This window comes from Dyadobacter sp. CECT 9275, assembly GCF_907164905.1.
Classification (GTDB): domain Bacteria; phylum Bacteroidota; class Bacteroidia; order Cytophagales; family Spirosomataceae; genus Dyadobacter; species Dyadobacter helix.
Genome location: NZ_CAJRAF010000002.1, coordinates 2,191,517 through 3,114,262 on the forward strand (window position 1 = coordinate 2,191,517; position 922,746 = coordinate 3,114,262).

Annotated in this window: 719 protein-coding genes, 7 tRNA genes and 4 pseudogenes (2 of these 730 only partly in view); 343 read left to right on the top strand and 387 right to left on the bottom strand. The window is 45.2% G+C overall.

The genetic code is table 11. The annotated features are described in order from the left end of the window. From KOE27_RS16940 to KOE27_RS16950, 3 genes are all read right to left on the bottom strand, one after another. Positions 1 to 796: the start of an efflux RND transporter permease subunit gene (locus KOE27_RS16940; protein WP_215240025.1), read on the bottom strand. Its footprint begins 2,363 nt before the window's first position; only the first 796 of its 3,159 coding nucleotides appear in the window; it begins with the start codon at positions 794 to 796; its stop codon lies off the left edge, out of view. A gap of 36 nt (positions 797 to 832) precedes the next feature. Beyond that, entirely contained in the window at positions 833 to 1,987 is a 1,155-nt protein-coding gene (locus KOE27_RS16945; protein WP_215240026.1) for an efflux RND transporter periplasmic adaptor subunit, read from the bottom strand. A 155-nt stretch (positions 1,988 to 2,142) separates the two neighbouring features. Then, a complete protein-coding gene (locus KOE27_RS16950) occupies positions 2,143 to 2,556 on the bottom strand; it encodes a hypothetical protein (protein ID WP_215240027.1) in 414 nt (137 codons plus the stop codon). A gap of 428 nt (positions 2,557 to 2,984) precedes the next feature. On the opposite strand from KOE27_RS16950, the gene KOE27_RS16955 reads away from it, so the two are divergent. After that, a complete protein-coding gene (locus tag KOE27_RS16955) occupies positions 2,985 to 4,028 on the top strand; it encodes a GNAT family N-acetyltransferase (RefSeq protein WP_215240028.1) in 1,044 nt (347 codons plus the stop codon). Between the two features lie 71 nt (positions 4,029 to 4,099). On the opposite strand, the gene KOE27_RS16960 is transcribed toward KOE27_RS16955, so the two are convergent. The 5 genes from KOE27_RS16960 to KOE27_RS16980 form a co-directional block, all read right to left on the bottom strand. Beyond that, positions 4,100 to 4,696 (bottom strand): HmuY family protein, encoded by a 597-nt coding sequence (locus KOE27_RS16960; protein ID WP_229252805.1) that lies wholly within the window; start codon positions 4,694 to 4,696, stop codon positions 4,100 to 4,102. An 80-nt stretch (positions 4,697 to 4,776) separates the two neighbouring features. Further along, entirely contained in the window at positions 4,777 to 6,174 is a 1,398-nt protein-coding gene (locus tag KOE27_RS16965; RefSeq protein ID WP_215240029.1) for an HmuY family protein, read from the bottom strand. 33 nt (positions 6,175 to 6,207) lie between these two features. Then, a complete protein-coding gene (locus KOE27_RS16970; RefSeq protein WP_215240030.1) occupies positions 6,208 to 8,475 on the bottom strand; it encodes a TonB-dependent receptor in 2,268 nt (755 codons plus the stop codon). Between the two features lie 206 nt (positions 8,476 to 8,681). After that, positions 8,682 to 9,020: a n-acetylglutamate synthase gene (locus tag KOE27_RS16975; protein ID WP_215241652.1), complete on the bottom strand. Its 339-nt coding sequence runs from the start codon at positions 9,018 to 9,020 to the stop codon at positions 8,682 to 8,684. 12 nt (positions 9,021 to 9,032) lie between these two features. After that, entirely contained in the window at positions 9,033 to 9,602 is a 570-nt protein-coding gene (locus KOE27_RS16980) for a DUF1003 domain-containing protein (protein ID WP_215240031.1), read from the bottom strand. A gap of 439 nt (positions 9,603 to 10,041) precedes the next feature. Between KOE27_RS16980 and KOE27_RS16985 the strand changes: the two genes are divergently transcribed. Both KOE27_RS16985 and uvrB read left to right on the top strand, forming a co-directional pair. Then, positions 10,042 to 10,896 (top strand): cupin-like domain-containing protein, encoded by an 855-nt coding sequence (locus KOE27_RS16985; protein WP_215240032.1) that lies wholly within the window; start codon positions 10,042 to 10,044, stop codon positions 10,894 to 10,896. Between the two features lie 164 nt (positions 10,897 to 11,060). Further along, positions 11,061 to 13,079: an excinuclease ABC subunit UvrB gene (uvrB, locus tag KOE27_RS16990; RefSeq protein ID WP_215240033.1), complete on the top strand. Its 2,019-nt coding sequence runs from the start codon at positions 11,061 to 11,063 to the stop codon at positions 13,077 to 13,079. A 24-nt stretch (positions 13,080 to 13,103) separates the two neighbouring features. Here uvrB and KOE27_RS16995 read toward each other — a convergent pair whose 3' ends face one another. Further along, positions 13,104 to 13,646 carry a 5' nucleotidase, NT5C type gene (locus tag KOE27_RS16995; RefSeq protein WP_215240034.1) on the bottom strand — a complete coding sequence of 181 codons (543 nt, stop codon included), beginning with the start codon at positions 13,644 to 13,646 and terminating at the stop codon, positions 13,104 to 13,106. A gap of 131 nt (positions 13,647 to 13,777) precedes the next feature. Here KOE27_RS16995 and KOE27_RS17000 point away from each other — a divergent pair, with 131 nt between their 5' ends. Then, complete coding sequence (locus KOE27_RS17000) at positions 13,778 to 14,527, top strand: DeoR/GlpR family DNA-binding transcription regulator (protein ID WP_215240035.1); 750 nt, start codon at positions 13,778 to 13,780, stop codon at positions 14,525 to 14,527. Between the two features lie 32 nt (positions 14,528 to 14,559). Here KOE27_RS17000 and KOE27_RS17005 read toward each other — a convergent pair whose 3' ends face one another. The 4 genes from KOE27_RS17005 to ileS all read right to left on the bottom strand — a co-directional run bounded on the left by KOE27_RS17005 (position 14,560) and on the right by ileS (position 19,560). Then, positions 14,560 to 14,712: a hypothetical protein gene (locus KOE27_RS17005; RefSeq protein WP_215240036.1), complete on the bottom strand. Its 153-nt coding sequence runs from the start codon at positions 14,710 to 14,712 to the stop codon at positions 14,560 to 14,562. Positions 14,713 to 14,812: 100 nt separating this feature from the next. After that, on the bottom strand, positions 14,813 to 15,217 hold the full coding sequence (locus KOE27_RS17010; protein WP_215240037.1) for a hypothetical protein: 405 nt from the start codon (positions 15,215 to 15,217) through the stop codon (positions 14,813 to 14,815). 7 nt (positions 15,218 to 15,224) lie between these two features. Beyond that, the gene (locus KOE27_RS17015) at positions 15,225 to 16,004 is read right to left on the bottom strand and encodes a 3-hydroxyacyl-CoA dehydrogenase (RefSeq protein WP_215240038.1); all 780 of its coding nucleotides are present in this window, start codon (positions 16,002 to 16,004) and stop codon (positions 15,225 to 15,227) included. Between the two features lie 130 nt (positions 16,005 to 16,134). After that, complete coding sequence (gene ileS / locus KOE27_RS17020) at positions 16,135 to 19,560, bottom strand: isoleucine--tRNA ligase (RefSeq protein ID WP_215240039.1); 3,426 nt, start codon at positions 19,558 to 19,560, stop codon at positions 16,135 to 16,137. Positions 19,561 to 19,741: 181 nt separating this feature from the next. Here ileS and KOE27_RS17025 point away from each other — a divergent pair, with 181 nt between their 5' ends. From KOE27_RS17025 to KOE27_RS17040, 4 genes are all read left to right on the top strand, one after another. Then, positions 19,742 to 20,773, top strand: a complete 1,032-nt coding sequence (locus KOE27_RS17025) for an AAA family ATPase (RefSeq protein WP_215240040.1) — start codon at positions 19,742 to 19,744, stop codon at positions 20,771 to 20,773. Then, positions 20,757 to 21,275 (top strand): hypothetical protein, encoded by a 519-nt coding sequence (locus tag KOE27_RS17030; RefSeq protein ID WP_215240041.1) that lies wholly within the window; start codon positions 20,757 to 20,759, stop codon positions 21,273 to 21,275. The genes KOE27_RS17025 and KOE27_RS17030 overlap by 17 nt, the downstream gene beginning before the upstream one ends. A 214-nt stretch (positions 21,276 to 21,489) precedes the next feature. Next, positions 21,490 to 22,689: a PepSY-associated TM helix domain-containing protein gene (locus KOE27_RS17035; protein ID WP_215240042.1), complete on the top strand. Its 1,200-nt coding sequence runs from the start codon at positions 21,490 to 21,492 to the stop codon at positions 22,687 to 22,689. Between the two features lie 265 nt (positions 22,690 to 22,954). After that, positions 22,955 to 24,151 (top strand): L,D-transpeptidase family protein, encoded by a 1,197-nt coding sequence (locus KOE27_RS17040; protein ID WP_215240043.1) that lies wholly within the window; start codon positions 22,955 to 22,957, stop codon positions 24,149 to 24,151. On the opposite strand, the gene KOE27_RS17045 is transcribed toward KOE27_RS17040, so the two are convergent. Continuing rightward, positions 24,109 to 24,888 carry a murein L,D-transpeptidase catalytic domain family protein gene (locus tag KOE27_RS17045; RefSeq protein ID WP_215240044.1) on the bottom strand — a complete coding sequence of 260 codons (780 nt, stop codon included), beginning with the start codon at positions 24,886 to 24,888 and terminating at the stop codon, positions 24,109 to 24,111. The two genes, KOE27_RS17040 and KOE27_RS17045, sit on opposite strands and share 43 nt — an antisense overlap. Before the next feature lie 243 nt (positions 24,889 to 25,131). On the opposite strand from KOE27_RS17045, the gene KOE27_RS17050 reads away from it, so the two are divergent. Beyond that, complete coding sequence (locus KOE27_RS17050; protein ID WP_215240045.1) at positions 25,132 to 25,653, top strand: YfiT family bacillithiol transferase; 522 nt, start codon at positions 25,132 to 25,134, stop codon at positions 25,651 to 25,653. Positions 25,654 to 25,706: 53 nt separating this feature from the next. On the opposite strand, the gene KOE27_RS17055 is transcribed toward KOE27_RS17050, so the two are convergent. Beyond that, entirely contained in the window at positions 25,707 to 25,928 is a 222-nt protein-coding gene (locus tag KOE27_RS17055; RefSeq protein ID WP_215240046.1) for a hypothetical protein, read from the bottom strand. Positions 25,929 to 26,237: 309 nt separating this feature from the next. Here KOE27_RS17055 and KOE27_RS17060 point away from each other — a divergent pair, with 309 nt between their 5' ends. From KOE27_RS17060 to KOE27_RS17090, 7 genes are all read left to right on the top strand, one after another. Next, positions 26,238 to 26,816, top strand: a complete 579-nt coding sequence (locus KOE27_RS17060; protein WP_215240047.1) for a helix-turn-helix domain-containing protein — start codon at positions 26,238 to 26,240, stop codon at positions 26,814 to 26,816. Between the two features lie 272 nt (positions 26,817 to 27,088). Then, the gene (locus KOE27_RS17065) at positions 27,089 to 27,790 is read left to right on the top strand and encodes an HAD-IA family hydrolase (RefSeq protein WP_215240048.1); all 702 of its coding nucleotides are present in this window, start codon (positions 27,089 to 27,091) and stop codon (positions 27,788 to 27,790) included. After that, entirely contained in the window at positions 27,787 to 28,917 is a 1,131-nt protein-coding gene (locus KOE27_RS17070) for a TIGR03364 family FAD-dependent oxidoreductase (RefSeq protein ID WP_215240049.1), read from the top strand. The genes KOE27_RS17065 and KOE27_RS17070 overlap by 4 nt, the downstream gene beginning before the upstream one ends. Before the next feature lie 169 nt (positions 28,918 to 29,086). Then, the gene (gene pbfA / locus KOE27_RS17075) at positions 29,087 to 30,439 is read left to right on the top strand and encodes a (R)-1-hydroxy-2-aminoethylphosphonate ammonia-lyase (RefSeq protein ID WP_215240050.1); all 1,353 of its coding nucleotides are present in this window, start codon (positions 29,087 to 29,089) and stop codon (positions 30,437 to 30,439) included. An 18-nt stretch (positions 30,440 to 30,457) separates the two neighbouring features. Further along, positions 30,458 to 32,131, top strand: coding sequence for an alkaline phosphatase family protein (locus tag KOE27_RS17080; RefSeq protein WP_215240051.1), 1,674 nt, complete (start codon positions 30,458 to 30,460; stop codon positions 32,129 to 32,131). A gap of 116 nt (positions 32,132 to 32,247) precedes the next feature. After that, entirely contained in the window at positions 32,248 to 33,606 is a 1,359-nt protein-coding gene (locus KOE27_RS17085) for an aspartate aminotransferase family protein (protein ID WP_215240052.1), read from the top strand. Positions 33,607 to 33,684: 78 nt separating this feature from the next. Further along, complete coding sequence (locus tag KOE27_RS17090) at positions 33,685 to 34,992, top strand: DUF5690 family protein (protein ID WP_229252806.1); 1,308 nt, start codon at positions 33,685 to 33,687, stop codon at positions 34,990 to 34,992. Between the two features lie 57 nt (positions 34,993 to 35,049). Here the strand turns inward: KOE27_RS17090 and KOE27_RS17095 are convergent, their stop codons facing one another. The 3 genes from KOE27_RS17095 to KOE27_RS17105 all read right to left on the bottom strand — a co-directional run bounded on the left by KOE27_RS17095 (position 35,050) and on the right by KOE27_RS17105 (position 37,310). After that, the gene (locus KOE27_RS17095; RefSeq protein ID WP_215240053.1) at positions 35,050 to 35,286 is read right to left on the bottom strand and encodes a hypothetical protein; all 237 of its coding nucleotides are present in this window, start codon (positions 35,284 to 35,286) and stop codon (positions 35,050 to 35,052) included. A 396-nt stretch (positions 35,287 to 35,682) separates the two neighbouring features. Further along, positions 35,683 to 36,309, bottom strand: coding sequence for an alpha/beta hydrolase (locus tag KOE27_RS17100; RefSeq protein WP_215240054.1), 627 nt, complete (start codon positions 36,307 to 36,309; stop codon positions 35,683 to 35,685). Between the two features lie 56 nt (positions 36,310 to 36,365). After that, entirely contained in the window at positions 36,366 to 37,310 is a 945-nt protein-coding gene (locus KOE27_RS17105; protein ID WP_215240055.1) for a ring-cleaving dioxygenase, read from the bottom strand. Positions 37,311 to 37,560: 250 nt separating this feature from the next. Here KOE27_RS17105 and KOE27_RS17110 point away from each other — a divergent pair, with 250 nt between their 5' ends. The 8 genes from KOE27_RS17110 to KOE27_RS17145 all read left to right on the top strand — a co-directional run bounded on the left by KOE27_RS17110 (position 37,561) and on the right by KOE27_RS17145 (position 47,974). Next, a complete protein-coding gene (locus tag KOE27_RS17110) occupies positions 37,561 to 38,670 on the top strand; it encodes a Gfo/Idh/MocA family protein (RefSeq protein WP_215240056.1) in 1,110 nt (369 codons plus the stop codon). Between the two features lie 92 nt (positions 38,671 to 38,762). Continuing rightward, complete coding sequence (locus KOE27_RS17115; RefSeq protein WP_215240057.1) at positions 38,763 to 39,740, top strand: glycosyl hydrolase family 18 protein; 978 nt, start codon at positions 38,763 to 38,765, stop codon at positions 39,738 to 39,740. Positions 39,741 to 39,958: 218 nt separating this feature from the next. Then, a complete protein-coding gene (locus KOE27_RS17120; protein WP_229252807.1) occupies positions 39,959 to 40,852 on the top strand; it encodes an SMP-30/gluconolactonase/LRE family protein in 894 nt (297 codons plus the stop codon). Positions 40,853 to 41,332: 480 nt separating this feature from the next. After that, positions 41,333 to 43,093, top strand: a complete 1,761-nt coding sequence (locus tag KOE27_RS17125) for a hypothetical protein (RefSeq protein ID WP_215240059.1) — start codon at positions 41,333 to 41,335, stop codon at positions 43,091 to 43,093. A 174-nt stretch (positions 43,094 to 43,267) separates the two neighbouring features. Next, a complete protein-coding gene (locus KOE27_RS17130) occupies positions 43,268 to 45,661 on the top strand; it encodes a TonB-dependent receptor (RefSeq protein WP_215240060.1) in 2,394 nt (797 codons plus the stop codon). Positions 45,662 to 45,671: 10 nt separating this feature from the next. Continuing rightward, complete coding sequence (locus KOE27_RS17135; RefSeq protein WP_215240061.1) at positions 45,672 to 46,616, top strand: DUF4249 domain-containing protein; 945 nt, start codon at positions 45,672 to 45,674, stop codon at positions 46,614 to 46,616. Positions 46,617 to 46,937: 321 nt separating this feature from the next. After that, positions 46,938 to 47,369, top strand: a complete 432-nt coding sequence (locus KOE27_RS17140; RefSeq protein WP_229252808.1) for a hypothetical protein — start codon at positions 46,938 to 46,940, stop codon at positions 47,367 to 47,369. Between the two features lie 203 nt (positions 47,370 to 47,572). Next, entirely contained in the window at positions 47,573 to 47,974 is a 402-nt protein-coding gene (locus KOE27_RS17145) for a DUF1398 domain-containing protein (protein ID WP_215240062.1), read from the top strand. Between the two features lie 10 nt (positions 47,975 to 47,984). On the opposite strand, the gene KOE27_RS17150 is transcribed toward KOE27_RS17145, so the two are convergent. Beyond that, positions 47,985 to 49,001: a threonine aldolase family protein gene (locus KOE27_RS17150; protein WP_215240063.1), complete on the bottom strand. Its 1,017-nt coding sequence runs from the start codon at positions 48,999 to 49,001 to the stop codon at positions 47,985 to 47,987. 73 nt (positions 49,002 to 49,074) lie between these two features. On the opposite strand from KOE27_RS17150, the gene KOE27_RS17155 reads away from it, so the two are divergent. After that, positions 49,075 to 49,947 (top strand): alpha/beta hydrolase, encoded by an 873-nt coding sequence (locus tag KOE27_RS17155; RefSeq protein WP_215240064.1) that lies wholly within the window; start codon positions 49,075 to 49,077, stop codon positions 49,945 to 49,947. A gap of 87 nt (positions 49,948 to 50,034) precedes the next feature. Here the strand turns inward: KOE27_RS17155 and KOE27_RS17160 are convergent, their stop codons facing one another. Next, a complete protein-coding gene (locus KOE27_RS17160; RefSeq protein ID WP_215240065.1) occupies positions 50,035 to 51,945 on the bottom strand; it encodes a S9 family peptidase in 1,911 nt (636 codons plus the stop codon). A 388-nt stretch (positions 51,946 to 52,333) separates the two neighbouring features. Here KOE27_RS17160 and KOE27_RS17165 point away from each other — a divergent pair, with 388 nt between their 5' ends. The 7 genes from KOE27_RS17165 (at position 52,334) to KOE27_RS17195 (ending at position 66,688) form a co-directional block, all read left to right on the top strand. Next, positions 52,334 to 54,763 carry an ABC transporter permease gene (locus tag KOE27_RS17165; protein WP_215240066.1) on the top strand — a complete coding sequence of 810 codons (2,430 nt, stop codon included), beginning with the start codon at positions 52,334 to 52,336 and terminating at the stop codon, positions 54,761 to 54,763. A gap of 96 nt (positions 54,764 to 54,859) precedes the next feature. Next, a complete protein-coding gene (locus KOE27_RS17170) occupies positions 54,860 to 57,277 on the top strand; it encodes an ABC transporter permease (protein WP_215240067.1) in 2,418 nt (805 codons plus the stop codon). A gap of 75 nt (positions 57,278 to 57,352) precedes the next feature. Beyond that, entirely contained in the window at positions 57,353 to 59,734 is a 2,382-nt protein-coding gene (locus KOE27_RS17175; RefSeq protein ID WP_215240068.1) for an ABC transporter permease, read from the top strand. A 255-nt stretch (positions 59,735 to 59,989) separates the two neighbouring features. Beyond that, positions 59,990 to 62,362 carry an ABC transporter permease gene (locus KOE27_RS17180; protein ID WP_215240069.1) on the top strand — a complete coding sequence of 791 codons (2,373 nt, stop codon included), beginning with the start codon at positions 59,990 to 59,992 and terminating at the stop codon, positions 62,360 to 62,362. Between the two features lie 94 nt (positions 62,363 to 62,456). After that, positions 62,457 to 64,835 (top strand): ABC transporter permease, encoded by a 2,379-nt coding sequence (locus tag KOE27_RS17185; RefSeq protein ID WP_215240070.1) that lies wholly within the window; start codon positions 62,457 to 62,459, stop codon positions 64,833 to 64,835. Between the two features lie 182 nt (positions 64,836 to 65,017). Further along, the gene (locus tag KOE27_RS17190; RefSeq protein WP_215240071.1) at positions 65,018 to 65,854 is read left to right on the top strand and encodes an MBL fold metallo-hydrolase; all 837 of its coding nucleotides are present in this window, start codon (positions 65,018 to 65,020) and stop codon (positions 65,852 to 65,854) included. 48 nt (positions 65,855 to 65,902) lie between these two features. Beyond that, the gene (locus tag KOE27_RS17195) at positions 65,903 to 66,688 is read left to right on the top strand and encodes a patatin-like phospholipase family protein (RefSeq protein WP_215240072.1); all 786 of its coding nucleotides are present in this window, start codon (positions 65,903 to 65,905) and stop codon (positions 66,686 to 66,688) included. Positions 66,689 to 66,774: 86 nt separating this feature from the next. Here the strand turns inward: KOE27_RS17195 and xylA are convergent, their stop codons facing one another. The 3 genes from xylA to KOE27_RS17210 form a co-directional block, all read right to left on the bottom strand. Then, on the bottom strand, positions 66,775 to 68,103 hold the full coding sequence (gene xylA, locus KOE27_RS17200) for a xylose isomerase (RefSeq protein ID WP_215240073.1): 1,329 nt from the start codon (positions 68,101 to 68,103) through the stop codon (positions 66,775 to 66,777). Positions 68,104 to 68,312: 209 nt separating this feature from the next. Continuing rightward, positions 68,313 to 70,430 (bottom strand): peptidylprolyl isomerase, encoded by a 2,118-nt coding sequence (locus KOE27_RS17205; RefSeq protein ID WP_215240074.1) that lies wholly within the window; start codon positions 70,428 to 70,430, stop codon positions 68,313 to 68,315. 143 nt (positions 70,431 to 70,573) lie between these two features. Next, the gene (locus KOE27_RS17210) at positions 70,574 to 71,056 is read right to left on the bottom strand and encodes a hypothetical protein (RefSeq protein WP_229252809.1); all 483 of its coding nucleotides are present in this window, start codon (positions 71,054 to 71,056) and stop codon (positions 70,574 to 70,576) included. A 164-nt stretch (positions 71,057 to 71,220) separates the two neighbouring features. On the opposite strand from KOE27_RS17210, the gene KOE27_RS17215 reads away from it, so the two are divergent. Then, positions 71,221 to 71,523: an SCP2 sterol-binding domain-containing protein gene (locus KOE27_RS17215; protein ID WP_215240075.1), complete on the top strand. Its 303-nt coding sequence runs from the start codon at positions 71,221 to 71,223 to the stop codon at positions 71,521 to 71,523. Positions 71,524 to 71,616: 93 nt separating this feature from the next. After that, positions 71,617 to 73,038 (top strand): annotated as a pseudogene (locus KOE27_RS17220) (Gfo/Idh/MocA family protein). 74 nt (positions 73,039 to 73,112) lie between these two features. Here the strand turns inward: KOE27_RS17220 and KOE27_RS17225 are convergent. Beyond that, positions 73,113 to 73,832: a pyridoxine 5'-phosphate synthase gene (locus KOE27_RS17225; protein ID WP_215240076.1), complete on the bottom strand. Its 720-nt coding sequence runs from the start codon at positions 73,830 to 73,832 to the stop codon at positions 73,113 to 73,115. A gap of 149 nt (positions 73,833 to 73,981) precedes the next feature. On the opposite strand from KOE27_RS17225, the gene KOE27_RS17230 reads away from it, so the two are divergent. The 7 genes from KOE27_RS17230 to nadB all read left to right on the top strand — a co-directional run bounded on the left by KOE27_RS17230 (position 73,982) and on the right by nadB (position 81,991). Then, entirely contained in the window at positions 73,982 to 74,431 is a 450-nt protein-coding gene (locus KOE27_RS17230) for a GatB/YqeY domain-containing protein (protein WP_215240077.1), read from the top strand. Next, positions 74,428 to 74,994, top strand: coding sequence for a CvpA family protein (locus KOE27_RS17235; protein ID WP_215240078.1), 567 nt, complete (start codon positions 74,428 to 74,430; stop codon positions 74,992 to 74,994). The genes KOE27_RS17230 and KOE27_RS17235 overlap by 4 nt, the downstream gene beginning before the upstream one ends. Positions 74,995 to 75,063: 69 nt before the next feature. Continuing rightward, entirely contained in the window at positions 75,064 to 76,332 is a 1,269-nt protein-coding gene (locus KOE27_RS17240) for an acyltransferase family protein (protein WP_215240079.1), read from the top strand. Positions 76,333 to 76,429: 97 nt separating this feature from the next. Next, positions 76,430 to 77,485: a 23S rRNA (adenine(2503)-C(2))-methyltransferase RlmN gene (rlmN, locus tag KOE27_RS17245; protein ID WP_215240080.1), complete on the top strand. Its 1,056-nt coding sequence runs from the start codon at positions 76,430 to 76,432 to the stop codon at positions 77,483 to 77,485. 232 nt (positions 77,486 to 77,717) lie between these two features. Beyond that, the gene (locus KOE27_RS17250) at positions 77,718 to 79,139 is read left to right on the top strand and encodes an inorganic phosphate transporter (protein WP_215240081.1); all 1,422 of its coding nucleotides are present in this window, start codon (positions 77,718 to 77,720) and stop codon (positions 79,137 to 79,139) included. A 250-nt stretch (positions 79,140 to 79,389) separates the two neighbouring features. After that, on the top strand, positions 79,390 to 80,385 hold the full coding sequence (nadA, locus tag KOE27_RS17255; RefSeq protein WP_215240082.1) for a quinolinate synthase NadA: 996 nt from the start codon (positions 79,390 to 79,392) through the stop codon (positions 80,383 to 80,385). A gap of 28 nt (positions 80,386 to 80,413) precedes the next feature. Continuing rightward, on the top strand, positions 80,414 to 81,991 hold the full coding sequence (gene nadB, locus KOE27_RS17260) for an L-aspartate oxidase (protein WP_215241656.1): 1,578 nt from the start codon (positions 80,414 to 80,416) through the stop codon (positions 81,989 to 81,991). Positions 81,992 to 82,154: 163 nt separating this feature from the next. On the opposite strand, the gene KOE27_RS17265 is transcribed toward nadB, so the two are convergent. From KOE27_RS17265 to clpB, 21 genes are all read right to left on the bottom strand, one after another. Further along, a complete protein-coding gene (locus KOE27_RS17265) occupies positions 82,155 to 83,657 on the bottom strand; it encodes a RagB/SusD family nutrient uptake outer membrane protein (protein ID WP_215240083.1) in 1,503 nt (500 codons plus the stop codon). A gap of 29 nt (positions 83,658 to 83,686) precedes the next feature. Beyond that, positions 83,687 to 87,160, bottom strand: coding sequence for a SusC/RagA family TonB-linked outer membrane protein (locus KOE27_RS17270; RefSeq protein WP_215240084.1), 3,474 nt, complete (start codon positions 87,158 to 87,160; stop codon positions 83,687 to 83,689). A gap of 20 nt (positions 87,161 to 87,180) precedes the next feature. After that, complete coding sequence (locus tag KOE27_RS17275; protein ID WP_215240085.1) at positions 87,181 to 88,191, bottom strand: FecR family protein; 1,011 nt, start codon at positions 88,189 to 88,191, stop codon at positions 87,181 to 87,183. A 34-nt stretch (positions 88,192 to 88,225) separates the two neighbouring features. Further along, positions 88,226 to 88,903: an RNA polymerase sigma-70 factor gene (locus KOE27_RS17280; RefSeq protein ID WP_215240086.1), complete on the bottom strand. Its 678-nt coding sequence runs from the start codon at positions 88,901 to 88,903 to the stop codon at positions 88,226 to 88,228. Between the two features lie 320 nt (positions 88,904 to 89,223). Next, positions 89,224 to 89,820: a class I SAM-dependent methyltransferase gene (locus KOE27_RS17285; RefSeq protein WP_215240087.1), complete on the bottom strand. Its 597-nt coding sequence runs from the start codon at positions 89,818 to 89,820 to the stop codon at positions 89,224 to 89,226. A gap of 157 nt (positions 89,821 to 89,977) precedes the next feature. Beyond that, the gene (locus KOE27_RS17290) at positions 89,978 to 91,690 is read right to left on the bottom strand and encodes a GMC oxidoreductase (RefSeq protein WP_215240088.1); all 1,713 of its coding nucleotides are present in this window, start codon (positions 91,688 to 91,690) and stop codon (positions 89,978 to 89,980) included. Between the two features lie 49 nt (positions 91,691 to 91,739). Next, entirely contained in the window at positions 91,740 to 92,258 is a 519-nt protein-coding gene (locus KOE27_RS17295) for a gluconate 2-dehydrogenase subunit 3 family protein (RefSeq protein WP_229252810.1), read from the bottom strand. A gap of 160 nt (positions 92,259 to 92,418) precedes the next feature. Further along, positions 92,419 to 93,660: an MFS transporter gene (locus tag KOE27_RS17300; RefSeq protein WP_215240089.1), complete on the bottom strand. Its 1,242-nt coding sequence runs from the start codon at positions 93,658 to 93,660 to the stop codon at positions 92,419 to 92,421. A 134-nt stretch (positions 93,661 to 93,794) separates the two neighbouring features. After that, positions 93,795 to 94,268: a lipocalin-like domain-containing protein gene (locus tag KOE27_RS17305; protein WP_215240090.1), complete on the bottom strand. Its 474-nt coding sequence runs from the start codon at positions 94,266 to 94,268 to the stop codon at positions 93,795 to 93,797. Between the two features lie 115 nt (positions 94,269 to 94,383). Beyond that, on the bottom strand, positions 94,384 to 96,036 hold the full coding sequence (locus KOE27_RS17310; RefSeq protein ID WP_215240091.1) for an FAD-dependent oxidoreductase: 1,653 nt from the start codon (positions 96,034 to 96,036) through the stop codon (positions 94,384 to 94,386). Between the two features lie 22 nt (positions 96,037 to 96,058). Continuing rightward, positions 96,059 to 98,089 (bottom strand): FAD-dependent oxidoreductase, encoded by a 2,031-nt coding sequence (locus KOE27_RS17315; RefSeq protein ID WP_406566858.1) that lies wholly within the window; start codon positions 98,087 to 98,089, stop codon positions 96,059 to 96,061. 45 nt (positions 98,090 to 98,134) lie between these two features. Next, the gene (locus tag KOE27_RS17320) at positions 98,135 to 99,772 is read right to left on the bottom strand and encodes an FAD-dependent oxidoreductase (protein WP_215240092.1); all 1,638 of its coding nucleotides are present in this window, start codon (positions 99,770 to 99,772) and stop codon (positions 98,135 to 98,137) included. Between the two features lie 13 nt (positions 99,773 to 99,785). Then, positions 99,786 to 101,834, bottom strand: coding sequence for an FAD-dependent oxidoreductase (locus tag KOE27_RS17325; protein WP_215240093.1), 2,049 nt, complete (start codon positions 101,832 to 101,834; stop codon positions 99,786 to 99,788). Positions 101,835 to 101,900: 66 nt separating this feature from the next. Continuing rightward, a complete protein-coding gene (locus tag KOE27_RS17330) occupies positions 101,901 to 103,574 on the bottom strand; it encodes a RagB/SusD family nutrient uptake outer membrane protein (RefSeq protein ID WP_215240094.1) in 1,674 nt (557 codons plus the stop codon). 21 nt (positions 103,575 to 103,595) lie between these two features. Continuing rightward, a complete protein-coding gene (locus tag KOE27_RS17335) occupies positions 103,596 to 106,934 on the bottom strand; it encodes a TonB-dependent receptor (RefSeq protein ID WP_215240095.1) in 3,339 nt (1,112 codons plus the stop codon). A 195-nt stretch (positions 106,935 to 107,129) separates the two neighbouring features. Next, on the bottom strand, positions 107,130 to 108,245 hold the full coding sequence (locus tag KOE27_RS17340) for a FecR family protein (RefSeq protein WP_215240096.1): 1,116 nt from the start codon (positions 108,243 to 108,245) through the stop codon (positions 107,130 to 107,132). A gap of 105 nt (positions 108,246 to 108,350) precedes the next feature. After that, a complete protein-coding gene (locus KOE27_RS17345) occupies positions 108,351 to 108,959 on the bottom strand; it encodes an RNA polymerase sigma factor (RefSeq protein ID WP_215240097.1) in 609 nt (202 codons plus the stop codon). Between the two features lie 189 nt (positions 108,960 to 109,148). Then, on the bottom strand, positions 109,149 to 110,447 hold the full coding sequence (locus KOE27_RS17350) for a T9SS type A sorting domain-containing protein (RefSeq protein WP_215240098.1): 1,299 nt from the start codon (positions 110,445 to 110,447) through the stop codon (positions 109,149 to 109,151). A gap of 87 nt (positions 110,448 to 110,534) precedes the next feature. Beyond that, positions 110,535 to 112,031, bottom strand: coding sequence for an ATP-binding cassette domain-containing protein (locus tag KOE27_RS17355; protein ID WP_215240099.1), 1,497 nt, complete (start codon positions 112,029 to 112,031; stop codon positions 110,535 to 110,537). A 168-nt stretch (positions 112,032 to 112,199) separates the two neighbouring features. Beyond that, positions 112,200 to 112,757: a type 1 glutamine amidotransferase domain-containing protein gene (locus tag KOE27_RS17360; protein ID WP_215240100.1), complete on the bottom strand. Its 558-nt coding sequence runs from the start codon at positions 112,755 to 112,757 to the stop codon at positions 112,200 to 112,202. Positions 112,758 to 112,949: 192 nt separating this feature from the next. Then, a complete protein-coding gene (clpB, locus tag KOE27_RS17365) occupies positions 112,950 to 115,553 on the bottom strand; it encodes an ATP-dependent chaperone ClpB (protein WP_215240101.1) in 2,604 nt (867 codons plus the stop codon). A 295-nt stretch (positions 115,554 to 115,848) separates the two neighbouring features. Here clpB and KOE27_RS17370 point away from each other — a divergent pair, with 295 nt between their 5' ends. Together KOE27_RS17370 and KOE27_RS17375 are read left to right on the top strand one after the other, a co-directional pair. Beyond that, the gene (locus tag KOE27_RS17370) at positions 115,849 to 116,241 is read left to right on the top strand and encodes an MmcQ/YjbR family DNA-binding protein (protein ID WP_229252811.1); all 393 of its coding nucleotides are present in this window, start codon (positions 115,849 to 115,851) and stop codon (positions 116,239 to 116,241) included. Positions 116,242 to 116,269: 28 nt separating this feature from the next. Continuing rightward, entirely contained in the window at positions 116,270 to 116,887 is a 618-nt protein-coding gene (locus KOE27_RS17375) for a HEAT repeat domain-containing protein (RefSeq protein WP_229252812.1), read from the top strand. A gap of 118 nt (positions 116,888 to 117,005) precedes the next feature. Here KOE27_RS17375 and porQ read toward each other — a convergent pair whose 3' ends face one another. Next, positions 117,006 to 118,052: a type IX secretion system protein PorQ gene (gene porQ / locus KOE27_RS17380; protein WP_215240102.1), complete on the bottom strand. Its 1,047-nt coding sequence runs from the start codon at positions 118,050 to 118,052 to the stop codon at positions 117,006 to 117,008. An 88-nt stretch (positions 118,053 to 118,140) separates the two neighbouring features. Here porQ and KOE27_RS17385 point away from each other — a divergent pair, with 88 nt between their 5' ends. The 7 genes from KOE27_RS17385 (at position 118,141) to KOE27_RS17415 (ending at position 127,383) form a co-directional block, all read left to right on the top strand. Then, positions 118,141 to 119,700 carry an acyl-CoA carboxylase subunit beta gene (locus KOE27_RS17385; protein ID WP_215240103.1) on the top strand — a complete coding sequence of 520 codons (1,560 nt, stop codon included), beginning with the start codon at positions 118,141 to 118,143 and terminating at the stop codon, positions 119,698 to 119,700. Between the two features lie 160 nt (positions 119,701 to 119,860). Then, positions 119,861 to 121,135 carry a Gfo/Idh/MocA family oxidoreductase gene (locus tag KOE27_RS17390; RefSeq protein WP_215240104.1) on the top strand — a complete coding sequence of 425 codons (1,275 nt, stop codon included), beginning with the start codon at positions 119,861 to 119,863 and terminating at the stop codon, positions 121,133 to 121,135. 116 nt (positions 121,136 to 121,251) lie between these two features. Continuing rightward, complete coding sequence (locus tag KOE27_RS17395) at positions 121,252 to 124,686, top strand: DUF1080 domain-containing protein (protein ID WP_215240105.1); 3,435 nt, start codon at positions 121,252 to 121,254, stop codon at positions 124,684 to 124,686. 103 nt (positions 124,687 to 124,789) lie between these two features. Next, a complete protein-coding gene (parS, locus tag KOE27_RS17400; protein WP_229252813.1) occupies positions 124,790 to 125,308 on the top strand; it encodes a type II RES/Xre toxin-antitoxin system antitoxin in 519 nt (172 codons plus the stop codon). Positions 125,309 to 125,361: 53 nt separating this feature from the next. Continuing rightward, a complete protein-coding gene (locus KOE27_RS17405) occupies positions 125,362 to 125,820 on the top strand; it encodes an RES family NAD+ phosphorylase (protein WP_215240106.1) in 459 nt (152 codons plus the stop codon). Positions 125,821 to 125,922: 102 nt separating this feature from the next. Then, a complete protein-coding gene (locus KOE27_RS17410) occupies positions 125,923 to 126,756 on the top strand; it encodes an SMP-30/gluconolactonase/LRE family protein (protein ID WP_215240107.1) in 834 nt (277 codons plus the stop codon). A 45-nt stretch (positions 126,757 to 126,801) separates the two neighbouring features. After that, the gene (locus KOE27_RS17415) at positions 126,802 to 127,383 is read left to right on the top strand and encodes an RNA recognition motif domain-containing protein (RefSeq protein WP_215240108.1); all 582 of its coding nucleotides are present in this window, start codon (positions 126,802 to 126,804) and stop codon (positions 127,381 to 127,383) included. Between the two features lie 64 nt (positions 127,384 to 127,447). On the opposite strand, the gene KOE27_RS17420 is transcribed toward KOE27_RS17415, so the two are convergent. The 8 genes from KOE27_RS17420 to KOE27_RS17455 all read right to left on the bottom strand — a co-directional run bounded on the left by KOE27_RS17420 (position 127,448) and on the right by KOE27_RS17455 (position 135,902). Further along, entirely contained in the window at positions 127,448 to 127,816 is a 369-nt protein-coding gene (locus KOE27_RS17420) for a DMT family protein (protein ID WP_215240109.1), read from the bottom strand. Then, positions 127,813 to 129,003: a nucleoside permease gene (locus KOE27_RS17425; protein ID WP_215240110.1), complete on the bottom strand. Its 1,191-nt coding sequence runs from the start codon at positions 129,001 to 129,003 to the stop codon at positions 127,813 to 127,815. The genes KOE27_RS17420 and KOE27_RS17425 overlap by 4 nt, the downstream gene beginning before the upstream one ends. Positions 129,004 to 129,080: 77 nt before the next feature. After that, positions 129,081 to 131,720, bottom strand: coding sequence for a DNA mismatch repair protein MutS (mutS, locus tag KOE27_RS17430; protein WP_215240111.1), 2,640 nt, complete (start codon positions 131,718 to 131,720; stop codon positions 129,081 to 129,083). Between the two features lie 95 nt (positions 131,721 to 131,815). Further along, positions 131,816 to 132,403: a pseudouridine synthase gene (locus KOE27_RS17435; protein WP_215240112.1), complete on the bottom strand. Its 588-nt coding sequence runs from the start codon at positions 132,401 to 132,403 to the stop codon at positions 131,816 to 131,818. A 156-nt stretch (positions 132,404 to 132,559) separates the two neighbouring features. Beyond that, entirely contained in the window at positions 132,560 to 133,324 is a 765-nt protein-coding gene (locus tag KOE27_RS17440) for an exodeoxyribonuclease III (protein WP_215240113.1), read from the bottom strand. Between the two features lie 25 nt (positions 133,325 to 133,349). Then, positions 133,350 to 134,855: a hypothetical protein gene (locus tag KOE27_RS17445; RefSeq protein WP_215240114.1), complete on the bottom strand. Its 1,506-nt coding sequence runs from the start codon at positions 134,853 to 134,855 to the stop codon at positions 133,350 to 133,352. A 111-nt stretch (positions 134,856 to 134,966) separates the two neighbouring features. Beyond that, positions 134,967 to 135,176, bottom strand: a complete 210-nt coding sequence (locus KOE27_RS17450; RefSeq protein ID WP_215240115.1) for a hypothetical protein — start codon at positions 135,174 to 135,176, stop codon at positions 134,967 to 134,969. A 93-nt stretch (positions 135,177 to 135,269) separates the two neighbouring features. Next, the gene (locus KOE27_RS17455) at positions 135,270 to 135,902 is read right to left on the bottom strand and encodes a hypothetical protein (protein ID WP_215240116.1); all 633 of its coding nucleotides are present in this window, start codon (positions 135,900 to 135,902) and stop codon (positions 135,270 to 135,272) included. 407 nt (positions 135,903 to 136,309) lie between these two features. On the opposite strand from KOE27_RS17455, the gene KOE27_RS17460 reads away from it, so the two are divergent. Then, positions 136,310 to 136,819, top strand: a complete 510-nt coding sequence (locus KOE27_RS17460) for a DUF4494 domain-containing protein (RefSeq protein WP_215240117.1) — start codon at positions 136,310 to 136,312, stop codon at positions 136,817 to 136,819. Between the two features lie 52 nt (positions 136,820 to 136,871). Here the strand turns inward: KOE27_RS17460 and KOE27_RS17465 are convergent, their stop codons facing one another. Beyond that, the gene (locus KOE27_RS17465; protein WP_229252814.1) at positions 136,872 to 137,609 is read right to left on the bottom strand and encodes a hypothetical protein; all 738 of its coding nucleotides are present in this window, start codon (positions 137,607 to 137,609) and stop codon (positions 136,872 to 136,874) included. Positions 137,610 to 137,860: 251 nt separating this feature from the next. Here KOE27_RS17465 and KOE27_RS17470 point away from each other — a divergent pair, with 251 nt between their 5' ends. Beyond that, the gene (locus tag KOE27_RS17470) at positions 137,861 to 138,700 is read left to right on the top strand and encodes a UDP-2,3-diacylglucosamine diphosphatase (protein ID WP_215240118.1); all 840 of its coding nucleotides are present in this window, start codon (positions 137,861 to 137,863) and stop codon (positions 138,698 to 138,700) included. Positions 138,701 to 138,703: 3 nt separating this feature from the next. Here the strand turns inward: KOE27_RS17470 and KOE27_RS17475 are convergent, their stop codons facing one another. The 4 genes from KOE27_RS17475 to KOE27_RS17490 all read right to left on the bottom strand — a co-directional run bounded on the left by KOE27_RS17475 (position 138,704) and on the right by KOE27_RS17490 (position 141,664). Beyond that, positions 138,704 to 139,453, bottom strand: coding sequence for a carboxypeptidase-like regulatory domain-containing protein (locus KOE27_RS17475; protein WP_215240119.1), 750 nt, complete (start codon positions 139,451 to 139,453; stop codon positions 138,704 to 138,706). 198 nt (positions 139,454 to 139,651) lie between these two features. Next, positions 139,652 to 140,485 (bottom strand): phosphatidate cytidylyltransferase, encoded by an 834-nt coding sequence (locus KOE27_RS17480; RefSeq protein ID WP_215240120.1) that lies wholly within the window; start codon positions 140,483 to 140,485, stop codon positions 139,652 to 139,654. Further along, complete coding sequence (locus KOE27_RS17485) at positions 140,457 to 140,696, bottom strand: putative signal transducing protein (protein WP_229252815.1); 240 nt, start codon at positions 140,694 to 140,696, stop codon at positions 140,457 to 140,459. Before KOE27_RS17485 ends, KOE27_RS17480 begins: the two co-directional genes overlap by 29 nt. 17 nt (positions 140,697 to 140,713) lie before the next feature. Beyond that, positions 140,714 to 141,664 (bottom strand): CPBP family intramembrane glutamic endopeptidase, encoded by a 951-nt coding sequence (locus KOE27_RS17490; protein ID WP_215240121.1) that lies wholly within the window; start codon positions 141,662 to 141,664, stop codon positions 140,714 to 140,716. A gap of 118 nt (positions 141,665 to 141,782) precedes the next feature. Here KOE27_RS17490 and dusB point away from each other — a divergent pair, with 118 nt between their 5' ends. The 4 genes from dusB (at position 141,783) to frr (ending at position 144,650) form a co-directional block, all read left to right on the top strand. Next, a complete protein-coding gene (gene dusB, locus KOE27_RS17495; RefSeq protein WP_215240122.1) occupies positions 141,783 to 142,772 on the top strand; it encodes a tRNA dihydrouridine synthase DusB in 990 nt (329 codons plus the stop codon). Beyond that, entirely contained in the window at positions 142,766 to 143,281 is a 516-nt protein-coding gene (locus KOE27_RS17500; RefSeq protein ID WP_215240123.1) for a biotin/lipoyl-containing protein, read from the top strand. The genes dusB and KOE27_RS17500 overlap by 7 nt, the downstream gene beginning before the upstream one ends. 64 nt (positions 143,282 to 143,345) lie before the next feature. Further along, positions 143,346 to 144,065 (top strand): UMP kinase, encoded by a 720-nt coding sequence (gene pyrH / locus KOE27_RS17505; RefSeq protein WP_215240124.1) that lies wholly within the window; start codon positions 143,346 to 143,348, stop codon positions 144,063 to 144,065. A gap of 24 nt (positions 144,066 to 144,089) precedes the next feature. Continuing rightward, the gene (gene frr, locus KOE27_RS17510) at positions 144,090 to 144,650 is read left to right on the top strand and encodes a ribosome recycling factor (RefSeq protein WP_215240125.1); all 561 of its coding nucleotides are present in this window, start codon (positions 144,090 to 144,092) and stop codon (positions 144,648 to 144,650) included. Between the two features lie 105 nt (positions 144,651 to 144,755). Here frr and KOE27_RS17515 read toward each other — a convergent pair whose 3' ends face one another. Together KOE27_RS17515 and KOE27_RS17520 are read right to left on the bottom strand one after the other, a co-directional pair. Then, on the bottom strand, positions 144,756 to 145,748 hold the full coding sequence (locus tag KOE27_RS17515; protein ID WP_215240126.1) for a UDP-glucuronic acid decarboxylase family protein: 993 nt from the start codon (positions 145,746 to 145,748) through the stop codon (positions 144,756 to 144,758). Positions 145,749 to 145,870: 122 nt separating this feature from the next. Further along, positions 145,871 to 147,187, bottom strand: a complete 1,317-nt coding sequence (locus KOE27_RS17520) for a UDP-glucose dehydrogenase family protein (protein WP_215240127.1) — start codon at positions 147,185 to 147,187, stop codon at positions 145,871 to 145,873. A gap of 220 nt (positions 147,188 to 147,407) precedes the next feature. Here KOE27_RS17520 and KOE27_RS17525 point away from each other — a divergent pair, with 220 nt between their 5' ends. The 4 genes from KOE27_RS17525 (at position 147,408) to KOE27_RS17540 (ending at position 150,601) form a co-directional block, all read left to right on the top strand. Next, the gene (locus tag KOE27_RS17525) at positions 147,408 to 148,562 is read left to right on the top strand and encodes an acyl-CoA dehydrogenase family protein (RefSeq protein ID WP_215240128.1); all 1,155 of its coding nucleotides are present in this window, start codon (positions 147,408 to 147,410) and stop codon (positions 148,560 to 148,562) included. A gap of 123 nt (positions 148,563 to 148,685) precedes the next feature. Continuing rightward, entirely contained in the window at positions 148,686 to 149,597 is a 912-nt protein-coding gene (locus KOE27_RS17530) for an SPFH domain-containing protein (RefSeq protein WP_215240129.1), read from the top strand. Positions 149,598 to 149,599: 2 nt separating this feature from the next. After that, positions 149,600 to 150,037, top strand: a complete 438-nt coding sequence (locus tag KOE27_RS17535; protein WP_215240130.1) for an NfeD family protein — start codon at positions 149,600 to 149,602, stop codon at positions 150,035 to 150,037. 60 nt (positions 150,038 to 150,097) lie between these two features. Beyond that, positions 150,098 to 150,601 carry an RDD family protein gene (locus tag KOE27_RS17540; protein WP_215240131.1) on the top strand — a complete coding sequence of 168 codons (504 nt, stop codon included), beginning with the start codon at positions 150,098 to 150,100 and terminating at the stop codon, positions 150,599 to 150,601. 126 nt (positions 150,602 to 150,727) lie between these two features. Here KOE27_RS17540 and pafA (KOE27_RS17545) read toward each other — a convergent pair whose 3' ends face one another. The 3 genes from pafA (KOE27_RS17545) to KOE27_RS17555 all read right to left on the bottom strand — a co-directional run bounded on the left by pafA (KOE27_RS17545) (position 150,728) and on the right by KOE27_RS17555 (position 157,132). Beyond that, complete coding sequence (gene pafA / locus KOE27_RS17545; RefSeq protein WP_215241664.1) at positions 150,728 to 152,350, bottom strand: alkaline phosphatase PafA; 1,623 nt, start codon at positions 152,348 to 152,350, stop codon at positions 150,728 to 150,730. A gap of 106 nt (positions 152,351 to 152,456) precedes the next feature. Beyond that, positions 152,457 to 154,136 (bottom strand): alkaline phosphatase PafA, encoded by a 1,680-nt coding sequence (gene pafA, locus KOE27_RS17550; protein ID WP_215240132.1) that lies wholly within the window; start codon positions 154,134 to 154,136, stop codon positions 152,457 to 152,459. A 200-nt stretch (positions 154,137 to 154,336) separates the two neighbouring features. Beyond that, positions 154,337 to 157,132 carry a M16 family metallopeptidase gene (locus tag KOE27_RS17555; RefSeq protein WP_229252816.1) on the bottom strand — a complete coding sequence of 932 codons (2,796 nt, stop codon included), beginning with the start codon at positions 157,130 to 157,132 and terminating at the stop codon, positions 154,337 to 154,339. Positions 157,133 to 157,356: 224 nt separating this feature from the next. On the opposite strand from KOE27_RS17555, the gene KOE27_RS17560 reads away from it, so the two are divergent. Both KOE27_RS17560 and KOE27_RS17565 read left to right on the top strand, forming a co-directional pair. Continuing rightward, the gene (locus KOE27_RS17560; RefSeq protein ID WP_215240134.1) at positions 157,357 to 157,749 is read left to right on the top strand and encodes a hypothetical protein; all 393 of its coding nucleotides are present in this window, start codon (positions 157,357 to 157,359) and stop codon (positions 157,747 to 157,749) included. A 58-nt stretch (positions 157,750 to 157,807) separates the two neighbouring features. Beyond that, on the top strand, positions 157,808 to 158,329 hold the full coding sequence (locus tag KOE27_RS17565; protein ID WP_215240135.1) for an acyl-CoA thioesterase: 522 nt from the start codon (positions 157,808 to 157,810) through the stop codon (positions 158,327 to 158,329). Here the strand turns inward: KOE27_RS17565 and KOE27_RS17570 are convergent. Beyond that, positions 158,326 to 162,918, bottom strand: a complete 4,593-nt coding sequence (locus KOE27_RS17570; protein ID WP_215240136.1) for a translocation/assembly module TamB domain-containing protein — start codon at positions 162,916 to 162,918, stop codon at positions 158,326 to 158,328. The two genes, KOE27_RS17565 and KOE27_RS17570, sit on opposite strands and share 4 nt — an antisense overlap. A 106-nt stretch (positions 162,919 to 163,024) precedes the next feature. Here KOE27_RS17570 and tsaD point away from each other — a divergent pair, with 106 nt between their 5' ends. The 6 genes from tsaD to KOE27_RS17600 all read left to right on the top strand — a co-directional run bounded on the left by tsaD (position 163,025) and on the right by KOE27_RS17600 (position 170,097). Next, positions 163,025 to 164,023, top strand: a complete 999-nt coding sequence (gene tsaD / locus KOE27_RS17575; protein ID WP_215240137.1) for a tRNA (adenosine(37)-N6)-threonylcarbamoyltransferase complex transferase subunit TsaD — start codon at positions 163,025 to 163,027, stop codon at positions 164,021 to 164,023. A gap of 23 nt (positions 164,024 to 164,046) precedes the next feature. Then, positions 164,047 to 165,678: a T9SS type A sorting domain-containing protein gene (locus KOE27_RS17580; protein WP_215240138.1), complete on the top strand. Its 1,632-nt coding sequence runs from the start codon at positions 164,047 to 164,049 to the stop codon at positions 165,676 to 165,678. Then, positions 165,675 to 166,976 carry an IPT/TIG domain-containing protein gene (locus tag KOE27_RS17585; RefSeq protein WP_215240139.1) on the top strand — a complete coding sequence of 434 codons (1,302 nt, stop codon included), beginning with the start codon at positions 165,675 to 165,677 and terminating at the stop codon, positions 166,974 to 166,976. Before KOE27_RS17580 ends, KOE27_RS17585 begins: the two co-directional genes overlap by 4 nt. A gap of 52 nt (positions 166,977 to 167,028) precedes the next feature. Next, the gene (locus KOE27_RS17590) at positions 167,029 to 168,345 is read left to right on the top strand and encodes an APC family permease (protein ID WP_215240140.1); all 1,317 of its coding nucleotides are present in this window, start codon (positions 167,029 to 167,031) and stop codon (positions 168,343 to 168,345) included. A 96-nt stretch (positions 168,346 to 168,441) separates the two neighbouring features. Then, entirely contained in the window at positions 168,442 to 169,239 is a 798-nt protein-coding gene (locus tag KOE27_RS17595) for an MOSC domain-containing protein (protein ID WP_215240141.1), read from the top strand. Between the two features lie 3 nt (positions 169,240 to 169,242). Next, positions 169,243 to 170,097 (top strand): hypothetical protein, encoded by an 855-nt coding sequence (locus KOE27_RS17600; RefSeq protein WP_215240142.1) that lies wholly within the window; start codon positions 169,243 to 169,245, stop codon positions 170,095 to 170,097. Positions 170,098 to 170,167: 70 nt separating this feature from the next. On the opposite strand, the gene lpxA is transcribed toward KOE27_RS17600, so the two are convergent. The 4 genes from lpxA to KOE27_RS17620 form a co-directional block, all read right to left on the bottom strand. After that, positions 170,168 to 170,980, bottom strand: coding sequence for an acyl-ACP--UDP-N-acetylglucosamine O-acyltransferase (gene lpxA / locus KOE27_RS17605; protein ID WP_215240143.1), 813 nt, complete (start codon positions 170,978 to 170,980; stop codon positions 170,168 to 170,170). After that, the gene (locus tag KOE27_RS17610) at positions 170,977 to 172,368 is read right to left on the bottom strand and encodes a bifunctional UDP-3-O-[3-hydroxymyristoyl] N-acetylglucosamine deacetylase/3-hydroxyacyl-ACP dehydratase (RefSeq protein WP_215240144.1); all 1,392 of its coding nucleotides are present in this window, start codon (positions 172,366 to 172,368) and stop codon (positions 170,977 to 170,979) included. The genes lpxA and KOE27_RS17610 overlap by 4 nt, the downstream gene beginning before the upstream one ends. 83 nt (positions 172,369 to 172,451) lie before the next feature. Next, positions 172,452 to 173,501 (bottom strand): UDP-3-O-(3-hydroxymyristoyl)glucosamine N-acyltransferase, encoded by a 1,050-nt coding sequence (gene lpxD / locus KOE27_RS17615; RefSeq protein WP_215240145.1) that lies wholly within the window; start codon positions 173,499 to 173,501, stop codon positions 172,452 to 172,454. A 94-nt stretch (positions 173,502 to 173,595) separates the two neighbouring features. Then, the gene (locus KOE27_RS17620) at positions 173,596 to 174,831 is read right to left on the bottom strand and encodes an HD domain-containing protein (protein WP_229252817.1); all 1,236 of its coding nucleotides are present in this window, start codon (positions 174,829 to 174,831) and stop codon (positions 173,596 to 173,598) included. Positions 174,832 to 174,996: 165 nt separating this feature from the next. On the opposite strand from KOE27_RS17620, the gene KOE27_RS17625 reads away from it, so the two are divergent. The 3 genes from KOE27_RS17625 (at position 174,997) to KOE27_RS17635 (ending at position 177,288) form a co-directional block, all read left to right on the top strand. Next, positions 174,997 to 175,070, top strand: a tRNA-Ile gene (locus KOE27_RS17625). A 371-nt stretch (positions 175,071 to 175,441) separates the two neighbouring features. Then, complete coding sequence (locus KOE27_RS17630) at positions 175,442 to 176,461, top strand: type IV toxin-antitoxin system AbiEi family antitoxin (protein WP_215240146.1); 1,020 nt, start codon at positions 175,442 to 175,444, stop codon at positions 176,459 to 176,461. Continuing rightward, a complete protein-coding gene (locus KOE27_RS17635) occupies positions 176,458 to 177,288 on the top strand; it encodes a hypothetical protein (protein WP_215240147.1) in 831 nt (276 codons plus the stop codon). Before KOE27_RS17630 ends, KOE27_RS17635 begins: the two co-directional genes overlap by 4 nt. A 791-nt stretch (positions 177,289 to 178,079) precedes the next feature. Here the strand turns inward: KOE27_RS17635 and KOE27_RS17640 are convergent. The 22 genes from KOE27_RS17640 to KOE27_RS17745 all read right to left on the bottom strand — a co-directional run bounded on the left by KOE27_RS17640 (position 178,080) and on the right by KOE27_RS17745 (position 200,538). Then, positions 178,080 to 178,598 carry a TlpA family protein disulfide reductase gene (locus KOE27_RS17640; protein ID WP_215240148.1) on the bottom strand — a complete coding sequence of 173 codons (519 nt, stop codon included), beginning with the start codon at positions 178,596 to 178,598 and terminating at the stop codon, positions 178,080 to 178,082. A 12-nt stretch (positions 178,599 to 178,610) separates the two neighbouring features. Next, positions 178,611 to 179,057 carry a rhodanese-like domain-containing protein gene (locus KOE27_RS17645; protein WP_215240149.1) on the bottom strand — a complete coding sequence of 149 codons (447 nt, stop codon included), beginning with the start codon at positions 179,055 to 179,057 and terminating at the stop codon, positions 178,611 to 178,613. Between the two features lie 62 nt (positions 179,058 to 179,119). Continuing rightward, on the bottom strand, positions 179,120 to 180,160 hold the full coding sequence (gene selD / locus KOE27_RS17650; protein WP_215240150.1) for a selenide, water dikinase SelD: 1,041 nt from the start codon (positions 180,158 to 180,160) through the stop codon (positions 179,120 to 179,122). A gap of 3 nt (positions 180,161 to 180,163) precedes the next feature. Then, complete coding sequence (gene mnmH, locus KOE27_RS17655) at positions 180,164 to 181,210, bottom strand: tRNA 2-selenouridine(34) synthase MnmH (protein ID WP_215240151.1); 1,047 nt, start codon at positions 181,208 to 181,210, stop codon at positions 180,164 to 180,166. A gap of 337 nt (positions 181,211 to 181,547) precedes the next feature. After that, the gene (locus KOE27_RS17660; protein ID WP_215240152.1) at positions 181,548 to 182,168 is read right to left on the bottom strand and encodes a class I SAM-dependent methyltransferase; all 621 of its coding nucleotides are present in this window, start codon (positions 182,166 to 182,168) and stop codon (positions 181,548 to 181,550) included. A 31-nt stretch (positions 182,169 to 182,199) separates the two neighbouring features. Further along, on the bottom strand, positions 182,200 to 182,700 hold the full coding sequence (locus KOE27_RS17665; RefSeq protein ID WP_229252818.1) for a class I SAM-dependent methyltransferase: 501 nt from the start codon (positions 182,698 to 182,700) through the stop codon (positions 182,200 to 182,202). A gap of 258 nt (positions 182,701 to 182,958) precedes the next feature. Beyond that, positions 182,959 to 183,609 (bottom strand): peroxiredoxin, encoded by a 651-nt coding sequence (locus KOE27_RS17670; RefSeq protein WP_165940115.1) that lies wholly within the window; start codon positions 183,607 to 183,609, stop codon positions 182,959 to 182,961. A gap of 202 nt (positions 183,610 to 183,811) precedes the next feature. Continuing rightward, complete coding sequence (locus KOE27_RS17675) at positions 183,812 to 184,273, bottom strand: DsrE family protein (protein WP_215240154.1); 462 nt, start codon at positions 184,271 to 184,273, stop codon at positions 183,812 to 183,814. A gap of 29 nt (positions 184,274 to 184,302) precedes the next feature. Further along, a complete protein-coding gene (locus KOE27_RS17680; protein WP_229252819.1) occupies positions 184,303 to 185,310 on the bottom strand; it encodes a c-type cytochrome in 1,008 nt (335 codons plus the stop codon). Between the two features lie 105 nt (positions 185,311 to 185,415). Then, entirely contained in the window at positions 185,416 to 185,997 is a 582-nt protein-coding gene (locus tag KOE27_RS17685; protein WP_215240155.1) for a TlpA family protein disulfide reductase, read from the bottom strand. Between the two features lie 25 nt (positions 185,998 to 186,022). Next, the gene (locus tag KOE27_RS17690) at positions 186,023 to 187,126 is read right to left on the bottom strand and encodes an efflux RND transporter periplasmic adaptor subunit (RefSeq protein ID WP_215240156.1); all 1,104 of its coding nucleotides are present in this window, start codon (positions 187,124 to 187,126) and stop codon (positions 186,023 to 186,025) included. Between the two features lie 11 nt (positions 187,127 to 187,137). After that, positions 187,138 to 190,266: an efflux RND transporter permease subunit gene (locus KOE27_RS17695; RefSeq protein WP_229252820.1), complete on the bottom strand. Its 3,129-nt coding sequence runs from the start codon at positions 190,264 to 190,266 to the stop codon at positions 187,138 to 187,140. 47 nt (positions 190,267 to 190,313) lie between these two features. Next, the gene (locus KOE27_RS17700) at positions 190,314 to 191,696 is read right to left on the bottom strand and encodes a TolC family protein (protein WP_215240158.1); all 1,383 of its coding nucleotides are present in this window, start codon (positions 191,694 to 191,696) and stop codon (positions 190,314 to 190,316) included. Between the two features lie 661 nt (positions 191,697 to 192,357). Beyond that, on the bottom strand, positions 192,358 to 193,716 hold the full coding sequence (locus KOE27_RS17705; protein ID WP_215240159.1) for an MBL fold metallo-hydrolase: 1,359 nt from the start codon (positions 193,714 to 193,716) through the stop codon (positions 192,358 to 192,360). A gap of 19 nt (positions 193,717 to 193,735) precedes the next feature. Next, entirely contained in the window at positions 193,736 to 194,947 is a 1,212-nt protein-coding gene (locus tag KOE27_RS17710; RefSeq protein ID WP_310590070.1) for an NAD(P)/FAD-dependent oxidoreductase, read from the bottom strand. A gap of 1 nt (position 194,948) precedes the next feature. Beyond that, entirely contained in the window at positions 194,949 to 195,155 is a 207-nt protein-coding gene (locus KOE27_RS17715; protein WP_131960015.1) for a YgaP family membrane protein, read from the bottom strand. Between the two features lie 129 nt (positions 195,156 to 195,284). Then, positions 195,285 to 195,698, bottom strand: a complete 414-nt coding sequence (locus KOE27_RS17720; protein ID WP_215240160.1) for a DUF6691 family protein — start codon at positions 195,696 to 195,698, stop codon at positions 195,285 to 195,287. A gap of 4 nt (positions 195,699 to 195,702) precedes the next feature. Next, complete coding sequence (locus tag KOE27_RS17725) at positions 195,703 to 196,260, bottom strand: YeeE/YedE family protein (protein ID WP_215240161.1); 558 nt, start codon at positions 196,258 to 196,260, stop codon at positions 195,703 to 195,705. Between the two features lie 25 nt (positions 196,261 to 196,285). Then, positions 196,286 to 196,735: a methyltransferase family protein gene (locus tag KOE27_RS17730; RefSeq protein WP_215240162.1), complete on the bottom strand. Its 450-nt coding sequence runs from the start codon at positions 196,733 to 196,735 to the stop codon at positions 196,286 to 196,288. Positions 196,736 to 196,740: 5 nt separating this feature from the next. After that, on the bottom strand, positions 196,741 to 197,535 hold the full coding sequence (locus KOE27_RS17735) for a sulfite exporter TauE/SafE family protein (RefSeq protein WP_215240163.1): 795 nt from the start codon (positions 197,533 to 197,535) through the stop codon (positions 196,741 to 196,743). A gap of 168 nt (positions 197,536 to 197,703) precedes the next feature. After that, positions 197,704 to 199,572: a cytochrome c oxidase subunit I gene (locus tag KOE27_RS17740; protein ID WP_215240164.1), complete on the bottom strand. Its 1,869-nt coding sequence runs from the start codon at positions 199,570 to 199,572 to the stop codon at positions 197,704 to 197,706. A 96-nt stretch (positions 199,573 to 199,668) separates the two neighbouring features. Beyond that, a complete protein-coding gene (locus tag KOE27_RS17745) occupies positions 199,669 to 200,538 on the bottom strand; it encodes an AraC family transcriptional regulator (RefSeq protein ID WP_215240165.1) in 870 nt (289 codons plus the stop codon). A 302-nt stretch (positions 200,539 to 200,840) separates the two neighbouring features. Between KOE27_RS17745 and KOE27_RS17750 the strand changes: the two genes are divergently transcribed. Next, a complete protein-coding gene (locus KOE27_RS17750; RefSeq protein ID WP_215240166.1) occupies positions 200,841 to 202,262 on the top strand; it encodes an MBL fold metallo-hydrolase in 1,422 nt (473 codons plus the stop codon). Between the two features lie 227 nt (positions 202,263 to 202,489). Then, entirely contained in the window at positions 202,490 to 202,795 is a 306-nt protein-coding gene (locus KOE27_RS17755) for a rhodanese-like domain-containing protein (protein WP_215240167.1), read from the top strand. A 766-nt stretch (positions 202,796 to 203,561) separates the two neighbouring features. Here the strand turns inward: KOE27_RS17755 and KOE27_RS29865 are convergent. The 4 genes from KOE27_RS29865 to KOE27_RS17775 form a co-directional block, all read right to left on the bottom strand. Beyond that, positions 203,562 to 205,004 carry an ArsA-related P-loop ATPase gene (locus tag KOE27_RS29865; RefSeq protein ID WP_310590079.1) on the bottom strand — a complete coding sequence of 481 codons (1,443 nt, stop codon included), beginning with the start codon at positions 205,002 to 205,004 and terminating at the stop codon, positions 203,562 to 203,564. Then, positions 205,001 to 205,369, bottom strand: a complete 369-nt coding sequence (locus tag KOE27_RS29870) for an ArsA-related P-loop ATPase (protein WP_255573829.1) — start codon at positions 205,367 to 205,369, stop codon at positions 205,001 to 205,003. Before KOE27_RS29870 ends, KOE27_RS29865 begins: the two co-directional genes overlap by 4 nt. A gap of 360 nt (positions 205,370 to 205,729) precedes the next feature. After that, entirely contained in the window at positions 205,730 to 205,984 is a 255-nt protein-coding gene (locus KOE27_RS17770; protein ID WP_215240169.1) for a hypothetical protein, read from the bottom strand. 295 nt (positions 205,985 to 206,279) lie between these two features. After that, a complete protein-coding gene (locus KOE27_RS17775) occupies positions 206,280 to 207,410 on the bottom strand; it encodes a PepSY-associated TM helix domain-containing protein (protein WP_215240170.1) in 1,131 nt (376 codons plus the stop codon). A gap of 108 nt (positions 207,411 to 207,518) precedes the next feature. Here KOE27_RS17775 and istA (KOE27_RS17780) point away from each other — a divergent pair, with 108 nt between their 5' ends. Both istA (KOE27_RS17780) and istB (KOE27_RS17785) read left to right on the top strand, forming a co-directional pair. Continuing rightward, a complete protein-coding gene (istA, locus tag KOE27_RS17780) occupies positions 207,519 to 209,069 on the top strand; it encodes an IS21 family transposase (RefSeq protein WP_215236846.1) in 1,551 nt (516 codons plus the stop codon). Positions 209,070 to 209,090: 21 nt separating this feature from the next. Further along, positions 209,091 to 209,840: an IS21-like element helper ATPase IstB gene (gene istB / locus KOE27_RS17785; protein ID WP_215236847.1), complete on the top strand. Its 750-nt coding sequence runs from the start codon at positions 209,091 to 209,093 to the stop codon at positions 209,838 to 209,840. 1,109 nt (positions 209,841 to 210,949) lie between these two features. Here istB (KOE27_RS17785) and KOE27_RS17790 read toward each other — a convergent pair. The 11 genes from KOE27_RS17790 to KOE27_RS17835 all read right to left on the bottom strand — a co-directional run bounded on the left by KOE27_RS17790 (position 210,950) and on the right by KOE27_RS17835 (position 225,759). After that, positions 210,950 to 212,362, bottom strand: a complete 1,413-nt coding sequence (locus KOE27_RS17790; RefSeq protein ID WP_215240171.1) for a tyrosine-type recombinase/integrase — start codon at positions 212,360 to 212,362, stop codon at positions 210,950 to 210,952. A 340-nt stretch (positions 212,363 to 212,702) separates the two neighbouring features. Beyond that, positions 212,703 to 213,050 carry a transposase gene (locus KOE27_RS29970; RefSeq protein WP_215241669.1) on the bottom strand — a complete coding sequence of 116 codons (348 nt, stop codon included), beginning with the start codon at positions 213,048 to 213,050 and terminating at the stop codon, positions 212,703 to 212,705. Between the two features lie 396 nt (positions 213,051 to 213,446). Then, positions 213,447 to 214,673, bottom strand: coding sequence for a transposase (locus KOE27_RS17800; protein WP_215240172.1), 1,227 nt, complete (start codon positions 214,671 to 214,673; stop codon positions 213,447 to 213,449). A 245-nt stretch (positions 214,674 to 214,918) separates the two neighbouring features. After that, positions 214,919 to 215,647 carry a M48 family metallopeptidase gene (locus tag KOE27_RS17805; RefSeq protein WP_229252822.1) on the bottom strand — a complete coding sequence of 243 codons (729 nt, stop codon included), beginning with the start codon at positions 215,645 to 215,647 and terminating at the stop codon, positions 214,919 to 214,921. A 2-nt stretch (positions 215,648 to 215,649) separates the two neighbouring features. Next, positions 215,650 to 218,742, bottom strand: coding sequence for a type I restriction endonuclease subunit R (locus tag KOE27_RS17810; protein WP_215240173.1), 3,093 nt, complete (start codon positions 218,740 to 218,742; stop codon positions 215,650 to 215,652). Further along, complete coding sequence (locus KOE27_RS17815) at positions 218,735 to 219,775, bottom strand: PDDEXK nuclease domain-containing protein (protein ID WP_215240174.1); 1,041 nt, start codon at positions 219,773 to 219,775, stop codon at positions 218,735 to 218,737. The genes KOE27_RS17810 and KOE27_RS17815 overlap by 8 nt, the downstream gene beginning before the upstream one ends. A 64-nt stretch (positions 219,776 to 219,839) precedes the next feature. Beyond that, the gene (locus KOE27_RS17820) at positions 219,840 to 222,110 is read right to left on the bottom strand and encodes a nucleotidyl transferase AbiEii/AbiGii toxin family protein (protein ID WP_215240175.1); all 2,271 of its coding nucleotides are present in this window, start codon (positions 222,108 to 222,110) and stop codon (positions 219,840 to 219,842) included. Continuing rightward, positions 222,107 to 222,718, bottom strand: coding sequence for a DUF6088 family protein (locus KOE27_RS17825; protein ID WP_215240176.1), 612 nt, complete (start codon positions 222,716 to 222,718; stop codon positions 222,107 to 222,109). The genes KOE27_RS17820 and KOE27_RS17825 overlap by 4 nt, the downstream gene beginning before the upstream one ends. Before the next feature lie 49 nt (positions 222,719 to 222,767). Next, a complete protein-coding gene (locus KOE27_RS29655; RefSeq protein ID WP_229252823.1) occupies positions 222,768 to 223,955 on the bottom strand; it encodes a hypothetical protein in 1,188 nt (395 codons plus the stop codon). Next, positions 223,949 to 224,968 carry a type I restriction-modification system subunit M gene (locus KOE27_RS29660; RefSeq protein ID WP_229252824.1) on the bottom strand — a complete coding sequence of 340 codons (1,020 nt, stop codon included), beginning with the start codon at positions 224,966 to 224,968 and terminating at the stop codon, positions 223,949 to 223,951. Before KOE27_RS29660 ends, KOE27_RS29655 begins: the two co-directional genes overlap by 7 nt. A 59-nt stretch (positions 224,969 to 225,027) precedes the next feature. Continuing rightward, the gene (locus tag KOE27_RS17835) at positions 225,028 to 225,759 is read right to left on the bottom strand and encodes a hypothetical protein (RefSeq protein WP_215240177.1); all 732 of its coding nucleotides are present in this window, start codon (positions 225,757 to 225,759) and stop codon (positions 225,028 to 225,030) included. 213 nt (positions 225,760 to 225,972) lie between these two features. Here KOE27_RS17835 and KOE27_RS17840 point away from each other — a divergent pair, with 213 nt between their 5' ends. Further along, positions 225,973 to 227,514, top strand: a complete 1,542-nt coding sequence (locus KOE27_RS17840) for a DUF6119 family protein (protein WP_215240178.1) — start codon at positions 225,973 to 225,975, stop codon at positions 227,512 to 227,514. Between the two features lie 643 nt (positions 227,515 to 228,157). Here KOE27_RS17840 and KOE27_RS17845 read toward each other — a convergent pair. Continuing rightward, the gene (locus KOE27_RS17845; protein ID WP_215240179.1) at positions 228,158 to 230,404 is read right to left on the bottom strand and encodes a GH92 family glycosyl hydrolase; all 2,247 of its coding nucleotides are present in this window, start codon (positions 230,402 to 230,404) and stop codon (positions 228,158 to 228,160) included. Between the two features lie 249 nt (positions 230,405 to 230,653). On the opposite strand from KOE27_RS17845, the gene KOE27_RS17850 reads away from it, so the two are divergent. Then, positions 230,654 to 233,209: a Kelch repeat-containing protein gene (locus KOE27_RS17850; RefSeq protein ID WP_229252825.1), complete on the top strand. Its 2,556-nt coding sequence runs from the start codon at positions 230,654 to 230,656 to the stop codon at positions 233,207 to 233,209. A gap of 54 nt (positions 233,210 to 233,263) precedes the next feature. Here KOE27_RS17850 and KOE27_RS17855 read toward each other — a convergent pair whose 3' ends face one another. From KOE27_RS17855 to KOE27_RS17900, 10 genes are all read right to left on the bottom strand, one after another. Continuing rightward, the gene (locus KOE27_RS17855) at positions 233,264 to 234,571 is read right to left on the bottom strand and encodes a glycoside hydrolase family 71/99-like protein (protein WP_215240180.1); all 1,308 of its coding nucleotides are present in this window, start codon (positions 234,569 to 234,571) and stop codon (positions 233,264 to 233,266) included. 80 nt (positions 234,572 to 234,651) lie between these two features. After that, positions 234,652 to 235,341, bottom strand: coding sequence for a DUF3823 domain-containing protein (locus tag KOE27_RS17860; RefSeq protein WP_215240181.1), 690 nt, complete (start codon positions 235,339 to 235,341; stop codon positions 234,652 to 234,654). A gap of 26 nt (positions 235,342 to 235,367) precedes the next feature. Continuing rightward, positions 235,368 to 237,260 (bottom strand): RagB/SusD family nutrient uptake outer membrane protein, encoded by a 1,893-nt coding sequence (locus tag KOE27_RS17865; RefSeq protein WP_215240182.1) that lies wholly within the window; start codon positions 237,258 to 237,260, stop codon positions 235,368 to 235,370. Positions 237,261 to 237,271: 11 nt separating this feature from the next. Next, on the bottom strand, positions 237,272 to 240,409 hold the full coding sequence (locus KOE27_RS17870; RefSeq protein WP_229252826.1) for a SusC/RagA family TonB-linked outer membrane protein: 3,138 nt from the start codon (positions 240,407 to 240,409) through the stop codon (positions 237,272 to 237,274). Positions 240,410 to 241,238: 829 nt separating this feature from the next. Continuing rightward, a complete protein-coding gene (locus KOE27_RS17875; protein WP_215241673.1) occupies positions 241,239 to 241,694 on the bottom strand; it encodes a DUF6691 family protein in 456 nt (151 codons plus the stop codon). A 55-nt stretch (positions 241,695 to 241,749) separates the two neighbouring features. After that, the gene (locus tag KOE27_RS17880; RefSeq protein WP_215240183.1) at positions 241,750 to 242,373 is read right to left on the bottom strand and encodes a class I SAM-dependent methyltransferase; all 624 of its coding nucleotides are present in this window, start codon (positions 242,371 to 242,373) and stop codon (positions 241,750 to 241,752) included. Between the two features lie 4 nt (positions 242,374 to 242,377). Beyond that, entirely contained in the window at positions 242,378 to 242,941 is a 564-nt protein-coding gene (locus tag KOE27_RS17885) for a YeeE/YedE family protein (RefSeq protein WP_215240184.1), read from the bottom strand. A 15-nt stretch (positions 242,942 to 242,956) separates the two neighbouring features. Further along, complete coding sequence (locus tag KOE27_RS17890) at positions 242,957 to 243,265, bottom strand: rhodanese-like domain-containing protein (RefSeq protein WP_215240185.1); 309 nt, start codon at positions 243,263 to 243,265, stop codon at positions 242,957 to 242,959. 9 nt (positions 243,266 to 243,274) lie between these two features. Beyond that, positions 243,275 to 244,696 (bottom strand): MBL fold metallo-hydrolase, encoded by a 1,422-nt coding sequence (locus tag KOE27_RS17895; protein ID WP_215240186.1) that lies wholly within the window; start codon positions 244,694 to 244,696, stop codon positions 243,275 to 243,277. A 161-nt stretch (positions 244,697 to 244,857) separates the two neighbouring features. After that, positions 244,858 to 245,661, bottom strand: coding sequence for a sulfite exporter TauE/SafE family protein (locus tag KOE27_RS17900; RefSeq protein WP_215240187.1), 804 nt, complete (start codon positions 245,659 to 245,661; stop codon positions 244,858 to 244,860). A gap of 196 nt (positions 245,662 to 245,857) precedes the next feature. On the opposite strand from KOE27_RS17900, the gene KOE27_RS17905 reads away from it, so the two are divergent. Then, positions 245,858 to 246,511, top strand: a complete 654-nt coding sequence (locus KOE27_RS17905) for a Crp/Fnr family transcriptional regulator (protein ID WP_215240188.1) — start codon at positions 245,858 to 245,860, stop codon at positions 246,509 to 246,511. Positions 246,512 to 246,586: 75 nt separating this feature from the next. Here KOE27_RS17905 and KOE27_RS17910 read toward each other — a convergent pair whose 3' ends face one another. Genes KOE27_RS17910 through KOE27_RS17920 form a run of 3 tightly spaced genes read right to left on the bottom strand, consistent with a single transcriptional unit; the run spans position 246,587 to position 249,048 of the window. Beyond that, entirely contained in the window at positions 246,587 to 246,970 is a 384-nt protein-coding gene (locus KOE27_RS17910) for a YidH family protein (RefSeq protein WP_215240189.1), read from the bottom strand. Between the two features lie 27 nt (positions 246,971 to 246,997). Then, positions 246,998 to 248,374 (bottom strand): sensor histidine kinase, encoded by a 1,377-nt coding sequence (locus KOE27_RS17915; RefSeq protein ID WP_215240190.1) that lies wholly within the window; start codon positions 248,372 to 248,374, stop codon positions 246,998 to 247,000. Then, positions 248,371 to 249,048 carry a response regulator transcription factor gene (locus tag KOE27_RS17920; RefSeq protein WP_215240191.1) on the bottom strand — a complete coding sequence of 226 codons (678 nt, stop codon included), beginning with the start codon at positions 249,046 to 249,048 and terminating at the stop codon, positions 248,371 to 248,373. Before KOE27_RS17920 ends, KOE27_RS17915 begins: the two co-directional genes overlap by 4 nt. A 206-nt stretch (positions 249,049 to 249,254) precedes the next feature. On the opposite strand from KOE27_RS17920, the gene KOE27_RS17925 reads away from it, so the two are divergent. From KOE27_RS17925 to KOE27_RS17960, 8 genes are all read left to right on the top strand, one after another. Next, positions 249,255 to 250,634: a TolC family protein gene (locus tag KOE27_RS17925; RefSeq protein WP_215240192.1), complete on the top strand. Its 1,380-nt coding sequence runs from the start codon at positions 249,255 to 249,257 to the stop codon at positions 250,632 to 250,634. 20 nt (positions 250,635 to 250,654) lie between these two features. Beyond that, positions 250,655 to 253,861, top strand: coding sequence for an efflux RND transporter permease subunit (locus KOE27_RS17930; protein WP_215240193.1), 3,207 nt, complete (start codon positions 250,655 to 250,657; stop codon positions 253,859 to 253,861). Beyond that, the gene (locus KOE27_RS17935) at positions 253,842 to 254,945 is read left to right on the top strand and encodes an efflux RND transporter periplasmic adaptor subunit (RefSeq protein ID WP_215240194.1); all 1,104 of its coding nucleotides are present in this window, start codon (positions 253,842 to 253,844) and stop codon (positions 254,943 to 254,945) included. Before KOE27_RS17930 ends, KOE27_RS17935 begins: the two co-directional genes overlap by 20 nt. 319 nt (positions 254,946 to 255,264) lie before the next feature. Then, on the top strand, positions 255,265 to 255,843 hold the full coding sequence (locus tag KOE27_RS17940) for an RNA polymerase sigma factor (RefSeq protein WP_215240195.1): 579 nt from the start codon (positions 255,265 to 255,267) through the stop codon (positions 255,841 to 255,843). A 74-nt stretch (positions 255,844 to 255,917) separates the two neighbouring features. Beyond that, positions 255,918 to 257,108, top strand: a complete 1,191-nt coding sequence (locus tag KOE27_RS17945) for a FecR family protein (RefSeq protein WP_215240196.1) — start codon at positions 255,918 to 255,920, stop codon at positions 257,106 to 257,108. 39 nt (positions 257,109 to 257,147) lie between these two features. Further along, the gene (locus KOE27_RS17950; RefSeq protein ID WP_215240197.1) at positions 257,148 to 260,621 is read left to right on the top strand and encodes a TonB-dependent receptor; all 3,474 of its coding nucleotides are present in this window, start codon (positions 257,148 to 257,150) and stop codon (positions 260,619 to 260,621) included. Between the two features lie 12 nt (positions 260,622 to 260,633). Continuing rightward, entirely contained in the window at positions 260,634 to 262,091 is a 1,458-nt protein-coding gene (locus tag KOE27_RS17955; protein ID WP_215240198.1) for a RagB/SusD family nutrient uptake outer membrane protein, read from the top strand. Between the two features lie 114 nt (positions 262,092 to 262,205). Next, positions 262,206 to 263,690 (top strand): BNR-4 repeat-containing protein, encoded by a 1,485-nt coding sequence (locus KOE27_RS17960; protein ID WP_215240199.1) that lies wholly within the window; start codon positions 262,206 to 262,208, stop codon positions 263,688 to 263,690. 2 nt (positions 263,691 to 263,692) lie between these two features. Here KOE27_RS17960 and KOE27_RS17965 read toward each other — a convergent pair whose 3' ends face one another. Together KOE27_RS17965 and KOE27_RS17970 are read right to left on the bottom strand one after the other, a co-directional pair. Next, positions 263,693 to 264,454 carry a LytR/AlgR family response regulator transcription factor gene (locus KOE27_RS17965; protein WP_215240200.1) on the bottom strand — a complete coding sequence of 254 codons (762 nt, stop codon included), beginning with the start codon at positions 264,452 to 264,454 and terminating at the stop codon, positions 263,693 to 263,695. Beyond that, the gene (locus KOE27_RS17970; RefSeq protein WP_215240201.1) at positions 264,451 to 266,496 is read right to left on the bottom strand and encodes a histidine kinase; all 2,046 of its coding nucleotides are present in this window, start codon (positions 266,494 to 266,496) and stop codon (positions 264,451 to 264,453) included. Before KOE27_RS17970 ends, KOE27_RS17965 begins: the two co-directional genes overlap by 4 nt. 233 nt (positions 266,497 to 266,729) lie before the next feature. Here KOE27_RS17970 and KOE27_RS17975 point away from each other — a divergent pair, with 233 nt between their 5' ends. Both KOE27_RS17975 and KOE27_RS17980 read left to right on the top strand, forming a co-directional pair. After that, a complete protein-coding gene (locus KOE27_RS17975) occupies positions 266,730 to 268,034 on the top strand; it encodes an OmpA family protein (protein ID WP_215240202.1) in 1,305 nt (434 codons plus the stop codon). 31 nt (positions 268,035 to 268,065) lie between these two features. Further along, positions 268,066 to 268,830 (top strand): hypothetical protein, encoded by a 765-nt coding sequence (locus KOE27_RS17980; protein WP_215240203.1) that lies wholly within the window; start codon positions 268,066 to 268,068, stop codon positions 268,828 to 268,830. 20 nt (positions 268,831 to 268,850) lie between these two features. Here KOE27_RS17980 and KOE27_RS17985 read toward each other — a convergent pair whose 3' ends face one another. Both KOE27_RS17985 and KOE27_RS17990 read right to left on the bottom strand, forming a co-directional pair. Then, positions 268,851 to 270,122, bottom strand: a complete 1,272-nt coding sequence (locus KOE27_RS17985; protein ID WP_215240204.1) for a PepSY-associated TM helix domain-containing protein — start codon at positions 270,120 to 270,122, stop codon at positions 268,851 to 268,853. Between the two features lies 1 nt (position 270,123). Further along, on the bottom strand, positions 270,124 to 272,511 hold the full coding sequence (locus KOE27_RS17990; protein WP_215240205.1) for a TonB-dependent receptor domain-containing protein: 2,388 nt from the start codon (positions 272,509 to 272,511) through the stop codon (positions 270,124 to 270,126). 327 nt (positions 272,512 to 272,838) lie between these two features. On the opposite strand from KOE27_RS17990, the gene KOE27_RS17995 reads away from it, so the two are divergent. Continuing rightward, positions 272,839 to 273,654 (top strand): AraC family transcriptional regulator, encoded by an 816-nt coding sequence (locus KOE27_RS17995; RefSeq protein WP_215240206.1) that lies wholly within the window; start codon positions 272,839 to 272,841, stop codon positions 273,652 to 273,654. A 98-nt stretch (positions 273,655 to 273,752) separates the two neighbouring features. Next, positions 273,753 to 276,212, top strand: coding sequence for a TonB-dependent receptor domain-containing protein (locus tag KOE27_RS18000; protein ID WP_215240207.1), 2,460 nt, complete (start codon positions 273,753 to 273,755; stop codon positions 276,210 to 276,212). Between the two features lie 122 nt (positions 276,213 to 276,334). Here the strand turns inward: KOE27_RS18000 and KOE27_RS18005 are convergent, their stop codons facing one another. The 5 genes from KOE27_RS18005 to KOE27_RS18025 form a co-directional block, all read right to left on the bottom strand. Further along, positions 276,335 to 277,807, bottom strand: a complete 1,473-nt coding sequence (locus tag KOE27_RS18005) for a sulfatase-like hydrolase/transferase (protein ID WP_215240208.1) — start codon at positions 277,805 to 277,807, stop codon at positions 276,335 to 276,337. 35 nt (positions 277,808 to 277,842) lie between these two features. Then, positions 277,843 to 279,540 carry a RagB/SusD family nutrient uptake outer membrane protein gene (locus KOE27_RS18010; protein ID WP_215240209.1) on the bottom strand — a complete coding sequence of 566 codons (1,698 nt, stop codon included), beginning with the start codon at positions 279,538 to 279,540 and terminating at the stop codon, positions 277,843 to 277,845. Between the two features lie 12 nt (positions 279,541 to 279,552). Next, entirely contained in the window at positions 279,553 to 283,050 is a 3,498-nt protein-coding gene (locus KOE27_RS18015) for a TonB-dependent receptor (protein ID WP_215240210.1), read from the bottom strand. A 207-nt stretch (positions 283,051 to 283,257) separates the two neighbouring features. Further along, positions 283,258 to 284,370: a FecR family protein gene (locus KOE27_RS18020; protein WP_215240211.1), complete on the bottom strand. Its 1,113-nt coding sequence runs from the start codon at positions 284,368 to 284,370 to the stop codon at positions 283,258 to 283,260. A 110-nt stretch (positions 284,371 to 284,480) separates the two neighbouring features. Next, positions 284,481 to 285,038: an RNA polymerase sigma factor gene (locus KOE27_RS18025; protein WP_215240212.1), complete on the bottom strand. Its 558-nt coding sequence runs from the start codon at positions 285,036 to 285,038 to the stop codon at positions 284,481 to 284,483. 367 nt (positions 285,039 to 285,405) lie between these two features. Between KOE27_RS18025 and KOE27_RS18030 the strand changes: the two genes are divergently transcribed. The 7 genes from KOE27_RS18030 (at position 285,406) to KOE27_RS18055 (ending at position 293,997) form a co-directional block, all read left to right on the top strand. Next, the gene (locus KOE27_RS18030; RefSeq protein ID WP_215240213.1) at positions 285,406 to 286,227 is read left to right on the top strand and encodes a helix-turn-helix domain-containing protein; all 822 of its coding nucleotides are present in this window, start codon (positions 285,406 to 285,408) and stop codon (positions 286,225 to 286,227) included. Positions 286,228 to 286,295: 68 nt separating this feature from the next. Further along, positions 286,296 to 286,850 carry a DUF5655 domain-containing protein gene (locus KOE27_RS18035; RefSeq protein ID WP_215240214.1) on the top strand — a complete coding sequence of 185 codons (555 nt, stop codon included), beginning with the start codon at positions 286,296 to 286,298 and terminating at the stop codon, positions 286,848 to 286,850. Then, positions 286,851 to 287,285 carry an LIC_13387 family protein gene (locus KOE27_RS30055; protein WP_406566859.1) on the top strand — a complete coding sequence of 145 codons (435 nt, stop codon included), beginning with the start codon at positions 286,851 to 286,853 and terminating at the stop codon, positions 287,283 to 287,285. It begins immediately after the preceding gene. 132 nt (positions 287,286 to 287,417) lie between these two features. After that, positions 287,418 to 287,840, top strand: coding sequence for a VOC family protein (locus KOE27_RS18040; protein WP_215240215.1), 423 nt, complete (start codon positions 287,418 to 287,420; stop codon positions 287,838 to 287,840). A gap of 444 nt (positions 287,841 to 288,284) precedes the next feature. After that, positions 288,285 to 291,338 carry a SusC/RagA family TonB-linked outer membrane protein gene (locus KOE27_RS18045; RefSeq protein ID WP_215240216.1) on the top strand — a complete coding sequence of 1,018 codons (3,054 nt, stop codon included), beginning with the start codon at positions 288,285 to 288,287 and terminating at the stop codon, positions 291,336 to 291,338. 29 nt (positions 291,339 to 291,367) lie between these two features. Further along, positions 291,368 to 292,921 carry a RagB/SusD family nutrient uptake outer membrane protein gene (locus tag KOE27_RS18050; RefSeq protein WP_215240217.1) on the top strand — a complete coding sequence of 518 codons (1,554 nt, stop codon included), beginning with the start codon at positions 291,368 to 291,370 and terminating at the stop codon, positions 292,919 to 292,921. A gap of 164 nt (positions 292,922 to 293,085) precedes the next feature. Next, positions 293,086 to 293,997 (top strand): AraC family transcriptional regulator, encoded by a 912-nt coding sequence (locus KOE27_RS18055; protein ID WP_215240218.1) that lies wholly within the window; start codon positions 293,086 to 293,088, stop codon positions 293,995 to 293,997. Between the two features lie 162 nt (positions 293,998 to 294,159). On the opposite strand, the gene KOE27_RS18060 is transcribed toward KOE27_RS18055, so the two are convergent. The 4 genes from KOE27_RS18060 to KOE27_RS18075 form a co-directional block, all read right to left on the bottom strand. Continuing rightward, the gene (locus KOE27_RS18060) at positions 294,160 to 296,511 is read right to left on the bottom strand and encodes an ABC transporter permease (protein ID WP_215240219.1); all 2,352 of its coding nucleotides are present in this window, start codon (positions 296,509 to 296,511) and stop codon (positions 294,160 to 294,162) included. 334 nt (positions 296,512 to 296,845) lie between these two features. After that, positions 296,846 to 297,388, bottom strand: coding sequence for a DUF4276 family protein (locus tag KOE27_RS18065; protein WP_215240220.1), 543 nt, complete (start codon positions 297,386 to 297,388; stop codon positions 296,846 to 296,848). A gap of 6 nt (positions 297,389 to 297,394) precedes the next feature. Then, positions 297,395 to 298,606 (bottom strand): AAA family ATPase, encoded by a 1,212-nt coding sequence (locus KOE27_RS18070; RefSeq protein WP_215240221.1) that lies wholly within the window; start codon positions 298,604 to 298,606, stop codon positions 297,395 to 297,397. 215 nt (positions 298,607 to 298,821) lie between these two features. Continuing rightward, positions 298,822 to 301,041, bottom strand: a complete 2,220-nt coding sequence (locus KOE27_RS18075) for a phosphocholine-specific phospholipase C (RefSeq protein ID WP_215240222.1) — start codon at positions 301,039 to 301,041, stop codon at positions 298,822 to 298,824. 416 nt (positions 301,042 to 301,457) lie between these two features. On the opposite strand from KOE27_RS18075, the gene KOE27_RS18080 reads away from it, so the two are divergent. The 9 genes from KOE27_RS18080 to KOE27_RS18120 all read left to right on the top strand — a co-directional run bounded on the left by KOE27_RS18080 (position 301,458) and on the right by KOE27_RS18120 (position 316,855). Continuing rightward, positions 301,458 to 304,736 carry a family 78 glycoside hydrolase catalytic domain gene (locus KOE27_RS18080; RefSeq protein ID WP_215240223.1) on the top strand — a complete coding sequence of 1,093 codons (3,279 nt, stop codon included), beginning with the start codon at positions 301,458 to 301,460 and terminating at the stop codon, positions 304,734 to 304,736. Between the two features lie 112 nt (positions 304,737 to 304,848). After that, the gene (locus tag KOE27_RS18085; protein ID WP_215240224.1) at positions 304,849 to 307,992 is read left to right on the top strand and encodes a SusC/RagA family TonB-linked outer membrane protein; all 3,144 of its coding nucleotides are present in this window, start codon (positions 304,849 to 304,851) and stop codon (positions 307,990 to 307,992) included. 16 nt (positions 307,993 to 308,008) lie between these two features. Further along, on the top strand, positions 308,009 to 309,535 hold the full coding sequence (locus KOE27_RS18090) for a RagB/SusD family nutrient uptake outer membrane protein (RefSeq protein ID WP_215240225.1): 1,527 nt from the start codon (positions 308,009 to 308,011) through the stop codon (positions 309,533 to 309,535). Positions 309,536 to 309,631: 96 nt separating this feature from the next. Then, positions 309,632 to 312,361, top strand: coding sequence for a family 78 glycoside hydrolase catalytic domain (locus KOE27_RS18095; protein WP_215240226.1), 2,730 nt, complete (start codon positions 309,632 to 309,634; stop codon positions 312,359 to 312,361). Positions 312,362 to 312,395: 34 nt separating this feature from the next. Further along, positions 312,396 to 313,142, top strand: coding sequence for an SDR family NAD(P)-dependent oxidoreductase (locus KOE27_RS18100; RefSeq protein WP_215240227.1), 747 nt, complete (start codon positions 312,396 to 312,398; stop codon positions 313,140 to 313,142). Positions 313,143 to 313,147: 5 nt separating this feature from the next. Beyond that, the gene (locus tag KOE27_RS18105; protein ID WP_215240228.1) at positions 313,148 to 313,771 is read left to right on the top strand and encodes a cyclase family protein; all 624 of its coding nucleotides are present in this window, start codon (positions 313,148 to 313,150) and stop codon (positions 313,769 to 313,771) included. Positions 313,772 to 313,783: 12 nt separating this feature from the next. Then, the gene (locus tag KOE27_RS18110) at positions 313,784 to 314,800 is read left to right on the top strand and encodes a zinc-dependent alcohol dehydrogenase (protein ID WP_215240229.1); all 1,017 of its coding nucleotides are present in this window, start codon (positions 313,784 to 313,786) and stop codon (positions 314,798 to 314,800) included. A gap of 42 nt (positions 314,801 to 314,842) precedes the next feature. Then, positions 314,843 to 315,805: a C-terminal binding protein gene (locus KOE27_RS18115; RefSeq protein ID WP_215240230.1), complete on the top strand. Its 963-nt coding sequence runs from the start codon at positions 314,843 to 314,845 to the stop codon at positions 315,803 to 315,805. Positions 315,806 to 315,859: 54 nt separating this feature from the next. Further along, positions 315,860 to 316,855, top strand: coding sequence for a GRP family sugar transporter (locus tag KOE27_RS18120; protein WP_215240231.1), 996 nt, complete (start codon positions 315,860 to 315,862; stop codon positions 316,853 to 316,855). Positions 316,856 to 317,005: 150 nt separating this feature from the next. On the opposite strand, the gene msrA is transcribed toward KOE27_RS18120, so the two are convergent. Beyond that, positions 317,006 to 317,497, bottom strand: a complete 492-nt coding sequence (gene msrA / locus KOE27_RS18125) for a peptide-methionine (S)-S-oxide reductase MsrA (RefSeq protein ID WP_215240232.1) — start codon at positions 317,495 to 317,497, stop codon at positions 317,006 to 317,008. Positions 317,498 to 317,693: 196 nt separating this feature from the next. Between msrA and KOE27_RS18130 the strand changes: the two genes are divergently transcribed. Continuing rightward, positions 317,694 to 318,446 (top strand): GDSL-type esterase/lipase family protein, encoded by a 753-nt coding sequence (locus KOE27_RS18130; protein WP_215240233.1) that lies wholly within the window; start codon positions 317,694 to 317,696, stop codon positions 318,444 to 318,446. A 35-nt stretch (positions 318,447 to 318,481) separates the two neighbouring features. Here the strand turns inward: KOE27_RS18130 and KOE27_RS18135 are convergent, their stop codons facing one another. The 4 genes from KOE27_RS18135 to KOE27_RS18150 all read right to left on the bottom strand — a co-directional run bounded on the left by KOE27_RS18135 (position 318,482) and on the right by KOE27_RS18150 (position 322,743). After that, positions 318,482 to 319,657: a glutathionylspermidine synthase family protein gene (locus tag KOE27_RS18135; RefSeq protein ID WP_215240234.1), complete on the bottom strand. Its 1,176-nt coding sequence runs from the start codon at positions 319,655 to 319,657 to the stop codon at positions 318,482 to 318,484. Between the two features lie 78 nt (positions 319,658 to 319,735). Beyond that, positions 319,736 to 320,356, bottom strand: a complete 621-nt coding sequence (locus tag KOE27_RS18140) for a hypothetical protein (protein ID WP_215240235.1) — start codon at positions 320,354 to 320,356, stop codon at positions 319,736 to 319,738. A 284-nt stretch (positions 320,357 to 320,640) separates the two neighbouring features. Next, positions 320,641 to 321,924 carry an aminotransferase class V-fold PLP-dependent enzyme gene (locus KOE27_RS18145; RefSeq protein WP_215240236.1) on the bottom strand — a complete coding sequence of 428 codons (1,284 nt, stop codon included), beginning with the start codon at positions 321,922 to 321,924 and terminating at the stop codon, positions 320,641 to 320,643. Positions 321,925 to 321,993: 69 nt separating this feature from the next. Beyond that, a complete protein-coding gene (locus KOE27_RS18150; protein WP_215240237.1) occupies positions 321,994 to 322,743 on the bottom strand; it encodes a M23 family metallopeptidase in 750 nt (249 codons plus the stop codon). Positions 322,744 to 322,906: 163 nt separating this feature from the next. Between KOE27_RS18150 and KOE27_RS18155 the strand changes: the two genes are divergently transcribed. From KOE27_RS18155 to KOE27_RS18165, 3 genes are all read left to right on the top strand, one after another. Next, on the top strand, positions 322,907 to 323,878 hold the full coding sequence (locus KOE27_RS18155; protein WP_215240238.1) for an aldo/keto reductase: 972 nt from the start codon (positions 322,907 to 322,909) through the stop codon (positions 323,876 to 323,878). A 268-nt stretch (positions 323,879 to 324,146) separates the two neighbouring features. Next, positions 324,147 to 326,408 (top strand): TonB-dependent receptor, encoded by a 2,262-nt coding sequence (locus KOE27_RS18160; protein WP_215240239.1) that lies wholly within the window; start codon positions 324,147 to 324,149, stop codon positions 326,406 to 326,408. A gap of 150 nt (positions 326,409 to 326,558) precedes the next feature. Beyond that, positions 326,559 to 326,867 carry an isoamylase early set domain-containing protein gene (locus KOE27_RS18165; protein WP_215240240.1) on the top strand — a complete coding sequence of 103 codons (309 nt, stop codon included), beginning with the start codon at positions 326,559 to 326,561 and terminating at the stop codon, positions 326,865 to 326,867. Positions 326,868 to 327,068: 201 nt separating this feature from the next. Here the strand turns inward: KOE27_RS18165 and KOE27_RS18170 are convergent, their stop codons facing one another. The 3 genes from KOE27_RS18170 to KOE27_RS18180 form a co-directional block, all read right to left on the bottom strand. Next, on the bottom strand, positions 327,069 to 327,995 hold the full coding sequence (locus KOE27_RS18170; protein ID WP_215240241.1) for a hydroxypyruvate isomerase family protein: 927 nt from the start codon (positions 327,993 to 327,995) through the stop codon (positions 327,069 to 327,071). Positions 327,996 to 328,072: 77 nt separating this feature from the next. Continuing rightward, entirely contained in the window at positions 328,073 to 330,769 is a 2,697-nt protein-coding gene (locus KOE27_RS18175; protein WP_229252827.1) for a PVC-type heme-binding CxxCH protein, read from the bottom strand. A gap of 183 nt (positions 330,770 to 330,952) precedes the next feature. Next, the gene (locus KOE27_RS18180; RefSeq protein ID WP_215240242.1) at positions 330,953 to 334,036 is read right to left on the bottom strand and encodes a PVC-type heme-binding CxxCH protein; all 3,084 of its coding nucleotides are present in this window, start codon (positions 334,034 to 334,036) and stop codon (positions 330,953 to 330,955) included. 95 nt (positions 334,037 to 334,131) lie between these two features. Between KOE27_RS18180 and KOE27_RS18185 the strand changes: the two genes are divergently transcribed. The 3 genes from KOE27_RS18185 (at position 334,132) to KOE27_RS18195 (ending at position 337,081) form a co-directional block, all read left to right on the top strand. Further along, the gene (locus KOE27_RS18185) at positions 334,132 to 334,722 is read left to right on the top strand and encodes a hypothetical protein (protein ID WP_215240243.1); all 591 of its coding nucleotides are present in this window, start codon (positions 334,132 to 334,134) and stop codon (positions 334,720 to 334,722) included. A gap of 166 nt (positions 334,723 to 334,888) precedes the next feature. Continuing rightward, on the top strand, positions 334,889 to 335,812 hold the full coding sequence (locus KOE27_RS18190) for an alpha/beta hydrolase (RefSeq protein WP_215240244.1): 924 nt from the start codon (positions 334,889 to 334,891) through the stop codon (positions 335,810 to 335,812). Between the two features lie 84 nt (positions 335,813 to 335,896). Then, positions 335,897 to 337,081 (top strand): glycosyltransferase family 87 protein, encoded by a 1,185-nt coding sequence (locus KOE27_RS18195; protein ID WP_215240245.1) that lies wholly within the window; start codon positions 335,897 to 335,899, stop codon positions 337,079 to 337,081. Positions 337,082 to 337,166: 85 nt separating this feature from the next. Here the strand turns inward: KOE27_RS18195 and KOE27_RS18200 are convergent, their stop codons facing one another. From KOE27_RS18200 to KOE27_RS18225, 6 genes are all read right to left on the bottom strand, one after another. Beyond that, positions 337,167 to 337,598, bottom strand: coding sequence for a hypothetical protein (locus KOE27_RS18200; RefSeq protein WP_215240246.1), 432 nt, complete (start codon positions 337,596 to 337,598; stop codon positions 337,167 to 337,169). 105 nt (positions 337,599 to 337,703) lie between these two features. Then, on the bottom strand, positions 337,704 to 338,696 hold the full coding sequence (moaA, locus tag KOE27_RS18205; protein ID WP_215240247.1) for a GTP 3',8-cyclase MoaA: 993 nt from the start codon (positions 338,694 to 338,696) through the stop codon (positions 337,704 to 337,706). Between the two features lie 28 nt (positions 338,697 to 338,724). Then, entirely contained in the window at positions 338,725 to 339,651 is a 927-nt protein-coding gene (moaCB, locus tag KOE27_RS18210; RefSeq protein ID WP_215240248.1) for a bifunctional molybdenum cofactor biosynthesis protein MoaC/MoaB, read from the bottom strand. Positions 339,652 to 339,718: 67 nt separating this feature from the next. Beyond that, positions 339,719 to 340,162, bottom strand: a complete 444-nt coding sequence (locus KOE27_RS18215) for a molybdenum cofactor biosynthesis protein MoaE (protein ID WP_215240249.1) — start codon at positions 340,160 to 340,162, stop codon at positions 339,719 to 339,721. Between the two features lie 31 nt (positions 340,163 to 340,193). Next, entirely contained in the window at positions 340,194 to 340,433 is a 240-nt protein-coding gene (locus KOE27_RS18220) for a MoaD/ThiS family protein (RefSeq protein ID WP_215240250.1), read from the bottom strand. 32 nt (positions 340,434 to 340,465) lie between these two features. Beyond that, positions 340,466 to 341,653, bottom strand: a complete 1,188-nt coding sequence (locus KOE27_RS18225; RefSeq protein ID WP_215240251.1) for a molybdopterin molybdotransferase MoeA — start codon at positions 341,651 to 341,653, stop codon at positions 340,466 to 340,468. Between the two features lie 466 nt (positions 341,654 to 342,119). Here KOE27_RS18225 and KOE27_RS18230 point away from each other — a divergent pair, with 466 nt between their 5' ends. Together KOE27_RS18230 and KOE27_RS18235 are read left to right on the top strand one after the other, a co-directional pair. Then, the gene (locus KOE27_RS18230; RefSeq protein WP_215240252.1) at positions 342,120 to 342,902 is read left to right on the top strand and encodes a lytic transglycosylase domain-containing protein; all 783 of its coding nucleotides are present in this window, start codon (positions 342,120 to 342,122) and stop codon (positions 342,900 to 342,902) included. Positions 342,903 to 343,030: 128 nt separating this feature from the next. Next, positions 343,031 to 343,477: a peptidylprolyl isomerase gene (locus KOE27_RS18235; protein ID WP_215240253.1), complete on the top strand. Its 447-nt coding sequence runs from the start codon at positions 343,031 to 343,033 to the stop codon at positions 343,475 to 343,477. A gap of 65 nt (positions 343,478 to 343,542) precedes the next feature. Here KOE27_RS18235 and KOE27_RS18240 read toward each other — a convergent pair whose 3' ends face one another. The 3 genes from KOE27_RS18240 to purH all read right to left on the bottom strand — a co-directional run bounded on the left by KOE27_RS18240 (position 343,543) and on the right by purH (position 347,820). Continuing rightward, a complete protein-coding gene (locus KOE27_RS18240; protein ID WP_215240254.1) occupies positions 343,543 to 345,162 on the bottom strand; it encodes a sodium:solute symporter family transporter in 1,620 nt (539 codons plus the stop codon). A gap of 166 nt (positions 345,163 to 345,328) precedes the next feature. Then, positions 345,329 to 346,186 (bottom strand): hypothetical protein, encoded by an 858-nt coding sequence (locus KOE27_RS18245; RefSeq protein ID WP_215240255.1) that lies wholly within the window; start codon positions 346,184 to 346,186, stop codon positions 345,329 to 345,331. Between the two features lie 107 nt (positions 346,187 to 346,293). Next, a complete protein-coding gene (gene purH / locus KOE27_RS18250; protein ID WP_215240256.1) occupies positions 346,294 to 347,820 on the bottom strand; it encodes a bifunctional phosphoribosylaminoimidazolecarboxamide formyltransferase/IMP cyclohydrolase in 1,527 nt (508 codons plus the stop codon). 217 nt (positions 347,821 to 348,037) lie between these two features. Between purH and KOE27_RS18255 the strand changes: the two genes are divergently transcribed. From KOE27_RS18255 to KOE27_RS18265, 3 genes are all read left to right on the top strand, one after another. Then, positions 348,038 to 348,826, top strand: a complete 789-nt coding sequence (locus tag KOE27_RS18255) for an SDR family oxidoreductase (RefSeq protein ID WP_215240257.1) — start codon at positions 348,038 to 348,040, stop codon at positions 348,824 to 348,826. Positions 348,827 to 348,996: 170 nt separating this feature from the next. Beyond that, on the top strand, positions 348,997 to 351,996 hold the full coding sequence (locus KOE27_RS18260) for an FAD-binding and (Fe-S)-binding domain-containing protein (RefSeq protein ID WP_215240258.1): 3,000 nt from the start codon (positions 348,997 to 348,999) through the stop codon (positions 351,994 to 351,996). Positions 351,997 to 352,121: 125 nt separating this feature from the next. Then, positions 352,122 to 352,730, top strand: coding sequence for a Uma2 family endonuclease (locus KOE27_RS18265; protein WP_215240259.1), 609 nt, complete (start codon positions 352,122 to 352,124; stop codon positions 352,728 to 352,730). Positions 352,731 to 352,737: 7 nt separating this feature from the next. Here the strand turns inward: KOE27_RS18265 and KOE27_RS18270 are convergent, their stop codons facing one another. Both KOE27_RS18270 and arfB read right to left on the bottom strand, forming a co-directional pair. Beyond that, entirely contained in the window at positions 352,738 to 353,985 is a 1,248-nt protein-coding gene (locus KOE27_RS18270; RefSeq protein ID WP_215240260.1) for an MFS transporter, read from the bottom strand. Between the two features lie 40 nt (positions 353,986 to 354,025). Then, a complete protein-coding gene (arfB, locus tag KOE27_RS18275; protein ID WP_215240261.1) occupies positions 354,026 to 354,433 on the bottom strand; it encodes an alternative ribosome rescue aminoacyl-tRNA hydrolase ArfB in 408 nt (135 codons plus the stop codon). Positions 354,434 to 354,725: 292 nt separating this feature from the next. Here arfB and KOE27_RS18280 point away from each other — a divergent pair, with 292 nt between their 5' ends. Both KOE27_RS18280 and KOE27_RS18285 read left to right on the top strand, forming a co-directional pair. Continuing rightward, complete coding sequence (locus KOE27_RS18280; protein WP_215240262.1) at positions 354,726 to 355,991, top strand: DUF6600 domain-containing protein; 1,266 nt, start codon at positions 354,726 to 354,728, stop codon at positions 355,989 to 355,991. 140 nt (positions 355,992 to 356,131) lie between these two features. Then, the gene (locus KOE27_RS18285) at positions 356,132 to 357,151 is read left to right on the top strand and encodes a GntR family transcriptional regulator (RefSeq protein ID WP_215240263.1); all 1,020 of its coding nucleotides are present in this window, start codon (positions 356,132 to 356,134) and stop codon (positions 357,149 to 357,151) included. 140 nt (positions 357,152 to 357,291) lie between these two features. Here KOE27_RS18285 and KOE27_RS18290 read toward each other — a convergent pair whose 3' ends face one another. The 3 genes from KOE27_RS18290 to KOE27_RS18300 form a co-directional block, all read right to left on the bottom strand. Next, a complete protein-coding gene (locus KOE27_RS18290; RefSeq protein ID WP_215240264.1) occupies positions 357,292 to 358,575 on the bottom strand; it encodes a TIM barrel protein in 1,284 nt (427 codons plus the stop codon). A gap of 139 nt (positions 358,576 to 358,714) precedes the next feature. Beyond that, positions 358,715 to 360,838: a bifunctional aldolase/short-chain dehydrogenase gene (locus KOE27_RS18295; RefSeq protein ID WP_215240265.1), complete on the bottom strand. Its 2,124-nt coding sequence runs from the start codon at positions 360,836 to 360,838 to the stop codon at positions 358,715 to 358,717. 233 nt (positions 360,839 to 361,071) lie between these two features. Continuing rightward, positions 361,072 to 363,183 carry a prolyl oligopeptidase family serine peptidase gene (locus KOE27_RS18300; RefSeq protein WP_215240266.1) on the bottom strand — a complete coding sequence of 704 codons (2,112 nt, stop codon included), beginning with the start codon at positions 363,181 to 363,183 and terminating at the stop codon, positions 361,072 to 361,074. Positions 363,184 to 363,420: 237 nt separating this feature from the next. Here KOE27_RS18300 and KOE27_RS18305 point away from each other — a divergent pair, with 237 nt between their 5' ends. After that, entirely contained in the window at positions 363,421 to 365,787 is a 2,367-nt protein-coding gene (locus KOE27_RS18305; RefSeq protein ID WP_215240267.1) for an ATP-binding protein, read from the top strand. Positions 365,788 to 365,836: 49 nt separating this feature from the next. Here KOE27_RS18305 and KOE27_RS18310 read toward each other — a convergent pair whose 3' ends face one another. Then, positions 365,837 to 366,754: a PE-PGRS family protein gene (locus KOE27_RS18310; protein WP_215240268.1), complete on the bottom strand. Its 918-nt coding sequence runs from the start codon at positions 366,752 to 366,754 to the stop codon at positions 365,837 to 365,839. A 92-nt stretch (positions 366,755 to 366,846) separates the two neighbouring features. Here KOE27_RS18310 and aspS point away from each other — a divergent pair, with 92 nt between their 5' ends. From aspS to KOE27_RS18395, 17 genes and pseudogenes are all read left to right on the top strand, one after another. Continuing rightward, positions 366,847 to 368,619 carry an aspartate--tRNA ligase gene (gene aspS / locus KOE27_RS18315; protein WP_215240269.1) on the top strand — a complete coding sequence of 591 codons (1,773 nt, stop codon included), beginning with the start codon at positions 366,847 to 366,849 and terminating at the stop codon, positions 368,617 to 368,619. A gap of 121 nt (positions 368,620 to 368,740) precedes the next feature. Beyond that, on the top strand, positions 368,741 to 371,077 hold the full coding sequence (locus tag KOE27_RS18320) for an SLBB domain-containing protein (RefSeq protein WP_215240270.1): 2,337 nt from the start codon (positions 368,741 to 368,743) through the stop codon (positions 371,075 to 371,077). A gap of 6 nt (positions 371,078 to 371,083) precedes the next feature. Continuing rightward, positions 371,084 to 372,139, top strand: a complete 1,056-nt coding sequence (locus KOE27_RS18325; RefSeq protein WP_215240271.1) for a Wzz/FepE/Etk N-terminal domain-containing protein — start codon at positions 371,084 to 371,086, stop codon at positions 372,137 to 372,139. Between the two features lie 195 nt (positions 372,140 to 372,334). After that, positions 372,335 to 373,585, top strand: coding sequence for an O-antigen translocase (locus KOE27_RS18330; protein WP_215240272.1), 1,251 nt, complete (start codon positions 372,335 to 372,337; stop codon positions 373,583 to 373,585). A 1,264-nt stretch (positions 373,586 to 374,849) separates the two neighbouring features. Then, positions 374,850 to 375,953 carry a glycosyltransferase gene (locus KOE27_RS18335; protein WP_215240273.1) on the top strand — a complete coding sequence of 368 codons (1,104 nt, stop codon included), beginning with the start codon at positions 374,850 to 374,852 and terminating at the stop codon, positions 375,951 to 375,953. Between the two features lie 96 nt (positions 375,954 to 376,049). After that, a complete protein-coding gene (locus tag KOE27_RS18340) occupies positions 376,050 to 377,393 on the top strand; it encodes a glycosyl hydrolase family 28-related protein (protein WP_215240274.1) in 1,344 nt (447 codons plus the stop codon). A 69-nt stretch (positions 377,394 to 377,462) separates the two neighbouring features. Beyond that, entirely contained in the window at positions 377,463 to 378,572 is a 1,110-nt protein-coding gene (locus tag KOE27_RS18345; protein ID WP_215240275.1) for a glycosyltransferase, read from the top strand. A 91-nt stretch (positions 378,573 to 378,663) separates the two neighbouring features. Further along, positions 378,664 to 379,744: pseudogene (locus KOE27_RS18350) on the top strand (helix-turn-helix domain-containing protein); the annotation flags it as partial. Positions 379,745 to 380,374: 630 nt separating this feature from the next. Next, complete coding sequence (locus tag KOE27_RS18355) at positions 380,375 to 382,558, top strand: glycoside hydrolase family protein (protein ID WP_215240276.1); 2,184 nt, start codon at positions 380,375 to 380,377, stop codon at positions 382,556 to 382,558. 294 nt (positions 382,559 to 382,852) lie between these two features. Further along, entirely contained in the window at positions 382,853 to 384,121 is a 1,269-nt protein-coding gene (locus KOE27_RS18360) for a nucleotide sugar dehydrogenase (RefSeq protein ID WP_215241675.1), read from the top strand. Positions 384,122 to 384,135: 14 nt separating this feature from the next. After that, on the top strand, positions 384,136 to 385,125 hold the full coding sequence (locus KOE27_RS18365; protein ID WP_215240277.1) for an SDR family oxidoreductase: 990 nt from the start codon (positions 384,136 to 384,138) through the stop codon (positions 385,123 to 385,125). A 25-nt stretch (positions 385,126 to 385,150) separates the two neighbouring features. Then, positions 385,151 to 386,311 (top strand): glycosyltransferase family 4 protein, encoded by a 1,161-nt coding sequence (locus KOE27_RS18370; RefSeq protein WP_215240278.1) that lies wholly within the window; start codon positions 385,151 to 385,153, stop codon positions 386,309 to 386,311. Between the two features lie 37 nt (positions 386,312 to 386,348). Beyond that, positions 386,349 to 387,434 carry a glycosyltransferase gene (locus KOE27_RS18375; RefSeq protein WP_215240279.1) on the top strand — a complete coding sequence of 362 codons (1,086 nt, stop codon included), beginning with the start codon at positions 386,349 to 386,351 and terminating at the stop codon, positions 387,432 to 387,434. A 149-nt stretch (positions 387,435 to 387,583) separates the two neighbouring features. Further along, complete coding sequence (locus KOE27_RS18380) at positions 387,584 to 388,585, top strand: sugar transferase (protein ID WP_215240280.1); 1,002 nt, start codon at positions 387,584 to 387,586, stop codon at positions 388,583 to 388,585. A gap of 153 nt (positions 388,586 to 388,738) precedes the next feature. Further along, entirely contained in the window at positions 388,739 to 390,031 is a 1,293-nt protein-coding gene (locus KOE27_RS18385; RefSeq protein ID WP_229252828.1) for a capsule assembly Wzi family protein, read from the top strand. 91 nt (positions 390,032 to 390,122) lie between these two features. Continuing rightward, positions 390,123 to 391,544 carry a capsule assembly Wzi family protein gene (locus KOE27_RS18390; RefSeq protein WP_215240282.1) on the top strand — a complete coding sequence of 474 codons (1,422 nt, stop codon included), beginning with the start codon at positions 390,123 to 390,125 and terminating at the stop codon, positions 391,542 to 391,544. 103 nt (positions 391,545 to 391,647) lie between these two features. After that, positions 391,648 to 393,132, top strand: coding sequence for a capsule assembly Wzi family protein (locus tag KOE27_RS18395; protein WP_215240283.1), 1,485 nt, complete (start codon positions 391,648 to 391,650; stop codon positions 393,130 to 393,132). On the opposite strand, the gene KOE27_RS18400 is transcribed toward KOE27_RS18395, so the two are convergent. Beyond that, the gene (locus tag KOE27_RS18400; protein WP_215240284.1) at positions 393,124 to 393,516 is read right to left on the bottom strand and encodes an HIT family protein; all 393 of its coding nucleotides are present in this window, start codon (positions 393,514 to 393,516) and stop codon (positions 393,124 to 393,126) included. The two genes, KOE27_RS18395 and KOE27_RS18400, sit on opposite strands and share 9 nt — an antisense overlap. Before the next feature lie 111 nt (positions 393,517 to 393,627). On the opposite strand from KOE27_RS18400, the gene KOE27_RS18405 reads away from it, so the two are divergent. After that, on the top strand, positions 393,628 to 394,335 hold the full coding sequence (locus KOE27_RS18405) for a 3-keto-disaccharide hydrolase (RefSeq protein WP_215240285.1): 708 nt from the start codon (positions 393,628 to 393,630) through the stop codon (positions 394,333 to 394,335). 6 nt (positions 394,336 to 394,341) lie between these two features. Here the strand turns inward: KOE27_RS18405 and KOE27_RS18410 are convergent, their stop codons facing one another. Beyond that, a complete protein-coding gene (locus KOE27_RS18410) occupies positions 394,342 to 398,196 on the bottom strand; it encodes an AAA domain-containing protein (protein WP_229252829.1) in 3,855 nt (1,284 codons plus the stop codon). Between the two features lie 129 nt (positions 398,197 to 398,325). Further along, complete coding sequence (locus KOE27_RS18415) at positions 398,326 to 399,399, bottom strand: TerC/Alx family metal homeostasis membrane protein (protein ID WP_215240287.1); 1,074 nt, start codon at positions 399,397 to 399,399, stop codon at positions 398,326 to 398,328. Between the two features lie 454 nt (positions 399,400 to 399,853). On the opposite strand from KOE27_RS18415, the gene KOE27_RS18420 reads away from it, so the two are divergent. The 3 genes from KOE27_RS18420 to KOE27_RS18430 all read left to right on the top strand — a co-directional run bounded on the left by KOE27_RS18420 (position 399,854) and on the right by KOE27_RS18430 (position 402,689). Beyond that, positions 399,854 to 399,926: transfer RNA gene (locus tag KOE27_RS18420), tRNA-Gly, on the top strand. Positions 399,927 to 399,993: 67 nt separating this feature from the next. Beyond that, positions 399,994 to 400,079: transfer RNA gene (locus tag KOE27_RS18425), tRNA-Leu, on the top strand. A gap of 348 nt (positions 400,080 to 400,427) precedes the next feature. Further along, positions 400,428 to 402,689, top strand: a complete 2,262-nt coding sequence (locus tag KOE27_RS18430) for an nSTAND3 domain-containing NTPase (protein ID WP_215240288.1) — start codon at positions 400,428 to 400,430, stop codon at positions 402,687 to 402,689. 22 nt (positions 402,690 to 402,711) lie between these two features. Here the strand turns inward: KOE27_RS18430 and KOE27_RS18435 are convergent, their stop codons facing one another. Both KOE27_RS18435 and KOE27_RS18440 read right to left on the bottom strand, forming a co-directional pair. Beyond that, a complete protein-coding gene (locus tag KOE27_RS18435; protein WP_215240289.1) occupies positions 402,712 to 403,560 on the bottom strand; it encodes a hypothetical protein in 849 nt (282 codons plus the stop codon). A gap of 12 nt (positions 403,561 to 403,572) precedes the next feature. Then, complete coding sequence (locus KOE27_RS18440) at positions 403,573 to 404,601, bottom strand: ATP-dependent nuclease (RefSeq protein ID WP_215240290.1); 1,029 nt, start codon at positions 404,599 to 404,601, stop codon at positions 403,573 to 403,575. A gap of 262 nt (positions 404,602 to 404,863) precedes the next feature. Here KOE27_RS18440 and istA (KOE27_RS18445) point away from each other — a divergent pair, with 262 nt between their 5' ends. Both istA (KOE27_RS18445) and istB (KOE27_RS18450) read left to right on the top strand, forming a co-directional pair. Further along, complete coding sequence (gene istA, locus KOE27_RS18445; RefSeq protein WP_215238297.1) at positions 404,864 to 406,420, top strand: IS21 family transposase; 1,557 nt, start codon at positions 404,864 to 404,866, stop codon at positions 406,418 to 406,420. Between the two features lie 21 nt (positions 406,421 to 406,441). Beyond that, complete coding sequence (gene istB, locus KOE27_RS18450) at positions 406,442 to 407,167, top strand: IS21-like element helper ATPase IstB (RefSeq protein ID WP_215238296.1); 726 nt, start codon at positions 406,442 to 406,444, stop codon at positions 407,165 to 407,167. A 32-nt stretch (positions 407,168 to 407,199) separates the two neighbouring features. Here istB (KOE27_RS18450) and KOE27_RS18455 read toward each other — a convergent pair whose 3' ends face one another. The 3 genes from KOE27_RS18455 to KOE27_RS18465 all read right to left on the bottom strand — a co-directional run bounded on the left by KOE27_RS18455 (position 407,200) and on the right by KOE27_RS18465 (position 409,797). Beyond that, positions 407,200 to 407,964 carry an AAA family ATPase gene (locus KOE27_RS18455; RefSeq protein ID WP_215240291.1) on the bottom strand — a complete coding sequence of 255 codons (765 nt, stop codon included), beginning with the start codon at positions 407,962 to 407,964 and terminating at the stop codon, positions 407,200 to 407,202. A gap of 410 nt (positions 407,965 to 408,374) precedes the next feature. After that, the gene (locus KOE27_RS18460; protein WP_215240292.1) at positions 408,375 to 409,235 is read right to left on the bottom strand and encodes a hypothetical protein; all 861 of its coding nucleotides are present in this window, start codon (positions 409,233 to 409,235) and stop codon (positions 408,375 to 408,377) included. 160 nt (positions 409,236 to 409,395) lie between these two features. Next, entirely contained in the window at positions 409,396 to 409,797 is a 402-nt protein-coding gene (locus KOE27_RS18465; protein ID WP_215240293.1) for a type I secretion C-terminal target domain-containing protein, read from the bottom strand. A gap of 1,201 nt (positions 409,798 to 410,998) precedes the next feature. Between KOE27_RS18465 and KOE27_RS18470 the strand changes: the two genes are divergently transcribed. From KOE27_RS18470 to KOE27_RS29880, 7 genes are all read left to right on the top strand, one after another. Next, on the top strand, positions 410,999 to 412,402 hold the full coding sequence (locus tag KOE27_RS18470; protein WP_215240294.1) for an aminopeptidase: 1,404 nt from the start codon (positions 410,999 to 411,001) through the stop codon (positions 412,400 to 412,402). Beyond that, on the top strand, positions 412,392 to 414,020 hold the full coding sequence (locus KOE27_RS18475; RefSeq protein WP_215240295.1) for an ATP-binding protein: 1,629 nt from the start codon (positions 412,392 to 412,394) through the stop codon (positions 414,018 to 414,020). Before KOE27_RS18470 ends, KOE27_RS18475 begins: the two co-directional genes overlap by 11 nt. Next, positions 413,998 to 415,653, top strand: coding sequence for an esterase/lipase family protein (locus tag KOE27_RS18480; RefSeq protein WP_215240296.1), 1,656 nt, complete (start codon positions 413,998 to 414,000; stop codon positions 415,651 to 415,653). Before KOE27_RS18475 ends, KOE27_RS18480 begins: the two co-directional genes overlap by 23 nt. Before the next feature lie 768 nt (positions 415,654 to 416,421). Beyond that, on the top strand, positions 416,422 to 417,264 hold the full coding sequence (gene istA, locus KOE27_RS18485; RefSeq protein WP_215240297.1) for an IS21 family transposase: 843 nt from the start codon (positions 416,422 to 416,424) through the stop codon (positions 417,262 to 417,264). Further along, positions 417,248 to 418,042, top strand: coding sequence for a Mu transposase domain-containing protein (locus tag KOE27_RS18490; protein WP_215240298.1), 795 nt, complete (start codon positions 417,248 to 417,250; stop codon positions 418,040 to 418,042). Before istA (KOE27_RS18485) ends, KOE27_RS18490 begins: the two co-directional genes overlap by 17 nt. A gap of 84 nt (positions 418,043 to 418,126) precedes the next feature. Beyond that, on the top strand, positions 418,127 to 418,387 hold the full coding sequence (locus tag KOE27_RS29875; protein WP_215240299.1) for an ATP-binding protein: 261 nt from the start codon (positions 418,127 to 418,129) through the stop codon (positions 418,385 to 418,387). A 10-nt stretch (positions 418,388 to 418,397) separates the two neighbouring features. Continuing rightward, a complete protein-coding gene (locus tag KOE27_RS29880; protein WP_255573838.1) occupies positions 418,398 to 418,844 on the top strand; it encodes an ATP-binding protein in 447 nt (148 codons plus the stop codon). Between the two features lie 264 nt (positions 418,845 to 419,108). Here KOE27_RS29880 and KOE27_RS18505 read toward each other — a convergent pair whose 3' ends face one another. The 9 genes from KOE27_RS18505 to KOE27_RS18545 form a co-directional block, all read right to left on the bottom strand. Beyond that, positions 419,109 to 420,227 carry a serine hydrolase domain-containing protein gene (locus KOE27_RS18505; RefSeq protein WP_215240301.1) on the bottom strand — a complete coding sequence of 373 codons (1,119 nt, stop codon included), beginning with the start codon at positions 420,225 to 420,227 and terminating at the stop codon, positions 419,109 to 419,111. 2 nt (positions 420,228 to 420,229) lie between these two features. Further along, positions 420,230 to 420,874 carry an outer membrane beta-barrel protein gene (locus tag KOE27_RS18510; protein WP_215240302.1) on the bottom strand — a complete coding sequence of 215 codons (645 nt, stop codon included), beginning with the start codon at positions 420,872 to 420,874 and terminating at the stop codon, positions 420,230 to 420,232. A 128-nt stretch (positions 420,875 to 421,002) separates the two neighbouring features. Continuing rightward, positions 421,003 to 422,268 (bottom strand): helix-turn-helix domain-containing protein, encoded by a 1,266-nt coding sequence (locus KOE27_RS18515; protein WP_215240303.1) that lies wholly within the window; start codon positions 422,266 to 422,268, stop codon positions 421,003 to 421,005. 365 nt (positions 422,269 to 422,633) lie between these two features. Further along, positions 422,634 to 424,142 carry a serine hydrolase domain-containing protein gene (locus KOE27_RS18520; protein WP_215240304.1) on the bottom strand — a complete coding sequence of 503 codons (1,509 nt, stop codon included), beginning with the start codon at positions 424,140 to 424,142 and terminating at the stop codon, positions 422,634 to 422,636. A gap of 162 nt (positions 424,143 to 424,304) precedes the next feature. Next, positions 424,305 to 424,589 carry a hypothetical protein gene (locus KOE27_RS18525; RefSeq protein ID WP_215240305.1) on the bottom strand — a complete coding sequence of 95 codons (285 nt, stop codon included), beginning with the start codon at positions 424,587 to 424,589 and terminating at the stop codon, positions 424,305 to 424,307. Positions 424,590 to 424,601: 12 nt separating this feature from the next. Continuing rightward, complete coding sequence (locus KOE27_RS18530; protein ID WP_215240306.1) at positions 424,602 to 424,904, bottom strand: hypothetical protein; 303 nt, start codon at positions 424,902 to 424,904, stop codon at positions 424,602 to 424,604. 114 nt (positions 424,905 to 425,018) lie between these two features. Further along, positions 425,019 to 425,429: a serine hydrolase gene (locus KOE27_RS29885; RefSeq protein WP_215241676.1), complete on the bottom strand. Its 411-nt coding sequence runs from the start codon at positions 425,427 to 425,429 to the stop codon at positions 425,019 to 425,021. Beyond that, complete coding sequence (locus KOE27_RS29890) at positions 425,383 to 426,186, bottom strand: serine hydrolase domain-containing protein (RefSeq protein ID WP_215240307.1); 804 nt, start codon at positions 426,184 to 426,186, stop codon at positions 425,383 to 425,385. The genes KOE27_RS29885 and KOE27_RS29890 overlap by 47 nt, the downstream gene beginning before the upstream one ends. A 57-nt stretch (positions 426,187 to 426,243) precedes the next feature. Next, a complete protein-coding gene (locus KOE27_RS18545) occupies positions 426,244 to 427,029 on the bottom strand; it encodes a helix-turn-helix transcriptional regulator (RefSeq protein WP_215240308.1) in 786 nt (261 codons plus the stop codon). A 205-nt stretch (positions 427,030 to 427,234) separates the two neighbouring features. Between KOE27_RS18545 and KOE27_RS18550 the strand changes: the two genes are divergently transcribed. Further along, a complete protein-coding gene (locus tag KOE27_RS18550) occupies positions 427,235 to 427,465 on the top strand; it encodes a hypothetical protein (protein WP_215240309.1) in 231 nt (76 codons plus the stop codon). Further along, positions 427,444 to 428,001 (top strand): annotated as a pseudogene (locus KOE27_RS29670) (S41 family peptidase). The gene KOE27_RS18550 and the pseudogene KOE27_RS29670 overlap by 22 nt, the downstream one beginning before the upstream one ends. 225 nt (positions 428,002 to 428,226) lie before the next feature. Here the strand turns inward: KOE27_RS29670 and KOE27_RS18565 are convergent. The 3 genes from KOE27_RS18565 to KOE27_RS18575 all read right to left on the bottom strand — a co-directional run bounded on the left by KOE27_RS18565 (position 428,227) and on the right by KOE27_RS18575 (position 430,656). Then, positions 428,227 to 428,649: a DoxX family protein gene (locus tag KOE27_RS18565; RefSeq protein ID WP_215240312.1), complete on the bottom strand. Its 423-nt coding sequence runs from the start codon at positions 428,647 to 428,649 to the stop codon at positions 428,227 to 428,229. A gap of 261 nt (positions 428,650 to 428,910) precedes the next feature. Continuing rightward, a complete protein-coding gene (locus tag KOE27_RS18570) occupies positions 428,911 to 429,624 on the bottom strand; it encodes a LytR/AlgR family response regulator transcription factor (RefSeq protein WP_215240313.1) in 714 nt (237 codons plus the stop codon). 3 nt (positions 429,625 to 429,627) lie between these two features. Beyond that, complete coding sequence (locus tag KOE27_RS18575) at positions 429,628 to 430,656, bottom strand: sensor histidine kinase (RefSeq protein WP_215240314.1); 1,029 nt, start codon at positions 430,654 to 430,656, stop codon at positions 429,628 to 429,630. Positions 430,657 to 430,822: 166 nt separating this feature from the next. Here KOE27_RS18575 and KOE27_RS18580 point away from each other — a divergent pair, with 166 nt between their 5' ends. From KOE27_RS18580 to KOE27_RS18595, 4 genes are read left to right on the top strand one after another with little or no spacing between them, the layout of a single operon-like run. Then, positions 430,823 to 433,294 carry an outer membrane beta-barrel family protein gene (locus KOE27_RS18580; RefSeq protein ID WP_215240315.1) on the top strand — a complete coding sequence of 824 codons (2,472 nt, stop codon included), beginning with the start codon at positions 430,823 to 430,825 and terminating at the stop codon, positions 433,292 to 433,294. Between the two features lie 22 nt (positions 433,295 to 433,316). Then, the gene (locus KOE27_RS18585; protein ID WP_215240316.1) at positions 433,317 to 434,477 is read left to right on the top strand and encodes a glycosyltransferase family 87 protein; all 1,161 of its coding nucleotides are present in this window, start codon (positions 433,317 to 433,319) and stop codon (positions 434,475 to 434,477) included. After that, positions 434,461 to 435,198: a glycosyltransferase family 2 protein gene (locus tag KOE27_RS18590; protein ID WP_215240317.1), complete on the top strand. Its 738-nt coding sequence runs from the start codon at positions 434,461 to 434,463 to the stop codon at positions 435,196 to 435,198. Before KOE27_RS18585 ends, KOE27_RS18590 begins: the two co-directional genes overlap by 17 nt. Then, on the top strand, positions 435,180 to 435,986 hold the full coding sequence (locus tag KOE27_RS18595) for a polysaccharide deacetylase family protein (RefSeq protein ID WP_215240318.1): 807 nt from the start codon (positions 435,180 to 435,182) through the stop codon (positions 435,984 to 435,986). The genes KOE27_RS18590 and KOE27_RS18595 overlap by 19 nt, the downstream gene beginning before the upstream one ends. 108 nt (positions 435,987 to 436,094) lie before the next feature. On the opposite strand, the gene KOE27_RS18600 is transcribed toward KOE27_RS18595, so the two are convergent. Both KOE27_RS18600 and KOE27_RS18605 read right to left on the bottom strand, forming a co-directional pair. Further along, positions 436,095 to 436,334, bottom strand: coding sequence for a hypothetical protein (locus KOE27_RS18600; RefSeq protein ID WP_215240319.1), 240 nt, complete (start codon positions 436,332 to 436,334; stop codon positions 436,095 to 436,097). Between the two features lie 84 nt (positions 436,335 to 436,418). Further along, a complete protein-coding gene (locus KOE27_RS18605; RefSeq protein WP_215240320.1) occupies positions 436,419 to 436,970 on the bottom strand; it encodes a DUF6134 family protein in 552 nt (183 codons plus the stop codon). Between the two features lie 504 nt (positions 436,971 to 437,474). Between KOE27_RS18605 and KOE27_RS18610 the strand changes: the two genes are divergently transcribed. The 4 genes from KOE27_RS18610 to KOE27_RS18625 all read left to right on the top strand — a co-directional run bounded on the left by KOE27_RS18610 (position 437,475) and on the right by KOE27_RS18625 (position 441,312). Beyond that, positions 437,475 to 439,931, top strand: coding sequence for a DUF5686 family protein (locus tag KOE27_RS18610; protein WP_215240321.1), 2,457 nt, complete (start codon positions 437,475 to 437,477; stop codon positions 439,929 to 439,931). Positions 439,932 to 440,137: 206 nt separating this feature from the next. Next, positions 440,138 to 440,464 (top strand): transposase, encoded by a 327-nt coding sequence (locus tag KOE27_RS18615; RefSeq protein ID WP_229252830.1) that lies wholly within the window; start codon positions 440,138 to 440,140, stop codon positions 440,462 to 440,464. A 78-nt stretch (positions 440,465 to 440,542) separates the two neighbouring features. Continuing rightward, positions 440,543 to 440,953: an integrase core domain-containing protein gene (locus tag KOE27_RS18620; RefSeq protein ID WP_229252831.1), complete on the top strand. Its 411-nt coding sequence runs from the start codon at positions 440,543 to 440,545 to the stop codon at positions 440,951 to 440,953. A gap of 74 nt (positions 440,954 to 441,027) precedes the next feature. Continuing rightward, entirely contained in the window at positions 441,028 to 441,312 is a 285-nt protein-coding gene (locus KOE27_RS18625; protein ID WP_215240322.1) for a PqqD family protein, read from the top strand. Between the two features lie 938 nt (positions 441,313 to 442,250). Here KOE27_RS18625 and KOE27_RS18630 read toward each other — a convergent pair. The 9 genes from KOE27_RS18630 to KOE27_RS18670 form a co-directional block, all read right to left on the bottom strand. Beyond that, positions 442,251 to 442,394: a hypothetical protein gene (locus tag KOE27_RS18630; RefSeq protein WP_215240323.1), complete on the bottom strand. Its 144-nt coding sequence runs from the start codon at positions 442,392 to 442,394 to the stop codon at positions 442,251 to 442,253. A gap of 306 nt (positions 442,395 to 442,700) precedes the next feature. Then, positions 442,701 to 442,904: a hypothetical protein gene (locus KOE27_RS18635; RefSeq protein WP_215240324.1), complete on the bottom strand. Its 204-nt coding sequence runs from the start codon at positions 442,902 to 442,904 to the stop codon at positions 442,701 to 442,703. A gap of 434 nt (positions 442,905 to 443,338) precedes the next feature. Next, positions 443,339 to 445,228, bottom strand: coding sequence for an asparagine synthase-related protein (locus tag KOE27_RS18640; protein WP_215240325.1), 1,890 nt, complete (start codon positions 445,226 to 445,228; stop codon positions 443,339 to 443,341). A gap of 204 nt (positions 445,229 to 445,432) precedes the next feature. Beyond that, positions 445,433 to 446,728, bottom strand: a complete 1,296-nt coding sequence (locus tag KOE27_RS18645) for an IS4 family transposase (RefSeq protein ID WP_215241677.1) — start codon at positions 446,726 to 446,728, stop codon at positions 445,433 to 445,435. A 248-nt stretch (positions 446,729 to 446,976) separates the two neighbouring features. Then, entirely contained in the window at positions 446,977 to 447,927 is a 951-nt protein-coding gene (locus tag KOE27_RS18650; RefSeq protein ID WP_215240326.1) for a phosphoenolpyruvate carboxykinase (ATP), read from the bottom strand. 841 nt (positions 447,928 to 448,768) lie between these two features. Continuing rightward, positions 448,769 to 449,203, bottom strand: coding sequence for a hypothetical protein (locus KOE27_RS18655; protein WP_215240327.1), 435 nt, complete (start codon positions 449,201 to 449,203; stop codon positions 448,769 to 448,771). A gap of 14 nt (positions 449,204 to 449,217) precedes the next feature. Further along, entirely contained in the window at positions 449,218 to 452,451 is a 3,234-nt protein-coding gene (locus tag KOE27_RS18660; RefSeq protein ID WP_215240328.1) for an error-prone DNA polymerase, read from the bottom strand. A 12-nt stretch (positions 452,452 to 452,463) separates the two neighbouring features. Continuing rightward, positions 452,464 to 453,963: a Y-family DNA polymerase gene (locus KOE27_RS18665; protein WP_215240329.1), complete on the bottom strand. Its 1,500-nt coding sequence runs from the start codon at positions 453,961 to 453,963 to the stop codon at positions 452,464 to 452,466. Between the two features lie 17 nt (positions 453,964 to 453,980). Continuing rightward, entirely contained in the window at positions 453,981 to 454,721 is a 741-nt protein-coding gene (locus KOE27_RS18670) for an ImuA family protein (protein ID WP_215240330.1), read from the bottom strand. A gap of 69 nt (positions 454,722 to 454,790) precedes the next feature. On the opposite strand from KOE27_RS18670, the gene KOE27_RS18675 reads away from it, so the two are divergent. Together KOE27_RS18675 and KOE27_RS18680 are read left to right on the top strand one after the other, a co-directional pair. Further along, positions 454,791 to 455,609, top strand: coding sequence for an XRE family transcriptional regulator (locus KOE27_RS18675; RefSeq protein WP_215240331.1), 819 nt, complete (start codon positions 454,791 to 454,793; stop codon positions 455,607 to 455,609). A 158-nt stretch (positions 455,610 to 455,767) separates the two neighbouring features. Then, positions 455,768 to 456,151 (top strand): hypothetical protein, encoded by a 384-nt coding sequence (locus tag KOE27_RS18680; RefSeq protein ID WP_215240332.1) that lies wholly within the window; start codon positions 455,768 to 455,770, stop codon positions 456,149 to 456,151. 589 nt (positions 456,152 to 456,740) lie between these two features. On the opposite strand, the gene KOE27_RS18685 is transcribed toward KOE27_RS18680, so the two are convergent. After that, positions 456,741 to 458,177: a serine hydrolase domain-containing protein gene (locus tag KOE27_RS18685; RefSeq protein WP_215240333.1), complete on the bottom strand. Its 1,437-nt coding sequence runs from the start codon at positions 458,175 to 458,177 to the stop codon at positions 456,741 to 456,743. Positions 458,178 to 458,346: 169 nt separating this feature from the next. On the opposite strand from KOE27_RS18685, the gene KOE27_RS18690 reads away from it, so the two are divergent. Then, positions 458,347 to 459,576: a hypothetical protein gene (locus KOE27_RS18690; protein ID WP_215240334.1), complete on the top strand. Its 1,230-nt coding sequence runs from the start codon at positions 458,347 to 458,349 to the stop codon at positions 459,574 to 459,576. A gap of 500 nt (positions 459,577 to 460,076) precedes the next feature. Here the strand turns inward: KOE27_RS18690 and KOE27_RS18695 are convergent, their stop codons facing one another. The 4 genes from KOE27_RS18695 to KOE27_RS18710 form a co-directional block, all read right to left on the bottom strand. Continuing rightward, entirely contained in the window at positions 460,077 to 460,625 is a 549-nt protein-coding gene (locus KOE27_RS18695; RefSeq protein ID WP_215240335.1) for a tyrosine-type recombinase/integrase, read from the bottom strand. A gap of 179 nt (positions 460,626 to 460,804) precedes the next feature. After that, a complete protein-coding gene (gene istB / locus KOE27_RS18700; RefSeq protein ID WP_215236847.1) occupies positions 460,805 to 461,554 on the bottom strand; it encodes an IS21-like element helper ATPase IstB in 750 nt (249 codons plus the stop codon). 21 nt (positions 461,555 to 461,575) lie between these two features. Further along, positions 461,576 to 463,126 (bottom strand): IS21 family transposase, encoded by a 1,551-nt coding sequence (gene istA / locus KOE27_RS18705; protein WP_215236846.1) that lies wholly within the window; start codon positions 463,124 to 463,126, stop codon positions 461,576 to 461,578. 117 nt (positions 463,127 to 463,243) lie between these two features. After that, positions 463,244 to 463,912: a phage integrase SAM-like domain and Arm DNA-binding domain-containing protein gene (locus KOE27_RS18710; RefSeq protein WP_215240336.1), complete on the bottom strand. Its 669-nt coding sequence runs from the start codon at positions 463,910 to 463,912 to the stop codon at positions 463,244 to 463,246. 135 nt (positions 463,913 to 464,047) lie between these two features. Here KOE27_RS18710 and KOE27_RS18715 point away from each other — a divergent pair. Further along, a tRNA-Leu gene (locus tag KOE27_RS18715) sits at positions 464,048 to 464,127 on the top strand. A gap of 320 nt (positions 464,128 to 464,447) precedes the next feature. Here the strand turns inward: KOE27_RS18715 and KOE27_RS18720 are convergent. After that, the gene (locus tag KOE27_RS18720; RefSeq protein WP_215240337.1) at positions 464,448 to 466,970 is read right to left on the bottom strand and encodes an MG2 domain-containing protein; all 2,523 of its coding nucleotides are present in this window, start codon (positions 466,968 to 466,970) and stop codon (positions 464,448 to 464,450) included. A gap of 738 nt (positions 466,971 to 467,708) precedes the next feature. Here KOE27_RS18720 and KOE27_RS18725 point away from each other — a divergent pair. The 3 genes from KOE27_RS18725 (at position 467,709) to KOE27_RS18730 (ending at position 470,778) form a co-directional block, all read left to right on the top strand. After that, entirely contained in the window at positions 467,709 to 470,039 is a 2,331-nt protein-coding gene (locus KOE27_RS18725) for an ABC transporter permease (RefSeq protein ID WP_215240338.1), read from the top strand. Beyond that, entirely contained in the window at positions 470,036 to 470,188 is a 153-nt protein-coding gene (locus tag KOE27_RS30100) for a hypothetical protein (protein WP_456305214.1), read from the top strand. Before KOE27_RS18725 ends, KOE27_RS30100 begins: the two co-directional genes overlap by 4 nt. A 116-nt stretch (positions 470,189 to 470,304) precedes the next feature. After that, complete coding sequence (locus KOE27_RS18730) at positions 470,305 to 470,778, top strand: ankyrin repeat domain-containing protein (RefSeq protein WP_215240339.1); 474 nt, start codon at positions 470,305 to 470,307, stop codon at positions 470,776 to 470,778. A gap of 52 nt (positions 470,779 to 470,830) precedes the next feature. Here KOE27_RS18730 and KOE27_RS18735 read toward each other — a convergent pair whose 3' ends face one another. Beyond that, on the bottom strand, positions 470,831 to 473,017 hold the full coding sequence (locus KOE27_RS18735) for a catalase (RefSeq protein WP_215240340.1): 2,187 nt from the start codon (positions 473,015 to 473,017) through the stop codon (positions 470,831 to 470,833). A gap of 11 nt (positions 473,018 to 473,028) precedes the next feature. Further along, a complete protein-coding gene (locus KOE27_RS18740) occupies positions 473,029 to 473,580 on the bottom strand; it encodes a YciE/YciF ferroxidase family protein (protein WP_215240341.1) in 552 nt (183 codons plus the stop codon). Positions 473,581 to 474,078: 498 nt separating this feature from the next. On the opposite strand from KOE27_RS18740, the gene KOE27_RS18745 reads away from it, so the two are divergent. Continuing rightward, complete coding sequence (locus KOE27_RS18745; protein ID WP_215240342.1) at positions 474,079 to 476,022, top strand: YcaO-like family protein; 1,944 nt, start codon at positions 474,079 to 474,081, stop codon at positions 476,020 to 476,022. After that, positions 476,023 to 477,894, top strand: a complete 1,872-nt coding sequence (locus KOE27_RS18750) for an asparagine synthase-related protein (RefSeq protein ID WP_215240343.1) — start codon at positions 476,023 to 476,025, stop codon at positions 477,892 to 477,894. A gap of 128 nt (positions 477,895 to 478,022) precedes the next feature. On the opposite strand, the gene KOE27_RS18755 is transcribed toward KOE27_RS18750, so the two are convergent. From KOE27_RS18755 to KOE27_RS18765, 3 genes are all read right to left on the bottom strand, one after another. Continuing rightward, positions 478,023 to 478,775 (bottom strand): YoaK family protein, encoded by a 753-nt coding sequence (locus KOE27_RS18755; RefSeq protein ID WP_215240344.1) that lies wholly within the window; start codon positions 478,773 to 478,775, stop codon positions 478,023 to 478,025. Positions 478,776 to 479,206: 431 nt separating this feature from the next. Further along, positions 479,207 to 480,790 (bottom strand): SusD/RagB family nutrient-binding outer membrane lipoprotein, encoded by a 1,584-nt coding sequence (locus tag KOE27_RS18760; RefSeq protein WP_215240345.1) that lies wholly within the window; start codon positions 480,788 to 480,790, stop codon positions 479,207 to 479,209. Between the two features lie 18 nt (positions 480,791 to 480,808). After that, on the bottom strand, positions 480,809 to 483,943 hold the full coding sequence (locus KOE27_RS18765) for a SusC/RagA family TonB-linked outer membrane protein (protein ID WP_215240346.1): 3,135 nt from the start codon (positions 483,941 to 483,943) through the stop codon (positions 480,809 to 480,811). 645 nt (positions 483,944 to 484,588) lie between these two features. Between KOE27_RS18765 and KOE27_RS18770 the strand changes: the two genes are divergently transcribed. Next, positions 484,589 to 485,914, top strand: coding sequence for a sensor histidine kinase (locus tag KOE27_RS18770; RefSeq protein WP_215240347.1), 1,326 nt, complete (start codon positions 484,589 to 484,591; stop codon positions 485,912 to 485,914). A 168-nt stretch (positions 485,915 to 486,082) separates the two neighbouring features. Further along, positions 486,083 to 489,016 (top strand): DEAD/DEAH box helicase, encoded by a 2,934-nt coding sequence (locus KOE27_RS18775; protein WP_215240348.1) that lies wholly within the window; start codon positions 486,083 to 486,085, stop codon positions 489,014 to 489,016. Between the two features lie 74 nt (positions 489,017 to 489,090). Here the strand turns inward: KOE27_RS18775 and KOE27_RS18780 are convergent, their stop codons facing one another. The 3 genes from KOE27_RS18780 to KOE27_RS18790 form a co-directional block, all read right to left on the bottom strand. Then, the gene (locus KOE27_RS18780; RefSeq protein WP_215240349.1) at positions 489,091 to 490,386 is read right to left on the bottom strand and encodes an adenylosuccinate synthase; all 1,296 of its coding nucleotides are present in this window, start codon (positions 490,384 to 490,386) and stop codon (positions 489,091 to 489,093) included. A gap of 58 nt (positions 490,387 to 490,444) precedes the next feature. After that, positions 490,445 to 490,951 carry a Fur family transcriptional regulator gene (locus KOE27_RS18785; RefSeq protein ID WP_215240350.1) on the bottom strand — a complete coding sequence of 169 codons (507 nt, stop codon included), beginning with the start codon at positions 490,949 to 490,951 and terminating at the stop codon, positions 490,445 to 490,447. A gap of 108 nt (positions 490,952 to 491,059) precedes the next feature. Next, on the bottom strand, positions 491,060 to 493,348 hold the full coding sequence (locus KOE27_RS18790; protein ID WP_215240351.1) for a RelA/SpoT family protein: 2,289 nt from the start codon (positions 493,346 to 493,348) through the stop codon (positions 491,060 to 491,062). Positions 493,349 to 493,514: 166 nt separating this feature from the next. Here KOE27_RS18790 and KOE27_RS18795 point away from each other — a divergent pair. Together KOE27_RS18795 and tig are read left to right on the top strand one after the other, a co-directional pair. Then, a tRNA-Leu gene (locus tag KOE27_RS18795) sits at positions 493,515 to 493,596 on the top strand. 162 nt (positions 493,597 to 493,758) lie between these two features. After that, positions 493,759 to 495,096: a trigger factor gene (tig, locus tag KOE27_RS18800; RefSeq protein ID WP_215240352.1), complete on the top strand. Its 1,338-nt coding sequence runs from the start codon at positions 493,759 to 493,761 to the stop codon at positions 495,094 to 495,096. 59 nt (positions 495,097 to 495,155) lie between these two features. On the opposite strand, the gene KOE27_RS18805 is transcribed toward tig, so the two are convergent. Further along, positions 495,156 to 495,533, bottom strand: coding sequence for a helix-turn-helix transcriptional regulator (locus KOE27_RS18805; RefSeq protein ID WP_215240353.1), 378 nt, complete (start codon positions 495,531 to 495,533; stop codon positions 495,156 to 495,158). A 249-nt stretch (positions 495,534 to 495,782) separates the two neighbouring features. On the opposite strand from KOE27_RS18805, the gene KOE27_RS18810 reads away from it, so the two are divergent. The 5 genes from KOE27_RS18810 to KOE27_RS18830 all read left to right on the top strand — a co-directional run bounded on the left by KOE27_RS18810 (position 495,783) and on the right by KOE27_RS18830 (position 501,088). Next, positions 495,783 to 496,457: a ClpP family protease gene (locus tag KOE27_RS18810; protein ID WP_215240354.1), complete on the top strand. Its 675-nt coding sequence runs from the start codon at positions 495,783 to 495,785 to the stop codon at positions 496,455 to 496,457. 283 nt (positions 496,458 to 496,740) lie between these two features. Beyond that, a complete protein-coding gene (clpX, locus tag KOE27_RS18815; RefSeq protein WP_215240355.1) occupies positions 496,741 to 497,985 on the top strand; it encodes an ATP-dependent Clp protease ATP-binding subunit ClpX in 1,245 nt (414 codons plus the stop codon). Between the two features lie 112 nt (positions 497,986 to 498,097). Beyond that, positions 498,098 to 498,856: an SDR family NAD(P)-dependent oxidoreductase gene (locus KOE27_RS18820; RefSeq protein WP_215240356.1), complete on the top strand. Its 759-nt coding sequence runs from the start codon at positions 498,098 to 498,100 to the stop codon at positions 498,854 to 498,856. A gap of 143 nt (positions 498,857 to 498,999) precedes the next feature. Continuing rightward, positions 499,000 to 499,962 (top strand): 1-phosphofructokinase family hexose kinase, encoded by a 963-nt coding sequence (locus tag KOE27_RS18825; protein WP_215241678.1) that lies wholly within the window; start codon positions 499,000 to 499,002, stop codon positions 499,960 to 499,962. A gap of 64 nt (positions 499,963 to 500,026) precedes the next feature. Beyond that, the gene (locus KOE27_RS18830) at positions 500,027 to 501,088 is read left to right on the top strand and encodes a 6-bladed beta-propeller (protein WP_215240357.1); all 1,062 of its coding nucleotides are present in this window, start codon (positions 500,027 to 500,029) and stop codon (positions 501,086 to 501,088) included. A gap of 28 nt (positions 501,089 to 501,116) precedes the next feature. Here the strand turns inward: KOE27_RS18830 and KOE27_RS18835 are convergent, their stop codons facing one another. After that, the gene (locus tag KOE27_RS18835) at positions 501,117 to 501,845 is read right to left on the bottom strand and encodes a hypothetical protein (protein ID WP_215240358.1); all 729 of its coding nucleotides are present in this window, start codon (positions 501,843 to 501,845) and stop codon (positions 501,117 to 501,119) included. 211 nt (positions 501,846 to 502,056) lie between these two features. Here KOE27_RS18835 and KOE27_RS18840 point away from each other — a divergent pair, with 211 nt between their 5' ends. Both KOE27_RS18840 and KOE27_RS18845 read left to right on the top strand, forming a co-directional pair. Beyond that, positions 502,057 to 504,441: a TonB-dependent receptor gene (locus KOE27_RS18840; RefSeq protein WP_215240359.1), complete on the top strand. Its 2,385-nt coding sequence runs from the start codon at positions 502,057 to 502,059 to the stop codon at positions 504,439 to 504,441. A gap of 39 nt (positions 504,442 to 504,480) precedes the next feature. After that, positions 504,481 to 505,035, top strand: a complete 555-nt coding sequence (locus KOE27_RS18845; RefSeq protein WP_215240360.1) for a hypothetical protein — start codon at positions 504,481 to 504,483, stop codon at positions 505,033 to 505,035. Positions 505,036 to 505,081: 46 nt separating this feature from the next. Here the strand turns inward: KOE27_RS18845 and KOE27_RS18850 are convergent, their stop codons facing one another. Next, a complete protein-coding gene (locus tag KOE27_RS18850) occupies positions 505,082 to 505,492 on the bottom strand; it encodes a Fur family transcriptional regulator (RefSeq protein WP_215240361.1) in 411 nt (136 codons plus the stop codon). A 198-nt stretch (positions 505,493 to 505,690) separates the two neighbouring features. Here KOE27_RS18850 and KOE27_RS18855 point away from each other — a divergent pair, with 198 nt between their 5' ends. After that, positions 505,691 to 506,083: a MerC domain-containing protein gene (locus KOE27_RS18855; protein WP_215240362.1), complete on the top strand. Its 393-nt coding sequence runs from the start codon at positions 505,691 to 505,693 to the stop codon at positions 506,081 to 506,083. 11 nt (positions 506,084 to 506,094) lie between these two features. On the opposite strand, the gene KOE27_RS18860 is transcribed toward KOE27_RS18855, so the two are convergent. Beyond that, entirely contained in the window at positions 506,095 to 507,240 is a 1,146-nt protein-coding gene (locus KOE27_RS18860) for a serine hydrolase (protein WP_229252833.1), read from the bottom strand. 219 nt (positions 507,241 to 507,459) lie between these two features. Here KOE27_RS18860 and KOE27_RS18865 point away from each other — a divergent pair, with 219 nt between their 5' ends. Both KOE27_RS18865 and KOE27_RS18870 read left to right on the top strand, forming a co-directional pair. Beyond that, the gene (locus KOE27_RS18865) at positions 507,460 to 509,178 is read left to right on the top strand and encodes an IlvD/Edd family dehydratase (protein WP_215240364.1); all 1,719 of its coding nucleotides are present in this window, start codon (positions 507,460 to 507,462) and stop codon (positions 509,176 to 509,178) included. A gap of 84 nt (positions 509,179 to 509,262) precedes the next feature. Continuing rightward, positions 509,263 to 510,057 (top strand): SDR family NAD(P)-dependent oxidoreductase, encoded by a 795-nt coding sequence (locus KOE27_RS18870; protein ID WP_215240365.1) that lies wholly within the window; start codon positions 509,263 to 509,265, stop codon positions 510,055 to 510,057. A 15-nt stretch (positions 510,058 to 510,072) separates the two neighbouring features. Here the strand turns inward: KOE27_RS18870 and KOE27_RS18875 are convergent, their stop codons facing one another. From KOE27_RS18875 to KOE27_RS18890, 4 genes are all read right to left on the bottom strand, one after another. Then, positions 510,073 to 510,780: a hypothetical protein gene (locus KOE27_RS18875; protein WP_215240366.1), complete on the bottom strand. Its 708-nt coding sequence runs from the start codon at positions 510,778 to 510,780 to the stop codon at positions 510,073 to 510,075. Positions 510,781 to 510,853: 73 nt separating this feature from the next. Continuing rightward, on the bottom strand, positions 510,854 to 511,447 hold the full coding sequence (gldD, locus tag KOE27_RS18880) for a gliding motility lipoprotein GldD (RefSeq protein WP_215240367.1): 594 nt from the start codon (positions 511,445 to 511,447) through the stop codon (positions 510,854 to 510,856). A 99-nt stretch (positions 511,448 to 511,546) separates the two neighbouring features. Next, positions 511,547 to 513,385 carry a glutamine--fructose-6-phosphate transaminase (isomerizing) gene (gene glmS / locus KOE27_RS18885; protein WP_215240368.1) on the bottom strand — a complete coding sequence of 613 codons (1,839 nt, stop codon included), beginning with the start codon at positions 513,383 to 513,385 and terminating at the stop codon, positions 511,547 to 511,549. 256 nt (positions 513,386 to 513,641) lie between these two features. Then, positions 513,642 to 514,448 carry a glycogen/starch synthase gene (locus KOE27_RS18890; protein ID WP_215240369.1) on the bottom strand — a complete coding sequence of 269 codons (807 nt, stop codon included), beginning with the start codon at positions 514,446 to 514,448 and terminating at the stop codon, positions 513,642 to 513,644. Positions 514,449 to 514,663: 215 nt separating this feature from the next. Here KOE27_RS18890 and panC point away from each other — a divergent pair, with 215 nt between their 5' ends. Further along, positions 514,664 to 515,506, top strand: coding sequence for a pantoate--beta-alanine ligase (panC, locus tag KOE27_RS18895; protein WP_215240370.1), 843 nt, complete (start codon positions 514,664 to 514,666; stop codon positions 515,504 to 515,506). 43 nt (positions 515,507 to 515,549) lie between these two features. On the opposite strand, the gene KOE27_RS18900 is transcribed toward panC, so the two are convergent. Next, on the bottom strand, positions 515,550 to 517,019 hold the full coding sequence (locus KOE27_RS18900) for a Gfo/Idh/MocA family protein (protein ID WP_215240371.1): 1,470 nt from the start codon (positions 517,017 to 517,019) through the stop codon (positions 515,550 to 515,552). Positions 517,020 to 517,244: 225 nt separating this feature from the next. Between KOE27_RS18900 and panD the strand changes: the two genes are divergently transcribed. From panD to KOE27_RS18920, 4 genes are all read left to right on the top strand, one after another. After that, entirely contained in the window at positions 517,245 to 517,592 is a 348-nt protein-coding gene (gene panD, locus KOE27_RS18905) for an aspartate 1-decarboxylase (protein ID WP_215240372.1), read from the top strand. A 39-nt stretch (positions 517,593 to 517,631) separates the two neighbouring features. Next, positions 517,632 to 518,648, top strand: a complete 1,017-nt coding sequence (locus KOE27_RS18910; protein WP_215240373.1) for a lysylphosphatidylglycerol synthase transmembrane domain-containing protein — start codon at positions 517,632 to 517,634, stop codon at positions 518,646 to 518,648. A 109-nt stretch (positions 518,649 to 518,757) separates the two neighbouring features. After that, positions 518,758 to 519,246: a D-glycero-beta-D-manno-heptose 1-phosphate adenylyltransferase gene (rfaE2, locus tag KOE27_RS18915; protein ID WP_215240374.1), complete on the top strand. Its 489-nt coding sequence runs from the start codon at positions 518,758 to 518,760 to the stop codon at positions 519,244 to 519,246. A gap of 109 nt (positions 519,247 to 519,355) precedes the next feature. Then, the gene (locus tag KOE27_RS18920) at positions 519,356 to 520,015 is read left to right on the top strand and encodes a zinc metallopeptidase (RefSeq protein ID WP_229252834.1); all 660 of its coding nucleotides are present in this window, start codon (positions 519,356 to 519,358) and stop codon (positions 520,013 to 520,015) included. 50 nt (positions 520,016 to 520,065) lie between these two features. Here KOE27_RS18920 and KOE27_RS18925 read toward each other — a convergent pair whose 3' ends face one another. Continuing rightward, a complete protein-coding gene (locus KOE27_RS18925; RefSeq protein WP_215240376.1) occupies positions 520,066 to 521,238 on the bottom strand; it encodes an FG-GAP repeat domain-containing protein in 1,173 nt (390 codons plus the stop codon). Between the two features lie 187 nt (positions 521,239 to 521,425). Here KOE27_RS18925 and gcvT point away from each other — a divergent pair, with 187 nt between their 5' ends. From gcvT to KOE27_RS18970, 9 genes are all read left to right on the top strand, one after another. Beyond that, entirely contained in the window at positions 521,426 to 522,505 is a 1,080-nt protein-coding gene (gcvT, locus tag KOE27_RS18930) for a glycine cleavage system aminomethyltransferase GcvT (RefSeq protein ID WP_215240377.1), read from the top strand. Positions 522,506 to 522,546: 41 nt separating this feature from the next. After that, positions 522,547 to 523,257 carry a 2-phosphosulfolactate phosphatase gene (locus KOE27_RS18935; RefSeq protein WP_215240378.1) on the top strand — a complete coding sequence of 237 codons (711 nt, stop codon included), beginning with the start codon at positions 522,547 to 522,549 and terminating at the stop codon, positions 523,255 to 523,257. Between the two features lie 39 nt (positions 523,258 to 523,296). After that, entirely contained in the window at positions 523,297 to 525,186 is a 1,890-nt protein-coding gene (locus tag KOE27_RS18940) for a hypothetical protein (protein ID WP_215240379.1), read from the top strand. Between the two features lie 58 nt (positions 525,187 to 525,244). Continuing rightward, positions 525,245 to 527,053, top strand: coding sequence for a PorZ beta-propeller-like domain-containing protein (locus tag KOE27_RS18945; RefSeq protein WP_215240380.1), 1,809 nt, complete (start codon positions 525,245 to 525,247; stop codon positions 527,051 to 527,053). Between the two features lie 44 nt (positions 527,054 to 527,097). Further along, positions 527,098 to 527,733, top strand: coding sequence for a uridine kinase (udk, locus tag KOE27_RS18950; RefSeq protein ID WP_215240381.1), 636 nt, complete (start codon positions 527,098 to 527,100; stop codon positions 527,731 to 527,733). Positions 527,734 to 527,877: 144 nt separating this feature from the next. After that, positions 527,878 to 528,600 (top strand): hypothetical protein, encoded by a 723-nt coding sequence (locus KOE27_RS18955; RefSeq protein WP_215240382.1) that lies wholly within the window; start codon positions 527,878 to 527,880, stop codon positions 528,598 to 528,600. 153 nt (positions 528,601 to 528,753) lie between these two features. Further along, positions 528,754 to 528,918: a lasso RiPP family leader peptide-containing protein gene (locus KOE27_RS18960; protein ID WP_215240383.1), complete on the top strand. Its 165-nt coding sequence runs from the start codon at positions 528,754 to 528,756 to the stop codon at positions 528,916 to 528,918. Positions 528,919 to 528,933: 15 nt separating this feature from the next. Continuing rightward, on the top strand, positions 528,934 to 530,904 hold the full coding sequence (locus KOE27_RS18965) for an asparagine synthase-related protein (RefSeq protein WP_215240384.1): 1,971 nt from the start codon (positions 528,934 to 528,936) through the stop codon (positions 530,902 to 530,904). Positions 530,905 to 530,919: 15 nt separating this feature from the next. Further along, positions 530,920 to 532,455 carry a hypothetical protein gene (locus tag KOE27_RS18970; RefSeq protein WP_215240385.1) on the top strand — a complete coding sequence of 512 codons (1,536 nt, stop codon included), beginning with the start codon at positions 530,920 to 530,922 and terminating at the stop codon, positions 532,453 to 532,455. A gap of 45 nt (positions 532,456 to 532,500) precedes the next feature. On the opposite strand, the gene porU2 (KOE27_RS18975) is transcribed toward KOE27_RS18970, so the two are convergent. After that, entirely contained in the window at positions 532,501 to 535,884 is a 3,384-nt protein-coding gene (gene porU2, locus KOE27_RS18975; protein WP_215240386.1) for a putative type IX secretion system sortase PorU2, read from the bottom strand. A gap of 67 nt (positions 535,885 to 535,951) precedes the next feature. Next, positions 535,952 to 538,990: a putative type IX secretion system sortase PorU2 gene (porU2, locus tag KOE27_RS18980; RefSeq protein WP_215240387.1), complete on the bottom strand. Its 3,039-nt coding sequence runs from the start codon at positions 538,988 to 538,990 to the stop codon at positions 535,952 to 535,954. A 417-nt stretch (positions 538,991 to 539,407) separates the two neighbouring features. On the opposite strand from porU2 (KOE27_RS18980), the gene acpP reads away from it, so the two are divergent. Further along, positions 539,408 to 539,641: an acyl carrier protein gene (gene acpP, locus KOE27_RS18985; RefSeq protein WP_215240388.1), complete on the top strand. Its 234-nt coding sequence runs from the start codon at positions 539,408 to 539,410 to the stop codon at positions 539,639 to 539,641. A gap of 297 nt (positions 539,642 to 539,938) precedes the next feature. Continuing rightward, on the top strand, positions 539,939 to 541,465 hold the full coding sequence (locus KOE27_RS18990) for a malate:quinone oxidoreductase (protein ID WP_215240389.1): 1,527 nt from the start codon (positions 539,939 to 539,941) through the stop codon (positions 541,463 to 541,465). A 75-nt stretch (positions 541,466 to 541,540) separates the two neighbouring features. Here the strand turns inward: KOE27_RS18990 and KOE27_RS18995 are convergent, their stop codons facing one another. The 10 genes from KOE27_RS18995 to KOE27_RS19040 form a co-directional block, all read right to left on the bottom strand. Further along, a complete protein-coding gene (locus KOE27_RS18995; RefSeq protein WP_215240390.1) occupies positions 541,541 to 543,496 on the bottom strand; it encodes a tetratricopeptide repeat-containing sensor histidine kinase in 1,956 nt (651 codons plus the stop codon). A 414-nt stretch (positions 543,497 to 543,910) separates the two neighbouring features. After that, a complete protein-coding gene (locus tag KOE27_RS19000) occupies positions 543,911 to 544,753 on the bottom strand; it encodes a sugar phosphate isomerase/epimerase family protein (protein WP_215240391.1) in 843 nt (280 codons plus the stop codon). 37 nt (positions 544,754 to 544,790) lie between these two features. Further along, positions 544,791 to 545,984, bottom strand: coding sequence for an FG-GAP repeat domain-containing protein (locus tag KOE27_RS19005; RefSeq protein ID WP_215240392.1), 1,194 nt, complete (start codon positions 545,982 to 545,984; stop codon positions 544,791 to 544,793). A gap of 74 nt (positions 545,985 to 546,058) precedes the next feature. After that, positions 546,059 to 549,613 (bottom strand): PVC-type heme-binding CxxCH protein, encoded by a 3,555-nt coding sequence (locus KOE27_RS19010; protein ID WP_215240393.1) that lies wholly within the window; start codon positions 549,611 to 549,613, stop codon positions 546,059 to 546,061. An 82-nt stretch (positions 549,614 to 549,695) separates the two neighbouring features. Further along, complete coding sequence (locus KOE27_RS19015) at positions 549,696 to 550,802, bottom strand: glycoside hydrolase family protein (protein WP_215240394.1); 1,107 nt, start codon at positions 550,800 to 550,802, stop codon at positions 549,696 to 549,698. Then, a complete protein-coding gene (locus KOE27_RS19020; protein WP_215240395.1) occupies positions 550,789 to 551,943 on the bottom strand; it encodes a DUF6786 family protein in 1,155 nt (384 codons plus the stop codon). The genes KOE27_RS19015 and KOE27_RS19020 overlap by 14 nt, the downstream gene beginning before the upstream one ends. 107 nt (positions 551,944 to 552,050) lie before the next feature. Beyond that, positions 552,051 to 553,133, bottom strand: coding sequence for an L-rhamnose/proton symporter RhaT (gene rhaT, locus KOE27_RS19025; protein ID WP_215240396.1), 1,083 nt, complete (start codon positions 553,131 to 553,133; stop codon positions 552,051 to 552,053). A 162-nt stretch (positions 553,134 to 553,295) separates the two neighbouring features. Next, positions 553,296 to 554,240: a sugar ABC transporter substrate-binding protein gene (locus tag KOE27_RS19030; RefSeq protein ID WP_215240397.1), complete on the bottom strand. Its 945-nt coding sequence runs from the start codon at positions 554,238 to 554,240 to the stop codon at positions 553,296 to 553,298. A 161-nt stretch (positions 554,241 to 554,401) separates the two neighbouring features. After that, positions 554,402 to 555,235: a nucleoside triphosphate pyrophosphohydrolase gene (gene mazG / locus KOE27_RS19035; protein WP_215240398.1), complete on the bottom strand. Its 834-nt coding sequence runs from the start codon at positions 555,233 to 555,235 to the stop codon at positions 554,402 to 554,404. Between the two features lie 38 nt (positions 555,236 to 555,273). Then, positions 555,274 to 555,744, bottom strand: a complete 471-nt coding sequence (locus KOE27_RS19040) for a PaaI family thioesterase (protein ID WP_215240399.1) — start codon at positions 555,742 to 555,744, stop codon at positions 555,274 to 555,276. Positions 555,745 to 555,916: 172 nt separating this feature from the next. On the opposite strand from KOE27_RS19040, the gene KOE27_RS19045 reads away from it, so the two are divergent. Next, the gene (locus KOE27_RS19045) at positions 555,917 to 556,708 is read left to right on the top strand and encodes a phosphosulfolactate synthase (protein ID WP_215240400.1); all 792 of its coding nucleotides are present in this window, start codon (positions 555,917 to 555,919) and stop codon (positions 556,706 to 556,708) included. 64 nt (positions 556,709 to 556,772) lie between these two features. Further along, a complete protein-coding gene (locus tag KOE27_RS19050) occupies positions 556,773 to 557,429 on the top strand; it encodes a DedA family protein (protein WP_215241679.1) in 657 nt (218 codons plus the stop codon). 152 nt (positions 557,430 to 557,581) lie between these two features. Here the strand turns inward: KOE27_RS19050 and guaB are convergent, their stop codons facing one another. The 6 genes from guaB to mutY form a co-directional block, all read right to left on the bottom strand. Further along, positions 557,582 to 559,060 carry an IMP dehydrogenase gene (guaB, locus tag KOE27_RS19055; RefSeq protein WP_215240401.1) on the bottom strand — a complete coding sequence of 493 codons (1,479 nt, stop codon included), beginning with the start codon at positions 559,058 to 559,060 and terminating at the stop codon, positions 557,582 to 557,584. Between the two features lie 110 nt (positions 559,061 to 559,170). Then, a complete protein-coding gene (locus tag KOE27_RS19060) occupies positions 559,171 to 560,487 on the bottom strand; it encodes a transporter associated domain-containing protein (RefSeq protein WP_215240402.1) in 1,317 nt (438 codons plus the stop codon). Between the two features lie 198 nt (positions 560,488 to 560,685). Continuing rightward, positions 560,686 to 561,150, bottom strand: a complete 465-nt coding sequence (locus KOE27_RS19065) for a single-stranded DNA-binding protein (RefSeq protein ID WP_215240403.1) — start codon at positions 561,148 to 561,150, stop codon at positions 560,686 to 560,688. 119 nt (positions 561,151 to 561,269) lie between these two features. Continuing rightward, entirely contained in the window at positions 561,270 to 562,475 is a 1,206-nt protein-coding gene (locus KOE27_RS19070; RefSeq protein ID WP_215240404.1) for a Gfo/Idh/MocA family protein, read from the bottom strand. Between the two features lie 114 nt (positions 562,476 to 562,589). Next, positions 562,590 to 563,438, bottom strand: a complete 849-nt coding sequence (locus tag KOE27_RS19075; protein ID WP_215240405.1) for a phytanoyl-CoA dioxygenase family protein — start codon at positions 563,436 to 563,438, stop codon at positions 562,590 to 562,592. A gap of 114 nt (positions 563,439 to 563,552) precedes the next feature. Continuing rightward, positions 563,553 to 564,665, bottom strand: coding sequence for an A/G-specific adenine glycosylase (mutY, locus tag KOE27_RS19080; protein ID WP_229252835.1), 1,113 nt, complete (start codon positions 564,663 to 564,665; stop codon positions 563,553 to 563,555). Positions 564,666 to 564,803: 138 nt separating this feature from the next. On the opposite strand from mutY, the gene KOE27_RS19085 reads away from it, so the two are divergent. The 3 genes from KOE27_RS19085 (at position 564,804) to KOE27_RS19095 (ending at position 567,815) form a co-directional block, all read left to right on the top strand. Next, positions 564,804 to 565,109: an HU family DNA-binding protein gene (locus KOE27_RS19085; RefSeq protein WP_215240406.1), complete on the top strand. Its 306-nt coding sequence runs from the start codon at positions 564,804 to 564,806 to the stop codon at positions 565,107 to 565,109. 29 nt (positions 565,110 to 565,138) lie between these two features. Further along, a complete protein-coding gene (locus KOE27_RS19090) occupies positions 565,139 to 565,978 on the top strand; it encodes a tetratricopeptide repeat protein (protein WP_215240407.1) in 840 nt (279 codons plus the stop codon). A gap of 274 nt (positions 565,979 to 566,252) precedes the next feature. Beyond that, positions 566,253 to 567,815, top strand: coding sequence for an Rne/Rng family ribonuclease (locus KOE27_RS19095; protein WP_215240408.1), 1,563 nt, complete (start codon positions 566,253 to 566,255; stop codon positions 567,813 to 567,815). A gap of 35 nt (positions 567,816 to 567,850) precedes the next feature. On the opposite strand, the gene KOE27_RS19100 is transcribed toward KOE27_RS19095, so the two are convergent. The 5 genes from KOE27_RS19100 to aat all read right to left on the bottom strand — a co-directional run bounded on the left by KOE27_RS19100 (position 567,851) and on the right by aat (position 573,000). Continuing rightward, positions 567,851 to 568,678, bottom strand: coding sequence for an enoyl-CoA hydratase/isomerase family protein (locus KOE27_RS19100; RefSeq protein ID WP_215240409.1), 828 nt, complete (start codon positions 568,676 to 568,678; stop codon positions 567,851 to 567,853). A 61-nt stretch (positions 568,679 to 568,739) separates the two neighbouring features. Beyond that, complete coding sequence (locus tag KOE27_RS19105; RefSeq protein ID WP_215240410.1) at positions 568,740 to 569,828, bottom strand: M20 family metallo-hydrolase; 1,089 nt, start codon at positions 569,826 to 569,828, stop codon at positions 568,740 to 568,742. Positions 569,829 to 569,958: 130 nt separating this feature from the next. Then, positions 569,959 to 571,209 carry a glutamate-5-semialdehyde dehydrogenase gene (locus KOE27_RS19110; RefSeq protein ID WP_215240411.1) on the bottom strand — a complete coding sequence of 417 codons (1,251 nt, stop codon included), beginning with the start codon at positions 571,207 to 571,209 and terminating at the stop codon, positions 569,959 to 569,961. Beyond that, the gene (proB, locus tag KOE27_RS19115) at positions 571,209 to 572,240 is read right to left on the bottom strand and encodes a glutamate 5-kinase (protein WP_215240412.1); all 1,032 of its coding nucleotides are present in this window, start codon (positions 572,238 to 572,240) and stop codon (positions 571,209 to 571,211) included. Before proB ends, KOE27_RS19110 begins: the two co-directional genes overlap by 1 nt. A gap of 109 nt (positions 572,241 to 572,349) precedes the next feature. Then, a complete protein-coding gene (gene aat, locus KOE27_RS19120; protein WP_215240413.1) occupies positions 572,350 to 573,000 on the bottom strand; it encodes a leucyl/phenylalanyl-tRNA--protein transferase in 651 nt (216 codons plus the stop codon). 379 nt (positions 573,001 to 573,379) lie between these two features. Here aat and KOE27_RS19125 point away from each other — a divergent pair, with 379 nt between their 5' ends. The 10 genes and pseudogenes from KOE27_RS19125 to KOE27_RS19170 all read left to right on the top strand — a co-directional run bounded on the left by KOE27_RS19125 (position 573,380) and on the right by KOE27_RS19170 (position 581,582). Further along, positions 573,380 to 574,090: a GNAT family N-acetyltransferase gene (locus KOE27_RS19125; protein ID WP_215240414.1), complete on the top strand. Its 711-nt coding sequence runs from the start codon at positions 573,380 to 573,382 to the stop codon at positions 574,088 to 574,090. Between the two features lie 137 nt (positions 574,091 to 574,227). Continuing rightward, on the top strand, positions 574,228 to 575,427 hold the full coding sequence (locus KOE27_RS19130; RefSeq protein ID WP_215240415.1) for an argininosuccinate synthase: 1,200 nt from the start codon (positions 574,228 to 574,230) through the stop codon (positions 575,425 to 575,427). Positions 575,428 to 575,455: 28 nt separating this feature from the next. Beyond that, on the top strand, positions 575,456 to 575,692 hold the full coding sequence (locus KOE27_RS19135; protein WP_215240416.1) for a DUF2281 domain-containing protein: 237 nt from the start codon (positions 575,456 to 575,458) through the stop codon (positions 575,690 to 575,692). Continuing rightward, a complete protein-coding gene (gene vapC, locus KOE27_RS19140) occupies positions 575,689 to 576,093 on the top strand; it encodes a type II toxin-antitoxin system tRNA(fMet)-specific endonuclease VapC (protein ID WP_215240417.1) in 405 nt (134 codons plus the stop codon). The genes KOE27_RS19135 and vapC overlap by 4 nt, the downstream gene beginning before the upstream one ends. After that, positions 576,090 to 577,073 (top strand): N-acetyl-gamma-glutamyl-phosphate reductase, encoded by a 984-nt coding sequence (argC, locus tag KOE27_RS19145; RefSeq protein WP_215240418.1) that lies wholly within the window; start codon positions 576,090 to 576,092, stop codon positions 577,071 to 577,073. Before vapC ends, argC begins: the two co-directional genes overlap by 4 nt. A 125-nt stretch (positions 577,074 to 577,198) precedes the next feature. Continuing rightward, positions 577,199 to 578,344: an aspartate aminotransferase family protein gene (locus KOE27_RS19150; RefSeq protein WP_215240419.1), complete on the top strand. Its 1,146-nt coding sequence runs from the start codon at positions 577,199 to 577,201 to the stop codon at positions 578,342 to 578,344. Between the two features lie 215 nt (positions 578,345 to 578,559). After that, positions 578,560 to 578,804 (top strand): annotated as a pseudogene (locus tag KOE27_RS19155) (GxxExxY protein). Between the two features lie 58 nt (positions 578,805 to 578,862). After that, positions 578,863 to 579,810, top strand: a complete 948-nt coding sequence (locus KOE27_RS19160; RefSeq protein ID WP_215240420.1) for an N-acetylornithine carbamoyltransferase — start codon at positions 578,863 to 578,865, stop codon at positions 579,808 to 579,810. Between the two features lie 80 nt (positions 579,811 to 579,890). Continuing rightward, complete coding sequence (gene hemH, locus KOE27_RS19165) at positions 579,891 to 580,955, top strand: ferrochelatase (protein WP_215241681.1); 1,065 nt, start codon at positions 579,891 to 579,893, stop codon at positions 580,953 to 580,955. Positions 580,956 to 581,006: 51 nt separating this feature from the next. After that, positions 581,007 to 581,582: an NADPH-dependent FMN reductase gene (locus KOE27_RS19170; RefSeq protein WP_215240421.1), complete on the top strand. Its 576-nt coding sequence runs from the start codon at positions 581,007 to 581,009 to the stop codon at positions 581,580 to 581,582. Between the two features lie 40 nt (positions 581,583 to 581,622). Here the strand turns inward: KOE27_RS19170 and KOE27_RS19175 are convergent, their stop codons facing one another. The 5 genes from KOE27_RS19175 to KOE27_RS19195 form a co-directional block, all read right to left on the bottom strand. Further along, positions 581,623 to 582,768: a cysteine desulfurase family protein gene (locus tag KOE27_RS19175; RefSeq protein ID WP_215240422.1), complete on the bottom strand. Its 1,146-nt coding sequence runs from the start codon at positions 582,766 to 582,768 to the stop codon at positions 581,623 to 581,625. Between the two features lie 107 nt (positions 582,769 to 582,875). Then, positions 582,876 to 584,279: a phosphoglucosamine mutase gene (gene glmM, locus KOE27_RS19180; RefSeq protein WP_215240423.1), complete on the bottom strand. Its 1,404-nt coding sequence runs from the start codon at positions 584,277 to 584,279 to the stop codon at positions 582,876 to 582,878. 109 nt (positions 584,280 to 584,388) lie between these two features. Next, positions 584,389 to 585,234: a transglutaminase family protein gene (locus KOE27_RS19185; RefSeq protein ID WP_215240424.1), complete on the bottom strand. Its 846-nt coding sequence runs from the start codon at positions 585,232 to 585,234 to the stop codon at positions 584,389 to 584,391. After that, on the bottom strand, positions 585,231 to 585,968 hold the full coding sequence (locus KOE27_RS19190; RefSeq protein WP_215240425.1) for a peptidase: 738 nt from the start codon (positions 585,966 to 585,968) through the stop codon (positions 585,231 to 585,233). Before KOE27_RS19190 ends, KOE27_RS19185 begins: the two co-directional genes overlap by 4 nt. 51 nt (positions 585,969 to 586,019) lie before the next feature. After that, positions 586,020 to 587,036, bottom strand: a complete 1,017-nt coding sequence (locus tag KOE27_RS19195; RefSeq protein ID WP_215240426.1) for an alpha-E domain-containing protein — start codon at positions 587,034 to 587,036, stop codon at positions 586,020 to 586,022. Between the two features lie 312 nt (positions 587,037 to 587,348). Between KOE27_RS19195 and KOE27_RS19200 the strand changes: the two genes are divergently transcribed. Then, positions 587,349 to 588,905, top strand: a complete 1,557-nt coding sequence (locus tag KOE27_RS19200; protein WP_215240427.1) for a helicase HerA-like domain-containing protein — start codon at positions 587,349 to 587,351, stop codon at positions 588,903 to 588,905. 121 nt (positions 588,906 to 589,026) lie between these two features. On the opposite strand, the gene KOE27_RS19205 is transcribed toward KOE27_RS19200, so the two are convergent. The 11 genes from KOE27_RS19205 to KOE27_RS19255 all read right to left on the bottom strand — a co-directional run bounded on the left by KOE27_RS19205 (position 589,027) and on the right by KOE27_RS19255 (position 600,730). Continuing rightward, positions 589,027 to 590,859 (bottom strand): ABC transporter ATP-binding protein, encoded by a 1,833-nt coding sequence (locus KOE27_RS19205; protein ID WP_215240428.1) that lies wholly within the window; start codon positions 590,857 to 590,859, stop codon positions 589,027 to 589,029. Positions 590,860 to 590,941: 82 nt separating this feature from the next. After that, the gene (locus tag KOE27_RS19210) at positions 590,942 to 591,367 is read right to left on the bottom strand and encodes a DUF2141 domain-containing protein (protein WP_215240429.1); all 426 of its coding nucleotides are present in this window, start codon (positions 591,365 to 591,367) and stop codon (positions 590,942 to 590,944) included. Between the two features lie 7 nt (positions 591,368 to 591,374). Continuing rightward, complete coding sequence (locus tag KOE27_RS19215; RefSeq protein ID WP_215240430.1) at positions 591,375 to 591,932, bottom strand: acyl-CoA thioesterase; 558 nt, start codon at positions 591,930 to 591,932, stop codon at positions 591,375 to 591,377. Positions 591,933 to 591,976: 44 nt separating this feature from the next. Then, entirely contained in the window at positions 591,977 to 593,059 is a 1,083-nt protein-coding gene (locus KOE27_RS19220) for a Gfo/Idh/MocA family protein (protein ID WP_215240431.1), read from the bottom strand. Positions 593,060 to 593,061: 2 nt separating this feature from the next. Beyond that, on the bottom strand, positions 593,062 to 594,414 hold the full coding sequence (locus KOE27_RS19225) for a neutral/alkaline non-lysosomal ceramidase N-terminal domain-containing protein (protein ID WP_215240432.1): 1,353 nt from the start codon (positions 594,412 to 594,414) through the stop codon (positions 593,062 to 593,064). A 137-nt stretch (positions 594,415 to 594,551) separates the two neighbouring features. Further along, on the bottom strand, positions 594,552 to 595,886 hold the full coding sequence (locus tag KOE27_RS19230; RefSeq protein ID WP_229252836.1) for a DUF58 domain-containing protein: 1,335 nt from the start codon (positions 595,884 to 595,886) through the stop codon (positions 594,552 to 594,554). Between the two features lie 53 nt (positions 595,887 to 595,939). After that, positions 595,940 to 596,911, bottom strand: coding sequence for an AAA family ATPase (locus tag KOE27_RS19235; RefSeq protein WP_215240433.1), 972 nt, complete (start codon positions 596,909 to 596,911; stop codon positions 595,940 to 595,942). 33 nt (positions 596,912 to 596,944) lie between these two features. Next, positions 596,945 to 598,144, bottom strand: a complete 1,200-nt coding sequence (locus tag KOE27_RS19240; protein ID WP_215240434.1) for a DUF4350 domain-containing protein — start codon at positions 598,142 to 598,144, stop codon at positions 596,945 to 596,947. Beyond that, positions 598,141 to 598,902 carry a DUF4129 domain-containing protein gene (locus KOE27_RS19245; RefSeq protein ID WP_215240435.1) on the bottom strand — a complete coding sequence of 254 codons (762 nt, stop codon included), beginning with the start codon at positions 598,900 to 598,902 and terminating at the stop codon, positions 598,141 to 598,143. Before KOE27_RS19245 ends, KOE27_RS19240 begins: the two co-directional genes overlap by 4 nt. A gap of 20 nt (positions 598,903 to 598,922) precedes the next feature. Beyond that, positions 598,923 to 599,774 carry a hypothetical protein gene (locus tag KOE27_RS19250; protein WP_215240436.1) on the bottom strand — a complete coding sequence of 284 codons (852 nt, stop codon included), beginning with the start codon at positions 599,772 to 599,774 and terminating at the stop codon, positions 598,923 to 598,925. A 5-nt stretch (positions 599,775 to 599,779) separates the two neighbouring features. Further along, complete coding sequence (locus KOE27_RS19255; protein ID WP_215240437.1) at positions 599,780 to 600,730, bottom strand: stage II sporulation protein M; 951 nt, start codon at positions 600,728 to 600,730, stop codon at positions 599,780 to 599,782. Between the two features lie 93 nt (positions 600,731 to 600,823). Between KOE27_RS19255 and KOE27_RS19260 the strand changes: the two genes are divergently transcribed. Further along, on the top strand, positions 600,824 to 601,540 hold the full coding sequence (locus KOE27_RS19260; protein WP_215240438.1) for an RDD family protein: 717 nt from the start codon (positions 600,824 to 600,826) through the stop codon (positions 601,538 to 601,540). Between the two features lie 99 nt (positions 601,541 to 601,639). Here KOE27_RS19260 and KOE27_RS19265 read toward each other — a convergent pair whose 3' ends face one another. Further along, the gene (locus KOE27_RS19265; RefSeq protein ID WP_215240439.1) at positions 601,640 to 604,711 is read right to left on the bottom strand and encodes an efflux RND transporter permease subunit; all 3,072 of its coding nucleotides are present in this window, start codon (positions 604,709 to 604,711) and stop codon (positions 601,640 to 601,642) included. Positions 604,712 to 604,748: 37 nt separating this feature from the next. Between KOE27_RS19265 and KOE27_RS19270 the strand changes: the two genes are divergently transcribed. Together KOE27_RS19270 and KOE27_RS19275 are read left to right on the top strand one after the other, a co-directional pair. Continuing rightward, positions 604,749 to 604,940: a hypothetical protein gene (locus KOE27_RS19270; protein WP_215240440.1), complete on the top strand. Its 192-nt coding sequence runs from the start codon at positions 604,749 to 604,751 to the stop codon at positions 604,938 to 604,940. A 4-nt stretch (positions 604,941 to 604,944) separates the two neighbouring features. Then, positions 604,945 to 605,283, top strand: coding sequence for a type II toxin-antitoxin system PemK/MazF family toxin (locus KOE27_RS19275; protein ID WP_215240441.1), 339 nt, complete (start codon positions 604,945 to 604,947; stop codon positions 605,281 to 605,283). Between the two features lie 20 nt (positions 605,284 to 605,303). Here KOE27_RS19275 and KOE27_RS19280 read toward each other — a convergent pair whose 3' ends face one another. From KOE27_RS19280 to KOE27_RS19305, 6 genes are all read right to left on the bottom strand, one after another. Next, positions 605,304 to 606,344, bottom strand: coding sequence for an efflux RND transporter periplasmic adaptor subunit (locus KOE27_RS19280; RefSeq protein ID WP_215240442.1), 1,041 nt, complete (start codon positions 606,342 to 606,344; stop codon positions 605,304 to 605,306). An 80-nt stretch (positions 606,345 to 606,424) separates the two neighbouring features. After that, positions 606,425 to 607,003: an NAD(P)H-dependent oxidoreductase gene (locus tag KOE27_RS19285; protein ID WP_215240443.1), complete on the bottom strand. Its 579-nt coding sequence runs from the start codon at positions 607,001 to 607,003 to the stop codon at positions 606,425 to 606,427. After that, positions 607,000 to 608,373 (bottom strand): TolC family protein, encoded by a 1,374-nt coding sequence (locus KOE27_RS19290; RefSeq protein WP_215240444.1) that lies wholly within the window; start codon positions 608,371 to 608,373, stop codon positions 607,000 to 607,002. The genes KOE27_RS19285 and KOE27_RS19290 overlap by 4 nt, the downstream gene beginning before the upstream one ends. A gap of 36 nt (positions 608,374 to 608,409) precedes the next feature. Further along, on the bottom strand, positions 608,410 to 608,760 hold the full coding sequence (locus KOE27_RS19295) for a DUF4260 domain-containing protein (RefSeq protein ID WP_215240445.1): 351 nt from the start codon (positions 608,758 to 608,760) through the stop codon (positions 608,410 to 608,412). A gap of 11 nt (positions 608,761 to 608,771) precedes the next feature. Next, the gene (locus tag KOE27_RS19300) at positions 608,772 to 609,392 is read right to left on the bottom strand and encodes a TetR/AcrR family transcriptional regulator (protein WP_215240446.1); all 621 of its coding nucleotides are present in this window, start codon (positions 609,390 to 609,392) and stop codon (positions 608,772 to 608,774) included. Between the two features lie 142 nt (positions 609,393 to 609,534). Then, the gene (locus KOE27_RS19305) at positions 609,535 to 610,068 is read right to left on the bottom strand and encodes a YceI family protein (RefSeq protein WP_215240447.1); all 534 of its coding nucleotides are present in this window, start codon (positions 610,066 to 610,068) and stop codon (positions 609,535 to 609,537) included. A 237-nt stretch (positions 610,069 to 610,305) separates the two neighbouring features. Here KOE27_RS19305 and KOE27_RS19310 point away from each other — a divergent pair, with 237 nt between their 5' ends. Beyond that, positions 610,306 to 611,121 carry a transglutaminase domain-containing protein gene (locus KOE27_RS19310; RefSeq protein WP_215240448.1) on the top strand — a complete coding sequence of 272 codons (816 nt, stop codon included), beginning with the start codon at positions 610,306 to 610,308 and terminating at the stop codon, positions 611,119 to 611,121. 96 nt (positions 611,122 to 611,217) lie between these two features. On the opposite strand, the gene kbl is transcribed toward KOE27_RS19310, so the two are convergent. Next, the gene (gene kbl, locus KOE27_RS19315) at positions 611,218 to 612,408 is read right to left on the bottom strand and encodes a glycine C-acetyltransferase (RefSeq protein WP_215240449.1); all 1,191 of its coding nucleotides are present in this window, start codon (positions 612,406 to 612,408) and stop codon (positions 611,218 to 611,220) included. Between the two features lie 36 nt (positions 612,409 to 612,444). Next, positions 612,445 to 613,398 (bottom strand): NAD-dependent epimerase/dehydratase family protein, encoded by a 954-nt coding sequence (locus tag KOE27_RS19320; RefSeq protein WP_215240450.1) that lies wholly within the window; start codon positions 613,396 to 613,398, stop codon positions 612,445 to 612,447. Between the two features lie 183 nt (positions 613,399 to 613,581). Here KOE27_RS19320 and KOE27_RS19325 point away from each other — a divergent pair, with 183 nt between their 5' ends. Beyond that, positions 613,582 to 614,043 (top strand): Lrp/AsnC family transcriptional regulator, encoded by a 462-nt coding sequence (locus KOE27_RS19325; protein ID WP_215240451.1) that lies wholly within the window; start codon positions 613,582 to 613,584, stop codon positions 614,041 to 614,043. Positions 614,044 to 614,046: 3 nt separating this feature from the next. Here KOE27_RS19325 and KOE27_RS19330 read toward each other — a convergent pair whose 3' ends face one another. The 4 genes from KOE27_RS19330 to KOE27_RS19345 form a co-directional block, all read right to left on the bottom strand. Beyond that, a complete protein-coding gene (locus KOE27_RS19330) occupies positions 614,047 to 616,479 on the bottom strand; it encodes a hypothetical protein (RefSeq protein WP_215240452.1) in 2,433 nt (810 codons plus the stop codon). 148 nt (positions 616,480 to 616,627) lie between these two features. Then, on the bottom strand, positions 616,628 to 617,761 hold the full coding sequence (locus KOE27_RS19335) for a DUF4249 domain-containing protein (RefSeq protein ID WP_215240453.1): 1,134 nt from the start codon (positions 617,759 to 617,761) through the stop codon (positions 616,628 to 616,630). Positions 617,762 to 617,772: 11 nt separating this feature from the next. Then, positions 617,773 to 620,544 (bottom strand): TonB-dependent receptor, encoded by a 2,772-nt coding sequence (locus KOE27_RS19340; RefSeq protein WP_215241683.1) that lies wholly within the window; start codon positions 620,542 to 620,544, stop codon positions 617,773 to 617,775. Next, positions 620,544 to 621,266, bottom strand: coding sequence for a hypothetical protein (locus KOE27_RS19345; protein WP_229252838.1), 723 nt, complete (start codon positions 621,264 to 621,266; stop codon positions 620,544 to 620,546). Before KOE27_RS19345 ends, KOE27_RS19340 begins: the two co-directional genes overlap by 1 nt. Positions 621,267 to 621,499: 233 nt before the next feature. On the opposite strand from KOE27_RS19345, the gene KOE27_RS19350 reads away from it, so the two are divergent. Both KOE27_RS19350 and KOE27_RS19355 read left to right on the top strand, forming a co-directional pair. Continuing rightward, positions 621,500 to 622,561 (top strand): NAD-dependent epimerase/dehydratase family protein, encoded by a 1,062-nt coding sequence (locus KOE27_RS19350; protein ID WP_215240454.1) that lies wholly within the window; start codon positions 621,500 to 621,502, stop codon positions 622,559 to 622,561. Positions 622,562 to 622,640: 79 nt separating this feature from the next. Continuing rightward, complete coding sequence (locus KOE27_RS19355) at positions 622,641 to 623,489, top strand: beta/alpha barrel domain-containing protein (protein ID WP_215240455.1); 849 nt, start codon at positions 622,641 to 622,643, stop codon at positions 623,487 to 623,489. On the opposite strand, the gene KOE27_RS19360 is transcribed toward KOE27_RS19355, so the two are convergent. Both KOE27_RS19360 and KOE27_RS19365 read right to left on the bottom strand, forming a co-directional pair. Continuing rightward, positions 623,490 to 624,383 (bottom strand): PorV/PorQ family protein, encoded by an 894-nt coding sequence (locus KOE27_RS19360; protein WP_215240456.1) that lies wholly within the window; start codon positions 624,381 to 624,383, stop codon positions 623,490 to 623,492. Positions 624,384 to 624,494: 111 nt separating this feature from the next. Then, positions 624,495 to 625,610, bottom strand: coding sequence for a hypothetical protein (locus KOE27_RS19365; protein ID WP_215240457.1), 1,116 nt, complete (start codon positions 625,608 to 625,610; stop codon positions 624,495 to 624,497). Positions 625,611 to 625,710: 100 nt separating this feature from the next. Between KOE27_RS19365 and KOE27_RS19370 the strand changes: the two genes are divergently transcribed. Continuing rightward, a complete protein-coding gene (locus KOE27_RS19370) occupies positions 625,711 to 626,301 on the top strand; it encodes a thymidine kinase (protein WP_215240458.1) in 591 nt (196 codons plus the stop codon). Positions 626,302 to 626,418: 117 nt separating this feature from the next. On the opposite strand, the gene uvrA is transcribed toward KOE27_RS19370, so the two are convergent. Then, positions 626,419 to 629,256 carry an excinuclease ABC subunit UvrA gene (gene uvrA, locus KOE27_RS19375; RefSeq protein ID WP_229252976.1) on the bottom strand — a complete coding sequence of 946 codons (2,838 nt, stop codon included), beginning with the start codon at positions 629,254 to 629,256 and terminating at the stop codon, positions 626,419 to 626,421. A 349-nt stretch (positions 629,257 to 629,605) separates the two neighbouring features. On the opposite strand from uvrA, the gene KOE27_RS19380 reads away from it, so the two are divergent. The 7 genes from KOE27_RS19380 to KOE27_RS19410 all read left to right on the top strand — a co-directional run bounded on the left by KOE27_RS19380 (position 629,606) and on the right by KOE27_RS19410 (position 641,335). Continuing rightward, positions 629,606 to 632,923 (top strand): SusC/RagA family TonB-linked outer membrane protein, encoded by a 3,318-nt coding sequence (locus KOE27_RS19380; protein WP_215240460.1) that lies wholly within the window; start codon positions 629,606 to 629,608, stop codon positions 632,921 to 632,923. Between the two features lie 44 nt (positions 632,924 to 632,967). Then, the gene (locus KOE27_RS19385; protein ID WP_215240461.1) at positions 632,968 to 634,686 is read left to right on the top strand and encodes a RagB/SusD family nutrient uptake outer membrane protein; all 1,719 of its coding nucleotides are present in this window, start codon (positions 632,968 to 632,970) and stop codon (positions 634,684 to 634,686) included. Positions 634,687 to 634,778: 92 nt separating this feature from the next. Then, entirely contained in the window at positions 634,779 to 634,943 is a 165-nt protein-coding gene (locus KOE27_RS19390) for a hypothetical protein (protein ID WP_215240462.1), read from the top strand. Between the two features lie 234 nt (positions 634,944 to 635,177). Then, positions 635,178 to 635,453 (top strand): ArsR/SmtB family transcription factor, encoded by a 276-nt coding sequence (locus KOE27_RS19395; RefSeq protein WP_215240463.1) that lies wholly within the window; start codon positions 635,178 to 635,180, stop codon positions 635,451 to 635,453. Between the two features lie 176 nt (positions 635,454 to 635,629). Next, positions 635,630 to 636,706 (top strand): efflux RND transporter periplasmic adaptor subunit, encoded by a 1,077-nt coding sequence (locus KOE27_RS19400; RefSeq protein ID WP_215240464.1) that lies wholly within the window; start codon positions 635,630 to 635,632, stop codon positions 636,704 to 636,706. 88 nt (positions 636,707 to 636,794) lie between these two features. Further along, the gene (locus KOE27_RS19405; protein ID WP_215240465.1) at positions 636,795 to 639,911 is read left to right on the top strand and encodes an efflux RND transporter permease subunit; all 3,117 of its coding nucleotides are present in this window, start codon (positions 636,795 to 636,797) and stop codon (positions 639,909 to 639,911) included. 74 nt (positions 639,912 to 639,985) lie between these two features. Next, on the top strand, positions 639,986 to 641,335 hold the full coding sequence (locus KOE27_RS19410) for a TolC family protein (protein WP_215240466.1): 1,350 nt from the start codon (positions 639,986 to 639,988) through the stop codon (positions 641,333 to 641,335). 45 nt (positions 641,336 to 641,380) lie between these two features. Here KOE27_RS19410 and KOE27_RS19415 read toward each other — a convergent pair whose 3' ends face one another. Together KOE27_RS19415 and KOE27_RS19420 are read right to left on the bottom strand one after the other, a co-directional pair. After that, positions 641,381 to 641,986 carry an IMPACT family protein gene (locus KOE27_RS19415; protein WP_215240467.1) on the bottom strand — a complete coding sequence of 202 codons (606 nt, stop codon included), beginning with the start codon at positions 641,984 to 641,986 and terminating at the stop codon, positions 641,381 to 641,383. Further along, positions 641,976 to 643,163, bottom strand: a complete 1,188-nt coding sequence (locus KOE27_RS19420; protein ID WP_215240468.1) for an MFS transporter — start codon at positions 643,161 to 643,163, stop codon at positions 641,976 to 641,978. The genes KOE27_RS19415 and KOE27_RS19420 overlap by 11 nt, the downstream gene beginning before the upstream one ends. Positions 643,164 to 643,311: 148 nt before the next feature. Between KOE27_RS19420 and corA the strand changes: the two genes are divergently transcribed. Beyond that, positions 643,312 to 644,256, top strand: a complete 945-nt coding sequence (gene corA / locus KOE27_RS19425) for a magnesium/cobalt transporter CorA (RefSeq protein WP_215240469.1) — start codon at positions 643,312 to 643,314, stop codon at positions 644,254 to 644,256. 57 nt (positions 644,257 to 644,313) lie between these two features. Here corA and KOE27_RS19430 read toward each other — a convergent pair whose 3' ends face one another. Both KOE27_RS19430 and KOE27_RS19435 read right to left on the bottom strand, forming a co-directional pair. Continuing rightward, on the bottom strand, positions 644,314 to 645,144 hold the full coding sequence (locus KOE27_RS19430) for an FkbM family methyltransferase (protein ID WP_215240470.1): 831 nt from the start codon (positions 645,142 to 645,144) through the stop codon (positions 644,314 to 644,316). Between the two features lie 51 nt (positions 645,145 to 645,195). Beyond that, entirely contained in the window at positions 645,196 to 646,080 is an 885-nt protein-coding gene (locus KOE27_RS19435; RefSeq protein ID WP_215240471.1) for a glycosyltransferase family protein, read from the bottom strand. 209 nt (positions 646,081 to 646,289) lie between these two features. Between KOE27_RS19435 and KOE27_RS19440 the strand changes: the two genes are divergently transcribed. After that, the gene (locus KOE27_RS19440; protein ID WP_215240472.1) at positions 646,290 to 647,300 is read left to right on the top strand and encodes a ribonucleoside-diphosphate reductase small subunit; all 1,011 of its coding nucleotides are present in this window, start codon (positions 646,290 to 646,292) and stop codon (positions 647,298 to 647,300) included. 57 nt (positions 647,301 to 647,357) lie between these two features. On the opposite strand, the gene KOE27_RS19445 is transcribed toward KOE27_RS19440, so the two are convergent. Beyond that, complete coding sequence (locus KOE27_RS19445) at positions 647,358 to 647,825, bottom strand: regulatory protein RecX (RefSeq protein WP_215240473.1); 468 nt, start codon at positions 647,823 to 647,825, stop codon at positions 647,358 to 647,360. Between the two features lie 121 nt (positions 647,826 to 647,946). On the opposite strand from KOE27_RS19445, the gene KOE27_RS19450 reads away from it, so the two are divergent. The 4 genes from KOE27_RS19450 to KOE27_RS19465 all read left to right on the top strand — a co-directional run bounded on the left by KOE27_RS19450 (position 647,947) and on the right by KOE27_RS19465 (position 654,766). Next, a complete protein-coding gene (locus tag KOE27_RS19450; protein ID WP_215240474.1) occupies positions 647,947 to 648,762 on the top strand; it encodes a metallophosphoesterase family protein in 816 nt (271 codons plus the stop codon). A gap of 340 nt (positions 648,763 to 649,102) precedes the next feature. Beyond that, positions 649,103 to 650,314 carry an NAD(P)/FAD-dependent oxidoreductase gene (locus KOE27_RS19455; RefSeq protein ID WP_215240475.1) on the top strand — a complete coding sequence of 404 codons (1,212 nt, stop codon included), beginning with the start codon at positions 649,103 to 649,105 and terminating at the stop codon, positions 650,312 to 650,314. A gap of 63 nt (positions 650,315 to 650,377) precedes the next feature. Then, positions 650,378 to 653,752: a PKD domain-containing protein gene (locus KOE27_RS19460; RefSeq protein WP_215240476.1), complete on the top strand. Its 3,375-nt coding sequence runs from the start codon at positions 650,378 to 650,380 to the stop codon at positions 653,750 to 653,752. A gap of 3 nt (positions 653,753 to 653,755) precedes the next feature. Beyond that, on the top strand, positions 653,756 to 654,766 hold the full coding sequence (locus tag KOE27_RS19465) for a PorP/SprF family type IX secretion system membrane protein (protein ID WP_215240477.1): 1,011 nt from the start codon (positions 653,756 to 653,758) through the stop codon (positions 654,764 to 654,766). A 25-nt stretch (positions 654,767 to 654,791) separates the two neighbouring features. Here KOE27_RS19465 and KOE27_RS19470 read toward each other — a convergent pair whose 3' ends face one another. The 5 genes from KOE27_RS19470 to KOE27_RS19490 all read right to left on the bottom strand — a co-directional run bounded on the left by KOE27_RS19470 (position 654,792) and on the right by KOE27_RS19490 (position 659,513). After that, on the bottom strand, positions 654,792 to 655,367 hold the full coding sequence (locus tag KOE27_RS19470; RefSeq protein WP_215240478.1) for a Uma2 family endonuclease: 576 nt from the start codon (positions 655,365 to 655,367) through the stop codon (positions 654,792 to 654,794). Positions 655,368 to 655,524: 157 nt separating this feature from the next. Beyond that, complete coding sequence (tyrS, locus tag KOE27_RS19475) at positions 655,525 to 656,820, bottom strand: tyrosine--tRNA ligase (RefSeq protein ID WP_215241685.1); 1,296 nt, start codon at positions 656,818 to 656,820, stop codon at positions 655,525 to 655,527. 219 nt (positions 656,821 to 657,039) lie between these two features. Next, entirely contained in the window at positions 657,040 to 657,633 is a 594-nt protein-coding gene (locus tag KOE27_RS19480; protein WP_215240479.1) for a Uma2 family endonuclease, read from the bottom strand. A gap of 73 nt (positions 657,634 to 657,706) precedes the next feature. Next, a complete protein-coding gene (locus KOE27_RS19485) occupies positions 657,707 to 658,942 on the bottom strand; it encodes an S-adenosylmethionine:tRNA ribosyltransferase-isomerase (RefSeq protein WP_215240480.1) in 1,236 nt (411 codons plus the stop codon). 58 nt (positions 658,943 to 659,000) lie between these two features. Further along, the gene (locus KOE27_RS19490; protein ID WP_215240481.1) at positions 659,001 to 659,513 is read right to left on the bottom strand and encodes a hypothetical protein; all 513 of its coding nucleotides are present in this window, start codon (positions 659,511 to 659,513) and stop codon (positions 659,001 to 659,003) included. A 217-nt stretch (positions 659,514 to 659,730) separates the two neighbouring features. Here KOE27_RS19490 and KOE27_RS19495 point away from each other — a divergent pair, with 217 nt between their 5' ends. The 7 genes from KOE27_RS19495 (at position 659,731) to KOE27_RS19525 (ending at position 667,078) form a co-directional block, all read left to right on the top strand. Continuing rightward, positions 659,731 to 660,291: a cob(I)yrinic acid a,c-diamide adenosyltransferase gene (locus KOE27_RS19495; RefSeq protein WP_215240482.1), complete on the top strand. Its 561-nt coding sequence runs from the start codon at positions 659,731 to 659,733 to the stop codon at positions 660,289 to 660,291. Between the two features lie 201 nt (positions 660,292 to 660,492). Beyond that, the gene (locus KOE27_RS19500; RefSeq protein ID WP_215240483.1) at positions 660,493 to 661,560 is read left to right on the top strand and encodes a branched-chain amino acid aminotransferase; all 1,068 of its coding nucleotides are present in this window, start codon (positions 660,493 to 660,495) and stop codon (positions 661,558 to 661,560) included. Between the two features lie 145 nt (positions 661,561 to 661,705). Then, the gene (locus tag KOE27_RS19505; RefSeq protein WP_215240484.1) at positions 661,706 to 662,221 is read left to right on the top strand and encodes a cupin domain-containing protein; all 516 of its coding nucleotides are present in this window, start codon (positions 661,706 to 661,708) and stop codon (positions 662,219 to 662,221) included. A 51-nt stretch (positions 662,222 to 662,272) separates the two neighbouring features. Next, complete coding sequence (locus KOE27_RS19510) at positions 662,273 to 663,145, top strand: DUF72 domain-containing protein (RefSeq protein WP_215240485.1); 873 nt, start codon at positions 662,273 to 662,275, stop codon at positions 663,143 to 663,145. Positions 663,146 to 663,197: 52 nt separating this feature from the next. Further along, positions 663,198 to 664,100 (top strand): DUF72 domain-containing protein, encoded by a 903-nt coding sequence (locus KOE27_RS19515; RefSeq protein WP_215240486.1) that lies wholly within the window; start codon positions 663,198 to 663,200, stop codon positions 664,098 to 664,100. 85 nt (positions 664,101 to 664,185) lie between these two features. Beyond that, positions 664,186 to 665,835 (top strand): PQQ-dependent sugar dehydrogenase, encoded by a 1,650-nt coding sequence (locus KOE27_RS19520; RefSeq protein ID WP_215240487.1) that lies wholly within the window; start codon positions 664,186 to 664,188, stop codon positions 665,833 to 665,835. 133 nt (positions 665,836 to 665,968) lie between these two features. After that, positions 665,969 to 667,078 carry an AI-2E family transporter gene (locus KOE27_RS19525; protein WP_215240488.1) on the top strand — a complete coding sequence of 370 codons (1,110 nt, stop codon included), beginning with the start codon at positions 665,969 to 665,971 and terminating at the stop codon, positions 667,076 to 667,078. On the opposite strand, the gene KOE27_RS19530 is transcribed toward KOE27_RS19525, so the two are convergent. After that, positions 667,075 to 667,377 carry a hypothetical protein gene (locus tag KOE27_RS19530; RefSeq protein ID WP_215240489.1) on the bottom strand — a complete coding sequence of 101 codons (303 nt, stop codon included), beginning with the start codon at positions 667,375 to 667,377 and terminating at the stop codon, positions 667,075 to 667,077. The two genes, KOE27_RS19525 and KOE27_RS19530, sit on opposite strands and share 4 nt — an antisense overlap. A 169-nt stretch (positions 667,378 to 667,546) precedes the next feature. On the opposite strand from KOE27_RS19530, the gene KOE27_RS19535 reads away from it, so the two are divergent. After that, on the top strand, positions 667,547 to 668,299 hold the full coding sequence (locus KOE27_RS19535) for a GNAT family N-acetyltransferase (RefSeq protein ID WP_215240490.1): 753 nt from the start codon (positions 667,547 to 667,549) through the stop codon (positions 668,297 to 668,299). A 60-nt stretch (positions 668,300 to 668,359) separates the two neighbouring features. On the opposite strand, the gene KOE27_RS19540 is transcribed toward KOE27_RS19535, so the two are convergent. Beyond that, positions 668,360 to 669,661, bottom strand: a complete 1,302-nt coding sequence (locus KOE27_RS19540; RefSeq protein ID WP_215240491.1) for an ABC1 kinase family protein — start codon at positions 669,659 to 669,661, stop codon at positions 668,360 to 668,362. A gap of 1 nt (position 669,662) precedes the next feature. Further along, positions 669,663 to 670,337 carry a TetR family transcriptional regulator C-terminal domain-containing protein gene (locus KOE27_RS19545; protein ID WP_215240492.1) on the bottom strand — a complete coding sequence of 225 codons (675 nt, stop codon included), beginning with the start codon at positions 670,335 to 670,337 and terminating at the stop codon, positions 669,663 to 669,665. A 279-nt stretch (positions 670,338 to 670,616) separates the two neighbouring features. Here KOE27_RS19545 and KOE27_RS19550 point away from each other — a divergent pair, with 279 nt between their 5' ends. Next, entirely contained in the window at positions 670,617 to 671,804 is a 1,188-nt protein-coding gene (locus tag KOE27_RS19550; RefSeq protein ID WP_215240493.1) for a DUF1624 domain-containing protein, read from the top strand. Between the two features lie 513 nt (positions 671,805 to 672,317). Here KOE27_RS19550 and KOE27_RS19555 read toward each other — a convergent pair. Then, positions 672,318 to 673,100, bottom strand: a complete 783-nt coding sequence (locus tag KOE27_RS19555) for an alpha/beta fold hydrolase (protein WP_229252839.1) — start codon at positions 673,098 to 673,100, stop codon at positions 672,318 to 672,320. A 132-nt stretch (positions 673,101 to 673,232) separates the two neighbouring features. Beyond that, entirely contained in the window at positions 673,233 to 675,179 is a 1,947-nt protein-coding gene (locus KOE27_RS19560; RefSeq protein ID WP_229252840.1) for a TonB-dependent receptor plug domain-containing protein, read from the bottom strand. A gap of 122 nt (positions 675,180 to 675,301) precedes the next feature. Here KOE27_RS19560 and pdxR point away from each other — a divergent pair, with 122 nt between their 5' ends. Further along, positions 675,302 to 676,795, top strand: a complete 1,494-nt coding sequence (gene pdxR, locus KOE27_RS19565) for a MocR-like pyridoxine biosynthesis transcription factor PdxR (protein ID WP_215240494.1) — start codon at positions 675,302 to 675,304, stop codon at positions 676,793 to 676,795. 101 nt (positions 676,796 to 676,896) lie between these two features. On the opposite strand, the gene KOE27_RS19570 is transcribed toward pdxR, so the two are convergent. The 5 genes from KOE27_RS19570 to KOE27_RS19590 form a co-directional block, all read right to left on the bottom strand. After that, positions 676,897 to 679,038 (bottom strand): ligand-binding sensor domain-containing protein, encoded by a 2,142-nt coding sequence (locus KOE27_RS19570; protein WP_215240495.1) that lies wholly within the window; start codon positions 679,036 to 679,038, stop codon positions 676,897 to 676,899. 257 nt (positions 679,039 to 679,295) lie between these two features. Beyond that, complete coding sequence (locus KOE27_RS19575) at positions 679,296 to 680,273, bottom strand: NAD(P)H-quinone oxidoreductase (protein ID WP_310590071.1); 978 nt, start codon at positions 680,271 to 680,273, stop codon at positions 679,296 to 679,298. A gap of 17 nt (positions 680,274 to 680,290) precedes the next feature. Then, positions 680,291 to 680,659 (bottom strand): YccF domain-containing protein, encoded by a 369-nt coding sequence (locus KOE27_RS19580; RefSeq protein WP_215240496.1) that lies wholly within the window; start codon positions 680,657 to 680,659, stop codon positions 680,291 to 680,293. Positions 680,660 to 680,780: 121 nt separating this feature from the next. After that, the gene (locus tag KOE27_RS19585) at positions 680,781 to 681,386 is read right to left on the bottom strand and encodes a pseudouridine synthase (RefSeq protein WP_215240497.1); all 606 of its coding nucleotides are present in this window, start codon (positions 681,384 to 681,386) and stop codon (positions 680,781 to 680,783) included. A gap of 58 nt (positions 681,387 to 681,444) precedes the next feature. Beyond that, the gene (locus tag KOE27_RS19590; protein ID WP_229252841.1) at positions 681,445 to 682,497 is read right to left on the bottom strand and encodes a DUF3500 domain-containing protein; all 1,053 of its coding nucleotides are present in this window, start codon (positions 682,495 to 682,497) and stop codon (positions 681,445 to 681,447) included. Between the two features lie 165 nt (positions 682,498 to 682,662). Between KOE27_RS19590 and KOE27_RS19595 the strand changes: the two genes are divergently transcribed. The 7 genes from KOE27_RS19595 (at position 682,663) to KOE27_RS19625 (ending at position 691,754) form a co-directional block, all read left to right on the top strand. Continuing rightward, positions 682,663 to 684,006 (top strand): deoxyguanosinetriphosphate triphosphohydrolase, encoded by a 1,344-nt coding sequence (locus KOE27_RS19595; RefSeq protein WP_215240498.1) that lies wholly within the window; start codon positions 682,663 to 682,665, stop codon positions 684,004 to 684,006. A gap of 173 nt (positions 684,007 to 684,179) precedes the next feature. Continuing rightward, entirely contained in the window at positions 684,180 to 685,298 is a 1,119-nt protein-coding gene (locus tag KOE27_RS19600) for an FIST signal transduction protein (protein WP_215240499.1), read from the top strand. Between the two features lie 5 nt (positions 685,299 to 685,303). Beyond that, positions 685,304 to 687,007 (top strand): sensor histidine kinase, encoded by a 1,704-nt coding sequence (locus KOE27_RS19605; RefSeq protein WP_215240500.1) that lies wholly within the window; start codon positions 685,304 to 685,306, stop codon positions 687,005 to 687,007. A 39-nt stretch (positions 687,008 to 687,046) separates the two neighbouring features. Further along, entirely contained in the window at positions 687,047 to 687,478 is a 432-nt protein-coding gene (locus KOE27_RS19610) for a response regulator (RefSeq protein WP_215240501.1), read from the top strand. A 31-nt stretch (positions 687,479 to 687,509) separates the two neighbouring features. Beyond that, positions 687,510 to 689,480 (top strand): response regulator, encoded by a 1,971-nt coding sequence (locus KOE27_RS19615; RefSeq protein WP_215240502.1) that lies wholly within the window; start codon positions 687,510 to 687,512, stop codon positions 689,478 to 689,480. A gap of 248 nt (positions 689,481 to 689,728) precedes the next feature. Further along, positions 689,729 to 690,988: a putative DNA modification/repair radical SAM protein gene (locus KOE27_RS19620; protein ID WP_215240503.1), complete on the top strand. Its 1,260-nt coding sequence runs from the start codon at positions 689,729 to 689,731 to the stop codon at positions 690,986 to 690,988. Then, complete coding sequence (locus KOE27_RS19625) at positions 690,957 to 691,754, top strand: TIGR03915 family putative DNA repair protein (protein WP_215240504.1); 798 nt, start codon at positions 690,957 to 690,959, stop codon at positions 691,752 to 691,754. The genes KOE27_RS19620 and KOE27_RS19625 overlap by 32 nt, the downstream gene beginning before the upstream one ends. Before the next feature lie 27 nt (positions 691,755 to 691,781). Here KOE27_RS19625 and pdeM read toward each other — a convergent pair whose 3' ends face one another. The 4 genes from pdeM to KOE27_RS19645 form a co-directional block, all read right to left on the bottom strand. After that, positions 691,782 to 692,426, bottom strand: a complete 645-nt coding sequence (pdeM, locus tag KOE27_RS19630) for a ligase-associated DNA damage response endonuclease PdeM (RefSeq protein WP_215240505.1) — start codon at positions 692,424 to 692,426, stop codon at positions 691,782 to 691,784. Continuing rightward, a complete protein-coding gene (locus tag KOE27_RS19635; RefSeq protein WP_215240506.1) occupies positions 692,416 to 694,878 on the bottom strand; it encodes a ligase-associated DNA damage response DEXH box helicase in 2,463 nt (820 codons plus the stop codon). The genes pdeM and KOE27_RS19635 overlap by 11 nt, the downstream gene beginning before the upstream one ends. A gap of 108 nt (positions 694,879 to 694,986) precedes the next feature. Then, positions 694,987 to 696,585 (bottom strand): ATP-dependent DNA ligase, encoded by a 1,599-nt coding sequence (locus KOE27_RS19640; RefSeq protein WP_215240507.1) that lies wholly within the window; start codon positions 696,583 to 696,585, stop codon positions 694,987 to 694,989. A gap of 58 nt (positions 696,586 to 696,643) precedes the next feature. Next, positions 696,644 to 697,696, bottom strand: a complete 1,053-nt coding sequence (locus tag KOE27_RS19645) for a ligase-associated DNA damage response exonuclease (RefSeq protein ID WP_215240508.1) — start codon at positions 697,694 to 697,696, stop codon at positions 696,644 to 696,646. Positions 697,697 to 697,834: 138 nt separating this feature from the next. On the opposite strand from KOE27_RS19645, the gene KOE27_RS19650 reads away from it, so the two are divergent. Continuing rightward, the gene (locus tag KOE27_RS19650; RefSeq protein ID WP_215240509.1) at positions 697,835 to 698,233 is read left to right on the top strand and encodes a DUF5618 family protein; all 399 of its coding nucleotides are present in this window, start codon (positions 697,835 to 697,837) and stop codon (positions 698,231 to 698,233) included. Positions 698,234 to 698,239: 6 nt separating this feature from the next. Here the strand turns inward: KOE27_RS19650 and KOE27_RS19655 are convergent, their stop codons facing one another. Then, on the bottom strand, positions 698,240 to 698,605 hold the full coding sequence (locus KOE27_RS19655) for a VOC family protein (RefSeq protein WP_215240510.1): 366 nt from the start codon (positions 698,603 to 698,605) through the stop codon (positions 698,240 to 698,242). A 177-nt stretch (positions 698,606 to 698,782) separates the two neighbouring features. On the opposite strand from KOE27_RS19655, the gene KOE27_RS19660 reads away from it, so the two are divergent. From KOE27_RS19660 to KOE27_RS19705, 10 genes are all read left to right on the top strand, one after another. Further along, on the top strand, positions 698,783 to 699,958 hold the full coding sequence (locus KOE27_RS19660) for an ABC transporter substrate-binding protein (RefSeq protein WP_215240511.1): 1,176 nt from the start codon (positions 698,783 to 698,785) through the stop codon (positions 699,956 to 699,958). 9 nt (positions 699,959 to 699,967) lie between these two features. Beyond that, positions 699,968 to 701,026 carry an iron ABC transporter permease gene (locus KOE27_RS19665; protein WP_215240512.1) on the top strand — a complete coding sequence of 353 codons (1,059 nt, stop codon included), beginning with the start codon at positions 699,968 to 699,970 and terminating at the stop codon, positions 701,024 to 701,026. Between the two features lie 71 nt (positions 701,027 to 701,097). Beyond that, complete coding sequence (locus KOE27_RS19670; protein WP_229252842.1) at positions 701,098 to 702,054, top strand: ABC transporter ATP-binding protein; 957 nt, start codon at positions 701,098 to 701,100, stop codon at positions 702,052 to 702,054. A gap of 93 nt (positions 702,055 to 702,147) precedes the next feature. Beyond that, the gene (locus KOE27_RS19675) at positions 702,148 to 704,115 is read left to right on the top strand and encodes an ArnT family glycosyltransferase (protein ID WP_215240513.1); all 1,968 of its coding nucleotides are present in this window, start codon (positions 702,148 to 702,150) and stop codon (positions 704,113 to 704,115) included. 164 nt (positions 704,116 to 704,279) lie between these two features. After that, on the top strand, positions 704,280 to 706,328 hold the full coding sequence (locus KOE27_RS19680; RefSeq protein ID WP_215240514.1) for a DUF5723 family protein: 2,049 nt from the start codon (positions 704,280 to 704,282) through the stop codon (positions 706,326 to 706,328). 13 nt (positions 706,329 to 706,341) lie between these two features. Beyond that, positions 706,342 to 709,503, top strand: coding sequence for an OmpA family protein (locus tag KOE27_RS29675; RefSeq protein WP_229252843.1), 3,162 nt, complete (start codon positions 706,342 to 706,344; stop codon positions 709,501 to 709,503). A 56-nt stretch (positions 709,504 to 709,559) separates the two neighbouring features. Next, the gene (locus KOE27_RS19690; protein ID WP_215240515.1) at positions 709,560 to 709,973 is read left to right on the top strand and encodes a hypothetical protein; all 414 of its coding nucleotides are present in this window, start codon (positions 709,560 to 709,562) and stop codon (positions 709,971 to 709,973) included. A gap of 41 nt (positions 709,974 to 710,014) precedes the next feature. Continuing rightward, positions 710,015 to 710,413, top strand: coding sequence for a nuclear transport factor 2 family protein (locus KOE27_RS19695; protein WP_215240516.1), 399 nt, complete (start codon positions 710,015 to 710,017; stop codon positions 710,411 to 710,413). Then, positions 710,413 to 711,015, top strand: coding sequence for a GNAT family N-acetyltransferase (locus KOE27_RS19700; protein WP_215240517.1), 603 nt, complete (start codon positions 710,413 to 710,415; stop codon positions 711,013 to 711,015). The genes KOE27_RS19695 and KOE27_RS19700 overlap by 1 nt, the downstream gene beginning before the upstream one ends. Positions 711,016 to 711,024: 9 nt before the next feature. Further along, positions 711,025 to 711,930, top strand: a complete 906-nt coding sequence (locus KOE27_RS19705; RefSeq protein WP_215240518.1) for a carbon-nitrogen hydrolase family protein — start codon at positions 711,025 to 711,027, stop codon at positions 711,928 to 711,930. A 36-nt stretch (positions 711,931 to 711,966) separates the two neighbouring features. Here the strand turns inward: KOE27_RS19705 and KOE27_RS19710 are convergent, their stop codons facing one another. The 12 genes from KOE27_RS19710 to KOE27_RS19765 form a co-directional block, all read right to left on the bottom strand. Next, complete coding sequence (locus KOE27_RS19710) at positions 711,967 to 712,614, bottom strand: response regulator transcription factor (protein ID WP_215240519.1); 648 nt, start codon at positions 712,612 to 712,614, stop codon at positions 711,967 to 711,969. A gap of 422 nt (positions 712,615 to 713,036) precedes the next feature. Further along, positions 713,037 to 714,518 (bottom strand): T9SS type A sorting domain-containing protein, encoded by a 1,482-nt coding sequence (locus KOE27_RS19715; RefSeq protein WP_215240520.1) that lies wholly within the window; start codon positions 714,516 to 714,518, stop codon positions 713,037 to 713,039. Between the two features lie 359 nt (positions 714,519 to 714,877). Further along, complete coding sequence (locus tag KOE27_RS19720) at positions 714,878 to 715,645, bottom strand: LytR/AlgR family response regulator transcription factor (RefSeq protein ID WP_215240521.1); 768 nt, start codon at positions 715,643 to 715,645, stop codon at positions 714,878 to 714,880. Between the two features lie 2 nt (positions 715,646 to 715,647). Continuing rightward, positions 715,648 to 716,454, bottom strand: coding sequence for a sensor histidine kinase (locus KOE27_RS19725; RefSeq protein ID WP_215240522.1), 807 nt, complete (start codon positions 716,452 to 716,454; stop codon positions 715,648 to 715,650). Between the two features lie 598 nt (positions 716,455 to 717,052). Beyond that, a complete protein-coding gene (locus KOE27_RS19730; protein ID WP_215240523.1) occupies positions 717,053 to 718,789 on the bottom strand; it encodes a hypothetical protein in 1,737 nt (578 codons plus the stop codon). 157 nt (positions 718,790 to 718,946) lie between these two features. Further along, positions 718,947 to 720,230, bottom strand: coding sequence for a hypothetical protein (locus KOE27_RS19735; protein WP_215240524.1), 1,284 nt, complete (start codon positions 720,228 to 720,230; stop codon positions 718,947 to 718,949). Between the two features lie 20 nt (positions 720,231 to 720,250). Continuing rightward, positions 720,251 to 721,408, bottom strand: coding sequence for a glycan-binding surface protein (locus tag KOE27_RS19740; RefSeq protein ID WP_215240525.1), 1,158 nt, complete (start codon positions 721,406 to 721,408; stop codon positions 720,251 to 720,253). A gap of 33 nt (positions 721,409 to 721,441) precedes the next feature. Then, positions 721,442 to 723,121, bottom strand: coding sequence for a RagB/SusD family nutrient uptake outer membrane protein (locus KOE27_RS19745; RefSeq protein ID WP_215240526.1), 1,680 nt, complete (start codon positions 723,119 to 723,121; stop codon positions 721,442 to 721,444). 14 nt (positions 723,122 to 723,135) lie between these two features. Continuing rightward, positions 723,136 to 725,790: a SusC/RagA family TonB-linked outer membrane protein gene (locus KOE27_RS19750; protein WP_229252844.1), complete on the bottom strand. Its 2,655-nt coding sequence runs from the start codon at positions 725,788 to 725,790 to the stop codon at positions 723,136 to 723,138. Further along, positions 725,750 to 726,520: an STN domain-containing protein gene (locus KOE27_RS29680; RefSeq protein ID WP_229252845.1), complete on the bottom strand. Its 771-nt coding sequence runs from the start codon at positions 726,518 to 726,520 to the stop codon at positions 725,750 to 725,752. Before KOE27_RS29680 ends, KOE27_RS19750 begins: the two co-directional genes overlap by 41 nt. A gap of 246 nt (positions 726,521 to 726,766) precedes the next feature. Continuing rightward, positions 726,767 to 728,014 (bottom strand): FecR family protein, encoded by a 1,248-nt coding sequence (locus KOE27_RS19760; RefSeq protein WP_215240527.1) that lies wholly within the window; start codon positions 728,012 to 728,014, stop codon positions 726,767 to 726,769. Between the two features lie 70 nt (positions 728,015 to 728,084). Next, complete coding sequence (locus KOE27_RS19765; RefSeq protein WP_215240528.1) at positions 728,085 to 728,684, bottom strand: RNA polymerase sigma factor; 600 nt, start codon at positions 728,682 to 728,684, stop codon at positions 728,085 to 728,087. Positions 728,685 to 728,952: 268 nt separating this feature from the next. Here KOE27_RS19765 and KOE27_RS19770 point away from each other — a divergent pair, with 268 nt between their 5' ends. Next, positions 728,953 to 729,324, top strand: coding sequence for a DoxX family protein (locus KOE27_RS19770; protein WP_215240529.1), 372 nt, complete (start codon positions 728,953 to 728,955; stop codon positions 729,322 to 729,324). A gap of 32 nt (positions 729,325 to 729,356) precedes the next feature. Here KOE27_RS19770 and KOE27_RS19775 read toward each other — a convergent pair whose 3' ends face one another. From KOE27_RS19775 to KOE27_RS19785, 3 genes are all read right to left on the bottom strand, one after another. Continuing rightward, a complete protein-coding gene (locus KOE27_RS19775) occupies positions 729,357 to 729,821 on the bottom strand; it encodes a RidA family protein (protein ID WP_215240530.1) in 465 nt (154 codons plus the stop codon). A 204-nt stretch (positions 729,822 to 730,025) separates the two neighbouring features. Further along, positions 730,026 to 731,873, bottom strand: a complete 1,848-nt coding sequence (locus tag KOE27_RS19780) for a chloride channel protein (protein ID WP_215240531.1) — start codon at positions 731,871 to 731,873, stop codon at positions 730,026 to 730,028. A gap of 267 nt (positions 731,874 to 732,140) precedes the next feature. Continuing rightward, positions 732,141 to 732,335 (bottom strand): hypothetical protein, encoded by a 195-nt coding sequence (locus KOE27_RS19785; RefSeq protein ID WP_215240532.1) that lies wholly within the window; start codon positions 732,333 to 732,335, stop codon positions 732,141 to 732,143. A gap of 25 nt (positions 732,336 to 732,360) precedes the next feature. Here KOE27_RS19785 and KOE27_RS19790 point away from each other — a divergent pair, with 25 nt between their 5' ends. Continuing rightward, positions 732,361 to 733,098 carry a response regulator gene (locus KOE27_RS19790; protein WP_215240533.1) on the top strand — a complete coding sequence of 246 codons (738 nt, stop codon included), beginning with the start codon at positions 732,361 to 732,363 and terminating at the stop codon, positions 733,096 to 733,098. 314 nt (positions 733,099 to 733,412) lie between these two features. On the opposite strand, the gene KOE27_RS19795 is transcribed toward KOE27_RS19790, so the two are convergent. The 23 genes from KOE27_RS19795 to KOE27_RS19905 form a co-directional block, all read right to left on the bottom strand. Next, positions 733,413 to 734,093, bottom strand: a complete 681-nt coding sequence (locus KOE27_RS19795; protein ID WP_215240534.1) for an RNA polymerase sigma-70 factor — start codon at positions 734,091 to 734,093, stop codon at positions 733,413 to 733,415. Positions 734,094 to 734,228: 135 nt separating this feature from the next. After that, positions 734,229 to 734,921, bottom strand: coding sequence for a DUF4998 domain-containing protein (locus tag KOE27_RS19800; RefSeq protein ID WP_215240535.1), 693 nt, complete (start codon positions 734,919 to 734,921; stop codon positions 734,229 to 734,231). Between the two features lie 17 nt (positions 734,922 to 734,938). Continuing rightward, positions 734,939 to 736,135 carry a DUF5000 domain-containing lipoprotein gene (locus tag KOE27_RS19805; protein ID WP_215240536.1) on the bottom strand — a complete coding sequence of 399 codons (1,197 nt, stop codon included), beginning with the start codon at positions 736,133 to 736,135 and terminating at the stop codon, positions 734,939 to 734,941. Between the two features lie 13 nt (positions 736,136 to 736,148). Further along, positions 736,149 to 738,065, bottom strand: coding sequence for a RagB/SusD family nutrient uptake outer membrane protein (locus KOE27_RS19810; RefSeq protein WP_215240537.1), 1,917 nt, complete (start codon positions 738,063 to 738,065; stop codon positions 736,149 to 736,151). Between the two features lie 9 nt (positions 738,066 to 738,074). After that, positions 738,075 to 741,566, bottom strand: coding sequence for a TonB-dependent receptor (locus KOE27_RS19815; RefSeq protein WP_215240538.1), 3,492 nt, complete (start codon positions 741,564 to 741,566; stop codon positions 738,075 to 738,077). A gap of 279 nt (positions 741,567 to 741,845) precedes the next feature. Then, positions 741,846 to 742,937: a FecR family protein gene (locus tag KOE27_RS19820; RefSeq protein ID WP_215240539.1), complete on the bottom strand. Its 1,092-nt coding sequence runs from the start codon at positions 742,935 to 742,937 to the stop codon at positions 741,846 to 741,848. A 104-nt stretch (positions 742,938 to 743,041) separates the two neighbouring features. Beyond that, the gene (locus KOE27_RS19825; protein WP_215240540.1) at positions 743,042 to 743,656 is read right to left on the bottom strand and encodes an RNA polymerase sigma factor; all 615 of its coding nucleotides are present in this window, start codon (positions 743,654 to 743,656) and stop codon (positions 743,042 to 743,044) included. A gap of 329 nt (positions 743,657 to 743,985) precedes the next feature. Next, complete coding sequence (locus KOE27_RS19830) at positions 743,986 to 744,735, bottom strand: metallophosphoesterase family protein (protein ID WP_215240541.1); 750 nt, start codon at positions 744,733 to 744,735, stop codon at positions 743,986 to 743,988. Then, a complete protein-coding gene (locus KOE27_RS19835) occupies positions 744,732 to 745,790 on the bottom strand; it encodes an ArsO family NAD(P)H-dependent flavin-containing monooxygenase (RefSeq protein ID WP_215240542.1) in 1,059 nt (352 codons plus the stop codon). Before KOE27_RS19835 ends, KOE27_RS19830 begins: the two co-directional genes overlap by 4 nt. Further along, the gene (gene arsB / locus KOE27_RS19840) at positions 745,777 to 746,883 is read right to left on the bottom strand and encodes an ACR3 family arsenite efflux transporter (protein ID WP_215240543.1); all 1,107 of its coding nucleotides are present in this window, start codon (positions 746,881 to 746,883) and stop codon (positions 745,777 to 745,779) included. The genes KOE27_RS19835 and arsB overlap by 14 nt, the downstream gene beginning before the upstream one ends. Positions 746,884 to 746,885: 2 nt before the next feature. Further along, entirely contained in the window at positions 746,886 to 747,299 is a 414-nt protein-coding gene (locus KOE27_RS19845) for an arsenate reductase ArsC (protein WP_215240544.1), read from the bottom strand. Between the two features lie 117 nt (positions 747,300 to 747,416). Further along, a complete protein-coding gene (locus tag KOE27_RS19850) occupies positions 747,417 to 748,007 on the bottom strand; it encodes a DUF6428 family protein (protein ID WP_229252846.1) in 591 nt (196 codons plus the stop codon). Positions 748,008 to 748,055: 48 nt separating this feature from the next. Then, entirely contained in the window at positions 748,056 to 748,388 is a 333-nt protein-coding gene (locus tag KOE27_RS19855) for an ArsR/SmtB family transcription factor (RefSeq protein ID WP_215240545.1), read from the bottom strand. Positions 748,389 to 749,250: 862 nt separating this feature from the next. Further along, positions 749,251 to 749,958: a nucleotidyl transferase AbiEii/AbiGii toxin family protein gene (locus tag KOE27_RS19860; RefSeq protein WP_215240546.1), complete on the bottom strand. Its 708-nt coding sequence runs from the start codon at positions 749,956 to 749,958 to the stop codon at positions 749,251 to 749,253. Continuing rightward, positions 749,955 to 750,272: a hypothetical protein gene (locus KOE27_RS29685; RefSeq protein WP_229252847.1), complete on the bottom strand. Its 318-nt coding sequence runs from the start codon at positions 750,270 to 750,272 to the stop codon at positions 749,955 to 749,957. The genes KOE27_RS19860 and KOE27_RS29685 overlap by 4 nt, the downstream gene beginning before the upstream one ends. Positions 750,273 to 750,551: 279 nt before the next feature. Continuing rightward, positions 750,552 to 751,208, bottom strand: coding sequence for a hypothetical protein (locus KOE27_RS19870; RefSeq protein ID WP_215240547.1), 657 nt, complete (start codon positions 751,206 to 751,208; stop codon positions 750,552 to 750,554). A gap of 57 nt (positions 751,209 to 751,265) precedes the next feature. Then, positions 751,266 to 751,559 carry a transposase gene (locus tag KOE27_RS19875; protein ID WP_215240548.1) on the bottom strand — a complete coding sequence of 98 codons (294 nt, stop codon included), beginning with the start codon at positions 751,557 to 751,559 and terminating at the stop codon, positions 751,266 to 751,268. Positions 751,560 to 751,692: 133 nt separating this feature from the next. Continuing rightward, the gene (locus KOE27_RS19880) at positions 751,693 to 752,628 is read right to left on the bottom strand and encodes an ISAon1 family transposase (protein WP_215240549.1); all 936 of its coding nucleotides are present in this window, start codon (positions 752,626 to 752,628) and stop codon (positions 751,693 to 751,695) included. A 43-nt stretch (positions 752,629 to 752,671) separates the two neighbouring features. Then, a complete protein-coding gene (locus tag KOE27_RS19885) occupies positions 752,672 to 753,022 on the bottom strand; it encodes an ISAon1 family transposase N-terminal region protein (protein ID WP_215240550.1) in 351 nt (116 codons plus the stop codon). A gap of 165 nt (positions 753,023 to 753,187) precedes the next feature. Further along, positions 753,188 to 753,261 (bottom strand) — tRNA-Asn (locus KOE27_RS19890). A gap of 161 nt (positions 753,262 to 753,422) precedes the next feature. Next, the gene (locus KOE27_RS19895) at positions 753,423 to 753,704 is read right to left on the bottom strand and encodes a hypothetical protein (RefSeq protein WP_215240551.1); all 282 of its coding nucleotides are present in this window, start codon (positions 753,702 to 753,704) and stop codon (positions 753,423 to 753,425) included. 38 nt (positions 753,705 to 753,742) lie between these two features. After that, positions 753,743 to 754,363: a 16S rRNA (guanine(527)-N(7))-methyltransferase RsmG gene (rsmG, locus tag KOE27_RS19900; RefSeq protein ID WP_215240552.1), complete on the bottom strand. Its 621-nt coding sequence runs from the start codon at positions 754,361 to 754,363 to the stop codon at positions 753,743 to 753,745. Next, a complete protein-coding gene (locus tag KOE27_RS19905) occupies positions 754,354 to 755,484 on the bottom strand; it encodes a glycosyltransferase (RefSeq protein ID WP_215240553.1) in 1,131 nt (376 codons plus the stop codon). Before KOE27_RS19905 ends, rsmG begins: the two co-directional genes overlap by 10 nt. 110 nt (positions 755,485 to 755,594) lie before the next feature. On the opposite strand from KOE27_RS19905, the gene tgt reads away from it, so the two are divergent. The 32 genes from tgt to KOE27_RS20065 all read left to right on the top strand — a co-directional run bounded on the left by tgt (position 755,595) and on the right by KOE27_RS20065 (position 791,156). Then, complete coding sequence (gene tgt / locus KOE27_RS19910) at positions 755,595 to 756,728, top strand: tRNA guanosine(34) transglycosylase Tgt (protein WP_215240554.1); 1,134 nt, start codon at positions 755,595 to 755,597, stop codon at positions 756,726 to 756,728. A gap of 219 nt (positions 756,729 to 756,947) precedes the next feature. After that, positions 756,948 to 758,408 carry an OmpA family protein gene (locus KOE27_RS19915; RefSeq protein WP_215240555.1) on the top strand — a complete coding sequence of 487 codons (1,461 nt, stop codon included), beginning with the start codon at positions 756,948 to 756,950 and terminating at the stop codon, positions 758,406 to 758,408. A gap of 181 nt (positions 758,409 to 758,589) precedes the next feature. After that, complete coding sequence (gene glf, locus KOE27_RS19920; protein ID WP_215240556.1) at positions 758,590 to 759,696, top strand: UDP-galactopyranose mutase; 1,107 nt, start codon at positions 758,590 to 758,592, stop codon at positions 759,694 to 759,696. A 30-nt stretch (positions 759,697 to 759,726) separates the two neighbouring features. Then, positions 759,727 to 760,479, top strand: a complete 753-nt coding sequence (locus tag KOE27_RS19925) for a polysaccharide biosynthesis/export family protein (protein WP_215240557.1) — start codon at positions 759,727 to 759,729, stop codon at positions 760,477 to 760,479. 23 nt (positions 760,480 to 760,502) lie between these two features. Next, positions 760,503 to 761,198, top strand: a complete 696-nt coding sequence (locus KOE27_RS19930) for a tyrosine-protein phosphatase (protein ID WP_215240558.1) — start codon at positions 760,503 to 760,505, stop codon at positions 761,196 to 761,198. Positions 761,199 to 761,206: 8 nt separating this feature from the next. After that, the gene (locus KOE27_RS19935) at positions 761,207 to 763,636 is read left to right on the top strand and encodes a GumC family protein (protein WP_215240559.1); all 2,430 of its coding nucleotides are present in this window, start codon (positions 761,207 to 761,209) and stop codon (positions 763,634 to 763,636) included. A gap of 52 nt (positions 763,637 to 763,688) precedes the next feature. Further along, positions 763,689 to 764,570 (top strand): N-acetylneuraminate synthase family protein, encoded by an 882-nt coding sequence (locus KOE27_RS19940; RefSeq protein ID WP_215240560.1) that lies wholly within the window; start codon positions 763,689 to 763,691, stop codon positions 764,568 to 764,570. Further along, positions 764,567 to 765,295, top strand: a complete 729-nt coding sequence (locus KOE27_RS19945; protein WP_215240561.1) for an acylneuraminate cytidylyltransferase family protein — start codon at positions 764,567 to 764,569, stop codon at positions 765,293 to 765,295. Before KOE27_RS19940 ends, KOE27_RS19945 begins: the two co-directional genes overlap by 4 nt. After that, positions 765,292 to 766,254: a Gfo/Idh/MocA family protein gene (locus KOE27_RS19950; protein ID WP_215240562.1), complete on the top strand. Its 963-nt coding sequence runs from the start codon at positions 765,292 to 765,294 to the stop codon at positions 766,252 to 766,254. The genes KOE27_RS19945 and KOE27_RS19950 overlap by 4 nt, the downstream gene beginning before the upstream one ends. 86 nt (positions 766,255 to 766,340) lie before the next feature. Beyond that, positions 766,341 to 767,177, top strand: coding sequence for an SDR family oxidoreductase (locus tag KOE27_RS19955; RefSeq protein ID WP_215240563.1), 837 nt, complete (start codon positions 766,341 to 766,343; stop codon positions 767,175 to 767,177). Then, on the top strand, positions 767,171 to 767,647 hold the full coding sequence (locus KOE27_RS19960) for a KdsC family phosphatase (protein WP_215240564.1): 477 nt from the start codon (positions 767,171 to 767,173) through the stop codon (positions 767,645 to 767,647). Before KOE27_RS19955 ends, KOE27_RS19960 begins: the two co-directional genes overlap by 7 nt. Next, entirely contained in the window at positions 767,644 to 768,501 is an 858-nt protein-coding gene (locus KOE27_RS19965) for an ABC transporter permease (protein WP_215240565.1), read from the top strand. Before KOE27_RS19960 ends, KOE27_RS19965 begins: the two co-directional genes overlap by 4 nt. An 11-nt stretch (positions 768,502 to 768,512) precedes the next feature. After that, positions 768,513 to 769,778, top strand: a complete 1,266-nt coding sequence (locus tag KOE27_RS19970; RefSeq protein WP_215240566.1) for an ABC transporter ATP-binding protein — start codon at positions 768,513 to 768,515, stop codon at positions 769,776 to 769,778. 1 nt (position 769,779) lies between these two features. After that, complete coding sequence (locus KOE27_RS19975) at positions 769,780 to 770,562, top strand: FkbM family methyltransferase (protein WP_215240567.1); 783 nt, start codon at positions 769,780 to 769,782, stop codon at positions 770,560 to 770,562. 97 nt (positions 770,563 to 770,659) lie between these two features. Further along, complete coding sequence (locus tag KOE27_RS19980; RefSeq protein WP_215240568.1) at positions 770,660 to 771,493, top strand: glycosyltransferase family 2 protein; 834 nt, start codon at positions 770,660 to 770,662, stop codon at positions 771,491 to 771,493. Beyond that, on the top strand, positions 771,490 to 772,659 hold the full coding sequence (locus KOE27_RS19985) for a glycosyltransferase family 4 protein (RefSeq protein ID WP_215240569.1): 1,170 nt from the start codon (positions 771,490 to 771,492) through the stop codon (positions 772,657 to 772,659). Before KOE27_RS19980 ends, KOE27_RS19985 begins: the two co-directional genes overlap by 4 nt. Next, the gene (locus KOE27_RS19990) at positions 772,656 to 773,531 is read left to right on the top strand and encodes an alpha-1,2-fucosyltransferase (protein WP_215240570.1); all 876 of its coding nucleotides are present in this window, start codon (positions 772,656 to 772,658) and stop codon (positions 773,529 to 773,531) included. Before KOE27_RS19985 ends, KOE27_RS19990 begins: the two co-directional genes overlap by 4 nt. Then, positions 773,516 to 775,492 (top strand): glycosyltransferase, encoded by a 1,977-nt coding sequence (locus KOE27_RS19995; RefSeq protein ID WP_215240571.1) that lies wholly within the window; start codon positions 773,516 to 773,518, stop codon positions 775,490 to 775,492. Before KOE27_RS19990 ends, KOE27_RS19995 begins: the two co-directional genes overlap by 16 nt. 67 nt (positions 775,493 to 775,559) lie before the next feature. Next, the gene (locus tag KOE27_RS20000) at positions 775,560 to 776,399 is read left to right on the top strand and encodes a glycosyltransferase family 2 protein (protein ID WP_215240572.1); all 840 of its coding nucleotides are present in this window, start codon (positions 775,560 to 775,562) and stop codon (positions 776,397 to 776,399) included. A 253-nt stretch (positions 776,400 to 776,652) separates the two neighbouring features. Then, positions 776,653 to 777,828: a glycosyltransferase family 4 protein gene (locus KOE27_RS20005; protein ID WP_215240573.1), complete on the top strand. Its 1,176-nt coding sequence runs from the start codon at positions 776,653 to 776,655 to the stop codon at positions 777,826 to 777,828. A 12-nt stretch (positions 777,829 to 777,840) separates the two neighbouring features. Next, positions 777,841 to 779,115, top strand: a complete 1,275-nt coding sequence (locus KOE27_RS20010) for a hypothetical protein (RefSeq protein ID WP_215240574.1) — start codon at positions 777,841 to 777,843, stop codon at positions 779,113 to 779,115. Beyond that, positions 779,112 to 779,666 (top strand): acyltransferase, encoded by a 555-nt coding sequence (locus tag KOE27_RS20015; protein ID WP_215240575.1) that lies wholly within the window; start codon positions 779,112 to 779,114, stop codon positions 779,664 to 779,666. The genes KOE27_RS20010 and KOE27_RS20015 overlap by 4 nt, the downstream gene beginning before the upstream one ends. Beyond that, positions 779,654 to 780,700, top strand: a complete 1,047-nt coding sequence (locus tag KOE27_RS20020) for a glycosyltransferase (RefSeq protein ID WP_215240576.1) — start codon at positions 779,654 to 779,656, stop codon at positions 780,698 to 780,700. The genes KOE27_RS20015 and KOE27_RS20020 overlap by 13 nt, the downstream gene beginning before the upstream one ends. A 22-nt stretch (positions 780,701 to 780,722) precedes the next feature. Next, positions 780,723 to 781,862 (top strand): non-hydrolyzing UDP-N-acetylglucosamine 2-epimerase, encoded by a 1,140-nt coding sequence (gene wecB / locus KOE27_RS20025; protein WP_215240577.1) that lies wholly within the window; start codon positions 780,723 to 780,725, stop codon positions 781,860 to 781,862. 87 nt (positions 781,863 to 781,949) lie between these two features. Next, positions 781,950 to 783,185, top strand: coding sequence for a hypothetical protein (locus tag KOE27_RS20030; RefSeq protein WP_215240578.1), 1,236 nt, complete (start codon positions 781,950 to 781,952; stop codon positions 783,183 to 783,185). Further along, positions 783,182 to 784,228, top strand: a complete 1,047-nt coding sequence (locus KOE27_RS20035) for a glycosyltransferase family protein (RefSeq protein WP_215240579.1) — start codon at positions 783,182 to 783,184, stop codon at positions 784,226 to 784,228. The genes KOE27_RS20030 and KOE27_RS20035 overlap by 4 nt, the downstream gene beginning before the upstream one ends. Next, positions 784,225 to 785,334: a glycosyltransferase family 4 protein gene (locus tag KOE27_RS20040; RefSeq protein WP_215240580.1), complete on the top strand. Its 1,110-nt coding sequence runs from the start codon at positions 784,225 to 784,227 to the stop codon at positions 785,332 to 785,334. Before KOE27_RS20035 ends, KOE27_RS20040 begins: the two co-directional genes overlap by 4 nt. Next, positions 785,331 to 786,575: an O-antigen ligase family protein gene (locus KOE27_RS20045; protein ID WP_215240581.1), complete on the top strand. Its 1,245-nt coding sequence runs from the start codon at positions 785,331 to 785,333 to the stop codon at positions 786,573 to 786,575. The genes KOE27_RS20040 and KOE27_RS20045 overlap by 4 nt, the downstream gene beginning before the upstream one ends. A 302-nt stretch (positions 786,576 to 786,877) precedes the next feature. After that, positions 786,878 to 787,633: a TerC family protein gene (locus KOE27_RS20050; protein ID WP_215240582.1), complete on the top strand. Its 756-nt coding sequence runs from the start codon at positions 786,878 to 786,880 to the stop codon at positions 787,631 to 787,633. A 29-nt stretch (positions 787,634 to 787,662) separates the two neighbouring features. Next, entirely contained in the window at positions 787,663 to 789,648 is a 1,986-nt protein-coding gene (gene dnaG / locus KOE27_RS20055) for a DNA primase (protein WP_215240583.1), read from the top strand. Between the two features lie 43 nt (positions 789,649 to 789,691). Continuing rightward, complete coding sequence (locus KOE27_RS20060) at positions 789,692 to 790,588, top strand: LysR substrate-binding domain-containing protein (RefSeq protein WP_215240584.1); 897 nt, start codon at positions 789,692 to 789,694, stop codon at positions 790,586 to 790,588. Between the two features lie 28 nt (positions 790,589 to 790,616). Further along, positions 790,617 to 791,156 carry a DUF4136 domain-containing protein gene (locus KOE27_RS20065; RefSeq protein ID WP_215240585.1) on the top strand — a complete coding sequence of 180 codons (540 nt, stop codon included), beginning with the start codon at positions 790,617 to 790,619 and terminating at the stop codon, positions 791,154 to 791,156. Positions 791,157 to 791,235: 79 nt separating this feature from the next. Here KOE27_RS20065 and KOE27_RS20070 read toward each other — a convergent pair whose 3' ends face one another. After that, positions 791,236 to 791,538, bottom strand: a complete 303-nt coding sequence (locus KOE27_RS20070) for a YtxH domain-containing protein (protein ID WP_215240586.1) — start codon at positions 791,536 to 791,538, stop codon at positions 791,236 to 791,238. A gap of 56 nt (positions 791,539 to 791,594) precedes the next feature. Between KOE27_RS20070 and KOE27_RS20075 the strand changes: the two genes are divergently transcribed. After that, complete coding sequence (locus KOE27_RS20075; RefSeq protein WP_229252848.1) at positions 791,595 to 792,746, top strand: WD40/YVTN/BNR-like repeat-containing protein; 1,152 nt, start codon at positions 791,595 to 791,597, stop codon at positions 792,744 to 792,746. 83 nt (positions 792,747 to 792,829) lie between these two features. On the opposite strand, the gene KOE27_RS20080 is transcribed toward KOE27_RS20075, so the two are convergent. Beyond that, a complete protein-coding gene (locus tag KOE27_RS20080) occupies positions 792,830 to 793,837 on the bottom strand; it encodes a YpdA family putative bacillithiol disulfide reductase (protein ID WP_215240587.1) in 1,008 nt (335 codons plus the stop codon). A gap of 217 nt (positions 793,838 to 794,054) precedes the next feature. On the opposite strand from KOE27_RS20080, the gene KOE27_RS20085 reads away from it, so the two are divergent. From KOE27_RS20085 to KOE27_RS20130, 11 genes are all read left to right on the top strand, one after another. Then, entirely contained in the window at positions 794,055 to 795,059 is a 1,005-nt protein-coding gene (locus KOE27_RS20085) for an aminodeoxychorismate synthase component I (protein ID WP_215240588.1), read from the top strand. Then, the gene (locus tag KOE27_RS20090) at positions 795,037 to 795,642 is read left to right on the top strand and encodes an aminotransferase class IV (protein ID WP_215240589.1); all 606 of its coding nucleotides are present in this window, start codon (positions 795,037 to 795,039) and stop codon (positions 795,640 to 795,642) included. Before KOE27_RS20085 ends, KOE27_RS20090 begins: the two co-directional genes overlap by 23 nt. A gap of 51 nt (positions 795,643 to 795,693) precedes the next feature. Then, on the top strand, positions 795,694 to 795,924 hold the full coding sequence (locus KOE27_RS20095; protein WP_215240590.1) for a hypothetical protein: 231 nt from the start codon (positions 795,694 to 795,696) through the stop codon (positions 795,922 to 795,924). Positions 795,925 to 795,947: 23 nt separating this feature from the next. Further along, entirely contained in the window at positions 795,948 to 796,211 is a 264-nt protein-coding gene (locus tag KOE27_RS30060) for a type II toxin-antitoxin system RelE/ParE family toxin (RefSeq protein ID WP_406566862.1), read from the top strand. Between the two features lie 87 nt (positions 796,212 to 796,298). Next, the gene (gene priA, locus KOE27_RS20100; RefSeq protein WP_215240591.1) at positions 796,299 to 798,794 is read left to right on the top strand and encodes a replication restart helicase PriA; all 2,496 of its coding nucleotides are present in this window, start codon (positions 796,299 to 796,301) and stop codon (positions 798,792 to 798,794) included. Positions 798,795 to 798,819: 25 nt separating this feature from the next. Next, positions 798,820 to 800,259 carry a pyruvate kinase gene (gene pyk / locus KOE27_RS20105; RefSeq protein ID WP_215240592.1) on the top strand — a complete coding sequence of 480 codons (1,440 nt, stop codon included), beginning with the start codon at positions 798,820 to 798,822 and terminating at the stop codon, positions 800,257 to 800,259. A 161-nt stretch (positions 800,260 to 800,420) separates the two neighbouring features. Further along, positions 800,421 to 801,035 (top strand): Uma2 family endonuclease, encoded by a 615-nt coding sequence (locus KOE27_RS20110; protein ID WP_215240593.1) that lies wholly within the window; start codon positions 800,421 to 800,423, stop codon positions 801,033 to 801,035. A gap of 150 nt (positions 801,036 to 801,185) precedes the next feature. Then, positions 801,186 to 801,557 (top strand): BlaI/MecI/CopY family transcriptional regulator, encoded by a 372-nt coding sequence (locus KOE27_RS20115; RefSeq protein WP_215240594.1) that lies wholly within the window; start codon positions 801,186 to 801,188, stop codon positions 801,555 to 801,557. A 15-nt stretch (positions 801,558 to 801,572) separates the two neighbouring features. Continuing rightward, positions 801,573 to 803,051, top strand: coding sequence for a M56 family metallopeptidase (locus tag KOE27_RS20120; RefSeq protein ID WP_215240595.1), 1,479 nt, complete (start codon positions 801,573 to 801,575; stop codon positions 803,049 to 803,051). A 4-nt stretch (positions 803,052 to 803,055) separates the two neighbouring features. After that, positions 803,056 to 805,104: a M56 family metallopeptidase gene (locus KOE27_RS20125; protein ID WP_215240596.1), complete on the top strand. Its 2,049-nt coding sequence runs from the start codon at positions 803,056 to 803,058 to the stop codon at positions 805,102 to 805,104. Next, complete coding sequence (locus KOE27_RS20130) at positions 805,101 to 806,156, top strand: Gfo/Idh/MocA family protein (protein WP_229252849.1); 1,056 nt, start codon at positions 805,101 to 805,103, stop codon at positions 806,154 to 806,156. Before KOE27_RS20125 ends, KOE27_RS20130 begins: the two co-directional genes overlap by 4 nt. A 99-nt stretch (positions 806,157 to 806,255) precedes the next feature. Here KOE27_RS20130 and KOE27_RS20135 read toward each other — a convergent pair whose 3' ends face one another. Both KOE27_RS20135 and KOE27_RS20140 read right to left on the bottom strand, forming a co-directional pair. After that, positions 806,256 to 806,648: an ExbD/TolR family protein gene (locus KOE27_RS20135; RefSeq protein ID WP_215240597.1), complete on the bottom strand. Its 393-nt coding sequence runs from the start codon at positions 806,646 to 806,648 to the stop codon at positions 806,256 to 806,258. A gap of 63 nt (positions 806,649 to 806,711) precedes the next feature. Beyond that, positions 806,712 to 807,392 (bottom strand): MotA/TolQ/ExbB proton channel family protein, encoded by a 681-nt coding sequence (locus KOE27_RS20140; RefSeq protein ID WP_215240598.1) that lies wholly within the window; start codon positions 807,390 to 807,392, stop codon positions 806,712 to 806,714. A gap of 350 nt (positions 807,393 to 807,742) precedes the next feature. On the opposite strand from KOE27_RS20140, the gene KOE27_RS20145 reads away from it, so the two are divergent. The 4 genes from KOE27_RS20145 (at position 807,743) to KOE27_RS20160 (ending at position 811,028) form a co-directional block, all read left to right on the top strand. Continuing rightward, positions 807,743 to 808,063 (top strand): DUF6787 family protein, encoded by a 321-nt coding sequence (locus KOE27_RS20145; RefSeq protein WP_215240599.1) that lies wholly within the window; start codon positions 807,743 to 807,745, stop codon positions 808,061 to 808,063. A 156-nt stretch (positions 808,064 to 808,219) separates the two neighbouring features. Continuing rightward, the gene (locus tag KOE27_RS20150) at positions 808,220 to 809,047 is read left to right on the top strand and encodes a mechanosensitive ion channel family protein (protein ID WP_215240600.1); all 828 of its coding nucleotides are present in this window, start codon (positions 808,220 to 808,222) and stop codon (positions 809,045 to 809,047) included. Between the two features lie 123 nt (positions 809,048 to 809,170). Beyond that, a complete protein-coding gene (ffh, locus tag KOE27_RS20155) occupies positions 809,171 to 810,493 on the top strand; it encodes a signal recognition particle protein (protein ID WP_215240601.1) in 1,323 nt (440 codons plus the stop codon). 49 nt (positions 810,494 to 810,542) lie between these two features. Further along, positions 810,543 to 811,028, top strand: a complete 486-nt coding sequence (locus KOE27_RS20160; protein ID WP_215240602.1) for a hypothetical protein — start codon at positions 810,543 to 810,545, stop codon at positions 811,026 to 811,028. 64 nt (positions 811,029 to 811,092) lie between these two features. On the opposite strand, the gene KOE27_RS20165 is transcribed toward KOE27_RS20160, so the two are convergent. Continuing rightward, positions 811,093 to 811,740, bottom strand: a complete 648-nt coding sequence (locus KOE27_RS20165; protein ID WP_215240603.1) for a hypothetical protein — start codon at positions 811,738 to 811,740, stop codon at positions 811,093 to 811,095. A gap of 80 nt (positions 811,741 to 811,820) precedes the next feature. Here KOE27_RS20165 and KOE27_RS20170 point away from each other — a divergent pair, with 80 nt between their 5' ends. After that, the gene (locus KOE27_RS20170; protein WP_215240604.1) at positions 811,821 to 813,284 is read left to right on the top strand and encodes an NADH-quinone oxidoreductase subunit N; all 1,464 of its coding nucleotides are present in this window, start codon (positions 811,821 to 811,823) and stop codon (positions 813,282 to 813,284) included. 12 nt (positions 813,285 to 813,296) lie between these two features. On the opposite strand, the gene KOE27_RS20175 is transcribed toward KOE27_RS20170, so the two are convergent. After that, positions 813,297 to 814,157 carry a TraB/GumN family protein gene (locus KOE27_RS20175; protein ID WP_215240605.1) on the bottom strand — a complete coding sequence of 287 codons (861 nt, stop codon included), beginning with the start codon at positions 814,155 to 814,157 and terminating at the stop codon, positions 813,297 to 813,299. A 183-nt stretch (positions 814,158 to 814,340) separates the two neighbouring features. Continuing rightward, positions 814,341 to 815,933, bottom strand: a complete 1,593-nt coding sequence (locus KOE27_RS20180; protein ID WP_215240606.1) for a M28 family peptidase — start codon at positions 815,931 to 815,933, stop codon at positions 814,341 to 814,343. Between the two features lie 414 nt (positions 815,934 to 816,347). On the opposite strand from KOE27_RS20180, the gene typA reads away from it, so the two are divergent. Beyond that, entirely contained in the window at positions 816,348 to 818,162 is a 1,815-nt protein-coding gene (gene typA / locus KOE27_RS20185; RefSeq protein WP_215240607.1) for a translational GTPase TypA, read from the top strand. Between the two features lie 85 nt (positions 818,163 to 818,247). Here typA and KOE27_RS20190 read toward each other — a convergent pair whose 3' ends face one another. The 6 genes from KOE27_RS20190 to KOE27_RS20215 form a co-directional block, all read right to left on the bottom strand. Continuing rightward, complete coding sequence (locus tag KOE27_RS20190; RefSeq protein ID WP_215240608.1) at positions 818,248 to 819,162, bottom strand: hydroxypyruvate isomerase family protein; 915 nt, start codon at positions 819,160 to 819,162, stop codon at positions 818,248 to 818,250. A gap of 54 nt (positions 819,163 to 819,216) precedes the next feature. Next, a complete protein-coding gene (locus tag KOE27_RS20195) occupies positions 819,217 to 822,387 on the bottom strand; it encodes a PVC-type heme-binding CxxCH protein (protein WP_215240609.1) in 3,171 nt (1,056 codons plus the stop codon). A gap of 37 nt (positions 822,388 to 822,424) precedes the next feature. Continuing rightward, complete coding sequence (locus KOE27_RS20200) at positions 822,425 to 824,215, bottom strand: RagB/SusD family nutrient uptake outer membrane protein (RefSeq protein WP_215240610.1); 1,791 nt, start codon at positions 824,213 to 824,215, stop codon at positions 822,425 to 822,427. Positions 824,216 to 824,219: 4 nt separating this feature from the next. Continuing rightward, positions 824,220 to 827,615 carry a SusC/RagA family TonB-linked outer membrane protein gene (locus KOE27_RS20205; protein WP_229252850.1) on the bottom strand — a complete coding sequence of 1,132 codons (3,396 nt, stop codon included), beginning with the start codon at positions 827,613 to 827,615 and terminating at the stop codon, positions 824,220 to 824,222. A gap of 151 nt (positions 827,616 to 827,766) precedes the next feature. Further along, positions 827,767 to 828,759, bottom strand: a complete 993-nt coding sequence (locus KOE27_RS20210) for a FecR family protein (RefSeq protein ID WP_215240611.1) — start codon at positions 828,757 to 828,759, stop codon at positions 827,767 to 827,769. A 200-nt stretch (positions 828,760 to 828,959) separates the two neighbouring features. Further along, entirely contained in the window at positions 828,960 to 829,532 is a 573-nt protein-coding gene (locus KOE27_RS20215; RefSeq protein WP_215240612.1) for an RNA polymerase sigma factor, read from the bottom strand. A gap of 527 nt (positions 829,533 to 830,059) precedes the next feature. Between KOE27_RS20215 and KOE27_RS20220 the strand changes: the two genes are divergently transcribed. The 4 genes from KOE27_RS20220 (at position 830,060) to KOE27_RS20235 (ending at position 833,470) form a co-directional block, all read left to right on the top strand. Then, positions 830,060 to 831,334 (top strand): Glu/Leu/Phe/Val family dehydrogenase, encoded by a 1,275-nt coding sequence (locus KOE27_RS20220; protein ID WP_215240613.1) that lies wholly within the window; start codon positions 830,060 to 830,062, stop codon positions 831,332 to 831,334. A 199-nt stretch (positions 831,335 to 831,533) separates the two neighbouring features. Continuing rightward, a complete protein-coding gene (locus KOE27_RS20225) occupies positions 831,534 to 832,619 on the top strand; it encodes a sensor histidine kinase (protein WP_215240614.1) in 1,086 nt (361 codons plus the stop codon). 26 nt (positions 832,620 to 832,645) lie between these two features. After that, positions 832,646 to 832,945 (top strand): Dabb family protein, encoded by a 300-nt coding sequence (locus KOE27_RS20230; RefSeq protein ID WP_215240615.1) that lies wholly within the window; start codon positions 832,646 to 832,648, stop codon positions 832,943 to 832,945. A 225-nt stretch (positions 832,946 to 833,170) separates the two neighbouring features. Continuing rightward, a complete protein-coding gene (locus KOE27_RS20235) occupies positions 833,171 to 833,470 on the top strand; it encodes a hypothetical protein (protein WP_215240616.1) in 300 nt (99 codons plus the stop codon). Positions 833,471 to 833,540: 70 nt separating this feature from the next. On the opposite strand, the gene KOE27_RS20240 is transcribed toward KOE27_RS20235, so the two are convergent. After that, complete coding sequence (locus tag KOE27_RS20240) at positions 833,541 to 834,896, bottom strand: alpha-L-fucosidase (RefSeq protein WP_215240617.1); 1,356 nt, start codon at positions 834,894 to 834,896, stop codon at positions 833,541 to 833,543. An 85-nt stretch (positions 834,897 to 834,981) separates the two neighbouring features. Between KOE27_RS20240 and KOE27_RS20245 the strand changes: the two genes are divergently transcribed. From KOE27_RS20245 to KOE27_RS20255, 3 genes are all read left to right on the top strand, one after another. Continuing rightward, the gene (locus KOE27_RS20245) at positions 834,982 to 836,622 is read left to right on the top strand and encodes a fatty acyl-AMP ligase (RefSeq protein WP_215240618.1); all 1,641 of its coding nucleotides are present in this window, start codon (positions 834,982 to 834,984) and stop codon (positions 836,620 to 836,622) included. A 105-nt stretch (positions 836,623 to 836,727) separates the two neighbouring features. Continuing rightward, a complete protein-coding gene (locus KOE27_RS20250) occupies positions 836,728 to 836,976 on the top strand; it encodes an acyl carrier protein (protein WP_215240619.1) in 249 nt (82 codons plus the stop codon). A gap of 221 nt (positions 836,977 to 837,197) precedes the next feature. Then, on the top strand, positions 837,198 to 838,586 hold the full coding sequence (locus KOE27_RS20255; RefSeq protein ID WP_215240620.1) for a sodium:solute symporter family protein: 1,389 nt from the start codon (positions 837,198 to 837,200) through the stop codon (positions 838,584 to 838,586). Between the two features lie 86 nt (positions 838,587 to 838,672). On the opposite strand, the gene KOE27_RS20260 is transcribed toward KOE27_RS20255, so the two are convergent. From KOE27_RS20260 to asnS, 12 genes are all read right to left on the bottom strand, one after another. After that, positions 838,673 to 840,289 (bottom strand): aminopeptidase P family protein, encoded by a 1,617-nt coding sequence (locus KOE27_RS20260; protein ID WP_215240621.1) that lies wholly within the window; start codon positions 840,287 to 840,289, stop codon positions 838,673 to 838,675. Positions 840,290 to 840,779: 490 nt separating this feature from the next. Then, positions 840,780 to 841,793 carry a ScyD/ScyE family protein gene (locus KOE27_RS20265; RefSeq protein ID WP_215240622.1) on the bottom strand — a complete coding sequence of 338 codons (1,014 nt, stop codon included), beginning with the start codon at positions 841,791 to 841,793 and terminating at the stop codon, positions 840,780 to 840,782. Positions 841,794 to 841,994: 201 nt separating this feature from the next. Then, positions 841,995 to 842,759 (bottom strand): class I SAM-dependent methyltransferase, encoded by a 765-nt coding sequence (locus tag KOE27_RS20270; protein WP_215240623.1) that lies wholly within the window; start codon positions 842,757 to 842,759, stop codon positions 841,995 to 841,997. Continuing rightward, positions 842,752 to 843,675 (bottom strand): glycosyltransferase family 2 protein, encoded by a 924-nt coding sequence (locus KOE27_RS20275; RefSeq protein WP_215240624.1) that lies wholly within the window; start codon positions 843,673 to 843,675, stop codon positions 842,752 to 842,754. Before KOE27_RS20275 ends, KOE27_RS20270 begins: the two co-directional genes overlap by 8 nt. Then, positions 843,672 to 844,769: a DegT/DnrJ/EryC1/StrS family aminotransferase gene (locus tag KOE27_RS20280; protein ID WP_215240625.1), complete on the bottom strand. Its 1,098-nt coding sequence runs from the start codon at positions 844,767 to 844,769 to the stop codon at positions 843,672 to 843,674. The genes KOE27_RS20275 and KOE27_RS20280 overlap by 4 nt, the downstream gene beginning before the upstream one ends. Beyond that, on the bottom strand, positions 844,769 to 845,152 hold the full coding sequence (locus KOE27_RS20285; RefSeq protein ID WP_215240626.1) for a sugar 3,4-ketoisomerase: 384 nt from the start codon (positions 845,150 to 845,152) through the stop codon (positions 844,769 to 844,771). The genes KOE27_RS20280 and KOE27_RS20285 overlap by 1 nt, the downstream gene beginning before the upstream one ends. 100 nt (positions 845,153 to 845,252) lie before the next feature. Next, positions 845,253 to 846,452: a hypothetical protein gene (locus KOE27_RS20290; RefSeq protein WP_215240627.1), complete on the bottom strand. Its 1,200-nt coding sequence runs from the start codon at positions 846,450 to 846,452 to the stop codon at positions 845,253 to 845,255. 233 nt (positions 846,453 to 846,685) lie between these two features. Further along, on the bottom strand, positions 846,686 to 848,347 hold the full coding sequence (locus KOE27_RS20295) for a complex I subunit 4 family protein (protein ID WP_215240628.1): 1,662 nt from the start codon (positions 848,345 to 848,347) through the stop codon (positions 846,686 to 846,688). A gap of 30 nt (positions 848,348 to 848,377) precedes the next feature. Further along, positions 848,378 to 850,330 (bottom strand): NADH-quinone oxidoreductase subunit L, encoded by a 1,953-nt coding sequence (gene nuoL, locus KOE27_RS20300; RefSeq protein WP_215240629.1) that lies wholly within the window; start codon positions 850,328 to 850,330, stop codon positions 848,378 to 848,380. A 62-nt stretch (positions 850,331 to 850,392) separates the two neighbouring features. Beyond that, on the bottom strand, positions 850,393 to 851,604 hold the full coding sequence (locus tag KOE27_RS20305; protein ID WP_215240630.1) for a serine hydrolase domain-containing protein: 1,212 nt from the start codon (positions 851,602 to 851,604) through the stop codon (positions 850,393 to 850,395). Between the two features lie 81 nt (positions 851,605 to 851,685). Then, entirely contained in the window at positions 851,686 to 852,852 is a 1,167-nt protein-coding gene (locus KOE27_RS20310; RefSeq protein WP_215240631.1) for a T9SS type A sorting domain-containing protein, read from the bottom strand. A gap of 280 nt (positions 852,853 to 853,132) precedes the next feature. After that, positions 853,133 to 854,569: an asparagine--tRNA ligase gene (gene asnS, locus KOE27_RS20315; protein ID WP_215240632.1), complete on the bottom strand. Its 1,437-nt coding sequence runs from the start codon at positions 854,567 to 854,569 to the stop codon at positions 853,133 to 853,135. A gap of 206 nt (positions 854,570 to 854,775) precedes the next feature. Between asnS and KOE27_RS20320 the strand changes: the two genes are divergently transcribed. The 5 genes from KOE27_RS20320 (at position 854,776) to KOE27_RS20340 (ending at position 857,890) form a co-directional block, all read left to right on the top strand. Further along, positions 854,776 to 855,414 (top strand): hypothetical protein, encoded by a 639-nt coding sequence (locus KOE27_RS20320; protein WP_215240633.1) that lies wholly within the window; start codon positions 854,776 to 854,778, stop codon positions 855,412 to 855,414. Between the two features lie 51 nt (positions 855,415 to 855,465). Beyond that, complete coding sequence (locus KOE27_RS20325; RefSeq protein WP_215240634.1) at positions 855,466 to 856,245, top strand: enoyl-CoA hydratase/isomerase family protein; 780 nt, start codon at positions 855,466 to 855,468, stop codon at positions 856,243 to 856,245. Between the two features lie 89 nt (positions 856,246 to 856,334). Continuing rightward, a tRNA-Arg gene (locus KOE27_RS20330) sits at positions 856,335 to 856,411 on the top strand. Between the two features lie 152 nt (positions 856,412 to 856,563). After that, the gene (locus tag KOE27_RS20335; protein ID WP_215237885.1) at positions 856,564 to 856,926 is read left to right on the top strand and encodes an ISAon1 family transposase N-terminal region protein; all 363 of its coding nucleotides are present in this window, start codon (positions 856,564 to 856,566) and stop codon (positions 856,924 to 856,926) included. A 10-nt stretch (positions 856,927 to 856,936) separates the two neighbouring features. Beyond that, a complete protein-coding gene (locus tag KOE27_RS20340; protein ID WP_215241697.1) occupies positions 856,937 to 857,890 on the top strand; it encodes an ISAon1 family transposase in 954 nt (317 codons plus the stop codon). A 392-nt stretch (positions 857,891 to 858,282) separates the two neighbouring features. Here KOE27_RS20340 and KOE27_RS20345 read toward each other — a convergent pair whose 3' ends face one another. From KOE27_RS20345 to KOE27_RS20355, 3 genes are read right to left on the bottom strand one after another with little or no spacing between them, the layout of a single operon-like run. Next, positions 858,283 to 859,449: a hypothetical protein gene (locus KOE27_RS20345; RefSeq protein ID WP_215240635.1), complete on the bottom strand. Its 1,167-nt coding sequence runs from the start codon at positions 859,447 to 859,449 to the stop codon at positions 858,283 to 858,285. After that, positions 859,403 to 859,999: an RNA polymerase sigma factor gene (locus tag KOE27_RS20350; protein WP_215240636.1), complete on the bottom strand. Its 597-nt coding sequence runs from the start codon at positions 859,997 to 859,999 to the stop codon at positions 859,403 to 859,405. Before KOE27_RS20350 ends, KOE27_RS20345 begins: the two co-directional genes overlap by 47 nt. 60 nt (positions 860,000 to 860,059) lie before the next feature. After that, positions 860,060 to 861,001 (bottom strand): PepSY-like domain-containing protein, encoded by a 942-nt coding sequence (locus tag KOE27_RS20355; RefSeq protein ID WP_215240637.1) that lies wholly within the window; start codon positions 860,999 to 861,001, stop codon positions 860,060 to 860,062. A 128-nt stretch (positions 861,002 to 861,129) separates the two neighbouring features. Here KOE27_RS20355 and KOE27_RS20360 point away from each other — a divergent pair, with 128 nt between their 5' ends. Beyond that, the gene (locus KOE27_RS20360; RefSeq protein WP_310590080.1) at positions 861,130 to 861,231 is read left to right on the top strand and encodes an alcohol dehydrogenase catalytic domain-containing protein; all 102 of its coding nucleotides are present in this window, start codon (positions 861,130 to 861,132) and stop codon (positions 861,229 to 861,231) included. Further along, a complete protein-coding gene (locus KOE27_RS29975; protein ID WP_215240638.1) occupies positions 861,197 to 861,346 on the top strand; it encodes a hypothetical protein in 150 nt (49 codons plus the stop codon). Before KOE27_RS20360 ends, KOE27_RS29975 begins: the two co-directional genes overlap by 35 nt. 49 nt (positions 861,347 to 861,395) lie before the next feature. On the opposite strand, the gene KOE27_RS20370 is transcribed toward KOE27_RS29975, so the two are convergent. Next, positions 861,396 to 862,070: a hypothetical protein gene (locus KOE27_RS20370; RefSeq protein WP_215240639.1), complete on the bottom strand. Its 675-nt coding sequence runs from the start codon at positions 862,068 to 862,070 to the stop codon at positions 861,396 to 861,398. A gap of 83 nt (positions 862,071 to 862,153) precedes the next feature. Here KOE27_RS20370 and KOE27_RS20375 point away from each other — a divergent pair, with 83 nt between their 5' ends. The 6 genes from KOE27_RS20375 to KOE27_RS20400 all read left to right on the top strand — a co-directional run bounded on the left by KOE27_RS20375 (position 862,154) and on the right by KOE27_RS20400 (position 867,404). Next, a complete protein-coding gene (locus KOE27_RS20375; RefSeq protein ID WP_215240640.1) occupies positions 862,154 to 862,384 on the top strand; it encodes a hypothetical protein in 231 nt (76 codons plus the stop codon). A gap of 572 nt (positions 862,385 to 862,956) precedes the next feature. Further along, a complete protein-coding gene (locus tag KOE27_RS20380) occupies positions 862,957 to 863,790 on the top strand; it encodes an alkaline phosphatase (protein WP_215240641.1) in 834 nt (277 codons plus the stop codon). A 24-nt stretch (positions 863,791 to 863,814) separates the two neighbouring features. Further along, positions 863,815 to 864,510 (top strand): HAD-IA family hydrolase, encoded by a 696-nt coding sequence (locus KOE27_RS20385; protein WP_229252851.1) that lies wholly within the window; start codon positions 863,815 to 863,817, stop codon positions 864,508 to 864,510. Positions 864,511 to 864,541: 31 nt separating this feature from the next. Further along, entirely contained in the window at positions 864,542 to 865,405 is an 864-nt protein-coding gene (locus KOE27_RS20390; protein WP_215240642.1) for an EamA family transporter, read from the top strand. A gap of 174 nt (positions 865,406 to 865,579) precedes the next feature. Then, the gene (locus KOE27_RS20395; protein ID WP_215240643.1) at positions 865,580 to 866,551 is read left to right on the top strand and encodes an aldo/keto reductase; all 972 of its coding nucleotides are present in this window, start codon (positions 865,580 to 865,582) and stop codon (positions 866,549 to 866,551) included. Positions 866,552 to 866,591: 40 nt separating this feature from the next. Then, positions 866,592 to 867,404: a helix-turn-helix domain-containing protein gene (locus KOE27_RS20400; protein WP_215240644.1), complete on the top strand. Its 813-nt coding sequence runs from the start codon at positions 866,592 to 866,594 to the stop codon at positions 867,402 to 867,404. Between the two features lie 126 nt (positions 867,405 to 867,530). Here KOE27_RS20400 and KOE27_RS20405 read toward each other — a convergent pair whose 3' ends face one another. The 10 genes from KOE27_RS20405 to KOE27_RS20450 form a co-directional block, all read right to left on the bottom strand. Next, entirely contained in the window at positions 867,531 to 869,699 is a 2,169-nt protein-coding gene (locus tag KOE27_RS20405; protein WP_215240645.1) for a response regulator, read from the bottom strand. A 93-nt stretch (positions 869,700 to 869,792) separates the two neighbouring features. Next, positions 869,793 to 870,395 carry a TlpA family protein disulfide reductase gene (locus tag KOE27_RS20410; RefSeq protein WP_215240646.1) on the bottom strand — a complete coding sequence of 201 codons (603 nt, stop codon included), beginning with the start codon at positions 870,393 to 870,395 and terminating at the stop codon, positions 869,793 to 869,795. A gap of 626 nt (positions 870,396 to 871,021) precedes the next feature. Further along, positions 871,022 to 871,984 carry a phytanoyl-CoA dioxygenase family protein gene (locus KOE27_RS20415; protein WP_215240647.1) on the bottom strand — a complete coding sequence of 321 codons (963 nt, stop codon included), beginning with the start codon at positions 871,982 to 871,984 and terminating at the stop codon, positions 871,022 to 871,024. Positions 871,985 to 872,222: 238 nt separating this feature from the next. Beyond that, entirely contained in the window at positions 872,223 to 873,689 is a 1,467-nt protein-coding gene (locus KOE27_RS20420; RefSeq protein WP_215240648.1) for a Gfo/Idh/MocA family protein, read from the bottom strand. 608 nt (positions 873,690 to 874,297) lie between these two features. Then, positions 874,298 to 874,990: a LytR/AlgR family response regulator transcription factor gene (locus KOE27_RS20425; protein WP_215240649.1), complete on the bottom strand. Its 693-nt coding sequence runs from the start codon at positions 874,988 to 874,990 to the stop codon at positions 874,298 to 874,300. A 7-nt stretch (positions 874,991 to 874,997) separates the two neighbouring features. Then, on the bottom strand, positions 874,998 to 876,614 hold the full coding sequence (locus KOE27_RS20430) for a sensor histidine kinase (protein ID WP_215240650.1): 1,617 nt from the start codon (positions 876,612 to 876,614) through the stop codon (positions 874,998 to 875,000). Positions 876,615 to 877,326: 712 nt separating this feature from the next. Then, positions 877,327 to 877,920, bottom strand: a complete 594-nt coding sequence (locus KOE27_RS20435) for a collagen-like triple helix repeat-containing protein (protein WP_215240651.1) — start codon at positions 877,918 to 877,920, stop codon at positions 877,327 to 877,329. A gap of 409 nt (positions 877,921 to 878,329) precedes the next feature. Further along, positions 878,330 to 882,481, bottom strand: coding sequence for a T9SS type A sorting domain-containing protein (locus tag KOE27_RS20440; protein ID WP_215240652.1), 4,152 nt, complete (start codon positions 882,479 to 882,481; stop codon positions 878,330 to 878,332). Between the two features lie 353 nt (positions 882,482 to 882,834). Beyond that, a complete protein-coding gene (locus tag KOE27_RS20445) occupies positions 882,835 to 885,228 on the bottom strand; it encodes an ABC transporter permease (protein ID WP_215240653.1) in 2,394 nt (797 codons plus the stop codon). A gap of 174 nt (positions 885,229 to 885,402) precedes the next feature. Continuing rightward, the gene (locus tag KOE27_RS20450; protein WP_215240654.1) at positions 885,403 to 886,626 is read right to left on the bottom strand and encodes a hypothetical protein; all 1,224 of its coding nucleotides are present in this window, start codon (positions 886,624 to 886,626) and stop codon (positions 885,403 to 885,405) included. Positions 886,627 to 886,875: 249 nt separating this feature from the next. Here KOE27_RS20450 and KOE27_RS20455 point away from each other — a divergent pair, with 249 nt between their 5' ends. After that, on the top strand, positions 886,876 to 887,685 hold the full coding sequence (locus KOE27_RS20455; protein ID WP_215240655.1) for a ThuA domain-containing protein: 810 nt from the start codon (positions 886,876 to 886,878) through the stop codon (positions 887,683 to 887,685). 171 nt (positions 887,686 to 887,856) lie between these two features. Then, positions 887,857 to 888,282 (top strand): SRPBCC family protein, encoded by a 426-nt coding sequence (locus KOE27_RS20460; protein WP_215240656.1) that lies wholly within the window; start codon positions 887,857 to 887,859, stop codon positions 888,280 to 888,282. A gap of 159 nt (positions 888,283 to 888,441) precedes the next feature. On the opposite strand, the gene KOE27_RS20465 is transcribed toward KOE27_RS20460, so the two are convergent. The 6 genes from KOE27_RS20465 to KOE27_RS20490 all read right to left on the bottom strand — a co-directional run bounded on the left by KOE27_RS20465 (position 888,442) and on the right by KOE27_RS20490 (position 899,437). Beyond that, positions 888,442 to 889,425, bottom strand: coding sequence for a Gfo/Idh/MocA family protein (locus tag KOE27_RS20465; RefSeq protein ID WP_215240657.1), 984 nt, complete (start codon positions 889,423 to 889,425; stop codon positions 888,442 to 888,444). A 27-nt stretch (positions 889,426 to 889,452) separates the two neighbouring features. Then, positions 889,453 to 892,167 carry a PQQ-dependent sugar dehydrogenase gene (locus KOE27_RS20470; protein ID WP_229252852.1) on the bottom strand — a complete coding sequence of 905 codons (2,715 nt, stop codon included), beginning with the start codon at positions 892,165 to 892,167 and terminating at the stop codon, positions 889,453 to 889,455. 131 nt (positions 892,168 to 892,298) lie between these two features. Beyond that, a complete protein-coding gene (locus tag KOE27_RS20475; protein WP_215240659.1) occupies positions 892,299 to 893,900 on the bottom strand; it encodes a RagB/SusD family nutrient uptake outer membrane protein in 1,602 nt (533 codons plus the stop codon). Between the two features lie 43 nt (positions 893,901 to 893,943). Next, complete coding sequence (locus tag KOE27_RS20480) at positions 893,944 to 897,480, bottom strand: SusC/RagA family TonB-linked outer membrane protein (protein WP_215240660.1); 3,537 nt, start codon at positions 897,478 to 897,480, stop codon at positions 893,944 to 893,946. Positions 897,481 to 897,786: 306 nt separating this feature from the next. Beyond that, a complete protein-coding gene (locus tag KOE27_RS20485; protein ID WP_215240661.1) occupies positions 897,787 to 898,758 on the bottom strand; it encodes a FecR family protein in 972 nt (323 codons plus the stop codon). Between the two features lie 82 nt (positions 898,759 to 898,840). Next, positions 898,841 to 899,437: an RNA polymerase sigma-70 factor gene (locus KOE27_RS20490; RefSeq protein WP_215240662.1), complete on the bottom strand. Its 597-nt coding sequence runs from the start codon at positions 899,435 to 899,437 to the stop codon at positions 898,841 to 898,843. Positions 899,438 to 899,729: 292 nt separating this feature from the next. Between KOE27_RS20490 and KOE27_RS20495 the strand changes: the two genes are divergently transcribed. The 4 genes from KOE27_RS20495 to KOE27_RS20510 all read left to right on the top strand — a co-directional run bounded on the left by KOE27_RS20495 (position 899,730) and on the right by KOE27_RS20510 (position 903,754). Continuing rightward, complete coding sequence (locus KOE27_RS20495; RefSeq protein ID WP_215240663.1) at positions 899,730 to 900,944, top strand: aminotransferase class V-fold PLP-dependent enzyme; 1,215 nt, start codon at positions 899,730 to 899,732, stop codon at positions 900,942 to 900,944. 43 nt (positions 900,945 to 900,987) lie between these two features. Then, positions 900,988 to 902,754, top strand: a complete 1,767-nt coding sequence (locus tag KOE27_RS20500) for a c-type cytochrome (RefSeq protein WP_215240664.1) — start codon at positions 900,988 to 900,990, stop codon at positions 902,752 to 902,754. A 217-nt stretch (positions 902,755 to 902,971) separates the two neighbouring features. Then, a complete protein-coding gene (locus KOE27_RS20505; RefSeq protein WP_215240665.1) occupies positions 902,972 to 903,178 on the top strand; it encodes a hypothetical protein in 207 nt (68 codons plus the stop codon). 54 nt (positions 903,179 to 903,232) lie between these two features. Beyond that, positions 903,233 to 903,754 (top strand): hypothetical protein, encoded by a 522-nt coding sequence (locus tag KOE27_RS20510; protein WP_215240666.1) that lies wholly within the window; start codon positions 903,233 to 903,235, stop codon positions 903,752 to 903,754. 75 nt (positions 903,755 to 903,829) lie between these two features. Here the strand turns inward: KOE27_RS20510 and KOE27_RS20515 are convergent, their stop codons facing one another. The 12 genes from KOE27_RS20515 to dgoD form a co-directional block, all read right to left on the bottom strand. Next, positions 903,830 to 904,201, bottom strand: a complete 372-nt coding sequence (locus KOE27_RS20515; RefSeq protein WP_215240667.1) for a hypothetical protein — start codon at positions 904,199 to 904,201, stop codon at positions 903,830 to 903,832. 94 nt (positions 904,202 to 904,295) lie between these two features. Then, positions 904,296 to 905,045 (bottom strand): LytR/AlgR family response regulator transcription factor, encoded by a 750-nt coding sequence (locus KOE27_RS20520; protein ID WP_215240668.1) that lies wholly within the window; start codon positions 905,043 to 905,045, stop codon positions 904,296 to 904,298. 9 nt (positions 905,046 to 905,054) lie between these two features. Next, on the bottom strand, positions 905,055 to 908,594 hold the full coding sequence (locus tag KOE27_RS20525; RefSeq protein WP_229252853.1) for a histidine kinase: 3,540 nt from the start codon (positions 908,592 to 908,594) through the stop codon (positions 905,055 to 905,057). Between the two features lie 655 nt (positions 908,595 to 909,249). After that, positions 909,250 to 911,169, bottom strand: a complete 1,920-nt coding sequence (locus KOE27_RS20530; protein ID WP_215240670.1) for an AAA domain-containing protein — start codon at positions 911,167 to 911,169, stop codon at positions 909,250 to 909,252. A 128-nt stretch (positions 911,170 to 911,297) separates the two neighbouring features. Beyond that, positions 911,298 to 912,593 (bottom strand): MFS transporter, encoded by a 1,296-nt coding sequence (locus KOE27_RS20535; protein ID WP_215240671.1) that lies wholly within the window; start codon positions 912,591 to 912,593, stop codon positions 911,298 to 911,300. Further along, on the bottom strand, positions 912,580 to 913,230 hold the full coding sequence (locus tag KOE27_RS20540; protein WP_215240672.1) for a bifunctional 4-hydroxy-2-oxoglutarate aldolase/2-dehydro-3-deoxy-phosphogluconate aldolase: 651 nt from the start codon (positions 913,228 to 913,230) through the stop codon (positions 912,580 to 912,582). The genes KOE27_RS20535 and KOE27_RS20540 overlap by 14 nt, the downstream gene beginning before the upstream one ends. Beyond that, positions 913,230 to 914,234 carry a 2-dehydro-3-deoxygalactonokinase gene (locus KOE27_RS20545; RefSeq protein ID WP_215240673.1) on the bottom strand — a complete coding sequence of 335 codons (1,005 nt, stop codon included), beginning with the start codon at positions 914,232 to 914,234 and terminating at the stop codon, positions 913,230 to 913,232. The genes KOE27_RS20540 and KOE27_RS20545 overlap by 1 nt, the downstream gene beginning before the upstream one ends. 39 nt (positions 914,235 to 914,273) lie before the next feature. After that, positions 914,274 to 916,493 (bottom strand): outer membrane protein assembly factor BamB family protein, encoded by a 2,220-nt coding sequence (locus KOE27_RS20550; RefSeq protein WP_229252854.1) that lies wholly within the window; start codon positions 916,491 to 916,493, stop codon positions 914,274 to 914,276. Between the two features lie 27 nt (positions 916,494 to 916,520). Continuing rightward, positions 916,521 to 917,495, bottom strand: coding sequence for a hypothetical protein (locus KOE27_RS20555; RefSeq protein ID WP_229252855.1), 975 nt, complete (start codon positions 917,493 to 917,495; stop codon positions 916,521 to 916,523). Positions 917,496 to 917,638: 143 nt separating this feature from the next. Further along, entirely contained in the window at positions 917,639 to 919,120 is a 1,482-nt protein-coding gene (locus KOE27_RS20560; RefSeq protein WP_215240674.1) for a RagB/SusD family nutrient uptake outer membrane protein, read from the bottom strand. Positions 919,121 to 919,166: 46 nt separating this feature from the next. After that, positions 919,167 to 922,157 (bottom strand): SusC/RagA family TonB-linked outer membrane protein, encoded by a 2,991-nt coding sequence (locus KOE27_RS20565; RefSeq protein ID WP_215240675.1) that lies wholly within the window; start codon positions 922,155 to 922,157, stop codon positions 919,167 to 919,169. Between the two features lie 145 nt (positions 922,158 to 922,302). Continuing rightward, a protein-coding gene (gene dgoD / locus KOE27_RS20570) for a galactonate dehydratase (protein ID WP_215240676.1) crosses the window boundary here: on the bottom strand, positions 922,303 to 922,746 show its end. Its footprint extends 804 nt past the window's final position; the window shows 444 of its 1,248 coding nt (coding positions 805–1,248); its start codon lies off the right edge, out of view; its stop codon occupies positions 922,303 to 922,305.

Below are 922,746 nucleotides of genomic sequence, written 5' to 3' on the forward strand. Positions count from 1 at the left end.
CATCTTTTAATTTCAACATCGAACCATCCGGATTGGCTCTCAACACGATATTTTCATATTGTGCCGGTTCAAACAATTTCCCGGTGTATTTCAATACATATTGTAATACCTGTGTTTCCCTTCCTGAACTGATACCTGTTTTTCCGGGAGCAGCCACCACGTTCTGGTCACGGATGGCTTTAATCACTTCATCGGCAGACACACTGTAGCTGTTCATCCGGTCGGGTTTAAGCCAGACCCGCATCGAATAATCCCGGCTGCCCATGATCACAGCCCTACCCACACCGTCAATTCTCTTCAATTCCTTCAGGATATTGATATCGGCAAAGTTGTAGACAAAATCTTCCGCAACAGATGTATCCGAACTCATGATGTCGAGGTACATCAACATACTGTTCACCTCCTTTTCTGTCGTCACCCCCGCCTTGATTACCTCCTCGGGGAGTTCGTCTATCACCGTTTGTACACGGTTCTGTACGTTAACGGCGGCCAGGTCGGGGTCTACCCCCACATTAAATGAAATGGTAATGGAAGTTACGCCATCATTACCCGACACGCTTGACATGTAGGTCATTCCGGGTACACCGTTAATGGCTTTTTCCAGCGGAACGGCTACCGCATCCACACAAACCTCGGCATTGGCACCGGTATAGGTAGCCGTAACCACCACCGACGGCGGAACAATATCCGGAAATTGGGAAACTGGCAATCCTACAAAAGCAAGAATACCAAGCAACGTTATAAATAGTGATATAACCAGTGACAGCACCGGCCTCTCAATGAAAGTCTGAAACATAAAATGGGGTTAAAATTGAAAAGCTAGATACAAAACCTACCGGGCCGTTAGTGCCATGTCGCCAGGTATCAGCTTGGTACCATCCAACGCAATAGGTTTAGGTATAATGGACGCACCATCCTTTAACCCCTGAATACCTTCACAGGCAATTGTTTCCCCAGCCTCTAATCCCGAGCGTACAATGTAGTAATTCGCGATGCGGGAATGCGGGACAAAACTTCTGGTTTTAACCTGATTGTTTGCACCAACTACATATACAAAGCTCTTGTCCTGAATCTCAAAGGTGGCTTTCTGAGGAATCAGAATAGCATTTTCAACTGTATTGGTTAAGCGAATGGTACCCGTAGAACCATGTTTCAGCAGCTTCTGCGGATTAACGAACCTGGCCCTGAAAGCAATTGACCCGGTACTCTCATCGAATTCGCCTTCCATGGTTTCTATTTTCCCCTTTTGTGGAAAAAAGGTACCGTCGGCCAGCTCCAGCTCTACTACGTCTTCACTCTGCTTGGATTGTTTCCTTGACTTTACAAATTCCAGATATTCATTCTCAGATACGTTAAAATACACGAATACATTACTGTTGTCGGAGATAGCGGTCAGCAGGGTACCTTCGTTGATAAGGCTACCGATTTTGTAAGGAATCCGGTTGATAACCCCATTAAACGGCGCTTTGATTTGTGTATGTGCAAGCTGTATGGAGGCGTTGGAAACAGCCGAACTGGCTTCTTCAATCTTTGCTTTCACAGCCGCGTAATTGGCCTTGGCTACTTCCAGTTCAGTTTTGGAAATAATGTTCTTTTCTACCAGAATTTTCACCCTGTTCACTTCCAGTTCTGCTGCCTTGGCCTGCGCAATAGCACTTTGCAGGTTGGCCTTTTCTTTTGCCAGTGCGGCTGAGTATTCCTCGTTATTGATCCTGAAAAGTACCTGCCCTTTTTTCACTTCCTTTCCTTCGTCCACATAAACTTCTTCCAGATATCCCTTTACACGGGCATAAATTTCCACATTACGCATGGCGTGTATATCACCCACATACTCACGGTGTAATTCGGTTTTCTGCGGTTTCAATTCGGTTACCGGGATGGTCAGCAGCGAATCTCTCTGATCCGAAACTGTTTCACTTTTCGTGGCACAGGCTGAAACAAATACAGTGAGGGCCATTACGAAAACGGGCCCGAGATAATTTTTCATGATGAGTTATATTTAAAAAATGACCATCATGTGCAGGCTGAGAACGTTTCCCACCCGACACACTAAGTATATATTGAGTTACAATCGTAAAAAAGAAAGGCCATGGAAGATTACAAAACCTTCCCCGACACGGTATTATTGATCAGAACGGGCAATCAGAATGGGCAAAGCCTGTGAAGGAAACAGTAGTAATCGGGCAGGGTCAGTACTTGTTTACTGATCCTGTTAAGATTTTTGGTAAGCTGTACACTGACGAATTTGAGGGGAAAATGAAAATAACTAGATACACCGCATTCCAGAAAGAGAAAGCGGTAGGAGGAATGGCGCAGCCTGAGCAGGTCCGAAAGGTTTTCCTCCCATTCCGTTTCATGCGCCTGAATAGTGGGGCCGCTGGATTCATAAACATCTGTACACAAACCGGAACTTTGCTGCAACTCTCCCACCTCCCAGGCAGATGCCTGGCCTGCTGAACTCCCTCCATACAACATCTCCCCTCCTCCGCGCGGAAGCAGGGAAAATACCGTGGTGAAGGCCAGGCAGAAAAACAATACAAAAGTTCTTTTTATCATAATGCTGATTTGATCAATGCATTAAAAAACTCCTACTTTTATAATGAATTCAAGAATGATTTGAAATTATAGCAACGGAATAAGTACAATCCATGGCAATACTTCAAATATAATAATTCATATCCTGAAACCAAATTTTATTGAGTATTAACGATTATTAACAAAATAATTCAACTGTTATTTCTGTTAATGTCAGCCAGGAACTGAACTACCGGTTGATCCAGAATTCCATCGCCAGGTTTTGCAACAAACCATAAAAAAGGGGCTGATTACAATGGCATACGTAACCCTTGATTAAATACCTCACAAGTTACATAATAGACTATCAGACAACACCTTAATACTCATTTCTGTAATCAAGTGAGGTAGTAAAATAAATGTGCCTAAGCCTGAACAGTTTTTCTTAAAGAGCATGTATCTTTCGAAAGATGACAGCATATAAAATTTATACCCGGCACTATGTGCTCACCAAAATGAAGGCTGAGGACGGTGAGAAATATTTCCGGCTATGTGGCAATGAAAATGTAATGAAGTTTGTAACCGGCCATGCTTTGACACGTACCGAATCGGACAAAATGCTGGCGGAATTCGTCAAGGATGATGACGGAAAATCCTATTTCGGCAGGTATTTCATTGAAGACAGGGGGAACGGGGATTTAATCGGAGCGGCCAAGCTGGACAAGGAAGGCCGTGCTGCCGAAATCGGATATCGCATTCAGGAAGAGTACTGGGGAAAAGGAGTTGCCACCGAAATTGCAAAAGAGCTGATACAGTTTTCCCTGGAAAAGCTGAAAATGGCTCAGGTAACGGCCTTTGTAAATGTGGAGAATTATTCCTCCATCAGAGTACTTGAAAAGGCCGGAATGAAGCGGATTGAAACCATTGAAGATATCGACGAGATCAAACACAAATTTATCTATTCAACTCAAAATCAATATCCTATGAAGAAAGTGTTTTACGCTATTTTTGCCTTAATTGCTATCATCCTGATCGCGGCGTTTCTGATGCCCAAGGAGTATGGAGTAGAAAAGGAAATTGTAATTAACAAAGCCAGGCCGGAGGTTTTTAATTTTTTAAAATCGCTGGAGAATCAGGAAAAATGGAGCGTTTGGGCAAAGCTGGACCCGGCAATGAAAAAGGAATACAAAGGAAATCCAGGCACTGTCGGCTCCGTTTACCGATGGGAAGGGAATGACCAGGTCGGAGTTGGGGAACAAGAAATTAAAAAGATCATTGAGGGAGAAAGAATTGATACAGAACTTCGGTTTATCAAACCCATTGAATCGACTTCGGATGCTTACCTGATTACCGAAAGCCGGGATTCTACCCAAACATTGGTGAAGTGGGGTTTCAAAGGAAGTATGCCCATTCCGATGAACATTATGATTCCGTTTCTGGGGATAGAGAAGTCGGTAGGCGAAGATTTTGAAAACGGGCTCAAGAATCTCAAAACACTGCTGGAATCAAATTAAGGATACGGACCGGCTTATAAAGTAAAAACCACTTCGGAAGAGTGGTTTTTACTTTATAAAAGATACCGTGATCAGAATTTCCCGTTTGCATCGGCGATGGAGTATCTGAAGGTAAAATAGCTGGACTCCTCCGTGGGGACTTCGTCCGGCGCTCCCTTGTAATAACTGATGATTTCCAGTTTGGCAAACTTACCGTCGGCCATTTTAATCAAAAGGGTCCGGCCGGGAATGGGCAGGATAGCATGTACCTTCATGTCATAATTATACCACGAATTACCACTTCCGCCCGGAATAGCATAACCAGCAGCACCGTCCGCCATGTACCCTGCTGCTGGTGCTTCGCTTACCTTGTCAAAAGGCTGCTCAAGTACCTGCGCACCGCCTTGCCCGGGCCCGCTTGTTCCGCCATTTACGGCAATGGTAGTCCTGCTGAAAGCTATGTCCCAATTTACAGTTTTGGCTTCCCCGGCACCCACTTCTTTGCCCGACTGAAGACTGAAATAAGCGAAAGGCTTGGCATTGCCATTCAAATCTTTAAAAACTTTAATGTCCGATACCACAGACCGCTGCTGAAATTGATCCCCATCCTTAAATGTTTCCTTCATAACAGAAAAGCCGGTTTCACACAGCGAAGCAAGGGATAGCGCTAGGGCGATTGTTTTAATCATTATTAGATCTGATAAAATAAATGAGTCGGAGAGATACGCACCATATCTCTCCGGCATGTCACACAGTTTTCAAATTACCTTTAAGCCGCTTTTTTAACCAGAGCGTATTCCAGTTTTGGCTTACCGCGCTCACCACCATCGTTGGGAAGGAAGCTAATAAATCTGAGTTTATAAATATTCCCCGCGGAATCTTTCACCAGATAAAAACGATCTGTTTTAACACCAGCACTTGCCGGAGGTGTTGTAAGCCTCCATTTTGAACCAATGGCGTCTCTGTCCTTACTGAAAGTGATACCCGTAAGATTTGCTTCTTTGAACGCCTCATAGGTAACCGTGCTGGTAAGTACTTCTGCGGCTTCTACTTTATTAAAGGAATTGATTACTACCAAATCAGAGAAGGTGTACGGAACCAACCCTGTTCCGAAGCTGGTAAAGTAGGTGTTATACCCCCACTGGATATCCCAGCGGTCTTTCAAAGGCTCAGCATCAACCGTAGCGCCTTTTTCTAGTGACAGGTATTTAAAGTTATAAGTCTCGTCTTTTGCAACATCCACTGTTTTAAAAGTAGTTTCATTCAACTTGGCATATTGAACGGTATAACCCGTTCCTTTACGGAGTACACGCAGTTTATAGAGCTGGTCAACCGGCAGCACCGAAGCTGTACCGCCCTTACGATTAAACACATAAACCTTATTGTCTGCATCTGTAGCCGATATTTCCTTAATAACCGTTTTGGTAAGATCGCCCTTGTAGTCGTCAATCAAAGCCAATGTTCCCAGGCCCTGTCCAAACGCCAGCGTATCAATATCCAGATCTTTGTCCGACACCGCGTTAATGTCCGACTGATTGATCATAAAAGCAGTGGCTCCGTTGGTACCATTGAGTATCACCCGAAAATCCGTACCGCCATTAAAACCCAGGTCCCAGCTGTCGCGCAGAACAGGCGTAGCGATGTTGGTACTAAAATCCACAAATACTGAATTGGCCGCACTCGTACCTGGCTCATTGGCCGCAATACCATTGAGCTGCATGGTGGTACCTTCCGAAACGATCGCCTTGAAACTCAGCTTCAGCTCAGTGGCAGCTCCCATCAGTACGGGGGTACCCACGGAAGAAATCTTGAACTGAATACTTTCGTCACCATCCAACAAAACACCCGCTTTTTTGGTTACTTTAAAAGAAACTGAGGAGGCACCTGCCGGAACCGACAATGTGATTACATTATTGGCCGCTGCCGGGGTGGTCGTGAATTCGGTACCGTAGGTCAGCATGGCTGGCGTTAATGTAACCGAGACAGGCACAGCAGCAGAAACTGCTCTTGAAAGCGTAATTTTTAATTCCACTTCTTCCCCGTCAAATCCCTGCGCATTGCTTTCAAAAGCGGCGAGGTTATCCGGCAGTGGTGGTTCATCGTCCTTACAGGCATTGAAACTTCCCAAAAATGCAATGACAAGTAGAGATGTGATTATTTTCTTCATAATTATTAATTGATTGATTTAAACTGGTAATGATTATCTTTTTGACCATTTTACATGGAGCCCCAGGAAATAGGAACGGCCGTACGACATAGGCACGGCACCTCCGGAACCATGCGCCCCTGTGTCGGTGGAGGAATTGGCCAGCGTTGTTACATCGAAAAGATTTTTGATACCGCCTATCACATTGACATACCTGCTGATGGTTTTGCTAAGCGTCAGATCAGCCATGTGAAAACCCGCAGTTTCGGCAAGATGGACCGTCACAAGGTCCGCAGACTCGTATACCGGGCGCTTGCCGGAGAATTTATAGAACAGGTTGGCCGTTGCCCCTATCTTCTTAAAAGTGTAAAGAATATTGGTATTGATCTCGGCAGACCAGACAAACTGCGGGAACTGTCCTGATTCCTTGGGCAATTCGGAATACTGGTTATACCGACCGATATAGGACCCGCCAACGTTGGCCTGCATATTTTTCCAGAATAGCTTGTTATCCAGCGTAAAACCCATCGTTTTGAAAAGACTCACATTCAGATACGTAGTCTGGGTCTTATCATTCGGGTCAATTGCAGTATCAATCAGGTCGTGAAAAACATTGTAAAAGCCTCCTAGTGTCGAGTTCACCCGGATATCCTTTTTTCTGACAGACTGCCAGGTCAGGAAGGAATTGAAGCTATTGGAATATTCGGCTTTCAGGTTGGTGTTTCCGTTTATAGAATGGGACGCGTCATGAAAATCGAAGTACAGTTCACGGAGCGCGGGCGACCGGAAACCTCTTGCATACCCAAACCTGAAATCCAGCGTTTTGCCCAGCGCAATTTTCCCATTGATGGAAGGAATCACCGGCGGTGCATCATAAACGGAGTTTTTCAGGAAACGTAAACCTGGGCTTAACTTGATACCAGGTACCAGGGTAATTTCAGGTGCCAGAAAAAGTGCGTATTCATTGATGGTTGGCGAACCAAGGATACGCGCACCGGAGCTGTTGTTATTGGAAATATCTACACCCGCAAGCAGTGAAAACGCGGAGGAGAATTTGTAAAAAGCCGTTCCTCTGAAGAAAGTAGCTGTGAATATCGACTGATCCTGAGCCCCCGCATCCAGTGACAATGTTCGCCGCCCCAGAGAGTCCAAATTAGTACTTAAAGTTTTACGTGAATAATCTGTATAGGATAAAACACCGGTAAAATTCAGCTTTTCGCTTGCCCGGTATTCCGACTGCACCTGATGAAACCAGCGGTAGGTAGTGTAATCTTTATCTGCAGCTATTTTCGTGATAAGGTTTCTGTTCCCCAGATACTGTATGGTTTCATCCGTCCCGTTGAAACCATACCCTATATGCCACTTATTTGCCTGGTATCGTACAGATACGGTATATAACATCTGGTCTTTCGGCATCCAGTCCTTTGCACGCCCGGTTGATGCTCCCTGCCAGCCTCCAAAATGATTACGGGTAATATTGCCACCCAGCTGAAGGCGCTTGCGTTGCCAGTTGATTCCCAGGTTCTGGTTATGTGTACCATTTTTGGTAAAGGCATTGTACTCCTTCCCCGCTGTCTCCTCCTGTAGCCTGGCCGAAAGCGTCAGATGACTGCCCCCCTGCCCTTTTTTTGTAATCACGTTGATCACTCCCGCAAGTGCATCTGTACCATATATGACGGACATAGGCCCTTCGACGATCTCTATACGCTCAATGGTGTTGATGTCAATCTGTCCCAGACTTTCACGGGTACTGCCCCGGTCAACCATCGGAATGCCATCCAGCAAAATCTTTACATTTTGCCCGGACATCCCCATCAGCTGTATATCGCTGGTACCCAGGGTGAGGTCATTGGAAAACCGAATGCCTAACTCGGTATTCAGTACATTCTGAAGGCTGGTAGCGCCCCGTAACCTGATACGTTCACTATCAATGGTCCGTACCTGATACACAGATTTCTTTAAGGATTGTGCTTCGGATTGCCCGGTAATCACCACATCGCTGAGGTCAATCGTCTGATGATCCATTTTAATATCTTCCAGAGAAAGCGTATCACCTCCAACAAGTTTCACCTTTATTTCCTTTGAAGCATTCAGTATACTGATCCTCAGCGTCTGATCACCATCAGTACCTTTCAACAAAAAGTAACCATCCTGATCGGTAATTGCAGCATAATTGGTATGGGGAATAAGAATATGTGCTCCTGAAGCAGCAACGGACTGACTGTCTGTAATACGCCCTTTAACCCACCCCGATTTTTCCTGTCCGTAAACCATACAAACGGGTACCCAGAGACAAAACAACAAGATTGAAAGGAATTGCATAAATTCTTATTTAGACTAATTTCACACAAATAAATAGCTTATTTAGACTAAATACAAATCAATGATTAGTTTTTTCTCTCAGCAAATGAGATCATAATACTAAAAATGGATGGATGGCTTTTTTAATGAAGTTGCGTTTTATGCCAGGAAGTTTTCTTTATCCTGCCCGGGGACCTCATTTTGCAAAAACCTGCTAATTAGTACCGTCATACTTCCTCCAGTACCGACTCCCCTGCTGACAGATCACCACTGGTCCATTGCCATTTTTCATGAAGGCGAATTTTCCCGCTCACAAGGATTTCGGGTTTTGACCGGCAGATACCTGTTGTAATTTCACCGGCATTGTTCACTTGGTGATAGCGCATATCTAACTCGCCGTGGGGGCTTACGGTGGCAATCAGATGTCCGTAAAGGATGCGGTTACCAGCGTAGGTACAAGTAAGTATATTACCCTCCTGCTGGTAATGAAACAAGGTTTCAGAATCTACCTCTCCGTTGTCCGAATTGGAAATGGCCCTGAAAACTTTATTGTTATAACTGATCATCATCCAGATAAATTATTGACCACAGATCTGCGACTCAATCCGTTCCATTTTATGGTTCAGATTTTTCAGTATTTCCATTTGTTTTGCCTGAATTTCGAACAGGGTTTTGATTTGCTCTTCCAGCAAAAGGTCCACTTTCTGATGCAGACTGCGTACCTCCATCTCCGCCTTAAGGTTCACCATGTAATCGTTTTCCGCTCTTTCACGGTCCTTCTCTTCCTGGCGGTTCTGACTCATCATGATCACCGGCGCCTGCAGGGCTGCCACGCAGGAAAGTACCAGGTTCATCAAAATAAAGGGATAGGGATCAAATTGCTGCGATTTTGATATCAAAGAATTGTAAGCAATCCAGACGATAAGTACCGCCATAAAAGTGATAATAAACGTCCAGCTCCCGCCGAAACGAGCCACTTTATCAGATATCCTCTGCCCTGGCGATAAGGTTTCCATCACCGGATTTGTGCGATTCTTCACAAGTGAATCCTGCTCCTTGATCGACTGCATAACAATATCGTGCAGCTTCTGAATCTGGGCGTTCTGTTCGCTGAGTATCTCATCAACGTCATTGTAGTTGGTAGCCATTTTTGCTTAATGTTTTCATAAAATTAGGAATAAAGATCACTTAAGAGCTATGAAACAAAAGTCAACTCTAATTTGATAACACCATCTTCCGCACGTCCTAAATCGCAGAACCATGACTCCCATCATTTTTTTCCAGTTATCCCGTTTGTAATTATGTATAATTATTTTTAGAATATTAAGTCTATATATATACAAGAGAAAAAGATACAATATCAGAAAAAGTTATATAATTTTACAATTCTCTTTAATACATTTACTGCCCGAACGGCACTTGAAACATTGAGGGAGAACTATTTTCAGTTATAATTGCGTTACTGATGGCAGGGTGAAAAGTAGCTATGGTGTTAGGAACTGCATATTTTTTAATTGAAAAACCCAGGAATCTAAGACGTTACAAAGGTCTTATTCAGCTAATTACAAATTTTTTATTGTTTCTATCATGGAATTGATACCCATAGAAAAGCGTACAGGCCTTACCCGTGAAGAATTCATTGAAAACTATTTAAAACCAAGTCGCCCGGTTGTATTTACGGATTTAATGAAGGATTGGCCGGCCATTAACAAATGGACTTTTGACTGGCTTAGGGAAAATCATGGACAGATCGATGTGCCCCTGGTGGACAATCATGTTCACGATGCCGATAAATATTTTCAGACTGCCAAAACAATGAAATTCGGGGATTATCTTTCCCTCATAGAAGCAGGCCCTACTGATCTCAGGTTGTTCCTGTTTGATATTTTCAAGAAGGCCCCTTCCCTTGCGGACGATATTATTTTCCCTAATATCATGGACGGTTTTCTGAAACACTACAAGTTTGTGTTTTTTGGAGGCCAGGGAGCCATCACCAATCTACATTACGACATGGATTGTTCCAATGTGTTCCTGACCCAGTTTCATACCCGCAAGCAGGTGATCCTTTTCTCTCCCGAGGAAAGCGCACGATTATATCATCACCCTTTTACGGTAATGAGCAAGGTGGATCCACTAAATCCTGACTATGAGCGTTTCCCGGCCATGAAAGGTGCTGTCGGATACGAAACCACATTGCTGCACGGCGAAACCATTTTCATTCCTTCCCTCTGGTGGCATTATATCAGATACGTGGATGGAGGTTTCAGCCTGGCTCTTAGGGCCAATAATTCTATTTTCACTGCAGTGCGGGGAGGTATGAACCTGGTGAGGCATACCTTTGTGGACAAAAGCCTGACCAAACTCCTGGGTGTGGACTGGCAGCACTGGAAAGAACAAAAGGCAGTGGAGAACGCGCAGCATTACATGAAAGAACAAGCCTGAAAGCTTATAACATAGATTACGGAAATAGCAGAAAGCTACTTTGACACGAAAGTTCAGGGTAGCTTTTTTAGTGATAACACTTACCCAAAAGTTGTGATCAAGTAAGAGGAAACCTTTCTATATTTGAAAAGCGTTGTGCTGAGTACGGTCCTTTTTAATTTGTTATGAATTTCGAACTAACTTCTGAATACAAGCCCACTGGTGATCAGCCTCAGGCTATTAAACAACTTTTAGAAGGAATTGCGGCAGGCGAGCGTGCACAAACTTTACTGGGTGTGACCGGTTCGGGAAAAACCTTTACGGTGGCAAATGTAGTTGCGGAAATTAACCGGCCCACTTTGGTACTCAGCCATAACAAGACACTTGCTGCACAGCTTTATGGGGAATTTAAACAATTTTTCCCTCACAATGCTATTGAATATTTTATCAGCTACTACGACTACTACCAGCCGGAGGCATTTATCTCAAGTACCAATACCTATATAGAAAAGGACCTGATGATCAATCAGGAAATTGATAAGCTTCGTTTGCATACGGTATCCTCACTGATGAGCGGCAGGCGGGACGTGCTTGTCGTGGCTTCTGTTTCCTGTATTTATGGCGCAGGCAATCCCAACGAATACAAAAAGAGTATTGTGAGTGTAAAATTGGGAGATATTGTAAGCCGTAATCAATTCCTTTTCAGGCTGGTAGAAATATTATACAGCCGTACAGAGCTGGAATTTTCCCGTGGTACCTTCCGGGTAAAAGGAGATACGGTTGATATCTTTCCTGGCTATGCGGATTTTGCTTACCGTATTATCTTTTTTGGAGATGAGATTGAGGAAATCCAGCGGATTGAGCCGGAATCTGGAAAGAAAATATCATCGGACAAGGCCATTGCTATTTTTCCGGCAAACCTTTTCGTTACGGGGCGCGATGTGCTGATGCAGTCTATCAGAGAAATTCAGGATGACCTTGTACAGCAAATAAAGTACTTTACTGCCGAAGGAAGGCTGGCAGAGGCAGAGCGTGTGAAGGAACGTACCGAATTCGATATTGAAATGATGCGCGAACTGGGATATTGTTCCGGAATTGAAAATTATTCGAGGTATTTTGACCGGCGTTATCCGGGACAGCGCCCGTTTTGTCTGCTCGATTATTTTCCTGAAGATTTCCTGATGGTAGTAGATGAAAGCCACGTGACCATGCCGCAGATCCGTGCGATGTGGGGTGGCGACCGCTCCCGAAAGGAAGCACTGGTGGAATATGGTTTCAGACTACCCTCTGCGATGGATAACCGTCCGCTGACTTTTCAGGAATTTGAAGACCTTACATATCAGACCATCTTCGTAAGCGCCACGCCGGCCGATTACGAATTAAGAAAATCCGACGGCGTGGTAGTGGAGCAGATTATCCGACCAACCGGATTGCTGGATCCAGAAATTGAGGTACGCCCGAGCCTGAACCAGATCGACGATTTACTGGAAGAAATTCAGGAAAGGATCAAACAGGAAGACCGGGTTCTGATTACGACCCTCACCAAACGGATGGCCGAAGAGCTTAGTAAGTATCTGGACAGAGTGGGTATCAAATGCCGTTACATACATTCGGAGGTGAAAGCACTGGACCGGGTTGAAATTCTCCGGGAGTTACGCCTCGGTATCTTTGATGTGCTGGTTGGTGTTAACCTGTTGCGGGAAGGGCTGGATTTGCCCGAAGTTTCACTGGTGGCCATTATGGACGCAGATAAGGAGGGGTTTCTGCGGGATGTACGTTCGATGATACAGACCATTGGCCGGGCCGCCCGGAATGACAGAGGCAAGGTACTTATGTACGCCGACGTCATGACAGGCTCCATGCGCCAGGCCATAGACGAAACAAACCGCCGCAGAAGTATCCAGATGCAATACAATCTTGAAAACGGAATTACCCCGCGGACTATCCTGAAATCCAAGGAAGCTATTATGGAGCAAACTTCTGTGGCTGATTCCAAAGTCCGCAAAATATATGTGGAGCCACAGGAAGTACGTATTGCTGCCGATCCGGTGGTCCAGTATATGGGTAAAACTGAACTTCAGAAACTTATTGCAGAAACACAGCGGAAGATGGAATCAGCTGCAAAAGACCTTGATTTTCTCGAAGCCGCACGTCTCCGCGACGAGCTGCTGCAACTCAAAGAGCGCTTGAAAGAAAAGGCTTAAAACTCAGTTTACGAGCATGGATTACTAGGCTACCAGATAGCGTTTAAAAAGGGCCGTTGCCTCTTTCCAGTTATTCACCCGGGTATATTTGGTGACATGAATATTGTGCCCTGCTGTAAACAGGACAGGTATTCCTTTGCAAAAATCCAGGTTTTTCAGGTGGTCGTCAATCATATAATCCGTTGCGATCACACTTTTATCTCCACATAACACGATATTCCTCCAGCTGATAAAAGGAAAATGCTCTGCAATCCAGTCGTGCTTTTCCAACAACGAGTTGGGAAACTCCATGGCTGCCGAAACGATATAAATCTCATATTCACGGTTGAGTTCTTCCAGCGCTTCCAAAGCACCCTCCATAAGCGGGGCACCCCGGAAGAAACCCGGTTGATATAATAACTTTCTGGCCGCTTCGGGATCCGGAAAAGCCTGATCCTCCGGAATACCTCTCATAGCCTCTCTTGTAACCCGCACTCCAAGTTCCCTTTCATACCAATTGATCCAGTTGGTTTCGATATCCACCAGAACATTGTCCATGTCAATCGCTATTGTTTTCTTACGGCTCATATTTAAACGCTTAGGCAAGCTTATATTTATTTTATTTTGCAATATTTTGCTACAAAAATAGATATAAAAGGCAATTTTTTGCAATTTTAGTGTTTAAATAAACATTAAAATTGCAAAAAATTAAATGATTAATGTTAAAACAGGAGCGTTTTCAGATCATACTGGGTCAGTTGGCGCAGGAGCAAAAGGTACTCCTGTCTCAACTGAGCAACATTTTAAATGTTTCGGAGGATACCGTCCGTCGCGACATCCGCGAACTCTCTGAACAAGGTTTGCTAAAGGCGGTAAGAGGCGGAGCCGTACCCCATTCCCCAAGTCCCCATCATTTTCGCGACCGCGTGCAATACGGCAACGAAAAAAAGCAAATTATCGCAAAGAAGGCACTTGACTTCTTAAAGGATGGACAGGTCGTGATTTTTGATGGCGGAACCTCTGCCTTGCTGATAGCCCAGTCTTTACCAAAAGATATCAGATTAACAGTCGTCACGAACAGTTTCCCGATTGTTTCCATTCTGGAAGAGCATGAGCATATCGAAGTACTGTTTGGAGGAGGCCGCCTCTTGAAAACATCTTTTGTAACAATTGGAAATGAGACCATCGGGTTTTTCAGGAAATTCCGCGCCGATATCTGCCTCCTGGGTATCTGCAGCATTCATTCCGAGTGGGGTGTAACCGGGCCGCATTATGAGGAAAGTGAAGTAAAAAAAGCCATGATAGAGTCATCCAGTGAAGTTATAGCGCTTTCTACGGTTGAAAAGCTGGGTACTGCAGAAGCTTATTATATTTGCCCGGCCGACCATCTGACAGCCATTGTCACCGATCAGCCGGACGATTTACCTGAATTCAACGTCTACAGAAATGCCGGGATAAGAATGATCTGAGCTGTTGTTTAGACTTGGAAAGTCTGTGGCTCTCAGTTTTCGTTATTGTCGGTGGTTTGTTCAACTTTGACGAAAGTATCATCTATCATTTTTGTTTCCTGATTCAGTACGTTTGAGAACCCGAGCATGAATGCCATCACAAATCTCCGCAGCCACTTCCACAGATGTAAGTGTATATTTTTCATTGATCCGAATTTATATGGAATAGAACATGAGGGCCTTTACCAATCCGGAGGTTTGGTAAAATGCCCATTTTAAGGAAGACCCATTACGGTCTGCCGGAATTTAGCAGTGTTCTGATCGGTAAATGAAAGCAGGAGTATGCTGCGGAAGAACGAAACTCAGATAGCAGTTGCGGAAATGCAACAACGTATGATGTGCCAGCCTGCTGATGATCAATAACTGAGCTTTAAGAATGATTTTTACACAGATGCTTAGGACAGCCGCTAACTGCCTGAGGATTTGCGCAAGTGTAAATTTGTTGCGGGAATGGAAATGAAAATTGTAAAAACCGGTGTACCGAACCGGTTGGGTTGGCTGTTCAAGTCCCCGGGCACCCTGGCTGACCGATTCGATCCGGAAAACCTGTTTTGCAGTTTTCTGAAAATCAGAAATACCCGATGCCAGAAATAGCAGGAACAACCAATGAAATATTGGCAACTGAAATCTGACGGGCGGGCTGCTTTTCATGATACTGTTATTTAGGACCCATTCGGATAGCACCATCCAGACGAATGACCTCGCCATTCAGCATCGGGTTTTCGACGATCGACTTTGCAAGTAAGGCATATTCATCCGGACGTCCTAATCGCGAGGGAAAAGGTACCTGCTGTCCCAGAGATAGCCTGGCTTCTTCAGGCAAACCGAGCATCAGCGGCGTTTCAAACAACCCGGGGGCTATAGCCATCACCCGTATGCCGTTGCGGGCAAGATCACGCGCAATGGGCAGGGTCATCGCCACGATCCCCCCTTTGCTTGCAGCATAAGCCACCTGGCCTATCTGCCCATCATAAGCGGCAACCGAAGCAGTATTGATAATAACACCACGCTCTCCTTCCTCGTTGGGAGTATTTTTCTCCATGGCAAAAGCCGCCAGTCGAATTACATTAAAAGTACCGATCAGATTTACCTGAATTGTTTTGGAGAACATCTCCAAAGAATGCGGCCCATAAACTCCAGCCGTTTTGCCCACCGTCTTCCCGACAGGGGCAATTCCGGCACAATTAACTACAATCTGCAACGAACCATACATTTCCAGAGCATGGGTAATGGCATACTGTACATCAGCTTCATTGGAAACGTCGGTTTTGATGAATCTGACTTTCGCAGAAAATTCCTTCCCCAGCATTTCACCTGCTGAATCGTTCAGATCCAGGATTACCACGTTTGCACCTGAAGCAGCAAACAACCGGGCGGTGGCAGCACCCAATCCCGAAGCTCCTCCCGTAATAAGCGCGGTGGCGTTTTGTAGTTGCATGAGTTATCTCACCAAAATTGACTTAACAAAGCACTTAAAGACTTGTCAACACCAACGTCTCCCGATACTTTAAACAGGAAGCGTTGGTGTTTTTGTATTCCGAAAATTCATTTACCGGCTTATATCTCATTCACGAAACTACCTCTATACTCACCTTTAATAAAAATTCATCCATTTCAATCTCGCTGGCAGAGCCATTTAAATCACTGACCAGGGTAAGGTCGAACGCCTGTACCTCCTGGCAGATATACTCTTTGTTGGCTAAAACAGCGCTGGCCAGCAACTCATTGTTATTTTCAAGCGTTATCGAAATTTTATCCGTCACATCAAAACCGCTGTCCTTACGCAGGTTCTGAACACGATTGACGAAATCCCGGGCTATTCCTTCCAGCCTGAGCTCCTCGGTCACAGTAATATCGAGGGCCACGGTTAAGCCTCCTTCACTGGCCACCAGCCAACCAGGTACGTCCTCAGTGTATATCTCCACTTCTTCGGGAAGTATCTCCGCACGCAATGACTCTATTAAAAATAGGCCATCTCTTTCAAGTTGCTCAATTTCATTATTAGCCCACCCTTTTATGTTTTCGGCCACAGCCTGCATATCCCTTCCGAACTTCTTGCCCAATAATTTAAAGTTGGGTTTCGCGCGTTTGTGAAATACCCCGCTGTCATCCGTTTCGGCCTCCGCATGTTTAACATTCACTTCCGACTTGATGATAAACTCTACCTGCTGAATCTGACGTTTCGTTTTATCATTCAGCGCAGGAATCAACAATCTGTTTAAGGGCTGGCGTACCTTAATTTTATGTTTCTTTCTGATACTATGCACCAGCGAACTGACAGACTGAGCTAGCTGCATGGCTTCCTCAAGATCGGTATCAATGAAATCGTTTTCAATCTCGTCCAAAAGTGTCAGGTGCACAGAATCAAAACGGAACAGCGTACCGTTTTTCTTTGCATCCTCCCGCAGGCCATCGGTCAGATTCTTGTATAACCATTCCCCAAAGAAAGGCGCAATGGGTGACATCAGCTGAGATACCGTAACCAGACAGTGCTGTAAAGTTTCATAAGCAGCCTGTTTATCCTCTGTCAATCCGGCATCCGTTCCTTGCGACGGATTCCAGAAACGGCGACGGTTCAGGCGGATATACCAGTTGGAAAGCTGATCGGTCACAAAATCCTGAACCAGACGCCCGGCCTTGGTAGGGTTATAGTCATCGAGCTGCTCTTTCACTTCCCTGATCAGCGTGTTCAGCTTGGACAATATCCAGCGATCCAGTTCAGTACGTTTTTCAATCGCTACCGATTTGGACTCATCAAAAGTGTATCCATCCAGATTGGCATACAATGCAAAGAAATTATAAGTATTCACCAGCGTTCCGAAAAATTTACGCTGCACTTCAATAATTCCATCAACATTAAATTTCAGGTTGTCCCAGGGCTCGGCGTTGGTGATCATATACCAGCGGGTGGCGTCAGGACCATATTTCCCCAAAGTTTCAAAAGGGTCTACAGCGTTACCCAATCGCTTGGACATCTTGTTGCCGTTTTTATCCAGTACCAAACCCGTTGATACTACATTTTTAAACGCTACGGAATCAAAAAGCATCGCAGCAATGGCGTGCAATGTAAAAAACCAGCCACGCGTCTGATCCACCCCTTCAGAAATGAAATCTGCGGGATAACTTTCATGATAGATATCCTCGTTTTCAAACGGGTAATGCCATTGTGCATAGGGCATGGCGCCGGAGTCAAACCATACGTCTACCAGATCCGGCTCACGGTGCATCACATGTCCCGACTTGGAAATGAGTACGATGGTATCCACATAGGGCCGGTGCAGATCGAAATCACCATGCTGAAGTTTCAGCAGATATTCGGAGTTATGTGCAGACTGCTCTCTTGTCAGGTGACCGGAAATGATGGCCTCCTCCAGCAAGTCTTTCAGTTGCTCAATAGAACCTATGCAAACTTCCTCGCCGTATTCACTCCTCCAGATGGGCAACGGCGTACCCCAGTACCTGGAGCGCGACAAATTCCAGTCCACCAGATTTTCAAGCCAGTTCCCGAACCGGCCGGTACCGGTACTTTCCGGTTTCCAGTTGATGGTTTTGTTCAGTTCCACCATCCTTTCTTTCAGCGCAGTGGTTTTAATGAACCAGCTATCCAGCGGATAGTACAACACAGGTTTGTCCGTGCGCCAGCAATGAGGGTAAGGGTGTTCGTATTTTTCAACCTTAAAGGCCTTACCTTCTTCTTTCAGCCTGATCGCAATCAGCACATCCGTTGCACGAAATTCCGGATCGTTCTGCTCAGCCTCGGTATAGTATTCCGGTTTTACATAACGACCGGCATAATCCGTTATTTCTTTCACAAAACGGCCCTGACGATCCACGATGGGGACTTCCTTACCTGTTTCATCTTTCACCATAATGGACGGGATACCATTGGCCTGAGCCACCCGGAAGTCGTCCGCCCCAAACGTAGGCGAGGTGTGTACCACTCCTGTACCATCCTCAGTGGTTACAAAATCGCCCAGGATCACCCTGAAGGCAGGTTTGTCCGGCTGAATGTAAGGTAATAACTGTTCGTACTCCACGCCCTCAATATCTCTGCCCTTAAATTCGGAAACAATACTCCATGGCAACAGTTTCTTATCGCTTGCCGCATAGGCCTCAAAATCCGCATCCTTTCCCTTTTCCGAAAAATATTTACCGATCAGATCCTTCGCCAGCACAACGGAAACCGGCTCATGGGTATACGGATTAAAAGTTTTCACCAGCACATAACTGATGCTGGCACCCACCGTCAGCGCGGAGTTAGCAGGTAGCGTCCAGGGAGTAGTTGTCCAGGCAAGTATCCGGATATCCTGGTCAGCTGCTTCTTTAAAAACCTCACTGTTTTCTGAAGCCTTCACCTTAAACATCGCCACGATGGTGGTATCCTTCACATCCTTGTAGGTGCCGGGCATGTTCAGCTCGTGAGAGGAAAGCCCCGTACCCGCCGCCGGCGAATAAGGCTGGATTGTATATCCTTTATAAAGTAATCCTTTGTCATACAGCTTCTTGAGCAAGTACCAAAGGCTCTCAATGTATTCATTTTTATAGGTAATATACGGATCGTCCAGATCTACCCAATATCCCATTTTCTCGGTAAGGTCGTTCCACTGGTCCGTAAATTTCATGACCGTCTCCCGGCACTTCAGGTTATACTCCGCAACCGAAATAGTTTTGCCTATATCCTCCTTTGTAATGCCCAGTTCCTTTTCAACCTGTAATTCCACCGGCAGACCGTGGGTATCCCACCCCCCCTTTCGTTTTACCTGAAACCCCTTAAGTGTTTTATAACGGCAGAAAATATCTTTGATCGTCCGCGCCATAACGTGGTGAATACCAGGCGTTCCATTCGCAGAAGGAGGACCTTCAAAAAACGTAAAACCAGGTGCGCCCTCCCGAACATCCACGGACGCCTCGAAAATCTTATTGTCTTTCCAGAATTTCAGTACCTCATCTCCGATCTGCGGATAACTTAGGTTTTTATACTCGTTGTATTTCATTTTTAACTGTTAGCCCAAAGCTGGCTCCGGCATCGGGTCAGCTTTTAGTTTCTTTTATGTAACAAAGATTTAGCACTTGGCGTTTCGGAGTGCAAAATTACAGATTTTTCGGTGAAAGGGAGACCGCGCGGGTATCGTTTCCGTGCCGGATTTTGTAATATTGTGAAAATAGAAAATAAAAATGGCAGATAAACTGATCGTGAGGGACTTCGGTCCAATCAAAAATGCGGAACTGGATATCAGGAAAACAACCTTGCTGATCGGGCCGCAAGGGAGCGGGAAGAGTACGCTGGCGAAGTTGGTGGCCATGATTTATAATAAACCATTTCACAGTACAGAGCCACCTACTTATAATACTGATTTTTATTTGGAGGATTATGACATTCAAGATTATAAGAAGGAAAGTACATTCCTAACGTATAATGCCGGCTCCCTTAATGTAAAAATAGATAAGAACGAGTTCAGTTACACGGGTAGCTCATCGCTGATAAAGCCGGTATTGATCCCTACCGAGCGGAATTTAATATCTATAATTTCTAGCGCAATTTTTGGACTTACAGCAGGAAATATTGCTTTACCTAAGCATATTCTGACATTTGGAGCAGAATACGAATTGTTCAGGAGAAACACTAAGGATGTAATGATACCCCATCTTGGAATTACCTATAGAAATATCAGAGGCCTGGATTTTGTATTTCATGATGAAAATAACTATTTGCCGTTATCGTCGTCTGCCTCGGGTTACCAATCCATTATACCCATTCAACTTGTTTTGGAAAATGCTCCCTTATACTACGATGACATTTGTTATATTATCGAAGAGCCAGAATTAAATTTATACCCAATAACACAAAAGCGCTTGGTTAATTATATTATTTCAAAAAGTAATAATCTTAAAAAGCAGGCACTCCTTACTACCCACAGTCCCTACGTGCTGTCTTCCCTGAACAACCTTCTTTTTGCCTATAAAGTAGCCCAAAGACATCCGGAACAAACAGCAGAGATTTCCAGGATCATACCCCGAGAGTCGTGGTTAAACCCTGACGAGTTTGCGGCTTACTTTGTGGCAGACGGAACGGTTCGCTCGATCGTAAATCCTAAAACTGGCCTGATTTCTGAAAATGAACTGGATGGTGTTTCAGAAGATATCGGTGATGAATTTGATACTCTGATGGAAATTTACTCGGAAAAGGCGAATGAAGGAAGCTATTGAAACTGCCTTTCCGCAAGTAATCACCGGGAGTTGTCTTGAAACAGAAAAGGCATCCTCGTTTAATATTTTCGACAGTGAAACCGAGCCTAAACGTTGCTTTATCAGGAAAAGTGAGGAGGAACCACGACATTTCGAAGTTGTTAATCCGTCTCTGAAAGAAATTCATTTTCTGGCGATTGATAAGTGTATTCTAACAGATTCCGATTCAGCCCACTGTGATTGTGCCATTTTTGATGATAAGCAATTTTCTTTTCTGGAAATAAGTGAATCAAAAAAGCTCCAAAGAAATGAAAAGAGGAAACGAGCCAGAATTCAGCTCGGCCAAACAATTCAACATTTCCGTTCGAAAGGGATATCCTTCATGGAGAGTCCGAATGCCATCATCTGCTTTGTAGGTAAAAATGTGTATCCGGCAAGAACTTCGTCCAATAATGAGGCTCGACTCGATTTTTTTGAGGACTGGACCGCCATTTTAATGGAAGGCAACCAGATTGAATTTTAGCACAATTCAGGAACTGCCGCATTAAACAAGATTAAAATCACCTTCACTTTAATACATTTAAGTTCCGAACCAGCATTAATCATTCCAGTTTTACCGATATAATTGATTACAAGGCGCTGCTATAGCAGCATTTGGCAAATTGCTGTCTTTGTTATTTAGAACTGGTATAGTTACATTTGCCCTCCTGCGTTGTGACACTTGTAATGCTGCTTTAATGACGTTTAAAAAACTAGTCGGACCGCTTCATCTTTATCTCGGACTTATCTCCGGAATCATCGTCTTTGTTATCTCTGTGACGGGATGTATCCTGGCTTTCGAACAGGAAATAAAAAGCATCGTCCAAACATATCGATACAACACCCCGCCCGAAGCGCTGGCAGGCAAGATTTTGCCGCCTTCCATACTTGCGGCCAAAGCGCAGGAAGTACTACCGGGCAAAAAAGCCAATGGCGTGTTATATCCTGGTAGAGGAAGGAATGCCGAAGTGGGCTTTTACAATTTAAATCCTGAGTATTATTACGTTGTTTATATTAATCCATACAGCGGTGAAATAGCCAAAATATGGAACGAAGACGAGGACTTTTTCCATTTTATCTTACACGGGCATTATTACCTGTGGCTGCCCGAGAAGATTGGGCAGGCCGTTGTAGCCTCTGCCACGCTTATATTCCTGGTGATGGTCGTGAGCGGGCTGATATTATGGTGGCCCAAAAACAAAGCCGCTTCCCGGCAACGTTTTTCTATCAAATGGAAGGCCTCGTGGCGCCGAAAAAACTATGACCTTCATAACGTAATGGGTTTTTATGTACTTTCCGTTGGCCTGGTATTTGCGGTTACCGGCCTTGTGTGGGGTTTTGAATGGTTCGGGCAGTCGTTCTACACGGTCACCGGCGGAAAAGGATCGGATGATTACTACAATCCAGCCTCGGATACCACCGCGGTTTCGCTGGTGAATTCCCCCGCCACGGCCGCCGACAAAGCCTGGTTTCAGTTAAGACAGGAATATCCTGCGGCCGAGGAGATCAATATTTCAATTCCTACGTTACCCGGAGAATCTATATTTTCATACGTCAATTTCAGAGCAGGTACTTATTACAAAGTTGATTACAATTACTTCGATCAGTATACTTTGAAAAGGATAAAAGCAGAAGGCCCCTATACGGGCAAGTATTCCGAGGCGAATGTTGCCCAAACCCTGCGACGGATGAACTACGATATCCATACGGGTGCCATACTGGGTTTGCCAGGTAAAATCCTGGCATTTTTTGCCAGCCTAATCTGCGCAAGCCTGCCCGTGACAGGATTTTTGATCTGGTGGGGAAGAAGAAAAAAAGAGAGCCGAAACAAAAGGAAATCTGCCAGGAATATGAAGCCAAAACATACTGCACCCAAGGTAGCCTTACAAGCTAAATGAATCGTGCGTTATTGCGTCAGTTGCGTGCTTTTCAAAAAACCTCGCATTAAACCAACCCGTCAGAGACTGGAAGCCTGATAATTTCTCAATCAGGTTAGGGATACTTTATTGGAGGCATTTTATGGCTTTTGCCCACTATTTTCCCCACTCTCGGTCAACAGACCGCAGGAAACTTTAATACAATCCATTATTTATCAGACGATTGGGTATTTACTTTCCCTTAGCACCATAATTGCATTGCCGTTGAAAAGTAATTCTGGTCGGCATGAAATATTTAAAAAAAAGAAGGGAACTGAGGTATATACCACTGTTGATACTGTTTTCATTGGCAATTGTTCAGTCCTGTAAAAAAGATCCCAAAACCATGACCAATGAGCAAATTGCTCAAGAATTGGGTTCTGAAAGCAAATACAAACATTTGCTTGATTATGTGAAAAGTATCGGAATAAATGAAGCGCGGTTTGAGAAAAAAGAAGGCAGCGCACCCGTTTTTGAATTACTTCAGGAAGTAGCCTACGGCCGCAAGTCCAACATACGCTTCGTTGAAAAAACACTGAATCCCGATTCCATCCGGATACGGGAAGCAGCAGAAGAATTGATAAAAGGCCAGAATGTCCCCAAGGTAATGGAAAAACTGGAACCTTCGTACCCTGCCTACATCACGCTAAAAGCGCATTATGCCCGCTTGATAAGAGAAAGCAAGAAAGACAGTGCCCGGTACGTTGCGAATGCTTTAAATGCTTACCGCTGGATGCAAAGACAGGTACAAGGAGCTCCACGATTTGTGATGGTCAATATTCAGGGAGCTTACTTAAGAGGTATGGATTCTCTTGGAAACGTTGCCATCAGCATGCGCACCGTGGTGGGAAAAAGAGATACCCCCACGCCCACAATGGATACCTACGCCACGAGTATCGTGACACATCCCTATTGGAACGTTCCCAAAAGCATAGCGATGAGGGAAATTCTGCCCAAAGCAAAAAGCAATCCTGATTATTTGACAAATAATAAAATAGAGGTAATTGATAAAAAGGGGCAGGCCGTTGACCCTTCGGAAATAGACTGGGAGGCAGCCGCACCCGAGAATTTTCCCTACCGGTTCAGACAGGAAACGGGGGAAGACAACTCTCTGGGGTTGCTGAAAGTGGAAATCAAAAATCCGCTTGCCATTTACCTGCATGACACCAACGCTCGATATCTCTTCGGCAAAGACCAACGATGGAGAAGCCATGGCTGCGTACGCGTGCAGCATCCCACCGAACTGGCTAATTTCATGGCAGGGGACCAGTTACTTGAAAATGATTTTCTGACAGAACAGGATACCACCGCAACACCTCCCAAATGGCATAAACTGCAAAGGCGTATCCCCGTGTTTTTGTTTTACCTGGGTGCCGATTGTAACGAAAAAGGCCAGCTTCTTTATTTCGAAGATGTATACAAACGCGGCGCTCCCAAGGTATGATCTTCCGTCAGCCCGGAAAGGAGGGTCGAAGACTTTACGTAATTTTTATCGAGCGAATAAATAAACAATCCAGCTCCGTTGTACAACATCTCGATCAGCTTTTTGCTATCAGGAACAGATACAGCCGGACAACCCAGGCTCCGCCCCAGCCTGCCAGTAGCTCTAATAAAAGCTTCGCTGACATAGTCGGCACCATGCATGACAATAGCCCGTTCAAAGGCGTTATCGTTGATCCCCTTTTCCAGGCCTTCCAGCCTTAACGACAGGCCATGCTTTCCCTGGTAAGTACCCAGGGTTCTGTAAAAGCCAAGGCTGGACTGGTAAGAGGCGTTGTTATTGGAAAATTTTTCAGCAAACTCATTCCCTGAATTCCGGCCATGGGCCACGTAGGTATGGTAAAGCAGCTTTTTACGCATCAGGTCAATGACATACAATCTCTTTTTGCAGGACGACTGGCTGAAATCCGCAATGGCCAGTACCGGATTACCCAATTTCATTTTCTGAAACCCAAACCAGGCATACTGGAATGCTTTCTGTGACAACCCTTGTTTTTCAAGATGTAAGGAATCGTATAATATTTCCCAATCCTGCTTTCCAGGAACCGAATCAGCGGGAGTAGATTTTGCTGAAAAATTTTGAGGAGCCGAAAACCCTGAAAAGGAATGAACTGTTTTGAAACCGAATGAAACACTGAGGGCAAGAAACACCGCCGCATACACCACCTGAGCCTTTGTCATTTCGAATAGCTTATTTTCAACAATACTTTAAGCAACGCGCCTCCTTTGCCAAAAGTTGTACTGACACAGAAGAAATTACACGTTATAAGGTGCAAGGCTAACAGCAACTTTTTGCAAAATGGTTCCGGCGCAGATTTTGCTCTCCTATTAAAACGAGGGTATAACCAGCTGGAAGCCCGTTTTTAGTGATAAATTTAACACTATCATTTATTTTTGCAGTCAACCTCATTGACCATCTCCAGCATGACAGATCTTAAATTTCCCATCGGCCCATTTACGTTTCAGGACTCGTATACTGACGAGGATATTGAAAATATGATTACTTCCATTACAGCCATTCCGGCAATGTACCGCGAACTGACGGAAAATCTTTCTGATGAAACACTTCAGAAGACCTACCGGGAAGGCAGCTGGAACATCCGTCAGTTGGTTCACCATGTGGCAGATACGCATATACTTCATTACATGAGACTCAAAAAAGCAGTCACCGAACCTTCTTACGACGAGGCAACGCTCATTGATATAAATAGCTGGGCTGTACTACCAGATGCTATGGTATCATCCGTTGAGGATTCGTTAGTAATACTGGAAGGGGTCCATAAACGATACACGACTTTAGCCCGCACCCTATCCGACGATCAGCTCCTGATCAGTTACCTACATCCTGTCCGAAAGCTCCGGTTCAATCAGAAGCAGGCAATTGCAATATTGGAATGGCATGGCAGGCATCATCTGGCGCACATCGCCTTAGCGTTAAAAAATTGAGGAATTTAGGAAAGCGAAAATCTACCCCCCTGCCATTTACCGCAACGTGTCGGTCAGGCCTGGTTCATCAGCTTAACCTCGGACTCAAAGGCGATCCACATCTGCCTGACAAACCATAAGAGCAACACGGTAACCACCAGGAAAATAAGCCAAAGCGGGATTAATACGTCCCCAAACCCATTTTCGGACAGGGTTTGCCGCACAGGTGTGTACTGTGCTGTGGATGAAAAATTCACCAGTAAAAGCAACAAAGAACAAATAACAGACTTAATCATCAGAGGAGTGTAAGTGCTAGTTTACCACTAATTACGCACAAACAAAGATTGCTGCCGCAGTGGTCCAGACTTTTTTGGGGATATACTTATTTATCGGCAAGTACCTTTTAGCTGGCGGAAACAAAGAGTCATGGCTATTTTCAAATACCGTCCAGGAATAAACCGAATAACAGCAGGAACAAATCATTATATTATTTTTACATAAAGTAAATCCTGACCATGGCCGGGATGACAAGTAATTTACATAAATTGACCTCGGTCTTACGATTTTATATTTACCATCGCCTTTCAGGCCATACGAATTCGATTATGCAGGACGACATTCTTTTCCAGATCAGCAATAAGCTTAAGGAGGTCAGAAAAAACAAGGGGGTAACTCTCCAGGAGATAGCCGATGAGGCAGGAGTAACCAAAAGCCTGGTTTCTCAGATCGAAAACAGCCGAACCATACCCTCGCTGCCCGTCATGCTCGGCCTGATTCAGGCCCTGGATATTGACCTGAACTTCTTTTTCAAAGATATCATTTCCGGCACCTCACGTGAGAATGTTCTGATCCGCAAAAAGGAAAGTTACCAGCCTTTTACCAAAGAAAATGCCAAAGGATTCTTCTATCAACGGATATTCAGCAAGCAGTTTAAAGATAACCATATTGATGTGGTACTTCTCCGTCTCGAAAAGGGTGCGCGCAGGCCAATGGTTCGCACAAATGCCTATGAGTTCAAATACGTACTTCAGGGTTCAGTTGAATACACCGTTGGAAAAAACAAGTATGTGCTCAATCAGGGCGACTCCATGTTTTTTGACGCCAACGAGCTGCATAACCCAAAATGTATCGACGGAGACGAAGCCCTGCTGCTGGTCATTTATTTTTTTAATGAAACGGCCTGACCGAGAATTTCCAGCACTCCGGGCATGAATGACCGGCAGGTTAATTTTTCATTAAAAGTTAAATATTAATTAACATTAGCTTCATCTCTTTATAGCCAACAATCTGTTAATTTGACATTAGAAAATATAATAAACTTGATTTTTTTAAGTATTACTAAACTATTTCTTGATTTTTAAGTCTCTTTCACCTAATTTTAAGATGCTCTTCGGGAGATTTCGACAAGGGACAGAATATAAAAGTGTAGTAATACTAAATATTAAGGTTAACAGGAATGGCAATAGAACTAGTAGTATTCGATATGGCCGGCACAACGGTCAGAGACAAAAATTATGTCGGCATTGCTTTTCAGCAAGCCATGGAGTCGTTTGGATACTCCATCGGAATTGAGCAGATAAATCCGATCATGGGTTATGAAAAACCTCTCGCAATAAAAATGATGCTGGAAGAGCGGGAACCAGACAGGGACAAAATCACCGACAGCCTTGTTGGAGACATCCACGCAGAATTTGTGAGCAGTATGATCCGCTTTTATGAAACTACAGCAGAAATTGGTCCTTTGCCCCACGTGGAGGAAACTTTTGAAACGCTGAAACAAGAAGGCATCAAAATTGCCCTGAATACTGGTTTTTCAAGAGACATAGCAGATGTAATTGTGAAACGGCTTGCCTGGAAGGACAAAATTGACCTGCTGGTGGCCAGTGATGAAGTACCAAAGGGCCGCCCATACCCCTTCATGATAGAGAAGATCATGAAGGAACTAAGCATAACAACTGCCGACAAAGTTGCCAAAGTAGGAGATACCGAAGTGGATATCAATGAAGGCATTAACGCAGGATGCGCCTATGTCATAGGCGTAACTACGGGAGCTTTTACCAGAGCTGAATTACTCCCCTACAAACCAACCCACGTGGTGGATGACATTTCGGAAATACTGGATATCATTAAAGTTAAATCTCATAAAGCGATTATATGAGCAAGTCGGCGATAGTAATCGGGGCTGGTATAGTGGGGCTTGCTACCGCAAGAGCTTTATCTGTAAGAGGATATCAGGTTACCGTAATAGAACGTTCCTCTCAGGCGGTAGGAGCATCCATCCGGAATTTCGGGATGCAATGGCCCATCGGCCAGCCCGAAGGCAAACTGTACCAGCGTGCGCTCAATGCACAGAGAATATGGAAAGAAGTACTGACAGGTGCCAATTGCTGGTTTCACAAGGCGGGAAGTTTACACATGGCCTACCAGCAGGACGAGCTTGAAGTCATGGAACAGTTTGTAGCCGGCAGCAGCAGCGAGCGACCGGTGAGAATTTTATCACCCCAGGAAACACTTACCAAGTCGCCTGCAGTGAATCCGAAGGGCTTGCTAGGCTCGCTGTTTTCGGAGGATGAGATGATTGTGGACCCCCGTGAAGCGATCGCCGGGATACCTGGATACCTCGCGGAGGTATTCGGCGTCAACTTTATCTGGGATACTGCAGCAACGGAGATAACCTACCCGCAGGTTCTGGCGGGAAACAAAAGCTGGACAGCAGACGAAATATATGTCTGCAGCGGTGCGGATTTTGAAACCCTTTACCCCGAACAGTTCAGAAATGCGCCCTTAGTCAAATGTAAATTGCAAATGCTGCGCCTGGAAGCTCAGCCAGACAACTGGAAAATAGGGCCGTCCTTGTGTGGTGGCCTCTCCCTGATCCATTACGAGGGATTTAAGGTGGCAGCATCACTTCCGGCCCTTAAAGAGCGCTATAAAACGGAATATCCAGAATACCTCAAATGGGGCATTCATGTGATGGCTTCGCAAAATGGCCTGGGAGAAATTACCGTCGGCGATTCGCATGAATACGCGCTGACGTTCGATCCTTTCGACAGGGAGTTTATCAACACGCTGATACTGAACTACCTGGGGACATTTGCACAATTCAAATCGCCCAAAGTATTTCAAACCTGGCATGGTATCTATGCTAAAATGACAAATGGCGCAACCGAAATTGTACTAAAACCGGAAGACGGCGTGACCATCATTAACGGGCTGGGAGGTGCAGGTATGACGTTGTCATTCGGATTATGCGAAGAAGTTGTGGCAGGCACCTATGCACCATAGCCGAAAAATGGCGCAGACTGGTAAATACATTTCATGAACGTATATTAACTACCGGCAAACCAGGCTCGGTCTGTGCTCGCCGGCATGAATAAAACAAGGAATTCCAATGGACGGAAAGTGAAAGACTGGATCCGATAATTATTTTGATGTTTAACAAAAAACGCAGATAATGGAAGTTTCTAAAGAACAAGGAGACAACAATGCGGGAGAACTCCGGGCGGCTTACATTGATGGGCTGGACGAGCAGACCCGCAACTGGATCAACGAAGATGCCAGGTATTTCTTTCACCAGGCGCTGTCTACACCCGTAATGAACGTACTCTCCCGTACCGAAGGCGCCTATATTGTGGACCTGCACGGGAATCGCTATCTTGATTTGCACGGCAATGGAGTACATAACGCAGGATTTTCTAACCCGGAGATCATCGCGGCGGTGATAAGCCAGTTACAGGACAACCTTGCCTTTACGCCCAGACGGTATACCAACATTCCTGCAATTAAACTCGCTAAAAAGCTGACGGAAATTACGCCGGAAGGTTTGAACCGTGTGCTGTTTTGCCCGGGAGGTTCCGAAGCTATTGAAATGGCGGTATCGCTGGCCAAACAAATAACCGGGCGCTGGAAAACCATATCTTACTGGGATTCTTACCATGGCAACGGCTTTCAGTCGTCGACCCTGGGTGGAGAAGAGCATTTCACAACCGGACAAGGACCCATGGTACCAGGCGGCTTCCATATTGAATTTCCAAATTATTACAGGAACCCCTGGGGCTGGACCGACCGTGATGCCATTGATGCTGAGTACCTCCGGCAGTTAAGGCTGATCATCAAGCGAAATCCGGATATAGCTGCATTGGTAGCCGAGCCGATATCCGCCACGCCGGTGGTACCTTCCACCACATACTGGCAACAGGTCAGAGAAATATGCGACGCGAACGGAATCTTCCTGATTTTTGACGAAATCATTGAGGGCTTCGGAAGGACAGGTAAGTGGTTTGCCTCCGAGCATTATGTCACGCCCGATGTACTGGTCCTTGGCAAAACGCTGGGTGGCGGCCTGATGCCCTTCGCAGGAATTGTAACCAAAGAGGAATACAACGTTCTCCAGCACAGATCTATCGGGCACTTTACGCATGAAAAAAATCCGCTGTGCTCCGCAGCCGGGCTTGCAACTATATCCTACATAGAGAAACACAACCTGGTGGAAAATTCAGCCACGCTGGGTGACTACCTGATCAGCCAGCTCAATGAATTAAAACAACAGTTCCCCGTTATCGGCAATGTTGCAGGTAAGGGGTTGCACATCGGAGTTGACCTGGTGACCGACCCGGCCACCAAAGAACCGGCGGTTCAGTATGCCGAAACCATTATGTATGATTGCTTCAAACAAGGCATAGCATTTAAGGTAATTGAAGGCAATATCCTGACCATGAGGCCATCTCTGATCATTGGCAAAGACCAGTGCGACCAGATAGTGGATGCGCTGAAAGTTGCATTCATAAGAAATAAGCTGCATTCATAAAAAAATCCTTAACCCAATATGAAACCAATAAAATTAAGACCTTTTGCAGTGCTTGCTCTGGCGGGTATCTCCATTTTTGCATGTAAAAAAAGTGATCAGAGATTTCCCGAAGGAATTGAACATGTGGTTGTAATCGGCGTAGACGGGCTGAGCCCGGACGGTATAAAAAAAGCCAGCACTCCGGTACTTGACAGTATGGTGGCCAACGGGGTTGTAAAATGGAATGTGCGCACGGTTCTTACTTCCTCCAGCAGCCAGAACTGGGCTTCCATGATCATGGGAGCGGGTCCTGAGCAACACGGCATTATCAACAACGACTGGGAAATGGATGACCACACCTTACCGCCAGTAGTGCAGGAGCCCGACGGTAGATTTCCAACGATTTTCAGCCTGATACGAAAAAACAAACCTGATGCGGAAATTGGAACTTCCTACCATTGGGGTGGATTCGGTAGGTTATTTCAGAAAAATGCGGTTAATCATGATAAGCATTTTTCAACCGAAGATTCAACGGCCAGTGATTTTATCTCCTACATCAAAACAAAAAAACCAACCTTTGCTTTTATGCACCTGGACCATGTGGACCATGCAGGACATCACGACGGCCACGGAACCCCGGCATATTACAAATCGGTTTCCAAGGCCGACTCACTGATCGGGAAGGTACTGGAAGGAATAAAAGAAGCCGGAATAGAAGAGAGTACACTGGTGATTATTACGGCAGATCATGGCGGGATCGGCTACGGTCACGGTGGAGCTACTCCTCAGGAGGCCGAAATAGCAATGATACTTTATGGAAAAGATGTAAAAAAGGGATATGAACTGAAACAACAGGTATATACCTATGACCTGGCAGCCACCATTGCCTTTGCATTTAACCTCACCCCTCCGTATGCCTGGATTGGAAGGGCCATCAAACCTGCTTTTGAAGGATTTGATGAACCCGAAAATCTTTACCTTGGCCAGGAAACCATTGCACAGCCTGTTATCTATCCCGACAAAAAATTATATGCGCAGGCCGGGGGCCTATATATCAACGAAAAACCTTCCGTAAAAATGTCGACACCTGTCTCGGGAGGACAGATCCGTTATACCACCGATGGCTCCGAACCCGACAGTTCCTCAGCTATTTACAGCAATCCTTTCTCGCTTGACCGGACAACGGTTATCAAGGCCAGGAGTTTTGATGGTTCAGGAAATGAGAGCCTGGTAACTACGGCCTATTTCAGGGTTTTAAAAGAAACCAATGGCCACGGACTTACTACTACCTTTTACGAAGGAAATGAATTAAAAGAGATTCCCGATTATGGCAAGCTAAAAAAAGGGCAGTCGTGGGTAAGTCAGGAGGTGGGTACCAATACGGAACAGATCAGCAGCCTTTTTAAAAACGGAAATTCCAGTTTTGCGTTAAAATTTGAAGGTTTTATTCAGATCGACAAGGAAGGAGAGTACCTGTTTTCCACCAGTTCGGATGACGGCAGCATGCTTTATATAGACGGGCAGAAAGTTGTGGACAACAACGGAAATCACGGCGTGATGGAAGAAACCGGAACGATAAAACTGACTGCTGGGAAACATGCGATCAGGGTTGAGTTTTACAACAACGGCGGCGGTTTCTGGCTGGACGCGTTTTACAAAGGCCCCGGTATTGCGAAGCAGCTGATCCCGGCCGACAAACTCTTTCTAAAATAAAAGCACGGTACCTTCTTGTATTTTCAGTAACCGACGACAATTTAAGGTGGATTGAAATTGGCGTTACACCACCGATTAGCTATTTTACAGTACAACAATTCTTTCAAGAAAAAACAATGAGTGAGACACACAACCGGACAGAGGGAGATATTAATTTATCGTCGGCCAGGAACCAGTGGTATGCTGTGATGAACGACCCTGAAACGCTTGCCTATCTGGAGGAAGACGCCGAATATTTTTTACACCAATCCCTTTCCACACCCTGCCTCGATGTGCTCGCCTCCTGCGAAGGCATTTATCTGACTGATGTCCAAGGGAAAAGATACATGGATTTCCATGGCAACAATGTCCATCAATTGGGCTATGGACATCCTTATATCATCGAAAAAGTGAAGGAGCAAATGGATATCCTTCCTTTTTCACCGAGAAGATATACCAACTTACCGGCTATCAAACTGGCAAAAAAATTATCAGATTTGCTCCCTGGCGACCTTAAAAGAGTACTTTTCGCTCCGGGAGGTACCTCCTCTATCAGTATGGCCCTTAAGCTGGCCAGGATCGTGACCGGAAAACATAAAATCGTTTCCTTATGGGATTCATTTCACGGCGCTTCCCTGGATGCCATTTCTGCCGGAGGTGAGCTGGACTTCCGAAAAGATATAGGACCCTTAATGCCGGGAGTAGAGCGTATACCACCGCCTATGACCTACCGCGGTCCTTTTACAGCCTCAGGAAACGGAGATCTGGCCTATGCGGATTACCTTGAATATGTGATTGAAAAAGAAGGTGATATAGGCGCGTTTGTGATCGAAACCATTCGGAACACCGACGTGCAGATACCTTCACAAGCCTATTGGACGCGTGTCAGAGAGATCTGTAACCAACATAAAGTGCTGCTGATACTGGATGAAATCCCGATAGCCTTTGGCAGAACAGGAAAGATGTTCGCATTTGAGCATTATGGTATTGAACCGGATATTATTTGTCTGGGCAAAGGACTGGGCGGAGGTGTCATGCCCATGGCGGCAATAGTGGCCCGCGAAAGTTATAATGTGACAGGGAGTGTATCGCTGGGGCATTTCACACACGAAAAAAGTCCGCTGGGCAGTGTAGCCGCGCTGGCTATGCTGGAATATATTGAAGAGCAGGATATTCTTGCCAAAGTGGTTGACGACGGAAAATTCATGCAGCAGGAACTTGAGGGTTTAAAGGCAAGATTTCCGATCATCGGAGACATCCGGGGCCTTGGGTTACTCTGGGGAATTGAGCTGGTGAAGGATCCTTTTACCAAGGAAAAGGCCATCAGGGAAGCGGAAATTGTGATGTATGAATGCCTGAAAAACGGCATGAGTTTTAAAGTATCGCAGGGAAATGTGCTGCAGCTTTCTCCCCCATTGATCATCACGAGGGAAGAATTAAAACAGGCTCTTCAAATTGTTGAGCAAGCACTGACAGTCGCCATTGCGGCCCATTAATTTGTTATCAGGAAGAAGTTTCTGAATGCTCAGCCCATAAGCAGCCCTTCCATTCAACTGCGAAAACAGACTTAAAATATGATACTGCGTATCCGAGAAGCATTGTCCCGCTCCAATTCACTATTCATTCTATGGGCTGTTGTGGCATCTTTTGGTTCCTATTTTTGTATGTATGCATTTCGGAAGCCATTTAGTGCGGGGCTGTATCAGGGCTTGGAAATATGGGGTGTAAGCTACAAGGCCGTTCTGATCATTTCCCAGGTTGCCGGTTACACCATTTCCAAATTCACCGGCATAAAGGTTATTTCGGAGCTTAATCCGAAGGACAGGATCAAACTGATCATCGGCCTCATACTGATTGCCGAGGCTGCCCTTTTCCTTTTTGGTATCGTACCGCATCCTTACAACTTCGTTTTCTTATTTGTGAATGGCCTGCCTTTGGGAATGGTGTACGGCGTGGTGTTCAGCTTTCTTGAGGGAAGGCGGCTCACCGAGATGATCGCCATGGGACTGAGCATAAGTGTAGTAGTTGCCTCCGGCATTTTAAAAACAACTTATATCGAGCTTCATCTTTTGCTGCCAGGCATTTCGGAATTCTGGATGCCCTTTTTTATGGGCGCTTTGTTCCTGCCGCTTTTCCTGTTTTTTGTATGGATGCTCGCGCTCATTCCTGCGCCGAGCCAGGACGATATAGCGCATCGTACCGAACGCCTGCCCATGACCGCACAAGACAAAAGAAATGTAATGTTTCAGTTTGGCTTCCCCATCCTTTGCTTAGTAGTATGCTATGCGATCCTGGTGGTGATCCGGGATTTCAGGGATAATTTTATGATTGAGATTTGGAATGAGATTGATGCCAACTGGTCGAGCAGCGTGTTGTCACAGACAGAGATGATATCCGGAATTGTTGTTTTGGTAGTAATCGGGAGTATTGCTTTTGTCAAAAGCAATCTCATCGGATTCAGGCTCACCAACCTGATCCTGCTGGGCGGGATGCTACTAAGCGGACTGGCGACCTACTTATTTCAGCAGGAAATCATTACCGGATTTTACTGGATGCTGCTCATCGGCGTGGGCTTTTTCCTTTCCTACACGGCCATCCAAACAGTGATATTTGAACGGATGATCGCACTTTTCCGCATGAAAGCTAACGCAGGCTTTTTTGTTTATATCTGCGAGAGTATAGGGTACATGGGAAGTGCAGGCCTTTTACTTTACAAGGAATTTTTCATGAAAGATCTGAGCTGGTCTAACGTGCTGATGCAGTTCTCATATCTTCAGGCCATAACAGGCCTTGTACTGCTGGTTCTTGCCAATTTATACCTGGAGTTCTATCACAATTCCGCTGCCCGGCAGAAAAAGAAATGGCCGCTCCCCAGTTTATAAAAAGAGGAGAAGCAAGCCGCCTCTCCTCTTTATCCCTAACTTAACCTTCCTAATTCATTATTTTGAGTTTTTCTCAAACTTCAATTCTACAATCGCAGCTTTCTGAGCGGGTGAATAAGTTTTAAGTTCTGTAGCCTGTTTCGTTTTTTCAGGAGCAGGGCTCTCTACAACGGGTATCGAAACCGGAAGCAGATTTTTTGCATCAGTCACTTTATTTCCCTCTGCAAATGATGTAAAGACGATAGTTGTACTTAGTGCAGCTACTGCTATAATGGATTTAATTGAATTTTTCATAGTCATTTCATTTTTTGTGTCTTGTCTTTGTCTTAATGACAATACAAAAGTAACCTCCATTCTCGCTTTATTTATAGAATATGTTTCAAACGGATTCTAAATATGTCGAATGGCAAATAGAGTTGATGAATTTATTTGATCTCATTTTCAACCACTTAATCAAAACTAATACTCCAAAACGCCCTTAAATAGTCCAAATTTCAAGTATTTTAAAAGTACAATAAACATGTTTTGTCAAACCCCATTTTCACCTAATATCAGCAATGAAAAACCAAGAAAAACGAATTTTTCCAATCCGAGACCAAATGACTGATTCCATGTGTGTTATATATAAATTTAACAACTTTTTATTGTAGCTTTTAATAAAAGGGCAACACAGAATGTTCTTGACTAAAATTACCCGTCTGACAGAATTTTATTCACAAAATCAATCTCATCTTCATTCACCTGATGACCGAAATTCGGATACAGCCGCACCTTCACATCGGCTCCCATCTTCCTGAACACCTCTCCGCTTTCAACTACCCTTTCCTTGGGAATATGAAAATCGGTATCACTGCAACCCAGGAAAACCGGAGTCTCGCCGAAAGAGCCCTGATAATCCCTGGCGGTTCCATCCGGACCGATCAGCCCGCCGCTCAATCCAAAAATACCCCCGAAAACATCAGCATTCCGCGCTGCGAATTCCAATGACAAACAAGCTCCCTGCGAAAAGCCCAGCAGGTATATATCCTTTTTATTAAACCCGTATTCGGTTTGCAGCTGAGCAACCAGCTCTCCAATTACGCCAAGTGCCGATGAAAGTCCGGGCTCATTCTGCTCCATCGGCGCAAGGAAGGAATAGGGATACCACGACCCTCCCGTTGCCTGTGGAGCAACATAAGCCATTTTCTCCGCTTTGAAATGATCCGAAAGAGACAAAATGCTCTGCGCACTCGCTCCTCTTCCGTGGATCATGATCATCACTTTATCCGCTTCATCCAGCGGAAACCCTTTGGTTACAACATTATTTGCGTTATGCATATCATCCTGATCTAAGATTAAACCGGGGAGTGAACCACTGCCACTCCCCACTTCCATTATTTTGCTATTGCGACAATCGGTGGCAGGCCTGCTTCAATTTTTTCTCTTCTTGGCTCGTACCATTCAGGCAATTTCAGGGCACTTCCCAGTTCCGTCACTTTTTCATCCACTGCAAAGCCAGGAGGATTCGTCGCGATCTCAAATAATATTCCGCCTGGTTCGCGGTAATAAATACTGTGAAAATAATTCCGGTCCAAAACTTCCGTCGGATTAAACCCTGCACCGAAGAGATTCTCCCTTATTTCAAGTTGTGTTTCATCCGTTTCAGTGGCAAATGCTATATGGTGTACCGAACCCGCTCCCTGCAAAGCCCTGACATCTTTGGGAGATCTTAAAACATCTACATACGAACCGGGTCCGCCATTGGGTGCTTCAAATCTGAACAGATCAGTCTCCTCCGCGATCAGTTTATGCTGCATGACGTCTGTAAGCAGAGAAACAGTCCTGTCTACATTAAATTCATTCAGGGTTGCTGTGTAAAAGCCACGAACGGAATACTCTGCCGGAATTTTTCCGTTATCCCAGCCCGGCCTTTTATCAATACCGTTAGCAACGAGCTCTACACCCATACCGTCAAAATCCTCAAACCGCAGATAACTTTCATTAAATCGCTGATAAGGACCTGCAAAGGGTACTCCAAAGTGAGTCAGCCTGTCCATCCAGTAACTCAAAGAAGCAGTAGGGATAGAAAACGCGGTATAGGTTAGCTGCCCGCCACCCTTACGTCCACGCTGAAGACCTGCATAAGGAAAAAAGGTAAGGATAGAACCAGGAGAACCTGTTTCATCGCCATAATATAAATGGTATACATCAGGAGCATCAAAATTGATCGTCTTTTTAACCATCCTCAGCCCTAAAACTCCTACGTAAAAATCTACATTGCGCTGTGCGTCACTTGCCAGTGCGGTGATATGGTGCAAGCCATTTATGAGCGTTTTCATGTTATTTGAATTTATATGTTGTTACATTTAATGTATATACATGTATTTATTACAATAAGTTCACAGAACGGAATTTTATTTAAAAATTTTGACCGAACCGGAAAATCGGGTAACTGCGAATCAGAATAAATGTAGCCGATCCCGTTTAATTAACCGACTTACAGGAAATGAATATCAAGGTAATAAGGAGAATTGGCCGCCGTGTACCTTTAGCCATCAAATCATGTACACTACATCAAAATCGTATCCTATGAGCTCCCGTCGCGATTTTATTCAAAAATTATCATTTGGTTTTGGACTGACAGCAATTTCTGATCTGACGTTCCGCCCGGACAATCCACCTGCCTTCCGTCCGGCAGACAAGCAGCTACGCGTCGCCCTGATGGGCCTGGGAGGGTACGCCAACATTGTAGCCAAGGCTATGCAGGATTGTAAAATGGCAACCATTGCCGGCATCGTATCGGGAACGCCCTCGAAAATAGAAACCTGGAAGCAGAAATATAATATTCCGGATAAGAATATCTACAATTATGAAACGGTAGGTGAACTCAAGAACAATCCCGACATTGACCTCGTTTATATTACCACACCCAATTCGTTGCATCACAAGCACGTGCTACAGATTGCAGCAGCGGGCAAAAATGTGCTATGTGAAAAACCCGTGGCCGACAACGCCAAACAGGCAAGAGAAATGATTGCCGCCTGCAAAAAAGCGAATGTCAGGTTTTACATTGGCTACCGTTTACATTTTGAACCCCATACCAAAGAAGTGATCCGGATGCGGGAGGCCGGGGAATTCGGTAAAATTATGCACGTCAACAATTATATGGGCTTCAAAATTGGCGACCCTACACAATGGCGGTTAAAAAAAGCGCTTGCCGGAGGTGGTGCGCTTATGGACGTTGGCGTTTATTCTCTTAACGGTGCGCGCTACGCTACCGGCGAAGAGCCTGTTTGGGTAACCGCTCAGGAAACAAAAACAGATCCTGTGAAATTTGCTGAAGTAGACGAAACCATTCTTTTTCAGCTTGGCTTTCCAAGCGGCGCCATTGCCAACTGCGGATGTACCTATAATTTCAACAATACGGAGCGCCTTTATATCAATGGCGACAAGGGTTTTGCCGAGCTGAGCCCTGCGTTTGGTTATGGCCCCATTAAAGGGCGCACACATCTTGGACCGCTGAACCAGCCTGTTGTTATGCATCAGACACTTCAGATGGACGGCATTGCTGATATTATCCTCAACAACAAGCCCGATCCACACGTCACAGGCGAAGAAGGATTAAAGGATATGATTGTAATTGATGCGATTTATGAGTCGATCAGGAAGGGAGGAGCAAAAATATTTATCAATAAATAACTAATGTTTTTGACGCCATTGTAGTACTTCTTTGATATTTATTTTTTTTATCCGAACTTAACAGCTACTTTTCATCAAACTTCAAACAGGACATGAAAAAGCTTTTATCCGCTATCATAGTAGTACTTATTTTTGGTACCGGGTGTACTCAAAAAGAAACAGAACCCGAAAAAACATCGCCGGTGGATAATACCTTCCGTGTAATCGGCTATATTCACACCACCGACAATGTTGCAACCGCCCTGAATGCTATTGATCTCTCCAAACTTACCCACATTAACATTGCCTTCATTAACCCCGACGCACAGGGTACCCTCACGGGGACGGCAAATCTGAAAGCAGCTGCTGACCTGCTGCACAGCAAGGGCATAAAGGTAATGGCATCCATAGGCGGAGGAAACGCTCCTTCTTACTATTCCTCCTTTCTGACGGGGGAAAAACAACAAAAATTCATTGATGAACTGGTCAAGCTGGCCGTAGACAATAACCTGGATGGTATTGATGTTGACCTGGAGGGAAATCTTATCGATGCCAACTACGAAAGCTTTGTTACCGCTCTGGCAACTGCACTCAGAGCACAAAACAAACTTGTTACAGCCGCCATTGCTACGGTTTATGCGCAAAACCTGACGGATAAAGCACTTTCCCAGTTTGACTTTGTAAATTTAATGTCCTACGACAAAACCGGCCCCTGGAAACCCTCTGAGCCAGGACAGCATGCGCCATTTGAAATGGCACAAACAGATCTGGAATACTGGACCGGTACACGCGGCCTGGCAAAGGAAAAAATTACCCTGGGTGTACCATTTTATGGATACGGCTTTGGAGCAGGCGCACCTGAAAGTATGAGTTTTAAGGATCTTGTTGCGTTTTACCCAGGAGCGGCCAATATAGATATGGTCAATATTGCTGGCGGAAGCTTTTATTACAACGGTATCCCAACCATTAAAAAGAAAACGGCATTGGCAGTGGAGAAAGCGGGCGGGATTATGATCTGGCAGATCCTTCAGGATGCCCCTGTACCCTATTCTCTTTTGAATACCATTGATGCTGAGATCAAAGCGCAGTGAAATAAGCTGTAGTTACACCTGAATTCGCTTCTGATAATCCCGAAATTTAACTGGGGAATCCCTCATTATGCAACATGGCAACCGGAGAGATCAATCCGGTTGCCGTTTTTAATTTTTAAGTATGTTTTTCACAATCGCCACTTTGTACTGAAAACCGGAATAACTATCCGCCCTGCTTATCAATGACATTCATGCATTTCAAAACCCGGATTATGAAAATGATTGCGCTACCGGCGCTGTCTCTTCTGCCCACCTTAGCTTTATCTCAGATAATGGATACCCGATCAATTGTTGCCCCAGGTGCCCAGGTTGAAAAACTTGGGGATGGTTTTAGCTTTACCGAAGGCCCCGTCGCTGATCAGACAGGCAATGTATTTTTTACAGATCAACCCAATAACAAAATCATTCGATGGGATGCCGTTACGGGGAAATTCTCTGTTTTCTCTGATGCCGCCGGACGGTCTAACGGCATGTATTTTGACAAAAAAGGGAACCTGATAACCTGTGCTGACGAAAATAACCAGATATGGTCCTTTGATAAAAACGGAAAAGCGACGGTACTTGTGAAAGATTATGACGGGAAACTTCTCAACGGTCCTAACGACCTCTGGATTGCACCCAATGGTGGCATGTACCTGACCGACCCACTCTACAAAAGAGATTACTGGAAGCGAGATCCGGCTATGCAACAGGATGGTGAACATGTTTATTACCTGAGCCCCGACCATCAAAAACTTACCCGGGTGGATGACCAGCTGAAAAAACCCAATGGCATTATTGGTACTGCTGACGGCAAAAAGTTGTTCGTAGCAGACATTGGCGCTGGCAAAACCTATGTTTACGATATTAACAAAGACGGCACGCTGGCCAATAAAAAACTCTTTGTTGAAAAAGGCTCAGACGGAATGACGCTAGACGCGCAGGGGAACCTCTACATCACCGGAGACGGCGTTACGGTTTTTGACAAAACTGGTGAAAAAATCGCTCATTTTCCTGTACACAAGGGCTGGACAGCCAATCTCTGTTTTGCAGGTAAAAACCGGGATATACTTTTCATCACTGCCGAAAAAGCGGTATATGGTCTCAAAATGAAAGTAAAGGGTTTAAAATAATCCGGTGCAGATGGATTTAACAAAACGATCTGTCCTTAACCATATCAGACAATACACCTTCTGGTTCCGTTCTGTTCCTCAAACGAATAGGATGGAGATAGCTGCTTTATAATCTTATCATACCGCTTAAGGCAGATTGGACGAATTCCCGGTCTTATCCTGTTTATGAAGCAGGATAAGGCTTTTTATGACTTCATAAATTATTTACCGGCCTTGTTTACTATTGCTGCTGTATGTATGTTTACCATCATACTATTATAACCGTTTCCGGGAAACGCCGTTTCAGGTTTTCTTTGGAATATTTGACCCTCGTTACCATATTTTAAGCCTTTCATGAAATCTGTCAGCCTAATCAGTAAAATCCGCTCAACTTCGTTTTACCTATTTCTCAAGCAGCGGCTTACCTTTGATCGATTAGTTCTGATAGGATGCGTACTTCTGTTTTTACCCAAAATTTTTAGTGAACCTACAGGAGCGGGAATGGATGGTTCCTGGACCATGAGCATCAATATGGCGCTGCATAAAGGCCTTACTTTTGGGCGGGAGTGGGTTTTCACTTTTGGGCCATTGGGTTTTCTGAGTACCCGACAGGACCTGTATGTTGGCCGGTTACCCTTCCTGATATTCGATATCTTCTGTGTCTGTATCCTGATCTATGTACTGAGTTATGCTTTAAAGAAAATCAAAGATCCCGTCAAGTGCCTGGTCATACCCTATCTGCTGGTTATGACTGCCCATAATTCCGAAATCAACTTTTCTTTATTCACGCTTCTGATTTTCCTCATATTCCATTCCCATACCGAAAAAAGCAACGTATCTCTGCTACTTGCCACTTTCATGTCAGTTTTATCCTTTTTTGTCAAGTTCAATCTGGGACTGATTTCCAGTATTGTTTTGTATGGCTATATGTTATACGAGACGGTTTTGGACCGGGGCAAAGCTAAAAAAAACCTGCTCTTCTTTACGGTACACGTCGTACTTATAGCCATACTTTGCCGGTTTTTGCATGTTGATTTAATCGGCTATATCAAGGGCGGCCTTCATGTCATCAACAACTACAATGATGCCATGTTTACCTCTCCCTACGATTTCCGACGGTATTTTTATTTCAATGCGGGGCTTGCCATCGTGATTATCTTGGCAACGGCGGTGACGGTTATCGGAAGCCTTCCGCTGCTATGGAAAACACGTTTCGACCGATTCATTATTCTTGTTACAATGCTGGCTCTGTACCTTGGCTTCAAACAGGGTTTTACACGTTACTCCTCCTCAGGGATGCCTTACTTCTTTTTTTACGGCGCTTTTTTCGTTGGTATTGCCTATCTCTTCATCGGCCACCAACAATTAAAAAACCGCTTTGGGACCTTGTTCGGCGTTTTCATTTTCATCTCTCCTTTTGTGAGTACCGGACTGGGACTGTCGTTTAATAAAATTACATTTCCTTACCAGAATCTCATTTTTCAGAATCCTTCTCAACGCATTACTTCTGAAATAAAAATAAAGGCCCAATACCAAATCGATCCTGCTATAACAAACAGAATGAAGGGCAAAACGGTGGATGCATTCCCTTTTGAAATTGCCTATGTACTTTACAACGGACTGGACTATAATCCCAGACCGGCGATACAGTCGTACCAGGCCTACAATGATTACCTGACCACGCTTAACTACAACAAGTATATCTCTGCTTCGGCCCCGGATTATATCATTTATGAAGTGGGGCCTTCTACGGATCGGTTCAGGTATGCCTTCTGGTCTGATGCCAAAAGTACAATGGCCATTCTTAGGAATTACGATTATGACACTACAACAATATCCAACGACACGCTTCAGATATTAAAAAAACGGGAATTGATCAAACCGCTGAAAATATCAGATCGCCGAAATATTACGGCTTCACTCGGGAAGGAAATCCAGGTATCTGATAAAGGCAAACTTACCTGGATGAAAGCAGAAGTCAACTATTCTGTTTGGGGTAAACTCAGAAGGATACTGGCTCAACCTCCCATTCTGTTGGTAGAAGCCACTTATGAAGATGGACATAAGGAGATCATCAAAGGAATTGTGTCGGAACTTAAAGCAGGGGTGTTTTTAAAAGATGTACATACCGAGGCGCAGGGAGCACATTTTGTAAAAACCCGCGGCGATGCCCCATCCATTACCAAGCTTCGTTTTACGGGTTCCACCCTCGACTTCGCTCAAGATATTAACATTTCCCTGGAAGATGTTTCCTTTGAATAGATCCTGCCGATCATTGGATTTTGTGGTCTGATGCTTACATCCGAACGAAAATTCCCTTCTGGCTTGCTGCCCGCTGTCCTGACACAGCATGCAATAAGCCTTTATGAACCCATCTCTGCCCGTTATACTATTTAAGTCTTCAGATCGTTAAAATGGTTCAGCATCTATCGGTACATGCGTCTATTCTCTACACTGATCATTTTTCTGGTTTCGTTATCGGCTTTTGCTCAGGATCGCATTACACTCAGCGGGTTTGTAAAAGAACAAGGCAGCCGTGAGTTATTGCCTGGTGTAAATGTTTTTATACAGAATACACCACATGGCACCGTCACCAATACCTATGGTTTTTATTCACTCACAGTACCTGCCGCCGATTCTGCCACCATTTCCTTTTCTTTTGTAGGTTATGAACGTAAGGATTACAGGATCCTGCTGAACAGGGATACTCAGATCGATGTTTTTTTAACAACGATTAACCAGCTGGAAGAAGTGGTTGTTTCAGCCAGACGGCAGGAAGATTATGTCAGTCGCTCAGCGCAGATGAGCCAGGTGGAAATCCCCATTCAGCAGATCAAAAAAATACCTGCCTTCCTGGGAGAAAAAGATGTGCTGAAGGTATTACAGCTGATGCCGGGAGTGCAAAAAGGTACTGAAGGGCAAACCGGTCTGTATGTACGCGGCGGCGGCCCCGACCAGAACCTGATCATACTGGATGACGCCGTAGTCTACAACGCCAGCCATTTATTCGGTTTTTTTTCCATTTTTAACAGTGACGCACTTAAGAGTGTGGAACTCACCAAAGGTGGTTTTCCGGCCCGTTACGGAGGCAGACTTTCTTCGGTACTCGAAATGAACCTGAAGGAAGGAAGTAAAGAAAAATTACACGCCGAAGGGGGGATCGGCCTGATTTCCTCCCGCCTGACATTGGAAGGACCGCTCGCTCATAAAAAAGCCTCTTTTCTGATATCCGGAAGAAGAACGTATATTGATTTCCTGGCAAAACCTCTTATCGCCAGCCAGCAGCGGGGTGATGACAGCCAGGTGAAACCGGGCTATTATTTTTATGATCTCAATGCCAAGCTCAATTATGATTTGGGTACCAAGGACAAACTTTATCTGAGCGGATATTTCGGTAGGGATAATTTTTATGCCAACGAAAAAAGCTCAACCTCCACCAACCGTGCCGGGCTTGACTGGGGAAATGCAACAGCTACGCTACGCTGGAACCATCTTTTGAACCAAAAACTCTTTGTCAATACCTCCTTTATCTTTAGCAATTTCAGGTTTGGGGTGGATAGTTACTCCAATGATTCCGACGCCTCCTCCACCGACGAGTTCAGCCTCCGGTACGACAGCCGTATCCGTGACCTGGGGGTAAAAGCAGATTTTGACTTCTACCCTTCCACCAAACATGCAGTCAAATTTGGAGGACAGGCTACTTTTCATCGCTTTGTTCCCTCAGCTCTGGCCATTTCGGGATCCTTTATTGATGATCCGATCAAACGATCCGTTAAACCTGTCAGTACGGTCGAAACAGGCTTGTATATTGAAGATACCTGGCAGCCACTGGACATTCTGAAAATCAACGCAGGTTTCAGGGTAAGTTCGTTTGAAACCGAAACCAAAACTTATGTCCGTCCCGAACCTCGCTTTTCCGCTGCACTCCGGCTTGCCCGAGATTTTTCCTTCAAGGCCTCCTATGCTCAGATGAACCAATACGTCCACCTCTTATCCAATACAGGGCTGGGCCTGCCGACCGATTTGTGGGTACCTACCACGGACAAAGTAAAACCCCAGCAATCCCAGCAGGTAGCGGTTGGTTTTGCGAAAGACTTGGACCGCCCCGCGCTCACACTCACGCTGGAAGGATATTACAAGGATATGACCCATATCCTCAATTACAAGGAAGGCTCGTCCTTTCTGAGTGTCAGCGGGGAAAATGCAAACGAATTAAGCTGGGAGAACAATGTAACCGCCGGGCGAGGCTGGTCCTACGGCACAGAGTTTCTTATCCAGAAAAAGGCAGGCCGCTTGTCTGGCTGGATCGGTTATACCTTGTCCTGGACATTATGGAAATTCCCCGAACTTAATTTCGGCAAAACCTTCTACCCCCGTTACGACCGGCGACACGATTTGTCCATTGTGGGGATATATGAGATCAACAAAAGAATTACGCTTTCTGCAACCTGGGTTTACGGAACGGGCAACGCACTTACACTGCCGGTATCCCGATACTCGGGTATAAGTGACAGCTTTACAACCATTACCAATGCCGAAGGCAAAACGGTCATAAACTGGAACGGCCCCAAAGTGACCGAATATGGAGAAAAGAACAGTTACCGTGCCGAACCGTATCACCGGATGGACGTTGCCATCCAGTTTCATAAGAAAAAAAAGCGACACGAAAGAACCTGGGAGTTTGGTCTCTATAACGCATATAACCGGCGCAATCCTTTTTTCTATGATATTGAAGAGAAAAAAAAGGAGAATGGTGCGTCCCAAAACGTTTTAAAGAGATACTCCCTTTTCCCGGTACTGCCCTCTTTCAGTTATAACTTTAAATTTTAGATCTGTTATCATGAAACTGGCTCCCTACCTGCTGTTATTTCTGGTGATACTTTCCGGTTGCGAATCACTGGTTACCGAGGTACCCAATGCTGAACTGCCCAGTACCGAATCCAAGCTGGTTGTTCAATGTTTTATTTCCCCACAGACCACCAGGATCAATGTTACCGTCAGCGAATCGGTCCCACTGTTTGGGGAATCGGATGCGCAGGGAAACGTAATTGACAATGCCACGGTTAAAATTTCGGACGGCACCAGGGAAATCATCATTCCGTACGATCCGGCAAGCCTGCTTTATACCATTGACAAACCACCGTTTCAGATCGTGCCTAACGGGCGCTATACACTGACGGTAACGGACGGTAAACGCACCGCAACAGGCACTTGTACGGTGCCTCAGAATCAGGCGCTTATTAAAAGTTATGAAATAGATACTGTATACAATCACGACTATCCGGGCGATACTGCGGTTAAAGTAAAAATGACCTGGGGAGATATCCCCGGACAGGCCAATTACTACAGAGTAAGGGCATCCATGTATGTGGAATATACCATTGCCAGAGGTACCACCCTCGAAAATTTAACAAGACAAAGAGTGAGAAACCGGTTTTCCTTTGACTGGGATGATACCATTGGCCGAAACAATTTCCAGAGTGACGTCAACCTGGACGGAGAGACTTTTGATTCGCCATCGGGCTATGTTTCCATGCCAACTACCGCTGTTTACGATTTCGGAAACGGGAACAAGTTTGTAGTGAGGCCCAATTGGAAAATACTCTCGATCAGCTTTTTCGTGCTCAATACTGACGAAGCCTATTACAAATATCATCGTTCGCTCGAACTCAGGGGAAATGGTGAAAATCCTTTTGCCGAACCAACCATCATCTATAACAACATTGCCGGCGGACTGGGATGTTTTGCCGCTTACAATAGCTCGGTACTGGTATATCAACCCTGACCATTTCCGATTCCTTAATTCCACAATCTGAGTGATTCTGAGTTAAAATATGGTCAGATAGAACCGTATTCCTAAGGATAACTACAGTCCGCAATTCCCTTCATTTTCATTTACAAACCACTGATTTTCAGCAAAATAAATACTTTCTATTTGTACTGTATGGGTATACCCTACCTGTCGCCCGCTTCACGGCAAATTCTTATTTTATACAGCTGCATCATCCGCGGGCAGGGCATAATTTTTGAGTATATCACATTCAAAAAGGCTTCTCTCACTGAAATACAGGAAAAGCCATGTTAAAACGCTTAAACTGATATCGTCATGAATTTATCTGAAAATAGAACGGAACAAGAGCCAAATATGAATCCCGAACATCAGAATATCAACGAACCGGATACGCTGATTGAAAGACTGGAAGAGCTCAAAGAAAGAGGTTTCACCTACGACTTTAATCTGACCGCGCACGCCCTCGAAGTACACAAAGGCGACGGCATCAGCCTTACCTTGTCGCCTGATGATTTCAACATCGTTGAAGTTTATCGTTTCGAAGGCATGAGTAACCCCTCAGATACTTCAATCCTTTATGCCATTGAGTCCTGCGACGGGTTGAAAGGTACACTGGTGAGCAGTTATGGCGTTTATGCTGATGCCATGTCCAACGAAATGATCCGGAAACTGGATACCAGAAGCACGCTTATCATTCACCACGACGATGAAAGTACGGGTAATTCGCAGACGTCCGATACCCCTTAGCCCGATTCTGAAACACAGGGTATCCTGGCGCTATTCGTCTTTCGTGGCCCGTACTGGCGCCAGGATTTACTGGTATACGCAAATTTTGCAAGAATATAAATTGCCGCCATTGACTGGTATGCCCATAAACCATATCTTACGGATACGAAACAGAATTACTGCTGATGTTATCTATTAGCTAACTTTAGGCCAAAATTACACTTATGGAATTTATCGAATTAACGGAAGACCTGATCAAATCTGTGGAACAGAAATCTGCTGGTCAACCCTATCCTTATCTGGTCAAAAACCTAAAAGAGGCAGGTGTTGACAATTATGTAGTGAAAGTTGGCAACCACAAAACCACTTATACATCCATAAATAGTGAGAAACTTATTATTCCGGGAGATATTCCGGAAATCGAATGTGCCGAAACATTTGAACTTGAGAATGTAAAAGCAGCCGTTAAGCGCACACAGGATGGTATTACCGACTACGTTACCTTTCTGAGGGAACTGGGAGCAGCGGGTATACATAGCTATGTGGCAGACCTGTCGGGGATGAAAGTAATCTACCAGGGCCCTAATTCGGAGTACGAATATGAGGAGGTTATTCCCGAAGTATAAAAAAGGCTTCTCAGAAAAGGAGCCTTTTTCGCATTTCCTGGAGGTGATTGTCCGTAAAATCAAGATGGCTCACAAAACGGATCAGGCCTTTCCCAAAAGTGACAGCCAGGATCCCTTTTGCCGCAAGCTGATTGATGAAATCCACTGCTGGCATTTCAGGAACAAGCCGCACAATGACGATATTAGTATCTATAGGGAAAATCTCCTGCACTTCGGGTTTAGACTTTAAAATATTCCCGATTTCCCTGGCTCTGATGTGATCTTCCTTTAATCTGTCTACGTGATGATCCAGGGCGTATATACCGGCGGCAGCCAGAAAACCAGCCTGCCGCCAGCCGCCGCCCATTACTTTCCTGAAACGCCTGGCTTTTGCAATCATCTGACGGGTACCTAAAAGCAAAGATCCTACCGGACATCCCAATCCCTTTGACAGACAGATACTGATACTCTCAAATACTGCACCGTACTGCTGCGGTGTTTCTCCGGTTTCCACAAGCGCATTAAAAAGGCGGGCGCCGTCTAAGTGTAAAGGTATTCCATGATCTAAACAAACTTTACGGATCTCTTTCACTTCCTGAAAGTCATAATAACAACCACCCCCCTTGTTCATGGTATTCTCCAGAGATACCAACCGGGTAACCGTCGCGTGGATATCATCTGCGGGGCTGATCGCCTCTTTCACCTGAGCTGCGCTGATCCTGCCCTTATCTCCGCTCAGAAGTTTGACAGATGAAAAAGCGTTCAGCATAATCCCTCCACCTTCATAGAGGTAGATATGTGAATTTTGGTCACAGATCACATCACTTCCCGGCTGCGTATGCACCCTGATCGCCAATTGGTTGGTCATGGTTCCCGACGAACAAAAAAGAGCCTCTTCCATACCAAACATTGCCGCTGCCTTTTCCTGCAGAGCTTTTACAGTGGGGTCATCGCCGAATACATCATCCCCTACCTCTGCCTCCCACATAGCCTGTTTCATTTCAAGGGTGGGTTTTGTGACCGTGTCGCTGCGTAAGTCTATGATCATTTTACTTAAAGGTATAGGATGACATATCGCATCCTGCTATTTTTAACTTTTGAATATAATCTATTTCAAGCGTATGAAAAAAATCTCTCTGCTGCTGCTAACCCTTATATCCCTTCCTGTTCTTGCACAAAACGGGGTGGTAAAGGAAAGCGTTAAGATCAAAAGTGAAATACTGGGTAAGGAAATGAAATATAACATATACCTCCCCGCTGATTATGAGAAAACCAACCGGAGTTATCCAGTTTTATATCTCCTGCATGGATATTCCGATGACGAAACGGGCTGGACACAGTTTGGAGCCGTAGAACATATTGCCGACAAAGCCATTGCCGGCGGAGATGCTCCGCCGATGATCATTGTGATGCCCGATGCCGGTGTCACTTTTTACATGAACAGCTACGATGGCAAAGCTAAATTTGAAGATTATTTCATCCAGGAATTTATGCCGCATATTGAAAGCACGTACCGAATCAGGCAGAAAAAAGAATTCAGGGCCGTAGCAGGCTTGTCTATGGGCGGATTCGGAACCATGCTTCTTGCCACCAAACATACCGATCTGTTTGCCGCTGCTGCACCTTTGAGCGGCGCTTTCTGGACAGATGATGAAATTGCTAATATGCCTGCAGAACGCTGGAGCAGCGTCTTTTTACCACTGTTTGGTCCGCTTGCGCAAGGCAAATCCAGACTTTCGCCGCATTGGTATGCCAATTCCATCTTCAAAATCATAGAAACTGCTCCGCTAGACAAACTGAAATCCGTAAAATATTACATTGACTGCGGTGACGATGATTTTCTGGTGAAAGGAAATATGGCGCTCCATTCGGCTCTTCTGGATAAAGCGGTTCCCCATGAGTTCAGGATACGCGACGGAGCCCATACCTGGCAATACTGGCGTACCTCCCTGCCCGAGGTTTTAAAGTTTGTGGGCCAAAGCTTTCACAGATAAACCGAATAAATTACCGAGGCCACGGATGTACCTACATTACGTACATCCGTGGCCTCCACCATTTCCCGAAGCCGGGAACCTGTTTTACTAAAGTGTTTCTTTGAGCCATCCAAAAAACTCTCTCTGCCAAACCATCGCATTTTGCGCACTCAAAACCCAGTGGTTTTCTTCCGGCAGATATAACAATTTGCTCTTAATCCCTTTTAACTGTACTGCCTGGAACGCCTGCAGGCCCTGCTCAATGGGGACGCGGTAGTCTTTTCCTCCCTGAATGATGAAAATAGGAGTTTTCCATTTGTCTACAAAATTACTGGGCGACTGGCTGAATGAACGCTGCGCAACTGCATTACCCTTTTCCCAATAGCTTCCTCCTTTTTCCCAGTTCTCAAAAAACATTTCGTCGGTGGTGCCATACATACTTCTGAAATCAAAAACACCATCATGAGAAATAAACGTTTTGAAACGGCCGTTGTGAACGCCCTCCAGGGCAAAAACCGAATATCCTCCAAAACTTGCTCCAACGCATCCGAGCCTGCTCTTATCAACATAGGGCTGCTTTGCTTCGGCATCTATCGCACTCAGATAATCCCTGATCACCTGCCCGCCCCAGTCTTTGCTTACCTGCTCATTCCACTTGGTACCGTGTCCCGGCATACCACGGCGGTTAGGCGCTACAATGATGTAACCCTGTGAAGCCATTAACTGAAAATTCCACCGAAACGAATAAAACTGGGTGAGCGGAGCCTGTGGACCACCCTGGCAGTAAAGCAAGGTGGGATACTTTTTAGAAGGATCGAAGCCCGGTGGGAAGATCACCCACACAAGCATTTTTTTCCCGTCAGTAGTCGGGACCCACCTGCGTTCAGTCCTGCACATGGCAAGCCCGCTGTAAAACTGATCATTCACGTGCGTCAGCTGTTTTATATCCCCGAACGCTATGTCAATGGTATACAATTCTATGGCATGGTTCATATCACTTCTGGCAACTACAAGCTTTCCGCCAGCCTGCCCTAAGATACCGTTTATATCAAAATCTCCCTTCGTGAGTTGAGTGATGCTAACCGCTGCCGTGGTGGAGCCCGGATAGTTAACCTTAAAAAGCTGGATGGTTCCGTTAATAGGTGCGGTAAAGAAAATCTCCCGCCCGTCCTCACTCCACTTAAAACTTTCCACATGGATATCATCCCGCTGGCCAGTCAGATTGATTTCCGCAGCACCGTTACTGACAATAATATCTTGCTTGTCCGACTCGTACCCGTCCTGTTTCATGCGCAGCCACGCCAACGTGCCCTGAGTGCTAAATGCTGGAGATACATCATATCCCTTATTGGCTTCGGTAAGATTCCGCGTAGTACCTTTTTCTATGTCATATTCATACAGATCGGTATTGGTACTGACGGTATAATCCGTGCCAAATTTTTTCTTGGTTACGTAAATCACCTTTTTGGAATCGGGGCTCCAGATAAAATCCTCGTCACCTCCGAAAGGTTTTTGCGGACAATCATACTTTTCACCGGCCATGATATCCCTGCCTTCTCCCGCTTTTCCTTTTGCATAGGGGGCTACAAAAATATGGTCAAATTTGCCGTCTTCCCAGGTATCCCAGTGGCGGTAGTTTAAGGAAGTAAATACATAAGCATTTGATTTCGGAAGATCCTTGTACTTGTCGGCCCCTGTGATATCCAGCTCTTTAACTTGCTTGCTACTGATTATATATTTGCCGTCGGCCGATATCCTGTCGTTCATCAGCAGATCTTCGGTATCCTTCATTTCTACCGCATCGCCACCACCAATCGGAATGCGATAGGTTTTGCGGTTGCTTTTATTTTCGTCAATGTCCGGAGTACTCACTGCGTATAAGACAAATTTTTTGTCCTTTGATATGCCCAGTCCCGATACACGCCCCAATTTCCAGAGGGCTTCCGGTGTCAGCAGATTTTGGGCAAAACTTCCGTTGGAAAGTATTAAAAATCCAATAGCGGCTATATATTTTTTCATGCTGATGTAGAATTGTTGATATGGATTTATAAATAAGTCTCAATTTCGGAGTTTTTCAGGACTCTGGATAATTATTGAAAATTTATTCCATTCCTCCATCCTTCCCTCTCCGGCACCTGCTTTTATAATACTTGCACCCATTCTGGAGCTTTTTGCCAAGGGTATTCCTTTTTTCTATTTTGTAAAATGAATATATTGACAAATAGCAGATCTTTTGTCCCTTACTGAACGAAAGGTGTCCAATATCGGACAACTTCGCAATGAATTATCAATACAATACATTAACTACCAGCAACTTACAAGCTATTACTTTTCTGGCAAGCTATTTGAACTATGAGGCGTAGTCAGTCATCATCACCACTCCTTATTTCCCGGAAGCCGCCACACCATGATACGAAACTATATCAAAATTGCACTCAGAAATCTTTTAAAAAACAAGGTATATACGGGCATCAACATCTTCGGCCTGGCATTGGGGCTAACGGCGTGCCTGCTTATCATCCTCTATATTTCCGAGGAGCTCAGTTTTGACAAACATCATAAAGACGCCGACAGAATTTTCAGAATTGCGACATTGGCAAAAACAAATACTTCGGTCGAATCGGAAAAATGGGTAGCCGTTGCAGGCCCTGTAGCCGGCGGACTGATCAGTGATTTTCCTGAAATTGAACAAATCACCCGAATAATGAGATTTCCAGGTTTCGACAGGATGCTTCTGAAATACGAACCGGGGGAAAAACAGTTTTATGAAACCAATGGCTATTATGCCGACTCGTCCATTTTCCAGGTTTTAACTTACGACTTCAAATATGGTGATCCTCTGAAATCTCTGCATGAGCCCAACACCCTGGTACTTTCCGAAACGTTGTCTGCCAAGTTGTTTGGCAAACAGAATCCGCTTGGCAAAGTCATCAGTATCGGGCTTCCTTTCGGTAACTTTAACTACACAGTTTCCGGCGTTTTCCGGGACAATCAGAAGTCTCACATCAATGCCCATTTTTTTCTTTCCATGCGCAACGGAGATTTAGGTGGCTGGGTAGACAGCCAAGGGAATTGGGCCACCAATAACCTGTTTCATACCTACATAAAGCTTCGGGCAGGTTCGGATGCTCACGCCTTTGAGGCAAAACTCCCCGCCTTTATGGCCCGTCATGCGGCAGCCGACCTGAAAGCGCTGGGTATTTCAAAAAGTTTCTTTCTCCAGCCCCTTCGGGATATTTATCTCAGATCCAATTTTGACAACGAGCTTTCCCCCAACGGAAGCATGACATATCTCTACATATTTGGTTCAATAGCCGCATTTCTGCTGCTGATCGCCTGCATTAATTTCATGAACCTCAGCACTGCCCAATCCGAAAAACGTGCCAGAGAAGTCGGCATCCGCAAAGTAATGGGAGCAGTTAAGACATCGCTGATTTATCAGTTTTTGGGAGAGTCGCTTGCGATGGCCCTTTTCGCCCTGGTACTTGCTGTAGTTTTCATCCGGTTGTTTCTCCCTGTCTTCAATAATCTTACCAATAAGAGTTTATCCCTCTCTCAAAACACTGGTTTTATTGGCTGGATAGCCGCAGTAACATTACTGACGGGCTTATTGGCCGGGCTGTACCCGGCATTTTACTTATCCTCCTTCAAACCGGCAAGTGTACTCAAAGGAAAATTAAGGAACAGCTTTTCTGCCGTCATGTTACGCAAGGGGCTGGTCGTTTTTCAGTTTACCATCTCCATCATACTCATTTTGGGTGCAATGGTCATAGGACGGCAACTGTCGTTCATCCAGCATCAGAACCTGGGATTTGACAAAGATCAGCAGATTATTATTCCGCTTAAAAGCGCCCAGTCTGCCCATAATTTCGGGGTACTCAAAGACGAAATTTCCAGCTTGCCAGACGTCGTTTCCGCCTCGAGTGGCTCCATTTATCCGGGTATTGAAACTGTTGAAGATTTGCTTTTTTATCCCGAACATAAAAGTATTCACCAAGCAACCGATATTCATTTTGCAGCTGTTGAGAATGACTATATCGAGACACTAGGTCTGAAAATTATTTCAGGGCGAGGTTTTTCCAAACAATTTACTGCCGATTCCAACAGTATCATCCTCAATGAAACAGCCGCGAAGGAGCTGGGGTTTAATGTAAAAACGGCAGTTGGAAAAACAATCTATTGCGAGTTAATGAACAAACGTTTAGGGATGCAGATCGTTGGCGTTGTGCAAAACTATAATTATGAGAGTTTGCATAAGGAAATCAAACCCTTCGGTCTGACCACTACCATCGGAGATAAACACCAGTATTTCATCACTCGCGTCAAGACCCAGGAATACAGCAAGTTAATTACAGATTTTGAACAGATATGGAAAAAACTCAATCCTGACACGCCATTTACCTACTCATTTCTTGATCAGGATTTTGGTAATAACTACGAAAAAGAACATAGGACGGGGCGTATCGTCATTTATTTTACGCTGATCGCCATCGTCATTGCCTGTCTGGGATTATTCGGACTGGCCACATTTTCGGCTGAACAACGTACCAAGGAAATTGGTGTGCGCAAAGTACTGGGTGCTTCTGTTTTGAATGTGGTGGGCTTGTTATCCAAAGATTTCATTGTACTGATATTCATAGCGATGGGGATTGCCGCACCCGTTGGTTGGTATACCATGAACCGGTGGCTGGAAGGCTTTGCTTACAAAATCGGTATCGAATGGTGGATGTTTGTAACGGTGGGTATGCTGGCTGTCGGTATCGGATTGCTGACGATCAGTTTCCAAAGCATTAAAGCCGCGCTGATGAACCCTGTAAAAAGTTTAAAAATGGAATAAAGGGAAAGAGGAGGAAGGAAGAAAGGGACAAAACCTTCTCCACTTTCCCTTTATTCCCTCCCCCCTTTCCTCCATCCTCCATCAAACCAACAGGCTATGTTAAAAAACTATTTCAAAATTGCGTTTCGTAACCTCCTGAAAAACAAAGGTTATTCTGCCATTAACATTGGTGGCCTTGCTGTGGGAATGGCGGTTGCCATGTTGGTTGGGCTGTGGGTATATGATGAATTATCATTTAATAAATACCACAAAAACTATGATCGCATTGCTTTGGTAAATCAGAACCAGGTTTTGGAAAATGAAATCCACAGTACTGCCTCAGTTCCTTTTCCATATGTTCACGAACTCAAAACCAATTACGCTGAGTATTTCAAACATATTGTTCCGTCTACATTCAGAACAGAGGCGATCCTGAGAGCCGGAGACATTATGTTAGCGAAGAATGGTCTGTTTGTGGGGGCGGAAGCTCCTGAAATGTTTTCACTGAACATGGTAAAAGGCTCGCGGGATGCATTACAGGATCAGCAGTCGATTTTACTGTCGGAATCTGCTGCCAGGGCTTTGTTTGGAAAAACAGATCCCATGGATAAGCTGATCAAGCTGGACACCGACAATGACTTGAAAGTTGCCGGTATTTATGAAGATATTCCGCAAAATTCACAACTTCAGGATCTTCATTTCCTTGCTTCCTGGGACTACTTTGTAGCTAAGAATCCATATATGTCCAAAAAGCAATGGGATAACCATACCCTGCTGATGTATGTTGAAATAAAACCTGAAACCAGCTTTGCCAAAGTTTCTGCTGCGATCAGGGATTCGGAAATTAAAGTGATCAGAAACATGGATAATATGAAGCATGAAGCTGCAACCAAGCCGCAGATGTGGCTTCATCCTATGAAAAACTGGCATTTATATTCAGAATTCAAGAACGGGATTGCTGCAAGCGGGCCAGTTCAATACGTATGGCTGGTTAGCCTGATTGGCTTTTTCGTGCTGCTCCTCGCCTGTATCAATTTCATGAATCTGAGTACGGCCCGATCCGAAAAACGAGCCAAAGAAGTGGGTATTCGTAAAGCCATTGGTTCCTTTCGCGTACAATTGATAGGACAGTTTTTTACGGAATCGTACCTGGTTGTTTTTATATCCTTCGGCATCGCACTGGGGCTGGTTCAGGTATCTCTAACATGGTTTAATGAGTTGTCGGCCAAACAAATGACCGTGCCCTGGAACAATACATACTTTTGGCTTTTTAACCTGAGTTTTATACTAATCACCGGATTACTGGCTGGCAGTTATCCAGCTCTTTATTTAACTTCCTTTAAACCGGTTAAAATACTGAAAGGCACTGCGGTACAATTGGGCCGTTATGCATCTTTACCAAGACAGGTGCTGGTTGCCATTCAGTTTACGGTTTCGATTACCCTTGTGATTTGCACAATTATCATTTACAGCCAGGTACAGTTCGCCAAAAACCGGCCGATTGGCTATTCCCGGAATGGTTTGATGATGATCACGATGAAATCGGATGATTTTTACAAAAAGTCTGATTTAATAACAAATGAGCTGAAAAACACTGGTGTAGTCGAGGAAGTAGCATTATCTCAAAGTCCAGTAACGGATGTTTGGTCTTCTAATGACGGTTTTACCTGGAAAGGAATGACAAACGCAAATTCTCCTAATTTCAGTACTTTGACGGTCTCGACTGAATATGCTAAAACAGTAGGCTGGCAGTTCGTTGCCGGGCGAAATTTTTCAAAAGAGCTCGCTTCCGATTCTTCAGGTTTTGTGATCAATGAAACCGCAGCAAAGTTGTTTGGATTCAAACAAGCTGTCGGAGAGCAGGTATCCTGGAAAAGTCAATGGATGACCAACAATATTCAAAAACAATTTACCATTTTGGGTGTTGTAAAAGATATGGTCATGGAGTCACCTTTCGAACCAATTGCTCCCACGGTTTTCTTTTTGTCCGGCGGTGCCAACTGGATTAATATCAAAATCAATCCGGCCGTAAGTAGCAATGCGGCCCTTCCGAAAATAGAAGCGGTTTTCCGGACCTTAACACCAACAGTACCCTTTGAATACAAATTCGCTGATCAGGAATACGATGCCAAGTTCCGTGCAGAAGAAAGGACAGGAAAGCTGGTCAGCTTTTTTTCCATTCTTGCTATATTCATTTCCTGTCTGGGCCTTTTTGGTTTAGCATCTTTCGTTGCTCAACAGCGTACCAAGGAAATAGGTATCCGTAAAGTGCTGGGCGCATCTGTTGCCAGTCTGTGGCAAATGTTATCCAGAGATTTCATTCTTCTGGTTATTATATCCTGTTTAATATCTGCTCCTATAGCCTGGTATGCCATGAACTTGTGGTTATCGAAATATAATTACCGCACAGAAATTTCCTGGTGGATTTTTGCCGTAACGTCAATAGGAACATTGTGTATCACCTTAATGACAGTAAGTTACCAGGCTATCCGGGCGGCATCACTGGACCCCGTCAAAACTTTGAAAATGGAATAAAGGGAAAAGAGGAGGAAGGACAAAAGGGACAATACCTTCTCCCCTCCTCCCTTTCCTCCATCAAACCAACAGGCTATGTTAAAAAACTATTTCAAAATCACTGTTCGTAATCTTGTAAAGCATAGGTTATATGCTGGTATTAACATGGCCGGTTTGGCGATTGGCATGGCTGGTGCGATCATTATTTTCCAGTTGGTAAGGTATCACCTGGGTACCGACCGGTACCACAAAAATGCTGACAGGACTTACCGTGTAGTGGTTGATCTGCACCTGGAAGATGGGTCAGTAGAAAAAGAAAAGGGATCGGCTTATGTCTTACATGAAACCCTAAAAAAAGAGTTTAGCTATGTAGAAAATTCAGCCTATCTGGCCCATAAAGAATTAACCTTCAGCCTCGGCCAAAACGGAGAAGCAAAGAAGTTTCTGGAAAAGGAAAACGCTGCCTTCACAAATTCCGACTTTTTCAAAATATTCGACTTCAAATGGGTTACAGGAAATCCCTCTGTCTTAAATGCTCCGAACCAGGTCGTACTAACGGAAAGGTACGTTCGGAAATATTTTGGAAACAGTAACCCCATTGGCAAATACGTCAAGGTCAACAATCAGGCAAATTTAATGGTGGCCGGGATCCTCAAAGACTATCCCGAACAGACGGATTTCAAAAAAGATATCTTCATTTCAATTCCCACTCTTAAAACAGTAATTCCCGAGTATGGCTATGACGACTGGGGCTGGATCGACAGTAACCGGGAAACTTATGTCACCCTTCGTTCAGCAAGCGACAGATCGGCTTTTGAAAAACAGATGCCGGCTTTTGCCAAAAAATATTATGGTGAAAATGGAGCTGTTTTCCATTACCACCTGCAGGAGCTTTCCGATGTCCACTTTAATGTCAATTACGGCGGAAAAATCAAATACTCCACCATCGCAATGCTGGCGTCGGTGGGTTTGCTGCTGATCCTGATTGCCTGCTTTAATTTCATCAATCTTTCCACCGCTCAAGGTTTTAAAAGAAGTAAGGAAGTAGGCATACGCAAAGTACTCGGAATCTCCAAAATGCAGGTATTCTGGCTTTTCATTCAGGAAACCGCCGTTATGACCATCCTCTCATTCCTGATATCACTGATACTTTCATGGATTGCCATCCCGCTCATGAACGAGTGGCTGGGAACAGCTATCCCCGTGAACATACCTTCGGATTACAAATCCCCGGTTTTTATGGCTGTTCTGCTGGCTTTCGTGATCGCCCTGGCCGGTGTTTATCCTGCTCTTTTTGTTTCCGGTTTCAGTCCGCTTCGTGCCATTAAAGGCCTGGGACAGCAAAGGAACAGAAGCTTTTTCACAATACGGAAAAGCCTTGTGGTGGTTCAGTTCTGCATTTCCTTTGTGCTGATCGCCCTGTCTGTGGTAATCATTCTGCAATCCGGATATCTTAAAAACAAGGACCTGGGTATTGACAAGGAACTGGTGCTGCATGTTAACCTTCCAGTAAATGAACAAAGCAGAATGACTACCTTAAAGAATGAAATATCGAGACTGAAAGAGGTAGAAAATGTATCGTTTTTCAGGACTCCTCCTTCCTCGCAAAGCGGCTACGGTGGCAGCATTAAATTTGAAAACAGGGAATGGGAAAAATTCCCCACCAGATCCCGGATTGCCGATCATAATTATGTTAAAACATATGGACTAAAACTCATTGCAGGCAGGAATCCCGTAGCGTCGGATACGGTGCGTGAGGTACTAGTGAACCGGAAACTTGTTAAGGACCTCGGTCTGAAATCCCCGCAGGACGCCCTCAACAGGAGGCTGCTTATAGGCGATATTGGCAAAACCGGGATCATTTCGGGTGTTTTGTCTGATTTTAACAATACTGATCTTTACTCAGACATTGAACCTACGGTGGTGTATTCATTTCAAAAACACTACCGCACGGCAGGAATCAAGCTGCAGTATTTGGATCGGTCCACCATACAAAACATAAATACCATCTGGCAGAAACAATTTCCCGATCATGTATTTGAATATGGTTTTTATGATGAAGAAATAGCCCGGTTTTATAAACGGGAGGAACTGGCATCAAGCTTAACTTCCCTGTTTGCATTTTTATCGGTATTCCTGTCCTGCCTGGGCTTGTTTGGCCTTGCCGTTTTCTCCATTGAACAGCGGACCAGGGAAATCGGTATACGCAAAGTCCTGGGAGCATCTGTGCTTGGTATTACTACCTTGTTATCCCGGGATTTTCTGGTGCTGGTCCTGATAGCCATCATCCTCGCCAGCCCGGTAGCCTACTATTTCATGAACCGGTGGCTGGCAGATTTTGCATACCGTATCCATATACATTGGTGGATATTTGGACTCGCTGGTTTTATATCCGTAGCCATCGCTGCAGTAACCGTTAGTTTTCATAGCATCAAAGCCGCATTGATGAATCCGGTTAAAAGTTTAAAAATGGAATAAAGGAAAAAGAAGGAGGAAGGAGGAAGGAGAAAAGGGACAATGCCTTTTCCCCCCTCCCTTTCTTCCCTCCTCCATTTCCTCCCTCCATACAAAGTGTATCAAATCGGACAATTACTGTCCATTTCTGAACATACCACCTCTTCAATTCTACAATAAACATTTCATTATCAGTAATTTAATCCAGTCAAGTGATGTGGCAAGCTATTTGAAAGATGCAAAGAGCTTCCCTTAACCTCTCAACACTTTCGCGCTCGTATGATTCGTAACTACTTCAAAATCGCTTTCAGAAACCTTTTAAGAAATAAAGGTTATTCAGCCATTAATATTGGCGGTTTGTCCGTCGGTATAGCGGTAGCCATGCTCATCGGCCTGTGGATTTATGACGAATTGTCTTTTGACAGATATCATAAAAATCATAGCCGAATCGCTCAGGTTTGGCAGTTTGTTACATTTGATGTCGAAAAAGCGACCTACGCGGTGACACCTATACCGCTCGCAGAGGAGCTTCGGACCAAGTACCCGGATTTTAAGGCCGTAAGCTTGTCCAAAAGCGAATCATTCATACTGGCTTCGGGTGATAAAAAATTCGCAAAAACGGGTAATTCTGTAGAGCCGGATTTTATAGAAATGATGACCTTAAAAATGCTTTCAGGCAACCGGGACGGCCTGAAAGATGTCCATTCCATTCTGCTTTCCAAATCCCTGGCCAAAGCATTTTTCGGTGCAGATAATCCTTTAAATCAGGTTATCAAAGTCGACAACAAATTCATGGTTAAGGTAACAGGTGTTTATGAGGATTTTCCTCATAACAGTTCTTTTAAAGAAGTACAATTCCTCACACCCTGGAATTTTGCCGTCGCCAAAGAAGACTGGATAAGGAACGCCCTTCAGGAATGGGATAACAACTCCTTTCAGATTTACGCACAGTTGAAAGACGGAGCAGATTTTGACCAGGTTTCGGCAAAAATCAAAGATATCAGGGTGAAAAGAGATAATCCTCCGGGTTACAAGCCGGAGTTTTTCCTGCATCCTATGGATAAATGGCACCTGTACTCCGATTTCAAAAATGGTGTGAATACGGGCGGATATATCCAGTTTGTATGGCTTTTTGGGATCATCGGTACTTTTGTACTGCTTTTGGCATGTATCAATTTTATGAATCTGAGTACTGCCAGGTCAGAAAAACGTGCCAAAGAAGTAGGTATCAGGAAAGCAATCGGTTCCATGAGGACGCAGCTGATCGCTCAGTTTTTCGGCGAGTCTCTGCTGGTTGTGATAATCGCATTCATTATAGCCCTACTGCTGGCCGCGCTTTGCATGCCACTTTTTAATGAAGTTGCTGAAAAGAAAATGAACATTCTGTGGTCCAATCCCTGGTTCTGGCTCGCCGGCATCTCGTTCAGCCTCATCACCGGATTAATTGCCGGGAGTTATCCATCACTTTATCTTTCATCCTTTCAACCCTTAAAAGTGTTAAAAGGAACCTTCTCGGCTGGTCGCTTTGCTGCCATTCCGCGCAAAGTTCTGGTGGTGATCCAATTCACCGTTTCTGTAACACTAATGATAGGAACCATCATGGTATTTCGTCAGATCCAGCATGCGAAAAACAGGCCAATCGGATATACCCGAAATGGTTTAATTGAGATACGGATGAATACCCCCGAACTCTACGGACATTATGAAGCCTTACGTAACGACCTCATCAATACAGGAGCGGTGGAAGATATGTCGGAATCGTCCGGTGCAATTACCACTCAGGATGGTGGTACCACTGATATCTCCTGGCAGGGAAAAAGTCCCAACACACAGCCGCTGGTGATGTCTAACAGCGTAACACACGATTACGGCCATACAATCGGCTGGGAAATTGTGCAAGGCCGTGATTTTTCAAGAAACTTTTCTACTGATTATTCCTCTATGATCCTGAATGAGTCAGCCGTTAAACTGATGGGTCTCAAAAAACCGCTCGAATCGATTGTCAGAGCCAGTGGCAAGCCATACCGGGTGGTAGGAGTGATAAAGGACATAATAAAAGAAAATCCTTTTTCTCCGGTTAGCCCTTCGTTTTTTATACTTAGCTATAGAAATGTAAGTATGATCAACATCAGGCTTGCCCCAAATCTCACCGTGGGTGAGGCCCTCGGCAAGGTTGGGACTGTATTTACAAAATGCAATCCCGGCAGCCCGTTTACCTACAGTTTTGTGAACGACGAATATTCCAAGAAGTTCGGAGCGGAAGAGCGTATCGGTAAGCTTTCGACTTTTTTTTCCATCCTGGCCATTTTCATTTCCTGTCTAGGCCTGTTCGGCCTGGCCTCGTTTGTGTCAGAACAGCGGACCAAAGAAATCGGTATCCGGAAGGTACTCGGAGCTTCTGTTGCCCATTTATGGCAGATGTTATCTACAGATTTTGTGTTACTGGTGGTCGTTTCATTTGTTATATCAATTCCCATCGCCTGGTATGTTATGAGCGAGTGGTTAAAAGACTATCAGTACCGTGTTGATATGTCCTGGTGGATTTTTGCGGTTGTCGGCGCCGGGGCTTTGATCATCACCCTGCTTACGGTAAGTTACCAGGCTATACGCGCTGCCCTGCTTGACCCTGTCAAAAGTTTAAAAATGGAATAAAGGGAGGAAGGAGGAAAGGTTCTTCATTTCTTTTTCGCATTGAATGCATGCAAAGGAAACTTACTGTTCAAAAAACGATAGCTGGTGTTTCATTATGATCAAGAACTATTTCAAAATCGCCTGGCGCAATCTCTTAAAGGAACGTCAATTCACTTTACTGAACCTGATTGGCCTTTCTACCGGCCTGGCCTGTACATTGCTGATCTATCTATGGGTGATGGACGAGCTGCACGTTGATAAATACAACGAAAAGGACATGCAGCTATATCAGATCATGGCAAATCATAAAAGTGAGGATGGAATCAAAACCATTAACCACACCGCCGGACTTCTGGCCAATGCCCTTAGGGCCGAAATGCCCGAGGTTGAACAGGCTGTGACAGTCGTGCCGGCATCGTGGTTTGGCAACAAAGGAGTAGTTTCCGTTGGAGATACGCGTATCAAAGCAGGCGGACAATTTATCAGTAAGGATTATTTCAACGTTTTCACCTGTCCTGTTGTGGCTGGGGACAAGCAAACTTTATTTCGCGATAATCGGTCCATTGCTATCTCAAACGAACTGGCTTTTAAGCTTTTTCATACAGCTGACAACGTCATCGGGAAAACAATTGCATGGGACCATGGCGCGTTTAGTGGTGCTTATAATATTGGGGCTGTTTTTGAAAAGAACCCGGCCAATGCGGTCGAGCAATTTGACCTCCTGTTCAACTTTGACCTTTTTGTGGAAAAGCGGCCAGGAATGAAGGAATGGGGTAATAGTGATCCCAGTACCTTTGTAATTTTGAAAAAGGAGACCTCGGTGGAGCGTTTCAATGATAAAATCAAAAATTACCTCCGGTCAAAAAACAAAGAGTCGGATGTTGAGCTGTTAGCTATCAAATATTCGGATAAATATCTTCATGGCCAGTTCGAAAACGGTGTACAAGCCGGTTGCAGAATTACTTATGTAAGATTGTTTTCCATTATGGCCCTATTTATCCTGACCATTGCCTGTATCAATTTCATGAACTTGTCGACGGCCAAAGCGTCAGGCAGGATGAAAGAAGTAGGGATCAAAAAAGCAATCGGAGCATTCAGGAGATCACTCGTCATTCAGTACCTGGGAGAGTCGGTGATGATGGCATTTTTGTCACTGATCGTCGCCATTGCGCTGTTAGCCCTCTTTCTCCCGCAGTTCAATAACCTGACAGGGAAACAGATCAGTATGAATTTTGATGGTCAGATCATCCTGTCCATTTTGGGAATTACCTTGTTCACCGGGCTCATCGCCGGTAGCTATCCCGCATTTTATCTTTCCGGGTTTAATACCATTGCAGTGCTGAAGGGTTCGCTCAAAACCTCCACTGGTGAGCTTTTGTTCCGGAAAGGGTTAGTGGTATTTCAATTTGCAGTTTCTGTTATTTTTATTGTTTCGGTGTTGGTGGTTTACAGGCAAATTGAATTTATACAAACGAAAAACCTGGGTTACAGCCGCGACAATATCATTCACTTCGAGATTCCCATGACGGAAGACCCTGCAAGTCTGAAGTCGTCGGAGGCTTTTCTTAGCGAGGTGAAAAATCTGCCGGGGGTTACAGACGCGTCCAGCTATTACCATACCCTCACCGGAGAGCACGGTTCCATTTCGGGAGTTGAATGGCCCGGAAAGCCCCCAGGCAAGGACATTGACTTTGCCAACCTGGAAGTTGGCTATAATTTTATTGAAACCGTGGGGATACAGTTCAAAGAAGGTCGTGGATTTTCACAAAATGATCAATCCCATCACGAAATCATCTTCAACGAATCGGCCATTAAAAGCATGGGGCTGAAAGATCCAATTGGGAAAATGATCAAATTCTGGGGTATGGAAAGGCAGATCATCGGCGTGGTAAAGGATTTCAATTTTGAATCATTGTACGAAAATGTAAAACCCTGTTTTTTTCAGGTGGAGCCTGTCATGCCCAATATCATGGTCAAAATTCAGAAGGGAGCTGAGCCGCAAACCATCGCCCAAATAGAAAAAACTTTCCATACTTACCACAAAGGCAGTTTTTTTGAATATCAATTTCTGGACGAAAATTATAATGCCTTATATGCATCCGAACGTCGCATCAGTGTACTGTCCCGGTATTTTGCCGGGCTCACAATCCTGATCTCTTGCCTGGGACTCTTTGGCCTTGCCGCCTTTACAGCACAAAGAAGAAAAAAGGAAATTGGTATCAGAAAGGTAGTGGGGGCCACCGTAGGCAATGTTGCGTTGTTATTATCCATGGATTTCATGAAACTGGTTTTCATGGCCATGCTTCCTGCCTTTCCTTTGATTGGCTGGGCCATGGATCAATGGCTCCACGAATTTGCCTATCGAATTGATTTGGGTATTAATATATTCATCGTTTCAGGTATGATCATCACACTGCTGGCCCTTGCAACGGTAGGTTACCAGGCGATCAAAGCTGCCTTGCTGGATCCGGTAAAAACGCTCAAATCGGAATAAATGTAAAATGCCGGTAGGACACAAGGTTAGCTATAAAAGCCAGGCCTTGTGTCCGGCACTGCTCTCAGGTCATGAGAACCACATAAAAACCCCGTGTATCAAAGGAAAAGTAATGATAAGTTAGTACCTTTTCCGGCAGCTGAGTCAGTGAGAGGAAAAGCCGCTAACTGCATTACTACTTTATGAAGATAAACATAATTGATACCGGCTTTTTTAAGCTGGACGGGGGAGCCATGTTTGGGGTGGTACCGAAAACGCTCTGGAGTAAACATAATCCCGCCGACGAAAAAAATTTGTGCAGCTGGGCCATGCGCTGTTTGCTGATAGAAGATGAGGGCAAACTCATACTTGTGGATACCGGGCTAGGCAATAAACAGGATGAAAAGTTCTTTGGGTTCTACGACCTGCATGGTGATGCGACATTACTCGGCTCCATCGAAAAAGCAGGTTACCGCCCAGAAGAAATTACGGATGTAGTCCTCACCCATTTACATTTTGACCACGTTGGCGGGGCTATAAAAAGAGAGAACGGACAGCTGGTGCCTACTTTTAAAAATGCGCTCTATTGGTCCAACGAAGCACACTGGCAATGGGCAACCCATCCTAATCCACGAGAAAAGGCATCCTTTTTAAAGGAGAATATCCAGCCGATAGTGGAATCCGGTCAGTTACGTTTTATAGACAAGGGCATTTCTCCATTTCATTCAATTGATTTTTTACATGTTGACGGACACACGGAGCAAATGATGCTTCCGGTAATAAGTTTCCAGGGCAGGAAAATCATTTATGCGGCTGACCTTATTCCGTCTTCCTATCATATTCCCCTGCCCTGGGTCATGAGTTACGACGTGAGGCCGCTGCTGACCATGACCGAAAAAGAAGCGGTTCTCAGAATGGCACTGGAAGAAAATTGTATCCTGCTGTTTGAACACGACCCTATTTTTGAAGCTGCCGTGCTGGAAGAAACTGAAAAGGGTATCCGGATCCGCGAACGGGGGGCACTGGATATTTTCATCTGATACCGATGACAAACCATTTCTTTCGCACATACTATACTTGTTCATAAAATGAAAACAGCTTTTGTTTTATCCGGCGGCGGAGCCAGAGGGATATCACACATCGGGGCCATCAAGGCATTACAGGAACAGGGCATACAGCCAGATGTCATCAGCGGAACCAGCGCCGGAGCGTTTGTAGGTGCATTGCTGGCATACGGATATACCCCTGATGAAATCCTTGAAATGATTCTAAAAACCAGGCTGAGCGGTTATCTTAAATTTACGTTCGGGTTCAGCGGGCTGCTGAAGCTGGATGCCGCAGAGGTGTTTCTCAAAAAATACATCCCCGAAAACTCATTCGAATCTTTAAAAATACCGCTTGCCGTTACCGCCACGGATATTCACGCAGGAGAGGAAATCTGCTTCCGTACGGGCGAGTTGGCAAAGCCTGTTCTTGCGTCTTGCTGCCTGCCGGGTATCTTCAGACCTATTCTTTTTGAGGGTCGTGAACTGGTGGACGGGGCCATTTTCAATAACCTCCCTGTGGCTCCCATTGAGCAGCAAGCGGATTACATCATCGGTATTCATTGTAATCCAATTGCCACGGCCAAAACCGCACAAAATGCTCATAACATTGTATACCGTAGCTTCCGGCTGGCCATGCGAGGAAAAGCCAAAGCCAGTCTTGACAAATGTAACCTTTTGATTGAAGCTCCTGAGCTGAGCCGGTTCAATCCCTTTGATTTCCGAAAAGCACAGCAGATTTTTGATATTGGATATAATTACACCAAAAATCTTCTAACGGCTCATCGCGAAAATCTGAATAGCACGGGGCTGAGTACTACTCCTTTATAAAGTCCTGATTGAGTATTTCATAAGGAGGCACAAAACAAAAGAGGCCGAAGCCTCTTTTGTTTTGCAGGTAATAGCACAATTCCGGATCAGATAAAACGGTTGATAAGCGTTTCAAGATATTCCTGTCTGCCTGAAATCGAGGCGGGTTCTCCATTGGCAGCCGCCAGAGCGAACAAGTCTTCAAGGCTCAGTTTGCCGCCTTCAAAATCTGCTCCTTTACCCGAGTCAAAACTAGCATAACGGTCCTTACGAATTTTGGTATACTCTCCGTTCTGGATAATCTTATCTGCAACCACAAGCGCCCTGGCTACCGTATCAATACCACCAATATGCGCATGGAAAACATCCTCTACATCGGTTGAATTTCTTCTTCTTTTGGCATCAAAATTGATACCACCACCTTTCAAACCTCCTGCTTCCAGAATCACCAACAATGCTTTGGTCCACTCGGCTATGTCATTCGGGAACTGATCGGTATCCCAGCCATTCTGATAATCGCCTCTGTTGGCATCAATAGATCCCAGAATTCCCGCATCAGCCGCTACCTGTAACTCATGCTCGAACGTGTGACCGGCCAAGGTAGCGTGGTTTACTTCCAGGTTCAGGGAGAAATCTCCGAGCAGATCATGCTGGCGAAGGAAACCTATCACCGTAGCTGCATCGTAATCATACTGATGCTTGGTTGGTTCGCAAGGTTTCGGCTCAATAAAGAACTTCCCTGTAAAACCATTTGCGCGGGCATAGGCAACAGATATTTTCAGCATCTGTGCAAAGTGCTCCTGCTCGCGTTTCATATCGGTATTCAGGAGTGTCATATATCCTTCCCGTCCTCCCCAGAAAACATAATTTTCTCCTCCCAGCGCAATGGTAGCATCCAGCGCCATTTTTACCTGAGCGCCTGCATGTGCTACTACATTAAAATCGGGATTGGTTGAAGCCCCATTCATATACCGGTGATGTCCAAAAAGATTAGCCGTTCCCCAAAGAAGCTTCACCCCGGATTCTTTTTGTTTCTGACCCAAATAAGCAGTTAAAGCCTGAAGGCGGCCTTCGTTTGTTTTAACGTCATCGGTGTAATCAACAACGTCCACATCATGAAAACAGTAATACGGAAGGCCCAGTTTGGTAATGAGCTCAAAGGCGGCATCCGCCTTATCCTTTGCCCGCTCAACCGCATCAGCCTTTTTGTCCCATGGATAAAAAAGTGTAGGTCCTCCGAAAGGATCCAGTCCCGACCCACAGAATGTGTGCCAGTAAGCAACCGCGAAACGCAAATGGTCTTTCATGGTTTTGCCCCCCACAACACGGTTCTCGTCATACCAGCGGTATGCAAGCGGATTGTCTGTTTCCGGGCCTTCATAGGCTATTTTACCTATGCCTTTAAAATACTCCTGTTCTCCGAGTAATATGCTCATTGTAGTTGTTTGTTAATCGTTTTTTTAAACCAGGAACTGTGTACCTATGTCTCCACAAATACGCTCAATTTCTGTTAAACTTATTAAGTGTACTATTGACATTTTTTACTGCAATACTATTACTTTTTTTTGAAAAATTTATGTAGACATAAAAAAAGAGGGATGAAAAAATTCATCCCTCCCAAAAGCATGCTTATCAGATGTTATAATCAGAAGAACTTCGCTCTTTTATCTTTAATTTTTGCATTCTCCCTGATCGCCTCATTTACCAGATACGACGACCTGCTTTCAAGCGACTGTGTCAGTTGTGTCTTGTACTGGGTAAAGTCTGCAATTTTCGGAGCATCTGTTTTATTGATCAGCTCCATTATAAATACGCCGTTTTCGCCTGTGAAAACATCTGTTTTCTGGCCAGGTTTCAAACCAAAAGCTTTACCCAGAGCAATAGGATCAAATCCTGCACTGGTGAGAAAGCCCGTTGCCAGAGAGATATCCGTAGCGGACTCAACCAAAGCGCCGGCGCCATATTTTTTAGCAATCGTTTCCAGGTCGCCTGTGGCACCTTTCAGTTTTGCCGTAATCTGTTCCGATTTAATCTGATTGCGCACCTTCGTCGTAAGCTCGTCCCGGAAGTCGTCAATGGTAACTTTATCGGCCTCGGATTTGCCTGTCAGAACCGCTACCACATACTGATCTTCGGTCTCAAATACCGGAGATACTGAGTTTATTTTAGAATCATCCTTAAAGGCCCAGCGTACAATTTCACGGCCATTCTGAATCGCATTTACATTAGTTGCCGTCTCCGGAATCCGGTTAGCAGTAGCAAGTACCAGCGCCTTGTTTTTCTTCACGGCTTCATCAAACTCCTCTTTATTTTTTACAGAATTCACAAATTCATCTGCCTTCCGGTAAGCTTCATCGCGGGTTGCCTGGCTTGCTTCAATGGTTTTCCCGATGGCCGCAATGTGATAAAGCGTATTGGATTTGGTGGCTGTCACCTTAATAATATGATACCCAAACTGGCTTTCAATAAGCCGGTTAATCAGCCCAGGAGCCGTTGCAGAAAATACCGCTTCTTCAAAAGGCTTCACCATTGCGCCGTTATTCTGGAAATAACCCAGGTCACCCCCTCTTTGCGCCGACCCTGGATCAGCACTTGAAGTGGCAGCAAGCGCTTCAAAATTGGCACCTGCGCGGATCTGCGCCAGTATCCCTTCCGCTTTTACCTTCGCAGCCGCCTTGGCTGAATCCGATTGGTTTTCGGCACGGATCAGAATGTGGCTTGCTCTTGCAGAAGATACCGTGTCAGTTCTTGTACCCCCATATTTGTAAATGTAATAGGTATTTCCTTCCCGGTAAGGGCCATATACTCCGCCTGGAACGAATGTTTTCACTGCTTCCTTCAGCTGATCAGACATATTAGCCAGCGACATATTGATAGGAAGAGGAATGTCTGTATTCATACTTGCAAAAGACGAGTCGTTTTTGGCTGTGGCCAAACCACGTGCAAGCTCCTTGATTTCAGTGTACAAGGCCGAGCTATCGTCTTTCGCTGGCTGAACCGGGAAAGTCACATACTCAATAGAGCGCGTGTCGGTTCCTTTATATTCCTCACGATGCTCGCTCAGATATGTTTCAAGCTGAGAATCGGTTACCTTAATCGTTGTATCTACAATAGAAAAATAAGGAACGTACAGATATTTTACATTGGCTTTTGTATTCTGAGCCATATATTCCTTTTCGGATTGCGCCTTAGGGATATATGTGGAAAGGCGCAGCATATTTTCATACTTGGCACGGGTACGTTCTTCTCTCAGGCTTTTCTCAAAATTTGCCCACGATTTCATTTGCTCCGCAGGCAGCGTCTTAAGATTTTTAAGATAGTTGATAACCGCGTTTTTATCAAAACGGCCTGTGGTAGGATCGGAAAATGCCTGTTGAATAGACGGGCTGATATGGTTTCCCTGAACCATGTCAAACAGTTCCTGATCGGTTACACTAAGTCCTAGCTTATCAAATTGTTTTTTATAGGCAATATCAACAATGAACTGATTCCAGGCCTGGTCGCGCAGGGAGGCTAATTCATTTTCACTGAGACTACGTCCCGACTGTGCTTCATAATTCTGACGGAAAGCATCCACCCGACTTTGAAAGTCCTTGATGTCAATGTCTTTGCCGGCAATCTCCCCCACTACCTGATTATTGCTGCCGCCCAGCAAAGAATTGGGACCCAAAAGGTCACCGCCAACCATGAATAGGATTAAACTAATCGCGATTACTGTTACTGCAATTCCGGACTTCTCTCTGATTTTGTTAATTAAAGCCATTTCTCATTTTCAAATTTGACCCGCAAAATAAAATCTTTTCTCCGTGGAATGCAAGGAGAGTTTAGATTTTAGGGCAGTGATTTTTGTTTTAGGGTTACGTATGCTCAATTTACTGATAATCAATATCCGACAAATCCTCCCATTTAATACATGTGCTTGAGGTTCACTGCAAACAGGATGGCAAGCAAAACACTGAAGAAAACGCCAGCCATAGCGGTTATAAAACCCAGCCAGCCACCAATAAAAATTAACGGCGCCAGAAAGGTAAAGGCGATACCTGCCAGAAAAAGATAGAATCCTTTCTTTTGCAGATTCCAGATCAGATAAGCCGCATATAAGGATAGGGATTCAAAAATGATCAGAATGATAGCTCCGGTACGGATATTGGAAGCCGTGGTTTGGGAGATCACAGCATCAAACATATTGTTTACGGTTTCCATTTCTGCCTCAGACGCCTGCCCTTCCAGCTTTTCCTGAACAACCTGGAAAGTTTCCCTGGTCTGGTCGGCTATAATGCCAGGATTCCATAATCTTTCTGATTGAGTCCACAACCCGGAAACGGCACTCATAAAGGTCAAAAAACAAAGAATTGTCAGGAACGTGGGGCGCACTACTGGTTCAGCCATTTTTATTTCAGATAAGAATAAGGTTGTGCTTTAAAAAAGCGGGTAAAATTTGTGCATTTAGTCGAAAACACCAAAGGTGTTTGAATATTCTTCCGTCCCATCCTACATTTGTATAGTTCAATACAAAGAAAATTACAATTTTTACATTCTAAAAAACAATTACAATGAGCCTGCAGATTCTTACAGACCGTATTACCAGTATTTTAGGAACAGACAGCGGCCTGGATGCAACGATTAAATTTAAAACCGATGAAGGCTATGTGTTTATAGATAGCAAAGTTGTGCCCCATACCATTTCGAACCTTGATGAGGACGCGGAATGTACCTTTGACGTGTCAGTCAAAAATGCTTTGAAGCTTCTGGAGGGCGATTTGAACCCCATGATGGCACTTATGACCGGAAAATTAAAAATTGAGGGGGATATGGGTGTAGCCATGACGATTGCCAAAAGATTTGGAGGAAAATAACAGAACAGGGGTAAAATCGGTCAGGTTGGGTGAATGTTTGAACATCTAACAATTAGTCTTATGTCACATCAGCAAGTAGAATCCCCAGACAAAATGAAACGCCGCGACTTCCTGAGAGCGGGTACCTCAGCCGCCGCAGGCTTTATGATCGTACCGCGGCATGTCCTTGGAAAGGGGTACATTGCCCCGAGTGACAAGCTGAATATTGCAGCAGTTGGCTGCGGTGGCAAGGCCGATTTTAACATCAGACAGGCGTATAATAACGGAGCCGAAAACTTTGTGGCTTTATGCGATGTGGACGACCGCCAGTCGGAGAAGTACAGGAAGTTATTCCCAAAAGCACCCTATTACAAAGATTTCCGGAAAATGCTGGACAAAGAGGCTGCCCACATTGACGCCGTTTTTGTGACCACGCCAGACCATATGCATTTTCCCATTGCCATGGCCAGCATCCAACTGGGCAAACATGTTTACGTAGAGAAGCCGCTCACAAAAGATATCTGGGAAGCCCGGAAACTAACCGAAGCTGCAAAAAAATACAAGGTAGTGACCCAAATGGGTAATCAGGGAAGCAGTACCGACGGTACCCGGCAAACGGAAGCTATAGTGCAGTCGGGCATATTGGGGGATATCCACACGATCGAGGTATGGACGGACAGGCCCGTATGGCCTCAAGGTGTTAAATCACCAAAAGACAAAGGCGAATCATAGCCCGTCCCCGCCGGTGTTGACTGGGACCTGTGGCTGGGCACAGCACCCAAACGCGACTACCATGAAGCCTATATGCCATTCCGCTGGCGGGGGTACTGGGACTTCGGAACAGGAGCACTGGGAGATATGGGCTGTCATTTTATGGATGTTCCGTTCCGGGCTCTGAAACTTGGGTATCCCACCTCGGTAGAATGCAGCGTCGGCTCTGTTTATGCTGATTTTTTCAAGGAAGCATTTTTTGACGACGTCTGCCCGCCTTCCACTTCCATTCACCTGAAATTTCCTTCCAAAACTGGCCAGGGAAAAGAAATCAGTTTTTCGTGGTATGATGGCGGCATTCGCCCGCAGTTGCCCGAAGGCTGTGATTATCAAAGAGTTTTTGGCAGCAAAGACGGCGGAATGCTTTTTATTGGAACCAAAGGCATCCTGAGCGCCGAAATGTTTGGTGAAAATCCTGTTCTATGGCCGGAGGCAAAGTTTCAGCATGTAAGAGTTCCGGGTGCAAAGAGGGCCCTGGTCCCCGGCAACCATCAAGGGCACCAGCAGCAGTTTATCCAGGCTTGTAAAAAAGGGTACGGTAGCTATACCAGCTCCGCTTTTGACGAAGCCGGTCCGCTTACGGAAATTGTATTAATGGGTAACCTTGCAGTGCGTTCATTCCTTTACCGGGAAAGCAAAGCAGATGGCAAAGGGTTTAACTTTCCTGGCAGGCAAAAACTGCTTTGGGATGGTGCCAATATGAAGATTACAAATTTTGATACCTCAAACCAGTTTGTCAAACGAGATTACCGGACAGGTTGGTAACAGAAAACGGTGAAGTGGGAATTTATCAGCTTCACCGTTTTCCTGTATGCAGTAGCTTAAAAGATTCCCAAAACCTACAATTCCAGTTCTCTCAGGTACATCTGAATGGTATTTTCAAGACCCAGATACAGCGCATCAGAAATGAGGGCATGCCCGATTGAGACTTCATCAAGCCAAGGTATGCGTTGCTTCATAAAATGCAGGTTGTCCAGGCTCAGGTCATGTCCGGCATTTAAACCCAATCCAACTTCCCGTGCTTTCTCAGCCGCTTTCACAAACGGCAGAATTGCTTTTTGCCTGTTCTCAAAGTAATAGGCCGCATAAGGCTCGGTGTAAAGTTCCACCCGGTCCGCTCCGCAGATTTTTGCTCCTTCTACCATATTTTCGTCCGCATCTACAAACACGGAAACACGGATACCGGCATTTTTAAATTCTCTGATGAGCCCGGTGAGTTCGTCTCTGTTTGTAATGGTATCCCACCCTGCATTGGAAGTAATGGCATTCAATGCGTCGGGTACAAGTGTGACCTGATCGGGCTTTGTTGCCAGCACGAGGTCAATAAATTTTCTTTCAGAAGGGTTTCCTTCGATGTTGAATTCGGTAGTTACTACCTCCTTGAGGTCGTATACATCCTGGTATCGGATATGTCGTTCGTCGGGCCGGGGATGTACCGTGATCCCCTGCGCGCCAAACCGTTCACAGTCCAGCGCAACTTTAAGTACATTAGGATTGTCGCCTCCGCGCGAATTGCGGAGCGTGGCAATTTTGTTAATGTTTACGCTGAGACGGGTCATAGAGAATTCGTGCTGGTGAAATAATGTATGGAGCTTAAATCCTAAGTTACGCTTCTATTTATTACGATTGGTGTAACTTTGCTCTTTCAGACACAAATTTAGCATTTACACAATCTAAATTCACTTTTTCATTTATTAATCGTTAACATATGTCACTAAAAAGCCAGGTAGAAGCAGGTATCAAAGATGCCATGCGTGCAAAAGATCAGGATACACTCAGAGCCCTGCGCGCCATTAAATCTTTAATATTACTGGAAGAAACAAAAGGTGGTACTACAGGGGAATTATCGGCTGACGACGAACTCAAATTACTTACCAAAGCCGCGAAACAAAGAAGAGAATCAGCAGATATATACAAGACTCAAAACCGCCCCGACCTGCTTGAAAAGGAGGAGGCTGAGCTTGCGGTAATAGAGCAATTCCTGCCTAAACAGCTAACCGAAGAAGAGGTAAAAACCAAATTACAGGAAATCATAACCCGCTTAGGCGCATCGGGTCCATCGGACATGGGCAAAGTAATGGGTGTTGCTACCAAAGAGCTGGCCGGAAAAACAGAAGGAAAACTGATTTCAACTTTGGTTAAGAGCTTGCTGGCATGAAGTTACTGGATGTCATCATCCTTCTTCCCCTGCTCTGGGGCGCATTACATGGCTACCGCAAAGGACTTCTGATCGAGATTATCGGCATTGCGGGAATGCTGGTAGCCATGGTACTGGGGTTTAAATTTCTGGGGCTGGGGATGGATATTCTTACCCCATATTTCAGTGACAGCATGGCTAAGCGAATACTGCCCTATATCGGATTTTCAGTCATTTTCTTTCCAACGATATTTCTTTTGAACCAGTTTGGTTATGCCATCAGGCGGTCGCTCAGGTTTTCAATACTGGGTACTTTTGACCGCTTTGCCGGGGCCATGGTAGGTATACTCACCTGGGTTTTCGGGATCAGTGTTTTTTTCTGGTTAGTGGATCTCATCGGTGTGAAAATCCCGGAGCACCGCACCAGTGATACCTGGCTGTATCCGATCGTGGTGCCCGTGGCTCCAAATATTATTACCAAAGGATTACAACTCATGCCCAAAGGAACTGAACTGATCAGGGAATGGAAAAAGGAATATCTTGACAAGGAAGAAACACCAGGAACCGAGAAGCAAGAGGACTGATTCCTTCAACGGATTACGATTTTTGTCTCCTGTACCGCGAATATAACCTCATTTCAAAATCACTCCTCTATGAAAAACAGACTTCTTTCACTTGATGTGCTCCGGGGGCTTACCATGATACTGATGACCGTCGTTAACAACCCCGGCGACTGGGGCCATGTTTATGCTCCGCTGCTTCATGCAGAGTGGCACGGCTGTACACCTACCGACCTTGTTTTTCCAACCTTCCTTTTCATAGTTGGAATCACCACGGTGCTGGCTACCCCGGTAAAAACTTTAAATAAAGTAGCCTTACAAAAGTTGATAACCAGAGGACTGCGTATTTTCTGTCTGGGTTTGTTTCTGAGTTTCTTTTCCAAAATTCACTTTTTGGATTGGGAGGGTATTCCTTTGTTAAGTTTTCGTTTGGTAATAACCCTGGTGGTTGCCTATGCGCTTTTTGGCAATTACAATAAAACCACGCAGTTATATGTAGCAGTTGCCGTGTTCCTCATCATGATGGTACTGGCATTTGGTGGATTCAAAGATTTTGAAACGGTACGCATTCCGGGTGTTCTTCAGCGGATAGCCATTGTATATCTTATCATCACTCTCATATACCTATCAACCGGCTTAACCGTACAATTAGGGATAGCGACTGTGCTGCTCATAGTCTATTGGCTGCTGATGACCTACATTCCGGTTCCGGGTTTTGGAGAAGCCAATCTGGAAAAGGGTACCAACCTGGCTGCATGGCTGGACAACCGGCTTTTGGGTGGCCATCTTTGGGTGACCTCCAAAACCTGGGACCCGGAAGGAATTCTGAGTACGCTTCCCGCTATTGCTACGGGCATACTCGGGTTATGGACAGGATCCATACTGGTATCCAACAGAACGATCGGACAAAAATTCACTTTCCTTTTTGTAATGGCTGTTTCGGGAATTGCTGCCGGATGGCTTTGGGGACTTTCCTTTCCGGTTAACAAAGCGCTCTGGACAAGTTCTTATGTTCTCTACGCGGCAGGATGGGCATTGTTGTGCTTTACCTTGTTTTACTATATCATCGACATCAGAGGCTGGAAGCGGTTCACCCAGCCCTTCGTCGCTTTTGGTGTAAACCCGATGATCGTTTTTTTCCTGTCTGGAATCATTCCCCGGGTTTGGAACGTTATCAAAATCCAGGTAACGGGTACGGCGGGAGAAATGGTAGGCATGAAGGAATATTGGTACAAGTACATCCTGTCTCCCCGGTTCAGCAATCCTATGAATGCCTCTCTTGCAGACGCGCTCATTTACCTGCTTTTCTGGTATGTAATCGTAAGTATATTATACCGGAACAGGATCATCATAAAAGTTTAAATAGTTAAATTAGTTGCACCTGCATAACAGACCTCCACGTTTATTGTGTGATTTTCAGTAACTTTGCGGGCGATAAGAATAAATATTGGATCATCGGATGATCGGGACACAGGATAAGGCAGATATCAGGAAACTGAATCTGGACCAGCTGAAGAGCTGGATGACAGAGCATGGCGAAAAAGGCTTCCGCGCAAAACAGATACACGAATGGCTGTGGAAAAAGTCAGCGCAGTCTTTTGCTGAAATGACCAACCTCTCATTGGCAACCAGAAAATTAATTGACGACAATTTTGTTATCAACGGCCTTGACGTGGCCAAATCGCAGCAAAGTAACGACGGTACGATCAAATCTGCCTTCCGGCTGTTTGACGGAAACCTTGTGGAAGGCGTTCTGATACCTGCCACCGACCGGATGACGGCCTGCGTCAGCAGCCAGGTGGGCTGCTCACTTACCTGCAAGTTCTGCGCCACCGGATACATGGATCGCAAAAGAAATCTGGACGCGGCTGAAATATACGACCAGGTGGTGGCCATCGCACGCCAGGCGGAAGGTAGCTTCGGCAGCCCGCTTAGCAACATTGTATATATGGGCATGGGCGAACCTTTGCTGAACTACGTTAACGTTCTGAAATCCATTGAACATATTACCTCTCCGGAAGGGCTTAACATGTCGCCCAGGCGAATCACCGTTTCTACGGCGGGTATTGCCAAAATGATAAAAAAACTGGGAGATGACGAAGTGCGGTTCCGCCTGGCTCTCTCACTGCATGCAGCCAACGATGAGAAAAGGAATCAGATCATGCCGATCAATGAATCCAATTCCCTGGAAAACCTGGCGGAGGCACTTAATTATTTTTACAAAAAGACAGGAAACCGTATTACTTTCGAGTATATTGTTTTCAACAACTTCAATGATACCCTGCAGGATGCTAAAGAGCTCTGGGAATTCACCAAAAAGGTACCAGCCCGGGTTAATATTATTGAATATAACCCGATAGCGGAAGCTGATTTTAAAAATACCGAAGCCGACAGATTGGACCGTTTTGCCGCTTTTCTGGAAGACAGAGGCGTTTCCGTACATGTGAGAAGAAGCCGTGGAAAGGACATTGACGCCGCTTGCGGGCAGCTGGCAAACAAAGAGGCCGCGGTTTAAGTTAAAAAACAGGATCCTTGAATTAACAATTTCTTAACATTGCAACAGTAAAGTATCAGTAGTTTTGCGACAAATCTGTTTGTTTTGCAGCCTGACCTGATCTGCATCATTTCTTAAACCGACAAAGTGCTGGTTATTAAACAGTTGCAACACCAAACGATTTACAATTCCGGATGGCCCCTTACCCATCCCTTTTTGATTGAGCTCTTTGTAACACTTATTCTTTCATTATATGTTTGGTCTTGAAACCGACATTTTTCTTCTCCTCGCTTTCAGTATTTTAGCGGCCTGTGCTTTCGAGTTTGTCAATGGTTTTCACGACACAGCCAATGCCGTTGCCACAGTCATTTATACCAACTCCCTGAAACCCAATGTTGCCGTGATATGGTCAGGCTTTATGAACTTCCTGGGCGTATTTTTTGGAGGTATTGCGGTTGCCATGGGTATTGTAAATCTGCTTCCTGTAGAAATCCTGATTGATCAGAATGTGTACCATAGTGTTGCGATGATCTTCTCGCTGCTTTTTAGTGCCATCATCTGGAACCTGGGAACCTGGTATTTTGGCTTACCCAGCTCCAGCTCACATACCCTCATCGGATCCATTCTGGGTGTAGGGCTGGCGTTCACGTTCATGCCCGAAAACACGCACGGCGTAGGTGTAAACTGGTCCAAAGCAAAGGAGCTTTTCACTTCACTTTTAACCTCTCCCATTTTTGGTTTTGCACTGGCTATTATCCTGATGTTCATGCTGCGCAGGATGTTGTCCAAGCCTCTGCGTGAAATTGTGTTCAGTGAGCCTAAGAAAAACACACCGCCACCCATCTGGATACGTGCCATATTGGTCATGACGTGTACACTGGTAAGCTTTTTCCATGGTTCCAACGACGGACAGAAAGGAGTAGGCCTGGTGATGCTGATTCTGATCAGTGTAGTACCTGCTCATTTTGCGATTGACACTTCCATTGACCCGGTGGGCATGAAAAATGAGATCGTCAGAATTGAACAGATCATTTCGGGCATTGACACAACAAAATTATCGGCCAGTGACCGGGAAAATATAGCGCTGATCAAAGGCGAATTTGTTTCGTTGAACAAAATAATTAACACTCCGCATGCGGACCATAAGGTACCGCAAGATGAAAGAATGAGTGCACGCCGTTCGCTGATCCTGATCAGCCGGGGCGCCAAATCATTGATGGAAAATCCGGATGTTACGCTGAGCGCCACGGATAAAAAATATTTAAAAGAGCAGTCTGGCGGAGAAAAGGGTGTACGCCGTTACACGGATTATGCCCCCACCTGGGTCATACTGATGATATCGCTTTCGCTTGGCTTGGGAACCATGGTAGGCTGGAAAAGGATTGTGGTGACGATTGGCGAAAAAATCGGAAAACAACACCTTACTTATGCCCAGGGCGCTTCTGCCGAATTAGTTGCAGCAAGTACCATAGGCGTTTCTTCTTATCTGGGACTGCCGGTAAGTACCACCCACGTGTTATCATCGGGTATTGCGGGGTCTATGGTGGCCAGCAAAGGGGTCAAGAATCTTCAGGCCGGAACCATCCGGAATATTGTGATTGCCTGGGTTCTTACCTTACCTGTCACCATGCTTCTTTCGGGGACTCTATATGCATTTTTTCGCTGGATATTCTAGTGCGGTACAGGAGCCAGTAAAGAATCGGAAAGGCAGGGAATTTAGACATAATTGCGTTTGTTCATAAAGGAGTTAAGTAATGCCGATGTAACGGTATGACTTAACTCCTTTTGATTTCAGGATGGTATGGTAATGAAAAGATTGCCCCGGTCCGGGCGGTTTGGAACCCGGCCTTTGTTTTTCAAAGCGATATTATCGTAATTCGGCATGGATTTTTTTATTTCAAATGAAAGCCCCTTATTCACCATAAATGACAACCATAGAAGAACAAGTAAACCGCTACGGATATGTGACCGAAGCGATTGCAGACAATATCGATCTCGTTGCTGAAATAAATCGCCTGAAAAAAGAAAAAAATGCCGTAATTCTGGCCCATTATTATGTGGACGCCTCCATTCAGGACCTGGCAGATTATATTGGCGACAGCCTTGGGCTCTCCCAGCAGGCCGCTGCAACGGAAGCCGATATGATTGTGTTCTGCGGCGTACATTTTATGGGCGAAACAGCTAAAATATTAAGCCCGGGCAAAAAAGTAGTGATCCCGGATCTTAACGCCGGCTGCTCCCTGGCCGATTCGGCCCCGGCTGACAAGTTTGCAGCCTTTAAAGCCAGGTACCCGGATCATCTGGTGATCAGCTATATCAACTGCTCTGCTGAAATAAAAGCATTAACTGATATCGTCTGTACCTCCTCCAATGCTTTGCAGATTGTAGAAAGCCTGCCCAAGGACCAGAAAATCATATTTGCACCGGATGCCAACCTGGGCCGGTATGTGGCGCACAAAACCGGCCGTGAAATGGTTTTGTGGGATGGCGCCTGTATTGTGCATATTGATATATCAAGAGAAAAACTGGCCCAGCTACGTGCTGAAAATCCCGATGCCCTGCTGATTGCCCATCCCGAATGCAAAGAGGATATTCTTTTGCAGGCCGATTTCGTAAGTTCCACCACCGGCTTACTGAAATTTGTTAAGGAATCCACTCATGATAAATTCATTGTAGCAACAGAGGCTGGCATACTTCACAAAATGAAGCAGTCGGTTCCGGATAAGAAACTGATCCCTGCGCCCGGCTCCGACAACAATACCTGCGCCTGCTCCGAATGCCCTTACATGAAAATGAATACCGTAGAAAAATTGTATAATGCGCTTTACTATGAGCAGCCAGAAATTTTTGTTCCCGAAGATATCCGCTTAAAGGCATACGAGTCGGTGAACCGGATGCTCGAGTTAAGCAAAGGTATTTAGTTTTAGTTAAAAGTGATGAGTGAAGAATATGCCCCAGTTTGATTTCCTTGTAATCGGTTCCGGAATTGCCGGGCTGAGTTATGCGGCAAAACTTGCCAGACATTTTGAAAGTATCCGGCAAACAGTTTCCATTGCCGTCATTACAAAAGTCCAGGCCGACGAAACCAATACCAAATATGCCCAGGGTGGTATTGCAGTGGTGTGGGGAGAGTCTGATACTTTCGAAAAACATATTAATGATACCATGGATGCCGGTGACGGTATCAACAAAAAAAGTATTGTTGAAATTGTTGTCAAAGAAGCACCGGAACGCATACAGGAACTGATTGATTATGGCACCCGGTTTGACAGAGAGTCGGGCGGGGAATATGACCTGGCCAAGGAAGGCGGGCATTCTGACCACAGGATCTTGCATTTCAAGGATGTCACGGGAGCCGAGATTGAAAGAGCACTTTTAGAAGAAGTACTCAGGCATCAGAACATCGAAGTATTTACACATTACTATGCCGTAGAGCTCATCACCCAGCATCATCTGGGAGAAACCGTTTACAGGTACCGGGACGATATCAAATGTTTCGGGGCCTACGTACTAAACCGGAGAACCGGCGAAGTGGAGAAGTTCCTGGCCAAAACCACACTGCTCGCGACGGGCGGAATTGGCAACATATACCAGAGTACTACCAACCCGACCATCGCAACAGGAGACGGAATTGCGATGGCCTACCGGGCCAAAGGTGTTTGTGATAATATGGAATTTATCCAGTTCCACCCCACCAGCTTGTACCAGCCAGGACAAAAACCTTCGTTTCTGATCTCCGAGGCTGTACGCGGATTTGGCGGAATATTAAAACATGCGGACGGGAGTACCTTCATGGAGAACTATGATACCCGCCTGTCGCTGGCGCCGAGGGATATTGTAGCCCGCGCTATTGACTCTGAAATGAAAAAAAATGGCGTCAACCATGTATTCCTGGATGTGCGCCATCTTGACTATGATAAATTCCTGGAACACTTCCCTAACATCACCCAGTACTGTCTGGAACTTGGCATTGATGTTCGCAAGGATATGATTCCCGTAGTACCAGCCCAGCATTACATGTGCGGGGGAATCAGGGTGGATGAATGGGGGAAAACCAACATTAATTTCCTGTATGCTGTGGGAGAATGTGCCTGCACAGGACTTCACGGAGCGAATCGACTGGCCTCCAACTCCCTGCTGGAAGCTGTTGTATTTGGTCACCGGGCCTATGAAAGTGCTGTCGCTGGTTTCGATAAAGCAGTTCTGCCCGACAACCTTCCTGAGTGGGATGACTCCGGTACCACTCACCCGGAAGAAAACGTTCTGGTAACGGAAATGACCCGGGAGCTCAATAGTATCATGTCCAATTATGTTGGCATTGTACGTACCGACCGGCGGATGAAACGTGCCTACGACCGTCTGGAATTATTGCACAAAGAACATGAGGAACTTTACAAAGAATCAAAAATTTCGGTGGCGATATGTGAGCTCAGGAATATGATCAACGTTTCCTATCTGGTCATAAGAATGGCCATGGCAAGGCGGGAAAACATCGGGTTGCATTATAACGCAGATCATGTGAAGTAAAGAGGAGCTCTTTCAATATCGGGTTGGGTTGGAAGACAGGGATTAATCCCTCACTTGGTACTGCACATCCAAACCTATACCTCCGCGTACCCATTGCACGGCACACAATGAAAAGGCCAGCCACCGTAGACACGGTAACTGGCCTTTTCTGCAAACAACGGTATCAGTAACCTTTGGCCTGCACCAGATTGGTATTATTTCTGATTTCAGAAGTCGGGATCGGGAACAAGAGCTCGCGTTCCGTCAGTGTGGGACCGTATGAGAATTTGTGGCCGACGTAGTTATCAAATTGCTTGGTGGTTACATTAAACGCTTTGCGCAAACGAACCATATCAAACCAAGTGATATTTTCAAAACACAGCTCATACCATCTCTCCTTCCAGACTGCCTCTCTCAACTGATCTTTAGTCAGTCCTGCAAGACTGGGCAGTTGCGCCCGTGTTCTGATCGCATTTACGGCGTCGTAAGCTTTGGTTGCCGGGCCGTTTACTTCATTCGCAGCCTCTGCATAAACCAGCAAAACATCGGCATAACGGATCACCGGCCAGTTCAGGTCGCTGTTAGCAGTACTGGTCTGCGCGGTTACGTCAAAGTGCTTCCATATAAAATACCCTCCCAGGTCCACTTCCAGGTTACGGTTGGTCTCGTTTGTGAATTTTGTGTAGAAAAATTGCTTTTCCTTCGCACGTAAATCACCGGCTTCGTAAGATTTGACAAAGTCCCCCGTGGAATAAATGCCACCCGTCTCATCGGAATAAGCGGAGATATTTTTGTTGTAAGGAATAATAGAAACCTGCCAGTTGGAAGGCAGTATCTGCGTACGGAACTGTACCATGAAAATATTCTCTTCCACGTTTTTCTTGGCAGGATTGTGCAGGTCGTCGTACGTTGTAAACAGCTTGTACTGTTTGGAATCGATCACCTCTTCCGCTTTTTTCGCTGCCAGATCATAATAGGTGGCACCTTTTTGCAACGGATAACCCGCCATGGTAAGATACACTTTCGCAAGCAACGATTTGACGGCCCCCAGGCTCACCTTTCCAGTGGCATCCACCCAGGGCAAACCAGCCTCCTCGGCTACTTTAAGATCTGCCACGATCAGACTATAGACCTCCTCGGGTGTAGCCTGTTTCGGACGCAGCTGCTCCGATTGCAGGGACATGGGCTCTGTTACAAGCGGGATGTTGCCGAACATTTGCACGAGGTTGAAATAGTACCAGGCTCTCAGAAAATATGCTTCCCCCAACAGCTTTTTCATCTCTGCCGCATCCATTTGAATCGACGGAACTTTGGCAATAGACAGATTGGCGTTGGCAATTCCCTTGTAATAGGCAGTCCAGTACCCCTGTCCGTAACCATTATCCGAAGTATTCTTCAGATCCTTGATGAAGTAGCTGTTGACTGCCTGCCCGAGATCGGTAGCGGCAAGTCCGGTAGCAAATTCTGTCATCATCCAGTTGCCGCCCCCGAAGCCGCTGCCAAGCGGATCGCGCATCGTTGCGTAAATGGAGTTCACCGAACTTCTTGCGTGCTCAGGTTTCGTAAAATAATTTTCAACAGTAAAGTTACTGGGATCCGATTCATCCAAAAAATCGGAGCATCCGGTCAGCCATAAAGTACCCGTCAGCAACGCGAGCAAACCATATTTTTTTGTAATTCCGTTCATCTTTTTCTCTTTAAAAGGTTTAGATCCAGTTATAGTCCGATGTTGAGTCCGAGCATGAATATCCTTGGTTTTGGATAGTCGTACAAGCCGAAGCCCTGATCAAAAGGAGATCCTGAGTTAGAGACTTCCGGGTCATAACCTTTGTATTTGGTTGCCACAAAGAAGTTCTGCACAGAGCCGTAGACACGCAAACGTTCAAGTTTCATCCTCGACACCACGGAAGTAGGAAATGTATAGGCAAGCAGCAGGTTACGTCCTCTGATAAAAGATGCATCGGTAACCTTGTGGCTGTCGTTGTTGGTTGTATAATAAGCATTGATGGGACGTATCTGAGCAATCGGGGTATTCTGGTTAGTTTCCGTCCAGGCATTGAGCACAGTTTTGTAACTGTTGGCGATACCCTGCCTGTCCTCAGCAGAGTGGATACTGCGGTCGAGCACGTCGTTTCCATACATAAATTGCAGATCGACGGTCAGCGAAAGGCCTTTGAACTGGAATGTGTTCAGCAGTGTACCAAAACCTTTCGGGATCCCATTACCTATGACCGTTCTGTCATTATCGTTGATGGTACCATCATTGTTAAGGTCTTTGTATTTCACGTCGCCGGGGAGCATATTGTATTTCTTCGCCATTTCCGCCTCTGCGGTTGACCACGTTCCCTCATGCACACGGCCAAAGAATGATCCTACCGGCTCACCCACCCTGATGACCGTCGCACCAGAGAACAGGTCGCTTCCACCCGAAAGTGCAAGCACCTTATTTTTGTTTACAGAGATATTGAATGTCGTGCTCCAGGAGAAGTCATCCAGTTTCAGGTTGGTGGAGTTCACCGCGAATTCTACACCTTTGTTTTCCATACTTCCCACGTTACTGAAAATGCTCGTATATCCGCTGCTTAAAGGCAAGGGTGCATCCAGAAGCATCTCGTTCACTTTCCGTCGATACAGATCGAGCTCAAAGCTCAGCCTGTTGGACAGTACGCCCAGTTCGACTCCAAAATCCACCTGGTGTGTTTTCTCCCACTGAAGGTTTGAGTTGGACATACGCCCTACCCCGATACCGATGTTCCTCGTTCCGCCAAAAATGACGTCGTAGTTAGACATACCCGCAAGTGCCCGGTAAGCGGGAATTTCGGAGTTACCCGTGGCACCGTAGCTCGCACGTATTTTCAGGTTCGAAACGGCAGGAATATTTTTCATAAATTCTTCCTCCGTTACGCGCCAGGCAACTGCCGCAGATGGGAAGAATGCGTACTGGTTGGCAGTACCAAATTTGGAAGAACCATCAATACGGCCCGTGAAGGTGACCAGATACTTATTAAGCAGGCCATAATTTACGCGGGCAAAGTACGAATTAAGTCCATAAGCGGAAGCGCTGGATGACGGAGCAAGTGCGGTAGCACCGGCACCCAGGTTGTTGAACTGAAAATAGGTATCTGTAAAATTCTGGCTTCTGGCAGTATTGTCAAAACGATCCACGTGCTGCCACGACAAACCCAGCATCGCATTCACAGAATGTATTTTGCCAAATTCCTTGTTGTAAGTCAGGTAATTTTCAAATTGCCAGGAGTTGAATCGACTGCTCGCTACGGATGCATCTCCGTTATTGGAAATGTATTGCAAGCCTGCCGCAGCGAAATAATCGTTGCGCTGATTGATAACGTTCGTTCCGATGGTCGATCTGAATTCAAGGTCTTTGTTCAGTTTGATGGAAGCATACATATTGCCGAGCATGGTCTGGGTTCTCAGAAAAGAGAGGCGTTCGGCACTTACACGGAGCGGACTGTCCCCACCTTCCATACCGGGATAATCCCGGTTACTCGCCCATTTCCCGTCGGGATATTTAACTGGTATGATCGGAAGTGCTTCCAGCACCTGGCGCATTGCAGTGATACCACCGCCACCAAGCTGATCGATCTGCTTCTCGTTCTGATCCGTATAACCAAGGGTACCACCTACTTTCAACCAGCTCTTGATCTGGCTGTCAAAGACAAAACGCCCGGAAAACCTCTTCTGCCATGACTCTACAACGATACCGTTTTCGTTGCGGTAATTCAGAAACGCTCCATAACTTCCTTTTTCACTGCCTCCCGTGAGGCCCAGCTGGTGGTTTTGCGTGAAGGCCTTCTGAAATGCTTGGTCCTGCCAGTCGGTATCATAAAGCGGATTGCCGGCCGAGTCAAACAACAATGGGTTAGTCCGTTTCAGCTTGGGATCGGTATACTTCGTTCCGGTTGCCCAGCCAACAGGGTCATACTTGGCCGCATTTGCATAAATGAGATCTTCTACAGCCAGGAACTCTTTTGAATTCAGCACGGCTAATTTTCTGGGTGCTACACCGATGCTGAAATCCGAATCGTAAGTTACCCTGCCACCCCCGGAACTTCCGCGTTTGGTCGAAACCAGGATCACACCATTGGCGCCCCGCGCCCCATAAATGGCTGTGGACGACGCGTCTTTAAGTACCTCGATCGACGCAATGTCATTCGGATTGAGGTAGTCGATCGGCGTACTTCCGTTGGCAAGATCAACTGCATTCAGAATCACTCCGTCAATCACATACAGTGGGTTGTTGGAAACGCTGATGGAGCTGGCTCCGCGAATCCGGATGTTGGCCCGACCGCCCGGCCGACCAGAATTGGAAGATACGTTCACACCAGCAATACGGCCCGAAAGACCCTGGTTCAGTGACGATGCCGGACGTTCCTGTAAAACTTCACCCTTTACGGTACCTACAGCACCGGTCAGATCCGACTTTCTTACCGTTCCATACCCTACTACTACAATTTCCTCCAAAGCGTTTTCATCCGGGGCAAGGATAACATTAAGAGACGTCTGATTCCCAATTGCGATTTCCTTTGATTTGTACCCTACAAAACTGAACACTAAAGTGGCCTGAGTACCGGTGGTTTCCGGAATCTCCAGCGAAAAATCACCATCTGCTCCTGTGGATGTACCTCTCTGAGTACCCTTTAAAACAACACTGACTCCGGGCAAACCAACACCAGCCTCGTCGGATACTTTCCCTCTGACCGTTTTATCCGCTGCAAGCGTAGTAACAGTAACAGGCGGCTGATTGTTTTCTGTAAAAACATTTTCCGCCGGCGGCACGGTTGGCTCAACAGTGCTTTCTTCAATTACGGACGATGCCTTTACTTTGTTTTCAGTAATTACAAAGGTGTTTCTGCGTGTTTTTTTATACTTAAGTCCACTCTGTTTAAGTAATATATCCAGGTTCTTTTCAAGCGGCATATTCAGATTCAGTATGCCTGAGGCCACATTGATGGACCCGACAAGCCTATCCTCAAAAACGATCTCCACGCCATAATGACGCTGTAAATCAAGCAGGACATTCTTAAGTTTCATTTCCTGAATCCGTGGCGTGGATTGCCGGACCGTCATGGCGGCATATGCAACGGTCTGTGAATAAACGGCTTCTGACGATTGTATCATCAATACGAGGCCTATCCCCACCCATTGCCTGGCAGATAGTTTTATTTGCATGTTCAGATGTATTAGGTAAGTTAGTAATTAGATATATAAATTGAATCCTCCGTAAGGTGGTGTACCTTCAGGTCAAGCACTTCCGAAATGGTTTTCAGGAGATCTTCCGCATTTTCGGTTTTAAAATTACCGGTTATTTTCCTACCGTAAACGTCAGGGTCCGCCCGCACTTTCATACCAAAGTTTTCCTCCACCATAGCAGAAATTTCACTGATGGGCGTTCCGTTAAATACATATCGTTGTTCTTTCCAGGCAGCAAAAGTTTTGGGGTCGGGTTGTTTTTCCAATTGCACCCCTCCGGAATGGTCCAGAATGGCCAGATCACCGGGTTTCATCATCAGATTTTTCCGCAGCGCATTTTGCTCATAATCAATCCTGACACTGCCCGTTTTTAAAGCCACCTGCGTACCTCGTGGCCTGGCAAAAACAGAAAACTGCGTACCGAGCACTTCAACCTGAAACTTATCCGACGTTTTCACAATAAAGTGCTGGTCATCTACCGTATGGCTTACTGTAAATTCAGCCTCTCCTGCCAAAAAAACCTTTCTCACAGCTCCATAAAAGCCCAACCGTGGCACTTTCAGGCTGGAATTGGAATTGAGTACTACCCTGCTGCCATCTTCCAGATAAATATTGGTTGTTTTGCCAAAAGCTGTTGTATAGGTGCGGTACATCAGCGTATCCTGGTACCACCAGCCACTTCCAGCCATTAAAAGAACAACGGCCGCGGCCCAAAAGAATCTCCTGAACAGTTTCCCCCGTTTTTTTTCCTCAGCATCCTGTACCGGCGGCAAGATCTCTGGATATATAAATGGCCCTTCGTCCCTTATGCGTTCCAAAAGATTTTTGACGGCCACTTCCTGATCCGGGACAAACTGAGGAGCCATGGTCTCCCATTCCATCAGCCATTGATAAAATAGCTCTTTGTTTTCAGGATCTCTGAGCCAATCTTCGGTCATTCTTTTTTCCAGAGGATTTGCTCGTCCCGACAAATACTCAAACAGCGTATGTTTCGATAGTGGAGTTCTCATAATTTACTGGTTCCGGCCTGGCTGTTTGAAAGGATTATGATATAAACCTGAGCGTACCCAACAGCGTCAGCAGACAGGATAACAGCCACTCTCCGCTCAGCACTATACGCAAATGTTTCAGTGCTTTGGAAACGTGCACTTCCACCGTTTTGGGAGATATCCTAAGCTCGTCAGCAATCTCATGGTACTTTTTATTCTCGAAGCGGCTCATCAGGAACACCCGCTGGCACTGTGCCGGAAGCTGACCAATCGCTTCGTTCACCCTGATAAACAGATTATTGTAATGTATCTCCGCATCCGGCTGCTGGCCGGAACTGGACAGATTGCTTTCTTCAGACGGTTCGAGCGTGTCCGTCCGATTGAACTCTCTCCTCATATACGTATAACATTCGTTCCGGACCGCTCTGAATAAATAACTGGTGTAGGAACTGGTTATATTTTCATAGGCTTTGGTCCTGTAAAACTGAAAGAATACTTCACTTACCAAATCCTCCGCAATCTGCCTTGAATAGACAAACCTTACCGCATGACTACATAACGGATTATAAAACCTGCGGAAGAGGAGTTCCAGCCCTTTGCCCGGATCCTGCTCAAAGGTTGCCCTTATAAAAAAAGCAGAATCTCCTTCCTGTGAAGGCAGATGCTGCGCTTCGGTGGATAACAAAAACGGACTTGTCGTTTGGTTTTCTCCGGTGAGCAAAGGATCAATCATAAAGTCTTTTTGTTATGTAATAATTAGAAGACTTTTTTGGACTTAGTTTCCCTTATCCTGGTTGATAAAAATTAAAACTTTTTTTTGTTATATTAATGTGAGAAGTACATGTGTAACCGAATAAATACTACAACTAGTCCTATTTAACTCAGTATATGGATGGTCCATACTGCCAATAACAGGAATAACGGACCAGAGAATCCATACGAGATAAGTACAAATACACGGGATAAGGCCAGCGCTGATGGCACCCTCGCGGGAAAAATAAGTAATGAAATGTATATGCAAAAAATTAATCGTTTGAGGAAATGGAATAAAGGCTATGCTTGGGCTAATGCAGGCCTAACCGAATGATAATAATGATTCCCCCCCTCATCCTCAAATTCCCCTATGAGTAAAAGTCCTGACGCTTCCAGCAACTCTTTATATCTTTGTGCTCCAAGCGATATCGATTCCAGCGCTGTGATCGCATCTTCCCATTTCATTTTTTGAGACGGAGCTGTGAACAGCAGTTTTCCCTCGGTGTAAAGGGCGTTTGCCATTTTTCGGATCACAATTTCCTGCTTCTTTTCAGGTAAAAGGAATAACAGCCCCCAGGCGATGATGGCATCGAACTGCCGATTGAAAAATGAGGAATCTTCTGCGGCTTCACAGGCGGCAGGAGCATTTGGAAAGTTCTGCCTGAAAAGCTGAATCATCGAAGGCGACGCATCAATCCCATACAGAGCCAAACCTTCATCTTGTAATGCCCTTGAAACAGGGTCGCCCGTACCGCAACCTAAATCCAGGACGGTTGCTTTTGGAGGCAACACCTTTCCCCAGCGCCGGACGGATGCTGCGCCGACTCCATTGGTTCCCTTAGAGCGGCAGCGAATAAATGTTTCTGCGTGGTACTCGTATCCGTTGGATTGATCCATTTTCATTCAGGCGTTAGATCACAATATGCTGTACTTCCATTAAATATACTGAGCCGCCTCAATGACACCTCTCTATTCAAGGAAAAATTTGAAGGGGCTTTCAAAAAAAAACGTCACGGCCCGGAGCCGTGACGTACAGATTACATACATTGGATATTTATAAATTCTTCGCTTTCAATTCTTTCACGGCATGATTGGCCGCTCTGGCCGAAAACGCCATATAGGTAAGTGATGGATTTTGAGTAGAGGTCGAGGTCATACCGGCACCATCCGTAACAAATACATTTTTTGCAGCATGCAGCTGGCTCCATTTATTAAGCATGGAGGTTTTAGGATCTTTCCCCATTCTTACCCCTCCCATCTCATGAATGTCGTTGCCCGGGTTACGGTGTCCGTCATGCGTCCGCACATTTTTAAAACCAGCATTGGTAAACATTTCTGAAACCTGATCCATATAATCTTTGATCATTTTTTCGTCGTTGTCGTCATAGTCTACCGAGATTCTGAGCATAGGCATACCAAAAGGATCTTTGGCAGTTTTGTCCAAAGCCACGTAGTTACTCTCCTTGGGTATGGTTTCTCCCATCATGTGCGAGCCCACACTCCAGTTGCCATAATTGGTTTTTAACAGCCCTGCCTTGAGCGATTCTCCCAAACCATTCCTATCGTTATAAGTCATACGGTTAGCAGCAAAACCCGCCGCATATCCCCTCAGAAAGTCCGTTTCCTGCTTGTAAACATTCCTGAAACGCGGTATATACCCACTGTTAGGCCTGCGGCCGTCGGTAGTAGAGTCCAGAAACCCTTCATATTCACCGGAAACACTGGCCCGGTAGTTATGAAAAGCGATATATTTACCTAAAACACCACTGTCATTTCCCAGACCATCGGGAAAGCGTGAAGATATGGAATTTAACAAAATCAGGTTTGTATTAAGCGCAGAGGCATTTACAAAAATAACTCTTGCATAAAATTCCATCATCTGTTTCGTGTTTGCATCTATTACCCGCACACCAGTAACTTTTTGTTGCTTATCATCATAGATCACCGAATGCACCACGGAATGAGGCCGGAGTGTGAGGTTACCTGTTTTCAGAGCCCAGGGTATGGTTGATGCGTTGCTGCTAAAGTACCCTCCAAAAGGGCACCCCCTTTCACACATTGTACGATGCTGGCATTGAGCCCTGCCCTGGTCCAGGTGTATCTGCTGCGGATCGGTAATATGGGCTGCCCGTCCAATGATGATATGCCTGTCTTTATATTGTTTAGATACCTGTTCCTTAAAATACTTCTCAACGCAGTTCAGGTCGTGGGGTTTCAGGAACTCTCCATCCGGCAGTGTATCCAGCCCATCTTTATTGCCGGTAATACCCGCAAATTTTTCCACATGACTATACCAGGGCGCTATGTCGTCATAACCAATCGGCCATTCCACTGCAAACTTATCACGGGCAGGGCCCTCGAAATCATACTTGCTCCAGCGCTGAGTCTGACGTGCCCAAAGTAACGATTTGCCCCCTACCTGATATCCCCGGAGCCAGTCGAACGGCTTTTCCTGAATATAGGGATGTTCGTTATCCTTCGCAAAAAAATGTGCCGACGACTCTTTGAAATTATAACACCGGCTGGCAATGGGATTGGCATCGGTGATTTCCTTGGGCAGACGCTCCCGGTGTTCAAATTCCCAGGGCATCATGTTGGTGGTAGGATAATCCTTTATATGCTGTACATCACGGCCCCTTTCAAGGAGTAATGTTTTCATTCCTTTTTCGGTCAGCTCCTTCGCCGACCAGCCACCGCTAATCCCTGACCCAATCACAATGGCGTCATAGGTGCGGGCTTTTTTACTGTCAATATTAAAGTTCGCCATAAAATCGGGAAGAAGGAGGAAGAAGGCCGCCAGGCCATTTTCCTCTATTTTATTTTTTCACTGGCACACAGCCATGGTAACGTGCAGGAACCATTTCATAATGGGTGATATTGGTCATCACATATTCCGAATTCATATACCCCTGGATGGTCAGATTTTTGACCAAACCAAAAAAGGCCTTTTCGTCGGCATCATTGCTTTTTTGCAAGTTGCCCAGCAACTCCAGTTTCTGGCTTTGAGTTATGCCCGCAAAAGGCTTTCCGTAAGCCTTGGTACTGGCAGTGTCTATTTTACTGATCCCGCTGACAAAATTATCCTGCACATTTTTGTCGTAGCAATCTTTTACCATTTTCTCCACAAACTTATGTACCCCCAGCTCACCAGCTCCCGGGGTATCCGTTTTAGGTATAATCCCTTCAACAACCGCCATCAATACCTCCGACTGGTCTGCTGCCAGTAACACACCACCTCTGATACCCGATTTATTCCACCCCGACGCCCAGGATGACAAACTGGCCAAGGCTCCCATCGTGAGGGCCATATTTTTCAGCGCTACCCGTCTCTGCATTTCTTATCTTAAAAAAGTGAATAATTGTTTATACTAATGTACCAACTCTTAAGCAAACAATCCTAATCGTCATTGCTTTGTTAAAGAGAAACCGGTGCGTTTCTCCGCAAAGATTCTGGAAAAACCAGGACACATCGATACCGAAATAAATACCTTACAACTATTCTTCCAGAAAATCCAGATCCCTCCCATGCGTTTCGGGGACAGTGAGGATACAAAAAATACCAATAAAAAAACACAGTACTCCAACCATCGCTCCCGAATTGATGACCGAAAACGATTCCTTAAAGGATGCAAATAATGTTGTCATCAATACCACAGTACCTCTCACCATATTGGGAATGGTGGTGGCCGCCGTTGCTCTCAGATTGGTACCAAACTGTTCGGCGCCGATGGTCACAAACATAGCCCAGTAGCCGATCCCAAATCCTAAAAAGCCTGCAATGGTATACAAATGGGATGCTTTGCCAATACCTCCGTATAAATAAATGACGCTGAATATCAACGTAAATACCATCAGGTAAAATACCGCCCGCTTCCGGGATTCAAGCCAGTGGCTCAAAAACCCACTGCACAAATCTCCCATGGACAATCCTACATAACACCACATGATGGATAACCCGGGTTTGATCGGCTCCGCAATGCCCAGCGCCTTTCCGAATTCGTTACTGAAAGTCGCCAGAATCCCGATTACAAACCAGGTGGGCAGGCCTATCCCAATACACTTCAGATAACGTGCCAGCCTGTCTTTGTTATTAAAAAGCGCGAAAAAATTTCCCTTTTCAATATGCTTTTGATTCTTGACATCTTTAAAAATGCCCGATTCAAATACCCCTATCCTTAACAGCAGCAGGGAAATACCCAGCCCTCCGCCAATGAAATAGGCATACCGCCAGTCGAAAAACTCAACGGTAAAATAGGCCACCACTGCGCCCAGGAGACCGATACCCGCCACCAGGGAAGTACCAATGGCACGAAGATGCTTGGGGAGTATTTCGGATACCAGCGTGATACCCGCGCCTAACTCACCCGCAAGACCTATCCCTGCAACAAAACGCAGGATTTTATAAGTAAACGGGTCCTGGACAAATCCGCAGGCAATGTTTGCCAGGGAATAGGTAATAATGGAGCCGAATAGTACAGACAATCGTCCTTTTTTGTCTCCTAAAACACCCCACAAAATTCCCCCGAGCAACAGCCCGGTCATTTGCCAATTGAGAATACTGGCGCCTACAAGTGAAATGTCGGCTTCTGAAAGGCCTAGGGAAACAAGACTGGGTATCCGGACGATGCCAAAAAGCAGCAGATCGTAAATGTCAACAAAGTAACCGAGGGCTGCAACAATAACAGGGGCACTAAATAAATGAGATGAATTTGAACGTGTTAAGGTTTGGGTTTTCATTTAATATCAATGGGTTTTCAGGAATGAGTACAATATTATGCAAATAGCCGGACATATGTCCGGCTATTGTACAGTTAATTCAAAAAAATGTTACTATCGAAACCAGGACAATTACCTCCAGATTCCGTTTTAAATCAGACTTTCTTAAGAACAATCGTTGTCTTGTAGGTTTTCCCATCTGTAATTTCTTCGTAAGACCATTTCATCTCGCTGCCGTTCACCTCAAGATCATATTCGTCAACGGTACTGCCGTCTATCAGTTGAATTTTATTTCCAACCACTTTCCATTTCGACGGCTCTCCAAAAATATCGGTGCCTTCATCGCTGCAATCGGACGGCACAGTTCCGCCCACAGTACCATCCGGTTTCATGATGATCGTGACCCGGTACAGACAATCGTTTCCGAAGAATTCAGAATAAAACTTGAGCATATCCGTTATCCCTTCATACGCAGGAGTTATGTTCATGGCTGTCATTTTCCAGCTACCTTCAACTCCTTTTGACGTCGGTACGGGATCTTTGTCTGAATCCTTTTTGCAGGAAAAAACAGCAGCGGCGATCAGGATAAACAATACCGGAACTCTTGTAAAACTTCTTACTTTTTTCATGGCTTAATTTTTACGGTGTTAAAAAATTTATTTCGCCACGAAATTAGATCCGGTATCTTTTAAAAAAAATCACATCCTATTGAACGGTATCACAACCGATTTAACGGTTACAAAATTATTCAAATACCAGTTTCTGCTTATCCTTGAGCAACTGAGTTTTCAGCTTTTCATAATCAATATCCTGCACGGCGGTTTTGGCATCAATAGCCTGCACGGCAGCGGAAGCGGCGCTTTGCCCCAGTATCATAAATACAGGCTCCATCCTGATGGAACCATAAGCGATATGTGAACTGGACAAACAAACCGGTACCAGCAAGTTCTGACATTCGGCTTTTTTAGGCGTCAGCGACTCGTACGAAATGCTGTAAGGCGTTTTGGGATGCACCCCTATATCTCCCTCATTCTGTACATATCCGTCGGCTTTAACGTAACGCTGGGCATTGTGAGCGTCCAGCGAATAAGACCCCATTCCGACCGACTTGGTTATCGCCTGTTTTCCAAGTGTTTCACCTTCTGTCATCACATGCTGGCCAATCATCCGCCTGGCTTCTCTCACATAAATCTGATGAGGCCAGCCTCCGTTATCCTTAAATTCGTCCTTGGGCAATCCCCATTTTCTCATCTCCGTCTGCACATCTGCTGGCACAGCAGGATCATTGGAAAGAAAGTACATCAACCCTTTCTGATATAACTCATGCTCTTTGATGATTTGCTTCCGCCGTTCATAAGTTGCGTCGGGGTAGTCATAATTCTGTCCAATGAAGTCGGTGCTGAAAGGGCCATGGTTGTTGGTATCCGTTTTTTTGTTTGGTATCGGATCGTACTTGTCAAAAGTTTCAGTCCAGCCCGCTTTGTAAACTCTGGCGAGGAGCTCGTACTTGGCCGCATCGTACCCTTCCGGTTTTGGAAATGGAATGCGGTTGTCAGGATTCGCCGACAGACACATCCGGAAACAGTAGGCCTGAATTTTATTATCCCCTTCTCCTTTTTTACCAATTTTTTCGGCAGAAACATAAGGAAGCAAACCACTTTTCGGATCGCCTTCTTTTTTATAAGGACTGATATTCTTTTTAAAATGATGTCCATGCTGAAAAACCTCAGGCTGAATCCCGTTCCATAGCTCCCCGTAAACACTGTTTGCTTCACGTCCTACGTGGTATTTCACTCCTGCGGCAGCCATCAGGTCGCCCTCATAGGTTGCATCAATGAACATTTTCCCGCTGAATACCTTCCCCGAAAGTGTTTTGATCGAAACAATTCTGCCATTTTTTTTCACCACTCCTTTGGCCCGGTTAAGCCATTCGTTCCGGTATACTTTTATGTTATTTTCCTTCACGAAATCTTCAAAAACCTTTTCTGCTACATGAGGCTCAAAAATCCACATGGTGCGCTCCTTACCGTCCATGGCCGGGGTGCCCTGCCCCTTGTTGCCATACTCTTCCTTTTTCTGCCACTTCCATGCTTCCGGCTTGTCATACTCCATGTAAACCCGGTGATAGAAATCACGTGCCAGACCTCCGATCACCGATTTATTGCCGGTATCGGTGAACCCAAGGCCGCCGGAAGAAAGTCCGCCAAGATGTTTGTCCGGTGAAACAACCAGTACCGTTTTACCTTGCCTGGCCACCTGTACCGCCGCTGTAACCGCAGCGCTGGTTCCTCCGTAAATTATTACATCAGCGTCATAACTGTCTTTAATGGCCGCCGTACCGGGTATCTGCCAACAAACTGCAAAGGCCAGCAATAAACATGAAAAAATTTGTTTCATTTGATTTTAAGATTTGGATAAATTAATTGGATGCCGGAACCAACATGACGGCATCAGCAAATACAAGGCCGTTGGCACCTTTATTTGACAGTTCTACATAAGCTTTTTGTCCTTTTGGAATATCATAAGTACCAATAAAAACCCATTCACCGGAGGTCTGACCCACCACCTCAACATCGGAGGTTTTAATGGTGACAGGTTTTTCCTTACCACCATCGGAAACCACAAGCGGGATTTGCGCCGATAGTCCGGGTAGTTTTGAAAAATAAATATAGGCCGAATACTTCCCGGCTTTGTCAACAACCGGCGAAAACCGTACTGTTTGTAATGCACTTTTCGTAGTATCGGAAGCCAGCATGGAAGGCCCGTAACCGCCACGTCTTTTGGTCCAGTTACCGGTAACCATTACATTTTGAGAGTCCTCGTTGTCTACCAGAATCTGCTGTACCGATCCGTCGGCAAGCGGATTTGTTTTTAACTTCTCCTTCAGTTTGAGCACATCCACCTGCTGTACTTTCACTCTGGCGTCAATTGCTATCGCGGCTGCTGTGGCGGCAGACTGGGCCAGTACCATAAAAACCGGTTCCATGCGGATGGATCCATAGGCAATATGCGTAGCTGAAAGACAAACCGGCACGAGCAGATTGCCACATTCTTTTCCCTGAGGTATGATGGACCGGTAAGAAATCGGATAAGGACTGAAACCGCCTACCTCCACATTGCCTTCATTTTTAACCATACCGTTGACAACAAGCCTTTGCACATTGTGCGAATCCATGGTATAAGCAGCCATCCCTACCCCATCGTTGACCGGCTCCTTTCCAACACAGTTTGCCTGGGTCATGACGTAGCTGCCGATCATCCTCCTGGCTTCACGAATGTATAATTGCGGAGACCAGTTGCCGGTATCGGTATATTCATCTTTGGGATATCCCCACTTTAACATTTCGTTTCGCAACTCCTCGGGTACCCGGGGGTCGTGGCCTACAAAATATAAAAGTCCTTTGGTATATACTTCATGGTCCTTAATGATGCGGGCGCGGGTGGCATAATCTCCATCGGGATATTCGTAATTCATCCCGATCATATCGGTAGAAAATCCGTTCCGGTTGTTGATATCCGTTTTATTGTTGGGCATTCGGCTCCATATAAAATAGTCGGACAGCGTTTTTCTTTCGGGCTGCTTGTTCATCAGCCTCACCAGCAGTTCATACCTGGCAGGGTCATAGCCTTCCGGACGGGAAATGGGTATCTGGTTTCTTGGGTCCGAAGTCAGGCAAATCCTGTAATTGTAGGCCTGCGCCTTTCCGTCGCCGGTACCGTTCGGCAATAGTTTTTCAGCGGAAATTCCCCACAAAAGTCCGCTTTCGGGCTTGCCGGGAATTTTATAAGGGTCGATACCATCCGGAAACTGATGCCCTTTCATCAGTTGAACGCCATTGATGGTTTCGTTATAATCAGCATTGGCTTCCCTCCCTACGGCGTAGGATACCTTGGCGCGGGCCATAAGATCACCCTCGTAGGTACAGTCAATAAACATGGCCGCTTCCACCGTCAAATTGGTAGCAGCGTCGGGCGACTGGCTGTTTTCAAGGACGATCGATTTAATATCCGTACCGTTTTTGACTGCCGACACAATTCTGCGGTTGTAAGTTACCTTGATCCCCGCCTCATCCAGATATTGCTGAAGATACTTTTTTGCGACATGCGGTTCGAAAATCCACTGCTCAAATTTGCCGTAATGTTTTCCGATACGTCGATAAAAGTCCAGTGCCACTCCTGAAATAGCATATTTGTTCCCAATATCGGTTTGTCCCAATCCTCCCGACGTCATTCCCCCCAGGTGTATCCCGGGTTCGATGAGCATGACGGTTTTGCCCATTTTTTTGGCTGTATATGCCGCAATTACACCGGCTGCTGTTCCTCCGTAAACACAGATATCCACCTTGCTTTTTTGGTCTGCTTTAACAGACGGCCTGTTTGCAGGAAGCACACAAAGCATTACCAATGCCAACGGGTAGATCCATATTTTTCCAATCCTATTTCCTGTCATGTTGTCCTGTTTTAAATAATAAAAGATTTTAACTGCCGGAAGTACTCATTTTACCAATGACAGAATTTGTTTCTGCGCCTTAAGTTTTTCCTGTAGCTTATTGACGTCAACGTCCTGAACAGCGGCCTTTTCCTGATTGGCATGTACAGCAGCCAGTCCCGCCGCCTGTCCCATCATCATGTAGACGGGTTCCATCCGGATCGACCCGTAAGCTACATGTGAAGCCGACATGCATACAGGAACCAATAGATTGAGACAATCCTGCCTTTTAGGTATAATACTGCGGTAAGGAATTTTATACGCCCTGGCCAGGACGTCCCACGCCCCTTCTACCAGAGCGGAACCATCCGGCTGGATAATCCGCTGAACAATGTGTGAATCCATAATGAAGGAACCCATCGCGATCACATCCTTTTTCAGGATATTTTCCTGGCAATCCATCTGGTTCATCACATATTCTCCTACCATGCGCCGTGCTTCCCGCACATAGAGCTGATAGGGCCAGTTATGGTTATCCACGAATTCATCCTTGCACAGGCCCCATGCCCGGGTTTCTGCACCGAGCTTTGCGGGAATCCTTTCATCATGTGCCAGAAACCAGAAAAATCCTTTCACATAATCCTCGTGGTCCTGCCAGATCCTGTCTCTGGTGTCATAATCCCCGTCGGGATAATCCGTATTTCCGCCGACATAATCAGTGGAAAAAAAACCTTGCGCGTTGAGATCATATTTATCATTGGCGATCTGGCTGAGGTTCACCAGCCTCACGAACGGAATACCCGGATAAGCCTGTACCAGACGGAGTAGTAATTCGTACTTCCGGGGGTCATATTGCGCAGGCTTCGGCCACGGCAGCAGATTGTCCTTGTTGTTCGTTACCGCCAGGCGGAATGTATACGACTGGGTAAGGTTGTCGCCCGAACCGGGGATGGCGGCGGACCTGGTAACACCGTCCACCAGCGTACCGTCCTTATGCAAACCCGAAATTTTTGTCGGGGTACCATGGACAAACCCCGGCCCTTCTCCTCCCACTCCGGGATACCCTTCCAGCATTACATCGTTGGTAAGATTCCTGATCACATCCGGATAAAACCCGGCATACTCTTCCTGATAGGTACCCTTACTTTCCCTCCCGACGACATACGAAACTTTGGCAGCAGCCATCAAGTCTCCTTCATAAGTTGCATCAATAAACATTTTGCCCTGATAACGCTTACCTGAAAGGGTGGTGAAGCCCGTTATCCGGCCATCCTTTTTGTTTACTGATCTGATTTTTTCCTGTCGGATCACGTCAATCTTCACTTCTGCCAGCATTTCTTCAAAAATCTTTGAATTGATATGGGGTTCGGCTATCCACATATATTTCCCATTATAATGCTGGCTGGCCCTTGTGAAAAATTCCCGGGTAATACCGCCTATGGTCGCCTGATTCCCGATGTCTGTTTTTGACAACCCACCGGTTACCACCCCGCCGATAAACTTCCCGGGTTCAATGATGATCACTTTTGCACCTTCCCGCGCAGCCGTAATACCTGCAATAATCCCTGAGGCGGTGGCTCCATATACCACCAGGTCATACTCCGGCTGATTAACATTCCCCTGGATATTCCGATGATCAGCCTGCAGGCTTGAGACTTGCAGGAGCAAAATGAATACCAGATATAAAAATCGGCTACATTTCATGATTGAGACGTATTTAGTTCACCGGTTTCCAAATGATCGCATCGGCTGAAATAGAACCGTCTGCACCCTTACCGGATATCTCCACAAAAGATGTTTTACCGGATTCCAGGCGGTATCTGCCCAATGAAGCCCATTCTCCTGAGGGCAGGCCAATTTTCTTAATATCCGCGGCAGACATAGTCTTTTCAATTTTTTCCGTACCCGTATGAATCAGAAAGGATGTTTTTGTTGAGCCTTTTTCCGAATGGGGGAAATAGACATAAAGTTCATACTGCCCGGCCTGTGGCAGGTCCGGCGTATAGCGAACCTTTTCTTTTTCTGTCGGAAGGGATGATACCAGTACGTTGCGCCCATAACCTCCGCCGTTTTTATTCCACGAGCCGCTGACGCTCACCCTGTTTGCATCATCATTATCTACCAGAATCTCGGGCGCCTTGCCGTTGACCAGAGGATCACTGCGTAATATTTTCTGCAGTTTGCTCACATCCACCTGCTGCACATCCTTCCCTGAATTGATCGCTTCGGAGGCCGCCGTGGCGGCAGACTGCCCGAGTACCATAAACACGGGCTCCATCCTGATAGAACCAAAGGCAATATGTGAGGCGGACAAACAGACCGGTACGAGCAGATTTTTACATTCCTGTGACCGGGGAACAATGGAACGGTAAGAAATCGGAAACGGATGTTTCACTCCCTTCTCAACATCACCCTCATTTTTAACCATGCCGTTGACCACCAGCCGCTGGCAGTTGTGCGAATCCATCTGATAAGCAGCCATCCCGATTTCGTCGTTGACAACTTCTACCCCATCACAATGCTTTTGGGTCATCACTACTTCACTTACCATACGCCTCGCTTCACGGACATACAGCTGATTGGAGAATCCGCCCAGATCTTTGAATTCGTCTTTGGGGAAACCCCATGTTTTCATTTCGGCACGGATGTGTGCCGGTACTGCCTCGTCGTGGCTCAGAAAATATAAAAGTCCTTTTGTGTAATTTTCATGTTCCTTCCATATCCTTTTCCTAGTTTCATAATTCCCTTCAGGATAATCATAGTTAGCGCCGATCATATCTGTAGAAAAGCCCCCGAAATTATTAAAGTCAGTTTTACCGTTGGGCATATTTTTGATCAGGAACCCTCCTTTATGGTCAACCGATTTTGTGCCGTCCGGCAGAGTATTCACTTTGGCACTGCTGTGAATGGTGGTCCAGTTTTCCTTTTTCAGAATCCGGCTCAGCAGTTCGTAACGTTCGCGGTCATAGTTGGCCGGTTTTGCAAATGGAATCAGGTTTTGCTTGTCCTGCGTGAGGCACAATCTGAAATTATAAGCCTGGATTTTCCGATCACCACTTCCAGTAGCCTGCATCTGGCCAGGAGCAACACCCCAAACCAGGCCGCTTTTGGCATTCCCCTCTATTTTGTAAGGGTCAATTCCGTCGGGTAACTGATGGAAATCCGAGAGCTGCACCCCGTTATAGGTTTCTCCATACTGGCTGTTACTTTCCCGGCCAATGGTATAGGAAACCCCTGCAAGGGCCATAAGGTCCCCTTCATAGGTACAGTCAATAAACATTTTAGCCCGAATGGCACGATTACTCGATTTGGAAGGTTTATCAGCATTTTCAACAATGATCTCCTTTATTCGGCCCTCATCCTTTTTTAAGCTGTTCAGCCTGTAATTTTTTACAATTGTCAGACCGGCTTCTTTAATCAGGTCGGCGTATACCTGGTCAGCCACATGCGGTTCAAACGTCCATTGCTCAAACTTGCCATAATAGGCTCCGATCCGCCGGTAGAAGTCGTTTGCCAGCCCCGTCACGGCATATTTATTACCGATATCCGTTGCCCCGAGCCCACCGGTTGTAAGTCCGCCCAGGTAATTGCCGGGCTCAATAACAATAACAGACTTCCCCAATTTTTTGGCCGTATAGGCCGCAATAATACCCGACGAAGTTCCGCCGTAAATGCAAATATCTACTTCTGTATCTTTTTCTGCGAAAACAGACGGGCATGAAAAAGATAAAAAGATAAGGGTCAGGAATATTAATTTATGTTTCATTTTGGCCAAAGGGATGCAAGTACTGCACAGGCAGAATCATTCTGAATTTTACCTGTGCAGTGTATTTTAATAATTAGGATTTTGGGTCAAGGTAGGATTTACCTCTCTTTCAAGGCGCGGGATTGGCCAGAAATTATCGCGGTCCTTATTATAGGTACGAATTTCAATTACTCTCATCTGTGCTGCATTCGTCACATTTTCGTAGTGAGGGGTACCGTTCTCGTCTATTCTTGGCGCGTTTGACAAAAAGGCATTACGGATTCTCCCTCTCAGCGGACCTTTCATGGCATCTTCCCCAATGTTCCACCGGTGAACATCGAACAACCGCAGACCTTCTCCTGCAAATTCATATTTTCTTTCCTTTCTGATGATCGACCGCAGTTCAGCCTGGGTTTTTCCGGCTGTAATAGGAGGCATTTTAACAGTGGCCCTTCCCCTCACCGCATTAATGGCCTCGTATACGGAAGCATCCAGTTGGTTAAGTTCTATTTTTGCCTCAGCATAATTGAGCAGTACTTCGGCATACCTGAACAGGATCACGTCCAGGTCGCTGTTGTTGATATCTGGAAAATCAGCAACATCGGCATACTTACGCCACAGGTAACCCGAGAAGGTAGCATAAGCATGTGTGGCCTCCACATTCTGCACCCTGCGGGCAGGTGTTGTGGTGTAATCCCATGTCATCAGACTGTCCGGATGGGTTTCGAACATGTAGTTTATGAAACGGGTCTGGGGCAACACCACCGTGTGCGACAGACGGGGGTCACGGTTGGCAAACGGCTTTTTCGGATCAAACAAAGGTGATTTATCAATAGAGAGCCCATCAGTACATTCGTAAGAATCGACCAATGCCTGAACCGGTATTTTGTTGGAATGCCCCAATGCGATACGCGAATAAAAGAAACGGGGCAGCGAATGTACCGTGGTACCTTTTAAGTACTGGACGGTAAAAATAATCTCCTTTGAGTTCTGCCCGGCATACTGAAACAATTCCGGAAAGCTGGGATGCAGAGAATAGGTTCCCAGCTTCATCAGATCTTCCGCTGCTTTGGCAGCTATTTCCCACTTACCATTGTAAAGGGCCGTTCGAGATTTAAGTGCCAGCGCAGCGCCCTTGTTTACGCGTCCTTTGTTGGTAGTGTTGGTTTCTGCCAGCAAAGAGGGTACCACGGCATCCAGCTCGGCCAGGATGAAATCGGAAACCTCGGCCTTGGTATTCCGCGGAAGCTGTGCTTCGGCCAGGGTGAGAGGTTTTGTCAGCAAAGGAACACCGCCGTACATTTCGTTCAGAAAGAAATAATAGTAGGCTCTTAAAAACCTTACTTCCCCCATCAGCCGGTTATACTTGGCTTCCTGCATTTTTGCCGCCAGCGGTTCCGACTTGGAAAGGATATAATTGCATCGTCCAATCCCACGGTAAAACGCAGCCCAGTAACTGGATACCCAGGCATTGTCTGCATTGGCAATGCCCAATCCCAGGTTCTGCAATGCACTGGTATTCCGGTCCCAGCCTATGTCCGAAGCCGCTTCAAGCATTGGAAAAAACGGCCCGGCTACATCTCCGCTGCCGCCATACCAGAGCGTATTGTAAGCGCCCGTTACGGCTAGTTCAAGTTCGGCCTCTGTTCTGAGAAAGGTTTCGTCAGAAGGATTGTCCAGGGGAAATCTTTCCAGATAATCCTGACAGGAAAAGCCCGCCAGGCAGCAGGTTACAATAAGTATATGTTTTATGAATTTCATCTTACTAATGGTTTAGTCAATTTAAAATCTTACGTCCAGTCCAACGGTATACACCTTCATCTGCGGGTACCAGCCTACATTTCCAACGGGTGCTTCCACGTCAAAACCCGGCCAGAATTTATCAAATGTGAAAAGGTTCTGCCCTCCGGCGTAAATCCGCAGACGCTGAATTTTGTTTTTCAGCAGAGACTGGGGAAAATTGTAACCCAGCTGAATATTCTTGACCCGTAAATAGGATCCGTTTTTAAGCCAGAAGGATGAATTCTGAATATTGTTACTTTCATTAAAGGCCAGTCTGGGAAAAGCGGCGTCGGTATTGTCCGGCCTCCAGCTATCCTTTTGGCTCTCCTGCATGGTACTTCCTTCAAAGAAAGGCATGATACCGTGCCCCGTCAGGTAGTTATCCACTTTCCCCACCCCCTGAAGGAATATGGAAAGGTCAATCCCTTTGTAGCTCAGGTCAACATTGGTACTGTAGGTATACCGTGGAATAGGGCTGCCGATCACCTGCTGGTCCAGGTTGTTGATGATACCGTCTTCGTTCAGGTCTTTGTATTTGATATCTCCGGGAGCCACGTTACCAAACTGCTTGGCGTGGTTCTTCACTTCTTCGGCTGTCTGGAAAAAACCTTCTGCGACGTACCCGTAAAAAGAGCTTACAGCATACCCTTCATTATTAACCTGCCTGTCGGTCCTTAATACTCCGCGCATATCAATTACCTTGTTTTTTACATCTGAGACATTCACGGTTACATTGTAGTTAAAAGCACCTACACGGTCGCGATAGCCCATCGACAAATCCCAGCCTTTGTTATCCACCACTCCGGCATTTTGGTAAGGAGCCGTAAGGCCGATCATCGTTGGGATGTCCAGCCGCAGCAGGATATCATTTGTCCTGCGCTGGTAATATTCTGCCGTTAAATTGAATTTGGACCAAAGGGTAAGATCAACTCCAATATTGGAAACCGTGGTGGACTCCCACCGGATATTTGAGTTAGCCATCTCGTTCAGGGAAGCTCCGGTAACATTCTTGTTATCAAACACATAGTTACTATTACCAATACCCACAAAAGCCGCAAAAGGATAGAGCCCAATATTCTGATTACCCAGCTTACCCCATGAAGCCCTCAGTTTAAGGTCCGTTACGACATCAGACAGGCTGGTCATGAAAGGCTCCTGAATAATTCTCCACCCCGCCGAAAAAGAAGGAAATATGGCATATTTATTCCCTGCCGCGAACCGAGACGAACCGTCGTAACGCGCATTAGCTTCAAAAAGGTATTTTTCTTTATAGTTATAATTCACGCGGCCAAAAAACGACTGCAGCGCCCAGTGTTCCGCCGACCCGCCTGTTCTTTCATTTTCCCGGTTCCCCGAATTGATTTGTTGATAATCCGGCAGAATAAAGACTTCTCTATATGCTGATATCCAATTGTTTCTCTGATTTTCCTGCTGGAAACCCGCCAATACATTCAGCTGATGGTCCCCCGCAATCTTTTTATCAATGGCCACTGTTGCCCTGATGTTATTATACCATTCTCTCGAGAAACTTTCGGTGAGTGAATTACGTGCAGGTACTGCATAACTTGGAGAGCCGTCCCAACGGTAGGTCTGTACAATATTCGAAAACGATTTGTTGTTGGGCAGATTGAATTTTGGCGCGTAAATCAAATTAGCCGTCAGCCATTTGGTTGGCGTATATTTAAGGTTGAGGTTAATGATTGAGCTCAGCGAAGATTCCTGATTGATCCCGCCGTCTTTTGCCCTTGCCAGCGGATGGTCTCCGTTCCATCCTTCTCCATATTGCCCTGTTGACAAAACCCCGGCCTGGTTGGCAGGGATACGCCTCATCCAGTGAAAAATATATCCTGTTCCTGAAGAAGGTTCCGTTAAATCGGTCCGGCGCAGGAAGATATCCATAGAGGTACTGAATTTATCACTCAGTTTAGCATCCGTATTGATCCGGAGATTGTAACGTTTAAATCCGGTATTGGGAATAATACCATCCTGATTCAGGTAACTGAACGATCCCAAAACCCTTACCTTGTCATTCCCTCCGTTCATTCCGATATAGTGGCTCTGCATGAAACCGCTGTTTTTCATAGTCAGTTTCTGCCAGTCCGTATCCGGGTACTGATCCCTGTCGGAAGGCCCCTTTGTAATATAATCCTGAATGAGCTGTTGCGAATACAGCGGGCTACGGCCTGTATTGGTATAGGCTTCGTTGATCAGGTTCATGTGATCCAGCCCGTTCACATTGTCAGGAGAATCGGTCGGCGTTTGCCAGCCTGCATACATATTGTAATTGACACTGAGCCCTTTTTCATTTCCCCCGCGTTTGGTCGTAATCAAGATTACGCCATTGGCCGCCCTGGATCCGTAGATAGCTGCTGAAGAGGCGTCCTTAAGTACCGAGATACTTTCAATTTCATTGGGATCGATGTTATTGATATTGGATTCCACCCCATCCACAATCACCAGTGGGTTGGAATCGCCGGTGGTGCCTACGCCACGTATACGAAGATTACCGCCATCCCGCCCGGGCTGCCCCGACCGCTGCGTTACGGTAAGTCCAGGCACCATCCCCTGAAGCGCTGATGAGGTTTGTCCCACCGGGCGTTTCGCCAGTTCATCCGCTGTCACTACCGAAACAGAACCTGTAAGATTTACCTTTTTCTGAACACCATACCCTACTACCACTACCTCCGAAAGCATTTTATTTTCCGGTGCAAGATTAACCGTAAATACGGTCTGCCCGCCAATAGCCATCTCCTGGGTTTTGTAACCTACAAAACTGAATACCAGTACTGCTTCACTGCCTGCCTCTGTAGGAAGCTGCAATTGAAAGAAGCCTTCATTGTCGGTTGTGGTACCGGTTTGGGTGCCTTTTAAAACAACACTTACACCCGGTATCCCTGAATTGGTCTCATCCAGCACTTTTCCGGAGACACTCTTTTTGGGGGCTTGACCAGAAGGGAGAGGTATGTCCGGCAAAATGTCCGACCGTTTCAATATGATGATCTTCCCCGACACTTCATACTGCAGCCCGAGTGGCGTGAGTATTTGGTCCAATACCTCATACAACGGCTTTTCCTCAGCTAATATCGTAACTTTCCGGGTTGATTTAATTAATTTGGAGCTAAAAACGAAACGCACCTCCACCTGCTTTTCTAGCTGAGAGAGTACTTTCTTTACTTCGCTTCCATTGGCAACAATGGAGATTTTTTTACCAAGCAGCGACTGCGCACTGCCTTCACGCGCATAACCTGTCCCTATAAAAAGAAGGGCAAACATAAGTTGAGTTGCTGTTATTCGCATCGTCCACTGTAATACCTCTCGGTATTTTAAAGGTTTTTTCATAGATTTGATTGTTTTGTTTAAGGTCAAAAATTGGCAAAACGATCCCTGTCTCCTGAGGAGATAATGGCGACAACCAATTGGGATAAATTCTCGGAGTCGGTAATGCGGGAACATTACCGGCTCTTTTTTGTATGTATTGTTTTTTCCTGGATCAGTTTATATGAGTTTAAGGTTTATATTTATTGAATAACATGATTAATTCCGGCAGCCCTTGCTGTAGATCACGATCTGCCCATCCAGAATCTCGTATCGTGATTCCACCGCTTTGCATATAATGGTAAGCTTTTCGTGGAGCGTCTGCGTATCAAGAGTGGCGTTCAACGGACAGTCTTTCAGCAACTCTTCGTCGTAAAGAATATCGATACCATAAGCCTTACCGATCGCAGCAAATACCTCACTGGCGGGTGTTTCCTCAAATTCAAATTGAGTAGATTTGCTTTTGGGAAGAATAACTTCCGGGTTTTCGACAAGAGATTTCACCAGCCTCACCTCGCCGCGGTTGTAGGTAATTTTCTGGTTGGGTGTGAGTACCACCCCGCTTAGCTCCCGGTTGGTGGCCTTTTGCTTCACCTCAGGGTCAGACTTGGCAAAAACAGATACCCGCCCTGTTTTCACCTCCACAGTAATATTATCAGAACCCTCGTTTGCCTCAATGGAAAAACTGGTGCCCAAAACCTTTGTTACCAGCTCACTGGCATAGACCAGAAAAGGACGGTCAGGATCTTTGGCTACTTCAAAAAAAGCCCCGCCTGTGAGATATACCTCCCGTCTGTCCTTCGCAAAATGTTTTTCATATCTCAGTTTTCCTCCTTTTTTCAGTGTTACCACACTGCCGTCTTCCAGATTAATCCTGATCGTCGATTTCCTTTCATTCACTTTTTCAACAAAAGCCGGGGCAGGTAGAGGATCTTTTTTAACTACAGCAGCAACTTCAGTTTTTGGTTTCTTCCCGTAAAACCGGTTACCAAACCATACCAGCGAGCAAATCAGCGTGACGGAAGCCGCTACCCGAAGCCAGAAATGGAGCTGTGAGAACCGGGGTTCGAAAGCAATTTCTTTTGTTTCCGCATTGACCTGACCCACAACCGCCTGAACAGATTGCCTGATGGCTTCATCCGATATCTCTGGCTCTGATACCTTCAGGGAAAGGATAATATCTTTCGCTGCCAGGAGCGTTTCGGACATGCCCGGGTTCTCTTCTATCCACCTTTCCCAAACGAGGTTACTCTCTCTGGTGGGAGATAATATCCAGAGCCGGTAACTGGTATCCCAAACGAAATCCTCTATCCTGTAATTTTTATATTTATTCATAAATTATGAAAGCATTCAACTAACGATAGACATTTTGCTGAACGGGATACCAATAATTTTTGAATTATTTTTTCAAATAATATAAAAATGCGAACGAATGACTCGTCAGATAAAAAAGTAGGGAAGAAAAAGTGTTAACAACTCGACTTTAAAATGCTTTTTGAGCTGGCCGAGTGCTATCTGCAGTAAATTGGAAACGGTTTGCGGCGAAACCCCCATGATCTCGGAGATCTGGGTGCGGTCCATTTCCTGGAAATATTTGAGATATATGACTTCCTTTTGTCTTTTAGGAAGTTCTTCCAGTGACTGCCTGATGCGGAGCGATCGCAGATGAGTCGACTCGGATTCAATATATTTTTGTTCTACCGAAAATTCAACATCAAATATCTCATCCGTGGCGTCAGCAGATTCTCCGTGCAGACGGTTCTGTACCAGGGTACTGCGGTGCATCATCCGCCTGAGGGAAGCCATAAGGTAGGCTTTGACGGCAATATTAGTACTGAGATTGGATCGCCTTTCCCATAAAGTCAGAAACAGGTCCTGAATAGAATCCTTTACAAACTCCTGATTTTTGGAAAATTTGCTTCCGTAATGAAAGAGATCCCGGAAGTAGGAATTCATCAGGAGCTCGAACGCTTCTACATCACTATTCAGAAAGCGTTGCCAGAGGAGTTCGGTGTCCGGAGTTTCTGATGAGTGAGTTGACTGGTTCATAATCAATAAAACAAACCGTCAAATAACATAAAATCTTCAGGAATCACAAGACAATATACCAAATAAATTTAAATTATATCTTGTCAAAATCACAATTAAACTAATTCTAAACGACTGACAACTAATTATTTATCTGAAATAAATAAAGCTCCCCCAGCTTTTCAGCGCAGTCCGGCTTTACCGGCCGATTCATTCGGACACTACTATTTTAATGGTTTCGGTCTCTATTCCTTTGTGATAACTGATAAAGTAAAGGCCTGACCGGAGCGGCACAACCGGATATATATCCATTTCATAATCAGACAGTTTTCTGCCTTGATGCGGTATCTCCTGCCCCAACAGGTTGGAGAACCTGTAATCCTTAAAATTCTTATGCAGCCCTTTCAGGTGAACCACCCCGTCCCGGCTTGGGTTGGGATAAACAAATGCTTTATGCCCCGCATCATAATAAATAATATCCTTGCTGTTACTTGTGATACCTGCTTTACCTAAGCGGTCCCTCTCACTGATGCGATAGTAAGAATTACCCTGGTAGGGATACTCATCCCGGTATGCGTAAGTATAACCGGACAGGTTTCCGGCGGCGGGCAACTCCCCAATCTTTGTAAAATTGATGTTGTCTGTACTGCGCTCTACCATGTAATGACTCACCTCCTGCTCCAGCTCCGTTTCCCAGAAAAGATCTACCTGATCATTTACCAGTTTAGCCTCAAAAGACTTAAAATGAACCGGGAGCACGCCATCAATATCACGGATCAGGATTTTATCAATCGAAATCGTACCGACACCCTGGTAAAAACGGATTTCAAAGTTTGATAGCTTATTGGGAGAATAACTGTCGTAGGAGTCTCCTCCGGAAACAACTTTTTCATCGTTCATCCATAAATCATACTTTCGGGAGCCGATCGAATGATTGGCTACCGCAGCTGATTCGGGCATTTTATATACTGTGGAAGAATTCGAGTTATTTAATACCCAGGTAATCAGTACAGGCGTATTGAGTGCAATATTGCTGCTGTTGCTATTGGTTTTGATGTCACGAACAATAAATGACGATTCATTAAGTGTGATGGATGGCCGGGAAAATAAAGAGTTATTACTCGGGAAAGTTGACCTGCTGAAGTTTTCTCCTATATAAAAATACATGGCAGGGTTACCGGATACTAAGATGTCCTTTACCGTCATGTAAATCTGAATATATAAGGTTTCAGGATTGGGCGAAAATGGCACGGTTCGCAATACCCTTACTGAACCGCCGCCACTGGAAAGCGTTCGGATCATATCCATACTTCCATTTTCAAACTTCGCAAAGGAAGCACTGGGTACCGTCTCTATTAAATCTGTAAACTGCCCAACATCCGGACTGGGATTGGTGTAAGGGCCGCCACCATTAAAATCCTGATCAAAATAGGTGATCTGAGCGGAAGAGTCATGCAGGACCACAGTAGAAAACAGGAGCCAAAGCACCTGCATTTTATAAATAGCCATGATTTTATTTGTCTGTTGTGAAGTGTCATCGTTAGACGAATCCAAGACAAAAAGTAACAAAACAAATGAAACAGGCTATAAGCGGGATTACACCACTGCTTTTCCCTTTTCCAGTCTAAAAAAATGGGTTACGCAATCGGGGATTTCATGAGGATAATGAGAAACATAAATCAGCGTGCGCTGATCGGAGGCACAAATGGTATCTACCACAGATTTGAAATATTCGATGGACGGCGTATCCAGTCCCTGGCAGGGTTCATCCAGCAACAGCAATGGGGGATTTTTGACCAACGCCCTTGCCAGAAGTACCATTCTCTGCTGCCCCTTTGACAACTGTGAAAAGTCCTTTCCGATCAGCTCCTGAACGTGGAGAAGCTCAGCCACTTCATGTACCCTGGTGATCTGATCATCATTCAGCTTTTTAAAAAAAACACCGGTAGCATCGAAAAAGCCAGAAGCGATGGTTTTGAAAACAGCGGTATTCCTCGGAAAGTATAGGTGTAACTCAGGCGAAACATGGCCGATTTTTTGCTTGATATCCCAGATGGAAGCACCTGCACCGCCCCGTTTTTTGTCAAACAGATCAAAATCATTTGCAAAACGCTGGGGATTATCCGCAGTAATAATGCTCAATAAGGTAGATTTTCCTGAGCCATTGGCCCCTGCAAGCGCCCACTTTTCTCCTTTACTGATTTTCCAGCTTACATCATGGAGCACAACATCCTCCCCGTATTTAACCGTGATATTCCGCAGGTCGACCGCGTATTCAAAATCGGAATGAGCAGGGGCTCCAAAATCCTTCAGTTTTACCAAATCCGGCTGAGGCAGGTGTTCTGTCCCTTGGGCAATTGCTTTATATTTTTCCGCCGTATAAACATGACTGACGGTCCCCTTCGTGATTTCCAGCACATTTGTGATACAATCCGGTATTTCCGTAGCGGTGGTGGCCATTACCACACGAACGCCTTCCTTTGTAAGTTTTTGCAAAGCCTCGCGCAACACCTCCCGGCTATGGACATCCAGACCTGCAAAGGCATTATCCAGTAAAAGCAGTTTTGGTCTTTTCAAGAGCGATTTGGCCAACAACATCCTGCGGGTTTCCCCATTGGAGAGGGTAACAAACGGATGATCCAGCAGATGGGTAATCGAAAGTAATTCACTTACCCGTTCAAGCGAGGCTGGGTCTACTTTGGATGGAGCCAGTGTCACGGAATTTTCATCAATAGTACCAACGGGTTTCAGCTGGTCTGTCAGGATTGCACGCACGCTGGGGGCACGCTCGGCCTCATAGGCATGAAAACGTTGCTGATAATACTCCGCACCTGCGCTCACGATCCGGTTGAAGGAATAGTCATTGGCAACCAGTTCAACAGTTTCCCTTAAAGCCGTTCCCCAACCATACGCAATTTTACCTTTCCAAACCGGCCATTTTCCCACCAATGTTTCCAGTAAAGTGGTTTTACCTGAGCCTGTCGGGCCTACAATTGCCCAGTTTTCACCATCCTCTATATTCCAGGTTAGATCAGACAAGACAATCGAATCATACTTACGGACAAATACGTTTTGAAAAGATACAAAGGACATAAGCGCTGAACTGTTGAGCAGGCAAAGATTGGAAGTTTATGCAGAAGTCAAAAGAAAAAGCACCCGTTTAAAGGCGCCTTTTTACCCAGTCATGGCTACTTTGGAATAATTACACGATTGTGAATGCTTTCGTTTAACTTTTAAAGAATAGCTAAAAAATCCCAACTGTCATGCGGATGGAAGCACCTCCAGATTAAATTCTTTCATGATCTGCCTGGTGAACGCGGGCAGATCGTCGGTTGTTCTGCTGGTAATTAAGCCGTTGTTCACAACCACTTCGCCATCCAGCCATATAGCCCCGGCGTTTTCCAGATCGAGCCTGATAGAGGCATTGGAAGTAAGCATCCGGCCAATAACCACGTCAGCATCAATGAGTATTTGCGGTCCGTGGCAAATAGCTGCTACCGGCTTCCCGGCTTCAAAAAAATGCCTGACAAAGTCCACAGCGATTCTATTCGTTCTCAAAGCATCAGTACTCATCATACCTCCTGGCAGTAACAGCGCGTCGTAATAGTCCGGGCGGGCCATTGCTAGCGGCACATCTACACGATGTGTTTCACCCCAGTCAACCTTATTCCAGCTTTTAACAGCATCTTTATGAGGGGAGATTACATGAATAGTTGCCCCCGTCTGGCTTAAAACCTTTACCGGGCAAGTGAGTTCAACCTGTTCGAAACCATCTGCGACCAGGATTGCAATTTTGAAGATACCAGACGACTGTTCCATATCAATAATATCAAGCGTTGAGAGTAAAGATTATTTATAATTTTTCATACAAAAATCATACTAGCCTTATTAAAGGCTGTCACAATGCATCCATACTGACCGATCTGGAATTCCTTAAAAATCCGGGAATGAAAATGATAAAAAAAGAGCTGGTCGTTCCTGACCAGCTCTCCTACTGAACCTCATTGCCTGTTATATCTCTACATTTCCTACGTTCTCAAAAATGAGGTCACCGTTGCTGTTGATCTCCATCATGATAACAGAATCCTTCGCCACGTGTCCGCTGAGTATACCTTTCGATAACTCATTGAGTATCTTACGCTGCAAAACCCTTTTCAGTGGCCGCGCTCCAAACGCGGGATCAAATCCGTCTTCGCCCAGCTTGGTGAGTGCTTCATCCGTTGCGTCCAATGTAATTCCTTGCTCCTGCAAAAGTTTCTGAATCCCTTTGAACTGGATATCCACAATTTTACGGATGTTTCTCAAGGTGAGCGGTTCAAACAGAACGATCTCATCGATCCTGTTAAGGAACTCGGGCCTCACCGAAGCTTTCAGCAAATCCAGGACGGCCTGCTTGGTTTCCTCCACAACCAAAGTATGATTCCAGCCTTCATCCTCCGCAAATTTCTCCTGAATGATGTGGCTTCCAATGTTAGACGTCATGATGATAATCGTGTTTTTGAAATTTGCCACACGTCCTTTATTATCCGTCAGCCGTCCTTCATCCAGTACCTGCAGTAATATATTCCAAACATCGGGATGCGCTTTTTCAATTTCATCCAGCAGAATGACGCTGTACGGTTTTCTGCGCACGGCTTCGGTAAGCTGCCCGCCTTCATCATAACCCACATATCCCGGAGGTGCTCCCACCAGACGGCTTACTGCATGACGCTCCTGGTATTCGCTCATATCAATACGCACCATTGAGTTTTCATCGTTGAACAGATACTCTGCAAGTGTTTTGGCCAGTTCGGTTTTACCAACACCTGTAGGTCCCAGGAACAGAAAACTTCCGATCGGTTTTTTTGCATCCTGCAACCCGGCCCGGCTTCTGCGCACCGCATCGGATACCACCTCAATCGCTTCATTCTGCCCAGCTACACGCTGATGCAGATGCCCTTCCAGCTGTAAGAGTTTCTCCCTGTCGCTCTGAAGCATTTTGCTCACCGGGATACCCGTCCATTTGGCTACCACCTCCGCAATATCCTCCGGCGTGATTTCTTCCTGCATCAGGCTCGCTTCTCCTTCTGCCTTTTGCAGTTCCTGAAGTTTTGCCTGCACTTCCGGTATACGTCCGTAGCGTATTTCGGCAACTTTTCCGAAATCACCGGCACGCTCCGCCTGTTCGGCCTCGAGCCTTAGCTGTTCCGTCTGCTCTTTAAGGGTACGCACTTCATTTACCTTCCCTTTTTCATTTTCCCATTGTGCTTTTAAAGTGTTCCGGCTTTCGCTGAGATCTGCAATCTCCTTGTTCAGAACCGTTTCCTTGTCTTTATTATTTTCCCGGCGAATAGCCTCTCTCTCAATTTCCAGCTGCATGATACGCCGGTTCAGTTCATCCAGTTCTTCGGGGACACTGTCCATTTCCAAACGAAGCTTTGAAGCCGCTTCATCCATGAGGTCAATTGCCTTGTCGGGCAGGAAACGATCACTGATATAACGGTTGGAAAGTTCTACGGCCGCAATGACGGCATCGTCCTGGATACGCACGCCATGGTGGAGCTCGTATTTTTCCTTGATACCCCGCAGGATACTGATCGCGTCGGGTACAGTAGGCTCGTCTACCATCACCGCCTGAAAACGACGCTCCAGCGCTTTATCCTTTTCCATGTATTTCTGATACTCCTTCAGCGTGGTTGCACCAATGGCGTGTAACTCTCCGCGGGCCAGTGCCGGTTTGAGTAAATTGGCAGCGTCCATAGCACTTTCACCACCGCCACCGGCGCCGATCAGGGTATGGATTTCATCAATGAACAGGATCAGTTCCCCATCGGAATCGGTCACTTCCTTGATAACCGCTTTCAATCTTTCCTCAAACTCTCCTTTGTATTTAGCTCCCGCAATGAGCAGCCCCATATCCAGGGAGACAATAATTTTGGTTTTGAGGTTTTCGGGTACATCTCCCTGTACAATCCGCTGCGCAAGGCCTTCCACAATGGCCGTTTTACCGACACCAGGTTCTCCCAAAAGAATCGGATTGTTTTTAGTCCTCCGGCTGAGGATCTGTAGTACACGCCTGATTTCCTCGTCCCTTCCGATCACCGGGTCAATCTTGCCGGCCTTTGCCAGCTCATTCAAATTTTTGCTATAGCGCTCTAGTGAGCGGTATTTAGCCTCTGCATTTTGATCTTTCACAGGGTTGTTTTTTCCTCTAAGTTCTTTAATGGCACTAATCAATGCCTTTTCGTTAAATCCCACTTCCTTCATGAGCGAAGCCGCGGCATCCTTTCCGCTCAATATACCCAGGAGTATAAGTTCTATACTTACAAACTCATCACCAAATTCTTTAAGAAACGATTGTGCTTTACCCGTGGCTGCTGCGAGGTCATTCCCCAAATAAGGCTGCCCTCCACTTACCCTTGGATAAGCGTCTATCACTTTTTCAAGTCGGCTCGTCAAAACGTCAGCACTGATGTTCAGCTTATTCAATAAAAACTGCGCAGTATTAGGGTCCTCTTCCAGTATGGATTTCAGCACATGGCCCGTTTCAATGGCCTGCTGCTGATTGCCCTGTGCCATTTGCGCAGCATGCTGGATCACCTCCTGCGCCTTGATGGTATATTGGTTAAAATTCATATCGTTTATGTGGTTCGTTGACAGTATCAGGATGTTCAAAAATCATGTACCCGGCCTAAAAACCGGAAATTATGACTGATCCGGTTTGAATTTAATAAAATTTAATGCCAAAAAGTCCTGATCAGCAGCCAAAACTTCAGGCAGTTTTTCCAAAAATTATACTGCTATCCGAAAACGTTTCTGTCTCCATTGTCCACAACGAGATTGTCGCCCAGACACGTTGAAAGAATATCCGTCGTTTCGTTCTTCATTTGCAGAAATATTGTATCATTGCCTTCAAACCTTTTCCAGAAACATGTTACGGGCAGTTGGTCGGCCGAAAATAATTTCCTTTGTAAATATGGTGGATATAAGCATTTTCAGGCAGATTGCGCTCAGCTTCCCGGAAGCAACGGAAGAGCCTCATTTTGAAAAAACTTCTTTCAGGATAAAGAAGAAAATATTTGCTACCTACAACGACAAAGAAAACCAGGCCTGTGTGAAACTATCGGAACGGGACCAAGACTTATTTTGCCTTTCGGACAAACTGATTATCTTTCCGGTACCCAACAAATGGGGGAAACAAGGCTGGACACTCGTTTCTCTTGATAAAGTTCAGGAAAATGTCTTTTTGGAACTACTCACTTGTGCCTATTGTGCAGTGGCGCCCGAAAAGTTGGCGTTGCTGGTAAGGCCAGACGCCGAATAAATGAGTTCACCCATAACCTAATTTATAAATGCCTGGAAACCTGAAAGATATATCAGATATTCTGGTTCAGCTGAAATCCATTGAACACGGCTTCAAACACATTAATGACGCCGGAAGCCTGCTTCTGAAAGAACCCGGGACGCATCATTTTGACCTTGCCCGGCAGCTTATTGAAGATGAAAGTTATCAGGGCCGGATGCTGGGCACCTATATGCTGGGGGTATTATCTCCAGAAAACCCGGCAGCACTGAGCATCTTAAAAGACACTGTCTCAAAAGACCCGAACTGGCGGGTACAGGAAATGCTTGCCAAGGCTATCGATGAATACGCCAGGATAACCGGATACGAAGAAGCTCTTCCGACGTTACAAAGCTGGCTTGAAAGTGACAATCCAAATGTGGTACGTGCTGTCATTGAAGGATTGAGAATCTGGACCAGCCGGCCATTTTTCAAACAGCATCCTGAGGTTGCCGTATATTTGATTAGCCAACACAAAGCAGATGCCAGTGAGTATGTACGGAAATCCGTAGGGAATTCACTCAGAGATATCAGCAAAAAATTCCCTGATTTAATCAATCAGGAAACATCTGGCTGGGATCTTTCCGATAGGCGTATCTCTTTTACACATAAGTTGGTCATCATATAATCGAGCGTCTGGATTAATCCTCCTGAAAGACCGCATCGCCATGTACTCAGAGCCAGCTTAACCGAACCATACAAGTAATTCTCTCTCCTGACTTTAAGAAAAGTCAGACGGTGCGAGATTACCTCCGTTTCCTTAAATCCATTACCAGAGACAAGGAGCTGCTTCCAAAGCCGGGGGTATACTGAGCCCGGCCGTACCCGACCTCGAACCGCTTGATCCGTAACCAGGCCCCGAAAGAAAAACCGGCCAGGGCACCTTTGTTTACAAGCCTCAGCTCCTGCCTTCTGAGATGATCGTATCCTAGCAGCAACCTGAACTGTGGATGGATCAATACCTCTGCACCCAGTGAAAGATGCCTCCCTGCTTTCTCGGCCCAACCAACCTTTCTGGATATTTTATTGCCATCGGCATCGTAAGTATAAAAAAGTGCCGGATCATTGTACACCATATCGAATTTATTGAGATGATGTACCGAAAAAGAAAACCTTAAAGGCATATACTTAGGTTTGAAAGTAACACCGGCGCGGACATCAAGTGGCAAAACCGGCTCCTCTCCACCTGAATAATTCCGCCGCAGAAAACCTATATTCTTCACCACAAAACCGGCTGTAAAATCCTCTTCGGGATGTTTAAAACTCGCTCCCCAGTCTGTTGCCAGCCCCCAAACCTGGTATGCTTCAACAGCAGCACCTACAAATTTGACCGCCCCGCCTATCGTAAATGCGCCAAGCTGGTGCCCGTACCCTGCCGAAATACTGTAATCCGCAGCCCGAAACTCCCCAATCACATTCCCGATATCGTCCGTTTCAGCCATCGTACCGTAGTTCAGATACTGAAGCCCAGCCGACCATATTCCTCCCGTCCTTTTTAACTGGCGGGCATAAGCCAGATTAACAAATTTAGTATCCGCCAGATAAGGCATCAGGTTGAGCGAAACCCGGTCTGTTTGGACGGTATCCAGCAGCGCAGGATTCTGAATATACAGGGCTGGATCACTCCCATTGGATGTTACCTGATTAGCGCCTAAAGCGGTGTTGAAGGATTGCGAGGGAAGCTGCAGGAAGTTAAGGGTACTTCTCCCACCGGCGATCTGCCCCATGGACAGAAACGGAAAAAGGCCCACAAACCCCGTTAATACAAAAAGACTCCGCCTGATCTGCCGCATACCTCTCCTAAAAAGAATATTTTATCCTGAAAATGACACTATATTTATAACCCGATCGGAAGCAAAAGTAACCATATAGTCTTAATTCATGGAATCGAAATCTGCCGCAAGCTCAAAAAAAGAATTACTGGATAGAAAAAATGCCGAAGCCGATCTTGGCGGTGGAGAAAAACGCATTAAAGCACAGCATCAAAAGGGAAAACTGACGGCCAGAGAAAGGATATCGATTTTGCTGGACCAGGGATCCTTTCACGAAATTGGCCGGTTTGTGTTACACCGCAGCAAAGATTTCGGGCTGGATAAGGAACATTACCTGGGTGATGGTGTCGTAACGGGGTATGGAAAGATCAACGGAAGATTAACCTATATTTTTGCTCAGGATTTCACGGTTTTCGGCGGGTCTCTGTCGGAAACCCATGCCGAAAAAATTTGCAAAATCATGGATCTTGCCATGAAAAACGGAGCGCCGGTCATAGGCCTGAATGACTCGGGTGGTGCGCGCATTCAGGAAGGCGTTTTATCTCTGGCCGGTTATGCCGATATATTCTATAAAAACACACTCGCCTCAGGGGTTATCCCTCAAATCTCTGCGGTACTCGGGCCCTGCGCCGGCGGAGCTGTTTATTCCCCGGCCATCACCGATTTTATCCTGATGGTTGAAAATACCAGTTACATGTTTGTAACCGGGCCCAATGTCGTGAAAACCGTTACCCATGAGGAAGTAACTTCGGAAGGACTCGGTGGTGCCATGACGCACGCCACAAAGTCGGGTGTGACCCACTTTGTTTCACCCAACGAAGTGGAGTGCCTACTGGCTATTAAAAAGCTACTGAGTTATATCCCCCAGAATTGTGAGGACGATGCGCCCAGGCTCTCGTACCAGCCCGGCAGGGAATTACGGCCAAAGCTGGAGGTACTTATACCCGACAATCCAAATCAACCGTACGACATGCGGGATATCATCACCGAAATTACTGACACCGATACGTTTTTTGAGGTACATCAGAATTTTGCAGAAAACATCGTGGTAGGTTTTGCCCGAATCGCAGGGCGAAGCATTGGTATTGTAGCAAACCAGCCTGCCGTGCTGGCGGGGGTTCTTGACATTCATGCAAGCCAGAAAGCTGCACGTTTTGTCCGTTTCTGCGACTGTTTTAATGTTCCGCTGCTGGTACTGGAAGATGTTCCGGGATTTCTGCCCGGGACCGATCAGGAATGGAACGGGATCATCACCAACGGAGCCAAGCTGTTATACGCTTTTTGTGAAGCCACAGTTCCCCGTGTGACGGTCATCACCCGGAAGGCGTATGGCGGCGCCTATGATGTCATGAACTCCAAGCATATTGGGGCAGACCTGAATTACGCCTGGCCAACGGCAGAAATTGCAGTCATGGGCGCAAGCGGTGCAGCCGAAATAATATTCAAACGGGAAATTGCAGAAGCCGAAAACCCCGGGGAGAAACTGAAAGAGAAGATAGAAGAGTACACCCATAAATTTGCCAATCCTTTCAAAGCTGCACACCGCGGGTATATCGACGAGGTGATCTATCCGGAACAGACCAGGGAGAAGCTCATCAGCGCTTTTGAAATGCTGGAAAATAAGGTGGCACAGCTTCCCAGAAAAAAACATGGTAATATTCCGCTTTAATTGTCAGATAGCAATGTGGCGGGATTTCATAGATCAAATTCAAGGAATATCATAATTATCAATAAGCCAAAACGCCAGACGTTGGTACATTCTAAATATTGTGATAATTTCAGGGATATTTTATTAAAATTTTTACTATCCTAAACCAATATATTTTCCAATGACAGAAAAGATAGACACCTCGGCGTCCAGGAGGAAATTTATCAAAGGCTCTCTTGCCACGCTGGCCACATTTTCAATTGTTCCACGCCACGTTTTAGGCAAAGGCTTCCTTGCACCGAGTGATACCCTTACAAAAGGAATCGTAGGATTAGGCAGCATGGGGAGAGGGCATATTCCGTTGGCAGGTACCAAGGTGGTGGCACTTTGCGATGTAGACAGATCTCACCTAAAAAGAGCTGCCGACATGGTTGGTACGGGCGCTAAAACGTTTGGAGACTACCGCGAACTGATACAGCTTCCCGAGGTGGACATTGTGCACGTTGCTACGCCTCCGCACTGGCACGGGATCATAGCAGCAGATGCTGCCCGCGCGGGCAAGGACGTTTGGTGTGAAAAACCGATGACCCGTACCATCGGCGAAGGCAAAAGATTACTCGAAGCAGTACAGCAGCACGGCAGGATTTTCCGTCTCAATACCTGGTTCCGTTTTCAGGACAATTTCTATGGAATGAAAACAACTGTAAAACCCATCAAAAAACTCGTTCAAAGTGGCTTGCTGGGATGGCCACTGAAAGTCACGGTAAGCCGTCACACAGGTTTCGACTGGAAGTTCTACTGGGTTGGAAAAACCAATAATGCGCCGGAAACCGTCCCCCCGGAACTGGACTATGACATGTGGCTCGGACCGGCACCGTATAAGCCCTATAGCGCCCATCGCGTCCATGAGACGTTCCGTGGATACTGGGATTATGATGGCGGCGGACTTGGAGATATGGGACAGCACTATATTGACCCTATTCAATATTTCCTTGGAAAGGACGACACCAGCCCCGTTAGTGTTGAAATAGATGCTCCGCAGCAACATACGGAAGCAGTAGGCACCTGGAGACGAATTACTTATACTTATGCGGATGGCTGCCAGATCGTACTGGATGGTGAAGCAAAAGACGAGAACGTTGCCTACATAGAAGGCCCGAAAGGCAAGCTTTACCCGGGCTTCCGTTCGGATATTCCAAACCTTGAAAAGAAACTTGCTGCTTTCCCCGATCCCGAACCACAGGTAACAGATTTCGTGGATGCTGTTAAAAATCGTAAGAAATTTGCGCTTAATGAAGAAAACGGACACCGCTCCTGTACCATCGTTAACATGGGGCTCGCCGCACTCCGCCTGGGTCGCTCGTTAAAATTTGACCCTGAAAAGCAAGAATTTATTGATGACGAAGGTGCCAACAGGCTTATCAATCAGCCGATGCGCGGCCCCTGGACCATATAAGTTCAGGAGCGTATGCAGCAGGCGGGGAATAAACCGGCTTGCCCGTATGACGTTTGTTTTACTTTTTAATTATCTGAGTTAATCGTAAAGAGCTTATGGCTCTCAGCAATATAAACATGAGAAAACATATTTATTCTTTTCTGGTCCTGTGCCTGCTGGCTTCCTCTGCCTGGGCACAAACGGATCAAAGTAAAATCAAGGATTTACTATCCCGCCTTCCCGCAGATAATTCTGCCAAGCTGAACAAAAGCATGGAAGACCTGGCTGCACTTGGCAAATCAGGAATTGTACAGATCGCCGCCATGTTAACGCCTCCTGGCAAAGGTGATAATTCAAAAATCCAGTATGCCTTGGGCGGATTTAGTTTCGCTTCTATGCAGTCAGGCAGGGAAGCGTGGCGCCAACTGGCCGCCGAAGCCTATGGTGAAGCGCTTTCCAAAGTAACCGACCCCGACAGCAAGGTATTTCTGATCTATCAGCTTCAGACAGTAGGCAAAGACGAATCCGTTAATGTACTGAAATCTTATCTCGGAGACGAGAAGTTATCCGGCCCCGCGTCACGTGCGCTGGCAAGGATTGGAACTGCTTCTGCCGGAGCTGCATTGGCTCAGGCGTTGGGCGGCGCCAGCGGCAGTACTCAGATCGCTATCATCGAAGCGCTCGGAGACGCAAAGTATAAGGATTCTGCCTCCTTCATTGAAAAAACGGCGACCAGCGATAATGTAAACCTTCGCAAAGTTAGCCTGTACGCGCTTTCGGAAATTGGCGCGCCATCCTCAGAAAGCATTCTGGCGCTGGCCGCTCAAAAAGCCTTTTACGGTTATGATGAGGCCGACGCCACCGCTGTTTATATTAAGTACCTGGTGCGTCTGGCGCAAAATGGCTCAACAGCGGCCGCCGAAAAAGCGGCTATGGAGCTCATTAAAAATACGCCTGACCCAAAGCAATCTGCTACCCGTTCCTCTGCACTGAAGGTTTACTCGGATATCAAAAAACGTGAAAGCGTCCCTGTTCTGGTAAAGGCTATGGCAAGTACGGATCCACAATATCGTGCGGCCGCGCTGAAACTGGGACAGAAATACACCATGGCCAACGGTACCGCACCCTGGCTTGCGGCCCTGAAAACGGCGAAGCCAGAAGTACAGGCAGAAATGATTACTATGTTCGGACGAGCTGAATCAAAAGATGCATTACCTGCCGTATTGAAAGCTTTGAATTCAAAAGAGAACAGTGTAAAGCTGGCGGCAATCTGGGCGGCGGGAAAAATTGGTGGAGAGAGCAGTGTTAAAAGTCTGATCCCTGTTTTAAAAACCGGAAACGCGCCAGAAATCCAGGCAGTAAAAAACAGTTTGCTGACTATTAAAGGAAATGGTGTGACAGACCAGCTGGCCGCAGCACTGCCCGCTTTGCCGGCAGCCGCCAAGCCTGCTGCTATCGAGGTACTCGCAGCACGAGCAGCAAGTGCCAAACTTCCGGTGGTTACTCCGCTGTTGAAAAGTACAAATACTGAGGTTAAAAAAGCTGCTTTCGTATCTCTGCAGTCATTGGCAACCGAAAATGATTTACCTCAGCTTTATAAATTGCTTAACAACGTGACCAGTGCAGATGAAATTGCCGATGTGCAGAAGGCGGTTAGCGCCGTAATCACCAGTTCGGGTGATGTTTCTTCTCAGACGGATATCATCCTGAAGCAAATGCCGAATGCTCCTGCCGACAAGCAGTCGAGATATCTGGGTGTGCTGTCATCCATTGGAGGAAAAAAGGCGCTGAATACCATCGTTTCTTCCTATTCATCGGGTGATGCCGTTACCAAAAGGGCAGCTATATCCGCACTCGCTGCCTGGTCTGATGCAAGTGCTTCCAGAGAATTGCTTTCTATTGCTGGGAAAACGACTGATGCAGAAGAATTTAATCTGGCATTAACCGGCTATGTAGCCTCCGTAAGCAAGTCGGGTAAAACTCCCGTGAATAATGTGATCATGCTCCGCAATGCCATGGACCTGGCTAAAACAGATGCTCAGAAAGAACAGATATTAAAAGAACTCGTTAAATATAAAACCTTTAATGCGCTCTTTTTCGCAGGAAAATACCTCGACGAAGCTCCTTTACAGCAAGCTGCGGCGCAGGCAGTAATGAGTATAGCTCTTGCCAACAAAAACTTTTTTGGTAAGGAAATCCATGATTTGCTTACCAAAACGGAATCAGTACTGAAAGGCCCGGAAAGTGAAAATCAAAGGGCGTCTATCCGCAAACGTTTATCCGAAATGCCTGCTGGTGAAGGGTTTGTTTCTCTTTTTAACGGAAAGGACCTTACCGGCTGGAAAGGGCTTGTAGAAGACCCTATCAAACGCAGCAAAATGAGCGCGGATACCCTTGCCGCCAAACAGAAAAAAGCGAACGAGAAAGCCAGAGCCGGATGGTACGCAAAAGATGGCAACCTGATTTTCAGCGGACATGGCGACAACCTTTGTACGGTAAAACAATATGCTGATTTTGAAATGTATGTTGACTGGAAAATCGAAAAAAATGGGGATGCGGGTATCTATCTGAGAGGTACGCCGCAGGTGCAGATCTGGGATACTTCCCGTGTGGATGTGGGAGCGCAGGTGGGTTCCGGCGGGCTTTACAATAATCAGAAAAACCCGAGCAAACCTACCAAGCTGGCTGATAATGCCATTGGCGACTGGAATACTTTCCACATCACGATGGTGGGCGACCGGGTTTCGGTAGACCTGAACGGTGAAAACGTAGTAAATAATGTAACGCTCGAAAACTTCTGGGACCGTAAACTCCCCATTTTCGCCAAGGAACAGATCGAACTTCAGGCACATGGGAACATTATCTATTACAGAGACATTTATGTAAGGGAAATACCAAGCCAGACTTTTGAGCTATCTGCCGAAGAGAAAAAAGAAGGATATAAGGTACTCTTCGACGGGACCAATACCTTTGAGTGGGTTGGAAACAAAACCGACTATTTCATAGAAAACGGAGAACTCGTCATTGACCCCAGCCGAGGTGGAAAAGGTAACTTATACACCAAAGACGAATACAGCGATTTTGTATATCGTTTTGATTTTAAACTGACTCCCGGCGCTAATAATGGACTGGGCATTCGTGCTCCGCTGGAAGGAGATGGCGCATACGCAGGCACGGAAATCCAGATCCTTGATAACGACGCCGACAAATATAAAGACCTGAAAGAATACCAGTACCACGGTTCGGCCTATGGCATTATTCCTGCTAAACGCGGTTATCTGAAACCAGTTGGGGAGTGGAACACTGAGGAAGTATATCTTAAAGGTTCCAAACTCCGTGTTACCTTAAACGGAACGGTAATCCTGGATGGAGACCTTGCCGAAGCCAGTAAAAACGGTACTGCGGATCATCAGCAGCACCCTGGCCTTAGCCGTACTTCAGGCCATATCGGATACCTTGGGCATGGGGATTCGCTCCGGTTCAGAAACATACGCGTTCTGGATCTTACCAAGGTACCTGAGGCCCCGGCAGTAGTGGATACACCGAAGAAAAAATCGAAAAAGAAAAAATAAGTTTGGGAGTACCTGTAAAAGAGCCTGCGCGACACATTGCGCAGGCTCTTTTTTTATTTCATAAAAGTATAAATTTATATTAGATATAGTATATATTTGTTCTATGAAAAAGATTCAGGAAAAATCCGCTGCCAAATCAAAACAATACACTGACACAGAGGACAGAGCGGCTCTCACACTCAAAGAACCTGCATTGTCTTATGGAACCGGCTTGATTTTCCCTATGCACACATCAAAACCCCAAAGAAAGATGACAACCTTTGAAAAAATAGGCCTCATACGCGAGGGAATAAGTAAAAGGGATTTTGAAGATTTCAAACAAAAAGCGGGCCTGGATTATGACCAGCTTGCGGCAACGCTGTCTGTTGCCAGGGCTACCCTCATCAATAAAAAAGGTGCAGAAAAGTTTAACCAGACACTCAGTGAAAAAATCATGAGCCTGGCTGACATCTACTCCTATGGCTACGAAGTATTTGAAGATAACAAACGCTTTAATGAATGGATATTTCGCCCCAATCAGGCGCTGGGGGGGATTCCTCCTTATGATCTTCTTGATAATCAATATGGCCGTGAAGAAATTAAGGATCTTATAGGCCGCATTGATTACGGCGTTTATTCCTGATAAGGATCCTTTTCCTGAATTTCAATACGAGCTGCCACACACTTACACACCAGATGATAGTTCACAGAATCGGACGCACCAAATTTGCTCATGATGTCTCTGGCGAGGGGGCAAGGCTGCACGGCGGACGCTGGAATCATAAGCTGGTCCCTTGTATCTATACCTCGGACAGCAGAGCGTTGGCGCTGCTTGAGTACACCGCGAATGTTAACATTGAAGATATCCCAAGAGCATTAAGTATCACTACTTTTGATATACCCGATGAACATATTCTAAAAATCCCACACGCCAAACTTCCGGGCGACTGGGCCCTCTCTCCGGTCCCCGTATCCACAAAGGACTTCATTTCCCGTTTGTTTCAAAAGCCAGGCCATCTGGTTATCAGGGTTCCTTCTGCCATTGTTCCCGAAGAATTTAATTATTTGCTGAATCCTCTTCATCCGCATAGTTCCGATTTCCAGATTGTAGAAGTGAAGGATTTTGTATACGACGTAAGGCTGAAACTGAAATAAAACACCTCAGGCATTCAGATTGGGGCTTTTTTTATTTAGTTTTGATAGTATAAACAGTGTGTCTCTAAGCTTTACAGTTATTTACGGCAAAATCACATCAAAATGAAAGGCAAACACTTAATCCTGACTGCTGCGCTGACTACATTCTCCGTGATGTACTCACAGGCACAGCATTCATTGCAACGTATCTGGGAAACGGAAGCCTCACTTCCCATCCCGGAATCTGTCCTTTATAATGCAGCTGGCAAGTTCTTATACGTGGCTCAGATCGATGGAAAACCAGGTGAAAAAGACGGAAAGGGTGGTATTGCAAAGGTTGGACTGGATGGAAAAATCATGACCAACGACTGGGTTACTGGCCTGAATGCTCCAAAAGGAATGGGGAAAATCGGTAATAAATTCTATGTAGCCGATGTGACAGAGGTTGTTGAGATTGATACCAAAACAGGCAAAATTCTAAAAAAGTATGAAGTACCGGGAGCAAAATTCCTAAATGACGTAACCGTTGACTCCAAAGGGAATGTATACGTTTCTGATTCTGACACCAAGAAAGTCCACCTTATTAAAAACGGTTTGGTATCCACCTACTACGAAGACTTTAACCGTCCGAATGGTTTATTAGCCGTTGGCTCCGACCTGCTTGTTGCCGATGCAGGAACTTTGAAAAAACTGAGCAGTGACAAGAAAATCACTGTAATTGCGGAAGGAATGGATAAAAGTACGGATGGTATTGAACAGGTGAGGCCGGGAGAATACCTTGTTTCCTGCTGGGCCGGGGTTGTTTATTATGTCAAATCGGATGGTACAACCCAACAGCTGATTGATACAAGGGGAGATAAAGTCAATTCTGCCGATATAGGATATGACAGTATCAAGAAAATTGTTTATGTTCCTACATTTATGAAAAACAGTGTTGTGGCTTACCAGCTTAAATAAATATCTTTACAACTAAAATCTAAATCAATAAAACAGGCGTTTTCTATGGACATTTTTGTAGGGAGTCTTTCTTTCAAACTGAAGGAAAGTGAGCTGCGGGAAGCTTTTGAAAAATTCGGAGAAGTTGCATCCGCTAAGATTATCATTGACAAAATTACACGTCAGAGCAAAGGTTTTGGGTTCGTAGAAATGCCGGATGAAGAACAGGCCAGACTGGCAATAAGCCAGCTTAACGGGGCAGAAATGTATGGTCGCCCGTTGGTTGTAAATGAATCTCAGAAGAAAGAAAGCCGTCCTCCACGAACCGAAGGTGGATTTGCACCCCGGCCTAATACATTTTCCGGCGACAGGTACGTAAAAAAACCGGAAAACACGAATACGGGAGGTGGAGATATATACAAAGATACAAGAAGTTTTGAAAAGCCGTCCAATGACCTTCCATCCAAAAGTTCAGGAGGTTTTAATAAAGGGGGCGGATATGGGGATAGCTTCGGTGGTGGAAAGTCAAGGGATTTTGGACGCGACAAAGGCCCACACCGAGGAGGCGATTTTAAGAAGGGCGGCGGAGGCTCCAAGAAAACCGACTTCCGCAAAAACAGAGACGATGATGATGACGATTGGTATTGAGCATTAATACCCTCTCCAAACAGATATGTATAATAAAATTGGCCGGACGAAAATCCGGCCAATTTTATTTTTTAAATATAAAATAAACCGCAAGTACCAGAAACAGAAAACCGATCAGGTGATTCCAGCGGAACGTCTCGGTCTTAAAAAACAATAGGGTGAATACCGTAAAAATCACCAGTGTGATCACCTCCTGAATAACCTTCAGTTCTACCAGCGAAAAGGGCCCTCCATTCTCTTTAAAGCCAATACGATTGGCCGGAACCTGGAAACAATATTCGAAGAGAGCTATCCCCCAGCTAATCAGGATAACGGAAACCAAGCCCAGCTTACTGAACCAGCCCAATTCCTTAAATTTGAGATGACCATACCAGGCCATGGTCATAAAGGCATTGGACAAAATAAGTAATCCGATGGTAAGGATCGATTTCATGAGGCGGCCTTCACCTTATTATCGTTAAAGAAAAGCACAAATAAGATCAGTACCACAGCTGCGATACCCGCCGGAACCATCCAGATGCTGGTCCAGTTTTTAACACCGTCAACTGTATAAATATCGGCCACTTTACCCGCAAGCCAGGATCCGATACCCATTCCGATACCGTAGGTGGCTATTGCGATCAAACCCTGGGCAGAGGACCTGTACTTCTCTCCCGCCTTGCTGTCCGTATAGATCTGCCCGGTAACAAAGAAAAAGTCATAACAAACACCGTGTAGTATGATGGCAAGGAATAACAGCCATTCGCTGGACGCATCACCATAGCCGAAACCGATGAAACGAACGATCCAGGCAATCAGACCAACGATCAGCATCCATTTTACCCCCAAACGACTGAAAGCCAAGGGAATCAGCAGCATGAACACCACTTCGGATATCTGCCCCAACGACATTTTGTTTTCTACGTTAGTCATACCGGAGTCCGTTAGCGATGGGTTGGCCATAGCGTAATAAAATGACAGGGGAATACAGATCAGTAACGACGAAACGAAGAAGATAGCAAAAGAGCGGTCCTTAAACAGCTTAAACGCGTCCAGACCCAGGATGTCGGAAAAGGATGTAGTAAGACTGGGCTTGGGAGGCGTATTGGGCAGAAAGAAAGAGAAGACACCCAGAAAGGCCGCTGAGTACATTGAAAATTTGAAGATCATCACGCTGTCGCCGAAGTTGTAATATCCTATGATATTAGATACTACAATCCAGGACAATGTACCCATCACCCTGATCGTTGGATAATCCTTCTCCGAATCCTTCACCTGCTGCATCGCAATAGAGGTTGTGAGGGAAATGGTCGGAGCGAAAGTGATGCAATAAAGCAATATCACCCAAAAGAAGGTATCAGCATCTTTAACCCCCGTCAGAAAATAGAGTATGGCCGCACCCGCGAGGTTCAACACACCCAAGACTTTCTGTGCCGCAAAATACCTGTCAGCAATCATTCCGACAAAAAAAGGAGCAATGATCATCGCAATTGAGAAAGCTGCATAGGCATTCCCGACCTGTGCACCAGTGGCTCCAAGCTGCGTAAACATGTACTTGCTCATTTGGCCATACCACGACCCCCACACAAAGTAAAGCAGGAACATCATGGCCATGAGCTGGAAACGTGTTGAATTTTTCATTTCAAGAATTGGTATAATTAAAATTAAGGTTATTCAGGTTTAGCATTGAAGCGATTAAATCGGACTCAAACAGTGTCCTATTTTCTAACCAGCTTTTGAAATTCATTCAGCTTCAACAAGGCCTCAATCGGTGAAAGTGTGTTAACATCCAGCAGAGATAACTTTTCTTTCAGCTCCTCCAATCTGGGATCGGCCGGTTCAAAAATGCTGAGCTGATAATTATTTTTAGGAATTTCCTTCACTTTCGTTTTATGAGCTTCGGTTACGTGATCCTTTTCCAGATGCTGCATAATTTCACTCGCCCTGAGTACTATGGGCTGGGGCATCCCGGCAATCTGCGCTACATGAATACCAAAACTGTGAGCACTTCCGCCTGGCTTAAGCTTGCGAAGGAATATCACCTTATTATCCACCTCTTTAACGGCAACATTAAAATTTTTGATTCTTGGAAAATCGTCAGCAAGCTGATTCAATTCGTGATAGTGCGTTGCAAAAAGGGTTTTAGGTCTGCATTCAAGCTGGTTATGTAAATATTCTGTAATGGCCCAGGCGATGGAAACGCCGTCATAAGTACTGGTTCCTCTTCCAATTTCGTCCATCAGCACCAAGCTCCGGTCACTGAGGTTGTTGAGGATACTTGCGGTTTCCGTCATTTCTACCATAAAAGTACTTTCCCCACGGCTAAGATTATCACTGGCTCCAACCCTGGTAAAAACCTTATCCACAATACCCACTGTTGCTGATTTGGCAGGCACATAACAACCCATTTGTGCCATCAATACAATGAGGGCCGTCTGGCGAAGCAGCGCCGATTTACCCGCCATATTGGGCCCGGTAATGATAATGATCTGCTGGCTGGCATCGTCCAGGAAAAGATCGTTCGGGACATAGGCTTCTCCTACGGCCAGTTGCTGCTCAATTACCGGGTGTCTCCCATCCCTGATGTCCAGCTCCTTTCCGTCACTGATGGCTGGCTTCACATATTTGTTTTTCCGTGCAACAATGGCAAAGGAACTCAGGGTATCCAAAGTGGAAATTACCGTGGCATTTTGCTGTATCGTACCCACATATTCGGAGGCCGTCTGTACCAGTTCACTGAATATCCTGAACTCAATGGCAGATATCCGGTCTTCCGCATTTAAAATTTTCTCCTCGTATTCTTTCAGTTCGGGCGTGATGTACCGTTCTGCATTTACAAGGGTCTGCTTGCGTATCCAGTCAGCCGGCACTTTGTCACGATGTGAATGGGTAACTTCGAGATAGTAACCAAACACTCGGTTGTAAGCTATTTTCAAAGAACCGATACCTGTTCTTTCAATCTCACGGTTCTGGAGTTTGAGCAGGTAATCTTTCCCTTCATACGATATGGCATGCAGCTCATCCAGTTCAGGATCCACCCCACTATTAATCATCCTCCCCTGATTGGACAGCACCGGTGCGTCTTCCCTGATTTCGAGTTCTATCTTGTCGGCAAGGAGACTGCATGGATTCAGTTGGTCGATGTATTTATTTAAGATGGACCGGGCAAAAACGGAAGTCTTTTTCCCCAACTCCATTTCTCCCAGTTTGATTAGCAATTCCTTGATGGGCCCTATCTGTTTCAGCGACTTTTTCAACTGCACCAATTCCCTCGGATTAATCCGGCGCACCGCCACTTTGGAAATAAGCCTTTCCAGGTCACCTATGTGTTTCAGGCATTGCATCATGGCTTCGTGAAGCTCCGGGTTGCCCAAAAAATGCTCCACGGTATTGAGCCTTTCTTCGATCGGGATCTTTTCCTTCAGCGGAAGCACCATCCATTTCCGCAGCAACCTTGCGCCCATGGGTGTAACGGTCTGGTCAAGAATCTGGATCAGCGGTACTCCTCCCTCCTGCTGTGGGTATACCAGTTCCAGGTTTCTGATCGTAAACCGGTCGAGCCACACATATTTTTCTTCTTCAAGCCGCGTTACTCTTCCTATGTGACTTACCTCTTTATGCTCTGTTTCACGCAGATAATGAAGAATCACGCCCGCAGCAATGATCCCCAACGGCAGGTTTTCAATTCCGAATCCTTTCAGAGTCGTAGTTTGAAAATGGCTGGTAAGCTGTTCATACCCATAGTCGTATCCGAAACACCAGTCTTCCAGCTGAAAGGTATGGTACTTGCCCCCAAAAAGCTGATTGAATTCCTGTTTGCTCCTTTTACAGAAAAGAACTTCCGCCGGCGTAAACCCCTGGAGCATTTTATCAACGTAGGCTGCATTGCCCTGGGCCGTCATAAACTCTCCTGTGGAGATATCCAAAAATGCCACTCCAAACAGGTTATCCCCACCGATGTGAACAGCGGCCAGGTAATTATTTTTCCTTACATCCAGTACATTATCGTTGAGTGAAACGCCAGGTGTAACAAGCTCCGTAACACCGCGTTTCACAATACCCTTTGCGGCGGCCGGGTCTTCCAGCTGATCACAGATAGCCACACGCTCGCCTGCCCTTACCAGCTTGGGAAGGTAGTTGTCCAGTGAATGATGGGGGAAACCTGCCAGCTCTTCATGCGCTCCGCCGTTGTTACGTCGTGTGAGTACAATACCCAGTATTTTGGATGCCCTGATTGCGTCTTCACCAAAGGTTTCATAAAAATCACCAACCCTGAAAAGCAATAATGCTCCGGGATATTTTGCTTTGATCTGATTGTATTGTTTGCTAAGCGGTGTTTCCTTTTGTGCCTTTGCCAAGTAATCGCGGATTTGATAATGGATAACTACAAAATTAACCCTTCTATCCGGTTTGGCAAGAACAGAATGTGTTTATAATGGGTTTGAAATTGCCTTTAATAAAGCAAGGGGAGGTCCTTGTGATCAAACTCCACCACTCCCCCGGGCTCAATGGCTTCAAAATCAGCCAGACTCACTTTCCCGATCGCGTACCTGACCAGGCGAAGGGTTGGAAAACCCACGGCAGCGGTCATGCGGCGTACCTGTCGGTTCTTCCCTTCGTACAGAGACAGTGCCAGCCAGGACGTAGGGATACTCTTCCTGAACCGAACGGGCGGGTTTCTTTCAGGCAGTTCAGGTACCTCAATCGTATTCGTTACTGCCGGCAGTGTTTTGTATTTTTTACCATCCACCGAAATTTCAACACCCGCTCTTAATTTTTCGCAAGCTTCATTATTAACATTCCCTTCCACCTGTACGTAATAAGTACGGGGATGTTTATTTTTCGGGTCGAGCAGCCGTGTTTTTAACCGGTTGTCATTGGTAAGCAACAAAAGCCCCTCGCTGTCGGCATCAAGCCTTCCTACCGGGTATACATCTTTTGGGAATGTAAAGTTGAGATCCGCCAGCGTAGCGTGTTCCCCTTCACGGCTGAACTGGGATAACATACCAAACGGCTTATATATCAGAAAATAACGGAACAAATCGGTATAGTTTACGGGTGTCAGCTATTGACGACCCATTGCTTATTTGAGAATGACGGCTAAATCAAGTTCATAGCCAGGGAAGTATCTCCCCGCGAGACAATTTCACGCCAAAGGTGTGCTCTGTATCAAAAATACTAAAACAATCTGAGTAACTCATGCTATCTCCAGCCATACAGGACAATGGTCGGAATGAACAGCGTCATTATATTGTCTGCTGGCAACAATACGTTCTTTCAGGGATTCCGTAACAGAAATGTAGTCAATACGCCAGCCTTTGTTATTTGCCCGTGCACCGGAGCGGTAGGTCCACCAGCTGTATTCGATCAGGTCAGGATTCTTAAATCTGAATGAATCCGTATATCCGCTGCCAAACCATTTGGTCATCCAGGCCCGCTCTTCGGGAAGAAAACCGGAAGAGTTTTTATTTCTGACCGGGTCATGAATATCTCTTTCGGTATGCGCAATGTTGTAATCCCCGCAGATAATAAGATTGGGCCTTTCCGTCCGCAAAATAGCAATCCAGGCATAGAAATCATCCAGAAAGCGCATTTTCACATCCTGCCTGACTTCTCCGCTGGTTCCTGAAGGGAAATAGCAGTTCAGTACTGTAATATCTCCAAAATCTGCTCTGAGGACTCGCCCTTCCGAATCGTAAACAGGCATCCCAACTCCCGCCGAAACAAGATCAGGCCTTGTTCTCGAGAAAATAGCTACGCCACTATAGCCCTTTTTCTCAGCCGCGTGCCAGCCAACCAGTTCATAGCCCAGCGCTTTAAAAACGGCAAGATCTACCTGGTCAGGGGTTGCCTTCACTTCCTGAAAGCATAAAATATCAAAAGATTTGTCACTCAGCCAATCGATCAGGCCATTTTTGATGGCCGCTCTGATTCCGTTTACATTATAGGTTAGTATTTCCATACTGCAATAATCGGAAATACAGCCACTATTTCAAACTGAGAACCTTTCCGGTAAACAGGGTTGTCGAAGAAATTCCGGAAACGGGTTTGCTCATTACCCAAATTTCGTAATCGTCAACAGGCAATTTCCGTCTGAATATTTCTGACTGATATTCCCCGCTGTAATAGGTGTTTTTCGCAAACGTTTCCTGCCAGTCATAAGGAACAGGTACCAGCGGCAGAACGATAATCCTTTCCTTGCCTTTTAAAATCACATATTTTAAATCCGCAGAACTGGTCGGGATAATTTTAAAAGTTAAAAATTTAAATTTCTGATTGTAACCGCCCACACGATAACTGATACCTATATCCAGCTTGCCTTTAAAAAGATTACCTTTTTTTGACGCAGGAATGATCAGATTCCTGCTCGCCAGTTCTTCCGGGACAAATGGTTTACTGATACCGGTGTTTTCAATATTGCTCATCAGATTTTTCATCCTGGTAGGATGATTCCAGAATGGCACGTCATAAAACTCATTTCCCTGGGTAAGGAACGCGTGATAGTTTGTCCAGAAGTACCCATCCAGCTCCAGTGCAGCATGAAGTTTGCGCAATGTGGCCGTTGAGTTATAATAGCTCAAAAAGTTCAGACAGAGGAATACTGCAAAAAAAGTTCCTGCAATAATCCTGGAAATCATGAGGCTTCTTTTGATCAGAATCAAAGCACAGACATAGGTAGCAGCCAGAAGGACAACGCCGAAAATCAGGTAGCGCCGTGAAAAAATATCACCGCCGTACATAAAATAACTAAAAACCGGCCTGCTGAGGACAAACATGGCACCAGTTCCCATCAGAAACATTATTGCCCCCAACAGAAACCAATAAGACCATTTAGGATTACGGGAGAAGATAAACCTCACCAGCCATAACAAGGCGACCATACCTATGAACATGCCCATCAAAGCACACGCCAGCATATCCTTGTAAAATCCTGGGACTAGCGGATGAGGGATATCCAGGTACAGTGCATTTCCTAAAAAACCGAAAAAAAGCAGCGCATTATACAAAGGACTGCTCAGGGCACTCTCAGGGGGGGGCGGTACGAGCTGGTATTCAAACAGAAAATAGAAGGATAAAACTGCAGCAGCAGCAAGTATCCAAATCACCAAAAACCGGAAATTTTTCTGGTATAGCAGGAAAACAACACCTACGATCCAGGTTAACATTCCATTTCCACTGGTAAAGGTCGCAATTATGGCGCTAAAAAATCCGATGTACCACCCAGCCCGATTATCCCGGCCCAGACCATAAACCGCTAACAATGCCCAGAAAATGACCGGCGTATTTTGAATAGCGGCTATTCCCCAAAACGCGTTCTCGCTGTAAACCAGATTGAACAAAATATAAGGAACCGGAATGAAATAATACCAGGATAACTGTTCAGCCTTTAAAGTTTTATAAAACAGATAAGCCGTTCCGAACATAAAAAGGTTTCCGGTTACAATCAGCCATTTGATATCAATTGTTCCGGTTATCCATAGCTGCAGAAGCATAACGATCCTTTCAAAACCAAACCGGTGCTGATTAACCTGTTCAAAGAGAATCTTAAGGGTTTCATACCATCCCGACGCCTTTTGCAGGTTATAAATCGTCTCCAGTAAGTTCTAGTCGTCGGTAAAAGGTACGTTAATCGCGTGGGTCAGCAGAAGCAGATAGAAATAACGGATCGGAAGAAAAATCAAAATGGCTCCCGATACCTTTGTCACCCAGCTCCCCTTTTTCAAAAAAAAGGAAACCGCGAACAGGCATACAAATAGCAAAACTAGTTCCACATATTGCGGGAACAACGGATTTTCAACAAAAGTACTGTTCAAATTCAGAGGGTTAAAAGTTCTTACAATCGTTATGAGTGAAGTGGCGCCGCAAAGAAGACAAACATCACCCTCACGGTGACAGATGTCCCAGCTCTATTTAATTCCTGTGACCATCTCCGCGGTTATCTCTTTTTCAAAAGTGATATAACCCGGGTAGTTAACCTGCTTTCCTGCTATGTCCAGTGTCGGTTTTACTTTCACGATCAATTTGGACGGCTTTGAACCCGCCTTACCAGTTAACGACATCACCATGTTGATGAATTCATCGCGCGTCTGGTCATTGTTAATCAATTGATAAACATTGGCATTGAGCCTCACAGGCACCCTGGTACTTCCTGTGCCAGGCATTACTTCAATCAACTGGCTCAAAAAACCACTGAAGATTTCATTTTGAGTGAGTAAAACCTTGTATTCCAATTGATTGATAGCCGCACGTTTTTTGGTCGGATTCGTAATATCCAGGTTCACGCGGAGATTCAGCGGAATATCCTTCCGAAGCATAGCTAGTCCCAGGCGAGGGTACCTGGCCAAATCCAGGTCACTGAAACTTTTTATATTGCGGAATTCACGGATATCCATTCCAGCCAAATAGACACTGTCCACAGATGCAATATCGTATTTACAGTCTCCAAAGGTTTTGGCATCCGAAACCTGTTTGCTAACGCCACACCCTGTCATGAAACCCGTGCATGCAAATATCACAAATATCCAAATGTTTTTTTTCATTGTCTTTATCAATTTTAATGCAATATATAGAGTATCTATCACAACGTCCATACCGATGATACATTATAAACATCAGAAAAAATATACTGGTTAGAAAAATTCAGGTTTAAAAATCTATTAATCAGACAGATACAAAACAATACTCTCTACCCTTTTGATAATTCATCCCCCCGAAGCTATTGTTCCCTCCGTCAGCCGACCAGATATGAGCCTATAAAACACCACCCGTTCATCCATAAAACTTCGAATTCAAAATCTTAAAAAAATAAAATTTTGTAGAAAACTTTGTTCGGAATTATTCAAGAAAAATCCTATACCGAAAAGTAGGTTTTTGCCTGACCTGCGTTTGGTTGCATTCCTTGAAGCGTATACCTTTGCGGCTTCACATTTATTAAAGCATATATCGAATGGCAAGCTGGTATTTAGGAAAAATCCGTTATCAAAAAGAAGACGACGCCGGTAGTTTGAAAACAATTAATGAAGCTTATCTGGTTGACGCAGTTTCTTATACAGAGTCGGAAGCAAGGCTTTATAAGCAGATTGTGACCGGAGCAAGTGATTTTAGTGTAACCAGCATAACGCGAATGAGGCTAGCCGATTTGTTCGCCTACGAAGAGGGTGAAAAGTGGTTTAAAGCCAAGGTGATATACTTTTCCGTTGATGAAAAAAGCGGCAAGGAGAAAAAAGTAGTCAATTATATGCTGGTTAATGCGGACGGGATCGAACAGGCGCTTGAAAGGATTACCGAAAGCCTTCGGACGATGCTGATACCTTATGAAACGACGGACATTAACCTGACGCCTATTCTGGATGTATTCCCATATACGGCCGAAGAAGATCAGGAGGTGGAAATACCTGCGAATTTCAGACCACTTTCAGAGGTAAGGGCCGAGCAGCATATTACCGAAGATATTTAGAAAGATCAATAGTAAGAAGAACAGCTTCCCGAAATAGCTGTTCTTCTGCTCCTCAATCGGCTATCTTTACTTCCTTGTAATCCCTTGTGAGGGCCAGGAACGGATCCGCATCTATTCGTATCAATTTCAGTTTCAGATCTTCCGAGTCAAGCTCGGTGATCAGCTGGTTTGGGCCAAACAAATGCATGTAATCAAATGATACAGGCAGACTAACCGCTCCTTCAATCAATTCAAAACCATACAGCGGATATACAGCAAATGGTGTTTGGGTCAGCCATACCTTGTCCTTAGCCTCGGACGATGCATAGGACAGCTGATATTCAACACTAGGCCAGCCGAAGTCCTCGCGGCTATTTCCAGTTGGCAAGCAATAAGTAGCAAAATCCTCCTGGCGCTGACTCTGGGTTTCCTTATCCGGTCTGAGCCTGCTGACGAGCTCCGTAATCCTGATCTTCTTACCATCCTCGGTGCCACAATAAATGTATTTCCCATCCGGGAAGGCCAAAATAAACTCATACGATCCGGCTTTGCCAAAGCTGCTTTCCTTCCTGAAACACATGGCACCCGTTACCGGATCCAGCCCAATCTCCAGCGTACCGTTAGTTTTATCTGCCTTATTCCGGTAGTCGTAAACAAGCTTGTGGCTAAAATAATACTGCCCCTTATCCGGTTTCCACTGTAGCGCTCTCTTCTTGTCAGGCACCAGTTTCTTACTCACTTGTGCGGCCGCTATTTGAGACCAAAACAGGATTCCCAAAAACACAGTTAGTCCCATTCCGTTTCTGTTCATTCGGCAAATACAAGCTTTCAATTGCTCAGTCATATCTTATTATCAGGATTTAATACATTTCGATTTCAGCCAGCGAATTTGCTTCAAAAAACACTTTATCCTGTCAAAACGGATCACGGCGCTGGCATAATGATGTAATAAACTTAAAAGGAAATTCCTGCAGGTCCAAAGGTGTCCGCCATATTATCACCCGGTATCTCTGAGGCATTTGTCAGGAACATCGTAACTTGCACCGGATTAGGACAAATAGCATGAATTTCAACTTCGAAAAAAAATCAGTTGTATTGGGTGAGGGCCGTCGCGCCTACTTTTCTTCCGATTACCATTTGGGTGTCCCCTCCAGCGATGCGAGCCGGTTGAGGGAACAGAAAATTGTCCGCTGGCTGGAAGATATTAGACATGATGCGCAGGTTATTTTCCTGGTAGGCGACATTTTTGATTTTTGGTTCGAATACCGTCATGCCGTGCCAAAGGGGTCCATCAGGCTGCTGGGGAAACTTGCTGAACTTGCCGACAGCGGCATTGAGATCGTCATTTTCACAGGCAACCACGATATGTGGATGTCGGGTTACCTCACCGAGGAACTTGGTGCACCCATTTTCAGAAACCCCGTAGAATTTGAAATTAAAAACAGCGTGGGCAACACTACCCGCCTGCTGGTTGGCCATGGCGACGGGCTTGGGCCAGGCGACAAGGTTTACAAAGTACTCAAACGTATTTTTGAAAACTCATTTTTTCAAGCAATTTTTCATCTTGTACACCCCGATGTGGGTATCTGGATCGCTAAGGAATGGTCCCGGAGAAGCCGGATTGCCAATGTAAATAAAGGTGAAGAAAAATTTATGGGCGAAGACCGCGAATGGCTCTTCACTTTTTGCAAAGAGGTGGAAAGCCACCGGCATTATGACTATTATATTTTCGGCCACAGGCATCTTGTACTGGACCTTGCGGTGTCAGAAAACAGCAGGTACATCAACCTGGGTGAATGGGTAAGCCAGCAACATTATGCCAGTTTTGACGGGAGCCAACTAGAGTTGATCCAATTTCGCTGCACCCCAGAAACATCGCATCCGCCAACTGTGAACTCTTAACTGTCAATTCCCCTTCTTCCGGCTGTTTTTCTCATCATCCTGCACAGGCAAAAAATCCTGTCGGGTAATGTTCTCACGAGGCGTATTACCTAGATCTTTACGATAGTCTTTCTGCTTCAGGTCTCCGTTTTTCACCGACTTTATGAAATTGGCCCAGGCAAACGGATTAAGGAACGGAAAGGTAGTAGCAAAACTTTTGTTTGCAGCAGATTCCCTCCCAAACATCTGCTGATCCATGGTATAGCGGTAATTAGTTTGGGCGTTATTGGGCACCTGCGCGGCCATCCTGTTAATGTAATCAATATCCGTACTTTTAGCCAGGGCATCCCTATCAGCCTGGTCGGGCAGTTTCAGCGCCAAAAAAGCCTTTTTAAATTCTTCCTCAGTAGCATACGGATAAATTTTTACTTCCGCCAACATCTTCACATCCTCCTGCATCGCCACAATGGCTGAGTAAGAATCGGAATTATAGTTACGGGGAATTTTATGGTACTGGTTTTTAAAACCTACATAACTGTAAACAATACTGTCACCAGGGAAAACAGGTATGGTAAAGGCTCCACCCCCATCGGCTAAGGTTCCTTTTCCTGCCCTGGGTATGAATATATAAGCACCCGGCAAGCGTTCACTGGATTTACCGGCAACAACAATACCGCTAAAAATAATAGCCTTCTGTTCGCCCTGTGCATACAGGTTACCGGCCCCTGAAATTCCGGCTATCATTAATAATAGTACGAATACGCTCCTTTTCATTCTTTTCTTTTTTAGCTCCTGTCCAATCCGGAACACCGGAACTGAATAAGGGATTAGAAATAAATATTATAATATTCTAAAGACCAATCCTAACAAATATTGTTAAAAGTCAGGTTTTAAATTTTCTAAAAAACTGTTCCCCGCCCTGAAAAGCACAGCCACATCAAAACCCTGCTCGTTCCAGACTATTTCCCGTTTTTATGAAAACAATTTAATAAAGGTAACAATAAACGGAGCTGAAAGCAGCAATCCGTCAAAGCGATCCAGGAAACCTCCATGCCCCGGAATACTGGATCCTGAGTCCTTAATGGCAATACTTCTCTTAAATAATGATTCCACCAAATCCCCGTAAGTTCCCACCACTACAATTATTGCACCGATGCAGTACCACTTCCAGGGTTCGAAGGTACGGAAATAAAATCCCAGAGCAAAAGCAATAACCGCCGCAAAACCAGCACTTCCCATAGCACCTTCCCAGGATTTTTTGGGCGATATCCGCTCGAACAATTTACGTCTGCCAAATTTTGTACCGGCAAAATACCCTCCTATATCCGAAGCCCAAAGCAGCAATAAACTACCCAGGACAATCTCATAATTGTAGGTACCTCCGCGCATCGCCATCACGATGATCAGCGAGAACGGCAGGGCTACGTAAATAATCCCCAGAAATGTAAATCCGATGTTTGTAAAAGGTTTCAGATCATTCTTTTTATAAAGCTTGATAAAAAATATCATGGACAGCAGCGGGCTGATCAGGAAGTAGTTCTCGAAAGAAACAATATCCTGTTCTATCAGATACGCAAGTAACATCATAACTGTGCCACAGAAGGTACCATAATAAGTAAGCGGCTGATTTCCATCAAGCCCCAGGAGTTTGTAAAACTCAAGCTGGGTAAGGGAGCTGATCGCACAGAACAGCAAAAGACAACTCCAGTCACTATAAACAATGCACCCTATAATTACAAATACACCCGCAAGCCCTGTAATAGTCCTCTGCTGAAGGTTATTCAGGTTGTTCAAACGTTGCTTCATCAGATATTATAGTTTGTGCCTTCAACAAGTCATGAGCTGGAACCCGTACTTCATATTTTCCAGAAAAGGGATAAAGGATACTGTCCTTTATATTTAGAATAACAGCCGGAATGCCGTGCTCCTCAAGTTTCTCTCTTGCAATTTCAGCCCGGATCATCTCCGTACTTTGGAACGCCTTAATCCAGTTATCTCCCATAGAATCGTTATTCATTTAATTTTATAATTGTGTCAGTTCAGAATTTGTTCTTTTTCCGAAGCCCGTTTGATTTTCAGCAAAATAAGCCCGGTAAAAAACAGAGAAAGCAAAACGCTCAGGAGCGGCATGGTTTTAGTCTCTTCAATATTGATATCCAGCACCTTCATATTGTACAGGTACATCATGATAAGCACAAAGCCGTTGTTCACAAAATGAGCCAGAACTGCTATCCAAAAATTACCTGTCCAATAATAGAGATACCCAAAAAGTGCGCCAAGCATCATTCTGGGGAAAAATCCGTAAAACTGAAAATGAATGGTACTGAAAATCGCAGCCGATATCCAGATCGCCGCATGGATATTCATCTGCGCCGATAGTTTGCGCTGAATAACCCCTCTGAACAGCGCCTCTTCGCCCAGGGAGGGAAGCAAAACTACCACAACAAGAGCGATGAGCAACTGACCTATGCTCTGATAGGAAGTTAAAAATTTCGTCATAACGGCCAGTTGGTCTTCCTTTGCGCGCATCCAGTTTTCCACCTCAGACAAAAAACCGGGTAATTTCATAGCCGAATTCCATTCAATGATCTGACCGTTGAGGGGAATAAATAATAAAACCACCGCGAAGGTCATGAACCATACGTAAGGTTTCGGGAAAGGCCGGAAGTTAAAAGCTGCCAAAGGGCGCCGTTCGATCAGATACCAAAACAGCAGGGAAGGGAGCAGATAGGAGAAAAGATGGACAACTCCCTGAAAAATCATCATCACATACCAGCCGTCGGGTATGCTTCCGGGGTCGTTCATCAGCTGATTAATGATATTTGCCGTACCTCCTACCCCTGACGAAGTAAGGCTGGTGAGCGCAAATACTGCCAGCAGATTTCCTACTGCCATACCAATCAACGTAAAACCAACGAGAATTAACAAGCTTCCCCCAGTTCCTGCTACGCGGGGCTCCACCAAATTCGGATTATTTTTTAGCATAATTGGTGTAAATTTACAGCTTATTCTTAATTGTAACAACAAAGATGCCAGGACAACCATGGAGGATTGAGCCGGAAATACTTTATCCGGAAACTTCCAGGGTACAACAATACAGAAAATGGTCAGAATCGGAAATATAGATTTGGGTGCATTCCCGTTGCTTCTTGCTCCCATGGAAGACGTAAGCGACCCACCCTTTCGCGCGGTATGCAAGGAGAATGGTGCCGACCTGATGTATACGGAGTTCATTTCTTCGGAGGGGCTCATCAGGGATGCAGCTAAAAGCAGGCAGAAACTGGATATTTTTGAATATGAGCGACCTATCGGCATTCAGTTATTCGGTAGTGATGTACAGACCATGGGTGCCTGCTCTGCCATAGCCACGCAGGCAAATCCCGACCTGATCGACATCAACTATGGCTGCCCGGTTAAAAACGTGGCCTGCAAGGGAGCCGGAGCAGCATTGCTTCAGGATATTCCCAAAATGGTAAAAATGACAGAGGCCGTAGTGAAATCAACGCATCTGCCGGTAACAGTAAAAACCCGACTGGGATGGGATGATACCACCAAAAATATTCTGGAGGTGGCAGAGCAGCTTCAGGATATTGGTATCCAGGCGCTGACAGTACACGGACGAACAAGGGTACAAATGTACAAAGGTGCGGCAGACTGGACGCTCATAGCCCGCTTAAAGGAAAATCCACGTCTGCACATCCCCATTTTTGGCAACGGTGATATTGATTCTCCGGAAAAGGCATTGGAATACAAAAACAGGTATGGCGTGGATGGCATTATGATCGGGCGTGCAACCATTGGTAATCCATGGATCTTTAATGACATTAAACACTATTTCAGGACGGGTGAAAGAATGGCTCCGCCCACAATATCCGAGCGTGTTGATACCTGCCGCCGCCACCTTGAGTTTTCGATTAAATGGAAAGGACCGGTGCTGGGTATTTTTGAAATGAGAAGGCATTATACCAATTATTTCAGGGGGCTCGAACATTTTAAACCCTACCGCATGCGGCTGGTAGAAGCCATGCGCTTTGAAGAACTGAACGAAATTCTGGAAGAAATCACCCATCATTTCAGTGAAGCGGTATGTTAAAAGTGCAGGTTACAGGTCCCGGCTCCGAACAAAGTACTGTCTTCGAAATAACGAGCGACAATGGTTTATCCAAAATAGATAACCTTTTGTTCACGGGTGATATCGTTTCCGTTTCTGATAACCATTTTCATGTGATCTGGAACCATCAGTCCTATAATGTGGAAATTACGGAAAGAGATGAAAAGACAAAAACATGCAGGCTCATAATCAACGGCAAGGAGGTTTTGGCAACTGCAAAAGACCAGTTCGACCTGTTGCTGGAAGGAATGGGTATCCAGGCCAATGACGGGCAGAAAATCAATAACATTAAAGCGCCCATGCCCGGACTGATCCAGTCGGTTATGGTGCGTGAAGGGGATGAAGTACAAAAAGGCGACACGCTGCTGGTACTGGTGGCTATGAAAATGGAGAATGTTATCAAATCGTCCGGGAGCGGACAGGTAAAAAACATCAGGGTTGCGGCGGGAGAAATTGTTGAAAAAAACCAGGTATTGCTGGAGTTTCTTTAAATAACTTGTTAATCTGGCAATCCACCCCTTATTTTTACGGATCAAATCACCTACATCACAAATCATGCCCCAACCAAGGTATAAACGTATACTTCTCAAACTCAGCGGAGAAGCGCTCAATGGCGGAGATAAAACACAGGTTATCGATTTTAATATCCTGGATAAGTATTCCGTCGAAATTAAAAAAGTAGTGGAAGAAGGTGTACAGGTAGCCATTGTGATCGGCGGTGGCAATATCTTCCGTGGAGCTTCAGTGGAAAAATCGGGAATCGACCGCGTCCAGGGCGACCACATGGGGATGCTGGCTACTGTTATCAACGGAATGGCTATACAGAGCTCCCTGGAAAAGCATGGCCTTAGAACCAGGCTGATGTCCGCCATTAAAATGGAGCAGGTATGTGAGCCGCTGATTCGCCGACGCGCCGTACGCCATCTGGAAAAAGGTCGTGTGGTAATCTTTGGTGCAGGTACGGGGAATCCGTATTTCACAACCGACACCACGGCCGGCCTCAGGGCTATCGAATCCGAATCAGATGTGGTACTGAAAGGTACCCGTGTAGACGGCGTTTACACAGCAGATCCGGAAAAAGATCCTACCGCCACCAAATATACCCAACTTACTTTTGACGAGGCTTTATCCAGGAACCTTAAAATCATGGATCTTACGGCTTTCACACTTTGTAAGGAAAACAATTTACCCATCATCGTTTTTGACATGAACAAAACCGGCAACCTGCATGACCTTGTCATGGGTGGTGAAGTAGGAACGCTGATATCGAACTAACAGAAATATAATATTACAAAACCAATGGAAGAAATAGAATTATATCTGGAAGATGCCCGGGATACCATGGAGGGCGCGATCAAACACCTTATTATTGAATTGGGGAAAATACGTGCTGGTAAGGCAACACCCCAAATGCTTGAAGGTCTCCAGATTGAATATTACGGCTCTATGACCCCCATTCAAAATGTGGCAACCATTAATACGCCGGATGCCCGTACGATTGCGATCAGGCCGTTTGAAAAGAAAATCATCAATGATATTGAAAAGGCGATCCGTAACGGGAACCTTGGTTTTGCTCCTTCCAATGACGGGGAAATGATCAGGATATCAGTTCCGCCGCTTAACGAAGAACGCCGCAAGGAACTTGCCAAGCGCGCAAAAAATGAGATCGAAACGGCCAAAATAAATGTCCGCAACATCCGTCAGGATGCCAACAATTCACTGCGTAAATTAACGAAAGAAGGTGTGGCGGAGGATCTGGTTAAAATCAGTGAAGATCGGGTTCAGAAACTGACCGACAGCTTTGTTGCAAAAATTGAACAGATATACTCTGCCAAAGAGAAGGAGATTATGGAGGTGTAGTACCAGACTGCGGTCTTAGAGTCTAAAGTATGCAGTTAACAGTACAAAACATAAAAACCCGTCTCAATAGACGGGTTTTTATGTTTTAATGCCATTCCAAAATATTTATTTCCCCTGGCTGAACCCTTCGAAACCTCTGTGATTGGATTCTTCATAAAGTCTCTCTTGAGGCAGACTACGGAAATAATCATAAGTAATACGCAAGCCTTCTTCCCGTTTCACTTTGGGTTCCCAGCCTAATATTTCCTTGGCTTTTGTAATGTCTGGCTGGCGCTGTTTTGGATCGTCCTGCGGAAGAGGTTTGTAAACCACCTTCTGGTCTGTCCCCGTCAGGCTGATAATTTCTTCGGCAAACTCCTTAATGGTAATTTCAGCTGGGTTTCCAATGTTTACCGGCAGCGAATAATCACTCATCAGCAAACGGTAAATACCTTCCACCAGATCATCCACATAACAGAATGCCCGCGTCTGCGAGCCGTCGCCAAATATCGTAATATCCTCCCCACGTAATGCCTGGCCAATAAAAGCCGGCAACACACGTCCATCGTTCAGGCGCATTCTGGGGCCATAGGTATTGAAAATACGAACAATACGGGTTTCCAGATTATGATAACGGTGATAGGCCATCGTGATCGCTTCCTGGTAACGTTTTGCTTCGTCGTAACACCCTCTGGGGCCAATCGGATTAACATGCCCCCAGTAATCCTCCGTTTGCGGATGCACGAGCGGATCTCCATAAACCTCTGAGGTAGAAGCAATAATGAAACGAGCCTTTTTCACACGGGCAAGTCCCAAAAGATTATGGGTTCCCATAGCGCCCACTTTCAACGTCTGGATTGGAATTTTAAGGTAATCTATCGGGCTTGCAGGTGATGCAAAATGCATGATATAGTCAAGCTCACCTGGAACGTGCACAAATTTGGTAACATCATGGTGATAAAATTCAAAATTAGGATTGGGCATTAAATGCTCAATGTTCCGCATGTCCCCCGTAATCAGGTTATCCATACCGATCACATACATACCTTCCCTCAGAAAGCGCTCGCAAAGGTGCGAACCAAGGAAACCTGCCGCTCCTGTAATTAGTACACGTTTCATGTAGTTATGATATTGTTAGAGTTTTATTATTTACTGGTTGAGTACTGCAATATATTCAATCAACTCTTATTTATGCTTTAAACACAGCGTATTTTAATACCCTGTGCAAAATAGAGCCTGCCTTAACCTTCCTTCACAATATCACGCCCGATGCTGAAATAGGTATAGCCGAGTTCCTTCATCTGGTCGAGTTCGTACAGATTTCTTCCGTCAAAAATCACTTTGTTCTTTAAGAGCTTTGCCATTTTCTCAAATTCAGGGGTACGGAACTGCGGCCATTCTGTAAAAATCATCAGGGCGTCGGCATCATCCAGCGCTGCATAGGGGGTATGGCAAAACGTAACTTTATCTCCCAGTATCTTCTTCACATTATCCATGGCCTCCGGATCGTAAACTGTAATTTTCACACCTGCATCCAGGAGTACCTGAATATTTTCCAAAGCAGGTGCCTCACGGATGTCGTCCGTATAGGGTTTAAATGCCAGCCCCCAAACTGCTATGGTCTTTCCTTTTAAATCACCATTAAAAAAGTTGTTCACCATAGGTAAAAGCTTTTTCTTCTGATCGTCGTTTACCGCCATAACCGACTTCAGTATTCTGAAATCATAGTCATAATCAGCCGATGTTTTTGCAAGAGCCTGCACGTCCTTGGGAAAACAACTTCCGCCATAACCGATACCCGCAAAAAGAAAACGTTTGCCGATACGGCTGTCTGTTCCGATACCCCTGCGGATATCATCCACATTTGCACCTACTTTCTCACAAAGGTTAGCAATTTCATTCATGAAGGTTATCTTCATGGCCAAAAACGAGTTAGCCGCATATTTGGTCATTTCTGCGGAACGCTCATCCATAAAAATAACGGGGTTGCCCTGACGTACCAACGGAGCGTATAACTTCTCCATTACTTTCCTGGCACTTTCAGAAGAAGTACCCACCACGACACGGTCGGGCTTCATAAAGTCCTCAACAGCCACTCCTTCCCTCAAAAACTCAGGGTTAGAAACCACATCAAACTCTACCTTTGCATTTTTGGCAATAGCGGCCGTCACTTTTTCCGCAGTCCCCACCGGAACGGTACTTTTATCAATAATTACTGCATAATGATCCAGGATATGCCCCAGGTCATCGGCCACCTTTAATATATATTTAAGGTCGGCGGAACCATCCTCCCCTGGAGGGGTAGGAAGAGCCAGGAAAATCACCTGTGCTTCTTTAATTCCTTCGGCCAGATCTGTCGTAAACTGTAACCTTCCTTCGGCAACATTCCTGTCAAACAGGACGTCCAGCCCCGGCTCGTAAATTGGAATATCCCCATTTTGAAGGCGTTCTACTTTCTTAACGTCAATATCGACGCAAACGACCTGATTACCGGTTTCAGCGAAACATGTACCCGTCACTAAACCAACATATCCGGTCCCTACAACTGCAATTTTCATAATAGTGTAAAATAATTAATAGCTACGTTGATAAAAGGCTTGAAGAAGCACGGATTTTGCACTATTGGAATATCCGCAAAACAACACTTTCGCAAAAGTAATTTTTTTCACCGAATCAGTCTTGGTCTATTTCAATTTTGTTCGTCAACGGCTCTGGAAATATGTCTTTTTCTTTTTATTATTGAATAAAACAACTGATTTACAGAAACTAAAACCAGCTATGACACACGCAACGAAGGATGAACGTGACGAAATCTGCCTGCTTATCAAAGCATCCATCCATGATTTTACAGCAAAAAAAATAACCCCGAATGTAAGGGAATGGGATGAAAAACAGATTTTCCCGGTAGAGATATTCCATGAGCTTGGAGAACTGGGATTAATGGGTATGCTTGTACCTGAATCGTATGGTGGTGCAGGACTGGGTTATCAGGAGTACGTAACCGCCATCATTGAACTTTCAAAATCCGATCCCTCCATCGGCCTCTCCATGGCAGCCCATAATTCGCTATGCACCAACCATATATGCCTGTTCGGTAGCGATGAACAAAAAAAAAGGTATCTGCCAAGGCTTGCCAGTGGTCAGTGGATCGGTGCATGGGGATTAACAGAACCCAACACAGGTTCGGATGCAGGGAATATGCGAACCACAGCCCGAAAAGAGGGAGAAAACTGGGTGATCAACGGTTCTAAAAACTTTATTACCAACGGCAAAAGCGGTAACGTAACGGTCGTAATTGCACGAACAGGAGAGCCGGGTAACAAACACGGCGCTACCGCGTTTATTGTCGAAATGGGAACCAGGGGATTTTCCGCAGGCCGAAAGGAAGACAAACTGGGAATGAGGGCCTCCGAGACCGTTGAACTGATCTTTGAGGAATGTACCATTCCTGATGCTCAACGCCTTGGGGAAATAGGCGACGGCTTTATACAGGCCCTGAAAGTACTGGACGGCGGCAGGATATCCATTGCCGCTCTGAGCCTGGGTACCGCTATAGGTGCATACGAAGCTGCGCTGGCATATGCCAGGCAGCGCGAGCAATTTGGGAAGGCGATCTCCAGTTTTCAGGCAATCGCTTTCAAACTGGCAGATATGTATACCGATATCCAGGCTTCTACCTTGCTTACTTTCCATGCTGCCGAACGTAAAGACCGGGGTGAAAAGGTTACGCTCGCCAGTTCGGTTGCCAAATACCATGCATCCGAAACGGCCGTCCGGGTGGCAGGCGAAGCGGTTCAGATTTTCGGAGGATATGGTTTCACCAAAGATTATCCGGTGGAAAAATTTTATCGCGACAGTAAGCTTTGCACCATTGGCGAAGGAACCAGTGAGATTCAGAAACTGGTGATTTCCAAAGAAATTCTTCGCTGCTGACGCTATCCTGCCATCCATACCCTGCAACTACCGGTGAGCAACCGTCTGGTACGTTAGTCAAAGAAGAGTAGGAACCTTTCCAAGATATCAGTATTTTCGTAATCAACCATTTCCTGACTAACCATGACCCCTCTTTTAGTACTTCTCGTTCTGGTGATACTAACCATCCTGATGACTGTTAAAGTCGTTCCGCAGCAACGTGCCTATGTAATGGAACGGCTAGGGAAGTTTTATGCTGTCCTTCAGCCAGGGATTAATTTCATCATTCCCTTTTTTGATCGTGTGGCATATAAGTACAATCTCAAAGAAGCTGCCATTGACATACCCGAACAAATTTGTATCACAAGAGATAATGTGCAGGTCCGCATGGACGGCGTCATTTTCATTCAGGTGATTGATCCAAAAAAAGCTGCGTATGGCATATCCGACTATACTTTTGCGGTGATACAGCTGGCGCAGACCACAATGCGGAGCGAAATAGGGAAACTGGATCTCGACAAGACTTTTGAAGAGCGGATGACCATCAACCGTGCGGTGGTGGAAAGTATTGATGAAGCTGCTATAGGCTGGGGGGTTAAAGTTCTACGTTACGAGATCAAAAATATTACGCCGCCACAAAGCGTGCTGATTGCAATGGAAAAGCAGATGCAGGCAGAACGGGAAAGGCGTGCCGTGATTTTGCAGTCGGATGGTGAAAAACAAGCTGCCATTAATGTAGCAGAAGGTCAAAAGCAAAAAGTAGTACTGGAGTCGGAAGGTCTACGCCTCCGGCAGATCAATGAAGCAGAAGGCGAAGCCGCAGCACTTCGTTCAGTGGCGGAGGCTACGGCCGAAAGCATCAGGTTGGTGGCAGCGGCTATACAGCAGGACGGCGGTTCCGAAGCGGTGCAGCTGAAAGTGGCTGAAAATTATGTTGAACAGTTTGGCAAACTGGCAAAAGCGGGTAATACACTCATCCTGCCGGCAAATCTGGCGGATATGGGTTCATTAATCGCCACTGCCCTGACTGTTGTAAAATCAGAACAAAAGAAATAAAAATGGACTTATCCCTGCCGCAGATCTGGCTCATCATTGGGCTGATCATGCTCGTTATAGAATTAGTAAGCGTACTATTGGTTTTTGTATTTTTCTCGGTGGGTGCACTGGCCACAGCGTTGCTGGCGAGCTTGGGTATTCTTCAGGGAATTGAAATGCAGATATTGTCATTTTCCGCCATCTCGCTTATTTCCATGATCGCACTGCGCAAACATGCCCGCAGGCTTCTGGGAAATCGAGGCAAACATCATGAGTATAATGAATTTGTGGGTGAAACCGCCATGGTGGTTAAGGACATTCCGGCATCCCATGAAGGAAAGATCTATTACCGCGGAGCGGAGTGGAAAGCCACTTCTTCTGACCAAACGCCGATCAGTGCCGGAAGTAAGGTTGTCATTGTCAAAACCGAAGGCATTGTACTGGTTGTGGAGGAATCCTGAAATAATTTCAGTAGGTTCTAGTGGTTACATCTTTTCCTGTAATAACCAACCTCTAAATGTATGCAGCAGGAAAACCTTCTGGATGAAGCGGATCTGTATCGGTTCAACCTTTCTCCCACAACCATTGGCAAAAGAATTATTAATTGTATTGTTGATTACATCCTTTTCCTGATTCTGCTGGTAATGACAATGTCAGTAGTCTCTGCCATTACCTATTCCATTGATCCGGAACTCGCGGAAAATATTTTAAACTTATTTGAGTCCGAAAACTCCTTCCTGGACAGGATCATTTCAAGTATACTGCTCATGCTATATTTTTTCGCATTTGAGTATATCACTTCGGGTAAAACGCTGGGTAAAATGCTGACAAAAACCAGGGTGATCGGGACCGATGGCAGAAAGCCAACTGCCAAACAATTTTTGATCCGAAGTTTTTCACGGATTGTCCCTCTTGATATATTCAGTTTTTTCAGGGAAAATCCTCAGGGATGGCACGACAAATGGGCCGACACGATGGTGGTGGATGACAAATCATTGCCTGAAAGCATATTCCTCCCCGAATAAAACACACCAGAACGGTTATCCCGTATTGAATACCTTGAGTTCAGGCCAGTATCTTCCAAAACAAAAACAGGTGAACGGCAGCGTTTTAAGCCGCCATTCACCTGTTACTGAAAGATCAGAAGGCTATTATTTCTTCAATGCTTCTATCACCGGTGTTCCGATGTTCCCGCTTGGAGGAAGAATGTGCAGCAAGGCAGAAATGGTGGGAGCAATATCCGAAACGGAAGTTCTCTTCAATGTTTCTCCTTTGTTAACCCCCCATCCGAAAAGAACAAAAGGTACCTGGGTATCGTAGTTATAGGGCGTACCATGCGAAGTACCCGTACTGCCACCATAAAGCCAGCCGGGCTGTGTAAGTATCTGTATATCTCCACTCCGCTTCGCATTCACATTGTTTTTGATCAGCTCAAGCTGGTAAGTGTTCAAAGGCGAAGTACCCATATTCGATAGGTCCACAACGTCTGCAATGCCGGGCTCCCGCAGCAGTGCTTCCCTGATTACTTCCGTAACCTGAGCGATGGTTATCTTTTTGCTTCTCAGCAATTTGTGATCCAGATACAACTGATTATTTTCATAGGCAATCACAAACTTTTCCTTCCCGAAAGACTCTTCCAGGCTCTTGTTCAGGATTTTGGTAAAATTACCTCTGTTAGCCAGACCAGCCGCCAGCTTATGTTCCATGGCAAAACCAGGTACGTCTACCACGCCATGATCAGCCGTTAGAAAAACAGTGTATTCACCTTTGCCAACCCATCCGTCCAGAAAGCTAAACAATTCTGAAAACTCACGATCCAGGCGAAGGAAATCATCCTGCTGTTCTACAGAATTGGGGCCGGCACTGTGTCCGATTTTATCGGGTGTAGAAAAACTGATGGCCAGAAAATCTGTCTCTCCGTTTCTGCCCAGATTTTCCCCTTTAACGGCTTCTATTGCAAGTTCTTTTGTAATGGTATTACCCCACGGAGTATTGGTTACTACTCCAAAAGCATCTCCGGCCAGGCCCGCCAGTTCGTAAGGAAAAACGGGTTTCTTCGCTCCCGGCAATTTCCCCTCCCAAGGCACGTCGTCGGGTGAGCTTTGCTTGTATTCACTGGCCGGAAGAAGCAATTGCCATCCTTTTCTCAGATAGGCAGAGGGCATTTTTTTTGCATTATAATCTTTCACCCATTGCGGCAGTTCCTCCATGTAATAGGTACTGGTAACCCAGTTTCCCGTATTGGAATCAAACCAGTACGATCCGTTTGCGGTGTGTCCCGCAGGAAGGATTGATCCTCTGTCTTTAATCGAAATTCCGATCGTTTTAGACCGGAAATTGGTTGCAATCCTGAGCTGATCTGTAACGGTACTCGTCAGAAGATTCCGAGGAGAGGCTTTTCCTGCACTGACGTTACTGCTACCCACCGTTTTAACCGTGGTATCCTCCACGCAATAGACACCCTGACCCTTGGCCACATCATACCATTCATTCCCCACAATCCCGTTAATCGCCGGAATGGAGCCCGTATAAGCAGAGGCATGCCCCGCCGCGGTGACGGTAATGGCATAACTGTAATGATTGTTCCGGCAGTTAAAGCCCTCGTTCATCATTCTCTTAAAACCACCTTCGGTATACTGATCGTAATATCTGTAGAGATAATCGAAGCGCATCTGGTCTACCACAATACCAACCACCAGTTTCGGACGGGCAAGTGCCGTTGACTTGGAAACAACTTTTTTGGGCGCCTGTGCGGCAACTGCCCCCGCGGCCATCACACCCAAAATCCATAATGAAATTTTTCTCACTGTTCAGGAATTTGATTTACAATTTATTTTAACTCTTTCTTTTCGTTACCTATGGCTGCCTGCTTTTGACTGCTTACTTCTTCAATGCTTCCGGCACAGGATTACCAACATTTCCGCTGGGCGGCAGAATGTGCAGCAGGGCCGAGATAGTCGGAGCAATATCGGCAATGGTTGTTCTCCTCAGGGTTTCGCCTTTGTTTACACCCCATCCATATAGTATGAAAGGTACGTGGGTATCATAATTATAAGGCGTACCATGGTCGGTACCTGTGTCATAACTAGAAGCAAACCAGCCCGGCTGCACGATGATCTGGATATCTCCGCTCCTTTTGGCATTGATATTATTCTTAAACATTTCGAGCTGATAGGTATTCAAAGGAGCGCGTCCCATATCCTTCAGATTAATCACATCTGCTACGCCCTGAACCGGCACAAGCGCTTCTTTCACGACGTTATAAACATCCTCAACCTTTATTTTCTTCTCTGCCAGCAACTTATTATTAAGATACAACTGGTAGTTTTCAAACGAGAGTACATATTCCCCTTCTCCATATGCATCGTTTATGGCCTTCACAATGGTTCTGGTCAATGTGGTAGGGTGCATCAGACCTGCCGGAAGATGGTGCTCCTGCCAGAACGCCGGTACGTCCATTGCGCCATGGTCGGCAGTGAGGAATACCGTATAATTTCCGTTGCCGGCCCAGGTATCCAGGAAACTAAAAAAATCAGCGAATTCCATATCCAGTTTCAGATAGTTATCCTCCTGCTCCACAGAGTTAGGGCCAAAAGCGTGGCCGATACGGTCAGGGGTAGAGAAACTTACAGCCAGAAAATCAGTGTCCCCACCTTTTCCCAGATTTTCCCCTTTGATAGCCGCAATGGCCATATCCTTCGTCATGGTATTTCCCCAGGGTGTTGATGTCACCACGCCATAAGCGTCACCGGACGTCCCAGCCAGTTCGTATGGAAAAACAGGCTTTTGTACACCCGGCAGCTTAGCCTCCCAGGGTTCATCGTCCTTAGTACTTTGGGTATATTTGTCAAGAGGCAGCAGCAGGTTCCAGCCTTTGGTCAAATAGGCGGCGGGCATTTTTTTGGCGTTATAATCCTTCACCCATTGCGGAAGATCCTGCATATAGTAGGTACTGGTCACGAAGTTTCCGGTTTTGGAATCAAACCAGTAAGCCCCGCTGGCAGCATGACCCGCCGGAAGGATTGACGCACGATCCTTAATGGCTACCCCGATGGTTTTGGATCGAAAATTGGTGGCGATACGCAACTGGTCGGTTACGGTAGTGACCAGGAGATTCCTGGGTGACATTTTACCGACCGACACATTGGAGCTGCCCACCGTAGCCACCGAATGATCATCGGTACAATAAACGTTCTGGCCTTTTGCCTTATCATACCAGTCATTCCCAACAATACCATTGATTGCCGGCAACGACCCCGTATAAACTGCGGAATGACCGGCAGCCGTAACGGTCAGGGCGTAGTGATAGTGATTGTTCCGGCAATTGAACCCCTCATTCATAAGCCGTTTTAAGCCTCCTTCTTTGTACTTATCGTAATATCGGTACAGATAATCATAACGCATCTGATCCACCACAATACCTACAACAAGTTTGGGACGAGCCAAGGCTGAAGATTGCGGAACAGTTTTTTTTGCGGCCTGGCTAAAAGCCTCCTGCCCAGCCTCCAATAAGAAAAAGGCCAGTGCAAAGTGCCAGAATAATGAGCGTGGTGCTTTCATTTTTTTATTGACATGAGATAATAAAAATCAATATAGGAAGTAATAGCCCCCCGACGGGTATTTGCGGAATGATTATAACGAAAAATTAATCATCGCCTCCCTACAATACGCTACAAATGTAAAGATGTACCATGGTTTAAAATGCAAAAAGCCGGACTTATTAAGTTCCGGCCTCCTGTTTAATATCCTGACGGCTTTATTTACTTTTTACCGCTGCCCCCCACCGCCGCCGGTGGTGTTGCTTCTGCTGCACCTTTTTTAGCCTTGGCAAAGTCTCCTGCCTTAACGATCACCAGCTTGTTATAGTCGATGTATTTATTAAAAGCGGCCTTAATTTGTTCAGGTGTGAGAGATTCGATTTTCTTCTCAAAATCCGCGTCCCAGTTCATGGTACGGTCCAGGTAAAGATTGTTGTTCAACGTGGCCGAAAGAGACGCATCCTGCGCTCTGCCTACCGGACGCGACTGGAGATAGCCGGACTTGGCAGCTTTGATTTCTTCCGCTGTAAATCCATCTTTAACCGCTCTTTCCACTTCCTCTTTAAACGCCTGTTCCAGCTTTTCTACATTCTGCGGTGCGTAGATGGCGTATGCCATAAAAGACCCATTTTTATCCAGCGGGCTGGCGGATAATTGTGAATATACACCATAACTCAGACCATCCTTCTGACGTATCCTGGTGGATAAGCGGGAATTGAGTACCCCTTGGCCAAGCATATAATTACCCAGTATCAAAGCCGGATAGTCCGGATCGGTATCCTGCAACGGCATAGGAAAACCGGCTACAAAAAAGGCATTGGCCTTGTCCGGCGCTTCAATGGATGTGTTCTCGGGCTTTGCAGCAACGAAAGGCGACACCAGTCTTTTAAAAGGTTTAGCACTTTTCCAGCTTCCCAATCCGCTCGTTAAAAGTTTCTGAATTTCATCTTTGTCAAAATCTCCCACGATTGACGCAGTTGCATTACTGGCCCCGTAAAAATCTTTATAAAACTGTTTCACCTGGTCAATGGTGGCTGCTTTTATCTCCGCAATGTCTTCGTCAAAAGTACCTACGTACCTGGGATCACCCTTTGGAAACGGTGTAACCGCCCGCTGGTATTGCGTAAAAGCAATAGCCTGGGGATCACTCCTCTGCGACTCTATACCGGCGATTTCTTCTTCCTTAATTTTCTCAAACTCTCCGGCATCCAGGCGTGGCTCTTTTAATATTTCGGTAACCAGTTTGATAACAGCGGGCAGGTTAGCTTTGGTTGTTTCTATGGTTACGATCACCTGGTTTGGGCCACCGCTGAAACCCACACGGGCATTCAGTTTGTCGAATTCATCCTTCACCTGCTGGTTAGTTTTGGTTTTGGTACCCTTGTTCAGCAGCGATACAGTCAGTGCCGGAACTGCTCCTTTGTTCATCAGACTTTTCTCATCGCCATAACGCAGGGTAATCCGGCCTACCACCACATTACCACGTGTTTTCTTTGGTAACAGGGCCAGTTCAATGGTGTTCGGTTTCTCTACACGCACCGTACGGGTATCAATATTAGCCGGCGACGGATCAAAGGCTTCGCCCTGGTCTACCTGAGCCTCTCCTTTATAGTCTTTTACCAGAGCGGCAACATCCGGCGCTTCGGGCACTTCGGTTCGGGACGAGTTGGCCTCGGGAATAAATACCCCAACGGTTCGGTTGGAGGGTTTTAGATACAACTGTGCAATCCTGAAAACGTCATCCGCCGTAACTTTCCTGATCTGATCCCTAAATAAATAAGCCAGCCGCCAGTCACCCACAGCAATAAACTCACTGATGCCCAGCCCTACCCTTTCAGAATTACGGAAAGTCAGGTCCCAGTTTTTCAGGAGAGCGGTTTTAGCTCTTTCCACATCCTCGGCAGAAGGTTTCACTTTGGCTGCCGAATCGAGGGTAGCCAGAAAATCCGCTTTTGCCTCCTCCACCGACTTCTCCTTCAATACTTCCATACCCAAAATGGCATATCCCGGGTCATGAAGCTGAAAGGTAAGGTTAAAAACAGAGGTGGCTTTTTTCTTCTCGACCAAATTTTTGTATAGCTTACCGTAAGGCTCTGCTGTCAGATATTCATTTAGTACTTCCGTCGGCGGATAGTCTGCATGGGAACCTGGTGCAATATGATAGGCAGCCATCACCATCTGTACATCTCCTGTGCGCCTTACAGTCACTGTTCTTTCTCCATCCTGAACCGGCTCCTGGGTATAAGTAGCAGGTAATATCCTTGTCGGTTTTGGAATTTTACCAAAGTATTCGCTGATCATGCCTAGCGTTTTACTTTCATCGAATTTACCTGCCACCATCAGCACGGCATTGTCTGGCTGGTAATATTTTTTGTAAAAAGCCTGGATGTTTTCAATCGGATACTTCTCAATATCTGATCGGTTGCCGATCGTCGATTTTCCGTAATTGTGCCATGAGTATGCCGCATCCGCAACCCGCTGCATCAGTACTCTGAATGGGTTGTTCTCGCCGGATTCAAATTCATTACGCACCACACTGAACTCCGTATCCAGGTCCTTCTTGGCGATGAAGGAATTTACCATCCTGTCCGCTTCCAGGTCCAGCGCCCATTTCAGATTCTCCTCCGAGGACGAAAATGTTTCGTAATAGTTGGTGCGGTCATACCAGGTGGTACCGTTGGGCCTGGCACCATGTTCTGTCAGTTCCTGTGGTACATTCGGATGCTTGGGCGTTCCCTTAAAAACAAGATGCTCCAGTAAATGCGCCATACCAGCTTCACCGTAACCCTCATGCCGGGACCCTACGTTGTAAGTGATGTTAACAGTGACAGTGGGTTTGGAGGGATCCGGAAACAGCAATACTTTTAACCCGTTTTCAAGATTGTATTCTGTAATTCCTTCCACGGAGGTAATCTTCTTCACTCCCCTGGGCAAATCCTGGGCGGTAAGAGAATTGGACAGCATTGCAGAAATAAGCACTATACCCAGTGCCTTTGAGCCAATTTTTTTGCTGATCATGCCTGATTGCATTAGTTGATAAAATATAATTTATGAAAATAACGTAAGGATAGGCATAAGTCAATCATTTTCGTGATAAACGGCAAATGAATCGCAAGATTTCGGGTATATCTACCACTTTCAACATTTTCTTGCAACATTTACGTCCTGTATCATGGTATTGTCTGCGTACGGCTACCGTTTCGTATCTTGAAAAGTTATCATATTTAGGAATTCTTACAACAATGTCTGCAAACACAAAACTTATCCAAGTGGCTATCGGGCTTTCACTTCTGTTACTTGCAGGGTGTTCCAGCGGGATTCCCATTTCTACGAACACCAAGTATCCCATCGACATCATGTATGAAGGCCAGCCGGTTGAACGTCCCTACTCTGAGATAGGTATGGTGGAAATCGGCAGTGAAGACACCCTTACAAGCGATCAGACCCGCGATAACCGGATGATGATGCGCGGAAATGATGCCAAAACCAAAGAGCTGCTGATGGCCAAACTGGTGCTAAAAGCACAAAAAATAGGAGCTGATGCGCTGGTAAATGTAAAATATAAGTACTATACGTCGGTCAGCAAGGAAGGATATATGCTGTCGGGCCTTGCGGTGCGGTATCGCGGAGAATAACAAACAAATCCGGCCGGAAGGTTTAACTTTGTCATTCCAAATCAATTACCAACCTAAAATGTTATTTACAGCTGACCTGGCAAATATGCCGATAGAGGCGGAGTCCAGAGTGATTATACGCTTTCAGGATTGTGACCCGCTCATGCACCTGAACAACTCCAAATACTTTGAATACTTTTTTAACGCCCGCGAAGACCAGGTTTCCAAATTATACGGTTTCAGCTACGAAGCCATGTTCCGGGAATTGCGTACCAGCTGGGTGGTGTATCAGCATCAGATCGCCTACGTGCGTCCGGCCCTGATCAGTGAATGGGTCAGGATCACCTCTCGGGTGATCTATTTCAATGAGGATACCATGGTGACTGAATATTTCATGACGAACGACCATCGTACCCAATTGAAAACAGTGCTCTGGACCACATCCAAGCACATCAGCATTACGGATGGCAAACGTACGCCTCACCCGAAGGAAGTGATGGATTACCTGGAAGCCACCTGTGTACCCGGACTGGATTTTCCTTCGCTTGAGTTCAACAGCCGTATTCATGCCATTAAACAATCTCTTGCTACGGAAGTTTAATCGGGTATTATTTTAGTGGAAATCAGCTTTCCCGCTGCGGTATCCTGGCGGGTAGTATCCACCGGAACAAACGGTATTCTTACACCCGGTTTCGTCATGGGTACAAACCTGTTGAAGCTGTGTGTGAACTGCATGCTCACCCCGCCCGTGGTGAAGGAGCCGTTGAGGAGAAAGTTATTCTGGATGTTCCGGTTGTATGCCTTCACCCTGACGGAGCCAGTCCTGTTAAGCCAGTATTCCAGGGTCCACTCACCCAGTATGCTGGCCGCATCATACTGCGTGGCTCCGCCGACGGTACCATTGCTGATCCTGCCGTCGCGTGTTACCCGGAAACGGTCATTCAAAAACCGGTAAGAAAAGCGCAGCTGAAGATTGTTAAGAGCATTCTGGTCCAGCGACAATCCTGAAACCCCTACCTCCAGATTTTCATTGATCTCGGAAGCCCAGCGACTGATCTGGTTGGATACCAGTTCGCTTATACTGTTCCCCAGAAAGCTTTGCCCGGTGGCCTGGCTGGCCAGACTGCTTTCCGGCAAGAGCTGGTTCATAACCAGCAGGCTTGTTACCTGGCGGCTTAGTTCCTGCTCATCCGTTTTCAGCTTATTCTGAAATGCCTCAAGGTATCCCTGATAATTGTTGGAGCTCAGCGTAGGGTTGTCGAGTATCTTTAGATCATACTTGATCTGGGGAGACATAAGTTTGTCTGAAAGACCAATGGTGACTTCTACGGGATATCTGCGGGACAGTACATCATTGGTTGTGGTACCTGTACCCTGATTATTCAATACTCCCAGCAGGGAAACAGACTGAGTATAACCGGCCTTCACATCCAGCTGGGCACCATAAGGATCACCCGACCATACGATCCTGCTTCCACGCTTAATGGTGAATTTTTTGTTAATGACATTCTGAAGTGTAAAATTATAATCCCCCTTTTCAATCTCATAGGTACCGGCCATGGTGAAATCTCCCTGGGTATCGATGTTCATGTTGATCCTCCCGCTTCCTACCCCTCTGATAATATCTCCCGTCTGCCTGTCAAAAATAATTTCGCAGGTTGCATCAGGGGTAAGGTTAAAATTAAAATCCATTTTTATCCCTCCTGCCAACGTTTCCTGACGTCTCTTTTCCCCTGTTTTGGAAGTATCCTCTTTGGGTAGCTGGCTCACAAACTGGATATAGTCCTGGGTTGCTACCTCCGTTGCGCCATCCAGCGGAATGAATATTTTAGTTCCCTTATTGCTGGTTGCATTGGCTTCAATATTGAGGTTGTCGATAGGGCCATACACACTCACCGGGCCTGTAACGAAGGCCGTTCCATAAAACATGTCATTATCCTGTGCGGTGGTATTGAGAATTTTGAAACTCCGCAGATCTGCATTAAAACCCAAAGAGAATAACTTGAAGCCATCGTGAAAAACCCCGCCACGTACGGTGGCCGTATTGCCATCTGTATCCGTCAAAAGGATATTATTCACCGAAATTTCACTCTCGCTAAAGTTAATTTTATCACTGAAAGTAAATACCGATTGCAGATAATCAAATTTCATCCGCCCTTTTTCCACCATCAGGGAACCTTCCAGTACCGGAGCATTGACTACCCCTTTGATGGTCACAGTTCCCTGGGCACGGCCGGAGATGTCCGATACCAATCCCTGCGTAAAAGGTTCAAGTGACTTGAAATCGATCTGATTAAAGACCGCTTTCATATTGAGGGTATTGGTCGGCAACGTGGGCCTGTAAGATCCTGTAAGGTTGAAAACACGGCTCAGATTTTTATCCAGATGCGCATCCACTTCCAGGGCTCCAGTCACCTGGTCCCAATCCCCCGAACCCGAAAAGTTACCGAACTCGTACTTATCGTACCCCAGGCTTTCGACATTAAAACTGACATCCAGCCCGGTACTTTTATAAATATCACGGATTTTGGCCGAGCCGTCCATGATCCCTGCCAGTTTGATGTTAAAAACAGGATTAATGGAGTTAAGTCTGAAATTTCTGATCTCAAGGTTCAGGCTTTTATCGGGGTCGCTCGAAATCAATCCATTGAGCGCAATCCGTTGCTTCCCGCTGACAAGCCCCAGGTTCCTTAGGGTTACTTCGGTTCCGGCAATGGATATGAGGCTGTTATCCGGTACATTCCATTCTTCTTCCAGCAGGTTCAATTTTGAATCTTTAAAACTGATGTCAAGGCCCTCCTGCTGAAATCTTATTTCTCCTTTCAAATTCGCCTTATTGGTACTGCTCACCTGCCTGATCCCTCCGTTAAAATCAATATGATCCTCATCCCAGGTACCCTCAAGTTCTAGTTTTTCGGTCGGGACCAATACGCTGATCTGCTGTTTTTCCGAAGTTACAAGAGCAGAAGCCAGTACCTCTGCATTGTTTACAAACTTTGAAGTAGTAATATCCACCTCCGAATGCTGGAATTCATTTTTGCCGTACCGGGCGGTATCCGCCGTCATGTTTAAGGTAAGAAAGGCGGTATTATCTATCTTGAATGTACCCTCCACTCTTGCTCCTCTGGACAAGTATAAGTCGGGGCTCAAAAAAGCAAAGAACCTTGGCAGGTTCCGTCCTTCTACTTCATAATCAATCTGATACCGGCTGGTCAGTTGCTCCAACGGTTTTTTGGCATAATAGGCAGCACGGCTGTTTTCATTTTCAAAGAAATAGAGCTTGTATTCCTGCATCACCCGGCTGATATCTTTCCAGGCCTGAGTGGGCAAAAAATCTCCTTCCAGTTTCGCGGTTAAGAATTCACTCGCCAGAAGAACGGACCTTCGGTCTTCCCTAATCACCGAGGAAAGGATCAGCGTATCCACGACCAGATTACGGTCTTTGCGGGAATGCAGCAAAAAAGTATTCAACAGCTTCGCATTTCCCGTAAGATCATCCACGCTATTTCCGGAAAGCTTGATATCCAGATCCGTTTTCAGTGTAATACTGTCTTTCACCAGTCCCAGTTCCCGGAGGTTCGCCCTTTGAATTACACCGTTCACATCAAAGGAATTTCTTGCTTTCGAAAGATCAAATTCCCCGTCCAGGCTCAGAACCAGATTGCTGTCCCTCGCACTGACCTCCCCATTAAAATACTGGTTCTGAAGATTCCCTTTCAGTTTGATATTCCTGTAATTGTAATCCTTAAAGCCTATCCTGCTTACCACTGCGTCCAGATTGGTGGAGGCATATTTAACTTCCAGACCTTTTCCGCTGATCGTCCCGTCCATATCAATCCTCTGATAGGTTTCCTCATCGTCCAGCAATTTTCCCAGTTCAAAGTCAGCAGAACTTATCTTACCCGCGTATGTAGTAAACTCATTGCCCGAAACATGGAACATCAGATCACAGGCAAGCTGGCCCAGGGCCGAGGAAACGTCTGCCTTAACCGCAAAATCCTCCAGGGTACCTTTGAAAGATCCATCCAGAAGCGTTACTCCAAATTTATCCAGCGTCGGATGCATGTCCCATTCGGGATAATACTGAACAATATCTTCAGGCTGGATTTTGGATAATGAAAGCTGCAGGTCCATCCACACCCCTTCCAGCTTGGGAAGGCCTTTAAAACCCAGACTTCCGATGATCCTGCTCCCCTTTCCAAAGTGCAGGTCCGTATTGGAAAGTACAAAATCATCTACTTTCCCGTTAAAATCACCCGATACTTTCCAGTTTTCATGCAGGGCATCCACGTAGGTAGAGAAAAGCCCCAGGTCGGTGGAACTGATCTGGCTATCTTTCAAATGCCCTTTTATAAATACTTTATGGTTGAAATCACCCAGCTCACCCGACCGCTGATACAGGAAAACGATTTGGTCTTTCAGATGCGACTTGCCTATGTGGGCGTCCAGTTCTTTAAGCTCCATCTTTTTCTGACTGAACAGGAATCGGGTGCTGAGCTCGTGCATCTGCAGGCCCGTCTGGTGATCCACCGTGCGCAGGTTTCTGGCGACAAAAGAAATAGTATCCCCCTGTACAAGAAAGTCTTTCAGATCACCATGGATGTGGTTCAGCCTGAAATGATAGTAATCAAACGTCCGGCTGCCTGTTCTTTTTCCCTCCCGCGGATCGTCATAAGTAAAAGTACCGTCAATTACTTTTGACCGGCCAATGGTAAAAGGAGTGTTATTTTCAGGGACATTTGGCGGCCTGGGCACAGCAGGAGCTGTAAGTTCACCAATTCGTTCTATAAAGCCATCCATATTGAGCATCCCTGCCTCAGGAACAACAACCAGATGCACGGTTGGCTGGTATATATTCACTTCATCCAGATGGATCTCTTTGGCGGCGTTTTCTATGATGTTATTCAGATTGAGGTTTACATCAATCCGTCCCACATCAATCATATTCTTCTGGTTGGTATCTTTCACCGCCACGCCCTCAAGAGATACCACATCAAACCATTTGATGTTGACGCGCTCTATACTTACCGGGTATTTTAACTTTTCGGAGATGCTTGTGGTAACCATTTGTACCACACTGGTTTGTACGGACGGAAACTGAAGTGCTATGGTACAAATCCCCAGCGCAAGCAGCGCAAAGATTAATACCACTACAAGACCGTTGATGATCGCCTTCAGTACTCCTATCATATCCCTTCTCTGGGTAAGGCTTGGTAAATAACACTCCGTGCCTGCGTTATGGGAACAGACACCAAGTATTAAATGCTTACTTTTGCAAAATAATTCTCAAAACCTTATGAATATTCTAGCTATTGAATCGTCCTGTGACGAAACTTCGGCTGCCATTTTTACTAACGGAAAGATTGCTTCCAATGTTATAGCCACGCAACTCATTCATTCACAATATGGCGGCGTGGTACCCGAACTAGCTTCCCGGGCACACCAGCAACATATTCTCCCGGTGGTGGACAAGGCTTTGAAAGATGCAAAAGTAACAAAAAATGACCTGGATGCTATCGCTTTTACCAAAGGACCGGGATTATTAGGGGCATTGTTGGTCGGAACTTCTTTTGCCAAAGCCATGGCGTTGGCTTTGAATATCCCGCTGATCGAGGTAAATCATATGCAGGCCCATGTTCTGGCACATTTTATCGATGACCCCAAACCCTCGTTTCCGTTTTTGTGCCTTACCGTAAGCGGAGGGCATACGCAGATCGTAAAGGTAACAGGCCCTCTGGAAATGGAGATCATCGGAGAAACAAAGGATGATGCCGTAGGAGAAGCTTTTGACAAAACAGCCAAATTATTAGACCTGCCCTACCCTGGCGGGCCTTTGATTGACAAATATGCCAAACTGGGAAATTCTGCTGCCTTCCTTTTTCCGCTGCCGGAAATGCCCGGCCTCGATTTTTCATTCAGTGGTATTAAAACCTCTATTTTATATTTTCTGCAAAAACAAGTTCGTGAAAACCCGGATTTTATTCGCGACAACCTGCACGATATCTGTGCCAGTGTTCAATACACCCTCATTGATATATTGCTCAAAAAACTAAAAAAAGCGGCCAGGGAAACCGGTATCACAGAAATTGCCATAGCAGGCGGTGTTTCTGCGAATTCAGGGCTTCGCCAGGCATTGTCCGGGCTAGGGGAAAAGTTGAATTGGAACATATATATACCTCATTTTGAATACTGTACCGACAATGCGGCCATGATTGCGATAGCCGGATATTATAAATACGTTAACAATGATTTTTGTGATCAGACGGTCAGTCCGATGGCGAGAATGGCATTTTGAAATAATTCTTTCTTAAAGATTTTGTGAAACATTTATATCCTTTTTTTCTGGTAACAGGGTTGCTTATCTGCCCGGATCTTAAAGCACAGTCCGCCCATGTGCTGAAAAGTGACCTGAAAATCCGTGCCGTACACAAGATAGAAAATACCGACCTGCAAGTGAGGCTAAGATACAGCCCGACAAACGATTCCTTTTACACCATTGATTTAAGCGGAGGCTTACATCACCTCGTTAAAAATGCGGACGGGACGTTTCAGAACAGCAGAGTCTCGGGGGTTGAGGATCATGGTATCAATTATCTGCAGGGGCTGGCCATCCGGGATGGCTGGATTTACCTGGCTGGTAATGTGGTCATCCAACAGGGGGTTTCCGGATATGGAAAGGCAGTAAAAGCTCAGATCCGACCCGGCCTTCCGTTTTTATGGGTTGAAATATTCCGTACCGAGGCACACGCATCATCTAAAACACTGTTCGACCATTCGTTCAGTGCCATTTGTTTCTCCGCCGACGGAAAAGATATTTACATCTCAAGCGGTTCACGAACCGATCATGGAGAGGTCAAGAATAACGAAGGCCTGTACCCCAATCTCCGGGAAGTGGCGTTAACCAGTGCCATTTATAAATTACCCGCCGGTACCGAAAAATTGTTCCTTCCCAACGACTCCGCTTCACTGGCTCCCTACATTTTTGTCAGAGGCGTCCGGAATGCATTTGGCCTTGCGGTTGCCGCCAATGGTGATCTTTTCAGTGTGGAAAATTCCGGTGAACGGGATGACCCTGAGGAAATGAACTGGATCAGGCCGGGAGCACACTATGGTTTCCCATGGGAAATAGGCGGGAACGATAATCCGATGCAGTTTGCGGGATACGACCCCGAAGCCGACAAATTGCTCAATCACCAGTATACCGGTTACAAAACCAAAGCATTTTATGACGACCCGGCGTATCCAAAAAAACCGGCCGGCCTTGTTTACCGGACGCCAGTGGTGAACCTGGGGCCGGACGCAGATAAATTTCGCGACCCTGTCACGGGCATCGTAAAAGACGCCAGTGATACAGGTACCGGCATCACGACGTTTTCCGGACATCGATCGCCCGTTGGATTATCATTTGATACAAAAAACGCTCTTAAAGGCATGTACACCGGCAAAGGGTTTATGCTGAGTTACCAGAAAGGCTACGACGGATACGGGCCGTTGGAAGAGACCGGGCAAGATCTGCTGATGCTCGATTTAAAAAAGAACCTTGCCGGTGATAACTATGAACTTCATGCCTTTCAGATCGCCGAGGGTTTCCAGGAACCTACTGACTCGGAAATTAACGGCAATAAAATCTATATACTGGAAGAACGTGGCCAGATATGGGAAATAACGTTTCCTCAGGAAATCATCACGGGAACAGATCCTGAGTCTCGGGCCTTCAAAGTGTATCCCAATCTGGCATCGGACAAACTCTTCCTCGAAGGACCGGGCCTGAACGAAATATCTGCCATATACATCCATGATATCACCGGAAGACAGGTTTTGTCATACCTGCCGCAGCAGGTGACCGGTTATGCAGAAATGGATGTATCCGGTCTACAAGCCGGTATTTATATTATCCAGACCATTACCGCCCGTCATCATTTCACAAAAAAGATTCTGATCAGCAGATGAAATTCCGATTGATACTCCTCCTGGTTATTCTGGTTGCATGCTCCGAAAAAGGGACGGAAGAAATTATTTCCAAGCCGAGTTTAGCTTCCTTCAGCCCGGCAAGCGGCGGAAAAGGGACCGTAGTTACCTTCTCAGGTGAAAACTTCGGCTCCGATGTATCCAAAGTTTCCGTAAAACTGAACAGCATGGATGCCAGGATTATTTCCGTCTCCGACAAGGCCATTACTGCAGAAGTACCGGGGAAGTCGGGATACGGAAATTTCGAGCTTAAAATAAACGGTGAAACTTTTACCACGACTGAAAAATTCAGATACCTGTATTCCGGGACGGTCAGCTATTTTTCCGGAGGTGAAAGCGGATATGCCGATGGACCAGCGCAGGCCGTGAAGTTTAGCGGTATTTATAACATTCTTTATGACAAGGGAAACATTTATACTGTTGATCTGGGCAACTGTATGATCCGGAAAACCATTCTGGATGGCTCCACTTCAACCATCGTGGGTACGCCTCATTCAGGATTTCAAGATGGCAAGGGGGATGAGGCGCTCATGAAATTTCCGATTGGTATGGACATCACACCCGATGGAGTTATTTATGTGGCAGATGCCTACAACAGTGCGATCAGGAAAGTGACTACCGATGGTACACTGACCACCTACACGGGCAACCCGCAGCGTTCGGGTTATGAGGATGGGTCGCTGCAGCATGCAAAGTTTAAAACGCCATACGGCGTCAAACTTGATCAATCAGGAAACCTGTGGGTGTGTGATACGGAGAATGCCCGGATCAGGAAAATCACTCCGGATGGAAATGTCAGTACCTATGCCGGCAGTACGGAGGGATATGCCGACGGTACATTAAAAGAGGCCAAATTCAAAATGCCTGCTTATCTTACCTTTGACGAAGCCGGAAACATGTACATTGCCGACAAACATAATCACTGCATCCGGCTGATCACCCCTGCGGGCCAGGTTTCTACAATTGCGGGACAACCTACCCAAAACGGGTACGCCGATGGGAAAGGCAATGCCGCTAAGTTTGACCAGCCCAGTAATATCCAGGTAGATAAGCTAGGTATGATGTATGTCACAGACTTGTACAATCACTGCGTCAGGCTTATTTACCCTGACGGGACAGTAACCACCCTGGCAGGTAAGCCGGGCAAATCGGGGTATGCAGAAGGAAAAGGACAGGATGCTTTATTTTATCACCCACAGGGCAGCACACTTGACCCTGCCGGAAACCTCTATATCAGTGATTCTTACAATAATCGTATCCGGAAAATCACAATAGAATAAAACATTACTGCCTGGCTTCGGAGACGGACCAGCGTAAAAAACTTCGTTCATCATGCAGAATTCACAACACAAAATCGGCTGGCTTACTGCCTGCGCATTGGTTGTTTCCAATATGGTTGGAACGGGAGTTTTCACAAGCCTCGGTTTTCAGCTGGATAGCATTCAAAATACGTGGTCCATCATTTTGCTCTGGACGCTTGGAGGTATCCTGGCGCTCATCGGTGCCTTTACTTTTGCTGAACTGGGGACACACTATGCCAATGAAAACGGTGGCGACTATGTTTTCATTTCAAAAGGTATTCACCCGTTTTTCGGTTACCTGTCGGCCCTGGTATCTATGGTTGCGGGGTTTTCTGCGCCAGTTGCCATTGCGGGAATTGCCATGGAAGCCTATCTGGCCCCGTTTCACATTTCACATCCCCGTATCCTCACCGTTTCCATCATCCTGGTGATCGGATTCATCCATTCCTTTAGCCTTAAACACAGCGGCATTTTTCAGAATTTTTCGACGACCATTAAAGTACTCTTTATTGTTATGATCCTGGCTTGCGGCGTTTACTTTTCCTCTCTGCCGGGAAACGCCATACGGCTGGACAATAGCTACAGGTCCGAAATCCTGACCTCCGGTTTTGCCGTTTCGCTGCTTTATGTTACTTATGCCTACACGGGGTGGAACGCTGCCGCTTACATTGTTTCAGAAATCAAAGATCCCAGAAAAAATTTACCCAAAGCTTTACTGACGGCTACCCTGGCAGTCACCGTGACGTACATATTACTGCAACTGGTATTCTTAAAATTTGCCTCCGCCGAACAACTGAAAGGCAAGGCCGATGTAGCCGTTATTTCCTTTTCCAATCTCTTCGGAAGCAATGGAATAAAATGGATCAGTGTCGGGATCTCTGTACAGCTAATTGCCACCATGAGCTCTTATGTGTGGATTGGCTCCCGTATCACGCGGCGCATGGCTCGGGATTATCCTCTCTGGAAATATTTTGACCATATGAATCGCCGGGACATTCCGGTCCGGGCGATATGGTTACAGATCGGTATTACCTGTCTGCTTTTATTTTCCGGGACATTGGAACAGGTACTGCTTTATACTTCCTTCGTACTCCAGCTGATGGGCACGCTGGCTGTTGCAAGCTTGCTGGGCTCCCAAAGAAAACCCGGTGATTATCCCAGCCCGTTTCGCCCCTGGCTTCAATGGACCTACATTATTTTTAGTATTTGTGTACTGGGATTTATAGCAATTGACAAACCTCTGGAAAGTTTTGCCGGCCTTGCGGTTGTTTTACTGGCAGGTATCTCCTATTTTCTGAAACCTCCGCAGGCAAAAACGGATGATGCTCCTAACAGCGAAAAATTTTAGAATTTCAGAAACGGTAACTGAATAAATTCTTCGTTTGGATTTCATAAAACTGGGCCTTATGATTTTCTTTACAGCCTATTACATCAGCATACAGCAATGGTACTCTCAGAAATATGGATATATCCGGTAAAATCACTCGGCGGAATCCGGCTGAAAGAAGCAAAAGTGGAAGAAAGAGGGCTGCAATTTGACCGCCGGTGGATGATTGTAGATGAAAACGGAATGTTCCTTACGCAAAGGGCCCAGCCCAGAATGGCCTTACTGGATGTATCTCTTGAACAGCACGGATTAAAAATTACAGACCGCCTTTACGAATCAGGATTTGTGACAATACCGTATGAAACGGTATCCGGACCAGAAATAAAAGTTACCGTGTGGGACGATGAAGTATCCGCGGAGGTCGTAAGCGAAGAAGCCAGCAACTGGCTGAGCCGGTACCTGCAGCTGCCTGTAAAGCTTGTAAAAATGCCGGAAGCTTGTGATCGAAAAGCTGATCCGAAATATGCCCCGAACAATGAGCATGTGAGCTTTGCAGACGGCTTCCCATTTCTGCTGATATCTCAGGAGTCTCTGGACGATTTAAATACCAGGCTTCAGGTACCCGTTACCATGCTCCGCTTCCGTCCCAACTTTGTTGTGGCCGGTGCTACCGCTTACCTGGAAGACGAGCTTAATAAGATAAGCATTTCAGGTATTGAATTTTCATTGGTTAAACCCTGCTCGCGCTGTGTCCTTACCACCATTGACCCCGTAACGGCCGATAAAGGCTCCGAACCTTTAAAAACACTTGCGTCTTACCGGCGCCTAAATAACAAGGTACTTTTTGGACAAAATCTTGTCGCCAGCAAGGAAGGAGTTGTGCAGGAAGGGGATTCTGTTTTAGTTTTGCACTGAAATATGCGTGCAGTAAAAACCAAGTCCGTCAAACACCTGCTTTCTTCCGGGAGCCGGGAAGATGTATCTTTCCTTCAATATCTTAATTTAGAACGGGTTGCCTGTTCGCTTGTATTTTTCATTATAGCCAGTCGTCTTCCCGAAGGAAAATCGGAACCGGATTATAAGCTTGCACTGATTTTAGGTCTTGCAGTATACGCTGCCGGAATCGTAAGCGAGTTTGTTTTACCTAAAACAAACGCCCTTTTTGCCAGGAGAAAGGCATTCTTTAAATCTAATCAGATTGTGCTGGTACGATCCGCGGCTGTGGCCGTTCTGATAGCCCTTCTTTTTTGCTTCTTCCAAAATCGTCAGATCTGGATTTTCGGGATTGCACTCACTGGCGTGAGTGGACTTTATTTTTATTTATTTTCAAAAATCCTGACGGGTTCTGAGGCAGGTACAATCGGAAAGCTGGCCCGCTCGCTCATTTTTTGCGCCGGCAGCTGGTGTATCACCTGGCTAGGAACCGATGTCCCGTCCGAAAGTATACTGGCAGGCTCCATATTATTGCTTATTTTCTTCCAGAATACCTTATTACGAGCGCTTTATGTTCAGTATGCCGGTGCAGGAAAAGGGCTGACCAAAGGGGATAGCTCCGGGAACCTGATCAGGATCATTACTGTAATCATACTCATGCTGGGGGCTGCCGGATGTTATTTTACAACTTTCCGTTTCGCTCAGCGGCTATTCGGGATACTGATGCTCACCTCGGCTTTTCAGTATATGCTTACATTAGGGAAACATTCGCTTTACCGTAAAGGCTACGCGCGGGCACTGATCGAATGGGTAATGATTTTACCTTTTACCATTTTGTGAAAGTGATGGTCTCAAAACGAAAAAACCTGCCATGCAAGACAGGTTTTTTCGTTTCATTAATTTCTTCTGATCAGGACTGCGCCTCGCCCTCGGCAGAACCGCTTGCCTGAAAGGGACTTTTCATAATTCCCCTTTCCGAATTCCTTATGAAATTTATAATGATATCTCTCTCGTCAGACGGAGGAAGTTCCAGCTCAATTTTCTGCATGGCCTCAGCATTGTTGAGTCCCTTCATATAAACGTAGCGATAGATATTCTGTATCTCAATGATCTTTTCATTGCTGAAACCACGGCGTCTTAATCCTACCGAATTAATACCTGCATAAGAAATAGGCTCCCTTGCGGCCTTGGTAAAGGGTGGTACGTCCTTACGTACCAGTGAAGCTCCCGAAACAAAAGCATGCGGACCTATCTTAACAAACTGGTGAACAGCGCTTAATGCACTGATAATGGCCCAGTCTCCCACGTGGACATGCCCGGCCATCTGCACGTTATTACCTATGATACAACTGCTTCCGACCCGACAGTCGTGTGCTACGTGCGCATAGGCCATAATGAGACAGTCGGCACCTACTACCGTTTTCCAGTGCTCTTCGGTACCGCGGCTGATGGTTGCATATTCACGGATCGTGGTATTGTCACCGATGATCGTGAGGGTGTACTCATTGTTGTATTTCAGATCCTGAGGCGTGGCCGAAATTACCGCTCCCGGGTAAATTTTGCAGTTTTTACCAATCCTTGCACCGGAATTAATTACGGCATGAGAGCCTATCCATGATCCCTCTCCAATCTCAACGTCTTGGTGAATCATAGCAAAAGGCTCTACCTCTACATTCTGAGCGATCCGAGCGTCAGGATGGATATATGATAACGATTGTGTCATTTTTTCTTTACCAGGCTTGCAATCATATCCGCTTCACATACCAGCTGACCGGAAACATATCCGCGGCCACTCATTTTTACGATCCCTCTTTTCATAGGGGAAGTAAATTCACATTTAAAAATTACGGTATCACCCGGAAAAACATTTCTTCTGAAACGACAAGCATCAATGCCAATCAGATAGGGCCAGTAATTATCAGGATCAGGGACACTTGTCAGTACAAGTATGCCTCCCGTTTGTGCCATGGCTTCCAGCTGGAGTACACCTGGCATCACAGGATTGCCCGGGAAATGACCCAGAAAATACTGTTCGTTGATGGTAACATTTTTGACCCCCACCACACTATTTTCATCCAGTGCAATGATCTTGTCGATCATCTGAAATGGATAACGATGTGCCAGCAGCTGGCCTATCTGGTTAATATCAAAGATAGGTGCCTTTTTGGGGTCATACTGAGGGATATCACCCTTTCCTGACTTAATCAGTTTCTTGATTTTTTTGGCAAGCCCTACATTGGCCGCATGTCCCGGACGGGCGGCAAGTATCTGTGCTTTGATAGGCCGGCCTATCAGTGCCAGGTCACCAATCAAATCTAGCAGCTTGTGCCGCGCCATTTCATTTGAATAGTGGAGATCCACATTATTCAAAATGCCTTTGGACTTGTCAACACTTACCTTGGGCTTGTTCAGCAGTTGCGACAGATGGTCCAGTTCACCATCTTCCACTTCCCGGTCAACAATTACGATGGCATTGGTAAGATCTCCGCCTTTGATAAGATTTTGCTTGTAAAGCGCTTCCAGTTCGTGCAGAAAAACGAAGGTACGGCAGGCCGCGATATCGTCTTTGAACAAAGTAATATCGTTCAAAGAGGCATGCTGGCTACTGATGACCTTCGAATTATAGTCCACCATCACCGTGAGGCGATAGTCCGATAACGGCAGGGCTACCAGTTCGGTATCTTTTTCTTTATTTTTATAATGAACGTATTCCGGTACTTCGAAATAGTTACGGTAGGCATTCTGCTCTTCTATTCCCGCGTCGATCAGTGCATCCACAAACCGGATGGAACTGCCGTCCATGATCGGCGGCTCAGGGCCATCCAGCTGGATCAGTACGTTGTCAATCTGTAGGCCCACCAGTGCTGCCAGTGTATGCTCAACAGTATGAATACGGGCTCCGTTCTGTTCTATGGTAGTTCCCCGCGACAAGTCGACAACGTTATCAACATCGGCATCGACGATCGGCTGATCCGGTAAATCAACCCGCTGAAATTTGTATCCATGGTTGGCTGGCGCTGGCACAAAGGTCATTGTTGCTACCACACCGGTGTGTAAACCTACTCCCGTTACTGATACGGACTTGGAAATGGTTTGTTGTTTTTCGTTCATTATATTCTCCTTATCTACTTTAAGGCGCCGGGGTCTTACTCATCAAACTGAGTGGCTTACTTGAGTATTTTTAAATTAAATAATTAATCTCTTTCCTGAACTTCCGAGTGTTCCCGTTTCCGTTCCAGATCTTTCAATCTTTCTTCCATTTCCGGTAATCTTCTTGTAAGCGCCATAGATCTCAGATGTTCTGTAAGATCCCTGGCAGGTGACCCCGAAAGCGACAACCCCTCTTTTTTGATAGACTTGCCCAACCCGCTTTGCGCGCCTATTTTCGTATTATTTGCAATAAATATGTGCCCGGTAATTCCTACTTGCCCCGCAATCACACACTGTTCCCCTATCTGCGACGATCCGGAAACTCCTGATTGCGCAGCAATTACGGTATTTTTCCCGATCTCTACATTATGAGCTATCTGAATAAGATTATCCAGCTTCACTCCTTTCCTGATAATGGTCGAACCCATTGTTGCACAGTCAATGGTTGTGTTGGAACCTATGCTCACGTCATCTTCGATCACCACATTGCCCAGCTGAGGAATGGTTTTATAGGATCCGTCGGCCAGGGGAGCAAATCCGAAACCATCACCACCAATTACTGTATTGGCAAAAATAGTACAGTTTTTCCCAATAATTGTATTATCATAAATTCTTACACCTGGATGAATGGTTGTATTGTCCCCAATCTCCACCTTGTCGCCGATGTAGGTACTAGGGTAAATTTTCACATTGTTGCCAATTATGCAGTTTTTACCTACATAAGAAAAAGCACCACGGTATCCGCCCTGCCCCATGGAACTGTTATCTCCAAAGAAACTGGGCTGCTCCACGCCAAACTTTCCACCGGCCATCAGTTTCTGATACTCTTCAAGCAGGATTGTAAAAGCGGTATATGCATTCTCAACGTAGATCAGCGTTGCCTGGATCTCCCTTTTCGGACTAAAATCTTTGTTGACAATTACAGCCGAAGATCCGGTACTATATATATACGGTTCATATTTGGTATTAGCCAAAAAAGAAATACATCCCGGCTGTCCTTCCTCGATTTTCGCAGCCGAATTAATTATAATTGTTTCATCCCCAACAATTGTTCCATCAAGCATTTTAGCAATCTCGCTGACAGTAAATTTCATATTTCTTAGGCTAAATTCAGATAACGTACCAACAGGTGTTTACAGCGATTATTAATGTGGCGCCCATGCTTTGGCCCCTGAAAGAATGCCCACATTATGAACCACGCAAAGATACATTTTTACCCCAACATACATAATACTTGCGCACAATCTTAGTGAGTGCTTCTATGGTAGGAATGTCCGATGCATCGGCTATATCAAGCAATTCTCCGGTTTTCATTTTAACGCGGATGGGGTCCTGTTCCTTTTCATAGGCCCAGTTGGTGGTTTCACCCGTCAGAAGAAAATACGACAGATCTTCCTCTCTGATCCCTGACTCCAGCAGTTCCCGGCTTTTTGCTTCCAGAATCTCCGGAGCCGGAAACGCATCAAAGAAGCTTATTTTGAACAGCTTACGATCCAGCAATCCTTTACAAAGTGCTGACAGAACCGGATCCTCGTGACTGGCCCACCCCTTCACAGAGGCCCATACGTCGTTATCATCCAAAGCGTTGAAAGATTGTAATAAATCAGGATTATTTTCGAAATCTGCAAGACTGTAAGTATTTACAATAAACCTGGAAAAATCGGGCGTCGCAAACAAAACCCTCCCGTCATTCGACAATTCCCGGGCCCGGCGCAGGATTTGTGTGAGCATGGCCTGGGCACTGAGCAACGTTTTGTGCAGGTAAACCTGCCAGTACATGAGCCGCCGGGCATGCAGGAAATTCTCTATACTGAGCAACCCCTTCTCCTCCACCACAAGCTGGTCGTGGCTGATATCAAACATTTTGATCAGCCTGTCGGCACCGATTGAGCCTTCGATAACACCCGTATAAAAACTGTCCCTGTTGAGATAATCCATCCGGTCCATATCCAGCTGGCTGGAAACCATCTGGTGAAAAAATTTCCTGGGATAAGTCCCTTCAAACATCTGAATGGCCATATCCAGCCTGCCGTTCATTTGCCGGTTCAGGTCTTTCATCAGGGCAAGGGTGATGGCTTCATGTTTCACACCCGGCATTAACACACTCTCCAGTACATGCGAAAAAGGCCCATGTCCCAGATCATGTAAAAGAATGGCAATCTGTGCCGCTTCAATTTCAGGTCCCCATATCAAATGCCCCTTTTCCTGAAGTGCCCGGAGCGTCTGGCTCATCAAATGCATGGCACCCAGGGCATGGTGAAAGCGTGTATGCAGCGCACCAGGATAAACCACATCCGCCAACCCCAATTGCTTAATTCGCCTTAGCCGCTGAAAATAAGGATGTTCTACCAGATCGAACAATAAATCCGAGGAAATGGAAATGAAACCGTAAACGGGATCGTTGATGATTTTTCTTTTGTTCAAAACTATTTTTTCTGTAAAAATAGTAAACAGACCCGGTATGAAGGAATATAATCTCGCCAATATCTCTTGCAAAATCAATTCGTTTGATTAATTTTGCACTCCGAACAGGCCAAGAGCCCGCAATGCAGTGGCATTTGGATGATGGTTGGTTATAATAATTAAATAGGGCCTATAGCTCATTCGGTTAGAGCAACTGACTCATAATCAGTAGGTGCCTGGTTCGATTCCAGGTGGGCCCACTTGAAAATCAAGGACTTAGCGAATTTCGCTAAGTCCTTTTTCATTTATGTGCAATACAATGTGCAATACAAATTTGGTTATTTGCATAGGATAAATTGAGTGCACTGATATATTTTTATTCCACGAGTTTTTTTGATTCGATAATAAACTTCACTTTAATAGTTTACTGGTAGACTTATTTAGGGTCCTTTTGCCAATCTTTTTTGAATGCCTTATTGATATTTTTGTCCTCGGCACGACACACAGAGCCTGTGGTTAATCGATACTGAGATTTTTAGCTAAAATTCTCAGCGTACAAATTTTTAATTGATCTTTTTGTTCGCTATTTTTGATTGTTCACTGAACACGAACACCTAAATAAAACGAACAAATGATTCTTGCAGAAAATGAGATTGTCGGAAGGGCACTGAGAAACCTAGAAGAAAATACCGGTATTACTGGTCATTGGACTTCTGTGCAAAACCCACATATATCCGAGACCGATGGTGAAACAAGAATAACTATGAAAGAAACCACGGTTACTTTTAATACCGAGGTAAAACGCGAATTTCGCGACTACCAGCTAGACAAGCTAATTCGTCAAGCTGAACTGAATAGACCGTTTATGCTTATTGCAGATAAGATTTATCCGGCGCAGAAGCAGCGTTTGCGCGAAAACGGAATTGCCTATCTGGATACTGCAGGGAATATTTACATCTCCAACGGCAATTTACTGTTATGGCTGGATGGTCAAAAACCAGTGCATATCGGCGCCGATACAAAAACAAATCGGGCCTTCACCAAAGCCGGCCTTAAAGTAGTTTATGCTTTCTTACAAAATCCAGAGGCTGTAAATTTCACGTACCGTGAGATTGCTAGTTTTGCCAAGGTGGCACTGGCAACAATAAACGAAGCCATATTGTCTTTGAAAGAAACCGGGCATATTGTGCAGGTTAATAAAAACCGCATGGTACTCAGTAACAAAAGAGAGTTGCTCGATAATTGGATAATAGGATATCAAAATATATTAAAACCTTCCTTATTATTAGGAACTTACCATTTCGCAGCAAGCGACCAATGGAAGCAACTGGAGTTGCCTGCAACAGCTGTTTGGGGTGGTGAACCAGCAGGCGATCTTGAAACCGCCCACCTGAATCCCCAACAATGGACTATTTATACTGCCCAAGCCAAGCTCGAGTTAGTAAAAATCCTAAGGCTTGCCCCCAAGCCTGATGGTAACTTAAATGTCTACAACAAGTTTTGGATGGACATCGCCGTGTATCCAGACAACCTTGTGACTCCCGAACTGATAACTTACGCTGACTTGGTGATCACCGGAGATGCAAGATGCATTGAAACAGCAAATATTATTTACGAAACAAAGCTCAGTAGGATATTTGATCAGCCATGAAACACACAGAATTAAAGAATGTCTTTGACACATTAGAGAAAGCTTTTACTGAACTTTCCATTGACTATTACCTGATTGGAGCCTTAGCAAGACAGATATGGTACGAAAGAGCTCAAATAAAATTCAGAACAACCAGAGATGTAGATTACGCCATTCTGGTAGGCAGTCATCAAGAATATGAAACTGTTAAGCAATACCTAATCAAAAATGAAAATTACTTACCAATCAGGGAAAATGCATTTGTACTGATATCGCCAGACGGATTTCAGGTTGACCTACTTCCATTCGGGGAAATTGAATCCCAGGGAAGTGTAAAGATTGAAGGGATAGGTATGACCACAATCCAGATAAGCGGGATGAAAGAAGTTTATGAAAACGGGACAGAGATTGTTAACCTTGAAACAGGAAACACCTTCAAGGCCGCTACATTAATTGGAATTGTTCTTCTGAAACTTGTCGCATATGATGACAGACCTGAACGAAGACAGAAGGACGCCACGGATATTGGCAACATCTTAGTAAATTTTTTCGATATGCATCAAGATTTAATATACTCCAATCATCTTGACATGTTTGATGAACAAGAACGTACACTAGAAAATATATCAGGAATCGTGCTAGGTAGGGAAATAAAAAAGATTGTCTTATCCAATGCAAACCTGATAGATCGATCGAAAAGAATTTTAATTGATCATATCAATTTTGGAGAAGAGAGTATTTTTACTCAGTTGATTGCCAAAGAAACCGGAAAAGAAATTGATTTGATAATCGGATACCTTCGAGATATTCTCTGGGGATTTGAAAATCCATCAAAACCTGTTGACTAGCATCATGGGAGAAGTTAATTCTCCAAAATACTAAGCTCATATCAGGATGCTATTGAAGATAATGCGCTTTCGGATTGAAATCTATGATCTGGAAAATCAGTTAACGGATTGCTATCTTTTCTGCTGCCAAGCCTTCCAAAAACCGGAGCCAATACCTGGTCATATTTACCAGGCGGGTTATTACGTTAATAGAAATTATTCCGGCTAATATGAAAATTAACAGAAAATTTTCCAGAGAACGGCGCACAGGACCGTATTAATCGAAAAAATTTCAGGTATACATTCCCTTTATCAACCGAGAATTATCTTAAGCAAGCCAATTTCAATATCTAATGGATCACCGTCAGTCAGAAAACATACAGATGTGTAGATTCGGTAAAATTGACCAGGTGAATACGTTCCGGGCTGAACAAATCATTTTGGTTCAGATTGAACACCATAGTCTTTCTTTTCGCCAACGAATTATCTCGGTAACCTCACACTATGACTTCTGGTTGACCATCTACACGGAATCAGGTCGTCCAAAACAATGAATTTTCCACTGAAAGAAAACGGAAGCCAGAAAGGAAACTGTTGCAAAACAACCCCTCAGGAATCGGTTACGTTGCATATTGGAGAATTCGAACGCGTCGACCATATGATTCCGTAGCAGACCATCACCTGACGATTACTAGCCATGTGCTAAATAATTATCACTTGCTTAAACTTGTCAACTCCGACCGAAACTACCTGTTATCAATTTCCGAACTGGGGTGATCAATGGCTCCGAATTCCCCAGTATGATAGCCGAATTACTTACCAACCCTTTTGCTTAAAAACTGGTCCAGCTGTTCTCCGTGAAGGTTCAGGGCAATAATATATCCTTTTTGATCCACTAACACGTTGAAAGGTATCCCTTCAAGCTGATAGGTTTTGGCGACCGGGGATGTCCAGAATTTCAGATCGCTTACCTGTGTCCATGGCAAGTCCAGTTTTTTAATAGCCCTCTCCCAGGCATCTTTTTTACTATCCAGAGAAACTGCATAAATATCCAGATTAGTACCCGTTTGAGATGGGTAATGGTATTTTGCATATAACTTTTTGAGCTCAGGTTGCTCCTGAACACACGGGGCACACCACGATGCCCAAAAATCGATCAATACCAAATTACCCTTCAGGGACGAAAGAGATACCATTTTACCACCGGGGGTGGGCAGCACGATTTCGGGTGCCAGATCCCCTACTTCTATTGGTTTTTGAGCCAATGATCTTTCCTGATTCAGTAAAAAAAGCAAGCTTGCAAAACCAATAAATAATTTAATATTACGCATTTCAAAATCCTTTTATTGTACCGGATAATTCTTATCGATCCAGTCCGTTTTTATATTTTTCGGGATATTCAACAATCTGGCCTGCGTGAAGCCCTGTTCTTTAACAACTTTAAATGCAGGTCTGACATTGGGACATTTAGCAAACGGGCAGCAACCACAGTAAATAACAACCTCGCGGTTTTTATCCTGGGTCGAAAGAATCTTTTCCAGTTTTTTGATATTGTCCTTTTCACTTCCGGGGCCTGCATCCAATGAGCCAGGAATAACAGCCTGCGGCCCAACATTAATGATCAGCGGTTTCTTTTTTCCACTGTCGTTAATCTGGTCAGCAAGTTCCTGGGTAGGTTTCAGCTCTGAATCTGTCCAAGGCTCGGCAGTGGTTTGCGCCAGCGTTGTCAACCATGACAATGCCATGAAAAGAAATCCCAAAATGATCGATAATGTTTTTCTACGTATCATTGTTTTGTTTGTTAATTGTTAAATCAAAAAAGTCGTCGAGGACAACTATGATAATATGATGGCTAAACTATTGTAATAATGGATCCACTATCTGGCGATTTTAAATAGCCGAAGCAAGTCAGCTCTTGACCCAACAAGGCGAGTTCCTTCTCAAAATATCCTGCTTTTTCATTACAAACAGCGACTAACAAACCGCCACTGGTCTGTGGATCAGCGAGGATGTATTTTTGATAATCCGTTAAGTCTCCAACTTTATGACCATAACTCTCCCAGTTCCTTTGAGTACCGCCAGGAAAACAACCTTGTTCAATATAGTATGATAAAGATTTAATAACCGGCACTTTGTTAAATTCAATTACTGCTGATAATCCGCTACCTTCACACATCTCTGACAAATGTCCCAGCAAGCCAAACCCGGTCACATCAGTCATCGCCTTTACCGCCTCCATCCGGCCAAATTCCTCACCAAGTTTATTGAGCGTTACCATGCTTTTTAACGCAATTGCCGCATCCTCTTCAAGCAGAATCCCTCGTTTCTGTGCTGTCGATAAAATCCCTACGCCCAATGGTTTGGTCAGGTACAAACGGCAACCTGCTGTTGCTGTGGAATTTTGTTTGAGCGATGTTATATCCACCATGCCGCTTACGGCCAGTCCAAAAACTGGCTCAGGACAATCGATGCTGTGGCCTCCTGCCAGCGTAATACCCGCTTCTGCGCACACCGCCCGGGAACCTTCAAGCACTTTTTGGGCTACTTCAGCAGGAAGTTTGTTAATAGGCCATCCCAGGATCGCTATAGCCAATACCGGCTTGCCACCCATTGCATAAACATCGCTGATCGCATTCGCTGATGCGATGCGACCAAAGTCATAGGCATCATCCACGATGGGCATAAAAAAATCCGTTGTCGAAATGAGTGCCGTGCCGTTACCAAGATCCAGTACGGCGGCGTCATCCCGCTTGTCATTCCCCACCAAAAGCCGCGGATCTGCCTGATGTAAGATCGGGCTATGCAAAATTTTATCTAAAATGGCCGGGCTTATTTTACATCCGCATCCTGCACCGTGGGAATACTGCGTCAACTGTATGTCTATCGTCTCCATAAATTATAATTCCTGCTGCGTTTCAGCAATCGAACTGGCGAAATTAAGAATCCTTTTTGCATTTTCTGATTTGTCCTCACCAGCCAGCTCCAGGGTAAAAAGCCGGTTTACATCTCTTTTCTGCAAACTGCTCCGGTAGGTTTTATCATAATAAACCAATACCAGCCGGATAAAATCAGCCATCCGGTTTTCTCTGATCGCGGCTACTGCCTGTGTCGTCTGTAACGGCCCCAGCCGTTTGCGGATCCGTTCGGTGCAGGCTACCAGAAAATCCTTGTCCAACTCTCCATAATCGACCACCAACTCACGGACACGCTGATCCAGCGCAATCTCCAGATTAATCAGGGCGGCATTTTTCATCTGCTCCCAAAATGTTCTTGGAATTGATAATCTACCAATATTGAGATTTTCATCTTCAATCCACGTCGGGCGGGAAAAATTCAGGTCTTTTAATTGTTCTGCCAGATTATTTTCAAATTGTTCCTGGGACGGCTGGATCATGCTATTCATCGTTCCATAGGAAGAACCCTGATGCCGGGCAAGATCTTCAAGGTCTATTACCTGTTCTCCCATTTTTCGGAGCTCATGCAGTAATTTCGTTTTTCCTGATCCTGTCATGCCACCGAGTATCCGGACCGACCGACGCTGTGCAAACAAACGGTGGGTCCATCTACGGTAACTTTTATAACCTCCTTCAATTAAATATACCTTGAAACCGTAGAGATTCAGTGCCCAGGCCATGGCCCCGCTGCGCATGCCTCCCCGCCAGCAATGAACCGCAATTTTTTTATCAGGTGCTATCACCAATGCCTGCCTGATAAAATCCGACCATTTCGGCCCTGTCAGGTCGAAACCCAGCAAAATGGCCTGCTCCCGCCCGATCTGCTTATAAGTTGTGCCTACCAAAACCCTTTCTTCATTACTGAACAAAGGTATATTGAAGGCTCCCGGAATATGGCCATGGGCAAATTCAGCGGGTGTCCGGACATCAACCAGGGCTATAACGCCGGTTAACAGCAGAAATTCATCAATGGTTATATTTTCTATCATTGGTTCCGGCATAGAAACTGATGCCCCTGGCAATAAAACAACTTCTTATCCTTATGCATAGTTGCGCCTTTGATCAGTATCATGACAATGTAAAACATTACCGACCGGTCCGTATAAGGACTACAATAATCATGCTAAAATTATAGATTTATAAATGAAGCTTATCACTTCGGCTGTCTTACCTTTGCATTATTTCAAAATACGGAACAACAACCCCATCGCGGCCAGACTTTCACTATTGCAACTGACTTGCTTAAAATTTTGCTCCGAGCTTTGCACTTAATTCAATTTATCAGCACACGGCTCTTACCCAATTTGCTCCTGTCCACTTAACATTCTAATTTACCTGTCTTTTAAAACTACAAAACAGAAAATTTTGTGTCGTGTTGAATGGCGTGGTATGATCTTCCTTTACGCAACGAATTTTGTCAAAACCATTTTTAAGTTCGTTTGTCAAAGTTTGTTCAGTGTATTGCTTAATGTCAAGTCCACTACACTTTGCGGGTCCATTTTCAGAAAAAGTGCCGATTGTCATAAATCCATTTACAGATTTCCTGGCTGTTTCCATATATCTTGAAACTTGTTCAGCTGTGGTCAAAAAATGAAATGTTGCTCTGTCGTGCCAAATGTCAAACGTGGTGTCTGGTTCAAATTCTGTTATATCACTAACCACCCAATTAACTTTTTCGGCCTTATCGCCCAGACGGAATCTGGACTTTTCAAGTGCTTTTTCGGAAATATCCAAAACGGTTACGTGTTCAAAACCTTCGTCAAGCAAGTAGTCCACCAGTTTGCTGTCGCCACCACCAACGTCAATGATTTTAACATCTTTTTTCAGACCAAAAGAAGAAATGAAGTCTAGCGAAGTTCTGGGAATTTGCTGCGTCCAACTTACCTGATCTGGGTTTTTAGTTTCATAAACTTTTTCCCAGTGATTTTTTGTGTTCGGATTTTTCATTTTTTTTCTAACAGTTTACAAGATCGTCTGGTTAGATTGCTGCCAACATCCTGATCACAGACGCTTTACCTTGGTGATAATTACCTTCCTTCAGAACGATCTCTTCTTGCCGTAGGTAGGTAATGGTCAGTTCTTTAAAACCGGACTCAATCTCTTCCTTTGAAAAAAGAAAATCAATATCCTTCGGACCGCCGGACTGATAGCGCTCCTGATATTCGAGCTGTTGTCTGGAGAATCCTTCAAAGATAATTTTACCCCCGGGATTCAGCAGGGTGATCAAATATTCTGCAAACAAAGACCATTCCCGCGAGGGTAAATGGGCATAGATCAAAGCAATACAATCGTATCTTTCATTCCTGGGGACAACATCTTCGAGAACCCCTACTCTATAATCTATTGATACTTTTTTATTGCCAGCCAACAGCAGTGCTTTCTTTTTGGCAACCTCACTGGTATCAAACGCGGTGACATTCCAACCTTGCGTCGCTGCAAATACAGCATTTCTACCCTCACCTTCGGCAGGCAAAAGCAAACTTCCGGGCCTCAATATGCCCAAATTCAGCTTAAACCATAAATTCGGCATTGTTCCGTAGATATATTCATTACTACCGTACCGTTCATCCCAAAACTGATTCATACTTTTCTATTACAGATAATAACCTATGGACAGAAATTTCAATTGCTTTCAAAATATCTGTAAAATATTCAAGGCTGCGATCAATGCTTTTTGCTGCATTTCATCATTAGAATTAACCACAGCCTTGGATTATCAATTAATCTACCTCTCCGGTTAAATGGATTTGACCGCCAAATACCAGTCTACCATCTCTAAATCAGATGACTTTCTTTCCAAAAGTGACTCAACCGTTTTTGGCGCGCCGATAATTACCTTTTCACCAGGTTTCCAGTCGAGCGGCATTGCGACCTTGTATTCATCAGAAGTCTGAAGAGCAAGCAGCGATCGTTTGATTTCTTCCATATTTCTGCCTACGTTCAAAGGGTAATACATGATCAGTCTTACTTTCCCCAATGGATCAATAATAAAGACCGCGCGCACAGCTGCCGTTTCGCTTTCACCAGGCTGCAGCATCCCATACAGCTTTGCAACTTTCATATCCAGATCAGCGATGATAGGAAATTCAAATAAAACTCCGGTTTTATCGTAAACTGCATTTACCCACGCAATGTGGGAATGAATGCTATCAATACTCAACCCCATCAATTTGGTATTGTGCTCCGCAAAAAAATCCTTCTCTTTGGCAAACCCTGTCATCTCTGTGGTACAAACCGGAGTGAAGTCTGCCGGATGCGAGAACAAGATCACCCAGCTACCTTTGTTGTAGTCAGAAAATGTTAATTTACCAGTGGTGGTAATGGATTCAAAATCTGGTGCCTGATCGCCAATACGAGGCATACGTGATTCCTTTTCGAGATTTTCCATTTGATCTAATGTTATAAAATGTCAACCGTGCCAGGCAATGATTACTGCCAGCATCAGCATGTACAAATCTCGGATATTCAAAGGGCTTGATTGGTGACAAATGTCACCGACCTTAAAACAATTCGTTATTGCATCCCTCAGACTCGAAAGTTGCGAGAATCTGAGAATGTACTGCCATTTATTTTACAAAACATGGTGGGTTCTAAGGATGCACCATTGCCCATCCCTGCTGCTGACGGATGATAAGCTCGCCATTGCCGCTGGGAACAAAGGATATGAAATCAAAGAGCTCATCTTTGCTGATTCTGCGCTCTCTAAGCGTGTTTTCGCATTCTGCCAGAATAACCCCTTTCGCCTGCAATGCCTTTAACTGCGCTTCATAAGGACCATCTTTTTTGAAGACAGCCACGCCGCCTCCATGGACAACGAGCTCTGCTTCCAGTTTCCCTTTCAGACGTGGATCCTCCAGTGCGTTCATCATGTTTTTCATCGTGGCTTTAATAACTTTGTCATCGTCACTATTGAGCTGGTAAACGACTTTGTACAACTTTTTATCAGCGACAGCCCCATGAAATTCTGCTGGGTTTACGGCCTTAATCTGAGCATGGACGCAAACTGAAAGTAGTAATGAGACGGCAAATAGAATGGATGCGATCTTTTTCATTTTTGGATTATTTTAGATTGAAATATTAGTTATTTAACTGTTCTGACTGCTGCAATGGGCTTGAATGGACCATATTTATGCTGATTTTCTGAGAATCCATCCGAGTAGGGCCCAAACGGAAAATCTATTGGTTTCTCAGAAATATTCTTCCAGTCCAGTCTCTGATCTTTGTGAGGACGCGGCTGCGCGTTTACAAATGCGGCCAGATCCCAGGCCTGCTCATCAGTCAGAATAGGGTTGTCATGACTGGCACCGAACGGCATATTGTCTTTCACAAAACCAGCAAAGGTCGAAATTCTATATAGCCCTGCCCCATCGTTGTAACTTCTGGCGCCCCAAAGAGGCGGATAGATAAAAGACTTTCCATCCGGATTGATGATGCCTTGCCCTTTTACCCCATGGCAAACCGCACACTTTTCCTGATAAAGCATGCTACCCGTATTCGGGTTGGCCGCCCGGTCAAGATAAGCAAGTTTAGTCATTCCGGCACCTTTGGGAGCACGCCCTTTCGGTACGCCCCTCCCTACCCATTTCATATAAGCCACCATGGCCTTCATTTCTCTACTGGAGCTATCAGGCTTTCTGCCGTTCAGACTTCTTTCAAAGCAATCCGAAATCCGCTTCACGATTGTCTCTGTGCCTGCTGATCTGGCACGGTACCTAGGATAGGTTGAGTAAACGGCCGAATAGTTATTGCCCATTGGCCTTGTCCCTGCATCCAGATGACAATTCTGGCAGTTCATCCCATTCGAAATGTGCATGACGCTGCCCTTCGGGCCCAAATACTTGGATGTGTTGGCGATCAGATCTTTACCATATAGGATCAATTTCATATCATCGGTATCGGATGTCTGCTGAATAGCAGGCGTTTGCTGCCTTGTCAGCGTGTGCGCTTTCAGCTGATTGCCCCCAAACTTACCTGAACTAAACACGGCCGGAAACATCAGAATGAAAACGGAAATACCTAAAAAAGAGATGATCAGTGTGCGGTTTATCCATTTGGCGGTGGGCGATTTACTTTTTCGTAAATTATTCATAATCTACATTTTAATCTAAGATGTTATAGGAATCAATCGAGCCGAACTGGCTTTTTAAATTTCACCCAATCAGCTAAGAAAATTGGTGACATCTGTCACAGAACACTAAAAAGCCAACTTACTGATCATATCCACCAGCTCCGGACTGTTATAATCCGCTGCCCCTTCCTGACGGTAAACCATTTTTCCTTCCTTATCCAGGATCACCGTGGTAGGAACAGCCCCCTGCATAAACACCGGCGGTATCTCCCCAGCCGGACTTACGACCTGCAAATCGTAATGGTGCTTTTTCATAAAGCTGTCCGAATTCTGATAATTCCCATCCACATCAACCATTAAAAAGACGACATTTTCGTTATCCTTGAATTTGCCATACAAAGCATTGATCGAGGGCATTTCGGCAATACAGGGCGGGCACCAGGTTGCCCAGAAATTCATAAAAACGACTTTTCCTTTCAGCGAGGCCAGATCAACCGTTTTTCCATCGCCCTTCCGGAAGTAAACATTCGGCAAAGCCTCAGCCGAAGCTTCACCTGGCTGTTTATCGATTTTGGGCTGGAACAGGCCTACCTTCATCAGCGCCTGGATTGTCCATGCTTTTACTTCAGGGCTTATGACCATGGCAGCTAAAAATACAACCATCACTGCCGTAATGATATTGGATACTGAAAACCATTTCTTTTTCATATTTTATCTTATTTGAATAGGTACATTAATTGACTTTAACTTTCCCGCTATTCAGCAGCTCTTCATTCCCACTTCTGACAACCTTATCTGTTTTAGTCAGGGAACCAAAAACTTCCTGAAGTGAATCTTTTCGGGTCCCTTCTGAAACATCTACTTTTTTTACGCTGTCGTTTTCAACGACAAGCACAAAGGTACCTGACTGCGCATGTACCACGCTACTGGCAGGAACCCATAAGGTTGAATCGGGCCGCCGCAGGGTCATGGTCACCTGAGCATATTCTCCACCGTCGAGCGATCCATCTTGATTCTCAACATCAAACTCTGCTGTCACCGAGCGGTTCTGCTGCTCGAGAACCTGGCTTTTTCTGGACAAAACCGAATGAAATATTTTTCCCGGGCGATTGGAAACAGTAAAATCGATTCTGGTATTTTTCCCGAGCGACTGTGCATGTTTTTCCGGGATTGCCACGGTTAATCTCAGCTTTTTGTTCTGGGCAACTACCAGCAGCGGCATGGTATTATTTTCACCTACCAGCGCTCCAACGGACACATTCCTTTCCACAACAACCCCGTCGAAGGGCGCGATAATCTTTAAGTATTGCTCTTGCTGTCCCAATGATTGCGCATTGGATATAGCTGACTGGTAAGCAGCACTGTCGCTTCTTAATTTGCTTTTAGCCCTGTCGAGCTCAATGGCTGCAACCGACCCATCCTTACGGGTAGCTTTTAAGATCCTTTCATACATTTGACGGCTTAGCATATAATCTTCGTAAAACTTCTGCTGATCCGATCTGGCAGACTGAAAGCGTTGTGAAACTTCGGGTGCTTCCAAAACAGCCAGTACCTGTCCCTTTCTGACAAGACTTCCGCGATCCACCGAAATAGTTTTAACAAACCCTTTTATTTTTGCAAATAAGCTGACCTGTTCATATGGTTTGAGCTCGCCGGGCAGCGTCAGCTTGTAGTCGGGCTGGTCTTCTAGGGGCATGACCACCTGTACTGCCGCAGGCCCTTTCACTTCTGATTTAGCCTGATTTTCGGTTTCTGGTTTACTGCCACAGCCATTTATACCCATGCTGAGCAGCGCGCCCAGAAAAAGAACCAGTGAATTTTTATTTATACGCATCATTTTTGATTGATTCATTTAGTAAGTTCAATTAATTGGGCATCCACATCATCCGGGTCCAGCGATGGACTATCCCTGCTTGCTTTGCGCATCACGCTTGTAAACAGGTGCGGCATCACCAGAAGAACAGTCAGTGTGGATAAAAGCAGACCTCCTATAACAGCCTGTCCTAACGGGGCTACCTGCTCGCCGCCTTCTCCCATTCCGGAAGCCATCGGTACCATACCAGCAATCATGGCAAGGGTTGTCATCACGATTGGCCGCAGGCGCGAAGAAGCTGCGGCAAGTCCCGCCTGCCGGGCCTGCATACCCAGGGTCAGTCTATTGTATTCGGCCTGGTTGATCAAAAGCACCGCATTGGAAACCGACACACCCACCGACATAATTATGCCCATGTAAGATTGCAGATTGAGCGTGCTGCCAAATAAAAGAAGCATCAGGATACTTCCTCCAATCACAGCCGGCACCACCGCAAGTATCAGCGCAGAGATTTTAAAGGACTGATAATACGCCGTAAGCATCAGGAAAATAACAACGACCGCAACCACCAGACCCGTCTGAAGTCCTGACATGGTCTCATCCAGCAGCTGCATAAGACCTTCGGTCGAAATGATCACGCCACGGGGCGCATCACCAGCATCCACCAAAACTTTTCTGACCGTTGCCGACGCACTGCCCAGATCTTTGTGATCTGTATTGGCCAGGATCGTCACATACCGGTTCGCTCCCTGACGATTCACCTGTCCTGCCTGCTTGACCATTTCCAGCGTGGCAACATCTTCCAGTACCGGACGCGGCTCTCCTGCTTTAAGAGGTAATGACCGAAGTTTGTCCAGCGATCCCATATCCGATTCGGGAATCTGTACCTGCACCTGGAAAACCAGACCCGATTTGGGATCGACCCAAAGGTTTTTATTTGTAAAACGGGTGGATGAAGTTGCGATCGCCAGCGCCCGTGAAACATCGTCCATGGTAAGCCCGAACTGGGCTGCAAGTTGTCTGTTCACGTTGATTTTTACGCTCGGATAATTGACTGGCTCAGCAATGCGTATATCCCGCAGAAAAGGTATTTTGCCCATCTCACTTTTCAGTTTCATCGCATACTGATTCGCCGCTTTCAACTGCCCCGCCGCTACTTTGATCTGTATCGGTGTCATAGCTCCCTGGCTCATGATCTTCTCGACCAGTTCCATGGGTTCAAAATTGATTTTCAGCTCAGGAAACTGCTTTTTTACCTGATTTCTGATTTTCTCCTTCAGACCGGCAATGGGCTCTTTGAAAATACTTTGGTCGATCGATACCTGTAAAACAGCCTCGTGCGATCCGCTTGTAAAAAGGAAAATTGGATTAATGGCCGTAGCGGACGGTTGAAGCCCTACGAAAGCGGAGCTTATTTTAATGGCTTTTTCCGGAAGCTCATTCTTAATGATGCTGGTCACTTTTTTGAGATACGCCTCAGTCATTTCAAGTCTGCTTCCCTCGGGGGCTACAATCCTGAGCTGGATATCACCGCTGTTACTAGCTGGCAGAATATCAGTACCGACCGTCAAAAACGATCCCGTTACCATAACGCCAACCAGAATCACATAAACCATAATAACCGCTGTTGGTCTCGCCTGCAAGCGCCGGGTCAGCGATAAATAACGGGTCTTAAAAGAGTCAAACCGTGCCCGCTTTGCTCCTCTTACCTTTTTATGGCTTTTTAAATTTTCCGGTTTCATTAGCCAGTTGGCCATGATCGGCACAAAGGTTTGAGAAGCCACAAAGGATGCAATCATTGCAAAAGCCACTGCAAGCGACAGCGGCATGAACATATCCTTTGGAATGCCGCTCATCATAAAAGAAGGGATCAGAACCGCCAGGATACATAACAGGATCAGAAGCTTTGGAACCGATATTTCCAGCAGCGCATCCAGAATAGCCCTTTTCTTGGGTTTATCCATTTCAAAATGCTGGTGAATATTTTCAATGGTTACCGTAGCTTCATCTACCAGTATTCCGATAGCCAGCGCAAGTCCGCTCAAAGTCATCACATTGATCGTCTGCCCGAGCATATATAGCATGATCACCGCGGAGAGAATCGCGATCGGGATGGTCATCACCACGATCAGCGAACCGCGGGAATCACCCAGAAAAAGAAACACCATCAGTCCGGTCAGAAGGGCACCCAATATGCCTTCATGGATCAGATTTTCCAGCGAACGCGCGATATAACCCGACTGGTCAAAAACGTAACGTATTTCTACATCTTCCGGCAATGCCGCTTTGAGCATGGGTACGGCCGCTTTCAGGTTTTCCACCACTTTCAGCGTAGACGCATCTGCTTTTTTGATCACAGGCAAATACACAGAACGCTTTCCATTGATAATGGCATAACCCGTCGTGATGTCGGCCGCGTCTTCCACGCTGGCAATATCTTTGACATACACGTTAGTGCCTGAGCCTTTTCGCACGGGTATATCCAGAAATTCCTGCGGATCGTTGGCAATCGAGTTGAGCGGGCTCATCAGATTCTGTTTGCCGATCCGGATATTTCCTGCCGGCGCCGGAAAATTATTCTTTGCAATAGCTGTTGTCACCTCTTCCGCTGAAAGCCCATAGGACTGCATCAGATCCGCATTGACCTTGACGACCATCGTTCTGATATTTCCTCCGAATGGCGCGGGGGCAGTTACGCCCGGAATGGAAACAAACATAGGCCTGATCTTGGTCAGAGCCATCGTTTGAAGTTCCGTGATCGATCTTTGCGGACTTTCAAAAACCAGCTGTCCGATCGGGATTGAGCTGCCATCAAAACGCACCACCTGGGGAGGGACCGCGCCCGGTGGCAGAAACCCCATCGCCCTGGATACCTGCGTGGAAACCTCACCCGAGGCCTGCGCCATATCTGTACCTGGGTAAAAAGTAAGCTTCATAAGCGTAAATCCCTGAATACTTTTAAAATCTATATCCTTTACCCCGCTGACAAAAATCAGGACTTTCTGAAACTCGTTGGCCATAAACCCATCCATATAGGCTGGCGACAGCCCTCCATAGGGCATAGCAATGTATATCACCGGAAGTTCGACGCTCGGGAAAATATCCACGTTGATCTTTCTGATCGCTGTGAAGGAAAAATAGGCAATACCAATAACAGCTACCATTATTGATAAAGGTCTTCGCAAAGCAAGCCTTATAAGGTTCATAGTATCTAATTAAATTGGTTTTGCAGATAGGAAAAATCGCCGGTCGCTTCTGATTCCACCAGGATCTGTTCCCACAACTGCTGATGGGCATCAATATTGTTTTTTTCGGCCAGCTGTAAAATGGACTGTATCTGTAATAATTCGGTCAGGCTGATCAGTCCGCTTTCGTATCTTGACATATACAGATCGTAAGCAAGCCTGGCATTTTTAACCGCTGCCGTAACGTTGACAATCTGCTTCTTTTGCCCCGCGATACGCTTGGTTACCGAGCTCAAATTTGTTTCCAGATCCAGTTTCTGGATGGTGTAACTTGCCTGATCAGCCCTGACTTTCTGCGCTATACGTTTACTTTCAAGACTGCTGTTAAATGCATCTGTAATATTAAAAGTTACGGCAAGACCCACCAGATAATTCGCAGCCCCATTGTTATAGCCTGCCGCCAGGCGGTTGTCGACGAGCCCATCTGGCCCAATGCCACTGCCTCTAAGGGCAAGTCCTCCGATTGCTGAAACCGTCGGAAGTCCCCGGCGACCCGCCAGTGCTGCCTGGGTCCGGCCATATTCGACAGTACTTTCCAGCACCTGCAAATACGGGTGATTCGCGCTAATCTGAATCTGGTCATCTCTGAAAGTCGCAGCATTTAAGTAGGGTCCATAAGCCAGCCCCTGCGCAGTATCGGCTTTCTGCGCAAGCGCTGTCAGCTCCGTCAGATCCGATCCAAGCTTTGCCGTCCACTGCTCCTGAGCAGAAAGTGTCTGCTGATACGATGAAAGCGCCAGAGAACTATCCGCCCCCGGTTTTAAGCCGGCTGCTGATAAACTTGCTGACAATTCAAAAATCTGCTTTGTCCGCGCTGCGTTTTCCAAGGCCCAGATCAAATTAACTTTACTGTTTAGTATATTCAGATACAGCTGTGTAGACCGGGCTCTGAGTTTCAGCTGCTGCGCATTCAGATCACTTGTTGCACGCTCAATCCCCTGATCAGCGGCCTTCATGGCCAAAGTTTTTCTGCCGAATTCAAAAAATTTCCAGTCTGCCACTACCGAACCGAAGGTATTGAAAGCTGCCACAGGTTGTCCGGGCAGCGTGGAAGCCCTGCCATTGGTGTTGATCACGCCCGGCAATGGAAAAAAGGAGCCGCTGCTGCTCTGGTAGCTTCCCATAGAATTCTGGAGCTGCAATTGCACGGAGGGCAAAAAGTTATTATTTCTGGTAAGCTGCTTTACAACCCGGGACTCTTCCAATTGCGCCTCTTTCAAATCGATAACAGGGTAGTCCGAAAGAGTCATGTCCCAGATTTCGGAGAGTCTCAGACCGGTTTGTGCATGCAAAGAAGAACTGACAAGCACCAGTAAAAGGCCTGACAGACAAAGCTTATGCCTTATCATATTTAATCTGTTTAAAATGTAACGACAACAGGCACGGGCTTAGACAACCCGGACATGCGTATTAAATCAGAAAAACAAGAAGGCTCAAATCAGAAGATATCTGTTTTTGATGTAGATAGGACTGCCGCTTGCGGCAGGTAAAACTTTAAACAGATTTGTCAAAGGGACATGGTTGTCACCTGAAAATCCGTCAAAAATCAGCAGAAATGGTAAATAGGAAAGTAAAAAAAGTGAAGCGGATGGCAGCGTGACAGTCGCTGATACCATATGTAGATCCGGATCGGAATACGCTGAGCCTTTTTGATAAGCACACGGCTCGTTTTCTAAAAGTTTTACTGAAACCGGTAATCCCTTATCAATTCTTTCCGATGTGTGCCCTGCGCCCGAATGATTTAAAAGCGCAGTACTCAGCGTTTTCTTGACCTGACAGTTAGACAACAAAAACAAAGCAAAAAACAGAAAGATAACCGCCCTGACAGGCTTGCATCCCTTTATCTCATGTTTTTTGTCGTATTGTTTCACTGAAAAGATTAATAATGCAAGACGAAAAAGTATCTGATTACACCGCCCGACCGTTTGCTTTAATCTTATTAACGCAAACGATCGGGTTTTAGTGAATCAAAATAGTTTTTTCAGAAAAAATTCCTGAAAAATATTACCGTTAATGAGCTGCCGGCTGCTGATCAAATTCTTTAATGTGCTCACCGATGTCAAATACGGGGATATGCGCTCCGACCAAAGAAGCGATCAACGAACTGCCGATCGCACTTCGGTATCCGCCCGCACAGTGCACAGCGATGGGTTTATCAAGAGGTATTTCGTCAATCCTGCTTCTTAAATCAGCCAGTGGGATCGCGAGACTACTGCTGAAAATTTTATTCGCCGATACTTCCGAGGCGTTCCGTATATCAACAATCGTATACTGTTCCTGGTTTTCTTTAAAATTTTCCAGATCCAAGGGCTGCATGATTTGCTCTCCACTTGTTAACACAAAAGCTTCCCGGATTTTGGTTTCGTACCCGATGGATGCCGTGCGCCCTATAAGCCTCTCCAAGGTTTCTCTATCCTGGGCAGCCAGATAAAACTCCTCCGAAGGATCTATCATGCTTCCCAGCCAGGTCTCAAACTTGGCTGCATCCATGATATTGATCGATCCGGACAGATGACCCTTTTTAAAATCCTGCTGGCTGCGGCTGTCTACAATCCATATACCAGTTTCCAGCTGATCAGTTTTTGAATCCGAAACCTTTACCTGAGCGGTACTATCAACAAATCCGGACGCCCCTTTTTTATTCAATTCAACATCAAAAGGAAAATAGGCTGGGATAAAAGGCTGGTCAGATGTCAGCTCCTTTACAAAAGCCTCTTCGCTCATGGGTTGAAGTGACCAGTTTCCTGCCTTTTGCTCCCCCATCGTGCTGGTGGCGGCATCACTTAAAGCCTTTCCGCATAAAGTGCCCGCTCCATGCGCCGGATACAGGATCACATCGTCAGGCAAAAGCATCAGTTTGTCTCGAAGTGAATAATACATTTTGGCCGCCAGCTTTTCTCTTTGCGCGTCCATGTTTCCCCCAGACTCTCTCAGATCCGGTCGGCCACAATCTCCAATGAACAGGGTGTCCCCGCTGAACAAATATTTGGGTTTACCATCATGCTCTAAAAGAACCGATATACTATCATCCGAATGGCCGGGCGTGTTGATGGCCTTCAAAACAATCTTTCCAAAGGCCAGCACATCTCCCTCGTCAAAAGGTGTTAGTTCATATTTAGCCTCGATTTTTTTACTCGCATAAATGGCAGCACAGGTCGTCTGAGCAATCTCCAGATGACTACTCACAAAATCAGCATGGGAATGCGTTTCTATAACGGCAATAATCTCAGCATAATGCTGCTTTGCAAAATCATAATACGGCTCCGGGTTACGCCCCGGATCGATCAATACCACTTTTGATTCACACTCGCTCAGAATGGCATAACTGTAATGCGCCAGAAATTTATCTTCAAACTGTTGGATCTTCATAAAATACTCTTTTTTGCAATTAAGCTGTTCCTTTTAAAATTTTATTCCAGTAAAGCCATGGAAGTACTTTGGTCTTCAGAAGCCACATACTATATCTTTCCTTAGCCTGATTAAATGGAAAGGTTTCCATGGGATTGTTATTATAGTCGAATTCGGCCAGAACCAGCTTTCCGTAACCGGTAACAAGCGGACAAGAACCATACCCAGTATAAACCTGCCCCAATGCCTGTCCCTGCATCAGCGCAAGCAGGTTTTTGACCAGAACGGGTGCCTGCTTACGAATGGCTGCGCCGGTTTTGGAATTAGGTGTACTGCCTGCATCCCCCAGACCAAAAACGTTCCTGAAACGATTGTGCTGCAAAGTATCCTTATCCAGGTCAACCCAGCCAAGAGGGTTACCAATAACTGCCAAAGGACTGTTTTTTATGAAATCAGGTGCTGATTGCGGCGGCGTTACATGGAGCATATCAAATTTCTGGACCACCTGCCGGATTTCTCCGTCCTGATCCCTGGTTTCAAAAAAAGCCATCTGGTTGCGGCCGTCTATTTCAGTCAGGTTGTGATTAAAATGCGTATGTATTCCGTAATTTGCCACCACCTGATTTAGCACATCAGCGTATTTTTTCACCCCGAATATTACGCCACCGCCACTATAAAAGTGCACCTCAGACTTTGATAGAAGACCCTGTTTTTTAAGGTAATCCGCAGCCAGGTACATAATTTTTTGCGGAGCTCCGCCGCATTTTATCGGTGTATTGGGTGCCGTAAATATGGCCTTAACCGGGCGCTTGATACTGCGTAATGTCTGCCAGGTATAGGGCGCAGACGCAAAAGTATAATTGCTGCATACACCAAACTGACCCAGATTCTCCTGGAGCCCCTTGATTTTGCCCCAGTCCAGCTGAATACCAGGTGCTACCACCAGATAATCATAGGTAATTCTACCACTATCCGCACAGGTAAGTGCATTTTGGTCCGGCTCAAAAGTCACAACCCGGTCTTTGATCCAATGCGCCTTTTCGGGAATGCAGTCTGCCTGATCCCTGACCGTTTTTTTTATATCATAAGCCCCTCCACCTACAAGCGTCCACGCAGGCTGGTAATAATGTTTATCGGACGGTTCAATGATACCGATATCGAGCTTACTGTCATGGTTCAATAACCGGGCTGCAACTGAAATTCCCCCGTTGCCACCACCGACAACCAAAATCTGAAAGTGATTTTTCATCATATTAATCGTTTGATTTGTTGGTGTGAAGACCGAATGTTCTATATAACGGGCAAAAACCAATAAAGCTCGTGAGGATAAAAATGCCGGTCACAACCAGCAGAACCACCGCTACGGTACCAGAAATGATATGGGTGAAATAAAGAATCAAAATAGCGACTGCAATCAGTATGCGGAAAACCCGGTCAAATACTCCCATGTTCGTTTTCATTGTCGTTGGATTAGTTTATACTCCAAATCTACCAACGGTCTGATCGCTCAACAGTGACTTATGTCACATAAGCCAATATAAATTTTTTAAAGTATAATACGATAAAAACCAGATCTCACTATGCTATTTTTAGTGTGGAAGCCATGTTTTAACAATTCCATAGGCATAAGTTCCGCCAAGGGCTCCTGCAATAACAATGAGCATCGGCCAGTAACCGTAACCCAGATTGACAAACATCGGTCCCGGGCATGCCCCTGTCAATGCCCAGCCCAATCCGAATATCGATCCGCCAATCAAATAACGCGACCAGTTTTTGTCTTTATCCTTAAATTCTATCGGTTCCCCACTGAAATCTTTGATGTTGAATTTTTTGATCAGAAATACAAAAATGGTTCCTAATACGACTGCCGTTCCAATGATCCCATACATCTGAAAGGATTGGAACCTGAACATTTCCTGAATACGGTACCAGGAAACAGCCTCAGATTTGGCCATGATCACCCCGAATAGAATACCAGTCAAAATAAATTTTAAACCTTTCATAATCTTAGAAAATTAATGGGAACAGAAAATACGTCATCACGAGGCCTCCGATGAAAAAACCAATCACAGCAACAAGGGAAGGAACCTGTAAATTAGAAAGCCCGCTGATGGCGTGTCCGGATGTACAGCCCCCGGCATACCGTGAGCCGAAACCTACGAGCGCGCCTCCGGTCAGCAGGATGAAAAATCCTTTTGGAGATGTGGCGAAATCCTTGCCAAAGAGCTGGGAGGGATTAAGTCCGCCATCAAAGTGAATCCCCAGCCCTTTCAGGTCATTAATCGTAGAGGCCGACAATTGCATCGGATCGGGGGTGCTTAACCATTGGGAAACAATGTAGCCCCCGATAACCGACCCCACTAAAAATAACAGGTTCCATATTTCCTTGCGCCAGTTAAAATCAAAAAATTTGACTTTCTGCCCCGCTCCGGAAATGGAACAGATCGTTCTCAGATTAGAAGAAAACCCAAAGGATTTTCCAAAGTATAAAAGCATGGCCATGATCAGACTGATGGCAAAGCCAGAGATATACCACGGCCAGGGTTGTCTTATCAATTCTAACATATTGTTTTTGTTTTTTGAAAATTGGTTATAAAAATGGAAAAAAGCGGTAGGTGCCGCTGCTGTACCGGCTGTAATCATCATAAAAAGCCATCAGCATTCTCTCTTCATATTTTGATTTAAAGTAAAAAAGCAGCCAAAGAAACAGGGCAATGATTACTTTAATTGTATCAGCGGTATGAAGTCCATACCCGGCGGCGGCCATAATGATCCCTGAATAAATCGGGTGGCGTATGTACCGGTATAATCCGGAGGTGATAAGTTGCCCGTTTTTTACAGGAGACGGAAAAGGGGTCAGGCTCCTTCTGATCTGATATACCGATATGAGTATTACAATCAGACCTGCCAGTGCCAGTAGTCCTCCTGCAATTTCGCCAACCCTGTTCACTGAAAATGTCAGCAGAGAAGGCATAAAAGTGTACAACCCAAACAAAACAAGTTGAACGCTGACAAAGACCATATCTTTGAGTTTTCTCATCCAGATTACAGCGCTATGATCTCATGTGTAATAATATAGATTCCCATCACCAGTATGAACCATCCGAACCCTTTTTTCAGCTGATCTGAATTGATATACTTACTTATCATGCCACCAAACAGGATGCCAGCGATGGCAATTCCAGTGATTCTCAGAAGAAACGGCCAGTCAATTTCAAAATGCCCGATATCTCCTGCAAAGCCGATTAAGGAATTTAACGCAATGATCAAAAGTGAGGTACCCACTGCCTTTTTCATGGGCATCCCCAAAAGCAGGACAAGTGTGGGGATCAATAAAAAACCGCCACCCGCACCAAGAAGACCTGTCGTCAACCCGATTCCGACACCAAATACAAAAAGTCTGATATAGTTATCGCCTGCTTTATCCGGGTGCTGTGTTTTCTGTACCTCCCTGCTGATCATGCCAAAAGAGGCTCCCATCATCAATAATGCAAACAGGATCATCGTTAAGATCGGCTCAGTTACCTGAAAATCGCCAATTTTAAACAGCTGTTTTGGAATCAACGGGATCAGAAACTTTCTTGTCACAAACACAGTCGTTATGGAGGATACGCCAAATAAAAGTGCGGTCCGCACACTTACAGCCCCCTTTTTATAACTATTGAATGCACCTATCAGACTCGTTGAACCTACGATAAATAACGAATAAGACGTCGACAAAAGTGGCGAGATCCCAAATAAGTACACCAGTACCGGTACAGTCAAAATTGACCCTCCCCCGCCGATCAGGCCCAGTGAAATTCCAATAAGTACCGACGCTACGTAAGCTAAAATTTCCATATTAATATTTTAATCATGCAAAGCAAGGACTTTCACTGCTTCGATAAGGTGACTTTTGTCACATAGGCCATTTATTATAGCCGGCGCGCCAGAACATGGATAAAACAAAATATCCGAAGGCGACAAAAGTGCTCTCCGGATATCTCGAATAAAATATAAAACCAACCTCTAATGTTTTTCTTTGGTCACAAAATTAGTAATCAACGGCTCCTGTGTGCTGATCAACTCGTTTTCATGAGGAAAGTTTGAACCTGGCGTCTGAGAGTAAGGGATGTTTTGCGGGATAAAATCCTGCTCGGCGCCAGGCTTACTATAATCGTACGGCCAACGGTAAACAAAGGGAATTTTTCCAGGCCAGTTTCCATGACCTGGCAACAATGGCGTAGTCCACTCCAATGTATTCGAGTTCCATGGGTTTAGCGATGCCTTCTTTCCCAGGAAGATGCTTTTGATAAAATTGAACAGAAAAATAAACTGTGCTATAAAAGTCAGAATGGCGGCCGCACTGATAAAGGCATTCATATCAACAAATTTGGTCGTGAAATCATAGCTGGTAAATGCATAATAACGGCGCGGAAATCCGGCTATGCCCAAATAATGCATCGGAATAAAAGTCATGTAGACACCAACAAAAGTAATCCAGAAATGAATCTGGCCCAGTGTTCTGTTCATCATCCGGCCAAACATCTTTGGGAACCAGTGATAGATACCTGCCATCATGCCAAAGAAAGACGCAGACCCCATGATCAGGTGAAAATGAGCTACAACAAAATAAGTATCGTGCAGCTGTATGTCCAGTGCCGAGTTTCCAAGTATTGCACCTGTGACACCTCCCGAAAACAGGAATGATACCATGCCTATGGAAAATAACATCGCTGGCGTAAAAATAATATTCCCACGCCACAGCGTCGTAATGTAATTGAATCCCTTAACTGCGGACGGGACCGCGATGATAAGTGTCAGAAACATGAATACGGATCCAAGAAATGGGTTCATCCCGGTTACAAACATATGGTGAGCCCAGACAATAAACGATAAAAACATGATGGCCATCATCGAGGCGATCATCGCCCTGTACCCAAAAATCGGCTTTCGCGAATTGGTCGCAATGATATCAGACGTAAGCCCAAGTGCAGGCAGAAAAATAATATAAACCTCGGGATGACCAAGAAACCAGAACAAATGCTGATACAATATCGGAGATCCTCCCACATTAGGTAATGCTTGTCCATTGATATATATGTCCGAAAGAAAAAAACTTGTCCCAAAACTTCGGTCCATGAAAAGAAGTAAAAACGCAGATAACAAAACAGGAAAGGACATCAATCCTATAACAGCCGTAATTAAAAAAGACCATATTGTCAGCGGTAACCGATTAAAAGACATTCCCCTTGTTCTCAGATTTATGACGGTCGTAATATAATTTATGGATCCCAACAGTGTTGAAATCACAAAGAGAGCGAACGATAGAAGATAAAGAGACATCCCCATGCCTGAGCCTGAAATGGCCTGCGGCATCGCGCTTAAAGGTGGGTAAACCGTCCACCCTCCCATAGCGGGACCTGTCTGAAGAAAAAAAGAAGAAAATAAGACAACGCTGGCCGCAAAGAAAAACCAGTAGGAAAGCATGTTCATAAACCCGGAAGCCATGTCGCGTGCTCCGATTTGAAGCGGGATAAGAAGATTACTGAATGTCCCGCTCAACCCTGCCGTCAGAACGAAAAACATCATAATAGCTCCATGCATTGTTACCAGTCCCAAATACATAGAGGGATCAAGTTTCCCGCCGTCGCTAATCCATTTCCCTAAAACTGGTCTTAGCCACCCCAGATTCATTGTAGGAAAACCTAACTGGAGTCTGATGACCATAGAAGCAGCGCCTCCAATCAGTGCCCAGAAAATTCCGGAAAAAAGGAACTGCTTGGCAATGACCTTATGGTCTGTGCTGAAAATATATTTCGTCCAAAAGCTCTGGCTATGTTCGATTTGGTGATCTGTTATCTGAGCACTTACGGGAATGTTGTCTGGATTCTCCATTTTTTGACTTATCGGTTAAAGAGAGGTCAAAATTACCTGGCAGAGTACCGTGATCATATAGTAAAATCAGGGCATCATCGGGACAGATCAACGATATCATGAAATTTGTTTGAACTCAGAAGGAGACATACCAAACTGCTTTTTGAAAAAACGGTTAAAATAAGACGGGTCTTCAAAATTAAGCGCTGTGGCAACTTCTTTAATTGCTACTCCGGTATGAACCAGTAAGCGCTGCGCTTCCATTCCTATTCTTTCATAAATCAGCTGGCTTGCGGTTTTACCCAGGACGCTCTTGCAAAGGAAATTAAGATGGTTTGGCGAAACACTCAAAAGTCCGGCATAGTACATTACCTCTTTATGACTTCGATAATGCCGATCAATTTCCTGTTCGTAACGCTGCACAAGCGCATGCCCCGGGAGGTATGTATGATCCGAAAATTGTCTAAGATAGATACGGTCTGCCTTTTCCAACAGTATGTTAAGGAAAGATAAAATAACCTGATTTCTACGCGCCTGATGGTTTTCAAATTCACTGTAAGCCTGGTGAAACAATAGTGAAATTAATTCCGCCTCATCTTCCAGCTCTATAAGCGGAGACCAGCCCTTTGAATTAAAAAAAGAATAGGTATAAAGGCGCTCAGGATACTGATTGGTAAGAAAATTACTTTCAAAAAAGAGGCTGTATCCTGCAATGTCATCACTCAGTTCCCAGCTATGGACCTGGCCCGGACTCAGAAAATATACCTGACCTTTTTCAATATCATAGCTATGAAGATCGATATGGTGCTTACCAGAACCATTCAGGACAATCATCAGCATATAAAAAGAATGGGAATGTGGCCGATCAACACCTTTTACGCTTTTTGACAATTCTTCAAGCTTAATCATATAAAATAGCTCGTTCTCCCGGCAGGCAGGATACATGCCAAGACAAAATACCGGTAACTTATTTTTTGATTTTTCCATATCCTAACATAAGATGTAGCTTGTGGCCCGTATCTGTGAGATTGCAAATTATAGTATCCGGGATGTAATTGTTCGTGACTTTTGTCACATTGAATGCTAGTTACAAGGCTCATTATCCATAAATACATCCTCCTTAAAATGATGAATGTGCACATAGCGCTATTTGAGCATCACCTGCCGATAAACGGCAAGGTTCGTTTGGGGTAAAGAATTTCTTCCCTACGTGACAATTATCACTGACGGAGCTCTGACTTCTTGCGAAATTTGTATTGTTCATTTAGAAAATCAAAATCAAAAAGGCTATGCGAATCGAACAAATTTATACAGGCTGCCTTGCACAAGGCGCATATTATATTGAAAGCAATGGAGAGGCAGTCGTGATTGACCCGCTTCGCGAAGTAGAACCTTATATTACCCGTGCCGAAAAAGATGGGGCCCGGATCAAGTATGTGCTTGAAACGCACTTCCATGCTGATTTTGTTTCTGGTCACATTGATCTGGCAGAGAAAACCGGTGCAGAGATTGTATTTGGACCAACTGCTAAACCAGCTTTTGCAGCCCATGTGGCTCAGGATGGCGAAATATTGAAAGTTGGTAATATTACGCTAAAAGTTCTGCATACTCCCGGTCACACGATGGAAAGCACCTGTTTTTTGCTCACTGATGAAAACGGAAAAGATACAGCCATTTTCACAGGTGATACTTTATTTATAGGAGATGTAGGACGCCCAGATCTGGCACAAAAAGTAGTGGCAGAGCTAACCCAGGACAAACTGGCCAGGCATTTATTTACTTCCCTGCGGACCAAAATCATGCCTCTTCACGACGATATCATTGTATATCCTGCGCATGGCGCCGGTAGTGCATGTGGTAAAAATATGAGCAAAGAAACAACCGATACGCTGGGCAACCAAAAGTTGTTTAATTATGCTTTACGTGCTGATATGACTGAACAGGAGTTTGTAAAAGAAATAACTGATGGGCTGATGCCGCCGCCTGCGTATTTCCCGGAAAACGTAATGATGAACATCCGGGGATATGACAGTATTGACACAGTACTCGAACGCGGAAACCATGCGCTTAATCCTGATGCCTTTGAGGTTGCCGCCAACGAAACTGATGCAGTTATGCTTGATACCCGCGAAGCGCGGATGTTCGCCCAGGGTTTTATCCCAAATTCAATTAATATCGGCATTGACGGAAATTTTGCTCCCTGGGTTGGTGCGATGATTCCTGATATCAAACAGAAAATACTGGTAATCACCGACGAAGGCCGGGAAGAAGAGGTGGTCACCAGATTGGCTCGCGTTGGGTATGATTACACGATCGGGCATCTGAAAGGTGGTTTTGAAGCCTGGAAAAATGCGGGGAAGGAAATCGATCAGATCGAGTCCGTCACTGCCACTGAAATGGCGGAGCGGATAAAAAATAACCCTTCCCTGACTGTGCTTGATGTACGTAAGGCAAGTGAGCATTTTTCTGAGCATGTAGTCGGCTCGGAAAATATACCATTGGATTATCTGAATGATCACTTCACGGAGATCAGCAAGGATAAAACCTATCTGGTCCACTGTGCAGGAGGCTACCGCTCAATGATTTTCAATTCCATTCTCAAATCCAGAGGATACGACCATCTGATTGATGTACAGGGCGGTTTTAAGGCCATCAAGGAGGCCGGTCTTGTGAAGATAAGCGAGTACGTATGTGCAAGTACAATGTTGTAATGATTAATTAAAAAAGTTAAATACAGGTGTAACAAAGTTAAATTTTGGAAATACGGATAAAACATCCATTGGCTATTCACGATGCTGCTGCGGTGTTACATTTTACAGGTGTAACATCAGCCATAACGGGAATCCCTTGGATTGAGCCCCTGGCCGTTTCACTTTTGACTTGATTGATAAATTATTGCCCGCTTTACCTGATTCAGCGGATAACTACTAAAAAAAATATGGGAATCCTATCATCATTATTCGGATTAAAAAATACAGACTACAAGACACTGATACAGCAAGGTGCTCTCCTAGTTGACGTTCGCTCCCCGCAGGAGTTTGCCAGCGGTCATATCCCGGGAAGTACCAATATTCCACTGGATCAGATCGGAGCAAAAGCAGATATGCTGCTAAAAAAAGCAAAGCCGGTGATCACCTGTTGTCGTAGTGGAACAAGAAGTGGCATGGCAGCGGACATACTTAAATCAGCTGGTGTTGATGCACACAATGGCGGCGCTTGGGACAGTCTCAAACAAAAAATCTAAACAGCAAAGTATGTGATAACGAAATAATCCCCCGTGGCCCGTCTGTCTCCGGGCCACCCAACGGCTTTACTGTACCATGAAGCCAGTCATATCACATAATTTATATTACAACATTGGAGCCAACGAGGATAATTTCAGAGAGGGATTCCAACCTAATTACTAACTCAAAATCAATAAATTAACCCTCCCATTATTTCCCTACCCCCAAAACGACGTAATCCAATAATATGCTCGTCTTTAACTAAAAACGCTACTAATCTGGTTGATACAAGACTCAGCAGGGATTCTCACCCTCGGTTGTTTCCTTTTATCCGACCCTGCTCTTCAACCTATTTTAAATCACTGGAATGAAGACTTTAGTTACAATTTCTAAACTACCTGCTTTACAATTTATATTGTCCTCAAAAACAGTTTGATTATCGTCATCGAGTTACTAAAATACTTGATCAGGTAAAAACAAAACGAGCACCATTTTTTTGTAAGCTTTGTGTACGATATGGTGCATTAGTGATCCATAGTGGAGGATTCGGATAGCTTGACTACTGGATTCCGTAGCAGATTGACCACAACCTGTTTTATTCTTTTCGGAGTTACTATGCAACTAATCAATCATTTAGCCTTATCAATTCCGCCCGAAATTATATGATCTTAATTTCCAAATTGACGTGATCAATGGCTCCGAATTCTCCAATCCGAACGGCACAACAGGACAGCCGCTCGCAGAAGTTGTTGATAAAAAGTAGATTAACTGATGCCGGAACCTTATTCAGGTTTGATTTAAAACCGTGGTATGCATATCATGTAATGCCGGGAGCAGGTTTTTCTCAGGTATAAAAGGTATCCCGAAGGTGTTTTCAGCCAGGGTGTTTTCTATCTTTTGAATTATTTCTACTTCGGCAGCGGCGCGGCTTCTGAGCAATGGGTCGGTTATAGCTGGCAGCATTGAAAGGCTTTGATTGATTATCCATGCATAGGGGACGATACCGGCCCTTTTGAGGTCCTCCTGCAAGGAAGCCGCTTCCCGCATGGGCGTGGTCTCCGGTAACGAAATCAATAATACCTTCGATAGTTCATGGTCCTGCAAAGCCATATAAGGGGTTTTGATTCGGCTTGCATTCAGAGTCGTGTTCCGCAAAACTTCCCTGTGGTAACTTCCGGCAGTGTCCAGTAAGAGCAGCGTATGTCCGGTCGGGGCAGTATCCATGACCACAAATTTTCGTTTTGCATCATTAATGACTTTTGAAAAAGCATGGAAAACCGCAACTTCTTCGGTATAGGCAGATTTGAGATCCTCAAGCAAAAGTTTTTTGCCTTCATCATCCATTTTTTCGTCTTTTTGAGAAAGAACCTTATCAATATACCGCTGCGTTTCCACTTTTGGATCAATACGGTCTATCGTTAAATGATCAGGTAAATCACTAAGTTGATTGATGAAATCCTGAACATGTGCCGCAGGATCTGTGGTTGTCAGATGAACCTCAAATCCTTTTCTGGCCAGTAAAACAGCGATTGCAGATGCAGCGATCGTTTTTCCTACACCGCCTTTCCCCATGGTCATGATCAGCCCATGGTTTTGATGATCGGTAATTTGTTTTACTAAATCATCCAGGCCAGCCAGACCCGGATCAAATTTTGCTTCCTTGTTTATCAATGCACCTAAAATCTGTTTTTGGAGCTCGGGATGCAGCAGTGACCTGAGTTTTTCAATACCCAATACGTTATAAGGCAGTAACGGAAATGTTTCCAGTGGCAGCTTCCGAAGATACGCAGGAATGGCGCTAAGCTGCTCGTCTGCCAGGGCCTGAACTTTCAGCGAAAACAGGTCACCTTTATCCAAAGCTTTAAAAAGCCCGTTTATATACAGCCTTTGATTTTTCATCCCCAGCTCGTTTAATTCCTCGCTCGAGCGGGCGGCTTCTTTAAGCGACGACCCTTCTGCCCGGGATACCAGGTAAAAAGTCGTTTGGGCCGAATCCCGAAGGCGGCTTACTACTTTGTTATATCGCTGCTGATTGCTTTTGAGGGCGAAAGAAGGACCCAGACAAGAAGCACCGTCCGGATTTTCCGAAGTAAAATCTGCCCAGGCGCCCGGTAGTTCGAGTAATATCAATGTATGCCCTGTTGGCGCGGTATCAAAGATGATCACATCAAAGTTACCGCCTTCGGATTCTCCGGATATAAATCTGGAAAACTCGGCAAATGAAGCTATTTCTGTTGTGCAGGCACCGAGAGTCCTTCGTTGATCTTTTTGATCTCGGTTTCAGACAGAATCTCTTTTAATGGCCCGGTAACCCTGCCCCTATACTCTTCCGCCGAAACCTGCGGATAGATATTGATGGCAAAAAGATTTTCTATTCCATTCACCGGACTGATTTTGTCATAGACCTTGCTTTCCAGGACGTCTTCGAGATTGGATGCGGGATCCGTGCTTACCAAAAGCACTTTTCTGCCTTCGTCGGCTAGCTTAACTGCTGTGGCACAAGAAAGAGAGGTCTTACCTACTCCGCCTTTACCCGTAAAAACCTGGTATGGTGTGATCTTGTCTGTCATTTTTGGCATTGAACTTTGTGTCATAATCTGGCGGGGCGGCTTATCAGTTGCTGCTTTGGCGAATCTCCAACTGATAAGTTTCAACCGGGCACCATAAATATACCAGGCATTAACCGAAGAATATGTGCTGATTATCAATTCTATCGATGACAATAATCATCTAGAACTCACTAAAACAAGCCAAAGGCTTCAAAGTATGCGGATCAAATCCAGATCCACCTTTGGGCAGCATCAGACGAAAGCTGGAAAATGAGGTTGAATCCCATCACCAGAACTTACTGACGTTCTATGAATAAATTTGACCGGAGGCAAATTGAAGCTTCAACCCAGGCAAAATTTTAGACAATCCTATACGAGCGATGTTTTCGCCTGCCTGTGATAAATCTAGGTAAGTAATATAAGGATGGAACTGAGCAAGGTAAATATCAGATCGAGGTGATCATAAGCTAGCAGAAACCCACCAGCCAACGCTCCGAAAGCAGAACCCGCATCCCTGAAAGTTGCATTATTTGAAACTGCGCGCGTTACGTCGGCTTTCCCAACGGATGCCGCGCCAGCGGCCAGGGACGAATTAACATTATAAAACGTAAATACTAAGATCAATCCACTCAGCACCCAGCCGTTTGTCGCAAGCAGCAAACCCAGGCAAATTAGTAGAATAGAGCCTGAGTAGATGTTAGGAAGTCCGTAACGATCTGCTGACCAACCTGCAAAAGGCGAAATCAAAAGTGAGCAAATCCGCCTGAAGCTAAGAAAACCGTCAGCTGCGGCAGTAATTTCAACCAGTGACCAATCAGGTCAGGCATCCATCAGTAAGGACCCGATCAAAACCACAAGCATACCTTCCACTGTAAAGGCGTTTGATGAAGCAGCTGGAAAATTGTATGTTTGGTTAGATATCCCAAAGTATTGTCTCAATGAAAACTAAATATTTTTACGTGATATTACGTTGTTTCTTGACGAGTTTATTCCACCAGATTACAAATCCGGTATAATAAAGCACGCCTGGCAATAGCCCTAAAATGACCCATAATATCCTGGTGAAATGTCCTCCAAATGTCCCAAAATGTAGGGGGAACATACTTTCAATCAACTTCACCCCTGCTGGCAGTTTATCCCATAGCCTTACACTGATTACCTGACCAGAATTGTGATGCAGATAAACAAAAGTATCCCCGATCCTTCCCCAGTCGCCCTTTCTGAGCTTTCGCATTGAAAAGTTTTCTTCGGGTTTCTGCGGAAAACGAAGCAGGCTATTTTCAGCGTCAGCAGCTGCCCTGGTTGCATTCCGGTACACAGTTTCAAAAGATGCTATGCTGGCAAGCGTGTCGGGCCTGGCAATTTTTGGGCTTGGGATTGTGTGGGCTGTACCAGTTATTGCTGCGGCAATGTTATTATACTGCTGCTTAAAGGGAAAATAGGCACCTGTAACTGTGACCAGGATCAGCAACAGGCTACCGTAAAAACCTGCCAGTTTGTGAACATCATAATTTTTTGACTTCCACGAACCCGCTTTGTGATAAGTAAAACCATGCTTGACCCTTGGTGCTCCTGGCCACCAGATCACAAGGCCTGTCAGGCAGATCATCCCGAAGAGCAGCCCGATGATACCATTGACAACCCTTCCATTTTTCCCACCCAACAAATCTGCATGCAAGTCATAGATCCACTGGTACCAGGAATCTGAAAAGTCAACTTCCCCCAGGATTTTTCCGCGGTACTGATCTACGTAAACCTGCATCCTGCCGCCATCTTTTGGTACGCACCGGAAGTTCCATGCAGCTGTTGGTCCACCGTACATGGCCACACTTTGTATTTTATCCTTTGGCCTGCTGCGCTGCACCATCTGGTATAGTGTATCAAGTGACACTGTATTGGCAAGCGGGCTAACGAGGGAAATTTCCGAGATCATCGCTTTTTCAATTTCAGGCTTGTAGACGATAATGCTCCCTGTAATACTCACCACCGCAATCACCAGGCCTAATATGTGGAAAATTCGGTGAAACTGACCACCCCAATTCGGTTTAAACTGACCACCTGTTCCGGGCGAAATTGACCACCCCATTTCGGATCAAACTGACCACCTGATTCCGGAGTAAACTGACCACCTGAGAGATTAGAAAATGCTGTAGAATCAACCATATTTTTGGCACGAACCAATCGTGTAAAAGGTATGGCCAATTCGACAATCAGCATGAGCAAAATAAGACAGATTTTACGGATGTACAGCCAGGGCCGCAGCAAGCTCTGGATAGCGGAACAGACAGGTGTTTCCCGCAATACCGCTAAGAAGTACATGACCACTTTTGATGCGAGCGGACTTACCTTTGAACAGATCAACAGCCTGAATGATAAAGAGCTGGATGACTTTTTCGGAACGGTTAAACAGCAGCCACCGCAAGACAGATTGTTGAATCTGCAACGTTGTTTTCCGCAAATAGACAAAGAATTAAAACGGACAGGTGTTACCCGTCATATGCTTTGGGAAGCCTATAAAAAGGAATTTCCGGAAGGATTTGCTTATACCCAGTTTTGCTTTCATCTGACCAAATGGAAGGCCCGCGTTAACCCTGTGATGCATCAGGACCATAAGGCCGGCGATAAGCTGTACATCGATTTTGCAGGTGTTAAATTAAGTATTGTAGATAAAGAGACTGGTGAATTAACTGAGGTTGAAGTGTTTGTGGCTATCCTGGGAGCGAGTCAACTCACTTACGTGGAAGCAGTCAGTAGCCAGCAAAAAGAAGATCTGATCGCAGCTTGCGAGAATGCACTTCATTATATCGGTGGTGTGCCGGCAGCAATTGTTCCGGATAACCTTAAAGCTGCTGTTATAAAAAGCAATAAATACGAACCTACGCTGAACGAGGCCTTTGCCGATTTTGCTGATCATTATGGGACTACGATATTACCTGCACGCGCTTACCGGCCAAGAGATAAGGCGTTGGTGGAAGGTGCTGTCAAAATCGTTTACAGCCGTATTTATGCGCCTTTAAGAAAGCAGGTTTACAACTCACTGACAGAGTTAAACGCAGCTATATTGATTGCTCTCGAGGCTCATAATAACCAACTGCTTCGGGGCCGTAATTACAGTCGCAGACTCCAGTTTGAAGAAATTGAGCGCAGTGCTCTGGCCCCGCTTCCGATCCTGCATTATGAGTTCAAAAAACAGCTACATGCCACTGTAATGAAGAACGGACATGTCTGCCTGAGCGTTGACAAGCACTATTATAGTGTCCCATACCGGTTTATCGGCAAGAAAGTCAAGTTGTTGTATTCCAATTCTGTGGTTGAAGCATATTATCATTACGAACGTATCGCCCTTCATAAAAGGCTTAAAAGTCCCTATAATTATTCTACCGATAAAGAACATCTGGCCAGTACACACCGCTTCGTAACAGACTGGACACCAGATCGATTCTTGGAGTGGGCTTCCTCGATCCATGAAGATGTCAGGTTGTATATTCTTAAAATCCTGGATCGCAAACAGCATCCCGAACAGGCCTACCGCTCCTGTATTGGTATCCTCTCTTTTGCGAAGAAAGCTGGTGAACAACGCCTGATCAGCGCGTGCCAAAGGGCTTTAAGCTATGGTATCTACAACTATAAAACAATCCAGACTATACTGGAAAAAAATATGGATCAATATGAAGACAGCCTGTTTGCAGACGAATTACCCATGCCCAAACACGATAATATCAGAGGCGAAGACTATTATCAATAATCCTTTAAACAATTAATAAAAATGAACACAAACACTTTGGAAAAGTTACGCAAGCTAAAATTTTACGGCATGTTCCATGCCTTTAAAAGTAGCCTGGAAAGTGGAAAGACTAATGATTACACGGCGGATGAGCTTTTAGCTCATCTAGTTGACGCTGAATGGGATGACAGAAATAACCGTCGGGTCGAACGCCAGATCTTGTACGCACGGTTCCGCTATAAGGCCATGGTCGAAAATATCCACTATCATGCTGATAGAAGTATTGACCGTAATCAGATCATGCGCCTAGCAGAATGCTCCTTTATTGGCCGAAATGAAAACCTACTGATCACAGGCAGTACCGGAATCGGTAAAAGCTATGTAGCATCTGCGATTGGTCATCAGGCATGTATACTTGGCTACCGCGTAATGTATGCCAGTACTCCCAAATTGTTTGCCAAACTCAAAATGGCCAAGGCGGATGGATCCTATATCAAAGAAATTACAAAAATAGAACGGCAACAACTTCTTATCCTGGACGACTTTGGTATCCAGCCGTTCGATGCCCAGAGCCGGGCAGCACTGATGGAAATCATAGAAGACAGGCACGGAAAAACATCCCTGATAATTACTTCTCAGTTGCCTGTTAGCAAATGGCATGAAGTAATAGGAGAAAAAACCATTGCTGATGCCATTTTAGATCGTATAGTACATGATGCACACCGGGTTGAATTAAAGGGGGAATCAATGAGAAGAAAACGAAAAACGGAGCTCGAAACCAGCTACGAATAATTATAACTTTTATTTACTAATTTTGAATCGCTTCTACTAGCATTTTCTACTACCGGCCGCCAGTTAATTAGGTGGTCAATTTGCCACGGAATCAGGTGGTCAACTTCTCCGAAATACCCACCCAATCTAATAAATGAATTTATATCAGTTACTCAGGGTATTGGAGATTTATCCGTACCTGGCAACCTTGAATTTAAGGAACTTAATATCTGGGATTTAGATTCGACACCGTGGGATAAATATGAGAACAGGAAAATTTTGAACTTGGATATTGACTACTTTTTCATGCGAGATTACCGCTCAACCATTGAATTATTTAGCGTAGAATTGATTGATTATTTTTCGGGATGGCTTTTGAAAAACAAAGATAAATTTGACATAATAACTATTGCACTAAGTCCCGAATGTTGCGGCTCATGGGATAATTCAGTAAACATGGCAAATAGAATATTAAAACCATTAAATCTTAAAATTGATATTTGAGAATATCGATTAGGTTGGTTGAAATGAAAATATCAATTCATTGAAATTATAGTCAAAAGTAGGTTTCACAGAAATTACTGATTAATGGGTTAAATTAAAAGTATAGTGGATCAAGTTTAAGAATATCATTATTCATAATTGTTGAACCATTTTACAGTCAGATTTTCGAAATAGCAGAGCGGCCTATGCGGTGGGCTGTTAGCCGTGGCTGATTGCTCGAATGCCTTCTACTCCTCTTGGTAGCAATTTCATTCGCTGATTAAGATTACCTTTGGTTGCGTAACACCAAGGTAATTTTATGAATCCGAAAAATATAGATCTTATGCTAACATAAGCTCATTTAGAAGCCATGAGGGATTTTTCATATATTTAATTAAGGTAAGTAACAGAAAGAATTAGATATCAACAAAAAAACTATGTCAACTTGCTGATTATTAACAATTCTTATTTCTAGCTCCAAAAGTTAAACTCAAACAAACGCACCTCTGACTACCAGTATAGGCAATTCAAATTATCCAGAGTTAGTAAATAAAGTTCATTAATTCCCGGATTCTACATCACTCAAATTCAAATCAATTGATATCATAAACATCATATTTCAATCTAATTCTCCATTTTAATCTAGCTCAAATCAAGGCTTCAAGATATTTCCTCATTTTCTCATCATCAAACGATCCTAAATAGGCTTGTGTCGTCGAAATATTCTGATGGCCTAACGACTGGGATATAAACGCAATTGGGGCCTCAGAATGCAAGAGTATAGTAGCGAATGAGTGTCGGGCGGCATAAGTTGTGATATCCATCGCTATGTCTAATTTCTTAGCGATACTCCGGATATGCAGGTTGGTCATCGTCACTATCTGAGAGACCGTACTCTTCTTCTGCTTTGCGGTCATGCCGGAATCCAAAAATGGAAATACGTATGATTCTGGCGCGGTACTGTTGGTATACCTGTTTATGATATTCCAGCTCTCAGCAAACAGGTTTATTTTTATCCGGACTTGATTGCCCTTTCTCGTTCTTGCTGTTTTCTGCCGAACGAAGGATAAGCTATTGCCTGCCCTATCAATATCCTTCCACTTGATATTGCAGATATCTGTAATATTCATCCCATTACTCAGATATGAAAATACCCAAAGATCACGGCCTCGCTCTTCATAGGAACCAGGCTCGCTCTGGTAGCTGATGATCTTCATCACGTCAACTTTGGACAGTGCTTTTTTAATATTTGCACCAGCCGGAATAATATATCCACCCTTTCCAAAAGGATATAGATCTGAGCTTACAACCTTGTCTCTGATCGCATCATTAAAAACACTACGTAATTGCCGGCAATATATTCCCACCGTTGTAAGCGTTGCCGGTGTATCAATGGCAACAGCTTCCCCCTTTTTTAATTTCTTCTTTTTTGCAGCACGACCATACAGAAGCATCCATTGTTCATACGCTTTTAAAAAATCGGGAGTGACATGCTCAAATCTTAAAATTGTAGCAGGTTTCTGTGTATTCCGTTTAGGAGGCTTTGGAGTGTTCAGAAATCTGCTCATATCAGCATCATTGAACGACGAAATAAATCGGCGCAAGGAAATACCCGTATCTCTGTAACTCGCAGCTGAACCAAGACGTTCTTCACTCTCCATCGCCTTTGCTTTTAAATCAAGCATGCTTATCACGTCGTCTGATTCAATCCGTTCGGGCGGAGCTTCTACCTTCCCGTAATTTTCAAATGATTCACGAAACAGATCAAATGTAAAATTCGGACCTAGCTGTTTGGTGATGTTACGTGCAAATGGAACAATTCCTAATGGGGCAGTCTCCCGGCTCCACAACTTGTGCCAAACATCAAGAAAATTGTCATCCTTGATTTTACCATCCGGAGATTCTTTCTCAGCGTTTTTCTTTAACCGCTCCCACTCAGCCTTGCTAACTTTGATGCCTGTTGAAAACAGTTTCTGCTTTCTTTCAAAAATGACGTTAAGCTTAATCTTATTATCGTCTCTTCTGGTATCGAAGAACAAATTGACCGTGGCCTGTTTCATGATACTACAATTTTGATTGAACATTCATTCAATTTCTTGTGCAATACAATGTGCAATACAAATTTACGGATTAGACGATAAACAGACAACAATCAAAAACAAAAATATTTTACAAATATCTAATTATCAGTACATTAAACAATAATAGACAAATAGACGATAAGAAGAAAAACCACATTTTTACTGACTCATAATCAGTAGGTGCCTGGTTCGATCCCAGGTGGGCCCACTTGAAAATCAAGGACTTAGAGAAATTCGATAAGTCCTTTTTCATTTATGAGCAATACAAATTTGTTGGGATCAAGCCGAATTCTTGGGGAGAGTTAAGCATAAAGTTTAGTTAACCGAAATAAGAAAAAAGGAATGTCCCGAACACCTCTGAAGATGATCTAAAAGCCTCAATTTTGGCATTAAATAACTCCGCAGAGGCATTAATGCTTCTGTTTTTGAAGAAATTTAAGATTTCCGGATAATAATGTGTTTGAATGGATCTGGCAACGCTTTTGAATGAGTTTAAACCGCAATTTTCAATTGCATTGTACCAAAGGGCGGGCTTTTTGAAGGCTTGTTCTTTCAATTTACAAGTCCGGAAGATCGCTCCTAATTCTGTTGTCAAGCGGTACGCCTGGTAGACAACCGGATAGCGCTCAAAAGTAGTCTGGACCGTAAAACTTGCGAAGCCGACTATTTATCAGGATGTTTAAACAACAAATATCTACTTCTGACAAGTACTTTTTTTAGGGCGACCTTGGAAATTCGATTAGGAACGACATTTTAGCAGGGATATTTGCTGAGCTAAATTTCTATTTTTTGTCAGTAGTCGGCGTAAGCTTGGAATAGTCCAAATTATATGCCGGCTATTTTTGTATTTATTGAAAATGGGTGCTGACTGAGCATAGATTGCCGGGCTCTTACAATTTGAAGAGTGTCAAGTTTAGATTTGATATGATTGGGTCAGGCTGCGCTTCTGAGCTCTTGTTGCTGTTGCTTTCGTCGGCGTTTTGCTATCAATACGCAATTGGCCGTTAGTACCCCAAAAAAGAGCCAAACCTGTTCTGTCTCAGGATTTCGGGCTTTTATTTTTCTAAGTAGATATTGCTCCTTTTCGTTGCCGAAGCTGCCGGCACCGGCCGCCCGGCTCCAGGCGAGTTGACCTCTCCTTGTTTAACAGGGCTTTGATACTCTTGGAGGGCTTGTCGTCTTTTCCTCTCCCTTTTCTTATAAAATTGGTAACGATCCCCTCCCTGGTGGCAAATTTCCGATTTTCATTCGTAGCATAGATGGCATCTCCTGCTAAATGAGAGCATTCTCCAAACAGATTTCTATGCTTTAATGTACTTATTTTAAGTCTCTTACATTCGTTAAAAGCTTTATAGCTAACATGTTCGAGGATGCTTATGCCGCCTACTTGCATTTTATGAACTTTAATCCCGAATTCAACGGGCTTATTCTCCTTACCGCGAACAATCGGTCTGATGTAAGGCTTGTAGATACTGACAATTCTTTCTTTTATTTTAACTTTTGGATAATGGAAATGGTGAGACTGCTGTTGATAAACCATTTTAATGGTCTTAAAAGTGGCAGCATCCTTATCAGTAAGCCCACATGCCTTCACCTGATTGAGAAGCTGTTGATATGAGTTAATACCTTTCAGCAGTAATTTCAGCAAAGCGCTTCTTCTGGTTCTTGTTTTTCGATAAGTTTTTTTTCTTTGTTTGCTATACACATTTGTTTTCTGCTTTTGCTGCTTGTACTTGGAACGTGGTTGGGCAATGTAGTGAAGGTCGCAAAGTGCAGGAATTTGCTTTTCCCATATCCATTGACAGCTCTCCCACAAGATCTTGACATCAGTAGGGAAACGCATATGGACTTCGTAGCAGGTGGCATCCATCAGAAGCACATTTTTGTCCGGGATTTCTTCCTTCCAATTAGATATCAACACTTTCTGTACTGCCTGCATATCGACATGACGTCCCAGGTAGCTCCTTACCTTTGAGACAAAGGAGTTGTCTTTAATCGACTCATTATCAGGTAAAAGAATACCACAAAATAGCTGCATGCCCCAATCGGTATTAAACCGATCCAGAAGCTTTTGGTCGCTTAACCCCGTATAATGCTTTAAAAACATCATTCCGAAAAGACCTTTCGGAGGTAACCATGATGGAGAACCTCGTAACGTTTTCTTTTCAGGAAGTAGATCGGTCAAACCATTCCAATCGATACAGTCATGGATGCGACCAAGTTCCGTATTCTTGAAAATGTGCAATTTTGGCGAATTGTACGAATCTGGAGAAAATAGAGTAATTTGCATCTGCTTATGTTAACGTGTGGTAACCTTAAGGTAAGCAAAAACCCCGAATTATGCCAGTTTTTGACATATTCGGGGTTAATTATTTCTATAAAAACCTTTTAATCAATTACTTATTGTTATAAAGGGCGCCCTTTTTAAAGTATCACCGTTGGGAAGAATTTCCTGATGCTTACGATTTATCAGAGGTTCTCTATGGTAAGACATATATGAGTTTAGTCTGCAAAGCTTTAATCACCTTCATTCCCCTAGTAACTCCACTCACCATGACTGACAGGCAGCCTGTTAAGCTCTTCCCGATAAAATCTCCATTGCGGTAAAAACTTGTCCATTAATCCAACAAACCGGTCTCCATGGTTTCTTTCAAGTAAGTGAACCATCTCGTGCACAATGATATATTCCAGGCAGATCAAAGGCTTCTTGGCTAATTCCAGATTAATCCAGATTCGTTTTTTTTCAATATTACAGGTTCCCCACTTGGTTTTCATTTGTTTAATCTGCCAGTCATCCACTGATACTCCTATCACTTTTTCCCATTTATTGATCAGAGGTTCGACATCTTTTTTTAACTCAGTTCGGTACCATTCGGTAAGAGCCAGGTGTTTTTGTTCGACCGACGCTTCTGGTTTTACAAATAAGTCCAGATACCTTTTTGTTTTCAATATCACTTTCGGCGGAGCGTTGTGCTCATTTATCCTCAACAAATATCTTTTCCCCTGAAAATAATGGCTTTCACGATTCTTATATAACCGTGGAGATTGTCGGTCCTGCGCTTCGAAATTACGCTGATGACGCCGGATCCAGCCAAGTTTGGAAATAGCAAAAAGACGCAACGTTTCGTCTTCAACCTGTAATGGCGCGGCAATACGTACCCGGCCTGTTGGTGGATAAACCGACAAGTGAATATTCTCAATGTCTTTTCTGACAATATCAATCGTCAGTTTTGAGCCTATTTGCATCACAGATACTTTCTCCACGGTTATTTATATTCTGTCTGCTGTTTGATGATTTTGATAATCGGATCCAATTTTTCGGTTTTGTGATATTGCTCTAATAACGGTTTCACAACCTGATTTTTGAGGTGCTTTTCCTTTTGAGAATGACCTATCCAATTGTCGTGTTTACCATAAATGACTGCTTCATCCATCAATAGGGCGAGCTTTTCTTCCTTGTCCAGATTGTCGTAAAGTGCTCGCTTCCCCTGCGTGTCTATGCCCGTCGGGTAATTGTCCTTTTTAGCTTCAGGCTGGATTTCTTTTGCCAGATCTTCATACCTTTTCAAAGACTCTTCATAATCAATCGCCCCTTCTTTTCGCAAACGGATCAGCTCTAAAAGTAGCACACTCATTTTTTCATAATAGGCCGGATTGATTGGCATTTCCTGAATAATGGTTCTGCGCATGTTATTCTCAATCGTTTCGGCCACCGCCTGCTTATCATGTTTAATTCCGTCAGAGAGCCGACCCGTTGCATATTCGATTCCATTCTCAACAATCAATTGGAGTAAAGAAGCATCTCCCAATTTCGATAAGACCCTGCTTGGATCGGCGGTCAGATACATGTCCAGCATTTGGCGCATATCAGGTTCGTATCTTTTCAGATCAATGTAGTCGCCACTATATTCCTTGATGCTATTTCGTAGCTGCGTGTATTCGTAAACCTGTTGTTTAATTGTGGCCGCTTGTTTTGGTGTAAATCCTGCCTCTGCCATTTCACCCGCAATATTATTGTAAGCCCTGATGAGCGCAACGACCAGTTTATAGAAAGTAAGGCGTTTTTCCTCTCGCTCTTTCAGCTCTTCTTTGTTAGAAGGGTTCCCGCAGAAATAATGAAAGTATTGCGGATTGTGCTTTGGCATAGCCACAGGTTCGCAAAGCTGATGTAATGCTTCCAGCGCATCGTCCAGCCTCTCTTTATTTTTTTGATGCCGATCGGTCAACAGGCCTTTAATATCCTCTTCTTCAAAAGCGTCGAATGCGTCCGAAGTATAATCTGATATGGATTTTTCAAGCTTGCCAAACAGATTTTTATAATCGACAATGTAGCCAAACTCCTTAAAATGTGGATCTCCTTCTTCTTCAGCACCAAGCCGGTTTGTTCTGCAAATTGCCTGGAAAAGCCCGTGATCCTGCATTTGTTTGTCTATATACAGGTACGTACAGTGAATGGCATCGAATCCGGTCAGCAGTTTATCCACCACAATGAGCAGCTGCATTTGTGCCGGGTGATCCTTGAATTCCTTTTTGGCAAACTTTTCAAAGTCTTCGGCATTGGTGTAGCCATAGTCCCGGAGCATTTTTTGATAGGTTTCATATTGCTCCTTTTTCTCCGTTTCTCCTTCTCCCGTTTCTTCCAGTTTGATGGAGCTTATCGTAGGAACATAACTCGTTATAATGGCGCACTTTTTCAAACCCGTACTCTGGAAGATCTCGTAATACCGGCACGCTTCATAAATACTTCTGGCTACCAGCATGGCGTTACCCTTGCCATCTTTTAACCGCGACTGGAATAAGAAGTCTTTTCTGATATCAAAAACAATTTTTTCCAGACGGCTTTTTGTGCTCAGTACTTTTTGCATGGTTCCCCATTTCTGTTTAAGCTCAGCCTTGGGCAGATCATTCATTCCCTTCGTTACGGTTTCAAACCACTGATCTACACCTTTTTGATCCAGTACATGCTGGTCAACATCCCGTGCTTCGTATAACAAATCCAAAACGACGCCATCCTTCACCGCTTCGTCAAATTTGTAGGTATGGATGTATTTCCCGAAGATCTCAATACTTTTCTTTTTGTCAGCTTTGAGTAACGGCGTGCCTGTGAACCCGATAAAAACGGCATTTTCCGGCAGTAGCTCTTTCATCGCCTTGTGCAGATCTCCGCTGTTGGTACGATGACATTCATCTATAAAGACAACGAACTGGCCTTTGGCACTGAAATCCTTTGGAATCTTGAGTTCAGCAATGTAGCTGGCTGTTTCGCTGTCTTCTCTCCCGCTGAACTTATGTATCAGGCTGCATAACAGACGCTCTTCATTCACGTTCAGTTTTTGAATCAGATCGGCACCACTTTTGGTACGGACAATGGTTTCACCCACGCCGTTGAACACACCTTCTATCTGTTCGTCCAGTTCGGTCCGGTCCGTGATCACCAGCACCCGCTGTTCTACGCCAAGTGGTTTGTTTTCGAGTATCCATTTCGCCAGCCACACCATCGTCAGGCTTTTCCCACTGCCTTGTGTGTGCCAGATAATTCCGCCTTCCCGTCGCAACAGGCTTCTCTGCGCCTCTTTTACACCAAAGTATTGGTTAGGACGGCAAAGCTTTTTGGTGCCTTTGTCAAAAATCACAAAGTGATTGATGATGTCCAGCACGCGTTCTTTACTACAAAACTGTATCAGGTGTTTGTCCAGCACATTTTCGTCCGGATTGTAAACGTCATTGTCCTCTTTCCATTTTAAAAAGTACTTTTCTTTCGTAAGCGTAGTGCCGTAGTACAAACCTGCGCTATCATTACCAGCCAGCACAAGCTGGACCGTTGTAAAGAAAGGCTTGATAAACAAATGCGCCTGGTTGTCCAGATTCTGGCGAATGGCTTGAGTCACGGAAGTACCCGCTTTTTTCAATTCCAAAACGCCAATGGCAATACCATTCAGATACAACACGATGTCAGGACGTTTGTTGTTTGCTCCTTTCACAGATACCTCTTCGGCAATGGCAAAGTCGTTTTCTGAGGCGTTTTCCCAATCTATCAGATGCACGGTCTCCTTGTTTTTACCCGCTTCCTCTTTTACAGGAATTCCATAACGAAGCAAAGAGTACACCGCCCTATTCGCCGGGTAGAGATTATCACCGGCATTGATGGTCGCTGCTTTTTTAAGTTCGAAAAGTGCTTTGGAGATAAGCGTTGCATTGTACCCTTTTCTGGTAAGATATGCGGTGAGCAAAGCAACATTTACGTTACTATTCTCTTCCGTATCTTTCAGGTTTCCCAAATATCGATAGCCCAATTGCTGCTGAAACAATTTGACAATACGATCCTGGGCAATGCGCTCTTCTTCTCCGGGTTTACTCATGGTCTCTCTGACTTAGTCTTTGTTGAGCAATTTCTACTGCTTTATGTAATTTTTCGCGAAGTAATTTCTCTGGTGGCAGTGCGGTCAGATAGTCCGCTACCCGGATATTGCTTCTATCCAGTTGCAGCAGCTCTACGTGTTCTTCGTTTTTGCCGGTGCAGAGTATCAAGCCGATGGGTGTATGTTCACCTTCCACCTGTTCGTGCTTTTCCAGATACCGCAGATACAGTTCCATTTGTCCTTTAAATCCGGCTTCAAATTCCCCGATTTTCAGGTCAATGGCTACAAGGCATTTTAATCTTCTGTGGTAAAAGAGCAGATCGATGTAGTAATCCCGGTTGTCGATGGTGATTCTTTTTTGTCTGGCCAGAAAAGCAAAATCACTTCCCATTTCCGTGATGAAACGTTGCAGCTCCACAATGATGCTCGTTTCCAGATCCTTTTCAGAATAGGTATCTGCCAAACCTAAAAAATCCAGAAAATAAGGATCCCGGAAAACCAGATCCGGACTTACTTTTTGTTCTGTTTTTAGCTGTTCAAGGTCATTGATTATCGTTTGTTCCGGCTTCTTGCTGATGGCGGTGCGTTCGTAGAGCATGGGGTTTATTCTTTCCTGCAATTGCCGGGACGACCACCTTTCCAGTTTACAGATTTCGATGTAAAAGTTTCTTTTTACAGCATCTTCAATAGAAATAAGCTGTCGAAGGTGCGTCCATGTCAATTGTGTACGCAGTGCGTGCACAATTTCAATTTCAGGAAAAACCTCTGCCATACGCATGCAATGATGCAACTGCCGTTTGCTCCATCCATTGCCATAAGTGGTAGTAAGTTGCATAGACAGCGTAGCGACAATTTGCTTACCGTACTCCGCCCTGTTGAAATTCAGAACCTCTTGATTGATGCGTTTGCCAATATTCCAGTACAACAGCGTGATCTCCGCATTAACCGCCACAGCCACATTCTGCCTGCTTTGCTCAATGAGCCGCTTTACCCCGACGGTAACAAGTTGTATGTTAGCAATTTCCGAACCCATATCTACAAAAACCAAGTTACATCAACCGGACAGCCATTTTCAATTCTCGATTGTCAATTTTCAATTAAACGAGCCTGATGTTCCCCGTCAGCAAATTCTGCATCATCCCCAATTTTACATCCCTGTATTTTGCCAGTTTGGTTTCTAATGCGTTGATTTCGGCGTCCATACTGAAAAGTATCGAAGTAATTTCCGTTTGAATTTTTTTGGGAGGAATTGGAATTTTGACCGTTTTTAAATTTGCTTTTGACACTCCGTAAACTTTAAGCCCGGTCGCTAGCCTATCAAGCTGAGATTTGACTACTTTACTATTGTGAATGTAGGCTCTAAACCCATTTACAAATTCTTCATTTCTATCTCTAAGTAAAAAGGTATGAAGACCAGAAATTATCTTTCTTGAACCCAAATTGAGAACTTCCACACTTTTACCAATTCCTTCGTAATCTTCCGAAGCGTCAGCCATAATGAGATCACCCTCTTGCAAATAATGATAACCTTTGAGCTGATTATGAGGGATTGTAGGTAAATTACTTTTATCTAAATTCAAAAAGGAATTCCATTTGGTATGAATATCACCATAATGCACATATCCAATGCTATCAATCTCAGTTAATTCTGCTCTTGAATAAGATGCGGTAGATAGAAAATCAAAAATATCGCCATAAGTTTTCACCTCCCAACCCTCCTTCGGTTCCAGCAATTTTTGCATGGCTCCTTGTTTGATATTGCGTTTTTTGGCAATGAGTTTTTCTAAACTGCTTATCAAGGCATCCGCATCGGAAAGAGCCGTGGCAATGGCGGTTTGCTCGGCGATTGTGGGAGGAAGAGAGATTGGGAATTTCTTGACATCCTTACTTGTGATATTGGGATCTTTACGACTACTTGTAGCTATATCCTTCCAATAATCAATTCGATAATTAAGAAAATTTATTAAAAATAGCGGACTATGATATTTTTGATCAAGTTTGATTGCCGTCAGCGCCTGATTTACACACGCGCTTATTGCTAACAACCCTGTTCTACCTATTTGATTAAAACCACCATACATTGCAACAAGTACAGTATCAATAGGTAAAATTTTCAGACTGCTCGTTTCTTTAAGAGCAGTACTCGTAACTTTTTCCTGGGTATCTACTATTTCTCCATTATTCAAATCCAAAGTTTTAACCCAAAAGATATTTCCATTCAAAAAATATCTATCATGCATTTCTCTTCTTGGCGTGGTTCCGGACGAAAAAGTCGCAATTTCCTCTAACCTTTTTACCTCCCAATCCACCGGAATCAGCCCAACCTCCGTCTGTTTATAACTCTGAGCCGAATCCCACTTCGTGGAATTTATTAGATTTTGTAATTCTGAAAGCTTTTCAATGAGAGCAACAAAAGGCAATGATTCTCTGTAAATCATGTTTTCCTGCATTTCCTTGTAATCAGCTTCCCATAATGGCAAAAGATCATCCGGAGGAATGAAATTAATATGTTCAGGGGCATGCTTATCATAGTCTACCCCTGAGATGTGTGCAAACTTTTTACGATGCGCTATAATAGTCGTGTATAGATTTGCATTGGCCAGAGCGGTTTTGGCAAATTCCGTTTTGCTCAGTTTTTCTATATCATACAGATGCCGGCTAAGCCGCTCTACCCGTATCTTCTCCTTAGGACGCTGAAACTCCTCATGCAATAAAAAGACTTTTTCCAAAAATGTTCGCTCAGGGTTTACAACCGGGATGGTGATGGCCTTGTCGGCAAATGGGCGGTCTGCATAGTTTTGACCTGCCAGCGTGTTAAAAGTTTTTTGCGTAAAGGGCTCTTTCAAGGAACGGCTACCCACTTCTACCAGCAGCCCTGGCTTTAAATAGGTTTCCGTTTCGGTAAGTTTCTTGTAATATATTTCTATGATAATCGGATCCTGATCGTGATTTACAACTTCACGGTATTTTATTTCCACTTCTGAAAATCCTGCCTCTGAAAATTTAGCTTTAAGCTCCTCGGTGAAAGTAGTAGTGAGGTATGCATAGGATGTCCGTCTCAATCTTTTGATATCACCACTGGTTAACTCCCCCTTAAATCCGAGAAACTCCCGGTCCAGCACAAGATCAATATCCTCTGAAAAGCGATCTATCAGGTTCCAGGCCTTACTCAATGAGGTTCCTCCTTTGAAAATAAGTGACGGAGCACATTCCATAGAAAAAATGAGAGCCAGTGTGTGTACCACCCACCAATCCTTTTCAACAGCAACGGCAGGTAACGGAATCTGTCTGCCTGTTTCAGTATATATATTTAACTTGGTGCTATCTGGCAACCGTAACCACTCTTTCAAGTGTAAAAACTCACTCATTTATTTAAATCTGTTTTGACTGGTTCAATTAGCTTTCTTATCCATACCGGCGCTAATTTTAAATCGTGCTGCAAATGATAGGGTTTTTCTTGTTTTAGTAATTCTTTAATTTTATTAAGCTCGTCTGCTTTAACATTATCTTTTCCAATGGTCCGCAAAGCCTGTATGGCTAGCTTGCTAATGTCGCCAATGCCCGATACATTTCTGGAACTTGCTTTTTTAAAGGTGATCACCTGTTTCCCAATCCTGATTTTTCGCGCAGATGCATCCGTATAATAAACAATGTTCATAGGAACTTGTGTTGTCAACCCTAACTTATACATCGCATAACTGCCGGTTGGGAGAATCCGTGCCTTATCCCTTTTTGCAATCGCACTGGCAATCTCTTCAATTCCTGGTAAGATCGGACCCAGTATCTTGTCATTTACCGGACGTACATATATTCCGGCAGCAACTCTGGTTAGATCTCCGGATATTACCAGCCTTTCCAATGCTTTGTTTACCGCCTTTGGGTTGGCAATAGAAGCAAAACTATCCACAAAAAAAAGCGAGCCATGTCTTGCTTTTTTTATTTTGTTAAATACCTGTATTTCAATGTTTTCTGTCATAAAATTAGATCTTCCTTGTCGCAAATTTAGTAAATATTTGCGACAAGATTCAAAATCCCATTTTTTGCAGGTGACTCATCACCTTTACCTCCCATTTTTCCGCATCCTTCGCCAAAAAACCAAGCGTATATTCATAACGTTCCGTCAGTTCCTTAATCCGTTGGGTAAGCCGCTGGCTGATACGTTCCATTTCTGTTTTCACGCTTCGTTCAATGCTGCTCATCCATTTGTCATCCACCACCAGCTGTTTGATATCCGCTTCGGTGAGGGTTTTGTAATGGTTTAATGCCTTTTTATCCAGGTCGGTGATGGCGTCTTTTATTTTTTTATTCAAATCGGCCTGGTCTTCCACCAGTTTTAAATATTTTTCCAAAACCGCAGCTTCGCCCTGAGAAACTTCCTGTTCAGCTTCTTCAAGGAAAATCCCTTTTGCTACTTTATCTTTCGTTTTAATTTCTTTCAGTCTCTTTTGTACAGAAACTTTGTTCACCTTTTCCATATCTGCAAAGTAGCCATCTTCACCACCATGCTCTTCTTCCAGTTCGGTGAGTTGAGAAATAATATCTTCCCGGCGCGCTTCCAGTTTTTCAATGGTTGTTTTTTCTTTCTCAAAATAACGGTCTATGACGAGCGTCTTAGGTACCAGGTCGCAGTCCCATCCTTTATCCACATCCGCTCCGGCTTTGTTTTTAACCAAAATCCGGTAGGGTTCGGCTTTCCAGCCATCTGCCGCGATCAGGTAACAGTCATCCTGCATTGTCTCATTCCAGTAGTTCATCAAATGCTGGTATACATCATATTTGTCCATCAACGCTTTGCCCGTATAGGTTTTCAACGCGTCTTCGGAAACCTGGAAAATGGTTTCCTTGGGTTTGATGCCAACGGTCAGGTTTTTCAGCAATTCCGTGTTCCGCGTTTTCCAGTCACCAAACAGGCTGTCCATTTCCAGGCTGAAACTTACAAATTCAGGATGCTGGAAAATGGTCTGTTTAATGGCGTCCTTACCAATTTTCAGTTCACTGTATCCTTGTCTTTTTCCCGGCGCAAACAATTCGGCTTTCAGTGTTTCGTAAACCGTCCAGTATTCATTCAACGCTTCAATATCTGCGTTGGGGATTCCACCCATCAAATGCGCGGCAATGTCCTGGATATCTTCCGTTTCCTGACTGTCGATATAGCGGGGAATGTTCAGGTTAAAGTCATTTTTCGGATCGCTGATTTCATCAATACTTACCAAACGGCTGAACTTTTCAACTTTAATCTGCTTGTTAACACGCCGTGTGGCAAAATACAAGCACCTTTTCCGGTACTTTTCAGTGATTTAATGATATGCAGCAAAAAGGCGTAATCACCATTTTTGTCAGGAGGAATCGTTCCTGCTTCAAAGCGTGCATAAATATCATCGGCCGGATTAAAACCGGTCGACCAGTTTTTAAGCGAAAACGGCGGATTGGCTACAACGAAGTCGAACGCTTTGAGATCGCCGGTTTTGTCATCTTTGAAAAACGGATCGGAAAGGGTACTTTGTCCCCGGTGAATTTCGGAGAAGGTTTGCCCGTGCAAAATCATGTTCATGCGCGCCAGGGCCGCCGTAGCCACATCTTTTTCCTGACCATAAATGGTACCTTTTCCGTCCGCTTCGTCTACGGTTTTTAAAAGCAGCGATCCGGAACCGCACGTCGGGTCGTAGAACGTCGTATTATTGGTGGCATGTTTGATATTCAAAACCTGCGCCATCACCCGGCTTACTTCGCTGGGTGTGTAAAACTGACCCTTGCTTTTCCCGCTTTCCGTTGCAAAGTGGCGCATCAGGAATTCAAATGCATCACCGAGTATGTCATCACCGGCGGCTCTGTTTTTACTAAAATCAAGGGCCGGGTTTTCAAAAATGGCGATCAGCTTGGTAAGCCGGTCAACCATTTCCTTGCCCTTACCCAGTTTATCGTCATCATCGAAGTCAGCCGCGTCAAATACCCCAGCAAGGTTGTTTGCATCCGCAAGTACCCCAATGATCGTATTCATTTTCTCGCCAATCTCTCTGGTCCCCTTTAAAGCGACCATGTCCTGGAAACTTCCACCTTCCGGAATTTCGATCAGTGCATCAGGATCATTACCATACTTATCAGAAACATACTTGACAAACAACAACGCCAGAACGTAGTCTTTGTACTGGCTTGCATCCATTCCGCCACGCAATTCATCACAACTTGCCCATAATGAGCTATATAGTTCAGATTTTTTGATTGCCATTGTTTATTAACAGGTACTAATATTCGTGTAAAGGTAAAAAAGAGGTACAATTATAACAGTTAAAGCGTGTGTTCGCTTATGTTCCGGATAATAGTCTCGGCATTTTGCTTAAAGCCGCCTTTGCGAAAACGAAGACTATTGGGATGACAGATTTGGAAAGTATTCTCCGGCAATTTTTGGGAAGTCCATTTGTATAATAACTTCGGAATAAGTTCTTCCCGCAAAGCTTCTCCCGAAGTCAGCCCAAGGTTTTGGTTAAGATGCCATTGATAATTGGGACTTGAAGTCATGATAACAACAATTTCGGGTTTCAGGATATCGACTTCTGCCAATAACAAATCAATAAAACCAGCCATTGTGTTATCGTACAAGTCACCAACTGGTCTGTTTTTACCGACATCAATTTTCGACAGATTTGTCCAAAGCACCGTTTTCCGTAAATCCGATTCCTGGTAAACCGCGTTCAGATCACGCATAAACCACCAGAAAGGAGAGTTGATAGGCTTTTCCTGAGCCATGAATTCCTGATGGCACTGTATCAATTTCTCATAAAAAACTGGTAAGTCTTCATTCAGATCGCATTTTCTCCACCCATGTGTTTCCATCCCCACAAACATGATCTTTTTTCGAGCATTAAGATACTCCGGCTGCACATCCATCAGGAAGGGACCGTGCATATCGCCTAATTGTTCATCCGAAGCATACGTTCTGATGGTTTTATACAAATCTGGTAGTCTATCAAAATACAGATTTCGGAGCTGGATATTTAAATCATTAGCAGAGAATGACATACATTATTCAGGATTGAGGGTTTGGTCAATATAGCTATTTAAAGCCAATTTGTGAATCTAACAACAATACTTTTAGCGAAAAACTGCCATTTGATCAAAGCCAGATTTTGAAACCCGCTATAAGCTAAACTAAGCTTGATTTGGAAAACATATTGATTTTACAATAAATATTTATACTTTTCAATAAAACCTCAACTATTAGATGTAAATAAAATGTCCACGACCAGAATTGCGATCTGTCTGTTTGATGAGAGTATTAAGGAATTCAATAAATCAGAATTAATTGTTGGGAGTAAATTACAATCAGTTCCGACCATAAATCCCGATGGTTATGCTATCGAACTTTTCATACGAGAAGCTGAACCTTCACTACCTGAATGGGTAAGCAACGTTTCTAATTTTGGAGCATTGGGGCCATTTAACTTGAAAACTTCTTCATCAGGGGCTATTTTGTTTTTAAAAACAGGGAAACGAATCCTTGGTTGTTGCTTCGGCTCTTCAGTGGCAAACATAAATAAAAACAATATTGAAACAGATTTTGGGCTAGGTGTAGCTTTTGACAAGATGAGGCCGGATCAGACGAAATCAATCCAAGCCTGGACCTTAGCAGACAACCCTCAGACCAATACAAGAAGCACGACCTTGCCAACAAACAGACTTAATTTCAATGTAGATCGATTCCTTGAAAACATTACGGAACTAGCAGGATTCTATTCACAAGATAAACGAAGGACACTCATAAAGGGAAAAGAGTTTTTCTCAACGCTTGCTCCTGATTCGTTGAAGGAAATTATTGAACTATGTGAATCCAGTCTGGATTCATACTTACGCGCCATCAAAAACGAAAGTTTCAAGGCTCTTACATCCGTGCGTAGAATAAAGGATAATAAAACGATCAAATCATTAGATGAAAATCTTTGTAAAGCCATAAGGATAAAATCATCAATCTTGTACGTTGTCGATTTCGAACCTGTCGAAAACGTAGAGAGTTATAAACTTTCCGAAAAAGGTGAGCAGCTATCTGAAATCAATACTGCTAACGTGTTGGAAAAATTTGGTACTTACACAGAGATCAAAGTCGAATACTTGAAATCCAGGCACATATACGCATTAGATACTAATGGACAAGTTTTAAAAACCTGGCTGCTCTATAAATGTATCTTCTACACAGATTCTCTAACTAAAAGTATTCTTTACAAAGGCAAGTGGTACGATATTGACGATGCGTATTTACAAACTTTGAAAAGTTTTATTGATGAATTTGAGTCGACAGATAGTTTATTACCTGCCTGGAATGGCAAGGACGACGAAGAAGTGTATAACAAGAAGGCTGCAAAGAAAATACGGGGACAATGTTGGGATGGATTATTCTATTCTTCTGATCAATTTCGATATCAGATAGAATTTTGCGACCTGCTATATCAAAAAAACATCATTCATGTCAAAAAATATTCGCGGTCCTCACTAAGTAGTCACTTGTTAATGCAGACAACAGTATCTGCTCAACTTCTGGCTACCGATCCTAAGATTAAACCCTGGATTTTGAAAACGATGAAGGACCACTTCTCCGACCAACATCTATTAAAGCCCGACTTATCATTTACCAGTGAGGAGACGATTTACTATATTGTGTTGCTATGCAATCGCAAGGGACCGCTTTCAAAAATTCTTCCGTTTTTCAGCTTGATAAGTTTCAATGTCGCTATCAAGAATATCTTACAACTAGGCTATACTGTAAAAATTGCAAAAGTCTAGCATAGGAAGATTGTGGAAGCAGCCTGCAATCTGGTTCAAAGATCGCTTGACAGATTATATCCGCTTGATCCAAATGTTGCAACCAAAGAAAAAAGCACCTAGCAAATTAATTCTAAGTACTCTATTTTCAAGCTTCCGAAGTTGGACTCGAACCTACGACCCTCTAATTGACAGTTGCAGGCTTATTAAAAAATAGCCAAAAATAGAGCGGTCAAAAAAGGAAATACTACTAAATCAATGCCTCAAGATACTGCTTCATCTTTTCATCATCAAACGACACAAGATAAGCCGGTGTAGTCGAAATGTTCTGATGCCATATCGACTGTGATATGAACGCAATTGGAGCCTCTGACTATAGAAGTATAATTGCAAATGAGTGACTCAATTTTGTCTGCCGCCTACCTCAGTACTCGGCATCATAAAGGACTGTCGCTGACAGATTTTATTCCCCATTCGCTCTGCCGCTGCATTCCCGCAGAAGAAAATTCTGTCGGTTTGTTTAGGTACGAAGAATTGAAATACACCCGTTATAATTTTAAGAACTTCGGCTTTTGTCAAAGCCTTTTTCCTGCAGGTCCCCGCAGGAATGGTATAGCAGTTTTTGAGAGAAGGAAGTTATACGCCCTACATGGAAACCTACAACCTATTTACCGAGTCCCCAGTTTTTATTTGGCTTTGGCCCCATTTCAAGCTCTAATGTTCCACCATCTACCAGCTGCTCATGTGTAAATGAAGGTACGTTTAGTGGTATTCCATCAAACGTTGCGCGCTGGATGTACTTGTTCTCAACTGAGCATTTTTTCGCGATCATGGTAAATTTCTTCCCATTCTGAAGATCAATGGTTACCTTTTCAAATACGGGACTACCAATGGTGTACTCTGGTTTGCCGGGTGTGACCGGATAAAAACCCATGGAGGAGAAGACAACAAATGCCGTCATACCTCCGCCATCCTCATCTCCGGGAATCCCGAAAATATTGTCTTTGAACCATACGTCCAGCAAAAAACGAATGCGTTTTTGCGTTTTCCAGGGAGCGTTAGTATAGTTATAAAGGTATGGAATATGAAAACTTGGCTCATTGCCCATCGAATACTGCCCAACCAGGCCAGTTGCATCCGGAAATTTCCCCCAGAATTCATATTTACTGCGTCCCAGGTCTTCTCTGTACAACTGATCAAGGTTTTTCTCAAAACTTTCCTTTCCGCCCATTAAATCAATCAGGCCGCCGATATCATGCTGAACCTGCCATTTGTAGGTAAAGCCGTTGTTTTCGTCATAGAAATCCCGCCCCCCCATGCCGCCGTCAAATTTTGGATCAATGGCAATCCACTGGCCTTTTTTGTCTTTTGGCAAGAACATATTTTTATCTTTATTCCAGAGATTTTTGTAGTTCAAGGCACGGCGCCTGAAGATTTCATGGTCACTATTTTTACCAAGATCTTTTGCCAATTCCCCTACGGCCCAGTCGTCATAACTACCACCGAGTGTCACCGCAACAGCCTGGCGTTTCTCAAACGGATCCACAAGGGATACCTTTTCTTTCTCTTTCATGCGCCGTGCAGGAAAATACCCATTTCGATGATAAAAATCGTCCAGTTCACATTTGGGTCCATTTCTCCAGGGCAGCATAGTTGCTTCTGTGGCATTTTTATACATCCCGGAATAAGCTTTGGAGATATCGAAATTCCTCAGCCCTTTTCTGTATCCATCCAAAAAGGTCACCGACGAATGAAATCCGTTCATACATGCATGATCGCCAAAAAGTACGGGAAAAGTAGGCATCCAGCCACTTTGTTCATACATGCTCACAAATGAATTGAGCATATCTTCCTCTTGTGCGGGATTCAGAATGATACGTAACGGGTGATGTGCCAGATAGGTATCCCAGGTCCAGTCGTCGGTATAAAAAGGACGGTTGCTGGTATGTATCTTTTTGTCAAAGCCGCTGTAATACCGGCTGTCTTCCGTAATGTCGGTCATGCGCTCGTAGGTACGGTACAGCGAAGAATAAAAGCTTCGTTTTTGCGCTTCCGTACCACCTTCCACCCGAATCTGGTTCATCACTCCTGACCATGTTTTTTCACCGCTACGTTTTAAATCTTCAAAACCTGCCGACTCCAACTCACTTTCAAAGTTCTTTTTTGCCTGTTCGGCACTGATGTACGAAATGGCATATTTGAATTCGATTGTTTCTGCCTTGCTATCATCGAAATTGATCCAGGCCTTTACTTTTTCCCCCTTAGCCGATTGCCCGGTCAGAGCCTTTGAGCCGTCTGAAATCCCGGTTTTACCCCCTTCGCTAAAAAAACCGTACATGTAAACCAAGACATCATCGTGATATGTTTCAGTAGCCACGATCTCCCTGTCAGAAATAAATTCCCACGATCCTTCGCCCCGGTTATAAAAATTGAACAAAAGGGTTTTCGAGGCCTTTTCAGGAAAGCGGAACCGGTATATCCCTGTTTTTTTGCCGGGTGTAAATTCAACCTGCACGTCACAGTCAATCAGATAGGTGGAGTAATACCATGGGCGGGCAACTTCCAGGTCATGATCGTAAGCAAGCTTTTCGTTATAATCCACAGACGCCATCGGCTTGCTAAAAGGCTTAACCGAAAATGCCTGGCCAAGACGGTGCGAAACCACAATAAGCGGAAAGCTGCTGATCTGATCATCCAGATAATCTTTACGTTCGGGAAACATTCTGATCATCTGGTTCGGCAACTGAATTGTTGGGCGCGTAGGTTCTAACAACTGGCCCACACTTCCAATTCTCAAATCAACATATTGGAGGTTTCCGGATGGATTTTCCTGGGCCTTCGCCACAAAAGCAACGCAGCAATAAAAAAACAGGAGGCGGAATTTTATAAAGATTTTAAAGGATGAAATCATTCTCTGATAAATTTCTGGTTACTATGTCGCTTATAATTAGATATCTATGATTTTGAAAAGAAACACCACGTTATTCGCATGAGCAAAAACACTAACTATTGTTTAACTTTAAATTCATAATGTTATATTCGGTATTGGAAATAAACCGGTGAAGTAATCATCGTCCGATTAAGAAACGATTAATAATAGATTAACAAAAGCTGAGATGATTCCCGTTGGGCAATTTATTTATTCCTCTCAACAGCCACTATGAAATTGAAATTCCTGCTTGTTTTTTTGGCCTTCGTCATTCTTGTTTGCTCCGGAATTCGCTGCTATGCACAGTCGTATGGGCTTGGTTTTGATAGCTACGAAATGGTACAGGATAAAAGAACCGGCTTGGACCTGAGCCCCGATCATACTTTCTATTTCGGCAAAAATTTTGAACTTTCCTTCGAGGTTTCCTTTCTGGCAAGCAAAAAAATATATTTCGGATATATCGTCAGGCTTATTGAAAACGACAAACAGAACGTAGATCTGGTTTGTGACAACAGCACCGACAAACCGCATTTCAAACTGGTCATCGGAGATCAGTTTTCGTCCTTTTCTTTCGACTTCCCCAACGACGACCTTTATAAAAAGTGGAATAAAATCACACTGAAATTCAATAAGGAAAAGAAAAATATCCTTGTCGTTTATGGTAACAGGAAATTCTCCCAACCCTATACGCTATCAGATAAGGGGCGTTTCAAAATTCTCTTCGGAGCAAACAGGTACAAAGATTTTAAATCCACAGACGTCCCGCCAATGAAAATCAGGAACATTGTCATTTCTGAGGATGATGAACCCCAGTTCAGCTGGCCGCTCAATGAAACGGATGGCGTAACGGCAACAGAAGAGATTCAAAAGAAAAGTGCGCTGGCTTCTAATGCGGTATGGATCAAAAAACTGCACTACGAATGGCAACTAGCAAGAACACAAACGCTGAGGGGTTACGTTCGGCTAGGTTTCGACGATAAGAAAGGAATGCTGTACATAGTATGTAGAGATTCCACAATTATTTACAACGTTGGAGCAAACAAGTCTGTTTCGTTCAGACACGAAGAAGGTACACAGCCGGTATACGTTGACGATCAGGTACTTTTTGACAATGTAAATCATAAGCTTTACCATATTTACATCAATGAACAACAAGTTTCGACTTTCGATCTTAGAACAAACAGCTGGGATAAAAACGGGCCAAAACCAGTATTAAAAACGCAATTTTTACACGCAAACAAGTTTTATTCTGAATCCGATTCTTCCATTTATCTGCTGGGCGGATACGGGCATCTGAAGTACAAAAACAACGTTCAGCGTTATCATCTGCCCTCCAAAACATGGTGTGATAGTTATTTCCAGGATTCGGCATTCACGCCGAGATACCTGGCCGCACTGGGTACTGTCAAAGAGGGAGCGTATGTTCTTGGGGGGTACGGGAGTGTAACCGGCCAGCAAATTTTGAATCCCAGAAACTGGTATGACCTGTTGTTTTTTAATACCAAAACACGAACTTTCACAAAGCGATACGAACTCAACCTGCCAAAGGAGGACTTTGTTTTTGGCAATTCGATGATCGTCAGCGAAGAGGACAATTCTTTTTATACCCTTATTTTCCCGAAGGATAAATTCAATTCGGATTTACAGCTTATAAAAGGATCGCTGACCAAGCCCGACTTCAAAATAGTCGGATCCAAAATCCCCTACCAATTTACAGATATACATTCTTTCGCAGATCTTTTCTTTGATTACGCCAGCAACAGGTTCGTAGCTGTTGCGCTTAATCGTGGAGAAAATGACCAAACCAAAGTTTCGGTTTATTCCCTGAATGCTCCTCCGTTGGAATCTGTTCCGTCGGTTGTGTCGGCCGAAGCGGGTATAGGTACCGTTTTCTGGCTGATAGCGGGTTTGCTTTTTACCGGAGCGGCTGGGTATACCTATTTCAGATATGTTCAGAAGAAAAAAACGGCATCACCCGTTTCTGCGGACGCCGACTCAACAAATTTGCAGGAAATAACTTTGGTTTTACCTCCTCAGCAAGTTGATGAAACACCCATGCAGCCGCTTCATAGCAGTATATTTTTGTTTGGCAACCTGCAATTATTTGATGAAGGAGGGCATGAGATTACAAAGCAGTTCAGCCCGCTGGTGAAGGAGCTGTTCCTGGTAATCCTCCTTTATTCTATCCGATGGGAAGGTATCAGTTCCGAAAAACTAAAAGAATTGCTCTGGTCTGACAAATCTTCCGAAAGTGCCCGTAATAACCGGTCTGTAAATATTGCCAAACTGAAAGGAATATTGGAAAAGATGAAATACTGCCAGGTTTCAAAAGAAACAGGATACTGGAAGATCAAGATCGACTATGAGAAAATCCATGTAGATTATACGCATTACCTGGCATTGATCAGCAATAAAAAGGCGCTGAACAAGGAGCGTATTCTGGAGCTGGCCAATATTACCAAACGCGGGAATTTCCTTTCTAACACAGAATATGAATGGCTGGATTCTTTCAAATCCGAAATCTCCAATGAGATTGTAGATAGCTATCTGGGTTTTGCCGCCACCATAAAAATCTCAGCAGATCCTGAGTTCCTGGTCCAGCTTGCAAACTATGTATTCTACTTTGATCCGGTGAATGAGGAGGCCATGATCATCAAGTGCAAAGCACTGGCTCATCTGGGTAAACATTCTCTGGCAAAAGCTACTTATGAAAATTTTGCCAGAGAATACAGCCGGATATACGGCGAGGATTTCCAAATGGATATGCCGGAAGTCTTACATTCCTGAAAAACTTCCGGCAGGTATAACGGAACAGTATCTTCTCAGCATTACGCCAGGCTGTTACTTCACACGGCTAGGTTTTTGAAAACCCAATTCTTTTGTTCCGTGAAACCATTTGGCCCCTTCGCCTGTAAGCCATAAATAGTAGTCGGAGTCCAGATCCGGCTCAATCCCAACAAACTTACCATCGGCGTTGAGGGGAGTAGCTCCTTCTTTTTTTGTTTTAAAAATGGCCGTTCCTTCATCCACTTCGTCGAACATGGCTACATACAACGCTTCGGCTCCGGACATTTTCGCCCCGGCAATTTGCTGCCAGAGAAAATCGCCTTTGCCTCTTGGAATTTGATTGTAAAGCGTTTTGTCGTTTTTCAGATTACCCCAGCTGAAACCCGGAAACACCAAGGGGGCGTAATCGATTTTATTGGCTTTGCACCATGTTATATCGCCCGGCAGGGTAATACCGGCAACCGACGTGTAGTTGGAAGCATTGTACCTGCCAACAGCCCAGGGCATAATGACGTCAGCTGTCCTGATAAGAGTATGCAGAGCCGGAGAATTTTCGGTGTCATTGGTAAGCGTCCGCCAATAGTACGGAACACCTAATAAAATGGAGGCTTTTTTGGTAGGACCTTTTATATTGTCAACCAGCTTCTGAATGTCGGCAATGGTATATTTCCTGCCATCATTAAAACCCACCCCCCAGATTGCAAGCAGCGGGCGCCCATTATGCCGCAGATAAGTTGGATTTTCCTTATTGTCATAAAGGCTGAAAGTACGTTGCAGTTCTTCCCAGTCTTTGATGATAAAATCCATATCCGAAGAAGCAGAGCCACTCAGATCATACATGACGCTGATTGCCCTATTGTACTTTTTAGAGGCTTTCAAGGCATTGGCCAGTACTTTGTTAAAATGTCTTTTGCCACTTTCTCCTTTTACCTCACTCACGAAGCGCTGCATATAAACACCGTCTATGTCGTGTTCCTGCATCCATTTGAAATGCAGGTCCACACTTTCTTCGTCGTACGGACTGTAGACTTTGGCGGTTTCTCCGTTTGCATATTTGAATGCGGTTGGGTACGTCTTGGAATAATCAGAAACATCGGGCCAGAAATCTATGGATGCAAAGCCTGGCTCAAATTTGCCATCCTTCTGATAATGATGCCACCCCCGGCCGGCACCGTCACCTTCCGCAGTGAACCAGCCCTGGTAGCCCGCCATCACCAGCCCTTTGTAGCTTGGAAAAAGAATGCCCGTCTGATCATAAGCAACTTCCTTAACAGGTTTGGGAATTTCTGTTTTTTTATCTTCATCAACTGCACAACTTATATAAAGAAAAGAGAAGAGGCACAGGAATTTGAGCATTTTCATCCACAGAAAATTTAGTAAGTTAGGATTGAGAGAAGTACAGATCTTCCGCGATGGCATTCATCGTGGAAGATCCGATGATATTAGAGCATAAGTCTGACTGCTTTGGCGTAGTTGTACTTTGATTCCGGGGCGTCGATAATCGCTCCGACACGGAAAAAATACTGACTACCGATTTTTAAATTACTGCTGTTTGACGGAATGTCGATTTCGAGCATGTACACCTTATTGGGGTCGACAACCGCATTAATTTCCTGATCTGCCAGGACTGTACGCATGGGTTCACCCACTGATGGCTCGGGGTGGGCATACAAGCCGATCTTTTTCACGTTATTGATGACCGTTTGCTGCAATTTGAAAGTTGCAACCACTTTGTTACCCACTTTTTCGATTTTTGCTTCCTTCACCCTGATGTAAGGCTGTATTTTAAAATCAAGCTTTGTTTCCCCTTTCACCGCTACTTCCTGAGGTTCCGCAGGTACAAAATTACCTCTGACCGGCGTAATCGTATAGGTATTAGAGAAGATGAGGTTGTTGCGGTAAGTACCGTCGTTTTTGACGATCATCGTCTGTTTGGTCTGGGAGGCATATCCATGTTCAATGAATTCGATTGTACTCCCGCGAATGATATCCTGCTCAACCGGCTCGTTTGTTTCAACGTCCAGAAACGTTCCGTACAGCTGAGAATCCGGAGAGGGGTAATTATCTATTGAACAGGCTGTTGCCGCAAAAATTAACAGCACGGCTGATATATATGATTTAATATTCTTCATAATCAAAAATTTATCTTTGTATTACATTAATACTGAGGATTTTGAACCAGGCCGTTTGCTCCTATTCCGGGCACGTACCGATAATATTGCCGGTAATCAAAAGTTGCCGGGTTCATACGCTGAATGGCCTGGCGGATGAAAATGTATTTAGCCGGCGAAACCCTCAGATCCAAAACCGGTACCAGTGCATGGCGGACGGTGTTATTGAACAGGGTATGGTATTCGCGTCTTCTGATCAGATCCCAGAACCGCTTGTTCTCGAAAGCAAGCTCTACCCTTCTTTCACGTATCACGTTATCAATGGTGAGCGGAATATCCTTGGTATGTCCTGCACGGCGACGAACGTCATTCAAAGCTTTCGCCCCATTTTGTGATGATCCCGTTCCGCTTTCTACAATCGCTTCTGCATAAATCAGGAGGATTTCGGCATAACGAAAATCTGCCCAATCCGAAACAGTCTGATTCCAGCCCGGAGCCACATTAACACCTTCATTCAGGAATTTCTTGAAACTCACACCAGTACGGGTATTATTGCCGCCCCAGGTATCAAATCCGGAATACTGGGTACGGTCAGCCGCTCCGTAAGGATAGTAAGTTTTCCCATTTGCATTGATCGGCTCGCCTCCGTAAAGCTGCGGATTTCCGTCCGGTTTGATGAATCCGGCCTGAATAATGATTTTCTGTCCTTTCCAGGCTGTTCCCGGCAATATGGCGGTAGCCCAAAGCCTCGCATCTTTATCTTTGTAAATTCCCGCGGGGTCGTCGTAGCGCTTGTAATTTTTTGAAGCACTAAAACCGTTGTAGTCATTGATATCATTGCCCGCCTCTGTTGTTACAACCGGGGCACTTTTACCAGGATCCGTATAACTTTCATAGGCATCGATCAAATCAAGCGTAGGGTTCATACGCCCCGGATGCGGCCAGCCGTTTGCAGTTTGGTTTGGCTGATACCAGATACCATAATTATGCCCTGTACCCGAGCCCGGTCTTGCAAAACCCTTAATAAAAATCACCTCATTAGGCGCAATGTTCGGGTCTTCGAATAACTTTCTATAATTCTCCGCAGCCTCTTCGGGAGATGCTGGCGTTGGCTTGTACAATGAGAATTTACCTGAATTAATCAGCGCTTCCGAAGCTTCAATGGCGGCTTTATAATATTCAGCAGCAGCTGATTTGTCTAGCCCTACCAGCTTTTGGTCCACCGCTGTTCCGGAAATCGGTGCTCTGTCTCCGTATTTTGCCAAGGAAGCGGCGTGTAATGCTGCTCTGGCTTTTAGTGCATAGGCGACCCATTTTGTGGCGCGTCTTTCTCCACCTGGCCACGACTCGGCCAGATTCTGGATCGCTAAATCACATTCTTTCAATACGAAGTCCCAGGTCTCCTTTTCAGTACTTCTCGGTACTTTAAGTGCCTCAACATTCCCTTCATACATTTGAACAGACGTGATCAAGGGAACACCACCGTAGCGTTTTGCCAAAGCAAAGTAGGCGTATGCACGGATAAATGCGCTTTCGCCAATCAAAGCTTTCGTCTCATCTTCCGAAACAGTAAGTGTTGGTATAATATCAATAAGAATGTTGGTATCACGGATCAGCTTATAGCCCTGGTCCCACCACTGGAAATCATCGTTACCGATAAAATCACCAAACTCGGTATGAACGGCCTCGTCCGTTACCATTGCAGGAGCAAAACCACCATTGTTAGGATCGCCTGTGTTCCAGTTAAAGCCCTGTCTGAAAAATGTAAAATCTTCTATGGGTAGCTGATAATAAAGATTTGCCATGTAAAGCTTTACGCCTTCCGGATTTGAGAACAGGTTTTCGCCCTGCAATTTGTCCAGCGGCTGCTTGTCCAGCACATCTGCACAGCTCAGAGAAAACAAAAGGGGCAGCAGTAATATATATCTGAATAGTTTCATTTTTTCTACGCTTAGAATGTGACGTTAATACCAAAGTTGTAACTTCTTGTTACCGGATAAGTGAGCCCGGCACCAAACAAACCTTCTATTTTCTCGGGATCGAACGGTTTTACGAAAGGATCTGCCCAGGTGAAAATGTTATGTGCATTTCCATAAATCCGTACATTTTCAATACCTATCTTCGACAGCCAGCCCAGTTTGACAGTATAGCCCAATTGCGCACTTTTAAATCGTAGGTACGAGGCATCCTTACGCCAGGCGGAGCTTTCGGCATACATCGCCCCAACATTATAGTTGAAACGTGAAGCAGGCCAGGCTCCCGGTATCCATTGATTATCTTCCGATAAATGCCATCTGTCGTAGAAATATTCAGGCGTGTTTCCTCTGAATGCAAATACTTCCGCGTAAACTTCACGGAAACGGACACTATATTTCCCGGATCCCTGGAACAGGGCTGTAAAATCGAAGCCTTTGTAAGAAGCATTCAGGGTTACGCCGTAATACATTTTCGGATCCCCGCCAAAGAATAGTGGCATAGCATCGTTGCCGTCAATCACGCCGTTGCCGTCAACATCTTTGTATTTGAAATCACCGGGAAGCTCTCTCGTATTGCCCAGATCTCCATTCTGGATTGGTGCATAAATCACTTCATCTTTGTTTTGGAACTGTCCCTCCAGCTGGTATGCCCATACCACGTCGTTCCAGCGGTTTGCCGCTCCGCCTCTCCAGCGATCCATACTGCTCAGGAAATCTCCTCTTTCTACATAACGGTTCATGGTACGGGCAAAATTGAAGTTACCGGAAATTCCATATTTGAAATCGCGGATCTGTCCGTTGTAACCGGCAGAAAATTCTATCCCCCGTACCCGGTCACTGTTCAGGTTTTCATCAGGAAGCGTGCCGCCAAAAGTATTGGGAAGTGATACATTTCTCCTGGCTAATAACCCTTTGCGATCTCTCTGATAGATATCAAAAGTCAGGTCGATCTTGTTATCCCAAAGCCCGACATCAATTCCAACGTCCTGAATAACGGATTTAAACCAAGTGAGTTTTTCATTTACAATTGCCGGAGAGGCTGCACCGGTCGTGTAATTGCCGTTGGTGAATTCATAACCACCACCGCCTACCAGTGAAAATCCGGGAACATACTGGAAAGGAGCACCTGCATCGGCCCCCACCAGACCATACGAGCCTCTCAATTTAAGGGTTGAGATAAAGGGAATACTTTTCATAAAATCCTCCTCTGTGACGCGCCACCCGGCGGATACAACCGGAAATAAACCCCATCTGCGATCTGGGTGATAGCGGTACGATCCGTCGTAGCGGGCAGCAACTTCAAGCAGATACTTTTCTTTAAAGTCGTAATTCAAACGGCCAACGTAAGATTGGCTCGCATACTCACTTTCCGAACCATTTGTAGTCTGATTGTTCAGCCCTGCCTGATCAATTTGATCGTTGGTAAAAAATGCATACTCTCTGCCCAGGCCTGCCCAGCGGTTTTTAGATTCCTGCTGTTCATATACCAGGGTTGCTCCCAGGTTATGATTTTTTGCAATAACGGTATTGTATAACAACTGCCCCTGGAAAGTAACCCGGTTATTATCCGAAAAATTATTCCCGATCCGTGATGGGTTTCGTTGCTGATGGGCTGTATATTTATCCGTCGCGGCGTCATAGGTATACAAATTATAACTTTTGGAAACTGACTTCCCCCGGTAATTATTGCTGTCATAAGCGACTAACCCTTTTACTTTAAGCCCGGGAACGAAAGGCACCGAATACATCAGCGCAAAAGTTGACTGAAAGAATTTGTTCACTTCTTCATTATAACCTGTCAGATTCCCATCCGCCAATGCAACCGGGTTATAACCTCCGCTTAGTAATGACGGATATTTAGGATTATTATTTGCAAAAGGTCTCTCGGTTGGCAAGGCAATGCGGGTACCTTTGTAAATATTAAAAAAGTTGTCTCCCGGCTGCAGTCTCTTGTCAAAGAGGCCTGACAAAATCAGATCAGCCTTCAGATTTTTGGTAAGATCGATACCCACGTTGGCGCGGAAAGTATATTTCTTGTAACCCATGTCGTTACTTTTCAAAAGTCCGTTTTCATTCTGATAGCCGAAACTTGTAAAATAGGTTACGGCACCTTCTCCCCCTGATGCCGACAAAAAATGCTGGGTCTGTGAAGCCGATTTGTTCAGGACCTGCTTATACCAGTCGGTACTTTCATACCCTGGCGCTCCCGTTCTGAACTTTTCTATCTCCTCGCTGGTGTAAACCGGATTTTCACCCAGGTTTCTGGCTGCATCGTTCCGCATTTCCGCCCATTGCAAAGCATTGGTCATACGGGGGACATCGGTTGGGCTTTGGCGGCCATAAACGGCGTTGTAACTGAATTTCGGCTTTCCCTTTTTCCCCTTTTTGGTAGTCACGATCACAACACCGTTTCCTGCCCTGATACCAAAAATGGCCGCGGAAGCATCTTTCAATACTGAAATACTTTCGATATCATCAGGGTTTATTTTCTGGAATTCATAACCGCCATCACGCGCAACACCGTCAACTACATACAAGGGTTCTCCAAATCCGCGAATGTTAATACTTGTGCTGAACGAGCCCGGTTCGCCGGAGTTCTGGCGAATCTGCACCCCTGGTACTTTCCCCTGTAGACTTTGGGCCAGACTGGTGTGCGTGGTAGTTTTAATTGCCTCAGAAACGATGTTTGAAATCGCCCCAGTCAACGTTTGTTTCCGTTGCGTGCCATATCCTACCACAACAACTTCCTGGAGCTCATCAGTACTCTGTTCCAGTCTGATCTGAAAAGAGGTCTTGTTTCCAACTTCAATTTCCTGTCTTTTGTAACCAAGGAAACTGACGACCAGCACGGAACCTGATTTGGGAATGCTAAACGAAAACTTGCCCTCCGAATCGGTGGCAGTTCCCCTCACTGATCCTTTCAGTACCACACTTGCACCAGGTACAGGCTGGTCTTTTTCGTCATTTACTGTACCGGAAACTATTATTTCTTCGGAGCCGGTCGGTTGATTTTGTGCCAAAGCCTGAGAGAAAAATGTTGCGGCCAGAATCATTTGCAGCAAGATTTTCACAAAAGGCTTGACACTGTTTGTCTGTAAAATTTGATTTTCCATATTAAGTATTGGGTGAGAGTAATTCGATTGAACGAACGATACTATTGTCTTAAGAGAATGATTTAGGCGGTCATGTTCGGGTCATAGGCTTTGGGATTTAGGTTAATTGAGATAAAAATAACAAGGCTGTCAGAGTGGCTCAGCAAGCGGTAGCCCCTCATAACTATGGGCCTAAGTGCTGGGCAGACTACGTAAACAAAGGAAAGCAGAGGCAATTAAGAAATAGTTAACAAACCATTAATAACAGAACTTAATCAATATATTTTTTAATTATATACACAAATTGAGCTCCTTGGAGCGGATAGCCGACGATGTGGAAGATTAATGAGAAGGAGCAAAACCTAACAATTATGAGAATTTTTACTGCCTGCAAAAGATTCTTGAATTAAGGGAAATTATAATTCAAAGTATCTGGAACCGAATGGTCCGGAATCTGGGGCAACCACCAGGGCTGACGAAGCAGGCGGTTCGAAGGGAGTTCAATTTACAGTCTCTTTTAGCCCGATCTGTTTTAATATGGTGATTAAAACAGATCGTTCACCTAGGGTATGTTGTTAAAGTTGCGAAAACAGGCGAGGCTGTAAAATGAGCTCAGCCTAAAAGTTAAAACTTTTAGGCTGAGCAGGAAAAGCAGAATTTGAACAGATGCGCCGCAAAGTGCTCGAACTGTTGATAAAAGACAGTCATGAACTGGTAAAGACGAGTTCGGCTTCGTTACTGCGACAATTTTTGGAAAGTGATCCTGAGTCAGAGATGAATCCCCACCATAGTGTGCAAGAGTGATAGGAAAGACGTGCCGTACCTCTGCATGAACCTCCCGATAACCTCCCTAATGTGGCAACTGATCCCTGTACCTACCATAAACCCACGTCCCGGCAACGGCACTTGCCAAGGTGATGATCACCACTGTGGCTCCTATGCCAATCTGTGCAAACAAAGGACCGGGACATGCGCCGGTAAGTGCCCAACCCAGCCCAAAAAGCAGCCCCCCGTAGATCTGCCCTTTATTAAATTTTTTATCCGTAAAAGTAATTTTCTCACCCGAAATGGTCCTGATATCAAACTGCTTGATTAGCCATACCGATACCATCCCCACTAACACTGCACTACCTATGATGCCATACATGTGAAATGACTGAAGCCGGAACATTTCCTGTATTCGAAACCAGCTGATCACCTCGGCCTTTACAAACAGCACCCCGAAAAGCAGCCCTACGACAAGGTACTTGAGATTGTAATACCACCTGTGCTGTATCCTGCTTTCGTTGATGCAAATTGAGTCCATCACCCGGATATCGTGCTCTCTCCGGGTTGCCTCATCGGTCGGTAAATCTGTCATATTATGATTTGTTTATTCTGATAAAATTCGAAAAAAGGAAATTTTGAATGGTTTGAAAAGGGGTGATATGATCGGCGTAAAAATGCGCCTTCATCTGAAACGATCCTTTGAAAACTTTCGCAAGTGCCTCTGCATCATATCGGCACACGGGCAATCCGCTGCACTTCTCGGGGCCAGTCAGCGAAAACGTTCCCAGAATCAGGTGGCCGTTTACCATTGCATTTTCAACAATGGTCCGATATTTCTCCTTTTGCTCCGATGTCGTCAAAAAATGAAAAGCAGCCCGATCATGCCAGATGGAATAGTCCCTTTCGGGCTTGAAATCAAGCATATCGGTCACCAGCCAGCTAATTTTTTCAGATTTCCGCCCCAGCCTCTTTTTAGCTCTTCCGATTGCTTTTGCTGAAATATCCAAAACCGTAATATCCGAATACCCTTCTTCAAGTAAGTAAGCTGCCAGCAGGCTGTCCCCTCCCCCGATATCTATAATCGGGCTATTTTTGGGAATCTGCGTGTTCCGGATCAGCGCCAGTGAATGCGCTGGCTTCGGTTCCGTCCAGCTTACCTGATCCGCCGTCCTGGCTGCGTACACCTCTTGCCAGTGTGTTTTAAAATCATCATTCATTTGCCTAAAGCATGAGTATCAAAGGTAAAATCCAGTTTGCCATGACAAATCCGCCGATCATAAAACAGATTGTCGCCACCAACGAAGGCCATTGTAAGGTAGAAAGCCCCATGATGGCATGCCCGCTGGTGCATCCGCCTGCATAACGCGCGCCAAAACCTACCAGAAATCCGCCTCCCACCATCATGATAAATCCCGGAACGGTCAGAAGCTTGTCCCAACTAACCAGTTCAACCGGCACCAGCGATGAAAAATCCGAAATACCATATACGCTGAGCTCTTTCACCAGGTACGGATTCAGCTGCATGGGCGCCGGATTGGACAGGAAGATCACGGCCATCACACCTCCGAAAAAGATACCTGATACAAAAAACAGGTTCCACAATTCTTTTTTCCAGTTGTATTTAAAAAACGGAATTTCCCCAGGGAGGCACATCGCACAGACGTGCCTGAGCGATGATGAAATCCCAAATGATTTGTTGCCCAATATCAACAGGGCAGGCACTGTAAGCCCAATCAGCGGCCCGGCCACGTACCATGGCCAGGGCTGTTTTATTACTTCCATCATACTTTCAGAATATCCTTATTGAATTTTTCTCCTGAGATTTTCCCAGGCCCCGCCGTTATACACCGTAACTCCGGCATTTCTTAAGATACCTGCCGCCATGGCGCTGCGTGTGCCGCTCCGGCAACAGGTTATCACTGGTTTCCCATCTTTTTGGAGCGATGCCACTTTGGCATTGATTGCATCCAGCGGAATATTGATACTGCCTTCGACATGCCCGGATGCGAATTCCTGTGGGCTTCGCACATCCACAATGCGCGCTCCCTGGTCCACCAGGCTTTTAAAATCGGTTTTATCACTTCCAAATAATGCTGATATAATTCCCATGATCTTGTGTTACAAAAGTGTACTTGGACATACGTAATTACTCACTTCAAACTTTCCTGACGCTTTAATCGACTTAAAACCGCCCTGCACATCAATCAGGTTATCGTAGCCCCTTGCTTTCAGGATGGAGTTGAAAATCATGGACCGGTATCCGCCCGCACAATGCACCAGGTAGGTTTTGTTTTTATCAATTTTTGCCAGATTATCATTGAGGTAGTCGAGCGGTACGTTTTCTGCACCGATCACATGCTCGGAAGCAAACTCACTGGCTTTGCGTACATCCAGTACCACCATGCCCGGGTTCTCCTCCAATAACCCGCTCATTTGATCCACGCTCACCGATTCGATCCGATCAATCTCTTTTCCGGCTTTCAGCCAGGTTTCCATTCCACCCTTCAAAAACCCAATCGTATGGTCATAGCCCACACGGGCCAGTCGGGTCACCACTTCCTCTTCCCTTCCCGCGTCGGTGATCAGCAGAATCTTCTGTTTGATGTCCGGGATAAGTGTTCCCACCCAGGGCGCAAAACTTCCGTCGATTCCGATGTTAATAGAATTGGGAATAAATCCTTTTGCAAAAACAGCCGCATCCCGGGTGTCCAGCATCACCGCGTCAGTTTCATTGGCCGCGGCTTCGAAAGCCGCTGCGCCCAATGCGTGCGTACCCCGTTCCACTACCGTGTCAATACTTTCGTATCCCCTGATATTCATCATCACATTTTCCGGAAAATAAGCCGGTGGCGGCATCAGGCCATCGGTTACCTCCTTTACAAATTCCTCCTTGGTCATGTCGGCCCGCAGTGCATAGTTGAACATCTTCTGGTTTCCCAAAGTATCAGTCGTTTCCTTACTCATATTTTTGCCGCAGGCACTTCCGGCACCATGAGCAGGATATACAATAATGTCATTCGCCAGCGGCATAATTTTGTCACGCAAGGAGTCAAAAAGATGTTCGGCCAGTTTTTGTTGTGTCAGCTCGGCTGACACCTTCTGGGCAAGGTCAGGACGGCCGACATCCCCTATGAACAATGTGTCTCCGGTAAAAATGGCTACCTCCTTTCCGTTCTCATCCGTTAACAGATAACAACTGCTTTCCATGGTATGTCCTGGTGTATGCAGTACCTTAATGGTTACCCCACCCACCTGAAGCACCTGACCATCTTCGGCTACAAGCGCATCGAAACCAGGTTTGGCGGTCGGTCCGAATACGATCTGAGCTCCGGTTTTTTCAGCAAGGTCAATATGCCCTGACACAAAATCAGCGTGAAAGTGCGTTTCGAGCACATACTTGATGGTAGCGCCGTCTTTTGCAGCGCGATTGATGTAAGGTTCAACTTCACGAAGCGGGTCAATGACAACCGCCTCTCCGTTACTCTCGATATAATACGCGCCCTGGGCAAGGCAGCCGGTATAGATTTGTTCTAGTTTCATGTTTGTTTTATAGCTAAATGTTCTTGGTTAAACTGATGATACAAAATTCAGGATGTTTAACTGGTTGGTCAGTGATATTTGTCACTCAGAAAAAAGAAATACAAAAAAATGAGAGGTACTCAAAGAAATAAAAATAAAACCCGTTGTCACTCCGTCCGGACTTAACCTACTGCCACCATCAGTTCCTTTGCAATGATAAAAGCGCCCATAACCAGCACAAACCAGCCAAATGCTTTTTTCAATGCTGCAGCATCCACCTTCCTGGCCATCATACCTCCTATCAGGATGCCTGTCATGGCAATCGCTGTAATTTTCAGCAGAAAAACCCAGTCGATCACGAAATGCCCCAAATCGCCCGCGAAACCGATCAGGGAGTTCAGTGCGATAATCAGCAGGGAAGTTCCTACTGCTTCTTTCATGGGCATGCCCAGAACAAGAACCAGGGTGGGAATCAAAAGAAAACCTCCGCCGGCTCCGAGGATGCCCGTCGTCAGACCGATGCCGACTCCGCTCAGTAACATTCTGATCATGTTTCCCTTCAGATCACATTCAAGGCAACCTGGCTTTCTTTCCTTGCTTCTGATCATGCCCACAGATGCCGCCACCATTAACACTGCGAAAAGGAACATCGTCAGAACAGGCTCGGTGATATGGAAACCTCCGATTTTGAAAAGATCCTTAGGTATCAACGGAATCAGAAATTTGCGGGTCAGGAAAACGGTTGTAATGGATGTACTCCCAAACAGAAGTGCTGTCTTGATATTCACCGTACCTTTCCGGTAATTACCATAGGCCCCCACCAGACTGGTTGAACCCACGATGAAAAGAGAATAAGATGTTGATACTATTGGGCTGATCCCGAACATATAGACCAGCACAGGAACGGTGAGTATGGACCCGCCGCCACCAATCAGGCCGAGCGAGATACCGATAAAAACCGAGGCTATGTATGCTATGATTTCCATTTTTTATCAATTAATACACAAAAATCGGAAGCGTCCAGCGCCCGGAAAGTGATAAAAGTCACACAACGTCAACAAAAACATTTTGATTTTCGCACCAATATCCACCCACTCGCCGACCAATAAAAAACATAACCGGAACCTTTTTGAAAAGGGTTTGATTGAAGTCAATGCGGCCAGCAAGTAATCAGTTTATCTTATGATGGAAAGTATTTCGTATTACCTGGACAGGGTCTTCCCCGATTTTGAACCCGAACTGAAACAACGTTTGACAAAGGATTGTATTCTGAAAACCATACCGGCCGACGAAGTCATCATGCGTACCGGACAGTATATCAAGCATACCTTGCTCATCGGAAGTGGCAGGGTAAAACTTTACCGGCAAGGTGATGACGGTGAAGAGGCGTTCATTTATTACCTGGAACCGGGCAATGCCTGTGCGCTTTCCATGATCTGCAATACAAAACAGGAAGCCAGCGAAATTATGGCCAAAACGGTGGAAGATACGGTAGCGATCATGATACCTATCCAGATGATGGACGAACTGATGCAGCAATATAAAACCTGGTATTATTTTGTGATCGCCAACTACCGCGCCCGCTTCGAGGAACTGCTGGTCGTTTTTGACAACGTGGTTTTCAGAGGTATGGACGAAAGACTCGAATTTTACCTGAAAAAACAGTTTGAAAATAGCAGGAATCAGATTCTGTCCATCACCCATCAGGAAATTGCCAATGACCTGAACACATCACGCGAAGTGATATCCAGATTGTTGAAAAAAATGGAACAGGATAAAAAAATCAGACTGCTGAGGAACAATATTGAATGGCTTTCATCAGGAAAACCGGGATAACCACGTCGTGAGGCAGACTTGCCAGGTCTTCCTGACTTGGCAAGTCTCTTGGTAAAACTGCCCGGTTTGCCTGTTTCAAATGCTCCGCAGCAGATACGCAATGAGTAACATACCGATCAGCAAAATCACACCTGTTAAAAGACTGGTGAGCAGGGTCGACGGACGGTAATTACCGCTTCTGAGCAACTGGTCGGTTTTTCGGTACTGCCAGAAAGCTAATGAAATGGCAAGCACCCCGAATGCGACCAGTAAAATCCCTATGATGGCTGAATAGCCATGTGAAGGCATATTGACCTTGGTCCCAAGCACAAAACCGACCTGCTTCACGAAAAGGGAGAACTTCACTACAACAAATCCAAATGCCATAATCCCGATGCCAGTCCTGACCCAGGCCAGATACGTCCTTTCATTGGCAAGGTGGTCATTCGCCTTAAAATCGACTTTGTCGTTTTGATCCATATAGCAAGAATTAAAGGGTTGATCCGGTTAAATAACGGAAACAGATAATGTGGGCAAAAGTATGCCAACGGTAGTACCCTGCCCGGTTACAGAATGTATCGTAAGCTGCCCCTGATGCATATCTATGATCTTTCGGGCAATGGTAAGCCCCAATCCAAAACCGGGCAGATTACCCACATTGGCGGCTCGCATCATCGGCAGAAAAACATCGTTTAGCTGACCAGCCGGAATGCCAATACCCTGATCGATCACTTTGATCATCACCAGGTTGAGATCAAAGTCAACAATGAGCACAACCGGCTTATTTGCCGAATACTTACTTGCGTTTTCGAGAATGTTATTCAGGACGGTGCGAAGCAATGTTGCATTTCCCATGATCCTGATCGCCGGCGAATTTTCAGTAAAACTGTCGGTAAGTTGCAGTTCAATATGCTGTCCTGGATGTTTTTCACCAAAATACGTCATTGTATCCAGCACGGTGTCCACAATATTAATGTCCTCCCGGAGCTGCCCCGCCTGCAGGCCCTCCACTTCGGCCAGGTGCAAAAGCGAATTGGCCAGATCAATGGCTCCCTCCAGACGCACTAGTGCCTTTTCCATACTCTGTCTGGTATCAGCCAGGTTTTGATCATAAGCCAGAGAAGTTTCCAAAACTCCCTTTACAACGGTCAGTGGTGTGCGGATTTCGTGGGAAGCGTATGAGACAAAATGTTCCTGACTCATCGCCAAAGCTTGCAGCCGCGCCAGCAGCTCATTGAACGAGCTGGCCAGATAAGCCGCTTCGTCCCCCTTGGCCTCGGTGGAGAGGCGAAAAGAGAAGTCGTTCGCAGCCGTCGGGTTCATTTGTCCGATCAGTTCATCGAATGGCCGCAACGCTCGTTGCGCAAACCAGAATCCTGCGAAAGCGACAACGACCAGCAGGATGACATTACCGGAAATGAGTATAAAAAGCAGGCTTTCACTGGCTTGCCGGCCAGTAAGATCATACGCGGTTACTACCGAAACATAATGTCGCCCGTTTATTTTGAAGGATAACGCAACGCCTTCTTTGGGAGCATTCCAGGGCTTTGCGTAATACTGAAAATAAACCTCCTTCTTCCGCGCCTCTACCAGCAGCTTGGGGGTCAGTTTGAAATGATCCTTCCATGACGAACTGTACAGAAGTTTATCCTGGTCGTCATACAGGGACTGGTGTTGCTCAGGAAGGGTAAGATAACTTGAGCGGTGAAATTCCTGCCGGTTCTGAAAAAAAAGCTGCCCCGCCAGCGCACGTCTTTGCAGCCGGTTCCGCATGAGAGATTTCCTGTAGGATTCGTAATTGTGGTATATAAAAACAGAAAACAAAAGAAGTAACGCGGCCACCAGAATGCCGAAACCAAAGGTTATTTTCCGTTTGATGCTCATGGCTCAGCCCCGATCATGTAGCCGACACCAAAAACTGTGTGAAGCAGCCGTGGTTCAAACCGGTCGATTTTTCTGCGTAAATAGTTGACATACACATCGACCACATTCGTATTAGTGTTAAAATGCACATCCCAGACATTTTCAAGTAAGTCTACCCTGTTGATTACCTTCCCCTGATTAAGCATCAGATATTCCAGCAATGCATACTCACGTGCAGTGAGTTCAATCCGCTGCCCGGCCCGCCATACTTTATGAGAATCAGTTTCTATGGCGAGGTCCAGCAGCTCCAGGCGTTTGGGTCTTGGGGCCCGCGAGGGATGCCTTCTGGCCAGTGCTTTCAGCCTGAACAGCAACTCTTTAAATGCAAAAGGTTTGGACAGATAATCGTCGGCACCGGCCTCAAATCCCAGTACCTTGTTCTCAAGACTTCCCAGGGCGGTCAGCATGATGACAGGTATAGCGGGCCAGTTTTGTTTGATAAAACGACAGAGATCAAACCCATTCATCCCGGGAAGGTTCACGTCCAGAATCACTACATCAAAGCGGTGTTCGTTCACCATGCTCCTTCCGATCACGCCATCGAAAGCCAGGGAGACTCCGATCCCTTCCGACAGCAGCCCCTTTTGAATGAACTGGGTTAATTCAACGTCATCTTCAACGACTAAAACATTCATAGATTTTGCTGATCATGTTGGCTTCACGGTTGTAAAATTAAGCAACCGGGCGCGAACACCTGCCTCAACCCCCTCTTCTAATCACATTTTAATAACCCTCTAACCACCCTCTAACCGGATGCCTGTTTACTTTGAGCTTTGGGGCAGGCGACTGACCAGAATACCTGCCACGCAATGAATGTCCGAGAGAAACCAGTAACGAGATCATGATCAGATTATCACGCCTTTTGATAGGTATTTTTGTTATTTTAACACAACCTAATGCCCTTTTTGCTCAGACAATTAGCATGGAAGAGGCAATTCACTCGACCCTGGCCAATCACCCGTCAATGGCAGTGGTACAGGCCGCGCTGGAAGCCGTCCGTACGAATGCTCAGGTCATCAAAGACAACCGGCAACCCAACCTTCGCCTCCACGATCAGATTAATATCGGCACCGCAAATGGTCTTTCGGGATCTTATTTTTCAATGGGTCTCATTGTTCCTACTTCCGGAGGCCGGCGCCCGGAGAACAGCATGGAACTGGCCTCAGGCAATATTGCTCTGGCAACCGCAGACTGGGAGGTATTCAATTTCGGAAGATTTCAGGCAGAAGACCGTTTGGCACGGACAGATATTATGGTAAGTGAGGCAGCCGTAGAAAATGAAACCTATAACATCCGGCTGGCCGTTATCAATACCTACCTGGATGCCTTATGGCTCAAACAAACCCTGAAAATCGAAGAGCGCAACCTGGCCCGTGTGGATACGGTTCGTCGCATCATCACCAATCTCGTGCATAATGGAATACGTCCTGGTCTTGATTCCTCACTGGCTTCGGTGGAATTCTCCCGTGCCAAACTCAATTATTTCCAAATGCAGGAAGAGCTTCAGCGCGCCATAATCAAACTGGCGACGCTTACCGGCCGCCCAGTGAATCTTGCGGCTATTGACACTACTTTTCATCAGCAAGTACTTCTGATGCAGCCGGTTGACACCAAACTTAAAGCAGATCACCCGTTACTTCGGTATCGGACCAATCTGATCAACCGGCAGACAACTGAAATTGATCTGATCAGAAAATCCGCATTACCGAGGGTATCACTGCTTACCTCAGCCTGGGCACGTGGCACAAGCCTGGACATCGACAACAATTTTGGTCCGCTTGGATCGGGGTTTGGATACAGCCGGACGAATTTTCTGGTCGGTGTTGCTGCAACGGTTAACCTCACCGACTTTCACCGGATAAAAAGCCGCTCGCAACTGCAACAGTGGCGTATCAAACAAGCCCAAAGCCAATTGGCAGTAGAGCAATTCCAGTTACAAAATACGCTTACAACCTCAGATTCAGTGATGGCAACGGTCAGGATGGCGCTCCTGGAATTGCCTACCGCCCTCAATTCTGCAGACCGGGCTTTTCAGCAGCGGCTCTCACTTTACAATAACGGGATAGAAAACATTCTTGGCCTGACGGACGCCTTACAACTTCTTACCACAGTGGAAAAACAGGTGGTGAATGTCCAGCGAAGAGCTGTCAACGTCAGGCTGCAAAGAGCTTACGCAACCGGCGATTTTGAAGACTTTTTCTCTCTGTTCCGACGCCAATAATTCCTTTACCCAACAGACCTATGTTATCAATCTCATTAAAACGGCCGATTTCAATCCTGGTACTGGTTGCCGGGCTGATCGTTTTCTCGGTCATGTCCGCAACACGGATACCCATCGACATTTTCCCGCGACTTAATTCGCCCGTGATTTACGTGATCGAGCCCTATGGGGGTATGTCGCCCGCGCAGATGGAAGGTTTTTTTGCCACCCGTATGCAGGATCAGTTCCTGTACATTGGCGGAATCAAAGAAATTTCCAGCCGGAGCGTGCAAGGGCTGACGGTGGTAAAGCTGGCTTTCTACGAAGGCAGCGACATGGCACAGGCTGCGGCCGAAGTGGCCATTCAGGTGAACAGGGCCATGAAATTTTTCCCACCCGGCGCCTTACCTCCGCAGGTGGTCCGGTACGATGCCTCTTCTGTACCGATCGGGGATTTGGTGTTCAGCAGCAAAACGCGCTCGCTGAAAGAAATCCACGAACTGGCCGTAACCAGGATCAGGCCTTTGTTTTCAACCGTACCAGGCCTCACCGCGCCGCCGCCCATTGGTACCAATTCCAGAACGGTGGTGATCAACCTGGACCCTCAAAAAGCGCGCAGCCTGAACATATCTCCCGATGAAGTAGTGGAAGCCCTTGCGGCCAACAATGCCATGACCCCATCGGGAAATATCCGCATCGGCGATAAATCCTTTATCACAACGCTCAATTCCCTTGAGGAGCAGGTAGCTGACTTCAATCAGATCCCTGTAACGACCTCGGGGCACCGGACGGTATTTTTAAAAGATCTTGCCAATATACAGGATGGCTCGGACGTCACCGCCGGTTATGCAATAGTCAATGGCAGCCGCTCTTCCTATATACCGGTCGTAAAAACGGCAGACGCCTCCACCTGGGACGTTGTCACCGCTCTAAAAGCCAAACTGCCCGAAATGAAGAGTTTATTACCGGACGACATCGAAGTTAACTACGAGTTCGACCAGTCTGTTTTTGTGATCAATGCCGTTAAAAGTCTGCTTTTCGAAGGAGGTCTCGGGGCCATCCTGACGGGGCTGATGGTACTGTTGTTTCTGGGCGACTGGCGGTCATCCGTAATTGTGATCATCACCATTCCCGTTTCGATTATTGCTGCTGTATTATTTCTAAGCCTGGCCGGGCAGACGATCAACATCATGACCCTGTCGGGATTGGCACTGGCCATTGGTGTACTGGTGGATCAGGCAACGGTGACAATCGAAAATATTCACCAGCACCTGGAAATGGGCAAGCCCAAAAAACAGGCGATCTATGATGCCTGCCAGGAAGTTGCTTTGCCTTTGCTGCTGATCCTGCTTTGTATCATCGCCGTATTTGCCCCCTCTTTTATCATGAGTGGCGTGCCGAGGGCTATGTTTCTCCCGCTATCCCTGTCGATTGGCTTTGCTATGACGGTGTCCTATTTTCTTGCGCAGAGCCTTGTGCCTATACTGGCCAACTGGATGCTCAAAGAGCATCAGGAAACAATCCATACCAGCGAGGCACCCAAATCTCCAACACGCTTCGACCGTGTCCGCGAAGGCTTCATGAGACAGAACCGTAGATTATTGCGGAGTAACCGTTTGATCGTTGTGGTGTATCTGATCCTAATCTTCGCACTGGCAGGAGCTGGTTTTATGCTGATAGGGAAAGACATGCTCCCGCAACTGAATTCCGGACAAATGGTAATCCGTCTCAAAACGCCCGACGGAACCCGCCTGGAAAGAACGGAAGAAAAAGTCAACGAACTGATTACACTCGTGGACGAGGTTGCGGAGGGTCATCTGGCGGTTTCGTCGGCCTATGTGGGCGTTGTCCCTACCAACTATGCCACCACCAACCTGTATGTGAGTACGAGCGGATCGAATGACGCGGTCATTAAAGTGGGGCTGGACCGTGATTACCATACCAATATGCAAGATCTTAAAGAAAGAATCCGCGACGCGGTCAAAGAGCAAATGCCGGAAGCCACTTTGTCCTTCGAACCAGCCGACCTGACGGAGAAATTAATGAGCGGAGGTGCATTTACACCGATCGAAGTGCAGGTGGCAGGCCGGGATATGAAACAGATCGAAACCTATGCCAACAAATTGGTAAATGGTTTGTCCGCCATAGATCACCTCCGCGATGTACGCATTGTTCAGCCGCTGAAATTTCCGGTGATCAACATCAAACTGGATCGTCAGAAACTTGCCGTCATGGGACTCAATTTACAGCAGGCCGCACGTTCGATCACCGCATCGACTTCTTCCAGCCGCTTTACGGAGAAAAATCAGTGGCTTGATCAGAAGGCTGCCTACACCTATCAGGTACAGGTGCAGATACCTGAGTTTGCTATGCGGAATCTTTCGCAGTTACAGGAAATCCCCCTGGTAGCAGGGCAGGTCAGACCGGTGTTGGCCGACGTAGCAACTTTTTCAATTGACACGCTTCCCGGGGAATATGCCCGTCTCGGCCCTCGGCGTTTTGTAACGGTTTCGGCCAATCTTCATCATACGGACTTGGGTACGGCAACAAGTGCTGTGGAAAAGGTGATCGCCGGGCTTGGTGAAACCCCCAAGGGACTGATCACCCAGGTGAAAGGAATGTCTTCGTTACTTACTGAAACCCTGGATAGCCTGCAGCTCGGGCTTGGCATTGCGATCATCGTCATTTTTCTTTTGCTCGCCGCCAATTACCAGTCCATGAAATTGTCGCTGGTCATTCTTTCGACCGTGCCCGCGGTGATCGTAGGTTCGATCACTCTTTTGCTTTTGACGGGAAGTACCCTCAACCTGCAATCTTACATGGGCATCATCATGTCCACCGGAATCTCGGTTGCCAATGCGATCCTGATCGTCACCAATGCCGAACGGCTCCGCTGGGAATACCGTGACGTTGGCCGCGCCGCCTTGGATAGCGCCGGGCTTCGCCTGCGCCCCGTACTGATGACCAGCTTTGCCATGATTGCCGGTATGGTCCCAATGGCCTTGGGGACCGGAGAAGCCGGTGAGCAGGTGGCCCCTCTGGGCCGTGCTGTCATCGGTGGATTAATTGCGTCCACACTGGCTGCACTTTACATCGTCCCTCAGGTTTACGTATGGCTGCAAGGCAAAACTGCTTTTGAAGACCCTTCACTTTTACCTGATCCGGCTCAAGTACCTCACATCAGCGTTCATTCCAATGGAACCTCTTATCCCGATCAATCGTCAAACTATGAAAAACATACTATTTAGTGGCTTGTCAGTGGCTCTAAGTTTAGCCTTTTTTTCCTCCTGTTCCTCATCGGAATCGGCTGAAAACGCTTCAAAAAATAAGAAAAAGAAATTTACACCCACCTATCAGTTTGGCACGGTTTCAAGCCAGAAGGTAGGGCAGGAAATCCAGTTACCAGGGGAATTCCAGCCGTTTCAGGAAGTGAGTATCTACCCGAAAGCGGATGGTTTTGTTGAGAAAGTACTGGTAGACCGGGGATCCAACGTTCGGAAAGGCCAGGTGCTGATGGTACTGGAGGCCCCCGAAACAGAAGAGCAACTCGTTGCCGCAAGGTCCAATTACCTCAAAGCACAGGCTATGCTGGTGGGGAGTAAGGAACATTACCGTAGGCTGGTATCCGGCAGCAAAATTTCCGGGTCAGTATCGGCACTAGATCTGGAAAGTGCAAAAGCACGTATGATGGCCGACAGCGCCGCTGCCATGGGCGAACAGGCGAATTTTGGCGCCCTGACCAAAATTAAGTCCTATCTCGTGGTTCGTGCACCATTCGACGGCGTAATCACAGAACGGAACGTGCATCCCGGTGCACTGGTAGGGTCGGGTGTGAGACTGTCGGGCCCCATGCTCATGCTTCAGCAGCAAAACCGCCTCAGACTCGTCGTTGACATTCCGGAAACGTACAGCCTGGGTGTTAAAAATGGCAAAGAGGTGACGTTTGAAGTCAATGCCATGCCAGGCAAAAAATTCCATGGAAAAATCAGCCGCCGTTCAGGCAATATGAGCGAAAAATTCCGTTCCGAAACGGTTGAAATTGACGTGGACAACGCCGGAAAAATACTTAAACCTGGCATGTTCGCTGAAATAAGCATGGCTTCCGATGGTACGGCAGGTGCTTTGGCAGTTCCAGGTTCGGCCATTCTCACATCAACAGAAAGACAATATGTGGTACGGGTACAAAATGGTGTTGCGGAATACGTAGAAGTTAAAACAGGGCAGCAGTCCGATACGCTGACGGAGGTTTTTGGTAATCTGCATGTGGGTGACAAGATCGTTACCAACCCAAGAAATGACCTTAAAAACGGGGCTAAACTTGCGGTAAAATAACATAATTCAAGTATTTTGTTAAGCCAAAGGGCAATCTATTCTCCGATTTGGGAAGTAATAGTTTGCCCTTTTTGCTATTCTGCGAATGATACCCCTTGCTTGAAAAACGCCAGCATACCTATTCACTTTCTCAATTATTATATTCATAATCAGCACAATAGAATAACTCTCTGCGTTATTTTATAAATATATCAAAAAAATAACGCAGTTTGCTGGGACTTTTTCCGGCTTAGCGGTCTTTCTATTAAATCCCGGTAGATTGAGTAACCAAATCGTACATTTATAGTATAACCAGTACCGTTAGAAGATATCGCCCCCGATGATCAGGATAGAAGGTAGTCAAAAGGCTGAAGACCATCTGCTTCTTCAAAGCATGAAGAATGGTAGCAGTATTGCCTTTGACGCTATCTATGAAAAATACTGGGAGAAGCTGTACAACGCTGCCTATAAACGACTGAATGACGAAGATTACGCGAAGGACATTACGCAGGATATATTTTTACAGCTATGGCAGCGCAGGGAGGAGCTTCAGATTGAGCATTTGCAGACATACCTGTATACGGCGGTAAGGAATAATGTATTCAAGTATCTTGAAAAGGAACAGCGGTATACGCCCGTAACTACCTTGCTCGAACAGCTTAGTGCCGCATCGGACAAGACGGATGCCTCGCTGCTTGGAAAGGAATTTATGGCCAGTTTCGAAGCCCTGATCAGGACGCTCACGCCTTCACAGCAGGAAATTTTCAGGATGAGATATCATGAGGATTTGGGTACATTCGAAATCGCTAAAAAACTGAATATAACACGCAAAACGGTTCAGAATCAGCTCCATAGAAGTATTGCGCAGCTCAGGCATTCCTTTGGGTTATTTGTGTATCTGATAACAAGTATTTTTTAAAAGTTCTTGTGGGATTTTTTAGTCTTTACCGGTCTTATCATATATAAGACAAAAAACGCCTTGTGCTTAATCCGATGAACAAAGAAGATTTTTTTATCATCCTGAACAAATACAATCAGGGAACAGCGTCCAAAGAGGAAGAAAGTTTTCTTTTCGCGTATTACAAGCTTTTTGACCTGAACGAGGATATACTGGATAAGCTTGACAAGGATTCAAAACAGTATCTCAAAGAAAGTATCAAGCAGGAAATTGACAGGAAGGTGCAGTTTTCTGCCCATACCCGCTCCTTGGAAACGGAGCCCGGCTCCGGGAATTATTATCTAAAATGGCTTACCGCCGCCATGCTGATCATGGTCAGTTCGCTTGGGTATTTCTTTTACAACCGTTCTGCTGACAAACAGATGGCCACCCCGCCGGTTGTTCAAAAAAAGCAGGAGAAAATCGTGCCCGGTACAAACCAGGCATTACTTACCCTGGCGGATGGTAAGGTGATTGTGCTTGGCAGCCAGGCCAACGGGGTGCTGAGCGAGCAGTCGGGGGTTTCGGTTCGGAAATTAAAGGACGGGCAGCTGGTTTATGAAATGAAGGAAACTTTGATTGAGAATCCGGTTCTGAACACGGTCAGTACGCCCAAAGGTGGCCAGTATCAGCTGCTGCTGGCCGACGGATCAAAAGTCTGGCTCAATGCGGCCTCGTCTATCCGGTTTCCTTCCGCGTTCGGATCAGCTGAACGCCTGGTGGAAATAACCGGGGAAGTCTATTTTGAAGTTGCACCCGACAAATCGAAACCTTTTAAGGTTAAGTCTGAAAATCAACTGATTGAGGTACTTGGCACTCGGTTTAATGTAAACACCTATCCGGATGAAACGTCCTCGAAAACCACGTTAATTGAAGGAAAGGTAAGTATTTCAAAACTGACCGCGCAGGGCCAGGCAGATGTGCGCGGTAGCCGGATCATGCAACCGGGGCAGCAGGCAAGCGTCCATAAAAGCAAGCCTGATATTCACCTGGAATCTGTTGATACAGAGCAAGCCATCGCCTGGAAAAACGGGTACTTCAAATTTGACAAAGCTGACATACAGACCGTTATGCGCCAGATATGCCGGTGGTACGACGTAGAGGCCGAGTATCGGGGAAAATTGAGTACAGATCTGTTTGCAGGGGAAATTAACCGGGATGAGGACGTCAACAAGGTGCTCAGGATACTCCAGCTGAGCAATGTAGATGTACAGATCAAAGGACGGAAAATTATTATATCCAATTAACTATCGCATTGAATAACCTTACACCAATACATTCTGAATATGTGGCCAAACATCTATCGACGCGTTCGTAATTCAAAAAGACCTGCACCTCCGGGTCATTTAAAGGCAGTAAAACTGACATTTATTTTTTGTCTTGCCTGTTTCTTCAATCTGAGTGCAAAAGGGTTTTCGCAGAGTATTACGCTGAAAGCCGAAAATATGCCGCTGGAAAAAGTACTTATTTCCATTGGCAAGCAAAGCGGGCATTTTTTCTTTTACAAATACAATGAAATAAAAGACGCGCATCCGGTGACGCTCCAGCTTAAAAAGGCCACTCTGCAGGATGCTTTAAAAGAAAGTTTCCGCGGCCAGCCGTTTGGGTTTACGATTGACAATAAAACCATCATTGTCAACAAAATACAACCGGTGCAGGCACCCGCACCCAAACCTGTGCGCAAGGAAACAACCGGAAGTGTGGTCGACCAGAACGGAAACCCACTGCCTGGCGCTGCCATCCGGGTGAAAGGTTCGGATCAGGCGATGATATCCGATGATGCAGGGATGTTTTCATTTGCAGATCTCAATGAAGGCGCCGTGCTGATGATCAGTTACACGGGATTTGTAGCGCAGGAAGTCCGCGTGTCGTCGGGTGCACCCCTTCGCATCGTGATGGCTGAAGATAGCCAGAGCCTGAATGCCGTGGTGGTGATCGGGTACGGCACGCAGGAAAGGAAAGACGTTACGGGGGCCATCAGTTCCATGAATGCCGAAAAAATAAAGGACCAGGCGGTATTCACCGTGGACAATGCCATGGCGGGCCAGATGGCGGGCGTTCAGGTGAGCCAGGCAACAGGTGCGCCAGGCGGAGGTTCTTCGGTTCGTATCCGTGGAGCGGGCTCACTGAGCGCGGGCAACGATCCCCTGTATGTGGTCGACGGGTTTCCGGTAACCAACGATTTCAACCAAACCAATAATCCACTCAATACGATTAACCCGGCCGATATTGCTGATATACAGGTATTAAAGGACGCTTCAGCAACGGCCATTTATGGTTCTAGGGGATCCAACGGTGTGGTGATCATTACCACTAAATCCGGGAAAAGCGGGACCTCCAAAATTGACCTGACGATAAACACCGGGATCCAGAAAGTGGAGCGGTACCTGGATGTGCTCAATGCGGCAGAATATGCCAGCTATCTCAACGAAGCCCGCAACAACGCGTGGGTCAACTCCGGGCCAGGCAGGAGTGCATCGGATCCTAACTCGGCGAGAACGAATAATGTGATGTACCTGCTGCCAGACATGATCAAAGATCCGGCCTCGCTGGGTAAGGGAACGGACTGGCAAAAGGAAATCTACCGGTCGGCTTCCATGCGGAATTACCAACTGAATTTTTCGGGTGGCAACGATAAAACAAAATATTTCCTGTCGGGGGGGTATCTTAGCCAGGAGGGTGTCATCATCAACTCGGATCTCAAAAGGTATTCTTTTCGTATCAATGTGGAGTCGGACGTGCATAAAAGGGTGAAAGTGGGCGCAAACCTGACTCCGTCCTATACCTTCAATAACCTGGTCAATGCCGAGGGCAACTGGCAGGCGGGAGGTATCGTGCAGTCGGCCATTACAGCAGCCCCTTTCCTCACACCTTACGACAGTGAAGGTAATTATACCAAAATCACCGGACTGGGAATAGGCACGAGCGAAGTAGACAATCCGGTGAAGCTGGCAAAAGAGTCGTACTACAAACAGGGTACCTTGCGCCTGCTCGGAACGGCCTTCGCCGAAATCAGTATTCTGGACGGCCTGACTTTCAAAACGCTGGTAGGTACCGATTTCAGAAACTTCCGTGAGAATATTTTCAGCCCTTCTATTGTGAACCCGAACAGCGTCAATGCTACGAAGGTCCCAACCGCAACAGCCGTTACTTCTGAAACCAAAAACTGGCTGGCGGAGTACACGCTGAGTTACCAGAAGAAATTCCAGAAACACGCTATCAACGCGCTGGTGGGTTATACGGCGCAAAAAGAGTACATCGATTACAGCAGCACCGCCGGTACCAATTTTGCCAATGACCAGATCAAAACCATGAATGCCGCCGGGCTGATCACCAGCGCCATCACAACCCAGGAAGAATGGGCACTGATATCTTACCTTGCCAGGCTTAACTATTCTTATGCCGACAAATATCTTTTCACAGCCACTTTCAGGAGAGATGGTTCCTCCCGTTTCGGTGCAGACAACAAATGGGGCTTTTTTCCGTCTGTCTCTTTGGGATGGAGGTTATCGGAAGAGAATTTCCTTAAAAACGTCAGCTGGCTGAGCGAACTGCGCCTGCGCACAAGCTATGGTCTGACGGGAAATAATTTCATCAGCAACTACGGGCATATCGGCCTTACTGGTATTGAGAATTACATTTTTGGCGGTAGTGGCGGCTCAATCATCAACGGGACCAGGCTGACAAACATTCCCAACAGCATGCTCGGGTGGGAGAAGAACAACCAGCTGGATGTCGGCTTGGAAGTAGGTTTGCTTAAAAACCGTATCTCCATGTCTTTGGATTACTATATCAAAAATACCTCGGACCTGCTGCTCAACGTACCTGTCCCAACTTTGACAGGCTATGCCACAGCGCTTCAGAATATTGGTAAGATTCGTAACAAAGGGCTCGAATTTACTTTTCTGAGCCGCAACCTGGTGAACCAGCTCAAATGGACGACGGATTTTAACATTTCCACCAATAAAGTTAAGGTATTGGCTTTGGGACCTGACGGTTCGCCGATTATTTCCCGGCAGGCCACTTCGGCCAATGCTCCCACGCACATCACCGAGGTAGGTTCAGAGCCGGGTAGTTTTTATGGCTATAAGGTTGTTGGGGTGTACCAAAATGCTGATGAGGTAGCCAATTCGCCGAGTATTGCCGGAGAGTCCAAACCGGGCCATCTGAAATTTGCGGATGTTGACGGCGATGGAAAAATTACCAGCACCGACCGTACCAAACTGGGTAGCCCGTTCCCTGATTTTACATACGGGATGACCAATACCTTTGCATACAAAAGCCTCGATTTTTCTTTTTCATTGCAGGGTGTGCAGGGATTTGAGGTACTGAACATGGCCAGAAGATATTATGGCAACTATGCAGGCTCTTACAATGTACTCAGAAGTGCATCGCAGGGATGGCGTTCGGAACAGGAACCAGGCAACGGCACCTCTCCCATGGTGGACAGAAACTTCGGTGCACTGCCAGGTAGCAACCTGGTCAACAACGTTACGTCTGCATTCATAGAAGACGGCTCCTACCTGCGCGTCCGTAACATTACCCTGGGGTATAAAATTCCGGTTGCACGGATCACGAAATCGAAAATCACCAACGCGCGGATCAGTTTCAGCGTGCAGAATGCATTTACCTTCACCAAATACGAGGGTTATAACCCCGAGGTGAGCGTACAGGGTGGCAGTACGCTGGTTCCTGGTGTGGACGCGGGAGGTTATCCGCTCGCACGCACATTTATGCTTGGATTAAACTTGGGCCTCTAATCAAAAGTGATCATGAAAAATTTTAAAAAGATATGGATTTCAGGGGCCTTTCTACTGGCTTCCCTCACCGGTTGTGACCAGGGCTTTCTGGATCTGGCTCCCATTTCCCAGCTGAACGGCAACAATTTTTACAAGTCAGGGGAAGATATGAAAAATGCCCTTACTGCCACTTACGGCGCATTGCAGTATGGCGGGCTATACTATTCGTCCATGCACATCATCGGCGACCTCCGCTCCGATGATACCTGGATACCCAATCCGAATGCCGGTGCCAACCTGCAGGAAGTAGACGAGTTTAAAAACAACGCGTTCAATACCATCAGCAGCAACACCTGGAGTGCACATTACCAGGGCATACAGTCGGCCAACATCGTCATTGAAAAAATCGCCGCCGTCAGCATGGACGAAACCCTGAAGGCAAGATATACCGCAGAAGCCAAGTTTCTCAGGGCACTGATGTACTTCAATCTGGTACGGATATTCGGGGATGTACCGCTGGTTTTACAGATCATCAACAACCCGTCTGAAGGTTACGCTTACAAGCGCGAAGCTACCGAACTGGTATACCAGACGATTATTCAGGACCTCAAAGATGCTGAACAATCGTTACCGAATAAATACACAGGAACGGACATCGGAAGGGCTACCAAAGGAGCTGCCATGGCCCTGCTGGGGAAAGTGTACCTGACACAAAAGGACTGGCAGGCGGCATCGGCAAAGTTGAAGGAGGTAATCGATATGAATGAATACCAGCTTCTGCCAACCTATGCGGGCGTGTTTGGTATTGCCAATGAGAACAACGCGGAGTCGATTTTTGAAGTGCAGTTCAAGAAGGGCTCGTCAGGCGAGGGCAGCCCATATACCAACCAGTTCGCACCCATCGGATCCGGTACGGTGGTGTCTGGCCTCGGCAATCCGCTGGGACAGAATATCCCCACAGATGCAATCAGCAAGGCTTATGAGGCGGCTGATGTCCGCAAAGCCGTTTCGATGCGGACGAGTTATGTACTCAATGGTACCACGGTTGCTCATAACTATGTTGCCAAATATCTGGGCACCCCCGCCGCCAACCTCGACAGCGACAACAACTGGATTGTGCTCAGGTATGCCGATGTACTCCTTATGTATGCCGAGGCGCTCAACGAAATTGGTTATGCTGCCGATGGGCCCGCATTTACTTACCTGAACCGGATCAGAAACAGGGCGGGGCTGGTCAGTTTGACAAGTAATGATACCAACCCGTTGCTGGCAGTCCCAACACAGGCCGCATTCAGGCTCGCCGTGGAGCAGGAAAGACGGGTGGAGCTGGCCTTTGAAGGGCACCGCTGGTTCGACCTCGTACGTACAGGTAGGGCAGTTACTGTTTTGTCCGCACAGGGCATGCAGGCGCATCATGTGCTGTTTCCGATACCAGATAGCCAGATCGAGATCAACCCGTCGGTAATGACCCAGAACCCTGGTTATAACTAATGCCACACAGGTGTTTGTTTAGAAAAAATCAGACAAACACAAACGTTAACAAATATACCGGATGGTTGGATGGCTAGGCGCTGGAAAACCATCCGGTATTTTTCCCTGATTGAAATGAGAAAGTTAAGTATCTGCATTTTTGTCGTCGTGCTTTTCACAGCAGGCGGGGCGAACGCCCAGCATCCTCTCACACTGAACAAGCCCGATCATGGTTACAGGGGAATCTGGTACAGTAATCAGCCATCCAACGATGAGTATGTATACAAATACAGCGGGGGTTTGGGAACATATCCTGCCAACCATTACCCGTTTTCCGTTTATGTCAAAAAGGTGAACAAAACTTTTTTCTGTTACGGGGGTTCCGACGAGGCTGGAAAAACGCTCCTGCACATGGCATCCTATTTCGATCATAAAACCGGGAAAGTACCCCGGCCAACCATCGTACTGGACAAGAAGACAGATAATGCCCACGACAACCCGGTGATGAATGTCGACGCGGAAGGGTACATCTGGATTTTCTCTACCGCACACGGTACAAATACCCCCTCATACATACACAAAAGTCTGAAACCTTATGATGTCAGCGCATTTGAACAGATCATGGCGACGCGTAAGACGGGAGACAAAACCATACCGCTTGATAACTTTTCGTATCTCCAAAGCTGGTATCAGCCCGGAAAAGGTTTCCTGAACCTCTTTACCCATTACGATAGGAATGTGATCCCCGGTCAGCCTAAAAAGCCGAGAAGAACCATCAGTTTTTTTACGAGTAAAGACGGCGCCAGTTATTCCGAATGGCAGGATCTGGCACTAATAGAAGAAGGGCACTATCAGACCAGTGGCAGTTATCGGGACGAAAAGATCGGCAGCGCATTTAATTTCCACCCCATCAAACAGGGAGAAAACGGGCTGAACTACCGTACCAATTTGTATTACCTGGAAACCGCGGATTTCGGAAAAACCTGGCAGTCGGTGAAAGGTGATACCATCCGGATACCACTGGCTCAGGTAACCAACAACGCCCTGGTTCAGGAGTATCAGTCGCAGGGATTGAATGTCTATATCAATGACCTCGCTTATGATGATGCCGGTCGGCCGGTGATACTTTTTGTTACCAGCAAAGGATACCAGGCCGGGCCAGGAGAAGGTCCCCGGCAATGGCTTACTGCCCGATTCGACGGAAAAACGTGGGTGATCCGGCCGGTAACCACATCGGACAACAACTATGATATGGGCTCACTTTATATCGACAGCCGGGGGGTATGGCGAATTGTGTGCCCGACCTTACCAGGACCTCAACAGTTCAATACGGGAGGTGAAATGGCACTGCTGACAAGCAAGGACCAGGGTAAAACGTGGCGGCTGGAACAGCTGACCTTTCAGAGTGTTTACAACCACTCCTATGCCCGCAAGCCGGTTCATGTACACGATGACTTTTTCGCATTCTGGGCGGACGGACACGGAAGAGAAAAGTCGGCATCGCGGCTTTATTTTTGCGACAAGAAGGGCCATGTGTTCATGCTTCCGCCGGTGATGAAAGCTGATTTTGAAAGGCCCTTGCCAGTAAAGAAACAACCCGCCGGTAACAAGGGACGCTAAGCTCAGAGCCGCTCCACATCATTCAGTAACTCAAACAGTCGGCTCTTTTTCGTCTTGGATATCGAAATCTGTTCGCCATCTTCCATGACGATAAAGCCGCCGTCGTGCCGCACGAATTTGCGGATAAACTGCGGATTGATCAGATGAGAATGGTGTATCCTGATAAAGCCATTCTCCTGGAGTACCTTTTCTACGTCCTTCAAAGTGCGACAGATCAGATACCTGCTTTTGTCGCTGCAATACAATCTGGTGTAGTTGCTTTCACTCTCGCAACGGATGATGGTACTGATTTCAAGGAACTCCAGACCGTCATTGGTAGGAAGCGCAATTTTGGATTTTGGCTTTTCCTTATTCGCCATGAGCTCCCACATCATACTGAGCTGGTTTTGCCCCATGACCTTATATTTTTTTTCTTGCCAACGTGTGAGGGTATCCTTCAGATCATCTTCGTCCACCGGTTTGAGCAAATAACTGATTGCACTGAAATTGAAAGCCTTTATGGCGTACTGATCGTAGGCAGTGACAAAAACAACATCAAAACGCAGCTGGTCCAGCGCACCCAGTAATTGAAATCCGTTCATTTCAGGCATTTCAATATCGAGGAAAACAAGATCCACAGGGTGCGTTTTCAGATACTCCAGTGCCGCGCCAGACTCATTGAATATCGCGGCAACTTTCACATCTGGCGTTGCTATCTCCAAAAGAAGTCTCAGACTTTCGGTGCAATGCACTTCGTCATCGATCAATACGGCTGAATAAGTCATGATTTGGTTTTATAAGTGAACGTTACCAGCGTACCCCGCGGTCCTGTCGATTCATAAAGATCCTCAATATTTACATCAATAAAAGGGTGAAAATTGAGATTAAAAAGCGCGATCCTCTCGCTGGCTATTTTCATCCCGAGGCTCTGTTTATCATCCACCATGGTCCGCTGCGCCGATGCCTTCCTGCCAATTCCGTTATCCTCAATAATAAATGTATAACCATCCTCATCAGCGGATATACTGATCATCAGTTTTTTCAAGGGTTTTTTGCTGGGTATCAGGCCATGTTTTACAGCATTTTCGACATACGGCTGGAGCAACATCGGCGGAATCAGGATGTCTGTGGTATCAATTTCATCAGGAATATTAAGGACAAAATCAAGTCCCTGGTCAAAGCGCAGGCTTTCCAGCTGAACATACAGCCTGTTGACCTCTATTTCTTCCGCAAGGCTCACCACGTGCTCGCGGGAATTCTGAAGGATGTAACGGAGTAATTTTGAAAAGCGGGTCAGATAGGTAGCCGCGGTATCATAGTCTTTCCTGAGTATCTGATAACGGATAGAATTGAGGCTGTTAAATATAAAGTGCGGGTTCATCTGGCTTCTCAGGGCACTCATTTCCATTTCGGAGAGCTGCCTTTCAAATGAAGTCTGAAGTTGTACCTGTTTCTGCTCCTCGATCAGCCTGGTTTGTTCAATCAGTGTCTGCGTCCTTTCGGCTACCATCCTTTCAAGCCTTTCTGTTTCTGAGGCAGCCATTTTTTTATTCAGTTCCAGCTGCTCAATGTAGGCCTGAGCCGTCTTCTCTTTGTCTATTTGTGCTACGCGCATTTTGTACCCCAAAGCAAGGGCAAAACAAAGGCTCTCCAGTAAAATGCCGGTTTTAAAGACCATCACCGAACTAATATCCAACTGACCAAAAAAAAGGTGTCTGCTTTTGGGGTCTACGATCACGGCGAGCATACCGCCAATAAAAAACAATGAACTACCGGTAACAAAAAACCATTTGATACGATTCCGGACCGACACCGCGATCCATACCAGCAGTATAAGGCCAATGGGTAAAATGGCGATTCTCGATAAAACGAAAGCATATCGCTGCAGCTGATATTCGAAATGGTAAAAGTTGTAGATCAGAAGGCCTGTGCCGGCAATGAGCAACAGCCTGATAAAAATTTTGATCAAGCGGTGCAAAAGGCCATAACGCTGGTCAATATCAAGAAGGGATTTTCCAAAGGCGATGTATGCTGCAAAGAAAAGGTACTGCACCGGTTCTCCCAGCTTGTAGGTCAAGGGGAAATCCAGGTAAGCAATTCTCGCCAGAAACGAGTAAGGAAGGGTTTTGACGACGATGGAGTATACTCCCGCACCCAGCAGATAAAGCCCGTACAGAAGAAAAGCGGGTTCACGTAACCGAATAAAGATCAAAAGAAAGAATATCATGGCGAAGGTTACCGCCCCCAGAAAAAACCCATTGAATTCGATTCGCCCGATAAAACTCCGGTAGGCTTCAACCGAAGTTTTGAGGCTTACCAGCCGGTTTTGAAGGTATACTCCCGAAAGCGAAAACGGTCTGCCCTTGTAACTCCACAGGCGAACGTATAGGTCTACGGTTTCACCCGGCTGGCAGAAAATGGGTACCAGGCCGGGCTGCTCCTGGAATAACCATCTGCGTACATCGGTATAGGGACCGGTGACGTAGCTGACGGTGGTGTCTTTCTTCCGGGCAAAGACAATGATACTGTCCGCAGCCCGAAAGTCGAGATCAAAAAACTCATCTGTTTTCAGATCATTGTGAACCGTCATTTTCAGCCAGCCCTGACTTTGCCCCTGCTCGTTCATCTGGCTGTCCAGACCTCGCCATTCATTCTTTTTCTCAATTTCGCCAAAGTGCCTGACAGCACTGTTCGCTATCACAGCCAGCTGCGTATCCGACAGCAGGACCCGATCATTCAAACGGCTGAGAAAGATCGTGTCCTGTGCCAGAAGTAAGGAATGTCCGACGCACAGAAAAATAAGGAGTATCAGTCGAAGTGCTGTCATTTTGTTTACACGGATTCCTTGCGAAGTTAACACCTTATCCCATTCCGCCACAGTCATAGTTAGCGGTTTACGCCTTCGGGTTAGCCATTTGTCCAGAATGGCATTAAAGGCGATCACCCCAAGCCAATACCTGCCTACTGCTGGTTACTCAGCCAGATGGTACACCTGCTCAGTATGCATTTCAATTCAGAACAAATGGAAGAATATTTGGCATCCATTCAATTACTTACGTTATGAAAAGAGTTCATATTCTGCTTGCGTTATGTTTAACCGGTAGCTCCGTGGCCGCGCAGATCATTGATCCCAAGAAAACGGCTGAACGGAAAGCTACCGACCGGGCCAACAGCCGTGTTGACCAAACCATAGACAAAGGTTTTGATAAAGTTGAAGAGGGAATTGGCAGTCTGTTTAAAAAGAAACCAAAAAAAGAAGAAAAGACAGAAAGGGCAGCTGATCAAACCAGCGGAAAGGCAGAACCCAGCGAAGGATTGGACAGCGAAAAGAAACCTTCCAAGGATACTGGTACTACGTCTGCTTCTTTCACCTCCTATTCCAAATTTGACTTCGTGCCGGGAGAAAAGGTTATCGCATTGGAGGATTTTGGTCAGGATGCCATTGGGGATTTTCCCGCCAAATGGAACACCGACGGCGCCGGAGAAGTGGTCAAGATAAGTGGCAAAGAAGGTCAATGGTTGAAAATTACCGGAGAAGGCTCTTTTTATCCAGAGTTCTTAGGAGTTATGGACGAAAATTGTACCGTTGAGTTTGAGATGGGAACCAGTGAAGCTCATCAGGTTTTGGCCCGCATGTTTTTTGTGGACAGCAAAACCTACCCTAATATTCTCCGCTATGGCTCATCTAATTTGGTAGAGCTTTATTTTGATCCGGCAGGGGCAACCGAGGTGGTTTGTCGTGATCAGGCTTGGGAAACAAAAGTGGCGAATAAGAAAGAAAACTCGGCTTGGATAACCCCTGAAAACCCTTTTGTGAAAATTTCAGTCTGGAGGCAAAAAACCAGGCTAAGGGTCTATATGAACGAGACCAAAGTCTGGGATGTGCCGCGTGCATTTGAACCTAATATACCTTACCGGGTTCTGTTTTCAACCGATACCAGGTTTTTAGATGATCGAGAACTCTTCATTACCAATATGCGCGTAGCCAAGGGCCTGCCTGATACCCGAAGCAAACTACTCACCGAAGGAAAATTCGTCACCAACGGAATTTTGTTTGATGTCAACTCGGATCGGATCAAAGCCGAATCTTACGGTGTCCTGAAGGAAATGGCCCAGGTCCTGAAAGAAAACCCCGCAGTAAGAGTGCGTATATCAGGCCATACCGATAGCGATGGTGACCCAAAAGCAAACCTGGTACTCTCCCAGCAAAGAGCCCTGGCTGTGAAAGAAACGCTGTCAAAAGATTTTGGCATCGATGCAGCCCGCATGGAAACCAATGGCTTTGGTGAAGAGAAGCCCCTTGATAACAATGCCACAGCGGCCGGAAAAGCAAACAACAGACGGGTAGAATTTACCAAACTATAACAGTACCTACAAACCCCTAAACTTTACAACAATGAGACGATTCATAGTCGTACTGGCCTTCGCTTCCTTTTGCCAGTTTTCGTGCGGAGGCAGTACTTCCGATAACGCCCAGAAAACTTCACTGACAGAGTTGCCTGCTGACCCCAAAGCCAAAGGAGGCAATACCTGCCTGCTGGGCTATGCCAATAAGCTCGACCAGCTCCTAACCTTGCAAATGGCTGCGGATTTTGCCGGGTTACCCGCCGGTTCGGCAGAAATAAAATATTTTAACTCCATGAAGAACACGGATAATCATGATGTGAAGTACTCGTGGAAAAGTGACCGGAAAAGGAATATGAAGGATGTGGGAGTAGATATGGTCGTACCGGTCGACAACATGGTCCAGCTCAATGGGATCAAGGAGAGGTCTTTTGAGTCATTCAAAATGACGCATCGTGCGCCAACGGACAACGAGCTGAAACAGGCAGATCAGGCAATGGACGAGGCTCTGGATAAAAAATCGGGCAACAAAAAAGTGAATGAGCAAGTAGAAAAACTGGACGAAATGAAAGTGGATAAAAACACCCAGAAGTCGGTGGTAAAAGGTATGGGCGGGGTGTTCGCAAAAGTTGCCCGGGCTTACCGGGAGGTTCAGGGGATTGGTGACGCAGCCAGCTGGAATGCCGTTGAAAGGAGGCTGTACGTAGTTGACAACGGCGTGGAAATATCAGTATCAGTTGACCTGAGCGACGATGACGCTGTAAACGAGCAGAAAGCGGTGGTGCTGATGAAACAATTGCTTGCGAAATGTAAGTAACAGGCAAACAGCTCCGTGTGCTACACCTGTTGTACCACACGGGGCTGCATAACCGGTGTTCGCCTGGGCGTACTTTTAACCGTTGCGGGATTTTTTGCGGGCCGTACCGGCTGCTTTTTGATATTCTTTTTATTTTTCCTCTGATACCAGATCAGAAAACCACTTACGGGAAGCGTGGCTGAAAACAAGCTTGCCAGGAACATGATTATTTTACCTGTCAGTCCAAATGCCTGTCCGGTATGCAAGGCCCGGTTGGCATGTTTCACCTTGTCCGCAGCAGTGTAATCCCTGAAGTACTCCGCGTTCAGAAGTTTGCCGGAAAACTGGTCGAATTCAAAAACATTCTGATTTCTTACAATCTGGTAAGGATACCGGAGATTGACCCTGATGGGATCTTTCAGATTTTTGGGAAAATTGATATGCGCCTCATTCCAGCCTTTATGAAGAGAGGCAACAGATGCAAAAGCTTCGGCTGGACTGTAATTTGAAACTATCGTACTGGTCGGTATCGTGGAAATCCCCTTTTTTGGCTCCGCCCTTTTCCCTTCCCCCAGTACCGCATAAACCAGTTTCTGTGATGGCTTTACAGCCCACCAGATACCGGTAAGCGTAACCAGGAAAAGCGGTATCAGGAAGTAGAAACCCAGAACATTGTGAAAATCATAGTTTATCCGTTGCCATTTGGCATCAAATTTTATCTTAAATGCGTTTTTGACCTGATTTTTTTTAAGCGGAAACCAGAGCACCAAGCCTGATAAAAGCATCGTCAGAAAAATAACGATGTTGAATTTGATGAGCCATTTACCTGCTTCTCCCAAGAGAAGCGTTTTGTGTATTTTCTCAACGGTATGCAGAAAATCACTTTCCATGTTCCAGGGGCCCAGTATTTGGCCGGTATAGGGGTTGAGGGACACGACGGTCTTTGCATACTCTTTTTCCTCGTCATGCTCTTCTCCCTCCTTTTTTTTCTTACCTGATTTTTTTGGGGAAATCTTATCGTGATCAACAAGCTTGGCGATCATGGCCCTGTCCGGCTGGGAGAAAAGTCTCAGCTGGTCAACCTGTTTTCCGGGAAATTGGGTGTGCAGGATCGAAACTGCCTCGGCAGCTGATATTGCCGGACCTGATTGCGGCTCTACGAAACGATATTCCTTCTGGGTAATATTTCTGATTTCTTCTTCAAAAACAAAAATGCAGCCGGTAAGACTAACAATGATGACGACAATGCCGGAAGCAAGCCCGAGCCAGAGATGAAGTACACCTGTTACACGTTTGAACGAAGATTGCGCCATTTCAGAAACTATAAGAAAGGTTGATGTAAACTTGTCGGCCCGGGATATCCTGTACTTTTTCGCTCGTCTGGGCCGAGGTATATTCTGTTGTTTTTTTATTGTTGGTATTGAAAATATCCATCATACGGACGCTCAGTACCATTTTTTTCTTTGCAAAATACTGAGAAATACTGGCATCCCAGTAAGCTAGGGTTTGTTCTTTTTTCTGGCTGGAAACTTTCGGACCGATACCGTTCCAGGCCACCTGAAAAAAGGTATTTTTTCCAATCGTAATATCCGAGATCATTTTGGCACACCAGTTAAACTGATCTTTGATCGCGTCACCGCCACCTTCACTTTCATTTTTCAACTTCGAACCAAAACGGGAATAGCTCCCATTGATATTCCAGAAAGGCAAAGGCTGTACCGCCCCGATCAGCTCAACACCCTGTATATAAGCGGAATTGAAGTTATCTGGCTTTTCAAGTACCACTCCCTCCGATACATCGTACAGAACCTTTTGGATGAGCCCGTTGATCTGGCGGCGGAAAAGATTTACTCCCAGGTTCCATTTTGAGGCTGTTTTCATATAACCCAGCTCAAAACCCCAAGCTTTTTCCGGCCGCAGCAACGGGTTTCCGGTTTTGATTTTGGCCACGTCGGAGCTGTCAACAAATGGACTCAGGTCTTTAAAACTAGCCCGTCTTATTTTTCTGTCGAATGCAAATTTCAGGAACTGGGTGGTATCAATCGTATAAATGAATGATGCGCTGGGCAAAGGAATAAAGTAACTGCCTTTTGTGGTATAACCTGCTTCAATCGTTTCGTTGTAAAAATGGGTATACTCGGCCCGTATCCCTATTTCGCTACGCACCCTGCCTTTTGTCATGACCGACTGCGCATATCCTGCCAGGATTTTTTCCGAACTCGTAAAGTTGTTGGCGGGGCTTTGGCTTGTCACAAACAGGTTTTTATTGTAATCGAATTTATCCACGATCTGCTCATTTTCACGGTTCCGGCCGCTGTATTTCAGCCCGGTATTCCAGGTAAAAATATGGTTGCTTCTGAGCGAATAATCCGCCTGGATAAAGTCATTCCGGTCATAATTATTCTCAAAAGTATTGGTCCGTGCCGGTTTGGTATCCGAAGGCTGCCCGGCTGCATTCAGCTTCTGGTCAGTCTGGTATTTGGGTTTGGGATAGTTGCCATCTACATGATTGTAGGATAAATTCAGCTTGCCGTTGGCAGATATTTTTTGCGAAAACTGAACGATATATTCGTTAAAACTCCAGTCCTCTGTCTGGTCCTCTGTACGAAGCGTACGGCTACCGAACGAGCCGTCTGCCTTCAGAACTTTGGTATCCTGCGTTTTTATTTTTGCCTCTTTCTGCCAACCTCTCAGGTATTCCGCCCTCAGGTCTGCACCTCTCCAAAGGTTCCACCGGGTACCCAGCTTGATGTTGCCACTGGTAATTTTGCGGCTTTCTTTTGAGAAAATATCCTGATACCCCGACGTTTCACCATTTTTCAGCAGTGTCACCCTATTGGTTTCCGTCATGGAATTCCCACCCGTCAATGCCACCAGGTTACGGTCATACGCCCCATAAAACTCTGCCGCTTTGATTTTATGAGAAGCCTGCAAAGACGCATTGTAACCGCCCAGGCTGTTGATACCCATCATCATTTGTCCGTGCGTACCGTAGCGTGCATTTTTCTTGAGAATGATATTGACAACGCCGTTCATACCATCTCCGTCGTACTGTGCGCCCGGGCTGGCGATAATTTCAATTCGCTCAATGGCAGAAACCGGTATCTGGTTCAGAACAACTTCCCGGTTGTTTCCGGTGATACCCGCATTTTTGCCGTCAATCAACACCAGCGTATATGATTTTTCCAGACCACGGTAGCGGATATCGCGGGGTACCCCGGGAGGGCCGCCCATGGCTACCGAAGGCATTAATCGTAGCATATCACCCACGGACGAACCTTTTGCAATCGGCAGATCCGACGCTTTATAAACAATTTTTCCGGGTTCTATTTTCGTAACACCTATATCTCCCTTCACAACTACCTCGGACAACTGAGATACCATCGGCTGAATGATCATGTTCAGTTCGTGATGCTGATGTTTGGAGGTTATTTTTATGCCGTCAACCACTTTGATCTCATAACCGATGCCGCTCACCTTCACGCTATACGTGCCGGGCGAAACCTTCGCAAAATTGTATTCACCGTTTTGGCCAGAAATGACACCCTGGATAAATTGATCCTTTTCAAATAGCTGAACGGTGATGTAACCCACCATTCCATTATTCTCTTTATCGCTGATGAAACCACGAATCTGTGCCTCCTGCGCATAGGAAATGCTACAGATGACGCTCAGCAACAAAACCTTGTAAAATTTTAACATATTGAGGAATAATATAACCTTAGTTATTTAGACTAATTCATAATAGCAAAGATAGAAAAAAGCATTATTTGGAGGTGCTTTATTTATAACTAATTTAAATAAAAATGACTGACCAGGGAGCCAATGACATGGAGTGCCAGGTAACCGCTGTCTGCGAAGTAGCTGCGAAAATGTTATCTGAAAGCAAAAGGTGAGAATTTCTAAAGATGAGAATTTCTTCTGCATCGAGCCCGGATGATGAGAACGATATATGACTATTTTTGTGCCTCTTTCAGCAATAAGAAAGTATTTTAATTCATTTACCAGCGGCAGTCGAATCAATCACTCATGGAGATCCCGATCAAAAACAAGCTTAACGACAAGGAGCTGTTCAGAATTAAAAGAATGAAGGAGGAAATCAAGACCACCAACCCCCACGGGCATAAGGACTATCTGGAAATAATTTTCCTGGAAAAGGGAGCAGGAATTCATCAGATTGATTTTAACCGTTTTACGGTAGTACCCAACAGTCTTTATCTGGTGATGCCGGGCCAACTTCACAGCTGGGAGCTGACCGAAATACCCAAGGGTTTTGTGATGATGATTCAAAAGGATTTTTTGCTGAATCATCCGCTTCACGATGTCCTTTTTCAGGCATTCCCCCAACCCTTCCCCAGCGGGTTTGATCTGGGAAAGTCAAACGAAACCTTCCTGGGCATATTGAATAACATTGAACAGGAGTATTTGAGGCGCGAGACGAACCACGAGGCTGTGATCCGGACCTACCTGCAACTGGTTTTTGATTTACTGGCAAGGGAAATGAAAACCCAGCAGGCGATACCCTTCCCTGAAATGTTAAAAGGTTTTTTTGCCGCCTTGGATATCGCTTTCAGGACAAACCACGAAACCAGCTTTTATGCCGAGGCACTTCATACGACTTCCAAAACGCTCAATACCTCTTGCAAAAAATTTCTGGGAAAAACGGCCGGGGCGGTCATCAACGAAAAACTGACGTCCGAGTCCAAGAAACGTCTTTTGTATTCTACCAAAAACCTTACTGAACTTGCCTACGAGCTGGGCTTTGCAGACGCGTCACACTTCAATAAGTTTTTTAAGCGACAAACAGGCGTGCTGCCAGGCGTCTACCGAAGGGGAATTTCCTGAATATACCAGAAATGGGCATGAATGTACATACCACGGGACCCTGACCACGTTTAAATTTGCCGGGTAGTTCAAAAATAAATTTTCCCAATTCAAACAAAATGAAAGGACCGTTACTGGCACTGATCATTCTGATCGTATCCCTTGACTCTTTAAAGGCGCAAAGCTGCTTAACCATTTCAGGCAGTGTAAAAGACAAACAGACCGGAGAGGCCCTCCCCTATTGCTCGGTTGCCTTGTACCGAAGCCAGGATTCTACATTGGCAGGGGGTGTTCTGACGAGTGACCGTGGTGGCTACCAGTTTGACAATGTCGGCTCGGGTCGCTATTACATCCAGGCCCAGTATATAGGTTACAGTAAAACGATTTACAGTTTACCAGCGTTTACCTCAGGACAAACACAGCTCAGCGTACCTTCCATTCTGATGGACCCCGATCCCCGCACGCTCCGTGAAGTGAATGTGACGGCTGACCGCCAGAATGTTGAAAACAAGATAGACCGGCAGGTTTACCGTGCTGATAAATTTATGAACAGCCAGGGTGGTACCGCCATAGATGTGCTCAAAAACACTCCTTCGGTAACCGTAAATAGCGAGGGGGATATCACACTCCGGGGATCCTCCGGATTTCTGGTGCTGATCAACGGAAAGCCGGTTCAGGCAGATCCCACCACCGTACTGAATCAATTGCCAGCCAATACCATAGAAAATATCGAAGTCATTACCTCCCCATCCGCACGTTTTGATCCGGACGGTAAAGCGGGGATTATCAATATCACTACCCGGAGTGCGGTTCCTGGCAGCAGGAGCTTCTCTGCTAATGTACAGGGCGGATTACCCGCGGTTTATAACTACGACAACCTTCAGAATCCCCGGCGCTTCGGGGCGGATGCAACATTTAATGTTCGTTCCGATAAATGGGATTTTAACCTGAGCGGAAATTATCTGCGCAATGACATCGCCGGCCAGAGGACAGGCGATGTAAACACCACCATCAACAATGTATTTACGTCGTTTCCGTCTGACGGGGAACGAAGTTTTGTACGGTACAATTACACGGTAAGAAGTTCAGTATCGTTTACGCCCAACGTCAGGAATACCTTCTCTGCGGGGATTTACCGGGGTTACCGGTCGCAGTCGCGCCGTGCAGACATTTTGTATAACAATACAAAAACCGATCTGTCCACGGGAGAAGTCATCGGGCGTATCCGGTATTTTAATTCCAATGTTGCGCGCAAATCCGGCGGCATTACGTTGGGAAACCTGGACTACACGCATACATTTATAAATAAGTCATTCATCACCGTTTCCGGACTTTTTGAAAAAGCGAGCCTGGAAGGGCTGACAACCAACCGGAACCTTGCCGAACCAGACCGGGAAACGGTACTGCAGAGCAGCCGGAACCCCAGTGAAAATCCGCTTTCGGCATTCCGTATCAGGGCAGATTACACCGTCACAATCGGCAAAGGAAAGCTGGAAACGGGTTATCAGTACCGGAATCAGGCTCAAAAAGGAAATTTTCAGTACCTGGACCTCGATCTGGAGACTGGATCTTTTAATATTATCCCGGAATTTAGCAGCCGCACGGAAGTTACCAACCACATCCATTCCGTATACGGGCAGTATTCTGCAAAGGCTGGAAAACTGGATTACATGGGCGGTCTGCGCTATGAGTACGCCAGCCGCGCTTTCACGGCCGGTAGCCAGAGTACCCGCAACCTGAATTTATCCAATCTTTTCCCTTCGGTAAATCTGCAGTATCAGGCAACAAAATCATTACGCGTTAAAGCTGGATACAGCAAGCGGGTACAGCGGTCTACCAATAACGAACTCAATCCTTTCCCAGAGCGGGAGCATTCTGAGACGCTGGAATCCGGAGACCCAGATATTTTGCCCGAATTTATTGACCTGACTGAAGCAGGTGTTGTCAAAGATTTTGACAAAGGGAGTGTTTTTGCCACACTCTACAACCAACGCGTCAAAAACGTAGTGAACAGGGTCAACAGTGTTTACAACGATACCATTTTGAACAGGGTATATACCAACGCAGGAATTGCAACTTCCTGGGGGCTTGAAGCAGGCAGCAGCCTGAACCTGAAAAAATGGTGGCAGTTCTATGCCGGGGGAAATGTATATCACTATAAAATCAAAGGTTCGGTTTTTGACAATGTGAAGGTGAATACTTCCAGCCTGGTATACTCGATCAATGCCAATACCACGTTCCGGTTTTCACCGACCCTGCAGCTCCAGCTGGCCATGAACTACCTTTCAAAAAGAGTCACGGCGCAAGGAGAAGACTCCCGCTTTATGAATCCGGGCGCCTCCGTCAAAAAAACTTTTATGAAAGGAAAATTGGCCGCTACATTGCAATGGCAGAATATGGACCTGGGACTGCTGGGCTCCAACCGGCAAAGAATTACGACCTTTGGCAAGGACTTTTTCACGACTACTAATTACATTCAGGAAACCGATATCTTTCTCTTAAACCTGAGTTACAACCTGAACCAGACCTCAAAGAAACCCAAGCTCCCGGCCAGTGAATTTGGTGAAAAGGAGTTTTGATGGTCTTCCTGCTTCACCGGGCCACTGCAGCCGGTCTGGTAGCGTTAGCAGGGTAAAAAAACTAAAAGAGGCCATCTCCATTTCTTTGGGACGGCCTCTTTTCAAGGATATTGCTGCTTACGCTAAATCTTGTTCAAAAATGCGGAAAGGTCGAGCGGGTCGTTCATCATTTTTTGCTGTTCGAGCATCCTCATTTTAAGCTCTTTCAGTATTTTTTTGCTCGACGTATTTGCAAAAATATCATGCATTTCCTGCGGGTCTTTGAGCATATCAAACAGCAGTATCTTACTGGCCGCCGGGTATATGATCATCTTATATCTCTCAGTCCGTACCATTCGCTGAAGATTCATATAACAGCCGTAAATCTCTGTGTAGGGCCCCGGCTTTTTGGCATCCTTTACAAGCGGCAGCAGGCTGTTGAAAAAAACGTGCTCCGGTTTTCTGACTCCGGCCAGTTCGTACGACGTTGCCATAATATCCTGCAGGTATACCTGCTGATTCCTTTTTTCACCCTTTGGAATTGCCGGTCCTTTGATTACCAGCGGCGGACGCATACTGTGGTCAAACATGCTTTGCTTGCCCATCAACCCGTGATGCCCTACTGACAGGCCGTGATCTGCCGTAAAAAGAATGTAGGTATTATCCATTTTCCCACTTTTCTTAAGAGCATCCAGAATCCTTCCCACCTGTTCATCCATATACGAGATACTGGCGTAATATTCCTGGATATTTTTTTTGACAGCATAAGGCGTCCTTGGAAATGGTGCGAGTTGCTCGTCGCGTAGGTCGGTGCCGCAGCCCATCTCGGTTTTGTATGGATAATCGTCGAGGTAGCTGGCAGGCAGCTTTATCTGATCGACAGGATATTTGTCCAGCCATCTTTTGGGTGCCTGCCTGGGGTCATGTGGTGCATTGAAAGCCAGGTACATAAAGAAGGGGCTCTCCTTTTTGGAAGCGTCCCGAATGTACCCCACGGCATCATCTGCCAGTACCTCACTCCAGTGCTTGCCTCCCTTCCAGAATCCTCCGAACTCCTCTTTCCATGGTTGCCAAACAGTATCCTGCCGTGAAAGCGGGCGGTTGTACCCCTGTGGTGTCTGGTTAGGCATTCCCGGCCTGATGTTGCTCACATGGTCAAAAAGTTTCCCGGCATCTGTATCCACATGCCATTTTCCGCTCATGTAGGTTTCATACCCCGCACGCTTCATTTGCTGGGGCCAAAAACCATCAGCAGCTGCGAGTGAGGCATAATCTGCTTCCTGTTTTTTCACATTCCATACGGACATCCCTGTAAGCAACATGGCCCTGCTTGCCACGCAGACTGCTCCGTGCCAAGCCCCCATATTGAACGCATGGGTAAAAGTGGTACCTCCTTTTACGAGACCATCCAGGTTGGGCGTAATGACCTGATCGCCTCCCAGTGCATGCAGCGTGTTATATCGCTGATCATCCGTAAAGATTACTATGATATTAGGTTTGACGGCTGCGACCGGCCTAACCTCCGTAACCTCTTTCCTGGGAATATTACTGCTGATTACCACCACCAGCAGAACAGCACTCAGCAAAGTAAAAATTGAGATTGCCTTTTTAATCATGAGGAATCATTTTTTAACCAGGAATTTTAATATTTCTATTTCCAGCCCGGATTTTGGGTCAGATTGGTATTCAGCCCAAGCTCGTCGAGGGGAAGTGGGAGCAAGTAATTTTTGGCTTCATCAAAAGTACGTCCGCCCGGTAAGGATTTTCCATAGGGCAGAATAAATCCTTTATCGTTCACGAAGATACTGCTGCCAATGACTGCCTTTGGAAATTGTTTCTGGACAAACTTCATACCCAGAACTGGCTTGTTCAGTAACCTTCCGGCCTTCCATCGCCGTAAATCATCGAACCTGAGCCCCTCTATCGCCAGTTCCACTCTTCTTTCACGCCTGATTTCATCCAGTAGAACCGGTATTTCAGGAAACTCCGAACCCGTGTCCTTCACCAGGCTGGCAATCACCATATCCGGCATGCCGGCTCTTTTACGTAAAAGATTGATCGTTTTATCGATCACCGCCTGTGTTGCCAGGCCCAGTTCGGCTTTGGCTTCGGCATTAATGAGCAATACTTCGGCATACCGATAGATGGGAGCATCCATGATGCCATTCTGGATCCGAACGTATTCGGTCTGATCGGGCGACCAGAACTTCTGGATCTGGTAACCACTGGGGACTACGCCCACACCGCTAAAATCAGACCCTGGAATAGCCGGGGCACCAAAACCCGCCTGAATACCTGTACCAGGTGAAACTATTGTCTGGGTAAGACGGGGGTCTCTGTTTTTCATTTCCACCTGAATACTGTCGTCTCCCAGGTACAGAGGGCTTTGGGAAATGGGTTTACCATCTTTACACAAATAGGATTCTACGAGCGTCTTTGACGCACTGGTATTGAAATTATTCAACTGGATATTCCAAACCGTGGCGTTTCCTAATAACCCGGTTGCGTAGGCTTTGTAAAGTAACATCTCCTTATTGGAGGCCAGATCCATCGCATTGAACAACGAAGCATAGTCGGCCGAAGCGTTGCCGGTTGAATGAAGCTGATAATGGCCCTCGTTAATCAACTGGTCGGTGGCTGCAGCGGCTTCCTGCAAAAATTTGTCTCCCCCGGCCATGTTGTAGTATTTGCGGTAAGTTCCTTCAAACAGGCATATTCTTCCTTTTAGAAGCAAAGCAACATCCTTGTTGATACGACCTGCCTCCGCAGCGCTCTTTACCGGAAGATTAACAATTGCAGTATTAATGGTAGCCAACAGAGAATCCATTACCAGTACCCTGGTGTCACGCGGGGCGAATAATTCGGGCGAATTTGTGGTAAGATCTTTTGAAAGCCAGGGAACGTCTCCGAAATCTTTGACCTTATTAAAATAATCCCATGCTTTAAAAAAACGTATTTCCCCTGCATAGCGGTCTTTCAGTTCCTGGCTGATGGGGGTCTGATTGTACCTGGCCAGAAAATAATTACAGGATCTGATCAAAGTCCAGGTCCAGCCTCCCCCGGTGGCAGGTACAATGTTTTTTCCTGCCGCAACCAGGTCAAAATTCAACGGCACCATATTGTCGCTCTGCTGGTCGCCAAGTACGATCGGGCTTAGATTGGTTCCTGTTGAATGCCCTGCAAAATTGGCATACAAGGTATTAGCGTATTGCTTAAGCTCGTTTTCGTTATGCCAGAAATTATTTTCGTTCAGAGAATCGGTAGGATATCTGTCCAGAAGATCCTCTGTGCAGGATACTGCTAAAATGGCAATGAATGCGATCGTTATCCTTATATATTTATTAAACATGGATGTGCCGGTTTATAAAGAAAGTTGAACACCAAAAGAAAGAACTCTTTGAAGCGGATAGAATACCCCTACGTCGCCTGAGCCTGTAACCTCGGGATCAAAATTGCCCTTGAGTTTGGTATATTCCCACAGGTTCTGTCCGGTAACGTATAGCCTGGCATTGGAAAGTCTGATCTTCTTTATTGCTTTTAAAGGGACCGTGTAGCCAAGTGATATGTTTTTCAACCGCATATAAGCCGCACTTTGCAGGTAACGCGTTTGAGGCAGAATGTTAAAGGTTGAGCCCGCTTTATAAATCGGATAATATCCGCCCGGGTTCGCTGCCGACCAGGAATCCTGATATACCTCTCTTGTTCCCACTGCAGCGGGGTTGTTGATAGCTCCCCAGAAATAACTTCCTGACGGTACAAAATCCCGCTTGCCAACACCCTGAATCAGTAGACTGAAGTCGAAGTTGAACCACGCCAGATTAGCCGTAATTCCGTACTGATACTTGGGAGTAAGGTTTCCTATGATCTTCTGATCTCCGGGATTGGCAACCGTATTGGCCCCTCTGGTAATTACCCTGTCGCTGTTTAAATCGCGGTACTGCACGTCACCAGCACCCCATTTTCCGGAGTTCCCCAACTGGTCCTGGTTAGCAGCGCTGGTTACGTCACCGCTGCTGGTAAATATACCAGCGGATTCAAATCCCCAGATTTCTCCGATTTTTTGGCCAACATAGTTGTCTGTGATCAGCTTGTTGGGGTTGTTGTCAATCTTGGTAATGACTGCCTGGTAGTTGGACAGCACCACGCCCACATCATACCTTAGTTTATTAGGTAACTGGTCCGTCCATTTGGCACTGAATTCAAAGCCGGTGGTCTGTAGGTCGGCTGCGTTGCGCTGGGGTACCGCGGTTCCCAGTACGGCGGGAAGCCGTCCCCCGGCTACCAGCATGCCAGCAGTAGTGCGCCTGTACCAGTCAAATCCAATATTGAGTTTCCCCCACAGATTCGCATCCGCCCCGAAATCCAGGGTGGATACTTTCTCCCAGGTCAGGTCCGGACTTACCAGCCCTGGCGCGGAAATACCCAGCGGAAGCGTACCGCCCAGTATATGAGAAACCTGCGGTGTAATACCAAACAGTGAAATGTAAGGAAAGTTACCATCCACCAGCTGATTACCGAGGCTGCCATAGGAGGCTCTCAGCTTCAGATCATGCAGTACGGGCGAAAGTGGCTTCATGAACTTCTCCTTTGAGATGCGCCAGCCCGCAGATACCGAAGGGAAAAAGCCAAAGCGCCGCCCTGCGGGGAATCGTGAGGTTCCGTCGTACCGGCTGTTAAATTCCACCAGGTATTTCCCCATGTAGTCGTAATTCAGACGGGCAAAAACGCCCCGGATCGCCCAGGAAGTCTCTACATCGGTGGTAGTGGTGGTTCCTGTGGCCAGATTGAAAACCGGGACACCTCCACTGACGAGGTCCTGCTTCCTGACAATTGAGCCGGTAAGATTATACCACTCCTGGTTGTAACCCACCAGTGCCGACAGCGAATGTTTCCCTGCCAATACGGTATTGTAATCTGCATAGAGGTTCCCGGCGAAATAATCCGATGAATTGAAATCTCTCTGAATAAAAGATGGAGAGGTTCCGGATATCTGAGTGATCCAGGTATCCCTGATATAAGGGAACGCCACCTGATTTTCCTTGAGCGTCTGACGAAGCGCAGTGTATGAGAAATTTCCGCTGACCTTAAGGCCGTCTATCACTTCCGCCTCCGCGTTGACAGCATATACGCCCGTGGACGACTTATTGATCTTCCTGGACCCGCTTTCTAAAAAATTCACGAAACTCTCCGTTGCAATGCCCTCTCCCACCGGTGAACCTGCCGGGGTTTTGGCCGGAAATAGTACCTGAGGCTCACCGCGGGTCATCTGTTCCCACCAGTCCGACCCCTTGTTCGGATATTTGTGGGGTTCATCGTAACTGGTGTTAACGTAATTGACCTTTGCCCCTACCTTAAACCATTCGGTGAGGTCAGTGGTAACATTGGTTGTGAAATTATATCTTTTGAACACATCCGTGGATGTTTTAAATAACCCGTTCTGGTTCAGGAAACCACCCGAAACATAGTATGAGGTTTTGTCGTTTCCGCCGTTCAGATTAAGGGTATGACTTTGCCCCGGCGCCCACATTTGCACCATATCCTTAATTACGTTGGGTGATGCGTTCCAGAAGATCTTTCCGTTGGGCAGCATGTGGTAACTGGGATTGTTGACGGGATCGCGCTGGTAATCTTTCACCCAACCGATCTGTTCGTCGGCGTATTTTTGGGTACCATTTAAGTTTTTTTGTGCTACATTCTGTGATTCCAGGTATTCGCTGGTGCTCAGCAGATCGGGCAGGTACGTAGGCTTGTTAAATTGCATGCTTCCGGAATAGCTGATCTGCGGCTTACGATCCTTTCTGCCCTTTTTAGTGGTAACCAGGATCACCCCAAATGCTCCCCGGGCGCCATAAATTGCTGCAGAGGCCGCGTCTTTCAGCACCGTGATGCTCTCTACATCCGCGGGATTCAGCAGGTTGATGTCCATCTGAATGCCATCGACCAGAATTAGTGCCCCTCCGCCACTCAGTGAGGTAGTACCCCGAATATTGAAAGTTGGATTGGCGTTGGGATTTCCATCGGGATTGGTGACATTCAAATTGGGAATTAATCCCTGCAAAGCCTGTCCAAGTTTAACAACAGGCCTGCTGACCAATGCCTCGCCGCTTACCTGGGCAATTGCGCCCGTAACGTTCTCTCTTTTTTTGGTACCGTACCCTACAACAATGACCTCGTTCAACAGGCTCTGGTCTGCAGGGAGGTCGATATTTATTTCAGAAAACAGTCCCACAGCCTTTTCTGTTGTTTTGTAACCTACAAAGGAAAAAATCAGTACCGACTCCGGGCCGTCAACACTGATCTGATACTTGCCCTCGGCGTCCGTCGTAGTACCCTTTGCAGTACCTTTGATCACGATACTTACACCAGGCAAACCTTCTCCCTTTTCATCTCTTACCCGACCTTTTACCACGACATCAACAAATGGTTTCCCATTCTCTGATGCCTGGTCCTGCGCTTTGTCAGAAGGGAGAGGCTCGCTACGGGCATCGGCTGCTGGTCGCTCGCTCCTGCTGATGATGATCAGATCCTCAGAAAGGCGGTACTTCAGAGCAAGAGGAATGAGTATTTCATCCAGCACTTTATTAAGAGGTTCATTTTTTACCTTCAGCGTCACCTTCCTGTGAGAGCGGATCAGCCGTGCACTATAGACAAACCGAGCCTTGACCTGCTGTTCTATCTGCCCCAGCACGTTGTCTACGTTCTGGTTCTGGACATGCAGCGTTACCTTTTGACTTAACAGTGCCTGGGCATTGCCTTCTGTTGCATACGCGTTCCCCAGCAAACAGATAAGCAGAAGAAACTGGGTAACTGACAGGCGCATAAGGTGAATAAATAATTGAACCCGATAAAATTTTTGCATAGATTTACTTCGTTTTATGAATGAGAAATTGGTAAAACAATCCCACCATCCTTTTTTGTAAGGATGTTTTGATTTGAGCAATCTCGATGGGATGAAATCAGGGCCGGTATGTTCGTAGCATACCGGCTCCTTTTTTAAGCGATTAAAAGGTAAGCTGGGAGTCGGTCATATAAGGGTAGTAAAGGTTTAGGATTTGTCAGTATCTTTTTAATTTAAGCAGCTATTACCATAAATGATGATTTTGCCGTCCAGTACCTCGTACTTGGCTTCAATGGCTTCACAAATCACGTTAAGCTTTTCAAGCAATGGTTGGTTGGACAAAGTGGCCGTGATAGGACAGTCGGAAATCAGATCAGCATCGAAAATGATATCCACCTGATATGCATTTTTCAGATCATTAAGCACATCCTTGACCGGCGTGTTATTGTAATCGAATCGGGAAACCTTAACACCGCCAGGTACAACGGCCGGAGCATCACTGAGCGTTTTGACCATCCGGTCCCCATCAGCATTCAGAACGATCTTCTGATTGGGTGTTACCACAATGCCGTTTGATTCATTTTGGGTACCAGATGCCGACTTTTCGAAGTCATCCTTCCTGAAAACCGATACCTTTCCTTCCCTTACCTCTACCGAAATCTCCTGATCGCCCTTTAATGCCCTGACAATGAAACTGGTACCTAACACCCGTGTTACCAGCTTGTGCGTATAAACCAGAAATGGGCGGTCAATATCTTTTGTAATTTTGAAATAAGCCTCCCCTGAAAGGTACACTTCGCGCTTTTCCTCCGAAAAGGCAGGAGGAATACTCAGGCTTGCATTGGGCTCAAGAACAGCTACACTCCCGTCGTAAAGATGTATGGTTTGCTTGGAGGAAGTACGATTAACCTTTTCTACTAACGACTTCCCTTTTGTCAGTCCGGTATACTGTGTCCCCGGCGTAGCCTGCAGCACATACCAAACCGCAAGGCCGCAAGCCGCTACCAGCACAGACGCAGCCGCTGCCCAGATCCATGATTTTTTGCTCTTGAAAGAATCTTCACCGGCAGAGGCACTCCTTTGTTTTTTATCCTCCAGTATCCGCGTAATCAAACCGGTAATCTCTGACGCAATTTCATCATCGCTGATGTGGGTACCGTAGCGTACGTATATTCCTTGCAGCAATATACGAGCCTCGCTGATTTCAGAAGCCTGCTGGGGAAATTCCGCGATGTAGCTGTTCCAGAAGGCCACCTGGGAAGCCGTTCCGTACCGGACCCATCCCTGGAAGTCTGCATCCAAAACGAAATCCTCTACACAGTAATCTTGGTACCTGTTCATGATTGATATGCTTGCTACCTATACATAGGCAGCCCTGCGGGGATCATAATCAAAAAAATATTATTTTTTTAAAATAGAGATTCCGACCCCTCATCCGGGAGACTGTTTGTCTAAATCCGATCTTTCAATTCTTTGATCGAACGGTATAACAGATTGGCAGCGGCCTGCCTTGAAATGGACATCACCTGCGCAATAGACTCATTGTCCAGGTTTTCATAAAACTTAAGGTAGATAATTTCCTGTTGCCGTTTGGGTAAAAGCGGAAGATGATGATTGATCAGCCGGACCTTTTCGGCGTTAGATTCAAACTCTATGATTTTTTGCTCAATGGACAGGTCTCCGTCATCGGTTTCGAAGTCGAGTTCTCCTTCGTCCGAAATCCAGTTCCGCCTGCTGCTCTCACGGTGTATTTTTCTGCGAAGGGATTTGAGCAGGTAAAATTTAACGAAATCGGTTTCGCCAATCGTTTCCCTTTTACTCCACAGTTCAAAATAAAGGTCCTGAATACAATCTTTCACAAACTCCCGGTCGCGGGAAAATTTCGTCCCATAAGTAAACAGGCTTCGATAGTACTTCCGGGCAATTTCGCCAAAAGCATTTTCATCACCACTCCTGAAGTAGTTCCACAATACGTTGTCGTCAGAAGCAGACTCATCGAATTTTGCCATTTATAATGACTGGCTGTTAAAATACAGGGTACAATTTTACCTTTATTTTTTTCATTTTGTAAATTAATCCTGGATTGTACCACTCTTCCCCGTCAAGCCCAGCATGTTTCAGTTCAGAAGCTTTACAAACCCAAGGTTCTGAATACGGCCCATGAACGAAGGGATTACCCTGGTACAGGAGCAGGAAAATATGCCCTTTGGACCTGCTCATTTAATTTTAAGGTTCGGTCAATTTTTATCAAAACCAATTATTAAATTTGGATACAGGTAACTCCCGACTGCCATACTGTTTCATGCTCAAAAGGCAACAGAGCCAAATGGAACAGAACATCCTGAGAACGAACACCTCTGAAAACAACGTGTTGCAATGATACTAAAGCGCATCCTGCCAAGACCAGAACTGGTTCATCTCATTGACACTTTCTGGGTTTTTGAAAACGATTTTGGAGTACCTACGGACGACAGCCGAGTAATTGCTCCGAATGGCAAGGCTAAGTTTATTTATTCCTACCGCAATGGCCTGTCCACGGTAGAAAACGGTATCCAGACAGACTACAAAGAACAGGATATTTTCTTCATCGGCATCTGGGACAGACCTGTCACGCTGGTTTCAAAATCCCGGGCCACCGGAACAATTGGCATAGAACTTACTCCAAACGGACTGCACCGCTTTACAAGATTATCAGCTTCCGAAGTTTCCAACAGAATACACAGCTTTTCTGACATATATGGCGCGGCAGGCCAAAACCTTTTGGAACGACTTTCAAATACGCAGAATCTGGAGGAAAAAATTACAGAGTTGCAAAACTTTCTAGTTGCTATTATCCAGTCGACTAATAGAAACAATGCGTTGATTGACGATTCGGTACGCCTGATCCAAAACGCCTCGGGCCTGTATACAATCAAAGACCTCGTAGATAAATCAGGGTACTCCAAACGCTACCTGGATATGCTTTTCAAGGATCACCTGGGCATTTCTCCCAAAACCTATGCAGGTATAGTCAGGTTTCAGTCCTTCTATGATTTGTGGGCCAATACGGAACAGACAGACTTCTACAAGGACAGTTTATACGAATTGTATTATGATCAGGCCCACTTCATCAAAGAGTTCAAAAGATTTACCGGGCACACGCCATGGCGTTATGCCAATTTGAAGAATGACTTCGGGAAAATATTTTACCGAAGGTGATTATTTCCCTTTTTTACAATTTAATGCTTTCAGCCGCTGCTACTTTTGTTTTAAACAAATCAAAACGCATGGACAAAGTAACAGCTGAAACAATGGCGGCCAATCTGTTAACAAACACAGGTAAAAGCCTGGCGGAATGGGCAGATTTCGCGAAGAAAAACAACAAAGGCAAGCACGGCGAAAGTGTAAAATGGCTGAAAGAAAATTTCGGTTTGGGTCTGTTTTTTGCGGATCTGATCGTGCACAGAGCCAATGGGACCGATGCGGGTTCTTTTACAGATGACCAACTGATAACAAAGCAGTACCAGGGCAAGGAGCACCTGAGAGCCATATATGACACCCTCATTTCGCAGATTACATCTTTCGGTTCCGACATTGAAATAGCCCCGAAAAAAGGGTACGTCAGTCTGAGGCGGAAAAAGCAGTTTGCCTGTCTGAAACCGGCTACAAAAACGCGATTTGAGATTGAGCTGATCCTCAAAGGCCAGCCCGCTACTCCATTACTTGAAGCCATTACAGGGGCTGGGGTCATGTGCACACATAAGATAAAAATTGAGAAAGCAAGTGAAATAAACATTGAGATGATTAACTGGATTAAACTCGCCTATAGCAAAGCAAATTAAATGATCAAGCCAGCAACATTACTAAGGATAGCGGCAGGGTGTCTCCTGTTCTTTGCAGTCGGACATAGTGCCGGACATTTGGCCAGGCATCGGGTGACGGACCCGAAAGCTAAAGAGGTAATCCGCTATATGACAGAAAACAAATTTGACATGTTTGGTCAAATGCGCAGCTATGACGAGAACTACACCGGAATGAGTTTCAATCTCATTCTTACACTACTATGCCTTGCCTGCATACTCTGGATATTATCTTTCCAGGCTGAGAAACAACCAGTTCTAACTCGAAATATTCTGATACCGGTTACCATCTGTATCCTAGGTTTTGGTGTGACAAGTTTTCTGTATTTTTTTATGCTGCCTGCCCTGACCTGTCTAGCGGCATCAGTTTCCATGTTGTTGTGCATTGTGTACCTTTCAAGAATCCGCAGCATGTGAAACGAAGGGTATAGATTGTCAGCATAGGACAGGCTTTACATCATAAAATTTTCTAAAAAAAGGGCTCTGCTCCTGACATACTGTTGTCAGGAGCAGGATTTATTTTTGGTCCTCATTTAAAAGACCGATAAAATGAATCTAGTATCCATTCGCATCATTACAGCGCAGATTGATCGCTTAATACCGTTTTATGCAGAAATCACGCAGGCTTCTATTAAACAGTATACCCCTGACTTTGCGGAACTAAAGACGAAAACCGCCACGCTGGCTATAGGCAGTACCAGAACATTACAGTTTTTCGGTGGTGAAAGTGTCGCCCAGGCGGGTGAAAACCATAGCGCCATCATCGAATTTATGGTAGACGATGTTGAGAAGGAATATGAGAGGCTGAGCGATTTTCTTCAGCCCTATATCGTTCAAAAACCAACCATGATGCCCTGGGGGAATAAATCTCTTTTGTTCCGTGACCCCGATGGCAATCTGGTAAACCTGTTTACACCAGCGACCTCGGAAGCGATCCAAAAATTCGCGACAGATCCCCACGCAGCGTCCTGATATCCCATACTCTCGCGTCCTCTGAAAAGATGTTTTTTTACTATACTAAATATAGTAACTATTGGGATTTCTTCCTTAATCACCGGACTTTTGCGCCAAAGATTAATTATCCGGTTAATAAATTTTCAATTTACCTCCAGACACCACTTCAACGCCCCGGCCAGCCTGGGGCGTTTGTGATCTCCCACCAGGCCATATTTTTAATCTTTGCTGCTTTGGGCTGGTTGCCAATAGTATAGATCCGTGCATTTTTCCCGCAGCAACCTAAAGGGCAAACTGCCTTCTTTGGTCTCCTCAACCTCTGGTATCAGTTATAAACAGGCGGTTTCATATTAAGTCTTCGGCCAACCAGTATCTCTTGCAAGGTATGTTTAAAATTTAGTATTAAATTGCGAATGGTACTTTATCAACCAATAATATGATTTATTTTAAACCATTACACGTATGAAAGAAAATCGTCTAAAAACCTTTACTCTTTTGATCCTGTTGCTGCTAACATTTGGGTCCATTTCACTCGCTCAGAGCCTTGATGTCACAGGAACTGTGAAGGACGAAACCGGAGCCGTAATTCCCGGCGCAACCATTCTTGTAAAGAGTACAACGGTCGGAACCGCTACCGACGAAAATGGGGCTTTCAGTATCAAAGTGCCCGACCAGGCATCGGTCCTGGTGGTTTCCTCGGTAAGTTATGTAACCCAGGAAATAATTGTGGGTCAGAAATCAGTGATTGACGTCGTCCTCGCTGCCGATGTCACGCAGCTTTCCGATGTGGTGGTCATCGGGTACGGAACGCAGAAAAAGGGCGATCTGACGGCACCCGTTTCCACCATTAATACGGATGATATGCTGAAACGGACCACGGCTACGCCCATGGAAGCGCTGCAGGGAAGCGTGCCGGGCGTGCAGGTGGTAACGAGCGGGTCGCCGGGAAGCTCGCCCAGTGTGAGGATTCGCGGGATAGGCTCGTTCAACAATTCCAATCCGTTATACGTAGTGGATGGTATGTTTGTGGACGACATCGGCTTCTTAAACCCCAACGACATTGCAGACATGTCGGTACTGAAAGATGCCTCGGGAGCGGCCATCTATGGGGTACGCGCCGCCAATGGCGTGGTGATCATCACCACCAAAAAAGGGAAGCTAAACATGAAAACCAGGGTGACTTACAACGGATATGCCGGTTTGCAGATGCCCACCAACGTCCCCAAAATGGCCAACGGGCAGCAGTTTGCAGCTTATGCACTGGAATGGCGGACACCAGCCGACTCCGGGTCTGTGAGAGAATCAGTAGCCAGGTATGGGGGCAGCGGGTTAAATCCCTCCACCAGCACCGATTGGTACAAAAACCTGCTGCGAAAACAAGCGCTGATCACCAACCAGGGTGTGGATGTTCAGGGAGGCAGCGACAAGGTGACCTATACGGCCGGTTTTAATTACACCTACCAAAATGGGGTGATGGAGGCTAAAAATGATTTCAGAAGGTACAATTTCCGCCTGCAGATGGAGGCAAAGGCTTTCTCCTGGCTGAAATTGGGTTTCACTTCTATCTTCAACAACTCCACCACCCATTTTCCTAACAACCAAGCGTTCCTGACGGCTTATACCGCCTCGCCCCTGTTTCCTGTTTATGACGACAAGAACGTAAACGCATTCCCGGTAAAGTTTGCAAACAGCGGTCTCATTGGCAGAGGAGATGAAAATGCAATTGCGCAGGCCTATTACAATTTCAACAGGCTGAAACAGTTCCAGATTTTACCATCTGTTTACGCGGAAGCAGATTTCTGGGAAAACCGGCTCACCTTTCGCTCGCAGCTCAGCCAGCTCTATTCATCAGGTCTCCGGGCCAATTATGTACCTCAGCGTTCGCTGGGAACGGCCGTGCTTGTCTCCAATCTGGCGTCTACGCAGGAGCGTACCACCAACTATATTCTTGACAACCTGCTGACCTACAGGGATGGTATAGGATCGCACAACTGGACTGTGCTGCTCGGACAATCATCCCGGCAGGAACAATGGCGGATGACCCGGGTTTCGGCTGATAACGTTCCGGCCGACGAGGAGTTCTGGTATACCCGGCAGGGAACGCCTAACAGTGCCTATTATGATGAAGACGGATACCGTAACAGAGGGGTGTCTTTCTTTGCACGCGGTACCTATGACTTTGACCGTAAGTACCTTCTGACCGCCACTTTCCGCGCCGATGGCAGCTCTAAATACCAAACCAAGTGGGGGTATTTCCCTTCCCTTGGCCTTGGGTGGGTATTGAGCCACGAAAATTTCATGAAAGACCAGGACCTGTTTGACTTTCTCAAACTGCGGGGAAGCTGGGGTAAGCTGGGAAATGACGGTATCCGCCCCAACTCAGGCTATGCCAGCGTAACGGTAGGAAATCAGGGTTCATCTATTTTTGGTTCTACCGGTACGTCCAACGGGCAGTATGTCCCTGGGTATACTGTAAACAATTTCTTCGCCAACATCACCTGGGAGGTAGTCACAGAATGGGATTTCGGAATTGATTTCGAACTTCTTAAAAACAAGCTGAAGGGTTCCGTTGATTACTACAACCGTAAAACCAGCAACGTGGCCCTGGAAAGGTCGTTCCCATTTGGAGCTCCCAACATTTACGGCAACTGGGCTTCCATGGAAAACAGCGGGGTCGACGTCTCCCTGAGCTGGAATCATCAGATCGGGAAACTGGGTTATCAGATCGGTGCAAATCTTTCCACCCTCAACAACAAGGTTACCGATATCGGCTCACTGCTTAACATTCCTGGCGGATATTCCGAGTGGATGGCCGAGTTCCCGAACCGCATAGAAGTGGGACAGCCCATTCAGTATTTCTATGGATATGATGTGATCGGTATTTATCAGAACCAACAGGAAATAGATGCGGACCCCGTAGCCGTGAATGCGAACGCGGCCGTACCCGGCACAGTACAGCCAGGTTTTTTCAAGTACCGGGATCGGAATGGCAACGGAATCCGTGACGACGGCGACCGTACCTTCCTGGGATCTTACCTGCCAAAAGTTACCTATGGCTTTAATGCCAGCCTTACTTACGGCCGTTTTGATTTCAGCGTGGTTTTCCAGGGTGTGGCAGGCAATAAAATAATGAACCTCAACCGCGGCAGATACGTCAAAGGGCAGTCGTCGCTCAACCTGGATGCAGAGTTTTACGAAAACCTCTGGACCGGCCCCGGCTCCACCAATTCGTATCCTTCTGCTTTCGCACTTTCCAGATCCTGGAACCGGCCGCAGGGCGCTTCCTTCTTTGTCGAAAATGGTTCTTATCTGCGCGTGCAGAATGTGCAACTTGGGTATAACTTCAAGATTGGCGACAAATCGCCGGTATCCATGCGTGTTTTTGCTACTGCAGACCGGCCTCTGATTTTCACGAAGTACTCCGGTTTTACACCGGAAATATCCGGAATCGGGTACGATGCCAACGTATACCCGATATCATCTACCTATAGCATCGGCGTAAGAGCCACTTTTTAATTCTGGTTTTAAACATTACTCTTTTTGCAATGGAAAATAGAAAACATAAAATATGGATTTTAAGTCTGCTGACTGCCTCGCTTTTTATTGTGTCCGGCTGCTCCGACTTCTTAGACAATCCGCTCGAAAATCAGGCACCGTCTGTAACGATCGACTACACCGATATGAACCGGATGTACCAGCCAGTGTCAGGAGCTTACTCTTCAGTGAGCAAAGGAGGATTTGCTTCCTGGGTTCACACATTCATCAAAGCTTCACAGAGCGATGACATCGACCCGCGCACAGGATACAGTGAAGTAAATGAGCTGATTCACACTTATAAAAGCGGTGCTGTAATCAAAGGCTTCTGGGCCCTGGACGATATGTGGAGCAGATATTACGGTTCCATCCTAACCTGTAACAGTGCCTTGACGGAACTGGATAAATTCGGAGCAAATATCAGCGCCTCTGACGAAGCGAATAAAAAACTCCTGGTCCGTTACCAGGCCGAAGTGCGTTTTCTGAGAGCTCTGCTGCATTACTTCGTAAGCCGCTCTTTTGGAGACGTGCCCATTCTGGGCATTGAAAGTGTGGATCCTGCCTATCTGGGGACTGTAGGCAAAAGCAAGGTTGAGGATGTAAGAAAGCACGTGATCACTGAAATGGATTTCTGTATTGCCAATCTGGAAGATGCCCGCCCCAACGAGGCCACTCATCAGGGAGGCGTCACCAAATACACGGCATTATTCCTGAAGGCCAAAGCGGCAATGGACCTGGCAGGCAATGATAACGGAAGTGCTTACTGGGATACCGTACTGGAAACTACGGAACAGATCATAAACAGCGGGAAATTCTCACTTTTCCCGGATTATTATCAGTTATGGAAAAAACCAGGAAAACTTTCCAACGAATCAATACTGGAATTCCAATATACCGACTTCGGGAATCCAACAGGCGACGTAGTTACTTCCGGTGGCCAGGTATGGGACAACTTTTATCTTTTTCAGGCCCCGGAGAATACTTACGGTGATCCGATCAACGGAAGTGGCTGGCTGATACCTTCCGACGCTGCCGTTAAATTCCTTAAAGATCGCAATGACGCAATCAGGCAAAAAACGACCATTCAACTTTCCGGCATTGACGGTAGGCCGGGCACATATAGTGTAACTCCCGACGGAGATACCATTTCTGGCAACACTTCCGGAAAAAAATATTTCAATGGAAAGGCTTACTTCCCCAAATCACAAATGACTCCCGGCAGAACAGGCTGGTATGGTGCCAACAACAATGTTCGGGTGTTCCGTTACGCGGAAGTTTTGCTGATGAATGCTGAAGTTAAAATCCGGAAAGGACAAAGCGGAGATGCTCCTCTGAATCTGGTCCGTCAGCGGGTGGGCCTTACACCGCTTACCAAAGCCACCATTCAGCAACTTCTGGATGAGCGCCATGCCGAATTTATATGTGAATGGTGGGGTGAACGGTTCAACGACCTCGTAAGAACCGACCAGGCCGCCATGGTACTGCAAGGCTTTGTGAAAGGAGAAAGCGAGTTTTTCCCTATTCCGCAGGCTCAGGAAGACCGGAACACAAATCTTAAAAACTGAGAAACACATTTTATCTTACCGGTATAACGAACAATCAGAGCAGGAATTCATTATGATTCCTGCTCTGATTGTTTTGGGAAAAGCGGCATACCAATTCCACTCCAAAAGTTGCAAAACAAGACCCATTTCAGGGTAATTTCCACGGAAGGTGTACTTTATATTTCATGGACCCGCTTCTTTTAAAAGTCAAAAAAACAGAAACAGATTCTTTCAGTGTAAATCACTTTAAGTATCATGGCAGCTTTCCAGGCCTGTGGCATTACCACTCCGAGTATGAGCTGACATTGATCATCAAAAGCTCCGGAACCCGGTTCGTGGGCGACCATATTGACCGGTACACGGAAAACGACCTGATTTTTATAGGCAAGAATTTAGCTCATACCTGGAAAACCGATGCTGCATTACCTGATACCGATGTGTTCTCGGAAGCACTGGTCATACATTTCAGGGAAGATTTCTTAGGAAAAATGTTCTTTTCGACACCGGAACTGGCTGAAGTTGAAAAATTCCTGCGGATGTCGCGCCGCGGAATGAAAATTATAGGACAGACACAGACACAGGTCATCTCACATATGTACCAGATCGGATCTTTATCCGGGGTTGAAAAGCTGATCAAGCTGCTTCAGATACTCAGTTTGCTGGCAGGATCAGAAGATCTGATGTTTTTATCCAGCGATGGATACAGCCAGTATATCAACGAAAACGATAACGACCGGCTCAATAAAGTACATGCTTATATCATGGACAGTTTCAAATCACAGATCCGTCTGACCGATGCGGCCGATATTGCCCACATGAGCCCTACAGCCTTTTCGAGGTACTTTAAGCAAAGAATGCAGAAACCGTTTTCTCAATTTGTGATTGAGCTGAAAGTTGGATATGCCTGTAAGCTACTGATGCAGCACCAGTTCAGTATCCTGCAGATCTGTTATGAATGCGGGTTTCAGAATGTCTCCAATTTCAACAAACAGTTTAAACAGTATACCGAACTTTCTCCCAAGCAGTTTCAATTAAAGCACAAATCGCTGCGCTTGCAGGCGTCACTGTATCAACATCAGGTGCAGGAGAATCTTTGACCTTAAATCAGGAAATTTCATAATTGGTATCTGCCCTTTATGGATTAACCTCCTCCATGCTTTCTACTTTGATACCGCCCGTTCAAAAACTTTATCAATAAGCGAAACGCCCCGGTTCTGCAACAAAACCAGGGCGTGGGAATTACCTGAACCTTAATTTTTTTATTCCGATTGCAAAGAAGCTATCGGGTTCATCAGCGCAGCCTTGACGCTCTGGAAACTCACTGTAAATAAGGCTATTGAGAGGGCGATTACCCCCGAGATTATAAAAATATCCGCTGTGAGATCAATGTGGTATATAAAATCGCTGAGCCATTTGTTCATCAGATACCATGCCACGGGAGAAGTTATGACGATGGCAATCAGGATCAGTTTTACAAATTCTTTGGACAGGAGCGTCACCACACTGGATACGTTGGCTCCCATTACTTTCCTGATGCCAATTTCTTTGGTACGCTGCTCGGCTGTAAAAGCTGCCAGTCCAAGTAATCCCAGGCAGGATATCACAATGGCCAGTATCCCGAAATATTTGATCAGTGTGTTCACAATCATCTCGGAGCGGTACATTTTCTCATAGTCTTCATCCAGAAAATGATAGGCAAAAGGATAGTTGGGATTGAAAGCGCGGGTAACGTTTTCGATATGCTTTATGGCTTCTTCTGTTTTACCCGGCAATGTCCGTATCATCATAAATTCGGTATTCTGCCCTTTGTAATTGACCAGTATCAGCGGTTCGATGGCTCTGTGAAAGGAGTTCAGATGGAAATCCTTCATCAGCCCGACGATGGTTCCCTCTCCCATCCAGAATTTCACCTTCTTGCCCACCGGATCTTTCATGTTCATCATTTTGGCTGCTGCTTCATTGATGATATAATTGGACGTATCGCCGGGGAATTCCGGAGAAAAATCGCGTCCGGAAAGAATTTTGATATTCATGGTTTTGACAAAATCATACCCCGCATAGGTGGCGCTTACGGTGTTTGAGAGCTCTTTGTCGCGGCCAGCCCAGTCCAGGTCGCCGGAGCGGCCGCTAATATCGGTAGGCAATTCACCTGTGGTGGTAGCTGCGGCAACGGAAGGGGAATTTAATATCTCCTGGCGAAATGCTTCCAGTTTTTTGTACAGGTCTCCTTCAAGCGAAATGTACAATACATTTTCGCGGTCAAGCCCCAGTCTTTTTGTTTGAATATAATTCATTTGCCGGCCGATCACCAGCATGCCAATGATGAGAAATATAGAAAGGCCAAACTGAAACACTACCAGTCCTTTGCGCAGGTAGTTACTTTTATTTGAGAAAGTAAGGCGCCCTTTTAAAATTCTGATAGGTTGTAAAGCAGACAGATACAAGGCCGGATAACTGCCTGCTACGAGACCTGTGATGCACACAAGCCCCACAAGTGTGAGCCACAGCACAGGATCAGTGAAATTGATGATGATCTGTTTCTCGACCACCTGGTTAAACACTGGAAGTAAAACCAGTACAAAAATGAGCGCCAGAACCGCCGCCAGGATACTCACAATGAGCGACTCCCCAATAAATTGCACGACCAGAAATTTCTTTTCCGCACCTACCACCTTGCGTACACCCACTTCCTTGGCTCTTTTGACCGAACGGGCGGTAGCCAGGTTCATGAAATTCACACAGGCGATCAGCAGTATGAAAATGGCAACAATCCCGAATGCCCTCACATACTCAATACGACCGCCAGTTGCTTTAAGTCCTTCATATTCAGAGAAGAGATAATGATCCTTCATGCTCTGGATAACCGGAAAGCTTATGAGCTGAGGCGGAGCATTTTTCTTGATGATCTTTTGCATGACCTTTTCCGCATTCTGAGGATTGGCATTGGGTGCGAGTAAGGCATATATTTTAAAACTGGAATTCCCCCACCACTTCATCCAGTCCTGTTCCTGAACCTTAAAATTGACGATCCAGTCAAAACGTACCGAAGAGTTGTGCGGAATATCCTCAAACACAGCGCTCACAATGAGGTCGGTGGCATTGTCCAGCCTGAAGGTGCGGCCGACTACATCCGTTTTGCCAAAATATTTTTCGGCCAGTTTACGGGAAATGGCGATGGAGGTGGGTTGCTCAATAGCTGTTTTAGGGTTTCCGGCCACAAAAGGTGTCTGAAAAACTTTGAAGAAATCAGAGGTTGCATAAATTCCATTTTCCTTGGTCGACTTTTCTCCTGCTTTCAATAGCAGGTTACGGTTCCAGGTAATTTTGGTAATGGCGGCCACTTCCGGAACCTCCTTTTGAATGGCCTCCAGCCAGGGGCCCGGAACCGGATCCCCTACGCTGTACTCGCCCTTCCATTCCGAGCCCGACCGTACGTTGTAAATATTTTCAAGGTTGGGGTAAAAACTGTTAAATGAAATTTCGTCTTTAATCCAAAGCCAGATCAGCAGGCTGCATGACATCCCCAATGCCAGTCCGAAAATATTGATAAAAGAGAAAAGCTTGTTCTTTAACAAACTCCGGATCGCTATTTTAAAGTAATTTTCAAACATGGTACAGATGATTACAGATGACAAATCGGAATATCCTTTGAAGCAAGAACCTTAATGGTTAAAAATTCTGTTCCATGCCAAAACATACCATTTAACTTGTTTATTTTAAGCAATTTACCTTATATTTCATAAAATAAAATTGTCCACTTCCGGACACCTTACAGGCATAAACGGACGGGCGCGGATTATTGGTAAGCCTGCTAAGTTCTTCTCTGCTACTCTGCTGGAAGCATGTACTTGATGATCTTAAGTACCCCGGTTAACAGGAAAATATCTTCGTGAATTATGTTGGAAGGTGTCTGGCGCTGGAAAGAACATGTAGACACTGGGCGAATTATCTGAGTTTCTTAACCAACCTTTTGTAATCAGCAAATTCCACCTCCAAAAGGTTACTGTCCAACAATTTCAGAAGTTCAACAGCGTGTTTAATCTTATGGTATTCACCTTTTCTTGAAGTTTTCGTAATCTTTTTAAGTTCTTTATCAGGATACTCAAAATCAATAGGTTTCTTTATTGTCATTTTGTCTGAAACCTTTTTGCCATTATGATCGACACCGTAAAACTTGTCCAAGATTGTCGGTTGAGATAGAAACCAGCTTTCCATCTCCTGTATCATATAAAAAACGTTATCCCTGACATCCGTTAGATTATTCTCCCGAATATCACGTTCCCGGCTATCTTCTTTCCCATCTAAATCAACGAGTAGCAGGAATAAATCTCCTGGAATATTTTTGTGCAAAAATTTATCAATCGTCAGCCATTTTCCGTCACCAAGAATAATACGAGGCAGATTATTATTTAACGCTTTGGATAAAAGTTTTGAAAAACCTTGCCTGAGATCTCCATTAGGGCTGTTCGACTCTCCTTCGATAAACAATATTTTTTAAGCGCCATACCTTACTCCTCCCAGATCACCTTGCTTCCACATATGACCAAGGGAAAATTGCTCATACCATCCGTTAAAATTCGCGGCATCATAAGAAATTACATTGGACGCGTTAGTATCGTCCTTGTCAAAAACCCGTACATTTTGCAAATCAAAATAGTTGAGCAGATTTTCCGAATGTGTGGAGATAACCATAGCGGATTTCTCAGATGCTTCTTTAACAGCATTGGCAACATTAAGAATCATGTCCGGATGAAGGCCAACTTCGGGTTCGTCGATGCAAATAAAACTTCCCCGATCTGGATTATATAAAATCGCCAAAAGGCATAGGTAACGCAAAGTCCCATCAGAAATACCGGATACATGAACTGAACTATCAAGGCCATGCTCCTCAAGCATTAGTTCAATACTGCTGTTACCACTAATGAAGTTAAAATCGAAACCGGTAAAATTTGGATTTACCTCGTTTAACATCTCAACAATTTTTCTGTATTGCTGTTTGTAATTGATTTTTATGGTATTCAGTATTTGCGGAAGATTTGTCCCATCAGAAGCAAGCCGTTTATCCGATGTAGCCAAGACAGCCTTGCGAATAGGGCTTTTGGGTGTGGTATCGAAATAATCGTAAACCATGACGTCTCTGATTGCCTTTCGTAAGGTGGTAAGTGCATAGTATCGGTCGCTATCACTAACCTCCTTTAAAACAAGCCCTTGTGGGTCATAGTCGCTGTATCTGATCAGTTTGGGTTTCTCACCGGGATCGCTCTTTTCTGCAAGATGCCCTACTCCATTTGTAAAATCGAGGTAAATATAACCTCGCTGACTTTCGATCTTTTCATGTACATTAAAATTCTGTAAACTTGGAGATCTTGTAAGGGTTATGGTATACAAAATGTCATCGGTGAATTTAAAGCCATATTTCCCATTAGTGATGGCATCACCATCAAAAGTATACCTTATGCTTATGGCGTCTGTAAGGTGATGCGAATTTGATCCTTTGAAGAACACATTATCAAATCCACCCAGATTATCTATTAAATGCTTCTGTAGTCCAATTCCCGAAACGCCTTCCCTTAAAAGTTTTACAGCTTTTAAAAAGTTGGATTTCCCGGATCCATTAATCCCAATTAAAATATTAACATTAGGGTCCAGATCAATTTCTGATTCATGGAAGCTACAAAAATTTGTAATTCTAATCTGTTTAATCATGACCCGAGATCAAATCTGAAAGTGAATTTGACTTTTGTTTTTACAATCTACAAATATAATTCAAATGTCAGTCAGAAGATATACTGAAAAATGCACCTCTGCCCGCCAGGCCTGAGCAAGATCTGGTTTTGCCACAGCCCTCCGGCGGACTGTGGCGTTAAATCCTGTTTCCTATGTATGGTGGATTTCAAATCTCAGGGTATACCCGTTAATTTTCAAATTTCACTGGCCATCGCCGGATCACTTACTCCGGGCTTCCCGGTTTCGACCCTCCCGGCAAATCTGCGGAGAAACTCCGTTCCATCGGATGTTTTGAGGGTAAAGTCATACCAGTTGCCGCTTTGGGCCAGTGTCCATTCTTTTTTTACCGATCCTTTTGGCAATACCTCCAGCAGCCACGGGCCGCCATAAGCGTAGGCATTGGCAATAATTTCAACGGTAACCGGTTTGGCGTTTTCGTGATGGATTTTCAGACTGACACCTCCCTTTTTGTGATCATACCTGACCGCTACCTCTGGAAACAGTGCATCGGTCTTCCCTGAAAACTTGCGGAAATAGCCATTCGGACCAAACACTTCCAGATCGTACCGTCCTTGATCGGCAGACAAGTCCCATGCATCGCTAAGGGTTTTACCGGCTTCCACCGTATAGCGTTTTGGAATTTTATCCAGGTGTTTTAAATCATATACATGAAATACGGCCCCGGCTTTTCCGGTATTGCCAAACTTAAGACTGATTTTGGCTTCCCCTTTTGTAACATGAGCATCAGTATGTAAATCATAAGGCAATGCCCTTGAAAAGCGCGTCCCCTTTTCCTGAAACAGTGGTGCAGGATTGTCAGGGGCGGAGGCCCGGGGCAACAGGCGGGAGGCAGCTTCTGTCTCAGCATAATTACTTGTGGCAGGCAAATGGGGAAATACCGGATCATTGGGGTTTACGAAATCAAAAGCGGAGGTGAGGTCTCCGCTCACCGCACGATGCCAGGGGCTGATGGCCGGAATGTGAATCCCAAAACGTTTTTCAAGGAACTGGCCCACGGAGGTGTGGTCTGTTACCTGGGAATCCACCCAGCCACCCTTGCTCCACGGAGAAATCACATACATCGGTACTCTGGGACCCATTCCCCAGGGGCGGATATTGCCGCTGATGGTGTCCCGCTTGTCCTGGTATACCCTTTCACTCTTGCGGCCGCCTTTTAGCATACTCGCAGCGTTGAAAGGATTAGGAAAAGGTTGGGTTCCCTTATCATTATTGAAATACATGCCCGCTACGTCCAGTGTTGATTTTCCCGCCAGCGACCCGTCCAGATTATACGAGGGAACTGCTGGAGCAGGCAAGTGATCAAACAAACCGTCGTTTTCGTCAAAAGTGAGAAAGAAAACCGTTTTGCTCCATACCTCCGGATTAGCCGTGATGGCCGCCAGTACCTGATGGGTAAAATCCCCTCCCCGGTTGGGACTCGACGGCCCGTTCGGATGTTCCGAATTACTTTGTGATGGCAATACCCAGCTTACCTGCGGAAGGGTATTGTTTTTAACATGTCCGGTGAGGTCGTCCAGCGACCAGTGCCGCATACCGTTTTCATAGATGGGCGAGCCCGGTTTTGCAGTGCGAAAACTTTCAAAAGCCAGGCAGCCGTGCATAGCTCCATTCCAGTTGTCGTTAGGATCCTGATAAATCCGCCAGCTGATACCTGCTTTTTCGAGCACATCGGGGATGGTGTCCCATTTGAAAGAAGAACCGCGGTACACGTACCCAGGCTCTGGCATACGCCCAGGTTTATTGGTTCCTTCGGCATGTTCAGGCCAGCATCTGAGGTTCACAGGTTCAGAATCTTCGTCGGTACAATTGATACCTGCCGCCCGTTTCTCAGGATTGAAATTGGATCCCGACCAAAACATAATACGGTTCGGGTCGGTACCTGTGGCTATTGAGCAATGGTAAGCATCACAGATGGTAAAGGATTCGGCCAGGGCATACTGAAACGGGATTTCCTCGCGGGTATAGTAAGCCATGGAATACGGTGTTTTGAAAAGTGGCCAGAAACCGTATTTGCCCTGGTTCCAGGCGGCCTGGGTATCAGGAAAATCATGTGGAGTACCGTTGACAAGCGCTGCGTTCATCGTTCTTTTGTCGGCACGGTAAGGCGGTATTTCTTTTTGTCCGTCGGATTGAAAAAATACATTTTTGCCGCTTTCTAACGGGATGGGAAAACGATCACCAAAACCTCGGACACCACGCATGGTACCAAAGTAATGGTCAAAGGATCGGTTTTCCTGCATCAGGATCACAATATGCTTTACATCCTGGATTGATTTTGAGCTATTGTGTGCCTCTACGGCCAGCGCCTTTTGGATAAGGGCCGGCAGAAAATTTAATGCGGCACCGGCTCCCGCGGCGATTTTGATAAACTTACGACGGTCTAATTCAGTCATGATTAAGGAAGTTCAGGTAGTATCAGTACCCTAAATTAAGGATCAATTTCCAGATACCAGCAAGTGTGATGATTAAGATAGCATTAAGGATAATCCCGCTAATCGGTCCTGTAATGGAGTCTTAACCTGCCATTTTGAAGCTGCATTACACGGCAGGATTTTACCCCAAATCATTGGATCTGGTGATACTTCGCCAGATTTGTTACATATGAGTTATAAAGATGCTATAAAAGTATTATTTTTTGCTACGAAACTGGAAGTCTTACGCTTTCAAAACTGGTAAGTTTACATATCAATAATTGTAAGTATTTATAGATTATTTAATACATATTAAATAATGCACTTTCCAAACTAATAAATATTATTCTTTAATTACTATTAGTACCGAGCCCGCTACTCACCTTTAACCTATAGAAATGAAGATTTTTTGCTCAAATCTCCTGATCCTGTTTGCCACCCTATCCTATGGCACGCCTCAGTCTGTCGCTTTGAAAACAGATCAGCTCAGAACGGAATACCTTGTGAATCCGGTTGGAATAGATGTACTGCAGCCCCGCCTGAGCTGGGAACTTGCTTCGGATACGAGGTCCCAATTTCAGTCGGGCTACCAGATCCTGGTCGGTACCGACTCGCTGCTGCTCTTAAAAGATGTGGCAGATGCCTGGGACTCGAAAAAGGTAATGTCGTCGCAAAGCAGCCAGATACCGTATTCCGGAAAAAAGCTTCAGTCCAAAACCAGATATTTCTGGAAAGTAAGGGCCTGGGATGCCAATAAAAATGCCGGAGCCTGGAGTACTATAGCCAGCTGGTCCATGGGCTTGCTCACCAAAGCGGACTGGCAGGCCAAGTGGATAGGCGCACCGGAGCAGCAAATTCCTTATGAGCAGCAATATTATATCAATTACGGCTTTCAGTCCGACTTTGTTTCGGATAAAAATGCTAAAAACCAATGGGTTGCGATTGATTTGGGCGCAGTTGAGGATGTCCGTCAGATCAGGCTCTATCCGGTGGATTATAAAAAAATTCCAGACGGATACCTGTTCCCGAAACGCTTTAAAGTGGAACTTTCCAACACGCCCGACTTCAAAAATTCCAGCGTCATAGCCGATGAAAGTAAGCAGGACTATATCAAAAAAGGACTTGCACCTTACGTAAAAAATGTAACATCGACGAAAGGCAGGTACCTGAGGGTGGTGGTTAATAAGCTTGACAAATTGGAAGAGGGCAAGTATGCATTTGCTTTTGCTGAGCTGGAAGTGATGAACGCCGCATCCAAAAATATTGCGCTGAATAAAAAAACGACGACGGCTGTTTCCTATAACCTATATCCGCCGTTTTCCTACGAAAACTGGCTTCCCGAAAAGCTGACCGATGGTTTCTACAAAAGTAATCCGGACCATAAGTCGTTCAGCTTGCCTATCCCACCTTCGCCCTTACTCCGTAAAACCTTTACATTGCATAAAAAGGTGAAAAAAGCAACGCTTTACGCCAGTGCACTTGGCCTGTATGAATTCAGCGTTAACGGGAAAAAAGCGGGTACCCAGGTGCTGGCCCCGGAATGGACGGATTATCACAAAAGAGTTCAGTACCAGACCTATGACGTCACCGAATCTCTCAAAAGCGGGGTAAATGTAATGGGCGCGATGCTGGCAGATGGCTGGTATGCAGGTTCTATTTTTTCTCATCCCGACCGTGGTTCCTATGGCTTTGACCGAAGGCTGATCGGCCAGTTAGAAATTGTCTATGAAGATGGAACGAAGGGGCAGATCGTGACCGATGGCAGCTGGAAATTACTGGAAAACGGTCCGATCCAAAGGGCCTCGCTTTTTGACGGGGAATTCTTCAATGCCGGGTTGCTGCCGGAAAGGTGGCTGCATGCTGATTTTGACGATTCGCAGTGGAAGCCTGTAACTGTCGACCCTACGATCGCCAAGACACTCAGCGCACAGCTTAACGAACCTATCAAAATTATTCAGGAGATCAGGCCGGTGAAAATGTTTAAAGTAAAGGAAGGCACCTACGTTTTTGACCTGGGGCAGAACATAGCCGGTTGGGTGAACCTGAAACTGAATTACAATCCGCAACGTGATATTACTTTCAGGCATGGCGAAGTGCTGGACGATGAGGGTATGCTTTATGTAGCTAACCTGAGAGGTGCGAAACAAATGGACGTATATACACCAGGGGCAGGAAATTCAGTAGATTACGAACCCCGCTTTACCTACCATGGGTTCAGATACGTTGAGATATCAGGACTTACCCGAGAACCTGACCTGGGGGATGTGACAGGCAAAGTGGTGGCTTCTGCTTCACCTTTGGCGGGTAGTTTCGAAAGCTCGTCTCAGGATCTTAATAAATTATGGTCCAATATTTTATGGACCCAGCGGGGTAATATGCACTCCGTCCCAACGGACTGTCCTCAAAGAGACGAGCGCGCCGGATGGATGGGCGATGCACAGGTTTTTGCACAAACTTCAATTTACAACCTTGATATGGCTGCGTTTTTCACCAAATGGGTGAGGGATATCAGAGATTCCCAGCGGCCCGAAGGACGTTATCCCGATTTTGCACCGCAGGTGGGTATCTGGAACAACTTTTACAATTCGCCCGGCTGGGGAGATGCCGGCGTACTGGTGCCCTGGCGCCTGTATGAAAATTATGGAGATACCTCCATTTTGGCCGCCCAGTACACCTCTATGAAAAAATACATCGTGTTCATAATGAAGTCAAATCCCGATCTGATCTGGAAAAATGCAAGGGGAAACATGTACGGAGACTGGCTGAACGGAAATACTATTATCTCCAAGGATTATCCCAAGGAAGGTGGGAAAGTACCGGATGATATTTATTCAACAGCCTTTTTTCAGCATTCTACTCAAACCGTGGCAAAAGCGGCCAAATTGTTGGGCCACCAGAAGGATCATAGGTTTTTTGATTCACTGGCCACCGCTATCAGGTCCAGATTTGTGGAGGAATACGTTGATGCAGATGGCCGAGTGAAAGGAAACACCCAGGCGGGTTACGCCATCGCCCTGGATTTTGATCTCATCCCCCGCAATTTGCGTGAACAGGCCGCTGCACACATGGTACAGGCTATCAAGGATTATGATTTCAGGATTTCAACCGGTATTCAGACAACCATCCGGATGATGAACCAGCTTACGGCCTTTGGTTACAACGACATAGCCTACAAACTGCTGGAAAGCCGCCGTTTCCCCTCCTGGATTTACTCCATAGACCAGGGAGCAACCACCATTTGGGAGCGCTGGGACGGATATGTAAAAGGCCGTGGTTTCCAGAATGTGGGCATGAACTCCTTTAATCACTATGCCATTGGTGCAGTGGGCGAATGGATGTACCGCAGCATATTGGGGATCAATACAGAGACGGCTGGTTATAAGCATTTTATCGTTAAACCAGTTGTGGGCGGAAGCCTGACGTGGGCAAAAGGATCATACAATTCTGTTGCCGGTAAAATTTCCGTAGACTGGAAACAGGATACAAACAACTTTAAATTGAATGTACAGATTCCCGCTAATACTACTGCGACAGTGTTTTTGCCAAAGGGTAAAAATATCACTGAAAACGGTCAGGCTATCAGCGGATCAAAAGATATCCGGATTGTCGAAACAAATGAAAAAGGTACCTCTTTGCTCGTACAATCCGGTAATTACCATTTCAGCGTAGCGCTGTAATTAAGTTTTTTTAATCTATTCCTAAACCCCAGGTTTTTATAACGCCGGCTATAAAAACCTGGCACAAAAACTATGTGCCAAAATAATCCATTCGTATTAAAATACTGCAAACATGAAAAGAGTCACTACCCGGTATTTCCATCATAAATGGACACCCCGATCAATATTTTTGAGCAGTTTATTTACTGTCTCAGTAGTCAGTATTTTTCCGGAACAATTACAGGCCGGCCCCTTTGAAAAAGGCACGGTAAGCCCGGATGCTAATGCTACCCCATGGTTTTTAGAAAGAACAGTTAAAGGCAAAGTGGTGGATGAAAAAGGAGTTACTTTGCCTGGGGTTAACGTAATCATCAAGGGAACGACCAAAGGCACCGTGACCGACGAAAACGGAGCTTTTTCCATAGCAGTACCCGACGGGGAAGCAATACTTGCCTTTTCCTACATAGGGCATATCACGCAGGAGATTTCTGTTGTGAACCAGAGCTTTCTGGATATTACCTTAAAGGCCGATACCAAATCACTCGAAGAAGTAGTGGTGGTGGGGTATGGTCAGCAGAAAACCAGAGAAGTAACCGGATCCATCTCCTCGCTTTCAACGGCGCAATTACAGGATCAGCCGGTGGGGCAGATAGGCCAGAAAATCCAGGGCCGCATTGCCGGGGTGCAGATCAACCAGACCTCCGGGCAGCCAGGCAAGGGTATCTCGATCAGGATCAGGGGAGCCGCATCTGTTAACGCGGGAAACAGTCCGTTGTATGTGGTAGATGGCGCTCCCATTGTAGGAGATATTAACAGTATCAACCCAACAGAAATTGAGAATATAACGGTACTGAAAGGTCCTTCGGCTGCCTCCATTTATGGTTCCAGGGCGGCAAACGGCGTAGTGCTGATCACGACCAAACAAGCCAGGCCAGGGAAAACGGTGGTACAGTTCAGTGTGAGCCAGGGAGTGGGACGCGTACCGGACCGTGGACGTCCGGACCTCATGAATGCCAAGGAATTTCTGGAATTTCAAAAAGGGATATTTGAAGATAAAATCAAATACGAAGGATACGCGGGTGGTATTCCTGCACTGTACCAGAACCCGCAGAGCTGGACAGGCCCGGATACCGACTGGATGGATGAGATGCTGAGAAACTCCAGAATGAGCAGCTATAATTTATCGTTGCTGGCCGGCAAAGACAAGTTCACCTCGGCCACCACGGTGGGCTATTACGATGAGAGCGGTGTGATGCTGAATACGGGCTATAAAAGATTTTCGCTTCGCTCCAATAATGAGTATCAGGTCAATGATAAAATCAGGGTGGGGCTCAATGTTGCTCCGACCTACCAGACCGGCCAGAATTTCGGTACGGATGGAACTTACAATATCATTTTTGCAGGTTTAACCACGCCGCCTATTTTTTCTCCCAACGAAAAGAATGCGGACGGTACGCGTAAGCTGAGGTTTGAAGGCCCGGGGCTTTTCACGCAGCCCAACTGGGTGTCGGTTCTGGAAACCTCCAAAAACAAGGAAACAGTATCCCGTTTGCTGTCAAATGCCTTTCTGGAATTTGAGTTTCTCAAAAACTTTAAATTCAAATCCGCAGTATCAACCGATATCGCCAATACCACCAATCGGATATTCAACCCCAGTTCAACCGGTACGATCTGGTCTCCTCCGCCAACAATCCCGTCGGGTTCATACAGTACCACCAATTACTACTCCTGGCTAACCGAAAACACGCTGACTTACAGTAAAACTTTTGCAGATGACCATCAGTTGGAAATACTCGCCGGTTATTCCGCACAGAAATTCCACCAGGAATATAATTCCCTGTCGGGAAGCAATTTCCCGGACGACCTGGTATCCTGGATTGATGCGGCGGCAGTAAAAAATGGCAGCAATAATACCACGGAATGGTCTTTGTTATCGATGTACAGCCGTTTCAATTATAGTTTCAAAGGCAAATATCTACTCTCTGCATCCATTCGCCGCGACGGGTCTTCGCGTTTCGGAAGTGAAAACAGATGGGGGGCATTCCCTTCGGTGTCTGCGGGATGGATTGTTTCTGATGAAAAATTCATGGAGAATTTACACTCGCTGAGTTATCTTAAACTGAGGGCAGAATATGGTCTGGTGGGAAACTTCAACATTGGTAATTACAGTCAGTTCGGAAGAGTATCCACCACCAATTATGTTTATGGCGGCGCTCTGGCGCAGGGCCGGAGCCTCACTACCCTGGGCAATAACAAACTTACCTGGGAAACCACCAAAGGAATTGATGTAGGTATTGACATCTCATTTTTCAACGACCGCCTTTCTTTTACGGCCGATTATTATCAGAAGTCTATCGACGATATGTTGTATCAGGTGGATATTCCGATGGGTACAGGATTTGGAAATATTCAGTCCAACATCGGAGGCTTTAAGTTCTGGGGATACGAATTTTCGGCCAGCACCCGGAACCTCACCGGCGCATTAACCTGGAATACGGATTTCAATATCTCCGTTAACCACAACCGGGTTGAAAAACTTGGAACCAATAACACCCCCATTGACGGGGTTGGCGAACAGGGAACCTACTGGAAAACGGAAGTTGGAAGGCCCATCGGGCAATTCTGGGGCTATGTGTTTGACGGGGTGTATATGAATCAGCAGGAATTTGATTCTCAGCCAAAAGCAGTTACCTCGAGCGTAGGGACGGTCAGGTACAAAGATCTTAACGGCGACGGGGTGATCACCAATACCGACAGGGCCTTCCTGGGTAATCCCAATCCCAAATTCATCTTCGGGTTAGCCAACAGTTTGTCGTACAAAGGGTTGGACCTGAACGTGGTGATCTCCGGAGCCATCGGACAGGACATTATCAATGGACAAAAAGAATGGTCGGATAACCAGGATGGCGTATTTAATGTTCAGAAATACTGGAAGGACAGATGGCGGTCAGAAAGTGAGCCGGGCAATGGAATTTATCCGCGAACAACCGGAGCGGGCAATAACTTTTTCAGGTATGCCAACAGCCGCTGGATTGAAGACGGGTCGTATGTGACTATCAAAAATATTACGCTGGGGTATACCCTGCCGGTTTTGAAAAAGGTATTCAGCAGAACGAGAGCTACGCTGAGCTGTCAGCAGGCCGCGGTATTTACCAAATACAAGGGTATGTCGCCGGAAGCCAGTATCAACGGGCTGAACGGCCTTCGGGAAGGTGTGGACGCCGGTGCCTATCCTGTCCCCAGAACATTTGCGATTGGTTTGGATTTAAACTTTTGATTAAAAGAAACTTATCATGAAACGGAAAATATATATATCCATTTTATTCGCCGGGCTGCTGTCGTCCTGCTCCCAGGATTTTTTGGAGCTCTCTCCTGAAAGTTCCATCACGGACGGGACCTTTTTTAAAGAGCAATCCCATTTTGAACAGGCGCTGGTGGGTGCCTATGCCGCGCTGAGAGGGATCAAAGGTTCGCGCTCTGCTTATGTAATGGGCGAAATGAGATCTGACAATACTTTTTATGAGTACAACAGTACCGACAGAGGTGTACAGTATATCAACATGGAACTGGCCGACGGCTTTCTGGATGATGCTTCCAGCAACGTAACCAACGAGATGTACAATAACGCTTATTCGGTCATATCCCGTGCCAACAGCATTATTACCAATATCCCGAATATTACCCTGGCACAGGATGTGTCGGATCGGATCCTGGGCGAGGCACGGTTTATCCGTGCGCTGGCCTATTTCGACCTGGTACGGTTTTATGGTGGGTTGCCGCTCTATCTTGACCAGGTGAAAGGTGTGGAAGACGCTTACCTGGAGCGTTCAACGGTGGAGCAGGTGTACGCTGCCATTGAAGACGATCTGACCTTTGCCGCTGAGAAACTCGCTAACCCTACTTTTCCGCAGGTTGGCAAAGCAACAAAAGGAGCAGCCAAGATGCTGTTAAGTGATGTATATATCACCCAGAAAAAATACCCTTTGGCCGAAACTCAGCTCAGGGATATCATGGGCATGGGTTACGACCTGCTCCCAGATTATGGTGATGTGTTTGAGCTGGGTAACAAAAACAGCAAGGAATCTATTTTTGAAATTCAGTACCAACAGGGAAACCAGGGACAGAACAGCGCTATGGTTTACGCCTTTCTGCCCATCACAGACAACGCCAGTATGCTCACCGGCACAGTAGGGCGCGTTTCTGCCGGCGGCTGGAATGTACCCACGCAGGAAATGGTGAACACCTACGAAGCGGGAGATCAGCGGCTTCCTAACTCCATCAGTATTATTGAAGGCACCGGCCCGGTGGGAGCACTGGTGATTGATGCAGTGAAAAGCCCGGTGGGTTATGTACCCACTCCCGGGAAACGGAGCTATCGGTTTATCAATAAATATCTGCATCCGCATAGCCTTATTAACAATACTGATGACAATGTTCCGGTATATCGGTTTTCCGAAGCGCTTTTGGCTATGGCGGAAACACTCAATGAGCAGGATAAAGGAGCGCAGGCACTGGAGTATCTTAATCGGGTGAGAAAGAGAGCCGGACTGGCGGCTGTCACCGTTACTGCCAAGGAGCAGCTCCGTGCCATTATCCTGCATGAGAGAAGGGTGGAACTGGCCTTTGAAAACAAAAGATGGTTTGACCTGCTGAGAACCGGCCAGGCCATTGACGTGATGACAAAAAATGGAGAATACCTGAAAGCGTTATACCCGAATCTTCCGGCGAACAGTTACAAACTCACTGCCGACCGACTCTTATTTCCGATCCCGCTGAGGGAAATACAAATTGCAAAACTTCAGCAGAATCCTGGTTATTAGCGTGTTGGCTAAGTGATGATTTTTGGTGGCGGGTACAAGTTGAACCCGCCACATTTTAAATTTTTGAATTATAAACATAGATACGGTTGTCCTGCTATGAAGTACAGAAAAAACATTTTGCTGACGTTGTTCCTGCTGAGCTTATATCTGCCTGCCCTGGCTCAGATACATGTCTCGGAAGCATTATGTGATAACAGGTTAAATGCTGCCGGAGTGAATCCTGCAGATATGTTTTTCTCCTGGGAGATGAAATCTCCGCGGCAGGCTGTAACGCAGTCGGCGTACCAGCTGGTGATCGCGTCTTCTCCAGCCAAGTTAAAAGCAGGGCAGTTTGATGTTTTCAATTCCGGCACTGTAAAAAGTGAGCAGAGTATCCAGATTCGCTATCATGGTAAAAACCTGAAACCAGCTGAAACCTATTTCTGGAAAGTGCGGGTATGGGACAACCGCAGTCAGCAGTCGGGATGGAGTGACACGCAACATTTCACTACCGGAATATTTACAGAAGGAGATTGGAAAAATGCCCTATGGATTGGATATGAAGACATGCCGGATACGGAGCGGGTTGTGCCTTTTGTGCACGGCAAGATGAAAGCGGGCAACAGCAGGATCATCAAAAATGCCATTTCTCCGTTGCTCCGAAAAGAATTTAAAGTCAGCAAAAAAGTACAGAAAGCCCTCCTTTTTATCAGTGGATTAGGCCATTATGAGGCCAGTATCAATGGCGGAAAGATAGGCAAGGCATTTTTGTCTCCTGGCTGGACCAGTTATGACAAAACCATATTGTACAATACCTACGACATCAGCGGCCAGCTTCGCGAGGGGAATAATACGATTGGTGTAATACTGGGGAACGGTTTTTACAATATCTCTCAGGAACGTTATGTCAAAGGTACCGGGGCATTTGGCAAACCGAAAATGATAGCGATGCTGAAAATATCCTACACAGATGGCAGCCAGGCGTATGTTGTTTCGGATCAAAGCTGGAAAACGGCTCCTTCGCCGGTTACCTTCAATACCATTTACGGGGGAGAAGATTATGACGCACGTCTTGAACAAAAGGGCTGGGACAGTAATTCATTTGCCGGGAATAACTGGAAAGAAGCCGTTCTGGTGCGTAAACCCAAAGGAAAACTGTCGCCGGAGATTGACTACCCGGTAGTATTGCAGGATTCGTTAAGCGTAAAGAAAAAAACGGTTACGGGAACGAATACATCGGTCTATGATTTTGGTCAGAATGTTTCGGGTATTCCGCGGTTAACGGTGAAAGGCAAAGCCGGACAGACCATCAGGCTCATCCCGGCCGAATTGCTGGATGCCAATGGCAGCGTGAGCCAGGCAGATGGGGTAACCCCTCATACGTATTCCTATACCTTAAAAGGAAACGGGCCCGAAACCTGGCAGCCCCGGTTTAGCTACTTTGCGGTACGCTATGTACAGGTAGAAGGTGCAGCTACTACGGCGGGAGACCAGTCCCTGCCTGAGATCACCGAGCTCAAATTGCTGCATAACCGGAACGCCGCTCCCTCAAATGGGACCTTTGCCTGTTCAAACGAGCTCTTCAACCGAATACATACCTTCATTGACTGGGCCATCAAAAGCAATATCCAAAGTTACATTACGGATAATCCGCAAAGAGAGAAGTTAAGCTGGCAGGGTGAACAGAATTTTATGCGCACCGCCATTAATTACAATTACAATAGCTACAACCTGTACCGCAGCCTCATACAGAACATGGCCGATGCCCAACATGAAAGCGGACTGGTACCTGATATTGCACCTGAGTACATAAAATTTGAAGGACCTTTTGTCGACTCACCCGAATGGGGTACTACGGCCATTCTGGATACCTGGTTTTTGTATCAGTTCTATGGCGATACTACCATGATAGGCAAAACCTATGGCATGATGACCAGCTACGCCCGCCACCTGGAAAAGCAGGCCAGCGGAAACCTGTTAAACTATGGTCTGGGGGACTGGCTTGACATCGGCAATGTAACGCCCAAAGGCATCACGGCAACGGCCTATTATTTCCATGCGATCGACGCACTCGGCCAAATGGCTGCACTCACGGGAAAAGTACAGGATGCTGCTTATTACAGCCAGCTGGCCGGGAATATAAAGGCTGCCTTTAATCAAAAGTATTTCGATACCCACAGGAAAATTTATGCCACCGGTAGCCAGACTGCCATGGCAATGCCTTTGAGTATGGGGCTTGTGGAGGAACAGTATAAAAAAGAGGTGCTTGGCAATCTTGTGAAAAACATAAAAGAATCGGATGGCAACCGGCTGACGGCCGGTGATGTGGGACATAAGTTTTTGGTAGAGGCCCTTTATGAAAATGGCCATCCTGAAACACTTTTTGCCATGACCAACCGGGACGATGTACCTGGCTACGGATACCTGTTGAAAAAAGGCGCTACGGCGCTTGTGGAAACCTGGGACGGCAAATCTTCCCAAAATCAGCTGGCGATGGGACATATCCTTGAATGGTTTCACGGGGGTATTGCCGGTATATCGCAGTCCGCCAACTCGGTTGCTTTCAAACACATTAAAATTTGTCCCCAGCCAGTAGGTGACATTACCTGGGCCAACGGCAGCTTTCATTCGCCTTATGGATGGATAAAAACCAGCTGGACAAAAACATCAGGAGTATTGACCCTGACCGTAGATATTCCTGTCAACACCAATGCCACAGTATATGTACCGTCGCAGGCTTCGTCGCGGATTTCTGTTAACGGGAAGAAAATTGCGGATTTTAAATGGAAGGATGGCCACGCTTTACTGGAACTGGGGTCGGGGCGATACAATATAAAGGCAGAGTAATTTTGATGAAAATATTAAAGAATCTGACTGAACGATGAGAGGATTAAAAGATAAGGTGGCAATCATTACCGGCGGGATCGGCGATCTGGGATATGCCACCGCGAAACGTTTGTTTGAAGAAGGCTGTAAAGTTGCATTGTTCGATCTGAAACAAAGTGATGCCGGTTTGGCAAAAGCGATTGATGCCCTTTATATCCAGGTGGATATCAGCAATGAGGAGGCCGTGAAACTTGCCTGCGAAAGAGTGGAAAACGAGCTTGGTCCGGCTCAGGTTTTGGTCAATACCGCTGCCACTTTTATTTTCAAAGGCGTTGACGCAACCGAAGAGGACTGGCAAAAGATCAATAGCGTCAACATCGTCGGCACATCCTTTGTAACAAGGTATACGGTACCTCAAATGATAAAAAAAGGAGGCGGAAGTATCATCAACTTCTCATCGGTGAGCGGGTTTGTAGGGCAGCGGAATTTTGCAACCTACAACGCGACCAAGTTTGCAATCCGTGGATTGACCAAATGCTGGGCTTATGATCTGGCAGAGCACGGTATCAGGGTGAATACGCTATGCCCTGGGTATATCTATACCAGCGCCTTTGTTAATTCGTGCAAAGTACTCAACCTGGATATTGAAGAAGAAAACAAACGGGCCTCAGAAATGCATCTGCTGAACCGGCAGGGGCAGCCCGAAGAAGTAGCCGCAGCAGCCGCTTTTCTTGCCAGTGACGATTCCTCATTCATTACCGGCAGCGATTTATTAGTAGATGGTGGATATTTAGCCAAATAAAACAGATGAAACTCGTAGATCTTTCACACCCCATGGAGCACGGTCAGCAGACCTTCCCTTCGGACCCCAAGCTTAGTATCGTATCCCATGGTACGGTCAGAACACTGAAATACAATATCAGCCAGATCGTCATGAGCTCACACCAGGGCACCCATCTGGACGCGATGTATCATTTCCTGGAGGATGGCAAAACACTGGATCAGATGCCCCTCGACTGGTTTTATGGTACCGCACATATCTTACGTTTACCCAAAGGTGCCCGGGAAGAAATAGTGGTGGAGGACTTTCTGCCCTACGAAAATTTACTCGTTCCCGGAGCAAAGATCATTTACGAAACCGGCTGGTTTAAACATTTCGGAGAGGATAATTTCTTCGATGACTTCCCATCCCTGACGCAGGAAGCAAGTACCTACCTGGCAGGCAGGGACATCCGGATGCTGGGAATGGATACCCCCACACCCAGCCGCGACTGGTACGAAGTACATCATATACTCCTCGGAAAAGAAATCGTGATTGTAGAAAGTCTGACGAATCTGGACCAGGTACCCGACGAGTTTACATTTATGGGTTTTCCACTTAACCTCAAAGGCCGGGACGGCTCACCGATCAGAGCGGTTGCTCAATTCTAAAAAGTTATCAATATGAAAGCATTGTTTTATCCGGAGTTTCAAAAACTTACGGTTACCGAGAGGCCTGCGCCCGCATTTTCGGAAAATGAGGTTTTGCTACGTGTTCTGGCCTGTGGAATCTGCGGGAGCGAGCTGGAAACTTTTAAATCCCAAAGCCCCCGGCGCGTGCCTCCGCTGATCATGGGACATGAATTTTGTGGTATGATTGAAGAGATCGGCGCAGCCGTGAGCGGGTATCAGAAGGGTGATCTCGTAGCCAGTAACAGTGTGGTTTCCTGCGGTACCTGTGATCCCTGCCGCAGAGGACTTACCAATTTGTGCCGGAACCGGCAGATATTCGGGATGCACCGTGAGGGCGCATTCGGGCAATATGTGAACGTACCGGCGCATTGCCTGGTACCTCTGTCGGGAAATGTTACGCCCCAGGCTGCCTGCATGGCAGAGCCGCTGGCAAATGGTATCCACATGGTCAATCTTTCCAAACATTTATTACCTCAAAAAGTACTGGTGATCGGGGCCGGGCCTATCGGGCTTGTCACGCAGCAGGCTTTTCAATCCTTGCTGGGCGTGGAGGTATACGTTGCCGATTTACGAAGCGAAAGGCTTACCATTGCTAGCAGGCTAGGCGCCGCAGCTACCATTAATTCCTCTGAAGAAAACCTGGTTTCGGTCATCCAGCGATTAACGGAAGAGGAAGGTATTGACCTGGTGATCGACGCGGTGGGTACTGCCCAGACCAACCAACAGGCTCTGCAGTGCATCCGGCCGGGGGGAGCTATTGTGCTCATAGGGCTCTACGAAAATTCCCAGCCATTTTTTAGCTACGATATTATTCTGTCGGAAAAACAGATCATCGGGACCTACGCTGCCACGCAAAAGGAAATACAGGAATCACTGGAGCTGATCGCCTCGGGAAAGGTGGATGTAACTTCATGGGTTCACTATTATTCGCTGGACGATGGCGTTGCCGCCTTTAGGGATATGATGGCTGCTAAAGACACCCATATCAAATCGGTTATCGTTTTTTAGCTCCTTTTTTCTTTTTCAATTCACCATTGATCTTATATACAAATGGAAACCAGCAATAAAAAAATTGTGATCACCGACCATGGCTTTGCAAATATCAACCCCGAATTGTCTGTCTTACAACATTCAGGTTATGAGATAGTTGACGCTCAATGTAAAACTGAGCAGGACTTGCTCGAGGTTACGAAAGATGCGTTTGCGCTGATCGTACAATGGGCACCGATAACAGCCAACGTGATCCGAAACCTGGATAATTGCCGCATCATCGTCCGTTACGGGATCGGTATTGATAACCTTGACCTTGCCGCTGCCAAAGAAAAAAATATCCCGGTTTGTAACGTTCCTGATTATTGTATTGACGAGGTATCCGATCATTCCATGGCACTGGCCATGGCACTCAACCGGCAGATACCCGCTACAGATGCCCGGGTACGGGAGGGAATCTGGAAAATTATTCCGCCAGGAAACGTACCGGCCTGTAAGGACTCCCTGTTCACAACACTGGGATTTGGAAGAATCGCACGGGCCGTGCTGAAACGGGCAGGTGCTTTCAATTTTCAGCTGGCCGCTTATGATCCTTATGTGGATGAAGCCGAAATGCTGGCGCATGGTGTGCGGAAAATCACTTTGGAGGAGGCGATCGGGCAGTCGGATATACTCTCCCTGCATTTACCGCTGAATGAACAAACGCATCATATCATTCACAGGGATACCATGTTGAATATGAAATCCAGTGCGGTGCTCATCAACACTTCCCGCGGGGGGCTGGTCAACACTGTGGAACTGGCGCAGGCACTTCATGAAAATCAAATTGGCGGGGCAGGGATTGACGTTTTTGAACAGGAGCCGCTTCCGGTGGACCATCCGCTTTTGCAGGCTCCTAATATGATTATTACCTCGCATACCGCCTGGTATAGCAAACGCAGTATTCCCATTCTCCAGCAGTTTGCCGCAGAAGAGGTTCTAAGGACGATCAAAGGAGAACCCCTCAAAAACCGGGTGGCCTGACAGGCATAATATCTATCGGCAGCCATTGAAACAACCATCCTGAATCCCGAAAATATGATCATTATAGAAACTTATACCTCGGCCGTTATTTTCTGTATCCTTACCATGCTGGCCTGGGGTTCGTGGCCCAATACCCAAAAGCTGGTTACTAAAGACTGGCGTTTCGAGCTATTCTACTGGGATTTTGTTTTCGGGATTGCCGTGGTGGCTATCCTCGGGGCGCTGACCTTCGGCTCATGGGGGACGGAGGGCAGGGGATTTTTCGAGGATATCTCTCAGGCCGATGCAAAAAATATGCTGCTTGCTTCCCTGGGCGGAGTAGTTTTTAATATAGCCAATATACTCTTTGTGGCAGCCATTTCCATTGCCGGAATTTCCGTGGCATTTCCTGTCGGGGCTGGGGTTGGGCTGGTCCTGGGTGTAATGCTCAATTATTTATCCCAACCCGATGGAAACGGCACCTATCTTTTTTCCGGTGTATTTTTAATTGTGCTGGCCATTGTACTATCCGCAATGGCTTACAGAAAGATATCGCAAAATTCAGGCGTTGAACTGAAAGGCTTATTGCTGGCTGTTATTTCAGGAGTACTTTTCGGTGTTTTTTACCGGTTTATAGCCGCCTCCATGGCCACCAATTTCGTCATGCCCGAAGCCGGCCTGCTGGGGCCTTACAGTACCGTGGTATGTTTTGCTGCGGGTATTCTTTTCAGTAACCTGATCCTGAATCCGATCATCATGAAAAAACCTATCCAGGGTGAGCCTATTGCCTTCAGCAGGTATTGGAACACCATTTCCAGAAACCATTGGATGGGCTTGCTGGGCGGCGGAATCTGGGGCGCCGGGTTACTGTTCAGTATTTTGTCGAGTGAAAAAGCAGGATTTGCCGTTTCCTTCGGGCTCAGCCAGGGAAATGCTTTAATAGCTGCCTTGTGGGGCGTGCTGGTATGGAGGGAGTTTAAAGGGGCACCTGGAGTTAACAAAATACTATTCGGGATGTTTACCTGTTATGTTCTGGGGTTGATCCTGATTATTCTCTCCAAAGTGTATTAATGCAAATCAAAATTAGAGTTAATTGTTAGCCTTGTCGGTAATTATCAACAATGTCACTCAAAGCGCTTTGGAGCGCTTTGAGTGACATGAGAATACACGCTGCTTTCATCGTTCGCCCTGCGAACAGAGCGTACAACGTTACCCCGCACATTAGTTCAGTTTCCAGCCCGGCCTCTCAAAATGGCAGGTATATCCGCCCGGATGTTTTTGCAGATAATCCTGGTGTTCTGCTTCAGCATTCCAAAAGTCTGTTGCAGGCACTACTTCGGTTACGATCTTACCCGGCCATATACCAGAAGCTTCCATTTCTGCGATCAGTGCCTGTGCCACTTCCCGCTGATCTTCACCGATAAAAAAAATAGCAGAACGATATGACGTTCCTATGTCATTTCCCTGCCGGTTACGTGTGGTAGGATCGTGAATCTGGAAGAAATATTCGAGCAGTTTACGATAAGATAATTGTGCCGGGTCAAACACAATCTCAATGGCTTCTGCATGCGTACCATGATTGCGATAGGTGGCATTGGGAACGTCGCCGCCAGTATACCCCACCAACGTTGAAATTACACCCGGTTGATGTCTGATCAGTTCTTCCACCCCCCAGAAGCAACCACCTGCCAAAATGGCTTTTTCAGTAATCATATAGTTTCTATTTAGGTCGTAAAATATAGTACAAATTCTATGCCCTCAAATGATAAAAATCAATGCAATTGAACGTTTCTCCATAGCTGACAACAATCCCGCCAAACCACCTTAACAGAAAAAGACGCTGTCATAAAATATCAGAATAAACAATAGCGCGTAACTTAGCAGTATATTTCCACTCATACCTGCCCTGATGAAAAATAAACTGCTCAGCCTCTTTCTCATTTTGACAATTGCCTCTGCGGCAACCGCCCAGACAAAACCAGCCATTGTCTTCATTGGCAACAGTATCACCCAGGGAAAAGGCGGCCCCGGCGGCTTTCCTCCACCGACCCACGCCGTGAACTACCTGAAAGAACAAAAAGGCATCAATGACGTATTGTTTGCCAATGTCGGCAGAAGCGGGTCCACCACACTGGACTGGCTGCCTGGCAGTGGCAAGTACTTTATCCTTGCTTCCAAAGCCGCCGATAGTTTATATGCTCTGAAAGACCATCAGCTGATTTTCTCCATGAAACTGGGTACCAACGATAGTGCCATAGAAGGGCCTAACGGTTCGCCGGTATCCAAAGAAGCATACCGAAAGAATATGTTATCCATCATTTCGGAATTACTTACCCGATATCCCGGCAGCAAGGTGGTGGTGCATCATCCGATCTGGTATAGTACCAATACTTATAACAGGTCCAAATATCTCGCCGAAGGCCTGGAAAGGCTGCAGAGTTATATACCCGAGATAGATGCGCTGGTGTCGGACTACAGGACCACGGAGCCGGGAAGAGTTTTTAAAGGTGATACCAAAGCATTCAGGTATTTCAGAAAGCATTATATCAAATTATTCAAACCCGAAAATGGCCAGGCGGGAATATTTTATCTGCATCCCAACGAAGAAGGAGTGGCGGTTTTAGGTAAGTACTGGGGAAAGGCCATTTCGAAAGCTTTATAACATCCGCGGCACGGCGGATCGGCCGTGCCGCGGATTCAGCCCTCTACCAGATGCCCCACAAACTGGGCGGTATTATCCAGTATCCTGCCTCCCCTCCGGAATCCCAAACCACAGGGTTCCCCCGCATAGAATACTCCGGCCTGATAGAAAAAGTCATCCCCATCCCGAGGGAATTCAACATATTCCTGATAAATTCGGGCCTGATTTTCATACTCACCTTCAACAGCCGAGGATACTTCACCGCCTTTTTCAAGGATAGATACATTGGCTCCTTCCCTTCCCAGGATCACTTTGCTCACACATTTTTTATGGGGGATCGGATATCTTTCCGTCTGAAGAAGCAACGGGTGATAAGGGAATAGATCCCACAGGAATTTCAGAATATATTTGGACTGAAACAACAATGTATAGGCAGGATTAAGAATAACCGCTTTTCTGTTTTTAACGATGTCGGTCAGCAATTTGGCCAGCTCAGGCTCATCCTGCCCGATGTATTCCCAGGGTACCAGTTTGAACCAAAAGTCAAACCTTATGAAACTGCCATCCTCAGGATCCTGCTTAAAGATACCCTGCTCCGCCGAAAATTCCACGTCCTGGATATACGCAAAATCCGTATCAAATCCGGCCTCCTGTGCGGCCTCCGAAAGAACCGCAACGTTGGTATCGTCTTCGGGGTACCCTTCCATAGTAGTGAAAAGCAGGGAAGGCGTCAGATCCGGATTCACTTCCTTTAAATAACGAAACTGCCCCACCAGGGTTTCATAGAGCGTATTAAACTGCATGCTTTCATCCTGCCCGTTCATTTTTAGCTGCGCCCATTGTACCACAGCAGTTTCAGGGATACAGGTGGCGGTATCAGCATTAAACTCGATGAGCTTAACCTGCGCGTCATCCGTTCCACCGGCCAGATCAAAACGGCCGTAAAGATGAATATGCCGGTCATCCTCCCAGCTTAATTTAATAAGTTCAACAAGGTTTTCGGGTATACCCAGCTCTTTAAACAACTGGTGATCTATTACATATTGCCCAGCCTCTACAAACATCTCATAAAGTGTTTGTGCAGCCTGATCGTACTGTTCTGCCGCTTTATCCTTTACCACCACTACTTCACTGCGCACATAGGCTGAAGTATCCGTACCGACCATCCAGTCCCATCCCGCATTTTTTAGAGCCGGTTCGGGTGCTACCGGTAATTGTCTTAACTGAATCATGCTATTCTGAATTAATAACGGTGAGCCGCTCACCTGTTTGCCACTTCCCTCCTACCGGAAACAATCGTCCTTTATGGTCTACCCTCCGCTACGACCGAATGATCGCCCGAAAAAGCCGTTTCTTCCACTGGCAGGTCTTGTAGTTACAATCCGGGTCGACCGGGATGCGTTGATATCACGCACTGCTGTCTGCGATCTTCCGTATGCCCCCGGAGAGGCGTAAAATCCTCTGGATCTTTGTTCATCCTGCTGGCTGCGGTAATTGTTGATATACCCGTTTCCGGAGTTCCGGCCCAACAGGTAACCCATTCCTCCATATAAAAGCATACTGGAAAGACCGCTGTGGTGCCCGACATATGCATTATTATTCCTGATTTCATTATCAATCAAAGCCTTTGCAGCGCTGGTTGACAGGGAATCCGTATGGCCATCAAGGTAGGTTACAATGGCAACTGAGCTATCTGCCGAAACGGATTCCTCATCCATAATCTTAAATTCGCCCGGGCTCACTTCTTTAATATGCGAACGGATGCCTTTTGAATACGTGGTTTCTTCATAACTATACGCCGACTCATCCTCCTCATTGGATGAGCAGCCAGGTATCAAAACTGCACCGGACAGCAGGGTAAGGGTAAGTGCACTGCTCATACTGATATCCCTCACCTTTTTGATAAAAGAACCTTTTCGTAGTTGTGTCATTTTAAATTTGGTTTGAAGCAGAAGAATAAGTCAAAGATAACGGGTTCATACTGCTATGGTATAGCTGATTGGGTCAGATGGTTAAATTGGCCTGTCATTTCCAGCCGGTTATCGGATGGCCGGTTGGCAGCACGACCCTTAAAAATGTAAACAAGTAGTCCTTAATACTTTAACTTATCGCGAAGAATCAGTATTCATCAAAAGTATTTCCGTTTTGACAAATAAAAAACCTGCCGGCATTTACAGCAAAATACCGGCAGGCAGATATGGGCCAATAAAAGGTTTTAAACCTTCTTCGCAATTTTTTCCAAGGCACCCACGAATCTGTCCAGATCGCTCAGCTTGGTATAAACGTGAGGTGTAACCCGTACACACTGAACGCTCTCGTAGCTGATCCCCACGGTATGTATCTTAAAATCATTGAATAACTTGCTGTCCAGTTCGGTGGGTTTCAAACCTTCTATGCTCACACCCGCAATGGCGCAGGAATATTCGGGTTTCAGGGACGTATGGATTTTTACACCCGGAATTTGCAGAGCCTTTTCGGCCCAGTATTTTTTAAGATAATGGACACGTTCCTGTTTCCTTTTGGTACCAATACCCTCCTGAAAGTTAATTGCCTCGCCGATGGCCTGTTCAATACAGAAACTCCGGGTCCCCAGGGTTTCAAATTTGCGGATATCCGCACTGGTAGGTTCGTGGTTGCAAACCAGCGGCCAGATTTTGGCAATCTTATCTTTTTTAATCCACATCATGCCACTTCCCACAGGCGCGCTCAGGAACTTGTGAAGGCTGGTACCAAAGTAATCACACTCCAGATCGGGTATCTTAAAGTCAAGCAGCGCAAACGAATGAGCGCCATCCACAATTACCTCAATACCCCTGCGACGGGCCATTTGGCTAATTTTTTTCACCGGCATAATCTGCCCTACCCAGTTCACTATGTGGGTAATATGAATGATTTTGGTTTGAGGTGTGATGGCTTCTTCATAGGCCTTCACAATCTCATCATCATTTTCAATCGGGAAATCAAAAGATAACTGCTTGTACACAATCCCGTCGCGAAGCTGCCGCTGCCGCCACGCATTCATCATATTGGGATAGTCAAATTTTGTCCCGATCACTTCATCCCCTTTCTGTAAAGGCAGACCAAAAATAATGGTATTCAATGCCTCCGTAGCGTTTCTGTTGATGGCGATTTCCTCGGGATCACAACCTCCCAATGTAGCCAGGCGCTGCCGAAGCGGCTCACGCCCTTTGTCCATCACCCGCCACATATAATAGGAAGGTCCCTGAGCGGCAGTTTTGTTGTATACATCCAGGGCTTTCTGAACGGCCAGTGGCGAAGGAGAAACTCCCCCGTTATTCAGAATGAGTATTTCACTTTTGCTGGCCGTGTAGGCATCCTGAATAACCGACCAATACTGCTCATTATCTCCGGCTGGGTTCCAAAGCTTTTCTGCGGATTCAAAAGACTTGGCGTGGAGTTGGCTGAAGATGCTATCCGCTCCGAATGCTCCCATTCCCAAGACCGCACTCTTTTTTAAAAACGACCGGCGGTTGCTCATAAACAATTAGTTATAAATAGGTTAATAAGTGATTTATATATTCTAATCCAAAAGGTATCCTTCGATCCCTTATTCCTTCACGGCAGCCATCATCATCCAGTCATACGTATTCTGGGGCTCAGGAAGTCCTTCGGGTGTCAGTTTCAGAAACATCAGGTGCAGATGCGTCGGTGATCTTTTCTTGTAGGCATTATACCCCGAACGCCCCATTTCAGCAATTTTATCGCCCGCATTCACCCATTGTCCGGGCTGCACTTCCACAACATTGTTATGGGCATAATAAAACAGCCCGTCCAGACATGGATCATAAATCCATATCCAGTTGCCTCCACGCCTGTCGCTGTCATACTGCCAGTCTTTCTCCACCGCAAGTACCACGCCAGAGGTAAAAGCCAGTATATCAACCGGTTTCCAGGTTCGGTCGTCGATCTGGTCTTTATCCTTATCCCTGATAAAAATATCATGGGCAGGATGGCTTCCCTTCACTTCCATATCAAACAGATCGAAGCCATCGGGCCGATACCCCCTGCCCCTCCCTCCGATGGATTCAGCCGGGAGATAACACCTTACAGGAAAAACGAAATAAGTTGAGTCGATACTTCGGCAGGAATCACGCGCGAAGACCGCCCGTAAATTTTTCATATTTTCCTGAAAAGCGCGCGTAGCACTATCAGGACTGATAACACAATCCCGCACATCCACCTGTATCTGCCGAAAAACATTGCAGTATTCCAGTAACTTTGCAGAAGGCAAAGATTCGTTGGTCCAGCCGGATGTGATGATGATTAGTAATATACCGGTGACCCTCTTGATCGTCATTCGTGCTAACTCTTTCTTCGCCACTACCCTGTTAAATCTGTATCTTGAAATATAATTTGGCAAATCATACAACTAAGGTAATAGATACTAACAAAAGTATATCTTAAACATTAAAAATGTTTCACCGTTTTCTTTCATTGTAAAACACTAAACGATTACTAAAATGCAATATCGTCGATTTGGACGTACTGGCTGGGAGGTCAGCGAAATAGGTTACGGCATGTGGGGACTGGCAGGATGGAGTGGCTCCGATCGTAAAGAAACGGACGATTCTCTGGATCTGGCTGTGGAATCCGGCGTTAATTTCTTTGATACAGCCTGGGGCTACGGAGAGGGCCTCAGCGAACGTATCCTGGGAGACCTGATCCGCCGTAACGCTGGCAAAAAAATATATGCCGCGACCAAAATTCCACCCAAAAATCGTCAGTGGCCATCCCGCCCCGAATTTACGCTGGACGAAGTCTTCCCGGCTGACTATATTGTGGAGTATACTGAAAAGAGCCTGCATAATCTTGGTCTGGAGCAGATAGACCTTCTTCAGTTCCATGTCTGGGAGGATACCTGGGCAGAACGTGATGAGTGGAAAGAGGCCATTCAAAAACTTACCCGTGAAGGAAAAGTGGCCCGCTGGGGGATCAGTATCAACCGCTGGGAACCAGGAAACGCCCTGAAAACGCTTGAAACAGGATGTATTGATGCCGTTCAGGTTATTTACAATATTTTCGATCAGGCTCCGGAAGATAATCTGTTCCCATTGTGCCGGAAAATGGATATCGGAGTGATCGCCCGTGTGCCATTTGACGAAGGTACACTCACGGGCACGCTTACCAAAGAAACGACATTTCCGGTTGACGACTGGCGTTCCACGTATTTTGTACCCGAAAATCTGGATTCGAGCGTAGATCATGCGGAAGCATTACGGGAAGATATCCCGGCCGGAATGACCATGCCGGAACTTGCGCTACGTTTTATCCTGAACAATCCTGATGTACATACCACCATTCCCGGAATGCGAAAGCTACCGCATGTACGTGCCAATGTGGCAGTGAGCGACGGCACAAGACTGGACCAGGCACTGGCCGACAGGCTAAAACACCATCGCTGGGACCGTTCTCCGACGGAGTGGTCGCAATAGCCCTGATTGAAAAACCTGCCCGGTTACCTAAAACCGGCAGGTTTTTCAAAAGTCCTGTTTCAACGCCGTTTCCGCCTGCTCCATTCCCGTAACTTGTTTACCTAACCGGCCCGTTACACCTGCTTCCAGCCATCTGAGAATTTCAAACAATTTGAAGTAAAACATATTTTTATTGCAACAATGTTGCATATTTTTATTTATCAAATAATGTTTTTAGATTTGTCTAAATATTTATTCCGATGCAATAAAATATTAATTTTGATACCCTATGAAACCACTCATACCATTATTATTCTGTTTGTTAGCACTCAACGTTCGAGCACAATTTAAGTTATCGGGCAAAATCACCTTGGAAGAAAAAAACGAAGCTGCTTTTGGAGCAGCGGTTTTCATCAACGAGCTCAACATGGGAACTACCGCTGACACGGCGGGACATTACACCATCACTGCCATCCCCAAGGGGATTTATACGTTGCGTATATCCTATGTATCTCTGCCGACCATCATTGAAAAAAAAGTGCTGATTGACCATAACCTGGTGCGCGATTTTACAATGAAAGCAGGGGGGAATGCATTGGAAGAAGTGGTTGTGACAGGAACCATGAAGGAGGTTTCCAAGCTGGACAGCCCCGTTCCGGTTGACGTCATTACGGCAAAATTCATTTACAAAAATCCGGTTCCAAGTATATTTGACGGGCTAAGTTATGTGAACGGTGTGAGGCCGCAGCTGAACTGTAATGTGTGCAACACGGGTGACATTCACATAAACGGCCTTGAAGGGCCATATACCATGGTACTCATAGACGGTATGCCCATGGTAAGTGGCTTGTCAACGGTTTACGGCCTGTCGGGTATCCCCAACAGCCTTATTGACCGGGTGGAGATTGTGAAAGGCCCGGCTTCAACGCTATACGGCTCCGAGGCCGTGGGCGGACTTATCAATATCATCACCAAAAATCCATCTAAAGCGCCTGCTTTCTCCGCAGATGCTTTCAGTACCACCTGGCGGGATTTTAATGTGGATCTCGGCCTGAAACTAACAGCTGGATCCAAAACAACAGCGCTGATCGGGATAAACTATTTCAATTACCAGAACCCTATCGATCATAACCGTGACGGCTTCACGGATCTTACCCTTCAGAACCGTATTTCTGTGTTTAACAAATGGTCGTTTTCCCGAAAAAACAATAAGACAGCCAACATTGCCGCACGCTATTATTATGAAGACCGCTGGGGCGGAGACATGAAATGGAACAAAAGTTTCCGGGGGGGCGATGCGTTGTACGGCGAAAGTATCTATACTAAACGGTTTGAGCTCATGGGCAACTATGACCTGCCGACACAAGAAAAGCTCACGTTACAATACTCTTTCAGCAGCCACGACCAGAATTCCGTATATGGGACCGTTCCTTTCCTGGCCGACCAGAAAATTGCATTTGCGCAGCTATTATGGGACAAAGTAGCCGGCAAGCACAGTCTGCTTTTCGGTACACCATTCAGGTATACCTTTTACAACGATAACACCACAGCTACCAAATATGTGGACGGCCGCGATCATGCGGACAAAATATTTTTACCCGGAATTTTTGTACAGGATGAAATTTCGATGGGTATTCACAAAATTTTGCTGGGAGCCCGGTACGACTACAACAGCCGCCACGGCAGTATTTTCACTCCACGGGCAGCGTACAAGGTAAAGCTGAACCAGACAGACGTGATCAGGCTCAATTTTGGGCGAGGTTTCAGGATCGTGAACCTGTTCACGGAAGATCATGCTGCACTCACAGGCTCACGCCAGGTAATTGTGAAGGAGGCCCTGAAACCGGAACAAAGCTGGAACGCCAATCTGAATGTGGTGAAAAAAATTGTTACCGGAAACTCCTTCGTCGGATTCGACGCATCTGTTTTTTATACTTATTTCACCAACCGGATTCTGCCCGATTATGACACAAATCCCAACCAGATTATTTATGACAACCTGGACGGATACGCAGTTTCAAAAGGGATATCACTCAACCTGGATTTCAATTTTGCATTTCCATTAAAAGTAATAGCCGGAGGTACCGTCATGGACAATTACCAGTATGAAAACGGGAAACGGTTCAGGCCGGTGCTGACCGAAAAAGTAACTGCGGTGTGGTCTGTTTCGTATGAAATTCAAAAAGCAGGCCTGTCCTTTGACTATACAGGCAATTTGTATGGCCCCATGCGCCTGCCATTGCTGAGCGAAGACGATCCGAGAGCGGGCACATCGCCGGTCTGGTCTCTGCAGAACATCCAGATTACCAAGAAGTTTCGTAACGGTCTCGAGATCTATGGAGGAATAAAAAACCTGCTGAATTTCACACCTCCGGCCAATTCCATTGCCCGCTCGCATGACCCGTTCGACAAGAATGTAAAGTTTGATGATGCCGGGCAGGTCATTGCCACACCCGACAATCCTTACAGACTTACCTTTGACCCGTCCTATGTTTATGCCCCCAACCAGGGCCTGAGGGGATTTGCAGGATTACGGTATACCCTGCATTAAAATGCCTTTAAAATTGTACATAAAGCTGTTTTTCAAAGTAATTGATATAACTATTCAAAGACACAACCCATTTATTATACTGATAGTCATTGCTTTGTATAATCCTAGATTGTATCTTTGTAGCATCAATCAAACAACACTACAAAAGTTATGGCATTAACTAAACAGTTCGTGAAAAGCAAATCCCTTTACAAGGTTACTTTTACCGTGCCAGCCGAAGCAGCAGCTGAAACAAAAAAAGTATCTCTTCTGGGAGAATTTAATGGCTGGAATCCTGAGGAAGCCATTGCACTTAAAAAGCAGAAAGACGGCTCGTTCAAAGGCAGTCTTGAACTTGCGGCAGGTGAATATCAGTTCCGTTATCTGCTGGATAACGAGAAATGGGAAAACGACTGGGAGGCAGACAAGTACGTTCCGGCAGGCGTTGACGCAGCAGAAAATTCAGTTGTAGTATTATGATTAGCTGTTAGCTGTTAGCTGTTAGCTGTTAGCTGTTAGCTGTTAGCTGTTAGCTGTTAGCTGTTAGCTGTTAGCTGTTAGCTGTTAGCTGTTAAGAGAAACGACCGGTGGGAATAACCTACCGGTCGTTTCTGTTTTATTTTTTCATATTACCATCGTTTCGGAAGTCTTCTGTACTATCCTGCTTCGAAACTTGTGTTCTCAGATATCAAAGCTGTCACTTTCTACATACGCTTTGATCAGAGCTTCTTCGCCTTCTTTTCCCTGCTTGTAATTGCCGTGTTCCATTCCCATGATGAAACTTCTCCCTTCCTTTTTACTGCGATCGTAGATATACTTAAAAACATTTTTGTAATTGATTTCACCCGTAGTAGGTTCCTTTCTGCCCGGTTCATCGCCAATCTGGAAGTAATCTATCTCGCTCCAGGTTTTCTCAATATTATAAATCAGCCTTCCCTCATTTTTCTGCATATGATAAATATCGTACAGAATTTTACAGGATTTGCTGTTCACTCCCCGGCATATCTCGTAGGTCTGGTCGGAGGTTCTCAGAAAAAGATTCGGAGTATCACTCAAAGGTTCAAGTACCATCACCAGACCGTGCGGTTCCAGTATTTCGGCACCCCGGCGTAGGGCATCAATCACATGACCAGTTTGTACACCGATGGGCAGGCTTCTGTCAAAATCACCCGGAACCACCGTCATCCACTTGGCGTTCACACGTTTGGCTACTTCCACTGCTCTTTTACAACCGCTCAGGAAGATATCTATATTTTCCTTTTTGCCGGAAGCCAGCGTATTGGCACCATTTCCACCCTTATCCACTACAAAAACTCCCATTTCCATACCCAAGCGAGACATTTCCCTGGCAATTTTTTCCTGTTCCTCAACTGGCCTCCCCATCATACCATTGTCTTCAATAGCCATAAAACCCTGATCGGCCATAAATTTCAGCTGATCAATGAGGTCCTTTCCCGCACTGTTGGCAAACATCCCGAAATGGGAGGCATATTTTAATTTAAATTTATTTTTAGCAAAAGCAGCTGACGGAGAAGCGAATGATTCTCCCGCCATCAGTGCTGCACCAGCTAAACCGAGTGTAGACTTAACAAAATTCCTGCGGAGCATATTGATGATCGTTATAGTTTCTGTGATGTAAAGAAATGATACGCTAAAATATACCGGAAATCAACTTAAAAGTTATCTCATACCCCTCTTCTACGTCGTTTTTTACCCTTTTGTTTGGTTTCCTCAACGGGTGTTACTTCGGCCTTTTCTTCGGCAGGTTTGGGGAAATAAGGAGCCAATTCCTTTTTGATCTCCTCGCGGAATGCATTTTTGACACCTTCCAATGCCGCCTTTTTTAAATTGTCATCCAGCTGATCATTTTTCAACAGCTTCACCACTGCTTCCTCTCCCGGCCAGCTGGCACCCAGATACCTGACCGCATCTTCACGTACACTGGCCGGTTCGGCCGAATTTAGCGCTATTGCCCTGAGAATATAAATTGATTCAGCAGAGCCAGCCGTTTGTATAGAGGCCAGTAAAGCTGATTTTTTATCATTTCCAAGCGTTCCCAGCTTGTCGGTGATATAGGTAACACCAGCCTGCTCAAGGAGTAAAGCACCCGCATCACGGCCAATCACATCATTGGATTTGGAAATAGCAAGCTGAAATAACCGGTTGGTTTCCGTTGCGGGCTCGTACCTTTTAACCAGATCTATGTAATCGGATGTTCCATAGGTTTCGTCCATCAGGGCGTTGAGGGCACTCAGTCCCTGCTGCGAATTGGCAACGTAAGATTTATCCAGGTGTAAAAGCGCCAGCTTGCTAACGGCCACACGGTCCGACGAACGCACCTTGGTTACATTCAGCAATGCCTGCGATTTCTCATATCCTGCATTGAAAAAATCGAAGGCCCGGAAATACCGCAACCGGCTTTTGAAACTCACGGTGGTGTCGGCTGCCAGCTCTTCCAGAAAGGGAATGGCCTTGCGGGTTCGGGCCAGCCAGATAATATCCTTCCCTGCTGCTGTGGCGCCAGGCCGGGAACCGGCCTTTTCAAGCCAGGCCGGGAAAATCCTTTCCCACTGGCCGATCGCCCCGATGCTCAGCGCTTCCACAGACCAGCGGTCGTTTCCGGGATACTGTCTGGCAAGCCAAAGCCATACGTCCAGCGCCTCGTAGGTATGATTATGATTAATAGCCAGAGCTGCCTCCCTCCGCACCTGGGGATTGGGATCTGAAGAGAGCCGTTTGATATATTCTATCGGATCACTGTTCCGCTGACGAACCGCCCGTAAGGTGGTTATTCTCAGGTTTGGGTTCAACTCTCTGAATCCGATATCCAGGTTCCGGCTATTAAAGCCTTCAATCTTATTGAGCACCCATAGCGCCCTCGCCCTGAGCTTGGGATTGGCATTGTATTGTCTGAATAATGCTTCCAGCATAGGCTCAGCGTTCCAGCCGTGTTTTACACATGCATTCCAGGCCAGATACCGCATCGAAAGGTTGGGACTTTGCAGTGCTTTTACAGCCTGTTCAGGTATAGTTAAATCATATACCGGAATTTTATACAGGGTATCCTTGGGCGCAATACGGAATATTCGACCGCGTCCTCTATCCTTCATTCTATTGGAACCTATCACAGGATCATACCAGTCGGAAACGATTAATGAGCCATCAGGAGCCACACAAACATCCGTCGGCCTGAACCACTTATCCCGTTTTCCATCAACAATCGGAAGTATCCCGGTTGACTTGTAACCTGCACCGTCATTCACAACCGGATATGCTCTGACGCTGTTATGCCCTGCGTCTGCCACAATCACTTGGTCCCAGAAGCGGCGGGGAAGCAATTCCCCTTCATACACTGTGGCACCCATCGGAAATCCGGAACCCGTTTCAAGCAAGTTGGGCACCACGCCCGGGTCGTTCTGATGCCAGTGCCTGCGCGGAATCTCATCCTCCAGATTGGTCCTGTTTACCCGCCAGCTATTGCCATTCATTTCGTCTATATATCCGAAATTACCATTCTCCATGACATAGGATACCCGGTCTCCTTCATTACCCGGCTCTTCCTGATCGGCCTGCCACATGGTACCGTAGCTATCCACAGCAACTTCAAAAGCATTATGAAAATTTTCGGCCAGTATCTCCACATTCCGGAACTCCTGGTCGCAGCGAAAAACAACTCCCTGACGGTACTGACGGAAGTTAATCGGCCTTTCGTATTTGTCCAGCAATGGCCGGTCCCTCCCGTCGACCAGTTGACGGCCTGCATTTCCGTAATTAAAATAAAACTTACCGTCGGGCCCGAAAACAAAGGAGTGCACCCCGGCATCGTGCTGGGTACCTCCTATCCCTTTGAAAAGAATTTCCTTGTCATCCGCAACATCGTCTCCATTGGTATCTGTAAAGAGCCATACATAAGGACTCTGAGAAACAATGGCTTTGTTTCCCATCACCCAAATGCCTAGCGGGGCGTTCAGCTCAGGTCCCTGGTAAAATACCTTGGTAACGTCAGAGACGCCATCACCGTTTTTATCCTCCATAATCACAATCCTGTCACCAACACCCAGTTCCGATTTCCCGTTTACTGCCGGGCGATAGTTATAAGATTCCAGCGCCCAGACACGTCCACGATGGTCCACATCAATATTAATGGGATTAATGACGTCGGGTTCTGCCGCAAATAACCTGGCCTCCAGGCCATCTGGTAATTCAAGGCCTGAAACAGCATTTCTTGCAAAACGCTTTTCTCCTTCGGAAAGTCTGGCGTAAATACTGTCGGGATGGATAACTTTTACGGAATCAACCGTTTGTGCAGAACTGAAAAAATTCAGGAGCAGCGAGATAGAAGAACTAAAAAAAAGAACCTTGGGAAGATGAAATTGTTTCAAAACGTACCTTTAATATACCAACAGCCAGAACCGAAAAACGTCTAAAATTAGCAAGTTCAGGTTACAATGAGAAAAGTATTTTGTTTTTGGTATAAGTTTAAGATATCTAAAACGAAGTCCCGGAAAGTGCTTCGGGCTCAAAATGCCTTCATACGATCCGGGACAGTTACGATCCTTTTTATTTTATTTTTTCTTCAGACTTCCCAGATACTCCACCAGGCCTGTCAGTTCTTCGGTGCTCATGGCATCCTGCAAGCCTGAGGGCATCATAGAATCAGAAAGCTGTTTCATGGATTTCACCTGAGACATTTTATATTCCTGTGTGGCTCCCCCCGGAAATTTCATGATCAGATCGGTCTCCGTTTTACTTGCTACAATACCCGTTACGCTGGATCCGTCCTTCAGATTGACTTCAAAACCTTCGTATCCAAAACTGATGCCTGCACTGGGAGTAAAAATTGCAGCATACTGCCCTTCCTTTGGCAATTTGCTGCCGATCTCCGATAACTTGGGGCCAAAATCAATCCCCTCTCCGTTAACCTGGTGACAGACTGAGCAGTACATTGAAAAAATCTGCTTCCCCTTTGTTACATTACCTTTCATTGTTACGAGCTCGGCAAGTGCAGGATGTTTCTTAACCGCTGTATCAGAGCCCTCCTGATAAGATGCCGCTTCTTTTTTCACTGACTTCCGCCATGCGCCGCTCAATCCCTCTACAGCCGCACTTTTCAGTTCCCCTCCCAACTTTCCCTGTTTTAACAATAACAGTACCCGGTCCTCTCCCTTGGTGGTTCCGCCAAGCGCCTTTACGGCCTCCGTTCTCAGGTTGATCGGATACTTGCTGTCCACAGAAACAGCCTCAAGGATATCAAGCGATTCTTTATTTCCTACCCCTTTGATAGAAAGCAACGCGGCCTGTGCCCTAGCTTCTTCCTTCCCTTTAATGGTACTCCAGACCAGCGGCGCTCCGCCTTGTTTCAACAGTTGTTGCGCCGCTGACTTCCCAAGTCCTGACGAAGCATTGGCAACAGCCATATCCAGTAACCTGTTGTTTTCAGAAACAAGCTCGTAGCGGCTCAGGATTTCGAGGTAGACCTGCGTACCATAGGAAGAATCCAGCAGCCTTTTCACGGCCTCCATAGCCTCGGGGCTTTGTTTTACAAAAGCTGGGTCCAGATGCCGCAATGCGAGTTCGGTCACCTGGTTCTGATTGGCAGCGTTTCCTTTCACTATTTTCAGCAATGCCCTGGATTTTTCAGCGGCGCCTTCATTAAAATCAAAAGCACGGAAATACCTGAGACGGTTTTTCAGGTCAACACCGGGATCGGAAGCCAGTGAGGCCAGGAGAGTTACCGACTCTTTCCCCCGCGACCGCCAAACGATATCTTTTCCGGCCTGAGTGGCGACAGGATCCGCACCTGCTTTTGCCAGCCATGCCTTGAAGAACGTATCCCATTGTCCTTCTGCTCCAATGCCCAGCGCCTCAAGATACCATCTGTCCTTGCCGTCATATTGCCGGGCCAGATCGGCCCATATACCGGCGGCCTCCGCAGATTTATGACCATGAAGCAGCAAGGCGCATTCGCGTCTCACCTGCGGTTCAGGGTCTTTTGAAAGAAGTTTTAAATAACCTGTCAGATTTCCGTTAGCCAGTTCAGATGCCGCCCTTAATCCGACTATCCTGATGTCGGGGTTGCTGTCCTTAGCTGCGCGGTCAAGATATGTTCTAGGTGCAGTTGCATGTTTGGCCAGAAACCATAAGGCACGTGCCCGCATACGCGGATCTGCATCTTTTTGCTGGAAGAATTTCCCAACCTCCGACAAACCACTGCTACCCATTTTCTCAAGCGCATTCCAGGCCAGATAACGTACTGACAAATTCGGGCTTTGCAAACCCTGAAGTGCTCCGGAAGCTGTGGAAAAATCTACCTTAGGAATTCTGTAGGGGCTATTCGCCGGAGCCACGCGGTAGAGCCTGCCCCGGTTCTGATCACCAGCCTGATGCCCGCCAACCCCGGGATCATACCAATCGGAAATGATGAGGGAGCCGTCCGGTGCTACACAAACATCCGATGGCCTGAACCACTGATCCCGCTTTCCTTCCAGTACATTCACGATTTTAGCGGTATAACCGGCTCCGGCCTTTTGAACAGGATAGGACCGGACAACATTAGGCCCGGCATCACAGTGAATCATCTGCCCCCAGAACACCTTAGGTAACAGACGGCCTTCGTAAACTACCATACCGGTTGGCGATCCTGAGCCCGTTTGCAATAAGTTGGGTACCACGCCAGGATCATTCAGATGCCAGTGCCTGAATGGGATCGAGTCCTCTATATTGGTTCGGTTAGCCCGCCATCCTGCGCCGGTAATTTCATCCGTATAACCATAATTTCCATACTGCATGACGTAGTTGATCCGTACTCCCTTATTGCCGTCATCATCATTGTCCGACTGCCACATGGTACCATAACTATCCACCGCAACCTCATAATTATTACGGAAATTATTCCCTAAAACTTCGATGTTTTTAAAGTCAGGGTCACAGCGGAATACCATTCCCTGTTTTAGTTTTTTGAAATCAATGACCTTGCCGTCTTTTCCTACAATGGGTTTCCCCTTGCCATCCAGCAAGTGCCCGCCCTCGTTCCCAAAATTAAAATAGAGCTTTCCATCCGGCCCGAATATGAAAGCGTGCATACCGTGGTCGTGCTGCTCTCCTCCTACTCCCTCGAAAATAATCTCCTTTTTGTCAGCCTTTCCATCTCCGTTCTCATCAGTAAACAGCCACACATAAGGACTTTGTGAAACGATCACTTTATTTCCCATCACCCAGATACCCAACGGTGCGTTAAGTTCGGCTCCCTGATAAAAAACGGTCGTTTTGTCCGATTTGCCGTCCCCGTCAGTATCTTCCAGTATCAGTATCCTGTCACCCTCCTGATGCGTAGGATTGCCATTTATAGCCGGCCGGTAATTGTATGCCTCGCAAACCCAGACGCGACCAAGATAATCCACATCAATATTGGTAGGATTAGTCAAAGTTGGTTCAGAGGCAAAAAGCGTGGCTTCAAGGCCATCGGCGACGGTAAGCCCCGCCACAGCATATTTGGGCGAACGTTTCTGGGCGTCGGTCAGATCTTTATACAGACTGTCCAGTTTTGGACTTTCCACCATACTGGGGTTTGACCGCTCATAGGACGCCATCATCAAACCTGAGGCAATTACTACGCCCGTTGAAACGGACAATAACTTTTTAACATTCATGGTGTTGTAAAATATACTGAGCAACTATAAAGATTTGCGGATTAAACTTTGCTAAATTTAAATTATAAGAGATAAACCACCTGTCTTATACTATCATGAAAAAAATATTTTTTACGCTCGTAGTTACCGGGTTATCCCATATGGCCATCTGCCAGGGCACAGTTCCAGCGCCTGATATTCAGATAAAAACCGCTACTCTTGCCGCCCCGGAAGATAAACGGGAGGGAGCAAAAGTATATGGCTACGCCGCAGATGGTACTTTTACTGTACTGCGCAACGGTTCCAATGATATGGTCTGCATAGCGGATGATCCCAAAAAGGAAGATATCAGCGTTTCCTGTTATCACATCAGCCTGGAACCGTTTATGGAAAGAGGTCGCATTTTGGCCAGAGAAGGCAAAAATCCAAAGCAGGTATTTGATATCAGAGAAAAAGAGGCAAAGGACGGTACGATGAAAATGCCGGAAAAACCTGCTACACTTTTTGCATTATCAGGACCGAAAGATAACTATGATCCCCAAACGGGATTGCTGAAAAACGGTTATCTGCGTTACGTTGTATATATCCCTTTTGCTACATCCGAAAGCACGGGACTTCCCTTGAAACCCGACGTACCAGGTATGCCCTGGATCATGGACCCGGGTACGCACAGGGCGCATATTATGATTAATCCTGCAAAGCAGTAACCCACCATCACATGAATTAACGATTTCAACCTGCTTTTCATCAAAATTTATGGATAGTGGTAAATGATGTGGACACTGCGTTTGACAAATCATTTTAAGATCAAGATAACCTATACCCTGGGTAGGTTCACGAGGAATACTGCTTTATCCTAAAAACTATTTTTTAATGAAAATAATCAAGTACGTCGTATTTTCGGGCATTATGCTCATTTCCCAAACATCTCTGATGGCTCAGACCGAATTCCCCTTATGGCCGGAAGGTAAAGTACCCAATGCAATTCAGAACACGATTACGGAGAAATCCGCAACCGGAGCGGATGGAATTCTGCGTATCAGTGGCGTAACGGTACCCACACTTACCTCCTATATTGTACCCAAGAATAAGGCAACCGGCGCAGCAGTAATGATTTGTCCCGGAGGAGGTTATGGCATTCTGGCCGCTTCACATGAAGGCAGTGACCTGGCCCGGTGGTTCAATGCAAGGGGGATATCCGCTTTTGTACTAAAATACCGGCTTCCCAATGCCAGCGCCATGGAACATCAGCATGAAGTTCCTTTAATGGACGCCATGCAGGCGATGAAACTTATCAGAAAAGATGCAGCCAAATGGAATATCAGTCCTGACAAAATAGGTGTTATGGGCTTTTCTGCCGGAGGGCACCTGGCAGCCACCTTGTCAACCCATTTCAACATGGGTGCAAAAGCCTCTGAGGAAGCAAAACCAAATTTCTCGATCCTATTATATCCCGTCATCTCTTTCATGCCTCCGCTGGCTCACAACGGTTCCCGTGATAATCTGCTGGGAAGTGAAAAATCCGACGAACTGATTAAATATTATTCCAACGAGCTTCAGGTAAGCGAGCAAACGCCACCAGCGTTTTTGGTACACAGCATCAACGACAGTGGCGTACCCGTTGAAAACAGTATTGCCTATGCAATGGCTTTAAAAAAACTTAAAATCCCTGTGGAGGTACATCTTTATCCAAAAGGCGGCCACGGTTATGGCCTCCGTACCGATGGAAAGGGGTCCCTCGCAGGATGGCCCGCTGCCATGGAAGGGTGGTTGAAAGACATGGGCTACATGCGATAGACTTTTCTTTTAGGTAAATTTCAGGTTAAATACGGCGGTTTGCGTTATTTTGTCCAAACGATAAAATTTAGCCTTCCGCTACCTATGCCTAGCATCAACCGTTTTCTGGTTAACCGCAGATTACTTTTTTTCATTTTTGTGGTAATAGCCTTACTGGCCAGCCTCCAGTCCTATTACGGCGGGCTGAAAACATTTGTCCCGGGCGGGAAACTGTATACCAGTTTTAATAACTATATCATTTTCAAACAATCGTTTTTCCATCTCATTCACGGCCAGGACCTGTACGTGCTGTATCTGGATGAACAATTTGATCTTTTCAAATACAGTCCCGCCTTCGCCTTATTTTTTGGCGGGTTGTCCTATTTACCTGACCTTGCCGGTCTTACACTCTGGAACCTTCTGAATGCCTTGGTTCTGTTTTTTTCGGTATATTATTTACCAAAGGGAGATCTTCGTACCAAAGGGATCATTCTTCTCACCGTACTGATCGAGTTACTTACCTCTATTCAGAATGAACAGAGCAACGGCCTCATTGCCGGGTTACTGATATTTGCTTTCGGGTTTCTGGAAAGGGGCAAATACTGGCAGGCGGCCTTTTGTATCGTTGCTTCAGTCTACATCAAACTTTTCGGCATTGTGGCGCTGGCACTTTTCCTGTTATATCCGAACAAGTTAAAATTAACCTATACCACCGCCGTTTGGATATTGTTATTTACTTTCGCACCGCTTGTTGTAGTGGATATGGAGCAATTCCTTTTTTTATACAAGAGCTGGCTATCTCTTCTACAAAACGACCGTTCCATTTCCGACGGATTATCGGTGATCGGCTGGCTGAAAGCATGGTTCGGCTGGGATGTTAACAAAACAATGGTAAATATCGCCGGGGTAGTCCTGTTCTGTCTCCCTTTGGTAAGGATCAGGTATTATTCTCAATACACTTTCCGGATATTACTACTGGCATCGGTGCTTATCTGGGTGGTCATATTTAATCACAGGGCCGAATCCCCCACTTTCATTATCGCCATGTGCGGAGTGGCACTCTGGTATTTTTCGCTTTCCTCAAGCAGGGAAAATCTGGTACTGCTTTTATTAGCCTTTGTATTTACGGCGCTTTCTGCAACGGATGTTTTCCCCAGATTTATGAGAGACGAATGGCTGAAACCTTATGTGATTAAAGCGGTCCCCTGTATACTTATCTGGGGTAAAATTATCTATGATATGTGGGTGGGAAATCTGGCTCCGAGAGAAAGCGTCCCCTCCCAGGTTTAATGTAAAGGGTTACAGAAATGGTTTGCAATTCATTTCTGTAACCCTTTATTATCCGTTCTCAATGTAGGTGCTTGCCCGCAACTTGTCATTCAGTACTAAATCCGCTCAAATTATCTCCCAGCATTTTCACCTCCATTGCCTTGCTGGTTTTGAGCTGAATGTTTCGGATAATTTTCTCACTGTTGTTTGATATCTCAAGGGTGTAATCCCCGTCTCCCAGCTCTTCTAAATTAAATTTGCGGCCATACTGATTAAGATGGGAGCCCACATATTCCTGATGAAGAATTTTTCCACTTCTGTCCAGGAGACGTACGCTTACCTTTTCCCCCTGCTGCTTTTCCAACAATAATTTCACAGCATAAGTATCTTTTATGCGGTAAAGGCCAACTTTGAAAGTCTGACATTCATTGTTTTTACATTCCTTTTTAGGTCTAAGCGGCGAAGCGGCTAACTCTCCCGCAGAGAATACGGCAAGGAGTAAAGCGGTGACAACAAATGTCTTTTTGAAAATTTTCATGGCTAACAGGATTTGGTGAAATACTTCATTTTCCCCAAGGAGGTCTTCGTCAGCCAAAATGTTGCAGTGACTTTATGAGTGGTAAAAAAAGGCGTCTAAATGGCATCAGCCCCCTATTGCAATCATTTTCCGGTTGGATTCGTATTCGGTCTTTGCATTCTTGTCCGTAAAATCCCCATGCCCGCCATGTGCAAAATGTTTCCTTTGGAAGTGATTGTATATCATAGGAGCAACATCATCGCCACGCCGTAAAGGCGTGAGCAGATCCACCTCCGAAGTATCAAAAAGACAATTTTTCAATTTTCCGTCTGCCGTAAGCCGGATCCGGTTACACCCTGAGCAGAAAGGGTGCGTTACGGTGCCAATAATTCCGAAGGACCCTTTCCCTCCTTGCACCTGAAAGCGGTGTGCCGTATCCTGCGCTTCCCCAGGTAACCTGTCAAATCTGTAAAGCGTGGAAATGTTATGAATGAGATCGGCATAGGACACAATTTTAGACATGTCCCATTTATTCCCGTTGAACGGCATAAACTCGATAAAACGAACATGGAGCCTGGATTCGTCGAGGGTAAGTTTTACAAAATCATTGATTTCATCATCATTAACCCCTTTCATCACCACCATGTTAATCTTCACAGTAAAACCTTCCTGCAAAAGCAACCTGATGTGGGACAAAGTTCTGGAGAAATGGTCCCGCCGGGTGATGGTCTTAAATCTTTCTTCCTGTAAGGTATCCAGGCTCACATTAAGTGATTCTACCCCTGCCTTTTTTAATTGATCTATGAACTGATCTACAAAAACAGCGTTGGTCGTCAGCGTCAGCGACGTGGGTAGTTCTCCCAGATCCTCAATGATTTTTCCGACATCCTTGCGCACCAGCGGCTCTCCTCCGGTAAGTCTTATTTTGCTGACACCCATATTCACAAAGGTCTTGGCCAGAAATGCTATTTCGTCCGCCTGCATGAGCCATTGCGAGGGCATGAACTGCATATCTTCCTGCGGCATACAATAGCTGCAGCGCAGGTTACACTTATCTGTCAGCGAAATGCGCAGGTAAGTGTGAGTGCGGCCAAATGTATCCGTTATGGGTGAAGACATGTTATTACTGCCAATGAATGCGTTTATATCAGTGAATCAATGTATCCGGTGCATGCTTGTTTCCTTCCATTACACTAAACACATGTAATATGTGCGGAAAAAGAGCGTCCATATACTCTGTAACACCACCGGTACTGCCTGGCATGGTTACAACAAGAGTATCGCCGATCAGTCCTCCGACAGAACGTGACAACATGGAAGTTGGCATTCTCTCCTGCCCGTAGTATCGGGCCGTTTCCGCAATCCCAGGAATTTGCCTGTCAATCAGTTCCGTTACAGCTTCCGGTGTAACATCACGGGGCGACAAACCGGTTCCGCCTGTTACCAATATCATTTGATAAGACAAGCTGCAGAGGCTTTTTATTTTCTCCTGAATCGCCTGTTTATCGTCCGGTATGATACTGTAATCTTTTACCGCGATACCCATTTTATCCAGTTTCTCAATTATTCTTTTACCGGATTTATCTTCCCCTATGCCCTTCGATAAGGTATCGGAACAGACTATTACTGCAGTTTTCAAGTTCTCAGGAACCGGCTTTCTGTCACTTTTGCCCCCTTTTTTTTCAAGCAGCCTGATATTGCGGATTTCCACCCCCTTATCAATCGGCTTCAGCATGTCGTACATGGTCAGTGCCACTACCGAGGCACCATGCATGGCTTCCACTTCCACCCCGGTTTTGTAGATGGTTTTAACAGTCAGTTCAATGACAATGGTAAGCCCTTCTACCCGATAATTCACTCCCGTAAACTCTACAGGTATCGGATGACAGTCAGGCAGCAGGTCCGGTGTTTTTTTTACCGCGAGAAAGCCTGCCGCTTTGGCCATTTCAAAAACGTCACCTTTCGGGACCCTTCTTTCCGAAATCGCGTCAATGGTTTCCTGTTTGCTCACCTGCACAATGGCTTGGGCAGTAGCTATCCGTAAAGTATTTGTTTTATGTGTAATATCAACCATAGTCGTCAAAACAGTACATCCCTTGTGGTAGGATTAGCTTCCTATCCACATGTTGGTGTATTACTGATTACTTATTTTCTTTCCAAACGTACCCGCTTTCACCCACCAGTTCTTTTCCGAAAATAGGGACCTTCGCTTTAATCTCTTCTACAATATATTCCGACGCTTCAAAAGCGGCACGGCGATGCGCAGAAGACACAAAAACAAAAAGGCTGATTTCACCTGTGGGTACCAAGCCGAGGCTGTGATAGATGTGCAGACAGCTAAGTTCAAACTTCGCGAAGGCCGCTTCCCTTATTTTATGGAAAGTTTCTTCTGCCATCTCTTCGTAAGCACTGTATTCAATACCACTTACGACGCCTTCTTCCTTTTGATCCGCCCGGATTTGCCCCAGGAAAATGGCGTGTGCGCCAATTCCTGTTTTGGACTGATGACTGGCAATGGAATCAGCCACAAACTGAGGGCTGACCGGGCCTTGCACAAAAACCTTTTTCTTTTTATGTTCTTTCATTTTAAGATCAAATAGAACGCGTTTTCACAAATCAACCACCCGCGAAAGGTGGCAAAAAAGCTATTTCCGAGGGCGAAGAAATGAGTATGTTATCATCCGAAATCTGATGATTCACCGCGATCTTGAATTTCTTCCCATGCAGTTCAGGATATTTACCCTCCATTTCCCGCCTGAGATCGGCTACCTTTCCTCCCTCCGGCCAGTCGATCTGCTCATTTGTTACACCTGTAATGTCTGCAATTGCCCCGAAATATAAGATTCGAATATTCATCCGTCTGTTAACTGTTATGAAATAATTTCCTCCTAAGGCAGCAAGTGAACTTCCACCAGATCGCCCTCCGCAACCCTTGCCTGATCAGCCGGAAGATAAATCAGCGCATTCGCCAAGGCAAAAGAGCGCAGTGCAAAGGACTCCTGACCAAACAAAGGCGTAACCTTTCCAGCTTCAACATGTGCTTTCAGGAATTCGTCCCTTTCTCCGTCAAAAGAGTAGGATTTGGTACTGGGCAGGAAATAAGCTGGTAAAAAAATATCTTTACGTCCGTACATCTTACGCAGTGCAGGTAGTACATATTCATAAAAACAAACCAGCGAGGATGCCGGGTTTCCGGGAAGTGCAAAAAACAATTTTTCGTCCTTCTGACCAAAGAACAAAGGCTTTCCCGGCTTCTGCTTCACTTTGTAAAAAACAGTGGCAACACCCGTTTCCATCATCGCCTTACCCACGAAATCATAATCTCCTACAGATATTCCTCCAGAGGCTATGATCAGGTCGGCACCTTCTGAAATTTCTCCCAGCCTATCCGCAATGGCCTGGTGCGAATCCTCCGTACTCACTACACTGACCCCGGCAATCCCCTCCTTTTCCAGTGCCGCTATCAACATTGCCGCATTGGATTCATATATCTGACCGTGTTTTAACGGCTGACCTGCGGTTACGAGCTCATCCCCGGTAATCAAAATAACAACTTTTGGCTTTTCATGTACCTCCACTTCAGTGATACCAAATCCCCCCAGAAATCCGATTGCTCCCGGCCCCAGCAGTGTACCCGCGGGTAAAGCAACCTCTCCCTTGTTAATCTGCTGGCCAACATTTCTCAAATTCCTGTTAGCCACCACCGGAAATTCATGAATGGTAACTTTGTCCCCATTTCTGGTTGCCCTTTCCTGCATGACCACCGCAGTGGCTCCTTCCGGAACAGGTGCACCGGTAAAAATCCGGAATGCCGTTCCCGGGGCCAACAGCTGAAACTGGGTTTCCCCGGCTTTTGACTCGCCTGAAACCGGCAAGGTCATAGCCGAACCGGTAATATCCAGGTGATTCAGCGCATAACCATCCATGGACGACTGCCGAAAAGAAGGCAACGGCACAGGTGCTATCACATCCCTAGCCAGCACATACCCCAAAGCACCTGACAAATGTCTTATCCGGCTGGGCAATGCCGAAGTTCCCGAGACAACTTTTTCCCTGGCAGAAGTTACTGTGATCATGCTATCATTTTACCTTTCCTGATCATGCAAGTTAGTACTATTACCGATAACCTTTAAATCTTAAAAGCTCAAAATGCCTTCATTTGAAACAGATTTTACAGAATAATACAGTTAAAAATAACCCAAATAACTTGTAACCAACTGATTATCAAACTAAAATACAATTCAAAATTTTCCTATTCTTAATATAATCACATTTTCAGTGCAATTATCGCATTTCGAAAAGTATTATAAGCTCCAACGATAATTGCTTCTGTCTGCTCCATTCGCCAATTATAACTTTGGATACGGGCAAACAGCCAAATTTTATTATCTGAGATTAGTACCAATCAACATTTACACAATTACCTCTTAATCAATATTTTACCCACATGTGAAATATTATTAATTCTAATAGCGTTATCTTTGTCCCGAAAGTGATTTCTAAAAAGTCACTAAAAATTATGTTTCACGAAATAACACATGCATGATTAGATTAGTCTTTATCGCCTTCGCCATTGCGTTGATGGGAGCTTATACCCTCCGCGAAAAGAAGGTAGAAAAGAAGGAATTGACATCAAAAAACACAATCAATTCAGATCTTCTTGAGATTGACTTCTGTGGCGAAGCCCTTCCGGTATCGGAGCTTCGAATTGCCAGGCGATATCAAAATATGATCAGGAATTACGATAATCCCACTTTTCGTAAGCTGATGACAAGGACTGAAAAAAGGATGAGAATTATTGAGCCCATCCTTAAAAAGTACGGGGTACCAGCCGATTTCAAATATATTCCCGTTATAGAGAGCGCAATGAGTGACGAAGTCAAGTCACACAGAGGTGCGGGGGGCTACTGGCAGTTTATGCCATCTACGGCCCGGTCTCTTGGCCTGGTAGTGAATGAAAAAACCGATGAACGAAAGCATCTTGTAAAATCAACGCACGCCGCAGCCAAATACCTGCGCCGATTACACCGCCAGCTAGGTTCCTGGACTTTGGTAGCGGCCGCTTACAATGCTGGTCCGCAGCATATCCAGAATAAAATGACGGCTCAGAATAAAGATGATTATTTTAAACTGAGGCTTAATCCGGAGACCAACAAGTACCTGTATAAACTCGTTGCCGTAAAGGAATGGTTTTCTAATCCGGAGCGTAGCCGTGAATGGGGCAGCGGTGTTATTGTTGAGCATTTAGCCAAAATTGATCTTGATCAGAAAAATGCTGTAAAAGCAGCAACGAAAGTTCTGAACAAGCCTGCAAGGGACTCTTAGCTCCGTACAAAGTTTATTTGATACCAGGAGTAAAGAAACGGAAACATATTGCTTTTCTTTGCTGTTCAATATCCATATCTGCGGATATGGATATTTTTTTAAAACATAACTTCAATTCGCTTTACAAAATGACAAAAGCAGAAATGATCACGGATAAAGGAACCATGCTTATCGAATTTTACGATGAAGATGCTCCCATTGCCGTTAAAAACTTTGTTGATCTTTCCAAAAAAGGGTTCTATGACGGTCTGATTTTCCACCGGGTGATTCCTGATTTTATGATCCAGGGTGGAGACCCAACCGGCACAGGCCGTGGAGGACCGGGATACAAAATCAAATGTGAATTAACCGGTAACAACCAGTACCACGACCGCGGCGTGCTTTCCATGGCACATGCCGGGCGTGACACGGGCGGCTCGCAGTTCTTTATTTGCCACAGCCGCAAAAATACCGCTCATCTTGACCGGAACCATACCTGTTTCGGAAAAGTAGTGGAAGGCGTAGAAACTGTTGATCTGATCAGACAAGGTGATAAAATCCAGAAAATCAACATTATTGAAGAAGAAATAGCCTAATATGTTACCCCATAAAAAAGGCTGCAAATCGATGATTTGCAGCCTTTTTTATGGGCATCCTTGTCTTACCAAAAGTAGTTATACAGAAACGTTATGATGGCGATAACAACAGCTGCGCCGATGATGAACGTTTTATGAGGGACAAACATGGAGGCATCTATCCCCAGGCCTTTCTTCTCATCCGGCATAATCAGCCCCAGGATAAACATCACAACCACGCAGATCAGGAAAACCCAGCCCATCCGGTCAAGGAAAGGTACCTGCGACCAGTCGGCAAACGGCAGAAAATTATTGTGCATACCCAGGGCGATCAGAAAACCTCCCACAATAGCGAACAATGCTCCGGCCGAGTTGGTCCTTTTCCAGAAAAAACCCATGATGAATGATGCAAAAATGCCCGGTGAAAGTAGCCCGGTCATTTCCTGAATGAACTGGAAACCTCCTTTTTTATCAATTCCCATATAGGGAGAAACCAAGATGGCAAGGATCATAGAAACCACTACCACAATCCGCCCTATGCGTACCAATGTTTTTTCATCCGAATTTTTACCGATATAATTTTTAAAGATATCCAGTGTAAAAATCGTTGATATGCTATTGGCCTTTCCTGCCAGTGATGCCACAACGGCGGCTGTCAAGGCAGCAAATGAAAGCCCCTTCAGGCCGGAAGGAAGCAGGTTCAGTAATACCGGATAAGCCTTATCCGCATTTATCAAACCATCTTCACCCAGCATGTCGGTCTGAAACATACCTTTACTATACAGGGCATAAGCCGCAATACCTGGCAATACGACTATAACGGGCATCAGTAATTTCAAAAATGCAGCAAACAAAATACCATTTCTGGCTGTTTTAAGGTCCGCCCCGAGGGCACGCTGCGTGATGTACTGGTTACACCCCCAGTAATTAAGGTTCACAATCCACATCCCGCCCAGCAGAACCGTGAGGCCCGGAAGCTGCATGTAAAATGGGCTGGTTTTGGGAAAGATCATGTGAAAGTGGTCATCATGTCGGTCCTGCATCATCCTGAATCCGCTGACAATACCATCCAGGCCCGCCTCCTCCGACACCAGATTAATGGCCAGATAGGTGGTTGCCAATCCTCCGATAACCAGAAAGAATACCTGAATTACATCCGTAAAACCAATTACCTTCATGCCGCCAATGGTAATAATGATTGCAAAAACGGCCAGGGCAATCATACAAAACTGGAAATCCAGGCCCGAAATTCCGGAAACAGCAAGTGCCCCCAGATATAAGATCGACGTAAGATTTACCAGGATATACAGCGCCAGCCAAAAGATAGCCATAATAAGACTCACGGTTGGATTATACCGCTGACTCAGGAACTGAGGCATTGTATAAATTTTATTTTTAAGATAAATAGGCATAAAAAACACCGCAACAATCACCAGTGTTGCAGCCGCCATCCACTCGTACGTTGAAATAGCCAAACCCATGGAAAAGCCGTTTCCCGACATCCCTATGAACTGTTCGGCAGAGATATTGGAAGCAATAAGGGACGCACCAATGGCCCACCAGGTGAGCGAACCCTCCGCCAGGAAAAAATCTTTGGTAGACTCTACCGCTGATTTCTTTCTCTGATAAATCCAGTAGCCATAACCGGATACAACTATGAAATAGAAGAAAAATACGATGTAGTCCAGCGATTGTAATTGTTGCATCTCAAATTGTATGAATAGATAGTGGATATATAATCTTCGTTTGGCCCGAAAGGTACATTATTTTCAGAAAATAGTGCAAGACAATATTAATCGATACCGGTCGATATTTGACATTTTCGCTGGTATCAGCGACTAATATTTCAAATCCTGGCCTGGGAAGAAATGATCAGGGAGACTGATGATAGCGATAAAGACGTAATGGATTGGCTGGCAGCATTATTTCCCTACGCTGCAAACCTTCTGTTTCTGATTTGGCGTATGCCTGCTCAAAGGACATACCGCTTTCCATATCCCGAAGAAAACCGGGAAGGCATTTAGTACCTCCGCGCGCCAGCCAGTAGGATATCTCCATACCTGAAGTCATATACGCAAACAGGGTCCGCTGTTGGTCTCCCGAAAAAAAACCGCTCAGAGATGCGATCTGATGAAGTTCCAGCTTCTTCCTTCCATTTTTGGAAAAATAAAGCCATTCCTGCATATAATCCATATAAGTACCGGCTGCATCCGGATTATTGACAAATCGTTTGTCCAGCATCAGCGCCAGGCCTTCGTTGAACCATTGCGGCACCTGGGCCTGCGTTTTGAACCAGCCCAAACGACTCAGAAGCTCAATATGCCCCATTTCATGGCTGATCACATCCGTATTTATCCCCTGCCGGTTCAACACCACATAATAAGCCCCCCACGGCGTGCCGAGGCTGCATCCGGCTCCTTCTTTGCTATTGCAGTACTTTTCGTATTCCAGGTCATTGTTGCATACTATAATCACAGGACGGGAGTTACGGCCTGTGTAGAAAGCTTCAATGCGGGCCTGGGAAGCTGCTATGGATTTCCGAATATCGTTGTATCTTTTCCCGGCAACAGATGGGCTGATGTATACATCGGAACTGATTCTGCGAAAATCAGAAAAAGGTAAAACCTGACAATAAAATAGCTGAGGAAACAGAAAAACGTAACTAAGCAGGAGAATGATCAGACCGACTACCAGTATCTTTACTGATCTTAAAATTCGGTTCCGGATCATTATTACGTTTACTTTCAAAGAGGAAATTAGCAGGCAGGATAAGAAAACCGGAGCTCAAAAAATTCCCTCATGGAAATTATCAAACTCCGGCTCTGCCAGCTTTTATATTAATGCTTAAAGTGACGGATCCCCGTAGTTACCATAGCGACGCCGTTGGCATTACAGTATTCCACGGAATCTTTGTCCCGAATGGATCCGCCTGGCTGTACCACAGCGGTAATTCCGGCCTCATGTGCGATTTCAACACAGTCTGCAAAAGGGAAAAACGCATCAGAAGCCATAACGGCACCCTGCAGATCAAAACCAAAAGCCTTGGCCTTGTCTATGGCCTGCCGAAGCGCATCCACCCGCGAAGTCTGCCCGGTGCCACTCGCCAGGAGCTGATTTTCCCTTGCAAGTACAATCGTGTTTGATTTTGTATGTTTACATACCTTCAAAGCAAACTCAAGCGCTTTTAACTCTGCTTCCGAAGGTGCTTTTTCAGTAACAGTCGTAAATTGTGAAGCTACCTCCGTCGAAAGATCCTTATCCTGCGCCAGTACCCCGTTCAGGATTGTCTTGAACATGATACCCGGAAGTTCCACGGCATTTCTTTTCAAAAGAATACGGTTTTTCTTTGATTTCAGCAGAGTCAGTGCCTCTTCGTCGTATGCCGGGGCAATAAGGATTTCCATGAAAAGTTTGTTCAGCTCTTCGGCAGTAGCCAGATCCACGGTTGAATTGGTGATCACCACACCTCCAAAAGCCGAAACCGGATCACAGGCAAGGGCATTGTCATAAGCTTCCTTCGCCGTGGCCGCCGTAGCTATCCCACAGGCATTGGTATGTTTGATGATGGCGAAGGTAGGGTCACCACTGGCAAATTCATCGATCAGGTTCACGCAGGCGTCAACATCCACCAGATTATTGTACGACAATTCCTTGCCATGCAGTTTGTCAAAAATCCCTTCCAGATCTCCGTAGTAAGTTGCGCTCTGGTGTGGGTTTTCCCCATAGCGAAGCGTTTGTGCCGGCAAACTTGTGAAATCGTGCAGCGAATCATCCTTTCTGCCCAAAAAGAAACTGTTAATGGCACCATCGTAATGGGACGAAACCCCAAAAGCCTGTCCGGCATAATAACGGCGGTCTTCCAGATCTGTTGCGGCACCCTTAGCACTCAGTAATTCCACCACGGTTGCATACTGGCTGCGGGAAGAAACGATGAGGGTATCTTTAAAATTTTTGGCAGTAGCCCTGATCAGGGAAATGCCTCCGATATCAATCTTTTCAATAATATCTTCTTCCGATGCGCCGGAGGCCACAGTTTCCTCAAAAGGGTACAGGTCCACCACCACCATGTCGATGGCAGGGATATTGTATTGCTTTGCCTGTTCCACATCACCCTCGTCGTCGCGGCGGTAAAGTATACCTCCCATAATGGCAGGGTGCAAAGTTTTCACCCTTCCTCCGAAAATAGAAGGGTATCCGGTTAGCTCTTCTGCTGGTGTTACGGGTATACCAAGGTTCTCAATAAATGTTTGCGTACCTCCCGTGGAATAGAGTTTTACATCATTTTGATGTAAAAGACGAACCAATGGTTCAAGTCCATCCTTATAGTAAACAGATATAAGAGCGGATTGGATTTTTTTGGACATGGTAAATATTAGATGATAATTGGATTTTTGAGATATTAAAATCTCATTCTTATGTTTATCAGATTGTGAAGAGCTGGCAAACGGATATACACCTTCCGCCGCACCTGCCTTACTGCTGAAAAATAAGTCGCAAAGATAACTGAAAATAAGGTATTAGAAATAAAATGAAAGGCAGTAAATCTATGAAAGTACCTGCCTGCTAAAATTAAGAACAACTATGGATCTTAACCTTAAGGGAAAAACGGCATTGGTTTGCGGGAGTACACAGGGAATTGGCCTGGCAACTGCGGTAGAACTTGCGCTTCTGGGCGCAAACGTGACTTTAATAGCAAGAAATGAAAACGCGCTGAGAGACGCCGTCAACAGGCTCGACATCACACACGGCCAGCTGCACCGCTACCTGGTAGCCGATTTTGCCGACACATCGGTGGTGAAGGAGGCCATTGAAAATTATCTGCGACTTTGTCCGGAGGTTCATATTCTGGTCAACAACACAGGCGGACCTGCCGGAGGGCCTATCATTGATGCCGATACCGAACAGTTTGTTAAAACTTTCCAGATGCATCTGATCAACAATCAAATCCTGACCCAGGCCGTGGTACCTGCCATGAAAAAAGCTGGTTATGGACGGATTGTCAACATTATCAGTACTTCCGTGAAACAGCCCATCCCCGGCTTGGGTGTTTCCAATACCATCCGCGGTGCCGTGGCCAGCTGGTCCAAAACACTTTCAGTTGAACTGGGACCCTATGGCATTACCACCAACAATGTACTGCCCGGCTACACCAAAACTGCCAGGCTGGACACTACCCTTACCATGAGAAGCAATGAGCAAGGCAAAACAAGGGAAGAAATAACAGAACAAATAGAAGCCACGATTCCCATCCGACGCTTTACAGAAGCGCCGGAAGTCGGTGCAGCGGCTGCATTTCTGTGCACACCCGCCGCCGCCAGTATCAACGGTATCAATTTGCCAGTAGATGGCGGGAAAACAGAGAGTTTGTAAATACCCAAACTTTTGTGCACAAAAAACCAGGCACATCTTGAATATTAAAATCAAATTTGCTGTTACATCATTTTTCTATATCCATTCAATCCGATTGGCGATTTAACAGTGCAACAAAAGCTACAACTGTGTAACTTTGCCTTTAGATTTCTCATTGCATATCCGCTTATATGATGCCGCAAACAGCTGTTGATGATTCTACCCTCCGTAAACTTGCCGAGACCATTGAAGGCGATTTATTTCTGGATGAAACCATTCGTACCCTTTACGCAACTGACGCCTCTGCCTATCGCGAAATGCCCCTGGCGGTGGCCATACCAAAGCATATTACCGATATCAGGAACCTGATCTCCTTCGCTAATAAAAATCATATCTCTCTTATTCCAAGAACAGCGGGCACCTCGCTTGCCGGGCAGGTGGTAGGAAACGGTATCGTAGTGGATGTTTCAAAAAACTTCACTAAAATACTGGAAATCAACCAGGAAGAACATTGGGTAAGGGTTCAGCCTGGTGTGGTTCGTGACGAGCTGAATATGGCTCTTAAGCCCTATGGCCTGTACTTTGGTCCCGAAACTTCTACTGCCAACCGGGCCATGATCGGCGGGATGGTTGGGAATAATTCCTGCGGATCTAACAGTATCGTTTATGGAAGTGCCAGGGAGCATACGCTGGAAGTAAAAGCCATACTGGCGGATGGCACCGATGCCGAATTTAAACAACTCAACGCTGCCGAATATGCGGATCTACTCAGTGCTGCGCGAAGTAAAAACGGCAGTGCCTCCTTACTGGATAAAATTTATCTTTCCACAGACAGCATACTTGCTTCGGATAATAACCAAGAGGAAATCCGAAAAAACTTCCCGAAACCCAGCATCAGCAGACGTAATACAGGCTATGCGCTGGATATGCTCCTGAACATGGAACCTTATTCCCAACAGGAAAACGCAGAAGAAGCCAGGCCTTTTAATATGTGCAGTCTCATTGCGGGTTCGGAAGGTACGCTTTGTTTTTTGACAGAAATCAAACTAAACCTCGTACCGCTGCCCCCTAAAACGCAGGGCCTGGTATGCGTGCATTGTAATTCTATTGATGAAGCTTTACGAGCGACTGTCCTGACGCTTAAGTACCAGCCTCATGCCGTGGAACTTATTGACGACTACGTACTTGAATGCGCCAGTACCAATGCCGAACAAAAGAAAAATGCCTTTTTTGTAATGAATAAGCCGGACGGCAGCTTTCCTGCTATTCTCGTAGCCGACCTCTCACGCGAAACAAAGGAGGAAGTTGAAGCCTTGGCTGCGGCTTTAACAGCAGAGCTCATGGAAGCCGGAATCGGGTTTCACTATCCGCTTTTATTTGGAGAGGACACCAAAAAAATATGGAGCTTGCGTAAAGCGGGGCTCGGCTTGCTGGCTAATATTCCGGGCGATGAAAAGGCAGTGGCGGTCATAGAAGACACGGCGGTAGATGTATACGACCAGCCTGATTACATCAGGGATTTCAATATAATTCTCAAGAAACATGGCATGTCAGCGGTGCATTACGCACATGCAGGGACAGGAGAATTACACCTTCGCCCGATTATAAATCTCAAAACTTCGGAAGGACATCGCCAGTTCAGGATGATCGCCGAAGAAATTGCAACACTGGTTAAAAAATATGACGGGTCACTGTCCGGCGAGCATGGCGACGGGCGTCTGAGAGGTGAATTTATTCCTAAGATGGTCGGTGAACATAACTATAACCTGTTTAAGGAAATTAAAAAGGCCTGGGACCCCAACAATATTTTCAATCCCGGAAAAATTGTTGATACAGCCCCTATGGATACTTTTCTCCGTTATGAGGCCGACCAGCAAACACCTGAATTCAAGACCCATTTCAGATTTCACGATCAGACAATACTTCAGCATGCCGAGCAATGTAACGGCTCCGGCGACTGCCGTAAAACCCAGCTGAGCGGCGGAACCATGTGCCCAAGTTTCATGGCAACGCGCAATGAAAAGGATACCACAAGAGCCCGGGCAAACATTCTGCGCGAGATGCTCACCCGTTCTCCAAAAGAGAACAGGTTTGACAATAAGGCCATCAAGGAAGTTTATGATTTATGCCTAGCCTGCAAAGGCTGCAAAGGCGAATGCCCGTCCAATGTGGATGTTGCCAAGCTTAAAATGGAGTTCCTACAGCAATATCATGATGTGCACGGAGTACCGCTAAGGTCATGGCTGGTGGGCAATTTCTCCAAAATGACCGGACTCGCAAGCTATGTTCCCTGGGCTTATAACCTGGTTTATAAAAATGCCCCATTGCGCCGGATTGCCAACCGGATCGTTGGCTTTCACCCTGACCGGACCATGCCTTTGCTGCACGACACTACCCTGAAAGGCTGGTGGAAGAACAAAGTAAAAAAGGAGGTATCAAGCACAAAAAATGCGAAAAACCAACCAAAGGTTTATCTGTTTTGTGACGAATTTACCAATTATAACGATGTTGAGATTGGCAAGAAATCCATACTCGCGCTGGAAAAATTAGGGTACGAGGTAATCATTCCCGAACATGGCCCCTCAGGCAGACCTCAGCTGTCAAAAGGATTACTCAGGGATGCAAAGAAATTGGCTGAAAACAATATCAAACTACTTAAAGATATCATATCCTACGATACGCCGTTGGTGGGTATAGAGCCATCGGCGATCCTCACGTTCCGCGACGAATACCCCGACCTTGTGGGAGACGAATGGGTGGAAGAAGCGAAAAAACTGGCTATGAATGCCCTGCAGTTTGACGAATTCATCGCCCGCGAAATGGAACTGAAAAAGATTACTAAAAATCAGTTTACAAAAGAAAAACGGCTCATCAAGCTTCATGGGCACTGTCAGCAGAAAGCCATTTCCAGCGTGGTACCAACTAAAAAAATGCTTTCGCTGCCTGAAAATTATACCGTTCAGCTGATCCCATCAGGTTGCTGCGGCATGGCCGGTTCATTTGGGTATGAAACGGAGCATTACGACCTTTCCATGCAGATAGGTGAGCTGGTCCTGTTCCCGGCCGTGAGACAGCAACCCGAAGAGGTGATCATCGCCGCGCCCGGCACCAGCTGCAGGCATCAGATTCATGACGGAACGGGACGAAAGGCATTACACCCCGCAGAAATACTTTGGGATGCTTTGGTTTAAATTTTTCAAACCGTATTATTGATCGTACCCTAATTTGAATTACCTATTTAATTTCAAAGGATATCTGTAACTTAGAGTTATCGTATTCATTACACTTAAAGAATTCGTCATCAAATCCCGGAATCATGACACTGGCTGTTAGTAGCTCGCTTGCTGAATACCAGAATGAACTGCGTCTTGACTTGCTCATAGACATGGATGATGATGCATTTTTCGAATTCTGTCAACGTAATCCTGAACTTCGTTTTGAGCGCAATCCAGACGGAACAATCATCATTATGCCTTTAACAGGAGGAAAAACGGGAATCAGAAATTCGGAGCTTTCTTTTGAAGTGGTTTTATGGAACCGGGCCCGTCGGCTAGGACAGGTGTTTGACTCCTCAACCGGATTCAGATTCCCTAATGGTGCTATGCGTTCCCCTGATATTGCCTGGATAAGTAATCAGAAATGGGATTTACTGACAGCCAGGGAACAGGAAAAATTTCCGCCTGTTTCTCCTGAATTCATTGTGGAGCTAATGTCTGCAAATGACAAGCTCAAACAGGCCCAGGCAAAAATGACTGAATATATTGAAAATGGTGTGCTGCTTGCATGGCTTATCAATCCTAAGGATCAGGAAGCGTATGTCTATCGGAGCAATGGTTCTACCCATCATATTACAGATTTTGATCAATACTTATCCGGGGAAGACATATTACCTGATTTCAAGTTCGACCTCCGGCTGCTTAAATAAAAGCTTATCAGGATTCCTCATAATTCAAATCCTTTCCGTAAGTCTCTTCCATTTTCCAGAGGGAAAAAACGGCGAGACAAAAACAGATGATTCCCACCATCGCGCCCGCGTGCAAAACTCCCCATTCCGGTTTAAGGTACTGATAAAGAGGCAGCGTTAGCAGCACCGTTGCCCGGACATTATTGGCAACGGAAGTAGTTACCGTAGCTCTGAGATTGGTCCCGAACTGCTCCGCTGTGGTGGTCAGAAACATAGCGATATATCCTATTGAAAATCCCAGTACCGCGTAACAAGTATATAACGTTTCTACTTTTTGGATCCCTCCGTAGATAAGATAAACGGTAGCCATAAAAGTCATTACCATCATCAAGAGGATCGCTTTCTTTCTGGACCTGAGCCACTGGCTAAGAAAGCCGCTGAAAAAATCACCGGTTACCACACCAAGATAGGTATACAATACGCAATTGCCTGCCTGAACCTCGCCTGTTATGCCCAGCGCCTTTGCGAATTCATTCCCGAAGGTAGCGTAAATACCTATGACCATGTAAGTTGGCAATCCTATACCCATGCAGCGAAGATACCTGATGAACCTCGGCCACTTTGTAAAGATTGACCACCATTGTACTGCCCTGGCTTTTGTTTTCCTGATACTTTCATCAAACAAAAGGGATTCGAGCACATTCACCCGCAAACCAAGTAAGATGATCCCCATTCCACCTCCAATAAAGTAAGCAGTGCGCCAGTCGGTGAGTTTTACAGCAAAAAAAGCAGCTATGGCGCCGAGCAATCCCACGCCGGCAACAATAGATGCTCCGTACCCTCTTAAACGCCCCGGAAGTATCTCAGAAATCAGCGTAATGCCAGCGCCCAATTCTCCAGCAAGACCCACTCCGGCAATAAATCTCAAAACAGAATACAAGTCGACATTATTGGTAAAACCACATGCAATATTGGCCAGCGAGTAGGTCATTATGGAGCCAAAAAGAACCGAACGCCTTCCCAGTTTATCCCCGAGAATGCCCCACATAAATCCGCCGATCAGCAACCCGGCCTGCTGCCAGTTATACACTTGAGACCCTACGGTTGATATCTGTTCTTCAGAAAGGCCCAGATCCTTAAGGCTAGGCACCCTGACTATATTAAAAAGAAGCAGGTCATAAACATCCACAAAATAACCGAGTGATACGACTATTACCGGCAGGGAAAAAACAGAGTTGACTTTATAACGACTGACAAGTGAGGTACCTGGGTTCATGCTTTTGATAAGCGGATAACGTTTATTTTAGAAATAATAACTATTCTGGCAAAGGCCTTTTACGCATGGATTTCACCATTCCCTTGCGTTGCTTTTCCTGCAAGCGCTGAAGTTTGCTGGCAAGGGTTGGTTTGGTAGGCTTCCGGTTTTTGGGAACAATAAACGCCTGACTGATCATGCGGTCGAATTTCTCAATCACTTTTTCCTTATTGGCATACTGAGAACGCTCTGTCTGGTGGTACAGGATCAGGATCTTGTCGTTGGTGAGCCGGGAAGGAATACGCTCATAAAGTATCTGTTTTTGGTCTTCGGTTAAAATCGCCGAGTTGGGGATATCAAACCGCAGTTCAACCTTTGACTCTACTTTATTGACGTTTTGCCCGCCGCTTCCACCGCTTCTCGCCGTTTGAAAACTAAGTTCACTATGTAATATTTGAGGGTCAATCATTACCGGATTCCTGCTTTATGTTAACGCTTGTTAATAAGTATACTGACACATAGGGCTATTTCGCTTTATAGTTGTCTTTGTAGAGATATCAATAATTTACGAAAAGCATATAATTACCTGATAATTAAATTTATAATGCAGCATACCATTTAAAAAGTAGCCTGACTCATGATATGACCGGATATATTTCCGGAACGTACGAAAATCAAGCGCTGTAAAGTTCGTTAAACCTTAAATATAACATGCAGTCCAAGAGCCAAATTTATTTCCAGAAACAACAAACAATATCGCTATGAACGCCATGCACAAATTTCGGATATTCGGCTTCTCCATTTTATTTCTTGCCGGTATTGCTGTGCAAGATCATGCCAAGGCTCAACCTGGTGTTTCCATTTCATTCCAGACATTTTATCAGGAACTTTCACCCTACGGACGGTGGATCAATTCACCCAGGTACGGTACCGTGTGGACTCCTTACGTTTCTCAGTATTTTCAGCCCTATTCCACCAACGGATACTGGGAAATGACCGACTATGGCAACACCTGGGTCTCTGAATATGAATGGGGCTGGGCGCCGTTTCATTATGGACGCTGGTCTTATGACGACTACACTGGCTGGTTTTGGGTACCTGGCTACGAATGGGGCCCTGCCTGGGTGAACTGGCGCTCCGGTGGCGGATATTACGGATGGGCTCCGCTGGGCCCTGGTATAAGTGTCAATGTATCGGTTAATATTCCCTCTTTCTGGTGGGTTTTTGTACCGCAGCGTTATATGTGTGTGCGTGACTGGCACAGTTACTGGGTACCCCGCGGCAGAGTAAACCATATTTATAATCAAACGACCATTATCAACAACTATTACCGGAACGACAACCGGACTTATGTTTATGGCCCCAGAAGAGAAGAACTTCAACGGGTTACACGCAGAGATATACCCGTGCGCCAGATTGACGCAAGCCGTAGGGGAAGGGTAATTATTGCCTCGAACAGCCGGGAAAGCGACCGTTACGATTCCCGGGATAACAGCCGCAGCAACAGCCGGATAGATGCCTCGGACTCGGGGTATGACCGAGGCTCACGGGAAAGAATTTCTTCTGGCCGGACAGAAAACGGACGTGGTGATGAGAATGATAATTATAACCGCGATACCCCTGCCGGTCGGCGCGGAGGAAACGACGACCCCAATACTTCCGGTACCAGGATTAATGAAAGAAGCAGCCGTGAGAGATCCGAATATAATGCGCCCGAAAACAGGAGCAGCCGCAACGGAGGGTATACACCCGGCAGTTCACCCGCACAAAACGAAGGCTATAACCGGGGAAATTCGGATAATGGCTATTCCCGTCAAAGAGTAGAACCCTCCGAACGTTACAACCGCCGGCCCGAATACAATGCTAACCCCAACGGCGGGCGCAGTTCAGGCAACGCGCCTTCGGTAAGATCTGCCCCTGCTGAAAGAAGCAGTTCTCCTGCAAGAGGAGGCGAGTCAAGATCAGGTGATAACGCCTCAAGAAGTTCAAGGTCATCGTCCGAAAGAGGAGGTAGATCCCCCAGATAATTTATGATCTGAATGATAAGGCCCGTTAAGAAACCTAACCCTTTCTTAACGGGCTCTTATTTTGCCGGAAATCCACATAAAACCAGCGGTCTCTTAACGAAATGTGTTATTTTTAAGACCTTATTACCCTTTATCCCGTAATGGAAATACAATTTGACATCGAGTTCAAGGAGAGCGCACCCAAGTACATGCAGATTATCAAATCCCTGGTGCAGGCGATCAGTAAAGGCAAGCTGAAAAGGGGAGATAAAATACCATCCATCAACCAGCTAAGTGAAGAGTATCTGCTGTCCCGGGATACGGTCGAGAAGGCATACAAACATCTGATCAAAGACGGAATTCTGATTTCGGTCAGGGGAAAGGGCTATTTCATTAACCGGGTCGACATTGAAAATACGCTGCGCGTACTATTGGTATTCAATAAAATAAGCAATTATAAAAAACAGATATACAACGCCTTTGTCGAGAATGTGGGGCGGAACGTGAATGTTGACCTCCATATTCATCACTCCAATATCAATATCTTCAAAAACCTGATCAAAAATAGCATCGGTGAATACGATTACTACGTTATCATGCCTCACTTTTATGAAAAAGCCGATGAAGTGGTTGAGATTCTTAAGCTGATACCTGCCGAAAAACTTATTTTACTGGATAAGGATATTGATCTCAACAGTAAAAAACATTCTTCGGTATACCAGAATTTTGAAAAAGATATCGTTACCGCATTAAATGATGCCAAAGATCTGCTCAATGTATACAAAAAGCTTATCCTGATATTCCCGACCATTATTCCGTATCCGAAGGAAATCATTAAGGGGTTCAGGATCTTTTGTATACAACATGAGATAGAACACGAGATCATCTATGATTTTCATGAAAACAGTACGGTCATCAATCATGCAGCCTATGTGGTTATTGAGGAAAATGATCTGGTGAATCTCATCAAAAAATGCAGGGAACATCAGCTGAGCATTGGGAAGGATATCGGAATTATTTCCTATAACGAAACACCTTTAAAAGAAATATTACTGGATGGTATTACCACAATATCTACAGACCATGAACAAATGGGGAAAACAGCTGCGGAACTTATCATTGAGAATAAAAGAGCTATCATCAAAAACCCTTTCACACTGATAAAGAGAAAGTCACTTTAATGGGTGGTAACCTGGTTCAAAAATAAACCTCTCGCCCTTGCAGGAGAGAGGTTCCGGGGTTTAGGAAATAGCTATTCGGCAAACAGTAGCCGGAAGCCCGATAAAAGACTGCCCGAAGGTTGGGCTTCCGAGCTTTGATATTATAGTCCCGTGGCAACTGTCAGTTTTCCACGTTCATTCATTAACTCATTTCTTACTTTGAGGTGACGGAACAACCCTATGGTATCCAAAGCACCTCCGCTTAGCCGTATGGACTCCCGTACCAACGGACGAACATCGGTCCGGAAAGCATTCTGCAGTATCTGCTGAGCCAGTACCACGTCATTTTGTTGACGAGCCAGCGCAAGTTTTTTCCTGTCAACCAGTAACGCCTGCGCATAGGCAATGAGTATGGCCTCGACCGACTGTAACAAATCTTCCAGGGGGTCCTTTACATTATGGCTCGCATCAATCATCCAGGCATAACCGTCGCTGCCTTTTCCGGCACGGTTCATCCCTTCCACCAGTTCAACGAAAATCAGGAACAACATATACGGGCGGATGCTGCCCACGGTCAGGTCGTCATCGCCATATTTGGAGTCATTAAAATGGAATCCGGCCAAACGACCCTCCATCATCAACGTGGCTACAATCTGCTCAATATTGGCATTCGGAAGGTGGTGCCCCAGATCAACCAGTACATCTGCTTTGGGCCCCAGTTTCTGACAAAACAAGAGAGAACTTCCCCAATCCTGAATAACGGTCGAATAAAAATTGGGTTCATAGGCTTTGTATTCAACAAACACCTTCCAGTCCTCAGGCAGGGCGGCATATATTTCCTGGAGAGATTCCAGCGTATTTTGAAACGCCCTTACAAAATTGGACTGACCCGGAAAACAGGAACCATCGGATAACCAAACGGACAATGCCTTCGATCCCAGATCCTTACCATATTTGATTACTTCTATATTATGTTCAACCGCCTGCTTGCGAACGTGCGCATCAACGTGCGACAATGACCCGAATTTGTAAGAATGCTCCTGTCCTTTCTGATCCTGAAATGTATTGCTGTTTACGGCATCAAATTTAAGATCAAGAGAAGTAGCCAGACTGATGATAGACGCCGCTTGCTCAGGTATATCCCATGGAATATGCAGGGAAATAGATCCGCTGGACCTGTTAAGGGCATGCAGCAGGCCAACATCTTCAATCTTTTCTTCCAGTGAACGTGGCTCACCAACACCAGAAAAGCGTCCGAAACGAGTACCTCCCGTACCAAGCGCCCAGCTGGGAATGGCAACCTGAAAGGCCTCCAGTGCTTTGAGAACCTCAGCGGAATTGATCCCCTGTTCAGCCAGCTGTTCCTTCAGAAATATAAACTGATTGTTATGACGTGAAAAAAGGGTGTCATTATACTGGTCAATCTGATACTGTTCTATTTTCATAGTTTATCGCTTTTAACGGATGGCTCCCGGCCACCTGCTGCTTCTGAATCTTTTTGTACCACAATCTCCTGGCCGGAAGTATTGAATATCGAAAGGTGGGAGTACCCCGTTCAGGGATTCTCCCGCCTTAGGTCAATCGTTACCTTACGAATGCCGCTGGTACACCTCCATCCACGTTAATCACATTTCCGGTACTTTTGCTCAGCAGACCGCTTACAAAAATGTAAACACCATTGGCGATATCTTCTGTATGAATTTCAGCGTTCAGTACTGTACGTTTGGCATAATAAGCAGGCAATTCTTCGATTTTGATATCATACGCTTTTGCACGACCGGCAGCCCATCCGCTTTCCCAGATTTTACTACCTGCAATAACGGCGTCGGGGTTTACCACGTTCACCCGGATCTTATCCGGTCCAAGTTCTGCGGCAAGCAGCCTGGTCATATGCTGCTGGGCAGCTTTTGCAGTTCCGTAAGCAACATTATTAGGCCCGGAGACCAGTCCGTTCTTACTTGCAATATTAATAATATCACCTCCAAGGCCTTGCTGACGCATCACTGCAACCGCTTCCTGAGATACCAGGAACTGGCCTTTTACCAATACATCCTGCAGAATGTCCCAATCTTTGATCGTTGTTTCTGCCAAAGGTTTTGATATCGAAAGTCCTGCGCAGTTCACAACAATATCCACGCCGCCAAAACGGAGTTTCGTTTTGGTCAAAGCACCCTTGATCTGATCAACATCCAGCACGTTAGCTATTGCAGTTTCAGAAAAATCTTTTCCAAATGCAGCATCAAATTCAGCCTTTGTTTCGGCAAGCGCTTTTTCATCAATATCAGAAATCACAACGCACGCACCTTCCTGAAGGAACTTCAGTGCGATAGCTTTTCCAATACCTCCTGATCCTCCGGTCACAATGGCAACTTTTCTGGATACCGATTTTTCCTTCGGCATACGCTGCAGTTTTGCTTCTTCCAAAAGCCAGTACTCTATATCAAAAGCTTCCTGCTCAGGTAGGGATACGTAGGAAGATATCGCCTCAGCGCCCTTCATCACATTAATGGCATTGATATAAAACTCAGCAGCTACCCGTGCGGTTTGTTTGTCTTTGGCAAAAGAGAACATCCCTACGCCCGGAAGAAGAATAATGACAGGATTGGGGTCACGAACGGCCGGACTGTTATCATGTTTGCACCTGTCGTAATAGGCCTGATAGTCCACTCGGTAGGCTTCAAACTGAGGACCGATATGGTCCAGAATTTCCTGAACAGTTCCTTCCAGCTTCTCAAACGGCAGATCCAATACCAACGGACGGATCTTGGTTCTGAGAAAATGGTCGGGGCAGCTGGTTCCAAGTGGCGCCAGTTTTTCCAGATCGTTGCTCCCGATGAATTCCAATACCCGGCTGTCATCCGTAAAATGCCCCACCATGGTTTGTTTGGCAGAAGCAAGCCCACGCAGGTAGGGAGCCAATTTTGCGGCTATTTCCGCACGGCGCTCGGCCGGCTCGCTTTCCAGCTTTTGCCCTCCGAATACCGGACGGGTTTTACCATAGTTTTGAGCCAGATACTCGGATGCCTTTTCAATCGTATCCAGCGTATTGATATAAGACTCGTACGCAGTATCTCCCCAGGTGAACAAACCATGGCCTCCCAGCACGATACCACGAATCCCAGGGTTGTCGGCCAATGCTTTCTCCAGTTTCAGACCCAGGTCAAAACCGGGGCGCTGCCAGGGTACCCACGCCAGTTCTCCGTTAAAGAGTTCTTTGGTGATGGCCTCTCCTTCTTTGGACGCCGCAATGGCAATAAGGGCATCGGGATGAAGGTGGTCTATATGTTTGAATGGCAATAAACCATGTAAAGGTGTATCAATAGATGGTGCCTTGGATTTCAGATCATAGATACAATGGTTGAAAAGCTCTACCATTTCATCTTCAAATTCCAGGCCTCTGTATATATTTTTCAGGCTATGCAAACGATCCTGGTACAACCCGGCGAGCCCGCTTCTGGTAAGTGTTCCGATATCACCGCCAGACCCTTTGATCCACATTACCTCTACATCTTTGCCGGTAAGGGGATCCTTCTCAATGGTCTTGCAGCTGGTATTACCGCCTGCGTAGTTGGTCAGGCGCAGGTCGGCACCCAGTAAATTGGAACGGTATAAAAGAAGCGCTATCTGATCGTCTCCCAGGGAAGCCGCTTTCTCATCGTCCCAAAGGTAGCTCACGTATTTGTACTGATCTGTTTTTGAACTGCTCATATATTCTGTTTTTTATGATCTTGATATGGGGACACTAAAGATTACTTAAAAAGGAATTGGATGCTGCAATATTACTGTTGATTAGCGGATACAAGATTATTAAACTTCATAAGCGGTTCCGTCCTGTGGTATCCTGCACTTAGAAATAAACTGAGAAATAATGTGAGATAAGCCAGTTAAAAACATAGGCGGTATCCTTTGCCATATGAAACATGAAAAGGGCTGTCCTTGAATCACTTCCAGACCAGCCCCATATTCCAGAACATAAAGGCATAAATGTCTGCCTGGGTTTCCAGTGCCTTTTTGGTATTACTCGCGCCATGTCCCGAATTGGTATCAATCCGGATCAGTAGTGGGTTGGTCGAAGACGCGCCTGCTTTGGCCTGCAGTTCTGCCGCATATTTGAAGGAATGAGCCGGAACTACCCTGTCGTCATGATCTGCAGTGGTGATCATTGTTGCCGGGTATTTCCCTCCTGGCCGAATGTTATGCAAGGGAGAGTAAGCGTACAGAAACTTAAATTCTTCCGGATTATCACTGCTGCCGTAATCCGCGATCCAGTTCCAGCCAATGGTAAATTTGTGAAATCTTAGCATATCCATTACTCCAACTGCCGGAAAAGCCACTTTGAAGAGCTCTGGCCGCTGATTCATTACCGTCCCCACCAGCAACCCTCCGTTGGATCCACCCTGGATAGCCAGCTTTTCCGCAGAGGTATATTGCTCTTTGACCAGATATTCCGCCGCAGCAATAAAATCATCAAAAACATTTTGCTTCTTCTCTTTCATGCCCATCTCATGCCACTTTTCACCATACTCCCCTCCCCCTCTCAGATTAGCCTGCACAAAAACACCGCCCTGGTTCAGAAACGGAATTCGGGTAGGGCTGAAAGACGGCGTAAGGCTCACATTAAAACCACCGTACCCATAGAGTATCGTCGGATTGGACCCATCCTGTTTTAACCCCTTTTTAAAGGTGATGAACGCCGGAATTCTGGTACCGTCCTTACTTGGATAGAATACCTGCCGGGTTTCATAATCTGCCGGGTTGAATGAAAGTTCAGGAGCTCTGAACACAGCACTTTTGCCCGAAGCGATGTCATAGCGAAAAATGGTCGGCGGATAATTGAATGAAGTATAAGTATAAAATACGAAGGTATCTTCCCGGTCTCCGCCAAAACCACTGGCATAACCTAGGCCGGGCAGCGCCACTTCCTTTTCCTGCTTACCCGTGAGATCATAAACGTAGGTGTGCGTAGCAACGTCCTTGGAATAAGATGCAAACAATTTCCCCCCAGCAGTACCTACCCCCTGAAGCGGCTCTTCTTTTTCAGGAATAAACGTTTCCCAGCTCTTATCCGAAGATTTATAAAACAGCACCTTGCTATTGGGCGCATCCTCGTTGGTTTCAATTAAAAATCCTGTTTCGGTATTTTCAATGAGCCCAAAGCTAAAATCCGTAATTTCTTCCTTCACCGGCCAAAACTTGCTTTCGCCCTTTTTCATAAGCCAAAGCCCGTTCCCATCCTTGCCCTTTCCGCGATCACTCACATACAGTGCTGCATACAGTTCGTCTTCGGTGGTACTAACCGTATGAAAGCGCTGCGGGTTGGCAGCGTCCTCAAATATCAGTTGGTCATCCTGCTGGGATGTACCTACTTTATGATAAAAAACCTGGTGATTCTCATTCTTAGCTGCTAGTGCACTTCCATCGGGTTGAGGGTACCTGCTGTAATAAAAACCGTCTCCCTGCCAGGCGGCACCCGAAACCTTGACCCACTCGAGCTTATCCGGCAGCATTTGTAAAGTCTTCATGTGCATCACCTGGTACTCCTGCCAGTCGGAACCTCCTTTTGAAAAACCACAGACGGCATAGGATCCGTTCTTGGACAAAGCAAAAACGACTAGCCTGGTGGTGCCATCGGGGGACAATTTATTCGGATCCATGACTACTTCCGCCGTGCCTTTTTCTCCTAGCTGCCGATAAAGTACTGCCTGATTCTGTAAACCATCATTTTTGTAAAAATAAAAGTAATCTCCCTTCTTTTTCGGTGCCGAATATTTGGGGTAGTTATAAGCCTTTTCCAAATCAGTAAATATCCGGGACCGGTAAGGTATCTGATCAAGGTATTCAAATGTGACTTTATTCTGGGCTTTTACCCAAGCCTCTGTCTCGGCCGAGCGGTCGTCTTCCAGCCAGCGGTAGGGATCGCCGACCTTCGTTCCGTGATAATTCTCCTGCTGTTCAATCAGTTTGGATGCAGGGTAACTTATCTTTTGTGCATTGCCCTGAAAACCTGATAATGTTGCTGTAATTAAAGTCATTATTCTAAAGTAAGTTTTCATTGTTTAAATATTTTAATACTATTTTCGCCCTAAATCAACTACAAGTCATCATCCGGCTACTTACCGTTAACTAGGAAGTTTCCACAAAACAGCAAATTGAAAGTAAATAAATTGAAATTAGTGGTTTTAACAAATGAATAAAAATACCCTCCGGGCACCGTCTTTTCATACAACGCTGCATTCGGAATCACTTTTGAACCGGCCTTCCTACCCATTAAATCTTAACAGAAAACAAAAATGATCCGGACTCGCTCATTTCTTTTTCCCTTGTTATCAGTACTTGCAGTACTGATAACCTGCGGAATATGCCTGGCAGGCCCTGATCAAAAGATAGCTCCTCCTGCAAAAAAGGGAATTCTGGATCTGAGGTCTGTTGATCTTAGCCAAAACAGCGTACCGCTGGAAGGCGAATGGAAGTTTTACTGGAAAAATTTTATAAAACCTGGTGAAAAGAATAGTGATTTCGAATATGTGAAATTTCCTAATCTCTGGAAAAACATCACATGGAAAGGAAAAAAACTTCCGTCTCAGGGTTATGCATCCTACGAGCTTACCATACTTCTCCCCGAAAAGCACCCGGAACTGGCACTTAAGCTGCCCGATTTGTATACCTCCTATATTCTTTTTGTGAACGGGCAACCTTTTGAACAAAACGGCGTGGTGGGTACTCGTTCAGAAATGAGCAAACCTTATTGGCATACAACTGTTAGCCCACTGCTGTTTAACTCCGATTCCCTCCATCTCGTTTTACATGTTTCCAATTTTGCACATGCCCGGGGAGGAACTTATAAAAATATTGAATTGGGCCCGGACAGAATTCTTCAAACCGACCATTTTGTGGGCCAATCCCTGGATATGTTTCTGACAGGAGGCATTTTCATGGGAGGGCTTTTTTTTCTGGGACTATACCTTTTTGGCAGGCACGACAAGTCCATTTTATATTTTTCTCTTTTCTGCCTCTTTTACAGTTATCGCATCATCGGGACAAGCCCCTATACCCTGCATACACTACTGCCCTCCATGGACTGGGCACTTTCCCTGCGGTTCGAATACCTTTCCCTGTACATTTCTGTTGCCATGTTTTCGCTTTACACACGATCTCTTTATCCGGAAGATGCACCCCAGCAGATTCTTTCGATTATTACGATCATTTGTCTGGCTTTCGGTATTTCGACCCTTGTTACCCCGCCCCTTATTTTCACCTGGCTGATCAACCCTTTCCTTTACACCATCATTTTTGACATCGCATTCGCCACCTATGTTTATTGGCGGGCATTTACACACAAACGGATCGGTGCTGCCTATGCCATGCTGAGTACTGTTTCCGTATTCATCATCATTATTTCCATTATCCTGGAATACTACGGAGTCGCAAAACCTGTGAAAGGATCCGTATTTGCGGGTTACCTGATTTTCTTCTTCTGCCAGTCTCTAATTCTCTCATTTAAATTTGCTACCACCCTTAAAAAAGCCAAGGAAGAGGCGGAAGGGGGGCTTAAAACCAAAAGTGAATTCCTGAGTACCATGAGCCATGAAATCCGAACACCGCTGAACTCTGTTATCGGTCTCACGCATCTCATGCTTAAAGAAGACCCAGGCCCTGTGCAAAAATCCCGCCTAGATGTACTTCTGTTTTCTGCCAATAACCTGTTGTCTATAGTCAACGACATCCTGGATTTCAACACGATTGAAGCCGGAAAAATCCGTTTCGTAAAGGCGCCGTTAGACATTGTGCTGGTTGCGCGCAACATCGTTTCCGGCTACGAAGCCTCTGCGGATAACGGTGAGGTACAATTTATGACCGATCTTGACCCAAATATTCCTTCAAAAATCTTGGGCGATGTTACCCGAATTTCACAGGTTATCAGCAATCTGGTCCATAATGCTGCCAAGTTCACCAACAAGGGCTGGGTGAAGCTAAGTATGAAAATTGAAACCCAAACCGAAACCGAAGTTACCATCCGGATTTCGGTGGAGGATACCGGAATAGGGATTCCGCCAGAAAAACAGGTACTTATTTTTGAGCGTTTTACCCAGGTGGACTCCTCCGCTTCACGCGGATTCAGCGGAACAGGGCTTGGCCTGGCCATCAGTAAACGAATTCTGGAATTGCAAGGAGCAGAACTTAAGCTCATCAGTGAAGTTGACAAAGGCTCCACTTTCTATTTTTCGCAAACCTTCACAATTGTTGAGCCGGCCGAAAAACAAAATTCAGGTCAGAATGAAAATGGATATTCCAAAAATCTGAACGGTGTCCATGTACTGGTTGTAGAAGACAACCGGATGAATATTTTTGTGATCGAAAGCTTCCTTAAAAAGTGGGGCGCTATTTCCGATATCGCGCAAAATGGAAAAGAAGCATTGGAGAAATTGGATTCCAGTGTTCACAAAGTGGTACTAATGGACCTGCACATGCCCGTCATGGATGGATATGAAGCCACCCGCTTGCTCAGGCAACGTGGCGAGACCCTACCCATCATTGCCCTTACCGCAAGCCTGGCCCTGGAAGTGGAAGAAAAGGTCTACGCGATCGGGATTTCGGATATAGTTGTAAAACCCTTTAATCCAGACGAGTTACTTGAGGTAATTCACAGACATATTTAGGAAAAGCAACTGTCTCAACAGCTACACGCTCCGACCAGGATACTATTATTCACTTCCTCTTATAATAATTCAGCTTCACTGATGCCGCATTTGCCTTTTCACTTAGTGTAAAAAAACCTTTTGCATCTGCATCAAAGCAAATCCCTTCTCCTTGCGGCTCCGCCGCTACCAAAAACTGTTTATCCGCAGCCCTGGTAAGTGTTTGACCGATACTTTCTCCGGATTTTTTCCGCCAGTGGTATACCATCAGATAGGTACGTATCAATATCTCATCACCGGAGGGAGATACATCTCCCGCTGTAACAAGTAACATCGAAGGAACAACACCAACCTTTTCAGCCTGAATGACATTCGTGGTAGACTGCGGAAAAGGCAGACGATATATCCCCGTGGAACTGGTTTCTTTCGAAATTACAAAAAGATCTTTCGTTACAGGGTCCAGCAGAAGCGCCTCCGCGTCGCGCGGGCCATCCGGATAGGTAAACGTTATCTTTTCCAACTTATTCTGACTAAAAAATTCACCTTCCTGATTAATTTCAGGAATCCTGTAAATTATGTTCGAGGAGGTGAGAGGAGCATTATTATTACCAATATCAGCCACATAAATATAATTAATACCCGTTTCTGGCCCCGGCCCGGTGGCTATATCTTCCCAATCGTGATTATTGGTTCCGGGCAGGTCATACTCCTTGATGGTAGTGGCATTTCCGGAGAGCAGGTACAATGAGTGAGGCTGTCCGGAATCCTGTAATGTCCATAAATAGCCCTTCATGCTTCTGCCGGGCGCAATTCCGGAGGCTTCGTCAATAATCCCCGGTGTCACAGGAAAGCTCTCAGGTGAAGTCTCAAAGTCATCCGATTTCACAGGAGCCGGATCCGGAGTATTGTCACAAGTACAAAAACAGAATACGAACCCTGAACATACGATCAGGTTCAAAGCTGCCTTTCCACGTTGAAATAAATTCATAAAAAACACTTCATGTTAGATTTAGTAAAAATACGTACTTTTGCCCCATTTATTATCAGGCACTTTCATTATATCAGTATTAAAATAATTATATGTTACGTTCACATACCTGTGGGGAATTAAGCTTAGAACATGTAAATCAGAATGTTGTATTATGTGGATGGGTGCAAAGGGTTAGGGATAAAGGCGGCATGGTATGGCTTGATCTGCGCGATCGGTACGGCATCACGCAGTTGTTGTTTGAAGAAGGCAAAACAAAAACTTCCGTTTTAGAAGCTGCCCGTTCCTTGGGTCGTGAGTTTGTTATTTCGGCATCGGGGGAGGTCATAGAGCGACTCTCCAAAAATGATAAAATTGCAACCGGAGCCATTGAAATAAGGGTTTCTGAGCTCAATATCCTCAATCCTGCCAAGTTACCTCCGTTTCTGATCGAGGATGAAACAGATGGCGGAGACGATATCCGGATGAAATACCGGTATCTGGATCTCAGAAGAAACACGGTACGGAAAAACTTGCAGCTAAGGCATCAGGTGGCGCGCCATACCAGAACTTATCTGGATGAGCTTGATTTCATTGAAGTGGAAACACCAGTGCTTATCAAATCAACGCCGGAAGGCGCCCGTGACTTTGTAGTACCCAGCCGGATGAATCCCGGTGAATTTTACGCACTGCCGCAATCGCCCCAAACCTTTAAACAATTACTGATGGTAGCCGGTTTCGACCGTTATTATCAAATTGTAAAATGTTTCCGCGACGAAGATCTCAGGGCAGACCGACAGCCTGAGTTTACACAGATAGACTGTGAAATGTCGTTTGTAACGCAGGAAGATATCCTTAATACCTTTGAAGGACTGATCAGGAACCTTTTCAAAAACGTAAAAGGCCTGGATATTCCCGAAGTTCCCCGCATGACGTACGCCGATGCCATGCGCCTTTACGGATCCGATAAACCGGATATCCGTTTTGGAATGCAGTTTGTTGAATTAAAGGGAGAAGATAGCGACCTGGTCTCTGGAAAAGGATTTTCAATCTTTGATGATGCCGAACTGGTCGTCGGGATTGCCGCCTCCGGCTGCGCGTCTTATACCAGAAAACAGGTCGACGAACTGACAGACTGGATGAAACGCCCGCAAATCGGCGCCAAAGGATTAATTTACGTCAGATACAATACGGACGGCAGTATCAAATCCTCGGTTGATAAATTCTACTCAGAAGAGGATCTGCGCCAATGGGTAGAAAAATTCAATGCCCAACCGGGAGACCTTTTACTATTGGTTTCAGGGCCGGCAGACAAAGCCCGCAAACAATTGAACGAGCTCCGGCTGGAAATGGGTTCACGCCTGGGACTACGCAATCCTGACGACTACCGTGCACTGTGGGTACTGGACTTCCCCCTGCTCGAATATGGAGAAGAAGAAAACCGTTGGTTTGCCATGCACCATCCATTTACCAGCCCCAAACCAGAGGATATTGCACTTTTAGAAACCGATCTGGGAAAGGTAAGAGCCAATGCCTATGACATGGTCATCAACGGTGTAGAAGTGGGTGGCGGATCCGTACGTATTTTTGAAAGAGAACTTCAGCAAAAAATGTTTGGCATCCTAGGATTCAGCCCCGAAGAAGCCCAGGCACAATTTGGATTCCTGATGAACGCATTTGAATTTGGAGCACCCCCTCATGCCGGAATAGCCTTTGGATTCGACCGCCTCTGTTCACTTTTTGGCGGCGCAGATTCTATCCGTGACTTCATTGCCTTCCCAAAAAACAATTCGGGACGTGACGTTATGATAGATTCACCGTCTACAATAGCGGACGCGCAATTGAAAGAACTTGCGATTTCGGTAAGCAGCGATGCTAAGCAATGATTTTCAAAGCGTTGGAGGTAATACCAACTATTAATTTTGTAGTTTTGACCTCATGATCAGGTGTATATCTTGAAAACAATTTCCCAGGTATACATCTGATTTTTTTAATTTTACACAATACATGCATCTGATTAAATTGAAAAAACTCGACTTTCTAAAACTTCTGTTTATACTGGCGGCCATCGCTCACCAATCCATTCAGGCGCAAAACATCAATCCTCAGCAGATTTCTACAAGCCAGGCATTGGAATTTTATCAAAAGGCCAAAGCCAGCGGTATGTCTGATATGGATATTGAGCAAGCTGCTCTACAAAAAGGATATACGCTGGATCAAATCAGCGAGATGCGTAAAAGGTTACAAGAAGCTCAAACCACCGTTCAGCCTGCTTCTACGGGCAGAACAGTATTGGATGAAACCCGTAAAAACAATGATACGGCAACCGTAAATAAAAAACTGGTAGGTGTAAAGCAAGACATTACTTCCAGGCCTGTTTTCGGAGTTTCCTTTTTTAGTAACTCCTCCATGACCTTTGAACCCAATCTGAGGATTGCTACACCCCGAAATTACATTCTGGGACCAGAAGATGAACTCAATGTTGATATTTACGGAAATTCAGTAGACAATTTCCGATTAAAAGTAAGTCCGGAAGGAACCGTCAAAATGCTCAATCTTGCCCCTGTTCCTGTGAACGGCTTAACCATTGAACAGGCTTCTGAGCGGATCGTAAGCCGCTTGAGACAAGCCTATTCCTCATTAAACCGGCCTGGAGGCGGCACGTATTCAACCATTACCTTAGGAAATGTACGAAGCATCCGTGTGATGGTAACCGGTGAAGTTACACGCCCGGGAAGTTACACTTTATCATCCCTCGCCACCGCATTTAATGTGCTTTACCAGGCAGGAGGCCCCAACACAAACGGGTCCTACAGGAATATTGAAGTTATACGTAACAACAAGCTTATCAGGACCATTGACCTGTACCGCTTTCTTGTAGACGCCGACCTCAAGGATAATATAGCGCTGCAAGATCAGGATATAGTACTGATCAGACCGTTTACCGCCCGAGTTGAACTGGCAGGAGAAATTAAACGCCCAGGACTTTTTGAAGCCAAAGACGGAGATACCTTTAACGACCTTCTGCGTTATGCAGGAGGCTACACTCCAACAGCCTACTCGGCCTCCATTCAATTCAGGCGTAATACCGGGACAGAGTTGAAAGTTGGTACCATTTTGGCTGAGGAAGTCAAATCTTTTACACCGCAAAACGGGGATGTGTACCAGATAGGGAAAATTTTAGACCGCATCGAAAACAGGGTGATTATTGAAGGTGCTGTATTCCGGGAAGGTGAATATGCCATTGATAGCCAATCCAATACAGTAAAAAAATTACTGCAACGCGCGGAAGGAATCCGGGAGGATGCTTTTTTAAACCGGGCCGTTATTCAGCGCCAGAATAAAACACTGAGACCCGAAATTATAGCTTTTGATTTAGGCAAAATTTTGAATGGTGAGGCCGAAGACATCCCTCTGATCAGAGAGGATATTGTAACAATCAAATCGATTGATGATCTTAAAGAAGGGTATAGTCTGCAGGTCTACGGCTCTGTTCTGAACCCCGGAACCATGGATTATTACGAAGGCATGACCGTAGCCGATGTCATATTTAAAGCGGGTGGATACACCGAAGGTGCTGTGCCCTACCGTATAGAGGTATCAAGGCGGGTGAAGGCAGATACCTCTGGTTTGCTCCCAGCCCAAAACGTTCGGATTTTTACCCTGAATGTAACCGACAACCTTCAATTTAACGAGCAGGATCAGCAATTTAAGCTCTCCCCTTATGATATTATTTTTGTCCGCCGTTCGCCACGTTACGAAGTGCAGAAAACCATCAGCATTACCGGAGAAGTTACCTATCCCGGCTCCTATACTATACTTACCAATTTCGAGCGCATTACCGACTTGTTCCCTAAGGCAGGCGGCTTAAAAAAAGAAGCCTACCTGCAAGGATCCCGGTTCTACCGGAATAACGAGCTCGTTGCCGTCGACCTTAACGCCATCATTGATAAGCCGCAACTACCCGCCAATCTATTGTTGAACGATGGTGATTCTTTGTTTATTTCCAGGAAATCCGAGACAGTTCGCATCCAGGGAGGAGTCCAGAATCCATCTCTGGTAAATTTTGACCAGGCATTTTCCTTTAAGGATTACATCTCCCAGGCCGGCGGTTATGCCGAACGTGCCTGGAAAAGCAGAGTATATGTGTCCTACCCAAACGGACGTACCTTCAGGACGAGAAAATTTCTGTTTTTTAATACACGTCCAAAAGTCGAGCCAGGTTCGGTTGTCACCGTCCCTGTGAAAGAAGTTAAACAAGAGAGGCAAACAACAGCTGGCGAAAAAATAGCACTGATATCGTTAATTACAACTGTTGCTGTAACTTTAATTAGGCTATTTTAATTTCATATGTCAAGTATTTCAGATAACACTCCAGAAAAACCAGTTTTCACAATAACTGTTTATGAAGTATTTCAATTCTTACAAAGGCACTATTTCAAATTAATTCTATCTGTAACAGTCTTCGCAATACTTGGTATTCTTTACAGCTATACCCTACCCAAAACTTATAAAGCTCAGACACTAGTACTTCCAGAGTATGGTATGGGTGAATCTTCCAGTTCTGCCTTTGTAAAAGCTGCAATGGGTCTGACCAATACCGATGGAGCCGAAAAACTGGTTCCAACATTGTACCCTCAGGTATTACAAAGTACTCCCTTTGGGATGTATATACTTGAGCAACCCATATCGGACAAAAACAATAAGAATTATAAAACACTTAAAGCCTATTTAGAAAGCCAGAATAAACCTAGTGCCTTATTGGATATTTTCCCAACCTCAGAAAAAAAAGGCACAGCACCCCAACTGAAAAATAAAAATATCTTGTTCTTCTCCGCTACGGAACAAGCATTAATCAAAAGTGCTTCTAATTTGGTAAAGGTTGTAATAATTAAAACCGAGAATGTAATCAGTATCGAATGCGAAATTACAGATCCTGTAGTGGCAGCTCAATTAGTTGAAATTGCTAAAAATTATTTGATCAACTATGTAGAGGACTACCGAACCAGTAAGGCTGTCCAACAAGTGGAATTCCTAACTCAACGCGTTTTGGAAGCCAAAAGGAAACAACAATCCGCCGAATATAATCTTCAAACCTATAGAGACAGAAACCGGAATTCATTTTTAAATGTCGCCCGTATAGAAGAGCAACGGTTACAATCCGAATTTACTCTTGCCCAGTCCATCTATTCAGATCTCTCGCTTAAGTTAGAACAGGCAAGAATTAAAGTAAAAGAGGAAAAACCTGTTTTTAAAGTTTTAGAACCCGTTAATATTCCTCTTAATAAAAATGGCCCCAACAGGAAGCTAATAACTATATTATTCGGGTTTACGGGAGGAATTCTGATGTTTCTTTATCTGATTTTGGTGAAAGAAAAATTTTTAAACAGGATATTAATAACTTAGCAATATAACTCCTCTTCTATTTCACATCACTGCCTAATAGTGTCCCATTTTCACCAGTAATAAAGCCATCCACAATTAACTTGACTATCGCCCTACTGGGTATTTAGTTAACTTATTTAAACATTTTCCATCAGAAACTAAGCTACATCATTGTATCCGCATCTTCAATTCAATATTTAAACCAACAAGTAATAAGTGAAGCTCTTAAAGGCATCAGCATTTTCAGGTATTATAACCATCGTACGAACTCTTACTGGATTTGTATCCAACAAATTCGTAGCCTTGTATTTAGGACCTAGTGGAATTGCATTAGTCGGTCAGTTTATCAACTTCGCGTCAATTGTAACAACTATTGCTAATGGGGCAATTAACAACGGTATAATTAAATATACCTCAGAATATAGTAATGATGAGGAAAAGTCCAAATCGCTTTACAGCAATGCTCTATGGGTAAGCCTTTCCTTCTCGATCTTTGTTGCTCTATTTCTCATCACCGGTGCTCCTTACATATCACAACAAATTTTAAACGATTCCCAATACAGCTGGTCAATTATTGCATTGGGCGGCGGTATCATTCTATATTCCTTAAACACTCTCCTTATCTCAATTTTGAATGGCAGAGGACAGTTAAAAGAATATACCATAATTAATGTCCTAGGAAGCTTTGTATCGTTAATATTTACGATCGTTATGGTGTACTATTATAATATACAAGGCGCTCTACTTTCTCTTGCCTTATCCCAATCAATAGTATTTTTCATTACACTTTACAAAATTATAGAAAGTCCATGGTTCGAATGGCAGTTTTTTTCTCAAAAAGTTGATAAACAGATCTTAAAAAATCTATCCAAATTTACCGCAATGGCCGCAACTTCGGTTGCTTGCGTGTCATTCTCACAAATGCTCGTACGTACAAATATAATTAATACGAATGGCCTGCATAATGCAGGCATATGGCAGGGAATGCTCCGAATAGGAGAATCGCACTTGTTGATTGTCGTCACAGCTTTATCGACCGCTTATCTTCCTAGATTATCTTCGGCAAAAGGAGATAAAGAAATTAAACTCGAAATCCTTTCCGGTTATAAGATTGCTATTCCGTTTCTACTGGTAAGCTGCATACTTATTTATGTCTTCAGAACTTTAATCATAACTGCCTTATACTCCAAAGATTTTTCATCCATGGAGGGCTTATTTTTATTTCAACTGTTAGGAAATTTATTTAAGGTATTAGCTTGGATGATTTCTTTTCTAATGCAGGCTAAAGCAATGGCAAAAACTTACATTTTAACGGAAATAATATTTGCATCAATTTACGTTCTTCTTTCAGAATTTTTTATCTCACAGTATGGATTTGAGATGGTTATGGTTGCATTTTTTTTAACCTATCTTATCTATTTTTTATCTATGATATTTATATTCAGAAAAATACTTTTTATTAGATAGCGGTAGCGGATAATGATTAATATTTCCAAAGCGTAGTATAAATTATTAGATCTAGTTATGGAATTTATAGAGAATTACAATTTCTTTCTTATGGCCATCCTGGTGCTAATTAGTTTATCATTCTATTTTATAAATAAGATTATAAGCAACCCAACTGTTTCCGTTGCTATTGTAATATTAAAATTCGCATCTTGCTTTATATATTTTTCAATTATAAGTAAGTACTATCCCGTCATACTTAGTGATGATCAAAACTATTTTTTTGAGTCACTAGACCTTTATGCAATGGGAAAAGAATCCATCAATTACCTGTTTTCTACAAGTACAATAACCAAATTTATGATCACAGCGCAGGGATATCATTTTGGCTACTATATATACAACTATATTTCCTTTTGGCTTTGGGGACCGTACTATTATTCACCTGTTTTGACTAATATACTTATTTCAACACTTACAGGAACCGTATTTTACAAAACTTTATCGTTATCCCAGTTTAATAAACGCACTGTAATATTTCTTTACATATTATTCCTGTTACATTGGGATGTGTTGACTTGGTCCAGTTTCATAAATCTCAAAGACACTTTGGTTCTTTTTCTATCCGTTTCTTCTATGTATATTATGGTCCGCACCAAAACCAAAGGGCTTAACATAAAATACATACTATTATTTCTCCTCATTCTAACATGTCTTTTCACTATTCGATTTTACTTTTGCTTCTTTTTGATTGTCACTTCACTGCTATTCTTTACTATAACTCAATTATCAAAATCACAGCTTCCATATATTGACTTCATACTAAAATTCTCAATATTTATAGTACTTCCAGTAGGTTTCTACTTCACCTTCATAGCGTTATTTTCAACGAGCATAGACAATATTGGACCCAGGACTAACATATTATTCGGATTTCCCAGATATATTCTAACCCCTTTTCCTTTAAATATTGAGCCTGACTATTCCTTCATATTCATAAGCTCAATACTTCATTGGATATTTCTTCCAACATTGCCATTTGGAATATTTATTTTTACTAAAAAACATTTCTACACTTTAATGCCCTATCTGATCATGTTCCTCCTTCTGAGCACTTTCTATGGGTCATTCGCAGAATTACAAGGTCCCCGGCATCGTGTCCCTCAGACCGCCTTTTTATGCTTGCTGCAAGGTTTGGTACTTTATGAAGTACTTGCTTCGATTAAAAGAATTAAAATGAAAAATCAGAATATCTAAATTACTACACGCATTAATCTTTACTACATTGAAAACACATACTCTCAGCGTGGTTCAAATAATCCCTACCTTAAACAAAGGAGGTGCCGAACGATTCGTTGTCGACCTTTGCAATGAGTTGTCCTTACAAAAGGGAAAAGACATATACCTAGTTTCTTTGTGGGCAAACGAGGCTGATACCACCTTTCTTCACGAGCTAAAGAAAGATGTCCACTACATTACCTTTTCTCAAAAGGGACCTGCTGATCTATCCGTTTTATACCGTTTAAATAAATGGTTACTTACCTTGAAACCGGATATTGTTCACACTCATATGAGTGCTTTCGAATATATTTTCCCCTATAGAACATTATCAAAGTCCACCTCTTTTTTTCATACCATACATAGCAAAGCAGAAAAAGAATGCCCCTGGAAAAAGAGAAAAAAATTAAGAAAATATTTTTTTAATAAGAACACCTTGCCCATTGCTGTTTCACAAGATGGATATGAGACGTACAAGTCTTATTATGGTTTGGAAAATGCAGTAGTAATAGAAAATGGACGTCCAGCTATCGGGATAACAGATCTGTTTAATGAAATTAGCTTGAAGTATAAAAATCCAGATGAATATTTATTAGTTCATCTCGGCCGTATTGTTGACGTTAAGAATCAAAAACTTCTTATTGAAGCGGTACAACTTTTCAATAAAAATTCCGCTAAAAAATGTACCTTGTTGATTATTGGTGGGATTCGTGATGAAATTCTTTACCAGAGCTTACTAGATCTATGCAAAAGGGATCAGTATATTAAATTTCTAGGAGATAAAAATAACGTAGCCGACTATCTTTCTATTGCCGATGGTTTTTGCTTGTCAAGCATCTATGAAGGTATGCCAATGACTATAATAGAGGCATTTTCAGTTGGCTGTATCCCAATTAGCACTCCCGTGGGTGGTATCCCCGAAATGATAACGCATTCCGTAACAGGGTTTCTAAGCAAAGATCTGCAGGTCAAGTCATATTACATGGCTATAAATGAATGTTTGTCAAGTGAATCAAAAGAATCTATTAAAGATAATTGTTTGCAGGAGTATTTTACCAGGTATAGCATAAAAATATGCGGTGACAAACACTGGAAATTATATTCACTATAACCCAATTCATTGTAGGACTTATTCTTATGGGAATCTACACCATATACAGACTCAATCAATCATTTTTTCAATAAAATAGAATATTGGAATAGAATTATGGTTAATGTATTCTTAACTGTCCTATTATTAGGATTAACAACTCTTTCCACTTGCGGCGAGTCATTATTTAATGTTAAAAATTTTGGAGCCACCGGAAATGGAATTACGGACGACACAGAATATGTGCAAGCAGCAATAAACTCTGCCTCAACCGTTAAGAATAGTACTGTATTATTCCCAGAAGGAACATATCTTGTTTCGAGCATTGTAATTAAAACTAATATAAAAGGGATCGGAAATTCCGTTATAAAGAAAATAAAAATGCCTTTGAATTTATTCATATTTTGCAATATAAAAGATGTTAATGAAGTTACGGTTAATAATTTAACCTTTGATGGGTCAGTAGCGCTAGATAGTCTTGGTAAACCAGTTGAGGGGTCTACTCCGTTACTTATCTACAATTGTAAAAATGTAGATATTAAGAAATGTATTTTCAAAAATTCACCTTTCGGAGGATTACGTGTTGAAGCTTGTAAAAATATCACGGTTGTGAACTGTAAATCCCTAGGATCACGTGGTGTTTTTGGTGATGGGTATTACTTTACCGGAAGTAATTGCGTAAGGGTTGAAAATTGCATTGCGGATGATTACGAACGAATTGGGTTCGTAACAGAAGCCAATTCCTATAATTTCGTATTCATAAATTGCCTCGCTCAGAACGGAAAAAATTCATCTATACTTTCAGGAGGAATTGAATACAATGCTGGTTTTTGGTATGAGAACTCTGCCAATATAACGACAATCAGGTGCGTAGCAAAAAATAATACTCATAGGGGTTTTGTTGCAACTACCGGCTCCGAGATAGGAGCAAAAATTCCTGATTCCTCTGCATCATTTAGCTACGAAAACTGTACAAGCTCTAATAACCCTTTAGGCTTTGCGGTGTCTTCCTTTGGAAAAACAGTAAGAATATATTTGAATAATTGTTCCGCTTTACACTGTACCACTGGTTTCCATGCAACCGCCCGAGACCTGAATGATCGTTTCGATTTTTCGAATTGCAAAGTATCACTTAGGCCGCTTAACAGTAAAAGCCTAAATAGTGTGGGATTTAACTGGGAAAGTCCCGTTGCAAAAAATAGCGACAATTACGAAAAACTGCCATTATTTAACTTTACAGACTGCTATGTAGAATACCTAAAACCTGTCAATTATGCACAACTGACGGATAACGCTAATAACAATGGGGATATTAGCACATATGCAGGAGGTAAAGCTCAGATTAGTATTTCCGGATTATCCAACTCACTAACTAACCATCCCACTGTTATTAAGGCAAGGACAGGTAAGCCTATATACTTTATAAAAGGAACGAAACTGGATACTCAGTTTAAAAACTAAACCTATGTCCCAGCTCGGTATAGTAGAAGTAATGCTTTTTGTCATAATACACTGATCAATAACCGTAAAATGACCATTTTGCATATTATTAATAATCTTAGCCACGGCGGCGCCGAACGTATCCTTGTAGATACCGCTCCTTCATATTCCTCGCTGGGCCATGATATTACAATTCTCCAGCTGAATGACAAGAATTCATCAAGTGAATATTTGGCAACCCTGGAAAGATCAGGAATTAAGTGTCTGACGTTGGGTCAATTTGGTCTATATTCGCCAGTTAAGATCATACAATTGGTTAATCATTTAAATAAGAATGATTATGACATTTTACATGTTCATTTGTTCCCTGCCTTGTATTGGGTAGCCATTGCGTCAAAATTTACAAGGCGTCAAATCCAGTTGGTTTTTACCGAGCATAGTACCGAAAACAAGAGATTTGGAAAACCATATCTTAGACATCTTGAGTCCTGGATTTATAATAGTTATACTAAAGTTATTGTTATTTCCGAAGCTATAAAATCAAAGCTCGACCGTTGGGCTAATATTACCGATAAAATTGAATTGATCAGAAATGGTGTGAATGTTAACCAGTTCATAGAAGCCAAGTCCTATCCTGATTCCTACTGGGAAACTCAGTTTTCCATTCCCGCAGGCGCTATGAAATTGATGATGACAGCCCGTTTCGGCTTTCCAAAGGACCATATTACCTTAATAGAATCTCTAAAATTTCTTCCCGATTATTGCTACTTAATCCTGGCAGGCAACGGGCCAAACGTGGAGTACGTTAAACATTACGTAGATGCTAATGGCTTATCAAACCGTATTAGGTTTGCCGGTTTTCGAATGGATATCCCTTCCTTAATGAAATCCGTTAATCTGAATATCCTATCTTCCCAGTATGAAGGTATGTCAGGAGTGACATTGGAAGCTCTGGCATCAGGAGTACCATTTCTGGGGTCAAATGTTAAAGGTATAAACGATGTTGTACCTGACGACCGCTTTTTATTTGAAGCAGGTAATTCTTATGCACTCGCGCAAAAAATAGACACTATCCTGTTTAAGGATATAGAAATGCAAAAATCAATGATTACTGAGGGCTTGAAATATGTAAGAAAATTTGATGTTTCACTCATGATCGACAAACATATCAACTTATACAAGGGCTTATTAAAACGATAGGAAATCAACAATAAGTAGCGCCATTATCTGTATTAGTTGAGACTTAATCTGACAGTTAGTAAATTTACTAACCTTAAGAATCAGTTAAGTAATGACAACAACGCAGAAGTTAATTCAACCGAAACTTGGTTTGTTAAAGTTAGCCGAGAAGTTAGGCAATGTATCGGATGCCTGCAAAGTGATGGGCTGTTCCCGCAACAGCCGCGGCGGCGGTCCGATTTTATCGGTTCCAAAAGCTTTATGATGAAGGCGGGGAGCTGACCTTAAAGGAAATCAGCAGAAGTAAACCACTTTTGAAGAACCGCATCGAAAAGCGGATCGAAGATGTAGTTGTGGCTTATGCAATTGAGTCACCTGCTTTTGGGCAGCAGCGGGCATCCAACGAGCTGAGAAAGCGCGGGATCTTTGTTGCGCCTTCAACTATTCGCTGTGTTTGGGTTAGACATAACCTTGAAACGTTTCGGGGACGCCCAGTCAAAAGCGGTTAAAAGCATTGGATGCCAAGGTTGCCAGGAAGGATTGATCCTTAACGATGCCCAAGTCGCCGCCTTGGAACGAAAAAAGGAGGAAGAGTAAAGTAAAGGTGAATAGAGACGTATCATCCAGGTTATCTGGGGGCTCAGGCGGCCGCGGCGCGGACACTTACTACGTCGGTTATATAAAAGGTGTCGGTAAAATCTATCAGCAAACATTCATAGACACATATAGCCGTGTGGCATTTGCAAAGGTCTATGACCGCAAAATGCCCTTGTTGCCTCAGATATGCTTAATGATAAAGTGCTGCCTTTTTATCAGAAGCAGGAAGTTGACCTCCTGCGTATACTTACTGACCGAGGGACTGACGGGGTCGCCGGAGCGATATCAGCTATACCTGAATATCGAGGACATCGATCATACCAGGACGAAGGCAAAAAAGTCCACAGACCAATGGTATTTGCGAGCGGTTCCACCGGACAATGCAGCCGGGCGGGCGGTGCCGAGTAATTTTATGCCATTGCCTCCCGGAAGAAAATCTATGATAGCTTGGATCATTGCAGACTGACATCGGCAAGTGGATCAACTACTACAATTCAGAGCGGACGCACAGCGGCAGATATTGCTACGGCAAAACTCCATTGCAGACTTTTTCAGATAGTAAAGCAATTGCCAAGAGCAAAAACGTCAACGAGCTTTTCGACAAAAGTGATAACTTTAAATTGCCTAGTAAAGCGGAAACGAGCTCTGCTGGAGAGCCCCTCGCCAGGAATAACCAGGTCGACGGAAATGAAAAGGGGCTGAGAATTTCCCGGCCCCTTCTCAAATTCATTTTTTGAGTAATTCCGAAAAAAACTCAACTGTCAGATCTAGTGTTGTCTTTTACACATTATCCAAACTGACACCTGAGCACTGAGATATAATGGGATTTTGGGCGATCAATAATCAGTATCGCGATGGCTAGGACATAGTTAGGTTCACGGATTCTCGTTGCCGCTCCTTGTTAATTCGTGCCCCCTTGTACTTTACGTCAGCCGGTGACCTGCGTTGCCCTCATTAGCACCTGTTCTAGCAATAATTCAGGTAAACACATTCAATGAATGGGTTAGAATCCTTATAATCAAGGCATAATAGTGAAAAGCTATTGCCTTCACTATCACAGAACCGCTCCTTCCTTGATAGCCTTCCCTGACTTTTGAGTATGAACTTGCTAGCTATGCCATGTAGATGTATTTCGTATATTGTAAAAAAATATTCTATATTTATTGTTATCAATATAGAATATTTTTTCGCGCTCTGTCAAAACACTTACCAACCCATTAACCGTTATGAAAGCTTTCTACTTAATACTTGTCTGTTCTGTCCTTTACCTATCTCAAAATCCATCATATTGCAACGAACCAATGGTGGACCCTATCAAGTTTACGATAACTTCAAATTCAACCAGCATCGGTTTGGACCAGGAGTTTGAATTAATAATTACCGCACGTTACATCTCTTTGCCCAATTCTGTCTTTGTGTTTGAGGGATCCAATTCATTTCGTCTTAAGGTGATCACCCCAGATGGTTTTGAGCAAACGGGAGGTAATTTTAGAGATTTCGTTGGAACCGAACTATCAGCCTCTAAGCCGTCCGAGTCCTACACCCTGAGAGGGAAATTTACCCGGCCCAATGAAGCAGGTTCATTTCAACTACTTAGAAGCCATAAAGCTGCGACCAATAGCAGTACTTTTGTTCAGGTTGCTACTCTTTCCTTTAATTCTTACAACGGAGAGCAGGTTAACCAAAAAGATGCAGGCGCCAGAATAATGTTAAATATCCCCGGATACATTCCGTATTTAAATATAGCCCAGCTTAGGTCTGGCTTTGCTGATACGGCCAGATCGGTATTTATCACTGACGAAGGCAAATTTGGGTTATTCAGATACAATTCCGAGTCAACCGAAGCAGATGATGCATCCATGACGATCGTAAACGGAAGTCGCAGGTATGAACGGGTATATAACGGTGTTGTAAATGTAGAGTGGTTCGGTGTTAAGGGGGATGGGCTAACTGATAACAGTGCGAACATTCAAACACTACTGAACAATGCTAGGTTTCCCAATATATACTTTCCAAAACCAAAAGTTTCATACCGGTGGAAATCAATTATTATGCGGTCTAACAAAAACATATTATTTGAAGAGGGAACTCTGGTAGAAGGAATGGGGACATTGGCTAATTCAGAAAAAATGATTTTGATGTATCAAGTAAAAAATATAACTATAAAAGGAATAAATGTTACAATAAAGGACAACAAGGCCAATTATACCTCTGGTGAACACCGACATATATTCTCACTGGAAGGAGTAACCAATGTTATGATCGAGGGAATCGCTGCCAATGACAGTGGAGGCGACGGCTATTATATAGGAATTGGTGCTGAACAGAGATACAGCGAAAATGTTAGGTTAACCAACATCAGTGCTGACAATAACAGAAGACAAGGTATGTCAATAATATCAGGGAAAAACATTGTGGTAACCAATCCCATATTGACAAATACAAAAGGCACAAATCCGGCAGCAGGGATTGATATTGAGCCTAATGCAGCAGATGAAATTCTTGAAGATATAAGAATTATAAACCCTGTTACACGAAATAATGCCGGAGCCGGCATAACGATAAACCTGCAAACTTTTTCCAATACCAACCGGGTTGTAAATATTCACATTTCTAACCATACTGATGACGGAAGTTTTTATGGAATGGCCTTTAACACCGTTACAGGATCGATCGCGGGATCAGTTCTCATTGACAACCCAGTATGGAAAAATAGTATCTGGAATGGACTAAATGTCAGGAATTACAGTGCAACTGCCTGCCCAATTGAAATACGATCCCCTAACGTAATCAATTCCAATACCATTGGTAACACTTCCGTGTACCTGGGAGCCGCAATACTGATCTACAGAGCTGCTAATGATGTTGGTGCTCCAAACGTAGGCAATGTTCACATATTTAATCCTAAGGTTCAGGATAACAGGACTACTAAATTAATTACATCAGCTTTTGTCTTTCAAGACCTAAGTGAGGTAGGCCCTGTTAAAAATTGCAGCTTGATCGACCCAATCTCCCTTACCGGATTGGATGACGGGAAATATGTAGCTGTTTTTGGAGACGTAGCCATCTCCGATATCTACGGTAAGATATCCAAAGATCTTGGCCCTTGGCATTTGCTGATGACGTATAGCACCTATAAATCGGTAATTCATAATGCAACTGCTACTGCCCCGAGAAGCCTGACACTATTAAACGTCATGAGTGAATTTCCAGAAATCAGGATTGAAGTTCGTGCAGCTCAGGAGGTCAAAATTATTCCCGACCCTGCCAACAGCATAGTACCACTCGCCCCTGAACTGGGAAAATATATCAGCAGCAACGTTGTCGGAAGTAGCATCGTGTTAAAGAAAAATACTGCAACCAGTTGGTTTATAAAAGAAATGCAGGGAAAATGGGTTGCCCAACCATAAACCCCTTAATCTTAACATCTTCAATCTCCCGAGCTATTCACAATCAGCGTAGATGGATTGAGTCCCCGTTTTTGCGGCTATAACCAGAATTTTATCAATTTACAGGTTTTAGCCGCAAAAACATGCAAAATACATAAACTCATCATAACTTAGCACACCGAACAATAACTCTTGTACCCTAAATACAATGACCTCACTCATGTATATCTTTAGGTTCGGAAGGCTATACAGTTATATTATTAGAAGAATTCTTCACTAAAGAGTTCTGGTTAATCACTATCTCATACTATCTTGATGAAGAACAGGAATAAAATTATTGGAGTCATTGGCTTAGGTTATGTCGGACTTCCGCTGGCTGTTGAGTTTGGAAAACTTTACGATACCATTGGACTAGACTTAAATGCGACCAGAGTGGATGAATTAAAAAGTCATTACGACCGCACGCTGGAAATAACAAAAGAAGAGCTGAAGGCCGCTGACAAACTGGTTGTAACTACTGATACGAGTCATCTGAACGAAGCATCCATTTTTATAGTGACCGTACCTACACCGGTTGACACCCTTAACAACCCTGACCTGACCGCTTTACATCTAGCAACAAAAACAATTGGCAACTACCTTAAAAAGGGTGACATAGTTATTTACGAATCAACCGTATACCCCGGTGCCACGGAAGAGTTCTGTGTACCTATACTGGAAGAAATTTCCGGTCTGACATTTAATAAAGATTTTTTCTGCGGCTATTCTCCTGAAAGAATAAATCCAGGTGACAAACGACATACCCTTACTCAAATTAGAAAAGTAACATCAGGTTCAACACCTGAGATTGCCAGCGAAATTGATGCTTTGTACCGTACTATAATTACTGCCGGTACTTTTAAAGCATCTAGTATAAAGATCGCAGAATCGGCAAAAGTCATAGAGAATGCTCAGAGAGATATTAACATTGCCTTCGTAAATGAACTGGCCAAAATCTTTAGTCTGTTAAATATAGAAACTTCGGAAGTTCTGGAAGCCGCTGGTTCAAAATGGAATTTTCTCCCTTTCAAGCCCGGGCTGGTAGGTGGTCATTGCATCGGTGTTGACCCTTACTACCTTGCTCAAAAAGCACGAGAAGTGGGTTATAATCCTGAAATTATACTGGCCGGCCGACGGCTGAATGACAGTATGGGCATTTACATTGCTCAACAATTCATTAAACTCCTCATAAAGCATGACATTAAAATAAAAAACTCCTGTGTTCTGATACTCGGAATAACCTTTAAAGAAAATTGTCCTGACATTCGGAACAGTAGGGTTATTGATATCATCAGGGAATTGGAAACTTATGGAGTAAATATATCAGTCTATGATCCTAGAGCAGACAAAAGAGAGGTCAAAATGGAGTATGGCCTGGATCTGATCGACGACATTTCATCTTTACATGAGTTCTCTGGAATTATTGCAGCAGTGGCGCATGATGAATTTAAAACGCTGGACATTGCACCTTTTGGAGATAAAAAGGCCGTGATATATGATGTGAAGGGAATATTTCCAAAGGAATTGACCGAAGGACGCCTATAATTGATGCTATAACAATGAATTTCAATAAATATCATAATAAGGACATTTCCCGATCCTCATTTTTAATCACGGGTGGTGCTGGCTTTATTGGTTCCCATCTTGCAGAGTACCTTTCTTACTATAATCCGGGAAAATTGATCATACTGGATAACCTCTCAACAGGTTTCAAAAAAAACATTGATCACCTTGTTAACTCTCGCAACATTGAGTTTGTAGAGGGTGACATTACCAACTATACTACCTGCAATGAACTGATGAAAGGAATTGATTACGTTCTGCATCAGGCAGCGCTCGGGTCCGTCCCCCGTTCCATAGATGACCCGATTAAGACAAACGAGACAAACATTAGCGGATTTTTAAACATTCTTAATGCCGCTAAAGAGTCAAAAGTAAAGCGGCTGGTATATGCCGCATCATCTTCCACCTATGGAGATAGCAAGGCATTGCCTAAAACGGAGGACAACATTGGCAACCCGCTATCCCCTTACGCCGTGACCAAATATGTTAATGAACTATATGCAAAAGTTTTTTCTGATGTTTATGGTTTTCACTCAATAGGCTTGCGATACTTCAATGTTTTTGGCCCGAAGCAAAGTGCTGAAGGGGCCTATTCTGCTGTAATCCCTTTATTTATCACCAAGTTTTTGGAGGGAGAAGCCCCCCAAATTAATGGAGATGGTTATACTTCTCGCGATTTTACGTACGTTGCAAATGTTGTTCAGGCCAACATCAAAGCGCTATTTTCCTCTATAAATACGCATCAGGTATTCAACATTGCGTGTAACCAACAGATAACTTTAAGAAAACTTGTTGAGGAAATAGCAGAAATTTTGCATAGCGATATCAAAGCTGTTTATAAACAAGAAAGGCAAGGAGACGTAAAGCACAGTCTCGCGGATATCTCAAAAGCAAAGCACTTTCTTGACTATAAGCCGGAAATACTTTTCAAAACAGGACTGGAACATACGATCCGCCATTTCCAGCAGCGCTCGGGGAGCAAATAAATGTTGGAAAGTCAGAATATTCATTATGAAAAAAATCAAACTTCTTAGAATCGCCACCGAAACCTATTCTCTTCATATTTTACTGCGGGGTCAACTGGATTTCATGCAGCAAAACGGGTTCGAAGTTTTCATGGCGAGTTCACCTGATGATAAGGTACCTGCCTTGATAGAGCAACAAAATGCTGAATTCTTTCCTTTACCCTTATCTAGAAAATTCACGTTATTTCAAGATTTTTGGGCTCTGTATCAAACCATTGTTTTAATCCTGAAAATCAAACCACAAATTGTTCATACGCATTCTCCCAAAGCGGGTATAGTTGGTATGCTAGCTGCCTTTTTATGCAGAGTTCCACTGAAAGTTCATACCGTTGCGGGTTTGCCACTGATGGAAACAACAGGGGCAAAAAGAAAATTGCTGAATGCCGTAGAATCCCTGACATACTATTGTGCTGACTGGGTTCTTCCCAACTCCAATCATCTTAAAAATTTTATTATTGATAATAAATTGTCCGGAAATTCAGAAAGACTCCGAGTTTTAGGAAATGGGAGTAGTAATGGTATCAACGTTAATTATTTTTCCGTCTCTGAACATTTGCGTCAGGAAGGACAACTTTTCAAAGAAAGTTTCGGTATTGCTACTAACAGTATCATTCTCTCTTTTGTAGGAAGATTAGCCAATTATAAGGGGATTAATGAATTGGTGGAAGCTTTCGAGGTCCTTCAGGCCAGTCACAATAACCTATATCTTCTATTGATTGGTGCGCATGAAGAGTTAAATCCACTCAAGGATTCAACTAAAAGCAGCATTCAGAACAACAAATCCATTATCGCGGTAGGCCATCAGCAGGATGTAAGAAAATACCTTACTATATCAGATATTTTTGTTTTTCCCAGCTACCGGGAAGGTTTTCCTCAGGCACTTATGCAGGCATGTGCGATGGAGGTCCCCAGCATTGCCACTCATATTAATGGCTGTAATGAAATTATCATCGATAAGGTAACTGGAATACTCATTGAACCGAAAAGTATAGCCAAGATTGTTGGCGCCTGCGACTTTCTGATTAAAAACAAGGCGTTACGACATGAAATGGGCCAAAAAGCCAGACAGCATGTGATCCGGCATTTTGAACAACAGAGCTTATGGAAAACTATTATGGATTTTTACAAAGAAAAAATGTATAATTAAAGTATTATACTCAAATTACACACTATCATCACTTTAAATGAAAATTCTGCATGTAATAACACTCTCCGAGATTGGGGGAGCACAGTCAGTCGTACTGAATCTTGTAAAAGAGTCGGTTAAAGAAGGCCATACAGTAATGATTGCCTCATCTCCAAATGGAGAAATGTGGACGTTATTATCACCTGAAGTCATTCAAAAGCCTATTAAATTTCTTCAAAGAAAAATTAACTTCGTGAGAGATGTACAAGCCCTGATTGAACTTAACAGAATTGATAAAGATTTCCAACCCGATGTTATTCATCTCCATTCGTCTAAAACCGGACTTTTAGGTCGGCTTGCTTTTTCTCCCAGTAAAATTGTCTATACAGTCCACGGCTTTGACTCCATCAGGCTTAAGTTTCGTAAACTTCTGTTTCTGGAGAAATTACTTAAAAAAAGCGCTAGTTATATTGTTGCTGTAAGCCAATACGACTACAACAATCTTATTAAATCAGGCATAAAAGACAACGTTCGATGTATCTACAATGGCCTCTCTGATTACCATTTGGAAAGCTTTAACCCTTTGGGCAATCATGAAAGCATATTCTTGAGTAAATTCTCCGGAGCTGATAACTTCCGTGTTTTGTGCATCGCAAGATTGGCGCCGCAAAAACGGTTTGATTTATTCTGCCAGGTCGCTGAACAATTAAAAGATCATAATATTGACTTCTACTGGGTCGGCAACAAGGAACCGGTGTTAAACTTGCCTAAAAATGTCCAGTGCCTGGGTGAAATTCCCGATGCCCATAAGCTGCTCAGATATGTGGATTTACTTGTATTACCTACCGATTATGAAGGAATGCCCATCTGTATCTTGGAAGCTCTTTGTTACTCAAAGCCAGTGATTGCATCCGATGTCGGCGGTATAGTGGAAATCTTGAATGGTAAAAACGGGAAGGCTGTCCCTAACGTAGCAGATAACTTCTCCCGGCAAATTCTGTTATACAAAGAAAACGTGGATATGTATCGTAATGCATCCAAGGAGGCTCGACGATCGTATGATTTGCGGTTTACCGTCAATACCATGTATCAGGCATACCTAAAACTGTATAATACTATTTTGGAACAAGCTGTTGATTTCTAAGGTCATAGAGGCCTCTCATTTTTTACAAAAGAATTGATACGAAGAAAAATATTAAAAAAGTACAATCCACTAGGATATAAATTGTAAAATTTTCAATTTTCAATTTTATTAATTAAACTTGCACTTCACCACACACCACTATTTCACAGATGAGAAGAATTTACACCGCGGATAGAACCACTATTCACCGATTAAGAAGCAAAACTGCAACAACGGATGAAGTACTGATTATTACTAGTTATGATTATTTTCTGCAAAAATTTGATCTAGCCGCATTGCTTCGAAAATACAAGGAGATCACACTCATACCACAGTCTACCGGTGATGACTATCTTCTCAACCACGCAGTAAGCCCGCTTTTGGATAAATTCGAAAAGATTCATCTTGTAACAAACCCTCAGTACGACAGCCGCTATCATGTTATTTACGAACTGGTCGTAAAAAGAAATAAGTCTATTAAGATAAGCACCGTATATGACTTTTGCGAAACGACATTAAAAAAAATATATATACCAGAAAACGTAACCGAGACCAATCCAAACATAGATCAAAATATTCAGTTTGGGAAGAGGGTACGTTATCCAAAAAAAATTATTGATGTAACCATCTCGTTTGTCCTGCTGGCCCTTAGCTTTCCCATTTGGCTGTTTAGCTATTTACGCATAAAAATGCAGTCCCCCGGCCCTGCCTTCTTTTATCAGGAACGGGTGGGCATGAACAATAAATCTTTCAACTGTATTAAATTTCGTTCCATGCGGCTCGACGCTGAAACGAATGGCGCTATATTTTCCCGTAAAAGGGATTCCAGAGTATTTTCTTACGGTGCGTTTATGCGCGTTAGCAGGATCGATGAGCTCCCTCAGATTATTAATGTTTTTAAGAGAGACATTTCTTTAATCGGACCAAGGCCAGAACGACCCGTTTTCACTGAAACTTTTGATGAGACTATTCCTTATTACAATATGCGGCACAATGTAAAGCCAGGCATTACGGGGTATGCTCAGGTCATGTATCCCTACGGTGCCGGTGTATACGACGCCCGGCATAAACTCATGTACGACCTGTTCTACATCAAAAACTGGAGTCTGATACTAGAGCTTAAGATTATTTTCCGGACAGCCGTTGTGATCTTCGGAAGAAAAGGCAGGTAGGCTTACCATGGCCTTATCTCATTCAAAACAATGCAGTACAGACTATTAGTTGTATTTTTAATCATAATATACAGCGCAAGTGCTCAAGATTCAACTTACACTTTTTCAGTTGATCTCTCACCGGCCGGATCAACGAAAGTTATCCCCTTCTGGATGAGAAGCAACCAGTTCGGTAGCGTGCCTAACTCGGGGTCTTACATTTCAGGCAAAGTTGCTGTGTACAAACGATTCCATCCGGGAGATCCTCGTTTTTTTCAGTGGGCAGCCGGAAGTGAAGTCATTGCCAACCTGGCAAAATCTAAAAATCTGTTTTTTACGGATCTTTTTGTTTCAGGAAGGGCCGGCCCTGTAGAACTGAGCTTGGGACAGCGCAAGGAAACGGGTGGGTTAGGTGGAGACAGTTTGCTGACATCGGGACCAATAGCTATGTCTGGAAATTCCAGGCCTTTCCCCAAAATGCAGTTGTGTACACCAAATTATGTAACTCTAGTACCAGAATTTGAGCTACTTGCCATTAAGTTTTCCTATTCAGACGGGCTGCTGGGACCGGCCGGTATTGGCTACGGTAATGTCAGTGCTGTGAAAAATATTTATCTGCACAAAAAGAGTTTCTATCTGCGAATCGGTAAACCAGAAAATAGACTACATCTGCTGGGAGGTTTCAACCATCAGGCAATCTGGGGTGGTGAGGATAAAATATTCTCGGGAGGCCTGTCTCCAAAGGTCGCCTATAAGTATGTTGTTTTTGGAAAATCTTGGTCCGGTAGCAGAGTGGGAAATCATTTTGGAACTATCGACCTAGCGGCAGAATGGAAAGGTAAGATTTGGGATATTTTCTTATACAGACAAAGTATCTACGAAGACGGCTCCCTGATTAATTTGTCAAACATTGCGGATGGACTTAACGGTTTGCAGATAAGGAAAGCCGCAGAGAAAAGCCGGGGGTTCTCTTTGAGTACTCTTCTTTTTGAGTTGCTTTATACCAAAAACCAGGGAGGTTCAGTTTTCAATTTTAATACTAGCACATTCGGAAGAGATAACTATTTTAACCATTATGTCTACAATCAGGGCTGGTCATACCGCGGCGAAAGCCTGGGAACACCTCTGATAGGCCCTCAGAATTTTACCAAGGAAGCATTACAAACAAAGAACTCCAAGACATTCACCGTCAATAACCGTATAATAGCCTTCCATGCAGGTTTACGTGGCACTTTTCATACCCTCAATTTTCTTTTCAAAAGTACATATTCCATTAATTTCGGCACTTACGACAATCCCTTCCAAAAGCAGGTTTCTCAAACTTCCTTTTTGCTAGGTTTAGAAAAAAGAATACCATTTCTGAATGGATGCCTTATTAACTTGGGAATAGCTTCGGACCTTGGCGACTTATACCCCAAGAGTTTCGCTTCGATTATTGGATTAAAAAAAACCGGCTTTCTCAACTAACAGACCAAATAGGGTGAGGTCAACGTTACTAGTCTGAACTAGTAAATTTCTGTGTACTTTTACGCCACCCAACGTCGTATTTGTTCTTCCGATGCGTATACGCTTATTATTATCATTTATCTGCTCCGCTTTCTTTTGTCAGGCACAGGATTCCACACTCGTATATAGTACTGCAATATTACTCTCTGGTTCAGCAAGCCATACCGCGTTCTGGATTCATGCCAATCAAAATGGGAATATTCCCTCCAGCGGAAATTTCGGGTCCGGACGATGGGCCATTTCCAAAATTTATAACCCCAACAATCCAAGACTCTTTCAGTGGAGTGGGAGCATCCAGCTCATCTCCAACTATGCAAAAAAAGGGGACCTCTTTCTTTCTGATGCATACCTGGCCGCCAAATTAGGCATTGTAGAGCTTTCGGTAGGCCAGAAAAATCAGGTAACCGGTTTGATGGATACTACCCTTACCTCAGGATCTATGTCGGTGTCGGGCAATGCCCGACCTTTCCCCAGGCTGCAGCTTTCCATACCGGATTTTGTACCCCTTTATTTCGCCAATGATTTGGTAGCGATTAAAGCATCTTATTCTGACGGAATGTTAAGGGGAAGTGATATTTTATACGGACCGGTGCGTCATATCCCACATACTTATTTTCACCAAAAGACATTCTATGTCAGGATCGGCAATAAAAAAAGCAGGTTTAATGTTTTAGCCGGCGTGAATCATCAGGTGGTCTGGGGTGGAGAAGACAAGATATGGCCTTTGTACAATATACCTTCTACCGAAGCCTATTACCACGTCATTACAGGTAAAATAAAAGATTACAAGCGTATTGGCAACCACTTCGGCACCTATGACCTCGGAATTACAAGAAAGGGGAAGTACTGGGAGTATTTTATATATCGGCAGAATATATTTGAAAACGGATCGCTTTTTCAAATTCAAAACTTTTCGGATGGCCTCAACGGAATAAGGATAAAAAGAAGGAATTACCCAAACCAGCATCCCAAAAAACTCATATTCAAGTCGCTGTTACTTGAATTTTTGTCTACCAAAAGCCAGGCTAATTCCAATCCTCCTTTTGGCTTGATCCAGTCTGAAACCGGAAATTTTTACAATCATTATATTTATAAAAATGGGTGGTCGTACCGGGGACAGAATATGGGTACTCCCCTTTCTTCGGAAGCCGGTACCACTGCTGAAACCTTACCTAAAAGTTCGTCGGAGTTCACTAACAATAACAGATTGATAGCATTTCATAGCGGAATTACCGCAAATTGGCATCACACCGAATTCCTGTTAAAAGCAACATACTCCCGCAATTTCGGTTCTTATCTCACACCTTTTGAACAAGTAAAACCCCAGGTATCATTGCTACTCGTGGCAGAAAAAAAGCTGTCTCTTTTTGGGGGAATCACAACTTTTATCGGTTTTTCTTCGGATATTGGTAAACTTTACTCAAAAAATAATAGCCTGATGATCGGGTTAAAAAAAAGCGGCTTTCTAGATTAGCAATGCTCAACGAACAACTTCCTAAAAATCAAATAGTTACCAAATATACCCGCTTTTAAAATTAACTTAATAAAAATTTATTGCTAAGGCCGCGGGATTTTATATGAACTTTTTGCCAGGTATTTTACTACACACACTCCTTCTGATATTACCCACCTTTTGTTTTTCACAAGCAGGGTACATAGCCTTTCCCGACAGCTCGCAAAGTTATGTTGAGCTTTATGGTTACGGAAGTTCCAATTCACGTACTCCGTTTTGGATGCAGGCCAACCAGTTTGGGACAATATCCAAAATAAGCCCAACGGGAAGTGCCAGAATAGGCATTGAGAATTATTGGAATTTATCGGTAGTCAGGGATCCGGATGGCCCCTGGCGTGCGGGTTTTGGTGTTGAAGTTGTGGCAAATGGGAACCAAAAGTCGAAAGTCCTGATACCCCAGTTACATGGCTCCCTCCGTTACAAAAATTGGGAACTCTTTATTGGGAGAAAGAAACAGTGGATCGGCCTGGCAGATTCCACCATTGGTACTGGCTCTTATCCCTGGTCTGGCAATGCACTTCCTATTCCCAAGATTCAGATTGGGACCACAAAATTTGTAGATGTTCCTTTCACAAAAGGATGGATTTCATTTAATGGGTTTTATTCCGACGGGGTATTTGAAAAAAACAGGCCCGTTACCAGCGGCCTCAAGTTTCATCATAAAGCGTTATACCTCCGTATCGGCCGGGCTGGCTCTATTGTTAAACTTTATGGCGGTGCTAACCATCAGGTTCAATGGGGTGGAAAATCACCCTATCTGTCGGCGCAAAATGACGATTTACCCGATGGTTTCAAAAATTATCTCAATGTCATTCGAGGAAAAATAGGGGGCGAAGGAGAAAGTGTTACACACTTTGATAGTACCAGCCGTGTAGGTAATCACCTTGGCTCGATTGACATTGCGGTAGAGATTGAGACCTATGAAACAAATCTCTATTTCTACCGGCAAACCATTTATGAAGATGGTTCGCTATTTTATCTGCAGGCACTTAAAGATGGACTTAATGGGTTTAGAATCAAACGAAAAAATTCATACGGAGACATTTTTGAAATAGAAGAAGGCGTGTTGGAATTTCTTTATACAAAGGATCAGGGGGGTGATGATTTTGTCCTAACAGATGGAAAAAAAAGAGGCAGGGATAATTATTTTAACAATCAACAAGTTCGAGACGGATGGTCTTATTTCGATAGAACAATAGGTACTCCATTCATCCCTCCCACTTCTGATACCAAATGGAATTGGCCTGTCTATGCCGATAATTTTACCAGTAACAACCGGGTAATGGTATTTCACCTGGGTTTAAAAGGGAATGTGTACAACAAAATAAAGTGGCATTCAAAACTTTCCTATTCAAGGAACTCTGGAACCTATCTTGGACCTTTCACCGGCTCTCCCACACAATTCTCCGGGCTTATCGCACTGCAGACCAAAATAAACTTTTTGGGTGGCAGTATCATCAAGGGTTCCATTGCAAGCGATATAGGAAAGCTGTATCCAAACACCTTCGGTTTTTCATTGGGTATCCGGAAAGACTTCAATTTAGATTAAATTCTCCCTTATATCCAACGCTAAAAGTGCCAGTTCCTCAGAACTCTGTTTGATTTTCTTGCTAAAATCTGCATCTGCCATCGAGTTCAATGGAATAAGATGTATGTGGGCATGAGGAACTTCGAGGCCTATCACGCTGATTCCGATCCGCAAACAGGGCACTGTTTTCTGCAAGCCAGGCACTATACTTTTAGCAAATAAAAAAAGCCTTGTATAAAGGGCATCGTCTAAATCAAAAATATAGTCGATCTCCTTTTTAGGGATTACCAATGTATGCCCTTTGGCAATTGGAAAAACGTCCAGAAAAGCCAGAAATTCATCGTTTTCAGCAATTTTGTGACAAGGAATTTCTCCGTTTACAATTTTTGAGAAGATTGATGCCATTTTGATACAGTCTTTAATATAGTATTAAGTTTATCAACTTTGACCCCCAATATGTATTTCCAAACTCAAAAGTACTTAATATTGTGGTCCAAAACTTTTAACAAACATAATATGAATTTCACAAATTGGCAGGCATTTGGAAAAGCGGCCCTGGTTGCTCTGCTTTCTTTATCACTATCCGGTACTGAAGTACTGGCGCAAAAAGGCAAGTGGGTGTCACTATTTGACGGTAAAAGCTTCAAGGGATGGCATAGCTGGAAATCCGACGGTGTATTACCTCAATGGAAAGTTGAAGACGGCGCACTTGTTCTTACCGAAAAAGGCGGTAAGGATCTTGTGACGGATAAGGAATTTGGCGATTTTGAACTGGAACTGGAATGGAAAATTTCAGAAGGAGGAAACAGCGGAATTATATATCATGTAATTGAAGAAGAAAAATATTGCTGTCCATACTCTACCGGCCCAGAAATCCAGGTCCTGGACGATGCCAAGCACCCCGATGCCAAAGCAGGCAAGTCTGGCAATCACAAGGCTGGAGCTCTTTATGATTTACTGCCCCCTAATGATTTTACCGCTGTAAAACCAGCGAATGAATGGAATAAGGTCAGGCTGATCATTAAAGACGGAAAAGGGGAAAGCTGGCTTAACGGGAAGAAGGTTGTGTCTTTTTCAACGTCAGGAAGCGAATGGGACGCCTTGGTGGCCAACAGCAAATTTAAAGGCTGGGACGGTTTTGGTGTATCTCAAAAAGGTAAAATCGCATTGCAGGACCACGGAAACAAGGTATCATACCGCAAAATCCGTATTAAGGAACTATAGTAAATCTTACAGGTCAATAGATTTTGTCCAATACTCACGACTGTAAAAACGTCTGAAAGGCCATTTCTTTTGTCGAAGCAGGAGAGGTAAATAAGCATGCGGTTCTTTTGAGGTACGGCTTCGGTAATAGAGGTCATCATCTGTCAGAACCAGCCCCTTATATACCTCTCCATTTTTTATAGTGAGGTCTCCGAATGGTAATTCCTGCGCATATTCGGGGTTCAGCCTGGCGAGTTTTTCCTTTAGCAACCAGTCGGCCCTAAACTTTGCCAGTGAGAACGGCTCGGCCCTGAATTTACCTTCCGAAACATCCAGCGCATATTGCATATAGGCCTTCAGCAGTTTGGGCCCTTCGTTAGTCGTAAGCTCTGTTTTTAACTCAGCCGGCCATAAGCTGGTAACAAAATACACCTTTTCGCGGGCTCGGGTAACCGCTACATTCAACCTGTTCTCCCCTCCCTGCGCATTTAAACTTCCGAACTGCATGACAAGCCTGCCCTTTTCGTCTGGCGCGTACCCCATAGAAAAAATAATAATGTCGCGTTCGTCACCTTGTACATTTTCTATATTTTTCACAAAAAGATCTTTCGCAGAAGCACCCGCCAGTTCCAGTCTTTCCTGGATACGCTGCTGCTGGTAAAAATTAAAGGTTACTATACCTATACTTTTTCCGGATCCAGACAATTCCTGAACCAGGTCTGCTACTTTTTCAACCTCGGCATTATTGGTATTGTTTTTCCAGATGCCCTCGGTTTTCAGGTACACAATACCAGGTTCACCCTTATTTATCCGGTGAAAATCGGGTAATAACCTGAGCGAATTTTTATAAAAATGACGGTTAGAAAAATCAATGAGATCAAGGGAAAGACTCCTGTAATGACCAGAGAGCTGATATTGAGCCAGGGACTGTGCTGCCAGATCTAGCAGTGATACTACTTCCGTTGCTGCGAAATACTCTTCGGGTTCCTCCTTTTCCTCAAAACGGACACGGTAAAGATCGTTCGGCGACAATTGTTTAGTATCTCCGGTCACCACAATCTGCTTACCTCTGAAAGAGGCGGGCAAGCCGTATTCAGCATAACATTGAGAAGCTTCGTCAAAAATCACCAGATCAAAGATATCCTTTGTCATAGGAAAAATTGCCGATACAGATTCCGGAGAAGCCAGCCAACACGGTATCAATGAAAAGATTTCATCAGAATAATGTTCCATCAATTTCCGGATAGGCCAAATCTTCCTTTTCTTCGTAGCCTGATGGTCCAGTTCGCGATAAGTTATCCGGTTACCCAAACGATTCTTTTCAATATCCCTATAGGTAAATTCCCTGATCCTCATTCCCGCTATATCCCGGCTCAATTGCTGCCTGACAACAACAGCATTCTGTAGTTGTTCTTCCCATTGCTGCATTTTCAGTGAGGTAACTGCCCTGAGCTGCGGAAATTTGTTTTCAATATGTACGATCCATGCTAAGCCGACGCTATTTTCAAAGATCCGTATCATTTCATCCACCTCATGTATATTTTCTGCCTCTGAAAGTTTATTGATCCGCACAATAATTTCCCTTTCTTCTGCCGACATTCCATTAAACAGCAGGTCCATTTCACTTAGCAGATCAAAGTCTCGTCTCAGCGCCTTCAGAAGATCCGAGCTATATCCGGTACTATCTGTAATCAACTGATCAATCTGGTCCGGTAACAAAAAAGGATCCATTGCTTCCTCCATTTTCTTCCAGGACTTGAGCCATGCTTTAAGCCCTTTCAGGTGATCTATGAACAGGGGGTAGGTAACAGTCTCCGCCCATTGCGTCAGAAATGGATTCCAAAGCCTCAGGCTGGCACGCATGGCCGCATCTGCTGCTCGTTCGGCCCTCTCGAAGAAAACTATATATTGCTCTTCAATTTCAAGATTCTTTTGCAAGCAGCTATCCTCAAAAGCCAAAAGCGGATTGCTCAACCATTCTTCCAACTGCATCCTGTTCCTGACCTTCATGTCAAGCTTCAAAAGATCTTCATACGCAACAGATTGACCGTTTTGGGAGGCAACCTTTTGAATGGCTCCTTGATCCTTGCTAAACCAATCCCAAAATTTTCCTGAAACGGCCGACTGTTTGGCTTTGATAGCCCGATGCAAAATATTCCTAAATTCCTGTAATTCGTTTTTTTTCAATGTCCATTCAATACCCTCTTCGGCAAGAATACCCGCCAGAGAATCGGCCGCTTGTCTAATGAACGCCAGCCGTTGAGCCTGCTGCTGATCATGGATAATAAAATTCCGGAATAGTGAATAGACCGAATCGTCTCCCAGCAAGCCGATTATATCCGAGAACCTTTCAATTGTTTCATTTTTATCACTCAGAAACTTCTTGAAAAACCCGGCTTCGGTAATTTTTTGAAAAGTTGCCCCCTGCTGCTCAAACGCCAGCGGCCAGTCTGAAAGCATCCTTTCCATCTGGTGCAGTTCATTCAATCCAAAAGCAGCAAAATTCTTCCTCTTATGCCACAGATGCTCCTTATTAATCTTACCGGAATAATTCAGGAACATTGCAAGCCGCCTTTCAAAATCATTTGTACCATCCATCCGAAATAGCCGAAAATGATCTGAGAGGTCAATATGAGGTACGTCGGGATCGCTGTTAAGATATAACTCCTTGATTGAAACACCACACTCCGTTTCACTGAAAAGTGCCTCCCTAAAGGCCGTAAGTTCCTGCACGATTTGGTCAACCAGCCTGCTTTCTTTGATAAATTGCCTTTCCAGAACAACTGCATCCAGCGAATAATTCTGCTGCCGATATGTGTCCACGCGCTGTATCTGGGTATTAAGTTGCTGATAAAGCGCTGGTCTGTCGTTCTTGAAATCGTGTATCAAGCCTACAAAAGGCTCGATTTCCATTGTTTTCAGCCTATTATACACCACATCCAGTGCCGCCCTTTTCTGACAAACCAGCAATACTCTTTTTCCACGTGAGGCAAAATCTGCCATCAGATTACAGATCAGCTGAGATTTACCACTTCCGGGAGGTCCCTGTACCACCACCGACTTCCCTCTTTTTACTTCCAATATGATTTCCTCCTGGGATTCATCCATCGGAAATGGGGTTAAAATATCTTCCTCTCTGATAGACGGGCGCATTGGGGTACTATCAGTAATACCATCAGGCTCAGCACCCAGTAGTATAGAGGAAAATGACTTCTCCTTGTCCTGTTCCAGGAGATACTCATAATCTGGAACCAGATAGGAACCCGCCTGCGGAAAAATCCCTAAAACCGCTTCGGGGCACAGTTTCATCTCCCCGTTACGCTCCTGCAGTTTCAAATCGGCCGTTCTCTGCGCATCAAAATGTACGATCTTAGTGTCAAACAGTTCCTGATTGAAATTTATTCTGAAAGGTGTTTCTTTCAGCCAGGCGTGTAACTGTGTATGAAATTCCAGCACATCCCCAGGGAAGTCTTCAAATGATTTTTCAAGTACATCATCTAAAACCACAACCTCATTAAAATGTGAATAAGCCAGGCCAAAACTGTGGTTAAGAATAATTCCGGTATCATCTCTTCCGAACAAGCACCATTGCTCCTTTTCTATTTTTAGGGTAACTGGAAAAAAAAGCAACGGTGCATGCACAGGAGTCCCGTCCGAAAATTTTCCTCTGATAAAAGGATATCCGACATACAGGTCTCTGGATCCGCGCTCTTCCTCAATAAATTTTTCGGTACGGTTAATTTTACGCAGCTTCTTGCTGACCTCATTCACCTTTTCATACCTCGGATCCTGCACGTCGCACAGCGGTATTTTGGTTTTACCCTGTACCAATTGTTTTATAATTTCATAGGCAGGCTTTCCCAAAAGAAAATCAGTATTCATTAAATCCAAAAATTGCTCACCAGGCAGGCTGGTGAGCAACAACGATTTATTGCGAACACTAAGGTTTGTGAGGCGTTTTAAATATACTTTCAGAATTTGATCCATAGGTATTCCAACGAATCCAGTATGTTAACTATTGGATACGAGCCCATCCGCCTCTTGTTTTTTTTCAGGAAAGATCACGGAAATGAGGATACTCACTGCAAGTATTCCCAAAATAACATAAAGCGAATAAACCGTTTCAAAACCCATCTCCTCCAGTTGGTGGTGAGCCAGCATTTTCCCTCCAATAAATACGAGTAATACTCCCAAACCATATTTCAGGAAGCGGAAAAGCCCCATAATATTACTTAAAAAGAAGAACATGGATCGCAAGCCCATGATGGCAAAAATGTTGGAGAAAAATACCACGTACGGGTCCTTAGTAACAGAAAATACTGCGGGAACGGAGTCCACTGCAAAAATAAGGTCCGTAAATTCAACAATGAGTACCACTACAAACAATGGGGTTACCATCCATTTCCCCTTTTTCAAAACAAAAAAATGCTCCCTTACGTAACGTGGGAAAACGGGCAGGTATTTTGAAGCAAAACGGACAACGGGGTGCTTGGCCGGATCAATCTTTTCGTCTCCGCCTCCCTCAAAGAAAATCTTCCCACCCTGATAAACGAGTAACAGACCAAAAATATAAATGATCCATTCGAAGCGCTGCATTAACGCCGATCCAAGAAAAATGAACAGGAACCGCATAATAATTGCACCCAAAACGCCCCAGAAAAGGACCTTTTTGTAATATACGGGCTTCACACCAAAGGACGAAAAAATGAGAATGATCACAAAAATGTTGTCGATCGACAATGCATATTCAAGTAAATAACCCGTGATGAATTCCAGGGACATATTTCTTCGGTATATCTCTACACTCTCCTCAAAATTACCGGGGATAAGTTTCAAGTGAGGTGCATACTTGTCTTTGACGATAGCCAGTTCTGCATAACTATCCATTCCGTGAACCAGATCACCGTGGGTATTGATGATTGCATAAAAAACGAGCGCCAACGCGATCCACGCCACCGTCCAGGCAGCTGCCTCGCCAAATTTTACGATATGATCTTTTTTGCTGAATACGCCCAAATCCAGCAACAACATCGAACTGATAGCCAGTATAAAACCTCCGAAAAAAAGTACTTCGTTGGAAAACATGAAATATTTAAACTTTAAGTGCCTTTGCTACATAAAAATACGGCGCCCTATGAGAAAAAACATGTTTCCGCAACATATAGCCAAGCCGATAAGGGCAAAGGTAGTGAAAAATTGAAGCGTTAACCGGAATTCGGACAAACGGTTAATCGGATAAATTTTCCGGTTCCTGTGCATTCTGTTTGATGGACCGGATCACTGTCAACTACCAGCTGCCTTGGTATCTATTAGGAAGACACATAAAGGAGCAGGCTTACTATGTCATAGAAAATTTCGTATTCTCTCTGCGAACGTCGGCTCTGATCCTGATAAAAGTTTAAATCAAGGTGGATTCGATCTGTTTGATTTACAATTTGTTAAATATTTATTTCTATTTTTTAGCAAATATTTGCGTCAAAAACTTGCGTCACATCGTCATACTGCCTACATTTGCACCACCATAATCGAAAATGGTTATGCGAAAGTAGCTCAGCTGGTAGAGCGCGACCTTGCCAAGGTCGAGGTCGCGGGTTCGAACCCCGTCTTTCGCTCAGAGACAAAGCACCGGAAGCGGTGCTTTTTTCTCTTAGTTGCCTCAGTATCTTATACACGGCAAATGCCGGGGTGGTGGAACTGGTAGACACGCAGGACTTAAAATCCTGTGAGCCGAAACGCTCGTACGGGTTCGATTCCCGTCCCCGGTACTGGTTATCAAGGAGTTGCAATGAAAATTGTAACTCTTTTTTTATGCAAAATATTTCGTGCCAAACATTTGCCAAACAAAGTTTGCAGCTTTATGGTAAGTAGCACCTATGTTATTTCGAAACATCTAGCTGTATAACGGAAATAGATCATACAAGAATTAAATTCCAACATTAATTGTCTTTTGCTATTATGCTCGAAAATTCGCCCTAAGGTTGAACATAAAAACTTCTTAGTGTGGACTTACTAGCATGCTCACACCGAGGAAGCCTCTAAGTAAGCAAGTAATTCTCGCAAACATCTATCAGTTATACAAAAAGCAGATCCATTAGGTCTTGGACAATTCGCTAATGTCAAAGGTAAACGCAAATCAAGTTTCTTACGAGCTTCATTCACTTGGCTGGAAGGCATTTCAGGACTTATGTGCATCTATAGTGGGCGAGATTTGGGGGCAAACAATTGAGTCATACTTCGACTCAAATGATGGTGGCAGGGATGGTGCCTTTCATGGAATTTGGCAGGAGAGCGAAATCAGTCGGTACGACGGGACATTCACTGTTCAATGTAAGTTCACGGGTATGGTTGACAAACCCTTGAAACTCGCAGATTTAGAAGACGAGACACTAAAGGCAGCACGGTTAGCATCGCAGGGACTAGCTGATAACTACTTCATTTTTACAAATGCAAGGCTTACTGGAAAAAGCGCTGAATCAATATTTGAAAAATTTCAGAATATTCCAGGAATTAAAAGATTTCAAATATTCGGTAGAGAAAGAATTTGTAGGATAATACACGAGTCTAGGCGACTCCGAATGCTTGTTCCGAGAATATACGGTCTTGGAGATCTTAGTCAAATTCTGGATGAAAGAGCTTATACGCAAGCAATCGAGATTTTAAGTTCGTTGGGCAACGACTTAAACAAATTCATAATCACAGACGCTTATAAAAAAAGCGCAGAAGCCCTGACTAAGCACGGCTTTGTCCTCCTCTTAGGAGAACCCATGTGTGGAAAATCCACAATAGCAGCGGCATTAGCTATGGGTGCGCTTGATATATGGGGATGCTCGACAATTAAAGTACGGGATGCTACCGACTTCGTAAAACATTCTAACCCCTATGAAAAGCAACTATTTTGGATAGACGATGCATTTGGAGCCACACAATTTGATTGGAACAGTGCTGCAAGCTGGAATAAGTCGTTTCCGCATATGACTGCAGCCCTCACAAGAGGTTCAAAGGTAATCTTTACATCCAGGAGCTATGTCTACGAAACAGCGAAACGCTTTTTAAAGGAATCAGCACTTCCTATAATAAAGGAATCGCAAGTCGTCATCCGGGTGGAAAATTTAACAAAGGACGAAAGAGAGCAGATCCTTTATAACCATATCCGGCTCGGTAACCAATCAACGACATATAAGCAAAAAATAAAACCTCTACTGAAAGACGTCGCGGCACATAAGAATTTTAGCCCAGAAATCGCTCGTAGACTAGGAAACAAATTATTTACACAGAACCTTCGAATAGAAAAGTGGGATATCGAGCGATTTGTAGCGAAACCGCTAGCCTTACTGCGCGAAATCATTGAAACGTTAGATGATGGATCAAGATCTGCCTTAGCACTTGTCTTTATTCGCGGCGGGCAACTTTTGTGTCCAGTTCAATTAGATGAACGTGAACGGGAGGCAATTGAGAGAATCGGGGGCATAATAGCGGACGCCAGAAAAGGTCTAGAAGCACTTAACGGGAGTCTTCTTTTAAATTCAAGATCTGATGGTATCTATTCGTGGCGTTTCAAACATCCCACCGTGCAGGACGCCTTCGCCAGTCTTGTGGCAACGAGCCCAGATTTATTGGACATTTATATTACTGGCGCCTCCTTAGACAAGCTTATGTCCGAGGTAACATGCGGCGATGTGGACGTTATTGGGAGCAGCATTATTGTACCTGAAAATCTATATGATCGTGTTGTTCAAAAGATAAACGCCGATCAAAAGGCAGGCAACATCCCATTCGGCCGTTTAAATCGCTTTCTTTCATATCGCGTTGACAAAAACTTTTTAATACATTTTTTAAATGCAAACCCCCATTTCATAAACTCACTTTCCGTCTACTCTCATTTCACCGCATGCTCCGACCTAGACGTCATCCTTAAACTACATGAACACCAGCTCCTTCCAGAGGAGCAACGCAAAACATTCGTCACGAGAATTAAGGAATTGGCTGTCTCTACTCCAGACGCGGGATTCCTAAGAGATGACATTGGACAACTTCTCACAAGGGCGGAAAGAGAAGAGATTTTGTATCAAATTCAACACGCACTCATTCCGCAACTAAGTAGCGTAATAGAAACTTGGAGGTGGGACTATAATTCGAATGAAGATCCGGAATCACATTTCGAAGAATTAATTGGCACTTTGGGAAATTTCAAAGAAGCCTTTGATGATAAAAAGGTTCAAGCGAAACTAGAAAGTGGGTTGGCTAAAATCCATGAAATTATCGAAGAACTGAATAGCGATTATGAAGAACCATCAAATAGGATACTTTATGACGCTGAACATTCACGTGACCTAGGAAATGAGTTTCGGTCAATTTTTGATGACGTAGACATTTAAAAAAGAATACCAACGGGCCAGTCTAAGGCTTGCGATGGCTAGCTCTTCCTAACGTGAAACGATATACAAATTCCCCATTGAACTGGGACGGCCTTACCTTGATTAAAAGTGCATCCTTTTTCAAATCAAGGTCATAATACCACTCTTCTTGGATTTTGGGTCTAGGGTTGAATTGGCGTACGGGGAGTGCCGTTAAAGCCGACTCGAACGGGAATAACTCCTGGCCCTGGCCAACCTCAAACTTTGTCAGGCCAACTTCACACAACGTCCAGTATCCCTTACCCTCAAGTTCAAAGATAAGTGCTTGAAGGCCATTCTGATGCAATATGAAAATACCAACAAGTGTTTCGCTTTTTGTAAGCTTGACAGCTTGCTGACGCTGAGGAGTCTCCTCTAGTGATCGAAATTCCTCAATGACTTGCCCGATATCAACTCCTTGACTTAGAAGAAAATCACCAACTTTCACTGCGACAATCGCATTGAGTTCTTCAAATTCGGCCGTTAGCCGATCTAACTCGTCGATAATTTTGTGTCTTAGCTCGGGTCTGTCAAATTCAATTGCTCTATCCCACCAATAGCTGTGAGCCAACCAATCCCTTTTCCCATGGAAATCATCGAGTTTTTGTAGGATTGCGTCATCGAGCACACGCTTTTCCGCAAGATCTCGCTTTAAAATTCCTACTGTCAATTCAAATTTTTCAGCTAGGAGCTCATCGAATCTTGCTTTAGACAAATGTTTCACGGTATTGAGAAGGACCGTAATAAGTCCTTTCTCAACAACTTGCATCATGTAAACGGCCCGGCCATAATATGCGAAGCACTCTTTTACTTCGATCTCCGATTTTTCTTCTTTTTGTCCGTTTAGATCCATTAACATAGCCACTTAAATCGAGAACGATAACTCCCAACACCTATTTAGAGCATCAAAACAAACGCCAAGATTCTGTTCAAATTCATCCTTAGAAATCGTGTTTCCAACATGCTTGGCTAGTTGTTTCTTTTTCTTACCGTTCATAGCATCGCACTCTTCCTGAGTTTTCTTCCAGTTACCATAGGTTCCGCAGACTTTATCAGGATAACATTGCTCAATATCTCTCATAGCTAGGATATAAATTTGTCGATTGTCTCTTAGATGCCTATTGTTGTGTACAAATTGATCAAACCCGCCCTGTTTCGCAGCACTTGGCAAATCAAGCATAAGGACCGTTTTGTTCCTATAAATACTGGCATTGATCGGCGTGAATGCCTTTTCAATAGCATTGATTGTGCGTTCAGCCTGATCAATATCGCCGTTGGCTTGAAGAATTTGAACGATCGGTTTACCAGGGTAAATACGCCGAATTACGCGTGAAAGCAGCTCATATTCACTAAGTCCCTCCACGATAAGAAAATTCTGCGGCATCAAAATATCCGCTGGGCTACCACCAAGCAATTCAAAGACAACGTATGGCTTACTGGCTTGATCCACAGGAAATACATCTGTAACGCCTTCAGTCTTTTCAGCTCTAAACAACGACTGATTTTCAAGGTTGTCTGCAACAAACACTGACGAATGGGTATTAATAAATACCTGATCTGACCCTAAGGCCAAACTATGCAAAACATTCTTGAGCTTTCGTTGCGCCGTGGGATGCAGGTGTAACTCGGCCTCGTCAATTAAGAACAAGAAGGACTTTCCAACATCGTCATTCCTCTTCCTAAAATCCGAGTATGCTTGGATAATGGCCAGCATCAACGCTCGTTGCATCCCATCCCCCTTTTCTTCGGCAGAGGTTTCAATTCCGTCATCAACCGACGTGGTAAAGTTCTTCAAAAGATCTTCAAACGCGGGTGGGGTTACTTCGAACTTTACCTTTGTTGCATATTCCACTCTATAGTTTACCACGATTCCGCTACAAAGTTTACCAGGCATTCCGCTGGAAAGTTTACCACTGTTCCGGGGCAAACCTTACCAGTTATTCCATTGGAAAGTTTACCACTTATTCCGGAGCAAACTTTACCACTTTTGGATAAATTGGGTTAATAACGACCTGACATTCCGACGTATAGTTTACCAGTTATTCCGTCGGAGCGCCGACCGCTGCAAAGTTTACCACTAAGGATTTAAAATACGCTGTCTGATACATTTGATTACGATCAAAATCTATCAGAGAATGGCTAACAAATCCCTTAGTATGCAAAAAATACGTCAAATACTGTTGCTTCTTTCGCGCGGTCATTCAGAGCGATCCATAGCGAAACAGACCCAGGTCTCACGGCCTACAATTCATCATTACAGCGTTATATTCTCGAGTGCTGGGAGTGATTATAATTATAGCACACTCATGGAGCTTACCGACCAGGAGTTAAATTTGCTGGTTGAAGGCGGCAAGTCAGGTAAGGTGCAAGTTCCTGATCTTCGCAAAGTACATTTTTTTGAGCAGGCGGACTACTTCATTTCGGAGCTCAGAAAGGTCGGTGTGACACGCTATCTGCTTTGGCAGGAATACCTGGAGGCTTATCCAGATGGTTTTCAATATTCGCGGTTCTGTGAGTTGCTGGATTCTGCCATGAGTACCAGAAAGCCCAGCATGCATTTATACCATATTCCAGCAGAGCTGATGGAGGTCGATTTTGCAGGCTCCAAGCTTCATTATGTTGATCAGGATAGTGGCGAGGTAATCGAATGCCCTGTGCTTGTCGGTGTGCTTCCTTTTAGCGGCTACTCTTTTGTTCAGGCTCTTGTGGATGCGAGTCTTCCACAAGTCGTATCGGCTTTGAACAATATGCTGGATTATCTAGGTGGTGTACCCCTAAACGCTATCTCGGATAACATGAAACAGTGGGTGAGTAAAACCTGCCGATACGAACCTACCTTCCCAGAGATGCTTCAGCAATGGGCTGTTCACAATCACATCGGTTTACTCGCTACGCGACCTGCCTCACCGAAGGATAAGGCATCTGTAGAGAACCAGGTTCTGATCACGTACCGACGTATTTATGCGCTTCTGCGAAATACCACCTTCCATAGTCTGGCGGAGATAAATACAGGAATTATGCAAAAACTGGAAGAGCATCACCGGAAGAATTTTCAGAAGAAAACTTACAGCAGACAAGAACTTTTCGTCTCTCAGGAGCAAGGTTTATTACAGGCTTTGCCTGATACAGTCTACCATCTGAGACATTACACCCGCGGTAAAGTACATAAAAACTACCATGTAGTTATTGGGGAAGACTGGCACTTTTACAGCGTGCCTTTTACCTATGTTGGAAAAGAAGTCCGGATTGTTTACGACAGTGATCATGTAGAAATATATTATGGACATGGACGTATTGCGCTGCATACCAGAAACTTTAAGAGTCATGGATACAGTACCCAGTTGGAGCACATGCCTGAAAATCATAAAATAATAGCGCAGCAAAAAGGATGGGATCCGGAATACTACCTCAGAAAGGCTTCTGAAAACGGCCCATCTACCCGTGCTTTTTTCGATGAGTTGATGAAGAGCAAGATCACCATTCACCAAGCCTATGGTCCCTGCCTGGGCATACTCAGGTTGGTGAAAGAGCACGGAGGGGACAGAGTCGAAGCAGCCTGCAAAAGAGCCCTGCAAGGCCATAAGTACAACTATGGTGTAATCAATACCATCCTGGAAAACAACATGGATCTTCTGGCAGAAGCCAGTGAAGCTCATTCGCCAATCCCTGCACATAATAATCTCAGAGGAGCGGAGAACTACAAAACAAAGTAACCAACCTAATCAAATAACGATATGAACACCCAAATGACACTGGAACAGTTGAACACCCTCAAACTTACGGGTATGGCCAAACGCTATCAGGCTGCACTCGCACTTCCCTCACACCAACAAGAGGATGCACATTCGCTACTTGCTTTGCTCTGTCAGGCTGAGATGGAATACCGTAACCACTACCGAACAGAGCGACTGCTAAAAAACAGCAAGCTCCGGTATAATGCAATTTTAGAAGAAGTTGTTTGCACCCCCGAAAGGGGGTTGTCCAGAGAAATGCTGATGCGTCTTTCAGACGGAATGTTTATCGAAAAGGGAGAAAACGTCTTAATCACCGGCGCTACCGGGACCGGTAAAAGCTACCTTGCCTGCGCCTTAGGGCGCAGCTGCTGTCTACTTGGCTATAAAACCCTGTACTTTGCAATGAACAAGTTCCTGGAAACACTCATTCAGGCCAAACTGGATGGCTCTTACCTCAAATGGATCAAGAATATCGCCAGCCACCAGGTCTTAATCCTTGACGATTTTGGCTTAAAACCGCTTACCCATGACGCCAGACTCGCCTTGCTGGACATCCTTGAAGACAGGTATGGAAAGTGTGCCACCATAATCACCTCTCAGCTTCCACTCGACAGTTGGTATGCATTCATAAACGAGCCCACCGTCGCTGATGCGATCCTTGACAGATTGACAGCTTCGGCTAATAAAATCGATCTTTTAGGCCGCTCCTTGAGAAGAAGAAAATAAAACTTTAATATTGATAAATCATAGACACATTCTTAGTGATCTAAACCAGCAGCTACTGGTAACCTTTCATCCGGAAAAACTGGTAACCTTTCGTCCGGAATCACTGGTAAACTTTCCCCGGAATATGCAACCTTTGTTGTATCCGGGAACTGCTTTTCTAGAAATCCCTTTACCGTAGTTCCAATCGCATCGAACTGAACCTTTATCTCTGAATCGTCATTTTCAAAAAGTTGATTGAATTTAGCTTGAAACTCGAGATAGTGCGGATTTTGTTCCAAAATTGCGGCAAGAACGCCCGAAAGCATAATGCCGATGGGCGTGCTTTTTGAAAATTTTGCGACGGCATCATAGTACTGCTTGGTACTGATATACTCTAACTTTGGCAAAAAATCACCCAGCGCTTTATCAAAGCCGGTACCAGGATTTACTTCGTTACCATTAACAAACATTGAACGCTTGCCCGGTTCACCGCTAGTCCTTTTAAACGAAACTGTGTCCGATTCATCAAGTGCTTTAAGAATTTTGGTCTTATTAGATTGATTTTGCATTCGTCCCGCCGCTTCCTGGGCTCCAATAAATTCAATTTCGACTTCTATCTCGGCGTCGGCGTCGCGCCTAAATTTTAAATCGTTAACTGCTTCACCTCGACCTAATCCATTGAAGAAAAACTCGATGGCTTCAAAAAAATTCGTCTTGCCGCAGTTATTTTGCCCAACTAAAATGTTAAAGTCCGTTGTTTCAATTCTCGTACTGCGAAGCGATCGAAAATTTGAAATTTTGATTAGCGAAATCTTCATGTGAGGGTTTTTTCTGTTTTAAATAAATATATAGACGATACTCTGACCGAGAATATTCAAAATCAGCAGTATAAACTAAGCCATAAATTATTTAAATATACTAATTAGATCACATCTTTGATTTACCGATTTCAATAGCGACAGGGAGAAAGAGAATTAAAGGACAGAATACAGAATTCTTGGTAGTTCACTCATTGCATTCAATATCTTATGTAGCCAGCAGATTTCCGTTCGCGACCAAATCATCCTTATCAAATTAATAGTTCTTAGGGATTTTAAGTAGCAGAAACTCTTCCTATTGTCCCCGCGACACCACCGTAACGTCCCCTATTCCGCATTTAGTAAATTTGGGCATTAAACAGACAGATTTTTAGCGTATCTAAATTGACAAGAACAATTTAAATGCCGGATTAAATTTGAACGCAGCTAGCACAAAAGATTTGCTTGGTCCAACATCTCATTTCATAACGGTAAGGGTCAACTACATATTCTGGATGGGTATGCTTGACTATCATTTGCGTCGGAATATCCTTATGCAAACAAAACGCAAAGTCTTTTATGGGAATGTCCTCAGGAGAATTGACAGTGATACGAATCCATTCCTGCAGTAAAGCTCTCGCTAAATCCGTTCGATCTCCTACCCCCAATTTTCTTATCGGCAAGTGAACATGTAACAATGTAGGTACTCCACGCTTTTTCAACACTTCATGTGCCTCTTGTCCAAGAAGATCGAGTATCCATTCGCTACCGTAAAGGAGATATTGACCGGCCCTTTCAATTAGAAGCCGATCATCCAAAGCCAGATACAAAAGCCCTCTGTAGTGATTTCTATGTTTGAATTCGAGAAGTGCTTCTTCAATTATGGACTTTGAGGCCGCCAGTTCCGCTTCTTCGTTCACTAATTTTCTTGCTTGGTCTGCAAGAACTTCGGGGTTATTTACGAGAAGCCCGTGTCGATGATAAACACCTGCATCCGCAACCCGGCAACCATGATAGGCCTTAACAGTAGCGCCAGTAAATGTGGCAGACAGTAAATTAATCAATTCATCAGCGTCTCTAGTTGTGAAGCGCTCCAGTATTTCAAACCAGTCGGAATCATCCGAATATATATCCTGATATCCCATTTCTTGGAGGCTCTGAAACCCACTTTTGGTGAAATACGGCTGAATCCATAATCTCAGCGGGCCATACCATGATTCCGGGTTACGCCAGTCGATAATCGCATTTTTCCAAGGCATTGAACGTTGCTGATTTATTTCTTTTTTTGACACTACCTGTATCCGAAGGCAAGTTCGAAAAAATCTGATCAATTACGTTAGGCTTTGATCTGGCTGTGTTGACTGCACTCTAATGCCTTTAGTAGTCATCAACTCTCTTTTCAAACCAGTATTTAAAATACCTGCTTATCCATTCACTTTAATTGCAGGAAATTTAAGCTGCAGCTAAGAGGTTTCCGTTTGTTAACAGATCGTCTGCATCAAGCCCCGTAACACCAGTAATGGTCGCAATATCTTGCGCGGTGTATGTGGTGCCGGTGCCATCACGATCGACGGATACGACAGAATTGCTTCCACTTGTCGTAAACATGATAAAATCATCAATCGCATCCTGATTTGGATCATAGCTTGTCAGCAGGTCCACAATATTGATGATATCACCCTCAAGGCAATTGCAAAGAGCAAAAATGTTAACGAACTTTTTGATAAAAGTGATAACTTCAAATTGCCTGGGAAAGCGGAATCGGGCTCTGCTGGAGAGCAACCCGCCAGGAATACCCAGGCCGACGGAAACGAAAAAGGGGCTGAGAATCTCCCGGCCCCTTATCAAATTCATTTTTTGAGTAATTCCTAAAAAAACTCACTGTCAGATCTAGTGTTAGCTATTAAACTTAATTTTATACAAAGTTATGAAATCTCTGTTTAAGGGCAAAAATTGGGTTGGTTTCTTCCGTATTTTAGGTTCGAATCCCTTATCTCCGAGGGTTCGAATCGCCTTTGTGGCATAGATGTTTTATTTCGCAGCTTAATTCAGCTCGAATGACAGTACGGAATCTTGAAAAATATCGCAAAAACGTCAGCACGTCCAATCTTGGCGACGCTGCTAGGCCATTATAAGATGTTAGATAAGTCTTGCATGCGACCTGCATGTCTATTCGTTGTTCCGATGCGAACGCAGATGACGACAGATTAGCACTTCTACTCGGTCAACGATGCCAAGCTTGATGTTCTGAAATGTTGTAGGTCCACTCAAGCTCTCCGCGTAGGGGCGAATTGGGGCAAATAAGAGGTGCCTCGTTTCTTCCAACATCGCTTCATTAGTTCCTAAATGGAACCCAATTACCGAATAATAACTTTTCCACAGTAGTGCAACGTTTTCTTTGTGAGTTCTATTTTTTGTATGTAACTTCATACAATTTCAACCTTCTCTCTATCAATTTCTCATTTATGATGAAAAATAATCTATTTATTCTATTAGCCTTTCCGATACCTTCTGTGTGTAAAAAATACAGACCTAATTCTGGAACTCCATACAGAGGACATGAGATTTGAGTTTTTTGACTCAATTTAACCTTTATTCAGTCATCACGAGAAAATGCGCGCTGATCAAATAATTGAACTCTTGGATGGGAATACTGCAATAAAGACCTAGAAAACACACTGCATGCATAAGCGATCAAGTGAACATCCACCGATTTGGTCAACTACTCGTCAAAGCTTTTATAGAAGAATCTGACATTTGGCAGCTAAATACGCCCTATTTCTATTGCTCATACGTTTTTAGGGTCAAATGATCTCGATGAGTTCTTTTCAAACAAATATGCTTTCGTTCCTTTTGAACGAGAGCGAGCAGATAGTACAAAGAACTACCGCATCCCTAATACTTTGACATTGGTGATAATTGTTATTATTGGCACCGTTGATAGATATAATGTACCATTAGGCGAACGATTTAAGTATCTAACCTACTATGAGAACTTGTAACCTTTAGAAATTGCCTCGTTTCGACTAATTATGGATATTTAAATATGAAATTTATGCAGAATAGACCTACTAAGATTTCTATTAGAAAAAGAGCCTTCGAGAAAATATTGAATGAAGCCTTACTCATCCGCAAGGACAGTGATAAACCTCTAACGGTGATCTATGATGAAGATTTCATGAAATTCTTCGACTCCCTTCTTAAAGTGTTAACTGAATGGAACATTCCCAGTACGTTTATCTTTATTCCGAAACATTATCAATCGATGATGCTCGACAACAAAAAATTCTTGAATGATAATGACGAGATAGATCTTCCACCGCAAATATCCGGGGCTCTTCAAAGCTCTGCTTTTATATTAAATTTTCTAAATGGAGATTCAAAATATTCAAAAATTAGAGGATCCATCATTAGTTTGCAAAAACAAACCGCCTCTAAAATGGTACACTCACCGGGCATAGGTGACGATGTACTAAAAATTGTAACTAAATCTCCATTCAAAAAAATTTATCGGGATTCTGAATTGGTGGCATGGGCGCTGGGAAATACATTCCTATGCAAGATTATAAGTGCTGACAGTAATAACAGGGAGTATACCCTATCATTCAATATTGAGGGCTGGGAAAATGAACCATTCATGTCACCCGGTAAAATATTTGACGATAGCTGGGGAAATATACCGCCCGGTGAATCTTTTTGTTGCCCTGAATTTACATCTGTTAATGGCCAGATCTGCATAAACGGCAGTTTGCCCGGGTACCTTCTTTATCCCAACGAGGAAGTCGTACTCCAATTTCGAAAGGGCAAAATGATCCAATGGGAGTCAACTGGCGAGAAAGCGAAAAAATATTTTAGTGAGTTTGAAAAAGATGCCAGGAACCGCGACGACAATAACTGGAATTCATTTGCGGAATTTGGCATCGGGCTCAACCCCATGATCAAGAAACTTGTTGGTAACGCCCTCTTTGATGAGAAAATGGGAGGAACAATTCACATTGCCCTAGGAGATAACAGGAATTTTGGACATGGTATCGGCTCATTTTATCATGACGACCTGGTTTGCATGCGACCTACGGTAATACTGGATGAGAACGTGGTGATAGAAAAAGGCGTTCTTGCAATGAACAGGATTAGGGCGTGGAAAAGATCGATATCATTTGAAGAGCTTCATTTGAATGAACGGGACACAATAAGTTTTAATGAAAGACGGATACAAATTGAACCGACAAAAATGCATAGGATGCTTTCAAAAGGCGACCGTAAAGGAAAGATTGGAATCTTGAACGGAAAATACGAATCGCTATATGGAAAATTTAAAGCCATTTTTAGAAATACGGGCGATATGCGGTATCGGGATCTTAAGAGAAAATTCCAAACGAGAGAGTTGGTCCAGCTAAAAAAAATGTTGTCCTGTTTTCATCATTACAAAATTATAGACATCACGCGAGATGAGAACTGAATTACAACTTATACAGTCAGCCATTGCGGATTTCAATTTCGCTGAAGCAAAAACCGAGATCCATCCGGAATATAAATACTTCAAACTTTTTGAAATATATCTTCCGGATAGATTTCGGGGGCTACCAACTCAATGGAAATTTGCTATTTTGCTGCAACAGGGTGAGGAAAATTATCCGCTGGTTTCCAAACAGGAAATCGTACAAGAAGGAAATAGGCTAAAATCTAAAATGACCAGTCAAAGTGAATTTCCGCTTGTCATTATTTCCGACGATGTCAGGGTTAATGTTGAAAAAGAGCTTGTGGACGCGAATGACAATGTGTTTTTTTTAGACAAGTTCAGGCTGCCCGGAAAAATAAGCGACGGTGTTCCTGTGAGAAACACTCCTATCATCCTTGCGGTAAAATCCAAATTCGAAAAAAATGGAAAAGGGAATTACGCATTGAGCCTCAGTCCGTATACTCCCAATATTCCTGTAGAAGGTTGGAGATTCTTTGGACGTCACCGTGAATTAGAGCAGATTATGTCATCCAAGTCAAATTGTTTCATTCTGGGCGCTAGGAAAACCGGCAAATCATCAATTCTTGCCGAGGCTAAACGAAAATTATCATCAAGTGGTTTTATTGTTCATGATATTGGTGTCCAATATGCTATTTCATTTGGTGAAGTAGTAAATGCAATGGTAGCCAAACTCTCTGTACGAGATGCTTACTATGCCCAGCGCGATAGCGAACTCCTAGAAACCAATTTTGTTTTAAACGTAATTAAGCGACTTAGAGGAGAGGATAAAAAAAGAACAGTCTTAATATTTGATGAATTAGGAAACGTAATGCGCAGAGATTCTCGCAATATATGGAATTTCATGGGCATACTGAGGGACCTATCTCAAAAAGGTGAGATCCGAGTGTTAGCTTCCGCTTTCCAAGAAATTTATATCAGAACCTACAAGGATTCCGATAGCCCACTTGTCAATTTCGGGACAATGATCGAGATAAATCTTTTTTCAAGATCAGAAGTAGAGGAGATACTAATTAAGCCGTTAAGCGTTTGGTACGAAATCGAAGATCAAAACGAACTCCTTAGCCAGATAAGGAAAAAATTCGGCTTTCACCCGTTAATCCTCCAATGGATCGGTGAATACACTTTTAAAAGGATCTTTCACTCAAAAGATAAAAAGGTTGCTAATCACATCAATAGACTGCTCAATGAGGACATCAAATTTTTCAAAAATGCTTTCCAAGAGATATATGAAAAGAATCACTCCCTGCTGGAAAAGTATCTCTTTCTGAAATTTTGTAAGGATGCGCGCGACGAGCGAAGAGAACTTTCTACGATCGAGATCAAGCAGATTTCACTCAACACGGAATTAAAAAGATTTAAAATAGAATCCAGCTTGGATGAACGAAATTATTTCCTTTACCGGCTAAGTCTGAAAGGCCTTTTTTACCAAGATGAATCCAATGGCCTAATATTTAAAATTGCTACTCCTATTCTCTACTATTATTACGAGTCGTCTAATGATATTGCTGAGGCCTTATTCGATATGGAATCGGAGATACCTCAGTTGTTTAAAAACATTAATATCAGTTATCAAAATGAGGGAAGCGGAGTTAATTGATCCTAGCTGGCAGGAAGCGATCGACTTACTTATCACGGGAAAATCGGTTTTTATTTCGGTGCCAGATTACTATGGAGGGCAGCGATTTATGGATACAATTCGACAATCAGACGAGCTGAATAATTCATTTACGGTTGTTAATTTACACTATTTTAACGACTCCATAAAAATTGATTTTCAAAAGATTATCGATAATTTTCAGCAGGGGGAGTCAGACAGAATTCAGTTACCGGAAAATAATAAATTTGATTTCGCTGAAACCATCCGAAAATTGGTCTTAAAAAAACCTTTCCTTGTGCTGATCACCAGTACCTATCATTCTTTTAACAATGTTAGTACCCTAGTTGACTCATTTCATGATATAATAAAATATTTTCCTAATGATCGCCGAAAATATTTATCGATTTTGCTGATGGATGATTATTCGATGTATTTCCATGAAAATAAACGGACATATAGCTATGCATCGTCAGCCTGGAACTTTTTTGCAAGATTTCATATAGCTCCGCTGTGCGATAGCCGGCTTGTGGATAAGTACTTGATCGATTTTTTTCACCACGGGGAACTGGTAAAAAGAATTTCTTCTGCTTTATTCCGGATCTCGGGTGGTCATCAAGGATTGATCAGCGATGCGCTCAAATACATATTTAATAAATGGGAATTGATCGATTTTAATAATGTAGAACAAGAAGTCGAATCAATCATCAGTAAGACTCATTCGTATCAAGCAATCGGAAAAGAATATTCCTCATTATCTTCTCCAGATCTGCAATCACTTTATTCCTTCAGGCACAAAAGACTTTTCGAAGTGAATGAAACGGATCTTGTCAAAAGGTTCTTTACAAAGGGAGTACTAGCAAATTCAGGTGACCTACATGTCGTAGTGATAAAAGGCGTTGTACGTAAGTTATTAGAAAACATGATCGATGGAAATATGACCGCACCAAAAAAATTGGCACTTTGTATCCATGGCTTGGATGGAAGTGATTTAACCTGGCGGAGGTTCAAAGAGATTTACGACAATGATGAAGAATTGAAGGCAGAATATGATTTTGCCATGTATACTTTTCCCACAACAAAATATTGGAATCTCAATTTTTTCAAAGCGTCGGATCCACCTATACAACAATTGGCGAAAGGATTGGAAACGGAGATTGAATATAAATATTTTAAGTACTCGGCAATTGTTTTGGTGTGTCATAGTCTAGGCGGATTGGTTGGCAGAAAATTCCTACTAGATCGATTTCTCATTAACATCAATCAACCTCAGGTTCAATATGCCCCTATTATTAGGAAAATTGTCATGTATGCGACACCGCACAATGGAGCAAATTTAGCAAATCTCGTAAAACATATTACTATTCGTAATAAGCAGATTATACAGCTCGCTCGTAAATCGGATTTTCTTGATAGCTTGAATGAAAATTGGATGAAAACCGGGGCTCATGACTATTACAAAGGATGGTATGTGGTCGGGGGCAAGGACCAGATCGTTGATAAGGACAGCGCTGGCTTGTTTTGGGGAAATAATAGGTGCAAAACGATAATTTCTGCGGATCATTTCAGCATTATTAAGCCGGAAAACGAAGAGGCTGTGTCATACCTGATCTTTAGGAAGACCCTTCTCGAATAACAGTAGCATAGTCTTATAGCTATCCTTTTTTAGCAATTACAATGGCTATATCGGTTATGCTATGGGGAGGCACAATCGCCCGAGTAGAGGCTGTTCTATGGCAATCAACATTGAAAATGAACCATTCCCCCCGGTTGAGAACAGAAGTTTACTATACTTTTTGTACAGGTTTTGATTGCAATTCGGTCTATTTATTTTCGCTTACAATTCCTTCCAAATTGGTATTTTCGTAGAAGGGAAGAATTTTTATGGCCGGCAACAACCGTTACGGACAAGTTGAACGTGACGATCTGGCCTTTTATGGGCCGAAACTTGATGCCGTATGTGAGTCTTAAATTGGACACAAAACCAATGTCATAACTAGTGCTAGGAATTAGGATATTCTGAATTGAATAACGGCTGTATCATCCTAAAAAAACTTTACAGTTTTTGAAAAAATTGTAGCGAGGGATTTGAACCCTCCATGCAACCATCTGGAATTGAAATAATTTCAATTGATCCTAGCAACACATAGAATCCATGGGGGCATTCAAAATTACATTTTAACCTACTCCTACCAAATTTTATTGTACTATAATATGCGTTCAATTGCGAGAAAGACTTATTTAGGATATTACCTGGAAAATTCGGTGAAACTGACCACCTGAATTCGGTTTAAACTGACCACCCCGAAGAGCAAAAAATGCTGTAGAATCAAACCCTACTTTTGACGCGAACCAATCGCGTGAAGTATGGCCAATTCGACAATCAGCCGCATCGGCGGTCCGAATGAGTAAAATAAGACAGATCCTAAGAATGTACAGCCAGGGCCGCAGCAAGCTTTCAATAGCAGCCCAAACTGGTGTGTCCCGCAATACAGCAAAGAGGTACATGGCTACTTTTGATGCGAGCGGGCTAACCTTCGAACAGGTCAATACGCTGAATGATAAGGAGCTGGACGACTTCTTCGGAACGGTTAAAGAACAGCCCCCCAAAGACAGGTTACTGAACCTGCAACGTTGTTTTCCAAACATCGATAAAGAGCTTAAGCGGACTGGTGTCACGCGCCATATGCTTTGGGAAGCCTATAAAAAGGAGTTTCCCGATGGTTTTGGATATACCGCCCGGCGGCCCGGCCAGTTTTGCTTCCACCTCACCAATTGGAAGGCCCGGGTAAACCCTGTGATGCACCGCCCGGCGGCCCGGCAGGACCACAAGGCGGGCGATAAGCTGTATATTGATTTTGCAGGCGTTAAACTAAGTATTGCAGATAAGCAGACCGGTGAATTAACTGAGGTTGAAGTGTTTGTGGCTATCCTTGGGGCCAGCCAGCTTACGTATGTGGAAGCGGTCAACAGCCAGCAAAAAGAAGACCTGATCGCAGCCTGTGAAAATACGTTTCACTATATCGGTGGCGTACCGGCAGCGATTGTCCCCGACAACCGCCGGGCGGCCCCGCTTAAAGCAGCTGTTATCAAAAGCAATAAATACGAACCAACGCTCAACGAAGCTTTTGCCGACTTTGCTGACCATTACGGAACTACCATATTGCCTGCCCGCGCTTATCGGCCAAGAGATAAGGCGTTGCCGGGCCGCCGGTGCGGTGGAAGGGGCCGTGAAAATCGTTTATAGCCGCATTTACGCCCCTTTGAGGAAGCAGGTTTACAGCTCACTCTCTGAGCTAAACGCAGCCATATGGATTGCCCTTGAGACCCATAACAACCAACTGTTACGGGGCCGTAATTACAGCCGTAGGCTCCAGTTTGAAGAAATAGAACGCTCTGCATTGGCACCGCTCCCTGTTCTCCGATATGAATTTAAGAAGCAACTACATGCCACTGTGATGAAAAACGGGCATGTCTGCCTGAGCGTTGACAAGCATTATCGCCGGGCGACCCCGTACAGCGTGCCTTACCGGTTTATAGGTAAAAAGATCAAACTGCTGTTCTCCAATTCTTTGGTTGAAGCCTATTACCATTACGAGCGCATTGCCCTGCATAAACGCGTCAAAAGCCCCTACAATTATTCTACTGATAAAGAACATCTGGCCAGTACACACCGCTTCGTAACCGACTGGACGCCAGACCGGTTTTTGGAATGGGCTTCCTCAATACACGAAGACGTCAGGTTGTATATCCATAAAATCCTGGACCGCAAACAACATCCCGAACAGGCTTACCGGTCTTGCGTGGGCATCTTATCCTTCGCTAAAAAGGCTGGTGAACAAAGGTTGATCAGTGCGTGCCAGAGGGCACTCAGCTATGGTATTTACAACTACAAAACGATCCACCGGGCCGCCGGGCGGACAATACTGGAAAAGAATATGGACCAATATGAAGACAGCCTGTTTGCAGACGAATTGCCCATGCCCCATCATGATAATATCAGGGGCGAAGACTATTACCAATAATCCTTTAAACAAATAATACAATGAACACCGACACATTGGAGAAGTTACGCAAGCTCAATCGCACCGGCGACCCGGTTCCATGGTATGTTCCATGCCTTTAAAAGCAGCTTGGAAAGCGGGAAAACCGACGATTACACCGCCGATGAACTTTTAGCCCATCTGGTTGATGCTGAATGGGATGACAGGCATAACCGGCGTGTAGAGCGACAAATTAATTATGCCAGGTTCCGCTACAAAGCGATGGTTGAAAATATCCATTACCATGCCGACCGGAGTATCGAACGTAACCAGATCATGCGCTTGTCGGACCGCCGATGCGGCCGAATGCTCTTTTATTGCCCGTAACGAGAACCTGTTGATCACAGGCAGTACCGGGATCGGGAAAAGCTATGTGGCATCCGCCATTGGTCACCAGGCTTGTATCCTGGGCTACCGCGTTCTATATGCCAGTACACCTAAGTTATTCGCCCGCTTGAAGATGGCCAAGGCCGATGGGTCCTATATCAAGGAAATTGCAAAGATAGAACGGCAGCACCTGCTCATCCTTGACGACTTTGGGATCCAACCCTTCGATGCCAAGAGCCGGGCAGCCCTGATGGAAATAATCGAAGACAGGCACGGCAAGACATCGCTGATTATCACTTCCCAATTACCGGTCAGCAAATGGCATGAAGTAATCGGAGAAAAAACCATTGCTGATGCGATCCTGGACCGGATTGTACATGACGCACATCGGGTGGAGCTCAGGGGGGAATCGATGAGAAAAAAACGAAAAATGGAGCCTGAAAACAGCTACCAATAAAAACACTTTTTATTTACTAATTTTGAACCCGCTTCTACAGCATTTTTTGCCTTCGGCCGCCAGATAATCAGGTGGTCAATTTGCCACGGAATCAGGTGGTCAACTTCTCCGAAATACCCATACAGGGTAGCAGATCTACGCTATAACCACCAACAGCAGTACCCGCTAAGGGGAAGCTGGCAGAAGTGACGACGCACACCATCAATCACAAGGATATTATAGCATTGACAGCTAATTAGACAAAATCTTTGAATAATGTTAAATCTAGAGACTTTGAAGAGCCTTTAATATTTCAAAACCCATCTGAGTCTGGAACGGATCAGGATTTAGAGATGAATTTGTCAGGATTACAACACCGGTTTTTGAAGACTTATCAAATCCGATAAAGGAAGTATAGCCTCCATTTCCACCATTTTTCCAGGTGATATTTTGATTATCGGCTGAAAAAAGGCTCCATCCCAAGCCAATGCCATCCTGATGATCTCCCGAATATTCGAAGGTGGGCTTGTGCGTAAGCGATATCGCCTGTCCCAGCAAATTGTTTTGGGGATTCATATTCGCGTCAAGATATATTAACATGTCATCCAGGTTTGATATCAATGATCCAGTACCTTGCAGGATGTTTTCCATGTATTTAGCCCACGAGTCAACCTTTCTATTCCCATAGTAACCCGGCACTAGATTTTGCAGCTGCTCACTGGAAAAAGACACTGTGGTATGTTTCATGCCGAGAGGTACTGTCACACGTGAGGCAATCATATCCTCGTAATCTGTTTTATTCAATATACTTAAAATCTGGCCAAGTAACCCATAGCCCACATTAGAATATTCATATTGCGTTCCGGGCTCTCTTTTTAATGTATAACCATTTATAAATTCATACATTTTTTCCTCGGAATACCCTATATAAGGATTAAAAGCTTCTTTGTCCATATTTTCAGGCGTTCGGGGTAAACCCGATGTATGATTGGCAAGTTGTCGTAATGTTATCTTTTTCCCATTAAAAGATGGGACCTTTACCCTTGCCGGCAGGTATTTTTCAATTGGGTCATCCAAGTTTAAATTTTCACGAAAATGCATATCCGCTAGGGCCAGGGCGGTGAATGTTTTTGTGATAGAAGCCAGCTCTAAAACTGACTTCGACGTGATTTTCTGATCTGTCCCCAGCTCCTTTTCTCCATAACTATAAACGGATTTTGAACCATCTTTAATTATACCTACAATAATACCCACATTCGCCCCCATGGCTATATACGGATAAACAGCATTATCAATAGCAGTATTGATTGTTTCCGGAGCAGGCGCTTTGTCCTCACAAGAGCTTAACAGCCCGGTAAAAATCATGATGAGAATTTTAAGATATTTTGATGAAACGATTTTCATGACTATTTTAAATTGTTTTTTAAACTGTGATCAATTGAAATTCTTAGACCTGGAAACACATAATTATAAACTCCAAACTCTCTATTTGTTTTGGATAGCGACCCAATTTCAGAGGATAAATAAAGTTGAGTCGAGACAGCGTAAGAGTGAAACATCCGGAACTTGACGCCAATCGCCAGAGGAATTCCAGTACTTAATTTGTTGACGTAACGACCAATGTCTATTGACTTGTCATCGTATCTGATTTTTGCTTGCAGCAGGTAAGAGAACTCTAGGCCAGACTGAACCGTAAAGATTAATTTTCTTGCCGGAGACGAATTATATCCAATCCATATTGGTAATTTCAGATAGTTCAAATTTGTTTTTCTCTGCTGATATCCTCCCCCTTCCAGGCTATAAAGAAGGTCGGTGCCAATGCTAAGCTTTCTGCCCGCATTGTATAATACTCCGATTCCCTGTGTTGTGCGAACTCTAAAATGATATGGCGCAACTTTGAGAAAATCCAGTATGGGAACGCCGGTATTGTAGCGAAACGTGGTTGCTGATGGTAAAAGCCTCACGCCCACAGCAAGCTTATTTTGTGAATAACAAACCCTGCATGAAAGCACGGCAAATAAAATGGCTGTAATTTTTAAAATATTCTTCATAGCTAAAAAATGTCGGTTCCAGGGCTGAGCGCTGGTGCAGTTTGTAATTTTACCCGACAAAAGTAGCAGCCATAAAAACGTTTAACGTTCCGATATATATATATTAACTGTAAGTAATATACTCAAAATCAAACACTTGATAAATCGGAACTTATTTCTGATTCATTTCCGTGAATATTTCTATCGCGAAATTCCTTCGGTGAGCAGCCGGTGTGTTTTTTGAATGCGGTATTAAATGCGGTTTTAGAATTAAAGCGTGATTCGTAGGCTATACCCAGAATACTTAAATGGCTGTAATCACTACTTGACAGCATCTTTTTACATTCCTCCAATCTATATCTGTTTATAAATGTGTAAAAATTTTCGCCAAAACAAGTGTTGATCAGATAAGAGGTTTGGTAGGTATTAAGAAGTAGAATTTTCCCAAGCTTAGGCAATGTTATCTCACTATCCATGTATGGTTTTTCTGCTTCCATTATTTCCAACAGCCTTTTTTGATACACTTCCAGTTTTTGATCGCTGATTGTCTTTTTCTTTTGAAGTAAGGAATTATCAGTTCCACTACGATCCGCCTTGTTAACGTTGGCAGGAGGTGAATCTGCAATCGGTTCATTTTCTGGACTGGGCTCTAGTTTTACGGCATACCGATGGTCGTTAACTAAATCCGAAAAGCTCTCGACCTGCCCCTTCGAAAATGAAAAGACGTCTTTTTGTTTTACAACCTGTAAACCAACATAATAAAAACCGATGAGATAGATTAAAGGAAAAATACCAGAATTTTGTGCATTTACGAAAATGACCTCGGCAAAAGAAATTGCGAACAGTATACTCAGCCCGATAATTGCATTGCGCAGCCAATGATAATCATTGTCAGGAAGATTTGATACAAACAGCGGGAGTGTTTCCCGATGCCTGTTTAAAGTCAAAATCGAATAATACTGATAGCACAACGCCTGAACAAAAAACAGAAGAATTAATACTATTTCAATAGGCTCGCTGCCAGTAGAAACTGCAATATTCCCAAGTGTCTTGTTATCTGTATTTGTAAAAATATAAATTTTCAGATAAATCCCCAGCATGGCAAGGTAGGGAATAAAGTGATAGAGAATACGTATGGACAATTTTTGAGAAACGGAGGTTAAATAGACAACGGCCAGATAAATTAGTGGTGCGAAAAGGTACAACACAGGCTGCAAAACCACAGCCAGCCAAGGGTGCTGAGCATAAACACCCGTAGCGATTAAGACTTCATCCGCAAAATCAAAGGAAAGGCAAACGAAAAGAAGTGCTAGGAATCGGTATCCAGTTGAATTGTAACTTTTTTTATATGCCGTCAAAATAGCTAAAAAGAGCAGACAGCTGATGGTACCGGTATTAAGTATGATACTCTGCATAAACTTTGGGTTGGGTCCGCCAAGTTAAACAGATTATAATACTCCGAAAATCTGGACAGCTGCTTAAATTTCTATTTTATTAGTTGACTATGAAAAAAGAACGCAGAAAATTCAGTGTGAGCTTCAACCGGGTCGCCGGAGCGAGCCAAAGTAGCCATTGAAGCGATAAAGAGGGGTATAAAAAAATGCCCAAGTCGTTGTGCGCTGCTTTGCGTGAAGGCATTTCCAAGCTGTAGTGACAGCAGGATGACCAGGTAAAAGGGTGAGGTTCATCTATAAAAATATCGTTGATAAAGCTTATTTTTGATCATACGCCGCCAGGCAAGGTCTTTTGCAAGCTCAAGATGTTTTTATTAAGATCAAAACTACTTCGCCGTCAATTCCTCCAGGATCTTCTTGCCAGGCAGGTTTCCCGGAAACATTTCCACTGACTTCCGGTACATATCAATGGCGTCTTTACGCTTGCCGCTTTGCAGTAGCGCTTTACCATAGCTATCATACGTATTCCAACTTAGCGGGTAGAGCAAAGTACATAACTTTAGCGCTTCCAAGGCGGCCTCGTTGTGCCGGTCAGCCAAAAGTTCCAAACCCAACTCATTCAACTCTCGCTCATCCGTAAAATAATGAGTTGTATCACCCTTGTACCTATTAAAAAACGATGCCGCCGCATCTGCACCCTCTTTTAACAATACCCCCACATAGGGGAGAAAAAGCGATCGCTGGCGTGGCGGTTCGGGCGGAAAAAACTTAGTGCCGTAAACGATATTGAATGTCTCCTTACACGCATAACCAAACCCCGTGCTTTCCGCATTATCCAGCAGAATCAGTGTCCTGCGGGTCTTCCGGTCATGCCAGAAGAAAGTAAAAAAACCTGGTTCCCGCCCCGTATGCATCACCATTTTGCCGAGATCGTTGACCGGCAGGAACCAGCCCAGGCCATAAGCCGCGCGCCCAAACTCCCCATCCGGCATCGCCGGTTTCCCACTGCTTAGGCGGTAAGCTGTGAAAGCCTCTTCGGTTAATGTTCTGCCTAATAACTTGTAGGTATCCAGCGCCAGCGCGAACTTCAGCATGTCAGCCGCCGTACTCACCACATTCGTCGGGCCATACAGATCACGCATATTATAGCTCCAGCGCCTCACTTTCTTACTCGCTTCAATGCTTTCCAGATCACCCAAATAATGATGACGTACCAGATACCCGGTGACCCGGTTGGTATCATCTACCCGGCTTCCCAATAAATAACTATCCTTCATGCCCGCCGGAATGAAGATGTGCTTTTGCAGATAATCCGCAAAAGATTCGCCGCTTACCTTTTCCACCACCAGGGCCAGCAAGGCAAAGCCGATATTATTGTACCGCCACTGACTTCCCGGGGCAAACGCCAAGGGCGTGTTCGATTTTATCAAAGCCGGAACGATGAGCTGGTTGCTGACCCGCAAACCAGTGTCTGCATCGATCAACGGGAAGAACAACTCCTCCTTATCCGGCAAACCAGACGTATGGCTCAACAGATGCCGGATGGTCAATGTGTGGTAAGTAAGATCCGGGAGAAAGTGTGCTACCCGGTCATCTAGCCGGAGCTTACCTTTTTCGGCCAGTTGGAGGATCGCTAAAGCGGTAAACGTTTTAGACACCGATCCGATCTGGAAGGCGGACCGGCTCGTGTTTTTCTTTCGCTCATTCATTTGTGCATAGCCCACCGAGCGAGCATAGACTACCCGGTCGCCCTGAGCCACCAGCACATTGCCATTGAAATGACTTGCGGTGTCCAATACGTTGAATAGACTATCAAGTTTCTGCGCGTTTTGCGCGAACAGAGAAACATTGATCAATAAAAAACAGGCGACCAGCGCGGACTTTAATAATCTCATAAATCACAGAAATAAAGCAAAGCTCAAGCAAAAGCCATGCCATAGTCAAAAAGTACCGCCACGGCGCCTAAACGTACATTTTTAGCATTTTCATGATACAGAAATGTGCGTTATCGAACACTACGTTCGGATATCTGCAACAATTCTCCCGGTAGCATCCCATTAGGTTATATTCTTGGGCCTGCACAACATTTCCAAAATCGCCTCATAGTATTTTCCCAAAGGTTCAAGTCCGACTTGCTTTCTCTGCTCATCCACATGCTTAGGATCGGCTAGGTGGGTTGGCAAGATGATCCCGTCATTACTATCGAACAGATTGCCGGTTTTATCATCACTAGGTTGGGTACCATACAATTGTTCCTCCTGGTTATTGCGCTGTACCCGGTCGTATAAGTATGCGTAGTACTTACTGCTGACGTTGCCCTTTTTGTATTGCTCGTCCAGCACGAGCAACATCGCTTACCTGGAACTTCGGTCACTGTCAGCATGCTGGATCAGGACAAAGAAATGGTACACGGCGTCCGCACCTACCAGGTTCGCTCTCGGATATCCATAGCGATCGTAGATGGCTTTTGCCACTTTTAAGCCATGCACGTAGGTTTGTTTCTTTAAAGAATCCTGGAGTTCTAAGCTGTCTTTGGGCGCGTTTCTTTCACTCATCGCCATTAGCTTCTGCTCCACAGCCTGATCTTCCTGGTATAAACTGTCAATGGTCTTGACCAAACGCTGGTTAACCTGTGCACGAGCGGTCGCACCGAACAAACTTAACAGTACGATATAACATATATGTCATGATCATAGGACGCTAAATATCGACAGATGTGACAAATTCTCTAAGCCGGGCAATTTGATAAATGAAGAGGCTTCGACTATTTTTTACTGCTGGAAAGCTACGCTTAATAGTTTGCGGCTGATCGCTTCAACCGATACATGGGCATTCACGGAAACAGCGAGAAAAATTTTCGTCTTGATATCGTAAATCAGCAAAGCGCGATAAGTTTCCGTACCTCCTGTATGCCCTACCCACTGGTCTGGCTGGCCGGCAATCTCCATAAAGTCAGTAACCATCATTCCCCGTCCATAAAACATGCCTTTATCGGGCATAGGGTACAGATCTTGCAGGCGGGCAGCAACGGTCGCTTTGGGAATGACCGTGCCATTGAGCAGTGCAAATAAAAGCACGGCCATGTCTTGGGCATTGGAAACGATATCGCCCGCGCCCAGCGGTACGGAATAATCTTCATCTACCGCTGATCCGTCGGCAGCATGCCCTTTTTGCGAGATCAGCCAGCACGACGGGACCGGTCAATACCTTTAGTGAGGATAAATGCAAGGGAGCGGCAATGCGCTGCTGTACGGATTCCGCATAACTGCGGTTATCCACCTGCTGGATGATCATGGCCAATAGCAGGTAGCCCGTATTGCTATAGGACCAGTATTTCCCGGGTGGGAATAGATTCTTTTGCAGCAAAGCGATGTTGATCAGGTCCTCAGGCGTATAATGTTTTTCTTTCTTGAAGAGGGCAGGGTCCGTATTAAAACTGGCCAGTCCACTAGTATGGTCCAACAATTGGCCAATACTGATCTCTCTTGCATTTTCAAACTGCGGGAACCATTTCGCCAGTTTGTCGTTGTAACTTAATTTTCCTTCCAGCACCAACTGGTCAATGACCGTGGCCGTGATCAGCTTGGTCACGCTTGCCCAGTAGAACACACTGCTGCGGTCTGCCTTTTGCTGATCGGGCTGCGATAGAAAACCCGTCGTTGTTTGCCAAAGCCCTTTACCCGGGATCAGCATCGCTGCGGTGATACCAGGCATTCTGGTAACCGGGAACAATCGACTGATCGTGGCGTCCAGGGAATCTTTTAGGCGGCCCGTTAGCGGTTGGGCAGGCCGATAAGCTGCTGCAGTGAATGAAAGAACAGCTTCGGTAAGTGGAGCGTGTTTTTTAAAGACCTGGGCCTGTAGGTCATTTTTGTCACAGCCGGAAATGATGGCGCCTAAAGCCAGGAGCCAAAGTAAACCTATGTTTGGAAAACGCATATTTTTTTATTTGCAAAACTAAACGCCCGCCTGTTGTAAAAATAGAATAATATTAGCCTAAAGTCTACGGAAATGGCTGGGAAGAAAACCCGTAAACTGCTTGAAATTCCTGATGAAATGGCTTTGATCGGCAAAACCGCATTGAAATGCAACAGTAACTAACGGCATATCCGTATCCTTGAGCAAAGCCAGGCTGCGTTCGATCCGCATCTTACGGAGGTATTCGCCGAATGACATCCCAAAATAGCTCGCGAAGTTCTTAGATATGGTCACGGGATGGACTTGTAGTGCCGCTGACAGTTCACGCAAGGTTAAGTTTTTGTTCCATTCATCCTGCAAAAGTTCCTCTAACCTTTTGGCCCATAATGGTTTTTTGCCGGAATAGGTATCTTCCGCGCCACTGAGCAGGTCAAGCACTGACATCATGATCGAGGTTCCCGCCGTGGGAGAACCGCGGCGTATATCGCTGACGATACGCAGCATATTTGATTTATAATGAGCGACATGCAACGTGGTCAGGCGATAGGCCTTGAAAAAGTGTTCGGGTATTTCAAGGTTGATATTCCTGCACGAAGGTGCGCCCGAGATCGTCCGGTGCCATTCACCCGGCGCGAAAAAGGCGATATCGCCGGGTTTTCGTTCAAAACTACCGTTTTTCCTGCTTTCCATATTTCCGCCCTCCAGCACAAAACTGATCACGGCATGCTCATGATAATGAAACTCCCGGAAGCAATAGCCGACAGCATAATTGCTGATCGTAGTGATCAGGCCGTCAAGCGCGATCGTTTGATCTATCCGGCCTGAATATTGCCCGGCGGCTAAAATTACAGGGTTATTGGTCACGGTTATGAAACGGTCATTTGTGGGTTTTATTATTAAAAAAAACGGTGGATATTCGCCCTATCAGCTGCATTTGGCGTAAAGTATCTATCCCGGTAAGTTAAGGAGCGCCGCAGCGCATTAGCTTGGGCGTGCCCCATATCAAAAAATTTATTTTTGTGCAACCAAAACCATTTTGTTCGGTCTTGCTCAAAAAAATGAATATCTAATGAAATATAAAAAACTATTTTTAGGTCTTATCGCTACCATTATCGTTTGTGGCATTGCTAAAGCACAGGGAACCCGGCCAGGCAAAGAAACCCGTGAACTGATAACGGAGATCAAAAAGGTTATTCATAAAGAAAGCCTGGTAAAAGAACGTATTCGCCAGCAGGAGCTGGATCAGGAACTTGCCGGACCTTCGATAACCAAAAGGACATGCAATTCGCCAATAAGCTAATAGAACAGATCGCCGCACTGGACGGTAACGGAACAGATAGCTGGATCATAGACCTTAGAGATAACTGGGGCGGTAACCGCTGGCCAATGCTCGCTGGCCTGGCACCAATTATTGGCGAAAGTTTGGTCTGCTATAATTGATATCTCGGCAAAAGAGAATTCATACCCTTGAATATTAACAATGCTATGATCAATTATTCAAATTTGAAAACTCAAAAATATATCATCCGTAACCCCTATAAAAAAAGTGCGATACTCCTCAGTCATCAAACAGGGAGCAGCGGTGAGATGGTGGCTATTGCGCTTTTAGGATTCCCTCGGACCACCTCCTTTGGTGCGCAGACCGCGGGTTATTCTACCATAAATCAAACCTATAGCTTTTGCCACGGCAGTCAGTTGTTTTTGGCAACAGATTATTCTGCGGATAAGAATAAGAAAATCTATCAAAATGGTACTCAGCCGGACTTTAAGCTTGACAAAGCACTAGGGGAACCAGAAATCATAGCGTTCGTAAAAAGGCGGCTGCTCAACGAATAAATAATTGTATAAGAATGTATATTGTCTATCTTATCAATCTGACCAGTAAGTGCAACTTCTTTAGTATCCCCGCAATTGACATTTCAGTCTCTACCAATTGTATGCGACTTGATTGAACCTATCAAATTAAGAATTACAAAATCCGGGGCTAACTTGGAGATATCGATTTTAACAAAGAATTCCCGGTTCATATAGCTATCGTAAGTTATTTAGTGACCAGGCACTTTAAGCTACCTTCTTGGAAATGACAGCATCCACGCTATACTTTCCCGCTCCCAGCAACAAAGAGGTGACATAGCCGACTAACAGCAAGAAACCCGCAGCTCCTTCGCCGACAATATCCCCCTGGTGCGCTACAAAAACAATTGTAAATGCAGTTATGATAAGTGGAATGAGTACAATCCGTGTTAGCAGTCCTATCGCAAGCAAGATGGAACAAAAAAATTCAGCTCCAATGGCCAGTGCCAGCGAGACAGGATCGCTCAGTCCTAGAAAGGTCATGAAAGAGTTCCTTAGCTCAGCGAAATGGGTCAATTTTTCATATCCGTGAGGGAGCATAGCAATACCCAGACCTAGGCGCAGCCATAAGCTGGCAATATTTGTAGACGAAGTGGTGTGGCCACCTTCTGCCGAAGAATTTTTCTGCATAGTAATAGATTATCTAAAGAGTTTTTCTTGTGAGAGGGAGCGCATCCCATTCTCGTTAACTAGGTCTGATGCCCTAATACAAAGTAAGTAATCGCCTTGGCCAACAGAGCAATCAAATGACAAACTCGTTGTTTTTAATGACGAACTTGATTGGTCATTTTGATTTTGAAAGTCTTTCCACTTTCATTTTTGTCGTGCAGGCCATAAACCGCATACGCAATATCCGTTTCCTAGTGGTGGCCAGAAGCCAATACACCTTTCCTATTGAAGTACTTCAAGCAATTCACGTCGATAAGTGTTCCCGATCGGCAATGTGACACTTTTGTCCAACTGAACCTGTCCACCGGTAATTTTCTGTATCTTCTTCAATGCAACTATATAGGATTTATGGATACGCATAAAACGCGCCTTATCGAGCTTATTCTCTATCTCAGTGGTTGTCATTGGACTCAGATAGGTCGCCTCGGTGGTATAAACCCTGACGTAATTTCCCCAGCTTTGGACATAGAGTATATGCTCAAGCTCGACCCTAAGAATATTCCCGTCCACCTTCAACATTAAGAAATCCGATGCGGCGGTCCGGCCGCCAGCCCCAGACCCCACCGGACTGACAGGCCTGTAACGGGTGAGAACCTTATCGACAGCCGCCATAAACCGGGGCAGCTCTATGGGTTTCACCAGGTAATCCACTACCTGGTACTTGTAGCTATCCAGGGCATATTGACTGTGCGCGGTAGTCAATACAACCAACGGCGGGTGTGACATGGCAGCCAACATTTCCATACCTGAAAGCCCTGGCATGTTGATATCCAAAAAAATAACATCTACGGGATTACTATAACAGTGATCCATTGCCTGAAGGGCGTTGTGGAATGAACCGCAAAGGGTTAGGAATGAAATGTCATGAAGGTAGTGTGTGATTACCCGATGTGCACCCTCTTCATCGTCAACGATGATACAACGCAATGGCTCCATAGTTCAAAAATTCTTTAGCTGTAATATCAAGGTTGTCCGGTAGCTGTCTTCGTTAGCGGCGGTAAGAAAACTATATTGCCCGTTGTACAGGAGCTCCAGGCGCTGCTCAATGTTTTTCAGCCCAATACCAGTGGAGTCCTGTTTCAAAGATAAGTCCGGTAGCGAATTCTGTATATCGAGTATCAACCGGTGATCCTTCACCTCAATGGTGATATCGATAAACCAGGTTGCCGTAACGGTCAGGCTATGCTTGAATGCATTTTCTACCAGGGTAATCAGGATCAAAGGCGCGATCTGGTAACTGCGGAGTAGTGAGCTATCCGGGGGAGTATTGAAGGAGATAGCGCACCTATTGCCGACCCGCTCCTTTTCCATAATAATGTAGTTGCGAACGAATTCGATTTCCTCCTGGATACTTACCGTCGATTTTGTGCCGTTTTCTAATTGATATCTCATCAGCCCGGACAGTTGCAGGATAAGCTCAGGCACCCTCGCCGGTTCGGTCAGGCTCACACCATAGAGGTTATTAAACATATTGAAAAAGAAATGGGGATTCAACTGAGCATGCAGGAACTTGATATTCATTTCACTAAGCAGTAGCTGGTCATGGTACCGATTCTGCACAGCTATGGAATATTGACGGGCCAGGGAAAATGACATAATGGTAATGGTACTAACCGTACAAATAACAAAATGGTAAATAAACGAAATGACAAAACCGTCCTCGAAATAAAAAGCGGGAGCAAGCCAAAGGTAGTTAGCAGTATAAAGCAGTAGCGCCCCCGCCAATGTTGTAACGATGCTCACTACCGCGTACATGCCATACTGCTTTTTAAGCATCAGCGGAAGTATAAAGAACCGATGCAATTGCGCCTGCAGATAAAGGATGAGAAAGAAAGCCAGCCCTTTTAAAAGTCCGATTACTGTATCTACTTCTATCCATTCGTGCAACATGGTCAGAATGAACATGGCAACGAAGAATCCACCTTCCTGGACATACACGCTTAAATACCATTTCCTTTTCTCTGACATATAACTGACTTTTGTATCGAACGCTCAAAATTCTGCTTTTTCTCCCGATCCGGCAAGAATAGATGACAAACGTTGTTAGTCATCAAAACCATGAGGTTGCTCATTTACATTTTAGCCGCAGCTGAGGAACATTTTTCTTTGAGAATTACCGAATAAACTCAGAGAAATGTTTAACAACAGAAGACACCGATGGTGTGTAACCTTTATAGGACTTTGGATCGCCGCAACTGCTTCTTTTGCCCAGAATCCGGCGGTTGACAAGGGCTTTTTAATTAAGGGAAGCGTGGCAGATTCTTCCTCTAAGAATCCGATGGAATTTGTGACCGTTGCCTTGAAGTCAAACGATGGTTCGATTATAGCCAGTTCACCAACTTCCGAAAAAGGCGCATTTGAATTATTTACCGAGGGGAAGGGCAACTATGTACTTATCCTGTCTTATGTAGGCTACAAAACCTACCAGTCAACCACCTTCGCTGTCGGGGCAAGCAGGGTAATCGACCTGGGAACAATTTACGTACTGGCACAGGCCAGTACGTTAGGCGAAATCACCATCACAGGCAAAAAGGCTCTCATAGTGAACATGGGTGACAAACTGGTGTATAATGCCTCCGCCGACATCGGCAATAAAGGCGGCTCCGCTTCCGAAGTGCTCCGGAAAGCCCCAATGGTGTCCGTGGGCGCCAACGGAGAAGTAAAATTGAGGGGGAATTCCAACATTAAAGTCTTGCTGAACGGCATGCCCTCGGGGATTTTGGCCAAAAACCTCAAAGAGGCGCTTAAATTGATTCCTGCCAGTACGATCGAATCGGTCGAGGTGATCACTTCTCCCTCCGCCAAGTATGAGGCCGAAGGGGCCGCGGGTGTCATCAATATCGTTACCAAAAAGAAAATGAAAGGGACCAATGGCAGCATTGACCTGAGCGGTGGTAACCTGGAACAATCCATGAACGGCGCCATAAATCTGTCCAGTGGCAAATTTGCATTCGGGCTTACCTTAAATGGCAGCCAGGAACGTCAGCGTAACGTCTCTACGCTGGAACGGTCATCATTAGCTGGCGGCGTCAAGATCGGCGAGCTAATCCAGCGCTCAGATGCTATTCAAAAGGATAAGGGCGTCTACGGCGACTTCAACGTTGAATTCACGCCGGATTCTTCACAGAAGGTAGGACTCGGAATCTCCTATTGGAAAGGACATTGGCCACAACAGGCCAGCCTTTACAACTTGTATACCAGTGGGGTTGAAAGAACGGAGTATAATCAAAAAAGTTACCAGAATGGAAATTTCGGCTGGGTAGATTTTTCGCTCAATTATGAGAAAAAATTCAAACGGCCAGAACAGAATCTCCGGTTGGTCGGCAATTACAGCCGCTCCAACGACAAATCAGGTTATGTGACCGAACAGTTCCGCCTTGACGGGGGACCCTATTTCAGGGAGCAAAGCCCCAATAAAGGCTCGGGTCATGACCTGAGCTTCCAGGCCGACTACGGGCATCCCCTGAGCGAATCCGGCAAGCAATTGATCGAAACTGGCTTACGTTTTGCAAGGAATGAATCAAACAGCGCTTTCACCGTTCTTAGCAACCACAACAATCCAGGCGGCCCGCTGCAGGAGGTGCCATTCCGCTCTGACCGCATGGCCTACTTTCAAAATACCCTGGCAGCCTACCTTAGCCTCAAACTGGAAACGCCGGGCGGCTGGGGATTCCGACCCGGGCTCCGTTATGAGAGCACGCACCTTGGCGGCAGTTTCGCAGGGCCTTCCCCTTCCTTTAAGGCGACATTCGGCAATTTTGTCCCCAACATGCTTATTACCAGAAAACTCAATGACCAGCACGATTTTAAACTAAACTATACCGAGCGCATCCGGCGCCCCTGGATATGGGACTTAAACCCCTATGTTAATGCCAGCGACCCCCGCAACGTTTCGGCCGGAAATCCCCGGTTAAGGCCGGAAGTCACCCGGATGCTGGAACTAGCACATTCCTATAACAGTCCCTCCGGCCTGGTGCTGAACAGCAGCATCTATGGCAACGCCAACAGTAATGCCATCGAACAACTGAGCCGCGTAGACAGTCTTGGCATCTCCTACACAACCTCACAAAATATTGCGTCGAACAAGCGCCTGGGCGCCAATGTAAATGTATATATGCAGCTCAGCAACGGCTGGACAATGGGTACGAGCGCTGAAATTTACCACGTATGGTTTTCCAGCAGCGCGCTGAACGTTAAAAATGACGCGACCTTTTACGCGTATACACTAAACAGTTCGTATATACTCCCCCGGGGATATACCATCCAGTTCTACGGAGACTATAGTAATGGTTATGTAACCCTGCAGGGAAGAAATTCGGCAGACTATTCTTATAGCTTCTCTGTCCAAAAAGAGCTCCTGGATAAGAAAGCAAGCCTAACACTGGGGATTAATAATTTTCTGCGCAGCAACTTTTTGCAAAAAAGTATTGCAACTGCCCCGAGCTTTCAAAGCAACAGTGCCAACTGGTATTACAACCGCTCATTGACCTTAACATTCAGCTGGCGGTTTGGCAGCTTCCGTAGCACTGGCAAGCGTGAAGACCAAGCAGCTGGCAAGCAAGAACGGCCAATCCGCGAAGGAACTAAGCCCGGAAGAAAATTTTAGTTTTTGAATTACCTGTAAATCCATGTTGACCAGAAAAGTCTCCGATTTCCTGTCGCGTCCAAAAATAATTTTGGGTGTCTACCTACTTGTGAGCGTGATTATCGCCCTCCAGCACTATGCACGAGGGCCATTGAAGTACAATAATTTCCAGATTTTCAGGGCGGCGCTGGGCCACCTTGCAGCGCACCAGAACCTGCATCTGCAGTATCCCAATGAGTACTTCGACTTATTCCTCTACCACCCATCTTTTTGTATTATTTTCGCACCTTTTTCGCTGCTACCACTACCGGTCAGCCTGGTGCTCTGGCTAGCCTGCTGCTCGCTGGCGATGTTCTATGCGATCCGCAGTCTGCCGCTTCGACACACCGACAAGGCGTTCTTTTGGTGGTTTATTCTTTTCGAGCTGGTGACTTCACTCCATGGCCAACAAACCAACCCGCTGATCGTCGCGGGGGGGCTGCTTACTTTTACCCTGCTGGAAAATGGAGATACACGCTGGGCAGCACTGTTCCCGCTGCTGGCATTCTGCATCAAGGGTTATGGCCTGGTTTATGCGGGAATGTTCCTTTTTTACCCGCAAAAAAGAGAATATATCAGTTACTCGGTGCTGTGGGCGGTGGTACTGGCACTTTTGCCATTGCCTGTCACCGGCTTGGATCATTTCGTGCAGGTTTACAAAGACTGGTATGGCATTCTGGTTGCCGACCATGCGGTGAACTACGGATTTTCGATCCTGGGCCTGATCAAAGTATGGTGGCCGTCTTTCTCACAGAGCGGCGTCGCCAAAGTTCAGTTGGCAGGTGTGGTATTGTTCGGCATTACCTGGCTACTTTGCCTGTTTCGTAATCAATACCGCACACTCCGGCAACGTCTGCTTTTGCTGGCTTACGCTTCGCTTTGGGTGATCTTATTCAACCATGCAGCCGAGTCGCCCACCTATGTGATCGCCATTCCCGGGGTGGTGTTATTTCACATCGTCAACCGCAAACAACTAGCGCCCTGGTCGAAAACATTGATCGTGCTGGTATTTGTATTCTGCATTCTGGCGCCTACCGACATCTATCCGCCCGCGCTGCGCCACAACTTTTTTGAACCTTATCTGATCAAAGTGATCCCATGCGTGCTGGTATGGGTGGTTTTACAAATACAATTACTGCTTCATCAACATGAAAACCAAAACTAGGCCGGGCATCAGCATTGTGCTGCCCTGTTACAATCCGCTGCCGGGCTGGTGGCAAATACTTGTGGACGCCGCTTGTGAGCTTGAAACAAAACTACCCGGCACACCGATTGAATATATCGTCTCCAACGACGGCTCCGCTAATCTGAGGCTCATGAATATCCCTGCCCTGACGGGCATCCCGAACCTTACTTTGCTGGACAGTGTGATTAACGAAGGCAAGGGGGCTGCGATTCGGAAAGGGGCAGCCATGGCCAGGGGCGAAATAATCGTGTATACCGACATCGATTTTCCTTTCGGCACCGATCCGATTGTCGAAATGGCCAGAATTTTCCAGGACAATCCCCAATGCGCCTTTATATATGGTAATCGTAGGAAGAGCTATTTCAAAAAGCTGCCGCTGAAAAGAAGGCTTGTCTCCAAGGTCCTTCAGGTGCTGAACAGATTTCTCCTGGACAAACACATAACCGACACGCAAGCCGGGATAAAAGGCTTTCGCAGAAAGATACTGCCAGAGCTGCTCGCAACCCGGACCAACACATTTATTTTCGAAATAGAACTGATCCTAAGGCTGCTACAAAAAAAAGTCGAAATGCAAGGGCTGGATGTGTCAGCCAAGCCTTCGGTGATCTTTACTGATTTCAGCATCAAAGTCCTGCTGCGGGAAGCGGCAAATTTTATAAAAATAATCGTCCCCATTAGCCTATGCAAAACGCATTTGTAATGCTTACCTTCGATCTCGAGGAGTTCGACATCCCGGAAGAATTCGACCAGAACGTACCTGAGGCGGATCAAATGCAGGTCACCCTGCTGGGTTTGGAAGCCGTACTCCAGGTACTGAGCCGGCACAACGTCCCGGCTACGTTCTTTGTGACTGGAAATTTTGCCGACAAGCACCCCAACCTGGTCCGCCGGCTCTCCCAAAAACACGAAATCGCCTCCCATGCGCTCTTTCATTCACACACCCGGACATTCCGCGAGAGCGACATCGTTCACTCGCGTAGGATTCTCGAAGCAGCAACCGGGCAAGTCGTCCATGGATTTCGTATGCCCCGTCTAAAACCGATAGACAAATCGCTACTCAAAAAGTGGGGGTTTCGTTACGACTCGTCCATCAACCCAATTTGGTTGCCCGGCCGCTATAATATGCTCGGCCGGTCTGCCGATCCGCATTTGATCGACGGACTCATACAATTGCCATGCTCCGCTACCCCCTGGTTACGACTCCCGTTGTTTTGGCTGTCTTTCAAAAACCTGCCGCTAAGCATGTATCTATGGCTAAGTAGGGTTACATTAAAAAAGCGGGGTAATTTGACGCTATATTTCCATCCATGGGAGTTTGCAGATCTGAGCAGTTACAAACTTCCCACTTATGTAAAATGCCCTGATTCCCAAAAACTGACAACAAAATTTGAAAATTTGCTCTTAAAACTGAAGGGGCAGAATGCGGATTTTGTAACCTGTAATTCTTTCTGCGACGAATGGGAGGCCAGTAATGGCCCAGTACCTTAAATTGCAGATCGAAGACATGATAAGTAAAGACGATCAACCCGAGAGAGCCGTGTTGAAATGCTTGTTTGAATCATCAGGGAGCGGCCAATTCGCACGCCGCGTTGCTGTCTAGTCTGTCTCTTCGCGTGCGCGGTGTATTTGCCGGGCGATATTCTGCCATGCCTTTTCAGTATTGAAGGGCGTTTCGCCAGGCAGTTGCTCGGCTTTGGTCAAGACAAGCCGAAGCTTATCGTATAACCTAGAATTGGCTGAGCTCATTTTACACCATTGTTGTATCAAGGCACTTTCAGTCTCGGTTGCCTCACCGCACAACTGCCGGGCGATACTTATGTAAAGTTTTCTATGCATTTATCAGAGGTCGCTTTTAATGTTTTTACCGATAACACGAACGCTATCGGTGAGCCCGCAAGCAATAGGCCTTCCATTTTTTGCCTAATGGCGTCTGAGCATAAGGGTCAGCATCAGCGTGCTCACTTCAATCATCGAGCATGCGCCATTGACGTAGCTATACCGGTTGAAATGCCCGTTTTTCGTTGTAACCTGGTAAATGTGTGTCGCCGTTTTGACCAATGTTAATTCCTTTTGAACGTAGTCGGAATAAATTGTCGGTTCATTAACCGGTTCGGCAAACAACAAAGTGAAAAAGTTAGACCTTATCTCGCTTAACGGGATCACTGTTTTGGTATCTCCTTCGTAGGCTACATAAGCATTGTTTGCTTTTTTCGTGTGCTTGTCTGTTTTAACATTGCCGTTCACTTTTCGCATGACCTTCGAGTAGACCAGTACACCATTTTCGAAAGACGCCTCCTCCATGCCTTCGATAACTACATTCTTTATCAGCAGGCTCAATACCGCATTGAAAGTCAGCTTAAAAATGCATTTTCGTCCATCGCTAATTTTTGTAACGAGCATCTTTCCCACACACCGGTCATTATGAAAGACATCATACTGCTGTGTCTGATTTTGACCGGACGCTTTTTCCAAGACACCTATCGTTAACGCGGCAAATAACAAATACTTATACATCTAATAACGCTGGTTTTAAGGCCATACTCCCATTTCGTTTACCCGCCTCAGACTCTACCTTCTCCTGCTCCGTTGGAACCTGTTTATAAAGACAACAAGTTAAACCTCCATCACCCTAATCGTCAGTTATCAAAGGTCTCTGCCAAAGGAAAATATTTCTCCATTCCAGTGAAAAATTAAATGAGCAATACGGCGCTACTGGTGACTAACGACGTTGGTCACCTGGTGCCATTGCAGCCGCCCCCCTACCGATAGCCCTCGTAGCTGAACAGACGTAAAAGGCCCGGATGGCAAACCAAGTTTGTCACGATTGTTGACGTGTTGGTCATTCTTTTGGCGACCGAATTTTGCGCATCATTTTACTTTGACTTAATGCTTCACCGCCTTTTGCAGCGCAACGGATGCAAAGCCGGCCGAAGGTTTACGATGAAACACACGTATATAAATCTAAGGAACCAAGGAATGGTGTCTAAAATTTTCAAAGTAATTTACACGGGTCTGCTGCTGCTCGCGGCTTTCCCATCGATAGGACAGCAAGGCACCATCCTTGTGTCGGGCGTCGTATCGGACAAAGACACCCGGGAGCCGCTTGCCTATATTACCGTACAGTTTGCAGGCATCGCTTCCGGAGGAATCATTACGGACTCATTGGGCAGATTCCGTTTCCGGTCCCGCCAAACCGCTGGTAGCCTGAGACTTTCCTCGGTGGGTTACCAGACAACAAACTATCCTTTTACCAGCGATACGGCCCCAAATCTAGCGATCTTTCTTTCGCCGGATCCGAACAACCTCCAGGAAGTGACCGTCAGCAGCAAACGCAAAAGGTATCGCAACAAAAATAATCCTGCCGTCGAGCTTATAAGGCAAGTCATCGCCCGCAGGGACAGCAATAACGCGCGTACCAGGGACGATTATGGGTTTAAAAAATATGAGAAACTCACCTTGTCGCTGGCCCTGGCCAAGGACAAAGATTCCCAGTCCTGGTTGCTTCGCAAATACCCATTCCTGAAAACCGGGATGGATACCTCCGGGGTAGCGGGCAAATCCCTGGTACCGGTATACCTGCACGAAAAAAGCACCTGGAATGCTTTTGAAGAGCAGAAGGCAACCAAACCCATTATCCTCGGCCAGAACCAGTCACGCATCGACCAATACCTGGATGAAGACGGCTTTGACGAGTTCCTGGAAAAGATCTATGGAGAGCCGGACCTCTACGACAACGACATCACCCTGGGTAACCGTCGTTTTCTGAGTCCGATTGCCCAAACGGCCCCCCTGTTTTACCAATATTACTTGCAGGATACGATCAAAAACGTCCAGCCCCAATTGATAAAGGTCAATGTCCTTCCCCGTAACAAGGAGGATGCGCTCCTTACAGGCTTTCTGTACGTTACACTGGACGGAACTTATGCGGTAAAACGCGCAGACTTTACGATCAGTGAAAAAGCAAACATCAATTGGCTCAATGACCTCAAGCTGTCTGTCGAGTACCGTGCCGAAATGACGGGGCGATATTACCTGAGCCGGAGCACGATGTCGATGCAACTTGGTATATTCAAAGACGGGATCGGCGTGTTTGGCCAAAAGACCTACATCATCGATGGCTACGCCCAGAGTGGAAACTATCCCTATGCCTTGGAAAGCTATGTAAAAAAAGAAGGTGCCGTCGCGGGGGAGATCGACCGCCCGGAGCAGCTCTCAGCCATCGACCAACAGGCGCTCAACAATGTCGATAGCCTTAAACATTCCAGATCTTTCCGTAAGTCGATGGCACTGGGCGCCTTTGCCCTTTCCGGATATGCGCCCATGGGACCGCTCGAATTTGGCCCGTTCTCCTCCTTTTATAGCTTCAACTCCGTAGAGGGTTCCAGGTTAAAAGTTGGCGCCCGGACATCCGAGCTCTTTAGCCGAAGGGTAGTACTGGACGGATACCTGGCCTATGGGACTAGGGATCAGCGAACAAAATATGGCCTGGGAATGACCGTTTCCCTTACCGATAGCTCCATTTACCGGTTTCCTGTCCGCTCGGTCTCCATCCGGTACAACAACGATATCCAGATCCCAGGACAGGAGCTTAGCTTCCTGACGGAGGACAATATCCTGCTTTCTTTCCGAAGAGGGAACAACAATAAGATGTGGTACAGTCAAAAATGGCAGTTCGAATACCTTCACGAAACTACTGGTCACCTGGCCTTCAAGCTCGGGTATCGCAACCAGAAAATCGCGCCCGCAGGCATCCTCGTCTTTGAATCCACCTCACAAAACAACACCCGGCTCAGGGTAGATCAACTCACAACGTCCGAACTCTATTCCGAGCTCAGGTGGGCCCCGCATGAGACCTTTTTCCAGGGAAAACGTTATCGCAGGCCGATCATCAATGGCTACCCCGTTTACACGCTCCGGGCTGCCTTCGGCTTAAAGGGGCTCATGGGAGGTCAATACAACTACCAGCGTTTTACACTAAACGTTTCCAAACGCTTTTTTCTGTCCCAGCTTGGGTTCTCCGATGTTACGGCAGAAGCGGGAATTGTCTTAGGTTCATTGCCTTTTCCTTTGCTGACCATTCATCGGGCCAACCAGTCCTATTCCAACCAACTGCAGTCCTATAACCTGATGAACAATCTGGAGTTTATCAGCAACCGTTATGCAAGCCTGCACATTCAACATTCTTTTAACGGCTTTTTCCTCAACAAGATCCCGCTCATCAAAAAGCTGAAAATCAGGGAAATGCTTACGGTTAAACTATTATCCGGGGCCTTAGATAAATCGAGCCTGCCTGGGTATCATTCGAACCTATTGCTTCTGCCTTCCACGCCCGAGGGAAACCGGCTCTCAGGTAGCCTCGGTCAGGCACCCTATATCGAAGGGGGACTCGGGGTATCCAACATATTCAAATTTTTAAGAGTGGATGTAGTCTGAAGGTTCACCCATTTAAACAACCGTCCGGATCTATCCAAATGGGGCGTCAGAATGAAGATGAGTATCGACTTCTAATGTGCCTGAAACCAATCCTCTATAGAACAACACGGAGATCATACTAACCGGCAAAAGGTCATGCTGTGTCTTAGCCCCCTAAATGGCTGGACAAAATTGTAAAAACAGTTTAGTCCAGCCATTTAGGAATCATGAGTAAACAACGGCGGACATTCAGTGCAGAAGACCGGTACTCGATCGTACAGGAATCTCTTCGGGGCGGACCTTCCGAGATTAGCAGAAAATATAGCTTATCACCATCTCTTTTAAGGAGGTGGAAGGAAAAGTATTTGGCGAGCGGCAAGGATGGCCTTCGGGATTCTTACCCCCGAGTTGATCCACAACTACGCATCTTAGAACCGGGCCGCCGGAGCGGAAGAAAACGAACGCTTGAAGCGCATAGTAGCCAAGCAAGCTCTCGAACTAGAAGTAAAAAGCGAGCTGCTAAAAAAACTCCTATCGGACCCAGGAAAAGATAGCCGTCATGACTCAATATCAGCAATCTACAACGCGAAAGCAACTGTGTAAATGGTTATACCCGTAAAATTATCGACTGGATGTTCCAGGGCAGCATTCGGCAGCTTGATTTAATAAACTTGCTTCGGCGGGTTAACCTTTTTTATCAGCTGCAAGGTATAATATTACGAAATGATAACGGGAGCCAATTCATTGCCCACAAGGTTCGAAATTTCTTGAAAAATTCGGATGTAAAGCAGCAATTCACGCATGTTGCAACGCCGGAGGAGAACTCTTATATCGAAGCTTTTCACAGTATTTTAGAACGTGAAGAGATTGAACGGAACCAGTTTGCCAGCTATTATGAGGCCAAAGACACAATTCGGCGCTTTATCAAACATTATAATGAAAGTCGCCTTCATCGTTCAATCGGTTTCGTAACGCCCCAACAAAAATGGGATGAAGCCATAGTATCTGACACAACCATTTTAGAAGAAATGTCCATCTTATAAGGGGTCAAGACAATAAAAATAACGGATATTTGTACGCTCTTATGCCCGTTTAAATCCATTGATCCACAAAAAATATGGCAAATATCACTAAAGAAAGTATAGTACAGCGCAATGAAAACAGGGTTATTACTACCAAACTTGGCGATGAATTGGTGATGATGGATATAGAAAAGGGCACCTACATCTGCGTGAACAGGACCGGAACTGTAATATGGCAAAATATTGAAAAACCTATCAAAGTGGCAGATTTAATTGCCGGTTTAAATAATATGTACAAAACGGAAGAATCGCTATGTGCCGCAGATACGTTAGAATATCTAGAAACGCTATTGGCTGAGAAAATAATTAGCTTGCTTTAAAGCCGACTTAACAACAACAAGGCTTGAAAAACATTAACATAGGCATCCAATGTTGTTGAAATAGGGAATTGAAGCTAACGTATATAGTATAGTAATTAGTTTACTCGTAGTACGAGCGGGTGCAATACCCAAAGCTGAGAGGAAATTTGAATTTAGAAATAAAGTAAACGAAAATATAGACTTTACAATCAAGGATTCAGGACTCTTACTCGTGATGGGAGCTTTGCAAATTAAACACATGTAATTAAAAATCAATTATTTAACCAAAATAGACTCTTGAATTCAAAAAATGAAAAACGGGAAGGGCTCGAGGGACAACAGTGAATGAGAGCCGCCGTAACCAACCAAATCATAGGAATATTGAGTTAGATTTTACACCTACCTGAGCAGAGGCCAGACAAGCTGGGTGTTTTTTGCTTTTACGATGCTATTATTCTGGTGATTCAGTATGATGCTATAACGTATAAAGCCTTTTACAGCGTAACCGTCTAACTAAAGTAGACCAACGTCACCATCAGGTATCTATTTAGGGCCTCATAGGTCATTTCCTTCCGGGTAATCAAACAGCGCCAGCTTATGCCCGGGATCAGTATGTATCCATATGAATTCCAATTTATGTTCTTTAGCCAATGCTTTCGGCGCTGAGAATCGCTTTTTTCCCTTCGAGTACTTTTCCAAGCTAGCCCGTATCATTATGATACCTAAATCAGTCCAGACTTTAAATAGCCCTTCCTCCAACGCGTAAACAGTATTTTTTGAAATCAATTCTGTTACTGTGTCGTATGTAGGTTACCCGGAACAAGAAATTCTTCGTGGAATCACATGAGTGTAGTTTGTTTATTTTCGCCCCAAAAGCAACCCCAGACCTGTTAATAATTCAGAATTAACGCCCCATTTCATTTAAAAGCCAAAGAACGACTCTATTAAATCTATTCATTTCAACTTTCTTGCGAGCCGAAATCTGGCCCCGCCACACCATTTCCATGAGTTTTTGTGGCAACGGAGGTGATTATGATTTCTGGCTTAATCCAGCTTTCAGTAATTTCCTGCATCTGATTTTCTTGAAGTCTTTCGTTTTCCATTGTCATGAAATATTAAAGTTGCATATAATGAAATAAAGATAGTAAATCTTTATAAAATAACAAAAATTAGAGTTTGGTCCGGGAATTATGTTTGGCAAACTGGGTAAAGTCTTTGCAACATGATCTGAATATCTGCTAAAAACAGCCATCAAATGAAAGATGAAGTACTATTTGTCTGAAAAGCCGGGTCCCCTGGACGATTTGACCAGGCAATTGCTCTTTCACCATAGATCATCAGTGGCAACCGGCACAAAACCGTTAGTTGATTCGGACTTCTCTGCTTTCTCGAAATCGGTCCCCATTTTTTTACTTTTTCCGTAAAATGTCATTAAATACTTGATCTCCCTCTATTTTTGATAAATGCTCGTCCTGGCAGATAAGTTCGGGCATTAATGCAACTGCGGCTGTTCCGCCTGCTAGGTTAGCAGCGGGTGCATAGACAAGTGTAAACCAAAGCCTGCCACTATGAATCAATAGCATACTTTTCCTTCCACTTTTTTTTTCTTGCATCGATTCATCGATTCCCCAAACCAGTGACCATAACTTAAAATACTGACTGTTAGTGTAAATATTTATGGATTTCCGGTCTTTACCCTCATTTTCTCTGTCGAGCTGATTAAGGGCGACATTAATGCCAGAGAATATTTATCACTTTTTCCCCTAGAAAAGTACGACATGGTGGACCGCCAAAATATAGCCTGCCAATTGGGATAAGAATCCGGAAGATTCCTCCGTTGGCAGCTAGTTCTCAATATATATAAATAGCATTCGACAGATCTGTTTCTCGCCTACGTTGTGCATCAAAAATACCAATATTGCGCCCTATTGAGGGTCGCGGGGCGGACTATACTGTCAGTAATGTATGTTTAATGAATTCTCTACGGTTTGGCCATCGTAAAGATTACACAATCCTTATATCTAAAATCCTCAATACGCTCTTAGTTTTAAACTGAATAGCCTATGTTGTGTAATTTATCAAGCAGATAGCAAACAATAACTGCTTGTGCCACTCTTATATCTATTATTTTACTAGGATTTCCAAAGCCCGCGAATGGAATAATCTCACTAATATGCGCTATAATTTCATTACTATTTATGTATTTCTCAGATATTTTCTGTTTGCCCGGATTTCTTAAAATTTGGATTAACTCTTCTTTTTGATTTATTAACCGTGTAGGGCAACCTGGTGAGTAGGGTTGCTTGTCTCTTCTTTGAACTATTTCCTGCGGAATAACATGTCGCATGGCGCTTCTGATAAGATTTCTGGGGATTCCGTTCTCAATAAAGAGCCTTTCAGGTACATGTATTAAGAATTCCATCAACTCTTTATCAAAGAGAGGTGTGGAGGAATCCATATCATACCATGAATTTCTATTGTAAAGCAGTGAGATAGTTCTTCCAATTCTGCCCGTTTCAAGCCGTTGCTTCATCCCAAGCGAAGTTTGATAATTATCCCTTTTATTTATTTCAACCGAATAATTATCTAAGAAGTCTCTGTGTAAGAACGTCTTGTTTTGCCAGTTGCTTTCTTCTTTTTTTATTATCGATCTAATGCCGTTGTACAATTTAGTGTGTGACAGATATCTGATCCTTATCTCATGCAGAATTGATTTTCCCTCCTTTTTACTCAACTTTTTAATCAAGCCAAAAGCTTCTCCAAAATTTCCATTATTTATTAAATTGTAAATAACGCTATTGCCCTTGTTCGATATCCAGTAATCTCCACCAAAACCATTGTACAAAATTCTAATTTCTTTTTTTGCTGCAGCCTCCAGTATGGCTTTGTCCATATAGAAGAACACGTTAGGAAAAGTCTCATCGAGATCAAGAGCTTCATCAAGATTGGAGAGAGGTCCTGCCCCAAGAGCCTCCACGTAGGTTTGAATGATATTTGGACAATGCCTGCCGACTATCTCAATGTAATGACGCTCGTCCTGTTCAATACCTTTATGCCCGATTGGCAGAACCGACGAGAAGGCGTATAATGGCTTGTTCTTTTTCAGAAGTAAGTCGGATAAAATATTGGCAATGCAGGTCGAGTCGAGCCCGCCACTGAGAGTAATTCCTGTTGGGACCTCAGGATTTAGCCTTTTTTCGATTGCCCGATAAAGGAGTTCTCGTGTACAGTCGTACCAATCCTCATCTTTCTTAAAATTATACTTACCTGTTGATTCTAATGTCCAGTACTTGCTTATGACCATTTTATCATCTCTCAGTATTAGTGAGTTCCCTCCGCAAAGTGCAAAGACTTCCATGTTGACAGTGATATTAGCCTTTCCTTTTCGGTAGAAGTATTCAATCAAGCTCTCTTCGTTAAAGGAGTTTGGTGAAGGTTTTGCTGCCACCACGCCTTTTACCTCGCTGCTGAAAATGAACATATCGGGCGAATTATAATAATAGAAAGGGCGATATCCAATAGGATCGGTTGCAACAAAAAGTGTTTGGTTTTGCTTGTTCCATATTGCGAATGCAAATTCACCTTCAAGATGTTTGATGCATTCGTCGCCCCAACGTTGGTATGCTAACAGAATTATAGTCGGATCCGCTGTAATTGCGAGTTGATTCCTATGAATTCCTAATAGTGTAGACAGTTCATCCCGATTATCCAATCGGGCGTCGGCAGTTATTGTACAGTCTGAGATTGTTTGGGGTTGCTTTTCAAAGTTTTGCTGTGCGAATACTTTTAGAAGGCAATGCCCCATCGCTACATTACTTTCAATCCAAACTCCATTACCATCATTTGAACGGTGGCGTAGGGAAGTAAGTATTGCATTAACTTTGCTTTGCGCAACAGGCATGCCTGACTTATTAATTATTCCAAAGATTGCACTCATCCATTTCTAAGTTATTCTTATACAGTTACCGGCCATATTTTTGATGGAGTTGATTAACTTCATACCGTTCAAGTATTTACTTTTAAGATCTTTCAGCGTTTACAAAGGTTGTATCGTATCATGCGTGTCCTGCTTAGTCGTAAATTTTCCGACAATTTAGGATTTATTAGTCAATGTCGTTAAGTTAAGGGATATTCAATTGATTTAGAGAGTTTTATAATTCACATAATGCCTTTTGGATGGCTTGTACTTGCGTGGATTTGATCGATTTGGTCTGACAATTTCCCGGGTTTTCTCGACTAGATCATCAAACGCTTGAAGGGCTTGTAGGAATTTCCTTCGGATAAAGGCGGGCACTAGGATTTGTTGTAGCATGGCCACTGCCGCGGTTCTGTTTATCTTTTGACCCCGTTTTCGCCTTTTATCTGCTTGATATTCAGCCTTTACTCGCTCTTCAATAGGAAAGGCATGTGTCGCACAAAGTGTCATTGCGAACATTTTGGCGTAAAAATCCTGCCTGACAGCAACTGCCGTTTTTCCAGAGAAATTTTCCAACTGGATGCGACTCTTCAGCATTTTGAAGGCTTCTTCTGCTGTCCAGCGTTTGTGATAAAGTTCTTGAAAGTCGGTTATTGGAAATTGCTCGTAATCCAGTAGCGAAGTGCAGAGTATTTCGGTCTCACCAGTCGAAAGAATGACTTTTACAAGTCTGAGTGATAGTTCTTTATCATAAAATTCCGGGTAGCGATCCAGGTGGATTCGATCTTTCTTGGGGAGATTAATTTGAACGATTGTCTGCTGCAGTTGGCTTCTGCTAAACACTTCAGATACCCCCCAATTGTAGTCACTCAACCTAATACAAAATTGTAAGTCCTTGGCATACAACAGGAAAAATAGCCACTGGGCCGGGTAGCCACGATCCAAAAGTAACAAATCGCCTTCTTGTGTATAGCTAAGATGTTTCTTGAGTAAGTCTCTCTCGCTGAGCTCGTAAGGAGCGATTTGACTGTCGATGGGGACTAAATTTTCGGTGTCGTAAAGAATGGAGGCCATTGCCATGTGAGTGGCCACTTCTGCATTGGGACCCATATGCTGCACACCCAATTCCTCCGAAATTGTCTTATGTCGAGGAAGTATCAGCCTGGTTCCATCACATGCTAAAATGCGCATTCCCTTCCATTTTTTAACAGGAGCCTTGTCGTAAAATACTTTCAAGGAAATGCGGGACAAATGCTTGAAAGCTAACGGATTAATCTTTGATAGAGCTTGTGAAAATGCACTTTTAGTGACAGCTCTGATACTGAAATCGGATTGATTGATATTCTTATAAAAGCTATCTAGATCACGTTGCAAAGAAGATCTAATGGACATGATGAACAAAATTAAGTGCCGGATTGTCAGTTTCCTATTTCTGTATACTCCGTCAGGCTCCCCTTCGCAGCAGAGAGCTTTAAATTGCTCATTGTCAAGCTCATAGTCTATATGTGTTTGTGACTCAATTCTATAATCCCCAGAATTTAAAGTTGTTTCATCAACCCTCTTATACTATGTATAAATATAAGCATTTTCATTGATGTAACCCAAGGTAAATTAAGATAACCCTTAAGTTAACGACATTGATTTATTAGTTGCATTTCCACTTGTATCGCATGTGCCAATAAAAGAGTTGTTTATTTCAGGATATTACTTCTTGAATTCGGGTCCAAACAAAAAAAGAAAATATTTTTTTAAGACAATTTTTCCTTTCTTCATTTAACAATTGAACTTCTTAGTCGCAAGTTACTTTCTATAAATTCCAAAAGGTCCTTTGGTTTACTGTCAACTGGTCGAGTTATTTCCAATACGTCGACATTGCTTATCAGATCAGAAATAAGTTTGAAACTTAGGGTTTTATTTTCTATGCTTTGGATTAAGAAGGGGCGGTAAATCTGCTTACTTACAGCGATAAATGCTTCGGTGTCTTTAATTTTATTAAGTACAAATTGCGTCTGGTTTCCCTTTTTAAGGATGATAATTTTTTCTATTGGGTAGCTACGTTTATCGAATGTATTATGAAAAAAGAAACCATATTTGTTCAAATCATGCCGAATCCTGAAAGATCTGTTACTGAATTGTGCATTGTTCAATTTTTCTATTGAGTCTTCCCATAGTTTAATCATCGGATAGCTGGCAGTAGCAATAATTTTAGAGTTGCTTAGGGAGCGACTTAAGACAAGAATGTCATCGCAAAAAACTGTATGTCCATTGTTGATTAAAGACGCAAGCAGAGTTGATTTTCCAGCACCGGATTCTCCGGATATCAGTAACAGGTTGTTATCCCGAATTATTGCTGAGGCATGGAATGGAAGTTTATTCTTCTGGAGAAGAATTGCAGCCATAACAGTCGCAAGAATGTAAAGTCTTATTGATCTACCATCTACTTCCGGATTCAGTATTTCAACGATTATTTCATTTCCATTTTTGGCATAGTATTTAGCGACATTATTAACCGTGAATAGAAATTCATTATTTTGGATTACATATGTAAAATCCGAGGATGAAAAACTTATTCCACCTGAAATTTCAGGTATTGTCCCAATCCTAATCATTAAGCTAGAATCTGACCTTTCCGTTTCAACCAGTTCTGGAAACTCAATCTCTGACTTTATATTAATTCCAAATCCGAAATAATAAAACATTGGTTTAAAAAATGCTAGCATAATACTGAAACATATTTCTGTTGAATTAGGCTTTTAGTCAATAATCATTTTAAAAGGGTGCGGCGGAGCAGAAATCATATTCTTCATGAGGTTCTCAAATATTCCTTCTTTCATTTTATGTCGGTTGAAACGGTAAGTACATGCGTCCTTTTTTTTATCACAAAGTCATCACTTGTCCCTAGGGGGCTTATGTATAGCGATGATTCAACAGAGTCGCCGCGATCTTCGACGACGCTGGCTTTCATTGACTTATCGCTAAAACACATCCTAATTTATTCCCTTTATAACCGCCCCCGTCAAAATCATCGCTGCATCAACCAAGGTATAGATAACCGGGGAGACGATCGCTTCAACAAATAAGTTCTTTATCAGTCACTTCACTTTTTAAACCGGCTTCAATTTTCTAACCGCAATAATCGACAAGCCTATAAATCTGGACAGGCAAAAATTCCAGCCCAGGTAACTAATTTGTTCTTTGACCGTATCGGTCCGATGGCTTCCTTATATTTCCCTTCTTGTCCTAGGAAACTAATTTCTCTCGCAGATATGGGCCGCAGCTGATTCCAAAACTAGGTTTTATGAGCGACGAACCGCCTTATTTTTACTACGATAAGCCAGTCCGTCACTTAGGTTTTTCCCTAGGACTTACCCGCCTAGATTGGTTCAGAACTCGTCGAATTTTTATTCCTGCTGTTCCAAAGATGCTTTGATCGGACGGCTACAATATCGCCTAAATTCGTATAAATTTGATCCGCATTATAACTTTTACCTTGTTTATACCGATATCGGATAGCGATCATAAGTTGCTTACTTTGTGCATGTAGAAAGCGAAGATCCCAAATTATTCTATCATCTCATACACATCGAACTCGTATTCTACATCATTCGCGGTGACAATCGCTTTCAAGCTACCATATTTTACGTGCAGATGTATATCAACAGCATAGCTAGAACCATAGGACATATGAGCTTTCAGAAAAGATAAAATATTTCTCTGATATATTTTTAGCATCTTCTCGCTCCACTTTTCTTCACGGAATGTGCATAGGAAAAAGTAGTATCTGGGGTTGTCGATCAAAGCGGTGATCTTTTCGAATTGTGCCTGATGCTGTTTAGCACTCTTTTCGTCAGCATAGGGTGTCGCCATAAAGCCACGTCCCTGTTTGATCCCCGGCCAGTTGAAGCGTTGCAGCACAATGAAATGCCTCCCATGCTGGATCAGGTACCGGATCATCGGCAGGTTCAGGATCTCAAAGGGGTTGTAAGCTGCGGTCATATCAGGATAAGCGGTTAGTGAAAATTACGTCCCGTTGGAAAGATTTCCAGTTGAACGGCTTTCTTTCTGACCTGCGTTCTCTTATTGACAGCAGCCGAGGCATACTCATCTTTTTCATCGGCACGAGAGAGTGTAAGCAGGTCAGGGTCTTCGTCTTTCTGCTCATTGAGTTGTCTTAACAGCGGTGACATATCAAAACACTTTTTAACAATGACATGAATGACTTCCCCTTCGATCTGAAGCTTGCCTTCGACCATCAAAAGCCGTGAGCGGAGGATTTCCTTGCGGTACTTTTCAAACAGGCTTTGGAAGACGACAAGGTTGGCTACGCCGGACTCGTCTTCTATCGTAATAAAACATACACCACCGGCAGTACCAGGCCGTTGCCTGACGAGCACCAACCCGGCCACGCGAACGATCATTCCGTCTTTGTATTTTGAAAGATCATTCGTCAGCAGTGCCCGGTTAGCCAGCAGCTGCTGACGGACGAAACTAACCGGGTGCGCTTTCAGCGAAAGCGAGGTTGCCGCATAATCCTGCACCACATGCTCCGATAATGACAGCTTAGGCAGTTGCACAGGTTCTTCAAAATCACTTGCCGACTGCTGACCGGTAAAAGCACCCATTGGCCGGTCGGAAAGCGCAGATGCCTCCCACATGGCTTGCCTTCTGTCCATACCCATCGACCGGAATGCGTCAGCATCAGCAAGTCTTTCAATCGCAGCCTGGGAAACACCCACATCCAGTATGAGGTGAATGGCTTTGTAGGGCCGGGTCCTGGCCCCTGTCAAAAGATCCATTTCCTGCTGCCGAATTCCTTTAACTTGCCGGAAGCCCAATCTGATGGCCCTGTATTTCCCTTCCTGCTCTTCGAGTACATTATCCCAAAATGAAAGATTGACATCGACGGGCCGGACGACGACACCATGGCGGCGTGCATCGATCACAATCTGCGCGGGTTGATAAAACCCCATCGGCATACTGTTAAGCAGCGCCGTTGCGAACACATCCGGGTAATAACATTTTAGCCAGCACGATACATAGACGAGTAACGCAAAGCTGGCAGCATGGCTTTCAGGAAAACCGTAACTACCAAAACCTTCCAGTTGCCGGAAGATCCTTCTGGCGTATTCTTCCGTATAACCCCTGCCGGTCATACCGTCGATCAGCTTCTTTTCAAATTGCGTTACCAAGCCGCTGAGTTTAAAAGTAGCCATCGCACGGCGCAGCTTATCGGCCTCAGTCGGTGTGAACCCTGCCGCAACAATTGCAATCTTCATGGCCTGCTCCTGAAACAAGGGTACGCCCAGCGTCCGCCCCAGAATATCTTCCAACTCTTTCGAAGGAAACTCGACTGGTTCTTCGCCGTTGCGACGTCTTAGGTAGGGGTGTACCATATCACCTTGTATCGGACCAGGCCGAACGATGGCGACTTCGATCACCAGATCATAAAAGTTTTGGGGTCTAAGCCGGGGAAGCATCGACTGCTGCGCCCGGCTTTCGATCTGAAAAACACCGATTGTGTCTGCGTGGCTAATCATTTCGTAGACCACCGGATCATCCTGAGGTATTGTCGCCAGCGTGTAGGTTTTGCCGTAGTGATTCTTTAATAGATCAAATGCTTTGCGGATACAGGTCAGCATGCCCAGGGAGAGTACGTCGATTTTCAAAAATCCGAGCGTATCGATATCATCCTTATTCCATTCTATGTTTGTTCTGTTTTCCATCCTTGCATTTAAGATAGGACACAGATTGGTGATCTTGCCCTGAGTGATGACAAACCCACCGGTATGCTGGCCTAACTGCCGGGGAAAGCCCATAAACTGCCTGGTCAGATCCAGCACTTTGCGAAGGTGCGGATCATTGGCATTGAAGCCCTGGTCACTCATGCGCTTGCCTTCAAACCACTCGTCGGTAAATTCCCAGATGGAGCTGGAAAGTTTGTTAATCGCATCAACAGACATACCCATGACTTTTGCAACATCACGAATTGCACCTTTTTGGTGAAGCTGGGTCACGGTTGCTACAATCGCGGAACGGTCGCGGCCATATTTGGAATAAATGTACTGGATGACCTCCTCGCGCCTTTCATGCTCGAAGTCCACGTCAATATCTGGCGGCTCATTTCTGGCCGACGAAATAAAGCGCTCAAAGAGCAGATCAAATTTGGTGGGATCAACACTGGTAATGCCCAGACAAAAGCATACCGTCGAATTGGCTGCCGACCCTCTGCCCTGACAAAGAATCCCCTGCTCGCGCGCAAAACGCACGATATCATATACAGTCAGGAAGTAGGCCGCATAATCCATCTCTGTCACGAATTTGAGCTCATGCTCAATCGCTTCAACGACTTTACGCGGGATATGCTCACCATAAATGTCCTTTGCTCCCTTCCATGCCAGAAAGGTAAGCTCCTCTAACGGGCTTCTTCCTTCGTGGGTGATTTCCTCCGGGTATTCGTATTTAAGCATATCGAGCGAAAACGTACAGGCTTCGGCAATTTCCTGCGTCCGTTTGAGCGCATCCGGGTAAGCGCGAAACAACCGGTTCATTTCCTGCTGGTCTTTCAGGTATCGCTCTGCATTCTGGTGAAGCCGGAAACCTGCATTGAAGATGGTGCATTTTTCACGGATGCAGGTGACCACATCCTGCAACTGTCTGCGCTCAGGGTGATGATAATGTACATCGTTGGTAGCTACCAGGGGAATGTCCAGTTTTTGGGAGATCTGTGAAAGCCGGAACATTTTTTTAACATCGCTTTCCACATAGGAGCGTGATGCGGAGAGGTATAACGCCGGACCCAGTTGCTGCCGGTATTCTTTCAGTGCTGCTTCAAAGCCTGGTTCAAACTGAAAACCTGCCGAAAGGCTCAGGGGTGAAACCGCAATGAATTTGATCCCTTCTGCATGCGCATACACATCGCGCCGGTAGAGTTCACATTTACCCTTTTCAGTCCTCAGGTTTCCAACGGAAAGCAAAGCAGACAGCCTTGAATAAGCCGCTGTATCGGTCGGATATGCCAAAAGACTTGGCCCATCCACCAGATTCAGCCGTGCTGCCGGAATGATCTCAATCCCTATGTCGCGGGCTGCGGCATGTGCCCGAACAACTCCGGCAAGGGTGTTATGATCGGTGATGGCTATTTTTTTATAGCCAAAGTGACAAGCCTGTTCTACCAGCTCTTCGGGATGGGATGCGCCACGCAGGAAGCTAAAATTGGTCGTCACCTGTAATTCTGTGTAGTCCATAACACTTATCAGTTACGCAAAAAATCCGTGGATAAACCATTGTGGTAAATGCTCGTCACCATAATGACCGAGCCGGAATATCCAGTAACGGCCACCCTGCTCGTCTTCTACTGAATAATAATCCCGGTGCAGGCCGTCTGATAACCACCATTCCTGTTCGATTCGGTCAGGCCCATCGGCCTTTTGAATCCTGTGAACCTGCCCTTTATAGCGGAACAGCATGGGAGGATAATCGGGTATGGGCGCGGAGACCTGTATCCTTTCCGGCTCTGGCAGCAGCTGTATGGGCCGGTATTGATCACTGCGCCACTGCGTTTCAGGTTTGTCATTCAGGTTGGTTGCTTCAATCATGGCACGCTCCGGCCAGTAATGTTCAGCAGGAAGGTAACGGTGGATCACATCCGCACCGGCGCGTGCCGCAATCCGGTCGAGCAGTTCGGCGATTGCTGCCATTTTATTGCCCTCACCAAGATTCCAAATCGTTTCCTGTTGATCCGGCAGTTCTTCTGTTACCGGCGCTTCCAGTACAAAGAGCTCAATGCCCAGCGCAGGTTCAATACTGGCGATTTTAAGCTCAAAAAGCCCGAAAAGGTGTACTGCACTACAAGACGGCCCATTGGTACCCACCGCTATTTGCCGGGTCTCTCCATCGATACGGTAACATTTAAGCACAGCTTGCCGTAACCCTTTGCCATCTTTGCGTAGCCGTGCGCATAACTTTTCAAGCAGTTTTTGCAGCGCAATCTCAATGCCAGTTGCCGTCAGGATCGGTTCCATACTGGCAAGCCGCTCCTGATAGGGCTCTACGGGCTGCACCGGTAGCAGTGGCTCGTAGGTACTCCCGAGCGCTTTACCAATCTGATCGAGCGTGTTTTGCCCAAAACGTCTTCGCAGCACGGAGGCTGGCATATAGATAAAACTTTTGATCTGGTAAAGGCCGAGCTTGTGCATCTTTTCGATGATCGGATCTTCTAATCTTAAAGCGTGGGGCGGTAGCGTCAAAAGTGCTGTCATCTGCTCACCGGGGGCAACAATTGGAAAATCACGCGAGTAGCGCGAGATGGCCCATGCTGCGCCGATCGTATCAGCCATCGCGGTATGTACATGATAGCCGGAAGCTTTTAATCTGCTTGCTATGTCTTTCAGGTAAGCTGTTTCGCTGCCCCAAAGGTGCGCGCAGCCCGTAACATCCAGCATCAACCCGTCAGGCAAGTCGACTGCAACAATCGGCGAATAACGTATCGCCCATTCTGCCAGTGCTGTAAGTAGCTTTTCGCCCATCATTGGATCAAAATCCAGAACTTCCAGTTCCGGCATGAGTGCGCGCGCATCTGCAAGCACCATACCGGTATCAATACCAATTTTCTGTGCATCCCTGCTGGCTGCCATTACTACCATGCGTCCACACGCTTTGGCTGCAAGTACAAAAGGCTTTCCTTCCAGCTCAGGCTGACGAAGCAGCACCCGGTCTGTGAGCAGCTGCCGGAACCATACGGCCACGTAACGTTTCATAGTGATCTGGTCTTGTCTTACCCTACTCTTGATAGATATTGCTCATCTGCCGTTACAGGAGCCGTGATATGCTCAAAGTGATCCTGATTCCACTCCAACTGCCAGCTTCCCGGCTCACCACTCCGCACTTTCTGGATGGTTACCTGCCAGCGCGGAAATCCGATCCCCGGAAGAATGTGTTGTGGTAAACCCTGAACAGGGCTGATCTGCCAACGGCAAACAGCAGCAGTGGGATTAGATAAACGGGGAGATACGCGGTGCAAAAGGCCGGTGCTCTTATTTTCCTCGATGGTAAGTTGCAGACGGCGCGACTCTGTCAGGTTAAGCTCTTTGATCTCACCGACCACCGCAGAGAGCGCAGTACATTTGAGTGCTTCCTCAATTACCCACAAAAGATCTTTTTCTTTTTTCAGGTCAATGAATATGACATGGTCAGCAGATACACCGAAATAGGTCAGGGCAAGTGGGTATATGGTTCTTTTAGTCCCAACCCAAACGCAGATTCCATCCCCCCTCATCAGGTTTCCTGCGAGCGCGGCCATAAAGCCACTGGTAGCAGCCGATTGCTGAGGAGTTTGACTAATGAATTCATGTATACCCGCCGTAGGGAAAACGCCGCCCGGGAAAGCGGATGCAACCGGGCCAAGTCCGAAACTGTCCTGTTTCATATCCAGCGAAGGCGTGCGGAAACCTTGCAAGGAGAGGATATCACTTTGGAGCCTGGCAATCATCTCACTTTTTTCGGCCTGGGTTTTCATGTTTCAATCATTTTAGTATATTTGGTACTAATAGTAACAAACAAATGATTTCAATAATAACATCATGCTATGACAAGTCCAAAACTTTTTTTCAATAGCAACATCCGGTTCTTGCGTGAACGAAGGCGTTTAACTCAGGATGATCTTGCTCAAAAACTTGATATTTCCCGTGTTAAACTCGCTGCTTTGGAGTCAGGACGGACAGAAAATCCTACGGCAACAGACCTGATCAGATTTTCGGATTTCCTTCAGTTAAGTATTGATAGTCTTTTCCGTGTAGACTTGTCAAAACTCTCTGAGCTTAAACTTCGAGAACTGGAGGCGGGGAATGACGTCTACATGACAGGTACAAATCTCAGGGTCCTGGCCATTTCGGTGGACCGGTCTAACAAAGAGAATGTTGAGTATGTACCTGTGAAAGCCAAAGCCGGATACAGAAGCGGCTACTCTGACCCGGACTACATAGCTTCGCTGCCCAAGTTTTCACTACCCAACCTGCCGCAAACCGGCACGTTCCGCATGTTTCCCACCACGGGAGATTCCATGCTACCCCTACCGGAAGGTGCAGATGTCATCGGTCAGTTTGTTGAAGACTGGACATCTCTGAAACCGGGTATGTTATGCATTGTGATCCTGAAAGCCGAGCAGGATTTTGTCTTCAAAAAAGTGACCATCAAACCGGACTCAAAAACCTTTCTGCTCGAATCCTTAAACCAGGCTTACCTGCCTTATGAGGTAAACGCAGCAGATGTATTAGAAATCTGGAAGTACTATAGCTATCAATCTAAAAAAGTACCTGAGAGCGTTTCCGACGTTCAGCATATTTCCGGTACCGTAAACGCGATTCTGGAAAGGTTGAAGGTTATTGAAGATAAGATGGATGGTTAGGACTTTGGGGATTAGGAAGCCTTATATTAGCAGTATGTATTCGTAATTCCTTAACAGTCGCGGGCATTGATTTATACCCAAACTGAATTTATAAAGACTCGTGTGCTTTCTAATCAGAGGAGAGAGAAATGAAAATAAAAATAATCCTGCTCGTACTTATGACCAGCATGTCAACTACCGCCTGTGGTGGCCGTGCTGCCAATCCAGTCATGACCACGCAGTACGGCGACCAAAAGAAAAGCTGCCGTGCCCTGGAAAGCGAAATGATCGGCGTACAACAGGAAATATCCCACCTTGTTCCTAAAACTGATAAGACCGGCAAGAACGTAGCACTAGGGGTCGCAGGTGCCTTCGTTCTATTCCCTTGGTTCTTTATGGATTTCAGCCATGCCGAAGAAGAAGAGGTAAATGCTTACCGCCAGCGTTATAATAATCTGGCAAGTCTGGCAGCAGACAAGGGCTGTGATATTGATACAAGACCCATCCCGGTTATCAAATCCCATGCATCCAAACGTTTCAAAGAGGACTCTAAGCTGAACTAGGGTTTATCGCTGGTCGGTTTCTGGAATGATTAGACTCCTGCTCTTTCGAAACAGCATCTTTAACTCATGCTTTCCTTATTTGGTTTATTTTTCAATTCAGGAATAAACTAATAGTTTATCTTTGTAGCAAATTATAAACACAAGTATTGACAAAGTTTGTTTTTCTTAATATAAATAAACTATGAGTTTACCAAATGAGAAAAAATTAAACCATTTGCTACGCGACTGGCCGTTAGGAGCAGTTGCCGTTACTTCGTGGCTTAACGATCAGGGATAGTTCTGAGATTTAACTTATAATTTTGGTGAGAACTTACCGAGTGTAAAGAAGGTACCTGGCTTTTCCTGGCAGCCGGATACCTTTTACTTATCTTTCCCGAATCAAGAGGATTTGGTTTTTTAAGACAACAATTTGGTACAGCTCCGTGACGGAAATGTACCAAATTTCAGGGTAAACTCGGGTATTCTGTTTGTCCTCAATTATTCGAAACCTATAGAGAGCCCCCGTAGGCATACATACCGTTGTCTCATTGAAAGAGCATTTTTTGAGACGAAAGTATACTCGCCTAGTTCACCCTCCTCTGAATAATCTTCATTTCTTTAAAGCTTTCAATCGTTCGTTTGCCGATTGGTTATTCGGGTCAAGTGTCAAACTCTTTTTGAAACTCGCACTCGCCAGCTCTTTTTGCCCCATTGACGCGTAGGATTCGCCCTGATCTTCAAACGCATCGGAGCTGGTAGGATAGATGGCAACATTTAAGGTTGATATCTTAAGGGCACGCGCCAGCTGCCCTCCGTCTCTCAAAATGCTGGCATAGGCCTTCAGGTCTTTCGCACTGATCGTAAACGATGGATCGTTCGCTCGCTGAGCGTCCCAAACTTGTCTGACATTCTTGAAGACACTTTTCTCCAGGGCCCTTCTAAACCTGTTGACCGCATAGGGATTTTGATAGCCAATCGCGTAGGGATCGTGCGCGTAGCCATTTCGTAGCCAGGGGATCGCCCATGTGGTTTGCTTTCCCATAAAGAGGTCGATGATCGGTTGGGTAATGTAATGGCCGCGCCAACCGTTGGTAAAATAGACTAAGTACTCATTGGTGGCCGGAAAAGCAAGATAGAACGCGCGGTAATCGCCATTGTCACCCCACTGCCAGAGGGCTTTTCCCTTCTCATTTTGTTGTATGCCAACGCCTAGGCCCCAACCGATATGCTGGGTCGCGGGAATGGTGGGATGATTGAACCAATTGCCCGCAGTTGCCTGGGCAATCATCAGCTTGTGTGTCGCTGGTTTCAGCCCTTTACCCGTTACCAGAGCGTCAAGAAATAAGTTATAGTCATGGGCATTAGTCAACAGGCTTGACGCAGCATTAAGGTCCATATGGTTATGGATCGCATTGCTGTCACTGCCGAACGTTGACACGGTGGCAAACTTGGGATCCCATCGAAAACTGCTGTTGCTCATGGCTAAAGGATTAAATGTTTCTTCGGCTGCCAACTGATTGAGATCTTTATGCGTGACTCGTTCCAAGACAGTCATCAGAAACAAGTAAGCCTCTCCCGAATAATTGAAACAGCTATCCGGTGGAAACAGAAAGGGTATAATACCCTCATCAGCCCAGTTACGAAAACCGGTACGATGACTGAGCACCAGTCGCGCCGTAATCTTCCTGTACTGCGGGTTTGAGGGGTCAAACCGAGAATAGGAACCTCCCATATAATTCAGCAATGGCGTATCTAAAGCGATGACGCCTTTATCAACCAGTCTGAGTACAGTATAACCAAATACGGCTTTGCTCAATGATGCGGCTTCGAAAATACTTGTCTTTGTGATGGGTGACTTTTTGCCGTATGCTGCCACACCAAGATCATATTCCTCCGTTTGGCCGTCTTTGCTATAGATTAGCTGAATACCGGGAACATCGACAGACTGGATGAGGTCCATCAGCGTTGCTGCTTTGTCCGCTTGCTGCGCAAATCCGTGCATGGTTATCATAAACAGGCACAGACCTGTTACCAATATTTTTCTCATACCTTCTTTTTCAAGTTAAGTTGATTTTCAGACCGAATAAACATCATTTTTGAAATGTTCAATAAACCTGTTTCTTTCGTTAATATTTTAACGAACATAGCGTCAAGACATGGAAATGACTCAGGCACGTTGGTTCAAGATTATGCAAGTTGTTTCACGTTGATTATCAATGGATTCTAATCTAGAAAAGTTACGCAGACTCATCGAACAACGGTTGGGTTGGGGTTCTTCTGACGACTGGCAGGGGCGTGATTTCGACAAGTTGAGCGAACTCATATTCGAGCAAACGAAGGTGAGCCTCAGCGATAGCACCTTGAAACGACTATGGGGGAAGATAAACTACCAATCACTGCCCAGTAGCACCACACTCGACACGCTCGCCCGGTTTGCGGGTTTCGATAGCTGGCGGGTGTTCGTGACGCAGTCTATTGCCGTGCCTCACCAAAACGCGACGATTGCCGAGAGTCGTGGCCAGTTATGGCTGGTAGTTGCCGGGGCGGCGATTTTATCGGTAATTAGTGTGGTTATTTTTTTATCAACTCAACAGGCAGCAACTGACAACGCCGAATATAGTTTTAGCAGTAAGCATCTGGATCGCACGATACCCAATTCCGTTATCTTCACCTATGACGCAACAGCTGCCAGAGATTCTGTGTTTATTCAACTCGCCGGGGATGAGAAAAGGAAAACGGCGGTTGACAAAAACGCACATACCTTCTCGATCACCCATTACGAACCTGGTTTCTATAATCCACAGCTGGTGGTAGGTCAAAAAGTAGTCAAGACGCACGACGTATTGATCGCAACAAAGGGGTGGTTAGCTTGGATCGCCAATGGTCCCATACCCGTGTATCTGGATAGCACGAGCTATATTTTTCCCGACAAACTTGAGTTTCCAGTACGGAGTCTGGTTGAAAAGGTGCCTGACTCCGAATCGACACCTTGTTACATTCGCTATTACAACGTCGGTAATTTCGGCAGTATACCCGTCACTGATTTTAGTTTCAGTACGCAGGTAAAAAGCAACTATAAATCCGGGGCGGCCGCCTGTCAGTATATCATCATCCAACTCATCACGGATGGTACGCCGATCAAGATACCCTTATCGGCCAAGGGCTGTGTCTCTGAATTGGCACTGACGAGTTTCGGCCAAATCGTGTCCGGCAGGCACGCTGATCTCTCCAACTTTGGCATCGATCCATCTTCTTGGGTCAATGTATCGTGCCGAAGTTATGCTAACAAGATTCAATATTTTGTGGATGGGAATCTTGCATATGAAGGTCACTTGCCCGATAGGAAAACCAACATAGTTGGAGTGGGCTTCAGCTTTCTGGGTACCGGCGCAGCGAGACAGATCGAGTTAAAGGCGGGTGATCGCATGGTCTTTAAAGCGTTTTGACATTCATTGTGGGTTAATTTACGCTTACAGGTGGCTGTGTCCCGGCAATGGCTGCGCAGGCAAGGACGGGGAATGAGTTTAGGAATGCAACCTTAAACCACTCACATTGCACAGAGTGTCAAAGCTTTGGTACTTATATGGGAAAAGCATGGAGTGGGTATTTTGGATGATTTTTCACACTCTGCGTAATCGGCCCTGAGCTTGACGATGTCTCAATTTTACATTAAATTTGGAGAGCGATTACAGGCCGAACGCGAGTTTTTTCTAGTAGGCTGAATCTCCTAAAATCAAATCCTGACACAGTTCAGCGTACACTCCCTAGAATATGCGAAATGTAGATCTCCATTCTCGAGAAGAAACTACTTTTTAAATTACCCCAACTTTTCAGACCGATCCCATTTTGCTGCTCTCAAAATGTTTACGAATAGTTTACGAATTAAAAAATCAGTCACAACATATTGACACAAGGATTTTCTATCTTCTTGTGAACATGCATCTGTCTATAGGTTTATTACTGAATCCAACGCATCATCCGTCGTCTTATTAATAAAATTGCTTTGATACCCCATTGTAGTTTTAATATCCGAATGCCGGTAAAGTCTTTGAAGAATATTAGCAGGAATACGATCTGCAGATATCTGTGCGAAAGAGTGACGCGCAATATGCATGGAAAGCGGCTTAGTTAGTTGAAGTTTAACTGCGACATTCTTGAGATAATCGTTACAACTTCTAACCCGAGCCTTAATATAACTTTGTACCTCATACGATTTAGAGAGATCTGGCATTTTAGCGAGATCAAAAAAGACGAGATCATGAGCGTTATTCCTTGGATACTGTTGCAAGATCTCCAATACTTTCTCTGGAACCTTCAACGAACCAGCTTTGAGATTCTTACCCATAGCGTAATAAAGACGGCCATTTTGAAAGTCAGACCATTTCAACCTTAAAACATCCGAAATCCGCATTCCTGCAAAATAGAAAGATACAAGCCAAAGGTTTCGTGCATGGTTTTCACCGAATGGTAAGTCTAACGCTTCTAGCGCCTTCACTTCCTCAGCGTTTAAGCCGATTTTTAAACTATCGGGAAACTTAATAACCGTCTTTCCTTTGGGTATTTCGGAGAAGTTGACCACCTGATTCCGTGGCAAATTGACCACCTAATTAACTGGCGGCCGGTAGTAGAAAATGCTAGTAGAAGCGATTCAAAATTAGTAAATAAAAGTTATAATTATTCGTAGCTGGTTTCGAGCTCCGTTTTTCGTTTTCTTCTCATTGATTCCCCCTTTAATTCAACCCGGTGTGCATCATGTACTATACGATCTAAAATGGCATCAGCAATGGTTTTTTCTCCTATTACTTCATGCCATTTGCTAACAGGCAACTGAGAAGTAATTATCAGGGATGTTTTTCCGTGCCTGTCTTCTATGATTTCCATCAGTGCTGCCCGGCTCTGGGCATCGAACGGCTGGATACCAAAGTCGTCCAGGATAAGAAGTTGTTGCCGTTCTATTTTTGTAATTTCTTTGATATAGGATCCATCCGCCTTGGCCATTTTGAGTTTGGCAAACAATTTGGGAGTACTGGCATACATTACGCGGTAGCCAAGTATACATGCCTGATGACCAATCGCAGATGCTACATAGCTTTTACCGATTCCGGTACTGCCTGTGATCAGTAGGTTTTCATTTCGGCCAATAAAGGAGCATTCTGCTAGGCGCATGATCTGATTACGGTCAATACTTCTATCAGCATGATAGTGGATATTTTCGACCATGGCCTTATAGCGGAACCGTGCGTACAAGATCTGGCGTTCGACCCGACGGTTATTTCTGTCATCCCATTCAGCGTCAACTAGATGAGCTAAAAGCTCATCCGCCGTGTAATCATTAGTCTTTCCACTTTCCAGGCTACTTTTAAAGGCATGGAACATGCCGTAAAATTTTAGCTTGCGTAACTTTTCCAAAGTGTTTGTGTTCATTTTTATTAATTGTTTAAAGGATTATTGATAATAGTCTTCGCCTCTGATATTATCGTGTTTGGGCATGGGTAATTCGTCTGCAAACAGGCTGTCTTCATATTGATCCATATTTTTTTCCAGTATAGTCTGGATTGTTTTATAGTTGTAGATACCATAGCTTAAAGCCCTTTGGCACGCGCTGATCAGGCGTTGTTCACCAGCTTTCTTCGCAAAAGAGAGGATACCAATACAGGAGCGGTAGGCCTGTTCGGGATGCTGTTTGCGATCCAGGATTTTAAGAATATACAACCTGACATCTTCATGGATCGAGGAAGCCCACTCCAAGAATCGATCTGGTGTCCAGTCTGTTACGAAGCGGTGTGTACTGGCCAGATGTTCTTTATCGGTAGAATAATTATAGGGACTTTTAAGCCTTTTATGAAGGGCGATACGTTCGTAATGATAATATGCTTCAACCACAGAATTGGAATACAACAACTTGACTTTCTTGCCGATAAACCGGTATGGGACACTATAATAGTGCTTGTCAACGCTCAGGCAGACATGTCCGTTCTTCATTACAGTGGCATGTAGCTGTTTTTTGAACTCATAATGCAGGATCGGAAGCGGGGCCAGAGCACTGCGCTCAATTTCTTCAAACTGGAGTCTGCGACTGTAATTACGGCCCCGAAGCAGTTGGTTATTATGAGCCTCGAGAGCAATCAATATAGCTGCGTTTAACTCTGTCAGTGAGTTGTAAACCTGCTTTCTTAAAGGCGCATAAATACGGCTGTAAACGATTTTGACAGCACCTTCCACCAACGCCTTATCTCTTGGCCGGTAAGCGCGTGCAGGTAATATCGTAGTCCCATAATGATCAGCAAAATCGGCAAAGGCCTCGTTCAGCGTAGGTTCGTATTTATTGCTTTTTATAACAGCAGCTTTAAGGTTATCCGGAACAATTGCTGCCGGCACACCACCGATATAATGAAGTGCATTCTCGCAAGCTGCGATCAGATCTTCTTTTTGCTGGCTACTGACTGCTTCCACGTAAGTGAGTTGACTCGCTCCCAGGATAGCCACAAACACTTCAACCTCAGTTAATTCACCAGTCTCTTTATCTACAATACTTAATTTAACACCTGCAAAATCGATGTACAGCTTATCGCCGGCCTTATGGTCCTGATGCATCACAGGGTTAACGCGGGCCTTCCATTTGGTCAGATGAAAGCAAAACTGGGTATAAGCAAATCCTTCCGGAAATTCCTTTTTATAGGCTTCCCAAAGCATATGACGGGTAACACCTGTCCGTTTTAATTCTTTGTCTATTTGCGGAAAACAACGTTGCAGATTCAACAATCTGTCTTGCGGTGGCTGCTGTTTAACCGTTCCGAAAAAGTCATCCAGCTCTTTATCATTCAGGCTGTTGATCTGTTCAAAGGTAAGTCCGCTCGCATCAAAAGTGGTCATGTACTTCTTAGCGGTATTGCGGGAAACACCTGTCTGTTCCGCTATCCAGAGCTTGCTGCGGCCCTGGCTGTACATCCGTAAAATCTGTCTTATTTTGCTCATGCTGATTGTCGAATTGGCCATACCTTTTACACGATTGGTTCGTGCCAAAAATATGGTTGATTCTACAGCATTTTCTAATCTCTCAGGTGGTCAGTTTACTCCGGAATCAGGTGGTCAGTTTGATCCGAAATGGGGTGGTCAATTTCGCCCGGAACAGGTGGTCAGTTTAAACCGAATTGGGGTGGTCAGTTTCACCGAATTTTCCATTCCTTTACCAAATGGATAATTTTTCCTGTCAGTAACACCATCTGCGACAGCTCTATTGTATATCGTTCTGATTACAACCAAGTGATTGACTGCAGTCCTCTCGGTAACGCCAAAAGTTCCGATCAAATAGGCTTTGAACTTTTTCAAGAGGCCGGGACTTATTTCGGAAAAGTTTATTTCCTCATTTTTCAAAAATTTCTTAAATCTGTTAACCCTTGGTTCATCTGCAGATCTTTGATTAAACCTTCCCGTAGATTTTAGTTGATCAAGGTATAGGTTTGCTTGTTTGAAGAATGTCCCGTCCTTGGAAGCTGTGACTGCCCTTTTAATCGCCTTTGCTGATGTGTCAGTGTTGTTTGTTTCCATCTCAAGAAGCTTGTCAGTCGCCTCAGACACCTTCTTTGCAATTAGATTATTTATCCTGGCAGAATTAGGGTGGGACTTCTTCACTATTTGTCTCGCCTCATCCCATTGATCAGGTAAAATGCTATGCCCGATGCTCTTCTGTGACATTTTTCTGTCTTTAATTATCCGCAGATAGAGATTATGTTCTCCATCTTTATTCGGGGTTTTTCGAAAAACGATACTTACCGATGCCATATGTGATCTGTTTGATGAACAAATGTAATGGATTCATGCCAAACATTTGCCAAACATTTGGCGGTTTTATAAAGATTTTTACGAATCTAACAATTTTTAAATAACTGATAATCAGATTATATTGAAACATATGAAGCCATATAAAACCAAAAATAACAGGACTTAAAATCCTGTGAGCCGAAACGCTCGTACGGGTTCGATTCCCGTCCCCGGTACTGATTATGAGAGGGTTACGCATTTGATTGCGTAACCTCTTTTTCATAGGTACAACATCATAAGGGATCAAGCGGGATTTCTGGGGGGGCGGTCAAGCATAGATGTTGGCTAGTCTGAATAAAAAAAGAACGGCACGTCCCTCACACCTCTCTGAGTCGATCTGAATGTTTTGATTTTGCACGGATATTTAATTACAGATTTAGCACACTGTCCAATGCTTGATCCGTCGTAGCGAAAACGAATTGCCCTCGCTATCTCGTTCATTATTTTGATATCTGAATGACGACATACGACTTTGTTATTGACAAATAAACAAATTTCATTTCACTTCAAACTCTTGCTGCCCATAAATCAGGTCATTACTACCAATTCCCTGGACTACAATTCTAAACTTCCCTGTAATGTCTCCGGTGAAGAATGAGCAATCAACTTCACCTTGATCATTAATGACCAAGCCGGATTTCCAGTAAAGTGTGGAAAGGAGCTGCGGATCTGTAAAGTCTTTGAGTTGCTCGTCGAATCCGTAGAATTCTCGGGCCGTGTAGATGCCATTGAGTTTGAAAATGGTTTTGTCTTGCTCCGCCATGCAACCTGAATACACAACTTTTCTTGACTTCCATTCCCATTCGCTGTTATCTCCTATATATCCAATTAACTCTCCGGACATGCTTAATTTTGCAATACCATCTTGGTACAATTCTCCTTTTTTAGGTTGGCGTCGGTTAGGATCATCTTTGGTTGAATAATACAACGGCGAGATGTGGGGATAGTAAAGCACATTGCCAATTACATAATCCCCACAGGCATTGGTTCCTCTTTTCCCTCCGTAAATTGAGTTGTTGCGTCCTCCGACTCTTACGATTACTTCCTTAAGTTGTGTAGCATGCTCCATTCCTTTTAGCATGGATTCTCTGCTACTTTGTCCGGCAGATGTAAGACCGCTGGTTGTTATTAGGATCGTTTTAGCGAGATTTTTATTTACTTCCCAAAAAGGATCTTCCAGCTCAATACTGTAGCCATCCTTGTTTTGCATATTCACCGATGCTCTCAGTGCCTTGCCGGAAGGAACCAGTAAATCAGGGTATGGAATTTCAAAAATCCCTCCAGGGTTAGTAGAGTAGACACTGACGTCTTTTACATCTTTCATGATGTTTAAATCAACAGCTTTTTTTAAGGGCTTGCCAAGGTAAAGAACCTTTCCGCTGACTGTAAGTGAACTTGGGGTTTGGGCGGTGTCGCCAGGAGAACTAGTTAGTAAATCTTGCCAGGTATATTTTCTCCACCCTTTGATAAGAAGAATGTGCTCCAGAAAGGATTTGTTTTCAAACCTCCTTCCTGCGGGATCCAGTGGAAGAGTCCCCAGACTGGAATTCAGGAAAATATAGCTTTCAATATCCTGTTCGTTGGCGGGATCGAAGCGGTTCTCCTGTACGCAGGCGATGGATACGATACCTTGTACGGGTTGGTTGGATTGATCTTTGAACTGGAGTTTGGTTGAAATCTTCTCACGTTTTAAATAGGTCTTTTTTAATTCTTCGGAGCTCATTTCTATCCGGCGGTCGTAGTGAGCGAAAAAGATGCGCTCTACGACGGGTCGTCCTTCTTCATCCAGGATCGTAATCGTCGCCAGCCCTTTTGGAACAGCGGCCAGTACTACGGTCTTATCAACCCGACTTTTTTGCATAGCAACCAGAAAAGAGGCGTAGCCTTCGCGGTAATCATGAATCAACACCTGCAAATTTTTACCAACCTGCCCCTCAATCTGGAATGATAAGGTGTCGTTTACGACAGCCTGCTTGAGATGAAGGGCAATGCCATCCGGCAGTATCTCAGGCAAATAGTAAACGGTGTCTTTGGGGAGTATTTTATTTTGCTCAACCTGTACACTGTACCGACATTTACGATCAGGGACGAAACTAAAAGCACCAACACCATAACTGGTTGTACTTATGGTGTCGATCGGAGTGTTGTCTTTAAACAAAATTCCTTGTATTGGTACCGATAGATTTTGTGTGGTTTTGGTTTCCCAGCCAACCGTAGCAGTAAGCCCATCAACCAGGTGTCCTCCTTCGGGATAGAACTTTGCGACTATTCCTTTTGAAAGTTTGGATGGCAACGGAACTGTAACATATTGTATATCGTCGTTATACCTAGCAGAAATCAGCATTGTCGGTTGTTGTTCGCTGAACTCGTCTGTAGAAATGGTGATTATACTGGTGTTGTTACCATCGATTTTGGCTACTACCGGTGTTGCTTTGCCAATACTGTACTCCACAACAGGCTTTACTCTGGACTTTGGATCGGGTAGTTCCAGCTGAACTTTGACCCGGAGTTTGCCATCAATGTCCACAGTGTCCAATAACATCGTGCTGACGGAAAACGGGCTCTCTGTAATACTTTTAATGGTTAACTTTTGTACAAAAAGGATAATAGGTAATTGGTTTTTGTCGACCACATCGGTGTAAGCAATCAGCTGATAATTTCCAGGCGGTAGCGAATCGGGAAGAGCCATGTTGCCGGAAGCCAATCCATTTTCCATGGCAAATTTATCTTGCAACTGTACTTTCTGGTTGGCCTCTCTGACGAGGACTAGTGATAAAATAGTATGCTTACTGAAATCTACCGACTCACTTCTGACAACATAAGCACTGAACCAGATGTTTTCGTTATTGGTATAGATGTTTTTATCGGTATGGACAAAAAGCAGGTTGCTGGGGCTGTTTTTTGAATAAAATCGAAGCTTTTCAAGAAAAACATTATCTTCCAGTTGTTTGGACTGAGCAGTTGAGTCAAAAGAATTGGCAAAAAGAATCAAGAAAATATAAACAGAAATGTATCTCATCCTGGTCGTCAGTTCATTATTTAACTGTAAAGGCTCTTACAGCTTCGGACATTTTTAAGTGGTATAGTCTCACAGTTTACCTATATCTTAGTAAAAAGACGGTTATCTTAAAATCTATTGAATTTCATTGCAGCATGCATTAACCGGACAGCACATTAAGCCTAGCTCCCCCCCTGCCCCAGAATTCTTGGGGGTCAAAATGAGTCTCTATGCAGCTAGATCGGCTAACCTGAAAATAGAAAAATGAAATAAAATAAAATTCAACATAGGTCGCAAAGCAGTACGCTCCGGCGCTCCGGCTCCTTTTTTGATACCGGTAAAATTTCTTCTGTAAATTACCGTTTTGTATCTTATAGCTCTTCAATGTAAATCTGCATTAAACAGTAAGCTTTGAAACTCATAACATAAGACACCGATACCATTTTTCAAAATTCAAGCATCCTCCAACAACGGGATCGTAGAGGGTGACAAGTACCAGCTTTATTTTTATGACAGAGTTTGGCGAGATGCCGGCATTAAAATGACAGAAGGGAACTTTCTGGATTTCAGAGGCATCCCCTCTAACACAATATATTGGCTAAGGGACATCTCCACTGGGAAAGAAGAACTGTCCTTCAGGTATATTCATGACAGACAGGTCTTTCTCAATAACTAAGTCACACAATTATCCGGTAAACTGCATTGTTGGCAAATTTCTCAAAAATCTTTCGAAGGTCTATTTCAAAACGGCCCTGGTATGTGGTGATTAACATCACGGGGCTCAGTCTTGCGATAGCTTTCTGTGTTCTCATTGCGCTGTTCGTTAATAGTGAATATGACTACGACCAGTTTCACAAAAGCAAGAACGAACTTTACAGGCTGGTAGTTGATGTCGACCAGAAGGGCGCGGGCTTACGGAAGATCGGTTACACGAATAACATCCAGGGAAGGGAATTTCAGGAAGCGCTTCCTGAAATAAAAGGTGTTGTTCGCTTTTTTTCATCTAATAGCGCTGTGCGTCACGGGCAGACCATACAGAACGAAAATATTCTATATGCTGATTCTAACTTTTTTGCTGTATTTACCTTCCCCCTATTATTGGGCAGCCCAACGGAAGTTCTAAAACACGTTAACAATGTGGTGATAACCGAGGAAGTTGCAAGGCGGTATTTTGGAAAAACAGATGTAGTGGGCGAACTCTTCGAAATTTTTCGTGGCGACCATTTCGACTCCTTTATTATCAGTGGCATAGCAAAAATACCTCCTAAAAATTCCAGTATTAAATTTGGTATCGTACTGCCCTATCAGTCCAACAAGGAGTTTGCCGGAGACAATCAATGGACCGGGTTTTATTTGAATACCTTTGTTATGATTGATTCCGCGGCTCATTTACCACAGCTCGAACAAAAAATCAATCATCTCTTCTCTGCCAAGGCGAAAGGTGAATTAAGCATGATAAGAGAAAATGCCAAGGTCGATCTGAAAATTCGGTTTAGATTACAACACCTCCTCGATCTTCACCTTGCCAGGGAGTATGCCGAAGATAAAAATGGACTGGAGGATAGTAGCAATGTGCTATATTCTTCTATTTTAATAACAATTGCCTTGTTTATTTTAGCTATTGCCAGTATTAATTTCATCAATCTGACCCTGTCGCAAGCTATTACCAGAAGCAAGGAGGTTGGTATTCGTAAGGTTGTAGGCAGTAACAGGATCGCGATCATTTTTCAGTTTCTGTCAGAATCGTTCTTTCTGTGTGTAGTTTCTTTTGTAATAGCCCTGTTGCTTTCAGCTTTGATGTTGCCTAGCCTAAACTGGATGGCAAACAAACATATTGACCTGTCTGATTTCCTTGGAGCCAGGATGAGTATTGCGTTTTTAGCGCTACTGTTCGGAACTTGCCTCATTTCAGGTTGGTATCCCGCCTTCGTTATGTCGGTCCCTGGCCCAATGAAGGCTCTGTCAATCAGCAATCAGTTAAAACGGAGATTTGGTCTTTCGCTGGTTGTCGTTCAGTTTTATGTTGCAACTTCTCTTCTGCTGTCTGCCGTAGTGGTGTTCCTTCAGTTTAATTTTATAGAAAATTTGAAGTTAGGGTATAATGATGAAAACGTGATGGTCATCATAAATGCTATGCCTACTTCGGTAGACGATATACGGCTTTTCAAAACAAAACTTACCAGGAATACCGGCATTTTAAATGCCTGTGCTCAGGTTGACGAGAAAGTAGAAAAAGTATTGGTTAATCACATTGAAATTGACTGTGAGTCAATTTCCACAGACGAAGACTATCTGAATACGCTAAATATACCCTTACAAAGCGGAAGAAACTTCCTAAAATCGTTTTCCACTGACTCTACCACTGGTATTATCGTTAATGAAACTTTCGTTAAACGAGCACAGCTGGGTAATAGCGCCTTGGGAAGTGTAGTAGAGTTTATCTGGAACAATTCACGGATGAAGATCATCGGAGTAGTGAAAGATTACCATACCGGATCTGCGGAACAGGAAATTAAACCCCTGGTATTGAAAATGTATCCAAACGAGCGTTATCCAACTGGAATTGTAAAGGTAAAACTATCAGGGCTAAAGGAGCCTTTGAGTCAGATCATTCTAACCGAATTCAAAGAGGCCTTTCCCTACCAGCCTTTCCAATACAGTTTTTTGAAAGCTATAAACGCAAAGTATTTAGAGGCCAATAGGAATTGGAAGCGTATAATAACCATCGCAACCGGTGCGGTAATTTTTATTTGCTTGATCGGCTTATTTGGTTTATGTATGATTTCCGCCCAAAGCCGTACCAAAGAGATTGCCATACGTAAAATTGCCGGGTCCTCGGACTGGCAGATTGTCCAGATGTTGTCAAAACGGTATGTAGGTCAAATATTGCTTGCTACCTTCCTGGCCATCCCCACGGTGTTCTATTTGGAAGGTAAATGGCTGGCCAATTTTGCGTTTCGGGTAGATATCTCCATCTGGAAGTACTTCTTAAGCTGTGCTGCTATTCTCGTAATTGGCTTTTTACCTATTTTTTATCACTCCTTAAAAGCGACCAAAAAAAATCCAGTAGATTCATTACGAACTGAATGACCTGCGATAAATGTGAAGTATACCGTTCGGACAGGCAGAAAAGGCACTGCCTTTCAGTTGGGGCGCCTGCCTGTGGATTATCTCGTCATGCTTACTCAAAAAAACTAAAATCCTTATCTCCACTGGCGTGTTGGTATCCACAGGTATAGATTTTGATAAACAGGGAGAAACACTCCAAAAATATCCACGGCTTCAAATGTTTTCCGGCCTATCGTTTTAGAATAATCGATCTTAGTAAACTTAAAAGGTATACCTTATTTCAACTATGGAAATCAGTACAGAAGTAATCCTCCATGCCGCCAGACTAGGTGAAATACCGGTCCTCAGCGAGCTGATCCGGCTGGGTACGGACGTCAATGTGCAGGAAAAACAAAGGGGGCATACGCCACTGATCATTGCATGTTATAACAATCAATATGAAGCCGCCAGAATGCTTCTGGATGCAGGCGCCAACGTCAATGCATTTGACTACGGCGGTAATACTGCCCTGATGGGTGCTGCTTTCAAAGGGTATTCGGATATAGCTATGCTTTTAATTGACCGGGGAGCAATCCTGGACATGCAACACGGGAATGGCGGCACCGCCTTGATGTTTGCAACGATGTTTGGACGTAACGAGTTGGTAAAACTTCTAAAAGCGCAGGGAGCTGATCTGAACCTGACCGACGCCCGAGGTTTGACGGCGCTGGATTTAGCCATTCAGCAAAACAATACTATGGCCATTGAACTGCTTTCTTGAAAATCACTCGAAAAAAATGCCCCGGACAACCCTCCGAGGCATTTTTTCGTTTCTATGCTGGAATTTTCCTCGGCTTCTCCCGTTCCCAGAAGCGATGTTGAGAAATGGCCAGAACAAATTTTTCGGCAACTGCTGCAAGATCTTCCCCAACCACAATCCCCTCCCGTAGCACGGTTTGATCCTCATAATCAACGGGAAGTTTCTTTGCAAAATAGGTTGCTTCCAGCACCTGCATTGCCGACTGGTGCGCTGCAATAGCTTTACAATGTTTGAAAGCTTCGTTGAGAAAATGTATGGCGTCTGCGTCCGCCTCAATCGTCGCAACACTATTCGTACCGCCTGCTACGTACACCGCATCGTAAAAAACAGATGAGGCAGTTAGAAAACTATGATCTACTGCTATTTGTGCATCGCGCTGAGAAAGAATATAGTTCAGCCGGGGGGCAATCAGTTCCACAGTTGCCCCGGCAGCTGATAAAGCCTGCCTGACTGTTTCCAGGGATTCATCATTGACACCATCAGCCGCAAGCAGCGCAACTTTTCTGGTTTTGATGCTGTCTTTTGTTGTGTTGGACATGCTCAGTGCTGCCGAAATACTAACCGTCTGTTCAAAAGTAAGTGAATCAAAATCAGCAGGTTCGCCGTCAGCAGGCACACTATGATTAACGGGCAGCTCAGTATCCTGTGGCACATGGATCCTGAGGGCAAAAGCAACATCTGCCGCCAGCCCTTTGTCTATCATGGATAGAATCCTAAGCATACGCTCGCGGATCGCAACAGTCCTGACTTTACCCAGCTCAAAGCTCAGTGCATCTGCAATATGGTTTTTTTCTGGCGTTGACTGGCTGTTAAAAAAAAGCCTGGCCTGACTGAAATGATCAAAAAAACTTCTCCCGCGAGCCCTTACCTTCCGTGCATCCACACGCTCGGGATAGGAAGTATACCCTCCTTCAGATGCTGGTGCCTGCATCGGAAACCCTCCCCCCAGCGAATTGGGATGATAACTTACCTTACCCCGGTTAATGGTCTGGCGCATGTACCCGTCTCGCTGATTATTACGGACATCCACAACCGGGCGATTAATCGGAATTTCCTGAAAATTGGGCCCTCCCAGGCGGATCAGCTGGGTATCCGTATATGAAAAAAGCCGTCCTTGCAGCAGGGGATCATTCGTAAAATCGATGCCGGGTACAACGTGTCCCACATGGAACGCGGCCTGCTCAGTCTCTGCAAAAAAATTATCGGGGTTCCGATTGAGTGTCATCTTACCAATCCGCTGAACCGGAACCAGTTCTTCCGGTATTAATTTGGTAGGATCCAGCAGGTCAAACTCATATTTGAATTCGTCCTTGTCTGGTACTATCTGCACCCCAAGTTCCCATTCCGGGTAATTCCCGCTTTCAATGGCATCCCAAAGATCACGCCGATGGAAATCAGGGTCTTTGCCTGAGATTGTCTGAGCCTCATCCCATGCCACCGCATGTACCCCTAACAACGGTTTCCAGTGAAATTTAACAAAACTGGACTCCCCTTTTTCATTGATGAAACGAAAAGTATGTACCCCAAAGCCCTCCATCATCCGGTAACTGCGGGGAAGCGCACGGTCGCTCATCACCCACATGATCATGTGCGCCGATTCGGGCATCAGCGAGATGAAATCCCAGAAAGTATCATGGGCCGAAGCCGCCTGCGGCATTTCATTGTCAGGCTCCGGTTTGACTGCGTGAACCAGATCCGGGAATTTTATGGCATCCTGGATAAAGAAAACAGGCATGTTATTTCCCACCAGATCAAAATTGCCCTCCTGTGTATAAAACTTCACAGCGAACCCTCGGACATCGCGCGCGAGGTCCGTCGATCCCCGAGAGCCTGCTACCGTCGAAAACCGCACAAACACGGGTGTCTCTATCGATGTATCATTTAAAAACCCTGCTTTTGTAATGGCCGATTGTGATTCATACAATTTGAAAATCCCGTGCGCTCCTGAACCCCGGGCATGTACAACCCTCTCCGGTATACGTTCATGATCAAAATGCGTAATTTTTTCTCGAAGAATAAAGTCCTCCAGAAGCGTTGCGCCACGTTCCCCTGCCCTAAGCGAATTCTGATCATCGTTGACACGAACTCCGTGGTTGGTAGTGATAAACTTATCTTTCTCTTCCACTGTAAACTGCCGCAGCTTTTCGGACTTGCCGTTTACAGTTTGAGAATTTTCTATTCTTGCTTTTCTTTTCGTCATGACTTTTGTGTTCACACCTCCTCGGAGGCTTTGTAGTTAATCTCATTTTCGGCCACCTCGGTCAAAAGATGATCGGCCTGTTTTTCTTCCTCCAGAGTTTGTGAAAGAATATCCGCTACCTCGGTTAAGCCCAGGGTTGCGGCCAGTTGTACCAGTCCGCCGTAGGTTGCAATTTCATAATGCTCCACCTTCTGTGATGCCAGGATAATACCTACATCCCGGGTAGCAGTTCCTTCATGCGTACTTTCCAGTATGCCTTCCCCTTCTTTGGTAAGACCTTCCATTGCATCGCATTTTTTTGCTATGGCCTCAATACCCAGTAAATCAAAAATAACGAGTAGCCTGTTTACATGTTCCACCGTCTGTTTGAGATGGTTTTCAATCGCCGACCCAAGTTTTTGGGAACTGCTGGAGGCGATCATCTTAGGCAAAGACTTTACCAAATGATTTTCGGCCCAATAAATATCCCGGAGACTGTCGACAAACAGTTCCATCAACGCCGGTTCTGCACCGACGGATGTTTTGGTTTTAAATTTTGGCTCTGAGCCTGTCCCACGTTCCATATCCATGAATGGTTTAGTATGTCCCATTCTGTATAAAAGGCATTCCAGTATAAGGCCCGTGTAAAAGTTATCATAACCATCTATCTTTCGAACTTCACTGATAAGGCCCATCCGCGTTCAAAATAAAACGCTCCCGGCTGCATTTCAGATAAATAAGAATGATGTTCCCGGCTTTTTTATGCTTCTGGCTTCCAATCCGGACGGAAATCCATGGGGACTATATACCACAGAGAGTCAATTTTAACATTTAATGTGATAAATTTCATTATGTTTGCTCAACAAAGCGATCCATAACCTCATTTCAGTGATGAAAAGCCTCAGTCCCCCCAAGCGTAAAAAAAAATACCATACCCCTAAATTAAAAAAGTTGGGGAAAGTGCAAAATCTGACGTTCGGCACCAGTGGTAGTTCTGGTGATGGAATTGCGACATGGGACCCCTGTTAAAGATGGTTTGGAATTCCTCATTCCATCTATTAGGTTTCGACGAAAAGTCAATAGTGTTACTACTGAATGGATCAGTTCCTAAAATTTTCAGTAGCCCTGTTCAATATGCAATTCTGCGTGAATTTTTCGGGCAGAAAGAAGTTGATCTTGATCTGCTTAGGGAGGTTTACAAGGATGTTTACTCACTGCATGAAATCCTGGAAGCTTTTTTCGGGCTTTCGCAGGAAAAGGTTTTGCTTCCCGGGGCTATTCTTAAAATCGCAATCGCATCCCCCGAATGGCCCCGGCTTTACCATGATATTGGGGAACTGGGCTTACGAGCAATCCTGATTGATAATCAACTACCCGATTTAACGATATTTATCGTTTCTGATCTGCGTGTTCTGACGCATGCACATCTTCTCGAAATTAAAAGCAACCGGTTTGTATGCCTGTGGATATTCGGCAGTGAGCTTAAATTATCTCCGGTATTTGATAAAGCGGACAGCGCCTCTTTTTTCTCCTTTTTAAATAGGATGAAACGAGCCTTTTTCGGCCAGATACTAACCTTTAATCATCACCTTTCCCCAACGGATGTTCCGGACGTATCGCCTCTTACCTTACTTTTGGAACATCTGCCGGAGTTTATTTCTTCCCATGAGGCTTCCCGAACACTGCTGATTTTTGATTATAAAAAACTTGACATTAAACGCATCCCCATACACGAAAGTGTTTTCAGTTCTTACCCAACAGAACGATACGACCTTTTGGATGAGCACGGAAAGCCCGCAGATGTCATTTCGGTTTTCAACAAGCTTTCATTCCATTGCGAGACTTTTACAGGATTAATTGATATACTGAAATCAGAGCAAACTCCGCTGGGAGGATGGGTAAGCTCCGGGGGCTTTATTTACAGATCCAATAAAGTCAGCACTGAAACCTTTCTTTCCCGGACCAGAGCCAGCGGCAATGGACTAACCAGAGAGGAGTCGGAAGCGAAGGCCTTCTGTGAAACATTGGAACGCTACTCCCAGGGATTCCGTGAATATGAAGACGGGTATATTATTGACACCTATAAAAATCTTGGGAATGAAGCCATTCATCCTAACGACATACTTCTTTTCAGCCCTGACCAGTATCGTCTGAAAATGGCACGTAACCAGATGAACGTGCCACTGCTGCCTTTTGATGAAAATATGCCCATTTCCTGGAGTGATATTCATGACATTTCCGGTACTGTTTCACGAAAAATTCCCACTTTTCTTCTGTACCTGGGGATTCCTCCGGAGGATACCTCCTCGGAGAGGTTCTTTAAATGGATAACAAACGGCACTGCTGCTGGCCCGACACCTGAAATGGCGCGACTGCATGCACTCTACGAACTGATTGAAAGAGATGCCTACGCTATCTGGTGGTATAACCGATTATCTGCCCGGGGAATTGATTTGGGCTGTCTCTCCCATTTGAGCATTGTTGCCTCTGCCCTTGAAGCACATACCCGCCTGGGGAAAAATGTATACCTCTTTGATATTACGCAGGATATCTGCATCCCAACGGTCGCTGTAATTTCGGACTATATCCCGGGCACTTATTTCCTGTCGTGCGGTTCCAATATCAGCTTTGAGAAGGCATGCGAAAGTGCATTTTGTGAGCTGAATCAACTCTATCTTCATCATCTGAACAAGAAAAGCCGCCTGAATACCGGTCAGATGGCGGATATTGCCGCTACGTTAGCCAGCCATCTCCCCCAAACGCCGGTATGGCCAATGGAGAAACCCGACTTATCCGTCACCGCAGAACTACACCTTCTGGAAACAGAAATCAGAAAACGAGGGCTTGATATATACTATAAAGACCTCTCCCGTAATGATGTTTGGCTGCCCGTTGTGAAAGCCATTGTTCCAGGCATGAGAGATATGGATACCCGTTTTGCTGCGGGCAGATTATACACCACCGTCAGCGACCGGCATGGGTACCTGCCTTCCGAAAACTCCCTTAGAAACTTTACGATATTCTGAATGAAAGGCATAATTGGAATGGTGGGAAATCTAGTTGCCGGAGACCTCGGGCGAATGAGCCAACGTCTGACACACCGGGGAAATGCGGCGCTAACAAGCGCAGATACATTTGGTTTCGGTCAGCTGAGTACTTCGGAGAACCCCGTCCCTTTTAGCCTTAACGGGATCACGATCATCTCTGATGCCCGGATTGATAACCAGCCGGAAATGCTGGACAAAATCGCTGCGCAAAGGCATTTGGAAATAAGTACCAACGAATTTATCCACATGGCCTATTCCAAACTCGGCATCAGTTTTGTTGAGCATTTGTCAGGAGATTTTACAATAGCGATTGCGGATGAAAATTGCAGGAAATTGTTCCTGATACGTGATCACATGGGTGTACGCCCGTTATATTACTGTTTTAAACAGAGTACCTGCCTGGCCTTTGCTTCTGAGCCGAAAGCCCTTCTTTCGCTTGATTTCGTATCCTCCGAGCTCAATGACGCAAAACTAAGGGAATATCTCCAATGGCCAGTTGATCACAGGCCTTATGGAAAGGCAACGTTTTATAAGGACATATTTTCTGTTATGCCAGCGAGCGTTCTGACAGCCGGAATGGATCTGAACACAATCCAGGAAACGTTTTATTGGAAAATTGATCCGGAACGTTTTCGGATTCTGACTACGGAATCGTTACTTATTGCAGAATACCGGAAGAGATTTGAAACCGCTGTTTGCAGAAGATTACAGCCGATGACAGGCGCCCATGTGAGTGGCGGCCTTGATTCCAGCTCCATCTATAAGGTCGCCGAAAAATACCTCCGTAAAGATCAGTTGCACTCGGTACATTTTTATCCTGGCACTCCCGATACAGACGAAAGAAGTTACGCCAACGAAGTAGTTCGAAACAACCTGGAAAATCACTTTCAGATTGAACCAGCGGCGGATCCGCTTGCAGGTATCCGGCATTCGCATGTATATACGGACAGACCGGACTTAAGCACGATCCCAACCGGCACCAAAATACTCCGGGAATTAGCTCTTTTAAAAAATAAGAATGTCACTGTGATCCTGACCGGTCACGAAGGCGACACCGTTGTCGATTCGGGCAGACATTACCTTTCCGGCTTGCTCCTCAACTCAAAATTTGGAGAATTTGGGAAATACGTGGAAGGAGACGACAAGTCATCAAGGTTCAAAAGACTCTATTTCGTTAAACGAGCGCTTTCAGCCAGATATTCAGCCGATGGATCCGTGTCAGCCATGAAATTCGCTGCAGCCCTTCTCAGGCATAAACAAATTTCGTTGTTGGAGTTGGCTAGAATAATATACTCCGTTGCATTAGGACTGCTATCGCGCCGGAGCAGGAGATCTGCAAACCTATCTGCGGATGTGCGGTATACCCCCTCCACGCTTACAGGTGTCAGAAGTGAGCATTTTAACCGTATTTTTTCGGCAGGCATCATCGATATGAATGAAATACTTAACCTTGCCGGAGCAGCTTATGGCATCGAATATGCTCATCCTTTTCTTGACAGGGATTTTATTGAATTAAGTTTATTCATTCCTGAAAAATTGAGAATAGGCTCGAACGGGCTGACCAGGAATCATTTCCGGGAGGCCATGACCGGGATTTTGCCAGAGTACGTAAGGCTTAGAAGGTCGAAAGTTCAATTTGACAAAGCCATTTGGCACAACCTCGTTGACGCAGTCAATTCATTCCTCCGGGAAAATGATCTTAACAATGAAAAGAGAAAAGAATTAATCCGGATAAAAAGGAAGCTGCAAGCCATAGATGCTGACCATCCCGCCTTTAGTAAAACGAAAAGAATCCAGAGACAACTTTTACTTACCATCTGGAAAAGCCAGTTAGAAAGGTCCGATACATAATTTACCCAAAGTTTTCAGCCACTCATACCTCAAAATCGTTTGAAAGTGACCTCTGAATTTTCCCGGATCAGATACTTAATGATGCAGAGGCGTCGGACTTCCGGAGTACCTGCCAGCACATTGACGACTTAATTTAAGTTGCCTGGATCATCTGTCTCCATCGACCTCCACCTGCGTTTCAACTGTATGATCCTGAATTTAATGTTATCGTAAATCAATCCTCCAATCAAAAGAGCACTTGCGATGACCAATACATAAAGCCCGATATAGGAATAAACAATACCCGTTATCACACCGCCGAAGAAGAAAAAACTGATAATGGTGAGGCGCAGCCTGATTGAAGCAAATAGCTTTTGTTTATGCTGCCTGGATTTATAGAAAAGAAGCTGGGATAATTCAATCCCCAGGTCAGTGAACAATCCCGTTAAATGTGTGGTTCTCACAACCGAATTGGATATTGTTGTTACAAGGGAGTTCTGCATACCCATTGCAAACAATAAACAACAGGCGATAACATCAGGACTGTCCCTTGCAAGATGTGAAAATAAAATCCCGACCATCAGCAGGATAGCACTCTCGATAACAACCGGGGCTACATAAATAAGCCGCTCATTTTCCTTTGCCACAAGTTCCACCAGCAGCCCCGCCACAAAAGATCCCAGGAAGAAGAAAAAAATATACAAGAAGTATATCAGACCCTGCCAGAGGTTCATTTTATAGACCTCATCAACAAAAAAGGCAAAATGCCCGGTTACATTGGTAGTTAGCCTTTGCACCGCTAGAAACCCGCCGACATTCACCATGCCAGCCACAAATGATAACAGAGACGCAATCCGCAGATTGTGGCTTAACGTACGTGTTTTACCGTGATGTCTGAACAATGTACTCTCTTTTTAAACTCAAAACATTTCAATGATCTGTGAAATGCCTTTCAGGATCAATTTTAAGGCAAGTTACAAAAGCACCGGTTTTGATAACAAAAATAGATAAAATGAGGCGCGAAAGTTAGTATATAGCTGTTCGTAAAGGAGATGGCTTATGACCTCAACGGGTATTATTAAGCAAGACATCTATTTTCCCAAATTTCTGAATACCCTCGGTTACCGCATTTTGGATGGACGGTACATCCAATACATCAAGCCTGGTAACATACACGTCCGGTAACTTTGTTAGCTGAGTCTCGTCAGGGTGTTTATCGGGGTGGATTACCAGCCAAATCAATAAGTAACACCACTACCTTCATAGCATATAAAAAAATCGGGATGGTTAAACACCATCCCGATTCAAAAAAAGGATCGTAAGTTTTTAACTATTAAAAGTTAGCAGCCTTACCTGTATCCCACCATAGGCGAGTTGCAATGTCATCCTTCGCACCAGTACCCATTTTAGATACTGCATCGGTCACGGCCGCTGTATTGCCCGTTCTTTCAGCATTTACAAACGGCATCCTTTTGATGGATTCTCCCGCCGGGATAATGCCCCAGTCACCGTTACTGTCATTTTTAGCAGCAGCTGGTATTTTAGGATAACCGGTACGTCTGAAATCCACCCAAGCTTCGACTGTATTGGTGAAGGTATTGAGGTACTTCTGTGTAATAATCTTTTCCAGTTTCAGTTCATCTGAATCTGCATCATTCCATGCGATGGTAACAGTTGAAAGTGCTGTGAAATTATTACGCGCGTCAATAGGATCTACATAATTGATTGGCTTGCTGGTTTTATCAGCAAGATAGGCGTCTGCGCTACCTGCACCCCAATCTTCAAAAGATAATTTAATACCATTTTCATAATTGGTTTTTGGGTCTCCTGCTCCAGCCCAGCCTCTCAGCCCAGCTTCAGCTTTCAGAAACGCCACTTCCGCAGCGGTAAAATTCCTTCTCGTCTGAACCGTCTGGAAACTTTCATTCACCTTAGAGAAAGGTACGTGATCAGCCTTTGCCTTGATATAAGCACCATTCCGCACACCTTTGTACGGCATAGTTGGGTGATCTGCATACAACGATGCGCTGGATGATGGCATAGGGGCAAAATATTTGGAAAGGCGACCGTCATTATAACCAATCAGGAATGACTCCATGAGAGCACCCATCCGGGTATCATCCCATTCATAACAGATCTGCGCTACAGGTATCTTATTACCATTCAATGAATTGACAAAATTGTCAGCATTGGTGGTGATTAAGCCTGCAGGATCAGCCAGTGCTTTCTCGCCTTGTGTTTTTGCCTGAGCCGGATCAACTTTTGAAAGGCGCATTGCCAGTCTCAGTCTCAAAGAATTGACAACCTTCTGCCATTGCGTAATACTGCCCTTATAGTTGGTTGGGTCAAACTTAGCGAAACCGGTATAGGTCTTATTAGCGTTAAAATCGGTCTGGATAGAGTCCAGCTGCTTAAAGAAAAGCGGATACAGATCCGACTCCTTGTCGTACAAAATAGAATTCGCCGTAGTACCATACTGAGAATAAATGATGGGTCCGTGTACAGCTGTTAATTTAGACATACCATAAATACGAACCAGCTTGGCCCAGGTAGCAAACAAAGGCAGGTTATTTTCTCCTGCAAGCCTGATCACTTGTCTGGCGGGCGACATCACGCTACCATACTCCCGGCCCCAAAAAGAGTTCCAGCGAATGTAGTAGGTTGTGTTATTCACGTTACCAACAAAATCTGTGGGTGTACCCATGTAACCCATCCAGTTGTCTGCACACAAATCTTCTTCAACCTGGTGACCGTTAAGGTTGAAGATCATATTGGAAAAAGGAGAACCTACGAGGTTAAAATCCTGCTTAAGGGTCTCATCGGAAATTTGATAAGGGTTCAGGTTTGTCTCTGTAAAATTGTCAGTACAAGCCGCAAACACAATCAAGGATACCAGTATAAAAAATATCTGTTTCATTTTAATGATTTTAAAGTTTTAGAATGACAACTTCAGGTTTAACCCATAAGATCTTGTAGATGGCAAACCAAACACATCGGCAGATTGCAGCGAGTTACCGGTAGTCATAGACTGTTCCGGATCAAACGGTGCTTTTTTGTATAAGAAGAACAAGTTTCTACCTACGAATGACACCGAAGCATCCTTAAATACTGGATTTGCCCCTTTGCTTTTAATGGTATAACCTAATACAAACTGTCCTAATCTAACGTTAGTTCTGGAAAACAGGTATGGCTCCATGATCTTATTTCTGTCACCAATAGCAGAATAATAAGTGTAAGGATCAATGGTAGTAACAGCCGTACCTTCAGGAGTCACTGCGTTGATGGCTATGCTTCCTGCATCTCTCGCTTCTGCTGTTCTTTCACTCACACCATAAGAATCCAGGAAGGCCTCTGTTTTGGAGAAGGCAACACCTCCGAATTTACCGTTAATCATTGCGCTGGCAAAAAAGTTACGATAGGTAAAGTTGTTGTTCCATGACAACAGCAGTTTCGGGTTAACATTACCCACCTTTGTCTGTGTAGCAGCCTTTCTTGTTACGCCATTGGCATCCAGAAGAATCTGTCCTGCCTCGTTCCGGGCAAATTTGTAAATATACACGTCATTGAAAGAGCCACCTGCTTTGATGATCGAAGCAAAACCTTCGTCATCTCCACCTACCTGATAGCCCGGATTGGAAGCGATCAGCTCAACAATTTTGTTTTTATTCTGTGAGGCGTTCAAAATGGTATTCCAGCTGAAATGATCAGTACGTATCGGTTCTGCATTAAGTGTCAGCTCAAATCCGCTGTTTTCGATCTTTCCTGCATTAACATAATAAGTAGTATATCCCGAACCTGAAGGCGCAGCCAGTGAAAGAAACTGATTGGTGCTCACACCGTTGTAATATGTAAAGTCTAATCCTAACCTGTTCTTAAAGAACTTGGCTTCAAGACCGTACTCGTTTGCGACGATTTTCTCAGGTTTCAGGTTGGTAAACGGTACCTGTGTTGGCCTGTTGATACCGCCGATACCTGTTGGTCCACCAGCACCACCTATCGTAGACAAAGGCTGTACTACGTTATAAGGTACTTCGTTGGCTGTTTGTGAGAACGATGCCCGTACCTTAAGGAATGAAATAACCTGGGGTAAATCAACGATCTGGCTGATGACCGCGGATCCTCCCACAGATGGGTAGAAGTATGACTGGTTACCGGTAAGCGCCAGCGTAGAAGCCCAGTCATTACGTCCTGCCAGATCCAGGTAGAGGAAGTCTTTATAACCAAGTGACAAGTTGGCAAATGCTCCCTGCTTGATGGTTTTGGCGTAATCCAGAACCCCACCAACCTGCTGATTGAACATGACGTTGTAAGGCATGTTTGAGAACGTAAACACGTTTGGATACTGTAGGGAAACAGTACCATTGTTCACGGTCATACCGTCGCCGTATATATTCTTCTGGTAACTAAGACCTGCCAATGCGTTCACACTGAAATCTCCTACGGTCTTGTTATATGTCAGGATACCGTCCGTATAAATGGCCTGGTCTGTGTATCTTGTATAGTCCCATTTCCCGTTGGGGCTCACACTCACCGAGTTTCCTGCTGCAGCATAACGGTAATCTCTCAGCGCATTGTTGTAATCTATGTTACCCCTTATCTCAAACTTCAGATTCTCAAGGATGTCATAGGAAAGTTTCACATTGGCAATGATTCTTTTGAACGACTGCAATTTTGAATTCCTGTTAATCTCCCAGTACGGATTGTTTTGTTTTTCCTCCGTTGAATACCAGTTCATTTTGTCCATATTCCTTTCAGGATTGAACACAGCGTAATTTTCCTTGTAATTATTGAAATCACGGTCTCTGCCAAATAAGTACAGACCGGTCAGCGGGTTGTTGTAATAACCTGCACCTGGACGATTTTTAGATTTTTCTGCAGACAGAATAATACCCGAGCTAAGCGTAATCTTATCCCTTAGCATTTTGGTGCTTTGTCTGAACGAGAAGTTATTTTTATGATAGGTATTTGTAGGCATTATACCTTTCGAGGAAACATTGGCGTAAGAGAAATAAACGCTCGTTTTGTTATTCCCGCCCGTGATAGCCACCGAGTTATTCGCCGTTATACCCGTCTGGAAGAAATCCTTAATGTAGTCTTTTTGATAGCTGTCAGATTTAACTACCGCCGTTCCCTTCGGAGTCCAGCTATAGTCACCCCCTACGGTTCCGTAACGGAACTGAAAATCAGGAAGACCGGATACCTGCTCGAATACTGTACTGGACTGGAGATCCACCGCTAGTTTACCTTCTTTACCTTTTTTGGTAGTTACCAATATAACACCATTTGCACCCTGGCTACCATAAAGGATAGAAGCGTTCGCTCCTCTCAATACGCTGATGCTTTCGATATCCGATGGGTTAATGGAAGAAAGACCATCACCACCGTCAGTTCCACCGTAAGAGCCTGGCTGACCTCCTTTGTTATTCACCATTGGAATACCGTCGATCACATAAAGTGCTTCGCTGGATCCCTGAAGTGACTTGTTACCACGAAGAACCGCCCTGGTAGAACCGCCCGCTCCCGAGCTGCTTACTTTGATGTCAATACCTGCGGCTTTACCGTTAAGCGCGTCCACAAAGTTGGTGTTGGCTGCTCTTCTTAATTCTTCACCACCAATTTGCTGCGTTGCATAGGTCAGGGCCTTTTTGTCTCTCTGAACACCAAGTGCTGTTACCACTACTTCGTTAAGAACGGCAGCGGATGTTTCCAGTACCACGTTTAATACACTCTGTACACCAACCGTAACTTCTTTTGTGTTGAAACCAATAGATGAAAAGATCAAAACTGTGCCCTCATTAGGAACCTCGATCGAAAACTTGCCATCTGCGTCTGTGATTGTTCCTCCTGCGCTTCCCTTGATCATGACGGTAGACCCTGGTATCGCTTCCCCTTTGCTGTCTGTTACCGTACCGGTTATCGCCTTTGCGATGCTAATAGTGGCTGTCTTGCTTAACATGTTTCCCGACTTCGGTGCGGCGAGGGATGCCCCAACGGAAGCCGTGAAAACGACAATTTGATAAAAAGTAAGTTTCATCCACTGCGGACATTTTACTTCTTGCTTTCTTTTCATAATGGTTGATTGTTAGATAGTTAGGAAAATTCATGCAATACAAACTCTGTACATCCGGAAAGATGTTCAAAGCCTTGAAACCCAAAAGGTACCAGCTTCCAGGCGTCATTTTACTCTAGGTGTGGGAATGTAAAATATTATGTCATAGGCTCTTTCTAAGTTTTTTGATTAAACGGTTTTTTATTAGGCAATTAATATATTGAACGAGGGATTAATTTCGATTTTTTTGCCAAAGTACTAATTTAATTAGGGATTTTATCTATTGAACAAGGGATTAATTAAAAAAATTTAAATTCTTGTGTTTTAGCGTGAAATTTAAGCCTTTTTAAACTATTGCCGTTTTCATTCCACCCTTTCCCAATGTACGTTTTCAAACTTCTGACAGATCATATATGGAGCACCTCGTCGCACATTGACTTGTCTGTTTTAAATGACCACTCTTCAAAGATAATACAATAACGGTATTCATATACGAAGGTATTTTGGATACCTTAGCTCTATTTGTAAAAAACCCGACAGCCGAAATCCCCACTTATCAAGACAGTATCCTTAATTTTACATTTTCCTGGGAACATGACAGATTTCCGGTTTGCAAACCCTCACTTCGCTTAAAGGAAATTATGCGCTATTCAATCGTTACCCAGCATGCTATTAAAATTGTTTACTAAGATCGTCAAAATCTGGAATGATCTCAAGGGAGACATCAACACTTTTTCCTTACAAAATCGGATTTATCATTCCGTATGCCTGGCAGCAATTGTAATCATGTTTTACAATTTACCCTTCAGTATCCTGATGGGTTACTACGAGCTGGCGGCCGCAACGTTGTTTCTGCTTCCGCTCCAGTGGTATCTGTTTTATCTCTCCAGATTCAAGAGAAAATCTCAGCTGAGCCTGACCATTAATGTGCTGATTATCCATACATTTTTCATTATCAATTACATTCTGAACTCGGGCATCCGGGGTTCCGCCTTGTTGTCGTTTTCAATCGCCTACTTTCTGATTGTTATTGTTGTTCCGAAAAAGCAATACCTGATGTGGACCTTCATCCACCTTTCCCTGGTTTTAGGGTTGCTATTGTGGGAATTCAAGCGGCCCGAGGTCATACTCATCTCATACGCTACCCGAACTGACCAGTTCACAGATATTGCTTCCACCTATGTCGTCAGCATCGTCCTTATGCTGGCTGGCCTCTCCTACATTATCAATAACTATGCGATTGAAAAACGGCTGGCCGATCAGAAGGCCATTGTTTTAAAGGAATCAAACGATCAGAAGAACAAGCTGATATCTATCATATCCCACGATTTCAACACACCTCTTAGCAGTATACGAAGATATCTTACTTTATTAAGAAAAACCGAATTGACAGTGGACGAACGGAGGCAGTTTGAGAATGAATTAGGCCAGGTCACTTTTGATACCCAGAACCTCCTGCTAAATCTGCTGAGCTGGGCGCATAATAATATGGAAACCAAAGCGCTTCCGGTAAGGCCTGTCAAACTGGATGATGCGCTGAGGAACACTGTCCGGACTTACAGGGCTATTGCCAACGAAAAGAATATCAGTTTTGATTACAGAATACCGGCAGGTACTTCAGTACTTGGCAATGTGGATATCGTAGACGGCATCCTCCGGAACCTGATCAACAATGCAATAAAATTCACAAATGAAGGTGGCAAGGTCATCATTCATGCTGTGGAGGAGGATGGCTTTGTTATTATTATGGTTGAAGACACCGGCATTGGCATTCCGTTACAACGGCAGCCCTACATTTTTAACTCGGATTTGTCATCTACCTACGGCACTCAGAATGAAAAAGGGATTGGTCTCGGCCTGACGCTGTGCAAAGACTTCACCAAGGCCCTCAAAGGAGAAATCTGGTTTTCGAGTGAGGAGGATCAGGGCACGACATTCTATCTTAAACTTCCTGCATTTTCGAAAAAAACAAAAGCAAAGGTACCTGCCTGAGAGGACCTGTCCCTGCCATTTTTGGGGCACCCCATAAGTTTATTGAACGGCTTTCTTTTTGCGCCATTTTTCTTCTATATTTGAAGTTGACCGAAACTCAACGAAGCCAAAAATCACTTCGACCGCTGGCTCTCACAACAACTTTCTGGTGTTGCTAACCTATCTGAAATGAAAGTATCTCCAAACGAACGTTTTAAAATCACCTATTCTATCCTTAACCATGAGTATCTTGGTTATATTTTCGAATCGTTTGTGGTACAGCTGGATGCGCAGGGCGATTTCTCCTACCAGATACAAAATATATCTTCTAAAAATATCAACGAGTTTAAGTCTGGTCTTGATCAGAGGGATTATGAGCTCGTGAAACTGATTGACGATATCCAGCAGGATGTAATCCTTAAAAAATTCAACCCCAAAAAACTTTCGACGGTAGATTTTTTCCTGAAAATTTACGACCCTCAGAAAGGCGACAAACTGGTACAGGAGGCAATTGCAAGTTATCTGCAAAAAAGCAAAGCTGAAATACTCAGCCGCCTGGAAGATAAGGCCTTGTTCATAATGGGAAGCGACGGCAACCCTTTGTGGAAAAGAGTGATCTGGGAAAAGGAACAGGCCAAAATAAGATTTCATTTTGTCAGAAACGAAGACAACACACATTACTTCCCTACGATTCTGCACAACCATCAAAAACTTGATTTTCAATACAAAAATGCCATACTGATTTGTGAAGAACCCGCATGGCTGGCGGTAGATGGTCATTTGTATCACTTTGAAGGTAACCTGGAAGGCAAAAAAATAAAGCCTTTCCTGGCTAAAAAATTCATTGCGGTTCCTTCTGCCATGGAAGAAGAGTATTACAAAAAATTTGTTACCCCTTTGATTGCTTCTTACGATGTGGTGGCCCGCGGTTTTGAGATCAGACATATTTCCTCGGCTCCGGTACCTATCCTAACCATTACGGACATGGCAAAAGCGCCCAAAGCCCTGGTACTATTTGACGATCCTACAGAGGATTCGGAAGAAGTGAATAACGAGGTGGTATTGGATTTGTCTTTCCAGTATGGAAATTTCCAGTTCAGATTTGACAGCTTCCCCCATCATTCAAACGTGCATCTGGAGAAAAAAGGGAACGATTATTTATTTTATAAAGTCAAGCGGGACGCCGTCGCCGAGAAGAAAAGCCTGAACCAGCTCCGGGACCTGGGACTTGGTATTAAAACAGGAAGAGCAGTACTCAGTAAAACCGAGGCTTTTGGATGGTTACAAAGTTATGTAAAACAACTTTCGGATGTCGGCATTACTGTACGTCAGAACACCTCCGACCCTAAGAGGTATTTTCTGGGTTATTCCTCTCTTGACATCTCCATCCAGGAAGAGCGGGATTGGTTTGATATTCACGCACGGGTATTATTCGGCGAATTTGAAATCCCTTTCATCCAGCTCAGAAACTATATACTGAATCAGAAAAAGGAATTTACCCTTCCCAATGGCGAAATTGCCGTTATCCCCGAGTGGTGGTTCACCAAATATTCGGAGTTGTTTTCGTTTACCGAACACGGACATGACGGCGACAAACTTCGTCTCAGAATTCAACATATTGCTCTTGTCCAGGAACTTAAAGACGAAAACCTGGCAACGGCTATGATCAGCAGGAAACTGGAAGGATTAAGAAACTTTGATCAGATCGAACCAAAACCTACACCTGAAAATTTTAAGGGAACGCTTCGGCCTTATCAGAAAGCAGGGTATGACTGGCTCAGGTTTCTGAACCAGTATCGGCTCGGTGGCTGCCTGGCTGATGATATGGGTCTTGGGAAAACAGTTCAGACGCTGGCTTTGCTTCAGTCTCAGAAAGAAGCAGCAATTAAAGAGCCCTCCATCCTCATCATGCCTACCTCCTTGCTGTATAACTGGTCGCTGGAAGCTGGCAAGTTCACACCAGAACTCCGGATTCTGCAGTATACCGGTACTTATCGCGAAAAAGACACGGCGCTATTTGACAATTACGACCTCATTATTACTTCCTACGGAATAATCCGGCTCGACATCGATCTGCTGCATACCTATCGTTTCAACTATGTGATCCTCGATGAATCTCAGGCAATTAAAAATCCTTCGTCCATCATTACCAAAGCGATAAGGAAACTGAATTCGGCACACAGGCTGATCCTGACTGGTACACCCATTGAAAACAGTACGCTTGACCTTTGGTCGCAGATGTCCTTCGTAAACCCCGGTCTGCTGGGGAGTCAGACTTTCTTCCGGGATGAGTTTCAGATACCAATTGAAAAAAAGAATGACGAAGAAAAAAGCAAGCGATTGTACAATCTGATCAAACCTTTCATACTGAGGAGAAATAAATCTCAGGTTGCCACCGATCTTCCCGAAAAAGTAGAGAATGTGCAGTACTGCGAGATGTCAGAGGAGCAAGAAAAAGCCTACGAAGAAGCAAAGGCCTACTACCGGAACGTGATTTTGCAAAGCATTGACAACGATGGCATGTCTCGTTCACACATGATTGTGCTCCAGGGCTTAACCAAATTGCGCCAGCTGGCCAATCATCCACGCATGGTAGATACGGAGTATGGCAACGGTTCCGGGAAATTCGAAGACATCTGTCACAAAATAGAAACAGTCATCAGCGAAAACCATAAGATTCTGATTTTCAGCCAATACATAAAACATCTGGATCTTTTCAGGGAGTATCTGGATCAGCGCCAGACCGTATATGCCTATCTGGATGGCTCCACTAAGGACCGTCAAGAACAGGTAGAGAATTTCCAGAATAACACAGATATCAAACTGTTTCTAATCTCTCTGAAAGCCGGTGGCCTCGGACTTAACCTTACCGCCGCCGACTATGTATTTATACTGGATCCGTGGTGGAACCCTGCTATTGAGGCACAGGCCGTGGATCGTGCCCACCGGATAGGCCAGGACCGCACGGTTTTCACTTACAAGTTCATCACCAAAAATACTGTCGAAGAAAAAATTCTGGCCCTGCAGAAATCTAAAAAACAACTGGCCGATGATCTCATATCCAGCGAAGACGGTTTTATCAAGTCCTTATCGAAAGATGATGTACTTCAGCTTCTGACCTAAAAATCTCCAATAAATCATAAGCCCGCCAGCCGTAAATCGACTGACGGGCTTATGATTTTATATACTAATCTCAATCAGCTCAGTAACGCAGAGGCTTCACGGCTGATAAGCGCTTCTCGGTCCGGACCTGTTGAAACAAAAGTAATAGGCAAATTAAGTTCCTCTTCCAGGAATTTGATATAAGCCATGAGTTCTTCGGGAATAGCTTCAAAATCATGGATACCATCCAAGGATTGCTGCCAGCCACTGAAATCACGATATACCGGTTCTACCGTCTCGTCGCACAGATCATACGGCAAATGGTCGGTCAGAGAGCCATCCGGCAAACGGTAATTGGTACATACCCGGATTGTGTCAAACACAGTCAGGACATCCACTTTCATCATAATCAGTTGCGTAACACCGTTGATCATGATAGCGTATTTCAAAGCAGGTAAATCCAGCCAGCCACAACGGCGTGGTCTTCCAGTGGTAGCGCCAAACTCACGTCCCTCCTGTCTGATCTTCTCACCCGTTTCGTCCGATAGCTCCGTCGGGAATGGGCCACTTCCTACACGGGTACAGTATGCTTTGAAAATACCATACACTTCGCCGATCTGACGGGGAGCAATACCCAGCCCCGTACATGCACCCGCGGTCATGGTGGTAGAACTGGTAACAAAAGGGTACGATCCGAAATCGATATCGAGCAGTGATCCCTGCGCACCTTCCGCCAAAACAGTCTTTCCGGCACTAAGCGCTTCGTTCACAACATACTCGCTATCCACGAGCGTGAACTGCTTCATGAATTCAATCGCTTCAAAAAATTTCTCCTCAGACGCAGGAAGTATGGAGGCGTAATCAAACCCGTAGAAGTCAAGAATTACCTTGTGGCTGTCCACCAGCTTTTTGTATTTTTGCGCAAATTGGGGCGACAATACATCACCAACTCGCAGGCCAAGCCTTGCTGTTTTGTCCTGGTAGGTAGGCCCTATTCCTCTTAAGGTAGAACCAATTTTAGAATCTCCTTTTGATTTCTCGTAGGCTGCATCCAATAAGGCATGGGTTGGCAGGATCAAAGAAGCCTTTTTGGATACGAAAAGATTGCTAACCAGATCAAGGTTATATTTTCCCAGATTCTCTATTTCTCTTTTAAAAACAATAGGATCCAAAACTACCCCGTTCCCGATGATATTTTGAATATCGCTTCTAAAAATACCTGAAGGAATCTGATGCAACACATGTTTAATTCCATCAAACTCTAAAGTATGTCCGGCATTAGGCCCACCCTGAAAACGGGCTACCACCTCATAGCGCGGCGCCAGAACATCTACGATTTTACCTTTACCCTCATCCCCCCACTGGAGGCCAAGTAATACGTCAACTTTCATTCAATGATTGGTTACTAAAAACTATATTTTGGGATTGTATATTAAAATGCAGGGAAGATCAATTTTCATCTTCGTGTACAACAGAAGCTTCTTTCGTCGCTTCATTTCTGTTCTGACAGTTCTCTTTGGTACAGTTACCATAAAAAATAAGGGAATGATGCATCACACTGAAATTCAGCATTTCCCCGACCATATTCTGAATGGATTGTATACGCGGATCGCAGAACTCCATCACCTTGTGGCAATCCGTGCAAATGAGGTGATCATGCTGTTTGCTACCATATGATTTTTCAAATTGCGCCAGATTTTTACCAAACTGGTGTTTGGTAACCAGGTCACAATCCACCAGCACATCAAGGGTATTGTAAACAGTAGCACGGCTCACCCGGTAACGCTTGTTTTTCATACTAATGTACAACTCATCCACGTCAAAATGATCCTCACGGGTATATATCTCCTCCAGTATCGCAAAACGCTCAGGCGTCTTACGAAGTCCTTTATTCTCCAGATAAGCCGTTAATATCTTTTTAGCGGCTTCGAAATTTGGTTTGCTTGCTTGTGGCATAATTTCTCAAAATCTCACGCAAATTACGCGCTTTTAGTTAAAACACCGTGTATTTCAGCTGTTAAATATCAAAATGATTAACACGACATTTAGGGAATGGTTCAAATATCAGCTGGCGGCCTGTAAATTGGTATCAAACCGCTGTACCTTGTAAACACCTTCTACCTGTTCGAGTTTACTGATCAGGATATCAAGGTGTTTGGTATCCTGGACATATAATTTGATGTCTCCATTGAAAACGCCGTCTTTTGTGTCAATCGTCAGACCGCGCATATTAATATGGAGCTCATTGGAGATAATCCTGGTAACATCGTTTACCAGCCCCACCCTGTCGGTGCCGGAAATATAAAGCCCGGCCAGAAATGCCTCACGTTTGCTTGACTCCCATTTGGCTTTGATGATCCGGTTGCCATGTTTGGACATGAGTTCCACCGCATTGGGGCAGGTGGTCCGGTGAATCTTGATACCTTCGTTGATCGTAACAAACCCGAAAACGTCATCCCCGGCAATCGGGTTACAACATTGTGCCAGTTTATAGTCAATCTTATCCATGTCATCCCCAATCAGCAGCGTATCGCTGTCAGCACGGTCTCCATGAATGTTCTTCAGTATTTTGGTAAAAGTTTTGGCATCCGAGGCCACACTGTTCGGGGCCTGTGAGGTACCATCTGTGACCTTTTTCTCCTTCGCTTCCCGGTCTCTCTTGAACCGCTTAAGCTCGTCCAGCTGGATATACCCCTTCCCGATCCGGTAAAAGAAATCCACAGGAGTCTTACAATCAAAGAATGCCCGTAACTGGTTAATCACCTCGGCGGTCATCTCCATGCCCAGAATCTTGAGCTTCTTCTCAACCATCTGCCGGCCGTCCGTTTCAAACCGGCGGTTATCCTCCTTCAGGAAATCTTTGATCCGGGCCCTTGCTTTGGAGGTAACTACAATCCTTAGCCAGTCTTCATTGGGCTTTTGTTTGCCGGAAGTAATAATCTCAACCTGATCCCCATTATTAAGTACATAACTAATGGGTACCAGTATCCCTCCAACTTTGGCTGCCATGCAATGCGCTCCCACCTCGGAGTGTATGTCAAACGCGAAATCCAGGGCCGTGGAACCGCTCTGAAGTACTTTAAGTTCACCTTTTGGTGTAAACACAAAAACCTCTTCATTAAAAAGATTGCTCCGGAACTCGTCAAGAAACTCAATGGCTGCGGTTTTATCTCCAAAACCATTTTCGAGTGTTTCCCTCACCTGAGTGATCCACTGTTCGATATTCCCTTTTACCTTGGTATCATTCCCTTTGTACTTCCAGTGCGCTGCATAGCCCTTTTCCGCAATTTCGTCCATGCGTGACGTACGGATCTGCACCTCCACCCACTGCCCGCTTTTGCTCATAACCGTAGAGTGCAGCGACTGGTAACCGTTGGCGCGCGGTGTACTCAGAAAGTCTTTCAGCCGGTCGGGGTTGGGTTTGTAATGGTCCGTCACAATGGAATACGCCTGCCAGCAGATTGCCTTTTCCCGATCCACCTCCGCCGAAGATTCCAGCACAATCCGTATCGCAAAAAGATCATAAATCTCCTCAAAAGGTTTGTTTTGCTTCCGCATCTTATTCCAGATGGAATAGATGGATTTTGGTCTGCCTTTGATAATGAAATTAAGACCGGCAGCTTCCAGATCCTGGGCAATAGGATCCATAAACTTAGAAATAAACCGATCCCGAACCCCTTTGGTCTCTCTCAATTTCCGGGCAATGGCCCGATACTCCTGAGGTTCGGTATATTTCAGATACAGTTCTTCCAGCTCCGACTTGATCGTATACAAGCCCAGCCTGTGCGCCAGCGGAGCATAAATAAAGCTCGTTTCTGAAGCAATTTTCAACTGCTTGTCTCTGGGCATACTGTCGAGCGTCCGCATGTTGTGCAGCCTGTCAGCCAGCTTCACCAGAATAACCCTCACGTCGTCCGACAAAGTCAGCAGCATTTTGCGAAAATTCTCCGCCTGCTGGGAGGTACCATGCTCAAAACGGCCGGATATCTTCGTCAGCCCGTCAATAATTTTAGCTACCTTTTTCCCAAAAAGGCGCTCAATGTCCTCAATGGCCATGTCGGTATCCTCCACAACGTCATGAAGTAATGCCGCCACAATACCAGTGGTACCCAGCCCGATCTCCTCTACAACAATCTGAGCGACGGCCAGCGGGTGATAGATATAGGGTTCACCCGATCTCCTTCGCATATCTTTATGCGCATCAACAGAAGTATAAAATGCCTTTTTTATTAGTTTGGCATCGTTTTCTTTCAAATAAGGCTTGGCTGTTCTTAACAGTCTGCGGTATTTCTTAAGGATATCTTTGCGCTCTTGTTGCAGATCAATGTTGACCGTTTCTACGAGTTGCTCCACTGTAAATTAGTGATTGGTATGCTTCACCAAAATAACAAATTTTGACGACATTATTCAATACTATTTTACCAAAACATAAAATTTTCAAAAAAACTTGCATGTTTTAAAAAAATAGAAATACCTTTGCACTCCCAATTTAACAATCGCAGTTAATAAGTTGGTAAATGCGGGCGTGGCGGAACTGGTAGACGTGCTAGACTTAGGATCTAGTGCCGCAAGGCGTGGGGGTTCGATTCCCTCCGCCCGTACATGGAAAATAAGGGAATGACGGGGCGTCAGATTCCTATCTGAAAAGTTAATTACCAGATGAACTGCTCCGTAAAACCCGTCAAATGCCCTCAGGACATAGTTTTGAGGGCATTTTTGTTTGAATAAATTTAGGCTTTTTACAAATATCATATAAGTATCGCATGGAAGTTCTGTTAGAGAAAAATTCGCCAACGTTAGCATCCCTGAAAGTAAAGCTAACCAAAGAGGATTATCAGCCCAAAGTAGATAAAACCATTAAGGATTATTCTAAACGTGTGAATTTAAAAGGATTTCGTCCTGGAAAAGTGCCATCCCATGTAATACAGCGCATGTATGGCAAAAGCATCCTGGTAGATGAAGTCAATAATATTCTGAGCAAAACCGTTAGCAGTTACATCAGAGACAACAAACTTCAGGTGGTGGGAGACCCTATCCCTGACCGTGAAAAAGCTGAACTGGTGGACTGGGATAAAGCCGACGAGTTCGAGTTTTCCTATGACCTGGGCGTCGCTACTGACTTTGAGGTAAATTTGAGCGAGATTCCTGCGATAAAACGTTATACGATTAATGTTGACGATAATGAACTCAACAAGACCATTGATGGACTGAAGGATCGATTTGCAGAGAGCACTCATCCGGAAGTGAGCGAGGCTGGTGATATGATCTTTGGTGAATTGAAACAAGAGTCTTCTGACTTTACAACCAAATCTGCTATCCCTACGAAACAAGTGAAAGAGGAAGTTCTTTCGAAGTTCGTGGGTATTAAAAAGGATGACGTCATCACTTTTGATATACAAAACACCTTCACCGATGAAGCTGCTATTGCACACGTAACCGGAAAGAAAAAAGAGGATGTAGCGGAGCTTTCAGGTGAGTTTTCTTTGGTTGTTTCCGACATCACGCGTTCAGCACCGGCCGAAGTAAATCAGGATTTTTTTGATAAAGTACTGGGCCCCGGACAAGTTGAAAACGAAGAGCAATTCAACGAAAAGGTGCTGGATATCATCAAGGGAAATTATGAAAGGGAAACAGAAGCGCTTTTGAGACGCGATATCGAACAGGCGTTACTGGATGCTATTTCAATTGAAGTACCTGAAGAATTCCTTAAAGACTGGCTGGAGCGTACCAACGAAGGCAAATTTACCCGTGAACAAATTGATGAGCAGTTCAACGATTTTCAGAAATCACTGAAGCTGAGCCTTATCAAAAATAAAATTGCTGACGCAGAAAGCATCAAGGTCGAGTATCCTGAAATTCTGGAATTTACCCGGGAAATGGTTCGCGGACAATTTGGTATCTATGGTGACGACGAAAATATGAAGGAAACCATTGACCGCGTGGCACAGGGCTACCTTGCTGACAAAGAACGTGATAACTACACCAGCATTTTCAATCAGGTTTTTGATGAGAAAGTGATAGGTTTTATCCGCAGCCAGGTGAGCACCGACGAGCAGACTATTGAAGTGGGCGAGTTTGAAGCCATCGCCAAAGGAGCGTAATTCTTTCAGTACATAATATGACTAAAAATACCGTCCGGAACCTCCGGGCGGTATTTTTATTAAAAGCCGATCCGTTCCCGCCGCTCACCTGCTTCATGGATAAGCTCGCGCCCAAACCATTGCCTGAATTTGCTTTTCCACTGTTCCAGCTCGTTGAAAAGTCTGAGATTTAACGCCGTCAGCCGGGCATTTTCCTGTCTCAGCCATTCTGTTTCGGACAAGGATACGATCTCCAGACCTAACATTTCGGGCAAGGAGGTATCCAGAATTCTGGCAATGCTTTCTATACGGGAAAACGTCAGCTCCGTCCGCCCTCTTTCAATATCTCCGTATGCCGTGGTGGACAAGCCCAGCATATCTGCCATATTTTCCTGGGAAAGGCCTTTTATTTGCCGCGCCTGACGGATTTTCTCGGGTAAATTCGTGTTGTTATTCATATCCGGTAGTATTCTGATGAACGATTCTGAAACTTTCTTACAAGTATAAAAGAAAGAGAAAAAAACTGTGATCGCATTTTTCGATAATTTATCGCACTTTCTAACAAGGATTATTCAATGAATTATTCAAATTTGCGCTTGTCTTGTAAGCAATACTGCAATTTTCAATAGAAACTAAGATATCTTGCTTTTTGTTCTACCAGACAGCTACCCTTATTAATACGGATCAATTTAAATTAAAGTTTATTCATGAATTACGGAAATGAGTTTAGAAAATATGCCGTTCACCATTTGGGAATGAACGGCCTTACAGTAGACGGCTATGTAAACCACACCGTTGAAAACATGACCCGCGCCGTCATTGAAGAGCGCCCTATGAATTTCAGAGAAGTAGACGTTTTCTCCCGCCTAATGGCCGACCGTATCATCTTTATGGGAACTGCGGTGGACGACAACATTGCCAATATTGTGGTAGCCCAATTGCTTTTCCTCGAATCAGCTGATGCAAAAAAGGATATCCTGATGTACATCAACAGCCCCGGCGGTTCGGTATATGCAGGGTTAGGAATTTATGATACCATGCAGTATGTGCGGCCGGATGTTGCCACCGTATGTACCAGTCTGGCAGCATCCATGGGTGCAGTGCTTTTGGCCGGAGGAGCAGCAGGTAAGCGTTCGGCTCTTCCGCATGCACGTGTGATGATTCACCAGCCTTCTGGAGGAGCCCAGGGAACATCTGTGGATATTGAGATCACCACCCGCGAAATTGTAAAACTTCGCCACGAGCTGTATGAAATCCTTGCCCATCATACCGGACAAACCGCGGAACAGATTGGAATTGACTCCGATCGTGACAAATGGCTACGCGCCACCGAAGCCAAGGAATACGGCTTGATCGACGAGGTACTGACACGCGACAAATAAGCCAAGGACTACTTATTATCTATTATCAAAATCACCGGCTGAATACTTCCGCCGGTGATTTTTAGTGAACGGCTCCAAGTAAGTTTGGTAACCCGCCTAAAAAAACGGAACTTTGCAGAAAAATTGGATAAAGGTTTTTTTCATTCGGACTTTAGTAAGCTTGGATTGAAACAATACTGCTGTTCCTTTTGTTAACAGTATCCAGTGCGACTGACATAAACTTCTATCAGGTATATCAGTCAACTTAAAAAAGGTTAAAAACCGTAACCGTAAAAGTCACCAAATGGCACAAGTAAGTTGTTCGTTTTGCGGACGAAAGAAAAATGAAGTTGAACTATTGCTTTCCGGTATTGATGCGCATATCTGCAATCATTGCATTGCTCAGGGTTATCAGGTAATTGGTGAAGAACTTGGTTCAAAAGAAGAAAAAAAGGAAAAGAAATCGAAGCTTCCCAAGTTAAAATCCATTCCGCCGGCAGAAATCAAACGCTTTCTTGAACAATATGTAATTGGACAGGACGAAGCGAAGCGTTCACTTGCCGTGGCCGTTTACAACCATTATAAGCGGCTTAATCAACCCGCTACAGATGATGATGTGATCATTGAAAAAAGCAATATCATCATGGTAGGCGAAACCGGAACCGGCAAAACCTACCTGGCCAAATCCATTGCCCGTATTCTCCAGGTACCCTTTTGTGTGGCTGACGCTACTGTGGTAACCGAGGCAGGATATGTTGGAGAAGATGTGGAAACCATACTCACCCGGCTCTTGCAAGCCGCTGATTATAATGTGGAAGCTGCGGAAAGAGGCATCGTTTATATAGATGAGATTGACAAAATCGCCCGTAAATCCGATAACCCTTCCATCACACGCGATGTGAGCGGTGAAGGTGTGCAGCAGGCTCTACTGAAATTGCTGGAAGGCTCCATCGTAAACGTACCACCGCAAGGAGGCCGTAAACATCCCGACCAGAAAATGATCTCTCTGAACACCGAAAACATCCTTTTCATTTGTGGAGGTGCTTTTGACGGGATTGAACGCCACATCGGAAAACGGATCAATACCCGTCCGATCGGATTTTCAGGCGACAACCGGATCATTGAGATATTCGACAAAGGCAATCTGATGCGTTATGTAACGGCACAGGATCTGAAATCTTTCGGATTAATTCCCGAGCTCATTGGCCGTTTGCCAGTACTTACTCACCTGAACCCGCTGGATCGGGAAACGTTGAGAAGAATTCTGACCGAGCCTAAGAATGCGCTGGTAAAACAGTACCGGAAACTTTTTGCAATGGAAGGAATTACTTTACATTTTGAAGAAGAGGTTCTTGACTTCATTGTGGACCAGGCAATGTTATACAAACTGGGCGCCCGTGGATTGCGGTCAATCTGTGAATCCATCATGACGGATGCGATGTTCGACTTGCCGTCACAAAAAGATATTAAGGAATTTTCACTGTCGCTCAACTACGCCAAGGAGAAATTTGAGAAATCGTCCATGTCTCTTTTACGTTCTGTTGCTTAGCTGATTACAATCCCGAATTTATCATAAAAAAGCTCCGCCAGTACTTTCGTACCGCGGAGCTTTTTTATTTTCTATTCAAATAATTCTATTTTGCATAAAAAAACCAAGAATTATGGAAAATTGGCTGTCACATAAATCCATTGTGATCATTGGCGGAACGACGGGACTGGGATTTTCGGCGGCAAAAGCATTTGTTAAAAACGGAGCAAATGTGGTAGTGGTAGGTCGCAATCCTGAGAATTGCCTTGTTGCCGAACTGGAGCTGGGAAGCAGCGCACGCGCCAAACAGGGCGACGCCACGCATCCTCATACCTCTCTGGCTGCCATACAGCTTTGCATCCGGGAGTTTGGAAGTTTTGACGGACTGTACCATGTGGCCGGGGGCAACGGAAAAAAATACGGCGATGGGCCGCTGCATACCTTGACACTCGAAGGCTGGAATAAAACGCTGGACCTGAACCTCACTTCTCTGATGCTGTCCAATCAGGCGGCTGTACAAGCTTTTACAGGCATGAATAAAGGCGGAACGATTCTTAATATGAGCTCAGTACTGGGAATTGCACCTTCCTCGGCTCCTTTTGAGGATCATGCCTATTCAACAGCAAAATCGGCTGTTATCGGCTTCTCTAAATCTATAGCGGCAACCTATGCTTCTAAGAATATACGTGTGAACGTGATCGCCCCCGGGATACTCAATAATACTATTTATCAGGATGAATACGTCGAGAAATTCGTGTTCGGCAAGCAGGTACTGGATGGCGGAAGGTTTGGACTCAGCTCAGACGCCGATGGCGCCGCAGTATACTTCATGTCCGACTATTCCAGGTTTACCACCGGTCAGATATTGTCAGTGGATGGAGGCTGGCAATGAAAACGCGCTTTTGCTTACAACTGTCCGGTTTTCATTTACCGGCCGGAAAACAGAAATCTGAGTTACATCAATAGTTTTTTTGTTAATTCGCGTAAATTCGTGCAAGTCACGGTGATATTAACTCATTGAACAAATTTAGATTTATGGCTACCGGTCCTATTGTAACGCTCACCATCAATCCTGCCCTGGATAAAAGCTCAAACGTTGACCGCATTGTCCCGGAGAATAAACTACGCTGTGACAAACCTACATTCGAAGCCGGAGGAGGAGGGATAAATGTGGCAAAAGCGATCCACAGGCTCGGAGGCAACCCTATCGCTATTTTCACCATCGGAGGCCCCACCGGCCAGCGGCTTCATAAGCTGGTCAAAAATGAAGGTGTGGAGACCATGGTGATCGAAACCAAGCAGTGGACCCGCGAAAATTTCCATATTCTGGAAACGAGTACAGGTTTTCAGTACCGTTTCGGCATGCCAGGCACAGAAATGATGCCAACCGAGGTCAGGGCCATTATCGAAACCCTTGAAGAACTGGACCCCAAACCTTCCTACATCATCGCCAGCGGCAGTTTACCACCAGGTGTCCCTATTGATTTTTATAGTAAAGTGGCCCAGATCGCCCATAAACAGGGGGCTCGTTTCATTGTGGACGGCTCGGGTGAGTCGCTTCGCTCGGCGAGTGAATCAGGACTTTTTCTTTTGAAACCGAACATTACAGAACTGAGCCAGCTGGTGGGAGTTGATAAACTGGAAATGGATGAAGTAGACGACGCCGCCCGCGCCCTGATCATCCGCGGACAATGCGAGATTGTTGTCGTTTCAATGGGTGCCATGGGCGCCATTCTGGTAACGGAGGATCAGGTGGAACATATTCCTGCTCCGCCGGTTCAGCCCGTCAGTACGGTTGGAGCCGGAGACAGTATGGTTGCCGGGATAATCTGGACACTGTCTCAGGGAAAATCATTAAGGGAGGCCGTGAGAATGGGGGTTGCCTGCGGCTCGGCCGCCACCATGAATGCAGGCAGTGAACTTTTCAAAATGCAGGATGTAAGCAAGCTGATGGACTGGCTTAATAGGTACAGCAAAAGATATTCCGCAACTATGTAAAAATCCGTCCGGCAGGATTAGTATGAAACTGGTACGCCGGCCTTTTATTACAAAAATCTTTTCTATGGAAAGCAAACATTCCCGCCGCGATTTTGCCAAGATAACCTCCGTTGGTGCAGCCGCATTGATATTCAAACCCTTTAATATTGTAAAAGCACAGCCCAAAGCAGATGGAGAAATCATCGGCCATGGATCGCACCGCTACAAGGTACATCAGGGCTGGGGGAACCTGGATTCGTCCAAATTCCCTATCAACAATTGCCATGAAATGGTACAGGACAGCAAAGGAAGGCTGATCATGGTGGGTGACGAGGTCAAAAATAATATCCTCATTTATGACCGATCAGGTAAATTGCTGGATTCCTGGGGCCATGAATTTCCAGGCGGGCACGGTCTGACACTCTGGAACGCCAACGGCGAAGAGTTTTTGTTTATCTGTGATCCCAATACAGGCAAAGTTTTCAAAACTGATCTGAAAGGAAAAATTCTTCTGACCATTGAGCACCCTTCCAAGGTAGGAGCTTATAAAGAGACGGATCCTTTCAAACCTACCGAGACCGCCATTGGCCCTGACGGCACCATATACATCGCTGATGGCTACGGATCGCAGTGGATATTAAGGTATACCCCAAAAGGAGAATATATTGATAAATTCGGAGGAGCTGGTGACGGAGATTCTCAATTCTCCACTGCCCATGGTATTGCTGTTGATTACAGAGACAAAGCCAATCCTACCCTTCTTGTTACTTCCAGAGTGCACAACTCCTTCAAAAGATTTACACTGGACGGAAAATACCTAAGTACCATATTCCTCCCTGGAGCGTTTGTATGCCGTCCCGTTTTGGATGGTGACAATTTATATGCCGGTGTATGCTGGTCGCGCTTGCGTTATATGAACCAAACACCAAATTCCGGGTTCGTTACCATTCTTGATAAAAACAATAAGGTCATTTCCAATCCCGGTGGAACCAAGCCGGAATATCACAATGGCAAACTGCTGGTAATGGTACAGGAAAAACCCATATTTATGCATTGCCATGACGTATGTATTGATCAGGATAAAAACATATATGTCTGCCAATGGAACGCCAAGAAAACCTATCCTGTAAAACTGGAAAGAGTATAAGGCACTGACCACACCCTCGGGCACGATGCTAGTTACGTATCAGCCTGAGGGTGATGCCATTTATAAGAATCGTGGTTATAACAAGTATACCATATACCACTCCGATAGGAAAGTGCGGAATGAGCCAACTCACCCCGGTAAGAAACGAAACAAACCCGTAGCCTGTCAGCAATAAACCATATAATACCCTTGCCGCTGCATCCGAACCCTGCTGCGCATGCGTAAAAACCGCAAGTGTCGAGGTCATTACCGGAAAGGGGGTAAGAATACCACTCCATGTAGGACCCAGGAAATCTGCCGCCTGCGTCAATACCACCACAAACAAAGTTGCTACAAACATTCGGAGCGGGATATCATAAACCGGCTGCTTCTTAAAACCCGCCTTCTTTTTAGGCTTTGGAAATACGTACAGTATCCCTGTTAATACCAAAACATCCAGACCCAGCGCTACCGGAACCGATACGCTTTGTTCCAGGGAAAGCAGTGCAACCACAAAGTAAGCTGCAAAGCTGATGAGTACGGTTGGCAGCCAGGAAAGGTATGCAGAGGCAACACTGTAAATAAGTGCAAAGAAAAACGTCCCGATAGAGCCCAGCAAAGCAGAGGGAGTAGTGGATGAAATAAAATCCGGGCCATTCTCTAAGGCCATAAAAAAAGAAATGGGGCCTGCTACCCAAGGAAATCCTCCAATCCAGCCTCCAAATCCCTCCCCCCATTTCCGCATTGCAAGTGTAACTCCCGCTATTAAAGGCGGCATCAGTAGAATTTTAACAAGCAAAAGAGGAGACACGCCGTATGGGTTATGAAAAATTTTAGCAAAAATAAAGTAATAGGCCTAAGATGAAGTTAAAAATATAAAATACTTCACAGCTTAAATTGCAACAGAGTTGCAATTGTTTTATATTTGCAACGTTGTAACATTTTACAGCAATAGCATTCAGCTATCTTAAAAGTCCACTTTATCATTAATGATTCCTCCTATCCTGCATACTGCTTCTGCTAAACCCGGGTATACATTACGTAAAGGAGTTTCAGAGAGTATAGTCATTATTCTGATCGGGCTGTTTACTGTTTCAAAGGGCTACGCCCAGGTCCCGGTATGTGGATGTTTTGTGAAGGGCGTCGTAAGGGACCAGCACACCGGGCAGTCGCTAGTTGGTGCAACCATTTTAATTCTGGAACAAAATACAGCGGTCAGTACCGACAGCCAGGGAAAATATCAGATCACCAATTTATGCCCCGGACATTATACGCTCGAATGCCGGATCATTGGCTATGCTCCCTTCCGGCAAGTCATTGACCTGACGGAGGGCCACGAGGAAAATTTTCTGTTGCAGGAGCAGGAAATCCATCTGAAAGATATAGAAATCACCGCACACCGGACGGACACTCCCTCTTCTCAACCGCTGACTGTTATCTCAGGCACAGAACTTTTTCAAACCCGCGGGCAGACACTCGCCGAAAGCATGAAGGGACTTACGGGAGTAAATGTCTTACAAACGGGCTCCTCTATTGCCAAGCCCATCATTCATGGCCTGCATAGCAACCGAGTCCTGATCATGAACAACGGGGTGAGGCAGGAAGGCCAGCAATGGGGTTCAGAACACGCCCCTGAAATAGACCCTTTTGTTGCCACTCGGCTTTCGGTCGTTAAAGGTGCCGCGGGAGTCAGATACGGTTCTGATGCGATAGGTGGGGTGATATTGGTGGATATGGAAGAGCTCCCGGTCAATAAGCCGCTGAGTGGTGAAATTAACCTGGTAGGCCAGACAAACGGGCGTCAGGGTGTTGTTTCTGGAACGCTCCAGGGCGGAATAAAGGGGTTTACGGGATTCGGCTGGCGCGCTCAGGGAACCATTAAACGCTCAGGGAATATCAGAACACCCGGTTATTTTCTGGACAACACAGGTACCAGCGAAAAGAATTTTTCACTGAGCGCGGGATACAGGAAAAAGGGGTTTGGTCTGGATATTTTTTACAGCCTCTTCGATACCGAAATCGGTATTTTCTCCGGTTCTCATATCGGAAGTGTAACCGACCTGCTGAATGTTATCAAAAACGGCGAGCCCTTTGTTAAGTCAGGATTTAGCTATGATATCGGGCGTCCTTATCAGGATGTTACCCACCAGCTGGCCAAAGCGGAGGCTCATTACCATTTTAACGACGGCAACAGAATTCAATGGACCATTGCCAACCAGTTGAACAACCGTGCCGAGTATGACCTGCACCGCCCTAGGAATGATTCCATAGCAGCCCTCAATCATCCGGAACTATCATTTAAGCTCAATACCCTGACCAACGATATCATCTGGGACCACAAACCGATTGCCGGAAAACTGTCAGGGCAATTGGGTCTAAGCACGTTATATCAATATAACCTGATGAGCGGCAGGCCACTTATTCCCAATTTTAACCAGTTCAATATCGGCGTATTTCTGATAGAGAGATTCGTAAAGGATAAATGGGAACTTGAAGGCGGCCTGCGTTATGATTACCGCCATTTGATCACCCACCGAATCGTAAGTAAAGAAAAAGTCAGTAATGAATTTAACTTTGATAATCTTTCAGGTACCCTTGGAGCGTCCTACAATTTCTCCAGCAAATTGTCGGCCAGCCTCAACTTGGGAACCGCCTGGCGCGCTCCCAATGTAAGCGAACTGTACAGCGATGGCGTTCACCACGGTGCAGCAGCTTACGAAAAAGGAGACGCCACTCTAAAGCCTGAAAAGGCCTTTAATTCTATGGCCAGTATCAAATATAGTTATGACAAGCTGACGGTTGAACTGGGAGGATATATCAATTATATCGCGGATTACATCTATCTCCAGCCTCAGCCAGAACCTATCCTGACCATTCGCGGTGCTTTTCCCTATTTTAAATATACCCAGACCAACGCCATTTTTAAAGGAATTGATGCAAGCGCTAACTGGCAGTTCATTAAAAATCTGACCCTTACCAGTAAAATCACCTATCTGCGGGTATATGATAACAAAAATGACAGTTACCTGGTCATGATACCTCCCAACCGCTGGGACAACCAGCTCAAATATGAGCTTCCGCTTGAAGGTAAGTGGAGGAAAATATTTCTGTCGGCTGGTAATCTGTGGGTAGCCCGCCAAAAAAGAGTACCACCAAACAGTGATTTTCTGGCACCACCTCCAGCCTATTCTTTATGGAATCTGCAAGCCGGAGGATCCATCCCTTTCTCGGAAGCGAGGGATCTGGAATTAAGTCTTTCGGTTCAAAATTTATTTAATATTTCTTACAGAGATTACATGAACCGTTTCAGATACTACGCAAATGATATGGGACGACAAATTTCCCTTCGTGTGAGATGGAAATTCGGCTCATGATATCAAAAGTTTATCCGCTAATTTAATAATGAACAACTTATGAAAAGAAACAAAACCTTGGTATGGATATTCCTTATTGGAATTGTTACACTGTTTGCACAATGCAAAGATTCGGGCGAAGAACTAAAACCCGATGACGAAAATGAACTGATCACAACCGTAAAGCTGACATTTACCGAATCCGGCACTTCAAATGCGCTAACTTTTCAATTTAAGGATCTGGACGGCGACGGAGGCAATCCCGCGTCCCGCTTTGATACCATTGCCCTGAAAGCCGATGTCAGTTATAAACTTGATGTTGAATTTCTGGATGAGAGCAAAACGCCCGCAGAGAATACAACGGAAGAAATAAAAAAGGAGTCGGACGAACACTTGATCGTTTTCACTTCTAATCCTGCCGCTTTGCTTACCTATACCTACGGAGATAAGGATGTGAACAACTTTCCGATCGGGCTAACGGGAACAGCAAAAACCGGAACACCTGGAGAGGGGAAACTTACCGTACAACTGCGCCACCAGCCAGGTGTAAAAAACGGTACACCGTCGCCTGGAAGTGATGATGCACGACTGGACTTTATTCTAAAAGTGAAGTAAAATCTTCTTTATGTAAGAGCCCAGGCCCGCCTGGGTTCATGCATAATCAGTTACAATTGGGACAGGTACCCTGAATCAGCAGATTAAAACTTTGGGCCTTGTAACCACCAGGAAGCTGTACCGAAGGTATATGTAAATTCTCCAGACAATTTGTCTGTCCACATACACTGCATTTAAAATGGATATGATCATGCTGATGCTGCTCCTCCGAACACTGATGCGAACAGAGTGCATATCTCAGCCCCTCATCGTCCAGGACCTTATGTATAATGCCTTTTTCAAGGAATGTTTTAAGCGTACGGTATATGGTTACGCGATCATAATTTTCCCCTAACGCCCCTTCCAGATCTCCATGCGAAAGTGCATTTTTCCTGTCCATAAAAGTTGAGAGCACATCTTCCCTGCATGTCGTAGTTCTTAAATGATGTACTTTCAGCGTTTCTCTCAAATGATCCATTCTTTCGGTATTTAATCAGGTTATAGAGTGTTCGTTACTATCACAACCTTTCGTTCCAAAGTTAAGTTCTCCCCTGCTAAAAAAGCAATTATTTAAAACAAGATTTCATATTTCACTCCTGTAATGAAACAAAAAACTTGCAACTCTGTTGCACTTTAACGAATAAGAATCTATTTTTGCAACATGATTGTATCTAGGATGAAAGCACCACACTCACATAACAAAGCTGACTACGTAGGAATTTTCGGATCTGTATTATGCATTATCCACTGCCTGCTGATGCCTGCCGTGACTTTAGGTTCTTCCTTCGGACACCTTCACCGGCATGAGGCGGGCCTGCTTTCCCTTGACCTGGTATTTATCATCATCAATGGCATTGCGGTGTACTATGCCACCCGCGAGCATAAGTTGTTCGCATTACGACTGCTTTTATGGGGTGCCCTTGTATTGTTTTCAGTTTCAATCCTCTTTGAAAACCAGTCCCCTGTTTTCACCTGGCTGGGTTACATCGGTTCCGGTCTTCTGATAACCGGGCACCTTATCAATCTTTATATTTGCCAGATCGCTCCGCGTTTCAGGTTTAAATTCTGAGGAAGTTTAATTTATTTGTCATACTCCACCTCAAACCTGCCCAGGTCAGGCCTGTTGGAATGATTCCGACTTAACTCATATTCAAATATTGTTTTACCCAGATTCGCCATAAAAGGTAGTCCAATGGTAGCGTAATCATATTTGTCGTCATTGAATATCTGATCCTCATTGCAGTAAATAACGGCGCTGAGCATAAATTCAATCCCTTTTTCAAAATCAGCAATGTAGGCATTGTCGAGCAGGTAACCATACGCCTCTCCGGACTTGTTGAACAGACGGATGTGGCGGGGTAGTCGGGTTTTAGTCGCTCCGAAAAGCAGAAATTTGCAGAACCCATCATAATAATCATCCGTATAACTGACCGGAAAACTTGTCTCGACCGGAAACTGAGACATATACTGATATAAAAAAGTATAATCGTCCGGTTTCAGATGGAAGCGTTGCTTTGCCGGAACCGATTCCGGGAAAAACAGCGCCTTTAGCAGTTTATGTTGCTCTTCGAGCGCGAAATAATTCTTTTTTGAAAAATCAAACGGCTCTTCAATGAATGTTCCGTTTTTAAGATACCCTTTACCCTTTAATATCGGTTCCGGTGCCCAATAGGTTTTGGAAGCATACCGGCCGGGCTGTTCAAAAATCACTTTTCCATCTTTTTCAAACCGAACAGGGTTCGTGTACCTGTTTTCTTCGGGCTCCAATGGTGAATTAAGCCGGTGGGTGATCCGGACGCCGGAGTACCCTTTCGCATGTAAAGAATCATTAAATGCCTCCTGACCAATAAATTCATACAGCCTGTTAAAAGCATCGTTATCACTGGCAAGCAAAATTTTCCGCGCGTAGTGCGCAACAGAGGGTAAGCCATTTTCGGCGGTTGAATCAGCAACGACGGCTGTTTGCCCTGGCCTGTCAGCACCGGTGAGCATGGGCGTATTTTTATCTATCCCCAGTTTGTTAAGTTTTTCAAGGGCAAGGGCCACCGCCGGAAGCTTTACAGTACTTGCTGGATAAAAGTAATCGGTGGTGTTTATGCCAAATTTAAAGGTACTGAAATGCGGTTCATTTTTTTTGTTACGGTCAATCCGCGTATATAAAACCTGTATATGGTACTTATCCGCATCTTTAAGAATCTCAGCAAATCTTTCCGGATGCTTTTTCATTAGTCTCTCAATCAAGTTGTCGGACAGGAACTGAGCCGTAGATGGCAAATGAGAGATCAGGAGAAAAAGGAAGAAAAGTAATTTTATTGGCTTTGGCAAAATCATGGAAAAACCGGAAGTGATACGAAACGAATTTACGATAATTTATTTTTAAAGACCTGCCGGAATTATATTTTACTGTTTACCTCCTTTACTGAATATAAATATAAAACGGCGAAAATGGAAGAAAATAAATTACGCAGCCGGGGCTGGTTCGGCAAATCAGGTAAGGACGGATTCATCTACCGGGCCTGGATGAAAAACCAGGGATATCCCTCAGATGAGTTTGACGGCAGACCCGTCATTGGTATATGTAATACCTTTTCGGAACTCACACCTTGTAACGGCCATTTCCGGGAGCTGGCGGCTTCTGTAAAACGCGGTGTATGGGAAGCTGGCGGCTTTCCGGTGGAGTTCCCGGTAATGTCACTCGGAGAGACCCTGATTAAACCCACCGCCATGTTGTACCGCAACCTGGCCAGCATGGATGTGGAAGAGTCCATCCGTGCCAATCCTATAGACGGTGTAGTATTACTTTGTGGATGTGATAAAACCACGCCATCCCTCGTAATGGGTGCGGCAAGCGTTAATATTCCAACGATCGTCGTTTCAGGCGGACCAATGCTGACAGGAAAGTACCGAGGAAAGAATATCGGAACAAGTGATATCTGGCGGTTCAGCGAAATGCACCGGAAGGGTGAAATTTCTCAGGAAGAATTATCGGATGCGGAAGCCTGTATGTGCCGGAGTAACGGCCATTGCGCCGTAATGGGTACAGCTTCCACCATGGCCTGCATGGTAGAATCGCTGGGATTAACTTTACCCGAAAATGCAGCAATACCAGCGGCGGATTCGAGGCGAAAAGTGATCGCGCATTTATCCGGACGCAGGATTGTCCAGATGGTCAAAGAAGATCTCCGTCTGTCCAAAATCCTGACCAAAGAGGCCTTCGAAAACGCAATAATGCTCAACGCAGCAATTGGCGGCTCAACCAACTTCGTCATTCACCTGCTGGCCATAGCAGGCCGCATAGGCGTGGATCTCTCACTGGATCATTTCAATCAACTCTGCGAAAAAATCCCGCTCCTGCTGAACCTGCAGCCATCGGGCGGATACTTCATGGAAGATTTCTACTATGCTGGCGGCCTCCCCGTTGTGATGAAGGAAATGCTGAGCCTGCTGCATGCCGACGCAATCACCGCCAATGGGAAAACCATCGGCGAAAATGCCAAAACAGCAGAATGCTTCGACCCGGAAGTAATAGCAACTCTGGCAGAACCTATAAAAGATCTGACCGGCCTGGCCGTTGTAAAGGGCAATTTGTGTATCAACGGAGCAGTTATCAAACCTTCGGCTTCCCTAAAACCTGAACTTATGCAGCACCGCGGCCGGGCCGTTGTGTTTGAAGATATTGACGACTACAAAGCCCGGCTGGATGATCCTGAGCTGGACGTGGACGAAGACTCCATTCTGGTACTTAAAAACGTAGGCCCCAAAGGTTATCCGGGCATGCCGGAAGTAGGAAATATGTCATTACCTAAGAAATTACTGGCCAAAGGTGTGATCGACATGGTGCGAATCTCGGACGGAAGAATGAGCGGAACCGGCTTTGGCACCGTGGTTCTTCATGTGTCTCCCGAAGCAGCCGTGGGCGGTAACCTGGCTCTGGTAAGAGACGGTGATATCATCGAACTTAATGTTGAGAAAAGAAGCCTTAACCTGGAAGTAACCGAAGAAGAGCTGGAACGACGCCGCGCCGAATATGTGCCGCTGGACCTTGGATATAACAGGGGCTATGTAAACCTGCACGTCAGACATGTAATGCAGGCACATCAGGGTGCTGATCTGGACTTTCTTCGGGGCGGATCGGGCGATAAAGTCACCCGGGATTCTCATTAACATTTATCACATATAACGGATTGGCATTGTTTTTTAACCGAACAATGTCAATCCGTTATACCAATATCCACTGATTACATCATTATGAATACCCCAATATTTAAAGACCAGGTTGCTATTGTAACCGGAGCGGGCCAGGGAATAGGATTTGAGATCGCACGGCAGTTGGCAATGAAAGGTGCCGGGGTGATACTCAACGATTTTGACAACGAACTGGCGCAGGAGGCTGCAAAAAAAATCCGGGAGGCCGATGGTAACTGTATTGCCTTCTCGGGCGATGCCTCTGACCCTGACATGATCAATGGTATGATAGAAGAGGCCGTTAAATGTTTCGGAAAGTTAACCATTGCGGTGGCCAATGCGGGTATCACTCTTTTTGGAGATTTCTTTGAATACCCTGTTGAAAACCTCAGAAAAGTACTGGACGTCAACATGATAGGCTCCTTTTTGCTTACCCAGGCTGCCAGCAGACAAATGCGTCTTCAAAACCAGGGAGGAAGAATACTGTTGATGTCATCAGTTGTGGGACATCAGGCGCATCAGTTTTTGGGTGCTTATGCCATGACAAAAGCGGGCCTGGAGATGCTGGCCAAAAATCTGGTCATTGAACTTTCGCCCTTTGGCATTACCATTAATACGGTTGCACCCGGTGCCACGCTTACGGAACGTACGCTGGCCGAAGATCCCACCTACCCCAAAACATGGGCCGCTATTACTCCCATGGGCAGGCCCGCGATCTGTGAGGATATTGCCAATGCTGCGTTATTTTTATTATCACCACTCTCGGGGCATATTACCGGACAAAGCCTGATTGTAGACGGAGGCTGGACTTCCGTAAGTCCTCTTCCCGACCTGAGTAATATGAATGTAAAATCTTAGGGATTGGCGAATCACTCAGTCCTCGGCAAATAGCCTGGCTTCCAGGTCGTCCAGGTTGCCGTCCTGGGTAATAAAAAGCTCCCTCGGTTTAGAGGAACTACCGGGCTTTACAGTCATAAAGTTCCGGTATTGTTCGTCCGTAATAATTTTGAACTGGAGAGCTCTTTTCAGTACCATCGGGAACGGTACCTTGAAAAAACCGGCTATATCAGAAGCCAGGAAGCCGGGTATCTTAGAAATATCGCTTCTGAAAAAACTTTCAACGTCATCGTAAGGGAGCAGGGCTTCAAACACCAGTTGCTCTGCCCTTCCGGCAAGAGAGTCTGCATTGGAATAAGAAGAGCTCAACCCGAGCGAAACCGTCAGCAGATGGATATGATAATTCCGTTCATTAATTTCGGAGGCCGCATTCACAAACACCCAGCCTTTCTGCTTGTAGATAGCGGAAAACCCTTTAAAATCGTCGGAAACGTGATGTAACTGTGCAATTTTAATTCCATCAGGGTAAGGCAGCTTATGCCCGATCTGATGGACAATATCCTGCGCGTAAGAGATATCGGCAACTTCGCCGGCAGGTTCAATGATCCAATCTCCATTGATCAACCCCTCAAACAAATCATCCGCCAATTTCTGACTTTCTACTTGCCCCAAATGTAATACAATTCGATTACCGCGGACTGAAAAATCGAGAGGAAGCTGATTCTTGGGTTGTTTTCTTGCCATGATATCGTGAGTTGTGATGCGAGAGCTCAAAGATACGTCCTTCTCCAAATCTCTACAAGACCGAAAATATTTTTTATCTCCACTTCAGTGTATTCAGTAACCGGACCATATCCTCCCGGACATATTCAATGACCGGCGCCAGCGAATCGTTTTTAATGGCTGTTGGAAAATAAATGGCTCCCCGAATGAAGTGCCTGGTACTATCGGTGGTATAAAACTGGTAAGGACTTGGAACATCTCCCTCTATCTTAAACAAAATGGCTGTCCTGCCCGACTTCGACAAAACCTTTTGCTCTTGAATGGACGATGCCCTGATCTGGTGTTTTCCCGCAAGCTTGTATGAATCGTTGATATACTCCTGTAAAAATCTCTGGTTGCCGTTCAAAGGCTTGTAGGTAAGCTGAATATTTGCCTGAAAGGCCGGGTAATGAATAAATATCCAGTCCCTTCCGGCAGACGCGAAGGTATCCGGCAATACCTGCGCATACCTTGACACTTCAAAATAATAGGGATGATTTTCCTTTAACGGTCTATACAAATGTACTGGCAGGTCAATCCGGTTATATCCTTTGGGTTTCGGAACATAGTTCCCCTCTTTAGTGCGCGAGCAGGAAATGAGAAAACAAAAAGAAAGAATGGGTAAAAAAGTACGTAAACAGAATTTCATGTCATCTCCTTCGGGTAATTCGCAAAACTAACGAAAACCAAATGATTTTATTGAACCCTGATTTTAATACATCAGCACCTGGGGCCCGCTTTTATAAATCTATTCCACCGTAACCGACTTGGCCAGATTTCTGGGCTGATCAACATTCCGCCCCCGCATCACCGCAACGTAATAGGATAACAGCTGCAACGGAATAACCGACAGCAGAGGAGTCAATATCTCATGGGTGGCGGGTACTTCGATCACAAAATCTACCATTGGCGGAATCAGCGTATCTCCTTCGGTAATAATAGCGATCACCCTTCCCTTCCGCGCTTTTACTTCTTGTATGTTGGATACGATCTTTTCATAGGAACTATCTTTTGTCGCAAGAAATACAACCGGCATATCCTCATCAATCAGGGCAATGGGGCCATGCTTCATCTCGGCAGCAGGGTATCCTTCCGCATGGATATAAGAAATTTCTTTCAGCTTAAGAGCGCCTTCCAGCGCCACAGGGAAATTCAGGCCTCGTCCCAGGTATATAAAATTACGGGCATAGGTAAAAATAAAAGCAATTTCCTTAATCCTTGTGGCATTTTCAAAAACCTGCGTCACTTTGGAAGGGATACATTCCAGCTCCGTCAGCAAATGACCATAAGTTTCCTCCTGGATGGCACCTTTACGCCTGGCTGTGGCAATGGCCATTAAGGTGAGAACCGTCACCTGAGCTGTAAATGCCTTGGTGCTGGCCACTCCTATCTCCGGTCCGGCGTGGGTATATGCACCAGCGTGTGTAGCTCGTGCAATGGAGGAACCTACTACATTGCATACACCAAAAATAATGGCACCTTTAGATTTGGCCAGCTCAATTGCCGCCAGCGTATCCGCGGTCTCACCCGACTGCGAAATGGCAATTACAATATCGTTTTCACCTATTACCGGATTACGGTAGCGAAATTCTGATGCATATTCCACTTCAACATTAATACGGGCCAGTTCCTCAAAAAGGTACTCCGCCACCAATCCTGCGTGCCAGGAGGTGCCGCAGGCTACAATCACGATCCGTTCCGTTTCTGCCAGTTTATCCAGGTAAGCTTCAAGCCCGCCCAGCTGCAAATGTGCATCCTCTGCTCTCAGCCGCCCCCGCATACTGTCCGCAATAGAACGGGGCTGTTCAAATATTTCCTTGATCATAAAATGATCATAACCTCCTTTTTCAATAGCCTCCAGTTCCATTTCCAGCTTCTGGATATACGGAACCGTTTCAAGATTGTCCAGATTCTGAATGGTCAGTTTCCCGTCACGTACCACAGCCACCTCGTAGTCATCCAGGTATACCACATCTTTAGTATACTCAATAATGGGCGTTGCATCGGATGCAAAGAAAAACTCATTCTCCCCGATACCAATCACCAGCGGACTCCCCTTTCGTGCAGCAATGAGCTGCGTGGGATTCTCAACAGACAACACCACTATGGCATACGCGCCCACAATCTCCTTTAAAGCGATGCGCACAGCGGCTTCCAGTGGCTCTCCTGTTTCCTTTTGAATATCTTCAATAAAGTGAATCAGTATCTCGGTATCGGTATCACTTTGAAATACATGCCCCTTATTCAGCAGATTTTGTTTCAGCGTGGCATAATTCTCAATAATTCCATTGTGGATAATGGCCAGTTTTTTACTGTTGGAATAATGCGGATGCGCGTTCCGGTCATTGGGTTCACCATGGGTTGCCCAACGGGTATGTCCGATACCAATATTTGCTTTCAATTCTTTCCCGGCCAAAATTCCTTCCAGATCGGATACCTTCCCTTTCTTCTTGTAAATATTCAATTCAGAATTCTCGATCAGCGCCACGCCGGAGCTGTCATACCCCCGATATTCCAAACGTTTCAGGCCCTTTATAATGAAAGGATAAGCCTGCCTGGTACCCACATAAGCTACAATTCCACACATAATCTTGGTTGAGTTTTATTAAAGTGTATGTATAATATGAATGCAAAGAAATAGGAATAAGTCGTTGATAACAAAGCAAAAAATCGGGCAGCCACTAAAAATTATCCAATTCCTTCACAGTGTTCGAGCACATTGGATTATTAAAAAAAATTAAAAAAATCAACTCCCTGTAAGAGGAGGCCAAGGGGGGCTCTAAAACAGCAATGGCGTCCACCCCGGAGGAATGAACGCCATTACAACAAGTCAGCTAGTATGATTAGCTCATCAGGTCGGTGTACAGATTGTAGTATGATTCAGAGAATTTTTCGTCCTGTTCATCCAGCTGTACTCTTTTAGGAGCTTCATTAAAAATCTGATTCAGGGAATCGCCACAGTTTTCCTCTGCTTTCAAGACCGCATCCGCATAGGCACATCCGATTTTAACAAATCCTTCAAAATCTGCAGAATGCAAATGAGCCAACGCCTCATCACTTACATCCATCGCTTTGGCCTTACTCTGAAGGTCTGCATCAAATTTAAAGTCAAAAGCATTATTATGAACGGTGAATACACTTTTCGTATCCTTGAACATCGGATCATTCCGATACGTTGTTTTCAAATAAAGCGGGATTAACGCAGTCATCCAGTCGTTACAATGCACTACGTCAGGCGCCCAGCCCAGTTTCTTTACCGTCTCCAGCACCCCTTTACAGAAGAAAATGGCTCGTTCATCATTGTCATCATAAAAATTATTCTCCTTATCAAAGAATACCGACTTACGATGAAAATAGTCGTCATTGTCTATAAAATAAACCTGCAATTTGGCGTTTGGGATAGAAGCCACCTTGATGATCAAAGGCTTTTCCTCGTCGCCAACGGTAATATTGATTCCTGAGAGTCTAACTACTTCATGAAGCCGGTTCTTGCGCTCATTAATAAGACCAAAACGAGGTACTAATATTCTGATTTCTGCTCCTCGTTCTTGCATCGCCTGGGGTAACTTTCTTACGTAATCGGCAACGTCTGTGGTTTGAAGAAAGGGATTGATTTCACTGGCTACATATAAAATTCGTAGTTTCTCCATTAGATCTTTAGCAGTTTGTGAAAAAAAGTTTTGCAAAATTATACAAAAAAAATCGCATTTTCAAAAGATATTCCAAACTAATTATGATATTGCGCACAGTTTGGAAAGCTATTGCCCAATAATTTCCTATCAACCGGCCCCAACCCGATTCCCGGCTTTTGGAATTGAATTACGATTAAGGCCCGGATATCAGTCAGTACCTTCATTTTATACGCATGGAAGTTTTTACTTCAGTTGTAAGTCTTCGCTCTTATCTACAGTCACAACGTGCTCTTCATCATTCGATTGGTCTGGTACCTACCATGGGCGCCTTACACGAAGGCCATGTATCCCTAATCCAAACTGCGGTTTCGGAAAATGACATCGTGGTATGCAGTATTTTTGTAAATCCGGTACAGTTCAATAACCCGGACGATCTGGCCAAATATCCCAGAACCGAGGAAGCCGACCTTAAAATACTGGAACAGGCGGGCTGTTCTGCCGCCTTCGTCCCGTCGGTCACTGAAATGTACCCCTCCACCCCAAAGACTACATTCAACTTTGGCCCTGTGGAAACCGTGATGGAAGGAAAATCGCGCCCGGGACACTTTAGCGGCGTTGGAATTGTTGTTGCCCGGCTATTTCATATTGCACAGCCTGATCATGCTTATTTTGGACAGAAAGACTTGCAGCAGGTCTCGGTCATCCGTCAGTTGGTCACCGATCTGGCGTTTCCTGTCCAACTGGTGGTGTGCCCTACAGTTAGGGAAACCGATGGCCTGGCAATGTCATCCCGCAACCGGAGGCTGAACGAAAAGCAACGCCACCTTGCCCCGAAAATTTACGAAGCATTAAATCGTGCAAAGGAACAATTGCAAGAAGGAATTTCAACTGAGGAGGTGAGCAGGAACGTGGCCGACTTCTTTGCAGGATTCCCCGATTTTCACCTCGATTACTTTGAGGTGTCTGACGCAGTATCTCTGCAAACCATCAAGACGGTTGACAAAAAAAATAAAACGGCGTTGTGTATCGCTATCTATCTGGGAGAAGTAAGGCTGATCGACAACGTCGTTTTTTAAAACTTCTGTAACGGACCTTTCGCCCGTTACAGAAATAATAGAATTAAAGCTTCCAGTCTCCGCGGTACTTGCGTTTCACAAACTGATTGGCCTCTTCAAAATTGGTGATCTTCATATTTTTCCCATCCCATAACAGTTGTTTACGTCCGGGATAGCTGAATCCTTTTCCGTCTGAATTGGCAGTCCGGTAAGTATAACTGCGTATAGCGAGGTTACCCATGATAACGGTTTCGGTAAGCGGGCCGGAGTAATCAAAGGAAGAGGTCAGCGCCTTGTGTTCTTTGCTTCCAAAGCCCGCTTTACAAGCATCTGTCCAGGCTACCTGATGCCCGAATTCTGGCATTGAAGTGTACTTGGTTTTATACGCATCTTTGGGCATTTCCAGTTTTTCACCGCTTTTGAGGTACACCTTCGGATCCTTGCCATAAGTAGCACAGGTCATTACCCCTTTGTCGCCAATGAGCATGGCGCCATTGCTGCTGTCTGGCTCACCCAGCGCATCATTTGCAGGAATAAGATCCGGGTGAAAAGGCCTCAAGCCTCCGTCATGCCAGGTCATCTTTATTTCAGATTTATTTACCTTCGACGCCGGGAATTTGATTTCCACGCGGGAAGATGGCGGACAACCCTCGGGAATATATTCAGGTGTCCAGTCTTTCAAAAATACCGAGCCGATACTGCATTCTACCGCAGTAGGATATCCCAGTTCGAGAACACGGAAAGGAGAGTCGATCAGGTGGCAACCCATATCTCCAAGTGCACCTGTCCCAAAATTCCACCAGCCGTGCCATTTAAACGGATGATATGCCGGTGTATAATCCACCCATTCCGCAGGTCCTACATACAGATCCCAGTCCAGATAATCCGGTACCGCTACTTTATTAGTCGGAACTGGAATTCCCTGTGGCCATACCGGGCGGTTGGTCCATACTTCTACCTGCCTTACAGTACCGATAAGTCCCTTTTTAAACCATTCGATCATCTGCTGCTGGCCGGGGTTGGAAGCTCCCTGGTTGCCCATTTGAGAAACCCTTTTATATTGTCGCGCTGCTTCGGTCAGCGTCCTTGCTTCATGGATATTATGCGTCATCGGTTTTTGCACATACACATCCTTCCCCGCTCTCATAGCAGCCATCGCAATAACCGCGTGGGTATGGTCCGGTGTCGAAATGGTTACAGCATCAATGTCCTTGTCCATTTCTTCCAGCATCTTCCTGAAATCCTTGTACTTCTTAGCAGTCGGGAATTTATCAAAGCACCTTTTTCCAAGGTTCCAGTCTACATCGCAAAGTGCCACTACATTTTCTGCACCATTATTCCAGGCATTGCTGATATCCGAAAAACCTTTGCCGCCAATCCCAACACCGGCGATATTCAACTTATCACTCGGTGCACGAAACCCTTTTCCCAGTACATGGCGGGGTACTATGAAAAAACTGCCAAGGGCAGCGGCAGAGCTCTTTTGCAAAAAATCGCGACGGGTAACATCTTGTGGCTTGTTGTCTGTACTCATTTGGATTTTAAATTAATATTAAACTGAATGATCCTTTCCTAAAAGCATTTGACGCGTGAATCATACTTTACTCTGCCCTGCAGGACGATTTTTAACCAAAATTATTGTAATAAACACAAAGGGAACCGGATGAATAGAACCAATGTTTTGAAGGGAGATGATTATTACTGTAACTTTGAGAGAAATAATCTAACCCAATTTATTCTCAACACGTATCACTGAGTAATGCAAATAACACTCATGAAGTCTAAGATTCACCGGGTTAAGGTGACTCAGGCCGAGCTCAACTACGTTGGAAGCATCACCATTGATGAAGACCTGATGGATGCAGCCGGGCTAATTGAAAACGAGCAAGTCCATATTGTTAACAATAATAATGGAGAACGCTTTGTCACCTACGTCATTAAAGGCGAACGCGGCACGGGTATGATATGCCTGAACGGTGCCGCAGCCCGACGGGTGCAGATAGGTGATATCATTATTATCATTGCCTATGGAACCATGTCTCAGGAAGAAGCGAAGTCATTTAAACCTATGGTTGTTTTCCCCGACCATAACAACCGCCTGGTATAGCTCATTTACTGCCGTCCAAAAGCGAGATTCATTAAGTCCATGAAAAGTATACTCCGTTACATTATTTCTCTGGGCCTAGCAGGAGGCCTTATCTGGTTTGTTTTTAAGGATATTAATTTATCCGACATGCTTGCGAGGTTCGTACAGGCCGACTGGCGGTGGATCGCCCTCTCCTGTTTGTTTCTGCTCGGTGCACATGTTACCCGTGCCTGGCGCTGGGGGATGTTAATGGAGCCGCTTGGGTATAGCCCAAAATTGTTCGACAGCTCCATTTCAGTACTTACCGGATACTTTGCCAATTACATTGTTCCCCGAATGGGAGAGGTTACCAGATGCGGCACACTGTATCGGCTGGAGAAGGTACCCGTTAACCTCAGTTTCGGAACGGTAGTGGCGGAACGGATTTTTGATGTGCTGATCCTGCTGATACTGATCGGCCTCAACTTCATTCTGGAGTTCGACAGACTCAGTACTTTTTTTACTGATTTCTTTCAAAGCAAAATAGGTAACAGCGAAGGGAGCGGAGCGTTGCTGCTGATCTTGGCGGGCGTTTTTATTGCTGGTATCATCGCCCTTGTCTTTTTGTTCAGAAACAAATCTTTTCAGGAAAAACTGATGCAAAATAAGCTGATGGCTAAAATCATTGAATTTGCCAAAGGCATGCTGGAGGGGCTCCTCAGCATCAGAAAACTTAAAAACCCCGGGCTCTTTATCCTGAGCACCGTTCTGATATGGATTTTGTATTACCTGGTATCTTATGTGCTTTTCTTTTGTATTCCCGAAACGGCAGGGCTTGGGCCACTGGCTGGACTTACTCTCCTGGTGGTTGGCGCTATTGGTATGACTGCCCCGACACAAGGAGGCATTGGCGCATATCATCTGCTGGTGGGAAATGTCATGATACTGTACGGCTTATCTCAACAGGACGGTATTACCCTTGCAACATTCATCCATGGCGCACAAATGCTTTTCATGCTGGTGATCGGAGCGCTTGCGTTTTTATATGTGCTGGTGCGGGGCACAAAGCAGCCTGAAAAGGCCCCTCAACTGGCCTGAACATCCTGATAATTTTCGACCTTATCCATCTATAAGTATAGTCTAAGGAAGGATCATTGAAGTATTATATAACAGATTGATTTTTTCCTTTAATCCTATTAAATACACAATGAGCAATCCTACAGAAAGTAAGATTTTAAAACTTGAAGAGGCTATTGAAACCGTGGCAGCATGGCAAAGTGCTGGACAGAAAGTGGTTTTCACCAACGGCTGCTTCGATATCGTTCACCTGGGCCATATCGATTACCTTGAAAAAGCAAGGGCTTTGGGAGACCGCATGATCCTTGGCCTGAACACGGATTCTTCGGTAAGCAGGCTGAAAGGGCCTTTGAGACCTGTCGTGAACGAATACGCAAGGGCACGCCTGATGTCTGCATTATCTTTTATTGATGCTGTCATTTTGTTCGACGAACCCACGCCAAGTCAGTTGATTGAAGCCGTAAAACCTGACATTTTGGTAAAAGGTGACGATTATACAGTTGAAAATATAGCTGGTGCAGATTTTGTATTGTCTCGTGGAGGAGAGGTGAAAACAATAGCACTTGTAAAGGGTTATTCAACATCCGCTCTGATAGAAAAGATCAAACAAGGCTATTGATTCAGTGCAGCATTTTGAATATGCACCTGATATCCCTACCTTGAAGATCGGAACGGTTAACAATTACATTAAACTAAAAATCTGAATTATGGGCGGTGCGTATTTAATAATGTTCGTCATCATGGGCGTCAGCATGTATGTGCAATGGCGTCTAAAAAGCAAGTTTGAAGAATACTCTCAGGTGGGCCTTAGCAACGGAATGAGCGGCAAGGAAATTGCCGAAGCCATGCTTCGTGCCAATAATATTTTTGATGTTCGGGTTCTGTCTGTAGAGGGACGTCTCACGGATCATTACAATCCTCAGGATAAAACGGTGAATCTGAGTTCTGACGTGTATTACGGCCGGAGTGTTGCGGCCGCGGCAGTAGCTGCACACGAATGCGGGCACGCTGTACAACACGCAACGGCTTATGCATGGTTGGGCTTCCGCTCGCAGATGGTACCGTTCCTGAGCGTTGCTTCCAGATACATGCAGTGGATTATCCTGGCGGGTGTGCTTTTGATCAACACCACGGCCATCCCGCTGACGATCGGTGTCGCCTTATTTGCGGTTACTACGTTGTTCAGTTTTATAACTTTGCCTGTTGAATATGACGCCAGCAACCGGGCACTTGCCTGGATACAGAAAAACAGGGTTGTAAACGAAAGGGAATATATCATGTCCGCTGATGCACTTAAATGGGCAGCAAGGACCTACCTGGTAGCAGCCATTGGTTCTCTGGCAACCTTACTCTATTATGTAAGTTTGCTTTTGGGAAGAAGAGATTAAGTGTATATTGAGTTTCTTAACAAGAAAGGCCGGGAATCCGGCCTTTCTTGTTATTTCTTCCGCTGATTCCAGTACACCACAACATTTTTTGTAGCTCTTCCTGAGGCGATCACGTCCAGATCACCATCTCCATCCAGATCCGCCGCGGTTACATCCTCGCAAGCCATTTTGATGGAATCGTCGAGAACATACTCTTGCCATTTTTTACCCTCATTGTCTTTCCCGACAAATATCCTCACTCCCGTTTCTCCGGACACGTTCGGGTTACGCCAGCCCATCACAATCTGGTCACGCCCCAAACCGAAAAAATCCGCACATACGAGCGCATGCCCTTCCTTTATATTTTCTGTCAGTACCGTCCGGTTGTCTTTGGAATAAACCACCAGCGAACTACCGTGCATGGGCTCAATGGTCGCTGTAAAAAGTTGGTTATTGCTAAGCTTACCCGTCCTGATTTCGCCTATCCCCTTGCCAGATACCATCCAGTTGCCGGATGCAGCCCAGCCATCGGCTCCGTTCAGAAACACTTGCGCACCTTCCTTTCCTCCCACAGTAAGCCCCACAAAACTCCCTGATACTTCCATAGGCTGGAAATTGTGTGTAAGATGCATTCCGGTCTCAATAAGATCATACCCCCATATACCGTCTCTTTTTTCAGGTACATCAAAAACAATCATTTTCACACCAGCTCCTTCCCCTGCTGCATTTCCCTCCCCGTGTAATGGAAGTACCACCAGCTGAAACTGCCCATCCACCGTTTTGAGCCAGTGCATCCTGTGTATTGTCACCTCATGATGCAGACGAACCGGCTGCCATGGCTGCGTCCTGTCCTGCGGCGCAATCAGAAAAAAAACAGCACCCGATTGTTTAGCACTTTTGGTTTCGGCCGGGTTCCACTGCGCACCAACGGCCACTTCAACTTTCCCGTCCCCGTCAATATCCCGGGCTGCTATACAGACATTATCCCTTTCCGTCAGCTCTTTTGCAAGTACATATCTTACCCACTTTTCTTTACTCTTCCCGGGATTGCGGTACCATACAATTTCTGTTTTATCCGCCAGAAGGATATCTGTTTTCCCATCACCATCCACATCCCCGGTGGTTACACCATATCCTATAGCGATCTGATCATCAATCACCTCTCCCTTGAATGTTGCGGTTTGAGCAAAACAGGCGGTACTGAATAACAGTGGGAACAAAACGCGTAAATTCCTTTTTTTCATCCGAAGTAAATTATCTTCAACCCCCTGCCCATACTGGTTCGTACGACAGGCATCCTGAAAATTAAAGTCTATTTTTTCACAATATACTTCAAAACGATTACCAAACGCATTTCAAAATATAGATTTTTGTTTGCCTTTGCCTCGCTTTACCTACTTTTGTAAATTAAAGAGAACCAAGTTGCTATTCATGAAAACTATCCCCCTTCATCAGGTTCACGTGAACCTCGGAGCGAAAATTGTTCCGTTTGCTGGCTTTGAAATGCCTGTCAGATATTCTTCCGACCTGGAGGAGCACCATGCCGTCAGAAATAACGTGGGTGTTTTTGATGTCTCACACATGGGTGAGTTCAGAGTTAAAGGGCCTGGTTCACTGGATCTTATTCAGAAAGTATCAGCCAATGACGCTTCCGTTCTGTACGACGGAAAAGTGCAGTACAGCTATCTGCCTAATGCGACCGGCGGAGTGGTAGACGACCTGCTGGTCTATCGTATCAAGGAGGATGACTATTTTCTGGTGGTTAATGCCTCGAATATCGACAAGGACTGGAACTGGATTCAAAGCCATAACACAGAAGGGGTCGATATGACCAATGTTTCTAATGATACTTGTCTGTTTGCGGTTCAGGGACCCAAGGCAGCAGAGGTACTGCAAAAGCTGACGACCGTCGACCTTGCTGCGATGGAATACTATACTTTCACGATTGATGAGTTTGCTGGGGTAAAGGACATTATCATTTCCGCCACGGGATACACCGGCTCAGGAGGATTCGAAATATATGTACCTAATGCTCAGGCAGAACACATCTGGAAAGCCATTTTTGAAGCCGGGGCGGAATTTGGCATACAGCCTATTGGCCTTGGCGCAAGGGATACCCTACGCCTTGAAAAAGGTTTTTGCCTATACGGGAATGATATTGACGACAATACTTCTCCCCTGGAAGCAGGCCTGGGATGGGTTACAAAATTCACCAAAGATTTCATAAACTCCCAAAATCTTAAAATGCAAAAGGAAGCCGGCCTGACACGCAAACTGGTGGGTTTTGAAATGGTTGACCGGGGTATTCCACGCGGACATTATGAGCTTTGCGATGAGGCCGGGAATAAAATTGGCGAAGTCACTTCCGGAACGCAGTCACCCACGCTTCAGAAAGGTATCGGCATGGGATATGTACCGTCGGCGTACGCGAAAGCCGGAACTGAGATATTCGTAAAGGTGAGGGACAAATTGCTCAGGGCACAGGTTGCAAAACTGCCGCTGGTAAAATAATCCCCTCTGTAAATCTTTTCTGAATATTCAAAAAATACCTGATGAAACAACTTGATGTCTGTTTAACCCCTGATTTACTTCATCTTCACAACCTTAATAATTCAATTGTAGTTGTTGCCGATATTTTCCGTGCTACCTCCTGTATGGTAACAGGTTTAGCCTATGGTATCAAAAGTATCACCCCTGTTGCCACCATTGAAGAGTGCCGCTTTTTGCAGGATAAAGGATTTATCGCCGCCGCCGAGAGAGACGCTAAGAAAGAAGAAGGCTTCGACCTTGACAATTCACCTTTCAGTTACATGGACGAAAGGTTAATTGGAGCAGAAATTGCAATGACAACTACCAACGGTACGTTATCTATCTCCAAAGCAAAGGCTTCCGCAGTAAAGGTGATGGTTGGTTCGTTTTTGAATCTTGGGGCACTGGCCAATTATCTCCGTTCCGAACCCTATGATATTACCGTTTTGTGTGCCGGATGGAAAGGGCGCCCTAATCTGGAGGATACATTATTTGCAGGTGCCCTCGCGGAAGCACTCAAAGAGCAGTTTATGCTTCTGGAAGATGGAACACTGATGGCTCAGCGTTTGTACCTTCAGAGTAAAGACAACCTGCTGGCGAGCGTTTCAAATTCTTCCCACGTCAGGAGGTTGCAGCGGCTTGGCATCCAGAAAGATATATCCTATTGCTTACAAACAGACCTTTACGATATCGTACCCATACTCAGAGGAACCACGCTGGTTGCGATGCATTAAGATTGATCAAAAAAACAATATCAACCGTTTATCTGCTTCATGTTAAAATCCAGACTTGTTGTTTTCGTTCTGTTCATGCTTACGGTGCAAATCTCCTTTGCCCAAAGAGCAAGAGTTGTACCAAAAGCAAAAAAGGAAGCACCAAAGCCGGTGCCTAAGGCCGACCCTCCTAAAACCGAAACCCCTAAACCGGTGGAAACAGAAATTGTTACTGAACAACAGGCAGAGGACCGTCTTCCAAAAGAGGAGAAAATCAAAGCGGACACCATGCATGCCTTTAGGATCATTGGAGAAGACATATCTTATTTATCGGTATGTCCGGGTACTGTAATCTCAATACCCTTTACTACGGTTGGCCCTTTTGACGAGGACAATAACTTCAGTGCCCAACTGATAGATGCAAGCGGGAGAGCTATTTCCATTTCCCAGCCAACCAAAAAAAGTCCTATCAAAGCAGTCATTCCATCTTATAAAATTGGCGGGGAGGTATACCGCATCCAGATCGTGAGTACCGTCCCGATCATTAAAAGCCAAGAATTACCGATACGGTTATTGCAGGCGCCAACGGCCAGCATAGAGGTGATTGACGGCACCCACACTGTCAGGATCATGCCGGGGCAGGAAGCGCAGCTTAGGGTATCCCTGGGAGGCGCCGCTCCATGGTCCTTCCGTTTGTCGGACAGCACCGTTGTGCAGCAGACATTGTCCAACCCGCATTATCTTACGGTCAAACCGGCTCACGTGAAAGCATATAGAATCCAGGGGGTTTCCAATGCCTGCGGAAGCGGAACCGTGGCAGGTGAGGCAATTGTAAATGTGGATGATAATCCCGAACCCAAGCTGGAATTAAAGGATACTGAAAAAATAGTAAAGGTTTGCAGCGGCATACCTTTTCAGGTTCCGTTCAGCGCAACAGGAAAGTTTAAGGAAGGGAACCGCTTCACGGTCCAGATCGCCGACCGCACCGGTGCTTTTAAAGCCATTTCAGTTCCGGACTCTTCGGGGTATATCACCACCCAGATACCAGATACCTACAAGCCGGGCGAATACCGCATCCGGGTCATTGCTTCGGCGCCCTATCTGGTCAGTAAAACAGCAAATATCAGTATCGTCGCTCCTACCGTTGCCACCTTATTGAAAGATTCACTTCATCTGGACGAAAATCAGACGGGCGAATTAACCGTGAAATTTGACGGAGGTGGTCCCTGGTTCGTACTTTTATCTGACGGTACCTACGAGAATAATATTATGGAGTCGCCGTATAAAGTGAAAATAAAACCACTTTATAATACCGATTATTCCATCAGTTCGGCCGGCGGACTTTGTGGTGTGGGTAAGTTCTCGGGTAAGGCCAAAGTCTCTGTAAAAAGCCCGCCTGTAACAATTACAATGGACCGGCTGCCTCAGAACATGGCCTGTACAGGCTCCACCATTGAGATCCCGTATAAAACTTCGGGGAGGTTCAATGCAGGCAATAAATTTGTGGTACAGATAACGGACAAGACCGGCCGATTTGTTGACCTGCCCACTACTGTAACTCCGACCAACCTGCAGGTTACACTTACAGGAGTGGCACAGTCGGACACCATTAAAACACAGCGTATCCGAATCATATCCTCATCTCCGGCCGTTTCCAGTGCGGTGGAAGATATTGATATCATAGCACCTGATAAAGCAATCGGGGAGGTTTCCGGAAAAGGTGTTATCACGGCAGGTCGTTCCACAAGAATTCAGCTTAAATTCAAGAACGGAATGCCTCCCTGGTCATTTACCCTTTCTGATGGCAGCTCCATCAGCGGGACGTTCCTGAATCCTTACCTGATATCCGTTTCACCTACTGAAACTACGGAGTTTAAGATCACATCTTTAAAAAGCGGCTGTGGTACGGGCACAGGAAAGGGATCAGCCATTATTACCGTTGAGAAGTAATGGTTAGTAACTGAATAATTGCCTTCTATTATGGCATTGAAATGCTATCCCGGATACTATGCGTGCAGGAAAGATTATATTATTGGTAGTCGTGAGCCAGCTCTGCTTGGCGCAAGGTATTCCGGTGGACGACTGGCAAACGCATTTTAGTTACAAGTCGGCGAGGGAAATCTGCATCACTCAAAAAAAAATTTTCTGTTCCAGTTATAATGGTCTTTTCAGTACCGACTTAAAGGGTGATCAGTACCGGCTCATATCCAAATCCGATGGCCTGCACGACACAGGTATCAGCAGTATGGCCTATAATGAAGCGGGCAATCTGGTTCTGCTGGCTTATCGGAGCGGCCAGTTGGATATCCTGTTTTTGGATAAAGATAATGAAATAGAAGGGGTCGAGGCCTGGCCCGTATTGATGCAGGCAAGCGGTCTTCCGGCTGAGAAAAAGATCAACCAGATCGTTTTTAAAAACAACCTGACATATCTCTCAACCAACTTTGGCATTGTAGTGCTGGATCTGCCGCTCCGGCAAGTAAAGGAATCCTATCGGTACATTGGTACGGCCGGTATAGAAATAGCTGTAAGTGGTATCACCTTCAGCAGCGACTCCCTGTATGCCTGCTCCTCACAAGGGCTGCTGGTTAGCTCTTTGTCGCCTTCTGTGAACAGACAATATTTTGCGAACTGGCATACCGTCAATACGCCTGACAGGCCGGTGGCTATTGGTTTTTATAAAAATCAGCTTTATGCAGGATTCAAAAATAAAGGAATAGCATCTTTTCAAAGCGGCAGTTGGAAAGAAGTATATCAATCCAGCAGTACTTCCTATTCCTTCTCCACGGACCAGGACCGGCTGATCTGTAGCACCGACAGGCAGTTGGTCACCATTTCTGACCAGATTTCTGTTTTCAATTCCTCCCTTTTCAACCAGATGTCCAGGGCAGGACAATCCGCTACGGGGAATCTATGGGTTGCGGATCAACAGGCGGGTTTGCTGGGAAATGTAAATAATGAATTTGAAATTTTCTCCCCTCCTACCGGTGATACCACCATTGTTAACCGGGCGGATTCAGTCATTACAGACCTCAATGGAAATACATGGACCCGCCTTCCGGTCTACCTGGGTGGTGGTATTCAGGTGAAAGCTCCTGGCGGCAACCAGCAAAGGATCTTATCTACGGCCACGGGCGCAGGAACGTTGCCTAGTTCAAAAATCAACAGCCTTGCGCTGGACAAGGACGGGCTCGTCTGGTTTGCCAGTGACCGGGGAGCAGGTTATTTAATTGCCGATAACATCCTGAATGCATCCCGTGTAGACGCAGTTTTACCAATTTACGGTCAGCGAAAATTGCTTTCGAACGAAATTTGTACGTCCGTCATCAGTGACCCAGGCAACCGCAAATGGATAGGGACAAAAAGTGGATTGTACCTCTTTAATCCCGATGGTACCGAACTGATTCGCCCGTTCCGTGCCGCGGATAGCCCATTACCTGCCAACGAGATCAAAGCTTTGAGTTTCGAAGGAAGTACGGGTATTTTATTCATTGAAACCACCTCTGGAATGGTTTCCTACCGGACCGGGGCGGGAAATCCGTCAGCAGACCTCGCGCAGGTTACTATTTTTCCAAATCCGGTACGCCCAGGCTATTCGGGACAGGTGGGAATCACCGGGCTGACGGACGATGCAACCGTTAAAATAACCGGATTATCGGGGAGGCTGGTATTTGAGACCAGATCCTTAGGCGGCACAGCCACATGGAATCTGAAAGACTATACCGGACACCGCGCCCGTACCGGTATCTACCTGGTCCTGATCGTTTCTGAAGATGGGAATGAGAAACTTGCAGGAAAATTGGCTATTATTGAATGATCAATGAAGTACCATAGCAGGTACAACAAACGCTTAAAGGCAGAATGGCAGACAAGAAAGAACCTTATGTTATTGGTATTACCGGAGGAAGCGCATCGGGTAAAACCTATTTTATGGAATGTCTTATCCATGCGTTTTCGGAGCAAGATATCTGCCGGGTATCTCAGGATAACTATTATCACCCCATCCATTTAATCCCCAAGGATGCCAACGGAAAAGAAAATTTTGACCTGCCCGAAACGATTGACCATCAACTTTTTGCTGAGCATCTCACCATGCTGCGCAAGGGCCTCCAGGTAAAACAGCCTGAATACATGTTCAACAAACATACGTTCCCGCAGAGGATACTCGTTTTTGACCCCAGGCCGGTTATTATTGTAGAAGGCCTCTTTCTGTTTTCCTTCCCGGAAATTGCACAACAGATTGATCTGAAGGTATTTGTGGATGCCAAGGAACATGTAAAAATCAAGAGGAGAATCATCAGAGACAACAATGAAAGAGGCTACGACCTGAACGATGTGCTCTATATGTGGGAACACCACGTAGCCCCTTCCTATGATAAATTCATCCAGCCCTTACGCTCTGAGGCCGATATCATCATCAACAATAATTCAGGATTTGACGTTGGCCTGGAAGTGCTTACCGGATTTTTATTAAAAAAACTGGAAGAAAGAAGGTAAGCCAATAATAATAAGCCATGGCTGGAAGTTGTATACAATGTTAAATAACCGATTATTGACCACCAATTGATACCAGAACGACAATAGCTATTATATTTATCCCCTCAGATTCGATTTATTACAAATTCATCCTATACAGACAAAGTGAAACAACCTATACACGCCAAATCAAGTTCACCGGCACTGAAGCTGTTAATGCTCGGCATCCTGCTTACATTTTTCCAATCCTGCGAAAATTCTAAAACCGAGCCTTTGGATACGTATGCCTACTATCCGTTAGAGATCGGGCGCTACCAGATTTATGAGGTGCAGGAAACGGTATATTCATCCGGCCAGAAGGATCCGGTGGTAACGACCTGGCAGGAAAAGGATGAGGTGGACCGGATAGCAAGTTCCGGTGATAATGTTACCACCTACGTTGTAACAAGGTACAAACGAAATTCAGCAGATAGTTACTGGCTGAAGTTCAAAGAGTACACTGTAACCAAATCGCCGGACAAGATACTTACCAGCATAGACAATCAGACAGTATTTTCTCTTGCTTTTCCAGCAGACAGTAAAGTGAAGTGGAACGGAAACCTTTATAATGATGGAGATGCCCGCAACTACACCTATCAGAACATAGGCAAACCTCTTCAGCTAGGCGATCTTCGATACAATCATACCCTGACAGTCCTCGAAAGAAAGGATACCTCTATTATTGACCGTTACGTTGGTATAAAAACGTATGCGCTGGCAACCGGCCTTATCCTGGACGAACAGACCGCATTCCAGTACTGCCAGGATGACGACTGCATTGGCATGGATATCATTGAGTCGGGGACATACAGAGTTAAAAAAATTCTGGAAACGGGAATTGCGGAATAGTACAATTCATGTCCGTTAAAGATCAGCAAATTGCTTATCGCATTGTCTGCTAACCAGTTTTATTCATTTTTTGACATTACTTTAAATTAAATATTTGCAATTAAAAATTATATTACTAATTTTACCCAGGATACTAAAACAACACATTTCAACATGAAAACGATGAACACGCACTCTACACAAGGGAGAAAAAACTACCGCAAGCCGGTATTGAAAAAAATTGGCACTGTTGCAAAATTGACACGAGAAGAAAAGGGAAGTACTGGCAGTGACGCGCCTGATGGTGGCTTTGCCTATCTTGGACCAGTTCTTTCATAGATGCCACTTCATTAAATGCATCTTGAAGGATATTTCAATTTTACAAAAAGTGGTTTATCTGAAAATTCTCACAACTTAAATTACCGATACAAAGACGACTCTCTTTTGTTAACTGTGAGTCGCTTTGAGTTAAGATGTACTTATTTCGATCATGAGTACATGTCAGTATTTTTTTTAAGAACAAAGAATCAGATAACAGAGAAAGTAAATTTAAAAACGCTAAAAGCTTCTGGGGAAAAGCCTGTGCTACTACCGGAAGCCTTTAGCGTTATAGCGTTTCATAAAGAACTTTCTTCCCATGCTCAACCAGTGTGCGTTATATGGCTGGATGAGGATAATAATGCTATCTATATCGCACGGGATACTTTCGGACTTATTCCTCTCTATTTTCTTAGATCCTCAGCTAACCTTATTGCTTTTTCTACAAATATTGGATCCCTCCTTAGGCATAGGGATATATCCTGTAACGGGAAGATTAATTATTCCAGGATTAACAAATATCTTCAATTAAGTGACGCCAATAGTGCTTACAACTCAGAAACCTGTTTTTCTGACATAAGTGCCGTACTGCCGTCGCACTTTGCCTGTATCACAGAAAATGATACAAAACTTCAACCTTATGTTGAATACAGTCCTGAAAAATACGAAGGATTCGGAAGTATAGAGGATTTTGGGAAGGTCTTCCGAGAATTACTTTTAAATTCCGTTGGAAGATCCGTTCAAGATCTATCAGTGATGGGTGCCCAACTTAGCGGAGGACTTGATTCGTCTTCTATCATTTCTTGTGTAAGATTTTTGAAGCCTGAGAGTAAACTTTATACCTTCCATTTCAAGACAAATACCAGTTGGAGTGACGAAGACCAATATGCACAGCAGGTAGCTGATTTTATCAGGTCTGATCACCTTATAATTAGCCCCAGTTATACCTTCATTGATAAAATAATAAAAAATATTACCTTCAATGCCCAACCTTTATATTCCTTAGGTGCCATTGGATTAAATATAGACTCTATAAAAAGTGCATTTGACCATGGGTGCGACGCTTTATTCACAGGATACGATGGAGATAGCGTAGTTGGTTATGGTAGAAAAGAATATTTCACACAACTTTTTGAGAAAAAAGAGTGGAATTTATTGGATACGGAAATGAGTAGCTTAGCGCTAAGAAATCATCATTCTATTTCTAACCCGGGCTGGGATACCATGGAGCACTCCAGAAAGAAGTTCTTACTGATCAGGTATCAATTTTATGAAGAACTAAAAAAATCTGCGGGCAAGTTTTCATTTAGAGAATCTCTTGACCTGCTTTATTATGCATTTAAAAATTTTGGGATCCCCCCTGCTTATCTCATTAAGAAGATAGGTAAGGACCTAATTACAAAATTAAAATCTAAAGGTAGCGTTCCATATTCATTTCACCGCAAATCCTTTATTGAAGAAGCTCATAATAACCATCCGAAAAGCACTAATTTTAGAGATACCCTTAAAGGGAAAAATTTGATTTATCATGAAAATATTATGGTAAATCAAAATATAAGAATATTGGAAGATTTTTTTTGCATGAGCCAACAACAAAAATTAAGTGTTAGGCATCCCTTCTTCGATAAAGATCTGTATGAGCTTAACCTGGCTGTACCAGCGGGAATAAAATTTGGCCAAGGATTTGAACGTGGACAGCATAGAGAAGCTATGAAAGGGATTTTGCCTGAGGCTGTACGCACCCGAACTACAAAAGGCTTTGGGAACCAATATGTCCTGAAGGCTGCACGCATTTTATTTAATCAATCGCAGGATTTCTTGCAAGAATCCGGAGAGGTCTGGCAGTTTATAGATCGAAAAGAATTTCTCAAAGGAATAAAATTAATGGAATCTGACGGTGGAGATAGCTTTACATATCATACGCTAGTATTTAACGTAACCCGAACCATATATCTGGCGATTTGGCTTGACATGTATAAACGTAATGCCTTTCTCACCAAAATTTAGGTCTTATCATCTCTTATGCCGAGCAATATATCTGCATGGTTAAATAACGACTACAATCCTCTGGATGGTAGATTAAGATTTTTATTTTACTTACTTCTCTTGCTCGTTGGTTATAAGGAACTTCTTATTCAAATACCGGAAGAGCTTTATCAATGCCCTCAAGAACTATATCAGCCCGACGGATTATTTGCCCTGATTTTTGGAAATATGCATTCCGTATCCTTCATGCATGGGTTGCTGATATATCTTAAATATCCCTTTTTAATTTTCTGGATATTTTCAATTATAGGCCTGGGAGGGAGACTATCTTTATTTTGTACTGCTGCTTGCCTATTTATTTTCTGGGGTGCTCATAGTGCCAGTAGCGGAAGTGGTCATTTTTGGCACGTCCCACTACTGATTTTTATAATACTAGCTTTCACATTAAAACACGACCATTACTCAATTGACTTCTTTCTTAGTAGATGGATAAACGGGTATCCGTTTAAAGGCTCAGGGACAGACCTCTCTCCCTTTGGCCGTAAGCTTATCTTAATTGTATTAGTTCACTCCCTGTTCTCCGCAGGTATTTCTAAATTAAGCTTGGGAGGATTGACATGGGTGAATGGTCATACTTTACACTATTATCTGGAAAACCTTAATTTGCCGAGATACTATATAGGCCCAATCTTGCTTAAATTCCTACTTACTAATTTCTGGCTTGTCACAATTATATCAGTCCTTACTATCCTCTTTGAGCTAACTTCCCCAGTAATTTTATTTTTTCCCCAATTCCGTGTCCTTTTTGTAATTCTGGCTCTTTTCTTTCACACATCCATTTTACTATTAATGCCTCCGCGTTTTATTTCACAAATGATATGTTATCTATTGATTATCAATTGGGAGGATTTTTTTTCCGTCTGGAAAAAAAAACAAAGCCATCTCGTAAAAACACTCTTATTAGAACTTCCATCAGGAAGTGCCAGGATTCCACTTACTGCTTATCAAAAAATCACAAATGCAACTGCAGCATTAGTCCTCATAATATTACTTGTTAGCGCCACCATTTTCAAGTTCGAATATTTCCCGCTTACCAATTATCCCATGTATTCAAGTACTATGAATGAGGGCAAATTGAGCGGTATTCCGTTATCAGAATTTAACAGCTACGAAGGCTTAAAAAGGCTTGCAATCTACTGCTCCGATAGACCAATGCCTGACCTAATTCCGCATTATATAAGTAGAAATAAAAAATGTTTTGTTATCAAGGTAAACAGACATACGCTAAAAAAATCAAACTATACTAATACCATCCTCAACGCTATTCCAACCTCCACACTATGGTATACCCGGCTAAGCCGTGCACTACTGACTGATTTAAGAAGTTCACCATTAAATTTAAGTGATTCTATCAAAGAAGATGCCTTCCCAAACTCTCAAAGACTGCTTAATGCGGTAGTTAAGAAATCTCTTCAATCAAAAGACCCAGAAACAATTAACTGTGATTTCTTTCTGGTCTACTCTTTCTCTGAAGAGAAACAAGCTATTCTTGCAAAATACATTGGGCGTTAGGTCTCAATAAAAGCCTTAAGAATCCCTCCCAGAACCTATGCGAAATTAGCGGACAACAGAAACCCTACCAGAAATTTCCTTGGTGCCCGTAGTAAGTTCAAAAATGGTCTTATAAATATAAATTCCTGACTGTTTCGGAATCCAAAACCATTCTTCAACAGCTGATCCTTTTAAGGTTATTTTCTTCTCCTCAAGAACACTACCCGAGATATTATATATCTTCCAATACACTGATTGTAACTGGTCCGGAATCTCTATTTTCGCTTGAAATCTAACATAATCCGAAGTCGGATTAGGAGAACAGACAATAGTTATGCCTTCATCAACTGAACCAATCTTAAACTTAATTCGGTAAGGATTTGCAACCACATTCCCTGAAACATCCTTAGCACTTACAAGCAATTCGTAATGTCCGGAGGTAAGTGTTGTAGGTAAACAGGTAATACTTACAGATTTATTAGTTACATTCGACAAACTTACATTCAAGTTACTGTATGACAATCGTTTAAATTCACAACTTTCATCTTCACAGTACTTGATGTAAATATCAACGAGACTAGTATCAGCATCCATAAAGCGGTCATCCTCGACCAACACTTTAATCACTGGATTAGGTAATAACGTCTCATTGTTAGCAATTAACCTATTACCAAGCATCACATCCAATCTGGGAGGAATCTGGTCTTTTACCGGTTCAACTGGATAAATGGGAAGATTTTTAGCAATATCCCAATCTACATCCAACTGAGAATGATTATTGTTTTCGTTTAATTCACTTATCAAATTTCCCGGATCCAAATTCACTTCAATTCTATCAATACTGCTTACATTATTAACAGGAAAAAAAATCGTATCCTGGTAAGCAACGGAAGAAACAACTATTTCGGTTTTTTTTGTTGTTCCATCCCTTAGAAAAAGCTTTACATCAACATTGATCTTTTGCTCCTTTTGATACTCTCCATAATTCGATAGTATGACACCCAATTTAGGTTCCTTAGCTTTTTCCAGGGTAATCGTCGGCGATTCTGAAATCAAAACTATCCCGGCATCGCTGTCCAGTGCAAAATCAGGCCTTTCAAAACGAATAAGTTTCAATGCAGGATCACCCTGTAGATTGGTCTGATGCACATTCGCAAGTTCAACAGCACTTCTGGTTCCGGAGGCGACTTCCTTCGCGACTTGTTTTACAACCTGGCCAATGGTATATGACCTTGTATCAGTGAATAATTTTGCATAAAGGATCTTGAGCTGAGCTGCAGAACTACTTACATAGCTGTCGTAAGAATTTGCCAGAACGGCAATAGCACCTCTGTTTGGCGTCATGATCCAATTACTTGACAAGACATGCCGGCTGCGACTCGTATAAATGTTCCCTACACCACATCCATTGAAATACATTAATGAATATTTGTTAACATCCTGATAACCTCTGCTGGCATCTGTGATAAAACCCATATCCAGATCTGTAATCTCCTGAGCTCCATGCCCGAAATAGGTTATCATCCCCACTCCATTATTAACATCTGGAGCTATATCCACTCTTTCCCTTGTATCCGGCGTCTGTTTAACAAATGCTTTAACCTTTCCACCTACTTCTCCTTCTTCCACAGCAGGCGCCAAATCAGCCAGGATATCTCTTAGTTGACTGATTTCACCTGCCGAATGGCCTCCATTTAAGTGCAGGATTTTCTTCCTCCAGCCAGTTCCCTGTTGGCTTTCGTAGGATTTAACCTTATCCAGATAGAACAACACTTCGTCAGGAACCAGGGCTCGCAAACGCCCAACCGGTATGGCAGGTACATCAGGATCGGTATTCTGCAGACCCGCAACTAAAAGTATGTCCGATCCGGGATCGCCCAACGTAGGAATTTCATTAGGCATTTCCTTTACTGAATTAATAGGTATAGTAACAGAATTACCGATTAGAACAAGATTATGCTCATTTTCACGAATCCCATTTTTCAACATATAATCAACAAACCTCCTGATCGCGATTGGACTGGGTTCTCCGTAATTAAACTGATCGTATATATCCCTGATGTCCATAATCAATACTCTATGCGATCCACCGGCCTGAGAACTTCTGTATTCCCCATATTTAATGGCTGAATTCCGTAAAATAGAATTGGTTACTATTAAATAATCATAATCCGAAGGATTTATTAAGTCGAGCTTGCCTACATTGGCAGGTGATACAGGTTGCAAGTTAACTATTCCAATCCGCGTCGCAGGAATACTAAGAATTTCCATCGAAGATATCGCCATGATTTTTAACGGCTTGCCCGCACTTCTTGATATACCAAATGAGTAAGTCTGGTCCTGTTTCTGACCATTGACAACAACTGGGATATGAGGATTGGTAATGTCGTATAACTGGATATCGGCAGGTACATTCGTAATACTAATATTGCTTACACTGTTTTGACTAGGTGGGAAATTAAAATAAGATAATTTGGTGTCTTTCATATCCGTTAGCTGCGGATACGAAATCCTGTAATAAGCAAGACCAAACCAATCTCCAGTACTTTTTGATATCGAATTCAGTTTGAAAAAACCTGATCCATTTTCCGATAAATCAGTATTCTCAATTGTGAATTGTCCTTTTTTTCCCTCCCAGCCATTAAAAGCAATGGATGTTTCTTTTTTCAGCACATCCTTCCCATTTGCAGTATACCCCGTGTAGACCTGGACATCGTGGGAACCATTATTAAGTCCTGTCAATAGCATCTCAACAGCAGGCTTAAATCTTTCATCTTTTACCCAGTTTTTCAGATTAAAAGATGACAAAAACACAGTATCCTTTACACTGCCTGCTGTTGCATTCATCCCCGCCGTAGTTTGGCTCGTCCATGAATTAACAGATTCATAAAAGCTATTATTTAAAGTATTTTTCAAACCAAAGGTTTCAAACCCAAACTGGTTATTATATTTTACGATTTCGTCCTGTAAATGAAAGGACTCAGGAGCTTGATTCGCCTTGGTATTTTCATGTTGCACCGCCCTTTTCGCCCCGTCTGAGACCGTCAAAAAATAGTATCCCAAATCTGAAAATAGGCTCATATACGGATTAAGTCTCGCGGTTTCGGGCCTGTATACCAGGGAATCAGATGCTCCGTCATTAGGCTCCCCGTAAAATATAATTTCCGTTGAGTTCGCCGTAATGATAGCCACCTCCTGCCCTCTATGCCACAACTGAAATCTTGATGGGTCTGTAACAGGAAATCCCGCCGGTAAAGATGAAACCGTTACTTTTTGTATTCCGCGTTTCTCAACCGTTATTCTCAAATAAGGTTGCGCCGGTTTGATCCACTCGTTTCCATAAGTACCTTTCCATTGAGCAAATGCCTCATTCTTTTGAATTAAAACCAATTCGGACAAGAATAAAAGTAAAAACACTACTCTGATTCGGGTTAGCTCTTTCTTCTTCATATTAATAAAAAGAGGGCTTAGAAACGTATTTCAAAGCCCATCCAAGTTAAAAGTGGTTAGTATGTGCTTATTCCTTTACAAAATTACTTCTGAAAATATCATTGGCATTGGTCAAAATTTCAAGAACATAGTTTCCTACCCTTATATTTCTAACGGAAACATTCTTACCTAATCCGGTCTTAATCACCTGGCCACTAGAGTTAATAATTTTCCAACTCCTAATGTCTGTGGGTATTCCTACACCTATCTCCATTTGATCGTTTGACGGATTGGGATAAACCACCACTGGTTTAATATTTTCCACATTCACGGAAATTATTCTGGAGTAGTTACCAGACTTAGTACCCTCAATATCCACCTGCTTTAATCTGTAATAATTTATCCCTCCATAAGGTCTGTTGTCATAGAACTGATATTGAGTCAGAGAAGTGATATCCCCTTTGCCTTCAACCCTTCCAATTGTCTCAAAATTACGGGCGTTATAACTTCTTTCCACCTCAAAATGGCTATTATTTTTTTCCCAGGAGGTACTCCAGGTGAGCTTCACCTTATTATCTCCCGAAAGCTCGACATCAAACTTCACCAAATCTACTGGTAACGTGGTAGGAGGCGTTGTATTCAAAATTCGAATAGCCGGATCACCATATAAATTGGTTTGATGAATGTTGGTGGTTTCATAAGTATCAGGAGAGTCATTAATCACTGTCGATGCGGTTGCGAGCAAAATTTGTCCGATTGTTGGCCTGGTTTGATCTGTTTTTAGGAATATCTGCCTGTACAATAAGTCAATATAAATTTTAGTAGGAGAGACATAACTCTTATAAGAGTTACCGAATATCACCACAGAGCCTTTCCCCGGCGTGATTAGCCAATCCGTTGATAACATCTGGACACTTCCACTGGTAAATATATTCCCTACTCCGCAGCCATTGAAGTAAATAAATGAAAACTTGTTATTTACTGTAAAATCAGAGGTATTCACATTTCTGATATTATAAATTGTCCCAGCCTGATTTCCATGCCCGTAATAAGCAATCATTCCTGCTCCTGCATTAACCTCGGCCGGTGTAGGCGCTGGAGTATTTACTGCATCCACATCATCGGATGTCGCGATAGCATCATTACTCAAGGTTTTTATTTGCCGCGTACCATCTAATGAAAGGACATGACTACTTACGCCAGTGAAAACATCCTTAAAATCTGGCAGCTCATATTTCCGTTTCGCCCCAATCAGATGCACTATATTTTTCCTCCAGCTAAGGGACGAGGCATCATCATTATTTGTCTGACGTTCATACTCAATTACCTTGGTCAGATAATTCGCAAGTTCCGTTTTATTAAAGGCATTTATCCTACCCACAGGAATAGCCGGAATATCTACGTTGGGACTATTACTCAAACCGGTTACCAACAATATATCTGATCCCGGATCTCCAAAAGAAGGGACTTCCCCGGCAAGCTCCTTTGTAATATTAATCGGGATCGTCACTGAATAACCCATAAGAACCAGATTATGCTTTGGGCGAACACCATTCTGAATCATATAGTCGACAAATCTACGGATTGCAATAGCACTCGGCTCTCCATAATTAAACTGATCATAAATACTCCTTATATCCATAACCAGAGTATTGAACGACCCTCCTTCTACTTTGCTACGGTAATTCTCCGCGTACGCCTTAGCACCCAACCTTAAATCTCTTTCTCCTGCCCTATTGGGGTCTTCATCATTATTAGTTATTATCAAATAGTCAAAGGCCTCGGGATTAATAGCCCCTGTGCCAATAGTGGGAGAAGTGGCCGTCCTGGCATTCTGATAGATAGCACCCAGGCTTACAGCATTAATTTTTGTAATTGAACCTTTAACATAACTAGGCGCTACAACGAGTAAATTCAGTGTTTTGCCACTTACTCTCTGAACCTGAATTTTCAGGTTATTATTTGCAAATATACCATTGGTTATAAGTACGGGCTGGTATGGATTACTGATATCATAAACCTTTGTATCAGCTGCAACATTTAATATTTCAATAATACTCTCTGAATTGGCGGTAGTTTTAAAATTAAAAGTGCAATTATTCAGCCCAGTCATATCTATCACTTGTGGATAAAGAACAGAATAATAAGATATCCCAAAATCATCCGCGGTACTGGTCGAAACGGATTTGACTTTAAGGTATCCGGTCCCACCAGAGGTAAGATTGCTGCTTTCCGTGAGATCCGAGATAAGCTTTAAACCGCCATATCCCGTAAAAGACAAAGAACTACCCAACTGGTGGGACTCAACCGATCCTTCATCAGCTCCCATAAAAACCTGGATTTCATGATAGCCTGTATTGTGGCCATTTACAACGATCTCAAAGACCGGCTTGGTTGCAGCTGAGCTAACCCAATTTTTTAAATTTATGGTTGCAGGATACGACTGTGGTGATTTTCCAGTATTGGGCCCATAAATCAAAGGACTTGTCCAACTGTTAGCCGCAGTGTAATAACTGTGGTTAAGGGTTGCATCGTCCATAAAGGTTGTAAAAGAAAATTTTTGATTATTTCGTTTGTTAAGTTCAGAATAATCATCAAACTTTTTTATATAAGTTTCATAATGAAAGGGTTCAGCCGTTACAGAAGAAACGGGGTTTCCATTCGCCTCACTTACACGTGAAGGTCCCGATGCAGTCGTGAAAAAATAAGCACCTGCCTCCGAAAAAAAACTAACATATTTGTTGAGTCTCGCTTCTGGATTAGGACGAAACATCAGGCCATCAGAAACGCCATCATTCTTTTCTCCATAAAATACTATTTCGGTGGTGTTGGCACTTATGATGGCTACTTCTTTGCCTCGGTGCCAAAGCTGAATACTTTCTGGAGCCGCCGCTGGGTCACTTTCCGTTTTTTTTAACGCGTTAGTCAGGCTGGTGTAATTAACAGAATAGATACCATTGGCTGTTACCCCTACACGTACATACTTTTTGCTGTAATCAATCCATTGATTTCCGTAGGGATAATCCGTCCATGGTGTTAAATCTTGCGCCGATGCTTCCTGCGGGACGATATTGAAGGCACATAAAAATAACAGGATTACAATTAACTTAAATTCTCCAAAATTCATAATGCGTATAGTTTTTAACATGGTTCTCTCTCAGTTGAGTTGGTATGAAAGCTACGAAATTACAATAAAATCCAATTCAACCAAAGGTGGGCCCGTAGGACGTCTCCCAATAAAATCAATAACCGGGGATAGCCCTCGTGCGTTACTTTATTTTAACCAGGTGGTATAGACTACAAAAACACCTGAAAAGTCACTGGTGGAGATATAATACTTTGTTAGATTCCCTTTCGGGCCAGAAATGCAAAAGATAACATCCATTTATCCCAGCCAGAGTAATTTTCGCTGATTAAAAAACTTTCCGTCCGTTTGCGGAACAAAAAGAGTTCATAATTGGTACTATTTCGGAGTTCGGTTCGTTTTCATTCGAAATTGGATTCTATAAAGATATTGACAAATAAACTTTCCCCAGTAAACGCCATGAAACAACGTGTAATCGGTATTCTCAAAAATTTTGGCATAGAAGAAAGCGCTATTTCTGATAACGCAAACTTTATCAAAGACTTAGGTTTTGACAGCCTGGATACAGTTGACCTGATGATGCAGCTTGAGCAAGAATTTAATATTAACATTCCCGATGATGATTACCCGAAAATAGCAACGATCCAGAACCTTCTCAGCTATCTGGAAGAGAATCAAACCGTTGCTGCTTAATAGAAGTATTCCTAGGTAGGCTTAGGGAGAAGCTACAACGATATCTGACAAGCCCGATCCGTGGCGGATATCCGGTGAAGCATGCGTGGTTGCACGGTTTTATGGTAAGGCATCAGAAAAATTGAAACAAAATAGGTTTTTATTGTTTCCTGAAAAGAAGTTTCAAAAGAGACTTCTTTTTCTTTTTAGAATTATACTATTTTGGAAACAAATAGCGTCCAGATCGTTGTTATCAATTTGTATTTTGGATTTTTCCGAGTCGGTGATCCTTTTGTCATTATAAAATTCTGATTTCCAATGCTTACCAAAAAGTCATCTAGAACGACCTCTCCGGATATTGTTTTGATCGGGGCGGGTATCATGAGTGCTACGCTGGGGGTACTTCTTAAAAAATTAAATCCATCTTTTTCCATATCCATTTTCGAACGCCTGGACCGCGTTACTGCTGAAAGTTCCGACGCCTGGAATAATGCCGGTACCGGACATTCTGCTTTTTGTGAACTGAACTATACTCCCCAAAAGGAAAACGGCACCATCGATGTATCAAAGGCGGTGAAAATTGCAGAGTCCTTCGAAGTCTCCAAAGAATTCTGGTCGTATCTGGTCGAAAATGAGATTATTGAAACTCCAGATGATTTTATCCACCACATTCCCCACCTGAGTTTCGTCTGGGGAAAGGACAATGTAGCATTTCTTAAAAAGCGGCATGAACTTCTCACAGCGCATCATCTTTTTGAGGGAATGGAATATTCCGAAAACAAGGATGAAATTAAGAGCTGGATACCACTTGTGATGGAAGGACGCGATTCTGATGAGCCGGTTGCCGCTACTAAAATGGAACTTGGTACCGACGTGAATTTTGGTGCGCTGACGCGTTCCATGTTTGATTTTCTGGAAAAACAGGACGGTGTGAAGCTTTACCTGAACCAGGAGGTGGAAGACCTGAAACAGATGAAGGATGGTAGCTGGATTGTGGAAGTAAAGGATCGGGATACCCGTCATTCGCTAAAAGTCCATACCAAATTCATCTTCATTGGAGCGGGAGGAGGTTCCTTACCCCTTCTTGAAAAATCTGGGATCCCGGAAGGAAAGGGTTTCGGAGGATTTCCGGTTAGTGGCCAGTGGCTGGTATGTACCAACCAGGAAGTAATTGAAAAACATCAGGCAAAGGTATATGGGAAGGCTTCTGTGGGCTCGCCCCCCATGTCTGTTCCACATCTGGACACCCGTATCATTGACGGCAAGAAAGCTTTACTATTTGGACCTTATGCCGGATTTTCGACCAAATTCCTCAAAAACGGCTCTTATCTTGATCTCCCTTTGTCTATTAAATTCAACAACATTAAACCTATGCTTGCAGCGGGTATTAATAATATCCCGTTGACGAAATATCTTATTGATCAGGTAAGGCAGTCTCCCCAGGATCGTCTGGATGCGTTGAACGAATATATGCCCGAAGCAAAACTGGAGGACTGGGAACTGGAGACGGCAGGCCAAAGAGTACAGGTAATTAAAAAGGACGAGAAAGAAGGTGGTGTTCTGGAGTTCGGAACGGAAATGGTTACTGCAGCAGACGGCTCCCTGGCTGCCCTCCTGGGTGCGTCTCCGGGAGCTTCTACCTCGGTATCGATTATGATTGAGCTGATACATCGCTGTTTCAAAGCGCAGGCTGAATCGCCCGAATGGCAGGCCGAGTTTAAAAAACTGATTCCTTCTTATGGTAAATCACTGGCAAAAGATGTAAAACTTGCAGCCCGAACACGTGCCTGGACGAGCCAGGTATTGCAGCTGAATGCGTCTCTCGAAGCGGAATTTTCGGCATAAGGAAATAAGACAATAAAATGGGTGGCAGAATAAAATTCGGTCACCCATTTTATTGTACAGATAGTACTCGTATGGTCATTTTGCTATGGGAAGATTTACATAAAAGGTAGTACCCTTTTCTACCTCACTGTCAAACCATATACGGCCTTTATGCGCTTCTACGATCTGTTTGGAAATGGATAATCCAAGTCCGAACGGCTGCTCACCCGATGTGCCCCGCCTTTTGGCTGCAGTAAACGGATCAAAAACTTTATCCTTAATATTCTCGGGAATGCCAATCCCCTGATCCCGCACCGAAAACTGTAAAGTTTCATCCTTTCTGTCCAGGTCAATATAGATGGTAGAGCCCAGAGGGCTAAATTTGATGGCATTAAAAATAAGGTTACTCCAAACTCTTCCCAACATTACCTTATCTGCCCTCAGCTCAATGTCCGATTTCACATTTGTAACCAGTTCCTGCCCCTTTTCGTTGATCTTAAACCGCAGCTGATCCACACATTGCATGAGTAGGTTACTTGCATTCACCATTTCCTGGCTCATTTCTACCGGCCGGTTATTTAAACTCGCACTGAGCAGATCGTTGATCATCTCAATGGACTGCCAGCTGGTTTTTTTCACAAGCTCCATCAGTTCCCGATGCTCTTTCGAAAACTGAGCTTCTTCCAGAAGAATAAGAGATATGTTCGATATTGCACCGATCGGATTTCGCAGGTCGTGCGCAACCACTTTTAATATCCTGTCTTTATCCTCATTACTTTGCTTTAACTCCGCCATGGCTTGTTCCATCTGCGCATTCTGAAAAGTAACCTGGTTGTTCAGCAAAGTAAGCACGGAGACATTTTTACGGGAAGTTTTAGCGTTTTGCCAAATCAAAATCAGAATAGCGAGTGCCATCACAGCAAACAAAATAGCGATCAGCAAGTATATCTTGCGCTGCTCGTATTCCTTGCTCAAAAGGTTGTAGCGGTTCTGCTGTTCCATCTGCCTGAATTCCTTATCAGCATCCGCCAGCACCAGTTTCCTGTTTTCCTTTTCAAGTGAGTCTTTTAAGAACTGGTACTTCTGTACAAACTCGTAGGCCTTATGGTCGTCCTGTATCTTGTCGTAATAATTCCAGCACAGCTTGTTATATCCAATTTCAACAAACTTATTTTTAAGTGTATCAAGTGATGCTTTCAATTGCTGAGTTACCAGCAATGCTTCTTTCATTTTATTTGTATTGAGGTATAGCTCTCCCAGTTTCAAAAGGGTGATCTGAGCATCTCTCATGTCAAATTCCTTCCTGCTGTTGATTTGAATACTCTTTTTCAGAAGTTTTTCTGCAGTCCCGAACTGCCCCAAACGTGCATAAACATCTGCCTGGTTACCATAAATCACACCTCTGGCCATCTCCAGATAGTTCTTCCTGTCTGCAAACTGCCCCCCTTTTTCCTTAATAAAACTCAGCGCCTTATGGCTGTAAATGAGTGAGCTGTCACCTTCTCCACATTTGTCATAGGCCAAGGCGGTATTGGCCAGTAATTCCTGCTTCATGGCAAAAGTCGCGAAGTTGTCTTCACAATACGTTTGGTCTCCAAGGCATTGCCTAAAATAATAGGCCGCAGCACGGTATTTCCCTTGTCTGTAACTGACCATACCCAGCCGGTAAGAATACTCGCTTAACGCACACCTGTTGAGGATTTTCTGTGCAACAATTTTTCCCTCATAGTAATAATGGTAGGCTTCATTGTATCTCTTCAGATCAAAAAGTACATCCCCTTTATGAAACAATGCCGCAGAATATTCACGTATGTATTCATTTCTCAAATCACCTGTTGACAGGATATCCAGCAGTGTATCCAGGCTTTTGTTGGCATTACTATACTCCCCCATTTTTCGATAGTAGCTGTGCCCGATAAAATCATACTTCCTGATCCTGTCACCGACTCCAGGGTGCCGGATGGCTTGATAGGCCGAATCAAAATAGGCAATTCCTGCATCATAATTACCAAGGTCAAGCAAACGGTTGGAACTATCCGCGATGCTATCCATGTAAACCTTATGATCGGAATTTGTTTTAGAGTCAAAACTACAAGACCAATAGAAAATACAAGGAAGAAGGGCAAATATGCCCCAGAAACCGGGAGGCAGTAAAGGGAATAAGCTACGGTTTAAATACCTTGTCATGTAATGTTTACGAGCAAACGTTGAGGGGGCCGGGATCTGATGGATCAGACTGAAAAATTTCAATAAATTTAAGAACAATTATTGAATCCTGTGGTATAATTGATCACTATCATAACAGCACGTGAAATGATGTAGCAGTATTGGTATGATACTACCAATAAAAAAATCAGATCGGATAAATTACAGTATACCCTCTCATTTAACCTCTATTGCAGAAAGTACCTATTAAAGCACCAAACGAAGTCGCCCAAAAACCGGGCGTAGTTGGGAATTGTCCAGTTAAACAAAAGATTTAAGAAATTTCAATCCTTCAGTGGCGATGGATTCGCCGGAAGGTTCTATCTGCCTCCAGATTGATGCCGCTTTGGCGATAATCTTCACCTCTGGGGTGAATGATTCAATGACCACATCGCCCTGGTAGTGAATCTGATTCAGCGCGTCAAATATTCTTTGCCAGTTGATCTGATCTCCTCCCGGAGTACCTCTGTCACTACCCGAAGCGTGCAAAAGTCCCAGTTTATCTCCGGCCAGCAAAATTGCTCCGGCGGGATCCTTCTCCTCCAGGTTCATGTGAAATGAATCCAGGTGTACCAGCAGGGCAGTACTACCGACATCCTTTATCAATTGCAGCACCTGGCCGCAAGTATTGATAAAATCCGTTTCATAACGATTCAGCGGTTCCAGGGCCAGTTTCACTCCATTTTCTGTGGCACTAGCCGCCAGCTTGGAAAGGTTCCCAACCACCGTGTTCCACTGCTTTTTGTACAGTTCTGCCGGCACCATTTCTGCCCGGCCAACAGCAGAATACATTGGCCCGGCAATAAGCTGACTTCCCAGTACCGGGGCGATATCTATGAGCTCGCGAATGTAATTCATTGCGGTCACCTGCTCCTTTCTGTTCCCGCGCAAATCTCTTCCTGGTCCAGTAGCTGCACATACGGACCTGCACGTTAAACCAGTATCATCCAAAGCCCTTCTGACCAACCCGGGATCTATATTCCCGGGGTCTTCTATCACTATTTCAACAAAATCAAACCCCCACTCCTTAAATTTGGGAAAATAGGATACACTCTCATTTGTAAACGGAGATGAAAACAAAAAGGTATTAATCCCGAATTTCATGAGCGGGTGAACAATGTTGTGATGAATTGATCTGAATTTATTTACCTTTCTTTTGCGTAAAAACCCTTACTCCCTTTTTATTTCCTGTCACGATATCAGGCAGACCGTCGTTATTGATGTCTTCCACTGTAACGTGCAGTCCCACCCCGGAGTCATTATCAATTTCGTGTTTGGTCCAGGTAGGTGTTTTGCCAGGTTGGTATTCATACCAGCAAATGACGGCCGGTTCATATTCACCGGGATCATTCCCATTATGTGCAAAATAGCGCTTTCCTGTAATGAGGTCCGGATTGCCGTCCCCATTGATATCTTTTAATTCAAGACCATGGGTCTGAGAGAATGTTTTGTCAATCTCGTGGTGTGCCCAGATGGGCTTTCCATCCGCATCTTTTCCTTGTTCATGCCACCAGATACCATAATTATGGGCTGATGCGCTGATCACATCATTTAAGCCGTCTCCCGTAAGATCCATGACGTACATCTGCGAACAGTCCTGTCCAAGATCAGCGGCATGAAATGTCCAGTCCGACTGCTGAATATCCTTAGGTCCTTCCCACCAGCCACTTTTCACCAGCACATCCTTGCGGCCATCGCCATTGATATCTCCATATCCGAGCCCGTGGGTATACATGTGTGTAGCAATTTTATCGTCGTTGCTGATGATAAACTTCTCCCATTCCGTTTCGCCTTTTTTTACAGGGGATTTAAGCCAGATGACCTTCTTGGCAGTAGGGTCGTTGCATAACAGATCTTTGCGGCCATCTCCATCCATATCCACCAGTAAAGGCGACTCGTTACCCACCGAACTGTGGATCAGATGCTTTTGCCAGTGCCCCGGCTTGTTTTTCGGGTTTTCATGCCACATGGCCGCTTTTCCAGGCCAGTCTATCCGGATAAGGTCAATCCAGCCGTCCTGGTTTACATCCATGGCAAAGTCCAGAAACGAGTCCGAGTAACTACCTTTCACAATAAAAGAATCCGGTTTGGCCAGTTCGTGCGCCTTCCAGGAGGGCGCTTCAAACCAATATGCCCCTGAAAGAACATCCTTTTTGCCATCCTTATTGACGTCGCCCATGGCCGCCCCTTCTGCAATAAACCTTTTGGTCAGTTCCTTTTTCGTAAAACTGACCGTGTGACCCTTTTTTGACTTGCTTTGGGAAAAGCCCTGGTAACTGCATAGGAGCGCAAGCAACAGACAGGCGCCACTTATATTCTTATGGAAACAATTCATTTTGATATGGTTATGTTCAGGAATTATTTATTTAATAACTATTTTTTTTAGCAGAAAGTACTTCTGTTGTCTGTTTACTTCACTCCTAATAAGTATTCTAGCAAAGCATAAAACTCTTTTTCAGGAATTGTATTTCTAAACTGATCAGGCATCAGCGTATATTTTGAAGGCCGGTACTCCTTGATATTATTTTTTGCGATAGTAAACTCCTGCCCCGTCAGATCAGCAAAAACCAGTGCTTCCCCTTCGGTTCTCCTGTATAAGCCCGAAAGTTGCTTATCGTCCTTTAAAGTAATATTATAAGTCCTGAAGGCCTCGGTAATGTTGCGGTTGGGGTCCAGTATTTTTTGGGTAAGCGCCTTAGGTCCCCAATTGCCTATACCGTCGAGCTGTGGGCCAATCAGCCCGCCAGCCCCCTGGATCTGATGGCAGGAACTGCAATTTTGCACAAAAATCGCCTTACCAGTACCGGTCGGCAAATTGGCGGGCTGGTACCCTGCCACACGGGCATCTATCAGTTTCTGCCGCTCTTCCCGTTCGTTTGATCCGGCCGCGAGTATTTTATCCACCCTGCTCTGTTGTTCCGATGTAGCATTGATTGAGATTTTCTCTTTTACCGGAATTTCATTCGCTATATCCGCATTAATTTCCTCCTCCTTGAAAGCACTGAGAAGGTAGTCCAGACCTTCGGACGTACTAGCCAGAACGGCCGCAACGGCGATCTGCAGATTACGCGCTCCACCGGCAAGGCTGTTCTTCAGTATCTCAAAAACAGAACCTGTTGTTTCCTGCCCCAACGCAATAGCCAGCTTTTCCCTTAACGCAGGAAGTTCGGCAGGGTCACTGAAAACGGCGCCGAGTATCCCGGCGTTGGTTTTGGGATTAATACTCATAAGCGCATTTGCAGCAGCACTGCGCACCTTATAGTCCATCCACGGGGCTTTGACTATTTGCTGCAAAACCGGCTGAAGGGCGGCTATTTTATATTCTCCTGCAATTTCAGCTGCTGTTGCGCGCTGTTCGGTCCATACCGATGGACCTTTTTCGGGAATGGCTATTACCGCCGGTTCCAACTTTCCAATGCCAACGGCTCCGGCCTGCGAGCTATCCAAGGTTTCAATGTAGCCCATCTGGCCTTCATATACCCGAAGATCGAAAGTGGTATTTCTGATCAGATCTTTCCTCTGCATCGGTTCGGTATACTTGCCACGGTACTCGCTGATTACCTTTCCGGTTTGTGCCAGTTTAATCCGGACAACATTATTGGAGGTCCCTTTTTTTGAGGCACTGTTAAAAACATCTGTATCAAAAATATTCATACTCAAAGATGCAGGCAGCTTGAAAGGAGTAGAATACAAAGCTGCCTTGGGAGGATTTCCACCCTTTTCACTCACCATCACCCTGAAGGCTGGCATAACGTCGGTCAGAAGTTTTTCCGAAACCATCCAGGGGTTGGCCTGCTCACCGGTTCGCACAACCGGCCTGCTTTTCCAAGTATCACCTGATTCCGTAATATCTACCAGGATACCTGTCGCAAGTTTCTCTCCCCAATCCGTCATTTTCCTCCCTGGCTTCGCACCGCTCTGAAGTACACCTGCCTTCACCGTTTTGTATAATGTAAGCTGCGTTTCGAGATCGGCAGGAAATTTGGCATTCACCAGGTCGATAACGGTTTCCAACTGATACGGAGACGCGTACCGGCTGATATATTCCAGACTGTTGACCAACTCCCTGGAAGGCATATCGTGGGTGCGGACATAATCCAGAACCATGGATGCCGCGGCTGGTGAGGGTACATCGAGCATTACGCGGGTTAACAACTCGAGCTCATGTTCGTCCCATTTCATTCCAGGGATACGCCACATGACACTGCTGTTGCGAAGGTTATTTCTGATACCTAAAATGGCGGTGTACTTCAAATGGCTGTCGCTCTGTTCGGTTTTGTCGTAGAGCGCCATTAATCCTTTAAGATTAGCTGCATCGGGAAAATGAGTGAGTATCTCAGCAGCAACTCTCCTGATATTCGGGTCCTTATCCGACAAAGCAGTTAACGTCAGATCATGATAGGGTACTTCCAGGACAGGTCTTTCCAGCAGGATCCTGAACGCGTGTATTTTAATAACGGGATCCGAAGACTGCAATGCCTGATTCAAGGTGACATCGTCCAGCGCGTTCAGCCTGTGCAAAACCCACAAGCCATGCGAATAAGGAGTCGGGGTTGTCTTGCTGGCCGACATCATGGTTTTTACCGGATCAATGGCCCTGGACTTCCACATATCCACCAGCCGGTCGGCCACTTTAAGTCTTGTATTGAGCTGCGGGTGTGCCAGGCCGTCTACGAGTTGCTGAATGCTGGCCTTTGACCAGTCCGTTACAGGTATGTCTTTATGTGCCTGATCGCCCTTGTAAGTGATTTTCCATATCCTGCCGCTTATCCGGTCGCGACCCGGATGGTTCAGGGCCACTTCGTAATGGCCGATAATCCGGTTGTAAAAGTCGGCGATATACAATGCGCCATCAGGACCCTGTTTTACGTCAACGGGACGAAACCAAGGGTCCGAACTTAACAGAAACGGGTCCTCCTTTTTGGCAACCGGTGTAGAGCCGTTGTGGAAAATAGTGTTACGGTCAATCCGGCAGGTTACTACATCTCCGGTATAAAAACTATTTCTGTATAACGCCGGAAAATGAGTACCTGTGTAATATACCAGCCCGGCAAGCGCTGTGGAGCCCAGGTCATAACTCATCATTTCAGGTGCAAAGCCAAGGCCCACGGGAGCCTTTTTTCCAAAATGTGGATAATCTCCCCCGGCAATAAGCTGTGTAATAGGTTTGGTGTGGCAGTCCACCGAATATAAATACCCCTTTTCGTCATACGCATACCCAAAAGGATTTACCCGCCCAAACGTAGTTTGCTCCACGTGGCTACCATCCATTTTAACCCTGAATGTATTCCCTGATACCATCCTTATAGTATCTCCGTCCGTTCCGGCCACATGGGAAGTATTCGAAAATCCATGACAAACATGCAGCCAGCCGTCGTACCCTCTCATGAGGTTATTCACCATCCCGTGGGTATCTTTATAACCAAAAGGACCAAGCAGGATACTTCTGTTATCCGCTTTGCCATCGTTATTGGCATCTGTAAAATGATACAGATTAGGGATGCTGTAAGCAATGGCACCGTCCGCCACTGGCATTACACCAATGGGAATATTCAGGTCATCCGCAAAATTGGTGAAGGTATCGGCTTTCCCGTCTTCATTTTTGTCCTCCAGTATCGTGATCCGGTCCCTACCGTCACTATTACCGGCAGCTACGGGATATTCCGAAGATTGAGTAACCCACAACCGGCCCCTGTCGTCGAACTCCATATTGATCGGTTTGGTAATTTCAGGTTCTGAGGCAAAAAGCGTGATTTCAAAACCAGGGGGTAACTTAAACCCCAGCCGCTCCTGTTCGGGTGATTGCCACTCGGTGGTACGGATGTGTTCCGCAAATTTATCCTTAGCAACAGGTTGTTGAACGGTTGCCTGTTTTTTAGGAACACTGCAGCTTTGCGTATACAATAACAGAACGATGGTGTAAAATAAAGAGGCCCGTTTATGGCCGGGAAAAATTGCTTTCATTTACGCTTTCAGGAAAGGTTCAGGAACTTACTATACTTTGCTAATTTTTTCTTCACTAAAAACTGAGGGTACCCTGTAAAACTTATAATGGTAATTTTATGGGCAGATCAAGCCAGGCCAAACCGATGTTTCTGTGCATGTGGCTGGTGCTGGTACCTTCGGCGGCATCATACAGCAATGCCAGCCGTTTGCCAACTTTAATTACTGTTGGCATTCCGATGGCCCCTTTGGCCCAGACAGAATTCCGGGAATCGAGTGCAATGGCTTTGTCCTGACTATTCCAGTGATTAATATCTTTGGACCAGTACACCCAGATCGCATCGGTATATTCCTCTCTTTTCTGATTGATTCCAATATGGTTGGTGAATAAAAACCAGGTTTTTGTATCTTCATCAAAAAACAGAGAGGAGTTCTCCACTTGTTCGGTGAGCGGGAAAATCGGTTTATCATCAATCTTCCAGGACTTGTTCAGATCGTTCGTTCGGGCAATCCCCAGTGTTCTTTTAATGCCGGAAGTATCCTGCGTAGCTCCGCTGAAAAACTGGAGGTATTCCTTCTTTGTTTTAACCACAAAACCCGGACTGGAAGTGACGGTGTAGTAGCTATTGTCTTTTGGAGGCAGGGGAATCACTTCATACTGTTTTTGCCAGGGGCCTTTTAACGAACGCGACCTTGCTTTCATCGTCAGGTATGGAAAAGCCGGAATCCTGTACGGCGCCGGAGTGGTGTTGGGCGTACCCACGTAAAACATGTGCCAGGTATCCTTTTCACGGATTACCCAGGGAGATGAAGCACTTTTTGAATCGTTCCTTCCCTGGTTGCCCAGTGTAAGAATGTTTCCTTTCTTTGACCACGTCTTCAGATCCTTGCTTTCCGCCAGGCAGGCAATCCATCCATCCTTCCCCGCACCATCATAGAAAAGATAGTAGGTGTCTCCTTCCCGGTTCACAACGGCCTCCCGTGCTCCATAGGTATCACAGCTGTCGGGGCCGGTACCATATCTCAGCACAATACCTTCGTCCTGAAATGGTATCCGGAGTGTTGCCTGCGGACGGCCATCCGGGTATGGCTGGCCTTGGGCGCATGTACTGATAAGTCCTGCGATAAAAAATAAACTTATGAATATCTTCATCCTTCCGGCATTCCTGAAATGGGGGATCGTGCAGCGTTTCTGATCAGAAAACTTCACTGATCTGTCCGAGTGATACTCCTAAAACCTTCCGGGCGATCTGATCCATCATTTCAGTATCACCTTCAAAATGGAAGGTCCGATGCGTATGCGACAGCTTTTCTCCCTTCTTCAGCGGAAATACCCTGGAACTAGACTCCAGTTCATAAAACGGCCCCATTTGCGTCCCATCTGCCAATGGGCCGTCGTTGTAGGCATTCAGCGCGTCTCCCTGGTAAGGATCTTTATGGATTTCCCAGGTTGATTTCATATAGTCTCCGGCAGTATCCAGATCGTACTGTACAATGGTCAGGATACCTTTGCCAGAATCATAACTTCCTGCAAATCCTGTTGCAGATTGAGGAGCCAGGCCAATTTTACTTCTGGCTTTCCCGTCGGCCTTAAGGAAAACAGCGTTTTCGCCCGTAACCAGCCGGTCGGCAGGTATCACTCCAAAGTAGTCGGAAGTGAGAAGTGGTTTTCCGGCGTGAGGAGTAGTAAACGGCGCAACGATTACCGTTTTATCCGACGGCTTGAACATCCCTAAAATCCAGATCCCGATACCTCCGGTTTCCCTTTTCCAGTCGGCCCCGTTATTGATAATATCATTCACCGACTCATAGGCCGTTACTTTTGTAGCGCCCAGCGATGATACTTTCAGCAAGTCTTTGATCCGGTCCGTACCGAGCATAGACACCGTTCTTTCAATGGTGAGGTCAAAACGTGTGCCGGAGTGGTTTTCCTGAACGGTATTTTTCCTGAATTTTACAGAAGCAGAATCTGCCGAAACTATATCAAAAGGCTCCGAGTCAATTGCAGCCGGTGTTTGCCAGTTTTCAAAATCAAACTTTTGATCTCTTTTAAAATAAACAGAAAACTGCCCGCCCTCTGGTGAAAACCAGAAGCGATCCTCTCCACCATACGCATTGATGTGCTTTTTGTTCGCGCCGCTTTTGATAAGTTCATAGTTGATCCAGCCATAGCTGTTCCCGTTGTCTCCGCCGGAAGTTGTGGTCATGACGCGCCCTTGATAATCGGCCACTACGATCGCCCTGGAATCAGCATTGTCCGGCGCTGTAAGTACCAGAACGGATTTATGTTTTTTCAGAAAACCTAGGTCATAGCCAAAGGTACCTTCGGTTAAAGTTGAGTCTTGTGCCACTGTTTTTTGGTTGCTTTCCTGTGTTTGGTTACAGGATGTCAGATATAGAAATAAAAAAAATACGGATGCTTGTAAAACGATCTTTGCCATAAACGGATACTGCTTATTTATTCATGAAGGTAATTACCATAACCCACAATAAGGACGGAAAGAATGATCACCAAAATTCCGCATACGATTGTCGTCAGTGTTTTTTTTGTAACACCTTTCCATTCGTTCAGGGCTAGTCCCCAGGAATTGGCCACCAGTATGATAAACGCCATGTGCAGTATCCATGAACTGGGGCCGTTCCCTAGCTTACTTTCTCCCATGCCGTAGAAAAAAAACTGAAGGAACCAGGTGGTACCTGCCAGTGCAGAAAAGATATAGTTAGAAAGCAGCGGGGTTTTGGCATTGGTATAATCCCCAAATGTTTTGTTACGGCTATTGAGGATCATGCACCAGATAAAATTGGTGGTCAAACCGCCGAGCAGTATAACCACATAGGTGACGTTGTTCTGGAACAAAAACTCTCCCTGGCCTGGGTTTAGGGCTTTCCAGGCATCATTGGCTTCCTCAGCCATAATTTTTCCGGCATCAATCCCAAAAGCAAAACAAGCGCTCAATATCCCGGAGATAATGGCTACGGTAAGTCCCAGTCCTATCTTAAATTCGGTTTCTTCAACAGCCAGCTGATTTACTTTTTTAAGGTCACTGTCTTTCATCGCACCTGCTTTTCCACAGATCACAATTCCTATTACACAAACCAGCAGTCCCAGTAAAACCATTTGTCCCCAGGTATTACCGAACAGGTCAGCAATGGAATCCTTGCCCGGCCTGGGAGAGAAATAATAATAGATGGAAGGGATCAAGGCTCCGAAGACAGAACACAATCCCAGGATGATACTGCTTCCCAGTGCAACACCCAGGTACCGTACGCCCAATCCGTAGGTGAGGCCGCCGATTCCCCACAGTACGCCGAAGATATAGGTGGCAATCAGAACAGCTGTATCCGTGCGGGCAATGATTTCGGTAAATCCGGGAATGGTAAGATAGGCAGCCAGCGGCGGGACGATCAGCCAGGAAAAAAGCCCGCCAACAATCCAATAACTTTCCCACGACCAGCCTTTTACTTTTTTGTAAGGAATATAAAAACTACCGGATGCAAAACCACCTATGAAATGAAAAATTACGCCTAAAAGAGCCTGCATGAGTTAAGTTAAAATTAAGGATTGAGGTCTGGTGGATTTTCCTTTAAATGCGCTCCGGAAAATTTCCGGTATGTAAGATGCTACGTCCTGAATCGCCCTGCATCCTGTACCGTACTGCTATACGGCAAAACATAACGATTCCAGCAACTTATTGGCTAAATTTCATTTGATAAACTTGGCAACATTATCCTTGGTCACCAATTGAAAAGGGATGATTACCTGCTTCTCCGCAGCCTCGCCTTTGGCAAGTTTCACGGCGATCTCTACGGCTTTACCACCTTGCTCAGCTGCATTTTGAAAAACTGTAGCATCCAGAATCCCTTTTTTTACTCCCTGTAGTGCATCCGGTATGGCATCAATACTCACTACAATAACTTTGTTCTTTAACCCGGCGGCCTCCAGTGCTTTAACGGCACCCATACCCATTTCGTCATTCTGAGCAAAAATGGCATTGACCTGCCCTCCAAACGACTGTATCCAGTTTTCGGTAAGAGACATTGCCTTGGCCCTGTCCCATTCAGCGGTTTGCTCTGCAAGCAGTTTAATACCCGGATTGGCTTTCAGGATTTCCTTTGCACCCTTATCTCTTTTAATCTGCGCCGCCTGACCCATGTAGCCGTGCATCATCAGCACGTTACCTTTGCCTCCCAGCTTTTCCGCAATATATTTCATTGCAATGCGTGCAGACTCTTCATCGTCCGAGCCCACAAAAGCGGTTGGTGCCGCTGCTGTTTCAGAATTTACGTTAATGATAGGGATTTTGGCATCAATGGCCAGTTTCACGGCTGGCGAACTGGCTTCCACTTCACAGGGGTTCATGATAATGGCATTGACGCCCTGGGCGATAAAACTCTCAACCTGCTCCACCTGTTTCAGCGCAGACCGTTCGGCATCCACCACAATCAGCTCCACACCAAGCGAGCTTGCCTTGGCTTCCATCTCGTCGGTAACATTAACGATAAACTCATTTTGCATGCTGAGCATGGTCGCACCAATCACAATCTTTTTACCGGTGCCCTGGTCTTTTGTTTCGTCTTTGCCAGACTGTCCGCACGAAAAGTTCAGTAAGATAAGGGAGGCTATGAAAAATCTGCTTTTGAATTTCATTTGATTAAGGGTTACAAATCTTATGGGATAAGTACCAAAACCTCCCTTTCTATCCGTCCGGCACAGATAAATATTAAATCTGTTAAGTAAGGGTATTTCACCAAGAAAGGATGACCCGCCGCTACAGATCATCCTTTCTTCTTCCTTCCGGGATACAGGGTTCAGACACCCTGCGCCTTTGCCTGGTTCCAATAGTCATCCATTTCGGCGAGCGTCATATCATGCAGCGTTTTGCCATCGGCTTTAGATGCCTCTTCCATAAACTGAAACCGTCGGATGAATTTTTTATTGGTACGTTCCAGAGCCGTTTCCGGATTGATATTCACAAAACGGGAATAGTTAACCAGAGAAAAAAGCAGGTCCCCAAACTCCCCCTCTGCTTCTTCCTGATTCACCATAGCGGTTGCTTCTATGTTAAAGTGTTCTTTAAATTCCGTAAGCTCCTCTTCCACTTTATCCCAAACCTGGTGTTTCTCATCCCAATCGAAACCAGCACCACGGGCCTTTTCCTGAATACGCATTGCCTTTACCAGCGCCGGGAGCGAAGCGGGAACACCTGAAAGTACCGACTTATTTCCTTCTTTCAGCTTGAGTTTCTCCCAGTTTTGCTTCACTGTTTCTTCATCCTTCGCAACAGCATCGCCATATATATGCGGGTGTCGCGCGATCAGTTTTTCACATATTCCATTCAGAACATCTTTGATATCAAAACGTAACGGGTCCTGCTCATCTGCCTCGGAGCCTATTTTTGCATAAAAAACAATATGCAGCAGTATATCACCCAACTCCTTTTTTATCTCCGGCAAATCTTTCTCCAGTATTGCATCCGACAGCTCATAGGTTTCCTCGATTGTCAGATGCCGCAGCGTATCCATGGTTTGTTTCCTGTCCCAGGGACATTGTTCCCTGAGCTCATCCATGATCGTCAGCAGGCGGTCAAAGGCCATGAGCTGCTCCTGTCTAGAAGATGGTAATTCATCAAAATTCTTTTTCATGGTATAAAGGTAATCAAAAGATAGTGCGGCTTATTTTACTAATCGGGTATTCTGAAGCTGGTCTGGACCAGATTACTGCTGCACTTGGCAATAATTTTATGATCTTCTCCTACAATCTGGCCTTCAACATGGATGATATTCTTTCCGGCCCTTACCACTTTTGAGTGCGCGGTGATGATGTCTCCCACTCGGGCAGCATGCAGGAAATCACAGTTGAGGTTCACCGAGGTATAGGCAAGCTCCCGCCCCAGAGCATACACCATCGTTCCGACCACATCATCCAGAATCGTGGAAGCCATTCCGCCATGCAAAACACCCATGGGATTAGACATGTCCTTACGTACCTCAAATTGCACGCTCATGTATCCTACCCCGATGCTTATGAGCTTTCCGTTGAGCCATCTCCCCACGGGAGATATGCTTTGGCTGAGTGGTTCTCCAATGAACCCCCTTAAAAACAGGAGCCTTTTATTAGTGTCTTCCGGAATTTGGTCCGGATATGATTTCATTTCCAAAGTGATACAGGTTTTTGACGTTTTCTTGCCCGACTTATTCGAAAAATAGTAATTATCATAGATATATACATGCATAAGTGTCAATTACATGGATTTTATTGCTACGTATTAAAGGTAATTGCTACCTTTGCCCGAGTTTTGAAGAGCTATATCAGCATATCCATATATGAATTTTACGTTATCACAAGTTCCTCCGCGAACTGCAAAACCAAGGGAAAAAGGCATTACCATGGTAATGGATAAAGGGCTTAGTGTCCGCGAAACGGAGGATATGATTTCTGCTGCCGCTCCATACATTGATATCGTAAAACTAGGCTGGGCCACTTCCTTTGTGAGCCCCAACCTTAACGATAAGCTGGCTGTTTACAAAAGTGCCAACATTCCGGTCTATTTCGGAGGTACTTTGTTTGAAGCTTTTGTGGTACGTAATCAGTTTGACGATTACCGAAAGCTGCTCGATAAATACGATTTGAAATATGCAGAAGTATCCGACGGTTCCATTGAAATGCCGCAGGACATGAAATGTGAATATATCCATACGCTTTCCAAACAGGTTACTGTGCTTTCGGAAGTGGGTTCCAAGGACGAAAACAAGATCATCCCCCCCTATAAATGGATTCAGCTGATCAAGTCGGAACTGGAAGCCGGAGCCTGGAAAGTAATTGGTGAAGCGCGGGAATCAGGGAATGTAGGTCTATTCAGGGCCAGCGGAGAAGTACGCCAGGGACTGGTGGAAGAAATATTAACCGAAATACCTTTTGAAAGCATGTTATGGGAGGCCCCGCAGAAATCTCAGCAGGTTTGGTTTGTAAAGCTTCTGGGTGCCAATGTGAACCTGGGAAATATTGCGCCAAACGAACTGATCCCTCTCGAAACCATCCGCCTCGGCCTGCGGGGTGATACTTTTACCCATTTTTTAAATGGAAAAACCAAGCAAAAATGGAAAATCGATAAATAATCGTACCCTTGGCACCATCCACTTAAAAATCAGTTCAACTTATTATCTCACCACAACATTAGCTATGGAGTTTCTTAAGCAGTTTATTGACATTTTCCTCCATCTTGACAAACACCTGTTTGACATAGTTCAAGAGTACGGGACACTCACATACCTGATCCTTTTCCTGATCGTATTTACAGAAACTGGGCTGGTGATCATGCCACTGCTGCCAGGCGACTCATTACTTTTTGCGGCGGGCGCTTTGGCGGCCAACGAGAGCACCGGTCTCAACGTTTGGCTGATTATCATCATTCTGATCGTTGCCGCGCTGCTTGGGGACAATGTCAATTATTTTATCGGCAAGAAATTCAGCGGAGAAATCAAAAAACGGGAACGTATTCTGTTTCTAAAGAGAGAATATCTTGAGAAAACCGAAGCATTTTATGCAAAACACGGCGGAAGTACAGTGATCATGGCAAGGTTCATTCCGATTATCCGTACCATTGCGCCTTTCGTAGCAGGTGCAGGGAGTATGACTTATTCAAAGTACATTACTTTCTGTGTAATCGGGGCGTTACTCTGGGTACCGACGTTAACACTGCTCGGCTACTTCTTCGGTGGGTTTGAAATCGTCAAAAACAATTTCGAATTAGTCGTATTCGCTATCATCGGTTTCTCCATACTCCCCATGATATATCAGTTTCTTAAGAGCAAATTTTCCAAGCCGAGTGCTGCTTAGCGGTTAGCGGTTAGCGGTTAGCGGTTAGCGGTTAGCGGTTAGCGGTTAGCGGTTAGCGGTTAGCGGTTAGCGGTTAGCGGTTAGCAAAAAAAATGTCCCGGTTAACGGGACATTTTTTTTGCTAACGTTTATACTTTTAACTCCGCACACTCTTACTTTGAAGAATAGTTGGGCGCTTCTTTCTGGATCATAATGTCGTGCGGGTGGCTTTCCCGTACACCGGCAGATGTTATCTTAACAAACTGCGCTTTCTGCAACGAACTGATATCACCCGCTCCGCAATAGCCCATACCGGCCTTCAAACCTCCCACCATCTGATAGATTATCTCGGATACCTTTCCTTTGAATGGCACACGCCCTACAATACCTTCCGGAACAAGTTTCTTCACATCGTCCTCCGCATCCTGGAAATAACGGTCCTTAGATCCGTCCTCCATTGCTTCCACCGAACCCATCCCCCGGTAAGCTTTAAACTTACGTCCTTCGTAAATAACAATTTCTCCCGGCGCTTCATCACTTCCTGCAAGCATGGAGCCGATCATGATGGTACTGGCTCCTCCGGCAAGCGCTTTGGTCATATCACCAGAGAAACGAATGCCTCCGTCAGCAATTACCGGCACATCCGGATGTGTCGTTTTCAATGCATCGGCTGCCCACATAACGGCGGTAAGCTGAGGAACACCAATACCGGCAATGATACGAGTGGTACAAATACTACCTGGCCCCACGCCTACCTTAACAGCATCCGCTCCGGCTTCTGCCAGCGCGATGGCCGCCTCACCGGTTGCCACATTACCGGCAATTACATCCAGCTTTGGAAAATGTTCCTTCACTGATTTAAGAGCGTCAATCACTCCTTTGCTATGCCCGTGTGCAGTATCCAGACTGATCACATCTACTCCGGCTTTCACCAGCGCTTCTACCCTTTTTAATAAATCAGCCGTAACGCCCACCGCAGCACCTACACGTAACCGTCCGTATTCGTCCTTGCAGGCATTCGGATGCGATTTCCGTTTCAGGATATCTTTATAAGTAATCAGGCCCGTCAGACGGTAGTCGGAATCCACTATGGGAAGTTTTTCAATTTTGTATTCCTGAAGGATCTTTTCCGCATCATCCAGAGACAATCCCTCGGATGCTGTGATCAGATTTTCCTTCGTCATGATTTCCGTTACGGGTTTTGACATTTCCCGTTCAAAACGCAGATCACGGTTGGTAAGGATACCTATCAGCTTATGCTGGTTGTCAATAACCGGAATACCGCCAATTTTGAATTCACGCATGATCTGGTGAGCATCTCCCAATGTTGCCGTATCCGACAACGTAATGGGATCCAGTATCATACCACTTTCAGAGCGCTTCACTTTACGTACCTGCTCTGCCTGTGCTTCCAGGCTCATATTTTTATGAATGATCCCTATTCCACCTTCCTGCGCCATGGCAATGGCCAGGTCAAATTCTGTAACCGTATCCATGGCTGCCGAAACCAATGGAATGTTAAGAGCAATATTACGTGTCAGCTTGGTTTTGGTGGTTGTATCCCGAGGCAGAATTTCTGAATAACCAGGTATTAGAAGAACGTCGTCGTAAGTCAATGCCTCAAAGAGGACTTTGGATGGGTCTGTGCTCATAGCAAATAATCTATTGTTATTTGCGGGGCAAAATTAAAAAGAAGTTCTCAGGAAAGAAAATAATTTGGACTTTTCCGGTAAAAATTCTTGAGCCAGCCTTTGTGACGGCGTCAGCTTACCAAAACTCTTACCTTTTTAATTCGTCTTTTATCCGCCGATTGTACTTTGAAAGTAATATTCCGGTGTGACACGATCTCTCCCGTCCTGGGCAACCTTGAAAACAGTTCAAGCAAAAGACCCGCCAGAGATTCATTATTGCCCCGCACGTCATCAAAATAATCCGTTTCCAGGTTCAGCAGCCGGCATAAGTCACTGATCAGCACCTTTCCCTCAAACACATAGGTATTTTCATCTACCTGGGTGTAATTGACGACATCATCCTCGTCGTATTCATCATTTATATCTCCAAAAATCTCTTCAATAATATCTTCGAGGGTAATCAATCCGCCGGTCCCCCCATATTCATCCACAACAATTGCCATGTGGACACGGCGGTTCTGGAATTCCTTCATGAGGTCATCCAGCCGTTTGCTTTCCGGAATAAAATAAACCGGGCGAAGCAATCTCTGCCAGTGAAAATGTTCATTACTGTTGATGTGCGGCAAAAGATCCTTCACATTGAGAATACCTTCGATGTGATCCAGATCATCCCTGAAAACCGGCACACGAGAGTACCCCGACTTATTGATTTTATCCATGAGCTCGTGAAAATCCAGCTCAATATCAAAGGCAGTAATATTCACCCTTGCCTGCATGGCCTTTTTGGCATTCGTCTGCCTGAAATTGGCCAGCCCGCGGAGCAGGTCCGTCTCCTCCTCACTTTCCGCCTTAGCTTCCAGACGTTCCGTTGAAATTTCGGTACCTTCTGGTTCGATAACGCCAAAAAAATAGCTGAGCCGGAGTACCGTTCCTGTCAAGGGTTTGGTAAGGCTGAAGAGAAATTTTGTCAGCCCCTCTATGTTGTGAATAAAACCCAAAGCACTTCGGGCACTAAAATAACGGGTGAGTGCGTCCAGCCAAATCCACACACCCAGGCAGCCCAGGGCGATCCAGTGTACTATGCCCTCCGGATCAATGACAAAAAACATCCATATCACACGGGAGGCCAGGATCAACGCAATAAGCGTAAACCCTCTCTGAAAAAGAGAGAGTATTAACTGCTGAACACGGTTTGGAAGCGGATTAAGATCATCGGTTTTCTTTTCCCAGGGATTCTCCATCGCCCCTGCGGCTGCATACGCGGCCCGGATACCGGAAAGAAAAAGAGAAATAAACAGTAGAATTATAACAAAGGCGAGATCATACAGGGCAACGGAATCAACCGGTAACACAAAACCGGCCAGGAAAGTCAGCGCGCGTTTTGCGGGAAATAACTTCCCGTTACGCTTTCGGGAAAGGGGGTCATCACTATCGGTTGTTTCTTTCACAAAGAGTTAGAAAACGTTAACAATATACTTCGGCAGATACCTGATCAGATTTTTAAAAGTAAAAAACAGGATCAGGAAAAATACCTTACCTGTAATTTCGCTAAAAAGTTTCAAAAAACAAGAATTAGGGCTCATTTATTTGCACCTGCTTCCCGCCGGCAAATAATGAGCCCGTCACATTAAATTTTTGAATTAAGGTCAAAAAGGCAGATCGTCTTCATCCGACGCCATGGAAGGCGGAATTGGATCTGACGCCCTGGGCGTCTGCACATTTCTCGGTGCAGACTGGGAATATCCTGAATTTCCCTCACCGGCATTTGAACCTCCTCCGGGTGTTCCAAGCATGGTCAGGTTGCTGGCCCGGATGGTTGTCCCCGAACGCTGCTGACCTTCTTTGTCTGTCCAGTTATCCGTACGTATCCGTCCTTCAATGTACACCTGGCTTCCCTTTTTCAGATATTTTTCTGCCACCTTCGCCAGGCCTTCCCAAAGTTCGATCCTATGCCATTCGGTATTATCAACCCGTTCCCCATTTTTATTGGTATATGTTTCCGTAGTAGCTATGTTAAACTTTGCCACTGCCGAACCGCTTTCAAGATATCTTACTTCCGGATCGCTCCCGAGATTACCTATCAATATTACTTTGTTGACGCTTCCTGCCATGATTCCTGTATGTGTTAATATTTAATTTATTATTGAATGAAGTGTTAAAGATAACTTTAAAAAACAAAACCGTGCCGATCAGACCAGTGGTTCGGCAGGTGTTTTTTATTTTTGGTATATCAAACGTCCCGTTCGCTTATTTTCCCGGTAGTTTTATCTTTCAGAATCAGTTTATTGCGACCGTCGTGCGTCATTTCCTGTTTGATCAGATAATAATTTTCATCGTAATCCACGTAATTTGACGGTTTTTCAACACCTTCTCTTCCGCGCCAAACCGGCAGATTCACCTTTTCCCACTGCTTTGTTTTGGCCGATTGGTAGGCTGCATCAATCACCGCATTGACGATATATCCGTCATAAAAAGTTTCAGCAGGCTCAGCGCCGTTTTCAGCCGCATTGAACATATCCGTAAACATGTGGTTATAACCCAGGTCATTCACCTCATCACCCACAGGGAACAGCCAGCCGGTATTACTTTCAGCCTTTTCGGCAACATAATCCTCGCCCTGTCCGTCCGGGTTTCTTCCGGTTGTGAACATTTCAAAACCTGTTCTTAGAAAATTATTGATCCAGATAGTACCCTCCGTTCCCATCACCTCGTCTCTCAGGTCCATTCCGCCCCTGAACGTCCAGCTCACCTCAAACTGTCCGATCGCCCCGTTTTCATACTTCACCAGGGCTATGGCATGATCCTCTGCATCAATAGGTTTCACCTGCGTATCAGCCCAGCACATCACCTCCACCGGCCTGATATCCTTGCCAATAAAGTTGCGTGAGATTTCGATACAATGACAGCCCAGGTCCAGGATACAACCACCTCCTGCCTGCTCAATATCCCAAAACCATTCACTATGCGGACCAGGATGCGCTTCCCTGGACTTTGCCCACAGGATACGTCCCAGCGCCCCCCTTTTTACACTTTCTATTGACTTTAAAAACTTTGGCGTATAACACAAATCTTCCAGGTATCCTGAAAAAATGCCTGCCTTCTCCACCGCCTGCAGCATCCTCAGCGCTTCGGCGGCGTTCCGGCCCAATGGCTTCGTAGACACCACAGCCTTCTTATGTTTTGCGCATAACATCACCGCTTCTTCATGTTTATGATTAGGCAAAGCCACACAAACCATATTGACATCGGGATGTGCGATTACCTCCTCCATATTGGAAGACCAGAATGCACAACCATAGTCGTCCGCAAATTTTTTGGCATTTTCCTCACTTCGGGCATAAATGGCAGTAACTTTATCTCTGCCTCGCTGCCCATGAACGGATTCTGCATAAAAACGCCCAATAAAGCCGGAACCGAGCATTGCAATTTTCTGCATAAAAATAATATCGTTAATGGTTGTCAATTTTGTTGTGCATAGCAGGCATCACCGGAATACCCCGATTTATCATCCGATGCCCGGGGAATACCTCGCCTGACTTCCTTCCCTCTGTCATTTTGTATTGACTGTACTTTCCCAGCCGGTGGTTTTCAGTGCGGGGTCATCCTCCTTTTTAAGGAAATCGGCATCTTCGAAAGACTCAGCCTCCCACTCCATCAACGCCCTGTCGGGGACGATAGAGACGGGCACTTTCCAGGAGTTTGACATCTCGCTGTAAGCTATGTTTGATTGCGAATTATAACATGAAATCAGTGACCAACGGGGGTGATCCGATAAGTTTGCTTCTGACCTGTGTAGTAAGTTACTGTGAAAGAAAAGTGCATCTCCTGGTTCCAGTTCGCAATAAATCAGGTCCATCGTTTTCAGAGAATGATTCACCATTTCCATGTCCGCGCCTACCTGCTCTCCTGCAAAACCATGATTGACGCGCCCCATTTTGTGAGAGCCTCTGATTACCTGCAGACAACCGTTTTCTTTATTAGCTTCTGTTAGGGCAACCATCACACTCATAAGCTGGTCGGGAAACATGAACTGGTTTTTATACCAGTAGCCATAATCCTGATGCCATTCCCAGGCACCACCTACCTTGGGCTCCTTTTGCATCAGTTTGGTATGAAAATGACAGACAGGGCTGTCTTCACCCAACAGCTGCCACACTGCATTAACCATCCTTTCACTGCGAATCAGGTAGCCGAAAACATCATCTCCCGGAGTAAACCACAGTGTTAGTTTCGTTTTTTTCCCCGACTGATCGTTAAGATCCATTGCATTTTTCTGCATGATGGAATTTTCAACAGCACTTTTATACAATTTGTCTATCTCTTCCGGACTGAAAAGACCCTTTACAACGAGATACCCGTCACGGTGATAATCGTTTGTCTGAATTTGTGTGAGATGCATGATGAAAGGATTTAAGATTTTCGTTTTATACAAATTTATATTGGTTAATACACATTTCAATCAAACCGTAGAAAAGAATCAGTCCAGCAAACAAATCCGGCGGCAGGAACCCTACTAAAGGTATCTTTCATCCCGCAATACATTGTCAATCAGAATAGGTTTTGGCAAGGTTTCCACTTCCTCCGGAGCGTAAAAGGACAAGTTGTCCGACAACTCCTCGCTAACACCCGGGTGAAGACCCGGGCGGAGACTTACCCACCAAAACTTCACGTTCAGCCGCTGGTGGGTAAGTATGTGAATATATGGCTTCACAATTTCTTTTAGTACACCCTTTTCCAGAACTTTTCCAAGGATGTTATCCTGCATCAGATCCTCCGGCGAAACATCTGCCGAAGCCGTTTCTATACCCGGAAAATCATACAAACCTTTCCAAATATCCTTTCCGGTTCGTTCTTTCAATGCCAGTCGGCCCTGGTCTTCCAGAATGAAATAATGAAGATACCTATTCTTTACCGCAACCTTTTTTGCTTTTACTGGTAACGCCGCCTGCACCTTATGCAGATACGCATAACACACAGTATTAAAGGGACATACCTCACAATCCGGAGACACGGGTACACACTGGATTGCGCCGAACTCAATCATGGCCTGATTGTAGGTTGCAGGGTCACTGGTGGAGATCAGTTGCCGGGCAATATCCAGAAATTCCTTTTTTCCCGCCGGGCTCAGAATATCTGAATAGATACCAAAAATCCTGGCCATCACCCTGTAGACATTCCCGTCGATAGCGGGCACCACTTCATTAAAAGCAAAGGATGCTATGGCCGCCGCCGTATAAGCGCCAAGCCCTTTGAGTTTTTCAAGTTTTACAGCCGTGGCCGGAAACCTTGCATCAAATTCTGCCACGATCTGTCTGGCCGTAAAATGCATGTTCCTTGCTCTTGAGTAGTAACCCAGCCCTTGCCAAAGCCTGAGTACATCCTTTTCGTCTGCCCCGGCCAGCGCCTCTACGGTCGGATAGGCGGTTACAAATCTTTCATAATAAGGTGTACCCTGCGCTACCCGCGTTTGCTGAAGAATGATCTCCGACAGCCATATTTTGTAAGGATCATTGGTTTCTCTCCAGGGTAGTTTCCGGTGATTTCGGAGATACCACGTTTTGAGCTTTTTATTAAATTCCAGTACGTCAATACTATCCCCCAGCATCTTAAACCGACTTATGTACACTGTTATTTAATGAATTAGAAAAAAAATGAAAACGTCTGCCTTTTAATTTCCGGTAAAATTACCGTACCTTTGTGTTCCCAAAATTTGGAGGAATAAATAAATTAACGAAATAATATCCACTTAAAGTAAAAAATCAAAGTGACCAAGGCAGACGTAATCGCACAAATTTCTGAGAAAACAGGCGTAGACAAGGGCGATGTTCAACAAACGCTAGAATCGTTTTTCACCGTGGTAAAGGAATCCCTTTCTGAAGGGGAGAACCTGTATGTAAGGGGTTTCGGCAGCTTCATTAATAAAAAGCGCGCCCGTAAAGTAGCCCGTAACATCTCACAGGGAACTTCCATGATCATCGATGAGCACTTTGTACCGAGCTTTAAGCCTGCAAAAGTGTTTGTAGAGCAGGTTAAAGAAAGCGACAAGCTTAAAGCTGTTGCAGAAAAATAAACCACCCATAGCGGTTTGATTTTAACACTATGAACAAGTCCATTATTTTATCCTGTGTATTAGCTGTTGCTTTGGTAGGTACGCTTTATAGCCTTCCCAAAGTGGTGGTGAACAACAAGGCCAAAGAGATGGACTCCAAGGAGGCCAGCCCGGCAGCAGCAACTGCTTCCGAGCCAGAAACGCCTTCCAATACCCATGACGGAGCCATTTTATCAGCTGATCAGCAAAAAATTGTGGATGAGCTGAGAAATGGCTTCCTCCTGGCAGACGAAAAAAACAAGGTAAATGCGGGTATAAAGCTTTCCAACAAGTTCCGGGAGCTTCAAAAATTTGACAGTGCTGCGTTTTATGCAGAAAAAGTAACCCTGATTTCTCCCAGTATTGAAAACTTAATGCGTGCAGGAGACCGGTATTACGATGCATACGGCTTTGCTGTGGATGATCAGAAGGCCAAAAATTATGGCGCCAAAACCCGTGAATATTACCAAAAAGCAATTGATCAGAATCCTGCCCTGCTAACTGCTAAGGCCAATATGGCGATGACGTACGTAAATACAGAAAACCCGATGCAGGGAATTCTGATGTTACGGGAAATACTGGATACAGATCCCACAAATGAAGTAGCATTATTTAATCTGGGGATTTTATCCATGCGTTCCAACCAGTATTCCAAAGCAGCCGACAGGTTCAGGCAGATACTTACGAATAACCCGTCCAACACAAAAGCCAAGTTTTATCTGGGTTTATCACTGGTTGAACTGGGCAATAAGGAAGAAGCTCGCAAAGTTCTGTCAGAAGTAAAAAAGGAAGAAAAAGACCCGGTTATTCAACAAGCCATTGGTGAGCTTGAGGACCGTCTGAACAATTAAACTGTTAGCAAACAATTATTTAATTTTATAAACGACATAACTTTATGCCTTGCGGAAAGAAAAGAAAGAGACATAAGATCTCCACTCATAAAAGAAAGAAACGTCTTAGAAAAAACAGACATAAGAAGAAATAATAAGTATGCTTTGGCCGGATTTATTGTAAATTAGTCCGGCCAAAGCATGCTCTTCCCCAGACAAGGTTTGGTCCCGTCCGCATAATCTCGGGCAGGGATACTAAGTATTAACTTTTTATAGCCATTCAGTTGGTTTAACATTGAGTAACGAATTACTTATCAATTCTACTCAAAAGGGAGAGCGTATAGCCCTTTTGCAGGATAAACGTCTTTTAGAATATCACGTAGAAGTACCAGATCAGAGCTTTACCGTAGGAGATATCTACCTTGGTACTGTCCGAAAACTGGTATCAGGGCTCAATGCGGCTTTTGTAGACGTGGGTTTCGAAAAAGATGCTTTTTTGCATTATCTTGATCTGGGTCCCAACATCAACTCCCTCAACAAGCTTACCAAGGATGTAATTGCCAAGCGTGTCCATTCAGGCAAATTGAATAACTTCAAGATGGAGCCTGAAATCGAGAAACTTGGCAAGATTGATAAAGTACTTTCCAAGAACCAGCCCATCCTGGTTCAGATCGTGAAAGAACCCATATCCACCAAAGGCCCCCGCCTTTCCTGTGATATCTCCATTGCCGGACGGTACATTGTGCTGGTACCCTTTTCGAATTCTGTAAATCTTTCTAAAAAAATAACCGATAAGCAGGAAAGGAACAGGCTGCAAAAGCTGATGTCTTCTATTAAACCTGCAAATTTCGGCGTCATTATACGGACGGTTGCTCAGGGAACCGACGTAGACGAACTGAATAAAGATTTAAAGGATTGCCTTGAAAAATGGGAAAATGGAATCAAAAACCTTAAAGATGCCAAACCACGTGATCGCGTAATCGGTGAAATGAACCGGGCCTCTTCGATCATCCGGGATATGCTAAACGAGTCTTTTGACAGCATCACGGTGGATTCAAAGGAGGTATATGACGACATTAAGGCTTACATCCATAATATTGCTCCTGACAAAGAGAATATCCTCAGACTGCACAACGGTAAGAATAAGCTATTTGAGCAGTTCGGTCTCGAAAAACAGATTAAATCCCTTTTCGGCCGCTCAGTAAGCCTTCCCAACGGAGGATACCTCATTATTGAGCATACCGAAGCACTGCATGTAATTGACGTCAACAGCGGAAACAAATCCAATTCGGAAGAGGATCAGGAAGCCACTGCATTGAGTGTCAACCTCGAGGCTGCCAAGGAAATTGCACGGCAACTGCGCCTGAGGGATATGGGAGGTATCATTGTGGTCGATTTTATCGACATGAAGAAAGCGGAAAACAAACGCGTTCTTTTTGATACCATGCGGGACGAAATGAAGGGCGATCGCTCCAAATACACCGTTCTCCCTTTATCTAAATTCGGCTTGCTGCAGATTACCCGTCAGCGTGTGCGTCCGGAAATGAATATTGTTACCCGCGAGGTATGTCCTACCTGTGGTGGCAGCGGCAGTATTCAGGCCAGTATCCTGGTGTCGGATGTGATCGCCAACAATCTGGACTACATACTTACCAAGCAAAATGAAAGAGGAATCACTATCTCTCTGCATCCCTTCCTTTATGCTTTCTTCACAAAGGGGTTGATCTCGGAACAAGTCAAATGGCTTTTCCGCTACAAAACCTGGGTAAAACTCATCAAAGATACCTCACTGGGTGTGGTGGATTTCAAATTCCACAATCAGTATGGAGAAGAAATCGAGATAGTACCGGGAAACTAGTACCTTGCCTTGGAGAATTTCCCAAAATAACCTGGCTACCTGCCTTTCCAGACAGGTTTACGCTTTTCTCTGAAGGCCAAAATTCCTTCAACTGAATCTTCAGATTTCAGGATTTTGTCAAGCTGATCTTTCAGATAGGCATGCCGGTCGCGCTCGGGAATATCAGACAATTGGTACAATGCTTCCATACCAGCCTGAATGGCATAAGGAGCATTTTCACATATGATGGCTGCCAGTTTTTCAACTTCGTTCACAATGTCTTCCCGGGTTGATATGTGCGTGATGAGGCCCATTTCCAGCGCCTCCTCCGCCGAATAAACCCGTCCGGTTATGGCAAACTCAAGTACCTTTCTTAACGGCATAATTTTTACCAGTGATGCCATCACCTGCATCGGCCAGATTCCACGCTTAACTTCCGGCAGGCTAAAAGTTACTTCTCTGCTGCTCACTACAAAAGTAGCACCGCCTATCAACAAAAAACCTCCGGCAAAAACCGGCCCCTCCACCTGCGCAATGCACGGCTTATGCAGCTCAGCAAAAGCAACTCCGAGTGTGATCGGCGCTGCCGGGGCTGGTATCGCTGGATTTCCCGGATAAGCGCCTGGATTATGAAAAGCATCAAGATCTGCCCCTGCACAAAAAACCGGCCCGACGGCATTCAAAATCACACAGCGGATGTCGGAAGTATAATGTGCATACGCAAGAGCGAAGGTGATTTCACAGGCCATGGCTGGTGTAAAAGCATTCCTTTTTTCGGGGCGGTTTAAGGTAATCCTGAAAACCGGTCCGTCCACCATCGCTTTTATATTTAAAAAGCGAATGTTTCCAAATTCCGAAATATCATTCCTGGTATAAAAACGCATGATTATCAGTAAATAGGAATTGGTGGTTCAACAAGCCCCTCCACCTGCTGAGTAGTTTTCGTTACTTTAATACCTCCTCCAGCATGGTTATATACTGACTAATCCCCTGTTCTATTTCATGCAGGTATATAAACTCGTCAGCGCTGTGAGATCTGCCCGAATGTCCGGGCCCCATTTTCAGGGACGGGCAGTCCAGCAACGCCTGGTCAGAGGTGGTGGGTGAGCCATAGGCGTTTCTGCCCAGCCCGAGCCCCGCTTTCACAATGGGATGGTCCATCGGGATGCTGGACGGGCGTAACCGTATGGAGCGCGGTGTTACCACAGAGGTAATATTTTCCTGGATCGTTTCAATGATTTCTTCCAGGGTGTACTGATCCGTAGCACGGACATCAATGGTAAAAGTGCAGCTATCCGGAACCACGTTATGCTGTGTTCCGGCGTTGATGATCGTCACCGACATTTTCACCGGCCCCAGCGTTGGTGATACCTTTGGAAACTGATAATTTTTTATCCATTCAATATCGCTGATCGCTTTATAAATAGCATTTTCACCTTCTTCCCTGGCAGCATGTCCGGATATGCCTTTTGCCGTGCAATCCAGCACCACAAGGCCCTTTTCAGCCACGGCCAGGTGCATTTCAGTAGGCTCCCCTACAATGGCGAAAGAAATTGCAGGTAATTCAGGAACAACAATTTCAAGCCCTTCTTTTCCTGATATTTCTTCCTCCGCGGTTGCCGCAATAACAATGTTGTAAGCAAGCCCAGGCTGATCATAGAAATAACAAAACGTAGCGATCAGGGAAACCAAGCATCCGCCAGCATCATTGCTACCCAGGCCATAAAGCTTCCCGTCCGTTTCCTGTGCTACAAACGGATTCAGCGTCCATGACTTGTTAGGTTTCACCGTATCATGATGCGAGTTAAGTAAAAGCGTTGGTTTTGCAGCGTCAAAGTGCTTGTTGAAAGCCCAGAGATTATTTTTCTTTTTATGAACGGATATCTGTCTTGCGACAAAAAACTCCTCCAGAATTGCGGCCGTCTGATCCTCCTCTTTACTGAAAGACGGTGTCTCAATCAATTTTTTCAGGAGCAGGATCGCTTCCTGACTAAGTATTTTTATGTTTTCCGATGCAGGTATTTCTAATGCCATTGGACCGTTTTTGTATCCTTATCTGGAACAAATGTATGAAAAAAGGGGGCCGAACCAATCGGAACCACCCCCTTAGAATTTCCTTAACGTATGCTTTACAACTGACTACGAGATACTTACCTCTTTTATTTTACCATCTTACCTGCCCATCCCCTTTGACAATCCACTTTTCGGTAACCAGTTTTTCAAGGGCAAAAGGACCTCTTGCATGAAGTTTCTGCGTGGAGATACCTATTTCAGCTCCTAAACCGAACACTCCCCCATCGGTAAAACGCGTGGAAGCATTGGCATACACGGCCGCAGCATCCACTTCATTCAGAAAGGTTTCGATGGAAACCGGATCCTTTGAAACAATAGCCTCGGAATGGCGCGAGGAGTAGGCTGCAATATGTTGCAGGGCATCGTAGAGCCCATCCACCACTTTTACAGAACATTTATAATCCTGGTATTCCCTGCCAAAATCTTCGGGCTGAGCCTTTTTAAGGTAAGGATACTGCGCTTCCTGAAGAATATCAAAAGAAGTTGCATCAGCAAAAACTTCTACGTTCCATTTCACAAAGTCTGCTTTGAGTTTTGGCAGAAACTCAGCCGCCACCGTCCGGTCAACCAAAATAGTATCCAGTGAATTACAAACCGAGGGGCGCGACACCTTCGCATTGACAACAATTGCTGCGGCCTTATCCAGGTCTCCCGTTTTTTCAACATAGGTATGACAAACCCCTGCACCTGTTTCAATGGTGGGTACCAGAGAATTCTGCCGTACAAATTTGATCAGACTTTCGGAGCCTCTCGGAATAATGATATCCACATACTGAGTAGCATTCAGGAGTTCCGATACGAACTCCCGCCCGGTTGGCAACAGCATCACTGCAGCAGCAGGAACACCCAGTTCCTGCAGGCTTTCATGAATCAGCGACACCAGATAGGTATTGGAAAAATGCGCTTCCTTCCCGCCTTTCAAAACACAGGCATTTCCCGAACGCAGGCATAAAGAAGCCACATCAATGGTAACATTCGGCCTTGACTCATAGATCACCCCCACCACTCCCAGCGGAACCGATACCTTTTGCAGCGCAAGGTCCTGTTCAATACTTCTTGTCAGCAATACCTCACCGGTGGGATCAGGCAAGGATGCCACGTCTCGCAGGCTTTGAGCAAGGTCGCCGATCCGCTTTTCGTTCAACAGCAACCGGTCCTTTTTAGGATCGGCGTCATCCATCAGATCAAGATCTTTTTTATTTTCTGCTATAATAGTATCCGCATTTGCCAAAACCCTTTCTGCCAGAGAAATAAGTAGGTCCGCACGCTGCTGATCTGATAACCGGCGAACCACTACCGATGCATCACGAGTTGCTTTTAAAAGAGGTAAGATAGATTCCATTAGAGTAATACTATATCATTGGCATGCGCCACTTCAAAATTTATTGTTTTAAGATTTTCCCGAATGGCTCTGGAAGTTTCCCTTGCCCTGGCTACGGCAATCATTTCTTCCTGCACCGAGTATATCTCTATAATTTCCCCCGATTCAAATTCACCTGTTACTTCCGTCACCCCCACAGCCAGCAAACTTTTTCGGCGTAGCAAAGCCTTAGCAGCCCCTTCGTCGATCTGCAGACTGCCCGAAACCAGCCCACCGCTCCCCAGCCATCTGTTGCGTGCTGATAAAGTACTTTTTCCTGGGGTGATCTGCGTTCCCGCCTTTCCTTCCAGCGCATTGAGCAATTCGTTATGCTGGTTCATACCAAAGATAATCACTTTGATTGCCATACGCGCGGCTAGTTTGGCAAAGGTCAGCTTTGATGCCATACCTCCCAACCCAAGGAACGACTTATCGGTCCTTACAAATTTAAAAACCTCATTCACATTGGATACGTTCCTGAGTATGCTTCCATTTTCATCCAGCAATCCGCCCACCGAGGTACAGAACATCAAAGTTTCGGCCCCGAAACCTACCGCAAGCAAGGTGGCCAGCTCGTCATTATCCGAAAACTTAAGCTCTCTGTCGCTCACCACGTCGTTTTCATTGACGATCGGAATGATATTATTTTCCCAAAGTTCTTCGAACGTTTCTTTCAGCTGCAGAAATTTGGACCGGTTTGCAAAGTGCTGCCGCTCACATAAACTTTGGGCGATGTAAATTTTATTCGGAGCGAAATAAGTAGCATAGAGCCCCACCAGTAAGGGGTTACCTACGGAAGCAGCCGCCTTCCGCTGGATCATGCTTCCCTTGTAATCCTGTATGAAAGATTTCCCGGCACCAACCGCTCCTGAAGAAACAATGATAATACGATAATGTGGATGTATTTCTGATACCTGTCGGGCTATTTCGGCAATAATCCGGACATCAGGTTCGCCCGAAGGAAGCGTAATGGACGCCGTCCCGAATTTAATTACTAGTATTGGTTTTGACACGTCTTCAGACTTTGACAGAAGTCAGTATTGGTAACTTCTCCACATCCAGTGGTTTTGAAAAACTAATTTGGCCGCAAAATTAATTGAATTACACCAAATCAATCCTACTTTACAGAAATAATGGATCCTGATTATTTTTACCGGTCCCGATCCCGGCGGGATCAAACTTCGTTTTGATTCCCAAACCACGCTTTAATGCCAAAAGGTACTGTTCGCGCGGGATTTCAATGGCTCCATACCTGCGGACGTTATCATTCATAAACTGTGTGTCGAGCAAGGTAAAATGATTCGTTTTGAGTATCTGAATCAGGTAGTGGAAAGCCACCTTGGATGCATTGCTTTCTTTTGAAAACATAGACTCTCCAAAAAAAACGCTGTTGATACAAACACCGTATAAGCCACCCACCAGGTGATTCTCCCGCCACGCTTCCACGCTGTGTGCATAACCCTGTTCGTGAAGCCCGGTATACATCTCAATGATATCTGCCGAAATCCAGGTACCTTCCTGCTCATCACCTGGAGCCACCGGCCTTGGCCCGGCACAACATTGTATCACCTCTTTAAAACGGGTATTGACCCTGATTTCGAAAATCCCCTTGTTTAATACCGGCCTGAGCGACCTGGAGGGTTTGTAGGTATCCAACGGGATGATAGCCCTCGGATCGGGTGAGTACCAGTATATTGTCCCGTCCTCCTCGGCCATGGGAAATATTCCATTCATATATCCGTAGAGGAGATCATCACTTGTTATTTCTGTCATTGTGTTTATTAAAATCCCGGCAAACAGCTTATGGTTACATCCCGTTATCCCCTAAAAGTAAAAGAATACTTACCTCAGCAATTTTTCTCTAAAAACTGAACCATAAAAATATATCAGATGTTTCTTTGTAGTAAATATTTTTTGTGCAAAATTTGCATCCTCTTAGACGACCAACAAAGTCAATGAATAGCAACGGCATACATACTGTTCTTCATACTACGCCTTTCAGGTTTAGGTCCCCCCGGACCATCTAATTCTATTTTACCTACGTGGTAAAACTTATACCCCGCCCATTTTCTTAAATTTTTGAAACGTCCCATCGTAGTTTTCTGGGAATTTAATTTTTGTTTCGAACAATTTTTCGTCAGTAAATTCATCAATGAAAAATACCGATATTGTAGGCAGTAAATTCATCATTCAGACTGCCAATGAAGATCACTTCCATTTTGCAGAAACCATTTGTGCAGAAATGGAAGAAAGTGCTAAAAAACGGGGTACTGGTATAGCAAAGCGTTCACCTGTGTATATCATGGAAAAGATGGTAGAGGGAAAGGCGATTATTGCCACTACCACTACCGGCGAATGGGTAGGCTTTTGTTACATCGAAACATGGGAACACGGGAAGTTTGTAGCCAACTCAGGGCTCATTGTTCATCCCGATTTCAGAAACAGCGGAATGGCAAAGGCTATCAAGCAAAAAGCTTTTGAACTTTCCCGGAAAAAGTATCCGGATGCAAAAATCATTGGGATCACCACGAGCCTTCCGGTGATGAAGATCAACTCGGATCTTGGATACGAACCAGTGACTTTCAGCGAATTACCTGCCGATGATGCTTTCTGGAAGGGTTGTGCAAGCTGCGTAAATTATGATGTACTTACCCGGACAGGCAGAAAACATTGCCTCTGTACCGGCATGATGTACAACCCCGAAGAACACAAGAAAACCGAAAGCGAACCCGAAAAAGACTCCTGGGATTTCCTGAAGGAATCAAGTCTCTATGAGCGTTGGATGCGTATTAAGCAACGTATTTTGTTGCGAAGGGAAGAACGTTCCAAAAAGAAAAATGCCGGGGCTGTGCTTGTACATTAGGTACCAGCACATAATAGATACAGATATTTTCTCTCTTAAATACCTCGCCCGGCAGCCATTATAAGCCCGAAGCGAGGTATTTTTTGTTACTTTGTAGTTCCATTTTACAAACCATAAGTACATATATATTTCCTATAATGTCACAGCCAAAAGTAGTATTAGCGTTTAGCGGAGGATTGGATACCTCATTTTGTGTAAAATATTTAGCTGAAGATAAAGGCTATGAAGTTCATTCTGTTTTGGTAGATACCGGTGGTTTTTCCGAAGAAGATCTTAAAACGATTGAAGCCAACGCCTATGCACTGGGTGTAAAGCACCATGCAACAATTTCCAAAACAGCCGATTATTATAACGATTGCATTAAATATCTGATATTTGGAAATGTACTGAAGAACAATACCTACCCTCTTTCGGTGAGTGCGGAGCGTGTTTTCCAGGCCGTTGCCGTTGCCGAATATGCCAAAGAAATTGGTGCCAGCGCCATTGCGCACGGAAGTACAGGAGCAGGCAATGACCAGGTCCGTTTTGATATGGCATTCCGTATCATCATTCCGGAAGCCGAAATTATTACACCCATACGCGACCTGAAACTTTCACGTGAAGCCGAAATTGAATATCTGACTAAAAAAGGAGTAGGCCGCGAATGGGCCAAGGCTGCATATAGTATCAACAAGGGGCTTTGGGGTACATCTGTTGGAGGAAAAGAAACATTAACTTCCGAAAAATACCTTCCGGAAGAGGCATGGCCCACGCAGGTTTCCAAAACAGTACCCGAAACCATTACGCTTGAATTTGTTGCCGGTGAACTGAAAGGTGTTGCCGGTGAATCTTTTGAAAATCCTGTAGAGGCTATTCAAAAACTGGCAGCCATAGCCCAGCCCTTTGGCATTGGCCGTGATATTCACGTAGGGGATACCATCATCGGAATCAAAGGCCGGGTTGGTTTTGAAGCCGCAGCGCCGTTGATCATTATTAAAGCGCATCATACACTCGAAAAACATGTGCTGAGCGAACAGCAGCTTTACTGGAAAGAACAGCTATCCAACTGGTACGGAAGTTTACTTCACAAGGGCCAGTTTGTAGAGCCGGTAATGCGTAACATTGAGGCGTTCCTTGCGGATACCCAGCCACACGTAACCGGAAAAGTACATGTGCACCTGGCACCCTACCGGTTCTATGTAGAGGGAATCGAATCGCCGTTTGACCTGATGTCGTCCAAATTCGGAAGTTACGGCGAAATGAATAACGCCTGGACAGGGGATGACGTGCGGGGCTTTTCAAAAGTTGCGTCCAATCAGGTAATGATTTACCAGAAGGTGAGTGAGTCAAATAATTGAATGTAGTGGTTACGTAAATGTGTGCAACATGACAATATTGGAACTACAAAATCAAATTCAGCGTAAAGCGCAGGAATTGCCTCCTGATTTACTTAAAGAGGTATTTGATTATATGGAATTTGTACTGAAAAAACGAAAAAAACTGACATCCGCTCAGCATCAGACATTAGAAGAATGGTGGGATAACCTTACGCAATTTTCAGACGATTATATGACAGAAAGAATTCAACCTCCTCTGGATAAAACTGAAAACCTATTCGAATGAAGTATTTTTTGGATACCAATATTGTCGCATATATTATTAACAAACGACCGGCTGAAGTTTTCAGCAAGTTTCAAAGCATTGCCTGGAATGAAATATCCGTGTCTTCAATTGTTGTCGCGGAATTATGGTATGGCGTCGCAAAAAGTGAGCAAGAACAAAGAAACAGGCTAGCTCTTGAAAATTTTCTCAGGCCCTTAATCGTCATTGACTTTGATAATACCGCGGCAGAGGTTTATGCAATGATCAGAGTAAGATTGGAGAATAAAGGAATGATTATTGGAGCAAATGACTTACTAATCGCGGCACATGCGCTTAGTTTGGGCTTAACTCTTGTTACAAATAATGTTAAAGAGTTTGAAAGAGTTGAAGACCTAAAGATTGAAAATTGGATTGCCAAATGACAAAAATTAATATAGGAATAATAGGTGCGGCAGGTTATACGGGTGGCGAATTGCTCAGAATAGTGATTCACCATCCCCATGTAAACATCGCCTTTGCACATAGTAAAAGCCAGATCGGAAAGCCCATTTACGCCACCCATACCGATTTGCTGGGAGATACGGACCTTACATTTTCGGGTGAGGATATCCAGGCCTTGCTAAATCAGGACAATCTGAATGTGATTTTCTTATGCTCTGGCCATGGTGAATCCAGGAAATTCCTGGAGGAATATAGCATTCCTGAAACGGTTAAAATCATTGATTTAAGTACCGATTTCCGGGATGAATCCAGTGGCTTTACATATGGTTTGCCTGAGCTTCAGAAGGAAAAAATCAAATCTTCCAACAAAATCGCCAATCCGGGCTGCTTTGCCACGAGTATCGAGCTGGCCATTTTACCGTTGGCTTATGCTGGTTTGTTACAAGAGGATATTCATGTAAGTGCAGTAACCGGAAGTACCGGAGCCGGGCAGTCGCTGAGCGCCACAACGCATTTTTCATGGCGGAATAACAACTTGTCGATCTACAAGGCCTTCACTCACCAACATCTGACCGAAATTAAAATGAGCCTCAAAAAATTGCAGGCTGGTTTTAACAAAGCCGTTCATTTTGTGCCTTATCGTGGTGATTTTACCCGTGGAATCATGGCCAATGTTTACACGCCTTTTTCAGGAACAACCGAAGAAGCAAAGGAACTGTATAAAAATTATTATGCCGAACATCCTTTTACCCATGTAAGCGATTCGCCGATTGATTTGAAGCAGATTGTCAACACCAACAAGTGTTTTATTCATTTGGAAGTACATGACGGACAATTACTGATTAGCAGCATTATTGACAATTTAACAAAAGGTGCTTCGGGACAGGCAGTCCAAAACCTCAACCTGATCTTCGGATTAGCGGAAGATGCGGGATTGAGGTTAAAGGCACCGTCATTCTGATTTTTTCAACCGCAGAGGAAAGAAACGGTTCGCCGTCGGGTTACCACGCAGAGTCTCACAAGCACAGAAGATTCAGCGGCCTCTGCGCTCAAATCTTTAACTCTGCGTTTAAAAACAATACTACTATGTCACATTTATTCGATGTATACCCCCTTTACGATATAGAACCTGTAAAGGCTGAGGGTTGTTATCTATGGGATACAAAAGGTACCCAATACCTGGATCTTTACGGCGGCCACGCAGTCATTTCCGTAGGGCATTGTCATCCCTATTATGTGGATATGCTCAGCAAGCAGCTCCATGCCATTAACTTTTACTCCAATTCTGTCAAAATTTCCTTACAAGAAGAACTCGCAGAAAAATTGGGAGAATTATCAGGCTATCCGGATTATAAACTTTTTCTGGTTAACTCCGGCGCAGAAGCGAACGAGAATGCCCTCAAACTCGCGTCATTCCATACCGGCAGGTCCAAGGTTGTGGCTTTTACAAAAGCATTCCACGGACGGACCGCGGGAGCTGTTGCCGTAACCGACAACCCTTCCATCGTTGCTCCGGTTAATTATAACAAGCATGTTACCTTCCTTCCTTTTAATGACCTGGATGCACTGGAAGATGGAATTACGGACGAAGTCTGTGCGGTTATTGTGGAAGGAATTCAGGGTGTTGGGGGTATTCAGGTGAGCAGTGATGAATTTCTTCAGGCCTTGCGCAGGAAGTGCGATCAAACCGGGGCAGTATTGATTCTGGATAGCGTTCAATGTGGCTACGGCCGCACGGGTAAATTTTTCTCACATCAGTTCAGCGGGATCCATCCTGACCTGATGACGATGGCAAAGGGAATGGGTAATGGCTTTCCCATCGGAGGCGTTTTGATCTCTCCGGCTTTCAAAGCCAGCTATGGCTTGCTGGGAACTACATTTGGCGGAAATCACATGGCTTGTGCGGCGGGTATTGCCGTCCTTGACATTATGAAGAACGAAAACCTGCTTGATAATGCTACCAAAATCGGTGATTACCTGATGGCAGGAATTAAAGAGATCGGTGGATACAAGGAACTCCGTGGCCGTGGATTGATGATTGGTATCGAATATGGTTTCCCCGTTAAAGACCTTCGGAATAAGCTATTGTTTGAACATAAAATGTTTACTGGTGTCGCTGGCGCCAACACAATCCGGCTACTGCCCTCACTGGCGTTGCGGAAAGAAGAGGTGGATATATTCCTGGAAGCACTACGGGTTTGTTTAAGCGCAGAGTTAAAGGAAGTAATTTAACGCAGCGTTTTTGTCGATTCAATTAGTGCAACACTGAAAAACTTCGCTGACAATATTCAATTCATACAGTGAAGCGATGGAAGATGAGATGCCCGTTGGGTTTACAGAAAATGAGATTAGCCATTTCATTCTAAAATTCGTACAGTCCTTGGTCCGGATTTTGTTGAATCAGTATACGGAATGTTTTTTGTGAACTACAACAAGCCGGATTATTTATTAAGAAACAAAACACTTTACCCGTAGTTTATGAAGAAATGGCTCTGAAATCGGGCGATAAAATGAATTTGTTTCTTGAAAATAAAGTAATTATAGAATTAAGGCAGTAGAAGCCTTAAATAAAATTCATTTTACACAGACTCTCGCGTATCTTCGTCTGCCCAAGTGCAAAGTTGGTTTATTGATTAATTTTAATGTAGTATCCCTAAAAGATGGCATACGCAGGATCGTAAATAGGTTTTAACGCTGGGTTACTCAGTGCCAAACTCTCAGGACTCTGCTTTTAAATTACCAAAATATAAATGAAACACTTTTTATCCATCCACGACGTAGCAGACCTTAACAAACTGGTTACCAGTGGAATAATCTCCAAAAGAAACCCGTTTGGTGATGCCGAACTTGGCAGGAACAAGACAATCGGATTATTATTCTTTAATTCCAGCCTCAGAACCAGAATCAGCACACAGAAAGCTGCTCAAAACCTGGGACTGAACGTGATCACGATGAACGTAGGCCAGGACGGCTGGGGATTAGAAATGGAAGAAGGTGTGGTCATGAATGGTGACAAAGCCGAGCACGTAAAAGAAGCTGCGGCGGTGATCGGAAGTTATTGCGACATTATCGGTATCCGTTCCTTTGCCGGATTGCAAGACCGCGAAAAGGACTATCAGGAAATTGTTTTCCAGCAATTCAAAAAATATGCGGAGGTCCCGATTATCAACCTGGAATCTGCCACCCGTCACCCGCTGCAATCACTTGCCGACTGCATTACGATCGAAGAATTTAAAACAAAGGAACGCCCCAAAGTAGTACTTACCTGGCTTCCGCATTTCAAACCACTTCCGCAGGCCGTTGCGAATTCATTTTGCGAATGGATGAACAGGACAGACGTGGAGCTTGTCATCACACATCCCGAAGGATATGATCTGTCGCCGGAATTTGCGGGCAAAGGACAGGTCATTTATGATCAGAACAAAGCGCTGGAAGGGGCTGATTTTGTTTATGGCAAAAACTGGTCGTCCTATCATCATTACGGGCAGGTACTCACCAGCGACCCTTCCTGGATGATAACTGAGGAAAAAATGTCATTAACGGATAACGGTAAATTCATGCACTGCCTTCCACTCCGGAGAAATATGAAGGTTGCCGACGAAGTACTGGACGGCCCGCGCTCCCTGGTGATTGAACAGGCCGCCAACAGGGAATGGTCTGCCCAGGCTGCGCTCAGGGAAATTCTGATGGGCCTCTAGGATTTAAGCTGAACTTTAAAACATTGTCTCATGGTTGTTGCTGATAATAACCATGACTGAAATAGTATACACCAAACATGATGAGCACCGACACATTGGCATCCCCCGACACTTTCCAGAGTAAACCAATACGTAAGACAGGAGTATTGATCGTTAATCTGGGAACGCCGGATAGCCCTTCCGTACCGGATGTAAGGAAATATCTCCGGCAATTTCTGATGGATGAACGTGTGATTGATATCCCGTATCTTAACCGCTGGTTGCTAATCAATCTGATCATCGCCCCTTTCCGTGCACCCAAGTCTGCCAAGGTATACCGTAAGCTATGGCTTCCCGAAGGGTCTCCGTTAAAAATTTACGGCTACTCGGTGGAAGAAAAACTACAGAAAGTATTGGGAGAAAAATATGTAGTAAAGCTGGCCATGCGTTATCAGAGCCCGAGTATTGAAAGTGCGCTCAAAGAACTCCGGAAAGAATGCCTTACCGATATTGTGGTGGTATCGTTTTTCCCACAGTATGCCTCTGCTTCAACAGGATCTGTCTATAAAGAGGTTATGCGTGTAGTGCAGGACTGGGAGGTATTACCCGAGATCAGGTTCACGAACCGGTTTCTCGATCATCCGAAGTTTATCGAAGCTTTTGCAAATCTTGGTAAAAAATATATGGCAGAACGCGACTACGACCACGTCGTTTTCAGCTACCACGGCTTGCCCGAGCGCCAGATAACCAAAGGGGATGTTACCCGTAATTTTTGCCAGTTTGGAAGCTGCTGTGACGTTCTGGACCATCGGAACCAGCATTGTTACAGGGCTCAATGTTTTGAAACAACGAGATTGCTTGTAAAAGAAATGGGGATTCCCGAAGGCAAATATACCACCTGCTTTCAGTCGAGACTTGGGAAAACGCCCTGGATAAAACCATATACCGACGAAATAATACCGGAGCTCACTAAAAAAGGTGTAAAAAGTGTACTGGCCTTTTCTCCTTCGTTTGTTGCAGATTGCCTTGAAACAACTATTGAAGTGGGTGAGGAATATAAAGAGTTATTCGAAAAGGAAGGTGGTATTCACTGGCAGCTGGTAGAAAGCCTGAACGACAGCGATATATGGGTGGAAACGGTAGAGGACCTGGTTAAAAATGCCTGAACCTAACGTTTCAGTACTCAGCAGAGCTTTTAGTATCAAACGATTGTAAAGATGAAAATCTCAATACTCTCAACTTCTCCGCGCAAAGCAAGTAACTCCTTAAAGGTAGCCAGATATATCAGCAGTCAGCTTCCGCAGGACGGTCATGAAATTTCTGTTTTCAATTTCGAGGATATTGATATACCCATGATCGGACGGGCCAGCCTGGATATCAGTCATCTGACCCTATTTCAAAAAAACCTTATCGCTGTCTGGGAACCTGCTGAGCTGGTAATCTTTGTAGTGCCCGAATACAACTGGACTACCAGCGGAGAGCTTATCAATGCCATGCATCAGCTCGGCGAAAAGGAATATGCATCTCTTTTTGACAACAAGGTATTTGCTTTTGTGGGGGTATCCAGCGGCCGCGGCGGGCGCAGGCCGTGTATTGAAGTGGGCCTACTTGTAAACAAGCTGATCAGCTTTCTGAACGTACACTCCGTGGTTTCACCCAAGCTTTTCGAGTCGCACGAAACTGCCAGGAACCTGGATGAAGGCGGGTATTCCAAAGGAAATGCCATTTATGAGAAAGGTATCGCCGACTTCCTGAAATATACACTGGAAATTGCGAAAAAGTGGCATTCATAAAAAATGCCGGCCACCAAGCCCACATTCCTATCCGACCAGTCTAGAGAAAAACTTTCTCTTTATACAAGTCTGCCAGTACAGACACTGCATAATCAACCTCTTCTGCTGTATTATACTTACCAAAGGAAAACCGCACATTGGCGCGGTCCGGATCCACCCCTAATTCTGTTAGAACGTGTGAGCCTACGTCTGTCCCGCTGGAACATGCACTTCCACCGGAAACTGCAATACCTGAAATATCCATATTGAACAGCAGCATATCGCTGATATCCGAAGGTGGCAGGCTCACACTCAGAACAGTGTACAAGCTGTTGTCAATCTGATCTGAATTACCGTTAAAGCCAATCCCTTCTATCTCTGCGGTTAACCGGGCAATCATACGGCGCTTCAGATTTTCGATATGTTTCCTGTGCTCATCCATATCCCTGTAAGCAATTTCCAGCGCCTTGGCCAGCCCAACAATACCATAGATATTTTCGGTACCTCCGCGCATGTTACGCTCCTGGGAGCCTCCGTGTAAGTACGGACTTATTCTGGTACCTGGTTTTATATATAAAAACCCTATGCCCTTCGGGCCGTGAAATTTATGCCCGGCACCTACAATAAAATTGGTCTTAAGCTGCTGAAGATCATGCCTGTAATGACCCATGGTTTGCACCGTATCACAATGAAACACCGCATCATACTTTTCACAAATATCTCCCACCGTCTGCAAATCCAGCAAATTGCCAATTTCATTGTTTCCATGCATTAGCGACACAAGAGACCTGGGCCGTGACTGCAGCAACGCTTCCAGATGTGCCAGATCAACCTCCCCTTTTTCATTTATCCTTACATAGCTTAATTCAATCGTACCCGTTTTGGCGAGATGCTCCAGCGTATGCAGAACGGCATGATGCTCTATCCTGGAGGTAATGGCATGTTTCAACCCAAAAGTTTCGATACTGGACCGGATCGCCGTATTGTCAGCTTCGGTACCTCCGGATGTAAAGAAAATCTCAGCAGGTGCCGCATTTAAAATCCCGGCTACACTTTTCCTCGCTCTTTCAATTGCCGAACGGACCGCACGCCCATAAGAATGAATGGACGACGGGTTCCCAAATTGCTCTGTCATAAGCGGCAGCATCGCTTCCAAAACCTCAGGATCAAGCTGTGTGGTTGCCGCATTATCAAAATACGCTTTCATAGATGATGGGTCTATGTGATATTATTTAAATATACTGTTCAAAAAAATCAGGTGCTGCAATGATTGCAGCACCCGTGTAACAGTTTCGGTTTATTAAAGCAATTTATTTAGTTCTTTGGTTCCGAAATAATCTCTTTAATATCCGATATGATCTTATTGGCCAGATTATTAGCTGTTGTATACGTTTCAGACTCAGAATAAATCCGGATGATGGGCTCGGTATTCGATTTCCGGAGATGAACCCATTCTCTGTTAAATTCTATCCTGACACCGTCAATGGTATTAATAGGCTGCTTTGAATATCTTGCCTGTATGCGGGCCAGTATATGATCCACATTAATATCAGGTGTGAGTTCTATCTTGTTTTTGGATATATAATAACTCGGGTAAGTTCGCCGGAGTACCGATGCCGACTTCCCAAATTTAGCCAGGCTGGTCAGAAATAATGCAATGCCCACCAATGCATCCCGCCCGTAATGGCTTTCAGGATAAATTACGCCCCCATTGCCTTCTCCGCCGATTATTGCCTGGCAGGATTTCATCATGGTCACTACATTCACCTCTCCTACGGCCGAGGCAAAATACTCCCCGCCGGCTTTTACTGTTACGTCGCGTAAAGCTGCGGTGGACGACAGGTTTGAAACCGTATTGCCCGGCGTATTTTTCAGCACATAGTCGGCAACTGCAACCAAGGTATATTCTTCTCCAAAAGGTGTTCCATCCTCGCACATCAACGCCAGGCGGTCTACATCGGGATCCACTACAATTCCAAGATTAAATGACCCCTGTTCCAGTTCCTTGCTTATTTCTCTGAGGTGCTCAGGAAGCGGCTCAGGGTTATGCGCAAAATTTCCGGTTGGCTCACAGTTAATCAGCTTTATATTTTTGGGTTCCACACCCAGCGCCTCCAGCAGCATAGGCACCGCAATCCCGCCGGTTGAATTCACTGCATCAACGACAATTCTGAAATTGGCATTTTTTATCGCTGCCGTGTCAACCAGCGCCAGCCCCAGGACATGTTCGATATGTTTCTGCAGATAGGTATCGTCGCTCTGGTAACTACCCAGTTTTTTTACATCGACAAAAACGAAATCCTCCGCATCCGCAATTCTTAATATTTCGGCACCATCCTCCTCCGAGATAAACTCCCCCAGATGATTTAACAGCTTTAATGCATTCCATTGTATCGGATTGTGGCTTGCCGTCAGAATAATACCCCCAGCAGCTTTTTCAACAGCCACGGCTATCTCTACAGTGGGGGTGGTAGACAGCCCCAGGTCCACCACGTTGAGCCCAACTCCCTGCAAGGTTCCGGCCACCAGCCTGCTCACCATTTGTCCGGAGAGCCTGGCATCTCTGCCAATAATTACTTTTGAATTTTCTGGATTAGTGTGTCTCAGCCAGGTACCATAAGCAGCTGAAAATTTGACAACATCAATCGGAGTCAGTGCCTCGCCGGGTTTTCCGCCCACAATTCCCCTGATTCCTGAAATGGATTTGATTAACGTCACGGTGATAAAATTACTCTTTTAACTTATTACACAAAAGTACTAAAATTCCCCCGGTATGGGTGGTTTTTTCCAGAAACAAACATAAGTTTCGATTAAAAGGCATCCGTTGTTATGCGGTCATTTCAATTGTCACATTTGTAAAAAGCGATGAATTCGCATATCCTTTAAAAGACCCCATCACAGGTGCCAGCTGATCAAAATCTGCAGAGGTTCCCAGGCTTATGTGGTTATTACCAATTACTTTACCCTCGGTTGGGTCAAATCCCCGCCAGCCCGCTCCCGGGAGGTACACCTCCACCCAGGCATGCAGTTCGTGGGCTTGCTGAGGGTTACCGTACAGATAACCGCTTACGAAACGGGCCGCAATCCCAAGACTCCGGCAACAGGCCATGTACAGTCTGGCAAAATCGCGGCAGGTACCGGTGCTGTTCCTCAAGGTATCATCCGGATGCATGGCGCTTCCGTATGCTCTGTGGCTGTATGAGAAGTTTTCAAAGATATATTTACATAATTCTACCAAAAAAGGTACCGTACCCCAGTTCACCTCATTGGCAATTTTCCTTGCAAATTGTTCCACATTTCCGGTAACATCTCCTCTGTTCAGATATGGCAGAAGGTACTTATGTATCCTGTTGTCGTATAAAAAAGGAAAGTTTTTTGAGCCGAACGGAAATAGTACAAAATCAAAAACGTTGATCGTTTCCGATAAAAGGGTCATAGATGCCGTCACCGTCAGATAGCTTACCGGCCCATTATAGAAATAAACCACCTGCTGAACATTTCCTTCCGCATCCACATTTTTGACAATCTTCGACGGAAAAGGGTCTATCAAAAGCTGATAGTCAATCACTCGCTGATGCGGGTAAGACCGGGGATATAAATAAAGTGTGTGAGGCTGAAGAGCCACCGGACTATTATACGAATATTGAAGGGAATGCCGAACACTCAGGTTCATGAGGTTTCCTCAATTTTAGTAAAAACAGATTCCATCCACTCTACCGGTAACTTCTGTACCGAATTATTTAACAGAGCACTCCATTGTTTGGCCACAAAATCCAGGTCGTCTTTCTCAAAACGGTGTTCCATCACCTGAAAAGAATCCTTTTCGTAGAGGATAACATCAATGGGATAATCCACGTCATTGGAACTTACCCGGGTTGAATCAAAAGATAAAAATCCTATTTTGAGGGCATCCTGCATGCTGGAGTCAAACCGCAGGCTCCGGTACAGCAAAGGCTTTCCATAACCCGAGTTTCCGATAATCACAAAAGGCGAGCCTTCGTCACCAACCTCTACCCAATTGCCTTCGGGATAGAGGAGAAACAACTTGTGCTCCTCATCATTTTCCAGCTGCCCTCCCACAATGGCAAAAAGGTTAAAGGCCAGGCCTGCCTCGGTTAATGATTTTTTATCCTCTTCGGCTACTCTCCTCACCTGCGCTCCAAAAGCATTTACGGCTTTGTATAACTTGTTAAAAGTGGAGTCCTGCTCATCCAGAACTTCCCGGAAATAGGTGATCGCCTTGTCACGAACAGACCGTAAACCGGAGGTCATGATAAATATCGAATGATTTTCAAGTTGATGAACAGATACTTTTTTATTCGACGAAACTTCCGTTCCGGATGTCAAACGGGTATCTGCAATGGCTACGAGCCCTTTTGCTACTTTAATCCCTAGGCAATATGTCATGTACGTGCGGCTGTAATGATTGTTTACTGGGTACTAAAGTATGAAAGTTTATCAGTTCATCCACTGACTTTTACCCGAGCCGGACGTCTGGCTCATCGACTGTCCTGAAAGTGATTCCGTTTCCAGCCCGAAATACCGGTCAAAAATGGCAGTATCTATTTCATTATTCCGGATCTGGAATTTATCAAGATACTCATGAAGTCCCATTTTAAATACGTCTTCCACATCCGTAAATTCCAGCTCGCTACGTATTTTACTCAGTGCTCTTTCGGCAGGATTGGTATGCCCTCTTTCGGGAATAGATCCCGCAATGGCATAAAGTGAAAGCTCAGCCTGGCGTACGCAATAGGCGATGGAGCGCGGAAACAATTTATCGAGAATAAGAAATGCGACAATATTCATGGGCGTCAGCGCACGATGTGTCTGCCGGTACATGTTATATGCACTTACCGACTTCAGCACCGCGGTCCAGAGCATCAGATCAAGCGTAGAACCGGATGTACCGCTATCCTGCTGCAAGGTAAAATATTTAACATCCAGGAAACGGGAGCATTTGTCAGCCCGCTCAATATGCCGCCCCAGACGCCCGAAATGCCATGCTTCGTTGCGGGTGATGGAAGCATCCACTACGCCATGAAATAACTGGCAATTTTTACGGATATCCGTAAAATAGGTTTGCATGTGGTCCATATTCCTGAAATCATCCGGCGAAGTACCTTTGATGGCCAGGTAAAATGTATTGATACTTTCCCACATTTCCTTGGAGATGGTTTCCCTTATCGTGCGGGCATTTTCACGCGCTTCGTAGAGGCAGCTGATAATCGAATTAGGATTTCGTTTATCAAAAGTCATGAAATGAATCACATCCTCCTTAGTCGGTTTCTCGTAGTATTTATAAAACAAAAAATGGTCGGCAGTGGCGATCAGCAACGGCTCCCATTGTTCATCGATATCAGGCGGCAAATCCAGGGCCAGATTAAAATTAACTCCCACGAAACGTGCGTAATTTTCGACACGTTCCATATAACGGTTCATCCAGTAAATTGAATTAGCAACTCGACTTAGCATAAGCGGCAAATATTGTAATTAAGATAATGAATCAGAATATTAATACAGTGAACCTCTCAAAATACCTAATAAAATTTCGCAAATACAAGGATATACGAAAAATAATAAAACTTCTCAAAAGAATATCATTTCTTCAATAAGTCTTATCATACCGCTCTTTTTGTGCAACTGAATAACAGAAAAACTGTGCCCGTATATTTCCCGGACAATGTTAAAACTTTCGTAATAATTTAATTCTTTTTTGTAAAATTAAATATGATATTTCACGCCGTATCAGGGCAAATTTTATTCACATTATAAACACCTACAGAAGTGTCCAGCAAAGATCAGTTTATAGCTTCCATCCAGAAGTCATACCAGACCAATCAGCCGACGATACATCTTGGATCGGCAATATTGAACGGAGAAATTATTTCCGAGGCAAGGGTAAATCTTCCTTTACGCATGATGAACCGCCACGGACTGGTGGCAGGGGCCACCGGTTCGGGAAAAACACGTACTCTACAGGTACTGGCCGAACAGCTTTCAGCCGCAGGAGTACCTGTTTTCATGTCGGATATTAAAGGAGACCTATCCGGAATTGCCCAGCCTGGAAAAAGCAATGCTGCCATTGAAGAACGGGCAGCAGCATTGGGAATAACCTTTGAGCCGCGAGGCTTTCCGGTGGAGCTTTATTCGCTGAGCGGAAAAAAGGGCTCACAAATGCGGGCCACCATTCTGGAATTCGGCCCGGTACTGCTGTCCAAAATTTTTGAACTGAACGATACCCAATCCGGGGTTCTTGCCATTCTTTTTAAATATGCGGATGATAAGGACCTGCCCATGGTTGACCTCAACGACCTGAAAAAAGTACTGAGCTACCTCTCAGAGGGGCCGGGTGCAGCAGAGATCAAATCGGATTACGGAAGTATTTCTTCCTCCACGGCAGGAACCATTTTACGGAAGATAGTGGCTTTGGAGCAGCAGGGCGTCAGCAGCATTTTTGGCGAAAGGTCTTTTGACATCACCGACCTCATCAATAAAGTTGACGGACAAGGGGTGATCAGCCTTTTAAACATATCGGATGTCCAGGACAAGCCTGCGCTCTTTTCCACTTTTATGCTGAGCCTCCTGGCTGAACTGTACCAAAAATTACCGGAGGCGGGCGATCTGGACAAGCCGAAACTGGTTTTCTTTCTGGACGAAGCGCATTTATTGTTTAAAGATGCCCCAAGAGCTTTCCAGGATCAGATTGAGCAGGTTGTGCGGCTGATACGCTCCAAAGGAGTAGGTATTTTCTTTTGCACGCAAATGGCACAGGATATCCCCGTATCTGTGTTATCTCAGCTTGGAAACCGGGTTCAGCACGTTTTACGCGCCTTCACGCCTCAGGATGCTGACGCCCTTAAGCAAACCGTCAAGACCTATCCAAGATCCGATTATTACGCCATCGACCAGATCCTCACCACACTCGGTATCGGCCAGGCGCTCATTACTGTACTCAACGAAAAAGGTATACCTACGGAGGTGGCTGCCACGCATCTGGTCCCTCCTATGTCCGTGATGGGCCCTATGGTGCAGGCCGACTACGACAACCATGTTCGCCAGTCGGATTTGTATCAAAAATACAAAGACCCTGTCGACCCGGAAAGTGCTTACGAAATGCTCACCCGCAGAATGGAGGAGCACGCAAAAGTAGAAGCACAGGCGAAGGAAGAAGTGCAGCAAACCCGGCAGCAGAAAGAAGAAAAAGGGATGATATCGGAGGTACTGGCTTCTCCGCTGGCCAAACAAATCGGGCGCGAAGTGGTACGTGGTGTATTTGGAATGCTGTTTGGAAAAACGACAACAAGTTCCCGAAAAAAAAGCGGCGGGTTATTCGGCTTTTAACACATCCATTTTTGTGCGGCTGGCAGAAGGAGGTATTCCCGGAACCAGCCGCTTTTTCTCTGACGAGGCATGTTTGGTCACAAACCGGTTCCTTTGCAATCTCCCGGCTCCTGCTGTTTTTTTACAGGCCCTGCATCAGGGTTAGTTTTTTGTAAAAGCCCTCTTCCTGGTCCAGCAGCTCATTGTGATTTCCTCTTTCTACTATTTTACCCTGATTAACCACCAGAATTTCATCCGCGTGCTGAATGGTACTCAGCCTGTGGGCAATCACCAGCACGGTACGGTGCTCCATCAGGTGTGTGAGTGCTTCCTGCACCAGCTTTTCGGATTCAGTATCCAGCGCCGAGGTAGCTTCGTCCAGAATCAGGATGGCAGGATTTCGTAAAATAGCTCTGGCAATACTGATCCGCTGACGCTGTCCGCCGGACAACTTACTGCCCCGGTCTCCTATTACGGTCTGATATCCATCCGGCTGATCCTGAATAAAATTATGCGCGTTGGCAATTTTTGCCGCGGCAATCACTTCATCACTGGTAGCTTTTGATCCGAAAAGAATGTTGTTAAAAATGGTATCATTAAAGAGAATAGATTCCTGCGTTACTATTCCCATCTGATCCCGCAAGGAGGAGGTGGTGATATCCCGTAAATCATGTCCGTCGATCAGTATTTGTCCGCCGGAAGGATCATAAAACCTGGGAACCAGATCTGCAATAGTGGATTTCCCACCACCGGAAGATCCCACCAACGCCACCGTTTTACCTTTTTCAATGGTAAAACTGATATTATTCAGTACAGGAGAGCCAGGTTCATATTCAAACACCACATTCCTGAACTCGATCTGATGCTGAAACGCTGGGAGGGTGGCAGCATTTTTTCTCTCGGCAATTACATTTTTAGTGTCCACAAGTTCCAATACCCTTTCGCCGGAAGCTACACCGCGCTGTGTGTTGCTGAAAGCGTTGGAAATTTCCTTAGCCGGCCGCATAACCTGCGAGAAAATCGCGATGTAGGTAATAAATTCGGAAGCTGCGAGTTCGGAATGGTTCGTAAGTACCAGCGAACCGCCATACAGCAAAATGATAGCAACAACCGTGACTCCCATAAATTCAGAAAATGGCGCTGACATTTCCCTTTTATACGCCATGGAGCGGATCGCGGTTTTGTAAGCCGTATTTTCCACCCGGAATTTCTCCTTGATAAACCCCTCTGCATTGAAACCCTTCACCACACGCATACCACCAAACGCTTCGTCCATCAGGCTGATCAAACCACTCAGCCTGCTTTGTCCTTCGCGGGCATCTTTTCTCATTCTTTTAACAATAAAAGCAATGAAAGTACCGGTAATAGGGATAATCAGAAAAGCGAACAAAGTCAGCCGGGCAGAGATACTGAAAAGCGTTACCAGATAGATGATCAATGTAAAAACTTCCTTGAAGGCGGCTGAAAAAGTATTGGCAATGGAATTCTCCACTTCCTGAACATCGGTTACAACGCGGGAAATCAAATTGCCTTTTCTTTCATTGGAAAAGAAGCCCAGGTGCAGGTCAATCGCATTGTCAAAAACGGCCTGGCGTAATCTGGAAACCATATTCACCTTGAAATTCTCAAGAAACCGTGACGACAGATACCTGAATATATTCGAAAGAAAAACGGCAACGACTATCAGAATACAAACGAATTGCAGTGCACCTACGCGCCCGTTTTCAAGGAGATAGGTTTGAAAATAAAAATCGAATAATTGCTTAGGATAGTCAGCAGACACCGAGAACGGCGGTCGCTGAATGACTACAGTCCGGACCGAGTCAACCTGCTTAAAAAGTACATCCAGGAGCGGTATCAGTAACGTAAAATATACGATTCCGAGAAGGGATGCCAAAAACGAAGTAATAAAAAAGGGGGCTATAAAGTTTCGCAGCGGCCGGGCATACGAGAGGAGGCGCCAATATGTTTTCATTGCGCAAAGGTATGGAAAATCAGCATGCCTGAGCTAATCGGGACGAGCCTGCGAGATTCCTTAACAAAATTCTAATCTAAAATTAATCTGTTAGCTTTACTGTAATGCTGTTCCCGGCTGCGGCAACGTCAAAGGCACAATCCTCAAACTTCGGAGGCGAAAATCTTGGGCGGAAATTGTTACTGAATCCGTAAGGTTCTTTGGGGATACCGATAAAGTTTTTGTCGAGTTCGTTATTTCCGTTCAGGTCATGGTACACGGCCAGGGCATATTTCCCAGGTTCCAGCTCAATTTTCACCTGCATTTGATCATGCAATGCCACCGGAAGAATCCTATAAATACCAGGACGCCCTTCAAATTTTTCGTTAGGCCTGAAAATCGCAATCCATAATTTACCCTTCACATGTCTGATATTGGTAATGGTGACACTAAGTGTAACCGGAGTCGATACCCTTGTTACCGAGAACAAGGGTATCAAAAAAAGAGATAAAATAAGGCCTTTCCTCATATCATGCTTATTCTTTCCAGCCGATCACACAACGTTCATTCAGGAGTTTTTCAACGTTATGGTCGACCGTAAGACGGTTTTTCTCATTGTCAAAGTCATCGCGGTATCTTTCTTTCAGCTCTTTTCGTTTCATAGCTTCCAGGTATCTCCTTCCATCCTCCCGGGTTTCGAGCAACAGCGGCGGCACCTTGGTTGGCTTATCATCCTCCCCTTTTGCTACCATGGTCACGTAGGAGGTGTTGGTATGCCGCTGAATTCCGTTTCTGACGTTCTCCGCAACTACCCTTATCCCGATTACCAGAGAGGTACGTCCCACATAGTTAACCGAAGCATGTAACGATACCAGATCTCCTACTTCAACAGGCTCAAGAAAATTAACCGTATCCACCGACACAGTAACGCAGTAATTACTGGCATGGCGTGAAGCACATGCGTAAGCTACTTTATCAATCAATGAAAGTAATATTCCACCATGAATTTTCCCCCCGAAATTGGCATAGGACGGAATCATCAGTTCGGTGAGCGTGGTTTGGGAATATTTTACGGGGCGCGCCTCTAATTCCATTTAAAACAGTATATAAGTTATCTGTACGTAAATTTGCAGTAAAACTATTTCAAAGAAACGGTTTTACCCTGGCTTGCGGATTGTTTGGCGGCTTCCAGTATCTGAACGACGGTAACATTAACCGGCAGACCATAAAGATCATTGGTACCCAGGGTTAATCTTCCGCTGACCACCTCAGCCAATACCGAGAACGGGTCGGTATAAGGCGCAGGACGGGGATCCAGTTTTATGGTCTCTTCAGGCGTTTTTTCCTGAAAACGTTGCCTCACAGTGGTTGCGTTAACTGCAACAGCATATCCTTTATTACCATAAACTTCCATGTCCTTCCTTCCAAACGACCAGTTCCAGGAAGCCTGAATGATACATTGCGCTTTGGGGTACTGCAAGACTATCGTTGCCTCGTCGTCCACCTTTTTGTAAATATCCGGTTTGTTCTGATGCGTTACGGCGGTTACCGTGAGGGGCTTTTCACCCTTTAATAACCAGGTCATCAGATTGGCCCCGTAACAGCCGAAATCATACAAAGCCCCGGCTCCGTTCTGTACCGGGTCGGTCAGGAAGGCAAAAAATTCATTGCTGGTGCCTATTTCCCGGGGCCCCTGGTGCCCGTCGTTTACCAATACCTTCCGGATATCGCCCAACTTGCCTTCTTTCACCAGATCGTTCACATACTGATTACTGGCGTACCAGGATGTTTCAAAATTGGTAAGTACCTGAACTTTATATTTCTCAGCGAGCTTCTGAATTTCCCTAGCATCTGCATAAGTGGTAGCCAATGGCTTTTCCACCATTACGTTTATCTTTTTGGGCGCACATGCCCTTACCACCGTAATGTGTTCATTGATGGGGCCAAATGCAGAAACGGCATCAGGTTTTGTCTGCTCAAGCATTTTTTCAAGATCTGTAAAAAACAGACTTTTATCCAGCTTGTACTTTTCTATAAATCGTTGGCGCAATACCGGATTTGTTTCATAAATCCCAACCAATTGAATATCTGTTTTTCCCTGACGGTTAAAAATCCAGCCTACATGCCCATGGCTCAGGCCCGCAACCGCCACTCTTACAGGTTTTTGTGCTAAGGCTTCCAGCCCCAGAAAACAAATGAGCAACAACAGGTATCTTTTCATAATTAAGATAGTTTATCTATAATATCCTTGATAACTTCCTGGAAATAAGCGCCATTATAGGGCCCGTACCAACTCATCGTTTTGGTTTCGTACAGATCTCTGTCAAAGTACTGATCATTGGTGATATAACCCGTGTAACCGCCATTGAAACTGGTTATCATCAGATTCAGCCCTTTTGTTTTGGCATAACTATCCAGGCTTGCAACCAGCTCTCCCGAAAAGTCACAGGGCATACCCACCATCAGGATATTACCAATCCTGACTGCTTTTACAAAAACCGGATATTCACCAAATGCCTTTTTAAAGGCCCAGGGCCTGAGGACAAGCCCCATGGTAAGCCTTGGTGAGGGCTCACGTAAGGGCAACGGAAGCGTAATGGATTGAATATTTGCCCTTTCATTCACCCTTTTCAAGGTGTCCCCGGCCAAAATTGACGTTTGCACGCCGTATGCCTGGTTTTTCATTTCATCAAAGTCGTCTGTACCTTTTTCAATCGGGCCCATGCTGCCTACGGCACCGGCCATATACATGGCAAAGTTGTACCTGCCGTTTTCCAGGGAATCTACCAGCACACCCGGATAATCCCTTGAAAGCCGCATATTTTTTGAGTTAATCACCGTTGAATGTGCTGCATAGGAGCTCAGTATAGCCTTTTCACCGTTGCGTCTGGTAACAATGAGGGAACGTATTTCAGGATCAACTTTCCCCTCTTCCCCCACAAGTCTATTGTATATATCAGTGGTATCAATCGCTTCGCTGTAAGATATGTTTGCCGGTTCCAGCTTTTGCCTGGCCTTTACTATAGACTGAAAAATAGCGTCCGCCAGCCGGTCCACAGTTCCCTGGTCATACTTGCCAGAGAAGAAAAGGCCCGCAATTCCGGTTCCCCAACCGCCAACACTATTATGGCTATGCGTCGCTCCAAAATATACCTGATCAAACGGGATCTGTGATTTTGTAAGCCTTTCCTGCAGAATTTTGGTAACGGCCGGAGGTATTATCAGCAGATCCGCCGCCACAATGGCAACTTGCGTGAAACCATTGTCGATCACCATGGTACGTACATACACAGAGTCATGGATGGCTTCATATTGCTTGCCACGCCTGTTTCCGTAACCGGCCATTGGCGTGGGGGTGGCCGGTGTAATATTTACTTTTGCCCAGCCTATCTTTAACTCTCCCGTCACACCAGAGGTATCCGCCACCACCGTACTGATTTCCTTTTTCCATACTTTATAATAGTCCATTTCCTGATATGGCGTTTTGTCCATAGTAGTGATCAGACTGGCCAACAACAGGACGATCAGGAGCAATAAAACACCAATTGCTTTCAGGAGGAATTTCAGGATTTTCATGTAATGTATAAAACAGGATGAGTCTGTAAATATAGACAGATAAAAGTATCGGAAGTAGGTTAAATTACTCGCCTTTGCACAAAACGCCCCAAAACCCGTGGCATGGCTTGGAGCCATGCCACGGGTCCCGCGTACTCTCAAATCACTCCTCTTGCTTTCAGCTCCAGATATTTATTAATTGTATTTACAGAGAGTTGCTGCGGCGGAGTATATATGGCTTGGATGCCATACGTACGGAGTTCGGCCAGGATACGTTTTTTTTCATATTGAAATCTCCCCGCAATCGTTTTCAGGTACAACGCTTCCACATTCGCTGCCGGTTGAGAAACCAGCTCTTTTGTTTCTGTATTTTCAAAAAATATGACAACCAGCATATGATTCCGCGCCATTCTGCGCAGATAAGGCAGTTGGCGCTGCAACGCTTCCAGGGTTTCAAAATTGGTAAACAGCAAAAGCAAACTACGCTGACGGATATGGTACCTGACCGTACTGGCAAGTCTTTCAAAATCCGTTTCAGGGAAAATCGTTTTCTGGTGATACAGCACTTCCAGCAGTTTCTGCAACTGACCGCTACGCCGGTCGGCGGGTACCGTCTGTCCGATTTTATCAGCAAATGTGATCAGTCCGGCTTTGTCGTCTTTCATCAGAGCAATGTTACTTAGCACCAGGGCTGCATTGATTGCATAATCCAGCAAGGTGAGTCCATCAAAAGGAGACTGCATCACGCGCCCTTTGTCGATCAGACAATACACTGGCTGCTGGCGGCTGTCCTGGTACGAATTCACCATTACATCCCCTTGCCGGGCCGTAGCTTTCCAGTTCACTGCACGGGGATCGTCACCGAAAACATATCCCCTAACCTGATCAAACTCCATGGATTGCCCCACCTGGCGGATACGCTTTACACCCACTTCGTTCAACCGGTTGGCAACCGCTAGTAACGAAAACTGCCGCATCTGAAGAAACGAAGGATATACCGGAACTACCTGATGCTGGTCAAAACGGTAGCGCCGCATGAGGAGCCTTAACGGAGAGGAAACAAAAACGTTGATTTTCCCAAAGTCATAGGTACCCCGCTGTACAGGCCTTAATTCGTAATGGATCTGTTGCTGGGCACCTGGCGCCATCTTAGTCAGGAAAAGTACATCCCGGCGCTGAAACTGGTGCGGAATTTCATCCACCACCTCTATATTGATTTTGAAAGCATAATTGTTTTCCAGAAATATCGTCACCGGATTATCGTCTCCATTTGACAATCTTTCTGGAACGTGACGCCTCGCAAAGATCCCTTGCCGGATTCTGAACAAAATGTAAATATCCGCAGCTGTGAATACCAGGCCGAGTATTAAGGCAATATTCATCAGCGGCCATAATACCGGAAAAATATAGGCCCACACATATCCCACAACCAGCACGATCAGCACGACCCAGAAGTTGCGGGAAAAATAAAGAGCGCTGAGAAAATTTTTCAAACCGGCATCAAAAATTATTTAAATCAATTAATTCCTTATTATAGAATCCTTTATCAGCGTGGCACCTCAACCTTTTCCAGTATCTGCTTAATGATATCATCAGGCGTGGAACCTTCCATCTCTCGTTCCGGAGTAAGCATGATGCGGTGCCTCAATACTGGATAAGCCAATTCCTGCACGTCTTCAGGTATGATAAAATCCCGGCCCCGGAGCGCGGCAACAGCTTTGCAGCTTTTCAGCAAAGCAACCGAAGCGCGCGGAGAAGCCCCCAGGAATACTGCCGGATTGGCTCTCGTCTTCCCGACGATCGTCACGATATAGTCCATCAGCTTTTCCTCCACATGAACGGCCAGCACCTTCTCTCTGAGGGCCGCAAGCGTCGCACGGTTCAGGACGGGGATGATCTGATCCAACGCATCATTCAACTGCTTGCGGTGATGATGCCCCTTTAATACCTCCATTTCCTCCGCTGCCGACGGATAGCCAATATTCAGTTTGAAAAGAAACCGGTCCAGCTGTGCTTCGGGAAGGCGGTAGGTACCTTCATGTTCTACCGGATTTTGTGTAGCGATGATCAGGAACGGCTCGCCCAGCAGATAGGTAACGCCATCCACCGTCACCTGGCGCTCTTCCATTACCTCAAAAAGAGCCGATTGCGTTTTCGCAGGAGCCCGGTTCACCTCGTCAACCAGTACCACATTGGCAAATATGGGCCCTCTTTTGAACTCGAATTTTGAACTCTGTAAATGAAAAAGGGACGTACCCAGCACATCAGACGGCATGAGGTCCGGTGTGAACTGAATCCTGCCAAAATCTACATCCAACGTACGCGACAAGGATTTAGCAAGCAGTGTTTTGGCCACACCGGGTACGCCTTCGAGCAGGACATGCCCATCTGCCAGCATTGCTGCCATCATATAGTCGAGCGTCTCCTGCTGACCAATCACCACCTTCCCTACCTCTTCCCTGATCCTGGATATGGCTTCGTTTAAATCGTCCAGTTCAATTCTGCTGGTAAAATCCATTTTCTCTTTATTAAAATCCTGATAATCTTTTTCCTAATATCCTTTGCTAATTCTTTCATAGAACTTTTCCAGCTTTTGGTTTAAATCCATAAGCCTTGTTGCGTTCCAGGGATTGAAATCTTCTGTTTCCAAGGCAAGCGTAAGGTCTTTCAGTTCGCTTTCGTCAATACCACTGCGCATCTTCAACTCCTGGATCAGTTCGTGATCCGTCATGTTTTGAGGATTAATCCCGAAACGTTCCCACACGAACATCTGAAATTGAAAAACCAGCTTTTGAGCCAGGTTATGATGGTTTCCTTTTTTGTAATACATATTCCCGATGGTTTTAACAAACTCTAGGGAAATATTCACAGGCGGATTGATCACCGGAATAATTCGCTGTTTTCTTTTTCCGGCAAAAATCATGTACAGCATCAAGCCGATTATGGTAAGGATATATGCCATTTTCAAAGCGGGCTGGCTGACGATATACCTGAATACCGAACTTTCGTTTTCAAACCTTCCCTGTTTCAGATATTCATCCCAGAGTACAGGCTGCTCGGGTAAATAGGACAACGCAGCAAAGGCATGTTTCCCAAGTTTCTTGTCCAGCACATAATAGTTCGTAAATGCCAGGGGAAGATTGTGCAGGTAAAAATAGCCCTTCCCATAGCCTACGCGGACAAAAACGGGATCATGTTTTTCATTTTCCGCCAAAAGGGTTATCCTTCCACGCCTGATGACCTTCAGGTAATTGGTACCGTCATCTTTTAAGAAAAGGTATCCCTTCGGGTCCTTCAATACCGGATTGACGAAGTTTACAACTTTGGCAGTATCCTTCTTCAGTGTTGGCTCATATGTTTTCGCCTCCAGGCCCAGAACCTGCATCAGGGAATCTTCGAAATAGTAAGCCGAAATAAAAACCGTATTCCCGTCTGCTACGTATTTCAATAGCCTGTTCTGATCGTTTATGTCAATCGTAAAACGGTCAATGATAAAGAGATAAGTACTCCTCTCACTTGAAACACTATCGGCCAGCTGGTTGTAGGGCGGTAGCCTTACACTTTCCAAAGTTTTGTTCCTCGTCAGTGACGGCAGCAGTTTATACAGTACCTCCGTACCAAACGGAATTTTATCCTCATTAGAGTAGGTATCGCTCCAGTCAACCGGCTTGGGACGGTAATATTCAAAGAAGGCATATCCCAGAATGAGGGTAATCAGAGCTATTCCATAACGATCCGGCTTCCATCTCATCTGCGGTTAAGTTTATCCTGAATGGCTGTGGAGAACGATTTCATTTCCAGGAATGCCGACTCATTGATCTGGAAGTCGCCATACCACACAAATTCAAAAAAGCGGGTGAGCCGCACAAAATCATCTCTGAAAGGCTGGCCTGTAAGTTCCTGTACGTAAGTCTGGTTGGTACGGTTAGGACTCCAGTGTATCAGCTGCCTGTTGGCCAGAAATTTAAGAGTTTTAAGATACTGCAGCCTTATTGCCAGTCGGAAATCATGCGCCGACAGGGCTTTGAGTATGGCATCTTCGAAATCAATTTCATGGATATTCTCGTGCCCAACGGTATAATCCGTTGGCTCTGTGGTGCGGGATGCCGGAAAGATAAAGTTCAGCGCTTTTGTTTTATACAGAAAAAACAAAACCAATCCTGCCACCACCGCCATGATTACATACTGCCAGAAGTTCTGATAGGATTTCCCTTGAAAGAAACTATTGATTTTTTGCAATGCCCAGTCTATCCAGCGTAAAAAAGGATTTTCCGGCGGCGGGGATACATCTTCGTAATTATAATCCGAATCGTTTCTGAAATCTTCGATCAATGCCGGTTCAGGGCGCCAGACGTTTACCTTTGCCTGATCTTGGGGTATTGCTATAACCGAATCCTTCTGTGCCAGAACCGTTAACGGCCAGCATAAAACCACCCCCTGGCCTATTAGCAGCCAAATGGCGCGTATCCATGCTGTATAAATATCTTTCCTGCAGCTGACTTGGTTCATTTCCCTTTTTCTTCTAAGTTTTAAAAATGATCAGGATTACCCAGTTGCTCAACATCTGCCCATAAACCGGTACGATCTACTTTTTCCACCAGATTAAAATATTGAAAACCGAGTGATATCCATATCAAGCCCTGCACAAGTGTAGAACCAACAATGGAAAGTACCGAGGAGAAAACCATGATCGGTTTCAAACTGGCGAGTTCTCCGCTCAACCCCAGGGTGTTGAGCATTGTTACGATATAGAGCGGGATCTGAAAAACAAAGGACAGGACTGCACTCACGACTGACATTACAAGTAAAAGCCCGAAAGTGGCCCACCAGTCGGTTTTTACGAGCGCATAACTCCTTTTGAGCGCATCCGTTGCTGATAATCCTTCCCGGATAATACCAAAAAGAAAGAGCTGCAGACAAACCGCTACATAAATACCCGGCAGCACCAATACCAATGTTGCCAGAATTGTGAGTAAGAACGATACAACTGCCGCCGTCAGACCAGTGACCAGGTTTTCGGCGATTTTCTGCCAAACCATAGCCGGAGTGATTGTATACTCTCCTTTTTCATACAGCGTGATATAGGCCACTACCACAGAAAATGACAGAAAAGAAGTAAGCATCGAAAAAACCAAGACAATCAGATAACCGGTGGAAAAGTAGAGTGTAAAATTTTCTCTCATCCCCATACTCCTGGGCAGATCCAGCATATTGGATTGAAACACACCCTGGGCAACACCCGAGAGCAAAGCCGAAGGCCCGGCAATAAAGGCAAGCGCAGCTAACAGAGGCTTAAAATTTTGTCTGGCAAAATCAAAAGTAGTGTTAATCTTTTTACCAAAGTCGCGTTGCTGAAGAAGTTTGATCTGTGGTGTAATCATGATTTTCAAGATATTTGACGATCAGTATGAAATAATCTCCAGGGGTAAATCAGGAAATACCATAGTACAAACGTGGCCGACAAGCCGATGATCAGCAAACTTGCCCACACCGGCATGGTGAGCCTGGTTACAAAGCTTTCGAGAAACCCGGCGGTGATGAAAACCGGCACGAGCCCTATTACCATTTTTAAGCCTGTTTTGGCCCCTGTTCTAAAAGACTGCAGCCTGCCAAATGTACCCGGAAACAATACGCTGTTACCCATATACATTCCCGCTGCGCCCGCCACCACAATGGCAGATATTTCCAGTGTGCCATGAATCCAGATTTTTAATACCGATTCCAGTAATAAGCCTTTTTCATAGAAAAAGTATTGGAAAGCGCCCAGCATAATCCCGTTCTGTAGCAGCATGTACCAGGTCCCGGCAGAGAAAACAACTCCCATCACAAAAGCTGCAAATGAAACCTTAATGTTGTTCACGGTAATCCCCAGAAACATATCCGCCTGAGACTGTGACTTATAAATAGCCAGCGGATCCCCCTTCCTGATATTTTCCAGCGTGGTATTCACGTAACTGTCGCCCAGGATTAGCCGGACAAACGTCTGATCCTTCGAGGCAGACAAAGCTCCTATCAAACCGGCAACAAAGAAAACCAAAAAAGCGTACAGCAGATATTTCCTTGCCTTGAAATAAATCATTGGCAGTTCAAAAATCCAGAAGGTTTTGATCCTGCCACGGTCTTCGGGCCGGTTGGTATATAACTTCCGGTGAATTTGCGCCGTGAGCCCGTTGAGATATTTCAGAACCGCGGAGCCCGGGTAGAATGTACGGGCGTAAGAAAGATCGTCCGTCAGACTGATAAATCTTAAGGTAAGTTCATCGGGATCGTCTGTGGGATACTCCTCATACGACCGCCACCTTTCGGAATTGCGCTTCAAAAAAACTGCCTCACGCATAGGAATCTGAAAGTGTATTGGAAAGTTTTGGCTTTTGGCTTATTTTCCCGCAATATAATTTAAAATTTTACCTTCCAAACTTTTGTCACCGCAATGGGCTTACAAATTGATACTGCACAGAACGTAGGAGTAGAATATGAAACAGCAAGCGTTGGGGACCGGATACTGGCACAGCTGATCGACTATGCCCTCTATTTTCTGTGGATACTGGCCGTGGCAGGGCTAACGGCACTGCTTGCAGAAGATGACGGAGGAGAATCCACGGTTTGGTATGTCATCGGCGGTATCATGCTTCCAATTATGTTTTGCCCCCTGTTGTGCGAATATTTTCTAAACGGCCAGACATTAGGAAAATTAGCGCTTAAAATTAAGGTAGTAAGTATGGACGGAAGCAAAGCCACCCTGGGTGCCTATTTGCTTCGCTGGCTGATGAACATCATTGACATCTCTTTGTTTTCGGGTGTGGTGGCTATGATCACCATTATCGTTAACGGAAAAGGACAAAGACTGGGAGATATTGCTGCGGGGACGACGGTGGTTAAGATTAATCCAAGCATTAAACTGTCGGATATTCTTCATAATGAGCTGCCCATTGATTATCAGCCGGTTTATCCAAATGCAGGCCAGCTGTCCGACAAGGACGTCAGAACCATCAAAAAAGTACTCCTCAGTGACAATCCCGAACTGATACTGGCCACTTCTGCCAAATTACAGGAGTTACTTGATGCACGTTATATAGGTCCGGACGAAGAATTTCTCAATATAATTCTGAACGACTACCATTATTTTGCAAATCAGGAAACGGTCTGACTTCCGTCAACAATTTCTTAAATAAAACATTAACGTTCCGTACATACCGCTCCCGTGTGGAAGAAGAGCGGTATGCAACGGAACAGAGTCTGTAAAAGTTTATTGCAGGTCCTTTTGACTCAGTTCTACGCGGGGCGGCAAAAGTTTGTAAAGAACAGGCGTCACGATCCGGGAAAGCAAAGTGGAGCTGACCAGCCCGCCGATCAGCACCCATGCCAGCGGGGAATACAGTGGGTTTCCTTCTATAGCCAGCGGAATAAGTCCGCCAATCGCCGTTAACGAAGTAAGTACAATTGGAACGAACCGGATCTCCCCTGCTTCTTCAATAGCCTCCACCAGCGACATTCCCTCGGCACGCAGCTGGTTGGTAAAGTCTACCAGCAGGATACTGTTTTTTACCTCAATCCCAATGAGGGCAATGAGCCCTATAATGGCCACAAAAGACAAGGGATATCCAACAAGATACAGCGCACACAAAGCACCAATAATGCCGAGCGGTATAACCGACAGTACGATAAGGGAGCTTTTGAATGTACCGAATTCAAGTATCAGAACGCCCAGAAAGCCAAAGGCTGTAATAAGAATAATGGTACCCAGCCCGCCAAAAGATTTTTCCCGGGCTTCCAGTTCGCCAGCGGCCTTATAGTAAAAGCCTTTTGGGAATTTTTCCTTTTCCAGCCTGGCGATCACCTGATTGTAAACATCATCCACGAGGTATCCCTTCTTTACATAAGCCGATACCGTCACATAACGGTTCTGGTCGTAATGGCGGATCTGGTTCACGCCACTTTCAAACTGGAGGTCGGCGATCTGCCGCAAGGGAACCGACACGCCCGTTCTTGTATTCACATATAAATTGTTGAGCACGCTCTGGTCGGCAACTTTTCCTTTTGGCATCGTAACATTCATGAGATAGTCATCCCCCGACTCATCTGTAAAAGTGCCGATGTTTAACCCTGCTACGGCCAGCCGTATCGTCTGGTTCACATCCGCAATGGAAATGCCCAGCATACTGGCCTTTTCCTTATTGATTTTTACCCGTAAGTCCGTCTTACGGTTTGCAAGCGGGTTATTGACGTAAATCGTCCCAGGTGTTTGTTTAAGTGTTTTTTCAATGTTCCCTGCAAGCCGGCGGAGTTCTTCCAGGTCTTCTCCGAAAATCCGGATGGCAATGGGTGCCTCCGTATTGGGTCCCTGCTCAAAATCCTTTACTTCAACACGGGCATTCGGAACCATACCGAACCGGTGGCGAAGGTCTTCGATAATCTCTTCTTTTTGAGCCGGTTTCATATCTTTCAGCTGCACAAAAAATTCTGCATAATTGGTTGACTCCGAGCGTTGAATCACGTTATAGTAAATCCTGGGATTACCCTTACCAATATTTGCGGTACTGTATAATACCTCGGGAACCTTCTTTAACTCGCCTTCCACATACCGGGCCACACGGTCGGTTTCTGTAAGCGCTGTACCTTCCGGTGTTTCAACGGAAATAAGGAACATCGGCTTTTCAGATTTTGGGAAAAGGGAAAATCCGATCACTTTGGGAATACCAAGAGAGGCTGCAAACAATAGAACCGCCACAACCAACGTCGGTAATGGGTGCAGAAGTGCCCAGTGCAGCAACCGGCTGTACGATCCGCTGATCAGTTTTTTTAAACCACGCAGAAAAAAATTACCTTCAGGATTATGAGATTCTTTTAAAAGCCTGCTGCTCAGGAACGGAACAATGGTCAGAGATACCACCATCGAAGCCAGAATAGTCATTGTTACCGCCATCGGAAGACTTCGGATAAAATCACCAGAAGCCTCCGGCAAAAAATTGAGAGGCAGAAAAGCCAGGATAAGCGCAACCGTACAACCGATTACGGCCAGTGTAATCTGCTTTGTTGCCTTCACAGCCGCTATTCGTTTGGGATAACCACTGCGCATCCATCTTTCTATATTTTCTACCACCACAATGGAGTCGTCCACCAGGATTCCCAATGCCACAATCAAACCTACAATACTCAGCTGGTTAATACTGAATCCAAGGAAATCAATTGCCGCCAAACCCATTGCCAGCGATAGCGGTATCGATATCATCACCACCAAAGCAGCCCGGAAACCCAGCGGCAACAAGGTAAGTGATACCAGGAAAATTGCAATGGCAAAGTCTTTGGCAAAACGGCTGAGGCGCTTGCTCACGCTTTCGGCCTGGTCAAAACTTTTTACCAGCTTGATATGAGGCGGCAATGTTCCGGCAAACTGCTCAACTACCGGATTGAGCAGTTTGCCCACATTTTCGATATTCTGGCCTTCCTTTTGCGCCGCAGTTACCAGCACACTTCTGTGCCCATTCAGGCGGGTGATATGAGATTCATCGGCATAGCCATATTCCACCGTTGCGATATCTTTCAGGTATATCACTTTTTGAGAAGATGTGCCATTTCCTGTGGAAGAAACAACCGTATTCCCGATTTCGGCGATCGACTGATAGTCTCCCGAAGTTTTGATATTGAATTTCCTGGATCCGGCCTGGATACTACCACCAGGAATATTATAATTTTCTGCCTGCAGTGCCCCTATCAACTGATTAACAGGCACTTTTTCCAAAGCCATTTTCTCAAGATTCAGCGAAATCCGGACGGTATTCTCGGGATATCCCCAGTCCTCCACTGTTTTCAGGCTTTTCACCTTGGCGAGGTCGTCTTTCAGTTTATCGGCATAGTCTCCCAGTTCCTTGTTCGATGCCGTTTCAGATACCAGTGCCACCTGCACAATGTTGACGTCAGTAGGCGAAAAGCGGCGGATTTCGGTACTAAAAATATCCTGTGGCAATTCTTTCTGAAGCGCCCCTACCTCACGTACCAGTTCCTGGTATTTCTCGTCCGGATCTTCGCTGTAATCATATTCAATCACTACCACCGCGAGGCCATCGTCAACATTGGTTTTCATGTTGTTGATATTATCCAGTGCATTCAGCCGCTTTTCTACCTTGTCTACCACCAGTTCTTCCATGTCCAGCGCGTCTGTTCCCGGATAAACGTAGACAATGGCAAAAGACGGCGCGAAAAACTCCGGATCCTCGCCACGAGGCATATTCAGCAAAGAGTTGAGTCCCAGTGCCACTACACCTATGAACATCACCAGCATAAACTGCCAGTTTTTAACACTGAATTCTGAAATATTCATTTTGATTTAAGTATTTTTGTGTAAATCCGACATCCATATGGAAACCTTACTTGTTACTATCCGGGACAACGCGGACATTAAAAAAATAGAAAAAGCGCTTCACGAGATTGATGGGATTTCAGTTGTAAAAAGGTTACTTGCCATTGACGAATCAAACCTGTTGTCAGAACCGTCGCTCTCTGAAGAATGGGAAAGTGAAGAGGATCAGCGGTGGAATAACTTAATCTGATCTCATGCCAACTTACAAACAGGGGGACATCGTAGCCGTTCTTTTCCCTTTTACCGACATATCCCAATCTAAAAGGAGACCGGCTGTGGTCATTTCGAACGATAGCGTTAATCATACGGGAGATTATCTTCTGGTACAAATCACCAGCCAGATGAAGCAAGACGGACTCTCTACACCTCTTCAAATCGGTGACTTTATTGGCACCGCATTGCCATTGGTTAGTTTTGTTCGTATTCATAAGATTTTTCTATTGAATGAATCCCTTATTTCACACCGAATCGCGTCCGTCACTCCTTCATTTATAGGGCAGTTGATCGCAAGGATCACTCAACTGATCAGATAGCTTATCAAATTCCCTAACCCCTACTTTCTCACTTCCACTTTCGAATTTTCTGTTAAAAAAGCGGAGCCTGCGGTGATCACCTCCGAAATACCGTCCAGTCCCTCAGAAATAAGTACCTTATCGCCATCCAGATAACCGATTGTTACGGGAATCCGTTTTGCTCTGTTTTCAACATTTACATACACAAAGCCCTGCTTGCCATTCCCTTCTAAAAGCGCCTCCACAGGAATAATCCAGTAATTGCTGCTTTTGGAGGGCGTGATTCCAACTTTTGCATACAGCCCCGATGCCAGCCTTTTTCCGGCCGGATCTATGCTGATCTCAATCTCATAGAGCTTGCTCACGGGGTCCGCAGCCTGTGCGAAATTGCTTACCTTTCCGGTAAAAGGTTCATTGGGATATGCGTCCAGATTCACGGTGGCTTTGTCTCCCATTTTCAGCCGAGCCCAGTCTTTATCCGAGACTCCGATCCTGACTACCCAATCGTTTTTCCGGTTTGACGTGATTATAATACCGGGATTTCCAGGCCCGGTAAGCTCCCCTTCGTTGATCAGCTTGTCGGTAACCGTTCCATCTATAGGTGAAATGATCCTGGAATAGGACTGGTTGAATTTCGCAATGTTCAGGTTTTGCTTTGCTACATCATAACCGGTTGTTGCATTCTGTACCTGTTCCAGGGTTGCCGCAGTGTCCTTTAACATATTCTGAACACGGTGTAAATCCCGTTCCGATTTTTCGGCAGAATACTGCGCCTGGTTCACCTGAGCATCTATTTCGGTTTGATCCAGCATGGCCAGCAACTGCCCCTTACGGACCGTTTGCCCCTCCTTTACAAAAATCTTGCTGACAATCCCGCCGATCTTAAAGGACAGCCGTGCTTCCTCTGCCGACGCTACCGTACCCGACACCCTCACTAATTCGCTTCTGCTCGCTGCCTCCACTCTGGACAGCTTTACCGGAACTACGGTTTCATCTGCCATTGCAACATCTTGCTGCTTCGCCTCCTTGCCGCAACCAGCCAGTAATATCGCCAGTATCAGAACGGAAATATGTATTTTCATAGGATGTAATATTTTGAATTTCAGAATATCGTATTCAACAAACGGCTCCTATCAAGAGATGTAAGCTAAATATGACTGTATTATATAACCCGAGTCCCCAGCTTTTCCACTTTATGTAACCAGGAAGTCCTGAATGATTCGGTCGACAAACGTAGCGGTCCTATCGTGGTAGTTCTGACAGGTTTAATCCCACAAAACTCAAGTGTCATTTTCTTCATAGCATGGTACCCAGGTCTGCCGTTGACAAGCCAGTAATACCAGGCTGGCTGATCCAGCGTATTGATGATCCGTGCACTTTTACCCGTCAGGAGTTTGTCCCACCACAACGAATTCTCACGCCGGGCAAAGGCAAAGCCGGGCAGAAAAACCCTATCAATAAACCCTTTCAGCAAAGCAGGAAGGCCTCCCCACCAGATGGGGTATACCCAAACGATATGTTCAGCCCAGGTAATTAACTGCTGTGCGTCCAAAAGATCCTTTTCCAGGTCGGTACGTTTTCTGTAACCGAAGCCAAGATTCGGGTTGAACTCAAGGTTTGCCAGGATAATTTCCCTAACCTCTGCACCCGCTCTTATTGCTCCTTTCTTATAGGCGTTTGCGAGTGCGCTACTATAACTCTCCTTATCCGGATGTCCGTTAATGATCAGTACTTTTTTCATGGTTCGGCAACAATTTTATTTAACATCGCTTTTTTAACGAATGTCTCGTAACGCGTTACCGAAAGCTGTAACTGTGCTGTCAATACGTCGTTGCGCGCTTTGATATATTCAATCAATAAAAGATTCCCATTCCGGTAACGGCTGTCCACGATCTTAAAATACTGCCCGGCATTTAATACGCCGCTTTCGGCCACCTGCTGCGCTTCCATGCCCGCCGCGAAATCGTAGTAAGCCTGGGTTGCCTGCAACTCAATTTGCTTCTCCACTTCCGTTTGTTTTGTTTTCAGCAGCTCAGTCTGGATTTTCGCCTGCTGAATTTTCGACTTACGCTCATATCCCTTGAAGATATCCCAGGTCATCCCTGCCTGTACGATGGCATACTCCTGGCCTTTAAAAGTATATCCATATCCCTGGAAGCCAGCATTTCCACCAATGAAAAGCGAAGGCCAGTAAGCTGCCCTTTCCTGTAGGAGAACGGCCTGACGGGATGCTTCAATGGATTGGTCCAGCTGTTTTAATTCCTGCCTGTTGGCAAGTGCATGGTCGGCAAGTTGTGTCAAATTAGTTAAGCTACCTTCCGCAGGGCCTCGGGTCAGCAGAAGCGTATCCGCCAGAATTGGGTCGGTAAGATTTCGGTTCAGCAGAAAATTAAAATAGGCTTTCGCTACCTCATTGTTTTTCTCTGCCTCCACCAGTTGCTGTTTCAGTTTACTCACTTCATATTCCGACGAAAACAGGATATCGCGGGTGGCGGTATGATTGGCAACCAGCTTTTTATTCAAACTGACCAGTTCATGGAGTACCTTTAATCCATTTTCATATATTCTGATGGCTTCGACAGACTGAAGATATTGGTAATAGGCCGTTTCAATATTATACCTCAGCTCATTTTCAATCACCTTCCGCTTTGCTTCCTGGGCAGACAACAAACTTTTCTGAATGAGATAGTTATACTTTATTTCGGGATTATATACCGATAACTTAAAACTGATTTTGGTATCATGAAAATTGGTGGGTGCCAGCAGCTCATTCACGTTTTCAATGTTGGTAGGAAACTGATTACTTCCCGTTAATTCATTGAGCGTTTTGTAAGCAGGATTAAGCAGATCGCCAACCGGGAAACTCAGTCTGCGCCCGCCTGCGGCATAGGAATAGGTAGGCGCAAATGTTACCGAGGGATAGAACAATGCTTTTGCCTGCCTGATCGCCTCGGTTGCTTTCCTGATTTCGAGCGATTCCTGTTTCAGCGAAAGATTGTTCTGGAGACCCTCATAGACATACGTTTCCAACAGGGCCGACTGCTGCGACCAGGCCTCCTGAGCAAAAAAACAAATAAAGGGAACGATCAGTATCTTGTAACCATAGTTCATAGAATGAACACCGTTTAGTGAAAATGCAAATTTTTTTTACTTCCCAATTTTGCCTAAATGCGTGTGCTTAAAATCATCGCTGTACTTAAGACCATACCCGAAAAAGCGATCCATTGCCGAGTGCGCAAAGAGGATAATCCCCGCCAGCATCACCATCTGATGCCCCATAACAAACCCCAAAACACCTACTGCAATTCCCAAAGCTTTGTGATGGACAATATTATAAAACACTGCGCCTGTTTTTGTTCCCAGGGTATAGCCAATCATACTCAGATCAGGAAGCAGCAGTAATGCGGGAAAAACCCACCAGGCAAAGTTCAGTTTCGAAAAAAGGAAAATAGCAAAAACAAACTCTGCCGCTTCTTCCAGTTTGATCAGATTTTTCATATTGGTACTTATTATAATGAGACTTTTAGCATCGATACAAAAAGGGCAAAGGAATTCTCCATTCTTTCCATTTCACGGTCATCACCAAATATATCCATTCTTTTCTTCAGATAAATGCTGATCAATCCGTGCATGTAACTCCAGATGGTCAGCCCGGTATTATCCAGGTCATGCCCTTCTTTAAAGTAACCCGCCTGGATGCAAGCTGCAATGACGATTTTAAGGAAATCAAACGAACGCATGCCATCTTCCCAAACCTCATCCCGGCACGACAATGATTCCATCGGAGCTTCCATGATAAACATCAGGTCATATAATTCCGGGTTCTCAATCGCATATTTAATATACTGTCGCCCCAACTCCACCAGCCTTTCAAAGGGATCAGCCACGCTCTGCACGACCAAAAACTCCTCCATCATCTTCTGGAAAGCTGCTTTCTGGAGAGAAAACAGCAGTTCGTTTTTGTCTTTATAATAGAGATATATCGTTGCAGGACTGTACTCAATGGCATCTGCTATTCCGCGGATACTTGTTTTTTCATAACCCTGCGAAAGGAATAATTTCTGTGCGGCATCCAGAATTAAACCTCTCATTTCTTCTCTTTCCCTTTCCTTTCTCTCAATGATACCCATTACTTGCTTTGGCGATTACGCTGCAAATATACTGAACACTGTTTAGTACACAACAACTGTTTAGTAATTTGTAAAACAAAAAGCACCCGATTGGGATGAAAGAATCAAACCGGGTGCTTTCTAAAACCTAATAAAGCTTTTACTACTCCTGTTTAACGAGCTGAATATTAGCCAGAAGTTTCACATCTTCGCCAATTACCAGACCACCGGAGTCTGTTAACTGCATATAATTCAAGCCAAATTCCTGCCGGCTGATCCTCCCTTCTACTTCAAAGCCTATCCTTAACTTACCATCTGCATCCCTTTCGGTACCTCCGTATTCTGCGTCGAGCTCAATAGGTTTGGTAATGCCCTTAAGTGTCAGCAGGCCGGAAAGCTTGTAATTGTCTCCTTTTACCTTGTGGAAGTAATTGGATTGAAAAAGAATGTGAGGATATTGTTCCGCATCGAAGAAATCCGCGGACCTCAGGTGAGCATCCCGGATGCTTTGATTGGTATCAATACTATTTACATCCAGCGAAAAATGAATTTCCGCATTTTCAAAATTATTCATATCCGAAGTAGCACCTCCCTGAAAATTATTGAAGGACCCAGTGATAGACGAGATCACAAGATGCTTGATTTTAAACTGAACCTCTGAGTGGACAGGATCTACGATCCATTTAGTAACTGCCATAACCAACTGATTAATTGTGTGATTTTTATTTAAAATATCAGGATTCCCTGCCGGCAATATATTCATAGAAATATAACAACGAAATCCTGCCGTATTATTTGTAAAAACACTAAAATTATACCTGTTTGCTACAGAGAACGTATTCGGAAAGAAAAACGGTTTCGCTGTCCGAAAATATTATCAGTTTACTGGTACACCTTTTGAATACAAGCCTCAATATACTAAATCAGTAACTCCATGAAAATGAAGGGAAAAAGCGTTTTCTCCTATGAAGTTTACGCACCCACAACGATCACCACCATGCTAAGGCCCCGACGCCAGGAAGGCCAGTCTATCATCCGGGAAGGCTTTGATATCAGCCCGGCGGTGCCGTTTTCGGAGTACACTGATATTTATGGTAATCCCTGCCAGCGTACCATCCTGCCTGTTGGCCAAGTAACGATCACCACAGAAGTAGAGGCGCAGGTGAGCCCTGCCAGGCCGATCCCAGACCCTGAGCCGCATTATATGCTGGTGGGCGACCTGCCCGACGATGTGATGCATTACATCCTGCCAAGCCGTTACTGTGAGTCGGACCTGCATGAAATAAATATGCTGGCGCTACAGATTGCCGGACATATTACACCCGGTTATCAGCAGGTGGAAGCCATCCGTTCTTGGATCCATCACAACGTTACCTATCAGTATGGGGTAACCGATGCCAGTACAACGGCCTTGGATCTGTCCAGAAGCCGTATAGGCGTTTGCCGTGATTTTACGCACCTGGCCATTGCCTTGTGCAGAAATTTGTGCATCCCGACAAGGATGACGGTAGGTTATCTCGACAAGCTGAAGGATATGGATCTTCACGCATGGTTTGAGGTATACATTGGCGGCGACTGGTATACCTTTGATGCAGTACAGGAAAAAACAGAGGGGTACCGCATAGAAATTGCGCATGGCAGAGATGCCGCAGATGTTGCCATGATTACACAGTACGGCAATGCTACTTTACAATCCTTACATGTGGAAGTGGAATTACTGGAAGCAGAATCCTCCCCTGCAAATCATTAAGATACTTTTGACCAGCACAACCCGTTTCCTCGCCGACCGCGTCTATGCAGACCGCGTCTGTGCAGACCGCGTCTTAATGTTGGGCTGCGCTGATGTTTATTTCAGGACTCCTAATAACTTACCCACTTTAGTGAATGCCTGTACTGCTTTTTCCAGGTGCTGCTGTTCATGCCCCGCTGAGATCTGAACCCTGATGCGCGCTTTCCCCTGCGGCACCACAGGATAGAAAAAGCCGATCACATAAATACCCTCTTCCAGTAATCTGGCCGAGAACTCCTGAGCCAGTTTGGCATCATACAACATGATGGGCACAATGGGATGTTCTCCCGGCAGGATATCAAACCCTGCTTCGGTCATTGCCTTCCTGAAATATGCTGTATTGTATTCCAGCTTATCCCGCAATGCGGTGGAAGCACTGAGCAGTTCCAGCACTTTGATGGAAGCTCCTACGATGGAGGGAGCCAGGGTGTTGGAGAAAAGATAAGGGCGCGAGCGCTGCCGGAGTATCTCAACAATTTCCTTTCTGGCCGCAGTAAACCCCCCGGATGCACCTCCCAGCGCTTTGCCGTAGGTCCCGGTAATGATATCAACACGCCCCATGACGTTGCGGAATTCATGCGTTCCTCGCCCCGTTTTACCAATAAAACCGGTTGCGTGGCATTCGTCAATCATGACCATGGCATTATACTGCTCCGCAAGGTCACAGATTTTATCCAGCTGTGCGATGGTCCCGTCCATCGAAAAAACACCATCCGTCACCACCATAATTCTCCTGCTTCCGGTAGCCGACTTTAACTGATCTTTTAGATCCTCCAGATCATTATGTTTGTATCTGAACCGCTTTGCTTTACACAACCGTATACCATCAATCAGTGATGCATGGTTCAGTTCATCCGAAATAATGGCGTCCTGCTCATTGAGTAATGGCTCGAAAACACCGCCGTTGGCATCAAATGCTGCAGCATAAAGGATACAATCTTCAGCGCCCAGGAATTCAGCGGTTTTTCTTTCAAGCTGCTTGTGAATGTCCTGGGTTCCGCAGATAAACCTTACAGATGACATACCAAAGCCATGTGTACGTATGGCGTCTATTCCTGCCTCAATAACCTCCGGATGAGACGAAAGTCCGAGATAATTATTGGCACAAAAATTCAATACCTCTTTTCCGTCACTAGTCCTGATAGCCGCTGCCTGCGGGGAGGTAATTATCCTTTCCTTCTTATAAAGCCCTGCGCCTTTGATCTCTTCAAGCTCCTGCTGCAATTCCTCTTTAATATTTCCGTACATGGTCTTTAAGATTAACAGGTTAATTGATTCCAAATATCAGTTCTCCACCAGATCGTATTTTTTCCTGAGTTCAAGGATCATTTCCTTTGTCATTTTCTCAAGATTATAGGAAGGCCGCCAGCCCCAATCCTTCCTTGCCTGACTGTCATCGACAGTTTGCGGCCACGATGCTGCAATTTCCTGTCGGAAATCGGGCAGATAAGTAACCTCAAAACCGGGAATTAATTTACGTATGCTCCTTATAACCTCATCAGGTGAGAAACTCATCCCAGCCAGATTGTACCCCGTCCTGATCGTGATCCGGTCAGCGGGCGCTTCCATGAGCCTCACCGAAGCATCCAGCGCATCAGCGATGTAGATCATCGGCAGAGTGGTGTCTGGCTTCAAAAAGCATTCAAAATGTTCGCCCTTCACAGCCTTATGATAGATATCAACGGCATAGTCGGTGGTGCCGCCTCCGGGCATCGACTGGTACCCTATGATTCCAGGGTACCTCAGTGAACGAATATCTATTCCATATTTTCTGAAATAATAATTTGACCAGTTTTCTCCGGCCACCTTGCTGATACCATAAACAGTGCCCGGGTCCAGGTAGGAACTTTGCTTCGCTTCGCCGTGGATACCGGCACCGAAAACGGCGATGGAACTGGGGTAAAAAACCTTTTTCACACCGTATTCCCTGGACGCCTCAAGGACATTAAAATAAGTTTGCATGTTGACCTGCCAGGTGATCAGCGGCTGCTGCTCTCCCTTTGCAGAAAGTATCGCTGCCAGATGGTACACCTGGCTAATTTTATACTTCTTAAATACCCCAAAAACCGCTTGCCGATCCGTAGCATCAAGAATTTCGAAAGGGCCCTTCACGTTTTCAGGCTTGCTCAGATCCGCCCCGATTACATTACTTTCACTGTAAATACCTCTTAAAAATTCAGCCAGAACTGAGCCAATCTGCCCGTTGGACCCAATGATTAATATGCGTTCCGATTTCATATACCAGGCTTTAAGTGAAAGTATAAATCTCCTGCAATTTTGAGATATGAAACAATATTTTCAAGAATCAGGTATATTTATAGTAAAGATTACTGCACTTAGTATCTTTCTCAGTAATTAGTATCAAATCGTGTCTTATAAATATTCTCTTGCAGAAAATATTATTCCAAAAAGAAAACATCAATGGAACAACTCGACAAAATAGATACCAAAATCCTGCGTATTCTTCAGAAAGATGCAAAAAAGACGACCAAGGAAATTGCTACGACATTGAATCTGACGGCATCACCGGTTTATGAGCGGATAAGGAGGCTGGAAAGCCTGGGTTACATCAAAAATTATGTGGCCATCCTGGACAAAAAACTGATCAACCGATCGGTCACTACCATCTGCCAGGTATCGATGCGTTACCACAACGAAGCTTTTATTGAAAAATTTGAACAGGAAATCCAGAACCTCGAAGAAGTACAGGAGTGTTACCACATGGCCGGGCAAGTAGACTTCCTACTCAAGATCAATGTCCGCAGCCTGGACGAATACCATGATTTTGTTAAATACAAATTATCCAAGATAGACAACATAGGTGTTCTCAACAGCACTTTTGTGCTTAAGGAGATCAAGCATACCTCCGAGTATTATATTTGAAAATTACAAACCTCTTTTCCCGACATCAAAGGTGAAGGTGTGGCTACCGGTATTACCAGCCGGGGTGATACCCTGGACAACCACTTTGTAACGCCCCGTCTGATCAGAAGTATAAAACTGAAGCTGTGCTTTTCCTGTTTCGTCCAGGGTTACATTAGGTTGCCAGTACAGCAGATTCCTGAAATCCGGAATGCGGCTTCCCAATGCAGTTTTGGAGTCGTATTTTGGAGAATAAAACTCTCTGGTGGCCTGAATCCCGTCATAAGGAGTTACCAGTACCCTGGGATCAAGTTCAAAACCGGCGAGATCATTCTGGTAAGTCGAAAAACTTGTGATGCCTGTAAAGCTCATGGTCCCCAGGAAATATTTGGCATTCATTAATTCAATTTTTTTGATCTTCAGAGGGTCAAACTCCATGATCTTATCAATATTGAAAACCGGTATTCCATCCAGCAAGACAAGTGGATCCGTGTTGTAAAACATATTGGGCACGAGCTTGTCAATCATCCTGAAATGAAATTCCTTATGTCTTCTTCTAACCAGCACTCCCCTTACATACTCACGCAACACCTCCTCCATGGTCGGGAACCGGGTAAAGTCATCCAGGAAATAGCGCTCATCCGGCTTGCCAAAAAATGCCATGGAGTCAGCCATCTCAGCCTTCCCCTGGGCATAAGGTTTTGGTAAAAAGACGTTACCCGTTTGCATGTTGATGGTGCGTTTCAGCAGTTCATTTTCCAGTGTTTTATCAAACAGGAAATCCGGGGATGTTTTTTCTGAAAATTGCCTGGAGAAAGGATTCAACAATTCAAATTTATAGGTGCTATCCTCCCGCAGGTTCGTTTGCAGAGTAATTTCCTTGGGCCCGAAAAAATCCTTTACTTCAAATCTCACTTCACCCTTCGTATTGCTTTGAGTGACATACAACCTGGACGGCGCGTCAGGAGCGGCCAGGTAGGTATCTATGCCGGCAGCAGCCTCGCCGGTGCGGGTATCCGTCAGCTTTGCATAAATAAAATGCCCGTGATGCTCAGGCAGATGGGGATACTCATCGTTTCCTGCCAATACATTTTCCCATTTAAACCTTCTCCAGCCATGAGTAAGCATCAGGTTATCCATGTCAGCGGATGCCGTTTTACTGGTCCCGTCGAAATAGGACTCGGGAGACTCCACTTTTCCACGCAGGTCGGACGACAGCCACAGATAACTCGAAATATCCTGTTGCCCGGGCATCTTTATGGAGTCGGCCAGGTAAATGGCTACGGAAAGATTGGCGCCGTTGGCCGGGACCGACGCAACATTGGCCGACAAGTCCAGTGTCACCATTTCGCGGGACATAAACTCCGGCTTTGCAACTTTTCCCGCAACTGCCAGAAAGTTGGTGGGATATTTAAAATATAACCGCTCACATAAAGGTCTGTGATTTTCGTCCAGCACGGTGATATGGGATATCCCGTCCCCAAGCAAATTTTTATCGAGGGCAAATATGGCTTTATTCCCCTCCAGGCTTAGTTTCTGTACCTGAACATTGCTTTGCCGGGTATGAGTAACCAGATAAAGGTTTTTCCGGTTTTCGCTTCCCGGTTTTCCTGTAACAGAAATGCTGAGCAAGTTAGCGGCTGAATCCTTCACTGCCATCACATACCCCTCCTGGGCTATGGTCGGTAGCGGATAGGTAAAGCTTTTTCCGTTCGCATTACGGATCACCGCTTTATATTCCTCCCCTTCCTCCGGCCTGAACATAAAATACCCTATACCATACTTCGAGGGCGAAAATCGGACGATCGTATCATTGCTGCGGTTAATCACCGCCCCTGAAAATGCAATTCCCTTCCCATCTGTGCCCACTGCCCGGAAAGCAACTTTTCCAGCCACATTCCTGACCATTTGCCCGCCTTCAGGGAAAAACTGAACATCATAACTCACCTCCTTTTTACTGTCGGGGTCCGGATCAAAACGGACAAACGGATTAACAACCGAAACCGGCATTTCAAAGAAATAACCCACATCAAAATTTTTCATCCAGTTGGTGTAACACCGAACCTTATACATACCGCTCGCAATGGTGGACGGGATAATCAGACTTCCGTTACCTTTACCTTCCAGCATGGAAAATTTGGTTTGCGCTACTGCATTATTCTCTTTATCCAGTACCTCCAGATAAGCCACTTTACTCAAATCCAGAAAACTGTTGGTGCCCGCTTCCACATTGTAAGCCTTAAACCACATCGTCTCCCCCACGACGTAAAAGGTCCTGTCGGTATGCAGGTATATCTTCTCCTGCACTGCCCTTTTGGCAAATAGCTGAAACCTGTCCCCGGTTGATTTCATCCAGGAATCCTGCCCACTTGCAGAAACGGCTACGAGAAGGAATAAAAGCTGAAAAAGATTGCCTTTGTGTTTCAACGGTATCATTGTATAAATGTGATCTATCATAACCAGTAATCTGGTTGTTTTATGGTTCCTCCCCGAAGCCTCCATCGGCGCAGGCACGGTTAATAATCAGTACAGAATCCGACATCGCCCAGTATAGTTAAGTAACCGGCCTTCCGAACCGACGCATACATCCTACTCATCCGCCAGGTTATCTCCAGAACGAAGGCCTCGTTGTAGAACCTCCCTGCAGCCGGCAATCTGCGCAATTTGGCGGAGCGGCCAGTACATTTTCATTATCCAGATACGATATCAGCAATTTCTGAGTATTAAAGGCACATTCTTTAGGCTCTTCCCTGGGCGAAGGGCAGCGGATGGGTAGCGTATCCGCTTCACACTGAGGGAAATACCCCAGATGCGGCGTAACAAATATCCTTTTCTGCGTTTCCACGGAAGCACTGAAATAACCAAATACCAGCTCGCGGGCATTGGCCTTATTTCTGATATTACCGGTAACCTGGGAAGGAAGGGGATCAAACAAGCTCCCCGTCCCCTGCGTTGTTTTGGATAAATTGGTCCAGTATTCGAAAGCCTCACGGGTTAGTCCGTATTGTTTTACCAACAGGCTGTATTTGATAAAAAGTTTGTTGGTAGCGATATCCACCAGGCTGAGCGGCAGGTCCTTTATCTCATCCTTACTTAACTTAATCGTTGACCCCAGCATGATGTTGGTTGAGGACGAGCTGCGCCAGCAGGTATAAATATTATCGGGGCGATTTATGATCTGATCGCCCTGCACCATTATAGTCGAATATTTTGACGCCGTATATTCATAGGTTTCTTCAAATTTCCAACGGTAAAAACGGGTATTGTTGGTGGGGTCATGGGTACTCACCATGAACACCATGCCATTTCTTGGTTCGTCCAGTTTTGTGGAAATGGAGTCAATAGGTGGTGTAGTACTTACTTTGACATATTCGGACAGATATTCCTGTCCTCCCTTTAAGACGACAGACAAGCGGTATTTCGTCGTCAGATCAATTCTGACCGGTGGAAGAATGTAAAGACCTTTGCCCTGTTCTGTAAAATTAAAGCTCTCGCCCGCCTCGCTTTGTACAGACACTTTAGCACCTGCTTCAAAAGCAGGCGCTGTATTGGCATTAACATTTTGTGAATGCCGAAGCTCTATCCTGCTGGTATCCTGCCCGGCATTTAAAAAACCATCAACCACCAGATATCCTTCGTCAGAATTTACTTCGGGTGGTGAAAAAGGATCAATACAGCCATATATGAGTCCCATTAGCCCGGTTGTAAGCACTATCAGCAGTAAATATTTTTTGATCATCTTAGTGACAATTAAAATCGGAAGTTGTAAGTAAGGGTAGGTATCGGCTGTCCAAAAATCGAAAGCTGGTATCCGTTCACCCTTCCCGCAATAGTCTGAAAATAAACTGATGTGGGATTCTTTCGACCGAGCAGGTTATACACGGCAAATGTCCATGAGCTATGCGCGAGCTTTTTGATCTTATGGTTTCCTTCAAAATTCATCGCCACATCCACACGATAATAATCGGGGATCCTGAACTGGTTACGGTCTGCATAATATACCCGCTGCGAGCCGTCTATGATGTACTTACCAATGGGCGGTGTATAGGGGCGGCCGGTACTGTATGTAAAATTCAGCGATAAACTGAACCGATGCGAAAACCGGTAGTTGGTGATAGCCGTGAAATCGTGTGGTTTATCATAATTGCTCGGATAAAAATTCCCGTCGTTTGGTGCATCTGGTGAATCTCTGTCAATAGCCCTCAGCAAAGTCCGTGAGTAGGTATATCCTATCCAGCCGTTCAGTTTTCCTGTCATTTTCTTGATCATCAATTCAATACCATAAGCTTTTGCCTTGGTATTGATGACAGCCGCTTCTATATTATGATTCATGATCAGGGAATCGCCGCCTTTATAATCGAGGAAGTTGTGAATATTCTTGTAATATCCTTCCAGAGAAACCTCTATTTTGTTACCTCGCAGGTTGCGGTACAAACCCAGCGAGATCTGATCCCCGATCTGCGGTTTGATAAAAGGATCACTTAACTTCCAGATATCCGTTGGTGAAACGGTCATGGTGTTGGTCAGCAGATGGATGTACTGCCTCAGCGTGTTGTAACTGACCTTTAAGGAAAGATTATCCAGAATACTATACCTGGCCGAAACACGAATTTCGGGGCCGCCGTATTTCTTAATGGCTTTTCCTGAAGAGTAGCTGACTGTCCCGTCCTGATAAATATAATCTATCGGATATCCCTCTACATACTTGTTAACCGTTTTGGGACCAAGATACTGGTAAAAAGAATACCTCAGTCCAGCGGTGATAGACAGCCTCGGACTGGCTTCAAATTTATCCTCTATGTACACCGCACTTTCCAGTGCCTGTTCCGTTTCCAGCTCATCCGGAATGATCAGTGATTGCTCTCCACGAGCCTTAAAGGACCCCGGATGCAGTTTATAATAAATAGAACTTAATCCGAAATCCAGGGTATGCTTAGGTGTGAGATTGTAACTGAAATCGGCTTTAAAATTGGATTGGTTGATATCAAACTTAAGATCAAAGGAGTTCAGCGGAAGCCCGGACGCTCCCATGTGGTATTGATATTTGCTATGTGACGCCGTAAACTCACTGTATAATTTCGAATTAAAAGTATGTTTCCATTTCAGCGCACCCAACTGATTCTGATAGGTATACAGCGTATCGCCATATAACCTGAAACGATCGCTGCTGTTGTAAGCGGTCAGTAAAATCGTATTTTTTTCGTTGACCTCATGCGTAACCTGAAGATTCAGGTCATAAAAAGATGCCGAACTTTTGTTGTAAGCCGGATTGTCCAGCGCCCTGATCACCCAGTTGGAATAGGTGGAGCGCCCGCCCAGAATGAACGACGTTTTGTCCTTGATGATCGGCCCCTCCACAGTGACCCTGCCGGTTACCAACCCGATACCGCCTGAGACCACAAATTTTTTCTTATTACCATCGCGGCCGTTGATATCCAGTACTGAAGATAATCTGCCTCCGAATTTGGAAGGAATCGTACTTTTGTAAAGTTCTACATCACGAAGGATGTCAGGATTAAATGCCGAGAAAAATCCAAAAAGGTGTGATGGGTTGTAAATAACGGCCTCGTTAAACTGGATCAGGTTCTGATCCGTGGAACCACCTCTAACATTGAGGCCAGTGCTGTTTTCTCCCACCGACTTGATACCCGGCAAAGTAAGAACCGTCCTTAACAGATCCGTTTCACCAAACACTGTCGGTACCTGTTTCAGGTTTTTAATAGTCAGTTTCACCTGTCCCATTTGGGTACCTACAACGTTTTTATCCATACCTGCCTTCACAGACACCTCCTTAAGGGCAATTACACTTTCACGCATTTCTATGTCCAGCTTGCCATCGGAATATAACACAATTCTCCGCTGCGTTTCGCGCATACCAAAGCTTTTCACTTTCAGCTGGTGTCTCCCGCGTGGAATGGTCAGTGAATAAAAACCCAGGGCATCGGTACTGGCGCCAATGGAAGGGCTTTCTATGAAAACCGCCGCACCAATGACGGGCTCCCCATTGGTTGCATTTCGGATATAACCGGTCACGGTGGAGTTGCCCGGCACAATCCTGTGTTTTCTGATACCAATTTCGTGCAGCTTGCTTTCTGCCGTGGAAAGCAATTTCTCTCTGGCATCATTTTCCGGACCTGTATAAGCCGTGGCCTGGCTATCAGATCCATTGTCAGGATCGAAAATACCCGGCTGTAACTGTGTGATGATGCGCTGGCCTTCGGTGATGAATATCCTTTTCTGGGCATCAATTGCGTATTCAAATTCAGATCCTTTGAATACCTCGTCTAAAACCTTCCTGATGGGCTGGTTTACTATGTTAAGATCCAGCGTAAGGCTGTCGAACCGGGTGGCATCGTAGTAAAAAAAGTAGCCCGACTGTGATTCGACCTGCTTCACAAATTCATTGAACCTTGCGGAATCAAGTTTCATTGAAATGAGCTTTTCGGGTACAGCCTGCCCGAAACCATTTCTGGCGGATAACAGGAAACCAATCAAAAAAGAAAGATGTAAAAGTTTTTTCATCATATAGCCAATTCATCATAACGGGCTACCATTGTCGAAATGGCTGCCTCACGGTTTTTCCTGTATTTGATATGCTGCTCCCGAAGCACCTTTTTCAATTCCCGGCTGTGCTCCGGAAAAAGTGCCAACACCGATTTTTTGGAGCGTACCTGGTGATACATTCCATTTTGGAAGATGTAATAGAAATCCTTTTGCGGGAAAAGCGGGATTATTTTTTTCTCAATAATTTTTTCCTGCCGCTCCTTTTTCCTGCGGACCAGCGTTCTGGTTTTACCCTTGTATATTAAATCATAGAAACCCGTTTGCATGGAGGGGCCAATGGTCTTGCCTGTGATCATCCTGTCAAAATGATGTCCCATGAGGTCAAAATACTTGACACGCTCCGATTGAAGCAACATATAATCACCCTGCAAACTCCTGATTACCAACTCATCCCTGACAATGTCGTACAACATGGGAATACTGTCAAAGCGCTGCCCATCATAATAAACACTGCCCTTTTCCCACTTCCGTTCCACATAAAACTGATGTTCCTCAGCCTTAGGATCATACAAATAGTAGATTCTGCCGTTATATAAATTCTGAGTGTAGGCCGTTGCCCGTTTATATTCGGTTTCCGGATAGGATGCGCCATCGACTGCAAGCGCTTTTGAAGCTGACTGTCCCTGCAACATCAGCGGGATAAGAAAAGCAGAAATAAACAAGGGTACAGCTATGCGCATATATTCGCCATTTTTTTAAGATAATAACGCGTCGGGTAAATGTTATGTGGCAATTATTCTTTAAAAGATGTGAATATAAGTTACTTACTTGAAAAAGCAGAATAATCATTTGTTAAAAGACCGCTGGATAATCAAATTGGTTGGAAGGAATAAATTTCTTTTTATTTGGGTTCAATCTGAAAGATTGCCTCTAACTTTGAAAACTGAAAGATTATTTAGACACATCTCTTACTATGAAATTACTTATTACCGGCGGGGCTGGTTTCGTGGGTTCTGCACTGGCAATATCTCTTAAAACAAACTATCCTGACTATCAGGTATTTGCACTTGACAACTTAAAACGCCGTGGTTCTGAACTGAATATCAGCCGACTGAAACAAGCTGGTGTAGAATTTATCCACGGAGACATCCGGAACAAGGAGGATTTTGATGCTTTTCCTCCCGTTGATGCCGTAATTGAAGCTTCTGCGGAGCCTTCGGTACTTGCCGGACTAGATGGTACACCCGATTACCTGATCAATACTAACCTGGTAGGGACAGTCAACTGCCTGAACTATGCCTTAAAACATAAAGCCGACTTCATCTTCCTTTCGACCAGCCGCGTATATCCTATTAAAACCATTGAAACCCTGAATTTCGTTGAAGAGGAAACCCGTTTTGCGCTCAGTGATGAACAGCCCGTGCCGGGTGCCTCATCCAAAGGCATTGCAGAAGATTTCCCCCTCAATGGCGCCCGTTCGCTGTATGGAACCACCAAACTGGCCTCGGAACTGATCATTCAGGAATACAATGAGTTTTATAACCTGCGTACTGTGATTAACCGCTGCGGGGTGATTACCGGCCCCTGGCAAATGGGAAAGGTGGACCAGGGCGTGATGGTACTATGGATTGCCAAACATTATTTTGAACAGCAGCTGGGATACTTCGGCTATGGCGGAACCGGCAAACAAATCAGAGATATGCTCCATGTTGCAGATCTTTACCGGCTCATCGACTGGCAGCTCCATCATATTGACAAGGTAAACGGCGAGATTCTCAATGCAGGTGGTGGGCTAGAAAGCAGCGCTTCTTTACAGGAACTTACTAAAATATGCCAGGAAGTAACCGGGAAAACCATCCCGATTAAGGTTGTCCCGGAAAACAGAACGGCTGATATCAGACTTTACGTTACTGACAACACAAAGGTTACCGCATTAACGGGCTGGAAACCTGAGATCGGAATCAGACAGATTGTTGAGGAAATCACGGCCTGGCTGGCAGAAAACGAGGAAGCTCTTGCTCCTATTTTAAAATAACGAACATACCCCCGGATTTTCATAAGATACCGACACAGCGTTACGTTTTCTTTACCGGAAATGCCTTTATCTTTATCTTATGAAAATCGTTGAATGTCCCAGGGATGCCTGGCAGGGTCATCATACTTTCATCCCTACCCCTGAAAAGGCAGCTTATATCAATCAGCTGCTCAGGGTAGGTTTTGATACCATTGATTTTGGAAGTTTTGTATCTGCCAGTGCCATGCCACAGGTCAGGGACACTGCCCATCTTATAGACCGACTCGACCTTTCCGGGACTTCCACCAGGTTGCTGTCCATCGTTGCCAATGAGCGGGGTGCACAGGAGGCATGTGCTTTTGAACAGATCAGGTATCTGGGTTTTCCGTTTTCAGTATCGGAAACATTTCAGATGCGCAATACGCATTCCACCATCAGTGAGTCTCTGGGAAGAGTAGAAAGAATAACCGCTGCTGCCCATCAACATGGTAAGGAAGTGGTTATTTATATCTCTATGGGATTCGGCAATCCGTACGACGACGAATGGAATACGGACATTGTATTGAATTGGGTAGACAAACTTTCACTACTGGGCATACGGATTTTTTCCCTTTCGGATACCGTTGGTGTTGCGAGGGAAACAGATATCAGCAGCCTGTTTGCCCAACTGATTTCTACCCGGCCCGACCTCGAATTCGGTGCGCATTTCCATTCCCTTCCCGGTCAGTGGAAAACCAAACTTGATGCTGCTTTCCTGTCAGGCTGTCGCCGGTTCGATGGTGCCATCCTGGGATACGGAGGCTGCCCCATGGCCCAGGATGACCTGGTTGGCAATATGCCAACAGAAAAATTAATTGCGTTTGCGAAAGAGAAAAAAGAACCGATCCGTATCGACATCGAGGCCTTAGAAATGGCAAAAGGCATGTTCATACGGCTAATCAACAGCTAGTTAAAGCCCAGCCGGATGTTTCTCTTTTTGTCCCTTTGCTGATTTAAGAAGATATAACAAAGAAAAATGGTGTGACCAGCCCAGTTGCGGGTGGGTACTAACGGCATAATCTATTCTGAATTTTAAAGTACTGAACCCTGTGCCGAAATAATGCATAACCGGCCGTGTGGAGATCCCCGTTCTCAAATAAAGCTGTTTCAAAAAGCGGTACTCCAGCCCCGCCCGGAAAGCTACCGGCTGATCTGTATGTTTATTCATTTCTGCACTGAACGTGACTGTCTCTCCTGACGAATATTGAAATCCTGCTTTCAGAACAGTTGGTACCCTGGCATGCAAATCGCCCGAATAGGAAGATTGTAAAAGGTTATACATGTGAGCGCCAACGGATAATGCCGGCGTAACTTTTACGATCCCTCCAAGTTCCATCACCGCGGCTCTATGGCTGGTAGACAGGGAAGAAATATTAACGGCTGTCTGCAAATAGTTGACTTTCATACCCAGGCTGACTTGATTGATCCGGTGCCCGGCACCGATCGCCATCGCGAATTCATTATAGAATTTATCCCCGAAACGTAAAACAGAAAACCCACCGGACAAGTCTGAAGAAAGTGGGCTGGTTATGGCAAAAGCAACAGTATTAAGCCCTTCAAAACCAAAATGAGAATCGAATGATGAGAATAGGGCAGGCTGCCCTGATGCAGCCATACCTGCAGCATTCCCATAAATGGAGAACTGATCATGACGAGCCACAGTGGCATTGGCAATACCCCACGCTCTTGCTCCGGCCACAAAGGGATTGCCCTCCGCAAGAGAAAAATGGATAGAAGTACCAAAAAGAATAAAGAAAAGAATGAAGTTTTTCTGTCGAGTTAAATATCCAGATTGCTCTTTCATATTTAAAACGCCAGTTTGTATTCAAAAAAATAACCACAAACCAGACAGCAACTGCCTGGTTTCGATTGAGGCAATACGGGACCTCAGTCCTTATTTTCTAACTTCTATGCCTTAGTTGCTGAACTTTCTTTTGACGAGCGCCAGTAAGGAAGTAACTGCTTCGCCGTTCACATCCCACGCATACTTGGAGGCATACCGGTGCCAGATAAGATCCTGCGCTTCCTCGTAACTTTTAACAGTATCCAGTTCATAAATCGCTTTATCAAAATGTTCGCTGTTTTTATTGAACAACTGATTCACAAACATAAACCGCTGGCCGAGGGGGATAGAACCAGCAATACTTTCCACTTTTACCGGCACATTGCCGTAGGTATTCTCTTCCATAACTTTGGGCATATTTACTTTAAAACGACTATTGAGGGATTCCTTTTCGGCCACATGGGTTTTGGAAACGATATCGGACAGTATTGTTTTGACGGGCTCGGCACGGGAAACGGAAGAGGACACGCTCAAGGCAGGTTCCAGCTCAGTAAATGCCGAATCAAAGAAAGATTTAGATTCCGACGGGTTGCTGGCCACGGGATGGGCAGCAGTCACCTGAGGCAAAAGCTCCTCCGTATTCACCGGTAGTATTTCAGCAAATTGTGCAAGGTAATCATCCTTGGCATCAAGCGCTTCCGGTGCAGAAATAATGTCTTTCACCCAATTGACGGCCTGGACGCCACTGACAGAATCCCTGCCCGTATGGGAGAGTCTCTGATCCAGAACTTCGGCAATATTACGGTGGATATGGGTATACTTAATGAGTTGCTCGGATACAGCATGATTGAAACCTTCCTTAGCAGCAGCGCTTATTTTCTCTTCAAAATAGATTTCAGGAGTAAAAAGCAGGATAACAGCATCTCTGACAGAGGCGATGAGCAGCGTTTCCAGGTCTGCCCGTTTAACGGCTATGTGACGGGATGCCTTGTTCATGAAAACCTGCAGCGCTTCTCTTACCTCGTCATTTTCAAAGTCGAAGTAAACGCTTCTGAAAGCCTCCGCATTTCCCTTCCATTCTTCAAACAGCCTGTTAAGAATCCCAAGATTGACCTGGCGCACTGGTGTAATTTTCAGAAGCTCACTACCCGTAACTATATCCTGCGACCGGTACGACTGATTCAGTACCAGGGCTGCAAACCGTGAAGCGTATTGATTGAGCGCATTTATATTCAAACTATTCGACATAACGAATAAGAGATTTTTAACGAGAGTGTTTTAACAAAAATATGTTTGATTTGTAAAGATATTAAAAATTAGCTGCCGGGGCAGCCCATGTTATTCAAAGATGTTTGTAGAACCTTCACATACAAAACAAAATCAACGTACCGGTTGGATCGAGGTAATCTGTGGTTCCATGTTCTCGGGAAAAACCGAAGAACTGATCAGACGACTGAACCGCGCGATCATTGCAAAACAGAAGATACAGATCTTTAAACCAGCTTTGGATAAACGATACCATACCCAGAACATTGTTTCGCACAACGACAATTCTATCCCATCCACGCCTGTTGGTCTGGCGCAAGAGATACTGCAGTACACCAATGACTGTGAGGTGGTTGGTCTGGATGAAGCGCAATTCTTTGACGAATCAGTGATTGATGTCTGCGAAACGCTTGCCAATTTTGGCAAAAGGGTCATCGTTGCCGGACTTGATATGGATTATATGGGAAAACCTTTTGGATGTATGCCACAGCTCATGGCCATTGCCGAATTCATTACCAAGGTACATGCGGTGTGTATGGTATGCGGCGAGGTGGCTTCTCATTCTTATCGTCTTTCACCTTCCGGCGACAGGGTTTTGCTCGGGGAGGCGGATCTGTATGAAGCCCGTTGCCGAAGATGTTTTAATCTGGGTGAACTAGCCGAAGCACAATAACGTATCTACTTTCCTGATTAACGATACATCAGAAAACCTCACCACTTGGTAATATAAACCTGGAGGAGAGGGCATGACTAAAAGCAGCACGAGGTGTGAGTCTCGTGCTACCTGGCGCTATCCCTTTAATTCATCTTTCAGGAAATATCCTGTAAAACTTCCCTTTACCTTTGCCACCTTTTCAGGTGTTCCTTCCCCTACCACCCGGCCGCCCTGGCCACCGCCTTCGGGCCCCATATCAATAATATAATCAGCGACCTTGATCACATCCATATTGTGCTCAATGATCAGGACGGTATTCCCTTTCTCCACCAGTTTATTTAAAACCAGCAGCAGATGTCTTATATCCTGAAAATGCAATCCCGTGGTAGGCTCATCCAGAATGTACAGCGTCTTGCCGGTATCGCGCTTGGATAACTCTTCCGATAATTTCACGCGCTGCGCCTCACCGCCGGAGAGCGTCGTGGCATGCTGGCCTAATGTAATATAGCCCAATCCCACGTCAAAAAGCGTCTGTACCTTCCTGAGCAACCGCGGCTGATTTTCAAAAAAATCCAGCGCCGATTCCACCGTCATATCCAGTACGTCCGCGATTGATTTTCCTTTAAAACGAACTTCCAGCGTTTCCCGGTTGAAACGCTTTCCTTTGCAGGTTTCGCAATCAATATGAACATCGGGCAAAAAATCCATTTCAATGCGTTTCATTCCTGCTCCTTCGCAATCTTCGCAGCGCCCGCCTTTTACGTTAAAAGAGAAACGACCGGGTTTGTAACCACGAATCTTCGATTCCGGCAATTCAGCATAGAGAGTGCGGATATCTGTGAAAAGATTCGTGTAGGTAGCCGGATTGGAACGAGGCGTTCTACCGATGGGCGACTGGTCCACCTCAATGACCTTATCTATATTTTCAAGCCCCTCAATGGATTTATAAGCAAGCGGTTCTCTTCTTGATTTATAAAAATAATGATTGAGTAAAGGAAACAGCGTTTCGTGGATGAGTGACGATTTTCCGCTCCCACTTACACCGGTGACGCAGATCATCGTACCCAATGGAATAGAAATGCTCACATTTTTAAGATTATGCCCCGTACAACCCTTGAGCGCTATCTGTTTCCCATTTCCTTTCCTACGGACTTCCGGTACTTCAATACGCTGCCGACCACTCAGATATTCGGCAGTAAGCGACCCGTTTTTCAGGAAAACCTCGGGCGTGCCTGCGCCAACCACATTTCCCCCATGCCTGCCCGCACCTGGACCGATATCCACAATGTAATCAGATGCCAGCATCATATCCTTGTCATGCTCCACCACCAGCACTGTATTTCCAAGATCTCTCAGGCTTTTCAGGGAATTGATCAGCCGGACATTATCCCGCTGATGCAGCCCAATGCTCGGCTCGTCCATGATGTACAGAACGCCTGTAAGCTGCGTGCCTATCTGTGTCGCCAGACGTATCCGCTGCGCCTCTCCTCCTGACAAAGTCCTCAGTGCGCGGTTCAGGGTGAGATAATCCAAACCCACATCCAGCAAAAAGCCTACCCGCTTTCTGATCTCCTTCAAAACCTCCCCCGCAATCATACGCTGCCGTTCTTCCAGCCTTTCCTCCAGATTCACGAGCCAGTCCGACAGCTCACGGACATCCATGTCAGAAAGTTCGGCAATATCTCTTTTATCGATTCTGAAATGAAGCGATTCCTTACGCAACCGCTTTCCGTTGCATTCAGGACAGGTTTTGATGACCATAAAATCTTTCAGCCAATCCTGTATCTTATCATTTCCGCTTTCCTGCTGGCGTTTCAAAAAGTTGATGATCCCGTCGAACTTGGTTTCCCACTCTGTACCGGGATATTTTTTGGAAGGTACCGGAACAGCATCCTCACTGCCGAACAGCACCACCCGGATAGCCTCCTCCGGAAACTTTTCCAGCGGAGTGGTTAGTGTTACCTTATATTTTTTAAGTAATACTTCGAGTTGCTTAAAAATCCAGGCCTCCCGATATTCACCCATTGGAGCAATCCCACCCCTGCTGATAGACAAAGACTTATCAGGCATAATAGATTCCTCCGTAATTTCCTCCACTACCCCAAGCCCCTGGCAGGATGGGCACCAGCCGTATGGCGAATTAAAAGAAAAAGCATTGGGAGCCGGATCATCATAGCTGATCCCGGATTCCGGATCCATCAGGTTTTGTGAGAAATAATAAGTTTCTCCCTTTTCATCCAACACCATCAAAGCGCCTTTTCCCTGCTTTATGGCCGTAGCAACCGACTGGCTCAGACGGTATCTGGATTGTGGATCTTCAGCTTCCGACTTGGGAATGACCCGATCGATTACGATTTCAATATCATGCACTTTGTAACGGTCTAGCTGCATTTTAGGAGTGATCTCCTGAACCGTACCGTCCACTCGCACCTTGTTATATCCCAGGCGGGCAATCTGCACAAACAGTTCGCGATAATGCCCCTTCCTACCCTTCACCGCCGGAGCAAGCAATATTGTTTTTTGTCCCAAAAACTGGGTCATCAATTGATTAACAATCTGATCCTGTGATTGCTTCACCATCCTCCTCCCGGTAACATAGGAGTAGGCTTCACCTGCACGGGCATAGAGTAACCGGAGAAAATCGTAAATCTCAGTTACCGTTCCGACGGTTGACCGCGGGTTTCTGGAAGTAGTTTTTTGCTCGATACTAATTACCGGCGACAGTCCGCTGATCTTGTCAACATCGGGACGCTCCATTTCACCGATAAAACCACGGGCGTATGCAGAAAAACTCTCCATATATCTGCGCTGCCCCTCTGCGTAAATGGTATCAAAAGCAAGAGAAGATTTCCCGCTCCCGCTGATACCTGTTACCACCACCAGTTTATTCCTGGGAATGGCCAGATCAATGTTTTTAAGATTATGCTCGCGTGCACCCTGAACTTCGATCAGGTCCTGCTCGGCCACTTCCATACCGTTTAAGTATTCCAAAATCAGAAAAGTTAATTTATTATGTGTGATACTTCACAAGGCATACGACTGATTAACCACAAAAATACACGTTGAGTTGCAAATATTCTTTCCGTTGTTATAAGCCGTGCGTATACACATAACAGATTAAAAGATTCCACACGCAAACGCGTCATGCAAACGATTGCTTTTTATATTTTTCAAAGAAATACACATCATGTGCCCATTAGTATATTTATATTAATTGTTCATATATAACAAAATAAACTATTGATCTTTCATTGCATTCTATATATTTGATACCATATTGATATTTTTTTATACATTATTAACATTCTACATCTTTCACTTTATGAGACAAAATTTACTATTTCTACTCTCACGGGGTGTGATAGCTTTGCTGCTGGCCGTTACGGCGCAACTATCCTATGCCCAGGATCGCCAGGTTACCGGCAAAGTCACATCGTCTGTGGATAAAATGGGGCTTCCCGGTGTAAACATTCAGGTAAAAGGTACTACTAACGGAACAGTAACGGATGTAGAAGGCAACTATAGCATTGATGTGAAGTCGCAGGAGGCAGTACTGGTATTCTCTTCCATCGGTTTTGGGAAACAGGAAATAACAGTAGGACCCAAAACAGTTATTGACGTTAGTATGGTTGACGATGTCAAAAGCCTCAGCGAAGTTGTCGTGACGGGGTATGGTTCTCAATCCAAAAAGGAAATTACGGGGGCCGTGGCTACGCTGGACGCCAAACAATTGCTGACCACTCCCTCCACCAACCTTGGCCAGGCCTTACAGGGCAAAGTCCCAGGTGTGGTGATCGGCAACGAAAACAGCCCCGGAGGTGGAGTTTCCGTCCGGATCCGGGGGTTTGGAACCATTAACGATAACTCCCCTCTCTATGTAGTGGATGGCGTACCTACCAAAGGCATGGGTGCCAACGGGGTATCCAACACACTGAACACACTGAACTTGAACGACATAGAATCCATGCAGATTCTAAAAGACGCTTCTGCAGCTTCGATATATGGATCCCGGGCAGGAAACGGAGTGGTTATCATTACTACAAAAAGAGGAAAAATTGGCAAGCCTGTTTTCACCTATGACACGTATTATGGCACGCAGCGCCCCGGGAAATTACTCGACATGCTGAATACCCAACAATACGCCGACCTGACGTGGGAGTCGCGGATCAATACCCTCAACCTTGGTGCCATGAAAGACGGGGCCTTTCCGGCGGGAACAGTACTCACCTACCCCAAACATGCCCAGTTTGGAAGCGGATCTACCCCTAAAATCCCTGATTATATTTTCCCGTCCGGAACCTACGAGGGAGACCCCAGGGTTGCCAAGGACGCCAATGGTAATTATATCAATTACAGTACCGATGTCAACTCTGCCAACTTCAATAAAACCGTTTGGCTGATCACCAAAGCAAACAAAGAGGGCACCAACTGGCTGAAGGAGATTTACCAGCCCGCCCCCATTCAGAATCATCAGATTGGTGTTTCGGGAGGAACGGAAAGCGGCCGTTATGCCATGTCTCTGAATTATTTCAATCAGCAGGGACTGATGATACATACGAGCTTCAAACGGTATACCCTGCGTTCCAATACCGAATTTAATGTTAACAAGAGGATCAGGGTGGGGCAAAACTTCCAGGCCGGTTACGCCTCCAGAATCGGACAGCCCAACGGAAACAATGCCGAAAGCAACCCGACTTCCTTTGGTTACCGTGTTCCGCCCATCGTACCGGTATATGATGTGGCCGGGAATTTTGCCGGAACAAGAGGTACAGATATTGATAATTCGGTAAACCCCGTATCGCTGCTCTACCGGAACAAGGATAACCAGCAAAATGAGGTACGGTTGTTTGGCAATGCCTTCGCAGAGGTGGATATTCTCAAAAACCTGACGGCCAAAACCAGCTTCGGTATTGACTATAACCTGTATAACTATCGTAACTACGTGCCCAGGGATATTGAATCGGCAGAAGCCAGAAGCACCCAGACTTTAACCACGACCAACAATTACGAATGGACCTGGACCTGGTACAACACCCTGACATACAACCTTGTACTAAACAACTCTCATAAAATAAATATTATTGCGGGTACTGAATCTATCAAAAACTACTACGAAAACTTTGATGCGAGCCGTACCAACTACCTGGTGGATGCCCTTGATAACCGTTATCTGAGCGCAGGTACCGGTGTACAAACCAACAACGGCGGAGCTGCAAACTGGCGGCTGGCCTCCGAATTCGCCCGCGCCAGTTACAGCCTTCAGAGCAAATATCTTTTTGATGCCACCATCCGCCGCGACCGCTCTTCCCGGTTTGCAGCAGCCAACCGTGTAGCTTATTTCCCCGCGGTAAGTGCCGGATGGGTTTTATCTGATGAGAACTTTGTAAAAGCAGCAGGCTCCTGGCTTTCTTATGCCAAACTCAGGGTGGGCTGGGGACAAACAGGTAACCAGGAAATTGGTAACTACAACTCCTTCACGCAGTTTGCCACCAATCCGGCGTTGTCGTTCTACGATCTGAACGGATCCAAAACATCTGCCATCGCGGGGTACGAACTGATTCAGTTTGGTAATACCAAAGCAAAATGGGAAACCACCACTTCCACAAACATTGGTTTGGATGCCGCTTTGTTCAAAGGATCTGTTGATATTGCTCTGGACTGGTATACCCGCACGACGTCAGACATGCTCTTCCCGGTGTCTCCACCGCTTACCGCCGGAGTAGCGGCATCGCCTTTTCAGAACATCGGCTCTATGCGGAACCGTGGTATTGACCTGGGTATCAATTACAATGGCAAGGCGATCAACGGCGACCTTACCTACAACGCCGGGGTTAATTTCAGTACCTACCGAAATCTGGTGACACGAACCAATGGTGATCCGAATACGCAGTATTTCGGTATCAATGACGAACGTATCCAGAACTTTGTGGTAACGCAGCAGAATTATCCGATCTCCTCCTTTTTCGGATACCAGCACGACGGCATTTTTCAGACAGACGCAGAAGCGAAGGAAGCTCCCAAAAATAACCTCGGCTCAAATGAGAACCGTGCGGGACGTTTCAGATTTGTGGATGTCAACAAGGATGGTGTAATTGACACCAAGGATTTGAGCATTATCGGAAATCCTCACCCCGACTTCACTTATGGTATTAATATCAATGTGAATTACAAAGGGTTTGGCCTCGCTATTTTCGGTTCAGGGGTGCAGGGTAACCAGATTTTCAACTATACCAAATACTGGACCGATTTCCCGACTTTCTTTGGTAACAAAAGTACACGCATGCTGAACGAGTCGTGGAGGCCTGGAAAAACAGATGCTATACTCCCCCAGCTGAATTCCAGCGACCAGGTAAGTATACTTCCTTCAAATTATTATTTGGAAAACGGATCATACTTCCGCTTTAAAAATATCCAGCTTACGTATTCTTTACCCAAAACCTTGCTGAGCAGACTGGGCCTTGGCCCCTGCCGGATTTATGTACAGGGCCAGAACCTGGTTACCATTACCAAATACTCAGGTATGGATCCTGAAATTAACCTGCGGAATTACGGCGCCGGAAACGACAGGCAGATCGGCGTGGACGGAGGATCTTATCCTGCCTCCAAACAATATATCGTAGGCCTGAATGTCAGCTTCTAAACATCGGCCGTAAGCAAAATCGAAAAACTAAAAAAAATTAAGAGATGAAAAAATTTGTAATCATCCTGTCGTCCGTAGTACTGGGAATTCTAAGTTCCTGCTCGGACTCCTTTCTGGACGTAAACCCTAAAGCAGCGCTCAGCGCCACCACACTGCAAAACAAAACTGGTGTAAATGCCCTGCTTGTGGGCGCGTATGCGCTACTGGATGGCTGGGCAACGGCCGAGGGGGCCTACCGGTCGTACAATGTTGGCGCCGATAACTGGGTTTACGGGAGCGTCGCTTCTGATGACGCCTACAAAGGGACCAATGCCGGTGATCAGCCACCGATATCACTGATAGAGCAGGGCAACATAGCAGCCGACAACATTTATTTCCGCGGAAAATGGAGAGGTATGTACGACGGCATTGCCCGGACAAACGACGTTTTGCAAACATTGGAAAAGGCTACTGACCTTACCGATGCAGAACGCGCTCAGATCATAGCCGAAGCTCGTTTTTTGCGTGGCCACTATCATTTTGAATTGAAGAAAATGTTCAACATGGTACCTTATATTGATGAAAAAACGTACGACCCGCTCAATCTGGAAAGCACCAAGCTGCCCAACACAACAGATATTTATCCCAAAATAGAAGAAGACCTGAAAGCCGCTTACGCTGTGCTCCCCACATCACAATCGCAACCGGGCCGTCCGACCAAATGGGCAGCAGGGGCTTTATTGGCCAAAGTATATCTTTTTCAAAAAAAATATCCGGATGCCAAAGTGCTGCTGGAAGCCATCGTAGCCAGTAATAAATACAGGCTGGTTGACAAGTACCATGATAATTTTCAGGCATCCACCAACAACAATGCTGAATCCATTTTCGAAGTCCAGTATTCGGTCAATGACGGTGCGGCCGGCGGAGAAAACGGAAACATAGGGTCTACCCTGAACTACCCCTATGGTGGCGGAGCTTTCACTACCTGCTGTGGATTTTTCCAGCCATCGGTCAACCTAGTCAACTCGTTTAAAACCGATGCCAACGGATTGCCCCTACTGGATACTTATAATGACACCGACATTCCCAATGATCAGGGAATTGAGTCAACGGCACCCTTTACGCCCTATGCTGGCAATCTGGATCCACGCCTCGACTGGACCGTCGGTCGCCGTGGCATTCCTTATCTGGACTGGGGTATCCATCCAGGAAAGGCCTACATTCGTGATCAGGCATACGCGGGGCCCTATTCCCCTAAAAAACACGTCATGCACAAAACCGACCCCACTTTCTCATCCAACAACCGTTTGAATGCCAACAACTTCCGACTGATACGTTATGCTCAGGTACTCCTGTGGCTTGCGGAGATAGAGGTAGAAGTGGGGGATCTTGAAAAGGCCCGTGGTTATGTGAACCAGATCAGGGCAAGGGCTGCAAAACCGGAAGGGTTTGTGAAAAATGCGGACGGAACTCCCGCTGCCAATTATGTGATCAAAGAATACCCAGCCACATGGACCGACCGGGAATTTGCACGTAAAGCGGTCAGATTTGAAGAACGCCTGGAACTCGGGATGGAAGGAAACCGCCGTTTTGACTTGGTGAGGTGGGGAATTGCCGCTGAAAACATGAATGCGTATTATGCGGTTGAAGGTAATAAACGAGCATACCTGAAAGGCTCTCAGTTTGTAAAGGGCAAACACGAATACTTCCCGATCCCGATACAAGAAATCCTGAACAGCCAGGTAGGCGGAAAAGCCACACTGACACAGAATCCCAATTATTAGTATCTATACCATAACTTACCTAAACTAATCGGAAGACCGGTCGAAAGGCCGGTTTTTTTATGTTTAATTTGTAAAAAAATACCACAACAACCATGAAGATCAACAACGAAAGTGAATATGAAACAGCATCCGAAAGAGCCGACGAACTGTTTGGAGCAAAAAAAGGAACACCCGAGGATATCGAACTCCAGGAAATACTGAAAGCGCTGAAAGATTACGATGACGATTTTATCAGGATGCTGAAAGACAACAGCTAGTAAGAGCCGCAGCAATGTAAAGTACCATCGCAGTACTGATTGTAAATATCTTAAACAAAATTGATCAAGCAGGCCACAGGCCGGTATACAATGGGTTCAACAGATCTTATTTTACCCACTGACTATCCATTTCAAATATTTTTTTCAAGCAAGGGAATTATTTTTAATTCAATAATGTACTACTCTTGATTTTAACATATCAATATATTTATATTCATCAATGCATTAATAACCATGGATGTCAGGAAAGTAGAGCGGATTTCCAAGGCGTTGAGTGATCCGAGCAGAATAACAATTCTACAACAGTTACGTCAAAAAGAGAACTGTTTGTATTGTCATGAGATTGCCGATTTTATTGATCTGACGCAGCCCTCTATTTCTCACCATGTAAAACAACTTGCGGACGCGGATTTGATTGTGCCAGAAAAAGAAGGACGAAACGTAAAGTACAAGCTGAATCAGGCCGTTTTGAACGAATATGTACAATTCCTGAATACTCTTAAAGTCTAAAGTTTTTTTGCTTAAATATATCGATATATTTCAATATTTAAATAATCAAATATATCAAAACTAAAAACAGGCAACCTGCTTCCTGAAAAGGCTCCGCTTCCGCCCGGTGCCCGATATCCTCAGCAGAATGATGAAAACCAGAAACTAATCAATCGAAATATTTAAATAAATCTATAATGGAAAAGACAATCCAATCCACAAAAATCGTATCCGGCCTTGTGCTTGCAGGCTTGATACTAGGCAGTGTATTTCTGAAAGGTTATACTACCAAGGGAACAGCTCCGGAAAAGAAGCCGGTTGTTCCGCAACAACAAGGCATTCCGGTTGACGGACAGGTGATCCGATCGGCATCATTGAACGAAGAAATGACGGTATCAGGTACATTAGTGGCGTTTCAGGAGGTAAGTATCATGAGCGAGCTGAACAGGAAAGTAGTGGCCGTGCAGGCAAAAGAAGGGAAATTTGTAACAGCCGGCACCCTGTTATTCAAACTGGATGACGCAGATCTGCTGGCTGAGCTCGAACAATTGAAGCAACAGGAAAAACTGGTATTGCTCAACGAACAGCGCCTTAAAGACCTGGTGAGCAGAGAAGCCGCAATCCAGCAGGACTATGACCAGGCCTTCACCAACCTCAAGGTGCTTCAATCAAGAATTGAGCAACTGAAAGTAACGCTCTCCAAAACCTCCATCCGCGCCCCTTTCAACGGTTACATCGGGATCGTAAATGTGTATACCGGTGCCTATGTTTCTCCGGGTACTTCGCTGGCACAGCTTACTGATAACAGCAAACTGAAAATTGACTTTGCCGTTCCCGAAAAACATGCGCATACCCTAAAACCGGGCGATGAGGTACACTATCAGGTAGAATCCAATGAAAAGATAAATACTGCCCGAATCATTGCGCATGAGTCTCGCCTGGACCCAAACACCCGTACACTGCTGGTAAGGGCGGTTGGCAACAATGCAGGCCACGAACTTTTACCAGGCCAGAGCGCCCGTCTGACCCTGCGTTTAAACACCACCGGTCAGGCGCTTACGATACCCAACCAGGCGCTGATTCCGTCATCCAAAGGGTACAGTGTGTACGTTGTAAACGGAAACAAGGCCGGATTCAAGCACATTGAAATTGGCCAGCGCAATGCATTTTCAGTACATGTTACCAAAGGACTCGCTGACGGAGATACCATCATTACCAGTAACATGCTGCGCCTGAGCCCTGATACACCCATTCAGCTGGTTGCCGTTCATTAACCGGCCCGTACTCCAGCCGCAAAAGACATTAACACCAAAACACAAAGGCCGCCAGCCAAAACCTGGCAGCCTCTAGCTTATCAACATCATGAGTTCTATTTCACAAGTGAGCATTTCCCGGCCGGTACTGGCCGGGGTAATGTCAGTACTGCTTATCCTTTTCGGGATTGTTGGTTATACCTTTTTAGGAACCCGGGAATATCCCGTCACCGACTCGCCCATTGTGATGGTAACCACCGTTTACCCGGGAGCAAGTGCCGACATCATTGCCTCCCAGGTCACCAAACCCTTGGAGGAAGCCATAGCAGAAGCCAACGGAATCCGCTCCGTTTCCTCAACATCCAGGGAACAGGTGAGTATCATCACCGTAGAATTCGAATTAAATGCAGACCTGGAAGCAGCCGCAAATGACGTCCGCGATAAAGTTTCCAAATCGCGCCAGCAGCTACCGACAGACATAGAGCCAACCATTGTTGAAAAGGCCGGCCCTGCGGATTTCCTCGTATTCCTGACCGTCCAGAGCAAAACCAAAAGCCTGGAAGATGTTACCGATTTTGTTAATATCAATGTGAAGGAAAAACTTCAGTCCATTTCAGGTGTACGACTGGTTGACTCTTACGCCGGAAGAAAACGTGCCATGCGCTTGAGAATGGATCCTGTAAAACTGGCCGCTTACGGATTGACCCCGCTTGATATTCAGAATGCCCTGCAGCGTGAAAATGTGGACCTGCCCAGCGGACGTATTGAAGGAGAAAATACGGAGGTTACCCTGCGTACACAAGGCCGCCTGGTCACAGAGGACGACTTCAACAACATGATCCTCAGGGAAAACGGTGGTGCCATTGTCCGTTTCAAAGATGTTGGCCAAGCCATCATGTCTTCCCAGAATGAAAGGACCGCCATGATCATCTACAACAAAAAGACTGCGGATTACGGGGTTGGTACCGGAGTGAGCCCTCAGCGTGGCGCAAATTCGCTGGCTATTGTTGACGAGTTTAAAAAACGGTTTGAAGAAATCAAGCGGTCCGCTCCAAAAGAATACGAAATTGCGCTGGGCAAAGACTTTACCGTTCCGGTAAGAAACTCATTGTCAGAAGTGGAGGAAACATTATTGCTCGCATTTGGGCTGGTATCCCTGATCATCTTCATCTTCCTGCGCGACTGGCGCAGCACCATTATTCCGCTGGTTGCCATCCCAGTCTCCATTGTCTCTGCATTTTTCATCATGTACATCGCCGGTTTCTCGATCAACGTGCTCACTCTACTCGGCCTGGTGCTGGCCATTGGATTGGTGGTGGATGATGCCATCATCGTTCTGGAAAATATATACAGCAAAGTAGAAACGGGGATGTCACCCGTGATGGCTGCACGACAGGGTTCCGCAGAGATCTATTTCGCTGTAATTTCAACAACCATCACATTGGTGGCGGTGTTTCTTCCCATTCTGTTTCTGGGCGGTTTAACAGGCAGGTTATTTAAAGAATTTGCCATTGTGGTTGCAGGCTCGGTTACCATTTCGGCCTTTGTTGCGCTCACACTGACGCCTATGATGAGCGCCTATCTGTTGAAATCAGGCACTTCAAATAATTGGCTGTATAAAAAGACAGAACCCTATTTTGTAAAACTGAATGATGCATACGGACGGTCCCTGGCAGCTTTTATGAAAGTACGCTGGGTGGGATTCGTCCTGCTGGCCATTTCATTTGGCATAGCTTACTGGCTGGCTCCGAAACTTCCGTCTGAACTGGCACCGCTGGAAGACCGCTCCATGATCGGCCTTGCCGTAATAGCTCCCGAGGGAACGTCGTATGAAAGCATGGAACAAAGCATGAAGGAGATAGGCAATTATGTGAGCGATTCCATCCCTGATTTAAATGCCGAACGGACTTACACGGCCATTGCAGCAGCAGGCGGAACATTGGCGCAGCCTGTAAATGGCGGTTTCCAATGGATATTCCTGAATGAGCCAAAAGATCGTAAAAGCGGACTGACACAACAGCAGATCTTCATGAAACTCGTTGCTGCTTCGCAGAAATTCAGGAACGTGCTGATCATCCCCGTCCAAACCCCAACCATTGGCGGGTACGGGAATACCCAGCCAGTGCAGTATGTGATCCAGGCACCGGGGCTGAAAGAATTGATTGACGTTATGCCAAAACTCATGGCGCAGGTGAGCGGCAACAAAAAACTCATTTTTGCTGATGCAGATTTTAAGATCAACCGCCCGGAAATCAGTATTTCTATTGACCGCCAGCGTGCCGCACAGCTTGGGATTTCTACCCAGGCCATCGGGCAAACGCTTCAGCTTGCACTCAGCAGCCGGAGGTATGGGTATTTTATCCATAATGATCGTCAGTATGAAGTGATCGGGCAGCTGGACCGGGAAGACCGTTCGGCACCTTATGATCTCAGATCGCTGTATCTTAAATCAAGAAGCGGTGAAATGGTATCACTGGATAACCTCACCAAACTCGATGAGGGTATCAGCCCTCCGGCTATCTATCGTTACAACCAGTCATACAGTGCGACGATATCGGCTACGCCCGCGGCAGGTACCAGCCTCGGGGAGGCCATTAAAGAACTGGACAAAATTACCGCAAAGGAACTGCCGAAGGGTTTCAGTACCACCTTGGCCGGCCAGAGCCGTGATTATTCGGAAAGCAGTGACAGCCTTATCTTCGCTTTCATTTTTGCGATTGTATTGATTTACCTTGTCCTTGCAGCCCAGTTCGAAAGCCTGGTAGATCCTTTCATTATCCTGCTCACCGTCCCCATGGCTTTGACCGGCGCACTTTTAAGTCTTTGGTTCACGGAGCAGACCATCAATATTTTCAGCCAGATCGGCATCATCATGCTCATTGGGCTCATCACAAAAAATGGTATCCTGATCGTGGAATTCGCAAACCAAAGCAAGGAAGAAGGAAATAACAGCATCGAAGCCGCGATCCTCGCAGCCGCATCCAGGTTTCGCCCGATCCTGATGACTACACTCGCGATGATCTTCGGAACCTTGCCTATTGCTTTGTCTCTGGGAACTTCATCGGGCAGCCGCCAGTCACTTGGAATCGTAGTAGTCGGCGGATTGATATTCGCAGGTATTTTGACGCTGTACGTAATCCCGGCCATTTATTCTTACTTCTCAAGACCTGTAAAGGCACGTCACACCACCAATCACCAACCGGCTGAAGAGCTGGCACTTCAATAGAAACCTGATTGAGGTACTCCGGGTTGCGGCAGACCCGGCACGCCTCAATCAGGTTCAAAAACAACACCACCATCATGAAAAATCATATTCAGTATTTAAAAACAAAGGTATTATGGCTGGTCATTCTTGCCATTGTACCAATCCTGTCCAAAGCTCAGAACCAGCAACTCTCCTTACAGGAAGCCATCGAAAAAGCCCGGGTTTACAACCGTGATTTACGCATCGATTCCCTGAACATTGCTAAGTCCGCGCGGGAAACAGCCATTACCAAAGGATTGTTATTACCCAGTATCAGCGCAACAGGCCAGTTTCAGCGGTATTTTCAGAGACCCGTTTTCTTTGGACTTAACAGTACCTCCAATTCCGAAGGAATCAGTTACAGCCGCTTTGGCGGGCAGGAAATCACGGGTGCACAGGTTACTTTGGCCCAGCCTTTATACAATGCCGGTGCCAAACATGAAATCCAGAGGAGGCGCCTGCTGGAAAAACAAAGCCGGTTGTTTCATCAGGAAAGGGAAGTGGACGTGGTGGCACGCGTACGGCAGAATTATGTACAGCTACTGGTACTGAACGAGCGGCTTAAACTCCAGAAAGAAAGCATAAGCCGTAACCAAAAAGCACTTGCAGATTCACGCTCGCTGCTGGCACAGGGGCGTGCCCTGCGGGTAGATACCCTGCGTGCCTATACCTCCGTCAGGAACCTCGAGCCGGACGTTTTACGCCTCACCTACGCCCTTCAGATCAGCCAGCAGCAACTGAGCATTCTCATCGGAAATAGTCCCGAAACGCAGTATAATTTAACGGATTCTCTCCGGTTTAATGCTGCCGACTCCCTTCCCACAGAGAGCGGAACATTCAGAACATCCCTGGTACACCGGCCGGATTTCCAGATCCTGAATTTGAATAAAGATATCAACGATAAACAAATTGAACTGTACAAATCAGCCCGTTTGCCGGTTGTCAGTTTCGTAAGCCAGTATCAGATACAAACTCAAACCAATGGGTTAAGGTATGACCAGGCCGGATACCCGCCGGTTTTTTATGCAGGTATTCAGTTTGCGATTCCACTCTTCAGCGGAATGCAGCACGTCAATAAAATTGCAATGGGAAAAATAGAGAGACAGCAAAGCGACCTGATCTATGAAAACGCCCAGGAACAGTTAAAAACGGAAGTAAAGCAGGTACTGGCAAGTTTGTACGAAACTTCACAAAGGATTAAAACACAGCAAAATGTTTCGGAAACAGCCGAACTGAGTTATTCCATCACCAAGTACCGGTACGAAAAAGGGGTAGCTTCCCGCCTTGAACTGACGGACGCCGAATTTGCCCTGACCACCGCAAAATCCAATTATCTGGAAGCGGTATTTGACTACCTGTCGGCAAAAATTGAACTTGACCGTACCATGGGGAAGGCTGAGAATTAGGGATAATGGAAGCGGGAAGAGCAAACTGATTTGCACTTCCCGCAGTCAGACATTTTTCACTGTAAGCCCTTCCACCTTTTCACAACGGGCAATAAAACGTTCCGTCAGGATGGTTCGGACTTCTACTTTCATCCGGCACTGCATTTCAAAGTTTTGTTCCAGAACCGGCAGTTCCATTTCCTTGACAATGCGCATGACGTCGTTCAGCTGAATATAGGCGAAGTTCAGCTCATATACCTGGAACAAAAAACGGGTTACTTTTTCAACGGCTGCCAGGGCGTCTTCGGTAGCCGTTTTGTATGCATTGATCAACCCTGGAACACCCAGCAACGTGCCTCCGAAATAGCGGACCACAATCACCAGCAGGTTGGTGACATTCTGAGAGTAAAGCATATTCAGGATGGGCCTTCCTGCAGTACCCGAGGGCTCGCCGTCGTCCGACATGCGATAGCTCATCCTGTCCAACCCCAGGCGGTAGGCATAACAATGATGCACCGCTTTGGGATGCAGTTCCCTGACCTGAATAAGATATTCCTTCGCGTCATCTTCCGTTCGGATCGGGAAGGCATACGCTATAAATTTGCTCCCCTTATCCTTAAAAAATCCTTCGGAGGGTTGGGCAATGGTCTGATAACTGTCGTCAAATAACACGCGCCTCCTTTCTTTTGTGATAATAAAAATACAGCGCAAACACCAGTCCAAGCAAGGCAAAGCCAGCCATGACATTAAATACCAGCGGGAAATTCTCGTAACGGTTGGCAAAGAGCGATGCCGACAAAACCGCGCCTATTCCTATGCCCGCTTCCAGTGTAATAAACATGGTGGCCAGAGACCGTCCACGGTTATGGTCTCCGCTCTGGTCTACCGTCCAGGCAGAAAGGACAGGCGATAAAATCCCCATACTGATCCCAAAGAAAGCTGCGCCCGTCAGAAACGTCGTGACATTGTGCGCATATCCTGTAACGACCATCGATACAATCAGTACCACACAACCCACTACCGTAACCGGAATTCTGCCCCGCCGGTCGGAAATTCTTCCGGCGAACAACCGGACCAGAATGGAAAAGATGGTAAATACCATAAAGTAAATCCCGCGGTTGGACAATCCCAGAAACCTGCTGAAATCAGGAGTGAGCGTTGACACCGCTCCAAAGCCGAAATAAATTACGAAGGTGATCAGTGCCGGTTTGTATACGTCGGGTTCAAAAATATCACGCGGGGTAATTTTAAAAGCATCCAGTGAAAACGCCTGTTTTTTCGCCAGTGTTTCTTTCATGTTAACGAGGATCAAAATAGATAACAAGGCAAAAACCGACGAGGTATAAAACAATACATTAAGCGAAAACCAGTTACTGATCATACTTCCGACAGCCGGCCCGAACGCCGAACCCAACCCCATACACATCCCATGAATCCCCAAAGCTTCTCCCCTTCGGTTGGCCGGTACGATATCTGCCACATAAGCCGAGGTACCCGTGGGTTTAAAACCGGTGGAGAAACCGTGCACGAGTCTCAAGAGTAGAAACGGCATGACGGTGGTGAAAACAGGATAAAGAAATCCGCAGATAAAGCAAACCAACGATCCGAAGGCCATGACGGGGACCCGCCCGATACGGTCGGTAAGCCTGCCGCTGAAAGGTCTCGACAAACCGGCCGTCAAAGTAAAAAGGCCAATAATAAATCCTTTGTATTCAGCCCCTCCCATGTTTGTCAGATAGGATGGAAGCTCAGGAATCAACATATTAAAACTCGAAGAAAACAAAAACGAACTTAACCCGAGCAGCCAGAATTGTGTAGTAAAAATTCCTTTGGAAGTACTATTTTGCATGCGGTAAAATTACAAGAAAGAAAAACGTTTCACGCACGGTTCAGAATATTTTATGGAAAAGGAACGGCAAACTTTACCCAGGGTGTTTTTTTCTTGTCATTGCAGTATCATGCCTTACTTTCTGCTTCTTTTTTAACAATTTTAAAACATGGTACGTATTTTTTACAAGGAAGGGCGGCAGATCAGAAGAGAAAATGATATCCGCGAACTGGGAAATGTTAAAAATCTGCTTTGGGTAGACTTGCAGTCGCCTTCGGCGGAAGAAGAGGAATGGGTTGAAAACAAATGTGAAATAAGTTTCCAGACACCTCAGGAAATCGTTGAAATTGAAAGCAGTTCGAGGTTTTTTGAACAGAACGATACCATCAACGCCAACTCCAACTTTTTAAGGATCGAGCGCGATGGTTATGAAACCTATCCGGTTTCGTTCATTTTACACAAAAATGTACTATTCACCTACCGCCGGGGAGATTCCAACACTTTTGCGGATACGGTCAAAAAAATGAAGGTTAGCCCGGATACCTTTCAAACCGGGGTAGACTTTATGCTCATGCTGCTGGAAACGCGCATTGAGGCAGATGCCGATTCGCTGGAAGCTATTTCCAGGGATATCTCCGCGATCAGCAAGGACCTGTCCCACGAACAGAAAGCACGGCAGGAAGTACTGATTCGCATCAGCGGCCTGCAGGAAATTACGATGATGCTGCGCGAAACCAGCATTGACAAGCAGCGCGTTCTTTCGGGTATCCTGAGAAGCCAGTATTTCCCGGAAGACCGGAAAGAACATTTGCGGATCATATTAAAAGACATCAGTTCGCTGCTGGAATATACCACTTTCAATTTTGAGCGGCTGGAATATCTCCAGAATACCTTCATGGGTCTGATTAATCTGGAACAGAGCCAGGTGATCAAAATCTTCACCGTGGTGACGATCATCTTTATGCCTCCCACGCTTATTGCAGGTATATTCGGAATGAATTACGATCACATCCCTACCACGGGACATGTCTGGGGATTTTGGGCTTCCCTTATCCTGATGATCGCTTCGTCCCTGATTGTGTTATGGTTTTTCAGAAGGAAGAAATGGATTTAAAAATCCCCCGGTTATTCCGGGGGATCAAAAAGCCTGTTAAATCAATAACTTGCTGAATTACTCTGCGTTTGCGATGGCATAAAAATTAAAGGTTTTCCATCTGTTCATATCCTTCGGGCCTTCCAGCTTTATAATTTCTGCGTTTTCGTCGAAATCCGAAAAGTAATAGAGCGTATAATCCAGATCCGCCACGATGTTGTACAGTTCCGCCCGTTCTTCGGAAGTGGCTCTTGTAAAACACTCAGCCACCAGCACAGGCTTATATTTCGTCAGCAAATTACCTATGGAGCCAATTACCTCCTTGTCTGCGCCTTCCACATCCACTTTGATAAATGAAAGCTTGGGCAATAGCGCCCGGTAATTTTTTTCAAGGAATTTTTCAAGATTAATCCCCGTAATCTTCTGTGGTAACTGAAACGCTCCCTGGTCGGAAACGATTTCGTTGGAAATTCCACCATTACCGAAAGATGCCTCTGACGAATGATAATAGAATTCTCCTTCATCCTTGGTGATGGCGTAAGGAAATGGGGCTATATTGGTTTTATCCCGATTGAGTTTCACATTCTCTTCCAGAATTTTGTAAACATGTGGATTGGGGTCAAAACCTATTGTTGTTCCGGTTTTACCTGCTGCCAGGGCCATGGGCACCGTAGTATCTCCTATATTGGTACCGATGTCAATACAAAGTGCGCCTTTGGGAATGAATTTTTTAAAGAAATTGACTTCTTCCTGTGATATAACTTTGGGCGTTACCAATGGATTGTTCCAGTTGGCGAAGGCGATTTCGCCTTCTTCTTTCAGGATAAATTTACTGACCGTATGCGAATATTCTTGAAACTGACGACGGGCCTTTTTCCTGGCAAATGATTTTTTCAGATAGTCGAGCATACAAAAGATAAAGTATAGAGGTTGTACGGTGTAAGTAATTTTTAAAGAAAGTTAAATAAATCTATAATTCCGAAATTCAAAAAGCCTCCTGCCGGTTTTCTTTTCAAACCAGTATAACAGCGCATCTTTCAGCTTGAACTTCTTCTTGCTAAGATCCAGGTCCACTTTCCAGTTTTGCGAAGCGATGCGCCGTTTCATCACAGCAGGATGAGTACCAGTGAATAATTTAAGAGAATCAAAAGCACTGTAATCAAAAAAGTCTTCGGATTTCAATACTCTTTCCCACTCTTCGTCGTCTTTCCAGAAGCGGCTGACATTCTTCATCTTCGTTTTCATCTGCACCGGGCTTTTCACCCAGCCATAATGATAGATTGCCGCTCCCGAATGTTTTACATTCAACTTTTCAGTACCCTTTCTGAATCCCTGGGCATCGCGGTACGCAGCTATTTTGCGCTGCGACAATCCGGCTTCATTCCTCACTATCCTGATCTCCCGACGGTACCATTTACGGCTGTCGCCATAATAATCATAGGTTCCGTAAAAGTGAACATAATCAAACAGCAAACCTTCTACCCGTTGATCCCCGACGTATTTTTCACAGGAATCTCTGATGACCGCATGATATTTCTCATGTAAAACCTCATCTCCCTGAATATAAAACGCCCAGTCGGAATCCGTAGCTACCTGCTTCAATGCTTTGTCGGTTTCCACGGCGAGTACCTTTCCCCCTTCCCGTAAGGTCATATCCCACTCCGATTCTACGATCCGGATCTTGGGCGAAGGAATACTCCGGATTAACCCCAGTGTATCATCATCACTTTTACCCACACTCACTAACATCTCGTCAACCACAGGCAGAATGGATTCAATTGCTTCCACAATCGGGTAGTCGTTCTGAATGGCGTTGCGGATGATGGTAAATCCTGAAATTTTCAATTTTTTACTGATATTTAAAAGATTGCTGCCGACAAAGTTAAGTCAATCCCGAAAAGAATTTTTCTAAATACCAATATCATTTTGATGGATACAACCTTGAGATTCCGCCTCAAAGGGTGTAGATTTGTTTTGCCCTCGTTTCCGAAGTTCGGGTTTTTACCCGAATTATAAAATGCAAGTACTGGTCTCTGAAAATTTATAACTTAACTATGTCACAAGAAATTACGAAACCGGGGATAGCACCTGAGCCCCTGTTGGTTGAAGATCCTTTGCGTTTTGTTTTATTCCCTATCAAACACAACGATATATGGGAGATGTACAAAAGACATGAAGCCTCATTTTGGACGGCCGAAGAAATTGACCTCTCGCAGGACCAGAAAGACTGGGAAAACCTCAACGATGGAGAACGTCATTTTATATCGCACGTACTGGCATTCTTTGCAGCCTCAGACGGTATCGTAAATGAAAACCTGGCCGTCAACTTCCTAAGTGAAGTACAATACGCCGAAGCCAAATGTTTTTACGGCTTTCAGATTGCAATGGAAAATATCCATTCCGAAACGTATTCCCTGCTAATTGATACTTACATTAAGGACCCCACAGAAAAAGACCATTTGCTGCGGGCCATTGATACCATACCCTGCGTACAGAAAAAAGCAGAGTGGGCTTTAAAATGGATTAACAGTCCGGTTTTCGCTGAACGAATTATTGCTTTTGCTGCCGTGGAAGGCATTTTCTTTTCAGGCTCTTTCTGTTCCATATTCTGGCTGAAAAAACGCGGTTTAATGCCAGGCCTATCCTTCTCTAACGAGCTCATATCCAGAGATGAAGGCTTGCATTGCGAGTTTGCATGTTTATTATATACCCAGCATATCGTCAACCAGCTACCGCCCGAACGCGTGATTGAGATCATGCTGGATGCCGTGAGAATAGAGCAGGAGTTTGTGACGGATGCATTGCCCGTTTCACTTATCGGGATGAATGCGGAGCTCATGAACCAGTACATTGAGTACATAGCCGATTTCTGGCTTGAACGCCTGGGCTGTCCCAAGCAGTTTGGCTCTGCCAACCCATTTGACTTTATGGAGCTGATATCCCTTCCGGGAAAAACCAATTTCTTTGAAAAACGGGTGGGCGAATATCAGAAAGCCGGCGTGATGAGCGGCGTGAAGGACAAGGAATCGGGAGGCCACAAGATATCTTTTGAAGAAGATTTCTGATCCTGATTATACTATCGAGTGCAAAGGGCTGGGGGAAATAGTACCTCCGGTCCTTTGTTATTTTGCCCGGCCTGTCATTTCGTCAATAACTTTCCATACCAGTTCCGCCTCGTAACCCTTCCCCAAAGCAAACCGAGCCAGTTTCTGTTTGAGTCTGAAAGGATCCGTTTCCTTATCGGTTAAGGAGTCTCTCTTTTTAACCAAAAGCTCCTGCAGCCCCAGCAGATAGGTCCCTGATTCAATTTCTGCCATCCCTTTTTCAATGCTATACTCGCTGAGCCCTCGCCGGTGCAACTCCTGCCTGATCTTCATCTTCCCCCAGTGCTTTATCCGGTGCTTCCCGCCAGCGTAAGTTTTGGCAAACCTTTCCTCACTGAGATAGTTCAGGGATATAAGTTCTGCAATAAGCTCATCGGCTTCCTCCCCCCATACGTTCCATTTTTTAAGCCGCTGACGTACTTCATCCTGCGTCCGCTCCTGATAAGCACAATACGATGCTGCTTTTTGAAGAATAAGACGGTCCATCTTAAAACTTTGCCTGTGTTAAATAATCTTAAATAAGACACAAGATTAAAGAAAATATCACTCTGGAATAATTATTTTTGGATGAATTAACCTGACGGACCCCGCCGTAACCTTTTCCAAGATGAGCCTAAAGAGACGTTCCTTTCTAAAAACAATTCCAGCACTGTCGGGACTGACGATGCTGCCATCCGTGCCCAATGCGAAGCACCAGGCAGGTACTGCTCTGCGGATATTAGTGGCTTCTGATGGCCATTTTGGCCAGCCTGATACCGACTATCAGAAATTCCATGCGGATCTGATCGGGTGGATTAACCAGGAAAAGGTGCAAAAGGGAGTTGACTTTACCGTCTTCAACGGTGACCTGGTCCATAACGATCCCAATTTATACTATGATCTTAAGTCAACTTTGGCCAACCTGCGTGTACCTTATTATGTCACAAGGGGAAATCATGATATGGTAGCGCTGGACGTATGGCAGAGTACCTGGGGATACCCTACCAACCATAGTTTCGTGAAAGGTGACTATGCCTTTATACTCGGAGATACCTCCAATGAAAAGGGCGAGTATATCTGTCCGGATCCTGTCTGGATGAAAAAAGAAATTGCGAAACACGCCGATAAAAAAGGCATATTCATATTCCTGCACATCACTCCGGTGAAATGGACAACGCACGCCATTGAATGCAAGGAAGTAACTGACCTGTTTGAGAACACAAAGAATGTAAAAGCCATTTTCCACGGCCACGATCACGATCAGGACGGAACAAAAATGCTCGGTAAAAAACCTTACTTTTTCGACGGGCACTTCGGGGGAAGCTGGGGAACTTCCTACAAGGGATACCGGATTATTGAGATTTTCGAAGACGATACCTGGACCAGTTACCAGTACAATCCGACAGCCGCACCCGTTTTAAATAGTTTTACAGGAAAAATATAAAATCACACCCACCAAGCACTACTTACTCAACGTTCTCCTCGTTCAATAGGCTGATCAGACTTAAGTATTCTGGTTCCATTATCTAAGGGAGTATTTTCAGGGTTTGCGTGATACACCGTTTTGGCATATTGAATCAGTTTTAATGCAGCATCTAACCGCTCCTGCGGCGTTTTGCTCCACCAATACGCTTGTCGTATGGCGGGATATCTTCAAATCTGTCCGATTTTATTATTTTTCCCATCATTCAAATTTACAACTTAAATCAACACCGGCAGCCTTCGGCCATTCATCTGGCATAGTTTTTAAATATTGTTGAAACTGTACTTATCCCTATCTATTCATGGATCTGATCAGTGGCCAACCCTGGTGGTTTTATAAAAACGGCATATCGAATGCCTATCCTTCCCTTACACAAAATACCAAAGAAGAAGTCGTTATCATGGGTGGCGGTATTACGGGCGCATTACTGGCATGGCACCTTACACGGGCCGGATTTCCGGTAATCGTTCTTGAGAAACGGCATATTGGCATGGGCAGTACCTCGGGAAGTACCGCATTGCTCCAGTATGAAATTGATACCATGCTGACAGACCTGATTGGGATGATTGGTGAAAAAAACGCGGTCCGGAGCTACCAGCTTTGTGTAGAAGCCATTTACAAGGTTCAGCTGATCTGTAAAAAACTAAAGGTAAAGACGGACTTTGCCCTCCAGAAGAGCATTTATTACGCATCTGTTTTAAAGGATCGGGACATTCTTCGGAAGGAATTTGAAGCACGCAAAAAAATGGGCATTGATGTGGAATGGTGGGACAGGGAAACGATCAGGAAAAATATCCCCGATCTCAATAAAAGTGCAGCGATCCTCTCCCACGACGGAGCCCAGATAGACGCCTATCAGTTCACTCATTTTTTATTACAGGATTGCATTTCCAAAGGTGCCAGGGTATATGATACCGTGGAAGTTACTGAGATAAAACACCATAGCCGGGGAGTTACGCTAATGCTTGACAACGGCTTTAAATTAGACACTAAAAAGCTCGTCATCGCAAGCGGGTATGAGTCTCAGAATTACCTCTCCAAAAGGGTTGTAAGGCTGCATTCTTCCTACGCCATCATCAGCAAACCGATAGATAACCAAAAGGAGCTTTGGTATGAAAATGCTATGTTATGGGAAAGTGCGAGACCCTATCTCTACATGCGCACCACGGCGGATAAACGCATGCTGATCGGGGGAAAAGACGAGATGTTCAGCAGTGCAGTGAAACGGGACAAGCTTCTGCACAAAAAAAGCCTTCAACTTGAAAATAATGCCAAAAAGATATTCCCCCACCTTCCTTTTGTAACGGATTACAGCTGGTGCGGCACCTTTGCCGAAACAGAAGACGGGCTGCCATTTATCGGGTCAGTGAAGGAACATCCGGATACTTACTTTGCACTTGGCTTCGGCGGAAATGGTATACTTTTCAGCATTCTCGCAGCCGAAATTATCACGGATCTGATGCAGGGAAAGAAAAATAGAGATGCGGAGATTTTTAAGTTTGACAGAATATGAAAATATACTAACTTCCGTGCTGTTAAGTAACCTCCCAGAACTTTATCAGTACTAACCCTCATTTTGAAACCCTTATACTGCCTGCTCTTCCTGATTTTCCTCAGTTTGGTGACCTATGCGCAGGAACGCGTTGACATCACAACCTGCGAGGGAACGGGCACCGGTATCGTTTGTGTTGCCCCGGGAGATTCGCTCTATAAACTTTGTGTGAAAGTAGCGACCGGACCGTGTACCGATAAAAATTACACCATCGACTGGGGCGACGGAAAAATCGAAAATATTGTTTTAAACTCAACACTGACTTTAAATCACGAGTATGACCTGCGGAACTTCGTCCGGAACTGTTCCAACGGAGAATTCAAGGTCAGTATTTTTGTTGAGAACAAAACCTGCCCGAACGACAACAAAGGCTTCAGGGTAACATTTAACAAAAAACCAGAAGCAAAACCGACGGTTCCAGCGGCATGTGAAGGATCATCGTTTAACATAACCAACAACAGCTGCCCCACTTCCTCGGATATTAAGTTTTTATGGGAATTCAGCGACGGACAAACCAGTACCTCCACCTATCCAAACGTATCGTTTACGGACCCAAACAAAACGTACCACGTCAAACTTACCGCCACTTCGGCAACCTGCGGAAGCAGTACCAGCGAACTGGATTTCAAAATGACGAAACTCCCCGTTGCCGACTTTAAGACAACAGGGCTGAGTGTCATAGACGGTGATTCCGTCGTCTGTCTTTCCGGAGGCGCTGTACTGACCGTAGACGGTACCCCCTCCATTGACGAGACAGGATACCAATGGCAGATTTCCGGGAATTTTTCTTATCAGGACAATACCAATTCCCGCTCGGGTATCATTAAAATCAAACTCAACCAGGCAGGTACTTATACCATCCGCCTGGTGACCACCAACAGCTGCGGCAACTCGCGGCCGCTGGTAAAAACCGTTAAAGTTATCTCCCTGCCAGTCCTAAGCCTGACGCCCCAGCCCGACGTTTGTGAGGAAATTAAATATAAAATAAGCAACCCACCAACAGGAGCAACCTATACACTGAACGGACAGCCATTGGATCCCACCCAGGAAGCAACTTTACCCCTTTCTGCAACGCCCTATATCATTACAGCGAGCTTATCCAACGCCTGCGGCACACAAATGGTAGCCGACACATTCACAGTATCCGCAGCGCAACCCGTTAAAATTATTTCATTTCCAAGAGATACCACCCTTTGTGTGAGTACCGTAGCTATGCCGCTGAACGCCAATATTCCTGGCGGTGTATGGAGTACCCAGGGGGTTGAAACCCAGAACGGCAAAAGCGTTTTTGTTCCGAAAACAGCCGGAGAATATACCATTTCCTATACCAAAGGAACCGGAAAATGTCTCACAACGGACGCGGTGCATGTGAAGGTAGACGGGCTTCAGGTAACCGTCACCGACCAGGCCATTTGTGCAGGTACTCAATTTATAAAACTTCAGGGCAGCCCGGCTGGTGGAAAATGGACCACGTCTGCCTGCTCCGGCTGCATCAGGAATGATACGCTCATCACAGCCTCCCTTTCGGCCAGCCCGATAGTAGTAACCTATGAGGCAGGTAATCAAACCGGATGCAAGGCAACAGCGGATGCAAAAATTACAATAGGGCAGCCAAAAGCTGGTTTTGAGATTGCAGGAGGGTGCACCGGTTCGGCATTCAGGCCTGTCAACAATTCTTCCGGAGCAAGTGCCTACACCTGGCTGGTAAATGGAAATAACGTGTCATCGGAAGCCCGCCCTTCGTTAAATCTTCCGGCGGGAATTCAAAAAATTACTTTGATTGCAAGATCCGGAAACTGTTCCGACACGATCAGTAAACAGGTGACGATCACCCCACCTCCTTCACCCGTAAGTTTTACACCCAGCGAAACCCTCGGCTGCGCACCGCTTCGTACCACTTTCTTAATAAACGGAACACCTGACATAAACGCAGAATATACCTGGACGTTTGGAAACGGCAGTACTTTCACCGGCGCGGCACCTCCCGCTCAAATATTTGAAAATAACGAAAAAATAAACCGCACCTACACCGTTACACTGGCATCCAAAAATGGCTGCGGTCTGGAAACATTCAGTAAGGAGGTGGTGGTAAGGCCCTTCGTTCAGGCGGAAATTGGCGTAGATTCCACCACAATTCGCTGTACACCTGCCAGGATGCTTTTTTCCAATCGTTCAACAGGTCACGACAAGGCCGCGTCCCGCTGGATTTTCGGGGATGGTATTATTCAGCAAACAGGCCAGGATACGTTGTACCATACTTTTATGGCGAAGGACACGGCCGTTACCTATCAGGTCCAGTTAGAAATATCCAGTGTGTGTGGCCTGGACACCGCCAAGGTGGAAATCAAAGTTTTCCCAAATGATGTGAAGGCTCTTTTTACTATTTCAAAGTCTATCGTCTGCCCGGGTGAAACCATCCAGTTCAAAGATGCCACCGTCCCCAAGCCCACCCAGTGGTTATGGAAATTCGGAGATGGCAGCGTTTCAACCCTTGCCAATCCTACCCACTCATTTGCACAGCCGGAAAAGGAATTTAAAGTAACCCTGACAGCCTATACAACCTGCGGTTACGATTCTACCCAGCTGACCGTTAAAACAACAACAGCACCAACAGGCAGCTTCACCGACGTTCCTGTGGCATGCCAGGGCTCGGAGGTACAGTTCGTGAACAAGTCCGACACCAGCCTGGGGTTTGTCTGGGACTTTGGTGACGGAACACCACAGGATTCTACCAATTACTCTCCCAGCCATACCTATGCTGTTTCGGGAAATTACGCAGCCTCACTTTATGTATTCCGCGGCTCTCAAACCTGCAAAGTACTGGCAAAAAAGACAGCAATTTCTGTCGTTTCCGCGCCAGTTGCAAAATTCGGATTTCAGGGAGACTCCCTGTTTTGCGCTCCGGGGCCTGTAAGTATCCTGAACTTATCAGAAAATGCGGACAGCTATCAATGGTCCTTCAGTGATGGCAGAACTTCTGATGTAAAAAACCCTTCCCTGCCGTTTGAAGAAGGGTTGTACAGTGTGAAACTCATTGCCGGCAAAGGTGGAGTCTGCCGTGATTCCCTTGAACGAATGGCAGCATTTGCTGTGCAGCACTGCCAGGTTGATATCCCCCAGGCATTCACACCAAACGGTGACGGTGTGGGCGACAGATATACGCTGTTCGGGAATGGAATACTTAAAATCAACTCATTACGAATACGTAATCGCTGGGGTGAAATGGTTTTCGAAGCAAAAAATATCCCTGCCGGCAGCCAGCAACCCGGTGAATCATGGGATGGTAACTTCGGAGGAAAACCTGCTCCTGCAGACATGTACGTATATGAAGCAGAAGTGCTGTATATCGACAACCGGATTTCGGATAAACTCAGAGGAAATATTTATCTGGTGCGATAGGTTATGAAACAAATTTTCCAATTTCTTGTTCTGGTACTGCTCCATACACATTGGGCAAAAGGCCAATCGCCCCAGTTTTCTCAGTTTTATGCCAACCCTATTTACAGTAATCCAGCACTGGCAGGAGATGCCGGTACGCCCCGCTTTATAGCCAATTACCGCAACCAGTGGGCCTCGGTGGGTACTGCTTTTCAGACAGCGGCTTTCTCTTTCGATACATACGCCGAAGACGCCGGTGTGGGGCTGGGCTTTCAGGCACTGCACGACCAGCGCGGCCATACGCTGAGGAGCAGCCAGTTATCGGCACAAGCTTCAAAACTGGTATATCTGGACGGGCAAAAAGAATACCGGCTCATAGGAGGACTTCAGGGTACCTGGACGTCCAACACCTGGAACGGCGATGACCTGTCCTACGTATCTCAGTTTCTGGGCACTGCGGATCCTCTCGCTACTATGGCCGTGACCCAAAACCGTGTATCTGCTTCTGCCGGTTTTATCCTGGAATATGTCCCCAGTTCAGCTTATGATGCTACCTACTGGCTGAGCAGCGCCTGGCATAATATTGGTGTTAACCAGGACGTCAGTATCGAACACCAGCGAATTAACATCCAGGTCGGCACTAAAATCCCTATTGACATCCCTCCGTTTTTTGGCAATAATCTTGGCAGCGACCTGGATCGGGAAAGTGCCCTGACGATGGCACTTCAGGTCAGGAAACAGGGGCCAAGCAGGCAAATGGATGCAGGTTTCAACATCATTGCTTCACCGCTTTTATTTGGCGTATGGTACCGGGGAATGGTATGGGGAGCCACCCGCCGTGATGCCCTGATCGGGACGGTTGGGTGGGCCCGTGGGAACATCCTGCTGCAAACAAGTTATGATCTTCCCGTTTCGTCTCTTGGCCTGGATACCGGGGCTTTCGAAATTTCGGTATGGTATGGAATTGACGCTCTTTTTAGGTTCACAGGCAAAGGCGGAAATGACCGGCGGGGAAGAAAATGTCTGAGATATTGACCGGGAAAGACTTTGGAATGCAAAACTATTCTTCAAAAATATCCCTCACTGAAATCTCAAAGCCTGGAATAATTTCTGATCCGAGCATCCCTTCTTTTAATTTCTGCGCAAGCTGAAATTGCTGCTGATCCAGTAAGTATTGTTCGACAGTCTTATTTTCAGGATCTACAATCCAATATTCTTTGATACCATGCAGGGCGTAATCTGTCATTTTTATACCATAATCACGCTCTTTCGTACTTTCTGAGAGTATCTCCAGGATAAAGTCCGGAGGAGGAAAAGCGGATTGAATCTGCCAGAAGGTTACGGTCTGCTCTTTCGCCCAAAAACAGATATCCGGTTCATAATCATTTCTTGTCAGCCGGATCATAACCTTTTCAACTCCGACCTTCCCCAAATCATTATCTTTTACATATGGCAACAAACGGGCCAGAATATTGGAAGAAGCCATCCAATGTCTACCATATACCGGAGAATGATAAACTATCTCTCCAAGAATAAATTCCGCCTTTCGGTTTTCATCTACCGTCGCCCAAAAGGTATGCCGTTTGATTTGTTCTTCATGCCAAATCTTTTCTAGATCATCCAGCAGGTTCCTCAAATCCGGAGTTTTGAGCAATTCCTCTCTTACGTTCGTCCAGGTATTTTGAGATTTTGAACTCATAGTAATTGAATCATAACCGAAGATACTGAATAGAAAGAAGAGATCAAATGGAAAAAAACACCCCGGATTTCAGTTCCACGCTTTGCGGATTCAGTTATATCACCTTCACCAGGTGGTTTTTCTTCCCTTTGGAAACCAGCAGAAAGCGGTCCTGCAGCAAAGCAAAATCCGTTAACATCTGCTCGGCCGACTTTACCTTTTCCTTGTTGATACTCACCGCATTTTGCTGAATGGCACGGCGTGCTTCACTCTTGGATGGGTATATCTCCCCTCTTGTAACCGTGGAAACAAGATCGGTTATATTAGCAACTCCCTGCCATTCGGCCTGAGATATCTCCGTTTGGGGAACTCCATCAAAAACAACATCAAATTCATCCGCCGCTATGCTTTGCAGCGTTTCCAGCGTTGCTTTTCCAAACAATACCTCGGATGCCTTTAAAGCAAGCTGAAAATCTCTCTCGGAGTGAATCCGGATGGTGAGCTCCTCTGCCAGTGCTTTTTGCATCACCCGCAGGTGAGGAGCTTCCGCATGCTGTGCCTCGAGGCTTTCAATTTCCGCCTTAGCCTTCAATGAAAAAACACGTAATAACCTCGGACTATCGTCATCACTCTGGCTCAGCCAGAACTGATAAAACTGGTATGGTGACGTGCGTGAGGCATCCAGCCAGATATTGCCACCTTCACTTTTCCCGAATTTGGACCCGTCTGATTTAGTCAAAAGCGGGGTGGTGAGTGCGTATGCTTTGAAATACCCTTCTTCATCTCCTTCTTTTCTGCGGATGATTTCCGTACCAGTGGTGATGTTCCCCCATTGATCCGAACCACCCATCTGAAGGCGGATGTTATTATGTTTATACAAATGGTAAAAATCGTATCCCTGTAAAAGCTGGTACGAGAATTCAGTAAAGGATATACCGGTTTCCAACCGTTTCTTAACTGAATCTTTCGACATCATATAATTGACACTCAGGAATTTACCAGCTTCACGAAGAAACTGGAGAAAACCCATGTCCTTAAACCAGTCGTAATTATTGACCATCACTGCAGAATGCTCCCCGCAGTCAAAATCCAGGAATTGTTCCAGCTGTTTTTTAATCCCAGCCTGGTTAATCCGTAGTGTATCCTCGTCCAGAAAAGACCTTTCAGCTGCTTTAAAAGAAGGGTCCCCGATCATCCCCGTGGCACCTCCCACCAGCGCGTAAGGCTTGTGCCCGGCACGCTGAAAATGAACGAGCAACATAATCGTAGCCAGGTTACCAATATGTAGAGAAGAAGCCGTGGGGTCAAAACCGATATAACCGGAAGTCATTTCCTTTTTCAGTTGCTCATCGGTACCGGGCATCATGTCGTGCAGCATGCCTCTCCAGCGTAATTCTTCTATAAAATCAATCTTCATTTTTAACTATTTTCTTGTAATTCAAAATCGAACCGCAAAGGTAACCCTTATCGGTTTTAGAAACATAGGGATTACAAACAGAAGAAGAAAAATTTCGTCTTCATCAGGAAAACATCGACCAGGAGTACCTTTCTGTTTTACAAGTGAAGTTTTCGGAGCCACGGAATATCCGCAAAAGTGAGCAGCTCAGGCGAAGCGCAGCGCTGTAGTTTTCTAAGCTATTCCCTCCTCTTCCACAAAAACAATCCCCTCATATATTGCCGCAACGGGCATCATAAAACCCAGCAGATCAAAAGGAATGACTGCCTCGGGTGTGTCAAAAGATTGATAGGTCCAAACTCCCTGCTGGTCCGTCCGTGTATAAAGTTCAGCATAACATTCATATTGTGATACCAGCAGATAATACTGGAGAGAAGGAATCTTCTGATACCTTCTAAGTTTGAAGTCGCGGTCGTAAGTGGCGGAGGATTTAGACAGCACTTCAACCAATATACTTGGATGACGGACGATGTAGGTACCATTAATATCCCTGACATCACATGTCACCATCACGTCCGGATATGGATAATAGAAATTTTCAATGGCTTCCACTTTCACATTTTCAGCGAAAATCCTACAACCTTTTGGACGAAAAAATCCCTTTAACAGTGTACGCACATTATCGACGATATCATTATGATTCATCGTAGTTCCCGCCATAGCGAAAATCTCTCCGTCATAATATTCATGACGGATTTCGCCTTTCTCTTCCATTTCTAGATATTCCGCAACGGTATATCTTTTCTCTGCCAGCTGTAATTGTCCCATATCCTTCATCAGTAATGCGATACAAATTACCAATTTTTAACCCTTTAGCAAAATCACCCTGAGGTGATGCCCTCTATACCTGCTCTCCCCACAAAAGAGAGGAGTCGCCATAGCTGAGGAAGCGGTAGTTATTTGCGAAGGCCTCATTGTAAATACGTTTCCAGTTTTCTCCCACCAAAGCTGCCACCAGCAGAATCAGCGTGGAACCGGGCTGATGAAAATTGGTTATCAGACCTTTACAAATCCGAAACCTGTATCCGGGGAAAATAAAGATTTCGGTTTCGCCTACAATTTCTGAAAGCGAATTGCTATCCATATAGTCTGCAATGGCGCGCAGAGATTCCACCGCGGAGGGGAGCTCCTGTTCTTCAAACGGGTAGGGATATAGTTTTTCAATGAAAAAATCAGAGGCTTCCAAACGAAGTAGTTTTACGCCATACCAGTATAAACTTTCCAGGGACCGCAGAGAGGTTGTGCCCACCGCAACTACGCGATCCACGTTTGTTATCAAAGCATTGATCAGTTCTTTCTTAAAAACGACCTGTTCAGCATGCATCCGGTGTCCGGTGACGGTATCCACCTTAATGGGCTGAAAGGTGCCTGCCCCTACGTGCAGCGTCAGAAAACCTCTTTTTATATTTTTTTGGTCGAGAGCCTCAAACACTTTTTCGGTAAAATGGAGCCCTGCCGTAGGCGCTGCCACCGCACCATCCTGCTTTGCATACACCGTCTGATAGGTTTCCTTGTCCTTCTCTTCAGTATCCCGGTGCAGATAGGGCGGCAAGGGAATTTCTCCCAATGCTTTTACAATATCCAGAAATATATGCCCGCTATCCCATGACAACCGCACCAGGTTACGCTCATAATCCTCGTATTCGGCTCTTAGCAATATTGCTGTACCGTCAATAACCAGATTGACGGTGAGGGAATCACCTGATTTCCATCGTTTTTTGTTGCCGATCATACATTCCCAAACACAGGAATTTTCTACCAGCATGGCGTCATTAATAATCCTGGTAGGCCTTTCAGGATGCAGCATCAGCAGCTCAATAATGGCACCGGTGTTTTTTTTGAAATAGGCACGGGCGGGAATGACCCGGGTATTGTTAAACACCAGGAAGGAATCGGAAGGCAAAAAGGATGGCAGCTGTGAAAAAGTTTCATGGCTGAGGTTGCCGCTTTTGTATACCAACAGCTTGGATTGGTCCCGCTGAGGCAAAGGATATTTTGCTATTTTTTCGTCGGGAAGGTCATACACAAAGTCCGACAAACGAAGGGACTCTGCCTGATCCAGCCAGTTATCTTTCATCCGATATCAGTTATCAGGAACGGCATACGCTGTGCGAGAGACCGGTTCCGGTATATTCCTATAATTTATCCTTAGGGAGTGGTGTCCTGAACAGCAGCAGTGGAAGTAAAAAAATAATGACCATCAGCCCCAGACCAACGTAGAAAATCCAGGAGAAATCAAAAACATCCATTTTAAACTGGTTACTGTTTACCGTGGCAAGCGCCAGCAGACTGAAACCGGTTATTGTATTGATTGCTGCAATGAGACAGAACAACCAGTTGGAGATATGTTCATCCAGTTCCTCCCTGTGTTTTGCCCATATAGCCCGGTTAGGTACCGGCAGGTGGCTGGCATCAATTTTGGGTATCTGCTTGGACAACCGTGCTATGACTATGTTATTCAGCAAAAAAATGGCCATGATAACATAGAAAATCTGCTCCTTACTTACATATAATTCGGCAAGGCCGGTATCAGAAAAATCAACCGCCACCATTTCCGGGAAAACCGAATAGGTCCATACCAAAGAACCTATGAGGAATAATACCGAAAACCAACGCCAAACCTTAACTCCAAATGTTGTAACTTTCATGAATCGCCTGCCCTTGCGGGCTTTCTTGTTTCGCCTTAGTAATTTTGGCGCAAAATTAGGTCGGAGCGCTCCCAAAACCTAATGGTTTACCTCTTGAATAAAAAGTTTTAATGTCTCTCACATCCAATTCTCTGCCGCATAGTGCCCAGAAGCAAATTACCACGCTCCGTTTAGCCCCAAATAAATACCTTTGCAAAATTACCGATATGATGCTGCTATGAAAATTTATACAAAAACGGGAGACAAAGGCACCACTTCATTAATAGGAGGTACACGGCTGAGCAAATCTCACGTGAGGATCGAGGCCTACGGAACAGTGGATGAGCTGAATGCATACATTGGAATGCTCAGGGATCAGCCCGTTAATACTGGCAGGAGGGACCTGCTCAAAGAAATCCAGGACCGCCTGTTCACAATAGGTTCGCATCTGGCCTCCGAACCCGAACAAACCAAAAAGATATTACCCGACCTGCACGAAGAAGACATCCAGCTTCTGGAAAATGAAATGGATAAAATCGATGCTTTTGTACCGCCCCTGCGCTCCTTTGTATTACCCGGCGGGCATGCTTCCGTATCGTTCGGGCATATAGCGCGTACTGTCTGCCGAAGGGCCGAACGCACCGTTATTCATCTCAGGGAGCAGGAGGAGGTTGAAGACGGTGTGATCCGATACCTCAACCGGCTGTCGGACTACCTTTTTATGCTGTGCAGAGCCATGACCCATGAGCTTGATGCTGAGGAAGTAGCGTGGAAGCCCAGAGTTATATCTCAAAAATAATTGTTGTGCTAAATATCTGTTTTTTATAAATTTAATTATTTAAATTGCCGGACTAATTTTACCGTTTGGTATGGTCACCTTGTGTTAGTGTAAAAGAGGGAACAGTTAATATCGGATTCTTTGAAATTGATCGGATTTTAACGGCCTGCTGACCGGAATGGATCATCCCTGACAATCATAATTTTTAAAATTTCAGGCATCATGACAGCCGATACATTACAAATCGAAATTCAGCAAACTCCCAAGTCCCGTTTGCAAGAGGTTGATTTTGACAACCTTGTTTTTGGCCGGAATATTTCCGACCACATGTTTATCGCAGAATACCGCGAAGGCCAGTGGCAAGACCTCCGCATAGTCCCTTATGGTGATCTTTCACTCAGCCCTGCCACCGCTGCACTTCATTACGGACAAGCCATTTTTGAAGGAATGAAAGCCTACAAAAATGAAGAAGGGGAAGTACTGCTGTTCCGGGCGATTGATAACTGGAAACGACTCAATAAATCGGCTGAACGCTTGTGCATGCCTACCATCCCTGAAGAAATTTTCATGGGTGGCCTTACCGAACTGATCCGCCTGGATTCCGGCTGGGTACCTTCACAGCCAGGATGCTCCCTGTATATCCGTCCCTATATGTTTGCAACGGATCCATATATTGGCGTAAAAGCTTCGGACAGCTATTATTTTATCATCTTCACAAGCCCGGTAGGAACGTATTACGCAAAACCTCCGCGCGTAAAAGTTGAAACACATTTTATTCGCGCTGCCGAAGGGGGCGTGGGCGGAACCAAGTGCGCCGGAAATTATGCCGGTTCTCTTTATCCGGCAAAACTTGCGCAGCAGGAAGGGTACGATCAGCTGATCTGGACGGATGCCCGGGAGCACGCCTATATCGAAGAATCAGGCACGATGAACATCATGTTTATGATTGGCGGGAAACTGGTAACTCCGTATGTTTCCGAAACCACCCTGGACGGTATCACACGGAAAAGCATTGTTGCGATTGCCCATGAATGGGGCATTCCTGTGGAAGAACGAAGGGTAAGTGTGAAAGAGGTAATAGAGGCCCTGAAAGACGGAAGTATGGAAGCTGCCTTTGGTGCGGGAACGGCTGTGGTGATATCACCATTTGCGACCATCGCCTATGAGGGAGTTGACTACCCCCTTCCTGAAATCAAAGAAGATTCATTTGTGTCAAAAGTTAAAAATTATCTTACCGACCTGCGTACGGGAAAGGCCGAGGACGTATTTGGCTGGATGCTTAAAGTCTGATTTAGTTTTTGCTTCAATATAGATTGTTATTCGCAAGCAGTTCTGAGCGCTATATGCTACTCAGAACTGCTTTGTTTTTTAAATGCATGTTTTTGTTTTTTGTTCTATTTTTGGTCTTCTCATAAGCCAATAATCATTTTCAGTTATGTCACTAATATTTCCGGCAGATACCGCAAAAGAGACCGTGTTTGAAAAAGTTCAGCAATTTATTGACGAACAAGGCTTTACCGTGGTCAGTAAAGATCACTCCCGCCCCTGGGGAGGTTTCTTTGTTTTGGAAGAAAGCCAGGCCCCTGACTTTATCTCCACTTTTTTCCCGCATCTTTCCTTGGAAGATTTTGCCGGTTACGAAAAACTAAGCCCGAAAATCCTGGTGGTGGCTCCCAACAAACGGCTGTCGTGGCAATACCATCACCGCCGCGCCGAAATATGGAAAGTCATTGGTGGTAATGCAGGAATCGTAGTCAGTGATACCGACGAGGAAACACCGCTTCGCCAGCTACCCACCGGTACGGTTATCGATCTCAAAAAAGGGGAACGGCACCGTCTCGTCGGCGTAAATGAATGGGGAATTGTAGCCGAGATCTGGCAGCATACTGACCCCGCCAATCCATCTGATGAAGATGATATTGTGAGGGTACAGGATGATTTCGGAAGATAACTCAAGATACGGGAACCCGTCTGAATATTACTTACATCAAAACCAGTCCTCATGAAATTCGGAAAAGTTGAGAACCCCGGCGATATAGATTTCACGCTTCCACCGGATCACCCCGGCACCAAAAAGGTGTTGCGTCCAACCGAAGGGAAACTGAATATTTACATTGGCTGTGCCAAATGGAACAAAGCCGACCTCAAGGGCTTTTATCCCAAAGGCACCAAAGATGAGCTTGCCTACTATGCTACGCAGTTTAACAGCATCGAACTCAACGCAACGTTTTACAACAATTTTCCGATCGAAACCATTGAGAGCTGGTACAACAAAACACCGGATCACTTTCGCTTCTTCCCGAAACTTCATCAGGGTATCAGCCACTGGAAACGTCTGAAAGATGCAACAGACCCCACGAATGTATACCTGGATGGCATAGCGCATTTACAGGAAAAACTGGGAATGCTTTTCCTGCAGATGCCCGACAACTTCGGTCCTAAAAACTGGGAGATATTGAAAAACTACCTGGAAGAATGGCCGTCGGGATTCCCGCTGGGCCTTGAACTGCGACATACCGGATGGTATGATGGTTCCTGGGACAGCGAGTTGCTTTATGAAGTGCTGGAAAAGAAAAATATTGCACACATCATCACCGACTCTGCCGGTAGGCGGGACTTACTGCATATGCGCCTCACTACGCCAACGGCATTTGTAAGATACAATGGCGCCAATGTGGACTCGGACTATACCCGGCTAGACGACTGGTTTGAGAGGCTGAAAATTTGGTCTGACGAAGGTGTCAGAAACATTTATTTCTTCGTTCACCAGAATCATGAGGAAGCCTCCCCGTTGCTTTCCGCATATCTGATCAAAAAAATAAATGACGCGCTGGGTACGGAAATCAAGATACCTCACAATCCGAAAGCCAGCTAAATTCACGATTTGTCTATCAATATAAATTCCGGTTTAGCCTTCGCAGGATACTATGGATTTTGGCAGTGTACCCAATGCAAAAGAACGCACGTTTCAGTTGCCACCAGACGCCGTATCGAATGAAAAAATATTAAGCGGAAAGCGTTCAGGCCCGCTTCACATTTATGTTGGCTGCGCCAAATGGGGAAGCGACGATCTCAAAAATTTTTATCCCCGTGGCGTAAAAGATGAACTGGCCTATTATGCTACGCAATTTGATTGTGTAGAACTGAATGCCTCCTGGTACAGTATCCCGGCTGTTAAAGACATTGTGAGCTGGTGTTCCAAAACACCCGAAGATTTCAGGTTCTTCCCTAAAATTTACAAGGGTATCAGCCATACCAACCGGCTGCTTGGCGTAGAAGCGCTTTCCACCGAGTTTTTGACACGGATGGCGCACTTCGGCCCTAAACTTGCTACGATATTCCTGCAGATGCACGAGCAGTTTGACCCTTCCCAGTGCCGGGCTTTGATACGTTTCCTGCAAAACTGGCCTGCTGCGGTACCCCTGGCGGTAGAACTCCGGCATGAAGAGTGGTTTGACGGCTCCTGGAATTCGGATGATCTTTTTGCAATACTCGAAAACCGCAAAATACCTCTGATCATTACCGATACGGCCGGCAGACGTGACCTTCTGCACATGCGCCTTACCTCACCCGCGGCTTTTATCAGGTATACCGGTGCCAATGCCGACTCTGATTTTACAAGGCTGGACGAGTGGGCAGAAAGAATAAAAATATGGGCAGATCATGGCCTCGAGAACCTGTACTTCTTTGTACACCAGAATAATGAAGAAATCACCACTCATCTTGCAGCTCATTTTATCAAAAAGTTAAATACGCTGGTGAACTGTAATCTGAGAGTACCTAAAACACAGCCTTATAACATTCTCCCTAATCTTTTCGGCGAGTTCTGATGATCACAACTCCCATTCTCAAAAAAGAAAGTACTACCTGAACAAGAAAATATTGGCAGTTAAACCCCTATACCTTATTCCTGAAATGCTCCCTTTCCTGGCAAATCGAAAAACGCTTCCCATTTTATTGGCTTGTCTCATCCTGCGCGTGTTTGTTGCAAAAGCTCAGCCGGTACTTAATGTTGAACCCTTTGTCAGCGGATTCAACCTTCCTGTGAAAGTTACCCATGCCGGTGACGCAAGGCTTTTCGTTGCCGAAATGGGTGGCCACATCCGGATTGTGAAGAATGGCGCTATCCTGCCGGTCCCTTTCCTGGATATCTCGGACAAAATCAATGAGCCTACTTACTCCGGAATTTACAGTATAGCATTTCATCCCCAGTTTCAGGACAACGGTTATTTTTATGTCATGTACTGCAAAAAATCAGAGGCAGCATTCCAGGTATCCCGCTTTAACCAGTCTTCTTCCGACGCCGATCTTGCGAACTCTTCCGAATTACCTATTGTGACCATACCTTATTCCAATAGCGGAGGCCACCGAGGAGGCGACCTGGCATTTGGCAAAGACGGAATGTTATACATTTCCACCGGCGACAACGGGCCCGGTAGCCGGGGAGACGCCGGGGACCCTGATAACAATTCGCAAAATCCGGGACTGCTGTTTGGTAAAATGCTGCGAATTGACCCGCTCACCAGTTCTCCGTCTGACAACTTCACCAGCAATATCTGGGCACTTGGCTTGCGAAATCCCTGGCGTTTCAGTTTTGACAGGCAAACCGGAGACCTGTGGCTGGGCGACAACGGACAGGATGGCTGGGAGGAAATCAATTATAGGGAGTATCCTTTTGACAACACCGTCTTAAACTTTGGATGGAGCTGCCTGGAAGGTAGCCAGACTTACAATCCAGACCACTGCAATCCGGGTACTACCTACACACCTCCAAGGGTTGTTTACCCTGGTTTCACCAATAATGGCGGGAAAAGCGCATCGGTTCAGGGAGGATATGTGTACCGTGGCCAAAACTATCCGTCGCTGAAAGGGTGTTACATTTTTGGAGATTATTCCTCCGGTAAGATCGGGTATGTCAATAAGGACGGCTCTACCGGCTTTTACCCGGACCTCAGTTACCCCTCCATTATTTCTTTTGGAGAAGACCAGAACGGTGAATTATACATTTTATCCATGCAGAACGGGACCCTGTCCAAGCTGGCAGGATCCGCTGACCCGCTGCCTGTGAAATTAAAATCGTTCTCAGCCAAAGTTGAAAACTGCCAGGTATTGCTCCGTTGGTCTGCTGCCGAAGACAGCAATTTTTCTCATTTCGAGATAGAACGGCTTCAGGGCAACACCTATCATAAAATAGCTGATACCAAACGTAATTCTGATCATTCGTATACTTGGGTTGATAAAACGCCGACGGCGGGCACCAACATTTACCGGCTAAAAATGGTCGACAGGGATCATAGTTATGCGTACAGCCGTGGTATTTCCGTTGCAGTTGCCTGCCGGGAAATCTCGGTTTTTCCTAATCCTGCTTCGGCCCATGTTATCATACGGGGAAGTGCTGCCGGCGATAAAGTCCGACTGTTTTCTGTAACCGGAGAGCTTGTGCGTAGCGAAACTGTAATTTCCTCTGATCACCATTTGGACATCCATCATCTGCCGGCGGGTACCTACGAGCTAGAACTGACCAATATTGGGCTAGCCTGGAAGTCAAAAGTAATCAGGGAATAAATGGGAACAATATTGATAGTTGAATTTCAGTAAAACTTAAAACCCACCCTATTTCTTGTGTAACGGCAAGCGCGAATATTTCTGTAAATTCAGCCCAATTATACCCGATATACCATACTCAGCACGACCCACTATGCAAGAACTCTCGCCGCGCCCGTTTATCCAGCAACTATCCCACGCACTCATTGCCATAGGAATCATCACGATTGGAATATATTTCGGGCAGGACATTGTCGTTCCCTTGGCTATGGCACTGCTGCTGGCAGTACTGCTCCGGCCCGTAGAAGCGTTTCTGATCCGGATGGGGATACCAAAAGTGCTGGCCATCACAATGGCTGTAACGCTGGCCGTGCTGGTGCTGGTGGGCGTGACGTTGTTGCTGTCCATCCAGATATCCGATTTTTCGGACGAATGGCCTAAGCTTAAAAAAAATATAAATGATTTTTACCGCCAGGTACGACGCTGGATAAGGCGGGAATACCGGCTCAGTTATTGGCAGCAGGATCAGTATCTCAAAAAAGCACAGACACAGACACTGGAAAACTTCCAGAGCGCCGAAACCCTGGGCGTAGTAACAGGTCCGCTGGGTACGCTGATTTTACTCCCGATTTATGTATTTCTGCTGCTCTATTACCGGACCATGCTTTTACATTTCATGGTAGTTTTATTTACGGAAAAACACAAAGGGAAGGTGGTGGAAGTACTCAACGAGATCAAGACGATCATTCAGAGTTATATGGTGGGTTTGCTGCTGGAAACCACCGCTGTTGCTACGTTAAACTGTGTGGGGCTGCTGCTGCTGAATGTTCAGTATGCCATTTTGCTTGGTGTTATGGCCGCAATCCTTAACCTGGTTCCATACATCGGCGGGCTTGTTTCCATAGCACTTGCCGTGCTCGTGACCTTCATCAACCACCCCGACGGATACACTTTACTAGGTGTGGTTGGTGTCTTCACAGCGGTTCAGTTTATAGACAACAATCTTTTGGTGCCACTCATCATCGGATCCAAGGTGAAGATCAATGCCCTTGCTTCCATTGTCGGGGTGCTGATCGGCGGGGCGCTTGCCGGCTTTTCGGGAATGTTCCTTTCCATTCCGGCCATCGCAATTTTAAAGGCCATTTTTGACCGTATCGAAAATCTGAAAGCCTGGGGAATATTACTGGGTGACGAATCCCCTGAAAAGGCCAGAAAAAGCCTGATCAAAACAATAGCCCGGGAAAAAGATCCGCCTCAGGATTAGTTTAAGCAGGTATCTTCATTAAACCTGATGACTTCACCAAAAAGGCTGACAAACACCACATTGGCAATGGGGTGAAAGTGTAGTATTACTTTCCCAAGAATCGGATGATCTTCCGATTCCATTGCATTACCTGCGCCCGGGCTAAGGGGAACATGGTATTTATTCAGTTTTAAAACAATGGTATCTCCCTTTCTGTAAATTTGGATGGGGCACCATTCAGGATTGGAATAATTTCTGGGAAAGGTATTTGGAACCTTCATCAACCTTTCCGAAACTTTTGATGAGATAAGGTTATGCATAACAGGTTTCGTTGAGCAAGTTTAGGAGTGATTTGTGATCGTTACAAAAATATAACAACCACTGCCAAACCATACACTCAAAATATGTGAATAGTGTAAAAAAGGTATTGAATCGTATAAAAAAGGGGTTCAGGCGAAAATTTGATATATCTCCCCAAAAAATAGCAGTATGGAAATTGTAGTTACCCAAACCGGTCAGGAAGAAATCTCGCATTTCCGCAGGCAGTTCCTGAATGAAAATCACTTCCAGTTTATATACAACAAATGTCATGACTATGGCTGGGCCGACACCTATCTGTTCATGCTCGATGGCATACAGGTAGGCTATGGTGCCGTTTGGGGTACGGACAGGCGCCAGGACAGGGACAGTATTTTTGAATTTTATATCATTCCGCCTTTCCGGAAATTCACAAATCAGATTTTTCCGCAATTTCAGGCAAGGGTGAGAGGGGAATATATTGAAAGCCAAAGCAACGATTTCCTGCTTACCTCCATGCTCTACGAATATTGTGACGCTGTCAGGGCAGAAGCTATCCTGTTTGAGGATCACTACAAAAGCGAGCTGAAATTACCCGATGTTTTATTCCGGAAAGTATCCGAATTTGACCAGTTGGCTGGGGACGGTTACGACTATCTTCTGGAACACGATGGAGAAATTGTAGCCACCGGGGGCTTCATGCTCAATTATAATTTTCCTTATGCCGACATTTATATGCAGGTCAACGAACCATTCCGCCGCAAAGGGCTGGGAAGTTTTCTGGTCCAGGAATTAAAGGCAGAAGCCTACCGCATCGGACGAGTTCCGGCTGCAAGATGTAATATTGACAACAAAATATCCAAAGCCACCCTGCTCAAAGCAGGCTTTAAAATATGTGGTTTCAGACTTAAGGGAAATATCCAAAAAACAGAAAATGTCAGTTGATTACCGGTGCCTTACCATTGCTGGTCAGGCAGACCAGCAATGGTAAGGCATAATAAAAATTCAGATCACAGGCTGGCTTGTGACGATCTTCGCTTTCAGATCGTGCAGCAGGCTGAACAACCCGAAGAAGGTACGGTTAATGTAAATAAAATGCTTGGAACCCCGGTTGACATTCATCTTTTTCAGTTCTTTGTCATTGGCATATCTTTCCCCAAGCGCGGCCAGTTTTCCAAAAAACGCTTCATCAGAAAAATCAAAGATTTCGTTCTGGAATGGCTGGGTCAGCAGGGATAATATTTCATAAAACAAATCAGAGAAATAGGCCGTTTCCTCTTTGGTATCTTTATCCAGCAAAATTTCGAGTTCCCGTAATTTCTGATGATATATTACTTTATCATTCAGTTTCTTCTTATCCACCAGCTCAAAATAGGGCACATAAAAATCCTCAGGAATTTCCTTCATACAGCCAAAATCAATCGCAATGAGGTTATCCTCCGCGTCCACCAGAAAATTTCCCGGATGCGGATCTGCATGCACTTTTCTAAGGGTATGGACCTGAAACATATAAAAATCCCACAAGGCCTGACCGATCTTATCTGCAATAGCCTGCGACCGATTGCTCTTGCAGAATTCCGACAAATGTCTGCCGTTCATCCAGTCCATTGTAATCACCCTTTCACATGAATACTCCGGATAATACTGCGGAAATCTCAGGTGAGGAATATGAGCACACGCATGGGCAACTTCACTGCTCTGACCAATTTCCAGAATGTAATTGGTTTCCTCAATCAGCTTGGTCTCCACCTCCTTGAAGTATTTCTCCGAATCCTTTGCCTGAATATTAAACATCTTCACGGCGATCGGCTTCACGAGCGACAGGTCGGAACTGATACTCTCTGCTACACCCGGATACTGTATTTTCACTGCCAGCATCTTGCCATTTTTGGTAGCCTGATGTACCTGCCCGATACTCGCTGCGTTGATGGCATTGGGATTAAAGGTATCAAACAGATCCAGCGGTGCCTTCCCGAAATACCTGCGGAAGGTTTTGTTTACCAAAGGGGCTGAAAGCGGAGGTACCGAAAACTGTGACAAGGAAAATTTTTCAACATAAGCCTGCGGCAGAAAATTTTTCTCCATACTCAGCATCTGAGCCAGTTTAAGCGCGCTGCCTTTCAGGTTCCTAAGGCCGTCATAGATATCTTCCGCATTGGCATTGTTTAGGTTATCACGGGCGGTTTCGGGGCTCGTGATTTTTTCACCATAGTATTTAAGGTAGTTCCCCCCGATTTTTACACCGGTAGAAATAAGTTTGGAAGCACGCTGTATTTTAGAAGTAGGTATCCTGTCTATTGTTTCCATACTACCTCATACTTTCCTTAAAAATAAACTTGCCAAAGTCGATCACACTTTCCAAAGGTGTAACCTCAAAAAGGTCAAAAGTAGCCCGGATGGATTTTTCTATGAACAGGTCGGTTTTCTCAAAACCAGCGGACTCGTCATCCAGCCAGAATTTAAGCGTAACCAGCAGTTGAATCCAGGCGCCTTCCTTTAACGCCTCCAGTTGTGCGTTACGCAGGCGTTCGTTCTGCGATTTGAGGTAACCGGCGCTGATACTTCCGATGAACCACTTGAAATAGTTTCTGAGTTCTTTGAGCTTCAATAAGCTATCCAGCCTGTTTTTTTCTCCTTTGAGTGCAAACACTACATAACTTCTGTTGGCTGCCAGTATCTCAAAAAAAGTGTAATAGTACGTCAGCAGGTTTTCCCTGAAGCCTCCCGCGGCGGCTTCTTCACTTTGCGTGATCAGCCCGGCTGCCATGTTATGGAAGCTTACAAAAACCTGCTTTTCGATGGCTTCAAGCGAGGCAAAATATTGGTAAAAATCTTTCTCTGCAAATCCGTTGATCTTACTGAACAGGTATACAGACTCAGGCCTTTTGCCATTTTCAAGGCAATACTGCAGATATAATGCTGTGATTTTATCGGCTGTCAGCTCTTGTACAGGCGTAGCGACAGCTTTATTTTTTGATGCCATTAGCTTTTGGTTTAGTTAATCTGAAATGATTTCTATTAAATTTAAACGAAAAACAAGTAATAAACCACATGTTGGTGAGATACCCTGAACTGTTAACATCAATTCGCTTCAAAAAATTGAAGCCATTGCATTAATTTATGATTTTTTTATATCCTTTATCTTCTACTCTGGTGTCGATGAGCAGGTGATCTGAAACGGGTATCATTTTGTACCTTGCCAATCAGAGTAAATATCTGCTTGTCAACCCTTTGTTGGTACCATCCTAACTACGAAAATCAAATGACAAAGGCTATCGGTTCCGGCAGGATCAATTCCATTGATATTCTCCGTGGAATCGTGATGGTGATTATGGCGCTGGATCACGTGCGGGAATTTTTTAACATAGACGCGCTTACCAAAGATCCTCTTGATATCGAAAACGGTACGGCCGTTATGTTTTTTACCAGATGGATCACCCATTATTGTGCCCCTACCTTTGTATTTCTTTCCGGGATTTCGGCGGGGCTGTCCGCTTCTAAAAAAAGCCTGAAAGAAGGTTCTGCGTTTATGATCCGGCGAGGGGTATGGCTCATATTTGCCGAGATCACCATCATAACTTTTGCACTGACGTATAACCCTTTTTATCATTTTATTATTTTCCAGGTGATATGGGTTATTGGCTGGGGGCTGGTATTGCTTGGGTTGGTCCGCCTGTTGTCACAAAAAGCAGTCCTCTTCATAGGCCTGATCATCGTACTGGGGCACAATCTGTTGGATTATGTACACTTGCCCGAAGGTTCAGCAAAACAGGCTGTTATCAATATTTTTTTCCAAAGCCGCGGTTTTACCATTCCGTTTTCCGATGAGCGGCTTTTAGTATTTCTCTATGCCATCATTCCCTGGGCCGGGATTATGATGATCGGTTATGGTATCTATCCCTGGTTCTTGAATTACAGCCAGGCGCAGCGGAAAAAGATGCTGATGGTAGCCGGCCTAAGCAGTATTTTTCTTTTTCTGGCCATCCGTTTTGTTAATTTATATGGTGATCCTTTGCCCTGGCTACCTCAGAAAACCGGCTTTCAAACTTTCCTGTCCTTCCTGAACACTACGAAATATCCCCCATCTCTGCTCTATACGGCCATGACCATCGGCCCGGCATTACTGGCGCTGGCTTTCCTTGAGAAATCAACCAACCGATTGGCCAACCTATGCATGGTATACGGCAAGGTTCCGTTTTTCTATTATGTGTTACACTTTTACACCATACATACGCTTTCGGTGGCACTTTTCTTTATCTCAGGGTATGGAAGTAAAGATATCATTTCAGCTGATTCGCCCTTTTGGTTTCGTCCTCCTACCTTCGGATACTCCCTGCCACTTACTTACCTGATCTGGCTGGCTATTGTCGCTGGCTTATACGTCCCCTGTATAAGATTTGCCGCCTACAAACGAGCCCATTCGGATAAGTGGTGGGTTCACTATCTATAATGCGCATACTGAAATAAAAACGCAGCACATCTTGTTCATGCACTGCTCGCTGCGAATTGAGGTGATTATTTTTTTCTGGAGCTGGTCAGAACTTACGGATCACTAAAAAAACATCCTCCCAGAAACCGGAAGGATGTTTTCAAACTACGCTAACTGATGTTATTTTAATGCCTGTACAGTATGATTAATAATGTTACCGCGTTGCACACCGGACAAAACCTACTCCGGATCGGCACGATATATATCCTATTTTTAGGTTCAATTCAACTCTTAACTGGCAAATTACGATACCGCTCAGGTCCCTTTTTCGCACAATTAAAACTAAATTTAGGATGTTAGTAGTATATAGAAAAACAATTTGGGGTGAAACTATTAACCGTTTCATTCCGCTAGTTCCCGGCGTATACTTATACAGCATTCCACAAGTAACTGAAATAAAGATAATTACAACTATTCAGCTTTTCTTCATACAGAATCTTGTTTCCTGAGATTTTGTGGTGAATTTCCTCATATTTAGTCTTCGGCACTGGTACCCAGCCGATTATTGAGCAGATCGGATATCTCCGAGGCACGATCGTATACCATGAGGTGCCCGGCTCCTTCAACAACCACATCCGGTTGGACCAGTTTGAGTGCTATCAGCCTGTCAGCACTGCCATGAATATGATACAGATTCTCTGGTTTTGTTAACCGTTTCCATGAACTTAACCGGATAAGCGCCCATTTAAGAAATCGACCGTCAGTATCTTCCAACACCCCTTTCAGGAGCTTTTTGAGCGCAGGGGTATTGGCACCAAAATAACGATAGACTAAAAAATTCGGTGATTTGAGTACCGGTGCAGCCAAGGGATGCAGCAGGAGAAAACGGATGAGCTTTTGGTAAAAACCGGAAACCGGAACACCCGTTGAAGTACTCGATATGATAATAATTTGCCTGGGATGCACAAGACTAGCTAACTCGGCCGCCACAATACCTCCGAACGAGAGCCCGACCAGGTGGAACGGCCGCGTGGTATCGATCTGACAAACAAGCCTTTTGGCGTAGTGTTTCAACGTTTCATTCTTAAGAGGATCGATCCACTTGATATAATTCACCTTGTACTCGCCGCTAAGTTGCAGCTTACTGAATACCCGTTGGTCTGCACCTAAACCACTTATAAAATATACATTCATCCGCGTCGGGTCAGCTATCTCTTCCGAAGGAAATTTTTTGTCGGCATACATCCTTCCCAACACCTTATTTTCAGATGAAATATACAAGAAAATAAGAACCAGCCCGAGCCGAAATACTAACATCGTCGATATTGTTTTTCAAACTTACGGCGATTTAAGAATTATAGATGAAGGCGGTTACCGGAAACGCCGCATTTGGCGGGTGTATTTCGACAAAAAAAGCGTTTTTACAAAATACGGTTTGAGAGAAGTAGCTTACTTATTTGACCAGTTAAATTTCACTCCACCCATCAACCAGGAGCCGGGCATTCGGGAACCTAGTAAATCGCTGTAGCGGGTGTTAAACAAGTTGTCAGCCTGTACGAAAACAGCAATTTTTCGGCTTAGAAATCCATACTCCGCTTTGGCATTCATGACATAATAGTTTTTGGAAACGGCTGCCTCAATAGCCGTAGCCGCTCTTGCGGTTCGATTTTTCCAGATACCACTAATGCTGACCGAGAAATTCCCTACCTGATAAAGTGTTGAAAAATTGGCCAGAAATTTAGCATGGGATGATACATAAAAAGAAGGCACCTGATTGCTGCTTTCACTGTTCAGCAAAGTGAATCCGGCATTAAACCATAGGCTCTGGCTACCTTCCATTTTTTGAGTAAACTGTATATCGGTTTCTACACCGGTTGTATTCACCGAGGCTATGTTGTTAGCCAGCGCAAAGGTCCCGGTGGGTGAAAGGTTATCCTTACGGGGCATTTGGGCATAGGGCGTAGTTACGAAATCGATTAGGTTACGGTGGAGCCGTTGAAAATAGGTGGCAGAGAGTTTCAGGTTATTCTTCGGGAACCAGTCCGCTCCGGCTTCGTAACTGAATGACCGCTCCGCTTTCAGATCAGGATTCCCTACACTTCCGCCGGTTACGAGTACCTTATTATAATTATTAAACCGCTCTGTAAAATCCGCATCACGAATGGTCTTTCCGGCACTTCCTCTCAGCTGCCAGCCATCTCTTTTGTAAGAAAGATTTATCTGAGGAACCGTTTCTGTTCCAATATGCTCCCGCCAGTCTACCCGAAGCGCAGGGCTGACCGTAAAATATTCCCCGAAGCGATGTGATAACGTTACAAAAGGGGCCACCTGGCCGATGGTATGCTCCCCTCGGTCGTTGGAAGAGATAGCCTTGTTCTGATAATTAACCCCTGATACCAGACTGGTTTTGGGAGATATTTGCAATTGCCACAACAATAGTCCCTGCCACAGTTCCGAGAGACTCTCATTCCGGATCGATACTGTATTGTAGAGATACTGATCCTTCACATGCTTGTACCCCCCATCAAGCGAAACAACAGACCTGCCCTTCTTGTAACCAATTTTCAACTGGTTCCAGGAAGTTTTCACCTGCTCATTTGCGGTATCCGAAACGAAAGTGGTGTAGAAGTTCTGCGCAGAAAAATCGCGGCTGTCATAAGATGATCTCAGCGCAATATGCCAATGCGGCGACAGGTTAAAATTTGCAGACAGGGAAGCCGTGTTGTTATGAAAATAACCATTTGTTCCGCGCTGCCTGACACCATCGGCATTGTTGGACTGAACGCCCGCTGAAATTGCGAGCCGGTTGGTTTGTGCAAAGCCCCCTGCGTTCATATTCCATAATCCATATTGCCCTGCCGTGGCGGCGGCATTAACCGCCGATTTGACTATACCTTTCCGGCTGTTTTCCTGATTGAGCTTAGCCGCAAAAGTTTTGGATATGACATGGATAACGCCACCTACCGCTTCGGAACCATATATAGCAGAAGATGCTCCTTTTAAAACCTCAATCCGTTCAATTTCTGACGGTGCTATGGGAATGTAACTATTAAAATGACCGGTATTGGGGTCATTGAGGCGAAGCCCGTCCAGCACTACCAGTACCTGCTGATAGGTACCTCCGCGTAAAACGATATCACTCTGTGAGCCCATCGGCCCACGGGCCTGAATCTCCAGGCCCGGCACATAACGGAGTAATTCGTCAATACTGTTAACCGGCAGATTCTGAAAATAATCTCCTTTAATCACCGCGATATTTCGCCCGGTTTCCGACGCACGTTTTTCCACTAGCGAAGAAGTAACAGTAACCGGGTCCAGCGCGATTTCCTGTGCGGTAACATTTTGAACAGCAAAAAAGCAAATAAACAAAGCGTATCTCAGTAACATATTTTTCATATACAGCAATAAAAGTAAAACGTTCCTGACACCTGCAAAGAGCTAGCAGGAATATTGACAGTGAGTATCACCGGCAAAAGTATTATCTTACCGGACTGTTAACATGCTCCGGTTTTGATATAATGAGTAGTCCGGTTGAAATTCCTTTTGAAAGTCTGATCACCATCGACCGTGAAAACAAAACGCCGGTGTATCAGCAAATTGCCCGGCAGATCATCATTTCCATTCAGCAGGGAATATTGCGTGCCGGCGTAAAACTACCCGGCAGCCGGACTCTGGCTGCAAGGCTGACCGTTCATCGAAAAACGGTTGTTGCCGCTGTGAACGAACTTGACGCACAGGGGTGGATTGAAGTGATCCCTGACAAAGGAATTTTCGTAAGTAGCAGAACCACAGAAACATATACTACTACACTCCCACTCCATTCGGGAACTCTGCCCACCTATCCTGGGCACACGGGGTTTGCATTTAAACAAAGTATGCTGCTCGACAGGCCCGTTTCACTCTCACCTGCAGACCTGGAATTTACAGACGGCCTGCCCGACGTGCGCCTGGCCCCTCTGGACAAATTATCCAAAGCGTATGCCAGTGTTTTGCGCAGGAACAACAGTCGTAAACATCTGGGGTATTCTCATGTGGAAGGCAATGAATATTTCAGGGATAAGCTGGCGATATACCTCAACGATACCCGCGGACTCCAGCCTGGTACATCCAACATTCTCACCACACGCGGCATTCAGATGGGAATTTTCCTGGTATCCATGCTGCTTCTTGAACCGGGAGATACCGTTTTGGTGGGTGATTTGAGCTATTACGTAGCCAATATGATATTCCAGCAAGCCGGTGCCCATATCCGCTCCATTCCGGTAGATGAGCACGGTATTTCTCTGGAGGCTGTCCGAAAGCTTTGTGTTACATCAAAGGTCAGGATGCTGTACATTACGCCGCACCACCATTACCCCACAACAGTAACGCTGAGTGCGGAAAGAAGGATTGAACTACTGAACCTGTCGGCTCAATATGGCTTCATCATTCTGGAAGACGATTATGACTATGACTTTCATTATCAGAGCAGTCCGGTTCTGCCGCTGGCCAGTGCCGACCGCTCCGGCATGGTCGTTTACATCGGTTCGTTTTGCAAAGCACTGGCTCCGGGGCTCCGCTGCGGATATATCGTTGCGCCCCAAAACCTGATTGCCGAACTCGCCAAGTTGCGCAGGATTATTGACCGGCAGGGCGATATGGTCATGGAACAGGCTCTGGGAGAAATGCTTCATGAAGGTGAAATACGCAGGCATCTGAAAAAAGCCCAGAAAATTTATCAGGCCAGGCGGGACGAGTTATGCCAGCTTTTACATGATAACTTTCAGGAGCATATCACTTTTCATACGCCACCCGGGGGATTGGCGGTGTGGACGGAATGGACCCGGAACGTGAATTTACTGCGCATCAGCCGTGAATGTTTGAGATACAACCTGCATCTTCCCCAAACGCTGCTTTTTCAGACAGGAAAACTTTCGGCAGTAAGGCTTGGTTTCGGAAACATGAATGAAGCCGAGATGAACAAAGCAATTTCGATTCTGGCAGAGGTAACGAGGCGCACTGGCAAGGATTAGATCCTGATTCCACTGCGAGAGATTAAAAAACTTGTCTTGTAAAATCGGTAACCCCGGTGCAGAAATATTGCAGCCGGAAGCTGGAGAAAACCTTATTCCCCTCATTCCCAAAACCCGTAATGTCTGCCCATCCAATAAGCAAACAAGAAATAGCTGCCGCTGTCTTCCGTTTTACCGCCATTTCCTGCGTCATAATGTTTTGGATTTGTATTCCAGCGCGAAATGTTGCTTTCTGGTGTAGGGATGGGGCGAATGGACTGCACCATTCCTGACCTGCTCAGAAGCGGATCCTTCGGCAAATCCCAGCGGTGGCTGTTTTCCATGGTCCAGTTAACCAGATCAATCGGATATTGCTGAATTTCTTCCAGTGCAATGGCCAGATCGCAATCCCGGTTCAGCAGTGCACTGGCAAACACATTCCAGACGGGCATCCGGTCACTGCGTACTGCGTTCCAGCTTCTGACGAGACTTTTGACGTATATATACCTATTTGGGTCATTCCGGGTGTATCTGAGTAAATTGTAGTAAGGAAAAAAATTAAGAATATCATCAGAATGACTGGTTTCAAAAGGGCCATACTTTTTGGCTTCCAGTGTATTCTGCGCATATCCGTGCTTGGTGACCAGGTACTGATAATGCGCTTCAAATTTAGGATCGCCGGTAAAATGGGAAGCTGTCTTCAGGAAGGAAAGAATTTGTAAAGAATTCAATCCGCGTTCATACATCCAGTTGGGCGAACGGTTCAGAGAGTCGGGATGCCAGATACCCCAGCGGGTCGGCTTCCCGTCAAAATCGATCAGGTGGTAGTTGTTATCAATAACGTGAGAGGCAATACGTCCGATCAGCCGCCGCACCCTTTCTTTTTGTTCGGGATTGGCCACCATGTCAAAAAACAGGGGCAGGACAAAGAGGTGGCCCGTGATTTCGTCAGAACTGGTATCATCCAGCCAGTACCATTTCCCATCTGCCGAAAGATGCCATACCTTGGGGTGCGGCGAGCGGGACTGAGTGATTGGGTCAGTAGAGGCAGCATAGGAACGGGCCGGATATCCCGAAATGCCGGTTACGGTTTCCAATTGCTCCAGGGCTTCAAAAGTCCGGATCGCATTGGCTTTTGCGGCTGTATCTTTGGTAACCCTATAACGGAAACATTCCGCAGCCAGGTAGCAGGAGGTCCACAGCCCGTCGTTATCCTCATTTTGTACATAACTGGTTTTGACATCCCCCGGTACCTTCAGTATCGACTGATTGATGAGCCCCCGCCGGTTGTGGCGCAAAGCGATAACCTTTTCTATAGTGTCCGCCTTTTGTTGCAAAGTCATGGGTTGTTTTTTGATCTGTACAATCCCTTTTGGCGTTGCAATCCAGACCCGCAACGAATCTACTATGAGAATATCGTTGATCCGGTCGTCGGGCAGCCATCGTTTTCCCTGGTAGTAGTGCCAGCTGTCATCTTTTTTGATGGCTCCCTTGTTTGTACCCATCCAGATATCATTTTTTCCCGGACGTATCACGGTAACCGGGCCGTAAGGTAGTCCATTGGCCCCAGTCGCCACCCAGTGATTGCCGTCCGCAGCAATACTGCCGACTGACCACGGACTGCTGTAAATCAGATCCTTGCCGCTATTGGCCGCAGCCAGCGCATAATATCGTTCTTGATTACCTCTGGCCATGAGCGTGTTATCCAGATTAACCCACTGTTCGCTCTCACGCCGCCAAAGCCCCTTTGTTGTAGCTATATAAAGCCTGCCACCGGCATCTTTGGCCATACCGTTTACCCTTGCCCCATTCATATCCTGAAAAGGCTTCCAGCTCCCGTCCCAGATCAGCATTCCGGTACTGGTACCTACCAATAATTTTTTGTTATCCCAAAGCATACAGTGAATGGTGTCCGTTTCAGCCATGGGTGGTTGTACTATTCCTTTATGCTCCTGTGGCGGCTGAACAGACCGCGCTCCCGCAAGCCAAACGTTCCCTTGCCCATCCAGTGCAGCAGTACCCCAAACTTTGTCCTGCTCCTGTCCGCTCCATGATCCATCACGGTAACGAAAAACCCCGTTGGCCATCACGGCAACTACATCACGTTGTGAAAGGAAAAGTTTTAACACATTCTTCCCAATTGCTCCGGGAAGTGGTACATCCGTTTTGATATCCTGTGTGTAAACAAGCTTTGACTGTGCCACGACATACGAAATAGTCAGAAGTGCTATCAGTGCGGAAAAGAGAAATTTAAGGGGAAACATTTCAGAGCGGTAAAAGAAGTTTAACTGCAGACTTTGACATTGCATCTGCTGTTTTACCTTTTTTTTGTTCATTCGGGCTATTGCCTGTCCTTAAACAGTTTCACACAAAACAGAAAGGGATGAAAGAAAAAAATAGGAAAGCTTATGAAAGATGTAGCGATACAAAAGAAAAACGTAAATCATGAAATCAATTCCGGAATAATAGGTGAGTGAGTACTGCCCTAAAATCCGGCTTAAACGCTTTTCTCCATCTTAAACTATGATACGTTAACCAGAATAATTTTCCCGATATGGCTGCCCTCTTCAATGAAGCGATGCGCACCGGCGGCTTGTTCCAATGGAAACTCGCGGTATATGACAGGCCTGAAACGCCCGTTGGTTATGAGCGGCCACACCTGGTTAAGAATTTCGCCTGCCAGGTTTGATTTAAAATCGTTGTCTCTGTTGCGGAGCGTACTTCCGGTGATTGTGAGGCGTTTTCGCATGACCATACCAAAGTCAATTTCAGCATTGTTACCTTGCATGGTATTAACAAAAACCAGCCGGCCTTCCGGACGCAGCAGATGAAGATTTTTTGAGATATAATCTCCTCCTACCATGTCCAGGATCACATCCATTCCAACTGGAGCGAGCTGCTGCGCAAAATCTTCTGTTTTATAATTAATACATTTCACTGCCCCCAACTCCTCACATGCCTTGCATTTCTCCTGCGTTCCGGCAGTGGCATAAACCTTTGCGCCCATGGCCGCCCCTAATTGTATTGCCGTAATCCCGATCCCGCTAGTGCCGCCATGTACCAGCAGATTTTCTCCCGCTGCCAGTTTTCCCCGCTGAAACACATTGTGCCAGACGGTAAAAACCGTTTCAGGCAGGGAAGCTGCCTCCGCAAAATTCAGCCCAGCAGGAACAGGCAAACAATGCCCGGCCTCCGCAATGACGTAGTCCGCATACCCGCCACCGACTACAAGGGCACAAACGCTGTCACCTTTTTTCCATTGTGTTACGGTATCCCCGCAGATTTCAATGATACCGGATACCTCCAGACCGGGGATATCCTGCGGTGCCCAGGCAGGCGGCGGATAATTCCCCTTTCTCTGGTATACATCGGGACGGTTTACTCCAGCCGCCCTTACCCGGATGAGTACCTGCCCCGTCCCGGGTTCCGGCTTAGGCCTTTCTACCAGTTTAAGTACCTCCGGAACGCCGGGGGCGGTGATTACGACTGCTTTCATCATGTCCGAACGATATACCATCAATAAATTTCCTTACCAAAGGGAGTGAAAGAAAGGCTCATCAGTTTGAAATGCTGCTTTGCAAAAGGCAGGCCTATAATGGTAATTGCAAGAAGTATACCAAAAAAAAGGTGCGTCAGCGCAATCCATATCCCGCCAAGCACAATCCAGAGGATATTGAAAATTGTTGACAAACAGCCGGTATTTCCCCGAACCTCCCTTACCTGCCTTCCAAATGGAAACAACGTAAGTAAGCCAATCTTAAAACATTGGACACCAAAAGGAATTCCGACAATGGTAAGACAAAGTACAAAGCCGGAGATCATATATTGAATGAATACAAGAAATCCTCCGAATATGAGCCAGATAATATTTCCAAGTAAATTCATACGCTGTGGTTCAGTAGTCGTTACGTTCAGTTAGGCATAAAACTAACCCCTGGTTGAGTACCAACTTTTTGTTTTTGACAAACGGTACCACCTGTATATTACCGGTCGGAATACCCCGTTATTATTGGTTCGGATCAATATTCAGTTTTTCGAAAAAATCCGATTCTTCTATCTCCCTTACCCCTCCCGGAGGCAAATCTCCCAGTTCCAGGTTTTCGATGCTTACGCGGATCAGCCGTTTGCACCGGTGACCCGCAGTGCGCACCATCTTCCTCACCTGATGGTATTTCCCCTCCGTTAAGGTAATGCGTAGCCAGGTATCCGGAACTTTCCGTTCGTTTGCATACCGCGACGCCAACCCCACCGGCATAGTCACAATATCCACTTCACAGGGCGTGGTACGGTAATTCACTCCGCCTTTAATCCGTATTTCTATTCCCGTTCGCAGCAATTCGAGGGTTTCAGGGGTTACCTCATGTGCCACATGTACAATGTATACCCTTTTGTGCGGGACATCGCCCAGAAACAACAAGTTGGTAACCCTTTTATTGGTAGTTAAAATGAGCAAACCTTCCGAATTACTATCCAGCCGACCAACGGCATGCGTTCCTTCCGGAAATTCATAGTCCAGATCTCCCAGCAGCCCTACCTTGTCGGGGCTTACAAACTGAGAAACCATATCGGGAGGTTTGTTGATGATAAAATAGCGATGAACCGGCTCGGGCATTTAGGGGTACTACTGGTTAAAAACTGTTGTTGGAGAAATGTTGTCGCATTTGTAAAACTCATTTGCCGTGGGCTTTTTCATAATGCGCCCTGAGAAGATCTTCGCCAAAATCATTGTCAAGATCCCTGACTACGGAGTGAACATGGTTCCCCCCATTTTGTGTATTATCAAATTCGATCAGCAAAGAAGGACCGTGTATTCTGTAATAATGCCCGTGCCCCGGACCTATTTCGGGCTGTTGATCCCCCATCCAGGCAAAATATATCTGATCCAGACCTTCCTTTTCCAACTTTTCCCACTGCTGGTTTTTCAGTGTAACATGATAGCGGTTCAGGTACGAAAGAATGAGTTTTTTGAAAATGGCTTGCTGCTCCGGTCTCATTTCCGACAGCCGCAGCCCTTCCCTTTTATCAAGAGAAGCCTTCCGGGTATTGGTAGTAAGCATGTCATTAGGCGCTTTGGTATGCAGGAGTGCTGTCTTCAGCTGCTCGGGCCCTAGGGCATGGAGTAAGTCAAAGGCCAACTGCTGTTCTTCCTTCAATACAGAGCGCCCTTTCTGAGGCACATCGGCCAGTACCGTTCCCGGATTACTACCCATGAATCCCGGAGTAATGGTAACCCTTCCGTCCACGGAAGAAAAATGAAGCGACAGGTGATGCCCTTCCACCCGCCACGCCCAGGCCTTTTGATCGGGATTTCCAAAAACAAGGAATGCATAATTTTCCGGATCGCGGTAGGTATCATTGGCCGGCCGACTTTCCACTACCCGTAAAACATTTTCCAGGTCAATAATCTGTCCGGCTTTCATGTATCCATCGGCACTCAAAACAACTTTCAGCAAATCCATAGCGGCATTTTTTTGAGGAGGAGTCATGGTCTTGAAAGTTATCCCCTTGCGCGGGCGGGGGGTATAGTTCCAGTCGAACCGGATAACATCATCCAAAGGTAACAGCGTTTCCTTCGCCGCCGCCGGATCCAGCGTTTTAACAAACTCAGAAGCAGCCAGCGTCATTTTTTTATTAAAATCCTTTTGTCCCGCCGTAAGTTTCTGCCCGGATACCACACCGGAAAATTCCAGGATAAGCAGGGGAAGTAAAAATATTTTTTTCATAAAATAGAAGTCTTTTAATTCAGATACCTCATCGGATAAAAGACGTTTAAGGTCAAAAATACCTGTTATGTTTCTCAATTTAATAGCACATGACAGAAAGCCTGTGCTGCACGATATATTTATTCCCGTTTGCATTAGTTTTGCGCGGTATTTACCGACAGACAGATGAATTGGGAAAAATTACTATCAGCCAAAAGATGGGGAAGCGAAGATAAGTATATTGAAGATCAGACCGAGGCAAGATCCGAGTTTCAGCGTGATTACGACCGACTGATATTTTCCTCTCCTTTCCGAAGGCTTCAGAATAAAACCCAGGTATTTCCGCTCCCGGGCAGCGTTTTTGTACATAACCGGCTCACACACAGCCTTGAAGTTGCCAGTGTAGGGCGATCGCTCGGAAGAATTTTTTACAACAAACTGAAAAAGGACGAACCCGGCCTGGACGACCGCCTGCCGCTGATCAGCGAAATCGGGAACATTGTAGCAGCCGCTTGCCTGGCGCACGACCTTGGCAATCCGGCGTTCGGGCATTCCGGCGAGGCTGCAATTTCCCATTATTTTACCGATGGTGCAGGACTAAAATATAAAAGTGCCGTAACCGACGCTCAATGGGCGGACCTGGTCCATTTTGAGGGCAATGCCAACGCATTCCGTATCCTGACCCATCCTTATGCAGGGAAAGGTTACGGTAGTTTTGCCCTCACATATTCCACGCTGGCGGCCATAGCCAAGTATCCATGTGAATCTCAGGCCGGGCATAACAAGGCCAATATTTACACCAAAAAGTACGGATTCTTTCAGTCCGAGCAGGCGGGATTTCAGAGAATTGCCGCAGAGCTTCAGCTTGAGCAGGTCAGTGCAACCCCACTTGTTTATAAACGTCACCCGCTTGTTTATCTGGTAGAAGCCGCCGATGATATTTGCTACAATATTATTGACCTGGAAGATGCACACCGCCTTAAGATACTGTCCTATCAGGAAGTTGAAACCCTGTTGTTAAGGCTATGCAACGACCCGAACCTCCCGGCTCGCCTGACCGACATTGAAGATCCTGATGCAAAGATCAGCCTCTTAAGGGCCAAATCGATCAACACCTTGATCGCCAATTGCTCTGATCTGTTTTACAACGAACAGCAGACCATACTGGATGGTAATTTTAACGACAGCCTGATCGGAAGTATCCCTGAGCCCTACCGGTCGGCGATGAAAGAAATTCAGCAGATTTCCATACAAAAGATTTATAACTACGCTTCCGTTGTGCAGATCGAAGTGGCTGGTTACAAGGTCATGGGAGGCCTGCTCGAAGAGTTTGTTCCGGCTTACCTGAACAACAATTCCCATTACAGCAAAAAGCTTGTTGACCTTATTCCCCGGCAGTTTATCACCAAACAAAATGATGAATATGCAAAAATTCAGACCGTACTGGATTTCGTTTCAGGGATGACAGACCTTTATGCGGTTGAGTTATTCAGAAAAATCAAAGGTATATCCTTTCCATCTATCAGCTGACCTTTGAATAAAATGTGTTGCGATCAATATTCCAACACACCTACAAATTCCTTGTAAAACTTTAATAATTCTACGTTTAATGAAGTATTAACCTGACAGGTATTTGATTCTTCCATTAAGTTTTTTTGTATCTTGTTTGCCAAAACCGTTTTGACCTAAACTTTTCTCACATCATGAAAATAGAGCAGCTAGTCTACTCTGCGGATGTTCCGTTCGGTGAATTTTCTGTGACACCGACACTGCTTTTCATTTTTGGCAACCGGGAACTCCTGGAAACCGGAGTGCTCACCAACGAACTGGCCAGCAAATACCCCAATGCAGTTTTTGCAGGCTGCTCCACCGCCGGAGAAATTGCGAAGGAATCGGTCAAAGACAACAGCATTGTTGTCACCGCTATTGAATTTGAAAAAACGACCGTTCAAACTTCTAAAATAGCCCTCGACGAAATTAATTTCAGCAGTAGCGAAGCGGGAAAAAAACTTGTCTCTCAGCTTCCCGTAGAAGGCCTGCGCCACGTTGTGGTACTCTCGGACGGCCTGAAAGTCAATGGAACTGATCTGGTGAAGGGCATGCAAGAAGCGCTTGCCGATGACGTTACATTGACCGGAGGATTGGCGGGCGATGGCCCACATTTTGAAAAAACAGTAATAGTTGAACCTGACGGGAAAGTTGCAACGGAGAGTATCATGGCTGTTGGCTTCTACGGCCCGGCGCTGTCCATCAGCTTTGGATCAAGGGGAGGATGGGACAGCTTTGGCCTCGACAGAATGGTAACCCGTTCAAAAGAAAATATCCTTTATGAAATAGATGGACAGCCGGCTTTGGATTTGTATAAATCGTTTCTGGGAGACAAGGCCCGGGAACTTCCCGCATCGGGGTTGTTATTTCCGCTGAGCATGCGCGACAAGGAAGACCGGACACCTGTGGTAAGGACGATTCTTGGCATTAATGAAGAAGAAAAAAGCCTCACTTTTGCAGGGGATATCCCACAGGGTTCCTTTGTAAAGCTTATGAAGGCCAATAACGACAGGCTGATCAACGGGGCCGAGGAGGCAGCGGAAGTAGCAGCGGAAGGAATGGACAATCCCGAATTTGCTTTGCTGGTAAGTTGTGTAGGCCGTAAACTGGTGCTGAAACAAATGATAGAAGAGGAGGTGGAAAGTGTATCGCAGGTACTGGGAAAACCGGCTATAACCGGGTTTTACTCTTATGGCGAACTGGCTCCCTTCAGCCGTGATACCAGTTGCGAACTACACAACCAAACGATGACTATTACTACATTTAGAGAATAACTAAAATGTTAACCTTAGATCCGACAGATACCAATTTTCATCGTCTTCTTAAACGGCAAATACGAAAATCACTCCCTCCAGAACTTGCGGAAAACCCTGCATTACAGGACTTTCTGACATCCGTCAACCAGGCTTACATAGAATATCAGGATGATATCGCGAGAGTAGAGCATATCCTTGAGCAGAGTTCCGGCGAGCTGTTCAAGGCCAATAAGGAACTGACGCGTATCGCCGAGGAAAAAACACAGGAAGCCGCCATTACCAGCAAAAGGCTTGAAGAAGTGGTTGGCAGTATTTCAGAGGTTTTGGTTCAGCTGGACCGAGAGGGGCACATCAGATACCTGAACAACGCCTGGGAAGTTGTCACGGGATATACAGTTGAAGAAAGCCTTAATAAAAAATGGGTGGATTTCCCTTTACCTGATGAATCACTGAGTAAGATACAATCCATTTTTGAATCTGAATTACAGAACGTTGACGAAACCATCAGGATACTGACAGCCGATCATACCGAGAAGTGGCTGGGCGTATCGCTGAGCCACCACATATCACCGGATAATCAACTCGTCGGATATATAGGCACACTGGTAGATATTACCTCCCGCAAGGAACAGGAAGCTGAGATCAATCGGCTGGTAGAATGGCTTAACGAATCCGGCGAAGCGGTGCAGGTATCGGATGAAAACGGGGTGATACTTTTTGTGAATCATGAAGCAGCCCGTCGCCTCGGCAAAACCAGAGACGAAATTATTGGATCTAATGTCAGTGAAATAGAGAAAATTTTCGAAGAAGCGGGAGAGTGGGAAACTTACCTGCAAAACCTGCGGAATACCTCCAAAATGATCCTCAGTGGGGTGCATACCCGAAAAGACGGCAGTACCTTCCCGGTAGAGACCAGTGTTAAATACTATGAAAATAATAACCAGGGATATGTTCTGTCATTCATAAGAGATATAACCGAGCGGGTGGAAGCTGATAAAAAGCTGAAAGCCTATACCCGTGACCTGGAGCGAATCAACGCCGAGCTAGACCAGTTTGCCTATGTTGTAAGCCATGACCTGAAAGCACCTTTAAGGGCCATCAATAATCTTTCGGAATGGATTGAAGAGGATCTGGAAGATATGCTGGGGGGCGATACCAAGGACCAGTTCAGGCTGCTCCGGGGACGAGTGCACCGGATGGAAGGGCTCATCAACGGCATATTGTCCTATTCCAGAGCTGGCAGGATTAAGACTAATAAGGAAAAATTTATGGTCAAACCTCTGGTCGACGACCTGTGCGAGACGCTGGCGCCGAGAAAGTTCATCCGGTTTGATGTGGAAGGAGATGAGGCACTGGAAATATTTTCTGAAAAAATAGCACTTCAGCAAATCCTGCAGAACCTTATCTCTAACGGAATAAAGTACAACGACAAAGAAAATATAGCCATTTCGATTGGCTGGACAGAAACGTCGGACACGGTTGAGTTCTATGTTAAGGATAACGGACCAGGTATCAGCCCCGAATTCCATGAAAGGATCTTCGTCATTTTCCAGACTCTCCAGTCACGCGATGAAGTGGAAAGTACCGGTGTTGGCCTGGCCATTGTGAAAAAAATCGTGCAGGAAAAAGGCGGAATCATCCGCATCCAGTCCGAAATGGGCAAGTACACGACTTTCTATTTCACCTGGCCGAAAAATGAGTTAAAAGAAGCAGAATCCCAACAATAACCCACCGTATATCAGATTGAAAATTTAAATAAAAAGAAAATGTTCACTACAAATCTTGTTCCGATGACCATCCTATTAGTAGAAGACGATGAAGTCGATATTATGAATGTTAAGCGGGCCTTTAAAAAAAATAATATTTCCAATCCGCTGCAAATCGCTCATAATGGCCTGGAAGCGCTGGAAGTCCTGCGCGCTCCTGCTACAGACATACCCAAACCGAAAATTGTATTGCTGGACCTCAATATGCCACGTATGGGCGGAATAGAATTTTTGAGGGAGATCCGGCAAGACCCAGAACTCAGCACATTGTCTGTTTTTGTTATGACAACTTCCAACGAAGATGGTGACAAAATAGATGCATTCAATCTGAACGTTGCAGGGTATATACTCAAGCCGCTTTCAATGGATCGTTTCATTGCGGCAGTATCCACACTGAACAGTTACTGGACACTCTGTGAATATCCTGAATAATTATGCTCAAACTGTCTTTCGGTAATACCTTATGACACCCTTTACGTTGCTGCTTGTCGAAGATGATCACATTGATGCAATGGAATTCAGGCGAGCTATCAAAAAAAGCCATATCGCTATTGAGGAGATCAGAGTATGTAAATATGCCGAAGAAGCCCTTCAAGTACTGGAAACCTGGGTTCCAAGTTGCGTTTTTATTGATTATCAACTCCCTAAAACCAACGGACTTGAACTGCTCAGGAAGATAAAAAGCGCCGCACCGCAGCTTCCGGTGATCATCCTTACCTCGCACGGTGATGAAAAGATCGCCGTGGAGATGATGAAGGCAGGCGCGATGGATTACATCCCCAAGTCGGAAGTAAATGCTGAAAAACTTTCCAAAATGTTCCATACCATGGAACGTATGAGGGAGGTAGAAAAGCAGCGGCAGCAAGCCCGGCAGGAACTTGCCGAGAAAGAGGAATTCATTGACAAAGTTGCTTTACTTTCTCCCAATATCATTTATGTCATTGACATAGAAAAATGGACTAACATTTTTCACAACAAGCAAATATGGACGATACTGGGTTACAACAGCAACGAGCTATCTGATAACGATAAAAATATTTTTTCCCTGATTATCGACAATCAGGACAAAATGCTTTTCCAGAAACATTATCATTTTATCAGACATTCTCTTCAGGATGGCGAAGTATTGGAAAAGGAATTCAGACTCAAACACCGGGATGGTTCCGAAGTCTGGATTATTACACGGGAAGTACCCTTCCGGCGCAGCGAGAATGGCGAGGTGAAAGAGGTTTTAGGAACAGCCATTGACATCACCAACCGAAAAATGGCCGAACGGGAGCTGATACAGGCAAAAAAAGATGCCGAGCAGGCTGCAAAGATCAAGTCAGACTTCCTATCTACCATGAGCCACGAAATCCGTACGCCCATGAATGCGATCATCGGATTTACCGACCTGCTGCTGACCGGTAATTTATCTGTGCAAGACAAACAGCACCTTAATACAATCAAATATTCTGCTGATAACCTGATGGTTATCCTGAACGACATTCTGGATATATCAAAGATCGAAGCAGGGAAGTTCAGTCTGGAAAATTTCGAATTCGACCTGCGCGAGAAACTGGGCTTCCTCTACAGGACTTTCGAGCTTAAAGCGTTGGAAAAGGGTATCAAACTTATATTTGATATTGATGAGAACATTCCGGAAATACTGATTGGAGATGCCTATCGCCTGAATCAGATTCTGATTAACCTGCTTGGGAATGCCCTTAAGTTTACGTCCGAAGGTTTTGTCAATCTTTCGGTGCTGCTGACAGACGAATCCGAAGAGGAAATTCATTTAAAAATCAGCGTCCGAGACTCCGGTATAGGAATATCCGAGGACAATCTGAGCCTCATTTTCGAAAGTTTTTCCCAGGCACACAATAACAATGCATCCAAGTATTTTGGCGGCACTGGCCTTGGCCTGAGTATCACCCGCAAAATTACCGAGCTCATGCAGGGTGAAATCACCGCTGAAAGTGAGCTGGGCGTGGGCAGTAATTTTTGCGTATCGCTTCCCTTCAAAAAAGGATTGCCTGCACCTGCTGCTGACTCCGCCAATAAAAACGCTCCTTTTTCCCTTCAAGGTTACAGTGTGATAGCAGCTGACGATATTTTAGCTAATCAGCTTTTACTCAGGCATTTGTTAAAAAAATGGGATGCCGATTTCCAGATCTGCAGCAATGGGAAGGAAATGCTGGACGCGCTGAAACTGCGCTCCTATGACCTCATACTCATGGATTTGCAAATGCCCGTCATGGATGGTATTACCACCATGCAGGTCATCCGTGAGTCCTTTCCCGGGCTGGCTGCAACGCCTGTTATTGCTTTCACAGCGGATACGTTTGCGCAAACGACCCAGGAGATCATAGATTGCCATTTCGATGATTTTGTGACAAAACCTTTCAAAATTGATGAGCTTAGCTCGGTGATTCGCAAACAACTCGCTTTGTAAAAAACCCATTGAGACCTCCGGAATTTCGGCCGCCATTACAAGTTAGTGGTGGCTTTTTATTTTCGGATATTCCATGCATGACAACAAATAAGGGTATCCGGAAAAATAGGTACCAATGAAATGGCAAAGAATAACTTCCTGCCGTCGGAAAAATTTAGAATCCAACGGGATTAATTATCAAAAGTATCAAACAATGACTACTTTTATGATATTAAAAATATCATTTAAAAGATATCCGTGGAAGAGGTATGTCGGAACGACTTCATGAAAAACTTCAGATTCTTGCAGACGCAGCTAAGTATGACGTATCCTGTTCGTCCAGTGGGAGCAACAGAACAAATCATAATAAAGGCCTAGGAGAGGCAACCGGAAGCGGCATCTGCCATACCTATACAGAAGACGGCCGCTGTGTTTCGCTTCTTAAAATTCTGCTCACCAATCACTGCATTTTTGATTGTGCCTACTGTGTCACCCGAAAAAGTAATGACATCAAAAGGGCCGCATTTTCGGTTCAGGAGGTGGTGGATCTCACTATGAATTTCTATCGAAGAAATTATATTGAAGGATTGTTTCTCAGCTCCGGTATCTTCAAAAATGCCGATTTCACGATGGAACGGCTGGTTTCCGTTGCCAAAAAATTACGTACAGAGAATAAGTTCAATGGTTATATCCACCTCAAAACCATCCCCGGAGCCAGTGATGAGCTGATGCATGAGGCCGGATTATATGCAGACCGGCTCAGTGTTAATATTGAGATTCCAACAGAAAGCGGACTTAAACTGCTGGCTCCTGACAAGAATATCAAAGACATGATTGAACCGATGAATTACCTGAAAAAGGAAATCATCCGGACAAAGGAGGAGTCCCGGATCTTCAAGTCTGCACCACTTTTTGCGCCAGCAGGGCAAAGTACGCAAATGATCATCGGGGCGAGTGGCGAGAGTGATAAAGATATTATGCATACAGCGCATAAATTCTACACAGGCTTTAATCTGAAAAGGGTTTATTATTCAGGTTATGTACCCATCAGTAACGATACTCGCCTGCCAGGGCTTGGCAGCGAGGTACCCGTTTTAAGAGAGAACAGATTATACCAGACCGACTGGCTGATGCGGTTCTATGGATTCCAGGTACAGGAACTGCTCAATGAAAAATACCCGAATCTTGATCCTGAAATTGATCCTAAGCTGAGCTGGGCTTTAAGAAACATGGGTTACTTTCCTGTAGACATTAATACTGCTGATTTACAACTCATTCTGCGGGTTCCGGGAATAGGGCTGCAATCGGCACAGAAAATAATAGGTGCCAGGCGTTTCAACCGTCTGGGTTGGGATCATCTCAAAAAAATAGGTATTGCGGTCAACCGGGCAAAGTACTTTATCATTTGTAACAGCCCGGCAGCAGACCGTAAAGACTATACCGAAGCCAAAATCCGACAGTTTATTCTCAGCGAGTCACGAAGCAAGTTCTTGAAAAATGGAGGCCGTCAATACAATCTATTCGGGTAGGCCTGTCGCCGTTTGTTACGACGGCACCTGGCCAGGTTTGCTCACTGCCGTTTTTGAAACTTTCGCAAAAAAATGGCAGGTAACTTCCTTTCAGGTGCACGGCAGGGAATGCCAAACGAATTTCCTTGCTGAAAAGGCAGACGTTATTTCCGATGACGAAAAAGCAGCAAGGGTGTGGCAAGGGCTCCGCCGAAAAGTACCTTCGGAGAATTGTATACAGTTGTACCGCTGCTTTTTATCGGAAATGAAGGGAGTGGAGCTTACCATACTTTCATGTGTACAATTTTATTTCTCCGGGGCAGAATCTCCGCACCAGGCATACGGACATCCTGATGTGCTGAAAATAAACCAGATTTCTAAAATGGTATACCGGGAAAAACACCGGATGGAAGCCTTCGTAAGGTTCCAGCGTACTTCGGACGACCTCTATTATGCCGTTATCGAGCCCGATTTTGATGTAATACCACTCCTAAGCAAGCATTTTGAAGAACGCTATGCAGATCAAAACTGGCTGATTTATGATATCAGACGTAAGTATGGGATTTATTATGATCAGGAAAAAGTATCGGAAATAATACTGGATCTCAAACAGGAAACCCATACTTCCTGCAACTTCCGGAATATACTTCACGATTCGGAACCGTTGTACCAGGGATTGTGGAAAGATTATTTCAAACATGTAAATATTCCCTCGCGCCGGAACATCAAATTACATTTGCAACACGTCCCTAAACGATACTGGAAGCATCTGGTCGAAAAAAAATAAGACATGGATGACGATACAACAAGAGACTCACAAACCCAGCGGGAAAATTTTGTGCTCCGTTAACAGATATATCTGCCTTTCGGCGGTCATTTCTACGCCAAACCCTCCTGTAAAAACACCGAAACTGGGAACAATAGCCTGATGCGGATCCACCACAAAACAAGGCAGCCTCAAACTTTGCCTTCCCTTTCCATACGTTTTAAATACCGGATGAACATGCCCGGCAAATACAAATTTTCCAGGGTCAGGCTCTAATTTTGGATGATGGGTAAAGACAAAATTGTCCTCTTCGTAATCGCTTTTGTAAACCTGTAAATCTGTTTCAAGAAACATGCTCAGCGGGAGAATATCATGATTCCCCACCACAATAATCATTTCAATATAATGATGCTCAGCCCTCCATAACCGGAAGGTATCCCATTCGGAATTGTACTGGCTATGAAACAGATCTCCCAGGAAAATAATACGGCCTGCTCCGGTATGATGTACGATCTCATTAAGCCGGTCGAAATTATTGTCTGCTGCAAGGTTTGGAATGGCAATTCCTTCCTTTCTAAAATGAGTGATTTTCCCCAGATGCAGATCTCCGATCAGTAGTGTCTGTGTCTCTTCCCAAAATATGGCCCTTTGTGTCAGTAGTAAAAAGTGATTCCCTTTAATTTCAATCTGCATTACTGTATTGATTTATCATTTTCCGGACGCGGTCTTCCAGCTTTTCCGAGGTTAACTGTTCGCGCAGCCTGTCCACCATGATAGGGAACGAAAACGGCGTGGGCTTTTTCGTTTTTTTGATGATTATTTTTTGCGTGGCGATTCTGGCCAGGGCGGTACGCATCCTAACTTCTTCCAGCTGGTAGGTGAGCACTTCCTGATATGCCTGTTTGATCAGCAAATTATTATCTTCATATTTACTCATCACCGTAAACAGCAGTGAGGTAGAAGCCTGTAACTGTCTTGTTTTCATATACTTACCAGGATACCCCTGAAACATCAGTCCGGCAATAGCTGCTATTTCCCTGAATTTGCGTTTCGCCATCTCAGTAGCATTCACACTTTGGTATATATCATCAACCAGGTGATCCATTGAGAAAAGGTCCGTCTGCGCCATGATCTTTTCCATATCCACATACTGGTCGCTCAGCAACTCAAATCCATAGTCATTCATCGCCACGGAAAAGGTAATCGGCGATAATTTACTGATCCTGTAAGCAAGGATGATAGACATTCCTTCATGTACCAGGCGGCCTTCAAAGGGGAAAATAAAGATATGATGCCCTTCCCTGGTCTCACATTGTTCAATCAGCAGCTCTGAGGTCTGAGGGATAAGGGATAGTTCGTTCTGTAGCGCCAGCAAAGGCTTAAGTTTCGCCAATTCCCTTTCTTTCAGCGGATTTTCAATGGCATCTGATAGCCGGTCACGTATAAAAGCCGACAGCTGCGAGGATAACGGCATCCTTCCGCCCGCCCATCTTACCAAAAATCCTTTTTTTCCCTCGGCCTTTTTTACTGTGACGGTCATTTCATGAATGCGTACGAATTCCACACTCATCCCCGCGAAGAAAAACACATCTCCTGCCTTCATCCTGGTAACGAAAGATTCTTCCACCGAGCCGAGGTACTTCCCATGCTGAAATTTGACTTTCAAAGCCGTATCTGAAACAATAGTACCCATGCTCAACAGGTGGCGGTGCGCCGTCCGCCGACTGCTTACGACATAACGCCCATTCAGATGCTCCACTTTTTTGTATTCGTCGTAAACAGTCAGAGACGGACTTCCCGTGGTGATATACCCCAGCAGCCACTCCCACTCCTGGCGGTTGATCAGCTGATAGCCGTAACAATTGCGGACTTCTTCATACAGTTGCTTTTCTTCAAAACCTTCCCCCACCGCCAGGGTGATCATCCACTGCGCCAGTACGTCAAAAGCATGAATGACCGGTGGGCGGTCTTCGATAATTTGTTTGTCAACCCCGTCGCGCAGGGAAACGGCCTCAATGAGTTCCAGAGCGTTCGTCGGGCAGAAGTAAATCTTGCTGGCTACTCCGGGCCGGTGCCCACTTCTTCCCGCCCGCTGGATAAAACGCGCAATACTTTTGGGACTACCTACCTGAATAACAGTATCTACCGGCCTGAAATCCACACCCAAATCCAAACTTGCGGTACAGATAACCAGTTTCAGCCTTTCTTCATGCAAAGCTTCTTCCACCCAATCCCTAATTTCCCTGTCCAGTGATGCATGATGCAGCGCCATGATCCCCGCAAATTCCGGGTATTTTTCAATAATTGTCCTGTACCAGATTTCCGTCTGCGAGCGGGTATTGGTAAAAATCAAAGTGGTTTGGCTCCTGTTAACGATTTCCACCACCTTATCCACCAGCCTGATCCCCATGTATCCTGCCCACGGAAGTGTTTCCACCTTTTCGGGAATAATGCTTTCGACCAGAATTTTCTTATCCGTATTGGCTTTAATGATTACAGAATCCTCCGCATTGAAACGCATCCCCAGCAACACCTGCTTGGCCTCTTCCAGATTACCTATCGTTGCGGATATCCCCCAGGTTTGCAAAGCCGGATTGATACTTCTTAACCTGGCCAGCGCGAGTTCTGTTTGCGTTCCCCGTTTGCTGCCCATCAGTTCATGCCATTCATCCACGACCACCGTATGCAAGTTCTTAAAAACTTCCGAACTGTTTTTTTGCGCGAATAATATGTGCAGGCTTTCCGGGGTAATCAGCAGTGCTTCCGGCATTTGCTTTTTCTGACTGGCCCTTTCCCTGGTGCCCGTATCACCGGTACGAATCCCTACCCGCAGCGTAAGGTTCATTTCCAACGCCGCCATTTCCATATTCCTGAACAAGTCCTTGGATAACGCACGCAAAGGTGTAACCCACAAAATTTGCAGGCCCTTGCTTTTTTTTGAAGGACTCCCGGACAAAGAATTGATGTAACGGATCAAGATCGGTATCCATAGAGAATAGGTCTTGCCGCTTCCGGTAGGAGCATTAACGATACCGCTTTTCCCCGCAAGATATGCCGCGGCCGCCTCTTTCTGAAAGGCTGCCCATTTCCAGTTTTTTTGCTTAAACCACTGTTCTGCAGCGATATGTCCGCGGGATTTTGCCAATTGGTTCTAAATAATTGTTTGTCAGATCAGTTTTAACCTGAGATACAAAATTGATCGGCCGTAAAACTCCGGCCAGCTTCTCTTCTTTTTTACACTCCGTATTCCCCGCTAGGTATACATTTTCAAAATCCCTTTTAAACTTTCCAGCGTATCGGCCTCTGCTGCCTTTTTATCCTTCCTCCATTTAAGTATTCTCGGGAAGCGTACTGCAATTCCGGACTTATGCCGGGTGGAGGCATTGATCCCCTCAAAACCAATTTCAAATACGAGCTCAGGTTTCACGGTACGCACCGGTCCAAATTTCTCGAGTATATTACGTTTTATAAAGTAGTCCACCTGTCCGATCTCCGCGTCGGTAAGCCCCGAATACGCCTTGGCAAAAGGAACAAGTTTACCATCTTCACCCCATACGGCAAAAGTATAATCGGTAAAAAGCTCTGCTCGGCGTCCTGAGCCTTTCTGAGCATAAATCAAAACGGCGTCCACACTCAGCGGATCAATTTTCCATTTCCACCAGTCTCCCTTCTTGCGGCCAACCTGGTACGTACTGTTTTTCCGTTTAATCATAAAACCTTCCGCGATATTCTCCCGAGAGGCCGGATGCAACACCTGTAGTTCCTGCCATTCCCGAAAATCGACCAGGGGAGAAAGATTAAATACGCCCTGCACGGGCATATTCCTGTGAATTTCTTCCAGCTGCGCCCGCCTTTGCTGCTGGGTAAGATGGCGGATATCCACCCCGTTGGCTTCCATTACGTCATACGCTATAAATGCTATGGGTGCTTCTTCCAATACTTTTTTGGAGAGGTTTTTCCTGCCGATCCTGGTCTGCAATATGCTAAAAGGCATAGGTTTATTATCCTGATAACTCACAATCTCACCGTCCAGAACCGTACCACTTGGCAATAGGGAACTCAAAAAATGAAGTTCCGGAAACTTGTCTGTAGACAGCTCCTCCCCCCTGGTCCAGATAAACAATTCATTATTCCGGTAAATGATTTGAGAACGGATACCGTCCCATTTCCATTCCGCCAACCAGTCTTCCGGATTTCCCAGTCCCGAAACCTCCCCTTCAATCGGATAGGCCAGGAAAAACGGGTAAGGTCTGGACGCATGATCGTTTTCACCCTCATCCAGTATCAGCTTTTCAAAAGTAGTTTCCAGCGGATGCCACTGCCCCATTACCCGGTGCGCTATGACATTGGCTTCGGTGGCAGTGGCTTCGGCCAGAGCCCGTATGACCAGCGTTTGTGAAACCCCTATACGAAAACTTCCCATGAGTAATTTATTGAAAACAAAGGTTTCGTGCTGTGACAGCTGCTTCCAGGCCTGAAGAATATGGTTTTGCTTTTCCGCATCCGTCATTCCCGGCAGCAGACCAAGATAACGAAACCAATCGGTTAAGGACCTGTCCGAGCCACGAGAACTATTTGCTGGAAGAATCAGGGAAATAGTTTCCCCCAGATCGCCCACGCTATGATAACTTTCCTGAAACAGCCACATTGGAATACTTGCTTCTGCCGCTGCCCATTCCTTCACCTGGGTCCGGTTCACCTTAAAAGAAGGCCTCCGGCCAGTGAATAGAGCCAACGCCCACATTTTATCTTCATCGAGTGCGGTAAGAAAATAATTTTTCATCAACTCAACCTTGGCATTGGTTTTGTTCGTCCGGTCAAGATCCATGAAAAGCTCAGCAAATTGTTTCATTTTTTTAAAGCTATTACAGTCAGCTGTTTATCCCGAAAAAAGAACGCTCCTATCACCTTTATTCCTTTTCTTCCCTCTCCTCCTCACTCCCCCCTTCGGTTTTGGATGTATCCTCCTCTTCCTCGTTCCCGTACATCGTACTCACTTCCCCGGCTTCAATCCCGTTTTCGTTCAGCCAACGGGAAAAAATACTGGTATATCCATGGGTTACAAATACCTTTTCAGCCTCCGATTCTTTTACAGCCTTATTCAGATCCGGCCAGTCGGCATGGTCACTGAGCACAAAACCCTGATCCACCGCCCGCCTGTTTTTGGCTCCACGCAACGCCATCCAGCCCGAGCAATACCCAAGCGAATAAGGGTTAAATTTCCTGATCCAGGTACTGCCGTCCACAGAAGGCGGCGCCAAAACCAATGCGCCCCTAAACAATTTTTTATCTGTGTCTTTGGTGACCAGCGTAAGTTCCGGCAAATCATACCCTGCTTGCCGCAGTCTTTCGTTCAGCATGTAAATGGCCCCGTGAGCATATACCTGCTGGCCGTCGAGATGAATACCTTTCAGTATCCGTTGCATTTTACCGAGTGCATAACCCATTAATATGCTCGTTTTATCTTCCCGTTTGTTCTGTGCCCACCAATGATCTATTTCCGAAAAAATTTCTCCCTGAGGCTTCCACTTATAAACTGGTAACCCAAAGGTCGACTCCGTAATAAACACATTACATTTTACCGGTTCAAAAGGTGCGGAGAAGGTATCGTCTTCCAACTTATAATCACCACTTGCCACCCACACCTCACCTTTATATTCCACTCTCACCTGTGCCGAACCTATGATGTGCCCGGCAGGATGCAATGAAAAAGTCACGCCGTTCATCACAAATTTTTCGCCATAGGACACTGTTTGCAGAGAGATTTCAGCCCCGAGTCGTAATCGCAAAATAGCTTCACTATCCTTGTGGGCAAGGTAATGCCTGCTTCCCCAGCGTGCATGGTCACTATGCGCATGGGTTATGATCGCACGGTCGACGGGTATCCATGGGTCAATGTGCACATTTGCCTGGGCACAATAGATACTCTTTCCTGTAAACTGTAAAAGTGGCTTTTTAGGCATATCCAGAAAAATAACAAAAGTGTGCCAATTAATAAATGATCAACCTGCTCCTGGAAGTTGCAATTAATGTTATTTTTGAGATGACTTTTTAATAAATCTGAGTCAAACCATTAAACAACCACCAGCATCTGTTTGACCATGACCCGAAAAATTCCTGAGACTACTTTTTCACCTGCTACAGAAGCCGAAAGATACCTTCAGAACGCAAAACAAATCCTTCGTGAAAAAGCGGGTAAAAAGGATGGATTGTATGCAGATGTTAAATATGTTAAAATGGCCGCCGGAACGGCTTATTCCGCAGCGCTGCTCATTCTTGATGCCTATCTGAAACAGAAAGAAGGGGATAAATTCACCAAACCCAAGAGCATTGAAGATTACAGCAACCGGATCAGGAAATACGACAAAAAGCTTCTGTCTCTCCTGGCAGATGTTTATGACGAGCTTCACCTCGCAGGTTATTATCACGGCACCCGGTCAGTTAATACCATACAGACAGGCCTGAACAATGTTTCAATCATGCTCACTTATATACGGTAGCATCTGCTAGTCGAATCGGGAAGGCACCTGGCATCCAAAAGTGAGTATATTACCATCCGGGTCAGTCGTTTCAAATTCCCTCATGCCATATTCTAAATTTGCCGGTGAAGACAGGGGCTGTAATCCCCGTGCCCGAATAGCCGCATAATAGCTATCTACTTCATCAAGAACAATATAAATATGCCCGCGGCCCGTTCTGTCTGCCCTGAATTTATTGGAGGTGAGATGTAAGAAAACCATTCCATCCTTTTTCACTCCTATATAGTCGTCAATCATAAAGTCAATTTCGAACCCTAAGCCTGTTGTATAAAAGCCAATTGCCACCTCAAGATCTTTCACATTAAAGATCGAGGCCACAGATAAGTATCTCATGGATAAAAAATTTAGAATCACTTTGTAAATACACCAACCAGGGCATTGGCGATTTATTGTATTTACTATCTTAACAAAAATTAAACCACGCCATTTGTCAGCATTTAGCAACGGCTTTCAAGTCAATTCTTACTACTTTTGCCCCTGTCAGGATTTACAGAATGAGAGAATGATTCAATGAAGGAATATAAAACCCGCACGGCTCTGCTACTGCTGTACCTTTATCTGGTTGCCGGATGCTATACAAGTACAAAAGAAAATACAGAACGGACATCTGCTTCATCACCAACCAATTACAAGAATCAGGTCAGAATTAAACATGCAAAAGGCTTCACGGTCCAGTACCATGATCACTACAAAATTGTCAACATCATAAATCCTTTCAGTTCATCTGCTGATAGCTCCGGATACCTGCTTCTGGAACGGGGAACGGATCGCCCCACAGGGTATGAAAAACATCAGTTGATAGAAATACCCATACGCAGTATGGTGGCTATGTCCTCCATGCACATTGGCTTGCTTGGGTTTCTGGATGCGGAACAGGTCCTTACCGGACTGGGAGATCTGCAATATGTCTTCTCTCCTGAGGTAATCAAAATGATTGATTCCGGAAAAATTACACAGATAGGCAGAAACCAGGGTATCAATGCGGAAAAACTGATCTCCCTACACCCCGATTTGGTGATGGATATGGGAAGCCCGGCAGGCCAAACAGATCAGCACCCCGTTCTGCTGCAAGCCGGCATACCTGTACTGACAAATTCGGAATGGGTTGAAACTTCTCCGCTGGCCCGTGCGGAATGGGTAAAGCTGCTGGCAGTGCTTCTGAATAAGGAAGAATTGGCAAACGCCAGATTCGATCGGATTGAAAAAGAGTATAAACGCCTGGTATCTCTTGCAAAAAATGCTACAGATAAGCCCGGCATACTCTCAGGCCTGAACACTAAAGATGTTTGGTTTATGCCAACCGGCGATAATTTCATGTCTGTTTTTTTTGAAGATGCGGGGGGCAATTATCCATGGAAAAATACCCACGGCACCGGAAGTTTAACTTTGAATTTTGAAACCGTATATCCCGAGGCCCTGCTGGCTGATTTTTGGCTGAACGTCGGATTCAGTAACCAGGATACCCGAAACAGCATTCTGCAACAGGATACCCGGTATTCTGATTTCCGGGCATTTAAAAAAGGACAGATGTACAGCTACAATAACCGGGTAAACGGCCGCGGGGCCAACGATTTTTTTGAATCGGGTGTTGTTGCTCCAGAAGTTGTTCTGGCCGACCTGATTCGCATACTTCATCCCGACCTGCTTCCGGAACACGAATTGGTCTATTACCGGCAACTAAAATAACGATTTTTCATGCCAGATTTCAAGGACAACATTTTAACTGCAGGCTACCAGCGCTCGCTCCTTGGCGTATTGCTTGCCGCATCAATAATCTGTTTTGTTTCTGATATTATGCTGGGCTCCGTTAAAATACCCTTTCAGGAAGTGATTAAAATCGTGTTTGGCCACGAATCTTCGGACCGGGCCTGGCTGTTAATCATTGAAAAAATCAGGATACCCAAAGCGGTAACGGCTGTGCTGGCCGGTTGCGGCCTTTCTGTGAGCGGACTACAGATGCAGACCTTATTTAAAAATCCGCTCGCCGGTCCATCGGAGCTTGGTATCACAGCCGGAGCAGGACTGGGTGTTGCCATCATCATGCTTGGGGGCGGCGCGGGAATTCAGGCCATCCGGGAACTCGGTATTTCGGGGAGCTGGCTGGTGATTGTGATGGCATCTCTGGGTTCAGGACTGGTACTTTGCGTTATCCTGCTCATTGCAGGACGAATCCGAGACCACGTTATCTTGCTGATCGTAGGAATAATGATTGGTGCTATCACACTTTCCATCATCAGTATCTGGCAGTATTACAGCCAGCCCGAACAACTTCAGGAATACATTATGTGGACCTTCGGCTCTCTCGGGGGTGTACTTGGGTATCAGCTCTACGTACTGTCCGGAGTTGTTATAACCGGCCTGGTACTTGCCTTTATTTCCTCCAAAGCTCTCAACGCTTTATTGCTGGGGGAAAATTATGCCCGAACCATGGGGCTTACAGTCTGGCGGTCCAGGTTCATGATTTTATCGGTAACCAGCATACTGACGGGAAGCATCACTGCCTTTTGCGGCCCCATCGGTTTTGTGGGAATTGCTGTCCCCCACATTACCCGCTCCCTGTTAAAAACCTCCGACCACCGCATGCTCATCCCGGGATGCTGCCTGGTTTCAACCATACTGATGCTGCTTTGCGATATCCTGGCCCAGATGCCGGGAAAAGATACTGTGCTTCCCATCAACATTGTAACTTCGTTGTTAGGAGCGCCGGTGGTGATCTGGGTAATTGTAGGTTATCACAGGCGATCCTATTCATGATGCACAACCAGCCCTCACTATTGCATACCACTTCACTTTCAGTGGGTTATATCAGATCTAACAAACCCGGCATGCCAATACTGCAAAACCTGGATCTGAACCTGCACCCCGGGCAACTGGTGTGCCTCCTGGGCGCCAACGGAACTGGCAAATCCACACTTATACGAACACTGGCCGGGCTTCAGCAACCCGTTTCGGGAGAAATATTCATTGGAGAAACCAATTTAAAAACCATCAAACCAGAACTGCTGGCAAAAAAACTAAGCGTGGTTCTGACAGAGAAACCTGATCATAACAACCTTACTGTCAGAGAATTGGTAACTATCGGACGAACACCCCATACCGGATGGTTCGGTACTCTCAAGAAAAAGGATGATGAAAAGATACAATATGCCATGGAAATGGCCGGAGCCGGGGCATTCGCGGCAAGAAGACTCCATGAGCTAAGCGATGGGGAGCGCCAGAAAGTGATGCTTGCCAGGGCGCTGGCGCAGGATACCGATATGATTTTACTGGATGAACCCACAGCCCACCTGGATATCCCCAATCGGGTGGAAATGATGTATCTGCTTCACGCTCTGGCCCGAAAAACCAATAAGGCGATCTTACTCTCCACGCATGAACTGGACCTGGCGCTTCAGATAGCCGATCGTTTGTGGCTCATTGACAAAGCAAAACAATTAACAAGCGGCACACCGGAAGACCTAGTCTTAAACGGTACTTTTGGAAACGCCTTCACCAAAATCGGCTTACATTTTGACCCGCTCAAAGGTACCTTTGGCCTGCAGCCTCCCGCCTACGGTCTCCATATTTTTGTTACGGGTGATCCAGTTCCTGTTCACTGGACCGTGCATGCGCTAAGCAAAGAAAATATCGGACGATCAACCGAGCACACGCACCGATATTCAATCACTGTTGAGAACAAAACCGGCGAATTTACCTGGATTTTAAAATGGAATGAAGTGGTAACTACACACCGTTCCATCGAATCACTGGTGGAAGAAGTAAAGAAAATGAGAACCCGTTGATTTTATTAACCGGTAGTTAATTAAAGTTGTTTTCCCCGGTAAATTAGATAATTTTGAAGAATATTAGCCCATGTAAATCTGTTTTTGCTTATCATGATATTATTGATCCCTCTTGCTTTTTGGCTGAGCACGATTAATTTATATTATAGTTTCGAAATAAAGTCGCTACGCAAATCAGTTCTTGCGGCGATTACATTCCTTTTTTTCTTCATAGGTACCTCCACCGAAGTATTGAGTTTTTCCGGCCTCATTTCTTCCCGAGGAATTGCTGTGGCCTGGGCGCTATTGAATGCCGGGCTGCTCGCCTGGTTTCTGACATTAAGAAGAATCGGCTCCGTAAATTTTGCCCTCTTTCTCTCAGCAGCTCTCCGCGCCGCAAGGCAATTCTTCAAAACGCTGGGGATCTACCCCTCTCTCATCCTGAGTACCCTCATGGGGGCAACGCTGGTTGTTGCCCTGGTAGCACCGCCCAACAACCTGGATTCTCTGAGTTACCATCTGAGTAGGCTGGGATACTGGATACAAAACGGGAATGTGGAACATTACGCTTCGCACATCGAACGTTCCATTTCATTTAGTCCCTTTTCGGAATACGTTCATCTGCATACTTTTCTTTTAAGCGACAGCGAACGTTACTTTCAGATACTGCAATGGGTATGCCTGGCAGGGATACTCGTGCAGGTTTCCTTGCTCGTAGAGCTATTTTCCAAATCCCGTCGGGCCCTGGGCCTTGCTCTTTGTTATGCTGCTACCATCCCAATCGTCATTCTGGAATCGATGACCACACAAAATGACCTGGTGGTTTCCTTTTTTATTGTCTCCACTGCTCATTATGTGTTTGCATATGTCCGGCAATCAGACAATAAAATGCTTGTTTGGCTCGTCCTCGCCATCGCTTTGGGCATCCAGACCAAAGGTACATTTGTTTTTTACGTGTTGCCATTTGGTATTTATCTTTTTGTAATGATGGTCAGGAACAAATCATGGCTTACGCTCCTCAGGTTCGGCACCGGCGTAGTGATGGTCACGCTGCTACTGAACCTCCCCTTCTGGTATCGGACCCACCAGGTCTACGGCAGTCCATTAGGTACTGTTTCCAATGGCAATAAAAACCATACGGATAGCCCGCAGAAATTCATTTCGTCCACTTCAAAACACATTTTTTTACATCTCGGGTTTATATCCCCACAAAATAAGTACAACAATTGGCTTGAAGGCAACCTGGTAAGTTTTCATCACTGGCTCGGAATACCTATGCAAGATACTGGTGCACAAAGTTTTAAGATGAACAAGCTCAACTTCAATGAGGATTTTGCGCAGAACTTCCTGGCCATGTGGCTGATCCTCTTTTCTGGGCTACTTCTACCTTTCATTAGAAAATCCTGGAATTTCCTGCTCTATTATGCTCTTGTCATTCTTGGATTTCTGGTATTCTGTTTTTTCATTGGTTATCAACATTATGGTTCACGGCTCCACATGCCCTTTTTCCTGCTTGCTGCACCAGCAATTGGGCTCATATACGGAAGCTCCGTTATCCTGATTCAGAGAATACTTCTTACTGTATTATGGCTTCAGGCCATGCCATTTGCGTTGTTAAGCGTAACACATCCGCTGCTTTCAACAAAATGGTTTTTTGAAGAAGTTTTCCCTTCGGTCAATAAGTCACTTCACCTTTCTATTAATACGGATAATATCTACAACCTGAAACAGGAAAGTATCCTTTTTGCCTCAGCAGGCGAAATCATGTGGAGAGATGAATGGGCTCAGATGCAGTCCCTTACGCGGTTTATAGATTCCATCCATGCCCGAAATATCGGATTCGATTTTACAGAAGCAAGTTATGACTATGCTTTTCAATATAGCCTCCGGCGACCCGGGCGGCATTTTGAGCATGTCCTGGTAGAAAACCCCTCCCGATCTCTTGAAAAGCAGTCGTTCATTCCGGATTGTATCATTTCAGAAAAAACCAAACAGCCTTATTTGACCTGCCGCGGCAATGCGTATCACCTTGGCTGGTTAGAGGGCAACAGAGCCGTTTATGTTCGGGTAAAACCGCTGTAATACCACCTCCGTTTACACCGGACAAATACCTGCAAAAAACCGCCTTTTCCCCGTATTTAAGCATTAATACCCAAAACCGCACATCAGGCACCTTTAAAATGGTAACCAGATGCATCATTTTATTTATATTAGAACTTCGTTTAACATGGCTCCGAATACATTCTATGCGTAAAATTTTACTCTTCTTTTTTCTTTCAGCTTCCTTTTCGTACGGTCAAAGCATGAATGGCTTACAGCTGGATAATTATGCGGGTGTGCATTCCGTTTACCTCAATCCAAGTGCCATTGCAAGTTCTCACTGGAAGGCCCATCTGAATGTTGGTTTTGGTTCTTTTATGGCTTCTACCAACCGGCTTTCACAGGAAACAGTTTTATTTTCCGGTAAGTCTTATAAAATAGACGATACAAAGTACGGAGTCATCCAGAATGAACTCAGAGGCCCTGGAGTGATGGTTCAGCTAAGAAACAATCATGCGCTTGCCATCACTACCAGATACCGAAGTGCACAGTCATTTACCGGAAATTATCAGGTGGTGGACTGGCTGAGGGGCGATGTCAAAGAATTGACAGACATGGCTGGCAGCATAAACCTGAAAAACGAAGCATTTTCAGAATATGCGGTTTCCTATGCCGCTCCCGTCTATGAAAAAGACAAGCATTTTTTGAAAGTTGGTGCAACGTTCAAGCTACTTTACGGATGGCAAACCGCCTCCATTCAGAGTGCAGGAAGTTTTCAGTCCGGTACCTCTGGAACGGCTATCTACAATGCCACCGGATTCCAGGGCCACCATTCCGACCTTGCTTTCACTTCCGACCTGAAAATAGCTGAGGCTTTGAAGGGAAGTACGCCAGGAAAAGGCAGTGGGATAGATATCGGGGTTACCTATGAATACCGTCCCAATGCTGAAGGCAATCAGTATCTGCTGAATGGGAAAAACAGGTTTGACCCCACCGTAGCCAATTATCTTGTGAAGGCCGGTATTTCGGTAACTGACATTGGCAAGATCAATTACAATAAGACAGCTAATTATGCCGCAACAACGCTTTCCGGCAATTTTGACCCGCTTTCATATCAGGGGCTTAAAAGTTCACAAGATTTTCACAATCAGCTTGCTAATGACCTTGGTCTGGAAGGTAAAGCAACAGAAAGAAAAATTACTGTTAAACTTCCTCAAGTCATTACCATTCAGGCCGACGTTAATCTTGGTAAAGGGTTATTCGTAGGCGGGGTCTGGATCCTCCCCAAAGCCAAGTCTATCGAAAACCTCCGTACGTCTTCTGTAATTTCAATAGGCCCCAGATACGAAAAGAATGATTTCGGGTTTAGCCTGACGGGCCAGTACTACGGTACTTTCAAAAGGGCAGCTATCGGCACTAATCTGAGACTGGGTATCGTGACGCTCGGAACGGACAATCTGCTTGGCCTCTTTAAGAAAAACGGCCTGAATCCGCATGTTTATGCCGGTTTTTTTATCCCGTTAGGAAAGTGGACCAGAGAAAAAGATGATGATCAGGACAATGTTTCCAACAGACTTGACCAGTGCCCTGATATAGCGGGCCTTTGGGCTTTTAAAGGATGCCCTGATACCGATGGCGATGGCATTGAAGACCGTTTCGACAAATGTCCCGAAGAGGCCGGTCCCAAAGAAACAAACGGCTGTCCCGATTCGGACAAGGACGGTATTTTTGACAAAAACGATGCCTGCCCTCATGAAGCCGGACTTGCCAGATTCAATGGATGCCCGGACACTGATAACGACGGAGTGCCCAATCATGAAGACGAATGTCCGCAGCTGGCCGGAGCACCGGAGCTTGGAGGCTGCCCGGATACGGACAAAGACGGAATTAAAGACAGCCAGGACAAATGCAAGGACGCTGCTGGTCTGAAGGAATTGGACGGCTGTCCTCTGATTAACCTCACACAAAATCTGGCGCAATCGGCCGATAAGGAGCTCACGGCCCGTATTGCGAAAGCACTTGAAAGCTCCCCAAGCCTTCCAGAAAACCTGAAAAATGATTTAAATGCCTGGTTTACAAAACATCCGAACGGCAGTGTGAAACTGACATTTTCCGGAACCGACCAGGAGATGATTTTGAGGATTGCTGGTTATTATAAAGATGAACTGACCACCCTGGTCGGCAACCGCGTTACAGCAGCGGTGGCCATCACACAGGCTGGCACCGTAGGATTAAAAACCGAACTAGTACCTTAAATACCATGATGCCGTGATAAAAAAACTGCTCTTCGTGTTGGTACTGACGTGTTATTGGATCCCCGGTTTTGGTCAGGCCCGCAAGCGGCTCCCCGACCCTGTTAACCTGCGTGACCATATTGAATATGCTCCGTCACTGAGCGCCGATGGCCGCACGTTGATATTTCAGTCCAGCAGGTACGGACTCTATGTGAATGCCTCCGGGCGTGTGCCCGTCATCAATTCCGAAGGCCGCACTCAGAAAATTGAGGCGGGCGAGATGGTCGATTTTTTCGGGGTGTACGAAACCTCTCAGCATACCAGCGGGCAATGGTCACGCCCCGAGCCCATCATGAAGATCAACAAGTATGGAAGTGGCATGGCACCGGTCATTGGCGGCCCGAGTATCAGTTACGACGGCAATATGCTGTTTTATTTTGCCGATTACAATGATGCCAAAGAGGGTTTCGGAAGGGAGGATATATATTATTGCACACGGACAAAAAATGGCTGGAGTAACCCTGTTAATATCGGAGCAGAAATCAACTCACCTGGTTATGAAGGTTTTCCCAGTATCTCTCCGGATGGAAAAAGGCTGTATTTCATCAAGGACAACCTGGTAAAAAAAGCGGAGGGTGAACAACGTTGTTACCGTATCATGCGTGCTGACCTGGGTACCGATGGTAAATGGAAGCGACCCATTGAACTTCCTGCACCGGTGAATCTGGATTGCGAAAAAGCACCCCGGATTATGGCCGACGGCAAAACATTGGTTTATTCCTCCATCAAAAAAAAAGGAAAAGGAGATTTTGACCTTTATTATTCCCGTTTCCAGGATGACGGGAGCTGGTCTGAACCAGTACCGCTGGAGATGATCAATACCAAACGATCTGACCAGTCTGTTGCCATAGGACCATGCGGAGATTTGATGTATTACGTAAGCGATGGCGATATTTATACCTACGAGATTCCCGAAGCGCTTCGACCGTTCAAAATGGCTACCATCCAGGGCTTCGTGACAGATTCAATAACCGGAAGTCCGGTTAAAACCCGTGTCGTACTATCCGATGTTGTTACTTCCGCGGTGATTACGTCTATTGATACCAATCCTGAAGACGGACGGTTTACAATTCTGGCTCCTGTTACCGGAGAATATTCCGTTTCGGTAAATGAAAAGGATTATCGCCTCAAATCAGCTTTTGTCCGCAAATCCGAATATGAGGGATGTAAGGTTATAAACAGGAATTTAAAATTGAATCCGGTTAGAAATTCCGCACCCTTACGTCGCAATGACATCGCTATCCTGACAGAAGCTCCTAAAATAAAAGAACCGGAAACGACCGCGGCGCAGCCACAGGCCGCCGCAACAACTTCGGAAATGGTTGTATCGCCGCCAATTTCCTCCCCGGTTGTTGAAAAACTTACGGCTGAACAGCAAGCCGAAAAACGCATAAGCAAAACCGAAACGACCGATTCCACCAAAAAAATTGACATTCCACCTGTTGTTTCCTCCTCATTACCCACCAGATACGATATTGCGGTTCTGGTGCGGGATGCCGACAACAATACGGCTATACCGGATGCCCGGCTATCCTTTCAACTGGTTGACAAAGAGTTATCTTTCCATTCCGACAAGGATAGCTATTCGGCAAAGGCCGACCCCGGCAGTTCACTGACGATCCGGGCATCTGCCAAAAATTACCAGCCCGCAGAAATAAGGTTATCCGATCTTCGGGAAAACAAAAGGGTAGTGCTTAAACTCCTTGCATTAAAACCGTCTGTGGTCAAAATTTCGGTACTTGATTTTGTGACTGGCTTGCCTATCCCTGCCAGTATCAGCATCACATATCCTAACAACCTGCCAACCGAAAGCGCCTCCCTCAGGGACGGAAAAATGGAAAAGACTTTTACCAGTGAAGGTGAAATTGAAATCAGAGCATTTGCAGAAGGCTTTACTTCCATTTCTAAAAAAATTAAAATTGATATACTTCCCGGTGGAAAAATATATGAATTTGAAGCACGGTTAGACAAAATCACGTATTCGCTGGCTCTGAAAGTAATAGATGCCGAAACGGGACAAGTTCTTCCAAAAGCTACCTTTAACCTGAAAGACATGAGTAATAACACCGTACTCACTTTCGAAACAGAATCTGCAGGAGAAATACCTATTCAGGGAAAAGGGAAATACGAAATTTCATGCCTCGCCGACGGTTATAACCCGCACACCGTTCAGCTAAATATTGATAAGGAAAAGAATGAAGTACTTTTCAGGATTAACAAAACACCGAAAAAGGTTAAATACATTTCTGTTCGGGTGACAGACCGATACACCGGCGAAGAGCTTGCAGCTGCCATTACCACTCAGGAGGGAAAGTCCCTTTCTAACCAACAGCTTGCCGTTTACGAAGGTGACAAACCTGAACTGAATTTCCAGCCGCAGGGATATCGATCCGTTCACCATGTGGTATCACCGGAAGAAATCGCGACGGGAATCGTGCGGATAGGCATTGAAAAACAGATTTACGACTTTGATTTCAGAGCATTATCTCAGGCTAACAGACGGCCCGTAGCCGGTGCGCGTTTCAATATCACGGAGGCGGGTTCGGCAGAAAAAATAACGGTCCGGGTAACCGACGGTACCGTTTCTGCCCAGCTTTTGCCCGGAAGGAAGTATAAGCTAAATGTGATAGCAGAAGGTTTTGAACCATTCCAGCTTACTTTTGACCCCGCAGAGGCTCTTGGGGAAAAACAACCCAGTCAGGAATTATTACTCAAACCAGTGGCCGTTAAAATTGAATCCGTTGCCGCAGCGCCTGTCAAAGCCGTTGCAACGGAGGCGTTCGGGGAGTTAAAAAAAGGGAAATCCATTACTCTTAATAAAATTTTCTTTGACCAAAGCAGCCCTGTCCTGCGCACTGAGTCATATACCGAACTGGACAATCTTGCCAAAGTACTGAGTGACAACCCAACATTGCGGATAGAAATAAGAGGCCACACTGACAATACCGGAAACTTTGATGCCAATGTGAAACTATCCAGGGACCGTTGTGAGTCTGTTGTCAACTACCTGACAGAGAAGGGGATCACCAGGTCCCGCATGCAGTATGTAGGCAAGGGACCGGTTGACCCCGTTGCCCCGAATACGACGGAAGAGAACAAAAAGAAAAATCGCAGGGTAGAATTCATTGTCCTGTAAATGTAACGAATCCTTCCTGGGCACTGTTATACTTCCGCACATGATACTCTGACGCTATGATTAGTAAAAAAAACAGAAAATACCTCTTTCTTGCATTCCTGATACTGATCGGGTACATCGTCTACGATACCGCCTCGCTGCCGAGCATCAACGATCTTAAAAGTGGTTTCACCGAAGTAGCAGCATATAGAAATAAAAATAATACAGGTCCGATTATCAGGATTTATGCGGTGTCGGTGAAAGAGCATTTTCCGGACGAAATACAAAAATATGGAGACCTGATGCCGCATACGAAGTACGGTGAAACAACTGTATACTTCTTTCAGGCCCAGGGTGAAATTCCTAAAAACCTCACACCCGGGAACGTAAATTTTGACACTAAATACAATGCCAATTGCATTGCAAGGTACCGGAAGGATGCCATGGGGCAGGTTTCAGTTGTAAAAAAACCGTTTCTGAATAAAGGTTAAACCTATATTTGCAAAAAAGTCTTCAAGCAAATTAATCTGAAATGTCTTCGCTAGAAATCGTAAAACAATATTACGCGGCCTTTAATGATCAAAACTGGGATGGCATGCTAGCCCTGCTCCACTCAGACGTACGGCACGAACCTAACCAGGGAGATGCCCGTATAGGGATCGAAAAGTTCAAGGAGTTTCTGCAAACCATGGATACTTCCTATGAGGAAACGTTGACGGATATGGTGTTTTTCGCTGAACCAAGCGATAAAAAAGTAGCAGTTGAATTCACCGTGAACGGTATTTACAAGCAGGGAGAAGAGGGACTTCCCGAGGCAAAAGGCCAAACTTATGTACTTCCTGCGGCCGCGTTTGTGGAGATAACAAATGAAAAGATAAGCCGTGTAACAACCTATTACAACCTTCCGCTCTGGATAAGCCTGGTTTCCTGATGGCTCCCTCTCTTCACTACGTAACGCTCACCGGCGCGGCAATTGAGCAGGTATTTGACGACCTCGCACACCTGAGGATAAGTGTTTTCAGGGATTATCCTTATTTGTATGAAGGGGATGTTTCCTACGAAAAGAACTACCTGAAGACCTATGCGCGGTCCGAGCGCTCGTTGCTCTTTGCGGTTTATGATGGCAACAAAATGGTTGGCGCCACCACTTGTATACCGCTCGCAGATGAAACGGGGGAAATACAAATGCCCTTTCAGAATGCGGGCTTGGACCTGGATTCCATTTTTTATTTCGGAGAAAGTATATTGCTTCCTCACTTCAGGGGAATAGGACTGGGGCATCGTTTTTTTGACGAACGGGAGAAACACGCTGCAAGCTTTCAGACGTACAAATTAACCTGCTTCTGTGCGGTTGACCGAGGCAATGTCCATCCTGCAAAACCAGCAAATTATCGTGCAAACGACACTTTTTGGCTAAAACGCGGGTATCGGAAAGATAACACACTGCAAAGCCAAATGGAATGGCCGGACCTTGGGGAGGATCACCCCACACCCAAAACGATGATTTTCTGGACCAGGCCACTCATTAACTGATTAATTTTCATGACCCTTACCGTTGCCTCCGCCCAATATCCGATTACAGAGCACAGCAATTTCACCTCCTGGCAGCAGCATACCGAAAACTGGGTAAAAAAGGCTGTCGAAGACAACGCTTCCCTGTTGCTGTTTCCGGAATATGGCGCCATGGAACTGGTGAGTCTCTTCCCTGAAGATGTCCGGGAAGACATACGACGCCAGGTGCAGGCACTGGAAAATCTGAGGGAGGATTTTTGCAGAACCTACGAAGCACTGGCTGTAAAGTATAAATGTATCATCATTGCGCCCAGTTTTCCGGTGGCAGATCATGGCGGGTACGTAAACCGGGCATTTGTTTTTTCACCAACTGGCCAGGCCGGTTATCAGGACAAGTTCTTTATGACCAGATTTGAGAACGAAGACTGGGGCATACAGAGCGGTGAAAAGGTACTGACCCTTTTTGATACAGATTGGGGAGCCTTTGGAATTCAGATTTGTTACGATACTGAATTCAGCCTGGGGGCTCAGCTACTCTGCGCCGCGGGAGCAACATTCATACTCGCCCCAAGCTGTACCGAAACCATCCGAGGAGCAACGCGTGTACACATAGGAGCTCGTGCCCGAGCACTGGAAAACCAGGCCTATACCGTCGTTTCGCAAACCGTTGGAAACGCCCCCTGGTCTCCTGCCGTGGATATTAATTATGGTTATGCGGCGTTTTACGCAACACCCGACAAGGATCTGCCGGAAGAAGGTATTTTGGCCAGTATGAGCCCCCAGCAAGAAGGCTGGCTGGTACATACCCTGGACTTTACAAAAATCGAAAATGTGCGGTCAGACGGCCAGGTATTTAACTTTGCTGATACACAGAAAACCACCATTGGTTTTCGGGATCACGAAATAACCATCCGACGATTTTCCCTGCGGGGATGAGTATACCTTGCGTGCTGTTTGTGACTACGGATGGCTTTACTTCTTTTTCCGGACCTCCACCCGTTCGATCGCGTCCCTAAGCTGAAGAACATTGTCAATAGCCAATTTCTGAAAGATCCTGAACTTATAAGTGCTGATAGTCGAGGATTTTTTACCCAGCTTTTGAGCAATCCAGGAAGTTTTCATCCCCTGACACAGATATTTCACAATCTCGTGCTCTTTAGAGGTTAATGACAATACCTCGGTACCTGCCGCGTGCTTTTTGTCCATACCATCATTCCAAAGGGTTTCGCGTAATTCCTTACAAACGTAATACCTTCCTTCGGAAACCTCGTCAATGCACTCCCTCAGCTCAGCCACGCTGTTTTGCTTAGACAAATAGCCCTCGACCCCGGTTTTTAGATAACTGTGTACGTTTTCCGGATCCGGCTCTTCTTCAAACAAAATAATATGACAAGCAGGCTCCCTTTTCTTAATTTTTGCAACAATACTCAATAACGGCAAAGCCTGATCCTTACAGATACTTAGAATGACAAGATCAGGACGGGCTCCCGGATAGGAATGACGAAATGTTACGATATTACCCGCTTCCAGAATTAATGCTTCCGTAAATCGATCCTTAAGTATATACCGTAAACCAATGTGTACGATGGGATGTTTGCCGATTAATACAATCGTGGTCATACATATAAAATTTTGCTCAGCATCGCCTTATTTGGCCTTCATAAAGTGAGGTCACCCAACTCACAACTCATGCCGGGACAACAATAGAAAAGCACATTAAAAAATAAAGCCCCTGCGTGCCCGGTACGAAAACAGTGTTTGCCTGTCGGGATACCGATGGCGGCTCAGGTCGATTTTTATGAATCAAGCAGTGCGTGCCAGTTGTGTTGTACACTGCTTAAAACCCCACTTTGAAAGGGCATCTGCCAGTAAACCGCATTATCCTGCTCCAAAGCGAAAGTCGGCTGTAAGACGTTCCCGCTTAGCAGAGAACTAACAGGAGCGGATGGTTCTGGATACGTACGCACTAAGACACCCTTCCAAGGAAATGGAAGGGTGCTTAAGGTTGCTCAACTTATTTTGTTAACTCTTGCAAGTTACAATTAATGCCCGATTAACACTTTCTGGTTAACTGATGAGCCATCTGTGTGTATAATGCGTACCGTGTAAATGCCTGGAGCTAATCTGCTGACATTCATTGACTCCGAACTTTTAACAGATTCCTTCACCACCTGGCCTCCAAGATTACGTACCTGAACTCTGGCTATATCATTACCGGCGTCGGACTGCACAAATAACTCGTTAGCAACCGGATTAGGATAAACGTAAGCCGAAGCCTGAAGAATTTCCGACTTCACGTTAATGATCCTGCTGAAAGCAAAGGTTCCGTCACGGTCGATCATTTTAAGACGATAGTAATTGCGCCCGCTAAGTGGAGTCCGATCGCTAAACGTATAAGGGATAAGCTCGTTGCTTTCGCCTTGAGACGTTACCTTTCCGATGGACGACCAGCTTTTTCCATCGCGACTTCTTTGTACATCGAAATGGTCACTGTTGGTTTCGCTGGTTGTGCTCCAGTCCAGATGGTTAACATTACCTTCCGCTTTTGCATTGAATGATACCAGGGTTACCGGAAGAGGATTTGAGGCATAGGTGTATACCAGACAAACTCCGGCAGTTGCATTCGTAGTCAGCGTAGTTGTGATATTTCCGCCAGAGGTAGTGCTGGTTGTTTTCCCCTGAGCAGCAGCTTTAAACGTAATTGTCCCAGTTCCTGTATAGTTAGGGTCAAAACTTGGAACGTTTTGTGAATTTGTTTTGCCCGACGAGATATCCCAGTACTCCAGAGTTCCACTGGCAGGAACCGTTATAGTAGTTGCTCCGAAGTCGGTGCTAATAAACTGTTGATAAGTCACAAGTGTTGACAAAGTCCCAGCGGAAAACGGATCCAGAATGTAAACCGTAGCACCAATGTCCAATGTTTCAATAGTGGTTTCCGTGATTGCCCCAATGTCAATTTTAGGATGTGAAACCGCTGATGATGTAAACAGTTTAACAGAAAGTGGCTCCAATCCGGCAGTGGCAACTGCCTTATCTACCACAATCGATTGCTGATCTCCCGCGGCTATCCAGGGCGTTGCCTTGGGGTCGGACACACCGCAATTGGTTATGGTATTACTAACCTTTGTTAACTCAAGACCACTTCCGGGAGCAGTAGTCGTAGCAGTTGCTACAAACGAGGAAGACGGATTTCCTGTGGCTGCGGTAAAACCATCCGTTGGAAATTCATACTCAATTCTGTAGGTTTCTCCAACCTGCCCGGTCAATGAAAATTCACCAATAGAGTTACTGATTGCACTGGAAACCAAAACGTAAGTATTAGGAGTACCTGAAATTTCACGATATAGACGGGCCACTACTGCAGCTACTTTTTGCGTACTTCCGTTCACTGATATAGTACCGGTTATGATAGCGTCGTGGTCTGCATCATGATCCGGGGCCGGCAAAACCGGGTAGGTTTGAGCCATTGCCTGCATGCAGACAAACAGGCATAAGAAAACCGCTAAACAGGAAAATTTCTTCATTTTTTTATTGTTTTAAGTTAATCAATAATGCCGGAATACGCCGTGACAGCTGCTGTTCCGCATTACCAAGTGTATGGATATGAGAAGTTATTTTATCGGAATAATCACAAAATGCATGATCCTGTTTTTATTCACAGTATAAAAGTAAAAATAGAAATTATTCTATATGCGAAAAAACTGAACGAACCCGGCAATATACCCAGTGAGCCCGGCAATGAAAATATTTGTTGCTCTTAATATTTATTACTTTTACAATTTAAAGAGAAATATTTCCAAGTAAATGCTGTTAATTATTTCTACAAATTGGATCGTTAATTACTGTAAAACAGCGATATAATTTAGAGCTGTTTTCTCTTAACTTATTTCTTCTTTAACCACTTTAAAAAACGTGTTGCTTTGTCCTTGCTGACGATAAGAGGCTGCGGGGTCGGAACAGACAGGCTAACCTCAAGTTTCCGGGCTTCGATCTGCTGAATATTTACTACCGCCTTTCTTGAAATAATGAATTGTCGGTTGGCTCTAAAAAAATCACCTGGGTTTAATTCCGCCTCCAGATAATCCAATATTTTCCTGATTTCAAACTTTTGAGTTGCCGTGTAGAGATATACCAGATTATTGTCTGTATGAATGAACTGAATATCCTCGGTGGCCACTGGTATAATCTGGTTCCTGACATACACCAGCACTGAACTTTTGTAGCTTTTCTCTTCAAAATCACCCAGCATATTGTTAAACCGGGCGCTATAATCCGCCGATTCGTGATTAAAGAAATATTTAAACTGGCGGAGTTTTTCAAAGCTCTTCTGAAGTTTGCTCTTTTCAATAGGTTTCAGCAGATAGTCAATTCCATTTGTTTCAAAAGCACGTAATGCATATTCATCATGGGCTGTACAAAATATTACCGGCGCCTGTACGGCTAAATTCCGGAAAATATCAAAACTTACGCCGTCTGCCAGCTGAATATCAGACAAAATGAGTTCCGGCATTTCATTGTTTCCGAACCAGTCCATCGCCTCTTCAACTGACTGAAGTATCTGGCACACTTTTACATCTTCGTGCAGATTCTCCGCCAGCGATTTCAATTCTCTGGCCGCTTTCATTTCGTCTTCAATAATGAGTACGTTCATAATCAAATCATTGGAATTTTTACTACGAAATATTCTTCATCATCCAGAACGACAATTGATTGCCGGGCGATCAGCCTGTATCTTCTTTCCAGGTTTTTCAGCCCCACCCCTTGGCTGTATCCAATAGGGTTGCGCCCCATTTTAAGTCGGCGATTATTGGATACTACCAGGTAATTTTCTTCCTGATATATATGAATGTATAGTGGATAGGTGAACGAAATAACGTTATGCTTAATGGCGTTTTCAACTAAAATCTGTAAAGCCATAGGTGGTATATTCCTGGTTTTCAAATCGTTCGGAATTGTTATAACTACGCTTAACCCGCTTTCAAATCTCTCTTTCAGAATATGTGTGTATGCCTCAATAAATTCAATTTCGTGCCCGATAGGCGCCAACTGGAGTTCGCTGTCATAATTGAGCAGGTACCGGTACACCTGGGCCAGCTGCACGACATAATCCTTCACCCATGTTTCCTGCGCTCCTGATTTTAAAATGTTAAGGGCATTAAAGAGAAAATGAGGATTTACCTGTTCCCGCAATGAAATGAGCTGAAAAAGCTGGTCCTTTTCATTCAATCGCGACACTTCCCTTTTGACCTCCCGGAGTTGCATGCCCTTTTCAAAGCATATCCAGCTTATCAGCGCTGTCAGGAAAATACCAAATCCTGAAACGGCCGTCATGTCTATATCTTTCCCGTCCATAAACAGTAACAATCCCCAAAGCAGCAGCATCAGGGTAAGCCCAAGAGAAAGCAGTATGCCGTACAGGAACTGGTGCCTTTTTGTAAAAGCATAAATTCTCGCTATCACAACATTAATTTTACCAGAGGTCATGAAAATAAAATTTCCCCCGAAAAGTATTTCGGGAAATACTACATTTAAGAATAGTAACGGACCATTCCAGATTATTCTGCAATTAATTTTCAGGTCATTACTTTGCCGGATCTGGTAGGATCCCAAAAAATAAGTAAAGCTGAAAAATGCCCTGAGTGTAGTCTTTCATAACAGTTGATTCTGCAAAATTGCTTCTTTTGCCTGCATCAAAAAATAGGAATTCAATGATTTGACAATAGTAAAACAACCACGGATATATAGTAAAAAAACTATATATCCGTGGTTAAAATTAACTAATACTAAAAGAATGTTACGCTATACTTATTTATTTGCAATCGTGAAAACCAAATAAATCACTGCCGCTACAAGATTGACTCATCGGCTTTTTTACCCCGCTTTCCTTGAAAATGGCAGAAAGCTATGTACTCACTTAAAATTACATGTATATTTTAATCAATAAATCATTAAATAATTAGTTCCGACAAAAAAAGAACCTATGTCTATATACGTATCAACTAATTCTACAAAGACTAGAAAAGTAACCATCTTTGACTAATCAAAGATCGAGACCTGTCTACTCTCTCTCGATTGTCAGCGTTACCATCCCCCTTGCCGGAACCGACACCCGTACCCCATGGGCAGCTCGGGCTGATCTGGCCTTCATGACGGAATAATTGGAAGGCCCCCCCGCAACACCCGCCGGGCCTTCCCCATTCACCAGAACTTTCCTGGAAAACTCTCCGTTATCGGTACTTCCTTCCAGGCTATACCAGTAGAAACGGCCCCTACTTCCGAAATTCCTGAGCTTTATTTCAACAGCCTGAGGCCCGGCAGAAGTATTGATCAGGGTCACATTGGCTTCTCCCGATGAATAGGTTGAGGCATAGGCTTTGATACTCGTTCCCGTATTTACCGACGCCGAAACCAGTCTGTCGCCAATATATTTTTGGAAAAAGTACATATAATAAAAAGAGGGGCGCGGTGTCCATTTGGATACGCCGGGCTCGTTACCGTCACTGAACAACCCATGATCATCTCCGTCTGCCCAGTAATTCAGTAAATCCCATCGGGCTGCAAGGCCGTATTTATTCATCAGAGATTCTGCCTGCACCAGCACGGCAAACATCCCGCTGACATTGGAAACCTGCTGCTTTGAGCCTTTGGCCCACATATTCCACTCCGACATTGCCACCGGCTTAGCTACAGCTCCGTAAGCCGAGATTTCCCTGGTAACAAAGCTCATCATTTTCGCTGGCTCCGTGAGGGCGGCGTTCAGCACTACGGCGGCTGTGGAGTTTTGATCATAAGGCGTGAAATAATGATGAACAATGTAAAAGTCAGCTCGGTTATTTAGCTCGGGCAGCATGGTTGCATTCCAGGTTTTGGTCGTATTCACCTGCCAGGCTTCCGCTACCGACTCATGCATAACGGCCCCGATATAAATCTTTGCTCCTGTTTCGGCCGCCGCCTTATGCATCGAATCGGCAAAGACCTTGAAGTGCTGTGCATAAAGTTTCCCCGTAAGAAACTCCGGCTGCCCATCCTTATTTTTGGAAACATCGATCCGATACCCCCATTCCCAATCCGCATAACTTTCATTTCCGATTTCCCAATACTGCGTACGGCCCTTGTCGTACCGAACCCAATCTGCAGCCAGATGGGCCGCAGCTGCCACTGGATTTCCACCTGTACCATAACGCGCATAGCCGTAGTTGACCGTAAACATACCTTTGTTATTGCTTTGGCGAAGCATATCATAGTAGTTATCAAGAGATGCCCTCCAGTTGTCATTGGTACGACCATATCCATAACCAGGATCTTTTTTGACACCGTCTTTGTCTGTTAACATTGCTGGCACATCCTCCGGCAAGGCTCCTGGCCGGGCATTCCAGAAATAAGCGTCACTGCCGCTTCCAGCAGGAAAACGAATGATATTAGGCTTCAGGTGGGTGATATGATTCATGAACAATGGCTCAGTGACCATTGGCGTCATCCAGATGTTGGCATTGTGCCCAAAGGTTGTGCCGGGTATCTTAGTGATCACTTCTGCCGCATCCACAGTTACCATTACAGATGCGGACGCCGGTATGGAAGTTTCCGTAAAAGCCGGTGCCGTGAAAGTTTTGGCCGCCCAGTTATCCAGAAAAATTCCCATTGTCTTTGCAATTTCGGGATCCACAGCTGGTTTTATGGTTTCTTTTTCCGGTTCCGGCGCGACGTTACCTACCTGATCACCTTTGCAGGATACCCCGAAAAACAGGATCAGTAACACCAGTGAACCAACCGGCGAGTATCTTTTTTTGACCAACATGTATCTTAGTTTTAAAAGGTATTGATGATACCGAAGCGATTGAAACCCAGTCTGCCGCATTTCCGGCCAGCCCTAAACTAATTTATTTGACAATTCAGGACCAACGTTAACCCGGGGGTACTCATTGGTCCTGCATGCGGCCATGGGATCTGACAGATTATCTCAGACCCACATGATCAATGTACAGTGTACCCGGCCAGCCGGTTTCCTGAAACATCAGATCGGTAAGTGTCACCGGACTTCCGAAGGCGGTCAGGGGAACTTTGTACTCCGTCCACTCCCCTTCTTTGATCGTGACTACGTAAGCTTTTCCACCATTTGCCATCACATTAACCGTTTTGCCCTCAGTACCTGCTGCGCCATATATTGAAAATGTCACCTCAGTATAAGGAGCTGTGGCAAGGCTTACATTGGCAAATTTCAGAGCGCCCCATGATCCGGTATAGGTGATCTTGGCAGAGGCCTCTCCGTCTCGTATATTTTCCGAATTACCAAAATCAACAGTACTTCCCCAGCCCCAGTTCTGCCATCCGTTCTGAAGGGCATCTTCATACATGGCATATTTTAAAGGAGCCAGGTCTGGCAGGTCACCAACGAATTTCAACGATTCCTCCGATTCGATCATGATCCCTGAAAATGCTACCAGAGTTACCTTTCCCTTATTTGCCACTTTGGGAACAACCACCACCAGTTCGGATGCTGTTTTACTGACAAATTGAGTAACCGGCTGAGCCAATCCTTTGAAGGATATCCCTTTAACCAAATCCAGATTGGTACCCCTTATGGTAAGGTTTTTTTCGCGCTCTGCCGGATTGGGGGATAGGGACGACAGTGCCGGTAAAGCCACCACAAGTTTTGTCTCCGTCTCAATTGTCAGCGGTTCCGTGCCACCCGTTGAAATAACAAGCGGACCCGTTTCCGCCCCAAACGGAACCGTAACTACCAATTGGCTCACGCTCTGGCTCACAAACTCTGTTACAGCAGTATCCTTTGCAAAACGTATTTCCTTAATCCAGTTCAGGTATTCACCTGTGATCGTGATGTTTTCTCCTGGCCTGGCCGCTGCCGTGAAACCGGAGATTTTCACCGGTACTTCAAAACTGAGGACGGTTTTGGAAGTTACATCCCCCTCGGGCGTCTTTAATGTTACCGGGCCTTCATCCGTTTCCTGTGGTACGGTAATCACGATCAGCTCCGAAGTATGCGTCACAAAGGCAGAACTGGGGACAGAGGCCCCTTTCAGTTCTATGGAAGTTACTTTGTTCAGGTTGTTGCCTATAAAGCTGATCTTCTCTCCGGGTTTCACGCCCGAAGGTCCGAAACTCAGCAATTTCACTTCCGAGGAACCTGCTACCTCATCTTCCTTACAAGCTGCCACTATCCCGATGAACATGACGAGATAGAGCGCGGTATAAATCCGCGAAATAAATATTTTTCTCATATCATTATCTGCTTTAAAACCTACTTCTTAATGACCTTGGGTACCACTCTGAAATTATCAAAAGATATATCCGCATCCAGTTCCCCTCCGCCGTGGAAGAGCAGACGGGTATAATATCCGTTTGGATTGACCGCCATTTTCATTCCTGCTTTTTCATAACTGGAAGCTATTTCTTCAAACGGGATCACAACGGTTCTCCACTGCCCCTGGGTATCGTAAGGAGGCATCCAGGTATACTGGTCATTGTTGAAGTCATTCAGCCCTACGGTAATTTTCAGGACATTGGCTGTATAAGGTTTCACGGTATTCACCTCGAATTTCAGATTGTAATCTGCTGGTTTGAGAATTGCTTCATCTGGAATATTTTTACTGATGGCACCCATGGCATCCGGAGGCCCACCGGCAACTTCCTTCCATGCCCATCCGCCGATCACTTCTTTCACACGAATGTAATTGCCGTTGATCGCCGGCGGATCACCTTCCTTAGGTGCAGTTACCACGTACGACTGGTTCCACCAGCCCGTAAAAGGATCACTGCTGAGGTATATGTTGCGGTTATCTCTGAACCAGAAATCTGATTTCGTTTCTCCAAAATTGGTAGTTACCGTTACTTGCCCGGGCAGTGCGCCTTCGGGAATACGTACCTGAAGTATCTTATCTTCAACGGAAACAAGCTCTCCTTTCACCCCTCCGGTAAATGTTACTGTAAGCGGTTCGTAAAAATAATCTCCCCGGATCGTAGCAACCTCACCGGTGAGAACATATTCACAAGCCATGCTGGCCACCACAGGCTCGCTGATCTGTACCTTGAAGTCATGCTCAAGCGTTTTTCCGTTTGCGAACACGATCTTCATTTTATTGGTAATATCCGCCGGAATTTTGCTGGGCACACTCACCAGAATACTTTTATTACTGATGTATGTGGGCGTAAGTGTTGCGCGCTGGTCATTGAACCATATCTGCGAAGCGCCTTCCAAATTTTCACCTACAATGGCAAGCAACGTCCCCTGCAACGCCGCCGTGAGCAACGAGTCCGAAGATTCGGGTTTCGTTACGCGGATATACGAAATCTTTGGTTCGCCATTATTCGGAAGATCGTCCTCTGTGCAGGAAATACTGATGGATAACATTGCAGCCAAAAGCGCAAGCAAGAGCAATGGTTTATATATTATTTTCATGTGGTCAGTCGTCTTTAAATATGAGCGTTGGATTTACTTCTTGAAATAATCAACTGCCGGTTTTTGCAGATTGGGAGCCTGGCTCAATTCTGCCGAAGGGATCGGCAGCAGGAAATTCCCGCTGTTGGCGGTAATCACCCGCTCGGTAGTAGCCCACGATGTCTTCGTAAAAGTCCATGAAGTGGGGTTTGGAAACTGATCCGGAGCCGTGAAAAATAAACCCCGATCCTGTTCATTCAGAATTGAATAAGCCCTCTGCGCATCGTAATAGTGCAGACTAACCAGGTCGTACCATGCCATGCCTTCCATGGCAAATTCGCAGATGCGCTCTTTGAAAATAACATCAAAAGTAAGCGGCTCATTAAATTCTGGCAGTCCGGCCCGGGTGTGTACCTTATTGAAATAGGCAAGTGCAGTGGCGTCCGACGTTGATTCATTATTCCCCAAAACAGCCTCAGCATAAATAAGGTACATCTCGGCGAGGCGCATCATGTAAGTATCATGCCCATAGTTTTGCTGGGCCGATTGCCCGCCAACATCTTTGGCTTTTCCTGTGATGTATTTTTTGATGGATAAAAAGTTGTTGTCCGTTCCGGTGAAAGGAAATACTAGCTTTTGATCCGCGCCATTTAAGGTCTGTGTTATTTCCGGATAGGAAGCTCCGGGCAGCATGAAAGTTGCTTTCAAACGCTGATCCAGCGTGCGGCCCTGCATCCCTGTGGCCGTGGCGGTGATGCCGTCATACTGGCTGATCATCCACCAGGTTGCACTTTTGTCTCCTCCCCAGCCATCGCCATTGGCAATGTCTGGACTGTAGGCCAGGTATGCAGGTGTAGAATTCTGCGTTCCCCAGGCACCCGGAGAATATACCCACTGCAAGGAAAACAATGATTCCCAATTATTGTCATAAGGAAAAAGGAAAAGGCTTGCATAATTTTTCAGCAGCGCAGCTCCACTGTTTTTGATCACACGATCGGAATAGTATCTGGCACTATCCAGAAACGTCTGGTTTCTGGGCCCGGCGCCACCGGATTCCACCCCTGCTCTTGTCAGATAAAAGCGCGCAAGCATTCCTTCCGCCGACCATTTGGTAACCCGGCCAGGCCTAACCGGCGTTTCGGGAAGATCGTTGGCGACCTGTCGCATTTCACTGGTAATAAACTTCCATACACTTTCCGGTGTGTTGCGTTGCACGGTAGTATCGGAGAGAATCGTGAGGTTGTTTTCGATAACCGGAACCGCTCCCCAGTTCATCACCAGAAACCGATAGGCCAAGGCACGCATGAAACGCGCCTCAGCAATGGCCAACTTTTTAATATGGGGTGAAACCTCTGCTCCGGCATACTGGTTGATATTATTAATAGCCAGATTGGATTGCCCTACGATTATAAAAAACGAGCGCCAGGCCGAACCATTCTCGGGGGTATTGCCGGTGGTATTAAAAAGTACGTTACCTCTGTCGTTCCAGGCCGAAAAAGCAGTGCCCGCCCGAAAATCTCCCAGGTTGTAAGATGCTTTATCGTTATAATCAAACCATACCTTGCTGTACAATAATCCGGTTGCGGCCAGTACCTGGTCGTCGGTCTGGTAAAAACTGGCATCAACGATGGAATCCTTAGGCGGCCTTTCCAGGAAATCTTCCGAACATCCGGAGAGTAAAATGACAGGGCACAAAAGTGAAATCCAATAGTATATATTTTTCAGATCTTTCATAATGAGATGATTTTTTAGAAGTCAAGACCAAGGCTAAAAGTATACACCGGTGTGAGCGGATAACGTCCATAATCCAGCCCGATGGCCTGGTTGGACGGACTTGAGTCACGGGAAACGTAAGCCCCCACTTCGGGATCAAAGCCCGAATATTTGGTAAAAGTCAATACGTTCTGCGCACCGAATGATACCCTGGCCCCTCTCACGATTTTTTGTCGGGATATAATTGAAGCAGGGACGTTGTAGGTAAGCGATATATTTTTCAAACGAATGAAAGAGCCATCCTCTACCCACTTGTCGGTATGCCGGTTGAAATTACCGTTAGGTCCGTTGGATATCCTTGAAACGTCCGTTCCGGGGTTAGCCAGCACTACCTCCCCGTTTTCGTTGGTGACAGGCTTGGCATAGTCCATGGCGTGTACCAGCAGATTTCGGCTCAAATTAATGTTACCTGCATTGGTATTAAGCTTGCCCAGATAGTTGTATATATCATTCCCATAAGTACTGGTGAAGAGTATGCTCAGATCAAACCCCTTGTAAGAGAATGTATTTGTAAACCCGGCAAAGGCTTTTGGCCAGGGATTACCGATCACCGTCTGATCGTTTTCATTGATGACACCGTCACCGTTGATATCCTTGAATTTTACATCACCTACCCAGATGTTATTTACATCTATCGGGAGTTCCACGCCATTGTTGTCTACCGGCAATGCACTGTTTTCTATTTCTGCTACATTCTGAAACAGGCCCTCTTCTATATACCCCCTGAATAGCCAGGGTGCCTTGCCCACTTCGGAACGCTGGGTCCAATCCTGCATCCACCAGGAGGTTCTGTCCACAAAAGCACTTTCCGAATAAAAGGATTTGATCTTGGTTTTAAAGCTGGAAACGTTAAAACTCGATTCCCATTTGAAACCGCCTCTGTTGATATTGGTGGTGTTAATGGTAAAACCAAAACCTTTATTCTGGAGCGCACCGATATTCACCGTTGGAGCACCCACAGAGCCGATCCCGTTGGTACCCATATACCAGGGCAATGGCTTTTCCATCAGCAGATTATCCGTATTTTTTACATAATAATCAAATTCAAACTGGATCCTGTTCTGAAACAGCCCTACGTTGATCCCGATATTATTCGTCTTGGTTTCTTCCCACTTAAGGCCCTGGTTGCTATATTTAGTTGGCAGAAATCCTGTGGTTGTGGGGGTGGCGCCGGTACCCATGGGTGAATAAATTCCGCCGCTTCCTCCCTGGTTACCCGTAACCCCGGTTTCAAATCGGAGCTTTAACTCGCTGACGGAAGGTATATTAAAAAAAGGTTCCTGCGATACCCGCCATGCAGCAGAGACAGAAGGGAAAAAGCCCCATTTGTTGTCCTTGCCAAAGTTGGCCGATCCATCCCTGCGAACAGTACCCATGATGATGTACCTGTCGGCATAATTGTAATTTAATCTTCCCAGGTATGACTCCATCGCCCAGTCGCCGGAACCACCCGAGTTACTTGCCGTGAGCACATCTCCCGCTGCAAGGTCAAGGATATCGTTGGTCAGGAAGCCCGTGCGCGAACCACCCAGGTTTTTCCAGGAAGATTCCTGCGATTCATGGCTAACCATCACATTGATATTATGGCGGCCAATTTGCTTATTATATTCAAGCAACTGATTCCAGTTCCAGTAGGTATTTTCGCCCGAACCGTTGTTTAAGGAAGCCGTTACATTTCTTGCCCAGCCGATGGCATAAGTAGGGATATAATAGGTTGAATTGGAAAACCCCAGATTGGTATTGAACGACGACCGTAAATTAAGCCCCTTCATGATCTCAATGCCAACATTTAAACCGCCCAGAAACTGCCTCCTGACAAGCTTGTTGGTGGTGAGGTTGGCAATTGCAACCGGGTTCACAGGTGCAAACTGATTGGCCCCGTTACTTTCATCTCCGCCGCCCCAGGTACCGTCCAGGTTCTTCACCGGGACTTGTGGTGTCAGCTGAAGGGCATTGGCTATCACATTTTCCTGGCTGGTGGTAAGGTTATCGTTGGTTTGGTTGAAGCTTAGATTGGCTCCGATGGTGGCCCATTTTCTGGGCTTGTTTTCCAGATTCAGCCGGAAACCGTACCGGTTAAATCCTGAGCCTAATGCCACCCCTTCCTGTTTCAGATATTCACCTGACAGGTAATAGGTTGTTTTATCATTTCCCCCGCTCAGGCTCAACTGATGTTTGTTCATCGGTGCACTTTTGAATAGTTCCTTTTGCCAGTCCGTACCGTCACCCAGCAACGACGGATCCAGGAATTCCTGAGGCGTTCTACCGCCTGCAATGGCGTGGTATTCACCCACCATCTGTGCATACTGGCGCAGGTTCATTACTTCCAGCTGCTCTGGCGCCGTTTGCAAACTGAACTGATATCCGTACGAAATTTTGGTTTCTCCCGCTTTACCTCTTTTTGTGGTAATTAAAAGTACCCCGTTTGTAGCACGGGAACCATAAATAGCGGTGGCAGAGGGCCCCTGGAGTACTTCGATGGATTCGATGTCCGCGGGGTTTAAACCAGCCAGCGGATTGGATGAGCTCTGAGACCCAAAGGAAACAGCCTGCCCCTGTATCTGCACCCCGTCTATCACATATAAGGGTTCATTGCTTCCGCTGATGGAGTTTACACCCCGAATATTCACAGATTTTGTTGCCCACGGGCACCTCTCTGGAAACATACCCCACAAATGAAAATATCAGAACTGCATTACTGCCCGGAACGGGAAGAGAAAATTTCCCATCCGTATGGGTAGTGGTTCCCTGAGACGTCCCCTTGATCACGATACTTACACCAGGAAGCGAATCACCTCTCTCGTCTGTAACTTTTCCGGAGACGTCCAGAACGGCTATAACCGGTATGGTAACCCGGTTAACCAGTTGATCGTTCCGTACAATTTCGTTGGTTGTAATCAGGGGAGAGGTGATGCTTTCCTGCGGGCTGAGCATCTCCAGGCTTCCTGAACTGATCTTCTTCTTTTTAACAACAATGGTTTTATCAATGATGGAATAACTCAGAGGCTGGTTTTCAAAAACCTGATCGAGTACGGTCTTTAGTTCTTCCCCGTTGACCCGGATATTGACCGGACGGGTATTTTTGAGAAGCCGGTTGTTATACAGAAAGTTGTATCCGGTCTGTTTACGAATTTCGTTGAAAACTTTTTCCAGTCCGCTATTGCTCTCATTCAGTCTAACGGTTTGTGAATATACGCCAGCACTGACTTGCATAAAGGCTACCAGAAAAAGGAGCACGGTCAGCTTCATAATTCTTGCTATTTTGAGTTGGGAGTCTTCGGGAAGCTCTCTGTCCATAGCGTAAATGCGACCAGGTTTCAGACGGGCACACCCGCATTGATAAAGTAAATCATATTTCATACTTTTACATGGTTTGGATTAATAGTACATGGTTTGGGTTTCGCAAAAAATACGGGCCTTGCTGTAATCTGAAATGCTTACTAAACTGGTTCCTGCCAGGGAATCGGCTTAGCGTTATTTCCGCTTCGGATTTGCACTCCGCAGCGGATTTTTTTTGATTACGTAAAGGCCATCAGGTCAATCTTTCTTCATATCGGATCATTAAATGGTGAGCAATTATTTAGGTTCCTTCCTTGTGTGCCGGGTTCAATCATGAGCACTCACTTCTACCCTGTTAGCCTGGATATTGAATTTTACGCCGCCGCCTTCTTCCAAAATATTCAGTACATTTGAAATACTGACTTTCTTGGAGATATATCCAGTAAACTGATCTTCGGGAAGTGCTCCCTTGTAAATAACCTCCAGGTCATACCATCGGGAAAGCTGCCGCATTACTTCCCGGATGTCAGTATCCTTAAATTTAAAGTATCCTTGTTTCCAGGCAATGGCACCTTCGGTATCGGCCTTTTTAACGGCAATAGGTGTTGCTTTTCCGGAAAATGGTTTCAGTATAGACTGCTCGCCAGGCCTTAGCCTTACGGTTTCGCTCCATTTCATATTACCCGTTCCAATCGCAGATACCTTTACACTGCCTTCCAGCAGCGTGGTTTTTACAGCCATTTCGTCCTGATAGGAATTAACGTTGAAATGCGTCCCCACCACTTCAATCAACTGGTTGTTACACGTAACGACAAAAGGAATTTTCTTACCATCAACCTGATAACCTGCTACTTCAAAATAGGCTTCTCCTGTAATTTCGACCTTTCGTGCCGGTCCTTTAAAAACAGCGGGAAACCGGATCGAGGACATGGAATTGAGCCAGACTTTGGTACCATCCGAGAGGTGGACCTGGTATTGCCCCGCCTTGGGCGTCCGTACCAGATTCATACTTTCTGGCTCAACGCCCGCCGTCCTGGCCGGTTGCCCAATATACACCAGTTGCCCATCCGTTACCTTATTGATTCTTATACCCGACTGGCTGGCAATTTCCCCTTGCCCGGCATCATTGAGATTGATCGTCGAGCCGTCTGACAGGGTAAGTACCGCTTTGTTCCCTCCCGGAGCCACATCGTGCGATGGCAACTGACTAATTACTTCCGGCTCATTAAGGTTGGCAAAGAAAAGGTAATAAGTAGCCGTACCTATCAGAATAAGCACGGCAGCCGCGGCAAATCTTCGGAGATACCCCCATAAACTGCGAGGCTTTAAAATATCTTCATTTGTATTCCCTTCGCGAACATCCAGGCTCGACTCTATCTTTTGAATCAGCTCCTCGTGCCCAATGGTACCTATAACGGGATTATCACTGGAAATGGCAGCATATTCCAGCATTACTTTCTCAATTTCAGCATCAGGGAGCGAGTGGAGCCATTTCAGGAACTGATCATGTTCCTGCTCGGTATGTTCGTTACGGACATACTTTTTAAAAAAGGCGATGTAGTGTTTTTCTTCCATACAATGTGAAGACGGATTGCCTGTTCAAAAGAACCCCTTCACATTGAAATTATTTTATTTTTTTTTGAACTTAATACATATACCGGGCTAAGTATATGAAAATAACCATATCTGCCATCATTTCACCATGTTTCCGCAGGTACTCTTTTACAAATCCTGTGGCAGCATACAACTGTTTTTTCACAACGGATTTGGAGATAGCCAGTTTTTCGGCAATTTCATCCAGAGATAGGTCATTGGCGGTTCTTAGCTCAAAAATCTGTCTTCTTTTCTCCGGAAGCAGGTTAATCGCATCCTGAGCCAACTGATAGTACTGCCCGTAGATCAGGTTCCCGTCTGTTTGCTCCTCGCTTTCCTCTGAAAACGGGCCTGCCAGAGAATGAAACCTCGTTAACGCCTGCTCTCTTCTCAAATGATCCATTAACAGGTTTTTTGCCGACTTATAAATATAGGGTTGAAAAGCGTGTACGGTTAAAAGGTTTTCCTTTTTTTCCCAGATTTTCACAAAAACATCCTGAACAATTTCCTCACTCAGCTCTTTGGATCTGGTAAAGAGGAAAACGTATCTCATAAGATCCGAAAGATAAATCTTGTACAGCGTACTATATGCCGTCCTGTCCCCGCCTGCACAACGATCTAAAATCTCCCGCTCTTCGTTCAGTTCCGTCATGGATATATGTTTTGCCAAATTATATAAGTCTTCCCGTAATAGCTCAGTACTAACTGCCAAATTCATGGCAGAATCAATAGCATGTTTATATTAATTCTACAATTAGTTCTATACAAATTAATTAATATTTCAGATTCAAAACAATTACTTGTTAAAACAAAAATTTCAACAAAATCGCTACCCCGAAGGATAGCACTATCCTTTAGTATACTACTAACGTTTTGAAAGTGAAGTTATCTACTTTTGCTTCATCCAAAAAACGAGAAATATGAAAGCTAAAAAAATTATTACAATAGTCCTCACAGTCATTGCCAGTGGCATGGTCATTTTAAGCGGAATCATGAAATTAACCGGCGGTGAGGAAGTAGTGAAGGTGATGAACCATGTGGGAGTAGGACCCTATATCAACCTGCTGGGCATCATGGAAATTGTGTTTGCTCTTTTGTTTGTATATCCCAAAACCATGAAAATGGGTTTCATTCTGTGTACCTGCTATTTTGCCGGAGCCATCGCCACGGAGCTTTCGCATCAAGGCCCGCTGGTCAACGCAGCTATTCCGTTATCGCTGATCTGGATCGCAGCTTTTTTGAGAGACCCTTATGTTTTCCTGCCAGGCCCGGGAGATACCAAGATAATATAAAAGCAGCCCGGTTGCTGGACCGGGCCTTCCCATCATCTGATGGTGAAAGAGGCCGTTAGAGCCACACATGCCCGGTTAGGGAGCCTTTCGACACCCAAAATGGCACGGGTGTGTTTCCCCGCGTCACCTAGAATTTCCAGAAACAGATCTGAAGCACCATCCACTACTTTTGGTGCTTCATTCCAGTCTCCGTTGGCAGTGTAGTAAACATCAATGTGGTTGAGGCCCTCTATCCGCTCAAAACCAAGATGTTTGTCTATCTGCCCCAGTACGTTCATGGCAGCGATTCTGGCAGCCTGGTACCCCTCTGCTGTTGTCAGATTTTCTCCGAACTTCCCGGGAAACTGGAGCCCCGTCGCTTCGATTGGAAATTGAATAGCCACATAGGCAATGTTTCCCCTTACATTGACGGCAACGTATGATCCTCCCGGATTGGGAACCACACGACCGCTGATCCCTTTTTCTTTTAACTTTGCTTGTAACGCTTCAAATGACATTTGATTCTTGTTTAATTTCATGACTCCAGTTTCACCGCAACAACGGACTTCCCCGGAAAATTCCGGACAGGAATCTGGCAGGAACAATAAAGAAAGATCCTATGGCGGAAAGTGCTTTTTTCAGCAACACGCGGGAAGTTATCAGGTTTAGGTGAAAGGAAACAACCTGCTCCCGAAGCGTCTGCGGCCTCTCTGAGCAGATCACTAACCGGAATGTTCTTTTAGAAGCTTCCGATAACTATCCAGAACACTGGATTTAGAGATAAACCCGGCAAACCTGCCGTCCAAGGTAATTACCGGCAGATTCCAAACACCTGTCTCGTCGAATTTTTTCACCAAAACGATGACCGAATCCGTTTCACGGATCACCACTCCGGCAGGTTTCATGAGTGTTTTGACAGTGAACTGCGCCATATCATTCTTACCAAAAAGCAAAGGCCGGATATCGTCCAGGCTGATCATTCCAAGCAGGTGCTCCTGTGCATCCAGGACGGCAATCAGGTTTCTCCTTCCATTTGCCAGCAACTCCCTGAGCTCAGCAGAAGAAGCATTAATATCAATTACCTGAGGGTGCTTGTCGAGCAAATCAAGGGTGTGAAGCAAGGACAACAAGTTTTTGTCATGCTCTCTTGTAAAGATTTGGCCCTGCTTCACCAGTTTCTCCATTTCGGGCGGGGTTGGAGAAAACCATTTAGCCATCAAAAAGGACATCACCGAGACGATCATCAGCGGAATGAAGAGGTCGTATCCCGAGCTGGATTCGGCAATCAGGAAGATCGCCGTCAACGGAGCATACAGCACTCCGCTCATCACGCCCGCCATGCCAACAATAATAAGGTTTGTCATGGGTACATTCTGGATTCCTGCCTTCATGCAAAGAAGGGCAAAAACATACCCGAGTGAACCTCCGGCAAACAGCGACGGCGCAAAATTCCCGCCATTTCCACCGCTCTGGATGGTAATGGAAGTGGCAAAGGCTTTGAAGAGACAAATTACCCCCACAAACAAAATCACCACCCAGTCGCGATAACTGATGAATCTGAAAAAGCTGTTGCCAATCACCTGCTGGATCTCCCCATTGGTAAATGATTTGATCGTATCATACCCTTCCCCGAACAGCGGAGGATATAGTACACACAGGAGAGACAAAATAGCTCCGCCGAGCATGGCTTTTTGTACCCTGGAAATCCGTAGGGAATGGAAAAACCCTTCCATATAACGGGTGATCACCAGGAAATATCTTGCATAAAGGCCACATATAATGCCTAACAATAAATAGTAAGGCAGATTGTGATAATCAAACGCCCCGCGCGACCGGAACAGGAAAAGAACACTTTCCTGCAGTAATATCCTTGATATCAGACTCCCGCATACTGCGGCCACCACCAGCGGAATAAAATCTGAGAAGACAACGCCCGTCAGCAGAATTTCAATGGCGAACATCACGCCGGCAATCGGGGCATTAAAGGCAGACGCAATACCTGCCGTTGCCCCCGCTGCCAGTAAAAGGGTACGCTCTTTATAATTTAGTTTATAGGTTTGTGCAAAATTGGAGCCTATTGCGGCGCCTGTCACCGCAATGGGGCTTTCAAGCCCGGCTGACCCCCCCAGGCCTACGGTAATGGCACTTTGCACAACCTGGGAGTACATTTTCACAGAAGATACCCGGCTTTCATTTTGTGCGATCTCGAACAGGATCAGGGGTATACCTTTTTTGTCCTGCCCGTTAAAAACATATTTGACCACCAGGGTTGTAATCACAATCCCCAAAAATGGAAATATCAGATAGAAAAGGATCTGACCTTCGAAATGGACCTTTGCGGAAATCAAATAATGTATGTAATGAACAAGCGACTTCAGTATTACCCCCGCAAAACCGGCCGTGCAGCCCACCAGGATACCGGATAAAATCAGAAACTGGCTTCTGGTGAGAATACTTTTAAGCCAGAAAACAACGATTTCGTAACTCCTGAATTTATTGATACCGTAGCGCGTGAAATTACGCCTGAACTTTAAGAAGCTGTAATATTTTTTTATACTGCTGTTCCTCACCTTGCTGCTTTTATTTCCAAATTAACACATTTCTGAGGTAAAAGCTATCTTCCGGTGATTACCCATTGTGAATGGCGAGGCGTAAATGCATGTGCTGGCCGCCTGCGGTGCCTGACTTTGGGGCCTGATCCTACAACCAAAGAGCCGGAAAACCGGCCCTAATCTTTCGCTGTGCGGGGTTATGGTGAAAATATTATGCTGATGTTTCCCGGGCGGCAGGGTAGCAGCGGAGCAGGTTGTAAAAAACAGTGGTGTGGCAAGTTCAGATTACCAGCCCGAATCCCAGTCCTTTCTGATCCGGAACTTTCCATCAGTCAGTGTACTATTTTCAGATGTAATTTTATCCCCCTGCTCCACCCTGACCTTTTTGATACTGAAAACAGCATGCGCCTGATAAAAATGCAGGTACTCCAGTTGAAGGGGGAATACCACTTTAGCACCAAAGGCGGCACCGTCTTTCATCTCACTTTCAAGATTTAACAATGTTATGAATCCACTCAAGATACTGATTGTAGAAGACGAGGTCATTACAGCCATGGATATACAGGAAACATTGGAACGCGCCGACCACCAGGTGACGGGCATAGCCCAGTCTTATTATGAAGCCATGGAGTCGGTGCGGCGCCAGGTACCGGACATGGCCCTGCTTGACATCCGGCTGCAGGAAGGAGAAGACGGTATTAGGCTGGCAAAAGATATAACCGAACGCTATGATATGCCTATTATTTTCCTGACGGCACACTCCGAACACGACACATTTGCAAAAGCAAAGGAAACTGCCCCTGCTGCTTACCTTCTGAAGCCATTCAGGCAGAAAGAACTAGCGCTCCAGATAGAGCTGGCCTATCATCATTTCAAGCTGAACAAGGCCGCGATGCCGAAGTCAACGACGATGGAGTACCTTTTCCTCCCCATTAACAAAGGCTATGAAAAGATTGCGAAAAGCGACGTATTGTTTATGCAGGCAGAAGGGGTATACGTTAAAATTTTCATGCTGAATGAGAGCAAGCCCCATCTTTTGTCGATGAATCTGGGGTATCTGTCTCAGTACTTCAATGATATCAATTTTTACAGGCTTTCGCGCTCATTGTTAGTTAATCTGAGTCATTTGGAGCGGATCGAAAAAAACCACATTTACCTGCGGGGTTTTGCCAGCCCGGTGGTGGTTCCGGAAACAAACCGCGCCGATCTCCTTAAACACCTTACCGTGGTACGGACCCGCTGAATAGTAACCAAACCACTTCAACAAATAGGCTAGGTAAGGATGTAATGGTATGCACTCCTGTTTTTACAGGTAAAAAATTGATTGTGAAGCTATGGAAAGAAAGACATCTATCTGTAAATCAATGGCATTGCAGAAATCTTCTCAGGTATTGTAAGTGCATGGATACAACCGGCGATTTGATCGGAGCGTCTGTCTGCATGCGGGTGAAGAAAGTACGGAACTGGAATTTAAAGCTGACAGAAATAAGCACAATTCGTGTATTAGAACGTGATTTTGATAAATACCCGCTTGAAAAGTTACTCCAGAGACACCAGTTATAACATTCGTTCAAGAGAAAATAGGAAAGAAAAAAAACCTGCTGCCAGGAGCCAATCACCACGGAGGGCTGTGCGCAGCTGTCTGAGTGCTTTTGAAATATGCACCTCTACTGTTTTAGGAGAGATATGGCATTCCCTGGCGATCTGATGGTATTTCTTATCCTCGAAACGACTTAATAAAAAAACTTTCCGGCATTGCGCCGGAAGTTCTTCAATCACTTCATTTATTTTCAGAAACAGATTATTGAAATGCATTTCCGCGTCGGGCTGCTGGGAGTGAGCTACAAACGGCTGCACTTCGGTGATGTCAAGCGAATCCATCTTTCCGAATTCCTGTTTCATATACGTGTAGCACTCATTACGAACCGACCGGAAAAGGTAACTTGTATAGGATGTTGAAATGTTGAGGTAGGCCTGGGTCCGATAAAACTGAAAAAACACCTCACTGACAAGATCTTCGGCAATCTGTTTAGAGTACACAAAACGGACCGCATGGCTGCACAACGGCTGGTAGTACCGTAGAAACAGCAATTCAAGGCCATTTGCAGGATTTGTTTCAAAAGCCGACCTTAGGAAGATCGTCGAATCAATCTCACCGGTCGCGGCTCTTTTTACCCTGTGATGTGATAAAAAAGGCACCGGGCAGTCGGTTTCCTGATAAAAAAAAGAATCCTGCATGGGGTCTGATTATAACGATTTGGTTCTGTTCTAAGTCTTTAACTGCGCCTGAGCCCCTACATCCAGTTTAGCGGCTCCGATTCCATTTTCATGTCGTTTCCAAAGCCACTTCTCCCCATGCACCGGATCATGAAATCACTTTATGGTAACCGAAAGCGTATCGTATTTTGTTGCCGTAAAGACATCAATTGCTTTACGGTCCGGTTTGAATGACGACCGGTAACTAAGAATTGTTCCGGGTTTCCAATCTTTGACCTCACTGGCAGTTATTTCCGGACCAAGTACAACAGATTTAGTCTTTGAGTCAATCCCGATGTATTTCAGCTCCGTATTTACATTGACCGTATCCGGGTCATTCCATAGTACTTCCAGTGTTTTAAGGCTATCGTTGTAAGAGGTGCTCCGGATACTTCTGTTGAGCAAGCCCGATTCATAGTTTGTTCCGTATGCCCTACCGTTAAAACGCAAAGGGACCGATATATTTCCTTTTGCGTCCAGCGAAAACATTTCGAAATTATAGGAACCCTCCGGCAGCGTCTCTATCATTATTTTCATGGTATCCCCGATCACATCTGCAGGCACCGGAGCTTCCAGAGAATCTGCTTTGTTGTTCCAGTATAATTTATACTTTATTACACGCGGGTCGGCGCCTAATACCCATAGCAGCTGCATCCGGTTCCTTCCTGATGCAACCACAATGGTATCTCCCTTTCCGGGATAAACGATTTCGCCTCCGGCCTGGTACTTTTTAAAATCGTCCCAATCCGTGCAAGACGCAAAGGCGGCCAGGAAAAACAGACACGTTGCCAGTTTATATATAGTACTCATAATTGTTCCGTTTTGAATTATTTAGTGTCTCCCCAAAAAGAAATTTCCGTAAAATGCACAAATTTCGTATCCGACCAATTCTGAAAAATCTGCATACGGATGTACCGTACCCTCGGCGCCGAAAGCGGAAACACAAACTCCTCACCAGCAGACATATAGGCAATATCATCTCCGGTATTGACCCCATAGGGGCTGCCCGAAGGTTTGACAGACTCGCAGTCCATAAGCTTGGTCCAGCCGGTAAAACTTCCATCCGTGTTCGGCGCTTTTTCGCTGCCCCACATGGTCCACTTGCGTGGATTGCCATGTTTATAAAACCAGTCGCCCTCTCTTTGCCATAATTTAAAACGGCTAAGCTTGGCAGTTACCCCCAGATCAAACGTGAAATGTATCGGCATTTCTCTATTGGAAAGCGGGATTGTATGAAAGCCTGGTTCCGTGTGCTTCTCATCCCAGAGATAGGGCATGGTCCAGCCGTAGCCGCTCTCTTCGTCCGTGGGCAACGGGTACTCCCTAAATCGGGACTTTTCCAGTTCCTTTTCGAAGAGTGGCTTAACATTTTTGAAGGTAGTATCAGAATAATTATTCCATCGGTCACGGACATATACACCGAAATCCCTGCTGAGGGTATCAAAACCACGCGCTGCAAAAGAACCGTTTTTCGATTGGGTATACAGGGTTTCTACGGGAATAAAATCGCCATTATTGTCTTTGGTAATTACTACAATGGCTAGTTTTGCCTCCGCCGGATTGTCGAAAACGACATTGAGCCCCCCAAAATCCACCCCAAGCTGCAATGATTTATGGACGGTGCGCAAAGGAGGCGCCTGCGGAGCAACCTTTACAATCACTGGCTCGGATTTATTGGAACTGCGGTCCACCGAGTACAGCTTTACCTCAAAATCACCAGCATCTGAAAACCCTTCTACTGTGATTTTATTATTAAAATGAGAGGCTTTGGCTTCACTCAGGCTCGGCTTATCTTTATTAATGGTGTACGTCGCCAGTACATATTCCAGATCCTCATCATTCGGAATTGAATAGGTAATGGTGGCGCCTCCTGGGAAATTTGTGACTGAAATATTGCTCACCATACCTGGCTTTACGGAGTCTGTGCCCAGAGGTTTTCGGATTTCGTCGAGGTCCGCACAGGAAAACAAAGCTGTAAGCCCGGCAAACCACAAGAGTGTTAATGCAATTTTTGTATTTTTCATACGGTGTATATGTTTACCAACCAGGATTTTGAACCAAATTAGGATTAACGATTAAAGAGTTTTCTGAAATGGGCCAGAAGTAATCTTTCAAACTAAAACTGCTGCTGAAAATGGATCGCACCCTGTAGTAATTTACGGCCTCCCGCTGGGTAATATCCCATCCGTTGATCGGCCTCTGGAGATAATTTTCCGCCACTTTCCATCTTCTCAGATCCCAAAAACGCTTACTTTCAAACACCAGCTCAATCAGTCTTTCGCGCTGTATAATTTCCCTGAGCCCTTCCTTCGTTGTGACCTTGGACGGTTTGCTGGAGTAATTTGTCCACGACTCGACAACTCCTTTCAGCCCTGCCCGTTTTCTAACCCTGTCGAGCCATTGGTAAACCTCGGCAGACGGCCCCGAGGCTTCGTTCAACGCCTCGGCATACAGTAAATAGAGGTCGGCCAGCCTCATGATCGGAAACGGGTAGCCCTCTACACTGTACTGCTGCGCAGGATCGTTAATGGCATTATTGTAGTTGACCAGTTTTTTAGGCCAGTATCCCGTAACAGAGTAGAGAGACGCACCCTGTCTGCCGCCGGTCTGGCCGAGTTTTCCTTCGAGTACCCATGTGTTGTTGTCATCATTTTTACCCTGTCCAAACCAGATTCCCCCGTCAAAACCCAGGTCCGCATAAAAGCGTGGCTCGCGATCGTAATGAAGCTGAACAGTGGTATATCCCTCTTTTATGTAATAACGTTCCCCGGCAACAGCCCGCCGTAAAGCGGTAAAGCGGCTGGCATATGGATAACTTTTATCTTCCTCAATCGGCACACCGTTGTTGCTGTAAAACATCTCGGCAATGTGAAGAGGCGGCGCCAGCATGGAACCAATGCTTTCATTAGGAATTGTACCGGTAAAGGGGCTTAGCCTGGCCTGCGACAAGGATTGAAATCCCCTGGTGCCACCTCCTGTGGAGTTAGAAGCACCCCAGATTAATTCTGCGTTCCATTTGTCGGTTACCGCCGCGCGGATGCTCATTAAAAGCTGTGTTGAATCCGAAACTCTTGTAGAAGCCGACCTTGGTATAAATTCATACAATTTATGACCGTTGGCTATACAGGCGTCAACCGCCTCCTTACAAGCATCCCTGGCTTTTTCCCATTTGGCAACGCTGGCGCTGGTACTGAAAAGGGCCCCGCCGTTCTTATTCTTTAAATTCGCATAATTTGAGTTGCCATTAAAAAGCGGGCTGGCGGCAGTTACCAACACCTCTGCTTTGACAGACATAGCAATACTCTTTGTAACCCGCCCCAGTTCGGCAAATTCAATAGGAAGTACAGCAGGTAAATCAGCGATAGCCTCGTCCATCAAGGTAACCGTATAGTTAAACACCGAGTCAACATGCTGGCGGGATACCTTGACTTCTTCAATAGAGGCAGAAATGGGCAGATTGGTTTTAATAATGGGGATTGGCCCGTACATCCGCAGCAGATAGTAATGGTAATATGCTTTCAGAAATTTTACTTCTGCTACCCATCGCTTCTTTTCCAGAGCACTCAGATCTCTTACCTTATCTACATTTTCCAGGAAAATATTACATTCTCTGATCGCTTGAAAGAACTTATCGTCCCAGAAATTGGCAATCGGTGATACAATATTCTGTTCTCCACGGGCTATGCGGTAAAGGTCGGTATTGATATTGCCCTGAGGCGGATATACCGTGGCAAATTCATCCCCTGTGAGAAACCCGGGGTCGGCACCTTCTACGCCAAATTGTGGTAAATTGTTATAACAGGTAAAAAGGTACTTTTCTGCATCTGTCCTCATCTTGAATGCATTATCGATGGTCGCTACGTTGTCCGGGACAATGTCAAGGTATTTTTTGCAGCCTGCCAAAATTATCAGCAGCAATGCCGCTGCGAAGTATTTTACGTATACAATTTTCATTTTTTGGACTTAAAAATTGAGATTCAAACCAATGTTGTAAACTTTTTGCACCGGGTAGCCGAGACCATTTCCACCCATTTCGGGATCCCACAACTTAAACTTGCTGAAAGTAAGCAGGTTGGTACCGCTGAAATAAAAGCGCATGTTGGTGATTTTAAGATTATCCAGCAATTTCCCTTTTACCGTGTAACCAGCCTCCAGCGTTTTCAGCCTTAAGAATGACCCGTCCCGCATGTACCAGGTACTCCGCTGGGAATTATTTTGGTTGACCGAGGTGGATAAACGCGGCCACACGGCGTAGATATCCTGGTTTTCTTCTGACCAGTGGCTATCCGCAAAAGCCTTCAAAAGTGCGTTTTCACCGATCAAATTGGATGGATATAAAGGGTTTATCCCATTATTATCATACGGGTAATTTATAAATGGTGCTGTTGCTACAGGATTGATAAAGAATGATTCTCTGCCCAAACCCTGAAAAAACACGGAGAAATCGAACTGGTTACGGCCTGCGGAGAGACCAAAACCGTAGGTAATTTCGGGTGTTTCCGGAAATCCGATGGGTACAAAGTCGGCATTGGTAATCTGTCCATCCCGATTAATATCTCTGTATTTCAGATCCCCCGCGCCGTATGTTCCAAAATTTTGGCGAGGTGAATTCTTAACGTCATTCTCATCTATAAAAAGCCTTTCGGCGATCAGACCCCTTGGTTGCGTGATGGATTGCCCCACCTTGGAAAGGTAACGATCCTGATAATCGGGCTCCTCATAGACGGAATAGATGCCTCGTGCCATCGTGAGATTTCCTCTGGCGATCATCCACGCTCCGTTACTGAAGTTTTGATTGAAATCCACCGCCAGATCAAACCCCTTGGACTTAGCTTCTCCGACATTGGCCTGGGGAATGACGGAAAGCCCCGTCGTAGTTGGAATAGATGCCCGTGTCATCAGGATATTCGAGCGTCGTTGTTTATAAATTTCGGCAATCACGTTGAGCTTCTGCAAGAGAGAAAACTCCAGTCCCAGATTGGTCTGATGGGAGGTTTCCCAGGTGATATCCTTGTTTTCATATCTGGAAATGGAGACCCCTTCACGGTAGGTATTGGAATTAAACCCGAAGGTGGCGCCTCTTCTTGTGTCATTGAGATTCACTTCTGAAAGGAAAAAGAAGCGGTCATAAGCGCTGCCGATGGCGTCATTGCCCACCAGCCCGAAGGATCCCCTTACCTTCAGTTTGTTTACAATAGTTTCAACTGGTTTCCAGAAATTTTCATTGGAAATCACCCATGCCCCGCCGATGGTGGGGAAGAAACCGAACTGCTTGGTTTTGTAAAACCGTTCGGAGCCATTATATCCAAAGTTGAACTCGGCGAAATAGCGATTGTCAAACGAATACGAAAGCCTTCCCGAAATGCCGGTGTTTCGGCTGGGGAGCGAAAGCTGAAGCGTAGGCTGACTGGTCGCGGTGGAGTTGTTTTTCAAGCTCTGCTGCAGGGTGGTAACGATTGTCGCGTTCACTGAGTGTACTTCTTTGAAAACACGGGTGTAATCTGCTGTTCCCTGCAGATAAAGAAATGTTTCCAGGTCTTTGCTTCCGGGCTTATAATTGAGGTACTCCGTAGCAGGTTCCGAAAAGAACTGGCTCGTTTGCTGATTAAGCCAGTTGAGCCTGTAAGTATCGGTTTGCTTATCATACGATCCTGCACGGTAGAAATAGGGATTGTAAGCACGGGTAACATCAAAGTAGGAATACCGGTTAATATTTGCCAGTCCCCGCACATTTAGCCCTTTTACCAGAAAATCCAGTTTCTGGGTCAGTTCCAGCTGTGTGAGCATTTTCGAGCGCGAATATTGCTTGTATCCCTTGACCATATCGGCATAAGGGTTGAGGTACTGTCCCTGGTCAAAATTCCCGAACAGAATATGATCTGTGGCTTTATTGTCTTCATCTGGTGCGTAAAAAGCCGGATAGGAGGTAGGGCTTGTCTTCAGGGCTTTCTGATACAATCCGGAACCTCCGTCGATCGGCCCGTTGTAATCATCGAAATTTCCATACAACCTGACGATTAACTGGGTGGAACCGCTCAGATTGATATTTACATTGGAACGTACCGAGTAGTTGTTGAGCTTTACGTTATTATTAAAATTGTTCATTTTGTCTACCTTCAGTATCCCATTGTCGTTGCTGAAAGAAGTAGCCACATAATACTGCGCCACTTCTCCACCTCCGGATACGCTCAGGTTCCCACGCCTGTTTTGTGTGTATTTTTTAAAAAGGGCTTTTCGCCAGTCTGTTGCGGGGTAAATGTAAGGATTACCTCCACGGAGGGTATTGTCTATCTGGTTTTGAGAATATTTAATGGGAGCAAGCGGATCCCGCGTCAGCTGTGCCTCATTATAGAGCTTCATATAGGTGATCGGGTCTGCGAGCTCCACATTCTGAGTGGGCATCGAAACCGAATTTTCTATCCGAAAATTAATTTTTGCCTTTCCGGCTTTCCCTTGTTTGGTGGTCACGTAAACCACTCCGTTAGCGCCGCGGGCACCGTACAGTGCAGTAGCACTTGCATCCTTCAGGATGGAAAAACTCTCGATGTCGTCGGGCTGCAAGCGGGCAAGATCCGTCACTGTAAGTTCCACGTTGTCCACCAGAATCAGCGGCGAATTATTGGTACCGAACGTGGTGATTCCCCGGATAAAAAAAGTGGCGTTATCTACACCGGGTTCACCGCCTCGCTGGTAACCAATAACCCCCGAAAGCCTCCCTGCAATGGCTGTGGTAAGGTTGCTGGCGGGTATTTTCAGGTCCGACGGACGAATCGTGGTGACGGCTCCCACTACGGCTTCTTTGTGCTGTTTTTGGCCAAAAGCCGTTACTACTACTTCGTCCAGGGCCTTGTTGTCTATCTTCAGAACAACATTCATAATGAGCTGGTCGCCCACTACTTTTTCTTCCGAAATGTAGCCGACATAAGAAAAAATCAGTACCGACTTTGCTCCCGGAATGGCCAGGCGGTAGGTACCATCGGCTTCGGTGCTAGTCCCCATTTGTGACCCCTTTATGACAATACTTACCCCTGGCAGGCCTTCCCCTTTTTCGTCAGTTACTTTGCCAGCTATCTGCTTTTCGAGAACATGGGATATTTTTTTTGAATCCACCGCACCGCTTGGCTCCTTTGAGTTGACCTTCATTTTGGTTAGTACTACCTGGTTTACATTCACAAGCTGGTAGCTGATATTTCTCGGAGTCAGTACACGGCTCAGCAGGTCGTCAAGCGTTTCATTTTTTACTTCTATTGAGATTTTTTCATCTAAAGCAATTACATTTTTCTGGTATGAAAACGACACGTCCACCTGTTTTTCGATGTCTTTTAAAATGGATTTCAAAGAACCTCCTCTAACGGATATAGATAAACGTTCTTTAAGAAGTTCCTGCGACAACGTAGGCGAAGCATAACTTAAACCCGTTAGCAGCACAGCAAACAGGAGTTGTGTCGCGGTCATTGTAGTTGTTTTTAACACTTTACTGATCATAAAAATAACCATAATCCTATTGTTTGGTTTTGACTAAAAGATGTGGGCTGTTTTCTTCCATGCTGCATCGCTGGGATGTGGCGTCATGGCGTCGGCATTTTTCGGCATCAATCTGATATTGATATTATACAGGTACGGGTACTTCCTAAAACTAACCTAAGGACTTAAAATATTTTTTGTTTTTTTATCATTTATTTCATTTTAACCCTACCGGGACGGTATCAGCAAATGAAGAGGAAGGGGTACAGGCTATTGACAGCCCTTCGATTCAATGACGATCTGCGCATCTACTACCTTATAACTCCCTTCAATGGTTTTGCAGATCACGTCCAGATTGTCATATAAAGACTCTGCTCGCAAAGTCAGAGACAAAATACATTTTGAAGTCAGTTCCTGGTCGTAAATGATGCGTATGCCATATCGTTTTTCGAGTTCAGCGAAAATTTCCGAGACATTTACTTCGTCAAACTTTTTTATTTCATCGGCAGGAACCTGAATAATGGGAACCGGGGTTTCGATCAGATTTTTTACAAGGCTCTCCTTTTCCCGATCAAAGGTAACCTTCTGGTTCGGCAACAATACCAACCCCATGGTTTCGGGATCGGCTGTTTGTATTGTGCTCTGTTTGAATACTGATACCCGGCCCGTTCGTACATTCACTGTAACTTTTTTCTCATGGTCAAAAGCGGTAATCCGGAAACTGGTCCCCAACACTTTTGTGATGGTTTCGTTTGCATAAACATAAAAAGGCCGGTAACGATCCTTGGTTACCTCAAAAAAAGCATCTCCACTCATTAGAACGACGCGTTTTTGTTTTTCAAACTGTTTGGGATAACTAATTTTACTGTTCTTGCTCAACGTCACAACACTACCATCGGGCAGTTTCACTTTTAACGGCAATGTACCGGAATTTCTGTATTCCTGCAGTTCCTGGGAATTTTGGGCATGTATCACAAGCTCCTGATAGGTGATCTTCTCTTTTGAAAAGTAAACGCGCCAGACACCCAACAGAATTACGACCAAAAATGCTGCGCCAGCGGCTAATTTATATTTTCGATAACCTCTCTCCGTTGAGATACTTGCAGGTACCTCCCGGCTTTCTATGTCCAGGGTGGAGGTGATTCGTGCCCATACCTGCTTCTCATCTGCCGAAGAAGTAGTGATTTTCTCGGCCTGATGCAACTCCCTTATGGTGCGGGACGCTTTAATAACGGTGTCCCTGTGCCCGGGATTCAAAAGGACAAACTCCTCCCACACAGACGAATCTATGCCATTTAAAACCCAGTTAATAAAGGAATCATCGTTTAGAAGACCCTCGAAATCAAAATCCTTGTCTTTCATTTTCAGCAGAAAATACCTTATTACTTTATATAATAGGTACAGAATTTTCAGAAACTAACCTAATATTGACATTTTTTTTCCAAAATGCTTTCATTCGCCGGATATCACTGGCTCACTAACAAGGAGGTCAGAACGGAAAGCATGGACAACTCTCTAAGTTTAAGGCGCAGCACGGTATAAGATTTAAATAAGAGATTGCTCACACATTGTTTGGATAGCCCCATCAGCGCTGAAATTTCGTCCAAACTTAGGGCATGGTAAAACCGAAGGTTGATTACCTCCCTTTGCCGTTCGGATAGGTCTGCGATGGCGTTTTGAATGCGCACGGTTCTGTGCTGCGCGTGCTCCGAGTCAATCGACTGTTCCTCATAGGACAATGAAACCAGGTAATCCAAAAACTTATCAATATCCTCGGTATTTTCAAGAATATTTTTCCCATTTCTGATGATCTGGTTCCGGAGTGCTCTGAACAGATAAAACTTGATGTTCTCTACGTCGGCCAGATATTCCCTCCGCCTCCAGAGATCAATAAAAACATCGTGGATTGCATCTTCCAGTAACTGATTGTCAGAGGTTATGCGTGAACCATAATTATTCAGGATTTTAAAATAACCTTTATACAGTTCCTCAAATGCCTGACGATTTCCCTGCTTGAAGGAATACCAGATGTTCCATTCAGAAGAATATCCTGAAACATTATTGGGAGTATACTTTTCCAATAGGCTGAAAATTTTAGAAAGTTGATATCACTGGTATCATTCAGGAAACCAAAAGTAGAAAATTACCAAATGATACTGCTGTCAACTGAAAATTTCAACTCAATAATGAAATATATACCTTTAGAATTGAAACAAAAAGCCTTTAAAGGACAGATAAAACGTGAATACCCTGTCCGGGCCCATGCACCGGTTATGCAAAACTAAAGCCGTCGCTTCCGGGCTCGTTTCGGCTAAAAGCAAGTCCCTTCTCACAGTATTTCGTTTTGTTGCCGCTGTATCAGTACAAATTCTAAGAAAGGAGCCTAATGCCGACGGACCGTCATAAAAGGTTAGCAGGCTTTTCTTAAATTATCAGCAAATGCATCAGGCAAAAGGCTTAGCTCAACCGCCCGGGCCGCTTTTTCCACATCGTATTTAACACGGATGAATTTAACTTGTACACCGTCCGGACTCTTCGTGCTTGCCATAGGGTCAATAGTCAGCATTACATAACAGGCCCTGGCATCACCATCTTTGGGTTTTCCCACCGAACCCGTATTAATCAGATGGTGGAAATAGTCATCACCATCTTCACCGGAATTAATGATGCGGTGATACGGTTTATGCGAATGGCCAAAACATAAAATATCTGCTTTGAATTCTTTCACCATCTCCGTAACATAATCCGGTGGTAATTCTTCCAGCAAATACTCATTAATGCTGCGTGGGCTACCGTGAACCAGTAGCATATTTAAAGAGTCAGTGTTTAACCGGAACTCCACATCCAAATGCCTGGGCAGGGTTAGTAAGTATTCCCTCTCTTTCTCTCCAACAAGCTTATAAGCATAGTCACTACTTTTTTCTGTACTGCACACGTCCTCAGAGGGATAGATTTTGGCTACTTTTAAATCGTGGTTTCCCGCGATGGTAGCAATGCCACGCTTACGAACTAAATCGATCACCTGATTAGGCCAGACGTTATAGCCCACCAAATCCCCCAGACAATAAATGGCGTCTGTATCACGGGTTTCAACATCTTTGAAAAACGCCTCCAATGCTGGAAGGTTGGCGTGAATGTCGGAAAAAAGGGCAATTCTCATAAATCTTTATTTAAAAATTCAATAATTTCATTGATAGTTTGACGTGCCGAGCGGCCTACACCGATTAATGTTGCCGATGCAAAGCCTGTGAAACTGCCATAACCCACCAGCCAAAGTCCATCGATTTGTAAAGCCCTGGTACCTTCACATTCAATTTTTCCATTTTCGAGAATAATACCTAGTTCCCTAAGGTAATCTGTTGCAAATCCGAAGCCTGTGCACCAGATCACCACATCAAACTGCTGATGGGTACCATCCGGCCACACAACCCCTTTTTCGTAAAATTCACTGAAGGTTTCACGTGCTTTGAGCACACCACGGGCACGGGCATCTCTTACTGACGGTACCATCACGACATTGCCAATGTTATACTCGGAAGATTTGAACTCTTTTCCCTCCTTCATTGCATGGTATTTGGCAGATGCCACATCAAAAAGCACACGGCCATCCACATCGTCTGGCAGAAATTGGGGTTCTTTGGCTGTTGCCCAAACTGTGCTTGCAACCCTGGATACTTCGGCCAGGATCTGAGCACCCGAATTGCCGCCCCCAACCACCAATACGGATTTACCCTTAAAAGGAACCTCATTTTTATACTGAGCTGAATGCAACTGCTGCCCTTTGAACAGATCATTACCAGGAACTACCGGAACAAACGGCTTTTGAAAAGTGCCGGTAGCAGAAATCACAGACCTGCTTTGATAGTCCCCCTGACTCGTAGTTAACAAAAAGACACCCCCTTCCTTTTTCACGTCCGTCACTTTTACGCCATGCTTAACAGGCAGATCATAACGAGTCTGATACTGAATTAAATAGTCCAGCACCTGCTGTTTGGGTGGGAATTCTTTCTCTGATTTAGGCATCATCCATCCTGGCAGCGAACTGTACTCTGCCGGAGAAAACAGTGTCAGCGAATCCCAGGTATGTTGCCAGGCTCCGCCACCCTGCTGTTGATCGTCCAGAATGATGTATTTCAGACCGGCACGGCGCAGGAAATAACCACACGCCAATCCGCTCTGCCCACCACCGATTACAATGAGATCATATACTTCCATGGGTTGGCTGGATATTTTCCGGTTTGTAATATTTATCGCGGAGCCAGAAAGCCACATTCACTAACGCAATCAAAGCAGGTACTTCTACCAATGGCCCGATCACGCCCACAAATGCCTGTCCGGAATTAATGCCAAATACACCAATGGCCACCGCAATTGCCAACTCAAAGTTGTTACCCGAAGCAGTGAAAGCGATAGAAGCATTTTGTGAGTAGTCAGCTCCCTGCGATTTGGCGATGAAAAAGCTCACTAAAAACATAATGACAAAGTAGATCACCAACGGTATTGCAACCAAAAGCACGTCACCCGGTAGCTGGACGATCAGCTCCCCTTTAAGCGAAAACATCAAGATAATCGTTGACAACAGTGCAACCAGTGTGATGGGTGAAATGAAAGGGATAAACTTCTGCTCATACCACTGCTCTCCTTTCAGTGCTGTAAGCCCAATCCGGCTTAGCACGCCTGCTGCAAATGGAATCCCCAGGTAAACACCTACACTGGCCGCAATTTGCGCTATTGTAATATTTACATCAAGGCCTTTCAAACCTACCAAAGGAGGCAGAACTGTTATAAAAAAGTAAGCATAGAAACTGTAAAGCAAAACCTGGAATACGCTGTTAAGCGCCACAAGCCCGGCTGCATACTCACGGCTCCCTTCGGCAAGCTCATTCCAGACCAGCACCATGGCAATACAACGCGCCAACCCGATCAAAATCAGGCCGACCATATATTCCGAGTGATTTGGAAGAAAAATGATGGCAAGGATGAACATGAGAACAGGCCCCACAATCCAGTTTAATATCAACGAGACCGTCATCACTTTGGTATTCCTAAATACCTCTCCCATTTTGTTATATTTTACCTTGGCCAGTGGTGGGTACATCATCAAAATCAGCCCAATGGCCAACGGAATGTTGGTCGTTCCGCTTGAAAAAGTATTGATATATGCTGGGATCGAAGGCACAAAATTGCCAAGTCCCACACCAATTGCCATAGCGCTAAAGATCCAGAAAGTTAAGTAACGGTCCAGAAAGCCAAGTTTCTTTCGGTTTGCCGGAACGCCGGAACGCCGGATCGTGTTCGTTGCTGACATAATTATAAGTTTTCTTTCACGAAGTTCTCACTGTAGGTTTTAATCATTTCTCTGACCGTGCGAAACGCGTCTGTTACCTGCCGCTCGCTACCAGTAGCTTTGCCAGGATCAGGAAAGTTGTGATGGAATTTCTTTGCATTGGTCGGAAAATACGGGCAGCGCTCTTTGGCGTTATCACAGACAGTGATCACAAAATCAAAGTCGATGCCAGAGTATTCTTCTATATTGTTTGATGAGTGTCCTGAAATATCAATGCCATCTTCGGCCATGATGGTAATCGCTTTGGGGTTGACACCGTGCGTCTCAACCCCTGCACTATATATGTCTGCTTTTTCACCAGCAAATTTTCTGAGATAGCCTTCGGCCATCTGGCTCCGGCAACTATTACCGGTACAGAGTACTAATATTTTTTTCATGTTGCTACTGCCGTACGGCAATCAGCCGTCGGCTTTTTTGTGAATAAATCCGAATTACATCCTGCTTATCGGGTGCTTTTTAGAAATGCCAGGCGGGAAGCTCCTGGCAGGCACCTGTTAGCAACATCCGCCCCCTGGTGTGCAGCTTTGGTTTTCAGCACCTGCTGTTTCCAGTACGGGCGTTTGCTTTGCAGATGACGTATTTGTAGCCGGCGTGCAGCATTCTTCGCCCGAAGGTGTCGTACCGCAACTCCCTCCCCTGGTCAAGGCTTTGCATTGTGTAAAATCAGCTTCCAACTTCACAGTAAAACTGTCACCTTCAGAAACAAACTCACCTGGATACATTTGGCGCGTATCGAATTTTGAATTACCAAACTCAATTTTGACAACACCAAGCGGATTGAGCGGAAGTGATTTTTCTACAAGGTTCACAATTTTTAAAGCTTTACTTACTTTCATTGCTCGATCGGCTTCAGCAACCGAAGGTTCCCATAGCTGTACAATGATTTCTGTCCAGCTATTCATCACGCCACCGCAGTCCACCGAAACGATCGGGGCTTGCTTGATTTCGGTAATGTGGTAAGAGTTATCGACAAACTTGCCTTCTTCATACTGAAATTGAAGGTGTAAATCTGGATTTTGCGCCAGGGTATTTTTGAAATCACCCCATGTCATGGGACCGCCGGCCGCTGGATTCAATTGGTTCATATTTTATCGATTAAATGTAATATTACGATTAATTGTTTCAAAAAAAAGCTAGCGACAGCATGATGTGGTCAATGTATATGCTTCCAGTAATGTCCCAAATGCCGCCTGAGCTTCCGACCATACCACGGGATTGATGCAATAGCAAACCCGTGGCGGATTGATCTCTCCCTGAATGATCCCAATTCTCTTTAATTCTTTCAAGTGCTGCGATACGGTGGCTTGGGCCAGTTCGAGCTCATCCACCAGGTCTCCACACACACAGGACTTCCGGGCAATCAGCAATTGAAGGATCGCCACCCTGGCCGGGTGCGAAAATGCCTTGGCCAGATCTGCCATACGGTTTTGCTGCTCCGTGAATATTTCGGTTTTCGTCACTCCCATGGTGCAAATATAGGTATCGATTTTATAATTGCAATATTACGATAGATATTTTTCTCGCGACAATATCTATCTCCTCTTTCCGGTTAATACTCACTCTCGGCCATCCAACATGGATCTGCTCAATTTATAGATGATTGGTGTGGACAGTACCTAATCGTTTTAGCATCCAGTCCTGCCTGCTTTCTGCCCCAGCTTGAATAGTTCCGATGCCTCTCCTGCCTGTGAATTTTTTAAAATCCCGTACGACATCCGACAAATTCTCGTTGCGGACGCGCCAAATCACGTGCACATGGTGGTTATGATCACATAAGCATAAATTTCAAGCCCTTTACTTTAAGCGACAAAAACTCATGCTTTCAATCACCAGAACACGGTACACCTTCCTGGAAAAAACATCAACCTAATCAATAATCTGGAATGTCAAATCATGCGGTGCGGATTGATCTTCAATTGGATAGGCCGTACAGATGTGTTTTCACAGGGTACGGCATTTTTTACTTTTGTAACATACGTTTTTTTAACATCTAAAGCGGTGTTTTTCCGGTCTGATCTGCTGTTGGTTGTAGTCTTCTGACTACAACCAGGCGAAATCGGTTTCCAGACCGAAAGCTTTGTGGTTGCAGGTGTATACTTTCGGTCATAGACCGGAGACGCTCGTCCGTAGTCTGGAGACTATGGACAACGAGGGATTGTCTATTTTGTAAAGTCCCTGGTCCTCATTGATGATTTCTGCCCAAACCGTTTCCTCTGTCCAAGCATCTAGCACGTCATTATGGAAAGCGAAAGAGATTTCACATGGTCAGTTTTTGACACTTAATGCGGCGATGTTCAGCGTAATAAACTCGCAAAATTGATTACGACTTCATTTCTCAGATTCCGAATTTGCTGCCCAAAAACAAAACTCTGCCAGATTACCCAGAATATAGTTTACCCTCCTCTGCTCGGCATGTTCCAAATGAGCGCTGATCCATTCTTCGGAATAATCACTCTCGAGGATCTTCTGAAATTCTTGTTGCAAATAAAGTTTGACATCTTCTTTCGCTAAACGCATCTCCTCCCACAATGAGGTTCGGTGATTCAAAATGTAGACCAAATCCTCAAAGTCGGTACTTGTCCTTCCATCGCTGCCACCTCGATTCTTGAATGCCTCCAGCTTACTTGCGACCAGATACTCCGGTCTGAATATATTAATATGGTAACCGCCTCCTAAATCACATTTTACTGCAGATTTAAAACCCTCCGGATACCAGATATTGCTGAATCCAAGAACCTCTTTATCGGTAGGCATAACATCAACAATAATTCCCTGTACTTTATATCTGCAGATTACACCGGATTCAATGTCATTGGTAAATCCCTTAGACCGTAATTTTTCTTCCAAATCCGCATAAGCCTTGTAATCAGTTACTTCAATTAATATATCTACGTCGTCAGTGGGCCTTATTTCTTCTGCAACACGTTGAACATATAAGGCTACTGTTGCCCCACCAACAAAAATTGCCGAATCCTGCAGCTCTTCTAACGCGTCATAAACAGCCTTGATTCGCAGAATATTTTCTCTTTGGCTCATTTTTTAAGGATTAACATCTTCATTTGTTGCAAGGCCATCTTCTTTTCTCGCGTTCGCCCAACCCGCAAAATATCGATACCGGAGAGTAATTTGTAAAGTACCTCATCCTCTAACACTGCCTTTGTTACTCCTTTGTGAAGCGGTTCGATGGAAAGGCCCCGCATGGTTCCCTGCTCGTCCTTCCAGACGTAATCAACCGATCCCAGAAAATGTGCTTTGTAAAACGGGTTCGAATAGGCGGTTGGAACACCAGTGACGATTTGTCCCGGTACCACGGGAAAGACGTAGGGCAGCCCGAATTCTATAAATTCCATGAGGTTGTTAGCCCGGACCTTTTTTTTGCTCTCATCTATCAACCCCGCGATATGGCTCCTACTCAAAGATTCTGAAACTTCTGACACACTTATATAGAGCTTTGACGACAAATCTCTGTATTGCCAAGGATTACCTTCTAGACAGACGATTTTTAGTAAAATGACCACGTCCAAGGGACGCATTCCGTTATGAGCTTTCATGACGTAAATATATAATTCTAGTTCGTTGTTTGCAAATCGCGAACAACGAACTAGAATGCGGTCAGGATTCGTAAGATTCTAGTCCTGCACAAAGGAATCAAGCTTTAATATGCTTATTTTAAGTCTCTTACATTCGTTAAAAGCTTTGTAACTAACGTGTTCGAGAATGCTAATTCCACCTACCTGTATTTTGTGTACCTTAAGCCCGAACTCAACGGGTTTGTTCTCTTTTCCCCGAACAATAGGTCTGATATACGGCTTATAGATACTGACAATCCTCTCTTTTATTTTAACTTTTGGGTATTGGAAATGGTGATACTGCTGCTGATAAACCATCTTGATCGTCTTGAAAGTAGCAGCATCCTTATCTGTAAACCCACTTGCTTTCAATTGATTAAGTAGATTTTGATAGGCATCTATTCCTTTCAGCAGCAACTTTAATAAAGCATTCTTTCTGGACTTTGTTTTCCTGAAAGTCTTTTTTCTTTGTTTACTATAAACATTTGTTTTCTTTTTTTGATCCTGATATTTGGATCGTGGTTGACGGAGGCCATGAAGTTGACAAAGCGCTGGAATTTGTTTTTCCCAGATCCATTGACAACTTTCCCACAAGATCTTGGTATCGGTAGGAAAACGCATATGTACTTCATAGCAGGTAGCATCCATCAGAAGCACATTTTTATCAGGAATTTCATTTTTCCAGGCAGAGATCAAGACCTTTTGCACTGCCTGCATATCCACATGATGACTCAGATAACTTCTTACCTTCGAGACAAAAGAGTTGTCTTTAATTTATTCATTATCAGACAATAATACACCACAAAACAGCTGCATCGCCCAGTCGGTGTTGAAACGATCCAGAAGTTTTTGATCACTCTGGCCAGTATAATGTTTCAAAAACATCATCCCGAAAAGCCCTTTGGGCGGTAACCAGGACGGTGCACCCCGCAGGGTTTTCTTTTTAGGAAGCAACTCAACTAGATTATCCCAGTCGATACAGTCATGAAGACGACCAAGTTCAGTATTCTTGAAAATATACCATTTTTGTGAGTAGTAGGAATCCCAGGAAAATAAAGTATTTTGCATATGCTTATATTAACGTGTGGTAACCTTAAGATAAGCAAAAACCCCGAATTATGCCAGTTTCTGACATATTCGGGGTTAATTATTTTTATAAAAAACTAATAATGGGTCAAGCTGAAAATCTGGGGGGGGGAAGTTAAGCATAAAGTTTTGTAAGCCGGAATAGGAAAAATGGAATATCCCTAACGCCTCTGGATGATGACCTAAAAGCCTTGATCTTAGCGTTGAAAGATTCAGCTGAAGCGTTAGTACTTCTGTTGTTAAAGAAATTAAGAATGTCCAGATAGTGCGTCTGGATCGACCTGGCGACAGTTTTGAATGAATCAAGGCCGCAATCTTCAACTTCGTTATACCAAAGCGCCAATTTCTTGAATGCTTGTTCTTTGAGTTTGCAAGCCCGAAAGATGGTACCAAGACCACTAGCCAGCTTGTATGCTTGCTCAACAACCGGATAACGCTCAAAAAGTAGCCTCGAACGATGAACCTGTGACAGTGTCCATTTGTCGTGATGCTTAAACAGTAAGTATCTGCTTCTGACCAGCAATTGTTTAAGCGTATCTCCATTGCTCAAAACCTCAGGCTGGTAAATCAATCCGGATTGCCTGGCCGCTTCAATAGCTTCATTTTCTTGATCCAGGGCCTGCCAACGATGTTGAATCCTGATTTCCTGAACTGCATCAAATGCTAGTTTTTGGACGTGAAAACGGTCGATAACCTTCGACGCCTTTGGGAAGCATCGGCTCACAATCATGCCCATGTTGGCCGCCATGTCCAACGTCACTTCTCTTACTTTATCACGAGTACGCTTTGGAATCTTCCTCAAAATCTCAATGACAGAATTAGCTTGCGTACCTTTGACCATCGCTACTAATGAACCTTTACGTCCTTTGGCTGCTTTATCCGTGACAATTGTATATAATTCACCATTGGACAGTGATGTTTCATCTATGCTAAGATGCGAACCTGTGTTGTCGGGATATAATAGCCACTCGGCCGCATGCTCTCGTTGTTCCCAATCTTTGTAATCGCTAATATGGCTTTTATATTGCTCCTGAAGTTGCTTCCCATCCAAATGAAAGTATTTGCCTAATTGAGAACAACTTACAGGATGATTATCAATACAATCCTTTTAAAAAATCCGCGAATTCCTTAGTCATTCGCGTCCCTTTTTGAACCAATTCCCAATCCCTACTAATAGTCTCTCCCGTATCCTTCACTTCCCAACGACGGCGTTTGATACAGAGTGTAACCTTCTGGTTACGAATAGGGAAGTCCTGAATGTATATCTCGGGCAGAAAGCCCTTAGACTCTAATTTTTGATCTTTATATTCGGAGGGAGGAAGATTTTTCTCCTCCAGGTAGATGTGCAGACCCGTGAGGCCTTCGACGATTTTGGAAAGTTCAAAAAATACGGTGATCCCTTCTGGTAATAGGAAGCGAACTAAGGCTTGATATGATTCTTGCAATGGACTCTAAAATTGGTTCATTACAAATGAACTACTTTTTTAATCGCCCCCCAACTTTTCGGACTGATCCCTAATAATCAGATAATTAAAAGGGTAAAGGTCGCCCTATTGCAACTAACGAAAAAAGCACCTAGCAAATTAATGCTAAGTGCTTCATTTTTAGGGCTCCCGAAGTTGGGCTCGAACCAACGACCCTCTGATTAACAGTCAGATGCTCTAACCGGCTGAGCTATTCAGGAGTGTTTTGCCTTTTTCTCCTCTGATGGTGAATCAGATGCTCTAACCGGCCGGCAAACGGTTTGTGAGCTATTTATGAGTGTAATCCGGTTGTTATTCCTAATTATGGTGCAAATGTAAGCTAATGAATAATACAGCGCAAGCAGAAGCCCTTATTTTTTTATCAGGACTGTACCTTCTGAAGTATTAACTCCTTGACTTTCTTGGCATCTCCCTTTGTAAAATTATTGATAATTATTTCGGGACGCATTCTTGGTATCACCCGAATGGTAGAAAAAAACATCCCACTGTCGATCTCTACGCCGGAGATATCGGTATAAAACACAAAATTATCGGTGCTTCTGAAAAGCTTACTTACTTTAAAGGTCACCCCTTTTTCGCCAAATGTGACTTCATCCGGAAAAAACGGATTCATTAAGCCACTGGCACTATAACGTTCGTTCATTTTTTATGCAGGTTATCAAATGTAAATGACTGACAGAATTACAAAGGTACATATACTACCTTTTTAGTCTCAAAAAATTCTTCTTCAAAATAATCAGAGAGCTCGTATACTTTGGTTCTCATGCCCAGTTCGGCAATTTCCTCGGTGAGATCTCCTCCTTTCAGATATAAAATACCATTCCTGAGCGCATGGAAAGAGTTTCTGCTTATTTTATTTCTCACCCAACCGGTAAACGGGCTCAGCCGTGTGACGGCACGACTCACCACGAACTCGTAACGGTCGTCAAGTTTCTCCGCCCGTACCTGCTCGGCCTTCACATTGCCCAGCCCGAGTTCTTTTGCTATTTCCTGCACCACCCGTATTTTTTTCCCGATGCTGTCTACCAGGTGAAACTGTGCTTCAGGGAACATAACAGCCAGCGGTATACCCGGAAAACCGCCTCCCGTACCCACATCCAGGATGGACGTTCCGGGCTTAAACTCCTGTACCTTGGCAATACCCAGCGAATGCAGCACGTGGCGCTCGTATAATGTTTCAATATCCTGCCTGGAAATCACATTCACACGTGCGTTCCAATACTGGTACAACTCCTCCATTTGCCGTATCCTGTCTTTTTGAACGTCCGTCAGATCCGGGAAATAGCGCAGTATTAATTCCATGAAGTTCTTGGTTTTCTTTTTGTAAGTGTAATGAACCCGAAGACCAGGTAGTAGATAAACAATGCAAAATCCATTGGTAAAAAGCTGAACCATTCAACCGTCCTGCCGAGCTTGTTGTTGATCAGTATCAGCAGGAACAGCTGGATCACCCATCTGACACCCCAGATAACACCTAATGCTTCCAGGAACAGTATATCATGCCTGAACAAGCCATCAGCGAGCATTCCAATGGCTAGCGCCCATACCCCGATGTGTGATCCCGAAAGAAGCCCGAGCATCAATTTATTTCGTGCCCGGTAAAACCTGCTCACGGCCAGATGTCTGCGCTTTTGCCTGAACCAGTCGTTCCAGGTTGTTTTCGGTTTGGAATATACAAATGACTCACGCTCAATAGAAATGGTGGTATTGGTGCTGGAGGCTGCCTCGTTCAGAAAAATATCATCATCTCCCCCGAAAACCTTCCTGTGCGTGTAAAAGCCCTTATTAGCAAAAAAAACAGATCGCTTGTAGAGAATGTTGCGCCCCACTCCCATATAGGTAAGGCCTGCCAGGGCCATGGAAAGATACTGTACTGCAGCGTAAAATGTTTCGCAGCGGATGAACCAGTTGAGCAGACCGGGAAGTTTGAAATAAGGTGAAAAACCGAGAACAATATCTTTTTCTGATGTCACCTGCGAGGCCATGGACTTTATCCAGTGATTACTGTCGGGGCGGCAATCCGCGTCCGTCATCAGGGCGATCGGATAGGTGGCCTGCTTCATTCCAACGGTCAGTGCATATTTTTTGGGAGTCACGTGGTCAAACTGATCGTTGATCCGGATGTACCTTATATTTTTCCAGTTAAATATGTTGTTCCGGATAAATTCTTCGCTGCCGTCATCCGAACGGTCATCCAGCAAGATCACCTCATACAACGGATAGTCCTGTTGATCCAGCAAAGGCAGTAGTTCTTCCAGGTTTTCCCTTTCGTTCCAGGCACAAACCAGCACCGTAACCCCCGTATAATCAGACTGGTAGTTGGTACTTTTGCTATAAAAGGCCAGCCGGGTGAAGAAAAACAAATAATAAAATAACTGAATCAGCACAAATGCGCCCAGCACATAGAGTAAAGGATCCGTCACAATAGAAGAGTGTTGTAATTATTTTTCATATTAAGTACAAATATACGGTCATTGTCAGGAATGTTCGAAGGCTACCTCCTATTTTTGCACGATCAACAGGAATACCTTTCATGAAATTTACCTTACAAGTTGAAGATACCGGATCAAAGGCCCGGGCCGGACTGATTGAGACTGATCACGGAACAATCGAGACACCGATTTTTATGCCCGTAGGAACTGCCGGAACAGTAAAAGCCGTTCATCAACGGGAACTGCAAGACGACATCAAGGCACAGATCATCCTGGGGAATACCTACCACTTATACCTACGTCCGGGATTGGACATTCTTCAGAAAGCAGGGGGGCTGCATCACTTTAATGGTTGGAATAAGCCCATCCTGACCGATAGCGGCGGGTACCAGGTATATTCTCTGGCAGGTACCGGGCGCAAAATCAACGAAGAGGGTGTGGTATTTAAGTCCCACATTGACGGCGGCATCCACACTTTTACACCCGAAGGTGTGATGGATATTCAGCGGGTCATTGGAGCAGACATCATCATGGCCTTTGACGAATGTACCCCCTACCCCTGTGATTTCACTTACGCCAGGAAGTCAATGGAGCTTACCCACCGCTGGCTCCAGCGGTGCTGTGACCGGTTTGATACGACGGCACCTTTGTATGCACATAGCCAAACGCTCTTCCCCATTGTACAGGGGAGTGTATATAAGGACCTTAGAAAGCAGTCGGCAGAGGTGATCGCCTCTCAGAACAGAGAAGGAAATGCCATTGGAGGGCTGTCTGTAGGAGAACCGGCAGACATCATGTATGAATTAACTGAAGTAGTTTGCGATATTTTGCCGAAAAACAAGCCCCGGTACCTGATGGGCGTAGGAACTCCGGAGAACATTCTGGAATGTATTTCTCTGGGGGTAGATATGTTCGACTGTGTAATGCCTACCCGCAACGCACGCAATGGCATGATTTTTACAACAGAAGGTATCATTAATATAAAAAATGAGAAGTGGAAGGAGGATCTTTCCCCTCTGGATGAAAATCTTGGCGGATATGTGAGTACCTTCCATAGTAAAGCGTATCTTCGGCATCTTGTAAAATCCGGGGAAATGCTTGGTGCTCAGATAGCGAGTATTCACAATCTCACCTTTTATATATGGCTGGTAAAAACGGCCAGAGAGAAAATTAAATCCGGTGATTTTAACCAATGGAAATCAGAAATGAAAAAAAAACTAATGCAACGGCTTTGAAAGTTCCAAAAAGCGCCTTTCCTTCGGCATTATTTACATAAAATCTTACCGAAAGTTAATATAATTGCATAAAGTCGGTTGATTAAGTGATATTGTTAACCTAATTTTGTACCCACTAGGCGTATTGGTAATTGCCATCTGGCCATGAATGTTTTTTACTCAGATTGATTTCAACAAAATCAATTCCTAGTTAATCTTAATAACGCTAACTTGAATAGTATGAAAAAAGTATCCCAGTTAATTTGTTCGTTTGCCTTGGGGACGTTGATTGCTTTGCCCGCACTTGCGCAGCCGCTCGTTCCACCTAATTCACCAGATTACAATCCCAAGGCAAGCTATGACGGCCCGTACAAATTAAACACCTGGTCTATTTCTGCTCACGTAGGTCCTTCTATGTTCTTTGGAGATTTGAGGGAGTATGATTTTTGGCCGGTTAATACGACCAACAACGTGGATAGCCATAAGGAATCTGGTACTTTCCAAGGAGGGTTAACAATCAACAAGCAACTTTCTTACCTCTTCGGCGCTCGTCTGGATGGTTCAATAGGTAACCTGCGCGGTATGAAGCGTCGTAACTACAACCGTTACTTCGAAGGCAAATATACCGACGTCTCACTTTCAGGAACGGTAAACCTTAAAGGCCTGCTGATAGGACCCAACAAAATGAAGCGTTGGAAAATTGATGCGTATGCCGGTATAGGACAGGTATTTTATGATGCCACTGCTTATGACCTGACAGGCGGAGTAAAACTTCGTGAAACAGGTAAGAAAAATGACTGGATCGTCCCAACGGGCTTAAATATCAACTACGAAGTAAGTAAAAGAATTGATATTGGCTTGGATTTCCGTCTGAACCATACCAATTCTGATTATCTGGACGCTACTTACGGTGGTGATTATTCAAGAAATCCACAGGATGGTTTCAGCATCAAAGATCAGAAGACCTCACGTAAAGGAAACTCAGAGCTTGATTCTTACGGATACGGTTCTATCCAGCTTACTTATAAATTAGGTAAAAACCCGTTGAAAGTTCAGAAAGTGGACGGCAAATGGGACTACAAACCGGATGAAGGCGGATACTATCACCTGCGTTATACGGATCCACGCGTGCTGATCAAAGCTCCGAAAATCCTTACGCTTGAAGAGATGGATTCCGTTGCAAAAGCAAACCGTCCAAAAGATATCGACCCACGTTTGTTACTTGATACGGATGGTGATGGCGTTTCTGACTTCTTCGATAAGGAGCCTAACTCTCCGGCAGGAAGTGTAGTTGATGGTAGTGGACGTGTTATCGACTTCGATTCTTATGTTAAAAATGCGCTTGCAACTGGTGTAGCTTGTGCTGAGATATTTGCAAACGTTCAGTTCGATACTGACAAAAACGTTCTGAAACCTGAGTTCCAGGAAATGTTGAAAAACGTTGCTTCGATCATGAACAGAAACGGATGCCGTCTGCAACTTGCTGGCCATGCTGACCGCCGCGCTTCTGACCGTTACAATGTTGCACTGTCACGCCGTCGTGTGGAAGCTGTTAAAAACTACCTGATCAACGAAGCCGGTCTGAAAGATCCAAGCAAAGTAATTGTTGACTACTTCGGTTCATTCAAACCAATCGCAGATAGCGCAAGCCGCCCAGGTCTGCAGAAAAACCGTCGCGTAGAATTAAGATTACTTCCATAGTATTTATTAAAAGGAAAAACGAGAAGGGCTCCCAATGGGGGCCTTTCTCGTTTCTATTCATTAGATTTGCAGCAGGTTAAATATAAGTAACTGTTATCAGGCACACCCTTTACGGCTTACTCATTTTTTTACTGCTTACTATTTACTGTATAGGGCTTAGCCATACCACGATTTTATTTCCATGAAAAATTACGATTATCTGATTGTCGGAGCTGGTTTATGGGGCTCCGTATTTGCCCATGAAGCAACCAACCGAGGAAAAAAATGCCTCATTGTTGATCGCCGCACACACACAGGCGGAAATGTTTACTGCGAAAATATTGAAGGTATCAATGTCCATAAATATGGCGCGCACATTTTCCATACCAATGACAAAGAGATATGGGACTATGTAAATTCGTTCGTTGAATTTAACCGCTACACCAACTCTCCCGTTGCTAATTACAACGGCGCTCTGTACAACCTACCCTTTAACATGAATACTTTCTATCAGTTATGGAAAGTTCGGACGCCCGAAGAAGCCAAGGCCAAAATAGCCGAGCAGGTTAAAGAAGCAGGGATAACTGATCCGCAGAACCTGGAAGAACAGGCCATTTCGCTGGTAGGAACCGACATCTACGAAAAACTTATTAAGGCCTACACTGAAAAACAGTGGGGACGCAAAGCAACCGAGCTCCCGGCCTTTATTATCAAAAGGCTGCCGGTCAGGTTTACGTTTGACAATAACTATTTTAACGATCGTTATCAGGGAATTCCCATCGGCGGTTATAACAAACTCACCGAAGGACTGTTAAAAGGTGTAGACGTGAAGCTCGGAGTTGACTTCTTCAAGGACAGAGCTGAACTGGAAGCGCTGGCGGAAACCATTGTTTACACTGGCCAGATCGATGAATATTTCGGTTTCCAGCATGGCCAGCTGGAATATCGAAGCCTTCGGTTCGACAACCAACTGCTGGACCAGGAGAATTATCAGGGGAATGCCGTAGTGAACTATACCGACGGAGAAACTCCATTCACAAGAATAATAGAACACAAGCATTTTGAGTTTGGTACACAACCCAAAACGGTCATAACCCACGAATACCCGCAGGAATGGAGCAAAGGGGCCGAGCCCTATTACCCTGTTAATGACGACAAAAATACCGAGGTATTTAATAAATATAAGGCACTTGCGGCAGAAGAAAAGGGGGTGATTTTTGGAGGAAGGCTCGCTGAGTACCGGTATTATGATATGCACCAGGTAATAGGCTCAGCGCTGAAAAAAGTAAAAGTGCATTTTGGTGAGTAAGGTTGGATTTAACAAGAAATCGGGATGTTGATGTCATATTTAAAGGTACTCTGCGGGATTTTAGTAGTAGTGATCGGGCTGCAGTCCTGTGCCACCCGGCGCCCGTTGCCCACCGTCACCAACTACCCTCTAGACCGGAAAGTGGCTCCCGCTGATCAGGGAGAATACAAAATAAAACCAGGAGACCAGCTTAGGATCAAAAACCTGAACTGGCTCTCGGACCTGGTGCCTGATCCCAGCGCAGTTCCTGGAAACAGCGGCAGCGAAGGGCTGCTTTTAAGTGTTGACGTAAACGGGCAGATCGGCATTCCGGAAATTGGCAAGCTGAGCGTAGCAGGACTTTCAGCTCAAAGAATTTCGGATACCTTATCCGTTTTATATAAAGATATCATCCGAAATCCTATTTTTGAAACTCAGGTGACCAGCCTCCGGGTGAAAGTACTCGGCGCTGTGGGGATACAGGGAATCGTGCAGCTGGATAAAGAATATCAGTCGCTTGGAGAAATCCTTGCCAAATCCGGTGGTATCAAATATACCGATGCAGGAAAAACCATTCAGATCGTAAGAGGAGAAGGCACGTCACAGCGTGTTATTCAATATGATTTTCACGAACTTGCTGATCCTCTGATCATGAATCAGCAGATTTTTGACAACGATGTCGTGTACGTGCCCCCATCACGCGATGCTGTAAGGTCAATCCGGATACAGCGGAATCTTGCTATTTTACAGCCTGTCTTTACGGCACTTAATATCACAATTCTCCTGATCAACGTTTTACGTTAATACTTACCCTAGTTTCAATTCCTATGTTATCAGCAGTTGGTACGGATCTCCACATACATCTCTTACCCGGGATCGATGACGGATCAGCATCAGTGCAGGAAAGCATGGAAATTTTAACCCGCCATTATGCCTCAGGAATCCGGCGGATTATTGCCACACCGCACATTCGCTCCGACTTCTTCCTGAATTCGCGGCAAACCATACTCCCCGCATTTGAAAAGATCCGGGCCGAAGCCAATATCCGTTATCCCGACCTTTCACTGGGTTACGCCGCCGAATATTTTGCTGACGATTACTTTGTGATGCTGCTGGAAACAGACGATCTATTACCACTATTTGATGAATATGTGTTGGTGGAAACGTCCATGCGTACCGAACAGCCTTATTTCAGGGATATCCTCAGACTGATGATTGACAAAGGATGGAAGCCCGTGATTGCCCACCCGGAGAGATACCGCCCCTGGTGGTCCAACAGAAAAATATATGACGAGCTATTTGAGATGGGCGTTATTTTCCAGGTAAATCTGCTTTCACTGGCTGGCAAATATGGCCCCAGGGAACAGGAAATGGCAGAACTTTTAATACAACAGGGCAAGATAAAAGCCATAGGCAGTGATCTTCATCGCACGGTTCAGTACGATGATATTTTAAAAGCCACACAAAATCCTTATTTTTCTGAATTATCTTCACAACCGCTCTTAAACCGGAATGAGATCTGAATTTTAAAATGGCGAACACCAGCGCAGATAACGCATTTTTCGAAAGGCTTTTAAGTAATTCCGAATCCATTGATTTTAAAAAACTTTTTAAAGTTTTTCTTAGCCGCTGGTATTGGATTATTGGCTCCCTGGGGCTATTCGGTGTGTTGTGTTTCCTTTATTTAAAATTTGCCGTACCTCAGTTTGTAGCATCGGTCACCGTCAAGTACCTTGAGAAACAATCCGAACTGGATGAGTTTAGCAGCTCCAAGCCCACCTATATATTCAACTCCGCCACGACCGATTACCTGACGGAAAAATTTAATGTCAGATCACAGGAGGTTGTCGAAAATGCACTGTATAAGCTCAACAACCCCTTCACTTTTTTCCGGGTAAAAGATTTCAGGAAAATAGACGTTTATCCTTCAAAGCCCTTGGATCTGGAAGTGATCAGCTTTGACCCTGATACTTACGAGAACGGCGTTTTTTCCATCACCGAAAATCTCGGACTGGTTTACAGGCTTGAAGAGAGAGAAGTAACACTCCCCTTGCGTCTGGGAGCCATTGTTACAGTGCCTGGCCTTAGCTTTAAAATTAAAGAGATCAGCACCGCCAAGGGATATGAATTTGATTTTGTGCACAATGAAATTGCCCGGCAGGCCGAAAATTTCATAGGCCGGATTGGTATGGAGGAAGTGGAAGAAGCCATGCCGGTTATGAATATGTCCTTTCGACATCATAGCGCCGCATTTACAAAGGATTTTCTAGAAAAACTTATTGAAGCCTACCGGGAGTTTGATTTAAGACAAAAACAAAAATCCTCCGATCTTACCATCAAATTCATAAACGATCAGTTGGGTATTTATTCCGATTCCCTTAAAGTTGCCGCCCGGGATCTGGAATTATTCAAAAAACAAAACCAAGTGCTGGACATCAGCTCGTCGGCCAATGAGATCACAGGAAAACTCCGGGAACTGGAACAGGAAAAACAGAAACTGGAAATTCAGAGAGCTTATATTTCGATACTTGAAAAAAGCCTGGGCACCACCTTTGAACCGGTAAATTATCTGTCGGTGGGCCTGGATGCAGGTAGCGACGGAATCCTGATATCACTGCTAGAGAGATTTAACGAGCTCATTACCAAGCGAAAAGATCTACTTCTCAAATACAGCCCCAATGCGCAGGCCGTCAAAAATATTGATGAAGAACTAAACAAATTCAGAACGCAGATTCTTGACAACATATCGCTTCAGAAACAGAAGATAGGTGGCATGGATAAGATCATGACCTCCAGTATATCGACTTTTCAGAAACGGTTTAACCAGATTCCCGGACTGGAAAAAAATTATCTCTATCTGCAGAGCAACTTTGAAGTAAACAAGAATATTTACTCGCTGCTGCTCAATAAGGAAATAGAATCGTCTATCGTCCGCGCCGGGATGCTCCCATCTTTTGTGGTGATCACCCGTCCTGACATCGACAAAGTTTCGCCCAAATCCATCCAAATAATCATTCTGGCGATATTTTTCGGATTATCTTTTGGGATTGGCTCTATATTGCTGGCCCGGTTTACCAATGGGAAATTTACAGAAATTGGAAATGTGGAAGCCCATCCAAAAGTAACGCTGCTGGGAGTTGTACAGCATTTCCCGGAAAAAGTGACAAACACGTCAAAAGACCTTAACCTGCTGCTTTCGGATCGAAGCATATTCACCGAATCGCTGAGTTCTATACGTACCAAGCTCAGTTTTGCGGGTAGCAATTTAGAAAAGCGGGAGGGCAAATCGGGTAAGCAACTGCTGATTACCTCTGAAAAGTCTGGGGAAGGGAAGTCCTTCGTGACCATTAATCTTGCGCTTTCCCTGACAAAAACCGGAAAGAAGGTTATTGTGATCGGGGCCGATTTACGGAAATCGAAACTACACCATTACTTTGATGACAGGAATAAAAATGGCCTGAGCGAGTACCTCCAGGAAAAGGAAAAAGACATCAACGTTACCATCCGGCATTCTTCAGTTCCCAACCTGGATTATATCGTATCAGGAATACCTCCTTTTAACCCGGGTGAACTGCTTCAGACACCCCTTTTTGAAGAATTGTTAAAATATTGCCGCCAAAATTATGATTACGTCCTGCTGGATACCGCACCGGCCGGCCTGGTGGCCGATAATATTCCGCTACTGACTACCAGTGACCATGTGTTATTCATTATCCGTTGGTTATACTCTGAGAAGGATTCTTATCGTCTGGCCGGACAACTCGCGGATGACTACAACGTGAAGGACGTCAAAATCATCATTAACGATTTTTATGCCGACGCACTCCATACCAGTATCACCAGCGGTTCGGGTTACAGCAGTGGTTACAACCAGTATCGTTACGATTATTCCTACCGGGATAATGGCTATTATACCGAAAAGCCCCGCAACCTGATCAAACGCATTTTTAATCTCAGATAACGTAAATCCACCCTTGCAACCCGCTTTTATTCATTGGACCAAGCTTTAAAGTATGTTTTCATTTAAATATAAATATCCAAAAATAATTTCCGAGATAGGCTGCAACCATAAGGGGGATTTTGAGATTGCAAAGGAGCTGATCCGGTTATCAAAAGATTGTAAGGCAGATTATGCCAAATTTCAGAAACGCAATTCCCGTGAATTACTCACATCCGACCAGTATAACGCGCCGCATCCCTACCCTTACAATGCGTATGGCGGCACTTACGGCGAGCATCGGGAGGCATTGGAATTCAGCCAGGAGCAGCATGCCGAACTGAAAAATTATGCAGAAAGTGTGGGTATAGGTTATAGTACTTCGGTTTGGGACGTCACTTCGGCGGTGGAGATCATAGCTTTACAGCCTGATTTCATCAAGGTCCCCTCGGCATGCAATAACCATTTTGAAATGCTGGGCCTGCTTCGTGATACCTATGAGGGAGATGTACACATATCGACCGGAATGACTACTGCCAACGAAACCGAAGCAATTATCCGGTTCTTTGAAGAAACGAATCAGGCCAGGCAGCGCCTGGTTTTGTATAGCTGTACATCCGGCTATCCGGTTCCATTTAATGATATATGTTTACTTGAAATCAGAAGACTTTACGACCTATACGAGGCAAGAGTAAAAGAGATTGGTTTTTCGGGGCACCACCTGGGGATATCTGTTGACATTGCAGCATATACCCTGGGGGCTCAATGGATTGAACGGCATTTTACCAAAGACCGAACCTGGAAAGGAACCGACCATGCCGCGTCGCTGGAAGTTCCGGGCCTGCAAAAACTGGTGAGGGATTTACACCATACTTTTGAAGCGCTCACCTATAAATCCGCTGAAATTCTGGACATTGAGAAAGTTCAGCGCGACAAGCTAAAATACCGCGAACATTGAAAGAAATACTGGCCATTATACCTGCTCGAGGCGGAAGCAAGGGATTACCGGATAAGAATATCCTACCACTTTCCGGTCATCCGCTTATTGCATACAGCATTAAAGCCGCACTGGATGCTCCGTCCGTTTCCAGGGTGATCGTTTCCACGGATTCAGAAAAAATAGCCGCCATTGCATTGCAATACGGTGCCGAGGTGCCGTTCCTTCGCCCTGCGGCTATTGCAGATGATTTCAGTACCGATCTGGAAGTTTTTCAGCATGCCCTTCAATGGTTATCTGAACATGAGCTTTATACGCCCGATCTGGTTTTACAGCTCAGGCCCACCTCTCCTTTCAGGACAGTGGATATGATAGAAATGTGTATTCAGAAACTGACCAGTTCTGAATGCGACAGCCTGCGGATTGTTACTAAATCTTTTCACACGCCCTATAAAATGTGGCGGATTGAGGATACCGACCAACCTATGGTCCCGCTGTTGCAGCTCCCCGGGTATGATGAACCCTATAACCAGCCCAGGCAAAAACTACCTGAAGTTTACTGGCAGATCGGAACTTTGGATGTGATCAGACCGGAAGTAATAACCAGAGGCGGTTCCATGTCGGGCAAGAAGGTTCTTCCGCATGTCATTGCCCAGGAATTTGCCATTGATATTGACGATCTGGCAAGTTTCCAGAAAGCCGGACAACTCATTGCGCTTCACCATTGCGTTAAATTCGATACATGATCAGCTACGACAGTCCGATATTGGTTTTTGGTGCGGGTTCTATTGGTGAGCGACATATAGAAATCCTCCAGAAACTGGGTTATCATAATATCTGGGTCTACAGACAGCGGAATTTGCCACTTAGAAACATTTCCCCGGACACTGTTAAAATCATTACGGACCTGACCTGTATACCGGACATCAACCCCGCGGCGGCTGTCATCTGCTCTCCTACGAGCCAGCATCTCGAACAAACCCTGCTTTGCATTGATCACGGCATACCTGTTCTGGTTGAAAAACCTTTGTCTCATACCACAGACGGACTTGATCAGTTAAAAAGCCTGATCATGCAAAAAAAAGTGCTGGTGAAAGTGGCATATATGTTACGTTATCATCCATTTTTCCAAAAAATCAAGCGCATTGCGGAATCAGGGGAAGCAGGAAATCTGCTTAGTTTGCAATCCTACTGGGGAGAATATCTGCCCGACTGGCACCCCTGGGAAGATTTCCGCAGTTCCTATGCCGCAAAAAAACAACTCGGCGGAGGTGCGGCACTCACCCTCAGCCATGACCTCGATCTGATTAACTGGCTTGCCTCGAGTGCTGTAACAAACTGGAATACCATCAAAAATTACAGATCAGCCTTGGAAGTGAGCGTTGAGGCTGGTGCAGATATTTTAGTTTCTTATCAAAATGGCATAACGGCTCACGCGCACGTTAACTTCTTCGAGAAATCTCCCAGACGATGGTACCGTTTTGTCTTTGAAAATGCGTCCTTCGAAATTGATTATTTCAAGACCGAAATGATGGTTTTCAGGCCCGGAAAAGATACCGAGGTAACCAGAGATATTTTTTTTGAAAGAAACCAAATGTTTGAGGCCCAAACACTGGATTTCCTTAGGAGCATTGACCATCCCGAAACAAATTATTTAAAATCCGTCACAGAAGCGGAACAGGTAATTAAAATGTGCGGGCCTTAGGTCTTTGTCATATAACCGATTTGTATATTATATTGTAACCGGTTTTATAAAATTAAAAGCATCTGAAATTATCGGAAGCAGGCAGCATGCAACAGATACCCCAGCAACCGTCCATCAGCATAGCGGACAAAGTAATACTTATCACAGGCGCTTACGGGCTCATCGGCTTTACCATTGCTCAGGCCTTCCTTTTGCAAGGAGCCCGGGTAGTGCTGGCTGACATCAACGACGGTCGGAAGGCAAACATCCTGGAAGCGCTGGAAAGAGAATTTCCAGCTGATTCTTTTTTACTGGCCACACTGGATATCACCCGTGAGGAAAGCTGTGAAAAAGTAATTTCGGAGATAGCAGGGAAATTTGGAAAACTCGACGTCCTCGTCAACAATGCCGCCATTGACGCCAAATTCGATCAGCAGCATGCGGGATCGGTTAATCCTAGCAGATTTGAGTATTATCCGGTTGAGCTTCTGAGAAAATCAGTGGAAGTGAACCTGACGGGCACCGTGATTATCACTCAATTTGCTTGCAGACAAATGCTGAAACAGGGCTCAGGGAATATCATCAACGTGGCATCCACGTATTCCATGGTTGCGCCCAATCAGAGCCTGTATGATTTTGGAGAGGGAGTAAAACAGTTTAAGCCGGTGGATTATATCGCTTCCAAATCTTTTATTCCCAATTTTACAAGGTATATCGCCACCTTTTACTCCCGGGAGGGTATCAGATGTAACGCCATCGTACCCCACGCCGTTTTTAATAACCATAACGAGGCTTTTTTGAAAAATTTCGCAAAACTTTCTCCCTTGGGAAGAATGTGTGACCGAGAGGAACTGGTGGGCCCTTTCACATTTCTCGCTTCCGATGCATCAAGTTACATGACAGGATCGGTATTAACAGTGGACGGAGGGTGGACAGCATGGTAGAAATCAAGCTCTTCCTCACCGACGTCGACGGGGTACTTACCGACGGAAGCATGTACTATACCGAATCCGGTGATGAATTTAAAAAATTCAATACCCGCGACGGTATGGCTTTTGAACTGTTACGGAAAAACGGAATTAAAACCGGTATCATCACCTCCGAAAATACGCAAATCGTAGCCCGCCGGGCAGCCAAAATAAAGGCAGATTATCTGTACCAGGGCCACCGCGACGGCGGAAAACTCAGCGCCGCGATAGAAATTTGTAATACCGAAAGCATTTCCATGCACCAAGTTGCTTATATTGGTGATGATTTAAACTGTATTGCCTTATTAAAGGAAGTGGGCCATGCAGCCTGCCCCGCAGATGCCGCCTACCAGGTGAAGGCCATACCAGGAATAATAATATTAAACAGAAAAGGAGGCGACGGATGTGTGCGGGAGTTTGTAGAAAGGATTTTGGATAAACAATGACTTCATCAGAAGAAGATAAATGGGATCTCGAAATTGAGCCCGTCAGCGGGTTATTTGATGTCAACTGGCGTGAAATCTGGCAATATCGCGACCTGATCGCCTTATTTGTGAAGCGTGATGTAGTAGCAACTTACAAGCAAACCATTTTAGGTCCCGTCTGGTTTTTCGTACAGCCTATACTCACAACGTTTACCTACATCATCATTTTTGGAAACATAGCAGGAATATCTACCGGAGGTGTCCCTAAAATTCTTTTTTACCTGAGTGGAATTACACTTTGGAACTACTTCCAGGAATGCCTGCTCAAAACCTCGGATACCTTCGTGCTTAATCAGAATTTATTCGGAAAGGTATATTTCCCAAGGCTAGCCGCTCCCATTTCCATTGTTATTTCAAATCTGTTTAAGTTCGGGATACAGTTCACTCTTTTCCTTGGTATCTGGACCTACTTTCTAATACTGCAAAAGAATGAAGTCAGTCCAAAACCCACGCTAATATTATTCCCATTATACCTATTACTAATGTCCGGGTTAGGTTTTAGCACAGGCGTGTTAATATCTTCTCTAACAACCAAATACAGGGACCTACGATATCTGATCCAGTTTGGGATTCAGTTATTGATGTATGCCACACCCATTGTATATCCTTTGGATATTGCTCCGGAAAGGTATCAATGGTTGCTGCAGCTCAATCCTGTTACCAGCGTGGTGGAGGCATTAAGATATTCTTTCCTTGGGCAAGGGCATTTTTCATGGGCAGGTCTTGGATATAGCTTTATATTTATGTCTATCAACCTGTTAATAAGCATTATAGTATTTAACAAGGTTGAAAAAACTTTTATGGATACAGTATAGAGTCAAAAATTATGTCAGATACAGTAATACAAGTTGACAATGTTTCCAAACTCTATCAACTTGGTGAAATTTCTACTGGGACATTAAGCCGTGATTTACACCGGTGGTGGACCCAACTACGTGGAAAGGAAGATCCATTTCAAAAAATCGGCCAGACGAATGACCGCACAGTTAGAAGTTCCGCAGATTTTGTATGGGCCTTAAAGGATATTTCCTTTGAAGTAAAACAGGGAGAAGTTCTTGGAATTATCGGACGAAACGGGGCCGGGAAATCCACCTTGCTTAAAATACTATCCCGGGTTACTAAACCGACATCTGGCAGGATCCGGGTAAAAGGACGAATCGCCTCGTTGCTGGAAGTCGGGACCGGCTTCCATCCCGAGCTGACGGGCAGAGAGAACATTTTTCTCAACGGAGCCATCATGGGAATGACCAAGACCGAAATAAAGTCAAAACTTGATGAAATAATCGCCTTTGCCGGAGTAGAAAGATACATCGATACCCCTGTTAAGCGTTATTCCTCTGGTATGTACGTCAGGCTCGCTTTTGCTGTGGCCGCCCATCTGGATCCGGAGATACTGGTTATTGACGAGGTACTGGCCGTGGGAGATGCGGAATTTCAAAAAAAGTGTTTGGGCAAAATGAAAGACGTGAGTGAGAAAGAGGGAAGGACGGTGTTGTTTGTAAGCCACAATATGGACGCTGTTCAAAAACTGTGTACAAAAGGGATTGTACTAAATAACGGAACAGTTCGTGAATCCGGTAGTATAAAGAAGGTGTTACTAAAATACGTACAAGAGCTCACACTCTCCAAAGCGTCTTTTGAATTTGGAAAACCAGTTGTCGAAACAGCCGGTTATGTCGAGCACCTTTCTGTTGAAGATTTGAATGGAAAGTTATTACCTGAAGTCCAAGTCGGAGATAACTGGCAGGTAAGGATCCGGTTTACTTTAATGAAAGAAATAAATCACTTTATAATTGGACTGGGAATAACCGCTCAGTTAGGTTTTCCGGTCCACACCTCTTGGAGTATACCTGTAGACTTAAAAGAAGGAACGTATGAAGCCATTTTTATTAATGACGTCGTTATCTATACCTCAGGGTTATACTACCTGGACGTCGGCCTCTCCTCCTTTCTGAAAACTTTTCAGTTTTTAGAACAGTTAGCCTATATTCAGGTTTCAGATGTACCCAATCTTAAGTCGGATCAGGTAGTAAATACCAGGAGTGGAGTAATAATTAATCAAATGAAAGTAAACATTGTAAGGAAAGTTTAAAATGAAAGTACTGATACGCGATATTTTAGGCCGAGAAACGGTTTCCTTTCTAAGTAAACTGGCAAAAAAGTACTTTCCAACAGACCAAATAACCGAGGAAAAGAGAGAACTAGAAAAAAGAATTAAATTTTACTCCTCATTTATCAGTAAAAACGAACTTTGTTTCGATGTCGGTGCCAATATCGGAAATCGAATTGAGCCGCTCCTTTTACTAGGTGCTAATATTGTTGCAATAGAACCCCAGGAGCAATGCCATGAGATTCTTCAAAATAGATTTGGTGATAAAATTGTCATCGTCACAAAGGGTTTATCCGATATTGAGGAAACAAAAGATTTTTACATATCGAATGCTTCTACAATATCTTCCTTCTCCAAAGAATGGATTAATTCAGTCAAAGATGGCCGTTTTAAAGCATACCAATGGAGAGAGACTATTAAAGTTGAAATGACCACACTTGACGCTCTCATTAACATCTACGGAATTCCATCTTTTATAAAAATTGATGTGGAGGGCTATGAGCTCGAAGTGCTTAAGGGTTTAAGCCAACCAATTAAGACAATTAGTTTTGAATATACAGTTCCAGAACAGGTTGAAAGAGCAATTGACTGTATAAAACAAATAGAAAAATTTGCTCCCAATTTGGAATGTAATTATAGTGTGGGTGAAACAATGCAGTTTACCTATGATAAATGGATAAAACCCGCTGAAATGAAACTTCATATTCGCTCTTCCGGTTTTATAGACTCTCATTTTGGAGACATTTATTGTAGACTTAGAGAATAAATGTGTATTTCCAATAATTGGTTTCAATATTTACATTGTTTCAACATTGTAAATGAATTTTCAAGCAATGATGAACCAATTTATTTATCTTTTATAAATGGACGTTAGTGTTATCATCCCAACCTGGAATCGCGCCAGCACTATTACAAGAGCCATTTTAAGTGTTCTAAACCAAACTAAGGATGTCAAAGAAATCATTATCTGCGATGATGGATCTACTGATAATACATTGGATATAGTCAGGGATATCGCAGATCCAAGAATCAGGTGGCTTTCAGGAATACATTCAGGGCTTCCTGCCGTTCCACGTAACAGAGGCCTATTTGAAGCAAAGGGCGAATGGATAGCCTTTCTGGATAGCGATGATGAATGGCTACCCAGAAAAATAGAGTCTCAGTTGGCCCTAATATCTAAAACCAAAAATCTTGCAGCATGTAGCAACGCTTTTCGTATTACCGCTAACAATCAAGATTTTTCCAATTCATATTTTGATAATGATACAGTTTTGCTGTTGGATTTAAAACAATTACTGAAAATAAACAAGGTCATATGCAGCTCAGCTCTCTTCCACTCTTCCCTTATATCAAAACTCGAAGGCTTTCCTGAAAATCATAATTTAAGAGCAATCGAAGATTATGCCCTTTGGTTGAGATTAGCCTGTTTGACACCTATTGCCTATCACCCAGCACCTCTCCTCCGTTATTATGATGACCCTTCCAACAGTATCCGAAAAGAAGATTCAAATGCTGGTCTTCAAAAAAACCAGGTACTTTCGGACTTTCATGCTTGGAGATCTCGCAAGTCAGAAACTCTAGGGCCTTTGACTAAACTTAATATATGGAATACTCTAAACCAGCTCGAAAAGGGTAGAGGTTCAGCCCAATTACACTTTTTTATAAAGAAGGCTCTAAACCTCATAAATCACTTATGAAAATTCTACACACAGTTGAGTCCTATCTTCCGGCACGCCATGGTATGTCAGAAGTAGTGCGTCAATTATCAGAAGGATTAGTTGCTTTGGGACATGACGTAACCGTGGCCACATCAACAAATAACAAGCGAACTGAGACGGCAATCCGGGGAGTAAAAGTGGTATCATTTAATATATCCGGAAATATGGTTCGAGGTATTACTGGAAGTAAAGATAATTATATAAAATTTGTAAAGGAAGGGAACTTTGACATAATCACATGTTTTGCTGCACAGCAATGGGCAACTGACCTGCTATTTCCCCACCTTTCTTCAATTTTAGCAAAAAAAATATTTGTACCGACTGGCTTTTCTGCCTTAAATGATCCGACCTATTCCGAATATTTTATCAAGATGACTGACTGGCTAAATACATTTGATATTAATGTTTTTCTTTCTGATACCTATAAAGACATTCAATTTGCCCGAGATAATCAAATTAGGAACACAACTATCATTCCCAACGGAGCATCTGCACAAGAATTCGCTAATCTATCAGAACCTTATTTAAGAAAAAAATTAAATATCCCTAAGTCATCATTACTTATACTGCACGTTGGATCATTCACTGGAATCAAAGGTCATTTTGAAGCTATTCAAATTTTTTTAAAAGCACGAATTAGAAATGCAACTCTTTTATTCATTGGCCAAAATCAAGAAAAAATCATTGAAAAATTAGGACGAAAACAACGTTATATTATTTCTCCTATCGCACGACTCCTTAAAAATAAGATTATTTTAAGTTTAGAGCTAGGAAGGGAAGACACCGTGCAGGCATTTAAAGAAGCCGACATCTATCTTTTTCCTTCTCAGGTTGAATGCTCCCCCATCGTACTTTTTGAAGCTGCTGCTGCTGGACTACCGTTCCTCTCAACAGACGTGGGAAACGCCACGGAAATAGCACGTTGGACATCAGGAGGAATTATAATCCCAACACGGTTTAAAGGTGACAGAGGTTTTGCAGACATTGAAGAGGGAGCTAAACTTTTAGAGAAACTTAGTAATGATAAGCCCTTGAGGCTAGAAATGAGTGCGAAAGCACGACATGCCTGGGAGCAAAAATTCACATGGGAAAAAATAGTTTCCCAATACGAGCTTCTATATCAAAAACTTTTGACCAACTCATGATAACCGTAAAACTTCAGGGCGGCTTAGGAAATCAGCTGTTTCAGTATGCAACGGCTCGTGCCGTTGCTATGAAGCACAGAACCAACATAGCATTTGATATTACCTCCTTGTATGCAACCAATACTGATATAACTCCAAGAGAATTTGAATTAAACAAGTTAAGCATAGAGTACAAGTCTCCTTCAATAGCCGCAAAACTTGCTTATAAACTTGTTAACATACCCTTCGGGAATTTTATCCAAAACACCTTACTGAAATTTCTAAGCGCACGGATATACACAGAAAAATCTCTGCTTTATAACCCATTTATACTGGATCAGACATGTAAGAATACATATCTAACTGGATTTTTTCAATCAGAGAAATATTTCAACTCCATCAAAACGGAGCTGTTGCGAGAAATATGTTGGCAACCGGAACATAACCACATAGTTAATGTAATCAAAAATACAAATTCAGTCAGTCTTCACATCAGAAGGGGAGACTATGCTGCCAATTATAAAACTCAAAAATTTCACGGTCTCCTTCCACTTGAGTATTATAATAATGCTATAAAATACATCACCGATAGAATATCAGACATACATATTTTTGTTTTTTCTGATGACATCAATTGGTCCAAACAACATCTCAACTTTAAAGGTAAACTCACATTCGTGGAAGAGAATAGTGCTTCGGAAAGCTATAAAGATCTTCAACTAATGAGTTTATGCAAGCACAACATCATAGCCAACAGCAGTTTCAGCTGGTGGGGAGCATGGCTAAATCAACATACTAATAAAATTGTCGTTGCACCAAAAAGATGGTTTGCAGATACGACTGCACAAGAACAATCACATGATATAGTGCCTAAAGAATGGATAAGGTTGTGATTCCCAAAGTTACCGTATTGATGCCGGTTTATAACGCCCAGGCTTTTCTTAATAAAGCCATGGAGAGCATACTCTGTCAAACATTTACCAATTTTGAATTTCTAATCATTAACGATGGATCTACTGACAATAGTGAGAATATTATCCAATCTTATAGCGATCCGCGGATTTCATACTATAGAAATGAAAAGAACGAAGGGATCATAGGCACTTTGAATAAAGGTATAAGTCTTGCCAAAGGAAAGTATATCGCTCGCATGGATGCAGATGACATTAGCCTACCTGAAAGACTCATGAGACAAACCTCTTTTCTTGATGATAATCCGGTATATGCTCTTGTCGCCACTCAAATTAGCTTGATTGACTCAGAAGGACACTCGGCAGGAGAATGGAAAGACGATCTGATTACGGGTTCAGATCAAATAAAAAGGAAAATGCCATTTACAAACTGTATTGCCCACCCTTCTGTGATGATCAAGACAGAGATTATTAATCATTATAAATATAACACAAAACAACGTAATAATGAAGATTATGACCTTTGGCTAAGATTACTGTCAGATGGATACCGAATAGCGAAGCTATCCGAGCGTCTGCTGTTATATAGGCAAACAGATTTTTCTATCACAGCAAAAGCTAATAAAGCTCTTGCCTTTGACAATAAAATGCTAAGCGTAAAATATAATTACTTAAAGTACAGACTATTTAATCTTAGGATTAATAAATTTGATTTAATTGTATTTTTCTTCTTAATTCAGCATTTAAAAATCGTTTTCAAACGTAAGTTTAGCTCTTACATCAGAGATTTCCCTAAAATTCCTTCTCTCTTATTTTTTCACTATCGAATCAGAAAGATAGCCCCTTCCACGTCTCTATTTTGCTTCTTTCCTTCCTATCATACCGGTGGAGCGGAGCAGGTACATGCAGATATAATGAGTGTTATTTCTCAAAGAATACACAGAAAAGAAGTCGTCATTTTTTTTACTAACTACTCTCAAGAGCAGACATTTAAAAATCAGTTTTGGAAAATAGCCCAGTGCTTTGAGGTAGTGAGTTTTAATAGATCCATTTACAGAAACAGCCTTATTAAAAGTATCCTAAAGATAATTGAGAAAAGTGAAAATCCTATACTATTCGGATCCAACTCTCCTATTTTTTATGAAATAATCCCACAGATAAAGAAAAAAACCAAAAATATTGACTTAACACATGCCTTCTCATACGACCAAAAAAATGGCGTAGAAAAAATAAGTTTATCCTGTATTAACGTTATTCATAAAAGGATTGTCATAAATCCGGTATTAATTACCGAATACGAAAATTTGTTTAATACAGTTGGTCTTAATTGGTCTCAATGGAAAGACCGATATCAAGTAATTCCCAATAAAATCTCCTATACTTGGTGGGACCTTTCAGAAAAAAATTACAATTCAGAATCCCTAAATGTTATTTTCGTTGGGCGCAATAGCTATGAGAAACGTATTGAGCTGATAGGAAAAATCGCTTCACAAATGTGTGATAAATCTGTAAAATTTACTCTGGTAGGTGCCGGTTTAGATAAGTCTGTGAATCCCGAATTTCATAAATATTTAACCTTTGCCGGTGAGATCACAGATAAACCGACTTTGGCTTCTTATTATAAAAAGAGCCATGTTGTCCTGATCACCTCTAGCCGAGAAGGTTTTCCATTAGCTCTTATGGAAGGAATGGCACATGGAGCAGTAGCACTTACCACGGACGTGGGAGGTATCTCTTATCATGTACACCATCAGCAAAACGGTTTTCTCGTACCTTCACAAGACGATACCATTGTGGTAGAGCAATGTATTAAATACCTAAATATCTTACTTGAAAATCCTCTTTTAAAAATTGAACTCGGACGGCAGGCCCAAAGGGAAGTATATAAATCATTCTCCCCGGAGGTATTCAACCAGGCTTGGGACGCTGTCCTTTTGGAGTAGACCATTTTTCAATTTGGATAACAATAATTTATTACATTTGTAACAAAGCATAGATTGACACAGGTAAATGAACCCTATTATAAGCGCCGTTATACCCTGTTTTAACCATGGAGCTTTCATATCGGAATGCATTACTTCTCTTCTTAATCAGTCCACGGAAATAGCGGAAATCATCGTGGTAGATGACGGATCAACCGATCCACTGACCTGCGCAATATTGCAGAAGCTAAATTCCCCAAAAACCCGGGTCATTTTCCAATCAAATCTTGGAGCCTCTGCTGCTCGAAATACTGGCTTCCGGGAAGCTATTGGAACATGGATTTTGACCATCGATGCGGATGATTATTTCCACTCCACATTTTTAGAAAAGGCGCTACAAGTTGCGCAAAATGATAGTTTAGTTGGAGCGGTATCCTGCTGGGTACAAATGTTCGGATTGAAGAATGATCTATGGAGATGCTTAGGCGGAGATACCTCTGCATTTCTGGTTAAGAACAATTCTTCCTCAGCCGGTTTAATATTAAAAAATCATTGGGAAGAAATTAACGGTTATGACGAATCCATGATGGCTTATGAAGATTGGGATTTTTGGCTCCGATTAACCACATTAGGAGTCAAAGTTCATGTGATACAGGAGGCGCTATTCTTTTACAGAAAACACGCTCACTCCCTATTGGCATCCAACCAAGATAGATATTTAGATATCCGAAAATATATGTTTTTAAAAAACAAGCATGTTTTTGATACATCTTACCCCGAATCCCTCTTGCAATTCGAGAAAGAAATCATCAAATTAAAGCTATCAGTAAGAAAATTAAGTAATCCTACATCAGTTATCGAGCTTGTAAGAATTTTCACTAACAGCATACGTAAATATTTGAATCAGCTAATATTAAGTATAAAATGACATATAAGCCTTATCTGGTAAATTTTTACGTAATTAAACTCTATTTATCTTTTAGTGCTAAACTTCAATTCATCTTACCCTATCAATAGTACCATTGAAAATATGGTAACATCTATATTTTTTACATAAATAGGCTACACTTTTTATTGATGAGAATTTAAAAAGATAAATTCAACGACCAAAGCCAACCAGAAACAGCCTTGCAGCCAATACTCATGCATTCGGTACGGGCTTGACTTTACTGATCAGATATATGCAGCAAAATTTAAAAAAGAAGATAATTATAATTCTTCCACATTCGGGTGCTGGAGGCGACAGCCAGGTCATTCTGAATCTACTGTATGCAAACTCTGCCAGTAATGAAATTTTCGATTTTCACCTTTTAATCAATAGCGCAGGAGAATTACACGACGAATTTAAACGATTCGCAAAAGTTTATACCTTCCCTATTGATGACTATCCTCTTGTACGCAAAATTCTAAGACGACTTTCAGTTCTATCATTCGAATGGTTAAAGAAAAAATATTATCTATCACTGATCAACAAACTTAAACCTGATTTGGTGTACATTAATACAGTAAATGAAAACGAATTAAGCCAAGCCGTGTTATCCTCAGGAAAAAAGTTTGCAGTCCATCCTCATGAATTAGATTTTGTTGTTACGCACCGCATTTCTGATGTATGGATTGAAAATCTGGTGAACTATTCAGCAAAAATAATCAGCCCGGCCCACGCAGCGGCCATTTTCTATCAAGATGTATATTGTGCTGAAAAAGATAAAACAGTTATCTTACATGAAACAGTAAGCGACAAACGTATTCACTGGAACTTAAATAATAATACAAAAAGTACATTGAGGCCTTCTAATGACGTTTTGTTGATAGGAGGATCAGGCTCAATAATTTTCAGGAAAGGTGTTGATACTTTCATTCGGGCTTGCAGTATCGTACGTCAACAATATACTGGAAAAATTAAATTTTTCTGGCTTGGAGGACAATCTAATGTTTACAAAAAACAGATTTACTTCAAATCATTGGTTAATTTACTAAAAACAGAAAATTTACTCGCTGATTTTGAATTTTTACCCTATACAGCTCAGGTAGGCAGCTTTTTCAACGAATTGGATCTGATGGTTCTCCCCTCCCGTATTGAAGCCTTTCCTCTGGTAGTTTTAGAAGCCATGCTTTTTGAGAAGCCTGTTGTTGCCATGGATGTAGGTGGTGTCAGGGAAGTGGTCGATGAACAGACTGGTTACCTGGTAAAAGACAGAACGCCGGAAGGTTTGGCGAAGGGAATAATCCACTTTTTAGAAAGTGAAAAACTCCGAAAAGAAACTGGCAAACGAGGGAGGGAAAGAGTTTTAAAAAACTTCGAGGCAGAGGTACAGGTAAAAAAATGGCTTCAGATTCTGCATGAACTTACGGACTAAATATTACAAGTTTTGAAAATCGCCTTCGTAGTTTCCTTTTTTGATTTCCGCAACGATGTCCGGAAGGTCATAATGGAAGTATCCCAAAAGCATGAGGTATGTATTTTGGGAAAGCCTGAGCATGCCGAGGCGATCCGCCAGCACTTACCTGCTCAGGTTACATTCCGCCCTATTCTGGAGGCCAAGGCCTCGGTCTGGAATACCTTTTGGGAACGCATTTACCTTCTTTTTAAAAAACTACCCAAAAGCCGCTCCAACTTTTTTTTGATGGAGCTTTTCAAGGTCAGCAATGTTGCGGATCAGGTTCAGCAGCAAAAGGGCAGAAAATTACTGGCCTGGATTAAAAAATTACCGAAATTCATTCCTTACGATTTTTACCTGAACAGATTACGGTACCGCGCCGGAACCAGAATAGATGATATCGACCAATTCATCTGTTTCACAGCCATTGCCGATGACCATTTCCACGCTCGGCTTATCAGGGAAAGGAAGCAGATAAAAGTATATGTCTATAGCTGGGACCACCCCTGCAAGCATACCTGTTTTTCAAAAAGGGTAACTTACCTCTGCTGGTCTCAGGAGCTTAAGAAGGATATTGTAACATTGCAGAACATTCCTGAGCATCAGATTTTTGTAGCAGGCGCAAGCCAGTTCGGTTATATCCACGACTACCTTGGTTTGCTGTCCGCGCGTCGGCCATATTCATTTCCGTATATTTACTTCGGCTGCGCCATCGGCATTGTGGATCTGGTTCCGGAGGAGCTCAGACTCATCAAATTACTGGCGGAGTGTTTGATGCAGGAACAACCTGAGTGGAAATTGGTGGTAAGGCCTTATCCTGTCCTGACCAACTGGACATTTTATGAAACACTCAAAATGTTGCCCAACGTAGTGGTGGATGATCAGTTCCGTACCAAAGACCTGTCTGTTGCCGAAGATGATATTCTGAAAAAATATGAGACAATTGAACATGCAGAGGCCTTTTTTCACCTGGGTACCACCATGGGCCTGGAGGCATGTTTTACAGAAACCCCATCCTTTATTCTGGATTTCGGATACACCACCGGCCAAGACCTCAGTCTTTATAATTTCATTCATCAGTTTCAAAATGACCGCCACCTCATCCAGTTGTCCCCGGTTAACGCCATACGGTCCCGGGAAGAGTTGTCACAGGTACTCAAAGAAACAGGTGCCCCTCAGTACAAAGTATTAAATAAAGTTGTCCGGCAACAGTATTCCTTGAAATCCTTTTCGAAATTTGCAGAAGATCTGGTCGAAATTTCATGAAAAAACTTCTGGTAACATTCTATATTTCAGTTCTTGCACTGAAAGACTACCTGTATCGGGAGTGGCTTCTGCATCTCCCACTCCATTTCATTCGTTTATACCTCATAAAAAAAACGCTTTACAAAGTAGGGAAACAATGTTTCTTCGCAATAGGAATAGAAACCCGCCAGGGCCGTAACATTACAGTCGGAAATAATTGCGTGGTCAATAAAAGGGTGCTCCTGGATGGCAGAGGCGGCAAAATTATCCTGGGGAATAATGTGGATATTGCACAGGAAGTTAATATCTGGACCCTTTCCCATGACCCGCATAGTGACTACCATGAGACTACCGGCGCCGACGTCATCATCCAAGACTATGTCTGGATTGCCTCGCGGGTAACCATCTTGCCTGGGGTACATATTGGCAAAGGCGCAGTTGTGGCGACGGGGAGCGTGGTCACTTCGGATGTCGGTGAAATGGTTATTGTAGCAGGCATCCCGGCAAAGCCAATAGGTTTACGGAAGAGCAAATTGCTATACACGCTAGACCATCGCCCATGGTTCAGATAAAAATCAAAATGGTTGCCTGCCTCCCTGTTGCGGGTAACGATAACCCTTATCAGGCATTGATGATCGAAGGCTTAAACCAATCCGGACGGCTTCATGCTTTTAACGGCGTGCACGATAAATTTGGGGGCATCATCCGAACGGCCTGGAAATACAGGCCCGATTACATCCACTTTGACTGGATAACTTCTTATTATCAACGCCGGTATGCGTGGGCCAGTTATCTGAGTATGGCCGTCTTTTTTATACAGCTTGTTTTAGTCCGGAATATTTGGGGAACAAAGTTTGTGTGGACCTTACACAATATTCTCCCACACAACGCTGAGCACATAGCAATGCACCGTTTTTGCCAGCGCTTTTTTGCACGCCGTTGCGAATGGATCCGGATATTTTCCAGTCACACACTGGACCGCGCTGCATCTGAACTCAACATTCCGACCCACAAATTCAGGGTCATACCCGAAGGGCCCTATACTACAGTTTACCCCAATACCATTACCAGAAACGAAGCACGGGCGTACTTCGGGTTACCCCAGGACAAAATGGTTTTTCTATACCTGGGTCTGATTAAACCCTACAAGGGTATTTCAGAGTTACTTCAAGCCTTTCACAGTATTGAACGACAAGATAAGATACTGATCATCGCGGGCAGATGTATGGACCCGCGCTACGGCCGGGAAATAAAAAACGAAATAACCCCTGATGTGATTTTTAAAGATGAATTTATCCCCGACCACCAGCTTCAGTATTATTTCAACGCGGCGGATATGGTGGTGTTACCGTTTTTAAAAATTGAAAATTCGGGTTCGGTCATTCTCGCGATGGGTTTTGGAAAACCCGTCATAGCGCCGATGTTCGGAGCTGTACAAGAAAGATTATGCCAACAAATAGATTTACTTTTTACAAATCACCATCAACTTCATCAAAAACTGTTACTTTCATTGGACCTTTCTGAAAGCATACTTCGGAATATCGGAATTTCCAACGCCAACCAGCTGAAGCAATTTCAGTGGAGCGATTTTGCAAAAGCATTTTAACAAACGGTAAAAAGAGTTATTAATGAAAGTTTTGACAATAATAGGTACCCGCCCCGAAGCTATCAAAATGGCACCTGTTATCCGGCAGCTTACAAATAATATTCACATTCACCATCAATTATGCATTACAGGCCAGCACAAGGAAATGCTGGATACCGTTCTACAGTTTTTTGAGATTGAACCGGATTTCAATCTCAACATTATGAAACCCGGCCAGGACCTCACAGATATTACGGTAGGAATTCTCACCGGACTTAAAGACGTGTGGAAAGTATTCCGCCCCGACTGGATCCTGGTGCATGGAGATACCACTACCTGTTTTGCATCCTCACTTGCTGCATTTTACGAAGGGATTAAAATTGGCCATGTGGAGGCAGGCTTAAGAACGGGCAACCTGCGCTCTCCTTTCCCCGAGGAAGCCAACAGACAACTCACAGACCGTCTGGCCGACGTCTTTTTTGTACCCACCCAACGGAACAGGGAGAATCTCCTGGCAGAAGGTGTAACAGACAGCAAGATTATCATTTCTGGAAATACGGTGATTGATGCATTAATCTGGGCGGACAATAAAGTACTTTCCTTTTCCGAAAAAATTTCTCCCGAACTGCGAAACCGGCTGGAAAATATGGAGCGCCTCATTTTAGTAACTGGCCACCGGAGGGAAAATTTTGGCTCGGGCATTCAATCCATCTGCAAGGTACTTGCCCGGCTGGCAAATTTCTATCCCTCCGCAGATATCGTGTATCCTGTACATCTTAATCCCAACATTAAAAAGCCCGTTTACGAACTATTGTCGGGAATCCGAAACGTTCATTTGATTTCTCCGCTGGATTACCCTGATTTTGTACATGTTATGAAAAAAAGCTGGATAATCCTTACCGACTCAGGAGGAATTCAGGAGGAGGCGCCATCCTTAGGGAAGCCTGTTCTGGTCATGCGGGATACCACCGAAAGAACGGAAGTACTTGATTCAGGAAGTGTCAAGTTAGTCGGAACGGACCTTGGGTTAATAGAAAGTACTGTAAAAGAATTATGGGATAATAAGACGGCCTATGATAAAATGGCGTTGAATGCCAATCCTTATGGAGATGGATCAGCAGCCGACAAAATAAATGACTTTTTTAGTACAATTACCTCTGAAGTACCCGAAAATCTGTTGTGACAACCCGGCATTTTTCCAGTGGCTCCCAAAGCTAAAATTTGCGTAAACCCAACCATATTCCTCATCAGGCCAATTTTATATTGTTAAATGATCCAGAAAATTCAGCTTACCCTATTCACGCTCGTTATCCTGACAGCGTTAGTCATTTCATTTTTTGTATTGAGGAATCAACGGATGAAAAGTGTGTGGACGGCACCCTATTTTTCCGCTGCCGAAAATTTATCGTTCGGGGGAGATTTTCTGATGGATCAGAACGATATAATTGCCTTCGATTTACTGGACAACAGGACCAAGGAGGATCATTATGTGTTCAAAAAGTCAGACCATTTAACGCACTATAATTACAACCCAATCGGATATGCCTACCTTATTTATTTAGCACGAATAATTTTCCCCTTCGCAGGCCACCAGTTGGCAATAATCCTGTTTCAGGGATTGACTTTTGTGATACTCGCTATTCTTATTCTCAGCGAATTGGAAACATCAAGGAAAAGATATTTATTTCTTTTCCTTTTCGCGCTGAATCCGCTCATCATCAGGTTTGTAGTATTTAATCTATACTATTTCTGGCAGATACTTGTCTCGGGACTTATCTTGCTGATATATTATAATTTCAGACCCAGGACCTATTTATTACCCCTGATCCTGCTGCCATTCATAATCATTACCCGCCCCACCACCATTACCCTGCTGCCATTACTCTTCCTGGTTTGTTATCAGAAGCTTTCCTTTACGAAACTGGCCGGAATTACAGCTTATTGCCTGGTAATTGTCTTACTGTGTTACAAACCGACCGAAAAAAATATCTGGCATTCTGCTTACGCCGGGATAGGCGCCTATCCGAATCCGTATAACGTTCACCTGAGCGACAATGATGCTTATGCACTCTTTGATAAAAAAATGGGTTATAAGTTAAGTGCGTCGCTGGGAGGTAATTACTATGATAAGGCTACCATTCAAATTTATCAGCGGATCACTCGGGATGAGGTTTTAAGGCTCTTAAGGATCAACCCCTGGCTATTTATCAAAAATGCAGTACTCAATACGTTTCAATCGTTCGGGCTGGGATACCTCAATCGATGGCCCGTCTGGATTAATTACTTCAGCGCATTTTTGGGTTTTGTATATGCCCTGACTCTTCTGCTCAGAAAACAGTACTTTATTATCGCCGGTATCATTTTAGGAAGTATTTCATTTACACCTTATTACCCACCCATCCCCGCATATATGTATGGAAATTATGCCTTTATTATCGCCGGTATCCTTTTAATACTCAATAGATCACTGCCGCTTGTCAAATTCAGAAAAAGTAGCGTATCATGAATAAAAAAGTTCTTTATCTGTCCTTTAATGACGGCACCGATATGCGGGTCAATAAGGAACTTAAAAGTTTGTACCAGCACGCCTTCGTCGACTTTGTGGGGATTAATCAGGCCGAGGATACCGGTTTCATTCACCACTCTGAGAAGATAACCCTTCACATGGTGGTGGGCAAAAAGACATCGGCATTGGCAGTTTCTACTTACTTCCTGAAATGTATCGGGCTGCTGATCTTCCACAGATATCATTCGGTACATATCATCAATGAACCACAGTTAATCATTTTATGGCCATTTCTTTTTCTTCAGAAGAACGTGGTACTGGATATTTTCGATTCTATTTTTCTAAAAAGAAACAAGCCGGGCAATCAGTGGAAGCTGATTAAAAAAATAGTGTACGCTCCTGCGGACGTCATTATTGTTACGGATGAAAACCGGAAAACAATGCTTCCCGACTTTGCTAGAAATCATGCACTCATTTTGCCAAACTATCCTTACTCATTCAATAAAGTAAAAAAGGAAAACAACAAAAGCAGCGCATTAACCATTATTTATTACGGCTGGCTGGGCCTTCACCGCGGAACCAGTATTGCCCAGGCCATGCTTGATTCCGGCGTGGAGGTGAATATCATTGTAGCAGGCTGGGTTGGAGATACGCCTTCGGAATTATTGTTAAAATCGCCCCGGATCACCTGGCACGGGGTAATCCCCCAGCAGCAAGCCCTGGAACTGGCCAGTCAGGCAGACTACATCCTTTGTGTGTATGCCCCTGTTAACAAAAACAATATCAATGCCAGCCCGAATAAAATTTATGACGCCATTCAGGTTCAGGTTCCGGTAATCATCAACCAGGAAGTGGCAGTATCCACATTTGTAAAGGAGCAAAAAATTGGGTATGTTTTACCATCCTACGAAATTTCAGATTGGCAAACGGTGATGTCGGACCTTGTAAGGTTAAGAAATTCGTTCTCGTTTCATCAGGATCTCATCAATAAGTTTACCTGGGAATCGGTAGAACCTGAGCTTATGAAGGCACATAAATTATGAAGATACTATTCTGTACCAATGTATACCAGGTAATAGAAAACGGCCCCGTTAAATTCGCCAGAATGTTACCTGATATTAACCACCTGTATCCTGAACATGAAATCAGAATTCTGACTGAGGACATTAACCACCCATCGGAAGAGGTTTACAAGGTGACCATGAAGTCCGGCTGGCAAAAAAGCATTCTCAGTCAGTTCATACGGATGGGACGCTACCATCGCCAGGCGATGAAAATTAGAAAAGAATTTCCTTTCGATGTGCTGGTGTACAACAATGCATTCGTTGGTCTATTCAGCGCCATATTTTTTACCAGGACAGTCGTAATGATTAATGATGATAACAATCTCAATTTCTCAGAACTGCCCATCCTTTCCAGAAACTGGATTAAAAGACTGATTTTCAGAAATCTGGAAAAATTGACCGCTTCTTTCGCCAGAACAGTTATTGCAAATTCGGATTATCTGAGGACTAGAATCATCGCGGAATACCGGATCAATGCCGAAAAAGTAAGCCGATTGTACAAAGGCGTTAAGGAACAGCCTGTTGTGCCTGACAGGCCATTTGCCCCTGAGAATATGGTGAGAATACTGTTTGTAAAAAATGATTTTCAAAGAGGAGGACTGTACACTTTAACCGAAGCACTTGCCCTGACCGGACTTATTTTCCAGGTAACCGTAGCCGGTAATAATGCAGCGGATCACGTCCAAATCGGAAACTTGCTGAATCATCCCAACATTGTGAAGTCTGCTATCTTGGGGAAGCAAACACAGGAACAGATTTTCGGGTTGATGACCCAATCGGATATTTTTTGCGTTCCTTCCTACAAAGAAGCATTCGGAGTTGCTAACCTGGAAGCGCTATCTCTGGGCCTGTCGGTGGTTACCACCCGTGTTGGCGGCGTGCCAGAAGCACTCAACAATGAAAATTGTGCCTGGCTGGTACCTCCCGGAAATGCTCAGGAACTGGCTGCTGCACTGGTGGATTGTATCAAAAATGACGTACTGAGAGAGGTGAAAATTAAAAACGGGCTGCAGCATGTCAAGAGCTTTTCCGAAAAAAAATTGCTCCGGAATTTCATCTCTATCTTGTCTGAAACTGCGCCATGACGGAATCTATTAGCAAAGAGACCATATTCAGGCTCCTTTTCCTGAATATTGCCCTGGTCATAGTAGGCTATGCACTGGGAGTACTAACCGGCAAAGCGAGCGTAGGCGTCATGCGGATTTTCAAGTACCTGGTCCTTCTGCTCTGCATTCTTCAGCTGTTTTCCCTTAAAAATATATTTTTAGATCTGATCACCAGGTATTCTCAGGGGGTTATATTACTCGCTGTAACTGTCCTTGCCTGTGCCGTCTTCACCCCAAATCCAGCCCTCTCAGCCGCTCTGGCTTTAACATTTTCGGTCCCCTTTTTATATATCGTTTTTGCAGTGAGCTACCTCCTGATAAAATACCCGGTGGCCTACGTCCTGAACTCGTTTCTTAGTATCATTAACTGGGTTTACATGCTTCCCATTGTGAGTTTTTTTATCACAGGTGGCAGCCTTACCGACACCAATATCTATTACGTATCAGGAGAAAATGAGGATTCGGCCTTTGTATCAAACCACTACGGGTGGTCCGGGACCATTTTTCTGATTACCGGGATAGATCTGCTCAGAAACACAAAACTTCCGTACTGGCGTAAAATCTTACTGATCATTTTCGGCGTGATCTCCCTGTACATTGTGCTTATTTCAGGCAACAGAACCTCCTGGCTCAGCCTCTTACTTGTCTCTATGGTATTTCTTTTCCGATACCAAAGCATTCCGCTTTTATACAAGTGCCTTCTTTTGACTATTCCTGTTATGCTTGTTTTATTCTTGCTGGCCGACTCCAAATCAGCCCTGAACAACCGGTTCAAAAAAACAGAAGGGCAAGCCAAAAAAGGAGAGGCCAGGGTAAGGGTGTCAGCCAAAATGATCAGTCATTTCAGCAAAAATCCTGCATTGTTTGTGACAGGTATAGGGATGTTCAACAAATCCGAAATAAAAAAGATAATTAACTGGTCGGGGTACCACAATTCCTATTTCGAGGTTCTTTTTGGAGCAGGACTACCGGTTTTTCTCTTTTTCGTTTACCTCCTGCTGGTAAGGCCCGCCTGGAACTACATCCGGTATTTCTCACAGCACTATCTCTTTCTGCCTCCTTTTTTAATTATCCCGTATTTTGAAAGTAATCTCACAGGAGGGCAATTTCTATTCTTTCCCTGGTTTATCCTGGTCATCATCATGAGTTATGCAAAAAAATTCACGGAGATGAAAGCAAGCGCTACCAATACCACTCTTAATGAGCCTGTTAGTGTATAAAAAAAACAAAGGCACAGAAAATTTTCCATGCCCTGTTTCACACTATACACACACTATATTTTGAATATCTGAAGTCTCGTCTGGTTCTCGCCTTAAAAGCGTACCTGCAAAATAAATCATTTATGTCTTTAGAAAAAAACTTTTGCACCCCATTTTGTGAATTAATTGATTTTCTGTTTCTTTCCCATCTGCCCTAGCCAAAGACTGTCCGCTTTTCTTTTTACTTTAATCCGATAACTTTTTCTCTATAAAACCGGGATTCCGTGCTATTTTAGCGGATATTAACTCTCACCAAACAAAAAATGGAAACACTATTTACCCTTGATGCCCTGATCAGCTTGTTAACATTGACACTCCTGGAAGTTGTTCTGGGAATTGACAACATCATTTTTATCACCATTGTAGCCGGAAAACTGCCCGCAGACCAAAGAAAAAAAGCACAAAACAACGGTTTGCTCATTGCACTGGTACTCCGCGTGGCCTTGCTTTTTGCCATTTCATGGGTGATTGGCCTCAAGGAAGATCTTCTTACGCTTTTCGGGCACGGTTTTAGCGGCCGCGATCTTATCTTGCTCGGCGGAGGGCTGTTCCTGCTGTACAGCACAACAAAGGAAATCCACCATAAACTTGAAGGTGAAACGGAACACATTCCATCCCCTGATTCGGCTGCAAAAAAAGGCTCCCTGACATTTGGAAATGCACTGGTACAAATTGCATTGCTGAACATCATATTCTCTTTCGACTCCGTGCTTACTGCCGTGGGATTGGTAAAAGAAATACCGATTATGATCCTGGCCGTGGTGGCTTCTACCTTTATTATGATCGCGTTTGCGGCCAAAATCGGAGATTTTGTAAATAATCACCCTTCAATTAAAATTTTAGCGCTCTCTTTTTTGTTGATGATTGGCACGCTGCTGGTTGCTGAGGCATTCCACTATGAAATTCCAAAAGGATATGCATACTTTGCTATGGCATTCTCCTTCGTGGTGGAACTGTTGAATATGCAACTGGACAAAAAACAGTCCAAACCTGTAAAACTAAGAGAGCGGGTTGACTGACCCACTTAAAATAAGATAGTAATCTGAATATGCGCATTAACCCCGATACCGTAGAGAGGATCAAACAAACCGCTGACATTGTGGAGGTGGTCGGGGATTTTGTGTCACTCAAAAAAAAGGGAGCTAACTATTCCGCCTGCTGCCCGTTTCATAATGAAAAAACGCCATCGTTTAATGTAAACCCGGCCAGGCAGATCTACAAATGTTTTGGCTGCGGCGCTGCCGGTGATGCCATTAAATTTGTGATGGACGTGGATGGCGTGGGCTACGGCGAGGCATTACGTTATCTGGCCAACAAGTATCAGATCGAAATTGAAGAAGAGGAGCTCACCGACGAAGAGACCCTGCGACAAAATGCGCGGGAAAGCTTATACATCATACTCAATTTTGCAAAAAACCATTACCAGCACCAATTATATAATACCGAGGAAGGCCAGGCTGTGGGGCTAAGCTACTTTCAGGAACGAGGGTTTTCCGAAGGAGTACGCAAAAAGTTTGAGCTGGGCTATAGTCTTGACAACTGGGATGCCTTTACAAGGGAAGCCTTGGAAAAAGGCTATTCAGCAGAAGTATTGGAAAAGGCGGGTCTGCTCATTCACAAAGAAGGCAGTAAAACGGCTGGGTATGACCGCTTTCGCGGAAGAGTTATATTTCCTATTCACAACGTTGCCGGTAAAACAATTGCTTTTGGGGCCCGTATTCTGAAAACGGATAAGTCTCAGCCCAAGTATCTCAATTCGCCGGAAACCGAGGTATACCATAAAAGCGATATACTCTACGGCATTTTTCAGGCCAAAAACGCCATTCGACAGCAGGAACATTGTTATCTTGTTGAGGGATATACCGATGTAATTTCTCTGCATCAGGCAGGAATAGAAAATGTAGTGGCTTCATCGGGCACCTCACTAACGGTTGAACAGATTCGGCTTATCGCCCGATTCACCCCGAATATTACTATTTTGTACGATGGTGATATAGCCGGGATCAAAGCTGCCCTCCGCGGGCTTGACCTGGTTCTGGAAGAAGGTCTCAATGTTAATATAGTCCTTTTCCCGGACGGGGACGATCCTGATAGCTACGTCCGCAAGGTGGGAGCGGAGGCTTTCAAAAATTACATCAAAGTTTCGGCTCAGGACTTTATAACTTTCAAAACTCAGACCTTGCTTCAGGACGCAGGGAATGACCCCTTCAGACTTGCCGCTGTGATCGGTGAAGTAGTCAACAGCATCGTTAAAATACCGGACGCCATTAAACGCCAGGTATTTTTCCACCGCACTGCTGAAATGATGAAGGTAGATGAGCAAATGCTTATCTCCGAAGGCAACAAATTACTGCGCAAACTCCATACCCCCAAACAGCAGGAACGAAACAGCAGAAGTAACGCCTCCTTTCCGGAAGGCCTTGCTGATCTTGGAGTATCCTCTCCGGGCAGCTTTTCAGAGGATGGTCCGCCACAGGACTTCTTCTTGCAGGAAGAAGAAGAGCCGCAGGTGCAGCGTTCCAAAGTCAGTTACCAGGAAGAGGCGTTCATCCGCCTGCTTGTGTTACACGGAGCGCGTGAGCTGGAACCGAATATTACCGTGTGCCAGTATGTGCTGGGAGAAATAGAGGGTATTGATTTTAAAGATACTGTTTTCAATCATTTGCTTACCTTGTTTCGGGAGCATTATAGCCGAAATACCGTCTTGTCCACTGATTATTTCCTGAACCACCATGAGTCACAAATCCGGGATCTGGCCATCGGATGGGGAACCGAAAAGTATGAACTCAGCGAGTTATGGAAAGATAAATTCGAAATTTTCGTACCTTTTGAAACCGACGTTTTAGACCGCACGGCATTTATCAACATATTGCGGCTGAAAAAAGCATTTATAGAAGAGAAAATGAAGGCATGCCAGCAACAGCTGCTGCAAGCCGGAACAGAGGAAGAGGAGATCGCTGTGATGAACGAATTCATGTTTTATAAAGGCATAAGTATGGCGGCTGCAAAAGAACTGGGAAGTGTCATCGGATAAAAGCAGGAATATTAAAAACCATATATGATCAATAGCTGGTGTTATGCTTGATTTCCGCCTGAAAGTTTTTTACACCGTAGCCCAGACACTGCACTTCAACCGCGCTGCTGAAGAACTTCATATCAGCCAGCCTGCCGTAACCAAGCACATCAAAGAGCTCGAGCAGCATTACCAAACTTCACTTTTTGACAGGAGCCACAAGCAGATCAGCCTTACAAAAGCCGGCGACATCCTGCTCGAACATGCTCATATCATATTTGAACAATATCAGAAGCTCGATTTTGAACTGAACCTCCTGCAAAACAAAACCGAAGGTATCCTGCATATAGGTGCAAGTACGACCATTGCTCAGTACGTTCTGCCTGCATACCTGGCCTCCTTTCACCAGAGATTTCCCGATATCAGGATAGAACTTATCAATGCCAATTCCCTTTTGATAGAACAATCTCTGGATGACAAAAAAATTGACCTTGGACTGGTAGAGGGCCCCATGCACCACCCTGGCTTAAAGTACGTTGCATTCCTGAAAGACGAATTGGTACTGGTTACCAGGACAAAAAACGCTCCGAAAAAGAAAACCGTTTCTATCCGTGAGCTAACGGCCCTTCCGCTTCTCACCAGAGAAAACGGATCCGGGACCTCGGAAATTATTGAGGAATATCTCCAGAAGTTGGATCTGGGCATAAAAGATCTTAACATTCACATGCAGCTGGGGAGTACCGAAAGCATTAAAAATTACCTTCTGCACTCCGATACCTTTGCATTTTTATCGGTTTACAGCATAACGCGAGACCTTGCCGATGACCGTCTTACGATTGTAGATATTGACGGAATGGAGATCAACCGGCGTTTGTCCTTTGTGTACAGACAAGGCCAGCCTTCTCCCCTTTCTGCACTGTTTATGCGTTTCGCTTTATTAAAAGGATCATCGGTACTGTAAACATTCATCCATATTAACCCTTGGCGGCATGAAAACATTGGCGTGTGTTTTAATTGGTTTGTTTCTGATTTCAGGATGCAACCCCGGGTATAAAATTCTGAAATCGCAGTCGGAACCAGGCTTCCGGCTTTCAGGTTACTCCACCTTCGGTTTTTATGAAATAGAGGCCAGTGGTGATACAATCCCTGCCAGTTTTGAGAGAAACATCACGATCATCAAAACGGCAATATCAAAAAATTTGCAGAAATTGGGGCTGAATGAAGCGCGGGATCCGGCATTAAAGATCAATATCGCTTTGCTTGTTCAGGAAAAATCCCAGACACGGCAAACGGATTTCCGTACGGACGGGCTTCCCCGTTACATGGGCCAAAGAAGATATTCCTGGAAAAGCGAGGAAGTGGTGATAGAGAAATACAGGCAAGGTACCATGCTTATTGACCTTGTCAATGCCGCCGATAACCAGATGGTATGGAAAGGCGGCAGCGAAGGTATCATTCCAGACAAACAAGATCTTGAGGCTGATATCAACCAAATGGTAGATAAGATTTTTGAGAAAATCCCTCACTAGGGGTATCAAAAAAGGCTGGCCTCTCTCCGGAGCCAGCCTTGACTTATATATCTGCAAACCAGTATTTCAATCAAAAAAATCAGGCATTGTTGTTCACCACACTTTTAACTCTTTCGCCAACGTTGTCTGCCACGGCATTCGCTTTACCCTTTACTGCATCAATGTTTTTGAGAAAACCATCTTTTAGCTTGTCGGCTAGCTGTGTAAGTTCCTCAAGACTTTTCTCGTACTTATCCTTCGCATTTCCGCCAAGGTCGTTTGCTTTGTTTTTAAGGATTTTACGAGTCTCTTTTCCATCTTTAGGAGCCACCAACAATCCGATAGCTATACCTGTCAACAATGCACCAACGGTACCTATCAAAAATTTCTGGTTCTTGTTCATATGAATTTCTTATTTTGTGTGATGAAAAACTTAAAGTTAAAATAAATAAAAATATCGTGCCAAAACAACAAAACCCCAAGCCTTTTATCCAAAGGTATCTATTATCTCTCCAGTTGTTTCTGGTGGCTATCTCCTTACCTGCTACAACCCTGGCTCAGTGGACCATTTTCGATATTAAAACCAACGTGCATATGCGGGCCGTCTTTACACTAACACCTACGATATGCTGGATCGGTGGTACACAAGGTACCATCTTTAAAACAAATAACGGGGGCAAAACCTGGACCACCTATAAAGTACCCGCCGGAGATTCGCTGGAGTTCAGGGACATCCATGCTTTTGACCGGCAAACTGCCATAGCCATGAGTGCGGGGGAGGCTCAGCAAGGCAAAGCCAGAATATACCGTACGGAAGATGGCGGGGCATCCTGGAACCTTGTGTACCAATCTACACAGAATGGGGTCTTTTTGGATGGATTCGACTTCTGGGACAAGAAAAGGGGTATCTGCGCAGGAGACCCGGTAGACGGCAGGTTATTTATCCTGACCACCGAAGACGGGGGTAAAACCTGGAAAGAGGCGGATGCATCCGCACGCCCCCAAACCTTGCCCGGAGAAGCATGTTTTGCGGCAAGTGGTACTTCCATCATTACAACAGGAAAAAGTGATGTGTACATTGGTACCGGAGGAGCTCAAAAAGCCCGCATCTTCCATTCCGACGATTACGGCCTCTCCTGGAAAATTACCGAAACAAACATGGCAGCCGGCCCCACCAGCGGGATTTTCGGATTACGGTTTTTATCTAAAAAAATAGGTATAGCTGTTGGTGGCGATTACAAAAATACCACAGACTCCTCGCTGAATGTACTGCGGACTACCGATGGCGGAGAAACCTGGGCGCCGGAAAAAGCCATTACAAAACCCGCAGGCCTGAAAGAAGCTGTGGGGATATACCGCAAAACCAGTGCAACCTGGAACGGAGATACCGAAATACGATCGGACCAGTTTGCTCTGATTGCCGTAGGCCCGTCCGGAAACAGTTATTCCAATGATCGAGGTAAGACCTGGCGTGAACTCGGCAAGCAACCCTTCCATTCTATCAGTTTTGCAGGCAATGTCGGTTATGCGGTAGGAAGCAAGGGGCTCATCGGTAAAATAGACAAGGTATCTACCAAAAAGAGAAAAAAGAGGCTGGTATTGGTGGATTGAAATTATTATGGACCCTGCTCTAACAGTATCTCCAAAGATTAGGGCAATTGATCTCCACAAACTTTCGGAGATCAATTGCTGAACTATATCCGATCTATCAATTCCTTCACCTTTCTGACCTCCCGCCCCACCAGGTGGTCAGCGATGGCTGCGGCATGATCCCGGCCATTCTCGATGAATATTTTCTCTGTAAAAACACCGGCCATGACTGTCCCGCACAGATACAATCCTTCCACATTGGTTTCGAAAGTCTCAGGATCAAACGAAGGCACCTTGGTTTCCGGATTGAGCAAAACGCCACAACGGGCAAGCAAATGCTCGTCGGGAAGATAACCCACCAGCAGGAAAACGAAATCGGCAGGCATCCATTCTTCTTCTCCCGTCAGGGTATTCTTAAGTAACAACTTCCCTTCCTCAATACGCGTCACCCGGCTGTTGAATCGTGCTTTTATACGTCCTTCTTTAATCCGGTTCTTTACATCAGGTACCAGCCAGTATTTAACCCGCGTTTTAAAATCCTCGTCTTTGTGTACGATGGTAACGTTGGCATCATGGCGATACAACTCCAGCGCGGCCTCCACGGACGAATTGGAACCACCCACCAAAACTACATTGGTAAAAGAGTATCGGAAAGGCTCGTCATAATAGTGAGAAACATGTGGCAGATTTTCTCCGGGGATATTAAGCTGGCGCGGAACATCAAAGTATCCTGTTGCCAATACTATTTTTTTTGAATGAAACAGCGTTCCATCGTTCGCATAGGTAATGAATGTACCATCAGCCTGTTTCTCGGTCCGGTCAACGGTTACAAAAAGCTTGAAATTGAGATGATAGTATCCCGCCACTTTTCTATAATACTGCAGCGCTTCGTTCCTGTTGGCCTTCACCTCGGAAATAGCAAAAGGCAGCCCTCCTATCTCGATATTTTCTGCTGTTGAAAAAAAACGCATCCGACGCGGATACCGGCGAATAGATTCCGTAAGATTTCCTTTTTCGAGTATGAGATAATCAAGCCCGTTTTTAGCGGCCTCAACACCCATTGCCAGTCCGCACGGGCCTCCGCCAATAATAATCAGATCGTAAATATGCATTACCTTTTTATTTTTTGCTTAAGGCCATCAGGCCCGATAAATTCGTCTCCTGCTATCAGCCCCCGTCGTATTCTTAACTCCTTCTTACCAACATTGGTTTCTGAATTCTCACAGGTTTTTTGTTTAAAACCCGGTGACCTGTCAGGTTTATACCGAACTTTGTATCCTGTACCGCTGTTAGCGAAACATTCTTATCAGGAACAAATTTATCAAATACTTGGACGATACAGGTTCAAATTTCAGAAAATGCCTTAATACCTGGGGGAAAAATGGAGTTCCGTTCGTTTTTCTGGTCGACTATGCCATGGAGAGGCCGATGGCCTGGAAACTGGACGAGATTGATTCGTCGGAAGTACTGTTTGATCTCAATGGTTTTCATAATATACCTCAGCCTGTACATTTGCTAAAACAAGTAGATTTCATATTCGACAAACGCCCTATAACTTTTGAAGCGTATCTGCCCAGGTTTGAACGGGTTGTAAAAAACCTCAAAGCAGGTAATTCATTTCTGGTAAATCTGTCTGTACCCACTCCGCTGGATACGGACCTTTCCCTGAACGAAATTTTCCTGTTGTCAGATGCCCCCTACCGTTTTCTGCTCGGCAATAAATTCGTCTGTTTTTCTCCCGAAATTTTTATCAGGATCAACGGCAAAAGAATCGCTTCGTTTCCCATGAAAGGTACCATTGACGCTTCGGTGCCGGATGCAGAAAACCGTATCCTGAACGACCCTAAAGAGGCAGCAGAACATGCTACGATTGTAGACCTGATAAGAAATGATCTGAGTATGGTTTGCAGGAAAGTATGGGTGGAGAGATATCGTTACATAGATACAATCCAGGTTTATAAAAAAAAATTGCTACAGGTAAGCTCCGAAGTAGCCGGGTTACTGCCCGAAGATTTCGATGGCAAATATGGTGATCTTCTCTGGAAGTTACTGCCGGCGGGGTCCATCTGCGGTGCTCCGAAACCAAGTACCCTGCACATCATCCGCGAAGCCGAAGGATATGACCGTGGTTATTACACAGGCGTAATGGGTTATTTCGACGGAAAAAATTTTGAAAGTGCCGTGATGATAAGGTTCATTGAAAACCAGGCGGATCAGCTGGTTTTTAAAAGCGGCGGTGGAATCACCGCGCAAAGTAATGCACAAAGCGAATACCAGGAACTGATTGACAAAGTATATCTCCCATTTCCGCATGTTACAAAAGTTATGCATTGAAACCATTGCGGTTGAAAACCGGCAGCTCAAAAACATCAGATACCACGAAGACCGGCTGAACAAAACCCGGAAAGCGCTCTGGGGAGCATCCGAAGCATGGAATTTATCGGAACTGATCGTTATACCCGACACAGTTTCCGATGCCCTCCATAAATGCCGACTGGCGTATGGCAGAGAGATTGACAACATCAGATGGGAGGCGTATGCTTTCAGGACCATCCGGACGATTCAAAAGGTACATCAGGACGAAGTCGATTACGCGTACAAGTACGATCAGCGGCCCCAACTCAACGCACTTTTTGCTGATCGCGGTAAGGCCGATGAAATCCTCATCATCAAGCAGGGTATGGTTACTGATTCGTATTATGGCAACGTTGCTTTCAAGAAGGATGAAAAATGGTATACGCCAGATACTTACCTGCTGCCAGGAACGCAACGGGCTTTTTTGCTGGACTCCGGAATAATTGAAGAGGCCCGGATTGCTGAGGAAGACATTCGTAAATACAGCCATATCCGGTTGTTTAATGCAATGGTTGGATGGAAGAACGCTGTGGAGCTTGGCGTTGAAACCATTCTGGGATAATTTCCCCTAACAAATATTATGGTTCCGGTTGAAACATGTAAATTTGATATCATGGATATACAGGCAACAAAAATCGAACTGGCCAAAAGACTTTTAGATACTAACGACAAAAGTGTCATTAACGCCGTAAAATCAGTATTCCAGAATTTTGATTCTGACCAGGAGTGGGGAGATCTGCCGGATACCGTAATTTCCGACGTTAAACAATCAATTATACAGATTGAAGCCGGTGAAGGAATACCACACGATAAAGCCCAGGAAACATGTAAAAAATGGCTCTGAAAATCTTATGATCTCCAAAAGCATTGGATAATTTTCATGGAGTGATAACATATCTTGAAGAGAACTGGGATGGAACCGTAATCAGGGATTTTGTGCTGAGAACCGAAAAGGTAATCCTGTTAATCAGCGAGCACCCTGAGATGTTCAGGCAGATTTCGGAGTCAAATACAATAAGAGAAGCGGTTATCACGAAACATAATTTATTACTATACAAGGTATTTAATAATAAAATTGTTTTACTGGCAATCTTTGATACCCGTCAGCACCCACGAAAAAAGAAGATCTGAAAAATTTTCTCTTTTATTGAAATATTGAGTCTGGATCATTCAGAAGACTCTCTATCAAACTTATCTTTCAATTTGCCACTACAACCAATGGCCTCCCTTTTTGAGGAAGAAATAACCTGTTTTGCGGATCTGATCCTACCGGTTCCCATTCCTTCTCTGTTTACCTACCGTGTGCCCCGGGAAATGACCGATATGATCAAAACGGGTGCCAGGGTTATTGTTCAATTTGGACAGAAAAGAGTCATCACAGCCGTTGTTGCCCATTTGCATACCAATCCGCCGGTAAAATACCAGGCCAAGTATATCCTGGAACTGCTGGACGAAGAGCCCATCGTTACCAGCAAACAGCTCGAACTTTTCAAATGGGTGGCAGAATATTATCTGTGCAACATTGGTGAAGTAATGAATGTGGCGCTGCCTGCCGGGCTTAAAATTACCAGCCAGTCCAAAATTCAGTTCAACCCAGAATTTGAATATGAGGAACTGCTGACGGACCAGGAAATCATGATCCTGGATGCCATTAAAAAACAGGATGCCCTTTCGTATGAAGAAGTGGAGCGGCTGGTACAGAAATCCAACATTACCGCCATCATTAAGTCACTTGTTGCCAAACGTGCGGTAATTCTGTTTGAGGAAGTAAAGGAAAGATACAAACCCAAAGTGGCGCGTAAAATCAGGCTCACCCCGGCATTTTTGTCCAACGATTCGCTCATACAGCTGACCACCTCTCTGGATAAATTTCCTAAACAGCAGGAAATTCTGATGAGGTATCTGAGTTACGTTCCGGTTTACAACCATCCGGAGCTCAATCAGAAGGGGCTTGACAAATCTTTTTTTTCGCAGGAAAACGGATTTTCCGAATCGGCCTTGCAGACGTTGATCAAAAAAGGAGTTCTGGAGCCATTCGAAATCTTCGTTTCCCGGTTTGACGATATCCCTTCGGGTAACCTGACAGAAATTACACTTACAGAATCCCAGCAAACCGCCTCCTCTCAAATTCATAACCTGTTTCAGGAAAAAGAAGTGGTACTGCTCCATGGTATCACCGGAAGCGGCAAAACGGAAGTATACATTGAACTTATACGAAAAGTACTGGCTGGCGGTTCCCAAGTATTATTCCTGCTACCCGAAATAGCACTCACCACGCAGATTGTGGTCCGCCTGCGCAAGGTTTTCGGAGACACCATGGGAATTTACCATTCTAAATTTTCCGATAATGAGCGTGTTGAAGTATGGAAAGGCATCCTGGACGGCAAATTTCAGTTTGTGGTGGGTGTCCGTTCCGCCATATTTTTACCGTTTGATAATCTGGGCCTCATCATTGTAGACGAAGAACACGAAACTTCCTACAAGCAATATGATCCCGCACCCCGGTATAACGCCAGGGATGTGGCGGTGATCATGTCCTATATGCACAAAGGCAAAACCTTGCTTGGCTCGGCAACTCCTTCACTGGAAAGTTATTATCATGCCAAAACCGGGCGTTACGGACTGGTAGAAATGACGCAGCGTTTCGGGAATGCAGTACTTCCAAGCTTTGAACTGATCAATACCAAGCTGGAAAAAAAACAGAAGAAAATGAAAAATGAGTTTTCTTCCGTACTGCTGGAACATATCCGCAACAACATCAGCAATAAAGAACAAACGATACTTTTTCAAAACCGGCGAGGTTACTCTCCTTATTTGCAGTGCGAAGAATGTAACTGGATTTCGCAGTGCGCCAATTGCGACGTAAGCCTTACCTACCACCTAAAGGCGGGTGAATTGCGCTGTCACTACTGCGGGCACAAGGAAGAAGTTCCACGCACCTGTCCGTCGTGTGGCTCACCCCGTGTAAAAACCATGGGATACGGTACCGAAAAAATTGAAGACGAACTGCATATTATTTTCCCTGAAGCAAGGGTGCTCCGGATGGACCTGGATACCACCAGGGCCAAAAATGCTTACCAGCAGATTATCCAGGAATTTGAAGAAGGGGGAATCGATATCCTGGTGGGTACACAGATGGTCAGTAAAGGACTGGATTTTGACAATGTCAGCATGGTCGGCATCTTCGATGCTGACCGGATCATTCATTTTCCGGAGTTCAGAGCTTCCGAACGGGCTTTCCAAATGCTGACGCAGGTGAGTGGACGGGCCGGAAGGCGGGCAGACAAGCCAGGAAAGGTTTTGATCCAGACCTCCAACCCCGCACAGCAACTGCTTGAACGCATCGTTACAAACGACTACGTGGGCATGTATGAAACCGAAATCCTTGAACGTGAGCAATATCAGTATCCCCCCTTTACAAGGCTTATCAAACTGACCGTTAAGCATCCTGACGAAGCTACCTCCCGCCGGGCAGCAGACCAGCTGGCGCAAAAACTAACGGTAAATCTGGGTAAAAGCAGGGTACTTGGCCCCGAAGCTCCGCTGGTGGACAGAGTAAGAAATCAGTTTTTGTTCGACATTCTGATTAAACTTGAAAGAGAAAAGATTAATTTTAAGGCGGCAAAGTCATTTATTCAGGAAAAGGTAACTGATATTTTAACCGATAAAACGCTAAAAAGCATCCATATCATCATTGATGTGGACTGTGTATAATAATTTCATACTGCACAATTAACATATGTCTTCCAAAAAAACAAGAATCGTAGCCACGGTTGGTCCCGCATCAGAAACTAAAGAAATGCTATACGCTCTGGCAAAAGCCGGGGTAAACGTTTTCAGACTCAACTTTTCGCATGGTACCCATGCGGACCATCTTGCCAGATTAAATACTATTCGTGAAATCAATGAAGAATATGGATTAAATCTTGCCATTCTGCAGGATTTACAGGGCCCAAAGATCCGTATTGGTATGGTGGCCGAAAAGGATGGTGTCCTCATTGAAGCTGGTAATAAATTAATTCTTTCTAATACCGAAGTGCTGGGTACCTCCGAAAAGGTGAGCACTCCTTACGACGGTATGTACAATGATGTGAAGATCGGAGACCGTATCCTGATGGACGACGGCAAGCTGGAAGTACTCGTTACCGGGCTCGACGGAAGCGACGTGGTCACCGAAGTAATTTATGGCGGTTATCTGAAATCAAAAAAAGGCGTTAACCTGCCCAACACAAAGGTATCCATGCCATCTGTAACTGCGAAGGATTATGAAGACCTTGAATTTGGTCTTGAACATAACGCTGAATGGATCGCGCTTTCCTTCGTTCGCACGGCGTCCGAAATTCTTAAGGTAAAAGAATATATCCGGAACAAAGGCAAGCTTTCCAAAGTAGTTGCCAAAATTGAAAAACCCGAAGCGATCCTGAACATCGACGAAATCATTGAAGCAACCGATGCGATCATGGTTGCCCGCGGTGACCTGGGTGTTGAACTCCCCGCTGAAGAAGTTCCGATGATCCAGAAAATGATCGTGGACAAATGTAATAAAGCCGGTAAACCAGTAATTGTTGCTACCCAGATGCTGGAAAGCATGATCGAAAGCCCGAGAGCTACCCGCGCCGAATTGAACGACGTGGCAAACTCTGTACTGGACGGAGCTGATGCCGTTATGCTCAGCGCAGAAACAGCTTCCGGGAAATACCCCATTTTAGCTGTTGAAAGCATGACACGTACCATTGAAAAAGTGGAGGCTTCCACCAACAGCGTGTACTTCAAACATCATGCTTTTGTAAACGAAACACCGGGTGCTGATAAGCTGAACGACAACGTGGTCATGAGTGCCTGCCGTTTGGCGCGCGATACCCAGGCGGCTGCCATCATCGGAATCACCCGGTCGGGATATACCTCATTCCGCCTGTCTCACCACCGCCCCAAGGCCAACTTGTTTATTTTCACCTCCAACAGGGTTTTAATGAATCAGCTGGCGCTTTACTGGGGTACCAAGGTTTTCTATTACGATCGCTACCAGGGAGTTTCAACAGATGATCTTATTGAGGATATCAAATTGTTCCTGATTGAAAAAGGAGAGCTGCAAAAAGGAGATGTATTTATTAATACACTCAGTATGCCGGTTTCCAAGTTAAGGAAAACCAATACTGTTAAATTAAGCGTGGTAGAATAATATTGCCATATCCATACTTTGATAGAACGGCAGGGGAAATCTCCTGCCGTTTTTTATTTTCAGGTATTCCTAGGAGTATAACGTAAACGATTACTGCATAGGACCATAAAATTTGGAATCGATATTTTTGTATATTTGAAAAGTATCGTACCACTTTCGCCATGATAGCTCCTTCAGGCCCACGCACGGACATTCCTGCCCAAATGATACCCAACGCTCTGATCCATGAAATAATTGACGGCAAACCTCTTTACAGAAAAGGTTACCGTGATGTATTATCCAAAACCAAAAAGATAGAGGATATAATGGGATCCAGTTCGCTGCAGTTTTTTATAATTGATTTTATCTTAAGAATTTTATACAGGAATGTTGATGAGGATCAATATATAATCGCTACCAACGAAGCAGGTTTGCATCTGGACCGGAGAAATAACATTGCCGGAGATATTTTGATATTCGACAAGGATGTGCTGACAATGGATAAAATCAACAGGCATTATTCCCAGGTACCTCCTAAAGTATCCATAGAAATTGATTTGGATATTGAACTCGAAGAACTCACTGAAAGCAGCTACATTTCCATCAAAACCAAAAAACTTCTGGAATTCGGAGCCGAAAAAGTGATCTGGTTTCTTACCGAGCAAAAGAAGGTAATGATTGCAACTAAACATACCGACTGGCTGATGGAGGATTGGGATACTAACGTTGAGATCATGCCTGGAATTACCTGCAACTTAGGCGGATATCTCAAAGAAAAAGGATCTGAATTTGCCTGAGATGAAGGCATATACCTAAAAAACGGCTGAATCATCAAAGCCGTTTTTTATTTTTTCACAACAACTAAGAAAATAGTTTTTAAACTAATTAAATAGTATTACATTTGAAAAACCAAATTTAAACTCTATAAATTCTTATACAGACCTATCATGGAAATTCGTACACTCACACGCGCCGAAGAAGAAGTTATGCGCATCCTGTGGCAATTGAAAAAAGCATTTGTAAAAGATATACTGGCCGAAATGCCGGAGCCCAAGCCTGCCTATAATACGGTTTCAACCATCATCAGGATTCTCGAAAAGAAAGAAGTAGTGGGATACACGGCTTTTGGAAAAACCCACGAGTATTTCCCCCTCATCAGCGAAGAGGAATACAAACGCCATGAAATGAAGCAGCTGATGGTCAATTATTTTGATAATTCATTGCCTAACCTGGTTTCCTTTTTTGTAAAGGACAATGACCTTAAGTCCAAAGATCTGGATGAAATTATGAAACTGATCAATGATCACAAAAACAACTAAACTTTTCTGTTAGCCATGAACATCCTGATCTTTATCGGTAAGGTGAGCCTGTACTGGGTGCTTTTTTATGCCTGTTATCTCCTGTTCCTGCGGCGGCAAACCTTTTTTATCTGGAACCGTTTTTATCTGATCGCAGCACTCATTATTTCGTTTGCCCTTCCGTTTATCATTTACCCTGAGTCTGCACCAGCCCTGCCGGTCATTTACGAGATAACCAGCCAACCCTTTACTGTATCCACCGTCCAGGCAGAAACACCTTCACTGCTTACCCTGACCAATATGCTCTGGTTTGTTTATGCAATAGGAGCTGTGATCAGCGGTTTTAAGTTGTACCGCAGTATACGGCAACTCTCAGGTTTACTGCACGAGGGAGAACGCATTGAGCTGGAAGACTGCACGGTAATTTTAATAGATTCAGATCAGGTTGGTTCCTTTTCCTTCCTGAAATGGATCGTCATCAACAGGAGCGATTACGAAAATCATTTTGACGCTATACTACGGCATGAAATGATCCATGTCGGGCAGAAACACAGTTATGATATTTTATGGATAGAATTTTTAAAAATTATATTCTGGTTTAACCCCATTCTGATCTTTTATAAAAACGCTATCCAGGAAGTACATGAATACCTGGCCGATGAAGCGGCCCCCAACCGTGAAACCTATGCGATGTTTCTGGTTTCCTATGCCCTGAACGCCCCCATTGCTTCGCTGACGAATCATTTTTTCAAACCGTCCCAGATCAAAGCGAGGATCCGGATGATTTATAAAAACCGTTCCTCGAAATGGTTACTTAGTACCTACATGATCACGCTGTTATCTGTCGGCCTGATCGCCCTGGTGGTGGCTGGCTGCGAGCAGATCGTAGAGACGGAAACGCCCGCAGACAATGAAAAGAAAAGCAGCAAATTGAATGCCCGAGTTACCTCGCAACCCTCGCCCCAGAAGGTATTCACGGTGGTGGAAGAGCAACCCGAGTTCCCCGGTGGCATAAAAGCCATGTATGACTTCCTCGGCAGGAACGTTCACTATCCTGAGGCGGCTGCAAAGGCCAATGTAAGCGGACGGGTTTTCCTCTCCTTTGTCGTTTCCGAAACAGGTGAAATAAGCGATATCCTGGTTCTGAAGGGAATCGGCTTTGGCTGCGACGAAGAGGCGGTGCGGGTATTGAAATCATTTCCAAAGTGGGTACCAGGCAAACAGGGAGGCCTGCCGGTGAATGTAAGGTACAATCTGCCCATTAACTTTGAGTTAACCGACGGCCAGCCAGAAATAGTCTCCAAACTGCCTGAAACCCGTGTTCAGATTACACAAAATGGTCCTGCACCCATGTATGTTGTTAACGGCGTGATCATCACAGACACGCTTAGCCTGAAGAAAATTGATCCGGACAACATTCAGTTTATTAATGTCCGGAAAGGCGAGAGCGCCACTGAGGCGTACGGGGAAAAAGGCAAAAACGGAGTAATTGAAATTAAGACCACCTCTCTTTAAGTCAATGGAATCACTCATTTACATTGCCAAAGTAAACCTGTTCTGGATTCTGTTTTATGGAAGCTACTGGCTGCTGTTCCGGAAACATACATTTTTTGTATGGAACAGGTTCTACCTCACCGGAACATTGTTACTTTCCAGTATTCTGCCTCTGGTAGAATTTCCTGAAACGGAACTCCCTCCTTCGGCAAGGGTTGTCCCCGGCATCGTGTATGAGATATCCGCTGCACCTGTGGTACTCACATCAGGCCCGGCTGCAACTCCGGAAACAGATTGGTCACAGCTTGTCTGGATTTTATACTTTACCGGCTCCTGCCTGATGTTACTTCGTTTAATATATGGATTTTATCAAGTGAGAAGGCTGATCAGGCAGGGGGAATGCCTGAAGTTTGATGATTATTCCATCATTCTTTTACCGGAAGGAGAATCTGCCATGAACAAAACCGGCTCTTTTTCATTTTTCAGATGGATGGTAATCAGTGATTATGACTACAAAAATCACCTGGATACTATTCTGAGACATGAATATATCCATATCAGGCAATGGCATAGTATTGACATTATCCTGATCGAATTCCTGAAAGCAGGCTTCTGGTTCAACCCTGCGCTTTGGCTCTATAAACGTTCCATGCAGGAAGTCCACGAATTCCTGGCCGACGAACAGATTGCCAACCGGGAGCATTACGCCAAATTCCTCGTTTCCTACGCATTTAATGCACCGGTTCAGTCTGTTACCAATCATTTTTTCAACTCGTCACTGCTTAAAAACCGGATCAAAATGATATACAAAAACAGAACATCCCGCTGGCTGCTGAGCAAATACCTGATGCTGATTCCGATGACAGCCCTGGTCATCATCACTACCGCCGCCAGGAAAAAAAGTATTGCATTATTCCCCGATAAAAACGTTTCTTCTTCCAACCTTTTTAAAGACAATACACTACCGTTATCCAACCCGCTTGAATTACTTTATCCTGAAAATCACGATGGAGAAAAGATAAGCATAAAAGGGCAGGTAACCGACGAAAAAGGTACCGCGGTTCCGGATGCGATCGTTGTCGTCAAAAATGGCTCTCAGGGAACCGTTACCAATGTCAGTGGCGAATTTGAATTGAAAGACGTGCCAGTAGAGAGTGAGATAGTCGTGAGCCATGTTGGCTTCATAAATTCCGGATTCGTAGTGGAAAAATCCAGAACCAATTATAAAGTCAAATTACAGAAAAGCGAAAACCGGCTCTCTGAGGTTGTCGTGGTAGGATATCCATCCTCGGACTCCAAAAAAAGTATCCCTGACACTTCCGGCACTGCTTTTAAAGTAGTTGAACAAAATCCTGAATTTCCGGGAGGCGATGTAGAACTCATGAAATACATCGGCAAACACATCAGGTACCCCGCAGAAGCTTCCGTTGCAGGTGTGGAAGGAACGGTGCTGATTTCATTTACCGTAAACCCGAATGGGGATATACGTAAGCCAACCATCGTAAAAGGTTTAGGATATGGCATTGATGACGAAGCCACCAGAATGGTCTTGAATATGCCCAGATGGACACCGGCCCGGCAAAATGGGAAAGCTTTATCCGTAGATTATACTTTACCCATCAAATTCCAGCTTAACCATGGAGATATAAATAATATAAAGGAAAAACAACAAGGCTACTTTCAAAAGCCTGAAATGCCTGATGGAGTCAGGATCAATGACCTTGGGGGCGGAAGTAAGGTGGACAATGTTCTGTTTATCGTTGACGGTGTAAAAATGAAGGAACGAGGCCTGACAGGGCTTCCAAAATTGAACCCGGACGAAATTGAAAGCATTGCCGTATTAAAAGACCAAAGCGCACTTGCCGTATATGGTGAAGAAGGCAAAAATGGTGTAATTTTGGTCCGGACAAAAAAAATTAAGGAAACGACCAAACCTGCTCAGCAAAAAACACCGGCAACGGGAGGGAAATTCTATAATTACAAATATCCTTTTGACAACAATTCCTCGCAAGACCTGAGTGAAAAAACTGTTCTCGGTTACAGAATTCCCTCGGAAAAAAATCCTAAAAATTGACGCAGCCAATTCAAAAACCACGCCACAAAGTTGCCATCATTGGAGGCGGACATATTGCGGAGCAAAACCATATTCCCGCTTTACAGAAGTTATCACATCGTACGGAGATCATTGCCATCTGCAGCCGCGATAAAAGCAAAGCACGTTTGCTTGCCGATAAGTTTGCTATCCCTTTTGCCTATGATAATACAGAGGAGCTGTTTTCCAGCAGCAGGCCGGATATCATTATCAACTGTACGGCAAACAATCTTCATTATCCATTTACCATGCAGGCGCTTGAAAACGGCTGTCATGTTTTATGTGAAAAACCACCTGCCATGCGTGCCTTAGAAGCCCGAGAAATGGCAGATACCGCTGAAAAATACGGCAAGACCCTCGCTTATAATTTCCAGCGCCGCCAAACACAGGAATATCAGTTACTGCAAAAATGCCAGCAGGAAGGCAAACTTGGTGAGATATACCATGTCAAAGCCAATTTCCTGAGACGGCGCGGGATACCTGGCTGGGGAAATTTCACCAACAGGGAAATACAGGGAGGAGGCGCGCTTATTGACCTGGGTGTGCATGTGCTGGACCTGGCGATGGGATTGATGAATTACGAAAAGCCCGATCGTATTGTGGCCAATACCTACAACTTCCTGGGCAAAGCTGGCGGCAAAGGATTGCTAGGTGCATGGGATCCGGCTAAATTTGAGGTAGAAGATGCCTGTTTTGCCTATCTTTCCTTTCCTGGAAAAGCTTCCATCATGCTTTCTGCTTCCTTTGCGCTGAATACGCAAGAGGCTAAAAACATCAATCTTGAAGTATTCGGTACACAGGCCGGCGCGGTGCTGCATCCTTTTTCCTTACATACCGAATTCGCCGGAGAACTGGCGGACGTCCATTTCCCGTTCCTGGAAGATGAAAACATACAACTGAAAAACACCATTGCCTTTCTGGATGCTTGTGACGGACAAGTATCAAATATCTGCTCAGCCCGGGAAGGTGCCGTTTTACAGGAGATAGTTGAAAACATCTATCAGAGTGCAGGTATGTTTGGTCAGAAAATGTAGTAACCAGACAGATAAAAAAGCTGTGCCCTGAGAGCAAGCATCCCAGGGCACAAACTTAATTTTTTCTCCGTCCTACCTCCTCCCGTTCCTCCACCTGCCCTATTTGGCAGTAGCCATCACCATTTTAATATCCTGCTTGGCACCTACCTGCAGGACATCTACCAGATCCTGCACTGCCAGATTTTTGTCAACCCGCAGTACTACCGTCCTGTCTTCCACGCCTGCAAAAATGGTCTGAAGCTCGGTTTCAAGGCGTTCAAAAGGGATGGGTTCCTTGTCAATATAATAAACCTTGTGTTCATCAATGGAAAGGGTAATCTGCTTTTTATACATCTGCTGCGTAGCCGAAGCTTTTGGCAGCATCAGTTTGATCACGTTCGGATTGGACATCGTGGAGATGATCAGGAAGAAAAGCAGCAGGAAAAACATAATATCGTTAAGGGAGTGTGTAAACACCTCCGGGGCGAACCTGGCCTTACGACGTATTTTCATATACTAATATGCAATAAGTGAATGATTGATGAGCAACAAGGTTAGTCGCTCGTTCCTGGTACCTTACTTGGATGTTACCGGCTTCTGCAGTACATCGATAAAGTCCGAGGCGGCCATTTGCAAACGAAGTGCAAAACGGTCAATTTTCATGTTCAGGAGGTGATAACCTGCATACGCAATCAAACCGAGTATCAGACCACTCCCCGAGGTAATCATTTTTTCATACATACCGCCCGCAATGGTACTGATATTGAAGTCATTGGAAACAGATATGTCGTAGAAAATCCGGATGATACCGGCAATAGTACCCACAAAACCAAGCATCGGTGCAATACCTGCAATCACCCCCAGATAAGGCAGGTTCCCTTCCATCCGTTGAATTTCGATCTGACTTGCATTTTCAATGCTGGTCTCGATATCCTTGATCGGATAACCGATGCGCCCTATTGCCCTTTCAAAAATTCTTCCCGCTGCATTACGCTGATTGCGGCAAAGAGACTCTGCAGATTTCAGATTCCCCTGCTGAATAAAATCTTTCACGTTATCCACAAACTGACTTTCAATTTTGCCGTTGGCAGTGATGGCCAGAAACCGTTCAATAATCAAAAATAAGGTTACAAGAAACAATAGCCCCAGGGGGAACATTACCCATCCGCCTTTTCCAAGGAGGTCAATAAGAGAAAGCCCTTGGGTTGCCGCAGGGGCTACCAAAGTAGAGTCAGTAAGTGCTTGAAGAAGCATCATATTACAGGGTGAAAAGTGAAAAGTTAAGCTAGTGAAAAAGTGGTCACTTCCTATGAAAACGACTTTGAACATAAACGGAGCAAATTCCTCCATATTGTTTAAAGGGCAAATATAGAAAAATTACTCTTTGCCTCCGTACCGTTTTAGTACCTTCACAAAAGAAGGATACCCAACTTTTAACAAAAGCACTTCTGATCCCCCTGAAATAATAAGAGCGATGCCCCGGTAAATAAATATTGACTTTTCTTATGACCGCGCGCAGTATTAAACCTTAATTAAAATACTTGAAAATTGATTTTTGGGTTGTTTCTTTGTAAAAATTTGAGCGGAATCATATTAACCAATACGTAATGGAAAAAAATGCGCAGCCCTGGTTGGGAAAAATGCAGGAAAAATGGGGTTTGGAAACAACCAGGCAAGTTCTTTTGGTTCTGGCGGTTTTCAGCTTATCGGGCTCGTCGGTAGTCTGGCTCAGAAAAGGTTTGTTTCAGCTACTGGGATACGACGATCTTACACCGATGTGGCTGAAAACAGTTACGTATATCCTTTTCATTTTCCCTACCTACCAAAGCCTGCTTCTGATCTATGGCTTTCTGCTTGGCCAGTTTTCATTTTTCTGGGAAAAGGAAAAGAAAATGTTTCGCTGGATAGCAGCCAAATTCAAAAAATAGGAATCAATTAAAGTACAATAATATACAGGGTGAGTTTCGCCGGAGCTCATCCTTTTTTGTTTCTATCTATAAAATAATCAGCGTTTTCTTCCGGATTTACATCCTGTGGCGTGACTGACTACCTCTCCAATAGTCTAAACGAAAAAACGCTTCTACATGCTACCCGAAAACTTCAATTTCGATCTTATTAAAGCGCAGATCGTTGCTGCCATTGCGCAGTATGGCGGCAAGATCCTCCTTGCCATTCTTGTCCTGATCATCGGGCGGTTTCTGATATCCAAAATCACACACCTGGTCAGCCAAGCCCTCGACAAGCGAAAAGTGGACCGTGACGTCCAGCCTTTCCTGAATTCATTGGTCAACGTGATGCTGAATATCATGCTGCTGCTCAGCATCGCAGGGATACTTGGCATTCAAACCACTTCATTCGTAGCTGTTCTGGGCGCAGCCAGTTTGGCAGTCGGTTTTGCACTACAGGGCAGTCTGGCCAATTTTGCAGGCGGCGTGCTGATCCTCATTTTCAAACCATACCGTGTCGGCGACCTCATCAGTGCCCAAGGATTTACAGGCGTGGTGGAAGCCATTCAGATTTTTAATACCATCCTGGTTACGGTTGACAACAAAACCATTATTCTGCCCAACGGGGCGCTTTCCACCTCACCTATTACCAATATATCAGGCAAAGGAAAGATCCGTGTGGATATGGTATTCGCTGCCGGAAGCCAGAATGGCGTCGATGCCATAAGGGCCGCGATCAGAAAGGTGGTTGACATCTGCCCCACCGCGCTCAAAAACGTTGAACACGATATCCTGGTAACCAAGCTGACAGAAAATGCTATTTTCTTTGATGTACGGGTATGGACACCCAGTGATACATTTTGGGATACCTATTATTATATAAATGAAGGTATCAGTAAGCAATATGCGCTGGATGGTATTGGAGCACCACAGCCAGCCCTGCTGAATGTAGCACTTAAGCAATAACTTTGGCAGGCATCTGATAAATGAATATTTAAAGGAGTACGGGATCAGCTTTCCCGTACTCCTCTTTTTATTGTACCTTTGTGCATTATTTCAATTCAGGTTTAGAATCATTCATATTATTCCATGTTTGAAAACTTACAGGACAAGCTTAATAACGCCTTTCGTACCCTAAAAGGTAAAGATCGGATTTCAGATATAAACGTTGCGGCCACCACAAAGGAAGTGCGTAAGGCCTTGGTAGATGCGGACGTCAACTTTAAGGTGGCGAAGGAAATTACAGACCGTATCAAGGATAAAGCCCTGGACCGGAAGATTTTGATATCGGTTGAACCCGGGCAGATGTTCGTCAAGATCGTCCAGGAAGAGCTCACCGAACTCATGGGTGGCCAGGCCGAGGGCATCAATATCAAAGGCGACCCGGCTGTAATCCTTATTGCAGGTCTGCAGGGTTCGGGTAAAACCACTTTCTCCGGAAAACTTGCGCAACACCTAAAAAAACAAGGCCGACAGGTTTTGCTCACAGCTTGTGATGTATACCGTCCTGCTGCGATAGACCAGCTTAAGGTTCTTGGAGAACAGGTAGGTGTGGAGGTATTTTCAGAACCTGAAAATAAAAATGCAGTAAGCATTGCCCAAAATGCAGTGGCGCATGCTCGTAAAACGGGCAAAAAAATTGTGATTGTGGATACGGCCGGCCGTTTGGCTGTGGATGAAGTCATGATGCAGGAGGTTTCGGATATTAAATCTTCGGTAAAACCATCCGAGATCCTTTTTGTAGTGGATTCCATGACCGGGCAGGATGCTGTGAATACCGCTAAAACCTTCAATGATCGCCTGAATTTCGACGGGGTGGTACTTACCAAGCTCGATGGCGATTCACGCGGCGGGGCAGCACTCTCTATCCGTCAGGTTGTTGAAAAACCCATCAAATTCATCAGTACGGGTGAAAAAATGGATGCACTCGACTCTTTCTATCCTGACCGTATGGCGAGCAGGATTTTGGGGATGGGTGACGTGATCTCCCTTGTTGAGCGTGCACAGCAAGCTTTTGACGAAGACGAAGCAAAACGCATCAATGCTAAGATGCGCCAGAATAAATTTGATTTTGATGACTTCCTGGGGCAGCTTCAGCAAATCAAAAAAATGGGTAATGTGAAAGATCTGATTGGCATGATACCCGGAATGGGCAGTGCGATGAAAGACATGAATATTGATAACGAGTCGTTTAAGCCAATTGAAGCAATTATCCAGTCGATGACCAAGAAGGAGAGGGAAAATCCCGACATCATTGACGGGAGCCGCAAAAAACGGATCGCAACGGGAAGCGGAACATCTGTTTTGCAGGTCAACAACCTGATCAAACAATTTGATGAAATGCGGAAAATGATGCGCAAGATGAACACCATGCAAGCTGCGGGGAAGTTGGGCAAAGCATTGAAAAGATAGGAAGGAGTAATAAATCTTAAATTTGATCCGATACCATAACCCTCTATTGATGAAACGGTTGATACCGCTTGCCTTCGCTCTTTTTCTATTGTCCAACCAGTCGCTTTTTGCGCAGGCATCAGTCGGATATTATCCATGGAGCAGCTCGCTGACAGTCAGTACAAATCCGAAAAAGATAATCTGGCTGGACGCCCGTTTGCAGACCAATTCTCTTTTCAGTGGGCTAAGCATTGACCTGCTTCCAATGGTTAATCTCAAAAGAGGAGAAGTGGTGCAGTGGTATCTGGGCGGAGGTTTAAGGCTTAACCCATTATACCGGATTTCCGATCCTAAAGCAGATCTGATCACGATTGACGGATATTCAGTAAACTTAGGTGTAAGAATATCCCCCTTACCACAAAACAGGAATATCCAGCTTGCCCTGGAATTAAATCCTTATGTGAAGGACAATCTGGAAAGCGGTGTACTTAAAAGTAACTTTGGCCTGGTTTACTTTTTTGGCAAAAGAAATAAGGAACCTCTGTTACAACCTTAATGGCATACATTTAAGAAGTCCGGAAATTAATTTATGCCGGACTTCTCTTTTTCCTTAACCGGGTTCAGTTACCACCTCTTCCTGCTTTGTAGGCATCATATTCCTCCAGCAACTGGGCAAGGTCCTCGTCCTTATCAAACGCCAGCTGCGACTCTCGGATCACATAGTTCATTTTGTTTCTTTCATCCGTCAGCAGTTTGAGAAAACTATTCCGGTCTTTAAGACTTACCGGATTTAATTTTTCATTTTTAAGTACATATAACTTTCCCGCCTCAGAAACCGGCGTTCCGTTTTTTTGTGGTGAGTAACGCTTCACCAGTTTTGTATTCCCATCATAAATGACCTGATAAAACGGCTGCCTGGAATCGCCGTCGATCGTCGGAAAGCCTCGTCTGAAATTGTAAAGGGCCGTCCCGGTGGGGAGCGTGAATCCTGTAACATCTTCTCCTGTCCGGTACACGGCATCGCCTTTTTTGAACTCCAGCTGATCTCTGCTGGTATCGTACCTGAACTTTACGCCATCATATACCATTCCGTCCTTTACTTTTACGGCACCGGTATACCACTCATTAAAAAGAAGCGAAGAAGGTTCCGACGCTGTTATCTGTATTTCCTGGGCAGGAGTTCCTGCCAGTCCTGTTGAGTCCTGAGCGTAAGATATACCGCCTGCCAAAAGGCCGGAAGCCAGAAAAAGGTTGCGAAGATTTTCCATAAAACGATTTGTTTAGTACAATATAGATGGATTCCCTACCATCTTTGTGTACTTTTGCCAAAAAAATTATACCTGCATAATTGGATTTAAACGAACAGCTTCTGAACATCCGCCAAAGCCTGGCAGGCATATTACCTGAAATATTCCTGGCTGCCTTGTTTTGTGGTATTTTGTGTATTGAATTATTCTTTCATCATCATCCCAACAAAAAAAGGGCGGCTTCTTACTTACAGTATGTCGCTTTGGCCAGCAGTTTCATTACCTTCATTCTGGTACTGAAACAGTGGAACCAGGAGCCCTCCTACCGTTTTCATCCGCTTTTATTTCTGGATCATCAGGCCGTATTTTTTAAACTGATGATCACAGCCGCGTGGATTTTTACACTGATCCACGTACGTATCCTGAAATATGATTTTCCACCAGAATTTAATGCCCTGCTGATTGCCGTTGTGGTCGGATTGAATTTATTGACCATGGCAACACACCTGCTTACGATATACCTGTCGCTTGAACTGGTTTCGGTTACCTCCTATTTGCTAGTTGCCATTTCTCCGTATAAAAAAGCAGCGGAAGGCGGATTAAAATATCTGCTTTTCGGGGCGGCAAGTTCAGCCGTAATGTTATATGGTATTTCATTGATTTACGGATTGTCCGGCACGATGGACATTACCAGTGAAGCAATGACAGCCGGGCTGGTCGCCAATTCCGGTTTGATTGTCATCACCACGATTGTAATGACTCTCGGCGGATTGTTGTTTAAGCTATCCCTCGTACCCTTCCATGTGTGGGCACCAGACGTTTACGAAGCGGCTCCCACACCTTTGGTATCCTTTCTTTCGGTTGCTCCCAAGGCCGCGGTTATCCTGGTACTGATGCGGCTTGCGGGGGTAATGCCCGCTCAGTATTTCCCTGTTTTAGGCGGAATAGCGCTGGTGAGTATTACAGTTGGCAACATTTCTGCATTGTGGCAATCCAATGCACGAAGGCTTCTTGCCTATTCCTCCATCGCCCAGGCAGGTTACCTGATTGTTGGTGTAGTAGCTTACAGCCGTTTTGGATTTGAATCAGCAGTGTTTTACACCGCTGCCTATCTGATGATCAATATGGCTGCTTTTTTCCTGATTGATATTCTAAAACCTGACAGCGATACCAGGCTTTCGGGATATGAAGGATACGGCAGAGCCAACCCATGGATTGCCGGAATCCTTACCGCCGTGATGATCGCCCTGGCCGGGCTGCCACCCACAGTAGGGTTCACATCCAAGTTACTGATTTTTTCAGCCCTTTGGGACAGCTACCAGCAACTGCAATTCCCCTGGATGCTCTGGCTGCTGGTAGGTGGGATACTCAACGCTGCCATTGCCCTGGCGTACTATCTCAGGTTACCGTACCTTTTGTTTTTCAAAAAAGCGCCTGACGAAGCTCCCGTGAGAAATAGAATATTTTTCCTCCCTGCCCAGTTGGTTGCAGGTTTCTTACTTTTCACCATCATTGCCCTGTTTATCAAACCCGAATGGATCATGAACTGGATAGCCGCATTTTAAAGGCGGTGTGAGTTATAAAACCGGCCTGACATCGTAGCCAGCCTTTCGCAGCAATGCAATTACCCCTGTCGGCCCGCCCAGATGTGCCGCTCCTACGCCAAAAAACGTGGGCTTTGCTTTCATGATCTTATCCATCCTGGGGATCCATTTCCGGTTACGATCAAACAGCATGATCTCTTCGTTCCCGTCCAGTCCAAATTCACTTTTCATCGTCAGCTGATATAAACTGTCAATATCCTGGGCTTTGTACAGATCTACCAGATTCTTAAATTCTTTACGTGCGCTAGGCAGGCTGTCTATCATGACAACGATCTGTTTCAGTTGGTCGCTGTAAGGAATCGTATCAAATATTGCCATTTGTTCTTCCAATGTTTCAATCCCTATTACCTCCGACTTTTGCTTTTTGGCCAATTCCACCAGTGACATTTCGTACGACTGCGGCTGACAGGATAGTACAACATTAAACAATGGCCCCATCAGTACAAACGGTTTCGCCTTTTCAAACATGGCCAGCCCAATCCCCACCGAATCTTTATAATATGCTGATAGTCTTGAATATTGTTCTGGACTCATCAGACTTTTCAGTTCTGTTCCATTTTTCATATTCATGGTTTTCATCATTTTCATCATCATCTCGGGATCATCCATATCCACTTCAAGTGCTGTTTGTTCGGTTCTGGATAATGCATTTTTAAGCGCGTCACTCAAGGCAAAATCTGCCGGGCAAATCAGGTGAATCGTCCCAAATAGATAGGACGGAGATTGCAGCCCCATCCCTGTAACCTCCCAGAGTAAAGCTTTTTCCTTAGGAGCCTGCGCGCATACGTAGGACGTACAGCATAACAGAATGCAGTATATAAATGCTTTTTTCATGAAAAGGGAAATTTAAGTAGGCAGTAGAAAGTTTAAGGTAGGCAGGGTGTTACTGATTGGTTTGCAGTGACTGGAATAAAAACAGGATATCAGTTCAGATTTTTCTGACGAACGGTAGGATAGGAACGAATAAAACTAAAATGCCCCGACAAAGCCAGGGCATTGATAGCGAGTATCGTTACACTACTCTTTATGGCTATCTACCACAATGCGTCCGTCGCGGTTAACAAGCTCCCAGGCGGTGTAAAAAACAAGTTTTACGATAGGTGCCTGCTTGTCGAACATAATCTTTTCAACATCATCACCCGGCTTGTGATAATCCTCGTGCACACCCGTAAAATAGAATATTACCGGTATCCCGCTTTTGGCAAAATTATAATGGTCGGAACGGTAATAAAAACGATTAGGATCCTTCGGGTCGTTGAAAGTATAGTCGAGTTGATAGTTGATGTATTTTTTATTGGCCTCCTCACTTATAGCATGCAATTGGGAAGAAAGTTTATCTGAACCAATGAGGTAAACATACTTCGGATCCGCTTTATGTGCTTCGTCCACCCGCCCGATCATATCGATATTAAGATCCGCAATCGTCGATTTAAGGGGCAGAAGCGGGTGTTCGGAGTAATATTCCGAGCCAAATAAACCCTTCTCCTCCCCTGTAACATTCAAAAACAATATACTCCGCCTTGGCCCCTTTCCCTCCGCTTTGGCTTTGCTGAACGCCTGGGCCAGTTCAAGCAGGGAAACCGTACCCGAACCGTCGTCATCGGCGCCGTTGTTTATTTCTCCATTAGCCGAAATCCCGATATGGTCTAAATGTGCACTGATCACCAGTACCTCATCTTTCTTATCAGATCCTTCCAAAAAAGCCGCAACGTTTTCAGTATCGATGGTACTGCTCACTCTTTCAGCTTTAAAAGCGACCGATCCCGTTAATGTTTTTGAAACCGGTTTCCCGGTTTTAGCGATTTCGGCCTTTTCAGCAGCCAGTTTTCTGTTTGTTGTTTTTAAAATTTTTGCGGCTACGTCTGAGGAAATAACAAATGCCGCCATGTTATCCGAAGATTCCTCAACCGGATTGAGCGTTGGTGCGCTAAACCGCCTTGCCATAACGGCCCGCTGCCGAATTTCCTTATCAAAATCCTCCCCCGTTTTTTCTGTAACAATCAATACGTATTTCGCTCCTTTTTCCCGGGCAAGTTTTACTTTTTGCTGCCAGGCTACGTTACTTCCCCATTTTGATTTCTCCGTGGTTCCGTTCACAATATAGTTACCATCGGCACTCCGTGGCTCGCCTTCAAAAATCACTACCGCCTTTCCGGTCACATCCCGATGGGCGTAGTCGTCATAACCCGGGCTTTCAATGCCATACCCTGCAAAAATAACCGGGGAAGTTATTTCCTGAGGCAAATCGGCCAAGCCACTGATATAGAAATCCTTGTTAAATTCATATTTCTGACCGTCCACTTTCAGATACACCTCGCCCCAGCCTCTTTTATACAACTTGTATTTCTGAAAGTACGACTTCGAGCCATCCTCCGCAGTCGCTATCGGCGTGAGGCCGTACTCTTTAAAATATTTGGTAACGTACTCTGCCGCTTTCTTTTGTCCTGGTGAGCCGGTGTCTCTCCCTTCCAGGCTGTCGGAGGCAATGATGGTCAAATGTTTTTTCAGATCCTCTGCTGTAATGGTATTCGCATACTTAACCGCATCATCTTGACTATAAGCTAATCCACTGATTGACAGAAAGATTCCCGCCAGTATTTTTTTGTTCATAAATTAATTTTTGAAGACTGTAATTTGTACAAAGAAACTAAACGGCCAGGCCAAAGCAAAATTTTATCCGCCTTCTCCAGCTGCAAGCGTTTTTAAGATGTCCTTCTCACACCCGAATAGTACAGAGCAACTCACCTCATACCGCATCCAAACACAGTTGCGGCTACCCGTCCGTTCCTGAAAGCCAAATGGTACCTATCCAACAACTTTCTTCACTTTTTGTACTTCTTTTAGCAGAAAGCTCATTTTGACCCTGTTAACAATAAATTAATTGTAAAATACTGTTATTCAGCGAAAAACTGTTTACCTTTGCACCCTATTTGGCCAAGGAAATGTCCAGGAGTCGGGAGATCGGAAATTAGTGAAGGTTATTTCAATCCTTCCGAAGGCCATAAACAATTGATCTATAAAACAATGCAAGCCATTCGTAACATCGCAATCATTGCGCACGTTGACCACGGAAAAACAACATTGGTCGACAAAATCATTCACGCTTCAAAGTTATTCCGGGATAACCAGGAGTTTGATGACCTGATACTCGACAACAATGACCTGGAACGGGAACGTGGTATCACCATCGTTTCCAAAAACGTATCCGTGCGTTACAAGGATGTGAAGATTAACGTAATTGATACACCAGGTCACGCCGACTTTGGTGGTGAGGTAGAACGCGTACTTAAAATGGCTGACGGTGTGATCCTTCTGGTGGATGCATTCGAAGGGCCGATGCCGCAAACACGTTTCGTATTGGGTAAAGCGATTGACCTTGGCCTTAAGCCAATCGTCGTCGTTAACAAAGTAGATAAAGAAAACTGCCGCCCGGAAGAAGTTCAGGAAAATGTATTTGACCTGATGTTCAACCTGGGTGCTACGGAAGATCAGCTTGATTTCGTAACCGTGTACGGTTCTTCGAAACAAGGCTGGATGGGTCCTGACTGGCAGAAAAAGACAGAAGATATTACATTCCTGCTTGATACGATCATCGAGTCAATCCCTGAACCGAAGATCGACGAAGGTACACTTCAAATGCAGATCACTTCTCTGGATTACAACGCATTCGTAGGCCGTATTGCTATCGGACGTGTGAAACGCGGCTCCATCAAAGAAGGACAAACTTTGTCACTTTGCAAGGCCGACGGTGTGATCAAAAAAGTGAAAGTAAAAGAAATTCAGGTTTTCGAGGGGCTTGGCAAAATAAAAGTTCCCGAAGTTACTGCAGGCGATATCTGTGCTGTAACGGGTATCGAAGATTTCGAAATCGGTGATACGCTTGCCGATCTTGAAAACCCTGAGCCGATCGCACGTATTGCAGTGGATGAGCCAACGATGAACATGTTGTTCACGATCAACAACTCTCCGTTCTTTGGCAAGGAAGGTAAGTTTGTTACTTCACGTCACCTTCGTGACCGTCTGTTGAAAGAAACAGAGAAAAACCTTGCACTTCGCGTAGAACCTACGGATACGGAAGATAAATTTCTGGTTTATGGCCGCGGTATCCTTCACTTGTCTGTATTGATCGAAACGATGCGTCGTGAAGGTTACGAATTGCAGCTGGGTCAGCCACAGGTTCTCTTCAAAGAAAGCGAAACTGGCGAAAAACTGGAACCAATCGAAACGCTTGTGGTAGACGTTCCTGAAACAACGGCCGGAAAAGTGATAGAATTGGCAACACAACGCAAAGGTGAATTGTTGGTCATGGAACCAAAAGGTGATTTGCAACACCTTGAATTCCTGATTCCTTCAAGAGGTTTGATCGGTCTTCGTTCAAACGTTCTGACTGCCACGCAGGGTGAGGCTGTTATGACACACCGTTTCAAAGAATTCGGTACTTTCCGCGGGCCTATCCCGGGACGTATCAACGGTTCGATTATCTCGAAAAATACAGGTCCGGCTACCGGCTATACACTTGATAAATTGCAGGATCGCGGACGTTTCTTTGTGGATCCGGGAGATGAAATCTACGGCGGACAAGTGGTAGGTGAGCACAACCGTCCAAACGACATCGTGGTGAACCTGCAGGAAGCGAAGAAATTGACCAACATGCGTGCTTCCGGTTCGGATGACGGTCTGCGTATCGCTCCGAAAATCAACTTCTCGCTGGAAGAGTCAATGGAGTATATCCAGAAGGATGAATATCTTGAAGTGACTCCACAAAGCATGCGTATGCGTAAGATCTATCTTGAAGAGAATGACCGCAAGAGATACGGTGCCAAACTGGAAATGGTATAGTATCCTGAGAATTAACATAATAACAAAAAAGGAGATACCGAAGTATCTCCTTTTTTGTTACCAGCACGCATGTATCAAAAGGTTATCAGATAGGATCAATGGATCGATAGGCCTTTAACGCAGCCATTTCTCCTTCCAATCCTGGTCTTTTAATGCGGTGCTCCATACCAATGAAGCCTTCATAACCTTTATCGGCCACATGGCGTAGTACATTCTCGAAGTTTATCTCTCCTGTTGTCGGCTCAAACCTCCCCGGAGTGTCGCCGATCTGGAGGTAAGCGATTTCCTCCCATGCATAATCCAAAAGGGGAATTACATTGCCTTCTTCGATCTGCACATGATAAAAATCGAAAAGTATTTTCACGCTTCGACGAGCAACGGCCTTTGCCAGTAAATATGCCTGTGGTATTTCGTGGAGAAACATTCCCGGATGGTTGACCTTGCTATTCATTGTTTCCATCACCATAACAATGCCATGCGGTTCATAAATATCGGCGATCCTTTTCAGCAATTCAATAGCATTGACCATCTGAAAATCTTTTGGCAGCCTGGGATCAGCCATTCCCAGCACATTATGAATAAACTTTGTGTTCATCCGTTTCGCGATTTCAACAGAGGCCTTTACTTCACTCAATACCTGATCTCTATTTTCCTTGTTGTTTCCTGCAAAGGTTACCTCCTTGAAAGTAAGTGTTCCCACAAACTGGCCGAACTCCATCCCCAATCGCTGGATCGTCTTGCTGATCCGCTCTTGTTCCTGTACCGGCCTGTTTTTGAGCATCGTACTTTCCCAAGCGCGAAACCCTTGATCGTAGCCCCATTTGATCTGATCGACGGGATCCGTTCCGCCTGCTTTCGCGAATATGTTAAACTCGGGTGAAAACTTCATTTTAAATGGCTTCTCCGCCACTTTTGTACCCGATAAAACCTGAGTCCCTAATCCTGAAACCATTGCAGCGCCGACTGTCAGGCTTTTTTTAAGAAAAGTATTTCGTTTCATATCTTATATATTGACCAGCATGGAAATTTATTTTTACCGAATGGCTTAAAAAATCTAGCGTAAATAAGCCTTGTCTTTACTGGGATCCTGATCCTGCCCCATCAAAAAGGCCATCAGGTCGGCCATTTCCTGGACGGACAGCAGCTTATCCAAGCCCTGTGGCATCATCGACACGTCGGTTACCTTGGTTTCGATTATATCCTTTCTGGGAATACGAACCGTGGTGTTCGGGCCCGTTTTGAGCAACACCGCCTCAGGAGACTGTTCCTGAATCACACCTGCATATTCGTTGCTTTTGGTTTTAAACTGATAAGTCTCATACTCCCGTACGAAACTTGCATTTGGATAAATAATGGCTTCCAGCAAGTCATGGGCTGAGCGATCCTTTTGAATGGAGGTCAGGTCAGGTCCTAGTTTTCCGCCTTCCCCACCAATTGTGTGGCACCCCCAGCAGATTGCTTTGCTAAAGAAAAGCTGGCGTCCTTTTTCCAGGTTACCCTTTTTGATCTGGCTTTCCAGCGACTGAAGGTATTTCAGCCTGTCGGCCTGTACAAGATTGAGCTTCTGCAGCAATTCTTTCGCCACTGGTTTAACTTCATCAGGATAGTTTTCGAAAATGGCTTGCAGGCTGGCGCCGGTAAAGCTATCCAGCGTGGTCGAATTCATGAGGGTTGTTGCCAGCGCAAAGCCGATCTGAGCAGAATGCCTGCCTTTAAAAATACCAACCAGGCGCGGCAGGATAAAAGCATCTGCCCGGGGCAGGTAATCGGTGGCAACTTTGTATAGCTGATCTTCCGAAAGCTCCGCCTGGGATAGAACCGAAGCAGACTGCAAACGTACTGGTGCATCATTGTTACCTTCCAAACGGCCGTAAAGATAGGCGAAGTCCTTTTTGGACAACTTAGGTGAGGTTTCCAGCAAAATGGCTATCGCTTCCATACGCAGTTCGTCCGTATTTTTATCATTATCAGCAACCTGTTGCAGGATTGTGACAAGCGATTTAATACCCCCAAGCCGCACAAGTTCCAATGCAGCAGCTTTAACCTCGGTACTTTCACCTGTTAACAGCAGTTGAGCGATCCGATCAACCCATAGCTGAGGTACCGTCTTCGTCAGGCTTGCCCCCATCACTTGTAACAGAAACAGCTTCTGGTCCTTGGGTGCGTTGGCTACCTGTTCTGAAATAAATTCCTGAATCGCGGGATCTGTTCGCAGTGCAACCAGTATATCCCGGAAAGAATCTTTTTCACCATCTGTAAGCGCTCCCTTTTTCAAGCGCCTCGCCAGAAAAATCCGGATATCTTTAGACCACTCGGGATGGTGTGATGCCACCCACAATGCCGTGTGCTGGAGGCCCGCGTTTTTCGCAGACAACAGAGGAATCACCTGGGCAGCACGCAACGGTTTGCCGGGCATCTGATCAAGGGCAATCATTACCGCTTCTTGTACTTTGGGTGAAGGATCGACCAATCCTTTCTGAAGCTGTTCCGGGCGATTCAGCATAATCAGCGCGTAAATGACCGCATGACGGACGAAAGGATCCGAAGCCTTGGCCGAAGCCGCAATCAAAGCGGGCACAGCAGCCGGCGCACCAATCTGCCCTAATGCCGTAGCAGCCTGCCTGACCACAGCAGGTTCATTTTTCTGCACCAGTGCCATCAGCCTGGCAACTGCTTTGGAATCTTTGGCAAGTCCTGCGGAGCGGGACGCGGCAATACGTACCTGCAGGTCCGCATCGTTCAGCCCCAAACGCACACCCGCCATAGCCGCTTCTGTTCCAATCCTCGCAAGCGTAAAAACAGCCTTTGTACGTACATCGGCAACAGCAGACCTTTGCAGCATAGTTACTAATGGCCCCACTGCCTCATCGCCCCGTTCTACAATCCACTGAACTGCCCGGTCTGCCACATACGGGCGTGCATCTGCCAGATATGTCACAAGGCCAGTTACACCCAGCGAAGCCCAGTGAATGCTATTTCCGTATGGGTCTTTGGGTTTTGGCACACCATTTTTTCGTATCCGGTAAATGGCCCCCTTCAATTCGGGTTTGGAGACTTGCGACAAAGGACAACCTTTGATAAACCAGCCCCCTGTTTCAACAACCAACAGGCTACCGTCTGCATCTTCCAGCACATCGGTAGGGTGATAATCTTCCTTATCGGTCCACATGAAAATCTCGTCCTCCGTTCGGAAAGAAGCACCATCCCGGAACAACTTGTGCCGCAAAATACGATGCGTATTAAATTGAGCGCTAAAAAGATTGCCTTTAAAATCATCCCCGAAAGCATTGCTCCGGTAACGACCCAGACCCGACGGAGCAACCCGGGAATATTTGGAAACCACCGGCATTAGCTCGCCTGTGCGCACCAGGCTATCGCGGTCAATGTTCTTATTGGGTTTTGGATAAACACCGCCTTCTGTCCAGTAGACCAATGCATCCCGCTGCCCGGCTTTGGGGTCAGTAAAATATGTTTCAGTACCTATGGGCTCAGACGCCTCGGTGAAGGTCAGCTCAACCGGATTGTTCATACCTCCTGCCGATACCCACTGGAGCTGTGTTCCGTCAGGCTTTACCCGCCAAATCCTGGAGGTTTCACCACGGAGTCGCTTACCTTCCTTAGTTGTTACGTCAAACCCATTGATGGCGCTCGTGAGATAAAACCAGCCATCCGGTGCCATAAACGGACCGATCAGACTATTGGCGTTGACATTTAATGCCCAGCCCGACAGCATCACCTCCCTTTTATCACTGACACCATCACCATCCAGATCGGTCAGCTTCAGCAGGTCAGGGGCTGACGATACATACAGGCTACCTTTGTAAAAATAACCACCCTGGGGGAAACCGACTTTATCGGCAAAAATTGTGCTTTTGTCATACACGCCATCACCGTTTTTATCCTCCAGCAGATTTACTCTGAATTTGGGATCGGTCAGCGCGTCCCGCGTCTTGTCGTATACATTGCCGGTGGACTCAAAGAGGAACAACCGGCCTGTTTCATCCGTATAACCAAACATAGGGTATGCTACCAGGCTGGAATCGGCAACAACTTCCACTGTATACCCCTCCGGCACATGGATGTTATCGGCAAGCTTTGCCGATCTTCTGATGGAGGACGAGCTGAGCAGCACCATTGCCAAGCAGGAAAGCACATATCCGCTGAAACGCATATAGGAATTTATCTTTATAGACCTGAAATTAGCCACTCTGCCATTTTTTTTCATTCCTCGGTATTGTTAGATTTAGTATGAGTTATTGGTTTCAGTATCCCGGATTTTGGATCAATAATTTGTTTTTGTTGATCTCGTCCCGCATAATCGGGAAGAAGTAAGCTTTGTCATTCCAGGCACTTTTTTGAACCACGATCGGCTTGATCGTCGGAATGGTGGCAGTGGTTTTGTCTGGATTGAGCTTGTAGACAATATTGACACCGGTAAAAGCAACGTAGGATTCAGGAGCGATGAGCCACCTTCTGACATCATAAAATCGGTGATCTTCGATAGCCAGCTCAATGCGTCGCTCATTCCGATAGCGTGCTTTAAGCGCCGCACCTGACTCGGTGACAGCAGGCATAGCAGCCCTTTTCCGGATCATATTAATATATTTCCTGGCCTCTTCGTCCTGGTTTAGCTCTATGCAGGCCTCTGCATAATTCAGAAGCACTTCTCCGAAACGGATGTAGCGTAACGGTACCCCCTGCCCCGAATATTGCCCATCAATGGCAGGATCGATCAGCTTCCGCAGGTAATAACCTGTGTATCCCGCATTGAAGTTTTCAATAGGGCTGTTTCGGGTATCCAAACCTGGGACAATAACGACCGCGCCTTTCGCTGCATCCCATTTTTCCCATGAGCCGGTCTGTATTACCCCTTCCGGTTCCAGTGGCAAAACGTCCGGGGGGCGGGGTTTCCATGTGGCACCATTGTACAATATATCGGCATAAAAGCGCGGATCCCGATTTAAGTAAGGCTGAGCAGCGTGGGCTGGATTGGTCCAACTGAACCTGGTACCGTCGGCCATTTCAAAGTCGTCTACCAGCTCACCAGACGGGGTATCTTCACCATAAAGGTGGTAGCCATTTGGTCCTGCTACCTGGGACAGATTGTTCTGTCTTGTTTCCGGCCTAAAAAACCTGACAAAAATATCTTCCTCCGTTTGTTTGACGATAAACATATTCGTCAGGTTCTGGATGGCGTCTTCTTTGGAAGATGGCAAAGGTTTGTAGAGGCCATAAGCTCCCAAGTCAATCACTGCCTTTGCTGCATCTTTGGCTGCCTGCCACCTGGCGTTTTGATTTCCGTCCACATACCCCAAAAGTTCAGGATTTGTAAAACCTGCCGCCACAGGTTTGTTGTGCAGATAACTAGCCGCATACAACAACACCCGAGCCTTCAGCGCCAATGCCGCCCCCTTGGTAACCCTGCCCAGATCGTCGCCAGACTGTACCATAGGCAAAAGTGAGGCTGCCTTATCCAGATCACCGACAATGAACTGGATGCATTCTGCATACGTGCTTCGTTTGATCTCCAGATCATCGCTCAGCCCATACACTTTGGTCACAATGGGAACACCTCCGTATAAGCTCACAAGTTGCTGGTAGAAATATGCCCGCAAAAAATACACTTCTCCGCTCATGCGGTCCTTTAGTGCTTTATCGGCAGCAAAAGCTGCATCAAGCTGTTGCTGTGCGTCCTTTTCAAGAAAGAGATTGCAGTAGCGTACGCTTTTGTAAAGCTTTGTCCATTCTTCATGGTTCCAACCGGCTAGGTTGTCGGAAGTCAGCAAGCTATTATTAAATTCGAAAAAGCTGTACCATTGGTCATGCATTTCATCTACGAACTGTCCTTTGAGAATACCGTCACCACCATTAAAAGAATTGTCAACGCTTAAATAAATGCTGTTTATAAATGCCTCGATCAGCGCCGGATCATTCCAGGTGTCAATTTCAGTAAATTCGCTTAATGGTTTGGTTTCTAGCAGATCGTCCTGGCATGACACCAGCAGGAATAACAGCAGAAAAACGAGTTTGTGGAAATTTCTAATTGTGTTCATATAGCTAGAAATTAATATCAATACCCAGATTGAAAAGTTTGTTGGATGGATACGAGAAGCCGGTGGTCTCAGGATCAAAGCTCTTGAGCTTGTCGATGGTCAGCAGGTTGGCGCCACTAGCGTAAATACGCATGCTGGCCAACCCCAGTTTGCGGGTAATCAGGGGCGAAACCTGATAACCGATCACCACGTTTTTAAGCCTGACGTAGTCGTTATTCCGAACCCAATAGGTATTGTTGATTTTGGCCCAATATTCCTCTGTGGTGCTCCATGTCCTCGGTTTACTGGCATCAGGGTTCTCCGCTGTCCACCGTCCGTCGGCATCCTCTGCCAGAAAGTTGCCAAAGTTGCCCGAGTTTGTAAAATAGGGCCTTGCCGCACCCGCAGCACCCTGGAAAAGAATATCAGCATAAAATGCTTTGTAGCGCAAATTCAAGCTCAGTCCACCGGTGAAAGTCGGGAGGTCAGTCTTATCACTTCTGACCATATCCTGCCCGTTGATCTCTCCGTCTCCGTTGACATCTTTAAAGATAATGTCTCCCGCTCTTGCATTGGCCCAGTGCGGATAGTTGTCCACCGCAGCCTGGTCTTTAAAAATGCCAATGGCCTGATAGTACAAAGCAGAGTTCATCGGATGCCCGGTAGATCGCTGGTATTCGGGCACACCTGGGGTTTCGTCCCAGAAGTGTATCCTATTTTTCTGATGACTCCCGTTGAGGGATATTCCATATTCAAAATCTCCTGCTTTTTGGTTATAACCCAGCTCAAACTCAAAACCCTGGTTGATTACCTCCCCTATATTTTCACGGGGAAGGGTGAGCCCCGAGCTGGTTGGCACAGATGCATTTCTGTACCATAAAATATTATTGCGAAAATTGTAAAAATAGTCAGCCGAAAACCTAAATGCCCCATTCAGCAGTTCCCCTTCCACACCCACGTTTGACTGATTGGCAACCTCCCAGGTTACATTGGGATTGGCTATGCGGAGTTCAGGCAGTGTTTTATTTTCTACATCTTCATTGAAAACATAATTTGTTCCGAAACCATAGCTGGACAGATACTGATAAGGTGTAATACGGTCATTGCCCAGTTTGCCCCACGATCCCCGCACTTTCAGGTAGTTGATCAGCTTGATCTTTTCCTTCCAGAATTTTTCCTCGCTCACTTGCCAGCCCAGGGAAAGGCCGGGGAAAAAGCCATATCGCTTTGATTCGGGAAAAATGTAGGATCCATCATATCGGAACACGAATTCGGCCAGATATCTTCCATGAAAGTTGTAATTGACACGCCCAAAATAATTTTTCCTTGCGCTTTCCGATGCCGATCCGCTGTTGTTTTTTTCCTGGTCGCCGCCGGCATAAAGCTGATCCACCGACGCAGTGATGAAGTAGCGTCGGTATGCAGCAAAGGTTGACGTATCACCTTCCATTCTCTCAACACCCGCCAGTATATTGATGTGATGCGCGCTGCCGATCTGCTTTTCGTAATTGAGTAGTGCGTTAAGCGTTGAACGGTTCGTATTCATGGTGTTCTGCGTAAGTCTGGGCTCCGAATATCCGCGCTGCCCTCTCACCAAAACGGGCTGGTTTTGGGCATCGACGGTCTGTCCATCCCATGTATAGAGATACCAGGGTGTCTGCCAGACTTTCCCATTAATGAAAGTTTTATCAAATGAGACATTCGTTGTCAGCGACAATCCCTTTATCCATGGATTGGTAATGTTCAACCGTACATTACTCTGCATGATATACGACTTTGACTTGTTATATCCCGTGTCATCTGTGACCAGTACCACTGGATTTTCCCCTCGCTCAATGTCGGGCCCTGGAAGACCGTTGGGCCAGTAGGCAATCATGGTAGGCTTGCTCTTAAAAAGCGTATTAAAAATAGTACCTACAGAAGCGCTGGGATAATTTCTATCCTCCTGCCTGCCTGCCAGGTCCACGCCTAAACTCACATAGTTACTGAGCTTGCCGTCAAGGTTAACGCGGAAATCTGCCTGTGAATAATTCGTTGCGGAATGCCTGTAAATGGCATCCTGGTACTTATACCCTGCCGATACAAAATATCGGATACTTTCTGAGCCTCCCCTTACGGACACATTGGCAATACGCTGCTGCGAAGAGGGCTTAAAAACACTCTTGAACCAGTCGGTATTCGGGTATCGGAGCGGGTCGGAACCATCACGGAATTTCTGAAGTTCGTCGGCCGTATAAATGGGTTGCCGGTCGCGGTACAGGCTGATTTCATTCAGCATCTGGCCATAGGTGGCGGCATCGGCAGTCTTCGGAATGACGGTTGGTTTACTCCAAGCCTGGTTGAATGTTACATTTACCTTGGGTTTTCCATCTACACCCCGTTTGGTAGTGATCAGGATAACGCCGTTAGCCGCTTGCGCGCCATAAATAGCTGCGGAAGCATCCTTCAAAATTGTAAGACTCTCAATATCAGTTGGATTAAGCCCCTCCATGGTACGGTTGGCAATACCGTCAATGACAATGAGCGGTGAATTGTTACCTAAGGTATTTGAGCCCCTGATCCGTAAAGTGGTACCATCATTGCCTGGCTCTCCTGAACGTGTTACAGCAACAAGGCCCGGAAGACGCCCGGCCAGGGAATTGGTAATATTCAGTGCAGGAACCTGCTGAAGCGTTTTTCCCTCAACCGAGCTGATGGAACCTGTAATAGTTGCCTTCTTCTGCGTTCCGTAGCCCACCACAACTACTTCTTGTAATGCCTTGGTGTCGGCCTTTAAAATGACTTCGAGCATCCCCCTGTTGCCAGGTATTATTTCCTGGCTCTGATAACCTACAAAACTGAATATGAGCACACTGGACTCATCCGTTATGGCTATCTGAAAATTCCCATCCGTGTTGGTCGTTGTTCCCTGAGTCGAACCTTTCAGGACCACACTGACGCCAGGCAAAGGTTCGCCATTTTCATCTGTCACTTTCCCACTCACCGGTGGTCGAAGTACGGGGATCTCCTGAACGGGTGGCAGCCTGTCTCTCAGAATGATCGTTTTCCCCTCCTGACGAAAATCGAAACGGGTATTAGCCAGTATCAATTCCAAAGTTTTGTGAATAGTTCTGGTCTCTCTTTTTAAACTGATACCTCTATACGGCGCTATTTTGGGAGAGAGATAAAAAATATTATAGCCTGATTCGCTCTGAAGTTTTTCAAGAGCTTCCTTGAGCGAAACGTTTTTAAGTTCGATTGTAACATGGCTCTGCCTGATGTCCTGCGCGTCGCTGACATTCGCCCACAGGAGCTGGGCAGTAACCAGAATAATGGTGCAACAATAAAAGCTGATTTTCATAAGATGGAGAAAACTAGCCCGTACCCTGACCTGCCAGGAAATAGGGAATACCCAGCTCGCAAAAGCTAAAATTTTTTGCATACTTTTGTTATGTTTAAAAAGTTGGTTTTGATTTTTTGAACAAGAACTCCTCATCGCTGTCCAAGGCCGGGGAGTTTTTTTGTTTCAAAATGGCTGCATCACGGCGCCCTGCCGCAATTTTGGTTGTCAAAGGTCATATTGTTCGGTAGTGTTAGTGGCATTTTTCTCCGTCAATCAGCAACTCATCGCCGTTGAAAGTATATGTGGTATTGCTTGTGGCCGACAAAATCCTGAATACTTCCTCAATGGTCTCTGTACCGGAAAAACGCCCGGTGATGGTGCATTGCTTCAGCAATGGATTTTTGAACCCTATTTTAACGCCATAGCGCTTTCCAAGCTGTTCGGCCAATTCACCAAAAGGTCGTGCATCAAAAGTCATGTCGGTCTGCGCCCAGGCAACTGTCTTGTTGGCTTCCACGATTTTAGCACCGGAAAGCTGTGTATCCGTATTAAAAACAATCTGTTTATTTTCAGTCAGGATAGCCAGGAGTTTTTGATCATTTTCAACCTTTACCTTCCCGCGGTTGACCGTAACCACAACTTCCTTCTGCCCCTCCCATGCCTGAATATTGAATGCAGTACCCAGAACAGTGGTTTTTACATTTCCCGTTTTGATCACAAAAGGCTTATCCCCCCCTTCACCCGATGCGAGATGCACCACATCGAAATAGGCCTCACCCGACAAAGTCACTTCGCGCCTGTTTAAATTAAAATCTTTGCTATAAGTCAGCGTGCTTTTCCCATGAAGCAAAACCGTACTGCCATCCGGCAGTGTGATGAAACGGTTGGCATTGTTTGCCTGCCCCGCTGCCACCGCTACCGATTGATCTTTCGAACTGAAATTCCCTCGTAAAAAATAAAGCCCGCCCATGAGGGCAGTAAGGCCGATAAAAACAGCAGCTGCTTTGAAATACCATGCTGAGAGAAAAGTTACGGGAGTCTTTTCTTTTGCCTCCAGCCGTTGCCAAATACGATTTTTCATCCTGTTTTCCAGTGATGAAAGATATTCTTTGTCCAACTGGCCGGTTACATCAGGTTCGTCCTGAAAAAGCTGGTAATAGTATTCCACCGCCCGGGTTTCCTCCGCAGTGGCAGCCCCCGAAAGGTACTTATTCACCAGAATCCTGAATTCCTCTTTGTTCATATCAGCCCCGAATTACATGCTTTAATTATACAGTATATAAATCCGGGAAAATCTCCTATCCGACCAGTCATTTTTTTATTTTTCAAACGCGGCTGGTACTGTCCATCCAGCAAATAGCAGGATAAACGTACGATTTAACCCAACGTCATTCGCCTGAAACAGGAGCTATACCGGAAATACCCGGGGGGCTGAGGTACCCGTTATTGAAAGAGGAAAATCAGGAAAACCGTCAATAATTTTGAGATCGAAGATCTCAAGCTGCTTTGCGACCCATTAAGCTGATTCTGAACCGTTTTCTGGGAGATTTTAAGTTCTTCGCTGATTTCGCGGGTGGACATTTGCTCCAGATAACGCAACCGGAAGATCTCACGGCGCTTCTCAGGCTGATGGCTTAACCACAACTGTACCGCAGCAATCAGATCCTTTTCAAAACAGCCTGAATCCGCACCTTCCGGGCATTGAATGTAATCCAACGGTTCTTCAAAGTAGGGCAGTTTCTTGTTTTTATTGTAAATCATAAAAACCTGATAACGGACCGCTGTCATTAGATATGATTGCAGGTGACCGATTTCCTTGCGGTCCCTTGACGCCCAAAGGTCAATAAAAATATCCTGAACAACTTCTTCACTAAGCTCGGAATCATGCAACCTTCTGAACGCTTCGTTGTAGAGCCTTTTCCAGTACCTGTTGTAAATTTCGTCAAATGCCGCCTCTGAACCTTGCAAAAGCAAGGAATTCAACTCATCATCGGAGAAGTTCAGGTAGGGCCGCATGCTTTTTATATATGTGAGTCGAATATAATCAGAATTAATGGCTACATAAAATTTGAAATAACAAAGTGCCCATCGCCAGATATATGCGTGCCAGCTGGTAACCTCGGGATTTATGGCATATTTTTATTTGATAGAGATTAAATAGAATTCGATCCTGACACTGCATTCCAACAAAATTCAAAAATAGGTTGTGAACCTTAAATAAAGTTGTGGCATGCCGAAACACTCAACTATAGAACACCAGAAATGAATTTCCGGGGTCCGCAGGATGAATGCGTACACCTGCCCATACGGCTTAATTTTTTTCATTTTAAACCAGCAAGAGAATCCTCTGTTTTATTTGGTGAATTGGCAAGGTACAATATATCATTTCAGAGATCACGGGTTGCGTAGAACAATCTACCAAAGGTATTTTTGTTACTATTTCAAGATAAACTAGATTTTTGCTTTTATAAGAACAAATACCGTATGTTTACGCTATAATAATTAACGTTTTCATTAACAATCTTAATATCAGATAATTAACAATGTCCTATATAGAACCGGCGCCCATTAAGGATAAGGAAAATCCTTTGGAGTCAATGATGCAGCGTTTCGATAAAGCAGTGGAAATTCTTGGCATTTCGGAAGAGATGTACCACATCCTGAAAGTTCCCCGCAAGCAGGTTATTGTGGGCCTTCCCGTCACCATGGACTCAGGAGAAATAAAAACTTTTGAGGGTTACAGGGTTATTCACTCCACCATACTGGGGCCCAGCAAGGGAGGTATCCGTTTTGATCCCGAAGTAAGCCTGGATGAAGTACGTGCCCTGGCTGCCTGGATGACCTGGAAGTGCGCCGTTGTGGATATTCCCTACGGAGGCGCAAAAGGGGGTGTGGCCTGTAACCCTCGTGAAATGTCTGCCGGGGAAATCGAACGGCTGATGCGTGCCTATACTACGGCCATGCTGGATGTTTTCGGCCCGGACCAGGATATTCCTGCGCCCGACATGGGTACCGGCCCCAGAGAAATGGCCTGGCTGATGGACGAATACTCCAAGTCAAAAGGGATGACAATACCAGCGGTTGTTACGGGCAAACCCTTGGTTTTGGGCGGATCGCTCGGCAGAACGGAGGCTACCGGCCGCGGGGTGATGGTATCGGCCCTGGCTGGTATGGAAAAGCTGAGGATCAATCCTTACCGTGCTTCTGCGGTGGTACAGGGCTTCGGAAATGTTGGCTCGCATGCCGCGGCACTATTGCGGGAACGGGGCGTTGCCATTCATGCCATAAGCGACATTTCCGGTGCTTATCATAATGACAAAGGTATCGACGTGGATGCCGCCATTGCATACCGCGACCAGCACGAAGGCTCACTGGAGGGCTTTGCGGGAGCGGAGCGGATTTCCGGGGACGAGATTTTTACGATCCCGGTGGACGTGCTGGTACCAGCCGCCAAGGAAGATGTAATCACCCGCAAGAATGTGGAAGGTATTCAGGCGCGGATGATTGTGGAAGGTGCCAACGGCCCAACCTCTGCAAAAGCCGACCACATCATTAATGAGAAGGGCATCATGGTTGTGCCGGACATTCTGGCCAATGCCGGGGGTGTGACGGTGTCTTACTTTGAATGGGTTCAAAACAGGATCGGGTACAAATGGACGCTGGAAAGGGTGAACCGCCGCACCGACCGGATCATGAAGGATTCATTTGACAAGGTATATGAAACATCCCTTAAGCATAAGGTATCACTTCGCATTGCGGCATACATTGTTGCCATTGACAAAGTAGCCAGCACCTACAAGTACCGCGGAGGATTCTGATCCTGCTTATTAAAGAAGGAGAAAACCACCCCTGCTCCTTCTTTAATTTTTAACCGTATCAGCCCATCTGTATTAAGAAAATGTTACCAGGTTTATTTCCTGCCTGCGATGTGCTAATTTTGAGTTAAAATTAACCCGGTTCCAGCTGTTTATCAGTCTGGTGAAAAAGATCGGATTATCGCAAGTACAAACGACACCCATGTCTCTCAGCCCACGTTTTATAGCCCTCATACTGGCACTACTAATCTCCCTGATCACCACCTCTTTTCTGGCATTTGTGGAGGGGGTAAGTACCGGAATGCTCTTTGTTTCGGCCAGCGCCAGTTTCATCTCATCCTTTTTCCTTGTCCTGTATACGGTTGATATCCTGGTTTTCAGGGAAGTCAATAAAATGTACCGTACCATACACAAGTTAAAAATGAAGGATTTTAATATGGCACCGCGAAAACGGTTGATCAAGGAATCAAATCCGCTTAAAACGATCAACGACGAAATATTTGTGTACGTTTCCAAAAAGCAGAAGGAAATCGATGAACTGAAGAAACTGGAACTTTTCCGGAGAGAATTCCTTGCCGACGTTTCACACGAATTTAAAACACCCATTTTCGCAGCCCAGGGGTTTATCCATACCCTGCTGGACGGTGCAATGGAAGATGAGTCGGTCCGGGAACGTTTTCTAAGGAAAGCTGCCAAAAATCTGGACAGTCTTGATGTACTCGTAAAAGATCTTTTGGTACTGTCACAAATGGAAACCGGAGATATAAAGATGAACTTTGCACCGGTAGATCTCCACCTCATGACGCTTAATATCTTCGGTCGGCTGGAAAATATTGCCGCTGACCGCAATGTGACGCTGCGCGTAAAACCCGATAATACCAAAGCCTGGGTGATGGCCGATCAGGATCGCATAGAGCAGGTAATGCTGAACCTTATCGAAAATGCCATTAAATATGGGAACGAAGGCGGAAAGGTGATTGTCCATTTCGATGAAAGCAAGAAAAATATCGAAATTTCAGTCAGAGATAACGGTCCGGGAATACCTCAGGAGCATATTAACCGTATATTCGAAAGGTTTTACAGAGTGGATAAAAGCCGCTCAAAAGAACGCGGCGGAACAGGACTTGGCCTGGCGATTGTGAAACATATCATCAATGCACATGATACCAAAATAGCTGTTATGTCCAAGCCTGACAAGGGAACAACGTTTTCTTTCAAACTTGAAAAAGCCAATATCGACCCGCCCGTAAATATCATGGAGCAGCAGATACCCGAAACAAGTCAATAATTAATCATTTATATCTAACAATTACTATGTTCATTCATAATGTATTTTTCTGGTTAAAGGAAAAAGATAACGAAGAAGCGAAACAAGCGCTTCTCGCCGGCCTCAAAACACTGGAAGGAATTGAATCCATACAAACAGTATATATTGGTACTGCTGCAGCAACCCGCCGTCCTGTGATTGATGCAACTTATGATTTTGCCGAAATCCTGATTTTTGAAGACGAGGCAGCACATGATATTTATCAGGTCCATGAGCTCCATAAAAAGTTTGTAGAAACCTGTTCACACCTGTGGGAAAAGGTGCTGATCTATGATGTGGAAGCCTGATTAACATCATTAACATTTGTCCACATCTTATCCACATTCTTAGTGTGGATTAATGTGGACAAAATGTTAATTTACTGCATATTAATCAATTAACACGAAATAGTTATCAACGATATGTGGATAACTATTTAATTTCTCCTCCAAACTCCCCTATCACCCCCTGCTGCCGGGGCACTATTCTTGTATAGCTTTCGTTTTGATTATTGAAACAAACCAGAATATGCCATGGGGAAGAATCGAATCATAACAGGAATTGCAGGAGTGCTGGTTGCGGCAATTGCTTTATCATCCTGCGTACACAGTACCTACTACCGTGATGCCGACTATGGATACCGCTATGGGCATGGACACAGATATTACGTAGCTCCGCCGCCGCCAAGGGTGGTAGTGGTACGGCCATCTCCACCGCCAAGAAGAGTTATTCATGCAGACAGATACAGGTCCAGCAGACATGATGACCGGCATTTCAGAAAAAATAACAACCGGCAATACGGACGGAGTGAGAGAACCCGCGGACCAAGATAATCCCACACAATAAATCCAAACGGCCCGGAACGCGCTAAGCATTTCCGGGCCGTTTATTATTTTACCTTATTTATTTGGCACCGTCAATTCCCGACTGCGATGTCTTATCTTTTACCGGTGGCTTAAATTTGGCATTTTCTATCTTCAGCACCACTGCATTGGGCCATCTCCTGTTGGTGTAAAATCGTTGGCCATTCACAGCGCTTACGGCCAGTCCAAGCGGAGTCGGGGCAATTTTTACAGAAGCGTCAAAATGATTGACATATTCCACCAGTTCACTTTTATAACCCAGGATACTCACCTTCGTCCTGGCATTCCCCTCAATCAGCGGAAACAGAAAATCTCTCCGCTGGCCGTACTTCCACTCTTCGGGTTCCTTTCTGGTGACGTAGGCATAGATATACTTCTCGTCGTTAGACTGTGTGAACCAGATATTCTTGTCACGTATCAGCGGCAGCGGCTTCACAGCATAAATAGACTCGCTATTGGCAAAATTCCAAAGCGCAATCTCACGTAACAGGCTTTCCTGCTCAATCTGTATTTCCCCGTTAGGTTTGGGTCCCACGTTCAGCAAAAAATTCCCGCCCTTTGCCCTGATCTCAATCAGCATGTTGATAATTTCAGTGCCGGATTTGTGCGGATCGTTTGTAGGCTTATACTGCCAGTCGGTACCCATTGTATAACAGGCTTCCCACGGCCTTGGCAGAGCCTGGTCGGGGATGTTCTGCTCAGGAGTATTCATGGCATCCCGCGTGATGACCAGGTCGGACTGAAGGCTCCATGCGTACTCACGTAAACCGTCACCGGGGCCATCAAAAAACATGATATCAATTTTACCGTAATTTGTCAGCAGTTCTTTGATCTGCTGCTTGTCATAATCCATCAGTTTTGGATTATTCATGGGGTATTGCCTTGGGTCCTGCAGACGGCCCAAAGGGATGTTATTCTGACTAAAAAACAAAAAATCCTCTGGAGAGAAATACAGCCCCACGGCTATCCCCTGCTTCCTGAACGCATCAACAATTTCCTTTGTTACGTCTCTTTTAAAGGGAGTATTCATGACATTAAAGGAAGTGGACTTTGTATCAAACATACAAAAGCCGGAATGGTGCTTGGTTGTAAAAACAACATATTTCATCCCCGCCAGGCGCGCAAGCGTCGCCCACTCTTCCGGATCAAACTTCTTGGGATTAAAAAATGAGGGCAGTTCCTTTACATATCGGGCAACGTATTCATCAGAAGCTCCTGCCAGCGAATGGCTGATCACCGCCCCCAGGCTAACATCAACATTCCAATGGATAAACATGCCAAAACCCAGGTCCTGAAACCATTTCACGCGCTCAGGATTATTGGCTTTTTGCTGGGCAATTGCGGCACAGGAACAGCAGCAAATAAAAAATAATAGGACAAATCTTCGGATGGTCATTATAAAATCGACTTTGTTATAACTAAGATGCTCTCTTTGTAACTCTGATACTCTAATTGAATCATTTTTTTATATTTTTACAAACATGTTCATACTCGACAAACTAAAAAATTACGCAGACAAGTATCCGGATAAAATTGTTTACGGTTATGTAAGTAAGGAGGAAACGCTCTCTGAACAGGTGACTTACAAACAATTGTGGGAAGAGGTCTCTTCTCTGGCTCCTCAGCTACGTGAACGTTACACTGCCACAGCAAGGGTAATCATACTTTTGCCCACCGAATCATCTTTCATCAAAACATTTCTAGCCTGCCTGCATGCCGGACTTGTGGCTGTTCCATGCCCTATCGGCTTTTCGGAATCGGGTATTACCCGGGTACTGAACATCATCAGGGACTGCGATGCCTCAGGAATTATTACCAATCAGAAAACTCATAAAATGCTTTTCCAAAGGCAGACCAGCGCCTCAAAAACACTGGGCGATTATGAGATAGACTGGCTTTTCACTGAAAATCTGAACCCTGTTTTCCCGGTTCATGAAACCGAGGAAATCAGTATTAATGAGAACCTGCCAGCCTACCTGCAGTACACTTCCGGTTCAACGAGCCTGCCCAAAGGGGTAATGATAAGCCATGCCAACCTGATGGCCAATCTGAACGCAATCAACATCTGGTTTGGCCGTACTGCGGATGATACCTCCGTTACCTGGCTGCCGCACTACCATGACATGGGGCTGGTCGACGGGCTCCTGTCGCCCTTGTATACCGGCGGGACGGGAATGGTCATTCCTCCGCTTTTCTTTATCGGAAAACCATATCTGTGGCTGGGCACCATAAGCCGTTACAAAGCCGGATTTACAGGAGGGCCTGGATTTGGCATAGATCACTGCGTTGCGCGTATTCCGCAGGATCAGCTGTCTCAACTGGATCTCAGTTCGTTAAAAGTGCTCTATGTTGGCGCCGAGCCAATCAGAGCTTCCAGCCTGGAGCAGTTTGCCGAAACCATGAAACCAACCGGTTTCAACGCCGGGTCGCTTGTTCCCGCTTATGGACTTGCAGAAGCCACGCTCGCGATAAGCCTGGATTTCCCGGGAAGACCAGTGGAGTACAAAACCATTGCAAATGACACAACGAAAAAAATCGTAGGCTGCGGCCCTCTGGTAGAAAAAACGGAGGTGGTAATTGTAAATCCCGAAACCAAAATCATTGTAAAAGAATCAGAAAACGGGGAAATCTGGGCCACAGGGGATAGCATTGCGCAGGGCTACTGGAACAACCCAGCCGCCACCAAAGAAATTTTCGGTGCCTATACCGATTCCGGTGAGGGCCCCTTTCTAAGAACGGGGGATCTGGGTTTTATGTCAGAAGGAAGACTTTTTATAACCGGCCGGCTCAAAGAGCTCATCATCATCCGGGGCGTCAATTATTATCCGCAGGATATAGAGGAAGTAGTTTCACAAAGTCATGAGGAAATTCAGCCGAACGCCACCGCCGCATTCTCTGTTGAAACCGATCAGGGAGAGGCCTTGATGATAGTGAGTGAAGTACGAAGAACCAGTCAGAATTCCGATGAATTTGAGAATATCAAACTAAAAATCGCTCATCAGGTTGGAATAGCCTTTGGACTTATTCCGCACGAAATCATGCTGATTCAGACAGGGAAACTTCCGAAAACATCGAGTGGAAAAATTCAGAGGCTGAAAGCCCGTGAGATATTTGCGTCTTAACAAAAATGAGCAGGAAGAGATATTTCTTACGGTATAGGAAATATACTTCTACTTTCACATGTTTACATTACATGATACATATTTACCAATTTATTAATTAATCTAATGAAAAAGTCTTCGCTTGAAATTGCTAACTGGTTGGCCGCTCGCATAGCACATTATGCGCAGGTGGATCCAGAAACCATCAACATTGAAACTGAAATTGCCGTCTACCGCCTTGATTCACTTTTAATGGTAAATATCACTTCCGAACTGGAAGAATGGCTTGGTACGGAAGTAAATCCAACGCTGCTGTGGGAAATGAGAACCATCGCTGCCACCGCTGACTGGATAGTCGAAAATGAAGATATCTGAAAACCTGCAGTTATAGATTTGATTTAGCACCCGGCTTTCATTCAACAACGTCCATACAACCAGAGATTACTCATTGACAGACTGGTAAAATGGAGATTAAGATATAGGCGCTATTGCAAATATAAATAATTCAAGAAACTTTAATATTTTTTATACACAAACAAAGGGTAGCTGATTTTTGCCCGAAAGTTATTCCAAATACAACCCTTGATCTTTCGTTAATGCTGGCATTTTCCATCATCGCGTACCTGCTGATAAATCTGGGTGTAGGATTCTGGGCGTCCCGAAGGATATCCACTACCTCAGATTTTGTACTGGCAGGCAGGAGTTTACCGCTTTTTCTGGCAGCCTCTGCTACTTTTGCAACCTGGTTCGGTTCAGAAACCGTTATGGGAGCCCCCACTGAGTTCATTGAAAAGGGGATGCAGGGGATTATCGAAGATCCTTTTGGTGCCGCCTTGTGCCTTTTTCTAGTAGGCATTTTTTTTGCGAGGCGGTTATACAGCATGAATATCATCACGTTTTGTGATTTTTTCAAAATACGCTTCGGACGTTCGGCGGAGCTGCTTTCGGCGATGCTCATCATTCCCTCCTACTTCAGCTGGATAGCTGCCCAATTGCTCGCAATGGGCATTGTATTAAAGGTTTTACTGGGCTGGAGCATTGTAAGCTGTATCCTGCTCAGCTCGGTTGTAGTGGTATTGTATACGATATGGGGTGGTATGTGGTCTATTTCCATTACTGATTTCGTTCAAACCGTTATGATCATCCTCGGTCTGTTGATCGTTTCTATTTCACTTTACCTGAAAATTGATGACCTTAAAATTCTGACAAAAGATACTCCACCAGATTTTTTCCGTTTCCTCCCGCCACCCGACTTTAAAAGTTATGTAGCCTATTTTGCTGCATGGATCACCATTGGCCTTGGATCCATCCCCCAGCAGGATGTATTCCAGAGGGTGATGTCAGCAAAATCGGCCTCGGTATCAGTGAAGGCGACTTTACTATCATCTGTACTCTATTTCACCGTAGCGCTACTCCCCATATTCATTGGTTACACCGGAACAAAGCTCTACCCGGAAATGGCAAAGCAGGGGCAAATGATTATCCCTAACATGATTCTTCTGCACACAAGTCTTCCCATTCAGATTCTGTTTTTTGGCGCACTCGTTTCTGCTATACTGAGTACCACAAGTAGTGCCATTATGGCCCCGGCCACGGTACTGGGCGAAAACATTGTAAAGTTTTTCCGTCCGGATCTTTCCGATAAACAGCTGTTGAATATCATCCGTATAGGTATCCTGGTTATCACCCTGAGCTGTATCTACATGGCCACTACAAGCGAAAGTATTTTTGACCTCGTAGCAGAGTCATCCGCATTCAGCCTGGTTTCGTTATTTGTTCCGCTGGCAGCCGGCGTATATTGGAAGAGGGCAAGCCAGGCAGGAAGCCTCATTTCCATGACATCGGGGCTGGCTGTGTGGCTGCTCTGCAGCTTTGTCGGAACTGAATACCCCTCGTTGATTTATGGCCTGCTTTCCAGCCTGGGAGGAATGCTGCTCGGAAGTTTCCTGATCAAACCCAAAACGGAGCCCGCAGGAAAAATCTGATAACCGGCAGGCGTTGCTTTCCAAGGTCAACACACCTTTTTCTCTTACCTTGAAGGAGGCCTCAGATACAGTCTTTATACCTTCTATTATTTTTTAATATCAATAACCATTTGATCCACGAAGCTCCTTTGCGCCGCCATTTTTTCCACCTCCTCGGTACTTCTGGGCGCCAGTAACGATAATATTTCACCCTTTTGTTTACCTATCAGCACATCATCTTCAATCCTGACCGCAATTCCCCACCACTTTTTATCGCAATCACTGCCTTCGGGAATGTATATCCCCGGCTCTACCGTGATGATCATGTTCTCCAGCAAGCCTTTATAGATACCCTTATCGTGTACATCCAATCCCAGAAAGTGTGAGCATCCGTGCGGATAATACAGCCTATTTTCGGTTTCGCTTTTGATGATACCCAATTTCACCAGGCCCTGCCCTACCACTTTCCGGGCCGTCTCTTCTATTTCCTTAAAAGTTGTGCCCTCTTTACAGATCTTAAACACTGCTTCCTGCGCCTGGTAAACGATATCGTAAATCTGTTTCTGTTCACTGGTAAACTTTCCGCTGGCAGGAAATGTACGTGTTACATCCGCTGTGTAACCATGGTATTCTGCCCCGATGTCCATCAAAACCAGCCTGTTGCCTACTTCCGTAGCATTGTTTTCAACATAATGTAAAACACAGCCATTTGCCCCTGCGCCTACAATGGAGGGGTATCCCACATACTCTGCCCCGAGCTTTTTATGAATAAATTCCTGAATCCCCTGTAGTTCCAGTTCCGACATACCCGGTTTAACCGCTTTCATCGCTTCATTGTGCGCCAGTGCCGAAATATCAATGGCCTTTTTCATGAGACGAATTTCCTCCGTCGTTTTTATCTGCCTCAGCTGGCTGGTATATAACCTGTAAAAGGAAGTATTCCATTTCAGCGACCTGATGTCTTCCATCAGGGTACTTAATTCAGCAGGCTGCTTTACATTTAAAAGTCTTTGGGCAAAACTGTTTTGCTGATGCCGTTCACTACTTCCTGCAATACTTGTATAGTATCGGATGAGATTGGGCAGAACTTCCGGACTTGTCGCCCCCGGGTACTCCAAAAGCGAGGCGATCTCGGCAAGTACTTCGGCGTCATAATCATCCGGTATTGCCGCTTTTTTTCTAAAAATTTTAACCAGGTCAAAAGCATCGTCCGTTTGCCCGATTTTATCTGCAAGATCCTGTGGAAATTCAAAAATGATTTTATCAAACTTCGCAAGGTCAGGCAGGTAACGACCAAGGTCCGTCGAATTATAAACATCTGAAAAACCAAGCGTCTCTTTCACCCCCTCAACACCCAGCCTTTTTCCTGTCCACTGCTCTCTGGCAGGGTTTCTTTGCTGAACAAAAAATAATTCGGAATATGCCTTTCCAGCAGAATCCTGCTGAGCTTCCTTAAAAAGGAGCAGTACCGCACTTGGTTCGGTATATCCGGTGAAGTAGTACAGATCCGGATTAGCGTGGTATTTATAGTCCGTATCGTTGGAAAAATTTCTCTGAGGATAAGAAAACACCGCCACCACTGAGTTGGAAGGCATTAGCCTTCGCATTGCTTCCCGCCTTTCACGATGGAAATCTTTACCCGGGAAGTCGGCGGGTACCGGCAATTGCCCGAATGAGTCGGCGAGTACTGCCAAAACAAATAGAAACGTAAAAAATCTTTTCATGCTTTTGGTTTGTTAATGATTCCAGGACTCATTTGCCAGTTATACCAGCTCAAATCCATAAGTAACAGTGCGTTACGACAATTCTTTCACGTTTTTCGAATGAATATGCGTCACTTTTGGAACAGGGAGAGAGTACCAGGTGAACGAACACCATTCACCCGGTATCATTTTTAGCTAGGTTTGGTATGAGGTTCTAAATATCGATCCGGCATTCAGGCGGTTTTAAGTGTGACCTGATTCTTACTTCACCTTATGGGAATCAGAAACTATTCCTATCATAAGGTAAAGTATCACATATTCCAGCTTCCGGCCGGTAACCGATTTAAGAGATTGTAGTTTAATAAATTGCATGAAGATCTGCAAACAAAATTTATTATCCGGTTATAATTTTTTACTTCCGTGGATATTATCCTCCATATAATATGAAAAGAACGAAACCCCGCAAAGAGCTTCGTTCTTTCCAAAAGCCTGGTATATGGAATGGGCAGGCTCAGTAGGTCAGTTTGGTAACTTTTCCAAGTGCCATAGATACGGCATAATACGTTTTATCACCCACTCTTTCGATGTCTGTTGGCATCATTAGGCCGTCAATCATGAGTGTACCTCCTTCATTGGAAATTTTACCGCTATTGGGCGCAAAACCGTCGGGAAGTACAAATTTCGCAAACTGAAGTACCAGCGGCTTATTGCCCGGTGTCAGTACCACATCAACCAATGCGGTGTAACCCTCTTTGTAAACAGATAACTTCCCTGTGTTATCCAATTGCTGAACGGACGCTTTGCCTTCTATAAAAGGGAAGCCGGTCAGAGAAGTTACAAAAAACTTAGAACCGTCATAAGCAATCCCTGTTGGCACAAAGTCAATCATAGGCCCTCCTACCTGGCCCGGGTTGGTAAATGGAGGAATTTCGGCAAATATGCTCAAGGTGCCATCAGACTTACGGCGGATAACCGCATTGGCTGCAGCGTCGGTTATAAACAAATCCCCGTCTGTTCCCCAGGTAAGGTTAAACAGATTCGTTTCGTCTTTATCCACTGTGAAATTATGGGCCAGGACAAACTTCCCGATTTCTTCTCCAACCAGTGTACTAGCCTTCACCGGTGCGTCACCGGCTTTGAAAGAGGATACATCCGCTTTATACAATTTACCGTCCACACCATGCAGAATATACAACGATCCATCCTTGTAAGTCAGATGGGTAAGGCCGCTTGGGGTACCTTCCTCTGGGCTAATCACAGATGTAAACTCAGTGATGGCCGGATAAACCTTACCTTCCGGAGTGATCATAGATACCTTCCCATCATTGTTTCCGGTACCCATTTCCGTAACCCACAAATTATTGTTGGCGCCTTTAGTAATACCCAGCGGTGCAGCCAGCTGGCTTGCAAAATCGGTTGCCGTAAGCTTGTCAGGCTCCTGGATCACCTCTTGATCATCGTCTTTACAACTGATTGAAAAAAGTACAAACAGTAATGAAATGCGCAAAAGAACTGAAGTTTTCATGAAATTTTGGTTAGTTAATAATATCGCTAAGTTTCCTTTAACTTTAAATCTGTGCGATATTAAGCAACACGGATATTTTTCCCGCAGGGCAAACGCAGATACTTATTATACGGTTACATAGCGTGAAGAAACTGACTGATGGGAGGGATCAGCTTCAGGGCTAATAAAGAGGAAGCATTATACCAAGTGCGGCGGCGAATATCAGTTGGCCTCAAGGACCATAAACAGAGAACTTCCAAAAGGAGCGCTTCTGAAAATTTTCTCCTCTGCTGCGGTAATACCAAGCAGAATGTTATTGACTATATCGCCGGGATAACTTACATCGGAATCAACATCTGAAACCTGTATGTTTTTTCTGCGGATCTGAAAACGCTGCCATTGCCGCACCAGCAGTATGGGGATGGAAAGTGCAAATGGCCAATAGGTTGTGAATGTAATTTTGAAACCGGTCTCTTTGGTATAACCCTTAAAATCTGACAGAGAAAATCTTCTGCTACTGCCCACTGCCAGGTCATGGGTACCTGAAAATGCCTCAAAAGCATGGATATTAATAATAACTTTTCCTCCGGGATTCAGCCGTTTTCCAAACGCAGTGAGTGCTTCCTTTATCTCATGGTCCGTAAGAAAGTACAGGGCATCATTGCAGGAAATTATGTCAAAGGTTTCGTTTGGACGAAAATCATTTACTTTCCGCAAATCTCCAAAACTCACATCCAGGCCTCTTTCCTTCGAAAATTCTACTGCGTGCGCAGAGTAATCAAAACCGGTAAGATTTTGGTATCCCTTCTGTTTGAGAAACATCAGCAATCCCCCGGTGCCACATGCTGCATCCAGGATTTTGACGGTGGATATACCGGCAAACTGTTTTCTGATGTGTTTCAGCACCCTGCGATGTAACAACTGGTACCACCACAGCTTGCTTTCAACATCAAACATCCTCTGATACTCCTCCCGGTTATCAATCATGCTTTTCGATACTGTTATATTTTATAACGTACTGCGGCTGTCCGCTTTGTGCCATAAAACTCTTGCCAATATATTCCCCCAAAATACTCAACATAGTACATTGTAGCCCTCCGAAAAATATAAAAGTGGCTGTGGTTACCTGCCACTCTTTGGGGTCGGGACCGATGATCCATTGAAAAAGACAAAACGTTAGCAACGCGGAGCCCAAGCCAAACAGGAAGATGCCGATCGGCATGAATAACCTGATCGGAAGTGACGAATAACAGAACAGAATATTCAGGAACAGGGAAATGAGCTTGGACCAGGTATAGTTGGAGACGCCCTCTTCGCGTTTGTTATGCATCACCTGAACAGTACCAATGTTTTTGGTGATCCTGAAAATAAGCCCGTCAATGTAAGGATAAGGCCCCTTGTAATGAATGATTTCCTTGACCACTTCCTTTCTGATCAGTTTGAAACTGGACAGGTAAAGATCTTTCGGTTTGTTGAGCAGGTAAGTTGTGAGCCAGTTGACCAGCCCGCTTCCAAAATTACGGTGTGAGGCGTGTTCCTTTTTGGTATAATAGGTATACACCACGTCATACTCACCGTTTTCGGCTGTCTGAAGCAGTTTGATGATTTCATCCGGTGGGTTCTGAAAATCATCATCAATCATCACACAAAAATCGCCCTTGGCCCAGTTGAGCCCGCACATTACGGCATTAAACTCTCCGTAATTTCTTCTTAAGGATATAAAACTAACGTTTTCATACTGCTCCGCCAGATTTTTGCAGACTTTCTCAGAACGATCCGGACTGCCGTCATTCACAAGTATCACTTCAAAATCGACCTCGCGGAGCGAAGATTGCAGCCGCTCCACCAAAGGGCCGATGACCAGCTCACTTTTATAAACAGGTATTATTACTGACAACCTCATATACCGGGATCAAATGTGTTAACCGCCTTGATTATCTCTTCAACTTCATCATCAGAAAGTACAGGATTCAGAGGTAAGCTGACTACTTCCCGGTGGATTGCCTCTGTGATCGGGAAACACCTGTCATTCATATATTGAAACGCTTTTTGTTTATGCACGGGTAAAGGGTAATGCACGTTGGTCTGAATTCCCAAACCATCCAGATGCGTAATGAATTTGTTTCGCTGCTTATGCCGTACCACAAACAAATGCCATGCATCACTTTCAACAGAATCAGAAGGGGGAAGGATTAAATCCGGTAGCACAATTTCGCTCAGGTACCTTGCGGCAATAACCTTCCGGCGCCTATTTTCCGCTTCCAGATAAGGAAGTTTTGCCGATAAAACGGCAGCCTGAATCTCATCCAACCGACTATTAACACCCTGAAAATCATTTTTATATCTTTCCAATGAGCCATAATTCCGCAGGTATCTGATCTTTTCCGCCAGGGCTTTATCGTTTGTGGTTACCGCGCCTGCATCACCCAGCGCCCCCAGGTTTTTGGTCGGGTAAAAACTAAAGGCGGTTGCATCCGCAAGAGTTCCAACTTTCTGGCCGTCATACATTGCTCCATGCGACTGCGCAGCATCTGTGATCAGTTTCAGATTATGCCGCTCAGCAAGCTTGGTAATCGCCCGCATCTCGCAGCTTTTACCGTAAAGATCAACCGTTAAAATCGCTTTTGTCCGGGCGGTAATATGCCTTTCAATTTCATCACTATCAATAAGCATTGTGCGCGGGTCAGGCTCAACCAACACAGGTGTGAGATTCAGATAAGTTACAGGTAATACCGATGCGATATATGTATTAGCTGGTACAATCACCTCACTGCCCGCCGGGAAATTATATGCTTTTAAAATAAGAGTGATTGCGTCGAGGCCATTGCCAACGCCAATGGCATGTGCAGCTTCACAGTAGTCGGCAAAGGTTTTTTCAAAACTGACGAGTTCTTTCCCCAGGATATACCAGCCAGACCGCAACACGCGCAATGCCGCTTCTTCAATAGCATCCTGATACGGCTTGTTAACCCGCGTCAAATCCAGAAAGGGTATCATTAAGCTAGTTTGTGTTGTAGCACGTAGGGCTCGTCGATGTAATCTTCTACATCATAGTATTCATTGGATAACACCAGAAGTATAGCATCTTCGGTGAAACAATCCATAACATGCCAGTCTTTGGGCTCCAGTATGAGACAGGAAGCAGGGTTATCCAGCACGAAATATTCTTCCTCAAAACCATCATTGGAATAAACCCTGCAACTCCCTTTTACACAGATCAGTGCATTCCATGTTTTGTGGTGCCGGTGCCCCCCCCGGCTCATTTCGCCAGTTCCGTAGATATAAAAAACTCTTTTAATATTTCCGGGAATAAGCCTTTCAAATACCGTCAGATTTCCATCTCCCGTGTTAAAGGTGTTGAGTTCAATAAGTGTTGGCATAAATAAAGTTTGCCTTCGCGGCATTTTTAATGTTAGGGGTCAAACTGATAAAGGCAATGAAAATTAATAACTTTTTAGATCAAAAAACAGCACCAGGAATTCAGTCGAACATTTTCCATTCCATCATCCGGTCAAGCTGCATCAGAAACTTGACAGGCAGCGGTTCTAACCAAAGAATTTTATTGTATCCCATGTAAAATACCTGCGGATGTATGACACAAATAATCATTGTAAAAAACAGTAACAGGCGTACCGTATCCAGTGTTGCCGAATATCTGAGGATTAGCATGCTGATCAGGACAAAGGGGAATCCGTATGCCAGGGCCCTGTCAATATCATGCACGAATATCCCCGTCGTGAGCAGCACTGAAAAGCCTGCAAAAAGCAATGCAAGCAGCCAATATCTTTTAAGGATTAACAAAATAAACCCGCCAGCCAGTAATAAAATCCATGTACCTTCCATTGTACTCCAAATACTGCTTCCCAGGCCATTGCGGTGTGCATCGGCAAATAATACGGGTGTACCCAGAGTGGAATAGGTATGTTCGGGAAAATACCTTGTTTTAACATAATATCTAATGCTGAAATAAATAGCCCATGCTACCAGAACAGCTCTGCTGTTACCAGAAATGCCGCTTTTCAGAATCGACTTCAAGGTAAAATCTCCCGATTGGAAACAGTTTCTGGCGATGTAAAAAAGTATCAGGTACCCGCCTGCAACCACTGCCCTTTCGTCCGTAAAAAATGCTGCCTGCAATGCAATAAAAATAACCAAGGGATGAAATGACAGAAGCGCCAGCAAAAGCAGAAAAAAGGCTATACCATCGCCATACCCATGAATATCCGCAAAAGACCAGACGCTCACAAAAATGTTTGACAATGCCAGAATAAAATATGCAGTTACCACTTTATCCTGAAACAAATCAAAAATATACCGCGCCAGCATATATAAAAACCCGATGGCTAAAACGACCTGAAGCACAATAATCAAAAGCAGATGTTGCCCGGTGGCCCTGAACAACAGAGGAAGCGTCCAGCGGAAAATCATATTTTCCCTGCGGATGTCCGCATCCATATCCCTGGGATGCAAAAGATCTTCCGCCTGGTTTTCAATAAATACCCAGGCATCCAGCTTTATTCCATTTTCCCTGAAATGATCAATAAGTAGGGTATACGGTGGGAATGACAGAAAGAGGGAGAGCATCACTGCAAAAATCGTAAGCTTCATCAACCAGCCCTTTGAGGCAAGCCAGAGTTCCGTTTTCACAGGAATCGTCTCATAAAAATTTTCAAGAACCATATCTAGTGTGTGTAAGCCCAAAAATACGATCATGTCCAATTAAATAGTGTCTCACACATCCAACTGACACAGAACCGTAAAATTTGGTTGTAATCTTTGCCCTAATATAAATAATAAAGAACTTCCAGGAGCAATCTGATGCCTTTTAGTTTAACTTTTTATTAATAATTGGTCTGTTAATCCAACCGACTTATACGAATTACCAGCTTGACCGACATCTCTTTTGCAGGCGTTTACATCAGTTTCTCTAATAACTCAGCCACCGTTGCCCCCGTGATGTTGAATATTAGTCCTGGCAGAATTCCCAAAAGTACTGCAAGAATTGCCAAAGGTATCAGGAGAATGTATTCTCTTTTTGTTAAGTCTTCACCCACATGCCCATGTTTATACCAATAGGCCCCAAAAAACATCCGTTGGTAGGTCCATAGAAAGTAGGCTGCGGCCAGTACGATACCTATTGTTGAGAGAGCCGGAATCCAGACCGGCATCAGTTCGGATTGAAAGGCGCCCATCAAAGTGAAAAGCTCGCCCACAAACCCTGAAAAACCAGGTAAACCCAAAGAAGCAAAGAAAGCGATACCGGTAAGAATGGTGAACCTAGGCATGACGGTAATCAGCCCCCGGTAATGATCAATCTGGCGGTCGTGGGTACGGTCATAGATAACACCAGTAAGCAGGAACAACATGGCCGATAGCACCCCGTGGCTAACCATCTGATAGATGGCCCCATTTACACCCTCTGCGGTGAAAGAGGCTATGCCCAGTAATACAAAACCCATGTGGGAAACAGATGAATACGCGATCATCTTTTTAAGATCTGTCTGCCCCAGCGCGTTGAAGCCTCCATAAATAATGGAAATCATTCCAAGCACTGCCAGGGGAATCATACTGTAAACCGCCTCCCCGGGGAAAAACCCGTCCACAATTCTGATCAATCCGTACCCCCCTATCTTGAGCAGAATACCCGCAAGAACGACAGATACCGCCGTTGGTGCTTCAACGTGCGCATCAGGCAGCCAGGTGTGTACCGGAAATACCGGCAATTTTACGGCAAACCCGGCAAACAAAAACCAAAACGCCAGTAACCTTGCCGACACACCAAAAATATTAAGTTCGGAGATATTGCTAAGGATGGATCCGGGGATGTAATTATGGGCATCAGCCAGATATTCAAAGCGGAAAGTATGAACAAGCTGCCCCGAAGCAAGCCGGCTCTCGGACAGTAGCTGTTGTACTGTTGCAATCAATTCCTGTCCGCCTGGCTGATCTGCACCGGTCATACCAATTACCCTGGCAGTTTCCAGAGGATCTATGACCGACAAATAGAGTGCTATCATTACAATGAGTATGAGCAGAGAACCGAGGAATGTATATACAAAAAATTTGAGCGCTGCATATTCCCGCCTTGGGCCACCCCATAAGCCAATGAGGAAATACATAGGCAAAAGCATGAACTCAAAGAACAGGTAAAACAAAAAGAAATCCTGAGCAAGGAAACACCCCAGTACATTACCGGTCAGCAAAAGATAGAGTGCGAAATACGCCCGGCTTTTCTGGCGAATATTCCAGGAACTTATCACGCCCGCCAGCATCACAATGACGGCAAGGATCAGGAGCGGAAGGCTTATCCCGTCCACGGCCAGTGCGTAATCTATGGAAACAACACCCAGCGAACCAATGGAAAGAGTGATCCAGTCGGCTGTTTCAGCAAACTGATGCCCCGGATCCGTATGGCTAAAGGATACATACAGTACCGATGTGAGCAGCAACTCGGCGAGCATGATCCCCAGCGCAATGTATCTGAAATTCCCTTTGCCGCCATCGGGCAAGAGGGTAACAGCCAGGGCGCCGGTAAGCGGTAATACAATGAGTAAGGTGAGTATATGGTCAATCATTAAAACGAAAATCAAAAATAAATATGGGTACTACAAAGTTGCCAGCCACAAAATCAGCAAGAATATGCCTGTCAGAGTCACTAAAAAGTATGACTGGATTTTACCATTCTGCAGGCCTCTCACCGAGTTCCCTGCAAAACGAATCATATACACCGTGAGGCGCACGGCACCGTCAACAACATTACAGTCGATCCAGCTCACCAGGTGCGCTGTTACCACGTTGGCTCTGGCGATAAAGTTCACAAAAGCATCGACAACCTTTATTTCGAACTTTCCGGCAAGGCCTGCCAGAGACGAAAAAGGTACCAGAAAATAATGTTCATTTGAAAAATCCCTGAACCATGAAAAAGCAGGCCTTTGTTTGTCGCGCATAAGAAGGGAATCCATACCAAACGGATTATTAGTCCTGGTCTCCCGGTATGCCACAAAGATTGCAATAAGACTGATTGCGCTGGCGGCTATGGGAACCCATGACAAATGTCCTGCCTCCGAACCACCGGTTAAATGTAAAAACCAGCTATCTTCCGCGCTGACGGGATTAAGAGAAAACCAAATGAAGAATGATAACAGCGAAAGGATCGCCATGGGTACCCACATTACTGATGGAGACTCATGAGGATGAATTTCTTCGCCTGAAAATCTTTTGGTACCAAAAAAAACAAGCCATACCTGCCGCGTCATATAATAGGCGGTTAGCCCTGCCGCAAGCATCATCAAAACGGGGAAAACATAGGCAACCGGGCCAATGGACGCGGCACTTAAAAAGCCTTCTGTAATGATAGCATCTTTGGAAAGAAATCCTGAGAAAAGTGGTAAGCCCGACAGCGCAGCCGCACAGATCAGGAAACAGATAAACGTTACCGGAAGTGAAGTTCTGAGTCCTCCCATGGTGCGCATATCCTGAGGGTCAAAGTCTGAAGTACCATCATAGTGCAGCGCATGAATGACGGAACCCGCAGACAGGAATAATCCGGCCTTAAAAAAAGCGTGCGTCACCAGATGAAAAAATGCCATTTGCCAGCTTCCAACGCCTACGGCCGTCACCATCAATCCTAACTGCGACATGGTTGAAAAAGCCAGTACACGTTTGATATCCCATGCAAAGGTTGCTTTAACGGCTCCGGTCAACATGGTTATGGTACCTATCACCGCAATAAAAAGCTGGGCATCCGGAGTTAGCAGGAAGAATATCCGGGTCAGCAAAAAGATACCGGCTGCCACCATAGTAGCGGCGTGTATCAGGGCAGACACGGGAGTGGGGCCTTCCATGGCATCCGGAAGCCATCCAGACAAGGGGAATTGGGCCGATTTCCCAACGCAGCCGCCAAAAAGACAGATACCTATGAGGGTGAGCATACCCGGGCTGATGGTATGCACGTTGGAAACGAGTACCTCAAAGTCGGTAGAACCAATATAGTAAAACAGCAACAGAATGCCCGTCAGAAATGCCGCATCACCAATCCGATTCAGTACAAAGGCCTTTTGTGCCGCCCAAACCGGTCTCTTTTTGGTATACCAGAAACCAATCAGCAGGTATGACGACAAGCCCACCAGCTCCCAGAAGATATACATCACCAGCAGACTCCCGGAGAGCACGATCCCGATCATGGAGAAAAGGAAAAGTTGTACAAAAGCAAAATAACGATGCAGGTTTTCATCTCCGCGCAGGTACGCCGTGGAGTAAACCTGCACCAATAATGCCACGAGGTGAACCACCAACAGCATCACAAATGCCAGATTATCGATTCGGAAAGAAAGGAATATCGGACGCTGGCCGATTTCAAGCCACTCAAAGCTAAGGGAGTGTACCGCATGGATATCCACCAATAAAAAACTGGCGGCTAATCCGGCACCCGTTGCCAATGCCCCAATCCACCCAGCCATTTTATTAACGCTTTTGCCTGCAAGCCAAAGAACCAGAAAAACCGCAAGAGGAAGTCCGAGGAGCAAACTGGCAGCAAAAAACTCAGGAGAGGCAGGCATATACGGTGAGTATTCGATTCATTGGGCAAATATCTTTAATAAAAGCCCTAATTCAAACTCCATCAGATGTCTTTCTCAATATCCTCTATTTTTCCGTCATCATCCAGTATGCCTAACAATTCGCGCAGATCGTAGATAGAGCGATTATAAGAGTTACCAAGTACAACAATCACCGCGTCAGAATCCGGGCATACCCAAAGCATGGTATTGTAACCTTTCCACCATCCGCCATGATAAATAAATCGGGGAGAGTTGTCTTCTTTAATGTGCATCCTGAAACCATATCCGTAGTTGCGAATACCAGCCCGTTCAAAACTGCGCGGCTTGAATGCCTCGTCCAGCAATTTTTTATCAAGAAGTAAGCCTTTTGACAAACCGTTGTAAAAGCGGAAGATATCTCCTGTGGTGGAATAAAGTCCTTTGTCTCCCACCACATCGTCATAATAATCCTTTTCGAGCCTGCGGCCATACTGATGCCCTACAGTGCGGTTCTTCACGGCCAGAGCCAAGGTATCTGTTACCAGAAAGGTACTCGACAGGCCTAACGGAATAAAAATATGATCGCTCAGATACTTGCTGAAACTATCACCCGTCACCTTTTCAACAATAGCTGCCAGCACGCAATAGTTGGTGTTGCAGTAATGGAAGGAACGGCCGGGACGGTTATAAGGCTGCGGAGTGGGTACCACTTTGGCATACCAGTCCATGACCTTGAGGTTGGACGGATACTTTTTCCCATGTCTTACACTATCCGGAAATGAATAGATATAATTAGGGAGGCCGCTGCGGTGGCTGAGCAGCATGTCAATTTTTACACCATGATAGGGGAAGTCAGGAAAAAAACGCTGAACGGAATCGTCAAGACTTAGCCTCCCTTCCTGAACAAGTTTCAGTACTGCCACTGCCGTAAAGGGCTTTGAGAGAGATGCAAGCTGAAACCTCGACTGGCTGGTGAGGGAATCTTTTTCCCTTAAATGACCGTAACCGAAGGAGTTCTGGTAAAGGATCTTTCCTTTTTGTACCACCAGTACGTTACCATTAAAACCCGCACGTTTCTTACGGTTGAAAATATCTTCGATTTTCTGAATTTTCCTTGCCGTTTCGGCATCCGGCTGGGTGATGGGCACGGGATCCAGGCGAGTGATAATTTCCTTGCTGATCGGAACACCCGCTGGCGCGGTACTACTCTTACGGATTAAACCCCAGGAGACTATTAAAACTACCAGGGCGGCTACTGCACCCCACCACACTTTCGGCTGCACTTTTTTCAACATAGGCTTTTTAAAAGGCCGGGAAATTTATTCTATATGTCAAAAATAGTTATTTATCGGTAAGTGGTAGTTATCAATGGCCAATTATTGTACCAGAATTTTCAGATGCTGGCTTAGCTCTCCCTGCTTCAGGCTTAGTATATAAATACCGGGAGCGAGGGGAGACTGCACATGCAGATTCATATAATCACTTTCTCCGGCAACCGCGCTGAAAGGAATTTTTTGTCCCAGGCTGTTGCTCAGGGTTAAATCTTTAGAATCGGTTTTGTAAGCTCTTATTCGTATTAAATTCCGGGATACTGCGGGATTAGGACTCAGAAGAACGGAAGACACATCCGACCGGATGATCACATCCTTCACCTGTGAATATTCAACAGAATTATCCTGATCTACCATTTTCAGCTTATAATAATTAGCTCCGTTTTCAGGCGTTTTGTCCACAAACGAATACTGTCGGCGAGAAGTGGTATTTCCTGCGGCAGCAACGCGACCTACCTGTATAAACTCTTTCAGATCTCCGCTTCTTTCAACAATAAATTCCTTGCTGTTCCGCTCCCAGCTTGTTTCCCAGCTGAGCTGAGCTTCCCTGCCATAAGCTTCGGCCCGAAAATATGTAAGATTAACAGGCAAAGGGGTGTTGGTTATCTGTCCCGTAAGGGTGATGGCGTCAAAGGCAACCAGGCTTGACGGCGCCGCTCCGACAGTACCATAAGCATACACCCGGATGGCGAAGCTTGAAGTATCTACATCTTCAAAATTGATGGGAAATGTGATTTCTTCAAATACGCCTGTGTTGGAAGGTATCGTTACCTCGCCTCCAATATCCGCTCCGAAGTCGTCCAAATTGGATCTCACCGCAAATTTTGTAACACTGGTCGACTCAGCCCTTCTGACGCGTAACGTCAGGGACGTCACATTAAACTGCATGGCGGTCACATCAAATGCAAGCTCTACGTATTTGGTTGTCGCCATCAGGATGCTCCACCCTTTTAACTGGTAAGCATATCCTCCATTCCCGTCCGATATGTATTTGTTGGCAGAAAACCGGTCCCCGGCAGTTACGCCCACGGCACTCAGGTCTTGGGGAAGAAAGTTGTCTGAGTCAGACACGCCCGTCAGATTTTGATCCAATCCCCACACAATACTATAATCGGTTTGAGCCTTGGAGGTCAGAGACAGTATTACACAAAATGTACAAATCAGCAAATTCCGGATGGCTCCTTTTTGAAAATGATTGTAGTGTTTTCTCACAGTCTCTTATGATTAGTACCATTTTTCAATTTTTTAATATCAAAATGGCAGAGGTTGAATCCATAAATTGAGTCAGGCATGAAAATAACAAATTGCCCCCATTCCTGACAAAGATATAAAATAGACCAAAATAACCTTAATGCAACGGATTAAACTTTTGATTTGTAACCATGTTTTTGCTACTTCCGCAATCTGTTGACAGTGAATTGATAAACAGTAAAAACCCGGCACCCTGTGTCGGGATGCCGGGTTTTTGTCATCAAATGGTTATAACCTATTTTTAAAACTCCGCACTCTTTGGGTAGCGTGGGAATGGGATAACGTCCCGGATATTGCTCATACCTGTTACAAAAAGCACAAGCCTTTCAAATCCAAGCCCGAAACCGGAATGTGGTGCTGTCCCGAATTTACGTGTTTCCAGATACCACCATAGGTTCTCCGGGTCAATACCTACTTCATGTACGCGGCCCAGCAGCTTTTCATAATCTTCTTCCCGCTGGCTCCCTCCGATGATCTCCCCTATCCCAGGAAACAGTACATCCATTGCACGTACCGTTTTGCCGTCTTCGTCCAGTTTCATGTAGAAAGATTTTATTTCTCGCGGATAATTGGTCAGAATCACAGGCTTTTTGAAATGTTTTTCTACCAGATACCTCTCATGCTCACTGGAAAGGTCTATCCCCCAGCCCACCGGATACTGGAATTTCTTTTCCTTATGCGGTTTTGATTTCAGCAGGATATCAATCGCTTCGGTGTAAGTAATCCTTTCAAACGGATTATCCACAACAAAGCTCAGCTTTTCCAGTAATGGCAGGGAGCGTTCGTTCTGCGGTTTGTTTTTATCTTCCTCCGCCAGGCGGTTCTGAAGGAAATGAAGATCGTCCTTGCAGTTTTCCAGCGCGTAACCAATTACTGTTTTAACAAAATCTTCGGCCAGATCCATGTTATCTTTCAGCTCAAAAAATGCCATTTCAGGCTCAATCATCCAAAACTCGGCCAGGTGACGTGTGGTATTGGAATTTTCTGCCCGGAAAGTGGGCCCGAACGTATAAATTTTGGAAAGCGCCATAGCGCCCAGCTCCCCTTCCAGCTGACCGGAAACCGTCAGGTTGGCCTCGCGTCCAAAGAAATCTTCCTTGTAATTAATTTGACCTTCCTCATTTCTTGGAAGTTTGTCAAGATCCAGTGTTGTTACCCTGAACATTTCTCCCGCTCCTTCGGCATCAGAAGCGGTGATGATCGGCGTGTGCAGATAGAAAAAACCTTTATCATTAAAATACTGATGAACGGCAAAGGCCAGCGCATGGCGTATCCGCAGGATAGCTCCAAAGGTATTGGTACGGGGCCTCAAGTGAGCGATCTCCCTCAGAAACTCCAGAGAATGCCTTTTGGGCTGTAAAGGAAAAACGTCAGGGTCTGCAGTCCCATAAATGTGGATATCCTCCACCTTCACCTCAACCGCTTGCCCCGAGCCTTGAGAAGCGATCAGAGATCCGGTAATTTTAAGACAGGAACCCGTGGTAACCTGCTGAACAAGCTCTGCAGAAAACTGGCCCGGCGCTGCCACAGCCTGAATATTATGAATTGTAGAGCCGTCGTTCAATGCAATGAATATCGCATTCTTGCTTTCACGTTTTGTTCTCACCCATCCCTTCAGAGTGACGCCCTGTCCCTCCGGAGCAGTTTGTAATAATTCTTTGATTTGCAACGGTCCCATTTTTTGTTTCAGTTTTGGCTATATGTTTTTCTTATAACCGTAATAAGCAGCTTCTTAAAGTACAAGTTAAATTTGGCGCGAAATTACAAAATACCCCTCGAAAACCCATTTGAAAAGCAAACTTACTTTTCAGGTTTCCACTGCATTGTTCCAGACTGGCTTTAGATTTACTTTTGTTTTGAAAACACGCTAATCAAGATATTGTTTTGAATAACCGAATCGCCACCATCCTATCCGTAGTATTTCACCCGCTGATTATCACTACCTACCTGTTTGCAATTCTGTTTCTGCTGGCCCCAGACCTTGTTGGCGTGAGTGCACTTGAGCTTCCGGCACTTGGAAGTTTATTGCTCCTGCTTTTCCTGAATACCTTTGTAGCACCATCAGTGGTAATTTACTATATGTATCGCCTCGGTGTGATCAGATCCCTTCATGTGGACAGCCTTCAGGAGCGAAGGCTGCCTTATCTGGCCAGTATCATTATTTACGCAGCAGCCACTTACCTTTTTCGCTGGCAACTGCGGCCGATCGGGGAACTTGCCCCTCAGATCGCAACCCTGCTCGGAAGTGCCACGGTGACTCTGCTGACGGTAGCGTCCGTCAGTCTGTTCTGGAAAATCAGCGCACATGCCACTGGCATAGGCGGCGCAGCAGGCGTGCTGATAGCCCTCCTGGTCAGATACGATGAGCAGGAATTACTTACCGCCCTCATGGGTACTATTCTACTTGCAGGTTTTTTGGTCAGCGCCCGGCTGCAGTTACATGCACATACATTGGCCCAGGTATTTACAGGGTTTGTAGCCGGTGTGGCTATTGGCATACTCACTGTTTATCAGTTCTTCTGACAAGTACGTTTGCTTTAAGTACAAATGGTTTATCCACCGAATCAATCGACTATGTATCAACACATTATTTTTCAGAATAACAATGGTATAGCCCGTATCAGCCTTAATCGCCCGCAGGTCCATCATGCACTGAACCAGGAATTGGTACTGGAAATTACAGCTGCGCTTAAAGAAGCGGAAAGCGATACGACAGTGCGGGTGATCGTTCTCACCGGTGAGGGGAGCAAAGCATTTTGCTCTGGCGCAGACCTGAAAGAAACACTGGCGTCTGAGATTGATGTAGAAGATATCCTCCGGACCTACTACAACCCCATGATCCTGACCATCAGACAGATGCCCAAACCAGTGTTATGCCGACTGAATGGCCTGGCGGCCGGGGCGGGGGCCTCCCTGGCTTTGAGCTGTGATGTCATTATAGCCAGTGACAACGCATATCTTTCCCAAATATTTGTGCAGATCGGCCTGATACCCGATGCCGGTTCTACCTTTTTCTTACCTAGGTTAGTGGGCCCAGCAAAGGCATTTGAGCTGGCCAGTACCGGCAGAAAAGTATACGCCGCCGAAGCAGCGCAGATGGGGCTGATCAACCAATGCGTGCCAGAAGAAAATCTGGATCAGACGGTTGAAGAAATGGCCGCCTATTATCGCCAGGCACCCACACAGGCCATTGGCACCATGAAACTTTTAATGAACACATCCTTCCAGTCCGACTTGCCACAAATGCTGGAATCAGAAGCCATTCATCAGCAAAGGTTAAGTAAAAGCCGCGATGCCCAGGAAGGAATTGCCAGCTTTCTTCAAAAGAAGAAGCCTGATTATCAAGGCAAATGATAAAAAAATAAAAACTTTTTTCATTTTTCGGCATCAACCAGTTGCGCTATACAAAGTCATTAACTATCTTTGCAGTCCAATTCAGAAATGGTTTCGTAGCTCAATTGGATAGAGCACCTGACTACGGATCAGGAGGTTTGGGGTTCGAATCCCTACGAGACCACCAGAGTATCAAGCACTTAGTTTTAAAACTAAGTGCTTTTTTATTTTAATACTCCTACAAATTAGTCTACATCCGTGTTTTATTGGATCAAATCAAAAACTTGTGGAGGGGATAGGATTTATCTAGGTTTGTGTTTTTAATCAAACCAGTTCGTTTTGGAGAGTTTCTTACCCATTATTCAGTTTCTATTACCTGAGTTCATCCTCGAAAATTTTGAGTTAACTTCTATCGACCGGCAGGATGGTGTCTTCCACGTGCATATTGATGAGAAAAATGCGGACGAGACTGATCCAGAAAGAAGGAACCTGCTCTCCAAAGGCTTCTTCCCGACGATTACTGTCCAGGATTTCCCGATTCGGGGCCATAAAGTCTTTCTTCACATTAAACGCCGCAGATGGCTTAATAGCAAAACAGGAAAAGTAGTGTACAGAGATTGGGCAGAAGTAGGCAAAGGAACGCGAATGACTAGTGAATTCGCGGCTTTTTTAAAAGATATCAGTAGATATCAACCCGAATAGCGCCTGGGCGATTGGACGGTTCTATGGGGTTAACGGCAAAAGCTTATTACGTCAATACCGCGATTTTCAAAGTGGGTTTAAAAATTGGGACCAACGGGGCCATGCTAAAAAGTGGCTGCTCTTTCCTCAAAATCTAGGATCCCACCTATCAATCGACGAGACCAGTCTTTCTCACGGCGAACTCTACACCATTCTTACAAACAAAGCAGCCAGAGGCGGTAAAGGCAGTATAGTGGCCATTGTGGCTGGCACCAAAGCAGAAGCGGTCATTGAGGTCATCCGCAAAATTCCGGAATCACTTCGCAAGAAAGTGACTGAAATAACCTTAGACATGGCCAGTAGCATGACTATGATCGCCAAGCGTTGTTTCCCGCGGGCAGTGCGCGTCACTGACCGCTTCCATGTACAAAGATTGGCAGTCGAAGCCCTTCAAGAAATCCGCATTAAACACCGATGGGATGCGTTGGACAAGGAAAACGATGCCATTGAGCAGGCAAAGGTTTCTCAGACAGAGTATCAACCAGAAATATTAGGTAACGGTGATACCGTCAAACAACTACTGGCTCGCAGTAGATACGCACTTTACAAAAAGCCCAGTACCTGGACTGATAGCCAACGAGAAAGAGCACAACTTCTCTTCGAACGCTTCCCAGACCTTAAAAAGGCATACGAGCTGGCGCTAGAGCTAAGTAACATCTTCACAAACACATCTGAAAAGATATACGGGTTGACAAGGCTTGCCAAGTGGCACGAAAAGGTCAGGCAATCCGGATTTAAAGCATTCAATACAGTAGCCCGCTCGATTGAAAGCCATTACAAGACCATTGTCAATTATTTTGATAACCGTAGCACCAATGCGTCTGCCGAATCCTTCAACGCAAAAATTAAAGCATTTAGGGCTCAGTTCCGAGGAGTCAGAAACGTCGAATTCTTTCTTTACCGCCTCACTCAGTTATATGCTTAATCCAAGGTGCTCCACAACATTTGGTCTTGATCCGTTTTATTCTATTTGGCGATAATTAGACAAGCATAATCTTGCTCGTATAAGTCTCGACCAGCACGGAAGGGAAGATAGAGCAAAGGATACTGAGACGCATATACACAGCAGACCACGGAGCTTTACGGGGTGGAGATGAGTGATGATAGTTTGGTTGGATGCGATTATTTTTAAAGTCCGTCAGGATGATAGGTATCAACACCGCTGTCAGGAACGCCGTAGGTCTTAATAATCAGGACAAAAGGAGGTGGCAGCGGCTTTTACAATATACCCGGCCAACAACGATGCCAGGTGAAAATTTAACCCTTTGCAACTTTGTTCTAGCACAGCTTACACGGATACGATTAATCCACTCCGCTTCACTTCCCAGGAAACTTAATTTCTGCTGTTAGACCAATGCGATAAGGACGCGTCTGCCAGCGTCCGTCCAAAAAACTCCGTTGTGTAAGACTGTATTCAGCAAAAGGTCCGATGGCGAGGTCTGCTTTTTTACCCAGATGAAAACTTTTTACCGAGCTGATTGTTGCCCAAAACATCACCGAACGATCGGGCAAGACGGTCGTGAATTCCAATCCGGCCAGGGTCGAAAACCCGCGTAGGGGCGTGCGGTTGAGTGGAATCGCGGTTTTTGCAGATAACCCTAACAAATGCAGCTTCTCATCAATGACATGCGGTACGCCGTTGCGGTGCTGCACATATTGTCCGTCGGTTGCCGGGCTTATCTCAATCCGTTTGGTACCCAACTCGTAGTAACTCCAGTTGCGCAGATTTCCATAATTCAGCAGCAACCGGAGACTGCCTTTTTCAAATCCTATACTGGCCTTATAACCCGTCGACCGCATATCCAGCAAAGGAGCAAATTGCACGTTCTGAAATGGCATTTCAGCATCCGAATGCACCTGTACGAGCTGAAACTGCTGCAAACCCGTTACACTAAACACAGGAGTAAATGGTGATGATTTGGTGCTGGATTTTTGCTCATTCGTTTGACTTGCTTCTTCAAAGGTTATTCCCGGTAGGGCAAACCGCCTGAAATACGGACCGCGTACAGAAAGCAAGTCGGCGTTAATATTCGTTCGAATAAAGGGGGAGTTTATGCTCGAATCTGCGACAGATACAGTGGATGCGGACAATTCTGTTTTAGCAACAGAAACGTTTGGGTCAAAGGAAGTATTTCGTTTGTTAAGTATTTTAGAAGAACGTTTTTCAGCTGTTTCTTTCCTGGTTTTTGAGGAATAAAGAGTTTTGATTTTTCCTGGTTCTGCAAGCGTCTCTTTCCTACCGGCAACCCGCGCTTTCTTCTGCATCAGGCCGGCTGGTAAGGCGAGCAGAAGCAGAAGCAGCATCGTAGAAGCAGCAAGCCATCGCCTGCGACGCGGCTTTTTGTCAATGGATTCGAATATCTTTTCAGACAGCCCCTCTTTATCAGGAGCCTGAAAATCTTCAAATCGTTTCCTGAGCTTTTGCTCAAACGCCTGATCAATTTCCTTTCGAAACGAATCCATATTGTCCAATTCCCTTTTCATGTAACTTTTTAATCAGCAATGCTTTGCCTCTCATCAACTGCGATTTCGAAGTACTCTCTGCTACTCCAAGCATGTCCGCAATTTCTGCATGCTTGAAGCCGTCAATAATGTAAAGATTGATGACCGTCCTATACCCATCAGGCAGCTCATTAATCACAGCCAGTAATTCCCCCATTTCAACCCTATCCAATTGTTCCAGGCTTTCCTCCGAAGCAAGTACCGGCTCCATTTCATCCACCGAGGTGAGCCGTAAATCTTTTTTAGTGTGTGATTTATAGTAATTGATAGCAGTCCTGATCACCGTAGATTTAACCCACGGATCCGCTGCTTCGGGAGCCCGGAGTTGGTGGATGCTATTAAAAATTTTGATGAATGCCTCCTGAAAAATATCGTCCGCTTCGGATTCCGTCCGGGTATACCTCAGACAAATACCCCTGAGTTTCCGTTTGTAATGATCGTAAAATGCATTCTGAGCTTTGGGTTCACCCCGCTGACAACCTTTAACGAGCGTTGTCAGTGAGGTGAATTTTTGCTTTTGAAATAAACTCATTAGGGGCAGAAGATTGCGGCTTTTTTACTATTGTGGATAGGTGTTGAGTTTAAATGGGCGTTAATGCAAACCCAAATAATTCCTCAAAATTACATTACCCTGCTGATCCAAGACTATAAACCAGGCCTGTGTTCCTGCCAGCGTCCCTGTGCTTTTCTGAATGCCAATGTCATAGCTGGTCACGCCGTTGTAAGTGCGCCGGAAAATACGGGCGAACTGTCCGGAGAAGCCAAAGTTCTCGTATTCAGGTGTATTGCTTAAATAGTTGCGGATGTTGGCAGGCAGTGCCTGCGCGTCTGCAAGCACGGTCAGCTGATCTGAGCCGCCCACCAATGCGTTTTGATGATTGAAATAGAGTTCAAAAAAAGTGTTATTTCTGGAAACCTGCACCTTGTAAGTATTCTGATCCTGGCTGTTTTTATAAACCGTGCATCTGCTGAAACCCAAGCCTTGCTGCGACAGATACTGCGAGATTCCATCGGGAAGGTCTTGCTGGGACAACGAGGTGGTTTTTGATTTTCCAGGCACCATTTCCAGCGTATAGGTCGAGTTGCCTCCCAGGCTCGTGACGCCCCATTGAAGGAGGTTACTTTCGCCATTCCAGTTATAATCGGCAACAAAGGTTTTGCCATAATTCCCTTCTTTAAACCAGGAATATTCTTCTTCGCGGAAGTTGGTAAACGCTCCGCCAGCGATAGCCTTGTTCTGTAACAAAGCCGCCAGACTGTCGGGAACCTGATCGCCAGCCATGCGATAAGAAGAAATAAGGTTGCTGGTACTTACTGCCGCGTCAACCTCTTTTTGGGGTGTTTGAAGTTCCACCTGCCAGATTTTGTCAGGAACGATCTCGGTGAATGCAACATGGGACGCATCCGCATAATTTTCATTCACCAGCTGCACAACCTGCGACGGCACATTGGCGGGCTGCGGATTGGAATCGGTGACTTTATTACAGGCGCCCAAAGCGAGCGCGATGCATGCATAAATGACTCGTGATGTCATGGGTTGTTTTTCAAAGGTTATTAAATTGAAGTGCCGATCGTGCACCTGCGGTTTAAGTAACGTTACAGGTCTAAGACAGACCCTCCTCGTCATGGTTGCATCAAGATGTTGAAAAATAATAATCAATACTGTGCGGAAGCGATTTACACACTTTTTGCGGGCTGAGGCAGAAGAAAACACCAATCATCCTGGGACATGAGATTGTGGGTCGGGTATATCCGCCCTATTAACTACATATTTGCACGTCCAGGCTTGACACAGATCATCCGATTGAAATATTCCTACGTAGGTTATTGCCCGCAGATGATCATTCTCATGAAGCAGATCAAGGATGGCGGTGTATAGCGAAATGCGTCCGGCTGGCTAGTATTATGGGTGCTGCCCGATATTTGGATTATCGTTCAGGCATTGCCAGAATCCCTTCCATTACTTCCGGCCGTATTGGCTTTCCGTAAATCAGGTTTTTTGCGGCCAGTGTAATAAGGTCCGTTGCGGCTAACGCCCCCGGATCCAGATATTTACCACCGTAATCTTCAAAATTACATTTTTTGTTTTTGAGCAGTTCTGCAAGTTCCCTCAGTGCTGGATGATCTGTAACAATGGCCTGTTCTTCGATTTCATCGTTATATGGAGAGCTCCTGTCGGTATTAGCGCATACCATATAAAGCGTCGCAAAATACTGCTCCCGGGGCGGCACCTCAATGGTGACCCAGGTTACAATGAAACCGTTTTGTACCTTGAGGCTTTTTGCCTCAAACATCAGCCCAGGCGGAAGTTTCACTTGGATAGGTGCATTCGTTTCATTGTAAAGATTCAAACAAATTTGCACCCCACCGCTATGGCCATGAAACCGATTCCTTTTCTTTGAGTCGTAGAAGCAATCCTCCGTAGAATTCGGTTTATCCAGAAGTCGTATTCCTTCCGGCCAGCTAAACGGCCTACCTGAGGGATGTTCTTTTGAGTCGCCGAACCCTTTCTCAAATTGGTAAATCGGCTCCTTGTCTGCCATAGGCTTGCATGCATTAAGCAACAAAGCGGGAAGAGCTATATATAGTAAAAGTCGTTTCATGGCTATTGATTTGATTGGCAAGATTAATAATCTTCAATCATTCCTTACAAAGTCTTATATGCTCAGTCGACAGAAATCAATTTTTGTCGACAAGTGGCGTTGACGGACATACCACGCAGAGAATAATTGCAGGTTACCGTAATTTGTTTGTGCCGACCACCCCCAGTGCCAGAATCATGGTACCGCTTGGTTCTTATCTGGCTATTGATGCCAATATAGCCATCAGTTTACCAGTGGGTGATGGTGTTATGGGTACTCAACGGCTTCTTTCAGTCGATGGCCCGGGCTCTAGCCAGGAAGGTTATTCCAACTGATGGAACCAAAGCCGTCGGGAATATAGCCTTACAGGCGCCATTTATGCCGCTGGGAGACTTGTATATAGCCCCCAAGCCCGTACCCGCTCTGATTTGCCTGCTTTCCGTGGGAATTGTTTCCTTTGTTGAAAAAAACATTCGTATACCATTCACCGTAACCAAAAGACGAAATTGAATAACACACGGCAGGTAATCATTCCCGCTATTTCTATTAATAATTACTTAACTTTTGTTTAGCTTAAATACAAATCTTGCTTTAACTTTGAATCAGTAGAATTGGGGATAAAATGGAAAATCGAAGGTACCGCGCCAGTATCCTCAAATATTTCAAATTGCACCCTGATAATTACAATGAATGTTTTATATTCAAGATACCAGGCTGCTTTTCGCAGAGAAAACGACAAATGAATGGTCTGATTAAAAACACTATCACTAGGTTTCGACGCGGCTGATGTATCTATAAAAATTATGCTGACAAACATCATTAATATCTAAAATTAGACCATAACAACACGATGAGACCACTTTTGAAACACCTGATAATAATCCCTTTATCATTATTCTGCTTCCAAATGGCTTCTGCCCAGGGTAAAATTGAGCATGTGGTACTGATAGGTTCGGACGGATTCGGTGCCTATGCATTTGAGAGTGCCAAGGTCCCCCATTTAAGAGAGCTGATGGAAAAAGGCTCCTGGACACTGAAGGCACGTACTGTACTGCCGTCGTCCAGTGCTGCCAACTGGGCTTCTATGGTAATGGGTGCGGGACCTGAGCTCCACGGTTACACCAAATGGGGTAGCCGCTCACCGGATATGCCCGCAAGAGAGCTCGATGAATATGGTATGTTCCCATCTGTCTACGCCTTGTTAAGAAAAGAAAAACCCCGCAGCGAGGTCGGTGTGATCTACGAGTGGGACGGGATAGGTTATCTGTTTCCCAAGAAAGCCGTGAACCAAGACCAGAATTGTGATGGTGATGTAGCTGTTACCAAGGCAGCAGCCAGCTACATCCGGGAGAAAAAACCAAATTTCCTCTTCATCCACTTACATGACGTGGATAGTGTGGGGCACAACGCCGGACATGGCACACCCGAGTATTTTGCTGCGATAGAACGTACGGATACACACATCGGTGCCATTATCCAAAGCATTAAAGATGCGGGCATTATGGAGAAGACCGCCATCATTTTTACAGCTGATCATGGTGGTATCAACAAAGGACATGGCTCCATTTCCATGCAGGAAATGCAGATTCCATGGATCATTGCAGGGCCAGGTATCCGTAAAAATAATGAGGTTACTGCAAGTGTGATGACCTTCGACACCGCAGCTACAATTGCAACCCTTCTCAAACTGAAACAACCGCAGGTCTGGATTGGCAGACCCGTAACAGCCTCATTTAAATGATACGATACAAACAAAAATAAACTGATGATGATTAAAATGGCCGTCTTCGACATGGCTGGCACAACAGTCGACGAAAACAACGTAGTATACAAAACGCTGATGCGCGCAATTAATGAAAGACAATTTGATTTCACCCTCCCGGAAGTACTGAAGGAAGGTGCGGGAAAGGAAAAATTGCAGGCAATCAGGAGTATCCTTGCGTCAAGACAAATGGTTGATGAAGTTTTATCTTTACAGATATTCGAAAACTTTAAGGTGTTACTGGCCGAGGCCTACGAGAATCTGGTCGTAACGGAGCAGCCCCATGCCACCCAGGTATTTGCCGCACTCACCAGAAAAAACATATCGGTAGTACTTAATACTGGCTACAATCGCGAAACGGCAGAGCGCCTTATAGAAAAAATTGGATGGAAAGAAGGAATTCATTTTGATTGCCTCGTGACGGCATCGGACGTAGCGAAAAATCGCCCCGATCCGGATATGATCACCTGGGCTATGGACAAACTGGGCATTTACGATCCCCAGCAGGTGATTAAGGTGGGCGACTCTGCCATTGATATCCGGGAAGGCCAAAATGCCGGATGCCGGTTCAGTATCGGAATCACCACCGGTGCCCACACTGATGAGCAGCTCGCGGAAGCTCACCCTGATTTCATCATCAATGACTTGACGGAACTGATACCCATCATTGACAGTGTGTTACAGAATGAGTTAACTTGACCCGCTGAAGTCTGCCATTTAACCTCTGAGGATGAGTTTTTATGTTTTATCCCTGGTACTTACTGCCGCTGTTCTGCACGCGGGTTGGAATCTGCTGTCTAAAAAAACCCAGGGTAGAACTCCGTTTATCTGGCTGGTGTACACGGCAAGCAGTGTTGTCTACCTGCCCATCCTACTTTTCACAGTAAGTAAGGAAACTACCATCTGGTCACTACCGATTTTGTGGTTTTCCCTGGCCAGCTCGGTGCTGCATCTTGGGTATTACATTATTTTACAAAAAGGTTACAGAAGTGCCGACCTTTCCGTGGTATACCCGCTTGCCAGAGGCTCAGGGCCTCTGTTTTCTTCTCTGGCTGCTATTTTATTCCTGAACGAGCTTCTAAAAATACCCACGACGATCGGCCTGTGCCTGATCATTGCCGGTGTACTGCTGATTGCCGGGCTAAGCTTTAAAAGGAAGGTAAAAAAAGAAACAATCCCAGGTGTAACTTACGGTGTGCTTACGGGTTTGTTTATAGCCTTGTACACGATTAATGACACCATAGCTGTCAAATTCTACGGCTTACCCCCTTTAACGCTCACATTTGGCACCAATCTGTTGAGCTCCGTTTTACTTTTTCCTGTTCTTCTACTGAAAAAGGATGAAGTAAAAAGAGAAATACGCTTACACAAAGGGATCATAATCGCCATTGCAGTATTAAGTCCCGCTGCCTACATACTGATATTGGAGGCGTTGAAATATGCACCATTAACCGTTGTTGCCCCGGCCAGGGAATCAAGCATAGTATTAGGCGTGTGGATGGGCTCAAGGGTATTCAACGAGGAAGACGGCCGCAGGCGGCTCATTGCCAGCTTACTGATATTATGCGGTATTATTGCGTTAGGTTTGAGCTAAAAACAAGTTGGCCAAAACCAGAAGCCCAGCCGGGCACCTTCATGAATCAGCCCGAGCACTCCTGCACCGGCATACGCTGGTGAGCCGTACAGACAAGTTATTTGAGCCGTGGAAGATATTTTAAAAGAAGAGCCCAGGCCATCTTTGTATCGTTCAATTAAAACAACAACAAAGATGGAAACCATAACAAAAATAAACCTGGGGAAAAATGGACCGCTTGTTTCTAAACTCGGATTAGGCTGCATGCGTATGTCGGCTGTCTGGGGAGGCCCTACAAACGACGAAAACGAAGGAATAGCAACCATACAGTCAGCACTGGACAAGGGAATCAATTTCCTGAATACCGGTGACTTTTATGGCAGCGGCCACAACGAACTGCTCGTGGGAAAAGCCATTAAAGGGCGACGGGAGGATGCATTCATCAGTGTCAAATTTGGCGCCATTTTTTACAATAATCAGTGGCTGGGCCTGGATTTACGGCCAGTGTCCATTAAAAACTTTATCAACTATTCGCTGGTACGTCTCGGAATTGACACCATTGACCTCTATCAGCCCTGCCGGCTTGATAACAGTGTTCCAGTGGAAGATGTGGTCGGAACAGTTGCTGACCTGATCAAAGAGGGGAAGGTTCGTTATCTAGGTGTTTCAGAAATAACAGCGGACCAACTGCGCAAAGCAAATAGTGTTCATCCGGTTACGGCACTGGAAATTGGTTATTCTCTGGCCGACCGCCAGATAGAAAATGACCTGCTTCCCACAGCCAGAGAACTGGGTATAGGCGTGGTGGCATTTGCCAACACGGCCGAAGGGCTGCTCACCGGAGAAATGACAGCACCGTTATCAGCCAATAGCTATCTCAATCACTTTTCGCGTTTTCAGGGAGAGAATCTGATCAGAAATCTCGAGAAAGTGGAGGTCCTCAAACAGATGGCAAGAGAAAAAGGATATACGCCCGCACAGTTGGCTATAGCCTGGGTCAATACGCAGGGCGATGATATCATGCCACTTGTAAGCATGAGCCGCAGAGCCCGGCTACCTGAAAATATAGAAGCCATGAAGATTGAATTCACCGACTCAGAGAAGGATTTCCTTGCAACACAGTTTGCACCAGGTGCAATTCTGGGTGGTACTTACCTGCAACGCTGACGGGATTCTACAAAACCCTTCTTTTTACTATCTTTACCCAGTGAGAAATCCCCTTGAAATAGTCCCAGGCGTTATTTTTTTCTCTTACCACTCAACGGTAAGAAAGGACAAGGTAGCATTCATGGAACACAATACTTTGGTTTTGCAGGTTTCAGGGCATTTCGCTCTGGACACTGCGGACCAGCGTGTTACGATGGGAAGCGGAGAGATGATGCTGGTGCAAAAAAATCAGTTGGCAGAATTGACAAAAACCCCTGCGGAAGGCGGAGACTATCAAACCATTGTCATTAGGCTTCAGGAAGATGTGCTCAGGAAAATTGCGCTTGAAGAGCAGATCTCCGTAGAAAAAAAATACCTGGGCCCTCCCAACGTTCTGATACCCGGAAACGATTTCCTCAGAGCCTTCTTTCAATCTGTGATCCCCTATGTGGATCACCCGGAAGAAAAAATAACCGAAACGCTGGGCATACTAAAAGTAAGAGAGGCCGTGCAGCTCCTGCTCCATACCAAGCCGGAGCTCAGGGAATTTTTATTCGATTTTTCCGAACCCTATAAAATGGATCTGGAAAAATTCATGCTCACCAATTTTCACTACAACGTTCCGGTTGAAAAATTTGCCCGGCTTACAGGCAGGAGCCTGGCAGGTTTTAAGCGTGATTTTCAGAAGATATTCGGTATGGCTCCACGTCACTGGTTACTGGACAAAAGGCTTTCCGAAGCCCGGCATCTGATAGAAAGCAGAAACAAGAAACCCTCAGCCATTTATCTTGACCTGGGATTTGAAAGCCTCTCCCATTTCTCCCATTCATTCAAGAAAAAATTCGGGAAAACGCCAACAGAATGGTCCGTCTAAAGCGAGTTGTGTATAAGATATTTTCGTTGAGTCTACCGATACAGAAACCGGTTAAAACAGTGCTGTTTAACCGGCGAATGAACGGCATACTAAAACTACCGATACCTTTCGCGGTGTACTGAACCGCTACTCCTTGGCCTTCCACCATTTTTTCAGCTTCTGGGTCAGTTCCTCTATCTTAATCGGCTTAGAGATGTAATCGTTCATTCCGGCGGCCAGGCATTCCTGTTCCGTCCCATCCATAGCGTTGGCCGTCAGAGCAATAATGACGGGCTGGTTTTGGTTCTTTTGACGGATCAGTGCCGTGGCTTCCAGGCCGTCCATAAGCGGCATCTGCATATCCATCAGAATCAAATCGTATTCTTTCTTCCCTACAGCATCCAGTGCGGCCTGCCCGTCTGCCACAAGATCAGGATCATAGCCCAATCTGCCCAGCATACTCTTCACCACCAGCTGATTAACAAGATTATCTTCGGCTACCAGCAAAACATAGGGAAATTGCTGGCTGAAATCCGAACTTAGCTTATGGGGAACAACTGGCTGGACATTTACAGTTGCTTTCACCTGCAGAGCATTGAGGATCTGTTTGCTCAACTCATGCTGACGGGTGGGTTTGTTCAGTGCAGATACAAAAAGCTGACGGTGCGGATCTTTCAGCTCCTGTCCGATGGAGCTCAGCAAAATAACAGGCAGATCGGGCCGGAGCGTTTTAATTGCCCTGGCAAGCATAATACCATCCATTTCAGGCATCTGCATATCCGTTATGACCAGATCAATATCCGAATTAGCTTTCAGAAGCTCCAGTGCCTGCTGCCCTGATTCCGCCAGTATCGGCTGCAGTTTCCAAATTTCAAACTGCCGCTTCAGGATGGTAAGGTTGGTCGTGTTGTCATCCACAATTAATATTTGCCTGCCCTCCTGCCCTTCCATGTTGTAATGGATATAGGGGGCAAGCGTCTTTTCCCCTTTACGGGTTTCAAGTGTAAAAGAAAAGGTTGAGCCAAAATCCGGCTTGCTGACTACGGAAATCTCCCCGCCCATCATCCCGACCAACCGCGACGAAATAGCAAGCCCCAGTCCCGTACCGCCATATTTACGTGTGGTAGTGGAGTCTACCTGAGAAAATGCTTTGAACAACTTTTCCAGCTTATACTCGGGGATACCGATACCAGTATCCCGAACTGCGAAATTGAGCAATAAAGTATCTGAACCCGATTTTGGCTTCATTGTCACAAACAGGCAGACTTCCCCCTTCTCGGTAAATTTCATGGCATTGCCGACCAGATTAATCAGGACCTGTCTCAGCCGCAGCGAATCCCCAACAATCTGAAGTGGTACATTGTCTTCAATATGATAAATCAAATCGAGCCCTGCCGCCGTTGCCTTCGTTCCAAAAATATCCAGCACATCTTCAATGCACTGTCGCAGGTTAAAGTCTTCATTTTCAAACTCCATATTACCGGATTCTATTTTAGAGAAATCCAGAATATCATTAATCACGTTGATGAGCGTATCTCCGCAGTTAACAATTGTTTCGGTGTAAACGCGCTGCTCATCTGTAAGTGTAGTTTCCTGCAAAAGTGCCGCCATCCCGATCACCCCATTCATAGGTGTACGGATCTCATGGCTCATGGTGGCAAGAAAAATACTTTTGGCCTGATTGGCCTTTTCAGCTTCAATCCTGGCCGCCTCCAGTGCCGAATTAACCTCTCTGAGGCGGATATTGGCTTCCTTCTGAATCTGTTCGTTAATCTGGCGCTCACGGGACAGTGCTGCTTCCTTTTCAAGATCAGACATCTTTTTGGCCTGCGCCAGCTGAAATTCGGTAGACTTTTGCATCGTATATGCCCAGAGCCCGCAGATGACAAAAATCACTGCCGCCAGTAAGATATGAATCGTAAAGGTCAGCAAATCGAAATACTCAAGTTTCGTAAAATAGATTTCCGTGTAACCCGAGTTCTGCAACAGACCAAAGACCGAATGATGTATCAGCACGACGGTCATCATTGGTATCTGGAGTTTCCATTTTTGATAGGTGATTAATAGGGCACTGCCTATAAATGCATAAAAATGCATCTCAAACAACCCGTGCATCTGGTAGATGAACTGCGCCATAAAGATACCCAGCACCGCGCTCAGCACATACTGGTACAAATCAGAAGACGGCAATGCAATTTTGGTGGTGTAATAAGCAAGGAGTGAAATCCCGCCCACACCAAAGGCGATAAGCCAGGTATCATAAAAGGTTGCAAAAAAAAGCCCGGAGAGGAAATAGCCTGCTAAAAAGTAATCCATAAACCGGTCGGAACTTTTAGTCACATTTGAAAAAAAACCGGCACCTGTTTTACGGAAAGGATGTATTTCTTTTATCATTTTTTTCAAAAAGTACTATAATTTTTTGCAGTATGGGAGGCTGCATCCATAGGATTTTAACGCAGATTCGTCGAAGGCTATAGCTGGTGCATTGCCCATCAATCCAGCCAACGCAATCTGAGCGTAATTGGTACGCTCATCGGTACAATAACGATTCTTGTTGTAGTTACCGCGATAAAAAATTTTGCTCTTTGAATTAAGCAGTACCGCCTGCGGAGTGGAATAGACCCCGCACTTATCGGCTACCGAAGTATCAAAGGTTACGGGCAGAGCAAGCCCTACACGCTTCTGGATTGCTTCGACTGAGTATTTTTTATCGCTCATGACCACAACCACAAAATTCACCTGCTGGCCATAGGACCTGACCAGCGACTGAAAATGCTTAACATTGAAGCGTGAACAGGGGCATTCGGGATTATAAAAATGGAGGAAAGTTGGTTTTTCCTGGGTTTGAGCCGTAAGCCCGGGAAGACTAATGAAGGATCCCACCGGAACCGGTTTGTAGTTTTCGGGCACGGGTGTGGGTAAAAGATACACCCAGGAATTGTACCAAAAAAGTGTTACCGTCGCCGAAAGTAGCACGAACAGCCACAACAACACAAAGCTCTTTTTCATCATTAATTTGTTTAAAGGAGATTTGCAGGCATAGGCAACACGATATTCCTTTTATACAACGGAAACTTCACCAGGGTAAGAGCCAGATTCTGGCTATTGTGGATACTTGTCCGAAAGCATTTCTGCTCTCCGGAGTTGTAACAAAAATAAGATCAAAATGGATCTTAACAAAAAAAGAGATTAAATAGAGCAATGAGGTGTAATAACTTACAAAGCGTCATATTAAAAAGTCTACCAATCTTTTTATCAGCCAAATACGTTTGTACCTATTTCCCTGCGTGTAGTGGTGGTTTTTTGATATAGTCAGCAAGTATTCGAGTCTTAATAAAAACAGGGTGCCGGCCAAAACGACATTGGGCCAATCTGGCCTATTCATCCTTAAGATTGCAATGTATTGCCTGGACGATCAAGACAAAAGGTCAAAGAATATTCATTAAAAAACTTCGGGCGAAGCACTTGCTTTTCTACTTTTTACGGCCGTAACTGTGCACTATAAAAACCCGATGCTGGTCCGGGGAGTCTTATCTTTTAATTTCCGTCCAAATAAGGCTCAAATTCCGGACCAGTCTCAAGCCGGAAAGTAAAGGGTTGTCCAGCGACAACCATCCTTAACTTTCTAATGACTGCATCTATTTATTAATGATTTTCCTAACCCACTGACGTAGATTTGAAGGGATAATTTTTCTCATTACGTTTTCGGGAAGGTACATTTTATAGGAATAACCGACATAATTAATCGGGGTACCGAGATAATTACTTCGTACTTCCTCACCTGTAGCAATATCCGTAACCTGCTGGATAGAAATCCTTTCCAGCGCCATGTCCGTCCGCATGGGACGATAATAGGCGCAATTTTCGAAATAAAAATGGTTAACCTGTGTGTATCTGGTGGAGCCCGGCACCGTAATTCTTTCTCCACCATGTAACAAGTTAGCCGACCATATCAGCGCCTGCCCTTTTTTCAGATTGAGGACTTTCTTTTCGAGGTGTTTCTGCTTTACCAGCTCTTCTATAAAGTCTTCATATCTGGTATAATAATTCGCCAGCATATCTTCTATGGAAGAGCTTGCAGATCCTTTCATGCCCAGGATGGACAGATCATAAAAAGGCAGTCTGTGACTGGCCGGAAAATAATGCAAAGGCCCGTTTCCGTCATGCACATCCTCCAGTGCGATCCAAACCCCGGCCAGGTACCGTTCCGGTACCGAATTAAAATGAATGGAGTCACTATGAGTCCGCTGCTGGCTGCCGGTTGAGAAGTTCAGGGTTTGAAAGGGTATCGGCCTTCTGCGATAGAGTATCTGCAAAATCTCCATAACGCGGGGCGCAATCGCAATTTGTCTGATGGCTTCATGATCTTTCCAGGCGTCCTGAAGCCTGTTTGTATTTTGCTTAGCAAATTCAGGTTTTATTTGCTCCAGTGCCCTGTCGATCAGCTCGTCGTCCAGTTGAGGGTCAATGATCACGTAACCTTTTTCCGAATAATGCCTGACCATCTCGGCGGTTTCAGGGTCAAGGTTTGCTTCTTTTAATTCTGATTCAAAAAATGGGGATTCTACCCAGGGAGTTTGGATCTGTAGAGAGTTCGACATATGGAGTAAGGCCCTGTTATGTTTTAAGTAAAGCTGTGCCAAATTAACCATCTTTTATATAGAAAAAATTACCATAAAATAAATAATCCTTCTACACGCTAAACTTTCATAATCTGTCAGTTAAGACAACATCGTGACCCCTGACACAACAGGGTTTAAGCTGTAACCTCAAAAAAAATTGCCGGAATCCTGGGAGAATTCCGGCAATTAAAAGACCATTTCATTCAGGTTACGCGTACTACACGCCTAGGCTCCAGCCCTCGCGATAATTACGTTTTACAAACTGGTTGACGTCGTCAAAGTTAGTCACTTTCATATTCTTGTAATCCCACAACATTTTCATGTTACTTCCCGGATAGTCGTAGCCATTACCAGATGCTCTTGGTTTTGGCATGTCGGCGCCTCTGATAGCGAGGTTGGCCATCAGGATAGCCTCCGTCAGCGGACCCGCCAGGTCAAAAGGAGAACTCAGTTCCATTTTACCATATCCGGCAATTGCCCCTTCAACCCACTGCGCATAATGCCCTTCGGCACTCCCCGGAACACGGGCAAATTTTTGTTTCACTTTTACTTCCTGCATACGGCTCAGCGGCAGCAGACGTGGGTTGGCTGCATATTCGCTAGCCATCATTTTACCCTTCGTCCCTACAAACAAAATCCCGCTGTTTCCATCTCCAAACAACTCGTTTGCGCCAAGCTCTTCGGGACGTTCCGGTTTGATTCCCCCGTCCATCCAGTGCATAGTCACTGGTCCTTTGGTCCGTGGTGTTTTAGGAAAAGTAAGGGTGGCATGGCTAGATGGCGGGCAACTGTCGGGAAAAATACCTCTTTTACCGAAATCAGTGAAAACGCTGCTCACGCTGGCCTGCATGTCCACAGCGTATTTAAGACCCAATACCCTGAATGGCGCTTCCATCAGGTGGCATCCCAAATCTCCTAACGCGCCGGTACCGTAATCCCACCAGCCTCTCCAGCTGCCGGGAATCAGTTTATCAACATAATCCTTATAGGGAGCAGTACCTAACCACAGATCCCAATCCAGCTCTTTGGGAACCGGCGGCTTATCAGTTGGCCAGGGAATACCCTGCGGCCAGATAGGCCGGTTGGTCCAGATGTATACCGTATGTACATCCCCGATGATATCTGCATCGTACCACTCATGCAATTGCCGCACGCCGTCACCCGACGATCCCTGATTCCCCATTTGGGTCACCACCTTATATTTGGCCGCAGCTTCGGTTAGTTTTCTGGCCTCGTATATATCGTGGGTCATTGGTTTTTGCACGTACACATGTTTACCAAGCTGCATGGCTCCCATGGCTACTACGGCATGCGTGTGATCAGGAGTTGAGACGGAAACCGCGTCAAAATTTTTCGCTTCCTTCTCAAACATCTTCCGCCAGTCTTTATAATACTTGGCCTTCGGGAAATTGGTCACACTGGTAACAGCCCTTCTGTCATCCACATCGCACAAATAGGCAATATTAGCCTTACCGCTTTTGTGAAAATTAGCCAGATCGGACGTACCCTTACCTCCTACACCTACGCCCGCAACCGTCAGTGTATCACTCGGGGCAATGAAACCTTTCCCACCCAACACATGACGAGGAACGATCATAAATCCGGCCGCAGAGGCAGCAGAAGCTTTGATGAAATCTCTTCTGGAAGAAGCGGATTTCTCATTGTTTGTATTCTTTCCTTCCATTATAACTGATTTTGGTTAATTTAAATTGATATACTTTTGACCATCCCGGAGCTTACTAATTGTTAAGCGCCTTAACTACGGTATTTACTCAGCAAATCAGCTGCCGGGTACTTCATAATTCTCTCACAAAACGAACTGCACTGCTTTTAATATTACCAAATATTGCTTAAATAATTACACAACCTAAGTAGTACTGAAAATGCAGGATAACGGGTGTCTCCCACAGCACATTTATTAGCTATCCGGGTGTCCGTACCCATTTTACCCAAGAAAATTCAGATCATAAAAAAAGCGAGCGTCACTCTAATCGCTTAAGTGACGCTCGTTTACAAGCCTTAATCAGGATAAACGTTACCGGACAGACTTTATCTCCACCAGGTTTGAAACCCCGAATTTCACGCTGATACTTTTCTCTCGGGCGATTTTACTACCATCTGTGCACCAGCCTTCCTCCTGGTAAACGGTTACACGAAAGATCCCCTTAAGGTAAGTTTTCTCCCCTATTTGGTGATCGACACTGAATACCCCAAAGCAAAAGTATCCCTGTCACCATCGAATCCAGTGAATTTTATGATCAAATGGGATAGGTAAAGCACATCCCAAGGCCTTTATTTCAGAATCCTGCTTATGTCGTCTACATAATTCCTGGAAACAGGAATGACTTCATTCTTGACGACCAAACTTTTGATGTTGAATTTGTCTATTTTAGTCTTATTCACGACAAAGGCCCTGTGTGTTTGAATGAAGGTCGTTTCCGGCAGTAATTCCAATATTTGTTTAATCGTAGAACGGCTTTTGTAGACACTCCCGCTGGCATAAAATAAAAGATAATTCCCGTCAGATTCTATAAAATCAATTTCCTCTATGGGCAGTTCTACACTGTATTCATTGGCCTTTACCAAAACCGAAGGCTTACGCTCCTGCCGATTGGCATACTGGCGAATGGCAAGCGCTACAGCCGTTAGCAAATCAATATTTTTGAATGGCTTGGTAATGTAGGAGTGCGGATTGGTGGCTACTGCCCTTTTAGCAATTTCATTGTTATCATAAGCTGTCAGGTACAAAAAAGGAAGAGTATATTTGGTTTGAAGCGCTTGCCCCAGGCTTATGCCGTCCTGCTCATCTTCACCCAGGTTGATATCCAGGATGGCAAGGTCCACTTTTTCATTTTTTAATATCTCAAATGCTTCACGGGTATTTTTTGCTTCCATAATATGATATCCATTTTCCAAAAGCGTTTTTTTCGATAGCCTTCTGTTGAGAAAATCGTCTTCTACAAGCAAAATTATTTTTGTCCGCATAAATGATTTACTTAAAATAAAGCGTAAGTTCAAATCCATTGCTTTGGCTGCTTTCCACGCTGGCATCCAGCTGCCCGATGAGCCCTTTGATGATTTCCATGCCCAGTCCTTTTGCACTGGTCATTGTAAAATCGAATCCTACACCATTGTCGGCGTAGTACAGCTTATTTTTTTGTATATCGGTTTCTCGGGTGAGAACAATATGGATAATCCCGACAGGCTGTTTCCTGAAAGCATGTTTCATACTGTTACTGATCAGCTCTACAATAATGAGGCCTAGGGAACGTGCTTTTTCGATGGAAATCTTTTCTATTTCACAGGTGACATTGAGGCTTATCTTTTTCCGGTAACTATCATAAGATTCCTTCACCAGTTCCGAAAGATCAAGCACATATTTTTTCAGATCTACATCATTGACACTCTCTGCCATATTCAGCTTTTTATGAAGTAATGCTATGGAATGAACACGGTTCTGATTTCCCCTGATGAGCTCGTCAATATTATTGAAATCAACTGATTCTTTCTGTATTTCCAGTATGCTGATAACGTGCTGCAGATTGTTTTTTACCCGGTGCTGCAGTTCAGACAAGAGCACCTGTTTTTGTTCCACGGTCCTCATCAACTCTTCTACCTGTTTGCTGATGATCTCATTTTGTGAATTGATCTTCCTGTTCTTTCTGATGAGTAACACGGACGCCGCAACAATGACGGCAAGCAAGCTGGCTATAAAAATCATTTGCTGGTTCTTGTCTTTTATAACCTCTTCCTTTCTGTCATTCTGGTATTGCTCATTGATTTTTTTTATTTCAGCAGTTTCCATTTTCCCAAGTTCAGCCACATAGGTACCGTGGTACTTTTTAAAATAGTAATAAGCAGAATCCATATTCCCAATAGCTTCAAACAGCTGCCCCCGGGTTTGGTAAACATGTGGATTAACATACGCTTTGGTATTCTTCAATACAGAAAAGGCCGAATCACTGTATACGAAAGCTTCGGTTATATGGTGGTGTTTAAATAAAAGGGCCGCTGCCTCTGTAAGCTGGCTCGCAGCAGAGGTAAAATCCTTAATTTCTACGAATTTCCCGGCAGCAAGCGATCTGTATTTTACTGATTCCCGATACCGGTTGTCGGGCAAAGATGATCCCAACAGCAAGTATGCATCTCTTTCCTCTCTGACGTTATTGTATTTTTTCGCATATTCCAGCCCCTGATATGCGTAATAGATAGCAGAATCCTGCTTATTCATACGGTTATAATAGGACGACACACGCGTGCAATAACTGCTATAGACATTATCAAGCTTGTTATTCTTGTATACCTGATAAGCCTTGTCAAGATATTTTTTGCAAGTTTCAAAATCACCTCCAACCTCATACATGATGGCTATTACCCAGCAACTGTTATAAATCTTATCTGATATTTTATAGGTCTCGGCTTCGTTCAATGCTTCAAGGGCTATCAGCAGGCCTTTATGATGATCTCCGTTTAAAGCATGAAGAATAGCTTTCTGAAGCATCACCTGAACCTTAATTTTTTTGTATTCTTTACCTGTATATTTTGTTGACAACAAACTATACAATTCATTCGCTTCGCTATCTGCCTCTTTATAGTTACTGTAATACATCGTCATCAAACTATCAATCCTTTCAGCTCTTTTTTGGAGCTGAATACTTTGGGATTGCGTAAACTGACTGAAAAGCAAGAGAACTGCCAGAGGCGTATATTGTGGCCGGATAACGGAGAATGAGGCAAAGATTTGCTTAAAAAAACACTTCAAACTTAGAGGGTCTTTGAGGTTTGAGAAATATAGGGTATGAAGCTTCTATCATCTTTGCAGTGATGAAACCTGTGCAATTCCACTTTTGGGATTAATTCAAAAGTAGATTATCCCACCCGCTACTCCTTACTGAAGTGCAATATCGGACTTCTTGATATAAAATGTAACTAAAAATAGTGTTATAGGGATTTTTAGTTACATTTTAAACATTTCTTAAGAATTGGCTGTCACAGGTCTGCCCGATGTCATTAAGTCATAAATTTTGCAGAAGTATCTCTTCATTCGATAGAGACCGGCCTTACTCAAGAGTCTGGCAGACAGGAAAACATCCCGGAAATGAAACTCCTTCTGTACCCTCATGAATTTGCCAGAAAGTTACAGTAGGTTGTTGAGCCATCGAAGCAAAAGGGATAATAATTAAAAACAAGAAGAGTAGTGGACTCTTCTTGTTTTCGCAATTTCCAGTTAGGCATACGCTGTTCAGGATTTCCTGAGTACTCCTTTCATAAGAAATACAATGCAGTCATTAGATCTGCAAGATTTTAGGAGATCAGGAAGCTCAATCAGGAAGGTTGTAAAACTTCTTCACTGCCTCATAGTCCGTGTAATCAAGTGAAGCTACCCGAGCACTTACACCTCCGGGAATGATAACATAGCGAAAGTTTACATACCCTCCTACTATGCCTGTAGCATTGGCAAAAGCGGGCTGAACGGTGCCTGGCGTAAGCCAGTCCTGATTCAGAGAAATACCTCCTAAGCCTACAAGTATAGTATTTAAATAACTACCCGCTTGTTCTCCTGTTGAGGTATAGGTATAACTACTTGCGTACGGCAACGGCACTACAGCACCAGTACTATGCTTTAAGTAGCCATATACGTGCCCTTTATCAACAATTTCCTGAGTGATTTTAGGAGCCATAAATGAAAAATTTTTCCGTACGGGAGTATTCGCGGCAGGTGCGGGTATCGCCAACCATTCGCTGTAAATCACATTAGCTGTACCCGTTTCTCCTTTAGCACCGGCAGTACCCTGGGCTCCGGGATCACCTTTAGCACCCGCAGGTCCTACGGCTCCATCTTTTCCTTTGCAACTAATGAACATGATTCCCGCAGCCAGCAGGGGGAGGGTAGAAAGAAATAGTCTTTTTTTCACTGTACTTAATTGGGGGTTTGTTTAATAAGAAGTCACAAACATCCCCAAGAAAGTCAAATCAGGGAAATTTCAGGGATAGAATTGCGTTTTTAGGGACAGAAGGATGCAACAGCCTAAAAACTAATACTCGCACGATCTTCTCAAAGACAAAAGCGGGAGCAGTTCCCAATTCATATAGAATCATCATTATGCCTGCTTTACTTATGGGATAGCATTCTGCCTTCGGCCAGACCAGGCAGTTATGCCCGGCCGGTGGTCGAGGGTTCCTTAATCTCAATTAAGGACAACCAGCTATTAATGACTATATGGTAATCAATCTGATGTTAAACTTAGATTAACAAGAGGCCTATACAGTAAAAACCTCAGAATTATCTGCGTCTCTGACCGCGCACATCACAGCCAGGATATATCAGGGATATTTAAGAATCCGATAATTCAGCCGCTTTCCTCCTTTTTCGATCTGAAGGATATAGACACCGGTATTTAGTGCCCGAACATCCATCTCGTGTGTGCTTCCTGATATGGTCCGTTTCAACTGACTTACCCCGCGGATGTCAAAAACTTCAACCGAGCGTTTCTCTGGTGTTTCAAATTTCAGATAGATCACATCCTGCGTAGGATTTGGAGCTACGGTAACCGCCTCGTTGGAGGGGTCTTCAATACCGGTAATGAGTTCCACTCTTACAGTACTGGGGCTATCGATAATACCTTTTCCGCAACCATTTCGCACCTCAAACAACTTATAATAAGCATTAGGGGAAGCTTGCAACAATTCTATCCGGTCTTCTGGTGTAATCGCATTTCTGGTTCGCGGGGCATTATCAGTGCCATAGCTGTAGGTCCACGGGCCTCCTCCCTCCAGAAGTACAGTAATAACAGGGTTGGTATTCTCCTGGTATATCACGGCATCCGATTTAAACCGCGCTCTTGCTTTCTGGCTGGCGGTAATTGGATACTCGAAGGCCCCACTCGCTGTATTCGGGTCCGATGCGAAGACACGGAGTCTGTAAAATTTGCCGGAGACCATATCCGTTGGCAATACAGCCTTTAGCGGCGATGCATTGCCGATCGTAGCAATGGAACGGAAGTTTCGGCCGGTAGTATCTGATAGCTGTACCGTCATTTGATTCCCCACAGAAAATGAACCTTTGGCTACAAAAGAAACGGAAACGGTATCTCCTGTACAGAATGAGGACTGCCCACTGCTGGCCAGGGCTGTGACAGAGACCGTTCTGTCGGCTGGCGGATTCACTTCCACAATCGCTGAGCCTCTTTTGGAGCCTTCGCCACAGCTGTTGGAAAGTGAAGAAATGGTGTAGGTAGTGGTCTGTTTTGGAGATACTGTGATGTAATTAGCATAACCAGCTTGCGACCAAAAGGACCCTTTAGAACCATCTGAAAGTACATACTGAACATTTCCGTTACCCGATTTCCCGGATGTGATGATCAATCTGGTACTTTCTCCACTGTTAATGACGGTATTACCGCTCAGCGTGGCATCCGGTTTGGTGGTAATGCTGGTACCCAGGCTGTAAACCAGCTGGTATTTTCTTACGGTTACCCGTATCTGATAATAGCTCCCTTTCAGGGTTTCGGGCAGTTTCAGTAATTTTGTACCCGAAAATATTTTAGTCGAATCCAGGACCGTCGTGGTGTTGGCCCCTGTATCCAGCAACTCAAAACGAATATAATCATCCGATAAATCGGCGTCCCCGCCCAGCGTGTAGTTTACAGACATACTGCCACCTTCACAGATACCGTAAGAATCGGAACTGACGTTTAATCGTGGTTTTACCACAACCTGAACAGACCCCGATGCTGTTCCGTAGCCGCAAGTATTGGAAACGGACTTGATCGAATAGACACCGCCTTTCTGGACGTAAATATACCTGCTGTTTTTTCCCTCATAATAGTTACCTTTTGAACCATCCTCGAAAACCACGGAGGCGTTTCCACCTGTAATCGTGATATCCATGGTTACACTATTGCCGAAATCTACCGTGGGGCTCGATTGGGGGTTGATGGTTAAAGTCGCCGTAGGTGGCGCGCTTATTTGGATGCTTTTGTCTGGAGATATAGCTCCGTCGGATGAAATAATCCTCAAAACATAGTTTCCCGGAGTTAAGGAAGCGGGGATGGTGGCGTTGAGTATTCTTCCGGTTTCGCCACTGACAAGGGTAGTGAAGCTGGTTGTCTCGGCTTTACGTATCTGCAAGGAAAATGTTGCATTGGTTGATGCACCATCGATAATGCCAAATGGAACGCCAATTGGCCCACCCACACAAAAGGTGTTGTTATAGTAGCTCTGATCTGAGAACTGTATATTGTAAGGTACCCAGCTGATAAATGTCTTCGCATTCACCGGAAACGTTCCGCATTGATTGTTCACCGATTTAATAACATATTCAGTAGTTGTGCCTGATGAAGGAAGGAGTGGTATGTAGGTAGAATAAGAATCGTTATTAATATAGGTTTTTTCAACGCCATTTTCGGTGTATGTAACCGACGCCGCCGGGCCGCTGCTGGCCGTTTGAATAGATAATGAATATGTATTGTTCTGATTAACAAGGTATTTTGCAGGTGCCTCCTGCTTCGCGTCCGGACTAAGATATATCTGAGTAAAAGGCAGCTGTATGTTTATGGATTTCTGTTCGCTAAATACGACAGGGTTGGTTGATGCCACTCTGATTGCGCCATATGAACTGTAATACTGGGTAGCAGGGAGTTTGACCCTGAACTTTCCCCCCTGCCGGGTGGTAGCCAGCGTTTGAAAAGTGCTGGAACTGGAATATCCTTGAATAGCAAAAACATTTTCAGAATTAAATTTGCCGACAGTACCAAAGGTAATTTCTACGCTGTCCGTATCACATATAGTCGTTTTTATCGGCTCAATATATATCCCGGGTGATTCTGTGGCAACCAACGATACTCTAGCGGAGGGCAGGTTATCATTTTTCCCACAGGAATTACTTATTGATTTAATTTTAAATTCCTGCGTTTCTTTAAAGTAAAATGAATAATTGTAATAATTATCCCATTCCACTCTGGCAATGGCACCATCCATCATCTCAATCTGATAGGGGTAACCTCCGCTGAGGCTGATATTAAGATTTACCTGTCTCGGTATTTCATAACTATATGTATTGTATGCCGAAAAGGACATACTGGGGGAGTTTTGGATGTTAAAATAACTTGATGACTGCGACTCTAGTGAGGGGTTAGACGTGACAATCCTCCAATTATAATAGTTCGGGTAGCTCTGCGTGGGGTTTGGGATGTTGAATTCCAGGTATTCTCCGTTTCGCACTGCGGGGAATGAAAGCGTTTCACTTCCAGTCCCGGAAACAATACTAAATTGCGTTGCGGCTGTCAGTGTAGCATTCGACCGGAATTTAATCCTGGCTTTTGTTCCTGCACAAACGATCTGGCGCTTTTGATCATCCTCAATGCGAATGCCCGGTCGTACAGTAATATTAACAACTTGTCCGTTGGTAAACACTTTTTTACCACAGCCCGACTCCAGAGATTTTATTGAATAGGATGTACTCTCAAAAGGCCGTACGTTCACGCTCGCACTGCCATAGTAGGAAAGGGTTTGTTTTGTACCATCACTAAGTTCAAGTGTAAATGGAGGTAAACCTGTCAATGCAACCTGAAGTGAAACATAATCATTTATATTGACAGTCTGACTCTCCGAAGTGAATATTGCAGAAGGTTGCGGCGCTACATAGAATCGTAAATTCGATGGTGAACCAACGAGGGAAGGATTTTCAGTAACCACCTGGGCAGAAAATTCCTGGGTGTAAGTCAGCACAAAAGTTGAAGGAAACTTTGCTGTTAAATAATTCCCCTCAAGCTGAGCCGCTACTTCGGCTGTTGCGGGTTTCCCTCCCGAGGAATTTTGTTGAATAAACCTGATCTTGTATTTGGTTTGCGCGCCTAATGGAGCACCCTGTGTTGAAAAGCTTATTTTCACTTCGCCATTTTCACAGACAGTCTGGGGAGCTATACCTGTTGTAGTTAGGGAGGTTGCATTTACGACTGGCTTAAAGCTTCCCGAGGTCTGCATAGTACCACAGTTATTTTCCGCATGAGCAATTGTAAATGTACCCGGCTTGGAAACAGTATAAATTTGGTTTTGTGTAAATCCACCACTGTACGAAGAGAAATTAAATTTGGTGCTATCACTTAAGGTCACCCTAATATCACTGTTGCTGACCCCCTTCAACTGAAGTGGAATGTCATCGTATAAATTAACCGTATCACTCGATGCCAGGGAGCTGAGGTTGATGCTTCCTTTTATGTAAGCGTAGATCGAATTGCTCGTCCAGGCACTTTCTACACTCGGAGACGACGCGACGACTTTGAGTTGAATAGAGGAATAATATGATGAAAATAAACTGGGGCTATCGATGGTAAATTCGAGGTTCCCGTTGTTGAGAACCGCCGGAACCGTAGCGATAACTTCATTGCGGTAATCGTATTTTATTTGTATCGAAAACTTATTGTCAGAATTGAACTGTCCCTGTATTGTAACAGGAAGCTTGTAAAGTACGTCCATACAAACACTTGAACTATATCCATAAGAGTTAATACTTATCGTTGGACTCTGAGCAAACGATAAGTTTGTAAGCAGGCATATTAGGATAATGAAGTAGTATTTATTTTTCATACGGAGGGGTGGGTTTTTTCGTAAAAGTAGACAAATGATATATTTTTCCCGAAGTGCTGCACAAAAAATAATCGGGCAGGTAACTTATGCAGAATTTCCCCCTCTCAAAAAGAACAAATGGTTAATATAGTTTTTCATTTTTTACTCTGATCAACACCAAAGTCTGCAAACAAAAAACGCCCCCGATTCCATTCCGGAGGCGTTTTAATTTTAAACTTATTCTTACTGGATTTCAACTTATGCTACTCGCTTTTTAATGATTTTGCAGGATTCACCAGCGCTGATTTCAACGCTTGCGAACTTACCGTTAAAAGAGCGATAACGATAGCCGTCAGCCCCGACAGCGCGAATATCCACCAGGACAAATTTTCACGGTACTCAAAGTTTTTCAACCATTCGTTCATGGCGTAAAATGCTACGGGAGTACCGATCACGATGGCGATGATGACCAGTTTGATAAAGTCGCCCGACAGGAGCAAAACCAGGCTCTGAACACTCGCACCCAGTACCTTCCTGACGCCCATCTCCTTGGTCCGGGATTCTGCTGCAAAGGCAGCCAATCCGAATAAACCCAGACAAGCAATGATAACCGCAAGTACTGCAAACGAGAGTAACACACTTCCCTGCTTTTGTTCGGACTTATATTGTTTGGAAAAATTTTCATCCAGAAACTGGAAATTCAGGCTTGCTTCGGGATCAAACTCACGGTAGGCTTGCCGTATGTAGGCCAACGCTTCTTTGGTTTTGGAAGGCTGAATACGTACATAAACGTTATCTTTATCCGCAGGCGCGGGTAACTGAATGACCAGCGGTTCAATCTTGTGCTGAAGCGAATAAGTATGAAAATCTTTGACAACCCCGATCACTGCTGCTTCTCTTGTGTTGCCTTTGCCATCCATAAAGTACCGGATCCTTTTGCCCAAAGGCTTTGTCCAGCCTTGTTTTTTAACCAATGCTTCATTGACAATCACCGCTCCGGCAGCGTCGGACGGGGAATCATCTTTGAAATTACGCCCTTTCAATAGTGCGATCTGAAGTGTTTTAAGATAATCCGCATCTGCCGAAAAGCGCTGGGTAATCTGCGTTCCGGATGGCATTTCGCCATTTTCAGTTTCAATGAACATCCCGCTTGTTCCCAGGTTATTATTACCGATCGGGTTACTGGCTGATGCTGTACTTTCTATCAGAGGGCTCTGTCCCAGTTTTTCTTTAACAGCTTTGATTTGCGTTCTGACTTCATTTTTATCGATATGGAATGTCAGAACCTGATCCTTATTGAAACCCAGGTCTTTGTTATTTACATAATACATTTGTTTATAAACAATACCCGAACTGGCGATCATCACCACGGTTGCCGCAAACTGGAAAACAACCAGAGACTGACGGAAACGAACCCCGCCCGACTGCGTGCCTAGCTGCCCTTTCAGGGCAATAACGGGCCGGTAACCGGATAACATCAAAGCCGGGTAAATACCACTCAATAAACTGATGAGGATAATAAAAAGTGAAGAAACAACGGCGGTAAACCAGCCATTTATATAATTCGGGGCAAGTGTCTTTTCTGCCAGCTGATTAAAAAATGGCAATGCCGCGTTTACCAGCAAAAATGCCACCAATCCTGCCAGCATCGTCATTAAAAAAGATTCGGTCAGAAACTGACCTACCAACTGTAAACGTTGCGAGCCGATTGCCTTTCTTACGCCTACTTCACGTATCCGTTTCATGGATCGGGCCGTGTAAAGATTCACATAATTGATGCAGGCAATAATCAGGATCAGCGCAGCTATAGTTATGAAAGTGTAAATGGTATGAATGTTCCCGTTTGTACTTATTTCATAGTCATAATGCGAATGAAGGTGAATGGAAGTGAGAGGCTGTAGTGCAAGCTGATAGCTGACATCGCCAATCTCTTTTTTCAGGTATTTATCAAAAAAGCCGGGGAACTTCTTTTCCAGGTTTTTGTAGTCGGTCCCCTTTTTCAGCAACAGGTAAGTATAGAGGCCAAACTCCTGCCAGCCCTCGGTATAATTTTCGGGTAAAGAGCGGAGTGCGCTGAAATGAAGATGTGAGTTGACCGGAGCATCAGCAATAACTCCGGAAACAGTATTTGGAAAGTTGTTTGAAAACATCACCGTTTGCCCGATCGCTTTGGAAGCATCGCCGAAAAGCTTCTCAGCGAGCTGCTTTGTCAGCACTATTTTCTGGGGACCTTTGAGTGCCGATACCGGATCTCCATAAATGAAAGGATAGGTGAAAACTTCAAAAAAGGACGGATCCGTAAAATAAATATCCTGTGCTTCTATTTTTTTATCCTGGTACCGCACTACGCCACCTCCCTCCGTATGAATCCTGACCGTTTTTTCAATTTCGGGGTAATCATTCTGCAAAGCCTGTGCATAAGGCGCGGAAGTAGGTGCGATTTTAAAATTACCAGACAGCCACTGGGCCTGATGCACAACACGAAAGATACGATCCGATTTCTGATGAAAACGATCATAACTCAGCTCATCGGCCACGTAGAGGACCATCAGCCACACGGCGGCCATTCCAATTCCAAGGCCCAGTATGTTTAATCCGCTGAACAGTCTTTGGTTCCGGAAATTACGGAGTGCTATTTTCAGGTAGTTGCGCAACATAGGATCAGATTTTAATGAGTCAGGATCAGAGCAATTGTGATACTGGTATCTCTTAAAATCACATGCCAGGCTATTCTACTTATTGATTATTAGATAGTTATGATATTTTACAAAGACAATGTGTTCACTTTCGAACAGCACTGTCCAGCGACGGACGAGTAAGGGTACCTTTTATCAAGGCTTAAAAAACAATGGTTTCAGATCCGCTTCAAACACATTACCTTCTTCGTCTGAAGCAAGTATGATCCAGGGTGCGTTATCAGGAAAAGGTTTTTTAGGGACAGTGATATCATTAATCTTGTTCCGCTTCGTCCATCCGGTAGCGTCGGGGGCAATCACCGTCCTTACATCCCGCAACAGACCGGCGGATGAAGTATCTACCCTTCCAAAAACGATTTCTCCCAAATTGGCATTTTTGTGGTTATAAATCGTATGTCCGGCCAGTACGAGCGCCGGGTTTTGAGTAGCAATAACGACCGGGCGGCTGGGTGCTTTAACCACATCCAGATCGGCATAAGCATAATTACGCCATTGTCCGTTTGCGTGGCGCACCCTGAGAACCTGCTGCGGACTACCCAGCTGATCTACGCTGTTCTTGGTGGCCAGCCACAATGTCCCGTCTGTTGCCAGGGAAGCATGAAGGTGATCATCCGCCGTTTTGTTTCCTTGCTCAATGACGACAGTATCTTCCCAGCGATCAGCAGGCTGGCCATTCCGATGTGTCCTCATACTTACAGCGTCTCTATTCTGATCCGACCAGATGATCGCCGTCTGTCCGGGAAGCTCTGCCACGGTGCAGATATCATCCGCGTTCAGTCCTTTTGCAAGCACATAGGGTGGTGTCCATGTCCAGTTTTTAGAAGAACTGCTCCATACACAAACCTTCTCTCCTGCATCGGCAGCCACCCACCAGCACCCCGTTTTATCCTTTGCAATAGTTGCCGTTTCCATCTCATCAGTGGAAACCGACGGGCTTAAACTGCCACGTACTTCTGCCATCCAGGTAATTTTTGAAGCTTTTTCCACTTTTCTGATGGCAAATACCGTGAGTACGTGTTTATCAACCCCCACCGCCATTATTTCATTTTGATCTGCCCACACATCCGCCCGGCCGGGTATGCCCTGTAATAAGGCGCGCACCTGAGCATGCTCCGTCCAGCCACCGGCTGTTCGCTGCCAAAGCGACGGCCCCGATGACGTGGGGAGAAGCGCCCACCAGCTTTTGTCGGCATACCAAAGTTTTGACTGCGGTTTGTCTGCCGTGGGATTGGGAACATCAACCTTCAGTACCGGTTTGGTGGAAGGAGCAACAGGTTCACTGTTATTTATCTGAGCGTATAACCTGCCCGTATTGACCAACAGCGTGAGGAATAACAGTAACAGCGTGATTTTTTTCATTGGACAGAATACCGGTTAAGCATGTAAATTATTTACTAAATACTTTACTACCCGCTGTACAGGCTAATTGTTTCTGTTATTGTTACATGAAGGAACATTCATGTAAACTACTGCAATAATTGTTGGTTGCATCACCATCTACCAGAGATTTTGCTCGTGGCGGTTCACCAGGGATGATTATTTTTTCGCAATTGCTTAGTTTCAAACAACCTTTGCCTTTTAAGGATATATACTAAACCATTACCCACGATGTTTAAAATCTCCACGTCAACAAAATCCAACGCGCTTTCGGTCGGGTTTGTATCCCTGTTACTGCTCCTGCTGTTTCCGCCGACGGTTTATGCCTCGGACAGTGTCAAAAAGAAACCGCACGTCGTTTTTCTGATCAATGAGGATACCCTCAACTATGAAGCACACAAAACGATTCCTGTTTTTGCAAAACGGCTTTCCGAAACTCAAAACTACAGGGTAACTGTGCTGATGGGCAAAGGACCAAACAATGCATTTCAGTTTCCCGGATTGCAAATGATTGAAAAGGCCGACGTAGTGGTATTATTTTCCCGGCGCATTGCCCTACCCCCCGAACAGATGCAGCTGTTCAAAAATTACCTCAAAAACGGTGGCCCCCTGGTTGCCATCAGAACCGGTAACCATGCTTTTACCACACGCGGTACCATTGCCAGCGGTTATGTAGACTGGCTCGGGTTTGTTCCTGAAATACTGGGCTGTGGAAATTATGGATACGGGCCTGTGGAGCTGGGTACAGATGTATCTGTTGTACCAGAAGCATCTGGACATCCGATACTCGGGGATTTTAAGCCTGCACAGTACCATAGCATTGGAAACATATATAAAGTAACGCCCCTGCTGGATCCACAGACAAAAGTGTTGCTGACCGGAAAAGCAGGTGATGAAATTCAGCCCGTGGCTTGGACAAGAATGGCCGGTAAAAGCCCGGTCTTTTACACCACGCTGGGTTACCCTGCTGATTTTGAGGTGGAGCAATTCAATCATTTACTCATCCGTGCGATACAATGGGCCATTGGCCAGAAATCCTGAACACCATGACCATGGGTCGTGGTCAATAGACATACAAATGAAAAAACAATAATAAAACTGAAATAAATTATAAAGAAACCGCCTGAAACTTGGAAAGAAAGACTGGATTGATAAACTTGACTGATCAATACTTAGCTACTTAAAAACTGGGCATTACCGTCGGAGAACAAAATGGAAGCACACGAAAACACATCCGTCACCGTACAAGCAACGATCAACGCACCACTGGAAAAAGTATGGCAATACTGGACCTTGCCGGAACACATCACGAAATGGACCCAGGCTTCGGATGATTGGCACGCGCCACACGCAACCAATGATCTGCAGGCCGGAGGTAAATTCCTGACCCGAATGGAAGCCCGAGACGGCAGTTTTGGATTTGACTTTGAAGGTATTTACGATGTAGTGGAAACCCATTCCCGCATTGAATACAGTATGGCGGACGGCAGAAGGGTCCAGATTTTTTTCGTGCCCGACGGAGATCAGACCAGCGTAACAGAAACTTTTGATCCGGAAGACATACACCCCGCAGATTTTCAGAAAGCAGGATGGCAGGCAATACTGGATAATTTTAAAAAGTATACGGAAGGGAATTAGTGATACCTATACGGAAGTGTATAGCCCCGGCTCGGCTTGGTTTCCAGACTACGACTACGCTAAACCCAAGGTATGGCTGTTCATAATTGCCGGACGCTGAACCTTCAAGGTTTAGGAGATAATCTGAATGTCAGTGGTTCAGCCGTCCGGCAATAGTATTTAAACTTTCTGTAATAAAACCGGCTTTCCGGATTTTTTCCTGCTTTCGTCCGCAGCGGCTATAAAGCTGAAAATTTCCAGCGTTTCTTTGGGTTGAACCGGTGGCTGTCCGGTTTCAAAAAAATTGATGATCTGTTTTACCAGTGGCTCGTACGAAGAAAACGGGCCAAGCGGAGCAATACCCTTTTCACCAAAAGCAGTACCGGCAATGTTGGCAGCCCCCTTCCTGATGCCCCGGACGGTACCTATGCGCCCGTCGTGCCAGAGCCCGGTGACCAGGTCCGCACCTTCCGTGTAGGTTCGTGTCACACTTTTGCAACCCGGTCCCATTACGGTGAACAACATTTCCACACCGTGAATGGCATACCAGGCCAGATCCATGTGGCTTTTTTCCAGCTCTGCGGGTGTATATACATCGGCGCCCAAAACCTGTCCGACCGAACCTGATACTACTTTCTGTACGTGCTCATCAAACCTAAGTGCCGACGAGGTAAAAACCGGTGTGTTGTATTGTTCCGATGCTTTAAAAATAGCTTGTGCATCTGAAAATGTGGCAGCTATCGGCTTATCAATAAAAATCCTTTTACCTGCTTTAAAAACGGGGAGTGCCTGTTCCAGATGGGGACGGCCATCGTTGGATTCCAGCAGTACCACATCCACTTTTGTCAGAAGTTCGTCAATAGAGTCCACGATTTCTACGCCCAGGCTTTGCACGGCTTTTATAATGTCCGGCTTCATTTTCAGGGCCGAAGGGATATCCCTGCTCCCGTGCGGATAAGCAGCCACTACCCGGTACCCTCTCATTTGCTCGCCACCCGCATGAATGAGTTTGCTGAATACTTCGCTATGACTGGTATCCAAGCCAATGATACCAATACGTTTCCCGGGAGCAACCTTTTGAAAGGCAGGTTTAAAAGCTTCGCTCATCACACCATAACCCGCGACTGACAAGGCGGAGGTTAGCAAAAAATTACGTCTTTTCATTGATTTTGAAATACTTACGGAGGTTACTTATTTTTCAAAAAACATCCAGTCGATGTGAAAAAGCGCTGACCTTGCTGCCGGATTTTTATAAACAAAATACAGGTTCTGAACACCCTTTGTAGGTTTCACGGCCAGGCTCAACTCTTCCCATTTCTCCGGGTCCCTGACTTCACCTGCCGGAATATCCAACGTTCCAATCACCGCTCCGTCCTTACCGCCAAGCCGTACTTCAATGGTTCCGCCCGCCCCTAGCTCCTGAACCCGAAAACGGATGTTCCGGATGCCTGTCAGATCGATATTACCGAAACGGGTGAATTTTCCATTGGTAATATTGGCGATGTAAGATACGTAAGCTGTATTCTTTGTCGCGATCACCACACCAACGTTTCCTTCATCATAATCCTCCATCTGGATCAGCGGGCTTTTCAGGACGATCTGGCTGCTGGCAGTAAAAGGCTCAATACCATTGGCACCCTTGTCGGTATATGTCGCTCTCAGCAGGTATGCGCCTTCATTACCTTTCCCTTCATGCTGTGTTAATTTTATGTTTCCCGATAACGGAATATTCGCTTCCTTTTTTGACAATGAAAGAATATAGGCTGTTATTTCCTCTGCATCCTTTTTGGGCAGATCCGCGTGCGGCGGCATGGGATAGGTACCCCAGTTGCCGCTACCTCCGCTTATAATCTTTGCGGCAAGAACCGAAGCAGCATCGCTTTTACCAGCATATCTTTGAGCGATCTCTTTCAGGGCAGGGCCGATGGATTTGGTTTCCAGCGTGTGGCACGCTTTACAGTCGAGGGTGGCATAAAGTTTTTCAGTTTGAGCAAACTGAACGTTTCCGGAAGACAATCCGCTGGCAAGGTCCTTCCCAAAAGGTATGTAGTTGAAAGCCGCGCCGATTTTCCTGCGATCCAGCACTTTATCTTCCTTATCCGAAATCACGATCTGGTAATCCAGCACAGTATTGTCCCAATAAAAAGTACGGTTTGCCGATGTTTTAATATGGACCTCCGGTGGCGTGTTCCCCACTTTTATCTGGGTAGTGGCTGTAGACTTTCCACCGTTCTGGTCCGATACCGTCAGCACCGCATTGTACACACCCGGTTTGGTGAAAGTATGCTTAACCTGTTCTCCTGTGATTTTTTGCGATCCGATCTTCCATTCATAACGCAGCTTATCCCCCGGATCATGATCTTTTGAATCCTTTGCGGAAAACGCAACGGTTAACGGCACGCCGCCAACGGTCTTGTCTGCCTTTGCCGAAGCCACCGGGTTTCTGTTTCCCTCGGAATATTCAACCCTTATAATTCCTGAATCGGTATTACGGGCAAACCAGTTGGTACCATAGGCGAGCAGATAAATGGCGCCGTCGGGGGCAATCTGCATGTCAATCGGTGCCACCACCTTCAGCTGCGGCAGAAAAGGCTCCATACTTACATAATTCCCCTGGCTGTCCATCGTCACCGCCATGATCCATTTACGGATCCAATCGAAGATAAAGAGCTTGCCGTTGTAGTAATCGGGCAGTTTATAAGGCGCATTGGGAAACAGATCACTGTAATAAACCGGACCGGCCATTGCGCTGGCACCACCTTTCCCGACCAGCGGCCATTTTGCGGAAGGTCCCTTTCCGTACCATATAAACGCAGGCTGAGCCGGAGGTAACTGCCTGACACCCGTATTGTTGGGCGACTCGTTGATTACGTTCAGCGGGTCTTTGCCAGGTCCTTCTTTTTTCGTTTCAAAATCATATTTGGGAAACACTTCGTTAGCGCCAAGGAAATAGGGATACCCAAAAAAACCCGGCTTGCGTGCCTGATTGATCTCGTCATAGCTTAATTTGCCTTCACTGGCTTTCACCTCGGTATCCGGTCCTACATCTCCCCAGTAAACGTACTGCGTTTTGGGGTCCACCGACATCCTGAATGGATTCCTCAATCCCATGACATAGATCTCAGGCTTCCCCAGAGAGCCATCCTTAGGGAAAAGGTTGCCGTCAGGTATACTGTAAGTACCATCAGGTTCCGGTTTGATCCGCAATATCTTCCCCCGGTAGTCATTGCTGTTGGCCGTGGAGCCCTGGTCGTCGGCAAGTGCTCTTCCCGGACGCTCATCGGTAGGGTTATGGCCTTCAATTTCTTCGGCATTGGTATTGTCACCAATGGAAAGATATAAAAGCCCGTCCGAAGCAAAAGTAAGATACCCCGCCGAATGACAGCAATACGTCCGCTGCGTGGGTATTTCCAGCAATACTTTTTTGGATGATTCATCCAGTTTTCCATCTTTGAAGTCGAAGCGGGCCAGATGGCTCACATTCCGGTCTCCTCCCACACCATAATAAAAATATAACCAGTTGTTTTTCTTAAAATCAGGGTCAGCGGCAACGCCCAGAAGCCCGTCCTCTATCCCGCTGAAAACATTAAAATGCGCAATGGTTTTAAGTTCCCGCGTACTGTTGCTGAAATAACGAACCGCTCCTTTCCGCTCGGCAATCACGATATCATAGTTGGGCAAAATAGCCATTTCCATGGGCTCATCCAGGCCAGAGGCCAGCTGCACATAGGTAAACCGGCTTGAATCCGGACCATTACCCGTGCCCGAAAGCCGGGTAACCGGAGGTATGTCCTGCCTGTTTAAATTTTCAGGCCCGGTAATTTGTCGGAACGTTTTTCTTTCAGCAGCCGGTCTGGTTGCAGCGCAAATCGCGGATAGTAAGAAAAGGGATACTAGAAATTTCAACTGGTTCGCCATTCAAAAAAACTTTGGATTGTATTTACTCGGACCTGAAAGCAGTTATGAAATATAAGACGATCAGATCATAATTTGGTGTTACACCCGGATAAATATGATCCGGATGTAACAGAAACTGATCAATAATTAGGATTCTGCGCAATGGACCCGCCGGAGCGGTCAATTTCAACCTGCGGAATTGGGAAAACTTCATTTTTCCCGGCAGTGAAATTAGCGCCTTTTCCATTTGATAAGGGCTTTTGTGAGTATGCTTTCATGGTTTCTACCAGGCTGTTCCATCTGATAAGATCAAATAAACGATGATATTCCAGCGCCAGTTCAACGCGGCGTTCGTGGCGTACCGCCTTCCGCAGGTCATCCGTTGCCTTCACATCGGCCAGTGCTTTATCCGCAATTTTTGCAGTACGGGAAGTCGCTTCCACATCCGTACGGGTTGAATTTGAAGCACGTTTACGAACCATATTGATATAATCCGCAGCCTCCTGCTTGTCACCACCACTTTCAATTAAGCCTTCGGCATACATAAGAAGCACATCGGCATAACGGATCGGATGGTATGTCCAGGCGTCATCTCCCCAGCCTGCTCCTCTGCGGGATTCGGGCAGGTATACCTTGCGGTTATGGTATCCGTTGTTGGGGTATGTCGAGAAATCCAGTATCTCACTGCTTCCGTTGAGTTTTGGAAATGCATCTCCCGGCTGCAGCACAGTAAACAATAAACGCGGATCTCCTTCTTCAAACTCACTCACCAGATCCTGTGTAGGAAGATCAAATCCCCAGCCTCCAGTTGCACCGCGAGGCGAACAATAAACAGGTATGTGACTTCCGTAAATCTGAAGGGCCGGATCATCTCCCATGATAATTGAAAAAACGGCTTCTTTGGTTTTGTATCCGTTGGCAAGAAAAATCTCCTGATACTGAGGGTGTAGTGCAAAAGCTTTTGAGTCAATCACCTTTTTTGCCGCATCTTTTGCTTTGGCAAAAAGTGAGGTATCATCTTTCGCAAAAAACAGATAAGTACGTGCCAGCAATGCCCATGCCGCTTCTTTAGTTGCTCTTCCCAGCTCAGCAGGCTGAAGGCTGGTGGCGGTCAGCATATCTGCATCATTGGCCACCGCCAGCAGTTCACTTTCTACAAACTCGAATATTTCTTTGCTTGTTGCACGGTTCAGTTTTGTACGGTCTTCAACGGTCAGCGTCTTGGTAACCAGTGGCACACCACCATATACCTTTACAAGTTCCGAATAAAACAATGCCCGCAGGAAACGTATTTCGGCCAGGTACCGGTTTTTTAAATTAGCCGGCAAGGGAGCACCCGTGGCGTCTATTAAAGCAGCATCGGGCAGGCGTTCCAGTGCTACATTGCAATTTCCGATGGCATTGTACCTGGCAGTCCAGTATCCCTGAAGGGTTTCATTGGAAGAAATTGCCCTTCCAAACCCAAGATCTGTTACGAAAGGACGGTCGCCGGCATCAGACCCTCCCTTGTCGCTGTCATCGGTGGCCATGTTGCCAAGCTCTGCCCGTGACGCCTGGTAACCCCAGAAATCATAAAATCCACGATAACAGGTAATCAGCGACTTAAAACCGGCGTCAGCCGATTTGTAAAAATTCTCATCGGTGAGGTTTCCCGGCGGGGTTCTGTCCAGGAAGTCTTCCGAGCAGGAAGTTCCCATGAGTATCAGCACGGAAACAAGCAGAATATGTGATAACTTTTTCATTTTTAATCGGAATTAATTTTTGAATATCTTTTGGACTGGAAGCTTAGAACTTAGCATTGACACCAAACAGCCAGGTACGTGCCTGCGGGAAATATCCCTGGTCAATACCCATCAGCTTAGGATCAGTGGAGCCCATTTCAGGATCAAGACCGGTATATTTTGTTATAGTGAACAGGTTTTGAGCACCCACATAAAACCGCACCTGCTTGATTTTCGCTTTTTCCAGGATCACCGGCGGAATGCTGTAACCCAGCTGGATATTCTTCATCCGCAGATAGGATCCGTCTTCCACAAAGTATTGGGAGACGTTGGTATTGAGGCCTGCATTCTGAGATATCTTGTAATACTTGTTAGTACTTCCCGGGCCGTTCCATGCGTTTTCAAGAAATCCTTTGGGGGCATTGTACCAGCCCGTACCCGATTCTGTGTCGTAGCGAAGAATATTCATTACATCGTTCCCCTGCGACCCCTGTACAAAAGCACTCACGTCAAAACCTTTGTAGCTGGCGTTCAAAGTCAGCCCGTAAATAAAGTCAGGCCAGGGGTTTCCGATCTTGGTGCGGTCATCGGCATTGAGAAGATTATCCCCGTTCAGATTCCGAAAACGAATGTCGCCTGGTGAAGAAAGTCCTTTTTGCGCGCTGCTGTTCACTTCATCCTGGGTCTGGAAAATACCGTCGGTCTTCCAGCCAAAGTAATATCCCACAGGCATCCCTTCCTCTGTTTTAGTGATGGTTTCGCCCAGGTGAGCCGTTGCATAAACAGGCTCTCCGCCGCCGAGTGTAGTTATTTTATTGGTAAAGGTGGATAACGTTCCTTTAATGCCATATTGAAAATCTCCTATCGCGTTGTCGTATCCTACTGCAATTTCCCACCCTTTGTTTACCATTTTACCTGCATTGGACCATGGGGAATTGGGATATCCCAAGGTGGTGGGCAAAGGTACAATCAGGAGCATGTTGTCAATTTCCTTGTTAAAGTAATCGAGTGTGAGGCTAAGCTTGTTTTCCAGAAAACCCAGATCCAGCCCTATGTCTGTTTGCTTGGAAGTTTCCCATTGCAGAATCGGGTTTCCGATGCTGGTACGTCCCGCGCCAATATATCCCGTAGTGCTGTTCCCGAACAGATATCTCTGGTTGTTGCCATAGGTAGAAAGGTATGCTCCGTTACCAACGTTCTGATTCCCGATCTGCCCGTAACTCACCCGCAATTTTCCTTCGGACAGCCATTTGAGACCGGCATTTGTAACAAAATTTTCTTGTGTGAAATTCCAGGCTGCAGATACCGACGGGAAGGTACCCCAGCGATACCCCTTCGCAAAGCGGGAAGTACCGTCGCGGCGGATGTTCGCAGTCAGTACGTATTTGTTACCAAAGCTGTAACTTACACGCCCAAAGTAAGAATTCAATGCGTTGGAATAAGTATATCCTGATGCACCCGGGTTAATGGTGGCTGCATTGATAATACGCATATCTTCATCATTATTAACGATCCCCTGTCTGGATGCGCCATATTCAAGACCTTTGGTGAGCTCGGCCGACGTTCCGGCCAGCACATTCACACGATGCTGCCCCCACACCTGGTCAAACGCAAGCGTATTTTCCCAGACAAAATAGTTAGACCAGTAGGAATAATTGCTGACCGTGTTATAGGTACTGTAGTCATAACCATTGAGGTAATACTGAGGTGTAAAGCCTTTGGAAATACCCCGGTGCAGGTCAAGCCCCAGATTACTTCTGAATTTGAGCGGCTCAAGTATCTTGATCTCAAGATTGGCTCCGCCTTTCAGACTGATCCCTTCCCAGATACTCTGACGCATACGCTCAATTTGCCCTACCGGGTTCGGTTTGTTGGAATACAAAATACCAGCATATTTTGAAAACGGGTTACTGGCATCATAACCTGTCATGATGGTCTGATAAAAACTGGGTATATCTGTCAGGTTAGTACGGTAAACAGGTGTGATCGGGTCGGCGGTCATGGCACTGAAAATGGTTCCCGAATAAGGATTGTTCTCGTCGATATTACGGCGACTTTCGTATACAACGGCCATGTTGGTACCCAGTTTCACGCGCTCGCTGATATTCGCATTGACGTTGTTGCGCCACGAGATCCTGCGGTAATCCGAGCCTTTAACAATACCTTTTTGATCCATATATCCCAGGGAAGACGCAAAGTCAACCTTTTTGCTTCCTCCTGATACCGTAATATTATAACTCTGAACAGGTGCATTATACTGCGTGATATTTTTCCACCAGTCGGTACCACCTGCACCGGTGTTGGCATTTACGAAACGAAGCGCCTGGGCCTGCATGTCAGCGGAGATCGGCAATGCTGCACCTGCTGCTTCGGCTGCGCGGTTTTTATAAGTAATAAATTCCTCGGCGTTCAGCATGTGCGGACGTTTCCAGGGCGACTGCAGACCGTAGTAACTGTCAAAAGTCACGCTCATCCCATCATTTTTCGAACCCTTTTTGGTGGTGATCATCACCAGACCGTTGGATGCCCTCGACCCGTAAATAGCTGCTGCGGAAGCATCCTTATGGATATCCATGGTTTCAATATCATTAGGGTTGAGCCAGCCAATACTGCTCTGCGGAAGTCCGTCCACGATATACAAAGGCTCGTTGGAATTGTTGATAGAACCAATACCTCTGATCCGCACCACTCCTGCAGAGCCCGGGCTGCCGCTGCTTTGCGTTACCATCACCCCCGCAGCCTTCCCCTGCAATGCATCTGACGCCGAACGTATCGGCATGTTCCTGATTTCATCACCATCCACAGATGATACCGCTCCTGTAACATCCTTTTTGGAAACCGTTCCATACCCCACGACCACAACTTCTGAAAGTGCCTTGGAGTCCGGCGACAGTTTCATATCAATCACCGACCGGCTGTCAACCATTACCTCACTTGAAAGATATCCGATAAATGAAAAAACAATTGTTGCGCCTTCGCTGACATTGGAAAGTTCGTATTTCCCCTCATTATTCGTTGTGGTGCCAATGCCTGTGTTTTTGACGATCACACTGGCTCCGGGCAGAGGTTCTCCATTTACAGCATCTGTAACTGTACCCGAAAGAGAAATGGCAGCTTTACCTGCAAACTTCTGCATTTCCAGTGCCGGTGCCGCTATGCTGGATACCTGTCCCGGATACTGGAACTGCCCCTGCCGTTCAGGATAAAGTTGCAAAGTGGTTTTCTTATCGGCCTGGTCGAGGGCAGACTTGCCCTCACTTTCTTCCTTGGTGTAAATCACATAAAAATTATCCCTCAGTTTTTTAAAAGCCAGATTGTTGGGTTCCAGAATCTTCTTCAGGGCGTGTTCCAGTGAGGTGTTTTTTTGAGAATCCTTTACTGTTTTGCCGCTTACGTAGGTCGAGTTGTAAAGAAAAGATACATTAAACTGCTTCTCAAGTTGCTGAAGTTTACTTTCCAGCGATACAATAGCCTGCCGCCCAGGCGTTACTTCTGATTTTCTTTGGTCGAGCCTGGATAAGGCGACCGTCTGAGCATTTACCATCTGTAGCGTACAGCTGCAAAAGGCAAGAATGCATAACGTAGTGAATAATCGTTTCATAGGCAAAAGTGGTAAAATGGTTTAGTATAAACAGGCGAAAACTTTAAAGTGGATTATTAAATTCTGCTTCATAACCCTGTAGTAACTTTTCCATTCGCCGTCCGCCATTTTTGGTCAAACTTTTTTAAAAATAATTTATACTTAATTCACCATATACCTAAATCTACAAAATCAGGCATTAATTTATATTTTTGAAAGAACAAAAAACAATACTTTATAAATATAAATATTATCAAGATAACAAACAAAATAACCCGGCAGCTGTTGCTGAGCTACCGGGTTAAGTATTTGTCCTAACCTTTACAGCTAACGCTGTGAAACGAAGATCTTGTTCTCCCGCCGTTCCAGATGCAGGCCGCATGTCATGGCAATGCCATCCAGCAAAGTGTTCACATTGTCCATAGGCACCCTTCCGGTAACCTGGCGGCGCAACAACTCAGGATGATCCGTCACCAGCTCAAGCCCATAAGTTTCGGAAAGCATTGTGGATATTTCGCTCAAAGGGGTATCCTTTAAAATCAGTTCCTTGTCTTTCCAAGCCGAGTATACGGACGCTTCCACCACTTTACGGACATACCCCGCCGATCTTTCAGAAAATTCAACCAGATCACCCGGTTTCAGTAATAGGGTATCTGCCTCTTTCCGGCTTAGGTTACACTGAACCTTTCCTTCATTCAATACAACACGCGTACCGCTTTCCCTGTCAGAAACGGTAAATTGGGTACCCAGCACCTCCACACTGAAATCGTGATCCGTGTATACGCGAAATTTGCGGTTATCTGCAGTGTGGACAACCGTAAAATAGGCCTCTCCTCTCATGCTTACTTCACGAATCGTCGTTTTGCCCCAGTCGGAAGGATAGGTCAGCTGAGAGTTACCATTTAAAATAACCTTTGAGCCATCCGGTAACACGATGCGCCGGGTTTCTCCAAATGCCGTGGTATGTTTTGTCAGATTATAATCCTTGTAATACTTATAAAAAAAGCCTCCGGCAAGCACAAGGATAAAAACAGCGGCCGCAACTTTGTATCCCAATGAAAACCAGCTGTTTCGTTTCATGAGCACTTCTGCTGGTTTCTCTATCCCGTTCAGTCTGTGGCTTACGCCCTCAAACAGCCGGTTTTGTAATGCATGAGCGGCATTTTCGGAAAGCGACGCCGTAAAATCGGGCCGTTCATCATACTGCTTATACCATGTATCCAGCTCGTCTTCCTCCTCAGGGGAAGCTACCATGGCCTTTTGCCTTTCAAGTAAATACTGTAATCGCTCGTTATTCATGCGTATTGTAAACCTGTCCTTTTAATACAGTAACATTAGCGGCTCCTCTCCGCCATAATTCTCTTTATTTATTATGCTCCAGTCAATGCCAGCCCCCCGCGTGCCAGATCAAGACGATAGAAGCAAAATCTTTGAGATTCTCCCGAAGTATTTTCAATGCCCTGCCCATATGCTTTTCCACTGTATCCAATGGTAGGTTGAGCTGCTGGGCTATCTCCTTGTAAGTAAGATTTTGTTTCCGGCTTAAGACATATACATTTTTAAATTTCTCGGGCATGCTTTCAATGCATTTATCCAGTGCTTTGGATAGCTCTTCATAATATATACCATCTTCGATGTAACTTTTGTCAATTTCTGAGGTATGCAGCAAAGAGTTCAGATATGTTTCCCGGATCCGGCTGGACCGGATGAAATTGTAAATACTGTACCGCAACGAACCGTACAGATACTGTTCCAGCGTTGTGGTGATCAACAGCGTTTCCCTTTTCACCCAGATATTCACAAACAGATCCTGCACAATTTCTTCTGTTTCCTCCCGCAGCAGCAGCCGTTTGTAGGCGGAGTCAAAAAGCCTGCGCCAGTATTTCAGATACAGTTGCTCGAAAGCCTCTCTGTTACCCTCCCTTAAACGGGAAAGCAATTCTTCATCCTGGCTGTGAGAGATAGGGGGATTAACCACGGCAAAACATTAACAGGCTGCAATTTTAGAAAATCATTTATAAAGTTCTTCAAAACTGACTGAAATTTTAGAAAATCAATCCGTTAAAAAATTTAATTTTACGATCCAATCCTTTTATAGTTGTATGTTGCCTGTTTTGGTTGTATAGCCCAATAAAATTACATTTTTCGAATAAAACATGATTTCTGCCAAAAGTGCTGATGATCCTCTGTCCATTCTGCGTTAAATTGCGGGGGCCAAACCATCATTTTTATCACCATTCCATTATCACAAATCAAATCTTAACGTTCCTATGCGCCGTCGGGATATTCTCAAAAGTTTAACTGTTCTGCCTGTTGCCGGCACCGCTTCCAATGCGCTTGGCACCTATACTCCCTCAGCCCTACCTGCCCCCAAGCGGGATCTTTTTAAAGAACTGGGGCTTCGCACCTTTATCAACGCGGCCGGGAATTATACCTCCATGACCGCCTCATTAATGCCTCCCGAGGTAATGGAAGCCATTCGTTCAAGCGCGGAGGAATACGTAATGCTGGAAGAAGTGCAGGACAAAGCAGGAGAAAAAATTGCCGCACTCTGCAAGGCAGAAGCAGCCATGGTAACGGCTGGCTGCTGGTCCGCACTGGTGCTGGGCATGGCCGGAGTTTTAACCGGCATGGATCCCAAGAAAGTTGGGCAGCTCCCGTTCCTGAGTGGCACCGGAATGAAATCCGAGGTCATTGTTCAGAAAAGCCATGCCAACGGCTATCACCAGGCACTTACCAACACGGGCGTTTCCATCGTTTTGGTAGAAACCCGTGAAGAACTTGAAAAGGCCATTAATGACAAAACAGCTTTGCTATGGTTTCTTAACCGGGAAGCTCCGGCAGGCAATATCAAACATCAGGAATGGCTGGAGCTAGCCAAAAAACACAACCTGCCCACCATGATCGACATAGCGGCGGATGTACCTCCGGTAGAAAATCTGTGGAAATTCAATGAAATGGGGTTTGACCTCGTTTGTATTTCTGGCGGCAAAGCCATGTGCGGCCCTCAGAGCGCAGGCATACTGATGGGCAAAAAAGACCTGATCGCCGCGGCTCGGCTAAGTGCGCCTCCGCGCAGTGGTATCGGCAGGGGACATAAGGTAAACAAAGAAGAAATCCTGGGCATGTATGTGGCGCTGGACAGATATGTCAAACATGATCACAAAAAAGACTGGGAAACCTGGGAAAAACGGATCGCGGTGATTGACAGCGCCGTTAAAGGTATAACCGGTGTGAAGACGGAAGTGGTTATACCTCCTGTTGCCAACCACAACCCTTCGCTGAATATTATGTGGGACAATACCAAGGTAAAAATCTCCCGGGATGCAATGGGAGAAAAACTGAGAAAGGGAACACCCAGCATCGAAGTAATTTCCTGGGAAACAGAAAACAGTATCCGGCTTACCGTTTTTATGCTGAAACCCGGTCAGGAAAAAATTGTTGCACAAAGAATTAAAGAAGAGCTTATCAGCGCGTCGGCCTGATCCGAAAAGCCGTTACTTTTAGTATTAACACGATTTTATCACCATGAATTCTTTTAAATTCCCCGCCAGGCTCGTCCGTCTGGCAAAACCTTATCTGGCAGTAACACTCATTTTATTGCTCGGCATAGGATTTAAACGTTATGATCAGATCAATACTTTGCCAAAGGGTGATCCCGATAATGGCGGACTCACACTCCCTGGCGATTTTGAAGCGGTGGTAGTAGCAGACAGTGTTGGCTCCGCGCGGCACCTGGCCGTTAACCAGAATGGTGATATTTATGTAAGGTTAAGAAGAACCTGGCCACAGGGTGGCAATGTTGCCCTGCGCGACACCGATCAGGATGGCAAAGCGGATATCATTCAAAACTTCGGTGATTTCAAGGATCCGGACAGTTATGGTACCGGAATGCGGATCTATAAAGATTACATCTATTATAGTACAGCCGGTGTGGTATATCGTAATAAGCTCATCCCGGGCAGCCTGATTCCGAACAGCAAAAACGAAGTGATACTGACGGATGATTACCGGCATAGCAAACATGGCTCGGAACACATTGCAAAACCCCTGACTTTTGACGACGAGGGACACATGTATGTGCCCTTTGGCTCACCGGGAGACGTTTGTCAGCTGGAAAACAGAAAACCTGGGGCGCCAGGACAGTTTCCCTGCCCGCAGCTGGAAGAGCATGGCGGCGTCTGGCAGTTTGACGCCAATAAACCGGGGCAGCTTCAAAAAGATGGGAAAAGATATGCAACGGGCATAAGAAGCATTGTAGCCATGGACTGGAACCACGCCGACAATACGCTGTATGCCTTACAGCACGGCAGAGATAACCTGACCGCCACCTGGCCCGCGCTTTATTCTCCCTGGCAAAGTGCAGTGCTGCCATCGGAAGAGTTTCTGAAAGTAAAGGAGGGTACAGATGCAGGCTGGCCTTACTATTACTATGATCACATGCAGGGTAAAAAACTACTCAATCCGGAATATGGCGGCGACGGCAAAAAGGAAGGAAAAGGAAAAGAATATGCCCAGCCGCTGATTGGCTTTCCGGGACACTGGGCACCCAACGACCTATTCTTTTATACGGGCGACCAGTTCCCTGCGCGTTATAAAAACGGGGCTTTCATTGCTTTCCACGGCTCCACCATCCGCGCGCCCTATCCGCAGGGAGGGTATTTCGTCTGTTTTGTGCCTTTTAAAAACGGGGCCCCCACCGGCCAGTGGGAAGTTTTTGCAGACGGTTTTGCACGTGTGGATACCATCGTCAACACTGCAGATGCCAAAGCTCGTCCTATGGGAATTGCCATGGGGCCGGACGGTTCGTTATACATCACGGAAAGTGTGAAGGGGAAGATCTGGCGGATTATGTATAAGGGCGACCGCAACAAATTTGGAACTGCCCAACTGGCTGCCATGGAGGAGCGCAAAAACCGTACAAACATTAAAGAACCGGATATCGTCAAAGACGACCTGCAAAAACGTACCATGTCATTGGGCGAACGAAACTACAAACTTTACTGTGGCGCATGTCATCAGGGCGACGGCAAAGGAGATGGGAGCCGTTTTCCTCCGCTGGCAGGATCGGAGTGGGTGACGGGAGACAAGAAAAAAATGATTGACGTAATCCTGAATGGATTAAACGGTACGATCACCGTCAATGGCAATCCATACAATGGCGTGATGCCCGCCCACAGATTTTTGAAAGATGAAGATATTGCGCAGATATCCACCTACATCCGTAACAGTTTTGGCAACAAAGCCGGCAGTGTATCGGCAGAAGACGTAAGAAGGGTGAGGAATAAACACTAACATTGGACAGCATAGAAAGCAGGTCCTGACCAAACAAAAATCCCGGCTCATTCGAAGCCGGGATTTTTGTTTACGGCGGTTTTCAGTTAACGCCTGATAACTGGAAACCGCCGTTCCTCCTGTGAAACTGCACGGTGGTTAACACAACAACCGGATATCCCCAACAGCCTTTGCCCTACCTCCGTTTATTTATAATTTTGGGCTTTTATTTGAAGCTATGACACATTTTATCGTTACCAATACCGGGTTTTCGGCAACTGATCCTGGCTTGTTTTTAACGGAAAAATATGCCTTTAAAAACACTACCTATTGTCTGCTGAAAGCCGCACCACGGTATCAGTTATGTCCAGGGTTACAGCCTCAGCTGGCGCACAGTCGCAGAGATTCCGGGAGATACCCGCCTTCCGCGTTCAAGGGGAAATAATATCCCCTTCCTCTAACCTTCCTAAGCGATCGTTCCAATTTAAATTACTGTAACATGTTATTCTTGATCATCCCCCCCGTTCTGCTGATAGCAGGAGGTTACTTTTTGCTAAAAAGCATAAAAAAAATAGTGCAGATCAACAGCGGTAAAAAAATCGAGTTCCCGGCCAGTCTCAGCCTTAAATCATTGATCCTGGATGTACCGGGCATTTACGAAATTGCGTACAAAAGACCGTCCGTCTGGGGTTCAATACCAACAGATATCTCCTTCAGGATCATTCAGTTGCGGGCACACAAGGAATACCCGGTTTCCAAAGCTGTGAATCTTTTTGGTGCAAGAAAGGACACGTCGGGCAGCCGCATAGTACCCGTTGCGGAGTTTACGGTAGATGAAGCCCATGACTATGAATTACAGACGATCGGGTTTTATCAGTTCGAGAATGGTGATGAATTTATCATCTCGCCCAAAACAGGCTACAAAGGTTTCGTCATCATGTTTACCATCGCGTTTTCTGCCCTTGTCATGATTACCGGCCTTGTGCTAAGCATCATGATGGTACTGACGAACAAATTTTAATGGATGTCCTCACGGAGTAAAGGGCCATACGTTTTTCCGTGGAAGCGAATTTTACATAGATGTTATAACCCCGGCTTACACCGGGTATAACAATACAACCTGCTTATGGTTGGAAGGATTGTACTTCACAAGGACCCTGGTTCCGGCCAGCAATGAACCTGCATCAAAATCCGGAAGTGTCTGCTGTACTTCTACGACGAAGTTTCTTCCACGTTCAGGTTTTACCTGCATCTGCACTTTGAGTTTCGGCAGGTTATTGATAAACAATCCCGTTTCCTGAACGCATAGTATCACGGCTTCCGCCTGCTGCCCGCTCCGGAGCAATTCTGACGGGCTCATCCGCCTGGTTTTGCCAAACACTTTGATCAGCAACCACAAGATAAGAATTAGCAACACCACCAGCGCTCCCTCTCTTACTTCGACGATGTGTACTGTTATCAATTTCATGATGTTTGCTTTGTTCAAAACAAAGAAAAACATCGTTGACGGGTAGACCCGAATTTAATAACCCAACGGTCCGTACGAAAAAGCAAAAGGTAAATCAGCGCGTGCTAAGCTGCTGCTGCACTTCCTCCTTTTTTCGTCTGGAAATTTCAATTTTTGAGCCATCCGTAAGGAACACATATTCATGGTCGTGGCTCAGCCGCACCACATGAACAGGATTCACAAGATGCGATTTATGTGTCCTGATGAAGCCGAACTCATCCAGCATTTCTTCAAAGTATTTGAGGGTTTTGCTGGCGATAAACGGTTTTTTACCGATCAGATGAATAAAGGTATAGTTGCGGTCCGCTTCCAGCCGGAGGATTTCGTTCAGCGTAAAAAAGAAAACGCCTTCGCTGGAAGGCACTGCCAGGCGGAAATCCTTTACAGCTTTTTTCCCGATGTTTTGTACGAGATTATCAAAGAGCTCTTTTTTCTCCGCCGCTGGCTTTTGCTTTTCCATATAGCGCTCCACAGCGGCGCGGAGCTCATCCGGATCCACCGGTTTCAACAGATAATCCAGCGCACTGAAACGGATCGCCTGAATGGCATACTGATTATAAGCAGTCGTAAAAATGATATCAAAAGTGGGATCTTTTAATGCCAAAAGCAGATCAAAACCGTTTTTGTGAGGCATTTCCACATCCAGGAAAACAATTCCGGGCTGATAGGTTTTGAGTATTTCAAATGCTCCATCCACCGAATCTGTCTGCTGTATTTCGGTAATTTCAGGAATAAAATTAGTGATGTAGTGGTTCAGTACATTACGTGCCTTTAGTTCATCATCAATGATCAATGCCTTTATCATAACAATTGTTTATAAATTTTTCAGATACGTTGAAAGTTCAATTTCTATTAATGTACCGGCAGGTTGCCCCTGGTCATCGTATTTGTCGATGATGCTGAGCCTGGTGTGGTTTCCCTGCCTTTTCAGCAGGTCCAGCCTGTCTTTTGAAATCTGCAGACCTTTGGATTCGTGCCGTTTGGATTTACTGTTGTGTGCTTTCAGTTCAAAGGATTTTTTTCTGCCGATTCCATTGTCGTCAATCCGGCAGAGAAATATTTCCTCACTGATCCTTTTGAATTCTATGAGCAGCTTTCTTTCACCACTCTTGTGCATCAGCCCATGCCAGAGCGCGTTTTCGACATAAGGCTGTACCAGCATGGAAGGCAGCAGCACATGGTCTTCCACCAGTTCCTCGTCGGTAATGATTTCATAGGAGAAGCTTTGTTCAAAACGCATCTGTTCCAGCTCCAGATACAGCCTGAGTACTTCTATTTCTTCTTCCACAATCACCAGATTTTTGCCTGAGTTATTGAGCACCATCCTGAAAAGCTTGGAGAATTTATTAAGATACTTACTGGCCTCCCCATACTTTTGTGTGACGATGCACTCTTGGATACTATTGAGGCAATTGAATACAAAATGAGGGTTCATTTGCGCCCTAAGCGCCATCAACTGGCTCTCCGCCAGCATTTTATTTATTTCCAGCAGCATAATTTCCTTTTCCTGCGCCTGCGCTTCGGCCAGTGCTTCGGCTATTTTGTTGGCGCTGATGGATGCGATCGTCGTAAGGGCCTTGGCATGATCTTCCCCAAAAAAATACTTACGACTGTGTTCCGAATCAATTACGCCTATCACCTTCCCGTCGTGCAGGATCGGTACCGCTATCTCCGACTGCCGTACTTCGTCATCAACAATATAACGTGGATCTTTGGTGGTGTCCCCAATGATCAGCGGTTTCCCTGAGACGGCTACCGTACCTACAATACCTTTTCCGATCTCGATTTCAATCGGATTCACAATTTCATGCCCCTTCGGGTTCTTCGGGCCATAAGCAGCTTTCTGAACCAGCCTTTGCTTCTCGTTATCAATCAGATAAACCACGCAATCTTCAAACCGAAGCTGGGAGATACAGTTACGGGCAATATCCCAGCAAATCTCATTCACGGAATTTTCACCATAGACCGAGTTGGCAAAATAATCGATCGTTTCGTCTATCGTTTTCTTTTTCTTCCGCTCGACCAGGTTGCGGTAAGCTGCATATAAGAATAGTAAAAACAACAGGATACACAAGGTGATAAACCACCAGGTCTGCCACCAGTGAGGTTTCACATGCAGCCTCATGGTGGTGATGTCCGTCATCCATTTTCCGTTTTCGTCGGTACTTCTTACTTTGAAGGTATAGGTACCGGGCGAAATATTGGTATACGAAGCAGTGATCAGACGCCCCGCCTTCACCCAGTCTTTATCAATTCCTTCGAGCTGAAAACTATACTGAAGCGACGGAATATCCCGGTGGCTAAGCGAAGCATACTGAAAAGTAACGTAGTCCTCGTCCGGTTCAAGTTCCAGGGTTCCGTTATTTTCATAATTGATTTTCTCCTTGCCGAATATTTTAACGGAAGTAAGGTGCGGCGGATGTTTCACCGGTATTGCGGCAAAACGGAAGGGGTCAATGACCGCTACATGATCCAGCATGACGGCGTATATCTTGCCGTTGGAGATCGCAATATTACTCCAGTAATCCTGCAGGGTCTTACCCAGGTCGATCTCCACTTTTGTTACAGATTTAGAAAGAGGGTCAAAAAACATAAGACCTTCCCGCCCGGCGGCCCAGATATTACCGCGGCCATCTATCTGCAGACCTGCCACTTCATCGTACAGTAACCCACTGCCGGTATCCACGCTGTCAAGACAAGCTCCCTGCACATTCATTTTCACAACGCCCCTTCCCAAGGCTGATACCCATAAGTTCCCTTTCCTGTCCTCTACCATCTGGGGGACATCAAAGTCCCGGATACAGCTTACGGGAATGACCGAAAAGTGCTCTGTTTCATAATTAAAACTAATAAAACCGGTTCCTTTCATCGAAAAGAGCAGATTCCCGTCATGGAGCTCAATGAAACTCCGACAGTTTGCAAAGTGGAATACCCCGTAATTAGGATCTTTCCCATCGAAACGGTCACATTTTTTACCGACGGGATCATATCGGTACAGCGCGTCATTCACGATCTGAAACCATACCTTTCCTTTTTTATCTGTGAAGATAAAGTTGGCTTTTCCCCACATACGCTGTCTGATCTTGTCAAACTTTTCCAGCTTCGCACTTCCGTTCCTTAACCTGTATACGCCGTCTTCTCCGGCAAACCACCAGCCATCTGCCGCCCTGGCCGACATCATGAATTTGTTTCGTAACAGTGCCGCGGCATCGGAAGTAACAAAGTACCTTTTGTAGGTTTTGTCATCCATGTGATAAGCTACCACACCTTCTTCCTTACAGGCCATGATCACATTGCGGTCAATATTGATGAAGTTGATACCTGCAAAACCGGTCTCCAGGAAAAACGGAAAGCTGGGCAGCTGGTATATGGCCTGCAAAGGATAGTGGGTCTGGCTTTTACTGACTCCATTGATGGTACCAAACCAGATGTTCCCATCGGTATCTTCAATGGCATTCCTGAAATGCCCGTAACCAATGGTGTAAGATTCTGTCTGGCTGTAGGAAAGTTTTTTGATCGGCTTGCCTGGTTCCTTCACATAAGCCGCAAAAAGCCATGTCGAAATCCAGACTCTTTCACTCCTGTCAATGAAGATGTAATTACAACCTTCGTTTATCTTTCTTCCGTCCAGTTCAAAATAGGTATCAACTGTATTCTTTTGATAATTCCAGAAATTAAGGGAAACATTTTCGTCACTGCCGTACCATACATTGCTTTTGCCATCCACCGCAATGGCGTGTACTTTGCCCGCTTCCAGCACCGGCGAATGAAAGGGGTTATCTTCCTTCGTGTACACCTTGTTTTTTTTCAGGTCAATGAAATAGGGCTTGATACCCGCCACCCAAAATCCTCCCCGGAGTGTATCCCAAACAATGTCGGAAACCGTACGCGGAGGTCCCTGGATGATTCTGGCAGCCGGGATCATGTCAGAAACCGGAAACAGCCTTCCCCGATCATAAATATAAATCTTCGTGGTAGCCCCTATCCAGAGCCGATTACGATCATCGGGTTTGATGGTAACCACCATCTGATCGTCCAGTGAAGCAAACCTGCTAAGCTGGCTAAAAACACCGGTTTGGGTATTAAAAATCCTGAGTCCTTTGTTGGTCCCGATCAGCAGGCTGTCCTTTTTTCCAATAGGATAAATCGCATTTACAGAAATACTTTTGATGTTTTCACCCACCTCGTACTTCTTCACCACGGCACCGTCAAACCGGTTGAGGCCATTGGAGGTCCCGATCCACAAAAACCCATCGGAATCCTTATATAAACATAACACCTGCTTGGCGCTGAGCCCGTCCTGCCATTTCAGATTTTGAAATATGGTTTGAGCTGACAGCAGTTCAGATACCAAACAAAACAATATGAATATAGAAACCCTGCAACGCATATTATTAAGTGAATACCTCAAACTTTTACTCTCAGCAACAGAACTCGTATAAGTTACTAATGAATTGCCACTCCGGCTGCGCAAAATAGCAAATTCATGATGTGCAGTTATGTAAATAGCACATTAATGGGCAGAAAGTTTTCATTGAATTTCCAAACGGTATGTTCGGGAAAGCCTGCGGAAACAAAAAGGGTTACAACGGTACGAAAGGGTATCCGGCAACTTAGGTACATATCATGCCGTTTGATATCTCAGCTAACCGTTCGGTCAATGCTTTTGGGAAATCAACGGCCAGGCTTGAAATTCGTATCCGTTTCCAAAATGTATGTCTTGGTTATCAAATTGTTATATACAAAAGTACAACCTAAGGTATACGCTGTTTGGTTTAAGTCCTAATCTGTTTTCGCCATGAAAAATATTTTATTGTCGGGCCTGAGCGTCTGTTACCGCGCCTCAGATTATGCCTGGAAACTCATACTGATCATGCAGCCCTGAACTGAGGGTCCAAAAGAAAAATTAAAGGGTTAGTGGGTACTATCTATAATCCCGGTTGTTTTGAACAGCCGGGATTTTTGTTATACCATTCTAAGGATCCGATACTTATAAATCGACAGCCGGATTATACCATATACTCCCAAGCGCTGTGATATGCCCCGTGTTTCTCAGCGTATTCAATAAATCCCGCATAAAAATCCAGCTGCGAAAGTGTTCCGCTGTCGCCGATGACGACCAGTTTCTTTCGGGCGCGGGTCATGGCAACGTTCATTCTCCGGATATCTGAAAGAAACCCGATGGCCCCTTCGGTATTGCTGCGGGTCATGCTGATGTACACAACATCCCGTTCCTGCCCCTGAAAACTGTCGATGGTGTTCACCGATATCTTGCTCACGTAGGGCTTCAAATCAGGTGAATGATCCAGCTGTTCCTGTAAAATCCCGATCTGCCTTTTATAGGGTGATATCACCGCAATGGTCGGAAAACCGGAAAGGATATCATGCTCCGCTGGAATTGAGCCGACGATATCAGAAACTAACTGCGACAGATGTTTAAATAAAAAAACCGCTTCCTCTGGGTTGGTAGAACTGGTCCCGTCGGGTTTTTCCTCAAAACCGCAGCCAGCAGTATCCACAAATGCCAGCGGCATGTCACCCGGAAACAGTACGCGCGTCCTGACGGCCTCATTCGCCCTCAGTTTATGATGGTAAAAAATCCTGGATGAATATCCCATTATTGCCTCATTCATGCGGTATTGCTCATCGAGCAGCACCACCGATTCCGGATGATGCGCCACACATTTTTCCAGCAAGGTTACAGCAAGCCCGCTCCTGGCTGCCTCGTCTGACTTGATCGTTGGCGGAAGCTGGCAATGATCCCCGGCCAGAACCACTTTCTTCGATTTTAGTAAAGGAATCCAGCAGGCGGGTTCCAGCGCCTGCCCGGCCTCGTCGATCACTACGGTTTTGTACTGAATGTCTCGCACCGTATAATGATTGGCTCCCACCAGCGTGGCAGTGATTACCTGCGCCCGGGATACCAGATCTTCAATAATATAGTTTTCAGTAGCGGTAACATCTTTCATGATCCGGTGCGCCTCCTCAAACAGCGCTTTGCGTTGTTCCCGTTCTGCTTTTCCGAAACTGCGTTTATATTTATGCGCCATATTCTTGAACTCATTTGCCTGCTTCTTAAGGCTCCTGATATCCTTGAACCGGGCATGTCCGGAAATCTGATAGTCGAGTGTAAGCGACGTGAGCCTTTCCGACACCCGCGCCGGATTTCCAACCCGCAGTACACTCAGTCCTTCATCCGAAAGCTTTTCACTCAATAAATCAACGGCAGTATTACTTGGAGCTACCACGAGGATCTGCTGGTGTTCCGTTTCCACCAGGGCTTTGATCGCCTGCACCAAGGTGGTGGTTTTCCCTGTTCCTGGCGGGCCATGCACGATTGCCAGCTCGTTAGCCCGAAGTATTTTTTCAACAGCCTGCTGCTGGGAGGCATTCAGTTTTGGGGCATGAAAGAGGGGAATATCTTTTTTGAAAGTAGGGGCTTTTTCGCCCGTCAGAATTTTAACCAGCCTCCCTTCCTCTTCCTTAGTGCCCAATTCCGCAGCTTTTTTCAGCGCGGAATTCATTTCATCATAACTGTTGTCATCAAACAACAGGTCAATCCCCAGTTTGCCATCGCGTGCCCAGTCAGGAAGCTCATCGGTACGGAGGGTGATTTTTAAACGATTGCCGTTCTGGTGGGTAATCGTGCCTTCCACTTTATCCTTTTTAGGATCATGATTGGAAAAAAGTGCTGCCGGTGTACCAAAACGCATCTGATGGGAAATATCCTGATGTGTTGTCCTTTCCACTTCCACCGTCAGGTAATCACCCCGGCTCATCTCTGAGCCCCGGATCGCAATAGGATACCAGGCCAATCCTGCGGCGCGGCGATCCGAAACAGAGGTGCTTTCAGTTAATTTGAGATAGGAGCGTTTGTCTTCTTCCCGCTCGATTTTCAGCAGATCAAGCTGCCTTTTAAAATAATCCATTCACAAATTTAACGGGATATTTCTATGAGCCGGTAACGTTCGTTCAAACAATACAGATTTGAAAGTACTTCCGGCTCCCTTATCCACCCGAAAAGATTTCTGGTATCAGCTGAAAAGTATATTTTAATCTATCCGAGGTCTTCCAAAGTTAGTTTTTTCGATTTTCGAGTTAATAAATGGATGATCAGCCAGGCGACCAGGTAGGTAAATCCGCAGATCGTAAATAGAATATTATATCCCCCGGCAAGATTGCCCGTTGCCTTATAACTATCCAGCAGGCTCCCAACCAGCATCGGGAAAAGAATACCGCCCACCGCTCCGGCCATTCCGCCGATCCCGACTACTGAACTTACCGCCTGCTTGGGGAAAAGGTCCGACGGCAACGTAAACACGTTGGTAGCCCAGGCCTGATGCAGCGCGACCGCAAAGCTGATAAGCCCTACCGCCACCCATACGTCACCCGCAAACTGTATTAAAATGACGGATAACTCCAGAAAGGCGAAGGCCAGCAAAACTGTCTTCCGGGCCTTTACGGTTTCCCAGCCTCGCTTGATCAGCAGGGATGAAAACCAGCCTCCGCTGATACTCCCGATGGTGGTAGCCGTGTAAATCAGCATCAGCTCCAGACTTGGTTTTTTAAGGTCAAGATTGAAGGTAGAAGCAAAATAAGAAGGCAGCCAGAACAGGAAAAACCAGTAAATGGGGTCAATAAGCCCTTTTCCTGTGATGTAAGCCCAGGTCTGCGGAAATGTAAAAAGCCTGATCCAGCTGACATTATTTGTCTCCGCCTGCTCAGGTTCCTGCCCCGATACGATATATTCATATTCTTCCTTTGAAAGCCGTTTTTGCCTGGCCGGTACGTCGTAAAGCCACAGCCAGAATATCAGCCACACAAAACCCAGGCCTCCCGTGATCCAGAATACTTCCTGCCAACCAAAATGAACCAGTATCCATGGCACAATCAGCAACGCAACCACCACACCAATACTTGTACCTGCGTTGAACAAGCCCGTTGCCAGTGCTCTTTCTTTTTTGGGAAACCATTCAGCCACTGTTTTGACTGCCGCCGGATAATTACCAGCTTCTCCCAAACCAAGGCCCACGCGCGCAATTCCAAAACCAAAGGCTCCCTTGGCAAGCGCATGCAGCATACCCGCGATGCTCCAGAAAATAACCGTGGCAGGGTACCCCACTTTCGTTCCGATCTTGTCGATCAGCCAGCCAAAAAACAAAAGCCCGATGGCATAAGCAGCCGTGAAGGCCATAACGATTCTTGCAAAATCGGTTTCCGACCAGTCAAATTCCTTTTCAAGAATGGGTTTGAGCAGGCCGATGATCTGCCGGTCCAGGTAGTTAATAGTGGTGGCTGCGAAAAGCAGGGAAACAATAATCCAGCGGTAATTCCTGATTTTAATAGCGGTCATTGGATGAAAGTTTATTGATATACTGCTGAATATGATTCCTTAGCCCCTCCCAGTTTTTCTGCTGAATAAGCTGTTTGTCAAATAATTGCCCTCCTATACCGTAGCCGTCTGCACCGGCTTTTTTAAATTCCAGAATATTATCCAGGCTTACACCGCCGGTAGGAAGTACTTTAATGTTGTTCAAAGGTGCTTTCAGATCCTTGATAAAGGCGGGCCCGAGTGACGTTGCCGGATATATTTTAACCATGGAAGCTCCCAGCGACCATGCATGATAAATTTCGGTTGGCGTGTAAGCGCCCGGGAAAATCGGGATACCTTTTTTGACACAGGATCTGATCACTTTTTTATTGATGATCGGAGTAACAATAAACTGCGCTCCAGCTTCCAGAGCCGCTTCCAGATCTTCCTTCGAACATACCGTACCCGCTCCGATATTAAGACCACTGTGCTCATTTTCGATAGCATACTTAATTATTTCTGCGGCACCCCGGGTATTCATGGTGATCTCAATTGTAGTGAGGCCTGCTTCCCTGCAAACCGGGAGGATCTGTCTGATATCCTCCAGACCGATGTTACGAACGATACCTACAATGGGTACTTTCTCAAATAATTCCCATGAAAATTTCTTATTACTCATCAGGTTGCTTTCGAGGTTAAAAACTTGTTCTGAAAAATTGTAGCCTGCCCGGCAATGGTTGCTTTATGAACAAAATCAGACGGAACTTTCAGTACCCGGTTGGCCAATCCAAGGATATCCATAGCAGTATTGTACAGATCAGACAACTGACTGCCTCCGCATAATACCAAAGGTCTCCGATCGTTTTCATCCGCAAGATAGCTCAGTTCCGAACCTATCAGCAAACCGCTCATATAAAACGAATTGGCACTTTTATCCAATTGCGAAAACAAATGATTGATTCTGACTGTGAACATTTTCTGCAGCAAGGGAGAGGAACTGCCATCCCTTACGCCCTGGATAAAAGCATCCCTATCTTCTTTTCTCCACGCCGACTGATGAAATGGTTCAACAGAGTCTTTCAGGATACTGTGTTTGGTCAGGAGCTCGTATACCTCACCTGTCATAAAGGTTTTAAAATCCACCAATACGTTATTCCTGATATAATTATGTTTGGAATGTGTTCCGGGTAAAATCACAACGGTTTCTTGTTCGGCCGGAATTTCTATTAACCCGCTGAGTCCGATCAGCTGGGTTTCCTCTCCGCGCATGACATCGGTATCCGTTTTGAGGCCCGATACCAGAATCATCTCGTGCGGGAAGTCCACGGTAGCGCTCACTCTTAGAAAATTAAGCTCCTCCGCATTCAGCGAAAAAGGTAATGATGTATAGGGGACATCAGCCATACCGATCGATGAAGAGGCCATTCCCGAGACAACCAGCGGTATTCCCTCCGGATTAAAACCCTGCTTTGAAGCCAGGGTATCGATCTGCTGCTTTAAGCATTTACAGAAAAATGCCATTCTTGATAATCCCCCCCATTCGGGCTGTTTCCACGCTATGTTGGTTTTGGCTATACCATCCTGGCTCATTAATTCTCCGACCACCCTGCCGCTGGTCACGTTGATCAACCGCAGCCGAAACGAGGTAGTACCCCAATCACAGCCTAATAGAAAATTCTCCATAGCCAGGTTATATTTAAAAATGCCATTAATCAAAACTTATCAGGGAAGGGCAAAGGCAATATAGCTTCCGCCCGGCTCGAGTCCATATCTGGTTCCACCGGCAGCAATAGCAATATATTGTTTACCATTCACCATGTAGGTAACAGGGGTAGCAAAGCCACCTGCAGGAAGTTTATACTCCCAGACAATCTTACCGGTAGCGGTGTCAAAAGCCCTCATCTTCTCATCATAGGTTGCGGCAATGAACAGCAAACCACTGGCCGTTACCACCGGCCCGCCATGGTTTTCAGTACCGGTCTGAGGTACTCCCTTTTTCATCAGTTCAGGAAACTCTCCGAAAGGAACTTTCCAGAGATATTCCCCTGTATTCAGGTCTATGGCGTTGAGTGTCCCCCAGGGGGCTTTTATGGCCGGATAATTATCCTGATCCCGGAACTGTGTATTCCCATTATTAAGGTAAGGCGGTAAATAGGGAAAATCCCCTTTCGCTGTTTTTTCAATTGTTACTCCCGAATTGTGGATATCATTGGATGCCGCTGGCCTTACCGTTTCAGTATTCATCAGATAGTTGATGAGGGCGTTGCGGTCCTCTTTTGAAATATGCTGAAAAGATGGCATTCGCCCTTTTCCAGTCTCCAGGATGGAGGCAATCTGCTCCGCTGACATTCGTTTGCCAATGTTGGTCAGGTCCGGATACGCCTGTGCCGAAGATGCTACCGTTTTTCCGTTTAACCCATGACAGGCTGTGCAATTGGTATTAAACAGCATTCCGCCTTTGGTGAGTGGTTTGCCAGAAGCGGCAGGTTCTTTACTGTCCCGCATTTTCAGCCACCAGAGCATATTATTGGCATTTACATAAAGAATACCCTGAGGATCAGCAGCATTACCTCCCCATTCTGCCCCACCACCAAAGCCATAATACAAGGTACCTTCCAGGCTTGGCGGCAAATATTTACTGCCCGAGCGGCTATTTTTAAAGCGGTCCAGCACATAGTCTTTGGCTTCGGGCGTACGGTCTGTAATGTCCGCTTCCGTCAAAACCTGATTAGAGAAAGGGGCCGGCTTGGTGGGTACCGGCTGCGTGGGCCAGGGTTTTTCTCCAGGTAATGCCGGCGTTGTCGGAACAGGTACTTCCTTTATCGGAAACAAGGGTTTGCCGGTATCCCTGTCGAATACAAATACATAACCATCCTTGGTGGTTTGTGCAACGGCATCCACCATTTTGCCTTTGTACCTGACGGTCAGCAAGGTGGGCGGACATGGGATATCCCTGTCCCAAAGATCATGATGAACAGTTTGAAAATGCCAGATCCGTTTGCCCGTTTCCGCATTCAGGGCGATAACGCAATTCGCAAAAAGATTTTGTCCGGGACGCGCACCGCCATAAAAATCGGACGAAGGAGAGCCGGTGCCAAGGAAAACAGTGCCCCGTTTTTCATCCACTACCATTCCTGCCCAGCAGTTAGCTCCGCCCAGTTTCTTGTATGAATCTTTAGCCCAGGTTTCGTAGCCATACTCCCCCGGCAAAGGTATAGTTCTGAACACCCATGCCAGCTTGCCCGACCGCACATCAAAAGCACGGATATGTCCAGGAAGCGCATCTCCTCCTTCTGACACGGAGGAACCCATGATAATCAGGTTTTTGTAAATTACACCAGGAGTAGTGGAGCGTATTGAAAAAGCATTCACATCATACCCCAGTGTTTTTTCGTCTCCCAACCCCTCATGAAGATCCACCTCACCGTTTTTCCCAAAATCCTGCACCAGCTTTCCCGTTTTGGCGTCCACCGCATACAGGGTTGGCCCCACAGAGTATAAAATCCTTTTATCCTGCCCGTCGGCCCAGTAAACTACTCCTCTCACCGGATGAAAACGTGGCCGTTTCCCCGGACTGAGCGGATCAAACTTCCATACCTCTCTGCCCGTTGCCGCATCTATTGCAAATAATTTAAGCCTTGGCGTAGTTCCGTACATGATGCCGTTAACAACTATGGGCTGGCACTGTACATCCATTCCGCGCTGTGTGGTATCCTTATTTTCCCCGGTATCAAACTGCCAGGCTACCCTGAGGTTTTTTACATTCTCCTTGTTGATCTGCGTCAGGGGTGAATACCGGTTCCCTGCGCTGTTCCCGCCGTAGGCTGGCCAGTCTGCTCCATCTCCTTCTCCTGATTTCGGTCTTTCTTTTTCAAAACGTGTGCCGCTACCCAAAAGCAATAGCATTCCTGCACACAGGTATTTCCAATACCAATGTTTCATAGCATTTTCAAAATGTAAAAGTTGAAGCTACGGTTTTGCGTAAAATTCATAGCTGATCTGCCATTTCACCTCTTCTCCCGGTTTTGCAGAAAGTTTTATATAGGGTTCAGGGCAGGAGGTTGTCGGGCACGACCAGAAAACCAGTTTTTCAATTGGCTTGTCCCCGATAATTTTCACACCTGCTCCTGTTTTTTTATTCTCTATATTGATATTGTAATCCGATGCCTGATTTCCCAGGCCCTTCACACCACTGGTGAACACATTTTCACCCTTTTCCAACGCTCTTGCATAAGTGATGGAGTTGCCGGAGGCGTTGGCAATCGTACCAAAACCCTTTCCCTCTGCTGCCACTGTAAAAGGAAATGTAGTGGTGATACCCGGCCCCGTAGGCTCCTGATCAATCATGAAAAAATTGTGATTATAGGTACTTGTCTCAATGGCCCTGGTTCCTGTATTTTTCAAACTATGCTCCAGTACAAGCTGAGGTTTATTTTTAACCAGTCGCACCGTTTTTTTGTAGAGATAACTATAACCCGCCGCATCCTTGAGCTCATGCGTAAATTCAACACGGTCCGGTTTTTTCACAACTTTCCACTTCCCCGGGTCGGTAATTTCATATTGAGCGGCAAAGAAATAGGGTTTCTCAACGGGCTTCACCAATTTACCTACGCCGATTTTCACAAATTCCTCCCCTGCTTTTGCCTCATTGTAACCCAGGGCCACAAATTCTTCAACCGGGCCCATGATGGCATCGTGCAGCTTCGGATCATATTCCGTAAACCACTGACCAAAATAACTATGCCCTTTGTATTCAAGACTATGAATTACCCCTGACCAGTCAAAACGGGTACCCCGGTAATAGCCGGTTTCATTGTCGGGCAAATATAACTTTGCCGTAATCTGACCATTGGAAATTTCCGTTCCCGGAAAACCTGTATAAAAGGCCGTCAGCACACTCAGCATAAAAAGTACTGCGCAACAAAAAACCCCTTTTTTCTTCATGATGGATGCTGGTTACGGGTTGATCTATTTTATGATCAAAAAAGACTGATACCGGTGGTTTGCTACTTACAGAAATACCAAATGCTTCGGGCCAAAGTTAGATTTGCCAGGTGGTTGTCCACCCGGCAAATCATCCCAGATCCTTAATTTAAATTCGGGTTCAGAGAAGTGTCGGAATAAGGCAGCGGAAACCAATAGTTAGCCTTCGTTATGGGCTTAATCGGCTGAAGGTCGTCGGGGCTCTTTCTTGCATTCGCCTCTTCTACTTTCTCCAGCCTGATCAGATCAAACCACCTCGTTCTTTCACAAGCGAACTCCCAGGCACGTTCCCGCACCACTTCATCTGCAAACTGTGCAGCTGAAAGTCCGTCTGCCGGAGATAACGCCTTCGTTCCAGTTGCCCAGCCCCTCAGCCGAACGGCATTCAGTGCATCATAAGCAGCCTGATCGGGCCCGCCGGTTCCACGTGCTTTTGCCTCAGCATAAATAGTAAGCACGTGTGCATAACGCATCATCACTGACGGCAGCGATATACTGGATGTAAGGATATTGCCTTTGATATACCATTTTTTGTAATAAGGATGTTTTGTCAGACTGTTCTGCCATGGAATTTTCGTAGCTCCAAGACCGAATTCGGTACGAAAAGTGGCTTCCTTTCTGGGGCCTTCGGGAAACTCCTTGAAAAAGTTCAGTTCAGCAAACATATCATCCCAGCCTCCTTCTTCACCTGGCATGGTGGTATTACCATAAGTTGCATTGGCAGTTCCGCTTCCTCCCAAAAAGCCGCCAATCTGAAAAACGGCTTCTGCGGTTCCGCTTGATGCGGGATCATTCTCAAAAACGGCAGCAAAAGTAGGCAGTAACTGAAAGCCGTAAGTTGCCCTGTTGTCTATCACTTCCTTGGCTTTTGCAGCAGCCAGATCGTATTTGTCTGCCTGTTTCAAAGGCCAGCCAGCCATGGTAAGGTAAACGTCGGCGAGGAAAGCTTTCGCCGAACCTTTATTGGGCCTGCCGGGATCACGTTTGGCATTGGGAAGATTGGTTTCTGCTATTTTCAGATCCGCCACAATGAGATTGTATATCTCCTCTGGTGTGGATTTTGTAACGGTGAGCAGTTCGTCTGAATATTCCCCGACTTTAATCAAAGGGATATTCCCCCAAAAACGGGTCAGCCAGTAATACGAAAATGCCCTGATGAAATAAGCCTCACCTACGATGATGTCAATGGTGGCCTTGGTTCCTGTGGTTTTTTCATAGTTATTGATCACGTTATTAGCGCCCTGAATGGCTTTGTAACAACCGTTATATACTGCATTGGACCGCTGATTGGTTGTAGAAACTGCAAACTGGTCAAACTCCCGCCAGTCGGCCTTGTTACTGGCCGGGTGTGTTGTCACATCATCACTGCCCAGCGTAGCTGCATTGGCAGAAGGATGGATAAAACCATAGGTCCATTGGTTGGCCAGCCCCTTGTATGCGCCGGTTAGTGCGGCTTCAAGCCCTTCCTGTGTTGACAATACATTGGGGCCGTACAGTAACCCTGTTGTATCTTCTTCAAGATAATCCGAGCAGCCTGTGACCGCTATGAACATCGCTGCAATAAGATATTTAGTGATATTTTTCATTTTCGTAAGAAATTTTGTTTTTGCTTATCTCAGTTATATTCCAGAGTTAAAATCCAATATTGATGCCTAACGTATACGTTTTGGAGTTAGGATAGGATCCCCGGTCAATACCTATGGCGGTATCAGTACCGGAACCTACGTTGCTCGATTCAGGATCAGGTCCGGAGTAGTCGGTGAACGTGAGAATGTTGGTTGCGCTTGCAAAAACACGTATGTTCACTTTATCCTTCAATGCAGAAACAGGGATATTATAGCCCAGGCTCAGGTTTTTAAGCCTGACGAAGCTTCCGTTTTCGATAAACCGGCTCGACTGGGTAAACGGCTGGTATGTTTTAGTGAATGCGGGGATATCTGACGTTTCGTTACCGGTACGATAGTAATCACGGATCTCTGTCAGCAGGAACTGACGGGCTTCTCCCGAGCCTGACATAGCGCCAGCTCTGGAATAGTTCAGTTTGTCCACGCCAAACGCTCCCTGAAAAAATACGTTCAGTACCAGGTTACCATAGGTGAACGTGTTGTTCCAGCCGCCCGTTACTTTTGGCAAGGCCCTTCCGATAATCTGGAAATCGTCGGTATTGATATTGTTATCCCCATTCAGGTCCTGGTAATGCGGGTCGCCCGGCACCCGTCCAAACTGACGCGCCAGTTCCACCTCGTCGGGCTTGAAAGTACCCAGGTATTTGAGCCCCCAGTACGATCCAAGCGGCTCACCCGGTTTCAGCATGAATTCATTGGTGATGGACATCCCTCCACCTGCGCCGGTTCCTGTTCCCAGTCTGGGAAGACCACCCAGGCTTACGACCCTGTTTTTCAATGTAGATACGTTCAGATTTGACTCCCAGGTGAACTTGCCCGTACTGATGGGTGTCCCGCCCAGTGAAAATTCAAACCCTTTGTTTTCTATTTCTCCAACATTCCGTGGTTGGGTACCTCCCCCGGCATAGTTTGGCAGCGCCACATTGAGCAGCAAATCTGTTGTTTTTTTGGAAAAATAATCGACCTCAAACCGGATCCTACCGTTCAGGAACTCTGCTTCCAGACCGGCGTCCACCTGTGTGGTGGTTTCCCATTTCAGATTTCTGTTGCCCTGGTTACCCTGGATCACACCGGTTGTGACACCTGTATTGTTAAATGCAACCTGCGTCGAACTGTAAGGAGAATAGGTAGCGTATGGGTTAATCGCCTGGCTGCCCGTCATACCCCAGCTTCCGCGCAGTTTGAGATTAGAAAAAACGTTCAGTTTTTTGATAAACTCCTCTTCTGACAATCTCCATCCCACTGCCACAGACGGAAAAATACTGTTTCTGTTTGCAGAACTGAATTTGGAGGATCCGTCGCGGCGTACAGCGGCTGTAACCAGGTATTTGTCTTTGAAAGCATAATTGACCCTTCCCAGCAAAGATAGCAATGTCCATTTCTGGAAGCCCGAAGCAACCGTGGAGGCCGAATTTCCACCAATATTATCATAACCCAGCTGAGGAAAACGTAGTCCATTCGCGGTAGCGGTAAAGTTTCTGTCTTTAAACTGTTGCGTTTCCAGAACGGCAACGGCTGTCAGGCTATGATTTCCAAACGTTTTTGTATAATTCAGTGCATTGGTATTCTGAAGTGTTACCTGGTCGGATGAGTAACGTGTAGCATTGGGGTTTCCGTTAGACAATCTTTTTCCGGTAAAGTTCTTATTCTGAGCATCCAGATAATTAATGGCATATTGCAGGTCGAGTGACAATCCCTGGATCGGAAACTGATAATTAATACCACCGATTGCATTTAAATTAGTCCTCTCAATATCATTGGATTTATCGTAGAGCTGGTCAATCGGACTTCTGGATACCGAACCTGTAGGATCGTTGAAGGTAGGCAGGCCGTCGGTACCATAAGCAGGCGTGGTGGGAGCCCATTGCAAGGCTTCCAGTATTGGCCCTCCGCCATCGGTATTGTGGTTGATCGTTTTCGCTCCCGAAAGATTAAGTCTCATCGAAAAGCGTTTGCTCAACTGGGTGTTCAGATTGGACCGTAGTACATATCTGTTGAATTTGGTATTTTCAACGATCCCTTTCTGATCCAGAAAATTTCCTGAAACCATAAATGTCGTTTTTTCATTCCCTCCGGATACTGTTGCCAGGTGCTGCTGTCCGCTTCCCGTTCTGTAAATAATATCCTGCCAGTCGGTACCGCCATTCTTTTTAAAATCGCTGATTTGTGCATCTGTAAAAGGCGGATTAGACCCTGTGGCCAATGCGCGTGCATTGACGATCTCTGCAAATTCACCCGCAGGAAGTATATCAAATGTTTTGATTACATTGGAAATACTGGCCTGTCCTTCATAAGAAACTTTGATACCCTTCGAACCCTTTTTGGTGGTGATGATAATCACCCCGTTTGCTCCCCTGCTTCCGTAGATTGACGTGGAAGAGGCATCTTTGAGTACCTGTATGGTTTCTATGTCACTAGGGTTAAGTAAGTTATAATTTGCACCTACAAAACCATCAATCACATAAAGGGGATCATTATTGCCAAGTACTGAATTGGCTCCTCTGACGCGGATCTTCGAATCACCACCGGGTGAACCATTGGACTGCGTGACCTGCACCCCCGCCGCACGCCCCTGCAATACCTGGTCAAGGCGGGTAACCGGCTGTTGAGCAAATTCCTTGGTTGATACAATAGAGAGTGCCCCGGTGACGTCCGTCTTTTTCTGGGTACCATACCCTACTACAACCACCTCGCTCAAATTCCGGGATTCCTCCGTAAGCTGCATATCGATAACTGAACGGTTATTAACTGCAACCGTTTTGCTGACATACCCTATAAAAGAAAATACCAGGGAGGCGTTTTCAGGAACGTTAATCGCATAAAGTCCATTTTCATCTGTCACTGCTCCCGTCGACGTGCCGCTTACCAGGATGTTCACACCCGGCAATACGGAATTGTTCTGATCTGTCACCTTGCCTGTTACCCGATTGCCCTGTGCGGAGACATATCCGCCGCTCAGCGCCAGGTAAACAAAAACCAGTTTTAGAATTTTTCTCATGATGCTAATTTTAATTATTGTTATGTGTTTAATATGAATAATACAATTTCATTAAGGCCATAAAATGGCCCATTTGCTTAAAAATAATAGAGGCGGGAAATTAGGTAAGTCTTACAGCTTCATGTGAGAGGAGAAAAACCGGGAGTTACCAGTCTACCACTGAGCCGTCAAAAGGGTTATAAGATTCCGGGTTTTTCCAGTCGTGTCCGATTTTATCTTTCATTTTTTCTTCGTCCAGCTCTATACCCAATCCCGGTCCGCGGGGGATTAGTACGCTGCCATCTTTTTCCAGCTTGAAAGGATTTTTGAGATATCCCTCACCCAATGACACCTGCTCCTGTACCAGGAAATTAGGTACGCTTGCTGCCAGGTGCAGGCCCACGGCCAGGGAAATTGGCCCCATAGGGTTATGCGGTGCTATGGGCACATAATACGCTTCGGCCATACCTGCAATGATCCGGCCCTCGGTAATACCTCCGGCATGACAAAGATCCGGTTGTACAATGCTGGCGGCTCCTTTTTCCAATATCTCCCGAAATCCCCACTTGGTGAATATCCGTTCGCCGGTCGCAATAGGCAAATGAGTCCC

Coding starts and splice junctions, on each gene's coding strand:
- KOE27_RS16945 (WP_215240026.1), bottom strand. CDS start 1,987: ATGAAAAATTATCTCGGGCCCGTTTTCGTAATGGCCCTCACTGTATTT.
- KOE27_RS16950 (WP_215240027.1), bottom strand. CDS start 2,556: ATGATAAAAAGAACTTTTGTATTGTTTTTCTGCCTGGCCTTCACCACG.
- KOE27_RS16955 (WP_215240028.1), top strand. CDS start 2,985: ATGACAGCATATAAAATTTATACCCGGCACTATGTGCTCACCAAAATG.
- KOE27_RS16960 (WP_229252805.1), bottom strand. CDS start 4,696: ATGATTAAAACAATCGCCCTAGCGCTATCCCTTGCTTCGCTGTGTGAA.
- KOE27_RS16965 (WP_215240029.1), bottom strand. CDS start 6,174: ATGAAGAAAATAATCACATCTCTACTTGTCATTGCATTTTTGGGAAGT.
- KOE27_RS16970 (WP_215240030.1), bottom strand. CDS start 8,475: ATGCAATTCCTTTCAATCTTGTTGTTTTGTCTCTGGGTACCCGTTTGT.
- KOE27_RS16975 (WP_215241652.1), bottom strand. CDS start 9,020: ATGATCAGTTATAACAATAAAGTTTTCAGGGCCATTTCCAATTCGGAC.
- KOE27_RS16980 (WP_215240031.1), bottom strand. CDS start 9,602: ATGGCTACCAACTACAATGACGTTGATGAGATACTCAGCGAACAGAAC.
- KOE27_RS16985 (WP_215240032.1), top strand. CDS start 10,042: ATGGAATTGATACCCATAGAAAAGCGTACAGGCCTTACCCGTGAAGAA.
- uvrB (WP_215240033.1), top strand. CDS start 11,061: ATGAATTTCGAACTAACTTCTGAATACAAGCCCACTGGTGATCAGCCT.
- KOE27_RS16995 (WP_215240034.1), bottom strand. CDS start 13,646: ATGAGCCGTAAGAAAACAATAGCGATTGACATGGACAATGTTCTGGTG.
- KOE27_RS17000 (WP_215240035.1), top strand. CDS start 13,778: ATGTTAAAACAGGAGCGTTTTCAGATCATACTGGGTCAGTTGGCGCAG.
- KOE27_RS17005 (WP_215240036.1), bottom strand. CDS start 14,712: ATGAAAAATATACACTTACATCTGTGGAAGTGGCTGCGGAGATTTGTG.
- KOE27_RS17010 (WP_215240037.1), bottom strand. CDS start 15,217: ATGAAAAGCAGCCCGCCCGTCAGATTTCAGTTGCCAATATTTCATTGG.
- KOE27_RS17015 (WP_215240038.1), bottom strand. CDS start 16,004: ATGCAACTACAAAACGCCACCGCGCTTATTACGGGAGGAGCTTCGGGA.
- ileS (WP_215240039.1), bottom strand. CDS start 19,560: ATGAAATACAACGAGTATAAAAACCTAAGTTATCCGCAGATCGGAGAT.
- KOE27_RS17025 (WP_215240040.1), top strand. CDS start 19,742: ATGGCAGATAAACTGATCGTGAGGGACTTCGGTCCAATCAAAAATGCG.
- KOE27_RS17030 (WP_215240041.1), top strand. CDS start 20,757: ATGAAGGAAGCTATTGAAACTGCCTTTCCGCAAGTAATCACCGGGAGT.
- KOE27_RS17035 (WP_215240042.1), top strand. CDS start 21,490: ATGACGTTTAAAAAACTAGTCGGACCGCTTCATCTTTATCTCGGACTT.
- KOE27_RS17040 (WP_215240043.1), top strand. CDS start 22,955: ATGAAATATTTAAAAAAAAGAAGGGAACTGAGGTATATACCACTGTTG.
- KOE27_RS17045 (WP_215240044.1), bottom strand. CDS start 24,888: ATGACAAAGGCTCAGGTGGTGTATGCGGCGGTGTTTCTTGCCCTCAGT.
- KOE27_RS17050 (WP_215240045.1), top strand. CDS start 25,132: ATGACAGATCTTAAATTTCCCATCGGCCCATTTACGTTTCAGGACTCG.
- KOE27_RS17055 (WP_215240046.1), bottom strand. CDS start 25,928: ATGATTAAGTCTGTTATTTGTTCTTTGTTGCTTTTACTGGTGAATTTT.
- KOE27_RS17060 (WP_215240047.1), top strand. CDS start 26,238: ATGCAGGACGACATTCTTTTCCAGATCAGCAATAAGCTTAAGGAGGTC.
- KOE27_RS17065 (WP_215240048.1), top strand. CDS start 27,089: ATGGCAATAGAACTAGTAGTATTCGATATGGCCGGCACAACGGTCAGA.
- KOE27_RS17070 (WP_215240049.1), top strand. CDS start 27,787: ATGAGCAAGTCGGCGATAGTAATCGGGGCTGGTATAGTGGGGCTTGCT.
- pbfA (WP_215240050.1), top strand. CDS start 29,087: ATGGAAGTTTCTAAAGAACAAGGAGACAACAATGCGGGAGAACTCCGG.
- KOE27_RS17080 (WP_215240051.1), top strand. CDS start 30,458: ATGAAACCAATAAAATTAAGACCTTTTGCAGTGCTTGCTCTGGCGGGT.
- KOE27_RS17085 (WP_215240052.1), top strand. CDS start 32,248: ATGAGTGAGACACACAACCGGACAGAGGGAGATATTAATTTATCGTCG.
- KOE27_RS17090 (WP_229252806.1), top strand. CDS start 33,685: ATGATACTGCGTATCCGAGAAGCATTGTCCCGCTCCAATTCACTATTC.
- KOE27_RS17095 (WP_215240053.1), bottom strand. CDS start 35,286: ATGAAAAATTCAATTAAATCCATTATAGCAGTAGCTGCACTAAGTACA.
- KOE27_RS17100 (WP_215240054.1), bottom strand. CDS start 36,309: ATGCATAACGCAAATAATGTTGTAACCAAAGGGTTTCCGCTGGATGAA.
- KOE27_RS17105 (WP_215240055.1), bottom strand. CDS start 37,310: ATGAAAACGCTCATAAATGGCTTGCACCATATCACCGCACTGGCAAGT.
- KOE27_RS17110 (WP_215240056.1), top strand. CDS start 37,561: ATGAGCTCCCGTCGCGATTTTATTCAAAAATTATCATTTGGTTTTGGA.
- KOE27_RS17115 (WP_215240057.1), top strand. CDS start 38,763: ATGAAAAAGCTTTTATCCGCTATCATAGTAGTACTTATTTTTGGTACC.
- KOE27_RS17120 (WP_229252807.1), top strand. CDS start 39,959: ATGATTGCGCTACCGGCGCTGTCTCTTCTGCCCACCTTAGCTTTATCT.
- KOE27_RS17125 (WP_215240059.1), top strand. CDS start 41,333: ATGGATGGTTCCTGGACCATGAGCATCAATATGGCGCTGCATAAAGGC.
- KOE27_RS17130 (WP_215240060.1), top strand. CDS start 43,268: ATGCGTCTATTCTCTACACTGATCATTTTTCTGGTTTCGTTATCGGCT.
- KOE27_RS17135 (WP_215240061.1), top strand. CDS start 45,672: ATGAAACTGGCTCCCTACCTGCTGTTATTTCTGGTGATACTTTCCGGT.
- KOE27_RS17140 (WP_229252808.1), top strand. CDS start 46,938: ATGAATTTATCTGAAAATAGAACGGAACAAGAGCCAAATATGAATCCC.
- KOE27_RS17145 (WP_215240062.1), top strand. CDS start 47,573: ATGGAATTTATCGAATTAACGGAAGACCTGATCAAATCTGTGGAACAG.
- KOE27_RS17150 (WP_215240063.1), bottom strand. CDS start 49,001: ATGATCATAGACTTACGCAGCGACACGGTCACAAAACCCACCCTTGAA.
- KOE27_RS17155 (WP_215240064.1), top strand. CDS start 49,075: ATGAAAAAAATCTCTCTGCTGCTGCTAACCCTTATATCCCTTCCTGTT.
- KOE27_RS17160 (WP_215240065.1), bottom strand. CDS start 51,945: ATGAAAAAATATATAGCCGCTATTGGATTTTTAATACTTTCCAACGGA.
- KOE27_RS17165 (WP_215240066.1), top strand. CDS start 52,334: ATGATACGAAACTATATCAAAATTGCACTCAGAAATCTTTTAAAAAAC.
- KOE27_RS17170 (WP_215240067.1), top strand. CDS start 54,860: ATGTTAAAAAACTATTTCAAAATTGCGTTTCGTAACCTCCTGAAAAAC.
- KOE27_RS17175 (WP_215240068.1), top strand. CDS start 57,353: ATGTTAAAAAACTATTTCAAAATCACTGTTCGTAATCTTGTAAAGCAT.
- KOE27_RS17180 (WP_215240069.1), top strand. CDS start 59,990: ATGATTCGTAACTACTTCAAAATCGCTTTCAGAAACCTTTTAAGAAAT.
- KOE27_RS17185 (WP_215240070.1), top strand. CDS start 62,457: ATGATCAAGAACTATTTCAAAATCGCCTGGCGCAATCTCTTAAAGGAA.
- KOE27_RS17190 (WP_215240071.1), top strand. CDS start 65,018: ATGAAGATAAACATAATTGATACCGGCTTTTTTAAGCTGGACGGGGGA.
- KOE27_RS17195 (WP_215240072.1), top strand. CDS start 65,903: ATGAAAACAGCTTTTGTTTTATCCGGCGGCGGAGCCAGAGGGATATCA.
- xylA (WP_215240073.1), bottom strand. CDS start 68,103: ATGAGCATATTACTCGGAGAACAGGAGTATTTTAAAGGCATAGGTAAA.
- KOE27_RS17205 (WP_215240074.1), bottom strand. CDS start 70,430: ATGGCTTTAATTAACAAAATCAGAGAGAAGTCCGGAATTGCAGTAACA.
- KOE27_RS17210 (WP_229252809.1), bottom strand. CDS start 71,056: ATGGCTGAACCAGTAGTGCGCCCCACGTTCCTGACAATTCTTTGTTTT.
- KOE27_RS17215 (WP_215240075.1), top strand. CDS start 71,221: ATGAGCCTGCAGATTCTTACAGACCGTATTACCAGTATTTTAGGAACA.
- KOE27_RS17225 (WP_215240076.1), bottom strand. CDS start 73,832: ATGACCCGTCTCAGCGTAAACATTAACAAAATTGCCACGCTCCGCAAT.
- KOE27_RS17230 (WP_215240077.1), top strand. CDS start 73,982: ATGTCACTAAAAAGCCAGGTAGAAGCAGGTATCAAAGATGCCATGCGT.
- KOE27_RS17235 (WP_215240078.1), top strand. CDS start 74,428: ATGAAGTTACTGGATGTCATCATCCTTCTTCCCCTGCTCTGGGGCGCA.
- KOE27_RS17240 (WP_215240079.1), top strand. CDS start 75,064: ATGAAAAACAGACTTCTTTCACTTGATGTGCTCCGGGGGCTTACCATG.
- rlmN (WP_215240080.1), top strand. CDS start 76,430: ATGATCGGGACACAGGATAAGGCAGATATCAGGAAACTGAATCTGGAC.
- KOE27_RS17250 (WP_215240081.1), top strand. CDS start 77,718: ATGTTTGGTCTTGAAACCGACATTTTTCTTCTCCTCGCTTTCAGTATT.
- nadA (WP_215240082.1), top strand. CDS start 79,390: ATGACAACCATAGAAGAACAAGTAAACCGCTACGGATATGTGACCGAA.
- nadB (WP_215241656.1), top strand. CDS start 80,414: ATGCCCCAGTTTGATTTCCTTGTAATCGGTTCCGGAATTGCCGGGCTG.
- KOE27_RS17265 (WP_215240083.1), bottom strand. CDS start 83,657: ATGAACGGAATTACAAAAAAATATGGTTTGCTCGCGTTGCTGACGGGT.
- KOE27_RS17270 (WP_215240084.1), bottom strand. CDS start 87,160: ATGCAAATAAAACTATCTGCCAGGCAATGGGTGGGGATAGGCCTCGTA.
- KOE27_RS17275 (WP_215240085.1), bottom strand. CDS start 88,191: ATGAGAACTCCACTATCGAAACATACGCTGTTTGAGTATTTGTCGGGA.
- KOE27_RS17280 (WP_215240086.1), bottom strand. CDS start 88,903: ATGATTGATCCTTTGCTCACCGGAGAAAACCAAACGACAAGTCCGTTT.
- KOE27_RS17285 (WP_215240087.1), bottom strand. CDS start 89,820: ATGGATCAATCCAACGGATACGAGTACCACGCAGAAACATTTATTCGC.
- KOE27_RS17290 (WP_215240088.1), bottom strand. CDS start 91,690: ATGGCGAACTTTAATATTGACAGTAAAAAAGCCCGCACCTATGACGCC.
- KOE27_RS17295 (WP_229252810.1), bottom strand. CDS start 92,258: ATGCAGAGACGGGTAGCGCTGAAAAATATGGCCCTCACGATGGGAGCC.
- KOE27_RS17300 (WP_215240089.1), bottom strand. CDS start 93,660: ATGAAAACCCAAACCTTAACACGTTCAAATTCATCTCATTTATTTAGT.
- KOE27_RS17305 (WP_215240090.1), bottom strand. CDS start 94,268: ATGAAAAAAGTAAGAAGTTTTACAAGAGTTCCGGTATTGTTTATCCTG.
- KOE27_RS17310 (WP_215240091.1), bottom strand. CDS start 96,036: ATGAAACAAATTTTTTCATGTTTATTGCTGGCCTTTGCAGTTTGTTGG.
- KOE27_RS17315 (WP_406566858.1), bottom strand. CDS start 98,089: ATGACAGGAAATAGGATTGGAAAAATATGGATCTACCCGTTGGCATTG.
- KOE27_RS17320 (WP_215240092.1), bottom strand. CDS start 99,772: ATGAAATGTAGCCGATTTTTATATCTGGTATTCATTTTGCTCCTGCAA.
- KOE27_RS17325 (WP_215240093.1), bottom strand. CDS start 101,834: ATGAAACATAAATTAATATTCCTGACCCTTATCTTTTTATCTTTTTCA.
- KOE27_RS17330 (WP_215240094.1), bottom strand. CDS start 103,574: ATGAAATTCATAAAACATATACTTATTGTAACCTGCTGCCTGGCGGGC.
- KOE27_RS17335 (WP_215240095.1), bottom strand. CDS start 106,934: ATGAAAAAACCTTTAAAATACCGAGAGGTATTACAGTGGACGATGCGA.
- KOE27_RS17340 (WP_215240096.1), bottom strand. CDS start 108,245: ATGAATAAATATAAAAATTACAGGATAGAGGATTTCGTTTGGGATACC.
- KOE27_RS17345 (WP_215240097.1), bottom strand. CDS start 108,959: ATGAACCAGTCAACTCACTCATCAGAAACTCCGGACACCGAACTCCTC.
- KOE27_RS17350 (WP_215240098.1), bottom strand. CDS start 110,447: ATGGCTATTTATAAAATGCAGGTGCTTTGGCTCCTGTTTTCTACTGTG.
- KOE27_RS17355 (WP_215240099.1), bottom strand. CDS start 112,031: ATGTCCTTTGTATCTTTTCAAAACGTATTTGTCCGTAAGTATGATTCG.
- KOE27_RS17360 (WP_215240100.1), bottom strand. CDS start 112,757: ATGGAACAGTCGTCTGGTATCTTCAAAATTGCAATCCTGGTCGCAGAT.
- clpB (WP_215240101.1), bottom strand. CDS start 115,553: ATGAATTTTAACCAATATACCATCAAGGCGCAGGAGGTGATCCAGCAT.
- KOE27_RS17370 (WP_229252811.1), top strand. CDS start 115,849: ATGTTACGGGCAGTTGGTCGGCCGAAAATAATTTCCTTTGTAAATATG.
- KOE27_RS17375 (WP_229252812.1), top strand. CDS start 116,270: ATGCCTGGAAACCTGAAAGATATATCAGATATTCTGGTTCAGCTGAAA.
- porQ (WP_215240102.1), bottom strand. CDS start 118,052: ATGCGGCAGATCAGGCGGAGTCTTTTTGTATTAACGGGGTTTGTGGGC.
- KOE27_RS17385 (WP_215240103.1), top strand. CDS start 118,141: ATGGAATCGAAATCTGCCGCAAGCTCAAAAAAAGAATTACTGGATAGA.
- KOE27_RS17390 (WP_215240104.1), top strand. CDS start 119,861: ATGACAGAAAAGATAGACACCTCGGCGTCCAGGAGGAAATTTATCAAA.
- KOE27_RS17395 (WP_215240105.1), top strand. CDS start 121,252: ATGAGAAAACATATTTATTCTTTTCTGGTCCTGTGCCTGCTGGCTTCC.
- parS (WP_229252813.1), top strand. CDS start 124,790: ATGAAAAAGATTCAGGAAAAATCCGCTGCCAAATCAAAACAATACACT.
- KOE27_RS17405 (WP_215240106.1), top strand. CDS start 125,362: ATGATAGTTCACAGAATCGGACGCACCAAATTTGCTCATGATGTCTCT.
- KOE27_RS17410 (WP_215240107.1), top strand. CDS start 125,923: ATGAAAGGCAAACACTTAATCCTGACTGCTGCGCTGACTACATTCTCC.
- KOE27_RS17415 (WP_215240108.1), top strand. CDS start 126,802: ATGGACATTTTTGTAGGGAGTCTTTCTTTCAAACTGAAGGAAAGTGAG.
- KOE27_RS17420 (WP_215240109.1), bottom strand. CDS start 127,816: ATGAAATCGATCCTTACCATCGGATTACTTATTTTGTCCAATGCCTTT.
- KOE27_RS17425 (WP_215240110.1), bottom strand. CDS start 129,003: ATGAAAAATTCAACACGTTTCCAGCTCATGGCCATGATGTTCCTGCTT.
- KOE27_RS17440 (WP_215240113.1), bottom strand. CDS start 133,324: ATGGAAATACTAACCTATAATGTAAACGGAATCAGAGCGGCCATCAAA.
- KOE27_RS17445 (WP_215240114.1), bottom strand. CDS start 134,855: ATGCTTCTGCAGCTATGGATAACCGGAACAATTGATATCAAATGGCTG.
- KOE27_RS17455 (WP_215240116.1), bottom strand. CDS start 135,902: ATGAAAAAAAACATTTGGATATTTGTGATATTTGCATGCACGGGTTTC.
- KOE27_RS17460 (WP_215240117.1), top strand. CDS start 136,310: ATGGCAAGCTGGTATTTAGGAAAAATCCGTTATCAAAAAGAAGACGAC.
- KOE27_RS17465 (WP_229252814.1), bottom strand. CDS start 137,609: ATGAACAGAAACGGAATGGGACTAACTGTGTTTTTGGGAATCCTGTTT.
- KOE27_RS17470 (WP_215240118.1), top strand. CDS start 137,861: ATGAATTTCAACTTCGAAAAAAAATCAGTTGTATTGGGTGAGGGCCGT.
- KOE27_RS17475 (WP_215240119.1), bottom strand. CDS start 139,453: ATGAAAAGGAGCGTATTCGTACTATTATTAATGATAGCCGGAATTTCA.
- KOE27_RS17480 (WP_215240120.1), bottom strand. CDS start 140,485: ATGAAGCAACGTTTGAACAACCTGAATAACCTTCAGCAGAGGACTATT.
- KOE27_RS17485 (WP_229252815.1), bottom strand. CDS start 140,696: ATGAATAACGATTCTATGGGAGATAACTGGATTAAGGCGTTCCAAAGT.
- KOE27_RS17490 (WP_215240121.1), bottom strand. CDS start 141,664: ATGCTAAAAAATAATCCGAATTTGGTGGAGCCCCGCGTAGCAGGAACT.
- dusB (WP_215240122.1), top strand. CDS start 141,783: ATGGTCAGAATCGGAAATATAGATTTGGGTGCATTCCCGTTGCTTCTT.
- KOE27_RS17500 (WP_215240123.1), top strand. CDS start 142,766: ATGTTAAAAGTGCAGGTTACAGGTCCCGGCTCCGAACAAAGTACTGTC.
- pyrH (WP_215240124.1), top strand. CDS start 143,346: ATGCCCCAACCAAGGTATAAACGTATACTTCTCAAACTCAGCGGAGAA.
- frr (WP_215240125.1), top strand. CDS start 144,090: ATGGAAGAAATAGAATTATATCTGGAAGATGCCCGGGATACCATGGAG.
- KOE27_RS17515 (WP_215240126.1), bottom strand. CDS start 145,748: ATGAAACGTGTACTAATTACAGGAGCGGCAGGTTTCCTTGGTTCGCAC.
- KOE27_RS17520 (WP_215240127.1), bottom strand. CDS start 147,187: ATGAAAATTGCAGTTGTAGGGACCGGATATGTTGGTTTAGTGACGGGT.
- KOE27_RS17525 (WP_215240128.1), top strand. CDS start 147,408: ATGACACACGCAACGAAGGATGAACGTGACGAAATCTGCCTGCTTATC.
- KOE27_RS17530 (WP_215240129.1), top strand. CDS start 148,686: ATGACCCCTCTTTTAGTACTTCTCGTTCTGGTGATACTAACCATCCTG.
- KOE27_RS17535 (WP_215240130.1), top strand. CDS start 149,600: ATGGACTTATCCCTGCCGCAGATCTGGCTCATCATTGGGCTGATCATG.
- KOE27_RS17540 (WP_215240131.1), top strand. CDS start 150,098: ATGCAGCAGGAAAACCTTCTGGATGAAGCGGATCTGTATCGGTTCAAC.
- pafA (WP_215241664.1), bottom strand. CDS start 152,350: ATGGCCGCGGGGGCAGTTGCCGCACAGGCGCCCAAAAAAGTTGTTTCC.
- pafA (WP_215240132.1), bottom strand. CDS start 154,136: ATGAAAGCACCACGCTCATTATTCTGGCACTTTGCACTGGCCTTTTTC.
- KOE27_RS17555 (WP_229252816.1), bottom strand. CDS start 157,132: ATGATCAGCAAAAAAATTGGCTCAAAGGCACTGGGTATAGTGCTTATT.
- KOE27_RS17560 (WP_215240134.1), top strand. CDS start 157,357: ATGTCTGCAAACACAAAACTTATCCAAGTGGCTATCGGGCTTTCACTT.
- KOE27_RS17565 (WP_215240135.1), top strand. CDS start 157,808: ATGTTATTTACAGCTGACCTGGCAAATATGCCGATAGAGGCGGAGTCC.
- KOE27_RS17570 (WP_215240136.1), bottom strand. CDS start 162,918: ATGATAGGAGTACTGAAGGCGATCATCAACGGTCTTGTAGTGGTATTA.
- tsaD (WP_215240137.1), top strand. CDS start 163,025: ATGAATATTCTAGCTATTGAATCGTCCTGTGACGAAACTTCGGCTGCC.
- KOE27_RS17585 (WP_215240139.1), top strand. CDS start 165,675: ATGAAATTCCGATTGATACTCCTCCTGGTTATTCTGGTTGCATGCTCC.
- KOE27_RS17590 (WP_215240140.1), top strand. CDS start 167,029: ATGCAGAATTCACAACACAAAATCGGCTGGCTTACTGCCTGCGCATTG.
- KOE27_RS17595 (WP_215240141.1), top strand. CDS start 168,442: ATGGTACTCTCAGAAATATGGATATATCCGGTAAAATCACTCGGCGGA.
- KOE27_RS17600 (WP_215240142.1), top strand. CDS start 169,243: ATGCGTGCAGTAAAAACCAAGTCCGTCAAACACCTGCTTTCTTCCGGG.
- lpxA (WP_215240143.1), bottom strand. CDS start 170,980: ATGACACAATCGTTATCATATATCCATCCTGACGCTCGGATCGCTCAG.
- KOE27_RS17610 (WP_215240144.1), bottom strand. CDS start 172,368: ATGAACGAAAAACAACAAACCATTTCCAAGTCCGTATCAGTAACGGGA.
- lpxD (WP_215240145.1), bottom strand. CDS start 173,501: ATGAAATTTACTGTCAGCGAGATTGCTAAAATGCTTGATGGAACAATT.
- KOE27_RS17630 (WP_215240146.1), top strand. CDS start 175,442: ATGATTCTTGCAGAAAATGAGATTGTCGGAAGGGCACTGAGAAACCTA.
- KOE27_RS17635 (WP_215240147.1), top strand. CDS start 176,458: ATGAAACACACAGAATTAAAGAATGTCTTTGACACATTAGAGAAAGCT.
- KOE27_RS17640 (WP_215240148.1), bottom strand. CDS start 178,598: ATGCGTAATATTAAATTATTTATTGGTTTTGCAAGCTTGCTTTTTTTA.
- KOE27_RS17645 (WP_215240149.1), bottom strand. CDS start 179,057: ATGATACGTAGAAAAACATTATCGATCATTTTGGGATTTCTTTTCATG.
- selD (WP_215240150.1), bottom strand. CDS start 180,160: ATGGAGACGATAGACATACAGTTGACGCAGTATTCCCACGGTGCAGGA.
- mnmH (WP_215240151.1), bottom strand. CDS start 181,210: ATGATAGAAAATATAACCATTGATGAATTTCTGCTGTTAACCGGCGTT.
- KOE27_RS17660 (WP_215240152.1), bottom strand. CDS start 182,168: ATGAAAAATCCGAACACAAAAAATCACTGGGAAAAAGTTTATGAAACT.
- KOE27_RS17670 (WP_165940115.1), bottom strand. CDS start 183,609: ATGGAAAATCTCGAAAAGGAATCACGTATGCCTCGTATTGGCGATCAG.
- KOE27_RS17675 (WP_215240154.1), bottom strand. CDS start 184,273: ATGAAAAAGATCGCATCCATTCTATTTGCCGTCTCATTACTACTTTCA.
- KOE27_RS17680 (WP_229252819.1), bottom strand. CDS start 185,310: ATGAATAATTTACGAAAAAGTAAATCGCCCACCGCCAAATGGATAAAC.
- KOE27_RS17685 (WP_215240155.1), bottom strand. CDS start 185,997: ATGAAAAAGAAATGGTTTTCAGTATCCAATATCATTACGGCAGTGATG.
- KOE27_RS17690 (WP_215240156.1), bottom strand. CDS start 187,126: ATGATGCGTATAAATAAAAATTCACTGGTTCTTTTTCTGGGCGCGCTG.
- KOE27_RS17695 (WP_229252820.1), bottom strand. CDS start 190,266: ATGGTAGCTGTTATTGGTATTGCCTATTTTTCCTTCACAGCGATCAGA.
- KOE27_RS17700 (WP_215240158.1), bottom strand. CDS start 191,696: ATGATAAGGCATAAGCTTTGTCTGTCAGGCCTTTTACTGGTGCTTGTC.
- KOE27_RS17705 (WP_215240159.1), bottom strand. CDS start 193,716: ATGAAGATCCAACAGTTTGAAGATAAATTTCTGGCGCATTACAGTTAT.
- KOE27_RS17710 (WP_310590070.1), bottom strand. CDS start 194,947: ATGATGAAAAATCACTTTCAGATTTTGGTTGTCGGTGGTGGCAACGGG.
- KOE27_RS17715 (WP_131960015.1), bottom strand. CDS start 195,155: ATGAAAACGAACATGGGAGTATTTGACCGGGTTTTCCGCATACTGATT.
- KOE27_RS17720 (WP_215240160.1), bottom strand. CDS start 195,698: ATGAAAGGTTTAAAATTTATTTTGACTGGTATTCTATTCGGGGTGATC.
- KOE27_RS17725 (WP_215240161.1), bottom strand. CDS start 196,260: ATGTTAGAATTGATAAGACAACCCTGGCCGTGGTATATCTCTGGCTTT.
- KOE27_RS17730 (WP_215240162.1), bottom strand. CDS start 196,735: ATGAGAAAACTCAAAGATATGGTCTTTGTCAGCGTTCAACTTGTTTTG.
- KOE27_RS17735 (WP_215240163.1), bottom strand. CDS start 197,535: ATGGAAATTTTAGCTTACGTAGCGTCGGTACTTATTGGAATTTCACTG.
- KOE27_RS17740 (WP_215240164.1), bottom strand. CDS start 199,572: ATGGAGAATCCAGACAACATTCCCGTAAGTGCTCAGATAACAGATCAC.
- KOE27_RS17745 (WP_215240165.1), bottom strand. CDS start 200,538: ATGGAAAAATCAAAAAATAAGTTACCGGTATTTTGTCTTGGCATGTAT.
- KOE27_RS17750 (WP_215240166.1), top strand. CDS start 200,841: ATGCGAATCGAACAAATTTATACAGGCTGCCTTGCACAAGGCGCATAT.
- KOE27_RS17755 (WP_215240167.1), top strand. CDS start 202,490: ATGGGAATCCTATCATCATTATTCGGATTAAAAAATACAGACTACAAG.
- KOE27_RS29870 (WP_255573829.1), bottom strand. CDS start 205,369: ATGACACAAAGTTCAATGCCAAAAATGACAGACAAGATCACACCATAC.
- KOE27_RS17775 (WP_215240170.1), bottom strand. CDS start 207,410: ATGGGGTGGTCAATTTCGCCCGGAACAGGTGGTCAGTTTAAACCGAAT.
- istA (WP_215236846.1), top strand. CDS start 207,519: ATGGCCAATTCGACAATCAGCATGAGCAAAATAAGACAGATTTTACGG.
- istB (WP_215236847.1), top strand. CDS start 209,091: ATGAACACAAACACTTTGGAAAAGTTACGCAAGCTAAAATTTTACGGC.
- KOE27_RS17790 (WP_215240171.1), bottom strand. CDS start 212,362: ATGAAACAGGCCACGGTCAATTTGTTCTTCGATACCAGAAGAGACGAT.
- KOE27_RS17800 (WP_215240172.1), bottom strand. CDS start 214,673: ATGCAAATTACTCTATTTTCTCCAGATTCGTACAATTCGCCAAAATTG.
- KOE27_RS17810 (WP_215240173.1), bottom strand. CDS start 218,742: ATGAGTAAACCCGGAGAAGAAGAGCGCATTGCCCAGGATCGTATTGTC.
- KOE27_RS17815 (WP_215240174.1), bottom strand. CDS start 219,775: ATGGGTTCGGAAATTGCTAACATACAACTTGTTACCGTCGGGGTAAAG.
- KOE27_RS17820 (WP_215240175.1), bottom strand. CDS start 222,110: ATGAGTGAGTTTTTACACTTGAAAGAGTGGTTACGGTTGCCAGATAGC.
- KOE27_RS17825 (WP_215240176.1), bottom strand. CDS start 222,718: ATGACAGAAAACATTGAAATACAGGTATTTAACAAAATAAAAAAAGCA.
- KOE27_RS29660 (WP_229252824.1), bottom strand. CDS start 224,968: ATGGCAATCAAAAAATCTGAACTATATAGCTCATTATGGGCAAGTTGT.
- KOE27_RS17835 (WP_215240177.1), bottom strand. CDS start 225,759: ATGTCATTCTCTGCTAATGATTTAAATATCCAGCTCCGAAATCTGTAT.
- KOE27_RS17840 (WP_215240178.1), top strand. CDS start 225,973: ATGTCCACGACCAGAATTGCGATCTGTCTGTTTGATGAGAGTATTAAG.
- KOE27_RS17845 (WP_215240179.1), bottom strand. CDS start 230,404: ATGATTTCATCCTTTAAAATCTTTATAAAATTCCGCCTCCTGTTTTTT.
- KOE27_RS17850 (WP_229252825.1), top strand. CDS start 230,654: ATGAAATTGAAATTCCTGCTTGTTTTTTTGGCCTTCGTCATTCTTGTT.
- KOE27_RS17855 (WP_215240180.1), bottom strand. CDS start 234,571: ATGAAAATGCTCAAATTCCTGTGCCTCTTCTCTTTTCTTTATATAAGT.
- KOE27_RS17860 (WP_215240181.1), bottom strand. CDS start 235,341: ATGAAGAATATTAAATCATATATATCAGCCGTGCTGTTAATTTTTGCG.
- KOE27_RS17865 (WP_215240182.1), bottom strand. CDS start 237,260: ATGAAACTATTCAGATATATATTACTGCTGCCCCTTTTGTTTTCTCTG.
- KOE27_RS17870 (WP_229252826.1), bottom strand. CDS start 240,409: ATGGAAAATCAAATTTTACAGACAAACAGTGTCAAGCCTTTTGTGAAA.
- KOE27_RS17875 (WP_215241673.1), bottom strand. CDS start 241,694: ATGGACTCAATTTGCATCAACGAAAGCAGGATACAGCACAGGTGGTAT.
- KOE27_RS17880 (WP_215240183.1), bottom strand. CDS start 242,373: ATGAATGATGATTTTAAAACACACTGGCAAGAGGTGTACGCAGCCAGG.
- KOE27_RS17885 (WP_215240184.1), bottom strand. CDS start 242,941: ATGATGGAAGTAATAAAACAGCCCTGGCCATGGTACGTGGCCGGGCCG.
- KOE27_RS17890 (WP_215240185.1), bottom strand. CDS start 243,265: ATGGGAATTATATCAGCATTATTTGGAAGTGATAAAACCGATTTTAAA.
- KOE27_RS17895 (WP_215240186.1), bottom strand. CDS start 244,696: ATGAAACTAGAACAAATCTATACCGGCTGCCTTGCCCAGGGCGCGTAT.
- KOE27_RS17900 (WP_215240187.1), bottom strand. CDS start 245,661: ATGGAAATCATAGCATACATAGCCTCGGTTTTTATCGGTATCTCGCTC.
- KOE27_RS17905 (WP_215240188.1), top strand. CDS start 245,858: ATGATGGAAAGTATTTCGTATTACCTGGACAGGGTCTTCCCCGATTTT.
- KOE27_RS17910 (WP_215240189.1), bottom strand. CDS start 246,970: ATGGATCAAAACGACAAAGTCGATTTTAAGGCGAATGACCACCTTGCC.
- KOE27_RS17915 (WP_215240190.1), bottom strand. CDS start 248,374: ATGAGCATCAAACGGAAAATAACCTTTGGTTTCGGCATTCTGGTGGCC.
- KOE27_RS17920 (WP_215240191.1), bottom strand. CDS start 249,048: ATGAATGTTTTAGTCGTTGAAGATGACGTTGAATTAACCCAGTTCATT.
- KOE27_RS17925 (WP_215240192.1), top strand. CDS start 249,255: ATGATCAGATTATCACGCCTTTTGATAGGTATTTTTGTTATTTTAACA.
- KOE27_RS17930 (WP_215240193.1), top strand. CDS start 250,655: ATGTTATCAATCTCATTAAAACGGCCGATTTCAATCCTGGTACTGGTT.
- KOE27_RS17935 (WP_215240194.1), top strand. CDS start 253,842: ATGAAAAACATACTATTTAGTGGCTTGTCAGTGGCTCTAAGTTTAGCC.
- KOE27_RS17940 (WP_215240195.1), top strand. CDS start 255,265: ATGATCAGGATAGAAGGTAGTCAAAAGGCTGAAGACCATCTGCTTCTT.
- KOE27_RS17945 (WP_215240196.1), top strand. CDS start 255,918: ATGAACAAAGAAGATTTTTTTATCATCCTGAACAAATACAATCAGGGA.
- KOE27_RS17950 (WP_215240197.1), top strand. CDS start 257,148: ATGTGGCCAAACATCTATCGACGCGTTCGTAATTCAAAAAGACCTGCA.
- KOE27_RS17955 (WP_215240198.1), top strand. CDS start 260,634: ATGAAAAATTTTAAAAAGATATGGATTTCAGGGGCCTTTCTACTGGCT.
- KOE27_RS17960 (WP_215240199.1), top strand. CDS start 262,206: ATGAGAAAGTTAAGTATCTGCATTTTTGTCGTCGTGCTTTTCACAGCA.
- KOE27_RS17965 (WP_215240200.1), bottom strand. CDS start 264,454: ATGACTTATTCAGCCGTATTGATCGATGACGAAGTGCATTGCACCGAA.
- KOE27_RS17970 (WP_215240201.1), bottom strand. CDS start 266,496: ATGACAGCACTTCGACTGATACTCCTTATTTTTCTGTGCGTCGGACAT.
- KOE27_RS17975 (WP_215240202.1), top strand. CDS start 266,730: ATGAAAAGAGTTCATATTCTGCTTGCGTTATGTTTAACCGGTAGCTCC.
- KOE27_RS17980 (WP_215240203.1), top strand. CDS start 268,066: ATGAGACGATTCATAGTCGTACTGGCCTTCGCTTCCTTTTGCCAGTTT.
- KOE27_RS17985 (WP_215240204.1), bottom strand. CDS start 270,122: ATGGCGCAATCTTCGTTCAAACGTGTAACAGGTGTACTTCATCTCTGG.
- KOE27_RS17990 (WP_215240205.1), bottom strand. CDS start 272,511: ATGTTAAAATTTTACAAGGTTTTGTTGCTGAGCGTCATCTGTAGCATT.
- KOE27_RS17995 (WP_215240206.1), top strand. CDS start 272,839: ATGGAGATCCCGATCAAAAACAAGCTTAACGACAAGGAGCTGTTCAGA.
- KOE27_RS18000 (WP_215240207.1), top strand. CDS start 273,753: ATGAAAGGACCGTTACTGGCACTGATCATTCTGATCGTATCCCTTGAC.
- KOE27_RS18005 (WP_215240208.1), bottom strand. CDS start 277,807: ATGATTAAAAAGGCAATCTCAATTTTTACTTTGCTGAGTGCTGTTCTG.
- KOE27_RS18010 (WP_215240209.1), bottom strand. CDS start 279,540: ATGTTTAATAAATATATAAGGATAACGATCGCATTCATTGCCATTTTA.
- KOE27_RS18015 (WP_215240210.1), bottom strand. CDS start 283,050: ATGCAAAAATTTTATCGGGTTCAATTATTTATTCACCTTATGCGCCTG.
- KOE27_RS18020 (WP_215240211.1), bottom strand. CDS start 284,370: ATGAACAGGTACCAAGATTACTGTGTAGAGGATTTCGTTTTGGATGCA.
- KOE27_RS18025 (WP_215240212.1), bottom strand. CDS start 285,038: ATGGCAAAATTCGATGAGTCTGCTTCTGACGACAACGTATTGTGGAAC.
- KOE27_RS18030 (WP_215240213.1), top strand. CDS start 285,406: ATGATACTAAAGCGCATCCTGCCAAGACCAGAACTGGTTCATCTCATT.
- KOE27_RS18035 (WP_215240214.1), top strand. CDS start 286,296: ATGGACAAAGTAACAGCTGAAACAATGGCGGCCAATCTGTTAACAAAC.
- KOE27_RS30055 (WP_406566859.1), top strand. CDS start 286,851: ATGATCAAGCCAGCAACATTACTAAGGATAGCGGCAGGGTGTCTCCTG.
- KOE27_RS18040 (WP_215240215.1), top strand. CDS start 287,418: ATGAATCTAGTATCCATTCGCATCATTACAGCGCAGATTGATCGCTTA.
- KOE27_RS18045 (WP_215240216.1), top strand. CDS start 288,285: ATGAAAGAAAATCGTCTAAAAACCTTTACTCTTTTGATCCTGTTGCTG.
- KOE27_RS18050 (WP_215240217.1), top strand. CDS start 291,368: ATGGAAAATAGAAAACATAAAATATGGATTTTAAGTCTGCTGACTGCC.
- KOE27_RS18055 (WP_215240218.1), top strand. CDS start 293,086: ATGGACCCGCTTCTTTTAAAAGTCAAAAAAACAGAAACAGATTCTTTC.
- KOE27_RS18060 (WP_215240219.1), bottom strand. CDS start 296,511: ATGTTTGAAAATTACTTTAAAATAGCGATCCGGAGTTTGTTAAAGAAC.
- KOE27_RS18070 (WP_215240221.1), bottom strand. CDS start 298,606: ATGATTAAACAGATTAGAATTACAAATTTTTGTAGCTTCCATGAATCA.
- KOE27_RS18075 (WP_215240222.1), bottom strand. CDS start 301,041: ATGACTGAATTAGACCGTCGTAAGTTTATCAAAATCGCCGCGGGAGCC.
- KOE27_RS18080 (WP_215240223.1), top strand. CDS start 301,458: ATGAAGATTTTTTGCTCAAATCTCCTGATCCTGTTTGCCACCCTATCC.
- KOE27_RS18085 (WP_215240224.1), top strand. CDS start 304,849: ATGAAAAGAGTCACTACCCGGTATTTCCATCATAAATGGACACCCCGA.
- KOE27_RS18090 (WP_215240225.1), top strand. CDS start 308,009: ATGAAACGGAAAATATATATATCCATTTTATTCGCCGGGCTGCTGTCG.
- KOE27_RS18095 (WP_215240226.1), top strand. CDS start 309,632: ATGAAGTACAGAAAAAACATTTTGCTGACGTTGTTCCTGCTGAGCTTA.
- KOE27_RS18100 (WP_215240227.1), top strand. CDS start 312,396: ATGAGAGGATTAAAAGATAAGGTGGCAATCATTACCGGCGGGATCGGC.
- KOE27_RS18105 (WP_215240228.1), top strand. CDS start 313,148: ATGAAACTCGTAGATCTTTCACACCCCATGGAGCACGGTCAGCAGACC.
- KOE27_RS18110 (WP_215240229.1), top strand. CDS start 313,784: ATGAAAGCATTGTTTTATCCGGAGTTTCAAAAACTTACGGTTACCGAG.
- KOE27_RS18115 (WP_215240230.1), top strand. CDS start 314,843: ATGGAAACCAGCAATAAAAAAATTGTGATCACCGACCATGGCTTTGCA.
- KOE27_RS18120 (WP_215240231.1), top strand. CDS start 315,860: ATGATCATTATAGAAACTTATACCTCGGCCGTTATTTTCTGTATCCTT.
- msrA (WP_215240232.1), bottom strand. CDS start 317,497: ATGATTACTGAAAAAGCCATTTTGGCAGGTGGTTGCTTCTGGGGGGTG.
- KOE27_RS18130 (WP_215240233.1), top strand. CDS start 317,694: ATGAAAAATAAACTGCTCAGCCTCTTTCTCATTTTGACAATTGCCTCT.
- KOE27_RS18135 (WP_215240234.1), bottom strand. CDS start 319,657: ATGATTCAGTTAAGACAATTACCGGTAGCACCCGAACCGGCTCTAAAA.
- KOE27_RS18140 (WP_215240235.1), bottom strand. CDS start 320,356: ATGACACAACTACGAAAAGGTTCTTTTATCAAAAAGGTGAGGGATATC.
- KOE27_RS18145 (WP_215240236.1), bottom strand. CDS start 321,924: ATGAGCAACCGCCGGTCGTTTTTAAAAAAGAGTGCGGTCTTGGGAATG.
- KOE27_RS18150 (WP_215240237.1), bottom strand. CDS start 322,743: ATGACGATCAAGAGGGTCACCGGTATATTACTAATCATCATCACATCC.
- KOE27_RS18155 (WP_215240238.1), top strand. CDS start 322,907: ATGCAATATCGTCGATTTGGACGTACTGGCTGGGAGGTCAGCGAAATA.
- KOE27_RS18160 (WP_215240239.1), top strand. CDS start 324,147: ATGAAACCACTCATACCATTATTATTCTGTTTGTTAGCACTCAACGTT.
- KOE27_RS18165 (WP_215240240.1), top strand. CDS start 326,559: ATGGCATTAACTAAACAGTTCGTGAAAAGCAAATCCCTTTACAAGGTT.
- KOE27_RS18170 (WP_215240241.1), bottom strand. CDS start 327,995: ATGCTCCGCAGGAATTTTGTTAAGTCTACACTCGGTTTAGCTGGTGCA.
- KOE27_RS18180 (WP_215240242.1), bottom strand. CDS start 334,036: ATGAATGTTAAAAAGTTATTGTCCGTTTCAACGGGCGTAGTAATTGCC.
- KOE27_RS18185 (WP_215240243.1), top strand. CDS start 334,132: ATGAAAAAAATATTTTTTACGCTCGTAGTTACCGGGTTATCCCATATG.
- KOE27_RS18190 (WP_215240244.1), top strand. CDS start 334,889: ATGAAAATAATCAAGTACGTCGTATTTTCGGGCATTATGCTCATTTCC.
- KOE27_RS18195 (WP_215240245.1), top strand. CDS start 335,897: ATGCCTAGCATCAACCGTTTTCTGGTTAACCGCAGATTACTTTTTTTC.
- KOE27_RS18200 (WP_215240246.1), bottom strand. CDS start 337,598: ATGAAAATTTTCAAAAAGACATTTGTTGTCACCGCTTTACTCCTTGCC.
- moaA (WP_215240247.1), bottom strand. CDS start 338,696: ATGTCTTCACCCATAACGGATACATTTGGCCGCACTCACACTTACCTG.
- moaCB (WP_215240248.1), bottom strand. CDS start 339,651: ATGGTTGATATTACACATAAAACAAATACTTTACGGATAGCTACTGCC.
- KOE27_RS18215 (WP_215240249.1), bottom strand. CDS start 340,162: ATGAAAGAACATAAAAAGAAAAAGGTTTTTGTGCAAGGCCCGGTCAGC.
- KOE27_RS18220 (WP_215240250.1), bottom strand. CDS start 340,433: ATGAATATTCGAATCTTATATTTCGGGGCAATTGCAGACATTACAGGT.
- KOE27_RS18225 (WP_215240251.1), bottom strand. CDS start 341,653: ATGATCACAGTAACTTCTGCCAGGGAAAAAGTTGTCTCGGGAACTTCG.
- KOE27_RS18230 (WP_215240252.1), top strand. CDS start 342,120: ATGATTAGATTAGTCTTTATCGCCTTCGCCATTGCGTTGATGGGAGCT.
- KOE27_RS18235 (WP_215240253.1), top strand. CDS start 343,031: ATGACAAAAGCAGAAATGATCACGGATAAAGGAACCATGCTTATCGAA.
- KOE27_RS18240 (WP_215240254.1), bottom strand. CDS start 345,162: ATGCAACAATTACAATCGCTGGACTACATCGTATTTTTCTTCTATTTC.
- KOE27_RS18245 (WP_215240255.1), bottom strand. CDS start 346,186: ATGATCCGGAACCGAATTTTAAGATCAGTAAAGATACTGGTAGTCGGT.
- purH (WP_215240256.1), bottom strand. CDS start 347,820: ATGTCCAAAAAAATCCAATCCGCTCTTATATCTGTTTACTATAAGGAT.
- KOE27_RS18255 (WP_215240257.1), top strand. CDS start 348,038: ATGGATCTTAACCTTAAGGGAAAAACGGCATTGGTTTGCGGGAGTACA.
- KOE27_RS18260 (WP_215240258.1), top strand. CDS start 348,997: ATGATGCCGCAAACAGCTGTTGATGATTCTACCCTCCGTAAACTTGCC.
- KOE27_RS18265 (WP_215240259.1), top strand. CDS start 352,122: ATGACACTGGCTGTTAGTAGCTCGCTTGCTGAATACCAGAATGAACTG.
- KOE27_RS18270 (WP_215240260.1), bottom strand. CDS start 353,985: ATGAACCCAGGTACCTCACTTGTCAGTCGTTATAAAGTCAACTCTGTT.
- arfB (WP_215240261.1), bottom strand. CDS start 354,433: ATGATTGACCCTCAAATATTACATAGTGAACTTAGTTTTCAAACGGCG.
- KOE27_RS18280 (WP_215240262.1), top strand. CDS start 354,726: ATGAACGCCATGCACAAATTTCGGATATTCGGCTTCTCCATTTTATTT.
- KOE27_RS18285 (WP_215240263.1), top strand. CDS start 356,132: ATGGAAATACAATTTGACATCGAGTTCAAGGAGAGCGCACCCAAGTAC.
- KOE27_RS18290 (WP_215240264.1), bottom strand. CDS start 358,575: ATGAAAATAGAACAGTATCAGATTGACCAGTATAATGACACCCTTTTT.
- KOE27_RS18295 (WP_215240265.1), bottom strand. CDS start 360,838: ATGAGCAGTTCAAAAACAGATCAGTACAAATACGTGAGCTACCTTTGG.
- KOE27_RS18300 (WP_215240266.1), bottom strand. CDS start 363,183: ATGAAAACTTACTTTAGAATAATGACTTTAATTACAGCAACATTATCA.
- KOE27_RS18305 (WP_215240267.1), top strand. CDS start 363,421: ATGATCCGGACTCGCTCATTTCTTTTTCCCTTGTTATCAGTACTTGCA.
- KOE27_RS18310 (WP_215240268.1), bottom strand. CDS start 366,754: ATGAATTTATTTCAACGTGGAAAGGCAGCTTTGAACCTGATCGTATGT.
- aspS (WP_215240269.1), top strand. CDS start 366,847: ATGTTACGTTCACATACCTGTGGGGAATTAAGCTTAGAACATGTAAAT.
- KOE27_RS18320 (WP_215240270.1), top strand. CDS start 368,741: ATGCATCTGATTAAATTGAAAAAACTCGACTTTCTAAAACTTCTGTTT.
- KOE27_RS18325 (WP_215240271.1), top strand. CDS start 371,084: ATGTCAAGTATTTCAGATAACACTCCAGAAAAACCAGTTTTCACAATA.
- KOE27_RS18340 (WP_215240274.1), top strand. CDS start 376,050: ATGGTTAATGTATTCTTAACTGTCCTATTATTAGGATTAACAACTCTT.
- KOE27_RS18345 (WP_215240275.1), top strand. CDS start 377,463: ATGACCATTTTGCATATTATTAATAATCTTAGCCACGGCGGCGCCGAA.
- KOE27_RS18355 (WP_215240276.1), top strand. CDS start 380,375: ATGAAAGCTTTCTACTTAATACTTGTCTGTTCTGTCCTTTACCTATCT.
- KOE27_RS18360 (WP_215241675.1), top strand. CDS start 382,853: ATGAAGAACAGGAATAAAATTATTGGAGTCATTGGCTTAGGTTATGTC.
- KOE27_RS18365 (WP_215240277.1), top strand. CDS start 384,136: ATGAATTTCAATAAATATCATAATAAGGACATTTCCCGATCCTCATTT.
- KOE27_RS18370 (WP_215240278.1), top strand. CDS start 385,151: ATGAAAAAAATCAAACTTCTTAGAATCGCCACCGAAACCTATTCTCTT.
- KOE27_RS18375 (WP_215240279.1), top strand. CDS start 386,349: ATGAAAATTCTGCATGTAATAACACTCTCCGAGATTGGGGGAGCACAG.
- KOE27_RS18380 (WP_215240280.1), top strand. CDS start 387,584: ATGAGAAGAATTTACACCGCGGATAGAACCACTATTCACCGATTAAGA.
- KOE27_RS18385 (WP_229252828.1), top strand. CDS start 388,739: ATGAGAAGCAACCAGTTCGGTAGCGTGCCTAACTCGGGGTCTTACATT.
- KOE27_RS18390 (WP_215240282.1), top strand. CDS start 390,123: ATGCGTATACGCTTATTATTATCATTTATCTGCTCCGCTTTCTTTTGT.
- KOE27_RS18395 (WP_215240283.1), top strand. CDS start 391,648: ATGAACTTTTTGCCAGGTATTTTACTACACACACTCCTTCTGATATTA.
- KOE27_RS18400 (WP_215240284.1), bottom strand. CDS start 393,516: ATGGCATCAATCTTCTCAAAAATTGTAAACGGAGAAATTCCTTGTCAC.
- KOE27_RS18405 (WP_215240285.1), top strand. CDS start 393,628: ATGAATTTCACAAATTGGCAGGCATTTGGAAAAGCGGCCCTGGTTGCT.
- KOE27_RS18410 (WP_229252829.1), bottom strand. CDS start 398,196: ATGAATACTGATTTTCTTTTGGGAAAGCCTGCCTATGAAATTATAAAA.
- KOE27_RS18415 (WP_215240287.1), bottom strand. CDS start 399,399: ATGTTTTCCAACGAAGTACTTTTTTTCGGAGGTTTTATACTGGCTATC.
- KOE27_RS18430 (WP_215240288.1), top strand. CDS start 400,428: ATGTCAAAGGTAAACGCAAATCAAGTTTCTTACGAGCTTCATTCACTT.
- KOE27_RS18435 (WP_215240289.1), bottom strand. CDS start 403,560: ATGGATCTAAACGGACAAAAAGAAGAAAAATCGGAGATCGAAGTAAAA.
- KOE27_RS18440 (WP_215240290.1), bottom strand. CDS start 404,601: ATGCCTGGTAAACTTTGTAGCGGAATCGTGGTAAACTATAGAGTGGAA.
- istA (WP_215238297.1), top strand. CDS start 404,864: ATGCAAAAAATACGTCAAATACTGTTGCTTCTTTCGCGCGGTCATTCA.
- istB (WP_215238296.1), top strand. CDS start 406,442: ATGAACACCCAAATGACACTGGAACAGTTGAACACCCTCAAACTTACG.
- KOE27_RS18455 (WP_215240291.1), bottom strand. CDS start 407,964: ATGAAGATTTCGCTAATCAAAATTTCAAATTTTCGATCGCTTCGCAGT.
- KOE27_RS18465 (WP_215240293.1), bottom strand. CDS start 409,797: ATGAATTTGATAAGGGGCCGGGAGATTCTCAGCCCCTTTTTCGTTTCC.
- KOE27_RS18470 (WP_215240294.1), top strand. CDS start 410,999: ATGCAGAATAGACCTACTAAGATTTCTATTAGAAAAAGAGCCTTCGAG.
- KOE27_RS18475 (WP_215240295.1), top strand. CDS start 412,392: ATGAGAACTGAATTACAACTTATACAGTCAGCCATTGCGGATTTCAAT.
- KOE27_RS18480 (WP_215240296.1), top strand. CDS start 413,998: ATGAGGGAAGCGGAGTTAATTGATCCTAGCTGGCAGGAAGCGATCGAC.
- istA (WP_215240297.1), top strand. CDS start 416,422: ATGAGTAAAATAAGACAGATCCTAAGAATGTACAGCCAGGGCCGCAGC.
- KOE27_RS29875 (WP_215240299.1), top strand. CDS start 418,127: ATGTTCCATGCCTTTAAAAGCAGCTTGGAAAGCGGGAAAACCGACGAT.
- KOE27_RS18505 (WP_215240301.1), bottom strand. CDS start 420,227: ATGAAAATCGTTTCATCAAAATATCTTAAAATTCTCATCATGATTTTT.
- KOE27_RS18510 (WP_215240302.1), bottom strand. CDS start 420,874: ATGAAGAATATTTTAAAAATTACAGCCATTTTATTTGCCGTGCTTTCA.
- KOE27_RS18515 (WP_215240303.1), bottom strand. CDS start 422,268: ATGCAGAGTATCATACTTAATACCGGTACCATCAGCTGTCTGCTCTTT.
- KOE27_RS18520 (WP_215240304.1), bottom strand. CDS start 424,142: ATGAGATTATTAAAGTCCGCGCTGGTCGCCTGTTTTTTATTGATCAAT.
- KOE27_RS29890 (WP_215240307.1), bottom strand. CDS start 426,186: ATGCGTTTTCCAAACATAGGTTTACTTTGGCTCCTGGCTTTAGGCGCC.
- KOE27_RS18550 (WP_215240309.1), top strand. CDS start 427,235: ATGAAATATAAAAAACTATTTTTAGGTCTTATCGCTACCATTATCGTT.
- KOE27_RS18565 (WP_215240312.1), bottom strand. CDS start 428,649: ATGCAGAAAAATTCTTCGGCAGAAGGTGGCCACACCACTTCGTCTACA.
- KOE27_RS18570 (WP_215240313.1), bottom strand. CDS start 429,624: ATGGAGCCATTGCGTTGTATCATCGTTGACGATGAAGAGGGTGCACAT.
- KOE27_RS18575 (WP_215240314.1), bottom strand. CDS start 430,656: ATGTCAGAGAAAAGGAAATGGTATTTAAGCGTGTATGTCCAGGAAGGT.
- KOE27_RS18580 (WP_215240315.1), top strand. CDS start 430,823: ATGTTTAACAACAGAAGACACCGATGGTGTGTAACCTTTATAGGACTT.
- KOE27_RS18585 (WP_215240316.1), top strand. CDS start 433,317: ATGTTGACCAGAAAAGTCTCCGATTTCCTGTCGCGTCCAAAAATAATT.
- KOE27_RS18590 (WP_215240317.1), top strand. CDS start 434,461: ATGAAAACCAAAACTAGGCCGGGCATCAGCATTGTGCTGCCCTGTTAC.
- KOE27_RS18595 (WP_215240318.1), top strand. CDS start 435,180: ATGCAAAACGCATTTGTAATGCTTACCTTCGATCTCGAGGAGTTCGAC.
- KOE27_RS18600 (WP_215240319.1), bottom strand. CDS start 436,334: ATGCATAGAAAACTTTACATAAGTATCGCCCGGCAGTTGTGCGGTGAG.
- KOE27_RS18610 (WP_215240321.1), top strand. CDS start 437,475: ATGGTGTCTAAAATTTTCAAAGTAATTTACACGGGTCTGCTGCTGCTC.
- KOE27_RS18615 (WP_229252830.1), top strand. CDS start 440,138: ATGAGTAAACAACGGCGGACATTCAGTGCAGAAGACCGGTACTCGATC.
- KOE27_RS18620 (WP_229252831.1), top strand. CDS start 440,543: ATGTTCCAGGGCAGCATTCGGCAGCTTGATTTAATAAACTTGCTTCGG.
- KOE27_RS18625 (WP_215240322.1), top strand. CDS start 441,028: ATGGCAAATATCACTAAAGAAAGTATAGTACAGCGCAATGAAAACAGG.
- KOE27_RS18630 (WP_215240323.1), bottom strand. CDS start 442,394: ATGGAAAACGAAAGACTTCAAGAAAATCAGATGCAGGAAATTACTGAA.
- KOE27_RS18635 (WP_215240324.1), bottom strand. CDS start 442,904: ATGCAAGAAAAAAAAAGTGGAAGGAAAAGTATGCTATTGATTCATAGT.
- KOE27_RS18640 (WP_215240325.1), bottom strand. CDS start 445,228: ATGAGTGCAATCTTTGGAATAATTAATAAGTCAGGCATGCCTGTTGCG.
- KOE27_RS18650 (WP_215240326.1), bottom strand. CDS start 447,927: ATGCTAGCATTTTTTAAACCAATGTTTTATTATTTCGGATTTGGAATT.
- KOE27_RS18655 (WP_215240327.1), bottom strand. CDS start 449,203: ATGACCGCAGCTTACAACCCCTTTGAGATCCTGAACCTGCCGATGATC.
- KOE27_RS18660 (WP_215240328.1), bottom strand. CDS start 452,451: ATGGACTACACAGAATTACAGGTGACGACCAATTTTAGCTTCCTGCGT.
- KOE27_RS18665 (WP_215240329.1), bottom strand. CDS start 453,963: ATGAAACGTTACGTGGCCGTATGGTTCCGGCAGCTGCTCACAGACCGG.
- KOE27_RS18670 (WP_215240330.1), bottom strand. CDS start 454,721: ATGAAAACCCAGGCCGAAAAAAGTGAGATGATTGCCAGGCTCCAAAGT.
- KOE27_RS18675 (WP_215240331.1), top strand. CDS start 454,791: ATGACAAGTCCAAAACTTTTTTTCAATAGCAACATCCGGTTCTTGCGT.
- KOE27_RS18680 (WP_215240332.1), top strand. CDS start 455,768: ATGACCAGCATGTCAACTACCGCCTGTGGTGGCCGTGCTGCCAATCCA.
- KOE27_RS18685 (WP_215240333.1), bottom strand. CDS start 458,177: ATGAGAAAAATATTGGTAACAGGTCTGTGCCTGTTTATGATAACCATG.
- KOE27_RS18690 (WP_215240334.1), top strand. CDS start 458,347: ATGGATTCTAATCTAGAAAAGTTACGCAGACTCATCGAACAACGGTTG.
- istB (WP_215236847.1), bottom strand. CDS start 461,554: ATGAACACAAACACTTTGGAAAAGTTACGCAAGCTAAAATTTTACGGC.
- istA (WP_215236846.1), bottom strand. CDS start 463,126: ATGGCCAATTCGACAATCAGCATGAGCAAAATAAGACAGATTTTACGG.
- KOE27_RS18710 (WP_215240336.1), bottom strand. CDS start 463,912: ATGGCATCGGTAAGTATCGTTTTTCGAAAAACCCCGAATAAAGATGGA.
- KOE27_RS18720 (WP_215240337.1), bottom strand. CDS start 466,970: ATGAGATACATTTCTGTTTATATTTTCTTGATTCTTTTTGCCAATTCT.
- KOE27_RS30100 (WP_456305214.1), top strand. CDS start 470,036: ATGACCTGCGATAAATGTGAAGTATACCGTTCGGACAGGCAGAAAAGG.
- KOE27_RS18730 (WP_215240339.1), top strand. CDS start 470,305: ATGGAAATCAGTACAGAAGTAATCCTCCATGCCGCCAGACTAGGTGAA.
- KOE27_RS18735 (WP_215240340.1), bottom strand. CDS start 473,017: ATGACGAAAAGAAAAGCAAGAATAGAAAATTCTCAAACTGTAAACGGC.
- KOE27_RS18740 (WP_215240341.1), bottom strand. CDS start 473,580: ATGGAACGTGGGACAGGCTCAGAGCCAAAATTTAAAACCAAAACATCC.
- KOE27_RS18750 (WP_215240343.1), top strand. CDS start 476,023: ATGAAAGGCATAATTGGAATGGTGGGAAATCTAGTTGCCGGAGACCTC.
- KOE27_RS18760 (WP_215240345.1), bottom strand. CDS start 480,790: ATGAAACAGATATTTTTTATACTGGTATCCTTGATTGTGTTTGCGGCT.
- KOE27_RS18765 (WP_215240346.1), bottom strand. CDS start 483,943: ATGAAAAGAAAGCAAGAAGTAAAATGTCCGCAGTGGATGAAACTTACT.
- KOE27_RS18770 (WP_215240347.1), top strand. CDS start 484,589: ATGCTATTAAAATTGTTTACTAAGATCGTCAAAATCTGGAATGATCTC.
- KOE27_RS18775 (WP_215240348.1), top strand. CDS start 486,083: ATGAAAGTATCTCCAAACGAACGTTTTAAAATCACCTATTCTATCCTT.
- KOE27_RS18780 (WP_215240349.1), bottom strand. CDS start 490,386: ATGAAAGTTGACGTATTACTTGGCCTCCAGTGGGGGGATGAGGGTAAA.
- KOE27_RS18785 (WP_215240350.1), bottom strand. CDS start 490,951: ATGCCACAAGCAAGCAAACCAAATTTCGAAGCCGCTAAAAAGATATTA.
- tig (WP_215240352.1), top strand. CDS start 493,759: ATGGAAGTTCTGTTAGAGAAAAATTCGCCAACGTTAGCATCCCTGAAA.
- KOE27_RS18805 (WP_215240353.1), bottom strand. CDS start 495,533: ATGAATAACAACACGAATTTACCCGAGAAAATCCGTCAGGCGCGGCAA.
- KOE27_RS18810 (WP_215240354.1), top strand. CDS start 495,783: ATGAATTACGGAAATGAGTTTAGAAAATATGCCGTTCACCATTTGGGA.
- clpX (WP_215240355.1), top strand. CDS start 496,741: ATGGCACAAGTAAGTTGTTCGTTTTGCGGACGAAAGAAAAATGAAGTT.
- KOE27_RS18820 (WP_215240356.1), top strand. CDS start 498,098: ATGGAAAATTGGCTGTCACATAAATCCATTGTGATCATTGGCGGAACG.
- KOE27_RS18825 (WP_215241678.1), top strand. CDS start 499,000: ATGGCTACCGGTCCTATTGTAACGCTCACCATCAATCCTGCCCTGGAT.
- KOE27_RS18830 (WP_215240357.1), top strand. CDS start 500,027: ATGGAAAGCAAACATTCCCGCCGCGATTTTGCCAAGATAACCTCCGTT.
- KOE27_RS18835 (WP_215240358.1), bottom strand. CDS start 501,845: ATGCCGCCTTTAATAGCGGGAGTTACACTTGCAATGCGGAAATGGGGG.
- KOE27_RS18840 (WP_215240359.1), top strand. CDS start 502,057: ATGATTCCTCCTATCCTGCATACTGCTTCTGCTAAACCCGGGTATACA.
- KOE27_RS18845 (WP_215240360.1), top strand. CDS start 504,481: ATGAAAAGAAACAAAACCTTGGTATGGATATTCCTTATTGGAATTGTT.
- KOE27_RS18850 (WP_215240361.1), bottom strand. CDS start 505,492: ATGGATCATTTGAGAGAAACGCTGAAAGTACATCATTTAAGAACTACG.
- KOE27_RS18855 (WP_215240362.1), top strand. CDS start 505,691: ATGAAAGCACCACACTCACATAACAAAGCTGACTACGTAGGAATTTTC.
- KOE27_RS18860 (WP_229252833.1), bottom strand. CDS start 507,240: ATGAAAAAGCATCCGGAAAGATTTGCTGAGATTCTTAAAGATGCGGAT.
- KOE27_RS18865 (WP_215240364.1), top strand. CDS start 507,460: ATGGAAGAAAATAAATTACGCAGCCGGGGCTGGTTCGGCAAATCAGGT.
- KOE27_RS18870 (WP_215240365.1), top strand. CDS start 509,263: ATGAATACCCCAATATTTAAAGACCAGGTTGCTATTGTAACCGGAGCG.
- KOE27_RS18875 (WP_215240366.1), bottom strand. CDS start 510,780: ATGGCAAGAAAACAACCCAAGAATCAGCTTCCTCTCGATTTTTCAGTC.
- gldD (WP_215240367.1), bottom strand. CDS start 511,447: ATGAAATTCTGTTTACGTACTTTTTTACCCATTCTTTCTTTTTGTTTT.
- glmS (WP_215240368.1), bottom strand. CDS start 513,385: ATGTGTGGAATTGTAGCTTATGTGGGTACCAGGCAGGCTTATCCTTTC.
- KOE27_RS18890 (WP_215240369.1), bottom strand. CDS start 514,448: ATGGAGAAACTACGAATTTTATATGTAGCCAGTGAAATCAATCCCTTT.
- panC (WP_215240370.1), top strand. CDS start 514,664: ATGGAAGTTTTTACTTCAGTTGTAAGTCTTCGCTCTTATCTACAGTCA.
- KOE27_RS18900 (WP_215240371.1), bottom strand. CDS start 517,019: ATGAGTACAGACAACAAGCCACAAGATGTTACCCGTCGCGATTTTTTG.
- panD (WP_215240372.1), top strand. CDS start 517,245: ATGCAAATAACACTCATGAAGTCTAAGATTCACCGGGTTAAGGTGACT.
- KOE27_RS18910 (WP_215240373.1), top strand. CDS start 517,632: ATGAAAAGTATACTCCGTTACATTATTTCTCTGGGCCTAGCAGGAGGC.
- rfaE2 (WP_215240374.1), top strand. CDS start 518,758: ATGAGCAATCCTACAGAAAGTAAGATTTTAAAACTTGAAGAGGCTATT.
- KOE27_RS18920 (WP_229252834.1), top strand. CDS start 519,356: ATGTTCGTCATCATGGGCGTCAGCATGTATGTGCAATGGCGTCTAAAA.
- KOE27_RS18925 (WP_215240376.1), bottom strand. CDS start 521,238: ATGAAAAAAAGGAATTTACGCGTTTTGTTCCCACTGTTATTCAGTACC.
- gcvT (WP_215240377.1), top strand. CDS start 521,426: ATGAAAACTATCCCCCTTCATCAGGTTCACGTGAACCTCGGAGCGAAA.
- KOE27_RS18935 (WP_215240378.1), top strand. CDS start 522,547: ATGAAACAACTTGATGTCTGTTTAACCCCTGATTTACTTCATCTTCAC.
- KOE27_RS18940 (WP_215240379.1), top strand. CDS start 523,297: ATGTTAAAATCCAGACTTGTTGTTTTCGTTCTGTTCATGCTTACGGTG.
- KOE27_RS18945 (WP_215240380.1), top strand. CDS start 525,245: ATGCGTGCAGGAAAGATTATATTATTGGTAGTCGTGAGCCAGCTCTGC.
- udk (WP_215240381.1), top strand. CDS start 527,098: ATGGCAGACAAGAAAGAACCTTATGTTATTGGTATTACCGGAGGAAGC.
- KOE27_RS18960 (WP_215240383.1), top strand. CDS start 528,754: ATGAAAACGATGAACACGCACTCTACACAAGGGAGAAAAAACTACCGC.
- KOE27_RS18965 (WP_215240384.1), top strand. CDS start 528,934: ATGCATCTTGAAGGATATTTCAATTTTACAAAAAGTGGTTTATCTGAA.
- KOE27_RS18970 (WP_215240385.1), top strand. CDS start 530,920: ATGCCGAGCAATATATCTGCATGGTTAAATAACGACTACAATCCTCTG.
- porU2 (WP_215240386.1), bottom strand. CDS start 535,884: ATGAAGAAGAAAGAGCTAACCCGAATCAGAGTAGTGTTTTTACTTTTA.
- porU2 (WP_215240387.1), bottom strand. CDS start 538,990: ATGAATTTTGGAGAATTTAAGTTAATTGTAATCCTGTTATTTTTATGT.
- acpP (WP_215240388.1), top strand. CDS start 539,408: ATGAAACAACGTGTAATCGGTATTCTCAAAAATTTTGGCATAGAAGAA.
- KOE27_RS18990 (WP_215240389.1), top strand. CDS start 539,939: ATGCTTACCAAAAAGTCATCTAGAACGACCTCTCCGGATATTGTTTTG.
- KOE27_RS18995 (WP_215240390.1), bottom strand. CDS start 543,496: ATGGATAGCATCGCGGATAGTTCCAACCGTTTGCTTGACCTTGGTAAT.
- KOE27_RS19000 (WP_215240391.1), bottom strand. CDS start 544,753: ATGAAATTCGGGATTAATACCTTTTTGTTTTCATCTCCGTTTACAAAT.
- KOE27_RS19005 (WP_215240392.1), bottom strand. CDS start 545,984: ATGAATTGTTTCCATAAGAATATAAGTGGCGCCTGTCTGTTGCTTGCG.
- KOE27_RS19010 (WP_215240393.1), bottom strand. CDS start 549,613: ATGAAAGCAATTTTTCCCGGCCATAAACGGGCCTCTTTATTTTACACC.
- rhaT (WP_215240396.1), bottom strand. CDS start 553,133: ATGCAGGCTCTTTTAGGCGTAATTTTTCATTTCATAGGTGGTTTTGCA.
- KOE27_RS19030 (WP_215240397.1), bottom strand. CDS start 554,240: ATGAAATTCAAAAGCAGATTTTTCATAGCCTCCCTTATCTTACTGAAC.
- mazG (WP_215240398.1), bottom strand. CDS start 555,235: ATGAAAAAGAATTTTGATGAATTACCATCTTCTAGACAGGAGCAGCTC.
- KOE27_RS19040 (WP_215240399.1), bottom strand. CDS start 555,744: ATGAAATCATATCCGGACCAAATTCCGGAAGACACTAATAAAAGGCTC.
- KOE27_RS19045 (WP_215240400.1), top strand. CDS start 555,917: ATGAATTTTACGTTATCACAAGTTCCTCCGCGAACTGCAAAACCAAGG.
- KOE27_RS19050 (WP_215241679.1), top strand. CDS start 556,773: ATGGAGTTTCTTAAGCAGTTTATTGACATTTTCCTCCATCTTGACAAA.
- guaB (WP_215240401.1), bottom strand. CDS start 559,060: ATGAGCACAGACCCATCCAAAGTCCTCTTTGAGGCATTGACTTACGAC.
- KOE27_RS19065 (WP_215240403.1), bottom strand. CDS start 561,150: ATGGCAGGAAGCGTCAACAAAGTAATATTGATAGGTAATCTCGGGAGC.
- KOE27_RS19070 (WP_215240404.1), bottom strand. CDS start 562,475: ATGCAGAAAATTGCAATGCTCGGTTCCGGCTTTATTGGGCGTTTTTAT.
- KOE27_RS19075 (WP_215240405.1), bottom strand. CDS start 563,438: ATGCATCTCACACAAATTCAGACAAACGATTATCACCGTGACGGGTAT.
- KOE27_RS19090 (WP_215240407.1), top strand. CDS start 565,139: ATGAACAAGTCCATTATTTTATCCTGTGTATTAGCTGTTGCTTTGGTA.
- KOE27_RS19100 (WP_215240409.1), bottom strand. CDS start 568,678: ATGCGTTTTTATACCAGGAATGATATTTCGGAATTTGGAAACATTCGC.
- KOE27_RS19105 (WP_215240410.1), bottom strand. CDS start 569,828: ATGGCATTAGAAATACCTGCATCGGAAAACATAAAAATACTTAGTCAG.
- KOE27_RS19110 (WP_215240411.1), bottom strand. CDS start 571,209: ATGGAATCTATCTTACCTCTTTTAAAAGCAACTCGTGATGCATCGGTA.
- aat (WP_215240413.1), bottom strand. CDS start 573,000: ATGACAGAAATAACAAGTGATGATCTCCTCTACGGATATATGAATGGA.
- KOE27_RS19125 (WP_215240414.1), top strand. CDS start 573,380: ATGAAAAATACCGATATTGTAGGCAGTAAATTCATCATTCAGACTGCC.
- KOE27_RS19130 (WP_215240415.1), top strand. CDS start 574,228: ATGTCACAGCCAAAAGTAGTATTAGCGTTTAGCGGAGGATTGGATACC.
- KOE27_RS19135 (WP_215240416.1), top strand. CDS start 575,456: ATGACAATATTGGAACTACAAAATCAAATTCAGCGTAAAGCGCAGGAA.
- vapC (WP_215240417.1), top strand. CDS start 575,689: ATGAAGTATTTTTTGGATACCAATATTGTCGCATATATTATTAACAAA.
- argC (WP_215240418.1), top strand. CDS start 576,090: ATGACAAAAATTAATATAGGAATAATAGGTGCGGCAGGTTATACGGGT.
- KOE27_RS19150 (WP_215240419.1), top strand. CDS start 577,199: ATGTCACATTTATTCGATGTATACCCCCTTTACGATATAGAACCTGTA.
- KOE27_RS19160 (WP_215240420.1), top strand. CDS start 578,863: ATGAAACACTTTTTATCCATCCACGACGTAGCAGACCTTAACAAACTG.
- hemH (WP_215241681.1), top strand. CDS start 579,891: ATGAGCACCGACACATTGGCATCCCCCGACACTTTCCAGAGTAAACCA.
- KOE27_RS19170 (WP_215240421.1), top strand. CDS start 581,007: ATGAAAATCTCAATACTCTCAACTTCTCCGCGCAAAGCAAGTAACTCC.
- KOE27_RS19175 (WP_215240422.1), bottom strand. CDS start 582,768: ATGAAAGCGTATTTTGATAATGCGGCAACCACACAGCTTGATCCTGAG.
- KOE27_RS19185 (WP_215240424.1), bottom strand. CDS start 585,234: ATGAACCTGAGTGTTCGGCATTCCCTTCAATATTCGTATAATAGTCCG.
- KOE27_RS19190 (WP_215240425.1), bottom strand. CDS start 585,968: ATGACATATTGCCTAGGGATTAAAGTAGCAAAAGGGCTCGTAGCCATT.
- KOE27_RS19195 (WP_215240426.1), bottom strand. CDS start 587,036: ATGCTAAGTCGAGTTGCTAATTCAATTTACTGGATGAACCGTTATATG.
- KOE27_RS19205 (WP_215240428.1), bottom strand. CDS start 590,859: ATGAAAACATATTGGCGCCTCCTCTCGTATGCCCGGCCGCTGCGAAAC.
- KOE27_RS19210 (WP_215240429.1), bottom strand. CDS start 591,367: ATGAGGAAAGGCCTTATTTTATCTCTTTTTTTGATACCCTTGTTCTCG.
- KOE27_RS19215 (WP_215240430.1), bottom strand. CDS start 591,932: ATGGAATTAGAGGCGCGCCCCGTAAAATATTCCCAAACCACGCTCACC.
- KOE27_RS19220 (WP_215240431.1), bottom strand. CDS start 593,059: ATGAAAAGATACCTGTTGTTGCTCATTTGTTTTCTGGGGCTGGAAGCC.
- KOE27_RS19225 (WP_215240432.1), bottom strand. CDS start 594,414: ATGAAAATCCTGAAATTCCTCCTGAAAGCAATTGGTGTTTTATTGCTC.
- KOE27_RS19235 (WP_215240433.1), bottom strand. CDS start 596,911: ATGGATTTTACCAGCAGAATTGAACTGGACGATTTAAACGAAGCCATA.
- KOE27_RS19240 (WP_215240434.1), bottom strand. CDS start 598,144: ATGAGATGGAAGCCGGATCGTTATGGAATAGCTCTGATTACCCTCATT.
- KOE27_RS19245 (WP_215240435.1), bottom strand. CDS start 598,902: ATGAACCAAGTCAGCTGCAGGAAAGATATTTATACAGCATGGATACGC.
- KOE27_RS19250 (WP_215240436.1), bottom strand. CDS start 599,774: ATGATTACACCACAGATCAAACTTCTTCAGCAACGCGACTTTGGTAAA.
- KOE27_RS19255 (WP_215240437.1), bottom strand. CDS start 600,730: ATGCGTGAGGCAGTTTTTTTGAAGCGCAATTCCGAAAGGTGGCGGTCG.
- KOE27_RS19260 (WP_215240438.1), top strand. CDS start 600,824: ATGGGCTTACAAATTGATACTGCACAGAACGTAGGAGTAGAATATGAA.
- KOE27_RS19265 (WP_215240439.1), bottom strand. CDS start 604,711: ATGAATATTTCAGAATTCAGTGTTAAAAACTGGCAGTTTATGCTGGTG.
- KOE27_RS19270 (WP_215240440.1), top strand. CDS start 604,749: ATGGAAACCTTACTTGTTACTATCCGGGACAACGCGGACATTAAAAAA.
- KOE27_RS19275 (WP_215240441.1), top strand. CDS start 604,945: ATGCCAACTTACAAACAGGGGGACATCGTAGCCGTTCTTTTCCCTTTT.
- KOE27_RS19280 (WP_215240442.1), bottom strand. CDS start 606,344: ATGAAAATACATATTTCCGTTCTGATACTGGCGATATTACTGGCTGGT.
- KOE27_RS19285 (WP_215240443.1), bottom strand. CDS start 607,003: ATGAAAAAAGTACTGATCATTAACGGACATCCGGATAAGGAGAGTTAT.
- KOE27_RS19290 (WP_215240444.1), bottom strand. CDS start 608,373: ATGAACTATGGTTACAAGATACTGATCGTTCCCTTTATTTGTTTTTTT.
- KOE27_RS19295 (WP_215240445.1), bottom strand. CDS start 608,760: ATGAAAAATCTGATCAAACTGGAAGAAGCGGCAGAGTTTGTTTTTGCT.
- KOE27_RS19300 (WP_215240446.1), bottom strand. CDS start 609,392: ATGGGTATCATTGAGAGAAAGGAAAGGGAAAGAGAAGAAATGAGAGGT.
- KOE27_RS19305 (WP_215240447.1), bottom strand. CDS start 610,068: ATGGCAGTTACTAAATGGATCGTAGATCCTGTCCACTCAGAGGTTCAG.
- KOE27_RS19310 (WP_215240448.1), top strand. CDS start 610,306: ATGAAAATGAAGGGAAAAAGCGTTTTCTCCTATGAAGTTTACGCACCC.
- kbl (WP_215240449.1), bottom strand. CDS start 612,408: ATGTACGGAAATATTAAAGAGGAATTGCAGCAGGAGCTTGAAGAGATC.
- KOE27_RS19320 (WP_215240450.1), bottom strand. CDS start 613,398: ATGAAATCGGAACGCATATTAATCATTGGGTCCAACGGGCAGATTGGC.
- KOE27_RS19325 (WP_215240451.1), top strand. CDS start 613,582: ATGGAACAACTCGACAAAATAGATACCAAAATCCTGCGTATTCTTCAG.
- KOE27_RS19330 (WP_215240452.1), bottom strand. CDS start 616,479: ATGATAGATCACATTTATACAATGATACCGTTGAAACACAAAGGCAAT.
- KOE27_RS19335 (WP_215240453.1), bottom strand. CDS start 617,761: ATGATCAAAAAATATTTACTGCTGATAGTGCTTACAACCGGGCTAATG.
- KOE27_RS19340 (WP_215241683.1), bottom strand. CDS start 620,544: ATGAAAAAACTTTTACATCTTTCTTTTTTGATTGGTTTCCTGTTATCC.
- KOE27_RS19345 (WP_229252838.1), bottom strand. CDS start 621,266: ATGCGCATAGCTGTACCCTTGTTTATTTCTGCTTTTCTTATCCCGCTG.
- KOE27_RS19350 (WP_215240454.1), top strand. CDS start 621,500: ATGAAATTACTTATTACCGGCGGGGCTGGTTTCGTGGGTTCTGCACTG.
- KOE27_RS19355 (WP_215240455.1), top strand. CDS start 622,641: ATGAAAATCGTTGAATGTCCCAGGGATGCCTGGCAGGGTCATCATACT.
- KOE27_RS19360 (WP_215240456.1), bottom strand. CDS start 624,383: ATGAAAGAGCAATCTGGATATTTAACTCGACAGAAAAACTTCATTCTT.
- KOE27_RS19365 (WP_215240457.1), bottom strand. CDS start 625,610: ATGTCGAATAGTTTGAATATAAATGCGCTCAATCAATACGCTTCACGG.
- KOE27_RS19370 (WP_215240458.1), top strand. CDS start 625,711: ATGTTTGTAGAACCTTCACATACAAAACAAAATCAACGTACCGGTTGG.
- uvrA (WP_229252976.1), bottom strand. CDS start 629,256: ATGGAAGTGGCCGAGCAGGACCTGATCGAAGTTCAGGGTGCACGCGAG.
- KOE27_RS19380 (WP_215240460.1), top strand. CDS start 629,606: ATGAGACAAAATTTACTATTTCTACTCTCACGGGGTGTGATAGCTTTG.
- KOE27_RS19385 (WP_215240461.1), top strand. CDS start 632,968: ATGAAAAAATTTGTAATCATCCTGTCGTCCGTAGTACTGGGAATTCTA.
- KOE27_RS19390 (WP_215240462.1), top strand. CDS start 634,779: ATGAAGATCAACAACGAAAGTGAATATGAAACAGCATCCGAAAGAGCC.
- KOE27_RS19395 (WP_215240463.1), top strand. CDS start 635,178: ATGGATGTCAGGAAAGTAGAGCGGATTTCCAAGGCGTTGAGTGATCCG.
- KOE27_RS19400 (WP_215240464.1), top strand. CDS start 635,630: ATGGAAAAGACAATCCAATCCACAAAAATCGTATCCGGCCTTGTGCTT.
- KOE27_RS19405 (WP_215240465.1), top strand. CDS start 636,795: ATGAGTTCTATTTCACAAGTGAGCATTTCCCGGCCGGTACTGGCCGGG.
- KOE27_RS19410 (WP_215240466.1), top strand. CDS start 639,986: ATGAAAAATCATATTCAGTATTTAAAAACAAAGGTATTATGGCTGGTC.
- KOE27_RS19420 (WP_215240468.1), bottom strand. CDS start 643,163: ATGCAAAATAGTACTTCCAAAGGAATTTTTACTACACAATTCTGGCTG.
- corA (WP_215240469.1), top strand. CDS start 643,312: ATGGTACGTATTTTTTACAAGGAAGGGCGGCAGATCAGAAGAGAAAAT.
- KOE27_RS19430 (WP_215240470.1), bottom strand. CDS start 645,144: ATGCTCGACTATCTGAAAAAATCATTTGCCAGGAAAAAGGCCCGTCGT.
- KOE27_RS19440 (WP_215240472.1), top strand. CDS start 646,290: ATGTCACAAGAAATTACGAAACCGGGGATAGCACCTGAGCCCCTGTTG.
- KOE27_RS19445 (WP_215240473.1), bottom strand. CDS start 647,825: ATGGACCGTCTTATTCTTCAAAAAGCAGCATCGTATTGTGCTTATCAG.
- KOE27_RS19450 (WP_215240474.1), top strand. CDS start 647,947: ATGAGCCTAAAGAGACGTTCCTTTCTAAAAACAATTCCAGCACTGTCG.
- KOE27_RS19455 (WP_215240475.1), top strand. CDS start 649,103: ATGGATCTGATCAGTGGCCAACCCTGGTGGTTTTATAAAAACGGCATA.
- KOE27_RS19465 (WP_215240477.1), top strand. CDS start 653,756: ATGAAACAAATTTTCCAATTTCTTGTTCTGGTACTGCTCCATACACAT.
- KOE27_RS19480 (WP_215240479.1), bottom strand. CDS start 657,633: ATGGGACAATTACAGCTGGCAGAGAAAAGATATACCGTTGCGGAATAT.
- KOE27_RS19485 (WP_215240480.1), bottom strand. CDS start 658,942: ATGAAAGATAACTGGCTGGATCAGGCAGAGTCCCTTCGTTTGTCGGAC.
- KOE27_RS19490 (WP_215240481.1), bottom strand. CDS start 659,513: ATGAAAGTTACAACATTTGGAGTTAAGGTTTGGCGTTGGTTTTCGGTA.
- KOE27_RS19495 (WP_215240482.1), top strand. CDS start 659,731: ATGAAAATTTATACAAAAACGGGAGACAAAGGCACCACTTCATTAATA.
- KOE27_RS19500 (WP_215240483.1), top strand. CDS start 660,493: ATGACAGCCGATACATTACAAATCGAAATTCAGCAAACTCCCAAGTCC.
- KOE27_RS19505 (WP_215240484.1), top strand. CDS start 661,706: ATGTCACTAATATTTCCGGCAGATACCGCAAAAGAGACCGTGTTTGAA.
- KOE27_RS19510 (WP_215240485.1), top strand. CDS start 662,273: ATGAAATTCGGAAAAGTTGAGAACCCCGGCGATATAGATTTCACGCTT.
- KOE27_RS19515 (WP_215240486.1), top strand. CDS start 663,198: ATGGATTTTGGCAGTGTACCCAATGCAAAAGAACGCACGTTTCAGTTG.
- KOE27_RS19520 (WP_215240487.1), top strand. CDS start 664,186: ATGCTCCCTTTCCTGGCAAATCGAAAAACGCTTCCCATTTTATTGGCT.
- KOE27_RS19525 (WP_215240488.1), top strand. CDS start 665,969: ATGCAAGAACTCTCGCCGCGCCCGTTTATCCAGCAACTATCCCACGCA.
- KOE27_RS19530 (WP_215240489.1), bottom strand. CDS start 667,377: ATGCATAACCTTATCTCATCAAAAGTTTCGGAAAGGTTGATGAAGGTT.
- KOE27_RS19535 (WP_215240490.1), top strand. CDS start 667,547: ATGGAAATTGTAGTTACCCAAACCGGTCAGGAAGAAATCTCGCATTTC.
- KOE27_RS19540 (WP_215240491.1), bottom strand. CDS start 669,661: ATGGAAACAATAGACAGGATACCTACTTCTAAAATACAGCGTGCTTCC.
- KOE27_RS19545 (WP_215240492.1), bottom strand. CDS start 670,337: ATGGCATCAAAAAATAAAGCTGTCGCTACGCCTGTACAAGAGCTGACA.
- KOE27_RS19550 (WP_215240493.1), top strand. CDS start 670,617: ATGACAAAGGCTATCGGTTCCGGCAGGATCAATTCCATTGATATTCTC.
- KOE27_RS19555 (WP_229252839.1), bottom strand. CDS start 673,100: ATGTTAGTATTTCGGCTCGGGCTGGTTCTTATTTTCTTGTATATTTCA.
- KOE27_RS19560 (WP_229252840.1), bottom strand. CDS start 675,179: ATGAAAAATATGTTACTGAGATACGCTTTGTTTATTTGCTTTTTTGCT.
- pdxR (WP_215240494.1), top strand. CDS start 675,302: ATGAGTAGTCCGGTTGAAATTCCTTTTGAAAGTCTGATCACCATCGAC.
- KOE27_RS19570 (WP_215240495.1), bottom strand. CDS start 679,038: ATGTTTCCCCTTAAATTTCTCTTTTCCGCACTGATAGCACTTCTGACT.
- KOE27_RS19575 (WP_310590071.1), bottom strand. CDS start 680,273: ATGATGAAAGCAGTCGTAATCACCGCCCCCGGCGTTCCGGAGGTACTT.
- KOE27_RS19580 (WP_215240496.1), bottom strand. CDS start 680,659: ATGAATTTACTTGGAAATATTATCTGGCTCATATTCGGAGGATTTCTT.
- KOE27_RS19585 (WP_215240497.1), bottom strand. CDS start 681,386: ATGCCCGAGCCGGTTCATCGCTATTTTATCATCAACAAACCTCCCGAT.
- KOE27_RS19590 (WP_229252841.1), bottom strand. CDS start 682,497: ATGAAAAAAATATTTTTACTTCCCCTGCTTATCCTGGAATTTTCCGGT.
- KOE27_RS19595 (WP_215240498.1), top strand. CDS start 682,663: ATGAATTGGGAAAAATTACTATCAGCCAAAAGATGGGGAAGCGAAGAT.
- KOE27_RS19600 (WP_215240499.1), top strand. CDS start 684,180: ATGAAAATAGAGCAGCTAGTCTACTCTGCGGATGTTCCGTTCGGTGAA.
- KOE27_RS19605 (WP_215240500.1), top strand. CDS start 685,304: ATGTTAACCTTAGATCCGACAGATACCAATTTTCATCGTCTTCTTAAA.
- KOE27_RS19610 (WP_215240501.1), top strand. CDS start 687,047: ATGTTCACTACAAATCTTGTTCCGATGACCATCCTATTAGTAGAAGAC.
- KOE27_RS19615 (WP_215240502.1), top strand. CDS start 687,510: ATGACACCCTTTACGTTGCTGCTTGTCGAAGATGATCACATTGATGCA.
- KOE27_RS19620 (WP_215240503.1), top strand. CDS start 689,729: ATGTCGGAACGACTTCATGAAAAACTTCAGATTCTTGCAGACGCAGCT.
- KOE27_RS19625 (WP_215240504.1), top strand. CDS start 690,957: ATGGAGGCCGTCAATACAATCTATTCGGGTAGGCCTGTCGCCGTTTGT.
- pdeM (WP_215240505.1), bottom strand. CDS start 692,426: ATGCAGATTGAAATTAAAGGGAATCACTTTTTACTACTGACACAAAGG.
- KOE27_RS19640 (WP_215240507.1), bottom strand. CDS start 696,585: ATGAAACAATTTGCTGAGCTTTTCATGGATCTTGACCGGACGAACAAA.
- KOE27_RS19645 (WP_215240508.1), bottom strand. CDS start 697,696: ATGCCTAAAAAGCCACTTTTACAGTTTACAGGAAAGAGTATCTATTGT.
- KOE27_RS19650 (WP_215240509.1), top strand. CDS start 697,835: ATGACCCGAAAAATTCCTGAGACTACTTTTTCACCTGCTACAGAAGCC.
- KOE27_RS19655 (WP_215240510.1), bottom strand. CDS start 698,605: ATGAGATACTTATCTGTGGCCTCGATCTTTAATGTGAAAGATCTTGAG.
- KOE27_RS19660 (WP_215240511.1), top strand. CDS start 698,783: ATGAAGGAATATAAAACCCGCACGGCTCTGCTACTGCTGTACCTTTAT.
- KOE27_RS19665 (WP_215240512.1), top strand. CDS start 699,968: ATGCCAGATTTCAAGGACAACATTTTAACTGCAGGCTACCAGCGCTCG.
- KOE27_RS19670 (WP_229252842.1), top strand. CDS start 701,098: ATGCCAATACTGCAAAACCTGGATCTGAACCTGCACCCCGGGCAACTG.
- KOE27_RS19675 (WP_215240513.1), top strand. CDS start 702,148: ATGATATTATTGATCCCTCTTGCTTTTTGGCTGAGCACGATTAATTTA.
- KOE27_RS19680 (WP_215240514.1), top strand. CDS start 704,280: ATGCGTAAAATTTTACTCTTCTTTTTTCTTTCAGCTTCCTTTTCGTAC.
- KOE27_RS19690 (WP_215240515.1), top strand. CDS start 709,560: ATGATTAGTAAAAAAAACAGAAAATACCTCTTTCTTGCATTCCTGATA.
- KOE27_RS19695 (WP_215240516.1), top strand. CDS start 710,015: ATGTCTTCGCTAGAAATCGTAAAACAATATTACGCGGCCTTTAATGAT.
- KOE27_RS19700 (WP_215240517.1), top strand. CDS start 710,413: ATGGCTCCCTCTCTTCACTACGTAACGCTCACCGGCGCGGCAATTGAG.
- KOE27_RS19705 (WP_215240518.1), top strand. CDS start 711,025: ATGACCCTTACCGTTGCCTCCGCCCAATATCCGATTACAGAGCACAGC.
- KOE27_RS19710 (WP_215240519.1), bottom strand. CDS start 712,614: ATGACCACGATTGTATTAATCGGCAAACATCCCATCGTACACATTGGT.
- KOE27_RS19715 (WP_215240520.1), bottom strand. CDS start 714,518: ATGAAGAAATTTTCCTGTTTAGCGGTTTTCTTATGCCTGTTTGTCTGC.
- KOE27_RS19720 (WP_215240521.1), bottom strand. CDS start 715,645: ATGAACGTACTCATTATTGAAGACGAAATGAAAGCGGCCAGAGAATTG.
- KOE27_RS19730 (WP_215240523.1), bottom strand. CDS start 718,789: ATGTTGGTCAAAAAAAGATACTCGCCGGTTGGTTCACTGGTGTTACTG.
- KOE27_RS19735 (WP_215240524.1), bottom strand. CDS start 720,230: ATGAGAAAAATATTTATTTCGCGGATTTATACCGCGCTCTATCTCGTC.
- KOE27_RS19740 (WP_215240525.1), bottom strand. CDS start 721,408: ATGAAAATAATATATAAACCATTGCTCTTGCTTGCGCTTTTGGCTGCA.
- KOE27_RS19745 (WP_215240526.1), bottom strand. CDS start 723,121: ATGAAAGATCTGAAAAATATATACTATTGGATTTCACTTTTGTGCCCT.
- KOE27_RS29680 (WP_229252845.1), bottom strand. CDS start 726,520: ATGAAATATGATTTACTTTATCAATGCGGGTGTGCCCGTCTGAAACCT.
- KOE27_RS19760 (WP_215240527.1), bottom strand. CDS start 728,014: ATGGAAGAAAAACACTACATCGCCTTTTTTAAAAAGTATGTCCGTAAC.
- KOE27_RS19765 (WP_215240528.1), bottom strand. CDS start 728,684: ATGACGGAACTGAACGAAGAGCGGGAGATTTTAGATCGTTGTGCAGGC.
- KOE27_RS19770 (WP_215240529.1), top strand. CDS start 728,953: ATGAAAGCTAAAAAAATTATTACAATAGTCCTCACAGTCATTGCCAGT.
- KOE27_RS19775 (WP_215240530.1), bottom strand. CDS start 729,821: ATGTCATTTGAAGCGTTACAAGCAAAGTTAAAAGAAAAAGGGATCAGC.
- KOE27_RS19785 (WP_215240532.1), bottom strand. CDS start 732,335: ATGAAAGACGGTGCCGCCTTTGGTGCTAAAGTGGTATTCCCCCTTCAA.
- KOE27_RS19790 (WP_215240533.1), top strand. CDS start 732,361: ATGAATCCACTCAAGATACTGATTGTAGAAGACGAGGTCATTACAGCC.
- KOE27_RS19795 (WP_215240534.1), bottom strand. CDS start 734,093: ATGCAGGATTCTTTTTTTTATCAGGAAACCGACTGCCCGGTGCCTTTT.
- KOE27_RS19800 (WP_215240535.1), bottom strand. CDS start 734,921: ATGAGTACTATATATAAACTGGCAACGTGTCTGTTTTTCCTGGCCGCC.
- KOE27_RS19805 (WP_215240536.1), bottom strand. CDS start 736,135: ATGAAAAATACAAAAATTGCATTAACACTCTTGTGGTTTGCCGGGCTT.
- KOE27_RS19810 (WP_215240537.1), bottom strand. CDS start 738,065: ATGAAAATTGTATACGTAAAATACTTCGCAGCGGCATTGCTGCTGATA.
- KOE27_RS19815 (WP_215240538.1), bottom strand. CDS start 741,566: ATGACCGCGACACAACTCCTGTTTGCTGTGCTGCTAACGGGTTTAAGT.
- KOE27_RS19820 (WP_215240539.1), bottom strand. CDS start 742,937: ATGAAAGACAAGGATTTTGATTTCGAGGGTCTTCTAAACGATGATTCC.
- KOE27_RS19830 (WP_215240541.1), bottom strand. CDS start 744,735: ATGAGAATTGCCCTTTTTTCCGACATTCACGCCAACCTTCCAGCATTG.
- KOE27_RS19835 (WP_215240542.1), bottom strand. CDS start 745,790: ATGGAAGTATATGATCTCATTGTAATCGGTGGTGGGCAGAGCGGATTG.
- arsB (WP_215240543.1), bottom strand. CDS start 746,883: ATGTCAGCAACGAACACGATCCGGCGTTCCGGCGTTCCGGCAAACCGA.
- KOE27_RS19845 (WP_215240544.1), bottom strand. CDS start 747,299: ATGAAAAAAATATTAGTACTCTGTACCGGTAATAGTTGCCGGAGCCAG.
- KOE27_RS19850 (WP_229252846.1), bottom strand. CDS start 748,007: ATGAACCAATTGAATCCAGCGGCCGGCGGTCCCATGACATGGGGTGAT.
- KOE27_RS19855 (WP_215240545.1), bottom strand. CDS start 748,388: ATGGGAGTGACGAAAACCGAAATATTCACGGAGCAGCAAAACCGTATG.
- KOE27_RS19860 (WP_215240546.1), bottom strand. CDS start 749,958: ATGAGCCAAAGAGAAAATATTCTGCGAATCAAGGCTGTTTATGACGCG.
- KOE27_RS29685 (WP_229252847.1), bottom strand. CDS start 750,272: ATGGAATTTATAGAATTCGGGCTGCCCTACGTCTTTCCCGTGGTACCG.
- KOE27_RS19870 (WP_215240547.1), bottom strand. CDS start 751,208: ATGCAGGCAGTGCAAAAGGTCTTGATCTCTGCCTGGAAAAATGAAATT.
- KOE27_RS19875 (WP_215240548.1), bottom strand. CDS start 751,559: ATGCAAAATACTTTATTTTCCTGGGATTCCTACTACTCACAAAAATGG.
- KOE27_RS19895 (WP_215240551.1), bottom strand. CDS start 753,704: ATGAACGAACGTTATAGTGCCAGTGGCTTAATGAATCCGTTTTTTCCG.
- rsmG (WP_215240552.1), bottom strand. CDS start 754,363: ATGGAATTAATACTGCGCTATTTCCCGGATCTGACGGACGTTCAAAAA.
- tgt (WP_215240554.1), top strand. CDS start 755,595: ATGAAATTTACCTTACAAGTTGAAGATACCGGATCAAAGGCCCGGGCC.
- KOE27_RS19915 (WP_215240555.1), top strand. CDS start 756,948: ATGAAAAAAGTATCCCAGTTAATTTGTTCGTTTGCCTTGGGGACGTTG.
- glf (WP_215240556.1), top strand. CDS start 758,590: ATGAAAAATTACGATTATCTGATTGTCGGAGCTGGTTTATGGGGCTCC.
- KOE27_RS19925 (WP_215240557.1), top strand. CDS start 759,727: ATGTCATATTTAAAGGTACTCTGCGGGATTTTAGTAGTAGTGATCGGG.
- KOE27_RS19930 (WP_215240558.1), top strand. CDS start 760,503: ATGTTATCAGCAGTTGGTACGGATCTCCACATACATCTCTTACCCGGG.
- KOE27_RS19935 (WP_215240559.1), top strand. CDS start 761,207: ATGGCGAACACCAGCGCAGATAACGCATTTTTCGAAAGGCTTTTAAGT.
- KOE27_RS19940 (WP_215240560.1), top strand. CDS start 763,689: ATGTTTTCATTTAAATATAAATATCCAAAAATAATTTCCGAGATAGGC.
- KOE27_RS19950 (WP_215240562.1), top strand. CDS start 765,292: ATGATCAGCTACGACAGTCCGATATTGGTTTTTGGTGCGGGTTCTATT.
- KOE27_RS19955 (WP_215240563.1), top strand. CDS start 766,341: ATGCAACAGATACCCCAGCAACCGTCCATCAGCATAGCGGACAAAGTA.
- KOE27_RS19960 (WP_215240564.1), top strand. CDS start 767,171: ATGGTAGAAATCAAGCTCTTCCTCACCGACGTCGACGGGGTACTTACC.
- KOE27_RS19965 (WP_215240565.1), top strand. CDS start 767,644: ATGACTTCATCAGAAGAAGATAAATGGGATCTCGAAATTGAGCCCGTC.
- KOE27_RS19970 (WP_215240566.1), top strand. CDS start 768,513: ATGTCAGATACAGTAATACAAGTTGACAATGTTTCCAAACTCTATCAA.
- KOE27_RS19975 (WP_215240567.1), top strand. CDS start 769,780: ATGAAAGTACTGATACGCGATATTTTAGGCCGAGAAACGGTTTCCTTT.
- KOE27_RS19980 (WP_215240568.1), top strand. CDS start 770,660: ATGGACGTTAGTGTTATCATCCCAACCTGGAATCGCGCCAGCACTATT.
- KOE27_RS19985 (WP_215240569.1), top strand. CDS start 771,490: ATGAAAATTCTACACACAGTTGAGTCCTATCTTCCGGCACGCCATGGT.
- KOE27_RS19990 (WP_215240570.1), top strand. CDS start 772,656: ATGATAACCGTAAAACTTCAGGGCGGCTTAGGAAATCAGCTGTTTCAG.
- KOE27_RS19995 (WP_215240571.1), top strand. CDS start 773,516: ATGGATAAGGTTGTGATTCCCAAAGTTACCGTATTGATGCCGGTTTAT.
- KOE27_RS20000 (WP_215240572.1), top strand. CDS start 775,560: ATGAACCCTATTATAAGCGCCGTTATACCCTGTTTTAACCATGGAGCT.
- KOE27_RS20005 (WP_215240573.1), top strand. CDS start 776,653: ATGCAGCAAAATTTAAAAAAGAAGATAATTATAATTCTTCCACATTCG.
- KOE27_RS20015 (WP_215240575.1), top strand. CDS start 779,112: ATGAAAAAACTTCTGGTAACATTCTATATTTCAGTTCTTGCACTGAAA.
- KOE27_RS20020 (WP_215240576.1), top strand. CDS start 779,654: ATGGTTCAGATAAAAATCAAAATGGTTGCCTGCCTCCCTGTTGCGGGT.
- wecB (WP_215240577.1), top strand. CDS start 780,723: ATGAAAGTTTTGACAATAATAGGTACCCGCCCCGAAGCTATCAAAATG.
- KOE27_RS20030 (WP_215240578.1), top strand. CDS start 781,950: ATGATCCAGAAAATTCAGCTTACCCTATTCACGCTCGTTATCCTGACA.
- KOE27_RS20035 (WP_215240579.1), top strand. CDS start 783,182: ATGAATAAAAAAGTTCTTTATCTGTCCTTTAATGACGGCACCGATATG.
- KOE27_RS20040 (WP_215240580.1), top strand. CDS start 784,225: ATGAAGATACTATTCTGTACCAATGTATACCAGGTAATAGAAAACGGC.
- KOE27_RS20045 (WP_215240581.1), top strand. CDS start 785,331: ATGACGGAATCTATTAGCAAAGAGACCATATTCAGGCTCCTTTTCCTG.
- KOE27_RS20050 (WP_215240582.1), top strand. CDS start 786,878: ATGGAAACACTATTTACCCTTGATGCCCTGATCAGCTTGTTAACATTG.
- dnaG (WP_215240583.1), top strand. CDS start 787,663: ATGCGCATTAACCCCGATACCGTAGAGAGGATCAAACAAACCGCTGAC.
- KOE27_RS20060 (WP_215240584.1), top strand. CDS start 789,692: ATGCTTGATTTCCGCCTGAAAGTTTTTTACACCGTAGCCCAGACACTG.
- KOE27_RS20065 (WP_215240585.1), top strand. CDS start 790,617: ATGAAAACATTGGCGTGTGTTTTAATTGGTTTGTTTCTGATTTCAGGA.
- KOE27_RS20070 (WP_215240586.1), bottom strand. CDS start 791,538: ATGAACAAGAACCAGAAATTTTTGATAGGTACCGTTGGTGCATTGTTG.
- KOE27_RS20080 (WP_215240587.1), bottom strand. CDS start 793,837: ATGCATATTTACGATCTGATTATTATTGGCGGAGGCCCGTGCGGACTG.
- KOE27_RS20090 (WP_215240589.1), top strand. CDS start 795,037: ATGTTACAAAAGTTATGCATTGAAACCATTGCGGTTGAAAACCGGCAG.
- KOE27_RS20095 (WP_215240590.1), top strand. CDS start 795,694: ATGGATATACAGGCAACAAAAATCGAACTGGCCAAAAGACTTTTAGAT.
- priA (WP_215240591.1), top strand. CDS start 796,299: ATGGCCTCCCTTTTTGAGGAAGAAATAACCTGTTTTGCGGATCTGATC.
- pyk (WP_215240592.1), top strand. CDS start 798,820: ATGTCTTCCAAAAAAACAAGAATCGTAGCCACGGTTGGTCCCGCATCA.
- KOE27_RS20110 (WP_215240593.1), top strand. CDS start 800,421: ATGATAGCTCCTTCAGGCCCACGCACGGACATTCCTGCCCAAATGATA.
- KOE27_RS20115 (WP_215240594.1), top strand. CDS start 801,186: ATGGAAATTCGTACACTCACACGCGCCGAAGAAGAAGTTATGCGCATC.
- KOE27_RS20120 (WP_215240595.1), top strand. CDS start 801,573: ATGAACATCCTGATCTTTATCGGTAAGGTGAGCCTGTACTGGGTGCTT.
- KOE27_RS20125 (WP_215240596.1), top strand. CDS start 803,056: ATGGAATCACTCATTTACATTGCCAAAGTAAACCTGTTCTGGATTCTG.
- KOE27_RS20135 (WP_215240597.1), bottom strand. CDS start 806,648: ATGAAAATACGTCGTAAGGCCAGGTTCGCCCCGGAGGTGTTTACACAC.
- KOE27_RS20140 (WP_215240598.1), bottom strand. CDS start 807,392: ATGATGCTTCTTCAAGCACTTACTGACTCTACTTTGGTAGCCCCTGCG.
- KOE27_RS20145 (WP_215240599.1), top strand. CDS start 807,743: ATGGAAAAAAATGCGCAGCCCTGGTTGGGAAAAATGCAGGAAAAATGG.
- KOE27_RS20150 (WP_215240600.1), top strand. CDS start 808,220: ATGCTACCCGAAAACTTCAATTTCGATCTTATTAAAGCGCAGATCGTT.
- ffh (WP_215240601.1), top strand. CDS start 809,171: ATGTTTGAAAACTTACAGGACAAGCTTAATAACGCCTTTCGTACCCTA.
- KOE27_RS20160 (WP_215240602.1), top strand. CDS start 810,543: ATGAAACGGTTGATACCGCTTGCCTTCGCTCTTTTTCTATTGTCCAAC.
- KOE27_RS20165 (WP_215240603.1), bottom strand. CDS start 811,740: ATGGAAAATCTTCGCAACCTTTTTCTGGCTTCCGGCCTTTTGGCAGGC.
- KOE27_RS20175 (WP_215240605.1), bottom strand. CDS start 814,157: ATGAAAAAAGCATTTATATACTGCATTCTGTTATGCTGTACGTCCTAC.
- KOE27_RS20180 (WP_215240606.1), bottom strand. CDS start 815,933: ATGAACAAAAAAATACTGGCGGGAATCTTTCTGTCAATCAGTGGATTA.
- typA (WP_215240607.1), top strand. CDS start 816,348: ATGCAAGCCATTCGTAACATCGCAATCATTGCGCACGTTGACCACGGA.
- KOE27_RS20190 (WP_215240608.1), bottom strand. CDS start 819,162: ATGAAACGAAATACTTTTCTTAAAAAAAGCCTGACAGTCGGCGCTGCA.
- KOE27_RS20195 (WP_215240609.1), bottom strand. CDS start 822,387: ATGAAAAAAAATGGCAGAGTGGCTAATTTCAGGTCTATAAAGATAAAT.
- KOE27_RS20200 (WP_215240610.1), bottom strand. CDS start 824,215: ATGAACACAATTAGAAATTTCCACAAACTCGTTTTTCTGCTGTTATTC.
- KOE27_RS20205 (WP_229252850.1), bottom strand. CDS start 827,615: ATGCAAAAAATTTTAGCTTTTGCGAGCTGGGTATTCCCTATTTCCTGG.
- KOE27_RS20210 (WP_215240611.1), bottom strand. CDS start 828,759: ATGAACAAAGAGGAATTCAGGATTCTGGTGAATAAGTACCTTTCGGGG.
- KOE27_RS20215 (WP_215240612.1), bottom strand. CDS start 829,532: ATGCGGCCCTACCTGAACTTCTCCGATGATGAGTTGAATTCCTTGCTT.
- KOE27_RS20220 (WP_215240613.1), top strand. CDS start 830,060: ATGTCCTATATAGAACCGGCGCCCATTAAGGATAAGGAAAATCCTTTG.
- KOE27_RS20225 (WP_215240614.1), top strand. CDS start 831,534: ATGTCTCTCAGCCCACGTTTTATAGCCCTCATACTGGCACTACTAATC.
- KOE27_RS20230 (WP_215240615.1), top strand. CDS start 832,646: ATGTTCATTCATAATGTATTTTTCTGGTTAAAGGAAAAAGATAACGAA.
- KOE27_RS20235 (WP_215240616.1), top strand. CDS start 833,171: ATGGGGAAGAATCGAATCATAACAGGAATTGCAGGAGTGCTGGTTGCG.
- KOE27_RS20240 (WP_215240617.1), bottom strand. CDS start 834,896: ATGACCATCCGAAGATTTGTCCTATTATTTTTTATTTGCTGCTGTTCC.
- KOE27_RS20245 (WP_215240618.1), top strand. CDS start 834,982: ATGTTCATACTCGACAAACTAAAAAATTACGCAGACAAGTATCCGGAT.
- KOE27_RS20250 (WP_215240619.1), top strand. CDS start 836,728: ATGAAAAAGTCTTCGCTTGAAATTGCTAACTGGTTGGCCGCTCGCATA.
- KOE27_RS20255 (WP_215240620.1), top strand. CDS start 837,198: ATGCTGGCATTTTCCATCATCGCGTACCTGCTGATAAATCTGGGTGTA.
- KOE27_RS20260 (WP_215240621.1), bottom strand. CDS start 840,289: ATGAAAAGATTTTTTACGTTTCTATTTGTTTTGGCAGTACTCGCCGAC.
- KOE27_RS20265 (WP_215240622.1), bottom strand. CDS start 841,793: ATGAAAACTTCAGTTCTTTTGCGCATTTCATTACTGTTTGTACTTTTT.
- KOE27_RS20270 (WP_215240623.1), bottom strand. CDS start 842,759: ATGATTGATAACCGGGAGGAGTATCAGAGGATGTTTGATGTTGAAAGC.
- KOE27_RS20275 (WP_215240624.1), bottom strand. CDS start 843,675: ATGAGGTTGTCAGTAATAATACCTGTTTATAAAAGTGAGCTGGTCATC.
- KOE27_RS20280 (WP_215240625.1), bottom strand. CDS start 844,769: ATGATACCCTTTCTGGATTTGACGCGGGTTAACAAGCCGTATCAGGAT.
- KOE27_RS20285 (WP_215240626.1), bottom strand. CDS start 845,152: ATGCCAACACTTATTGAACTCAACACCTTTAACACGGGAGATGGAAAT.
- KOE27_RS20290 (WP_215240627.1), bottom strand. CDS start 846,452: ATGGTTCTTGAAAATTTTTATGAGACGATTCCTGTGAAAACGGAACTC.
- KOE27_RS20295 (WP_215240628.1), bottom strand. CDS start 848,347: ATGATTGACCATATACTCACCTTACTCATTGTATTACCGCTTACCGGC.
- nuoL (WP_215240629.1), bottom strand. CDS start 850,330: ATGCCTGCCTCTCCTGAGTTTTTTGCTGCCAGTTTGCTCCTCGGACTT.
- KOE27_RS20305 (WP_215240630.1), bottom strand. CDS start 851,604: ATGTTGAAAAAAGTGCAGCCGAAAGTGTGGTGGGGTGCAGTAGCCGCC.
- asnS (WP_215240632.1), bottom strand. CDS start 854,569: ATGGGACCGTTGCAAATCAAAGAATTATTACAAACTGCTCCGGAGGGA.
- KOE27_RS20325 (WP_215240634.1), top strand. CDS start 855,466: ATGTATCAACACATTATTTTTCAGAATAACAATGGTATAGCCCGTATC.
- KOE27_RS20345 (WP_215240635.1), bottom strand. CDS start 859,449: ATGAAAAGGGAATTGGACAATATGGATTCGTTTCGAAAGGAAATTGAT.
- KOE27_RS20350 (WP_215240636.1), bottom strand. CDS start 859,999: ATGAGTTTATTTCAAAAGCAAAAATTCACCTCACTGACAACGCTCGTT.
- KOE27_RS20355 (WP_215240637.1), bottom strand. CDS start 861,001: ATGACATCACGAGTCATTTATGCATGCATCGCGCTCGCTTTGGGCGCC.
- KOE27_RS29975 (WP_215240638.1), top strand. CDS start 861,197: ATGAGATTGTGGGTCGGGTATATCCGCCCTATTAACTACATATTTGCA.
- KOE27_RS20370 (WP_215240639.1), bottom strand. CDS start 862,070: ATGAAACGACTTTTACTATATATAGCTCTTCCCGCTTTGTTGCTTAAT.
- KOE27_RS20380 (WP_215240641.1), top strand. CDS start 862,957: ATGGCTTCTGCCCAGGGTAAAATTGAGCATGTGGTACTGATAGGTTCG.
- KOE27_RS20385 (WP_229252851.1), top strand. CDS start 863,815: ATGATGATTAAAATGGCCGTCTTCGACATGGCTGGCACAACAGTCGAC.
- KOE27_RS20390 (WP_215240642.1), top strand. CDS start 864,542: ATGAGTTTTTATGTTTTATCCCTGGTACTTACTGCCGCTGTTCTGCAC.
- KOE27_RS20395 (WP_215240643.1), top strand. CDS start 865,580: ATGGAAACCATAACAAAAATAAACCTGGGGAAAAATGGACCGCTTGTT.
- KOE27_RS20405 (WP_215240645.1), bottom strand. CDS start 869,699: ATGGATTACTTTTTAGCAGGCTATTTCCTCTCCGGGCTTTTTTTTGCA.
- KOE27_RS20410 (WP_215240646.1), bottom strand. CDS start 870,395: ATGATGAAAAAGAGCTTTGTGTTGTTGTGGCTGTTCGTGCTACTTTCG.
- KOE27_RS20415 (WP_215240647.1), bottom strand. CDS start 871,984: ATGTCGAACTCTCTACAGATCCAAACTCCCTGGGTAGAATCCCCATTT.
- KOE27_RS20420 (WP_215240648.1), bottom strand. CDS start 873,689: ATGGAAGGAAAGAATACAAACAATGAGAAATCCGCTTCTTCCAGAAGA.
- KOE27_RS20425 (WP_215240649.1), bottom strand. CDS start 874,990: ATGCGGACAAAAATAATTTTGCTTGTAGAAGACGATTTTCTCAACAGA.
- KOE27_RS20430 (WP_215240650.1), bottom strand. CDS start 876,614: ATGTATTACAGTAACTATAAAGAGGCAGATAGCGAAGCGAATGAATTG.
- KOE27_RS20440 (WP_215240652.1), bottom strand. CDS start 882,481: ATGGACGTACTTTACAAGCTTCCTGTTACAATACAGGGACAGTTCAAT.
- KOE27_RS20445 (WP_215240653.1), bottom strand. CDS start 885,228: ATGTTGCGCAACTACCTGAAAATAGCACTCCGTAATTTCCGGAACCAA.
- KOE27_RS20450 (WP_215240654.1), bottom strand. CDS start 886,626: ATGAAAAAAATCACGCTGTTACTGTTATTCCTCACGCTGTTGGTCAAT.
- KOE27_RS20455 (WP_215240655.1), top strand. CDS start 886,876: ATGTTTAAAATCTCCACGTCAACAAAATCCAACGCGCTTTCGGTCGGG.
- KOE27_RS20460 (WP_215240656.1), top strand. CDS start 887,857: ATGGAAGCACACGAAAACACATCCGTCACCGTACAAGCAACGATCAAC.
- KOE27_RS20465 (WP_215240657.1), bottom strand. CDS start 889,425: ATGAAAAGACGTAATTTTTTGCTAACCTCCGCCTTGTCAGTCGCGGGT.
- KOE27_RS20475 (WP_215240659.1), bottom strand. CDS start 893,900: ATGAAAAAGTTATCACATATTCTGCTTGTTTCCGTGCTGATACTCATG.
- KOE27_RS20480 (WP_215240660.1), bottom strand. CDS start 897,480: ATGAAACGATTATTCACTACGTTATGCATTCTTGCCTTTTGCAGCTGT.
- KOE27_RS20485 (WP_215240661.1), bottom strand. CDS start 898,758: ATGAATAACGAGCGATTACAGTATTTACTTGAAAGGCAAAAGGCCATG.
- KOE27_RS20495 (WP_215240663.1), top strand. CDS start 899,730: ATGCGCCGTCGGGATATTCTCAAAAGTTTAACTGTTCTGCCTGTTGCC.
- KOE27_RS20500 (WP_215240664.1), top strand. CDS start 900,988: ATGAATTCTTTTAAATTCCCCGCCAGGCTCGTCCGTCTGGCAAAACCT.
- KOE27_RS20505 (WP_215240665.1), top strand. CDS start 902,972: ATGACACATTTTATCGTTACCAATACCGGGTTTTCGGCAACTGATCCT.
- KOE27_RS20510 (WP_215240666.1), top strand. CDS start 903,233: ATGTTATTCTTGATCATCCCCCCCGTTCTGCTGATAGCAGGAGGTTAC.
- KOE27_RS20515 (WP_215240667.1), bottom strand. CDS start 904,201: ATGAAATTGATAACAGTACACATCGTCGAAGTAAGAGAGGGAGCGCTG.
- KOE27_RS20520 (WP_215240668.1), bottom strand. CDS start 905,045: ATGATAAAGGCATTGATCATTGATGATGAACTAAAGGCACGTAATGTA.
- KOE27_RS20530 (WP_215240670.1), bottom strand. CDS start 911,169: ATGGATTATTTTAAAAGGCAGCTTGATCTGCTGAAAATCGAGCGGGAA.
- KOE27_RS20535 (WP_215240671.1), bottom strand. CDS start 912,593: ATGACCGCTATTAAAATCAGGAATTACCGCTGGATTATTGTTTCCCTG.
- KOE27_RS20540 (WP_215240672.1), bottom strand. CDS start 913,230: ATGAGTAATAAGAAATTTTCATGGGAATTATTTGAGAAAGTACCCATT.
- KOE27_RS20545 (WP_215240673.1), bottom strand. CDS start 914,234: ATGGAGAATTTTCTATTAGGCTGTGATTGGGGTACTACCTCGTTTCGG.
- KOE27_RS20550 (WP_229252854.1), bottom strand. CDS start 916,493: ATGAAACATTGGTATTGGAAATACCTGTGTGCAGGAATGCTATTGCTT.
- KOE27_RS20555 (WP_229252855.1), bottom strand. CDS start 917,495: ATGAAGAAAAAAGGGGTTTTTTGTTGCGCAGTACTTTTTATGCTGAGT.
- KOE27_RS20560 (WP_215240674.1), bottom strand. CDS start 919,120: ATGAAAAATATCACTAAATATCTTATTGCAGCGATGTTCATAGCGGTC.
- KOE27_RS20565 (WP_215240675.1), bottom strand. CDS start 922,157: ATGAGAAAAATTCTAAAACTGGTTTTTGTTTACCTGGCGCTGAGCGGC.